This is a genomic window from Bacillus sp. RSS_NA_20 (genome assembly GCF_020165915.1).
GTDB classification, from domain to species: Bacteria; Bacillota; Bacilli; order Bacillales; family Bacillaceae; genus Bacillus; species Bacillus altitudinis.
The window spans coordinates 1,149,020-2,071,765 of sequence record NZ_JAIUKW010000005.1; the positions used below are offsets into that span (position 1 = coordinate 1,149,020).

Sequence of the window (922,746 nt, forward strand, 5' to 3'; positions counted from 1 at the left end):
GAGCTGAAATTCTTCCTGAATGTGCCCTTCCGCCCCTGCGATAATACCAATATCATATCCAAATAAGATGCCTGCAAAGGACCCGAAAAAGAAGATAAATTTACTTGATACTTTTTTCTCCAAGTGGATGATCCCCCTCACTTAATAAACCGCTCTCATTTCTCCCTGCCATTCTACCGTTCACAGTAGAATGCATTTCACCCTTCTTTATAAAACCACATATTCTGCATTCACAAGCTTTGCAAAATGAACAATTTGATCAACCGTTAAATTGAGAGATACGACTGTATGATGACCTCCGCCGTGCTTAATCCATGCTTTGACGCCATCTTGAAAGTTCGGTTTGATTTTCCAGAGGACTCGTGCCACCGGTAAATGTGGTGCTGCTTCCTGCGGCTCAAAGGCTTCCACTTCTTGAATCAGCCATTTGAAATGTGTTCCAAAATCAGCAATGGAGACAACAACGCCCTCGCCTGCTTTTCCATCAAACACAAGACGTGCTGGGTCTTCCCGGTTTCCAATGCCTAACGGAGACACGACAATGACAGGTTTTGTATGTGCAAGCGCAGGATCTACTTCTAGCATATGAGATTGCAGCACTGCTTCCTGACCAGCAGTCATTTCATATGTGTAATCTTCCATAAAACCTGTGGATTGATGATGGCTCATCACCTTTAATAAACGATCCAGTGCGGCGGTTTTCCAATCCCCTTCACCCGCAAAGCCATATCCCTTTGCCATCAGCCGCTGAACGGCTAAACCCGGAAGCTGCTTCATGCCATGTAGATCTTCAAAGTTTGTCGTAAAGGCATTGTAGCCGCCTTCATCTAAGAAACGTTTGATGGCAATTTCATATCGTGCTTGCACTTTTACACTTTGTTCCCATTCTTCCGCCGAATAACTCCCATAATCCACGTCATATAACGTTAAGTACTCAGCAAACAGAGCATCAACTTCTGCTTCTTCCACAGCATTTACATAGTTCACAAGATCGCCAATTCCAAAGTAATCAACGGTCCAGCCTAGCTGGATCTGCGCTTCAATTTTATCTCCTTCTGTCACCGCAACGTGGCGCATATTGTCACCAAACCGAGCCACTTTGATGTGGAAGCTCTCATGATAGGCAGCCGCAACGTCCATCCAATCAGCGATTTGCTGCTTCACCTCCTGCTTCGACCAATGACCTGCAATGATTTGGTTTTGCTTATTTAAACGTGCATTGATATAGCCGTACTCTCTGTCTCCATGTGCCGATTGATGGAGATTCATATAGTCCATATCAATCGTGTCCCACGGAATGTTTTCATAGTATTGCGTGACGAGATGCAAAAGAGGCTTTTGCAAAAGAGACGTACCACGTATCCACATTTTTGCTGGAGAAAACGTATGCATCCAAGTCATCACACCGATGACCTCATCACGATAGTTGACCTCTTTCATCAGCTGTGTGATTTGATCCGCACTAACCGCCAGTTCCTGCAGAATAATTGGATAAGGCAGCAAACCGCTCTCATTTAAGGCATCTGTTATCTTTTGCGCATCTGCCTTCACTTGCTTCAGTGCCTCGTCCCCATATAAGTGCTGTGACCCGACGACAAACCAACATTCTTTCTTCTGACTTGTTAACATAGAAATCCCTCTTTTCTTTATCTTGAAGGTTTTTGTCCGTAATACGCATGTGTTCCATGTTTTCTTAAATAATGTTTATCTAAAATCACCTGCGGAAGAGGCTCTGCATATTCGTTCAATTGCTTTGCAAACAGGTTCATTTTCGCTACTTCATCTAAAATGACACTGTTCGTTACCGCACTTTTTGCATCTTTCCCCCACGTAAAGGGACCATGACCTTGTAGCAAAATACCAGGAACCGCCATGACATCTATCTGTCTTTTCTCAAACGTTTCAATGATCAAGTGTCCTGTTTCCACCTCATACCCGCGATTCACCTCTTCTTCTGTGAGAAATCGAGCGCACGGAACAGGTCCGTAAAATGTATCTGCATGTGTTGTGCCCATTGCTGGTAAATCAAGTCCAGCTTGCGCCCATACCGTTGCCCACATTGAATGGCTATGTGAAATGCCGCCAATTTCCTCAAAGTGTTTGTAAAGAACAGCATGTGTGGCAGTATCGGAAGAAGGATTGAATTCTCCCTCGACCACTTGACCGTCAAAATCGACCACGACCATGTCTTTTGCTGATAATTTGTCATACGCTATGCCGCTTGGCTTAATGACAAACAGTCTACTGTCACGATCGCACGCACTGACATTGCCCCATGTAAATTTCACAAGTCCGTACTTTGGTAGATCTAGATTCGCTTGAAACACTTCTTCTTTTAACCGCTCTAACATACAGGTGCCGCTCCTTTCTGTGGCGTCAAATGTTCTACTGCCGCTTTTTCTATCGGGAGTCCTTCTTGATAGCGCTTTATAAATTCCTCAAAACCTTTAACATCCAGTGGATCAGGATCAATAAGCTCTTCTAATGTATGGGCAAATACTTGATGCTTGAGAAAATGGCTCAGTGTTTGCTGCTGGTGATTGAGCATATACGAAGCAAGGACCGCCATCCCAAACGCACCGCCTTCTCCCGCCGTTGATACGACGGATACAGGTGTCCCAAGTGCAGCAGCGACCATTTTTTGTCCAACTACTGGTGTTTTAAATAAACCGCCATGTCCTAGTAAACGATCAATCTTGACTTGTTCATGTGCTTTTAACCGATCCATCCCGATTTTCATTGCGCCAAATGCAGAGAAGAGATGTGTCCGAATGAAATTAGCAAGGGTAAACCGGCTTTGAGGAGATCTAACAAAAAGGGGTCTTCCTTCTTTTAGTCTCGTAATATTTTCACCAGAATAATAGCCATAGCTTAAAAGCCCGCCCCCATCATGATCTGCTTCTAAAGCTTGATTTAATAGGGTTTCGTACATTCTTTCTGTTTCAACTGGCTGACCCATTGCTTCAAACGCTTCTCTGAATAGATTCATCCAAGCATTGAGGTCACTTGTACAATTGTTGGCATGAACCATTGCGACTGGCAGGCCATCTGGTGTCGTGACAAGGTCCACTTCTGGATACACACCTTTTAGATGTTGCTCTAACACAATCATGGCAAATACAGATGTCCCAACTGAAATATTCCCAGTTCTCTTTTCCACACTGTTTGTTGCGACCATCCCTGTTCCTGCATCACCCTCTGGCGGGCAAAAAGGGATACCTGGCTGCAACTGTTTGCCTTGGTCTAAAATCGCTGCTCCAGCTGCTGTTAACACACCAGCTTCTTCGCCTGCTAAATAGATGCGCGGCAAAAGATGACGAAGCTTCCACGGGTAGCCTTTTTCTGCAATCAATGCTTCAAATTGATGAAGCATCACTTCGTTGTAATCCTTCGTTTTTTCATCAATGGGGAACATTCCCGACGCATCGCCAATTCCGATGGCCTGCTTCCCTGTTAACAGCCAGTGAATGTAGCCGGACAAAGTGGTCACATACTCTAACCGGGACAGATGTTTTTCCTCTCCTAGTATCGCTTGATATAAGTGAGCGATACTCCATCTTTCTGGAATATGAAATTGGAATACATCTGTTAGCTTTTGACTCGCCTCGGTCGTTGTTCCATTCCGCCACGTTCGAAACGGGACGAGGAGCTCTCCTGTATGATGACAGGCGACGTAGCCATGCATCATCGCAGATATCCCGATGGAGCCAATGGTTTGAATCGTCACCCCATACAATTGTGCAGCCTGTTCTTTCATCTGACGGTACGCCACTTGAAGACCTGTAATGATCTCAATTAAGTTGTACGTCCATATTCCTTCTTGAAGAGAACTTTCCCATTCAAATGCACCTTGCGCAATTGGCTGAAACTCTTCATCTATTAAAATGGCTTTAATTCGTGTCGAACCAAATTCAATGCCCAAAGATGTCCTGCCTTCTCTAATGGCTTTGGCCGTCTCTTCACGATTCATTTTGTTCACCCCCATGATGATAGCGGTTTCAAATATCTTTTTCGTTGGATCCATCTTTACCTGTGCACAAAAACAATATAATATTTGTCCGTACATATGTCAATAATAAATATAGTTGTGCATACATAATCAGACAAAAACTTTCATATTCTCTAAGGATTAGACGGTAGACACTGCAAGCGCCTGTTTTTGATTGAGCAACCATGTTAAAATATGTCCATACAAGTTCTTCTCAATCCGAGTAGAGGATCAACTGTGAAAGAAGTGAAACGATGAAAAAGAAGTACCAGATCATTATGGATGATATAAAAAGCAAAATACTGACAGGGGATTACCGGATCGGGGAGCGTATTCCAACCGAATCAAGCTTACAAGAGATGTATCAAGTAAGCCGGCATACGGTGCGAAAAGCCATCTTAGAATTATCGAGTGAAGGTTTTTTACGAAGCGAAAAAGGCTCGGGCACATTTGTCACCAATCAATATCAAACAAAACCTGCTGGACATGCTCATATGAAAACGATTGGCGTCATCACCACATACATATCCGATTACATTTTTCCGTCGATCATTCGGGGCATCGAAAGCCGATTAAATGAAGAGAACTATTCTTTGTTACTGGCGAGTACAAATAACGATGTGGAGCAGGAGAAAAAAGCGCTTGAAATGATGCTGTCCTTTGGTGTGGACGGATTAATTGTCGAACCGACAAAAAGCAATTTATATAATCCAAATATTTCGTACTACCTATCCTTTAAAGAGCAGGATGTCCCGCTTATTATGATCAATGCCTACTATGAGCAGTTAGAGGTTCCCTTCCTTTGTTTGGATGATGTAAAGTCCAGCTATTTAGCGACAAAGGAGCTGATCACCTCTGGACATCAGCACATTGGACTGATTTCAAAAACAGATGATTTACAAGGAAAATATCGAATGAAAGGCTATATTCAGGCACTCGGTGAAGCGAAGCTCAATTTCCTACCAGAGCATGTCCTTTTTTTCGATACAGAATCGAAGCAGTATTTGGGGGATCATATCAAAACCTTTTTACAAGCGCACCAGCATGAGCTGACCGCCCTTGTTTGCTATAACGATGAAGTCGGGTTAGAAGTAGCAAATGTATGTAGTGAAATGGGTTTATCTATTCCAGATGATCTTTCCATTATTGGACAGGATAACTCGTATATTGCCCAAAAAAATGCCCATGTGAAACTGACAACCCTGACACACCCTCAAGAGCAAATGGGACGAGATGCGGCAGACTGGATGATTAAACACGTACAAGGGAAAAAGAATCTCCCTGATCAAACATTTTATGAACCTGAACTCGTTTCTGGTGAAACGATTAAAGCGCTGAACGCAAGAAAAAATGAGCCCTCTTCATAGGAGGCTCATTTGGCTTTAGGCTCTTGTTCTAGCATATTCATCACGTCATAAGCAATTCGGTCGGGAGAATCTTGCGTGATACGATTGCGATAGTTAGACAAGACGACCACTCCTGTTTTTGAATGCGGGCGGAAGCCCATGAAGCTGGAGAAACCAGAAGTTGCACCATTATGGCAAATCAATCCCGTATCATCTATGACCCACCCGAGTCCCATTGACATGTTTTTCCCTATCTTTACCTTTGGCTCGTGGGTCATTTTCCATGGAGAAGCGACGTCTGCACTCATATGTGCAGAGAGAAATGAAAGCAAATCAGTGATCGTCGAACGAATCGCACCAGCCCCTTGATAGTCATGCATCTGAAGCGGAGGAACCTCTTTTCCATTCTCTTGATGACCGAGGATCATCTTCTCTTTGACGTCCTCCTTGATCGTAATCAAGGTGTTCGATAGTTTCAGCTCACCCACGATATATTCAGTCAGCAGCTCTTCATATGTTTTGTGAAGAGACCATCCCATGATCAACCCGAGGAGTCCCATCCCTACATTGGAGTAACGAGATGGGTATTCTTTTCGCTCATTCCATTTTTTCGAGTGTAACAGTTTCATTAATTCATCAAGGGAGTATTGACAGTACATATCTCTTCTCACTTTTGGAAGAAACCATAGTTGTAAATCTCTGAGAAAACGATGTGAAGGAAGTCCAGACGTATGGGTTGCCAGCTGTTCCAATTGGATGGGGTGATTCTTTCTTATTTCTGGACAATACAGTGAAATGGAATCGTCTAGCTTCAGATGCCCTTTTTGAATCATGCTTGCCAATATACTTGTCGTAAAGACTTTTGAAATAGAGCCGATTTCAAAAATGACCTCCTCAGGCTGCACGCGCTGCTGTATGGGGTGATCTCCGAAATGAAAAACGTGTCTTTCTCCTTGATGAATCAGTCCGATCACAAGCAGTGCCCGTTTCTTTTTCTCCGTATAAGAAGAGGCAATTCGCTGTACTTCTTGTTTGAGCATCATCAATGGATCATCATCCTTCCCCTTCATTTTGATCTACAATCAATTGATCAAGCTTTGTATAAATGGATGTCAATGTGTTGATCTCTTCGAGGCTTAATTTTGAATAGTATTTTTCAATGATCGCAAGTTCTATCTTTCTCATATTCTCCAAGTACGTCTTTGCCTTTTCAGAAAGTTCAACGTGCAATTCCCGACGATTTTGCGGGTTGATGCTGCGGCGAACCCATTCTTTTTTTTCAAGCGTGTTTAACAACTGGCTCACAGCACTTTGGGTGATGCCTAGTTGCTGAGCAATCTGAATAGGTGAGCTCCCCCCTTTTCGCTCTACGAAATCAAGGACAATATGCTGCTTATCAGTTAACTCATCTACAAATAACTCTTCAAACTCTAATCGGAGCTTTTGATGGATGCGCGCTTCGATTTGGTTTAATTCTTGGATCATCGTTGTTTTGGATGTCACTGTCATCACCTTCATAATTAAGATAACTTAAGTATAAAGATATATTAATTATTAATCAACAAAAATCCCTATCTTTTATCAAAGATAGGGAAAATGCCGATTATACTTCTTCTTTAGGTGAAGGTACTGCACATACGCCATCTGCACATGCTTCTTCAAATGAAGCATCAGCCGCTTTCTCCGTTTGCACTGCCTCTTCTGTCCAAGCCGTTTCAAGGGCACGAAGGAACGTATCTGCTGGCTGTGCACCAGCAACCGAATATTTGTCATTGATCAAGAAAAAAGGCACAGCAGAAATCCCGAGCTGTCTTGCTTCTTTTTCATCTTCTCGTACATCGTCTGCAAATTCTTGCCCGTCTAGAACCTTTTGTACTTCGTTCTGATCAAGGCCTGCTTTTTCTGCGATATCTAAAAGGGTTTGACGATCACCAACATGCTTTCCATCTGTAAAATACGCTTGAAACAGCTCTCCCATGACGAGATCGCCTTTTCCCATTTTTCCAGCATATTGTGCGAGCTGGTGGGCATCAAAGGTGTTTGTCAAAACGAGTGGATCGAATTGAAAATCGATTCCTTTCTCCTTGCCCGCCTGTTTCACCTGTTCATTCATCGCGATGGCCCGGCTACGGCTCATGCCATATTTTTTGACAAGCATATCATGCACATCATAATCCACTGCAACAGGTGCATTCGGATCAAGCTCAAAGCTTTTAAACTCTACTTCTACCTGTTCTTTATGAGGGAATTGCTCAAGCGCTGTTTCCAACTGTTTTTTTCCTATATAACAAAAAGGACAGGCGATATCTGACCAAATTTGTACTTTCATCTTCATCTTCCTTCCGTTGCTTACGTTTTTTCTTTCAAGATGTAACTATTATAGTTACACCTTATCCTTTATGTCAAGTGATCCTTCTTTTTAAGTACCATGTATTAAAAAAACCTTTCCTTCAAAAAAGGAAAGGTTTTCATCACGGCTATTCTAAGTTCGCATGGTGACCGTACATTTTATGGGTGTCGAGCTCTTTCATTTCCATCAATCTCAAGATGACCGCATCGTACATAAGAAGCAAAGTTTGCTCAAATAATGAGCCCATCGGCTGAATCGTATGATGGTTTCCTTCATGTTGATCCTTTGGCGCACCTGACAGTAAGATGACTTCATCCGATAGATCAGCTATAGGTGACTCAGCTGAAAGTGTGAACGACGCCACGCTTCCGCCAATCGCCCTTGCCTTTTTCGCGAGCACAAGCAGCGTCTCTGTTCGGCCAGAACCGCTCCCTACAATCAATAAATCCTCAGATGTAAAAGCAGGCGTATTCGTTTCACCGATCACATAAGCTTCGACACCAATATGCGTGAGTCTCATCGCAAACGATTTCCCCATCAAACCAGACCTGCCAGCCCCTGCGACGAAGACCTTTCGAGCCGCTAAAATGCTTTTGACAAGCTGCTCTGCTTGTTCGTCTTGAATCGCGGGCGAGTGCTCAGAAAGCTCGCTTAGAATCGCTCTCACATAGTCACTTGTTTTCATGATTGTGCAATCAACTGCTTCATTTGCGCAGCCACTTCTGCTTTATTGTCTTGAGCCGCAATGCCGCCGCCGACAATAATCAAATCAGGGTTTAATTTGACGACTTCAGGTAACGTATCAAGTTTAATACCGCCTGCAATCGCTGTTTTCGCCTGTTTGACCACTTGTTTAATGGTCATGAGGTCATCAAATGAGTTTTGACCAACCGCTTGCAGGTCATAGCCTGTGTGCACACAAATATAATCTACCCCAAGCTCATCAAGCTCTTTCGCGCGGCCGGCGATATCTTTGATCCCAATCATATCGACTAAAATTTGTTTCCCTCTTGCTTTTGCTTCCTTCACCGCTCCTTGAATGGACATATCTTCCGCTGCCGCAAGAATGGTGACGATATCCGCTCCAGCTTCAGATGCCTGCTGCACTTCATAACCGGCAGCATCCATAATTTTCAGATCGGCGAGTACACGTAAGTTTGGAAATGCCTGTTTGACTTCTTTGACGGCACGCAAGCCTTCGTTGATCACAACAGGTGTTCCAATTTCGACTACATCGATCGATCCTTCTACTTCTTTGATCAGCTCAATCGCTTCTGGTATATTCACTAAATCTAATGCTAATTGTAATTTCATGAACGTTCACTCCCGTTTTTTCATCTCATCTTCAAGAGCTCCGTGAATAGGGCTTCTTGAACGATGAAATGAGTATAACAACAGGATGGAAGCAATCCAAGTACGCACTTTTTTTTTACATACTATACTTTTTCGCATATGGTTACAAAAAAGACACTGTCTTTTCGACCAGTATCTAAACGTACTGACAAATCCTCGCATTCGGTGTCAAGTCTGTGTTGTGATGCCGCTTCAGTACTCGTCCTTCCTAAACTGCAAAGGTTTTCAAGTCACGCTGAAAAGAAAACAAAGAGCTAAAATAAAATGATTTTAGCTCTTTGTCTACATCTATCGTCTTTCTATTTATCATCCTTTAAAAAATTGCTGTCGAGATATTGTTTGCCCCAATCATACATCGCCTCTAAAATTGGCATTAAGCTTTCTCCGAGTTCTGTGAGAGAATACTCAACCTTTGGCGGAACGACGGGATAAACCTCCCGGTGCACAATGTGATCTTCCTCTAATTCTCTTAGCTGATTGACAAGCATTCTTTGCGTAATCCCAGGCATTAACGACTTTAACTCACCAAACCGTTTTGTCCCTTCTCTGCCAAGGTGCCATAAGATCAGCATTTTCCACTTACCACCGATAATATTCAGCGTCAGCTCTTTTTCGCAATTGAACACTTTATTTTCCATACGTGATGACAACAACATACACTCCTTTAATTTCAAACCACTTTATCATATACTTCGGCAAAATGGATTGCCCTAGCATACAGTCTTTGTTATTGATTTTGTTTTTTGACGAAAGCCATCACAGCCTTTGTCATCTCTTGCGCTTCTTTTGGCGCTCTGTCAGATCCAAACCATTTATTTAAATCACTGTGGCTCAGCGAATGAACCCGAAAAACAAACCGTGAGCCTTGATCATGGTTCAGTTTTTCTGCAAATCGGTACACCTCTGGATTTTCCCAGCCTGTGACCAAATAAACAGGCGGTACATTCTTTTGATTCATATAAGTGACCGGTGATGCCTTTGTCCAGTTCTTCTCCTGTTTGCCAAACACTTTTTTATACGATGGAATGGCTTGTATAAATTGATTGATGTTTAACGGTCCATCTAAAATCACGATAGAATTGATCGTTTTTGGCGACAGCCCCACACGTTTTAAGTAAGTCGAATCTGTAGCAACCAATGCCGTCAAATGACCGCCCGCTGAGTGTCCCATGACATTGATTTTTGACGAATCGATTTGATATTCATCTGCATGATCCTTCACCCATTTAATAGCGCTTGCCGTATCATCTGCCATCTGCTCGAAGTTGGCATCAGGATGAAGCCTATAATTCATTGAAACAAACACATATCCTTGCCCCGTAAAATAATCAGCTTTTGAAGCGACTCTATTCTTATCGCCGCCTGTCCAGCCGCCGCCATGGAGATAGATCATGACTGGATGCTTCTTCTTGTCTTCATCTTTTCCCTTTGGCATATACATATCGAGTGTTTGTTGTTTGTTTTGTGTGTCTGCATAATGGATGTTCGTCGTCGGCTTAGGCTGGTTGAAGCGGAACACAAAAAATGCGCACACCAATAAGCCAGCGATGACTGCCGCAAATAAGAGCCATTTCATGATTTGATTCAATGTCATTGCACCTTTCTGTGTTGGGATGGGGAAGCATGATTCGCACATATGTAGAGCGACTAGCCCGATTCATTTGATACGACTTGTATGACTTGAACCGTTTGACAGTAAAAAGAAAAATACTGTTCTTCATAATCTTCGACAAAGTAATTCAAATATTCCCAGCCTCTATCCAAAAGTTGAATGTTCAAAAAAAGAGAGGAATCGTTTGTTAACTCCAAATCTTTGATTTGAACAGAAGAGACGTTGGTAAATTTCAGATGAATGTCTGCTTGCAGATTCGGGGAATCATATGGGATGTGTATTACAATACAGTTGATCAAGTCGTAATGTTCATTATACTCTTTAAAGTAGTGAAATTCATTGATTTGCTTTAGATGGTTGATATCGAAATCAGGGATTTGTTTCTGGATTTTTTCATTTAAAAACCATGTCATCGTTTGTCCTCCAAGAGGTTATTGTAGAAGTGCAATGATTTGTTTTCTTGTTTCTTCATGGTATTGAACATAGGAGTGCAGTAAAGGATATGATTCAAGGATCTGTTGATAAGATTTGATTTGGGGATATTGCTCTTCAAATGACTGACGCAGCACGTTTAACTGTTTTTTCGGTATTCGTTTATGATCGATCACAAGACTTAAGCTGCCTGCAACAAGTGAAAAAAACATATAAAAATCATCTGAACATACACCAGTTTCCTCTTCAAAAGAGATGATTTCATCTGGATAAGATGAATCTAATAAGTATTGATAACGTTGTTTTAAATCATCGAATAAACCTTGTTTATCACGGCTGATTCTCATGGATTTTTCCCCAATCTCTCATTATTTTTAATTCTTATTTAGACGCTAATGAGATCTTCCTATACACTGCAAATAAATTCTTGTGAATCGAAACATACGTTTTTCGATTCTATTGCGAGTAACATCCCATTGATGTTAAATAGAAAATTTGCATTTGAATCAAATTCTTCAAGAAGTACATTTTTAAGGTTCCCTATCCCATTAGGATGGTAACTGCATTCAAAAATTTGCCAATTCATCTCTTCTTGTATCAATTCTTCAAATCTATCATTACCTTCACCCCCATTATAATAAAGACTCGCCACATTCATAAATCGCAATTCATGTTGAGTAACTTTATTTAATTCTGATACTTTTACGCTCAGTATTAATTCTTTATGAAACAAATCAAATGTGACTCCAAGTACATTACAACCACCATCTAGATAATCGATCCATTTTTGTACACTATTAAACATCTCATTCACTCTCCTATTTTTTCAGAATGAACTCTATTCTTATCGTGTCACGGAGTTTGTAAATATTCTTCAAATGAAATAAAGTCCGCTTTTTTTCGAAATTCGCTTAAGATTTTCTGATCTCCTGTAAAAATAACATCTGTCGAATCAAAAAATCCGATTTCAAACACGGCTTGAGGGATAACGGGTGTATAATTCACGTTCCAATATCGTTCATTATCTTCAATTTGAGGTATTGAATGAATATTCAAATGATCTACATGACGAGGCAATGCGGTCAAAACAGCGAAAATAAAAGAATAAGAATAGTCATGTAAGAATTTTTTGAAATGTTCACCCTTCAGAAATAAAAAATCCGTATAATCCGGCATGACTTCTGAATGAGATTGATTATTCCGATCATGGAGCATTGGGAGTGTCACATCACTTATGACCCAATGATACTCTTCTACGTTTAAATTGATTTTCTTTATTAATTCATTTACTTCGAATAGATTTTTCTCTTTTGCTAATACGATTCTCATTACTTGCTCCACCTCACCGATTTAAAACATCAGACGAAACTAAAAATATTCCACAGTATCAAAATCTGACCATAATCTCCAGTCAGTGTTCGTGTTTATATTTACAATGCATGTTGGATCTTGATAGATCAAACTCTTCGCAACCGATTGAAAAAAAGGAGATTGACTAGGGAGTTGGCTATGCGTTTCTGGATGAAACCATGATTCAGTTGTATAAAGTGGTTTATCATATACATGCTGAACGATGTCAAATTGTTCTTGATCTGTCATCCATAAACTATCCAGCAAATCTCGATGTTTGGCCATTTCTCTTAACAGAGTAATCCATTCATTTTCCTCTGTTACATCAGATTGGCATGACTCTGGTATTTGAACATTAAAATAGCCACCATTCAATTTAATTCGTAATGGTTGTTTGGTGAATCCAGGTTCTATCTCATCATCATCTATTATTTCATAATGCTGATCCACGAAAACAAAGAGCTCATCCAATAGAAAATTGATGGATCCATCATTCAACTCATGACCAAACGCAAAAAAATCAATAGCCGGTCCTAACTTCGATAAACCGAATAATTGAATCGTGATCAGCCAATTTCCATCTCTAGTAAATAGAGAAAGCTTCCCTTTGGCAAAATCAAAGTTCTCGTTATCTAATAGCGGAAACTCTTTATTTAGAAAAGACTTATCTAATGTGTTTAATACATGGTCTATTTGTTTCATTTCTTCCTCCTTATGAAGTCATTTCTTCAAAGTTAGTATAATTTCGAATCAGTTCTTTTTTAAAATCATCAGGAAGTTTTTGATTCGGAAATACAACTGAAATCCAGCCTAATACAATCTCATCTAAAGTTCTCCACGTTTTTAACAATTGTTTATTCATTTGTTCTAATTGATGAATCGCTAGTACTCCTATCTCATAACCTCTTTCGCCATAAATGATCCATTTCGCAGAAGGGGAAACCCATATCACGCGTGAAGCAATATTCATCAAGCTATCATTTACACTCTCTATCGGATAATCCGTTAAGAGATCAAGGTAATCGCTTGATGTGAGGTTTAAGGGGATTTTCACCCAAGGATAATAACCAAAATGATAATAATAATCATCCATACTTTTCTGCTCATCTAAAACAGCCATGAGTATATAGTCATCATGATGATTCAAAGCTAAACCTTTTAACATTTCCCAGCTTTCGTCAGATAACAACCAATGGAATTCTTCAAATAAATAATGGGTGGTTTTCTCTTTCAACGCTTGATTAGGGAATGTCTTCGTACTATGAACCAGCGAATGAACAAACGATAGAACATGTTCAAGTTCTTTTGGATCGGATATAAACAAATGTTTCACTTTATGCTCCTTTCATCTCTTCGAGTAAGTCTATCATCAGTCATTGATACTCCATTTCACCGCTTGTAACATGACGCATAATGAGAGAGCATTTGAGTGTAATAATCATTGAATGTTTTTTGATCCTTCAATAATCCTTCAAACCAATTTGCTAAAACAGGGTGATCCAGTGGCTTCCATCCTTCTTCTAATAACATATTTTTTGCAGAATCTTTTGTTGATACCATCCCTATGATACAAATTTCCATATCTCTATCTGCCCAAATCGCCCACTGCAAAGAATGAGATAACCAGACAACTATATTCGAATTCGTGATTATATTATCCGCTATGGAACCTTTTGGGTACATCCATAGTGCATTTACATAATCCTCACCTGAAATGTTCACACTCGCTTTCAGCCAATGATAATAACCAAATTCCTTCAAATAATATGCGGTTGGATCTGGTTGAAGGACTGCAGTCAAAAATTCTCTATCTTGTGTAACAGTTGATAACTCTTTTATGGTTGGTAAAATATCATCACTCAATGCCCAATCAAACTCTTGAAACAAAAAACAATCAAATGTCTTACGAAAGACTTGTTGTGGCAGCTCTTTATTTGTTTCAAACACATGGTCTACTAAATTCTGATAGAATTTGAATTCCTTTTCTGAACGAATAAATAAGTCTTCAAGCCGTTTCAAACAACAACTACCTCCACTCTTGTCGAACTAGTAGTTTTTTAATTCTTCCTCTATATCTTCTTTTAATGTTTGAATTTCAATTGACACCGAATTATTTCGATTATAGAAAGCTGTAAACTGCCTATATTTCATATTTAATAATATCCTCCATTGACATACCTTTAAAATATAATGAAAGAATGCTTATAATAGTGTATTCGCCAAGCATACCAATCGGGTTAAATATCATTTTAGCCGTTTTTGGGTCAGCAACCTCTAAGTCCATAACAGGTGCATTGTGACCTTCTTTCCCCTCGCTTACGTAATAATTTCCATCTCGGTATTCCACGAATTTCAGATTTTGAAGATCCTCTTCTTTTATAAAATCTTGATTTATTTTTGTGATGACTTTCCATGAACCATTTAAAAAGCCTGTCAGACCTGTATTTGCAACAAATAGTCCATTCTCTTTTTTCATCAATTGTTTTAACTCATTTTTTTCAATTCTTTCATCAACAAACAAATCATAGTATTGGATTAAAATATCATCATATTGATTTTTCCCCTCACCCGAAATGATCAAAGCATAGCTCAATTTCCCAACTTCTTTTAATGGGAGTTCAAATATAGCTCCTGGTTCTACTTTACTTAAAGTTTTTACTTTTTTAGTTGTTATTTTAATATCCGTTACTTCTTTGTCGTTTAAATCATCAAAATAGTGACGACCTCCATTGTTTAAAGCCATCATAATTGTCAAAAGCATCTCATCAATCGTTGGCTTTCTCTTCAAATGTTCCTCAGTCATTTCATAGAATTGTTCAATCGCTTCTTCAAAAATATCTAATCCATCATCACCAATTATGATGTTCTTTTTCTTATGTACTTCTTCCCAAAAGCCCATTTAGAATACCCTCTTTATATATTGTGTTCTTTATATTATTCTCAATTTGCTTTATCACGATAAACGTATACTTGTATAAACTGTTTTATGTGCACGTTTGAAAAGTGCCACTTCATGATCCGTTAACCACTTAAGCTCTCTCATATGATAGGAAATTTCTTCTAAGTAGGTATCGGTTTTAGCAATTAATTTTTTATCTAAGATATTTCTTTTATTGTCTTCAACTACAAGATAAAGAGTAAACTGTTTTAAATCTAATTCGATAAGTGGGTAAGCTTTTCTTTTTTTATCGGGACTTAGTTTTGTTCTCCCTTTAATCTCCGCTTTATATTCCTTCTCTTTCATTTTATTAAATGTCGCTTTGACTAGCTGACTGTCCCAATTTTTCAGTTCACACAGATAGAGTATCGCTTTTTCCAAAGTATCTGCTAAGATCTTTTTCTTATTTGTTGCATTTTCAAATTCACTGTAACGGAAGGGTACTTCCAGCTCGTACGTATTTTTTAAAAATAAGAAATCTGGTTCATCTTTTAAAGTACTAATTAATTTGTAGTCTTTAAAAGACCCACATATCAAAACAATAGCCTCACAATCTTTCGTTTGAAATTTCTTTTCTAATTCGTATAAAAACATTTCAGTCATACAAAGGGATTGGCTGGCTAAGTTCCCACGATCGTCATCTGACATTAATTGTATATTTTTCAAATACACTTCTTATAAGCCTCCTAATGAGATTTTAATCACCTTATTTGTCGTATCTTTTCCGATATCTGAGTTAAATTCTTTGGTCAAAACATTCAATTTTATTTTGTTCATAATTCCAACTCTTGTACTTCCTATGTAATTGCTTAAGAAGAGATTTTTTGTTTCTAATCAATTTCAATATTTTTCTATAAATATACCATACTTTTAAACTAACCCATATATCATCAACTTATCAATATATCCCCTTTTTCGCATACAAAAAAGCACCCTAAACGGATGCTTCTACCAAATGATATTTTTTCAAAATACGATAGGTAATTTCTTTTGCTTCTAGTCCGGTGCCTTCTATATTTGTGGCGAAGATGTAGGTTTTGTTTTCATGTTTGATGAAGCCTGCGTACCAGCCAATTCCTGATCCGGAGCCTGTTTTTCCGTATAGCGTGGCGTGTTTCTCTTCTTCTTGTATCATCATTCGCTTGACGGTTCTCATAACAGATAGGTCAAATGGGAGACTTTCTTCATATAACTGTTTTAGGAAATGGACTTGTTCTACTGGAGAAATGCGCAACGTACTGCTTAGCCAAAATTGATCGATTCCGCCAGATATGTCTTGATTCCCATAATGAATGGCTTTTATCCAATGGCCCATGCGCTCTTCCCCGATGTCACGTGCCATAGCTTGATAATACCAGACGACTGAATCTCTCATGCCAGAGCCCAGTGTATGGTCCTTATTCCAATTATCAATCTCTCTTTTTACTCCGTCCCAATATTTAATGTCGTATTCATCTTTAACTGCGCCAGTTTGAAGTCCGATTAAGGCATTTGCTATTTTAAACGTTGATTGTGGTGCAAAGCGCTTGTTCGCTCTTTTTTTGTTATACACCCATGGTGATTTTTCTTTTACTTCTTGAATCACAAATGTGCCTTCCCGCTCTTTCATGAATTCATCGACGGACCATTTTGGAGATGTTCCTTCACTTGATGCAGGCTTGCTCATACAAAGTGCTGCAAGCATCACGCCAGCAATCAGCCATTTCATCTTCTTTTTTTGCAAACAATCACCCTCTTTGCTCATGATTGCAATCGATTGTAGCATGATGACTGATCAGAAATAAGAGCCGCTCGTCCTCTTTTTCAATAAAAAAAGCCGGTTTTATCCGGCTTTCTGATTATTGTACGTTCAATTTTTTCTCTTCTATCGCTTGCTTTGCAATTTTCGAAATCGTCATATCGTCCATTGGTGGGTTATGAAGGCCAGCACGAATGTCTCGATAGTAACGTTGAAGCGGGCAGCTAAGGCTTAAGCTTTTTGCACCGACTAAACGCATGGCTTTATCGACCACTTGCAGACTATCATTAACGACTGTATGCTTCACAGCACCGAATTCATTGATTAACAGCTCTCTTTTCTCTGGCTGCTCATACAATGTTGTCGTTGAATAGATGACATGGCGTGCTTGCTTTAGTAGTAAATCAATTTCGCCAATCAGTGTTTGGACATTTGGCAGTTCGCTAATCGTTCCGCTAATACTGTTCGGTGAATGGGTGATGGCATACTGAACAGCATAGTCTCTTGCCGCTTGTGCAATCCCTAAATAGCAGGAAGGAATATGTGCGATCCAAGGGTTTAACGTACCGCCCCGAGGTCCTTTTTGCACTTCAACCAACATGTCATCTGGAACTTCCACTTGATCTAGAATTAAATCATGGCTCTCTGTTCCTCTCATGCCAACAACATCCCACGTTTCTTCTATAGAAACACCTTTTGTATCACGGTGAATTAAGAAGAAGCCCATCGCTTCTTTTTCTTCGATCCATACACCGACGAGAAAATATGTGAGTGCTGGTGACATCGTTGTAAATGTTTTCCGGCCATTGATCACCCATTGATCTCCTGATTTCGTTGCAGTTGTTCCAGGTTTGCCCCCTCTTGTTGGACTCCCTGTTTGCGCCTCACTGACGGCCCGGTTCACAAGAGCCCCATTCTTGATTTCTTTAGCAAAAAATTGCAGCTGCTTCTCATTCCATAGTTTCTTTTCATAAATTTCACCAACAACTCCTTGGTGCCAGCCGATCGATAAGGCAGTTGCTCCATCCATACTTCCTAGTGTTTCTTGAAAAAGAACCATATCCTTTACAGATTGACCCCCGCCCCCGTACTCAACAGGCAGAGACAACGTTGTATAGCCCAGTTTTACTAATGATTCGATATTTTGTTTAGGAAAATAGGCACCCTCATCATGTTCTTTTGCAGATTGTTCGATCGTTTCACGAAGGGATTCTAGTTGATCTAGCCAATTTTTTTGAAAATCTGTATCGACAAATAATGCTTTAGACAAAACGTATCCAACTCCTCTGTTTCTCTCAATCTATCATATCCGATTTATCCAATAGGTATTATTAAAACACACTTTACTTATAGGATTTAATGTGTTAAATTTTATCAATATTAAGTACATATGTCAAAGGAACGTGATGCTTTTATGATTTCTGCTACTAATCTACATAAATCCTATGGGTCAACTCATGTGTTAAAAGGAATTGATTTCACCGTACAAGAAGGTGAAGTGGTCGCCATTATTGGACCGAGCGGATCAGGAAAAACAACCCTTCTCCGCAGTTTAAACAGCCTTGATATCCCAGACAAAGGAACGCTGACAGTTGGAGAAGCCACGATTCAATTTGAACAATATCGAAAAAAAGATCTTCTAAAACTCAGACAGCAATCGTCTATGGTGTTTCAGCATTATCACTTGTTTCAAAATAAACGAGCACTCGAAAACATCACAGAAGGATTGATTGTGTCTCAAAACATGTCTAAAAAAGAGGCGGAAAAAATCGGAGAGCAATTGTTAACGCGAATTGGGCTGCTTCATAAAAAAGATGCGTTTCCAAGTGAATTATCCGGGGGTCAACAGCAGCGGATTGGGATTGCTCGTGCGCTTGCCATGAATCCTGCGGTGCTTTTGTTTGATGAACCAACGTCCGCACTGGACCCAGAGATGGTCGGAGAAATCCTTGAAATGATGAAAGATATTGCGAGCCAAGGAATGACGATGGTCATTGTGACGCATGAAATCTCGTTTGCAAAAGATGTAGCGGATACAGTGATCTTTATGGCAGATGGGGAAATCGTTGAAAAAGGCTCACCAGAAGACGTCCTGATGAAGCCTCAGCATGAACGAACGAAACAATTTTTATCAAGAATTCATCGCGGGATGTGGCAAGGATTGGAGGAAGACAGATGAAGCGCAAGACTTTATTCACCGCCGCTAGTATCCTTCTGTTTCTCCTCTCTCTCATTGGCTGCAGCAGTGTGAAAACGACAACAGATGACGGCAGACAAATTGTCAAAGTCGCACTAAGCGCAGAAGTCAATCCGCCTTTTTTAGCCACAAATGACCGCAACGAGCCGATTGGCTATAACATCGATTATTTAAATGAAGTCGAGAAACGTTTGCCACACATTCATTTTGATTATATCTTTGGCGAGGAAGAATCCAATTTAATTGGGATCGGCGCTGGGAAATTTGAAATGGCGGCTAATTGGTTTTTTAGTAATCCTGAACGTGAAAAACGCTTTCTTTATCCTAAGGTTCCATACGGCTATTCGATGACAGGTTTAATTGTGAATGAATCAGAGCAAGATATTGAATCTCTAGACGATATGACATCAAAAAAGCTCGCTCCCGTCAGTCCTAGCGGCGGCCTTCGTTCCATATTAAATCAATATAATGAAGAAAATGATCGGAAAATTCCGCTCACGACCATTGAAAGCCCTTCAAACGAACTCAATTTAAAACGAGTCGAAAGTGGACGGTCCGATGCGGCTTTTATGAATATTTCGACCTTTGATACGATTCAAAAACATCTTCACCTGAAAGTCAAAGTGGGCGGCATTGTCTCAAAGGAACCTATTTATCTTGTCTTACAGCCTAGTCAAAAGAAACTAGCATCACAATTGGACCGAGTGACACAAGAGATGATAGAAGACGGAACATTACCTGACCTTGCGAAGAAATGGTTTGGCGTTGATTTCTTTCAAGATATTGACTATATATCAGAGCAAGGCTATCAATATGAAGAAAGGAAGGAATCGCCATGACGTTTACAGCTGGAGATTGGCTAAGAATCTTTTTACAAGTGGTGGATCGTCTGCCACTCACATTTCTGATGATTGTGGTGTCATTGTTTTTTGCCATCATCATCGGATTGCTGTTTGCTTACATTCGAATCAAACAAATTCCAGTGCTGAAACAATTGGCGGTCATTTATTTGTCATTTACACGAAGTACGCCGCTCATTGTTCAGTTATTTCTGATTTATTTTGGCCTGCCTCAGCTTTTACTCATGGCCGGAATTCAAATCAATCATTGGGATCGTGTGTTATTTGTGATGATCACATTCTCGTTACATACGGGCGCTTATTTATCTGAAGTCTTTCGCAGTGCATATTCCTCTGTTGGGAAAGATCAGCTTGAAGCAGCTTACATTGTTGGGATGACAGATACACAGGCATTAATGAGGATCATTATTCCGCAAGCCTTTCTCATTGCACTTCCGAACCTCGGAAATTACACCATTGATCTCGTGAAAGATACCGCCATTGCATTTACAATCGGACTCATTGATATGATGGGACAGGTCAAAATCATCCTAGGCAATAACTACGGGATAGGGATGTTTGAAGTGTACGTCATCATTGCAATTGTGTATTGGCTGATTTGCATCAGTATTGAACTGATCACGATGCTACTGGAAAGAAAATTTGTGAAAGGCCGCACCAGCCTGTCACGCTAAGGAGGCGATTTGATGCAAACCATTGATATATCATTTGCGATTGACCAAATACCACATATTCTAAAAGGCGTTCCCTTTACCTTATTGATTGCACTTGTTTCTATGGCTGTGAGCCTTTTGATTGGATCTGTTTTTGCTTTCATTCGCCTCTTTCGTATCCCTGTGCTCCGCCAGCTGGTCACGCTCTATGTCTCATTTTTTAGAGGAACACCTCTCATTGTTCAGTTGTTTGCTTTCTTTTATGGCATTCCATTTGTTCTGACCAAAATGAATAGCACTTTTGGGTTGACCTTTCACCCGGATATGGTCTCCCCGCTTACCGTTGCCCTTATCACCTTCAGCCTGCATTCAGCCGCACATTTAACAGAAGTGGTCCGTAGCGCACTCCTTGCGGTAGACAGAGGGCAGCTTGAAGCGGCGAAAATCGTTGGCATGACCACCAGACAGGCGATGATTCGCATTATTTTACCGCAAGCGTTTGTGGTTGCCCTGCCAAACCTAGGGAATCAGCTCATTCAGCTGTTAAAAGCCACATCCCTTTCGTTTACAATTGGTGTACTGGAAATCATGGGGATCTCTCGCATCATTGCAAATGACGGCTACAAATTTTTAGAAACGTATCTTGTCTCTGCTTTGATCTATTGGATGCTTAGTATTTTCTTTGAACTCGCTTTTGCTTTGTTAGAGAAACGAGTCAGCGTGTACGGAAAATCTCTTGGACGTTAAAAAAGCCGATCAGGTACAAACCCTGATCGACTTTTTTATTCCCCTTTTTTCGGTGTGTTATATAGTTCTTTCGGTGCTGGTTTGAGTTTAGGCGCAGAGCCGAACACGACAGGGGCAGAAATATATCTGAATTCTCCCTTTCCATCCATACTTCGGCCATGTGCCCATCTGCCTTCTTTGCTTTCTTCTCCTCTTGAGAAGTTAAACAAATCATAGGATACTTGCTGTTTTTCCAGTGAGCGCGGGAAGGTGGTTGGAACAACGACATCCCCTTCTCGTTCTTCCAATTCCTTAATTGCAGCCAGCCACATATTTTGATGATATGTATCACGAGCAATGAGAAAGGAGAGCATATCCTTCACTCCGCGGTCATCGGTCATTTCATAAAGCCGTGTAACCTGAAGTCTGCCTTGTGACTCCGCGTTCAAATTTGCCCGGAAGTCAGCCATTAAATTTCCACTTGCAATGATATATTTTGCATTCCACGGATACCCTTGACTATCTGCTGCCATTGCCCCTAATCCTGCAACAATTGCATGTTGAGGATTCATTCCGCCCATGACGGCTGCAAGTGCTGGATCACTTTGATACGCTTCTTCTTGTTCTTTAACTGGGGCATTATCAAGTAATCGAGCAATCATCGTTGCCAGCATTTCGACATGACCGATTTCCTCCGTTCCAATGTCATGGAGCAAATCTTTATATTTTTGATCCGCTCGGCAGTTAAACCCTTGAAATAAATATTGCATCATCACGCTGATTTCTCCATATTGACCGCCTAACACCTCTTGTAATTTTTTCGCATAAAGAGGGTCCGGCTTAGAGGGCTTTGCTTCATATTGCAGTTCTTTAATGTGATAAAACATGATGTCATCTCCTTTATTTACAAAAACCTTTGCAGTTATCACTATTCAGCCGATGCCCTCTTTATGAAAAATCGCATGCTCTTATAAAAAAAAGAGAACGGCATCTGCCATTCTCTTTATCGTCCTACTTATTCAGCACTGACTAAAATTTTCACTTGATCTTTTTCATTGATTAATGCATGGAAACCATCTTCGATCACATCGTCCAACTTGATTTTCTTCGTGACGAGTGTGTCTGCAGAGAAATAGCCTTTTCTCATTAAGTTTAATACAGATGGGAAAACATCTCTGTAGCCGATGATTCCTTTGACTGTACGTTCTTTAATGACAATGTCATTCGGCATAATTTCTGCGCCTTTTTCCCAAATACTTACAATGACTGTCTCACCTGAAATTCTAGTTGATTGGATTGCTTGCTTCAATACAACAGGTACACCTGTCACTTCAAAAGAAACATCGACTCCACCATTTGTACGGCGTGCGATTTCTTGAACAACATCTTCATACTGAGAAGGATCTACAATGATCGCTCCAAGTTCTTTTGCTTTTTCTTGGCGCTCTTTTGATAATTCCACTGCATAAATGTCAGTAGCACCAGCTGCTTTTAATGCTTCAATGACAAGTAAACCGATTGGTCCACAGCCAAACACAGCTGCTGTATCCCCAGCTTGCACTTTACTAGAACGAACCGCATATAAAGCAACTGCAGAAGGTTCAACAAGTGCACCTTGCTCATATGAAATTTCGTCTGGTAACAAATGAAGTAATTCTTCATCGACAGATACATATTCAGAGAATCCTCCACCGCCACCAGCAAGTCCTAAGAAGCCCATGTTTTCATCTAAGTTGTAAGCACCTTGGTGCCCGTGAGTTGCAAAAATAGGTTCAACAACCACTCGATCGCCTACTTTGTAATTACTCACACCTTCTCCAACTTCTACAATTTCACCAGAGAACTCGTGTCCCAGTGTAATGGGTGCTTTTTCTTTTGTAAGTGGATGAGGTTCGTTCACAGGAATGAAGATCGGTCCGCCTAAATATTCATGTAAATCACTACCACAAATGCCGCACCATTTTACTTTCAGTTTCACTTTTCCTGGAGCAACTGTTGGTTCGTCAATTTCCTCTAGTCGAATGTCCTTTTGATCGTGCCAGCGTAGTGCTTTCATTTGTAAGACTCCTTTTCTCATCAATTTAATTAACTTACTTAAATAATGATAACATAATTTTTTTAATTTTCTAAGTAAGATGCACTATTTTTTTGACAGTCAATGGACGAAAAATGACAAAACATAGCAACAGACAAATAAGAAGCATACATAGGCAGCCAATTATGACAGAAGTACGTATCGATAAAACATGCGCCAATACGCCGCATATTCCTGTCATGATCATCGTCAGAACTGCTTCACATAACGCATAAAAACTTGCCACTCTCCCCATGACCTCTACCGGGATATTCGTTTGATAAAAAGTCATAAAACCGGTGTTTGCAAATGCTAAAAAGAAAGCGAGAACAAAAAAGCCAGCTGCTGCGACAGTCAATGTGCTTGAAAAAGCATAGATCAAGTATCCAAAAGCCACAAACAAACTCCCCGCAGCAAGCATCACTGAAACAGGCAGCCTTTCGACAATGACCGTATTGAGACATGCCCCTGCGATAATCCCTGCTCCAGCTACACTGACAAGAAACCCATATTCGGTATTGGTCAACATCAGCACTTCCTTTGCAAAAGCTGCTTCAAGTGAGTCAATCGCAGTCGGCAGCACCGTGATGGCAGCACTAAATAATAAATACACGGCCATCACTTGACGGGATGTGAGACTGAAATGAAAGACAAGTTTTGCATCTTCCTTTAATACCGAGAGAGAAAAGCCCTTTTGTGCCCCGTCTGCTTTTGACAAAATCGGTAAACACATCGTCAAAACAGCAGATATCAAAAGGCAGATTGCATTTACATAAATTGAAAGGACTGGTGTACCAATGAGAAAAAGCAGCCCTGCTACGGCGGGTCCGAGTAAAAATCCACCAGACTGAAGCAAAGATCGAATGGCATTAAACCGTTTTCGTTTATCCGCCGGGATTAGTGCTGTCATATACACCATCGAAGCTGGATGAAACATGGCTTGTGCCATATGAATGAGAAATAGCATCACATATACGATCAATAAGTGGCCTGAAAATAAGGCAAAGGGTAAACAAGCAATCAGAACGGCCCGGCATAGATCTAGACTGATCATGACATTCCGCTGATTCAGTCTATCTACTAAACTACCAGACCAGCTATTTGTTAAAAGAGCCGAGACAGGTCTTAACATATAGACGGCTGTTACAGCAAGAACGGAGCCCGTTTCCTGAAAAATCAGCAGGTGGAGAGCAATCATATAAATCCATTCTCCTATGTTCGCAATACCAATCGCTCCAAGTAACATGCTCATATCCCGCCAATGTTTTTTCATCGTAGTGCCCTCCTTTTTGTCATCAAAAAAAATCCCGCCCCCAAGACATTTCTGTCTTGAGGACGGGATTGACTCCGCGTTGCCACCTCAGTTCATTCACCTGTTACCAGATGAACCTCAGCAGGTTATCGCTAACCCTTCTCTATAACGGAAGAATGCCGCTGCACCACCATCACAATGAATCCGGTACAGAGCTAAGAGGCTTGGTTCTGTAACGCTTCCCAGCTCCTTCTCAGCTTTACGGAGTTCTCTGTGTGAGGCAGCCATTACATACTCTTCTCTATTTATGCTTTATCTTTTTTTCATCACGATCTTCAGCTGAATTGTTACATATTGTACTGCGCCTCCGTCAAGGCGTCAATGTTTTTTTTCATGTTAATCCGCATAAATCATTTTTCTAGTCATGCCGCCATCAACAACCAAATCTGTTCCTGTCACAAATTGATTGTCTTCATCTGTTAAATAAAAACAAGCTTTGACAATATCCTTTGGCGTTCCTACTCGATTGGAAAGGTGCTGCTGATGATCAATTTCTCGCAAATTTTTCTCATCCTTCGTTTCAATCCACCCAGGGGAAATGCTGTTTACTGTTATGTGATCCTGACTAAAAGAAGCAGCCAGCGCATGAGTAAGTGCTGATATCCCGCCTTTTGATGCAGCATACGCTTCTGTATGAGGCTCTGACATGGTCGCACGGGTAGATGAAATATTCACAATGGAACCGCCGTTTGGATTCTCTTTGATATAACGTGCCGCTTCCCTTGCACATAAAAAAGCACCTCGTAGGTTTGTATGCAGCACATGATCAAACTCATCAACCGTTAGCTCATAAGGCGATTTTGTACACATAACCCCTGCATTATTGATGAGAATATCGATCGTTTGATAACGAGCCACAGCAGCCGACATGATGTCTTGAATATCCTTCTCTTGTTTCACATCCGTTTTTTTAAAAAAAGCCTCAAAGGACTCCTTTTTCAGCTGATCTTCCAAGCGCTTGCCCTTCTCTTCGTCAATATCCGCAAGCACAACACGCGCCCCTTCTTTCGCATAGCCATACGCGATCGACTCACCAATTCCATTGGCTGCGCCAGTGATGACAACTGTTTTATTGTGAAAATTCATCGTTTATCCTATCCTTTCTCTCATGAGATGTTGTCGTCTATCATACCACTCATGTATACACGATACCTAGTCAAATGGGACATAGAAAAACCACCACCTAAATCATACATTAGGAGGGTGGTATATTTGTAATTCTCCATATTGACGACATAGTCGTTTGCTTCTTGTGTAAAGTCTGGGAAAGTTTGTGTTTATCATTCAGTCATTCTATTCGGCTCTTTTTCTGTATGACTATATGAAAAAGCAGCCTTTAGTATATCTAAGTAGTCCGCTTTCGTAACGGCACGAACATTGCTTTTTGTAGAGTTATTTTGTTCTGCTAGTTGAGCCATTTTTTCAAAATCCTCTACTTTTACATAAGATAATTCTTTTAGTGATGGAATACCTAAATTCTTTGTGAATGTATACATACCATCCATTAATTTTTGAATCGCCACATCTTCTGCATCCGTTTTATCTGCAAAGCCCATAATGTTTGCAAGCTCTATGTGCAATGATTTGTTTTCAGCTGCATTAAATTGTATGACATAAGGTAAAAATACAGCATTTGCGATACCATGAGGCGTATCATAAAGACTGCCGAGCGCTTCGGCTAAACAATGCACGGCTGCTACATCAGCGGAACCGAAGCATAAGCCAGCGAGTAAACTGCCTTCCTGCATTTTGTATCTTGCTTCTAAATCAGATCCGTCTTCATACGCCTTCGGTAAATAGGTCACAATGGTTTTCATTGCGCTTGCCCCCATCGCCTTAGAAATAGGGTTTGTTTCTTTACATGTATAGCCTTCAATCGCATGGACCAGTGCATCAACACCTGTTGCCGCTGTTATACTTTTTGGCACCGTAGAAGTAAGAGCAGGATCCAAAATCGCAATAGTTGGTCGAAGCAAGGCATGTTTTAAGGTGATTTTTTTATGTGAAGAAGCTAACGTAATCACAGATGAACGGGTCACCTCAGAGCCAGTTCCAGCCGTGGTTGGAATACAAATTAAGGGTGATACATTTGTGTACGCTTTCTTGCCTGCTATATACTCTTCAGGATTACCGCCATTTGGACCTAATAAAGCAATGGCTTTTGCCGTATCCATTGGGCTTCCTCCACCAATCGCAATAACCGCTGATGCTTGTACTTTTCTAAAGAGCTCTGCACCCGTTAGACATTCATGATCTCTTGGGTTTGGTGATACTTGATCAAAGACGACAACGGAATAACCAGCTTCTTGTAAATATGCTTCAATAGGCGTCACCAATCCTGCGCTTTTTACACCAGGGTCAGTCACAATCATAATTGTAGCACTAGGCAATACAATGTCCTCTACAATAGAGGCAATATCTTTAGATTTTCCAGTCCCCATGATCATTTTCGTATGACAATCATATTCAAAATTTATCATTGATTTTCTACCCCTTCATTTGTTGATTTAATCGCTTGTTTTTCTGCTCCCCACCATTCTATTCCTTTTAAACCTGGAATGGTAGAAGCGTAAAAAACAGGGTTCTTTCCTACCTTTCTTTGTCCCATGTAATCATTTAGAGCCGCAAAAGCAAATTTGCCTAAAATCGCAATGGCAACCAAGTTAACAATAGCCATAATTGCCATCGACAAGTCCGCTAACGTCCAAACGATTTGTAAGTTGGCGAGAGCACCAAACATGATCATCATTAAAACAGTGATTCGATACACGAATAGCGCGGATACAGTGTTATGAATAAAACCGATATTGGCTTCACCGTAATAGTAGCCACCTACAATAGAGCTAAATGCAAAAGTAAAGATCGCAAATGCTAAGAAAATACTAGCCCAAGAACCGAAATGCTGCGCCATTGCAGCTTGAGTAATTTCAATACCTGACAAATCACCTGCTGTTTCTACTGTTGATAGCATAATAATAAATGCTGTACAACTACAAACAACTAATGTATCAAAAAATACGCCTAATAATTGAACAAACCCTTGTTTTACTGGGTGTGAAACATGGGCAGCAGCAGCGGCATTTGGCGCACTTCCCATTCCTGCTTCATTGGAAAACAAACCGCGTTTGACACCGTTCATTATTGCAGCGCCGATTCCGCCTCCAACCATTTGCTCTAATCCAAACGCACTTTTCATAATACTTGTTAATGCTGCGGGTACATCAGCGATATTTGTCACAATCACATAAAGTGCTAAGATAATATAAAACGAGGACATGATTGGCACAATGATTTGGGTAAAGCGGGCAATTCTCTTTACACCACCAAAAATGATGAGCGCCGTAAGAATGGTTACGAATACCCCCATACCAATTGGACTGATACCAAATGAATATCGAAAGGCATTTGTGATGGTGTTCGTTTGTACTGCATTAAAAATTAAGCCAAAACTAAGAATAACAGAAAAGGCAAAGATCCTACTCGGCCATTTCAGTCCAAATTGCTTTTGAATATAATAGCCTGGTCCCCCTTTAAAACCATCACTTGTTCTCACTTTATATATTTGAGCGAGTGTGCTTTCGACAAATGCAGAAGCTCCCCCTAAAACTGCTGCAAACCACATCCAAAAAATAGCTCCAGGACCACCAACTGTAATGGCAATAGCAACACCTGCCATATTTCCAGTTCCAATCCTCGTCGCTGCTCCGATAAAGAAAGCTTGCATTGAAGAAATGTCTTGACTCCCTTTTATTTTTGGGGCTTTTTCAAAAATAGAACGGAAGATCTCTTTTAGTAAGACAATTTGCATAAACTTCATTCTCACCGTAAAGTAGATTCCAATCCCTATTAACATAACGACTAAAATATATGTCCATAAAAAGTCATTTATTGAATTGACAATCGTTTCAAACAAAGCCATCCCCCCTGTAAAATCTGAACATTCTAAATAATGAAAGCGCCTACTTTTATCATAGTAAAAATGTTATGATCTATCTATAGAAGTTTTCTGATTGCATCAATCGGCTCATCCGATTTAGGAGGGATTGACGTTGGAAATAAAGCAACTGATGATGTTCCAAACAGCATCAAAAGTATTAAACTTTACAAAAACAGCACAAATACTTGGCTATGCTCAATCTAGTATCACGGCAAATATCGCTGCATTAGAAGAAGAGCTAGGAACCCCTCTATTTGAAAGGCTTGGAAAAAGGGTCATTTTAACAGAAGCTGGCATGAAGTTTCAAGATTATACGGATAAGATTTTAGGTTTAACAGGAGAAGCATTAGAGGCTGTTGGTGGGATGAGTGAGCCAAGCGGCATTTTGAGAATATGTGCATCTGAAACACAATGTACCTATCGACTTCCTCATATTTTAACGGACTTTCAAACAACGTATCCTAAAGTAGAACTGATTTTTCGTCCCGGAATAGCTGAAAAGGATGTTTTAAATCTATTACTGGAAGGACAAATTGATGTCGCCCTATTATCGATGAATCCTGTCGTATCCTCACATTTAATTGTAAAAGAATTAAAAGATGAACCGATGGCGATTGTATGCTGTCCAACAAATCCATTGAGCAAAAAACAAAAAGTATATCCTATCGATTTAGACGAGCAAAGATTGTTGTTAACCGAAGACTGCGATTATCGTTATGCCTTCGAACACTCTTTGACACAGGCAGGAGCAAAACCGAGAAGTAAACTAGAACTAGCAGATGTAGAAGCCATAAAAAAATGTGTAATGGCTGGTTTAGGAATTGCTGTACTTCCCGAAATTTCTATAAAAAGAGAAATAACAGAAGGCCATATGATTAAAATCAATTGGATGGGACCCTGTCTCACAACGAAAATCCAACTATTCTGGCATAAAAATAAATGGATGTCTCCTGCTTTGAAGGCGTTTGTTGATTTAACAGAGGATTATATCCTTCTCAATGGGTAATGTGAAATATTTACTTGGGCAGCCTTCAATTTCTTTCACCATTGTACCTCAGAAAATATTAACGAGTTATCCAATCATTTTAAGTAAATCACATGTATACAAAAAGCCCTCTACATAGCTATAGAGGGCTTTTTAGAAGATACAATGTAAATACAAAGGATTAATAGGATCTGATACTCTTCAAACCAATGATCATAAAGACCACCGTAAAAGCAATTAAAACCGTCGCATCTAATAATAAGATAGAAAGATTAACATTGCCGCTCATGATCTCACCAAAACCAGACATCATCCACGTTTGCGGTATAGCCAAAGAGATCTTCTTCATAATGTCTGGAACGATATCTAAAGGCCAATAAATACCACCTAGCATGCATGATCCTACAATGACAATTGCACTAAATACTTCAGCTTGTTTTTTTGTTTGAGATAAAGTAGCTATCATAAATCCTAAACTTACGACAAGGCCTATAACAAACGATCCGAACAATAAAATAAGAAACAGGTTGCCTAAGTAGACATTAAAGAAAATAGATAAGATGGTCAAAAGAACACCCAATTGTATCCATCCAAGAAGGAAATATGCCATTAAATAGCCTAGAAGTACATATATTTTATGGATTGGACTCGAAAGCAATCTTTGCCATGTATAATTTTTATACTCCAAATGTATAGATGACAAAGAGCTTGAAATCGCAAACATCATAAACATAATGGTAAAGCCAAGCGGTATCAAATTGGGTTGTTGGCTTGCTTGACCATTTTGATTTTTTTCGGCCAATGAAATCGTGCCAGATTCATTTAACTTGTTCAATGCATTGGTGAGAGAAACACTTTTCTGCTCTTTCACACCCTGATTGATTTGATAAATGATGGCAGCTGTCTCTTTTAAATAGGGAGATAAGACTGCATATTCTTCAGTTTTTTTATAAACTGTCACATCAAAAATCTCTTTATTTTCTTTTAGATGGGACTTTAATTGGTTTACGACTTTCACAGACGCAACTACCTTTTCTTCAGATACTAAATCTTTTGCGTCGCTTTCAGTTGCCTTTACCCAGAGAAATTTGGTGTTTTTTTCGAGAATTTGAAAAATTTCTTGATCTAGTTTACCTTGACTGGGCTCTAGAATAAAAGCAACTGTCGGTTTCTTTGTATCAGATGCGGTACTACCAAAGATAAAACTAAATACAATTGGCATCACAAATAAAAAAATGAGGGTCAATGGGGACTTTAATGTTTCTTTTAACTTTAACGTGATAATGGCTAATATTTTATGCATAACGATGCTTCCTTTCAAAAGACATTCTTAATAAAGCAATGATGAAGAAAGCCATTCCCATCCCACAGCTAAGTAATAATCCGCTTTGAATTTCACTAAAATCAGCACCTGCCATACTTTTCAAAAACATTTGAAGTGCAAGAGAATTAGGTAAAAAATAGCTGGTATCAATCACCCATTGTGGGAATAAGTATAAGGGCACCATACTCCCACCTAAAGCAGCTAACACTTGAGTTCCTAAAATCCCCACACTGTTAAACGTTTTTTCTCTATTGATAAAAGAACCAATCAGCACCCCAAAACCCGCAGCATTTAATATAAAACTACATCCGATCATAACAACAGTAAAAGGCTCTCCCCAGTTCACCTTAAAGACAAAGCTAGTAAATAAAATAATGACCGCAAGTTGAATCATACTCATTAAAATAATGCCCAATAACTTTCCAATGATATAACTAGTATTGCTTAATTTTGATACTAGTAGTCTTTTATAAACTTCTTCTTCTTTTTCCTCTATCATACTGCCAACCAAGAAAACAACAGTCATTAATAAAAAAAGCACACCCATCCCGCCTGCGTAGTATTGGAAGGATGTAATCGGCTGGCTGTTGATATGAATATTCCTTTCGTTCACTAGTTCTTTTTTCAGTTGATCAGACACGATCTCCACTTCTTTACCTTGATTCAACGGCACCAGAATACGATTCATATGATAATTTTGAAAGAATTGCACAACCACATTCTCTAGAACCATTTCCTGTAAGTTTGAATTAGGTCCTTTCAAAATATTCAATTGCACATGATCGTGATTTAATAGGCTTTTTTCAAAATTCGGCTTGATGATTATACCCATTGTAATGTCTCTACTATTTAAATCTTTCTCTAATTGATTTTTCGAGGTGACCTTCACCTCAAATATGTCACTGAGTTCACTCTTAGACAAAGTTGAAAGAAACATTTTACTTGTAGCGGACTTATCCTGATCTGTTATTCCTACTCGAAATGAATTGATCCTAATTTCGCTATCTTTCTTCATGTTATCTCCAAATGCTGCACCTAATATAGCAATTAATATGATAGGCATAAAAAAAAGTGTAAAAAAGCTTTTCTTATCCCTAAAAAACAATAATAGATCTTTCAGTACAACCCAAATGCTCATATGCTCACCTCTATTCGGTCTAATCTCGTAATTTCTTACCTGTTAAATACAAGAATACATTTTCTAAATTTGGTTCTACCACTTCTGCTGAAATTAATTGAACATTTAATGTGGTTACACCTTGAATAAGTTGACTTAGTAAATGCTGAGGGTCGTCATCAAATAATGTGATTTGATTTTCCTGTACCACAAAGTCATTCAGTGGGTGGTATTCATTTATGTATTGGCACACTCGCTCCATATCCTTTTGTCCTTGTTCACATTTAATCGTAAAAATGATTTCTCTTTTTTCTCCAACAAGCTCAGCCAATTCACTTAAATCACCTACCTTAATGAAAGAACCTTGATCCATAATAGCTATTTTTTCACATAGATATTCGACTTCCTCCATGTAATGACTCGTATAAATAATCGTCATTCCTTCACTATTTAACGTTTTAACTGTTTCTAATATATGATTTCTGGATTGCGGGTCTATACCCACTGTAGGCTCATCCATTATTAATAGTTTTGGCCGATGCAAAATCGCACATCCGATATTCACTCTTCTTTTCATCCCTCCTGAGAATACTTTCACTTTATCATTCGCTCTATTGTCCAGACCAATTAATTCAAGGATTTCTTGTACTCTGCTTTTTAATTCTTCTCCTTTAAGTCCGTACATTTTCCCCCAAAACGTTAAATTTTCTTTTGCTGACAAATCTAAATATAAAGCGATCTCTTGCGGAACAATGCCAATCAATTGCTGTGCATGCTTTGTTTCTTTATGTAGATCAATGCCTCCAATCGTAACAGTCCCGCTCGTTGCAGGTAGAAGTCCTGTCATGATGCCGATTAAGGTTGATTTCCCTGCACCATTAGGACCCAAAAGCCCAAATGATTCACCAGGTTTCAAGTGGAAGCTAACCCCTTTTAATACTTGTTTACCCTCATAATTTTTGATGATGTTCTGTACTTTTAGCAATTGTAATCTCTCCTATATTCTTCCTATCTATCATAATCCTATCCAATCATTTCCAACTGTTTTATGGTATGTCTTTCAACTAAAGATTATTTTTTCCAATTTACTCATTTTACCACGTTATGAAATGTAGAAGAACAGTATAGGTCTTTTTATATTTATAAACAAAAAAACTTACAGGAAAAATCCTGTAAGTTTTTTCGATGGATCATTATTTAGAAATCATGCCATGCGGGTCAATCACAAATTTCTTCGCCACACCCGAATCAAAATCGCTATATCCTTTAGGGGCTTGATCAAGGGAAATCACGGTGGCATTAACGGCTTTGGCGATTTGTGCTCTTCCGCTTAAAATAGATTTCATCAAGCTGCGATGATATTGCATGACAGGGGTTTGGCCTGTCACAAAGGTATGGGCTTTGGCCCAGCCAAGTCCAATTCGCACTTTCAGAGATCCAACTTTTGCATCTTCATCCACAGCACCTGGATCTTCTGTGACGTAAAGTCCTGGAATTCCAAGTTTACCGCCAACTTTGGTAATATCCATAATTGTATTTAAAACGGTGGCTGGTGCTTCTCCTTGATCTCCATGACCTGAAGCTTCAAAGCCGACACAATCGACCGCACAGTCGACTTCTGGCTCTCCAAGGATATTTGTCATTTGTTCACCGATTCGATCATGTTTTCGTAAGTTAATCGTTTCGCAGCCAAAGCTTCTCGCCTGCTCGAGCCTTTGTTCATTGAGATCGCCGACGATGACAGCAGAAGCGCCAAGGAGCTGAGCGGAATGCGCTGCTGCTAGACCTACTGGCCCTGCACCAGCAATATAGACGGTAGAGCCCGGCTTTACGCCAGCCGTATAAGCACCATGAAAACCTGTCGGGAATATATCAGAAAGCATCGTCAAATCAAGTATTTTTTCCATCGCCTGATCTTTGTCCGGAAATTTGAGTAGCTGGAAATCAGCATATGGCACCATGACGTACTCCGATTGGCCGCCAACCCATCCGCCCATATCTACATATCCATAAGCTGAGCCAGGTCGATCGGGGTTCACATTTAAACACACATGGGTTTTTTGTTCTTTACACATGACGCAGCGACCACAGGCAATATTAAATGGAACTGATACGAGATCACCCTTTTGGATAAACTCTACATCTCGTCCAACTTCAACGACTTCACCAGTAATTTCATGACCAAGGACAAGTCCTTCAGGCGCAGTTGTACGCCCTCTTACCATGTGCTGGTCGCTCCCGCAAATGTTTGTTGTCACCACTTTTAAAATGACGCCATGCTCACACTTACGTCCAACATTGGCTTTAGGTACACCAGGGCCATCTCTTAAAACCAAATCAGGGTATCCAATATCCTCAACTGCTACATTTCCTGCTCCTTTGTAAACGACACCTTTGTTTCCCGACATGTTTTCATTCCTCCCTTTTTGTTTAAAAATGAAGTCTCTCCAAAATTCTCTCTTTCTCGGGCTTTTTCCTTCTTTTAACCGCACATTGACTCAAAAAGTAAGTGACAAATGTCTATCTAGGAGAGAAAAATGTACTTTCCAGTCAAATAAAAAAGAAAATATTGAAAAAAAAGCTAAACATTTGCAGAACATTGTCGATATAAGGAATAAGCCAGACAGGTATCCTTAATCGACAAACAAATTCCTTATATATACTATCATTCCTTACACACCTGGCTGGCCCCTACATATGAAATGAATGCAAAAGACTCTTCTTGTGAAGAGTCTTTTTTATTGACGAATGGTCCATTTCATCGCATGCAAAAAGGCTCCTCTGACGAAGAGCCTTTTTTAATTGCTTGTTCATTACCTGGGAAATATTTTCATCATCATTTTAAGGCTTTGATACAGATGTATGTATCATAATGGTAAACAGAGACGTCTCTAAAGTGATACGCTGAAAAAAGACAGCTGATGTCTTCTTCACTGTACGTTGAAAGAGACTGTGAGCGTTTTTGTTCCTTCATTAGTTCCTGCTTTTGAAAAGATAAGAATACTTCTCCATCCACTTGAAGAACACGATATACCTCTTTCATAACTTGTTCGATATCTGGCAAGTAATAGATGGTCTGCACTGTGAACAATTTATTGAATGATCTGTCTTCAAAAGGTAATTGCTCAGCTCTTCCAAGTGTGATAACGGCTTTTTCCTGCTCGACAAGCCTCTTATGTTTTCTTTTCGCGTATTTTACCATATGACGCGAAGCATCGATTCCATATACTTTTCCTCGATCAAGTTTTTCCGCTACTTTAGATAATGTCATACCTCTTCCAGTACCAATTTCTAAAATCCGGTCGTTTTCTTGTATATTTAAGAGTTGAATCGTCCATTGATTGATATTATGATGATTTTTTTCCATATAGCGGGCAACCCATTTTGAGAACAAGCCCTTTGGTTCCCTCATTTGTTTTCCAATCCAGCTTTGAATCAATGTCAACACCTGCTTTACACCAGTAAATAAAACTATTTACGAATTTTCTTACTTTTCATATCGGCTCTCGCCTAACAAAAGTTAAGACCTAGTCCTAATTTCTTTGTCTTTTATTAGACGGCAACTTTTCTGAAAATGTTTCGCACGTCATGAAAAATATTTAAACAAATAGGCATTTTCATTAATTGTGCTCAGATTGATTTCGTTTTCCGCATGAGCTGCATATTTTATGAATGTATCTTGATTAGATAAAGGTGGTGCTAGATTATGGGCTTTGGCGGTTATTCTGGAGGCTACTGCGGTGGCTACGGTGGCGGTTTTGCAGGCGGATTCGCATTGCTTGTTGTACTGTTCATTTTGTTAATCATCATCGGTGCAAGCTGGATTTGCTAATGTAAAAGGAGCAGGAAACGATGACGTTTCCTGCTCCTTTTCTTTAATACCAATAGGTTGGATAATTGTACATATAGCGTCTGAGCATTTCTTCTTGCTCTCTTTGCATTCTGTATGGATTGCCGTACCCGTGCTTTAAAGAATGCGGAATAGACGCATACCCATGCCCCACTGACGGAAACCTCATATATGGTGACATCGACATTCATTGATCACCTCACAATCTCCTTTTACGGTTATCATATGTGCAGGTGATCAATGTGGAGCGTGTCTAAACCTGGTCCTTCTCCCTTGTATAACAATCAAGCATTGCAAGCATCATAAACATGTCAATCTCCTCCTTTTCATCTTTTTATTGTCCTTTTTAGTTCATATACTTTAGTTGTTTCTGCTTCATTTCTTCATAAAATGTTTCGACTTGTTGTTCATAAAGAACCGTTTCAATGTCTTTGTATTTACGTTGGATCGTCAAAGTAATAAAAAATAAATGGATTGTCATATACGCTCACCTCCCTTCAGTTCGCAGCACGCGAAATAGCCCGCAGATCTTCTTTATCAGTTGACCTGCGGGCACACAAAAATGCAGATCAAAAGACAGTGTCTTCTAACCTGCGATGGATGATACGTGAAATCCTCGTTTACTTAAACAGTTTTGTAGCGTGAACCGTAAAAGGTAAAGGAAGGACACGAGCTCTTCCACAGGCTGATGACATGATGAAATTGGTTGTTGAATTGATCACAAGTAGATACGAATAACATATTCTTCAGCCTCCTTTACGTTTTTAATTACTTTGTAAGTATATCCAGCAAGCACCATTTTGTAAACCTGTTTTTAGTAAATTAGATGATTTTTGTGTGTTTGACTAAATTTCCACAGTGATTCTTGTCCGATTATCCAGTGCAATTTAAAAAAGTCTCCTCATCACATGAGGAGACTTTTCGACTTAATCTTCATCTAGTTCTTGCAATTTCTTTTGAAAAAAGATCGCACGTTTCACGCAAAGAAAAGCGGCTAATAGGAAAACACAATCAACTGCCATCATCAGCATTTTTGGTGATGCTTCTATGTGCTGATTTGGTAAAATCGTACCAATATATAAAAAGGTGCTAACAGCAAGCAAAATAAAAGCGTATTGCTTGTAATCTGTCACTAAACCATCCCACTTTTTCTTCACTTGTTTCACCTTCCCGTTATCAATGTCTATTGATAGCTTACCATAGTGAGAGAAAACGAGGGGCATGTAAATCTATCCATTCGTTACTGCGTCGAGCCCTTGTTCAATATCATGTAATAAGTCATCAATATCTTCAATACCGACAGAAATACGGATTAAACCATCTGTGATGCCAAGCTCTTCTCTGCGCTCTTTTGGAATGGATGCATGGGTCATGCGAGCAGGAACAGAGATTAAACTTTCAACCGCCCCTAGGCTTTCTGCGATTGTAAACAATTTCAATTGGCTTAAAAACACGTCGACATTTTCTTCTTTTCCAATATCAAAAGAAATCATACCGCCAAAGCCTGTTGCTTGAGTTTTTGCAAGCTCATGACCTGGGTGAGCGCTTAAACCTGGGTAATAGACACGTGTAATCGCAGGATGCTGTTCTAAAAACTCAGCGATTTTCTGCGCGTTTTGTTGATGTGCTTCCATTCTTAGTCCGAGCGTTTTCATCCCTCGCATTAGAAGCCACGCATCTTGCGGTCCAAGAATACCGCCTGTAGAGTTTTGAACAAAGTGCAGTTCTTCACCAAGCTCTTCAGTAGCTGTCACGACAAGTCCGCCCACCACATCACTATGGCCGCCTAAATATTTTGTGGCACTGTGCAAGACAATGTCAGCCCCATATGAAATCGGCTTTTGAAAATATGGGGTAAAAAACGTATTATCGACAATCATCAAGATGCCAACTTCTTTTGTGATCCGACTTATGGCTTGTAGATCGGTCATTTTCAGCAATGGATTGGTTGGTGATTCAATATAGACGGCTTTTGTTTCTGGTAAAATTGCTTTTTTCACCGCTTCAGGATCACTTGTGTCTACAAATGTGGCTTTAATGCCAATCCGGTTGAGCACCTTTGTCATCACACGATAGGTTCCGCCGTACACGTCGTCAGTCAGTACGATATGATCTCCGCTGTTAAACAGCATCATCACAGCTGTAATTGCAGCCATCCCTGAACCGAATGCATAGCTGTTTGCCCCGCCTTCAAGATCACGAATGACTGTTTCCAGTGCTGTTCTTGTTGGATTCGCAGTTCTGGAATATTCATATCCAGTGTGCTCGCCTGCTTTAGGCTGCTTATAGGTGCTGACTTGATAAATAGGAACAGACACGGCTCCTGTTTTTTCATCACCAGTGATTCCACTATGAATCATCATTGTTTTTGGCTTCATTTTATTTTCCTCCCTCATAAATACCTTTACTTAGATAACGCTCACTGCTATCAGGAAAAATGGTGACGATCACTGTCCCAGGTGATGCCTTTTTCGCTTCCTCTAAAGCGGCAAATAGAGCGGCACCAGACGAGCTTCCGATCAGAACACCTTCCTTTTCAGCTGCTTCTTTCACCATTCGGAAAGCATCATCGTCACTGACGGTATAAATCTCGTCAAATAAAGTCGATTCCATATAATCTGGAATAAATTCAAGGCCAATTCCTTCCGTTCTATGCGGCCCCGGCTTTCCGCCATTTAAAATAGATCCTTCTGGTTCCACGATCACTGTTTTTAGCGCTTCTTTTTGCTCTTTTAAATAGGCAGCACATCCTTGAAATGTTCCGCCAGAACCCGCTCCTGCTACAAACACGTCTATGTTCCCCTGGAGGTCAGACCATATTTCTGGCCCGAGCGTTTTATAGTAAGTCAATGGATTTACTTGGTTTTTAAATTGTAAGACACAATAAGCATTGTCAAGGCTTGCCTCTAGTTCAAGGGCTCGATCAATCGCACCCTTCATCCCATCTTTTCTTGGTGTATGAATAATTTCTGCACCAAGCGCCTTCATGAGCTGTTGTTTCTCTTGACTAAAATGTTCTGGTACACAGAAGATCGGATGCAATTGATGTTTTCTTGCACTTAGCGCAAGCCCGATACCTGTGTTTCCTGCAGTTGCTTCAATAATGGTTCCGCCTGGGCGCAGTTTGCCCGATGCTAGCGCTTCTTTAATCAGCATATCACCTAAGCGATCCTTAATACTTCCGCCTGGGTTCATCATTTCAAGTTTTGCATAAACATCAACACCTGCCGGCACACCCATCCCTGACAGTTTTAAAAGCGGTGTGTGGCCAATTAATTCCGTAATATCATGTATGACAGCCATATAAATCCCTTCCTTTGTATGGAAAAGAAGGGGGAAACCCCTTCTTTTATTGTGTTTGCTTTATCATACGCAGGACAAGGTCTGTTGAGTGAATCGCTGCTTGCTCTAGAAATTGATCAAAAGAGATATTGGATTCTTTCCCAGCAATATCTGACAACGCTCGAACGACCACAAATGGCGTTTCAAATAGATGGCAAACTTGCGCAACTGCTGCTGCCTCCATTTCCACTGCATACAGCTCTGGGAATTTCTCTCTCACAAACGCGACACGACCAGGATCATCCATAAATGAATCTCCTGTTGCAATCGTTCCTTTTGCCACTTGAATATGATCGATTTCTGAAGCAGATTCCTCTGCCAGCTTCACAAGCTGATCATCTGCGATGAAAGCAGCTGGTAAACCTGGCACTTGTCCATATTCGTAATTAAAGATCGTCACGTCCACATCATGATGTCTAACATCAGTAGAGATGACAATATCACCTACATTTAATGAGTGATGGAAACCGCCAGCTGATCCTGTATTGATCACATAATCTGGCTGAAAGCGGTCAAGCAGAAGTGTTGTGCTGACCGCTGCATTCACTTTTCCAATCCCTGATTTTAATAAAATCACTTCTTTATCTTCATAAACACCTGTTGTAAATTCACACCCAGCGATGTTTTCTTGTGTGGCATTCTTTAGTTGGTCTCTTAAAATCGTCACTTCTTCTTCCATTGCACCTATCACTGCGATTTTCAAATCAAAAACATCCTTTCATTCCCTTTTCTTCGCTTCTACGATCCACACAAAATCATTCATTTGATGAAAAGATGTGCTAAAACCTTCTTCTTCAAAGATTTGCTTTAACACACCTATGGATGGATAGTATTCCGTTTCTAAATCCTCTGCAAGCTGATCGAATCCAGCGGCTTTCGCTTTGTTCGTTGCAGCTTGATGTGCTGCTTGATTTTGGAACATTGTATCAGCAAAGACTATTTTACCACCTGAGGGAAGGATGTTGCCATAGGTGTGAATGGCTTGTTTTTTTTCTTCGTCGGTTAAATGATGGAAAGCATATGAACTGACGATCGTATCTGGCTCAAAAGGTGGAGCTGGAAACGATAAAAAATCCCCGTCATGAAATACATCTGGTATTCCTTTTTGAAGAGCCGCTTTCTTCATGGCCTCTGAAGGTTCAACGCCAAACACTTTCTTATCTGCTTGAAGCAGTGCCGCCGTTAGGTTTCCTGTGCCGCTTCCAAACTCAATGACATGTTGACCTGCACGGCGAGTAATCTCTTTTAGAATGGCCGGATACCGGCGAAACACTTCTTTATACTGCTCGTCATGACCACTTACAGTGTCATCATAAGATTCAGCCCAATGATCAAATAAAGAAAGAAACTCACGTCCCATTTTTCTTCCCCTCCACTTTATCTATTTATTCCTATCCGTATAGTATGTTTTATTCCGTCGAACAGTTCCTATCCTACCACATCTTCTGATTCTTTCCTACTAAAAAATACTGGGCGGGGTAGAAAAATATTTGCCCTTTTGAATGGGAGAGATTATGATGAATCTAGAGCATGGAGGGATGAATGAAATGGATTTTCAACTGGATTTTTTAAAGGACAAAATTGAATTTTTTGAAGCAACGTCTTTAAAAGAACTTGAACAAAAGATCCAAAAACAAATTGAACATAATCAGGCGATCTTGCTGACTGTTCATTCTGTAAGTCATCAAACAACTGTCATTGATGATAAGATTTTGTATACAGCAGTTGTTCATTTTAAAGCGAATGTCTCATAAAAAAGATCAGCGTGTAGGAAGTCAGGTCTGTGCGCCGGTGCTAGTCCTTCCTAGACTGCAAAGGTTTTCTATCACGCTGAAAAGAAGAAAAAGGCTAAAATGAGATTCATTTTAGCCTTTTTGCATACATCTTTTTTATTTTATTTTAATTTTTCAACCTTCACAGGTTTCCAGCCTTTTTCATCCACCCACGTAATTTCTACACGGTAGCGTTCACCTGTTGATTTATCACGGATGGTTCCTTTTGCATCTTGAGGTCCTCCGTTATTTCCTAACCAAATAACAGTCATTTGGTCTTCTGAGATTCCTGTCGCATAGGACATGGCTTTGATCATTTCTTTCCAGTCTTTTGAGTTAGCATCATAGGTTGCTGTATGTGATCCCGATTGCTCTGTTCCTACAGGCTCCCAGTTATCGTTTTCATATGTTTTGTCTACGTCACTTGTTTTACCGCCATCTGTTTCTGTGGCGTCTTTTAACGCATCTTTGTTTGGCTTTTCTTCATCATCTGTTTTCTTTGTATCGTCTTTTTTGTCAGATGAATCGTCTTTTTTCGCATCCGCATCATCGGATGTATCTTTCTTTTGATCTTTCACATCTTCTTCTGAGTTTTGTTTATTTTCACTCGATGCAGGTGCTGTTTTGGATGGTTCGTCTGCTACATTTGTATCTTTCGGTTTATTAAAAATTAACAAACTCGATGCGACAACCAAAATAAGCACCACAACGATACCAATTAATATGTTAAGCACCATATTCGCCTTTCTGCGCTTATCACGATGTTCAAATCGAGAATTTCTACTCAAAATCTCTGCACTCCTTTGCCTCTGTTCCCTAAGTCGTTACTATTCTAACATGACATGAAGGGATGTTCTATGTCTGTTTCTTTTCAATTTCATTGACCTTTTTTACAATATCATAAAACGCTTCATTTGTCTTAGCCCGGCCACTTGCCTCATCAAGGTGAACAACGACGAGAGCGTATTTTGGTTTTTCTGCCGGAAAGTATCCGGCAAACCACTTGTGATAAAGTGGATTCCCCTGTTTATCTTTGCTGCCGGTTTGGGCAGTGCCTGATTTCCCTGCTATATGGAACGGCAGGTCTTGAAATCTTCTTCCTGTTCCTTTGTCAGAGGTCACCACCTGCCTTAAGTACTTTTGCAAGGTTTGAGCTGTATAGCGGTCAATACTGTCACCATCAGGTCGTTTGTTTTGAAAGGATAGCATCGTTGTTCCGTTTTGATACATCACTTTATCTGCAATCCTCACTTCTTTTCGTTCTCCGCCCCTTGCAATCGTTGCCATCATATTGGCAATTTGTAAGGGGGTTGTTTTGACATTTTTTTGACCAATCGCCGTTTGCGCAATGGCTTTTTTGACATGCTTGTCTCTTTTATCTCCCCACACACTGCCTGTTTCTTCACGATCAAACTGTTTGAATTGTTGCTTATGGTATACATCCCCTTCCCAGCCTGCTCGATCCACAAGCCCAAGCTTTGAAGCTGTCTTTTCAATGATTTGATCATCTGTTTGGATGAGCTGCTCAGCGAGTGTCGCAAATGTATAATTACAGCTTTGCGAAAAGCTTTCAGACAGATTCAGTACTTCCTGCTTTCCTTCTGGCTCTCCATATAAATTCTTTCGACAATCATACATCGTTTGTGGCTGGTTCAAGTTTTTTTCAATCGCTGCGGCAAGTACGACCGTTTTAAATACAGAACCGGGAGCCATTGCAGTCAGCATGTAATTTCTTGCCTCATGCCGGTTTTTGCTGGTCACATTTGGAACACTCGCCATCGCCAGCACACTGCTATTTTGAATGTCGAGCAGAACCGCTCCGCCTTTTTCAACACCTTGCGCTTTGAGAACATTCTCCATTTTCCTCTGCATGTCTTCGTCCATAGTTGTCTGCACTTGCAGCGGATAAAACGAATGAGCTTCTGCTGTATATTTGACGTCCATCCCAAACAAAGGGTTTCCCCTTCCGTCCACATGATATAACAATTTTGTGTCTTGCTCTGGTAATAGAAATTCGTCAAATGTACTTTCCAAACCGAATGTACCGATCTCAGTGCGAATCGAAAGCTCTTTTTTGTCCGGATAACGTTTTCTCAAGAGTTCTGGATTCTCGCTTGTGAAACCTAATGTGTGGAGGGCAAGTCTTTTTTTGTCCTTCTCTTTCATATATACGCCGTAAACACCTGAATATTTCATATCATTGATGTCTTTCAGCTTTTTTTTCGTGATATCATCTTTTAAAATGAGTGGTTTCTTCGTTTCTGTCAGCTGGCTCTTCAATTCATCTTCTTCCATCTCAAGTATAGAAGCGGTTTGTTTTAAGTGAGGGAGGTCATATTGCAGGAAAGGAAATATGATGACCGCAGGCTCTTCTTTTGTGAGAAGTGCCTCGCCGTTTCGATCTAAAAATTCGCCGCGTCCGTCTGAAATGACTACTTCTTCTGTCCGCTGCCTGACACTTTCTTGGATCAAATTAATATCAAGCTTTGAAAAAGATTCTGTGAAAAACAACTGAATTTCCGCTAGTCTAAATAGGAGACCGAGCAATAAGATAAAAATAATGACACCTGTCCATTGGATTCTGCTTGTTTTCAGCATAAAAACACCTCGTCCCTATTGTGGACGAGGTGTTTATCGTATAAACGTAATTATGAAATTTTTACAATTTGGACGAACATTTCTCCGCCAGGTGTTTGAACCGTGACTTTGTCGTCTACTTGTTTGCCTAAAAGGCTTTTTGCAATTGGTGAATCGTTTGAAATTTTGCCTTCAAACGGATCAGCTTCTGCACTTCCTACAATCGTATAAGACTCTTCTTCACCGTCTGGTAATTCAACGAATGTCACCGTTTTACCGAGTGAAACAATATTTGAGTTACCTTCATCTTCAATAATTTTGGCATTACGAATCATATTATCAAGCGTTGTAATACGACCTTCTACAAACGCTTGCTCTTCTTTAGCAGAATCATATTCCGAGTTTTCAGAGAGGTCTCCAAAACTTCTAGCGATTTTAATACGCTCTACAACCTCTTTACGTTTAACCGTTTTCAAATATTCAAGCTCTTCTTCTAATTTGCGCTTTCCTTCTTCTGTCATTGGAAATACTTTCTCTTGTGCCATGAATCATTCACTCCTTCTATTAATCCTCATCATACAAGCTTTCTGCATGTGAGTGACGACTGAAATATACAAGAATGAGGACATATTCCGGCCCTCATTCCTTCTGTCCCATATTCGTAAAAGTCCATCTTACATGGCGTCCCTTTTAGATGCAACTATTATGCCTTTTTATTAGGCAGGAACAGCAGCGGTCTCATGATGATGTATTATCTTCATCGCACAAACTGTGGAAAGGCACAGGAATCTCCTGTACCTCGTTCGGCCATTTCGATCATATGTAGAAGAATAGCTTATCCATTCTCCATCTTCCAATACATAATATGGTCAGTGTACGATATGTCTATGCTATATTATTACAAAATTGCATTTTGATCAAGAATTGTTTGAAAATTTGTGATGATTTGTTTGTCATTTTTTTAATATACTTTTACAAAGCAGGAATAACTGAAACTTTCAGCATCCCATCGTGATTTTCCTGTCTCCATTTCGCAGCATTGTTTTCCTATCATATCAAATCTTTTATTCAGGGGGCTGCTTCTTACAATGCTCATCGATGATTTCAGACTAGCCATTACTAAAGTATTGACTACAAGAGCATGATGTTGAAAAGACCTTTACAACGTAAAGGTCTTTTTCTTCTCCACCATTTACTCTCCGCGATTTTGAAGAATCGTTTGAATTTTTGTCACCATGAGGTCAATGGCCACATGATTTTGACCGCCTTCTGGGATGATGATATCGGCGTATCGTTTTGACGGTTCGATGAATTGATTGTGCATCGGTCTGACGACAGATACATATTGTTCAATCACGGAATCAATCGATCTGCCTCTTTCTTTCGTATCACGTAAAATACGGCGAATGATCCGAAGATCTGCATCTGTATCCACATACAGTTTAATATCCATTAAGTTTCTTAGACGTTCATTTTCAAGGGCAAAGATTCCTTCAACGATGATGACATCCTTTGGTTCAACATGTACCGTCTCTTCTGAACGTGTGTTTAGTTTAAAATCATAAATTGGTTTTTCAATGGACTCGTACTTTAGCAGCGCTTCTACATGCTCAATCATCAGGTCATTGTCAAATGCAAGCGGATGATCATAATTGGTCAGCAGGCGCTCTTCAAATGGCATATGACTTTGATTTTTATAATATAAATCTTGCTGAAGCATGAGGATTGAATGTCCTTTAAATTTTTCGTAAATGGAATTGGTGACGCTCGTTTTACCTGAACCCGAGCCGCCAGCGATTCCAATCACCACTGGTTTTTTCCCCATGTGCCGGTTATTTCCCCTTTCTCATCATGTTGCTAGGGTATACTTTTTGATCAAGCTTAAATTTCACAATTTGCAGTGGATGACGAGCGGCATCGAGTTCGTTCCCTTTTTCGTCCCAAATCGTCTCAATCTTGCATGTGAAATTTTCGATTTCTGGACCGAAAAATTCAACTTCGTCGCCAGCTTTAAAGAAATTACGCTGCTGTAATGTGACAATTTGTTCTTGTTCATCATAATGAAGCACAAGTCCGACGAAATCAAAGGTCGTTTTCTTTCCGTGAATGCCAAACATTTGTTCATCCGTTCCTGGTACACCTTCAAAAAAGGCAGGAGCCGTGTCACGGTTGGCACATTTGTCTAATTCATCGAGCCATTCTTGTTGAATGACGAAATTGTCTGGATCCGCACAGTAAGCATCAATGACTTTACGATAGACACTGACAACTGTTGCTACATAATGAATGGACTTCATTCGTCCTTCAATCTTTAAGCTGTCAATTCCCATTTCGATCATTTGCGGTATGGATTCGATGAGTTTTAAATCTTTTGGACTCATCGCAAATGGTGCATCTTCTTCACCGAATAAAGGCGCTTCCTCAGAGCCTTCTAGTTTATAAAGGTCATAATCCCAGCGGCAAGATTGGCAGCAGCCTCCGCGGTTTGAATCTCTCGCTGTCATATGGTTACTGAGCACGCAGCGGCCAGAATAAGCAATACACATCGCCCCGTGAATGAACGTTTCGATTTCAATATCCACTTTTTCTTTCATTTCTTTAATCTCTAGAGCGCTTGTTTCACGTGCAAGGACCACACGCTCAAGCCCCTCTTCCTTCCAAAACTGCACCGCTTTCCAATTTGAAAGAGACTGCTGTGTGCTTAAGTGAACTTCAAGCTTTGGAGCTACTCGTTTGCATGTTTCGATGATGAGTGGATCAGCGACAATAATTCCCGCTACACCCGCTCCTTCAATCCCTTGAAGATATTCTTCCAGCCCGTCCATGTTTTCGTTGTGGGCGAAAATATTCGTTGTCACATAAATGCGAGCACCGTATTTGTTCGCAAATGCGACACCTTCTGCCATTTCTTCAATTGAAAAGTTATCTGCATTTGAACGAAGTCCAAATTCTTTCCCACCAATAAAAACAGCGTCTGCTCCATAATGCACAGCAATTTTTAGTTTTTCTAAGTTTCCTGCTGGCGCAAGCAGTTCTGGTTTTTTTGTAATGACACGTTTTCCATCGATCACTTCAGAAATTCCATCTTTTAAAAGTGCCATTTCCTCTGCCTCCTTTTATCTTAATAAACCGTTTCTTTAAAGAAAAATCCTGTATCGATTGAGCGGTTGACAGGCTGGATCTCTTCAATACGCTCCACCCATTCATCTTTCTGATCTTCATAGGCTTCCTTATCAGTCACTAGTAAATCAATGGCTTTTCGATAGAGGGATGTCACCTCTGTCATATAAGAAAGTGACTTTAAAATTCCGTCAATTTTAAATGAGTCAATGCCTGCGTCGACAAATTCTTCTAATTCATCAATCATACATACATCATTTGGACTCATAATGTGTGTGCCATTTTCATCCTCAAAAATAGGATATTTGTTTTGACGTTCCTGGTCGTGAAGGAATAGACCTTCTTCCATATTTCTTCCTTCCACGTCCATTTGTTTGCCTTGATATTCAAAATAGTTGCCAACAAGTGTCCGTTTCGATTGAAACATACAGGTCATGCCGTGGACTTGAATTTCAATCTCCACTTCAGCGTTTTCTTTGATATCAATCACGCTATCCATATTGAGTTCTTTGGCAAGAACAGCACGTGTTGCGCCTTTTCTGCCCCAGTAGTTACAAGTGTAATAGTTTGTCCCAGTTGTTTCTGTACTCCAGTGCAGATTCAAGTTGACACCTGTTTCTTTTGCGGCCATGATCACTGCCGGATCTCCAAAAACGACACCATCCACGTTTAACCCATCGAGAAAGGTTAAATAATCTCCAAGCAGTGCCACACGGTCATTATGAAAAATCGCATTCATGGCGACATATACTTTTTTGTGATGTGCATGTGCGAGTTGAACCGTTTGTTTCACATCTTCTCTTGAAAACTCACCTGCAAGACGGATTCCATATGTTTGTTCACCTATTAAAAATGCGTCAGCACCCGCTTCAATGAGCGGCAGTACATCCGACACCTTGCTTGGCGTCACAAGCAATTCTGGTTTTTTCATGATTGGTCACCTCTTTTTGTACTAATGGCGATCCCATCTCCAACTGGAATGATACACGTTTGGTAGTCAGGATTTGACATCAGCCATTGATTGTATCGATCAATTTTGCCTATTAATTGTTTTTTTCGTTTATCTTCAATTTCTTCTTCATAATTTGTCGCAACTAAGCCTTTAAATAATACGTTGTCTGTAATAATCATTCCGTCATCGGACAGCATCGGTTCAAACAGCTCAAAAAAGCGTTGATACTGACCTTTTGCCGCATCAATGAAGATCACATCATAGGGCGCCATCGTCTGAACCGTTTTAGCTGATTCGATCGCATCGCCAAAAAACACGTGAATTCTATCTTTGAAATGTAATTCTTCAATATTCCGTGTCGCTTCCTCATAACGTTTTGCATTTCGCTCAATCGTATAGATTTCAGCATCTGGCAGAGCTTCTGCCATTCGAATCGCTGAATAGCCAATCGCTGTCCCAACCTCAAGAATCTTCTTCGGTTTTTTCAAAGAAAGCAGCTGCAATAACAGTTCAATGCTCACCTTTTCCATGATTGGCACATGATGCTCTTTCGCATACTCCTCTAATTGAGCGATGGCATCAGGACTCGGCTCAATTAAATCTTCAATATAATCATTTATTTGATCATCTTCGATTGTCATTATATGTCTAGCTCCTTCATGACCTGAAAAAGAAGAGTCCTGCCTATTGCAGCTCTCTTTCTCGTCAATCTTTCGTTCATCTAAGTAAAAACAACCCGATATATTTTACCACAAAGATGTGGTAATTGCGAACCTATAAAATGGATATAACAACGAAAAAAACTGCAGGCAATTTCACCATTGTCTACAGTCTTTTTCCTTTCACATGAGCGCTAGTTGCTGCCTGTGATGTATTTCGCTTTCGCTTTGTTGTGCTCATTTAACGTTTTCGTAAAGACGACTTCGCCATTTTTCTTTGCTAGGAAGTAAACAAAATCTGTTTTCTCTGGATGGAGTGCTGCTTTCCAAGAAGATTCTCCAGCATTGGCAATAGGTCCAGGCGGCAGCCCTTTGTTTGTATACGTATTATATGGTGATTTCACTTTTAAATCTTTGTAATAAACACGGGACTTATGCTCGCCAAGCGCATAAAGAACGGTTGGATCTGTTTGAAGCGGCATGTCCTTTTTCAACCGGTTATAAAACACACTTGAGATTTTTGCCCGGTCTGTTTTTTCGGTTGCTTCCATTTCTATTAGGGATGCCATCGTTAGGACATCATGGATGGACATCTTTCTCTTTTTCATGTCCTTTTCATACGTTTTCACATATTGATCTGTTTGTTTAATCATCGTGTCAATGATGGTTTCAAGTGATTCATCCTCACGATAAAACGGATACGTCGCCGGGAATAAATATCCCTCTAACGGATGCTTGACTTGTTTCCCGTTCACTTGTGATGTCACCGTTTTCGGGTATTTTTTCATCAATTTTTTAATAAAGGCTGGATCATCCAGCTTCGCTTCAACTTCTTTCGCTGAAAAATTCGTCTGGTTTGCAATAATGGCTGCAATATCAGACAACTGTTTCCCTTCAGGTATCACAAGCTGAAATGCGTAGTCTGTCCCGCCAGATGTCAGCTTTTGAATCAGCTGATCCGCATCCATTGTTTGTTTGAGATGAAAATAGCCCGCTTTAAAGCCTGACGCTTTTTTGTACTTTGCATAGTAAGTGAAAATCGTGTCATTTGAAATCAGTTCATTTTCTTTTAAAATGCTCGCAATTCCACTGACAGATGTCCCATTTGGAATATGAATATTAATGGTTTGTTTGCTTTTTTGATCGACCGGCCCGAGTGCTGATTTTACATATAAAAAACCTGATAATGCTGCAATGATGATCACAGCAAGTACAGATAACAGGACGATCCCCATTTTTCGTTTAAAAAATGGTCGTTTCTTTTGTTCTGAAAACATGCATGGCCCTCCTCACATCTAGCTTTTATAGTACATGATTCGACGGAGTTCGGCAATTACTTGCTCATGCATGTCATGACAGAACTTGCCATAGTGTGGCTAAACCGACACCGCCTCCACTGCCAATTGCAGCCATGACATAGCTTCCATTCGGTAAGGCGCGGGCTTCGTAAAACAGTCTCACCATCATAGCAGCTCCCGAGGCGCTATATGGATGCCCAAGACAAAGCGCACCGCCTCTTTTATTGATACGGTCATAAGGAATACCTAGTGTCCGGGCAATGAGCACTACTTTGAGCGCAAACGCTTCATTGATTTCAAAAAGTGCAACATCTTCTATCTTCACTTGTTCTTTATGTAAAAGTTTCTTGATTGCATCAATGGGTGAAGCAGCAGGATAATGCGGGTCCATAGCGGTCACGGCACTCCCGATATACCGCAACATAGGGCTGAAGCCTTTTGCCTCCGCTTCCGCTCTTTCCATCACAACGACGGCAGCTGCACCATCTGCTTCTTTACAGCTATTGGTCACAGTCACAGTACCTTTGCCTGGTAAAAAGACAGGTTTTGCCCGCTTTATCAAGCTTGCAATCGGTCTTATTTTAGCTGCCGCTTCATCTGTGCTCATCCCGCTAATCGGAACAATTTCTTCTGAATACGTTCCTTGCTTGAATGCGGTTATACTTCGTTCCCAGCTTAAAAGTGCATAGTCATCTTGCTCTTGTCTCGCAACTGAAAATCTCGACGCCGTCAGCTCTGCCGCTTCCCCCATATGAGGGTCCCCTATCCACTCTGGAGAAAAGCGGGCCCTTTCTTTCATTGGTGACCGAGAAATGCTTTCCGTTCCACCAGCGATATACATTGATCCCTCCCCCGACTGAATCATGATGCACGCCGTTCTAATGGCTTCAAGACCGGAAGCACACTGCCTATCAATGGTCATACCCGGAATATGTAATGAAAGCCCTGCTTCTAACGAAGACAGACGGGCAATGTTGCCACCACCCCCGACGACATTGCCTAAAATGATGTCATCTGGCTTGGTCACTTTTGAAAAATGCTGGATCAAGGGCGCAGCTAGATGCTCTGGCCGGTAATCCTTCAACATTCCATTTTTCTCACCGAAGGGCGTCCGCTTCGCTTGTACGATCACGGCTTGCATGATCATTGTTCCTCCGCCCACTTTTTCATACTGGCACGAGCGATTTTCCCTCCTGATGTTTCGATCATTTTGTCCGTGACGAGCCATTTTTTTGGTACTTTGTATGCCGCTAATGTTTCTTTTACAGCTTGCCGAATGGTTTTTGTTTGCTGTACATTCTCAATAATGGCAACAGGGATTTCGCCCCAATATGGATCAGGAAGTCCAATCACGATTGACCGATTCACCTCTGGCTGTTCATTCAGCACACGCTCAATTTCCTCTGGAAAAATATTCAGTCCCCCATAGACAATCATGCCATTCTCGCGGCCGCTCATATACAAGTAACCATCTTCGTCAAGCCACCCCATATCATAAACGGTCAACCACTCTGCGGGCGGCTTTTTATCTTGTAAATAGCCTGAAAAAGACATTGGGCTTTTCACATAAATTCTCCCTATTTCATTTGGCTTGCAAACGGTTTGATCTGCCCTCCTGACTTCAACCTGAATAGAAGGAAAAGGCTTTCCGACAGAAGTAGGCTTTTGCAAAAAATCATCTGAAGATAAATAGGAGACAAAACTCAATTCTGATGTTCCATAAAAATCAAAAAATGTGATGTGAGGATAGCGGTTGACGAGCTGTTTTTTTGAAGAGTTTCCCCAATCTGCACCAGAAGACAGGACAAGAAGCGAATTTTTTCCGAAAGCATCCATTTGCAGTAACGCTTCTGTCATGGTCGGAACCGTATAAATAGCCGTGATGTCTCCTCCTTCTAAGATGTTCTTTGCTTTATCTGGCACAAATTTTTCTAACAATGTCACGGTGCCCCCGAAATAAAGTGTGCTGATCGCACCGTATAAAAAATGAGAAGATAAAAGTGTGCCCAAAATCAGTACATGATCTTTATGTGTGATCCCAAAGATGGAAGCTGTCATGCGAAAGCTCTCAATCCATGACTGCTGGCGTCTTATAAAGGCTTTGGGCGATCCCGTTGATCCTGAAGTAAATCCCATATAAAAAGCAGGATCTTCCTCCGTATTACTTTTGTTTGATTGAACGTTTATGCTGAGACTGATTCTTTCTTTCCATTCAGATAAAGAGAACACTGGCATGTCCAGCTTGTACTTTTCAATCCTTTTGATAAATCGATCTTCCACAATGACAAAGTCCGCGTCGCTTAATAAGAGCCTTTCCGCGTATTCCTTGTCACTCCACCGTGGATCAAGAGGCACCGCTGTCCACCCTGCAGAAGCTGCGCCAGCAAACAGTTGGAGAAACGGAACACCATTTGATAATAAAAAAGCGACTCTTTTTTGCTGATGAGGCGTTTCTTTTAACCATTGTGCAGATGACTGCACACGCTCATGCCATTCTTCATAAGTGATCTTCTCTTTTTCATCTATAATCGCCATCTGATCTGGCTTCACTTTTGCATGAGCCGCATAGCTTTCCGTTATTCTCATCAAACTGCTCGCCTCCCTCTATGTAAGTCCCTTTTTCGATAAGACATCGCTTGAATGATTTTCACCGTGAAGACAGCACATATCCCTGCTTTGATCAGATCACCCGGTAAATAAATGACGCTGAACAGAGCTGCTTGCGTGATCTTTATATGCATCATCATGGCTTGAAAGGGAATTCCGCCTATATATAATATCCCGATACTGCATACCGCATAGATCAAAAATAGTCGTAAGGCCGTCACTTTCTTCAGCCGGTTCAGCCACAGGCTGATCATAAAGGCAGCCACTGGATAAGCAAGTAAAAAACCACCGCTTGGCCCAAAAAAGACCCCTATTCCGCCTCTCCCTCCAGATAAAAGAGGTGCGCCTGCTGCCACTATTAGAAGAAACAGAAGTAAACTAATCAGCGCTTGCTTTGGTTTTAACAGCCCTCCAGCAAGCAAAAGACCTGCGGTTTGTAAGGTGATTGGTACAGGTGTAAACGCAAGAAAAATAGGCGGAATCAATCCTAACATCCCAATAACTGCTGTCATTAATGCCATTTGCATCATATCGTGAATTTTCAATTTTCATACCCCTCACTCGATGTTTTTGATAAAAATAGCGTAAAAGGTCGAGTGATATATGTCAACTAAATTTAAATAATAGTTTACATATAGAATGTAAAAAAAGACCTGTGAAGAAAGATCACAGAGATCATGTTCACAGGCCTTTTATTCGTTCTATTCTTCTTCGTCTTCTTGATCTAAGAACGTATTTAACGTTTCTTCAATCATGTCCCACTCTTCATCCGTTTCAATTGGCTCTAATTCGCCATCTTCACCGTCTTCGTTTGGTGTGAAGCTTGATGCATGAATTTCAATTTCTTCGTTATCTTGTTCAGAAATTGGGTAGTAAAGAACATATGATTTGTTAAAATGGTCGCTTTCAAAAGTAAATAGTACTTCGCAAAGCTGCTCATTTCCATTATCATCAACGATTGTAATTTGCTTTTCTCCGTGTTCCATTTGATTCACCTCATTTTAATTTAAGCTGTCTAAGTACCCTTGAAGGATCATAACAGCCGCCATTTTATCAATGACTTTTTTACGCTTTTGTCTGCTCACATCTGCAGAGATGAGCATTTTTTCTGCTGCCATCGTTGACAGACGCTCGTCCCAAAGCACAACAGGAACATTGTACGTGTTTTCTAACACTTTCGCAAATGATTGGCTGGCCTCGCCTCTTGGACCGACCGTACCGTTCATATTTTTTGGAAAACCAAGTACAATTTTATCCGTTCCATATTGCGAGACGATCTCAGACAGGCGGCTGAGACCAAAGTCTCCGCCTGCTTCATCAATTTTAATGGTTTCAATCCCTTGAGCTGTCCATCCCATTTCATCACTGATTGCCACACCAAGGGTTTTCGTGCCTAAATCTAAGCCTAAAATTCTCATGTTTTACGCCTCTTTATGTGTCTCTAAGTACGATTTAACCAATTCCTCAATTAATTCGTCTCGTTCTAGTTTACGAATTAGGTTGCGTGCATCCTGATGTCTTGGAATATAAGCAGGGTCGCCTGACAGCAAGTATCCGACAATTTGATTGATCGGGTTGTATCCTTTTTCTTGGAGTGCGTCATAAACTGTTATGAGCACTTCATTCACATTGGTTTCAGCTGAATCATCAGAGAAGTTAAACTTCATTGTCTTATCAAATGAACTCACTGCTTCTTGCACCTCTCTTCCAACATTCTACTAGCAAGCTTTTTTCTAACCGCTCATCTAATACCATTATTCTACACTACATTGACTGATTATAAAACGGATTTGACAGATTCTTCGACAGTTGCCAGTGCTTCTTCAAGCTTTTCTGGCTGTTTCCCGCCTGCTTGTGCCATATCTGGGCGTCCGCCTCCGCCTCCGCCGCAAATTTCAGCTGCCTGCTTCACAAGTTTTCCTGCATGAAGACCTTTTTCAATGACGTCTTTCGTCACACCGGCTGAAATGTTGACTTTTCCATTTTGAACGGCACCAAGTACGATGACAGCTGAACCTAATTTCGCTTTTAAGTCATCAACCATCGTTCTTAAATGGTTCATGTCTTTGGCGTTTACTTTTTCAGTTAACACGTTCACTCCGCCAACTTCGATGACTTTTTCTAAAATAGAGCCAGCTTCTGCTTGACTTAATTTCGCAAGAAGTGATTCGTTTTCTCTTTGAACTTCTTTTAAATCAGCCTGCAAGGAAGCGATGCGTTTTGGTACATCTTTTGTATTTGATTTCAGTTCATTAGCTGCCTTTTCTAAAATCGCAAGCTGATCATTTAATTCTTCATAAGCACCTTTACCTGTTACAGCCTCAATACGGCGTGTTCCAGCACCAATACCCGATTCAGATGCAATTTTAAACAATCCGATCTCCGCAGTGTTTTGAACGTGACAGCCTCCGCATAACTCGATGCTGTAATCACCCACTTGCACCACACGGACAATATCGCCATACTTCTCGCCAAACAGCGCCATTGCGCCCATTTCTTTTGCTTCAGCAATTGGTTTCAGGTCAATGGCAACCGAAATGCCTTCCCAAATCTTTTCGTTGACGATTTTTTCAATTTGTGACAATTCTTCTTTTGTTACTTGTCCAAAGTGAGAAAAGTCAAAGCGAAGTCTGTTTTCATTCACAAGTGAACCCGCTTGGTTAACGTGGCTACCCAATACATCTTTTAGCGCTTGGTGCAAAAGATGTGTCGCTGTGTGATTTTTCACAATGCCTTTTCGAAGCGCTGATTCGACTTCTGCAGTGACTTCAATGCCTTTTTGAACCGTACCACTTACGACGACTCCTTCGTGGACATGCTGGCCGTTTGGCGCCTTTTTCACATCTTTGATATCAATGATCGCTTCGGCACTTTTTAACGTTCCTTTATCCGCCACTTGTCCGCCGCTTTCCGCATAGAAAGGTGTTTCATCTAATAAAATTTGCACCGTTTCCCCTTCGTGAACTTCTGTGACAATTTCACCGTTTTGAAGCAATTCGATAATACGAGCATCTGCAGTTAAATTTTCGTAGCCAACAAACGTACTTTCTGCTTTTATATCGCCTAAAGCCCCGCCTTGAACCTGCATACTGCCCACATCTTGTCTGGCATTTCTTGCACGTTCACGCTGCTTCTCCATTTCTAGCTGGAAGCCTTCACGATCGACTGTCATGTTCTCATCTTCAGCATATTCTTCTGTGAGTTCGACCGGGAATCCATATGTGTCATAAAGCTTAAACACATCTTTACCGGAAATTTGTGAGCTGCCATTGTCTCGTTCTTTTTTGATCACTTCTGATAAAATGGCTAACCCTTCATTCAGTGTCTCATGGAAACGCTCTTCTTCATTTTTGATCACTTTTGCAATAAATTCTTCTTTTGCTTGAACATCTGGATAGAAATCCTTCATGATCTCCGCAACAACTGGAACTAGGTCATACATAAATGGACGGTGGATATGGATCGTTTTTGCATAACGCACAGCACGGCGCAGCAAACGTCTTAACACATAACCTCGGCCTTCATTAGAAGGAAGTGCTCCGTCACTGACGGCAAAGGCAACAGTACGAATATGGTCAGCAATGACTTTAAATGCTGTGTCTTTTTCTTTTGACTCCCCATAGCTTTCTCCAGAAATCGTTTCTACTGCACGAATAATCGGCATGAACAGGTCTGTATCAAAGTTCGTCGGTACGTTTTGAATAACAGAGACCATACGCTCAAGACCCATTCCTGTATCAATGTTTTTCTTCGGAAGCGGTGTGTATGTACCATCTGGATTATGGTTAAATTCAGAAAAAACAAGATTCCATACTTCTAGATAACGTTCATTTTCTCCGCCTGGATATAATTCAGGGTCGTTCATGTCGTTGCCATATGCTTCGCCGCGATCATAGAAAATTTCTGTATTCGGACCACTTGGCCCCTCGCCAATATCCCAGAAGTTGCCCTCAAGACGAATAATTCGTTCCTCAGGGACACCCATTTTATCTCTCCAAAGAACATACGCTTCTTCATCCTCTGGATGTACCGTGACAGATAACAGATTCGGATCAAAGCCAATCCACTCGTCACTTGTGAGGAATTCCCAAGCCCATTCGATTGCCTCTTCTTTGAAATAGTCTCCAATAGAGAAGTTGCCCAGCATTTCAAAAAACGTATGATGGCGTGCTGTTTTCCCTACATTTTCAATGTCATTTGTACGAATTGATTTTTGTGCGTTGCAAATACGTGGATTCTCAGGCACGACGCGGCCATCGAAGTATTTCTTTAATGTTGCCACCCCGCTGTTAATCCATAAAAGTGTTGGATCGTCATGCGGTACGAGGGACGCACTCGGTTCGACAGCATGTCCTTTTTCTTTAAAAAAATCTAAAAACATTTGACGTACTTGAGCTGAAGTTAAAGTTTTCATCATAAATCCTCCCTTTTTATTCTCAATCTTCACACAAACGAAAAAACATCCCGCCCTATGCAAGCAAAAAACTACTTACACAGGGACGAGATGCTCTCGCGGTACCACCCTGATTATAGACGACATATGCGTCTATCACCTTCACATCCGATAACGCCGGAAGAGAGCGGCAGTGTTTATCTGCACTCGGGACTAGCTTCCGTTAAAGGTCTGATAAGGCTTTTCTCAGCAAACAAAGCCTCTCTCTGCAACAGCTTTTTAACGTACTCGGGTCCGTCATTGAATTCAATATGTATGAATCGAAATTATTATAGACAACTCGGCTCGTCTTGTCAATGAACGCTTCGTCTCATGTGAATATATTGCACAATAATGACCCTCATAATGGCTGCGGACGGTACGGCTAAAATCATTCCAATCAAGCCAAACAGCTCACCTCCAGCGAGTAACACCAGCATGATCACGACAGGATGCATATGCAGGCTTCTCCCGACAATGATCGGACTCAGTACATTGCTTTCTAAAAATTGAAGCACGGCTACTGTAATTAGCACAATGATCACTGACTTCACTGAGATGGTAAAAGCGATAAAGACAGCTGGGATCGCTCCAATAATCGGGCCAAAATACGGAATGACATTCGTTGCGCCGATTAACATACCTAGTACAAGCGGATATGGAATATGAAACAGCCAAAGAACAATGGCAGCAGCTCCCCCAATTAAAGAACAGACAAGCAATTGCCCTCTAATATAATCCCCAAGTGAGTCATCCACTGCTTTCACAAAGGCATGTCCCCTTTTTCGAAAGCTTGGCGGGGTTAAATACCATGCTGCCCGCTTCATCGTGTTCATATCTTTCACCATATAAAAGACAAGAAAAGGAATAAGTGCAGCAACTAAGGCGTAATCAAGCAATACTTTACAGCTTAGAATCATCCGCTCTGCCCCATTTGCGGCATACGTCTCAGATTGGACAATAAAACGATCCAGCCGTTCATGCAGTCCATCAGGCCAGTGGCTTGTATGACGATGAACATGTGATAAAGCACCATTATACGTTTCGGCAAGCATGGGAATTTGCTCCGACAATTCATTTAACTGAGCGATTAAAACCGGTGCCCCTTTATACACAGCCAAACCAATGCCGCCAAAAAACAGCACATAAATCAATAAGAGACTGACCGTCCTTGGCAAACCTCGCTTATGTAGTCTTTCAACAATGGGATAAAGAAGATAAGAAATAAAAATAGCGATAAGAAGCGGGATCAAAACCGCTTTGAGCAATAAAAAAATAGGCATCCATAACTCGTCGAGCTGAACCAAAATGAGTAAAGACGCAAGGACAAGCAGTACACCTGCAGCATATATTAGAAACTCGATCGGACGTTTCTTCACCTTTTTCACCTCTCTTCTTATTGTTTAACCAACTTCTGCAATTATCCATGTAAATAAAATTTGTCCTAACTTTGTTAAAAATGAATACACATGAAACATACAGCTCCATCCAAAGTCACTGTTTGCTGTAAAATCCCGTCAGAAAATATTCTAATATTTACTTCTTTTTAAACCATTTATGCTAGAATCCGCTTTAGTTCAATGATGACAAGAGGAGGTTCTTCATGATCACATTCGAAGAAGTCAACAAGCATTACGGCCAGTTCCATGTACTTAAGGACATTAACCTACATATTCAAAAAGGTGAGGTTGTTGTGATCATCGGTCCTTCAGGATCTGGAAAAAGCACGATGCTCAGGTGTATCAATCGTCTTGAAAGCATTGATGAAGGAAAAGTCCTTGTCAATCAAGTGTCTGTTCAGCATCCGAAAACCAACATCAATCTCATCAGGCAAAATATCGGGATGGTGTTTCAGCACTTTCATCTTTATCCGCATAAGACGGTGCTTGAAAACATTATGCTTGCGCCTATGAAGGTTAAAAAAGTGAGCAAAGAAGAAGCAAAGGAAACAGCTGAATTTTATTTAAATAAAGTTGGCATTCCTGAAAAAGCAGACACCTACCCTTCTAGACTCTCAGGAGGACAGCAGCAGCGTGTGGCAATCGCAAGGGGACTTGCAATGAAACCTGAGGTCATGCTTTTCGATGAACCAACATCAGCTCTTGATCCAGAGATGATCGGTGAAGTGCTAGATGTGATGAAACAGCTGGCTAGGGAAGGGATGACAATGGTCGTTGTCACGCACGAGATGGGATTTGCCCGTGAAGTCGCAGACCGCATTGTGTTTATTGATGAAGGAAGAATCCTTGAAGAATCAACACCAGCTGCCTTTTATGAAAAACCGCGCGAGAAACGCGCTCAGCTCTTTTTAAGCCGTATTTTAAATCACTAGGAGGTATAAATTTGATGAAAAAAATGAAACGCTTTGGCCTATTACTGTTGATGACTTGCTGTATGATCGCTCTCGCTGCCTGCGGCTCTGCCGAGAAAGGCTCAACCGATGCAAAACAAGGTAGCTCATTAGAAGCCATTAAGAAAGACAAAAAAATCGTTTTCGGTGTGAAAAACGATACTCGTTTATTTGGTCTAAAAAATCCTAGTAGCGGGGATATTGAAGGGTTTGATATTGATATCGCAAAAGCGATCACTAAAGAAATGCTCGGTGATGAAGGAAAAGCAGAATTCAAAGAAGTGACATCTAAAACAAGGATTCCTTTACTGCAAAAAGGAGATATTCATGCCATTGTTGCCACAATGACGATCACAGAAGAGCGTAAAAAAGAGGTCAATTTCTCAGACGTATACTTTGAAGCAGGACAATCACTGCTTGTGAAAAAAGGCAGCGACATTCAATCGATTGATGATCTTAAAAAAGGTACGAAGGTGCTTGCAGTGAAAGGGTCCACTTCTTCTCAAAACATTCGCGAAAAGGCACCAGAAGCATCCGTTTTAGAATTTGAAAATTACCAAGAAGCCTTTACAGCCTTAAAATCAAATCAAGGGCAAGTTCTGACAACTGATAATGCAATTTTATTTGGCATGGCAGACGAAGATTCAAATTATGAAGTCGTTGGCGGAACATTTACCGATGAGCCTTATGGTATCGCTGTGAAAAAAGGCGATGAAGAATTGACAGAAGCCATTAATAAAGCGTTAAAGGCATTAAAAGACAATGGAGAGTATGACAAGATTCATAAAAAATGGATCAAAGAATAATCAATTGACTCGATCAATCTCAACACCCTCAGGAGAGCCGCTTGCCGGCTCCTCTGTTGATTAGGAAGGAAGTGAACTGATTGCTGCGGTTTTCCATTTTAACTGAGAACTTCCATCTTTATTTAGAAGGGTTTAAATATACGATTGGTGCAAGTGTCATTGCGTTGATTGGAAGCTTTTTCATCGGTACACTCATTGCCATTATGAGAATTGCGCCACTAAGGCCGCTCAACTGGTTAGGGACGGCTTACGTGGAATTTATTCGGAATATTCCGTTATTATTGATCACCTTTGTGTTCTTTTTTGGTTTACCGGTACTTGGCATTGTGGCAGATGGCTTTACAGCAGGAACCATTGCCCTCTCCATTTATACGTCTGCTTTTATCGCTGAAGCCATTCGTGCAGGTATACAAGCTGTACCGCTTGGACAAATGGAAGCAGCTAGAGCTTCTGGTCTGACATATGGCGGAACGATGCGATATATTATTCTGCCGCAGGCAATCAAAATTGTCATTCCACCACTTGGAAATCAATTTATCAACCTTGTGAAAAACTCGTCTATTTTAGGTGTCATTGCAGGGTTTGATCTGATGTACCAAGGAGACCTTATCGCTTCGAGAACGTTTGTGACATTTGATGTATACATTTTTGTTGCTATGTTCTATCTTCTATTGACCATTCCGCTTAGTCTAGGCGTTGGTTATTTAGAAAAAAGATTAGCCCGAAGCCACTAGAAAGGAGGAAACACAATGGATTTTATAGGTGCCTACCAGCCCGATCATCTCGCCTTTTTACTTGAAGGATTTGCTGTCACCTTAAAAGTGGCTTTTATCTCCATCATTTTAAGCTTTATCATCGGATTAGTCGTTGGCACATTGAGGTTCGCACAAATCCCTATTTTATCAAAGGTGCTTGCGGTCATTGTTGAAACCGTTCGGAACCTACCGCTTTTGCTGATCATCTTTTTTACGTATTTCGCCCTGCCTGAAATTGGCATTAAGCTGAGCATCACCGCCTCTGCCATTGCGGCTTTAACCGTGTTTGAATCCGCCATGCTGTCAGAAATCATTCGCAGCGGATTAAAATCAATTGATAAAGGACAAATCGAGGCGGCCAGATCCTCTGGTTTAACCTATATTCAAACATTAAAAATGATTATCATGCCACAGGCGTTACGCCGAATGGTACCGCCGATTGTCAGTCAATTTATTTCTCTTTTAAAAGATACATCGCTCGCCGTTGTAATTGCCCTTCCAGAACTATTGCATCACGCGCAGATTTTAAATGGTCAAAGCCAATCTTATTTACTTCCTATTTTCCTCTTGGCGGCCATGATGTACTTTGTTGTCAACTTCAGCTTGTCTATACTTGCACGGAGATTAGAGTACAGGCAGGCATAAAAAAAGGACATCCGCTCATGGTGGATGTCCCTTTTTGTTTAAAGCATTCGCATAACTCGTTTTCTCATCTTTTTCATATCCCGCTTAGATGGCATATCATATCGACTTGCAAAGTGATATGCGAGTGCACCTGCACCAAGCGTTAATAGTGAAGAAGTCATTTTGCCCATTCGAAATTCCCCCTTAACACTTATAGTTGAATTGAACGTTCATCGTCACTAAACAGGTCGTCTAAACTGCTTAGTGTACCGTCTTCCTCCACTTGGTGAGTAGATATTTTGCCTTTTGACAGTGTCAATTCAATAAAACAGCCCCAGCAATAATATTGATTGACCCCAATTTTTCCGATGTCTTTACATTTGCAATTTGGGCAAATGAGCATATTCAGCACCTCTTTACGTTCGGTTTAGAACAAGTGCTTCCTTTTGAACATCCATCAAGGTTCCGGCAGCATGCAGCTGCTTTCGAATCCCTGATAGCTCTGTAAAGAAGCCGTCCGAGAGTTCATATGCTACGATTGTGCCCGAATTCATGCAAAAGTATACATCTTCCAAAACACCTAATGTTTCACCATCTGGCGTACGGATCATTTTCTTTTTTAATTTCGAAAAGAAAAAGGATGGGGCGGTGGTATCTATCTCGATGCCCTTCTGGCAGCTCACATATAGACCTTTGTCTGTCAGTTTGTCGCCAGCTGAGAATGGAATGAAAGCACAGTCTTTCTTTTTCCCATCTAAAACATATCCCCCGCAGCTGCCGCCGGCTAAAAAGCAAATATCTTTGATCGCCCCAAGTGAATAAGACAGCTCGTCTGTATAGATCGTCAGTCCTTCAAGCTCTCGACATGTTCTCAAAATGTGATCAACCACCTTTTCGGAACAGTCTTATCGTGTGCGTTTCCTCTATGACTCATACGAAGAAATGGCTTCCATGAAGGAAGCCATCAGCGTGTAGACAAACCCTCGCATTCTTTGTCAGTCCTGCGTGCTGGTGCTCACGAATGTCAAATTCGCTCCGCGCCAGTACTCGTCCTTCCTAGACTGCAAAGGTTTTCTTTCACGCTGAAAAAAAACAAAGGGCTAAAATCAAGTTCATTTTAGCCCTTTGTTTAACAATATGATGGCTTCCATGGAAGCCATTTACTCTTGCATAAAATCAAACGGGGTGATTCCCTCCATACCAATATTGGCATCGTGTACGCTGAAAGGAAGTTCTTTTTGGAGGGCTGCTAGCTCAGCGTCCATGATTTCTTCCGTTTCAGTAAGACGCATGGTTAAAGACGTTTGTCTGAGGGAGTCTTCATTATTTTTTACGCCCCACTCTAATGCTGATTCCTCACCGCACAAAATTAAAAACTTTTTACTTCGTGTAATGGCCGTGTAAAGCAAATTTCTTCGAAGCATTCGATAATAACTTCTCACGACTGGCAGCACCACGATTGGGAATTCACTGCCCTGGGATTTATGAATCGAGCAACAATAAGCGTGTGTAAATTGATGAAAATCTTTTTTCGTAAACGTGATTTCATTTCCATCAAAGGAGATGACCGCCATATCTTCTTTTTCTGTGTTTTCTTTCGCATAAAAGATCGAGACAATTTCGCCAATATCTCCATTAAAAATGTTATTCTCGGGCTGATTGACAAGCTGAAGTACCTTATCACCTGTCCGGTAGACGACATCACCAAAAGGAATTTCTCTTCCTTTTGGCTTTTTAGGATTCAAAATTTGCTGAAGCATTTTATTCAGTTCATTAATGCCTGCTTTTCCTTTATACATCGGGGCGAGCACTTGAATGTCCTTTGCTGAATACCCCTTTTGAGCAGCATTGCTGACCACTTTCTCGATGACTTCTTTCATTTGGTCACTAGAGCATTGAATAAAGGATCGATCCTTCGAGCGTGCAGTAATATCCTTTGGCAAAACACCATTTTTCATATCATGCGCAAGCTCAACAATTGTTGAACCGTCTGCCTGCCGGTAAATATCAGTTAATGTAACTGCCGGTATAGCTTGTGACGCAAGCAGGTCTCTTAACACTTGACCAGGCCCGACAGATGGAAGTTGATGTTCGTCTCCAACCATAATGACTTGAATATGATCTGGGATCGCCTTAAACAAATGGTTCGCCAGCCAAATATCCAGCATACTCGATTCATCAATGATAACAAGCTTTCCTTCAATCGGCTGGTCTTCATCATGTGAGAAGCCTTCTGATCCATTCCAGCCTAGCAACCGGTGAATGGTCACAGCAGGAAGTCCAGTGGATTCTGTCATTCGTTTCGCAGCACGTCCAGTTGGTGCGGCAAGCACGAACGGAAATGCTTCATCTTTTTTATAATCACCCGGGTCAAGAGATACGCCGTGAAGATCGCTGTAAAGCTCGACAATCCCTTTAATGACCGTCGTTTTCCCTGTACCCGGTCCGCCTGTTAAAAGCAGCATTGGAGACATGAGTGCCTTTTGAATGGCTTCTTTTTGGGTTGGTGCATACTGGACACCAAGCCGTTCCTCCAGTTCACCGAGTGCAAGCAGAAATTCTGATTCAGGAAATTGATCTGCATATTCCGTTTGAGCGACAATTTTTTGAATGCGTTTTGCCACACTTTGCTCCGCATAAAAGAGCGACGGATGATAACAGCGCTCATCTTCAATGATCATGTCTTTCCCTTCACCAAGTGCAATAATCTGATTGGCAACGTCCATTTCAGTCACTTTGTAGTCATTGCCGGTTTGATTCAGTAGTTTACGGGTTTCGACGATCAGATCTTTCGTTTGTATGTACGTATGACCGTCTTGCAGGCTTGCTGTCTCAACAGTATACAAAAGGGCTGCACGAATGCGTTCTGGATCATTTCCAGATATCCCTGTTCTAGCGCCGAGTTCATCTGCTTTAATAAATCCAATCCCCTCGACGTCTTTGACGAGCTGATAAGGGTTTTCTTCAATTTTCTGCAACGTTTCACTCTCGTACGCTTGGTAAATCTTCATACTAAGCTGAGGACCAAAGCCATATTGATTCAGGCTGATCATGATTTGCTCAAGCCCTTGATGCTCTTGAAGTGCGGCAGCCAGCTTATCAGCCTTCTTTTTTGACAGGCGAGGGACGTCATACAACACAGACGGATCACGCATAATTTGATGAAGCGTCTGATTGCCAAGCTTGCCGACGATTTCTTCCGCCGTCTTTTTCCCAATCCCTTCAAACAAGTCACTAGAGAGATAATGAATGATGCCTTGCTTTGTTGTAGGGACTTCCTTTTGAAAATGAGTGGCTTGAAACTGCTCGCCAAACTTTGGATGACTTGTGACCTTGCCATAGAAGGTGTAGGTTTCCTCCTCATGAAGCGCTGGGAAGTAGCCTGTGACAGATGCTGTTTTTTCCTCTAAATTCTCTGATGTTTCAATGACTTTTACTTTTAACACCGAGTATAAATTACTTTCGTTATGGAAAATAACGGCTTGAACCGTCCCTTTTAAAAACGGTTCGTCTTCAAGCTTCATTTGATCTGGATGTTCCTGCACAGGTCTTCCCTCCTTCCGGTTATTCTGCCTCTTGAATCAGCTTTTGCGCATGCAATGCAAGCATATGATCAGGCTGCACGTCAATGGCTTTTCCTAGCATTTCAAGCGCTTCGTCCTTTTTCTCTAAATACGCATACGCAACGCCTGCATTATAAAAGGCGTCTGCATGCTGCGGATCTCGCGCAATCACTTCAGTAAAGACTGTGACCGCTTCCTCCAGCAGATGTTCATTCGCTAAGCACATGCCAAATTGAAATCTTGCTTCGTTATCTTCTTCGTTTAGCTCAACTGCACGCTGAAGATAAGGCATCGCAAGCTTCGGCTGCTCTAATTTCATCAGTGTCTGCCCTAACATATAAAACAAATCACTGTTTTCCATTCCAGCTTGTAGCGCTTGCTCAAAATAGTCTTTCGCTTTCATAAAGTCTTCTTTCATCGTGTAGACATTTCCTGCCCCGTAATAGGCTGCAGCTGCTGTATGATCAAGTTCAATGGCTTTTTGAAAGAAGTTCAAAGCACGTTCAAATTCATGAACGCTTGAAAGTAAATTCGCAAAGTTAATATATGGAACCGGGTCCTTTGGGCTTTCTTCAATGGCTTTCGTAAAAGCTTCAGCTGCCTGTTCGATGTTCCCTTGATTTAAAGCTTCAATACCGATTTCGTTATGATTCATTCGCTCTCTTCATCCTTTCATTAAAAAACCTCAACAGCGACGTTGAGGTTTTTAACACATGTTACACATACGACAGCTTTTGGCCATCTTTAAAGACATCGTCAATTGTCCCGCCGCCAAGACATTCTTCGCCATCATAAAAAACAACAGCTTGTCCTGGAGTGACAGCACGAACGGGTTCATCAAAGATCACCATTGCTTCCTGCTCACCTGTCATTTTGACTTTTACATGATGATCTTCTTGACGGTATCGGAATTTCGCTGTGCATGTGAGTTCACCGTTTTCGCCGACAATATGAGGACGAGTCCAGCTGATGTTAACAGCTGAAATACTTTCAGAGTATAAAAGCGGATTGTGGAAGCCTTGTTCAACAAATAAGATATTTTTCTCTAAGTCCTTCCCAACAACGAACCACGGATCACCGCTTCCGCCAATGCCAAGTCCTTGGCGTTGACCGATCGTGTAATACATGAGTCCATCATGTTCACCTTTTACTTCTCCGTCCATTGTCTGCATCACACCGGGCTGTGCAGGCAAATATTGGCTGAGGAATGTTTTAAAGTTTCTTTCCCCAATAAAGCAGATGCCCGTAGAATCTTTTTTCGTTGCTGTTGCGAGCTCTGCTTCTTTCGCTAATTCACGCACTCTTTTTTTCTCTAAATCGCCGATTGGGAACAACACTTTATCAAGCTGTTCTTGAGTCAGCTGATTCAAGAAATAAGTTTGGTCTTTGTTTGTATCAAGACCTCTTAGCATTTTCACTTCATCGCCGGTTCTGTCGACACGGGCATAGTGGCCTGTTGCCAAATAATCCGCTCCAAGCGACAATGCATGCTCAAGAAATGCTTTGAACTTAATTTCTTTGTTACACATGACATCTGGGTTCGGCGTTCTGCCTGCTTTATATTCATCAAGAAAATATTGAAACACTTTGTCCCAATACTGTTTCTCGAAATTCACTGCATAATATGGGATTCCAATCTGGTTACAAACACGAATGACATCCTCATAGTCCTCCGTTGCTGTACATACACCATTTTCATCTGTGTCATCCCAGTTTTTCATAAATATGCCGATTACATCATAGCCTTGCTCCTTTAACATGAGCGCAGCAACTGATGAATCGACGCCTCCGGACATACCGACCACAACTCTTGTGTCTTCAGGTCTTTTTGTCATCTTTATCAACTCCAATTTCAATGAAACAACGTGCGCGTTTCGTTCTTCAGGTGCCTAGCTGTTTCATTTTTCACACACGAACAAAAGGGAGCATTTATTTGGCTAGGCGTTTCACGACAGCCGCTATCTTACGCGCCGCCTGCTTCACATGTTCCTCTTCATTTCCAAGACCGAAGCTTATTCTGACTGAGGATGTCAGCTCTTTTGCTTCTTCACCATACATGGCGCTTAATACGTGCGAAGGAAGGACAGATCCAGCCGTACATGCTGACCCGCTTGAAACAGCAATCCCTTCCATATCTAAGTTCACAAGTAACGATTCAATGGAAACGCCCGGGAAGTGAACATTTAAAATGTGCGGCAATGTCTCTTTCGGATGTCCATTGATAGAGAAATTGAGTGATTCCTCTTCGAATACTTGCAACATCGCTTCTTTGAGCTTACCATAATGCACTGCTTTTTCTCTTCTATTTTGCTTTGTTAATTGAACTGCTTCTGCAAGTCCAATGATCCCCGCCACATTTTCAGTGCCAGCACGGCGTTTTCTTTCTTGTTCTCCTCCGAATAACTGCGGAGAGAGCTTCACACGTTCGTTGACGTATAAAAAGCCTGTTCCCATCGGACCATTTAGTTTATGGCCAGAAGCAGATAAGAGATCAATATGAAGATCTTGTACATCAATTGACACTGTTCCAAATGCCTGTACAGCGTCTGTATGAAAATGAGCAGCGTGATCATGCAAAAGTTGACCAATTTCTTTGATTGGCTGGATCACACCTGTTTCATTGTTGCCGTACATGATGGTCACCAGAATTGTATCGTCTCTTAATGCTTGTTTTAATTGGTCAAGATAAATCAATCCAGTGTGATCCACATCTAAATACGTCACATCAAAACCAAGCTTCTCTAAGCGTTCGCATGTATGCAGCACTGCATGATGCTCAGTTTTTGTTGTGATGATATGTTTTCCTTCATGCTGCCTTGCCATTGCCACACCTGTAATGGCCAAGTTGTCTGCCTCTGTTCCACCGCTTGTGAGGATGATCTCCTGCTGCTTACAGTGTAATTCTCCTGCAATGACTTCCCTTGCTTCATCGAGCCACTTTCTTGCCTCGCGCCCATATGAATGAATACTAGAGGGATTGCCAAATATCTCTGTAAAGTATGGCATCATCTTGTCCACAATTCGCTGATCCATCGGCGTTGTGGCTGCATGATCTAAATAGATACGTTCCATTTCCGGTACACCTCTGATCTAAATATAGAACATATACGCCTCTTGATCCTCGTCATCTTTATAACTTGCCAAGTCTTCAAGAGTTGTATTGTCTAGTACGTCTTTTACTGCATCACGAATACGAATCCAAAGTGCACGCTTTGCTGGCTCTTCGTTTTCGATCACTTCAACAGGACTAATAGGTCCTTCTAATACACGAATAATATCACCGGCTGTAATCTCGTTTGGCTCATGGGCAAGCACATAGCCGCCATACGCTCCTCGGATACTTTTCACAAGACGTGCATTGCGAAGTGGTGATACAAGCTGCTCTAAATAATGCTCAGACAAATCATTGTTTTGAGCGATTGATTTTAATGATGTAGGGCCTTCGCCATGTTTTTTGGCTAATTCGATCATGATCGTCAGACCATATCTGCCTTTAGTAGAAATTTTCAAGTTAAACACCTCTGCGTTTTCTATTTCTATGTCATCAATTATTTTTCTGATTTCATATACGCTTATATAGACCAAAAGCAATTATATCATACTTTTAGCCAACTTTCATTTGCGGGTTCTGAGCTCAAAACGAGGACGCATCCCTTTTCTATTTGAAGAAATTTCGGTACTCTATACAAACAAGACATTGCTTTAGGAGAGATAATCATGAAACCTTTAGCGTATCGGATGCGCCCAAGTCATATTGGAGACATTATTGGGCAGGAGCATCTCGTTGGAGAAGGTCAAATTATTAGACGAATGGTCGAGGCGAAACATTTGTCCTCGATGATTTTATACGGGCCGCCGGGAATCGGCAAAACATCCATTGCAACTGCAATCGCTGGCAGTACAAGCATTGCCTTCCGTACATTGAATGCGGTGATTCATAACAAAAAAGATATGGAAGCTGTCGCCGCTGAAGCGAAAATGAGTGGTCAGGTCATCTTGATTTTAGACGAAGTCCACAGACTCGATAAAGGGAAGCAGGATTTCCTTCTTCCGTATTTAGAAAATGGCATGATTATTTTAATTGGCGCGACAACAGCTAATCCGTATCATGCGATTAACCCAGCCATCCGCAGCCGGACACAAATATTTGAGCTGAAGCCGCTGGAAACAGAACAAATCAAAGCTGCATTATCTCGAGCTTTACAGGATGAACATCGCGGGCTTGGCGGTTATTCGGTCAAAGTTGATGAGGAGGCAATGAATCATTTTGCAAATGGATGCGGAGGAGATGTACGTTCCGCTTTAAATGCGCTTGAACTAGCCGTCTTATCGACAAAAGCGGATGAATCTGGACAGATCACGATCACTCTAGCTGCAGCAGAAGAATGTTTACAAAAAAAGAGCTTCTCGCATGATAAAAACGGTGATGCCCATTATGATGTCCTCTCGGCTTTTCAAAAATCCATTAGAGGATCTGACGCAGATGCTGCGCTTCATTACCTTGCAAGACTCATTGAAGCGGGAGACCTTGAAAGCATTTCGAGACGATTACTTGTGATGGCTTATGAAGATATTGGCTTAGCCAGTCCGCAGGCAGGGCCACGTGTGTTAAGCGCTGTTCAAACAGCTGAGAGAGTTGGTTTCCCAGAAGCACGAATTCCACTCGCTAATGCCGTGATTGAACTGTGTCTTTCTCCAAAGTCAAACTCCGCTTACCAAGCGATTGATGCGGCATTGCATGATATTCGCACGGGGAAAATGGGTGAAGTTCCCGTTCATTTAAAAGATGCCCATTATAAAGGGGCAGCTGCACTTGGAAGGGGCGCCGATTACTTATATCCGCACGATTATGAAAATGGCTGGGTGAAGCAGCAATATTTACCTGACCCGCTGAAAAACAAGCAATATTATGAACCAAAGCAAACTGGAAAATTTGAAGGTGGGCTAAAGCAAGTGTATGAAAATTTAAGACGGCAAAAATAAAAAAAGCCCCCTGCTCTATGCAGGCGGGCTGTTTATTTATCTTTCACACGTGTAATCGGAATATCTTTTAACAGTTTCATAATGACATGACCACCCATGATCAGTCCAGCCACAGATGGAACAAACGCATTGGATGATGGCGGCATTTGTGCCTTACGAATTTTCGCTTCATCATTTCCAACTTCTTTTCTCACATCTTCACGAATGACAATCGGACTTTCATCAGAGAAAATAACTTCAATCCCCTTACGAATGCCTTCCTTCCGCAGGCGTGTTCTGACGACTTTCGCAATTGGGTCTGTATGTGTTTTCGAGATGTCATCAATTTTAAAACGTGTCGGATCTGTTTTATTTGCAGCACCCATACTCGAAATAATGTTCACATCGCGTTTCAGGCACTCTTTCATTAAATGAATTTTATAATGAATTGTATCTGATGCATCAATGACATAATCGAGCGGATACTCAAAGAATTGTTCATATGTTTCTTCTGTATAGAACATTTTGAGCGCAACAACTTCACATTCTGGGTTAATGTCAGCAATTCTTGCCTGCATTAAGTCAACTTTAGGCTGACCAACCGTTGATAGCAAAGCTGGCAGCTGCCTATTTACATTTGTAATATCAATATCATCTTTATCAACAAGAACAATACGGCCAACACCTGAACGAGCAAGGGCTTCTACTGCAAAAGAACCTACGCCGCCTACTCCAAGCACTGCAACTGTACTGTTTTTTAATATATTTAAGCCTTCCTTGCCAATGGCAAGCTCGTTTCTTGAAAACTGATGTAACAAGTGCCTCACTCCACCTTTATTTAAAATGAATCGAAAGAATCATATCATATTCAGCGTTCTCCGTCATCCTTCTCAAATAGAAAAAAACACAAAAAAGTCCCGATCACGCCGCCAGCTTTTCCTTCGTTTTGAACCCCGCACCATGCAGGTGGGTGCTTTCTTCCTCACTTTATAAGTCCTCAGAAGAGGCATTTATGCAGAAAGGAAAGGCAAGCTCCCGTAAAAAAAAATGTTCGGTCAAAACTAGGTAACCACCGTACGTATCAGGACTTTATTTATTAGTTGATGAAAGCATATCATAGGCATGTCCCTTTTTCAAGCGTTTACATGCCTATAAACATGCGCCTATTTTACTGTTTTACTTTTGTTTTAATAGCCAAACTCAGTTCATCTAGCTGCGCTGTGCTTACAGTGCCAGGAGCATCTGTGAGAACACAGCTTGCACTTGCCGTTTTCGGGAACGCAATGGTATCTCTTAGGTTAGATCGGCCGGCAAGCAGCATCACTAAGCGGTCAAGTCCAAGCGCAATTCCGCCATGCGGAGGCACACCATGCTCAAATGCATCAAGAAGGAAGCCGAACTGATCGTACGCTTCTTCTTTAGAAAAGCCAAGTAAACCAAACATTTTCTCTTGAATGTCCTTTTCAAAAATACGAATAGAACCTCCGCCAAGCTCATAGCCGTTCAGCACAAGATCATACGCTTGAGCTTTCATATCTTCTGGACTTGTTTCAATTAATTCAAGATCATCCCGAACTGGCATTGTGAAAGGATGGTGGGCAGCATAGAAGCGGCCTTCTTCTTCATCTTTTTCAAGCAGCGGCCAATCGACAACCCATAAGAAATTAAAGACAGACTCATCGATGAGTTTAAGCTCTTTGCCAAGTTTTAAGCGAAGTGCGCCAAGCGCATCATGGACAACAGACGTCTTATCTGCAACAAAGAGTAAAAGGTCGCCTTCTTCAACTTGAAGCTGTTCTTTTAATTCTGCTTGTTTTGACTCATCAAAGAATTTAGCGATTGGTCCTTTTAACTCTGTCCCTTCAGCTTTTAGCCAAGCAAGACCTTTTGCACCATAGTTCGCTGCAAATGCACCGAGTGCATCGATGTCTTTTCTTGAGTAGTTTGCTGCAGCCCCTTTGACATTAATCGCTTTGACAGCTCCGCCATTGTTTACAGCACCGCTGAAGACTTTGAAATCTGAGTCTTTTACCGTGTCTGAAATGTTGACAAGCTTCATGTCAAATCGGGTATCTGGCTTGTCAGAACCATAGGAATTCATCGCTTCATCGTACGTCATACGAGGTAATGGCAATGTCAGGTCAACACCTTTGACATCTTTCATCACCTTTGCCATCATCTCTTCAGCAAGCGTCATGATGTCTTCTTGGCTCATAAAGGACATTTCAATATCGACTTGTGTAAATTCCGGCTGACGGTCAGCACGCAAGTCTTCATCTCTAAAACAGCGAGCGATTTGATAGTAGCGGTCCATCCCAGACACCATGAGCAATTGCTTAAATAATTGCGGAGACTGCGGCAGCGCATAGAATTCTCCTTCGTGTACACGGCTTGGCACAAGATAGTCACGTGCACCTTCTGGCGTACTTTTTGTTAAAATTGGCGTTTCAATGTCTAGAAAGCCGTGATCATCTAAGAAATGGCGGAATGCTTTTGTGACTTCATGTCGCATTTTCATCGTTTCAAACATCGCAGGACGGCGAAGATCTAGGTAGCGGTATTTTAAGCGCACATCTTCTGATACCTCATCTGCTTGATCAGAAATCACAAATGGAGGCGTCTTGGCTTCATTTAAAACAGTGACTGTGTCGACTTGAATTTCAATTTTGCCTGTTTTTAAATTTGGGTTGATCGTGGCTTCTTCTCTTGCGACCACTGTCCCCTTAATATCAAGGACATATTCATTACGAATCGATTCTGCTGTCTCAAGGGCCTCTTTTGATTGGTCTGGATGAAAGACAACTTGCACAATGCCTGTACGATCACGCAGGTCAATAAAGATTAATCCACCAAGGTCACGACGTTTTTGTACCCATCCTTTTAATACAACGGTTTGACCGATTTGGTCTTCTGTTACTTCTCCACAATAAAAAGTTCTACCAAACACAAACATTCCACTCCTTCTTTACGCTTTCTGGTGGGCTTTCATCATTTGAATCAGCTCATCAAGCTTCACTTCAATTTGTTCACCCGTTGTCGTATCTTTTACGTTTACAATTTGCTGCGCCAGCTCATCTTCACCAAGAACTGCAATAAACTTGGCGTTCAAGCGGTCTGCCGCTTTAAATTGTGCTTTTAGCTTTTTCCCTGTATAGTCCATTTCACTTGAAATGCCTTCTTTTCTTAGGCGATTCAATAAGCCAACAGCATAATCTTTTGCTTGATCTCCTAATGCCGCAATGTATAAATCAATGCCATCTTGAACAGGAAGCTCAATCTTCTCTGCATCAATCGCTGATAGGAAACGTTCAATACTCATCGCAAAGCCGATACCTGGTGATTCAGGACCGCCAATTCCTTCAACGAGTCCATCATAACGGCCGCCGCCGGCTAATGTTGTGATCGCGCCAAAGCCTTCTGCATTACTCATAATCTCAAAGGCAGTGTGATTGTAATAATCAAGACCGCGCACTAAGTTCGGATCGACGACATATTCAATGCCTAGATCGGTTAAGTATTGTTTTACTTTTTCAAAATAAGTCCGTGATTCTTCATTTAAGTAATCTTGAATGGATGGTGCCGTTGCCATCAGTTCGTGGTCGCGGTCCTTTTTACAATCAAGAATACGCAATGGATTTTGATGTAAACGAATTTGGCAGTCATGACAGAATTCATCAATTCTTGGTTCAAAATGCTCGACAAGTGCTTGACGGTAATCTGCACGGCTTTCTTTGTCACCAAGGCTGTTAATGACGAGTTTTAAGTTGGAAAGACCCGCTTTCTCATACACACTCATCGCTAATGAAATGACCTCTGCATCAATGGCAGGATCTTTTGAACCGATCGCTTCAATTCCGAATTGATAAAATTGACGATATCTTCCCGTTTGCGGACGCTCATAGCGGAACATTGGTCCAATGTAGTACAGCTTTGTAGGCTGTGCAGGCTGTGCAAACAGTTTATTTTCAACATAAGAACGGACAGTTGAAGCTGTTCCTTCTGGGCGAAGTGTGATGCTACGTCCTTTTTTGTCTTCAAATGTGTACATCTCTTTTTGAACGATATCTGTTGACTCGCCTACTCCTCGTGCAAACAGTTCCGTATGCTCAAAAATCGGTGTGCGGATTTCTTTGTATTGAAAGGCTGCACATGTATCTCTCGCAATTTGTTCAACATACTGCCAGCGTTCTGATTCTCCCGGTAAAATATCCTGTGTGCCTCTTGGAATATTAAAACTCATTTTTCGTCCTCCTACGACCATCATTCATTTTTTATGTGGACATATAAAAAACCCCCGCCTCTACTATGTGTATAGTAGGGACGAGAGTTATACCCGTGGTGCCACCCTAGTTGGAACATGATCTAGCCATGTTCCCGCTCAAATCCTTAACGCAGATTCACGTTCTCCGCCTAATGACTCATTTTTTGAGTGTTCAGCAGGAAACCTACAGAGTGTTCTTTCGTGATAAATGCCATGCGGATTCGCTTTCAGCCTAAGGCGATTCCTCTCTGCTCACGCAATTTACCCTACTATTCTCTATCATCAGTTCCACATTTTAAATTTTCAAGTGTGTTGATTTATATTATAATAAGGTCGGTGCTGCCACTCTGTCAACCCTTGCCGTGTCTCTTTTTCTTTTCCAGCTCTTCTTTTGACGTGCATCCGTATTCAGATGCCGTTTCTTCAAGGAAACCTGGTTGATCCATTTCGTCGTGCTGCCAGCGATCGATATCACGATGTCCATTATATTGCACTCGTCCTAATTTTCTGCTTAATCTCATGTTTGTACATCCTTTTATCACATTTTTATCTAGTATAAACAGATTGATTCATTTTTATTAGGGAAACTGCAAGGAATTCATCCATTACATAACGAATTAACATTCATCGGTTTTACAAGGGAGGGGAAAACACCGTTTTGAATCTGAAAACACACCATCACATGATGTTGCTGCTCACCTGTTTTGTCCTCATTGCCAGCACTTGGCCAATGACACATGCGACGGCTCAAACAGATCAAGCTGTCGTTGCAACAGATGAAATCAATGTGCGAACCGGACCTGGTTTAAGCTACGGGATCGCAGCAGTTGTGAAACGAGGAGAAAGCTACCCGATTCTCACTGAACAAGGAGAATGGGTACAGATCGGGCTATCGAACGGACAAAAAGGCTGGGTCGTCTCATGGCTGATTACCAAGTCATCTGATGCACAAAAGCCTGCTAAGCAAAAGACGCAAGGTCAAAGTACGCAAGGAAGCAGTTCGATTACCTCAACAGCCTCCGACCTTCGCATTCGGACAGGCCCAGGGACTTCCTATCAAGTCATTGGCACTTTCCCGCAGGGCGCTTCCGCTAAAAAGCTGGACACAAGCGGCGAATGGACAAAAATATCGTACAAACAAGCGGAAGGCTGGGTCCACTCTGATTATATTTCTGGCGGACAAAACGCTTCTTCATCCAGTTCAGCTGAGCCCGCTCGTTCTAAACAGTCCGGCACAGTTGGCGTATCAAGCTTGAATGTTCGAAAATCGGCGGCACCAAATGCACAAGTGGACGCTTCACTTTCCCGTAACACTCAAGTCACCATTTTACGGGAGCAAAATGGCTGGTATGAAATCGAAGCAAAAGGCGTTAAAGGCTGGGTTGCAAGTTATTATATTGTCTCAAACCAAGGAACAAGTGCAGCACCTGAAAAGAATTCTTCCTCTTCGTCATCTCATCAGAAAGCGTACATCGTTTATGATGGAACGAATATTAGAAAAAGCGCTTCTACCTCTGCTGGAATTGCAGAAAGAGCAACAAAAGGAGCTGCTTATCAAATTGTTCGTACGCAAGGTGACTGGTACGAGGTGACATTATCAAACGGCGGAACAGGCTACGTGGCGAGCTGGGTCGTTCAAACAAAGAAAAATAGCAGCGAAGCACCAAGACCTCAGCAGGATTCATCGTCTGGCACTGGATCTTTAAAAGGCAAAACAATTGTTCTTGATCCTGGCCATGGCGGAAAAGACAGCGGCACGATCGGCGCAGACGGTGCATTTGAAAAGAATATCACGATCAAAACCGCTCATTTGCTGGCGGGTAAGTTAAGAGCTTCTGGAGCAAATGTCTATTTAACAAGAAGTGATGATACATTCATCAGCCTTCAATCGAGGGTTGCCACTTCACATTACCGAAATGCAGATGCATTTATTAGTCTTCATTATGATAGTTTTATGGACCCAAGTATCAGAGGGAGCACCGCATATTATTATCAGGCATCCAAAGATCAAAGCCTGGCGACAAGCGTTCATACGGAAGTCGCAAAACGATCACAGATCCCTGATAAAGGAGTCAAATTTGGAGATTATTTTGTTTTAAGAGAAAACAAGCGCCCTTCCCTTTTATATGAACTCGGCTATTTAAGCAATCCTCAAGAAGAAGCGATCATTTATAGCGCCTCTTACCAAGAACGAGTGACAGAAGGAATGACAGAAGGATTAAAACAATATTTCCGATAGAAAAAAGAGGCCGCTGCGCCTCTTTTTTGTTTGATCGTAAAAGAAAAAGACTCTAAACAAACTCTCAGCAAGAGTTTATCTACAGTCTAATGTCTTTCTATTCTTTGCTGTCCATCAACATGGTGACAGGCCCCGAATTGGTCAATGAGACGTCCATCATCGCCCCAAAACGTCCAGTTTCAACATGGATGCCCTTTTCTCTAAGCGTTTCATTGAAGCATTCGTAAAGTGAATTCGCCATATCCGGTTTGGCAGCTTTCATAAAGTTCGGCCGTCTGCCTTTTCTCGTATCACCATAAAGGGTAAATTGAGACACAGACAGTACACTTCCTTTTACATCTAACAAAGAATGATTCATTTTCCCGTTTTCATCTTCAAAAATACGCAAATGTGCGAGCTTTTCAGCTAAATAATGCACATCTTCTTCTGTATCTTCATGTGTAACCCCAACGAGCACCATATAGCCTTCATTGATGGCACCTGTGATCTCTTCTTCTACTTTCACAGATGCACTCGTCACACGCTGAACAACAAGCCTCATAGACGATATACTTCCTTTCTAATTCATAAATCGGCGAACTGAGTAAATGTCTTTGATTTGTTTAATGCGTTCTACCACTTTGTGCAAATGGTTAATATTTTGGATAAAGATCGCCATATGAATCGTCGCCACTTTGTTACGATCAGACTTACCAGAGACCGACGAGATGTTCGTTTTGGTTTCGTTGACTGCTTGAAGCACCTCATTAAGTAAGCCGCGTCTGTCATATCCTAATATTTCAATTTCCACATTGTATTCTTTACGGTTTCGAGCAGGCTGTTCATGCTCCCACTCAACCGGGATTAACCGTTCCTGCGCTTCTCCTGTCTTCACGTTCGGACAGTCATCACGGTGAACAGATACGCCACGTCCTTTTGTAATAAAGCCAACAATGCTATCACCAGGAACAGGATTACAACACTTAGATAAACGGACAAGCAAGTTATCAATGCCTTTCACTCGCACGCCAGCTTCGCGTTTTTTCCCGTGATATGGTTTTGACTCTACAGACACTTCTTGAACGGTTTTCTCTTGTTCTTCCTGATCTCTTTGTTTTCTTTCTTTTTCCGTTAAACGATTCGCCACTTGGAGTGCCGTAATTCCGTTATAACCAACAGCTGCATACATGTCCTCTTCATTTGAGAAATTAAATTTATCAGCCACTTTTTGCAGATTTTCAGCGGTCAAAATGTCTTTGACATCGAACTCAAGGTTTTTGATTTCTTTCTCCACAAGTTCTCGGCCTTTTTCGACATTTTCTTCACGGCGCTGTTTCTTGAAAAACTGTCTGATCTTGTGCTTCGCTTGGGAGGTTTGGGCAAGTTTGACCCAATCCTGGCTTGGTCCATAGCTATGCTTAGATGTCAGAATTTCAATAATGTCACCTGTTTTTAGCTTATGATCAAGTGTGACCATTTTACCGTTGACTTTGGCTCCGATTGTTTTATTCCCAATTTCCGAATGAATCCGGTATGAGAAATCAATTGGAACTGAACCAGACGGCAGCTCTATGACGTCTCCTTTTGGTGTAAATACAAACACCATATCAGAGAAGAGATCGATTTTTAACGATTCCATAAATTCTTCCGCATCTGTGGATTCATTTTGGAATTCAAGGATTTCTCTAAACCAAGACAGCTTCTTCTGGAAAACGGCTTCTTCCGTCGATTCTGCTGACTCTTTGCCTTCTTTATACGCCCAGTGTGCCGCAATTCCGTATTCCGCAATTTCGTGCATTTCCACTGTACGAATCTGAACTTCAAGCGGGTCCCCTTTTGGACCAATCACCGTTGTATGAAGAGACTGATACATGTTCGGCTTTGGCATCGCAATATAATCCTTAAATCTGCCTGGCATCGGCTTCCAGCATGTATGAATAATACCAAGTACCGCATAGCAGTCTTTAATGCTGTCAACCAAAATACGTACAGCCAGCAAATCATATATTTCATTAAATTGCTTATTTTGCATGACCATTTTTCGATAAATACTATAAATATGTTTCGGTCTGCCGGAGAATTCAGCCTTAATGTTCACCTCAGACACGCGGTCTTTTACTTCATTAACAACCTCGTCCAAGTATTCCTCACGTTCTGCTCGTTTACGCTTCATGAGATTCACAATCCGGTAGTATTGCTGCGGATTTAAATAGCGGAGGGCTGTATCTTCAAGCTCCCACTTAATCTTTGAAATCCCTAATCTGTGCGCAAGCGGTGCAAAGATCTCAAGGGTTTCATTTGAAATTCTTCGCTGCTTTTCCTGCGGAAGGTGTTTGAGTGTTCTCATATTGTGAAGACGGTCTGCCAGCTTAATTAAGATGACGCGAATATCCTGCGCCATTGCAACAAACATTTTACGATGGTTTTCAGCCTGTTGTTCTTCTTGTGATTTATATTTAATCTTTCCGAGCTTTGTCACACCATCAACAAGCATGGCTACTTCTTCGTTAAAATGCTCTTTTAAATCTTCTAATGTCACATCCGTGTCTTCGACAACATCATGCAAGAAGCCGCCAGCAATGGTCGAAGGGTCCATTTCAAGATCAACAAGAATTCCCGCCACTTGAATAGGATGGATAATATAGGGCTCACCTGATTTCCGGTATTGCTCCTTGTGAGCATTTTCAGCATATTCGTATGCACGCTCTATAAATTGAATATGTTCAGCGGACAGGTATTCTCTTGCCTTATCAATGACCTGCTGCGCCGTTAAAACTTGTTCGTTCGCCATGGAATCACCTTTTTAAATGAAAACTGTATTGTAGTTTATTATCAAGAAAAATTCGATAGATGTAAAGAGAAGAAGTCCGCTAAAAGATTTTTGATAGGAAAAAAGCACCCTTCTTACTGAGTGCTTTTTGCGTAAAACTCCATTAGTATTGCATTAACGTCAAGATGTCGTAACCGTCAAGCTTCTTTCTGCCATCAAGATACGTCAGCTCAATTAAAAATGCAATCCCTGCCACAACGCCGCCTAATTCCTCAACCAGCTTGATGGATGCTTCAATCGTTCCACCTGTCGCAAGCAAATCATCTGTGATCAGTACACGCTGACCAGGACGAATTGCATCTTTATGAATCGTTAATACATCTTTACCGTATTCCAAACCGTAATCGACTTTGATGACTTCACGAGGAAGCTTTCCTTCTTTACGAACTGGGGCAAAACCTACACCAAGTGCGTATGCTACAGGGCAGCCAATAATGAATCCACGCGCTTCAGGTCCAACAATGAGATCAATGTCTCTTTCCTTCGCGTATTCAACGATTTGATCCGTTGCATAACGGTACACTTCGCCTTTATCCATTAACGTTGTAATATCTTTAAATTGTACACCTTCCTTTGGGTAGTCAGGTACAACTGTCACATATTGTTTTAAATCCATCTTTTCCTTTTCCTCCTCGTACGTCAAAGCACAGGTGAGACTTCGCTCATCATGCTATTCAGCCATTCCTTCAGCTCTTTGGCTGAGGAATATGTTAGTGTTTGATCGAGTTCCATCAATCGTTGTTTTGCTGTATAAGACGATGATGCGGTTAAATCTTTTTTAGGGGCATCACGCACTATTGACAGCACACCATTCTCTATTTTAACAAAACCGAGTTCAAAAAACACCTTTGTCATAAAAATGATTGTATCTTTTGTCCAACCTCTATGTTTGGCAAGCTCCATGCCTTGTTCTTTAATAGGAAAACTTCCCCGTTTGAACAAGAACCCATAAAACCATTTGAATTGATCACGGCTCGGGAATGAGGACATAAAGTGATCTTCTTTCCGCTGAAACACCGTATAAATTCTTGCTGGTTGTTGGTTTTCTAAAAGCAGCTTGAGCAAGTGTTCATCGGCAGGAACATCGGCAAAGATCACATACTTTTCCTGCACATCAAACGTGGATACATTTTCTGCATCAATAAGATGAATCGGAATATCCACTAGCTCCGATTGCCTTTTTGTTTCTTCGTCAAAACAGAAGACCATCGTTTTTGCTGGATCAAGTGTTGATACTTTCTTTTCCCAATCTTTTTTCCCGCGCAAATCAAACAGCTGCCATTCATCTACTCTAGCGTCTTTTAGCATGAGCTGAGGTTTCTTTCGGTTATTCCATTCATTAATCGAGACCTCGCCAACGACAGAAATTAGACTCCCCGGGACAAGTTCTTCTTTTAGTTTACCTTGGTGAAAACCGACACAGTCGAGCAGCTTGTCTTCGTCTTTTAGTGACATTTTAATGTGATTTTGATTGGCCCCGATCGTTCGGATGTCTTCAAGCTGGGCGTCTTCAATCATAATGAACGGCTTAGGATTCTGCATGCCAAACGGGGACAGCAGTCCCACTTCTTCAATGGCTTGCACCGTCATTTCGTCCACTTTACATACTGCATCGACCCGTTGAATTGGAATAAAATCTTCTTCAGTCAACGTTTCATTTGCATATTGATTCAATCTTTCCCTAAGTAAAGGAACATCATCCGCTTGAAGTGTCATTCCTGCTGCCATCGGGTGTCCACCGAAATGCGGCAGGATGTCACGGCACTTGCTCAAATGGAAAAATAAATCAAAGCCAGGAATACTTCGTGCTGACCCTTTCGCCATCTGCGTTTCTTCGTCTATTCCAAGCACAATCGCCGGACGAGAAAATGTATCCGTCAATTTTGAGGCAACAATGCCGACAACACCTGGATTCCAGCCAGCTTTTGCTACGACGATAGCAGACTGGTCAGCGCCTGTCTCTTCAACCATTTGAATGGCTTCTTCCGTGATCGTACTCACAATTTTCTGCCGTTCTTTGTTCAATTCTTGTACAAAACGAGCGAGTTCTTCCGCTTCATCCATATCCTCAGTCATGAGAAGATGAACAGCCGGATCTGCTTGCTCAATTCGTCCAACAGCATTCAGCCTTGGCGCAATTTGAAAGCCGATCGTTTCCTCATTTGCTTCTTCAAGAGTGGCGCCTGCTTCTTTTAATAACGCTTTTAACCCAGGTCGTCTAGATTGACGAAGCTGCATCAGACCTTTTTTTGCAAGCCATCTATTTTCATCAAGCAGCGGGACAAGATCGGCAATTGTACCGATTGCAGCAAGATCTAATAATTCTACTGGGAGTTTACCAAGGAGTGCATGTGCCACTTTAAACGCAACACCGACACCCGCCAGCTCTTTAAACGGATACTCACATCCAGGCTGCTTAGGATGTACAATCGCAAGTGCCTCAGGCAGTTCCTCGCTTGGTTCATGGTGATCTGTGATGATCAGGTCTAATCCTATTTCTTTTGCAATACGTGCTTCATTTACAGCAGCGATCCCTGTATCTACGGTGATAACAAGCGATGCCCCTTGCTCTTTGATATATCGGAAAGCCTGTTCGTTTGGCCCATATCCTTCTTTAAATCGATCTGGAATGTAAAAGTCTACCTTAGCAGATCGTTCTTTTAGTGTATGTAAAAGTACAGACGTACTTGTCACACCATCTGCATCATAATCTCCGAAGATCACAATCGATTCCTGCTCTTCGATCGCTTTGTTGATGCGCTCTACTGCTTCTTTCATTCCTTTTAATAAGAATGGATCATGAAATTCGGCTTTTTGATCAAATAAAAAAGACCTCGCTTCTTCTACTTCTTCGAGCCCTCTTTGTACAAGAAGTGATGCAGTCAGCGCTGAAATATTCAGATTTTCAGAGAGTGATTTCACTTTTTCTTCGCTAGGATGTTCATATTCCCAACGCATTTTGGATAATAACATAAATTCACCCCTCAACCACACTATTATACTAGAGTGGACTGAGGGGTTTCAATTTTTATTTTATGAAATGATACTGGAAGATTATTTTTCCTTCCGGTCAAAAGACGCTGGCTGTTCTTTTAAAGGTGTGACATTCGTTTTCTTTTGAACGTCTTTGTCCGCCTTTTTATGAGAAGAAGCAGGGCTTGCTTTAGCGGCTGCATGTTCAGCTTTTAATGTTTTTAATTCACGTTTTAGTTTCACAATTTGGAAAATCCCCGCAAAAGCCACAATGAGTCCGCCCATAAGAACAGAACCGATAATGACAAGGATCAGCGGCCATTCAGCCGTTCCAAATAAGTAGTCTACCTGTACAGGCCGCACGTTAATAACAGCAAATACTGAGACAATTAATACGAAAATAAATGCGAGTATGATGGTCCATTGTTGTTTATTCATCTACAAATCCCCCAAGCTTTTTCTTTTATTCTTCCCTCTTTCTTGTCCTTTTTAAACACAGAAAGAACATGGCGGAAGGTTTTCTATCAGCATGGGCGCTTAGCTGCTGAGTTTTTCTTTAATGAGGCTCTTTAATTCTTTTCTTTCTCCAGAGATGACAAGGGTGTCTCCTTCTTCAATCACCGTATCTGGTCCTGGGTTTAAAATTTTCTCATGTGATTTTCTCACAATGGCGATGACTGTTACTTGATAGTTTTGGCGAACACTCAGGTCACCGATCGTCTGGTTAACAGCCGGTGCGTTCTTTTCAATCTTAAACCATTCAATGATGAGTTCATCAATGGCCACCTCCACTGTCTCAAGCGCTTTTGGTTTATAGACCATGCCGCCTAAAATAGCCGAGATTTGTCTTGCTTCTTCATCGCTAAGCAAGATACCAGAAATACATTCTTCGTGATCATCTTCTTGAAAATGATACATCTCTCTTCTGCCGTCATCATGTGTGATAATGGCAAGCTTCTCATTATTTCTTGTGATCATTTCGGCTTTGTGACCGATACCTGGCAGTTCAGTTTCCCGAACCTTCATAACAGCCCCTCCAATGAATAAAAGCCAAATGCCCCAAACGGACACTTGCTTTCTATACTGATCTAAACGTATGTCATTATAGCAAAAGACCATTTCAAGATCAATGAAACCCGAAATGTTTTTACATATCATCTTATTGTTGTGACGATGACAAGTATGATGCATGAAAAAAAGACTGCCAAGGTGGCAGTCTTTCTTGTTTAAATATCTTGTTCTGTATCTATTTTAGCCGGCTTTTTCAGCTCACGGCCTTTCCATATCAGCCAAATTTGTGCCGCAATGTAAAGGGATGAATACACCCCTGTTAATAGGCCGACAAGTAAGGCGATGGAGAAGTTTGTAATAGATGCTGAACCGAAAATGAGAAGTGCAATCACCACTACAAGTACAGTGAGTACAGTGTTCACAGAACGCGTAAAGGTTTGCTGTAAACTTAAATTCACAATGTACGATAAATCTTCGATCGTTTTCGGTTTGCGTTTCTTCATTTGCTCACGCACCCTGTCGAAGGTGACAATCGTGTCATTGATCGAGTACCCAATGACCGTGAGTATCGCTGCAATGAAGGTGACATCCACCTCTAAACGCGTAATGCTAAAGAAGGCAACGATAAAGAATGCGTCGTATAGCAGAGAGGCAATCGCTGCAATCGCCATTTTATACTCAAATCGGATAGATACATATAAGATAATCCCGATTGAAGCTATGATGATAGCGTATAATGCATTACGTGCCAGCTCTTTTCCGACTGTCGGAGACACTGTACTTACGTTAGGCTCCGTTCCGTATTTATCTTTGAAGTAATCTTTCACTTCAGCGATTTTTTCTTTATTCGGAACACCGACAAATCGAGCTGCTGCTTGATTTTCTTTTTGCCCCGATAACACAACACTGTCTGTCTCAAGGTCTAGCTTTTTAAAATCTTGCTCCACCTGTTCTGTTGACAGTTTATGGTCACTTTGAATATCAACTCTAGTACCACTTGCAAAGTCAATACCTGCATTGAGCTTGAAGATCGACAGCACAATGATTCCAGCAATGGTAACGGCTGCTGAGAAAATCATAAAGCCTTTACGTTTGCTGACAAAATCCCATTTATCAAATGGTGTTTTCGGTTCAGTATTTTCTGTTGTTTCATGAATATCGATGATGTCTTTCTGACGAACACCAAACCAGCCTTTTCTGCGGTCGAAATAACGGCTTTCTACAAGTAATCCAAGAAGGAATCTTGATAGGAAGACAGCCGTGATAAAGCTTGTCAAAATCGATAGGATAAGCATGGTTGCAAACCCTTTGACAGAGCTTGTTCCAAAGAAGAATAGAACCCCGCCGGCAATAATACTTGTTAAGTTTGCATCAAAGATCGTGGCAAATGATCTGCGGTTACCCGATCTGAAAGCAGAACGGACAGATTTACCGAGCTTGAGCTCTTCTTTAATCCGCTCATACGTAATAATGTTGGCATCGACAGCCATCCCTACCCCAAGAATCAATGCAGCGATTCCAGGCAGTGTCATGACGGCGCCCATCCAGTCAAAGACTTGCAGTGTGATAAAAATATAAGCTGACAGTGTAATGACAGCAACAAGACCTGGTAATCGGTAATAAAACAGCATGAATAAGAAGATAAATGCGATTCCTACAATTCCTGCGAAGACTGTTTCGTTTAGTGCTTGCTCACCAAACTGTGCACTCACAGATGTTGAATATTTTTCGGTTAATTTTACTGGCAATGCACCGGCATTTAAAATGCTCGCAAGGTCTTTTGCCTCTTGAACTGTAAAGTTTCCTTCGATTTGTACGTCACTGCTGTTAATTTCTTGGTTTACATTCGGCGCAGATACATACTTATGATTTGATTTAGAGACTTCTTTTTTGAAGGAATCTCCCTTATGATAATCAAGCCAAATGACAAGCTGATTGTTTGGTGCCATCGCCGCTACTTTTTTTGTCACGTCACCAAACTTTTTCGCATCCTTTAGTTTGACTGTCACGATCGGCTCATTCGTTTGATTGAATGTTTGTTTTGCACCATTTTCAACAAGATCAGATCCGTTTAGAAGCTCTTTGTCATTCGTATCTCTGAAGGAAAGCTGTGCTTCAGTCGATAGAATCTCCCGTGCTCTGTTTTGATCTTTTACGCCCGCAAGCTGTACGCGGATACGGTTGTTTCCTTCAATCGAAATGTTCGGCTCACTGACCCCAAGCACGTTGGCTCTTCGGTTTAAAGCCTCTACTGTACTGACGAGAACACCATTTGTGATCTTGTCTTCTTTTTTCACTGGGTGTACATCATACAGAACTTCAAATCCACCCTGTAAGTCCAGCCCTAGCGTCATATCTTTCGCAACGGGCTTCGTTAATAAGCCCACACCAGTTCCGATTAACAGAACCACTAAGAAAAACGCAAGTATGCGCCCTTTTTTCATTATGTATTTCCTCCTTAAACACCTGAATCCATTTAGATGGCTTATTTCAACAGTTCGTCCAGCATATTCTTGCCATCTTCACTGTCCAAAAAAGCAGACGTTTTAAACGACTGAACGGTTGCATAGTTCATAAATTCGCCAATTTTCACAGATAAAATATCTGCAACCATTTCATGAATCGGATACTCTTGTTTTTTCTTCCACTTCTTATTCTCTAAGTATGACCATAATTCCTCTAAATCTACATCTTTATAGCCCAAAACGATGAATTCTTCAAGCTTACTGAACAGAAAAGGCTTTAAATGGTCTTTGTATATAGCAGCCGGATGTTGTGTCAATGTGAGGCTCCCCCTTTTCAGTTTTTTATCGAGAGACTTGTCATGCTTGGACGATATACACGCATATCTTATTGTATATGATTCTATGTCGTTTGAGAAGGCAGGTGATCTGTGATTTGACGAAGCAAACGTTTTTAAAAGGGACCATTATTTTAATTTTAGCAGGTTTTATTACAAGAATATTGGGTTTTGTCAATCGAATTGTGATTGCAAGGTTCATTGGTGAAGAAGGCGTAGGGCTTTATATGATGGCAGCGCCTACCTTTTTTCTCGCCGTGACGCTGACACAATTCGGACTTCCTGTTGCGATTAGTAAGCTAGTCGCAGAAGCAGAAGCCCGTGGTGACAAACAGAAAACAAAACGCATTCTAGTGATGTCCCTTGCAATAACAGGAACACTCAGCCTGATTTTCACGCCGCTCTTTTTATGGTTTGCCCCTATTATGGCGGAAAATATGCTGACAGATCCTAGAACGGTCTATCCTCTGCTTGCCATTACACCAGTCGTACCCGTTATTGCGATCTCTAGTGTGTTAAGGGGCTATTTCCAAGGAAGACAGCAAATGAGCCCGCTTGCGATGTCGCAAGTACTAGAACAGGTCGCAAGAATTTCACTCGTAGCAGTATGTACAACAGCGTTCCTGCCTTATGGAATTGAATACGCAGCAGCAGGCGCCATGATTTCATCTGTCATCGGGGAAATGATTTCACTTGCTTACTTACTGATTGCCTTTCGTTATAAAAAGACCATCCGTATCCGAAAACGTTTTTTCAAGGCAATTCATGATGGGAAGGACACGTTTAAGCAGCTCATGAGTATTGCCCTGCCAACGACAGGCAGCCGTTTCATCGGCAATATCTCTTGGTTTTTAGAACCGATTGTCGTCGCGCAAAGCCTTGCGATTGCCGGTTATGCAGCTGTGGAAGCAACAAGGCAGTACGGAGAATTGACAGGACTTGCGCTCACCCTTTTGACACTTCCTAGTTTTATCACGTATTCTCTCTCCACCGCACTAGTTCCAGCGATTAGTGAGGGGATGGAACAGAACAAACGCAAAACGGTCGAATACCGGCTCAAGCAGGCGATGCGCCTTTGTTTATTAAGCGGGGGCATTTCATGTATTATCCTTTTTGTGTATGCAGAAAATTTAACCCTCTTCATGTATGGTTCATCTCATGCCGCCGTCTATGTAAAATTCATGGCCCCCTTCTTTTTGCTCTATTACTTTCAAGGGCCACTGCAGGCTGTCCTTCAAGCATTAAATTTAGCGGGGGCAGCGATGACCAACAGTTTGATAGGAGCTGTTGTGAAAACAGGCATGATCTTTGTTCTTGCTTCACAGCCAAGCTTTGGCATTATGGGCGCAGCGCTTGCGATACTCATCGGCATCGTTCTTGTCACGTTGCTCCATGCGGCAACTGTCGGTAAAGTGCTGCCTATTCATTTACCATTAAAAGAATATGGACTTTGCGTCCTTGTGATCATCGGCACTGGGGCGGTCAGCTTATGGATGAAACATCAAGCGAGCGGACTCTTTTCCGCCCCTTTGGAGCTTGTCATGATGATCGTTTTGACGTGCGTGCTGTATGTCATTCTATTAATTTGTCTTGGGCTAGTGAAACGAGAAGAGCTACGCCGCATCCCCTTTATTGGGAAGCTGCTGTAGCTCATTCTTTCTTGATCACTTCATCTTTCAAATCAATATAAAAATCCTTCTGATTAAAGCTACAGTAGGAGATCTGCTCGATGTCATGATAGCCTCTTTTGGCAAGCTCCTTTATCAGCCACTGTTCATCATGGTTGATCTGCTTGAGATGATCATGCTGAACCACACCGTCTGCAATAAGCGGGAGCTCAAGCGCTGCATGTTTGCGCTTGTTTTCTTTTTCAACAACGGCGAGCTTTCCTGAAGGCTCTAAGATGGCATATGAGACATCCTGGATACTATCGATGTTATTTTCTCTTAATTGAATCAGCAAATCATCAAAATTGTATCGCTGTTTTCTCATCGCACCCTCATCTATTTTACCGTTGATGATGAGCAGGGCCGGCTTACCGTCGAGAAAACGACGGACACCTTGGAATTTTAGTGACAAATAGGCAAGGGTGATTTGAATGAAGGTTAACAGCAGGATCGGCCATACTGTATGTAACATGTGATCCTCTACTTCTTCTATGGCGAGCACCGCAATTTCAGCGATCATCATAAAAATAACAAGATCTAAAATACTCAGTTCCCCAATCTCCCTTTTGCCCATTAAACGAAAGATAAACCAAATGAGAAAATATAAAATGATCGTTCTCATGGAGATAATTAAGATGTCCTGCATATGATGCACCCCCTCCTTCTCCACCATAGCTTGTGTCAAAACACTTTATTTATGTAGAAAAGAAAGCCTCGGTTTTTATCACGAGAAACATGTCTATTTTTTCTTCTCCGTGAATACATTTTAGTAAAAGACAAGCTTCGGTCAATTGGAGAGGAGACGAATCACATGCAGGAAACGAAACAAATAGGAAAAGGCATTTTATCTGGCTTAATTGCTATTTTTGTCGTGATGATTGTGACAAGCTTACTTGTATCACTGATGCTTACCTTCACAAGTATGCAGGAATCATCGTTTAAATGGATGATCATGATCTTGTCCTTTGCGGCACTTTTTCTAGGAGGAATGATTTCTGGAGGGAAAGCAAAGGAACGAGGCTGGCTCATTGGCGCCATGACCTCTTTTATCTTTTCACTCACTGTTTTTTTATTTCAATATTTAGGGTTTGGAGAAACCTTTTCACCAGAACAATTCATCTATCATGCAGCCTTTTTGGGAATTTGTATGCTAGGGGGAATGATTGGCGTTAATCTTCGGGGCAAATAAAAAAAGAGCGAATGATATCGCTCTTTTTTTATCGCTATGTATTGGAGGATTAGCCTTTGTCAGCTAATTCTCTAATAGCACGTCGGTCGAAAGTTAAACGGTTGTTTTCGCTTGTTTTGATGACCACTTTTGATTCATCAATGTAGTCGATTTCACCGTGTAAACCACCGATTGTGACGATTTTATCGCCTTTTGATAAAGATTGCTGCATCTGACGCACAGCTTTTTGTTGCTTTTGCTGTGGACGGATTAACAAGAAGTAAAGCACAGCAAACATGACAACAATCATAATGATTGAACCCATACCACCATCCATTCTATCTCACCCCTTTCTAAAGCATTGTAAAGCTTTTCGTTTATGCGTTAAAAGTTTTTCGCATTCGGTTTGTTAAAGCCATAACGCTCAAAAAACTCTTCTCTAAAATCACCTAAACGATCCTCACGGATAGCTTCTCTCACTTGCTCCATTAATTTTAACAGAAAATGAAGATTATGATAAGTTGTTAATCGAATTCCGAACGTCTCATTTGTACGGATTAAATGTCTAATATAAGCACGTGTGTAGTTTTTACATGTGTAGCAGTCACAGTTTTCATCGATTGGTCTGAAATCACGCTCATATTTAGCATTTTTCACAACAAGGCGTCCTTCACTTGTCATCAGCGTACCGTTTCTTGCAATTCGCGTAGGCAGTACACAGTCAAACATATCGACACCTCGAATCGCACCGTCAATTAATGAATCTGGCGAGCCGACACCCATTAAGTACCTTGGCTTGTCTGCCGGTAAAAATGGCGTTGTAAACTCCAGCACACGGTTCATCACATCTTTTGGTTCACCAACAGATAAACCTCCAATGGCGTATCCTGGGAAATCAAGTGAAACAAGGTCTTTTGCACTTTGTTTACGAAGCTCTTCGTATTCTCCGCCCTGTACAATGCCAAACAGCCCTTGATCCTCTGGACGCTGGTGCGCTGTTAAGCAGCGCTCTGCCCATCTGCTTGTCCGCTCTACAGAACGTTTCATATAATCGTACTCTGCTGGATACGGAGGGCATTCGTCAAATGCCATCATAATATCTGAGCCGAGCGCATTTTGAATCTCCATCGCTTTTTCAGGAGAAAGGAACAACTTATCTCCATTTAAGTGATTACGGAAGTGAACGCCTTCTTCTTCAATTTTTCTAAATTCACTTAAAGAAAACACTTGGAAACCGCCTGAATCTGTTAGAATCGCTCGATCCCAGTTCATAAATTTGTGCAGGCCGCCTGCTTCTTTGACAATGTCATGCCCCGGGCGCAGCCATAGATGATACGTATTGCTTAAAATGATGCCTGCTTCCATTGCTTTTAACTCTTCAGGCGCCATTGTTTTCACTGTAGCCAGTGTACCAACTGGCATAAATACAGGTGTTTCAAAGGAGCCGTGCGGTGTATGAACGCGTCCAAGACGTGCACCTGTTTGTTTGCATGATTTAATGAACTCATAACGTATCGGTAATTGCGACAAAAATGAGCCCTCCTGTCTTTGTTGTATGATGTTATTGAATCAGCATGGCATCGCCAAAACTGAAGAATCGATATTCCTCTTTTACAGCCTCATTGTACGCTTTTAGGACGTGTTCTCGTCCAGCTAATGCACTGACAAGCATAATTAAAGACGATTTCGGCAAGTGGAAATTCGTGATCATGCCATCAATTGCCTTAAATGTATAGCCTGGGTAAATAAAAATCGACGTCCAGCCGCTTGACGCTTTGAATTCACCATCATAAGTACTTGCAATGGTTTCAAGCGTTCTTGTCGAAGTTGTTCCGACTGAAATAATCCGTCCGCCTTCTTTGCGCACGCGATTAAGTTCTTCTGCCGTTTCTTCATTCATTTCGTAAAACTCTGCGTGCATTTCATGTTCTTCAATGCGTTCAGCACTGACCGGTCGAAATGTGCCAAGCCCTACATGGAGCGTAATAAACGCAATATGCACTCCTTTTGCTTTCAGTGCATCCAGCAGTTCATTTGTAAAGTGAAGACCGGCAGTAGGCGCAGCAGCGGAACCAACTTCTTTGGAATAGACGGTTTGATAACGCTCACGATCGTCAAGCTGCTCTTTAATGTAAGGAGGCAGCGGCATTTCACCTAAAGATTCAAGTACTTCATAAAAAATGCCTGTATACTGAAACTCAACTTTTCTTCCGCCATGTTCCAGTTCTTCTGTACATACCGCTTTTAATCGTCCATCACCAAATGTAATGACTGTTCCGTTTTTCACACGTTTTGCTGGTTTCACGAGCGTTTCCCATTTGTCTCCTTCTTCTTGTTTCAAAAGAAGCAGCTCCACTTTAGCACCCGTATCCTCTTTCGTTCCAAATAGACGTGCAGGCAATACACGTGTATTGTTTAAAACGAGACAATCACCCTTTTGAAAGTAATCTGTGATTTGCGAGAATGTATCATGTGTGATGCCACCTGTTTGTTTATTTAAGACCATCAGTCTTGATGCATCTCGTTTTTCAAGCGGCACTTGTGCAATCAATCTTTCTGGTAAATCAAAATCAAATAGTTCTAACTTCATTTCCTTCACCTATTCTGTAGTTAACTAGTTAACGTTATTTCATCCGTCCGAAGACATTGAGTAAAATGGTTAGGACGATGCTAATGACAATGCATGTAATCACAGGAAAAAAGAACGTTACGTTCCCTTTTTTCACGAAAATATCGCCTGGAAGTTTCCCAACCAATTGAAACACTAAACCAGCGGCAAAAAGGACACCACCTAAAATCATCAACATTTTAGGGAATTCAGTCACGAATCGGAACCTCCATATGAAAATGTTCATACGCTTCTCTTGTGACGACCCGCCCTCTTGGTGTTCTTTGCAGAAAACCAATTTGCAGTAAATACGGTTCGTACACATCTTCAATCGTATGTGATTCTTCTCCAATTGTCGCTGAGATCGTATCAAGTCCAACAGGACCGCCTCTAAATTTTTCAATCATACTTAAAAGCAGTTTATGATCGATATGATCAAGTCCGAGTCTGTCAACTTGCAGACGCTCAAGAGCATCTTCTGCAATGTCTTGTGTGATCGCATGATTTCCAAGCACCTGCGCAAAATCTCTCACTCTTCTGAGCAGACGATTGGCGACCCTCGGTGTGCCTCTAGATCTTCTTGCAATCTCTTCAGCTGAACGAATGTCGATCCCAATCTCAAACAGCTCGGCTGTTCTTGCTACAATGTGAGCCAAATCTCTTTGCTCATAGTATTCCAATCTTGCATGAACCCCAAACCTATCACGAAGCGGCGCTGTTAAAAGCCCAACACGGGTTGTAGCACCTACAAGCGTAAATGGCGGTAAATCAAGCCGCACAGAGCGTGCTGTATCTCCTTTTCCAATCACGATATCTAGACAAAAGTCCTCCATCGCTGGATATAGCACTTCCTCTATTGAACGCTGCAAGCGATGAATTTCATCAATAAACAGAACATCGCCAGGTTCAAGAGATGTTAAGATCGCCGCCAAATCGCCAGGGCGTTCAATCGCTGGTCCAGACGTTGTACGCAGCTGAACATTCATTTCATTGGCAATGATCGACGCAAGCGTTGTTTTCCCAAGTCCCGGCGGTCCATATAAAAGGACGTGATCCAGTGTTTCCTGCCTCATTCGGGCAGCTTCAATAAATACGCTGAGATTATCCTTTACTTTCTGCTGGCCAATATATTGACTAAGCGTCTGTGGACGCAGACTTTGCTCAATGGCTGATTCATGGTTGTCTGCTTCAGTTGAGACGAGCCGTTCATCCATGAGACATCACCCTATTTCAACATTTTTTGTAAAGCTTTTTTCACATATTGATCGGTTGTCAGATTCTTCTCTTCTTTTAATAAAGGAAGAACCTTTTTGATTTCACGATCACCATACCCAAGGACACTTAAGGCTTCAACCGCTTCATCTAAAGCGCTTTGCTGCGTTTCAATCTGGATATGATCCTCGTGGTTAAATAAGTTTCCTATCATTTCAGGCACCACATCTGCGAGCTTCCCTTTCAGATCTAGAATGATCTGTCGTGCTGTTTTTTTGCCAACACCCGGGAATTTAATGAGGAAAGCTTCATCCTCTCGTTCGATCGCTGAAATGACAGCGCCAGGGTCACCGGAAGCAAGAATCGCAAGCGCACCCTTCGGTCCAATCCCTGTGACATTTAACAGTTTTGTGAACAACGCTTTTTCTTCTCGTGTTTGGAATCCATATAACGAAAAAGCGTCTTCCTTTATGTAATGATACGTATAAATCGTTTCTTGTTTTGTTACTCGATAGATAAACGGATTTGGGGTATAGACTTGATATCCCACTCCACCGTTTTCAATGACAACATATTGCGGGCACACATAATCAATGGTCCCTTTTACAAACTCTATCACCGTTTTCACCTCTTTGACTGTTCTCCATTGTAACATAAATCGAAGAGAAAACCGTAATAAAAGTTAACATACGTTCGCTCAGCCTTTTTTCATCGTCAACCCATGAAAAAGAGCTTGCGGTCTTCACACCAGCAAGCTGTCATACGATTAAAACGATTGTTCATTTCGGTAAGGTTTCATGACTTCAAGCACATGCTCAAATTCATCTTTTGTTCGAAACGGAATGCCTTGTGCAAGCTGCTGCTCTACATGACTTTCCAAGCGGGACGTATCAATTTGAAAAAAGAGATGAATAGGCTCCGCCCACCCGTCAGGCCTTCCATGAAACGTAGAAATCACGCCGTCTTCTGATAATCCGATATATCCATTTGCTTTACTCAAAGGCGATATATCGTCAATTTGCTTTCTAAAAAGGGCAAAATCCTCTCGCTGTTCTACCAATGTCCAGCCCTTATACTGGGCCCAAAATGTGTCTTTGTCTTCTAATGATGCCCGCTGTCTTTCAATACTTACATCGCCGTCTAGATAGACCTTTTCAAGCTGAACGTTGATGGTTTTTGACTCTTTTTGCAAGTGTTCTGCTGCTTCCATATCAACAGCGAAAAAGAGTACACTTGTCATGATAAGTCCTGTAACGAAATACTTTATTTTCACTTTCACTATTTACACCTCTTTAGAACATAAGATCGATGCATGACATATGTAGTTTGACCCATTTTGCTCCACATTAACCAAATCGATGTCTTGACACATATTGAGAGTCTTTCGTTGTATCCTTCGTGCGTAAATGTTATGTTTTATACAATCCATTGCTCTACCGAATCACATGGTTTTTTCATCATTCGTTTTTCAGCCGCATAAACTGAAACCAAAGAAGGTGAAGTCAATGTCAGATGTCAAAAGATTAGCCGAATCGATTCAGTATCAAGAAGAAAAACGTTTTAATAAGCTCGTCTTTAAACCGGCTGAGCTTGAGCTGTGCGGCAAAGGAAGAAGTGCCTATGTATTTTCATACAAAAAAGACGGCAAGAAAATGGCGTTAAAAGTCTTTTTTCCTTCTTATCGAAACATCGCTCGCAAAGAGGCTGCAATTTATGAAAAACTTTCCGGCTCCTCCTATTATCCTGAGATTTACGAGTCTGGAGATCAATATATTTTAATGGAATATATTAAAGGTTATACTTTCTATGAATGCCTGACAAAAGGCATTCCGATCAAAAAACAAATGATTGAACAAGTAGATGATGCGCTAGAAGAAGCACGCGCGAAAGGTTTAAATCCTTCTGATATTCATCTGCGAAATTTAATTTTAACAAAGGATGGCCGCGTCAGGGTCATTGACGTCGCCCGCTTCACGCAAACGAAAACATGTCATCAATGGGATGATTTAAAAGCTGCATACACCTATTATCAAAAACCTTTTTTCCCTAAAAAAGCGCCGCGTCTATGGCTTGAAGTGATTGCCTATTTGTATAAGAAAAACTGGCTGTCTCGAGGTCAGCTGAACAATCGAAATGATTTTACTGCATAATGAAAGCCGCTCGAAAAGAGCGGCTTTCAGATTGTTGACAAAGGGCTAAAATGAACTTTATTTTAGCCCTTTGTCTTCTTTTTCAGCGTGATAGAAAACCTTTGCAGCCCTAGGAAGGACGAGTACCTGCGCGGAGCGAATTTGACATTCGTGAGCACCGGCACGCAGGACTGACACCGAATGCGAGGGTTTGTCTACACGCTGAAAGCCGCTCTCTTTGAGCGGCTTTCTGTTTTATTCTGTTTCTACATGGATACTATTCACATTTAATAGGTTAATGATTTCATTATTCAGCTTAAACCAATGATTGGCTTCCTCAATTTTTTTATACACATCATAGGTAGCTGGACGTTTCAGCTCGAAATCGAGCACTTCCCCATTGTTCATATGAAATGTTACCTTAAATACTTTCATCATAAGATCACCTTCCACTCTGTCTTGTTCACTAACCTGATCGGTCAGCTCTTTTCATTCATTCTCTATTCAATCCGTTTCCCCTGCTTCTTTCCTTCTAAACACAAGAAGTTTAAATTTTGTTTAAATTCGCACAACATATCTATCTATATACTCTTCAAAAGAAGTATATTGAATGAAAAGGAGGCTGCCTTTATGAAACAAAAGAAAAAACGAACATCTCCAGAGAGACAAACAGTCCTGTTTCATTTAACAGATGCCCTCATCCCAAGTATTGAAACGATGGCGATTGCAGTTAGAGCATTTTTGCACCTCGTGAGAAAAGCCATTTCAGCCGTTTTATAAAAACCCCGCACTAGAGGAGTGCGAGGTTTTTTTTAGGATTGGTAGATTTGACTTCCTTGACTGATAAACTCTTTTGCCTTCTTCTCCATCTCTCTTTTCACTTCTTCTGATTGGTTGCGGATGTCATGAGATATTTTCATACTGCAAAACTTTGGTCCACACATGGAACAGAAGTGAGCAGTTTTAGCACCTTCAGCAGGCAATGTTTCATCATGGAATGCCAGCGCTCGTTCTGGATCAAGTGACAGGTGAAATTGATCCCGCCATCTGAATTCAAATCTCGCTTTCGATAAGGCATCATCACGCTTTTGAGCAGCAGGATGTCCTTTTGCTACATCAGCTGCATGTGCGGCAATTTTATAAGCGATGACGCCTTCTCTTACATCTTCTTTGTTCGGCAGACCTAAATGCTCTTTTGGTGTCACATAGCACAGCATGGCTGTTCCGTACCAGCCGATCATCGCCGCACCGATCGCGGATGTAATATGATCATATCCCGGTGCAATATCTGTTGTTAGAGGGCCTAACGTATAAAAAGGTGCCTCTTTGCATATCTCCATCTGCTTATCGACATTCTCTTTGATTTTATCCATTGGAACATGACCAGGTCCTTCAATCATGACCTGTACATCATGTTTCCAAGCGATCTCTGTCAATTCCCCTAACGTTTCCAGCTCTGCAAACTGCGCTTCGTCATTTGCGTCCGCAATGGATCCAGGTCTGAGCCCGTCCCCAAGCGAAAAGGCAATGTCATATGTTTTCATGATTTCACAAATTTCTTCAAAATGGGTATACAGAAAGTTCTCTTGATGATGAGCGAGACACCATCTTGCCATAATGGCTCCGCCTCTTGAAACAATTCCAGTGACCCGGTCGACTGTGAGCGGAATATACCTTAACAGGACGCCCGCATGAATGGTGAAGTAGTCAACCCCTTGCTCTGCCTGTTCAATTAATGTGTCTCGGTATACTTCCCACGTCAAATTTTCTGCGATTCCATTCACTTTTTCAAGTGCCTGATAAATTGGGACAGTTCCTACTGGGACTGGGCAATTGCGGATAATCCATTCTCTCGTTGTATGAATGTCCTTTCCTGTAGACAGGTCCATCATCGTATCTGCCCCCCATCTAATTGCCCATGTCATCTTCTCCACCTCTTCTTCAATGGACGATGTCACAGCTGAATTGCCAATATTCGCATTAATTTTCACGTGAAAATTCTTTCCGATGATCATCGGCTCACTTTCAGGATGGTTGATATTCGCTGGAATGACCGCTCTCCCACTAGCCACTTCCTCTCTAACAAACTCAGGACTTAGCTGTTCTCTCAAAGCGATAAACTCCATTTCAGGCGTAATGATGCCCTTTTTTGCATAATGCATTTGCGTCACACAAGCACCTTGTTTCCCGCGGAGCGGCACATGATGAAATTCTGTATGGGCAGCTTGAAAGGATTCTTTCCCGTTCAAGCGATATCCATTATCTTCTGGCTTTACTTGACGCCCTTCATAGCTTTCAGTATCTTCTCTTTCTTTAATCCATTCTGATCTCAGGCGCTTTAATCCCTTTGTGACATCAATATGAGCCTCCTCATCTGTATACGGTCCACTTGTATCATACACACGAATCGGTTCATTTGGGATATCACCTGCTTGTGTCACTGTATTTGTGAGCACAATTTCTCTTTTTGGCACCAAAATGTCAGGTCTTGAGCCTTGTTCATATACCTTTCGACTGCCTTCAAAGTTTGATAATAAAGATTGCGTTGATGGAACATTTGTCTTTTCATTCATTTGCTGTTCTCTCCTTCTTTTCGTGTCACCGGACAGGATGGAATCAGCACCAGCAAAAAACCAGATTCTATGTAAAGAACCTGGTTTCGTCGTCAGAAAAAAACATGTATGCCATTCATATGGCACATGTATCATCTTCAACTTCCCCACGCTGGTACGAGCCAGATCAGGTCCAAAGGGTTAAGAAGCTTGTCTTCTCTCTCAGCCCGCATTTCCGGGCACCCCTAGTCACTTATATTGATTTCCACAACAGTGTAGCATAGCTGAGAAATGAAAAAAAGAAGTTTCAGGAAAATAGTTCCTTTCCCCTACAATGAATACACGCTCTTCACGATATACATCTTTCTATACACGATCTATCTCTCTCATTTCGATTAAATCAGAAATAATCATTGATCCTTTTCTCCTAATATGTATAATTAATCTAAACGGAGAATTTTTATACAAACATGATTCAAAGGAAGTTCTAGTCGATTGCAAACATTTCTTACATTTATCGTCGTTGGATTCTCAATTGCTCTACCTGTTGGAGCGATCACGGTTGAAATGACAAAGCAGGGATTAAAAAACGGATTCTTTCATGGATTAACTGTAGGCGCTGGTGGTATGACCATCGATATATTGCTCATCTTGGCTTTATATGCTGGATTTGCTCAATTTTTATCTTTGCCCTTTATCCAAATTCCTCTCTGGCTGATCGGTGCCATCTTTTTAATGATTCTTGCCTACGATTCGATTAAAAATGCGGATCAAGACATCCATTTAGCAGGAGAAAAAGTGAATAAATCATTCGCTAAAACATACCGAAATGGGCTGCTCGTCGCGGTATCACCTGGAAACCTTGTGTTCTGGGTATCTGTGTTTGGTGCTGTACTGGCAGATGCTTATACGAATACAAATTCATCTGAATTTATATTGGCTGCTGCGGGTATTTTGGCAGGGATTCTTCTTCATGACATCGGTCTTCTCACGATTGTTTCCCTAACAAGAAAAGTGATGAATCGAACAATGATCAAGTGGACATCCATTATTGCCGGTATTTTATTACTTGGATTTGGCTGTTATTTCTTTTATGAATTTTATATCGGGATCAAAGTTTATTTTTAAAGAAAGGCTAAAGTTCGTCATGAACTTTAGCCTTTTTTATTCCCGCCTAGCGGGTCATGCCTGTCTGACCTGTTTCAAATTGCGTTTTTCTCATATCTCTGAAGCGTGTAAATGCGCCTTCGTCTTTAATGACTTGGACAGCTCTTCCATCTGCATAACGAGTCGCTGCTTCTTCTACTTGTGATACACCCTCTGATGTCAAGCGCCCATCTGTTTTAAGAGCAATATACACATTTTCATCCGTCACCATGACTTGTGAGTCTGTCACATGGTTCATTTTGTTCACTCGGTTGGCGATTTTTCTTGAACGCTGGATGTTCTCTTGTTTATCGTAGCCAGAGAACGACATTTGGTTATGATAGTTCATATCTCCATGACTGTAGCGTCCATCTCCACCAGTAAGCGGCATTCTCACTTGATCCTGTGTAGGGCGTGAACGATAATCAACATTCGTTGTATTTCTTCCGTTCATTCCCTCCATAAGCTCAGAAACCGGTCCTTGATGATCTTGGTTGTTGTCTGTTGCCTGTTGATTGGAGTGGTATCCAACTGGCTGGCCTGATTGATTATGACGTGTATCTACACCCGCATTGTTATTTGTACCACATGCCGTTAATCCAATAGGTAGAAGCACTAAGGCGATTGTTTTTTGCCATTTTTGTCTCAAACGAAAAACCCCCTGTACAAATTGAATCTCATGAGCGCAAAACAGGCTCTGTTTTAGCATGTACAGTTGAGGACAAAAACAAGCTGTCAGTTATAAACAAAAAAAGGAACGATTGAGATCGTCCCTTGTGTCATTAATCTTCTTCGTCTTCTTCTGGTCTTGCAAAGACAGATGGGTTTTGATAAGGCTGCTGCATATAAGGCTGAGCTGGATAAGCACCCATTTGACCATATGGAACAGGGTTTGGATAATGTCCAGGCCATGGCTGATGATGCTTCATACCATCATCGCATCCGCAGTCTTCCTTGCCATATGCTTCATTTGGAGCGTTTGGATAAAAGCCTTGATTGGCATTGGCATTGGCATTCGCATTCGCTCCTGCATTTGGATGCATATGGTGGTGCCAGTGATGCCCATCGTTTGCATGATGCTCGTGATTTTCACCGTAATAAGCTGGTGCTTGATACGCAGGGTAATACGGCTGAGCCGCCGGGTAAGGGTACGGCATCATGTGATGGTGATAATACGGCTGTACCGGATAACAAAGGCCTGATCCCGGTAATATAGGAGAAGCGGGTACCATTTGCTGCGGATATGGATACATTGCTGGCATGTAATGACCATAACCATAATAAGGATCATATGACTCTTGATGATGGTGGTGATGCTCTTTATTTTCAGCCATGCCTCCTACTGCTGCCCCTCCAACATTCGGCATTTGCGGGAAATTAGGAAGGTTTGGGTAATTACTATGTTCCATATCTTTTCCCTCCTCTTTTTGATGTGGGATATGAATGAATGGATCATATCCCTTTGCCACTTCATCTTTGAAATGATCCTTATTTTCATAATGAAAATGGTCCTTGTGATCTTTATGATCCTTTTTCTCATGAACATGATCTTTCTTTTCATGAACGTGATCTTTTTTCTCATGATGTTCTTTTTTGGGAGGAGGCGTGAATGGCTGGTAGAGATTCGTCTGATAATAGTTTACATCAACTTGTGGAAAAACTGGCTGTTCAATCTTTGGTACTGGTGGCACATAAGGTACCGGTTCATTCGGTTTTTCCTTCGGCTTCGTATCTTGAACTTGCACGACATCCTTTGGCTTTTCTTTTACATACGGGTGTTCTTTTGCTTTTGGCATTTCTTTTGCTTTGTGATGATCGGTTTTTACAGGAACACCACTAGATGGAATTTTGATTTTCATTCCTGGCATGATCAAATCTGGATTACTGAGCTGCGAATTTAATTTTTTCAATTCTTGAAAGTCGACTCCGTACTTCTTTGAAATTTTCCAAAGGGAGTCTCCTTTTTGCACAATATGAATTTTCAACGTTTTCCCCTCCTATGCAAAACGTGAACGTAGCGGTTATGTCAGAAGTACAATATGTTTCAACATAAATTTATGCCTATTTACAAGCCGATATGATAAAAACTTGTTTTCTGATAGGAGGGGACACTTCATTATTTAATGGTCAGCATCTTATTTAAAGCGAGCAATGCCTCTTTTGTCGTCTCTTCATTCACTTGAATCAAACCGACTGGCTCCCCTTTTTCAATGCTTTCAAGTGACCATAGTAGATGAGGCAGGTCAATACGGTTCATTGTCAAACATGGACACATATCTGGATTGAGGGATTCGATTTGTTTGTCAGGGTGCTGGTCAATGATGCGTTTCACTAAATTCATTTCTGTTCCAATGGCCCACTTGCTTCCTGCTGGTGCCTGCTTGATCGTATCAATAATAAATTTCGTTGAACCAGCTAGATCAGATGCCTTTACGACTTCATGCGTACACTCTGGATGAACAAGAATCTGTATGTCACGGTCTCGTTTTCTCGTTTGTTCAATATTCTCAATGGTAAATTTCTCATGAACAGAGCAATGACCTTTCCATAAAATCATTTTAATTCGATGAAGCGGTTGATCGGTGATGAGCTTTTCTTCTATTTGATCCCAGACAGCCATTTCCTCTAGCGGAATCCCTAAATCATAGGCCGTGTTACGCCCTAAATGCTGATCAGGAAGAAAAAGAATTCGCTCTTTTTGGGTCAGCGCCCACTCCAATACTTTTTTAGCGTTTGAAGATGTGACAGTCGATCCGCCATGTTTGCCGACAAATGCTTTAATATCAGCCGTTGAGTTTACATAAGTCAGTGGAAGGATCGTATCTCCAAACAGCTCAGTGAGCTGATCCCACGCCCTGTCTGTTTGTTTCATATTCGCCATATCTGCCATTGAACAACCTGCTCTCATATCTGGCAAAAAGACGTGCTGATTCTTTTTTGATAGCATATCGGCCGTTTCTGCCATAAAATGAACCCCGCAAAATACAATGTATTCTGCTTCGTGATTGTCAGCAGCAATTTGTGCAAGCTGCAATGAATCACCTGTCACATCAGCAAATTGGATGACTTCATCTTTTTGATAATGATGACCCGGTATAAAAAGCTTTGATCCAAAGGCGCGTTTAATCTCTAATACTCTCTCTTTCATTTCATCATAAGAGCGCAGTTTATATTCATCTGGCATCATGGCTGTATGTTGCGCTGCTAACACATCAAGCATGGACATGAGTCGTTCCCCCTTTATGGCTGAATTCCATATTCATACTAAAATCGAATGATGGAGCAGAATGTGTGAGGAATCCAAGTGAAATAAGGTCTACACCTGTCCCCCGGTAGTTAGCCACATTCTCTAACGTGATGCCGCCTGATGCCTCAGTCAATATGGTTTCAGGGGTCATTTGTTTAAAGCGCTTCACTTCGTCTGGAGAGCAGTTGTCAAACATGATGACATCTGCTTTGGCTTCAATGGCTTCCATCAGCTGTGCTTCTGATTCAATTTCCACTTCAATTTTCACCATATGACCGGCGTATGCTCTTGCTTTTTCCACAGCTTCCCTGATAGAACCACAAGCCGCAATATGATTATCTTTAATCATCACCCCATCGGATAAGCCGAAACGATGATTCTTTCCGCCTCCGACTTTTACTGCATACTTCTCCAGCATGCGCAAACCGGGTGTCGTCTTTCTCGTATCACAAATCGTAATAGATGGATCAGCTAATCGCTCTACTGCTTCATGCGTTAGTGTAGCAATCCCTGTCATTCTTTGTAGGATATTCAACACCACCCGCTCCCCTTTCAGCAAATCGTTGACGGGGCCTGTTATTTGTGCCAGTACAGCCCCTTCATGAATCCAATCACCTTCCTGGAAAAACAGCTCAGTTTGAACTTGTTCATTCAGCAGTTTGTATCCCATATCAATGACTTGTGTCCCGGCCAATACGCCTGATTGTTTCGCCATGATGTAAGCTGTTCCTTTCTTGTCTCCAAAGATGGCATCAGCGGATACATCTCCAAACCCAATATCTTCTTTTAAAAAATGAGTGAGCATTTGCTTTAACTGTAAACGTTCCATTTGGCACCAATCCTTTCATTTTTTACGATGTAAATATGGCCCTGTTCATGTACAATCTGTTTTGCTCGCCACGAAGCATCATGCCGATTAGGATAATCTGTGCGATAATGACCGCCCCTGCTTTCTGTTCGGAGTAATGCGGATTTGACAAGGCATATGGATAAAGCCCATTGATTAGTTATTTCGATCTGTTCATTTGTGATATTCTTCACATTGATTTGCTGAAAAGAGACTTGTTCTAAATGATCGAGCAAAGTCTGTAAGCCTTTCTCATCTCTCACAATTGCGGCATATGCTGTCATCCATTTTCTGAGCTGAGCCAGTGACACCGTTGGGACAGACCATACTTCTTGAATGGAAGGAGCAAGGTTTTTATCTTGCCGGGCTTGCAACCGCTCAATATACCGTGCTGCGTTGTTTCCTAAAACGAGACCTTCTAAGAGCGAATTACTTGCCAGTCGATTGGCGCCGTGTAAACCTGTACAAGCTGCTTCACCAATGGCAAAAAGTGATGGAACTGTTGTTTCTCCATGTTCATTCACCTTAATTCCACCCATTAAAAAGTGCATACCGGGTGAAACTGGCAGCCTTCCGCTTGCCATATCAACTCCCGCACGCTGACACATCGAAGCAATCGCAGGAAAACGTGCAGAAAAATACGGAATATCACGGATGTTCAGATAAATGGAATGACCGAGTTGCTGCTCATGGAAAATGGTCCTTGCCACCACATCTCTAGGCGCTAAATCGCTCTGCGGGTGAATTCCTTCCATGATCCGCCTGCCTGATTCATCTTCTAAATAGGCGCCCTCTCCCCTGACTGCCTCTGATACGAGACCGATCGCTTTACCTGAAGTGGTCAAAAGGGTCGGATGGAATTGCACAAATTCGAGATCTACTAGCTGTGCCCCTGCGCGATAGGCCATCATCAGACCATCTCCTGTCACAGACGGATCATTTGTGTTTGTTTCATATAAGGATCCACAGCCGCCAGTGGATAATACAACTGCATCTGCGGTCATTGTATGTACATGACCTTTTTCGTCTTTCCACACGACACCGGTACATACCCCTTCATGAACTAATAGATCCATGACATGATGATTTTCGTATACATGAATGTGTGAGCCGAGCTTCCCTTTCAAAAACTGCACGAGGGTTTTTCCCGTTTGATCTCCTCCTGCATGCAGAATACGATGGGTCGTATGGGCTCCCTCTTTACCTAACTGCGGGATTCCCGTTTCATCTCGATCAAATGGGCAGCCCTCTTCTACGAGCTTCTTTACAAGATCTTTTCCTTGACGGACGATCTCCTGTACAGTTTTGTCATCATTGTGACCACACCCAGCAGCTAAGGTATCTTGCACATGCTGATCGACAGAATCATGTGCGGAAAAGGCTGCAGCGATTCCCCCTTGTGCGAGCATGGAATTACTAGAGGAAAATTGTTTTTTTGTCATCATGATGACTTGGCAGTTCTCTGAGATCGTATTCACAAAGGAAAGAGCCGCAATGCCAGACCCCACCACAATGACTTTTTTGATAGATGACACAACCGCCCCTCCTGTCATTTACACCTGTCTTGACACATATCATTACACAACACTACAATAAATACAAGAAAAAATTTTCACACAGGAGATGGATGGATTTGATTTATTTAGATTATGCAGCTTCTACACCTGTTTCTGAGGAATCACTGCATGTATTTCAGCAGTTGAGCAAAGAATGTTACGGAAATGCGAGCAGCCTGCATGATGCAGGAGGAAGAGCAAATGAAATCTTGGCTTACAGCAGACAATCACTTGCAGCGATTCTTGGGGGCGAACCTGATGGTATTTACTTTACAAGTGGCGGAACTGAATCCAATATCCTTGCGATTCAATCGATCATAAATGGGCTACCTCCACATAAACAGCATGTCATTACCACATCAGTAGAGCACCCTTCCGTTCATCATGCGGTTAATGCCTTGCAGCGTCTCGGTGTGAAGGTGACGGTCATAGAACCGAATCAAGAAGGAATTATCACAAAGGAGATTCTCAAACAGGCTCTATTGCCTGAAACCGGACTAGTATCCATCCAGCATGCCAACTCAGAAACTGGGATTATTCAGCCATTAGCTGAATTAGCAACGCTCTTAAAAGAAAGAGACATTCTTTTTCATACAGATGCAGTGCAAACATTCGGAAAAATGCATGTGTCGATTAAAGAACTTGGGGTTGATGCCCTCTCCATTTCGAGTCATAAAGTGTATGCACCTAAGGGCGCCGGTGCTGTCTATATGGGGGCACATGTCCCTTGGAAGCCTATATATCAAGATACTGTACAGGAAAATGGTCTACGCCCAGGGACAGTGAACGTTCCATGTATCGGTGCTTTTGTTGCCGCGAGCGAGCAAATCATGCTGAAAATAGAGCATCAGCAGCAGCTGGATATTCAGCTTCGTAATTATTTTCTTCAGCAGCTAAAAAAACGGAAGCTGTCTGTCCGCATGCTGCAAGAAAGTGACCAGCGCCGCACGCTGCCTCATATTATTGGTTGTTTTTTTGAAGGGTTTGAAGGACAATATGTAATGTTAGCTTGTAACCGGCATGGGATTTGTATATCCACAGGAAGTGCGTGCGCTTCTGGTTATCACCACCCTTCCCCTGCTGTGAAGGCATTACATGTATCAGATCGTGATGCCCTTCAATTCATTCGACTATCATTTGGACGAGGATCATCAAAGGATGACATCGATCAGCTTTTGCATACATTTGAGAGCTTGCAAAAGGAGAAGAAAGGAGCATAAAACGTGGAACAAGAGAGAAAACTCATTGGCGAAGAAAGAAGAAACGCCATTTTAAAGTGGCTACAAGAGACTGATACACCACTCACCGGAAGTTTTTTAGCTAAAAAAGCCGCTGTCTCACGACAAGTCATTGTACAAGATATTTCATTACTAAAAGCAAAAAACGAACCCATTATTGCCACAAGCCAAGGCTATGTGTATATGGCGCAGCATACACCGGAAACTGAAATTGAACAGATTATCGCTTGCAAGCACGATCCTCATCGTACAGAAGAGGAGCTGACACTGATTGTAGACTACGGTGTAACGGTGAAAGACGTGATCATTGAGCACCCTGTTTACGGGGAGCTGACGGCCTCTATTCGAGTGAGTACGCGCAAACAAGTGGCGGACTTCGTTCATCATATTTCTAATACGGGCGCCTCCTACTTATCAGAGCTGACAGACGGCGTACACTTACATACCCTTACTTCATACAGCCAAAAGCAGCTTGACCAAGCCATTCAAGCGCTTGATGACGCTGGATTTCTCATTAAAGACTAAAAAAATAGTGTCCCCAAGAGGACACTATTTTTCATTCGTTAATTCATATGTTTGATAGCTGCCGAGTAGTTTCACTTCACAGCCAATCGCTTCTAATTCTTGAATGGCGCCAGGGACAAGTACATCATCCATCTCTTTTTCGATATCAATGATAAATAAATAGTGTCCAAGGCCTGTTTTTGTCGGACGCGATTCAATTTTGGACAAATTGAGATTCCGCCATGAAAAAGCTGATAACACGCGGTGCAATGCACCTGACTGATCATCCTTTGGCAGGCTGACAACAATGGTCGTTTTTGGCTTTGAAGAAAAACCAGAATTCATTGGGAACGATGCCTTCGCCTCTTTATGTAAAATGACAAAACGTGTATGATTGTGCGGATAATCATGAATGTCTTTTTTCGCAATCGTCAATCCATACGTTTTTGCGGCGATTTCATTTGCAATCGCACCAACAGCTTCATCTGGATGCTCACTGATGTATTTTGCTGCATAGCCTGTTGATTCCACTGGCCGATGCGGAATATCAGGGAACTGCCTCTTCAAAAATTGATGACACTGCGCAATGGCGTGCGGATGTGACTGAATCACATCTAATGTCTCCCAGCTCTCCGCTCTCGATGGATGGACAAGCAGGTGCTGGCGAATCGGTGCTGTCATTTCGCCCACAATGGACAAAGCGTCCTCATGAATTAAATAATCAATTGTTAAGTTCACAGATCCTTCGAGTGCATTTTCAAGTGGAACGACCGCCAAATCTACTTCTCCCTTTGACACAGCATCCATACATTGCGGAATGGTTGCATAAGCCCGCTGCTCTGCATCTTTTGGAAAACAAGAACAGACAGCCAAATGAGTAAATGTGGCCTCTGGTCCAAAGTAACCTACCGTTAATTGCTTCATCTGCTATGATCTCTCCTTTTACGCCCCAGAACCTAGAATTTCAACTTTTTCGACAAATTCAAGTTTTCTTAATTGATTCATGACTGTATTGATATCATCTGCCATGCCGGCCGTACTGATCGACAGGGTAACATTCGCTCTTCCTTGCAACGGAATCGTTTGGTGAATGGATAACACATTACAGCCAGAGTCAGCCACAATTTGCAGCAGCCTAGACAGAGCCCCAGACCGATCCTCTAGGTGGAAAAACAATGTGATGATCTGCTCTTTGACCATCGTATAAAATGGAAAAACAGCATCTCGATATTTATAAAAAGCACTGCGGCTTAAATCCGCTTTTTGAACAGCATCGGCAACTGAATCCGCTTTTTTGCGATCGAGAAGCTTTTTGACTTCAAGCGTTTTTCGCATCGCATCCGGAAGTACATCCTCTCTTACTAAATAGAACGTTTCTTCTTTCACCTGTTTTCTCCCCTTTTAAAAACGGGAGAGCCCATGAACTGGACCCTCCTTTTGATCAATCGATAAATTCAAATTCAAATTCAAGCAGACGAATGATGTCTCCATCTTTTGCACCACGTTCACGCAGGGCATCATCAACGCCCATTCCGCGCAGCTGTCTAGAGAATCGTTTCACTGACTCGTCCCTTGAGAAATCTGTCATCTTAAACAGTCGCTCAAGTGCTTTACCAGTTAAGACAAACGTACCATCAGGATCTCTTGAGATCTCAAATGCTGCTTCTCCTTCATCAAACTTGTACATCACACGGTTATCAGAGAGCTCTTCTTCATTGTAGAGCGGGAATTCCGGTGTTGTTTCAAGCTGATTGGCGATTTCAAATAAGAGCTCACGAAGCCCTTCTCTTGTGATCGCACTAATTGGGAACACTTTATAGTCATCTGTTAATTTTTCTTTAAATGCCGCTAGATTGTCAGCTGCATCCGGCATGTCCATTTTGTTCGCTACAATGATTTGCGGACGCTCTGTCAATCTCATATTGTATTGCTCAAGCTCTTCGTTAATCGTCACGTAATCTTCGTATGGGTCACGCCCTTCAAGTCCAGACATATCAATGACATGGACAATGACACGTGTACGTTCAATGTGGCGTAAAAATTGATGACCTAAGCCAACACCTTCGTGCGCTCCTTCGATCAGTCCTGGCAGATCCGCCATGACAAAACTTCGGTTATCGTCTGTTTCAACAACTCCAAGGTTTGGCACAAGCGTTGTAAAATGATAATCCGCAATTTTTGGTTTCGCAGAAGAGACAATCGAAAGCAGTGTTGACTTCCCGACACTTGGGAAACCAACAAGTCCAACATCTGCAAGTACTTTTAATTCTAAGATGACGTCACGTTCTTTACCTGGCTCGCCGTTTTCAGACAGCTGTGGTGCAGGGTTTGCTGGTGTTGCGAAGCGTGAATTTCCACGTCCACCACGTCCACCTTTGGCAATCACAGCCCGCTGTCCATGCTCTGTCAAGTCAGCTAGTACTTGTTCCGTCTCAGCATCTGTCACCACTGTACCCGGCGGAACTTTAACAATCATTTCTTCCGCATTTCGGCCATGCTGGTTTTTACTCATTCCATGCTCACCGCGGTCCGCCTTGAAATGACGCTTATAACGAAAGTCCATTAACGTTCTAAGTCCTTCGTCTACTTCAAATACTACATCTGCACCATTTCCGCCGTCGCCGCCAGCTGGCCCGCCTTTTGGCACATATTTTTCACGACGGAACGCCACCATACCGTTTCCGCCGTCACCGCCTTTAACATACACTTTAACCTGATCTACAAACATAACTTCCTCCGTTTCTCTGCATCACATATCTCGTTCTTGCCTCAAACAAAGCTCAATCATGGACTCATGATTCGTCACATGAAATTGCGTTATACTCATACATGGATAGTTTGCGTCATGAAACGCATTTAACGCATCCAAACTTGTTAATTTTCCTTTGAAATCAAAATATAAGATCACATCATTCTCTTCATGATCCGTTTGGAAAGTGACCGTTAAATGATTTTCAGTTTTTTGGCAAACTGATTGATCGAATATCGAAAACAACTCCCGTGATACCGTTAGCAGCTGCGATTCATATGCTGATAAGTCTCGGGTTTCACCAAGCACTTCATATTCTAGGGTGATAAAATGCGACTCCCAATTAAAGGTTAGAAAGTAATAGGCCAATTGGGGAATTTTTAAATTTGAGAGTTTGGATTCATGCTGTGCTTCAATGACCATTTCTTCTATTATTTCGAACACTCGGTCATATTTTTCTAATGTCAAGTTGCCTTTGATTAACTGCAATTTATTCATCCAGTCGTGTCTTGAACGACTAAGCAGATGGATCAATTCATTCGTTAATGCAACGTGAGTTAATTTTTCGTTTTGTTTACTTGGTATCTCTTCCATTATCGCACTCCCAATCGTTTGGTCTCTCTTTTAGGAGTCTTATCATCAATATGTCTCCCTGAATTATAACAGAGAAGACAGCTTAGAAAAACACTAGTTATGTGAGGAAAGGTTGTTTTTTCTGATCGTATAGGAGAAAATGAGGCAAAGTCAGCAAACATTCTTTGATATTCTATGGAGTGCATTTTCTTTTATCATCTTCGGTACCACTTGTAAAAGCGTAAAAGCTCCCTAAATAGTGAAAAAAACTCCAGTCAATGACCGGAGTTTTTAGCAATTATTGTGCCGCAGGATATACGCTCACTTTTTTACGGTCACGACCGAAACGTTCGAATTTAACTGTTCCGTCGATTTTAGCGAAAAGAGTGTCGTCGCCTCCGCGTCCAACGTTTTCACCTGGATAGATTTTCGTTCCACGTTGACGATAAAGGATAGAACCACCAGTTACGAATTGACCATCAGCACGTTTAGCGCCTAAACGTTTAGACTCAGAGTCACGTCCGTTCTTTGTAGAACCTACCCCTTTTTTAGATGCGAAAAATTGAAGATCTAATCTAAGCATGAAGTTCACCTCCTATTTTTTTGTAGATATTCTCACATAATCGTGATAATCTCGTTCAATTGTTTCTAAGGAAACGACCATGCCTTCTAAAAGCAACTGGGCTTTTTCAAAGGTGACTGGATCTGTATCAGCTGGCAGTTCAAAAGAGAAATACCCGCCTTCATCTCCAATATCAAGCAGTGGATCCATTCCTGTCAGTGCAATAATTGAATTGACTGACCCGAAAACAACAGCAGATACACCTGCACAAACGAGATCCTGACCTTTTTCAGCAAACTCGGCATGTCCAGTCATCTGAAAAGACGTAATGCTTTCATCTGCTGGCGACCGAGTAATGGTTGCTTTGATCATATCACTCACACGCCTTAAGCGTTGATTTTTTCGATAACAACTTTAGTGTAAGGTTGACGATGACCTTGTTTCTTGTGGTTGTTTTTCTTCGGTTTGTACTTGAACACAGTAATTTTTTTACCGCGACCTTGTTTTTCAACTTTAGCCGTTACTGTTGCTCCAGCAACTGAAGGGTTACCCACTTTGACAGTGTCTCCGCCGACAAACAATACGTTTTCGAAAGTAACTGTTTCACCTGCTTCAGCAGCTAGTTTTTCAACATAAACAGTTTGACCTTCTTCAACTTTTACTTGTTTGCCACCAGTTTCGATAATTGCGTACATCTCTGCACCTCCTAATAAACTCAGACTCGCCGAATACAGGGGGCCAATAGGCACTTTACACCTGCTCCGCGCGGTTGTAGCACGGGTGCTACATATCCATAACATTAAAAAATATATCAAATTAGACGCTGAATGTCAATGTATTTTCACCATTAGTACGGCAAAAGAAGATCTTCCATGGAAGAGGTGGTTCTTCGATCTGAAAAATAAGCATGGAGCAATTCATTTTCATCGAGCTGGCTCATTTTCACACCATTCCGTTCGATAATAATGGGATGCTTACAGCCCCTTTGGAATCGCGCCATCACTTCATATATTTTCTCCTCAGCACTGGCTCTCAGCGGAATGAGTTTCTCTACCTTTTGCTCTTTTTTACCGTAATAACGTTCTAGTAAAAAACGTACCCTGATATAATGCCGCTGCCGGTGCTCCATCACAAGCGAGTAGGCTAAAAAAGTGAGCAGGATCCAGCCGTTGAATTGCAGCGGAGCAAAACAGAGTAACCCTGCTGTCAAAAGACCGAAAAAAATGAGTGAGCCTTTTATTGCAAGGGCATGTGCCTGTTGGAAAGGGTAAAAAACAGATAAGAGCAAAAAGAATAATTTTCCGCCATCAAGCGGCCAAATGGGCAAAAGGTTCACTAGAAAAATCGCTATATTATAAAAAGTAAACATCGTAAAGACGTCATATGAAATAAGTGAGGCTTCCATGAGAAGCCAGGCGACGAGCTGGAGCGGGACATGCTGAAGCGGTCCGCATAAAATGACCGCCAGTTCTTCTTTTAGCGGACGGTTGCCATGCTCTTCTACTTCTACCGCCCCGCCAAATGGCAGTAAAAAAATCCGCCGAATCCGCCAGTGATAATAACAAGCAGCCGCTGCATGTCCAAGCTCATGGACACAGACGATGATGAGCAAACAAAGCAGCGGCTTAATTTGACCTGATAGCATGGCAAATGCCATGACTATCCAAAGGAGCGGGTGAACATGGACCTTTGTCAGCATGAGCAGCCATCTATTCAAAGGTCATCACCTGAATGGGATCAATAAACTGTTCATTTTGCTTAATGGCGAAGTAATATGTCCCCTTCCCTTGTTCATCAAGCGCAATTTGACCAATTTTTTCCCCCTTATCGACAAAATCGTATAAAGCCACATCAGCTTCTTTTAGTTGGCCGTACCAGCTGTAGCTGTTATCTGCATGCTGCACCACGACTGTGAGCCCTGTATCACTTTTCTTTTTCACTTCTACGACATAGCCTTCTTTCATACTATCGATGGCTTCAGCAGATGTTTCAACTTTGACTCCGGCACCATTTTGCGTGAAGGATTCCTGTACTTTTCCAGAGGCAGGGACAGCCAGTTCTTGATTGGCTTGTACGTCCTTTTGCCCTTCTTTTCTATCGGTTAAAAAGGCAAGTGGGTTTCCGACAGTTTTCTCAAACCACCTGTTGGCGGCGGCAAATTGAAAATCTTGTTCAAAGGTTTGACTGATCATCGGCTTCAGCTGCTGAAAAGGCCCCGCCTGCCCTTTAAATGAAATAGCGGCAATCAGTACAAGAGAGGCAGAAAGTAAACATTTAAGCACAAACGTATTTGAATGAAATAACGGATGGCGAAATTTTTTCGTTTGGTGAGACGTTGACTCGTAGGAAGCCGAGCCAGAATGCTTTTCTTCTTCTGTTAACATGACCCATGGCGGAACATCATCTCTCTTCTTGAAAGCTGCCTTCTTAGGGGCAGCAGCTGGCTGCTTCATTTTGCGGCGCTGCGCTATTTTCTTTCGATACTCGTCCACTCTTTTCATAAGATCACCCTTTACATACAAACAGTTTGTACATTTTATGTGGCGACCTCATATGATATGCAACAAAAAGACCGATTCTCATCGAATCGGTCTCATCTCACGTGAATCATTATGCCCTTACACCGAAAAATGCTTTCAGCTTTGCAAACATCCCTTTGTTTTCTTCTTCAAAGGATTGAAGAGGAACAGATTCACCTAGTACGCGGCGAGCAATATTGCGATACGCAATGGAAACTTTATTTTTAGCATCCATGACAATCGGTTCACCATTGTTTGAAGCCTTAATGACATCATCATCATCGGCTACAATGCCGAGAAGATCAATTGATAAATGATGGACAACTTCATCCACATCCATCGAATCGCCATTTTTCGCCATGTGTGTACGAATGCGGTTCACAATCAAACGAGGCGGTTCAATATCCTCTTGTTCCAGCAAGCCGATAATTCGGTCTGCATCTCTCACAGCTGAGATTTCAGGTGTCGTGACCACAATCGCTTTGTCAGCACCTGATACAGCATTTTTAAAGCCTTGCTCAATTCCAGCAGGGCAATCAATGACAACATAATCAAAGTCTTGTTTCAATGATTGAATTAATTCTTTGATCTGCTCCGGCTCTACCGCCGTTTTATCGCTTGTTTGAGCAGCAGGTAAAAGATACAAAAGATCCTCGAACCGCTTATCCTTCACAAGCGCTTGGTGAATCTTGCATCTTCCTTCTACTACATCGACTAGATCATAAATAATGCGGTTTTCAAGCCCCATCACGACATCTAAATTCCGAAGGCCGATGTCGGTATCAACTAGACACACTTTTTTCCCTTGAATTGCTAGTGCTGTGCCTAAGTTTGCAGATGTTGTTGTTTTGCCAACGCCGCCTTTTCCTGAGGTAATCACAATAGCCTCGCCCAATTTCACATTCCTCCCTCAAGCCTTGTCAGATTAGGTCTTATATGAGCCAATTGCTGCAGGCGTTCAATGATCATATTGCCATCTATATCTAAATAAGCACATTCCATTTCATTTCCATCTTCTTTTTGATCCGGTGCACGGTTAAACACTTGTGCGATGCGAAGCTGGGTTGGAATCATATGAGATGCCGCAATCACAGCTTGTTTGTTTCCATTACATCCAGCATGCGCTACACCTTTTAATGCACCGAGCACAAAAATATTCCCCCCAGCACGAATAGTTCCACCAGGGTTGACATCTCCTATTAATAAAAGATCCCCTTCGACATAAAGCACCTGTCCAGAGCGTACAATTTTTGCTACAGAAGTAATCTCAGCCTCTGCTTTTAAACGTCTGGCCTCTTCAGTTGACATGACGTCACTTTCAATAGAGTGAATGACGAGATGTTCATTTTCAGACACCGCTTCAGTTAAACGCGCCTCTTGATCCTCTGTTAAATATCGAAAACCAAGTTTAATATGCACATTGACTTTATGTCCTTCTCTTCCGTCTGTATATTGCTCAAGTAAAAGAACCTCTCGCAAGCCAGAAAGAAGGTCTTCAAACGAACAGTCATCATTTAACTGTAATGTTAATCCGTTTTTTGTACCTTTTATTGTCACATACTGCTGTTTTTGAGTTTTCAAGATGCTCACCTCAACAACATACTCATTTCGCCGTAATTGGACAAACTCCTGCTTTTATTCGTCGATCAGTCCTTGTTTCACATTGATGAAAAAGAGCCTAAGCGGCACAACAAGTATGAGAGACGCAGCAGTATTTAAAAGAATCGTTGGAATAAAGCGTTCGATGACATACGTATTAAAAGGCATAATACCTGGTTGAATCGTCGCTTGAACGCCGTACACATAAAACTCCATCACTGCAACAGCAATCATCGATAGAAAGACAACGACTAACATATTCGTTTGGAGGACTTTGAAGGCTTTTGCTAACAAATAGCAGAGCGCACCAAAGCCAAACATATGAACACCAAGAATACCTGTATACGAAATATCATATAAAAGTCCAAAGACAAATCCATAAATCACACCATATTTTTGATTCACAAAAGCTGTCATAAATACAAGTGCGAGTAAGATGAAATGAGGTGCTAAAATTTGATTATCTGAAACAAATGGGAGCTTCACTAAATCGACAAAAATACTGTCAAATACGAAAATAAACAACATGACGAAAGCAAGAAGGACACGTTTCACGAGCCTTCCTCCTTCGTTAATTGAGATGCATCTGCCGTACTTGTGCTGCGATTCACAACAATCACACGGTCTAAATTATTGAGTTCAGCAGCTGGTTCTACATAAATAATTTTTGTCAGTCCGTAATGGTCCGGCTCAATTTCGCTTACCTTCCCAATCGTCAAGCCCTGCGGGAATACGCCCCCTGCTCCAGATGTTTCAACAAGATCTCCTTTTTTGACATCCCCATCAGCATCGGATTTTAAAATGTTCATTGTCAGCATTTTTTTCTTGCTGTCATAACCGTTAATAATTCCATTGAGTTCTTCTTTGCCCTTTTTCGCAAAAATTTTCGTTGAAATTCTATTATTTTGATCTGTAGAGCTTAGCAACCTTACAGTCGACGTAAAATTGTTGAGCTTATCACTTTCAATTTTCCCAATTAACGCACCACTCTCATTGGTGACCGCCATATCTTTTTCAACGCCTTGTTTTTTCCCTTTATCAATCATGACAAAACTATCCCAAAGGGACGGGTTTCTCGCAATGACTGTTGAAAGTATGGGCGTGTAGTCACGAATAGAGTTCACATATCCGAGCTGCTTGCGAAGCTTTTTGTTCTCATCTTCTAGTTCTTGAAGTTTCGCCTCATATTGGGTTTGTCCATCAAGTTTTTTTCGAAGACGCTCGTTTTCATCATATGTGTTCTTTAAATCTTGTACGTTCCCATAAATACCGGCAATAAATTGTGATGGTTTATGAAAGACACCTTGAAAAAAGCCTGTCGTATCCCCCACTAATTTTTCCGGCCATGAAGCACCTCTGCCGCTTTTCACAGAAAAACCAATCATGGCCACCAGTACGATGACACAGACAAGGAGCAACATTAATCTTTTATTCATAAAAAACTGCGGCATGTCTTACACCTCTTTATTTACGCCCAATTATCGATTATCTTTAGATTTTCCTTTGAACAAGTGAATATGTTCTAGTGCTTTCCCTGTTCCGATCGCCACACAGTCAAGCGGATCTTCAGCAATAATGACCGGCATTTTTGTTTCATCACTAATGACTTTGTCAAGATTACGTAGCAATGCACCGCCGCCTGTTAACACAATTCCACGGTCCATAATATCTGCTGCTAGCTCAGGTGGCGTTTTTTCAAGTGTCATTTTGACCGCATCGACAATTGTTTCCACCGTATCGCGAAGCGCTTTTGCAATTTCTTCTGCTGTAATAGAGATCGTTTTTGGCAGACCTGTTAAAAGGTCACGGCCGCGAATGTCCATCTCATCATGTACGTCAGGCTGCGCAGAACCGATTTCCATTTTAATCGCTTCTGACGTACGATCACCAATCATAAGATTATACGTTTTACGAATGTAGCTGCTAATCGCATCATCCATCTCGTCTCCTGCAACACGGATCGATTGAGATGTCACAATACCGCCAAGTGAAATAATGGCTACTTCTGTTGTACCGCCGCCAATATCTACAACCATGCTTCCAGTTGGCTCCCATACAGGAAGGTTAGCACCGATTGCCGCAGCAAATGGCTCTTCAATAGGGTATGCGTCACGAGCACCAGCTTGTCTTGTTGCATCAATGACTGCACGCTCTTCGACTGCTGTAATACCAGATGGTACACACACCATCACGTACGGTTTACGAGCAAAAAGCCCTTTACCTTTTAATGCTTGATTAATGTAATATTTCATCATTGTTGCTGTCGTCTCGTAGTCTGCAATGACTCCGTCTTTCATTGGGCGCAGTGCCACAACATTACCAGGTGTACGACCGATCATGTTTCTAGCGTCATTTCCAACCGCCACTATAGACTTCGTATCAGTTTCCAAAGCTACGACCGAAGGTTCTCTCACAACAATGCCTTTTCCTTTAATAAAAACAAGCGTATTCGCTGTTCCAAGATCTATTCCAAGGTCTTTTGTACCAATTCCAAACATATGTATGTATCTTCCTTTCTTAAACCAAAATTCCCTTTAGGGAAAAACTCATAAACTCTATTATATCGTAAAACATTGAAAAAAAAAGTGTTACAAATACCCTTTTTCCTTCAAACTCACAAATTTTTGATCACCGATCACTAGATGATCAAGCAGCTGTATTCCAATCAGCTTCCCACATTCAAAAAGTCGCTGTGTGACTTCAATATCTTCCCTGCTGGGCGTCGGATCTCCAGATGGATGGTTGTGCACACATATAAATGAAGCGGCCGAACGTTTAAAGGCCTCTTTAAAAATTTCGCGCGGGTGAACAATCGACGAATTTAGACTTCCGATAAACACAGTATGTTTATGAAGAACTTGATTTTTGGTATTGAGATAAAGACAAACGAAATTCTCCTGCGTCAAAAATCTCATATCTTCCATCACAAAATTCGCACCATCCTCCGGCGTGCGGATCACATAACGATTGTCCGTCGTTTGATGGTGTAATCTAGTGCCGAGTTCTAAAGCAGCTAAAAGAGAGATCGCCTTCGCTTTTCCAACTCCTCGAATCTTTGACAATTCTTCAATCGAAGCTTCCTTCACAGAACGAAGACCACCAAATGTTTGTAAAAGTCTTGCGGACACTTGAAGAACTGATTCCTTTTTTGTGCCTGTTCTCAAAAGAATCGCGACAAGTTCATGGTTTGATAAGCTGCTTGGGCCATATTTGACAAATCGTTCGCGCGGCTTTTCATCATGAGGAAAATGCTTCAGCAGCATAGGGAAATGATTCAAGATCTACACTCCTTTTTTGATTCCTTCCCGTCATCAAAAAGGGGTGATACCAAATGTTTCAAGCACTCTGACTGTTTTAGCAATAGGGAGTCCTACAACGGAAAAATAATCACCGTCTATTTTTTGTACAAACAGGGCACCTTTTCCTTGAATGCCGTAGCTTCCAGCTTTATCAAGAGGCTCACCGGTTTCAATATAGCGGTCTATTTCATCTTGTGTAAGCGGCCAAAATGTCACGTCTGTCTGTTCATAAAATGTTTCTTTTCTATTCTCTGATTGAATCGTGACACCAGTCAAGACTTGATGTGTCTTACCTGACAATAATTGAAGCATTGAGGCTGCATCTTCCTTGTCTTTTGGCTTTCCAAGACATTTGCCATCAATTGCAACAATTGTATCTGCACCAATGATCACAGCTTTGGGATGTATTTTTTGAATATCATTTGCTTTTTGTTCTGCCAACCATTGGACGTTCTCAGCAGGAGAAAGGTTTCGATTTATTTCTTCTTTTAAATCACTTGCTTGAATGTCATAAGAAAACCCTGCTAAATCAAGCAATTCTTTTCTTCTAGGTGATTGAGATGCGAGTATTAACTGGTTCATGTTTGTTCATCCTTTCAGGGTTTAGCCTAAGAAGTAAGATACCCATTCATCCTATCAAATGAATATCTTACCGACAATTGACGAAAATGCCATTTTCATGTTCCTACATCATTATGTTGGAAGCAAAAGAAAAAAACTAGTCATTTTTTGACTAGTTTGGCTGTTAAAAACATGATTTTACGTATTTAGTTGATCTAATAGCGCTTGCTGAGATTTCCAGCCATTTTCAGCAGATGGGTCATTTAAAAGCTGAACAGCTTTCAGCAAACTGCTTTTAGCTGGTGCGTCGGTTGTTTTGGCATTTTCGAGTTCAGAAATCAGCTGAGTGACTTCTTTTTGATCCACATCATCTCCTGCAATCATCTTAGAGGATAAGACAGATGCCTTCTCTATTAAACCTGTCAGCTCATCCGGCACTTGAAACGAGAGCTCTTTTCCTCCCCATGCTTCAAAGTGCTGATCGATCAATTTTTTCCCAACGGCACTTGTCATGCCTTGTTCTGTGGCAAGTCCGGCAATCACATAATATCCATCATCCATTGATACCTTTTTACCTGCATATCCTGCCTCTTTTAAACTGTCAACTAAGTCATCTGCTCCTTTTTCAGAAGAAAACTTTCCAGCCTGCACCACAAAGGTTGAAAAATGACCTGATGCACTTTTTTCACCTTCATTGTCCTTTGACGTATCTGCAAGATCAGCCGGTGGTGCATCTCCCCCAGCTTTCGCCGAAGGCCCGCTTCCAGATGCTGAGACGCTGATATGATCGCCTCCTGATGGATTGGCAGACCCATCTTTACTTAAACTTAGTGCAAATACACCGAGGCCTGTCCCTAGAACGACTGCAAACACAATCGTTGTCATCACTCGTTTGAAGGGACCGCGGTTTTTACTGAACTTCTGGTCAAAAGAACCTTTTTTCTTTTGATAAGGTGTGACGACCTTTGGATCCGAATGGTAAATGTGATCAGCTGCATCGTCCCATTGAAAATCTTCTTCTTTCGGTTTGGACGGTTCCTCCTCGGAAGCGGCTGTCTCCTGTTCCGACTGCCTCTTTTCCTCCCAGTTCGAAAACGTCACTTGATCCTCTTGCTGTTTTTGAGGTTGATGCTCTTCTCCATGCAGCATTTCTTCCTTGCCATTAATATTGACCTTTAACCCTTGTTTTTTTGCCTGCCTTTTTTTCACTGTCATTCCCCGCTTTCTGACATTGTTTGTAAGAAAGACCTTTCTGTCCAATGAAATAGCGCGAATGTAACCCGTCCTTCTTTCTGTTTCACACTTTAACATAGCCAATAAAAAAAAGAACAAGACTTTTGTCGGCAGGTTCAAAAAGTGTTCGCCAATTTTCTCATCCAAAAAAATAACCAATTGGGCTTAACAAATCACCACAAAAAAGATAAAACCAGAAAGAACAAGCGATGGCAGGAACAAAAGGAAAGGGTTCATTTGCCTTGTAAGAAAACACCTTTGCGTAAACCATTCCCGTGACAGACGAAAGAAAAAGAATGATCAGAAACGGCTTAAATCCGAAGCAAAATGAAAGCACACCAAATAGTTTGACATCCGCTCCCCCCATACTATTTGGCTTGAAATGTTCTAAACTATAAAACAAAAGAAGACAAATAAGAAGGGATGCCGCTCCTTCCCACCAAATAAAAAGCGGTTCTTGCGTGCGGTATATGACGAAAAGAGGAAAAAAGAAGAGAAAGAGCTCGTTTGGTACTCTCATATAAAAAAGATCGCTCACGACAGCAATCACGAATAAACTACATAGACTCACAAGAAAAAAGCCCTCAAAAGAGAAACCAGCATGTCTATAAACGAGTAAAAAAAGGCCGCCTGTCAACAGCTCAACCAGTGGATAAAGCAAAGAGAGCCGGGTTCCACAATGCTTACATGACCCTTTCAATACAACATAAGAAACAAGCGGGAGCATGTCGTGAAAAGAAAGCGGCTCTTTACAAGCTCCGCAGTGTGAACGAGGAAAAAGAATAGACCGCTTCATTGGAAGCCTCTCACCAACTAGGTGAAGAAATGACCCCATGACCATGCCTGTGAAAAACATAAAAAAATCGATCAAATTAGGTGACTCCTTCCGGAAATAGAATAGACCGGATTGTACCATAGCGATTCACCCTTGATCACCTTGCGAAAAAGTGAATTTCCCCCTCTCCTACATATCAAAAGAAAAAAGACGCACACTGCATAGAAGCAATTTGCGTCTTTTCCTTACTATAAAATACGACTTCGTACATCTGAGATAAAATAAAGCGAACCTGTCACCAGAATCATTGCTGCAGGATCAGCGCTTTTTTTCTGAATGAACTCAAGCACTGCAAGAGGGTCTTCATCAAACGATTTTGCTTCTAAATGACTGCAAGCATAAAGCTTTTCCGCTGATTCAGCTCTTGGAAAGTCAAAGGAAACAAAATGAATCGATGAACTAATCCTTTCAAGCTTTTCGATCATTTGTTTGTAAGGTTTATCTTTTAACGCACTAAAACAAACATGAACCTGTTTACTGGAAAAATGAGCTTGTACAGTTTCGATTAAACGGTCCATTCCTTCTTCGTTATGAGCACCATCTAAATAAACAAGAGGCTGATCTTGGATCTTTTCAAATCTTCCAGCCCACACCGCTTGCCGAATTCCTTCATACACTTGCTCATTTAGCACATGGATATATCCTTCTTGCTCCAGCCTTTCGATCAGTAGAACGGCAAGGGAGGCGTTCTGCCTTTGATGCGTTCCGATTAACCCTGTCTCTAGCTGCGAGTACTCCCTTTTTGGGGTAGTGAATGTGAAGCGTTCACCTGTTTCAGTCGGCTGCTGGTCCTTAAAGGTACAAGTATCATGTAACGAGATAAACGGCGCATTTTTTTCTTCTGCTTTGTGTTGAATCACAGTAAGAGCTTCCGCTTGATGAACGGCCGTGATCATCGGAATCCCAGCTTTAATAATGCCCGCTTTTTCTGCTGCAATCTGATCAAGTGTGTCGCCTAAAATGGCCATATGATCGTGACCAATCGACGTAATTGCTGTTAAGATGGGCGCTGCCACATTTGTAGAATCAAGTCTTCCGCCAAGCCCTGTTTCCAAGAGGACAAAGTCTACTTGGTGCACATGGGCAAAATAAGCAAACGCACATGCTGTAATGATCTCAAACTCTGTTGCTGCACCAAGCTCTGTATCATCTAATTCATCAACTAAAGGCTTGATTTCGTTCGCCAAACTCAGCCATTCTTCGTCCAAAATCGGCTCCCCATTAACACTAATTCGTTCATTGAACGTTAAAATAAATGGCGAGGTGAAGGTTCCAACTGAATAGCCCGCTGACTGTAAAATGGATCGCGTAAATGCAATCGTTGATCCTTTTCCATTTGTTCCAGCTACATGCACCGCTCTTATTTTTTGTTCAGGATGGTCTAGTCTGTCCATCAGCCATTTCATTCGTTCAAGTCCCGGTTTGACACCGAAAGCGAGTCTGCTATGAATCCATTCAATGGCTTCATGATAGGTTGTAAACAATGTCATCTCTCATTTCATACGAAATTTTCAAAAAAGACGACTCCAATTCATTAGGAGCCGTCTTTTCACTCTTATGCTTTCAGCTCTTCAATACGCTTTTGAACAGCTTCGCGTTTTGCGACATAATCACGTTCTTTCGCACGCTCTTCTTCTACGACACTTTCAGGCGCTTTTTTCATAAAGCCTTCATTGCCAAGCTTTTTCTGAACTCGTTCCACTTCTTTTGTCAGTTTATCAAGCTCTTTTTGCAGACGGGCAATTTCTTCGTCTAAGTTGATTAAGCCTTCAAGCGGCAGAATGAGTTCTGCTCCAGAAATAACTGCTGTCATCGCTTTATCACTAGCAGGAACATCCGTGCCAATTTCAAGCACACTTGGATTCGTAAAGCGTTCAATATATGAACGGTTCTTCTCTAAACGTTCCTGTACATCAGATGTGGATGCTTTGATATATAGCTCCACTTGTTTGCTCATTGGTGTGTTGACTTCACTGCGAATGTTACGAACAGAACGAATCAGTTCAACAAGCAGCTTCATGTCAGCAGAAGCCTGTTCATTTGAAAGCTCCGGCTTCACTTCAGGCCATGCCGCTACAGTAATGGACTCACCTTCATGAGGCAGATGCTGCCAAATTTCTTCTGTTAAGAACGGCATAAATGGATGAAGAAGTCTCATCGTTTGATCTAATACATACGCAAGGATCGAACGAGTCGTTTTCTTCGCTGCTTCATCTTCTCCATAAAGCGGAAGCTTCGCCATCTCAATATACCAATCACAGAAATCATCCCAAATGAAGTTGTATAAATGTCTGCCCACTTCACCGAATTCATACTTGTCAGCAAGCTGTGTGACACTTTCAATCGTTTCATTTAAGCGTGTTAAAATCCATTGATCAGCAACTGATTTTTCTCCTGTTAAATCAAGCTCATCGTACGTTAAACCATCCATATTCATGAGAGCAAAACGGGATGCGTTCCAAATTTTGTTCGCAAAGTTCCAAGTGGATTCAACCTTTTCAAAGCTAAAACGTAAATCTTGACCTGGAGAGCTTCCAGTCGCTAAGAAATATCTCAGTGAATCCGCACCGTATTTGTCGATGACCTCCATTGGATCAATTCCGTTGCCAAGTGACTTACTCATTTTACGCCCTTGTTCATCGCGAATAAGACCGTGAATGAGGACGTCTTTAAACGGTTTTTCTCCTGTGAATTCAAGACCTTGGAAGATCATGCGAGAGACCCAGAAGAAAATGATGTCATAGCCTGTAACAAGCAGGTTTGTTGGATAGTAGCGCTTGAAGTCTTCACTATCTGCATCCGGCCAGCCCATTGTAGAGAAAGGCCAAAGCGCTGAACTAAACCATGTATCAAGCACATCGTTATCCTGTTCCCAGTTCTCTATATCTTCTGGCGCTTCTAGTCCAACGTATACCTCTTTCGTTTCTTTATGGTACCAAGCTGGAATGCGGTGTCCCCACCATAGCTGACGAGAAATACACCAGTCACGGATATTTTCCATCCAGTGTAAATACGTCTTTTCAAATCGGTCTGGAACAAATTGAACTTGCTCATCACCTTTTTGCAGATTGATGGCTTCATCTGCGAGCGGCTGCATTTTCACAAACCATTGTGTTGATAAATATGGCTCCACTACAGCGCCACTGCGCTCACTGTGACCAACTGAATGCATGTGGTCCTCAATTTTGAACAAAATGCCTTCTTCTTGAAGATCTTTCACAAGCTGTTTACGACATTCGAAGCGGTCCATTCCTTTGTATTGAAGTGCGTTTCCATTCATTGTGCCATCTTCATTCATCACAAGAATGCGCTCTAGGTTATGACGGTTTCCAAGCTCGAAGTCATTCGGGTCATGAGCCGGCGTAATTTTTACAGCTCCTGATCCAAATTCCATATCGACATAGTCATCCCCGACGATTGGAATCTCTCGGCCTGTAATTGGTAAAACAACTGTTTTCCCAATCAAATGCTGATAGCGTTCATCTTCAGGATGTACAGCGACTGCCGTATCTCCCAGCATCGTTTCAGGTCTTGTTGTCGCAATTTCAATCGAACCGGATCCATCTGCAAGCGGATATCTCAAGTGATAAAACGCTCCTTGCACATCCTTGTAGATGACTTCAATATCAGAAAGGGCCGTTTTTGTTGCTGGGTCCCAGTTAATGATGTATTCTCCGCGATAGATCAATCCTTTTTCATACAATTGAACAAACACTTGGCGGACTGCTTTATTCAAGCCTTCATCTAATGTAAAACGCTCACGCGAATAGTCTAGACCTAGACCCATTTTCGCCCACTGGCTGCGAATAAAATCGGCATACTCTTCTTTCCACTTCCACGTTTCTTCTACAAATTTTTCACGTCCGAGATCATAGCGGCTCACGCCTTCTTCGCGAAGCTTTGCCTCTACCTTTGCTTGTGTTGCAATACCCGCATGGTCCATTCCTGGCAGCCATAAAACATCATAGCCCTGCATCCGTTTCATACGAGTCACGATGTCTTGAAGGGTTGAATCCCAAGCATGCCCTAAGTGTAATTTTCCTGTCACGTTTGGTGGAGGAATGACGACTGTATATGGATCTTTCGTTTTGTCATTTTGTGCTTCGAAGAATTTCCCTTCAAGCCAGTACGTATAGCGGTCTTTTTCAATCGCATTTGGATCGTACTTTGTTGGCATTTCTTGATTATTTGTTTCCATTTGTGTTACCTCCACATTTTTTCGGCTGATGAAACATAAAAAAAAGCCTTCTCATCCTTATAAAAGGACGAAAAAGCTTTTTCGCGGTACCACCTTTTTTCACGAAACACTTAGACGTGTCCCGTACTCTCTAAAGGATAACGGGGATCTCCCGAATTTCTCTACTACATGTTTCAAGAAATTAAGCTCACAGGCGACCTTCCAAACAAGTGCATCCTAGAAAACCTTTCAGCTATTGGTTTCCCTCTCTTTAGGGTCTTGCTCGTACTCTTCCTGATCCACGCTTACGATATATCACGTTCATCAGCTTATACTCATCTTTTATTAATATTACTAAATGCCTTTTGTTTTCGTCAATCATCTTTTCCGCTTTTCTTCTTCTTTATACAAATTGGGCAGGCACCCTTTGCCTCTTTGCCCATATGATAATAACAAAATAAAGAAGGAGGGCGTTTTATTTTGAAAAAGATCAATCCTTACACACTCCCCCCATGGCTTAGACAAATTCGGGCAGTTGCCTCCCAAGTCGTTCTCCCGATTGCCATATTTCAAGGCTTTCGCACGATCATTTTTCCCACAACATTTGACGTCCTCATCTTAGGAATTCTCATATTTCTCGCCTGTGCCTTTCATCTTGATTGGTTTTAAGAGAGCTGAAAGCTGCAGGCTCACTCTTATGTATCGATTACCCCATATTAGACATTTGACAGCAAACAACCTCGTCACTCTTCTGATGACGAGGCATTTTGTTCTTCTTCAAGGCGTCTAGCTTGCTCAATTTCGTGTATTTTCATGACGGTCGGCTCAGAATTTTTCATTTGCCAATACGCCCTTAACAGCTCCTGACAACTTTCCATCTCATCCTGTCCGCCTGCTTCATAGGCTTTCACCGTATCAAACAAACCCTGCGGATAAGCGAGGTAACTCAAGAACAAATGAATCTCTTCCTCACGAAGTTTATTTCCCTTTTGATACGTATAAAACAAAGATGTGCATTCAGGACAAGGAGTAGGGTAGGTTTTGAATGTACGATAGTAAAAGGTCAAAAGGTCATAAATGGGGGCAGCCTTTTTGGACCGCTCAAAATTGGTGAAATGTCCTGTACCTACATCATTGTACAAAAAGTGATGGATCGACAATTGTCCATGGTTTAACACAATACGTGTCGTCTCTTGGTCTTTCATTTCCTCATGCCAATCCTCTAAACGTTCAAGTGCAAATTCACTTGCAGACATCGCTTCTGAAAAATACATAGCAGCAGCCAGCTCAAATGGCGACATATACCATGTTTGTTCTGCCCGCTCGATAAATCGTTCATACATGTCTTTCTCTGTTTCCCATTTGCTTTTCATTTGGGTGTAGTGAGCTTCTATTTCCTGCTCAGTAATGTCCATCATGACTTCTGTTCGTTTATGAAGTCTTGCAATCTCTTGAAATAAATATTCATGTTTATCGTCCTGCTCTTCTCTCTTTTCATTCGTCAGCCATGGCATAAGGTAATACGTGTACTGGCTTTCTCGTTGATTTGAGAAAAAGGAACCGCTCTTCGTGCGATAAATCGGCACAAAGGAGCGATAGCCTTTTGATTCTAGTTCAAGCATTTGCTCTGTAAATTGCATTTGTCGATGGGGTTTTACTCGCTTTAGTGCAAATACGCCCTGCTTTGTATACACTCTAACGACAGCTGGACTGACAGGTTCGATATATTCAGCCTCAAGCCCATATTCGTATAGGACAGATTGGATTTCATCCACGTTCTCTCACCACATTTTCTCGGTCCATCATCTCATACTATGCATTGCTTTTTTGATATTCAGGAATATAAAGAATCTGCCCTTCTTCAAGCTCTGCATCCACCGACAATGAATTCGTTCGAAGGAGCTGCTGCACATTCAACTGATATCGCTCACAAATACGATCGACCGTATCTTCTTGCTGAACTATACATATTTTCATGCGAGAAAAATCTTCCTCCTCCTGCTTAGCGAACAGCTTCGTTAAATAAAGAGAATTCTCACTGCCAGACGCTTCTCTCTGGTCATGTTCAAACTCCTCAGCTTCTTGAGCTGATTCATACACCTTTGGTGCTTCACGTTCATATAATCGTTCGAACTGATAGCTGTCATCCCGCTCTTCCTGCGTCTGTTCCATCTGATAAGCAGGTGATTCAAAGGCTGGATAAGCTGGCGGCTCTTCTTCTTCCTTGCTCTCTGCTTCAGGGTCTTTCCTCACTTCCACCTCAAAGAACGTATCATCCCGCTCCTCTTCTTCTAACAGTTTAGGCGGGTCAAAGAATGGCGGCTCTTGTACTTGAGCTTCTGGGAAGGAACGATACCCAAGCGCCACGGCTTCTTCTTCCTCATATTCCTCCTCTTCTTCTGCTTCTTCCACCATCACCGTCTCGATGTCTATTTCATCCTCTTCTTGTTCAGTTCGCGCTTCATGTTGCAAAACGGCCTGCTGTTCTGCATTTTCTTCATGCTCTTCACGTGGCAGCATTTCTTGCTCTTCATATTCAGACTGCGCCTGATATTCATAAGTGACATCGCCATATTCCTCTTCAGCACGATGGACAAATTCATATGGCTCTTCTACAAGCGGTTCAGGCGTTCCTTCATCTAACAGACCTTCAATGGCCAAATCAGCCTGAATCGTGAGCAAACGGCTTTCTGTCAGCTGGTAATCAAATGCATCAATAAACACAAATACATCATTTAAATGACTAATTTTGTTCTTGGGGATCGTGATATCCACCGGAAATTGATGCAGCAGCTCAGCCGTTCCGTCCTCTCTTACCTTCACCTCATCAGCCTGCCTGTATGATGCATAGGAACTGGATTCACCCATTAGCTCCTCTTGATTTATGTTGTATTCTCCTGTTAGCTCGAGTGAACCTCTAATGGAAACATAATCATTCACTTCTTGAACGAGAATGTCAGGATCGAGAGAAATTGACAGCAACTCACTGACTTCCTGTCCGTTTTTGAAATAAATGGACTCTTCTACCGAAAACTGTAATCGATTGTTTTGAGACAAGTCGGTGTCCTCCTTTCATCTAATCCTTCAAAATAAAATTAGATGTCAATACAGGTGTATGAAGGAGGCGGTGAAAATATGATTGGTTTTATGCAAAGCAAAAAGCCGATATGTCTCCATATCGGCTCAGCGTGTAGACAAACCCTCGCATTCGGTGTCAGTCCTGCGCGCTGGTGCTCACGAATGTCAAATTCGCTCCGCTCCGGTGCTCGTCCTTCCTAGACTGCAAAGGTTTTCTTTCACGCTGAAAAGAAGACAAAGGGCTAAAATAAAGTTCATTTTAACCCTTTGTCAACGATCTAAGCCGATATGTCTCCATATCGGCTTTTGGTTACTGAGCTAATTTTTGAAATACCTTTTCAACTGTCGCAATTGTATACTCGATGTCTTCATCCGTATGAGCAGTTGAGAGGAACAACCCTTCGAATTGTGAAGGCGGAAGGAAGATGCCGTGATCAGCCATTTCCTTGTAGAATTCAGCGAATAAAGCGAGGTCAGCTGTTTTCGCTGTATCGTAATTGACGACTTGTTCGTTTGTAAAGAAGAATCCGATCATGGAACCGGCACGGTTAAATGTTAATGGAATCCCATGTACTTTCGCCGCTTTTGAAATGCCTTCTTCCAAACGATCTCCTTTGCGTCTAAACTCTTCATAAGACTCAGGTGTCAGCTGTTTTAATGTTTCAAGACCTGCTGTCATCGCAAGCGGGTTACCGGATAACGTTCCTGCTTGATAAATCGGGCCGCTTGGCGCAATTTGTCTCATAATGTCCGCTCTACCGCCATAAGCACCAACTGGCAGGCCGCCTCCGATGACTTTACCAAGACATGTCAGATCAGGCGTAATGCCAAAATAGCCTTGTGCACAATGATAATCCACACGGAAGCCAGTCATGACCTCATCAAAAATGAGTAAAGAGCCATATTCCTCTGTGATGTCTCTCAATCCTTGCAAGAAACCTTCTTGCGGAGGGACAACCCCCATATTTCCTGCAACTGGTTCTACAATGACACCTGCAATGTCGTCTCCAAATTCTTGAAAAGCGACTTTGATGCTTTCTAAATCATTGTATGGAACGGTGATCGTATTGCTTGCTGTACCTTCAGGGACACCAGGGCTATCCGGAAGTCCAAGCGTTGCCACACCCGAACCAGCTTTAATGAGCAAAGAATCACCGTGTCCATGATAACAGCCTTCAAATTTCACAATTTTGTTTCTGCCTGTAAAACCACGTGCTAGACGAAGCGCACTCATCGTCGCCTCTGTTCCAGAGCTGACCATACGAATAACCTCAATAGAAGGAACTCGTTCTGATACAAGCTTAGCTAATTCATTTTCAACTAAAGTAGAAGCACCGAAGCTTGTACCATGTTCAGCTACTCGCTGAATGCTTTCAACCACACGGTCATTCGTATGCCCTAAAATAAGCGGTCCCCACGATAAGACATAATCAATATATTCATTTCCGTCAATATCGTATATTTTTGCGCCTTTTCCTCGTTCCATAAAAATCGGGTCTGTATTGACTGATTTAAATGCGCGCACAGGGCTGTTCACACCACCCGGCATTAACTGCTGCGCTTCTTTAAATGCTTGCTTTGACTTTTCATAGCTACGTCCCATTTCAATGTCCTCCTGTCTATCCGTTCTTTATTCTGAGAGCCATTTCGCTGCATCTTTTGCATGATACGTAATGATTAATTCTGCGCCTGCACGTTTCATGCTAGTCAGCATTTCAAGAACAAGCTCTTTTTCAGAAATCCAACCATTTTGAGCTGCTGCTTTCACCATTGCATACTCTCCGCTCACATTGTACGCAACAACAGGAAGTGTAAATTCATTTTTCACATCACGCATGATATCTAAGTATGAAAGTGACGGCTTCACGATCAGGAAGTCAGCGCCTTCTTCTACATCAGACTGCGCTTCTCTCAGTGCTTCTAAGCGGTTTGCAGGGTCCATTTGATACGTTTTACGATCTCCAAACTGCGGTGTGCTATGCGCCGCATCACGAAACGGACCGTAAAAAGCACTTGCATATTTCACAGCATATGACATCACAGGCACATGAACAAAGCCGGCCTCATCGAGCGCCTCACGAATTGCGATAACAAAGCCATCCATCATGTTTGATGGAGCAATGATATCTGCACCTGCACGAGCCTGACTGACAGCGGTTTTCGCTAAGAGCTGAAGAGATTCATCATTTAAAATTTCTCCATCTTCAACGATTCCGCAATGTCCGTGATCTGTATATTGGCATAAGCAAGTATCAGCAATGACCACAAGCTCTGGGAAATGCTTTTTGATTTCAAGCGTTGCTCTTTGAACAATCCCATGATCGTGATAAGCTTCACTGCCTACATGGTCTTTATGGTCTGGTACCCCAAAAACAATGATAGATTTAATCCCAAGGTCAACAAGCTCTTGGACTTCTTCTTTCACAAGATCAACTGAAATGTGATAGACACCCGGCATTGAAGGGACTTCTTTCCGGACATTCTCTCCCTCTACAAAAAAGATGGGATAAATGAAATCAGAGGGTCTTAAAAATGTTTCTCTCACCAATTCTCTCATTCCTGCGCTTGTACGCAATCTGCGGTGTCTGTTAAATTTCATCATTGGTTCAACTTCCTTTCAGATAAACGGCACATCAAATCAAGCATCCCGTCTATCGTATAAGTATCTGGGGTTTCAGAAGAAATCCCGTATTGAAGCAGTGCCTCTTGTGTAAGAGGACCGATGCTCACAAAACATGTGTCTGATGCAGCTAATCTATCGATATCAGCCTCCATAGCGTGCATAAAAGAATGAACAGTGGAGGAGCTTGTAAATGTAATAAAATCAAATGATTGCTCCATCATTGCCGACTTGAGTGCGATAATTCCGTCCTCATCCTTCACTGTTTCATATATAATCCACTCTTTTACGTCAATGCCAAGCGGAACGAGGGTATTCTTCACCACATCTCGTGACAGGTGACCTTTTGCTACAAAGACACATTCTTCTGGGTGTACATGTTCAATTAAAGCATCTGCCAGTTCTTCTGCTATAAAACGTTCTGGAACCACATCCACTTTTAAGCCGTGCTGCATCAGATAGGCAGATGTTTTTTCACCTACGGCCGCCACTTTCAGGTGGGATAAGCTTTGATGTAATTGATGCTTATCTATATAACTGAGAAAAAAAGACGCACCATTTACACTCGTAAACACAAGCCAATGGCTTGCTTCTAAATCTTCTAAAAATGCCTTCGCTTTTTCTTTTGTCAGCGTTGGCTCAAACCTGATAAGAGAGGTTAAAACAGCATGGCCGTTCAGCGCTTCAATTTTCTGCTGAAACGCACCCGCTTGACGTTCATTTCGAGTGACAAGCACCGTCTGTCCGTAAAGCGATTTGGCTATCGTCATTGGGAAGACAGATCCTTTTTCACCTTGTCGATCAAATCCTTTGCTCCCTTATCAGCCATCTGCTTCGCACATGCTGTTCCGATTGTCTCAGGGTCAGTACCTGTTACGGTTTCTCGAATAATCGTATGCCCATCCGCAGATGCCACAAGACCTGTCAATTCAATTTCATCACGCTCATTCATCGTTGCGTAACCAGCGATCGGCACTTGACAGCTTCCATCCATTTGTTGAAGGAAAGCTCTTTCAGCAAGGACCGTTTTCTTTGTATACTCATTTGTGAATTGAGCTAACAGCTGCAATAGCTCTTCGTCATCTCCCCGGCATTCTATCGACAATGCGCCCTGCCCTACAGCAGGAAGGCAAGTATCAGGAGATAAAAATTCCGACACGACTTCTTGACTCCAGCCCATTCTAGACAATCCGGCAGCCGCTAGAATAATCGCATCATATTCTTCATTTTTCAGTTTTTCGAGTCTCGTATCAATGTTTCCACGGATCCATTTAATCTCAAGATCTGGTCTCTCCTGAAGAAGCTGGGCACTGCGCCGTAAGCTGCTCGTTCCCACAACCGCTCCCTTTGGCAGTTCATGAAGACGGAGATGATCCTTTGAAATCAATGCATCCCGCACATCTTCACGCTCAGGAATACAGCCGATGACTAAACCTTCCGGAAGAGAGGCCGGCATATCTTTCATGCTGTGTACCGCCATGTCAATGTCATGGTTCAGCATTGCCTGTTCAATCTCTTTAACAAACAGACCTTTTCCGCCAACCTTTGATAAGGTCACATCTAAAATTTGATCACCCTTTGTCACAATTTCTTTAATTTCAAAAGAATAAGAAGGGTTTAGTTCAGACAACTTTTGAATGACCCATTTTGTTTGTGTAATCGCAAGTTTGCTTCGTCTAGAACCTACTTTAATTGTACGCATTACGTCTTCCTCCCGACAATGCCCTTAAGACTCATCATTATTGAAACCAATGAAAGGTTGATAAGCTACCAAGCAGAAAATAATTGATCATCAGCACAAGAAATGAAGCGACATTCCATCGCGCCACGATTTTGCCCTGCATATTTCTCACCAGTCTAATGTATAAGTAAAAGCCGTATAAAAACAGCATAATAAACGAACCGAGCACCTTTGCATCTGTCCAGTACAACGTATCATACGAAATATATGCCCATATAATGCCAAGAATTAAACTAAGCAAGAGCATCGGTACGCCAATAATATTTAAGACATACGCCATATGATCAAGCTTTGATAAGTCTTCAATTCTCAAAAGCCATTTTCCCCATTTTTTCTTTTTCAGCAAACGATATTGAAATAGGTAGAGTAGTGAAAAAGCAAATGAAAGTGAAAAAGCGCCGTATGATAAAATGGCCATCGTAATATGAATGACGAGCAGCTCACTCGTCAGCTTTCCCGTCAGTTCGGCAGAATGAAGATCAGATGGTGTAAAGGTGTGAATCGCCATCATGGAAAAACCAATCACATTTGTAAAAAAGACAATAAATTCAACGCGTAATACTTTTGTCAAAACAAGTGACAATGTCACAAGCACCCACGTATAAAAATATAACCCCTCTGCTACATTCAACACAGGGAATCGGTCTGTTTCCATCATAATATAAAACATGTAGACTGTTTGCAGCAGCCAGACAATAGAAAGCAACCAGAAAGCCATTTTTCCAGCCTTCCGGTTGTGTTGAAGAAAATCTATGAAATAGAACAAGACGCTGAGTGCATAGATCAAGGTCGTCGCTTCACCTAGTCTCGCTACAATGGATTCCATCATCGCCTAATCACTCACTGGCAACTGTAGCAAGGCCTTGTGCCATATTTGTTTTAAACAGCTGAAACGCCCCTTGCTCCACCTGCATCGGCTCTGCCTTTTGCTCTTCATCTTCAACCTGTAAATCAAAGATTTCTTTAAAGAGTAAAAGTTTTTCCTCTGCATTCGGCTCCCCGGCAATTTCTTTGGCCTTTAAGATAGGATCTTTCAGCATTTGATTGATGATGCTTTTCGTATGTTTATTTAACAGCTTCATTTCACGATTTGTGAGGTTTGGAAGCTTTCGTTCGATGCTTTGCATCGTATCCGCTTGAATCGAGAGTGCTTTTTCTCTTAAAGCAGAAATCACAGGAACCACTCCGAGCGTATTAAGCCATTGCTTAAATTCCACAATTTCAGCTTCGATGAGAAGCTCCACCTCTTCAGCTACTGCACGTCGCTCTTTCAGGTTAGCTGCCACAATGCCCTCAAGGTCATCAATGTCATACAAAAAAGCACCTTCTACTTCAGAAATAGCTGGATCTAAATCACGTGGTACTGCAATATCCACCATGAATAGAGGTCTGCCTTTTCTCTGTTTGTTCGCTTTTTCGACCATTTCCTTTGTGATCACAAATTGTTTAGCCCCAGTAGAGCTAATTAAAATATCCGCTTCAGATAAAGTTTTTTCTAATTGATTCAAGCTCTTAGGCTCTCCTGAAAAGCGGCCGGCCAGTTCTTTGGCCTTTTCAAACGTTCGATTGATGACTGTTACCTGGCCAATCCCTTGACCTTGAAGGTTTTGAGCCGCCAGCTCGCCCATTTTACCCGCACCAAGAATAAGGACATGTTTATCAGAAAGACGTCCAAAGATTTTTTTGGCAAGTTCCACTGCCGCATAGCTGACAGATACAGCGTTAGACGCAATATCTGTTTCCGCATGAGAGCGCTTCGCAACTGTTACCGCCTGCTTAAACAAATAATTGAAAACGGTACCAATGGTCTTCTCCTCTTGAGCGACTTTAAAGCTTGAGCGCACTTGACCGAGTATTTGTGTTTCACCAATGACCATAGAATCAAGTCCACAGGCAACCCGGAATAAATGCTCAACCGCTCCATCATTTTCATAAAACTTCAAATATGGAGAGACATCTTCTTTTTCTAAACCGAACCAATCTGCTAAAAATCTTTTTATATAAAACCGACCAGTATGAAGCTGATCTACAACTGCGTAGATCTCTGTTCGATTACATGTTGAGATGACGATATTCTCTAGAATGCTTTTTTCTTCTTTAAGCTTGGACATCGCTGTTCCGAGCTCGCTCGGTTCAAAGCTCAGCTGTTCCCGTATCTCAACAGGGGCTGTTTTATAATCTAAACCCACAACAAGAATATGCATAACTTCAGCTTGCACCCCCAACGCCCTGTCTAATTTATAATAATTACAATATAGAATTTATTATTTATAATGATTATAACATATATTCATTTTTAACTGGATAAAAATTGTGAACAGATTTCAAAAATGTTGTGATATAGTAGAAAAATGTTCGACATCGAATGCCATATCATCACTTCAAGCAATTTACCAGATTTGGCGCGTGCGGACAAATGATCTGCTTATAAGAAGGTGACATCTTTGAAGAAGAAATCTATTTTGCTGCCGCTCACTTTGCTGGCTGTAGCACTATATGCCATTCTCTCAGGAGATCAATTTGACATTTGGAAAGATCAGGAGAAATGGTATACACTTGTACTGCTTTTTGGCCTTGCTTTCTTATATCAAGGAAAGAAGGAACAGGAAACCTCTCATGTGTTTATCGGTATGCTCATGACAGGCCTTGCGCTACACTTTATCCTTCAGCCGAAATTAGAACACTGGCCAGATACATTTACGATGATTGTGTTCATCATTGGCCTCGCACTTTTAATGAAATCATCACAGAAAAAGGAATATCGAATAGAAAGTGTTGTTCTCATTGCACTCGGTCTATTCCTTTATTTCTTTCAACAAATTACAAAGCAACTTAGCACACTTTCGATCCCTACTTCCGGTTTTGAATTGTACTGGCCATATGTATTGATTGCCGTCAGTCTCCTCTTATTATTTTTAAAAAGGAAATAACTTATACAATATAATTGTTTGATAAGCCATCAATTGGATGTTTTATAATACACATCTTACGAGAAGAAGAAGATCCAGTTTAACTGATATAGACGACAATAACCGCCTTATCTGCAGTTGCTTGTGTAGCAACATTTTGCAGGTAAGGCGGTTTTGTTTTTCTCCCCTTATGTCAAGTATCATTAAATTGATATCAGTGTCACTGTCAAGCAATTATTATCATTTTTATGGTTTCGTCTCAAGTTCGTTTTCATCAGGTAATCTAAATCCAAATTCTTTTTCCCATAAATCATTTCCGCTATCAAACATTTCATTCAGTATATCCACTTCATCAGCTTGATTCCCAAATCCAGCATCATGAGCTAAAATAACGCCGAAATACGACATACAATCGTAATAATAGTTTTGTGGTAACAGCATATGTAAATGCCAAACCTCATCAATTTCAGTATTTGGGGCAAAAGAACAATCGGGATATTTTTTGATCATGAACCAAAATTTTTTGTATTGATCTACTAATCGAGTGACATTCTCTTTATCCATTCCTTCAAAATAGTAACCAAACTTCAAACATGCTTCTACTAAGTCCACTGAAAAGTCAGGATAACTCACTTTATCCATTCATTGAATTCCCCTTTTTAAAATATTTTTTAGAATCAAAAATCGAATGATTCCTATACAAAGACATAACGGAATGATGTAAGAAATATTGAAAAATTCAGAACCTTCCAACATAAATGTAATCACTGTAATGATTAATATCGTTCCTAGCTGATTCAATGTATTCATACCTGCAAGTGCCATACTTCTATAGTGAGGATCAAAAACAACTAAAAAAGATGCTTTGATTAAGCTCATAAACAACGGGTTAATGAGTGTCAAAATAAAAAAACCAATTAAAAACAGTGAACTATTGGGCGCTAAAATCATTAGAATTAACCCAAACGTGAGATATATCGTTATAAGATAGACTTTCGAATGTATTTTTTGTATATCCATTCTTCGGATCAATAAATTTCCTAGTAAAACCGATACTCCGCCAATTAGCCAAAATAATGATACAGTAAGATCACTTGCTGAAAACGTTTCTTTCAGAATAATAAACGAATAATTCATTACTACAGGTAAAAACATCCCATCAATAAACATGATGAACAAATAACTCTTTGGTACTTTTTTAAATATTTCAACATTCGCGAAAGATATACTTTCGATTTTCAACTGGGCAACAATTGGATACAAATACTCATAAACCAACAAACCAATAAAAAAGAGCAGAAAAACAAGATACATTTCTGATCCAAAGAATATAAACAAAATTGGCCCACTAAAGAAACCAATTGTTTTAGCTGAGAGTAAAAACATATTACGATATGCAATATCTTTATGGGGTTGATTGGATAAAAACATGTTAAATCCCGATTCTAAAATAAACGATAAGCCATTTATAAAAAATTGAAAAGCAAGCATTAAAAAAAACATTAGATTAAATAATTGATTGTTTAAAGCAAAAAACGAAGCAAGGGTTAGGATAGACAATGTGGTGATGAAAAATTTTGCCGTGTATTTAGATAAAATTTTAAATAAATAGTTGCTCACAATATTACTTAAAATAAACGAAAAGCCACCAATCAGATACATACTGCCTGCATAAAAATATGAACCAGTCATCTCAAAGAAATAAAGAGGCAATCCAGTCCAAACTAGTGCCCCTATGAAAACAATCATAGTATCCAAATAAACTAATGTACTCACTCTACTAATATTCATGTACACTATTCCTTATTTAAGTGTTAAGAAACAGAGATTCTAAAAAACCTCTGTTTCTCATCATACTCTCTTACTTTTTCTTTAATTCCTTTTGCATTTCTTTCATTTCATTTAGCGAGTAATTATAGCATGTTCTCGCTTTCAGTTTTGATTGTTTTTCCTTCATTTCATTTAGTGAGTAATTGTAACAAGTTCTTGCTTTTAATTTCATTATTACCACTCCTATCTGAAATATTTTCAATATCATATTACTGCAATTGATTTTATTTGTAAATATGGAAATTAATTATAATTTAACATCTATTTAAATAAACTTTCGGCATTCAATAATTTCTAGAAACAGAACGAATTTAAACTTAATCGCTTTCCTTCAAGTTCTACGTTTTTCTCACCATATGAAAAAAAGTTGTAAGAAAACAAATGTTTTCTTACAACTTTTTATTATCTTCTTAGCTGTTAATCTTCGCAAGGATCGCATTCCATGCTTCATCTTTTCCCTTTTTTGTTTCAGAAGAGAAAAGGATTAATTCATCTGATGGGTCGATGTCGAGTGTCTGTTTGACGACTTTCGCATGCTTTTCCCATTTGCCTTTTGGAATTTTATCGGCCTTTGTCGCAATAATGATCACAGGAACTCCATAGTATTTAAGGAATTCATACATGTTCACATCATCTGCGGATGGCTTATGACGCAGATCCACAATTTGGACGACTGCTTTTAACTCTTCACGCATTGTAATATACGTTTCGATCATTCTCCCCCATGCTTCGCGCTCTGTTTTTGATACTTTTGCAAAGCCATAACCTGGGACGTCCACAAAATGGAGCATATCATTAATAATGTAAAAATTAAGCGTCTGGGTCTTTCCTGGTTTAGAAGACGTACGCGCTAAATTTTTCCGATTAATCAATGAGTTAATGAACGAGGACTTTCCAACATTTGATCGTCCAGCAAGTGCGATCTCAGGCAGCCCCCCGCTCGGGTACTGCTCTGGTTTCACCGCACTAATGACGATATCTGATTTTGTTACTTTCATCTTCCCTCTCCTACTAACGCTTTCTCAAGCACCTCATCTAAATGTGAAACCGGAATAAAAGTTAATCCTTCTCTCACACTTTCAGGAATATCATCAATATCCTTCTCATTGTCCTTTGGAAGAATAATCGTTTTCAGTCCTGCACGATGTGCGCCTAATGCTTTTTCTTTTAATCCGCCAATCGGAAGCACTCTTCCTCTTAACGTAATTTCTCCTGTCATGCCAACCTCTTTTGAAACAGGACGTCCTGTGAGTGCTGATACAAGAGCCGTCGCAATGGTAATACCAGCTGATGGCCCGTCCTTTGGAACCGCACCCTCTGGAACATGGATATGAATATCGTGCTTTTCATTAAATTGAGGATCAATGTTCAGTTCATCTGCTTTTGAACGAATATAACTGAATGCCGCCTGCGCAGATTCTCTCATGACATCACCGAGCTTACCTGTTAGCAAAAGCTTGCCTTTACCCGGCGAGAGTGAGACCTCGATGGACAAGGTGTCTCCGCCAACTGTGGTATATGCAAGGCCTGTGACAACGCCGACCTGATCTGTCGTTTCCGCCTGACCATAACGGTAAAGTCTTTTTCCGAGGAATTCAGATAAGTTCTTTTCCGTCACTGTGATGCGTTTGCGGTCTTCAGCCACAATTGCTCTTGCTGCTTTTCGGCAGATCGCCGCAAGCTGACGCTCTAACCCGCGGACTCCTGCTTCTCTCGTGTAATAGCGAATCATATCGTAAATCGCTGCTTCACGAAGCTGCAAGTTCCCTTTCTTTAATCCGTGCTCCTTTAGCTGCTTCGGCAGAAGGTGATCTTTCACAATTTCTGCTTTTTCAACTTCCGTATACCCTGCAATCGTGATAATCTCCATTCTATCACGAAGTGGACCTGGAATGGTTGCTAAATTGTTGGCAGTTGCGATAAATAACACTTGAGACAAATCAAATGTCTCTTCAATATAGTGATCGCTAAAGTTATGATTTTGCTCTGGATCTAACACTTCAAGCATCGCAGAAGACGGATCTCCTCTAAAGTCAGAAGACATTTTATCAATTTCATCTAAAAGAAAGACCGGATTCATCGTGCCCGCCTTGCTCATCCCGCGAATGATACGGCCCGGCATCGCACCTACATAGGTTCTTCGATGACCACGGATCTCAGATTCATCACGTACACCGCCAAGAGAGATACGGATAAACTTTCGATCGAGTGATTTGGCAATGGATTTAGCAAGTGACGTCTTCCCTACCCCAGGAGGTCCTGCCAAGCAAAGAATCGGTCCCTTTAATGAATTTGTTAGTTTTTGAACAGCAAGATATTCGAGTACCCGCTCTTTTACTTTTTCAAGCCCGTGGTGCTCGTCATCTAAAATTTCGCTTGCAAGCTTTAAATCTAGACGATCTTCTGTATATGTGCCCCACGGCAGATTGATCAGCCAATCAATATAATTGCGAATGACAGAACTCTCAGCAGAGCTTGAAGGGATTTTTTCATAACGGTTCAGTTCTTTTAAAGCCGTTTCACGAACGGAATCTGGCATGCCGGACTCTTCAATTTTAGCCATAAGCGTACTGACTTCGCCTGTTTTCCCCTCTTTGTCTCCAAGCTCTTTTTGAATAGCTTTCATTTGTTCACGCAAATAATATTCTTTTTGCGTTCGCTCCATTGAACGTTTGACACGCTGGCCAATTTTCTTTTCAATCTCTAGCACTTCTTTTTCATTGTGAATGAGACTGATGACCCGATTCAACCGTTTTTTGACATCGACTGTTTCCAGCACTTCTTGCTTGTCTTTTAATTTCAAAGGTAGGTGGGAAGCGACGATATCCGCCATTCTTCCAGGTTCTTCAATATCCGTCACCGTTGCATATGTTTCAGCTGAGATTTTTTTTGAAATTTTTATGTACTGATCAAAGTGATCTAACAAAGTGCGCATGAGTGCTTCTGCTTCTGCGTCCTTTAATTCTTCTTCTGTCAACTCTTTAATATCGACTGACGTATAGTCTTCTAGCTCCATGTAGGATTCGATCTGCGCTCGATTTAAGCCTTCGACGAGCACACGGATCGTTCCATTTGGCAGCTTCAGCATTTGTTTAATTTTTGTGTAGGTGCCGACTTTGAAAATTTCCTCTTCACCTGGTTCATCTATTGAAATTTCCCGCTGTGTTGCTAGAAAAATCATATGATCGTTCATCATGGCCTGTTCTAATGCTTGAACAGACTTTTCGCGCCCAACGTCCAAATGCAAGACCATTGTTGGATAAACAAGCAAGCCTCGCAGCGGAAGGAGCGGAACATTCTTTTTGATTTCATCTGCCATGTTGATAGACACCTCCGTCACTAGTATGAATCATTATAATATACCTGTTTCAGTCTTGTACAATGTAAAAGACTTGAGAAATGATGATCTTACCGTAGTATACCCTTTCTTTTTATCTTGAAAAAGAAAAAAAGATCTATTTCACTAAAAAATCCCCATATGAGATGGGGATTAAACAGATTTCCTTTTCATTTCTTCTTCTAGTCCATCTTTCTTCTCATCTGGCGGATTGACCAAACACTGATCCAGCACTTCTTGGAAGTGCTTCACAGGCACAATCGTAACCCCATCAATCTCTTTTAAGATCGACTGCTGATTGTCATAAGGGATGATCACTGTTTTGACACCTGCTTGTTTGGCTGCCTTGATTTTTGGTATGACACCGCCGATCGGCTTCACCTGACCTTGTAATCCAATCTCACCGGTCATCGCCGTTAAATGATCAATCGGGATTTGATGAATGGCTGAGAAAATGGCTGTGGCCATCGCAATTCCAGCAGACGGCCCATCAATCGGGGCACCCGCCGGAAAATTAATGTGGATATCATATTCATTTGTTCGTATGCCTAAGTTTCGAAGCACGGTTAAGACATTTTCAACTGAGCCCTTCGCCATACTTTTCCGTCTGATCGATTTAGACTGATTGCCGATGCTTTCTTCTTCCGCAATACCTGTAATATTGATACTGCCTTTTTCAAGCGCTTTACAAATGTTCACTTCAATTTCAAGCAGAGCCCCGCTGTTCGGTCCATACACGGCAAGACCATTTACTACTCCTACCTTTGGCTTTTCCGGTACTTTTTGTTCATATCTTGGTGTCAGCTGGCTTGAATGAATGACCCATTCTACATCGGCGATCGTAATATCTTTTCGGTTTTCAGTGACAGCCATACCTGCGGCGATCTGTACCATGTTGACCGCTTCACGTCCATTTTTCACATAAGATGTTAACAGGTTCAGTCCTTCGTCACTTAATTCCTTCTGTATTTTCTCGACTGCTTTAGCTGCAACAATTTTCAGCTCATGCTGATCCAAATCCTTGAAGAAAATCTCCAAACATCTTGATCGAATAGCCGGCGGAATTTCGTCTGGTGTTCTTGTCGTGGCACCAATCAGTCGAAAATCAGCGGGTAACCCATTTTGAAAAATATCATGGATGTGATTCGGGATTTGCGTATTTTCTTCACTGTAATAAGCACTGTCTAAAAACACTTTTCGATCTTCTAGCACTTTAAGCATTTTGTTCATTTGTATCGGATGCAGTTCTCCAATTTCATCGATAAAGAGAACGCCGCCATGAGCATGTGTGACCGCTCCTTGTTTCGGCTGCGGAATGCCTGCCTGTCCCATGGCTCCTGCTCCTTGATAAATGGGATCATGTACGGAACCAATCAAGGGGTCTGCGATGCCTCGTTCATCAAATCTTGCCGTTGTGGCATCAAGCTCAACAAATACTGCATCTTTTTTAAATGGTGAATCAGCGTGACGCTTCGCCTCTTCCATTACTAGACGAGCAGCAGCTGTTTTTCCAACACCAGGCGGCCCGTAGACGATGACATGTTGCGGGTTCGGTCCACACAGGGCAGCTTTAAGTGCACGTATACCGTCTTCCTGCCCTACAATATCTTGAAACCCCTTTGGCCGGACTCTCTCTGATAAAGGTTCACTCAGTTTAATGGATCGCATCTTTCTGAGTGCTTCCATTTCTTTCTTTGATTCTTTGTCGATCGTCACCTTTTGTGTGCGCTGATTTTTCAGTAAGTTCCAAAAGTACAACCCGATGACGATACCAAAGAACAGTTGTATGAATAATACGATTCCTGTCCAGCTCAATCGGTGCTCCCTCCTTCATCTATCGTTATGTATTGGTTTCTGTCTGCTAGTATTTCCTAGAGCTGGACGGAATAAACACAACTTCCACGATAAATAAAAAACTCCTGAATCAAAAGATTCAGGAGTCATTCAAATGGGCTTATGCTGATGTTTTTGTATCTTTATTCACGACTGTACCGTCTTTTAAGACAAGACGTGGCGGCTCACCATCAGCAACCGTTTCACCAGTAATGACACATTTCTCAATATCATCACGAGATGGAAGATCAAACATCACATCAAGCATGATGCCTTCAATGATGGAGCGAAGACCACGAGCTCCTGTTTTACGCTCAATTGCTTTTTTCGCAATTTCGCTAAGAGCATCTTCTTCAAACTCAAGCTCAACATCATCAAGCTCAAGCATTTTTGTATATTGCTTAACGAGCGCATTTTTAGGCTTCGTCAAGATTTCTACAAGTGCTTTTTCATCTAACGGCTCTAGGCTTGCAATAACCGGAAGACGACCGATGAATTCTGGGATTAAACCGAAGCGAAGTAAGTCTTCTGGCAGAACTTTTGATAGAAGGACTTCTTTTTCAAGATCTTCAACTTTATTTTCCGCACCGAATCCAATGACTTTTTGACCTAGGCGGCGTTTAATGATTTGCTCAATGCCGTCAAAGGCTCCACCACAAATGAAGAGGATATTTGTTGTATCAATTTGAATGAATTCTTGATGAGGATGCTTACGTCCACCTTGAGGCGGCACACTAGCGACTGTTCCTTCAAGAATTTTCAAAAGGGCTTGCTGTACACCTTCCCCAGATACATCACGAGTGATAGAAGGGTTTTCTGATTTTCTTGCTACTTTATCGATCTCATCAATGTAGATAATGCCTTTTTCAGCTTTTTCTACATCATAATCTGCTGCTTGGATCAGCTTTAGTAAAATATTCTCTACGTCTTCCCCAACGTAACCTGCTTCTGTTAAAGACGTCGCATCTGCAATCGCAAATGGAACATTTAAAATACGTGCAAGCGTTTGAGCAAGTAATGTTTTACCGCTTCCTGTAGGTCCAATCATAGAAATGTTACTTTTCGAAAGCTCAACATCATCAATCTTACTGTTGGAATTAATCCGCTTGTAATGGTTATAAACCGCTACAGCTAAGGATTTCTTCGCATTCTCTTGTCCGATGACATATTCATCAAGAATTTCCCGGATTTCATGAGGTTTCGGAACATCCTTGAATTCAACTTCTTCCTCAGTACCGAGCTCTTCTTCAACTATTTCCGTGCAAAGCTCGATACATTCATCACATATATATACGCCAGGTCCTGCGACCAGTTTACGCACTTGATCTTGCGTTTTTCCGCAAAACGAGCATTTTAATTGACCTTTTTCCTCGTTGAATTTAAACATTCTTTCACCCCTTATTCTTCTTCACTTGCCTGTAGCTAACAGTCAGCTACCCTTCTGGGTCTAGTATGTATGCATTTTACCATACTTTCCTAAAAGACGGTAATGATGTGTTTGTAACACTGCACATTGAGATATGTATGACAGAAAGATGCGACTTACACTATCGTTTCCAAAAGAAGCGATGATAAGTCAAAAATTGTACAAAACAAGGCACGAGTCACTCGCGCCCTGTTTTATTATTATGCACCATATTAACGGTTTTCTACAAGAAAATCAATTGCTTTACGAACTTTTAAATCTTCTTTCATTGCTTCAGTAGAACCGATCGCTTGTTTGATATTTTCAACTGGCATGTTGTATGCTTCAGCCATTTTTGAAAGTTCTTCTTCCACTTCTTCATCAGACACTTGTAAGTCTTCTGCAGCAGCAATTGCTTCAAGAGTAAGATTAGATTTTACGCGTTTAGCAGCATCTTCTTTCATTTGCTCTTTTAGCGCATCTTCATCTTGTCCAGAGAACTGGAAGTAAAGCTCAAGGTTCATCCCTTGCATTTGAAGACGTTGTTCGAATTCTTTCATCATGCGGTCTAGCTCAGTGTCAACCATCGCTTGAGGAACGTCAACTTCCGCATTTTCAGAAGCTTTTGCTACTAGCTCTTCACGAAGTTTGCCTTCTGCTTCGTTTTCTTTTGCTTCTTCAAGACGTTTCTTCGTTTTTTCAGTTAATTCAGCAATCGTTTCAACTTCCTCATCAACATCTTTAGCGAACTCATCGTCAAGTGCTGGAAGTTCTTTTGCTTTGATTTCATGAATTTTCACTTTGAATACAGCTGGTTTACCTGCAAGGTCTTCAGCATGATATTCTTCAGGGAATGTCACTTCAACGTCTTTTTCTGCACCTGCTTCAAGACCAACCAATTGCTCTTCGAAACCAGGGATGAATGAACCAGAACCTACTTCAAGAGAGTAGTTCTCAGCTTTTCCGCCTTCGAATGCTTCTCCATCAACGAATCCTTCGAAATCTAGAACAACTGTATCGCCGTTTTCGATTGCGCCTTCTTCTTTGACAACAAGCTCAGCTTGACGGTTTTGCATAGCTTTTAACTCTTCTTGGACATCTTCATCAGATACAGATGTGTCGTCTTTTTCTACGTTAAGACCTTTGTAGTCACCAAGTTTTACTTCTGGCTTCACTGTTACTTTTGCAGTGAAGATTAAGCTTTCGCCTTTTTCGATTTTCTCAACATCGATTTCAGGGCGGTCAACCGGCTCGATACCAGCTTCGTCGATTGCTTTCGGATATTCAACTGGAAGAAGAATATCTAGTGCATCTTGATAAAGAGATTCTACTCCAAAACGCTGCTCGAAAAGACCACGTGGTACTTTCCCTTTACGGAATCCAGGGATTGATACTTGCTTAACTACTTTCTTAAATGCATCATCAAGTGCTTTGTTAAATGTTTCAGCGTCAACTTCTACTGTTAAGACACCTTCGTTACCTTCTTGTTTTTCCCATTTTACTGACATGTGTGTTTCCCTCCAAAAATCTATTCAGATTGTGCGTTGTTACATTCTAAAGCATCATAAAGAGTTCGTCCAATCAAAAACCACGCACTCCGCTAAAGAAGCGGTCTTATGTATACAACATTTGACTTGATTATACATAACGTCTTTCAACCGTTGGAATCTTACAACCGCACGATATATGCACAAATACAACCATTATATTATAACATAACAAGTCCGTCTTTCAACTAAATCGACAAATTACAAATAAGAAATTTCTTCAATATCTTTCAGCATTGTACAAGCTTCTCTCAGCTCTCGTTCGTTAAAATCATACAATAAATGCAATTCTTCGAGGTCAATCTCGATACCATGCATTTCATAGCCGACTTTATGAAGTGCCGCAGCCCAAAGATTCGGATCCGTATATTTAGGAAGAAATGGATATAGCACAAATAAGTGCCGGCGCCATAACTCTTCAACCCCTTGGTAAAGGGTTGGGTTCTCATTGCCGAGAGTGTCATCGAGCTTTCGAAGGACTTGCTGAAGCAGTGGCATTTGCTCTGGCTTGACAGCCTCAGAAGGAACAAGCGTTAAAGAATCACCGAACTTCGTCACATGAACCGGCTTTGCCACATCATGATCTGACAGAAGTTGCAGGATCAATGATTTGACCAAAGGGTTTCCATCAGGCTTTTGTAGGATCGTATTTAATAGACCCATATGTGGCGTGATGTTTCGGTCTTTCAGCGAATGGATGAACTGCACCTGCTCTTCTGGCCGCTCGAGCATTTCATCTATATTGATTTCTCCGCTGCCTTCCTCGTCTTCGTCTAAAATCTCTTCTGGTGATTCAATCATCTTTCTGCTAAATTCAAGCAGTTTATAAAAATGCTCCGCGCTTTCTGCTGGAAGGTGATTTTCTTCAAGGACAGCCTCAATTGTTTGTTTGACTTCCTCGTACTCTTTCAGCTGAATTAAGATGGTCATATACACTTGAAGCACAGTGAAATAGTGTCCATATCCTTCATGTAGCATCTTTTCACATACTCGCTTTGCATCCTGCAGCTCACCAAGCTCTAGAAAACAAATCGCCATACCGAGATGAATATCGGATTCTTCATCGTCATCATACGATTTCGCTTCTGAAAATAAGTGAAGCGCCTCTTGATACTGTTTATCTTTTAATGCTGCCATTCCTTTTTCAATCAGTCTTTCTTTCAGACCAGGAAACAAAATGACATTATCTTTCTTCTTGTCATGTTTCATGCTTACGTTCCTTTCGGGCGCATATTTTTTATCAGTTTACCAACGAAGGTTAGTAAACACAAGTAACGAGAGGTTTTCATGCAAAAAAGAAGCCGTCACACCACGGGGACGGCTTCTCGTTGTTTATGCACGCAGCCAGTTGCTACGTTTCTCTTCAAATGCCTGAATCTCATCTTCTAGTAACAATGTTAATGAAATCTCATCATAGCCATTCAGGAGCATTTCTCTCCAGTGTGGATCTACATCGAAAGGAGTAACATTCCCTTCATGGTCTTGAATCTGTTGTTTTTCCAGATCAACTGTCATTTCATATCCTTTGTTTTCATATGATGCAGCAAACGTTTTCCACACATCATAATCAAGGCGGATCGGAAGCATCCCGTTTTTAAAACAGTTTTGATGGAAAATATCGGCGAAAGATGGGGCAATGACAATTTTGAAGCCATAATCATCAAGTGCCCAAGGCGCATGTTCCCTTGATGATCCGCAGCCAAAGTTTTCGCCTGCGATCAAAATAGAGGCTCCTTCATAAATCGGCTGATTGAGTTCAAAATCTGGATTCGGACTGCCATCTGCTAAATATCGCCAGTCGAAGAAGGCAAATCGGCCATATCCTGTTCGTTCGATTCTTTTCAAAAACTGTTTCGGAATGATTTGATCTGTATCTACATTTATACGGTTAAGCACAGCGGCTTTTCCTTTATGAGTGACTAAAGGCTCCATCTATGACACAACTCCTTACACGACTGTTTTCTCTTGATTAAACTTCCTGACATCGACAAATCGGCCATGTATGGCAGCCATTGCAGCCATTGCCGGGCTGACTAGATGCGTTCTTGCACCCTTCCCTTGACGTCCCTCAAAGTTACGGTTTGATGTAGATGCACAACGTTCACCTTCTGGCACCACATCGTTATTCATACTGAGGCACATACTACAGCCAGATTCTCTCCATTCAAATCCTGCTTCTAGGAAAATTTCATGAAGACCTTCTTCTTCTGCTTGCAGTTTGACACTTTGTGAGCCAGGAACCACAATCGCTCTGACATGATCAGCTACTTTTTGTCCTTCAATCATAGAAGCGGCTTGGCGTAAATCAGTCATTCTTGAGTTCGTACATGAGCCAATAAACACATGCTCAATCGTAATATCTTCAATACGCTGATGCGGGTGAACCCCCATGTATTCATAAGCACGCTTTGCTTCTTTTTGGTCATCTTCTTGTGCAAAATCTTCAGGTCCTGGAATTGCTGCATCCACAGGGAGCACCATTCCTGGGTTAATTCCCCACGTGACCATTGGTGAAATATGATTTCCATCTAAAACAATGGTTTTATCATAGGTCGCACCCGGATCTGTTCTTAGTTCTTTCCATTCTTTGATCGCTGCTTCGAAATCTTCACCCTGCGGTGCGTATTTGCGTCCGCGGCAATATTCAAAGGTCACTTCATCAGGTGCGATCAACCCTGCTCTTGCGCCTGCTTCAATTGACATATTACAAACGGTCATCCGCTCATCCATTGACATGTTTCTGAATACTTCCCCAGTGTATTCAATGACATAACCTGAACCGAACTTCACGCCATGTGCGCCAATGACTGCTAAAATGACATCTTTGGCTGTTACCCCTTTTTGAAGCGTTCCGTCTACTCTAATTTCTAGTGTCTTCGGACGCTGCTGCCAAAGTGTTTGTGTGGAAAGCACATGCTCAACCTCACTTGTGCCAATCCCAAAGGCAAGTGCACCAAATGCGCCATGAGTAGATGTATGACTATCTCCACACACGATTGTTTTCCCCGGAAGTGTTAAACCAAGCTCTGGTCCAACGACATGAACGATTCCTTGGTCTACACTGTGAAGGTCAGCTAGACGGACCCCGAATTCAGCACAGTTGCGCTCTAGAGCACTGACTTGCTTCTTCGCAATCTCATCTTTGATCACAAATCGATTCACAGTCGGAATGTTGTGATCCATCGTCGCAAATGTGTTTTGTGGTCTTCGCACCTTGCGCCCTTTTTGTCTTAATCCTTCAAATGCTTGAGGTGACGTCACCTCATGCACCAAGTGCAGATCAATATATAAAAGGTCTGGTTTTCCCTCGCCATTTTTGACAACATGCTGATCCCATATTTTTTCGATGATTGTTCGAGGCATAACCCTTTTTCCTCCCTCTACCTAATTCAACAAGATTTCTATTTATACAATTGATTTCGTACGTTGTTTGAGTGCATCTACAACGGCTTTCGTGATATCATCAGTCGTTTCATACGTTCCCTCTTTTGATGCTAGGTCCTTTGTTCGTTTGCCAGAGGCAAGAACGGCTTCCACAGCTGCTTCAATTGCAGCCGCTTCTTCTTCTAAAGCAAAGGATGTTCTAAGCAAGCTGGCTGCTGACAATATAGTAGCCAGAGGGTTTGCGACATTTTGCCCCGCAATATCGGGTGCTGAACCATGAATCGGCTCATATAAATGAAGGCCGGTGCTTGATAAACTAGCAGATGGCAGCATGCCGAGTGAGCCAGTAATCATAGATGCTTCGTCACTTAAAATGTCACCAAACATATTCTCTGTCACGATGACATCAAATTGAGCGGGCTTATAAATAAGCTGCATCGCGGCATTATCGACGAGCATGTGCTCATATGCGACATCTGGATATTGGGATGCAACTTCTTCTACCGCATCCCGCCATAATTTACTCGAAGCGAGAACATTCGCTTTATCCACAGACGTTACTTTTTTCCGTCTCGTTAACGCCATGTCGAACGCTTCTTTTAATACACGAACAATCTCTTCCTTTGTATAAAGAAGTGTATCAACCGCAGCTTCTTTTCCTTCATCATCCGTGTAGCGCTCACTTGGTTCGCCAAAGTAGAGGCCTCCAGTTAATTCACGAACGATGACAAAATCTACTCCGCTAATGTGATCTTGTTTTAACGGTGAAGCCTCACTCAAGCTATCAAATACTTTGACAGGGCGGATGTTCGCAAATAAGTCCAGCTGCTTGCGAATGGAGAGCAAGCCTTTTTCTGGGCGAAGCTCTGGTGGGTTTTGATCCCACTTTGGTCCGCCAACGGCTCCTAATAAAATCGCATCTGCGCTTTTGCACACTTCTACTGTTTCTTTAGGGAGCGGATTGTTTTTTTCATCTATCGCTATACCGCCAATGAGAGCTGTTTCGAATTCAAATTCGTGTTGAAATTGATCCGCTGTCTCTTTCAGAACAGCGACGGCTGATGTGACGACTTCCGGTCCGATTCCATCGCCGGGCAAAAGTGCAATTTTCTTTTTCATGAGTCCCTTCCTCCTTTCTTATGAGATGGCGTGATGTTTCTCAATTTCTATTAGGTTTGATTTAAAGATTAAATGTCTATTCACTGCATTGACGTAAGCTTTAGCCGATGCTTCCAGCACATCTTGCGCTACACCGCGTCCTGCTGTTTCTTTTCCTTCTATTGAAACAGTGACATATACTTCCGCTAGTGCGTCTCTGCCTTTTCCATTGGATTGAATACGATAATCTAGCAAATGAATTCTTTCCTCCATACAGCGCTCAAGCGTGTTGTACACAGCTTCTACACTGCCTGCACCTGTAGCTGCTTCTTGAATGACTTCCTGCGTTTCTTGATTTTTAAGAGAGACTGTTGCTGTCGGCATTTGCTCTGTCCCATAGTGAACTTGAAGACTTTCAAATTCATAGCCGATTTTACGGTCTGCTACTTTTTCTTCTAATATAATAGAGATCAAATCATCATCTGTGATTTCTTTCTTCTTCTCTGTTAAGTTCTTAAAAGTTTCGAAGAACTTATTGATCTCTTCTTCAGTCAATTTAAAGCCGAGTGTTTTTAAGCGGTCTTTAAACGCGTGTCTTCCGGAGTGTTTACCAAGGACAAGCACATCTGTTGTGACGCCTACAAGCTCTGGAGAGATAATTTCATAGGTTGTTTTTTCTTTGAGGAATCCATCTTGGTGAATACCTGATTCATGGGCAAATGCATTGTTTCCAACGACTGCTTTATTACGCGGTACAATCATACCTGAGTATTTGCTCACTACATCACTTGTGCGCTTAATTTCATTCAACTGAATGGTTGATTCGACTTGGTAAAAGTCTTTGCGAATATGAAGGGCAACTGCAATTTCTTCTAAAGCAGCATTTCCTGCGCGCTCTCCAATACCGTTGACAGCTGTTTCAATTTGATCTGCTCCATTTTCAATGGCAGCAAGTGAGTTCGCTACAGCCATTCCTAAATCATCATGACAGTGTGCTGACAAGATGACTTGATCGATATTTGGAACGTGTTCCTTCATATATTTAAAGATATTTCCGTACTCTTTTGGTGCTAGGTATCCAACAGTGTCAGGCAAGTTAATGACACTTGCGCCTGCGTCGATCACTTTTTCTACAATTTCTGCTAGGAAAGAAAGATCTGTTCGGCATGCATCTTCTGCTGACCACTGAACAACTGGGAAGCGCTCTTTCGCGTATTTCACCATTGAAACAGCTTGTTCAACCACTTCTTCACGTGTTTTCTTTAGTTTATGCTTGAGGTGAATGTCAGAAGTCGCAATAAAGACGTGTATTCTTGGTTGAGCTCCATCTTTTAATGCGTCCCATGCAGCATCAATGTCACCTTTCACACATCGTGCAAGTCCTGCAACTGAACAGTTCTTAATCGTTCTTGCAATTTCTTGTACGCCTAAGAAATCCCCTCGGGATGAAGCGGGAAAACCCGCTTCAATGATATTAACCCCAAGGCGCTCAAGCTGCTTAGCAATGATTAGCTTTTCTTGTGCATTTAAGTTCACTCCTGGTGATTGCTCTCCATCTCGAAGTGTTGTGTCAAAAAAATTAATTTTTCGCACCGACGCTCACCGCTTCCTTTTTCTTTCCTTGTTTAACGAAAGGCATCATTTCACGAAGCTTTCTTCCGACGATTTCAATTTGGTGCTCATTTTCATTTGCATTGATCGCATTGAAACGTGGACGATTCACTTGGTTTTCAACAATCCATTCTTTCGCGAATGTTCCGTTTTGGATGTCAGTCAAGACTGCTTTCATTGATTCTTTTACTTTTGCATCCACAACGCGTGGTCCTGATACGAAGTCACCCCACTGCGCTGTATCAGAGATTGAATATCTCATACCTTCTAATCCTTCTTCATACATAAGGTCAACGATCAATTTCAGTTCATGCAGACACTCGAAGTATGCAAGCTCTGGCTGATAACCAGCTTCTGTTAATGTTTCAAAACCTGCTTTTACTAATGAAGTAAGACCTCCACAAAGAACTGCCTGCTCACCGAATAGATCCGTTTCTGTTTCTTCTTTAAATGTTGTTTCAAGAACGCCCGCTCTTGCTCCGCCGATTGCTTTTGCATAAGCAAGTGCTTTGTCTTTCGCTTGACCAGATACGTCTTGATAGATAGCAAATAGTGCAGGTACACCAGCGCCTTGCTCATATGTTCTTCTTACAAGATGTCCTGGACCTTTTGGAGCCACAAGATACACATCTACGTCACTTGGAGGAACAATTTGATGGAAGTGAACGTTGAATCCGTGTGCGAATACAAGTGAATTCCCTGCTTCTAATTGATCTTTGATTTCTTCATCATATACTTTCTTTTGCTGTTCGTCAGGAAGTAATACCATGACGACATCTGCTTGTGCTGCTGCTTCTTTTACTGTGAATACTTGATGACCGTCTTCTTGTGCTTTTGTATAAGATCCGCCTTTTCTCACACCGACAATCACATCTACGCCGCTCTCTTTTAAGTTCAATGCATGTGCATGACCTTGTGATCCGTAACCAATGATAGCTACCTTTTGACCGTTTAATACGTTTTCTTGAATATCACCGTTATAATATACTTTTACCATTTGACTCTCTCCTTTTGTTTAGACAATTGAAATTGTTTTATTTGTTTGCGGCTTTTGCTGATTATCTCTCGCAAAGGCCGTGGTGCCAGTTCTGGCGACTTCTTTAATGCCGTATGGCTTAAGTAATTCAATGAGTGCTTCAATTTTTGAAGACTCACCTGTCACCTGAATGACGACACTCTCTCTGCTCACATCTACAATAGAAGCTCTAAAAGGTTCAATGACCCCCGTGATCTCCATTCTAGATGCTGGTGCAGATACGACTTTTATCAAAGCCAGCTCTCGCTGAACGATTGATTGGTTTGTAATGTCTGTTACTTTCAGAACATCGATTTGTTTGTTCAGCTGTTTTGTCAGCTGTTCGATGTCTTTCTCCTGGTCTACATGGACGACGAACGTGATGCGTGATACATCTTGAATCTCAGAATGGCCGACCGTAATGCTTTCAATGTTGTAGTGTCTTTTCGTAAAAAGGCCTGTGATTCTGTTCAGTACGCCTGATCGATTTAATACAGTCAACACAATAATTCTTTTCAAGGTTTCACCCCCACCATCTCATGAAGTCCTTTCCCCGGTGCTACCATCGGGAATACTTTCTCATCTCTCGCTACATTGACATCGATGAAAACAGGCTCTCTAGACGTTAATGCTTCTTCTAGCTTTTCTTGCGCCTCTTCGTCTGATGAGATTCTGATCCCTTTAATGCCATAAGCTTCAGATAATTTCACGAAGTCTGGCTGCTCTGAAAATTTAGAATGTGAGTAGCGTTCTTCGTAAAAAATTTCTTGCCATTGTCTTACCATTCCAAGACTGTGATTATTGAGAACAATCACTTTCACTGGAAGGTTCAGCTCACGGATAACGGCAAGTTCTTGCAGGGTCATTTGGAAACCTCCGTCTCCTAAAATCGCTACAACCGTTGCCTCTTGATCAGCTAGCTGCGCGCCAATCGCTGCCGGTAAACCAAATCCCATTGTGCCAAGCCCACCAGATGTCACCCATTTATCGGCATTTTCAAATGGATAGAACTGTGCAGCCCACATTTGATGCTGCCCAACATCGGTTGCCACAATGGCTTCACCTTTTGTAAATTGATGAATGTATTCGATCAGCTTTTGAGGCTTAAAGCCTTCAGCTTCGTTTTCGACATACCAGAGTGGATATTCTTCCTTCCACTGATTTAGCTGGCTCTTCCACTCGTCTGATTCACCTTGTTTCCCGTCCTGCTTGATCAGTTCTTGAAGCACTAGCTTACTGTCACCAACAACCGGGATATGGGTGTGAATGTTTTTACCAATTTCCGCTGGGTCGATGTCAATGTGAGCCACCTTCGCATGCTTTGCAAAATGATTGAGGTTGCCGGTTACCCTGTCATCAAATCTCGCTCCGATTGAAATGAGTAAGTCACATTGATGTAGTGCCATGTTCGCTGCATATGTGCCGTGCATACCCGCCATTCCTAGGAAAAGAGGATGCTTTGCCGGGAATCCACCAAGCCCAAGCAATGTATGAGCGACAGGGATTTGTTGCTGCTCTACATATTGCCTTAATTCTTCCGACGCTTTGCCGTGAAGAACGCCAGCTCCTGCAAGAATAACTGGTTTCTTTGCTCTGCTTACAGCTTCTACTAACTTGCGAATTTGCAAATAATTCGGCTCAATTTTCGGCTGATAACCTGGCAAATCGATTGGCTGATCGTATTCAAATGTCCCTTCAATGCCAGCGACATCTTTTGGAATATCAATCAAGACTGGACCAGGTCTGCCGGTTGTTGCGATGTGAAATGCCTCTTTAATGACACCCGGTAACTCTTCTGGACGTCTCACTTGATAGCTGTGTTTTGTGATTGGCATTGTGATACCAAGTACATCTGCTTCTTGGAATGCATCTGATCCAATGACTGAAGTTGCCACCTGTCCAGTGAAGATAACCATTGGTAGTGAATCAATCATCGCATCTGCAATTCCTGTGACTAGGTTGGTTGCCCCCGGTCCTGATGTGGCAATAACAACGCCTGGTTTACCAGATACTCTTGCGTATCCCTCCGCTGCGTGAATCGCTCCTTGCTCATGTCTTGGCAGGACATGAAATAAACCAGAATCGTAAATTTTATCGTAGATCGGTAAAACGGCTCCGCCAGGATAACCAAAAATGACTTCTACTTTTTCTCTTTTGAGTGCTTCAATTAACATGAGTGCACCGTTCATCGTTTGTGGTGCATTTGATTTTTCCGTCTCCATTTGTACATTTGTCCCCATTTGATTTCCTCCTCTTTGTCTTGCTTCAGTCAAGTCCTTTCACCCTTTTCCATTCAAGATAGAGATATGAGACCATATAAAAAAGCCTTCTCACCCCACAATGACACTACTTTTCACTAGGTCAAAGGGGCGAAAAAGCTTTGTTTTTCGCGGTACCACCCTTGTTCACGGCAAATCATGCTGCCGTCTCATGGACATCTTTCATCCATTTTGGTAACGAGTGATGCAATGTCACTCGGTCTGCCCTACTATCATTTCAAGCAGACACTCAGAGGTGAGTTCACTTTAGAAAGTAACACCGGTTTCCAGCTAGCACCGGCTCTCTGTAGATACTGACTCTAAAGCTACTAGTCCTCTTCAACGTTTATCGATATCTATTTAGCTTGCGTGAATGTTCTCATCGGTAAAGACTACTTTTTCTCCTTCTTCAACGACTCGCTTGCGGAATTGTTCAAGAAGTTTGTTTGTGTGGAACCCTGGTTTTCCTTCGCCAATGATACGACCGTCAACTTTTACAACAGCGATGATTTCGGCAGCGGTTCCTGTCAGGAAGACTTCTTCAGCTGTATACACATCATGTCTTGTGAAAGGTTCTTCTTTCACTTCGTAGCCTAAGTCTTCTGCAATCTCCATGATGGCATTTCTTGTGATGCCTTCAAGAGCGCCGATATAACCTGGCGGTGTATAGAGCTTACCTTTTTTATAAATAAACACATTGTCTGCAGAACCTTCTGCCACGTACCCTTGATCGTTCAGCATCAGCGCTTCACTCACACCGGCCATATGGGCTTCGATTCGGACAAGAATGTTATTCAAATAGTTTAATGATTTCACTTTTGGACTTAGTACGTCAGGACGATTTCGCCTTGTCGGTACCGTCACAATATCAATACCTGTTTCATATAGGTGCTTTGGAAAGATGGCCAGCGGCTCTACAATGATCACTGTGTTGGCTCTCCCGCAGTTGTTTGGATCTAAGCCAAGATCACCGGTCCCTCTTGAGACAACAAGGCGGATATAGGCATCTTTTAGGCCGTTCCTTTCAACTGTATGAATCATTTTTTCAGTGAGCTCCTCAAGTGAATATGGAATGTTCAGCATAATCGATCTAGCGGAATCATACAGGCGATCTAAGTGTTCTTTCATTCGAAAGATATTTCCGTTATATACACGTATTCCTTCGAACACACCGTCACCATATAAGAAGCCATGATCATAAACTGAAATTTTCGCATCCTCTTTTTTCACGAGTTCATCGTTTAAAAAGATCCACTGTTCCTTTTGGTCTTCCATCTTCAGTGAGCACCCTCTCTTTCAAACAAAAAGTAGTTGAATTTTCAGACACTTTATATTGAAGTGTCTCACGCTTACTCTGCGTGTCTGTTTGCTTTTGTTGAACCCATCTTACGCCGCTTTCCATACAGTGTCAACAGCATTTTTAAAATTATTAGACAATTTAGACTAATCAAAATAAAATGTATACGCTTACACCTTTGCTAGACAAGGAATGAAAAAACTTAAAATTTTTTGTATTTTTTCTTCAATTTATTTACTCTACATGAACGGTTTTCTTTTGAACAAGCTTTTGTGATATTTTTTCACATGGTTTTTGAAGAATATTGTGAGATTTCATTGCGTTTGTTTTTTCCTTCAGCATGCCTTTCTAAAGCGTTTTCCTATGAATTTGTGATAGAATGAGAGCATCTAATAGAAGGAGGGCAATACATGGCTAACATCAGAGGTTATATCGGAACGTATACAAAGGGAGACAGCAAAGGAATCTATTCTTTTACTTTAAATACGGACAAGCAGCAGATTGAACAAGTAGAAGTGGCTGCCGAACTTGAAAATCCTACATATTTAACTGTCTCAGATTCTCAAAAGTTTGTGTATGCTGTTGTGAAAGAAGGAGCACAGGGCGGGCTTGCTGCGTATCAAATTGATGCCGACACCGGCGCACTTCGTTTTATCAACCAAGAGCTTGCCGATGGGGCTTCTCCTTGTCACGTCAGCGTGGACAGTCAAACGAAAACGGCGTTTACAGCAAACTATCATAAAGGATCAGCAGAGATGTATGAAATTGATGCTGAAAACGGCTCAGTGATCCGCACGCTGTCACAGGCGCAGCATGAAGGCACTGGACCAAACGAAGACCGTCAAGAAAAACCGCACACTCACTTTATGGGTTTGACACCTGATGAACAATTCGCAGTGGCTGTTGACCTTGGCACAGACGGTATTTATACGTATAAGAAAGAAAACGGCAAACTTGAGCTTGCCCATACATTTGAAACAAAACCAGGCAGCGGCCCTCGTCATATCACATTCCACCCAACGAAACCGGTGGCATATGTCATGACAGAGCTCAGCTCAGAGGTCATTGTACTTCGTTACTTTGAAGATGGTCATTTCGAAGAGATCCAAACGATCGCAACCATTCCTAATGACTTCACAGAAAATAATCAAGGCAGCGCCATTCATGTGTCTTCTGACGGTCACTTTGTGTATGCAGGAAACCGTGGACATGACAGCATTGCCATTTTCAAAGCAGATCATGACGGCAAACTAAGCCTCGTTGAAATTGCTTCATCTGAAGGAAATTGGCCTAGAGACTTTGTCCTTGATCCAACAGAAGAATTTCTCGTTGGTTCAAACCAAGAATCTAGCAATCTTGTGTTATACAAACGTGACAAAGAAACCGGTCGACTCACTGTCTTACAATCAGACATCACCGTTCCGCATCCGGTTTGTGTGAAATTTTTAGGATAATACACCTATTCCTAATCGCAATAACTCTACATTAAAATAAGAAGATTTTCATTTTACTGTTCATTCTTCCTAGAATTAGAGCATTACAAAAATAAGTAATATGCTTATTTAAGAATCGGCATAGAAAAAAGAAGATTACCCTATATTTAGCTTAAATAAGGTAACCTTCTTTTTTCTTTGATCCATCAATCATGTGATTATTCATGATGAAGACTATGTTTAATCAGTTTATTTGGCTGCTTTTCATAAAAATAGAAAGTTACTCTGTCTGAGGGAACAGTGCCTAAACCATTATCGGACACTTGGAAAACAAGGGTTCCTTGCGTCGTTTGATTAGGGTTTAACACATCTTTTAAGTCTTTATTTTTTAATAGAAACTGCTCATGATCTAGCTGGTTAGATAATTTTTCACTAACAGCGAACGCTTGCTCAAAATTGATTTTTTGATTTTTTTTGGTTTTATTCATCACAGAGAACGGAAGTTCATATGTAATCAATTGTGTTTGATACTTCTTGATATAGCTAGAATGAATAATTGGTTTCTCAAACTTGTAATGTAATTGATCCATGTTAAAAGCCTTTTGAAACATTTCCTTTTTTTGAACGACAGTGAATTGTGCGGCTTTCGTATTGACTGATCGATACTGTACAATGCTGTATCCAATAAAAATGAGCGATAATAAACAAATAATAATCATTTTTTTCTTCATTCTACAACCTCTTGGTTCAGACGAAGTTCTCCAAGTTCTATTTCAAATATCTCATCTGAGATCTCTTCCAACATTTTCGAATCATGACTTGCAATGACTATAGTCGCTCCACCATTTCTTAGTTCCAATAACACTTTATTTAATTGTTTCATTCCCTCTTCATCAAGCGCATTGCTCGGCTCATCTAATAAAATGACATCAGGTTTTTCCATAATGGCTTGCGCAATGCCGAGCCTTTGTTTCATACCTAAAGAGTATTGTCTGAATTTCCTTTTATCTTCAGGATCTAAACCAACATCAGCAAGACTCTTTTTCATTTCTAAATCACCAATGATGTTTTTAATCATTGAAAGTAGCTTCAAATTTTTAAGACCTGTGTATTCTGGAATAAATCCAGGTGTTTCAATTAAGACTCCAATACTATCCGGAAACTCATTTTCCTTTGTTAACACCTTATCCATTACAGTGATCTTGCCGCTATTTATACGAATAAGCCCTGAAATAGCTCTTAATAACATGGTCTTTCCTGATCCGTTTTTTCCTTTTAAGCCATAAATCTTCCCTCTATTTAAATGAAGGTTGATTTGCTTCAGTACATACTGACCTTTTATCTTCTTTGAGACATCCTCTAACACAATTGATTTTTCCAATATCATTTCACTCACTTTTACTCATAATATCTTTTTTCTTAAAGATGAATATTCCTATACAGAAAAGAACTACTAAACTTAGCACCATATATACCAGCATAAATTGAAAATTGATCGGACTGTCCGCCATATATAGAGAGTGACGGATAAGCATGCTGTTATTACCCAATAATAAACAATTTGACGAAACCAACGAAGTACTTAAAATGAAAAAATTAATAATAAACGCATATATGCTTTTTATACACAATGACAAAACAATTTGCACAAAAGTGACAATGATAGTCCCACAAAATAATGCTGATACTAGAAGAAACAAAATTTGAATACTGCTAGGTTTATAACCTTCTATTAACTGTTGTATTGTTGTTTGCGTGAAGATTAAATTCTCTTTAGAAAAAGCGAAGACTAAACCATAAATGGCGATGAGTACACTATATAAAATAACGCAAACTAGTGATGCAGACATAAATTTACTTACGATATAACTATATTTACGCTTTAATCGAATCAGTATTTGATAAGCATTTTCATTCATGTCTTTTTGAATAAAATCACCAATGATAAAGGCACCCGCCAGTTGTAATACGAACCACTCAATTGGGATTGTCACTTGTTTTGCTAAAACATTCTCATAGTTTACGCCAGAAAACATATAAAAGATGTAATCGAGCATGCTTCCATTAAACGCTCTAACATAATAAGATGCTAGAAATAAAAGAATAAATAGAATGGTAAAGAAAAATCTATTTCTAAAAAAACTGATAGACAAGGAAATATCCCGCTTCAATAAAACAAGAACTTCTTTTAACATATCCAAACAAACCTCATTGTTTTATCAACTCATGTTTCTTATACAATAATTGAAGAATGGTAAATTCGATTAAGGCTACCCCCACTAAACAAGCGCAAACCTTCAAAAAAGTCATAACATCACCAATATGTGCTAAGTCAACTGATAGCCACTGTACAAATAACGAATAATCGTAAAGATTTTTCATACTTAAGTCAAGAGCTGGTATTGCAAGACTAATTATGAACATAAGTGCAATATTTTTTACTAATAAATATATACACATGGCAAAGGCACCAAATATAAGAATTAACAAGAAAGTTTGTAATAAATAACGGACCGTCATGAATGACCAAGAATACCATGTTAAATCAACTTGATTTTGATATAAGAGAAATGGCTTTCCCTCTTGAGTCACCCACAGATTATTCAATTGCTCGGAAAAGATGAATCCAACGATAAGACTCACACAAAAATAGAAAATAGTGAATATAACAGACAAATAGATGAACCTCAAATATAAAGACCATAAGAATACAACTCTATCTTTATAACGGATCACTTCATAAGTTGAATCTACAGCTGTTAATAAACCAGTAAACAGGATAAGAAAAGATGGAAAAATAATGTGAACGAAAGAAGATGATGTGTATAGCTGATTTGTTAAATCTAATGGCGTTTGATTTTCCTCAAGATTTAATGTAAAAAAAACACCTGTAATCATCCACGCTAAAGTGAAGAAAGTCCTCATTTTCTGCCTTTTTAAATTAGAAGTGAGAATGAAAAATTCTTTACCTAATAACAAATTTTTTCACCCCATAAATATATACTACACTTGGTATAACAAATAGAATTAAAAAAGTAATGACGATAGGCATTACTTGAATGTCGAAATAACTGCTGTCTTGAACTAAAAATACTTTAGGTATATAGTTATCAAACCTAAAAACATAACCTATATAATTCCAAACATTAGAGACTATAAATGGAATAAGGATAACAATAAAACTCTTATTAATAAATAATGATGCGGCCAATCCTATATTTGCGAAGACGCCAGCAAATATAAAGGATAAAAACACATAAAATAGCATATGAAGAAAGGGATGTTGATAATAAAAAGCCGGAAATAATGTCGAAGAATTCACAAGGTCTATGTTTCCATTAATTAATGGATCTACAGGAATATTTGGCATCGTCATGAAACTGAGATAAATATTAAATAGTAACGAGATGGATACAACAATTCCACCTGCTAAGAAATTTAGAGTAAATAGATGGAAAAAATAATTTGCTTTTTTTCCTCTTGTTGCGATAAAGTTCCAATTTCCCGTTTGTACATCTCTTCTATAAATATCTGCCGCTGGCAATGCAGCAAGAATAGGCATTAAAGTGAAGAACAATCCAGGTATGGCAGACCCTGTTGTTGACTCGATCCAACTAGTATACGGGGAGATTTGACCGTACTTAATATTTGGGTATACATCCATAAAAAAGTAGATTCCACTTAATGCACAGCCTATCAAAATAGCAAAATAAAAAGCTTTTCTTTGAAATATTTTTATAAAACATGAATTGAGCATTTCTCTACTCCTCTAATTTAAAGAAAAACAAAGGTCTGAATTTGACTCAGCCCTTTGTTTTTTGATGATTATTTTCTATCTGGATTCCAGGCACCTTGAATATTATTAGTGCTGTTTGCTCCACTATGCAAACGTGCATATGTGTTTTCACCATATTTTTCACGAGCTAAATTATAAAGGTATTGATTAGTACCCTTTTTAACAGTGTAGTATTTCCCACCCGATACATTGACAAACCCACTATTTTTTTTGTTAGATGCCGCAGCCCATATAGATACTTTTCTACTCGGGTACTTAATGTAGTTGGTTCTTACTTTATAAGCTGATTTATTTTTTTTCACTACTCCACTACCACTATTAGAGTACACATCCCCACCATTACTATTAAAGCTCATTGAAAAATCGTATGGTGTTCCGTTTTCTGCCTTAACAAATGAATAGCTTGATGCTAACAGTGTTAGACCAAGTACAGCTGGAATTACTAATAATAACTTCTTCATTATCATTCTCCTTTTTCCTTTTTTTTATATTACTACTGCATAATAACTTAATAGGTTTTAATTGTCAATTAAATTATGATTATTTTTTCTCTTGATTTTAAAGTTTTAGTATATTTTCGGAACTGATGTGTATTTTTCATTGTTCAATCAATTTATTTTACACTTTAATTTTGAATTTAGATACATCTAAAACCTTAAAATTTCCTTAAAATCCATTATTTTTTCCTTTTAAATCTAATATATATATATAATAGGTATTTACTCTCTTATTATAGTAGTATTTTATTCACAAATTATACTTTTATCGATGAATTCTTGAATTTTGTCATACTAACTCATTTCGTCAAATATTAAATCAAAAAAAAAAACGACTCGCAGTCGGCAAATTGTAGAGAAACTCATGCAATCTTTTTTATTTTCAACGTAATGATGATGGATGACATTTAATGAAAGAGGCTTCTCACACACCTAGACTAGCCTAGCTTCACTACGTGTGTGGCAATCTTCTTCATGTTCTGACAGGCTGCTGTTAGAAGCACTTGCTCACTCACGTTTTTTGTTTTCCCTAAACCTAAGCCCGTGCAAGACGATTCAAACTATGGGGAACGGGATCATTGATGTTCCTATCTATACACCATGTTATAGTAAATTTCTTTTTTCAAGTTGTCTTTCAGAACGGAAACCGTACAGGTATCCGATAAACATGATTTTGAACAAAATATGTGGATCAAGAGAAGGGCGACCTTTATTCTCACTATAATATGGTTTGACTTTGTCTATGATAATTGAAAATTCTGAGCATAGCCTTCCCCTTTAATTATACAAGATCCGCCCATTCGACAAACAAAAAGCAGCAGAAAGCTGCTGCATTCTACTGCTCTTTGTAAAGGTTTTCGATCGCCTTATCGATGTACACCCATCCTTTATAAGACACATGAATCATATCTTTATAGAAATAAGGATCATATGAAAAAATAAACGTGAGTGCCACAATCGTTGCAAACTGTAACCCTGTATTCTTTTGCCACGAAAACTAAGAATGATTGTCGTAAAAAGAGAATACCAAACGGAATCAGGTAAGAACCTCTTTCATAATTCACTTAAAAATATCAAAATGATAAACGTGTCTTTAGGCAAATCTGTCTTATTTAACAAAGATTTAATGTATTTAAATAATATACGAGCTTAAAATTGGTGAAAGCTGTCGAACAAACGCTAAAGCAACTTAGTATTCTAGATGGCTTCGAACTCAATTACTTCTTATATTTATTGACTTCAAACATGAGAATATTATTGAAAACCACATAATCCTTTTTACTTTCAAAGGGACCTTTTTGTTGTTGTCATGCTCGTCAATCTCATAAACCCTGGACCTTCTCCCGCATCCCGCTTTTTGTATCAGGATAGGAAGGCGTTGACTTCTTTCATTGAAAGGTCATACTCCTTCTGCAAGCCGTTGACCATTGTGATGATTAGAAGGGCATCTCCGTCTTCATCTGTTCCATCGTCTTTTGGTGGTGTTGTTGGTTCTGGGGGTTCGGTTTTACTGTTTTTAAGGCTACTTAATGAGATTGATAAATTAGATTTCAAATCTGCTTTAGCATGAGTAGGGGCACTTGAACTTTGTACAATTCCCCCTATGATATAAAGTGTATCATCAACAATTGCGGAAACATGCCCCAGCAGAGGTGTTAGGAATAGTTTTCGATTTCTTAGTTTCTAAATCATAGAGTGTAACTCTAGAAACTCCACCTGTTCTTATAATAGAATCTTCGAAGTTCAATGCATAACAATAGCGTGCAATTCCTGTCGAGCCTATAACCGTCCACTGATCTAATGAAGGATCATACTCAAACATTTTTGGACCTAGAGTTTCCCCGGGCTAAAACATAGAGTTTATTTTTTACAACCACAGCATTTCCAGCAGTTGCATCATAATTGAATTTTTTCTTCTTGGTCCATTGTTTTGTTTCTATATCATAACTATACGTGTTATTGTATTTCTCATGTTTTAACGTACTGTTATAATCCAAAACTCCGCTTTGATATTATAAACTTCTACGCTAAATCCTTGATCTGTTCTACCACCCATTACATATATATGATCGCCTACAATAACACCAGCAGCACCCAGACAGCCCGTTTTCATACTAGCTTTTTCTGACTATTTATCTAGTTTCGGATCATATACATAAGTAGTATTAGAATTTGCCTTATCTGGACCTACTATTCCACATATTGCATAGATTTTTCCCTCATATACTTCACTTACAGCTCCAACTATTGCATTTGGCAAATCTGCCCCTTCTTTCCATTCAAACGTATCTGTATTTTCCGCTTTTATCGATTGTAAATGTTTAGTTTAGAAAATGAAAATGATGAGAAACAATTATTACTGTGAAAGAGAACAATTTTTTGAAAAATCTGATTTTTATTTACATTTTTGAACTTACAGTTAAAATATACTAATTAACTTCAATATTAAGTTAATTTTGACTATTAATCAATTTAAACTTGAAAAAATATTCCAATTTATTAATCGTTACCTTTAATTTCTATTATTTCGAACAGATCCACGTACTTCCATCCGCTGGCTCTCATGATCGCAACGACTTGCCAATCCTCGAGTCGGCCATTCAAATCGAACCGCGAGATAGCCCCCTGCGGAACGCCCGACGCTTCTGACAGCCGTGTTTGCGTCCAGCCACTCATAGATACCTAGAATATACTGGGTTGCATCTTGTGAAAACTCCTTTATCAAAGCAAAACCGTTTTAGCATCCCATAAAGAAATTCACAGATTTCAATTGATATATCTAAGATATTATGTTAAAATTTAAACTATTTAGTAAATAATACCTGTTTTATGATTCTCATTGAGATGAACAAATTGGAAGTTATGTATGTTAGAAGAAGCCTTATAGAAATTTAAAGCTTTCCTAAGCTGTATGGTTGACTGAAGAGCCAAACAGCTATGCTATTTGTTACGATGTGGCTTCTGCTTACATAAAGATTATCATTAGGAAGAAAAAGCGGAGAATTGAAAGTAAGAATCTCTTTGCTATTCTTTGAAAACTGAATAAAAAAATCTGTTAATTTAAATAAGAGATGCCTGTTCTTACTCAACTTGATACAGATTAACATTAAAATATAGAATATTTTGTAAAATCAAATGAAGCATAGGAGGAAGTATGGATTTTTTAATAAAGCAAGTCTCCGGAATTTATGAACAAGATATAGTTTCTAGCATTACTATTACTATTATTCTATTAACATCGATTTGGTTATATAAATCTATTAAAAAACAATATGACAAATTAGAAGAAGAACGCACTCAAACTATAAAGGATACAGAAGATTGTTGTGCTGACATTTTAAAAAATGCAGAATTAGCTCAGGGATCAGTAATCACAGAATCAGAATTTTATGCATCAGTAAGTAACCATCTTTCATCTATAGATTTAGAATCATTTAAAAAATTTAAAATACTACTAATAAAAAAAGATCGTAAAATAAAAGACTTTCAAGAATTAGCAATGGAATTGAACAAATCAAAGATCCATAATAATAGTATCCCTTCAAAATTAACTAATCAAGTAAGTTCTTTTTTAGATAGGTTAGGTGCAATCTTTAAACCTTTACTTGCGACTGTATTTATCGTGTACTTCATTCTTACTGTAATTGTTAATACTTCGAACGAAAAAGAACTGTATATATATTTATCTATTTTCTTTTATCTAATGGTATTACTTCTTCTCATCGCATCATTCATTGACAGAAGTATAAAATTTAAAATCTTAATTATCAATCTTCTAATAGCTGTAATACCGTTTTTAATAGTATTACTCTTTAAAAATTTCATTTTAGCAATTACGTCTTTTTTTATTTGTTCCATAATAGTTGTAATAATAGTAAAGAAAAATCTTATCGAAAGCTAAAAATAACTTCGGAGTTTTAAAAATTGTGCGGAAGTTTTGTTCACCAGATCCGGCGGTTTCGTTTGGGGCGCTTGGGGGCGGGCGGCTCTTTCCTTCGTTTCATTGCGAAAACGAATAAAAATATACATAAAAACGCATAATGAACGTAACAGAATCACTTTCTGTTACATTCGCATTGACTACAATCGTTGATGCACTGCGGTTGACAGCCGTTCGAGCAGCGCAATGAAACGAATTAACTTTATACATCGTACCGACCCCGCCATGCCGCCATTCATGCGGGCTACCTATGCCGGCCGTCATGTATACGATCGTGCATAAACGGTTCATCTTCGTATGTTACACGTCGATACGTAACACACCCCGATAAGACGTCCTATGCCCGTAACCTATCGTCACATAAACGCTGATAGGACACGGCTTGACGCCTCTTTGTGCCGAAGTAAAGCCGGCCATTACGCAGCCCCTAAAAATCCGAAATACAGTAAAATGGCGCCACACCCCCTGAGTTTTAGGCGGTCTTATCTACGGGCGGAGGCTGCTTGGTGTTTTATATCTCGATAGCCTCGTATGCTGCGTTGATCTCATCCGCAGTTATGCCGATATACTTTAACGTTTGAGCCTCCGAACTATGGCCGAATACTTTCATAATCCGCGTAATGTTTATACCTTTCGAATAAAGCTGATACCCGAATGTTTTACGAAGTGTGTGCGTACCTATATCGATATTTATTCCGGCTCTTACGGCTGCCGCATTTAAGACACGGTAGGCTTGAACGCGACTGATTGGTTTATTTACACCTTTGCGCGACTGAAATACATACGAATCGTCATCTCCGTCTAACTTCTGCACCAGCTTAACAACCGTAGATGACAACTTGATATCACGAGTCTTTCCCGTCTTGCCTTCCTTGATAGCCAAATGAGACTGTCCTCGAAGATCACCGACTCTTATCGTTAGCAAGTCAGATATACGGAGGCCCAGCGATACGCCTAGTACGAACATAACTAGATCGCGGCCGTGAAGTGCCTTCTTCATTCGTTCTATATCTCGTTTATTTTTGATTGCGTCAACTGTATTCGCCATTATAATGCGCCCCTTTCTATTACCTCTTCACCCATAGCAGAACAATTTCCAGTCAAATTTTACGAATTCAAAAGGATAGTTTTCCGTACAATTTTATAAAAACAGTTGGATAGAGATGATGTAAATCTAGGTAACTTAAAAATAATAAGATAACCCCGCCTAAATAGACGAGGTTAATCCTAAATAAACTTTCGTAAATTATCCGCTACTTCATTTTTATCAATATGAAGATATTGCGATGTAACAGCAAGATTACTATGACCAAGCGCTAGAGAAATATCGGTTATCCTTGCGCCTTTATCTAAGAGAGATTTTGCAAAGCCCCTCCTAAGAGCGTGCGGAGTAATATTCTTCAACTCATACTCTTTCGAGTACTTGTTTAGACGCTTTTGAATAGTGTTATTTGATTGTGACGCAGAAACCCCATCGCCTTTTTTCGTTATAAACACAAAATCGTTCCTCTTTCCGTATTCTCGTTTTATCGCCCTATTGTATTTAATAAGTACAGATAATAACCGATTCATTATATCATCGAAAGGGAGGATAATTGGTTGTCGGTTTTTTAATATATCGCCATCTAAATTGAGAGTATTGGTACTGAAATCTATATGTACTTCCTCTAATTTGGCAAGCGTACTTATCCTAATACCTGTTTTAAACATCAGACGCGCGGCAGCGACGTCCCGAAGGTGCACGAAATTACTCAGATCAAGAACGGACATAAGTATGGATAGATCCCGTTCTGATGCGCCCTCCTTTACGTGCTTATCGACCTTAACGTTTACCGTTTTCCAAAACATAGTATTAATCCACCCATTGTCAAAACAGCGGGAAAGAAACGCTTTTAAACATTTCAATCGTGTAAGCTTTGTTTGATTATTGACGTCCATCTTTTCAAGCCAGCTGTACAAATCGCCCGTTCCTATATCGTCTACATACGTTAAGTTCTCCGAATCCTTAAACCGAGACACATAATAGATATAGTCTTTAATTGTACGCGGCCTAATCGTGCTAATTTCCATCTGTCGCGTTATAATTCCGAGAGCCTTTTCGATAGTAATTCGTTTTCGATCATCCTCGACAATAATCGGTGATCTCACCGATACGTTATCTACGATAGATAGATCGGAAAAATCTTCATCGATTATGAAAATCGGTTTCTTTTTCGTCAACAAAAAACGCCTCCTACATCGTTAATGTAATCGGGTCAAAATTGCGTCGGTTTTTAAAATTGACCGATACATTGACCGTTTCATTTAACGAGTAGAAAGCGTGTTATGACGGGCTTTGACGCCCATTTACGATACGTCCCAGGAGAGATTCGAACTCCCGACCGACGGCTTAGAAGGCCGTTGCTCTATCCTGCTGAGCTACTGGGACATGTTGTTATGTAGTGTGCTTTGGCGTATTACCTCAGCGACAAGATTTATTATATTACTATTGTTCTTTAAAGTCAACGGTTTTTCGAAAGTTTTTTCATAAGGGGCAAATGCTGCACCCTTATGAAATACCTTCCAATGTGACAGTGTTTTCGAGGTCTTGTATGACGTGACCTTCGTCCGTGAAAAACTGTACGTTTGCTTCGCTTCCATCTAGTGTCAGTATAGCATAGCTGCGCTCTTTGCGCACTCTTGGCAGGTGCACGCTGCCTGGGTTAATGAGGAGTTTTCCTCTTAGCAGTTCACTGCCTGGGATGTGCGAGTGGCCAAAGCAGATAATGTCTGCGCCTAGCTCTTCTGCACGGTAGTAGACTTGAAGCAAGGATTGTTTGATGCCATGCAGATGTCCGTGAGTGAGAAATAGTTTTCCGCCTCCATCCAGTGGGAGCAGGAGTTCTTCTTCAAAATCGCCCATAAAGTCACAATTTCCTTTGACGACTTTGTATCCTTCGAGTGCTGGGTGGTTCGTTTCGAGTTCTGAATCTCCGCAGTGAATCATCATGTCCACTTCAGCCGCATGCCGTTTGGCAATGGTTTGAAGTTCGTCTGTGAGTCCATGACTGTCACTAATGATGAGTATCTTCATGGCTTCATTCCCCCTTATTCATTTGCGTCTAGCAGTGATGAAAGCTTTTGAAGCGCGACCACTCGATGGCTGATCTTGTTTTTTTCCTCTGGTGATAACTCGGCCATCGTCTGGTCTTTGTCTTTGACGATGAAAATTGGGTCGTATCCGAAGCCGTTTTCGCCGATCGGTTCTTCTGCGATGAAGCCTTCTACTGATCCTTCTACCGTTTTGGTCTCTTTCCCCGGTATACTGACAGCCAGGGCACATCTGAATCTAGCAGTGCGGTCTTCTTTTTCGATACCTTGCAGCTCATTCAGCACCTTTTCCACGTTCTCGGCATCGTCTTTATGCTCGCCCGCGTACCTCGCTGAATAGACGCCAGGTTTTCCGCCAAGATAATCAATCGACAGACCCGAGTCGTCTGCAATCACCATTTCACCTGCTTTGGCTTGAATGGCCTCGGCTTTGATGATCGCATTTTCTTCAAAGGTATGTCCTGTTTCTTCAATCTCTTCCGTAAATCCGATGTCCGCTAGTGTTTTGACCGTGAATCCTTTTGGCTCAAGAATGGCTTTGAATTCTTTCGCTTTGCCCGCATTGTGCGTTGCGATGATGGCAGTTTTCATCCTGATCAAACCCTTCTCTTTATTCGATAACTTCTCCTGTCACTGCTTTTTGCTTTTCAATTAATTCTTTGATGCCTTTTTCGGCTAAATCAAGCAGTCCGTTTAGTTGTTCTCTTGAGAATGTCGCTTCTTCACCAGTGCCTTGAAGTTCAACAAAGCGTCCAGCGCCTGTCATAATGACATTCATATCCACTTCAGCTGAAGAATCTTCTTCATAATTTAAATCTAACAGAAGTCCCTGTTTAGAATCAATTCCGACGGATATTGCGGCTAAATAATCAGTGATCGGATTTTCTTTCAAAACGCCTGCTGATTGAAGCTTTTGAATCGCTAGTGTCATGGCCACAAATGCACCTGTGATAGAAGCTGTGCGTGTTCCGCCGTCTGCTTGAATAACATCACAATCAATCCAAATGGTGCGTTCACCAAGCTTTTCTAAGTCAACGACTGCGCGCAGAGCTCGTCCAATTAAACGCTGGATCTCCATTGTACGTCCTGTGACTTTTCCTTTAGATGATTCTCTTATCGTTCTTTGAGCTGTTGCTCTTGGAAGCATGCTATATTCTGCTGTAATCCAGCCTTTTCCTTCTCCTCTTAAAAAAGGAGGTACGCGGTCCTCGATAGATGCGTTACAAATCACCTTCGTATTTCCCGCTGAGATTAAGACAGAGCCTTCTGGATGCGTGATGTAGCCTGCCTGTATTTCAATTTTTCTTAATTCGTCGTATTGTCTTTCATCTAATCTCATGTTTTACCTCCGTTACAATATACATTCCGCGCGGGTGTCAGCGGGGTTCTCCTATTAACTTTGACAACCTCGATCCGTTCTAATCGCTTGGAATAAAAAAGAGGCAGCGAATGTGCATGCCTCTTTTTCTCCATTATATCAATGTGTGACGTTAAAAACTACCTGTATTCACTTGTTCTGGTCTTGAAACTGGCTTTGTGAGTTCTGTTCCTTTTTCGTTCACAAGCTCTGCCTTTCCGTTTACCTTCACAGACACGCTTTTCACATCTGGCAGCTCTGTTAATGTCAGCACAATGCTATCAAGAACTTTTTGTGATATGACCTTTTTCTTTTCATCTGCACTACCAAAAATGGATTCATTGAAATCAAGGGTCACATGACCGTCTTTTACTTTCGGGACATCATTCAGCTTCACATCTTGATCAAAGTCTGTCAGCAATTGGCTTGTTTTGCTTGGCCCAGAGACGAGCTCATCAATGGCTGCTGTAATTGGATCATCATCGTCTTTTGGTGCTCTTTTGGTCACAGGGACATAGTACGTCTGTTTATCAGATTCAGCTAAATAGTAGACGGTCACAGGCTTTGTCGATGTCATATCAGCCGCAGCCTCGTGCTGAATATTAATGCCGTCCTCTCTGCTTAAATCATCTGAAATCGGCGTCCCATTCACAGGCATCTCTTTTAATTCATGGCCATTCATCTTTAATTTGACTTTGGCTACTGAATCAAACTGCGTTAATGTCCAAGTGACCGATTGCAAAATGCGCTGTTCGTCTTCTTTTTTATAGTTTTTGAATTCATTTGAGAAATCCACAACCGCAGTGCCATCTTTAATATCGACAGATACGCTCGTGTCCGCCGGCAGCACGGCTCTGAACCCATTTGGCATCAGGTTAGAAATCGGTCCCCCGTCTACGAGGTATTCAAGTGTTTGTTTCGCACTTCCTTCGTTTTTCGGCAGCGGAATGGATTGAGACACAACATATCCATTTTTATCAATTAAATATAATTCTCTCATGACGGTATCTGCTTGCTTCTCTTCTTTTCCTTCTTTGGCTGTTTGTTTCTCTTCTTTATTTCCTTTCACAAATGTGACATTTTGTGGTGGATCAATCTCTGTTTTCGCTTGGTCTGTTTGAAACAATCCGCATCCTGATAAAAGCATGGCTGACGCAATACACGTAACAGCTGCTGTAGTTCCTTTTTTCAGCATACTTCACCCTCCTCTAGTGGTTTGTACTAGTATGTATACGAGCTCCCCCAGAGGATTAGACCCTTTTCATAAAAAAATAACCCACTTCCATGAGAAGTAGGTTATTGCTGATATACGTGTTCAAGCGAAACCGTTTCGACCTTTCCTGGCAGGTAGCCGAACCAGTCTTGAGCGATATTTTGAAAGTTTTGCTGCTGCCCTGTTGTATAAAAAGTATGAACAGGCTCTTCCTTCGAATCATTTAACAGCCCTTTATATGAAAGAATGGTGCTCGCTTCTCTCGCAGTCTCGTCTCCTGAAGAAATGATGTTGACGCCACTGCCCATAAAGCGCTGAATCGGTTCTTTTAAAATCGGGTAGTGTGTGCAGCCAAGAATAAGCGTATCAATGCCTGTTTCTTTCATCGGTTCAAGAGAAGCTTTTACGACTTCATCTGCTGTATGATCTAAAAACGTACCACTTTCCACAAACGGCACAAGCATTGGACATGCCAGACTTTGAACAGTTAGTCCTGCTTTTAAAGAAAGCAGTGCTTCTTTATAGGCTTCACTTTTGATCGTATTGGCTGTGCCGATCACGCCAATATGCTGATTGTTTGTGACCTTGATCGCTGTGCGGGCTCCGGGCTGGATCACGCCAATAACCGGGATATCAAGTGTTGCTTTAATTTCATCAAGTGCTATCGCCGTCGCAGTGTTACACGCAATGACTAGCATTTTAATATGGTGATGTCTTAACAGGTAGTGCGCCATTTCCCATGTATATTGAAGAACCTCTTCTTCTGCTCGAGGGCCGTATGGACATCGTTTTGTGTCGCCTACATAAATAATTTTTTCTTTTGGCAGTTGTCTCATGATTTCCTTCGCAACGGTTAAACCGCCTACACCGGAATCAATCACGCCGATGGGTTGATCCAACAAAATCGCCTCATTTTCTTTTCATTTGCTGCTGTAGTTTCGTTAAAGATTGGTTGAAAACGATGGCTTCTTCTTCTGAGAAAGCCCCTAGAAGTTCACTGACGTATTCTTGGCGTTTGACAATCACTTCTTGAATGATCCGCTCACCTTCAGGTAATAAATGAATGCGAACCACGCGGCGGTCAGACGGATCTTTCACCCGTTCAACAAGTTCACTTTTTTCCATTCGATCAATTAAATCGGTTGTCGTGCTGCAAGCCAAATACATCTTTTGTGATAGCTCACCTATTGTCATATCTCCGAATTCATAAAGCCACTGAAGCCCTACAAATTGAGGAGGTGTAATCGTATATTGATTCAGAATTTCTCTACCTTTTTGCTTAATGATTGCAGCAATATGGCGCAATGATTTTTCAATTTCTGCAACATGGCCTGACTCATTCGTTTCCATTTCATTGATACCTCACTATAGCATCTCACTTTGATTAAAACGTACATTCCTATTTTCCTCGTTTTTCAAAGAAATTGCAAGAAGAGACTCATGGAAACGATATAGAAATAACCGGCTCCTCCCTGGTGCGGAAGGAAAACCGGCTGACGTTAGAGCTCTAGCTCACCCATACGCAGAAGCTCGACTACGGCCTGTGAACGACCTTTGACTCCTAGCTTTTGCATGGCATTCGAAATATGATTTCGAACAGTCTTTTCGCTAATAAAAAGCTCGCTTGCAATTTCTTTTGTTGTTTTATCTTGGACGAGCAATTCGAATACTTCTCTTTCTCTTTTGGTTAATAGCGGCTTGGATTGAAACTCTTTCTCCTTCAAGTATTGTAACCCTCCTTGCTAAGGTGAGAGCTCTAGTCTCTATAGAATGGGATTCTGTATAGTCGAGATATCATATGCCGGGTACTTGAGGTAGGTGACGTTAAAATCGAGAATTCCCGCAGATCAGCGTCCAATTTCCTCGCCTTCAAACCGCACAAAAAAGGACGAGTGCTCTATAGAGACATCGTCCTTTATCAAACAAGCTTTTAAAATATCGAAATGGCTCCTGTTAAAAGAGCAATAAGTGTTGTAAACAGGGCTGTGAGTACGGTCCATAGCAGTGCGTACTTTTGCAAATCACCAATATCTTTATTCAGCATACTCACAAGCAGTAATGTGGAAGCGACAAGCGGACTCAGTAAATGGACAGGCTGTCCGATAATAGAGGCGCGCGCAATTTCCACTGGATCAATTCCGTAAGCTGCGCCGGCTTCAGCTAAGATTGGCAGCACCCCGAAATAATAAGCATCATTTGAAAGAACAAATGTAAATGGCATACTCGTCAAAGCGACAATGAGTGGAAAAAATGAGCTATATGAATCCGGAATCATGTAAATGACCAAGTTAGCAATGGACTCCACCATTTTTGTTCCCGAAAAAATGCCTGTGAAAATTCCTGCTGCAAACACAAGGGTAATGACCGTTAAGGCATTTCCTGCATGCGATAAAATCCGCTCACGCTGATCTTCAACTTTTGGATAGTTGATCATAAGCGCAATGACAAAGCCAATGAGAAAGAGTACAGGAATCGGTACGATATCCAATACAAGTGTAGCCATGACAGCAATCGTCAGGAAGAAGTTGACCCAAATCAAGTTTGGTCTCTTCATATCTGCAACGCCATCTTCAATTGATGCCGCCAATTCAGGAGAGATCGAGACCTCTTCTTTATACTGAATCTCAGCAACCCCAATGCGCTTCCGTTCTTTTTTTCCAAGAACATACGCTGTAAAAAGGATAAAAAGACCGCCCCCTATCATCGTCGGGAGTAATGGAATGAAGAATTCCGCTGCATCTAAACCAAGTGCAGCAATCGCACGAGTAGCTGGACCGCCCCAAGGCGTCATTCCACTCATAATGCCTAGTGATAATAATGAAATCGTCCCTAAAATCAGTGGGTTCATCCCAATTCTTAAGAAAAGTGGCAACATAGCTGATACGGTAATCATGTACGTTGTCGTCCCATCACCATCTAATGCAACAAGCATAGACAAAATCGCTACCCCAAAAGCAATTTTGACCGGATCGCCTTTCACAAGACGTAAAATCAGTTTGATCAATGGGTCAAACAATCCAGCATCCAGCATGACACCGAAGAATAAGATAGCAAATAACAATAAAGCAGCAGATGGTGCAACGGTCTTGAGTCCATCAAGCATCATGTCCCCTAATCCGCTGTAAAATCCACCGATTAATGCAAAGATGATTGGCACAACGGTGAGAGCCACCACCGGATGCATACGTTTTGTCATAATAAGAAATGTAAAAGTCACGACCATCAAGATCCCTAAAATAGCTAGCACTTCATATCCCTCCATCCTCTTCTTTACACGATCCACAAGCGCCCCTTTTGCACTTGCGGCCCGAAATGTTAGCGCTTTCTATTTCAAGGATATAATAGCTTTTTTTATAATGAAAATATCGATTTTTTCGTGTATTCGATAATTTTTTTTTATAATTAGCCTTGCTGACTTCTTAAAAACTCAATGAATGCTTTCACAACAGATAAATGAAGGGAATCCGGCTGGTACATGAGCCATGTATCTCTTAAAACAGGCTGTCCATCTTTATACGAAAGACCTTTTACAAATAGCTCATCACTTGGTCTAAGGCAAATTTCCGGGACAATGGCATAACCTAAACCATGCTTCACCATCTCTTTTGATGTATCTTGCCTGTCTGTCTCCATTGTCACAAGCGGAGGCATCGTGAACGTCTCCTGCCACCATCTGTTGATCAATCGTTTTAATGAACTATCCGTGTGATAGTCAATGAGCGGCAGTTTTGGTAGGTCCTTTAGCTGTATTTCTGATTTTGAAATGATACAAAGCCGTTCTTTATCAAGCAAAAATCGCTCTCCATTCCAGTCGTAATCTCCTCTTAAAATCCCTAAATGTACACTTGATGTCCCTAATAAATCCATGACTTTTGTGCTCCATCCTGTGTTCACCATAAATTGAACATGTGGATATTGCTTAGAAAACTCTCTTAAAATTTCCGGCAATTTATATTGAGCAAAGTTACTCGACACCCCTAGTCGGATCGTTCCTTTGACCTTTTTTTGCATATTGAGCATGCCATCTTTCGTTTGCTGGAGCTGCTTGAGCATGTCATTTGCGTATTTAGCCAAATATTCGCCCTCTGATGTAAATTCAATGCCTCGTTTTCTTTTAAAGAAAAGCTTCATGTCAAATTCCTCTTCAAGCTGTTTCAATCGATAACTTAAGGCAGGCTGCGAGACAAATAATTTTTCTGCCGCTTTTGTGATGTTCTTCTCTTCATATAGCACCTTTAAAAACCGCCAATCTTTCTCATCCATTGTGTGCCCTCCTTTTGACCTTGTTATAAAAATATTTTATCGATTTCTCTTAAAATAATGTATTTAACTTATTTCTTATTATACTTTACCATTTTGATTAGATAAATAGTAACTAAACAATTGAGGGTGAGAGCAATGAGAAAAGTTCCAATCACAATCATGCGAGGCGGTACAAGCAAAGGGGTCTTCATCCAAGCCAATGATGCACCATATGTACACGATGAGCTCGAAGCATTTCTATTAGACATTATGGGCAGCCCTGACCGGCTGCAAGTTGATGGAATCGGGGGCGGTAATTCTTTAACAAGTAAGGTGGCCATTATCGATAAAGCCACTCGTCCAGATGTGGATGTGAACTATACGTTTGCACAAGTCAGCATCAATGAAAGATTTGTCGACTTTAAAGGAAACTGCGGGAATATCTCATCAGCGGTTGGGCCGTATGCCATCATTAAAGGGCTTGTCCAAGCAGTTGAGCCTGTCACAACAGTACGTATTCTGAATACCAACACGAATAAAATCATTGTGGCAGAGGTAGAAGTCGAGAACGGAGAAGTAAAATTTGAAGGACAGGCAGAAATTCCAGGAGTGAAAGGAACAGGTTCTCCCATTTATTTATCCTTTGAGAAACCTGAAGGCGCTGTCACAGGTAAAACCTTTCCGACTGGAAACAAAATGGATACGATCCAGACAAAGTTTGGAGAGATTCCGATCTCAATCGTTGACATTGCAAATCCAATCGCCTTTGTCCGTGCCAAAGATATTCAATTAAAAGGAACTGAATTGCCTGAGGAGTTTACAGACGAATTGCTGGATGATTTAGAAGAGATTCGTTCCGTCGCTGCTGAAATGTGTCACTTCGCACCAAAAGAACTGGCTACATTACAGTCTCCAGCTGTTCCAAAGCTTGCAATTATTAGCGAGCCTGCTGATTATGTAGATACAAATGGAATATTGAGAAGAGCAGCAGATATGGACATCATCGTTCGAATGCTATCGATGCAAAGACCGCACCAAGCACTTGCCATTACCGGATCTGTCTGTGTGTCAGCCAGCTGTTTTATGGATCAAACGCTTCCGGCACAGCTTTTTCAAGGTCAAGATGATACACTTCGAATTGGTCATCCTGCTGGTATTATGCAAACTGAAATTGATATCTCACAAAACAGAGTGAAAGTCATTCGAACCGCAAGAGAAATCCTAGATGGAGTGGTCTTTACAAAAAAAGACTACATGGTTCAACCTCAAATAAAAAGAGAAGCATAAATGAGACGTCATCATGTCGACAAAGAGCTAAAATGAACTGATTTTAGCTCTTTGTCTTTTTTTCAGTTTGAAGATCTTAAAGCAACTCCGTTCTAACACCGAATGCAACGGTTTGTCTACACACTCATAGAACAAGAAATTGTCTACTTGGGCGGTGCATCAATATCTCCTGCTGAATGGGCTTTTATATGTCCTTGATCATCTTTTAACTGAATATGACCATAACGGTTCACACCACAGCAAATCCCTTCCTGCCATGTTTGCTTTTCACGATCTAATGAAATACGTAGCGGTTGATTCAGCCGATATAATCGTTTGTTGTAGAGGGCAGTGAGGGCTTCAAATCCTTCCATTTGCCAGCGTGCATGGTATTTTTCAAAGGCCGCTGCCAAATCTTTCACTAGCTGGTCCGCTTTCACCTCAGTCAGTTCTGATAGGCAAACGGTTTTATACGGAACGTGCTCGGGCTTTGACTCTACATTGATGCCCACACCGATGTAAATGGCGCTGCGGTCTGCTTCAATTAATGTGCCAGATACTTTCGCTTCATTAATCAATAGATCATTTGGCCATTTGATTGCCAGCTGATCCTCTGCTCTCATGAGTGGTTTGAGTACATCATAAATGGCAAGTGCCGTCAGCGGGGCAATCGTTGATTGGGTGGAGATATCTACTGGCGGTTTTACTGTCATCGTGACAGCTACATTCCCTGTAGGCGTTTCCCACGGTCTGCCAAGCCTGCCTCTCCCTGCTGTCTGCTGCCGGGCATATACAGCAAATGAAGGGGTTTCTCCTTGCTGAATAAGCCTTTTCGCTTCATTATTTGTACTATCAATGGTGTCGTATTGAAAGATCTTCATGTGCTCTCCTTTTGTTTCTTCTTCATTATGATTCTTTTATTATAACAAAATGAAACATGTGACCGTGATTCTTTAATGTCGCTGGGCCTGAAAAGTCTCTTTTTCCTCTTCTGTAAACGGCACAGGGGCACCGGTATCTTTACTTATTTGCACCATCGTGACTGAGCCTGTAAAACACGGTTCTTGCTGTTCATTTTCTCCTAAATAATGAAGGATGAGAGAGCTTGATCCAACCTTTTCTGGCTTTACATACACACGCAGCCTCTCACCGATTTCCACTTGCTTGATGTAATCACATTGAAGGTTTGCCACGACCGTAATCGTCTCTCTCGCTCGCTTCATTCGTTTATCTACAATTCCCGTTTTTTGAAAGAAGGCAATCCGCGCCTCTTCAAAATACACAAACGGGGTGACATTGTTCATGTGACCAAACATATCCGTTTCTGAAAAACGGACGGTTGTTTCCACATAAAATCGAAACGATGCCCTCCACTCTTCAAACGGTTCTTCAATATATGACGGCAGCCTCATTTGATCCACTCCTTATTCGCAAACAAACGCCTCTCCCGTATTGGAAGAGGCGTTTGTTATGTTTTTGCATCCAGCCTCTTGTAAACACTCATCATGATTGGCAAGGAGGACTGAATGTGATGTTATTCTGCGTGATCGCTTCCGAAGAAGTTACGGAAAGCTTGTAATGTTGTATCTCGGTTAAGTGCTGCAATTGATGTTGTGAGCGGGATTCCTTTCGGACAAGACTGCACACAGTTTTGAGAGTTCCCGCAGTTTGCAAGACCGCCATCACCCATAATTTCTTCTAAGCGGTCAGACTTATTCATTGCACCTGTCGGATGTGCGTTAAATAAACGAACTTGTGAAAGCGGTGCAGGGCCCATAAAGGAAGACTTATCATTTACGTTTGGACAAGCTTCAAGGCAGACACCACATGTCATACACTTTGAAAGCTCATACGCCCATTGACGCTTTTTCTCAGGCATTCTTGGTCCAGGTCCAAGATCATATGTGCCATCGATTGGCACCCATGCTTTGACTTTTTTCAATGAATTGAACATACGGCTTCGATCAACCTGCAAGTCTCTCACAACCGGGAAAGTTTTCATTGGCTGAAGACGAATCGGTTGCTCTAACTTGTCGATCAGTGCTGTACATGACTGGCGAGGTTTTCCATTAATGACCATGGAACAAGCGCCGCAGACTTCTTCAAGACAGTTCATGTCCCAGTTGATCGCCGTTGTTTTTTCACCTTTTTTATTGACCGGATTACGTCTGATTTCCATCAGTGCAGAAATGACGTTCATATTCGGACGGTAAGGGATTTCGAATTCCTCATCATAAGGCTTGCCATCTGCTGTATCTTGACGTGTGATAATAAATTGAATCGTGTTTTTTTCACTCATCTTATTTCTCCACCTTTTTCTTCGAGTAATCTCGTTTACGAGGTGCAATTAACGATACATCGACGTCCTCATAGTGGAATGCAGGTTTTTGGTTCTTCCCTTTGAACGTAGCCATCGTTGTTTTTAGGAATTCTTCATCATTTCTTTCTGGGAATTCCGGTTTATAGTGTGCGCCTCGGCTTTCATTCCGGTTGTAAGCCCCAATCGTAATGACGCGTGCCAGCTGAAGCATGTTGTCAAGCTGACGCGTGAAGGCAGCGCCTTGGTTGCTCCATGAAGCTGTATCGTTGATGTTAATATGCTTATAGCGCTCCATCAGTTCTTCAATCTTCTGATCTGTTTTTAAGAGCTTCTCGTTGTAACGAACCACTGTCACGTTGTCCGTCATCCATTCTCCAAGCTCTTTATGAAGCACATATGCATTTTCTGTGCCATCCATGCTAAGGATGTTGTCCCATTTCTCCTGCTCTTTCTTCACGGCACTGTCGAATGTTGCAGATGATAAATCTTCTGCAGACTTTTCAAGACCGCTAATGTATTTCACAGCATTTGGTCCAGCAACCATTCCGCCGTAAATCGCAGAAAGCAATGAGTTTGCACCAAGTCTGTTTCCGCCGTGCATAGAGTAATCACATTCTCCGGCAGCAAACAAGCCTTTGATATTCGTCATTTGATCATAATCAACCCATAATCCGCCCATTGAATAATGAACAGCCGGGAAAATTTTCATCGGAAGCTTACGCGGGTCATCACCCATGAATTTTTCATAGATTTCAATGATTCCGCCAAGCTTAATATCAAGCTCTTTTGGATCTTTGTGAGAAAGATCTAGGTACACCATGTTCTCTCCGTTGATGCCAAGCTTTTGCTCCACACATACGTCGAAAATTTCACGCGTTGCAATGTCACGCGGTACAAGGTTCCCGTATGCTGGGTACTTTTCTTCAAGGAAGTACCAAGGTTTTCCGTCTTTATATGTCCAAACTCTTCCACCTTCACCACGAGCTGATTCACTCATGAGACGCAGCTTGTCATCTCCTGGGATCGCTGTTGGGTGAATTTGAATGAATTCTCCATTAGCATAATGAGCACCTTGCTGATAAACGATCGATGCAGCTGATCCGGTATTAATCATGGAGTTCGTTGATTTACCGAATACGATACCAGGGCCGCCTGTTGCCATGATGACAGCATCTGAACGGAAGGATTCGATTTCCATTGTCGTCAAGTTCTGCGCGACAATGCCTCGGCATACTTCCTCGTCATCTAAGACAGCACCAAGGAATTCCCAGCCTTCATATTTCGTCACAAGACCCGCTACTTCATAGCGGCGAACCTGCTCATCTAGTGCGTATAATAACTGCTGACCTGTTGTCGCACCAGCAAATGCTGTACGGTGGTGCTGTGTTCCCCCGAAACGGCGGAAGTCCAGTAATCCTTCTGGTGTTCTGTTAAACATTACACCCATACGATCAAGTAAATGGATAATGGACGGCGCTGCTTCACACATTGCCTTTACTGGCGGCTGGTTAGCTAAAAAGTCTCCGCCATATACCGTGTCATCAAAATGCTCATAAGGTGAATCTCCTTCACCTTTTGTATTGACCGCTCCGTTAATTCCGCCCTGTGCACAAACAGAATGCGAACGTTTCACAGGTACGATTGAAAATAGTTTAACAGCTGTTCCCGCTTCTGCTGCTTTGATAGTTGCCATGAGACCAGCTAAGCCGCCTCCGACAACGATGATGCTAGAATTACTCATTGTAGCCCCTCTCCCTCTTCTACTAATCTATTTCCTCTTAAACAAAAGCGAAAATTGCTCTTAGCCCTACATATGAAAGCGCTATAAATATACCTAATGTCACATATGTGGAGATTCTTTGTGAGCGTGGTGAAACTGTAATTCCCCAGCTGACAGCAAATGACCACAAGCCATTAGCAAAGTGGAAAATAGTAGATAAAACGCCGACAATATAGAAACCTAGCATAAATGGAGAGCTTAAAATATTCGCCATCATGTCATAGTTTACTTCAGCCCCAAGCTGCGCTTGAATGCGTGTTTCCCATACGTGCCAAGTGACAAAAATCAATGTGATGATACCTGTAATCCGTTGCAGTCTGAACAACCAGTTTCTTAAGTAACTGAAGCGAGACGTGTTGTTTTGTGCCGTAAAGGCTATGTACACCCCATAAACAGCATGATAGATCAGTGGTAAGAAAATCACGAACAGCTCAAGTGCATATCTGAATGGAAGCTGTTCCATAAAGTGTGCAGCTTTGTTAAACGCCTCTGGTCCATTCGTCGCAAAGTGGTTAATCACTAAGTGCTGTACTAAAAATAGACCGACCGGAATGACGCCAAGCAAAGAATGCAATCTCCGATAAAAAAATTCTTTGTTCCCCGACATTACTTTACCCCCTAGTAAAAAAAGTGCAATTGCTTGAAAATTGTCTTACCCCCGCTTCTTTCAATTGTAAGCACTTTATTCAAATTTATTGACAATTTCATTTTACTCCTATGTCAAAAAAGCGTCAAGAAACCGCGTACATAAATTAAAATTTTCCGAAATTTAAAAGTTTTAAATCAAAATTCGTTTTACTACAATAAGAATTTCTTAGACTTCAGGGAAAACTCTGTCATCATATGCCCACATAAGCTATAATAAATTGTTGAAAGAGGGGAGCCATACAATGAATAAATTCGAATCTAACTTAGAACAGCTAAAAGAAATTGAAGTCAATGGATTTGCCTACGAGCTGATACGCGAAGTTCTGCTGCCTGACATTCTTGGTCAGGATCATTCATCTATGATGTATTTTGCGGGTAAACTGCTTGCTCGTAAATTTCCTCAAGAGTCATGGGAAAAGATCCCCGAATTTTTCCATGATGCCGGATGGGGAACTCTCACGATGGTCCATTCTAAAAAACAGGAAATTGAGTTTGAGCTCGAAGGTCCACTTGTATCGAATCGACTCAGCTATCAAAAGGAGCCATGCTTTCAAATGGAAGCAGGTTTTATCGCTGAACAGATTCAGCTTCTCAATGAGCACGTGGCTGAATCCTATGAACAAGTAAAAAAGCGTGCTGATAAAGTCATTTTAACCGTTAAATGGGATTTAAGAGACCCTAGCTAACACTGTTTATGAAAGGCGATGACTTCGTGTCACGCCTTTTTTATATACCCTTCTATCATAGCACAGTTGGCGTACCGGTTTACGCACGTTTTTCTTTCTTCATATGCTGATGATTTCCAATATAAAAAAGAGGTGTATCTTTTCATGGGATACACCTCTTTTGAAGATTTAAGAATGAGCAGCGGCGCTCACCTTTGATAATTCAAACGCATCATGAAGGGCTTCTACAGCTTTCACCATATCTTCACGATCAACGACTGTTGAGACCTTGATCTCAGACGTACTGACCATTTTCACTTGAATGTCTTTTTGAGCTAACACAGCGAACATTTCAGCCGCAACGCCTGGGTTTGAGACCATACCAGAGCCAACGATAGATACTTTGGCTAATTTGCTTTCTGTCTCAATCTGCTCATAGCCAAGCGCTCCTTTATATTCTTCTAATACTTCAACTGTTTTAGACAAATCATCCGTTTTCACAGAGAAAGAGATGGAGGTCTGATTGGTGCTTGTGACAGACTGAATGATGATATCGACATTGATATTTTGCTTTGCAAGTGTTGTAAAAATCGTCGATAGCGTTGTTAAACCGCTTGAAAGGCCGCATACCGTCACGCGTGTCATCTGATCTTCAAATGCAATGCCTCTTACAACTAAATTTTGTTCCATGGATGATTCCTCCTCAATTAACGTACCCGATTCATTTTCAATACTAGACCGGACTTCTAGTGGGATTTGATAATTTTTTGCAAATTCGACCGCTCTCGGATGCAGCACACCTGCTCCTAAATTGGCTAACTCAAGCATTTCATCGTATGAAATTCCTGCAAGTTTTCGCGCAGACGGCACATAACGAGGATCTGTTGTAAACACACCTGGTACGTCCGTATAAATATCACATTTATTCGCTTTGAGTGCCGCAGCTAGTGCCACTGCTGTCGTATCTGATCCACCACGTCCAAGTGTTGTAATATGTAGATCATCCGCAATTCCTTGGAAACCTGCTACAACGACGACTTTTCCCGCACTCAGTTCTTCTTTGATTCTTGCTTCCTCGATGTCCACGATTCTTGCATTTCCGTGCACCTTCTCTGTTTTCATCCCAGCTTGCCAGCCTGTAAAGGAAATGGCATCATAACCTTTTGCTTGCAGTGCCATCGCTAATAATGAAATGGTCACCTGCTCACCAGTTGTCAGTAGCATATCCATTTCTCTTTTGCTTGGATCATCTGTGAGTTCTTTCGCTAGGTCTACTAGAACATCCGTTGATTTGCCCATCGCAGACACAACCACGATCACATCATTTCCTGCCTCGCGTTCAGCGATGACTCTCTCTGCGGCATTGCGAATTTTTTCTGTCGATCCAACAGATGTTCCACCAAATTTTTGTACAATTAGTCCCATGTCTACCACCCTTTTTCAAAAGATCACGTGTGAGAGAAGAGGCTGCGGAGACTGCTCTTTTCACTGCAAATAAAAAAGCAATGAGAGAACAAATCTCCCATTGCTTTAAAATCATCATCAAACGATGCAAACAATGAGATAGCCCTCCAAGAAATACATTCTTGACAGCCCTACATTTCTTCAATGTACAGCCAGCGAATAAAATGAGTGGATTTTATTCACTTCGGCGACGCTCCCCTTTCAGCCCTCTTCCTAGATCCCCTCGATCTCTGAAGGCTTACTCTTGAAGTTCGCACCTCTATCTTCAACAAACAACACGTTCATTTATTAAATTAGTCACATCTTAACAGACTTTTGGAAAAAGTACAATCTATTTTTTTAATGCCTCCATTAAAAGTTCAGCCGTTTGTTTTGGAATACCAGCGTCCTGAAAATCCTGGATAGAGGCTTCTTTCATCTTTTTCACAGAGCCAAAATGTTTAAGCAACTGCTTTTTGCGCTTTTCCCCGATACCTGGGACATCGTCTAAAATAGACTGGAATGCATTCTTCCCGCGCAACTGCCGGTGAAAACTAATCGCAAACCGGTGCACTTCATCTTGAATACGCTGCAATAAATAAAAGGCCTGACTATTACGTTCGAGCGCAACAATTTCAAGCGTATCACCCATCATCAGATTCGATGTCCTGTGTTTTTCATCTTTCACTAGACCTGCCACAGGAACAGACAGATTTAATTCATTTTCGAGCACATCAATGGCTGCGTTGATTTGTCCTTTTCCTCCATCGATTAAAATCAAGTCAGGAAGCGGCAGTTCATCTTTTAACACACGGGTATACCGCCTTCTAATGACTTCACGCATGGAAGCATAATCATCAGGCCCCTCAACGGTTTTAATTTTGTATTTTCGGTATTCCTTTTTATACGGCTTCCCGTCTTGGAAGACAACCATAGCGGAAACGGGGTCTGCTCCTTGGATATTGGAGTTATCAAAAGCCTCAATCCGATATGGCATATAAATATTGAGTGCATCTCCAAGCTGCTTCACTGCACCAATTGTTCGTTCTTCATCACGCTCTATAAGCGAGAACTTTTCTTTGAGAGCAATTTTGGCATTTTGGTGGGCAAGTAAAAGCAAATCCTTCTTCTTTCCTTTTTTCGGCTGATGAACATTCGTTTCAAGCAATTGCTCAATCAGCTCTTGATCGACGCTGTCTGGTACCAAAATTTCCTTCGGCAAAAAGTGGTTGTTTTTTTCATAAAACTGCCCCATAAACGTGAGAAATTCTTCCTCAGGGTCTTGATACATCGGAAATAGGCTGACATCACGTTCGATTAATTTCCCCTGTCTGATGAAGAAAACTTGGACACACATCCAGCCCTTATCATAAGCATAGGCAAATACATCACGATCGGATAAGTCACTCATCGTCATCTTTTGCTTTTCCATCGTTGAGTCAATGTATGCGATTTGATCTCTCAGCTCTTTTGCCCGCTCAAATTCTAATTGTTCGGCCGCTTCTTGCATCTTCTCTGTTAATTCTTTCTTGATTTGCTGATGACCTCCGTTTAGAAATCTTGTGATTTCATCGACGAGCTGCTTATTCGTTTCTTCAGAAATGTCATACACACACGGAGCAAGACATTGTCCAAGATGATAATAAAGACAGACTCGGTCAGGGAGTGTCGCACATTTTCTAAGTGGATATAAACGGTCGAGCAGCTTTTTCGTTTCTCTTGCTGCTTGTACGTTCGGATATGGACCGAAGTATTTCCCTTTATCCTTTTTCACATTGCGGGTGACAATCAGCTTAGGGTGACGTTCATTCGTAATTTTAATAAAAGGGTACGTTTTGTCATCCTTGAGCATGACATTGTATTTCGGGTCATATTTTTTAATTAAATTCAGCTCTAAAATAAGTGCCTCAATATTTGAAGAGGTGACAATGTATTCAAAGTCTTCGATTTCACTGACGAGCCGCTGTGTTTTGGCATCATGAGATCCTGTAAAATAAGAGCGGACCCTATTTTTTAATACCTTTGCCTTTCCCACATAAATGATCGTATTTTGTCTATCTTTCATTAAGTAACAGCCTGGTTGATCAGGTAAGACTGACAGCTTTTCTTTGATCAATTTGTTCATATTTTCATCCGTCCTTGTTTTCCGCTTTCACTCCTTCTAGTGTATCACGAACATTTGTTTTATACCACGATGAAAGAAAAGCGGCTCTCGACTATACGAGAACCGCTTTTTGAGATCATGCCACGCGGGCATAGATCGGTTTATAGATGTTTGTTGACAAGCTCAGCTAGTGCTTCTTTTGGTTTGAAACCAACAGACGTTTCGACGACTTCACCGTCTTTTAAAACAAGAAGTGTTGGGATACTCATAACGCCGTATTTACCAGCAGTTTCTTGGTTATCATCCACATCAATTTTAACAATTTTCATTTTATCGCCCATTTCTTGATCAAGTTCTTCAAGAACTGGAGCAATCATTTTACAAGGTCCGCACCAAGGTGCCCAAAAGTCTGCAAGAACAACACCTTCTGCAGTTTCTTGTGAAAATGTTGCGTCAGTAGCTTTTACGATTGCCATTATTCATTCCTCCAATGTAAATTATGCTTTTTAGTATAGCATCTACCAATGTGACTTGCGAATGAAATGCTTACGAATCATTTTTTATGAAATGAATTAAAAAACAAACCGTATAATCGCACCAATAACAACAATCGCACCAATGATCATCAGAATGGTTCTAAGCATATGACATAACTCCCTTTCCGCTTCATTTACAATGTATGATGCCCCAACATTCTTCTCATCAAACATTGAAATATGCGATCAAGCCAGATCGACGGTCAACATGACAACCGACATAGGCGGTAGATCAATAGTCAGCTCGCCGTGCTTAACAGCAAATTGCCGAAAGTCCGCAGGCTGAACGCAATGAGGATCATCGAACGTATTGTGCGCATTCATCCGATCAGCAGTCAGTACACGGCCAGTGACCTTCGTTTTTGCATCGATTCCCTCTATCGCAAGAGATACGTCTGCTTTTTCATGGGGATTCACATGACATAAACTAATATGCATCTTGTCAGATGACCGCGAGGCTGACACACTGACTTGAGGGATTTTTTCACCCCGGCGTTCATACGAAGGAGCATTCAATTCTACTTCAAGCGCTTCTTCTTCTTGATGCACTTGAAACATGTGAAATACATGATAGGTAGGTGTCAGAAGCATCTTTTCGTCCTGCGTCAACACCATCGCTTGCAGCACATTGACGGTCTGGGCAATATTCGCCATATGAATCCGCTGGCAATGGCGATGAAAAATATGAAAATGCAAGGCACAGACTAGAGCATCTCTTAATGTGTTTTGCTGATACAAAAACCCTGGATTTGTCCCCGGTTCTGGATCATACCATGTCCCCCATTCATCAATAATCATCCCGATTCGCTTATCTGGGTCATAACGATCCATGATCTCTCCGTGATCTACAACAAGCCGCTCCATTTCAGACGCCTTTTTCAGCGTTGTAAACCACTCATCCTCATCAAAATCGGTCGCTGACCCTTTTTTCTCCCATGTTCCTGGGACCGTATAGTAATGCAAACTGAGCCCATCCATCCACGACGCTGCACGCTCCATTAATACTTTTGTCCAATTCACATCATTTGAATTCGCACCGCATGCGATTTTGTAAATGCGCTGACCAGCAAATTCTCTCACATACGTTTGGTAGCGTTTATATAAGTCTGCATAATACTCTGGCGTCATATTTCCACCACATCCCCAGCTTTCATTGCCTACACCAACATACGTCAGCTCCCACGGTTCTTGTTTTCCATTTTGAATCCGCCAATCCGACATAGGTGTCCCTTTAGGAAATGTGATATATTCAATCCATTCTGCTAATTCTTGTACAGAGCCGCTTCCAACGTTTCCACAAATATAAGGCTCACATTCAAGTAATTCACACAGTCTCATAAATTCATGCGTACCAAATGCATTGGATTCAACCGTACCACCCCAATGGGTGTTTACCATCGGCTTTCGTTCACTCAGATCACCTACACCATTTGCCCAGTGATACTCGTCTGCAAAACAGCCACCCGGCCACCTCAGCACCGGGATATGTAAGGCTTGAAGCGCCTTTAGTACATCGGTACGAATCCCCTCAATATGGTCAATCGATGAGTCTTTCCCTACCCAAATGCCGTCATAAATTCCTCTTCCTAAATGCTCTTGAAAGTGTCCATAGATGTGTTTAGAAATGCGTCCAATCACTTCATTGACTTTTACTGTCCCATTCACTTATAAACCGCTCCTTTGTTTCGTGATAACATACAAAAAAACCCAGAATACCTAGGCATTCTGAGTGTATGAGCGTTAAGAATGGATATTCATCTTTTTTAACTCTTCATTTAAAAGCGGAACGACTTCGAATAAGTCACCAACTATTCCGTAATCAGCGATTTTGAAGATTTCAGCTTCTGGGTCTTTGTTGATCGCAACAATGACTTTACTGTTGGACATACCGGCTAAATGCTGAATAGCTCCTGAAATCCCGCAAGCAATGTAAAGGTCAGGTGTGACGACTTTACCGGTTTGACCAATTTGCAGGGCATAATCGCAGTAGTCAGCGTCACATGCACCACGCGAGGCACCGACTGCTGCGCCAAGCGTTTGGGCAAGTTCTTTCAGCGGTTCAAAGCCTTCTTTGCTCTTGACCCCCCTGCCTCCTGCGACAATAACCTTCGCTTCAGATAAATCTACACCTTCTGATGTTTTTTTAATGACTTCCTTCACGATCGTTCTTAGGTTTTGAATATCGACAGAAACTGGCGTCACTTCTCCGCTGCGTGACGCATCACGCTCCAGCGGTGCCACGTTGTTTGGACGGATAGTAGCCAAAAGCAGACGATCTGTTGAAATGACTTTTTCAAAAGCTTTTCCTGAATAAATCGGTCTAGTGAAAACAAGATGTTCACCGGTAACGCTTACATCTATTGCATCTGAAATTAAGCCAGTTTGCAGGCGTGCAGCTATTTTGGGTGACAAGTCTTTTCCGATCGATGTATGACCGAAGAGCACTGCATCAGGATTGACTTGATCTAATATTGCTTGAAGCGCCTGCGCAAAACCATCAGACGTATAATAAGAAAGATGCGGGTGCTCGACGATCATCACATGATCCGCTCCATAATAAAGCAGTTCATCCGCTTGATCTTTGACGTGATCCCCTATTAAAACGCCAATCACTTCACCGCCATCAGCCACCTCGTGAGCGGCAGCAATCGCTTCAAATGTCACATTTCTTAATTTACCGTCACGACTTTCTCCAAGTACAACAACTTTTTTACTCATCCTATAAGCTCCCCCTTGTTCTCGTGATATCGTAAAGTGGATGTTTAGATGACTTTTGCTTCATTTCTTAGCAGGTCTGTCAGTTCCTTGACCTGATCCTGAAGCTCACCGCTCAACACCTTGCCACTCTCTTTTTTCTCCGGTAAGAAACGTTCAATTGTTTTTATTTTATATGGCACATCGTCTTCATCTAGATCTAGATCGTCTAATTCCAGTTCTTCTAAAGGCTTTTTCTTTGCCTTCATGATGCCTGGTAACGATGGATAACGAGGCTCATTGAGACCTTGCTGCGCGGTGACCACTAGCGGGAGCTCGGCAGAAATCACTTCCACATCACCCTCTGCATCTCGCTCAATTGAAGCTGAGCCGCCGTCGATTTGAATACTTGTAATGGTTGTGACATATGGAAAACCGAGTAATTCAGCAAGACGCGGGGCCACCTGTCCAGACCCGCCGTCAATCGCTACATTCCCTGCTAAGATCAAGGAAGCTTCTTTATCCTTGAAATAGTGATATAGAATCGTAGAAGCGGAAAACTGATCCCACTCCTCCAAATCATCTTCAACATTTAATAAAACGGCTTGATCGCAGCCCATTGCAAGTGCTGTTCTAAGCTGTTTCTCCGCATCTTCATTGCCAACTGTCACGACCGTTACTTCTCCCCCGTGCTCATCCCGAAGCTGAATCGCTTCTTCAATTGCGTACTCATCATAAGGATTAATAATGAACTCTGCCCCATCTTCTTGAATAGCACCAGACTGAATAGAGATTTTCTCTTCCGTGTCAAACGTACGCTTCATTAAAACAAAAATATTCATTCATTTCTCCCCCTTGTGTCGTACTAATCCCTTATTCCCCTTTAAAATTCGGTTTACGCTTTTCAATAAAAGCTTGGATGCCTTCTTTGGCATCATTCGACTGGAACACTTCAGCAAACTTTTTGGCTTCCAGCTTCATTCCGCCATCATATGAGTACACTTTTGTCGCATTCAATAATTCAAGCACATACTCAAGCGTTTTAGGGCTTTTCGCTGCAAATTTCGCCGCCAATGTTTTCGCTGTTTCCAGCGCTTCTTCCTCTGTTTCCGCAAGTTTTGAAACAAGTCCGCAGGCAAATGCTTCTTCTCCTGTAATTGGCTCAGCTGTTCCCATCATTTCAAGTGCTTTAGCTGATCCAACATAGCGAGGCAGGCGCTGCGTTCCGCCGAATCCTGGGATAATACCGAGATTTAATTCCGGCAGTCCCAGCTTTGCATCTTTTGTTGCGATTCGAATATCACACGACATTGCCAACTCAAGCCCGCCGCCTAATGCTGCCCCGTGAATGGAAGCAATCACCGGTTTTGGACATTGTTCAATTCGTTCAAACACTTGCTGTCCTCTGTCTGCAAGGCTGGCATAATCAGACTCTTCCTGCAAGGTCGTAAATTCTTTAATATCAGCACCTGCTGAGAAAAATCTACCTTCTCCATGAATGACAATAGCTCTCACTTCACTGTTTTGTTCAAGCTGATCAAACATGTCATTGAGTTCAGTGAGAAGCTGAGAGGATAAGGCATTTGCAGGTGGGTGTTGAATCGTGATGAGTGCTGTCTGTTCGTCTTGGTGTAAGCTAAGTATTTTTTCCATGTCAATCATCCTTTTTCAATTGTCTTTAAGATTGATGTATTCCGTTTAAGAGAAGATCATGTACACTTTCTGCGAGTGCAGGCAGGTCATACTTTTGATCATTCATGACCCATGTTGTAGCGGTTTCATCAATCGTCCCAAATACCATTTGTCTCGCTAAGCGGACATCTAGATTTTGTCTAAATTCTCCGGTCTTCTTTCCTTCGGTTAAAATGGAGTCGAGCATATTTAAATACCCTTTCAGCACCTCATTGATTTTTTGGCGCAGTTCAAGGTTTGACTGCCTGAGTTCAAGCTGTGTCACAAGGGCCAAATGATGGTCTTGCGATAGCAGGCGAAAGTGTTCTCGAATGAGGAGAAGAAGCTTTTCTTTGGCAGACGGTTTCTTTTGAATATCGTTTTCCATCCGTTCGATGAATTGTCCCATTTTTTCTTTGAACAATGAGATCAAAATGTCCTCTTTGTTTTTGAAATAGAGATAAATGGTTCCGTCTGCTACCCCTGCTTGTTTGGCAATCTTTGAAACTTGTGATTGATGGTAGCCGTTCTCTGCAATCACCACAACGGCTGCATCAATAATTTGCATGTACTTCGGTCTTTTCTGCTTCAATGTGCTTCGTCCCTTTCTAAATTGAATGAGCATTCATTCATAACTTTATGTTAAAAAGAAACGAGTGATTTGTCAAGTGATGTTCTTCTTTCTTTTCAACCTTTAGCATACCAGAGCAGACACGTACAATTCAAATCATCCGGCCGCTTGACCGGATGATGCTGGTTCATTCTCTCATCGATCGACTGGTTCTTCTGTTGAAGATGATTGCTTTCTTTTTTCTTCTTCAATTAACACTCTGCGCAAGATTTTCCCTACAGCCGTTTTAGGCAGTGATTCCTTAAATTCGTAGACACGCGGCACTTTAAATGAGGCAATTCTTGTTCTAACAAAACGATCCAGTTCATCCTCTGTTACATAGGCATCCTTCTTCGGGACAACAAAGGCTTTTACTGTTTCCCCTCTATACGGATCTGGAATACCCGCCACAACAACTTCTTGTACAAGCTCATGCTCATAAAGGGCTTCTTCAACCTCTCTTGGGTAAATATTATAGCCGCTCGCGATGATGACATCTTTTTTCCGGTCTACGATATAGAAAAAACCATCCTCATCCATATACCCAATGTCTCCTGTGAAAAACCAGCCGTCTCTTAACACTGCCGCTGTCTCCTCCGGCTGATTCCAGTATCCTTTCATGATTTGAGGACCTTTGACGATAATCTCTCCGTGCTCATATGGCGCTTTGAGTCCACCCGTTTCTTCACAATAAATACCGGCATCTGTATTCGGCCAAGGGCACCCGATACTTCCTATTTTGTTCGCTCCCCATAAGAAATTGGCATGAGTGACAGGAGAAGTTTCTGAAAGTCCATACCCCTCCACCAGCCTTCCTCCTGTTAGTTTTTCAAAACTCTGTTTGACTTCAACAGGAAGAGCGGCCGATCCGCTTAAGCATGCGGTGATGGATGATAGGTCATACTTTTCAATATTCGGATGATGAAGCAGGGCAATATACATCGTTGGTGCTCCTGGGAACAGCGTCGGTTTCTGTTTTTCAATGGTCTTCAAGGTATCCGCTGCATCAAAACGCGGAAGAAGAATCATTTGATGACCTTCTTTGACTGCAAGGTTTAGCACGGTCGTCATGCCGTATACATGAAAGAACGGAATGATCCCAAGAATCCGCTCTTTTCCGCGGTTCGTTTTATACATCCAGGATGTACACATTTCTGTATTGGCTACTATATTTTCGTGTGTGAGCATGACCCCTTTTGGTAAACCGGTCGTTCCGCCTGTATATTGCAAAACTGCGACATCCTCTTTCGGTTGAAAGGATATTTGCGGAATCTGTTCTCCTGACGACTCTTTCATGATCTGTGAGAAATGATGAATGGAATCACTCTTCTCCACTTGGATGACCATGTTGTTTTTCCTTCGCTGGACAATCGGAAACAATATGTTTTTCGGAAATGGCAAGTAATCTTGTAATTTTGTGATGATCAAATGCTCCATACTTGTCAGCGCTTTCATTTTATAGGCCTTTGGATACAGTAGATCGAGAGTGATCAGCACCTTAGAGCCGCTGTCCTCCATTTGATATTCCAGTTCTTTCTCCGTATAAAGCGGATTGGTTTGAACGACAATGCCGCCTGCTATTAAAACCGCATAATAAGAAATCACCGATTGCGGGCAGTTTGGCAGCATAATCGCTACTCTGTCGCCTTTTTTGACACCGATGTCAATCAAGTGACTGGCTAATTTCAGTGCATCTTCTTGTAACTGCTGGTAGGTGATGTTTTTTCCTAAAAAATGAATGGCTGTATGCTCAGGTGCTGCCTCTGCGGAGCTGAATAAGTAAGATTGCAACGTTTCATTTGGGATGGTGAGTTCGTGGGGAATTTGATTCGGGTAATGCAGAAGCCAACGTTTATCTGACTGCATAAAAACCCTCCTTCCTGAACTTTCGTACTATTTTATTATAGCAAACTTTTCCTTATGGCTGTTTGCTTTTTTCAAATCGAGCTCGTTCCATGACACATCTTCATTTTTTCGCCGGTGTTTCTATAGAGGCTCTTTTCCCTTCATGATGCCACTTTTCGTATAATCCACCGATCTCACGAAATGACTCATGGACTCTCTCCACGATCTGTTTATGGATACTAGGGTCATTAGGTAAATGTGTGTGGATGTTGTCCACTTGATATTGTCTCATCATGTCTAGATACACAGTTAGAAAGATGGTGTCTTCTAAAATCCAATAAATGACTTCATCCGCCTCTTTTGTTCTTTTATGAAGCACTTTAATCCCTCGTTCATATTGAATAAGAAAATAGCCGGCTGGATCAATTTCAATATAGGGGCTCAAATCATCAAAAAAACCAGTCGTTTGAAAAGGACGTGCAATATACGGTTCATATATGTCTTGGGGAAGAGATGTCTTTTTGAGACAACTGTCAATGCGCTTTATGAGTTCGTCTTTTTGCAAGATTTGATTCATTCTGATTCGCCGCCTTTGATGAGTGAAAAGCTGTCAAGGTTTTCACTGACAGCTTTCTAGAATGTATTCTTCATTTTACAGGAACATGTAAACGGCACCAATAACCGCAAAAGTGCAGGCAACTACAATTAATACTTTGGCTAGTTTTTCCATGTCGTCTCCTTAAATGCCGGCTGCTACTACATAAGACAGCCCAACAGAAATAATGAGTGAAATAAACCCGACCGCTCTATTATCATTCTCAATCTCTTTGTCTACTTTAAATCGTGGTGTTAAAAATTCAAAAATGAAATAGCTGACGAGCAGCATCACAAAGCCGTATACGCCCCATCCGACCATTTGAAGAAGCGAGTTGTGCTGGGCGATGGAATGCTGAAAGACATTGGCAATCCCAAAAATCTTCCCGCCGGTTGCCATAGCAACAGCTAAGTTACCCCGCTGAATCTCTTCCCAGTTTTTATAGGAGGTCACGAGTTCAAATATGGTCAGAAATAAGACAAGACATAGGACGGCCACGCTGTAATAGGCGGCAATTTCCACAAGTTCATTTTCCCAAAAGGCTTTCATGCGTTTTCTCCTTTTTACTTTAATTCGACGATGGTGACGCCTGATCCTCCCTCGCCTTGTTCTCCAAAACGAGCATTTTTTACACTACGGTGCTGTTTTAATAATTCCTGGACCCCTTTTCTCAAGGCGCCAGTGCCTTTACCGTGAATGATCGACACACGCGGATAGCCAGCTAAGACGGCATCATCTAAGTATTTCTCGACTCTGCTTAAGGCATTCTCATAACGCTCTCCTCTTAAATCAAGCTCAAGTGATACATGATAGTCTTTTCCTTTGACCGCCGTGATGGCTTTCTCTTGTTTAAATTCCGGTGCTGATTTGATAAATTCCATATCTTTTTCTTTTACTTTCATTTTTAGAATGCCCATTTGGACACTCCATTCTTTGTTACCCGTTTGTTCGATGAGCGTTCCTTTTTGGCCAAACGTCAGCACTTTGACTTCATCGCCTGGCTTTAGCTGTCTTGCTGCTTTTTTCACTGGCTCTGGTTTTTTCTTACGGTCAAACTCAGGGACAGCTTCTTCAAGACGCTTTCTCGCATCAATGAGTTCATGTTCTTTGAACGAACGATGCTCACTTTTAATGGACCGAAGCTCTTGAATAATCTCTTCTGCTTCTTTTGTTGCTTGTTCAATCTTTTCTGCCGCTTTTTGTTCAGCTTCTTCCAGCAGTTTGTCCTTTTGTTCATTCCATTCAAGGATTTGTTTTTGCAATTCTTTATGGAGCTTCTCTGCTTCTTTTCTATAGAATTCCGTCTCATGCAGTTCTTCTTCTGCTTGTTTTTTGCTGTCTTCTAATGAAGCAATCATCTGATCGACTTCATTATGTTCCGCATGCATATCTGCTTTTGCACGGTCAATTAAATGATGAGGCAGTCCTAGACGCTTGGAAATTTCAAATGCATTACTTCGTCCCGGCACCCCGATGAGCAAGCGATATGTAGGAGATAAGGTTTCAATATCAAACTCTACACTCGCATTTGTGACGCCTTCTCGGTTATATCCGTATGCCTTCAGCTCAGGATAGTGAGTCGTTGCGATGACGCGCGCATTTGTTTGATGAACTTCATCTAAGATGCTCATCGCAAGTGCTGCACCTTCAGCAGGATCTGTCCCCGCACCTAATTCATCAAATAACACAAGTGAATTAGACGTCAAATGCTTTAAGATATCCACAATATTGACCATATGAGATGAGAATGTACTCAAGCTCTGTTCAATAGACTGCTCGTCTCCAATATCAGCAAAGACTTGATCGAATACAGCCACTTCTGATCCTTCTTCGACTGGAATATGAAGACCTGCCTGCGTCATCAGCGTAAGAAGTCCAAGTGTTTTTAAAGTGACGGTCTTACCGCCTGTATTTGGACCCGTGATGACGATCGTAGAAAAATCTTTGCCCAGCTCAATATCATTTGCCACAACCTGATCTCGGGGCAATAGGGGATGTCTTGCCCGTTTTAAATAAATCTCCCCTTGGTTATTCACAGTAGGTTTTGTGGCTTTTTCTGCTTTTGCATATTTGGCTTTGGCGAAAATAAAATCTAATGTCTGAAGTTCATTCACATTATGAAGCAATTCATCAATGTGCTCTGACACACTCGCTGTTAGCATTTGCAAAATCTTTTCAATCTCTTGCTTTTCTTTTAGGCGAGTTTGCTGCAAGGTGTTATTTAAATCTACGACCACCTGCGGCTCAATAAAAAGAGTTGCGCCTGAAGAAGATTGATCATGAACTATCCCTCCATAATTCGAGCGGTACTCTTGTTTTACGGGAATGACAAACCGATCATTACGAATGGTCACAATGGTGTCTGACAGCATTTTTGAGGCAGATTGTGAACGAATCATTGATTCTAATTTATCTCGCACTTTTGATTCTAGTGATCGTAACTGCGTTCGTATGGTGCGGAGGGCTGGCGTTGCGTGATCAAGCACTTCTCCATTGTCACCAATACAGCTTTCGATTTCTTTTCTCACGTCTGGCAGTAAAATCAGCGATTCTGCATATGTATGAAGACGGGGTATCTCTACTCCGTCCTCATACATAGAGGCGAGAAAGTGCTTCATGTTTTTTGTGGTATATAACAGCGCCGCAATTTCCATCAGCTCAGAAGGGCTTAATATACTGCCTATTTCTGCTCGTTTGACGCCTCGTCTAATATCCGTTAACCCGCCAAATGGCGCAGATCCTTTTAAACGAATCACATCTTGCGCTTCTGCTACCTCTTCTAGCAGATGCTGAATGCTCTCGATATCTGTGAGTGGTATTAAGTCCTGCGCTTTTTCTTTCCCTAAAGTCGAAGCAGTATAGGACATGACTTTTTCTTTTACTTTATGAAATTCTAATGATGCTAACACTTTTTGTTGCAGCATGGTCCAGCCTCCTAACGACTACCTGTCACGCGTTAAAAACTTTTTCATCTCATTGAGTGAAAATGTATTCACGACATTTGCTTTTGGTGTCCAGCCCTTTCTTGCAGCTGTGACACCGACGTCCATATGATCGAGCATGGCGATGTTGTGTGCATCTGTGTTGATCATGATGTTCACACCCGCTTCGTTTGCTTTCATTAAATGCTCTGTTTTTAAATCCAGTCTTGACGGGTTGCTGTTGAGTTCCAGTGCAGTGCCCGTTTTTTTCGCAAGCTCTATGAGCTGATCAATATTTAAAGCATAGCCGTCTCGTCTACCGATCAAACGGCCAGTTGGATGGGCAATTAAATCCACATGCTGATTATTCAAGGCATTTTCTAGGCGCTCCATAATGACTTCCTCCGGCTGAGAGAAGCTAGAATGAATAGACGCAATGACAAAATCCATGTCTGCTAGAAAGTCATCATCATAATCTAACGATCCATCCGGCAGAATATCCATTTCGACCCCTTTGAAAATGTGAAAATGTTCGAATTCTTGATTCAGCTTGTCAATTTCTTTTGCTTGCAAACGCAAACGTTCTTTTGTTAAACCGTTTGCTACTTTTAAATATTGTGAGTGGTCTGTGATCGCCATGTATTCATAGCCTTTTGCGATACATGCCTCTGCCATTTCGCGAATAGAAAAGGCGCCATCACTCCATGTCGAGTGCATATGAAGATCGCCTTTGATATCTTTTCGTTCTACAAATTGCATACTTTCTTTATACGAATCAATCTCTGCTCCGGTTTCACGAATTTCTGGCGGAATGAGCGGAAGTTGGAAATGTGCATAAAAAGCGCTTTCGTCTTCAAATGTTTTCACATCCCCAGTTTCGATCGTTTCAACCCCATATTCACTAATACGCTCACCGCGCTCCTTCGCAAGCTGTCGCATACGAATGTTATGATCTTTTGAGCCAGTGAAATGGTGCAGCGTTGTTGCAAATTGGTCTGTTGTCACAAGCCGGAAATCTACACTGATTTCAAAATCAAGTGCAAGCATGACAGATACCTTCGTATCACCGCTCGCAATGACATCTTTGACATCATCAAGAGCAACAAGTTGTTCTCTCACTTGTTCAGGGTTATCAGTCGCAATGATGTAATCTAAATCTTTAACCGTTTCACGCGCACGTCTTAAACTGCCCGCTCTTGAAAAACGGATGATTCCCTCCATCTGTTCCAGCGCATCATCAATTCGTTCTGCCACATCTAATGCAAAGCCAATTGGCAGTCGTTCTGGCTGCTTTCCCGCCTCCTCAAGAGCGGCAAGAATCTTTTCTTCTGTTTTTTTGCCAAACCCAGCAAGCGTTTGTACTTTTTCCGCTTCACATGCTTCTTTTAACGACTGTGCATCGTGAACACCAAGCTCTTGGTAGAGCTTAGCAATCTTCTTCCCGCCGAGTCCTTGCAATTTTAAGAGCGGGACAAGTCCTTCAGGCACTTCTTTTTTTAATTGTTCGAGTGTTTCAGACTGTCCTTTTTCGATATACTCTGTGATCACAGCAAAGGTTCCTTTTCCAATGCCGGGTAATGCTAATAGGTCATCTATTTGAGAAAGACTGCGGTCATCTTGTTCCAGTGCCGCAGCTGCTTTACGAAAGGCAGAAATTTTAAAAGGATTATCTCCTTTTAGCTCCATATAAACTGCAATTGTTTCAAGAAGTTTGATAATATCTTTTTTATTCATCTCTCATCCTCCAGCCGCTTTGGCATCTTCCTATATAAATATACAAACTTTCCCTTCATCCGACAACTTTCTGTCATGGAATGAGAAAAAACTTCTCCAAGAAAGGAGAAGTTCTTAAACTCCATACGTCGACCAGAGGTCTTTGACAAGACCGGACAGGTAAGGGGTGCTATTTACGATCACATCTGCTAACATTGATTTGCTCATCATCGTTTGAAGCGCATCGACTGGAAGTAATGCGGCCACAAACAATAGAATAAACACAAATAGATAGGTTTCAAGAAATCCTAAAACAGCGCCAAGCAGTTTGTTGACCTGTTTAATCACAGGGATACTTGCAATGGTTGTGAGCAATCCGCCGATGATAGCGAGCAGGATTTTGGTCAAGATAAACAGAATGATAAACGCAATGGTATTATAATAAGCTGTTTCTAGATTCCCACTAAAGAAAGCAAGCTGCGCTTGACCGCCGCTAAAATTAGGTGCTGGAATCCACGTAAGCTGTGGTGCAAGTGACTGATAAAACAGAGAAGCCACTAAAATAGAAACAACAAAGCTAATCAATTTAATAAATTGAAGAATAAACCCGCGTTTTAGACCGACAAGCGTTCCCATAAGAAGCAAAAACAAAATGATGATATCGATCACGGTAATTTCATTCCTTTTCTTTTAGATGAAGCTCTAGTTTTTCGTATTGCTCTTTTAATTTCAAGTAGTCGTGGACGACATTGACTGCTGTCAGTACAGCTAATTTGTTTATATCAAGGTATGGATTTTTTTCATTGATTTCTCTCATTTTATCATCAACAATTGAAGCAACATGTCGCATATGCATCTTCGTTTCTTGACCGATGATCGTATAGGACTGTCCGTAAATCTCAACTGTTGTTTTCGTTTTACCGCCGTCAGACAACGTTTCTCCTCCATTCCACGAGAATCCTAGTCTCTATCATAACATGTTTAGACATTGAATGGAAAGACGAGCCCTTCCCTGTTATGGTACACTTTAGAAATCAATGATATCAAGGTAAAAAGGAGTTATCCACTGTGCCCCAATCCGTCTTAAAAGCAACATCAGAAGACATGAAAAAAATGAAGAGCGTGTACGCTCAGCATTTAACTGACACTTTGCCGCCAGGCGCTCTATTTCAAGCAAAGGTTCCCGGCTGTACGATTACAGCTTACAAATCTGGAAAAGTGCTGTTCCAAGGACAAAAGGCAGAAGCTGAAGCGAGTCAGTTCAACCATTTACAAGCAGCTGAAACAAAAAGCAAAAAAACACCATCCATCACACAGTACAGCCCACCACCCGGCATCGCTTCCATGTCGGTTATTGGCTCAGATGAGGTCGGTACTGGCGATTATTTTGGACCCATTACGGTCTGTGCGGCTTATGTTGATTCCAGTCAGCTTGCTCTCATGAAAGAGCTCGGGGTGAAAGACTCAAAAGGACTAAAAGATCCGCAGATTATCAACATTGCCAAAGACTTGATCAAAACCATCCCGTTCAGCCTTCTCGTGCTTCGGAATGAAAAATACAATGCGATGCAAGAAAAGGGCATGAGCCAAGGGAAAATGAAGGCACTGCTTCATAACCAAGTCATCACCTCCGTGCTAGAAAAACTGGATGGCAAGAAACCAGAAGCCATTCTCATTGACCAATTTGCCGAACCAGGCATTTATTTCAGGCACCTTGCGGGGAAAAAGATCATTCGGGAGCGTACATATTTTAGTACGAAAGCAGAAGGCATCCACTTATCGGTTGCTGCAGCTTCTATTATTGCAAGGTATGCTTTTTTAATTGAAATGGATAAATTATCAAAAGCAGCGGGCTTTGACATTCCAAAAGGAGCCGGTCCGCATGTTGACAAAGCGGCAGCAAAGCTGATGAAACAGCACGGCGAAGAGGCTTTACGCCAATTTACAAAACTTCATTTTGCCAACACCCAAAAAGCGAAAAAATGGTTATAATCAAAAAAGAGCTATCGCCCATAAAGCGATAGCTCTTTTTATTATCCGCGCAAGACAGCTTGATACGTATCTTCTAATGCTTTCAATACGTTTGTATGAACAGCCGTGACTTCTTCCTCGGTCAACGTTTGTTCTGGGTTTAAATACTGCAGAGAGAATGCAACAGATTTCTTACCTTCTTCCATATGCTCACCCTCATACACATCAAAGACGGAAAGATCTGTGAGCAATTGGCCGCCAGCTTCATAAATGACTTGCTCCAGCTGTCCGCTTGAAATATGCTGATCGACGACAAGTGCGATGTCTCTTGTCACTGCTGGGAATCTCGGAATTGCCGTATATTTCATATCCTCTGTTTCAGACGTCATCACATCTGTTAAATCAAATTCAAATACATACGTTTCTTTTAAATCTAATTCCTTTTCCACTACTGGATGAAGTGCAGCTACAAAGCCAATCACTTTTCCATTTAAATGAACATCGGCTGTACGTCCTGGGTGAAGGCCCTCACGCTCTGCTTGAACATACGTGATCTCTTCTGATACACCAAGCTTTTCAAACAGCCCTTCTGCAATACCCTTCGCAACATAAAAATCGACAGCTTTTTTCTCGCCCTGCCAAAGATTTTTATGCCAAAGACCTGTTAACGCACCTGCCACATGCTCTTTCTCTACTGGTTTTGCGCCTTCCGTTTCCGCTAAGAAAACAGAACCTGTTTCGTAAAAGGCAAAAGAATCAGCTTGTCTTGCTAAGTTATATGCGACAGAATCAAGTAAGTTTGGCAGAAGGCTTTGTCTCAGCACACTTCGTTCCTCACTCATCGGCAAGGAAAGTCTTGTTTGATAAGCTGGATTTAAAGCAAAGGCTGTGGACTTATGCTGATTCGTTAATGAATACGTAATCGCTTGAGAAAGCCCTGCGCCCTCTAAGAAACGTCTCACCTTTCTGCGCTTCACTTGGTATGGCGTAAGACCACCAACGGTACCAGCTGTCGCAGGGAGTGTAGATGGAATATTGTCGTAGCCGTATAATCTCGCGACTTCTTCAATGAGGTCTTCTTCAATCGTAATATCCATTCTGCGGGAAGGAACCGTTACGACAAGCACATCATTTGATTCGCCCACTGTAAAGCCTAGTTTGTTGAAAATCTGAATCATATCTTCTTTTGAAATGCTCATGCCAAGCACCTTGTTCACACGCTCAGTTGATACGTGGATGACATTCATACTTGTTTCAAGGTGATTTTCCTCAACTGTACCGCTTAGCACTTCGCCGCCTGCATAGGTGCTGATCAATTGCGCTGCTCTTTCGGCTGCTGATTTCGTCCGCTGCGGATCGAGCCCTTTTTCAAATCGTGTGCTTGATTCACTGCGAAGCCCTAAGTCTTTAGATGCTTGACGGACGGTTTGACCGTTGAAATATGCCGCTTCTAAAAGAATCGTTGCCGTCTCATCACGCACCTCTGATTCAAAACCGCCCATGACACCTGCAACAGCATGCGCTTTTGTGCCATTTGTAATGACAAGATGCTTCGAAGACAATGTACGTTCTTGTTCATCCAGAGTTTGAATCATTTCATTTTCAGCCGCTTTTCGTACGACCACCTGCTTTGAACCAAAGCGGTCATAATCAAAGGCGTGTAGAGGTTGACCGTATTCAAGTAAGACAAAATTCGTAATATCCACGACGTTGTTAATTGGGCGGATACCTGCATTCATCAATCTTGTTTGCATCCAAAGTGGTGCTGGCCCAATCTTTACATTTTTAATGATCTTCGCTGCATAAAGTGGATTCGCTTCTTGATCCTCAATTTTAACAGAAATATAGTCTGCTGCTTTTTCAGAAGAAGTGTCATGCGCTGTATCAGGAAGCTTGATGTCTCTCCCTAAAATGGCGGCAACCTCATAAGCGACACCTAGCATATTAAGGGCATCGGCACGGTTTGGTGTTAAGCCAAGCTCAAGTACCGCGTCATCTAATTGAAGCGCTTGAAGGGCATCATCTCCTGGTTTCACGTCATTCGGGAAAACAAAGATGCCTTCTGCATATTCTTTTGGTACGAGCTTGCTCTCTACGCCTAATTCTTGCAGAGAACAAATCATGCCATGAGACTCTTCACCGCGCAGTTTTGCTTTTTTAATTTTAAAGTTTCCAGGAAGGACTGCACCAACCGTTGCGACAGCCACATGCTGTCCTTTATCCACATTTGGAGCCCCGCATATAATTTGCACCGGTGCGTCTTCGCCGATATCAACAAGACATTTGTTTAATTTATCCGCATTCGGATGCTGTTCACGTTCAATGACGTGTCCAACGACAACGCCTTTGATGCCTTCGCCTTTATACTCAACGGCTTCCACTTCAATTCCGCTTCTTGTGATTTTCTCTGCTAATTCATCCGGCTTGATGCCTTCTAAATCGACATAGTCCTCTAACCATTTATATGAAACAAACATGTTGATTTCCTCCTCTTAGTCCTGCTTAAATTGCTTCGTGAATCTAATATCATTTGTGTAGAAATGACGAATGTCATCTATGCCGTATTTCAGCATCGCAATACGTTCAACACCCATTCCAAAAGCAAAGCCTTGGTAAGTATCTGGATCAAATCCGCTCATTTTTAATACATTCGGGTGAACCATTCCTGCACCTAAAATTTCAATCCAGCCTGTTCCTTTACATACGGAACAGCCTTTCCCGCCGCATTTAAAGCATGACACATCAACTTCAACGGAAGGTTCTGTGAATGGGAAAAAGCTTGGGCGCAGTCTAATTTCACGATCTTCCCCAAACATTTTTCTTGCGACTGTCTCAAGCGTTCCTTTGAGGTCACTCATGCTAATATTGTGATCTACCACAAGTCCTTCAATCTGCATGAATTGATGCGAGTGAGTGGCATCATCGCTGTCACGTCTATATACCTTACCAGGACAGATGATCTTCACAGGACCTTGGCCTTTATATTTCTCAAGTGTACGTGCTTGAACGGGTGATGTTTGTGTTCTCATGAGTGTGTCTTCAGTAATATAGAAGCTGTCCTGCATATCACGTGCAGGGTGTTCTTTTGGAAGATTGAGCGCTTCAAAGTTATAGTAATCTGTTTCCACCTCTGGGCCCTCTTCAACGGTATAGCCCATGCCGATAAATAAATCTTCAATATCTTCTACGACAATCGTTAATGGATGTCTTGCCCCGATTTTGATCGGACTTGCTGGCAATGTGACATCAATGGTTTGAGAAGCCAGTTTCTTTTTCACTTCTTCTGCTTCTAGCTGCTCATTTTTTTCAGCAATGGCACCAGCAATCTGCTCTCTCACTTCATTTGCAAGTGCGCCCATTTTTGGTCTTTCTTCAGCGGAAAGCTTGCCCATTCCGCGCAGCACTTCTGTAATCGGACCTTTTTTCCCTAAATATTGAACACGAATGTCATTGACTTCTTTGAGCGAGCTGGCTGCTTCTACCTTCGCTATCGCTTCTGTTTCAAGCTGTTTTAACGTTTCTTGCATGAGTGTCATCCTCCTTTTAATATACAAAACCGTCTGAATAAACGGGTGTTTGATTGTTTGAAGACAATAAAAAAACCCGCCCCTCCAAAAAAGAAGGGACGAGTTGTGGTCGCGGTACCACCCTTGTTAAGCACAAATACATGTGCGAATAAGCTTCATTGACATAACGGAATCAAACGAATCCGGTCCACCTTTACGCAAAACCTGCGGTCCCGGTGACAACTCCAGAGGTGAATTCCTGTTTCAGCATTCCTTAAATGCACTTTCAGTCTACGATGCATTCTCCCTAATAGGACGCTTCGTGAAACAATCTTCCTCTATCATGGTTTTTAAAATATTAGTTTCATTATAGTGAAAAATAGGACGTGATGCAACACTATCCGCGCAAATGATAGACAAGAACCGCTGCTGCCACAGCCACATTTAATGATTCCGCTTGTCCGTACATTGGAACATATAAATTTTGATCTGTCATTTGAAGAATCTCTGGATCAATACCTGCTCCCTCGTTGCCTACAATTAACGCAAATGGACCTTCTGATGCTATGTGTCTATACTCTTTCGCATTTTTTAAAGCAGTGCCATATACAGGTATACCTTGCGCCTTTAATGCTGGAATTGTCTGTTGTAGTGTTTGTTTTAAGATAGGCAGGTGAAAATGAGACCCTTGTGCTGAACGGAGCGTTTTTCCGTTAAACGCATCAACGGTTCCATCCCCTAGGACCACAGCATCAAGCCCCGCTGCATCTGCTGTCCGAATGAGTGTGCCTAAATTCCCCGGATCCTGCACTGCATCTAACAGAAGCATTCGTTCATACTTTTTCTCCTCAAATACAGGAATTGTACAAACCGCTGCGATTTGCTGAGGTGTTTCCGTTTCCGTCATCGCAGTAAAAGCCTCTTCACTTAATTCATACAGCTCAATGTCAGGCTCGATGTCAGCAGGGAGCATGTCAGGTGTTGTGATCATTAACTCTTTCACAACCCCGCTCTTTAATGCTTCTTCTACTAAGTGTTTTCCTTCAACAAGGAATAGCCCTGTTTTCGTTCGTTCTTTTTTTGTATGGAGCTTTTTCCATTGTTTAATGTGTGCGTTTTTAGCTGATTCTATATACTTCAAGCGACTTTAACTCCTTTAAATATCATGAATTTATTATATCTCAAGCACACTACATAATAAACCTGTCTTTGAGACAGAATAGGGCTATCACCATCAAAAAAGGAGTGTGGGCAATGGATTTTAATTTAAGAGGCGCAGTGATTCAAAACATTACTGGCCATAATCAAGAGCAGCTTGAGCATACGATTTTAGATGCGATTCAAAGTGGCGAGGAAAAAATGCTACCAGGGCTTGGTGTTTTGTTTGAGGTGTTATGGCAAGAGGCATCAGAAGATGAAAAAAATGAAATTCTTGAAACATTAGAGCAGGGCTTAAAGCCTGAGCATCAGCAATAACAAGAAGCCGGTTTGCTTATTTATGAGCAAGCCGGCTTTGTTCATTTAGCCAGTGATTGGCGTCTCCATTCGAAGAGCTGGATCGCGCCAAATTTCGATCCATTTTTTAATAGCGAACACGATAATGACAAAACCTAAAATCAGCATAATCATCGAAAGCACGGCATTCAATACACTGTAGCCAGATGCTTCAGGATTGAGATAGACATTCGCAACCATCCAATAACCCGCATAATTCACCGTCACATATAAGTAAGCAAGTGGAATTAAACAAGTTAACATATACCGCCTTTTATCCGCAATTTTTAACACAACCGTCGCCCCAATGATTAATCCGACCGAGGCCATTAGTTGGTTTGACACGCCAAAGAGTGCCCAAATGGACCCAATGTCTCCAGAGTAAAGCAAGTATCCCCACATAAAACAAGCAAGTGCACTTGCAAAGACTGAACCTGGTACCCAGTCATTTCGTTTCAGCGGTTTATATGCTTCTCCAAAGAAGTCTTGGATCAAATATCGCGCGACACGGGTTCCTGCGTCAATTGCCGTTAAAATAAAGACGGCTTCAAACATAATCACGAATTGGAAGAAATAAGAGGCCAAATGACTAAAGAACGGAATTCCCGTAAAGATATACGCCATCCCTACAGCTAATGTAACAGCTCCACCTGTTCTTCCTTCTAAATCAAGACCGATTTCTTTACTTAGCTGCGGAAGATTCTCGACACTCATACCAAGCGTTCGGAACACTTCAGGTGTACTATTAATTGCAAAATAATCTCCCGGATGAAGCGCAGTAGCGGCAATTAACGCCATGATTCCCACTAAACATTCTACGAGCATCGCGCCAAACGCAACCGGCTTCATATCACTCCAACGATCTAGCATTTTTGGCGTTGTGCCTGAGCCAACAAATGCATGAAAACCCGAAATCGCGCCACAAGCAATGGTAATCGAAATAAAAGGCCAGACAGGTCCAGCTAAGACAGGTCCTCCGCCACTCACAAACTCTGTAAACGCCGGAAATTGGATGGTTGGATTAACCACAAAGATTCCCGCAATCAGCGCAATGAAAACACCAATTTTCATAAAACTGCTTAAATAGTCTCTTGGTGCCAAAAGCAACCAAACCGGCAGGGCCGCAGCAAAGAACGCATAGATTGGCAGGGCAAGAGCAAGCGTTTTTGTATCAAGTGTTAACAAATCTCCAAGTGCTGTTCCTTGAATATTCGGTCCAAGGAATACCCCCAACATCAGTAATATGAATCCCGCAGATGTCGCCAGCTTTAAATTGCCTGTCTTTTTATAATAAAGGCCGACTCCCATCGCTATTGGAATGGTAATACCAACTGCAAAGGTTCCCCAAGGATTTCGTTCTAAAGCATGAAGCACAACCATGGACAGTCCTGCCATTGTAATTGTAATAATAAATAACATGGCGAGCCCTGTGCAAAATCCTGCCACAGGACCAAGCTCCTCTTTCGCTACCTCGGATAGTGATTTCCCCTTTTTTCGCATCGAAGCAAACAAGACCACAAGATCATGAACAGCTCCGCCAATCACCGCTCCAATTAAGAGCCAAAGGAGACCAGGTAAATACCCAAATTGTGCGGCTAAAATCGGACCAACTAATGGACCGGCAGCGGCAATTGCAGCAAAGTGATGCCCAAATGTGACCCATTTGTTTGTTGGCACATAATCTTTCCCGTCCTCGAGTGCATGGGCCGGCGTAGGATGATCATCTGTGACCTTTAGTACCTTCACCATCATAAACGTGCCATAGAGGCGATAGGCAATCGCTAAAATACACATCGATCCTATCACAATTGAAACCGCATTCATTTAACCATCCCCTTTGTATAAACAATTTGTTACAAATATAACATAAATTGAGTGATTTTTCTTTCTTTTAAAACCAAGTTGACAAATAGGAATAATTGATTTAATCTAAAATAAGCTTCACCTACTTCCATAAACTCTCTTTTGACAGAGCCTCAATTGGCTCTGTCCTTTTTATTGATTTCATCTTACATAAATACAAGATGGATCACATGTGCCTTCCTCACTAGAAAAATATCACTTCATTTACTGAAAACAGTTCTTTTGACACAACTTACATTCCAAAGTTCATTTCCTGGGAAATTCAACGCAATTAAAAAACCTTTCCCCATACTGAGGAAAGGTTTCATCATTAAGAACCGTACGTAATTTGTTCGACCGTTTTTTGATCAAGTCTTTTGATGACTTCTGTTAAAAGCTTCACCGCATTTTCATAATCATCTCGATGAATCATGGCTGCATGGGTATGAATATATCTGCTTGGAATCCCGATGGATAGTGATGGAACGCCATGACCTGTTAAGTGAATACCTCCAGCATCTGTTCCTCCACCTGGCATGGAATCATATTGATAAGGAATGTTTAATTCATCGGCAGTTTGGACAACAAAATCCCGAAGCCCCTTATGAGAAACCATGGAAGCGTCGAATACAACAATCGTTGGTCCTTTGCCAAGTTTGCTTGTTGCTTCTTTTTCAGTAATACCTGGTGTATCACCTGCTACTCCAACATCAATAGCAAATCCAATATCAGGCTGGATGGTAGCTGCAGCTGTTTTAGCTCCGCGCAAGCCAACTTCCTCTTGGACAGTTGCTACACTGTATGCAATATTTTCATGCTGAGTATCCTTTAAATTCTTCATGACATCAATCGCTACTGCACAGCCGATACGGTTGTCCCAGGCTTTTGCAAGAAGCATTTTTTCGTCATTCATTACCGTAAACTCAAAGTAAGGTACGATTTGATCTCCAGGGAGGACGCCCCATTCCATTGCCTGTTCTTTGCTCGAAGCCCCAATATCAATGAACATATCTGTGATTTCGATTGATTTCTTGCGTGCTTCTGGTGACAAGACATGTGGCGGTTTAGAACCAATCACACCTGTAATGTCTCCTTTTTTCGTCACAATGGTGACACGCTGCGCCAGCATCACTTGAGACCACCAGCCACCGACCGTTTGAAAACGAATATAGCCTTTGTCATCGATTTTTGTCACCATGAATCCTACTTCATCTAAGTGACCAGCAAGCATCACTTTAGGCCCATTTGCATTTCCTTCCTTCTTAGCAATTAAGCTGCCAAGGCGGTCTGTAGAGACTTCATCCGAATATGTTTCTATGTATGACTGCATGACTTTTTTTACATCACGTTCATTTCCTGGAATCCCTTTTGCATCCGTTAGGTCTTTCAGCATAGTTAATGTTTGATCTAGTTTTGTCATTCTGTGTATCCTCCTTTTTCTTCATGGTGCATTCTTATTATACAAAACCTCTTTCGTTCAATACGATCTTTTTATGAATATTTTTTCGTTAATCGAAATATTTTTTTAAAAAAGTTGAAACCTTTTGTCTTTCTCATTCGTAGTACATCAGATAACGGTATTGGAGGTGCATCCTGTCATGTTTGTCATCCTCATTAGACTTGCTCTTGTTGCATTGCTTGTCTATATTTTCTACATGGCGGTAAAATTCTTCTCAAACCCGAGAAGAAAGCTGAAACAAGCACAATTAAAAGAAGGCTTTTATTTTATGGACGAACAGCAAAATGCCCGTAAAAATTTTAATTTCGTCTATAAAGGTGTCTTGTTTGAAGGGGAGAAGCATGTTCCTTCTAAGGATCATCCTCTGTTTGTCCACTCCATTTACGTTTGGACGGAGTCACCTGAGAAGCTAAATGAATTCACATTAGAAGACTTTGAAAAACTTGAGGACAACATCATTGAACGGTATCCTCAAACAAAAATTGATTGGGATCAGCCCATCAAAAAAATCAAACAAAAAAAGGGAGCAGATACGCCGACTTAACGGCGTCTGCTCCCTTTTCAGATGAGATTGAGATAGACCAATATCACCAATTGGACAACAATTAAAGCAGGCATACCCATTTGAAAGGCAGGATGCTTCGTTTTATGACGGAAATACTGCATGCCAAGAAATGACCCAGCAGCACCAAAAAGTACTGCGGCACTCCATAAGTGCGCTTCTGATATTCTCCATTTGTGTGCTTTCGCTCGGCGTTTATCCTCTCCCATGAGACAAAACCCATAGACATTGACCAAGATGAGCAGCACGATCAGAGCGATATTCATTGATTTCACCTCACATGATGAGAAAAAAAGATCACTCCTTGGCGGAATGATCTTTTATATGACTTACTTGTCTAGTTGTGCTTTTGCAGCATCAGCAAGCTGGTTGAATGCGTTTAGGTCATTCACAGCAAGATCAGCAAGCATTTTGCGGTTTACTTCGATACCAGAAAGCTTTAAGCCATGCATTAAACGGCTGTAAGAAAGACCGTTCATACGAGCTGCAGCATTGATACGAGTGATCCATAGTTTACGGAAGTCACGTTTTTTCTGACGACGGTCACGGAAAGCGTAGTTTCCAGATTTCATCACCTGTTGGTTTGCTACTTTATATAATCTATGTTTTGAACCGAAATAACCTTTTGCTAATTTAAGAACCTTTTTACGACGCTGACGCGACACAGTTCCGCCTTTTACTCTTGGCATTGTAATTCCCTCCTATGTTTCCTATTCCAGATTACTTGATGTTTGCAAGTTGTTGTTTGATACGTTTGAAATCTCCAGCACTTACGATTGCGCTCTTACGCAATTTACGTTTTTGCTTTGTAGATTTGTTAGCGAACAAGTGACTTGTGTACGCATGAGAACGTTTAAGTTTACCAGAACCTGTTTTTTTGAAACGTTTAGCAGATCCGCGGTGAGTTTTCATTTTTGGCATTGGATGTTTCCTCCCTCTGTTACTTTTACTTTTCGACTTTTGGTGCAAGCATGAGGAACATGCTGCGTCCGTCCATCTTAGGTTTTGTTTCTACTGTTGCTACTTCAGCGCAAGCTTCAGAGAAACGGTCTAACACGCGCTGTCCGATTTCTTTATGCGTAATCGCACGGCCTTTAAAGCGGATAGAAGCTTTCACTTTATCTCCCTTTTCAAGGAATTTGATTGCATTACGGAGCTTCGTGTTAAAATCATGTTCATCGATTGTCGGGCTCAACCGAACTTCTTTTAAGCTAATGATTTTTTGATTCTTACGTGCCTCTTTTTCCTTCTTCTGTTGTTCGAATCGGAACTTACCATAGTCCATGATTCGGCAAACAGGTGGTTTTGCATTTGCAGCAACTAACACAAGGTCAAGATTGGCTTTCGTAGCAATTTCCAGAGCTTCCTGGCGGGTTTTAATCCCAAGCTGATCGCCATTTTGTCCGATCAAACGAACTTCACGCGCACGAATACCTTCATTAACTAATTGATCTTTGCTAATAGTGAGCCACCTCCATGAGATTTTGAATTGAGTTCACAATTCATTTTGACCATTTCGTTGTATGTTTTACAGGCAAACAAAAAGTGTGGGCATATAAAACACCCACACTGCGAACATTTGCATGAAAAAATAAATGTACGGTCAACCTGTCAACTACAAACATGTGTCAATCAGGTGAGAAGCGGGTGCTTCTGCTTGTGATATCTATTCAATTCGTTAACTATTCTACACAATTTTCATTTGTCCGTCAAGTAACCGAACTCTTGAAACAACTTTTTCATTTTAGCATGACGAAACGATTTGGGCAAGCCTTATTTAAAAAGAAATAAAGTCTCTTCAAATCCTTCAATTTTTCATTATCACACCGATATAAATCAAGTTGTATACATAAATAAACAAAAATATAAATCATATTCCATATAAAAAAGGATTATATATCTATTTTTTCAAAAAAATGATTGATTTTATAATTCTTTAGACTTATCATTGGAGAAGTATTCAAATTCATTTAATAAATTAAGGAAAAGTAGGGGATTTATTTGAAAAAGTTTTTTAAGATTGGGTGTCTTAGTATCATTATTCTCATTTTGATTATTATCTTTGTATCTTGTATGGCTGGGGGCGGCAGCAAAAAAGATAATACATCAAATACTGGTTCTAAAAATGCAGTAACGAGTAGCGAAAAGAAAAATGATAAAGAAAAAACGCATAAAATTGGAGATAAAGTAGCAGTCGAAGATTTTACTTATCAAGTAAACAGCGTAACAGAAGCGAAATCTTTACAAAAACAGTATATGAGCGATGTAACGACAGACGGCAAATTTGTGATTGTTGAAGTAACGGTCAAAAATACAGGTAAAAAAGGCAGAATGGTAGATACTGAGATGTTCAGGTTAATTGGCAAAGACGGCACAGAATACAAATCACTTGCAACAAATAATATGTATGTAAATGATACCGATTCAAGTTTCTTCTTAAAACAAATAAATCCTAAATTATCTAAAAAAGGCAGAATTGCTTTTGAAGTTCCAAACGAAAAGAAATTCTCGCTTCAAGTCTCATCAGGATTAGGATGGACTGGCGGTAAGTATAAGACCATTGATTTATCAAAATAATGTAAGAGTGCACATTTTTGTGCACTTTTTTTATTACTAAATAATCTATTTAAACTCTAAAACTTCTATTGTAAAATGAACATGAGCCTGTCACATGCAATTGAGGGTAACTACATACATAACAAGGGAGAAGATCATGAAAGCCGTATTTTTCGATTTAGATGATACTTTGCTTTGGGATGAAAAAAGCATTCATACCACTTTTCAGGAAACATGCAGGGAAGCGGAAAAGAAATATGGACTTGATCCAGAATCGTTTGAACAGATTGTGCGTGAAGAAGCAAGAAAGCTGTACTCTTCTTATGAAACATATGATTATACTGTCATGATTGGCATTAATCCTTTTGAAGGACTGTGGTCCAATTTTAGTGAGCCGATTAGCGAAGGCTTTCAAAAGCTGAACGCCCTTGCACCAGAGTATCGCAAAAACGCTTGGACAAACGGCTTAAAAGAGGCAGGAATTGACGATGAAGCATTTGGTCAATACTTAGCAGATTTCTTTGCAGCAGAGCGCAGAAAACGCCCGTATGTCTATGAAGAAACGTATCCTGTTTTAGAGCGCCTGAAGGGCAACTATGAATTACTTCTTTTAACAAATGGAGATCCTAGTCTGCAAAAAGAAAAACTTGCAGGTGTTCCGGAACTTGCCCCTTACTTTAATGAAATTGTGATTTCAGGAGATTACGGGAAAGGAAAGCCTGATCCTGGCATCTTTGAGCACTGCCTTCAGCTGTTAAATCTCACAAAAGATGATGTCATCATGGTAGGAGATAATCCAAAAACAGATATTCTCGGCGCTTCTCGCGCTGGCATCCAAACCGTTTGGATCAATCGTCATGGCAAGAAAAATGAAACAGATGTGACACCAGATTATGAAATTAAAGACTTACACGAATTGTTTGATATTTTAAAATAAACCATAGGAAAAACACCCTTCTCCTGATCGAGATTGGGTGTTTTTTCGTTTTCGGCTATACAATTGCTGCTAAACTTTGTGCTTGACGATCTAAGCCGCGTGCTGCTTCTCCTACATTCATGAATTCCTCGCTTGCTTGCTTGACAAGATCCCGGTTTGTAAACACGCTTGTCTTTGCACGGCTTGTTCCGTTGCTGACCTTTTCAACTTCTAAATGGATCGCCTTCACATAACGATCCACCTTTACAATCGCTTCCTTTGAATCTGTCGCAAGCTTACGGATTTCTGCCGCGACGACACTAAAGCCATTTCCATAGGAACCCGCATGCGCAGCTTCTATGGCCGCGTTCAATGCGAGCAGCTGCGTTTGGGATGCGATACTGTTAATCGTTGTAGCAATTGAGCTGATCGACTCCACCTGCTCTGTTAACCCTTCTAGCAAACTCATGTTTTGATCCGTTTCATTCGCGATATGTTCAAAAGAAGCATTTACACTTTGACTATGCTGGATGCCGATTTCCGCTCGCTCCATTAATTTTGCAGACATATCTTTTAGGTCTTCTACTACCTGCTTCATTGTGTTTTCCCTCTCCGTAATATCTGTTGCCACTTTCACGACAGCCACTACGTTCCCCTCTTCATTGAGCACTGGTGTATACGTCGCTTCAAGCCATAAGGTGTCACCATACTTCGTGATCCGCTGCACCTTTTCCTGAAACACTTGACCATTCTTCAAACGCTTCCAAAACATTTGATAACTTGCGTCTTCTGCAATATGCGGAGGACAAAACTGTCTATGCTTTAAACCAATCATTTCTTCCTTTGAATATTTCATGGCTTTTGCAAAAATATCATTGACCCATAGGACCTTACCTGTGACATCAAATTCAATCATCGCCAGTGAGTGCTCTAGCGCACGAAGCACAGCTGATTGCTCCAATACTTGTGTTGATGAAGTGTTTGTTGTTTGAATCATCGCTTTCATTCCCCCAATTTGCCTCTCTCTAATAGTACATACTTACCCATACTTTCGTACTATCTAAACGTATCATTTGCGCAAATGGATCACTAGTGGAGAATTTTTTTCCATAAGAAAAAAGCCAGCAACCTCAATAGATGAGATCACTGACTGTTTCGTGCGCCTTCATTATTTTTTTGCTTCTGCGACTGCATGTTTCACAAAAGCTTCGAGGTCCATTGTTTCTGAATCTTGTTCCCCATATTTTCTTACATTGACCGCGCCATTTTCTGCTTCTTGATCACCGACAACCAGCATGTACGGAATCTTTTGCATTTGCGCTTCTCTAATTTTGTATCCTATTTTTTCATCACGACTGTCTAGTTCTACACGCAGTCCTTCAAGCTGCAAACGTTCTTGCACTTTTTTTGCATAGTCTAAATGGACAGATGGTGAAACCGGGATGACTTGGAATTGTACAGGTGCCAGCCATGTTGGAAGAGCTCCTTTGTATTCTTCAATTAAGAAGGCAACGAAGCGTTCCATTGTGGACACAACTCCTCTATGAATGACAACCGGACGATGATGTTTTCCATCTTCTCCGATATATGTGAGATCGAAACGCTCTGGAAGTAAGAAGTCTAGCTGTACAGTAGACAAAGTCTCTTCTTTTCCAAGGGCCGTCTTTACTTGGACGTCAAGCTTCGGACCATAAAATGCCGCTTCGCCTTCTGCTTCATAGTAGTCATGTCCAAGCTCGTCCATTGCATCTTTCAGCATGGACTGCGCTTTATTCCACATCGCATCATCATCAAAATACTTCTCTGTATCCTCTGGATCACGGTAAGATAAGCGGAACGTATAATCATTTAAGCCGAAGTCTTGATACACTTCTTCAATTAAACGAACTGTGCGGATGAACTCATCTTTGATTTGATCTGGACGAACAAAGATATGGGCATCGTTTAATGTCATCCCGCGAACACGTTGAAGGCCGGATAAAGCGCCTGACATTTCATAGCGGTGCATTGTTCCAAGCTCTGCAATCCGAATTGGCAGTTCACGATAGCTATGAAGTTCATTTTTATAAATCATCATATGGTGCGGGCAGTTCATTGGACGAAGGACAAGATCTTCGTTGTCCATTTCCATGACCGGGAACATATCTTCTTGATAATGCGCCCAGTGGCCTGATGTTTTATACAATTCCACACTCGCAAGAACGGGTGTATACACATGCTCATAACCAAGGCGTACTTCTTTATCAACAATATAACGCTCAATGACGCGGCGGATTGTTGCCCCTTTTGGCAGCCAGAGCGGAAGACCTTGGCCCACCTTTTGAGAGTTCGCAAACAGTTTCAATTCTTTTCCTAGTTTACGGTGATCGCGCTCTTTTGCTTCTTCAAGCAGACGTAAATGCTCGTTTAATTCTTCTTTGCTGAAGAAAGCTGTTCCGTAAATACGCTGTAGCATTTGGTTGTTACTGTCGCCTCTCCAGTAAGCACCTGCAAGGCTTAACAGCTTGAATTCTTTGATTTTCCCTGTAGACGGCAAGTGAATACCGCGGCATAGATCGAAGAATTCACCTTGCTCATAAATTGTGACGGCTTCGCCTTCTGGGATTGCTTCTAACAGCTCTAGCTTCAATTCATCGCCAATTGCTTCAAAGCGTGCTTTTGCTTCTTCTCTAGAAACTTCAATGCGCTCAATCGGCAAATTGCTGTTAATGATTTTTTTCATTTCTTTTTCAATCTTTGGTAAATCTTCAGGTGTAATCGCTACATCGATGTCAACATCATAGTAAAAGCCATTTTCGATGACAGGGCCTACGCCAAACTGGACGTGATGCTCTTTTCCATAAATGCGTTTGATTGCCTGCGCTAGTAAATGCGCTGTGCTGTGGCGCATAATATCGAGCGCTTCTTCACTCTTATCTGTGATGATCTCGATTGTTCCACTTTCTAACAGCGGCGTACGCAGATCTATTTCTTTGCCGTTCAATTTACCGGCAAGCGCTTTTTTCTTTAGGCCTGGGCTAATTGATGCCGCGATGTCTTCTGTTGTAGCTGTTTTGTCAAACTCCTTGACTGCTCCATCTGGAAATGTAAGTTGAATTTGTTCTGACATCTCTAGTCACTCCTTTTTTTGGCAATATAAAAACCCCGCCCCCTGGAAAGGGACGAGGTTGAATAAACGGAATCGTGGTTCCACCCTTTTTCCCGTATTTGCAGCTTGCTTTGTCAAAAGCAAATACGGCTTGTGGTTCAATAACGGGAATTCCCGTCAGCTATTACTAAACAGTTCACAGCTGATGTTCAAAGGTGGTAAAGCAAATGGTCCTCTGCTAGGAAGCTTTCAGCCACGGCTTCCCTCTCTTTAAGCGGGTGTTCATTTGTTCATGTCCTTATCAATACGGTCTCTGTATGAAGTTACACCGTATTATAAAACGTTTTTTCGTGAAAATCAAGAAAGCTTTTCACTTTTCTTTTCCAAATGACTAGGAACAAATTGAACATGCTGTTCCTGAAACGAATGAGGAGGGAATACCTCAACTCTTTCTTGAAAAATATTTTGAATGGTTTGCACCATCGAGTGACCTGTATCATCTGTAAATAGGTCAATCTTTTGTGGCGCAATGGATACAAGCGGTGCAATCAACTGCGAATCAATATACATTGGATGCTCTCTTACAAACTGTCTGTCTATGTATTGTTTTTGATCACGCTCAGAAGCGTACCGAAATTCCCAAATCATCAGGCGGTCCTGATGCACAACATGTACTTTTTCAAGCTTAGGTTCTCTTGACATCACATAGTCTCGAAGGGATTGAATAAAGTTTTGATATTCTTGTTCCATTTTATATTCTTCGATGGATACTTCAACATAGTTCTTCAGCCTTCTGTCATACGCTGAGAGCCTAAATGTCATAAATGAACCAATGGAAAAAACACCTTTCTGTAAAGAAATCGTCTCAAGCTCTTTTTTTAACAGATCCTCCCTCGGTGGGTCTTGATGAATTCCAGGAATATCATCTAGATCCCCTTTCATGATGCTATGGGCGATTGAAAGAATTTGGTGCTGCTCTTCTGGATCTTTAAATAAGTATGTGTTTTCAAGGATGCTGCGCATGCGTTCATTTTCTTTGCATTCCAAAAAAAAGTGAATCAGTAATGTCCGCACAATGTGCTCTATGGCTTCTCCTGATTTCTTCGCTTCTATGAGAAGCCGGTCTTTCCCTTGTTGAATCGAAATGTGATGCCGACTGTCCAAGTGTTCAGCAAGATGTAAAAAAGCGGCGGTATCATATTCATCTTCAAAGATTATTTCAAGCATGTTTGTCCCCCCTAACGACATCTGTTACATATATATGGGGGGAACATAAAAAATAGACGCCTAAAATAAATCAGGCATCTTTCTTTTTAAAATCAGTGGCACTGAGATAAAGATCAAATAAATCAAACAAACAATCGCTAAGGCGGCATAATTTCCGCTTACAAAGCTTGATCCAAGGACATTTAACGCCACAGTACCAGGTATTAACCCTAAAAAAGTCGCTGCCGCAAATGCACGATAATTCGCACGTGAAGCTGCTGCGGCATAACTGACAAAATCAAAGTGAATGGGTGCAATGCGTAATAAGAGGATATAAAGAAATCCATGCTCTTGAATACGGGACGTCACCGCTTTTAGCTTCCGATTGCTTGATTCGGTTTCCTGCTTGTTTGAACGGAAGGTTGAGGCAAGCAGGAAAGATCCTGTTGCACCTGCTGTCGCACCAGCTAAGGCATAAATGGTCCCAAGGACACTGCCGAATGCCAAACCTGCTGCTAGCGAAAAGACGGTGAGAGGGACAAGCACAAATGGACGAAAAAGTGATAAGAAAAGAAAGACAAAGGGAGCCAGCATCCCAAATTGAAGAATCCAATTCTTCACATCTTTCGGCGACAGTTGAAGATGCTGTTTGTTGAGCCACCATAGCACAGCAGCTACAACCCCAATCACGAGGAAAAGCAGCCATTTTCTTTTATTCATTTCATCCGCTCCCCTTCACGTGACCTATCTTTTTATAAATGACGGCGATTTTCCCCTTCAAGCAGAACTGGTTCAGCTAGGTAGAGAATACGTTCCATTAATCGAGCTGCCTTCACCTCTTCTTTTTCCCCGCGCTGTGAGTACGTAAAGTGATGCTTTAACTCATTTGGTGAGAAATTAGAAGAGAAAAAAGTCGGCAGCTGCTCTGCCATGCGGTATTGCAAGATTGTTCCTAAAAGTTCATCTCGTACCCAGCTTGTCATCGACTCTGCTCCAATATCATCAAGCATTAAAATTGGTGTTGATTTGACCATATTCAGCTTCTCTTCGAGTGTATGATCGGCTAATGAATTTTTTAACTCTCTCACAAATTCAGGCACGTATACAAGGAGAGATGGATACTCTTTTACCGCTAGCTGCTGCGCAATCGCTGCCAGAATAAATGTTTTTCCGACCCCAAACTTTCCATGTAAATAGAGGCCTTTGCCCTTACCTGTTTCATCATAACTTTGCAGGAATTGACCTACTTTTTGAATGACTTCTTGTCTTCCAACCACATTTAAATCAGCAAACGTCGCTTGAAGAACATTCTGCGGAATATACATACTTTTCATAAGTTCTTGCTGTTTTTTCTGTCTATCAAGCCGCAGTTTGACAGGACAAGGGGAATATTCAATATCAATGCTTTGACCTTTGATCACAAGCTTCGGGTGATACCCGTCTAAAATGACATTTACATTCTCTTCCTCTAAGCAGTAAGAACAGCCCTTTGATTGCTGTACATATTCAAAGAGCCTGTTCAAGCTGCGATTGATCATGTCTTCTTGGATGTCCTCTTGATGCTCCTTTAAAAAAGCTTTTACATCTTCATCAGCTAGGACACTTTCTTTAATCTGATTGTATCTCACGCGAAAATCTACCCGTCCTTTTAGCTGATCAAATGAACGACCGATCGGTTTCATCTCCATCTCACCTCACATTAATGTGCATTATACTTTTTCATATTATTAAACTGATCTAACAATTTTTCTTTTTCTCGTTCGAGGTCCTCTGTAGACAAGTTATCTGTCTGTTCTTTTGGCTGTTCTTTCGTTTCAGCTTCCTTCATCCAGTCAGGCAGCTTCTCCTCGCGGATCACTTTTCCTGATCCATATGATTGACGCTTATTTTTTTGCTGTGCCCATTCTGTCATTTGCCTGTTCTCTTCTTTGGCAATTTTCATAGCAGCTGCCACGGTTTTGATTTTCTTTCGCACCCAGTGGGCGGCGATTTTCTGCATATATGTTTTGGACAGTTTCATATCGGTTTTTAGCAGTGTATAGTAGATCAGGACATTCATGACCCCAGGCTCTAGCTGCTGCTCAAGCATAATATCTTCAACAATTCTTAAGTCTGCATACGTCGGCTCAATGCCATCTGCCATATCTTTTAGAAGCTCTCTAGGCGAAATATGATCAAGCTTTTCAATCAATTTCGCATCAGGTGCATCTGCACCTGAATTCTGCGTGACATTGTGACGTAAATGCCTTGGCTGTTTTTGATCAATCAGCTTCGGCTGTTCACCTCTGTATTCAATTTGATACCAGTCTCTCGCTGCTTTTCGCAGATCCTCAGTTGATATCATCTGATCTGAACCACAGGCACCTGCGACAATATTTTGCATTTGCAACGGGGTGATGCCATAGACGACCGCTAACTTCTTAATTGTCTCTTTCACTTGCTTTGTCAAAGCCTTTCTCGGAATCATCATATCCGACATGCCTGCTAACAATAGATCAAAATCAAAAGATTCATCTGAAAGCGGTGCAGGCTGACTTGAGCCAACTGTCACATATTCGTAGCCCTCGTCAAGCGATGACGCTTGATTGATTTCCTCTGTCATCTTGCGCTCTCCTGGCTGCAAGACGTGAAACACTTCTTCAAACGATCGGGAGATGTTCTTTGCATCAGCAGGAACTCCTGGATAAGAAAAATAATCACGAAGCTGCATATATTTTGCTTTCTCTACCCGATGATACAAAAGGACATTCAGCATACCGTCTTGGAAAAATTCATCCGGTCTCAGCGGCGGCACGAGCTCATATGTAAACAGTCTGCCTTCTTCCGTTTCCTGTTCATATGTGCGGAGTAATCCGATCGCTTCAAGCTTTAAGCGCTCCTCAAAAATATCATTTAAATTCGTTTGCAGCATCACCATCAGCTGACGATGAGGTGCGGGTTTCCCCCACATTCGATTTTGTTCCAGCTCTCCCCACAGCGTCATGTATAAACTGAAAGCGGACATGCCAATAAGCGGCTGATATAAAAGAGTAATAAGCTGTCTATCGATGTCACCGAGCAATGAAGCGCTTTTGACGACATACGGATCGACGGCTAGCACTTCCTTCCAATGCTCTGTCATATGCTGATCCTCCCTTAATACGGTTGTCTTCATTGTACACTCTTTTTGCGTTTTACGCTTTACGCAGGAAAAAGAGCATGAAGAATCTTCAGCTCTTTTTTAGCGTTCTTTCTTTAATAAATCTTTTAATTCATCAATAAATACATTGATATCTTTAAACTGACGGTAAACCGAGGCAAACCTGACGTAAGACACTTCATCGATTTTCGCCAGCTCGTCCATTACCATTTCCCCAACAAGCTCGCTTTTCACCTCTGACATGCCTTGGTTACGCAATTCCTTCTCGATGTTAAAACAGACATCCTCAAGCTGTTTTAAAGCGACAGGACGTTTTTCACACGCTTTGATGAGGCCTCTCAGCATCTTTTCCCGGCTGAATTCTTCTCGAATTCCTTCTTTTTTCACCACAATCAATGGCAATTCTTCTAATTTTTCAAACGTCGTGAAGCGATATTGACAGCTTTCACACTCTCTTCTCCGACGGATGGACTTCCCTTCATCTACTGGTCTTGAATCAAGCACCCTTGTGCCAAGGTGCTGACATGTGGGACATTTCATTTCATCAGCTCCGATCTCTTCTTGGAAGTTGTTTGTCTAGTTCTTTATAAAGGGACAAAACAGCCTTTTGACTGTAGCCAAAGTCTGTTGGCAGTGCTGTTTCTGTTGTCACATTAAAATCGACAGCTGTTTCAAAAGGACGAATTGAAATGACAGTCGCCACGAGAAAAGCTTTTTTCGGCGTTCGTATGTTTGCGCTGATTTCACCTCGTTCTGCTGAAACAGATGTCACTTGATAGGAATCGTTTCTTGAAAGAACAGCTTCTACCGCTTGAAAAGCTTGAGTTTGTGTCGATTTGTAGTAATGGCTTTTCAGCTCTGACACTGGATGATGGTCAGATGTTTCTGTATGATTTGAAATGAATCGTTTGAGCTTTTGTCCTAAAGTCATACACGTATCCCCTTTGTCATAAACCCTCTTCTTTATTTTATAAAAAAAACCTTTGTTTTCCTAGAACAAAAGTATAGACAGGTTGGATCATGCTGGATGCCCGTGTATGGAACAAATATAAAAAGGAGCATAACACAAAGGCATTTAATGCTTTTGGCCAGCTCCCATTGCAATCTTTTTTATGTTTACAGTGCTTTGGCTTGCGCCTGTTTCACTTGTACAGGTCCCATGCCTCGAGGAATTTCGATGTTTTCTCTTGTTTCAGCACCTAGTTCATCTCCGATATGATCTGCTGCAATATTCGGATCTAGATCGCCGCAAGTATAAACATCTATGCTCGCATAACCATGTTCAGGAAAGCTGTGAATTGTCAGATGAGATTCAGAAATAATGACAACTCCACTTACTCCTTGAGGTGCAAATTTGTGAAAAGCAACCTCTCTTACTTCAGCTCCTGATTTCAAAGCTGCATTTACAAACGTTTTTTCAATAAAATCCATGTCGTTCAGTTTATCACAGTCGCATCCCCATAACTCGGAGATAACGTGACGTCCGATTGTTTCCATCATGGACCCCCCTTAAACAAGAATGAAAGAGTGAAGTTCTAAGCAGCCGGACCGGACATATACCACGGGGGAAAGTTAGTCCAAAGAGGTCCTAACCCTTTAAGTATACCCGAATGAGTCTGCGAACAAGAAGTTCACGAAAAATAGTATACTTTGTTTAGACCCATTTTGCAAGCTGTGTTTTTAGTGGGATTTTCTCTCATTTCTTGAAAAGGGACGTTCAGTCTTCTTCATTTCAAACAGCTGAAAGCTCTTTCATCTGGGAACCAACAAACTTTACAAGATCAACCACTCTGCAAGAATAGCCCCATTCATTGTCATACCATGCAAGAACTTTTACTTTTCTGCCTTCCATCACCATCGTTGTAAGTCCATCAACGACAGCAGAATAAGGGTTTGTGTTAAAGTCTGTGGAGACAAGTGGTTCATCTGTGTAGTCTAATATGCCAGCAAGAGATGTTTTTGAAGCCGTTGCAAAGGCAGCATTGACCTCTTCTGCTGTGACATCTTTTTTCAAGTCGACCACAAGATCAACCATCGATACATTAGAAACTGGCACTCGAAGTGCAAGTCCATGTAATTTCCCTTTCATGTGCGGCAGCACTAAAGAAAGCGCTTTAGCGGCACCCGTCGTCGTTGGAATGATGGACTGGGCACATGCTCTTGCCCGGCGCAAATCCTTGTGGGGGTTGTCGATATTTTTTTGATCATTTGTATAAGCATGAACCGTTGTCATTAAACCGTTGTCGATGCCAAATTCATCATCTAACAATTTGACAACTGGTGCTAAACAGTTTGTTGTACATGATGCGTTTGAAATAACGATGTGCTTTTCAGGATCAAGATCATCCTCATTGACACCCATTACAATTGTAACGTCTTCATTTTTACCTGGAGCTGTAAGTACGACCTTTTTCGCTCCGGCATCTATATGGCCCATCGCTTGATCTTTTGAATTAAATTTCCCTGTTGCTTCGATCACGATATCAATCCCAAGCTCTCCCCATGGAAGCTGCTTTGGGTCTCTATTATTGAGCAAAAGCACTCTTTTGCCATTGACAATCAACGCGTCATCTTCTGCTGTCACATCGCATTCGTAACGTCCATGATTTGTGTCATATTTAATTAAATGTGCTAGCGTTTCGGCAGGATAGCTTGCGTTCACCGCTACAATTTGAATTTGATCATCAAGCATTGCTTTTCTGAAGACCATGCGTCCAATTCTGCCAAACCCATTGATCGCTGCTTTTACCTTCATGAACAGGTCACTCCTCTATTATGTGTTATACTCAATAAATTTATTTATGAAATTAGTATATCACATTAGAATGTAATTGCCAGTATATAAACGTATATTTTCAAAAAAGGGCTGTTCTTTGCAATGAAATTGACGAAAAAAGCATAAAAAAAGAAGAGTACTGTATGTACTCTTACTTATCTGTATGTTCCCATTCGTTTAATATGTTCTCTAATTGCTTTCTCATAAAAGCAAGATCTTTTGTGTTTTCTATCACGCGGTCTGCTTTTTGGCATTTCTCCTCAAGAGACTGCTGGGAGTGAATGCGATTCAGTGCTTCTTCCTCGCTCAGGTCGTTTCGATTCATGAGCCGCGACAGCTGCAATTCAGGCGTCGTGTACACAACGATGATGCGGTCGACTAGCCCTTCCAGCTTGCTCTCGAATAGGAGCGGGATATCAAGCACAACAAATGTTTCATTGTTGCTCACCCCTTCATCACGCTGCTCGAGCATTTCCTTTCTGACTTCAGGATGAACGATGGCATTGAGCTTTTTTCTTTTCTCTTCATCAGAAAAAATGATCGCTCCAAGCTGCTGCCGGTTCAGTTCACCATTTGGCAGAAGAACCTCTTCACCAAAAGTTTGAACGATTTGATGAAGGGCAGCCGATCCTTTAGAAACCGCTTCTTTTGCAATGATATCAGCATCCACCACCCGAATGCCTTTCTCTTTTATCATCTGCGAGACTGTGCTTTTTCCGCTAGCAATCCCGCCTGTTAATCCAATGACGAGCGTCAATTCGTTTCCTCCTTTACAGCTTCCACACCCCAATTAAAATGAGCAACAGCCCTGGTAAGCATGCGAGTTTATCGATCCAGCGCCAATTGGCCAAATAATGACCTGCACGCAGTCCGATGCATACAAAAAGAGAACTCATCACAGCGACCGTGATGCTCATGACAATTGGAGAAAAACCAAGAATCGCTGCACCAATCCCTGCACCAAATGCATCGATGGATAAAGCAATTCCAAGAAGCACCGCTTCCATTCCATTAATGGTGCCAGAGCGGTCAATATCTGCACTTGTAGGCTTTCGCAAAATATGAATGACAAGCCCAAGAGACTGCACTTCTACATTGAGAAGTGTTTTTTCATGAAGGAGCAAATCACGCTCTTTCGCTGGTTTATAAAATTGATACAGAACCCAAAGTCCGATGGCAATTAAAATGCCTCCACCCAGTTTATCTGTCACTGAGACAGGGAGGAATGTTGTGAGCAGGCTGCCAATCAGCATGGAAATGAGCAACACAATTCCTGAACAGCAAGCAATAATAACGATGGCTTTAAATGGAATCCTCATCTTGCGAAGACCATACGTAAAACCTACAGAAAAGCTGTCAATGCTGACGGCAATAGCTAAAAACAGAAGCGAAAACGAAATCATACCTGTACTCTTCCTTTCTGTTCATGCAACGATGATCAAGAGTCTCTAGGCGTCCTTAGACTCTTCTTCACTATATGAAGAGCAGGTGGGCTGTGTGTCAGTCTACACCTTGCTGAAAAAAGAATGTTTTTTATCGTATGCATGGCAAAAAGGAAGCATGCTGACGGCTTACTTTTATGAAGGGCGTTTTTGGCAGGTCACACAAAAATGAGTGCCGCGCCCTCCAACCACTGTTTTTTCTATGATACTTCCGCACGTCTGGCAAGGTTCTCCCCGCCGGTCATATACAAGAAGCTGTAATTGAAAAGTCCCAATATCACCTTGTGAATTGATGTAGGAACGAATGGTGCTACCTCCTGCATCAACAGCCACTTGAAGCGTATCAATAATATGTTTGTGGAGCACCTTGCAAGATTCAAGACTTAGCTGATTCGCTTTTGTTTCTGGATAAATGCCTGATTTAAACAGCACTTCATCTACATAAATATTACCAAGGCCAACCACAATCTTTTGATCAAGTAAAGCCGTTTTGACCACGCGGGAGGTTTTCTTTAATTGCTCCCATAAATATTCTGGTGTAAATGAGTCTGAAAAAGGTTCATATCCCAGCTGTGATAGCGGAAGTTCTTTTTCTTCTTCGCCTGGCTGAAATAGATGCATCGTCCCAAATTTACGGACATCATGGTACCGAAGTTCGGTACCATCTGTGAACGTAAAGACGACGTGTACATGTTTATCATAAGGCTCACCAGTTTCATGTACACGGTATTTCCCTTCCATTCTTAAATGGGAGACCATCACATAGTGGTCTAAATGAAAGAGTAGAAACTTCCCTCTTCTTTCAATGGTTTGAATGGTTTCTCCTACCATCCTTCTAGCGAACTCTTCCGGTTCCCCAGGACGTTTGATGATATTTGGCCATTTGATATCGACCGTTTCAATCGTTTTTCCTTTGACTAACCGCTGAAGAGTGCGCCGGACGGTTTCTACCTCTGGTAATTCCGGCATGCTCCTCGCTCCTTTTTCTCTCTCTTTATTTTGCGTCGTACCAAGATGGACCTGAAGCGAAATCGACTTTTAGCGGCACATCGAGCTGAAGTGCATTTTCCATGACTTCAGGGACGATTTTTTCTAGTATGGCGATTTCTTCTTGTGGCGCTTCAAAGATCAGTTCATCGTGCACTTGCAATAACAGATTTGTCTGCAGGTTCTCTTCTTTTAACTTTCGTGCCATATCAATCATCGCTTTTTTGATGATATCGGCGGCACTGCCTTGGATCGGTGTATTCATTGCCGTTCTTTCCGCAAAGCTTTTCACATTAAAATTACGGCTTGTGATATCTGGAATATATCGTCTACGTTTAAGAAGCGTGGTCACATACCCTTTTTGTTTTGCTTCCTGCACGATGTCCTCCATATAGGTTTTCACGCCTTTAAAGCTTGTTAAATAACGTTCAATGAAGGCCGCTGCTTCTTTTCTTGTAATCCCAAGGTTTTGAGACAGTCCATAATCACTAATTCCATATACGATTCCGAAGTTGACAGCTTTGGCCTGTCTTCTCATAGAGGAAGTCACTTCTTCTTCTGACACATGGAACACATCCATGGCTGTTTTCGTGTGAATATCCATATCTTGCGTAAAGGCTTCAATCAAGTTCTCATCTTGAGAAATGTGCGCAAGGACACGCAGCTCAATTTGAGAATAGTCAGCTGCAAACATGAGCCAGCCTTCTTTTGACGGAACGAACGCTTGACGAATTTTTCGGCCTTCTTCTAAACGAATCGGGATGTTTTGAAGGTTTGGGTCTGTTGAGCTTAGTCTTCCTGTTTGTGTAAGTGCCTGATTAAATCTTGTGTGCACTTTATGCGTATCTTTGCGCGTCACTTTCATTAAGCCTTCCACATAAGTAGATTGCAGCTTTCCTATTTGACGGTAATGCAGAATGGACCGAATAATTTCGTGCTTGTCTTCAAGCTTTTCAAGGACATCCGCAGACGTAGAGTAGCCGGTTTTGGTCTTTTTGATAACGGGCAGTCCTAATTTTTCAAATAAAATGACACCAAGTTGCTTCGGTGAATTAATGTTAAATGTTTCTCCTGCTAACCGATGAATGGTTTCTTCATATTCCTTCAGCTTCTTCGTGAGTTCTTCACCCATTTTCTGAAGACGTTCAACATCCACTTTTACCCCAAGAGATTCCATTTCACCTAAGATGAGGGCAAGTGGCAACTCTAAATCTTCATACAGCTCATGCTGATCATTTTTTTCTAACGCTTCAAGGGTCAAATCATGCAGCGCAGAGATCGCTGCTGCTTTTCTTCCAAGATGGTCTTTTAGCTCTTCTTCAGGTGGAATCGCCTGTTTCGCTCCTTTTCCGTAAACTTTTTCATCGGAAAGGGCAATATTCAGGCCATATTCCTTCGCCACACTTGCAACGTCCTCATAAGATTTCTGCGGATTGACCACATAGGAAGCGAGCAGGACATCGTTATCGACACCTTTTAGATCAACATCATGCCATCTGAGCGCAACAACCGCTCTTTTGGAATCAAAGACCCATTTCTTCTTCGTTTCATCCTGTACCCATTGTTTAAACGCTTCAGATTGCAGAGCATCTTCTTTTGTCATAAAAAATGCACCGTTCTCATTATGGATCGCAAACCCTATCAAATCGGCTTCGTGATAATTGTCTCCTAGCTGTTCTACCACAAGTGCAGCGTGATCTGTCAGCATGTCCTCCGTGACATCTATCATTTTCTTCACGTCTAGTTCGTCTATTTCTACTGGTTCATCTGATTCTGGCGCTTCTCCTAAACGCTCTAGCAGCGTTTGAAAGCCCAGTTCTTTATAAAGCGAGATGACCTGCTCCATGTGAGGACCTTCATAGGCGAGCTCTTTGCTTGACACATCTATTGGTGCTTCTACGAGAATCGTCGCCAGCTTTTTACTCATCACCGCTTGTTCTTTATATTCTTCAAGCTTTTCTTTTAGCTTTTTCCCGCTGACTTCGTCAATATGATCAAGCAGATTTTCAACCGTTTCAAACTGCTTTAGTAATTTGATCGCTGTTTTTTCACCGACACCAGGCACGCCAGGGATATTGTCTGATGAGTCTCCCATCAGCCCTTTCATGTCGATGATTTGATCTGGTCTGAGGCCGTATTTCTCTTCAATATGGGCCGGTGTGTAATATTCTACTTCTGTGATCCCTTTTTTCGTAATGGCTACTGTTGTATGGTCTGTTGAAAGCTGCGTTAAGTCTTTATCTCCTGAGAAGATTTTGACCTCAAAGCCGTCCTTTTCTGCCTCTACAGCCAGTGTGCCGATAATGTCATCTGCCTCGTATTGCGGAAGCTCGTACCTTTTCACTTGATAAGCATCTAATAGCTCACGGATGAACGGCATTTGTTCTGATAGTTCTGGCGGAGTTTTTTGTCTTCCGCCTTTATATTCCTTAAAGGTCTCGTGACGGAAGGTGGTTTTACCCGCATCAAATGCTACGAGCATATGAGTCGGCTTCTCGTCTTCCAGCATCTTCATTAAGATCATCGCAAAGCCATAAATGGCATTTGTATGTACGCCTTTATCATTGGATAATAGCGGTAAAGCAAAAAAAGCTCGATAAGCGAGACTGTTTCCATCCACAAGTACTAATTTCTTTTGATCTGTCATCTTTTAATCCTCCATCGACTGAGCCGGCTCAGCCGTCTCTTTCGCACATTGTATGTTCATTTTATCAAAGTTTATTTTGAAAAGAAAATAGACGAGCCTGCATAAAAAAGGGACGAAAACAACAAGTGTTTTCGTCCTTCCAAAATTGGCTCCTTGGATGAAGGGGTTCCTATTCATCCTACCAATGATTGATTAACAAAACATGAATTCATTGTAAAGATCATGTAAATTTTAACGCCACTTTCCATTCTTCTCTATTTTGACTTTAAACTCACGGTAAACGTCGTCCCTTTGCCTTGTTTGCTATGAACAGAAATCGTTCCTTCATGTGCTTCGACAAGGTGTTTGACAATGGCAAGACCAAGCCCTGTACCGCCTGAGTTTCTACTTCGATCTTTATCAATTCGATAAAATCTCTCGAATATTCTTGGAATCTCACTCTTTTTCATACCGATCCCTGTATCTGCTACATCAAATTCATAGCTGTCTTTCCTCTGTCTTGCTGTGATCGTGACACTTCCTCCCTCTGGTGTATAGGTGAGGGCATTATTGATCAGGTTGAGGAAAATTTGTTTTAATCTCAGCGGATCTGCCATGACATAGACCGGCTCTTTCGGAACACGCACTTGTAGGTCAATGCCTTTTTCAGCAGCCTTTTGTTTTAGCAGCACTTCAATCTCTTGAATGATTTCTGTCGCATTGGCTTCTTGAATATTCAGCTTAAAATGCTGCTGTTCAATTTTCGAGAGATCAAGTAAGTCTTGGATGAGCGTTTCTAAACGAATACTCTCTTTTAGGATGATGGACAAAAATTGTGTGAGCGCTTCTTTGTCGTCAATGGCACCATCAAGAAGTGTTTCAGAAAAGCCTTTAATGGACGTGATCGGTGTCTTTAATTCGTGTGACACGTTAGCGACAAAGTCTTTTCGCATCTGTTCTAGTTGCTTTGTTTCTGTCACATCATGAAAGACAAGAACAATCCCTTTCCATTCATCGTCTGTACTTAAGATCGGGACACCATCGACTTGGAAATAACGGCGCTCGATGTCAACAGCGAGACGTAAAAACTTTCGAACCTTGGTTTCTGTCATGAAAATTTCGTCTATTAACTCAATAATCTCTTCATGGGTAAAGGCTTCATGATACAGCTTGTGCATGTAAATATGTTTTTGCACTTTGAATTGCTTGCGGAATGTTCGATTGACTAAGTGAATATAGCCCATTTTATCAATCAAAATAATCCCCGCTCCAATGTTTTCAATAACTGTTTGCAGACGATCTCGCTGCATTTCGCCAGCGCTTGTCATATCTTGAAGACTTTCTGCCAGACGCTTCATTGATGTATTGAGTTCACTTGTTTCAATGATCAGCTCTTCATAGTTATTTGTATCATAGTTCCCTCGTTCAAGCTGTTTGGCCACTTTTGTGGCATAATCAATCGGCTTTACATACTTCATCGACATGCGATAGCCAAAAAAGACGATGATAATGATGGCCGAACCAAGACAAAAGGCTAATGCAAGCCAGATCTGGCCGTCAATCTCATTCAAAGGCTGGAATGAAGCATGAAGAAATAAATATCCCGCCGGTTCGTTTTGTTTCATCATTGGAACTGCATAATGAAACAGCGCATCCTTCTCATCCTCAATGAACATTCCTTTTGTTTGGAGCTGCTCACTTTTCAGTGTGTTTAAAATGACAGCCCTTTGTTCTGCTTGACCCGTTGTATGTATGATATTCCCCTTCACGTCCACAATCGACGCATTCATATCGAGATGCTGCTTTGCTTGATTGAGAATCTTCTTGTTTTGCTCCGCGTTCAAATCTTCCACATTCATTGAAGAAAGGAGAAAACTCGATTCCTTTTCCATTCGTTCGGTTAATTTTGTTTCATAAAAAATATGAAACATATGATCCAAGAAAAGACCAAGCGCAACAAACACAATAAACAGGAGAAAAATGAGCCCAGAAAAAAGGCGGGTTCTCACTTTACTCATTTGGCTTTGGCTCCTCCAATTTGTAGCCTAAGCCTCGAATGGTTTTAATATATGTTGGTTTTTTCGTGTTCTTTTCAATTTTGTCCCGCAAGTGGCTGATATGCACATCCACAATACGAGTATCACCTGCAAAGTCATAATTCCAAACCGCACTTAACAATAGATCACGCGTCAAGACACGGCCTTTATGCTTAGCCAAATAAAGAAGCAGTTCAAATTCCTTTGGCGTGAGCTCTAGACGTTCTTCTTGGAAATAGACTTCGTAATGTTCAGGTAAAATGCGCAGGTCTCCAATTTTGATTTGGTCTGCAATGATCTCTTCCTTCTCTTCTTGCACGGGAGCCGGCTGAGATTGCTGTGCTCTTCTCAAAATGGCTTTTACCCGAGCACCCACTTCTCTAGGACTGAAAGGTTTTGTCATGTAATCATCGGCTCCAAGTTCAAGACCGAGCACCTTATCAAACTCATCGTCCTTTGCTGTCAGCATTAAAATAGGGAACATCATTTTTTGAATTCTCAGTTGTTTGCACACTTCAATGCCGTCCATTTTCGGAAGCATTAAATCAAGCACAATTAGATCAGGCTGTTCACTTGCTGCTTTTTCAAGCGCTTCTTCTCCGTCTCTTGCTGTGACGACATCGTAGCCCGCCCTTTCAAGGTTATAGCTTAGAAGTGTTACAATTGATTCTTCATCATCCACAACTAATATTTTTTTATTCATGTTGTGCCTCCAATTAGTGATTTCCCCTGCATCCGGTTTTTTGTATCTTATGTGAAAAGCGAGAAGTCATGCTTTCTCTTTCATTTTAACGAAAGCTTAACAAGAGAACAATTTAAAATTTCGACAAGATTGGTTTTGTAAATAAAAAGAAGACTCCTCATACGAGAAGCCTTCTTTTTTATTCATATTAAGACAATACTTTCATGACGTTCTTTACAGATTCAACAGAACGGTCAAGCTGACTTCTTTCTTCTTCTGTCAGCTCAAGCTCGATGATCTGCTCAAGGCCGTTTCCACCTACGATTGTTGGAACTCCAAGGTAAATGCCTTCGTAGCCATATTCACCTTCAAGGTATGCAATCGTCGGCATGACGCGGCGTTGATCTTTTAAGATCGCCTCAACCATTTCAACGAGTGAAGCAGCAGGTGCATAATATGCACTACCGTTACCTAATAGGTTGACGATTTCACCGCCGCCTTTTCTTGTTCTTTCAACAATTGCATCAATTCGCTCTTTAGGAATTAATGTTTCCAGCGGGATACCGCCTGCATAAGAGTAACGTACAAGAGGAACCATGTCGTCCCCATGTCCGCCAAGAACAAAGCCCGTCACATCTTTCACAGATAGGTTTAATTCTTGAGCAACGAACGTACGGAAACGTGCTGTATCAAGAATTCCTGATTGTCCGATGACTTTTTCTTTTGGTAATCCTGATTCTTTATAAACTGCATATGTCATTGCATCAACAGGGTTTGTTAACACAACAATGATCGCTTCTGGAGAATATTTAACGATTTCACGTGTCACACTGCGCATGATTTTTTCATTTGTTGACACGAGGTCGTCACGGCTCATTCCCGGCTTTCTTGCAATTCCTGCCGTAATGACCACGACATCAGAACCGGCTGTATCTTCGTAGTTAGAAGTTCCTGTAATATTCGCATCGAAGCCTTGAACAGGGCTTGCTTCCAGCATGTCAAGTGCTTTCCCTTTTGTCGGGTTCTCAAGCTGAGGGATATCCACTAATACGACATCCGCTAATTCTTTTTGAGCTGTTAGAAATGCTGTAGTTGCTCCAGTAAAGCCTGCTCCGATGACAGATACTTTTTTACGCTTGTTTGCCATTTCCTTTTTCCCCTTTAACTTTAAAGTTTAAGAATCAAGACAAGTTTTTGATGAGCTCGTCAGCAAACTCAGAACATTTCACTTCTGTTGCACCATCCATTAATCTAGCAAAATCGTACGTGACGACTTTAGATGCAATTGTTTTTTCAACAGATTGAATCACTAGATCAGCAGCTTCTTGCCATCCAAGGTGCTCAAGTAAAAGCACGCCTGATAGAAGAACAGAAGATGGATTCACTTTATCAAGACCAGCATATTTCGGTGCTGTTCCGTGAGTCGCTTCAAAAATAGCGTGTCCTGTTTCGTAGTTGATGTTTGCACCAGGTGCGATACCAATTCCACCAACTTGTGCTGCAAGTGCATCAGAGATGTAGTCTCCGTTTAAGTTCATTGTTGCGACAACATCGAACTCAGCTGGACGAGTTAAAATTTGTTGAAGGAAAATATCTGCAATGCTGTCTTTGACAATGATTTTGCCAGCAGCTTCTGCTTCACTTTGCGCTTTGTTTGCCGCATCTTTTCCATCTTGTTCTACAATACGATCATATTGTGCCCATGTAAAGACTTTGTCGCCAAACTCTTTTTCAGCCACTTCGTAGCCCCAGTTTTTGAAGGCTCCTTCTGTAAATTTCATGATGTTTCCTTTGTGAACAAGTGTCACAGATTTACGGCCTTGGTCAATCGCATATTGGATCGCTGCTCTGACAAGACGAGATGTTCCTTCTTCAGAAACTGGTTTGATTCCGATACCTGATGTTTCTGGGAAACGGATTTTATTCACACCTAATTCGTTTTTCAAGAAGTCGATTAACTTCTTCACTTCGTCTGATCCTTTTGCATACTCAATTCCTGCATAGATATCTTCAGTGTTTTCACGGAAGATGACCATGTCTGTGTCTTCTGGACGTTTCACAGGAGATGGTACGCCTTGGAACCAGCGAACTGGACGTAAGCATGTGAATAAATCAAGCTCTTGTCTTAGTGCCACGTTCAATGAACGGATTCCTCCGCCAATTGGTGTTGTCAGTGGTCCTTTGATCGCGATTAAATATTCACGAATGTCTTCAAGTGTTTGCTCTGGAAGCCACTCGCCAGTTTTATTGTAAGCTTTTTCACCTGCATATACTTCTTTCCAAGTGATTTGCTTTTCACCTTTATATGCTTTTTCTACAGCTGCTTCAAGAACTCTTGATGCTGCTTTCCAAATGTCAGGACCGATTCCGTCCCCTTCGATAAACGGGATAATTGGATTATTTGGTACATTCAATACGCCGCCAGTAACTGTAATTTTTTCGCCTTGTGACAATGATATTACCTCCCAGGTTATGTAGTGAATATTTGAAACTTCCAAGCTTGATGTCTGCAAGCCAAGAAGTTTTTCACGTGATTCGTTTTTTGTTGATATGGAGGCTGATTGGTTTAGATGGATCAGCCTCCACTATTCTATAAACATTAGTCTCTTTCACTGATCGGAACAAACGTTTGAAGATCAGGTCCAATATAGTCAGCTCTTGGACGGATCAGACGGTTGTTGTCATATTGCTCTAAAATGTGAGCAATCCATCCAGAGAATCGGCTGATCACGAAAATTGGTGTAAACAAGTCATGATCAATCCCAAGACTGTGATAGACAGAAGCAGAATAAAAATCAACATTTGGTGGAAGATTTTTCTCTGATGTCACGATTTCCTCTGCGCGTACAGACATTTCATACCATTTTGGCTCGCCTGTGAGATTTGTTAAGCGCTGGCTCATTTCTTTTAAATGTTTTGCACGCGGGTCACCCTGGCGGTAAACGCGGTGGCCAAAGCCCATAATTTTCTCTTTCTTCTCTAGCTTACCATGAATATAGGAATCTACGTTTTCAACTTCGCCAATTTCTGACAGCATCTTCATTACGCCTTCATTTGCGCCGCCATGAAGTGGCCCTTTCAATGCGCCGATAGCCGCTGTTACACCAGAGTAGATATCTGATAGTGTAGCAACACATACACGTGCTGTAAATGTCGATGCGTTTAATTCGTGATCCGCATGTAGAATGAGCGCTTTATCAATCGCTTCAATTTCTACTGGTGAAGGCTCTTCGCCGTTTAGCATATATAAGAAGTTTGCAGCATAGCTGTATTCTTCTTTTGGCTGTACAGGCTCAAGTCCCTTTCGAATACGTGAGAATGCAGCGACAAGTCCAGAAATTTTCGCTTGTAAGCGAATGGCTTTTCTGTAATTCGCTTCTTTGTCCATAATCTCTGATTCGTCATCAAGTAAACCTAATAAGGATACCGCTGTACGAATCGCAGACATTGGATGAACCCCATCCAGCGAATAAGATTTAAAGTGCTCAATGATCTCTTGCGGAATATGAGCATTTTCATTGAGCTGCTGCTTTAACTCGCTTAGCTCCTGCTCATTCGGCAGCTTTAAGTGCCATAACAGGTAGACAATTTCTTCGAAAGTCGCTTTTTCAGTTAAATCATCGATATTGTACCCTACATAAGTAAGAGTATCATCAATAATTGAGCTTACGGATGAAGTTGTTGCCACGATACCTTCAAGACCTCTTGTTGCTGTCATGTTCAATCTCCCCTTTTTAAAAAGATTCCCCTTCGTTGCAAAATTCTCGCTTTTTGAAAGCGCTATCCAACCAAAATAGGCTGGCAGGTTTAGAAAAGAAAATGCTTACATTTACCTATACGGTTAGAGCGCTTTTAGCCTCATATCTCGTGTTTGATCAATGAGTTCAAAATTAAGCCTATTCCCATTATAAACAATAATCAGACATTTGTTAAATGTTTAACTATAATTTTTTTTGATATTTTTTTTTCCAGCCTTCCGGTTCGGGCATGGAATAAAGGGATTTTGCTTCTTTTAATATATTTAATTATGTTTTTTTGCAAAAGCTCACGTCAGAAAAAATATCAAAAGAAAGTGGCATGTGCCACTCTCTTTTTAACCGCTGAAAAATTTCACTGCTTGCATCGCTAAATAGGCAATTCCAGCACCAATCAGCGGGCCAACAGCCACACCTTTGAATAAACTGACTGCCAAAATCGTACCGAATACAAGTGCTGCGGTGATATGCGGATCGTTTTCGAGTAGCACAATACCGTTTTTTGCAATTAATGCTACCAATATACCCGCTCCAAGAGCTATCCAAGCATAGGAAGATTTCATCGCTTCTCCAAGCTGCTTAAATCCAATGTCACCTGTTGCGATCGGTACAAGCACAGCGATCGTGATGACCGTCACACCCCAATTGATACCTTTTGATTGCAGAACCGGGAATATTTTTTGATCCAGGCCAATCAGCTTAATGGCAATCAGCACAGAGACCGCTAAAATTAACGAATTGTTTTTTGCAATAAGTGCAATAACGAGTAAAAGAACCAAAAACAAATTTGCTTGAGTAAACATACGCCGCTCCTTTCTTTCTTTTTATTGCGACCTTTTCATATTACTAATCTTTTTGAATAAAATGAAGTATCGGACATGCTTGTTTTTTGGAGGGGATTGTGTGAATCACACGTATGTGGCCATTTTTTTGCGAAGTTTGATGATTTTCAGCATCGCCGTTTGTGCGGTTGTTTTTTTATATCAGTCTTTTCCGTTTTTATATCCATTTTGGATTGCATTTGCCGTGTCGTGTTTGATTCATCCAGCCGTATGCAAAATCGAAAACATGACCGGGATGCCAAGAGGTTTTGTTGTTATCATTGTGTTATTACTCTTTTTAGGGGCAGCAGCTGGATTCATGACACTTTTAGTGGCGGAAATCATTTCAGGAAGTGCTTATTTAGCAAAGGTCCTGCCAGGTCATCTTGATCAAATGATTGGGATTGTGGAACGTTTTTTCACAGATCAGATTTTGCCTTTATATCATGATTTGACTGCTCAATTTAATACTCTTCAAGCAGGTCAAAAGGAGTCGATTTTAGGACAAATCCAAGCACTTGGTGACGAAGCAGCGGCAAAAATCGGGACTTTCCTTTCAAAAACTCTTGAATTCATTCCAGCTTTTTTAGGTCTTTTGCCTGATGCAGCAGCGACGCTTTTATTTTCCGCCCTAGCGACTTTTTTTATCACAAAAGATTGGTTTACGTTAAAAAAATATGGTTCTCGTATCTTTCCCGCCAAATGGATGCTTCATACACGTGCCATTTTATCTGAAATCAAAAAAGCCATTTCTGGCTTTATGAAGGCCCAGCTTCTCCTTGTTGCCATGACCATTGGGATCGTGCTGATTGGACTTTTCATCTTAAAGGTCGAACATGCGATTGTGATCGCTCTATGTATTGGTCTAGTTGATTTACTTCCTTACATCGGGAGTGGCACGGTTTTTCTTCCGTGGATCATTTACTCCGCCATGACAGGAAATCTTTCACTCGCCATTGGACTGGGCATTTTGTATATTGTGGTGCTCATTCAAAGACAAATATCAGAGCCAAAAGTCTTAAGTAAATCAATTGGTCTTAATCCTTTAGCAACACTTGTGGCACTGTTTGTCGGGTTAAAATGCTTTGGTTTTCTTGGACTTGCACTCGGTCCCGCTTCTCTTGTCGTTTGGCAGGCGTTTCGTAATGCAGGGGTTTTCAGAGACCTTTATCAGTACATTCGGTATGGTGCGCAAAAGTAAAAGAGACCTGATGCGAAGGTCTCTTTAGCGAATAATCGTATAGCGTTTGCGATTAGACATATTTCTAAGCCAGCGCTCAAAGAGCGGTTTGATTCGTTTTCTTGTCATGGGAATGAGCAGCACAGCCCCAATCAGATCTGAAAGGAATCCAGGAATGAGCAGCAGTAACCCGCCAATCAGAATGCAGAATCCATCGACAATGGTGGCCCCTGGCATTTTGCCATACTGTAAATCTCGCTGCACTTTCTGAAATGCTTCTATTCCTTGTTTCCTTGCAAAGTAAGCACCTAGTGCACTTGTCAGCACAATGACTAGCATCGTTGGTAAAATACCAATGATGTTACTTGAGATTAAAAATAAACTAATTTCAACTGCTGGGAACAGAATCAATAATAGTAGAAAATATTTTTTCAAGCCATATCACCTCATGGGGTCTCTTTCATCGAAAGCTGTTTACTTTTTTTAGTGTAACATAAAAAAAGAGAGGAGTCAGATAACTCCCCTCGTGTGTGATTTAAAGGACGCTTGCACGGCCTTTGTAGATCGCTCCGCGTGCTGGATCTACTGTAATCTCTTCGCCTTCTTTTAGAAGTGTTGTGGCACTGTCAAGGCCAACAATCACTGGAATGCCAAGACTGAGCCCAACGACTGCTGCATGGCTTGTTAAACCGCCCTCTTCCGTGATAAGGGCAGACGCTTTTTCTAAAGCACCCATCATATCACGATCTGTGCAGTTTGCGACAAGAATCGCACCATCGTACATTTTTTCCTCTGCTTCTTTTCCGCTTTGTGCAATAACAACCGGTCCAAATGCAGATTTGCGGCCAATTCCTTGACCCTTCGCAATAATGTCACCGACAACATACACTTTCATTAAGTTGGTTGTACCTGTTTCACCAACTGGCACACCAGCTGTAATTACGATTAAATCACCATGTCTTACATAGCCTGTTTCAATTGACTTTTCTACTGCATTCTCAAGCATTTCATCAGTAGATGTCGTTTTTGAACCGCTCTTTGCAAATACACCGAATACGAGTGAAAGTTTTCTTGCCACTGATTCGTTTGCTGTGACTGCTACGATTGGTGCTTTTGGTCTATATTTTGAAATCATTCTTGCAGTATGACCACTCTCAGTAGGTGTCACAATCGCTGCCACATCAAGCTTCATAGCTGTGTGCGCAACAGATTGACCGATCGCATCTGTAATGCTGACCTCTACTTCTTCGCTTCTGCGAGAAAGGATTGCTTTATAGTTAAGTGCTTCCTCTGAACGTGAGGCAATGTTGTGCATTGTTTGCACAGCTTCAACTGGATATGTTCCTGCTGCTGTTTCACCAGATAGCATGATCGCATCTGTACCGTCAAAAATAGCATTTGCCACGTCACTTGCTTCCGCACGAGTTGGACGCGGGTTACGCTGCATGCTGTCCAGCATTTGAGTTGCTGTGATGACAGGCTTGCCTAAACGGTTGCATTTTTTGATCAGCATTTTTTGAACAAGTGGTACTTCTTCTGCCGGAATCTCTACACCAAGATCTCCACGCGCGACCATCAGTCCATCTGATACCTCAAGGATTTCATCGATGTTATCAACGCCCTCTTGGTTTTCAATCTTCGGAATGATTTGAATGTCAGCTGCGTTGTTCTTTTCAAGCAGCTCACGAATTTCAAGAACATCAGAAGCTCGTCTCACAAAAGAAGCTGCGATGAAATCGACACCTTGTTCAATTCCAAACAGAATATCATTGGCATCCTTTTCTGTAATACCCGGCAAGTTCACACTCACACCCGGTACGTTGACACCTTTTTTGTTTTTCAGTGTACCTGTATTCATCACTTTTGTGACGATTTCTTTTCGGTCCTTATTTAACTCTTTTACTTCTAGACCAATCAGACCATCATCTAATAAGATGGTTGAGCCCACTTCTACATCATGAATTAAATCTTCGTACGTCACACTGATTTTTTCAGTGTTTCCCACAATGTCTTCCATACTCACGATAAGATCAGCACCAGCAACTAACTCAATTGAGCCGTTTTCAACTGTGCGTGTACGGATCTCTGGACCTTTTGTATCAAGAAGGATCGCAATGTCCTTGCCTAAAGTTTTACCTGCTTTGCGAATGTTTTCAATACGTGCACCATGCTCTTCAAAATCTCCATGAGAGAAGTTTAGTCTGGCTACATTCATTCCTGCTTCAATCAATTCAGTCAGCTTTTCAATGCTTTCACTTGCTGGACCGATTGTACAAACGATTTTTGTCTTTCTCATTACTGTTCCTCCTAAGGTCTTCTCGTTTTATATAGAGAGCTCTTGTGAAAGTCGGTACATATTTTGATCGACTGTATGCTTTTTATCTAAGATGTCTAAAATATCGTGATGAACGAGTTCGTTGCTTTGAATGCCTACACAGCGTCCGCCTCTTCCTTCAAGAAGAAGTTCTACTGCATACGCTCCTAAGCGACTTGCGAGCACTCGGTCAAACGCACTTGGAGAACCTCCACGCTGAATATGTCCTAAGACAGATACACGCGTTTCAAGGCTTGTCTCCTCTTCAATTCTCTTACCAAATTCGACACCGCTGCCTACGCCTTCTGCGACGATGATGATACTGTGTTTCTTGCCGCGCTCATGTCCTCTTCTCAATCTGGCAATAATTTCGTCCATGTCATAGTCTGCTTCAGGAATCAAAATCGATTCAGCTCCGCCTGCAAGACCTGACCAAAGGGCAATATCCCCTGCATGTCTTCCCATTACTTCCACTACGTATGTACGTTCATGAGATGTGGCTGTATCACGAATTTTATCAATGGCATCAATGACTGTATTTAGTGCTGTATCAAAGCCAATAGTGAAATCAGTACCAGGAATGTCATTGTCAATCGTGCCAGGGACACCTACGCATGGAAAACCGAGCTCTGTTAATTTCTTCGCTCCCATGAATGAGCCATCTCCACCGATGACAACAAGTCCTTCAATACCGAATTTTTTTAAGTTCTCAATCCCTTTTTCACGACCTTCAACTGTCTTGAATTCAGGACATCTTGCCGTGTAAAGTTTTGTTCCTCCACGATGAATGATATCGCCTACTGAACCTATTTCGAGTTTCTCAATTTTACCGTTAATTAGACCTGAATATCCATTATAAATACCGTAAACTTCTACATTATGGTAAATTGCTTTCCTTACAACTGCGCGCACAGCTGCATTCATTCCTGGGGAATCCCCACCGCTCGTTAAAACTCCTATACGCTTCATCTTTTTCACCTCAGAGACCATATATGAATTAAACATACCATTTCCACTGCTTGAAAACAATCATGAGCAAAACCGGATGTTTTCAATACGAATTTCTAAAACCGTACTTATTATACAATTAAATAAAATGTTTTTAAACAAAAGTTAAGAAAGTCATGAAAGCACTTTGTTCAAAAAACAGTTGTTTCAAGTCCTCTAAACCTTGTCAAATCAACGTTTTCAGACGTTTCAAATTTTATGAAAACAAAAGAAAATTATTTTCAAATAGCGCTTACATCAGATCGTTTTGATGAAAAAAGACGAAAAAAATAAACGCCAGCCAAAAGGCTGTACGTTTATTTAGTTTACCCCAATATATTGATTTTCAATCGATACTTTGCCGATTGCTTTGTATTTTTGATATCTTTGTTCGACTAATTCTTCAGGCGATTGTTTGAGCAAAGATGTAAGTGACTCTTTTAATGTTTTTTCAATGTAGGCTGCTTGTTGTTTCACGTCTCGGTGTGCTCCACCTTGCACTTCTTTAATAACATCATCTATAATATCTAATTCTTTTAGGTCTGGAGCGGTAATTTTCATTGATTCTGCAGCTTTTTTCGCAAGTGATGAGTCCTTCCAGAGCAGTGCTGCTGCACCTTCAGGTGAAATCACTGAATATGTTGAGTTCTCTAGCATAAATAGGTGGTTTCCTACGCCTAAGCCTAGTGCTCCGCCACTTCCGCCTTCTCCAATGACAATACAGACAACCGGTACACGAAGTCCTGCCATTTCGAAAAGGTTTTTCGCAATTGCTTCACTTTGCCCGCGTTCTTCAGCTGCTTTACCAGGATAAGCTCCTTTTGTATCAATAAAGCAAATGATTGGACGATTAAATTTATCTGCTTGTTTCATCAAGCGCAATGCTTTACGGTAACCTTCTGGATGTGGCATCCCGAAATTACGGCGCAAGTTTTCTTTTGTGTCTTTTCCGCGCTGATGACCAATGACTGTGACAGGAAGTCCTTTAAACGTGGCAATTCCTCCAACGATGGCTTCATCGTCTCCATAAAAACGATCACCGTGACATTCGAAAAAGTGATCAAACAGCTCTTGAATGTAATCGAGAGTTGTTGGGCGCATCGCATGACGAGCAATTTGTACTCTGTCCCACGGCTTTAAATTTGTATAAATGTCTGTTTCAAGCTTACTCAGACGCGTTTCAAGGCGCTCAATTTCCGCACTTAAATCCATCTCTGAGTTTTGTGTGAACTTTTTCAATTCATCAATTTTCGCTCGAAGTTCAATGACAGGTTTTTCAAATTCTAGTTCTCCAGCCACTCTCGTTCACCTCCTGTGCTGTGTAATGCTAAGATTTGGCCTAATGTTTCTTTCATTTCTGCACGGTGAATCACAGCATCTAGCTGACCATGCTTCATTAAAAATTCAGCCGTTTGGAAGTCCTCTGGTAGGTCTTCACGAATGGTTTGTTCAATGATTCTGCGACCAGCAAAACCAATTAATGCACCAGGCTCAGCAAAGTTGTAATCACCGAGAGACGCGAAACTAGCTGATACACCGCCAGTTGTCGGATTGGTCATCACAGAGATAATCAGACCTTGATCCTCGCTGAACAGCTTTAATGCTGAACTTGTTTTTGCCATCTGCATTAGACTAAGAATCCCCTCTTGCATTCTTGCTCCTCCAGATGCAGTGAAGATGATAAATGGCACCTTGTCCGCTTTTGCTTTCTCAATAGCTAATGTAATCTTTTCACCAACGACTGAGCCCATGCTGCCCATACGGAACGTGGCATCCATGACAGCAATGACAGCACTTTGACCTTTAATTTCACCTTTTCCTGTTACGATGGCTTCATTCAAAGATGTTTTTTCTCTGTCTTTCTGAAGCTTTTCTTCGTAGCCTGGGAAACCGAGCGGGTTCTCAGAAATGAGGTGACCGTTAAATTCTTCAAATGTGCCTTCGTCTACAAGGCTTTCAATACGTTGTTTTGCATTCATTTGCAAATGTCTGCCGCAATTCATGCAAACACGTAAATTTTTATCTAGTTCTTTGGTGAGCATTATTTTTTTACATTGCGGACATTTGGTCATAATGCCTTCAGGCACATCTTGACTTGCCTGTTCAGAGGGTACAGATGCATATTTTTTCTTTTTACTGAAAATATTCTTGATTGACAAATGACTACCTCCCTTTTTGAAGGGTTTTTTCTTTACACGCACATCCACTATTATAGGACATGTCATAACTGTACCGAAACTATTGTACTTTTTTTGTCAAACGCTGTCATCCTTCATTCAATTTTTTCAGTGGGGAATTGATGAGAAATGAGTATAGGTTTGGGGCGCTGAGTAGTTGGTATATGTGAATTGTGAACGTCTACAAAAAAAATCTCATTTAGGATGAAAAAAATTTCGTGTAAGAGAGGAAATGGTGCACGTTCTTCCTCCAAATTCAGAAAGAACGTGCACACTTTTCCAATTCGATTACTCGCCGATAATCGTTAATTTTCTTGTTTTTTCTGCAACAGCTTCTGGGTCTACTTTGATTCTTGAAACGCCCGTTTCCATTGCTGCTTTTGCCACTGCTTTGGCTACCGCTGGCGCTACTCGTGCATCAAATGGTGCAGGGATAACGTATTCCGCTGACAATTCTTCATCTGATACAAGGGAAGCAATCGCTTCAACAGCTGCAATTTTCATTTCTTCGTTAATGTGTGTCGCACGTACATCAAGCGCCCCGCGGAAAATACCAGGGAATGCAAGGACGTTGTTCACTTGGTTCGGGAAGTCAGAACGGCCAGTTCCTACAACACTTGCACCTGCTGCATGTGCATCTTCTGGCATGATCTCTGGGTTTGGATTCGCCATTGCGAAGATGACAGGATCTTTTGCCATTTTCCCAACCATTTCTTTAGTTAAAGCACCTGCTACTGAAACGCCGATAAAGACATCTGCGCCTTCAATCACTTCTTCTAAAGAACCTTCTTTACGATCTTGGTTCGTGAATTTAGCTACTTCATTTTTCACTGCATTCATACCATTCGGACGGCCTTCATAAATAGCGCCTTTTGTATCACACATGATGATATCACGTACACCGAAATGATAAAGAAGTTTGATAATCGCAATTCCTGCTGCTCCAGCGCCGTTTGCAACCACTTTAATTGAAGACATTGATTTTCCAGACAGCTTCAGTGCATTCACAAGTCCTGCCACTGTTACAATCGCTGTCCCGTGCTGATCATCGTGGAAAACAGGAATGTTTGTCTCTTTTTTCAAACGCTCTTCAATGATAAAGCAGTTTGGTGCTGCAATATCTTCAAGGTTCACGCCGCCAAACGTCGGCTCAAGAAGCTTCACTGTTTCAACGATTTTGTCTACATCGTTTGTTGCAAGTGCGATTGGGAATGCATCAACACCTGCAAAGCTTTTGAATAAGACAGCTTTTCCTTCCATTACTGGAAGAGATGCTTCTGCCCCAATGTTTCCAAGCCCTAACACCGCACTTCCGTCTGTGACAACAGCAACCATATTGCCTTTCATTGTATAATCATACACTTTGCTTGTGTCGTCATAAATATCTTTACATGGCTCTGCCACACCTGGTGAGTAAGCCAAGCTCAAGTCTTTCGCATTTTTCACTTGTACCTTTGATTTTGATTCGAGTTTGCCTTGATTCTCTTTGTGCATATGTAATGCTTCTTCTCTTAATGACATGTGATGAACACTCCTTCAAGTGGAAAATGATTTAATGAATTGCTAAGTTGATAAGCACATACTTGGCAGTTTAAATACACAGAATCTTTAAAATGATAACACAATAGGTGAAATTGTAAAACATATTCAAACGATTTGTCATCATTTAATCACAACGTTTTGTTCACCTAGCAGCTCTTTTAACTGGAAAATGACCGCATGATCTGCATGAACTTTGTATGCATCTGGAAGTCTCATCGTCTTTTTTTGCTTTTCATAATACAAATAGACATCTGCTTCTCCGCTGTGCATGGAGATCACTCGTTTCACTTGTTCTAGCAGTTCCTGCGTATGGTTCTCTTCTTTGACTCGAATGTAGACAGATTCTTTTCTTTTAGAGCCCATCTCTTCCAGTAGAACAGCTTCTTGCACGATGATTTGACTGCTCTCATTTCTGACATCTATTCTGCCTTCAACATAAAGCATTGCGCCCTCCTCAAGTAAGGGGGACAGCTTTCTAAATTGCTCTGGAAAGACGACACCTTCCATTTCTCCCGTTTCATCCCCGAATGTGACAAATGCCATCGATTGTCCATTTTTTGTCCGAATCGATTTCACCTTTGTCAAAAGACCACCCATTGAGATCTTTCGCTTTATATAGGAAGAAAGTCCGATGATTTCCACCGCACCATTCTCTCTTAAGCGATCTCGATACGCTTGTACAGGGTGATTTGATAAATATAACCCGAGTGCTTCTTTTTCAAATTGCAGGAGATCAACAAGCGGCAGTTCGTCTATCTCCGCATATTTTGGCTTAATGGAGAACGTTGTATCCCCAAGAAAGTCCAGCTGATCCTCAGGTGTTAAAAATGACACATGGTCTAACGCAATATCTATCGATGCTAATAACGAAGCACGATTTGGATGAAGCTCATCCATTGCCCCTGAGAAAATGAGGGCTTCAATCGTTTTTCGGTTGACACTCTTTGTTGATACCCTTGCGCAAAAATCAAATAAATCTTCAAATGGCTTTTCCTGTCTTGCTCTGTATATATCCTTTACAGCTGACACTCCGACATTTTTGATCGCTCTTAAGCTGTAGCGGATCTCCCCTTTTTCAACCGTGAATGGAAATTCGCTCTTATTAATAGAAGGCTTCAACACAGATATCCCTTTTTCCTTTGCCTCATAGAAATATTGAGCCACTTTGTCTTCATTTCCAATCACACTCGTTAAAAGACCGCACATAAAATATAACGGATAATGCGCTTTTAAATAAGCAAGCTGAAAGCCGATCATGCTATATGCAACAGCATGGCTTCTATTAAAACCATAGTTTGCAAATTTGACGATTAGGTCATAAACGTCATTTGCAATGTTAACAGGATACTCCTTTTTTAGGCATCCTTCAACAAAATGGCTTCGCTCTTCATCAAGCACCTTTTTATCCTTCTTTGAAACGGCTCTTCTTAGTAAATCAGCCTCGCCCAGCTTAAAGCCTGCCATCTTTGCTGCAATCAGCATGATTTGCTCCTGATAGACGATGACCCCATATGTATCCTTTAAGATGTCATACAAATCTGGATGCGGGTAGGAGACTTTCACTCTGCCATGCTTTCGGTCGATAAAGAGCGGGATATTCTCCATCGGCCCCGGGCGGTATAAGGCATTGACAGCCACGATATCTTCTAGACTAGAAGGTTTCAGTCGTCTCAGCACCTGACGCATACCTTGTGACTCCAGCTGGAAAATCCCCGTTGTATCTCCCGCTGATAACAAATCAAACGTTTTCTGATCTTCATATGAAATGTCACTAAAGTTAATGTGGACGTTTTCCTGTCTTTCAATCTGGTTTTTAATGGATTCAATTAATGTTAAGTTTCTCAAACCTAAAAAATCCATTTTTAAAAGACCGAGATCTTCTAAATAATTCATCGCATATTGCGTCAAATACACTCCATCATGGCCTTCTTGAATAGGCACGACTTGTGTGAGCGGCTCCTCACTTAGAACAACGCCGGCTGCATGTGTTGACGTATGTCTTGGTAATCCTTCTACCTTTAAAGCGGTTTGAAACACTCTTTGCAGCTCTTCAGATTGCTGGAGCAGTGTTTTTAATTCTGAGGAGACTGTCACCGCTTCTTTCAGTGTCGTCCCTGGCTTTGATGGGATGAGCTTTGCAAGGCGGTCTGCTGCTTTTGAATCAATTCCCATCACACGTCCGACATCTCTTAAAGCTGCCTTTGCGGCAAGTGTTCCAAACGTGACAATTTGCGCCACATGCATATCCCCATATTTGTCTTTTACATATGAAATGATTTCATCTCTTCTCGTGTCAGGGAAATCGATATCTATATCCGGCATGCTGATTCGTTCAGGATTTAAAAAACGCTCAAATAAAAGCCCGTGACGAATCGGATCGACATCTGTAATAAACAGAACATACGCAACTAAAGAGCCTGCTGCTGATCCCCGGCCAGGACCTGTGACAATGCCATGATCATGAGCATACTTCATAAAATCCCACACAATGAGGAAATAATCACTGAAATTCATTTTTTGAATGATGCTCAGCTCATACTCAAGCCTTTTGATATATGTGTCATTTGAAGCAATCTGTCTTCGTTTCATGCCTTCTTGGCACACTCTTCGTAAAAACTGATCAGCTGTTGATTGATCAGGCGTCGGATAAGTTGGCAGTTTCGTCTGACCAAGATTTAAATCGACCTCACAGCGGTTTGCAATCTCAACCGTTCTTGCCAGCAATTCTGGATCATCACCAAACCACTTCATCATTTCTTCGGTCGATCTGAAATGCTTGTCTCCTTGGTCTTCCTCTATTTCTGATAACTGCTGGCCTGCTTTAATGGCCTTTAAACATGTATATGCGGTTTTGTCCTCTTGATGGATATAGTGGACGTCACCTGTTGCCACAAGCGGGATGTTCGCCCTTTTTGAGAGTTCCCGCAGCTTATGAGACAGCTCTTCGTCCTGCTGAAACGGCTGAACGGCTAAATACACATGTTCCTCACCAAAAAGATCTTTTAAATGGCTCGCTGCATCCCTTGCTTCATCTAGCTGATCATGTTGCAGCAGCGTTTCAATATAGCCGGATACGCCTGGTGTGATGGCAATAAGGCCATGATGATAGGCTTTCAGCCATTTCTCTTTCAGGCCGGTTTTTGACTTTGATTTCAAGACACTGCTAATTTTGATCAAGTTTTGATAGCCTTCATTGTTTTTGGCAAGGAGGATCAAAGGATAAGCCTCTGTCTCTTGTTCATCTATGAAGACAGAAGCTGTTAAACCGATAATCGGCTTGATGCCATGTGTTTTACATTCCTTATAAAATTCAACCGTTCCATACATCACATGGTCATCCGTAAGAGCGAGCGCTTGATAGCCAAGTTCTTTCGCCTTTAATACGAGCTCCTTGACCTTCGCTGCACTGCTCAACAAGCTGTATCCACTGTGGACCTGAAGATGAACATAGGACATGCTTAATCCACTCCTTTCGTCTAAATTCATTCTTTCATTATAAAACGCGATGCGGTGAGAAACAAATGTTCTTTCTTTTCCGCTCGTTCATACTTGTCCAGCACACGCCATATATTGAATAGAGTGAGGTGGGAAAAATGGATGTGAAGGAAGCCTTTATTCCAAACTTTATTAGCTGTTATTTTATCGCACTGGGGGTTATTTTGGGCGGTGCCATTATCGGCGGGGTAGGTGCATATTTATCTGGTCAGCCACCGCTATCAATTATTTCAAGTCTTGCCAACCGCTTAAAAATTTGGGCACTTGTTGCGGCAATCGGTGGAACTTTTGATGCGGTCTATAGTTTTGAAAGAGGGATTTTCGAAGGGAACACACGTGATATTTTCAAGCAGATCTTGTTAATTATCTCTGCTATGGGCGGTGCGCAAACGGGGTATCTCCTGATTACGTGGCTCACTCAGGAGCATGTGTCATCATGAGGGTGCCTGAGCTGTATAAACGTCCAGGCTGGCAGCGTTTTTTTGCTGGGATGATGTTCGGCGCAATTATCAGCTGGCTGATTTTTCTCTTTACGTATGGCACCTTTCAAGAGAAGCAAGTGACACTGCTCAGAAGCCAGCAGCACCATATGGACAGTCTGAAAGAACAAATCACACTCTATCGGGAAGATTTGCATAAATTAAATGAAGACAATAAGCAGCGTCTGCTTATTCAGAGCGTAGACGTTCACCTCGTCAACCGTGAGCAGTACAAAATCCCGGAGCCAGATACCTTGAAATTTGAAGATCAGGTGAAAGAGGATATCTCAGAGGTGATCACAAAGGATATTGAAAGTGTCTATAAAACAAAAGAGCTCTTAAAACGGACCGTGGAAAATAAAGAATATACGATTAGAGAAAAGGCATACCGCGCCAAAGTCACAGAGCTGACCATCTATACAAAGCTTTCGCTTGAAGTGCGTATTTCCTTCGCTGAATAATAGATGATGTGGAATTTTTATGAATTTCTGCACTCAATGATCGCTTTTCACTTGTTATTTTTATACACTAAAAGAAGAACGAGATGATCATAAGAAAGAGGTGAGAACAATGGAGGTTTACAGCTATCGTCAAATGGCACGAGACAAAGCAAGCCGGATTAAAGACGGCATGTGTGCTTATGCTGAGACAGAAATGATGGCCCATTTAATTAAAAAAGAATTAAAGCATCAAAATCTCCAAGCCTATGAAGATTCAACTGACATCGGCTGCTGGTTTATCCCTGTATCCAAGTAACCCTTTTCTCAAAGCTCAAAAAAAGAGAGGGGGACTTGAAGCCCCTCTCTCACGATGATGATTTACATACTTCTTCTAAATCACGCAAAATCTCATCTGCAACTGCCCAATCATATATGGACGCACCGGCTGCAAGCGGGTGACCTCCGCCATGATATTTTTTAGCAATGGTGTTAATGACGACGCCTTTTGAGCGGAATCTCACACGAATCTGATCGTTCTCTTCCACAAAAAAGACCCATGCCTTAATCCCTGAAATATTTCCAAGTGTCCCAACAAGCTGTGAGGCTTGCTGCGCTGTTGTTTGGAACGACTCCAAAATGTCACGTTTAATAAAAACAGAAGCTACGCCATTCTCTGATAAAGAGATATGTTGAAAAATATAGCCATTTAATTTCACGACATTCAAATCTGTCTCATACAATTGATTGAAAAGGTCTGATGATGAAAACGGATATTCGATGAGTTCACCCGCATATTTGAGTGTCTTTTTCGTTGTGTTTGGGAAAAGGAAACGGCCTGTGTCTCCTACAATGCCGGCATAAATGAGTTCTGCCGCCTTTGTATTCAGCTGATATCCTTCTTCTTTCCCCTCTAAATACAGCTCATAAATCATTTCACTAACAGAGCTTGCTTCTGTATCAACCCAAAGCAAATCACCATACGGATCTTCATTCGGATGATGATCAATTTTCATCAGCTTATCGCCCATTGAATAGCGCTGATCATCAATTCTAGCTTGATTCGCAGTGTCACAGACAATGACAAGGGCACCTTTGTACACTTCATCCGGCACATCATCTAATTCATATAAAAATGAAAGGGATGGCTCAGGGGTTCCTGTCGCATAAATATTTTTTTCTGGATAGGTGGCACGCAAGATTTCCGTAAGGCCGCACTGTGATCCATATGCGTCTGGATCAGGTCTTACATGTCTATGAATGATGATGGTGTCATATAATGATATGGTTCTAATCAGTTCTTTTTTCATAAATACTCCTTCTTATGCGATACTCTTTTTATTATTAAATCATAATCTACCCAGACAGAAAAGTGAGGAATAGACAATTTATTCTAGTAAGCAAGCCTATTTACGTTTAAAATAGGGTTGTAACCACTTACAATGGAGGCTTGGCACATGCTTGTTTTGATTGTGTTTATTATTTGTTCTGCCATGTTTTATTTATACTACAAAGCAAAAAATGTCCGTACGAACCGGCCGGTCGAAAAGAAATTCTGGTCTGCCAAATCAAGTATGGCACTTGGCTGCTTTGTCCTGCTCTTCGGTGTGAATCAATTATTTTTAAACCGCTCGTCACTCGCATTTGTCATTGGGTTTGTTTTTGTTGCAGTTGGTATCGGCAGTACATGGGCCGGATATAAAGCCTATAAGCACTATCTTCCGCTCTTTTTAAAGGAAGGCGAAAAAGACCACGCATAATAGAGAAAGGGCGCATTCATGCCGCCCTTTTTTGCCTATTATCCTCTCTCCATCAGCTGCACCATCAGCATCGCTTTGCCTACAATATTTGACTGGTGGTAAACTTCCACTTCCAGTTTTCCAAACTTGCGCCCAACTTCTAAAATATTCGGTTTGATCTGTATCGTGGATTCCATTTGAACTGGTTTTAAGAAATAGACAGAAAGACTTTCTACAATTAGTTCGCCTTTTTTATGAGACTTTAAGAAGCGGTTGGCTGATTCGATTAAAATTTGTGTAAACACACCATACGAAATATTGCCCAGCTGATTTGTCATTTGTGGTGAGACTTCATATTGGTACACCGCATCTGTTTTTGGTTTTTCTGTATCGGCTTCCTTAAATCCTCTAGACACGACATCATCCAGCTTTTCACCGACCTGCGGCTGCTTTTGAATCATTTGCAGCGCCTTCAGCACGTCCTGACGGCTAATCATCCCAATCAGCTTCGCATGATCATTTACAACTGGCAGCACCTCAATACCTTCCCACACCATCATTTGTGCAGCTGAAGCGACAGATGTTTTGCCAATAACGGTCAGCGGATTTTTTGTCATCACCTTTTCAATCGGTGTAGAACGGTCATGGCCTGCAATATCCTTTGAGGTCAAAATGCCGTGTATTTTCATTTGATCGTCTGCTACCGGGAACCGGCCGTGCCCGGTTTCATAATTCTTTTCATACCATTTCTCAAGTTTGTCTTCTGGCGATAAATAGACGGTCCGTTCAATCGGCGTTAAAATATCCTCCACAAGCACAATTTCTTTTTTAATCAACTGGTCATAAATGGCCCGGTTAATGAGAGCCGCTACGGTAAATGTATCGTAGCTTGTTGATAAAATGGGCAGCTCAAGCTCATCTGCGAGCTGAATAATTTCATCATCTGTTGAGAATCCGCCCGTGACCAGCACAGCCGCTCCCGCCTCTAATGCTTGCCGGTGAGCATTGATTCGGTTTCCGACGATCAACAGGTTGCCTGCTGCTGTGTAACGCATCATCGCATCCAGTTCCATTGCACCGATGACAAATTTATTTAACGTTTTATGTAAGCCAGCTCGTCCACCAAGCACCTGGCCATCAATGACATTGACCACTTCCGCATATGTCAGCTTTTCAATATTTTCTTTTTTCTTCTGTTCAATTCGAATGGTACCGACTCGTTCAATGGTGCTCACGAACCCTTTATTTTCAGCATCCTTAATAGCCCGGTAAGCCGTGCCTTCACTGACTTTCATTTCTTTCGCTATACGCCGGACAGAAATTTTCTCTCCGACATCTAATGAATCAATATACGATAAAATTTGCTCATGCTTTGTCGCCAATCCCGTTCACCCTTTTTGTTTTCAGCGTTTTCATCTATATTTCATTATAAAGGCAGGAGGCTTTTAATAGCAATTTGTCTTTTACACGAGCACGATACAGGCAAATAAAAAAGCCGGTAGGGTGCCGGCTTTTGTTTATCATGATTATATATCGATGGATTCTCCGCTGTTTAATACGTGACCCACGCCGCCATGCAAGCTGTCTGCAAAGGCATGAGGATCTTGCTCAATCGGCGGGAATGTACTGTAATGAATCGGTACGACTTGTTTCGCACGAAGCCACTCTGCTGCGATTCTCGCATCGTCTGGTCCCATCGTGAAGTTATCACCTATTGGCAGGAAGGCGAGCTCAATATGATTCAGCTCCCCAATGAGTTTCATATCCGAGAAGAGAGCCGTGTCCCCAGCATGATAAATTGTTTTACCTTCAGCAGTAAATAAAATACCGGATGGCATCCCTGTATACGTAATCGTTTTGGATTCTTCATCAATGACCGCTGAGCCATGGAACGCTTGCGTCAGCTTGACTTTACCAAATTCAAATTCACGTCCGCCGCCTATAGAAAGCGGGTGCGTTTTTACCCCTTGCCAGCCTAAATAAGTGGCAAGTTCGAATGGCGCAATCACGAGTGCGTCATTGTTTTTAGCGATTTCAATCGTGTCTCCGACGTGATCTCCATGCCCGTGCGTGAGCAAAATCACATCTGCTTTCACATCTTGCGGTTTGATATCCGTGTGCTTATTTCCATTTAAAAATGGATCAATCCAAATATGGTATCCGTTTGTTTCAATGTGTACGACTGAATGTCCATGATATGTAGCTTTCATGTAAATATATCCACCTTTCGAATTTGATCTCATTTTGTCTATTCCCTCTATAAAAAGCTGAAAAACTTAGTGCCTGTGAATGACATTAAGACCACCTGTTGCTTCAATGACGGTTCCTGTAATGAGGTCTGAACGGTCATCACATAGAAATGAAATGATACGACCGATATCCTCTCCAGTACCAGACCTGCCTATTGGCGTTTCATCGTCTTTGATTTGGCGGGCTTCCTCTATTGTCGATTCTTTCATGTCTCCAACGATTTTGCCTGGACACACCATATTAGCGGTGATGCCGTTTTCGGCTTCTTCAATCGCAATGGTTTTCGTCAATGACGCAAGGCCCACTTTTGCCGCTCCAAAGGCTGATCTGTGCATCCATCCTGGCGCATGGTCTGCACCTTGGAAGCCATATGTGATAATCCGGCCAAAGCCTTGTTTTCTCATCATAGGGATCACCATTCGGAACAAATGGAACACTGCGGATAGGTTGCCTTCCATCATTTGATACCATTCGTCTTCAGAGTAATCCGCGAGTTTTTTTCGTTCAAAAATATAAGGTCCAGCATTATTGATCAAGGCATCAATCCGCCCAAATCGCTCTGCTGCCAGCTCGACCATGTTTTTTAAATCTTCTTTGTTTGTCACATCGCCTTGGACAAATTGAAGCTTTTCTTCGTATTCTTGCAGTTCTTCTTTCATCTGCCGGACAGCTTCATCATCACTTCGATAATTCACTGTCACAGAATACCCCATATTCAGTAAAGACTCGGTGACTTTCCTGCCAAGTCCTTTAGAACCCGCTGTTATTAATGCGTGTCGCACACAATCTCCTCCTAAAACAAAGGTTGCAAGTTCATGTGTTTCTTTTATTATCTTTACTTTACTATAAACCGGCTCCCTTCGCACTTTTGAACCCTTTAACAATGAGGGGAAAACCGTATAGGGTGATTCATCCACTTTTTCATATCCCATGAACCATGGATATCGAGAAGCAGCGAAACAAACCGATAGCATTCTCTCACCTCATGAAGCTGGCGAGGAAGCGGGCAAATCTCTTCATATCCTAATTGAACCGCTTGTGCAGCTTCTTTCGTCAAAAGGTATTCGAGTGCAATAAAATCAAACGCAGCTGGTCCAAATACGACATATTCCGTATCAACTAGACTCGCCACTTGATCATCGTCTTCAATATATTGCGATGGGTCTAAATCAATTAAAATGAGACTGGCTGAATCAGGAGGACTTAGCGTTTCAAGCTTTTGCTGCACCTTTTCTGCATAATCCTGATATTCAGGCTGATCAGCGTAATAGCGGCTGATAAGTTTGGAAACTGCCTTTTTTAACAGCGCATGGAATTCTCTCAAATGTCTCTTTTCTCCCACGTATACTGCTCCGAAAAAGGTTGTTTGATATGAATGAAGATGCGCTAGTTTCCTCCCGTAATCCCTATAGAATTGTGCTGAACGGCCCTCAAAAGATGTTAAAGGGATTCCTTCTACTTTTTCCATGACATAAAAGTGTTTCCCCGCCTTCTTCACTTTACGAACAACTTTCGGAATATGAAAGGAATTCGTATGAGCCAGCTTTTCATTGATTTCATCAAGATGCTCTTGTACAGTACGGGCATCTACTCCATAAATCATGTTGGTCCCATACACAAATTCACTTTCTTCTCTTGCAGTTTTTGGAGATTTCACTACATATTCCGTTTGGTCTTGTAAGGAAATCAGCCACACATCATTAGCCCTGCCGTCGTATGGTTCTCCTAACGTTTTCACTGATACGATAGGCTGATCAAACAAAGCCTGCAGCGTTTTCTTCATGAACTGTTGTCACTCCTTATTCAGCTTGACACTGGTATGCTTTCATTTTCTCCAGTGAAGATCAATCTCCTTTTTCCCATGAAAAAAACCATCCGTATAAACGAATGGTTTTGGCGAATTATGCTAGGCAGGCTTTTGCTTTTTCTAAAGCGAGCTGAATTTGTTTAAATCCAGTTCCACCTGCACTTGTTCTTTTTTCAACAGCAACATACGGATCAAGAACAGTGTAAATGTCTTGTTCAAAGAGGCCGCTTGCTTCTGTAAATGTTTCAAATGGAAGGTCACTTAAGTAGATGCCTTTTTGAATGCATGTATACACAAGCTTTCCAACGATTTCGTGTGCTTCACGGAATGGCATGCCTTTTTTCGCAAGGTAGTCTGCCACTTCGGTCGCATTTGAGAAATCTTCTTTTGTTGCTTTTTTCATGACATCTTCGTTCACTGTCATTGTTTGAATCATGCCTGTGAAGATTTGCAGGCTGCCAGCGATCGTTTTCACCGTATCAAACATGCCTTCTTTATCTTCTTGCAAATCTTTGTTATACGTAAGCGGCAAGCCTTTCATAATCGTGAGCAGCCCCATCAGGTTGCCATATACCCGCCCTGTTTTTCCGCGGATCAATTCAGCCATATCCGGGTTTTTCTTTTGCGGCATCATGCTGCTGCCTGTTGCGTACGTGTCATCGAGCTCAATGAATTTGAATTCTTGAGAACACCATAAAATGATTTCCTCACAAAGACGTGAGAGATGCATCATCACAAGGCTGCTATTGGACAAGAACTCTAAAATGAAATCACGATCACTCACGCCATCAAGGCTGTTCTCGTAAATATGGTCAAAGCCAAGAAGCTCTGCTGTATATTCACGATCAATTGGGAATGTCGTTCCTGCTAACGCCCCGCATCCAAGTGGTGACACATTAATCCGCTTCAATGAATCTTGAAAACGCGCTTTGTCCCGTTCAAGCATCCAAAAGTAGGCGAGCATATGATGAGCAAAGGAGATAGGCTGTGCACGCTGTAAGTGCGTATATCCTGGAAAAATCGTTTCAACGTGCTGTTCAGCTTTTTCTACAAGCACTGTTTGAAAAGAAGAGATCAGCTCAATGATATGCTCTACTTGGTTATTCAAATATAAATGCATATCGGTTGCGACCTGATCATTCCGGCTTCTCGCTGTGTGCAATTTGCCGCCAAGCGGACCAATCTCATCAATGAGCATTTTTTCAAGGTTTAAATGAATGTCCTCATAATCTACTGAGAAATCGAGTTCATCCGCCTCTGCCTTTTTCATGAGCGTATTCAGTCCGTCTTTGATTGCAGCGGCCTCCTCATCGCCGATGATACCGCATTTATTCAGCATACTTGCATGGGCAAGGGAGCCGGTCAGATCTTCTTTGACTAATTGTTTGTCGAAATGAATGGATGCACCAAACTCATCGACCCATTTTTCTGGTGTTTTTTGAAATCGGCCTCCCCAAAGCTTTTTCATGCTTTAACCTGCTCCTTTTTGTTCACGATGCTGTTTACTTTTGTTGGTAAACCCCAAAGGTTAATAAATCCTACAGCTGCATCATGATCGAATTCATCTGCTTTTGTGTAAGTTGCTAGATTTTCATCATAAAGTGAATATGGTGATTTACGTCCTTCTACAATGGCATGGCCTTTAAATAGTTTCACACGTACAACACCTGTTACGTTCTTTTGCGTTTCTTGTAAGAATGCATCTAGTGCTGATTTAAGTGGTGAGAACCATAAGCCGTTGTATATTAATTCAGCCATTTTTTGTTCAACGATTGGCTTAAAGTGTGCTACTTCTTTGACAAGCGTTAAGTCTTCAAGTTCTTTGTGTGCTTTTAATAGGGTAACTGCACCTGGGCACTCATATACTTCACGAGATTTGATTCCAACAAGACGGTTTTCAACATGATCGATTCTGCCTACACCATGCTGGCCAGCAACTTCATTTAAATGAAGGATGAGATCAGATAATGAATACTGGATTCCGTCAATGGCTGTTGGTTTTCCTTTTTCAAACGTGATTTCAATGATTTCAGGTGTGTCAGGTGTTTTTTCAAGTGGATTTGTCAGATCATAAGCACCTTCTGGCGGCGCTGCCCAAGGATCTTCTAAAATACCACATTCGTTACTTCTGCCCCAAAGGTTTTGGTCAATTGAATATGGGCTGTCTAAGTTAATCGGAATTGGAATCCCGTGCTTTTGTGCATAGTCGATTTCTTCATCACGAGACCATTTCCATTCACGCACTGGTGCAAGAACTTCTAGGTCTGGATTCAATGCTTTGATTGATACTTCAAAACGAACTTGGTCGTTTCCTTTCCCTGTACATCCGTGTGCAACGGCTACGGCATTTTCTTTCTCTGCGACTTCCACTAACTTTTTGGCAATGAGCGGACGAGATAGTGCAGATACTAACGGGTATTTCCCTTCATACATCGTGTGTGCTTGCAGTGCTGCAAGTGCAAATTCTTCAGCAAACTCTTCTTTTGCGTCGATCATGTAAGATTGAACAGCTCCGACTTGAAGTGCTTTTTGTTGAACGAATGCTAAATCTTTTCCTTCACCTACGTCTAGGCAGCAAGCAACAACTTCGTAACCTTGCTCCTGTAACCATTTAACTGCAACAGAGGTATCAAGACCTCCGGAATATGCTAATACGACTTTTTTATTTTGTGACATGTTTGAAAAGCTCCTCTCGCTTGTTTTGATTCTGTGAATGTTTTTTTGCATAAAAATAAGTTTTAATTTATAAACATGCATTTAGTATGTATACACTGTAACAAGGAAAAATTGTTTTTTCAACCCCTTTATGAAAAAAACTCTGCCAAATTTTCTTGGCAGAGTCATTTTGGGCTATTTTTGATCTTTTTCAAGCTCTCGCAAGACATGAGGAAGCTCTGGGATAATGAGTTTGGTCATGGCTAACCGAACTGCTCCGGTAGAGCCTGGTGTGGCAAAAACGGCTTTTTGGTTAATCACCCCTGCCGTCGCTCTAGATAAGATAGCGGCTGATCCAATATCTTCTGTATAGCTCAGCATGCGAAAAATTTCTCCAAAGCCCGGCAGCTCTTTTGAGAAAAGAGGTGTAATGGATTCAATCGTGACGTCCCTTGCTGCAATACCAGTTCCCCCGTTTAACAAGACGGCATCAATCTTCGCTTCGCTTGTTCCTTCTAAAACGGCGTCTTGAATCGCCCCAATATGATCTTTCACAATATCGTATGCAAGAATAAGATGCCCTTGTTCTTTGAGCAAATCAATCATCAGACGGCCGCTTTTATCTGTTTCTTTTGTCCTTGTATCACTGACGGTAATGACTTTTACATGAAGCCTCGTTTTCGCTTCGCGTTTATGTTCTTGGGCGCTCATCTCTTCACACCGCTCCTTTCATATTGCCTCACATTATAGCATGCTGATTTCAATAGAAAAAAGCCCTTTTCCGCTGAGGAAAAGAGCTTTAAAAGGATGTTACGCTAAACGCATAACGTCTCTTGCAATCATAACTTCTTCGTTCGTTGGAATCACGATGACTTTTACAGGAGAGTGAGGGTAGCTGATGAATGCTTCTTCGCCTCTCATGTTGTTAAGAGATGGATCCCAATATACGCCCATGAATTCTAGACCACGAAGTACACGTGCTCTCACTTCTGAGCTGTTTTCACCGATTCCAGCTGTGAAGATGATGGCATCTACACCATTCATTCTCGCTGCATAAGAACCGATGTATTTATGGATACGGCTTGCAAAAATATCTAGTGCTACTTCTGCACGGTCGTTTCCTTCTTCTGTCGCTTCTTCGATATCACGAAGATCACTTGAAAGACCAGACACACCTAAAAGACCACTCTTCTTATTCAAAGTAGAAAGTACTTCTTCCGCTGTATGTCCTGTTTTCTCCATAATAAATGGAATAAGGGCAGGGTCAATGTTACCTGAACGTGTTCCCATTGCAACACCCGCAAGTGGTGTGAAGCCCATTGACGTATCGATTGATTTTCCGCCTTCAACTGCTGCGATACTTGCACCATTTCCAAGGTGGCAAGAAATCAAACGAAGCTCTTCAAGAGGACGGCCTAATAGCTCTGCTGCACGCTCTGTTACGAACTTATGGCTTGTCCCGTGGAATCCGTATTTACGAATACCAAAGTTTTTGTAGTAGTCGTACGGAAGGCTGTATAGGTAAGACTGCTCTGGCATTGTTTGGTGGAACGCTGTATCGAACACAGCAATCGCTGGTACGTCAGGCAGAATTTGTTTGAATGCTTTGATTCCTACAACGTTTGCAGGGTTGTGAAGTGGTGCAAGCTCTGAAAGCTGATCAATGTCATTGATGACTTCATCTGTTAAAACAACAGAATCGCTGAATTTTTCTCCGCCGTGAACGACGCGGTGTCCTACGCCATCAATTTCATTAAAGTCTTTGATGATGTTAAATTCAATTAGTTTTTCAAGTAGCATTTTAACCGCTACTGCATGATCTGGAATATCTGTGACTTCTGTTTTCTTTTCTCCATCTACAGAAATCGTGAAGATACTGTTGTCCATTCCGATTCTTTCAACAAGACCTTTTGTTAAAACGGTTTCTTCTGGCATGTCGAACAATTGGAATTTAAGAGATGAGCTTCCTGCGTTGATTGCAATAATTTTGGACATTACTGTCGCTCCTTTTACTCAGTTGTTATATAAGGTTTCACGTTTTTTCGGTGCTATATTCAACCTGTTTGAACGGGTCTTTTATAGTTTAACGATAAGTCCGAAAAATATCTGACTTTTTCATTTAAACATTGAAAACTTTGCATTTCAAGTACACCTTCGAACTGTTACCGCTTACATCAATAAGTCGTTATTTTCTGAATAATAAAATAGCCAGACATCACTCTGGCTATTCTTTCGTTTCTTTTTCTTCTATAAACCATTGGTCTAATTTTCTCATGACGCCAACCATTGCTTCCTTCTGTGAGAAAGATGGCAGATTGGCAAATAGCATACGTTTCGGTGCTTCGAGCCCCTCTTTTTTCTTTTGCATCACAAATAAGCTTTTGGCATGCTTTTTGTCTTTGAACATAGAGACTGGCAGCGGAATTAACGCATTCATATATGCATGTTCTTTGATGAAATCCTTTAATTGTACGCTTTCTTTTCCTTCAAACAAATCGTTTGGAATGATGAAGAATAAGAAGCCGCCTTCTTTCGTGTAACGAAGACTTTGCTCAATGAATAAATAATGCGCAAAGGAATGACCTTCTTTTGCCTTTAATTCATAGTCTTTAGCGCGCTCATCATTTGGATAATACCCGACAGGAAGACTGCATACAGCAACATCTGCTGGTGAGATAAGAAGCGGCTCAAGGCTGTCCTGGTGGAAAAGCTCTACTTCTTTTTCTTCTAAGTTCGCTTGTGCCCACGCAATTTTAATGAGCACGTCATCAATTTCAGAGGCAAAACCGCGTGTTGTTTCTGCTGTTACATTGTTGAGGACCGCAAGCAGTAAATTCCCTGTTCCCGCTGCTGGATCAAAGACAACCAGCTCTTTTTGTCCTTCTAAAAATTTATTGACCAAATAGCTGACAAACAGACCAATTGTATCAGGTGTCATCTGCCGGTTTGGATGTGAAATATCCTTTTGTCCTTTTAATACGGCGAGCTGAAACGCTTTACGAATCTGCTCATGATCATAAGAGGCGAAATCTGCTTTCTCTATTAAATCTTTTAGTAAACCATTTCGATCATTTGCCTGGAAAAAGGCTTCTCCTGCTTCTGCCAATGCTTCAATATAGGAAATGTTCTGTTCCTTTTTTAAACGAATTGAAGCTGTATCGAGCAGCTCAAAAATCGTACTCACTTGATCTTTCTGCAATGCTTTTCTCTCCTCGCTTTGTTAAAAGCTAGATGTTCTCATTGAAAAGAGCCCCAGTATGAAGCCGGAGCTCTTGTCGATGCTGCTTTTATAACAGTGATTTCGCAGCCTCAATGGCTTTTTCATAATTTGGATGATTGGTTGCTTCGCTTACATACTCAGTGTAAACCACTTTTCCGCTTGGGTCTAATACGAAGACCGCACGCGCCAATAAACGCAATTCTTTCATATATAAACCAAACGCTTCACCAAATGACATATCTCTATGATCAGATAATGTTTCGACATTTTCAATTCCGTTTGCTCCGCACCAGCGTGCTTGTGCAAATGGTAGGTCTGCACTAATGGTATAAATATTGACCGGACCTAAGCCGGCTGCCTCTTCATTGAAACGTCTTGTTTGTGCGTCACACACACCTGTATCAATAGAAGGAATCACTGAGATAATCGTCACTTTTCCTGTTAAATCAGAAAGTGAAACTTCCCCTAGTGAGTTCGTTAATACCGTGAAATCTGGAGCCTGCTCGCCTACTTTCACTTCATTTCCTACAAGCGTTACTGGGCTCCCTTTAAATGTGATCGATGCCAAAACAATTCCTCCCTTATCAAATGTATGGTTCTATCATAGTAGAGAAAGCAAAAAACTGCAAAGCCTAATCGTCCATTTTGAAAAAAAAGTTAACTGCAGGGCAGCTAACTTTTTAAAGGTCTATGTCATCTAGTTTTCGTTCTTTGTGACGATGCTCCCGTTCATCCTTCTTAAACATGTGCTGAAGACGTTCAATTGCTTGAGGAGCAGAATCCAATATTTTATCGAGCAGATGTGTGTGTTCATCCAAATGAAGCATTCGTACGCCATTTGTTCCCACAATTAAAAAGGCGATTGGTGTAATCGATACTCCCCCACCGCTTCCGCCTCCAAATGGGAGTCTCGGTTCTTTTCGTTCTTGTTCATCAGACCGTTTTTCTTTCTTTTGGTTACCGTTGAATTCACTGCCGCCGGCTGCAAATCCAAAACCAACCTTTGACACAGTGAGAATGACACTGCCGTCAGGGGTTTCGACTGGATCGCCGATGATCGTGTTCACATCAATCATTTCTTTTAAGTTTTCCATCGCTGTCTTCATCAGACCTTGGATTGGATGATCTGCCATTTTCGGGTTCCTCCTTAAACAGATGATTCATTCTTCGTTGCTTGAAGAGAGGCATTTTTTCTCGCCTTTCTCCCTTTTAACCAATGGACAAGTAATCGAATGGCTGCAAGCATAGCATGTCCAATCCGAAAATAAGCTATACATGCAAAGTGTGTCTGTGACACATTGTGCTGAAAAGCGGGAATCACTTCATAGACGGGTTTGTGCTTAAAGGTGAGATGCTCCTGCATAAAGGCAAGAAGTGCTCCCTTGACTGACCACACACCGCCGGCTGCTACACCTGTTAAAGCTGCGTCATGAAAACCAATCCAGGTGGACCAGTGAAATGAGACGATTTTTATATGAATGAAGAACTTTCGCATGATCCGGTTTAGATCGACAATCTCTTTTGTAATACGCTCCATTTGATGAAGGATTTCCTTTACATCACGTTTTCCCACTTTTTTATGCATGGTTTCTTTTTCTTGACTCGGCGTTTTGGTGCTGGCCATTTTCTTTTCACGAATATCAATCGTTTGATCTTCCGTATTCACTTTCACCATCGGAATGTCTTTCTTCAGTCTGACGATTCCATATAAGGTGATGATCTTCACCGCAATATGGTCATTGTCATTTGCATGTGAATAGTCCAGTGAAATGGTCACTTTCATAAAGATCAATAAGATCACAAGGAACAAAAAAGCGGCAATCCAAACGTACAGCACTGTGCTCACTTCCTCCATAACAAATGATGCTTCCTCTACGATTATGGCTCTCCTTCTGGATTTTATACCCAATCACACAAAAAAGAGTTTGACCGGTACCCGGCCAAACTCTCTTTGATTATGCGTTTGATTCTGTTTTTTCATATAAATGTTCATGAACAACCACCGTATCTGCAAAGTAGTCATGAACCCCTTGCTTTTTCGGCGTGAACCCAACCACAGCATAGAGAACAAAAAGCGTATTAATATATCGCCCCACAATTTCTCTAAAGAAAATGACATCCCATGACAGCTTCTTCTCCGGCTGAAGTGAGACGACTTTGATTCCAAACACCATCTTTCCAAGTGTTTGTTGGAAAATCTTCGTCATGATCGCAAAATAAAGCAGAAAGACAATTGTGGTTGTGACGGAAAATGGGGAAAACCAACCTCCACCTTTTGACCAGCCAAAAAGACTAAAGATTGGAGAAACCGTCAAATGGTTAACACCCCATACGACGAGCCAATCTAGGATAAATGCCCAAAATCTAATCCAGAAACCTGCAAAAGCCTGCGCTTCAATTGAAGTGCGCTTCGCAAGAGTCGGCCTTGATTCTCCCTCTTGGCTGCGACTTTCCGTTACTTCATCGAATGTAGAATCCATCTATGATCCCTCCTTTATTTTGAATAGAGATACATCGGTTTAGACCCATTTGAGCCAGCCAGTGTTTCTTTTAAGTTCAGAAAATCAATTTCGCTTTTAAAGAGCTTGCTTGCACTCATATTGAAAAGAGAGTTCCAGCCAAAGCTTTGTGAATAGCTGATTACTGTTGCTCCTTTTAAGCCTTTTTCATTTTTCTTCATTGCTTTTAGTGCATCTTCATAGTACCCAAGCTCATCCACTAATCCGTTCGATTTCGCCTGTGTTCCGTCATAGATTCGGCCGTCAGCAATTTTCTTGACGTCTTGTTTTGACATGCCACGTCCTTCTGAGATGACTTTCACAAAGCCTTCATAAGAGTTGTCAACCATGCTTTGCATGATAGCACGCTCATCTTTTGTCATATCACGATTTGGGGACATGATGTCTTTGAATTTTCCACTTTTAATGGTTTCATATTTGATGCCTAAATTATCTGCTAGCTTTGCATAATTCAAACTTTGCATGATGACCCCGAGAGAGCCTGTTAACGTTTCAGGTGAAGCAAAGATTTTTTTCGCTGGAGTGGATACATAATAGCCGCCAGAAGCCGCCATTGAACCCATAGAAACATAAATTGGTTTCTTCGCTTTCTTTACTTCTTCTAATTTTTTATGTATTTCAGCACTTTCATAGACACCGCCGCCAGGAGAGTTGACGCGCAGCAAGACACCTTTCACAGACGCATCGTCTTTTGCTTTATCTAATTCTTTTAAGAACGCACGATGATCATATGCTTCCCCGCCTAGAAGGCTGGATGCTCCGCCGTTATCTTGAATCGTGCCATTAATCTCAAGTACAGCAATTTTACTCGCTCCGCTTCCATCCTCTAGTACCTTTTCTTCGATTTCGTCCCCGAATTGATAGCTCATCTTATTATCATTGAAGCTTTCAAACAAGGCTGTCGTGATACTAATCACAATCGAAAAGCCGAAAACACCAAGTGCAATGATTAAGGCTACCCATCTTTTCGCATTCATTTCTTTCTCCTCCTTTTTGTCTCACTTCGTTCATACGAATACACACATGAAATGTTTCACAGGAACTGTGGTTTTTTTACATTTCATTTCAACATATGATAGCACCGATGTGAAATGACGATCAACTTTACATCTTCTATCATTTGCTCATCATGACGAAAAATTGGTTATTTTATCCTCTTTCTACATCTAATAGCTCAGATCATCTCCACAACGAAACGCCCAGACCTCTCTAGCCTCCAAAATGAGCTATTAAATTATGCTCAAAGTCAGCGTTGTCTAATCACTTACAATGACTCATTTCTCAAATGGAAGCCTCTATCATGATGAAGCGTCTTTCTAATATTTTTACTTTCATATGAAAAAAGTGTAAAATGTGAGCAAGGGTTTTTATGTAAGCCCTTTACTACTCGAAATCTATTTTTGACAACAAAGGGGAGAACGTCAATGACAGACAATCGTCGCAATGTATTTTTCTTTTACAAAAAAGATCATGAATTGGATGGACACATTTCTTCTCTGGAGAAGCTCGCTACCGATCAAGGCTTTCACGTCGTAAAGCGTGCAGAAGATGCCCATATCATTGCTTCAATTGGTGGAGATGGTACATTTCTTCAAGCGGTCCGCAAAACGAACTTCCGGGATGACTGCTTGTATGTAGGGGTATCAAAAACAGAGAATTCGCACCTATACTGCGATTTTTCGTTAGAACATTTTGATAAAATGATTGATGCCATGAACACTGAACAAATTGAAGTGAGAAAATATCCGATCATCGATGTAAGCGTTGACAGTACAAACCAGTTCCATTGTTTAAACGAACTGTCGATCCGCTCTAGCATCATTAAAACATTTGTCATCGATGTGTATATAGATGATTTCCATTTTGAAACCTTTAGAGGCGACGGGATGATTATTTCCACTCCGACCGGTTCAACGGCCTACAATAAATCTGTCAACGGCGCCGTGGTGGATCCGATGCTTCCGTGTATGCAAGTAACCGAGCTGGCATCGCTGAATAACAACTCATACCGTACACTTGGAGCTCCTTTCATTTTAAGCAGTGATCGCAAGCTGACACTAAAGGTTGTTCAGGACGGTAACGACCATCCGATTATCGGTCTTGATAACGAAGCGCTAGGTACAAAACATGTCAAACAAATTGACATTGGCCTTTCTGGTAAAGTGATCAAAACGGTCAAATTAAAAGATAACTCCTATTGGGAAAAAGTAAAACGCAGATTCCTTTAATCATTGAAAAGCTCCTTTATGGGGCTTTTTTTCATGCCTTTTCATTCAAGGTCATGGTGTCTTTGAAAAGATATGGTATGATGTCACAAGTATACATGTACGAAAAGGAGAACACGATGCCATTACAACATTTTGATCAATATCCATTAAGCGATGAATTGAAACAAGCGCTAGAAGCGCTTCATTTCCATACACCTACACCCGTCCAGCACGAGACATTATCCGTTGCTTTTTCAAAGCAGGACCTCATTGTCAAAGCTCAGACAGGCAGTGGCAAAACAGCAGCCTACGGTCTGCCAATTTGTGAAATGGTGGATTGGGCTGAGAATAAACCTCAAGCCCTCATCCTCGTCCCAACAAGAGAACTTGCCATGCAGGTCAAACAGGATCTGACTAGCCTCGGACGATTTAAACGAATCAAAGCAGCCGCCATTTATGGAAAAGCTCCATTTCAAGCACAAAAAATAGAGCTTGCACAAAAGAACCACATTGTGTGCGGAACGCCAGGACGAATATTGGATCACCTTGAAAAAGGGACACTTTCTTTAGACAATCTGTCATTTTTTGTGTTAGATGAAGCAGACGAAATGCTGAACATGGGATTTATTGATCAAGTCTCTTCTATTATTCAGCATCTGCCGCCAAAGCGGATGTCGATGTTATTTTCAGCGACGATGTCTGATGAAATGAAGGATTTGAGTGAGCAGTTTTTACAATCGCCAAAAGTGATAGAGATTGCTCGGGAGGAAACGACGAAGCAGCAAATCACCCACACGTTGATTGAAACCGAGGAAGAAGGCAAGTTTTCATTACTTCAACGAACGATTGTCATTGAAAATCCAGATAGCTGTATCATTTTTTGCAATACGCAGGAGCGAGTGAATGAGCTGACGATGAAGCTGGATGAGTGGGATGTTCCTTGCGATAAGATTCATGGCGGGATGAGGCAAGAAGATCGCTTTGCTGTCATGGATGAATTCAAAAACGGGGAATTCCGTTATTTGATCGCAACAGATATTGCAGCCCGAGGAATTGATGTCAGTGATATGACACATGTCATTCATTACGACTTGCCATATGAAAAAGAACGCTATATTCACCGGACCGGAAGAACTGGCAGAGCGGGTAAAAGCGGAAAAACGATTGCGTTTATGACAAGGCACGGGCAGCCGCTTATTGAAGAATTAAAAGAGGAAGCTGGTATTCATTTTCAAATTCAGCCTTATCCTACAAAAGAAGAAGCAGAACAGCATGTGGCAAGCTTTGAAGAAAAAATTGAAACACCGATTCAAAAGGAAAATAAGCAGGCCGGCATAGAGAAAGATATTATGAAGCTATATTTTAACGGCGGGAAGAAAAAGAAACTTCGGGCAGTTGATTTCGTTGGAACGATCGCCAAAATAGATGGCGTTGCGTTCGATGACATTGGGATTATTACCATTCAGGAAACGAAAACATATGTAGATATTTTAAATGGCAAAGGCCCTCTTGTGCTAAAAGCCATGCGCCACACAACCATTAAAGGCAAGCAGTTAAAAGTACATGAAGCACGTGCATAAAAAGTGAAGGCTAAGCGCCTTTACTTTTTTTATTTAAAATAAAATAAGCTTACAACCCTTGAACCATCAGCCTTTCCCGCGTCCAACATGACAAATGTCATATTGAATACATGATGGGTGCTACTATGAGCATGACACCTTTCCTTCTATACTTTGAAGTAGAAAGAAACGGAAAGGACTTGAACGTTCATGACGACTTCAACCAACACACAGCAGCAAGCCACTTTAAGAAAACAAGTTGGCCAATTCTCTGGTGCTAATTCGAAAAAAAGTATCATTCAACTCTTTAATACATTCATTCCATTTTTGGGGCTTTGGTTTCTTGCCTATTATAGCCTGAACATCTCCTACCTTTTAACCCTCTTCTTTGCGGTTATTGCAGCTGGTTTTTTAGTACGTGTCTTTATTATTTTTCACGACTGCTGCCATCAATCCTTTTTTAAACAAAAGCCGCTGAATCACCTGTTCGGTTTTGTAACGGGCGTACTCACCCTTTTCCCTTATCTTCAATGGCAAAGAGATCATTCAATTCACCATGCCACAAGCAGTAATCTAGACAAACGAGGTACTGGCGACATTTGGCTCCTGACAGTCAAAGAATATCAAGAAGCATCAGCTTGGACGAAGTTTCGCTACAGATTTTACCGTAATCCTTTTGTGATGTTTATTTTAGGACCGATCTTTGTTTTTCTCTTAAAAAACCGTTTCAACGTCAAAAATGCTCGTAAAAAAGAGCGCTGGAACACGTATTTCACAAACGTGAGCATCATTGCGCTAGCAACTGCAACGTGTCTTCTTTTTGGCTGGCAGGAGTTCCTGCTTGTCCAAGGTCCAATCTTCCTGATCTCAGGATCAATCGGCGTATGGCTGTTTTACGTGCAGCATACATTTGAAGATTCTTACTTTGAAGCAGATGAACATTGGAATTATGTGCAGGCAGCTGTAGAAGGCAGTTCTTTTTACAAATTGCCAAAGCTTCTTCAATGGTTAACAGGCAATATCGGCTATCACCATGTTCATCATTTAAGTCCGAGGGTGCCGAATTATCACTTGGAGCATGCACATGATCATAGTGAGCCGCTTCAAAATGTGCCAACCATCACTTTAAAAACAAGTATCGAATCAATGAAATTTAGACTTTGGGATGAAGAAACGAAAGCATTCGTTACCTTTAAAGAAGCACGGCAATCTAAGAAGATGCCCGCACCTGTCATAAAAGGAGACATTCTGAAGAAGAATGCATAATTGGCGCAAGCTCCTTCTTACAATAGAAGGAGCTTGTTGTATTTGCAGGATGCGCTCATCTGTTCAATTTGATAAAGTAGTGAAAAAGACTGAAAAAATGAAAAAGGTGAATCACGGATGAAAAAACAACTTAAAATTCAAAAACTGCATGGGATTTCCCCATATATTTGGGCGATTTTTTTCATCCTGCCCTTTTATTTTATCTTTAAGACCCCTTCGACTTTAGGCATTGTGATCGGCATTATTTTAAACGTCGTTTTTTTTGCGGTCTACCGTTTTGCCTTTGTCTCAAAGGGCTGGTCGTTATATGTATTCGGCCTTCTATTAATCGCCATTTCGACTGGTTATGTGATGCTCTACAGCTACATTTATTTTGCTTTTTGTATCGCCTATTTCAACGGGCATATCAAAAGAAAAGTCCCTTTCTATATCTTATACTATATCCATCTAGCGAGCGCTGCCGTAGCGGTGAACTTTAGCCTGATCTTAAAAAAGGGCTGGTTTCTCACGCAAATTCCGTTTGTCGTGATTACACTGATCAGCGCCATCCTCCTCCCTCTTAGCATTCGAAGCAGAAAGGAACGTGAACGGCTAGAAGAGAAATTAGAATATGCCAATGAGCGGATCGCCGATCTTGTCAAAATTGAAGAAAGGCAGCGCATTGCTCGTGACCTGCATGATACACTTGGACAAAAACTCTCTCTTATTGGTTTAAAGAGTGACCTTGCCCGTAAGCTCGTGTATAAAGATCCTGAACAGGCTCGTGCCGAACTAAAGAGTGTTCAGCAGACAGCTAGAACGTCTCTAAATGAAGTGCGGAAAATTGTTTCTTCCATGAAAGGCATTCGGATCAAAGATGAGATATTGAACATCAAGCAAATCCTTGAAGCCGCCGATATTGACATGATTTATGATGAAAAGGAAGCGCCGAAACACATCTCTCTTCTGAACGAAAACATTGTGAGCATGTGCATCAAAGAGGCCGTGACGAATGTCGTCAAACATAGCGATGCCACTGTCTGTCAAATTACGATTCATCAAAAGTCAAAGGAAGCTGTCATTACAGTTGAGGATAACGGCACATTTAAAGGCCGTCCTCCCTCCTCTCAAACGAAGGGACATGGCCTTGTAGGAATTAGAGAAAGATTGGAATTTGCAAATGGACGCCTGCACATTGAAACAAAAGACGGGACGAAGCTGATCATGAGCATTCCAAATGATTCAGCAGCGAAAGATAAGGAGGAAATAAAATGATTAACATCTTTATCGCAGAGGATCAGCAAATGCTGCTCGGTGCTCTTGGATCGCTTCTCGATTTAGAAGACGATATGACGGTTGTTGGAAAAGGCACAAACGGCCAGGACGCCATAGATTTTGCTAAAAAACACCCGGTCGACATTTGTTTAATGGATATTGAAATGCCAGGAAAATCTGGGCTCGATGCCGCTGAAGAACTCAAAAAGTCTGATGTGAAGATCATCATTTTAACAACCTTTGCTCGTTCTGGCTATTTTCAAAGAGCACTGAAAGCTGGCGTTAGCGGCTACATGCTGAAAGACAGCCCAAGCGAGGATTTAGCAAGTGCCATCCGAAGCGTGATGAAAGGGAAAAAGGTGTACGCCCCTGAATTAATGGAAGACTTGTATAGCGACGAAAATCCTTTAACTGAACGAGAAAAGTCGGTTCTAGAACTCGTCGCAGACGGAAAAAACACAAAAGAAATCGCCAAGGAACTCAGCATTAAAAGTGGCACTGTCCGAAACTACATATCCGTTATTTTAGATAAACTAGAAGTCAAAAACCGAATTGAAGCCATTACTCGTTCCAAAGAAAAAGGCTGGTTTAAATAAGAAAAAAGATCAGGTCAGACACTGCCTTGATCTTTTTTTCTTTTTATCAGAATTCCTCTATCCACTGCTAAAATATCATTGACAACAAACCTCACTTCTATGGTATGATATCTGAGTGATAATAATTATCATTATCACTCACACAACCAAATACACGGCTGATGTGCCGATTTCAAAGGAGTCTACATTCATGAAGAAAATATTGTTCCCTCTGATGCTCATCTTCGTACTTGCGTTGAGCGCATGTGGCAATAGCAGCAACTCTTCCTCAAATAAAGGAAAGCAATCAACGTCATCGGACACGATTACATATCAATCTGAAAATGGACCTGTGAAGCTGCCAGCAAATCCAAAACGTGTTGTTGTTCTCGCCTCTTATACAGGAAATGTCTTGTCACTTGGTGTGAACCTTGTGGGTGTTGACTCTTGGTCAAAAAAGAATCCACGTTTCAAAAAGAAATTAAAAAATGTGGAAGAAGTATCCGATGAAAATGTGGAAAAAATCATGAAGCTAAAGCCTGATGTCATCATCGGTTTAAGCGGTGCAAAAAATGTAGAAAAACTGAAAAAAATCGCCCCTACCGTTTTATTCACGTATAACAAAGTCGATTACCTTCAGCAGCATATTGAAATTGGAAAAGTCTTAAACAAAGAAAAAGAAGCAAAAGCATGGGTCAAGGATTTCAAACAGCGCGCAGCTGAAGCTGGCAAAGAAATCAAAGCAAAAATCGGTGAAGATGCAACCGTATCTGTCTTTGAGAGCGGCACAAAAGATCTTTACGTCTTTGGAGATGCATGGGGTCGCGGAACAGAAATCCTCTACCAAGCAATGAAACTAAAAATGCCTGAAAAAGTAAAAGAAAAAGCATTAAAAGCTGGTTATTACGCGGTATCACAAGAGGTCATCCCTGAATTTGCCGGAGACTATATGATCATTAGCAAAAACAGCGAGATGGACAATTCCTATCAAAACAGTGAAATCTATAAGTCCATTCCTGCTGTGAAAAAACATCGTGTGTATGAAGCAAATGCGGAAGAGTTTTACTTTAATGACCCACTCACACTTGAATATCAATTATCATTCTTTAAAAAGCACTTTTTAGGTAAATAAACCGAAGCAAGGGATCTCTTCCCTTGCTTTTTTGCTGTCTGCTTCTAGCGGGAGTGCCTATTTTCCGCTACAATGATGTACAAGTAATTCAAAAAGTGTGGTGCTCGTTTTGTTTAAAATTTTGCTGATTGAGGATGATACAACCCTCTTCCAAGAAATCAAAGAACGTTTAGTCAACTGGTCTTATGATGTGTATGGGATCAACAATTTTCAACAGGTCATGCAGGAGTTCACTTCCATCCAGCCTGATTTAGTCATTATTGATATTCAGCTACCAAAGTACGATGGCTTTCATTGGTGCCGGATGATTCGGCATCATTCTAATGTGCCCATCATCTTTCTTTCCTCTCGTGATCATCCTGCTGATATGGTCATGTCGATGCAGCTTGGAGCTGATGATTTTGTACAAAAGCCCTTTCACTTTGACGTTCTCATCGCCAAAGTAAGTGCTGTTCTTCGACGAGTCCATGATTATAATGCGGAACCAGCCAACTTAAAAGTCTGGTGCGGCGCTACCCTTGATCTCGAAAATAATACAGTGACAAATGAAAACGGTGAGATTGAATTAACCAAAAATGAGTTTTTTATTCTCAAAGAATTGATTCAGCATAAAAATCATATCGTCAAAAGGGAATCTCTCATCCAAGCTTTATGGGACGATGAACGATTCGTGAGTGACAATACACTCACTGTAAACGTCAACCGCCTTAGAAAAAAACTAGACGAAATCTCCCTTGGCGCCTTCATTGAAACAAAGGTGGGTCAAGGTTATCTTGCAAAAGAAAAGGATGATCAATGATGCTGCAAGCATTTCTAAAAGAACGAAGAAGCTGGATCTTGTTCTTTCTTAGTTTGCAGCTTCTCATTCTCTTTGTTGCATATTTGGATACAACGATTCCACTCGCTTCTCTTTTTTATATCGTGCTTTTGTCTACATTACTCTTCATTGTTTTTCTTTTTTTTCGTTACCGGAAAGAAACTGCTTATTACATGCAACTGAAAGAATGGGATGAAAATATAGACCATCAAATGCGTCTCAAACCCTCTTCCCCCTTTGAACAAATTGTACAGGAGGCAGCGTCAGAGCAAATCGACCGATACCGCCAGATGACGGCTAAGCAAAAGACTGCGCTGGAAGAAGAAAAAGATGAACTGCTCTCATGGATACATGAGGTGAAAACGCCGCTCACGGCGATGCACTTAATGATTGACCGCATAACAGAACAGCCGCTCAAATCAAATATGACCTATGAATGGCTTAGAATACATTTACTCCTTGATGCACAGCTGCATCAGAGCAGGATCCAACATATTGAAAATGATTTATTTATTGAAAAACTGGATCTCCAAAACATGCTAACGAAAGAAATCAAAGCGCTCCAATCGTGGTGTATGCAAAAAGGAATTGGCTTTGACCTTTTATTAGAAGAGCGAGATGTATTAAGTGATACAAAATGGTTATCCTTTATGATCAGACAAGTGCTGACAAACGCCGTCAAGTACAGCCAATCATCTGACATTATCATCGAAAGCAAACAAATGAACGAACAAGTGGTGCTCACCATCACAGATCAAGGCAGAGGAATTGACCCAAGAGACGTGTCCCGTATTTTTGAAAAAGGCTTTACCTCCACAAGACATCACAATGACACGGCCTCCACAGGCATGGGGCTCTATTTAACAAAAAAGGGAGCTGACGCTCTTCATATCACGATCGAGGTCAACTCCACATTAGATCAAGGGACAACTTTCACCTTTATTTTTCCGAAAAAGAATGATTTTGTGCATATTGCAAGCATGTGAACATACAGTTCAAGAAACCCAATCTCTTCATCCAACGATGCATTGAAGAGATTGGGTGATTTTATACAGCCATATCACGCTACTTCACGGCATATTTCTCCTAGCTGTTTCCTTCTATAAATACTCATTAGCAGCCCGACTGACATCATTTCTAGAAGAATATGAGATCCCCCATAGCTCATAAAAGGCATGGAAACTCCTGATATAGGCAATAATCCAAAGTTTGTGAAAATACTTAAGATAAATTTTGCTGCAAATGTGGTTGCCAAACCAATCATTAATATTTTGCCATAAGCAGATTGAACTCGTTTCGCTGTATGAACTACTCTATAAATCAAAGTCACAAACAACATAAGAACGGCCAATCCTGCAAACCATCCGAATGAATAAATGATATACGTCAACATCCAATCAGTGTGAACATCATACAATGCGTACGGATTTATTTGAAAACCATTTGAGCTAAATTCATGAAGTGAGTATTGGTAAAAGTGGGCCATATCAGCTTGATACAGAGAAAATAATTGAACAATGAGATAGACAATACCTGCTGCTGTAAACGGAATAAGCTGTCTCATTCTTGCATGAGATACATACATCATCGTTATGCATATGACCATAAAGGTGATGGTTGCAGAAAGAGATCCGACTATATGTAATAAAATAATGGGTAAAGTGACAATCGCTAACCCTAGCCAGGACTTGAAACCATTCTTCCAATTCCAAGATTGATAAATGCCAGCTAACGAAATAATCATCAGAAATGGAAAAATTTCAGTCAGATTGATCGATCCATTATTTAAGCTTAAAAAGAGAATACCGTTCACTCTTGTCCCAATCATCATTGTAAGAATCAGCATTCCAATCGTTCCTATGTATAAATGCCATGAATAGGGTAAAAAGCGCCGATAATCAAAAGCAAACAGTCCAAGCATCAACGCAAGACCAAATACATAGTAAATGAGACTTTTATAAAAGATATTCGTGTCTTGAAAATGAAGTAAATGAGAATGAAACTGAAAATAATACATTACAAACAGCCCAAATAAACAAGTAGCTAATACAAGAAGTATCGTTTTAAAGTCAACTTGAGTTTTGTGTGTTTCATGAAGCTGCATTCCGAGTATGGCTGCATCTCCAATTTGATCGAGCGCTTGATCTACCGCCTCTTCTTCTGACATGCCCGCACTGACCGCTTCCTCTTTCAGCGTGTATAAATGATCACGAAGCTCAAGCTTTATACTTGCATGTACGTCTTTATTTTTGATTCGTTTACACACATTTTTGATATATTGTTCAAACTTTTTCTCTAGTCCCATACGACTTTCTCCCCGTTCAAAACGCCATCTACTGCATCTTTAAACACAGTCCATTCTTCTTTCTTTTCCTTCATAAACGCTTTGCCCTGTTCATTAATCCGGTAATACTTCCTTTTTCGATTGCCATTCCCTTCACCCCAGTAAGACACAATGAATCCTTTCCCCTCCAAAGTGTGCAAAATAGGATATATCGTCCCCTCTTTGAAGCTAAAAATTCCTTCGGATTTCGACTCTAATTGCTTAATCATTTCATATCCATACATTGGCTTTTCATTTAGCAAGCTTAAAATAAGGGTAGCAGTACTCCCCTTTAGAAGCTCTTTACTCACTTTCATCCATCGTCACCTCTAATACATAGATTTACTATGCATATATTTGATATGCATATCTTACATGAAATCACATACTCTGTAAAGGTTCATCAGAAAAAAACAAGAAATTTGATACATCATAGCGAAAAACAGATAAAATAATTGAATAACAATCTGAATTCTACATAAGGCTTTGACATATAAAACAAGCATGTGACAACAATGTCACATGCACGTCTGTTTTGTTCGCCAAATCGCAGGAAGTCTGGTCAGCTTCTTTTTATACTAGAGATATCAATTAAATAAAAAAGGGGTTCGACAGATGAACATTTTAGAAGCTCGCAAATTATATAAAAGCTATGGAAATAAATTCAATAAACAAGAGGTGCTGAAAGGCATTGATTTGACGATAGAAGCTGGAGAATTTGTCAGCATCATGGGGCCATCAGGCTCGGGGAAAACGACCCTTTTGAACGTATTGTCATCGATTGATCATGTGTCCAGCGGATCGATTCGGATCGCAGATGCAGAAATGACGCAAATGAAAGATCAGCAGCTCGCTGAATTTAGAAAGAAACAGCTTGGCTTTGTTTTTCAGGATTATAACTTACTTGATACACTCACGGTTAAAGAGAACATCCTCTTGCCATTATCCATCTCTAAAACGCCTAAAAAAGAAGCTTTTGAACGCTTTCAACAGCTTGCAGAGGATATGGGGATTTATGAACTAAGAGACAAATATCCAAATGAATTGTCTGGTGGACAAAAGCAACGGACATCTGCGGTACGTGCCTTTATTCATGAACCAAGCCTCATTTTTGCTGATGAACCAACCGGAGCACTTGATTCCAAATCTGCTTCTGACTTACTGAACAAACTGCAAGAATTCAATCACAAGCGCAAAGCAACCATTGTCATGGTGACGCATGACCCTGTTGCAGCCAGTTATTCAAGACGAGTGATTTTTATCAAAGATGGACAGATCTATACACAATTGAATAAAGGCGCACTAGAGAGAAAGATGTTTTTCGAGGATATTATGAAAACGCAAGGTGTTTTAGGCGGTGTGAAGCATGAACATTAATCAGCTCGTCTTCCGCAATCTGAAGAAAAACTTAAAAAATTACTATTTATATGTGTTTGCACTTGTATTTAGTGTAGCGCTCTATTTTTCCTTTGTCACCTTGCAGTATTCACCAGCACTTGATGATGTAAAGGGGTCCATTAAGGGCGGTGCGTCGATTAAAGCCGCTTCAGTACTACTCATTGCCATTGTTGGAATCTTCCTGTTATATGCGAACAGCATTTTTATTAAACGAAGAGGGAGAGAAATAGGTCTCCTGCAGCTCATTGGCATGACGAAACAAAAAATTGCCAAACTACTCAATGCAGAAAACTTTATCCTATACGTGGTCTCCATGGCTATTGGTATCATAGCTGGATTTATCGGTTCAAAACTCATGCTGATGGTGCTATTTAAAGTAACCGGCGTGAACGCCATCGCCAACCTGCATTTTTCAGGCATGGCCCTTTTGCAGACACTGATCGTCTTTTTCGTCATCTATGGATTAATTATGTTAAGAAATCGATGGTTTATTAATAGACAGACGATTTTATCTTTATTTAGAACCACGTCTTCTACAGAACAGCGTGTGAAAAAAATCTCTGTGTTTGAAATCATCATTGGGGTTCTAGGCATTGCATTCATCAGCTCAGGCTATTATATTTCTTCTCAGCTTTTTACCGGCACATATACGTCCATGCTTGCGTTACTTTTAGCGATGATTTATATTCTAGCCTCTGTCATTATCGGTACCTTTCTTTTCTATAAAGGCTCTGTTTCGTTCATTGCCAATATCGTACGCAAACGAAAAAATGGCTATCTCGCCATTCATGAAGTCCTGTCTCTGTCATCTATTATGTTCCGGTTAAAATCAAACGCACTGCTTTTAACGATTATTACAACGGTATCTGCGCTTGCCATCGGGTTGTTATCTTTAAGCTACATTTCCTATTACTCAGCAGAAAAAACCGCTGAACAACAGATCCCATCACATTTCGTCATGGGTTCTGAGAAAGATACCGATACCTTCACTCGTGCACTTTCTGACAAACATATTGCGTATGAAACAAAGCAGTTCAAGGTCATTCAAGCGAAGTTTGACGCAAAAAAGATCATGGATTCAGAGATTAAAAATATGAATAATGATCCAGGCGTCTTAACTCTACCTGTGATCAGTGAGAAAAACGCACCAAATATTCATGTGAAAAGCAACGAAGTCATCTTAAGCGGCTACAGTGATTTATTGAAGAAATTCATGCCGATTCAAAGTTCAGGAGATGTGAAACTACTTATTAAGAAACCCCTTGATTTAAAGGTCATTGATATGAAGAAAGATTACCTCATTTCTTACAACTTTACGTTTGGTGGTCTACCTGTTGCTGTCGTCAGTCAAAGTGTCTTTGATCAGCTTGACCAGCAGAAAGATCCTAAACTTCAGATTGAGAATAATCAATATCACGCAGTCAATATAAAAGATGATCAAAACCTTGAACAAGCGAATGATGTGTTTACCTCTTTAAAACTAGGTGACAACAGCATGTCTCAATTGGCTTCAGCTCAGCAGCAAAAACAAACCATCGGATTGATGATGTTTGTAGTCGGATTTTTAGGCCTCAGCTTCCTTGTGACCTCAGGCTGTATTTTATACTTCAAACAGATGAATGAAAGCGAAGAGGAACAAAGCTCATACACGATTCTGCGTAAGCTTGGTTTTACGGAGACAGATCTCTTAAAAGGCATTCGGCTCAAACAGCTTTTCAACTTTGGCATTCCGCTTCTCGTTGGGCTCTTGCACAGCTACTTTGCTGTACAATCTGGCTGGTTTTTATTTGGTAGCGAACTGTGGACACCTATGCTGATTGTCATGGCGATTTATACCGTTTTATACTCCGTCTTCGGATTCCTATCTGTCCAATATTATAAAAAAGTCATTAAAGAATCGTTGTAAAGTATTCCCCATAGGCAGTGGCCTATGGGGATATTGCACGTCATTTTGTTGATTCAAACTGATGCGATAAAATGTGATCTCTTGCCGCATAAGCTTTTTGTTTGACCTCTTCTAAGTTCACTCCAACCAGCTTCCCATTTTGTTTCACTGCTTTTCCAGCCACATAGACAGAATCAACATTTGAAGGGTGTGCCGTTTGCACAACTGCCCCAGCTGGATCTGTCATCGGAAGAAGATTCATGCTTGTCCGATCGATCAAGATAAAATCAGCTTCTTTTCCAGGTGTGAGTGAGCCGATTTTGTCATCAAGCTTCAAGGCACGAGCCCCGTTTATTGTGGCTGCTTCAAGCATTTGCTGAGCAGACAATCCAAGTTCAGGTCCCGGCATCGTCCCTTCCATCAATAAAGATTGATTTTGAATCGCTCGCTCCGCCTGTAGTCCGAATTTCATTTGGGCAAATAAATCTCCTCCTGTCGCTGTCACCACATCTACACCAAGCGTTGGCAGAACGCCATTTTCAATAGCAAGCCCTGTGACAGGATATCCGTGTCCCATCATCATTTCAATCTCAGGTGTAATCGAGATGGAGCTTCCGCTGTCAGCTAACATCTTCATTTGATCTGCATCAATTGCATTGATATGCACCATATTCAAATCAGGCCCGAGCAGCCCTGCTTGATGAAGTCGCTCAATCGATCGATCCGCTGCTCCCCAATTTCCAAAGCCAATGTGCATACTGCATAATGCATCTAGTGATCTCGCTGTTTCAATTTCAAAGACGGTCGTCTCCCATGAAGAAAATTCAGGTCCACGAATGGCAAGTCCCATCGTCAACAGCTGATCCGATGATTGAAAATGTTTTTGTTTCACGCGGGCTGCGTCTTCCATATTCGTGAGCGTACTCTCTCTGTCCCAATACGCTGCATCTCCAGAGGTACCAAAACCAAAGACCGCTCGAATACCCGCATCTTTTAAACCTCCAATGAGTTCTTCTGTATGATCCATAGAATTGATCATCGTCCAGTCGAAAAACGTGGTCACTCCTGCATCTAATGCCTCTAATGCGCCTAAATAATTAGCAATTCGATCATCTGATGGACGTCTCATCGCCCCATAGTTGCCATAATAAATTTTGCTCAAATACGTTTGCAAAGACCAATCTGTTCCGATTCCCCGTATGACAGACTGCCACACATGACGATGGGTATCCACAAGCCCTGGCATGATGACCATGTCAGACGCATCCACAACATCGGCACCACTTGCTTCAATCGAAGGTCCGACTTCTACAATATGTGCCCCTTCAATTAATAGATCTCCCTTCTCCAGAAAACCTACAGATGGATCAAGTGTGATAAGAGCCGCATCTTTAAACAATGTTTTCTTCATCCATATCCCCCTTTTCACATAAAGAGAATGAGTCACTCACTCTCTCTGTCATTTTAAGACATAACAGGTTCAAATTAGAAGAAAAGTGACTCAAGGAATGTGGTTTTATGAGCTGATATTCCGAAAATAGTTGTATATCCGTTTTAATTTCACGTCATGCTTCCCTTTCGGACTTTCCATCATGCCAAATTCAAAGAACTTCACCGGTTTAATCCCGACATATTGTAAAAGAGCTCGTTTCATTAAGATTTTGTGAGCATTTTGCAAAAAGAAGAAAGGATAGTGGGTCGGTCCTTGCATTGTCGAAACACATACAGCCCTCTTTCCTTTTAACAAGCCTTCTGGAAGCAGCCCGCCTGTTTGACGATAAGCAAAGTTCGCTGCAAACATGCGATCAATAAAACCAAGCAGCATGGCTGGCGGCCGCCCCCACCAAATCGGATAAACAAACACGATGTTGTCTGCCCATTTGATTTTCTCTTGATATTCTTGAATCTCAGGGTCCTTATGCATATCACGTCTTTTTTTCTCTTCATTAAAAATAAGTACAGGATCAAATTTGTCTTGGTATAAATCGATGATTCTCACTTCTTGAACGTTTGGATTTTCTTCACTGCCCTTTAGGATTTCTTTAAAAAAAGCACCATTTAAACTATTGTGATGGGGGTGAGTATAAATAATGAGTACATTCATGGCTTGGCTCCTTTAGTTATCATTTGATAACCAAAAGCATACACCTCTCTTTTTTAGTTGTCAAATGATAATTGTTTTTTGATAATAAATTTGGTATGGTACGTAAGAGGTGAAACATGATGAAAAACCCACATTTTTTCAAAGAGTTTGTCACATTTGCTTCTACTTTTTCTGAGCTGAAACATGCTATGATGAGCAAGATCAAACCCTCTGATCTAACCACTCTACAATATTTGATTCTGGAGCAGTTAGCCGTCAGTGAGCCGCTAACACCTAGCGAAATCGCCGATTGTCAGCACATGTCTCTTCCGAATGTCAGCAGAGAATTGAAAAAGCTTCACGAAAAACAATTCATTGATAGACAAGAAGATAAAGATGACAAGCGAAAACATGTCATTATGCTGTCTAAAAAAGGCCGTGCGTGTATGGACAAAGCATTTCAACAAATTGAATCCATGCTCATGGACAGCCTTTCTTCCTCTGACCGAAATCAAATGGATGATATCGTACAAGCTCTCCGTCTATTAAATCAAACCATCTTCAAAAAATGATCGAATGAAAAAAGCATGAGCGTATCGCTCATGCAAATGATTTTTGAACACATTAGTAAAGAGATGCTAAAAGATACGTGATGAAACCTATGTTTTATTCGTATTCTTATATAATTTTCACAGCAAAACTGGTACACCAAACGTCAATGTATCAAAGACAGCAAGCACTGCCCCTTTACGCTGTTCTTTATGAGCCATTTAAAACCTCTAAATTACATTTTTATAATGTAGCATAGATCCTATTTTGATCATTTCCTACAGGTAATTGAACCGTCAGCATGTCTGATAAAAATGAACAGGATGTAACTGAAGCTTCTCCCGAAATAGTAGTCAACAAAAAAGCGCCAGATGTTTTCCATCCAACGCTTTTTCCCATGACATGTTCAGCACTCATTTTCATGCATCACGTCTCTTTTGCTCTATGTATCCTTTATCCAATAAGCTGATAGGCGATATATAATGCAACCAGCCAGATCATGACGGCTGATGCTTTATTGATCCGGTTCATCCACTTGCCGTTTGTATCTAGCTTTCCTAACATTTTCCCGAGAAGAGCAAGACCCATAAACCATAACCACGAGACGATGATACAGGCTGCGGTAAATGCCACCTTTTCCGCCCCATGATATTGAAGAGAGTTCGTTCCTATTACTCCTATCGTATCGAGAATCGCGTGAGGATTTAATAGGGAAACGGAACAGGCAAATACGATTTGTTTTCTCACAGGCATCAAGTCCATCTTTTCTTGATTACCTGTTGCGGAGCTCGTGTTCCAAACTGACCACCCCATATAAAGTAAAAAGAAAAATCCAATGATAAAAAGACCTATTTGCAAGATAGGGATGGTGAGTACAACAACCGAAACCCCAATGACAGCTAAAGTAATTAAAAGTGTGTCGCAGAGAGCAGCTGTAATGACCACAGGCATTACGCGATATAATCGAGGCTGAAGGGCTCCTTGCTGAAATACAAATACATTTTGTGCGCCCAAAGGTAAAATAAGACCAAAGGCAAGCACAATCCCATGAATTATCGCAATCGACATTTTCAGAACATTCTCCTTTTCAAGTCATCCTTACACATTTTAACATAAAACATCATGAACGAATTTTACATATTTGATTTGTCCAATAAAAAAAGCGCTGGATGATTTTCCATCCAGACGCTTATTGTTTCTACTGTTATGATGATTTTCGCGCAAGCTCTCTTTCTCTCAGCTCGACACGTCGAATTTTCGCTGACGGAGTTTTTGGTAGCTCGTCAATGAATTCGATTTCTCTTGGATATTTGTACGGTGCTGTTGTATTTTTCACGTGTGTTTGCAGTTCTTTAATCAGCTCATCGCTTTGTGTAGATGCATCACGCAGGACGACGTATGCTTTCACGATTGATCCTCTGATTTCATCTGGACTTGCCACGACCGCACATTCTTTCACTGCTGGGTGTTTAATCAGTGCATCTTCAACTTCAAATGGACCAATTGTATAACCTGAGCTGACAATGATGTCATCCCTGCGGCTTTCAAACCAAAAATACCCGTCTTCATCTTTTTTCGCACGGTCACCGGTAATAAAGTAATCCCCTCGGCGCTGCGCCTTTGTACGCTCTGCATCTTTGTAGTATTCCTTGAATAAAGCCGGCGTTTCAAGATGAACGGCAATGTCACCTATTTCTCCTGGAGCACAGATCTGGCCATTCTCATCAATAATCTCTACTTCATTGCCAGGTGTTGGTTTGCCCATACTGCCCGGCTTGATGTCCATTCCTTTCAGCACCCCGACTAGCAGCGTGCTTTCTGTTTGCCCGTAACCATCTCGCACTTCGATATCGAAATGTTTTTTGAACGTATCGATGACTTCACGGTTGAGTGGCTCTCCCGCAGAAACAGCACTATGCAATTTCGGCAGCTCGTACTGACTGAGGTCATCTACTTTTGCCATAAACCGATATTCCGTTGGTGTACAACATAAAACATTGATTTCATTTTTTTGAAGCAGCTCTAAGTACGTATCCGGATTAAACTTTCCTCCATAAACAAAACCTTCTGCTCCGCTTCCTAAAACAGATAAGAGAGGACTCCACACCCATTTTTGCCAGCCTGGTCCTGCTGTTGCCCATACTTTATCCCCTTCATTAATGGAGAGCCATGCTTTGGCCGCTGTACGTAAATGTGCATACGCCCAGCCGTGTGTATGAACAACCCCTTTGGGATTACCTGTTGTGCCTGATGTATAAGAGAGAAATGCCATGTCCGTACGTGTTGTGTCTGCCAATTTCAACTCGCTTGACTGCTCTTCCTTTTGCGCAACAATGTTTGTCCAGCCATGATCATTCTCACCAATTGAGAATGTTTTAAAATCTTTTGGCTGATTAGTTCCTTCAAACGATTGAATGAATGATGCGTAAACAATCGCTCCTTTTGCTTCTGCATGCTCAATTCGGTAATCTATATCTTTAGCGCGAAGCATTTCTGAACAAGGAATTACAACCATTCCTGTTTTTAAAATGGCTAAATAAATGCTGTATGCCTCTAGCATACGAGGCACCATCACAATGATTTTATCGCCTTTTTTAAAGCCTGCATTTAATAGAACATGACCAATTTTATTCGCCTCTTCTACTAATGCTGCATATGTCACATGCGCTTCATGGCCATTCCCGTCCTGCCAGTGCAGGGCGATTTTCTCCTGGTCATGACTGAACGCTTCAATCTCACTGACTAAGTTATATTGTTCTGGTGCAATTAAGTCTTCTCTTTTCATGGTACAGCTCCTTTTAGCCTCTTTCTATGAAACGAATCATGTTTCAATTTACCTATTCTAACACTCATAACTGAAAAATGCTTGAATTAGGACCTACTCCTAGTATTATGCCATAATTTTTTCATTTCGTCTTCTTTTTTAAAAATATTCTAACAATTTATGTACAAAAAAAGAGCGGGAATAAACCCGCTCATAAGCCATAGCTTTTTAATTGTGTGTCTTAGAAAGATCCGCCACCCATATGTTGTTGAGCGTAAGATACAAGACGCTTAGTGATTTCTCCACCAACTGATCCGTTAGCGCGAGCTGTTGTTTCTGGTCCAAGGTTTACGCCAAATTCTGAAGCGATTTCGTACTTCATTTGGTCGATCGCTTGTGCAGCGCCTGGAACGACTAATTGATTAGAACTGCTTTGTCTGTTTTGTTGAGCCATGTGTTCTCACCTCCTTGTGAATATAGAATGTGTAGAAACACATGACTTCATGCGATTGATTTTATGGTAATTATTATGAAATTTTTTATTTAGAATAAATCAGCGAATTTGTCAGCTGCTTTCTTTTCATTTGTGACAACGATTGTTTCGATCTGCTCCACTGCCTCATCAAGCATTGGCTCGAATTCAGCAAAGCTTTCGTAGCGTTCTACTTTTTCAAGTTTTGGTTTTGTTTTTGGAGATGGCGGCGTAAAGATCGTGCAGCAATCCTCAAATGGCTGAATGCTTGTCTCATATGTGCCAATTCGTCTCGCTTCTTCGATAATGTCATTCTTATCCACGGCAATCAGCGGGCGAATGATCGGTGTGTTTGTGACATGATTAATGGCATACATGCTTTCAAGTGTCTGACTTGCCACTTGACCAAGGCTTTCACCTGTAATAATGGCAAGCGCATCACGCTTGGCTCTTATTTTATCTGCAATTTTGAGCATCATTCTTCTCGTTGAAGTCATCGTATAGTTTTCTGGTACTTGTTTGTGAATGAGCTCTTGGATTTTTGTAAAAGGAACGATGTGAAGCTTGACTTCGCCTCCATAGGCAGCTAAGCATTCCGCTAGATCAATGACCTTTTGCTTAGCCCGTTCACTTGTATAAGGTGGGCTAAAGAAATGAACAGCTTCAATTTGAATGCCTCGTTTCATTGCCTGATAGCCGGCCACTGGGCTGTCAAAGCCGCCAGAGAGCATCAGCATCGCTCTTCCGCTTGAACCAACTGGCAGTCCGCCTGCACCTTTTACATCTTTAAATGTAATGTACGTCGCGTGTTCTCTTATTTCAATTCGCAAGTGAACATCTGGCTGTTTCACATTAACGGTTAAGTTGTCTGTATTCCTTAAAACATGTCCACCAATTTCTCGGTTCATTTCATTTGAATCAAGCTCAAATTGTTTATAAGAGCGTTTCGTTGAGACCTTAAATGTATTTCCTTGTTCATACACTTCCTGAACCGCTGAGAGTGCCGCTTCTTTGATGGCATCAAGATTTGTCTCACATTTTACAGCCAGGCTAAAGCTTTGAATGCCAAATACACCTTTAAGCTGTTCTGAAATCGGTTCAGGGTCTTCTCCGTTTAGCATGATCGTAATGCGGTCTCTATCAGATGCATACTTTAATGCTTCAAAGTCTTTTAATACAAACCGGATATGCTGTCTTAGTTTTTCGATAAATTTCTTTCTATTTTTCCCTTTTGTTGAAATCTCACCAAAACGGACTAAAATATGGTCATACTTCATGTTGTTATCTCATTCCTTTTAATTTTTTCACACTTTGTGCGATCGATGTGATGATTTGCGGCGCTAGCTCTGGTCCTTGTCCATATGTCAAACTGATTCTCATGCTGCTTTTGGCTGCTTCTTCTGATTTCCCCATCGCCAGCAGGACACGGCTTGGTTCCTTTTTCTTAGCAGAACAAGCAGACGTTGTCGAAACGTAAATGCCTTCTTTTTCGAGCATATGCAGAAGGACTTCAATTTGAATACCTGGCACTGAAAAATTCACAATGTGCGGTGCACTATGTGTCAGCGGTGTGTTTATGACGACGCCTTCTATCTTTCCAAGCTGCTGCTCTAGCTCCGTTTTTAAAGCGATCATCTCGTCATGATGCTTGTTTAAGTGTTCAAATGATTGCTTGATGGCTTTTGCTAAGCTGACAGCTCCAGCAGGGTTCTCAGTCCCTGAGCGAAGGCCAAGTTCCTGCTCTCCTCCTGTGATAAAAGGGGCAAGCACGATCTCTTTCTTTAAAAAGAGGGCACCTGTTCCCTTCAGGCCGTGAATCTTGTGGCCTGACATCGTTAAAAGATCAATATCCATCTCTTTAGGCAGCGGAACCTTGCCAATTCCTTGTACGCCGTCGACATGAAAAATCGCCTCTTTGGCATACGTCCGAATGATGCTTGCCGCTTCCTCTATCGGCTGAATCGCGCCTGTTTCATTGTTTACATGCATGAGACTGACAAGCACTGTATCAGGGCGAAGCACTTCTTTTAAATGCGTCATATCTGCACGGCCATGCTCATTTACTTGAATATAGGAAATATCAAAGCCAAATAATGTTTTCAGCTGTTCAAACGATTCGATGACAGATGGATGCTCAATCGCTGTTGTGACAATATGTCTGCCTCGGTTCATCTTGGCAAGAGCAGCCCCTTTGATGGCAATGTTATTTGCTTCTGTTGCACCTGAAGTAAAAATAATCTCATATTGTGTAAAGCCTGTATAGTGAAGGATTTGTTTTCGCGTTTCACTTAATAGACGGCTCGCATCAATTCCAATTTGATGCAGCGAAGACGGATTCCCAAAAAAACGCTCACTCACTTGCTGATGCACTTGTAAAACCTCTGGATAAGGCTTTGTTGTGGCACTATTATCAAGATAAATCATATCTTAAACTCCTTACAAAAAAACTTAAAAAATAAATGCATTTATATGTTACCATAATGAAGTCAGACAGAGAATTTTCTGAAAATGGCAGTTGACAACTTTTCATTTTCACTATATCATCCATAGTGCAATTGTCATATAAACACCTAAATTGTCAGAATATTTAAATTTGACACAATACACTGATTGAGGAGGGACTATTTTGAAAAATAGTTTAAGTATAAAAGAAACATTGGCTATTGGACTAATGCTTTTTGCATTATTCTTTGGCGCAGGAAATATGATTTTCCCGCCTGTTCTTGGACAATATGCTGGTGAAAACGTATGGCTTGCCATCGGCGGATTCCTACTTACAGGCGTAGGTCTTCCACTATTAGGGGTTATTGCTGTCGCCCTTACTGGTACCGGAGCCAAAGGCCTTGCCGATAAAGCACACCCTAAATTCGGGACTATCTTCACCGTGATTCTGTATTTATCCATTGGACCATTTTTCGCCATTCCGCGAACTGGTACGGTTTCGTATGAGATAGGATTAGCTCCATTTCTCTCAGGTGCCCAAGCCACTTCATGGGTACCACTATTCATCTTTACCGTAGTGTTTTTCACTATTTCATACTTGCTTGCGTTAAATCCTTCAAAGCTGGTTGATCGTATTGGTAAAATTTTGACACCGATCTTATTAACTGTTATTGCTATTATTGTCATTAAAGCCATTGCTACGCCAATGGGAATGATCGGTGCTCCAGATAAAACATATGAGGCAAATCCGCTTTTCACTGGATTTTTAGAAGGCTATAAAACAATGGATGCACTTGCTTCTATCGTATTTGGAATCGTCGTGGTGACAGCTGTTAAGGACAGAGGCATCACAGAGCGAAAATCTCTTGCAGCAGCTTGTATTAAGGCAGGACTCGTAGCAGCTGTTGGACTGGCACTCGTGTACATTTCACTTGCTTATGTGGGCGCTTCAAGCCCCGATGCCACGGGAATGGTTGGTGCAAATGAAGGAGGAAAACTACTTTCACTTTCTGCCAACTTTTTATTCGGTTCTGCTGGTAACATTGTTCTTGGCGCAGCCATTTTATTCGCTTGTTTAACGACTAGTGTTGGACTTATTTCATCTTGTGGAGAATATTTTTCAAAGCTCTTCCCTAGCCTGTCTTATCGCACAGTCGTTCTGATCGTCTCTTTATTTAGTACACTGGTTGCAAACCTTGGACTCGCACAGATCATCTCACTATCCGTTCCAGTTCTTGTGACCATCTATCCACTAGCCATTGTGATTATTTTATTGTCATTCCTTGATCGCTGGATTAATGGCAGAAGAATCATTTATATCACTTCTCTCATCTTTACTGGTTTCTTTGCCATTATTGATGGATTATTAGCTGCAGAAGTGAATCTAGGCGGCTTGCCTGGCATCTTGAAATCAATTGTTCCGTTTTACGATTTAGGCATTGGCTGGATCATACCAGCTATTATCGGTGCTTTGATTGGTGTACTTATTTCCATGTTTACCAGCCCACCAAAGCAACTTGCCTCATAATCATCGCAAATCAAAACATCCCCTTCCAAAGAAGAAGGGGATGTTTTTTTATTGTTCTTCATATACTAAAATAGAAAAATTCATGACTTTTGTACGAAAACACATGTTGACATCAGGCGTACATCCTTTATAATTAGTGATTGTTAATGATGAACGGTTACCTAGCAACTAATTAACAGAATATTTCAACATAATAATGGAGGCTTTAAATGCAATGAAGGCAACTTTGTCGACGAAAGATACGGTTATCATAGGTTTTATGCTGTTTGCTCTATTCTTCGGCGCCGGTAATATGATTTATCCACCAGAGCTTGGGCAATATGCTGGGCAAAATGTGTGGAAAGCAATGGGCGGATTTTTATTAACAGGTGTCGGTTTACCTCTTCTAGGGATTATTGCAATCGCTTTGACAGGTCGAGATGCAAAAGGGTTAGCTGATAAAGCTCACCCAGCTTTTGGAACAGCGTTTACCGTCATTTTATATTTATCTATCGGGCCACTTTTCGCTATTCCTCGTACAGGAACGGTTTCATATGAAATTGGTGCATTACCCTTTTTAGCAGGTGTACCAGCTTGGCTTTCACTTCTTGTATTCACACTTGTCTTTTTTGGTATTACTTATTATCTTGCTCTAAATCCAACGAAGATTGTGGATCGTGTAGGGAAAGTGTTAACACCGATTAAATTTACGATTATTTTTATTATTATTGTCAAAGCCATTCTAACGCCGATGGGCGCCATTGGCACACCTGATGTCTCTTACAGCAACGGGTCATTTTTCAAAGGATTTCTAGAGGGCTATAAAACAATGGACGCTCTTGCTTCTATTGTGTTTGGAGTCGTTGTCATAAACGCCATTAAAGGACGCGGTGTGACAAGTAAAAAGGCGCTGACTTCTGCTTGTATCAAAGCGGGTCTGATTGCAGCTTGCGGATTAACATTTGTTTATCTATCACTTGCTTATTTAGGCGCTTCAAGTACTAACGCCATTGGGTTTGTTGGAGATGGCAGTAAAATCTTGGCGCAGTCTTCTCAATTCTTATTTGGCAGCTTAGGAAATATCGTGTTAGGCGCTGCAATTACGGTGGCTTGTTTAACGACAAGTATCGGTCTTGTTACATCATGTGGAGAGTATTTCTCGAATTTATTACCTAAACTTTCTTATAAAATGGTCGTTACACTCGTGACATTATTCAGTTTTATCATTTCAAATTTTGGACTTGCTCATATTATCGCTTTCTCTGTACCAGTGTTAACTGCCATCTACCCGCTAGCGATTGTCATCATTGTTTTGTCGCTGGCAGATAAATGGCTTGGTCAAAGAAGACCTGTGTATGTCCTTACTTTGATTTTAACTGGCTGCGTCAGTCTGTTTGACGGCTTAGCAGCGGCGAAACTGCCGATTGGTCCTGTGAAAGATCTCTTTCAAACGATCTTGCCGCTATATGACCTTGGCATTGGCTGGATTATGCCTGCCATACTCGGAGTCGTGATTGGATTTGTTATCTCTCTATTCACTTCTTCTGCTTCAGAAGAACGCCAAAAGCAAGCTTCATAACATGGAAAAAGCTGAAGTCCTAAAATGGACTTCAGCTTTTTTATTGATGCTGATATTCTTTTTCTTGCTGAGTTAAAAGCTTCTGGACGGCTCCAGGTGATGCTTTTTCGACAGCAGCTGCTGCCACTTCAAATGAATCGTTATAATCATAGGCATAAAATCTTCGTTCTGCCTCTTTTAATTGCTCTGAAAGAATGTGGTTTTGACTTCTAAACCGGTTGCCGTATTGTATAATCCGTTCAATTTGATCCACTTTACGAAGCATGTCATGTGTTTCATCAACCACATGTCTGACTGTTTCAGAGGCTTCTTTTAATTGCTGGTTCACTGCTGGCATATTCAGCGGCAAATTCTCTAGCTGCTCCTGCACTTGCTGAATCATCTCCTGCGCTTTTTCAGCACGATCTTTGATGTCAGCAGGTACACCTGGAATGTTGCTTTTGTGCAGCTGGCGCACTGTATCTGTCAACATGGTTTTAAGTTCAGCCAATGTTTCTCTTGCCTGTAATTCTTCTTTTCGTAACGATTGAAGGTGATCTTTAAACGCTTCATGAAGTGTTTTGGCATCCTCAATAAAGGTCTCAAGCTGATTGATTTCATCCATTAATAATGTGTATGCGACATGGTCACGATCAAGCTTCTCTCGTATTTGCTTCATAAGCTTTTCAATTTCTTCTAATCGTTTTTCGAATGCTTTCTGCTGATCCAGCTCTCCTGCTGTCAGCTTGTAGCTTTCTTTCACAAGAGCCGTTTCTGCCTTTGTCTGCGTGTGGTCTTGTTCAAGTTTTTCAAATGCTTCGGTCAGCTCAGGCATTTTGCTCTTGATTTCCTGACCTGCTTCTACTTCTGCTTCTAACTGATCATACAGCGTCTGAATCGCATCATCAATCATTTGCAGAATGCTTGATGCTTCATCTAAGTTGAGTTCATCAATCAGCAGCTTCTCCGCACGGGTCAGCTGTTTATTCAAGTTCTCCAGCTCTTTTGTGATCTGGATGTGCTCTAGCTTGTAGCCTTTGTCTGTCATTTCTTTATAACCGTCTTTCAGCTTCGTCAGCTGACCTGGCACAGTTTGTTTACAGTCTGCGATGAGCTTCGGTACATCATTGATATATAATTGCAGCTGATCGAGTCTGCGGTCTTGCTCAAGCAAAATTTTCCTTGCTGTCATGTAGTTTCCGTTTTCTGTCTCTTCTTCATACTGCTTGATCCCTTCCCAGGCCTCGTCCAAGTCCTGCTCCATTTTGTCATAAAGGGTGCCATATAAATGGCTGTAAGCAAGTAGATTTTTTCGTACCGTTTGATATTGCTCTTTGACCTTCTCGATGTCTTTTCGGTTTTGCTCTTCACTTGTGACAAGGTCTGCAATCTCTTTTAAAATGTCTTCGATGTTTGAATCAGCAGCGGTGAGCAGATCTCCTATATGTGCAAGAACTTGCTTTGCTTTGGAGAATCGATATTTATCAGAATACTCCTCTGCATCATATAATAGCTCCTCTACCTTTGGAAGATGGGCTGTGACGATATCGTCCCACTCTGCACGCCATCTTTCAAAAAACTGCTCTGTTTCTCCGGTCATTTTTAAATGTTTGATTTTTGAAATTTCTTCTACAATTGATCTGTTTAAAATTTCAATTTTCCATGCTTCCAATCGGTCAATCTCTTTATATATATTTTTTCTGAGGAAATAACCGACTGAAAACAAAGCAAGCAAAATGACAATTAAACCGATGATAAACTCCATAATGAGCCCCCTTGTTGTGATCTAAGTGATGTCAGGGTAGTGTCCCGAGTAGACCTGAGAACCCTTTCGTGTCCGCTTTGCATTTGTTTTTTATAAGCAGGATTGTATTTTTGCCAATACGATCCATTCACCGTTTTATGTATGTTTTTTCAAGAAAGTCATTCAGGCTTTCTATCATTTGGCCACATGTATTGATGTGACCTGTTTTTATGTATGCGGAAGCTGTCGTTTTCATTGTTATTATGATACCATGTAACCAGCATTTTTGGTCATGATTTTTCATTATTTTCGCTGATAAACATGACGTTTTTCAAAATATCGACAAGAGGTGACGACATGTTGAAACAAGATGCACATTTACATACGCCATTTTGCCCGCACGGTACGCTTGATCCTTTTCATTCTTATATTGAAAAAGCAATGAAAAAGGGATTTGATTCCATCACCTTTACCGAGCATGCCCCGCTGCCTCCTTCGTTTCGAGATCCAACGCCTGAGCAGGATAGTGCCATGAAGCTTCAAGACCTTGAAGCCTATTTGACGAAGCTGGATCAGCTGAAACAGGAATACAAAGGACAGTTAATAGTAAAAACTGGGCTTGAGGTCGACTATATCAAAGAGTATGAAGAGGAAACAAGTGCCTTTTTAGACTGCTACGGACCTGAACTAGAAGATAGCATTTTATCTGTTCACTTTCTTCCTGCTGGCAATGATTATATTTGTCTTGATTTTGATGAGCACGCCTTCAAGCAGTTGATCAGCATCTATGGCAGCACCGAACACGTCTATCAAAGCTACTATGACCAAATTCATTCTTCTATTCTATCATCTTTAGGTCCATATAAGCCAAAGAGAATCGGTCATATCACCCTTGTCCAGAAATTCAAGCAACTTTTCCCATACGAAATGTCGCCAAAACTATGTCAAAGGGTCACCCTTTGTCTTGAAGAAACGGCAAAAAAAGGCATGTCCTTAGATTTTAATACATCAGGTCTTCGTAAAACATATGCCAGAAGTATCTATTTAGATCAATGGATGATTGATCTTGCAAAACAGAAAAAAATTCCGCTCATATTCGGGTCTGATGCCCATCAAGCGGAAGATCTCGGGTATGCATATGATCAATTTGAAGACATCATGAGTTTCAGGTGAGGATCAAGTGCGGGTTCATTTGGTTCTAACAGATGATGAAGCGACCGGCTCAGTTCCTTATAGTACGTTTGATAAAAGTAAGGCTCATTTGGGTTGATATAAAGCACCTCTGTTAAATATTGCGGCTGCAGATAAGGCATCATCAGAAGTGATTTTAGCTGGATCATAAATGATGAGAGTGACAGCTGCTTACAAATCACATGGGTGCTTTTTCCTTTTTCAATGATAAGCTGAAACAAGTATTTTTCCTTTGTTAAATAGGTGGACATGATTTCCCTGATCAGCGTTGAATCAATGGTCACTTCTCGATAAACGAAACGGGTTAATTGACGATTTTCATGCTGATAAGATAAAATATCAAAAACCACATGAAGTAAACATTCTTTTGCATGACGGGTTTCCATGTGCTGGATGTGCGATTCAATCATCTGAATATAGCCTTCATAAAAATCGGATACGAGCTGCTCAAGCAGCCCTCCTTTTCCTTGAAAGTAATAAGATATATGGGCAACGTTGACGTTTGCTTCCTTCGCAATCTCACGGACAGAGGTTCCAGAAAATCCTTTTTGGTTAAAAAGTCTGATGGCAGCTTCAATAATACGGTCTTTTGTTTGCACGGTTGTTGATGTTTTCATCCGCTCACCCCTCTTCATGTGTACATACTTCAAGGTGAAGGCGGAAGTTCCTTTAATCATTGCTCGACAAATCCCACATGCGAAGCGCAAGTTATGTATTTTTGAGATAGAAAGTAGGAGATTTTCATGTTTCATGTCGAAAAACAGTCTGGCGATCCATCGAAAGACTATCAATTACTCATCAAGCAAGTAGAAGCGATTACGGATGGTGAACCTGATCTCATTGCCAACCTAGCCAATGCTGCGGCGCTGCTTTATCACTCGCTTCCTGAAGTCAATTGGGCTGGATTTTATTTAGCAAAAGACGGAGAGCTTGTGCTTGGTCCATTCAACGGACTGCCCGCATGTGTACGCATTCCTTCTGGAAAAGGGGTTTGCGGTACAGCATTTGCGACAGGTGATGTACAGCGTATCGCTGATGTGCATGCATTCCCTGGTCATATTGCATGTGATGCAGCATCGCAATCTGAAATTGTGATCCCACTTAAAGTAAATGGACAAATCATTGGGGTACTCGATATTGACAGTCCAGTGAAAGATCGTTTCAATGCAATAGATGAAACGTACTTAGTTCAATTTACAGAGGTTGTCCAAAATGCGTTATCAGCATCTACTGATGTGTCATGATACTTGAAAAGCAGACAATGCGTCTGCTTTTTTGTTTTGCTTTCTTCCCGAATGAATGCCGACCACGTTTGACCTTCTCCTCTTTAAATAGGTTGACTTCTCCTATCTGGCGTCATATAATAGAGTTTGTGTGAAATATGGCAGCCTTTTTGTTCGGCTTTTTTGTATCATTTTGTTCCTTCTATATGGAGGTGCATCTTGTAACTCCCTGCTGCTGGAGCGAGGATGCATGAAAACATAATGACGGAAAAGACAAAGAACAGACGGTTTTTATTTTTCACAAATAAAAACAATAAGGAGGAGTCACATTATGGCTCGCTATACAGGTCCAAGTTGGAAGATTTCCCGCCGTTTAGGCATTTCATTAAGCGGAACAGGTAAGGAACTTGAAAAACGCCCTTACGCTCCAGGCCCACATGGTCCAGGACAACGCAAAAAACTATCTGAATACGGTTTACAATTACAAGAGAAGCAAAAGCTTCGTCACATGTACGGTGTCAACGAACGTCAATTCCGTACTCTTTTTGACAGAGCTGCTAAACTTCCTGGTAAACAAGGTGAAAACTTCATGATCCTTCTTGAAACTCGCCTTGACAACCTAGTATACCGTCTTGGCCTTGCTCGTACGCGCCGCCAAGCTCGTCAGCTAGTAAACCATGGTCACATCCTTGTTGATGGAAGCCGTGTAGACATCCCATCTTTCTCTGTGAAACCAGGTCAAACGATTGCTCTTCGTGAGAAATCTCAAAACCTTGCAGTTGTGAAAGAATCAGTTGAAGTGAACAACTTCGTACCTGAATACCTTACTTTCGATGCTGAAAAGCTTGAAGGAACTTTCACTCGTCTTCCAGAGCGTTCTGAATTAGCGCCTGAAATCAGCGAACAACTAATCGTTGAGTTCTACTCTCGTTAATTTCATGACTCTCTCAGAGAGTGATCAAACAAACCCTAGAGACCTTGATTGTTCAAGGATTTCTAGGGTTTTTTGTTTGTATTCCATCATGTTCTAACACCTAACTAGATGAGAGTGGATGTATGACAGTGTTTAACAAAATCCTTTTTATGTTATAATACAAATAGATGTAGCGTAAATTAAAAGAAGCCAGGATGCTGTCACATCCCGGCAATGCACAAATGCTTGGCTCAAAGTGAGCTGGCTAGAAGGTACACAATAAATGGACCTACCCTACAAGTTGTCTAGGCTCAAAGGGTGGTCTATTTCTTTTTGTCTATATACGTCAACAAAGCAAGAATAAACATCCCAAATAAAAACATAAGGGACAATGCTTGAAAAGTTGACATAGGCTGCACCCCCTTTCAAGGGGATTTAGCCAAGACCACCTTTGAGTACGCCGTACATTTGTACGCTCTCTATTATACATGAAAACATTGGAAGTTACCTTCCATATTTAAAAACCTTTCTTTGCAGCATAACCACCTTCACGCTTCATTACGTGATTGTCATTCCCACATGCAACTATAGGAAAAAAATATCATTTAGCTGCCGTTTGTCTATTGGTACAATGATGATAGAGATTTTTTTCTAACGCACTAAGCTGGAGGAATTCCATGTTTTTTACCATAGTCATGATTTTTGTTCTCTTTTTCTTGTCTATTTTCGCCTATTCTCTTTTAAGAAAAAAGCAGGTCATAGATGCACCACCAAACCTACTGGCTACGATATCGTTCATATTACTGCTTTATTTTTCTCTCTGCCTCGTGATCGCTGTTCCAAGTGTCATGCTGTGCATCGTCGCTTTAGGGATAAACTATCTTTTTGGAGATTACATCACATATGATTCATTTTTTTCTTTCATCTCGTTCTCTTTATTGGTGAGTGGAATCGTGGTTTTTTGGTCACCTTTTCTTCTTTTCATAGGCAAAGGGCTGGCTTATTTACTCAAATTCCCTTCATGGCTGACTTTTGCTTTGGAGTGGATCAGTTCTTGGATCGTTTTACACCTCTCGATTAAGTATGTCCTTTACATAAAACTAGTAAATATCTCAATTTTGGAGCACGGCACACTCATTTTATCTTTCTTTGTCAGCTTCTTATTTATTGGAATAGATCTCATATACTCAAGTATTGAACAACGAAAACAGCCGCTGGATGAACAAGCAAAAAGCTCCTAGAGATGATTCTAGGAGCTTTTGCTTGCCCAATTTGTGATCAGCTGCTCTGTTGTCAGGACAGTCGCAAATTCGTCATGCAGTGTTGCAAGTGAAAGGCGATGGATCGTTTCTGGATCATAGTATGTACCGGTTTGATCTGCGAGTCCAAAGGCGGCTGTCGCATCCGAAATGAGGTATGTCTCAAAGCCTAGGTTTCCACTCATTCTTGTTGTGGTAGATACGCAGTGTGGTGTTGTGAGTCCAGCGATCACAATAGTGTCGATCTCGTTCGATCTTAGTTGTTCCTCTAAGTTTGTACCTATAAAGCTACTGTTGACTTTCTTTTGTATGACCGTTTCTTCATCTAGCGGTTTGGCGACCTCTTTGAAGGAGTGCCCTTCATTTGCTGGATGAAATAAGGAGTGCGGCTGATCCGATGTATGCTGAATATGAATGACTGTCCAGCCTTTTTCTCTCCAAAACGTCAATAGACGACTGATATTCTTCTCTGCATCTAGGTTATTCCGTTCTCCCCATTTTTCGTGCTCGAATGCTTTCTGTACATCGACCATAATCAAAGCCTTTTGATGTTGTTGCACAAATCCCCACCTCCAAAGAGTCTCGTTCATTATATGTAGTGTAAGGAATGATGGTTGATTTGTACATGTTTTTATTTGGCTATGTACGATGTTTTGTCTGTTTTTGCAGTAAAAAGACAAACCACACACTGGCTATTAAGTAATAGATACCAATGATGGATGTACAATTAGATATGACTTCTGCCCATTGCACTGATTTGACGATTGCCATCCAGATCATATAGATAATCAGAAATGAACATGGGAAATAGAGAAAGTAGCCTAAGAAATATTGTTTGAGTTTTTGCGTCATCTTTTATCCTCCTAAAAACCTTCTGCAACACCTAGTAGACCCTATATAACCATGACATCAAAAAAGACAGCACAAATCGCTGTCTTTTTCATTTTTTAATTCGTATTCTGTCCTCCGCCATTCAATCCTTCTTTCACATAGCCTTTGACTTGGCTTGAGGTTAATAGACCGATATGTCCAACGCCGTGGATGAGGACGTTTCTCGCGCCAATTAAGCGTGAGAGGCTGTTGACGACAATGAGATCGGCTGAGCTATAGACAGATGTGTAAAGAATTTTTTGATTTGGATCGGTGCCTGGTAATGCTCTGAGTGATACGAGTCCATTCGCTCCACCAAGTGTGACGACGTTTTCAATTTTATCTCCGCCGTCTAGGTTTTTAATATAGTATAACGTGTTCGCACCACCCATACTATGAGCCACAATATCTACTTTTTTGGCGCCCGTTTTGGCTAGTACATCTTTCACGAATCTAGAGAGCCTCGGGCCATTGTTCAGGTTATTGCCTGTTTTGTCTATGAAATCGATTGCAAAAAGTTGGTTTTGATCCCAGCCCTGTGATACTAAGTATCGTTTGATCGAAGCAAAGTTATAAGACGCACCGCCCATACCATGCACCATCACAACCGGATTATGCGCAGCCGCTTTGACTTCTTTCGGCTGGATGAAGGCCATTGAACCTAGCACTAAGGCAAGGGCAACAAGAATTTGCAAACTCTTTTTCTTAAATCGAATCACTTTCATTCCCCCTTATTCATCTTATTCGACTCTATTTTATACAAGAAAAATATGTCAGAAAAGTGAACAAGGTAATGTTTTATGAGATGATTTTACAGCACAATACCTAATGAAAAAGCACCATGGTCTTTTTGAAACTAAAACAAAAAGACTACGAGCCACTCTATCTTTCATATATAATGTGAATAGACAAAAGGAGGTTCTACTAGATGCTATTTACTCAAACACCTGCACCACCTTACTATGCAGTGATTTTCACATCAAAACGAACGAATGTTGAGCAGAAAGAATACGCTGCTGCTGCTCAAAAAATGGAACAATTAGCGAAAGAACTAGACGGGTTTCTTGGAATAGAAAGTGCACGAGATGAACATGGTGTTGGAATCACTGTCTCTTACTGGGATTCATTAGCAGCCATCAAAGAATGGAAAGCACATACAGCACATCAGCGTGTTCAAAAAAAAGGAAAAAAAGATTGGTATGAATCCTATACAACCCGAATTTGTAAGGTAGAACATGCTTATACAAACGAAGATTCACTTCTTGAATAAGAAACAGACAAATGAGAGAAAACCGCTCTGTAAAAGCTTAATTCCTACTTCTGAATAAAAAAGAAAAACACCTCAATGTATATGAACATTTGAGGTGCTTTTCATGGTACTTACTGTTTCATAAGGATTTATTTATACGTTACAAGGAAGTATTTCTTTTTCCCTCTTCTTAAGACGGTAAATTGGTTTTCAATTCGGTCTTCAGCTGAAAGGACATAGTCTTTGTCGGTTTGTCTCTCTCCGTTGATGTAGACGGCACCGTTTGTAATATCTTCACGTGCTTGACGTTTTGATGGAGACAGTTTTGATTCGACAAGAACATCAACAAGTGTTAATTCTTCTGCACTGTCTTTCTCCATTGATGGCACATCTTTAAAGCCTACTTTCACTTCTTCTGCTGTAAGAGATTTGATCTCGCCTTTAAATAGCGCATTTGAGATGTTGACAGCCTGTTCTAGTGATTCACGGCCATGCACAAGTGTTGTGACTTCTTCTGCCAAACGGCGCTGTGCTTCACGTTTTTCAGGGGCTGTTTGCACTTTTTCTTCATACGATGCGATCTCTTCTTTTGATAAGAACGTAAAGTATTTTAAGTATTTCACGACATCACGGTCATCTGTGTTAATCCAGAATTGGTAGAATTCATATGGTGATGTTTTTTCTTTATCTAACCAGATGGCACCGCCTTCTGTTTTCCCAAACTTCGTGCCGTCTGCTTTTGTGACAAGCGGCATGGTGAGACCGAATGCTTTAGCCCCTTCTGCTTCTGACTTACGGATCAACTCAAGTCCAGATGTGATATTTCCCCACTGGTCACTTCCGCCGATTTGCAGCTTACAGTTTTCATTTCTGTAAAGGTTCAAAAAGTCTAATGATTGCAGAATCACGTAGCTGAATTCTGTGTACGAAATCCCTGTTTCAATACGGGAGCTGACGATATCTTTTGCGAGCATGAAGTTGACACCGAAGTTCTTTCCAATATCACGAAGGAACGTGATGACATTCATTTGACTGATCCAGTCATAGTTATTGACGATAACAGCTGGGTTGTCACCTGCTTCAAAATCAAGGAATTGAGAGAGCTGTCCTTTGATTTTCTCTGACCACTGTTCGACGATTTCTGCTGGGTTTAGTGAACGTTCTGCTTTTTTGAAACTTGGGTCACCAATCAGTCCAGTTGCGCCGCCAACAAGTGCAATCGGATGATGACCTGCTTCTTGGAATCTGCGCAATGTTAAAATTGGGAGTAAGTGACCAATGTGCAAGCTGTCAGCTGTTGGATCAAAGCCGGAGTATAGCTTGATTTTTTCTTCTGCTAATAATTTTGTTAAACCTTCTTCATCTGTTTGCTGCTGAATTAATCCTCTGAACGATAAATCTTCCATCAATTGACTCATATCCAAATCTCCTTTTTTTACAATTCAACATAAAAAACGCCCCTTCGAATGAACGAAGGGACGATATATATCGCGGTACCACCCTGCTTAAAAGACAAAACAACACGTCTTTTCACTTACACTGATAACGGACAGATCCGTTCTTTCACTAATCAGATAGCATATGCTCCTTTTCGTAAAAGCGGTTCGTGAGGGTAATTCGAATATCTCTTTGTACTGACTCGCACCAGCCGTCAGCTCTCTTGGACAGGGAAAGATGATTCTACTGAATCTCAGTCAAAACCTTTTCATATTCAACTAAAGTCATTTTTAACATACTTTTGATATCAAGTCAACTGACGGAAGTGATTAATCTTCCATTGTCGAGAGATCGCCAGCAGGTAAATTCAGTTCCCACGCTTTTAGCACACGTCTCATAATTTTACCGCTGCGTGTTTTTGGCAGTTTGTCTTTAAACTCAATTTCTCTCGGTGCTGCATGTGCAGCGAGTCCTTTTTTCACAAACGTACGAATCTCTTCTTTTAGCTCATCTGTCGGTTCGTATCCGCTTCTAAGCGCTATAAATGCTTTAATAATTTCACCGCGCACAGGATCTGGTTTTCCGATGACACCAGCCTCTGCAATGGCCGGATGTTCCACCAGTTTACTTTCTACCTCAAATGGACCGACCCGCTCTCCTGACGTCATAATGACATCGTCGACACGTCCCTGGAACCAGAAGTATCCGTCTTCATCCATATAAGCTGAATCTCCTGAAACATACCAATCTCCCGGCATAAAGTAAGATTCATATTTTTCAGGATTGTTCCAGATCGTATGCATCATAGACGGCCAACCTTTTTTGATGGCAAGGTTCCCCATCCGGTATGGCGGAAGTTCATTTCCGGCATTATCTACAATCGCAGCTTCAACGCCTGGAATTGGTTTCCCCATTGACCCTGGTTTGATATCCATGCATGGATAGTTACAAATCAGCTGTGCACCTGTTTCTGTCATCCACCAAGTATCATGAATTCGTTTACCGAATACAGCGTCTCCCCAGCGGATCACTTCTGGATTAAGTGGCTCTCCTACACTTAACACATGACGGAGTGAGCTGAGATCATATTTTTGAATGAGATCGTCTCCTGCTCCCATCAACATTCTGAAGGCTGTCGGTGCACTGTACCAAACGGTCACACCAAGCGATTCAATGGTTTCGTACCACGTATCAGGGTTGAACCTGCCGCCTAAAATGACATTCGTCGCTCCATTCAGCCACGGAGAAAAAATACCGTACACCGTCCCTGTTACCCAGCCTGGATCAGCTGTACACCAGTAGACATCTTCTTCTTTCAAATCAAGTACCCATTTACCCGTCTGGCCTTGCTGCACCATTGCCCCATGAACATGGAGCACACCTTTTGGCGTACCAGTGGACCCTGACGTGTAATGAAGCAGGTATCCATCTTTTTCATCCATCCACTCAATTTCAAGTTCCTTCGCTGCCTGCTCAAATGCTTCTTCAAAGTGAATTGTCCGCACACCATCTGCATCCTCTTTTTCACCACCGACAATGATGACGGATTCAAGCTTTGGAAGTTCTGCAAACGGAATCCGCTCAAGCAGATCAGGCGTTGTCACAATCACTTTTGCCTCACTATTTTCTAAACGATCTTTGACGGCACCTTCCATAAATGCCTCAAATAACGGACCGACGATCGCACCAATTTTGACAGCACCAAGCAGTAGAAAATAGAGCTCAGGTGATCTTGGCATAAAGATAAACACGCGATCCCCTTTTTGCACATGTGCCTGTTCTCTTAATAGATTTCCTGCTTTGTTTGTCTTGATTTTCATATCCCTGAACGTATACTTTTCATCCCGCTGTGAATCTTTGTAGTGAAGCGCCACCTTGTTTTTACGAAACGAGTCCGCATGTCTGTCAATCGCTTCATAAGCTGCATTTACTTTTCCTGTTTCATACCAAGAGAAATTTTTTCTCGCTTCCTCCCATGAAAATTCTTTGTATGCTTGCTCATAATCATTTAAATGATAGTCCCCTTTTACTGATGGTAGCGTTTCCACTTTCATCAAACAGTCCCCCTTTGCATACGTTTACAATGACCATTATAGTATAGATGACTTTTTTTCTCAATTTTTAAAAAACTTCTAATGAAACCGTTTTAATTATTGCAAGATTTAAGATAGAATAGAGACGACTCACTAGAATTTGAGGCGGTGGATACGTGGAGCATCCTAAAACTTATTATTCAAAAACCATTGAGCGAGAAACAGGTTCCATCCTGATTGAAGGACCGGTACCTGCATCAGAGCTGGCGAAATATACGTTTCATGAAGGACTAACAGCATTTCGCACGCCTGAGGAACAGAAACAAGCACTTGTTGAAATAGCAGATCTTCCTGAAGGACGTATTATCATTGCTAGGGTGGATGAGCTTGTCGTAGGCTATGTCACGTATTTGTACCCTGATCCGCTTGAACGCTGGTCAGAAGGCAACATGGACAATTTAATTGAGCTCGGTGCCATTGAAGTCGCTCCTCCATTCAGAGGCTGCTCACTTGGCAAGCATTTACTGGATGTGAGCATGATGGATGAGCAAATGGAGAATTACATTATCATTACAACTGAATATTACTGGCATTGGGATTTAAAGGGGACAAAGAAAAACGTGTGGGAGTACCGCAAAATGATGGAGAAAATGATGAACGCAGGCGGTCTTGTCTGGTTTGCAACAGACGAGCCAGAGATTAGCTCACATCCAGCCAATTGTTTAATGGCACGGATCGGAAAACATGTGAGTCCAGATTCAATCGAGCGTTTCGATCGTCTTCGCTTCCATCAGCGCTTTATGTATTAACGTTCAATTCGTTTTTTTGGCAAAGGGGATTGGTAAACATGATGATTGAACAAATTATGGAGCGTGATGTGATCACGCTGCGCAAAACCGATACGATTGAAGAAGCCATTCAAAAAATGAGTGCACATCACATTCGGCATATTCCCATCGTATCTGAGCAGGGATCTGTCATTGGGATGGTGACAGATCGGGATATTAAAAATGCCAGTCCAAGTATTTTTGAAACAGAGAAAAGGCAGCTTTTTATTCAGCGGCCGGTTGAAGACATCATGGTGCTAGAGACGATTACCGCTCATCCGCTTGATTTCGTTGAGGAGATTTCAAGTGTCTTTTTTGAACACGGAATTGGCTGTCTTCCCGTTGTGAGACGTGGCAAGCTTGTAGGGATCATCACAAAAACAGATTTACTTCGTACGTTTGTAAGACTAACAGGTGCAGATCAGCCTGGATCACATTTAGAGGTTGAAGTAGCGCAAGTGACAGAGGGTCTTGCAGACATTACGGCCATTTTAAAAGAGCAGCATATTCAAATGCTGAGTGTACTCGTGTACCCACATGCCAATGAAGCCTCTAAAGTGCTCGTCTTCCGCCTTCAAACGATGCATGCAGATCATGTGATGAAGCTGATTCGTGCAAAAGGCTATAAAGTGCTCTGGCCTATGGAGCAGACGATCAAATGAAGGAAGCGACCTTTGTTTTTTCACCATCTTTTCAAACGTACCAGTTTCACCAAGATCATCCCTTCAATCAGCTTCGTGTCTACTTAACTTATGATCTTCTTCAAAAAATGAAGGCGTTAACGGATGATGAGATTGTCGCACCTCGTATGGCGACGTTGGAGGAATTAAAGCTTGTCCATACAGCAGACTACATTCAAGCAGTACAGCGGGCAAGTGAAGGAAAGCTGTCCACCGCAGAGGGGGAACGTTATGGTCTTGGCACTGAGGATACTCCGATGTTTGCAGGGATGCATGAGGCAGCTTCTCTCCTAGTTGGCGGGACATTAACAGCGGTTGATCAAGTGATGCTTGGACATTCGCAGCATTCGCTCAATCTTGGCGGCGGGCTTCACCATGGATTTAAAGGGCGTGCTTCTGGCTTTTGTATTTATAATGACAGCTCTGTGGCCATTCAGTATATTCAAAAGACATATGGCGCTAGAATTTTATATATTGATACAGATGCTCATCATGGCGATGGTGTACAGTTTAGCTTCTATGATGATCCAGAGGTATGTACTGTTTCCATTCATGAAACAGGGCGCTATTTGTTCCCTGGAACTGGACAAGTACAGGAAAGGGGCCATGATAAAGGCTATGGCTATGCATATAATATCCCGCTTGACGCATTTACAGAAGACGAATCATTTTTAGAAGCCTATCGAACAGCAGTGACAGAGATTGCTGCTTTTTTTAAACCAGATGTCATTTTGACGCAAAATGGAGCAGATGCCCACTATTATGACCCTTTGACGCATTTATCTGCTACCATGAAAATATATGAGGAAATTCCTAGAATTGCCCATGAGCTGGCGCATCAATATTGTGATGGAAAATGGATCGCTGTGGGCGGAGGCGGCTATGATATTTGGCGTGTCGTCCCAAGAGCATGGAGCCGCATTTGGCTTGAGATGAAAGGCATCACACCACCAGATGCACTTCCTCAGGAATGGATTCGGGCATGGGAAAAACAATCGCCTGTTCCGCTTCCATCCACATGGCTAGATCCTGACGATTTATATCCACCGATTCCAAGAAGAGCAGAAATTACAGAAAAAAATGCACAAACGGTAGAAAAAGCACTCATGCCTGTTCGACGAGAAAAGAAAAAGGCATAAAAAAAGCAGGCGTCCACTGATCAAGTGAGCCTGCTTTCTTTTTTATTTCGTCGATTGTCTTTCTTCGATTCTATGTGGCAATTCAACAATTTGATCTTCTACTTGTTCTTTGTTCATGAGCTTTGTCAAAAGTCTCATCGCAACAGCGCCAATATCGTAAGTCGGCTGAACAACTGTTGTCAATTGAGGGCGCACCATGAGGGATAGTCTTGTGTTATCAAAACCAATCACTTCTAAATCTTCAGGAATTGATACGCCTCTGTCCTGCGCTCCATGAATGACACCTAGCGCCATTTCGTCAGTAGCTGCAATCACAGCCGTCGGCTTGTCAGATTGATCAAGCAGATTAGCGAGCGCTTCAATACCAGAGTCATATGAGTAGTCTCCTTCAGCAACAAGCGCTTCGTCAAATACGATACCAGCTTCTTCAAGCGCACGCTTATAACCAGCAAGCTTTCTCATAGAGTTAATTGGTTCTGACATTGGTCCAGATACAAACGCAATTCGTTTATGTCCTTTTTCAACTAATAGCTGAACTGAATCATAAATGGCTTGTTCATAGTTAATGTTGACTGATGGTGTTTGTGCCTGCTCTTCAACAGATGCTGCAAGTACAATTGGTACAGGAGAGCGCTTAAATTCTTCCACATGCACATCTGTAATGTTTCCGCCCATAAAAACGATTCCATCTACTTGTTTGCCAAGCATTGTGTTTAACAAATGAAGTTCTTTATCAGTATTTTGGTCTGAGTTGCTCAAAATAATGTTGTACTTGTACATCGTCGCAATATCTTCAATTCCTCGTGCAAGCTCTGAATAGAAGATACTTGAAATATCAGGGATGATGACCCCAACTGTTGTGGTCTTTTTACTTGCAAGGCCTCGTGCGACTGCGTTCGGACGGTAGCCGAGACGATCAATTGCTTCAAGCACCTTTTTTCTTGTTGTTGGTTTTACGTTTGGATTACCATTAACAACGCGTGATACCGTTGCCATACTTACGTTTGCTTCTCTTGCTACATCATATATTGTAACATTATTCACATAAATCACTCCTTCAAATACACTTCATATCTATAGCATTCACCAATTGGATAGAGACATGTCAGATACGAGGAAAATAATATCCTATTTGTCATTAAAACGATGAAAAGAGACACATAATTTTTCAATCTACATCAAAATGACCTTCTTTTATGAAATTATACACGTTTTTTCATCATATGAAAACGTTCCCTTTCTTTTTATAACTAAATTAAACAAACTTTAATGAGCTTGTTACCTGTAAATTGAATCATATTTCACCAAAAGTCGTCGTGAACGTCAGCTATGACAATGATCTTAGCAGATTCTATCAAATTTTAAAAATGAAAACATTGTGAACAAGCGTGTTTTAAGCTTGCAATGTGTTTTCTTCCTTTCATTGCCAGTCTTATCGTATTTTTTCATGAGAAAAACCGCCGGGCTGTCATCCGGCGGCTTTTCTATTTATGATTATGCGTGAATGTTGACAAGTGGTCTTAACGCATCTAACCATTTTTCGAATTGTGGAATGTCCATTTGCTGCGCTGAATCAGATAGGGCAACAGATGGATCTGGATGTACTTCTGCCATCACACCGTCTGCTCCGATCGCAAGAGCTGCTTTAGCCGTTGGAAGAAGTAGATCTCTACGTCCTGTTGAGTGTGTCACGTCAACAAAGACTGGTAAATGTGTCTCTTGTTTCAAGATTGGCACAGCCGAGATATCTAGTGTATTTCTTGTGGCTGTTTCGTAAGTGCGGATGCCTCGCTCGCAAAGGATGATTTGGTCATTTCCTTGTGCGATGATGTATTCAGCTGCATTGATGAATTCTGAAATTGTTGCTGCTAAACCGCGTTTTAAAAGAACTGGTTTGTTCACTGATCCAGCTTCTTTTAAAAGCTCGAAGTTCTGCATGTTACGTGCTCCAATTTGGATGACATCGATATGCTCAATCGCTTCTTCAATATGAGCAGGATTCACAATTTCACTAATAACTGCAAGACCGTATTCATCTGCTACACGTTTTAGAATTTTTAGACCGTCTACGCCAAGTCCTTGGAAGTCGTATGGACTTGTGCGAGGCTTAAATGCGCCGCCACGAAGAAGTTTTAGTCCCTGCTGTTTCGCTGCTGCCGCTACTTCTGCAACTTGCTCGTAGCTTTCAACGGCACATGGTCCAACGATGAAACGTTGTTTTCCGTCACCGATCGCTTCTCCATTGATATTTACAATTGTATTTTCAGGTTTTTTCTTACGAGAAACAAGAAGTGCTTTGCTGTGGTCATCTTCTTGAAGCTCTAAACCTGCTTTGAAAATTTCTTTGAAAATATGTTGAATCGTTGAATTTTCAAATGGGCCATCATTTTCTTCAAGAATTTGATTAAGCATTGTGCGCTCTCTGACAGGGTCATAACGGTTGACACCTTGCGCTTCTTTTGCCTTTCCAATTTCTTTTACAATGTTTCCTCTTTCATTGATCAGTTTTAAGATTTGAAGATTTAGTTCATCTGCTTGCTGTCTCAATTGTTCCAATTCATTGTTGCTCATTTTTGTCATCCTTTCCTCTGCCCGCTCTCGCTTTTTATTTTTGATCTCTTATAATAGGGTTTATTATAAACAAAGATTTCGGAATTGTCACGAAAAAATTCTTTATTACCCAAACGCTTTTAAGCGATAAAGTATTATGTGTAAGATTATAGCATACTTTTGATGCAAGTAAACCTTTTTTATAAAAAAAACGTCAGCAATCGCTGACGTTTTTCTACATGTTATGTTCAAGCGCTTCTTTTGTAATGCTTGAGTGAGAAGCATGCCACTTTACTTTGCCACCGCTAAAGATGAGTGCCTGCGGGCTTTCGTGCTTGATCCCTGACTTTTCAGTCACATAGGATGAAAGCTCTCTTGTGTTTTGAATTTGCAAGAAATAAGCAGGAACATCCTCATGTTCTGACGCAAACGCTTCAAACTCTTGAAAAGCAGCTTGGCTGATTGGACATGTCAAACTGTGCTTAAAAAAGACAAAGGTTCCGTCTTGATTCGTTAGTTGATCAAACTGTTCTTCTGTTTCTATGAGTTGTTTAGACATGATGTGCTCCTTCCTAACTTAAGCAGCGAGTTAGCCTTTCGTAGATTGTTCTACTTTTGCTTTGACATCTTTGATGCCGTCTTCAATGTCTGCTTTTGCTTCTTGTGCTCTTACTTTTGCTTCATCTGCTACATCTGAAGCTTCATTTGCAATATTTGCTGCAGCATCTTCTGCTTCGCTTTTTACTTGTTTAGCTTTTCCAGCTGTACGATCTTTTATGTCTTTTACTTTGTCTAAAATCTGGTTTGACTGCTCTGCTACGAGCTGAGACAATTCAGATGTTTTGTCTTTCGCAATCGTCACATATTCAGTGCCTTTTTCCTTTGCATCTGTTGTGAGACGATCTGTTTTCTCTTTTAGGGCATTCGCTTGGGTGTTCAAATCATCGCGAAGCTCTTTCCCTGACTTTGGTGCTAAAAATAATGCCGTTGTTGCACCGATAATGCCACCGATAAGTGTTCCGATCAAAAAGTCTTTGCTATTGATTCCGTCTTTGCTCATGATTATTCCTCCTATGCGAAAATGGTTGGTTATTGTTGTTTACGCTGTTTCCATTTTTTATAGATTTCAAGTGCTGCGTTACTCCAGCTTACCACATCCGTGACTTTCTCTTGATTTCGTTCAACGGATGAAGAAACCGCACCAGCTGCCTGCTTTATGCTTGTATTAAATTGGTTGATCGAGCCACCAATTCCCTGCACCGCATCCACAACTGTGTTAAGTTTTGCCGATTTGTCTTGAATATCTTCAGCAAGCTGATTGGTCTTATGTAGCAACTGTGCTGTCTCTGTGGTGATGCCTTGCATCTGTCCTTCAAGACCTTCTAAAGTTGATGCGACATTCTTTAATGTCAGCTGTAAGGATTTCAATGTTTTGGACAAGTAGATGACAAGAATGAGGAAAGCGATTGCGATGAGTGCAACGCTTAAATAGAGAATAATAATCATCTGATACCTCCTTTGCTGCGGGCATATTCAATTCAATACCCTCTCGTTGTATCATTCAAACATCGCCTAGAATGACCGATTGAATAATAATTCTACACTTATTCGCCAATTCCTGTCCACAGCGAACGAAAAAAAGCGGCACATCTTGTCACATTTAGCCCCTTTGTCACATTTTATTCAAAATAAAAAAGTGCCGATTGAATCGGCACTTTTTGACAGGCAATTATACTGCGACTTTCTCATAAGCACGAAGATACTTTTGAATATCTCCTGCTCCCATAAAGACCAAGATCGCATTTTCATGTGCTTTCAGCACAGATGTCTCTTCTTCTTCAATCAATTGGGCTTGCGGAATTTTTTCCCGCAAATCTTCAATGCTTAGTTTCCCAATGTTTTCACGAGCTGAACCGAAAATATCACAAAGGTACACATAGTCCGCTTTTTTCAGACTGTCTGCAAATTCACTTAAAAATTGCTGTGTACGAGTGAAAGTGTGCGGCTGGAAGACTGCTACAATATCACGGTCTGGATACTTCTGGCGAGCTGCTTCGATCGTGACTTCAATTTCAGTCGGATGGTGCGCATAATCGTCAATTAAGACTTGTTCACCGACTACTTTTTCATTAAAGCGTCGTTTCACACCGCCAAATGTCGTTAAAGCACCTTTGATGAGCTCTACATCAATGGCCTCATAGTGGCATAATGCAATGACCGCTAATGAGTTAAGGACATTGTGGTTTCCGTAAGCAGGAATGTAGAAGGTATCATAAAACGTATTACGTACAAATACATCAAATGTGGTGCCTTCTGTGTTTTTCACAACATTTCGTGCTTGGAAATCATTTTCTTCATTGAATCCGTAGTACACAACAGGTACTTTTGCTTGGATCTTGAGAAGATGCTCGTCATCACCGCAAGCGATGATGGCTTTTTTCACTTGAAGTGCCATGTTTTGAAACGCATCAAACACGTCATCAATATCCGTGAAATAATCAGGGTGATCAAAATCAATATTGGTCATGATCGCATAGTCTGGATGGTAGCTGAGGAAATGTCTGCGGTATTCGCACGCTTCAAATACAAAATACTCGCTGTTTTCTTTCCCCATTCCAGATCCATCACCGATTAAGTAGGAAGTTGGTTTTGCCGCTTGCATCACATGTGCAAGTAGACCTGTTGTCGATGTTTTACCATGGGCACCAGTAATTGCAACGTTTGTGAATGAATCCATGTATTCTCCAAGAAATTTATGATAACGAATGACAGGAATCCCTTCAGAAAGAGCACGCTCAATCTCAGGGTGTGTATCTGGGAATGCATTTCCTGCAATCACCGTCATCCCTGGCTGAATATTATCTGGGTCAAATGGAAGAATTTTAATATTTCGTTCTTCTAATGCTTTTTGTGTAAAGATATGTTTTTCGATATCCGATCCTTGGACAGTATACCCAGTATCATGAAGAATTTGGGCCAGTGGACTCATACCTGTCCCTTTTATTCCAACAAAATGATAAACAGTCATAATTGTACCTCCAACAAACGTCTATCTGACTTACAGTATATGACGCTCATTTCAATTTGCAACTTGTGATTTTTGTCTCTAGCTGATCACAAATCGCAGCTCCAAATAAAGATTTTTTTCCGATCTTCCTATTCTAATCAATATTAACTATGATTAGTATCCGACAACTTTCCCATTTCTAACACCTGCTTTCGCTCATTTTCATTAAAAAGCGTTCAGACAGGCATGCGAAAAGCGTCCAATTCAAAAATTGCACCTATGTGCTATCATACCATGTTTATCAAAAAAATGAAGTGGTTTGTTTAGATCAATTGTTCTAAGTCACTCAGTGTCATGAGGACCTCTCTTGGCTTACTACCTTTTGCCCCAGAGATCATCCCTTCACGTTCCATCATATCAATCAATCTCGCTGCTCGATTGTAGCCAATTCTAAATCTTCTTTGCAAACTGGATGTACTTGCACTATTTTGCTCGATGGCGAATCTGCATGCGTCCATAAACAATTCATCTTCGTCTGTAATGGCAGAGCCTTGGAGCATCAATTCTTCCTGTTCAAAAAGGAACACAGGTTTGCGCTGTTTTCTCACATGCGCTACCACTTCATCAATCTCTCGATCTGATACAAAGTTCCCTTGTAGTCTTGTCGGTTTGCCAGAGCCATTTTCTAAGAACAGCATGTCTCCTTTTCCGAGAAGCTTTTCAGCACCTGCCATATCAATAATGGTTCTTGAATCCACTTGGCTTGAAACAGAGAAAGCAATTCTTGTTGGGATGTTTGCTTTAATGAGACCTGTAATGACATCAACAGAAGGTCTTTGCGTCGCAATGAGTAAGTGAATCCCGCATGCTCTTGCTTTTTGGGCAATTCGGCAAATGCTTTCTTCGACTTCATTTGGTGCGACCATCATTAAATCAGCCAGCTCATCAATGACAACGACGAGATATGGCAGTTTTTCACCCATTTGTTTTTCTTTCACCAGTTCGTTAAATCGTTTGATTTCTCTCACACCAGAGTGTGCAAACAGTTCATAGCGTCTTTCCATTTCATCTACTACCCATTTCAAGGCGGCTGTCGCTGTCTTGGCATCGGTAATGACTGGGCTCACAAGATGCGGAATGTGATTATACGGCGCCAGTTCAACCATTTTAGGGTCGATTAACAGCATTTTCACTTCATCAGGTGAGGCTTTAAACATCAGGCTTACGAGAATGGTATTAATACAGACACTTTTCCCTGAACCTGTTGCTCCGGCAATTAAGCCGTGCGGCATTTTTTGCAAATCAACCACAACGGGCTGACCGGAAATATCCAATCCGAGCGCCGCCGTTAATGGAGATGGATTGTCTCTAAAGGCACTGCTTCTGATCATTTCTCTCAAGAAAACCATTTTACTGTGAAGGTTCGGCACTTCGATTCCAATCGTGTTCTTCCCAGGAATCGGCGCTTCGATTCGAATATCTTTTGCAGACAAACTGAGTTTGATATCATCTGACAGGTTTGTAATTTTGTTCACTTTCACGCCTGGTTCAGGATGCACTTCAAATCTTGTAACAGAAGGACCTTGCGTCACATGAACAACACTTGCTCTGACATTGAAGTTTTTCAGAGTGGCATTGAGCAGTTCTGCCCGTTCTTTCACCCATGTTCCGTCCTCTTCTTTTTGTGCTGGCGGAACGTCTAGAAGGGCTAAACTCGGAAATACATATCCTTGTGCATCTGCCGTTTTCTTCTGTCCTTGCACGCGCTGATCACTTTTTAACATCATGACGTTAAAAGGAACGGTGGAGGTTTGACCGCTTGAGCGCTTTGGCTGTGGAGAAGACGGTTTTGGTTCTTCACGTTTTATTTCAGGCGTTTCTTTAGGTGTTTCCTCAAGCTCTTCTGCCATATCCCCGGCGATCTCTGCTTGTCCAGAGTCAGCAAATTCATCTGAAGCTTCTTCAACTGGCATGACTTCATCATCTGTTAATTTTTCTTCCGGCAGAGAATCATCATCTTGCGAATCTTGTATGATCAACGGTTCTTCTTGTTCAAATGCTGCCGTTGACACGTCTGCTTTACTTTCTTCTATCCATGCAGCCTCTGTTGTTTCCCCCATAGCCTCTACTTCATTCTCTTCCAGCACCGCAGTTTCTTCTACCGGGCTTTCTATCTCCATGTCGAGTGCTGGTGATGCGCTTAAAGCTGTTTCAAATGTAAAGCTCTCTTTTTTCTCAGCATCATCTTCAAGCGGAATCATCGGCTCTTCTTGTTCAACGGTGACTGCCTGTTCTTGCTCCATCTCTAGAGGCTCGTTAGATGCTTCAGCTTGCTCCATATGTAAGAATGCTTCCCGATCGTCTTTGGTCTGTGACAAAGCTTGATCTTGATCCTCTGTCTCACTGAAAGGCTCGTCATATAAACGTTCCATCGTTGATTGAACGTGATCTTGATAAGCGAGTTCCTCTTGCAAAGTAAGCGGCGTCGTGACAGGTTGCTTCTGTACTTGTTCTTCTGTTTGGGCTGACATCATGTCTTCCAACCGTTGTTCTTTTCGTATAGACGGGATGTTCATTTGCTGTCTTACATTCCGTTCACGCTCTGCTTCTTCTGATAACAGTGTGACACGCTGTGACGTTTCTTCTGCCGATTTCATTTTGACAGAAGATGTGTCTTCTTTGGCTGCTGCATGTTTTGGACGCATATCCTGGTGGTAGCCATAGATGGGTGAAGGGATTTGCTCTGGTTTAAAAGGCTTTTTATTGAGATCAGGCTGCACCGTTTGTTTTGGCTGATAGGTCGTCTGCTTTGCCTTTGGCTGACTTGGCCGCGTGCGCCTTCTTTCTTGCTGCTTTGCTGCCTCACGTGCAGGTTCATCTGGAACGAGAGGAAAGCGGAAATTGCCTTTTGGATATTCATAATACACTTTCGTATCTTCAACTTTTTTATATTCTTTATGCTGTTCAACAGCTGGCTGCTTTGGTGCAATCGGACCTGTTTCAGGCCTCTCAGCTTTTTCTTCTTTTTTTTCTTCTCCTAAAAATACACTAAAAAATTTATCTAACCAACTCATCATTTATCACTCACTTTAACTCCCCTTACGTTTTCTTGGGCGATTTTTAGTATACCATTGCTTTTTCATGCAGAAAAGCGAGAAAAGTGCTACACTTTGCTGTTCATGCTGTCTGTAGATGAAAAAAAGTCACTAAGTACGTACTTAGTGACTTTTGGTATAACACATTCTTCGCTCATTTGTACCCGTTTATGGGAGGTTACGCTTCAAATGGTTCGCCAGCTTGGCGGCTTCCTTCTAGAACAAGGATTCCTTTTTCAGCAGGCGCATTCGGAAGATCTAATTCTTTTGCAGAACAAATCATTCCGCTTGAAGGAACACCTCTTAGTTCAGCATCTTTGATCACCAAACCGCTTGGCATCACAGCACCGACCTTTGCAACCACAACATATTGACCTTGATCAACGTTTGGTGCACCGCACACGATTTGTAAGGTTTCATCGCCAACATCTACTTGGCAAATGTTCAGTTTATCTGCATTCGGATGTTTTTCTTTTTCCTTCACATAACCGACCACAAACTTAGGTGATAGATCAGCTGTTAATGTTTCACTGACACCGTTGCGGTTCAAAATTTCATTGATATCTTGAACAAGCGTTTCAGAAAGCGGTACAGATCCGTTTTCTTCAATTTTCATGTAAGTAGATGCATTGAAAATATTAAAACCTGTTGTTTCTTTTGTGTCTTGATTGAAGATTCTTACGACATCTCCAAACGTTTCATGACCTACTTCTTCTCTTGTTACATCTTTCAATGAAATAAGGAGTGTGTCGCCGACACCTTCTGCATTATAAAAAACGTTCATTCTTCAAAATTCCCTTCTACTGCTGTTTTGGTCTGCTTTTTGCAAGAATAAAGATCGGTTCAAGCTTACCTTCGTCATATAAAAATGACAAGGCCGTAATCGGAACCGTGCCGCTGGCGAAGAAGCTCATCGACATTTGCCCTAAAATATCATAGCCTGATTCATTGCGTACATCTGCAATGATGAACACATCTTGATGGGGAACGGAAATGGCCATTTGCCCCTCTACTTTTTGCGCGTATTCTTGTAAAATCGATTCATTTAATATTCTGCTTGCATCGTACCCGTCGTTTGCACGGAAGAAATAAAAACGGTTGCCCGCCACTTCATCCATTTTCACGACAGTCTTTAGTGAACGGACGTTAAAACTTGCGGTTTCTCTGATTCGTTCTTTTGTCCAGTTTTCCTTTTGCAGCATCTTCTCGTCAATTAATCTGTAGGTGCTTCCAAGGTCAAGTGCATAGTAGATTCTTGTCTCTGCTGTATGCTTATCAAAAACGAGCGGAATCTTATCACTTGATGTTTCTGGAAAGGACGTTGAACGAATGACCGGATAAATGTGCTTTTCTTTGCCTGAGATGTGCTGCGCTTCACCTTTCATAGCGCTGAGCGCCTCTTTCACATAATAAACGATCTCATCCAGTGTTTCATCAGGCTTTACTTCCCACTTTGCAATAATCGGCGGGAGCTCAAGCGTGATGCCCTTTCCTGTATGTTTATCTTCCACACGAAGTGTATCTTTTTCCCTGTCAAACTGGTGGGTCCAGCTGTCGTTCGTCAGACGGCTTTTCAATTGATTGGCAAGCTGTCTTGATGTCATTTTCGCCATGATAAGACTCTCCTTTCGTTATTTAGAAAGAGAATCTGTTAAAAATGCTTCAATCTCTTCCTTTGTCTTACGATCTTTGCTGACAAAACGGTTGATCTCTTGTCCGTTTTTAAAGACTAAAAAGCTTGGAATTCCGTAAATTTCCCACTCTGCACAAGTGTCGATGAACTGATCTCTATCCACATAGAAGTATTCAAATTCTGGATAGTTTGCTTCAAGCTCTGGCAAAAACGGCTCAATAAATGTGCAGTCCGGGCACCAGTCAGCTGAAAATAGTAATACTGTTAAGTCTTCTTGAATCACTTTTTGTAATTCTTCGTTTGATTCAATTTTTTTCATGTTTGATTCCTCCAGTTTGTATACTTAAATCTCCGAATTGTATATAGCCTTTCTTTCTCATCCATTCTGATACTACCAAACTAATCACTGCCGGGCCAACGATATGCAAGAGAGCAATAGCGAGGAAAACGGAAGGATGAAATCCCATGACTGTGAGAGTCATGAGCTGGCCGACAAGTCCGCTCGTTCCCATACCCGCTCCTGCCGCATTATTGACCATCCCAAAGCCAATGATACCAATTGGCGCAAGAATCAGTCCTGCAATCGTCGGCGGAATGAGAATGAGCGGATTTTTCACAATGTTCGGCAGCTGTAGTTTTGATGTTCCAATGCCTACCGCAGCAAGACCGCCAAAACGATTTTCCCTAAATCCTGCAGCAGCAAAGCCGACCATCTGAGCGCAGCAGCCAATCGTTGCCGCACCAGCAGCAAGACCGCTTAAATCAAGCATCAGCGCAAGCGCAGCGCTTGAAATCGGTGAGCTAAGAGCAAGCCCAACAATGGTTGCAACCAGCATGCCCATGATGAGTGGACTTTGGTCAGTCCCCCATACGATCACCCTGCCGAGCCCTGTCATCACCGCCTGAATCCCAGGGCCGATGAAAGCAGCGGTGAGAAAACCTGTGATAATGGTCACAAGCGGCGTTAAAATAATATCAATTCTTGTCTCACCACTGATCAGTTTGCCTAATTCCACACCAATGAGAGCAGCCACGAAGCTTCCAGCAGGTCCCCCAAGCTCTGCTCCAGCAGCACCTGAAACAACACTTGCGAAAATAATTAATGGAGATGCGTTTAAGCGATAAGCAACCGCTACGCCAATTGCTGGTCCCATCAGCCCCATTGCGAGCGTTCCCATTTCCACGATGAGAGGAAATGATAACAGGCCGCCTGCTGTTTTTAAAATCAGCCCTACCACTAATGTAGCAAATAGACCTAAAGCCATATAAGAGAGTGCATCAATAAAATAGACCTTTGGCGAAAGGGAAATACCCTTTCTTTTTAAATAAGTCATCAACGTCGTCTTCCTGCTTTCTCATAGGAAAGACGAAGAGGCCTGTCCTTCCCATTATATGTAGTCTTCTTACGATGAAAAATAGTCTCTACCATGAATATCATAATCATATTTTTTTTGCTTTATCAAGCACTTCTTGTGTAACATGAAAAGAAACAGGGCAAACCTTTACTAAGTTTGTGCACAAGGAGGAGATTGTTATGCAATTAACGGTTTATTTAGCTGGAGAAATTCATAGCCAGTGGCGCGATGAGATTAAGGAAAAAAGCCAGTCTTTGAAACTACCAGTGACGTTTGTTGGTCCAATGGAGAATCATGACCGATCAGATAACATCGGAGAAGATATTTTAGGCGGGCAGCCAAATGCCATCTTGAAAGACGATGCGGCTTCTGATTTGAACAATTTCCGCACCGAACTCTTATTAAATAAGGCAGACGTTGTCATCGCCCGCTTTGGTGAGAAATATAAACAGTGGAACACGGCAATGGATGCTTCTTCTGCCATCGCCAAAGGAAAACCCCTTATTTTGATTCGTCCTAAAGAATTACATCATCCACTAAAGGAACTATCAAACAAAGCAAATATCACTGTCGAAACAGTGAATCAAGCAATTAAGGCGTTGTCATACGTGTTTGAACAAGAATAAGAAAAAGGGCTAAAATGAACTTGATTTTAGCCCTTTTTCTTCTTTTCAGCGTGATAGAAAACCTTTGCAGCCCTAGGAAGGTCGAGTACCGGTGCGGAGCGAATTTGACATTCGTGAGCACCCGCACGCAGGACTGACAAAGAATGCGAGGATTTGTCTACACGCTGAAGGCTGTGCTCTTAAAAGAGGCAGCCTTTTTCTTATCGTTTACACTTGTTGATACATCGAATCCACCGTGCTTTGATCACAATTTTTCACAAGACGAACAATTAATTCTTTTGCCGCTGCATAATCATCCACATGCAAGACAGAGTGACTTGTATGAATGTAACGCGCACATACACCAATAACAGCAGACGGTACACCTTGATTTGAGATATGGACACGTCCAGCATCCGTACCGCCTGGCGATACGAAATATTGATATGGAATATTGTTTGTTTCGGCTGTATCGAGGACAAATTCTCTCATGCCTCGGTGCGTAATCATCGTGCGATCATAAATACGAAGAAGTGCACCTTTTCCAAGCTGGCCAAATTGTGATTTGTCTCCCGTCACATCATTTGCGGGACTCGCATCTAGAGCAAAGAACAGATCAGGCTGAATCATATTCGCAGCTACCTCAGCCCCTCTGAGCCCTACTTCCTCTTGGACGGTTGCGCCTGAATATAGCTGACATGAAAGAGCTTCGTCTTTTAATTCTTTCAATAATTCAATGGCAAGTCCGCACCCATAGCGGTTATCCCAAGCTTTGGCTAAAATCTTTTTTGGATTGGCCATTGGGGTAAAGACCGTTGCAGGAACGATTTGCTGCCCTGGGCGAACGCCAAGCTCTTTCGCTTCTTCTTCACTGTCTGCACCAATATCAATCAGCATATCTGACGGTTTTACTGGTTTGCTTTTTTGTTCTGGTGTCAGAAGGTGAGGAGGTGTGCTCGATACAACGCCCGGAATTGGCCCGTGATCCGTATGAACATCCACACGCTGCGCAAGCATCACTTGACTCCACCAGCCGCCAAGTGTTTGAAAACGAATCATTCCGTTTTTCGTAATGGATGACACCATAAAGCCGACTTCATCCATATGACCAGCCACCATAATCTTCGGCGCGTTCTCTGGGCCTTTGCGGACACCAAACACCCCGCCAAGACGATCCTGTATGAGTTCATCGGAATATTTCTCAAGTTCCTTTTTCATAAAAGCACGCACATGGTGCTCATTACCTGGAGTTCCCTGTAGTTCTGTTAAATTTCGGAAAAGCGACATTGTTTCTTCGTTCATTTGACAGTTACCCTCATTTCTATGTAATGACCATATAAATTCCTATAAAAATAACACTCACTTTATACTATAAGAATTCTTTCGGTTTTCCAAGTATCTCTCCAGAAATTTTGAATATGCTTTCAAGTATTCGGATTTCTTAACATCGCTGGACAAGTTTTGTATAATGGAAAAAACAGCAATACGGAGGTGCAGCACGTTGAAGTTAAAACATGTTCTGATTGGTGCGAGTATAGGCGTAGCCGCTGCAATTGTTGCAAAGAAAGTCTTTTTCCCTACGTATATCTCGTCTGAAAAAGCGTTAAAAATTGTGAAATCTGCTTTTAAACAGCGCGGCCCGATTGATGGCTCTTGGATTTATACTGTACCAGAACCGTATACCGTAAATGGTGAAACGATTGATGTGTACAAATCTGGCATTACACGCTCCGCCTTTGGCGAGCTGGAACAGTATGAAGTCATGATTGATGCAAAAACAGGCATGATCGTTGATGTCATTGATTCTGTTGCTTAATAAGAAAGCTTCGCAAAGACAAGTCCTTGCGAAGCTTTTTCTAGATGGCTTTGATTTTTTTGTATACAGGGTGCCACATGGCGTCTTGCACAGCCTGAATGAGATCATCAGGGGTTTCTTCCGCAATTCCTTCGTCAATCGCTGCTTGTGCCACACGGACAGCCACTGTCGCTGAAACTGTTCTGAGCTGATCAACACTTGGAAGCATCGCAGCACCCGGTTTTCCGACATTGACCATGCTCGCAATCGCTTCAGCACTCGCAACAAACATGCTGTCTGTCATGAGGCGGGCTTTACACACAATCGTTCCAAGACCAAGCCCTGGAAACACAAGAGCATTATTTGCCTGCCCAATTTCATATGTCACACCACCATATTCAACCGGATCAAACGGGCTTCCCGTTGTGACAAGCGCACGTCCTTCTGTCCATTCAATGAGATCTTCCGGCTTTGCCTCTGAAAGAGGTGTCGGGTTTGACATCGGTAAAATCGCTGGCCGCTCTACATGTGACGCCATTTCTTTCACAATTTCCTCTGTAAATGCCCCACCTACAGTTGAGGTACCAATTAAGATCGTAGGTTTCGCCTGCTTCACGACCTCTAACAAATCAATTGAATGCTTTGGACCATTACGTGCATAATCCTTCACTTCATCAGAACGTCTTGCATACGGCTTTTGAAATGGCTGAATGTCGGGTGAATCATCTGTGAGCAATCCCGTTTTATCAATACACCAGAAATGATCATATGATTCCTCTTCTTTGACACCGTCTCGCACGATCGCATCACGAATTTGCTCGGCTATACCAATCCCTGCTGTACCTGCTCCAAAGATCACGATTCGGTGATCTTTCAGCGGAACCTTCGATGCTTTTGCACAAGCCAGAACGGCAGCAAGTGAGACGGCTCCAGTTCCTTGAATATCATCATTAAATGTACAAATACGGTCCTTATATTTTTCCAAAATGGCGCGCGCATTTTTTGTACCGAAGTCTTCCCAGTGAAGAAGTGCATTTGGAAAAGTCGCACGGGCAAGCTCAACATATTGATCAATAAACTGATCATAGCGCTCTCCTCGAACGCGGGAGTGCTGATTTCCCACATAAAGCGGATCATTTAAAAGGCTTTCCTGGTTGGTCCCAGCATCAAGCACCACTGCCAGCACACGGCTAGGATCAATCCCTGCTGCGGCTGTATAAACAGCCAGCTTCCCGACTGAAATGGCAATTCCGCCAACACCCCAGTCGCCGATGCCTAAAATTCCTTCTGCATCTGTTGCGACAATGAGATCAATTGATTCATCCACTCCGTAAGATGCAAAAATTTCTTCCATTCCTTCTAGGTCATCAATGGATAAATAAATTCCTCTTGGCTTTCTATACTCGTGGCTGTAACGCTGAATCGCTGTTCCTACGGTCGGTGTGTAAACAATCGGCAGCATTTCTGCCAAATGCTCATTTAATAATTTATAAAAGAGCACTTCATTTCTGTCATGAAGCGCAGTTAAATAGACATTTTTCCCAAGTGCGTCTGGCTGTGCTTTGAACTGTTCATATGCACGCTTTGCTTGATCTTCTAGTGTTAACACCTTCGGCGGCAGAAATCCCTTTAACCCAAGCTCTTCCCGCTCTTCCTTTGTAAATGCGACTCCTTTGTTTAAATAAGGGACAGACATGACTTCGATCCCTCTTAACGGTGTCTCGATGACATCACCATGTACACGATAAAATTGATTCACCTGCACTCTTCCTTTCACAAGTTCATTTTGTCGTTATTTTGTGTGAAAGGCGAAAAAACATACAGATGATCTTTTATCTTCCGGTTTCTCTTTTGACCTCATGGGTCATTGCCCCGTCTTCATCCCACTTTACAGCACGGTAGATGGCATCATGATAAAACAAGTACCATGCATTGTTTTCTTCGGCAAATGCCTGCCATTTTTGCTTCGCTTGGATCGAGGTCATTGGATAATCATCGTATGCCAAGACCCAAAGTGGGTTTTTATGAGCGTGTGTCGGCATGATATCCGCTAAATGAATAGCCGTTTCTCCCTGACTTGTGAGCGTTAAGATGCTATGCCCATCGCTATGTCCACCTGTATGATGCAGGCGAATGCCTTCTGTTACTTCAATGCTATCTTCAAATGTCATGACTTGATCGGCAACAGGCTCCCAGTTTTCTTTCCAATATGTATTTCTTGAGCGGATGTTCGGCGCTCTCATTTCGTCCCATTCAATTTTGGACGTGATGATTTTTGCCTGCTGAAAAACAGACACGAGCTTATCGCCTTCACGTTTTGTCAGCCCGCTTGCATGATCAAAATGCAAATGAGTCATTAAGACGTAATCTATATCAGATGGGCGCAAACCGAGAGCCGCAAGTGATTCTTCTATTTTCGTTTCCTCTGTGACGCCATAATTGCGTTTTTGTTTCTCTGTCAGCTTCCCTGACCCGATGCCGGAATCTACTAACAGATGAAGACCGTTCCACCGTATGAGCATTGGATCACACCGTAATTCAATTTGATTTCGATCATTCACAGGGTATTTTTTTGACCATAATGGCTTTGGCACCACGCCAAACATGGCACCGCCATCCATGTGTGTATCTCCCCCATTTAACCAGAACAGTTCCATTTCGCCTATTTTCATTGTCTCCATTGCTGTCATCCCTCCTTTTTCTATCGTAGCAAATACAAAGGAAAATCGCATGTGCTAATCTTTTTATCAAAAAAAAGCTGACCGCAATCGTTCGTTGCAGCCAGCTTTGTTCGCTTGTTATTCAGGGAATTTCACTTCTGATCGATAGATCGGTTGTCCCATGGAAGAGAATTTCTCTTCATATTCTGTCATGACATTTCCTTCGAGACCATCCTCATGTAAATCAAGGCTCACATACGTTAAAAGGAGTCCGTAAGACGAAAAGCTTTTCAAGGAATATTCAAATAGTCCGCGGTTATCGGTTTTGAAATGTAATTCACCGCCTGGACGGAGGATCTGTTCATATCGCTTTAAAAAGGCTTTAAACGTCAACCTACGTTTTTCATGCCTTGATTTTGGCCACGGATCAGAGAAGTTCAAATACACCCGGTCAATCTCATTTTCCGCAAAGACATCTGTTAGTGTCTCTGCGTTGATGTTTAGAAGCTTTACGTTTTCTACATCTGTTTCTTTGATTTTATCGACTGCCGTCACAATGACACTTTTAAATAATTCAATGCCGATATAGTTTATCTCAGGATGAAGCTTGCCCATTCCGGCAATAAAGCTCCCTTTTCCTGTACCGACTTCGATATGGATAGGATGATCATTTTCAAACAGCTCATGCCATTTCCCTTTGTATTGTTCAGGGGTGGCTAAAGCAATATGAGCATTTTCAGCTAAGTAATCATCCGCCCACGGTTTATGTCGCATTCTCAATTTGATACACCTCTATTTTCTTTACATTTTATCAAGATACCATGAAACATAAAGAGCCGCAAGACAGCATCTTATCCGCACATATGAAAAAGACCAGCTGCTAATTGGGCTGGTCTGCTTCATGTATAAAATCAAAGCTGAATGCACAGTTTAACCACATAAATGACACGCCTTGAAAGGAGCATACGTATGGGATTAAACCGCCAACATCAGCTTCAATTAATCAAAGATATTTTAACTGATCACCAGCTGGATTGCTGCGGGACTGTTGCAGAATATGAACAGGTGGGACGCGTGATTCAATTAATGCTGGCAAAAGAAGATTTGGATGCTGACGTTCGTCAGCTACTAACAGATATTTATGATTACAGCCACAAAGGCACTTCTGTCAGTTCAATTGATGCACATATCGAAGCGCATCAATCTCATCTATCTAACTGGGTCGAGAACATTCCACTGTCTTAATGGATGTTTAACCGTTTTAAGAGTGCATGTAGCTCGGCTTGCACTTCTTTTTGCGCCTTTTCATTTCCTTTTCTTTTATGCCAAACGACAAACGAGACGGTTTCAGCCAGCACATACCATGCCATGCGTTTTCGCAAGTTGTCGGTCAGCGGAGCACCATACATAGAGAGCCAGCTTTCCCAGTTCTCTTCTTCAACATAATGGTATAAGAGCGGTCCAAGATCAATCGCTGGATCCGCAATCATTGCCCCGTCCCAATCAATTAAATAGAGCTGGTTTTCATCTGTCAGCAGCCAATTATTATGGTTGAGGTCACAATGGCATACGACCTTATCCTCGAAATGAACTGCCTCCACATGTTTCTCTAAATACTGGATGGCACGCGTGATATCATGTGAGTCAATCTGCTCTTTTAAGATCGATGCCTTGAGATGCATCAAGATCGATGCCGGGTCAAGCGAGTGCTTTTCTAATCGTTTCAGCATATCGAGCAGCTCTTTTGATGTATGAATTTTTCTTAGCTGCTCCGCTACAGGACGGTCATTCATGTCCTTTGGCTTCAGCTCTCTGCCGCTCAGCCAGTGCTGTGCAGTGATGACATCCCCATTTTCCATTCGTTTTGTCCAGACAAGCTTCGGCACAATGCCTTCAGCTGACAAAACCGCAAGAAACGGTGACGTATTGCGTTTTAAAAATAGCTTTTGGTCATTGTGTGTTGCGAAGTACGCATCTCCCGTAGCGCCTCCAGCAGGAGAGATGTGCCATTCGCTACCTAATATTTGTCCCAACCAGTTCATATCAATTTTCAACCCATCATTTCTTAAAATATTTTAAATCATGCTTTTTTAGTCGACAAAATTCAGCCGATTGAGATCAATTGGCTGTTTATTTTTTATTTATATGATCATAAAAACAAAAAGGACAGCTATTGAGAATGAGATGCTAAACAATAGCCGTCCTTTAGATTTTATCGCTACCTTCTTATACTCGTCAAGCAAAACTAGAAAATCAGGACAAGAACCTTATGAAAAAGGAAGTCTTTTTTCATGTTTCTTTTGCTCGTGCGCACACTGGCTGCTTCTTAGCCACGTAATTTTAACGATCGCTCACTAGCCTTAACAAACACTGGAGTGGCGCCAATCACTTCTCCATCGGCGTGAAATAAAATTTTTTCATCTGCCTCCAAGTAGGCTTCTTCATGCTGAAAAAGGGTGACTCCTTCCATTACAAGGTGCTTTTTAAAAACCATTGCACTTAAAAATAAGAGAACTTTCAATGGATTCAAATCCGTGACAACGAGCGTTTGAAATCCTGATTGCCTCGCACTCGCTTCCGGCGCTGCTTCCAGCCCGCCCCCATAGTAAGGGTGATTACATACGATCACAAACCACACTTGGCGAAAAACTTTTCTCTCATTTTCAATAAAAAGAGCAAGGTCAAACGGTTTGAATGACCATAACGAATGTAGAAAAGACAGCGGGTAGATGATAAACCCGAGTTTGAGTCGGTTGAGCCACTTTTTCCCTCTAAAATGGACCGTTCTCTTCAAGACATGCGCATCAAACCCAACACCAATATGATTGAGAAAAAGAACAGATTGCGGACTTTCTGCATGATCTTGAAAGGAACCGAGAGAAAATGTTTTCGTCAGCATCCTCTTTTGTTTTCTCACTTCTTTGATCACATCATGACGCTGGATGCCCAGCCCCTTCGCAGCATCATTCCAATGACCTGCTGGGACAAAGCTTAGCTGCACATGATCAATTTCTTTTAAACCATTCAGTACTTCATGAAATGTGCCGTCACCGCCAATGACGATCAGCCGTTTCAATCTGTCGTCTTGCATAGCGCTAATCTGTCTCGCCAAAACTTCGGCATGTCCTTCATGCTGGGTAAGAAACGATCTGTAGGAGATCTCTACCTTTTGTAATTCTTTCTCTATGCTTCTCCAAGTGCGGAGTCCTTTTCCTTGTCCTGCTGCTGGATTGACGATAAAGTACCATTCATTCATATATTAGCTCCACTCAGGTCTCATTTTTTGGTGACCTTGATATGCCTTTAATCGAGCCATTCCTGCCTTCTTTTGCTGTCTGATTCACCATAAGCAAGCAATGCCTTTGTCGCTTTGAATTGCTGGTGCTTTGTCGGCGCGGTGTTTTTCCGTTGCTTTTCAAACCAATCCTCCGCTTTCTTCTTATCGACAACCTCCATCCCGAATGGAACTTCGGGCAAATCAATATACGAGGTGCGGCTGATGAGGATTTTTTTCACAGGAAGCTCCACACCACTTTGCTGTAAAATTTTTGACACAACAGTTCCAGAGCGAAGAAGGCTTGCGCAAGGGTTTAAAACGGATTGAACAGCTTTTCCCGTCGCCCGCTTTTCCCAAAAACGTTCCTTCGATCCAATATATACGCTGTCTGGCTCTGCTTCTAAGAAAGATAAACAGATGACTTCAAGCGGCGTAATGAGCACTGGACACAATTCCATCTCAGCTTTTTGAATGAGCAGCACCGGCTTGTACATCACAAAATAAGAATCTGGCAGCTGCCTTGCAAGCATCCGCAGCTTTTCATCATAGCGAATGTGATGGGAGACAGTTGAAATATGAGAGATCGTCGAGCTGGCCCATTTTAACTGAACATCGTAAAGATGATCTTTAAAAAAGTGAATCAGCTTCGTTTCATCGGTAGGAACGTTTGTAAAAACACCTTGTTCTATATCTGTTGGCTCGTTAAAAAGACTCAGGTCCCGTTCCTTTTTCATATCGGCTTCTTTTTGCTTTCTTTTTAAGGAGAATTTCTTTCTCTTTTCTTCCTCTTGTTCAGGTGCTTGCTCGGTGGCTTGGTCAGCCTGCTTTTGCACCTGCTCTTTGGAAGCCTTTTTTAACTCGTCCCATCTTTGTTTTTTCAACCGAATAAACTGATTGATGTAATGATGTGGGTCTTGTTCATATCGTGATATATAATCTTGGATTTTAATAATTTGCGCCATCTGCTGCTCACTCCAACCTCTAGAATCATTTATGTAATGTAAATTGTTTGATCGCGTGATAACGTGGGGTTTCTTTTAGACGAATTTCAAATAAAGCGATACTAGAAACCTCCATCGAATATGGTACTTTCCGTAAGGGTGCTTGTTCTATATAGGACTGTTCCCTATTCCATTTGCGCGCAATCGTCATATGTGGATGAAAGAGTCTCTTTTCGACAGGATGACCTGCTGTCAAAACGGCTGCTTTCACTTTTTCTCTTAGATCCATCAAAGGCTTACTTTCACTAGGCTTTGCAAAAAAGACTCTCGGCCGCTCCTTTTGGCCAAATATCCCTACTTCATTCAGCTTCAGCGGGAAAGCAGACACCTCAGGAGACAGCTGTGCAAGTAGCTCAGAAATCTTATTTAAACGGTCCTTTGGAATCGCACCTAAAAACACAAGGGTGACATGATAATCAATGGGTGCTGTCCATTTTTGAAAGGAAAGTCCGCTCCTCTTGTCTATATCCGCTTTCATTTGATACGCGAGTTGTTCAGGGATTGGAATCCCGATAAAATAATGACGGCTTTCGGCCATATTTTCACCTGTCCTTTTTAACAAACTTTACGAATCCCCATTGATGATAGTATAACTAAAGTAATGCGGAATGAGAAGAAAGGGTGTCACATGATGAAGGTTGCACAAAATATAGCTGAATTAATAGGTCATACACCACTTGTGAAATTACAGCGCCTTCAGCCAGAACATGGCGCTGCTATTTATTTAAAACTGGAATCATTTAATCCTAGCGGAAGTGTAAAAGATCGGGCTGCTTACAATATGATCCTTGAGGCAGAAAAACAAGGAAAGCTCACAAAAGGGGCAACGATTATTGAACCAACAAGCGGGAATACAGGAATTGGTTTAGCGATGAACGCTGCTGCAAGAGGCTACAAAGCCATTCTGATCATGCCTGATACGATGACCCAAGAAAGAATCAATATTTTAAAGGCATACGGCGCACAGGTCGTCTTAACCCCGGGGGAGGAAAAAATGCCAGGCTGTATTCGCAAGGCAGAAGAATTAGCTGCTCAAATTCCTAACAGCTTTATTCCCATGCAATTTGACAATGGTGCGAACCCCGATGCTCATAGAGGGACAACGGCTGTAGAAATTATTGATGCAGTGCAACAGATTGGGCAACCACTTGCCGCTTTTGTCGCAACTGCTGGAACTGGCGGAACCATTACAGGCACTGGAGAGGAACTCAAAAAAGCATTCCCGGAATTGACGATACATGTAGCAGAGCCAAAGGGGTCTCCTGTTTTATCAGGCGGGAAACCTGGCAAACATAAGCTTGTTGGCACAAGTCCAGGATTTATCCCACATATTTTAAACGAACAGGTGTATGATGAGATTGTGCAAGTGAGTGATGAAGATGCTTACGACATCACACGAAAGCTCGCCCGTCTTGAAGGTATTTTAGTCGGTCCATCATCTGGCGCGGCATGCTATGCAGCCATTGAAGCAGCCAAGCAAATGCCAAAGGATCACATTGTCATTTGTATGACAGCAGACACGGGTGAACGTTATTTATCAAGTGATGTGTTTCAAGATTAAAAAAGGAACAGGGCATATGCTCCTGTTCCTTTCAGATTGTTAACAAAGGGTTAAAATGAACTTTATTTTAGCCCTTTGTCTTCTTTTCAAAAACCTTTGCAGCCCTAGGAAGGACGAGCATCGGCGCGGAGCGAATTTGACATTCGTGAGCACCGAAGCGCAGGACTGACACCGAATGCGAGGGTTTGTCTACACGCTGAAAGGAACAACTCAGACCGTCTTGACCTCAGTCTGTTCGCCTGTCACAAGTAAAACTTGTTCATCAGTGAGCGGGCATAAAGAGAGCGTATTTTGATCTTTCTCTATGATATGCTGCGCAGCTTCACCTAAATAATGATTGTTTATATGCGGTACCGGATAGCTGTTGATCTCATCGAATCCTTCAAAGGAAGATAATTCTAGCGCTTTCTCCTGATCATCCATCAGTGAGATGTATTCAATGCTTGGCGCCATGATAATACTCCCTGCAGATTCTCCGATATACAGCTTGCCTTTGCCAATCTCTTCTTTCAATACACGATCGAGCCCGTGCTTTCTTAATTCTTGCAGCAAATAAAAGGTATTGCCGCCAGATACATACATGACATCATTCTTCCTAATGATCTGTGTGATCTCTTGAACTGTTTGCCCGGTCAGCTGAACAGTCTCTATACGCATTTCTAATTGATGAAAGGCTTCTTTTGCTGCATCGACATAGTGCGTGACTTCTTCCACTTCACTGGCTACCGGAATGAATGTCACACTTTTTCCTTTTAAGGTGTCGCCTGCAAAGTCAGACAAGAGAGAATAACTGTCTTTGAATGAAGAGCATAAGAACATTTTTTTCACGGTGAATCCCCTCTTCTCTTTCCTTTTTTATTTCGCCAATTCATACATGGCTTGTGCATATAGCGCAGTTGCTCGTAGTAAATCATCGATTTCGATATATTCATCCTTTTGGTGTGCGCAATCAGGCCTTCCAGGGAATAGAGGGCCAAAGGCAACGCCTGCTTCTAATGACCTTGCATACGTTCCTCCCCCAATCGCAATCAGATGGGCAGGATCTCCTGTTTGTTCTTCGTAGACACGCTGTAATGTTTTCACAAGTGGATGTTCTTTTGAGACGTGATGAGGAGGACTGTCATCAAATTTCTCAATCGCTGCCCCTTTTATTCGTTCAATCCCTTTTTTGACTTCCTCACCGTCCGCTGTTACGGGATAGCGGACATTCAGCCCAAGCTTCGCTTCTTCGTTTTGCGAATAGCGGATTGTGCCAACATTCAAGGTCAAGTCACCACTAATATCATCTTTACAAGCGATGCCGAGTTTTTGTCCTCTTGTGTCTTGATCAAATAAAGCATTTATTTGTGATGTAAAAGCGAGCCCTCTTTCATCTAATTCATGCGCACATAAGAAATTCGCCATATGAATGCCCGCATTTGTGCCATTCGCCGGCTCCATTGCATGAACTGATACACCTTTTAATGTGAATGTCAGTCCATCTGCTGTATGGTTTGTCTCACCGGTTAACTGATTTTCCGCAAGATAGGCTGCAAAAGCCGTTTTTAAGGCTTCAACATCGTGATCATTTGCTGCTGCCACAATCGCTCGAGCCTCATCTGGGACCATATTGAGACGCATGCCTGATGTGAATTGCTTAAGGATGTAACGCTTGTTTTCTTCTGATTGTTCGTATGTAAAGGATACGATGGCATCTATGATCCCTTTTTCAGCATGAATAATTGGAAAATCAGCATCTGGCGCAAAGCCAATTTGCGGCATCGCCTCATGCTTGAAATAGTGATCGACGCATCTCCAATCGCTTTCTTCATCTGTGCCAATGATGATTCGAATCTTTTTCGACAGCGGCAGACCGGCATCTTTTAACATTTTCAATGCGTAAAACGCCGCCATGGTCGGCCCTTTATCATCAATGGCTCCTCTTGCAAAGATTTTATTTTCTCTTATGTCCGCTGAAAATGGCGGGGTTGTCCAGTCGTCTCCCGCAGGCACGACATCCACATGGCATAGCACACCGACGATGTCTTCGCCTTCTCCATATTCAATATGACCAGCATAACCATCAACATTTTTCACTTTGAAGCCCTCGTCCTGCCCTTTTTTGAGCATATACTGAAGAGCCTCATCCACTTTTTCACCGAACGGTTTTCCTGCTGTGCCGCCTTCTTCATCCAAGACACTTTCAATTTGTAAAAAAGATTGTGTATCCTGAATCAAACTGTCTTTTTTTCGTATGACTTCTGCTTCCCAATTCATTTTTCCATTCCTCCTTGAAAAAAGGTTGCAATCCACCCTTAAAACGAATATTATATTAAGTGTTTTGTAATAATGTTCGTAAATGGAGGATTTTATGTTTCAGTTAAAAGAGAACCAAACCAATATAAAGAAAGAATTACTCGCTGGTATGACGACATTCTTTACGATGGTATATATTGTAGCCGTCAATCCAGGAATCCTTTCAGATGCAGGCATTCCTTTTGACCAAGTCTTTACTGCAACCATTATCGCTGCTGTTGTCGGTACACTCTGGATGGCACTCTTTGCAAACTATCCAATTGCCATTGCACCAGGTATGGGACTGAATGTCTATTTCACCGTCACTGTTGTCGGTGGTGGAGGTCTCAGCTATCAAACAGCATTTAGTGCGGTATTTGTTGCTGGAATACTCTTTATTATTTTATCGTTAACATCCCTTAGAAAACAACTCATTGAGGCGATTCCAGATAATTTAAAGTACGGGATTACAGCAGGTATCGGACTATTTATTGCATTCATTGGGCTAAGACAGTCTGGGATCATCACTGCTGATCCACAAAATCTTGTGAAGCTTGGCAATTTAAGCTCACCTGTTGTCATTTTGACACTCGTTGGTTTAATGATTTCTGTCATATTAATGGTTCTTCAAGTGAATGGAGCGCTGTTTATCGGCATGTTAGCAACCACATTAATTGCACTTGCAACAGGTCAGCTTCATTTTCCTAAAGTGCTAGTGGATACCCCAGCACTGCCTGAAGGAATGCTGATTACAAATCCATTCGCTGCGTTTGGCGATGTATTTTCCCATCACTTGTATGCTGTTGTCTTCTCCTTTTTACTTGTGACGATTTTTGATACAACAGGAACAATGATCGGGGTTGCGGAACAAGCAGGTTTAATGAAAAATGGTCAGCTCCCAAAAGTACGCAGAGCCTTACTTGCTGACTCTGCTGCAACGACAATTGGCTCAATGTTTGGAACAAGCCCAACCACAGCTTACATTGAATCTTCATCAGGAGTGGCTGCTGGCGGAAGAACTGGACTGACCTCTTTAACCGTTGCTGCATTGTTTATTGTGGCTTTGTTTTTTGGTCCACTCGTTCAAGCCATTTCGTCTTTGCCGTCCATCACTTCACCTGTCTTAATCATTGTCGGCTGTTTGATGATGAATTCAGTGTCACGTATTCGCTGGAATGAGCTTGACGAAGCATTTCCTGCTTTTCTTGTGATTCTTTCCATGCCGCTGACATCTAGCATCTCTACAGGAATTTCACTAGGATTTATTTCATATCCACTTGTGAAGCTGGCAAAAGGAAAATGGAAAGAAGTGCATATTCTTGTGCTCATTTTCGCCGTCTTATTTTTCGTGCAGCTCTTTTTCTTAGAAGGATAACCAAAATAAAAAGACACATTTCTCATTTGAATGTGTCTTTTTTGTATGAATGATTTTTTATTTTGTAAATTTTCTGTGTTTATTTTTTGCGCTTTCTTAAGTGGCAATTTTCTTTATACGCCTTGTGTTTATTGGGTTGTAACCGGATTCAAATCATGATATATACCATAATTTCATTCATGAAGACAAGTTTAAAAACACGTAAAGTTGACTTTTTGGTGGAACTAGATGCATAATAACGTGTATAATAGAATAAAACATTAAGAAACACGAACATTTACCATTGTTGCATGTCCTTATGTCGCAGTTTTAGTGTAGTAAGTTGTGGTTAGTCAAGTCCATCCGATCTTATTGATAGGGAGTGGTTTTTTGAAACCTTCAACAAACCGTATGATGACTCGAATAAAATCAGTTTATATGTTCATTCAAGAGAAAGGTCTTGTGACGACACAAGAGCTGGTTGATGAATTCGGGATCACACCTAGAACCATCCAAAGAGACTTAAACGTGCTTGCCTATAACGATCTTGTTCATAGTCCAAGCAGAGGCAAATGGGAAACAACGAGAAAAAAAGTAAAAATATCATCATAAGCGAATAATGAACTTCCATATAACAAAAAGAACCGGCGGTCGCCGGTTCTTTTCATTTTGTTGACAAAGGGCTAAAATGAACTTGATTTTAGCCCCTTATCTTCTTTTCATTTTCTCTATATTAATCACGATTGATTAAGCTGTCTAACTCTTCTTCCGTCAATTCACGGTATTCTCCAGGCGCCAAATCTTCGTCTAATAAAACAGCCCCCATCGAGAGCCGTTTTAAAAAGATCACTTCATTGCCCACTGCTTGTGCCATCAGCTTCACTTGATGGTACTTCCCTTCAGTAATCGTTAAACGGATTCGTGTATCTGCCTCTTGGTTGGCATCTACTTCAACCTTCGCCGGCTTCGTTCGGTAGTCGTCTAAAATCACAACTCCCTCTTCAAGACGAGTGATGTCTTGATCTCCAAGCGGGTATTTTAGATGAACTTCATACGTTTTCGGGACATGCTTTTTCGGAGATAACAATTGATGAGCAAGCTGGCCGTCATTTGTAAGGAGGAGGAGACCGACTGTATCCTTATCCAGTCTCCCCACAGGGAATGGCTCCCTTGCCATATCCTCTGGCTCTAGTAAATCAACAACCGTCTCATCTCGCAGATCCTCCGTTGCTGAAATGACACCGTCTGGCTTGTTCATCATGAGATAAATGAATTCTTTATACTCTACACGCTCTCCATGCACGAGCACTTCATCATTTGTTGGATCGACATGATCTTTCACCTGCTTCGCCACTTCTCCATTCACTGTGACGGCCCGGGCCTTGACCAGCTTCTTTACATCTTTCCTTGAACCAAAGCCGGTATTGGCCAGCAATTTATCAAGCCTCATGCTTCTCCACCTCTTCTTAACTCTTTTTTCTTAAAAATGACGGCATACGGCTGCCAAGTACACGCTCTAACAATCCAACTTTATAAGATAAGAACATATACACACCGCCGCCAGTAATCATTGAAATCAAAATAACAATACCAGCTTGTATGATTCCGCCTTCATATGAAATGACTTGACTCACAAGCTGACATGTCACATAAGCCACTACAGCCATGATTGCCGTTAAAATACCAATTAAAATAAACCGTTTGAAAATCCTTCGGAACGAATAGCCTGCATGGCGCTTGATCATGATGAACATATACAAAATCGAGGCACTGTAGCCTAATGCCGTTGCAAGCACAGAACCGTTACCTTGCAGCCAGCTAATCAGTGGGATATTGAGGACCGTTTTAATGATAATCCCTAACAAAAGACTGACGATCGCAAATTTTTGTTTGTTAATCCCTTGTAAAATCGCTGCGTTAATGGTGAATAAAGAAAACAGTAATGCAACAGGTGCATACCAAAACAAAATAGAAGTCCCAATCTCAGGATGCACAGACGGATAGAAAAACCAATAAACTGGTCCAGCCAATGCCGAGATACCAAATGAAGCAGGCAGAACGAAGAATAAAATGACCTGCATCGTTTGATCAATTTGTCGATTCAGTAGCTTGTAATTTCGCGCTGTAAAGGATTCCGTTATGGTTGGAATCAATGTTAAACCAAATGCAGTTGCAAGTGACACAGGAATCATGACAAGCTTCGGTAAATATAACGTCACAATAGACAGAACCGCTGTACTAATATCCTGATGTCCTGATGCAATCATCGCTCTGTTAATTGTATTTGTATCAATATAAGAATAAATCGGAATGGCAAGCCCAACAAACACATAGGGTGCTGCATAACTGAACAGCTCTGTAAACATTTGCTTATAAGATAATCCAGAATAGTCCCCTGTATTCGGCTGCATTGCCAAAAGCCGATCTTTCCGCTTCAGCCAATATAAATAAAGCGTAAATAGACCGCCAAACGCACCAATGAGTGCGGCAAATGTGGCATAACCAACCGCAATAACAAGACCGCCGTCAAGCACTTTTAAAATGATAAACGTCGCTGTTAATAGGAAGATGATTCTGACAAGTTGTTCGATGACTTGGGAAACAGCTGTCGGGCCCATCATCGAGTGCCCTTGGAAAAACCCTCGCACAAGACTCATAATGGGTACAACCAATAGACCCAAACTGACCATCCGAATCACATAAACCACTTGATCGACCGTCAAACCGCCCGTTTCATTCGATCCTCCAAGCTGAATCTTGGCAAAGATCGGTGCGGTCAAATATAAAATAGAAAAGGCGATAATACCGGTGACAAGCATGACCGACATACCCGCCCTGAACATTTTTCTTGTTGTCTCATAATCGCCGATTGCATTATATTTAGAAACGAATTTCGATACCGCTGTTGGAAAACCGAGCGTAGCAATACTTAAAAAGATCGTATACTGATTGTATCCATATTGGAATAGCGCACCACCAGTCGCTCCGACCATTGCGCTAAATGGAATTAAGTAAATCATACCAAGAATACGAGAGAGATAAGTCCCTATCGTTAAAACCAACGTACCACGAAGCAGTTTATTAGACATGCGCTTAACCACCATTTTTCTAATGAATATTCAACTTAACTATTTTAACACATCATTTCATCGCACAGGTAACAAATCCAATACAGAAGTCACAAAACCAATCAATACATATTTCAGCCTTCCCCAATCTTCGTTATAATAGAGAAATGACTGAAAGTAGAAAGAGGAATGTAACATGAAACATTATGATGTCATTGTCATTGGCGGTGGACCTTCTGGACTGATGGCCGCGATTGCATCGGCAGAACACGGTGCATCGGTTCTGTTAATTGACAAAGGAAACAAACTTGGCAGAAAGCTCGCCATTTCTGGCGGTGGACGCTGCAATGTGACCAATCGCCTTCCAGTAGAAGAAATTATCAAGCATATTCCCGGAAACGGCCGTTTTCTATATAGTGCATTTTCTGAGTTCAATAACGAGGATATTATTTCGTTCTTTGAAAATCTAGGTATTGAACTAAAAGAAGAAGACCATGGACGTATGTTCCCTGTCTCAAACAAAGCACAATCTGTTGTGGATGCCCTATTAGATAGGCTTCGCGTGCTCAATGTGACCATTCGAACGAATGAAAAGATTAAAACCGTTCTGTATCAAGACGGACAAGCAGCTGGAATTGTTACAAATAATGATGAAAAAATTTCAAGTCATGCCGTTGTCATTGCTGTTGGCGGGAAAAGTGTGCCGCATACAGGCTCTACTGGCGATGGCTATGCATGGGCAGAAGCCGCTGGCCATACCATTACAGAGCTCTTCCCAACAGAAGTACCCGTCACGTCAGACGAGCGTTTTATTAAGGACAAAGTGCTTCAAGGTCTTTCATTAAGAAGTGTGGCTGTGAGTGTTTTAAATAAAAAAGGAAAACCCGTCGTCACTCATGTCATGGATATGATCTTTACACACTTTGGCTTATCAGGTCCTGCCGTTCTGAGATGCAGCGGATTTGTTGTGAAGGAACTGAAAAAGCAACAGGCCGTCCGTCTTCAAATTGACTTATACCCAAAGCTCAATGACGAGGAGCTATTCCAAAAGCTTCATCGCGATCTAAAAGATGAACCAAAAAAAGCCATTAAAAATGTCCTGAAATCTTGGATGCAAGAGCGCTATTTATTGTTCCTTTTAGAACGAAATGGCATTGATCCGCAGGAGACATTTTCTGGTCTCACTAAAGATAAACTGCGCGCTTTTGCTCATGATTGTAAACATTTCATCGTTCATGCAAATGGGACGCTTTCTTTAGATAAAGCCTTTGTTACAGGAGGCGGCGTTTCTGTCAAAGAAATTGAACCGAGGAAAATGGCATCCAAAAAAATGGCCGGTCTTTATTTCTGCGGAGAAATTTTAGATATTCACGGTTACACAGGCGGTTACAATATTACGTCAGCACTTGTGACAGGCAGGTTAGCTGGCATGAATGCCGCACTAGAAGTAAAGGAGAGATCTCAATGATTAGACGCGCACTTCCGATTGTCCTTGCAGTTGTCATTAGTTTGACAGCCGCTTTCTTTATGAAGCTGTCCATTACCCCGTTAAAAATCGCCATTATTTTAGCGTTTACGATTTTCGCTGTTTGTTTAAAAGAATATGTCTACCGTCTGCGCAAACGAATTGAAGAAAAGTCATCTTCACACATCGATGGTTGATAAATGGAAGCAAAACATGTTACGGTAAAATAGAGGTCGAGTGAGAAACTCGCCTCTTTTTGTTTGAAAATAGTTGAGACAGGGGATATTAAATTAAATCCTCTGCTTAAACGTGTAGAACAACAGGAGAGTGAGATGGTGTGAAAAACGTATCAAGTGTATTTTGGATTGTGATTGGTATCACATTTATTGCCGTTCTATGGGGAGCCCTTTCTCCAGATACGCTGCAAAATGTGACAGATCAAATTCAAACATACATTACAAATGACTTTGGCTGGTATTATTTATTAGTCGTATCGCTGCTAGTCGGCTTTTGTCTATTCTTTATCTTTAGCCCTATCGGAAAAATTACGTTAGGAAAGCCAGGTGAAGAGCCTGAATTTGGTCTTTTTTCTTGGTTCGCCATGCTGTTTAGTGCTGGAATGGGCATTGGGCTTGTTTTTTACGGAGCCGCTGAACCGATCAGTCACTTTGCCATTCAATCCCCAACAGGCGAGACGGAAAATGCACAAGCCTTCCGTGATTCCCTTCGTTATACCTTTTTCCACTGGGGACTTCATGCATGGGCCATTTATGCAATTGTCGCCCTTTGCATTGCATACTTTAAATTTAGAAAAGATGCACCTGGATTAATCAGTTCCACCTTATACCCAGTATTCGGAAACAGAATTCATGGATGGATTGGAAAAACCATTGATTGCATCGCAGTATTTGCAACGGTGGTCGGTGTAGCTACTAGTTTAGGACTGGGTGCCGCACAAATTAATGGCGGATTAAACTATTTATTTGGAATTCCAAATAACTTCCTAACTCAGCTCATCATTATTGCAATCGTCACGGTCCTGTTCCTTCTCTCTGCTTGGAGTGGTATTGGTAAAGGGATTAAATATTTAAGTAACACAAACATGATTCTTGCTGCATTACTCATGATCTTTTTACTCATTGTTGGACCAACTGTGTATATTTTAAATTCATTTACTGATTCAATCGGACAATACTTATCAAATATTGTACAAATGAGCTTTAGATTATCACCAAATGATCCAGAAAAGAGAGAATGGATTAATGGATGGACCATCTTCTATTGGGCATGGTGGATCTCTTGGTCGCCATTTGTCGGTATTTTTATTGCAAGGGTTTCACGCGGGAGAACCATTCGAGAATTTTTAATTGGTGTCTTAGTGGCTCCTTCCATCCTCGTGTTCCTTTGGTTCTCAATCTTTGGCGTATCTGCGATGGACTTGCAACAGAACAATATCGTCGATGTTGCAAACATGTCTACTGAAACGATGCTGTTTGGTGTTTTAAATGAATATCCACTCGCCATGATTACATCCATTCTGGCACTGATTTTAATTGCGGTATTCTTTATCACATCAGCAGACTCAGCTACATTCGTTCTCGGAATGCAGACAACCTATGGATCATTAAATCCAGCGAATAGTGTAAAGATCAGCTGGGGTATTATCCAGTCAGCAGTAGCGGCAGTGCTCTTATTTTCAGGCGGTCTTCAGGCCTTGCAAAACACAGCCAAACTTGCTGCTTTACCGTTCTCTGTTGTCATCATTTTAATGATTGTATCCCTGTACAAATCATTAAATGAAGAACGAAGAGCGATTAAACAAGCAAATAAGTACAATAAACCAAGAAGTCCAAGAGTAAAAAAAGCATAATCATCAAAAGAGAAAAGTCGTTCCTCATCCGAACGGCTTTTTTTCTCGTTGAAATAATTGAAGATTGTCATGACATCGTGTATTCCGATAAAATAGTGTTGAATCATCACTTTTCTACATAATGGAGGTTTATATGACGTTACCTACGTTCAAGTACAACCCAGACCCAGTTTCATTACATGTAATTAAAAAAGAGCAGACGATATGCCCCGTTTGTGAGAAAGAACGAGATTATGTATATCATGGTCCTTTTTATTCTGTTGAAGACGTTTCTGGCATTTGTCCTTGGTGCATTAAAGATGGATCAGCTGCTCAAACATATAATGGAATGTTTCAAGACGATGTGAGTTGTGATGACGTCGATCATGAAGAATATATAGATGAACTGATCTACAGAACGCCGGGTTACCGCGGATGGCAGCAGGAATATTGGTTAAGCCATTGCGGGGATTTTTGCGCGATTGTGCAGTATGTTGGATGGAAAGAGATTGAGCATTTAGAGGAAGAACTCTCAGAGGATATTGAAGAGATTTGCAGCGGTGGACATTTCACAAAAGAGAACCTGAAACAATGGCTCGTGAACGGAGGAGACTTGCAAGGCTACCTCTTTCAATGCGTTCACTGCAAAAAGCATCGTTTACATATTGACGCTAGTTGATCATGTCAAAAGGACCTTTATTTTAGCCCTTTTTCTTCTTTTCAGCAGGTCCTTTTATTTTTTATATAAAATGAGCGCTGAAAAACAGTAGAGCTGCTCTCCTCCTTGCTCACAGATCACCGCCACATTGTATTTGATGTCAATAATTTGGTCGTCGTCCATCCCTTTTAAAAAAAGATTGATTTCGCTTTGCAAATCTTTCTCGTGTTCTTCATCAAATACAGCTACCTTCAGCACATATGCCACTCTCCCTTCTCTTGCTACTCTATTTTTATGCAAATAGAGACGGACATATGAACAAAAAAAGCCTTCCATCTTGTCGATGAAAGGACTTCTTTTTACAGCTTCGGTTTTGTTTCTCCTGTCCATGCAAGCATGCCGCCAACGACATTGGTTGCTTGATAGCCTTGGTCTTCTAAGAAATAGCAGACATTCTCACTGCGTTTACCAGAACGGCAAATAATATAATACTCTTGCGTCTTATCAAACGCATCTAGCTTCTCAGGAATATCGCCCATTCGAATATGGACTGCCTCTGGAATCATGCCTTCTGCTACTTCTTCATCCTCACGCACATCGACGAGTTGAATGGCTTCTTCTTGCTCTAGCTTTTGCTTTAATTCTTCTATTGAAATTTCTTTTACTGACACGACTCTCATCTCTCCTTTTAATCACGGTGACACCATTATAGCAAATCATACACGTCACTGCGTATTCACCCGCTTGGATTGAAGGAAAGACGGGAATCGTTTCTTCACATCAACTGCCGGCTGCTCGCTTTCAAACTCTATCTTTTTAAACACTTGATAGGCTAGCCACATGTGGCCATATGCGACAATGCTGATGCTAAAAAACGGCACGATCCCTGGCAAATAAGCAAATAGGATAAAGAGAATAGCCGAGAAAACGAGCATAGAGAGCGTATATTGCAAATACGAGATGCCAAGCAGAAGGGAAAATTTCAAATAAAGACGTTTTTTCCAATCATAATGAGCCAGCAGCGGAAAGATATAAAACAAGCTGACAATAAACAGAAAACCAAAGATATAGATCGCAAAGCGAAGCACGTGTAAAAACCAACTCGTTGGATAAATATAAGCAAGGTCTACATAAATAATCGTCCCGATGGTGACCAGCACCACTCCAATGACATTAGAGCGTACAAATTCTTCGCGGTATACTTTCCAAAAGGTTTGAAAGACGTTGACTTGCTCATGCCCTTGTATCCACTTTCTCATCACAGAAAATAACGCTGTTGTTGCAGGCATGAAGCCAAAGATTCCAAGCCCAAGTAAAGTGAACAAAAGCCATAACACATTCGTATAGGCGAGTCTCATCACCCACTCACACATACGCAGCATTCTGCTCATTGATCCATCATGATCCATCTCTCGTCCCTCCTCTCTTTCTCGTTACACCATCTCTTTTTGAAACAATTCTTCTATTTCAATCGGGCGTTTTTCTGCAACTGATCGCCACATGCCTTCGCCAAGTGCAATGGAATAAGCACCCGCCTCTGCTCCTGCCGAAATGTCATAAGGAATGAGCGGATCTTTTCCTAAAAATAAATCTGCTAATAATAGCGGATCTCCGCCTCCATGACCACCTGATTGCTTCACAACTTCAATCGTTTCTTTTCCACCAAACATCGGGTAGTATGCAATTGTCTGTTCAGGGAATTGAAAAGGGATTCTCGATGGCACATGAAACTCATTTGTTTCAATCCGTCCCTTCGTCCCGTTAATCGCAAGCCGGTAGCCTTCATATGGCGCTGAAAATTGAATCGAGTAACTTAACAAAGCCCCCTGATCATAAGCCACTGACGCCACATATGTATCCTCAATATCAATTTCTTGATCAAAAATACAGGCATCTGGGCGATAATTCGAGTATTGCTTTGACTGCTGCTCACCTGATTCAATATGGTCATCCTCCACCTTTGTGCGCTCTACCCGCGGATTCCACCTTGCTTCATAATGACAGGTATCTCTTACATGACAGGTTCCACAATATCGATTCTCTTCACCCTGCAAAGGATTCCAAGGACTTTCATCCCCATAATAATTCAGTGCGCCATAGGCAAATACTTGCTTCGGCTTTTGATCAATCCACCAGTTGACCAAGTCAAAGTGATGGGTCGATTTATGAATAGACAGACCGCCTGAATATTGACGCGAGCGGTTCCACCTTTTAAAATAACTGGCTCCGTGATACGTATCAATGAGCCAGCTTAACTCAACAGACGTGACCCTCCCAATCTTTCCATCTAAAATGAGCTCTTTTATCTTTCGGTGGAATGGATTGTAGCGATAATTAAAGGTGACGGTGACCTTCCCTTTGCTTTCTGCCTCTTTTTCCATCACCCGTTTGGCGTCTTTTGCTGTTGTGACCATCGGCTTTTCCGTTATGACATCCAGATCATGATCCAGTGCCTGCAGGATATATGTGACATGTGTATCATCTCGCCCCGCCACAATGACGATATCTGGTCTTGCTTCCTTCACCATCTGACCAAATGCATCCTCATGAAAAAATGAGACGCCCCTTAGTGATGGAAAACGCTCCTGACAAAGTGTATACCGCTTCTCATCTACATCTAGGAGCCCTGTAATCCTGTAATGCTCATTGAAATCCTCGGTGAGCGGTTTGATAAACATATTGAAAGCGCGGTGACTGAGCCCGCAAACGGCGACCCTTTTCACATTCCCCCACCCCTTTTTCTATTGGTTTTCACGAAGCTGCTTCATGAGAGACAGTGCCTCTTTAGATTTCTCCGCATACACAGGTATGAAGGCGACCATATCTCGGTGTAACCGAAAGGTATAGCCATTTAGCTGCTTCGTTCCTTTCTTGATTTGGACCGCATAATCGACTGTATTTCCCGTCTTTGCATCTTCTACCGTATATGGTCCTACCCCTTCGCCATCTACCCGCATCTCTTCAAGCAGCTGAAAGCTTTCAGGGTCATCATATGTTCTAAACATTTCTTCCGGGACAAACATCACGTCCCCCTCTTTTGCAGTTATTTCAACAAGAAGTTTTTCAGGAATTGCAGGGAAGATGTGAACGTCATATGTCTCCTGATTTGGTTGAAAAGCTTTCTCCACTAATTGGTCTTTCATTGCTTTTGACATGTCAGAAAAAATAAGGACATCAATCCCCTCTGTTTTCCCCTGACAGGCGGACAAATAAAAGGCAGCGATGAAACTTAAGAGCCATGCCGCAGCCCTTTGATGCCGCCTCATACCTTTTGAAACACAGACAGCTTTTCTAGTTCAGTTAACGCCATAATAAAAGCGCCTGCTCCATGCAAATCATTCGTGCTCCGCTCTCTGCCAACGTAATAGTCATAAAATCCCGCAGATGTTCCAATACAAATATCGTTCACTGTAAAATCGCCGTTGTCTTTTTCCTCCGTTTTATACTGAATCAATCCTTGATACGCTTTGACCACGTGATCAACATATCGAAGACTTACATATCCTTCATTCATGGCTTTTGCCATCGCATACATGAATAGACATGACCCTGAGCTTTCAAGCCAGTTGTCGCTATGACTTCCTTTATCAATGATTTGATGCCATAGACCCGTTTCGTCGTCCTGATATTTTGCCACACTTTCCAGCATATCTGTCAGTGTGTCCTTCCACACTTTTCGTCCTTCATGTCCTTCTGGTAAATCTTCGATCATATCGGCTAACGCAAGGACATACCAGCCAAAGGATCTTGCCCAAAATTCTGGGGAACAGCCCGTCTGTTGATCAGCCCATGGCATCACTTTCCGTTCATCCCATGCGTGATAGTAAAGGCCCGTTTTTTCATCTTTGGTATGCTTTCTCATGAGATGCTCTTGATGGATGACCATGTCCACCAGCTCCGATTCTCCTGTCAACTGGGCATACTTTAAAGCAAAAGGCCCACCCATATAAAGACCATCTAGCCACATTTGATAGGCATAATTGTCTTTATGCCAAAATCCGCCCTCAGACGTGCGATTCAGCGTCAGGTAAAGCCCCCGAAGCTTTTCTGCTGCCTTCACATACCGCTTCTCTCCCGTTCTTTCAATCAGCGGGAATAAAATGAGCCCTGCTTGAATGGCATCAAGCTCGTCTCTTCGGAATAACAGATTCCCATGGTCATCAATGAGTGAGTCTGCATAATTTTTCACATAATCAAAGTACGCCTCGTTTTCTGTTGCTTCGTAAAGCTTCATCACTCCGCAAAGGAAAACCCCTTGATGATAGTGCCACCTTCCAGCTGGCGGAAGTTCAATTGGTGTATACGCTTTCATTATTGTTTGTGCTAATTTCTCTGCATGCTCAAGCGGTGATCCCTTTTCAATCGATAAAGTCATTGGTCTTCATCTCCCCTTTTAATAAATCCCTTCTTCTCCAAACTTCTTCGCTAAACGGTTTGCCATCATGACCAAAATAAGTCCAACGGCTGCTTTAAATAAACCAACAGCGGTACTATAGCTGAATTGTCCTTGCTTCAGACCAGCTGTATACACATACGTATCAAAAATCTCTGCGACTTCCCTGTTGGTCGCATTGAGTAATAAATAGACATGTTCAAATCCAAGCTCTAATGTATCACCGATTTTTAAAATGAGCAGTACAACAATGACACTTTTAATCGCAGGAAGGGTGATGTGCCACATTTGTCTAAGTCTGCCGGCTCCATCCATTTTTGCTGCTTCATATAGCTGCGGATCTACTGCTGTAATCGCTGCAAGATAAATAATGGTTGACCAACCCGCTTCTCTCCAGATTACCTGCAAAATGTACATGGGTCTAAACCATTCTTGACTAAGAAGGAAGTTAATCTTTTCTCCTCCGAAGAAAGCAATCAATTCATTGATCAACCCGCCATCTACCGTTAACAAAACAAAAGATAAGGACACGACAATCACCCATGACATGAAGTGAGGAATATAAATCATTGTCTGAACAAATTTCTTAAACAGTGCCAATCTGACCTCGTTTAAAAGAAGAGCTAATAAGATTGGAATCGGAAAGAAAATCACGACATTCATGGCAAATAAAATGAGCGTATTTTTTAATAAGATGAAAAATGTTGGTTCTGTAAATAAGCGAATAAAGTGTTTGAAGCCAACCCACTCACTGCCAAGAATTCCGAGAAACGGCTGGTAATCTTGAAAGGCAATGATCAGCCCCCACATAGGGACATATTTAAAGACAAGAAAATAAAGGAGCCCTGGCAAAATCATTAAATACAGAAATTTTTGACTAAGTAATTGGTTAAGTAAGCGCTTTCTCTTTTCTTTTTTCAAAGCTGCCGCAGGCACACCCTTGGCAGTGACATCCTGTGTTTTCACAGATAAAGCCTCCCCTCATGCTGATGCATGTGTTAACTGTATCTTAAGGATGAAAAATCCGTCTACAATCATATCATCAGATCATATTTACTCAGGGGAAGCTACTCAAAACGTTACATAAAACATAAGAAAATGATCCTAATCTCAGAAAATGATTATTGACAAACCTACCAGATTTTTGGATTAATAAACTAAGGGGAAAAGATTGTTTCGTTTGAAATGGGGGGTTTTATGAAAAGAAAGCAGTATAAATTTTATTACAAGCTGGTGACGTTTTTTTTCGTGCTTAGTACGATTCCTGTTATTATTGTCGGTATTTTTTCTTATCAGCATTCGCAAAAAACTGCACTCGAAAATATTTCAAATGAAAAGCTGGACAGCGTCAAACAAACGCAATCCAATATTGAGCATATTCTAAAGACAGTAGATCATTCTCTCACTCACTATGTCAGTTCGCCGCCTCTCCTTCAAACACTGGCAGAACCTTTAAATCCAGATCAATTCCAACTTTATAATCAAGTCCAACAAGAACTGAATTACCTGCAAACCTTCGACACCGATCTCTCCAATATTACACTTGTTAGTAAAATGGAAGATTGGTATATGAACAATTCTGGTCTTTATCATGTCTCAAACGGGGATCAAGAGAAAGCGTTAACCTCTTACCTCAATATTCCGAGTCATTCCAGCTGGGCACTTGAAGAAAATAATCCACTTGTCTCAACAAAAGAAGGAAAGACATCCTTTTGCAAATACAATGTGAATTTAATCAAGCAGCTTCCAATGAACAGTGTCCAAAAAAAGGGGATCGCCGTCGCCAGCATTCCAAGCTGCGTGATTGCTGACAACATGCCTGACTTCTCTCAATCTGATAGTATGTTTGTCATTGATACAAACGGAAAAGTACTGCTACATAATCGAAAAGAACAAATTGGTGACTCGTTAAAAAATCAAGATTTCGTCAAACATGTCCTGTCACTTGAAGAACGATCCGGACAATTTGATATGAAAATCGATGAACTAAACTATCAAATTACGTTTCAAAAATCAGATTATAACGAATGGACATACTTATCCTTTGTCTCCATTCCAGAACTAAAGCAGCAAACGAAATCAATCGGGTGGATCACCTTTATTATTTGCTTTATTTTGTTAACGCTTTCATTATTATTTTCATGGTTTGGCTCTAGACACTTTTATAAACCGATTCGCTTATTATACGAATCCTTTGCACGTAATGAGTCGTTTTTGCATAAACAGCCTTTCCAAAATGAATTTGAGCTCATCGAATCGAGCATTAAACAAATGAAAGATCAAAACAATGATCTAGAAGAACGGATTGAACAGCAAGTGACACACTTACAGCAATACTTTATGGTGCGGCTGCTGCTTGGCAAGCTGACGGAAGAAGAGATTCACAACCGATTTCAAAGTCTAGGCTTTCCTCGTGACTGGTCCCATTTGTCCATGCTTGTGACCCAAATTGATACACTAAAAGGAACGCCGTATGAAAAAAAGGATGCAGACTTGCTTTTATTTGCGATAAATGGACTGATTGAGCAGATTATTCCGCTAGAGGAGCACCTTCAGCCGACCGTTGTCAATCAGCATCAAACGACGATTGTTCTCAATCAATCGAAGTCAGAAGAGGAATTTACTGAATATTTAAATCAATTAGCCGAAACAATTCAGCAGCGGATTGAGGAAGAGCTGGGCTTGTCGATCAGCATTGGGATCAGTCGCTCATTTAAAGAGCTCTCTATGGCCAAACATGCTTATATTGAGGGAAAAGAAGCCTTAAAATATAGGCTCAAGGCAGAGAAAAAATCCATTCTTTTATACGAGCACATTCAGCAAGGAAAGACGTTTAAGACTCATTTCCCAAAACAGCTGCAGCATGATTTATTTGATGCCATTAAAGCAGGCGATCAAGGCAAGGCAGATCACTATTTACATGTGCTTCTGCAATCCATTTTTTCTAAAAATGCTGGACCACATGAGTACCAGATTGCTCTCGCTCGTTTTTTAAACAATCTCATCGAGCTGATGCATTTGCTAGGCATTGAATTGTTTGAAGTCGAAGATAATAAAATGCTCTATGATACGATCTTTGAGTTTAAAACGTTTGAAGATACAGAAGCGTGGCTGAAACATGAGATCATTCGACCCATCATTGATCAGCTCGGCGCACGTGAAGACTCTCAATATAAAAATATCTCAGAGAAAATCATTCATATCATTCATCAAGAATTTGACTCAGATCTGACCTTGGACGAAATCGCTACACGCCTGCACTATAATCCAAATTATTTAAGTAGTATTTTTAGAAAAGAAATGGATATCTCCTTTAGTGAATATCTCTCGTCTTACAGACATCATGTCGCCAAAAACTGGTTGGTAGAGACGGATATGTCGGTGAAAGAAATTTCGGAAAAGCTAAAATACAAAAATCCGCAAAATTTCATCCGCTCCTTCAAAAAGCTGGAAGGCACGACACCTGGGAAATACCGTGATCAGAAAAAAGGCACATAAAGCAAAGTCCCGCTCTCACAAGAAGCGGGACTTTTTTATTTAAACTGTTCATTTAGGATACTGTCTTCCAGCACTGAAAGCGGCTCGCCATACACTCGTTCAATATGGGCTGCCCCCCAATCACATAACGCATTCAAAATTCGCTCAAGTGACTGTCCGTATTCACTTAATTCATACTCCACTTTAGGCGGCACTTGTTCATACACAATGCGGTTAATCACACCGTCATTTTCAAGCTCTCGCAGCTGCTGTGTGAGCATTTTTTGCGTGATATTTGGCATGAGGCGCTTCAGTTCACTCGTCCGCTTTTTCCCATGTGTTAAATGACATAAAATGACACACTTCCATTTCCCGCCGATCACTTCAAGCGTTGCTTCCACAGAGATATTATATTTCTTCTTTTCCAACGTCGCTTCACTCCTTTTGATGCTGTACAGGCACTTTTTAGTACCTATATTACAAAAAAGTACGTACTTTTTTTTCTATCATCTATGTTAGATAATAACTCTTGCCGATCGGCTTCGTCTATCAAAATGTCATGAAAGAAGGATGTGAATCACGATGCAAAACAAACAAAATCACTTTGCCCTTCTCGCACTAGCGATTAGTGCATTTGCTATAGGTACAACTGAATTTATCTCTGTAGGTCTTCTGCCGATGATCTCAGAGGACTTTGGCGTGAGTGTCAGTCAGGCCGGCTGGACCGTTTCTTTATATGCGCTCGGTGTTACCTTTGGCGCACCAATTCTAACCTCACTTACGTCAACAATGAAAAAAAAGACATTGCTTCTGCTCATTATGCTCGTCTTTTTGATCGGAAATACACTCGCCACGATTGCCCCGACTTTTTCTGTACTCTTAATCGGACGAGTGATTTCAGCCCTATCACATGGCGTATTTATGTCGATTGGCTCGACCATTGCCGCAAGCCTTGTGGTGAAAGAAAAGCGGGCAAGCGCTATTGCCTTTATGTTCACTGGTTTAACAGTCGCTACTGTGACCGGTGTGCCATTCGGTACGTTTCTTGGTCATGAGCTCGGCTGGCGGACGTCATTTGGTGTGATTGTCATGATTGGCCTAATCGCACTGATTTCTAACTATTTCCTTGTTCCGTCTCAATTGAAACAGGGCGTGAAAACAACGCTTAAGGATCAAGCAGCCTTATTAAAGTCGAAAAGAATGTTGCTTTTATTTGTCATTACTGCTACAGGGTATGGAGGAACCTTTGTCGTCTTCACCTATTTATCCCCTCTCTTACAGCATGTGACAGGTCTTGCGCCTGGAACAGTTGCCTTGATCCTGCTGTTATACGGAATGACCATCGCCGCTGGGAATGTCATTGGCGGAAAAGCAGCGAATAAACAGCCAATGAAGGCACTGATTTATATGTTTATCATTCAAAGTCTCATCTTGTTTATCCTTAGCTTTACTGCTGGATTTATGACACTCGGGATTGGAACTGTGATGCTGATGGGACTGTTTGCTTTCATGAATGTCCCCGGCCTTCAAGTTGCCGTCGTTGATTTTGCAGAAAGGTATACACCTGGAGCTGTCGACGTTGCTTCCGCTCTGAATATCGCTGCCTTTAATGCAGGTATCGCCATTGGTTCATTTTTAGGCGGCATCGTGACAGATACCCTTGGGCTTGTGCATACTGGCTGGGTTGGCGGCATCATGGTGCTCATGGCGGCTATACTCACGATGGTGAGTCATCGAATCGAACAAAAAGAATACAAACAAACCATGTAAAGGAGTCTTTCATATGAACGATTTACAAAGTACAAAAACATTAAACAACGGCGTCCGCATGCCAGGATTTGGTCTTGGGGTCTTTCAGGTTGAAGAAGGAACGGAATTAATTGAAGCTGTTAAAACAGCCATTCAATTAGGATATCGCAGTATTGATACAGCTTCTATTTACGGCAATGAAGAAGGTGTTGGACGAGGCATACAACTTGGTCTAGCAGAAACAGGCCTTCGCCGCGAAGACATCTTTGTGACATCCAAAGTGTGGAATGCCGATTTAGGATATGAAGCGACACTAAAAGCATACGAGGACAGCCTGAAAAAACTTCAGCTTGATTACCTTGATCTGTATTTAATTCACTGGCCAGTTGAAGGGAAATACAAGGAAGCATGGCGCGCGCTTGAAACGCTGTACCGTGAAGGAAAAGTCAGAGCCATCGGTGTGAGTAACTTCCAGCCGCATCATCTAGATGAATTATTGAAAGATGCGGACATCATTCCAGCGATTAATCAAGTCGAGTTTCATCCAAAACTCACGCAGGAAACCCTGTTTACGTATTTGAAAACACATGGCATCCAAATGGAAGCCTGGTCACCACTTATGCAGGGAGAGCTGCTGCACCACCCGCTGATCACGGAGCTTGCGGGCACATACAGCAAAACACCTGCTCAAATTATTTTGCGCTGGGATGTGCAAAAAGGCGTCATTACGATTCCTAAATCAACGAAAGCCCATCGTTTAAAAGAAAATGCCGATATTTTCGATTTTGTCCTATCTGATGAGGATATGAAGCGCCTGTCTGACTTAAATGAAAATAAACGAATTGGTCCTGATCCAGACAACTTCGACTTTTAATGAAAACACCCCCGCTTTTTACTAAGCGGGGGTCTTCATGTTCATCATTTTGATTTTTTAAAGGAAGTTTCATATTCTTCTATGATTTTATTTCCACCATTTGATTTCCACTTCTCTACATCTTTCTTAAACTGTTCTTCGTTGATATCACCAAGAATGAACTTATAGGTCGCATCATCGATGATTTTCTTCAATTCATTTCCTCGCTCTGATGCTGTTTCTGAATACAGGCTTTCAGCAGGGTTAGCGACAATGATGTTTTTATTGTCTTCTTCTAGCTCTTCATATTTTGTACGAACTGCATCGCCTTTATTTTTCAAGTAACGCTTATCAATCCCTACGAGGCTGACAAGCGGCTGTACATCTGTCTGCCAGCTTTTCACTTGGCTTTCTTCCCTCACAAATGTATTTCCATCTTGTTTGTTATAGTGCTTTCCATCAATCCCATACGTCATGAGACCATACACGTCTTCTTCTGCAATGCGGTCAAAGAAAGCCAAAATTCTCTTTAACTCTGCTTCTGATTTGACGCTTGTTTTAGGGAAGGCGAAGATGCCATTATGACCGCCTGATGCCCATACACGTTCTTTGCCATCTGGGCCTTTGATTCGGTTGATAATATCCACTTCCATGTTCTTATCTGTTGCATCATCTCTTAAGTTCACTGCATCTACCATATTTCCAACATAGATACCCGCTTTTCCTTGTGAGAACAATTCTTGCTGCTGCGTTTTGCTTGTGACTGGGAAGTCTTTGTTTATATAGCCGTTGTCACGCAGCTTTTTCATATATTTCATTGTATTCATATACTCATCCGTCATAAAGTCTGGCGTAAATTTGCCGTCTTCTTCTTTCCAATCTGTTGGCATTCCTTCATAAGAACCAAGCGTTTTAAATGCACCGTAAATCAAATCGTTACGGTCTGTAAAACCAATTGTATCGTCCTTGCCATTTTTGTTCGGATCTTTTTCAGTAAATGCCTTGGCTACTTCATAAAGGTCATCCAGCGTTTTTGGTGTATCCAAATTTAAATTTTCAAGCCAATCCTTTCGAATGACAATCCCTTGTCTTGAAAGTGGTCTCTCTCTATAAATGCCATAAAGCTTCCCATCGATAGAGGCATTTTTATTAATCAGTTCGTTCATCTTACTTAAATTTGGATAATCCTTTAAGTATGGACCGATTTCCCAGAACATGCCTGATCTAAACGCATTGATAGCAGATGAATTCTTAATGTCTTGAATCGTCACAATTTGTGGGAGGTTTCCTGCGGCAAGTGCTGAATTTAAACGGTCTTCTTTCACCGCATCAGGCACCCACGTAATATCAAGCTCTGTATTTGTGAGCTTCTCAATCTCTTCTAACACTGAATCTTTTGGCGGCTGCTGATGATACAAAATCGCCATCCATGTCAGTTTCACCTTTTTGTCTAAATCAACCTTTTCATCTGATGAGCTTGCTCCTTTACTTGAACAAGCTGACAGAATACCGCTTGCGGCAAATAACAAAACAAAGGCAATCAGCCATAATTTCTTTCTCCCCATAAGATCCCTCCGTTATTCCATCTTTTTAACCCTTTACAGAACCTAGTAATGCCCCTTTGTTGAAATGCTTTTGAATAAATGGATAGACAAGCAGAACGGGAATGGTCGCCACGACGATGACCGCCATTTTAATGGTTTGGTCTGGCGGCGGTGTTGATGAGCCCATATCTGACATATCTCCCTGCATACCGCTTGATACAATGACGATTTGTCTTAACAGGACCTGAATCGGCCATTTCACTGAATCGTTTAAATATAAAATGGCTGTCATGTACGTATTCCAATACGTCACGGCATAAAAAAGTGAAATCGTCGCAATAGCTGGCAAAGAAAGTGGCAGCACAATTTTAAAGAAGATCCCTAAGTCGTTACAGCCGTCCATCTTCGCTGATTCTTCAAGGCTTGCCGGAATGTTTTGAAAGAAGTTTTTCAAAATGATCAAATTGAATGCATTGATGGCCACTGGCAGAATGAGTGACCAGTAAGTATCAAGCAGCCCTAGTGTTTTCACGACAATAAACGTCGGAATCATCCCTCCGCTAAACAGCATCGTGAAGACAACGAGAAACATGAGGGTTCGCCTGCCCTTTAGCTCCTGACGAGACAGCCCATACGCCATAAGTGAGGACAAAAACATGCTGACCGCTGTTCCAACGAGTGTCACAAGAATGGATACAATCAGGCTGCGATACACAATATCTGTAGAAAAGATATAGCGATAGGCCTCTAGAGAAAACGTCGTTGGAAACAAAATAAACTTCTTTGAGATGACCTCTTCTACTGTCGCAAAAGAGGCGGCAATGACATGGATGAACGGGAGCACACATATTAATGCGAACATGAGTAGAAAAGAGTAATTAAATACATTGAACAATCGGCCTTTAATAGAACGATCTATGTTCATCACGCCCTTTCTTTGTAAGCGTTATCATTTCGTCTGAACATAAGCTGCAGCCTTTGACGATATCGTGATTAAAATGTAACAAACGGGGGAAGAAAGCGTCTATAATCATCATGACAGACCACAGAGATGATCATGCCATTCGTGCTTTTAGCCTCATCAATGAAAAGAAAAAGATCATGAGCTAATGTCATGATTATGCCCTATGCCTGATCGTTTTCTTTCAGAATTTCTGCCGTATTGACATCTGGCCTGTAGCCTAACTCCTGCTTCGTTTTCTCAGTAGACCAAGGTTTTCCCTCGTTTTCTGATACGGCATAATAAGTCCCAAATGGAACGTCTGTTTCGATGGCAGCCTTGATCATGCTGAAAAGATCTTCATGTGAAAGAAGCGTTCGTTTCGTTCTTTTTTTGGTGTGCAATCCTTCCATCTCATCTGTCACGACGGTTCCAATTCTCAAATTGATGACAGACATACCTGTTTGATCGTGAAACAAACGCCCAAGCTGTTCGGAAGCAAATTTTAAAATGCCATACACATTTTTTGTTGCTGGTACATCATCAGTCGTAATTTCTCGCCCTAATAAGGAGTGACCATCTTTTTCATAGCGATCTGTCACATGATTACTGCTTGCAAAAATGACTTTTGGAATGCTTAACCGGGCCGCTGAACGAAACATATCATACGTGCTTTTCCAAAACACATCATTCATTTTTGCAAACTCCTTTTCATTCATCACATCATGCGTCATGTCCACGTTTAAAAGATGAATGATCACATCTGTATCTCTTGGGATGGCTTGAAACAAATTCTCTTCAATTGCCGCATCTGCCATGATGACTTCTTCTACACACCTTGTTTGATCAATGATGGTCACGTCATACTCCGAAGAGAGCTCTTTAGTTAATAAACGTCCGATGACACCACATCCGCCAATCATGGTGATTTTTTTCATCTGTTTCCTCCTTCATCTTCTATCGGAGTAGTATGTCCATGCCGTCTATTGATTACAGCCACTTTTTCAAAAAACGTGTAGCCTCGTGGCGCATAGCAGCCGTTTCAAAATGACCTGCATGTAAACCTACAAGCTGATAACGTTCCTTTAAGGAAGCAGCTTGATAGGCTTGACTTAATGTCTGTTGAATTCGTCCAACACCTTCAGCAGGTGTAAGCTGATCATGTTTTCCAACTAAGCTTAAATGCGGTCTTGGGAAAATCATTTCTTGGATGTCAGCTGCTGTAAAGTGCTTAGCTAAGCTCGGTACATAATAGTAAAAACCGTGTCTATCTAAATGATTCGTTTCAATCAATGTGTGATGATCAACCTGTGCGCAAAGATCCACACACACACTGACCCTCTCATCAAGTGCTGCCGTCCACCATGAAAGAAGACCGCCCATTGACATCCCAAAAACAGCTAAACGCTCTGGGAGCACATCAGAGCGGGACAACAAATAATCAATTGCACACATGCTCTCATACAGCATCATGCCCCACATCACTTTTCCTGTTAACAGCATTTCTTTGAAAATTTCACTTTCTGTTCTGCCCCTTCTTTCACCAAATCCCGCGTGGTCAATCGCCAACACACTATAACCTTTTGAAGTGAATTCTTTTGCGTATGAAGGCGCTTGCAAATAATGAGCCCCCTTCAATAACTCTTCTTTCCCATCCACATAATTCCCACCATGAGAATGCTGGAACAAGACAACAGGCCTTTTTTTCACTGTATCTTTCGGCTTCACAAAATAAGCCGGAACTTCCTCCACCCCATGAATAGAGAGAATGAGTGTTTCTACTAAGTACGATTCACGTTCCTCAATCTTTAACGTATACGCCTCCACACGATGGCGCTCTGGCATTTCCCCTAATAAACTGAGCAGTTGTTCACGTTTGCTTTCCTTTTCCATTGACGTCACTCCTCATTTTCTTGATCAACTTGTTAAATACGAGATTGATGGGGGAATCACCTTGTTTTCGACAAAATTATGTCCCGGGAAATAAACAACACCCACCGGTATCAACCGATGGGTGCGTTCATTAGTTCGCGACAATATTGACAAGTTTTCCAGGAACCGCAATCACTTTACGGATTGTTTTCCCTTCAAGCTGTTCTTTTATCCGTGCATCATTTTTCGCAAGCTCTTCTAGTTGCTCTTTTGTTGCATCAGCAGGAACCGTTAATTTTGCTTTCACTTTTCCATTTAGCTGTACGACAATTTCCACTTCATCATCGACAAGTTTTGACTCATCATATTGCGGCCATGCTTCATAAGAAATAGACCCTTCATGACCAAGTTTGTTCCAAAGCTCTTCCGCTACATGCGGTGCAATTGGAGAAAGAAGTTTCACAAAGCCTTCTGCATATTCTTTCGGCAGTGTGTCAGCCTTGTATGCATCGTTGATGAACACCATTAATTGTGAAATCCCAGTATTGAAACGTAAGCCTTCATAATGATCCGTTACCTTCATGACGGTTTCATGGTAGCTGCGCTCTAATGGCCCGCCAGATTGCTCTGTCACTTTATCACTGATGGAGCCATCTTCATTTGTAAACAGGCGCCATACACGATCTAGGAAACGACGAGCACCATCAAGACCTGTTTCAGACCAAGCAATTGACGCATCTAAAGGCCCCATGAACATTTCATACAGTCTTAATGTATCTGCACCATGAGATTCTACAATATCATCTGGGTTGACAACGTTCCCTTTGGATTTACTCATCTTTTCATTGTTTTCTCCAAGGATCATTCCTTGGTTGAACAATTTCATGAAAGGTTCTTTTGTTGGGACAACACCGATATCATACAAGAACTTATGCCAGAAGCGCGCATATAGAAGATGCAGTACAGCATGTTCTGCTCCGCCGATATACACATCAACTGGAAGCCATTTCTTTAGCTTCTCAGGAGATGCAAGCTCTTCTGAGTTATGTGGATCAATATAACGCAAGAAATACCAGCAGCTGCCTGCCCATTGCGGCATTGTATTCGTTTCACGGCGGCCTTTCTTGCCTGTTACAGGATCTACAACCTCAACCCAGTCTTTAATATTGGCTAATGGTGATTCACCTGTGCCACTAGGTTTAATCTCCGTCGTCTTAGGCAAAATCAGTGGAAGCTCTTCCTCTGAAACAGCTGAAGATGTTCCGTCCTCCCAATGAATAATTGGAATTGGCTCTCCCCAGTAACGCTGACGGCTGAATAGCCAGTCTCTTAAACGATAAGTGACTTTCTTTTCACCTTTTTGATGTTCTTCTAGCCATGCAATCGCTTTTTCAATTGCTTCTTCTTTCCCTAAGCCGTTTAAGAAATCAGAGTTGATGTGCTTTCCATCACCTGTGTAGGCTTCTTTGTCAATGTCTCCGCCTTCAACAACCTCTTTGATTGGAAGATCGAATGTTTTGGCGAATTCATAATCACGCTCATCATGAGCAGGAACTGCCATGATCGCTCCAGTGCCATATGTGGCTAACACATAATCTGCAATCCAAATCGGCATCTTTTCCCCATTCAATGGATTGATGGCATAAGCACCTGTGAAAATGCCCGTTTTCGTTTTAGCAAGATCTGTCCGCTCTAAGTCACTCTTAGATTGAATTTCTTTGATATATGCTTCAACTGCTTCTTTTTGAGCAGCTGTTGTAATTTTTTCAACTAGTGCATGCTCTGGTGCAAGAACGGCATATGTTGCACCAAATAGTGTATCAGGACGTGTTGTAAATACCGTAAACTGTTCGTCATGTCCTTCTACTTCGAAGTGAACATGTGCACCTTCAGAACGTCCAATCCAGTTGCGCTGCATATCTTTGATGCTTTCAGGCCAATCAATGTCTTCTAAATCTTCTAACAGCCTGTCCGCATATGCTGTAATTTTTAGCATCCATTGCTTCATTGGACGTCTTTCAACAGGATGTCCTCCGCGTTCACTTTTCCCATCAATGACTTCTTCATTTGCAAGGACTGTACCGAGTGCTGGGCACCAGTTTACAGGTACTTCATCAATATACGCCAATCCTTTTTCGTACAATTTCAAGAAAATCCACTGTGTCCATTTATAATAATTCGGATCTGTCGTGTTAATTTCTCGATCCCAATCATACGAGAAGCCTAATGATTGAATTTGACGGCGGAAATTATTAATGTTCTCTTCTGTAAATGCAGCTGGATCATTTCCTGTATCCAGCGCATATTGTTCCGCTGGAAGACCAAATGCGTCCCATCCCATTGGATGAAGAACATCGTATCCTTGCATACGTTTCATACGTGATAAAATATCCGTTGCTGTGTATCCTTCAGGATGCCCTACATGAAGCCCTGCTCCTGATGGATAAGGAAACATATCTAGCGCATAAAACTTTGGTTTATCTTCCGAGTCAGATGTGGCGAATGTTTTATGTGTCAGCCAATAATCCTGCCACTTCTTTTCAATTTCCCGATGCTGAAAACTCAATGTGAAAACCTCCTTTAATATGTACGGCTTTATCTGCTCAGATGACCACTGCAAGAATTCAGATTTTTCTAAAATCAACAAAAAACCCTCATCCCTGGAAAGGGACGAGAGATTTTTTGGTTCCCGCGGTACCACCCTTGTTAGCGTCATGAACTGTTCATACGCTCACTTAATATCTTTAACGCAGACATGCGACAGAAGCTTTAACGCAACTGCAACTCTGAGGCGAGTTCAGAAGCAGATTTGATTGACTTTCACCAGCCGTCAATTCTCTAAAGACAAATACTGCTTTCCTACTACTCCTCTTCACTGTTCTTATCGTAACCGTCATCTAAGTAGTATTTTATAGAATTATGATCATAAGTGCAAGCAGGTTTGTATACAATGGGAATGTACCCTAGACTAGGGTAAAGTGAGGATATTATTCGTGTGGAGATCGGTTATGACGGTTGGAGCCTGCATCCTGTGAACGTTCTTCTCTCACAAAATCGAAGCTTCGCAGAACTGCTTCTCCTCCGTAACCTGAAATAATGGATAAGATGATCAAGTGCAGACTAGATTCGGGATTTGAGGATAAGACAAGCAGTGTAGCAGCAATCATCCCAACGAGCCAATCTTCAATAAACCCTAGATAAATAAACTTCTTTGTCATTCTGGGCTTCTCTAGCCTGCCTTTTTTCTTTACGTGACCGAGAATGCCCATGACCCCTCCAATGGCGCAAGCAATAATGACTTGTTGCAGCATTTTCATCACCTTCCTAAAGCCCTTAGAATAGTAAAGCGACTTCAGGCTGTCCAGCCCCCTGTAATGCCATTCTGCTGTTCCGTCATAATCCATGTAAAAGGTCTATTCTCTCTAACGAAGAAAAAAAGCTTGTTTCTTCCATTATATGTGAATGACCCAAAAACAATCTTGATGCATTGGAATCATTTTCACCTAATCCATATTAACTATTTTTGTCATTTTATGAATTATTCCCAAATGATTCCTTCTTTTTCTAATGAAAAGTCTCCTTACTTACTCTATTCTAATGGAGGACAAACTATGATGACAAATTTAACAAAACGATTGCAATCATTGAAACAGAACATATGTTATGTTACGTTTAAAAAGAATTCATTTGGTTTTAAAAAAACCATCTTAAATGTCTGATAGTAGCAGCAAAGGAGGGTAATATGGTCAGCTCGAACATCTTCGGCTTGCAAAAACAGCTTGAACTCATAAAAAAAGCGCTGGATCATGCGCGGATTGGTGTTGTCATTACAGACCCTTCTTTAGAGGATAACCCTATCGTTTATGTGAATCATGGCTTTACACAAATGACTGGATACAAACCAGATGAGATTCTTGGACGTAATTGTCGATTCCTCCAAGGAAAAGACACAAATCAAGAGCAACTTGACTTAATACGTCACGGAATTCAAAACAAAACACCTATTACCACACAGCTCAAAAATTATAAAAAAGACGGTACTTTTTTTTGGAATGAACTCAATATAGATCCTCTATACATTGAACAAGATGACAAAACATTTTTTATTGGCTTTCAAAAGGATATTACAAAACAGAAAGAATATGAACAACTCCTAGAAGATTCCTTACAGGAAGTCACCTCTCTGTCGACGCCAATTGTCCCAATCAAAAATGGTGTTTCCGCTCTTCCACTCATCGGAAAATTATCAGAAGAACGCTTTGATGCCATCGTCGCGAAGTTAACTTGTATATTAGAAGATTCAAAGGATGATTATTTAATTGTCGATCTTTCTGGTTTAATAGATGTCGATGATTCCGTTGCAACGCGAATTTTCAAACTGCATCACCTGCTGAACTTAACTGGAACTGAACTCATCATCACTGGGATCAAACCACAGCTTGCGATGAAAATGAAAGACTTAGATACAGACTTCCAGAGTACGATCACTTATTTAACGGTAAAAGAAGCAATCAAAGGATTGCCATTAGCTGAAAACCCTGTATAAATAGGGTTTCAGATTGTTGACAAAGGGCTAAAATGAATTTTATTTTAGCCCTTTGTCTTCTTTTCAGTGTGATAGAAAACCTTTGCAGTCTAGGAAGGACGAGTACCGGAGCGAATTTCACATTCGTGAGCACCGGCACACAGGACTGACACCGAATGCGAGGGTTTGTCTACACGCTGAAAACCCTGTTTAAACAGGGTTTTTTTAATTGAACCGCTCCCCAAAATGGAAAAATGAGGTATGATAGGTGTAAATAGCGATTTAGGGGGGGCTGCTAGACGATGATGTTACTCATCATAGGTCTTTTATGTATTTGTTTCGCCATAGGATATGCCGTCAATTTCTTATTACTTAAACACCAAAATCAACCAATTTTTTCAAAAAAACTCTTCTATCCTTTTTTGACCATTGGTCTTGTTTTTTCTATCATGTCATTACCGTTTGCCAGCACAGGTGCTCCGAAAGCACAAGCAGATCCATCTTCTGAACAGCTGCTGAAAGAGCAAAAACAATTAGCATCTGACATTTCTCGTCTAAAGGAAGACAAAGAAACGCTGACGGCCTCTCTAGAAGACGTGACCAAAGAAAAAGAAAAGCTATCCAAGAAATTAGAAAACATCACCTCCGAAAAGAAAACAGTCAAACAGCAAGAAAAAACCATCCATGAGCTTGAAGAGAAAATAGACAAGCTAACCTCTACAAACGAAACACTCAAAAAAGAAAACCAAAAAGTTAACAAAGACACCACGTCATCGGCCCAGCGATCTGCTCCTAAAGATGATGGGGCCAATACTGGCGGTCATGAGTCACAAAAAGAAACAAAAAAAGAATCCGCCGCCTGTAATATTAAAGGAAGTGTCAACGGCATCTATCACACACCGAGCAGCAGATACTACTCACGGACAAAAAACGTGACCAAAATGTTCTGCTCCGTAGAAGAAGCTGAGCGTGCAGGGTACCGGGCACCAAAGCAATAGACATCTTTTGACGATAAAAAAACCTCCTGTCAGCCCACTATAGGTACAGGAGGTTCTTCTTTAAATTTCTCTTCTTAATGCTGTTAATACATTCGTTTTTGTCGCCTTACGTGCTGGGTTGAGTCCAGAAATAATGGCGACTCCTGCACTAATCACTGTTGCTGTGACCACAAGGCTTAGCGGAATATAGGAGAAGGTGATCGAGAATTGATCACTGGATCCCCCTTCAGACATGGAAGACAAAATCGCTGGAATGATTAAATTCACTGCAAAACTAACGATGTACGAGATGATGATCCCGATGATCGATCCAATCACCCCAATATACGCACTTTCCATGAGGAACATTCGCTTAATAATGGAAGGATTCGCACCGATGGCTTTCATGATCCCAATCTCTTGTGTCCGCTCTGTTACGGCCATTGTCATCGTATTGAAAATGCCGATCGCCGAAATAATCACCGCAATACATCCAACAAAGATGAGTCCAATTTTAAAGACTGTAAAGAACATATCCATTCCTTCAAGCTGATTCGTCACAGAGATGACTTGATAGCCGTCATCTGTCAGCTTATCTGTGAGCGCACCGACATTGTCGAACTTATCAGCATAGACAGACGTCATTTTTTCGACATTTCCTGCATCAGGAGATAGATCGAGCACTTGACTAAATTCTTTTTCATAAGCATTCGGAATAAGAATCTTATGATCCTGCTGCCACTCCAAATTCGGTTTCTTCAATACACCAACGACACGGAAATCGAACGTCTTTTCTTTCACCACTTCATTTTCTTCATTCAGTTTTGGCACCTTGATTTGAATGACTTTATTTAAAATTTCCTTCGTATAGCCTTTTGGCTCTTCCGGTGTATCTTCACCATTTGATGTCTGATTCATTTCTTTTTCATAGTCTTTTCGTTCTTTTTCCGTCCAAAGTTGTTCTGCCATATGATACCCAATTACAATTTCATTCGCCGATGTTGGGACTTTTCCACGGTCTAGTTCAAGGCCTGCCTCTTTTTCTTCTTTCATATCTGTCAGTACAGCCTGCGTATCACTTGAGCGATTATCGAGCTCGACGTGAACCGATGGAATGATTGACGTTCTTGCAACGACAGATTTCGCATGGTCATATTTCTTTAAATCGTCAAGCTTGACGTCACCTTTTTCTTTGCCTAACACTTTAATTTCTGTGATAATTTGTTGTTTCATGATTTCATCTTGAGCCGATTTTTGCAGACCAAAACCAACTGACGCTAGAACGATTAAGAAAGAGCATGCCATTGTCGTTGCAAGTATGGTCATAAACACACGCAATCTATTTTTCTTCATATTTCTTCTAATGAATTTGACCTGATCTCTAAATTTCAATGGACTGATCCCCTTTCTTTAATACACCATCATGAAGCTGGAACGTTGTGTCTGCGATGGAAGCGACTTCATCGTCATGTGTAATGATGACAAATGTAATTCCTTTTTCACGATTAAGCTGCTGGATAAAGGCTAGAATTTCGCCTTCAGTTTCTGAATCCAGACTGCCTGTTGGTTCATCTGCTAAAATAATAGACGGATTAAGGATCAAGGCTCTTGCAATACTCACACGCTGCTGCTGTCCACCTGATAGTTCATTAGGATAATGTCCTGCGTGATGTTCCAGACCAACTCGTTTCAGCATTTCCTTTACTTTCACTTTTCGCTCAGACGGCTTCACACCTTTTAAAGTGAGCGGAAGTTCAACGTTCTCATATGTTGTTAAACTCCCGATCAATTGAAAGCTTTGAAAGATAAAGCCAAAATGATCTAACCGAAAGTCTGCCCATTCTTTCTCATTAAAGCCGGTCACATTGGTGCCATCAACGACAATTTGTCCGCTTGTTGGCGTAATATATCCCGATATTAGATTCAGTAAAGTCGATTTCCCCGAACCGCTTCGTCCGACGATACATGCAATATCGCCTCTATTAATAGACAAGTCAATGTCTTTGAGCACAGGAATTTCGTTCTCCCTGCCCTTTTTCCCAATTTTAAACACATGATCTAACGATTGAATTTGAATCATCTCTACTCCCCTGCTCTCTGTTTATCTTTTTCGATAGATTAAGAAATAACTCGTCAGTGCACCTACAGCTCCACCGATGAACATGCCGGCGATATAACCAAAAATGGAGTTGTCTGAAGAAAATCCAACCCAGCCAAATCCTAGAACACCGAAGGCAATGACCAATATCTGAATGGGCCTATCCATTTTGGGGTAAACAAAGAATCGTCCATTTCGTTCAACTGGATGTTTAATAAAACTGAACAAACCAATGAGATAAAATACGATTAGCATCACAATTGGCACAATGAATTCTACACCTGTAAACCAAATTGGATTTTCAACTAAATTTCGAAATTGAAAACGGTCTGTTATATAAGTAATTGGAGCTATGGGCATAATAAAGTAGTCATAACTGATATCAACCCAACTTCTATCCGTTTTTAATAAATAGTCTAAATGAAACATCGGTAGCCAAATTAATAAATAAGGTAAAATTGATGTACTGAATGTAACAATGGCTTGACTAATTGCGCTTCCTGTTAAAGCACCTGCTGCAAGACACAAACTATAAAACATTAAGGTGGACACAAGTGCAATCAAATAACCACTGTTAAACGCAATCGTATATTGTGGTTGAATGCATAAAATGAGTATATAAGTAAAGACATATGACAATACATGAACAAGCGTGATAATTCCGGCACCTAGGAAAAACTTTGTGTGATAAATGGTCGTTCTGCTAAACGGCAAAGATAAAGTAAAATCAATTTGCCCTTTATTTCTTTCAAAACCCAACTGGGTAATTGCAAAAATTAAACTCATCGTCCATGAAAAGGTGATAAACATATCAGAACCGAAATCATAATAAAAGTAATTATCGAGTGGTGTACAAGTCGGATCGTTTAAACAAGTTTGAAAGGATGAGTATCCCATTAAAAAGGATAATGGCGTCGCAAAGATCGCAACAAGCATCACTAAAATGAATGTCAGCTCAGACTGCTTCCATTCCTTATATAACAATTGCCGCTTTACCATCTGCGTTTCCCTCCAAACTTCGCAATGAATACTTCTTCTAAATTTACAGGCAGTTCATGCCAGACTTTTGGTTCAAGCGATTTCAAATACTCTTTTGCTTCTTCATCTGTTTTGAGTACAAGTGCTGTATAGAACACACCCGCTTGATCTAAGATGGCAACGCCTTTTTTTCTAATACTTAAGTTCATATCCTCTTCAAATGCCATCTGGATTTTAACGTAGTCATTCTTTAATTCGTCTAAATCCATAACACTTGTGAGCTGATTTCCTTCCAAAAACCCGATTCGGTTACACATACGCTCAATATCCTCTAAACGGTGAGATGTAATTAAAATCGTTGTTTGTCGTTCTGCCACCTCGTCAATCATCAGCTGAAGAACGTCATTTCTTGTGACTGCATCAATCCCGTCTGTCGGCTCATCTAACAAAATGACTGCTGGTTTGATGGCAAAACTTAAAATGAGAGACAGCTGTTTCTTTAAACCTGTCGACAATTCACGGTATTTCACTTTTTCCGGAATCTCATACCGGTTCACAAGCTCATTGGCATATGTCACGTCAAACTTTGGATACAGTTGTTTTAACAGCTTCACAAGCTGTCCATAATTGTACCGGTCAAAGTAGGGATTTACGACTGGCATATACACAATATTTTGTTTCACTAACGGGTGGTCTTTTACGAGTACATCTTTAAAATAAATCTCTCCTTCATCCGGAAGAAGGATTTGCTGAATCAAGCGAAGAAGTGTTGTTTTACCAGAGCCATTCCGGCCAAGCAGACCAAAGATCTCTCCTTCGCCTATCTTGAAGGAAACGTTGCTGAGTACTTCGCGTCCATTTAATTTCTTTGATACATTTCTGACCTCAATCAACTTGTTTTCCTCCTTTTAGACTTGAGCCGATCTCCTCCAGCCACTCTTTGAGTTGATGAATATCAATACCGGCATAATGAGCTTCAATAATGAGTTGCCTTAATTGCTCCTTCATCTCTAACACCTTCCCTTCATTCAGCTTTAACTGTGCACCTTCTGTCACATACGTTCCACGGCCTCTTAATGTTTCAATAATTCCTTCCCGTTCAAGCTCTTTATACGCTTTGCTGACGGTGTTTGGATTCGCAATAATAATGGTGGCAAGCTCTCTCACAGAAGGCAGTTTGTCACCTGGTTTCATCACGCCTTTTAAGCACAAAATTTTTAACTGCTCAATGATTTGTTCATATATTGGTGCAGCGCTTCTTGGATCTATTTGAATCATGATGGCTCCCTCTTTTCTCATTCATGCTTTTGCAGTCCTATCGCTTGATCATGTCCTTGCATTAAAGGGACCGAATTTGGAATAAAATCTTTTTGAACTTCAAAACCAATGAAAACGAGAACGAAAAAAAATGTACATGCTAACGCAACAGCCAGCACCATCCACTTTAAATTGATTGGTTTTTTTTCTTTTTTCATGGTTAAACACCTTTCTTCACGTTTAAGTGTCTATAGTGTATTAGTTGATGTAGTACACTTAATACAATATAGACACTTGATTGAAAAGTCAAGGGACTCTAGAAAAAAATAGGCAGACGAACCAGATAAAATGACGAAGCTACTTAAAAGCTTTCGGAAGCCAGGTTTGCTTCTGGTTTAGGGTGTTCAACACGTTCATAACTTTCATAATCGCCTGAAAAAGTGGATGGAGCGTTTTAAGGAGTTGCAACACAATATTTGGAAAACTATCTCTGCTGGTTCCGATGGCTTGATAAGGAAAAGAATGTAGCATTTGAAAAACGAGTAGAGCAAATGCTTGTTTTAGCGTGTCAAAGTGCATAATAAAAGACCCCGAATATTGAGGTCTCTACAATGTTTTAATTAGATACTATTACTTTGTTTTTGGCCTTGCTTTTGAACAGGATTAGCACCCACCATACTAATAAAAATATATAGCCTATAACTGTAAAGATAGACCAAACTGCACCCTGTCGCAATTGACTAAATAAGTGTTCAAATTCATTCATTCCTTCTACTCTACCAATGCTATTTATCAGGCTAATCATCGGAATTGTAACAGTAAATACAATGGTTAGAATGGACAATCCCCTATGTTTATTTTTCACGACACTGAATATTGCGGTTCCTAATGTTGTTAAGAAAAACAAGTAATATAATGCCCAAAACCAATTAGGAAGAGTCTCCCACATTTCTTCTACCCCCTTGAAGATATTTGCAATTTCTATATATAACATACTTTAACAGAATAAAAACCTATTACAAATATATATCCAAAAACAACAATCTTTGCGAAAACAGCCAAAAAATAAAACAGACCCTTAAAAGAAGGATCTGTTCATCATTCGTTCTCGTATGAAATACCCAAAATCATTTGATTTTGAAGACTTTGAATTTGTACACGCGTTCTGTCTAAACGTTCTCTTTGCTGATCATTGGCGACATCTTTTAACTTTTCTAATTCATTCACTGCGTCCTCTAGCATGAGCTGCGCTTTTGAAAATTCTTCTTCGTTATAATGTTCTTGGCGAGAGCTCAAATCAAACTGTTCGCTTGCAAACTCAAGAGTCTCAGTGCTTTTTTGGACAAATTCATCGATTGATTTTCTTGTTGCCATCTTGCCATCCCTCCATTTCATCATTGCTCTCGCCTATTTTGCCCACGTAAAGCTTTTTCACTAAAGAAAATGTTGGACAGATTCAATTGTCCTCTTTCGTGATTTTTGTTAAACTTTAAGGATGCCTATTATTATGCAAGGAGGTTACTGACTTGGATCAGCATAACCCTTTTTTATATTCAAACAGCGAAAAACGTTATCACACATGGAATTATCATTTGCGTGAGCACTTTGGTCATAAAGTATTTAAAGTCGCATTAGACGGCGGCTTTGATTGTCCAAACCGTGATGGTACTGTCGCACATGGAGGTTGCACATTTTGCAGCGCAGCAGGATCTGGTGATTTTGCAGGGAACCGGGCGGATGATCTCATCACTCAATTTAATGAAATCAAGGACCGGATGCATACAAAATGGAAAGATGGAAAATACATGGCGTATTTCCAAGCTTACACAAACACACATGCGCCGCTGCCTGTTTTAAAAGAAAAATACGAAACCGTTATGAATCTGGATGGAGTGGTTGGTTTATCGATTGCCACAAGACCTGATTGTCTGCCAGATGACGTGGTGGAATATTTAGCTGAGTTAAACGAACGGACGTATCTATGGGTTGAACTTGGTCTACAAACTGTACATGAGCGGACAGCGATGCTCATCAACCGTGCTCATGATTATGAATGCTACGTAGAAGGTGTAGAAAAACTGCGAAAACATGGCATTCGAGTCTGTTCACATATCATCAACGGTCTTCCTCTTGAAAACCGAGATATGATGATGGAAACAGCAAAAGCTGTCGCTGATTTAGATGTGCAAGGAATTAAAATTCATCTACTTCACCTGTTAAAAGGAACACCGATGGTGAAGCAATATGAGAAAGGCAAACTAGAATTTCTCAGCCAAGAGGAATATGTTCAGCTTGTCTGTGACCAGCTGGAGATCCTGCCGCCAGAAATGATTATTCATCGTATTACAGGCGATGGTCCCATTGAATTAATGGTAGGCCCAATGTGGAGTGTGAATAAATGGGAAGTGCTCAATGCCATAAATGCTGAGCTTGAAAGACGTAACAGCTACCAAGGCAAACGCTTCGTCAGATTGGAAGAAGCGGCAAAATGATTTTAAAACGGATGCTCCCTTTTAGTAAAGAGCTGTTAGAACGTGCTTGTCAAAAAGGCGATATTGTCATTGATGCAACGATGGGAAATGGCCATGATACACGCTATTTAGCTGACCTTGTCGGGAAGGATGGACAAGTTTTCGCATTCGATGTACAGAAGGAAGCCATCGAGCAAACAAGCAAAAGACTTGGTGAGCACTACCCTTACGTTCACCTTATCCATGACGGACATGAACAACTTGCTGAGCATCTGCCAGCCGAAGCTTATGGTCACATATCTGGTGCAGTGTTCAATCTTGGGTACTTACCAGGAGGCGATAAAACCGTCACAACTCAGGCCCATACAACCATTGAAGCGATCAAACAGCTCATTGATTGGCTTAAGCCTGGAGGTCTGATCGTTCTTGTGATTTACCACGGTCATCCCGAAGGAAAAAAAGAGAAGGACATCCTTCTTGATTATTGCAAAACACTCCATCACGAAGAAGTACAGGTGATCTCTTATCAATACATGAATATTCAAAACGATCCGCCCTTCGTGGTAGCCATCGAAAAAAAACTCAAATCCTCTTAATGGATTTGAGTTTTTTTATTTAATAAGCGTATTGGTCAATGATTTCTTCAAGTACTACTTCCAGCTCTTCTACATCTGCAAGCTCTGATTGAGTAAAGCGGACACGTACAAGCTGTTCTCCGTCATTATACATTTCTTCCAGCCAGCCACGCAGCCCTCTTGCTCTACGGTCGACTTCAAAAATGATATCTAGCCCCTCTTCATCAATGAAGAAAATCACCTCTAACTCATCAAGCATTTGACGATAATAGTCGGAAGTCGGTATGAACTCAAATTCTTGAACAAAGGGAAGGCGGCGCCTAAAATAAGGTGCTTCTTCGCAGTCTGCTTCATGAAGGTGAAAGCCTAAGTTTCCAACAGCTTCAAGCACACGATTCACCCAAGGGTGTGCGTTTACAAAAATGCGGTCATGATCAAATTTATCAATACCACCTTGAATATCAAGGTCTGTCACAACAGCCACCTCTACTTTACCTACAGTCATTGGTGTATCAAGAGGAAGGTGAAACGAGAATGTAAACTGCTGAGCTTCCCCAGGCTGAATCGTGAATGATTCAGTCACTCGGACAGAATGGATGGTTGTGTGTTTTCGTTGCTCTTCATCATCTTTTACAATGGTGTACCATGTTTTCAACTTTAAATCAATATAGCGAATATCTTGAGGCACTTTTCCGCCCTTCACATGGACTGTTCCCTTTACTTCTTCTCCCGGTTCATACGCATCTTTCTCCAAAATTGTATCCACTTTTGCTGCACCGATTCCTACACTTGCTGCAAACTTTTTAAAAAATGACATATTCGACCTTCCCCTTTTTTAAGTTTTTCAACAAATATACGTCATAAGGAGTAGATACGATTCATTCGATCCATACTTTTCTCCTATTTTTCGTACACTAAGAATATTATCGGCAGCAAATAAGAGGATTGTAATGAAAAAAGAGGATACGTCTGATCATGGTTCGCCTTAAAAAGTGTACATCGCCCAAGCAAAACCGTTCAAAACAAAAAAGCTTGTAGAAAACCATTGTGTTTTCTACAAGCTGATGAGCTTACTTTATCCTTTATGAAGATTTCATCCAAGGCATTTTCTGATAGGTGCGATAGGCTCTGCCATTGATATAGAAAAAGAACGATGTTTTCCCGCTTGATTTGATCAACCGCTTTGCCAGCTTGTTCATCTCTTTTTGGGCTGTCACTTTTTCATCAGACAAATAGACCGCAAGTAACCCTCTATTGATTAGTTTGTGAAAATTCTCGTGTGGAATGCCTTTCAGCTGTTCATCCGCTTTTTCAATAAAATGCTGTAGTCTATCCATCATCTCATGATGAGAGTTGTAGTACGAGCAAAAATTCAAATCGCCTTCCAGCCTGTCCTCTTCTTGGTCGATTAAATAGTCCAGTAAGATGTGCAGACCTTGAATATAAGGGAAATAGCTTTCGTAAATTTGCTTCGCCTGCTTCTCTGTAAAATCAGGCTGCAGTGCATAAGCCACAAGACAGAAAATGCCCAGCGTTGATCCTGCACATGCGGAAAACTCATACCACTCCATCTTCGGTAAATCCTTTTCATACTGGCGGAACCATGACTCTAATCGAGGTTCACGCTCATGAGGAACCACATGCTTATGTACTTGTAAATCACTATAATAATCACACAGCGTATGTAAATAGGGCTGAATGATCGGATAATGCGCTAGACGTGATAACACATTTTGGCATGTCCTAACAAGCGCATGCAGATATCCATGATCCTCTTGATCATCACGGAATTGATAGTACGGCTTAAGCTCCGCATGAATATCGAGTGCATCTCTCATCGCTTGATGCAGCATATGAAAATCCTTTGGATCAAGTGATGTACTGCGGTCACACAAGTTATCTAAGTAATCGCTAATCGTTTGGTACGCCACAATGAATTCAATACACGTTTCCTTCGCTTCACCTGCAAGAAGAGATAAAATTCCCCCGCCTTCACAGTGAAAGGTTTTACTGGATATGCTCGCTAGTGCCTGCGTTCTCAGTTCTTCATTTTCAATCATTTCTGCATGAGCCCGCCACTTTTTTAGCTCCTGATGAACTAGCGGAAAAATATCTTTATACACCTTCGTCATCAGTGCAAAAGGACGTTCTGGTACTGACAAATCAATCCACCCCCAACTTAAGCTCACAATCAAATATATTGATCAGTAAAGGCTCTTGCCGCCTTAAACACATCTTCTCGCTCGGGCTCATTAAAAATTTCATGATAAAGCCCTTCCCATTCACGGTATGATTTATTGGTTGATTCAATGCCATTGAACCATTTCATCACTCTTGTTTTATCTACAATCTTGTCATCGCCTGCCTGCATGAGCAGGAGCGGAATCGACCGAAAGACATTCGTAGGCTGCATCGCCGCATCGATATTTTTGACCAGTTCTCGATACCAGCGAACCGACACCTTCGTCACATAAAGAGAATCATTCGAATCCGCCTCAATCACATCTTGATTCCGTGTGGCAAGTTCGATCGACAGCCCGGATTCGACTTTAAAAGACGGCGCCAGCACATTTAGCCCTTTTGACGCAAAATCCATCAGCTTCTTCGGTTTAAATTGCAGACCTAAACAAGGTGATGATAAAATAAGGCCATCAATCTTCGTATGGGTATACTGCTTGAACCATTCAATCGAAATCAGTCCCCCCATACTATGTCCAAGTAAAAATGTCGGAAGTCTGAACGACTTCGCATGTTCAATCCATTCATCCACTGTATCAATGTATTCTTGAAAAGAACGAATGTGGCCTCTCGCACGTGTCGATGTCCCTTGCCCAGGCAGGTCACCCATGACGACGTGATAGCCTGCATTTCGCCACATTTCGATCAGCCATTTATATCGGCCATGATATTCACTAGCACCATGTACAATGACAATTGTACCAACCGGTCTTTCAGCATGCCAAGTCCACAAAGTAAACACCTCACAAATGTTGTATTAAGAAAGGAAGTCGAAAAAGTGATTTATCCATATCATCAGTTTACACCTGAGATTCATGAATCGGTCTTTGTTGCAGAAAACGCCACCATTACAGGTGATGTCACAATAGGAGAATATTCAAGCGTTTGGTTCCAAACGGTCATTAGAGGCGATGTAGCTCCTGTCAGAATTGGAAAAAACGTCAACATTCAAGACTTATCCTGTCTGCATCAAAGTCCTGGAAAAACACTTCTTATTGAAGATGGTGCTACCATTGGACACCAAGTCACATTACATAGCTCTATCATTCGAAAAAATGCCCTCATTGGCATGGGTTCCATCATTCTCGATGGTGCGGAAATTGGCGAAGGAGCCTTTATTGGTGCAGGTAGCCTTGTCCCGCAAGGAAAAGTCATCCCAAAAGGTTCACTCGCTTTTGGCCGTCCAGCCAAAGTCGTTCGCCAGTTAACAGATGAAGATATCCAAGACATGGATCGTATCCGCAGAGAATATGTAGAAAAAGGACAATACTATCGTTCCCTTTTATCGCGTTAACATCATACATGTATCTTCACTTTATCATGTTTTTTTCAGGATATTAAGCAATAACTGTGTACCGCTTGTTATTTTACCCTTTTCCACCACTTTCTATCATGACAAAAAAGGTTTTCAGCACAAAGCTGAAAACCTTTTTCATTAGCTAAAAATAACTTCTTTCGGCTGGTGATTCAACTGCTCTGGATCAATGCTGCGCTCTACATAGATGCTATGCCAGATCATAAAGATCAGGACAGTCCAAATCTTACGGCTATGATCTGCTTTTCCAGCACAATGATCATTTAATAAATCAAGCACATATGCCTTGTTAATGTATTCATCTGTTTGACTGCTTTTAATGATATCTTTCGCCCAAGCGTTCATCTCATTTTTCAGCCAATGACGAATTGGAACAGGGAAACCTAGTTTTTTACGGTTTAACACATGGTCCGGCACAATGCCTTCTGCTGCTTTACGCAATAAATATTTCGTTGTGCCGTCTTTCGTTTTCAGCTCTTCTGGAATTTTAGAGGCTGCTTCAAATACGACCTTATCAAGGAATGGAACACGAAGCTCAAGAGAATTCGCCATTGTCATCTTATCTGCTTTCAGCAAGATATCCCCGCGCATCCACGTATGGATATCAACATATTGCATTTTGTTAATATCACTGTAGCCTGCACTTTCCTCGAAGTATGTTTTCGTCACGTCACGATACGTGATGTTCGGATCATACTGCTTTAAGAGGTTTTTCTTCACTGGCTCTTCAAAGATTTTTGCATTGCCGATATAACGTTCCTCTAATGGCGTACAGCCTCGAACGATAAAGCTCTTCCCTTTCATTCCTTCTGGCATTAAACGAGCCAGACGAAGAAGAAGCTTTTTCAGCATGGATGGTACAGATTCAAAAGGCTTTAGAGACAGCGGCTCACGGTAAATATTATATCCACCGAACAGCTCGTCTGCTCCCTCACCTGAAAGAACAACTGTGACTTGTTTTTTCGCTTCTTTTGCCACGAAATACAATGGAATCGCCGCTGGATCAGCCAAAGGATCATCTAAATGCCAGACGATCTTTGGAAGCTCATTCATATATTCCTCAGGAGAAATCACAGCACTAAAGTTTTGCAATCCCAGCTTATCAGCTGTTTCTTTTGCTACATCCACCTCACTGAATCCATCCTGCTGGAAACCAACAGAGAATGTCTTCAGTTCAGGGTGAAATTCCTTTGCGACCGACACGATGAAAGAAGAATCGATCCCGCCTGATAGGAATGAACCAACAGGCACATCACTTCTCATGTGGACTTTTACAGAATCATAGATAGCATCACGTACTTCTTCTACTAATTTCTGCTCTTGTGTTTGCTCAGGTTTGAATTGAACTTTCCAGTAAGTCTTAAATGCAATGTCTTGGCCTGGACGCAGTGTAAACTGATGACCTGGCTCAACTTTGTGCACTTTTTGATCAAGTGTATTTGGCTCAGGAACGAACTGAAAAGACATGTACTGCTGCAAAGCAGCCTCATCAAATAAAATATTCTCATTCACAGCCATTAAGCTTTTGCGTTCAGAAGCAAAGTACACTTGGTCATCCATTTGTGTAAAATAGAGCGGTTTAATGCCGAAAGGATCTCTTGCGCCATATAATAACTGCGCTTCTTTATCCCAAATTAAAAATGCAAACATCCCGCGAAGCTTCGATGCCGCTTCTTCTTTATAGTGGCGATATGTGGCAAGAAGGACTTCCGTATCAGAATCTGTGCTGAACGTATAGCCTTTTTTCACAAGCTCTTCTTTCAGCTCCACATAGTTATAAATTTCTCCGTTGAAAATAATCCAATATTTTTCATCTTCATAAGAAAGCGGCTGCTTTCCGTGTTCAACATCTATAATACTTAAACGTCTAAATCCAAATCCTACATGCTCATCATGAAAGTACCCCTCATCATCCGGACCTCGATGAACGATGAGACGATTCATTTGCTTAATTAACTCTTCCTGCTCAGTAGTTTCGGACAATGGACGGTGATTAAATACACCAACAAACCCACACATATTATTGCCTCCACGTTATGTTATTTCTTAAAAGTAGACCTATAATTAGACCGTATTTTGTCCAATTTTGTTTCACATTTTTACGCTTTTTGTAGAATTTTTTTTAATCAAAAGGAAAACCGCTTAAAATAAGCGGTTTTGTATGTTGTTATTCTCCTAATGCTTCCTTGCGAAGCGTGTCGGCTTTATCCGTTTTTTCCCATGGAAGATCCAAGTCATGACGGCCAAAATGTCCGTATGCAGCGGTTTGTTTATAGATCGGACGACGTAAGTCAAGCATTTTAATAATGCCAGCTGGACGAAGATCAAAGTTTGCACGTACCACTTCAATTAATTTCTCTTCAGAGGCTTTTCCTGTTCCAAATGTATCAATTGAAATGGAGACAGGCTGTGCAACACCAATTGCATAAGCAAGCTGCACTTCACATGAATCTGCAAGACCAGCTGCTACGATGTTTTTCGCTACATAGCGAGCCGCATATGCTGCAGAACGGTCAACCTTCGTTGCATCCTTACCAGAGAAAGCACCGCCACCGTGACGAGCATACCCGCCATAAGTGTCAACGATGATTTTACGTCCAGTTAAACCAGCATCCCCTTGAGGTCCACCGATAACAAAGCGGCCTGTTGGGTTGATGAAGTATTTTGTTTCTTCATCGATCAGTTCACTTGGAACGACAGGGCGGATGACATGCTCTTTTAAGTCGCTTTGAATTTGTTCAAGCGTCACTTCTGGTGCATGCTGTGTAGAAATAACCACCGTATCAATACGAACTGGCTTGTTTTGTTCATCATATTCAACTGTTACTTGAGTTTTTCCGTCTGGACGAAGGTATGCAAGTGTTTCATTCTTGCGTACTTCTGTTAAACGGCGAGATAATTTATGTGCTAGAGAGATCGGCAGTGGCATAAGCTCTTCAGTTTCGTTATTTGCAAAACCAAACATCAGACCTTGGTCACCTGCACCGATCGCATCAATTTCTTCTTCAGTCATTGTTCCTTCACGTGCTTCAAGCGCTTTGTCTACACCTTGCGCAATATCAGCAGACTGTTCATCAATTGATGTAAGAACCGCACATGTTTCCGCATCAAAACCATATTTCGCACGTGTGTAGCCAATTTCCTTAATCGTGTCACGCACCGTCTTTGGAATGTCGACATAAGTAGACGTTGTAATCTCACCGCTTACTAATACGAGACCGGTTGTTACAGAAGTTTCACAGGCAACACGTGCATTTGGATCTTTCTTTAAAATTTCATCCAAAATGCTGTCTGAAATTTGATCACAGATTTTATCTGGATGTCCTTCGGTCACTGATTCTGAAGTAAATAAACGACGATTTTGACTCATAATGGCTATTTCCTCCTGTACAAGACCACATCATCCCAAGATGAGGCCTCCAATATGATACGGAACTCGTTCCCTCTTATATTTCAACATGTTTATATTAGAGATGTTATTGGCAATTTGTTCATATGATATCCCAAAAATAAAAAAACCATTTCCTTCATTACGAGGAAAGGGTCTGAGATCGCATGCCTTTCACTCTTATCGCTCAAGGTGTTCTTGTACCTTGCATCAGGTTAGCACCTTGGTTTCTCAGCATGTTCATGCCTTTTTCATAAGAAACCGGTTGCTGGGCTTCATCGGGCCTGTCCCTCCACCAACTCGGGATAAGAGTATCCGTTCAATAAGATATCTTATCTTAAACCCTTGCGTCATGTCAATGGTTCATAGGAATTATCTCCCCTTTTTTTCACCTCATCATTAGCATCACCAAAAAGCATATTTTCATAGCAGAAATGAAAAAACACACACAAAAATGTTTAAATAGTATAGACTATTATTATCAATGTGTTATACTAATCAAAACAAACAAATTCAACGGTAAAGGAAGGGTTTTTTTATGAACTCAGTGGATTTAAAAGAAGATTTGCAGTCATTGCTCTCATTAGAAAATACGCACCAAAATTTATCTGTTCCGAAACTTGTTGAAAAGATTTTGGCACGTAATGAAGGCGTTTTAACTTCAACTGGTGCTGTCCGCGCCACAACGGGTGCCTACACTGGACGTTCGCCTAAAGATAAATTCATCGTAAAAGAAGAAAACTCTGAACATAAAATTGATTGGGGTCAAGTCAATCAGCCGATCTCGAAAGAGGCATTTGATCGTTTATATACAAAGGTTGTGTCATACTTAAAAGAACGTGATGAACTATTTGTCTTTGATGGTTTTGCCGGTGCTGACGAAAAATACCGTATGCCCATTACAGTTGTAAATGAATTCGCTTGGCACAATCTTTTTGCAAAGCAGCTATTCATCAGACCTGATGGATCAACACCATCATCAAACGAAAAACCTTTTACCATCTTATCTGCACCTCACTTTAAAGCAGATCCTGAAACAGATGGCACAAACTCTGAAACGTTTATTATCGTTTCTTTTGAAAAACGGACGATTCTGATCGGTGGAACAGAATATGCAGGAGAGATGAAAAAATCCATTTTCTCTGTTATGAACTACCTGCTTCCTGAACAAGATATTTTATCAATGCACTGCTCTGCTAACGTCGGTCAAGAAGGCGATGTTGCTTTATTTTTCGGCCTTTCAGGTACTGGAAAAACGACGCTTTCTGCAAGTGCAAGCCGCAAGCTGATTGGAGACGATGAGCACGGCTGGTCTAACACAGGTGTCTTCAATATTGAAGGCGGATGCTATGCAAAATGCGTGAACTTAAGTGAAGAAAAAGAACCCCAAATTTACAAAGCCATCAGCTTCGGATCAGTGCTTGAAAATGTAGTACTTGATGAAGAAACACGTGAAGCAGATTATGATGACACATTCTTTACTGAAAATACACGTGCGGCTTACCCAATCGAAATGATTGATAACATCGTGAAACCAAGTATTGCAGGTCACCCATCTGCCATCGTCTTTTTAACAGCTGATGCATTCGGCGTTTTACCTCCAATCAGCCGTTTAACGAAAGAACAGGCGATGTACCACTTCTTGAGTGGTTACACAAGTAAACTAGCTGGAACTGAGCGTGGCGTGACGTCACCAGAAACAACGTTCTCTACTTGCTTTGGTTCACCATTCTTGCCACTTCCTGCTCATGTCTATGCTGAAATGCTTGGTAAAAAAATCGATGAGCACGGCGCAAAAGTATTCCTTGTGAATACAGGCTGGACTGGCGGCGGCTACGGTACGGGCAAACGAATGAATCTTGCTCATACAAGAGCAATGGTGCAGGCAGCGATCGAAGGTGATCTTGATAACGCTGAAATGATCACTGACGACATCTTCGGATTACACATCCCGCTTCATATTCCAGGAGTGCCAGATGAAGTGCTTCAGCCTGCTAAAACATGGGACGATCAAGAGGCTTACAAAGAAAAAGCACACTTCCTTGCAAATGAATTTAAAAAGAACTTCAAAAAATTCAGCCATGCAGCAAGTGATATTGAAGCAAAAGGCGGACCACTCGTCTAATCAAAAGGAAAAAGCTGAGGGAATGAATCCCTCAGCTTTTTTAGTTCGTTGAATGCAATGACACAAGACGATACGTCACCTTCGTGATATTGTCTGTGAGCTCCAGCTTTTCAACATGTGCTGTTCCTGTTTTTTCTCCGTCTTTCGTTTTACGCACCTCAAGCGGAATATTTAATGGATAAATGCGGTACCCTTCCTTCATGAGCTCAAACACATTTTCTTCAATTCTTGTCTCTTTTCCTTTTGTGACAATCATTGTATTAAATTCAACAGGCATTCCCATAATGAAAATCCCCCTACTTTCTATATTTCTTTCTACCGTTTATTTTACCACATTTCCGCCTTTTCGGCTGTGCATCCATGTCGTCAGCCGTCTGACAATCTCCCGGTTATGCTGTGGCGGGAAATAATGATGATATCCGTGAAAATACCATGTTTCCACAGACTTGCCATGCTGACGCAGTGCATCTTCTAATAAATACGCATGCTCAATGGATACATTCTCATCCAGCTCCCCATGAATGATTAAGACAGGTGCTTCAATTTGGTGCACATCATTTAAAGGCGTTCTAGCCTCATATGCTTCTGGTACCTTATGCGGAGGACCTCCTATCACACGCTTCATCATTCTTCTCATATCCACACGTTCTTGATAGGTGAGCTTCATATCACTTACGCCTCCCCATGTCACAAAGGAAGCGGCCTCATGCTTCATTTCAACAGCGGTCCATATGCCCATAATTCCGCCACGGGAAAAACCAAAGATATGAATGCGCTCCTGCTTCACCTTTTGATGATGTTTCAACAGCTGAAATGCAGCAAATGCATCTTTCCGGTCTTCTCCGGCAAAATCCTCGTTCCCTTCGCCTCCTTGATTCCCTCGGTAGAAGGGCGCAAAGACGACAAACCCTTGCGCAGCAAATTGCACAATTCGGCCAGGTCTAACCATTCCCACATTTTTAATGCCGCCGCGTAAATATAAAAAACCGTCATAGAGACCTTCTCCGGCCGGTTCAGCGAGCAGCCCCTTCATTCGAAGTCCATCGGCCTCATATGTCACTGTATATAAGTGAATATGCGGATGTGGCGACGGGAACCTTCTCTTTTCCACAATCACTTGAATTCTCTCCTTTTCATTCGGTGTTACGTTAAATGCTTGATAATGGCCTCTGCGACGAGCTGTCCTGATTTTGTCACCATCGGAGTGCCGCCGCCTGGATGACTTGTGCCACCAACAAACCAAAGTCCTTCAATATCCTTTGATTGATTATTGATGCGAAAAAATGCCTGCTTGAATGAGTTTGACGACATGCCATAAATGGCCCCATGATACGCTCCCGTTTTTTGCTGCAAATCAAGCGGGGTTTGTACCGCTTCAAATTCTACAAGCTGGTCAAGATCAAAGAGACCCTTTTCCTTTAGTTTTGTTTTCATATGCTGACCATATGTCTCCTTTAGCATGTCCCAATTTTGCTCTTTTGTCACATATGGCGCATTGGCTAATACAAACAAGTTACTTCTTCCTGGTCCTCCGCTTAAAGCTGGCTCTGAATGACCTGAATAACAGATGTAAAGCGTCGGATCATGAGGAAGCTGTTTTTTCTGAAAAATATCCTTGAATTCTTGTTCATAATTCTCTGGAAAAAACACGTTGTGATGAGACAGTTGTTCATAGACTTTAGGGACGCCCAACAAAAGAACAAAACCTGATAACGATGGCTCAATGTTTGCCAGTTTTTGATTTCCAAAACTCGGGCGGTCTTCTTCATCAATTAATTGGCGATAAACAGTCAGTGCATCTGCCCCCACAATGACTTGATCTGCCTCATATAACTGTTGATCCGTTTCAACTCCTTGGATTCGCTTATTCTTTACATGAATCTTTTTGGCTGATTCATTGAGATGAATTTGGACACCCAATTCCTTTGCCAGTGTCTCAAATGCCTCAACTAAACGATACGTACCGCCCTTAATACCATAAATGCCTTTTTCTCCTTCTAAATAAGCCATCATATTAAAAATAGCAGGTGCCTCGTATGGCGAAGAGCCAATGTAAGTCGCATACCGGCCAAACATCGCCAATGTATGAGGATGACGAAAATATTGACGTAGCAAGCGCTGAACGGATGTAAAAGGTTTGACTGCAAGAAGGGCTTTCATTAACTTGATATCCGCTTTATCCTTCCAGCTCAATAATAAACGATTTAAAAACTGATCCTCTGCCATTTGAAAAAGCTTCTTCGATTCCTGTAAAAATGCCCGGTATCGCTTTGCATCCTCTGGACTAAAAACTGCAATTTGTGATTCCATTTGCTCAATATCTGGCGTAAACTCGACCGTATGTCCATCTGAAAAAACGTTTTTAGTAAGCGGAAAAATCGGATAAAACGTCACATAATCCTCCATTCGTCTATGACAGGAGGTAAATACTTCCTCAAAATACGCCTTCATTGTAATGGTACTCGGCCCTAAATCAAAAGAGTAGCCAGACGCTTGATGGCGTTGTAATTTCCCGCCTAAAGAAGCTTCTTTTTCTAAAATGGTGACCTGGAAACCGCGTGACTGTAAGCGAATCGCAGCCGATAACCCGCCAAGTCCGCCGCCAATAATGATCACTTTTTTCATTCGTACCTTCTTCCTTTCCATTCATAGCCTTCTTTTTTCAGCCCAATTTTCATAGAAGCAAAACCAATGGCCATCAGGCTTATAATACTGACCGGCAATAAAAAGGCCATCGTAGACGTTCTTCCATTTTCGATATCAATGACCGCTTTAATGGATACACCCAGCCCGTAGCAGAGAAGGGCTAAACAGAGATTGACCACATCAAAATGAATCAGTGCGATCATAAAGCAAATAACAGGAACTACATAAAGGACGGAGTATAAACAAAAGACACTGCTTAACAAAGCAATGTTTCGATTCACTCCCGGGAACAAATTTTTCCGATATCCTTCCCATACTTCCTGTCTACTCTCATACATTCTCATGTAGACAAAAGAATGAATACTTGCCAGTGTGAACGGAAAGCCCTTCGCTTTCACTCGTTTAGCCAAAGCCATATCATCCACAAGAGAATCCTTGATCGCTTCATGACCACCTATTTCGTGATAACAGTTCTTTTCAATGGCAATAAAACCGCCATGTGCTGCGGCAAAAGCAGGATGTTGAGATGTTCTGACCCACTTCACTGGCAGATGACAGCCAATCGTAAACATCATCATAGGAACGACAAGATGCTCAAAAGGCGTTCCCGTTTTTTGCTCTGGGAAACCTGAAAGCATGCCCGTTTTTTGTATGCATAACTGCTTGTACACCGCTTCAATAGCACCTTGTTTTAAGCGGACATCTGCATCTAAAAATAACAGCCAATCAGAAGATGCTGCCTCAGCAAGCTGGGAACAAGCATATGATTTTCCAAGCCAGCCGCGCTTCAATACTTGACCTGACTGCACACGAATCCATGGATATGTCTCTGCGAAGCCCTCTGCAATCATTCTCGTCTGATCTGTCGAGTGATCATCCAGCACGATCAGCTCTTTCGGATGGAGACGCTGATCAACAATCGACTGAAGGCAGGCTTCCAGCCGTTTTTCTTCATTTCTCGCTGGAATGAGGATCGATAATGAAATGGGTTCATCAGGTGAAAGAGATGCCGGCTTGAGTACAGGAAATTGCTTCATATTCCAAATCGCAAACATCAATTGGCAGAGCAGCAAAACGCTGATGACAATTAAGAAGACCGCCATGTTTTCACCCACTTTTTAAAGGAATCAAACGCATCACTAGTTGACCGGCTTGTCCTTGTCACCTGCCTAAATTGTTCGTTTGTTGAAAAATCTGGATCAGCAATAACCTGTGCTTGATGTGCGTTTAACTGTGTTTCAAGCAGGTCTCCGAGTAAACTTGTTACTTCCTTACTGCGAAGTGATCCGCCAGCTACTAGGACATCTTCTCCAAACTCAACCGATACCGTCGGTTTTTGAAATTGATTAAATGTATAATGCAGCGTCACAGGTTTGATGACGACCTGCTCAAATTGCCTGACTAAAAAAGAAGCTCCGCCTTCCAGTTCAAGCGGCCGTGTGTCTTGGTGCATAATTTTCCCCTGCGGGAAGAGCCACACAGCCCCGCCAGCCTCCATCTTCTCCTTTGCAGTCATTAATGCCTGCTTGACACTTTTCAGCTTCTCTTTATGAACTGGAAATGCACCAAGTTTTTGAAAAAAAGCATATTGCTTCAACTGCTTCTCTTCCATCATCATGGCATGATCCAGCTCAGACATTTGTTCTATTAAAAGAAAAATGATCAGTCCATCCCACCATGAACTGTGATTAGCAAGATAAAGAACAGGATGCTTCTCCTTTGGGTCAACCGTACCTTTCATCATGACACAGCGAAAATGTTTGTTCAGTAAATATCGTTTAAGATAAAAATAAAAGAGTCGTCTAAACGATCGGTTTTTGTCGCTTTCTTTCAAATCGAACCCTTCCTTCACACAAGATGACAATGATCAGTGCTAAATAAAAAATGACATCCAGCCCGCCCTTTAATGCTAAAAGACCAAAGAAGAACACCATGGCCTGATAAATACGCCCATTCCAGCGCAATGCCTGCTGATCAATGGAGACGAGCGGGAACAGAAATGAAAGTCCTGCTCCAATGATACCCCAGCTGACAAAATTCTCAAAAGGGATACCAAAGAAACCTCCGCCGTCATACCACACCCAAAACTTTCGTTCAGCCGCTACCGGATCTAATATGAGATCAAGCAGCACAATCCATATACCCGTTTCGACGGCTCGCTTCCACTTCGATTGTTGTCTTGATAAAAAAAGACTATTTAAAAACACACCAACCCATGCAAAAGCGATCGTCAAAGGCACTCCCGCCACAAGAAATCCAAGCGTCGGATAATAATCATAAGCCCCAAATGGAAAATCAGTTGTGATCCCCACCCATTCAACCGTAAACGTCAACACACCCACAATGGCTGCTCTTACGATCACAAAGCTCCATGTCCCGTAAATATTTCGGCCAATCTCAATGACGCAGCAGGCGTAAAGCACAAGAAAGATACCATTCGCAAACTGAAGCCATGCCGGCACTTCAAAAAAGACCATTAAAATAAGACCTACTACATACCAACCAACAAATACCCAACTCAATCTATACACGAAACCGCTCCTTTATTTCTTCCAAATACAAGAAAGCATTCATGCTTCTAGTATAGAAAAAAAGACACGTTCTATAAATAAACAATGCGCTTCTTATTTCATCTAGGCACTCACCAAAAATCCCTTTTGACATACTTTAATTAGTGATCTAGAACAAAGGAGGCGAATTACTCTTGAATCGTTCCATTAAAGTCAGACTGGCATTCATATTCGTTGTCCTGCTCTTTATTCCATTTGTCGCCTGTAAAAAAGACCAAGAGCAGACCGTACAAGTAGCCGAGGTGACCCATTCGGTCTTTTATGCACCGCTTTATGTCGCCCTATCCGAAGGATTTTTCAAAGATGAAGGCTTAGAGGTTGAATTAAAGACCACTTGGGGCGGCGATAAAACAATGACAACTCTCTTATCCGGCGGCGCTGATATCGCTCTGACCGGATCTGAATCTTCTATTTATGTGGAAGCACAAGACACGAAAGACTCTGTCATGAACTTTGCACAGCTGACACAAACAGACGGTACATTTCTTGTTTCAAGGGAAAAAATCAATCAATTCTCTTGGGATCAATTGAAAGGAAAGGACTTTCTCGGTCAACGAAAAGGCGGCATGCCGCAAATGGTCGGTGAATATGTCCTGAAAAAAGAAGGCATTGATTTGAAACAGGATCTTCGCATGATTCAAAATATTGATTTTGCCAACATTTCAGGTGCTTTTTCCTCTGGAACTGGCGATTTTGTGCAGTTATTCGAACCGACAGCTTCCTTAATTGAAAAAGAAGGCAAAGGGTACATTACCGCCTCCTTTGGTGAGGCTTCCGGCAAGGTGCCTTATACCACCTTTATGGCAAAGAAGAGTTACTTAGAGGAAAACAAAGAGACAGCTGAAGCCTTTACTCGTGCCATTTACAAAGCGCAAAAATGGGTCAAAGCAAAGAGCCCAGAGGAGATTGCCGAGACAATCCAATCTCAATTTCCTGATACAGACCTTGATGTCTTATCAACAGCTATCAAACGCTACAAACAGCAGAACTCCTATGCAACAGATCCCCTTCTAAATGAAGAGGAATGGAACAAATTACAGGAAATCATGAAGGCAAGTGGTGAACTACCGGAATTTATCCCGTACAAACAACTTGTCGATTCATCCATTGCAAGGAAGGTCACAGATCACAAATAGAACAGGAGGTAGCACATGTCTTTCCTTCAAATTGACCATGTGACCCACACGTACTTCTCTTTAAAAGAAAAAACAACGGCCATCAAGCACATCAATATGGAGATCACTCAAGGTGAATTCATCTCATTTATTGGTCCTAGCGGATGCGGGAAAACAACCTTGCTTTCCATCATCGCAGGCATTACGCCACCCTCTGAAGGTCGAATTTTAATCGAAGGAAAAGAACCGAATCAACAGGAGCATCAAATCGGTTATATGCTCCAGCAAGATTATTTGTTCCCATGGAAAACGATCAAGGAAAATGTCATTCTCGGGTTGAAAATTGCAAAACAAGATTCACATGAAGCCACCTCAGCTGCCCTTAGCTTACTGCCAAAGCTTGGACTCAATGATGTCGAAGAAAAATACCCGAAAGAGCTGTCAGGTGGGATGAGGCAGCGTGCGGCTCTCGCCCGAACGCTTGCAGTTGATCCCGGCCTGCTTCTGCTAGATGAGCCATTTTCAGCACTAGATTACCAGACGAAACTGACATTAGAAGACCTCGTCTTTCACACATTAAAAAACTACCAAAAAACGGCTGTTCTTGTCACGCATGACATCGGCGAAGCCATTGCGATGAGTGATCGCATTTTCTTATTCTCAAAGCATCCCGGCTCTATCCAGCGAATGTTTACGGTTCCAGATGATCTGAGGACGCTCTCTCCTTTTGAAGCGAGACAGACAGCAAGTTTCCAAGAGCTCTTTCAAACGATTTGGAAGGAGCTGAAGACAGTTGAAACACAGTGACCTTTTACATGAAGCCTATCGAAAAAAAGTTCGAATGGAAAAACGCATGACGCGAGTCTACCAGTTGATCATTTTCGCCAGTTTCTTTTCGCTTTGGGAGCTTGCGAGCCATTTCAGACTGATTGACCCGCTCATTTTCAGTTCACCATCTGCCGTCTGCCAATTGTTTGTACAAAAATTATCAGATGGTTCATTAATCAATCATATGAGCATTACGCTATTTGAAACAGTGCTCGGCTTTCTACTTGGTACTTTTTGCGGCATTTTATTAGCCGCCGCCTTATGGTGGTCCACCCGTCTTGCAAATGTTCTTGATCCTTATTTGGTTATTTTAAATGCGATGCCGAAAGTTGCTCTCGCCCCCATTTTAATTGTTGCCCTTGGACCAGGCATGATCAGCATTGTCGCGATGGGTGCCATTATCAGTGTGATCATTACCACCATCGTCATTTATACAGCCTTTCAAGAAGTCGATGAGAATTATTTAAAGGTCATGAAAACCTTTGGCGCGAAAAAAAGAACGGTCTTCCGTGAGGTCATTTTGCCAGCAAGTATTCCAACGATGATCTCTGCCATTAAGGTCAATGTTGGTCTTTCTTGGGTTGGGGTCATTGTGGGGGAATTCCTTGTTTCCTCAAAAGGACTCGGCTATATGATCATCTATGGCTTTCAAGTCTTCAACTTTACACTCGTGTTCTTAAGTCTTTTCATTATCGCCGTCTTCGCCACCATCATGTATCAGCTTGTTGAATGGCTGGAACGCCGTTTTCTGCAAAAATAAAAAGCGCAGGGTCATTTCCCTACGCTTTTTTTAACGAATCAAACCGTTCTTTTCTAAATAAGCCATACTTTTCCTTAAGACATCATCTTTCATAATAAAACTGAAATTTTTATTTTTTGCGATGGATCTTGGTAAGTCTGCGAAAAGAACGGGTCCTTTCGTTTCAAAATACGTGTCCTGCTTGACGAGCCTTTCAATATCGGCGAAATAAATATTTTTGACAATGACTTTCTCTCTGCCAAGCACCTGATATTGACCAATATACGTTAATTCACGAACAACAGCACCCGTCTCTTCGTGAATCTCTCGTATAGCGGCTTGATCTGCTTCTTCATTTGGCTCTACTTTCCCTCCTGGAAACTCGTAGCCTCGATCCTCATGTTCTGTAAGTAGCCATTTTCCTTGATAGCGGCAAATAGCCCAAACATGCTTAGGATGACTTGAAAAAGGCTGCTCTTCAAAAGAGAGCTTGACCGTATTATGATAATAGTCTTTAAATACATGCATGTGAAATCCCTCATATCCTGTCCTTGCTTCTTGTAAAACATCATACCACAGATCACATTTCTCTGAAGAATTTTTATGAAAAGTGAAACAAACGAGTACTTCTATCTCGTCTGTATGTAAAATAAGTATTCTTGCTAAAACCTTTTTATCATCTCCATCCTCATCCCATTTTAATCATGAAACCTTTTGCCCATGATGACGTAAATCAATAAGTGTTTGTCCTACACAGACGAGGAGGAAACCAGCATGAGCATCACAAATGGATCAAAACAAGAAAATAACAAAGCATGGCCAATGAGGCAACATGAGAAAGAAGACGCTTCTCTTGAGGCAGTGAAGAAACACCTCATGAAAGGACAAAAGTTAGATTTAACAAAAGACAATCCAAATATAGATCAAATTCATATCGGACTTGGCTGGGACTTATCTGGTCAGCCAATTGATTTAGATACGCAAGTGTTTCTCTTAAATGAAGAGGACAAGCTTCTGTCTCCAAAACACCTGATCTATTATCATCAGCAGCAAAGCTTAGATGGAGCTGTTCGCCATCTAGGTGATCATCAGGTCGGCGGAGGCCATCGGGATAATGAGATCATCATTATGCAGCTGAGCAGAGTCTCACCCGATATTCAGAAAATCGTCGTAACTGCCACGATACATGATGCACACGAGCGGGCACATCATTTCGGACAGGTGACCAATGCCTACTTGCGCCTTTCAGATCAAATCACACAACAGGAGATTTGTACCTTTCAGTTAACAGAAGATTATTCATTTTGTACATCCATCATTTGTGCTGAACTAACGAGAGTTGAGAACGAATGGAAAATCACCGCTATCGGACAAGGTACGACCCTTGATTTAAACGACCTATGCCGCATCTACGGATTCACATCTTGACAAAGGAAAGGAGCTGGCACAAATGGGATTTCATTTCAACACGATCGAAGAACTGACCTTACAAGCAGAAGGCAACGGGATCTTTTTTGCCAAAAAAGGCGCTATGATTGCCGATCAAGGTACATTTCAATACCGTAAACGATTACTTGGGACGAATAAAGGAAATGTGGTCAGCCAAGTATTTAATCATATTAGCAGAAAATTAACAGGTGAAAACCTTGAGATGATGGAAGTGAGTGGACAAGGCACTTGCTACTTGGCTGATTCTAGCGAGCATGTGACCGTCATCAATCTTGAGCCGAACGGTCCTTGGCAACATGTTAGCGTGGAAAGTGAAGATTTACTTGCCTTTACTGAAGAATGTCACTATGGCGTGACACCAGTAGGCGTTGGGATCTTATCACAGAAAGGGCTATTTACTTCAAAGCTCTCGTATCAAGGTCACGGGGCGCAGGTTGCCATCAAAACAAATGGAAACCCGCTGATTTTAAAAGCACCTTGCCGTGTAGATCCTGACGCTATTGTCGCTTGGACGGGCAAAGCACCGAAAGTCAAATTAGATGTGAACTGGAAAACGTTCATTGGACAAACATCGGGCGAATCCTACTTGTTTGAATTTCATGAACAGGACCAAATTGTGATTATCCAGCCATCTGAACGAACATCTGGAATGCGGGTCGGGATAGATGATAACCGGTACAAACCCCAGAGTCAGAGTACCTCACACGAAATCACCAACTCACAGCAGGAAAATAGAGGCGGAATCAGTGATCTGATCGGCGGCATCTTTCAGCCTCGAAAATAAAAGCATGTAGAATGTCTCTACATGCTTTTTCAATTCATCAGTCCATTGGTCTCAATAAAGTTCTTTGTCTCTTCGTTACCGAGATCATGAATCATCGAGTAAATCTCTTTTCTTTTCCTATCCATTTCGTCATTTGGACTATCATAATGATATTCAAGAAATGGAACATGCGCCCGAAAGAAACCTTTCCAATCTGTCATATACTGTTCATCAAAATACTCTCTTAACTGCAAGATTTGGTCATCATCTGCTTCTATCTGAAATTGCCAAGCAGCCGCATCTCTGTGCTGTGAGATCGATCCGTCTTGAACGGATACATAGTATGTGTGTCTCGCCATCTGATTCATCCTTTTTCCTTTAGTATGACCAGATATGAAGAAATTACGGCTTTTTGCGCAATTTATTTTTCATCATGTCTAACACATCAATAAACAACTGTGGAATGGGAATTCCGAGAGCTTTGGCTGTTGAGACAATCTGGTACGATTCATAAATAATATAAAAGATGAGCGCTAAATCCTTAATTGTCCCCCCAGTCTTCAGCATGACATCGAAGAAGTGTGCCATGGATATTAAAGAAATCGTCACAACCTTTCGAACAAGCCGGGTCAAAAAACGCTTCATCGTAAGTTGTCCAGTCACAGATTCTCTTAGGCTTGAACAAATTAATTCAATAGCCATTAGTGTCACTAATATCATGAGTAAATATCCTGCTCCACCAAACAGAAAGCCCATTGCCGACAAACTGACTGTAAACAACGAAAAGATGCCTAAATCCTTGCTCACTTGGCATCAACATCCTTTCATAGTGGAACTTCTTACCTCAATAGTATATGCCGCATTTGATGAATAGCTTGGACGACAAAAAATAAAGGCATGGTTAGCTGTTCAAAAAATTCGTGAAGCGCATAAAAAGAGCCGCCTGTGACGGCGGCTTTCTTGGTTAAACTCTGACATCAATAAACGTAGCGTCTGAATCTTTGGGCTGAACAGCTTGAGGCTGCTGCTGCACTTGATCGAGCATCACCATAGCTTGGGCTGTGTTCGTGGCAAGCTGTGAATTCAATAAACTGATATTGAGTGTTTTTTGAATACTCGCCACTTGCTGACTCATCATTCCTGCAATTGAGGACATCTTCTCCCCTCCCTTCCCTTTTCTCTTCGGCTAAAAGCCCCATCAATTCAATGGGCTGTCTGTCACAAATCCACAAAAAAAGAATGCCGATCTGTTTGATGATCGACATTCCTTTCACATTCGCTTATCCTAAGTATGCTTTGAGCATCCAGTTGTGTTTTTCAATGGATTGATGAATCGCAAGCAGCATATCACCTGTTGTTTCATCGCCAACTTCTGCAGCCAGCTCCATGCCTTGCTTAAGTTCTTCTGCAATATTAGAGAAATCATCATACAGATTTTTCACCATTTGCTCGGCTGATTCATTGCCTTCCGCTTCTTGAATGCTAGAAATTTCTAAGCACTCTTTCATTGTCGCAACAGGTTGTCCATTTAATGCGAGCATACGTTCAGCCAAATCATCGATATAAGTGGCTGTTTCTGTATATAATTCCTCGAATTTTTCATGGAGTGTAAAGAAGTCTTTTCCCTTTACATACCAGTGATAGTTATGTAATTTTACGTAAAGCACAGTCCAATCTGCTACTTGTTTATTGACGACGTTTAATAATTTTTCAGACATGTTGATTCCTCCTTATGTAGTTGCGTTTAGTATGGGATTACCCTTTTTTTATTATACTGAAACCTGCCATCATTTTCTTCTATTTTGACCGCATGAAATATATGTTAATATGGAAATAAGGAGGGAGTTAGATGCTGTTACTTGGGATTATCAGCTTTATCATTATCTCAATCGTTGTCTTTTTATCACTGTGGACGACATCAAAGGCTTATGATTACAAGCATAAAGTCGATTCACCACAGGATGCTGAACCAAACCAACGTCCTAACCCAAAATAAAACCGCTTTCAATGATGTGAGGTATCTTCTTCTTCAGTAGATGAACTCTCTTTTTTCACATCACCTACATGGATGTTTGTCTTCGGCATATTATGCTGCTGTTTAGCTGTCACATGGACTTGTATGATATAAAGGCCATCTTTTTTGAAGGCTGTATGCAATTCATATACACCTTTCTCCTTTTTCTTTGGCTGAATCATCTTGCTGTTATCCTTGTCGCCATCTTTCCACACTTCAAATTCAACATCATCTGCATCATCAACAGGCGTATCACCATATGTGACAGCTGCTTTTACGATAACGTTTTCATTTTTCTCCACTTGCTCCGGCCCTGTTAGTTTGACTTCTAATAACTCAGGCACTTCTCCCTTGTCATTGCTCGCTGCCGAGTTTCCACATGCACTAAGTAATGCGAGCATCAAAATGATTCCTACCATTTTCCGCATTCGTGTATCCCCCTTTTTTACTGACATGTCCATTTTAACAAATATCCCCTATTTTAACAGCTCCCGTTTCATTTCATGTAAAAAACCGGACATTCAATATGTCCGGTTCATCATCATCTTGCTAATTATCCAAATACTTTTAATAGCTCTTCTTGGTCCTGAGACAGCCAGAAACGCATTAAACGTTTTGCTCCTTCAAGATCATGAAGCTTCGCTTGACCGCACTGCTCTTCATTTGCAGCAGGAATTTCTGTTACCTCCACTGCATCTTTGAATGTTGCATCAAGCAGTTCAACGATCTCTCTTGGTGTCGGTGCACCGCTGACAACTAAATAGTAGCCAGTCTGGCAACCCATTGGAGAAATATCAATGATATCAAAATGATCGTATTTCTCTGAGTGTGTTCTAATATTAAACGCAAGTAAATGCTCTAATGTATGAATCGTATCAGGTTTCATTGCCTGCTTGTTCGGCTGACAAAAACGGATATCAAATTTGTTCACTTCCCCATCTGATCCCACTTTATGAACGCCGCAATGACGAACGTAAGGTGCTTTTACAGCATTATGGTCAAGTTCAAAGCTTTCAACTGAAGGCATTAATCACCACTCCTATAATTGCAATTTCCTATATTATAACATATTGCTCCGACCAGTTTAGTTTATAAAACTTCCCTTCCTTGTCCTTTTTTCTTATACTGTGAAAAGACAGACAAGGAGGAACCTCTATGAAACAAATTTTTATCGGCATCATTCGCTTTTATCAAAAATGCATTTCCCCTCTGACACCGCCGAGCTGCAGGTTTTATCCCACCTGTTCAAACTATGGGCTAGAGGCGATCAAAACGCATGGCGCTTTAAAAGGCGGCTGGCTCACAATCAAGCGAATTTTAAAATGTCACCCGCTGCATCCTGGAGGCATGGATCCAGTCCCACCTAAAAAGGAAAAATAATTTACTTTTCTTCATAACCGTTGACAACTAAGTCAAGCTTACCTGTCCCAGGATCAATGACAAGACCATGTACAGGCACATTAGATGGAAGAAGCGGATGATTTTTAACGACAGATACACTGTCTTTCACACTTTCTTCAACTGAGCTAAAGCTTTTGAGCCACTGTTTAAAATCGATTCCTGAGTATTCCAGTACTTCAATTCGTTTTTCTGGAATACCACGCTCAATGGCTTTATTTAAGAGTGTTTCGCTGTCTATTTTACTCATACCACAATCGTGATGCCCAATGACGTACACCTCGTCAGCATTCAATTCATAAACAGCCACTAAAATGCTTCGCATAATACTTCCAAATGGGTGAGAAACAAGAGCGCCAGCACTTTTGACAATTTTAATATCGCCATTTTTCATGTTCATGGCGCGCGGAAGCAGTTCAACAAGTCTTGTATCCATACATGATAGAATGACAGCTTTTTTCTGTGGAAACTTCGTTGTTGTAAACTCTTCATATCGCTTCTCTTCAATAAATTGTTGGTTATATTCGATGATTTCGTCTAAAAGTTTCATAAGTTTGTCCATTCCTTTTTCTTTTTTTAAAAATAAATATAGCACAATGTTTTAAATTTAGTCACGTTTTGACGTCTATTTTTTTAGAGGAAACATCTTCTGATGAAAATTTTTTATTTTCCTCTTTTCAAATCGTAATTATTACGATACAATAACTCAGGACATTAAATCGTAATCATTTCTATCTAATAGGTTGAGAGGAGACATTCTTAGATGAAAAAAATCTTTTTTATTTTAACAGCTGCTTTATTAGCGGTCGGTCTTGCCGCTTGCTCAAGCAGTGCGGGGACAAATGCTTCAAAAGGAAAAGCAGACGGGAAATTAACCATTTACACGACGATCTTCCCTATTCAAGATTTCACTGAAAAAATTGGCGGCTCTCACGTGAACGCTCAAAGTGTCTATCCTGCCAATGCAGATGCACACAGCTTTGAACCAAGTTCAAAAACGATGGTTGAAATGGCTGAAGGAGATGCCTTTATTTACAGCGGAACAGGTGCTGAAGCATTCGCTGATAAAACGGCTTCTACGTTAAAAGACCAAGGCGTGAAAACAGTGAAAGCAGCCGAAGGCATCAAGCTATTATCAACACAAGAAGAACATGCTCATGAAGAAGGTGAGGACCATGATCACGATCATGAAGGTGAAGATCATGATCATGATGGACACGACCACGGAGATAAAGATCCCCATGCATGGCTAGACCCTGTTTATGCACAGCAAATGGCAAAAAACATTAAAGACACACTCGTTTCACTAGATCCAGATCATAAAGACAAATACACAAAAAACTATGAATCACTAAAAAAAGAATTACAATCGTTAGATCAGGAATTCAAAACAACGTTATCTAAAGCAAAACATAAAGAAATTCTCGTTTCTCACGCAGCATACGGCTACTGGGAAAAGCGCTATGGCATTGAGCAAATCAGTGTACTAGGACTCTCTGCTTCTGAAGAGCCTTCCCAAAAACAGCTTGAAAATATCGTACAACAGGCAGAAAAGCATCACATCAAGTATGTCATTTTTGAAAATAACGTCAGCAGTAAAGTATCAGATACGATTCGCAGTGAAATTGGGGCAAAAAGCCTTACACTGAAAAATCTAGAATCCATTACAGAAGATGATGCTAAAAATGGCGAAAGCTATGTCAGCTTAATGAAACAAAATTTAAACACATTAAAAACAGCTTTAAATGTTGAATGAATTCATGAACCCCGTGCGATCAGCCGGGGTTTTTTACTGCACAAAAAAACACACCATGATCAGGTGTGTTTCTTTGTCTACATTTGGTATTTTTTCTTAAACTGCTCCGCTCTGCCGCCTTTTTCTCCGAATTTCTGGCGTCCTGTATAAAATGGATGCGTATCAGAGCTTGTCTCTACTTTAATGACAGGATAAGTCTTCCCATCTTCCCACTCTACGGTCTCATGTGATGTCTTTGTTGATCTACTTAAGAAGCGGTAACCGCTGTTTACGTCCATAAATACAACTTCATGTGAGGTTGGATGAATATCTCTTTTCAATGTCAAAACTCCCTTCATCATTAAAACGTAATGATTACGTTTTATAATTATATTCTACTCCCTCTTTTACAACTTGTCAAAAAACAAGCTTTCTTAGTCAGGAAGAATAATCTAAAAATGGTGGAGAATAATAAACACCATCAAAAGAGATGCGATAAGAAAGGCGGAGAAAAAATTGACTGATCTCGTTTTAGCTAGAAGTCTGTTCGGCACAACAATGGGCTTCCATATTATTTATGCCTCGCTTGGCGTAGGCATCCCGCTAATGATTTTGTTAGCTGAACTCATCTTTCAAAAAACGAAGGACCCGCATTATGCCATCATGGCCAAACGATGGACAAAAGCGCAGGCTGTTCTGTTAGGTGTTGCCATTCCAACCGGTACCATTGCTGGTACGCAGCTTGCCCTTCTATGGCCTGGTTTTATGGAGGTCATCGGAAAAGTCATGTCACTGCCATTTCAAATAGAAATTTATGCTTTCTTTATTGAAGCATTATTTATGTCTATTTATGTGTACGCAGCAGATCGTTTATCACCAGCCATGCGCATCATTACCGTTATTTTCGTTGTCATTGGTGCAGCAGCTTCAGCGATTCTCATTACAAACGTACATGCTTTTGAAGGAACACCCGCTGGCTTTCAAATGGTCAATGGAGAAATAACGAATATCGAACCTTGGAAGGCATTTTTCAATCCTAGTTTTGTTGTCACTGCTACTCATGTAGTACTGTCTGCTTTTACAACAGGCGCTTTTGTCATTGCTTCTGTCGCTGCATTTAAAATGTTGAAAACAAGAAAAAACGAAAAGCTCTATACCTTTCATCGAAAAGCCCTTTTTCTTGGACTGATTGTAGGCGGACTTTTCTCTTTTCTCACAGCCTTAAACGGTCACGAATCAGCTCAGCTTCTGTATGAATATCAGCCTGAAAAATTAGCGGGTGCTGAAGGTTTATTTGAAACGCAATCACATGCGCCTCTGGCTATTGGCGGTTTTACTGATGCCAATACGCAAGAAATCAAAGGAGCAATCGAAATCCCTTGGGCGCTTAGTTTTCTTGCAGGAAATAGCTTTGATACTGTGGTTAAAGGGTTAAATGATTTTCCTAGAGACGAGTGGCCGCCTTTATTTATTCACACATTATTTAACGGAATGGTCATTATCGGCTCATTGCTCATTTTCTTTGCTGTGTTAGCACTGTTTTACCGCAAAATTTTAAAACGCGACCATTATCCAAAATGGCTCCTTGTCCTTTATTTATTTGGCGGGCCCCTTAGTCTCTTGGCGATTGAATTTGGCTGGATCTTTGCCTGTACAGGCCGTCAGCCATGGGTGATTTATCGAATGCTCAAAACCTCTGAAGTCGTTACATCATCAGGATCTATCGGTACACTTTTCATCCTTTTTGCCATTGTCTATCTCATTTTAGGCATCGCAACTGTGATTGTACTGACGTACTACTTTAGAAAACATTCAATTGAAGAAGACTTACGTTTAACAGAATCTTAAAAAGGGAGCGATCTTGATGCAAATGGATGTAACAACTGATGCACTCATTGCAATCACCATCTTATGGGGATTCGTGTTTATCTATGCAGTGATGGCATCAATGGATTTCGGTGCAGGATTTTGGTCAATGATTTACATGAACAAAGAGCAGACAAAGGCCGCAAATATCGCAAATAAGTATCTGTCTCCAACTTGGGAAGTAACAAACGTCTTCATTGTGGCCATCGTCGTTGCCTTGTTTAGCCTGTTTCCAGGTGCAACATTTGTGCTAGGCACTGTTCTATTAATACCCGGCAGCATTATTTTGTTGCTTCTTGCACTGCGAAGCGGATTTCTCGTCTTCTCTCATTCACTGCCTAAAAAATATAGAAAAGCCGTGACATATATTTCAGGAATTAGCGGCTTTATTATTCCGTCCATCCTCATCATGGTTCTCCCCATTACACATGGTGGATTCATCTTTCAGGAGAATAATGTCTACTCATTAGATTTAGGATTGGTCTTTACAAGCGCAAATGTCTATTCTTTCGTAGGTTTTGCGATTTTCAGTACCCTTTTCCTCTCATCTTTGCTTTTAGCTGATTTTTCTAATGTTGCAAACGAAGATGAGGCTTATAACATTTATAGAAGAGGAGCACTGATTACAGGTCCGCTTTCTCTCATGATGGCTTTCTTTATCATGCTCACACTGAGAAGTGAGGCCAATTGGCTGTTCACTAAAATGATGCAGAACATCCCGATCCTGCTTGTTTCTCTACTCATGTTTTTGCTTGCAGGTTTGGCTCTATTTTTACCAAACAGTCGCTTTAAACATCGGAAAGGGAGACCACGTTTAGCGGTTATCGCCATTACAATTCAATATTTCTTAGCAAGCTATGTGTATGGACATGCGCATTTGCCCTATATGGCTTATCCTGATATTACCATTATGTCTGGATTTACAGATCCCGTCACATTTAGGGCATTATTTATTACGTATATTGTAGGGTTTATCATCCTATTCCCTGGGTTCTACTTCTTCTGGAAATTGTTTATGAAAGATAAGCGTTATATTCGTCAGGAAGATTAACATGAATGAACGACCCGTGCTTCGGTTACATTATAGATGAAAGACATACTCAAAAGGAGGTCATCTGTATGAGTCAAAAAATCCTTTGTGAAGTAAACAACTGTTCCTACTGGAATACTGGAAATCGTTGTGGTGCAGATGCAATTTATGTCGTCAGCCATACAGGAAATACGGCTGAGAAAAGTGAAGAAACTGACTGTAAAACGTTTAAACCTCAAGACCTTTAAGTCTCATTAAAGGAGGCGCTTCGCTTTGAAAAACGATCGGCTTGCTCAAACGTTTCTTGAAGAAATTCAGGACGCGGACGAGGCTGCATTTTATCAAGCAGCTCACTCCTTTTTAAATCTTTGGGATTATGAATACGGACATGTTTCCGACATGCCCAATGACATGCATCAGTATATTGGACAGCTTGCTTACGACAGCGGGCTTGTAGAAGAGTAAGAAAGAGCGGATGACCGCTCTTTCTTTTTGTTCAGACAGGAAGGAAAAACTTTCCTCAACTATACAGTGGTTCTATTGATGGTGCAAATGGCGATTCATTCGTTTTCATTTCACAAAATCATGTTTTGTAAACACATCAATTTTATCTGAGAAAGAACGAAGCGCTTGATAATCAACTTCTACGCCCATACCTGGAGAACGAGGCACCTCAATAAACCCATTTTCAACTTTAATTTCAGGAAAAATGATATCCTGCTCCCAATATTTCGACGATGCTGAAATATCCCCAGGAATCGCAAATTGCGGAAGTGATGCAAGTGCCACGTTTTGCGCGCGAGAAATGCCTGTTTCAATCATTCCACCGCACCATAACGGAATCTGCTGCTCCTTGCAGAACGCATGAATTTTAAGTGCTTCAGTCAGCCCTCCAACTCGTGAAGGCTTCACATTAATAATCTGACAGCTTCCAAGTTCTACAGCTTTTCTCGCATCATCTAAAGAACAAATACTTTCATCCAAACAGATTGGTGTTTTTAAATGCTTTTGCAAATGCCGATGATCGACAATGTCATCTGCGGCTAAAGGCTGTTCAATCATTAATAAACGAATATCGTCGAGCTGCTTCAGTTTGCTAATATCTTTTAATTCATAAGCAGAGTTTGCGTCCGCCATTAACGGAAGGTGAGGGAAAGACTCTCTTATCTTTTGTAGAAGTCCAATATCTTGTCCCGGCTTAATCTTCACTTTCACACGCTGATAGCCTTGATCAACAAATTGCTCGATTTGCTGAATCATATCATCTATTGGCCCTAACCCCGCAACGACACCAGATGGAATTCTATCTCTAGTACCGCCTAAGACGTCACGTAAGGACTTATTTTCTCGCTTCGCATAAATATCCCACACAGCTGCCTCAATTCCTGCTTTGGCCATTCTATTGCCTTTAAAATGGTACAAGCTGTCTGGTATGTCCGATGGATGTGTAAAAGATCGGGTCAGCACGTTTGGGATAAAGAAAGCCCTGAGCATGTGATAGCAGGTCTCGATGGTTTCTTCTGTATACCACGGAGAAGAGAAGGCAGATACCTCTCCCCAACCAGTTAATCCTGTTTGATCTTTGACCTCGACAATAATAAACTCACGCTCTGAAATGGTCCCAAGGCTCGTTGTAAACGGCTGTTTGAGTTTCATCGTGACATGATATAAGATCACACGTTCAATTTGAATCATCTAAAAACCCCTTTGATTTGAGTCTGTGCCTCTGCAATTTATTCGACGCATTCCTTGGTAGCTCATCCACAAAGTGAAAAGCGGCGGGCCATTTATACTTGGCTAATTGCGACTGACACAAAGCATAGAGCTCATTCTCCGGAATCTGCTCATCTGTCACAAGGAAGGCAGCAGGTACCTCTCCCCATTTTTTATCATACATACCCGTCACTCCGGCTTCCTTTACATTTGGATGTGTTAAAAGAACTGCTTCAATTTCTGCTGGATAAATATTTTCTCCGCCAGAAATAATTAAGTCTGACCGCCGATCAAGCACAAATAAGAATCCGTCCTCATCTACATAGCCAATATCACCCGTTTTCAGCCAGCCCTGCTCAAATGCAGCAGCTGTTGCCTCTTGACGATAAAGGTAGCCTTTCATGACATTTGCACCTTTTACCATGATTTCACCATGCTCAAAAGGACGACACGGACGGTCCTCATCTTGAATCTTTAATTCACACCCAAAAAGGGGTTTTCCCGCTGATCCAAGCTTTTCCACACTAAATTCGGGTGCAAGTGTCACAATTTGCGAGCAGGTCTCCGTCATACCGTACGATTGAAACACAGGAAATCCTTTCTCCTTACTCTCTTGAAGCATCGCATAAGGCGCAGGGCCTCCGCCTAACAGCAGGCAGCGCAAAGATGATGGACATTCTTCAAGTCCACTTAATAAACGGGACAGCATGGTTTGAACAACTGACAACATCGTCACTCGATGCTGTTCAATAGCATTCTTGACTTCATCGACATCAAACTTTTGATGAAGCACGACAGTCATACCGTATATGACAGATTTAAATATAGCGGATAAACCGCTTATATGAAAAAGAGGCAAGGCAATGAGCCAGCGGTCGTTCTCCCTGATCCCTAAGTTCAATGCCGAGGAAACAGCACTATGAAAATGATTGCCAAACGTTTGCTCCACCCCTTTAGGGCGTCCTGTCGTTCCAGATGTATACATAATCGTCGCCGTCTCATTTAAATCAATATCATGTACGACCTTCTTTTCCATATCATGATCTGCATCAGGTAAAGTCTCTATTGTATAAACAGGTAAATCACCTTGATGCTCATTTGCATATGCAGGCTCTGTTAATAAAGCCATGACTTTCGCATCTTCCAACTGAAAGCGTCTCTCTGCTTTTGTTAACTTATTGTTCAATAACACAATCTTGAAGCCTAATAAAAAACAAGCGTGAACAAGCATGACCATGTGAGGATGGTTGTTCATTAAAATCGCAACCGTATCCCCTTTTTTAAAAGATGCACGTGTCAGTCGATTCGCAAGTTGGTCTACATCATTCGCTAAATCACGAAATGTCCACTCGTTGTCTTGATAAATGAGTGCGACCCGGTCTGGCGTTAAATACGCACGGTGCAGCAGCCAATTCGGTTGCTTCATCATGACACCTCCTTTTCATAAAAGAAAACAGCTCAGTCTGATGCACTAAGCTGTTTTCATCCATATCATTGAATCAAGGGAAACGAGGGAACTGACCGAAGTCTGGCTTCCGTTTTTCCTTAAAGGAATCGCGTCCTTCTTTTGCTTCATCTGTTGTGTAATAAAGAAGGGTTGCATCTCCTGCAAATTGCTGAATACCAGCTAATCCATCTGTGTCCGCATTAAATGCAGCTTTCAAGAATCGTAAAGCAGTCGGACTCTTTTCTAGCATGTCCTCACACCACTTCACTGTTTCTTCTTCCAGCTGCTCTAATGGTACAACTGTGTTGACAAGTCCCATATCAAGCGCTTCTTGTGCATTGTATTGACGGCATAAGTACCAGATTTCTCTTGCTTTCTTATGACCCACAATACGTGCAAGATAGCCAGATCCATAACCAGCATCAAAGCTGCCCACTTTTGGTCCTGTTTGTCCAAAAATCGCATTGTCTGCTGCAATGGTAAGGTCACACACGACATGAAGCACATGCCCGCCGCCAATAGCATAGCCAGCAACCATCGCAATAACTGGTTTTGGAATGACACGAATTAAACGCTGTAAGTCTAGGACGTTTAGACGTGGAATTTGATCGTCTCCTACATAGCCGCCATGACCGCGTACTTTTTGGTCTCCACCTGAACAGAATGCTTTTCCTCCAGCACCTGCAAGGACAATGACACCAACATCTGAATTGTCGCGAGCACGTGAGAATGCATCAATTAATTCACTTACAGTCTTTGGTGTAAATGCATTATGTACATGCGGACGGTTAATGGTGATTTTTGCAATCCCATTATATGTTTCATATAAAATTTCGTCATACTGACGCTCAGTTTGCCATTCAATAGCCATCAATATTTCCTCCTCTAATCTTGCGATAAAATAAACTCACTTACTATTTTACCAAAAAAATGTGGTTGTTCCACATGAACTGTATGCCCGGCATGCTCTACTACTGTGAATTGACTGTATTCAAGCTCCTGCTGCATACGTTTGGCGATGTGACAGAACTTTTTATCAAGTGTTCCGCAAATGAGTAAAACAGGCTGTTTTATCTGCTTTAATGCTTGCCACATAGAAGGCTGTGAACCGGTTCCTATACCTTCTAAGCTGCGAGCCAGCCCGTTAGGATCGGCTTTTAGCCTTCCCTCTCTCAGTTGCGTTAGCCTGTCCGCTGGCAAGGATTTCTGCGAAGCAAACAGCGGAATGTTCTCCCAAAAATCCACAAACTGCGCTAATCCTTCATGTCTGATCTTTTGAGCTAGCTGATGATCATGATTCAGCCTCGCCATCCGCTCTTTAAAAGAGTTCAGTCCTGGAGAAGTACTCTCAAGAATCAGCTTGTTTACGCGTTCTGGATAACGGGAGGCAAATGATAAAGCAATACGCCCTCCCATAGAATATCCGAGAATGTTCACTTTGTGAAGCTTTAATTGATCTAAAATTTCAGCAAGATCTGCCAGCTGCAGGGACATTGCATATCTTCTTATACTCTTTGGTGAGTCTGTGCGGCCATGTCCAAGCAAGCTGACCTGAATCAATCTCGTATGTTTTTCTGTATAAGTATTCAAAAAAGCCCAAGAAGCTGCACTCCCTGTAAAACCATGTAAACATAACGTGGCATTTTCAGCAGATGGGTTATGGTCTATCACCTCATACGCCACACCATCGTGCATTCGTATTATGAGTGAAGGCATTCTTTTTTCACTTCCCTCAATATCTCGTCCATCATTTGGCGATGTTTGCCCACGCGAGAATGCCGGTCAGTTTCAATCTCAATTAAATGAAGCCCTGGTTCTTGGATATGCGCCAAGTATACATCTTTTAACTCTTCTTTCGTTGTCGGCTTCGAATAGGTTCCCCCATATAGCTTTGATGCATACTCAAAATTCAACCCAGTCGGCGTACCAAAGAGCTTTTCATAATACGGTTCATCGGATGCCTGCGGAAGGAAAGAAAAGATTCCTCCACCATCATTGTTTAACAACACAACCGTGAACGGAATGTCCATTAGCTTAGCTGCAAGAAGACCGTTCATATCATGGTAAAAAGACAAATCACCGATGACTAAAGTGATGGGTTGTTTCAAGGCTGCATATGTTCCAAGAGCTGTGGACACAACACCATCAATGCCATTTGCTCCGCGATTCGCCATCATCCGAAACGGTTTTGACTGCGTTTCAAAAAAGGTATCGACATCTCGAATAGGCATACTATTTCCGATAAAGAGCACACTCTCTTTTGGCAAAAGGTGCTGCAGCTGACGATAGACATTTCCCTCAAATGTCAGGTCCTCATCATTGTATTGATTTGCATGCATTCTAAAAGAAGAATTGACACTCTGCCAGCGTCGTAAGTAAGATGTATCCTGACGCTTTTCCGCTCTCATCAAGACTTCTTCTACAAAAGAGGCTGCATGACTTTCAATCATGTATGATGCGCTTAAACCAGGATCGCGATAACCACCCGCAGCATCGACGACAATCTGCTTCACTTCCGCATGCTTTTCTAGCCACTTAAATAAAGGCTTAGACACAGGCATCGGTCCAAAACGAATGACCATTTCAGGCAAGAGATGCTGCTGCAATGCCTCATCTTTTAACAAAGAATCGTATGCATCTATGATGTATTCTTCACTTTCATGTCCATTTCGCAAAAGAGAAAGCGGGTCAGCTAAAATTGGCAGATGCAAAGCTTTTGCAAGACGTAACACTGACGCCTGCTCTTCCGGCGAGTGAAGTTCACCAGCAACAATAATTCCTTTTGCCGCTTTGTTCATGATAGACACTAATTCTGACATAACACGATCATCCGGGCGAGCTTGACCTGCTGCTAAAACTTTGTTCGCAGCTCCTTCTTCTCTATCAAAAGGATCAATAGACAAATCAGGTAGCAATGGTTCTCTCAGCGGCACATTCACTTGAACTGGTCCCTTTGGCTCCTGCATAGACACATGACTTGCCCTAGCAGCAGCAGTTTGGACATACCGCAGCATCGTTTGGCTTTCTTCTGGCAAAGCTAAGTCTGTGAACCATTTAACAAACTTACCGAATAAGAATTGCTGATCAATCGCTTGAGGTGCCCCAACCTCCCTCAATTCGTGCGGCCGATCAGCAGTTAAAACAATCAGTGGTACCCGAGAATAATGTGCCTCGACAACAGCTGGGTAAAAGTTAGCTGCTGCCGTACCTGATGTACAAATGAGTAGCACTGGTGTTTGGCTCGCTTTCGCAAGACCCAGTGCATAAAAAGCAGCAGACCGTTCATCCACTAACACATGGACATTGATCTCTTGATGAGCAAGAGCGAGCATCGCAAGCGGTGTTGAACGGGAACCAGGACAAACAACCGCCTCCTTCACACCACTTTGCACAAATTCATCCATTAATCTGCCAATATATCTTGTCATGATTTGATTATTCAATAGGACGACCTCCAAGAGCAGACAGCATTGGTCTTAATTTCACTTGCGTTTCTTCATACTCTTGTTTTGCAAGGGAATCCTCTACAATTCCACATCCAGCAAACAAACGAACTTGGTCTTCCTCAATAAGACCTGATCGAATGGCGACAGCAAATTCTCCATTGTCCTTAGAATCAATCCATCCCACTGGCGCCGCATACCAACCGCGTTTCAACGGTTCGATTTCACGAATCACCTCTACCGCTTTTTCCTTAGGATATCCTCCAAGCGCTGGTGTTGGATGAAGCTGTTCAATTAATGAAAAGAGTGAACAGCTGCTTTTGATTTCTCCCACAATGGGTGTAAATAAATGCTGAATGTTTTTCGTTTTATAAAGACTTGGTTGATTTGGCTTATGCACATGATGGCAGTTTGCTTCAAATGCCTGCTCAATCATATTCACGACAATTTGATGTTCAATCAAATTTTTCTCATCATGAAGCAGTTCCTCACCTAGTGCCTGATCTTCTACTTCATCTTGACCACGTACAATAGAACCTGCCAAACACGATGAAAACACTTCACCACCGCTTTTTTTCACTAAACGTTCAGGCGTCGCCCCGACAAATGCTTGTCTTCCCTGCTCTATAGCAAATACATAACTCGTTGTTTGATGTTTTAGTAATTCTGCTAATAGTGGAGCGAGTTCAATTTGATTTTTATAGTGAAGCAAGACTTCTCTTGCTAAAACAACCTTTTCATATTCGTTCACACGAATGTGTTCTGTCGCTTCATGGATTGCTTTCATCCATTCCTGGACATCTAACTCTTCCATATGAACAAGCTCAGCTTGTCCATGATTTCTGACAGGCAATGCATCAAAATTAGAAGCTTTCTGTTCTAACTCTTGAATGAGCTGATGAACATTCCCGTCCACCTCGTTCCATTCATTGATCGTTAGAAACGTGCCCTCTTTTGAAACAGTCAGCATCATCGATGGCACAAAAAAATGAGCCTCGCCAAATGCTTCCCAGTGACGCGCCTTCTCTTCATATGGATCAAATGAAAATCCTCCAAATAAAAGCGGACCAACTGCCGCTTGCTTTAACTCCTTCTCATCATGAAAATGGAACATATGCTGTTTCAGCTGCTCCCATTCTTGATGGACGATATTGAATCGTTCTTTGCCTTGCTCTGATGATTTAATCACGGCCGCTCTGCCAAGTCCAGAAAATATCATTTGGCTTTCTGGATCAGACCAAAAAAACCGCTCGCCTAAAAAATCCGCTTCGCCGCTTTGGAAAAAGGCAAGAGGATCCAGATCGTCAACTCTTCTGGAGTAGCTTATCAAAACAGCATGGTTGACGTTATTCGCTTCTTCTAATGTCGCAAGCGCTTCCTGCCGGAAAGTACTTTGCACTGTTGTCACCATGATACATTCCTCCAAAATCCATGAAATAACATATAAAAATAAAACCATCATGTAAAAAATACATGAACATTCGAGTATGTCGAATGACCTGCTTTTCTATTATAAACCTTAACAGATGAACTTAGTAAAGAAAACAGCTTTTAAAACCTCGAATCCTTATTATATCACGCTTTCAAGATTTTTTCGCTCCCGCTTATTGAAATGAGAACATCCCTTAAAAAATGGTAAGACCTGTTCGAAGATCAAGCTTTCTCTCTATATGGGAACGATTAGCAAACATCTTTTTCTTGTTTCATCGCATCAATATATTGACACCTTTTTGAACTTTGCTAAACTGGAATTTGGACGTGTACGTATTTTTTTATTTAAAGGAGTATATTTTATGCAGCATCAATCGATATCAGATCAGCTTTCACCAATAAAGCCTGATAAGAACTGGCGGATTTGGTGGAATTTACTACGACCGCATACATTAACAGCGGCATTTATTCCCGTTACTTTAGGAACTGTCCTAGCACTTCCGAGTGGTCAAATACATGTTGGGCTATTTTTAGCTATGCTATTTGCATCGATGTTTATCCAAATTGCAACGAACATGTTTAATGAGTACTTTGATTATGTTCGCGGATTGGACAATGAGAAATCTGTCGGTATCGGCGGAGCGATCGTGAGAAACGGTGTAAAACCAAAAACAGTTTTAGGCCTCGCTTATGCCTTATTCGCGCTTTCTTTATTACTTGGGATCTATATTTGCATGATGTCTAGCTGGTGGATTGCACTCATAGGACTAATTTGTATGGCAGCAGGCTATTTTTATACCGGTGGCCCTGTACCAATTGCTTATACACCATTTGGAGAACTTGTATCAGGTGCTTTTATGGGACTAGGCATCATTTTAATTAGTTTCTATATCCAAACAGGAACATTGACATCAAAAGCTGTGCTCATTTCATTACCCATCTCTATTTTAGTTGGTGCCATCTTACTGTCGAACAATATCCGTGATTTAGACGGTGATAAAGAGAATGGACGAAAGACACTTGCTATCCTAGCTGGACGTAAAGCGGCCGTCAACATCCTACTTTCCATGTTTGTGATCTCATATGTACTCATTTTTGTTTATATCTTTATGGATATCGTGGGTCTTTGGAGTCTTCTTGTCTTACTCAGTGTGCCAAAAGCTTATACAGCCATTAAAGAATTTAAGCAAAAAGAAAAACCAATTGAATTAATGAATGCCATGAAGTCGACAGCACAAACCAATACGTTTTTTGGTTTCCTGTTAACGATCGCATTGATCTTACAATATTATCTCTCATAACACGAAACGCCTGCAGCCGCAGGCGTTTTTTATTGAAGAATTGCTTCAAATTGGCACAAGTCTTACATAAAAATTTGCTCATACTAACAATATGTTTGATATGAAAGGGTGATCGCTTTGTTGTCTAAAAACGAATTACATCAATTGAAGCAGCGACTTCTCGATGAAAAACAAGAAATTGAAGCCAAAAGCCATGACGATGAACAGAAAGTATCATTTCCTTATGATTCAGTGGGCGAACTGTCAGCTTATGATAACCACCCTGGCGACCAAGGGACAGAACTATTCGAACGCGGAAAAGACATTGCCTTAAACAGTTTGGAACATGAGCATCTGTCCGATATCAATGAAGCACTCCAAGCAATGGCAGACGGCTCTTATGGTTTGTGTAAAGTGTGTAAAGCCCCTATTCCTAAAGAACGCTTAGAAGCCCTTCCCACCGCCGTCACATGCACAGAGCATTCAAAAGAACAGACCGTTTCACAAAACCGTCCCATTGAAGAGGACTTATTAAGTCCGCCCTCAGGGCAATTTGAAAATGAAGAAAGTGCTGCATATGATGGCGAAGATGCCTACCAAGATGTAGAACGATATGGGAACTCTGATACCCCGTCCGATATGGAATTTCCTCCATTGACATACGATGATGTGTATACACAATCAGAAGATGAAGATTATGTGGAAGACTATGAAGGGTTTGCAGCTGCTGATATTGAAGGTAAAGCAAGCAAGGTCTATCCAAATAAAGCACACGAAGCTTATGAAGAAGCATTAGATGAAGAAGGTGTCATGACGGTGTTTGGTGACTTGAAACCGTATGAAGAAGAACCTTATACTAAAAAAAATCATTAGTCCCCACATATTGGGGGCTTGATGTTTATATCATGTAATAATTGGGAAATAAGTTGAAGAGTGAATTGATTGGGAGGAGATTTCTGGATGGCTAAAAAAAGTATCATTTGGGCGGTTATCGTCTTCTTTATTACATACGCATTATTTTCTATTGCAGGGTTCCTGTTCCCTATCGACAGGGAATGGTATGACGCACTAAATAAACCTGAATGGACACCTAGTGGTGGTGTCATCGGTGCGGTCTGGGCTGTCTTATTCGCCCTCATTTCGTTATCTGCCGCCATCATTTATGCAAAGTATGGTTTTCAAAAAATCACATTACCATTTTGGATTCTGTTTCTTTTAAATTATGTATTCAATCAAGCCTTTAGCTTTTTTCAATTTACAAAAAAAGATTTATTTGCAGCTACGATCGACTGCCTGCTTGTAGCACTGACAGCACTAGCACTTGTCATCGTCTCACGTAAACTAAGCAAAGTTGTCCCAATTTTATTGATTCCTTATGTTTTATGGGGATTCTTTGCGACATACTTGTCTTATACGATCTATTCCATGAATATGTAAGTAAAGACCGCTATGATGGCGGTCTTTCGTTTTGCGGAAAATAAAAAAGAGGTCTTTATTAGACCTCTTTAAAAAATGACCCGTACGGGATTCGAACCCGTGTTACCGCCGTGAAAGGGCGGTGTCTTAACCGCTTGACCAACGGGCCAGAAAAATGGCGGAGAAGGAGGGATTTGAACCCTCGCGCCGCTTGCGCGACCTACACCCTTAGCAGGGGCGCCTCTTCAGCCACTTGAGTACTTCTCCATTTGGCTCCGCAGGTAGGATTCGAACCTACGACCGATCGGTTAACAGCCGATAGCTCTACCACTGAGCTACTGCGGAAAGTCATGGTGGGCCTGAGTGGACTCGAACCACCGACCTCACGCTTATCAGGCGTGCGCTCTAACCAGCTGAGCTACAGGCCCATGAACGATATGCAAATGGAGCGGGTGATGGGAATCGAACCCACGACATCAGCTTGGAAGGCTGAGGTTTTACCACTAAACTACACCCGCAAAAATATGTATGGGGCGATTGATGGGAATCGAACCCACGAGTGCCAGAGCCACAATCTGGTGCGTTAACCACTTCGCCACAACCGCCATACTGATATTTATTTGTAAAAGTGGCTCGGGACGGAATCGAACCGCCGACACACGGATTTTCAGTCCGTTGCTCTACCAACTGAGCTACCGAGCCATGTATTCATTTGAAAATGGCGGTCCGGACGGGACTCGAACCCGCGACCTCCTGCGTGACAGGCAGGCATTCTAACCAACTGAACTACCGGACCAATAGAGAAAAAATTTGGTTGCGGGGGCAGGATTTGAACCTGCGACCTTCGGGTTATGAGCCCGACGAGCTACCGAACTGCTCCACCCCGCGATGATATCATTTTTTAAAAATATGGCGGAGGAAGAGGGATTCGAACCCCCGCGGGCTTTGACACCCCTGTCGGTTTTCAAGACCGATCCCTTCAGCCGGACTTGGGTATTCCTCCGTATAGATGGTGGACCTTGTAGGACTCGAACCTACGACCGGACGGTTATGAGCCGTCTGCTCTAACCAACTGAGCTAAAGGTCCTTTATAGCGGCGGAGGGGATCGAACCCCCGACCTCACGGGTATGAACCGTACGCTCTAGCCAGCTGAGCTACACCGCCATGATATAAAATAATCTTTTAAAAAGTGGAGCCTAGCGGGATCGAACCGCTGACCTCCTGCGTGCAAGGCAGGCGCTCTCCCAGCTGAGCTAAGGCCCCATAAAAGATGGTCGGGAAGACAGGATTCGAACCTGCGACCCCTTGGTCCCAAACCAAGTGCTCTACCAAGCTGAGCTACTTCCCGATCTTAATGGCGCGCCCGAGAGGAGTCGAACCCCTAACCTTTTGATCCGTAGTCAAACGCTCTATCCAATTGAGCTACGGGCGCTTATTTTATAATGCCGAGGGCCGGACTTGAACCGGCACGGTAGTCACCTACCGCAGGATTTTAAGTCCTGTGTGTCTGCCAATTCCACCACCCCGGCGTGGATGGTATAAGCGGAAGACGGGATTCGAACCCGCGACCCCCACCTTGGCAAGGTGGTGTTCTACCACTGAACTACTTCCGCATTACAGGATTTCTTTATGTTGTTTGGCAATGCGGGTGAAGGGACTTGAACCCCCACGTCATAAAGACACTAGATCCTAAGTCTAGCGCGTCTGCCAATTCCGCCACACCCGCATGAAAATGGTGAGCCATGAAGGACTCGAACCTTCGACCCTCTGATTAAAAGTCAGATGCTCTACCAACTGAGCTAATGGCTCGCTTTTAAAGCGACTTGTCTATCTTACCATATGAAAGTGGTGCCGGCAAGAGGACTTGAACCCCCAACCTACTGATTACAAGTCAGTTGCTCTACCAGTTGAGCTACACCGGCTTTATCTATCCTAACATTATGTAAGAATAAATATGGTGGAGGATGACGGGCTCGAACCGCCGACCCTCTGCTTGTAAGGCAGATGCTCTCCCAGCTGAGCTAATCCTCCACTATGTAGGAATCTCTCGATCCGACAAAGATTATTATATACAGGTTTCACTCATTTGTAAAGGCTATATTAAAAAAATTTTATTTCATTTTTCATAACGTATTTCTTTTAACAGATGATGTTGATGTTACCAGTCAAAACGGCTTCAATTCAACGATTAACAGCTGTATTTCTCTTCTCTATATTCTCTCTAAAAACGAGTAAATCCTTTAAAAATATCAGCAGCCTTTCAATTTTTATACTTTAATGATATAGATATTTCTTTATTTCAACTGTTAAACGCAATGAATGTTTTGATTTCAATAAAATAGACTTATACAATTCCATTTAAATGAATGAATTTGTATCAGGCATCTATACACCTGCTATTCTTTCTCTCTATTACTTTTCTCCATACTTAAAAGTGAACATGCTTCACAGACTTTCACGTTGATTTAGAGCATCTCCACGCTTGTAGTAAAGTAAAACAACCTGATTTATACCACATATGTATCAAGGTGATCTTCTTTCAAACAGCACAAAAAAGACCAGTTCCGACTGGAACTGATCCTTTGAAAAGCTTGGCGGCGTCCTACTCTCACAGGGGGAAACCCCCAACTACCATCGGCGCTGAAGAGCTTAACTTCCGTGTTCGGTATGGGAACGGGTGTGACCTCTTCGCTATCGCCACCAAACCTGATGGAGAGAATGTTCTCTCAAAACTAGATAACAACGTTCATTTTTCACATTAGAATATAGGTTAAGTCCTCGATCTATTAGTATCTGTCAGCTCCACGTGTCACCACGCTTCCACCTCAGACCTATCAACCTGATCATCTTTCAGGGATCTTACTTCCTTGCGGAATGGGAAATCTCATCTTGAGGGGGGCTTCATGCTTAGATGCTTTCAGCACTTATCCCGTCCGCACATAGCTACCCAGCGATGCCCTTGGCAGAACAACTGGTACACCAGCGGTGCGTCCATCCCGGTCCTCTCGTACTAAGGACAGCTCCTCTCAAATTTCCTGCGCCCGCGACGGATAGGGACCGAACTGTCTCACGACGTTCTGAACCCAGCTCGCGTACCGCTTTAATGGGCGAACAGCCCAACCCTTGGGACCGACTACAGCCCCAGGATGCGATGAGCCGACATCGAGGTGCCAAACCTCCCCGTCGATGTGGACTCTTGGGGGAGATAAGCCTGTTATCCCCGGGGTAGCTTTTATCCGTTGAGCGATGGCCCTTCCATGCGGAACCACCGGATCACTAAGCCCGACTTTCGTCCCTGCTCGACTTGTAGGTCTCGCAGTCAAGCTCCCTTGTGCCTTTACACTCTGCGAATGATTTCCAACCATTCTGAGGGAACCTTTGGGCGCCTCCGTTACATTTTAGGAGGCGACCGCCCCAGTCAAACTGCCCACCTGACACTGTCTCCCTGCCCGATAAGGGCAGCGGGTTAGAAGGTCAATACAGCCAGGGTAGTATCCCACCGATGCCTCCACCGAAGCTAGCGCTCCGGTTTCCAAGGCTCCTACCTATCCTGTACAAGCTGTACCAACATTCAATATCAGGCTGCAGTAAAGCTCCACGGGGTCTTTCCGTCCTGTCGCGGGTAACCTGCATCTTCACAGGTACTATAATTTCACCGAGTCTCTCGTTGAGACAGTGCCCAGATCGTTGCGCCTTTCGTGCGGGTCGGAACTTACCCGACAAGGAATTTCGCTACCTTAGGACCGTTATAGTTACGGCCGCCGTTTACTGGGGCTTCAATTCGCACCTTCGCTTACGCTAAGCGCTCCTCTTAACCTTCCAGCACCGGGCAGGCGTCAGCCCCTATACTTCGCCTTACGGCTTCGCAGAGACCTGTGTTTTTGCTAAACAGTCGCCTGGGCCTATTCACTGCGGCTTCTCGGGGCTTTAACACCCTAAGAAGCACCCCTTCTCCCGAAGTTACGGGGTCATTTTGCCGAGTTCCTTAACGAGAGTTCTCTCGATCACCTTAGGATTCTCTCCTCGCCTACCTGTGTCGGTTTGCGGTACGGGCACCTCTCACCTCGCTAGAGGCTTTTCTTGGCAGTGTGGAATCAGGAACTTCGCTACTAAATTTCGCTCGCCATCACAGCTCAGCCTTCACGGGAAACGGATTTGCCTATTTCCCAGCCTAACTGCTTGGACGCGGATATCCAATACCGCGCTTACCCTATCCTCCTGCGTCCCCCCATTGCTCAAATGGTGAGGAGGTGGTACAGGAATATCAACCTGTTGTCCATCGCCTACGCCTTTCGGCCTCGGCTTAGGTCCCGACTAACCCTGAGCGGACGAGCCTTCCTCAGGAAACCTTAGGCATTCGGTGGACGGGATTCTCACCCGTCTTTCGCTACTCATACCGGCATTCTCACTTCTAAGCGCTCCACCAGTCCTTCCGGTCTGACTTCACTGCACTTAGAACGCTCTCCTACCACTGTTCGTAAGAACAGTCCGCAGCTTCGGTGATACGTTTAGCCCCGGTACATTTTCGGCGCAGAGTCACTCGACCAGTGAGCTATTACGCACTCTTTAAATGGTGGCTGCTTCTAAGCCAACATCCTGGTTGTCTAAGCAACTCCACATCCTTTTCCACTTAACGTATACTTTGGGACCTTAGCTGGCGGTCTGGGCTGTTTCCCTTTCGACTACGGATCTTATCACTCGCAGTCTGACTCCCAAGGATAAGTCATCGGCATTCGGAGTTTGACTGAATTCGGTAACCCGGTAGGGGCCCCTAGTCCAATCAGTGCTCTACCTCCGAGACTCTTACCTTGAGGCTAGCCCTAAAGCTATTTCGGAGAGAACCAGCTATCTCCAGGTTCGATTGGCATTTCACCCCTACCCACACCTCATCCCCGCACTTTTCAACGTGCGTGGGTTCGGGCCTCCATTCAGTGTTACCTGAACTTCACCCTGGACATGGGTAGATCACCTGGTTTCGGGTCTACGACCACGTACTCATGCGCCCTATTCAGACTCGCTTTCGCTGCGGCTCCGCATCTTCTGCTTAACCTTGCACGGGATCGTAACTCGCCGGTTCATTCTACAAAAGGCACGCCATCACCCGTTAACGGGCTCTGACTACTTGTAGGCACACGGTTTCAGGATCTATTTCACTCCCCTTCCGGGGTGCTTTTCACCTTTCCCTCACGGTACTGGTTCACTATCGGTCACTAGGGAGTATTTAGCCTTGGGAGATGGTCCTCCCGGATTCCGACGGAATTTCACGTGTTCCGCCGTACTCAGGATCCACTCTGGAGAGAACAACATTTCAGTTACAGGGCTGTTACCTTCTTTGGCGGGCCTTTCCAGACCTCTTCGCTTATATCGTTCCTTTGTAACTCCGTATAGAGTGTCCTACAACCCCAAGAGGCAAGCCTCTTGGTTTGGGCTGTTCCCGTTTCGCTCGCCGCTACTCAGGGAATCGCATTTGCTTTCTCTTCCTCCGGGTACTTAGATGTTTCAGTTCCCCGGGTATGCCTTCTCATACTCTATGTATTCAAGTATGGATACTACTCCATTACGAGCAGTGGGTTTCCCCATTCGGAAATCTCCGGATCAAAGCTTGCTTACAGCTCCCCGAAGCATATCGGTGTTCGTCCCGTCCTTCATCGGCTCCTAGTGCCAAGGCATCCACCGTGCGCCCTTTCTAACTTAACCATTTCTTACTTTAGAAAGAATCACTATGTGTGATGAACTTTGCATTGCATTCAATGTGAATGTATTACTTATTGTTATCTAGTTTTCAAAGAACAATCCTGTCTCGCTAGAGACATGTTTGAAGGAATGATCCTTCAAAACTAAACAAGACGAAAAACGTACGCTGCTCCATATATCCTTAGAAAGGAGGTGATCCAGCCGCACCTTCCGATACGGCTACCTTGTTACGACTTCACCCCAATCATCTGCCCCACCTTCGGCGGCTGGCTCCATAAAGGTTACCTCACCGACTTCGGGTGTTGCAAACTCTCGTGGTGTGACGGGCGGTGTGTACAAGGCCCGGGAACGTATTCACCGCGGCATGCTGATCCGCGATTACTAGCGATTCCAGCTTCACGCAGTCGAGTTGCAGACTGCGATCCGAACTGAGAACAGATTTGTGGGATTGGCTAAACCTTGCGGTCTCGCAGCCCTTTGTTCTGTCCATTGTAGCACGTGTGTAGCCCAGGTCATAAGGGGCATGATGATTTGACGTCATCCCCACCTTCCTCCGGTTTGTCACCGGCAGTCACCTTAGAGTGCCCAACTGAATGCTGGCAACTAAGATCAAGGGTTGCGCTCGTTGCGGGACTTAACCCAACATCTCACGACACGAGCTGACGACAACCATGCACCACCTGTCACTCTGTCCCCGAAGGGAAAGCCCTATCTCTAGGGTTGTCAGAGGATGTCAAGACCTGGTAAGGTTCTTCGCGTTGCTTCGAATTAAACCACATGCTCCACCGCTTGTGCGGGCCCCCGTCAATTCCTTTGAGTTTCAGTCTTGCGACCGTACTCCCCAGGCGGAGTGCTTAATGCGTTAGCTGCAGCACTAAGGGGCGGAAACCCCCTAACACTTAGCACTCATCGTTTACGGCGTGGACTACCAGGGTATCTAATCCTGTTCGCTCCCCACGCTTTCGCTCCTCAGCGTCAGTTACAGACCAGAGAGTCGCCTTCGCCACTGGTGTTCCTCCACATCTCTACGCATTTCACCGCTACACGTGGAATTCCACTCTCCTCTTCTGCACTCAAGTTTCCCAGTTTCCAATGACCCTCCCCGGTTGAGCCGGGGGCTTTCACATCAGACTTAAGAAACCGCCTGCGAGCCCTTTACGCCCAATAATTCCGGACAACGCTTGCCACCTACGTATTACCGCGGCTGCTGGCACGTAGTTAGCCGTGGCTTTCTGGTTAGGTACCGTCAAGGTGCAAGCAGTTACTCTTGCACTTGTTCTTCCCTAACAACAGAGCTTTACGATCCGAAAACCTTCATCACTCACGCGGCGTTGCTCCGTCAGACTTTCGTCCATTGCGGAAGATTCCCTACTGCTGCCTCCCGTAGGAGTCTGGGCCGTGTCTCAGTCCCAGTGTGGCCGATCACCCTCTCAGGTCGGCTACGCATCGTCGCCTTGGTGAGCCGTTACCTCACCAACTAGCTAATGCGCCGCGGGTCCATCTGTAAGTGACAGCCGAAACCGTCTTTCATCCTTGAACCATGCGGTTCAAGGAACTATCCGGTATTAGCTCCGGTTTCCCGGAGTTATCCCAGTCTTACAGGCAGGTTACCCACGTGTTACTCACCCGTCCGCCGCTAACATCCGGGAGCAAGCTCCCTTCTGTCCGCTCGACTTGCATGTATTAGGCACGCCGCCAGCGTTCGTCCTGAGCCAGGATCAAACTCTCCGAGGTATGCAGGATGCATATCACACATGCGTTGCTACACGATGTAGTGAACTTAGCATGTGATCATTTCCTGCCTCGTCAGTTTGACTGACTACCTATGATGTATCATAGGATTTTTTTATAAAAACTCGAATTAACAGGTACGTTTTGTCTTGTTTAGTTTTCAAAGATCATCTTCGTTATCGCTCAGAAGCGACTTTATTAATATAACATTCTATCAAGATGAAGTCAACAACTTTTTTCTCGAATGTTATTTCTCAACCGCGCTGTTTCAGCGGCGAATACAAATATAACACCTTTTAAAAGAAGAAACAAGTATTTTTTCTAAATAATTTATTTTTCCTGATCTCTTCCTATATATTCGTACAAAAAGGGCTTAACTCCATAATTCACTATTGTTGATCCTGTAGGTCTTTAGTATATTTATAATAGATTGAAATTTAATAACCGCAGGGGGAGCCTCGTGCTGAGAGTGAACAATTCGTTGTTCTGACCCTTTGAACCTGTCAGTTAATACTGAAGTAGGAATGTGGAATCACTTGCATACATGCATGTATGCAAGCCGATATGTTTTTCTATGAATCACATACTCATCCTGACATGGTCTCTCCTTGCACAATTCGTGAAAAGGGGATTTTTTTATGCAGCAATCAAATCAATTAGTACGACTGATGGAGATCGCCATCATGACTTCTCTTGCACTTGTTTTAGATTATTTATCAGGTCTCTTTTTAAGAATGCCAAACGGCGGGTCAATTGCACTGATCATGATTCCTGTCATTCTCATGTCCATTAGATGGGGCGTGTCTGCTGGATTTATCATCGGTGTGTTAATCGCAGGACTGCAGCTGATGAACAATCCTATTATTGCTACACCTGTACAAGGATTTCTCGATTACTTTGTCGCATCTGTTGTGATTTGTTTAAGCGGGCTATTCTCAGGATCAATTAAAAAAGCCATTCAGGATAAAAAGCGAAAGAAACAATTCTTCTATATTATCCTAGCTGTATTTGTCGCCAGTTTCTTCAGACTGCTGACGTTCTTTATTTCAGGTGTAGTCTTCTTTTCTCATTATGCACCAAAAGGAACACCAGGTTGGGTGTATTCATTAGTTTATAACAGCACATATATGATTCCTTCATTTATCATTTGTAGTATTGTTCTTTGTTTACTCATCCCTAGTGCGTCTCGTTTGGTTTTTCCTCGACAAAAATAACCCAGCTGTTTCAGCGGGTTATTTTTTATGCATAATTTGCTGCTCTATTGAATCTATTAATAGTAGAAGATTTCATGCTGGAGGTACGACAATGAATCCTTACTCCATTATGCTGTGCTGTTACATCCTCAGTCTCGCCTACTTTTTGGCCAGTTTCTATGAGGCATTAAAAATAGCAGGTGTGAAAGGAAAAGTAGAGGCTTCTCCTTTTATATCTTATATTTTACTCGCCACCCTTTTTACTTTTTTCTCTCATTATTACTGGAAGCTGACGATATAATCTGTTGAACATGAGCACTTAGTACAGACAGCTCCCATCCATACCCTATTTCCTCATGGTTCTCACCAGCCAGCTCGAACTGGCTGGTGACGGCAAAACTAGGTTGAAGCTTTTGATAAAATTGCTTCGCTGAATTTTGCTCAAATACCCAGAGCAGCATATTCTGATAGCCTTTCTCTATTAAATAATCCACACCTTTTGCAATCAAAGCCATACCCGCTCCTGATTTCTGTTTTCTCTGCAACAAATAGATGGCATAAAGCTCACCATCATATTTTGAATATCTCTCATCACGCTGTTTTCCGAAGGAAGCAAAACCAAATACTCCGTCAGCATCCTCTGCGACAAACGTGCCTTCAAGCGACCTGCTTCTCCAGCTCTCTTCCCGCTCCCCTACATTCAAAGCATCTAAATACTCTTGTGAAATAATGCCGTGATAAGTCGTTTGCCAGCTCTTCACATGAATTTCGGCAATTTTAGGAATATCATTATGTACTGCATGTCTAACCTTCATCCACGCACCCCTTTTAGCCATTTCTTACTCTATGTTTCATATGATAAGTTTCTATTTTATAAAATTCAATCCCTAATGGATATTCGTTGACATTTTGTCAACACCCCTATATATTGGGTACGACTTCTTCTATTGAAGAGTTGAACTTTATGAAAAGGGGAAAGAAGAGATGGAATTTAAAACAACTGAGCTTCGGCAGTTTTTAAAAGAACAACTGCAAATACGTTCTCTTTCATTAAGAGAACTCAGTACACAAACAGAAATTGATAAAGCGACACTGTCTAGAATCATGAACGGAAAAAGAAAACCGACTTTGAACCATTTACAGCGGCTTTCAGATGCTCTACACATTTCTTTAGATCATCTATTGGTCACGGCTGGATTTTCAATTAAAAACGAAAGAGTTCACGGTAATACGTTTATTCAAGCAGTAGAAGAGATTGAGCGAACGCTGAAAGATCATAATGTCTATGACGGGACGTTCAGCGAGAATGAATTGAAACAGAAGTTAAATGAATATGAAACCTATAGTCAATCAGATGAGGGAAAAGAAACAATCTCAGCAAAGTTTGAAAAAAAGATAGATACGATAAGTGGTGTTGGGCCATTTCTTGATCAATTGAAAAGCATGTACTGCTCGTTCATGAGCGGACGGGGGACTTCTCGAGAATTGATGTTGATGGGAGGCGCATTACTTTACTTCATTATGCCCGTTGATTTAATACCAGATTATATTTTTCCGATCGGCTATATTGATGACGCTGCAGCGGTGCAGGTCGTATTAAACCAGCTGACAAATAGGTCATAGCAGGTGACGGAGACATGAAAAAACAGAACAGCATTGACTTCGCATTATTATTCACTGTCATTTGCTTCTTTGTGATCAGCCTACTAGCTGTGTATAGCGGATCGGGACAGTATGAAACGCAAGATATGTTTTATTTCGTCAAAAGGCAAGTTTTCTGGTATATCGTCGGCTTTGGCCTTATGGCGGCAGTTGCTTACTTTGATTATGAACTGCTTGAGCGGTTATCTTTTCGATTATTTGCAGGTGGTCTCTTTCTCATCATTCTCGTTCATTTTTTTGGCACGAATCAAAATGGCTCTCAAAGGTGGATCAGCTTGGGACCCATGAAAGTACAACCATCAGAATTTATGAAAATTTTTGTCATTCTTCTGTTAGCGGCTATTTTAAATCGATACAAACATCAGCGCTTTGCATTTAAAGAAAGCATGATTCCCACAATGAAAATTATATGCTGGACCGCTGTTCCTTTTTTCCTGATTTTAATTCAGCCAGATTTGGGGACGGCACTTGTGATCTTGTCTATCGCTTTTACACTGATGCTTGTGTCAGGCATTTCAAGTAAAATGATCGCTGCATTAATCGCTTCTTTTCTCGCGCTTCTTGCATTTTTGACCTACTTGCACAATGAACATTTTGAGCACTTTACAAAAGTGATTAAACCTCACCAGCTTGATCGCATTTATGGATGGCTCTCTCCTGATGAATTTGATTCGACATATGGGTATCAACTGAAACAAGCAATGCTTGGCATTGGGTCAGGACAATTATCAGGAAGCGGGTATACAAAAGGAAATCAAGTACAAGGGGGAAATATCCCTGAAGCCCATACAGATTTTATATTTGCAGTCATTGGCGAGGAGTTTGGTTTTATCGGCGCCTCCCTATTGATCTGTTTATATCTTATGATGGTCTATCGAATGATTCATGTGGCTATGCATGCGAATACCCTTTATGGGCTGTATATATGTGCTGGGGTGGTTGGGCTGATCGTCTTTCAAGTCTTCCAAAACGTTGGGATGACAGTAGGGCTAATGCCTGTGACTGGTCTTGCCCTTCCTTTTATCAGCTATGGGGGCAGTGCGCTTTTAACCAATATGATCGCCATTGGCCTTGTGTTTAGTGTCAATTTGAGGTCCTCATCCTACATGTTTGGACGTAACTGGGATTGAAGGTGATGTCATTGATTCTTTCTCACCTAAAAAAAATCGACCACATTCTTGCTGGGACGATTGTTTGTCTTTGTTTCTTTGGATTACTGATGGTGTACAGTGCGAGTTATCCTTTAGGCGAAATAAAATATGGACAGGGCAGCTACTTCTTCATGAAACAGTGGCAATGGCTTTTGATTGGGTTCTTTTTTTTCATCGCTGCGGCCCTGGTTCCATATCAAGCTTACCGTAAATGGATTCGGTGGCTTGTGATGCTGTCACTGTTATGTCTTATCCTTGTCCTGCTTCCAGGAATCGGTGTTGTTAAAAACAATTCACAACGATGGATTCAATTAGGCTCTCTGATCATCCAGCCGTCTGAGGCTGTGAAATTAGTGATGATCATCTATTTCGCCTATGTATATGCAAGGAAACAAGCGTACATTACATCCTTTAAAAAAGGAGTACTGCCTCCACTTCTTCTTTTAAGTCTAGCTTTTTTATTGATTTTAAAACAGCCAGATTTAGGTACAGCAGTTTCTATTTTATTGAGCTGCGGTATCGTCTTATTATGTGCTGGACTTAAAACACGTCACCTCATTCTACTAGGTTCGACGGCTGCGGCAGGGATCACTTTTTTTGCTGTGACCGCTCCTTATCGTTTGAAACGGATCACTTCTTTTCGTGATCCTTTCATGTATGAAGATGGAGATGGTTATCAGCTGATTCATTCTTATCTCGCCATGGATTCAGGAGGAATGACCGGAAATGGTTTAGGCGGAAGCATTCAAAAACTAGGATTTCTTCCTGAAGCCCATACCGATTTTATTATGGCCATCATTAGTGAAGAGCTGGGAATCATGGGGCTGTTGTTCGTGATGGGTGCCTACCTACTCATCATGTATCGCGCCGTTCGAATCGTTCAAGGTTTACAAGATCCATTTGGAAAACTATTAACGATCGGGCTTACTTTTCAAATTATGATTCAAGCAGCCTTTAATCTCGGAGCTGTCTTTGGGCTTCTCCCCATTACAGGCATTCCTCTTCCCTTTATTAGCTACGGCGGATCTTCATTGGTGTTCATGATGATATCTGCAGGCATTCTTGTGAATCTCTCTTCATCTATCAAAAGACACCGGCATGTGCCCCAAGTAAAATAGACACCCTCTATCAGAAGGTGTCTTTTGATTTTTATTCTTCTATTTGACGATCAGCGATTTCTTTTTTTCTTGGCTGTTTGATTTCATTCGTCAGTTCTTGGATGCTTTGTTTCACATTGCCTTTGCCAGAGAAATTCTCAATAATTTCTTTAACATCAATTCCAGAAGAAGCTTTCAGACTTTCTTGAAGACTGGACATAAGGTTTGTCGCATAGCTGGTCACTTTGTTGGCACCGCTGCCTTCCCCGTTACCACCTGTATCAACAACTGTAATTTTATCAATGTTAGAAAGTGGAGCAGATACTTGTTTCGCATATTCAGGTAGCATTTTCACAATCATATCAAGAATCGCCGCTTGACCATACTGTTCGAATGCTTCTGCAATTTTCTCTTTCGCTTCTGCTTCCGCAAGTCCTTTCAACCTAATGACTTCTGCTTCTGTTTCCCCTTTTGCACGATCGGCTTCTGCTTTGGCAAGCCCGTCAATCCGAACTTTCTCTGCTTCTGCTTTTGCCATTGCTTCAATGCTGTATTTCTTCGCATCTGCTTCTGCAAGACGCTTCGCTTTTTCCGCCGCAGCCGACTGCTCAACAGCATAACGGTCCGCATCTGCTTTCTTTTTCACTTCAGAATCGTATTGACGCTCACGACGCTGGATCTCTTTTTCTTCTAATTCAATTTGCTTCTGACGTTCAATGATTTTGACTTGCATTTCTTGTTCAGTTACGTGCTGACGATTACGAGCTGTTTCAAGATCGTACGCTTGGTCAGCGCTTGCTTTTGCTGTATCTTGTTCACGTCTGAATTCTGCTCTTTTCAGCTCATTGATTTTTTCTGCTTCAGCGATTTCAGTGGCACGCTCAAGCTCAGATTTCTTCGCATCTTTATCTGCTTCTGCACGTTTGATACGTGTTTCTTTATCTGCTTCTGCTGTCGCAATATCTGCATCGCGTTTCACTTGAGCAATTCTAGGTTTACCTAGTGATTCTAAATAGCCATTTTTATCACGGACATCTTTGATTGTAAACGATACAATGACAAGACCCATTTTCGCTAGATCTTGAGAAGCGACACGCTGTACTTCTTGAGAAAATTTCTCTCTGTTTTTATAAATCTCTTCAACTGTCATTGACCCTAAAATGGAGCGAAGGTGTCCTTCTAGTACTTCTCTTGCTTCATTTTCACGATCTTCTTTTGTTTTCCCTAAAAACTGCTCTGCAGCAGTGGCGATTTCTTCAATTGATCCGCCAATTTTAATGATCGCCGTTCCATCCGCCATGACTGGTACACCTTGTTCAGTATAGACTTCAGGCGTTGAAACATCTAGCTTGCTAGATAGTAAGCTGAGCGGCTCTGCTTGTTGAAAAACAGGGAGTACAAAGGTACCTCCACCTCTTACAATCTTAATCTTGTTTCCACCTTCATCCACATGGACATTTTTACTTCCGAGGTAACTTCCTGTGACGATTAATGCTTCATCTGGACCAGCTGTCCGGTATTTCGAAACAAATACACCAATAAGTGCAATGAGAATCACAAGCACAATTCCAATAATAATTAATATGGTTGTTCCTGGCATAGCATTCCCTCCTAGATTTCTTCATTTGGTATAACAGATAACACGCCTTTGTTCACTTCGACGACCAGCACTCGGGTTCCATATGGAATCTCCTCTTCGTCGAAACTGACGGCAGGCTTTGAGATTTTCCCGCTGTTACTAATTAACAGCACTTCTCCAAACCCATCTTTTGGTACAGATACAATGATCTCCCCAGTTCTTCCTTTTAGGTCGGCCTCCGTATATGAAAGAGATTCTTCAGCAGAGGAAAGCGGGACTAAGACAAATACATGTAAACAAGTAACGAGAACCACTGCGAGGATGGCAGATAATACGGCGCCAAGTCCACTTCCTACAATTGCTGTTTTTTCAGAGATAAATCCTCCAGCCGAGAAAAAGGTAAGAAATGCGAGGATCAATGTTGGTTGAAGGAACGGGACAGGAATCGCTTCAAACAATCCATCAAATACATCGCCAAAAAAGACGAAAACAAGCGTCAGGATTCCTGATACCATCAATATGTATAAGTACAGCGTCTGAAGAGGCAGCCCAAACACATCCATCTTCCTCACCCTTTCTTTATGAAATGAGCAGCCTTTCATTCATTTAGACCATGCTCACATCCAAGTGTATTCCTTCTAACAGGTAATACGAACCACTTTTGTAAAGGTTTCATTTTTCATCACAATTCATTAAAGGATTTCTCGGATAGCTAAAGAATGATTGTCTTGTACCAGTATGATAAAATTTGATCTTGAGGTGAGAGAAATGAGTTTATTACATGATGCAAGACAAGAATTGTGGCAAGAGCTGCAAGGTTTGAACGAAGAACAATTGAATCAAAAATTATCTGATGATACTTGGAGCATTCAAGAGGTTGCAGATCATTTAAAGAAAATGGACCTAATTTCAGCAAAACATCTAGCTGCCGAGGGGAAAAAAGCACCGATTAAAGAATATGAGCCAAAGCCGGTGGAAATGGCAGAGGATCGTTCAAAAAAAGCCACTGCGCCTAGTATTGTTGAGCCAGAGCGCAAGCATGTGACACCTACACATTTAAAAGATGAGCTTGATACAGCTCGTGAGAAATTAAATCAAATTTTATCAACGTTTACAGATGAAGATTTCAAACGCGTGATTGCACATCCTGTGTTTGAAGAACTTTCATTAAAGCAATACCTTGATTTTATCGGCGCACATGAAAAGCGCCATATTCATCAAATTAAAGAAATTAAAGAACAGCTATAAGATGTAAAAAAGGCTCCCTTCTGGGAGCCTTTCAGATTGTTGACAAAGGGCTAAAATGAACTTTATTTTAGCCCTTTGTCTTCTTTTCAGCGTGATAGAAAACCTTTGCATTCTAGGAAGGACGAGCATCGGCGCGGAGCGAATTTAACATTCGTGAGCACCGAAGCGCAGGACTGACACCGAATGCGAGGGTTTGTCTACACGCTGAAAGATTCCCTTTTGGGAGCCTTTTTTCATTGTTACACTGTTTTAGGTGTTAAATCAAAGCAGCGAGCGTAAATCCAGTTGTATGCTTTTTCGTTCAGGTCTCTTGGGTTTCCAACTGTTTGCGGATCTTTCATTGCTTCTTTAGATAAACGGTCGATCATATCTTTTGGTACACCTTGTTCTTCTAATGAAGGAACTTCTAGGTCTTCCACTAAATCATACATCCAATTCACTGCTGCTTTTGCAGCTTCCTCTGTTGTCATTCTGCTTGTATCAATACCGAATGCTTGCGCAATCCGGGCGAATTTCTCTGGGTACCCTTTCCAGTTATATTCCATGACAGGTCCCATCATTGCCGCTACACATTGACCATGTGCGACTGGAATAATGCCCCCAAGCGTTTGGCTCATCGCATGGGCTGCGCCAGCTGATTCACTGCCATAGGAAAGTCCGGCAAGCATCGCAGCTTGTGCCATGCCATATCTTGCTTCCAAATCCTCTCCATCGGCAAAGGCACGGCGAATATAATGAGCAGCATATTCAATGGCCATGAGCGCTACCGCATCTGTAATTGGCTGAGCAAACTTCATCGTATAGCATTCGATCGCGTGCGCAAGTGCATCGATACCCGTCATTGCCGTCACATGCGGCGGCATTGATACATGAAGCTCAGGATCAATCACTGTTAGGTGAGCTGCAATGAGCGGTCCACCTGTGTTGAATTTGAATTCCCTTTCTTCGTCAGTGATCACTGCCCACTGCGTGACCTCTGAACCTGTACCAGCCGTTGTCGGAATTGTGGTTAACGGAGGGATTCTATTTTCAAGCGGTTTTTTCCCCTCAGCCGCTTCGTAATCAAGAACTGATCCTTCATGAGTCGCTTCCACACCAATAGCCTTCGCTGTATCCATTGAGCTTCCGCCGCCTACTGCAACTAAACCATTACAGCCTTCTTTTTCATATAAAGCAGATCCTTCGTTCACTAGACGGACTGGCGGATTTGGCTCTACTTTATCAAATAGAACGACATCGATTTGCGCTTCTTTTAATGAAGCAATCACTGGATCTACAACACCCGCTTGATAAATACCAGGATCTGTGACAAGCAATACCTTTGAAACGCCGTATGCTTTCACTTCTTCCCCAACATGTTTCACTGCCCCAATGCCATGCTTGATGACAGTCGGAATTTCAAACGTATGGAATTTTTGCATGCTTTCAATTTTCATATTTAAAGTCATATAGAATCTCCTCCAGATAAGTGATATTTATTTAAACCAATGAACCGCTTCTGGTTTTGAATTTCGATATAAATGTTTTAGTTCCGTATATTCTTCAAGGCCCGTACGTCCTAATTCACGCCCAAGACCTGATTGTTTATACCCACCCCACGGTGCTTGGGCAAAATAAGGGTGGAAGTCGTTGATCCATACCGTGCCTAATCTTAATTGACGAGCCACTCGTTCGGCTTTGCCGATATCAGAAGACCACACCGCTCCTGCTAAACCATAAATCGTGTCATTTGCCAACTCGATGACTTCTTCCTCTGATCGGAAGGATTCGACAGTGAGGACTGGTCCAAACACTTCTTCCTGTACAATTCGCATCTCTGATGTACAGCCTGAGAAAATCGTCGGCAAGTAGAAGAATCCTTTTTGAAGCTCCTCTGCATCAGGTCGTTTCCCACCTGTTTCTAATGTTGCACCTTCGTCTAAACCGATGCTGACGTATTTTTCTACTTTTTCTCGATGCTCAGCTGAGATAAGCGGTCCGCTCTGGGTTCCTTCATCAAAGCCGTTGCCTAGCTTGATTTTTTTCGTACGCTTCACCAGTTCTTCTAAAAATTCATCGTGAATGGATTCTTCCACTAACAAGCGTGAACCTGCTGAACACACTTGCCCTGCATGGAAAAACACAGCATTCATTGCCTGGTCAACCGCTACGTCTAAATCAGCATCTTGAAAGACGATATTCGGGTTTTTCCCGCCGAGCTCAAGGGCGATTTTCTTCACATTCCCGCTGGCTCCCTGCATGATTTTCTTACCTGTTTCAATACCGCCTGTGAATGAAATTAAATCGACTTGGTCATTGACAGCCAGCTCATCTCCAACAGTTGCTCCAGGTCCAAGCACTAAGTTGGCAACGCCTGCTGGAACACCCGCTTCTTCCATAAGTTTGAAAACTTTGATCGTGGTTAATGGTGTAATTTCACTTGGCTTTAGTACGATTGTATTTCCAGCTGCAAGTGCAGGAGCGATTTTCCAGCTCGCTTGAAGCAATGGATAGTTCCAAGGAGTGATTTGACCGCATACACCGACAGGTTCTCGGACTAATTCGCTTTTTGAGTTTGGAATAGGCGATGCAATGATTTCCCCGCCATCCTTATCAGCAAGACCGGCATAATATTGAAATACATTCGCAATATCGTCCATATCTGCTTTGCTTTCCTCTAATGTTTTACCCGTATCAAGTGATTCTAATTTGGCTAATTCATCAAGGTCTCGTCTAATCAATTCCGCAATTTTAAACACAATATTTCCTCTTTCAAGTCCAGGCATGTTTGCCCAATCACCTTGATCGAAGGTTTTTCTTGCTGCCTTAATGGCTAACTGCGCGTCATTTCTTGATCCTTCACTGACTGTCGCGATCACTTCTTGATTAAATGGATTGATAATATCTCTTGTGTCGCCACTCTTAGCGCCAACCCATTGTCCATCGATAAATAGTGTTTGACTCATAGAAGGAACCTCCTCTGATTCTCTTTGGTAAGTTTGTTAAATAAAAATTTAACGTTTTGAACATAATTAACTTAACATGTTCAAATTTTTCTGTCAAAGGGTGGATATGCTTCTTTTATTTTGACATTTTGCATTCTTTCGTTAACATATAGTCCATAAAGATTTTTTTGAACGTATTGAATTCACTTAATAGAAAGCAGGGACAAGATGAAAAAGCAGGAACAGCCACAAGCAGAAGAACGCATTTTAGCTGCTAAAGACCTCGTCATTGATTCCATCGCTGAAACAATGGATCTCTATGGCATTACTAGAAGTGCGGGTATTCTATATGGGACGATGTATTTAAATGAGGAAATGACGCTGGATGAAATGCGTGAAGAGCTGCAAATGAGTAAGCCTAGTATGAGTACGGGTGTGAAAAAACTGCAAGACATGAATATTGTCAAAAAGACCTTTCACCGTGGCCGAAGAAAACACAGCTTTGTTGCTGAGAAAGACTTTTTTAAGTTTTTCATGAACTTCTTCCCGCAAAAATGGGAACGAGAGGTTGAGGTCAATCTAGCAGCGATTGAAGAAGCGCAAGAACGCCTTCAAGATGTAGCTCGTGATGATCAGGCGGAGGAACATGAAAAAGAGGAAGCGAAACAGCTCATTGAACAGCTTGAAAGCTCAAAAGCCTATTATGACTGGCTTAGACGATTAGCCCACTCGGTTCATTCGGGAGACATCTTTGACTATATTCCGATTGATCAGAAAGAAAAATAGCCGGGGTGTTTGTGTTTTACAGCTTGAATTTTACAGGAGGATTGATTATAATAAGTTATGTCGTAATACTTCGGGGCATTAGCTCAGCTGGGAGAGCGCTACGCTGGCAGCGTAGAGGTCAGCGGTTCGATCCCGCTATGCTCCATACTCCGGTAAAATGGCGGTATACCAACGTTTACTTAACGGTGACTTAGACGTTGACTTAACGTGGTGTACCGCTCCTATGTCGCGCAGTGTAGCGCACCGGTAAATTAGTCGTCTTCTATACGAATAGGAGGCGATTTTTTAATGCATTCAGAACGACGGAAAGGTAAGCGTGTCTAGGCGGAAAGGACGATCACTAAACCCACGCGCGGAAAAACGTATTCAATCTCGGTCATCTGCGAGAAAATATGCGCGGCCAAGCTCGCGGAAAATAGGGCCCCGGAAACTATCGATCGGTACCGGAGGGCGTGTCGTTACTTATTAGAATACGCGCGTATGATCGGACTAGACGATGACATACGTGATATAGACGTCGACTTTGCTCGCGGCTTTGTTGCACGAACGAGTTAAATTCGACGGCCATAAGTTCAAAAAAGACGAACACAAAACGCCCGGCATGTCGCCGAAGTCCGTAAACGATTATATAAAGACGCTCCGGACACTCTTCCGATTTGCTCAACGCGAAGGGTCGGTTTTATTGAATCCGTTTGATGATACGCATATCCGGCTGTGGAGATTATAAAGCTTAAAGAAAAATAGGAAAAATACTCTTAAGAGTGAGCTTTGATGTTAGAAAACAAAATAAATCTACGAACTGTTTGAAATATTTTAACCGTGACTATCCTTTCCGTATGTATTTAAGTACAGCGCCCTCGGCTCCGCCTCGTCCGCAAAAAAAGAGACGCTCGCCCTGAACGTCCCTACTCACCGCCTTCTTCGTCCTCTATTTCGAACAGGTCTTCGTACTTCCATCCGCCAGCTCTCATGATCGCAACAACCTGCCAATCCTCGTGCCGGCCATTCGAATCGAACCGCGAGATAGAACCCTGCGGAACGCCCGACGCCTCGGACAGTCTTGTTTGCGTCCAGCCATCCGCCTTCATTAGTTCCTTCAGACGCGGCCTTACGTTTATGCTCTCTAAACTGCCGCCGCACTCTACCTTTAAGCCGATGCTTGGTGTAATTAATTATCGGAAGCAGTTTACAGGAAACAAAAAAAGCACCCCTCGGATGCTAACTTTATTAGTTTAAATCTTCCATTACTCTGAACCCTCTTACTTCGGCTCTTCTCGCATAAATTTCTCTATAAATAGCATGTACAGCAGCTATTGGATCAGAATCTTTATTTATTCCCCTAACCCTAAACTTTTTTAAATCAGTTCTCGCCATAGTATCTGAAGAACCTTCTTCATCCCAATAGTTTAACTCTAATATTTCTTTTCTAGCTAGGTTTAATAAGCTCCTGGCAATAGGAGAATCTCTTAAGTCTCCTTCTCCTGTTTTTCCTGGTGCTTTTAGGATCACCTCGTAAGTATCACTGGCGTCTGATTCGAAACCTTGAATCCAGTAATTATTTAAATCATTATCATCAAAAATTTGGGTTCCATTAATTATTCTACGTCCATTTTGAAACAACTTCACTCTTAAAAGAGTTACTCTATTATTCTCAAAAACCCTCACAAAATCTTCATCATCTACAGCCCTTTGAGTATTTTGAATATTAAATACCGATCCATAAATATTTTGAAATGCTTCTTCTAAAATCATTCCAACTCTCGACATCGTTTGATCTTTATTGAGGTTTGTCGGAGGATAGTTTCTGTGTTGGACAAGCATTCTTTTTTCTTGTAAATCGAGAGCAAAGAAAGTATTAAGGTAAGGAGCGACATCAGGCGCAAAGCTGTTTTTATCTTCATCAACAGAATTGACATTAGGCGCATGTTCCTCACTGAAGCAGAATGTAATGATATTCTCAGTAACATCAATCTCATTAGTTATACAGTATTCAAAACCATACTCACCGGGAAGTTTCGCTACACCCCTTAAGTATTCAAACAATTCATTTGTTCTTAATGTTAGATCATTTGCACTAATTAGTTGGTATACCCTGAAATCCATATGCATAAGAAGACCTACCTTTTCGTTTAATAAAAGATAGGTTTATAATATCACATTTTTTGAATAATTTTCAAATTATATGTTGTAAATTTCCACATCATCAATATCTATCCATGTTTCAAAACCCATATCGTCTGATAGCCTTATTTCAGTACCGTGTTTACCTTCTTTAATTTCTTTAACAAAACCAATTAATCCAAATATTTCTTCATCGCTATTAGATACAACCTCAACTTTATCATTTAAAGTCAAAATATATCCTCCTTTTAAAGCTGTTTTTTTTATCATATTCATCTTACAACCACATCCTTATCTATTCAACAGTTCATTTTGTATTATTATGTAATATAAACAAAATTATTCTAAATTTATCTGTAGAAACTTCCCGAATAATTTTCAAGGGGCTAAGATATATTATTTACCTAATCCCTAGATCGCTAGATCGCTAGAGCAAGTTAAATATTGTGGTAAATAAGGAAAATTAACCCTCCTTGTCCCCCCTTCCATTTTGCACTGCAGGATTTTAAGTGATTTTCAAATACGTTTCTCGTTTAAAACTACGAATAATGCGTTTCCATCTTCGTCAGGAAATAACGAAATCTCTTTCGGATAGATGTCCTGGAAGCGCGGATGACTTAACGGAGATAACTAACGTAGAAATAACGTCGTGAAAGCTGGCAGCGTAGAGGTCAGCGGTTCGATCCCGCTATGCTCCATTATCAAAAGCCTATCCAATGATGGATAGGCTTTTTCATTTGATTTTACTCATAAAAGATTATTTGTCTGGTTCTTGAATTTGATAACCAAAGACTCCTTTTATCTCAACATCCCCGCAGCCTTCTTTTTTAGTCAGTTTAATACCATGGGGTCTATAAATGTAGCGCCCACTTGATAAAATTCGGTCTGTTGCACTTAGATCATATTGGTTACCTGTATACTCTTTGACTGACGACGGAAAATCCGTTCCTGATAAGGATGTTCTGTAGAGTGTCACCTCTAAAGTACAACCCTCTGCATTTAGTATAGAAAATTGGTAGCCGTGAGTAGATGGATATTGTTCAGGATTATTTTGACCTCCTGGTACCCACAGATATTTTTCCTGTTCCGTCATGATGAAATCAACTTCTACTTCTCGATAAATGGTCTTAGCTGCAACCTTTTCCATATTAAAATGGAACATGACAATGAAACAAAGAGACATCATTAATAATATTCGCTTCATAAAACCCCTCCATTCATTTTTACCATTATACAACAAATAAATCCAATAATGGTTTTATTTTACTTTTTTTATAAAAGGAAAGGTTTTTTTTCATTCCATATGTGTTAACTTTCTATGACCTTTCTTAATGTTTCTTTGGTCTTTGGACCATATATGCCATCTGGGGTTAACCCATGCATCATTTGAAATCGAGACACTGCATTCGCAGTCTTGGGTCCGTAGTACCCATCGATTCCATTATTGATCGCTCCCTTATCAGGATAAAAATAAATCGATGCTAAGGCTTGTTGTACACTTTTTACAGCTGACCCTTTTGTAAGAGGCTTCGTCACTTTTAAAATACCTGCGGGCAAACTGTATGTTTTTTTGACCTTGTTGGTTTTAGATGTTGATCTCGTTGATATGGTTTTGATAGATGTTTCTTTCACAGGTTTAGCTGTTGTCATTTGACTTGATGCTGATGCAATACCAGCCTTGAAGCCATTCCACCGATTTAACAGCTTACGCGGACACTCTTTCCCGCTCCAATGCTTATGCGGCACCACGTTTGATAAAGGAATTCCTAAATCCCCCATCAGTTTCCGAATAAGCCATTGGGCGTTTTTAACAGCCTGTTCAAAATTAGCGCCTGCATTTTCACAAATTTCAATTCCAATTGATTTCATATTGCCGGTTCCCCTGCCATCTCCTGCGTGCCAGCCATTTTCGTTTAAAGGTAAATGCTGATAAATGACCTGATCATCGACCGTGTAGTGCCAGCTAACCCCTGTACTTGCCCGAGCAACAAATGCTGCATGATTTGCCGCATCAGCCCCCCGTCCAGTGTTCGATGTATTATGCACCGTAATATAGAGCGGCTTCATCCTGTTTCCTGGTCTGTTGCGATTTTGTTTTGGGATGAGTGCTTGAATGATCTTTACCATATTGTTTCTCCTTCAAAAATTATTTTGTTAACCCTCTTTGTTTCAAGGCATCTTTTTGCAATTGACCTTTATAGGTCACATAATTATTTTTAAACCAAGCGATCACGGCAGTGACCATAGTGAAAATTGTGGAACCCGCCACATATAGTGCCTCTCCTGCGGTTTGCACTTGCTCTTCGCTAATCGGCAGCACTGTTTGTCCAAACATGACAAGCGTTTGGTTGATAAGCGCAATAAAAAGAAGCACTGTGCGAATCACAGTGCCTTTGTCGAATGTTTTCATGATGTTTTCCTCCTATTTTAAATTCCGTTCAATTTTATCGAGCTTGTCGATCACGACGTCATACTTCTCACTAAACTTTGCTAACACATCATTTTGCGCCTCGATTTGCTCATTGAGTTTGTTTTCTCGTTCTTTTGTAGTGTTGAGAACATAAAACAGAATCCAGCAAAAAAGAACGGCGAATGGGCCTTGTGTCATCAAGTTTTGAACGACATCTACTTCCATTTGAATCACCTTCTTTCCGGCAAAAAAATAAAGCCATTAGGCTTTGTACATTTCTCCAGTTATATTTTGATAGTCTTCTGCCGAGATCCAGCCAATGCTTACATAAAATGCAATGTCCTCTGGGCCGTAACACTGCCAGTCCCAGAATTGTTTGATATCCGCTACAGTTGGAAACATCAATCTGAAGCACCTACTTTTTGCATAGCTAATAGCTGCGTTAATTGTTTTGATAACAAAGCATTTTGTTTCTTTAAAAGTTCTATATCACTTGGCGGGAGAGGGGCTGGTTTTAAGCTGTCTATATACTCTTGGGTCGCTGATTCATACCATTGTTGTTTTTTTACATCAAATGCAGCCTTATAAAAAGAAGGATTATTGGGTGGTGCAATTGTTGTGCATTGCTCTGGAATAATATAATTTCCTTCATCATCCCTTTCGAACACTTCGATAGGTCTGATCAATTCATTTTGCTGATTGTATTCATAAGCTTGTATCATTTGTATCACTTCCTTAATTTAATGGAACAACCATGTCTAAATAGTAGCCAGTTACTGCACTGTTATTCACTGCATGTAAACCAGTTAGTTTTAGCTCTCCTGTATTATAGATATATAATTTACTATGACCCGTTGTACCTGATACCGGAACTGATACTACTATTCCTTTATCTGGTAAACGATCAACTGGAATCCATCCAAAAATAACTTCTCTATTTGCTTTTAGGTGGCCTCTCAGCAATAATAAATTTCCCCATTTCACATATTCAACTGGTCTATCCCCTATAGAAGAGCTTTTGTCTAAGGTTACATTTAGCCACTTAACATTTTCAAAATCAGCATCAGTCACTAGTTTTTTCCACCCTTTAAAAACACCATCAGTATGGACCGTTCCGAACCAATGAGTGTTGTCGTAACTTCTGCAGACATGAATGGTCTTTCTACCATTTACAGTTTCTAAGATATCGATATTAAACCAAGAAGAATCATTATCGACAGGCATATTTACAATATTAGATCCTACAGCAAAGTAAAAGCCGGATGGCAGCGTTAAAATATCAGTTCCTATTGACATTGAAAGTCTTAATCCCTTTGAATTTAATAGGTTATGGTCATTGAGACGTTTCCAACCGCTCCACTCTTGTTGTGTACCCGTTACATCAGTTGTTGAACGGTTAATATAGACATCTCCTGTATTGTTTGCACCGATGACCCATCCATAGGTATTTTCACTAAAAACAGACAAAGCCCTCATTGAACTTCTTGTCGGAAGATCTGGATGTGCTTCATGAATGTACCATGAATGAACTCCCGGCAATTTTATCAGCTTATCTAAAATACTAGGATCATCCGCATTAATTCTTTCAAAAGCTTTTCCATCGTCAGCAGTAATTTTAGATAATTGTCCTGCATCCCATTTATTTTTTTCGTTTTGAGTAGGCATTTGCAGCCAATTGATCGCAATGTCATTCACATGATAGTAAAAACAAAATGCATTACCTGAAGTGTCGATTGCGATTCCTACACCGATATTATTTTGACCTACTAGCTGAAAGCCTCTTAATGCAGCATTTCCTATAGCTGGAGAATCGACTACTCCAGAACCACCTGGCGCATAAAATGAGCAAGCCCCTAGCGCTTTAATTCCCTCGTAGATACTGCCACCAGCAGGGATATTAATCAATTGGGACCCGTTATCATTTGTCAGTTTATATAGCTGTGCTTCATTCCATTTTTTCTTTTCTGAACCAGATACGTGAGGAATTGGATCTCCCTTATGAAGGTTGAATTGTTCTAGTAGTTCCTGATCATTTTCAATCAAAATTTTCACTAAATCGTTAAAGAGATCTGCATGAGCTTTATCACTCGTCTTAAAAGGTTGAGGTGTTTTTATGATTGTTTCTCCTTTCAAAAAACTATATTATTTAAGCGATATTATGATAACAGCAGCTAGTTCACTTCGTTCTAAATCGGAAACCAAACGTGATAAATTCATTAGGATTCAGATCATTAGAACAATATTGGACACAAACTTTTCCATCTGTCCCGATTGATGTCCTATGAATTTGTGGTGTACTACTCTTACCTATGCTTGACGCTACTCCAATAAAGTGAGTCGATTGTATTGGTCTAAATCCTTCTTTTAAGGTAAAAGCAACAGAGTCAAAACCAACCTTACCACCGGTAATTGACCCAATAATTTCAACCACACCTAATGCATCTTTACTATATTGCACGGTGTGGGGAATACCATCGACAGAATTATATATTTTCCAACCATTATCGAGCTGCGGAAGTTCTACCTTGTTCCACTTCACCTCTTCATCCGCAGCAGTCAGTAATCTACGCCAGCCCTGCCAGCCTAAATTTAAATCAAGATAGTTCGTAAAGACGTTATTGCGATAATCTACAGCAATCACCCATCCAAACGTCCCCTTGTTATTACTGTCCGCAGATGTAAAGTGATAAAAACCGCGTGCAGATAAAGCTGAAGGATTGTCCTGTACACCAGCTGGAGAATAAAATGTGCCAAATGTTTTTCCCGCCTGTGTAATTTTATCGAGTAAACTCTCTGTAGTTCCTACAGATACACGTACGCCACCCGTGTCATTTGTAATTTTAATTAATTGGCTGCCATTCCATTTATCTTTATCAACTGTTCTCGGCAGCTGCGTCCAAGTGATAGATACGTGGGTAGAATTATAGAAGAAGTAATATGCATAACCCGACGTGTCTACCGCAAATCCAGTACCAATGTTATTTTGTCCAACAGTCTGTATTCCTCTTAAATAAGCATTGCTGGGTGCAGGGGAATCTTCTACCCCTGGGGATGCAATGAAAGTACAGGTCCCCTTATCTTTTATCTCATCATAAATATTTTTGTCAGCTGGAACAGAGATCAAGTGTTTGCCGTCATCACCTGTGATCTTATATAACTGTGATTCATTCCATTTCTTCTTCTCTTCTTCAGATGCATGTGGCTTGGTGTCCTGAATATGGCCAATGAGTTGTCCTAACAGTCCCTGATCATTCTCAAGTAAAACATTTACCATGTCATTGAATAAATCAGCATGTGCCTTGTCGCTAACTTCAAATGACTTTGGTTTTTTTATCTCCATTTCGGTCTACTCCTTCTTTTAAAAAGTTTGGGTCAATTTCTTTTAATTGCTCTAAAGTCAGTATGTGCTGCTCATATCCCTCAATCATTTCTTCCGTTGAACAATCTCCTAATTCAATGGCTTGTTTCACCAAACCGGGTGTCACCCATTGAAAATATAATGCCATGACCCAATAATTCATGTTTCACTCCCTCCTTTAATTAAGTGGATCTCATTTTTCAGCGCTTTTAGTTCGTTTGTTAGAAGATCACATTGGTGTTCAAGTTGTTTTCTCATCAGCTTTTCTTTGGCTACTTCTTGTGCTAGATAATCAAGTGGAAGAGGTGGTTGATACCTCGGGTTGGCTTTGGATTCCTCCCACCATTTTTTTAATTCTTCTGTCGTTGGCTTTTTCACATCTAAATGCCACTCGTTTATATACGAACCGTCACCATCATTTCTTAGTTCAAAATCCTTTTGCGGGTCCGCAGCGGGGTATTTATACTTAATGGCTTCATATAAAATCATCTGAATCCTCCTACACTCTTGGGAAATTTCGTCCCCCTATTTCCATAATATCGAAATAGTTGAACCAACCTGATTTATCTGATATATAACGACTAACGTCTCCCTCATAATTTGCATAAATATAGATTTCTAAATAATCCCCTTTATTAGCCGGTACATTTGCAGCACCATAAAGACCCGTATTTAAAATCCCTGTATCAGAGGGGCTTTCAGGTCGTTGTCTGTGATGTGCAATGTTTTTATACCTTATTCCATTCAAATAGATCGATAATTCAAAGTTCGCGTATCGTTGAAAGCTTTCAATATAAACACCTGCATTCACTGAATACATTCCGTTTTCAGGGCAGATGAACCGATTATTTTTGATATCAAAATTGTTATGACTGTCTTTAATTTTTCGATTAAAAAGGACTTTTTGATACTCTGCTTTGGTTAATAACTGCTTTCCAGTTGTACCAATATTGGTATGAAGGAATCCAGAGAGCTTATGCCAGTCGGTCCAACCCGAACCAGTCCACCAGTGACGGCACCATGTACCTGTGCTATCAAAATAGCTTCCTGCTTCGTTTCCAGTGCCATAATAGTATTGTACAAATCGAAAATTACTGATCTTCTCATTCTTCACAAAGCCATATCTCGTCGGATATCCCGTATCATTGGCTTGGCCAATATCCATAAACGTAATGCCAATTGGATATTCCTCACCGCTGACTGATGCATCTTGAATGGCTTGGTCGCCTGTTAAAATAAACAAGCTTTCATTCGTGATCCCTGCTATTTGTTGACTGAGCGCATTGTCATTCTCCACAAGTGTGTTGACCATCCTGTTAAATAAGTTGGCATGGGCTTTGTCAGAGGTTTCAAACGGTAAAGGTGATTTTATGTCCACTTCTTTTCCCCTCCATTAATAAATATCATCAATCTCAAAAACAAATTCGATGTCGCCGTCTTTTTGTTTGTCTGTCATGGTGCGGATGGCGGTGAATTTGCCGGCCTCGTCGACAAGGGCTAGTTCATTGATGACTTCGCCTGCGAGTTCTCCTTCAGCGATGGTGCAGGTGTAGCGGATTTTTGCCGGTTCCATGAAGGTAAATGAATCAATATTTTTTTGAATCAGTTCTTTTTTGAGTGCTTGTTCGGTTCCGTCAAGAGAGATCGGTTTTCCATCCTTTGTTCCTCCATTTCCGAATGCCATTTTGACGACTTTTGTGAGTTTTGTTCCTTCTGCTCGTGCCTTTGCCATTTGTTGACGTGCATATAGTGTGGTTACGGTTAATTGATCAGCCATTGTGATCCTCCTTATAGGTCTATTTTTTTAGAAGTTGCTGCTAGCATTTTTGATCCATCAAGTGGAACGGATCCATCGAGAATCCAGTAATGATCCTTGATCAGTAAACTGCCGCCTTGTTCATTTTGAACATGTACCGGTAAGCGGAACGTCATCCTCTTTTTCGTTTGATGTGAAAGCTGGTTCTTTGCGCGCAAAGTCAGCGTAGCTGCTTGCTTCGTTTCATGCGATGCTCCAGTCATAACATAATTCATACGATATGCTGTTTCTTTCTCTTGTTGAAGCGGCATTCTCATCTTTAATGAATGCCGAAAGCGAGCAGGGACCTCCGTAGTACCTCGTATTCCGCTGAGATAGAACGTTCCATTTAATACGAATTCACCATTGAGTAAAATTGGAATATGATCGAAAAAGCCCACTCTGCTTCGCAGTGTGAGCCGCTGGTGATGATCATTTGTTTCATGTACATCGGTATGATGAATGGCGGTGAACGTATACGCCAAATGTGCTGGCTTTAACGTTTCGAGTATTTCGACGATATATCTTGTGTTTTGTAGGTCATCCAGGTTGACACGCAATGCAAAATGATAACGGTTGACTGTAAGACGGATGATCGCACTTGGATTTTTAAGAAATCGATTCACAGATTTCTCTAATGAAAGATACGTAATTGGTGGAATGTTCGACATCATATTGAGTAATCGTGCCCTGCGCAGCTCAATCGAATCATCTGACTCTCGCTGCACCTTGAGCATTCTCTCCCACCGATTCAATCCCCACGTCGCTGTTAAAGGGAAGAACTGATCCGTTACATCAAAAATGGATTCGTCCAATTGTTCAAACTCTGGCGCCTCCGTTTTTAGTAAATGATCCACATCATAAATCTCTGTGAAATATGGCGGCAAGTAGTTTTTCATTTCATCAAGTTTGCTCAATAACCTTCACCTGCCTCAGACGTGGTATCTCAATGTCTTGTAATACTAAGTTTTTTGACTCCCCATTCAATAAGACGTTTGCATAATCGGACACACTCTCTGAATGGTACAAAATATCATTTAAGGCGGACATTCGAATCGTACTTTTTTCAAATGCGATTGATTTTAACAGTGCTTTGACCTTTTCTTCTATTTCTTTTTGCGCACCTTCAAGTGTCCAGTCCATCTGAAGTTCGACGGACACTTCTATATCAATATCCAGCCACTTGGCGCTTTCCACAGTTGCTTTTGAGCCAATAGGAGCTTGCCCTTCTCCTTCTCCCGGTACAGGGTCAATATACTCCTGGACCCTTTTGACAAGAAGCTCAGAGGCTACATCTAGATTGCCGTCTGTTATGACAATTTTGACCGTTCCCTCTCCATTCCATAGCGGGAACACTTTCGCTCTGCCGACACCAACCACTTCCTCGGCCCACTTTTTGTAATGTGCTCTGTTGGCACTGACAGCCTCTCGCCTTGCGCGTATTAAATACCGATCGTATAATGACGCATCATCTTCTTCCTCTTGCCCTGGTATCACCAATTCCTTCATGATCATCGACTCTAGACCCGGAATGGTATCAAGCGATAGCAGCGGCTGACCTGTTAATTGCCCATTGCCGGCTGTACCTGTTGTCTCGCATTCTAGTGTACCGTCCTTTGAAAATTGAAAATAAACGTCTTCAATAAAGAATCTTGATCCTGCTGGAATTTTTACGTTCTCTGGTTGAATGGTTACGGACCACACCGCTTTGGTGGCTGGCTTTCGTTCAATCCCTACTTCTGCTGCTCGTCTATCTAAAAATTCCCCCTGTGCTGTATCAGCAAAGACAAGCTCAAACACTTGATCAAGCCAAATATACGACTGAGCCAGTTCAGCAGCAGCAGGCGCCAAGGCATTCCAAATAACGCTGTTTTCTCTTTTATCTATGTCATCTGGCAGCCTGTCCAGCATTCTTTCCATCAACGCCTCATACGTTTGCTCCTCAAACATCTCCCTCCATCACCTCCTCTATTTCTAATGTGCCTTCATCTGTGAAAATGGCTAGTTTGACTTGAAAGGCATCATTTTGTTTCGTGACTTCTATCTCTTCAATATGATCAATCCGCTCATCAACGACCAATGCTTCTTCTAGCAATCTTGGAATCTCCATTTCTTTGTATTCATCTGTTGCTTCTGTATCGGTCAATAGCTCCTGAATTTCAGTGCCAATGTCGTGACTGTAAATGGGATGTGCATAGCGCTCTGTTCGCAATGTCATATAAATAAATTGTCGGATCGCTTCAATGCCTGTAATGGCTTCATTTGTCAGCCTACCATTTTCAAAATCTATGCGATACGTCGTCGAGGTTTCTACCTCTTCGTCTTCTTCTGTTTCCTCGATTTCTTCCTCTGGTGAAAGTGCCACATTCATCACCTCCCTTACAATTTGTCGATGATGTAAAAGGACTGCCCTCCTGCCATTGCAAGTACCATAATGCTGTCTCCCCTTTTCAACTCATCATCCTCACCCTTATTTAAGCGCTTAGGCCAAATAAGCAGTTCTTCTGGAATGATCAGCTTACTGTTTTCATTTAATCGGATGTGAAGAGGCGAAGCCATTGTGACCTCTCCAATCACCAGATCAATTGGAGAAGCTGCATCTACTGCATTGACAGCGAGTCGTTTAATTGCTTCACTTAATCTCATGCTTGATCACCCTTTGGCATGGAATTTTTCTCAACGACGTCAATTGTCATGGTGTGCTTCACTCCATTGAATTCATGCTTGTCTTGATCGATCCAGTAAGTTTTTTTGATGTTGATTTCAGGGATTTTCAAATAGATTGGCAAACCGCTTTGCAGTTCAGGGATTCCGAGTGCTTGTATGCTTTTCACTTCTTGTTTGACGCCTTTTTTTTCAGCTAGGCGTACTTTCGCTCTTTTTTGAAGCTGCGGCTGGTTGATTTGACCTGTGACCGTCTCCACATGCTGTAAAATGCCGTACTGACTCTGACCCGCTTTGTCCTGTTCGATCACCACAATATCTGATTTGCTACCTTTTTTCTTATTCTTCCCCTGTTCGTCTACAGACGTGCGCATCTTCACACGTGTTGCTGTCTCTTCAATGGAGGTGCTGTACTGATAACCGATGAGGTTGACGCCTGATTCAATGACCCACACGTCCTCTGGATCGGGCCAAGCTCTCAGCCCCATCTTGCCTTTAGCAGAATAAATTTGATAATTTCTACCGGTTTGCCGCTTCGTTTCCTTCAATGCTTTTAAAATGATGTCATATAAACTCGTGTCATTTTTAAAGACGAGAGACTTCATGACATGTCCTGTATTTGCGATGGATGTCATAGGAATTTGAAAGTCTGCCCCGATCCGCCTCAAAATTTGATCTGCCCGTTGATTTGAAAAAACATATACATCTTGGTTTTTCACTAAATATTGGAGCATATCGTATGCGGTAAAGGTCAGCTTTCCTTCAACAGGCGTCCTAGAAAACACGATACCTCTGAACAGCTCTTTTCCTTTCCATTTAAAAAGAACCGTGTCTCCTTCTGAGACACGGTAATATGTTTGACTGCCTTGCTTTGTGATAATGTTCGCCTGAATAGAGCGAGGGGCCTGATACCTTTGCCCCTGAAGTGTCACACTCTCTGTGACAAGCTCATACATCGTGCCGCTTCTGATGGCAAAAAGCTCAATCAATGTCAGCCCCCCCTATTGTGGTATTTTCAATTTTTGCCCTGGAAAAATCCAATGTCCCGGCTGTTTAATATTCCGTTTACTTCGTTTGATCATCGATGCTTTATTGGCATTCCAAATACGCCGCCATTTTGTACTATCGCCATAAAAACGGCCTGAAATGGCCCACAGAGTATCTCCTTTTTTGACAGTGTACAATTTTGGTGGTGTTTTTGAGGGTCTTTTCTTTTTCGTTTGTTTCGCTTTTTTCTTTCGCTTGATTTTCCTAGGCGATGCGGTTTTATATTCCTTTAGCGCGATCGTAAATTCACGATCGCCTATGTCATAAGACCCTTCCTTGTGTGTGAAGCTCTCAATGCTGCACGTCATATTGATTTTAGTCCCTGTCACAATCAGGCGCACAGACTTCTTTGAACGCATCATTCGTTCAATTTTCGCTATTGCATTCTCTGGTGATGAAATGCTTTTATATTCTGCAATTGGCGAATATTTCTTAGGAAATAATGAGGTGAATGATACTTGTTTAGCTGATGGTACATCAATAAAAGTCAGTTCTCCAAAGGAGGAGACCTTCACTGTTTCATTTTGTACATTATTTGTGATCTCAAGTTCGGATGGAAGCACAGGGAATCGCAACTTCTCCTTGCCTTGGGAAATCCACATTTGATACACTGATTTACCCATCGATCACGACCCCTTTCGTTCCTGTCTGAAGCTCTACTTCCAGTTCGTCTACAAGCATTTGTCTAATTTTTTCGACAAGCGATTGCTGATCCTGTCCATTATGGAAATGCTGATCACCATTGAACTGGATGGTGATTTGTTTATTACTAGACGTTGTTGTATTCCCAGCTGACTGTGCTGAGGTAACTTGCTGCATCTGTGATTCTGGTAAAGGAGCAGATGCATTTGATGGATCATAGACTTGCATCCCAAGTGCCTTTGCTGCCTGCGTCAATAAATATCTCCCGCGAATGCCTCTTTCTTCTGGAATAATCCATTCGCGTTTGTTTCCTTCACCGACTCTAGCTACCTGCTCCTGAGTAATCAGACCGCCATTGGCGTAGCCTTTATAAGGACCGCCTCTTCTCATACTTCGTAATCCCGGTGTATTGAAGACTGTTCCATATCTGCCCTTAATGTAGTTAATGGCTGCTACGGCATTATGAATTGGGTTCCAAATATCATTCATGCCCTTGCCTTTATTGGAATGGAAGGTCGGTCCAATGGTTTGCATTAACCCTTTAGAAGGCGTTCCCTTCTTGGCGTTGGAATCCCACAAGTTGATGGCTTTCGGGTTACCATTTGATTCGTGCTGAGCGATTGTCATAAGACCTGGAAGCCAGCTCATCGATGTACCAGTGGCCATCAGAGCTGCCATGAGCCATTGCTGAACACTAAGACCTGAAGCACCCATACCGCTGAACGCTCCGATTAATGAACCCGCTTGATTTTCAGCAAACTTTTTCACATCAACTGAATCGAGCCCTTTGACGACACCAATCGATGCGAATTTCCCTAGACTCATCATGACACGTGAAGGAGAATGAATGTCTAGTTCTTCTCTAAACGCCTGTTCCACTTTCTTCGCCATTTCTTTGGCAGCTTGTGTGACTTCACTTGCTTTTGAACGCATGCCGCTATTGAAGGCGTCGATCATTCCTGAACCCCATCCTGGTGATTCTTGTTTGGCTTGCAGGAATGGTTGTTTGACGTGTTGGTCTACGTATTGGCTAGTGCCAATTGATGTGGCATTTTGACCTGATGCAAAGCCACTAACCGTTCCAGAACCCCAAGTTGGTGATGCTGTCATCACTTGTTGGTATGGTGCTTTTACACGACTTTGCAAAAAGCTATCAGTTCCTGTTGGTGTCATTTGCTGGCTAGTAGCAAATGCCGATACCGTTTGTTGTCCGTACTTTCCTGAATCTGATGTCATTTGATTAAATGGCTGCTGAATGTTTTTTTGCTTCCATTGATCAAGTGAAACCACCTTTTGATTCAGCCCTTGTTCAAAATCATGATTAAATTGCTCGCCTATGCTGGCAGCTTGGATGTTTCCATTCATTGAAACCGTTCCACCAATCGAACCGGCAGAAGCATTTGGAGCTGCTGGAGCATTTGGCGTTATTGGAGCTGGAGAGCTAGAAACTGGACTTGCTGCTCCGCTGCTGCTTGGCACAACAGACATTCCAAGATGAGAAGCAGCCTGTGCAAGCAGCATCTTCCCACGTCCCCGATTATTTTGAGTTGGAATGACAAATTCGTTACCTGCTTCACCAATCCATGATAAGGTAGGTTGGGTGATATAGCCGCCTGTTGCATTATTATCAGGTTTTTTCTTTCCAACGATCCAATTTATTACAACATCTACAATACCGCCTGCTTTTTCAAAAATCTTTTGAACCCAACCAAATGCTGCAGAAAAACCATCACTTATGGCACCAGCCACTTTTACGATCGGTGTCTGAATATTATCTTTAAACCATTTGGATAATCCATTCCATATATCTGTCACCACTTTATACGCTTCTTCAAACTTCTTCCCAATGCTATCTTTAATGGTTCCAACCGTTTCTACAAGCGGATTCCATACATTGTTCATAAACCAAGAGGATACTGCTCCAAAAATTGATTGAATGGTTTTCCACGCATTTGATAATGCTGTCCAAATCCCCGTAGCGACTGTGACAACTGTGCTGCTTAGCGGTGTCCAAACATTCTCAATAAACCAGCCTGCGACTGCACTGAATGTTTCTTGTATCCACGTCCAGGCATTGACTAGACTTGACCAGATCGTGGTTGCTACCGTAACAACTGTGTCGCTTAGCGGTGTCCAAACATTCTCAATAAACCAGCCCGCAACTGCACTGAATGTTTCTTGTATCCATGTCCAGGCGTTGACTAGACTTGTCCAAATCGTGGTTGCTACTGTAACGACTGTACCACTTAGTGGTGTCCAAACGTTTTCGATAAACCAGCCTGCGACTGCACTGAATGTTTCTTGTATCCATGTCCAGGCATTGACTAGACTTGTCCAGATCGTGGTTGCTACCGTGCCAACCGTGCTGCTTAATGGTGTCCACACATTTTGGATAAACCAGTCTGCGACTGTAGACCACACTTCAACAATTTGACCTTTGATTCCAATGGCTTTTTGGCCAATCTTCTCAAATCCGCCGCCATCAAACCATTTTCCAATTGTTTCACCGATAGATTCTCCACCCATACTTCCAGCGATGCCACCTACTAGGCCGCCTATGGCTGTACCTACCCCTGGAACTACACTACCAATAGCAGCACCTGCTGCAGCACCTGCCATTCCACCGGCGATTCCTCCTCCAGTCGCACCGATCTTTTCACCAGCATTCTCTTTTTTCATACCAATTAGATTTGTTGCACTAAGTACACTGCCTAGAATAGGTACTTTCTTTAATAATTTGCCGCTCCCTTTACCGATATTTTTCAACGCATCCCCTAATTTACTTGGAGGTCTTCTATTCATTTCGGTTCTTGTTGTGGCATTTGGATTTCTAGGTTGTCTTGGTGATTGACCATTTCTATTTTTGGTTTTAGTAGATCCTCCCCTGCTTAAACCTCTTGCACAACAAGGACAACAACTATTGCGAAACAAACCTTTACCACCTCGCGGCTTAGATTTCTTATTGGGAGCTGAATTTGATGGTGTGGATGTTGGTGCCGTTGTTGGTGCTGTTGTTGGTGCCGTTGTTGGTGCCGTTGTTGGTGCCGTTGTTGGTGCCGTTGTTGGTGCCGTTGTTGGTGCTGTAGTGCTACTTCCATTCGATTGATCACCTGCACCAAAGAGACGATCTAATACATTGGTCACCAATTCATCTAGTTTTTTTTCAGGATTAAATTTAATCTTCTCTTTTATTCTTCCAATTACATCTTGCTTGTACTCTTCCATTTTATTTTCAACCCAAGGAAGTGCCTTTTCGTCCCAAAACTTTCTAGGACTTAATTTTTCTTTCAGCTTGTCTGCAACATCACCTGCATATTTTTGAATTTCATTTAACCCTTTATTAGCAAGGCTCTGGAGCCAACCCTGTTTGGGTTCATCCTTTTTAACTGGCGGACTAACAGCTTCAGGCTCTTTTTTTATGTTTTGTTCTTTCACAACTGACTCTGCCTGATCTCGTTTTTTCAACTTACTCTTTGCATTGTCTTGAACAGACACTCTGATCTCATGTTTAGCCATTGTCAAGCTTTTGAGTGTCTTTTTGATTCGTTGAATGGCAGCGGTGGCTTGGTCAACCATGTTTAATCTCATATAGTATGTTCTGTTCATGAGCTGAAGGATTGATTTTTTGATCGATGACATTTTTCCTGACAACTGATCATTCAGTTTGAACGTCAGCAGGATTGGACTTGCTTGTGATTGTTTCAAGCGATCTATACTGGATTTAATGACATCTAGTCCTTTTGCTTGAATCGATATGACCATCTGTTTCGGTATCATGTTCAGCTGGTTTGTTAATGATTTGAGATCACGATAGATTCCTTGATCTAGCTTCATGGATAATACAGAAAACCTTCTCATCGATAAATTGAGGTTCCTTAGCTTCTTTTCATCCATTTCCAGGCTTATTTTCACCGGTTTTCTAAATGGCTTTAGCTGCTTCTCAAACGTTTGAAATCGTTTTTGAATGCGCAACAGCTTCTTTGATACTTTGTCTTCTAATTCAAATCGTGCAGTGAGCTTCGCCAGTTTATTTCCCTCCTTTCTTTGCTTCTTTTTCTAGCATGTCGAGCTTGTAGCTGATGAGTCCGAATAAGAATGCCTTAAATTGTCTTGGTGCTTCGTATAAATCGAGGAGTTCTGATGGAGAATAGTGAAGCTCATGCATGGCGTAATATAAAAACACCGCTTCCTTATCCCCATCTTTTATTAGTTTTTTGCTGCGTCTTCTAAATCTTCAATTTCGTCTTCAAATCCATTGATTTCAATCGCTTTGTTTAACCAGTTTGCATATTCACCGCCGACAGATAAAACACGTTTTGCAACTTCAACTGGATCTTGTGTGCTGTAGGCTTCTCTTAATTCCTTTGAGCGGAAATCTGGATAAATCGTCGATTCAATGGCAATTCGTGCATAGAAGCGCTGGCTGTCTAAGTCTTTTACGCGGCCTCTGCCTTTGACATTTTTGAACGTGGTGTTTTCTTTTTCCAGTTCATCAATACGTTCCGTGGTAATCGCTTTGAAGACAAAAGGAATGACATTCCCTTTTTTATCAACAAAACGCTTAGAAATTGGTACTTTGACCTCTTCTGCTTCTACTGTTTGTCCTGGCATAAAAAATGAAAGATCAAATGTTTGTTTTTCGCTCATGTTTAAAAACTCCCTTTTGTTTGTTTTTTGAATACAAAAAAGCACATCCATTTTTTGAATGTGCTTTCCAATCTTTTCATGTATAATATAACTCGTACAATTGAACGGCTTGCTCAAGGGTGTCTGGCTCATCCCCGATAGGAAGGGGGTGATGCTCATGTCAACGTTCCAAGCGATTTCCCTAATGCTTTTATTCGGGATGTTTATCCTTGCTTTGTTGACGTATATAAACAAAAAATAGACTCCCCTTGAGCTTTGGTAGGTGAAAGGGAAAGTCTATCCTTAAAACTATCTAATTGATAAGCCAGCCCCTTGAAGGGCCTCATTGTACATTGCCGGGATGTTAGCGCATCCTGGCTTCTTTTTATTGTATGCAAATCGCTTTGCATGTAAACATAATTTTGTGTGTCATTGAATGCAATGTGCATTACAAATGCATTCATTTTTCATTACATTTGCATTATAGCATATTTGGTTTTTATTTAGCTAATTAATTAGCTAATTTCCTCCGCATTTCTTAGAAAGAATTCTTCAGCTTTTCAGGCAGATCAAAGTCTTCAAATGTAAATGGAACTTCTTCTTCAAGTGCCTCTGAATCGACATCTAGTCCAGCAATTTTAGCTGAATCAAAGTTGACATCGAATAATGTCACACGCTCTGTGCCTCGGCCTGATGATTTATCATCAATTACCGCTTGAAGAGTGAAATAAGGATCTTCCCCTTTTTTCACATAGTTGAGCATGAGTTGAACGAAACGTGACGTAACTTTATAGAATGTTGCTGTTCCTGTTCCGTTTGCCCCAGTTGTTTTATGGCCAGTCATTCGGCGGCCCATTACGTTCACTTCTGATTTATTTTTCTCCACGTTTGCTTCAAACGTTTTGATAAAGGCAAGCTCCTCACCTTCTAAGAAAAGACGACCTTCTTTACCTGAGATTGTATTTTGCGCTTTAAAAGCCATCTTACTTCACCTCCACATTGAAATAGAATTTTTCTGCTGCGTCTACTGGCTGTACTGCTAAATCGATGATAAATCCATCACGATCTTCATTGAGGCCAATGACGATATCTGTTTCTGAGTTAAAGCCTGTAATACCGCTGCCATCTTGAAGTTGTGTGAGATACTGTGTAATCAGTGTTTTCACAAGCTGCACTCCATCATCAGATGCTGGAATGTCATTGCCATTGGCTTTGCGTAATTTAATCAAATTTTTCAGTTCAAATGTTAAATCATTGTTGATTGCATCTAGCACACGGATGATTTTGTTTTTCGCCATTTGCTGGTTCTTTTCAACCGTGAAGCTTGTCAAAGAGTTAATATCTTTTTCAACGCTCACCGTGCGGTCTCTTGCATCGAAAGTGAAAAGAAACTCTCCTTGTGATAAACGGTATTCTACTTGATCATTATCAAGACGCTCTAATGTATCGACTGCGCCTTCGTATTCAACAAAGGTCAGTGACTGATTAAAAGTCGCTCCTGCACTTGCTCCTGCGACCCAAGCTGTTGTTTGAGCAGGCGCGAGTTCTGTTCCGTCTTCTAAAACAACACCGCTTGTGACATTGATGATACCTTCTTGATCAGCTGCATAGTTAGCCACAACGCCTTGTACCTTACGTCCTTGCTTATTACGTAAACGCTCAATAAATGACGCGAATGTTGCTTTTAATTGCTCACTATTATCGACTGGGAGTGCAATGACATCAAAGTATTCCGTTTCAGCTGCTTCTAGGAAAGCTGTATAATCTGCGACATTTGCCACACCGTTTTTCCCGCCGCTTAAAGCCGCTCCAGCAGTAATGACCGCTTCGCCTTCACCAGAAAATTGAACGTATTTGTTTTTCACAAGATCTTTGACATCTTTGACCACCTGTTTATCGACAATATCTGTTCCAAGATAGGTGATGACGTCACGTTTTGTGCTGTCGAGTACATTTTCTGCCACTTGAATGGTAATCTCATTTCCTTTTTGACCACCGTAATTGGCAGTAACCACAAAGTTTTCTGCGATTTCCGCTTTGGCTGGCTCTCCTTCGTTTAGGCGGTAAAGCAAGACCGTTTGCGCTTTTTTCTTCGCTTCACGGAAAAGAAGAAGTGACTTATCATCAATGTTGAGCCCGACCTTTTTATTTAAGTCTTCCATATCGGAAACGGAAATAAAGGTTTTTGGTTCTCCCCAGCTCATGACAAGAGGAAGTGCAACTGTTCCTCGCTCGCCTAAAGTAATTCGCTGCTCTGCTGTTGTTTTAAAATTAAAGTAAATGCCAGGACGCTTTTTCTCTGTACCTGGTGTAAAAGTGCCTCCGTTCATCCTTTAAACCTCCTTGGACAAAAAAGCATCGATGTGCTTCTTTGCTTCTGTTTTTGTAATTGGTTGATGTTTGATATAAAAAAGAGCACCTTCAAGGATTTCTGGTTTTACCCCAAAAAGATCCTTACTGTGCTCTTTTAAGGCTTCAAATGAAAAGCCAAATTCTTTTTCTTCGCCCGCTGTTTGATCGAGCTGTGTTTTTTTAGTCTTGCTCACGTTTGATCACCCCATCTGAAAAATTGATATCTTCTAGGCTTGGCTGTTTATCTCGGTTGTACCAATAGCTGCTATCCCATGTCAGGACAATCGCTGCTACACCTTGATCTATGATTCTTGTTTCCACTCTTTTTATGCGGACATAATCATCAAGCACCTCTCCATCTTCACTGATCATCTGAATGATTTGACGATCAGCAAGCAATGCATCGACGACTGTTTCCGCCGCATCATGCGCTTTTTCTGTATCCATATGAAACACTTTCACTTGCAGCGAATAAGATTTCATAAAAGTAGACACTGTATCTGGACCACTAATGACAGTCACTGGCGGCACATAAACAGATGGCACTTGAAAACGCTCTGGCAGAAGACGATCATACATTTTCACTGGATAGCGTGTGTATATATAATTCATGATTGCCCCGACTTCTTGATTCATTCCATCACCTCCCAAAATGTCGATCGATCCAGCTTTGAAGCTTTCGATCCAGCGAGTGTTCAAACATTTGTTCATAGAGCATGACGGCATGATCCCAGTACCCATTTCCTTCAATCCATTGAGATGAAAGCATCATGCCAGTAATGGCATTCGGATCATATTCAAAGCGGCTGCCGTTCCATCTGCCAGGCACCCATCTTCGTTCTCCATTTGAAGAAATGGCATGTCCATCATTCACGTAAGAGGCATAATCGAGCTGTGTCCCTACTTCTAGCGTGAGCCCGCCTCGGGAAGTGAGAAAGTGATTCTCCTTGTCACCTTTTTGAAAGGAATTGAGGAGACGGCCTGTATCAACAGCCTTTTCTTTGATGATTTCATCTTGAATGATGTCTAAAAACTGTAAGCCCATTTCCTGTAACCACTCTTGATATTGCGCCGTTAAGCCGCCACTATTTTCCTGTTGGAGCTGGGATAGCAGCCGGTCAAGTCCATCAATTTTCATAGGTTTTCCTTTCTGACGGCCATCACTTCCATGTGATGATTTTTCACTCTTTTTGGCTGCTGCAATTTGAGTGAGATGCCGTTCCACACCATTTTGTCATGCAAGCGAATGTCGCTTGCTAAAGGGAAATGGACGAGATAGGACTGATAGATGACTGTATTCGGTTCTTCTTGCACGAGTGACTGGCTTTTTTCTACAACATAGCAAGACACATCTCTCATACTTGGTGTATCAGGATAAGAGATGTCCGTTTGCAGATCTCCTGCTGGTATACCAAATTTGCCGCGGACTGCCTCTTCATTCTCTAAGTGAAAAAGATCACAGCGATCCGTTAATAGAGAATCATAACTCATAATGATCTCACCTTTAAATTGGCGCTGCCGCCAGTTAGTGAAGGTTCAATATAATCAACAAGAAGGGCATACACATAAGGTCTGCCTTTCACTTTGTCCGCTGCCTTTGCATATGAATAATCACCCATTTTTTCTGAAGTCAAGCCTTTTATCATGGATTCATCATCATTCAGCATGGCAAAATACTGGGCCATTTTTAATAAGGCGATCCTTGCTTTTTCAGGAATGGGCTGATATTTTTCATGTGTAAAATCGTGCCCGACAATTTGAAATACCGCTGCTTCTGCTTCAATAATATCTGCCGCTAGTCTCTCTACAGAACGATTTTTCACGCGATCAAATACAGAATAGGCTTGTAGTTCCTCAGCAGAAATGATCATAGCCTGCTGTCACCTACTCTTTCACTTTCATTACTTTGGCTACAGCATCCTCTTCCTCAAATTTGCTGTCGAGCTTCGCTGTCAGAACAATGATAAACTTACGGCTGCGAATATCTTTTTCTACTTCAATACGAATATTGCGAGAAAACCCTACGATAATGTTTTTCGGATGTGTCAGTAAAATATCTGATACGTCTGTTCCTTCTTCATCATATGGCTGCATATTGGCAAGACCTTTGACCGGAACACCGAATGCAGAAGAAAGTCCGCCTTGAATCGCCGCATCTCCGAGACCGGTCTGACGGTTTGCTACTTGGTCTTTCCACTCGACCTCTAAACTTGGGGATGTATAAAAACGGAAATCCTGAGGTACACGTAAATATTTTGACGGCATCGCTTTATAGGCTTGTTTGAACATTTGACGGCTAATTTCCGCTCCATTCGCATCGACAATATGAGAAACTGCCTGTTTTCGTACGCCATCCATTTGAGCTAAAAATGGATCTTGTGATGTTGTATCACCGTTGACGATCAGTTCTTCAATATCGACTGCCGCTCGTTCCGCCAGCATTTGCATAATGGTCTGCTGAATCCCGTCTTTTTCAATGTTGTTTTCAATGCTGTCGTACGTCATATGGATCTCAGCAATGACTTCTTTTGCATTGAGCTGGACAGTGCTTGTCGCTGGGACAACACGGTCTTTTGCATCAAGCACTTTGCCTTCTTCTGCTGGGCGTAAAATGCGCTGACCGAAGCCGATTTTTTCGATTTTTTGTGAATCACTTTCCATTGGAATGATACGTGCATCATTTAAAACGGTTGGTGTATTTTGCATCATTCTAATGAATGTGTTGGATTGGGCTGCGTTCATGAGACCGCCTGTTTTTAAGCTGGCAAGTGTCATTTCAGCCTTGCGAATCAACTCTTGATTTCTCACACTTTTTCCTCCTTATTTAGGCTTATAGTAAGCCATCCCATATGGGCTTTGTCATATCATTTTGTGTATCGTGATTTGTTTGTTTAGAAATGCCCCGCGCTTTTTCAAGCATGTGTATCCGCTCTGAAATAGGCAGTAGCTGTTGCTGAAGCACTTCCTGAATCGCTGCTTTTTCTCTGCCTGCTGATTTCTCTAAGGAAGAGAGCTGATGACGAATTGGCGCAACCACTTGCTCCAGCACTTTTTGTACAGGTTCTTCTTCACCTGTTTGATCTGTCCCTTGTTTATCCGCTTGTTGTAAAACGTTGTCGATGGCCATTTTTGCTTTTTCTAGTTCGCGTACTTGATCAGTCGTTAATCCGGCATCTTGCTTTTGAACGGATGCTGGTCTTTCACCAATCGTTTGGAGGACATCATTTGTTTTCAACACATCCTGCACAATTGGAATCAATTGTTCAAGTGCCGCTCTTACGCTAGACTCATCACCATCACTTGACTGCAACGTTTCCAGCAGATGATCTAAAACGCTCCAAAATTGTTGTGGCATATTTGCACCTTCCTCTTTCAAAAAGAAATTTTTCAGCAAAGAAAAAAGCCCTCTCTCGTTCGTTTCTTGAGATAGGAGCTGATCGTGTTCCTCTATTGCGATGATGTCTGCTGTTCCAGCCATTGAGTAGCCTGTAATGTGGCCTTGCTGAATTTGGTCCCAAATATCTTGTGATGCTTTTGTCACAAGTACCCAAGATCCTTTTTGAATCAGCTCTCCGCCTACTTCAAAATCCGCTGGGGCAATGTATGATTCGACGACTTCGCCAACACCATCTTGAAAATCATGCTGTTTATCAATGTGACGGGCATCTTTCATAAAACCGTGTGCTGCTCTTTCAATTTCTTTGGCCGACATAAAGTCTTGATGTGCATCAGGTGTATTCGGTTCATACACGACGCCATATACGAGGCGATGCGCATCATCTGCCTTCGTCAGGACACTGACTTCTTTTTGAAAGTCAGGCTGCTTTTTCTTTGCTTTCATCAAGAAAAATTTCTTTTGGTTGGCGGCCTTGTCCACATAGGAAACATGTGTAATTTTTGCGTTTTTTAATTCCCTTGGCATATGTTCACCCCCTTTCAAAAAAGCTCACGTCCTTTTATTTCTCCAGCTGGTTTGACTCTGATGGAGACAGCCCATCAGCTGTTTTTATGCGGCTTTCTAAAGGTCGGTGGTAGAATTCTTCCGGCCATTCCTCTAACGTCTTACCAAGAATACGCCCCGCAAGATCTCGTAAATCATTTGGCGATACTGCCCCAGCCTGAATAAATGGTGTCAGAACCTTCGCTATCTCTAATGGATCTCTAAAGTCAGGACCATTTAATAGAAAGCGGACATGCCATATATCTAAATCCGGGAGAAAAAGAGTATTGAGCTTCCCTGTAATAAGATGCCGCTCTGGCTGAAACACTTGCTCCTCCGTTGTTTTTCGCGCGGTATCTGCCGTGGCCTTGTTATAATCTTGTGACTCTCCTGTGTAAATAGGCGGCAGACGAAAAGCGGAGCGGATTTTGTTTCTCGTCTTTTCATCGTATTCTAAAAAGAGCGCATCCTCTTGCAGGATTTCCGCCAAGGATTTAAAGTTCACTTTGACATTTGATACATCTTCTTCACCTGTTAATCCTTTTTCTGTCGGAAGCCCTTCTACTTCAAGCAATAAAAACTTATGCGCATGATCAGACCCTTCAATATCATCCATATAATCTTGTAGCTGCTGATAAGAAGTCTCTGACAGCATGCCGTTTTCAACAATGATGGCACCAGGTACATGCCTTCCTTGCTTAAAATAAAGATAATTCAGCTCTTCTGCTTTTCGTGCGCCATACATATTGACGATGTTGCCAATCCAGCGGGGAATCCCATACGTCCCACTGCCAATTTTAAAATGAATGACTTCTGTTGCTTGAAGTGGTTCTGGTGTAGCATCATCGTACTTGCCTGTTTCATAGTTTAATATGCGCGGATCACCATACTCCTTGAAAAAGACTTTCTTCTCATTGATGACCTGCACATATTTTCGGAATCGTTTCTTGCGATTCATCGTCTTTAATTCGCCGTTTTCTGTGTAGCGGAATTCGACGTCGACTGGCTCACTCAGCTTGCAAATGCGGATATGGAGTGCATCCAAATACTCGATTCCTGCCGGCTTTCCTTGTCCATCCCGCAGCACCTCTAAAAAGCCATTTCCTGTTTTCTCCCGGTCTTCTAGGACATAACCAAGAATCACGTCAGCAGACTCATCATAGTTCATGTATTTCGTAAACTCTTCGAGTCTTGTCCATTCCTTCTCGGCTGTCTTCTTTTTGACCGGTTTCACATCTTCCGCATTAAAATCAAAGGCGTATTCCACCCCAAAGCCAAAGCCTAAAATGTTTGTTCGATACGCATCTATACATTGCTGAAGAATCGTTGAGTATTCTGCCATGCTTTTTAATTCATTGATATGGTAGGGCGGGGGGACAATGTCGTCTTTTTCGTATGAAAATTCATCCTCATACATTTGTTTTGTATGATCAGACATGTTGGCCTTCATAATCGTTGCTTTTAATTGTTTCATTGTATGGACCTCCTCTCTCGGTTTGGACGGACACGCTCTGAAGCAGTCTGTTTCAAATCGGTCACTTCATAATCATCTAGCGCATACCAAATGGCGGATAATGTGTGTGGATCGATTTGAAATTCATCTTCCTCTAAGCGGCCGTTCTTATCTGCCTTATAGGTTAGTGATTGAAGTTCATAGATGGTATAAGGGCAAGCATCAGAACAAATGATTTTCTTAAATCGTTTGATTTTCTTTGTATATTGCAAACGTGACCCTTGGAACTTATGCGCAGCGACCATTTGAAATCCGCGCTGCCGAAAATAGTGAATCGTTTTAGGCTCTGCTGCATCTGCCTTAATGAGTTCCTTTGATTCAACAAATTCTTTCAAATCAACAGCTGTTTCATCATCCGTTTTCCCGCGATCGTAATATTCCCAATAAATATATAAGTACTTTTTTTCATGATCGACAGCTAACCGAATGAGCGCATTGTAGGATTCGACAAATCCAAAATCCATCCCCGCTCGTTTCAGCGGTCTTTCAATCTGCCTGATCGCTTCTAATACGTCAGCATGCTGTCTGACCTCAAATTGCGGAAACACTTTTGTGCCATTGATACCGAAGTATCCCTTCCTTGCAATTCGATAAAGATCTGGATCGTATTCTTTCAGCTCATCCAGCTGCTTGACATAGCTTTTAGGAAGAAATAGATTGTCTTCTGCTGTTGAGTGGTGATAGTACGTATCTTTTATCACGATGGTTCGCTGTTTGTATAAGGTTTCGTCATCAAGGACAAAACGTTTCAGCTGCTCATCTCGAAAGAAATGTCTGTACGTCCAATTATCCTGACCAACGGGATTCGTCGATAACATCATATAAAGAGGTAAAACCGGATGTCTCAGCCTTCCAAGCAGTTCTTTAAACCCTTCATAAGAAACCTCGGAACACTCCTCAATCCAAATCATTGAGATGTTGTTGATCGACTTCAATTTCTCAGGCTTGTCCAGTCCTTTAAATAAAATGCTGCTCCCATTGCGAAAAGTGAGAGCAAGCGGTGAACTGCGGCACTTTACTAGATGATCGATGCCAAGATCGCTGACGATTTCTTGTAAAAGAGAATAGGTCGACTCCCGGTGCGTATCATACACTTCTCGAATGACAAGTGCTGTCCGTTTTTCCTCAAGCAGCTTTAAGATCAGCTTTAAAGCAATGTGATAGCTTTTGGATGAGCCATAGCCGCCTACTAAAAACTGAAACTTTTGATTCCAATCGAACAAAAAGTGTTCAAAGTGAGGATTGACTTCTTTTTCAATCAACGGCGTCATGAATCGTCCTCTTTTCTTTTGATCATGATATGAAGATCTTCTTCTTTTTCCTCACGAACTGCTTTTTTTGTTTTTTCGATTGTCAGCTCAATTTGCTTCAGCCTTAATCTTCGTTCATCTTTCGCATGAGCGAGCTCTTCAAACTGTTTAATCAGCCGTCTTAGCTCTCCCATTGCACGAGATTGGGCATTTAAAAAAGTGGCATGCCGATCCCATGAAAATTGAAACGAAAATTCCTCTGCCGTGATCTCTGGCTCTGGATGAATGCCTTCACCTGTTTCTTCCTCTAATGAAGAAGGCAAGTACGTCGCCTTTTTCAGTTCTTTGATCATGTCATCTTGATCTGCTACATGCATGATGCGCTGCGCTCGAATAATGGCTGCGTATTGAATTTGAATTTGATCCCAGATGATATCAAGAGATGTGCGTCCATCCATTTTTTCCATGATTTCAATCGTTTCATCTGAAAGAAATTGATGAAAGATCGAGTGCGCCTGCTTTGACGGTGTTTTTTGTCTTTGCCAGCCGTATCGTCTTTTCCATGATTTGACGGTATGGATGGAGACGTTGTATTGATCCGCTAGCTGCTGGTACGTCATCCCTTTCATATAATCCTGCTTAGCCTCTATCCGTTTATCTTTCATTTACATTCACCTGCCGCCTCCTTTTAGTTCGAATGATTCCCTGAAGAGGAATCATTTGTGCCGGGCTAGCAAACATTCGTTTGGTCTTTCTAACTATAGGTGGCAACTGTAAGACAAGCTTTTGAAGATTGATGTGATGAAAGAAAAAACGCCTATTCAGCTGCTTTGAATAGGCGTTCTTGTACTTTTTTGGACATTTTGGTCCGAGCTCTTTCCATATGTTTTTGGACTGTTCCTTTTTTTACATCTAGCATGATCGCAATCTCGCTAAATGACAGACCCTGCGTTGTGTGCATAAAAAATACGTCTTTCTCTCGATCTGTCAAAACGGATAAGGCTTCGTCAATTCGCCTTTTGTCCCGCTCACTTACCTCTCTTTCTTTCTCTTGAATGAGGGTGTATTCATGTGATAAAGCCTCTAATACCTCTTGATTAGCAAGAATGGTGCGCTGATACACAGACCGTCTATCTAATCCTCTGCGTGCGCCCGGCTCTCTACCGATTTGAAGCCATTCCACCACGTATTCTAAATCACTGACCATACTGGCGATCATTTTTTGATCATGTTTGTCCTGATCTGACATCTGTTTCTCTTCTTTGTCTTTCAATTGTTCATATCGTTTTCTGGCATCTTTTAAACTTCTTTTATATTCAATCAGTAAATCTTGCATCTATGCTCTCTCCCTTTTTTAAGAAAATAAAAAACGGACACCAATCAGCCCCTTTCTATAGGGTCTTGATCAGTGTCCGCAGGCTTTCCGTCTTGGACTTATTCAGTTGTTTTTGTTCATCAGACTAGCTGATTTTAAAACCAATCTCATGATCGACTCTTGCAAAATGCCCTTTTGCTGTTTGAATAATTGTTTTTCCATGCTCAGGTACATCCATCATATAAGCCGTTCCTACGTTTCCATCTAACACAATGACTTGAATCTTTCCTTTTTCCATTTCACCGACAAATGTCTGGTTTTCTTGAATCATGAGTTGTTTTGGCTCGTTCATATGCTTGTCTCCTTATTTGGTGGTGAGGATCTCATATCATCACCCATCGTATTTAAAATGATTTCCATTCGAGGACGCATGCTATAAAACTGTGAAACTCTTAATTCTACAATCTGTAAAGAGGCGTCATCGGTAAAGGCATGAAGTGCTTCTTGTATATACTGCAAATTTGGTTGAAGAATGCTGATGTGTACCGGGCGTATCAAGCCTTTTTCAGCAGATGTACGCGTGTCTTGGCTGTTCGCTAGATCAATGGGCATATTGTAAAATGAGCGAATGTCGAGTGATAATGCGCCTTTTATTTTGCTTGTGCATTGTGCTTTTGTGGCTGTTTGAATTCTGTTTATCAATGTCTCTTTTGTGCATAAATGTTCTTTTTCAATGATAAAATGAAGGACCATGCTACGATCTCCCGTCATCCTACGCCCACTGCCGAATGTCTTGTTCGTTTTGACCCGCATTGAGTAAACATTTCAGGAATGTCATGATTTGCTTCAATCGATTCATGTCGCATTCATCCTTTCCTTCTTCTTGTCATCAACATCTTTTTCTGCCATGAGGGTCATGTATGTGCGTTTTTCTTCTGCCGTGGGGAAAGCAAACATCGGCTCTTTTTGATGAAAAGTGATCCAGCCGCCAGCTTTTACTAGGCAATGCTGTGCTTCTTTTCGGGCATCAAATGTCATCTGATGTCTCATCATCATCAAATCCTTTCTCACGGTTCTCGTCCTCTAATCGATAACCATTTCGGGACATTTCATATGGCCAGTAACGTTTTGGATAGCCGAAATCATTCATTTGTGTCACCATCGGATGTTCGATATTCATTCTGTTTGTCTCCCCTTTTTAAGAACGGTCTTCCTCAAGACTATTACTCTTTTTGTGTAACTTTTGACCAAAAAAAAGCTCTTGAACACCGATATTTAGCAAATCTGCAATATGCTTGGCTATTTCTAAGCTGGGCTTTGTTCGGCCCATTTCTATATTTGCATAGCCACTCGTGTACTTATATCCAAGTTTTTTCGCCATATACGTTTGTGTTTTTCCTTGTAATATTCGTTCTTCTCGTAAATTTTCAAGTTTCATGTTTCCACCTCTTACTCATTATGTGTAAGTTATATTCATTATGATAATATACACAAAACGAGTAAGTCAATCATATTTTTATTCTTTTTGTGTATTTATTTATCTTTTCCGTGTAATTCATGATAAAATTTACACATAATATGAAAAAAGGTGTTTCCGATGGATAATTTGACTGGAAAGATTCTAACTGAATTAAGAGAGAAACATGGATGGAGTAAGTCTACCGTTGCCAAAAAACTTGGATTAAAGGCGATGTCAACCTATGCTAACTGGGAATATGGATTGAGAAAGCCAGATGGTGAAATGATTGTGAAAATCGCCGAGTTATACGGGGTCTCAACAGATTATCTTCTCACAGGTAAAGACAAAAACGCCTCTGATGACGATCTTGCAGATGATCCTGATTTGCAAATTGCGTTTAAAGCTGCCTCCGATTTTTCTGAAGAAGCACGAAGACAAACCATCGACTTTATTAACTACATTAGAGAGAAAGAAAAACAAAAAGGCCGTCAGCCAAAACAGACAGACGACAAATAAAAGATCTCTTTTCATAAAGCATCACATAGCTGGGTAGATACCCAGCTTTTTTTATGTCTCTTTTTCCCCCTAAAAAAGAATGACATATGAATAAAAAATCATGTTTTTTGGGATAAAATCGTCTTCCCCTACATAATATGTGACAATTTTCACCAAAAATACTCATTTTTCCACTTATTTTGATTGACATATAATTCTATTATTATTAATATATGTATATACCAAAAAAAGGAGTGTTACCGATGAAAAAATTAATGAAAGCTTGTACATTGTCTTTAGCTGCTTTAGGTGCTCTTACGTTCTTCCAAACAGAAGGTGCTCATGCAGCTGCACAGCCTAAAGAACCAGTTATAGCAAAAGCTCCTATTATGAATAAAGTGATTACGGTGAACCGCACACTTACTGTAGGTTCTTCAATCGCTGTTTCACTTCCAGCAAGTCAAATTTCTGTCTCAGGCGCAACGTATGCCATTCAATTAGACCAAACTGCTCCAAACTTCACATGGATCCGTGCTGTACAACGCGGTTCTGTTACAGTGTCTTACTATAATTCACTAGGGGAGCTTGTTATTAACTATATTACTGTTCGTTAAGCGATTTTTTTCATATGAAAAGGCGATGACTATATGTTCATCGCCTTTTTGTGTTTTTTGTGTTTTTTGTGTTTTTTGTGTTTTTTGTGTTTTTTGTGTTTTTTGTGTTTTTTGTGTTTTTTGTGTTTTTTGTGTTTTTTGTGTTTTTTGTGTTTTTTGTGTTTTTACTTAGGATGCTTACCAGTGCTTGCCAATCTCTATCTATTATGTTAACTTTTAATAAAAATAAGTTTACATATTGAGAGGGGCTTATGATGGGAAAAATAACGTCTTTGTCTTGGGAAACGATCGTGAAGAAAGCCATCAATGATGAACCAATTACGATGGAAGAAGGTCTAAAAATTCTTGAAGCAGACGACGCAGAGTTGCTGCCTATTATGCATGCTGCTTATCAGGTGAGATTTCATTTTTTTCAAAAAAAGGTGAAATTAAATATGATCTTTAACGCCAAAAGCGGATATTGTCCTGAAAACTGCGGGTATTGTTCACAATCGGTGATTTCAACAGCTCTGCTTGAGAGATATACAATGCTTGACCAAAAAACCATTGTGGCCGGTGCGCGTGAGGCGTTAAAAAGAAAAGCGGGGACTTATTGTATTGTAGCAAGCGGGAGAGCACCTTCGCACCGTGAATTAGATGAAGTCACCGCAGCAGTAAAGGAAATTACTGAGACGATGCCTTTGAAGGTGTGTGCATGCCTTGGGTTATTAAATGAAGAAAAAGCGAAACGGCTGAAGGAAGCGGGTGTTCATCGGTATAATCATAATCTCAATACACATCAAGATCATCATGCTCAAATTACAACGACCCATACGTATGATGACCGCGTATCGACCATTGAGAAGGTCAAACAGTCAGGGATGTCACCATGTTCAGGGGTTATTATTGGAATGGGCGAAACCAATCAACAAATTGTCGAAATGGCTTTTGCGCTTAGAGCCCTTGATGCGGATTCGATTCCCGTCAACTTTCTCCATGCAATTGAAGGAACGCCTCTTGAACATCAAGAACGTACACATCCAATCAAAGCGTTGAAGGTTTTGGCACTGATGCGATTTATCAACCCGGCTAAGGAAATTCGAGTATCTGGGGGAAGAGAGTTTAATTTACGAACGCTTCAGCCTCTCGCATTATATGCAGCGAACTCTATTTTTGTAGGCGATTATTTAACGACAAAAGGACAGCAAGTTCAAACCGATCATCACATCATTGAAGATTTAGGTTTTGAAATAGAAGAATGTGCGCTTTAAAAAAAGTCTGCCGATGAATCGGCAGACTTTTGACGTTGAGATTAGAATCTTTTATGGAAATCGACAGTACCGCTTCCTTCTTCGCGGTCAAAGCTGCCAACAAAAGTCCAGTTAATATAGCCGCCGTCACCATTGTTGACAAACGTACCATCTTCAAATACCCAAATACCAAACGTAATGCCGTCATATTCAACACTATCATAATAGACAACATTGTTCAGTCCGCTAAAGTCATGATCTTGGCTTAAGTTTTGAACAACTACGTTGTAATTTTGACCTGCTTCATAAAATGCACTGTATGCCGCATTTTTTACAAATCCATCACGATTTTGAGATGATTTTACTGCTTGTTCAATTTTATCAGCAATGGCTACTGGATCAATCGAGACACTTCCATCGACACCTGTTGTCGTAGCAGCTTCAGCCTTTTGACCAAAAGTCGTAAGAGATAAAGGGACAGCAACCATTGACGTAGCAATCACAGAGCTAACAAAAAATTTACTTGTTTTCCTCATTATTTCTAACTCCTCCTTTAATTGGTATGTTTATGTACTACCCTTTTCTTTGTCACTTAAACACTAATTTAAGAAAAAACTTCTTTTTCTACCAATTAAGAGGCTGTTTTTACTGTTTAAAAGGGCAAAATAACAAAAAAACTACTCTTTTAAAAGAGTAGTTTTCCATCATTACATAAACAGGATAAATAAAATCAGACCTAGGATGATTCGGTAGATCGCAAAAGGCACAAGTTTGATTTTATTAATCAGTTTTAGGAAGAATCGAACAACAAAGAGAGCCACAATAAACGCACTCACAAAGCCCACAATAAAGAATGGAAGCATGTCTGTTGTTAAATATTCGGCATTTTTAACAAGTGTCAAGAGGCTTGCTCCCGCCATAATCGGCATGGCCATAATAAACGTAAAGTCAGCCGCCGCTCGGTGATTCAGTCCAAGAATAACACCACCTGCTATTGTAGAACCTGAACGCGAGAAGCCTGGCCATAGTGCTAAACATTGAAATAGCCCGATATACAGCGCTTGTCTGTACGTCATATTATCCACAGAGCTTGTTTCTGTTTTACGTTTATTGATCCAATCAGCGACAAGCATCAGCACAGCCCCCAAAATCAAACCGACAGCGACCGTTCTCACATCAAACAAATATTTATCAATATAATCTTCAAATAAGAATCCTAAAATGACGGCTGGGACGAGTCCAACAGCAATTTGAGCAATGGTCAGCTTATGTCCGCTGCGCTTTTGTTCTTCTGTGATATTTTTCTTTAAGCCTAACAAGTTCAAAATACGATCTTTGAACACGATCATGACAGCTAAAATAGAACCTAACTGAATCACGACTTTAAATGTGTTTGCAGCCTCTGGCGTAATGATGTCTTTTGATTTTAGCCAAAGATCATCAACAATGATCATATGCCCTGTAGACGAGACAGGTGCATACTCTGTTAATCCTTCGACAATTCCTAAAACCAGTGCCACGAATAAATCCCATAGATTCATGATTTTCTTTCCTTTCAATTCTGATCTTTTGAACTGGCCAAACATCTATGTCCACATAAAGACAAGCTTTCTTTTTCGAAAGCTCGTCTTTATGATACTATATTTTTTTCTAAAAAAGATTATGACATCAAACCTTTTCTTCTTTATACAAATTGGATCGCATTTTGAACCAATCAAACAGGTGGGTCGTGATCACTTTCAGAACGGCATACGTCGGAATCGCGACAATGATGCCGACTACGCTGAACAATTTACCTGCTGTTAATAGAACAAAAATAATCGTAATCGGATGGATATGAAGGTTTTTCCCCATGACCTGAGGAGAAATGAATTTCCCTTCAATAAGTTGAACCACTGTCCAGACAATGATGAGTTTTAAAAGCATCACTGGTGATGTCACAAGCGCAATCACAATCGCTGGTGTAATCGCAATGGTTGGACCAAGGTATGGCACTACACTTGTACATGCCGCAATAATTGCCAGCAGCAGCGCATAGTCAAGTCCAATAATCATATAGCCAATTAAAAGAAGAATACCGATACAGAAGCTGACAATGATCTGCCCGCGTATATAAGAACTTAGACGATGGTTCATTTCGTGAAGCACGATATGAGTATGGTCTCTAAACTTATTCGGGATAAATTTCAAGAAATAGTCAGGCAGTTTTTTGCCGTCTTTTAATAGATAAAACAGAATGAACGGAACCGTCACGATCGAGATGATAATTTCAGTAAGCGCCCCTAAGAAAGTGCCGACTCCGGTAAAAGTACTTTCCAAAATCTTCGTCGCTTGACTTGACGCTTTACTCACCAATTCAGAGACGTTAAAGTTCATCGTTTTCTGCACTTGACTAATAAAGTTGCTTCCAGTTAATTGTCTAATCTGTTCTTCTACCGTATCAACGTATTTTGGCAGATTATGAAACAGACTCATCGTTTGTGCTTGTAAAAAAGGAATAATAGATACAATGGTCACTGTAATGATCCCAATAATGACGATATATAAAAGCAAAATCGAAAAGATCCGTTTGACCTTAAATCTCTCTAATAAATTCACAATTGGATTTAATAAATAATACACAACCCCCGTTAAAATAATCGGTAAGGCAATGGTTTTGATGAGTACAATGAGCGGTGTGAAAATAAAAGATGCTTTCATGAAAACAAGGATATTCAACCCTATTAATAGCAGGATGAGTAAAAAGAGAACAAACTTGTTATCAAGAAAAAATTTTCTAAATCGACTGCTCCACATTTGCATAGAATTCATATCTTTCCTCCAAACACGGGCTATTTTATTAGTAAATTGTACACTACTTGATCATCTTTTTGTGATCATTGTTTTAGCTTTTTTTTCATGTTTCGCAATGGACATGGCCCATCCAATCAAAATCGGTTGTCCGATTAATCTCATCCATAACAAGGCTTGTTCTGTGCTCTCTTGCCCTGGAAATGGAATCCCTTCTCTCGCAGCAAATAGGTTCGCAGGGAAAATGAGCACCAGATAGACAGCGATCATTTTTGCTGCCACAATCCTTACGTTTGGAAGAAGCAGTAATACGGCCAGCAGCCATTCCAAGCATGCGGTGGCATAAATGATGCCATAGGGAAATGGCCATCCAGACATCATGCGGGCAAAGCCGCTTGGCTCTATCACATGAAAAACACCGGCTGCTATAAATAAAAGCGCGAATGCGTATGTACTTCCTATATGTAGGATGCGCTTCATGTTCGTTTCCTCCTCCCTCCTTCTCAAGTATTACCCGAATGAAGGAGGAAACTATCCACTTTTCGTACATTTATATTCTTTATGTAAGACGCATCAGCTAAGGTAAAGGTTTCATCCGCTTTTCAATAAAAAAGAAGATTCTTTCATACAAACGCTTTCAAAGCATGTATAATCAGAGAAAAGCAGAAGGAGGGAATGTGATGATTCGATTTGCTGTCATCGGAACGAATTGGATTACAGATCGATTCTTACAGGCTGGTGAAGGAGTGGCGGATTTTACATGTACGGCCGTCTATTCTCGGTCTGCTGAAAAAGGACAGGCATTTGCAAACAAGTATGGCATTGATACCGTCTTTACTAATTTACAGCAAATGGCGGCAAGTGATGCGTTTGATGCTGTGTATATCGCAAGTCCAAACGCCCTTCACAAAGAGCAAGCGATGCTGATGATGGCGCATCAAAAACATGTATTATGTGAAAAACCATTGGCCTCTCACCGTAAAGAGGCTGAAGAAATGATTGCTGCTGCGAAAAAATATCAGGTGTGCTTAATGGAAGCGATGAAGACCACATTTCTGCCGAATTTTCTTCAAATCAAGCAGCATCTTGATCAACTAGGCCCCATTCGGCAAGTGATCGCTCATTACTGTAAATATTCCTCGAGATACGATGCCTACCGAAACGGTGAAATTCCAAACGCTTTTAAGCCGGAATTATCCAATGGCTCCTTAATGGACATCGGCGTGTATCTTGTCTTTCCCATCATTTATTTATTCGGGCTGCCAAATCAAATCACCGCGAGAGGCTATACACTTTCTTCTGGAGTAGATGGGAGCGGTTCATTACTTTTACAATATGAAGGACATCAAGCACTTCTTTTCCATTCAAAAATCTCAACATCTCATGTATCTGCTGAAATTCAAGGGGAGGATGCCACGATGGTGATTGATCAATTCCATCGCCCTTCTCGTATCATCATCCATGATTGGAATGGACAGCAAACCGATATTTCTCTCAAAGATGATCAACCTGCTATGTATTATGAAATCGATCACTTCATTCAATGCATCAAGCAAAAAAAGGGACAGTCTCCAATCAATACATTTGCCTTATCCGTTCAAACCATGTCCGTCATGGACGAGGCGAGAAGACAAATGGGCATTATCTATCCAGCCGACAGACAAATGTAATGAGGCATTGAATGAACAAAGGGCGTTTTACAGCCCTTTGTTTGTTCATGTGAATCTAGTTTGCCGCTAATACATCGGCAAATGCTTTCACATATGGCGGAAGGTCCGGCGGGCGTCTGCTAGATACAATATGACCATCTGTCACAACGGCTTCATCAAACCATTCTGCTCCAGCATTCGTCATATCATCTTTAATACCAGGTGTACTCGTTACTTTTTTACCTTTCAGGATACCAGCTGAAATGAGCACCCAGCCGGCATGACAGATTTGTCCGATCGGTTTGCCCTTTGCATCAAACGTACGAACGATGTCTAATACTTCTGGATATCGGCGCAGTTTATCGGGCGCCCATCCCCCAGGAACGAGAACCGCATCATAATCATCTGCTTGAATGGAATAGAAGTCTGCATCTGATACAGCCGGCACTCCGTACTTCCCGATATATTCATGATCTGCTTTTTCGCCTACGAGATGGACAGTTGCCCCCTCTTCTCTTAATCGCAAAACGGGATACCATAGCTCTAAATCTTCAAAATCATCACTGACTAACGCAATGACCTTCTTATTTGATAAACGCATAACATCTCTCCTTTTCTTCGGATTTCCTCTATTGTACGAGATCATCTCTTAAAAAGAAAAGCGGTTCCCCTTGAGGAGAACCACTTTCTATTATTCACTGATCTTGAATTTTTTAATTAAGTCACGCAATTCTTCCGCCATTTGGGAAAGCGTCGTCGAAGAAGAACTAATCTCTTCCATTGATGCCAGCTGTTCTTCTGCTGATGCCGCGATATCTTGAATACTTGCTGAACTCTCTCTCGATACATCTGCAATTTCATTCACTGCTTTAGAAATTTGCTCAGATCCTTTTGAAAGCTCACGAACTGTCGTATTCATTTCATTGATTCTTGTCGCAATTTCTGCCGTTTGCTGATTGATTTGTGAGAAGCTTTCTTTTGTTTGGTCTGTAATTGATAGACCATTTTTTACTTCTTCATTCACAGATTTGAACATATTTTGAGACGTTTCAATTTCAGAGACAATTTCTTTGACGAGTTTTTCAATCTCTTTTGCAGAATCTGATGATTGAACCGCCAGCTTACGGACTTCTTCTGCTACAACCGAGAAGCCTCTGCCTGACTCGCCCGCACGTGCTGCTTCAATGGCTGCATTCAGAGCCAGTAAATTCGTTTGATCTGCTATACCGTTAATGACACCTAAAATGTTGGTGATATCTTTTGATTTATGCTCTAATCCGTTGATCACACTTTCAGCTTCTTTCACTGAATGATCAATCGTTTTCATTTGGCCAACTGTCTGTTCAACAAGCTGTCCGCCTGTTTCTGCGACTGTTTTTGATTGAACCGATGATTCTGTAATGACATCAGATGTTTGTGCAACTTCATTTAGCCCTTCGTTCATTTGTTTCAAGTGGGCTGCACTTTGTTCCACCATTTCACTTTGATTTTCGTTTCCGTTCGAGAATGTTTCAATGGATGATGTAATATGTTCGGTTGCTTTTGTCGTTTGACCTGCACTTGCCGTCAGTTCTTCCGACGATGACGCCACGTTTTCAACAGATGTCTGTACAGCTTGGATCACATCTCTGAGTGACTCACTCATTTCATTAAAACTTGTACCGAGCTGACCAATCTCATCCTTTGACCGGACATCAATTTTCTCTGTTAAATCTCCTTCGCTAATCTTCTTAGAAGAGGAGACAAGCATGGAAAGTGGTTTTGTAATAGAACGGATGATAAAGAAGATGAGAATACCGCCAATGATGAGCGCACCAGCTAATATAATGGCCGCCATGTTGAAGACTGGCTGCGCCGCTTCTTCTACTTCACTGACAAACATTGTACCGGCAATTTTCCAACCAGTCGCTTTGTTTGTTGTGAACTCCATTTGCTTTTCTTTCCCTTCAAACATATAACTCATTGAACCTTTGTCTTGTGTATAAAGCTTGTCTACCCAATCACCTGTTAATTTTGTTCCTGCTTTTTTCGTTGGATGTGCCACGTATGTTCGATCTGGGCTTCCGATAAAAGCATGACCTTCTTTACCAATATTGATACTATTAGACTCTTTTACTAGATTCGCAATGTCCAGGTTCATGGCAATAACACCAGAACCGTCCTCTAGTTTTTTAGAAATCGTCACAACAAGTGTACCAGTTGATGCGGTTGGGTATGGAGCGGAAACAGACAGCTCACCGTTTTTCGCCCAGCCATCTTTGTACCAATCCCGCTCAGTTGCGACATAATCAGCAGGCATTTTTTGATTTGGATATCTTGAGAACACTTTTCCATCACTTGAAGCAACAAAGATGCCTTCTGTGTCATCATTCATGCTCATGAATTGCTCAAAGCGCCCTTGAATATCAGTCGTTCCTTTTTGCCCCAGCTTTTTCTTCGTAATCCATTTGCTAAAGAAATCGGCTGCGTCTGTTTTTACTTTCACAACCTTCGTAATGTTTTTGTCCAGCTGTTCTACATTTTCCTTTGCACTTTGCATGATTTGATCATTTAAAGAGGTGCTCGCCGTATGATATGAAGAGAATGCCAATACGATAATTGGGCATAAAAGAATAAATAAGAAAGAGAAAACGAGCTTTTTTGATATAGATGGTTTTTTGAAATACTGTATGAAATTCATAAAAAAGAAAACTCCTTTTAGTAAGATAGTATATATATCGGAAGTACTACTAGGTTCTTTACTTTTTTAATTTATTAAAGTCTAGATAAGTCCAAAATACCCAAATTATGTGCAAAGAACGGAAAAACACCTGACGTCAAAACGTCAGGTGTTCCATATGACTCTTATATTTTAAATTGTTTGATGAGCTCTCTCAGTTCTTCTGCCATTTGAGATAAAGTGGCGGAAGATGAGCTGATCTCTTCCATTGATGCCAGTTGTTCTTCTGCTGAAGCCGCAATATCTTGGAAACCTGCGGAACTTTCACGTGAAAGCTCTTTGATTTGATTGACTGCTTGTGAAATATCGTTTGAGCCATGAGAAAGTTCTTGGGCTGACCCGTTCATTTGTTTCATTTGTTCTGTCATTTCTGATGTCTTATGGGTGATTTTCTCAAAACTCACTTTCGTTTCATCTGTAATGTTTAATCCAGATTGAACTTCACCTGCTACTTGTCTAAACATCTTCTGCGACTTTTCAATTTCATCTACGATTTCGTTCGTTAGGCTTTCAATTTCTTTTGAAGAGCTGCCTGATTGCTCTGCCAACTTGCGGACTTCTTCAGCGACCACAGAGAAGCCTCTTCCTGCCTCACCTGCACGTGCTGCTTCTATCGCTGCATTTAAAGCAAGGAGGTTCGTCTGATCTGCAATGCCATTGATAACTCCAAGAATGCTTGTAATGTTCTTAGATTTCTGTTCTAGCCCTGCAATCACAAGCTCTGCTTCTTTCACTGCTTGTTCAATCGTTTGCATTTGACCTGCTGTTTTTTGAACGAGCTCTCCACCAGCCTGAGCGGTTTTGCTAGACTCAATAGATGATTCCATCATATGAGAAGTCGTGTTGACCATATGTGATAAGCTTCGATCCATGTCGTTTAACTGGACAGAGCTTTTTTCGATCATCTCATTTTGATGTTCATTGCTGTTTGAGAACTGTTCAATAGATGAGGTAATATGCTCAGTCGCTTGGGCTGTCTGTCCTGCACTAGCCGTTAATTCTTCAGATGAGGCAGCAACATTTTCAATTGAATTCTGGACGGCTTGAATGACTTGTTTCAGCTTTGCCGACATATCGTTAAAGCTCTGTGCAAGCTTGCCGATTTCATCGTGAGTGCGCACCTCGATATGCTGGGTGAGATCCCCCTGACTGATTTTCTCAGCCGATTCAGAGAGCTCTATGAGTGGTTTTCGGATCGATTTAATAATAAAATAAATCGCGATTCCACCGATGACAATCGCAGCAGCTAGGATGATCATGGTTAAGTCAAGCACTGGCTGTGCGGCTTCCTTCACTTCGTTGACATACATTGTTCCCGCAAGCTTCCAGCCTGTCGCTTCATTTGTGTCATAAAACATTTGCTTCGGCTGTCCGTTGAATTCATATTCGAAACTGCCTTTTTTATTGTGATACATCTTTTCGATGAAATCGCCTGTCAGTTTCGTCCCGGCCTTTTCCGTTTTATGAGCAATGTAACGTTGGTCTGAGGTAGCGACAAACGCATAACCTTCTTGACCAATTTTGATGCTATTTGTATCTTTCACAATTGTGTTCAATCGTACATTTATGCCGATAACACCAGAACCATCTGCTAACTGTTCTGATATTGTGATGAGCAGGTCATCTGATGACTTGTCTGTAAAAGGATCTGAAATGATGAGTTTGTCATCTCCCATTGATTGTTGAAACCATGGTTCATTTTTTGCGCTTTTGGCACTGCCTTTATGAATCTCTGAATATTCAGTTAGTTTACCATTCTGATCTGCAACAAATACTTCTACGACATCGTCGTCTGTTTCCGATAGTTGCTCTAATTTCACCTTAAGTAAATCCTTATTTTTAGAGGCCAGTTCCTTTTTTTTCACCGATTTAGATAAATATGAAACAATATCAATTTTAGGCTGTACATCTTTATTGATCAATTCATTTAATTGATTCACACCATTTGCAGCGCTAGACATAATCTCATCATTGAGAGACTTAGACGCCACTTCATAGGAAAATGCGGCCAACACAAGAATGGGCACTAGGAGAATCGCTAAGAATGCAGTAATTAATTTCTTTGACATCGTAAAGTGCTTAAAAAAGTTGATTTTTTTCATGACTCTACTCCTTTTGGTTTATGATTTGGGATCATCCCCCTCTATTTTTAGGTAATACGGATTATTTTTCAAGGTGTAATGCTCGAAAACTCATCAAAATAAGCATATTTACCTATTTCTTTCGTTATATTCAGTTCAAAAAAGAACCCCCTAGCTGGAGGTTCTTTTCATTTTGTTTATTCGACTTTAAATTTGCTAATCAAATCACGTAATTCTTCTGCCATTGAAGATAGGGTGGCAGAGGATGAGCTGATCTCTTCCATTGATGCCAGCTGTTCTTCAGCTGAAGCGGCAATGTCTTGAATATTGGCGGAGCTTTCACGTGATACGTCTGCAATCTCACGGACAGCCTCAGAAACATGTGCAGATCCTTTTGACAGCTGGACAACTGTTCGATTCATTGTTTGGAGCTGATCTGAGATTTCTTTGGTCATGTCGAAAATATTGTGGAAGCTGACTTTCGTTTGTTCAGTAAAGCTTAAGCCTGATTGAACTTCTTGATTTACTGCTGTGAATACTTCTTGTGATACATCAATATCTTGAACGATTTCTTTGATTAAGTTTTCAATTTCTTTCGCTGAGTTGGCAGATTGAACAGCAAGTTTTCTTACTTCTTCTGCTACAACGGAGAAGCCTCGACCAGATTCGCCAGCTCTTGCTGCCTCAATCGCTGCATTCAGCGCAAGTAAATTCGTTTGATCTGCGATGCCATTAATGACACCAAGAATCTGGGTAATATCTTTTGATTTGCTTTCCAGCGCACTGATGACATTCTCTGCTTTTTTCACTGATTGATCAATCACGTTCATTTGAGAGGCGGTTTTTTCTACTAGCTGTCCGCCTTCTCCTGCAATCTCTGTTGATTTGATGGATGAAGCGGTAATCGATTCAGCCGACTCATTCATGTGCTGAAGGCCTCTGTTCATTTCTTCTAACTCTTCTGAGCTTGATTCCACTTTATCATTCTGGCTTTCGTTACCAGTAGAGAATTGTTCAATGGCTAATGTAATATGCTCTGTTGCTTTACTTGTTTGTCCTGCGCTTGCGGTCAGTTCTTCTGATGAAGAAGCGACATTTTCAACGGAGGTTTGGACGGCACCAATGAGGGATCTTAATGAGTCAATCATCGTATTAAAGCCTTTACCAACTTGTCCTATTTCATCATCTGATTGAATCTGAAGTTTATCACGTAAATCACCATCGCTGACCTTTTTCGAGAAACGGGCAAGATTGGATAATCTACTTGAAATAGAGCGGACAATAAAGAAGATGAGGGTTCCTGCTACGATCAGTGTCACACTGAACACAATAATGGCTGTATTGAAAACGGGTTTAGCTGCATCCTCTACTTCTGATACGAGCATCGTTCCGCCGATTTTCCAGCCGGTTAGTTCATTGGTGACATACGCCACCTTTTTATCTGTTCCATTGAGTGTATAGCTGCCGTTTCCTTGTTTGTTTTTAAAAATAATGTTCGCCAAATTCTCACTGACTTTGCTTCCAGCCTTTTGGGTTGGATCTGCTAACACGGTTTTATCCTTCTCCATGATGAAAGCATATCCTTTTTGACCTATTTTGATTTCTTTTAGCTTTTGAATGAGGCTGTCAATTTCCATATCAAGACCAATTACCCCTGAGCCATCTTTCGTTTTTTGGGCAATGGTGATGACCATTTTACCTGTAGATGCTGCGACGTATGGCTTCGTGATGACTTGTTTACCATCAGCAATCATGGCCTCTTGATACCATGGACGCTCTCGCGGGTCATAGCCATCAGGCATTTTTTGAACTGGGTATTGCATGAACAAGCCCTTTTCTGAACCTGCATAAATGGCTGAGACATCTTTTTCATTAATTTTTCCGTATTGCTGCAATTCTTTAATGGTAGCTTTTCTATTTTTTTCTTGAAGATTAGCCGCTTTGAGATCATCTGTAAACAGGGTCACAGCCTCTGCCTTGTTCCCAATATTCTCATCGATTAAGGTATCAAATGCATTGACCTGACTCATCGCACTGCCCATAATCTGTTTGTCTAACTCTGTCTTTGATGTGAAAAACGCACTAATGGTCAGTGCAACAGTTGGCAGTATTAGGACTACCAAAAAGGCAATAACTAATTTTTTAGAAATGGATGGTTTTTTGAACCATTGGATCATTTTTCCCATTTTCTCTTTCCCCCTTTACTTCTCTAAAGTTATTATCGGATGAAAGGTTTATTTTTAGAGGGCTGGAAATGACGTTTAAAAATAAAAAAAATACCCAGACAATTCTGGATATTTTTTCATCGTTTTTTAATCAATTTTAAATTGACTTGTCAGCTCTTTTAGTTCCTCAGCCATATTGGCAAGTGTGACAGAAGAGGACGAAATTTCTTCCATAGATGCCAATTGTTCTTCAGCAGATGCCGCAATATCTTGAATGTTCGCCGCACTTTCTCTTGAAACTTGACGCATCTCCTGCATAGCTTGTGACACAAGTTTTGATCCGCTTGATAGGTCAACCGCTGTATCATTTAATTGAGTGAGCTTTTTCGACATACCTTCTGCCGCCTCATAGATGTTTTGGAAGCTTTCTTTTGCTTCTTCTGTCATCCCAAGTCCTGCATTTACTTCTCGGTTAACAGCTTTGAACATCTCTTGAGATTTGGAAATTTCCAACACAATTTCTTGGATCAGCTTTTCAATTTCTTTCGCTGAATCTGCGGATTGAACCGCTAGTTTTCTGACTTCCTCCGCTACGACAGAGAAGCCGCGCCCTGATTCACCTGCTCTTGCTGCTTCTATGGCTGCATTGAGTGCAAGTAAATTCGTTTGATCTGCAATGCCATTAATGACATTTAAAATGCTCGTAATATCTTTAGACTTGTATTCTAATTCTTTCATGACTTGTTCTGCTTCTTGTACAGATGTGTCGATATGTTTCATTTGATTCGCTGTGCTTTCAACGATACGTCCGCCTTGTCCAGCCGCTTCTGTCGATTGAATGGAGACAGCAGTCACTTCTGATGAAGTTTGTGACATACCTTGTAATCCTTCATTCATTGCGACAAGCTGATTCGTGCTAGATTCGACTTTCTCATTTTGTGCTTCATTCCCATTTGAGAATTGTTCAATCGACATGGTGATATGTTCTGTCGCCTGACTTGTTTGGCTGGCACTAGCAGTCAGCTCTTCTGAAGCTGAAGCCACATTGTCGACAGATTGCTGGACCGCTCGAATAACTTCACGCAAAGATTCACTCATCTTACTAAAGCTTCTTGTGAGGTCTCCTATTTCATCCTTCGATTTGGTTTCGAGGGTTTCCGTTAAATCCCCTTCACTCACCTTTTCTGAGAAATCAACAAGCCTTCTAAGTCCAATTGTGATGGAGCGAACGATAAAGAAGATAGCGATACCGCCAAGGATAAAAGAAGAAATTAAAAGAATAATGGCAGAATTCCAAACTGGCTGTGCTGCTTCTTCTGTTTCTGATACAAACATCGTTCCAGCAATTTTCCAACCTGTTAAATCATTTGTCACAAAAACGAGGCGTTTTTGCTCTCCTTTATTCTCATAAGTTGATGTTCCTTCTTTGCCGCTGTAAAGGATTGATGAAATATTTTCTGTAACTGCAGAGCCTGATTTTTCTTCTGGGTGAGCTACAATCTGTTTGTTTTTATTTGCAATAATTGGATATCCTTCTCGTCCAATTTTAATATCTTTGATTTTATCGACGATATCCTGAACATCAATATCAATCCCAATGGCTCCCGACCCGTCCTTCAGACGCTGAGCGATTGTGACAACCATGCCGTTTGTTGTGGCAGAGATGTATGGATTGGTGACCACAGGTTCGCCTTTTTCGTCCTGCATCGCCGCTTTATACCAATCACGAGTTGTTGGATCATAGCCTTTTGGCATGTCCACTTTAGGGAACTGAATAAAGTCACGATTTTTACTTGCTGCATAAAATCCAACTACATCATCTTCATTGATTTTACTGTATATCTCAAAATGCTCATACAGTTCGTCCTGGTTTTTCTTTTTAAAGTCTGCAGCACTGGATGTTTCGGTAAACAGTTTGACTGCGTTCTCCTTATTCAAAAGCTTTTGCTCGATCATGTCATTCAGCTCATTGACTCTTGCGTTGGCTCCGTACATGATTTCATGATCTAATTCTTCTTTGGCAATCTGATATGAAATCGTACTGAGTGTAATGATAGGCAAGACGAGAACAAGTGTGAATGAAATAATCAGCCTTTTAGAAATCGATGGTTTTTTCAACCATTTTATGATACTTTTCATGTTTTTCCTCCTTTTAAACGTTATGTTTTATATCGGACAGCTTCATATTATTTTCATGTTTTTCAAATAAAAAGGATGTCTTTTTGTTTATTTTCACAAATTGATTCCTTGCCCAAGCATCCCGCATACGCTAATACAAAAGGGGGCGCTTTTCATATGATTATCCTTTCAGGACAGCCAGTGACAAATGAGCAGCTGGCATCGTTTCAGCTAGAAGGACAAAAGCGGATCATTTTGATGCAATTACAAGCCTCAAATGATACGTTCCGTTATAGGCAGGCATCTGATTTGTTATTTGAGGTGACTTTACGATCGAATATCATGAATGCGGCAAGAGATTTGAACAAGAGCGGTGCCTCATTTGCTATCTTTCAAAGATCCCGTGCGAATGACGCCTATTGGCGTGTATCAGAGGCCGGAGCGTTAGAACTGCGCTATCAAGTCGAGCCATCTACGGGGATTAAAGACATCTTTGAAAATGGCTCAAAATATGCCTTTGAATGTGCCACAGCGATTGTCATTGTGTTTTATATGGGAGTCCTGCAAACGGTAGGAGACGAGAAGTTCAATCGAAGACTTAGAAGTTTAACGCTGTATGACTGGCACTATGATACATTATCCATTTATACAGAGCGTGGAAATGATTTTATTTATGGGGATTGCCTATATTTCGAGAATCCAGAGTTTAGCTATCAACAGTCTCAATGGCGCGGAGAAAATGTGATTTACTTAGGGGAAGATCAATATTATGGGCATGGGCTTGGGATCTTAACAGCTGCAGAGATTATTGATAAATTAAATGCCAGAAGACGGCCAGGGGCGGTTCAGTCCGCTTATTTACTGCCGCAGACTACTAGGATGGATGTTATTTATCTCAGGCAAATGTTTGGCAGCTAAAAAAGGCCTCTTGTCTATAGGTTATGACAAGGGGCCTTTGTATGCCTTGCGTTTGCGGTAATCATGGAGCGTGCCAAGCATTTTGTTTGCTAGGATTTCCATTTCTTCTAGGTCGTTTCTTGTGACTGGAGGGTCGTGCTGATTCCATTTCACATAACGAACGAAATAGTAATGACGAATGGGGGTAAGGACGGCAGGGGAGTGCGGAAAATCATCAAATAGAAATTCAATTTGTCCTTTTTTCCGATATGAATGTTTTAAGATTTCCATCCTGTCACACCACCCATTATCAAATTATATCTGCGTGAGTTCATGCATGATTTCTTCAACGGTTAAAATGGAATGAATACGGCCAACCCCCTGACCTGCCCAAAGAGCCATTTGTTCTCGGTTTCCTGCAGCAGCTGCCGCTTTTCGCATCGGTGTTGTCCATACGTGCTGTATGGGATAGGGAAGAACCCGGTCTTCATTTCGTCTTTCTTCCTCCATCCACTGATTGACAATACCTCTTGCTTTTTTTCCAGAGAAAAGCCGTGTCATCGCTGTTTCACTGCCTTCTGCCTGTAACAGCGCCTTTTTGTACACATCTGCCGCAGCACTTTCTTGACTCGCTAAAAATCGTGTCCCTATTTGAACCGCATCTGCTCCAAGTGCTAGTGCTGCGCTCATAGTGGTCCGGTCTGTGATACCTCCAGCGGCGATCAATGGGATATGACAGACGGATCTGACATCACTGATCAGGCAGAAAAGTCCCTGCAGAGCATCTCCCTTTGAAGGTAAGAAGGTGCCTCGGTGCCCTCCTGCTTCACTTCCCTGCAGGACAACGGCATCCAATCCTTTTTCTTCTAAAAGTAGTGCTTCTTCTTTTGTTGTAGCTGTTCCGATGAGAAAGATCCCCTTTTGTTTCAGGTGATGAATTGTTTGTTCGTTTGGACAGGCAAATGTAAACGACACAGCTGGGACTTCTTCTTCTTGAAGAATGTTGATTTTTTGTTCATAGTCCTTCCATAATTCTTCCTCGCTAGGGATCATCTGTGCTTCTTGTATGACAGGCAGCCGGTCTGTCCAAAATGATACATCTTCTGTTTTCGTTTCTGAAATGGGTTCAGGGACAAACACATTCACTTGAAATGGACGAGATGTCAGCTGTTTGACCTGTCTGATTTGCTGCCTCATCTTTTCAGGCTGTACATAACCACTTGCTAAGCTGCCGAGACCGCCATATTGTGAAACAGCAGCGACAAGCTGCGGCGTCACCGCTCCTCCTGCCATTGGTGCTTGAATGATGCCATGTTCAATTTGAAGTAACGCTGTGAATTCTCCCATCTTCTCCCCGCCCTTACTCGTTAGATGACACCTGTACATAAAAGTGACGATGTCTCGGTCCGTCAAACTCACAAAAATAGATTCCCTGCCACGTTCCAAGCACAAGATCACCATGATGGACAAGAACATGCTGAGATGCTCCCATATAACTAGCTTTCATATGCGCTGCTGTATTGCCTTCCATATGACGATCTTTTGAATGTTCCCACGGAAAGACTTCGTCAAGCCGGCGCAGCATATCTCGTTTGACGTCTGGGTCGGCATTTTCATTAATGGTGATTCCAGCCGTCGTATGTGGACAATAGACCATAACCGTTCCGTTTTGAATTCCAGTTTCCCGGAGATATTGCTGAACTTCATGGGTAATGTCTATCATGTCATCGTGTTTGTCTGTTTGTACGTTGATTTTTTTCATTTCACTGGCTCCTTTTGATCATGTCTATAAAACCATACCCTTTTTATGTGAAACCAATCACTGCCGGTTGGCAGAAACAAATCTTCTTACCTAAAGTTTACCAAGCAAAAAAACCTCGTCAATAGCTCCGAGGTTTTTAGGAAAAGTGAACCTTTTTTACTTCTATGGTTCGAATATGATGATCTTCTGCATCGACAATTTTAAATTCACAGCCTTCTGCTTCAATGATATCTCCAATGTCAAAATCAATTTTATGCGTCATCATCCAGCCAGCAATTGTATCAACATCATCATTTTCAATCGCTAAATCCAATAAATCATTTACTTCATCGATCAAGGCTTTTCCATCCATGACATAGTGGAAGTCACCTTTTTTCACAATATGCGGGGTTTCATCTTGATCATATTCATCTCGAATCTCGCCCACAATTTCTTCTAATATGTCTTCAACTGTGACGAGACCTGCTGTTCCGCCGTATTCATCTACAAGCACCGACATATGAATCCGTTCCTTTTGCATCAAAATCAGCAATTCTTGAACCGGTGTACTTTCAATGACACGAATGACAGGGCGCATTAAGTCTTCAATGGACACCTCTTGATTGAGAAAACTTGCTTTAAATACGTCTTTGCTATTGATCACACCAATGACATGATCTTTGTCTTCTTTAATGACAGGATAACGTGTATACCTTTCGTTCAGCATATAATGCGTCACGTCTTCCAGGCTCTGTTCAATTTCAATGGCAGAGATTTCTGTGCGCGGGATCATGATCTCTCTCGCCACTCGGTTATCAAATTCAAATATTTTATTGACATATTTGTATTCAGATTGGTTGATCTCGCCCTTTTCGTAGCTTTCAGACAGGATGAGACGCAATTCTTCCTCACTGATCGCCACTTCATGTTCTTTGACAGAATGAAAACCAAATAATTTCACAATGCCTCGTGCAGCCCCATTTAATGCTTTAATAAACGGGTACATGACTTTATAGAAAAAAATAAGAGGTTTTGCCGTCACAAGACTGACGGCTTCTGCCTTTTGAATGGCAATCGTTTTGGGAGCAAGTTCCCCAACGACAACATGCAAAAACGTAATGATCACAAAGGCAATGATAAACGATATGATGTCTGTCAAAGCGGAATGAAGCCCTGCCTTTTCAAAAAGCGGATGCAGGAAATGTTCCACTGTCGGCTCCCCTAACCACCCTAAGCCTAATGCCGTGATGGTAATGCCAAGCTGACAGGCAGATAAATATTCATCAAGGTTGGTTGTCAGTTTCTGAACATGAATGGCTCTCTTATCACCGCTTTCAATCAGCTGATTGATTTTTGAGCCTCTAATTTTCACAATCGCAAATTCAGTGACAACAAAAAATGCTGTCGCAGCAATGAGTAATAGGACTAAAAATACGTTTAAAATATACAAAAAAACCCTTACCTAACACGGGTAAGGGCTCACCTCCTCTGGCGTCAATTAATCATTACGGCCATTTAGGAAGATCATTACAAAACGGAGCAATTCAAACAGGGAGACAAGGGCCGCTGCTACGTACGTAAGAGCTGCGGCATTTAACACCTTGTTCACGCCTCTTTCTTCACTGCTTCTAATGATTCCTTCTGAAACAATGATATTCTTTGCACGAGAACTTGCGTTAAACTCAACAGGCAATGTCACTAGCTGAAAGAACACAGCAGCTGAGAACAAAACGATCCCAAGCCCGATTAAGTTAAGGCTGCCGAGCAATAATCCACCTAGGAAAAGAAGCGGGGCAACACCAGATGCAAAGTTCACGACAGGGAAGATCTTATGTCTCAAGACAAGCGCACCATAGGATTCCTGATGCTGCAAGGCATGTCCAACCTCGTGTGATGCGACTGAAATGGCCGAAATGGAATGGCCATAATACACTGGTTCAGATAAACGAACCACACGCTGCGTCGGGTCGTAATGATCAGTCAAAGTTCCTCTTACCGGTTCAACGGGTACGTCGTATAACCCGTTGCGATCTAAAATATATCGAGCGGTTTCAGCACCTGTTTTCATACTGGCAGCTTCAACCTTTGAATACTTTTCAAAATTATTCTTTACTTTAAATTGTGCCCAAAAAGACAATCCCAATGCGGCAAATGTTAAAAAATAAAAAAACAGCATGCTCATCAGCTTCCTTTTTATTTTATATATTTATTTACAATTTTAATGACTTTTATGTAACGTGTACAGCAAAAAGCACTAGGTCTTTTTAAGTGGAATCACTACACCAATGAAAAAGAAGAACATTCCGATGCATGCTGTATAAAATGTCACCGTTCCATATAGGTCTTGAAAAAAACGAAGCCACGAGAAATCATTCATGAAATGGTTCACCGCATTTAAATCAAACACGAGTAAAATCACCGCAGATGATAAAAAGTGTGCGCCGATAAAAAGAAGTACGGTCTTTTGAACAAACGACATTCGCATTCCCTCCTTCTTCTCTCTTATTTTAAGATATGGGTTCTGTTTCAATACATGACGATGATGAAAAATTGTTTCCTAATCGGGCATACTGACATTAGCAGTTTCCCTGAAAGGACGAGTTCGATGAAATCAAACCGTATCTTCATTGCCTGGCTAAGATGGCCTCTTTATGTTCGCATTGCGATCATCATCTGTTTCTTGCTTCTCTTTTTTGGACAATTAATCGTCATACTTGAACCAAAGCAGTATCATACGATCTTTGATGGGATCTGGTGGGCTCTCATTACAGTCGCGACGGTAGGCTATGGTGATTTTGTGCCGCAAACCATGCCCGGACAAATCGCAGGTATGGCGCTGATTCTGATCGGGGCAAGCTTTGTAACGGCTTATTTTGCCACACTCGCTGCCGCTGTGTTCAGTAAGCAGCACCATTATGTAGAGGGGAAGGTGGCTTTCAAGGGGAAAGGACATCTTATTATTGTCGGCTGGAATGAGAAAACGAACAAACTGCTTCAATCGTTTCAAACCATTGATCCCGCCATGCCGATTGTACTCATTGATGATTCCTTAAAGGAAGGACCTCTTTTAGAGAATGTTCATTTTATTAAAGGCCATGGTACAGAGGATGCCACACTTCGCAGAGCAAATATTATGAGTGCTGATACATTGATGATTACCGCCGACCAGCATGAAAATGAAGTGACGGCTGATATGCAGAGTGTCTTAACCTTGCTTGCGGCAAAAGGATTAAATCCTTCGTTATATTGTTTAATTGAAATTTTAACCGATCGCTATGTGAAAAATGCTGAGCGGGCTGGAGCCAATCAAGTCATCCACACTTCTGATGCCGTGAATCATTTAATGGTGGAGCATTTTCTTTTAAAAGAACAGCTCATGGCGTTAAAAATCAAAAGAAACATGACCCTCCATAAACAGATCACCATCATTCCAGTACCGGCTTCATTAGCTGGAGAGACATTCTTAACGGCACTTCATCATTTTCTAGAGCATCATGTGATCATTGTAGGCGTACAAAAAAAAGAAGGACCCATGATGAATCCTCCTTTTGGATATGAGCTTCATCCAGAGGATGAGCTGATCAGCTTTTAAAGCAGTGCATCTTCTAATTCTTTGACGAGTGAAAAGCCAATTTCGGTATAAGCCTTTGACACATCTCCGTCTTTCTCTTTCGGTTCTTGGAATTGGTTAAAAGATGCCCCTACATTTCCAACCATCGCATGGTCATCTAATTTATCTTGATAGACATGCTTTAAGAGAAATGGATGTCCCATTTTCACCACAACGCCTGGCTGATCCAGCTGTCCTTTCTCGGCTGTAAACGGAACTCTGAGAAAGGTATAGCCGTCACGGTTGTCAATTTTATAATCAAAATATCCATGATCATAATCCCAATTCCCATTAATGACATATCCGAGCGGCTTCATGTTTTCTTCTAAATGGTACAGTGAAAAGCTTTCACCAGTTAGCCTAGATGGTACATGAATCATACAGAACCCTCCTTTTTGTATAGGGTTCGTTAAAGAGAGGAATTCATACATTTGCCTTTCGTGATTTGCACATTGTTTGTAAAAGCAGCATCAAATAAGGCTTGGCTGGATGATGCATTTGTCTCGTTCGCACTGCCCGCTCCTGATGTTTCTTTCGTAGCACTCATTGGACAAATCCGCCCAACATTCCCAAAGTTAACGATGGCCTGCCCTGAAATGTCATGGATATAAATATGATTTGTTCTCATCGCTTCATCAACCTCCTCCATTGATTATTCTATGTACAGAGCTTAGGGAGGCTTGCACTGACACCATGAGAACATAAAAAAAGGCACACCTTATGAAAAGATGTGCCTTTTATTCTTATGATTGTTTGAGACGGCTCTCAAGTTCTGCCTTTTTCTCTTCGAAGCCCGGTTTTCCTAATAAAGCAAACATGTTCACTTTATACGCTTCTACTCCAGGCTGGTCGAATGGATTGACGCCTAGTAAATAACCAGACATCGCACATGCTTTTTCGAAGAAGTACACGAGATATCCGAATGTATAAGCATCCATTTCAGGAATCGTCACAATCAGGTTCGGTACTTTTCCATCCGTATGAGCAAGCATTGTGCCTTCAAATGCTTTTTTATTGACGAAATCAACCGTTTTTCCTGCAAGATAGTTTAACCCATCAAGATCTTGTTCTTCTGCTTCGATGACAAGTTCATGTCGTGGCTTGTCTACATTCACGATGGTTTCAAACAAGTCTCTTCTTCCTTCTTGTACATATTGACCAAGTGAATGAAGATCCGTTGAGAAGTTGGCAGAAGAAGGATAGATTCCTTTTTCATCTTTCCCTTCACTTTCGCCGAATAACTGCTTCCACCACTCCGCAAAGTACTGTAAGCCTGGCTCATAGTTAATCAGCATTTCAATTGTCCGTCCTTTATTGTAAAGAACATTACGGACAACCGCATATTGATAAGCCGCATTTTCTGAGAGCTCAGATGAAGCGAAGTCTTCACTTGCTTTCGCAGCACCTTCCATCATTTGATCAATGTTTGCACCGCTTACAGCGATTGGCAATAGACCAACTGCTGTTAAGACGGAATAGCGTCCGCCGACGTCATCAGGGATGATAAATGATTCATAGCCTTCTTCAGTTGCTAATGTTTTGAGTGCCCCGCGTGCCTTGTCAGTTGTCGCATAGATGCGTTTTTTCGCTTCTTCAGCACCATATTTTTCGATAAGGAGCTTTTTAAAGATACGGAACGCAATGGCTGGCTCTGTTGTTGTACCAGATTTTGAAATCACGTTAATGGAGAATTCGGCATCTTCTAGCAGATCCATTACATCTGTTAAATAAGAAGAACTGATGTTGTTTCCAATAAAGATGATTTGCGGTGTTTTGCGTTTGCCTTTTGGCAAACTATTATAGAAAGAATGGTTTAAAAACTCAATGGCCGCACGTGCGCCAAGATAAGAACCACCAATTCCAACAACGAGTAATACATCAGAATCAGATTTAATCTTTTCTGCACTTTTTTTAATGCGGGCAAATTCTTCGCGATCATATTGCTTCGGTAAGTCAACCCAACCTAAATAATCACTGCCAGTACCCGTTTGTTCATGAATATTATGATGGGCCACCTTCACAAAATCTTTTAAATATGTAAGCTCATGTTCTTGAAAGAAAGGTAACGCTTTCGAGTAGTCAAATTGAATATGTGTCATCGCTTGTAAGCCCTCCATTACGTTAGTTCTGTCCCTTTCACTTTAGCGGAACTAGCTATTGAAATCAAGTGATCGTCATTGATGCAGCAAAAAGCCGCTCCTCATGAAGAGAAGCGGCCATCCAAATTATAGAGAAGCTTTCAAAATCGCTAAAATGTCATCACGGCCAAGTTTCATAAAGTTACCAAAACCACCATATTCCATTTCTTTTGCTGCGATGTCAGCAATTTTGTCCAGTTGATCTTCACCAATATCATAATCCGCTAAACGGCTCGGTGCACCTAGGCTTGTCCAGAAGGCTGACAGCTTGTTGATTCCTTCTAATGCGATGTCACGATCCGATTTTCCTTCTGTCTCAATGTCAAACATGTTCAACATGAGATTTTTAAAACGTTCGACATTATGATCAAGTGTATGACGCATCCAGTTTGGGAAGAGGATCGCAAGTCCACCTGCATGCGGAATGTCATAGACTGCTGATACTGCATGCTCAATCGTATGTGATGCCCAGTCGCCAAAATAGCCCATTTGCAGCGTGCCATTTAAAGCAATTGTTCCTGCATAAAGGATGGTTTCACGGTGCTCATAGTTTTGTAAGTCTTCAAGTAGCTTTGGCGCTGTCTCGATGACTGTTTGAAGAACAGCAAAACACATCCGATCTTGTAGAGGCGTGTTTTTGACATTATGGAAGTATTGTTCAAATACATGGCTCATCATATCAACCATGCCATACACCGTTTGATTCTCTGGCACAGAATATGTGTGCTCAGGATCTAAAATTGAAAAAGCAGGGTGCGTGACTGAACTGCCCCACACATACTTTTCATTTGTTTCCCAGTTGGTGATCACAGAATCCGGGTTCATTTCTGAGCCTGTCGCTGCAAGTGTCAATACTGTGCCAAATGGCAGTGCTTTTTGAGCGGTCGTTTTCTTTGAAATAATATCCCAAACATTTCCGTCATATTCAGCTCCAGCTGCAATGGCTTTTGTACAGTCGATGACACTTCCCCCACCAACTGCTAATAAGAAATCAATGTTCTCATTTTGGCAAATGTCGATCCCTTTTTGCACTGTAGTGAGACGAGGGTTCGGTTCAACTCCTGACAGTTCAAATACGTCAGCCTCTGCTTCATTTAAAGCGCTGATGACCTTATCATAAAGACCATTTTTTTTAATACTGCCTCCACCATATACAAGAAGCACTCGCTTTCCATAACGAGCGAGTTCGCTTTTTAGTCCGTCTAGTTGTCCTTTTCCAAACATCAATTTCGTTGGATTATAGTAAATAAAGTTTTCCATCTGTTCTACATCTCCTTAAAACATTTATATCCAAAAACATGAAAGACTACTGTAACATATGTACATGCAGAACTCAAAAAAGATAACTGCTTAAAAGCAGCTATCTTTTCCATGTTCGATTATAAAGAAGCGTTTAAAATAGCTAGAACATCTTCTTTGTTCAGCTTTTTAAATTGACCAAATTCACCACGTGCCATTGCACGGTCTGCAATCAGATCAATTTTCTCATCGTTGATGTCATAGTCAGCTAAACGGTTTGGTGCGCCTAGACTTGTCCAGAAAGCAGAAAGTTTTTCGATTCCTTCTAAGCCAACTTCTTCGTCTGTTTTGCCCGCAGGATCTACATCGAATACACGCACTGCTAATTGCTTGAAGCGACCTGGGTTTTCTTGAATGACATGCTTCATCCAGTTCGGGAACAAGATCGCAAGACCGCCTGCATGAGGGATGTCATACACAGCGGATACCGCATGCTCAATATTGTGAGATGCCCAGTCTCCGCGTGCGCCCATTGAAAGCATTCCATTTAGTGCAATGGTGCCTGTGAATAAAATCGTTTCACGAAGCTCATAGTTTTCCAAATCATTGATCAGCTTTGGTGCTGTTTCGATGACCGTACGAAGAAGTCCTTCACACATACGATCTTGGTAAGGTGTATTCTCCGTGTGATGGAAATATTGTTCAAACACGTGAGACATCATGTCGACCATGCCATAAATCGTATGGTTTTTTGGCACAGTAAATGTATTGACTGGGTCAAGAATAGAGAATTTAGGGAAGACAGCTGGACTGCCCCATCCATATTTCTCATTTGTTTCCCAGTTTGTGATGACGGAGCCAGAGTTCATTTCAGAACCTGTCGCGGCAAGTGTTAATACTGTACCAAATGGGATGGCTTCCATTGGGACATGCTTACGAGTGACGATATCCCAAGCATCTCCATCGTATTTCGCACCAGCTGCGATCGCTTTTGTTGCGTCAATGACACTACCGCCGCCGACTGCCAATATAAAGTCAATTTGGTTCTCTTTGCAAAGCTCAACCCCTTTTCTAACCGTTGTTAAGCGCGGGTTGGGCTCAACACCAGCAAGCTCAGTGATTGCAGCTCCTGATTCTTTTAAGATGCTGACAACTTGGTCATAAAGGCCATTTCGTTTAATGCTGCCTCCACCATATACAAGCAATACGTTTTTTCCGTAGTGTTTTAGTTCATCTGAAAGGGCTGATACTTCTCCCTTTCCAAAAATTAATTTCGTTGGGTTCCAATAAGTAAATCGATCCATGTGATCTCCTCCTCGCGCTACATTATGCGCTTCTTTCATTCCAAAAGTAAAGTAATTTGCTTTCATCCATTTTCTTACGCATAGTTTGGCTAAAAATCTGCAAAATATAAATGTATTGATGCTGTAGCGAAAGGAGGAATCACGATGAGTGCTATTCAGCGTATTGCCCTCGTGCTCACGATTATCGGTGCTATTAACTGGGGACTAATCGGCTTTTTTCAATTTGACTTAGTAGCAGCGATCTTTGGCGGTCAAGGTGCTGCATTATCACGTATTATTTATGGTCTTGTTGGAATTGCAGGTCTTGTCAATCTTGGTCTGTTGTTCAAACCTAGTGAAGAAGCTGTCCACCGTGACGAGCCAAATCCAGAGGTCCGCTAATGAAAAAGACATAAAAAAAAGACTGCCTATGAGGCAGCCTAAGGCACCGTTTGAAGCGGTGCTTTTTTTATTTCTTGATAAGGTCTTTACGGTTAGATTGTTCAATCCACTCTTCAAGTTTATCTTTCAGTGTATTGAAACCTTGTGGTGCAGCAGCTTCTTCTTTCGCTTGCTGTGGTCTTTGTTTCTTTGGTTTGCTTTCTTTTCTTTCAGGTGCATCTTGTGTCGCACGAATAGAAAGGCTGATTTTACCTGCATTTTCATCAACAGAAAGAACTTTTACTTGTACTTCGTCACCAATTGAAAGGTGCTCGTTGATGTCTTTTACAAAGCCATGTGTTACTTCAGAAATATGCACAAGTCCTTGAGTTTCTTCATCTAATGCAACAAACGCACCATACGCTTGTAATCCTGTTACTTTACCAGTGTAAACACTGCCTACTTCAAACTTTGTCGCCATGATAACAACTCCTAAATAAATGTTTTAATATTCGTTTATACGCAATTAAAAACTATATCACAGAACGCTCTTTTACGCAAAATATTTTTTAATTGGGTTTAGATCAGTTTAAAAGGGGGAATACCTGAAAACAAGAATGCTTTCTAGTATTCCCCCCTAATTTGAGAGGCATGAGTCCAGATGGATTGATGCCTTTTTTTATTTTAAGATAGCAGGTGCTTCTTCTTTCACTTGTCTATTCTGTAAAAAACGCTGGATTCTTGAAAGTGATTCTTGCAAGTGATCGAGTGACGACGCATATGAACAACGAATATGTCCTTCACCACTTGGACCGAATACATTTCCAGGGACAACCGCTACTTTCTCGCTAAGCAGCAGCTCCTCAGCAAATTGTTCTGAAGTCATTCCTGTGCTTTTAATGGACGGGAAAGCGTAAAACGCTCCGTTTGGCTGGTGGCAAGTGAGTCCAAGTTCATTGAGAGAGCCGACAAACAAATTACGGCGCCTTCTGTAGCTTTTCTTCATTTTCTCCACATCTTCAAGTCCATTTTTTAATGCTTCTTCTGCGGCATATTGTGCCATAGCTGGTGCACACATCATAGAATATTGATGTATTTTCAGCATGGCATCACGGAGGACTGGCGGTGCTGCCACATAGCCTAAGCGCCACCCCGTCATAGCAAACCCTTTGGAAAAGCCTGAAATCAAAATCGTTCTTTCCTTCATATCTTGAATCGCCGCTACGCTCGTAAAAGCTTCATCGTACGTCAGCTCTGCATAAATCTCATCTGTAATGATTAAAAGATCATGCTCCTTTGCAAACTGAGCAATATCTTCAAGCTCTTCTTTCGAGTAAACAGACCCTGTTGGGTTTGATGGAGAGCATAGCAAGATGGCTTTTGTTTTCGGCGTCAGCTTCGTACGAAGATCAGCAGAATCGGCTTTAAAATCTTTTTCAGCCGATGTACTTAAATAAACCGGTACACCGCCCGCAAGTGTCGTAAGAGCCCCATATGCGACGAAACAAGGCTCTGGGATGATCACTTCGTCCCCGCTGTTTAAAATGGCGCGAAAGGCCAAATCAAGCGCCTGGCTACCACCAACCGTAATAATGAGTTCTTCTTCAGGACTGTACTCAATGTGAAACCGCTTATATAGATAATGGCTCAATTCTTTTCGCAAAGAGAGCAGCCCAGCATTTGCTGTATAAGAGGTCAGTCCTTGTTCTAAAGACATAATACTGGCTTCTCTCACATTCCAAGCTGTCACGAAATCCGGTTCGCCGACCCCGAGGGAGATAACCCCTTCCATTGTGGCTGCCAAATCAAAGAATTTCCGAATACCTGACGGCTGAATACTTTGTACCGTTTCAGATAAATAAGATTTTTTCATTTAAGGAGACACCACGATTCTTTTGTCATCGTCCCCTGTTTCAAAGACTTTCCCATCATGCTTATATCTTTTCAAAATAAAGTGGGTAGTGGTTGAAACAACAGAATCAAGTGTCGATAATTTTTCAGATACGAAGCGGGCGATATCAGACATGGATCTTCCTCTGATCACAACAGATAAATCATACACGCCTGACATTAAATACACGGACTCCACTTCTTGGAACCTGTAAATGCGTTCAGCAATTTCATCAAAACCGACGCCTCTTTTTGGGGTCACTTTCACATCAATCATCGCTGTAACGCCTTCGTGTCCGTCTACTTTTCGCCAGTCAATCATGGTCGAATAATCAATAATGACTTTTTGATCTTCGAGCTTTTGAATAATGGCTTCTGCTTCTTCTGATGTCACACCTGCCATTTTTGCAATTGTATTTAAATCGGCGCGGCTGTTTTCATCTAAAATCTCTAATATTTCAGTTTCTTTTTCGGTTAGTTTCATTGATTTCACACCTCTGATTGTAAAAAGCTAGTTTTAAAAAATCTTCTGAACATTATAGCACGTTTTTCCCATTATGCTAAGCAGGGAAAAGATTCTAATCGTAGCTTAAAATCCACTTTTTAGGGTACAATACAGTCACCTAACAGAGAGTGAGTATCAAATATCGGAGTTGATGAGTGTGGACATTGTACAGCCATCCTATATGAAAAGTAAATTCGGTTTAGATATCTATTACGAACACTATCCAAATGAAGGTAAGAAGACATTGATTTTGATTCACGGCCTCTTCTCATCTACCTTCAGCTATCGAAAGCTCATCCCGCTTCTGAAACAAGACTTCAATTTAATTGCGATTGATCTGCCTCCATTCGGGCAGTCCGAAAAATCGAATACGTTCATTTACAGCTATCGCAACATGGCAAAAATCATTATTGAACTAGCTGGTTATTTGCAGATTCAGCATGCGATCCTCGTGGGGCATTCCATGGGGGGACAAATTGCTTTATATGCTGCATCTGAGCGTCCCGACCTATTTGAAAAAGCTGTTCTTTTGTGCAGCTCAGGGTATATGAATAAGTCCAAAAAGTCGCTTGTTTACAGCACATATATTCCTTATTTTTATCTTTATTTAAAAAGAAAGTTGTTCAAGCAAGGTATTATGAAGAATTTAACCGCTGTTGTGCATGATCATTCGATTATTGATCAAGAGATGGTGGACGGATATTTAAAGCCTTTTTCAGATGACCAAATTTTCAGAGGTATTTTTCGTTTGATTCGGCATAGGGAAGGCGATTTAGCGTCAGATGTCTTAAAGAAAATGGAGACACCTGTCCTGCTGATTTGGGGGGAGGAAGACCGGATCGTTCCTATTCAAATTGGCGAAAGACTGCACAAGGATCTGCCGCATTCAACCTTTCACGCATTAAAAAAAACCGGGCACCTCATCCCTGAGGAAAATCCGGTCTTTGTGTCTGATCAAATTGGTCATTTCAGCCTGTCTTAAAACGAACAGGAGCTACTTTCTCTTATGATAAAAAGCTGATTTGCGATATGCTGGCAGCTTTCCATCGGAAGAAGCTGATCAAATGAGTGATGGTAAATGGCTTGAATGTCTTTCGCGAAAGATAACGGGTCTTCTGCGTCGTATAAGGCACTGATGACGTCAGCAGGCTCCGTTTCGTAAAAGTCCTCTCCATACTGAAAAGGGTCCCATGCCTTAATGATTTGAATCATCTCTTCTACAGCTTGACTATCTTTCATGGGGATCACCGCTTATAATAAATTTTGTGATGTTTATTTTAGCACAACCAAGAATGGTTGAAAAACGGCTAGAGGTGGGTTTCATGAATTTCGACGAACAGATCATACGTAAAGGTTCAAAATCAGTCAAATGGGATCAAGCAGAGTCTTTATTCCTGACAACAGATGCGCTGCCAATGTGGGTAGCAGATATGGATTTTAAAGCGCCCCAAGTCGTGCTTGATGCTTTAAAAGAACGATTAGATCACGGCGTATTCGGCTATGCATTTCAGGATCAGGATACGCAGCAAGCAGTAGCTGACTGGGTCAAAAGAAGACACGGTTGGACGATACAAACAGATGCCGTCACCTTCACACCAGGTATCGTGACAGCACTTAGTTTTGCGGTACAAGCCTTTACAGCTCCGAATGATGAAGTGGTCATTCAGTCACCGGTGTATACGCCCTTCTATCAAATGATTGAAAGAAACGGACGTATCGTCTCAACCAACCCTTTAAAAATAGAAAACAACCGTTACATGATGGATTTTGATGATTTAGAGAAGAAATTAAGCAGGCCAGAAGCAAAGCTGATGTTTCTTTGTCATCCGCATAATCCTTCAGGGAGAGCTTGGTCAAAAGAGGAATTAAAGCGTGTAGGAGATTTATGTGTACAGTACGGTGTCACCGTCGTGTCAGATGAAATTCATTCCGATCTGATGCTTTACGGGCAGCCGCATGTGCCTTTTGCCAGCCTTTCTGATGAGATAGCTAACATCACGGTAACGTGTATTGCACCGAGTAAAACATTTAATTTAGCTGGTCTTCAGGCATCTGCCATTATCATTTCTGATGAAGAAAAAAGAACCCTTTTCACCAATGAAGTGCAAAGAAATGGATTGTCTAAACTGAATGCCTTTGCGATTCCTGCCATGGAGGCGGCCTATCGCCACGGAGATGAGTGGCTTGATTCACTTGTTCTTTATCTCGAAAATAATATGAAGATCGCAATGGATTATATTGATGAATATCTGCCGAGCATGCGTTATATGAAACCAGATGCTTCTTATCTATTGTGGCTGGATATTCGTGATTATGAGCTCACTCAAGCAGAATTGAAACGTAATCTGCTGAAAAAGGGCAAGGTCATACTAGAGCTCGGAAACGTATATGGGCACGAAGGAGACGGCTTTATTCGAATGAATCTAGGCTGTCCTGCCGGAACAGTGAAAGAAGGTCTGAAGCGCCTTCATCAAGCATTCACTCAATCATCCGAATAAAACCATTTCTATCAAAAGAACATCCTAACGGGTGTTCTTTTTAAAGAAAAAAACCCTCCTATTATCATATCTACTTTGTACATGAAATGATATAATGAGAGGAATTACAATTATTTACGAGGAGAGCATTTAAATGGAAATGTTCAAGGATTTTCTGCTCCATGTATCTTTTATTCTATTTCCAATCTTTTTATATCATGCACTATGGCTAAGCCGGACCCCTGCTCATTTCCCTAAAACGAATAAACTGCTCATCACCATATTTGCATCCATTTCATCAGCACTATGTATTATGTATCCAGTTGGTTCGATTTTAGATTTGCAGACTGGGCTTCAATCGATTCCCCTTGTACTGGCTATTTTATACGGGGGATATACCGCCGGAATCGTCGCTATCTTGGTTAGTTCAACCGTAAAGTTCGTGATGTATGGCTCTTTTTTATGGGTTGGATTGATTGTTGTACCGATTTACTTTTTCATTCCTTTCCTGCTTTACCGGAAATGGCGCCAATATTCTAAGCAGAGAAAGCTGTTATACGGAGTCCTGATTGCGTTATCAAAAGGGATGTTTATTTACATTGGACTGCTTGTGGTCAGCTTAATAGAGTACAGCCCTGCATTCATTATGCAGCAAAAGCTGCTCGAATTATTTTTCTCAACTCTTTACTACATATTCTTTCTTGTGCTGAGTATTTATTCCATTGAGTTTGTGAAAGAGAATGCGCAAATGAGAACACAGCTTGTCCAATCAGAGAAACTGACGATTGTGAGTGAACTGGCAGCAAGTGTCGCCCATGAAGTCCGCAATCCACTGACGGTGGTGAGAGGATTTATCCAACTGCTCTTTTCAAGTGACAATTCGAAAGAGCCGTCAACCAATAAAGATTATAAAAATCTCGTTTTATCTGAACTTGACCGTGCGCAGGATATTATTACGAGCTATCTTGATATTGCGAAACAAAATTATTATCAAATTGAGTCTCTCAATTTATCTAAATTACTTGAAGAATGTGCATCGCTGATGACATCCTATGCGAATTTTAAGTCGGTCACGATTCATCAATCGATTGAACCAGACTTATACATCCAAGGTGATGAAACGAAAATCAAACAAGTCATGATTAATTTAATCAAAAATGCAATCGAAGCAGCGCCCGAACACGAAGGTAAAATCGAACTGTTTGCTTCAAAAGAAAATCATCGAATCTGCCTTTATTTCGTTGATAACGGTGTAGGCATGTCAGAAAGCCAAATGAAAAAGCTTGGTGAACCCTATTACACATTGAAAAATAAAGGAACAGGGCTTGGGTTGACAGTGACATTTTCCATCATTGAAAATCATCATGGAACGATTCGTTTCAAAAGCTCATTGCAGTCTGGTACAACAGTCACCGTGAAGTTTCCTGAAGATACAAGAAGAAAATGATCAATCCATTTTTTTTGTCCTTTTTTCATCGATCTGCTCCTGCTTTTTAGAAGCACGAACGATCAGACGAAAGCAAATAAATGCAGCAGCAAAGAAAAGCACCGTCGTGATTGCCGCAGGGATATACTCCCTTTTATCTTCAGGAAAATACAGTAGAAAGAATATGATGAACGACATGTTCCGCTCTTCCCCCTTTTGCTCGTTTACTTCACTATATTGGCTAAAAGAAAGGAAATACCTTCTTATGAGAAGGAAATGGAGGAATTTCATATGACAGACATTCAGATTGGACAAATCGTGAAAGGTTTTTACAAAACAGGTGTTTACATTGGGGAAGTGACAGCCGTTAAACCATCTACTTATCTCGTTCAAGTAAAAGCGGTTTTAACACACCCCACTCAAGGTGACCTGCATCATCCAAAAGAAGCGGACGTACCTTTTTTTCAGGAAAGACGAGCTTTGGCCTTTAGGGAACAGACGAACATCCCTCATCATATGGTCAAGCCTTATGATGGCGACATACCTGATTATCAAGTATCACTGAAAGACGCCGTAGACAAATTGAAAAAAGGGCTCAGTGCGGATGATTCCAAGTGGGCTGAAAAATCAAGAGCGTGCCTCTCTTCTCTTGAAAAAGATTATTTTCCAGAAGACGCCCGCTAATCTGCCGAATCAAAAAAGTGAGAGAAGTCAATGAGTTCACCAATTTTGGTTGTTTGCGGATTTTCCACATAGGATCGATCTTTTTCAAAAAGGGTGAACAGCTGATAAGTGGTCATGGCATCATCGAGTGCTTTATGATGCTTACCAGCTCCTTCACTGCCGTACTCCTTAGCTGCTTTCCGAAGTCCTGTGAGTGTTCTATCCCCAAAAAAGGTTTTATATTCAAAAGCCAGATCCCTTTGATTCCCCTTAAAAGGAAAACCAATATGATTGAGCATACAGTTTTGCTTCAGTACCTTCATGTCCATATTTCCCCATGTGATAATCTCACAGTCTTCTCCCCCATCGAGTGACACGAGCTTCTCGATAAACGTCTCAAAAGAAATCCCGCTTTCTACATCCTGCTGCGTAATGCCAAGGAACGATTTACAGCGCTTTGTCAGCTTCGGGAACTTTTTCGGTTTGACATAGCTTGAGAATGTGTCTATGATCGTTTCATTTGATGCTTTAACGACACCGGCCTCAATGATTTCCGGGAAAAAATTTTGCGGATGATATTTCCCATCAGGCATCGTAAATTCAAAATCGACCACAAGCAGCGTCTTCTGTTCCATCAGTCTCACCCCACTTTCTCGTCTGTTTTCCATCCTGCTACTATTATATTAAGACGGACTTTGAAATCACTTCATTTTCGTGAAAATAATGCAGATTCACTATGCCCAACCTATTCATCAGATGAAAGATCGTTTATTTTCCTTTATAATTATTAAGGAACACGAAATAAATAAAGAAGGTGGTCTTTATCACAAACAGGAAGAAAAACTTGTACATCATGTGGTTTGTGAACTTTTTTGTATCTGCCAGCATTACAATGATCGTCCCTTTTTTATCACTTTACATAGAGTCCCTTGATAGCAGTTATTCGAATGAATTTGTTCAAAGATGGAGCGGCTATGTCTTTGGGGTTACGTTTTTAACAGCCTTTCTCATTTCTCCAATTTGGGGACGGATTGGTGACCGGCATGGCTATAAAAAGATTTTGCTCATTAACGGCATTGGGATTGCAACAAGCATTTTATTAATGGGGCTTGTTCAAACCGTTTATCAACTATTTGCGTTACGGCTTTTCATGGGGCTTGTGACAGGCTTTATTTCGACTTCGATGGCACTGATTTCTGCACAGACCGAAAAGGCAACAGCCGGTAAGACCCTTGGTACGATGCAGATGAGTAATGTCGCCGGAGGGTTATTTGGTCCATTAATGGGTGGATTTATGGCAGACAGTGTCGGATTCATTTATACATTTTTCTTAACAGCTGCTGTCATATATGTGTCAGCGATTGTCATTATCTTCGGTGTGAAAGAACAGCCGATCCGTTCAAAAGAAGCAAAACGGGTTTCTTACTCACGGAAGGACGTCCTTGTCCATATTTTCAAACAGCCTTTACTTGTAGTCACCATGCTTCTCACATTTATTACGCAAGTCGGGAACTTTAGTATTCAGCCGCTTTTAGCCTTGTACATTCATGATTTACACGGCCCAGTCAATCTTGCCTTTTATGCAGGTCTGGCGTTTTCTGCAACCGGGCTTGGCAATTTGCTGTTTACACGGAAATGGGGAGATCTTGGAGATCGTATTGGTCACGATAAGGTGCTGCTTGCCCTTCTCATCCTCTCCTCCATTTTATTTATCCCGCAAGCGATGGCAGATTCCTACGGGATGTTAGTCATCTTCCGTTTCTTATACGGGATGGCACTAGGTGGCATCATTCCTTGTACGACGGCCTACATTCGCATCAAAGCGCCTGCCTCTATGCAAGGGGAAGTGCTTGGTTACAATGTCAGCTTCCGCTTTCTTGGAAATGTCGTCGGACCCGTCATAGGCGGTATTGTGGCGAGTCATTACGGAATTCCAGCTGTCTTTTATGTTACCGCCGGCATTTTCCTTTTCGGGGCATTATTTTTATGGGCGGTCCGCTCACAATCAAAGACAAAAGAGAGGAGTGTCTGATCCATCATCAGATACTCTTTTCTTCTGTCTAAATGCCTTGTTTACTAGACTTCACGTCTATTCTTTTCTAAAAATAACCTTCTCGTAATCGCAAAAGAATGGTACGATATGGCTAGAAATCCGAAGAAAGTGAGTGACCTCATGTTTCGTGCAATCATTGGTTGGTTATTACTTGCTGCCCTCATCCCATTATTTGTTCTGACTTTTTATCTATCAAAGGAAGAAGCCGCAAGTGTAAAACCTGTTAACGAAGTGCTTGATCAAAAAATCAAGCTGGAAAAGGTAGACTTTTCCCAAAACAGTTATATGTATGATCGAGATGGTTCTCTTATCTCTGAGATCGTATCAAACGATGAGAACCGTGTTTTCGTGAAGTACGATAAAATTCCTGATTCCGTCAAGGAGCTGTTCCTCCGATCAGAGGACCGCAACTTTTATGACCATAAAGGCATTGACTTTATGGGCGTGATTCGTGCCCTTGCCGCAAATGTGAAAAACCATGGCATTAGTCAAGGCGCTAGCACCATCACACAACAGTTATCCCGTAATTTATATTTAAGTCATGAACGTTCATTCAGCCGAAAGTTTACAGAACTGCTCTATTCCTATGAGCTCGAGCGAAAATTTACAAAAGAGGAAATTCTCGAAAGCTATTTAAATACGATTTATTTCAGTAACGGGGTTTACGGTGTCGGTTCTGCGGCTAATTACTATTTTGATAAGCCGCTTAGTTCTTTGACGCTTGCACAGATGGCATTTATTTCTGCGATTCCTAACAACCCTACGCTGTATGACCCATTGAAACAATTCAAACATACAAAGAAACGCCAGGAACGGCTGCTTGGTATTTTAGAAAAAGATGGTGTCATTACTAAGAAGCAATACAAAAAAGCAGTGAAAGAAAAAATCAGCTTGTCCTTAAGTGAAAAGAAAAACCTTTACCCTGACTATGTGACATACGCCAATGAAGAATTTACCGATCTGGTGTCTGATCAGGAAGGCTTTACAAAACGATTGAAAAAAGCCAAAACAACTGGCGCAAAAAAGGCAATTCAAAAAGAATTATCAGAAAAGGTCAGTGCATTGCTTCAAGATGGTGTGAAGATTTATACAGCACTAGACCCTTCCTTACAACAAAGAGCGGTTTATCAGCTCAATGCACAATTGCCTTATCAAGGTGTGGAAGGCGGTTCAGCAGTCATTAACCACCAAACCCATCAAATCGTCGCACTTGCTGGCGGGAAGAATTATAAAAAGTTTGATTTCAACTACGCCTATCAAGCGCAAAGACAACCAGGTTCCGCCATTAAGCCGCTGTTAGATTATGGCCCTTATATTGATCAAACCGGTGCCACGGCATCAAGCAAAATCAGTGCCGGCAAGTTTTGCAGCAGCGGATATTGCCCGCAAAACTATAATCATAAAACGTATGGAACTGTAACACTTGAAACAGCCTTTAAGAACTCTTACAATACACCAGCGATTCGTATGCTTGATACAGTCGGTGTCAAAAAAGGCTTCAGCTATTTAGAAAAGTTTTCATTCGAACATATTGTCGCAGATGATTACCGCCTCCCTTCTGCACTTGGAGGATTTACAAAAGGCTTCTCGCCGCTAGAAATAACCGATGCATATACCGTGTTTGGCAATCAAGGTGCCTATACGCGAAATCACTCCATTACAAAGGTCACAGACTTAAACGGCAAAACCCTTTACAAGTGGAAAGAGTCGCCGAAGCAAATCTATTCTCAGCGTACAAATGAAACAATGCGCAAGCTACTTGCCTCTGTTGTGAAAAGTGGAACAGGGAAAAAGGCGAATTTCAATTCTCCTTACATTGGGGGAAAAACAGGGACATCCAATGACTACAAAGACATTTGGTTTGTTGGCCTGACAGATCAATACACAATGGGTGTATGGGTAGGAAGAGATAGAGGAACCGTTGAATCTATTTATAGTTCAAGCCCGCACTTACGTATTTGGAAACAAACTATGCAATACGCTAGATAAACAGGAGGTTTGATTGCGATGCATTCAACACAACCCTCTCACTTCATTTTATTTGACGGTGTCTGCAACGTGTGCAGTGGTGCTGTTCAGTTTATCATCAAGCGCGACCCGAATGAGCGGATGATGTTTGCTTCTTTACAATCAGATACAGGGCAGCGTATTTTAAAAGAAAACGGCTTGCCTTTAGATGAGTTCAATTCATTCATTTATATTGAAAATGGGACCCTTTATATGAAGTCAACAGGCATCTTAAAAGCCGCGCGGCATTTAAAAGGGATATACAGATGGAGCTATTTACTCCTCGCGATCCCTCGTCCAATCCGTGACTGGTTTTATCAGCTCATTGCAAAGAATCGCTACAAATGGTTTGGTCAAAAAACATCCTGTATGATGCCTACACCTGATATTCAGAAGCGGTTTCTTCCATAAAAAAAGCATCCTCCATCATCGGAGGATGCTTTCTTTCGTCTGATTAAGCTGGCAGACTCGCCATCACACTGTTATAAAGCTTAATAAATAAGTACAAAATGCCGATCAAAAACGTGGCCCAAAACAGCAGATTAAACATCATAAACCCAATTAAATTCAGCATGGAAAGTGATTGATAAATGCGTACCACAACCCAGATAAAATAGACGAGACTTGCTAAAACAAAAAGTCCAACAAGCAAAATGAGCTGCTGCGTCAATAGAAATGCAAGTAAGCTGGCAAACAAATAGACAACCGATGCAATCCGAATTTTCTTTAAGTTCTCCCCTTCAGGGTCCTTTGCAAAAAAGAGCAGCGCCAACTCTAACACCGTATCTGCAATGAGTTTTAAAGCAGATAAAATCATAAAATAAACAAGTGCAAATGCGGCAAACAAAGCAAGACGAATGCCCTGTTCAGAGAAAAATTCCAGCATTCCTTTTAAAATCCCTGCTTGGGTCAAGAAGTCAGTCGTGATACCTACTGTAAAAATAGAAAAGGCAGAGCTGAATAGCAAAATCGAAATCAGCGGAAAATATCCAGTCAAATATGTATTTTTCATAAATAGATCCTTTCTCATAAGCTCATTTTTATTATGGCTCACTTAAAACGGATTGACAAGATGCTTTCCAAGTAAACTGGAATCTAAATCAAATTTGTGATTTTGCACGTACATTCCTTCACAAACTTACATTTTCCCGTTAAAGTATTACTATTACGAAAAAATTGCGCGTTAGGGGTATACTCGTGAAAAAAACTTTAAGACTGCAAACACGGCTGACGATCTTTGTCTGTATTGTTGTCCTGATCTCCCTCTGTATCACATTCTTTACGATCTGGTCAGAAACAGCCAAAAATATTCATCAGCAGGAACGTGATATCGCCCTCTCCACTGCCAAAATGGTCGCAGAGGCTCCGATCACAGCAAAATCATTGGAAAAAGATCAATCATATACAGCACTGCGAAAATATACAACAAGTGTTCAGCGTATTACCAAAACCGAATTCGTTGTCGTCATGGATATGAACGGTATCCGCAAAACACATCCGAATCCGCAAAAGATTGGGAAGCGGTTTGCTGGCGGTGATGAAAAACCGGCATTACAGGGTAAAGAACATATTAGTACCGCATCTGGAACACTTGGCAAGTCCATGCGTGCCTTTGTTCCTGTTTATAACCAAGATGGCAAGCAGCTCGGGGCTGTGGCAGTTGGGATTACATTAAAGGAGATTGATTTAATTATTCATCAAAGCCTGCTCCCGCTCTACTTTGTCACATCGCTAAGCCTTTTATCTGGCATTATCGGTGCACTCATTGTGGCACGTAAAGTAAAGAAGATTATGTTTGGACTAGAGCCAGATGAAATTGCCACATTATTAAAAGAACGAAGCGCTATGCTAGAATCAACAAAAGAAGGCATTCTTGCCGTTGATCAGCACGGTAAAATCAAGCTGGCAAATGCAGAAGCTAAACGTCTTTTTCATAATATGGGCATTATGGTTGACCCTAGAGAACAAGATGTACAGGCTCTTCTTCCTTCAAGCGGCTTAAAGCAAGTAATCGAAACACGGAAACCGCTGCTTGATCGCGATGTCAGAATGAACGGATTGGAGCTGGTCTTTAATGAGGTGCCGATTACGGTAAAAGGGGAAATTGTCGGAGCGATCGCAACCTTCCGTGACAAAACAGAAGTCAAACACCTGGCTGAGCAGCTGAGCGGGGTGAAGATGTATGCCAATGCTCTTCGTGCCCAGTCACACGAATTTATGAACAAGCTCCATGTCATTTTAGGATTGGTCCAGCTAAAGAACTATGATGACCTTGGCACCTATATTAAAGATATTGCAATTTATCAGCAGACAGAAACAAATGAAATCATCAACCATGTGAAAAACTCAGTCTTAGCCGGGTTTTTACTAGGAAAACAAAGCTACATCAGAGAACAAGGCGCAGCTTTAGAAGTCAATTGCAGTACACAGGTACCAAACTCGGAGGACCCAGCAGTCACACATGACCTTATTACGGTCATCGGTAATCTGTTAAATAACGCACTCGATGCCGTTTCCCATACAGAGAACAAAAATATCTCCATCTCATTCAGATATGTCCAAGAGCAGCTTCATATTGAAATTACAGATACAGGTGTCGGTCTGACAAAAGAAGAACAGGACATTATGTTTGATCAAGGCTTTTCAACAAAAGGAGAAGACAGAGGATTTGGCCTTTATTTTGTTGACCAAAGCATCAAAAAACTGAACGGACATATGATCGTCACAAGCGAAAAAGGAGAAGGAACGACCTTTAGTCTCCGTATTCCATATAAACAAAAGGAGGATTCACATGATTAATGTGTTGATCGTAGAAGATGACCCAATGGTCGGGGAGCTGAATAAACGCTACTTGACCCAAATAGAAGGATTTGAATTAAAAGGGATTGCCACCTCATTTCAGAAGGCACTAGACATCTTAAAATCAGAAATCATTCACCTTGTATTGCTTGATATTTATATGCCTGGACAAAATGGGCTCGCCCTATTATCAGAAATTCGTGAGAAAAATCATTCCGTTGACGTCATCGTCATTTCAGCTGCAAATGAAGTGGATGTCGTACAGCAAACGATGCGAAACGGAGCTGTCGACTATTTAATCAAACCTTTTGAGTTCGAACGCTTCCAATCAGCACTGGCAGAATATAAAAGAAAACATGCCCTATACCAAACGATGAACAGCATCTCGCAAAATGATTTAGACGCGAAGCTTTTTCATAAAAAAGCAGAGGCGGAAAAAGTCCTGCTGCCAAAAGGCCTGACGAAGAGCACACTCAAACTCATCTGGACAAGCATTCAATCATTCGGTCAGCAGGCTTTCACGACCGAAGACCTAGCCAATCATACTGAAATCTCTCAAGTTTCAATTAGAAAATACTTGAAATTTCTTGAGGATATCGAAGTGGTTGATGTGGAGATGGCATACGGGACAATCGGCCGCCCTGTTTTCCAATATAAACTGAATACAAGCAACATGAATTTGATTCAGCAATATCTTTAATTTGACACATCTGACCTTTCACAAAGGCCAGATGTTTTTTTATGGCATACGATGTCACAAACCCCTTGATATCAGTGGTTCCACTGTAGTAGAGCACATCATAAAAGCGGCATTATATCATATTTCAGCACATAAAAAGACATCGAATTTAGCCTTTTAACATTTTTTTAAAAATAAAACAAATTTCTATTTATTTATTCGATGGGAAATGATAAATTATGATTGATTAGTTCAACGAGATATAAGTCTGATGTCTTACATCTTCTCTCCTGTTTCCATCAATTTTAAAAGAATGCAGGATAAAATACCCTTTTCACAAGGATAGGAGAAGGCAAGTGTCGGTCTTTTTTCGCGAGACTTTTCTGAAACTTTTAAATTTTATAGGGGGTTATGTTTTGAAGAAGCGCAAAATTGGACTTGCATTGTCCTTAGTCGTAGCAGCAGGAACCATCCTTGGAGCATGCGGCAACTCTGGCTCAAACAGCGGTGAAAACAAAAAAGATAAAGATCAATTCACTGTTGCAATGGTAACTGATGTCGGTGGTGTCGATGACAAATCGTTTAACCAATCTGCTTGGGAAGGTTTACAAGCATTTGGGAAAGACAACAATTTAACAAAAGGTAAAAACGGCTTTGATTACTTACAATCTAAATCAGACGCTGACTATACAACAAACTTAAACACACTTGCTCGTGAGAAATTTGATTTGATTTACGGAATTGGTTTCTTAATGCAAGATTCTATTACTGAAATTGCTGATCAACGTAAGAAAAACCACTTTGCCATCGTTGATGCAGTTGTAAAAAAAGACAACGTAGCAAGCATTACATTTAACGAAAACGAAGGTTCATTCCTTGTAGGTGTGGCAGCGGCTCTTTCTACAAAATCAAACAAAATTGGTTTTGTTGGCGGCGTTGATTCTGAATTAATCAGAAAATTCGAAGTTGGTTTCCGTGCAGGCGTTGAAGCAGCTAATCCAAAAGCAAAAGTTGAAGTGAAATATGCTGGTGCATTCGATAAAGCAGACATCGGTAAAGCAACAGCTGAAAGTATGTACAAATCTGGCGTTGACGTCATTTACCACGCAGCAGGTGGAACTGGAACTGGTGTCTTCACAGAAGCGAAAAACCTGAAAAAAGCTGATCCTGACCGCAAAGTGTGGGTCATTGGTGTTGATAAAGACCAGTATGACGAAGGTAAAGTACCTGGAACAAAACAAAGTGTCACTCTTACTTCTATGATTAAGAAAGTAGACACAGCGGTACAAGACTTAACAACAAAAGCAAAAGAAGGTAAATTCCCTGGTGGCGAAGTCATCACGTACGGTCTGAAAGAGGGCGGCGTTGACATCTCTCCATCTCAAGAGAATCTTGATAAAGATGTATTAAAGAAAGTCGAAGAATGGAAACAAAAAATCATCAAGGGTGAAGTGAAAATCCCTGCAACACGTGATGAACTAAAAGATTTTAAAGCTTAATTTGTGCATCGGGATAAGCGCGCCTTATCCCCTTGCCTCTCCTTTACCTCCTCTTTATTCGTAAAAGGTGGTAAAAGAAAAGCTGCAGCCTTGTTTTGCAGCTTTTCTTTTGCTAGTTTTTATCTTCATCAGCACCCTAAAAAAGGAGCGGTTAAACCTGTGGATTATGTCATTGAAATGTTGAATATACGCAAAGAATTCCCTGGCATTGTAGCAAATGATAACATTACGCTGCAGCTAAAAAAGGGCGAAATTCATGCGCTGCTTGGTGAAAATGGCGCTGGAAAATCAACGCTCATGAACGTACTTTTCGGACTGTATCAGCCTGAAAAAGGTGAAATCAAGGTACACGGAAAACCGGTTACAATCTCAAGTCCAAATGATGCAAGTGATTTAGGCATTGGAATGGTCCATCAGCATTTTATGCTAGTTGATACATTTACTGTGGCTGAAAACATCATTTTAGGAAAAGAGCCAAAGAAATTTGGAAAGATTGACAAAGAACAAGCCATTCAGCAAGTGCAGGAACTTTCTGACCGTTATGGACTGAAAATAGACCCTGCCGCTAAAGTATCTGACATCTCAGTCGGTATGCAGCAGCGAGCAGAAATCTTAAAAACACTATACCGCGGCGCTGATATCTTGATCTTCGACGAACCAACAGCCGTCTTAACACCTCAAGAAATAAAAGAACTCATACAAATTATGAAAAACTTAATCAATGAAGGCAAATCCATTATTTTAATTACCCACAAGCTAAAAGAAATTATGGATGCCTGTCATCGCGTGACCATTATCCGAAAAGGGCAAGGCATTCGTACACTTGATGTGGAACACACAAACAAAGACGAGCTTGCCAGTTTAATGGTCGGCCGCGAAGTCTCATTTAAAACAGACAAAAAAGCAGCCTCCCCTGCTGAAGAAGTCTTGCAAATTCAAGATCTCACTGTCAAAGATGCACGAGGAATTGAAGCCGTGAAACAACTCAATTTATCAGTGAAAGCTGGTGAGATTGTCGGAATTGCGGGTGTAGACGGAAATGGTCAATCTGAATTAATTGAAGCCATTACAGGTCTGAAAAAATCCGAATCTGGCACGATCATGCTAAACGGGAAAGCCATTCAAAATCTCCCGCCTCGTAAGGTCACAGAATCTGGTATCGGACATATTCCTCAAGACCGTCATAAGCACGGACTTGTCCTTGACTTTTCAATTGGAGAAAATATTTCCTTACAAACGTATTATCAGCGTCCATATTCGAAGTTTGGCTTGATGAATATGAAAAATATTTATCAAAAAGCAAAACGAATCATTGCTGAATACGACGTACGGACACCTAGTGAATATACAGAAGCACGTGCGCTATCAGGCGGTAACCAGCAAAAAGCCATTATTGGCCGTGAAGTTGACCGAAATCCTGATTTATTAATTGCCGCACAACCGACACGTGGACTTGATGTCGGAGCCATTGAGTTTGTTCATAAACGTCTGATTGAACAAAGGGATTCAGGCAAAGCTGTTCTGCTCATATCCTTTGAGCTTGATGAAATTATCAATGTCAGTGATAAGATTGCTGTTATTTTCGAAGGCAGCATTATTGCCATTGTGGATCCAAAAGAAACAACAGAGCAAGAACTTGGTCTGTTAATGGCTGGAAGTACGCAACAGGAAGTGGGGAAAGAAGCAAATGTCTAATCGCTTAACAAATCTGCTGATTCCGCTTATCGCCATTGTACTTGGTCTTTTCGTTGGGGCCATCATTATGCTGGCAAGCGGTTATAGTGTCATCGAAGGTTATAGCGCCCTTTGGAATGGCGTATTCGGTGAAACCTATTATATGGGAGAAACCATCCGACAAGTCACGCCTTATATTTTATCAGGACTTGCTGTTGCCTTTGCATTTCGGACAGGCCTATTTAATATCGGGGTAGAAGGTCAAATGCTGATTGGCTGGGTAGCTGCTGTATGGATCGGCACAACTGTCCATGCACCTATGTATATCCATCTGCCTCTTGCACTGATCACAGCAGCTGCTGCTGGTGCATTATGGGGCTTTATTCCCGGATTTTTAAAAGCTCGTTTTTACGTACATGAAGTCATTGTCACCATCATGATGAACTACATTGCCCTTCATGTCACAAATTATTTAATCTCAAATGTCTTAACAAACAATAAAGATAAAACAGAAAAAATTGATGCAACAGCTTCCCTTCGATCTGGTTTTTTTGAGCAGATCACTGATTTCTCTAGAATGCATAATGGGATTTTTGTTGCCATTATTGCGGCTGTTGTCATGTGGGTTATTATCCAGAAAACCTCTAAAGGGTTTGAATTACGCGCAGTTGGGATGAACCAGCAGGCCTCTCATTATGCTGGGATGAACGTTCGACGCAACATCATTTATGCGATGCTCATTTCTGGTGCCTTTGCAGGTCTTGCAGGTGCGATGGAAGGACTCGGAACATTTGAATATGCTTCGATTAAAGGATCATTCACTGGCGTTGGTTTTGATGGAATCGCTGTTGCCTTATTAGGCGGAAATACAGCTGTTGGTGTCGTCTTAGCGGCATTATTGCTTGGTGGATTGAAAGTCGGTGCTTTAAACATGCCGCTTGAATCTGGCGTGCCGACTGAGGTCGTTGATATTGTGATTGCGATCATTATTCTTTTCGTTGCCTCAAGCTATATCATCCGTCTTGTCATTCAACAATTGAAGAAAAAGGGGGGAAAATAAGTGGGATTTCTGCAAATTCTTGAAATCATCGTCCCGGCTACACTTGTATATGCTGCACCACTTATTTTAACCGCTCTTGGAGGCGTCTTTTCAGAAAGATCAGGTGTCGTCAATATCGGTCTTGAAGGTTTGATGGTCGTCGGAGCATTTTCTAGTATTATCTTTAACTTAATGTTTGCTGATACGTTTGGTGCCTTGACCCCGTGGCTCGGTCTACTTGTTGGTATGGCCATTGGCGGCGTGTTCTCACTCATTCACGCTGTTGCCACTATTACGTTCAGAGCAGATCAAACGGTCAGTGGTGTTGCGATTAACATGCTTGCCCTTGGTGCTACGCTGTTTGTTGTCAAACTGATTTATGGCAAAGCACAAACGGATAAAATTACAGAACCTTTCTATAAAGGAGATATTCCCCTTTTTAGTGACATTCCGATCATTGGTGATATTTTCTTTAAAGATGTGTATTATACGTCCATTCTCGCATTGGTTCTTGCGGTTGTCGCTTGGTTTGTTTTATTTAAAATGCCGTTTGGCTTGCGACTTCGTGCAGTCGGAGAGCATCCAATGGCAGCTGATACAATGGGAATCAAGGTATACCGAATGCGCTATATCGGCGTCTTCATTAGTGGTCTATTTGGCGGTCTTGGCGGAGCTGTGTATGCATCGACCATCGCTCTTGATTTCTCACACGCCACCATTACAGGACAAGGCTTCATTGCGTTAGCCGCCCTTGTTTTCGGGAAATGGCACCCATTTGGCGCTATGGGCGCTGCTTTATTCTTTGGATTTGCACAAAGCTTAAGCATCATTGGCTCTCTGCTTCCGCTGTTTCAAGATATCCCGAACGTGTACATGCTCATTGCACCATATGTGCTGACGATCCTAGCTCTTACTGGCTTCATTGGACGAGCAGACGCTCCAAAAGCACTTGGTACTCCTTATTTAAAAGGAAAACGATAAATAAATACCATGTATGATCACTCCCCTGAAGGACAAACTATCTTCAGGGGATTTTTGTATGATAAAAACGACAAAACCCCCGTTTATTTTACTTTTATTACACTTAATTTAGTTTAATAAATAGATGAGTGTCACAGAATCTTCTACAATTGAGACAAATAGCATTTGGGGGTGTTTATGTGGCTAATACACAACAATTGAAATCGATTACAAACGATTCTGACAATAATAAAAGCGTTTTCCGAAAAATTCTTTCTTGGAAAATTGGTGTTATTGATCTACCTGTGTATATAGTACTTGCAGCGATTATTTTAACTGCCGCTTATTTTAATAAAATTCCAGCAAATATGCTTGGTGGTTTCGCTGTTATTATGATTTTGGGGATTTTCCTAGGAGATGTAGGACAACGTATTCCAATCTTAAAAGATATTGGTGGACCGGCGATTCTTTCTTTATTCGTACCATCGTTCCTGGTCTTTTTTCATGTTCTGAATCCAAACTCGTTGGAAGCGGTTACGTCTCTGATGAAAACGTCGAACTTCCTATACTTCTATATATCTGCTCTTGTAGTAGGTAGTATTCTTGGGATGCAACGAACTGTTTTAGTACAAGGCCTTATTCGTATGTTTGTTCCTCTTGTTGCAGGTACAATTACAGCTGTAGCTGCTGGAATTCTAGTGGGTCTTCTAGTTGGTTACACACCGCATCATTCGTTCTTCTTTATCATTGTACCGATTATTGCCGGTGGTGTCGGTGAAGGAATATTGCCATTATCAATTGCTTATTCACAAATTCTTGGTGTATCAGCAGAGTCATTAATTTCTCAATTAATTCCGGCTGCCGTCATTGGGAACGTCATTGCCATCATTTGTGCTGGCGCAATGAAAAAGCTTGGTGAAAAACGTCCTGAACTAAACGGGAACGGACGACTTGTTAAATCAAAAGAAGCAAATGAAATCTTTGAACAGCCTGACATGGATACTAAAGTTGACTTCAGCTTAATGGGTGCAGGTGTACTTGTTGCTTGTACAACCTTTATCTTTGGCGGCTTATTAGAAAGTTTTGTTCATATTCCAGGTCCAATCTTAATGATTGTTCTTGCTGCATTAATCAAATACTTAAACGTGATGCCTCAGCATTTGCAAAACGGCTCACAGCAGTTCTACAAGTTTGTATCGAAAAGCTTTACATGGCCTCTAATGGTTGGTTTAGGAATTCTATACATTCCACTTGATGATGTGGCCACTGTTATTTCGATTCCTTTCGTATGTGTATGTATTGCTGTTGTTCTAGGCATGGTTGGTTCTGGTTACTTTGTTGGTAAATTCATGAACATGTATCCAGTTGAATCTGCCATTGTGACTGGCTGTCACAGTGGATTAGGCGGTACTGGTGATGTTGCGATTCTTTCAGCTTCTGGAAGAATGGGCCTTATGCCTTTCGCTCAAGTCTCTACACGTCTTGGCGGAGCAGCAACCGTTATTTGCGCAACAATCTTACTCAGAATGTTTACTTAAAAAAGAAACAAAAAGCATGTCCTTTTCATAAGGGTCATGCTCAGATAATTGACAAAGGGCTAAAATGTACTTTATTTTAGCCCTTTGTCTTCTTTTCAGCGTGATAGAAAACCTTTGCAGTCTAGGAAGGACGAGCACCGGAGCAGAGCGAATTTGACATTCGTGAGCACCGGAGCGCAGGACTGACAAAGAATGCGAGGGTTTGTCTACACGCTGAGCATGTCCTTTTCGTAAGGGACATGCTTTTTTTTATATTTCTTTTCTCCCATACATCCTCATTCATCAGCTAATACAATTCGTATATACTCCCGAGGCTGAAAAGGATACTGTTTCGCCTGCGGATAGGTCATATGGAGGAGTTGCTCAGAAAATAGCGGCCATTCACTCCCGGCCTGCCACCTTTTTTGATCATTTCGTTCAATCAAGAATGCTCCTCCTAAAATCGTGCAGAATATGCTTAAGCTGATGGCGATCTTTCGTTTCATTTGATCAGCTCCTTTAAGAAAAGCATGTACGAAATACAAAACAATATACAACGAGTTTCATTTTTGATAAAATATTTTTTGTGGTCAAAAGAACTCAAAACAAATTCAATTTGTCGTAAATCAGTTCAAACCAATGCACTATGTCTGTATTTACGCTATAATTTTAATTACCAGTTCTTTAGAACGTGAATTTATATTGATCAAAGGAGGTTCATTTTCTTGCAGCTTATTCACTTCGCCATCCTATCACCTTTTTTACTTGCCTTTGTCGTCCCTTTTCTTTTTAAATACGTAAGGCGTATACATACAGGATGGTTTGTTCTCATCTTGCCTATTCTTTTATTTACCTATTTCATCCAAATGCTCCAGATCACCTCGAATGGACGAACGTTGTTCTCACAAGCTGAATGGATTCCCTCTCTAGGGATGAATTTCACTGTGTATGTAGATGGTCTCAGCCTGTTATTTGCTTTACTCATCACAGGTATTGGTGCACTTGTGGTACTGTACAGTATTTTCTACTTATCAAAGGAAAAAGAACAGCTTGGCTCTTTCTATACGTATTTATTAATGTTTATGACCGCTATGCTTGGTGTTGTTCTCTCTGACAACATGGTCGTACTTTATTTGTTCTGGGAGCTAACAAGTATCTCTTCCTTCCTCTTAATTGGGTATTGGTATAAGCGTGAGCGTTCTCGTTACGGAGCAACCAAATCACTGCTTATTACTGTGTTTGGCGGATTAGCTATGCTTGGCGGCTTCATCCTCATTTACCTGATCACTGATTCATTCAGTATTCGCGAAGCAGTCAATCAGCTTCAGCTCATTATGGCATCACCTTATTTCATCCCTGCGATGGTTCTCATTTTACTAGGGGCCTTCACGAAATCAGCGCAGTTCCCATTTTATATTTGGCTGCCTGATGCTATGGAAGCACCAACCCCTGTAAGCAGTTATCTGCATTCTGCTACTATGGTCAAAGCCGGTATTTATCTGGTTGCCCGCTTTAGTCCGATTTTTGCTATATCAGAGGTGTGGTTTTGGACCATTTCGATTGTCGGACTTATCACACTATTCTGGGGATCTTTCCACGCCGTTCGGCAAAATGATTTGAAAGCCATTCTGGCCTTCTCGACAGTGAGTCAACTCGGTATGATTATGCTCATGCTAGGAGTAGGCGCAGCTGCCATTCATGAAAACAACCCTGCCTTTTTTGGCGCAGCCGTTCTTGCTGCTATTTTTCATCTCATTAACCACGCGACTTTTAAAGGAAGTCTCTTTATGGCAGCAGGGATTATCGATCACGAAACAGGTACACGTGATATTCGCAAATTAGGTGGATTAATGACCATCATGCCAATTACCTTTACAATTACGTTAATTGGTACATTCTCGATGGCTGGACTCCCGCCTTTTAATGGGTTTTTAAGTAAAGAGCTATTTTTCACAAGTATGATTCGGATTTCTGACATCAGCTTTACGGATGTTTCAACATGGGGGGCTGTCTTCCCTGCTATCGCTTGGCTCGCTAGTGTGTTTACGTTCATCTACAGTATGATGATCGTCTTCAAAACATTTAGAGGCCGTCTGAATGTCGATCAATTGGAGAAAAAACCGCATGAAGCACCGATTGGTATGCTGATCCCGCCAATTATTTTAGCATCACTTGTGGTCACGTTCTTCTTTTTCCCTAATATCCTTGCCTATTCAGTCATTGAACCTGCCATGCAAGCGATCATTCCTGAAGCCATTCAAACAGGAAGCCGCTTTGCCGTAAAAATTGAAGCGTGGCATGGATTCAAGCCAGAGCTTTACATGACAATTGGTGTAGTTGCGCTCGGTACCATTGGCTATTTAACGCTGTCAAAATGGCGCCCAATGTACAACATATTTAAGGAAAAATGGTCATTTAACGCTTTGTATGATCGTTCGCTTATTGGTGTAGAAAAAGGGTCTTATCGCCTAACAAACAGCTATATGACAGGATTCCTTCGTGACTATCTTGTCTATGTATTTGGGTTTATGATTATCGTGCTTGGCAGCGTGATGTTCTACAAGCAAGCCTTCTCATTTCAAACTGAGCATGCTGCATCAATCGGCACGTACGAAGTCATCCTTTCACTTGTGATGGTCGCAGCGACAGTCACGACTGTATTTGCTCGTTCACGCTTAACAGCTATTATTGCGCTAGGTGTTATGGGCTACACGCTGTCATTGTTCTTCGTGATTTTCAGAGCACCTGACCTTGCGCTGACACAGCTCATTATTGAAACCATTTCAGTCGCACTGTTTTTACTTTGCTTCTATCATTTGCCAAAGCTGAGCCTGAAGCAAAAAACACGAAGATTTAAATTAACAAATTTGATCATCTCATTAGGTGTTGGAGTCGTTGTCACCTGTCTTGCTTTCGCTTCAACAAGCCAGCAGTCTCTTGACACAATTTCAACGTACTTCATTGAAAACAGCTACAAACTGGCTGGCGGAGACAATATTGTCAATGTCATTCTTGTCGATTTCAGGGGCTTTGATACACTCTTTGAGATTACAGTGCTGGCTATTGCGGCACTTGGTATTTATGGATTATTAAAAGTAAAAACACAAGGAAAACGGAAGAGAGGCGTACGGCGATGAGAAAGATTGATACGAATGATATGCTCTTACAAGTCACAACAAAAATTACAGCATTCATCATCTTTCTTTTCTCACTTCACCTATTCCTTGCAGGACATAACAATCCTGGCGGAGGATTCATTGGCGGTTTGATGAGTGCTGGTGCTGTCGTCCTTCTGCTTTTAGCCTATGACCTTAAAACAGTGAGACGCATTTTACCATTTGACTTTATTTATGTGGCTGGTGTCGGTTTGCTCGTTGCCATCCTAACAGGTATGGGATCTTTTCTGTTCGGAGCACCTTTCCTATCCCATGCATTTGGTTATTTCCAACTGCCGTTTCTAGGGAAAACAGAATTGGCGACAGCGGTCCTGTTTGATATCGGTGTGTATTTAGTTGTTGTTGGTGTCACCATGACCATTATTCAAACGATTGGAGAGAAGGAATAATGGAATTTCTAATGTCTATTATCGTCGGAATCATTTTTATGGCAGCGACCTATTTAATGCTTTCAAAAAGCCTTCTACGGGTCATCGTCGGTACTGCCGTTTTAAGTCACGGCGTCCATTTGCTTCTATTAACAATGGGCGGCTTAAAAAAGGGAGCACCTCCTATTTTGAAAGAGGGGCTCACATCCTATGTAGATCCATTGCCACAAGCATTAATTTTAACAGCCATTGTCATTGCTTTTGGTGTAACATCCTTTTTGCTCGTGATGGCCTTCCGTGCCTTCCAAGAGCTGAGAACAGATGACATGGATCAAATGAGAGGAAATGATCAGCATGAATAATCTCGTGATCCTGCCTATATTAATACCATTACTAGCTGCTACATTATTGATTTTTATGAATAAAAACACCATGCTGTCGAGAGGCTTTAGTGTGTTTGCATCTCTTTTAGCCATTATCTGTAATGTCTATTTGGTCCAAACGATTTTCACAAACGGCATACAAACCCTTTACTTGGGCGGCTGGAAAGCGCCGTTTGGCATTGCCCTTGTAGCCGATCAGTTTGCTGCACTTCTTGTGCTGACCGCTTCCATTGTTGGACTTGTCACAGTTCTTTTTTCCTTTCAAACGATTGGGAAAGAAAGAGAGCGACTGTTCTATTATTCTGGTGTCCAATTCTTGTTAGCTGGCGTCAGTGGTGCCTTTTTAACGGGAGATATTTTCAACCTGTTTGTCTTCTTTGAATTGTTGCTGATGGCATCTTATATGCTCATTGTTCTGGGTGGTTCAAAGCCTCAGCTTCGTGAATCACTGAAATACATTGTGTTTAATATTATCTCATCGGCATTATTTATTGTTGGCGTAGCGTGTTTATATGCAGTCACAGGCACACTGAACATGGCTGATTTAAGTGTGAAAATAGCTGAATCTGGGCAAACAGGGTTAATCACCGTGATTGCCATTCTGTTCCTGATCGTATTTGGCTTAAAAGCTGGGGTCTTCCCCCTTTATTTCTGGCTGCCAGGGTCTTATCATGCACCGCCGGCAGCGATTTCAGCTTTGTTTGGCGCACTGCTGACAAAGGTCGGGCTATATGCGATTGCCAGAGTCTTTACGCTCATCTTTATACATGATACAGGTTTTACACATACAATTATGGCCTGGCTAGCCGCTCTAACGGTTATATTCGGTGTCATTGGCTCTATCGCCTATTCTGATGTGCAAAAAATTGTGATTTATAACATTGTCACAGCTGTTGGTGTCATTTTGTTTGGGATTGCGGCCAATACACCGGCATCACTTCAAGGCGCCATTTATTACCTCATTCACGATATGGTGATCAAAGGAGCTCTATTTATGCTTGCAGGGGCACTGTTTGTGTATGCTGGAACCAATCATCTGAAAAAAATGGGTGGGCTGATTCAATCCCAGCCTCTACTCGGCTGGATGTTCTTCATATCGGCTTTATCACTTGCGGGTATTCCTCCGCTAAGTGGATTTGTTGGCAAGCTGAAAATTGTTGAAGGTGGGTTTTCTGCTGGGTACATGACGTTCTCTATCCTTGTTTTACTGTCCAGTCTTCTTGTCCTTTATTCTGTTATGAGGATTTTCATGCTTGCGTTTTGGGGAGAGGAACAGGATATGCGAAGAAGAAAGCCATCCATTAGAGGAATGGTGTATCCTGGGGTACTGCTTGTTATCTTATCGCTTGCGATTGGATTAGGCACAGAATTCATTGCACCTTATATCAATCAAGCTGCGGAAATGCTTTCAACACCAGAAAAATATATTCAAGCTGTGCTGAAGGAGTAGATGAACATGGCCTTTCAAATATTATTAAACGCTCTCCTCGCCTTTACATGGATGTTTATGAATGATACATACAGAGCTGCAGACTTTGTATCAGGCTTTGCACTAGGGATGATCGCCATTTTTATGCTGCGGCGATTCTTCCCGCAACGTTTTTACGGCTATGCCCTTTATGCGATTTTCAAGCTCGTCATCATTTTTATCAGAGAGCTACTTCTTGCTAATTTGAGTGTACTCAAGACGGTGTTATCTCCAAAGCTTAAGATCAAGCCTGGTATTTTCGCCTTTCGTACAGATTTAAAAACAGATTGGGAAATCACCATACTGGCTAATATGATTACATTAACACCTGGTACACTGGTCATTGATATTTCGGATGATCGTTCGATTTTATATATTCATGCGATGGATATTGAAGATGCTGAAAAAGCCATCCACGATATTCGGGTATCATTTGAAAAAGCGATTCAGGAGGTGAGCGGTAAGTAATGGAACTGATCTTGCAAATGTCACTTGGAATTCTTGCGCTGTCTACTTTGCTTTTTGTCATACGGGTCATCAAAGGACCTTCTATTCCTGATCGCGTTAGTGCGCTTGATGCGATAGGAATCAATTTAATTGGGATGACAGCCATCGTGTCTATCTTACTGAAAACCACTACGTTCTTTGAAATTATTTTACTGCTCGGTATTCTTGCCTTTATCGGCACTGTCGCTTTTTCCAAATTCCTTGAGAAAGGGGAAGTGATTGAAAATGATCGTCATCGCTAAAGCGATCGTGATTTTCTTTATTCTGCTTGGCGCCATCCTTTGTCTGGTCTCAGCCATTGGGGTTCTTCGCCTGCCGGACGTTTACACACGTATGCATGCTGCATCAAAAGCATCGACACTTGGTGTTGTTCTCATTTTAGTTGGTGTGTTCTTTCATGAATGGTTTCTTGCAGGGATCATCTCTGCGAAAATCCTGCTTGGGATTGTCTTTATCTTTCTGACCGCACCAGTCGGCGCTCATTTGATCGGAAGAGCCGCTTACAACACTGGTGTGAAAATGGACAAACGAAGTGTCCAAGATGATTATGGCGGTTTCCGTAACTTTGTCATTAAACGAAAAGAAGACTCTTATTTATAAATAAAGAACCTGACATGCAGGTCCTGTTCACTTTACTTGCATGTTCATAAAAGGGTATTAAAAAAAGCTTCCGCTGCACCGGGAGCTTTTTTATATGCGATCAATGACAGCGAGTGTACATCTTGACGTACAGATATGACGGTCTCGATCATCTTTAATATCGATTTGGAATACCATTGTACGCCGTCCTACATGTACAGGAACAGCTGTAGCTGTCACCACTCCATCACGTACAGATTTTAAATGATTGGCATTGATTTCAATACCTGAACAAACCTGCTTCGTTAAATCCAAATGAGCAGCAGCACCCATGCTTGCCACTGTTTCTGCTAGAGCAGCTGATGCTCCTCCGTGCAGTAATCCAAATGGCTGTTTTGTTCGGTGATCGACTGGCATTGTCGCCACGCATCGTGACATATTGCATTCTACAATCTCAATCCCCAGTGCCTCAAGCAGTGTATTTGAACCACTCACATCCATCAAGGCCCTCTCCCTTCACACGTTTACAGGACACTTTCCGATTTTGCAATTAACACCGCTTCCGTTCGAGATCCAACATTCAGCTTATTAAAGATGGAGGTCAAACTGTATTCAATCGAGCGTTTGCTCAAATGAAGCACATCGGCGATCTCTTGGTTTGTGTACCCTTTTTCCACTTCTCTTAAGATTAAGCATTCACGCTCTGTTAACAGCTCATGATCCGTCTGCTGCGCCTGTTCTGGCTTCTCTTGCTGCTGTGAAATTAATTTCTTTAAATAGGATAGCTGAATGACAACTTCTCCTTGCAATGTGCGGTGTATGTATTCAATGATTTTGTCTTTTGTCTCTGTTTTACTTATTGCACCATGCAATCCAGCTCGAATGGCCTCTTCGAAATAATCATCTACTTCATATCCTGTATAAATGATAATTTTCACTTGTTGATTCGTTTCTAGAATTTGTTTGGCAATGTCCATTCCATTGATATCCCCGAGATTTAAATCCATCAAGATCACATCATAGATGGAAAAGTCATGCGTCTTTAAAAAGGCGCCTTCTGCATCAGGACTTAAACAATCGACTGATAGCTGCTGATCTGATTCTAATATGCTTTTTGTCCCTTCCATGACAGCCGGATGATCATCAATGACCAATATCTTCTTCATGTCTTCCTCCCTTTAAATCACTCACTTCCATTTTATATAAAAGACTTGGCAGATGCCAAGTCTTATTCCTTAAGAAATCGTTACAATTCCATTTCAATTTTCACCTTGAGCCCTTTTTCAGGTGCTGTGTGAATTTGAAGCTTTCCATTTAGAGCTTTGACTCGTTCCCTTATGCCAGAAAGACCCATGCTCATCGTGTGCTGATCAAGCTGGCTTGCATCAAATCCGACTCCATCGTCCTCATAATGGAGAACAACTTGATCTTTAATACAAATGAGCATCACTAAGACTTGGCTGGCCTTAGAATGCTTCAACGCATTGGATAACAGCTCCTGCACAATCCGGTAAATATTCAGCTGTGAGTCAATATCAATGTCTAATTCTTTATCAAAGCGGGTTGTATTCAGTCTAATATGAAATGGCGCTTCCTCTTGAATTTGCGAAGTCAGCTTCGAAATTGCCTTCACTAACCCCAAATCATAGAGGAGCTGCGGCCGAAGTTCATGACATGTTTCTCTCGTGGTTTGAATCACCTTAGACATTTGTTCATTCCAAGAGATCAGCGAATTTTCAATAGATGTTGGGCATTGGTTGTTTTGGAAATTGGTTAAGAACATCTCGGACTGTCTCTTCAGTGAAATCAAATCCTGCAGCACAGAATCATGAAGATCCCTCGCTAAATCTGAGCGCTGCTTTTCTTCCATGGCGAACATGACTTTCTTCAGCCAGGCGGGATTGGCTTCCCGCTGTTTCAAATCCTCAAGATGCTCCATCAATTCTTCAATCTTGACGACATTTTCTAAACTGACACTTGTGTAAAATGCCAATGTTTTCAGCCATGAAATTTCATCGCGGGTCAATTTCGGCGTCTGTATATTGGATAAGCAGCAAATCATAAACGAGTGACCGCCCCGCTCTCCAATTTTCATCATAAACCCTTTATCAAGCTCGATGATTTTCCCAACTTCACCTAAAATATCTTGAAATTGATCCACGTATTCTTTCCATAACTTACTATCATTTGTTGATTCATCAATTTCAATCATTTCTCCATTAGCCTTCACCTCTAGCACAAAGGCTTTATTCACAACGAGCACTTCTAAAATGGTGTATTTCAAATGATACAGTACTTGATGAAGTGATGACGCCTCACGAATAAGCTGCGTAAATTTAAACACGCTGTCTTGGTAATTATACTTCTCTGAAAAACGTTTCAAACGAAAACGGAAATCTAAAATTTCTTTGAAATAGAAAACAGCCAACATGAGTGTATATGTGATGAATGCGAGCTTCAGTGTGTACTTTAAATCTTCTGGTTTTTGCAGAATATAAAACGTGACAACAACTAAAATGGTCGGTGTAATGGCAATAAATCCATAGTATTTAAGTCTACTAATCAAGAAATCCATATTGTAAAGTTTGTTCGTCATGAATTGATACACGAGTGAAAAAGGAATGAGCAATACAAAAGAAGTTAAGAAAAAGGGATCTACAACATAAATACGAAACAAAACATATGGAATTGCAAATAAAAAGATAAACGGACAAAATGCTATGATATTAATCATGACAAAAAACTTTAAAACAGACCCCTGCTCTGTCTCTTTATATTTCTGCATTCCATTAATAATGACTTTGAATGACATGATAATAGAAGCAAAAAAGAATAAAAGATTTAAACTCGGCATGTATCTGGCTATCGCCGAATCAATTGGAACAAACAGCTCTATTACTAGATTAGTTATAGGAAGACTATATAAAATATAAATTGTTTTTCGAGTCGTTATATGCAGGTCAAACTCTTTGAAATATTGATAAATGAAATGAATATAAAAGATAAATACACTTGATAAACAAAATGTGATGACATAATGGCTAAATCTATCACCAATACCCGAAGTACCTGCACTAAGATATCCGATACAAATCGTTAATAAAAATAAAACTAAAAGAAATGCTGATTTTCGTTGGATCTCTTTGTTAATACGAATGATAAAGAAGATACAAAATAAACATATTGAATACAGGATGAGAGGAATTATATAGACAAATAAACTTTCTTGACCAATCAATGTCTTATTTTTTAGGGTGATCATTTGGTTGCCTCTTTGAATATCAATTCTTTGCACATTCCTAAGCTCACCATTGATCAAATGATCTTTGTTGTTAGCAGATTCTCCATTGATTTTAAGTATAATATCTCCTTCTTCTAATCCTGATGTGTAGGCTAAAGAAAGATATTCGACTTTGACAACTTCTGCTTGACCATTCTTGTTCTCCTCAACACGTGCTCCATTAAAAATATCAAATACATAAATATATGAAACATAGATCACAAATAAAAAAGACAGAAAAACAAAAAAAGCAGATAGTTTCGTATAAGTTATCTTCATGTATAAAACATCCTTAACTGGAGAACTTTTAAATCAAGTATCATTTATAGTACCATATATAATCTGCAGACATTTGCCCTTTTTTTATGCCTTGAATGATTGCTTTCATCGTTTCCTCATCTGTGTGAATTAAACTTGCATTCCCTAAGTCCAATTCATTCACAACACTAGGATTTTTCACTAAATATGCAATAACATTTTGAATGCTCAATCATTGCCCTCCTTTGTCATATATGCATATAATTGTTCCTTTTTCGTTTTAGGCAAATCAAGTTGTGCAATTCCTTGCTTCATTTTTAACAGCATAATCTCTCTCATCGATACCATGTACTGAGTCAAACCAGCTTCAAGTAACTTTTGCTTCAGTTGAAACGGCTTTTGCTCTGACTCATCCAGCCGGTTAGAAAAGAAGGAAAGAAGCTCTAGACTGACATCGTTAAAATGTCTTTGTAAATAACTAAATGCCAGCGTTTGTTTTTTTTGAAAATCTCCGTTTGTTTTTGAAAATAACGCAAAAAAATCGTTACTGATTTGTCCAGCAACACCATAATATATCGAATAAGATTCTACAGTGGCATTCATTTTTCTTGTCGCTAAATAAACACCCAGTACGCTAGAAAGAGCTGTTAAAGATCCAGATTTTTTCCTTAAAACCTCTACACACTCTTCTTCTGTTCCATACAAATGACTCAAATCCTCATGCTGCCCTTCCATAGACATTTTGATGAAGTGGAACAGTTTCTCTATTAGTTGAGAATTATTTTCACAAATTGATGTGATGAATTGGATACTCACCGTATACAAATACGTAGAAGCATTGATGGCCACTCCTTGGTTGACGTTCATCCAAGGATACGAATCATTGTCCTGATCTTCAATATCATCTAATATATCGGCAGATAAGATGAGAAGTTCAATCCCTGCTGCCAGTTTTGTAATCGCTTGCTTGTCTTGTCCGCCAAATGCCTCATAATGTTGGTAAGCCAATTGCCCAAAAGGAAATTCATTCTTTATATCTGTAAATTCGAGAAGCAGCTTTTGTAAATCATTTTGCCTGACTGCATGTTGAATAAAATCAGACATTTTCTGCTTGATTTTTGTATTCTCTAGATAGTTTAGCATACTCGATCTTGATCCTCACCCTCTCGCCTCTTATTTTACTAAAAAGAAATAAGCAAATGTCCACTGACATCACTATTTAACAATTATATAATAATATATCCTTTTTTTGTATGTATTTGGATAAAAAAAAGACTTGATGGTTATCAAGTCTTTAAGAAATTTTCACATATTCATATTTGTCGTATTGATCAATGCTTTTGTTAATGTTATGAAGAGAAGCCGTTGTTTCTCTAATTTCGTTTTCAAGTTTCCATAATAATTGTTTAAGTTCTTCGATTTCATACTTTTCCATCGATTCCACTCTCCTTTTTTGGAAGATCAATGTATTTGTGTATGTTGATTGGGTCATAAGTATTTGATCTGTTACTAACAGTGTAAATGCTATTGAGTATTTTTTCACCGAAAAGTATGCACAAAATGTGTGCGTGATACCGCAAAATTCAATAGGTCTTTTTTCATCATTTTCAGACTTTTCAAATGATACTTTTATCTCAATTTCAAAGGAAATACGTCATTTTTGCGACATGAACAGGCATCATTCGTCACAATTCTCACGATGCAGAACATACGATCCCCTCTGTTTCCTCGGTTTTTCATGTTATAGGTCAGACGACAGGCTCTACTGTAGACACCGCAATTTTTTGGCGACATTCACCGAAATTGACCGCAAAAGTACCTATTTTTATGATGAATATGCAAAGGTAGAAAGATCATTTTGATTCTTTATTCGGATTTTCTTCATACATTTAGAACAGATATCCGTCCAAATTCACTTCAATGAGAGAAGAGGTGACCATGTGTTTTACTATGTTCCTTATCCGCCTTTGCAGGTTCCCGCAATAGGGAACGCATACCCGCGAACACCTATGACTTTTCCTCCAGTAGATGCTCATGCGTTTCAAAAGGCTGCAAAGGAATCAACCCGTCTCGTGGCTGATGCATCCCTCATTACACAGCAGATTTCCGGTTCGCTTTCGTTTGGACAGCGAATCATGGAAGCTGCTGAACGTGCTGACACCGCAAGTGTGATTCGAATGCTGAAACAGATTGGGGTGAAAAGCAATATCGATATCCGCTTTAGTCCAGAAGGCATCCGCATCTACTTATCCCTCTCTTCCAGCAGGCTTTTTCTACTTTTACAGTGGGGATAACAAAGAAAGAAGCCGCTCTAGTGTGAGCGGCTTTTCTTAAGATTCAAACATTTTATGACACCATTCAATGGCTTCTATATAACAGCCGTAGGCTTCCTGCTTAGGGAGACTTCCACCTAACATCTCATCATCCCATTCATTTCGTTCAATACGTTTGGCAACGTCTAACACAAGGAAATAGTCATTTTCATAGCCAAGCAGTGCCTCACCTACTTCATCCGAAAGAGGCAGTTCTTTCACAAGTTCAGTAATGTCCGCCCTGACAAGCGTATCAATGAGTGAAAACATACCTGTTAGCATATAAGAAGCGGGATGCTCTCGTTCAGTCCGACTAGCAATGAGTTCACACGTTTTGGCACGAATGAACGACATTTTGATGATTTCCTTTTGGCTTGAGTTGGCTTGGACATTCAGTTCTTTAAATGAAAGGATAAAGATCCATCGCCGTATTTCATTAAACCCAAGCAGGATAATCGCCTGACGAATGCTCTTGATTTGATAAAGACGTCTCATGCCGCCAGAATTCAGCATTTTTAATAATTGATATGAAAGGGAAAGATCACTTTCTATAAAGTGCGTCACGGTCTGAATATTCGGCTGCTCCTTGCTCAGCTCATTCAATAGCTGATGGTATGCGTGGAAGCTAGTCGATAAGGCTCGTCCCGAAATGACGTGCGGCTCACTAAAGAAATATCCTTGAAACAAATGGAAGCCAGCTTCTAACGCTTCTTCATATTCTTTTCGCGTTTCTACCTTTTCAGCAAGGAATCGAAGTCGATACTTTTTATATGTATGTAAAATGTCTCTTCGTTCTTCACATGTTGTTTTCAGAAAATCAATTTTTAAAATATCAATGCAATAGAGGAGTTCATCGAGTAACTTGTCATGAAAATGTGTTCCGCTCAGAAAGAAATCATCGAGCGCAATCGTGTATCCCCACTTTTTTAATTGCTTACATCTCATAATAAGTGCCGGGGTAATCGGTACATTTTCTAATATTTCGATCACAAGCTGATGTGGATCAAAATAAGTGAGCAGATCAGACGAAAGCAAGCTTTCGGTGAAATTGATGTAGCATCGTTTTCCTTCTGTCAGTGTTTCGATGCCAATGTTTAAAAAACTATTGATAATGAGGTCCGTTGTCGCTTGATCACCATCTTCAGCGCTATATGTATTGGTTTCACTATCTCTATAAAGCAGCTCGTATGATACGACTTGTTCTTTTCTGTTAAAAATAGGCTGCCTTGCAACAAACACCCTCAACTGCTCCATTCCTCCTTTATGCAATGACAAACAAGATGTGCCTTCAGTATACCAAATGATTGCCCATAAGGTTCATTTTGAATCGTCCAACATGAAAAAAAAGAGACCATCTGGCTTGATGATCTCCTTTCCCGGGGTAATCAGCTTTCATAAAGCTCTTTTTTGATTTTATTTTTCACATCATGGATAAACTGCATCTTATTATCCCAGCATTTTTGACTCAAATCGACTGGGTACTCTTCTGGTTTGCTGATTCGTTTGTATTCCTCCCAGAAGAGTCCGAGACTGTCCTGCACATATGCTTGAATCGTTTGGATATCTGGATTATCATACACCAGCTTCCCTTGTTCAAAAATTGGGACATGAAGGTCCTTTGCCACAAAATTTGTCACAAATTTGCTGATAAATGTATGAACTGGATGGAACATTTTCAGCTTATCTTCACTTTGAACATCTTCTTCTTCAAGGGCAATGTAGTCTCCCTCAGAGTGATGATTCAATTGATTAATAATGCGATACACTCGTTTACGGCCTGGTGTTGTCACTTTCTCTGGATTAGAAGAAATTTTGATCGTGTCATTCATCTGACCGTTTTCTTCAATCGATACAAGCTTATATACAGCACCAAGAGCTGGCTGATCGAATGCGGTAATCAGTTTCGTTCCAACACCCCATACATCAATTTTTGCACCTTGTGCTTTTAAGTTCATAATGGTGTGTTCATCAAGATCGCTTGATGCAATGACTTTGGCGTCATGGAATCCAGCTTCATCCAGCATCGTTCTCGCCTTTTTAGACAAGTAGGCAAGGTCTCCGCTATCAAGTCTGACCCCAATAAAGTTGATTTTATCACCGAATTCTTTCGCTACCTTAATTGCATTTGGAATGCCTGATCTGACCGTATCATATGTATCCACTAAAAAGACACAGTCTGTATGTGTTTCAGCATATTTTCTAAATGCAGTATATTCGTCGCGATATGCTTGTACAAGAGCATGGGCATGGGTGCCTGATACGGGAATATTGAAGCGTTTCCCTGCACGGACATTACTTGTTGCCTGAAATCCGCCGATCAGTGCTGCTCTTGCTCCCCACATGGCTGCATCCATTTCATGCGCACGTCTTGTTCCGAATTCTAATGCTGTCTCATCTTCAATGATTCCTTTAATACGAGCCGCCTTTGTTGCAATTAGCGTCTGAAAGTTCACGATGTTGAGCAGTGCCGTTTCAATTAGCTGAGCTTCAACAAGTGTTGCCTCGATGCGCATAATAGGTTCATTCGCAAAGACAATTTCTCCTTCTCGCATTGAATGAAGTGTCCCTGTAAAAGACAATCCGCTTAAGTATTCAATGAAATCGCTTTTATAACCGAGTTCATCTTTTAAATATGCAAGGTCGCTCTCGGTGAAGGAGAAGTCCGATAAATATTCAATCGCTTTCTCTAAACCAGCAAATACAGCGAAGCCGTTGTCAAATGGAAGCTTTCTAAAGAAGAGTTCGAAGACTGCCTTCTTCTCATGAATGCCGTCTCTCCAATACGTTTCTGCCATGTTAATTTGATAAAGATCTGTATGTAGTGATAAACTGTCGTCAATAAACCGATGCTCCAACTTCCATTCTCCTTCCCTTACTTAACCACTTTCGCACCAAGCGTATGCTCAAAGTGAGAAAGTGCCCACTCGTGCCCCGCTTCATTAAAACTCGCTACGGCATTCGCATGAATCACAAGTTCAAAGCCTTTATTGTACGCATCAACAGCTGTATGAAGTACACAAATATCGGTACACACTCCGGCTAGGTGAAGTTCAGTGATGCCACGCTCGCGCAGTTTCATTTCTAATTGAGTGCCTGCAAAAGCAGAGTATCTTGTTTTTTCCATATAATAGACATGATTTAAATGTGTTGACGTGTGAAATAGTGAACTTAGTTTTCCGTAAAGTTCAATTCCTTCTGTCCCGCGAATATTATGGGGCGGAAATAACTTTGTCTCTGGATGATATGGATCTTGCTCTTCATGATGATCGACGGCAAAAACAACAAAGTGTCCTTCATCAATAAATGAAGAAGTGATCTCTGTGATCTTCGACTCAATCGCCTGTCCAGGCTTTCCGCACGTCAGTTTTCCATCGTCTGCAACAAAATCAACTGTATAATCAATACAAATCAATGCTTTGCCCATCCGCATCTCTCCCATATGCTCTTTTGAATCATTATAGCTTATTCATTTCACTAGGGAAACCTATTCAACAGATTCACGAGAAAAAGCTTTTTGAAAAAGCTCATCTTCTATATAGATATGTTCTTGATTGATCGCATGCGGCACCTCTATCACAAGCCCAAAAGGTGAATGTGACTCGTGATGGTTGACCACTTTAAAAGAACAACCAGCGGCATTTGCCATTTTGACATATGGAGAATAAGAAGCATATGACAATTCACCATTTAAAAGAACAGTGGCCTCTCGGTTTGCCTTCAATACTTGCTCTACCTCTTGATACGGTTTATGTCTCGATACTTGCCCTTTTGTCAGAGCGAGAAGAGCACGTTCTCTTAATGAGCCGAGAAACATTCTTCGTTCATCGGGTTTTGTTTCAGCATGTCCAAATATCCCTTGCTGCAAATAAAAGTCTACGGATTCTTCTTTCATTGCTGTGTTCACTCCTGGTTTCTGAATTTACATTTCTGTGACCCAGTGCACAATTTTTTGTGCGAGTTCACGGGCTTCGTCTATTTCTACTCTTTTGTTTAAAGATTGTTCTAGTGCTTGCTCAAGCTGCGTTTTTTCGTCTTCATACGCGATAGAAATACTCCATTCCATGTCAGGTACAGCGACAAGCGTTTTATATTCTTTTTTATTTTCATGTAAATATACATTGTAGGTTGTTGGTTGCCCGCTTGTCAGATGCGCTTTTCTTATTTTCATTTGATGTGTTTTCCCCCCTTTTTCTTCTTCCTTCTTCTATCCATTGTACCATAAAAAAAGACAGCTTCTGAAAAGGAGACCCTTTCAAAGCTGGCTATGCGTTAAAGCTCTTTTGCTGGCTGATCAGGTTTGAATCCCAAACAAATGTGACGTTCGGATTGTTGAAGAATTGAACAAAGTCTCCTGCATTATAGGTGCCTGAACCACCAGCGGAATGGTCCACACTTTTTGGCGAAATGGCAAACACATCGCCGAAATGTGCAGAACCGTTTCCTATGACACGGTCAATATGAATGGGTCCAACAATTGCTGGCATCTTTCCACCACCTTTACTACCCTCATCATATGCCTAGCGGAACAATACGTGTCTATCCAACATAAAAAAGACAGCTGATATGTCGTATGATCAGCTGTCTTTTATGCATTAAATGATTGAGGCTGGCCAAACAGTGTAAAGTCCCAAAGCATGGTGGCATTCGGATCGCTTGTCAGGGACATATAATCACCTGAATTAAAAGCGCCCGCTCCACCGGCCGAGTGATCTACAGCCAAAGGGGCAATGGCGAGAACGTCACCAAAAGTAGCCGAGCCATTTCCGCCTAAAGACTCAATATGGATGGGTCCAACAATCGCAGGCATCTTCCTTCTCCTCCCTATTCGCTTATGTGAGTTATGTTATGCAAAAAGGGAAAAGTTGTGCATCTGCCCTAAACGTTTAAATGCTGTTCTTTTCGAGAGCGCTGACGCAGCTGAACCAATCTGACAATATTGAGTGTGATGGCTTTCAGCAGCGCATAGACAGGGACGGCAAAAATCATGCCAAGGATTCCGCCAAAACTTCCTGCCCCAATTAATAGCAAGATAATTGTTAACGGATGTGTGTTGAGACGTTTTCCAATGATCAATGGAGAAATGACATTTCCATCGATCTGCTGAACAACAAGAATGACAATAACAGTCACAACCGCTTTTCCAGGTGAATCAAGAAAAGCAATGAGCACAGCTGGCGCCGCACCAAGATATGGCCCAAGATATGGAATGACATTTGTCACCGCAATAATGATGCCGAGAATGAGCGCATATTTCACACCAATTAATAAGTATCCGATAAAACAAGCAACTCCGACAAATAAACAAACAACGATTTGCCCTTGTATGTAAGCAGCAAGCGTATCGTTTAATTCTTTAAAAATCTTCAATCCTTCCTTACGGTAAGGCATTGGCAAAAATTGAACGAGCTTGTCCGGAAACTTATGCCCGTCTTTTAGCATGTAAAATAAAATGAATGGAACGGTAATGACAGCGAGGGCAATATTCGCAATCACGCCAAACACCGCCGACATACTGGAAGCAATATTTTCCGGTAAATCTTTTAATGTCGAAACGATCGACTGTTCAAACTTCGAAACAGACACATAATCTTGGTTCATCATCCATGTAAATGTTTTAGAATGCGAGAAGTCGTTGATAAATTTCTGCATGTCCGTGACATACCCCGGGAAGCTTTTGACAAGTCCACCCACCTGCGTGACAATGACAGGTCCAGCAGCATTGACAACAAACGTGATAAGCCCGATGAATAGGAGATAAATAATCAGAATGGCGAGCGTCCTAGGTATCTTCTTCGACAAAAATCGAACAATCGGATTAAAGATGAAAAAGAGAATACCTGCCAGTAAAATAGGAACAAACAACGTTGAAGCAAATAAAATGATCGGCTGAAATAAAAACGAAACTTTTGTTGATACGTACACAATCAGTAAAACCAGTAATATTTGGAATGTCCAAAAATGAACTTTAGATTTTAACAAAGATGCTCCTCCTGTTACGTATTGATCTTATTAAAAAACTACTATTCAACCCACCTTCTGTCAACTGCTTCTTGTTTTAGAACCATATTTTTTGAAAAAAAAAGAACAATTGGTATATCATGCACTTTTTCCAGATATACATTCTGTAAGCATTGAAAAAAGCAGACACCTGTGCGTCTGCTTGCTACACTCTTTCACTGTGATCAGGCATCACCGACACGATTTGCTGGATCCGCACATAAAACACTGATTTTGCCCCCGCCTCAATCACAATATGATCCGGCATCACTTCCTTCAACTTTCCACGTACTGTATCTTTCACTGTTTGAACAATCAATCTCATACCGACTACTTTCTGCAATGTTTGATAAACATATGGATCAACTAATGAAACAAGCTGTGGACTTCCTTGTTGTGCCATGCTACCTGCCCCTTTACTTGTGTATTTACCCACAGCGTATGCAATGACCCATGTGAGTGTCACTCAGCAAACCCACAACATTATTACCGTATTTTTACATTTCGTATTTTTTTACAATTTTTAGAAGTATAATAGATTGGTGCTGCCAACATCTTAAATTATTTGAAGAGGTGAATGATCTTGAAAAAATTAATCTGTATCGTTGCTGTCATGCTCTTACTATCCTCTGCAAGTTATGCGCACGCAGGCACAATTGGAGATGCACCTGGTACACCAGGGAAGTGGTTTAAAGGAGAAGAACCGGTACAAAAAGACCTGTCAAAACCCCCACTTGTTTTTGTTCATGGCATAAACAGTTCTTCCTCCACATGGTCTGATCGAAACGATATGGCAAAACAAGCTGTTCTGAACGGATACGAAAGCGCGTTCATAGATTTGTATCCAGATCAGGACATGAAAAAGAATGGGAAACTATTAGCAGAAAAGTTAAAAGAAATCTATGAATTTTTCGGCAGAAAACTGATCGTAATCGGTCATAGTAAAGGCGGAGTGGATACGCAGGCTGCCCTCGTGTATTACAACGCTCATCCATATGTAGAGAAAGTCATCACACTTGGCTCTCCACACTATGGGACGCCGCTTGCGGATTTAGCCTATAGCAAAGGCGGAAGCTGGCTTGCGCAAATCCTTGGACAAAAGAGCGACGCGCTCTATTCTCTGCAAACCGGGATGATGGCAGCTTTTCGAAGTGAAACCGACCAGCTGGAGACGTTCCCTCATAAGTATGTAACCTATTCTGGTTCAGATTGGGGAACCTTTGGCGGAGTGCTTTATTTAGGCGGCATGTATTTAAAAAGCTTTGGTGCAAACGATGGCGCTGTGACGGTCAGCAGCACAAAGCTAGCATATGCAAACAATATTTTAACAGGAAAATGGGATCACTTTTCGATCAAAAACGGCACAAGCATGTTCCCTGTATTTCAGGCACAGCTGCGTGCAAGTACCGCAAGCGCTGAAAGTGAAGACGAACAAGAGCAAGAACCAGTCTCTTCGGAGCTAAATACAAACGTTTATGTGAAAGGTGGAGAAAGTGAAAAGGATAAAACAGAAGCGTTCTATGTAGAGGAAGGAACGAATGGCCTATCGATTCAGTGGTTAAATGAAAGACAGGAAGCCAATCCGGAAATCGTTGCGCCAAATGGAGATGTTTTAACCAATTTGACGACATCCGAATCATCATTCCCATATGAAGGCGCCTATTCACACCATGTGCAAATCAATAAACCCGTTCCAGGAAAATGGACGATTCGATCAAATTCAGGAAAAAAGGATCCTTATTTGCTACTTGTATCCTTTGATTCACCATTGAATGAAGAAATCAAAATCGCTGCAGCGAAATCAGGAGATGCATCGACACATTCGAGCAAGCTGATTAAACGATTAAGCAAAACTGTAGAGACCACTTATTTTAAAGATGCCGAGAAGGATCATCCACTGAAAACGAGCTCTTCATCAGCCGTTCAATTGAAAAAAGAAGGTGCTTATTCCGTCACGGTTCATTACACAGGTCTCACTGCGTCAGGGACGTCGGCATTTAACCGTACTGTGATCCGCACATTGTATGTGGATCAGCACGGAACGATTCATGGAGATATTCCATATTAAACAGAGCGTTTCATGGGCTGAAGCGCCTGCTGCACCTTCTCATCCAAATCAGCAATTTTTTTGAGCGCAAGTGATTCATCTATTTGTCTGTAATGATGGTGTCCACCAGGCTCTTCGTCCATTTCATCTGCTTTCTTCACAATTTGCTGGAGTGTGTCCTTATGCAGGTCGCCCTCTGGCAAATATGAATCTGTGTGAAGCAAAATCGCAAGGGCAATCTCTTTGGCTGCTTTTGGTTCCTCGCCGAGCCGTATGAGCAGTTTATGTGCCCGCTCTGCCCCTTTAATGGCATGAATATCATTGCGTCTATATGTCTCGTAATCCCATTCTCCGCCTGCTGTATACCATTCATAGTGGCCGATGTCATGCAAGAGTGCTGCTTTCACAGCAAGATCCGGGTTAATCCCCGCCTGCATCGCCAGTTTGAATGCGTGATAAGCACAAGCAATAGCGTGGGCTTTTCCTGAACGATTTAAATATTTTTGAGCGACTGGATGGGTGTAAACATCCATTAATGTAACCTTTCTCATGGAAACCCCTCCTTATCTATATTTTTAGCATCCTAACATATTCTGAAAAGAAACTCAAATGTTCTGTCATATTTCCGATGAGTCTCAAGATTAGCTTATGCTCGATAAGCTGTCTTTGCTTGTACAATACGAAAAAAGCAGCCGTTATGACTGCTTTTTTTCATACTCACGGGCATCGTATACACAACCACCAGCTGGGTCATCTGCTAGAAGGTCGAGTAAAATACCGGCCACTTCATCTGGGCTCTTTAGCGTACCTGTTTCATGTAATTGCTGAAACCGCTCAATTTGTTCAAAGTCTTGTTTGGAGGATTTCCGAATCTCTCCCTGCATATCTGTATCAATCGTACCGGGTGAAAAGGAAAACGTGGTGACAGGATATGCTTCGTCCTGCTGTTCCTCATGTAAAGTCCTCATAAACATATCAAGCCCTGCTTTTGAACTGCAATAGGCACTCCATCCTTTGTACGGGTTTTTAGCTGCCCCAGAAGAAAGATGCACGATGGTTTTCTTCCCTTCAAGAGATTGTGTCTCCCTCACAAACACGTGACTGAGCAAAACAGGGATGACAAGGTTCAGCGTATAATGCTGATGAAGCGTATCTTCTCCGCCTTGCCCTGCACGCTTGATAGGAGTCACCATTCCTGCATTATTGACAAGCAAGACGTCATCAGCGTCTGCGAGAGTTTGCGAGGACAAGATGCCCTGAAGCCACTTTGCAGCCGATTCCTCATCAGTGAGATCGACCTGTGAATGCGTGAGGTGTGGATGGGATAGTGGCGACTCACTTCTTGCAGCGGTATACACGTTATCCCCGCGTGAAAGTAGCTGTTTGACAAGTGCTAAACCAAATCCTTTTGATCCGCCTGTGACGATTGAAATTCGAATGACAATCTCCTCCCTTGATAACACTATTTTAAATAGTGAATCGGTATCACATCAAGCAATCTGCATAAAGAAAAGCCTGCCCCTTTTTAAAGAGGCAGGCTATTTCTTTTCCGTCTTCACATTCACCTTTGGAATCAGAATGCTCATGACAATGATGCCAAAGGCGATCAAGATGCCAAAAATGATTGGCAGAAGCGCCGATCTCTGCTTTTCATGATCATCGCCAGAAGGAGTTGATACAGCCGAATCGCTGAAAGAGATATTCATCTCTTTCATCATACGAGCTGGCGTTTTAGGCGGATTGTCTTTCAGATCACTAAAAATTTGCGGCGAAAGTTGACCACCAGAGGTCTTAGGCGGGTCAGCAAAGTGAATGTCCGTTTTGACTTTAGATGTTGTTTTGCTTTGTTCGTATTTCGTTTGATCCCTCAATATACTCGAATTAATATTGAGGTTCTTTTCTTGATATTCATTCGGCTTGACATTCGTATCCGTATCTTCACCTGTAGCAGCAAAAGCAGCAGGACTGAGGAGAAAAAGGGATATGACACCAAGTGCCATCCCTTTGACGAATAGATTAAGCCTCATGAGTGACATCACGTTCCTCTGTTTTGTCTTTCCATAGCTTCTTCACTAGTGGAATGACCATGAACAATATCGTTAAAATCAGTAGCCCTGTGATGCCCATACCGAAGTTGTCTCCATTTCCATATTGGATGGACAGATACACGTCTGTCACTGGATTTGTAAAATGGAAGTTTGGCATGACCAAATCAATTAACGGTGCAACAAAGAAGAAAATAAGCGCCGTTGCTGCCATCCATCCGGCAATTGAACCGAAAAGGAAAGCTGTGCGAATAAAGGCAGAGCATGCCACTAGCAGCAAAATCGTAAAGATCGACCATTGAATGGCTTGGTCATCAGCTAGTTTGTAAATGTTGAGTCCAAACAGACTGATCATGAGCCCGACTAGCAGATTTAAAATACCAAACAGTGCACCTTTGACCAGCATTGGCGCTGACGCATAGTACGAGCTAAAAAAGCCAATCAACAAACTGCTGATCATCACAATAACCAAAATGACTACTGGCGGTACAGTCTGCGTTTTTTCTTCTGGCACATCGCCGCTAATTTTCAGCGGATTGGCTAAATGGTTATACACATAGTTGCTGTTGCCTTGATCGTCTAAAGTGTTGCCTAAAATACCCTTTAAATCTTGTTGAACAAGCTTCGTAGAATTGACATTCTTACTCCAGTTTTCGTTCAACGTATCTGCTTTTTCTTGAACGGTTGTGACACTTTCTTCAATATTATTCGTATAATCCGCCACCCCTTTTTGGCGGTCAGTTAACGAACTCATATTTTCAGAAAGACGAAGCACTTCCTGACCAATTGAATCCTGTGCACTCACAACAATCGAACTGCCCGCAAGGTCTGCCGTATACACAGCATCTCCTTGATCAGCCATTTGTTCAGCTACTGTGTCCGCACTTTCAGAAATGGCATTTAACTCCTGTTCCATGCTTGCCTGCTGAGTCGAAATGTATTCTGCGTAGCCATCTGAGAATTTTTGCATCTCATCAATAAAGGTAGACACATCATCATTTGACGTCAGCATTTGATTTTTGAGTGTATCCCAGTTTTCCGTTTCTTCTTTTTTGATGGAAAGGATGGACTGGATTTCATCTCCTTTTGTGTCTAGTAGAGATGAGTTGTTTGTTGGTTGATATAGATTCCCAAGCATCATCTCTAGCTGAGACAGTTGATTGGAGTATTCCATTAACTTTTTGGTGCTTGTTGAATTTGTTTTAAACTCTTGATCAAATATTTTTGTATCCAAAGTGTTGCCAATCGGCGAGTTTACTCGTTTCAGCTCTTGCACTTTGTTTAAAATAGAGGATTCCTGATTTTTGATTTCATTCGGAATGACGTTATATCGATCTTGTAACCTTAGAATCATCTTTTCAAGCTTCTCTACTTTTTTCGTGAGGCTTTCAAGCTCCTTACTCATTTGACTTACTTTGTCTTTCAATTGGTCGTTATGAGCGGCCGATTTTTCTTGAATCTTCTTTTTCACTTCTTCTAAACGATTAGACAGTGCTTTTAGGTCATCTTTTGATTGATTCGTGCCGCTGTTATCTGGCTGAACAGCATCCTGACCATTTTCACTCTCTTTATCATCTTCATTAGTCGGAGGTGCAGTCTGATCTTCTAATTGATCAGCTAGATCGTTCATTTCCGATGAAATTTGCGAGAGTTCATTTGTTTCATCATCTAAGTTAATGCCAATCTCTTCTGGGTTCTCGTTATCTTGATCTGATTGCCCGTCATCATCAGGATCAGCTGGCTGCTCGGGCGCGTTCATTAGCTCTTGCCTTTTTGTCTCTAGCTTATTCTGCAAGGCGATGATCTTACTTTTATAGGCCTCTAAGTATTGACCTTCATAATTCTTCAATAGTTCTTCTTGAGACGCCTTCACAAGGTCCGTTAATCCCGACGATTGCTTAGGAATTACGTCTTCTCTTGCCCTTTGAACAGATTGAATTGCGCTGTCTGTTGTTTTAAGCTGACTTTGGACCCCATTGATATCGGTTTTGAGTCCGCCCATTTGATCGCTAAAGCTGCGGGTGTTTTGGTTTTGAATCTCCGCAAGCTGTTTGAGTCCTTGCTGGATTTGTTTTTTGCTTGTCGATTGCGCTTTGATCAAGAGATCCTTTTGTTTATCTTGATACTGCTGATATTGATCGACTACTTTTACGAAATCCTTTAGCTGGCTTTTCGCTTCTTCTGTTGTACTTAAACCGTCTTTATACTGTTTTTGTGAATCGGCCATCGCATTTTTTAGTTCTTCTATTTGTTTCTTCTGCTGCTGGACGGCATCAGATAGTTTGTTTGAATTTGGCTTATAGAAGTTGTACATCGTGTTTTGGAATTCGACCTCTTTGCCAACAATATGCTCAAACTCTTCTCTGACATTGCCGATTTCCTGTGATACAAAACTCCAATATAAAGTCGACATTTGTTCATTCATTTTCTTTTGAGCATTTTCTAGCTCTCTTTGTACTTTTTCTTTATTCACTGCATTGAGCTGATCTTGGATTGAGAATTGGATAGATGCCTTCTCAGGATGATCCTTATCATAGCTCAGCACATTTTTAGAGAAGTCAGATGGAATATAGAGAACTGCATCGTACTTTCTATTTTTCAGGCCATTTTCTGCCGCACTTCGGTTGACGACTGTCCATGTGTAATCTGGACGTTCTGATAATGCCGCCACCACATCCTGTCCGAAACGAGCGGTATTTTCACTTTCGCTCGCCCCCATATCCTCATTGACCACGGCAATGTTACGTGTGGCATTCTTTTTCTGTTTTGCCGGATCATCCCCAATGAGATGGAAAAATAGAACCGGCAAGACGAGAATCAGTATCATGGTCGACACGATTTTGATGGAGCTTTTTTGCTGCTCTGTCATTGAACACTCTTCCTTTCTACCGCACATAAAGGAACCTGGATTTTCTTCTCTTTCCCGTTTTCAACCAAATATCCGAATCCTGGCTGAATCTCTGGTTCTTGTCTTGCATACGGAAGCGGTATGATGTTTTGCTCTGATTTTTTCATCAGTAACATGGCATGACGAACCTGTTTGATTTCGTTTGTGAGTGCATCATAGCCTTTACTGAATTCGGTATGATTTCCTGATGCGATCAGGCTGAAGCCTAAGTGTGCATATGACTTCATGAAATCAGCCAATTGATCTTGAAGACGCGGGTCGATTGTCTGCTGAAAACGCGTAATGCCATCAATCACAAGCACAATTTGAGAGAACGACAACTGATCAGTCTCTCCCCGGCGCACAGCTTCGACGTACATCTCTTCACGCACCTTGAATAAACGATCTATTTCCTCTGCCCATTCTGTGATATCATCCTTTGTTTCAAGGTAATCAATGTTCTCTTCTTTTGCATAATGAGAGAGCCCCCGATCAATCGAATCAAAGACGGCCAGCTTCTCAGGTTTTGCTCCTAATAGCTGATCAAGCATTAGTTTGGTCACATTTGTTTTCCCTCGCTGCGTTTGTCCGATAATGAGGCAGTGTTTATTCTTCTTCAAGTCAAAGTAAACAGGTGCAACAGATTCCTCATCTAGTCCGACTGGAATGTCATACGGCTGTTTTTGTTCTTCTAAGCGACTCTCTAGCTCCCAAATGGTCAGTTTATCAGGAAGCATCGGCACAGGTTTTGGTTTTTCAGCTGATTCAAAGCGAGCATCTAGAAGCTGGATCTCTTGTTTTAAATGCTCAAACAATTCGAGATCGTTCTCTCCTTCAACTGGCAGGAACATTTGGGCAAAGTAAAGCTCTTCTTTGTTGATAATGACTCGTCCTGGAATTGGCTCTAAGCTGAATTTCGGTCTGCCAATAATGGAGTATGCTTCTCCTTGATCCATTAAGTAATGGACAATCTTTGTTTTCAAATTGTTCATAAGCGATTGACGGACTGCGTTGACACGAGTCGCTGTGATTAAGAAATAAATGCCTAACGATTGTCCATCACGGCTTAACTGAATAAATTCAGATTCGAGTTCATGCATTTCGTCTTTCACAATGTCAAAGTTGTCAATCACGATAAATATGAATGGAAGCTTTTTTTCATTCAGCGCATTGTACATTTTGATATGACTCATTTCCTGCTGTCTAAATAAACGCTTGCGATATTCAACCTCTTCACGAAGACGCTTCATCGACTTTTGAATCTTTCTCATTTGATCCATTAAGAAATAATCAGCCGTATGCGGAAGTTTGGCAAGCGGTAGCAAGGTGCCGTTACCGAAGTCATAAATATATGCATGCCATTCTTCAGGTGAATATCTTTCTGCGAAGCTCATAAGCAGTGTTGTTGCAGCAAGTGATTTGCCGTAGCCGGATGAACCGAAGATGCCAATATTTCCATCCTCCATCATTTGATAAGAAAGTGGATGCTGGCTTTGCTGATCTGGCTCATCGACAAGAGCGAAATGGAAGACGTGCTCTTCACTTGATGCATAACGTGTTTTTGGAATCCGCTCTTCAAGCGGTGGAAGCCATGGACTCGGAAGCTTTTCAATTCCAAGCTCTTGCTGCATACGTTCAATTTCATCCACAACAGCGGAAATTTCCGTCACTGTCTCTTTTTTCACAGCCGGCTCTGTACTTACCCCTGATAATGGGATCAGTCCAGTGTCCGTTACAATGGCAATGTCATCTTCTGATCCGTAGCCGTCTTCCATATACGGTGCACCGCTCCAAGCCGACTGGAATAATTCATAGATTTCATTGTTCCCCACTTGTAAATATCCACGACCTGTCACGGTAATCGACGCTGCATCACTATTTTTCAAAATTTCCTTACTGTCTGATGCATCTTGTACCTTTAATGCGACTTTAAAGCGGGAGTTACTCCAAATTTGATCATCAATGACCCCGCCGGGCTTTTGTGTCGCCAAAATGAGATGGACACCGAGACTTCGTCCAATCCGCGCGGCACTGACAAGCTCTCTAATAAAATCTGGCTCTTCACTTTTTAATTCAGCAAACTCATCAGAGATTAAGAACAAATGAGGCATCGCCTGTTCCGCCTTTTTCTCTTTATAGAGTTTCGTATAGTCATTGATATGATTCACATGATACTGATCAAACAAGCGCTGTCTTTTCTTCAGTTCACTTTTAATAGAGGCAAGCGCTCTTTCACTAAAGTTTTTGCTGCCTTCAATGTTTGTGATCGTACCAAGTAAGTGCGGAATATTTCGGAACGGCTGCGCCATTCCGCCCCCTTTGTAATCAATGAGCAGGAACGCCACTTCATGCGGGTGAAAGTGTACAGCCAAGGATAAAATATACGTCTGTAAAAACTCACTTTTTCCTGATCCCGTTGTTCCCGCTAACAGACCATGTGGGCCATGTGCTTTTTCATGCAGATTCAGATCGACAATATCGTTTTTTCCTTTATAACCGATAGGCACAGATAATGACTTTGCTGTTTCAGATGTCAGCCATTTTTCACGAATGCCAATGTCATCTACCTGTTTGGCATGAAACAGGTCAAGGAAGGAGACTGTTTCTGGAATCGAGTTGGTCATCCCGACTTGATGATCTAATGTTCTTAAGGTTCTGGCAAACAACTCATTGTCCGCTCGCACATGTGCATCCAGCTGAAATGGAATTCGTACGGCCTTCTTATGCTGAATGAGAATATCTCCTTCTTCTTCGTTAATGTAACGAACAAGCGTTGAAATATTTTCTGCCAAGCTTTCCTTTGTTTCTGCCGCAAAGATAATTGAGATGCCTAAATCCGTCCGGCTGCCTTCTAGGTATTCTAAAATCACGTGTTCCGCAATGAGTTCATGGTTTGTCACGATAAACACAAAGTGAGGCGTAAATATTTTTTTCTCTTTTTCCTCTTCCAGATCACGCTCTCGCAAAATTTCATAAATAGAAGACAAGAGCTGATCACGTGTTTGTTCGTTATATATAAACCCTTTCCCGTATGTATGAGGAAGTTGGAAGTGCGGCAGCCATTTCATCCATTCCCAGTTCTCATACTCCTGTTCATTAAAGATAAAAACAAATCTCAAATCATGATAGCTGTGCGAGAAAGCAAGCTGACCGACAAGCTGGTGAAGTTCATTTTTGACAATTGCCGGTTTTCCTATTAATCCGGTTGGACCGTCCGCAAGACCGAACGTAATCGGTACATCTTTTACCTCGCGATAGACGTTTTGCATATGCTGTGTTTGTTCCATTAAGTCATCGATGTCACGATTGGCCATATCGCCGCCGCTCGTCGATAATTCATAACTTGAAGGAACTGCACCTGTCCCTAGACGCAGCTGTAAAAAATCATCACTGACAAGCGTCTTTTCCCAAATACGCCCGCTGATTTCTGACGTCAAATATTTCATTTGTTCAAAAGACGGATAATGATACGTTAAAATAAATTGTTGACGGTCATACAGCTCTTGCAGCTCTTTCCGCTTATTTTCTAAGTAAAGAGAGTAAACGCGTTGCCGCTTCTCTTCTCGTCTTTTGCGCTGTGATTTCTCTTTAAAATATTGAACGGACGAAGTAATTAACGTCATAATAAACATCGCCATCGACACGACAATAAAGATACCTCGCGGCTGTACAAGGGCCACGATCCCCATGACAATCAGCATGACAAGCGGCGGAAGAACCACGAGCCAAAGTCCTCTGCCGTTATTTTCACTCTCCTGTGAAGGAAAGCTGAAAGACACCCGGTCATCTGGCAGATCGTAAATCAAACGTGGTGTTCGTCTATATAAAGGATATTTTTGTTTCGTTTCGGTACTCGGCGGTCTTGTTTTTTCTAAACGTGTTTGAAATGGTTCAAATGCTGTTACTTGCAATAAATCATCATCTTTCAATGAAAGCGTCAAAAAGTTCCAAAACAGCTCATCTCCAGCAAGAAGTTGCTGTGGACCGTGCAGCTGTTTCCCGTTCACATAGATCGTTTCATCTTGGGGAATGACATACCAAGTGCCTTCTATTTTTTCCAACGTGAAGGATTTGGCATCTTGAAACATTGAATGGGCTTGTTCTTTCCACACATCCGCTTCATCTATTTCTTCACTTGAAATAGTCACTTCGACTCTATTTCCTAGGTAATAAATGGTTTGATCATGATGTGAATCCATCAACATGAGTGTGAGTGAACCAACCTGACATGGTTCATGTGGAAGTAAGTGACCTATCTTCTTTTCGCCCTGATAAAGAGAAAAGCCATCATTCGTTTCATCTGGAGATAAACGAATCAATCCTTCATCAAACGAAAGGGAAGGAATCGTTACTGTATGCTCTATTTCAGGTCCAATCACAGCTTCCCGGTTGAACTGCTCATCTAAACGGACGGTTTGATAATCTTCCTCATAAAAAACCCATAGAAGACTCAAACGCTCCACCTCCTCATCGGACAGCACCAACTGTCAGTTGTATCGAAAGAATTATTTTTTCTCATCTTTTTTCGTCTGAGAGGTTTTCTTTTTTGTATCAGATTCTTTCTCTTTTTTCTCCTGATCGGCTTTTGACTGCTCTTTTTGTTCAGCTGTTTCATCTGTTTGGCTTGCATCTGAGGAGTCATTGGTGCTCGTCTCCGTTGTTTCTTTTTCTTCATACTTCGCCATTTCCTTAATGATTGGATCTAGCTGTTTTTGTTTTTCTTCAGCAGATAGGCTGTCGTCATTTTGAATTTCATTGCGGTAGGCGACGAGTGCTGTAAATATGTATCGGTCGTCCCCGAGCACCCTTGCAATATCCAGAGCTTCCTTGCTATTGCCTTGTCCAATATGAATCCAGAACAGGAAGTATTGCGGGTCTGTCTGCAATGTGTACGTATCCGTGATTTCTTTTTTGTGCTGGTCAAGCAATAGGTTCCCTTGATTCGTTTGCACATACGAAATGGCCAGTTCATATTGAAGAGAGACTGGCATTTGATCGGCTTTGTATTTTTCGAGCGTATCCACCACTTGGCTGTACTGTTTGTTGAGATAATATTTATTCGCTTCCACATACGCTTCTTGTTTCGGCATGGCGAAAAAGAACGTGTAAATGGTATACACCAATGCAGGAATCAAAAGAACAAGGAGACCAAGTCCAATGTATCGTTCAATCTTCCATTTCTTTTTTGGAATGGTTAAGAGCGTCTTTTCTTTTGCTTCAATGGCTTCTATTTTTTGTTGAATCAAAGCAGACAATTCTTCCAGCGACTGTGTATCACTTATTTCCTTTGCCTGCTCAGATAATTTCAACGTATCATGATAAGCCAAATATTCTTGAAACTGATATTCATGGTCCACCACTCGAAGAATGACGGCTTTGACCTCTTTTAACAAACGTTGTTGGTCGGTTTCATATGGCGGGATGCTTTCTTTGACCCCGTAATGCAAAAATGCAGGCGCTAAGCCTTGATGAAAAACAATGTTTTCAGGAGAAACAATAGGATGCAGCCGCTTCACGTCGTGTTTGCACACTGCATCGACAAGCTGGTATGAAAAAATCCATTTGCTTTTTTCATCCTTTGCATGGATGAAACGAAATTCCTGATAGGCAGGAGGCGGTTGAATCGAAATGATGACCTCACCTTCGGTTAATTGAATCTCTTTTTTAAATGAAGGATTGATGTCTTTAATCGGTGCCGCTTCTAAACCGTCTAAGAGTTTAATTGTCTCTCTTTGAAAAATGAAGGTGTAAGTGCCTTCCTCTTTTTTCATGACTGCTTCTAATTGTTCTTCTAAATAGGAACTCTTTTTATCTGCCATTTACAAAAGTCCTTTCATAGTATTTCCAGCCTGTCTCCTGTTGTGATTCCACAGTCTGACAGCTTATATTCGCCTGAAAACACAGCTTTCTTATTGACTACACGCACCCATCCGCCATCTCGTTTAGGTAGTGAGATTTGTTTTGCCTGCCAGGCGATATGGATGACTTGTTTAATATGTAAATAATTTGATAGTCTCAAATCAAACACACTGCCATCATAGTTTTTTAAGTCGATGGTAATATCGATATACACAAATTTCCACCTCACAAAATAGAAAGAGCGCCGGCATCAACTGACAGACTCGGCGCTTTTTCTGCTTTTCACACTTAGAAAGGAAATCCCTTTGTTAGCCGCGAATTTGGCTAGCGATGTCTTGGTCAGTGCTTTCAAGTGTATTTGCAGTTTGATCAAGCTGATTGCTGACATCTGTTAATAGATCAGACATTTTGATGAATGAAGGTTTTAGCTGTTCGTATTGATCAGCGAATGCTTCACTAGAAGCACCTTCCCACATTCCTTTTAGGTCAGAGATCATTCTATTTAGACGATCAACTTGGTTTAACACTTCTTGACTTTCAACACCATATTGCTTAGCGGTCGCTCTTAGTTCTTCTGGGGTTACGCGAATAATTCCTGACATATTCCTCATTACCTCCCGTGCATAGCCGCCATATAATGGGCTAATCCACTTATTTTTTGACGTTATTATTATAAAAACAGAAATGATACACAGTCAAACAAATCTGTTTTTATTTTACAAAATGAGTCTATAGAATTACTGTATTTTCGCTCTTTATCTAGTATTTAACAGTTTTTTGGTCATATATTCTTAATAAAAGGGCGTGCACTTCCATGAATCTTTCCGCCTATTGATTTTTTACTACATTATTATTGTACTATTTCTTTTTGTGATCAATGCATGACCAATGTGCTCATTTCTCAAGCTTTTTGGTTTTTTAATGATTATGGCATTTTTTTGTTGATTTACATACCTGATTCTCTTCATAATGTAAGTACGTGAAATATTCGAAAAAGCAGGGGTTTTTTATGACAAAAAAGACAGATCCATTTAAGTATAGCCTTGATCGTTTAGAGGATGTGGCAGACCAAATTAGTGATGTGCTCAATTGCCCTATTACTATAGAAGATACTCATCATCGATTATTAGCCTATAGCACACATAATGATTTCACTGATCCCGCCAGAACTTCAACCATTATCTCCCGCCGTGTACCGGAAAAAGTCATTAATCGGCTTTGGAAAGACGGTATCATTCCTACACTCCTTAAAACAGATGAACCGCTTCGCGTACCTCAAATTGCAGAAGTCGGTCTATCCAGCAGGGTTGCCATTTCCATATGGAAAGACAAAGAGGTGCTCGGCTTTATCTGGGCAATTGAATCCACGCAGCCTTTTTCAGATGAAGAAATGGACCTTCTCAAGATGGCAGCACATGCCGTGAAAAACAAATTACTCAATTTACAAATTCGAAAAACGAAAACAGAAGAACGCAATCAGGAACTATTTTGGAAGATGCTCACAGGACATATTCATGAAAAGGATGAGATGCTTGATCTCTTCTTGAGGCTTGGGATGAGGTGTCCAGACACGTATGCCATTATTATTTTTCGCCTTCGTGATGAACTCACAGAAGATACGGAAAAGAAGCTCTCCTATCTGCTTGAAACAACGCAGCAAGTGCAGGTGCTTTTAACGACTGTTGATTTTAACGAATTCATTATTCTTGTCTCGCCAAAAACAGAACATCCGCTTCAAGATATTAAACAATTCACAAGCGGCATGCTAAAGCAGTTGTCTGATCGGTATCAGCTCCATGACGTTCAAGCGGCCATTGGTGGAATTTACGATCACATTACTCATATTCAGCCATCCTATAAAGAAGCACTGGCCGTCTTAAAAACAAAAGAACGCTTTCCTGTGGAAACAGAACAATTAAACAGCTTTTCTGAACTGGGTATTTATCAATACTTAGATGTGCTTGCTGAAAAACGAAAGGGATCGTCTTATTCCAGTTACTCTTTATCAAAGCTTGAGGATTACGATCTCAGGCATCATTCCAACCTCGTCGAGACCCTTGAACGGTTTATTGATTGTGACAGCAACGCCAATATCGCCGCAAAGCAGTTAAATATTCATATCAACACACTGAATTACAGACTGAAGCGGATTACGGACATTGCAGAAATTGATTTAAAAAACATGAATGAGAAAATGACCATTTATCTTGATATGAAGCTAAAAAACGTCCCTTTGTGAAATTTCACAAAGAGGCGTTTTTTAATTTTTTCATTCAACCGAAGAATTTTCTAAACTTTCAGGATACACTAGACATACAATATCAATAGATAAGCATAGGAGGAATTGATATGATCATCGGCATTCCGAAAGAGATTAAGAACAATGAAAACCGGGTCGCATTAACACCAGGAGCAGCATCTCAATTGCTTTCAGCTGGACACCAGATTTTAATTGAAACGAACGCTGGTTTTGGAAGCGGATTCACTGATGACGATTATGTATCTGTTGGTGCAGAGATTCTTGATCAAGCGAAAGATGTGTGGGCATCTTCTGATATGATTATGAAGGTAAAAGAACCATTACCTGAAGAATATTCATATTTCAGAGAAGGTCTGATCTTATTTACGTACTTGCACCTTGCAGCAGAGCCCTCCTTGGCTGAAGCATTAAAACAAAAAGGTGTAACAGCCATTGCTTATGAAACGGTAACGGACGGAAAATCACTCCCTCTATTAACGCCAATGTCTGAAGTAGCAGGTAGAATGGCTGCTCAGATTGGTGCTCAATTTTTAGAAAAGCCAAAAGGTGGAAAAGGCATTTTGCTCGCCGGCGTGCCAGGAGTATCGAGAGGGAAAGTCACCATTATTGGCGGCGGTGTCGTTGGAACAAATGCAGCGAAAATGGCGATCGGACTTGGCGCAGATGTCACCCTTATTGATGTAAATGCGGAACGATTACGTCAGCTGGACGATCAGTTTGGTCACCAAATGAAAACGTTAATGTCTAATCCTGTTAACATTGCAGATTCAGTGAGCGAGGCAGACCTGCTTATTTGTGCGGTTCTCATCCCAGGTGCCAAAGCTCCAACCCTTGTCACAGAAGAAATGGTGAAACAAATGAAGCCTGGTTCTGTCATTGTCGATGTAGCCATTGACCAAGGCGGGATTGTGGAAACAATCGATCATATCACAACACATGATCAGCCTACTTATGAAAAGCACGGCATTTTACATTATGCTGTTGCCAATATGCCAGGAGCGGTTCCGAGAACATCGACAGTTGCTTTAACAAACGTCACGGTCCCATACGCACTGCAGATTGCAAATAAAGGCGCTGCAAAAGCGATCAAAGAAAACAAGGCGATTGCTGAAGGCGTCAATGTGATGAACGGACATATCACCTATGAAGCTGTCGCTCGTGATCTCGGCTATGATTATGTGCCTGTTAGTAAAGCCCTTCAAACCTCTTCCATGACCGAAGCTTAATATCTAGCCCGCCCTTTTCAGGGGCGGGTTTTATTGTTAACCTAAAATAAAAATGAGTTGACAAAAGAACCTCTTCCCCTTAATCTATTTGTACAGATAAGACAGGGGGAAATATCATGCAAAAGAAGACAAGAACAGCTGACTTTGTGCTCGTCGGGATGTTTGCTGCACTCATGGCTATCGGAGCCAATATCACATCCATTGTGCCATTTTTACAGGTCGGCGGAATCCCACTTACGATGCAGCCGTTTTTTTGTGTGCTTGCTGGTCTTTTGTTGGGCAGACGACTTGGCGCATTGGCCATGATTGTCTATGCTCTTGTTGGGATCGCTGGTGCACCTGTATTCGCACAGTTCTCGGCGGGTCTCGGCGTTATTTTAGGAAAAAGCGGTGGCTTTGTGTTATCATACATTCCTGCTGCTTGGCTTGCCGGATTCATTCTTGAAAAAAGACAAAACCCTGGTTTTGGCCGCTTTTTATTTGCAGCCATTGCAGGAACGACCGTGATGTATGTGATCGGGACAACTTATACATACATCGCATTAAATGTATGGCTGAACGCACCAATCTCTTATCAAACTACATGGTTCTTCATGATTTGGTTTATGGTAAAAGACTATGCGCTGACCATCCTCCTTGCGATGCTGGCACCTAAAATTTATCGATCAGTTTCAAAAGCCACATCCTTTCGAAAAGAACAAACAGCTTCCTAATATCAGAAAAGGTTCCTTTACTCTATGAGTAAGGAACCTTTTTTCATTTATAGCATAATTGCCGCAAGCCAGCCGAACAAGACGAGCGGGATATTATAAAAAGCGAATGTTGGGACACATGTACCCCAAATGTGGTGATGCTGTCCATCCATATTGAGTCCAGATGTTGGTCCGAGTGTACTGTCACTTGCAGGTGAACCTGCATCTCCTACAGCAGCTGCTGAACCAATAATCGCAATCGTTGCCATTGGGCTAAACCCTAAGTGTAAACAAAGCGGGACAAAGATCGTCGTAATAATCGGAATCGTTGCAAATGATGAGCCAATGCCCATTGTCACTAGCAGCCCCACCAATAACATGAGAATAGCTGCTAAGCTTTGGTTGTTTCCAATAAGTTGAGATGATGCCTTGACGAGAGATTCAATATCTCCTGTTTTCGTTAAAACATTGGCAAATCCAGCTGCAACAAGCATGACAAATCCGATAAATGCCATCATGTTCATGCCAGATGTAATCAGCGCATCTGCTTCATCGCGTTTCATCATTCCCGTTACAAACAAAACGAGCAAGCCTACAAGCGCACCGAAGATCATCCCTTCGACTCCAAGGCTTTGAGAGAGATATAACTGAACAATAAGTGATGCAAGGATCGCAAGCCCAGCAAAGAATAAGCTCTTTTTTGTATATGCTGATTTTTCTACATCCGTAATGTCACGATTTTCATATGTTTTTGGCTTACGGAATACAAAGAGTGAAACGATCAAACCAAGAACCATGCCGCCTACAGGAATCAGCATCGCATACGGAATGTCTGCTAAATTCACTGTTAAACCTGCATCTTTCATGTTATCACGAAGCATTCCGTGAAAAATTTGTCCAAAACCGACCGGAAGTAAAATATATGGTGCAGTAAGTCCGAAAGTCATCACACATGCTAGCAGTCTGCGGTCAATTTGAAGCTCGTTAAACACCTTTAATAATGGCGGGATTAAGACCGGAATAAAGGCAATATGAACAGGAACAACGTTTTGAGAAAAACAAGATACGATCAAAATGACCAGAATAATGAGCACTTTTGATAATGTTTTTCTTCTTGAATCGCCTTCTTTTCCAAGAAGCTTCACAGCTCCTTCGACCATGGCATCAGGAAGACCCGTTTTCGTCAGTGCGGCTGCGAATGCACCTAATAGTGCGTAACTAATCGCCACTGTCGCATTTCCGCCAAGACCGTCAGTGAACGCTTGAACTGTTCCCCCTAGACCTAATCCACCTGCAAGTCCGCCCGCTAAAGCGCCAAGTGCCAGCGCAATCACGACATTGACCCGCAGCAAGCTTAATATCAACATTAAAACAACCGCTAAAACAACTGCATTCATGGTGAAACCTCCGAAATCCTTTAGTTTACTAATGTAGTAGATAATTAAAGTACCAACGTATGTTACCATAGAAAAATTACTTCGTCAAATGGCGTATGTCCTACATAAAAAGCTCTGCCAGTTGGCAGAGCTCAGATTGTTGACAAAGGGCTAAAATGAATTTTATTTTAGCCCTTTGTCTTCTTTTCAGCGTGATAGAAAACCTTTGCAGTCTAGGAAGGACGAGCATCGGCGCGGAGCGAATTTGACATTCGTGAGCACCGAAGCGCAGGACTGACACCGAATGCGAGGGTTTGTCTACACGCTGAGCTCTGCCAGTTGGCAGAGCTTCCGTTGTTATTTCTTCGGTTCAAATCGTTCCACAAATGTCGCTAATGATCTGACCATCACACCTGTTGCTCCTGTTGGACCAAAGCATGAAGGCTTTTCTGTCGTGGCTGTTCCTGCAATATCTAAGTGAACCCAAGGGGTGTCTTCAGCGAATTCCCCAATGAATGCACCTGCCATGATCGCATGACCATCACGACCTGGTGAGTTATTCAGATCAGCCATTTTACTGTTTCTTACTCGTTTTTTATCTTTTTCGGTGATTGGCAGCTGCCAAATCATTTCCCCGCATTCTTCTGATGCCTCTTTAAACTGGGCATACAGTTCATCGTTATTGGTCATCACGCCTGTTGTTTCATTCCCAAGTGCCACAATGACACCGCCTGTTAATGTCGCAACATCCACAAGCACAGAGGCGCCATGCTGCTTCGCATAGGTCACACCATCTGCTAAAACAAGACGACCTTCTGCATCCGTGTTAAGCACTTCGATTGTTTTGCCGCTTAGTGAGACAATGACGTCATCTGGCTTCATCGCATCTGCTGAGACCATATTATCTGTTGAGGCGATGACCGCAATGACATTCTGCTCTGGACGAAGTTCACCGATGATTTCCATTGCGCCTAAAACAGAGGCTGAACCGCCCATATCTGTTTTCATCCCCACCATACTTGCTCTTGGCTTTAAGGAATACCCACCTGTATCATACGTAATGCCTTTACCGACAAGGCCGATGACGTCTGTCCATTCTTCCTTGCCTTGATATTTCAATACAATCAGCTTCGGTGGTTCTGTTGAGCCTCTATTAACGGCTAGAATACCGCCCATTCCGAGCTCTTCCATTTGTTCTTTATCTAAAATTTCAATCTCGAATTCATATTTATAAGCAAGCTCTGCCGCATAGGATGCAAGATCAGAGGACGTGAGCATGTTCGGCGGCATATTCACAAGTGTACGAGCCGAATTGACCGATTGTCCGTAGACTTCGCCCACTTTCAGACTTGCCTGAATTTCGGCAGCATCATGATCCGTTGTTGCATAAACAAATTCGATAAAGCGATCCGGTTCATTCGTTTTATGTTTAAAATCTTGTAATTCATATGTAGCTAAAAGGCAGCTTTCAGAAAGGGCATGGGCTGCATCTTGAACAGGCAGATCCTTTCCTGTAAATGTATCAAGCAAAACCGAAACTGCTTGCTTTTTATCTTGATGAAGCTTTTTAAATAAATGCGCAAACACTTCCTTTGCCTCTTCAAACGTGTAATCTGACTCCTTCCCAAGCCCGACAAAATAAATGCGTTTAATGCCGGTTTCAGGGGATGGGAAAAATTTCGAAAGCTGATTTCGCTTAGACGAAATATCGCCTTCTTTTAGTAATTCAGTGATTCTTCCTCCATGTAACTCATCCATTTCTTTTGCTTTTCCTGATAATTGGCTCTTTTGAAAAAGTCCGATGGCCAGTGTATCTTTATGTTGCAACTCATTTGTCGAGAAAAACATATTTATCACACGCTCCTTCAATGAACTCCATATTTCACATTGGAACTTCTATTATATCAAAATTTATGTGCTGATACGATCATTACCAGCCTGTCTTCCCTTGAAGAACATTTATATTTTGGCACGCGGAAGGGCATCATGAAAAAGCGGCAGCGATCAATAGCAGCCTGTCCATGGTCTCCTCGTTCCACATCTACTTTCTTTAATGTTATAATGAACATGAACTTGGCAACAGTTCTTACTGCCATCATTTTTTTATCTTACTAGGGTAAATACTTTATCATTTCGCACGTTATTTTTTCTTAAAGAGAGGATGTTTCTTGTTCATGAGCGTACTGACGAATTTTCCGCTGCTTGCCAGCCTTGCAGCCATCTTTTTTGCACAATTTGTAAAAGTACCGATTCAATTTATCATTTCTAGACGACTAGATTGGTCGCTCATTACAAGCACAGGCGGAATGCCAAGTTCACACTCCGCAGCAGTAACAGCACTCTCAACAGCAGTTGCTTTAGAGCACGGGCTAGGAACATCTATTTTTGCCATTTCCGCCATCTTTGCCATTATTACGATGTTTGATGCGACAGGTGTTCGCAGACAGGCAGGAGAACAGGCAACTGTCCTGAACAAACTGGTCACAGATTTTAACCGGTTTGTTGCCGAGGCAAAGAACTTCCCAAATGCGGAAGAAAAAGAGAAGCAAAAGAAATTGAAAGAGCTTCTTGGGCATAAGCCGATTGAAGTCTTCTTCGGCGGCTTAACAGGAATCTTGCTCACACTCATCTTAGATTATTACTTCATGTAGAAACGAAAAAGCTTTGGACCTTTTGAGATCCAAAGCTTTTTTATTCTTTATTTGCTTGAAACTGCTGCCGGAACACTTGCATCGATTCTGCTTCATTCAACTGATTTAAGTCTTTTTCTGTCAGCGTTCCTTCACCCTTTTTAATCACATAAACGTCCAGCACTTTTTTACCCCATTCTCTATACACATCATCAACCGTTTCATAATATAAATCAAGCTTATGACCTTTAATCGCTTTCCCAGTATCTGCGACTACACCATAGCCATAATTGGGGATAAACAGGACAGTTCCTATCGGAAAGACAGATGGGTCCGCTGCCACGGTTGAATATAAATCACGTTTTACTTTGACGCCTGAATATGTAATGCCATATGCATGATGTTCTTTCGTCTTACCTGTTGATTCTACACCTGCTGTATAACCTGTGGCGACAACCTTTTGCTTCGGATAATCGTTCCAATTAAATGCTTCTTCGAGAGAAACAGCTCGCAAATCGTCACTTTTCACCGCCATCGTCTGCCTTTTTGGATGCTTTAAAAAAGAAGATACGTGCTTACCGGCATCGGTCTCTTTCACCCATGCAGCTAAATCACTTGGCTCTACGCCAGATATGCCCGTAAAGCTTGTCATCAAGGCAAGCATAAACAGAACTGTCATGAACAATCGTTTCATCCATGTTTTCATCTCTATTTGTCACTCCTCTACCCATCTATTTGTTTCCAAACAAAATGGAAACTATGCAAAGGAGAAACAAAAAAACCCACTTGCGTATAGACAAGTGAGTTAAAACATTTGATAGCCTCTTTTACGAAGGGCATTGATGACAAAACCTGAGGCAATGGCACCAATTAGACCACTTAATAAAATAATGATATCCGCCGCAGCAAGAGAAACGATGCGGTCTCCTATTCCGGAAAAAGCAATGCCTGGTTCTCTTACATAAGCAATCATCTTTTGATTATTGATAATGAAAAGGCATACAATTGGATATAAAATTGCCATAATCCATGACATTCTCAGTAGCATATTCAGCAAAAAGCCAATGCCGAAGAATAACACGAAAAATAAAATAACTGAAATGATAACGACTGGTAAACTGATCACTTCATCTCCACCCCCAAATATCCCATCATTAGTTTAACTTGGAAATAGAGATGAAGTCAATCAATGGAAAAAGCCGTAAGATTAATGCTTCTTTCCTGTCCCTTTACATTCCTCACATGTTTCTGATCCGCCGAGCAATAACTGAAAGTATCCTTTTCCTGAACAATACTGACAAGTTGACTTTTTTTCTTTCGTTTGTGCATTCATATTGCTCACTCCTTAATCTAAATTTTCTGATAATTCATCATAACATATTTTTCTGTCCAGTACCAAGTGAGAAAATATTCCGTCAAACATGAAAAAACGTGTACCACAGGGATACACGTTTTTGTCTATATCGGTTTAGAAGAACTTGAATTTTCCTTTTTTCAGAACAAGTCCTGGTCCACCAACCATGAATAATGAACGGTTGTCGATGATTTTTTTCATTGCAGAAGCTTTTGTTCCTTGAAGTTTTTTACCAAACGCAACACCTACAGCGTCGTGTTCACCAAGAGAAGCAACTGTTCCTTTGATGTCTGGCTTAAAGCTTTCAAGCGTGCCACCTTTTACTAGTGCAGCAAGGTTTTTCGCTACTGTTTCACCTTGTTGCATCGCAATTTGTGCAGTAGGTGGGTATGGACGATTAATTTCTTCATTGATGATTAATGAACAGTCACCGATGATGAATACATCTTCATTTTCTGGTACACGAAGATCTGGAGACACTTTTACGCGGCCGCGCATGTTTTCAAATCCAGCTTCTTCAACGATTGGGTTACCGCGTACACCAGCAGCCCATACAACAGTTTCAGCTTTGATTTCTTCTGTATCATCGTCTTTTCCAACAATGATGCCTTCAGGCGTACATTCTTTGATCGCTGTACCGATTTTGAACTCAACACCTTTACCTTGAAGGTAGTTCATCGCATAGTCGATCAATTCAGGATCAAATCCTGGAAGAGCTGTTGGTGCAGCTTCTACACAGATAATACGCACGTCTTTTTGATCAATATCATACTCTTTGCAAAGCTCAGGTACACGGTTTCCAAGCTCACCAAGGAACTCAATACCTGTGAAGCCTGCACCGCCGACAACGATAGTTAGACGCTCTGGGCGCTTTTCAGCATCTGTATTATAAGTCGCAAATTGAAGCTCAATGTGCTCACGAAGCTGACGAGCAGAGTTGATGTTAGAGATTGAGAATGCGTATTCTTTTAGTCCTGCAATACCAAATGTTTCAGGAACAGCACCAAGCGCAACAACAAGGTAGTCATAAGAAAGTTCGCCATCTGATGTCACAACTTTCTTCTCTTCCTTATTAATGCTTTCAACTGTTGCTTGTACAAAGTTGACACGGGAACTGTTAATCACATCTTTAATTTGATAACGACAACGGTCATGATGAAGAGTACCTGCACTTGCTTCATGTAACCATGTTGTTTCGTAATGATAATTATGCTTGTTCACAAGAGTAATGTCCGCATCATTTGTGCCAAGCTGTTTTGTTAATCTTGTTACAGTCATTAATCCGCCATAACCTGCACCTAATACAACGATTTTCGGTTTATTCACTGGAATCACATCCACCTTTTTTAAATTTGCTGTAAAACGGATAAAGAATTACATATCGTTATTCTCAACCGCTTTGCGGCATTTTATGAAATTTAAACAAAAAAATAAGTATGTGAAAATCTGAACTTTCACCTACAAAAAACGAAAGCATTTGACCGTATCCGACAAAAATTCATAAAAAATTAATATTTAGTTCCCTTAACAATAATAGCGAGTTCTGCTCCTTTTTTCAAGGCTTTAAACTGAAAATCCTTAGGATAAACGGTCTTTCTCTCTTTTTTCCCCTTTTCACAGCATCGGCATCAAAAAACGACAAGTTTTTCAAAACAAGTCAAACGACGATATGTGGTATGATATGATATAGTGATAACAATTTTCATTTGGGAGGATTAAGGAATGCAAGAAGATTCTAAGGTATATGACATTACCGTTATCGGGGGCGGCCCAGTCGGATTGTTTACTGCGTTTTACGGGGGCATGAGACAGGCAAGTGTGAAAATCATTGAAAGCCTTCCTCAGCTCGGCGGTCAACTATCCGCTCTTTACCCTGAAAAATACATTTATGATGTGGCTGGTTTCCCAAAAATCCGCGCACAAGAATTAATTGATAATCTAAAGGAACAAATGGATAAATTTGATCAAACCATTTGCTTAGAGCAAGCTGTGGAAACGGTTGAAAAACAAGCAGACGGTATCTTCAAACTCGTTACGAATCAAGAGGTTCATTATTCAAAAACGATCATCATTACAGCTGGTAACGGTGCATTCCAACCGAGAAAGCTTGAGCTAAGTGCAGCAGAATCATTTGAAGGAAGCAACCTGCATTACTTCATCAATGACTTGAACCAATTCGCTGGCAGACGTGTTGCTGTTCTTGGCGGTGGAGACTCTGCGGTTGACTGGGCACTGATGCTTGAGCCAATCGCAAAAGAAGTATCGATTATTCACCGTCGTGATAAATTTCGTGCACATGAGCACAGTGTAGAAAACTTGCACAACTCGAAAGTCAATGTGCTGACACCATTTGTGCCAACTGAGCTCATTGGGGAAGACCGCATTGAACAAATTGTGCTTGAAGAAGTGAAAGGCGATAAAAAGCAAGTACTAGATGTGGACGACGTGATCGTCAACTTCGGTTTTGTTTCCTCCCTTGGACCAATCAAACAATGGGGCCTTGAAATCGAAAAGAACTCTATCGTGGTCAAATCCACAATGGAAACCAATATCGAAGGCTTCTATGCGGCAGGAGACATCTGTACGTATGAAGGAAAAGTCAAATTAATCGCAAGCGGATTTGGTGAAGCACCAACTGCTGTGAACAATGCCAAAGCTTACATGGACCCGAAAGCCCGTGTACAGCCGCTTCATTCCACAAGCTTATTTGAAAATAAATAAGAACGGATCAAAAAAAGGAGTTCCATCTGCGGAACTCCTTTTTTGTTTATTTAAAAATCCCAATATAGGCATTCGCCATTCCAAGTACCATTGCAGCGAGTAACACCACAACAATTCCTGCCACAACCAAAATCACCCGATCCTTCACACGTTCCTTTTTCGGAAGCGGCTTGTCTATCCCGCAAGATGGACATGTTTTTGAACGATACGGAATCAGTTCATGACAGTTCCTGCAATTGATTTGTTCACTCAAACCTCAGCAACCTCTTTTCTGATGACAGTTTATGTTTGGTTCTCATGATACTCTTTTCGAGTGGAAATAGCCAGTTGATGAAGTATAATGTCACGGAATTGATGTAATTACATATACAATGATTTCTTTTCAATAGTTTTACTAAATATTGCACTTATATAATATAATTGTTTATATTATTATCATTTTTATTAATAATTATAGCTTATATTATTTATGATAATTTTCTCAACTGTTGTACATTCTAATAAACCCGTATCGAATACCATTAAATTATAACCTTTTGTACTAAGTGTACTTTCGAAGACAATCCCCTGATAACTTTCAGACTGAATTTCGTTAAGGCTCTTTATATAATCCACAATAAATTGTGTAGGTAAGTATTCTAATTTACTATCCCCGCTACGAACGGGTTTAGATATCTCCATTGACATTTCATTAAATATATCTAAATTTATTGCATACATAACTGGATCTTCAAAAGTAAAAACATCTAGATTTTTTAACATTCTGAAATCAATAACTTTTAACTTTTGTTTTAGTGGAAATTTCCCTATATAAACAGTATCACTTATACTAGGTCTAATCTCACTCACTACTGTTTCAATAGCACTAGCTAAATATAGGTGACTAATTCCTTCTGAATTTGCTCTTCCGGCACTTGATTTTGGTGGATCTGGAGCTCCCATATTTTTAATCCCTAACTCTTTGTCATTCGAGATTCTCCCTCGATAGAAAATATCTTCTTCAACAAAAGTTGTTAGTTTTTCAATGTACTCATTCAATACTCCAAAATTAACATATTTTGAATGAAACCTATTTCGATATTTAATATAATTTACGAAGTCTGTCCAAGTATGACCTTTCAGTACAGATTTTTCCTCTAAATATTCTTTATTCATCCATTCAATAATTCCAACTTGATTTATTAATAATTCCATCTTATCCGGATATTTACGTTCCAGAAGAGTTTTCAAAAATGTATATATTTTATCCCCAGCAAAACCATTAAATATCTTCCATTTATTCTCGAATTGATCCCTAATACTAATTAAATTGACCTCGGGAAATCCATCCGTAATTAGCTCTGAACCTAATTTAAATATGTTTAGAATTTCATTAAACAAATTGTCCAAGCCATCGTCAGCTTTAAGATCATACACTTGAACATTTCTACTATCACAAAATGCACAATTCCCGTTATTATCCAAACTACTTATAATACTTTTTATTTCAGGTGACACAAAGCATTCAACACAACAATTCATTTATTTCACCCTCTAACTTAGTAAACTTCCCATTAGTTCAAGATGATGCATAATTGATAATTTTTTTATAGTTGCTAAACCTGGATATGTCCCCTTTTCATGATGATCTTCAAAGGACTGCATAGCAAATGTATTCATTCTTTTATCAGCCTTAATATCATAGTACCAACTCATCATTTTCCCTAATGCTTCGGAGAACTTTCCAGCAGGGTCACTTATATCAGTATTTGAATCAGAAACAAAATGCATTATTTCCAGCCCATTTTCAGAATTCGGATAAACAATGTGAAACGCAACTGCATATGGGGCGAAACCGCTTGTATTGTATTCTGCACCTACAATAGAGTAATCGGAAAATCCAATGTATCCTTCCTTTTTATAAAAGAGATGTTCCTCTGAAAAGAACTCACTTTCAATCTCTAAATAATCTGCATTTCTAGGGAGTTTATTAAATTTATCACTTAAACCTACTAAATTTTGATCGTCTAATTGTCTCCTAAAGGAATTATCAGATGGGATAATGTTTAGATCAGCTTTAACTGAAGAATAAATCTCTCTATATAATTGTATAAATTTTCTTTCGGTGTGAAAAATAACTAAATTTTCCAAACTTAAAGAAACGTCATCTGATAATTTCCGAATCTCATTTTTTGAATTTCCATTTAATTGATGTCCAATAATTACATTGTCCAAGCTCATTAGACTTAAAAATTTACTATAGATACTAGGCATTGCTAATTCTCCGTGAAATGAACCGATTTTTGGATTAGATACCAGGATTATTTTTCTAGAATTTTCTTTGAAACTATTTATTGTAGACACTAGAGTAGGGCTCAGCTTAGTAGGCTCGATAACTGGAATTACCTTTTCGCTCAAAAGATTTTTTTCTAATAATTCTCTAAGTGCTAGTAAATCATATTGCCTACCTCTAATTATTGGATAATACATTACAATTCCCCCATTATACAGTTATTTTTTTATATATTTTTTCTAATTCTATACTATTCAAATTACTTGAGTATATAATCCATCTAATAGGAATTGGAAAATATTTTATTTTTTCAAGGTCTTTAGGATTAACTCTTTTTTTCAATTGTTTAAACACCAATTTCTGAGCTTCTCTAATTTCAATTGTTTTAAACCATTGAAGAGATGTTCTAAAATATTGAACTGGCTTAGCATTAGGTAGACATTTAAACTTAAAATATAAGATTTGTTCATATTCGTTTTTTCTTAAAAGTTTAAACAAGACTTCATGATTAAGTTTGCTACTATCTAAAGTTGCTTTTTTTCTTACACTTAGGGTTTCTTTTTTGGTTAATACAATGATACCCACATTGGGATTTTTTTCTTTTATAGTCTTAAAAACTGGGTAATAATATTTTTCGGAAGTTACTATGTAGATTTCACTAAATGCTTTTGAATAATCATTCAGTTGATTATCCATTCTTTCAAGGTTATCTAAATCAGTCTTAATTTCATAAACAATCCCAAAGGTTTTATTTATTAATACAAAGTCTGCTTTAGAGTTACCAACAACAACTTCACTAAAAGCAGTTGTAGTATTTAAACTATATTTTCCTAAAACTAACTTATTAAAAAGAGTATTTTTAAAAAAGAATTCATTCCTATACTCTTTTCTCAAGATATCATAATAATTTTGAATTTCTTTATTAAAGATTTCAGCACTAAATCTATCTCTTGAAAATTTTTCTGTTAAATTTTTTTTACTAAAAAACTTATTTAAATAAATATAATTCACACTCATCACACTTTCCAATCATCTATACCAAATAAGTTTAACATTTTCTGCGATATCCAGTGCAAATATTCATATGAAATTTTTAGCATCTTGAACTTAACATTCCAATCTTCAATTTTAATTTAACCAGAATATCCATGTAATTACAAATAAATCATTTTTTAATATGATACCTCATCAATTTTCTTTAATTTGTTATATGACATTTAGAACTATCAAACTGTGTATTGGTTTTATACCTGCATAAAAAAGACTCTGAGGAAAAACTCAGATCGAAGAGAAAGTAAAGTTTTTCAGGGTAAGATGTCAAAAAAATTTTATTTTGTTTCAATTTGTTCCCATTGATGGATAACGTGTTTTCATTTTAAAAAGGCTGTCAAGAAAATCTTGACAGCCTAATCCCCATATATAGAAGGTTTTCAGTTTTAATTCAACACTCTTCCGGCGTACCGGTATTGGTAGCTGTTCTGAACGAAGAACCGCATCCGCATGATGCGATGGCGTTTGGATTGTCAATCGTGAAACCGCCGCCCATTAGTGATTGTTTGAAATCAATGATGGTGCCGTTCATGATGTCAAGGCTTTCGGAGTCGACAAGAACCTTGATGCCGTGCTGTTCGAACTGCGTGTCTTTCTCTGAGACTTCATGGTCAAAGCCCATCCCGTATGAAAGACCGCTGCAGCCGCCGCCTTTTACGCCCACTCGCAGGAACGCATTTTCTTCTTCATGTTCTTTCATCATATCTTTAATCTGCAATGCAGCAGCTTCTGTAATCGTTACTGGTGTACTCACGATCATCCCTCCTTTTGACTGGATGTTTCTTTTCAATTATAAACTTGATGATGCCTTTTCTCAAATAAATGGTTTAGAGATAGAATGTGCCGTCACAAATCGTTTCAGCAGGTCCTGTCATCAGCACATGGTCATTATCTTTCCAGCGAATGATGAGGTCTCCTCCAGCTAGATGAACGGTCATATCCGTTTCTTTTTTCGCATGTCCATTGACAATCGTTGATACAGCCGCAGCACATGCTCCTGTTCCGCACGCTTGCGTAATCCCTGATCCTCTTTCCCACACGCGAAAATGCAGTTCCGTTTCACTGACACGTTCCACAAATTCTACATTGACGCCTTCTGGAAACATGTCATGCTTTTCAATAATTGGCCCAAGCGAATTGAGCGGCGCCTGTTCAATGTCTTCTAAATAGAAGACGATATGGGGATTCCCCATTGAAACAGCCGTGCCATGTAATGTCGCCTTTCCAAAATCAAGTGCCTCATTAATTGTTGTGCTGGCCGGTTCACCAAGCATCGGCATCGCTTCTTTTTCAAAACGAGGTTTACCCATATCTACTGTCACTAACTGAACGTGACCATCCTGCACATGAACGGTCGCTTCAACGAGTCCTGACAATGTCTCAATCTGGAACGTTGTATCTGTTACGATTTGATGCTCATACACATATTTTGCCACGCAACGCAGACCGTTACCGCAGTTTTTCCCCTCTGATCCATCATTGTTGAAAATGCGCATCTTCACAGGCGCAACATCTGATGGGCAAATGAGGATCATTCCGTCTGAACCGATACCTGTATAAACAGAAGAAACGCGGATCGCTATCTCTGACAGCTGCTCTTCTGAAAGCTGTTCCTTCATCTGATTGACGTATATATAATTGTTTCCTAGTCCGTGCATTTTCGTGAATTGAAATGATGTCATGAGCGTCCTCCAAAAATGTTGTTTCTTTATAGTATAAAAGGAGTCGATTCAGGAGACAATCTTATCATCCCCCGTTTTTCATACATAGAAGCTCTTTGCTGCCATGGCAAAGGGCTTTTATTATGCATATGCCTCTTTTTCTCTCGTGTGATGCTTCATTTTGATGATATTTTATTAGCATAACATATTGGATGCGCTTTCTACACTTTTTCCTAAAAAATGGAAACTGAATATATGAAAAAAATGCACCTCATGACCCATGTGGTGCATTTAAAACATGTCGTTTTCCTCTATAAAAGCATAAATACGCTCGACTAGCTGCTCTGCATTTTCTCCTGAAACAAATTCTCCATTCACAAGCGCAAATGGGGAGTCCATACATTTGCCGCAGTAGCTTAAACAACCGTATTCCATTACATCTAAGTTTGGGTCTTTTTCTAGCTTCTCTTTTGCTTCTTGAGACCCTTGTGCAAGATTACTTACACAAAATTCGATCAGTGGAAACACTGTGCTTCACCTCACATTTGCCTTACTATCCTACCGAAATTCCTTCTATTAGTCAAAACATGAGCTTCAATAAATCGTTACGCCTATTCCACGTAAAATGTTTTACTATTTAGGACTAAGTAATGAATATGTAGGTTATTTTGAAACAATTATTGTGGTTTCACAGTAAATTCGATATAATTTTATTTGGTATTTTAACTTAAAGTTTTTTAGTATAAGTGTTTTTCAATGTCTAGGGGGAAAAGGAGAATCGTCATGAAAAATTTAGTCTTGATCGGCGGAGGTTACGGGAATATGCGGGTTCTCCACCGCTTATTGCCAAATCAATTACCTGATGATGTTACTATCACATTAATTGATCGAAATCCTTACCACTGTTTAAAAACAGAATATTATGCACTTGCTGCTGGAACGATCTCTGATCATCACATTCGAGTATCTTTTCCAGAGCATCCAAAGCTGGATATTCAATACGGGGAAGTAGAAAAAATTGATATTGAAAACAAACAGATCTTATTTAGCGACCGTGAACCGATTCCATATGATGATACGGTAATCGGACTCGGCTGTGAGGACAAGTATCACAATGTCCCTGGGGCGAAAGAACATACATACAGCATTCAAACCATTGATCAGTCAAGACTTGCGTATAACAAATTAAACAATTTGAGCGCAGGTGCAACAGTTGGCATTGTCGGTGCTGGACTTAGCGGGGTAGAGCTAGCCAGTGAACTGCGTGAAAGCCGCTCTGATTTAAACATCATTCTTTTTGACCGCGGAGAACTGATTCTTTCCAGTTTCCCAAAAAGATTAAGTTTATATGTACAAAAATGGTTTGAAGAAAACGATGTAAAGATCATTAACTGCGCCAATATTACAAAGGTTGAAGAAGGAGTTGTGTACAACCATGACGATGCAATTGAAGCAGATGTCATCGTGTGGACAGCAGGAATTCAGCCAAGTAAAGTCGTGCGAGATATGGATGTTGAAAAAGATGCACAAGGCCGTGTCGTCTTAACTCCTCATCACAATCTCCCTGGAGATGAGCATGTCTATGTCGTAGGTGACTGCGCAAGCTTGCCTCATGCACCAAGTGCACAGCTTGCCGAGGCACAGGCAGAGCAAATTGTGCAATCTCTACAGAAACGCTGGAAAAATGAGCCACTTCCTGAGGCTTACCCGCAGTTTAAGTTAAAAGGCGTACTCGGCTCTTTAGGGAAAAAAGCCGGCTTTGGCTTAGTAGCGGATCGCCCGCTTGTTGGTCGTGTTCCAAGACTCTTAAAATCTGGACTTCTTTGGATGTACAAGCATCACAATGGATAAAATGATGTGAATTTTTTCTCAAAGCTCCTTCTAATGAAGGAGCTTTTATTATGAAACGGCATGTACCGATGGATGGTTCACTTTGATAGGAGCAAGCGCAAGGATGCAGTCTTTACGAAACGTTCTGATCGTCTTCTTCGATAAACAATACGCTTGTATGAACTGTTCAGTTTGACGATGTACAATGATTTTTCGTTTCGAGCACTCTCCAGTTTTCTTCATATAAATCATATCAATCGGTATTTGTTGATGAAGAGATTGTTTTAGTAAATAATTCATGATGCTCACGCTCCTTTCATCTCATTATAACCGAACAAACGTTCTAAATCAACCTAAAAAGGAACGTTTGTTCTGTTTGTTTTCCTAAAAAAAGAACAGCTCATTCACTGCTCTCTCGGTACCCGTATTTCTCCATTTCTTGATAAATATCTTTTAATTTCGGATTGCCCTCTCCAACAATCTGATCCTCAACAAGGACAAGTGGATAAAAGAATTCATCATCAAGAATTCGTTCAGATAATTCTTTTTGGCGTTCGTTTTCAGGCGGGTGCTCAATATCGATATATGTGATGCGAAACGGCTGATTTGGATATTTTCGTTTTAATGCTGCATCTAGCCACTCAAATGTATCTTTTGAAGAAGGCAGATTCACGCAACTAGCGCACAGGACATCTCTTCCATATACATAAAGGTCAACGGTTTTGTTCATTTGACAAGCCCCCTATTCTTTCTTTATTTTAGCTGAATTTTCTGTATGAAAAAAGTCAAAATCACTTTTTGTTTCAAGATGAGATTGTGCTATAATGAGAAGGAAACTTTGAAACCAATCAATAGATTTTTATCGTCCAGATGAATATAATGGTGATATGTTGTGAAAGGAGCGATTATATCTAATGACTGAAGTCGAAATGAAAGACCAAGTACAGGAAGTACTGGACAAACTTCGTCCATTTCTATTACGTGATGGTGGAGACTGTGAGCTTGTAGACATTGAAGATGGCATTGTGAAATTACGCCTTCTTGGTGCATGCGGCAGCTGCCCAAGTTCAACCATTACATTGAAAGCCGGTATTGAGCGCGCATTATTAGAAGAAGTACCTGGCGTTGTAGAAGTTGAACAGGTTTTCTAATTCATATATGACATGAAAACGACCCTTACTGGGTCGTTTTTTAATTAGGATAATTTCTCTCTAAACCATTCTTGAATAAAAGTCAGTCTTTGAATACGCTGCCCAGGGTGGCCGCTTCTCGATAAATCATGAGAAGCCTTGGGAAACTTGACTAATCTCGTATCTTTTCCAAGTTCCTTCAATGCCACAAAAAGCTGTTCTCCTTGATCGACTGGGCAGCGGTAGTCTTCATCACTGTGCAGGATGAGAAGCGGTGTGTTCACCTGTTTTACATACTTTAGCGGCGAACGATCCCATAGCTTATCAACAGAGTCATAAATATCCCCATCAATCTGCCATTTTGTAAAGAAATAGCCGATATCACTGATGCCATAAAAGCTAATCCAATTTGAGATGGAACGCTGTGTAACAGCTGCACGGAAACGGTCGGTCTGTCCGACAATCCAATTGGTCATAAAACCGCCATAGCTGCCGCCCGTTACGCCAAGCCTTGTTTCATCAATAAAGTCATAGGCTTCGAGCACATGATCAACAGCCAGCATGACATCCTCATAATCAACGTCACCATAGCTGCCTCTTACCCGATCCGTAAACATCTGTCCGTACCCATGACTGCCATGAGGATTGATGTACACAATCGCATACCCTTCAGCGGCGAGCATTTGAAATTCATGAAAATACGTATGACCGTACATCGCATGCGGTCCGCCATGAATTTCTAAGATTAGTGGATATGTCTTCCCCTCTTCCATCTGAGCAGGCTTCATAAACCAGCCACGTACAACGTCTCCATCTTTTGACTGGAAAGAAATTGGTTCAGGTTCGGATATGACATGTTCCTTTAGAAAGTCATCATGCTCAAACGTGATTTGCTTGAGTGAGGATTCCCCTAAAGTCAGCTCATACAGCTCACTAGGCGAGACAGGTGAAAGACGGCTGATCAGCATTTTTGATTCGTCTGGATGAAGACTGAAATTCGTCACATGTTCTGCCTCTAAACGAACGGGATAGGCTAAGCCCTCAATAGAGAAATAATAAATTCCGGTACTCCCTTGATCAGAAACAAGCGCATAAAACCCCTGACTATCCTTTGTCCATTGTGGAAACTGATTGGCCTCACCCATAACACTATCCCCTGCCATACAGTTTCCTACATACATATCGAGCATTTCTGATAATTGAACGGTCTTTTTCTCCTTCAGGTCATGCAGCCACAATGATGGGAAGGTTGCATTCTGAAATTCACGTTCGTGCCCAATGTACAAAAGGCTTTCTCCATTTGGAGAAAATGATACAGTCGTGTAAGCGCCTGTTGATTGGGTAATTTTCTTGGATGTACCGCCCTCTAAGGAAAGGAGACAGATATCACTTATGTAAAACGTCTGAGGATTTGATTGAATATACGCAAGCCACTTCCCGCAAGGAGAGATGACATGATTCACATGATGATGCGACTCACTCGTAACCATCTCTACCTCGCCGGAACGGACATCGATTTTTACAATTTGCGTCAGACGCCCATCTAAAAAGCCTCTGCCATCTGCTTTATAAGTCAAATCATCATATACGGCCGGAGCAAAGTCATCGCACTCTTCCTTTTTTTCATCATGAGCAGATTCATCTTGTTTTAATGAGACCGCTGCATAAATGAACGCTCCATCCGGTGAAAATACAGGATGAGAGATGCCGTAAGGAATATTCGTTAAGGTACGTATGCCGCCGCCATCGCTCTGAATGAGTGCGAGCTGAGGGACTTCCTTTGGCTTCTGCAAAATAAACGCAAGCTGCTTTCCGTCTTTTGACCATGCTGGTTGATGATGCTTTCCATCATCAAATGTCCATTGAGACAGCTCCCCTGTCTCTTCATCTCGAACCCATAAATGAATATTGTAATCATCCTTTTTTTCATTCACCGTTACTTTTGTAAAAACAGCCTTTTTTCCATCTGGTGAATAAACTGGATGAGAAACAGACACGATTTGTGTTAAATCCTCTGCTGTTATCAATTTCTTCATCAATAGATCTCCCCCTTTTATGTATCAAAAATAGTTCGCTTCTCTAAATAATAATCCCTGCTTTTATTATGAAAAACAAGAATAAAAAAAGAACGTGCGTCTTCACAGCACGTTCTTCATTTGATTCACAGAATGATGCTCGACGACGACACCTTCTACCGGCACCGTCAGTACATCCACTTCACAATGCGGGAAATTTTGGGCAAGCTGCTTTTTCAGCGCTTCTCCCTTCCCTTTTTCCACTAAGGTCAAAATAGTCGGCCCAGCACCGCTTAATGCCGTTCCATACGCGCCTTTTAATGAAGCAACGTGCTCCACCTTGGACAGCTCTGGGACAAGCATTGTGCGGTATGGCTGATGAAATAAATCTTTATTCATCATTTCCCCTACAAGCGGCCAGTTCTGCGTCATTAAGGCGGCAACAAGGACGTTACTCACTGCACTCGCACTCACGGCCTGTTTATAGGAAAAATCCTCTGGCAGGACATCACGGGCATCCTTTGTGAGCACTTCATAAAAAGGAATCACGACGACGACATCTACATCCACATGCTGCACTTTAACGGCATGTGTCTTGTCTTCTTCATGAAGACCGATGAGTAAACCACCGAATAAAGAGGCACCCGCATTATCTGGATGACCTTCTACCTCACTTGCAAAAAAGAGCTTCTGATCATCGGTCATCTTTAATTCAAGCAACTGATTGGCGAGCTCAATAGCGGCGACAATGGCAGCAGCGCTGCTACCCAGCCCCCTTGCTAATGGAATATCACTCCACACTTTGACATGAACAGGCGGGAGTGTTTTTCCAAAGTCATCTGCGACCTTTTTAGCTGTTTGGTAGATCAGATTATCGGTGCCTGATGGAATACCAGACACAACATCTGTTTCTGCTTCAAACAGCCAGCTATCATGGTCATAGACCGATAGCTTTAAGTAGCGGCTGAGCGCCATTCCGACTGAGTCAAAGCCTGGTCCTAAGTTGGCAGTGCTTCCCGGTACTGTGATTGAAAAAAGCATGGAGGCGTTACTCATACGCGTGCGGCCTTTTCTAAATGTTCCAGAATTTGATCTTCATCTGCATCCAGTGTGACCGGTTTGATGTGCGAAATATCAATCGCCGTATTTGGATCTTTTAATCCGTTTCCTGTCAGTACAGCGACGACTTTACTCCCTGGCTTAATTTCTCCAGATTTCACTTGTTTGAGTACACCTGCAATTGATGCACAAGAGCCTGGCTCTGCAAACACACCTTCTTCACGTGCGATCAATTGATAGGCATGAAGAATTTCTTCATCTGTCACTTCATCAATTTTCCCGTTTGATTCATCTGCCGCTGCTACAGCTTGCTTCCAGCTTGCAGGGTTCCCGATGCGAATGGCTGTTGCAACTGTTTCTGGCTGCTCAATGACTTCATTTCGAACGATGGCTGCAGCACCTTCTGCTTCAAAACCACGCATGACTGGCAGTCCAGTGCCTTTTTTCTCATGATATTCTTTGAAGCCTTTCCAGTACGCTGTAATATTCCCCGCATTTCCAACAGGAATCGCCAGTACGTCTGGTGCGGAGCCTAGCTGCTCACAGATTTCAAATGCCGCTGTTTTTTGTCCTTCAATTCGGTATGGATTGACGGAGTTAACAAGTGCGATCGGTGCTTTTTCACAGATGCTACGGACAATTTTCAGCGCATCATCAAAGTTGCCGTCAATGGCAATGATTTCTGCTCCGTACATGACAGCCTGCGCCAGCTTACCGAAGGCAATTTTTCCATCTGGAATGATGACAATACATTTCATATCAGCGCGCGCCGCATAAGCTGCCGCTGCTGCAGACGTATTCCCTGTCGATGCACACATGATCGTATCATTGCCTTCTTCTTTTGCTTTTGCGACGGCCATGACCATCCCGCGATCCTTAAAAGAACCTGTAGGGTTGACGCCTTCTGTTTTCACATGAAGTTCAATCCCCAGTTTTTCGGAAAGCTTTGCGAGATGAATCAGCGGTGTGTTTCCTTCATTTAATGTTAGTTTAGGTGTTTGTTCGTTTACTGGTAAGAATTCTTGAAATTCTTCAATGAGTCCATTCCACTTCATCAGCTTAAACCGTTCCCTTCTACTCGGTACGTGCTCTTCACTTGAACCACCACGTCGAGATCGTTTAATGTTTGCAGGATATTTGAGAAATCTTCTTCTGATGTCTGATGTGTAATAATCACAATTTCAGCAAGCTCATCATGCCCTTTGACAGGAAGCTGAAGGATCTTTTCAAAGCTGATGCCTCTTTCAGAAAAAATCGATGTAATGCGGGAGAAAGCTCCGACTTGATCTCTCACATGTATTCTTAAAAATTGCTGTGCAAATACTTCGGATGATGATTTGATTTTCTTCTCAAATTGCGGTGCAATAAATCCACTGCCATTCACACCAAGACGCATGTTTTTCATAACAGCGACTAAATCAGAGACAACAGCTGTTGCCGTTGGCAGGCTGCCTGCTCCAGGTCCGTAAAACATCGTTTCTCCGACAGCACTTCCGTAAACATAGACAGCATTAAATTCATTGTTGACAGAAGATAACGGGTGATGATCAGGAAGTAAAGTTGGCTGTACGCTGACCTCCACTTTCTCTCCGTCCCTTTGGGCAATTCCAATCAGCTTCATTGTATAGCCAAAACGTTTACTGAAATTAATGTCCTCATCCGAGATGTCAGAGATGCCTTTCACTTTCACATCCTCTAAGTCTACATTCATGGAAAAGCCGAGTCTTGCCAGGATGGCCATCTTTCTTGCCGCATCTAGTCCTTCTACATCCGCCGTCGGATCTGCTTCTGCAAAGCCAAGATCCTGCGCTTCTTTTAATACATCTTCATACGCACTTTTATCGACATTCATTTTTGTTAAAATAAAGTTCGTTGTCCCGTTCACGATTCCCATCATTTTTGTGATGCGGTCAGAGGCTAAACCTTCCTCTAGTGTACGCAAAATCGGAATCCCACCTGCGACACTTGCTTCATAGTAAAGGTCACAGCCGTTTTCTTTTGCTACATGTAAAAGCTCTGTGCCATATAGCGCCATTAAATCCTTATTGGCTGTAATGACATGCTTCTTCTCATTTAATGCATCTATTAAATATTGTTTTGTCTCTTCAATGCCGCCCATTACTTCAATTATGACGTCGACCTCTGGATCTCGAATCACATCGTATACTTCAGTTGTGAAGACCTCTCTTGCCACATCCACATCTCTTTTTTTATCGGGATTGCTCACAAGCACTTTTTGTATTAATACCGGACAGCCGATCTGGTGCATTAATTTATCCTGATGATCTTGAATAATCTTAACGACACCGCTCCCCACTGTTCCTAATCCTAGTAGTCCAACTCGAATTGCCTTCACCTGAAATTCCACCTTTCTCCGTAAATGTCCTCTCTAAAAAGACATTTGTTAACCTAACACAGACATTCAATGTACACACATTATAAAGGGGTATCCTCATTTTGACAAGGTAATAAAATAAGAGAATATGAGAATGAAACCGCTTAACAGCTATTTATATCAAGATTCTATATTTTCAAAATATTTTTGTGAGAAAAGCTCCCGAAGCCGGGAAGCTTGAGATTACGCCTGAACTGGCGTTTTGGCTTGCTGATCTTGCAGGACAAGCGCAATATTTTCAGCACATAAATGCATCATGTTTTTTCTCGTTTCAACACTTGCACTTCCGATATGAGGAAGCACTGTTACATTTGGTAATGTCGTTAACGGGTGATCTGGGCTGACTGGTTCCTTGCTAAATACATCAAGACCTGCTCCTGCAATTTTCCCTGTCGTGACAGCATCATATAAAGCATCTTCGTCTACCGTCTGCCCTCTGGAAACGTTGATGAAGTAAGCCGTGTTCTTCATCTGCTCAAATGCTTTCTTATTAAACATTTCTTTCGTTTCAGGCGTTAAAGGCGTCAAACAAACGATGAAATCAGACTGCGTAAGCAGCTCATCAAATGCGGCATAGGTCACACCTAGCTGCGCTTCTGCTTCTGGCTTTCTTGAACGATTATGATACAGAACATTCATATCAAAACCTTTTGCCCGCTTGGCCAGTGCGGTTCCAATACTGCCCATTCCGACAATCCCTAACGTTTTATGATGAACATCAGCACCGGCTAGAAGAAGCGGCCCCCAGCCTGTCCAGTTCCCATCCTTAATCCAATCACTCGCTTCGACAATTCGTCTTGCTGACGCCATCAAAAGCGCAAAGGCTAAATCAGCTGTCGATTCTGTTAAGACGTCCGGTGTATGACATACCGTGATCCCGTGCTTTTTAGCTGCCTTTAGATCAATATTGTCATAGCCGACCGCGAGATTCGCGACCACTTTTAGATTTGGAGCATTTGATAAAAGTGCCTCATCTACTTGATCTGACAGCATCGTGAGCAGCCCATCTGCTTGAGCCGCTTGTTTTTCTAACTCTTCTCTTGGACACGGCTCATCCTCGCTCGTCCACATGTCAATATGAGCGACTTCTTTTAATGGTGTAAGTGTTGTTTCATCAAGCTTTCTTGTGATATAGACATAAGGTTTCGTCAAGAAGAACACTCCTTTGGTTGATTTCTTTAAGCATAACGAAAAACGCCTCAAGAGAAAAGAGACGTTTCGTCTGTTCACTGAAACTTCAAATCAGCGGATTGATGAATCCATCCAACAGGAGGAATGAGATGCCCACCGCTGCGCATGGCACTCAATTCTTGAAACACCTTGAGAAAATATTCGTAGCGGTTCGCATCATTTAAAACATAATCTAATCGTTCTTCATAATAAGATTTTTCATTTTCTCCTGACATATAATAACCTTCGACAATTTCAAAATAATGAAGCGGAAACAGAAGACGGCTGTACAGCAGACGCTTTGAAAATGATGAAAGAGGCGTAACCTGCTCATATTGCTGCAAAAAGGAGAATCCCTCTTCAATTAAATCCTCCTTATGCTGGACAAAGGTTTCTCTTAAATATTCTGCGATGTCTCTTGTTGGATGGTCAAATACCCAGTCAACAGGTAAACGAAGCGGCTGCTCATGTGGCCAGGTCATACGTGAAAAGCGCTGATGACAAACAGTACCTGAATCACATTCTTTTGGTTCATCATCAAGCTCTGTATCCACTAAATATTGAATGGCATTTTCCGTTAATCCGAGATAATACGGAAAGGATTCAATGAATTTCTTTTCAAATCGTTCAAGTGGTTTTTGATGCATTTGCTGCATCCAAAAGCCTTCCAGCTGGTCTAACCGTTTTGCCCATAATTCCTTCCAAGCTCCGACACGTTTTGTTTCAGACACCTCATAAGGAAACCCTCTCCCTCTGACATGAAAAGCCGCCAGCTCTGGTGCGTGCTGAAATGAGCGGCTTGTAACCCGCGGTGCTGCCTTTAATAGAGCGTACAGTTCTTTTCCATGGGTAAAAGTCGGTTTCTCTTCGTTTGTTAATTCAAACACGGCAACGTATGGGTCACCGTCATTCAGTAAATACTGACTGATATGATAAAGCTCTGTGAGTTCTTCTTCTCGCAAATGAGACACGGGAACAATGATGAAGAGAGCTTTCGCCGTTTGAAAGCTCTGATAACTGCCATATGGCATAAATTGACGCACATCAATACCAAATGTGTGATAAATGGTTTCTTTCATGATTTCACCTGCGTTCATAAAATCAGTCTCTTATCATATCGTAGTCGCAGGTTGAGGGATTTATGAATACTATTTACTATCCGAAGCTTTTTCACACGTTGTGGACAAATTACGAGGATTGGGTGAGGAACATGCCGCATCATCATGAGATGAACGAAGTAGAAAAAACAGCAAGACGCCGTTTACAAGAACGAGGCGTAACCATTCAAGATATAGCAGACCTTGTCTTCTTTTTGCAGGAAAAATATCATCCTGGCTTAGACATGACAGAGTGCATCCACAATGTGGAACGTGTCATCGCAAAACGTGAAGTCCAAAATGCCATCTTAACAGGCGTTGAACTAGATGTTCTCGCTGAGCAAAAAAAGCTGACAGAACCGCTGCAATCCATTCTTGAAACAGATGAAAGTCTATATGGTGTGGATGAAATTTTATCCTTTGCCATCGTTAATATTTATGGCTCCATCGGCTTTACGAATTACGGATATATCGATAAAGAAAAACCAGGGATTCTTGGGAAACTCAACGATAAATCCTCAGGCGAATGCCACACCTTTTTAGATGACATTGTCGGTGCTATTGCTGCGGCAGCATCAAGCAGACTGGCACATAGTGCGAGAAATGCAGAATAAAACACAAAAGAGGACGTGCGTCTCACGCTTGTCCTCTTTTCATTAAGATAATCGTTCAATCCACTCAGATAATGAATCAATGACATAGGTTGGCTGTTTGTCATATTTCTGAAGCAGCTCTTTTGTCGTGACGCCTGTATGGACAAGCAGTGTATCCATCCCTGCATTCATCCCTGCCATAATATCGGTATCATAGTTATCGCCCACCATGAGCGTCTCTGACACATCTGTCCCGAGCACCCGCATGGCCTGTTCCATAATGATAGACTCTGGCTTTCCGATAAATGTTGGCTGCACTGTTGTCGTAACCGTCAGCACAGATGTTAACGATCCATTTCCAGGTAACAGCCCTCTTTCTGTCGGAATGGCAATATCTCCATTTGTTGAAACAAATTGTGCACCTTGACGGATCGCAATGGCTCCTACCGCTAGTTTTTCATATGTAATACCGCGGTCTATTCCAACGACAACGAAATCAGCGTCTTCTTGACCAAACGACAAGCCTTTTTCTTTGATGGCCTGCTGAATGCCTTCTTCTCCGATCACATACACCGAGGCATCTTTCTTTTGTTCTGCGATATAGTTTGCCGTCGCCATACTTGTTGTAAAGACTTGTTCTTCCGTTGCTGGAATATCGAATGAAACCAGTTTCTCTGCTACTTGCTTCGGTGTGCGTGAAGAGTTATTCGTGACAAACAAATAAGGGATGTTCAACTCATTTAACTTGTGAACAAATTGCCCCGCCTCTTCGATCTTTTCTGTTCCTTTATACATCGTCCCGTCTAAATCAATTAAATAGCCTTTGTATTTCATGCTGCTTACAACTCCAATGGTTTATTTAAACGCTGATACTGGTCCAAGCTCCTGCTCCAAGTAAGTGCGAATTCGATTCGGGAAGACTTGCAGCGCCTGTTCTACCTCACTGATGACCTGCAACAAATCGTGATGAACCACTTCTTGGTACTGCTGAACAAGTGTTTTACGACACGAGACCAGTTTTTTCAGGTGAGTGCCTTCTTCTGTTGGTACAACCTTTTCATCCACAAGAATATCCATGATGTCGTCATAGCTTCCTGGGTCCCGCATGATAAAGCCGTCAATCATATCATTTCCTGTATCAAGAATACATTCGACGAGCAAATGAACAATTCGTTCTAGCGCTTTTTTTTCTAAAGGGCTTGACCATGTTTGATGACTGCGCATCAAATTATATTGCTCCTCAAAAAAACGTAATGTCTCTTCAATCTTCTTTCTGTCTACGAAATACATCATGACGCTCCCCTTTGCGTTATTTTCTAATCCGCTTTAAGACAAAATAGGCACAGCCAAAATTACAGTATTCATAAATGTATTCATCGAGTGTACTGATTTTTGTATCGAATGTGGCCTTTTGGTTTTGGTCATCAAAGAACCCCTTCAGCCTAAGCTGGTTGTAGCCCCAATCCCCCACAATATAATCATACTTATTTAAAATATCTGAGTACCTTGCTTTAAACGCTTCCTCATCAAAGCCGTCTTTGATTTCTCTGACAAGATCAAAGGTAGCATTCTGAATGACGATCATCTTCTCACCTCTTTTTAAACGATCCATCTTTAATGATAATTCATTGGAACAACTCCATCAATTGCTAAAGCATGTTTTTTCCGATTTAGCCGAAGCTAAAGAAAAAAGGAGGTCACATTTATGATGAAACAACTGACAGCCACTATTCTCCTATTCATGCTTTTAGGTGGGTGCGGCTTTCAATCAGGCATGAACCGGCAAGTGGATGAAGATTCTTCCAGCAAGACAATCCGCCTGTCTGATCGTCATGAAGGAAATAATTCCAACATGCCAGAAGCAGATACGAATCGAGCAGGCTATGTTCGTTATCAGCGCCAGCAAGTAACCGATCAAAAGGAAAGAACCCCTGCTTTAAATCGTGAGCACCTTGCCCACGTGATTACAAGTTTAGCCATCCAGCTGCCAAATATAAAGGATGCAGCAACACTTGTCACAGACGAGGATGCCCTCATTGTGTATCGAACAGGCAACAAAAACCGAGATGAATCAGCCGATCAAGTGAAAAAAACAGCGGTTTCTGTTCTCCCTCGTTATTATCATGTGTACGTCTCTGATAACCCAGAGCACTTTCAATCCATTGCCAATTTTTCACGTCTTCAAACCAATTCACGTGATTTTGATCAAATTTTAACGAAAACGATTCAACAAATGAAATACTCTCCTCAAGGCGGAGATATTTCAACGAAAGAAGATGCCAATGGCATGACGAATTCCGATCGGACCATGAGACGAAACACACCTTACGGCCAAAATTAATACGAGAAAAAACGCCAGAGAGCTCTGGCGTTTTCTTTGTTATGCTTGCGCCTGACGCTTCTTAGACGCTTCGTTTACTTGTTCGTCTGCATGATAAGAAGAACGGACAAGCGGTCCAGCTTCACAGTGGCTAAAGCCTTTTGACATGGCAATTTCCTTCAGCTCTGCAAACTCATCTGGATGGTAGTATTTTTGCACTTTCAAATGCTTTTTCGACGGTTGTAAATACTGACCAATTGCCATAATGTCAACGTTATTGGCAAGAAGATCATCCATAACTTCGATGATTTCTTCCTTCGTTTCACCAAGTCCAATCATAATGCTTGATTTCGTTGGAATGTCAGGCTGCATTTCTTTTGCACGACGCAAGAATTCCAATGAACGATCGTATGTAGCCCGTGCACGAACTCTTGGTGTTAACCTGCGTACTGTTTCAATATTGTGATTTAAAATATCAGGGCGTGTATCCATTAACGTTTTCAAATTATCATAATTGCCACCCATGTCTGAAGGGAGAACTTCAATTGTTGTGAATGGACTTTTTCTTCTAATGGCACGAACAGTTTCAGCAAATACGCCTGCTCCGCCATCTTTTTGGTCATCCCTTGCAACCGCTGTTATAACAGCATGCTTTAAATTCATCAAAGCCACTGAATCTGCCACGCGTTCTGGCTCTTGCAAGTCTAACTCAGTAGGAAGTCCGGTTTTCACCGCACAGAAACGGCATGCGCGCGTACAAACAGATCCGAGGATCATAAATGTAGCAGTTCTTCTCACTGCCCAGCATTCGTGAATATTCGGACATTTCGCTTCCTCACAAACGGTATGTAGGTTGTTTTCCCGCATCATTTTTTTTAAACCGGTATAGTTTTCATTCGTATTCAGCTTAATTTTAAGCCAGTCCGGTTTTCTTACGTGCTCTTCCTTCTTTGCCAATTCCATCATCTCCATATGAATTCGTTAAAGGTGCATATACAATCGTCTTCCTGCTATATACGATGGATGCAGCTATTGCCGCAAAAAATTGAATCTTCGGCCTAAGGCCTTTTCTTTAGACACTTTAACATAGTACAGATTGAACAACAAGGGAATGAGCTGCAAAAATACCCAAAAGACTCCTAAAATAACAGAAGAAAATTACTAACATTTTCTTCTTATGAAATAACGTGATCAAACCACACTAAACGGTAGAAGAGATGTTCGAAGAAAGGAGATGGACGTTTGTGAAAGTGGTTTTAGCGATCATCATCGCTCTTTCAATGATTCCCGCATCAGTCCATGCACAAGGGGCAAACAAACAGCCCGATGAATTAAAAAAGCGAATGGCACTGTATGAAAAGATCGCCATCACCACACAGGTCCCGTGGTATGTACTTGCTGCGGTTGATCAGTATGAACACAATATACGCAAAAGCAGAAGAGATTTACCAAAACAAACAGGTGTGATTGGTATCTACATTCCCCGGGAAATGTGGATAGGACCAGAAAATCCCAATAAGCAGGATACCTCTCCATTAAGCATTAAAGTGTTTGACGGTATTGGGCTTGATGGTAATGGGGATGGAAAAGCGGAAATCGATAACGATGAAGATGTCCTGTTCACGTTTGCTCAATACTTGCTCCATTACGGCAGCAGCATCGACCAATTAAAAATCGCGCTGTGGGATTATTACGGACGTGATCAAACCGTTGGAATCATTTCATCTTTTATGAAGCTCTATCAGCATTACGGCCATCTTGACCTTGGTAAGCATGCGTTTCCTCTTCCGGTTGGCGCTGACTACAGCTACAGGAGTACATGGGGTGATGCGAGAGGCTTTGGAGGCAGAAGAATTCATGAGGGCACTGATCTTTTTGCTCATTACGGTCTTCCTGTTCGTGCGACATCGTACGGCGTGATTGAAATGAAAGGCTGGAACCGCTTTGGCGGCTGGCGGATCGGCATTCGAGATATTCATAATCATTATCATTATTTTGCCCACTTAAATGGCTTTGCTAAAGGACTCAAAGCTGGGCAGATTGTAGAACCTGGTCAAGTCATCGGATCAGTCGGAAGCTCCGGTTACGGTCCACCTGGCACAGCAGGAAAATTCCCGCCACACCTTCATTACGGCATGTATAAAGACAATGGACGAACTGAATGGTCGTTTGATCCTTACCCTCATTTAAGGGCATGGGAAAGAGCCGAGCGGAAACGTCATTAAATAAAAGGAGAAGTTTAGCGATACCGCTTGCTTCTCCTTTTGATATGTATCAACATTTCCCCGGAAATCATGCTTAAGCAATTACTGCTTATGCTTTTCTTTCAATCCTAAAACTAAAAAAAGAATCCCCATAATGAAAAAAAGGAGATACACAACTGTTACTTCAAGTGGAATCATGTCAAACATCCCTCTAAATAAGTCGACACTCAAACTGTCACTCCCAGCTAATAATATCGATGCTGACATATATTTAGCACTAAATACAATGGCAAATACCAAAAAACAAAACCCGCTTACATAAATTTTCTTCATATCAATCAAATCCTCCTCTCACTTTCATAACAGACGATCGTGAAAAATCAGCCTTCAGGATAGCTATCACTATTTAAAAAAGTAAAACAATGAACATTTATCATGACATGTAATCCGTATGGAATCAACTGGTTAATTAGGATATGATGAGCCAATGAAAGACTACTTCACAAAGAGTTAGGGGGCTGTTTTTTGAAAAGAGGAATGACCTTTACCATTCCAAATGAATACGGAGTCTTCCTTGGAGAAGTGCTAAAACCGATCGACATCACCAAATTCAGCTGGCGAATCGATACCGAAGACTCGAATATACTAGTTGATGGTGAAAAAGATGAAGAACTTTTTCCTGAAGGTAAAACAGAAATGGACGGTATAGAACTCAAACACCTCATTGAAAACAAGACGTATTATATGATTTTCGCCGATTTACAAGCATATCCAAAAGGGACATTGTCTCATATTAAGACCTATGAAGAATTTATTGAAAGCCAATGCGAGCTTGTTATTTTAGTGGCCGATTGCTCCTATGTCACGATCTATTGCAAAAATAAGGGAACACTCGAATGGCTATACAAGAATGCAGTTGAATGTGGATTTGAAGACGTGACCTATATCACCGATGAAAATGATACAAGGACAAGACTGTCTGTTTCGTAACAACAAAACGTTCATCACAAAAACACTATATGCAATCACAGCATATGAAAAAAACAGCCCAATTCGTCCATTGGGCTGTTATTCTTTCTTCTCCTTTTTCTCCGGCAGAACAATCGATGGAGCGCCTGAATTTGTTCCGCTGCCATTATAATAATCTGGGACGTCTCCTTGAACGGCTTGGATGGAGACAGGCACGGAGTTTTTGACGACGATGGTTTCTGAGGCGAATGGGATGATGACTCTCACTTTCACCTCAATGAGCACACTAATATCAATCAAGGCATTGTTGATGCCATATGGCTTGATGTTTTTTTCAACGTCCGTATGCGGGTCACCAATGACACTAAATCGTACAGGTACTTTTGGTCCTAGGTTGGCGATAAGTGCATTTCCGGACGCTTGCCCAAGCGGAATGTTATATATAATGCCGTCATGTCCATCTGTTTGATCCTTTAATGCTTCTTTTGCCTCTTTTTGAAAATTCCCCTTTTCAATGTCCTCTAGATTTTTTTGAAGGTGACGTGACAGGTCAGCCATTGCTTTCGATGTTGCTTGCGCATTGAAGTCGATAGTTGTCACTTTTCCGTTCTCACTTGTATTCATCACAACCATATCTTTCATATTCTCCTGATCATCTGCAAAATCCTGAACAGAATATTGGATGAGATGATTGGCGATTCGTTCTGTTTCTAGTTCAGCAATGTGAATCAAAGTTGGTTTAATGGAACGATTGATGAAGAATAGGCTAATGACAGTTGAGAGCACAAAAAATAATATGGCAAGCAGCATGACATAACGAAATGGCAGAGGGCCCTTTTTATAGGGGCGATAACGGCGGTTTAATCTCAATAAAAAATCCCCCCTTCTCCATTACAAGTGTATGCAGACAGGCGGGGGGATAGGAATCATCTGTTCATTTTATTTCACCATTTTTAATAATGCATCTCTTCCAATTGTGCCAGCATGAATGCCGAGCGACTCAGCGGCATATGTCACAGATTCTAAAGGTGCATCCAGCAATTGCTCGATGGTTCTTACACCTACTGCTCTTCCTGCGATGATTCCTCTATCTGCAAGCTTTTCATTTAGGAGCCCGACATCAAGTGCACCGCACATAATATAACCATGCTCATTTGTCACTGCCATGAAATTGGTCTTTGGCAGTTTGACGGTGACGGCTGTAAAGGAATGGCCATCAATTGTAATAGGTGTTAAATTCACCATATCCCTTCACTCCCTTCAACACAATCTATGTGAAAGGAGGGCAAGTGTTGTTAGGCTGGAGCGGATTTCACTTTGCGTCCTTCAATCGCCAGCTCAGGACATCACGCAAAAATTCCGGCATGAAATATTCAATGTGTTCATGGTCACGTATATGAGGAAAAAGAGAGCCAAGTGTATACATATCCACTGTGCCAACCGTATAGGAATCATCTTCTTTGACGAGTTGATCGTTTACATAGACATCTTTTACTCGTTTGGTTTCGCCCTCTTCTAATGAATAAGTCAAACCGCTGTATAGCATTTTCCCCATCAGTTCGCCTCTAAAGCCAAAGCCTTTGATGCGTAGCTGTTCCATTTTTTCTTCACAGCCACGAGACACTGTTTCGATCAATTGCTTCCCAGTAAGTGTCACCCTGATTGGATTAATTGGATGCGGACATATCCGGTGAATGTCCTCTCTTGTGACGATGCCAGCCTCTAATGAATCAAGCACCATCCCTGCATTCATCATGCCGATATCTGCCTCGCACCATTCTTTAATGGCATCTGTTAAAAGCTGCGGAAGCGGGGAGTCATCAAACCACTTTGTTTCGAGCTTTGATTCAATGGATGTCACTTTTTCCTGCATGAGTGACTTCGCTCTTCTTTCAGCTTTCTGTAAAGTCGTGATCGCTTCATCGGATTCACTGATCAGCTGGTCCACTGATTGCACCGTCGCTTTTTTCTCGATGAGCTCGCTACTCGCTGTATCAATGGTCAGCTCGACACAGCCAATATAATGCCCATACTTTTCAGCACATGCAAGAAGAACTCCATTGTCCATCTCGCCCTGTTCTAAAAGATGATGCGTATGTGAGCCTAAGATGATGTCGATTTCCGGGAAGTCATGGGCTACCTCTCGATCATGGATGATGCCTAGATGGGAAAGAAGAACAATGACATCAGCTTGTCCCTTCACTTCTTGCAGCATCTCCCGTATGCTCTCAAATGGGTCTGTAATGTCCCAGCCCAGCTTTTCATAGACAGGTGTATACGCAATGGTCACCCCTAAGATGGCGATTTTCAGTCCATTCTTCAATGTGATCACTTCATAAGGCTTTGCCCACGATGGTCTTTTGCCTTTTTCAAATAAATTAGATAAAATCACCGGGAATTGCGCGTCTTTGTACAAGCGGTCGAGCTGCTCATGAGGCAACGTAATGCCTTCATTATTACCAATTGTGACGCCATCATAGCCAAGCTGATTGAGGAGTTTGACATTCACTTTTCCATAATCCGCTTCTGATACAAGGTTTACTCGATCCATATGATCGCCAATATCAAATAAGAGCATCTGATCGTGAACTTGACGCTTTTCTTCAATATAAGCTGCGATTTTTGGCCAATTTTCAAAGTGGCTGTGCAAGTCGTTTGTATGATATAACCATAGCTTCTGCAGCATGTTGATCTCTCCCTCAAGTTGTCACTGAACCGTCTCGTTCAAGTTGAAAGCCGCAGCTCTCGTTTAACTAAATAAATCTAACTGCTTCGGGGATAAGCTTGAATACGTCAAATCCAGCAAATCAATCATTTGCTGGCCATTCGTCGCCGCATCTCCGCCTGAGTTATTATTAAATACGACATATACATCTTTCGACTGCTGATGCAGGATGTCGAGGTTCTTTTTCCATTCCTTTAGTTCAGCTTCATTATATAAATATAAGTAACGAACTTCACGCCAGTTCTCATGATCTGCCGGGTGAAGCCAGCCTTGTTTATTTCTTCCGTGGAAACGGACTAATGTTTTGTCACGGTGTGTGGCTTTTATGACTGGCGGTATAGACCCTTCTCCGACTTGCGGTTCATCACAGACGGAATGAATCCACCCTTCTTTCTCCATAAAGGATAAGGTTTGTTCATAAAACTCGTCTGAAAACCAAGTCCGGTTTCGGAATTCGAGTGCACAAGGAATGTCCCCCATCTTCTCCTTACACCATCTTAAATAGTGGACGTGCTCCTTTTTGCAATCAAACCATGGTGGAAATTGAAACAGAACCATCGCCAGTTTCCCTGCTCGAATGAGAGGAGTCAGTGAAAGAATAAATGCATCAAACATTTCTTCCTTTGAAGCAAACGGGATCTCGCCTCTTTGATGCCCGGTCATTCCTTGATATGCTTTCACGACAAATTGAAAGGCGTCTGGCGTATCTTTTATCCATTTTTCATGGTTGCGCTCAGGCTGAACAGCATAAAAGCTTGCATCCAGTTCCACAATGGGAAACGTTGATGCGTAGTGAAACAGCTTTTGAGAGCTGCCGATTCTCGGCGGGTACAGACTGTCATGATCTCCCCAGCCAGTTAATCCGATATAAATCATCTATCTCACCTCTTGCCACTTGCTTGTCTAAACGGATTTTCCCATTGAAAATCTTTGTTTCTTGGGATACCCATCTTTCTGAAAGAAATTCTTCTGTCTACAACATATCATATTTACCCATTTTTCTGAATGAAGATGACTGATGTGATGTTGCCCTGCCATCTTTTTTGTGATATTACATCACAACTTTCTATCTAAATTGAATGAAGCTGATAACATAACATTTATATCAGAGACTTTGACAGCGATTGTCCATTTTTTTATTCATCTTCACCAAAGGCTTCAGCTCTAAAAAAGGAGAATGAGTGGATATGAACATTGTCGATCATCATGTTGAAGTATTGCAAAAAGTGGTCCAAAGAATTCATCAGCCTGTCTATTTGATCAATCAGTATGGACGTATTCTTTTCACCTCATCCCAAGGTATGACAAACCCAGATTGGATACAAATGCTCCGCTTGTTTCACAGTACGCAGCAGCATTATTTTTCTATGGTTCATTCAAAAGAAAGCGTTTCTGTTTTTCCTATCTATATAAACGAACAATCTTATGATTATTTAGTCGTTCCAGCCTTCATTCATCCTCAAGACGACATGGGTCTACATTTGAAAATTGAACAAGCTGTAAATGCCATGTCCATTTCACGTATCAAACAACATGCCATCAAGCAATCTACAGGGCGAGCCAAAAATGAATGGTTTCGCAAATGGATGGAGGGAACGATTTCCTCAGAGCAAGATGTCGCCTGCCTGGCACGCATGTTTGGATTAAACACAACGATTCCCTATCTATGTATCGTCTGTCAGCTTGATCAGAGCAGTCATTTCTCTTGTTTCCTTAAGCAGCAAACCCTTGTAGATGATGTGTTTGCTTTACTTGAAAGCACCCTTTCGCACTGTCCATTTCCCGCCTTTCTTTTTGTCAAAGGAGATATCGGCATCTTCCTTATAGAAGAGACTGGCGGCTGGCTGGCAATGAACAAATCGATCTGCTCTTTTTTAAAACAAATGCAGATCCTTATTAAACAACATGTGAATGCCACCATTTCCTTTGGTGTGAGCTTAAGCGGTTATCTCATCACCGATCTGCCAAAAGGATTCAGTGAAGCTGTCCATGCTCTGCAATCAGGCCAGCTCTCATTAAGAGCTGAATATATTCAGTTCTATCAAGCAAAAGATGTGTCAGATTTACTGAAGCTCATCCCACCAAAAGATTTAACAACATTCTATGAGCAGTACCTCCACCCATTATATGAACAACCACAAGTCGATCCAAACCTTCTCCACACCTTATCTGTTTATGTCGAAACACATTGCCATATTTCAGAAACAGCCAAGCGTTTATCTGTTCATCGCAACACCGTGATATATCGACTGGAGAAATGTGAAGAACTGCTTCAGATCAGCCTAAAAGATCCTGACGCAACATTGCGCTTGCGCTTAGCTTTGCGTATTCAAAAGCACCTTTCATCCGATTCGGATTGAATCTTTTTTTCTTACGTCTCATATATTTTGGAGGAGAAATGTGAATGACAAGGAGTGGTGTCAAATGGATGATGAGATTCGTCACATCCCGCAACCGATTCGAGACGATGGGGCCGGCGCAACCGATTTAGGCCCGCGAGACGTTCTGCGCGATATGGAGAACCCAGATATGTTCGTTCCCCCTAAAACGGATGCGGGGACGATTCCTAATTTAAAATTTTCATATTCTGATACACATATGCACTTGAATCATGGCGGCTGGTCGAGGGAAATTACTGAGCGAGAGCTGCCTGTTTCAACAACGATTGCTGGTGTGAACATGCGGCTTACGCGCGGAGGTGTTCGTGAGCTTCATTGGCATAAGCAGGCGGAATGGGCATATATGATTTTAGGCAAAGCCCGGATCACATCTGTAGATGCAGAAGGACGGAATATGATCGCTGATGTAGAAGAAGGAGACTTGTGGTATTTTCCGCCCGGTATTCCGCACTCCATTCAAGGTCTTGAGGATGGCTGTGAGTTTCTCCTTGTGTTTGATGATGGTGCTTTTTCTGAATTTGATACGTTCACCATCACAGACTGGTTTGCTCATACACCAAAAGACATTCTTTCTGCTAATTTCGGCGTGCCAATCAAGCTGTTTGATCACATTCCACATAAACAACGCTATATGTTTCAAGGCTCTTCACCGGCATCCATTGAAAGCCAAACAGTCTCTGATCCATACGGCGGCATCAAACCGCCATTTACCCACCAGCTCCTTCGTCAAAAACCAATCGTGACCTCTGGTGGAACCGTGCGAATCGTCGACTCACGCAATTTTCCAGTATCGAAAACGATTGCTGCTGCACTTGTGGAGGTAAAACCTGGAGGGATGAGAGAAATGCATTGGCACCCGAATAATGATGAGTGGCAATACTATTTAACTGGTACAGCTAAAATGACGGTTTTTGGAGCAGGCGGGACAGCTCGTACTTTTAATTACAGAGCAGGTGATGTTGGTTATGTTCCTTTCGGGATGGGGCATTACATACAAAACATCGGGCAAACAAGCCTTTGGTTTCTAGAAATGTTTAAAAGCGATCGATTTGCTGATATTTCATTGAACCAATGGATGGCCTTAACCCCTCCTCAATTAGTGAAGGAGCATTTGCATGTGGATGATGCATTGATTCATGCGTTGCATAAAGAAAAATCACCAGTTGTGAAGTATGAGCGATGACGAAAAAAACCGATCCATTTGTGCTGATCGGTTTTTTCTATGCTGTCTTTACGATACGGCATGGGAATGTTGCTGCGCTTTTTTCGCCCATAAAATAGAAGCAATGAAACTCATACAAAGTACCAGCGTTCCAAACATAAATGGCAGCTCAATATTCACATCAAATAAAATACCCGCAAGACTTGGCCCGACGATATTCGCAAGGCTCATAAAGGAGGTATTGAGGCCGCCTGCTACCCCCTGCTGATTCCCTGCCATTTTAGAAAGTAATGTATTGAGGGCTGGGCGAACAAACGAGGTGGCCGATAAAAATAAAATGGAGCCCGTAAAAATGAGCCAAAAGGAAGGGGCAAAGCGGCAGGCAATCAGCATAAACGCCGCAGCTAAAAGGGCATAACGGACGACACGCATTTCGCCAAATCGTTTCACAAAGGTATTTACTAAAGCACCTTGAACGATGACACCCGCAAGTCCAGCTACCGTAATGACAAATGCAATATCCTTCGGTGTAAAGCCATGTTTTTGGTCCACATATAAGCCAAAGATCGATTCAAAATGAATGATTCCGAAATTCAAAACAAAGGCCAAGATAAACAAAAAACCGTATGGTGTTTTTAAAGCCTGAATCATCTGCGTAAAAGGATTGAAATGAAGCTCTTTATTCAATCGTGCTTCTTCCTGCTTTTCCTTTGTTAAGGTTTCAGGTAAGAACAAGAAAGACAACAACGTCGACAGGGCTGCAAAAGAACCAGCGATGAGGAAAGGAAAAGCAATTCCAAACTCAACCAAATAACCGCCCACACCCGGTCCAATGACAAAACCAAGTGTCATTGCAGCACTAAAAAGACCCATCCCTTTCCCTCGGTCCTTTTCACTTGTGATATCAGCAATGTAGGCAAACATGGCGGGCATCAGCAGCGCACCAGCAGCTCCGCCTAAAAATCGAGACACAAACAGCATCCAAAGCTGATCCGCAAATGCAAAAATAAACTGGGCAATCGTAAAGCCGGCAATCCCGGCAATAATCAATTTTCTGCGTCCAAATCGATCAGTCAGCGCTCCAGCGACGGGTGATAAGGCAAATTGTGTGAGGCCAGTTGCAGCAACGAGGAAACCAAGTGTTTTTCCAGTTGCGCCAAAGGCTTCAATATAACTTGGCATGACAGGAACGATCAGACCAAATCCAAGCATGGCAATAAAAATATTGAGCATCAAAATGTATAATCTGCCCATTTTTTTCATATTAAAACCTCTTTCTTCAAAATAAATGAAAATGATGACAAAAATGATAAGAACTTCTTCAGTATAGCGATATCGCTCTCTATAAGTCTAGTTTTTCAAAAAACAGCGTTTTTTCCCAAATAAAAAATACCCGCTGGTGGCGAGTATTTTGAGAATCCCTTTTTTATTCAGCTTGTGCATAGATGGAAAGAGCCGCCTGTAACCCAGCGCCACAATTGATGGCTGCTCCGTACTTCATCAAGATGGCTTCAAGGCCTGCTAAAACAAATAGAATATTTTCCTTTCGGCAGCTATAGCCCATTGAGCCAATTCTCCATATCCGTCCTGCAAGCGGCCCAAATGAACTCGAAATTTCAATTCCAAAATGATGAAGAAGATCAGCCCGGACCGCTTCTCCGTCGATATCACTTGGAATGACGATACACGTCACGACCGGCATTTTGCAGTCTGGATCACCGAATAATTCAAGCCCCATCGCTTCAAGGCCTGCCATTAAAGCCTTCTCATGAAACAAGTGGCGCTGAAAACGTTCCTCCAAGCCTTCTTCCAGCACAAGACGAACCCCTTCTCTCAGTGCATAAAGCATCGTTGTCGCTTCTGTATGATGATTTAACCGCCTCGGGCTCCAATAATCTTGCAGCTGGCTTAGATCAAAGTAATTGCTTTTGATTGGAGAAATGTCTACTTGTTTTTGCAGTTCGTCCTGTGTTGCAATCCCTTTTTCTACTTTCTTTCTCGATTGTACGACGTCTGCCACTCGTTCATTATATGTGATCGGTGACATCCCTGATGGAACAGACAAGCATTTCTGCGAGCCCCCAATTGCCGCATCGATTTTCCATTCGTCTACCTTGACCTCGACACCACCAATTGTCGCCACAGCGTCTACAATAAAAAGCGCATCAAGCGCTCGGCATGCTTCACCAATTTTCTCAAGCGGCTGTATTCTTCCGGTAGATGTTTCACCATGAACCATCGCAACAATTTTCGGCTTGACTTGATGCATCTCTGCGATGATGTCGTCTTGCTTAAAAACCGTTCCCCATTCACATTCCATTGTATGTACCTCAGCACCATAGCGCTGTCCAATTTCAATCAGCAAATGACCGAAGCGTCCAAAGACCGGAACAAGCATCACATCTCCGGGCTCGATCACACTGGCAAGCACAGCTTCAAGCCCTGAGCGGGACGTCCCATCAATTGGATAAGCCCATTCATTTTCTGTTTGAAAAAGTGATCGTAATAAGGTCATCGTTTCATTCATGATCTCTGTAAATGCAGGGTCAAATTGACCAAGAATTGGTGTACTCATCACCCGAAGGACTCTCGGATCTACTTCGACAGGTCCTGGTGTCATAATGGTTCTAGAAGGTGTATGCAGTTCTTTCACGTTATCCATCCTCTCCCTTGCTGTGTCCATCCTTATATGCCCACTTATACAGCAATGCTGATAAAATAGCAATCTCTTTTCTTACGAATTGGTTACATAAAATTTACGATAAATCCATTTATTTCTTTATGGCAATATGATAGAACTAAAGAGTATACATTCCCTATGAAGGAGGAAATAGAATGAAAAGATCTTTATTTGGAACTGTGGCCGCCGGAATCATGATTTTCGGCACATTTGCCGCTCCGCTGCCTCCCGCTGCAAATGCTCAAGGCTTTACTCTGAATGAACCGAGTCAAACCATCACCTTTTCCCCGTTACAGCTACAAACCGAAACATCTGCTCAACATGCGAAAACAACTGCTTCAAGTCAAATTGATTCCTATTACCAATCTGCTGCTGGCAAATCTGGGCCTGCTCTTAAGAAAGCATTACACGATATTATTGATGATCATACGCAGCTATCCTACAGCCAGGTTTGGGATGCATTAAAGAAAACGGATGAAGATCCAAAAAATCCAAGCAATGTGCTTTTGCTCTATAGCGGTATCTCCAGGTCAAAGCAAGCAAATGGAGGAAACGTGGGACAGTGGAACCGGGAGCATGTGTGGGCTAAATCTCACGGCAATTTTGGGACGAGCCAGGGACCTGGTACAGATCTCCATCACCTTCGGGCAACAGACGTACAAACGAATAGCACACGAGGAAATTTAGATTTTGATATAGGCGGAAATGAATACAAGGGAGCGCCGGGCAACTTCTACGACAGCGACTCATTTGAACCTCATAGCCGGGTGAAAGGAGATGTAGCAAGAATGCTCTTTTATATGGCCGTCCGATATGAAGGCGATGATCGTTTCCCAGATTTAGAATTGAACAACAAAGTGAATAATGGAAGCGCCCCTCTTCACGGCAAAATGTCTGTCCTATTGAAATGGCACAAGCAAGATCCAGTCGATCAAATCGAACGGAATCGTAACGAAATCATCTATCAAACGTACCAGCACAATCGCAATCCTTTTATTGATCACCCTGAATGGGTAAGCGATATTTGGGAATAAAAAAGAGAGGCACTGCTATGAGCAAGCAGTGCCTTTCTTTTTTTCAAGCGGACAGACAAGACAATAATCAAGACTTTCCGATTTCTTCTCAAGCTTATAATACATACAGCAAGTCTTTCGATTTGATGTGTCTAGCAAACTTTCATCTAAATTTAAGCTGTGCTGAAAAGGATTTTGCTTCGCTCCGAAAAGATCACCCGATGCCTTCTTCAGAAACAAATAATCCTCCCGTACGCGCTCTTTCATTTTAGGCTCTTCCGTTTCTCGCATCATGCTACGGTAAAGAGAATTGATACGTACCGCTACATTTTCCCATAAAATTGAATACGGAAGTCTTGAAGTACGTTTCAATACATCTAAAAGAGGTGTGACACACTGCGTAAATAGCATGCGGACGACCTGCTCTCTCCACTCATGACGATCTCCTTCTGACTGAACAAATGAACAGAGCGTTTCATCTAGCTCAATTTTACGATCTTCTCTAAAGACACACGCCTCTGGTGAAAACCGGTAGACAGCATCATACATCGTCATCAAGTACAAAGTAGAACTAACAGCTAAATAGGCATAGCGTTTTGAAAACATGGACGCCGCCACTGCTATATTCGGTGCATGCATCGCTTCCTTTTCAGCTTCTAATAAACGTCTGATAGATGCTTCTGAAAAAAGCGCAGCAAGTGTGCGATCAGATGTCATTGGTCCATTTGTGATGCTTACCCCGAAATCAAGTAATTCTCTCTCAACCCACTCTGGCTTCATATCAAAACCCCCATCTTTCGTTTAACGATTTCGCTGTTGATATAACAAATAAATAAAGAACGGTGCGCCGATTGCAGCCGTAAACACACCTGCCGGGACATCTAACGGGAGAAAAGCCGTTCTCGCAACTAAGTCTGCCAGCATCACGAGAATACTTCCAACAAGCGCAGATGCTGGAACAAGCGCAATAAAGGAACGACCGATGATCATCCTTGCAACATGCGGCGCCATCAGTCCGACAAATTCAATACCGCCTGCGAATGCAACGGCAATACCGGCTAATGTCACACTCATCAGTAGAAAGAATAACCGCTTCGCCTGAACCTTGACCCCGAGACCTGTTGCAAGATCATCTCCAAGTTCCTTCACATTCATCGTTCTTGCCAGCACCATGACAATCGGTAAAATCATCAATACCCAAGGAAGCATTGCGATGACGTCCTTCATTGTAGAACCATATAAACTGCCCGTCAGCCAGATGTATGACTTGGTCGTAGTCATCGTATCGCTGAGCACAAGAGTAAACGTCACACACGCCTTCATAATGGCGGAAATCCCAATCCCCATCAAGACGAGCGTGATCGGCTTGACGCCTTTTTTCCATGAAAGCAAATAAATCAGGCATGATACAGCAAAAGCGCCTGCAATGGCCCACAACGACTGATAAGCAATAGGCACAGTGCCCATCCAAAAGACGATGAACATAATGGCGCCAAACGACGCACCGCTCGTAATTCCTATGATGTCAGGCGATGCAAGCGGATTTCGAATGAGACCTTGTAAAATAAGCCCCGATACCGCAAGTGCCGCTCCCACTAAAACCGCAAGCAGGGTCCTTGGAATCCTCAACGTATTTAACACAAACGTATTTCCCTCGCCTTGTCCGAAGATATGCAGCAGCACATCAGTAGGTGGAATAAAGCGGCTGCCCATACAAAGGCTCAGAATAAATAAACCAAAGGCAACGCCTGTCAATAATAGTAAAATCAAAAACGTCCGCTTTGAAAATTGAAATGAAATGCGCCCGCCCTTTGAACGCACTGTATATGTTTTAGCCACCTGTCTTCAACCCCTTGCGCACGAGATAAACAAATAGAGGCGCTCCTGCAATTGCCGTCATGACACCAATCGGTACTTCCTGCGGCATGATCAGAAAACGAGCGGCAAGATCTGCGACAAGTAAAAGCGACGCCCCTACAACGGCACAATACGGCAGTACCCAGCGGTGGTCAGGTCCAACAAGCTTTTTCACAATATGCGGCACAAGAAAACCAACAAATCCAATGGATCCTGCGACAGCGACGGAACCTCCTGCTAAAAAGACGACAAGTACCCCCATCGTCATCTTCAAAAGCAACGTACGCTGGCCAAGCCCTTTCGCAATATCATCACCCGATAAAAGGACATTGATCGAGCGGCCAAGAAGCAGCGCCACCACAGTCGCCCCAAGAATATAAGGCAGCACAGGCAGCAACATATCTATACTTCTTCCTGACACTGAACCAGCCATCCAGAACAGGATGCTTTGAATGGACTGTTCATTCACGATTAAAAGTCCTTGAGTAAAGGACGCAAACAGAGCAGATATCGCAGCACCTGCGAGCACAATTTTGACCGGTGTCAGTCCGTCTTTTCCAATGGAGCCTAGAAGAAAGACGAGCATACCTGCAATGGCAGCGCCTAAAAAGGCCGTCCACATATAACCTGTTAACGACTCAGTAGAAAAGAAAACAATCGAAATCACAATAAAAAAGAGTCCACCTGCATTAATACCTAAAAGATCTGGTGCAGCCAGCGGATTTCTCGTCAATGCCTGCATGAGTGCACCTGAAATCGCTAGACTTGATCCAACAACCGTCGCAATTAAAGCTCTTGATAATCTGGATGTCATGACAATCACACTGTTTGGATCTGACTCATCAAACTGAAGAAACGCATGGATGGTGGCTTTGAGGGAAATTGAGGTTTGCCCAAGAGAAATACTGAGCATAAAAAAGACCAACATCAACACGATGAATCCAGCAAATAGCAGTGCCTTGCTCGAATCCTTTTTTAATAAACTTCTCATCTGATTCCCGCTTTCAATCTGTTATGGAAAAAGGAGAAAATGGTTTTTCACATTTTCTCCTCTGCTACACTTATTTATCAAGCCCTAGACGATCATAAATATCATCAAGCATCATGTTTGCAGCGGTGATACCGCCAGCCATGTTCCAAGTGATTTCATCAACTTTATGCACTTGCTTCGCTTTCACTGCATCAAGCTGCTTCCATAAAGGATGACTTGTCCACTCTTTATATGCTTTTTCAACTGCTTTATCCTGATCATCCATGAAGTAATAGATCACATCTGCATCCATTTGTGGAATGCTCTCTTTGTCTGTAAGTGTAATGATATCTTGCTTTTTATCTTTGACATTTTTAGGACCTTCAAAGCCTAGCTCTGTTAAAATTGAACCTGCAAACCCAGTTTGATAGATTCTTGCATGATCTGCACGGAAGTTCACCACAGACACACTCATTGGCCAGTTTTTAATGTCTTTCTTTGCTTTTTCTTTGAAGTCAGCGACGCGGTCATCCCACTTCGTCAGCAATTCTTTTGATTTGTCTTGCTTGTTTAACGCTTCACCCATTAAATTCACTGTGTCTTTAAAAGTGAACACTGTTTCTGTTGCAACAGTTGGAGCGATTTCTTTCAGCTGATCAAAAATTTGCTCGTGACGGATTTTTGATGCAATGATCAAATCTGGCTTCAGCTTTTCAATTTCTTCTAAGTTTGGTTGTGTTTCCTGCCCAACAATTTTGACACCCTTTAAATCATCTCTTAAATATTTATACGTAGGTGCTTCAAGCCAAGATTCTACAACACCCACTGGTTTAATGCCCATAGCGACGGCTGCATCAGTTGCTCCTTGATACAACGTCACTACACGTTTAGGCGATCCTTTAATTTCAGTTGAACCGATAGCGCTTTCAACGGTTCTTGTTTTCTCATTACTATCTGACTTGCCTTCGCTGCTATTACTGCCACAAGCCGCAAGTAATACGATGGAGAGCACAACTAATAGCGACCAAAAAGATTTTTTGAACATGTACCTCACCTATCCATTCTATATGTAGTCATATCGTTTGATAACGATTCTCATTATCACACTATGATTTTATCATAGAAAAGGATGGTGTCAATGTAAATTTTTAAGAAAAAGGTAGAGTGTTGACTAGTTGTTCAGGTTAAATGGAACTTTTTCCACATTTGGATGGTACGCCCAATCTTTTTTCCCGATTCTAGTAAAATGGACAAATGAGTATGGTTTTCTATCACTTGGTAAACAGATTGATTTTTCACCTGCTGATTTGGAAGCGCCAGATATGGATGAAATTTGTCTACGTCGTATAACTCATCCTCGCTTCCAACAAACATGCCATAAGGCTGGTTCAGCCTTGCAAATTGTTTTTGAGGTGCAGATGGCGTTAAGGCAAGAGACATATTGATGGTAATGCCTGTTAAAAGAAGTGGATCTTGTGCAATCACCCATGCTGGGTAGTGAAATCGTACAGCTTCTGAATGCCCCATCAGCCTTCCTTTTGTCATCGCAGATAGCACGAATTTCCAAACTTGAACTGTGGCAAAAGGGACTTGATTAGACTTCGCTGTGTCAGATTTGTAGCCAAATTCAGGAGCAATAAAAAAGTAACCGTCTACTTTTCTTTTTTCATCCCAAGATAGATATTGAAGCAGCAATCCAGCTCCAGAGGAATGACCACAAAGATAAAGTGCTCCTTCGTGCTGCTGTTTGATGACATCCACAACTTGCGAAATATCTTGCCACACGTCAGTGACTTTGGGTGTATCCCCCTTCTTTCCTTCAGAATATCCGTGGCCTCTCAAATCCAGCAGAAACACATTCACGTGAAAATCATGTTGCAATGTATAGGCGATATGCTCATAACCAGCCAAGCTGTGAGCGCCTCCACCATGAATGATGATCACATTGGTCTGCGTGTTTGTTTCTGATAAAAACGGATAATAAGCAAGACGTATGCCGTCATGTGATTGAATGAACTGTCTTTCTGGAATAGCTACAGGAGCTACTTCCTGCATACTTGTAAATGAGAACGGTTCTGTTTCGTTCATAATTAACTTTTGACCCCCAACTAGACACGAGAATGGCTAGAGCATTGCTGGCCATCCTCATGTTCGCATCCTATTTTGTCATGTCCCTCAAAGGGAACGTCTTACTCTCAATAATAGCGACAATTTGTTTTAACGCTTGGTTCGCTTCGGGAATAGGGAAGACAGGAAAGACGTGATTCATTTTTGGGTATTCGATATAATTGATGGGAACACCCTGCTTGTCTGCCATCTCTTTGAATTTCCGGGCATCTGGGAGAAAGAATTCATGAGTGCCAATAAAAACAGAAATTCGTCCTAACGATTTGATTTCTCCATAGATTGGACTGATCAAATGATGTGTTTCATCTGTATCACCTGCATAGGCTTTGCCCGATTCGATTAGTAAATCTAGGTTGAGCATTGGCTCTTTTGGAACCATTTTAGCGATATCAGGATTACTTAATGTCACATCAAGCCAAGGTGATAATAGAATCAAGTTTCCAGGCTGCGGAAGACCTTTTTTTGCTAAGTATTGAGCAAAGGCGAGCGATAAACCGCCGCCAGCAGAATCACCCATGATGACGATTTTTTCTGGTGTTCCTTTTTCTAAAAGAGCTTGGTAAACTGGGAGAACACTCTCGATTGCATCCATATATTGATGATTCGGTGCTTTAGGATAAACTGGCACATACACCGTACTATTTAATTGCTTCGTCAATCGATCCAAGAAACGCCAATGCCATACGAGCGGCTGCTCAATATAGCCTCCTCCATGTAAAAATAGCACCTGATGATCATCTGGCTGCACATCTGATTTCAACATGTACGTATCGACTGAAAACATGCTGCTTTTGGTGATGCGATATTTCTTTTTCAACTTCTCAGGCAGCACATAAGGTAATTGATTCGCCATTCTTCGTTCTTCTAAATACCCCTCAACATTTAGTTTCTTCTTTGTAAGTACAAGTAACCATTCAACAAACAAACTTTGAATACTTCGCATACGATCGACCCCTATAGATAGAATGATGACAATCAATGTCTAGGAAAAGAATGGTTTCTCTTTTTCTAAAGCATAACATAAGAACTTGTGAATCCGTTAACTGCTTTGGACAGAATACTTTTTCTATACATCTATTCATTTATGAACACCTGTCTATTTATATTATATTTTCTAGATACATCATCATCAATTGTCAATCTTTCAATCAATGTTCATTAATCAACACATATTCAAAAACTGTTCATTTAAACACAAAAAAGACGAGTCTTGACCACTCGTCCTTCTTCTTCCTCACTTCACTTCCTCATGCTCATGAGCAGTATCTCTTTTGCTCGCGATAAAGAGTGCACATGTCATCGCAAGAATGGCCAGTGCCCACCAGAATGTCGATACGGCCTGTTCATGATCAATGATAATCAAACGGATGACAGCTGTGATGCCAATATAAATAAAATAGCGCAGCGGAAAATGAAAGTTGGATTTAAAGTATTTAATAATTAAGGCGATAAACTCAAAATACATAAAGAAGATCAGCAGCTCGCCAAGCATTCCATAATAGCTTTCTCCTTTGTTAAACAATGTTTTATAGACGAATTGCACGATGTACCATGTTTCACTAATTAAGAGTACGCTTAGCGCAATCGCTAGAAAGAACAGGCAGATATTCAGAAGGGCTTGCAGAAGATCAGGTACCTTTTGGAAATTGTTGAATCGTTTCATCAGATTGTTTCCCCATTCCATGATGTTGTTTTTGCTCTCTACATTTTGGTATTCCAAAATCGCAGCACGATGTAGTAGGTATCGTTCTTTTCTCCACTTTCAAACTGTCCATGCATTCGGGACATCATCCGCTTGATGCTTCGTTCCCCGAGTCCATTGCTTTCCGGTATGATGTCTGTCTTTTTTATCGCATTGCTCACATGGATTTCAAAGACATCTTGGTCGGATAAAAAAGTGATCTGAATGTTCTTTTCAGGATCTGCGTATTTACGTAAATTTGACATCACATTATCAAACACTCTGCCAAGTTCCTCGACGTTTACGTTAATATAGCTATCCGGCATTTCGCCTACAATATGGACCGTGAAATTCTCCTGATGCAGGAGGGCGACCTGATCTGATAGAAGATCATAAATCACTTCTTTCACTGCAACGGTTTCAAGCTCTGACTCGTGCTCTTTATCTAGCAGGAAATAGGCAAATAGATTGTCAGACAGATTCTTTAATTGCAGGGCTTTTCCATACGCACTCGCTATATATTGCTCCTTGCGGGTATCCGCTAGAGCTTCCTCTTTTTTCGCAAATTCCAGATTCATGATGAGTGATGTCAGCGGGGTCCTCATATCATGCGACATTTCGGTCACTAAACTGCGGCTCTCTTCCTGCAGATCATCAATGGCCTGAAGCTTGTCCAAAAAGGCTGTTCTTAAATCCTCAATGCTCTTTGCAATCATGGCCAATTCATCATGCCCCTTCACTGTCATTTCATAATCGAGCTCACCGCCTTCAAGAATATGAATCTCTTCACGGATCGTTTGCAAGTAACGTAGGCTTCGGCGAATGCCAACAAGCACAATCAGGAGAAAAATGAGTGTTGCACCAAGCAGTTCTAGTGTAAAGGCGAGATCGTGATATCGAGAAGAGTAAAACCCGTCTACCATAACCCTACCTTCTCCGTCGCTAAATTGAACCGGGTAAGAATGACGCTTTGCGTAGTCGGTCACCTTTTCTTTCCCATAGGCCGATTCGTCAGCGGCAGAGTAAATCGAGTCATATTGAAGCACTTCATCCTTGTAAACAGTGAGATTAATATAATCTTCTTTTTTCACCCACTCACCGAATGCTTTTCGATCCGTTGAAGTCAGCTCATGTTCTGAAACGTAACGGCTGAATGTTTGAATGTATCTGGCGGATTCTTCCTTATAGTACTCATCCGAACTCAAATATCCTTCAATCAGGTGATCTGTGATCTTTTGCAGTGTCAAAAAGACAACACCACTTACGATAGCAGCGACCAAAATGAGCAGTGACAGCTTTTTGGTCAGCGTATATTTACGATGTGCCAAACCGGTATCCTCTCCCCCATTCTGTTTTGATATACACGGGAAGAGCCGGGTCATCTTCAATTTTGGCACGCAGCTTTCGGATATGCACCATGACCGTATTGTTTGAACAATAAAAATAAGGCTGGCCCCACACGCTTTCATAAATATTTTGAGCAGAAAATATTTTATTTCGTTTGTTCATGAGCAGTTTTAATATCCGATATTCTAAATCAGATAACTTGATTTGCTGCCCACTTTTCCACACTTCATTAAATTCCTCACTCACCTTCAGGCTACCGCCAACTAAATAGGTTTCTTCCTGTTCCTTTTTTTCCTGATAGATGGTATATCTGCGCAATTGCGCCATGACCCTAGCGTGAAGCTCCTCTTCTGAAAAAGGTTTTGTCATATAATCATCTCCGCCAGCGAGTAACCCTTCGGTTTTATCCAATGTACTTGATCTGGCTGTCAGAAATAAAATGGGAACGTTTGAGGAGGCTCTTATCTGCTGGCACGTTTCTATACCGGAGATACCTGGCATCATGACATCCAAAATCACCAAATCCAGCGAATCATCTATAACATGCAATGCCTGCTTGCCATTCATGGCTCTCAACACCTCATACCCTGTACGTGTCAGAGATTCCTGCAACAGGTCACCAATATCCTGATCATCCTCTACAACTAATATTCGATGGGTCATGTCTCAATCACCTCATCCTTCATGATGTTCATTCTTATATGTTATTACTATATATCATCTAGCTATGTGAAAAGATACACCATAAATCTTAAGTGTTTATGAATATGATCAATTGCCATCAAGTTGTCACATTTATTTTCAAAAAATTGGATCTTCATAAATGATTAAGAATTTACCTGTATATTGATTCATTGAAGGATCTACCTTTAGATCCAATACACGAAAAGGAGCATTGATATGAATGTAAGCAAGGTAGAACACGGACAACCAATGAGTCTCAAAGAACGGGTGCATTTCTTGGATATCGTACGAGGATTCGCCTTAATGGGGATTATTTTGGTCAACTATTTTTTGATTGTGGATTCGGTCAAGGGATTTGAGATGGAGTCTAATGATGTATTTCACAACTTGGTGAATTGGTTTGCTTCAGGAAAGTTCATTACGTTATTTTCCTTTCTATTCGGGGTTGGGTTTATGATTTTTATGGATCGAGCTACTCAGAAGGTGGATAGTCCGAACAAGCTGTTTGCTCGCAGATTAACCATTCTCTTAGGGATTGGTCTTCTGCATGTCACGTTTGTATGGATTGGAGATATTTTAACCTATTATGCTGTCGCGGGCTTTTTATTGCTTTTCTTTTACAAACGCACAGCCAAAACCATCCTGTACTGGCTGATCACACTCTTTGTGATTCAATTGCTCACGCCTTTTTTCACCATGCTGCTCAATACCATTAGTACGGGATCATCAGGCAAGCCGGATTTTGCCGATTTTGAATTGACCAGTCACAACAGTCTGACTTATTTAGCATCGATAGGTGACCGGTGGACAGATATGGTCACGATGGCTTTGGGCTCATTTTCCACCGTCTATTCCATGTTCTTCATGTTTTTACTTGGTGTGTATTTTGTGAAAATGTCATTTTTCAAAAACATGGAGACGAAAAAAGCGCTTTGGAATCGTATTTGGATGATTTGTACAATTGCTTTTCTTATCACACTAGCCAGTACGATTATGACGGCGGTCACCCCTTTTGAACATACGCCATGGATGAACATTGTCTCTGCACTTGAGCAAAACGGAGGATTAACTGGCAGTATGTTCTATATGAGTTCACTTGCGATGCTGTTTTTGCACGTTCCTCAGCTGCGAGGTGCTTTGATGGTTTTTACCAAGGTCGGACGGATGTCCCTGACCTGCTATTTGCTTCACTCGATCATTGGAACAGTGCTGTTTCTGAAATATGGAGCCGGACTTGCAGATCATCTTCAACCCGCTGGTACGTTCTTCATTGGCATTGGCGTGTATGCCTTCCTTGTCCTTTTCAGTACGTTATGGTTAAAGCGATTTAAGTCTGGACCGATGGAATTTATCTGGCGTCAGCTGACGTATGGAAAGGTCAATGACCAATCGAAAACAAATACATTTCAGGCGGCGAAGTAATAAAAAAAGGCGAATTACGACAGTTCGCCTTTTTTCATGTGTTGAGTTTTTGTGATTCAGATACAATCCGTTCATTATATATATTGATCCATCATTTCTTGCAATTGAGTCAAATAACTCTCTTTTAATTCATCGGGGTATTCAATTTTGATATGTTTCCCAAATGAGATCAAATAGTGAGTCATATACGATAATTCTTCTTGGTTGTATCTCCCTACAATATAAGGCGTATCATCAATGGTCTCCAATCTCATATTCGGATAATGATTCTTCAAAAACTTCTCTTTCCCTTGTTCCGTTAATCGACATTTAAAAGAGATATCATGATAGGTTTTTTTGTACTCGAGCTGCAGTGCTTTTAATTCTTCCTTCGTAAAAGTGTCTTTCGTTTCTTCTTCGATCATCATGTCCGTCATACAATCACATCTGTAGATGCCCCACTTTTTATTCTGAACATCATATGCTTCGGTGAACCAAATCCCATTTCGATAAAACAACTCAAGAAATTGTAGCCTGATCCTTTTATGTTCATATTGAGTGTATGTCATCTTCACGATTTGATCTTCCATCATTGCCTGCAATATCAAATCCAAATGATTTTGTTCACTTAATGGCGCAACATGATAGTAATGAATGACATCCAACGTCTCCGTGATCCTTTGTTTTCTCTCATCAGACATTGTAGCAAACAGTTTTTGGCGAATTTGTGAGTAAGACTTTTTAAACGGTGTTGCTGACAACAGATCTAAGGCTTTAAGAGCGAAAAAAATGGCTTGAACTTCATCTATTTGAAAATAGATCGGAACCAATGGAGATTGATTCACGAGCCGATATCCTCCATGTCTGCCATTTTCAACATAAAAAGCTAAGCCCATGGACTCTAGCTCTTCCATATCTCTTAAAGCCGTACGTTTAGAAATGCCAAATTCAGTTTCTAAATCTTTTAATTGAAATGAATATTTATCACTTAAAAAAATAAGCTCTTGGTTTAAGCGTTCTGATTTTTTCATTTGATTTTCCTTCTGAAAAAGGTGACATGTTTTGTCACCTTTATATTTTATACTCAGTTTATCAAAAGAAAAGGAGCATGCATATGAAAACATTCATTATTAACGCACACCCTGATTTCACTCATCAAGAAAGTTATTCAAACAAACTGCAAACACTATTTTTAAAGCAGTTTAAAGAAAGATTCCCTCATGAGGAGCCAACAATTTTACATTTATATGGAACTGAAATTCCTCGTATCGAAAAAGAACAGCTACTAGGTATTTGGGATAAGCAAGCATCTGAACAATCATTAACAGCTGCGGAGGAAAAAATCGCCGCTTCTTCTGCTGCTTTATTGGCTCAATTCAAAGCACATCATCGAATCGTGATTGTATCACCTGTTCATAATTTCAATGTGACGTCACGTATGAAAGATTATATAGATAATATCTTCATTGCTAGAGAAACGTTCAAATATACAGAAAATGGTTCAATTGGTCTGATGACTGACGATTATCGTGTACTTTTGCTTCAAGCAAGTGGCTCAATTTTCACAAATAACGATCGGTACACACCACTGGAATTTTCACATCATTACCTAAAAGAAATATTTCAAAACTTGATGGGGTTTCATCAATTTCATATTGTCCGGGCACAAGGAACAGCGATTTTAGATCAAAGGACTATCTTACAATCTGCATCTGATGATATGACGAAAACCTTAGATGCGTTTTATGCACCTCGTTAACCTCTATTTTTTCAAGACCCAGAACGAAAAATTTTGCTCACTTGTCATCATTCTCATTTTTTCGTTTTGGGGTGACTCCTATCTGCTAGTACAAATATTATTGATGACTAATGCTGCCGTTTCACTCGGATGGCTAAGAGGGAAATGGTGGCCATACGGAACAAAATCAACCTTCCCAAGATGTGATGGCGCAGAATAGCCTCTGTCATACTCCCCCCAAATCATGTGAAGATGATCCTTTGTGACTTCTTTAAAGTCACCTTGATCGGTTTTCAGTAATAAATGGTTAAGCTGAACCGTCGTATTTAAAATTCTAGGAGAAGTAAAGCTCTTTCTGATTTTTTCAATATAATGTTCAGGGATGCTCTCCGTGCTTTCAAACAAACCATTTCTTAACACATAACGCTCTATCAAATGAGTCGTTGCCAATCTTAATGTCCATTTGTTCAGAAATTGAGGAACATGTAGTGATTTTGCCTTTTGTTTAGCAACAGGCGGCTGAAGTAAAGTGATTGAATACTTCTTATCTATGTACTTTTGTGTCAAAGCTTCTAGAAGAATAAACGCACCGAATGAATGGCCGATTAGATGTGCACCATTCGTCGCTTTTTCTATTACTTTTTTCACTACATTTAAATAGATATCTAGAAGATGTTTCTCTCGTTTAAATGGAGAACGCCCCAAACCTGGAAGGTCCAAGATCCATACAGGTTGACCTGTTTTCTCATGAAGCTCCTGTGCTAAAGGAAATAAATCTTCTCCATCACTCAATAAACCATGTAATAAAATAAACGGCTTCCCTTCTCCTTGTAATTGGTAAAGGGTGTTATTATCGCATAATGTTCGTTTAAATAAATGTTGGTGCTCACCATTTTGAGCCATCATTCGATAATCTAGATCAGCTACTACAGCAGGGAAAAATGTCATGACACTCGTCTTCTTAAACCAATCTTCTCCCATTATTTTTTTCGCTGAGGCATTTGAAAACGTTCGTTTTGCCATAAAATTCAATCCGTCAGAAGGAATGTTTGTGAGTTTACTGACACCACTCTTCATGATAGCTTTCATCAGTGGCATTGGGACAGAGATGTTAGGTGTCTTCATATTCATACTTTCTGACATAATACTTAATAGTCCAGCAACATTCTGATCGTGCTCTTTGTCTTCAACAAGTGTATATGTTAGAATAGCCAGCTGCTCCAACTTGAAAACCTGTACAATAAACTTCGCAAACTCATCGTTTGAAATAAGTGGTAACCAATAGTCCTTACCTCCAGGAATCACCGGCATGAGCCCTCTTCGCATACTCTTTACAAGCAAACCCAATCCTGCAATTTGCTCTGTACTCCCTGTTTGACTACTACCAACGACAGTTGGCGGATTAATGACAGAAAGCGGATAACCTACTGCTGATGCCTGTTGACGAATATAAAGATCTGCTAAAAACTTTGTTCTCTCATAAGGATTTTTTATTTTCAAGTAATCGTTTCCTTCTTCAAACACGTCGATGGCAATCTTGCTATTTTGATCATCAAAGGGACTCATATAACCGACAACATGGATAAATTGCTGTAAACCCTTCGATTGATGAATACTTTTAGCTAATTCACTAATGTGTTTGGCGCCATTTAAAAAGACAGAAGCTGCCTCGTTACTGGTCGCTTGAATATCCATAGGGCCTCCTGCGTGAATGATCACATCCGTTTTCAATACCCTCTCCTGATCTTCAGGACCTAGACCCAAATCGACTTTCGTCAAATCACCTTCAACAAAGTGCATCACTCCCTCTTTTAAAATGCCTCTTTCTTGAAAAATGCGTGTTGCTTTACTTTTTGACCTTACTAAAAGAAGAATGTTCACATCCTCTTTCGCTAATTCCTCGACTAATTGCTTCCCAATAAAGCCCGTTCCACCAATTAAAAGTACTGTTTTCATATGAGGTCTCCTTTTTAGTACTAATCAGTACTAATTTGATGTAAAAAAAATGCTTCTGTTATCGAAGCAAGTTAAATAAATGATCTGCTGTTTTTGTGATGACAGTGGCATCTTTCAATGTTTCTGAAATAAATAACGCTCCTTCAAGATTTGTCATAAAAAGTGATGCCACCTCATCAATCTGAATCGAATCTCTGAATTCCCCGTTCTCTACACCTTGTTTCAGTAATAGAGAAACTTTCTCTTGTAATCCTGTGAAAAAAAGTCCTATTTTTTCTTTTATTTGTGTGGCCTTTGCAGGACTTTGAATATAAAGAGTAATAAATGGACAGCCTCCCTTATACTCTCTCGACTGAACGCCTTGTGATAATTGCTTTAAAAACAGTTGAATACGATCTTCAACTGAAAATTGGGTCTGAGACAGTACGTCATCCATTGCAGATTGATACATGTCAATCCAATAATCAACGACCCCTTCTAATAATTCTTCCTTATTAGAAAAGTGATAATACACATTAGACTTTGATACTTTGCTTACACGAACTAATTCGTCCATACTCGTATAAGCAAACCCTTTTTCTAAAAATAAAGTTGCAGCTACTTCAAGTACACGTTTTTGATTCATTAATTTTACCTTTGTCATGATTAGAACTATACAGTACTAAATTATATGTTGCAAGTATTTATGATCATTTAGAAAAGAGTTTGATGAAAAAGTTTTCTCAATGCGGTCAAACGCAAATGAGGAAACTATCAATAAGAGAGTTTCTTTTAATTATAATCTTCTCCTACCATTAAAGTACTATACTTTGTTTTAAATTTTTCATACTTTCTCTCATCCTTAAATAATAAGAATGCCCCTCTGTCATCATAAATATGATAAATAAAATCTTTATTTATAAAGAATATTTCAGGATAACTACAATATTTGTCATTGAACCTCGGAGCCATACTTTTAAAATCTTGATTACATATAGCCTTGATTATTTTCTTGTACTCTATATGCTGTTTTTTTGTTTCTAAAGAATACTGAATGACTTTTCCATTCTCATCTTTAGAATTTTTTACATTGAGTCTATATTTATTAATTTTTTTTGAATACTTACTATATACTCCTATCGGCCTCTGTAATGAATGCTCGCTTCGAACAATTGTGACGACGAACAATAAATCGTTCTCCCCAAAAAGTTCATCAAATATACTTATTGCAACATTATAAACCTTATTAAAATATTGAGGATTTAAATGGCCTTGATCATTAAACTGATACATGTCTTTTTCGAGTTGAATATGAAGGCTTAGAGGTAACTCGTTAAAGGAATCATTAATTAAATCAATATTGAATTCACTTTGTAAATAATCTAGGTGAACCATATCTCATTCTCCATTCATTCTTTTATGTACAATTCTTATTTTATTCATACTCGACCACTTTTATTTAGTGTAGCTATACGCTCTCCGGATTTATTCATTAATTTGTAGTAACTTCCTCCATGAGAATTCCCTTTCCCAAAATCTCTTAAAATGGACCAACCAGATGTAGGATTTTTCCACTTTTGTCTACCTTTAACCTTCTTAGTGAAAAGAGGAATCTTAACTCCAGTATCATTCAATAAAGATTTTTTACATTTTTTTATACATAGTCAACTTAGATGTAACCAATGAAATAGAAAAAGACGAACTTAAAAAGTTCGTCTCATACACTAAAAGGTCATCTTGATCGGCACAAATTCGGCACGCTTCATCAACCTCTTATATCAATCATTTTCAACCCTCTGTATTAACCAATAGAACCTTCCATTTCAAACTTAATCAAACGGTTCATTTCAACGGCGTATTCCATTGGCAGTTCTTTTGTGAATGGCTCGATGAAGCCCATGACGATCATTTCTGTTGCTTCTTCTTCAGAAATTCCGCGGCTCATCAAGTAGAATAGCTGTTCTTCTGATACTTTTGATACCTTCGCTTCGTGCTCTAATGAAATGTTGTCGTTTAAGATTTCATTGTAAGGAATCGTATCAGATGTTGATTTGTTATCCATGATGAGTGTGTCACACTCGATGTTTGAGCGTGCACCCTCTGCTTTGCGTCCGAAGTGAACGATTCCACGGTATGTGACTTTACCGCCTTGTTTGGAAATCGATTTCGATACGATCGTTGAAGATGTGTTTGGTGCAAGGTGAATCATTTTTGCACCTGCATCTTGGTGCTGACCTTTACCTGCTAGGGCAATACTTAATGTCATACCACGAGCGCCTTCACCTTTTAAGATGACAGCTGGGTATTTCATTGTCAGCTTAGAACCGATGTTTCCATCAATCCATTCCATTGTTGCATTTTCTTCACATACTGTACGTTTCGTCACAAGGTTGAAGACGTTGTTTGCCCAGTTTTGAATCGTTGTATAACGGCAGTAGCCGCCTTTTTTGACGATGATTTCAACAACCGCACTGTGAAGTGAGTTTGTTGTGTAAACTGGAGCTGTACAACCTTCTACGTAATGCACGTGTGCGCCTTCATCAACGATGATCAGTGTACGTTCGAACTGACCCATGTTCTCAGAGTTGATTCGGAAGTATGCTTGAAGTGGTGTATCTACTTTTACGCCTTTTGGTACGTAGATGAATGAACCACCAGACCATACAGCCGAGTTAAGCGCAGCAAATTTGTTGTCAGTCGGAGGAATGACTTTTGCCCAGTGCTCACGGAAGATGTCTTCGTTCTCTTTTAATGCACTGTCTGTATCTTTAAACACAATGCCTAAATCTTCAAGATCTTGCTTCATGTTGTGATACACAACTTCAGATTCGTACTGAGCAGATACACCTGCTAAGTACTTTTGCTCTGCTTCAGGGATTCCAAGCTTATCAAAGGTTTGTTTGATTTCTTCTGGTACTTCATCCCAAGAACGCTCAGAGCGTTCTGATGGTTTTACGTAGTACGTAATTTCATCAAAGTTTAATGCATTTAAATCTCCGCCCCATTGTGGCATCGGCATGTTGTAAAAGTGCTCAAGAGATTTCAAACGGAAGTCGAGCATCCACTGAGGCTCTTCTTTCATACGAGAAATTTCTTCAACGATCTCTTTTGTCAGTCCGCGCTCTGAACGGAAAATGGAAACGTCTTTATCAGAAAAGCCGTATTTATATTCACCAACATCTGGCATTTTTTTAGCCATCCATTTTCACTCCAATCTTATGATTTGCCGTTATCTTCGGCAGATGCGCCTTTTTCAAGCGCCTTCCAGGATAATGTTGCACATTTGATGCGCGCTGGGAATTTTGCGACTCCCTGCAGCGCCTCAATGTCACCAAGATCAATGGAATCGTCGTATTCTTTTCCTAGCATCATATCGGAGAAAATCTGAGACATTTTCAAAGCTGTTTCAATATCTTTCCCTTTAATCGCCTGCGTCATCATAGAGGCAGATGCCATCGAAATCGAGCATCCTTCTCCTTCAAATTTCGCATCGATGACTTTTTCGTCTTCGATTTTCATCGTGAGACGAATGCGGTCACCACACGTTGGGTTGTTCATATCGACGACAATGCTGTCGTTTAACACACCTTTGTTTCTCGGATTTTTATAATGATCCATAATCACTTGTCTGTACAGTGTGTCTAAGTTTACATTAAAAGACATTCGTAAAATACTCCTTTGTCTTACGGAGCGCTGCCATGAGCTCGTCAATCTCCTCTTCTGTATTGTACAGATAGAAGCTTGCTCTTGCAGTCGCTGATACACCAAGCCATTTCATGAGCGGCTGTGCACAGTGATGTCCAGCACGAATGGCGACACCTTCCGTATCTAGAACAGTTGAGGCATCATGAGGATGGACGTCGTCTAAGTTAAACGTCACAAGTCCAGCTCGGTGCTGCGGTCCGTAAACCGTGGCACCTTCAAGCTCCTTAAAGCGCTCAAGTGCATAAGTCGCAAGCTGATGCTCGTAACGGCTGACTTCTTCCATTCCGATGTCATTTAAGAAATCAATCGCTTTTCCGAGCCCAATTGCTCCTGCAATAATCGGTGTTCCCGCTTCAAATTTCCACGGCAGCTCTTTCCATGTAGAATCATATAGATCCACAAAGTCGATCATTTCACCGCCAAACTCAGCAGGCTCCATATTATTCAAAAGGTCCTTCTTCCCGTAAAGAACACCAATGCCAGTCGGTCCACACATTTTATGCCCAGAGAAAGCGAAAAAGTCACAATCTAGATCCTGAACATCAATTTGCATGTGCGGGGTGCTCTGGGCACCATCGACGACGATAATTGCACCGTGATCGTGAGCAATCTTTGCGATGTCTTTAATTGGGTTGATGGTTCCTAATACGTTTGAGACATGTGTGACAGCAACGATTTTCGTTTGATGTGTGATGGTTTGCTTCACATCTTCAAGCGACAGCGTGCCGTCTTCCTGTAACGGAATATATTTCAATGTGGCGCCAGTTGCTTTTGCTGCCTGCTGCCAAGGGATGATATTCGCATGATGTTCCATATGCGTAATGACGATCTCATCGCCTTCTTTAAGGTTTGCTCTAGCATAGCTGATTGCCACTGTGTTCAGTGCTGTTGTTGTACCTCTAGTAAAAATAATCTCCTGGACAGAAGAAGCGCCAATGAATGCTCGAACTTTTTCTCTTGCACCCTCGTATGCGTCCGTTGCTCTTGTGCCAAGGGTATGAACACCCCGGTGGACGTTCGAGTTGTAAGACCGGTAATACTCATTCATTGCATCAATGACAACTCGTGGTTTTTGAGATGTCGCTGCACTGTCCAAATACACCAAATCATGTCCGTTCACTTGCTGATGAAGGATTGGAAACTGCTCACGAACGTCTTTGATATTCATTATTTTACTTTCCTTTCAATCACAGAAACGAGCTGCTTTTTAACTCCTTCAATCGGCAGTTCTTTGACGACTGGATTTAAGAAGCCATAAATGACAAGTCTTTCTGCATCTTCTTTGGAAATCCCACGGCTCATGAGGTAATAGAGTTGAATTGGATCAACACGCCCAACAGAAGCAGCGTGCCCTGCTGTTACATCATCTTCATCGATTAAAAGAATTGGGTTAGCGTCACCGCGTGCTTTCTCACTCAGCATGAGAACACGAGATTCTTGCTCCGCATTTGACTTCGTTGCGCCATGCTCGATTTTACCAATCCCGTTAAAGATAGAAGATGCTTGATCCTTCATGACACCATGCTTCAAGATATACCCTTCAGAGTTTTTACCGAAGTGGATGATGCTTGTTGTGAAGTTTTCCGTTTGATTCCCGCGGCCAACAACAACTGATTTCGTATCACCGAATGTACCGTCGCCCATAAGCTTTGTGATGTTTTCAGACACGACGTTTCCATCATTCATCAGACCAAGCGCCCATTCGATTTTACTGTCACGACCATTTGCCATACCACGTCTATTCACATAGACTGTCACACCTTCTGCAAGGTTATCCACTGCACCGTAAGTGACGCGGGCATTTGCACCCGTGAAGACTTCAGACACGATATTGAAGATCGCTTCTTCTGGTGTTGCCGTACTGATGTAGTTTTCTACATATGTCACAGCACTATGATCGTCTGCTACAACGATGACATGGTTAAACAACGTTGTTTCGTCATTTTCATGAAGATAAACGGCTTGAATTGGTGCTTCAAGCTCTACGTTTTTCGGTACATAGAGGAAAGCTCCGCCATTCACTAAAGCAGCATGTAGAGCTGTTAGTTTGTGCTCATCCACTTTCACTGCATCAGTCATGAAATATTTCTTCACTAGCTCTCCATGTTCGCGAATCGCAGTATGGATATCAGTGAAGATCACGCCTTTGTCTTTTGCTTCAGTAGAAAGAGACAAGTATGCTGGCGTTTGATCACGCTGAATATAGACTGTCTTATCTGTGTCCTCTAAATCAATAAGAGATTTCACTTCTTCAGGAAGCTCTTCTAAAGATCCAAATGGCGCACTTTCAACTGTATGCTGTTTGAAATTGGTTAAATTCCATTTTGAAATATTCGTTTTGTCAGGCTTTGGCATTGGGAGGTCTTCTGCTTTTTCAAGAGCCTGTAAGCGAAGGGAGCTCATCCATGCCGGTTCCTGATGCTTCTCGGAGAAGCTTTTGACATAATCTTGATCTACTGATAATTTCGTTTCTAATGTCATCAATAATCCTCCTAACGCTTACGCTTCTTGACCAACAGTTTCGTCTTCAATTCCTAACTCTTTTTTAATCCAGTCATAACCTTCTGCTTCTAGACGCTGCGCGAGTTCTGGTCCGCCAGATTTCACAATACGTCCTTGCATCATGACATGAACGTGATCTGGTGTGATGTAGTTCAATAGACGCTGATAGTGAGTGATCATTAAGCAGCCGAAGCTTTCGCCGCGCATTTTATTAATCCCTTTAGAAACAACTTTCAGTGCATCGATATCAAGACCAGAGTCGATTTCGTCAAGGATGGCGATTTTTGGTTCAATCATCATTAATTGAAGAATTTCGTTACGTTTTTTCTCCCCACCTGAGAAACCTTCGTTTAGGTAGCGCTGTGCCATATCTGGGTCCATTTCAAGGAATTCCATGTTTTCGTCCATTTTGCGGATGAATTTCATGAGAGAGATTTCATCGCCTTCTTCTCTGCGTGCGTTAATAGCCGAACGAAGGAAGTCTGCATTTGTTACACCACTAATTTCAGATGGATATTGCATTGCAAGGAAAAGACCCGCTTGAGCGCGCTCATCTACTTCCATTTCAAGAACATCTTCGCCATCAAGCAAAATGCTGCCTTTTGTCACTTCATACTTAGGGTGGCCCATGATAGCAGCAGATAAAGTAGATTTACCTGTACCGTTTGGTCCCATTACTGCGTGGAATTCTCCACCTTTTATTTCTAGGTTTACACCTTTTAAGATTTCTTTCCCTTCAATCTCAACGTGCAAGTCCTTAATTGTTAATGTCGAAGCAGTCATATATCGATACCTCCAAAATAATCATTATTCTCAATTTATTCTCATTCTAATTTTATAACAAATTAAAAGTGAATACAACACATTCACGACAAGCGTGAGAGGATGCTCTCAAAATTCTAACAAAAAATACAGGTAGATAAAAGGATTTATGTCGAAAAGACTGTTTTCATAAAGAAAGGGCGGGAAACTGTTCTCCCCGCCCCTTAGCTATCAATAGCCTCGTATATTCATTTTTGCGAGCTGTCTTTTCTCATCTCGATAGGACTGCTCTCGTTTAAGTTCTACTTTCATTCGTAAGTCATGGTCTCTTTCGTACTCTGCATAACTCATGCCATGAGATTGATGCATGGCCTTTTCCATCTCGGCGGTATAATCCAATCCCAGTGTACTCTGGTCCGAACAAATAATAAACCATTCCCTTCTCTGAGTGTAGCTTTATTGTATCAAAGGCATGCTGCTTCACTCAAAAAGGATATGACGCGGTATACTGGCATATTTTCTTACACACTTGGCTGAGAAGAACTCAACTCCCTGATATGGAAAAATACCACCTTATCCTTCCCTTAATGCGTCTGTCCTCCAAATTCATCAATACATTGCTGAACAACTGTGATGCCTTGACTTAGCGCAGCACCGCCGCCAAACGCTGCCGCCACACTGACGACCTCCAGCAAATTCTCTTCTGTTGCGCCTTGGTCGAGCGCTCCCTTTGTATGATAAATCATGCAATATTCATCCTGTGCATGAATGCTGATGCCAAGGGCAATCATTTGTTTTTCTTTTTGCGTTAATGAATCGCTCTGGAAGCACTGCTCCGTAAATTCATTAAATTTCTTGCCAAACACCGGCATTTTCTTCTGGAATTCACCCATTGCCGTTTTATAATCCGTCAATGATTGCTGCATCGATCCGCTCATATGTTGTTCATTCATCTTCATTCCATCCCTTCAGGTCATTTGTTCGTTTTTATTATGAGCGAGATTTGAAAAAATACACAAAAAACCTCGCTTTCATGAAAGCGAGGTTTACAAGTTGTTATTCAGATACAGGCAATACTGCACCATCATACTTTTTGTCGATGAATTCTTTGATTTTATCAGAGTGAAGAACTTCCATTAATACCTTAATCTTCTCTGATTTTTCGTCACCTTTGCGAACAGCGACGATGTTTGCATACGGGTTGTTTTTCGTTTGCTCAAGTTCGATTGAATCTTTTTTCGGATTCAATTTATTTTGGATCGCATAGTTAACGTTGATAAATACAGCGTCGCCTTCACTGTTTTCATAAGCTTTCGCTGTTAGTTCAGGAGCGATTTTTTTGAATTTTAGGTTCTTCGGATTTTCTTTGATGTTTTTGACTGTTGCGTTGATTGTATCTACTTTTGGATCAAGCTTGATCACACCAGCATTTTGTAATAGGGCAAGCATACGTCCTTGCTCAGCTACGTTGTTTGTCATGATGATCGTGCCGCCGTTTGGAATATCTTTTACTGATTTGTATTTCTTAGAGTAGATACCGAAAGGCTCAAGGTGAACGGCACCAGCACTTACTAGGTTGTAATCTTTGTTTGATTTATTTTCTTCGTTTAAGTAAGGGATATGTTGGAAAAAGTTCGCATCCACTTCTTTTTCAGCTAATGCTTTGTTGTACATTTTATAATCGCTCAGTACTTTCACTTTTAGATCGTAGCCTTTTTCTTTTAGAAGTGGTTTTGCTTCTTCAAGAATCTCGGCATGTGGTGTTTTTGAAGCTGCAACCGTGATGGTTTTGTTATCGCTTGCGTTATTTGATGAACCGCAAGCAGCTAAAATGCCTGCAAATGCTAGAAATAGTGCACTTAAAATCAATTTCTTCATGAATAATTCCTCCCTTAACGTTTATCAATTTTATTTGTAATCAAATCACCGATTATTTGAATGATAAAGACGATGATCAGAATAAACACAGTGGCTACAAGTGTGACATCTGTATTACCAGATTGGTATCCTTCTACATAAGCAAGGTCACCCAGTCCGCCTGCTCCAATTGCTCCTGCAATCGCAGTAGAGCCAATCAGAGCAATCGCTGTTACAGTAATTCCTGAAATAAGGGCTGGCAGTGATTCTGGCAGCAATACTTTGAAAATAATGGTCGACGTTTTTGCTCCCATAGATCTTGCTGCTTCAATGACTCCTTTGTCTACTTCACGCAGTGCAATTTCAACAAGACGTGCGTAGAAAGGGGCTGAGCCAATGACAAGGGCTGGTAATGCTGCATTTGGACCTAATATCGTGCCCATAATTAGTTTAGTAAATCCTAATAATAGAATGATTAATATGATAAAGGGAATCGATCTGAAAATGTTGACTACTGCGCCGATGACAGCATTAATTGGTTTGTTTTCCCACAAACCGCCTTTACTTGTCAAAAAGAGCAACAGCCCAAGGATGATGCCGATAGCAAAAGCAAACGCTAATGCAATGAGTGTCATATAGACCGTTTCACCCGTCGCGTTCCAAATAACCTCTAGATCAACGTTCGGAAACCATTTCTCAAACATGTGTCATCACCTCGATTTCAACCTGTTTGCTTTGGATATAGGCGATGGCTTTTTTAACTTCGTTCTCGTCTCCATTAATATGGATAAAGAGTGTTCCAAACGCGCCTTCCTGCGTTTGAGAAATCTTTCCTTGCAGGATGTTCACATCGACCTTGAAGGATCGAATGATTTCCGTGATCAGCGGCTGTTCGGCAGAATCTCCGATAAAGGACAACCGGACGACCTGACCTTCTTTTACTCTCTCTAGGACGTGCTCGATCGTTTCTTTTGCTTCTTCTGGTTCAGCAAGCTGTTTCACGAATCGTTTCGTCATTTCTTCTTTCGGCTGTCTGAAGACACGTAATACTTCGCCTTCTTCGACAATACGGCCATTCTCCATCACTGCCACACGGTGACAAATTTTGCGAATGACGTGCATTTCGTGTGTGATCAATACAATGGTGAGTCCTAGTCGTTTATTAATATCGGCTAAAAGCTCAAGGATGGAATCCGTTGTTTGTGGATCAAGCGCAGAAGTGGCTTCGTCACATAGCAGAACTTTTGGGTCATTCGCTAATGCTCTCGCAATCCCTACACGCTGCTTTTGCCCGCCGCTGAGCTGAGAAGGATATGCATTTTCTTTTCCTTCTAAACCGACCAATTTAATCAGTTCGTTTGCACGAGCTCTCCGTTTTGACGTTGGTACACCTGCGATCTCGAGCGGGAACATAATATTTTGTCTCACTGTTCTTGACCAGAGCAAGTTAAAGTGCTGGAAAATCATGCTGATTTCTTGTCTTGCTTTCCGAAGTTTCGCATTCGATACTTCATTGATCCGGTTGCCTGCCACTTCAACGATTCCTTCTGTTGGCAACTCCAGACCGTTTAATAGGCGAATCAGGGAGCTTTTCCCAGCGCCGCTATACCCGATAATTCCGAATATTTCACCTTTATCGATATCCAAGTTGACGTCTTTCACGGCATCAACATTTCCGCTTTTTGAATGATACGTTTTTGATACATTCTGTAAATGGATCACAGTCTGTTCACCTGCTTTCTTGCTGAATCTATAGGTTGCCATCACATACGTTCATTTATTCTTCCGACTGTTATGACTCTAGCCTGACGCAAGGTCAGTAAAAAAGACCTAACTGCAACGCAAGCAGAAAGGCCTTTTATATCAAATACGCCTTTCTCTCATCTTTCAAAGCGTTGCGGCTTTGAGTGAATTGGCACCAATTTCAGCTATGCTGACGGTTGCCGGGTTTCATAGGGCACGTCCCTCCACCTCTCTTAATAAGAGAAAATATGTTGTTTTATGTGATGTTCATGTTTTTACTAACGTAGAATATCATGCTATCTGAGATATGTCAACGCTGTAAATCGCTAATTTCCAAGTAAACGACTACGTTATCATTTTTCGAAAAAAACCGTTCGTCAGCCAAAGTACCGCTTCTAGTCTAAGAAGTGCTCGAAATGAGCCTTTCACTTTCACTTGTCCTCTGCTGATCAGCTGCTGTAAGGACATGTCTCCATCTAATAATTGCAAAATCTCTTTTCGCTCACCATAAAAGATGAGATCCGATAACTCAATTGCAGGTAGTTTCTTCACTTCACCACGTTCATCCACAATCAATGTACAAGAGTCCGTTTCCGCCTCAAATGTAATCTTCAAGGATGATGATGAGAGCAGCGGCTTTAACAATAATCGCTGCCCTGCACTTCCATGGGCTTTCACATTTTCCACATGTATAACCTCCCTGTCATTTGGTTATACATAACATTTCTCTACAAACATCGGCTTGTCCTTTATAAATAGCTCGACAAATTTTCAAATGAATTGCTTGAAATATGACAAAAAACCGCTTTATTTAGCGGTTTCAATCATTTCGTGAAGATATGGAACGGAGTGAAAGGCATAGCCTTTTTGCACGATTTCACCCTCTTTAAACAGGAGAAAGCAAGGGACACTTTCGATCTCAAATGCTTTTGCAAAGCCTGGTGAGTAGTTTAAATTGTTTTCGTAAAATGGTACATCCGGCTGCATGGCGTCTACGACTGCCAGCATTTTCTTTGCCAGCTGGCATGTTCCGCAAAACGGTGTATATAAGTATAAAAGAAATAAATCGTCCTCTATCTCTTTGAATTCGTGTTCTTCAATCTCTTTCATAATACGTCCACCCTCATAAATATTTCGAATGAACATCAATGTTTGCAGCTAATAGAATAGATGCAATATGGGCTGATGGTGAAGCGGCCACTTCGCGGTACGTTCTGTCGACAAAAAGATGCAGTGCTTCAGGGAATTCTTTTCGAAATTGCTTCCGCAGTTTGTCGCCAGCATCGTCACTGTCTGCTAATATGTAAACGTCTTTCCCGAATAAATCGTCCACAAGCTGATCCAGCTTCGATGTACTGATCGTGCCATTGGTGCAAATGATGGTAACAGGTTCACTTATGACTTCTTTTAGCTTCTGTTTATCTGATTTACCTTCTACAATGATGACCTTTTCTATCTCGACATTCATCACGATCACCCGGCCCTTTTGACGTTGATTCACTTCTTCCTTAGATTACAATCTTTCATTCAGGTTGTAAAGATTGAGCAATTGATCAACAAAAAGACTGCAGCACTCACTGCAGCCTTATCTGTGATCAGCACCAGCCATTTTCATCGTCACAGTCTACATATTTTTCAGTCCCATGGGTCAACGTATCTGACAGACGATAAAAACGGTTTTGATCATAGGAATAACCTGATTTTAATTCATATTGATTTTCACTAATCATCGTGCCAATCTCTTCGTTTTGATGGTAAAGCACCATGCCGCTCTCTTTGAATCGTCCCGTGACATGCTCTGTTATATCCACCTGTTCTTTTTGAAAAGACAAATTGGACACCCCCCATATAGGTAGAGTGTCCAATTTCACATGAATTAGTCTTCTTTTGTCATTTCTTCATATTGCTCAGCTGTCATTAAGTTCTCGATTTCAGATGTATCCGCTGGCTCTACTACGATCATCCAAGCTTTTTCGTATGGAGAGTCGTTGACGAACTCTGGGCTGTCATCAAGCTCATCGTTTACTTCAACGATTGTGCCGTTAATCGGTGCGTATAGTTCAGAAACTGTTTTGACTGATTCTACACTTCCGAAAGGCTCGTCCGCTGTAATTTTGTCTCCTACTTCAGGAAGCTCAACGAACACGATATCGCCTAGCTCAGATTGAGCAAAATGCGTAATACCGATACGCACCTTATCTCCTTCTACTTTGACCCATTCGTGTTCTTCTGAATAACGTAAATCTTTTGGTGTGCTCATTTCATACCCTCCAGTCTTTTCTTACAATCTATATTGAAGATACCACAATCTGAATGAAAGTTACATCATTTCCAGACGCTTTTAAATGTATCTTCATTAAATCCAACTGTCACTCGTTTGCCGTCTGTTGTAATTGGACGCTTGATTAGCATTCCGTTAGAAGCAAGTAATTCAAGCTGCTCGTCCTCTGACATTGCAGGAAGTTTATCTTTCAGCTGCAGCTCTCTGTATTTCTGACCGCTCGTATTAAAAAATTTCTTCAGCTCTAAACCGCTTTTTTCGTAAAGGGCTTTTAATGTGTCTTTATCAGGCGTCTCTTCGACGATATGTATGCTGTTGATGTCTTTATTGTGTTCTTCCAGCCATTTCTTTGCTTTTCGGCATGTACCGCAAGATGGGTATTCGTAAAAATCTAAAGCCACCATTTTCACCTCCTGCAAATAGTGACAACATTTTATCACAAAACATATGAAAAACCTAAATGTATGCTTACAAAAAGGTGCGACATGATATCCGCACCTTTTAAGCCAGCTTATACGATATATTTCTCTGCTTCAAAGATTCGTTTCGCCACTTCGCGCTTTTTGGCGATGACATTCATTGGCGTGAATCTTGTCAGCTTGCGAAGGGCTGACAGACTCATACGGAGTGAATCTCCTTCTTCCATGGCAATCAATGATTCTTTCGCATGAGCTTCAATCTTTAAAAAGGCTTCCTGTGTGAAAATTTGTGTATACGCCAGCTTTTGTGCATTTTTTTCTGCGCCTGATGCAGCGATTGCTTTTTCCGTACGCAAGACCGCCGACTCAGCAGCAAAGAGTTCATTGACGATATCTGCTATATTCACAAGGATTTCTTGCTCTTTATCTAATGCTTTTCCATACTTCATCGCCGCCATTCCAGATACCATTAAGGCGATCTTTTTCGCATGGGCAAGTAAGTATTTCTCTTGATCAAGCGGCTGATCACCCGGCTCTTCCGGCATCATCATCATCAGCTCTTCCTGCAGGGTTTGCGCTTTTTGAAGAAGCGGAAGCTCTCCTTTCATCGCTTTCTTCAAGAATGTGCCTGGCACAAGCAATCGGTTAATTTCGTTCGTTCCTTCAAAAATACGGTTAATTCGTGAGTCGCGATAGGCTCTTTCGACTTCGTATTCTTGCATGAAACCATATCCGCCGTGAATCTGCACACCTTCATCCACAATGTAATCGAGCGTTTCAGAGCCAAGCACTTTACAAAGAGAGCATTCAATCGCATATTCTGCGATGGATTGCGCAATTTGTTTCCCATCCTTTTGCTCCTCGTCACTTAACAGACCCATTCTTTGTTCAAATAACCCGACTGTGCGGTATACAGCACTTTCCATGGCATAGAGCTTTGCCGACATGTTGGCTGCTTTTTCGCCAATTAAGCTAAATTGAGAAATTGGTGTTTTAAACTGCTTACGCTGATTGGCATACTCTGCCGATAATTGAATGACTCGTTTTGATGCACCGATTGTCCCTACAGCCAGCTTATAGCGTCCAATGTTTAAAATGTTAAAGGCAATGACATGACCTCTGCCTGCTTCACCAAGCAAATTCTCCTTTGGCACTTCGGCATCTTCAAGGATTAACGTTCTCGTCGAGGACCCTTTAATGCCCATCTTTTTCTCTTCAGGTCCTGTTTTGACTCCAGGAAAATCCTTTTCTACGATGAAAGCAGAGAAGTGTTCACCATCAATCTTCGCATACACGACAAACACATCGGCAAATGCGGAGTTTGTGATCCATTGTTTTTCCCCATTGAGGACATAATGCGTTCCAGCTTCATTCAGGACTGCCGTTGTTTTCGCACCTAGCGCATCAGAACCTGACCCTGGCTCTGTTAGGGCATATGCCGCAATTGTTTCTCCAGAGGCGAGTCCTGGCAGGTACTTTTCCTTTTGCGCTTGATTGCCGAACAGCACGATCGGCAAAGAACCGATCCCGACATGGGCGCCGTAAGAAAGAGAGAAGCTGCCTGCTCTTGCAAATTTTTCAGTAATGATGGCTGAGCTGATTTTATCTAGCCCAAGCCCGCCAAATTCCTCAGGAACATCCGCACCAAGCAGGCCAAGCTCTCCAGCCTTTTTTAAGAGACGAACAGAATGCTCGAACTCATGATTTTCAATTTGATCTATATGCGGAACGACATCTTGTAAAATGTAATCTTCTGTTGTTTTCCCGATCATTTGATGTTCATCAGAGAAATCCTCTGGTGTAAAGATATGCTCATAATTCGTCTCATCAATTAAGAAACTGCCACCCTTTTTTACATCTTCCATTGCTTTCATCATGTTTTCCCCCTTTAGATCAATTCAAAAATGCCTGCCGCTCCCATGCCCCCGCCGATACACATCGTCACAATACCAAATTGTTCATTTCGCCGTTTCATTTCATGAATGAGTGACAGCGTGAGTTTCGTTCCTGTACAGCCTAGCGGATGTCCTAATGCAATGGCGCCGCCGTTGACATTTACCTTCTCTTCATCGATCCCTAAATGACGAATGACTTGAATCGCCTGAGAAGCAAATGCTTCATTTAATTCAAACAGCCCGATGTCCTTCAGCTCTAGACCAGCGATTTTCAGCGCACGCGGAATGGCTTCAACCGGCCCAATTCCCATGACTTCAGGTGGTACACCACCAACAGCAAACGCCCTGAACTTGGCGAGCGGCTGAAGAGAAAGAGAAGATGCTTTTTCGCGATCCATCATCATGACACATGCCGCTCCATCACTCGTCTGCGAAGAGTTTCCTGCAGTCACTGTGCCTTTTGTTGAGAAGGCAGGTCGTAACGTTGCGAGAACCTCCTCTGTTGTGCCCGCTCTGACACCTTCATCTTGTGAGAACATAAATTGGCGTTCTTCTAGTTGATACTGCTCTCCTACCCGTCTTTCTGTCACATCAACGGGAACAATTTCATCTGAAAATTTCCCTTCTTGAAGTGCCTTTGCTGCCTTTTGATGGCTCCTCACCGCAAAAGCATCTTGATCTTGACGTGTGACCTGATACTTTTGCGCCACTTGCTCCGCTGTGTGGCCCATGCTCATATAGTATTCAGGCGCTTGCTCTGCCAAAAGAGCGTTTGGACGAATGGAGTGACCCATCATTGGGACTTGCGACATCGATTCGACGCCTCCAGCTAAAATGGTTTCTGCCTGCCCAAGCATAATTCGTTCACCCGCATAAGCAATTGACTGCAGACCAGAAGAGCAATAGCGGTTAATGGTGATAGCAGGTACTGTATATGGCAAACCTGCTAATGCCCCAATATTCCGGGCCACATTCAGCCCTTGCTCTGCTTCTGGTGTCGCACATCCGATGATTAAATCATCGATTGTTCCATCATAATCACCGGCACGCTTTAGCGTTTCTTTTACACACAATGCGCCCATATCATCAGGTCTGACATGTTTTAATGATCCTTTTTTGGCTTTCCCTACTGGTGTTCTTGCGCCAGCTACAATCACTGCTTCTCTCATTTTGACTCCCCCCTAGTTACGTAAAGGTTTTCCTTTAACGAGCATGTGCTGCATGCGTGCCTGAGATTTGACTTCCCCTACAAGACTTAAAAAGGCTTCTCTTTCAAGCTCTAATAAGTATTGTTCATCCACCTCTGTACCAAATGGCAATTTGCCGCCAGAAATGACATGCGCTAGTTTTTTCGCAATGGTCATGTCATGGTCTGAAATGTATCCAGACAATCTCATGTTTTCAGCAGCCAGCACCATTGCTGCGTAGCCTGTTTCCCCCATCACGGGCACCTTTCGCTTCAGAGGTGCACGATAACCCGCTTCATCAAGAGAAAGAACGAGTTGTTTCGCATCATGGATTAAATGATCACCATTCATGCTAATCCGGTCATTCACTCGGAGCATCTTCATATCACGCGCTTCCTCTGCTGACGTAGATACCTTCGCCATCGCAATGGCTTCAAAGGTTTGTAGCGTAGCATCTTGGATCGCAGTTGCTGATGGCTTTTCCGCTCCTTGCAGATGGCGAATATAGAGTTCTTTGTTTCCGCCTCCGCCCGGTATGAGTCCGACTCCCGCTTCGACAAGCCCCATATACGTTTCACTTGACGCTTGGATAGCGGCTGCTGGTAGACAAAGCTCCGTCCCTCCGCCAAGTGTCATACCAAATGGTGCAGCCACAACTGGACGGTCACTATACTTCACCTTCATCATCGCCTGCTGGAACCTGCGAATGACAAAATCAATTTCAAAGAAGTTGTCGTCCTGTGCTTCCATTAAAATTAAAGCGAGATTCGCACCAACACAGAAGTTCTTTCCTTGGTTACCGATGACCAGCCCTTTATAATTCTTTTCCGTTTCATCTACAGCACGGTTGATCATATCAATGACATCAAGCCCAATGGCATTACTTTTCGAATGAAATTCAAGCAAGGCCACATCATCCCCGATATCGATCAAGCTTGCACCTGTATTTTTAAAAATGACATCGTGTTTCTTTTTCAATCTAGCTAACGAAATATTTTTGTCGTTGCCCTTTTCCTGTTCATAAGCACCATTCTGATAAAATGCACGGTCTCCTTCGGCATTTTCTTGATAGAACGTGTCATGTCCTTCTGAAAGCATATCTTGCACCCACGACGGGATGCTATGCCCTTCCGCTTCCATTCGACTGACGGCTTTTTTCACGCCAATCGCATCCCACAGCTCGAATGGGCCATGCTGCCAGCCAAATCCCCATTTCATGGCGTTATCGATGGACTGAATATCATCCGCAATGTCGCCTTTTAGATGAGCTGAATAAAGAAGAACAGGTGCGGTCATATTCCAAAGCAATTGCCCAGCACGGCCGTCTTGATAAATAAGCGCTTTCAATTTCGCTTTTGTCCCCTTTTGCTGCTTGGCAATGTCAATGCCCGGATCCTTCAGCTTTGTCCGTTCTCCGTATGTGAGTGTGACAGGATCAAGCTCTAAAATGGTCTTTCCGTTTTTTTGATAGAACCCTTGCCCTGCTTTGCTACCGATCCACCCTTTTTCGAGCATTCTTTCCATAAACTCAGGCAGCTGAAAAATATCTTTTTCCTTTCCTTCTACCTGTTCATACACATTGCGGGCTACATGAGAAAATGTGTCGAGTCCCACCACATCAAGTGTGCGGAAGGTCGCACTTTTCGGTCTGCCAATGAGTGGACCTGTAACAGAATCGACCTCTCCGATCGTGTATTTGTTCTCAAGCATTTCACGCACTGTGACAAGAAGCCCATAAGTGCCAATTCGGTTGGCAATAAAGTTCGGTGTATCTTTTGCTTCGACCACACCCTTGCCAAGTACATCTTCACCAAATGTTTTCATATATGAGAGTACTTCTGGATCTGTTTCTTGAATAGGAATTACTTCTAACAGCTTTAAATAACGAGCTGGGTTAAAAAAGTGAGTGCCTAAAAAGTGGTGTTTAAAATCAGCTGATCGGCCTTCTGCCATTTTTTCAACAGAAATACCGGATGTATTGCTGGATACGATGCTGCCTTCTTTGCGGTGTTCGTCGATGAGAGAGAATACGTGTTGTTTAATGCTGAGCTTTTCAGTGACGACTTCAATGATCCAGTCAGCATCGTGTAATAAGGAAAGGTGATCTGTGAGATTTCCGGGTGTGATGTATGATAGGTTTTTGGCTGAAGTAAGAGGTGCTGGCTTTTGCTTTAACAATTTTTTCATTGCGTCTTGGCTTAATCTATTCCGAACACTAGGGTGATCAAGCGTTAGCTTTTTTGCCGTTTCTTCCTTTGTCAGTTCATGTGGCACAATATCTAGCAATGTTACTGGTATCCCGATATTGGCTAGATGTGCAGCAATGCCTGAGCCCATGACACCTGAACCAATGACAGCCGCCTTGCGAATATGTTTGCCCATAAATATCCCCCTAAACATTTTGAATGAACAGTCATTCATTTTTTGTCCAAAAAAAAGCAATGCCTCTTTCTTTATCTTAAAAGATTTTCCGAAACAGTTCAATAGCAGATTTCAAAAATTTACACATTCTCATGCGTCTTTCTTTACAGCGTATGAATTAAAGACGAGGGGGAATTGTAAGAATGGAGGTGATGTCCACATGTCTCGTTTGCAAAAGAACCCATCAAAAGCAGGCGTAAGTGCTGCAAGTGTGAAAGGAAACGCAGGTCCATCACAAGAAGCAGACCTAGGCGGTAAAAAGACCAGTCAAAATCAGCAATATAAAAAGAAATCGTAAGGAGGAACACATCTTGAACAACCAGCAAATGAATATGCCCCCACAGGTAATTTCAGTAAAGGATTCCTTGTACCTAGAAGATATGCTCAACTGGAATTTGATTGCGATGAAAAAGGCCCACTTTATGGCCGAGCATTGTCAGGATCAAACATTGAAACAAGAACTCAATCAAGTTGGTCAAATGCACCATCAGCATTACACACAAATACTTCAACATTTAGGCAGCTCAGGGCAAGGCCAGTCTTCTGGCTTTATGCAATAGGAGGTAACAGACATGGAACAGCAAAACCAACAAAAAATCGGGAATCCACAAACGCCGGTTCCAACAACGACAAACATGAACGATCGCGACTTTGTCACAGACCTTTTGTCGACTGAAAAATATATGACAAGCGGATATAACACAGCGCTCAATGAATTCAGCCATGAATCTCTGTACCAAGATATTCAGCGAATTGCGCTAGAAACACAAAAAACGCAAAGACATTTATATGATGTCATGTTCAAATATGGCTGGTACTCTGTCGAAGCTGCTGACCAGCAGAAGCTCCAGCAGGCACATCAAAAGTTCCAGCAAACACTGACTGATCAATCACCGTACGGATCATCACCCATGTCATAAAGAAAAACTGCCAGCTCGTACTGGCAGTTTCAGCGTGTAGACAAACCCTCGCATTCGGTGTCAGTCCTGCGCTTCGGTGCTCACGAATGTCAAATTCACTCCGCTCCGATGCTCGTCCTTCCTAGACTGCAAAGGTTTTCTATCACGCTGAAAAGAAGACAAAGGGCTAAAATAAAGTTCATTTTAGCCCTTTGTCAACAATCTGATCCTGCCAGCTCGTACTGGCAGTTTTTTAACGGTCTTTATTGGCACGATGAGCTTCATTTAATTGCTTAATCCGCTGAATCGTTTCTTTGATGTCTTCTTTTGCCTCTGGATACGTGTCATTAAAATGTTTGGCTAAAGGCGGCATGCTTTTGGCAATATGAGAATAGATGATCCAATGCGTGACATCTCTTTTCAGTTCCTCATTCGTTTCACCAAGCAGCAGCTCTGTATATTTATCAAGCAGGCCTTCGAGCTTTTCATCTAATTCATTTCCCATTGGTATTCCGCTCCTTTTTTCAGAAAAAAGCCTGACTCTGCGTGTAACAGATGTCAGGCTTTTCACATACGATTATCTTGCAGCAAGAAATGTCTCAGCTTGTGCCTGTTGGACAATACAGCGTCCTCTGCCGTGCGGAATACATAACGGTGTTCCGAATAAAGGATCTGTTGTGACTTGGCAGTTCATATCAAAAACATTTTTCACAAGATCACAGTTAATGACAGTTTCCGGTCTTCCTTCTGCATAAATCGACTTGTCTTTAATGGCCACAAGGTGATGCGCATATCTGCAAGCGAGATTAAGGTCATGCAGAACCATGACAATCGTGCGCTGCTCTTTTTCATTTAAATCAAAAAGAAGATCCAGGATTTCAATTTGGTGCGTCATGTCTAAATACGTTGTTGGCTCATCTAATAGAATAATATCCGTCTCCTGTGCCAATGTCATCGCAATCCATGCACGCTGCCTTTGTCCACCTGATAATGAATCAACCGTTCGATCAGCAAGGTCTTCCATCTTCGTTGACTTTAGTGCGCGATTAACCGCTTCTTCATCTTGCTTTGACCATTGCTTCAGCCAATTTTGATAAGGATATCGCCCTTGCTTGACGAGTTGATGTACCGTTAATCCTTCTGGCGCTTCCGGTCCTTGGGGAAGAATGGCGAGCTGTTTCGCCACTTCCTTTGTTGGTAATTTGGCAATGGAATGACCTTCAAGCAGGACAGAACCACCCATTGGCTTCATGAGACGGGCCAAAGAGCGAAGTAGCGTGGATTTACCGCATCCATTGCTGCCAATAAATACTGTGATTTCACCCTTAGGGATTGACACATTTAGTTCGTCTATGATCATTGTTTCTCCGTAACCTAAGCTTAAACCTTCAGTAGAAATGGCACTCATTCCGCTCAAACGCTCCTTTTCTCATCCAAATTTTTATAGTAAATATCGTCTATGTACAGACGTAAAAGATCACTTATCTCAATTTAGTGTATCAGATTTAAGTGATCTTGAAAATCATTTTCAATTAAAAAATGAGAAAGTCTCGTTTACTTTTTCTTTTCGAATGCACGTTTGGTCCCATCTTCGAGCTTCATATCGACTCGTATCCACTGATAATCATCATCTAAATTAAAAGCAGATAATAATTCATTGACATATGTTTCGTTCAGCTTTGCACTAGGAATCGACATATCATTGAGCTTCATCTTCATTTCACGTAAAGCTTCTTCCCCTTCATAGCGGACACCATTCATATGATCTCGAATCAGTGCTTCTTCTCTTCCACCAGCTTGACGATAGGTAGCTTCATATAATTCGCTTTTTTGTCCATATTGTACGTGCAATTGCAAATGCTGAAATGGTAATTCCTTCATTTGAATAGCTGACAGACTTTCAGCTTCTGCTTCATGTGGATGTTGTATTGGTTCGATTGAACGACAGCCAGACAGCATAAAGAACAGCACTCCTAGCAGTCCCGCCTTCTTCCAGCACATCATGATTTCCTCCTATTTCATAGCATCGTTTTTTATTCTTCTCCAAGCCCCTTTTCGTTATTCAATAAAACAGCAGACTATGGTAGATTAAAACAAAAAGGAGAACCGGATGATGAATAAAACAGCCATTGTGACTGGTGCCAACAGCGGTTTCGGAAAGCTCATCACACTGCGTCTCGCTCAGCAAGGGTACACTGTGATTGCTGGCGTAAGACAGGAAACCAATGCGAAAAAGCTTGCCGAAGAAGTAAAGAACGCCGCTTTATCCGAATCAATACATATTGAAGCATTAGATGTGACAGATACACAGTCCATTCAAGCATTTCAAAAAAGGCTTAATGCCTATGCTCCCATTCACCTGCTTGTGAACAATGCGGGAACGGCCTATGCTGGTTTTGCTGAAGAGGTGCCTGTTGATCAGTACCGAGAGCAATTCGAAGTGAATGTCTTTGGTGTGATGGAAATGACACAAGCAGTCCTTCCGTTGATGACGAGCGGTGCAAAAATATTGAATATGAGCAGTATCAGCGGACTCATGGGAATGCCCGCACTCTCTCCATATGTATCGTCAAAGTTTGCGCTAGAGGGCTATACAGAGAGTTTGCGAATTGAGCTGGCTGCGTTTGGCATTCAGGCCGCTTTGATTGAGCCGGGTTCTTTCCAAACGAACATTTGGAACACCTCCATGAATGAGCAAATGACGCCGCCAGCAGAAGGTTCTAAATACACAGCTATTTATGAAAACATGATGTCCTATATAGAGGCGCAAAAAAACAACTATGGAGATCCTGGCGAAGTTGCAGAGCTTGTGGTTTCGCTTGCAGAGAAGAAGCGGCTAAAGAAGCTAAGGTATCTTGTCGGGAAAGGTGTTCGGCTTTCATTCATAGCAAAGCAGCTCTTGCCTTGGAATGTATGGGAAAACATTATTTTACGAACACTATCCTCGAAAAAATAGGCACAAAAAAACAGGTGGATCGCTTATCCACCTGTCAGCGTGTAGACAAACCTTCGCATTCTTTGTCAGTCCTGCGTGCTGGTGCTCACGAATGTCAAATTCGCTCCGCGCCAGTACTCGTCCTTCCTAGACTTCAAAGGTTTTCTATCACGCTGAAAAAAAGAAGACAAAGGGCTAAAATAAAGTTCATTTTAGCCCTTTGTCAACAATCTAACAGGTGGATCGATTATCCACCTGTTTTCTTTTATTCGTTATCAGACTGCCCAAGGGTAATATCAAGATTTTTGTTCTTTCCATCACGGATGACAGTCATTGTTGTTTTATCGCCAATTTTTGTTTCTTTATAAAGGATTTCTTTCAGTTGTGAGCTGTTCGCTACATCTTTTCCTTTGAACTTGATGATGACATCTCCAGACTTCAAGCCTGCTTTTTGTGCAGGAGATCCTTTTGAAACATCTTTTACATAGATGCCTTTACCGATTTGTTTATCAAATAGGCCAAGTGTATTTTCCTGATACGTTTCAGGCACTTGCTCAAGGTCAATCATTTGTACGCCAAGGTAAGGACGTTCGACTTTTCCATTTTTCAACAGCTGATCTACGATCGGTTTTACATCGTTACTTGGGATCGCAAATCCGAGTGATTCTACTCCGCTTTCGCTAATTTTCAAACTGTTGATGCCGATGACTTGACCGTCTGTATTGATCAGCGGACCGCCACTGTTTCCAGGGTTAATGGCTGCATCTGTTTGAAGCACATTCATCTCAACGGTTCCAGATGATGTATTGGCTTCAACGGTACGATCGAGACCACTAATAATCCCTTCTGTTACTGTACCAGAGAACTGCGCACCAAGCGGGTTCCCGATTGCAATGACTTTGTCTCCAGCACGAAGCTTAGAAGAATCTCCAAAGCTTGCAACTTTATCAATGCCGTCAGCATTTATTTCCACGACAGCTAAATCTGTCATTACGTCACTGCCGACAAGCTTCGCATCTTTTGTTTTCCCATCGTATAGTGTGACCTTTAATTTATTGGCACCCTCGACTACATGGTTATTTGTGATAATGTATGCTTTTTTGCCATCTTTTTTGAAGATGACACCAGAACCCGTTCCAGCTTCTGCTTCAGTTGAATCACCGCTAAGACCGAACGAGTTTTGTGTAGATTGATAGTTTGAGACCCCTACAATCGTCGGCTCTAAATCTTCTACCATATCAGCAACATTCGTCGCATTGGTGATTTGTTTTGTTGAGAAATTTTCAGATGAAGCCGGTTCGCTTGATGCTGTTTGGGTTTGAGTGTTTGCCGCTGTATCTTGTGACTGCGGTAAAAGCGGTGTAATGCCAAGCACAAGACCGCCGCCAATAATCCCTCCAAGAATCGGACTTAGCCATGCAGCCTTCCGTTTTTTCTCCTTTTTAGACGAACGGTCATCAATCACTTGAGGAGACCCATTTGTCACCCTCTCCTGAGAGGCAGATGCTTCGTTTTCATGATGGTGAAAAACGAGTTCTTTCTCTTTTTCTGGTTCTTCTATTTGTTTCTCATTCTCTTGATATGTGTGTTCTTGATCATTCATTTTTTTCTCTTCATCTTCTCTTCGGAAATCCATCGCTTGCACTCCTTTGCATCATTTTCATGAAATGCTTCATTCATATGTCTAGACAGGACTCATGTCCTCTTAATGGCAATATCATTGAAAAATTCTTTATGACAATATGTCAAATTATATAATACTTATTCATAGAAAAAAAGCAAGGTGTGCACATTGGTGAAAAGCACCTATTCATTAGCCTTTTGTCTATGCCCTTTTTTCCCTTGAGCTTATCATAAACAAACATTATGGGATAATAATGAGAAGAATATGTGAAATTGTGAAAAAAGCGTGTGATTGTTGACATGCCGCCTTTGTATCCCGTTATAATGACGTTGAGAGGATGTGGAAGACTTTGTCGTACACCATTTATTTAGTTGAAGATGAGCAGAATTTAAATGAACTGTTAACCAAATATTTAGAGAGTGAAAATTGGAATGTGTCCTCTTTTTTAACCGGAGAAGCGGCACGCGCGGCCATGAACAAGCCACCGCATCTATGGATTTTAGATATTATGCTGCCTGATACAGACGGCTACACACTCATTAAAGAAATCAAAGCAGCCTCGCCTGACGTACCGGTCATTTTTATTTCGGCACGTGATGCAGATATTGATCGTGTGCTTGGCTTAGAACTCGGGAGCAGTGATTATATTGCAAAACCCTTTCTTCCGCGCGAGCTGATCATCCGCGTGCAAAAGCTGCTGGAGCTTGTATATAAAAACAGTGACACACCTCAGCAAAGCGTCACACCCGTTTCTTCCTATATCATTCATGAGGACGTAAGAGAGGTGTATGAAGGAGATCAGCTGATTAATTTAACGTCTAAGGAATTTGATTTGCTGCTCTTATTTACCCATCATCAAGGACATGCCTTTTCCCGGGAAGATATCCTCGTCAAGATCTGGGGGCACGATTACTTCGGGACAGATCGTGTGGTCGATGATCTTGTCAGACGGCTGCGCAAAAAAATGCCTGACTTAAAAGTCGAGACCATTTATGGATTTGGCTATAGGATGCTAAAGGGATGAAGAACAAACCACTCGCTTTTCAAATTTGGGTTGTCATCTCTGGCATTTTACTCACCATCTCGATTGTCCTGATCATTTTATTTTCAAATACATTACGCAGCTTTTTTACGAATGAAATTTATAAAAACATCGAAAACGAGCAGCAAGTGTTAACAGAATACCCTCTGAATCGAGACGGCTCACCAAAGTCGACACCAGAAAACCGATCGGTTCAGCACATTCTGATTCCGTCAGATGAATTAAATCAAATGGCTCAGTTTTTCCCGCATGCCTTTATTGAAAAAGTGCAGTCCTTTGTTAAAAAACAAAAAAGCGCAACAAAACGCTATTCTGAAGAAGTGAATGGTCAGCATATCTTTTTTGTGATCAAAAAAGTCTCAACAGGCAATACACAATATATTCTCTTGTCATATGCACCCGATTCTTATCGAGATGACTTGTCCTTTACACTGTTTAAACAGCTGATTTTCATCTTAGGAACGGTTATTTTACTAAGCTGGATTCCATCGATTTGGCTCGCCCGCTACTTATCACGTCCAATCGTCGCGTTTGAAAAGCACGTCAAACGCATTGCACAAGAAGACTGGGACGATCCTGTGATGGTTGACCGGCAAGATGAAATTGGCAAACTGGGGCATACGATTGAAGAAATGAGACAAAAGCTCATTCAAAAGGATGAAACAGAACGAACGCTTTTGCAAAATATATCACACGACTTAAAAACACCTGTGATGGTCATCCGCGGTTATACGCAGTCTATTAAAGATGGAATTTTCCCTAAAGGAGACCTTGAACAAACGGTGGAAGTGATTGAAGGCGAAGCGGAAAAGCTTGAGAAGAAAATCAAAGATTTGCTGTATTTAACAAAGCTTGATTATTTATCAAAACAACATCCGGCGCATTCTCCCTTCCTTGTGAGTAATACAATGCTGGAAGTAGTTGACCGTTTACGCTGGTCGAAAAATGAATTGCAGTGGAACGTGGACTTAGATGATGAGGCTGCACTTGAAGGCGATCCAGAACAATGGAGCAAATTATTTGAAAATGTATTAGAAAATCAACTTCGCTACGCAAAAAATAAAATTGATATTCATATGAAGCAGGAAGAGGATCAAATTCGCATCGTCATTCGTAATGATGGCCCTCCAATTGAAGAACACATGCTATCCAGCCTATACGAACCTTTTAGTAAGGGAAAAAAGGGCGAATTCGGCATTGGATTAAGCATTGTCAAACGAATTCTTTCAATGCATCAAGCGTCCATATCAATTGAAAATGATGAACTAGGTGTACGCTATACGATCACTGTTCCAAAGAAGAGGCTGTAGGTTTTACACCGCAGTCTTTTTTTAGATGAATGAATACCCATTGAAATCACGGTATGTGGCTTTGATCTTCTTGCCAGCTTGATACATCCATTTCTTTTCAATGGTTGTCTCTTTCGGCATTTTGACTTTTTCTACTTGAATTCCTTTTGCTTTCAAGCGTCTAATCATATCATCAATTTCTCTCATGGAACATCATCCTTTCACATTTTTTGACCGGTTGGTCACCTTACTTTATAATATAAAGAATTACACTGTAAAAAACAAGTTACAATCTGATTAATTTTTGAAAAGTTTTGTCGTTTATGACCGATAAGTCACATCTCTTTGCGCACGTTTCCTAAGACATTTGTCGCTCGGTAAGAAAGGATGACATTCATATTGAAAAAGAAAGAAAAAATGATTATTGAGGCTGGTATGAAGTTATTTGCCAGCAAAGGCTATAATACAACGTCTGTTCAGGAAATTGCGGATGAATGCCACATGTCAAAGGGTGCGTTTTACCTTTATTTCAAATCGAAGGAAGCACTACTTATTTCGATCTTGCATTACTATTACGATAAGGTATTTACCCGGATTCATGAGGTTCAAACAGAGGGCGGCACACCAAAAGAGGCCTACCGGAAACAGCTCACTGTCTATTACGATAATATTTTGCAGCAAAAAGATTTTATTAAAATGCAGCTAAGCGACAGGGCGCTCCCATTGAACGAAGAAACGCAGCAGCTCGCAAAGCAAATTCGACTTGCGACGATTCAGTTGCACATTGATAACATTAAGCAAGTGTATGGAGATGCAGCCATTCCTTATATGGCTGATCTTTGTTTAACGATCGAGGGCATGAGTCACGTTTACTTTGAGCTTGCCATTTTATATGATTTTCAGCTCGAAGCAGAGGAGCTTGCCGCAACAATGATTCACCGTATTGATGATCTAATGGGCGGTATGATGAAGCGCAATGACCATCCGCTCATTTCTGTGGACCAAGCAAGCGACTGGTTCGGCCCGATTTATGAACGATCATTTGACCCGCTCACAGAATCTCTATTAAAAGAATTAAGAGAACTGGCAGAAGCACATTATGAAGTGAAAGACGAGCCAGATTTATTTGAAGCGCTTGGCATTTTAGAAAACGAGTTAAACAAACAAAAACCAAGACAAGTCATCGTCAAAGGCATGCTTTATCAATTGAAATTATACACACCGCTTCAGCCGGTCTCCGGCTCCTTATTACGCATTCTAAAAGAAGATCATTTATAAAACCCAGGGCTTGCTTGCCCTGGGTTTATGATTGTGACAAAAACAAACAATCAAACTTCTTTTCTGTGATTTCAGGGAGTTTCCATTAAAAAAACCAGAGGCACAGAGGCCTCTGGTTTTTATTTTGCTTTCGGTGTCACCATTTGTTCTGGTTTCACAAACTCTTCAAACTGCTCTTCTGTTAATAGCTCTAATTGAAGGGCAGCTTCTTTTAACGTTAAACCTTCTTTGTGCGCAAGCTTCGCAATTTTCGCTGCATTTTCATATCCGATGTGCGGGTTCAGTGCCGTCACAAGCATCAATGAATTATTCAGGTTTTTCTCGATTGTTTCTAGGTTTGGTTCAATTCCAACGGCACACTTGTCATGGAATGAGTTCATGCCGTCAGCAAGCAATTCAACTGACTGCAAGAAGTTATAGATGATGACCGGTTTAAATACGTTCAGCTCGAAGTTTCCTTGGCTTGCGGCAAAACCGATCGTTGCATCATTCCCCATGATTTGTGCGGCAATCATTGTTAAAGCTTCACTTTGAGTTGGGTTGACTTTTCCTGGCATAATGGAGCTGCCTGGCTCATTTTCAGGAATGATCAATTCACCAATTCCGCAGCGAGGACCACTTGCAAGCCATCTCACATCATTGGCAATTTTCATTAAGTCAGCTGCAAGTGCTTTAAGCGCACCGTGTGCATATGTGATTTCATCATGGCTTGTGAGCGCATGGAATTTGTTTGGTGAAGAATTGAACGTTTGACCTGTTAACTGGCTGATTTCTTCTGCCACGTATTTGCCAAACTCAGGATGTGCGTTAATTCCTGTCCCAACAGCTGTTCCGCCAATCGCAAGTTCTCTCATTTTTTCAGTAGATTCTAAAATCATTTCTTTTGAACGATCAAGCATGTACACCCAGCCGCTAATCTCTTGGCCCACTGTAAGAGGTGTTGCATCTTGCAAATGCGTACGGCCAATTTTCACGATCTCTTGGTATGCTTTTGCTTTCTCATCAAGCGTCGCTCTTAACTGGTCAATCGCAGGCAATAGCTTTTTGTACACAGCTAAAACAGCTGCCACGTGCATAGCCGTTGGGAATGTATCATTTGAACTTTGGCTACGGTTCACATCATCATTCGGGTGAATGCTGAATTCACTATTTTTATCTTTCAAGTAAGCAGTTGCTCTATTTGCAACGACTTCGTTCATGTTCATGTTACTTTGTGTTCCACTTCCTGTTTGCCATACAACAAGCGGGAAATGCTCGTCATACTTTCCACTGATGATGTCATCACATACAGCAGCAATCGCTTCAGCTTTTTCACTTTCTAAGTTGCCTAGACGTTCGTTCGCAATCGCTGTGCTACGTTTCAAAATTGCAAACGCATTCACAACTTCCTTTGGCATTTTCTCAGAACCGATTTTGAAATTTTCTTTGCTTCGTTGTGTTTGTGCACCCCAGAACTTGTCCTGTGGCACCTTGATTTCGCCCATTGTATCTTTTTCGATTCTAAATTCTGTCATTATGTATCCCTCCATAGCTTCATCACTCAACTCTATTCTATACAAAAAACGAAAATCCTTTAAGCGTTTTCAATTAAAATTTTATCTTTATTTTAATTTTAGTTCAATATAAACACGAACATCTTTGGAATATTTGTATTTTGGATTTGTTTTTCCGTAATCTTTTGACGTATAGGTCACCTCATAATGCTTGTCAAACGACTGTAGAATACGGTCGATCTCCTCTTTTGTTCCTGCTAAACGAATTTGCGCCATCGTCTTTCCTCCAACACCGTGATTCTTTCATATACCACAAAATAATGTAACACAGAATATTGTTTTTTCAAGCAGGTAATGCTAAGAAAAAGAAATTGAGGCGGGTGATCCATTTGAATCAAACTCCATTGAAAGAGCACTTATACGATAATCTCTCTGTCATTCTCCCTCAGTTAAAGGACATGGATGATTTGATCCATGAGAAAAAAACATTGCCTCATGGACAGGTTGTCTACTATTTATACATTAAAGAAATGAACGAAGCGATGCAGATTCAAACCTTCTTAAAGCTGCTATTGCAAGATCATGCCTCTCTAACAAAAGAGAAGCTAGAATCCAATTTATCGATGATGACTACCCGTACGGTAAAAACCTCTGAAGAACTAGTAGATGCTATTTTTCAAGGACATTGTGTCGTACTGATTAATGGATTTCAGCACGCTTATATTTTAGAAACACATGGAACGAAGAAACGCAATTTAGGAGATGCTACATCTGAAACCGTCGTAAGAGGACCAAAGATTGGTTTCATTGAAGATATCAACACGAACTTAGCTCTCGTCAGACAGCGTTTGAAAAACCCTGATCTCAAAACAGTAGACATGAAAATCGGCGAAAAGAAATACACCCAAGTATCGATCATGTACATTGACGGGATCGTTGAGCCCTCTGTTTTAAAAGAGGTAAAAAAGCGTCTCAAACAAGTCACCATTGATGATATTCAAGACTCAGGCGTTCTTGAGGAGCTGATTGAAGACAATGTGTATTCTCCTTTTCCGCAAATTCAAAACACAGAACGGCCTGATAAAGTGGCATCTGCTTTAAACAATGGACGCGTCGCCATCTTTGTTGATCATTCACCTTTTATCTTAATTGTCCCTGCTTCCCTCGCGACGATTATGCAATCACCTGATGATTATTATGAAAGATGGGTCGCCGCCTCTCTGATTCGTTTGCTGCGTTTTACGTCCATCTTTCTCACATTGTTTTTATCAGCCATTTATATTGCCCTTGTGTCCTTCCATCAAGGTCTTTTGCCCACAACTTTAGCTATTTCCATCTCAAGCACACGTGAGAATGTCCCCTTTCCTCCTATTGTGGAAGCACTCATCATGGAAATGACCATTGAGCTGCTGCGAGAGGCTGGGTTAAGGCTTCCTAATCCACTTGGACAAACAATCGGACTTGTGGGCGGTGTTGTCATTGGGCAGGCAGCCGTACAAGCCCATATCGTCAGCTCCATTATGGTCATTATTGTCAGCGTCATTGCACTTGCATCCTTTACCTTTCCTCAATATGGAATGGGGATATCATTTCGTGTCCTTCGCTTTGTGTCCATGTTTACTGCAGCTGCATTCGGTTTATATGGACTTGTCCTGTTTATGCTCGTCTTACTCACTCATTTGACAAGACAAAAAAGCTTTGGCACCCCATATTTTTCACCAGATTTTGTGTTCAGTTATAAAAATGAGGACAATTCCATCATCAGATTGCCTTTGAAAAATCAAAAGAAAGGGGAACGACATGGTCAATCATAAAGAGTCGATCACAAGCTATCAGGCAAGTGCCATTATCGCCAATACCACACTAGGTGCAAGTATGATGATTCTGCCAAGATCAATGGCTCAAGCTGTGCCTACACCTGACGGCTGGATTGCACTCTTACTCATGAGTGTGATATACATTGTGTTCATTTTTGTCAATGTGCTCATGATGAAAAAGGTCTCCTTTTCTTCCTACTATGACTATACAAAAGAAGGACTTGGGAAATGGATTGGCTCACTTGCCAACCTGTTGATTATTATTTACTTTCTCGGCGTTGCCAGCTATGAAGTACGAGCCATGTCTGAGATGGTGAAATTCTTTCTACTTCAAAACACACCGGTAGCCGTGACGATGATCAGCTTTATTTTGGTTGGTTTTTACCTTGTGATTGGGGGGATTGGTGATTTTGCCCGGCTGTGCCCTTTTTTTCTGATTGTCACACTCATCATCTTATTTGTAGCCTACGGACTTAGTGTACAAGAGTTTAAGCTCGATAACCTACGGCCAGTTTTAGGAGAGGGCATTTCCCCTGTTTTCAATTCCTTGAATGCTTCGGCCATTTCGTTTGTCGGCATTGAAATGATGCTTTTCATGCCTGCCTATATGAATACACAAAAACACACTTTTGCATATGGCTCCATCGGCTTTTTGATTCCTGCGATCATCTATATTTTCACCTATATTCTTGTGGTTGGTGCGCTCACGGTGAAAGAAACGGCGACTCTGACGTGGCCGACCATTGCCTTATTTCAATCATTTGATATTCAGGGGATTTTTATTGAACGGATTGAATCCTTTTTGCTGATTGTTTGGCTTGTCCAGCTTTATACGAGCTTTGTAGGATATACGTTTTTTGCTACGATAGGAGTCATCAAATTGACTAAATTCCCTAAAAAAATCGCGCTCGCCTTGATGGGCATTGTGATCTTCTTTGCCGCTCTTTTCCCAAAAGATGTTGATACGGTCCGAGACTATTTAACCTACGTAAACAACTTGTTCTTTCTTCTATTTGGTATACTCCCGTTTCTTTTATTTATCATCGTATTTTTCAAAAGGAGGCGGAAAACAGCATGAAAAAGAAAGCGGTTCTTGCGCTCTTCTCACTGATTCTATTATGCGGGTGCTGGGATAGTACAAATATCGAGGAGCTCAACATGGCAATTGGATTTGCTGTAGATAAAGGAGATGACGGACATAAATTGAAGCTGTCTATGCAGGTGCTCGTTCCGCAAAAAATTGAGCAAGAATCAAGCGTGAAAGATCCGACGAAGATTATTGAGACAAGCGGTGATTCCATACACCAAATTTTTCGTACAACGGCCCTAAAAACACACCGCATTTTTGCTCAGCAGCTGAGGGTTTATTTGTTTTCTCAAGACCTTATCAATGAAAATAATTTCGATTTGGTCATCAATCAATTCATTCGGGACAATGAAACACGAAGAGGAAGCCTTGTCTTTATGGCTTCTGAGAAGCCTGGAGATATGCTGAAAATCAATGACGACGGCCAGCCTGCCGCTTCCACCTTATACGATATTTCTTCGAATACAAAAACGACCATTCGTATGTTCAAGCCCGTTTCCTTAGGAGATATTTCTTCTGCCATGCAAAACAACGTATCCTTTGCCATTCCGAAAGTCAGTGTCAGTCAGGGAAAATTAATGCTGGATGGTGCCTCGATTATTCAGAACAAACGATTTCTCACCAACATCTCTCCTTTAGCGGTGCAGTCCTACAACCTGCTGACTGGAGACGCTAAAGGCGGAGTGATTGAATTCCAATATGAACATAGCATTTATTCTTTTGAGATCTTTAAAATCAAACACAACATTGACACCCATAAAACAGCCAGTGGCAAATATGAATTTGATGTGTCAGTTGAACTCGATGGAAGATTGTCTGAAGATTGGAATGAACGAGAAAACGCATTTAATGAAAAATACCTCCAAGAAATTGAGAAAGTCGTGGCACATCGACTGGAGGAAAATGTGAAAGATTTTATCGGGGAATTACAGCATGAGATCAAAGCAGATATTTGTGGATTTTATCAAAAAGCGAGTATTGCCTATCCGAAGGAATTCCGAAAAGAAGCGAAACATTGGGATGACATTTTTAGTGAATCGGATATTCGTTACAAGGTAAATGTGAAAATCCGTGACTTCGGGACTAAGGGCGCAACACAATCCTTATAGAGTATGTTAAAATGGTAAGAAAAAAAGGGTGTCAATCATGAAACGAGCTTTACTTTCGGCCGGCATTCTATTTTTGATTCTAGGAATACTTCTGTTAGTCGTGGTATTCATGCAATCAAAAGAAGATTTCTTCATTGAAGCCGACAGCTTTTCAAGCACATTTTTGATCGTGATTTATTATGGACAAACCCCTGCGCTCCTTCTGATTGGAGGCGGTTTATTTGTTGGACTTTCACAGATCATTGATTTGCAAGAGAAAAAAGCGGCAGTGGCAAAGGAAAGCGTCAAACTGCTTTCCGAGATGAAGAAAACCCTGGAAGACAAATCGGCCGAGGAGCAGGAGGCTTTTCCAGTTCCTGAGCTCCATCAACTATCCGAACGTCCAATCACAGGACAGAAGGACTAATTTTGTGCATGTTCCAGCAGCTTTCATTTGAAAGCTGTTTTTTTATTGAATCAGCTTATGGCGATGTGCATACACGGCCGCTTGTGTGCGGTCTTCTACATCAAGCTTGGAAAGAATGTTGGTAATATGCGTCTTGACTGTTTTGATGGTAATAAACAATTCCTCAGCAATGACCTTATTCGATTTCCCATCGGCAATCAGCTTTAATATTTCCATTTCTCTTGCGGTTAACGAATCGTGCAGAATGGACCCATTTGATGAATGGCGGAGTTTGTTCATGACCTTTCCAGCTACTTTTGATTCAAGTCTTGGTTCGCCGATACTCGCAGACCTGATGGCATCAGCAATTTCTCCTGCTTTCGATGTTTTTAAAAGATAGCTTAAAGCACCAGCCTCAATCACTGGATACACTTTATCATCATCAATAAAGCTCGTCAGTACAATAATCCGGGCATCCTCTATTTCCTGACAAATTCTTTTCGTTGCTTCGATGCCATCCATGCCTTCCATGACAAGGTCCATTAAAATCACGTCTGGCTTTAATTCAACCGCTAGTTCTACACCTTTTTGTCCATCTGACGCTTCACCGATGACTTCAATATCCGCCTGTGCCTCTAAAAAAGCAGCAAGACCCATTCTCACCATTTCGTGATCGTCAATTAAAAGCACTCGAATCATCGAACGTTCTCTCCTTTTCCTTCATCAAAAATGGGAACCTTCACATCAATTTGTGTGCCTTTTCCCTCAAATGACATAATCTCTGCGACACCGCCTACTTCACTTGTTCTTTCTCGTATCGATTCAAGTCCGTAGGAAGCAGTCTTCACATGATCTGTTTGAAAACCAATCCCGTTGTCGATAATTTTCAACTGAACTTGACGATTCCGAATAAGCAGACGTACTGTCACCTTTGTCGCCTTTGCATGCCTAAACACATTGGAAAGGGCTTCTTGAACAATTCGGAACAGATGGTCCTCCACCCCTTTAGACAGCGGAGCATCATCTTCTATTTCCCAATCAATATCAATTGGCTGCTTTGCCTGAAATTCATTGAGTAGCTCAATCAAGCCTTTTTTCAAGTCTTTTCCTTCAAGGGTGATCGGTCTTAAATGCAGAAGGAGTGCACGCATCTCATTTTGTGCATCGCCAGCCATTCGTTCCACAAGACGCATTTGCTTTAAAATCTTTTCATCCTTTTCCTTCATCCCTTCAAGAATCGCAGACGTCATCATCGAAATGGCGAATAGCTGCTGGCTGACTGCATCATGCAGCTCACGCGCTAGACGCTGACGCTCTTCTGAGACAACCGATTTTTTCATTTGAACCTGCCATTCAGCTCGCTCATTTGAGAGCTTTTGTAAGGAGGCTACTTGCCCTTCCACTCGTTTCGCCATTTCATTTAATTGATCTGCCGCCAAACCAATTTCATCATCACCTAGAGAAGGCAGTCTATAGGCAAAATTCCCATTTTCAAACTTCAAAATCGACTCTACAAGCTGATCCAGCCGCTTCTTATGCTGATAGCCAAACACATGCCCCGCTGATACACCAATGGCGAGACTAATAATGAGCAAAATACAAAAAAACGGGATGCCGAACCACCGCGTAGACAGCAAAATCATGGGATCAAGCTGATAATAAAAAAACATCGGGAGTGTCGTCATGATGACAACACCAAGCGAGATACCGACTGCAAGACGAACAGATTGCCACTGGATGCCTAAATGCAGTTTCCTCATAAGTACCTCACATCCACATCCCCAATCAGGAGAGAAATGGAGATTTTCACTTTTCGCTTGCTCTCATCATAATCATTTGTCATGACATACACTTTACTGCCGAACCCACTTCTTTTTTCATCAATGATTTTCATATCACCAATTGCAGCCGAAGCACTCACACATACTTCAATATCCTGAGGTACATAAATATCGACATCTCCAATGAGCCCACTAATGACGATCGTGCTCTCTTCCTCAGCAATAATCGCCTTTGATAAGTCGATTTTGACATCGCCAATAAAACCTGAAATGGTCAAATCACTTAATTGAAATGGTTTTTTCATCAGCCTGACTTCACCGATAAAGAAATCATGTTCTTTGCGCGGCTTTGCCTGGCTTTTTGTTTTCTTCTGATCGCCCTCTTTTTCAAGATTGAATTTCAGTGAAGGCTTTCCATCGTCTGATGAATCCTTTTTATCGACATCAAAAACAGGTTTGTTTTTCAATAAACGATAGCCCGCATAGATCAAAAAGGCAGCAAATAAATACCCAGTCAAACTAAACGTGATATTTAGTAGAAATTTCAAGAAGAGAAAGCCTGCAAAAATATAGGAAACCGAACCGAGCCAACGTTTAGATCGAGAGTGCAGCCAATAACCAAATAGAGCAAAAAACACTGGCCAAAATAGGTCTGCCCCAATCCCAATAATTTTGAGAAAAAGATTAATACCGAAAATCACCACAATAATGCCTAAAATTTGATTTCTAGAAAAACGCAGTTGACTCGCCTCCTTCCTTTTTACGTTTGTTTACCGCAATTTTAAGTTTCCGCTTGTCATCTCAATATCGACTAAGTGTGTCCCTTTCCCATGCGTGCCTGTAAAACCTCGGCCTTCACTATCCGCTTGGTCAAAATCATACGAATGATCAATACGTCCACTCGTTTTTTTCACTTGGACTTTGAAATCTCCCTCATCTGGCAAGTTAAATTTCGCACTGCCTGATGTCATGTGAAAGTCGACTGGTGAATCAATTGTATCAAAGCTTGCTGTCAGCCTGCCGCTTGTCATGCCTAATTGTAGCTTTCCTTTTACATCTTGAATATCAGCACGACCAGAAGTGGCACCAATATCACTTTCCTTCGCATCAATATGAGACACTGAAAGTCTGCCAGAAGTCGCTTTGATTTCCACACGATTTGCTGAGAAGTTCTCAGCTGTGAGGTTTCCGCTCGTTGATTTGAGCGTCACATCTTGAAGAGACAGCTTTCCTTCGCCATTTACTTCGCTCACGCCGATTCCACCTGTTATTTTCACATCTTTATGATAATCTGTTGGAATTTTGACTAAGAGTTCTCCTTTTTCAAATGCAGAGAAAAACAAAAATCCTTTATTTTCAGCACGGACTTTGAATGTTCCGCCTGTTTGTTCCGCATACATTTTCCCTTTTCCATTCACAACCATCACAGAAATATCCGAACGATCTTCCGGCTTCACCTTGATGCGAAATCCAGAAAGAGAGATATCTAATTGTTCAACCTCATCCTTTTTCGCTGAAGCTGTTGTGACCGCTTTATCACGAGAAAAGCTCAAATGAAAGAGATCTCCATTTTTGAAAAGCATCCCAATCATCAAAAAAACACCAACAAGTATACAAATTAGACCAATGAACCGTTTCATTTATATCATCCCTTTATCCTTTGACCTTTTTATTATAAGGAAAAGCGAAACAGAAAGAAATCAAATAACGGAAGAAAAATCCTGTTTTTCTTCCGTTTTGACACATTTCCATTAGTTTGCCGGCTGTTTCTCAAGCTGCTTTGATCGCTTAAGCTTTTGCCATTCCTTTTCAACCTCATCAGCGTAATCAAGATGAGCATAAGCACCCTGATCGGCAAATTGTGCATAGCTACCCGCTTTTGTCTCCATTTCCTCTATACGGTTCTCCATGCGTAGAAATTCTTTATAAGCACTTTCACTATCAACCTTATTCATAGATTCATTCATATGCTGCTTTGCCTGTGCGGCATTGGCTCTTGCAATCAGCGCTTGCTTCTTGTCTTTAACATCACGCAGTTTTGTTTCTAGATGCTGCAACTGTTCTTTCAGCTCTTTCAGCTGTTTAACAGATTGCTGATAGGCATCTTGATATTCGTTGTGCTTTTCTTCAAAATACTTCATTTCAGTCAGTGCTTTCCGTGCAAGTTCTTCTTCTCCTGCCTGAAACGCCAGCTCCGCCTGTTTCTTTCGCTTATCAGCAAATGCTTCTGTCTCTTCTGCTTTTCTCAAGAAACCTTGCTGAATGGTTTGCTGTTTAATGATCGCATGCTTCGCTTTGGCAATATCGTCCTCCATATCACGAACATATTGATTCAGCATGACACGCGGATTCTCCAATTTATCTAAGCCTTCATTGACTGTTGCAACAAACATATCACGTACTCTTCTTAATACCATTTCATATTCCTCCCTTTATTTTTTCTTTAAAAAGTCTTCCCATTCTTGATCAAATGACGTGTGCATAGATTCTTTCATGTTCGGTGCCGTGTTTGGCTCCATATATGTTGTTCTGCCGGATGATTCCTTTGCAGATTCACCATTGATCATCTTCCAGCCAAAGTAGAGAAGTACTCCAGCAAATGCGATTCCGAGTAAAAATGGCAGCGACTGTGCGACAAGCAATACACCGATAATAGAGAGTATGACCCCTGTTGTTTTACTGCCTTTATCATATTTTTTGACACCTACATAAATGAGCCACGCCCCAATCAAAGTCGGGATCAGCCCGCCCAATGAACCACCAAAGAAGATGGATAAACCGATAAACATCAGGATTGAACCGATGATGGTTTTACTTGTGATTTTCATCTTCATGCCTCCTTTCTTGCTCCTTGCTTTAACTATAGTCAAAAAAGGAAGCCGACAAAACGTGTCGTAGATTGATCTTTGATTGCGACCAGAGTCGTAACATGGCTCAGACTGAGCGGTTGAATCTATAGAAAAAGCACTCTTCGACTAGAAGAGTGCTCAGATTATTGACAAAGGGCTAAAATGAACTTGATTTTAGCCCTTTGTCTTCTTTTCAGCGTGTAGGTAAACCCTCTTCGACTAGAAGAGTGCTTTTCCTCATTTAGAACGAAACACATCTGCACTTCGTTCATATTCAACATCCGCTTCACCAAGCCGATGATTCACAATACGGGCGGCAGCAAATAAATAATCGGATAGACGGTTCACATATGTGAGCGTAACTGCTGGAATTTCCTCCTGCTTTGCGAGTGTCACAATATGCCGCTCGGCTCTCCTGACGACTGTTCGCGCTACATGTAAGAGGGCAGCACCTTCCTGGCCGCCAGGTAAAATAAATTTAGTCAGCGGCGCGGCTTCTTCTACATACACGTCCATTCGCTTTTCAAGGACTGTGACAGATTCTTCTTTTAACTTGCCTTCTTTCGGTGGTTTCACCGCTGCTAAATCACCGCCGCAGTCAAACAGTTCATGCTGAATGACCATCAGCTCAGATAGAATATCTTGAAACAATTCGCCATGCTGCCTTAAGTTTGCATGGGCTAGTCCAATCAAACTATTCGCCTCATCTAATGTACCGTACGCTTCTACTCTTGCGTCATCTTTATCAGCCCGCCCGCCAATCAAGCCTGTTTGACCTTGATCTCCGGTTTTTGTATAAAGTTTCATTGAGGTTCCCCCTTATCCATTGCTTGTTCCTTTTAGTATACCCTGAAGTGGAAAAGATGTATTTGTTTTATTATGAAACACTTTTATTCAAAACCTCTTCATTTCCACTTTATATGTTGAATGATGAAACATCACATTTTATAATAAATGAAAGCGCTTTTTAATTATGACAGATGGGTGGGATGATAGATGATTTTACAAAACAAAGTAGCAATCATTACAGGTGCAAGCAGAGGGATTGGCCGCGCCATTGCGGAGGCATTTGTCTCTGAAGGAGCTAAAGTGGTGCTGAACGGAACGAATGAAGTGCTATTGCAAGACGTTTGCTCCTCTCTGAATAAGGAAGAGACACGCGCTGTTTCTGTCGCTGGTGATGCTAGTTTACCAGCGACAGCTACCTCCCTCGTTGAGAAGGCAAAAAACCATTTTGGACAGATTGATATATTGGTCAACAATGCTGGGATCAATTTGCGGAAATCAACAGTCGATACATCTGTTGATGAATGGAAAAGACTAATTGATATTAATTTGACGGGTACGTTTCTCATGTGTCAAGCAGTCATTCCTGACATGATCAAACAGCAAGGCGGGAAGATTGTCAACATGAGTTCAACTACTGGCAAAACCCCTCATCACAATGCATCACCCGCTTACGGCGTTTCAAAGGCAGGTATCAATTACTTAACGATGCATCTTGCCAAAGAATTAGCAGCACATCACATTCATGTAAATGCTGTCTGTCCTGGGCCAATTGAGACAGACATGAGCAAACAGTGGAGTGATGAATACCGTAGATCTGTTTTAGAAAGAATTCCTCTGAAAACAATTGGAACACCGCAGCAAGTCGCAAACGCCGTTACCTTTTTAGCCTCTGATCAGTCAGATTTCATCACAGGAGAAACCATCAATATGAATGGCGGAACGTATATGAACTAAATAAAGAGCCTCCATAGGAAGGCTCTCAGATTGTTGACAAAGGGTTAAAATGAACTTTATTTTAACCCTTTGTCTTCTTTTCAGCGTGATAGAAAACCTTTGCAGCCCTAGGAAGGACGAGCATCGGCGCGGAGCGAATTTGACATTCGTGAGCACCGAAGCGCAGGACTGACACCGAATGCGAGGGTTTGTCTACACGCTGAGAGCCTCCATTGGAAGGCTCTTTCTCTTTTACTATCGGTTCTCTCTCGTACCAGAAAGCATGATTGCCTGCCGAATGGCTTCTTCCATACTCGCAGAATCAGCCTTTCCTGTTCCTGCAATATCAAATGCCGTCCCATGATCGACACTTGTACGGATTATAGGCAATCCAACTGTAATGTTCACGCCTGATTCTAAGCCAAGCACCTTGATTGGTCCATGCCCTTGATCATGATACATCGCCACAACGATATCAAAGTCGCCTCTTGTTGCCCTAAAGAACAGTGTATCAGCTGGTAGCGGGCCAAATACTTGAACCCCTTCATCCTGTGCTCGTTCTACCGCTGGAATGATCTTCTCCTCTTCTTCTCCGTTTCCAAACAGACCATTCTCCCCAGCATGCGGATTAATCCCGCACACAGCAATTCTAGGTGCAGGGATACCAGACCGAACGAGGGTATCATGAGCCAGTTTAATCGTTGTGTATACACGCTCAGGATTGATTTTTAAGATGGCATCCATTAATCCGATATGTGTCGTCACATGCACCACTTTTAAATTAGGAGCTGCCAGCATCATGGCATAATCGTCCGTACCTGTCAGGTCAGCTAAAATTTCTGTATGCCCTGGATACATATGACCAGCCTTATGAAGTGCTTCCTTGTTTAACGGTGCTGTACAAATGCCGTCAATTCTACAGTCATTCGCAAGTGTAATGGCTTTTTCAAGATATCGAAAAGCGGCATTCCCTGCTTCTTTTGAAATCTCTCCTACTGGAATATCGCTTGTTAATAGATGAAGATCAAGACAAGGAACGGCACCAGCTTTTACTTGTTCCGCCTCCTCCGGTTCTTTAATACTGACAATCTCCACATGTGTATTCACAAAATCTTTCGCCCTATTTAATATATGGGAGTCTCCAATGACAAATAGAACGGCTTCTTCATGTAAACGGCTTTGCTGGAAGGCTTTTAAAATAATTTCAGGACCAACCCCAGAAGCATCTCCCATCGTTACAGCAATGATTGGTTTTGCCATTCGTCTACCCCCTCTATGTTTTTCAACACTTCAACCGCATGGAGCACAGATTCTTTTTGACCATATGCCCCTGCTTTTGTGACCGCATATACACTCGTATCAACGAGCCGCCCAAGCGGGATGCCGGGTTCAATTTCTTTCAACAGCTGAATCCCGCCTGCTCCAAGCTCATGGCATATCGCACGCGCCGTATCTCCACCAGTTAAAAAAAGGCGTTTCACCCCTGTTAATTCAACAATGTCTTTTGTGATCTTACCAAGACAGACAGATAAGGTACTTCCTACTTCTTGTCTTGTCATGCCATTCGCTTCACCGTATGCCAACATCTGTTCAACCATTTCTGGCCTTGCGTCTGTATAAAGGAGAATATCTTCATCCTGACGCATGAGCAGCTGATCCATGACTGATTTCCTTTCCCATGCTTCACGGCCGTTTAATACATTCAACGGGTTCACTTTCACCTCGAGACATTTGTGCTTTTCTCTTAAAAAAGCAAACTGCTCATTTGTTTTTTGAGAAGCACTTCCTGAAACGATGAGAACAGATTCATGCTTTTTTGCATGAGAAAGATTGCGGTGTTTCGCAACATAGGATGATAATGCGCCAGCGAGTCCAGCTGACCCGACCCAAAGCACTCTTTGATTGATCTTCATAAACAAATCAACGATCTGTGTTAAATCATGGTTCGTTTCTGCATCACACACAAACCATTGATGACCATGTTTTAATAAAGATGAAACGTCATGACTCGTTTCGTTTAGCTCTGAATAGACCGCTTGCTGCGAAAGATGTTTTGGCTTGATGTTTGTCTGCTCGTCAATTAAGTCTGAAATACTGGATGTCAGGACAGGCGTTTTTGGGTCCTTCGCTGCTTCTGATAGATGAACAGGCACACCCTCCACATAATGAATGCCATAGGCCGTAGATCTATTCGCATCGGGGTAAGCGGGGGCAATGACTGCCGCATCAAACCGGCCAAGATCCATTAGTGCCTGAAGCTCTATTCCTATATTTCCTCTTAACGTTGAATCTATTTTTTTAAAGAAAAGGTGCGAATCCCCTTGTAGAAACGGCTGGACCACTTGACTGACCTCATTATACGCTCTTTCAGAAGACATACTTCGTGAGTCTGTATCGACAATCAGTACATCTTCCTCCTTGTACCGGCTCATATCCTCAAATGACGGCTGGAACAGCACAGAGGCTTTTAAACCGGCCTTCACAAATTGAACACCTGTATCACTTGCGCCTGTTAAATCATCAGCCACAATGATCACCTTTTGCTCTAAGTTCGCTCCTTTTTTTAATAGATCGTTTGTCATTTAGACACCTCGGTCTCATTGCATATTATTCCTTTAGCTTTCTCCACAGCGTCGTGCGGTTAATATTGAGCCGCTTTGCTGCTTTTGATTGATTCATATTTTCTTCTTCCAGCACCGTCCGAATGATTCGTCTTTCAATTTCGTCAAGCGTGCCATGTAAATAGCTGGACAGCTGTTTTTCTTCATTCTCAGAAGCCAGTTGCTCAATTGCCGGCTTTGCTTTACTCAATGTGATATATCCACTTTTTGTTGTCAGCACCAGTTCCTCCATAATTCGCTTGAACTGCCGGACATTTTCTCTAAATCGCTCGTTTTGAAAGGCGGCAATCACTTCTGCTGACAGCCCAACAACCTGCGTCCCATAAAGAGAATTTAATTCAGCTATAAATAACCGGCTCATATCCTCAATATCTTCTGCCCGTTCAGATAACGGCGGGACATGAATGACGAGCTCCTGCAAACACGTATATAGGTCTTCATGAAACGCCCCAGATTGCATCAATTTGAACAAATCAACTGTAGATGCAGCCATCCAGCGAATGTTCTGCTGATGATGAATAAGCTGCTCGGCCATGAGGGGCTGCATAGCCATTGGGACACGATCAATATCTTTCAAAAAGATCGTCCCTTTTTGATGCACCGGAATTATGTTTACATCATCTAATTCAGTCAAACGGCTGCAATGCACCGTCATAAAGCTCTCATTTTTCCTCTCGCTCATTTGGTGAATAGCAAAAGCAAGGCTTGATTTACCAGTTCCTTGTTCACCATAGAGACAAATCGATCGATCTGTTTGGCTGAACGCCTTTGCCCTTTTAATCACATCTTTCATATTTGAACTCTGCTCAGTAAAAAGAGCAAATGGATGTGCTGAATGAACAGGTGCAGCCAGCGTCCATATAGACTGCCCCTCCCTATTAATCACAGCAGAAGGCTTCTCAATCGTCAAAAGTAGCTCATCTTTAGATAATAAGCTTCCTTTGACATGCCACACTTGCTGCTGAAAGGAGATTTGAGAATATCCATTTTGTTTTCCTTCTCGAACTGCTTTTACTGCTGGTTCAAGCGCCGGGCACCAATCCATCACATCAACATGAGACGTAAACGGTGCAAATAACCCTTTTTCTGTCCATTCTTTCATTTGCTGATTGATAAAATAAAGCTGATTGTGCTGATCAATGATCAGCATCCCTTTTGACTCTTGGTCAATCATTTCACGAAAGAGGCGCTGCTCAGCTGTCGCCTCTTTATATAAACGGTACATTTGTTTTGCTTGATGAAACGCTTCTTTGACAGATTCACGTCCTGAGGTAATGAGCATGCTTTGCATCCCCAACTCCTTGGCCGCTTTATCTGTAACCACATCACCCAGTACAACCTGTGTCCCTTGCTCCTGTAACTGCTGTAAAAGATCCCACACTTCTTCCTCTTGCTGTATTGTATAAATATCAATTTTGATCCCGTATAACTCTCCGATGGTGCGTACACCTTGTGTAATATTTTCAAATCCAACTACTGCTTTTTTCCCTTGGTAATCTTTAATCAGCGTCAGGGCACGAAGCAAGTCGTAGCCTGACACAGGGATATCCACCACTGGAATGTTGACGTGTTTTTGAATAAGCGCAGCTGTCCCCCCGCGGCTCATAATAATATCCATTCCTTGAGCCTCGGCCTGTTCTGCCAGTGCAACACCAGACCTAAGATCTCCGACTTCAAGCTGGAATGTGATGCTTTTTTCGTCTTTGGCAAGGTCGATTAATACATCGCCTAATCCTTTATACGGCGCAATACCTAATACTTTTATATTCATGAAAAGGACCCCCATTTTTTATCTCTTCATCGTGAGACATACGTTGAGGGAGTCCAAATGTTAGCAAATTGAGACAACCCTCCAAACATCAATTATAAATGAAGAAAATGAGGGTTACAATTCACGGAAACACTGATCCCTTGCGGTTAAGACGTGTGATGAGTCCATTCTTCTTTCACACACACATACTTGATGGCCTGCCGGTAAAAAGTAAACGCAATGTGCAGACTACCATCTTTTCCTTCTGTGATGGATGGATAGGAATACTCTCGATTCAATTTGTCCTTTGAGTTGTTTGTCATGGCATATCCATCGCCAATTTCAAGGTTACGTCTGACGGGCCATGTCGCACCGTCATCCGTCGAGATGGCAAGTGTCATTGGTGCACGTGGTGTTCCCCAAAAGGCTGGACGCGCCTCTGTATCAACAGCCGTTCGTGTATCGCCTTCATCCTCAATTTCATCATACAAGGACGCTCTTCTTTCTGTTTGATCATCCGCATTGATATGGTTATAAACGAGGGCAAGATGACCATTATGGAGCACCGTAAATTGAATGGATGAGTTATTGTTTGGCAGCTCTGTTGCTCTTGGCTCAGACCATGTCCGTCCATGATCCACTGAACGGCTCATATAAATCGAATCAGCAAACCGGCTTCTAAAGAGGGCAAGCAGGGAACCATCCGCACATTTTCCGATATTCATATGAACACAGCCAGTACTGTTGGGCACAGTGACCTCTTCCCAGGTCTTCCCTTGATCTGAGGAAATCTTCACAGCACTGACATCACGGTTTCCTGTCCATTTTACGCCAGGAATCGTTTTACAATAGAACACCGGAAGGAGCCAATCATCATTATCCAATACAACAATAGGCTGTCGTATAAACGTCCCCGGCTGATCAAATAAAGTACCAATCTCTCTCCAAGTCTCTCCTCTATCCTCCGATAAACGATATCTCACAAGAGCTGTATCTTGATTGCCAGAAAATTGTGCTGTATAAAGCAGCCACAGCCTGCCATCTTTCTCTTGAAAAAGAACTGGATTTTGTTCAGATCGTGTAGAATCATCAGACAGCTTCACAGCCTTCGTCCATTGATTACTTCCTTGCTTGAGCCTTGACATATAGATAGAGATATCAGGAATTCCTTCTTGCGTACCGCCAAACCATACACACAGCAAATCTCCATTATCCAGTTCGATGAGATTAGCCGCATGGTTTTGCACGCAATCTGTTGGTAAAAAGGCTTCTTTTCTAGCTGCGTCTTGTTCATTTTGTCGCAATTTTCCATCTATTTTGATCATGATGTCTTCATTTGTCATCATAATTCTCCTTTCAGTGATTGATCCTTTTTAGCTGGCGGGCTGATCCATCGATCCATCACCAGAACTAGGAAAGGAATGATAATGGCCACATACATATTATCGATTCCAAATGGATTATCGAGTAAATACCACACCGTCGTGGCGATGCCTGAAGCGGCAAGACCAATGGTTGCTCCTCTATTTGAATTAAAGTATGGCAAGTAAAAGCCCATTGCTGCTACAACTGCAATCGATGTTCGAAGTGCTCGTGTAAAAAAGGAAAGTGACAGCAACTCTGGTGCAAGTGCGACCCCCACAAGCGGCACAATCCCAACCATGACAGCTACATACCGAGTCACCTTCATACGCTGCTCTGGTGATGGTTTCTTTTTCGGTACATAAAAGTCATCAATAATCAACGTGGTTGTAGCAAGTGCAACCGTCGAGACACCAACAAAAATGGATGCGACAAGCGATGTTGCCACAATAGCGCTCAAAATCGGATTCATATGCTGTAAAAAGACAGGGAAAGCATAAATAGGGTCAATGTCTGGATACAAATAACGGGCTGAGACACCGATGATCCCGATCGCAATGGCAAGCGGCAAACAAAGGAGTGCTGCATACAGGGTCGATTTTTTCGCTTCTCGTTCACTTTTCGACGAGGTGATCGCTTGAATGATAAACTGCGTCGCAAAAATGGCACCCATGTTTCCTATAAACCAAGCTCCAATCGTTCCCCAACCGATGGTCCCATCCCATGTAAAGAAATGGTCGGGTAATGTTTGTTTCATTGGCTCAAAGCCTTTTGTTAAATAAAGGGCTACCCCTAGTGTAATTAAAATCCCCGCATACTTCACAATTGAATGAAGGATCGTGACCCATGCAACCCCCTTCATTCCTCCGAAAGTAAAATAAAATGTACTCACAACCGCCGTGATGATGGCACAGGTCATTAAAGGAAGGCCAAGAATAGATGCAATGGCAGCTGAACCACTTAAATAGTTTCCTAGATTCACTAAGAGCAGGGCTGCAATCATAATGACAGAGACAACAAGCTTTGTTGATTTTCCAAATTTTTGATCGATAATACCTGAAATCGTGTATTGTCCTGTTCGATAAAACTTTCCCACTAAGAAAAAGGAAAAAATAAAAAAGGCAATAGCAACTGTGATAACAGACCATGAAGCGGAAAGCCCGTGTGTAAAAGCAGATTCAGCTGTTCCGACAGTTGACTTCGTCCCAATGAATTCACTCATTAACAAAATACCGACCACAATAGCTGGAAGTGACTTAGCGGCATTGTTAAATTCTGAGTTAGACTTACTACGGAAACGCATCGTCAGCCAGGTCGTAAACAGAATATAGAGAATAATGACGATTAAAATAAATGTGATGACAGAACTGCTTAAGACATTCACTTAAAATCCCCCTTTGTGTGCAAGCCGTATGAAGCAACTTCTTATGTCCCATCCCAGTGACGTATGAAGTGTTAAACGTGGAGCAGTTTCATGTAGACCTGTTCAATATCAGAGACAGACATCGGCTTCGGGTTGTTATCCATTAATCTCTTCACCTCTGAAGCAGCTTCAGCAAGTGCCGGCACATCTTCTTTTGACACACCGAAGGCTTTGAGTTGTTGAGGAATGTGTAAATCCGCTGTCCACTCTTCAATTTGACGAATCACTTGCTCTGCAAGCGTATGCTTTGAGCCTTTCTCTTCGATCCCTATCACTCTAGCAATATCTTCAAGACGATCTTTGATATGGTCTGCATTAAACGCCGTAACATGAGGAAGCAACATGGAATTAGCGACACCGTGTGAAATCTTGTATTTCCCCCCTAACGGATAAGCCATTGCATGAACAGCAGCGGTTCCAGCACTTGTGAGCGCCATCCCGCCATACATGGCACCAACCAGCATATCTTCCCTTGCTGTCATGTTATCCCCGTGATGATAGGCCTCCTGAATACTTCCTGAAATGAGCCTCATCGATTCGAGTGCAAACATATCACTAAATGGATTGGCTTTATTTGAAATATACGATTCAAGCGCATGCGTAAACGCATCCATCCCTGTAGCTGCGGTAATGGCTTTTGGCAATTTGAGTGTCAGTGCGGGATCTAAGATCACAAGATCAGGCAAAAGGTATGGGCTGACCATGCCAATTTTTAATTCTTTTTCCGGAAAGGTAACAATCGCGTTTGGTGTCACTTCTGATCCCGTACCTGAGGTTGTTGGAATGAGAATCGTTGGAATTCCTCTTTTTTTAACAAGGTTCGTGCCAACGAGATCAGAAATTGGCTGATCATTCGTCTTTAGAACAGCTAATATTTTGGCCGCATCCAGCACACTCCCGCCACCAATCCCAATAATGGCTTCATGCTCCCCTTTTAAAAATGTCTGGAATACGTCCTCGATATTTTCTTCCGTTGGTTCAGGCTTAATCTCTGTGCTGATCTCACTCGCAATCCCTTTTTTCGCAAGTTCTGTTTTGATTTGATCTGCGTAACCAAGAGATACGATGGATGGCTGCGTTAAAATAAAAATCGATCTCAATTTGCTAAGTCCTAATAGCTCTAGTTTCTCCCCAAGGAGCTCTAGAGAGTGGGCGCCAGAAACAATGTATGATGCCGTTTGAAAGTGATATTGTGATATTGTCATCTCTTCACGACTCCTTTGCTGCTTTTGCTTGTATCCGATAATTCTCCATCATGTTCATCACAGCTTCTAAAGCCTCGCCGGATAATGCTTTGACCGGGCTTTTTGGCGGACCTACAGGAATCCCTGAAAGTTCAGCTGCTTTTTTCAAAGGTGCTGGTAACGTTCCTAATGTGAATGTCGCTCTTAACGGCTGCAGCTGCTGCTGACATTGCTCACTTTGGTCAAGATTTCCTTGCTGAAACGATTCATAAATGCCAACGACGGTTTTGGGAAGCACATTTGCCGTTGCCGCCACTGCACCTGTTCCGCCTAGCTTCAATGTCTCTAAAATGAGGGAATCCGTTCCTGCAAGCACGACAAACTCTTCATCCTTTGTGACATCGAGATACGCTTTGATATTGGCAATATCTCCACTACTGTCTTTAATACCTAACACATTCGGTAGGACGCTGAGCCTTGCAACCGTCTCTGGCGCAAGTGACACACCTGTTCTTGATGGAATGTTATAAAGTAAGATGGGGATGGTCACATTTTCTGAAATATGACGAAAATGCTCATACAGCTCCTCTTGTGATGGCGCAACAAAATAAGGGGTGATAACCGACAAGACATCTACGCCTAATTCTGCGAACTTGTTTGACAGCTTAATGGTTGCATCAGTGCTATTCTCACCTGCTCCCATGTATACAGGCACCCTGCCGCCCGCAGCCTTTACAACAGTTTCAGCAATTTGAAGCTTTTCTTCCTCTGAAAACAAATGAAATTCGCCGTTTGTCCCTAAAGCAAAGATGCCGTGCACACCTGAGTCGATTAAATGATCAATGAGTTGCTTTGTCACTTCTGGATGAAAATGCTCTTCTTCTGTAAGCGGTGTCAAAATGGCTGGAATGATTCCCTGAATGTTCAAATGATCCTCCCCTTCCGTTTGTTGCATTTTTAAACAACTAATTATTAAAACGCTTTCATGATTCTTATTATAAAAGCAATATGATTTATTTAGCAACATATTTTTCGTTTTTTTCAAATATTCAGTGGATGACATAAGTAGATGTTGATGTTTTCAACAAAAAAAGTGAACCAACCGGTTCACTTTTTCATTGCATTTAACGTATGAAGAAGATGCTTCACTTTCTGTCTGACTCTTTCATGTAAATGAGCAGTATGCTCCTTTTCTTCTGCATTGGCAGCAGCGATACAAAGATGATGTACCTGGACACTTGTCTCTTGTTTAATGAAGTGCATCAGCTCGCCCATTAGCTGGACAGACGCACCATCTGATATCGTTCCTTTCAGCACAAGCCAAACGGACAGCTCTCCTTCTTGATGCATCCCGTAAAGAAGGACATCTTCATCATCATCTTCAGCGACGTATTGCTTCGGCCCATCAGATTGACCAAGAAATAAGTACCCTTCCTCATCATCCAGCATGTCATGGAGTGCTTCAGTTCCCGTTCCAAGGGACCGTGTCCAAAAGAAACCCCCGCTTTTCTCATGTGATGAAAGGATGCGCAATGGCTGATGAGTAGAAAATGTCATTCCGTTCGCGCCATATGTTTTCCACCCATCCGCTAAGTTCAGCCTTGAATGTTCGGAGATGGACGCAGGTTCAATTACCAGCTGGGGGTTTGCCCGCAGTGGATGTTGGAGAGGTGTTACATCTGTTTCATACACCCGGTTCACCCGTTCGGTGGTCAACACATGATGCGGTTCTCCCAGCATGTCCGTCTTTCCTTCATTCAGCAAAAGCAGACGGTCACAATACAAACTGGCAATGTTCACATCATGAAACACACCGATCACCGTTAAGTTAGAGGAAACCGTCTCTTGTTTAATCAAATCGAGTAACTCTTTTTGATAAGCTAAATCAAGAAAACTGGTTGGTTCATCCAGCAATAAATAGTCAGGGCACTGAGCCAGCGCTTGAGCTAAGTAAACCCGCTGCTGTTCTCCACCGCTTAGCTCATGGATGGATTGATCCTTAAATTGAGCAATATCTGTTTGGTCCATCACCTTGCTGACAATCTCGATATCTTCTTTTGTAACAGATTGCAGCCACCCTTTCTGATAAGGATAACGCCCAAACTGGACCGTTTCTTCCACTGTAAATGAAAAGGCTTGATCGGTCGTCTGGGGAAGAACCGCCAATTTTTGCGCAAGTGCCTTTGGCCGGTAGGATTGAACTGGATGGCCATCTAGTGTTACTTGGCCGCTCTCAGGTGCTAAAATACCTGCGATCATTTTAAGCAGTGTCGTCTTACCGCTCCCATTTGGACCAAGGATGCCGAGGAATTCCCCTCGCTCCACTTCAAAACTCACGCCGTGAATGACCTCTTTTTCTCCATATCCTCCTCTAACTTCCTTCACTTGAATCATAGATGCGTCCCTCCTCTATATCTGCGAATGAGGATGATGCCAAAGACAGGTGCACCAATTAACGCTGTAATGATGCCAATAGGCAATTCAGTCGGTTCAATGATCGTACGGGAGAGCACATCTGCTAAAACGAGAAAGGAAGCACCATTCAGCATCGACAAAGGCAGCAAATGACGATGATCCGTAATGGATAAAAGACGGATAAAATGCGGAATCACCAGTCCTACAAATCCGATCGTTCCTGACACAGCCACCGCACTTCCAGTCAGAATCGAACCAGCAAGCAACACCACATATTTGCTCCGTTTCACATGAACCCCTAACAGTTTTGCCTTTTCTTCGCCATATGTCATCACATTTAAATCTCTTCCCATCAAGATCAATGCAAATGTACCAATGAGGAAAAAAGGAAGGAAAAGAGCAATATATCGCCAGCCTCTCATAGACACACTGCCTAGAAGCCAATGAATAATCTCTTTTAAATCATCACCTGTTAACGCAATCATTAATGAAATGAGCGCTCCTAAAAAAGAGCTGAAGATGACCCCCGTCAAAATTAAAGAAGAAATGCTCATTCTTCGGTGAACCAGACGGGCAAAAAAGAGGACGAGACATAGTGTGACAAGCGCTGTTGTCATACTCAAAAAAGGCAGTGTAAAACTGCCGAGCAAAGGAAACTGCAAACTGAAAAACAATGTGGCTACAGCCCCCACAGATGCCCCTTGAGATACCCCAAGTGTATAAGGGTCAGCGAGAGGATTTTTTAATAAACCTTGAAAGGCTGCACCAGATAACGCCAGAGCTGCTCCGACTAACGCCGCTAATATCACTCTCGGCAGCCGGATATTCATCATAATATTGCGGTCAATTGCATCAATGGTTCCGGCCTGAATTCCAAATACTTCATGAACAAAGATCCGAAGTATAGAAGGAATGGGAATCCCTAAACTGCCAAATGAGATTCCCATTCCAATGCTCACCACAAGAAGTAAAACACTTGCTGTGTATGCGATGATGATTTTATTTGAACGTGTCAGGATAGATACTTTTCGCAAGAGCCTCCACTCCTTCAACCAATCGCGGTCCCGGTCGTGATGCCAGATCCGTATTCAATTGAAAGACTTGTTTTTCTTTGACTGCTTTGATCGCCTTCCAGCCGTCTCTTTTTTTCAGATCAGCTAAGCTTGCGCCATCAATCGTAACAATAGCATCAGGATTTCGTTTAATAATTGATTCTTCCGTCATTTGCACCCAGCCTGTTTGGTCGCCAGCAGCATTTTTTGCATGAATGACAGACAGCATTTCGTCCATAAACGTTTGTTTACCTGTTGTATAAATTTCAGGCGCACCTGATACTTCGACAAAAACTGTTTTTTGTTTGTCTTTGGAGATGGATTCTGCTTGTTTTTTGATGTCATTCAGTTTTGATTTCATCTCATCTACAAGCTTCGTTGATGCCTCTTTTACGCCAGCTGCTTCACCAATCATATTAATAGACTTATACACATCTTTGAAGGAAGCTGCATCATTAACAGTCAGCACTTGAATACCTGCATCTTCAAGCTGTTTAAATCCGTCTTTTGAGCTCATTTGTGATGCATGTGCTAAGACAAGATCAGGTTTTAAGGAAATAACCTTCTCTACATTAAAATCAAGACCGCCAATCTTCTCGACCTTTTCTACTTCCTTTGGATAGTTGTCAAAGTCTGATCTACCAACGATTTTATCTCCAAGACCAAGGGCATAGGCAACCTCTGTATTACTTGGAATTAACGAAACAATTCGTTTAGGCTGTTCTTTGATTTCAACTGTTTTACCAGCTGCATCTTTAATGGATACAGGAAATGCGGCAGCCGCTGTCTCTTTAGGCTTTGAACTGTTTGTTTTTTGGTCCGTTTCCGCACCTGCACACCCTGCTAAAACACCGATCACAAGTAACAATGATAGCCAAATACCAGTTAACTTCTTCATCAATAAACCCCCTGCTTTATGTACTGCTTGACGTCATCTCTTTCGTCAATTCTTTTCTAATTTCGGGAATATTATACTACAGTGCAGATAGGTTGTATATGTGATTCCGAATACGTCTTGTCTGTCCTTGTAAAAGAAAAACAGCCTTTGACGTGGCTGTTTTCACTTCCGCTATTGGTTCATATGTTCACCATTAATGACAACTTTCTGAAATGAAGGAGATACTGCATGTTCTAATGAAAGAGGGTACGTGACATCGTCAATGACACAGTCTTTCATTTTAAAGTGTGTGACCGGGGAATGTGAGTATGCGGCGATCTTGACACCATATCGCCCTCCGCTGCTTTTTAACCCTTCTACTTCAATATGACGGACTACAGGCCTATGCGGACCGGCATCCCCTTCCTCATACATCATGTCGATACAGACCACCTCATGCTTTAAGCTTTTTACTAGATTGTTTTTAAAATAGATGTGTTCAATGGTACCGCCCCTGACAGAGTTGGTCTTAATGCGCAATGCCCTGTCGAGGTTCGGACTGTCCATGACATTATCCTCTGCATATACATACTTGACGCCTCCAGAGATTTCACTCCCGATCGTTACTCCGCCATGACCATCACGCATCGTATTTCTACGAATGACGATGTTTTCAGATGGAACACCGATTCTCCGGCCGTCCTCATTTCTGCCCGATTTAATGGCAATACAATCATCGCCATTATCAAAATAACAATCTTCAATGAGCACATGTCGGCACGACTCTGGATTCACACCATCTGTATTTGGGCCATGACCGATGATATTCACCCCGCGGACGATGACGTTTTCACTTAACACCGGATGGACTTGCCACATCGGTGAATCCTTTACGGTTACTCCTTCAATGAGAATGTTTTGGCAATTGTATGGCTGGATAAAGCTTGATCTTAAATAATGTCCTTCACCAAACACTCTTTCTTCCACTGGTATTCTTTTTTCAGCCATTTCAAAAAGAAGCTGACGATCCCGGTCCTGAGAGGGTTGACCATTTGTTCCATACTTCCAAGGCCACCAGTGGTGTTCATCCCCTCTCCCGTCCAGCGTGCCTGCTCCTGTAATCGCGATGTTTTCTGCATGATGGGCATAAATAAGTGGTGAATAATTATAGAGCTCAATGCCTTCATATCTTGTTAGAACAAGCGGGAGATAATCACAAGTATCTTGGCTGAAGGTCACATAGGCGTTTTCATGAAGATGAAGCTCTACATTGCTTTTCAATTCTAGAGCGCCTGTCAAAAATGTCCCTTCAGGAATCAGCACACGCCCTCCTTTCAAACGGTGTGCATCATCGATGGCAGACTGAATAGCATTTGTCGAAAGCTCTATCCCTTTGTTATCTGCACCATAATGAATGACATTGAATTCACGATCTGGGAACTTTGGCGCTTTTATCTGCTTTAACACCTGATCTATGCCATTTGTTTCTTTGTCTTTTTTCCCTTGCTTTGCTAAACGTGCGAGTCCAATTCCTGTTAGTACTGTTCCTGCTGTCACATACATCAAATTCCGTTTTTTAGACATTTCCTCATCCCCCAGACGTCTTAAAGTGTCACACCTGTTTTAAAAATAGCCAGCTCTCTAAAATTGTTTTTTTCATGATTTAACAGCTTTCCACTCGCCACATCAATCACCGTGGCAATGAACTTCTCTAGCACCACATCTTCTGATACATCCTCAAGCAATTCCCCCGCATTAAAGTCTATCCAATGTTTTTTTGTTTCATATAACGCGGTATTGGTCGATACCTTCATCGTTGGAACAAATGTGCCAAACGGTGTGCCTCTGCCTGTTGTAAAGAGGACGAGCTGACAGCCAGACGCTGCGAGAGCAGATGAAGCAACCAAATCATTCCCAGGCGCACTTAATAAATTCAATCCTTTTCGTTTTAGCAGCTCCCCGTATGTTAAAACATCCTTTATAACGGAAGTACCCGCTTTTTGTGTGCAGCCGAGAGATTTATCTTCTAATGTCGAAATTCCTCCTGCTTTATTTCCCGGGGAAGGATTTTCATATACTGGCTGTCGATGATCCATAAAGTATTGTTTAAAATCATTGATCATCTGCACAATATTGTCGAATGTCGCTTTTGATTCCGCTCTCTCCATTAAGATCGTTTCAGCCCCGAACATTTCCGGTACTTCTGTTAAGACGGTGGTTCCGCCTTGAGCCACAATAAAATCGGACAGTCTACCTAAAAGTGGATTTGCGGTAATGCCTGAAAACCCATCTGATCCTCCGCATTTCAAGCCAATTTTCAGCTCAGATAACGGAATGTCTTCACGCTGATCTTCTTTCGCTGCGTCATAAATTTCCTTGAGCAAAGCGACACCTGTCTCAATCTCATCCCCTACTTCTTGGCTTCTTAAAAATTTCACCCTCGTCTGGTCATACTCCCCTAATGTAGCCTGAAAATCCTCAATGTCATTGTTTTCACAGCCAAGCCCTAGAACGAGAACCCCTCCAGCATTTGGGTGCTTTACGGCATTTTGAAGAATGGTTTTTGTGTTTTCATGATCATCCCCAAGTTGGGAGCATCCATAATTGTGCTTTAATACTAACGCCGTTTCAAAAGGATGGATGCTTCCCCCCATTTCAGCAGTAAATATTTGAATGATTTGATCGGCAATGCCATTGACACACCCAACTGTTGGGACAATCCAAAGCTCATTTCGTATACCACTTGCGCCATTTTTTCGTTTATACCCTTTGAATGTCAGATTCGTTTTTTCATAGGGGTTTTCTGTTAAAGAAGGGCGGTATTCGTAATCGAGCTTACCTGATAGATTCGTTTTGATATTGTGCGTATGCACCCATTCTCCAGTCGAAATCGCAGTGGATGCATGACCAATGGGGTAGCCATATTTGATGATATTCTCTTTTTCTTTGATCTCAGCCAATGCAAATTTATGACCTTTAGCAACGGTTTCTTTTAAAATGATTGTATGACCTTGGTGCTGAAGCTCTTCGCCTTGCTCAAGCACTTTTAAAGCGATGCCAACATTATCTGAAGGATGAATCACAACAAAGTCCCTCATGCCTTCTCCCCCTGACTTTCATATTGAAGTATTTGGTGAACAGCAGCTCTCATGCCATTTTCATGTATGAAGGTGAGCTGCTCGGCTACTGCATCCTTCAGCCCTACGATCCTCGTCAAATCCATCCCCCATAAAACTTCGTTTGAAAGAAGTCGATCGACCATTGATTCATAGGAATGGTCCACTTCCTCCCATGCTTCCTTCATGAATGTCATCACAGACTCATCATCCTTTATTTGATCTGCATGGACTTGATAAAAATAAATCAAACTGCTCAGTGAGAACATAAGTTTCGTAGGCAACTGTTTTTTTAGCTCTATATAATCTAGAAGAGACGGGAGAATACGCGCCCGAAATTTCGATACACCATTTAAGGCAATATCAAGTAATTGATGTTTGACAAAAGGGTTGCAGAATCGATCCCAAACGGATTGTGTATAAAGAAGCAGCTCTTCTTCAGGAAGTGGCAAACTTGGCAACACTTCCTCCTCAAGCATGCGGCGAATGAACACACCAACATGCTCATCACCCACCGCTTTTTTGACAGTATCCAAGCCACATGCATATGCAATCGGCACCATCGCTGTATGTGCACCGTTTAAAATGCGAACCTTGCTCATTCGATAAGGAGCGATATCTTCCACAAAAAGTACGTTTAACCCTGCATCTTGAAAAGGAAGCTCTTTTTGAACAAACGGAGGTGCTTCAATGACAAACAGGTGATAATATTCTGCCGTGACAAGCAATTCATCGATATACCCCTCTTCTTTTTGAACAGTCTCCGCTGCTTTCTGAGAAAATCCTGGGACAATCCGATCAACTAACGTATTACAGAACGTGTTGGCTTCCTTGACCCAAGCCACAAAATCAGGCGGAAGATTCCACTCAGCTGCCATTGTGATCACATATTCTCTTAATCGATCACCGTTTTGTTCAATCAATTCACAAGGTAAAATGATCAAGCCCTTTTTCTCATCTCCAGAAAAAGCTTTGAAGCGGTGATACAAGAAGGCTGTCAGCTTTCCTGGAAAACTTGCTTGCGGCCGATCTTCTAATCGGTCCTCTTTTCTTAACACAAGTCCTGCCTCTGTTGTATTAGAAAAGACAAAGCGCACATCAGGACTTTCCGCTACATGTAAAAAGGCATCATAATCTGTATATGTGCTGATTCCCCTGCTGATGGATTGAATGACCATCCGTTCGTTCATTTCTTTTTGGTCATGAAATCCTTGAATACATAAAGTGTACAAACCATCTTGTTCATTTAGAGCGGTCACTGATCCTTTTCGAGGAGGAACAACCACTGCTCTTCCTTTAAAATCTGTACAGTCGTTTAGCTTCTGGATCTGCCAATTCATAAATCCCCGCATAAAGTTCCCTTCGCCAATTTGTAGAATGGTTTCAGGATATTCAGCCACTGGGTACACATCTTTGGATAATCGTCTCAAATGCTTTTCCTCCCCGCATTTTTTGCACACGTGAACATTTTCATTTAAAAGATGCTGATTACTGCACCTTTTTGACTGAATCTCTAATCATCAGCTCTGTGTGGACATACACTTTTTCCAGATGATCGTCTTCTTGCTTTTCACCGTTGATAACTGAAAGGATGGCTTCTGCTCCAAGCGCACACATTTTTTCAATTGGCTTTTTGACTGTTGTGAGGGCAGGCGTTGTATAAGATGAAAATGAAATATCATCAAATCCGATAATAGAGAGATCATCAGGACACCTTTTACCTTTTGCAAACAATGCATTCATCGCACCAATCGCCATGTCATCGTTTGAGCAAAAAAGGGCAGTTGGCGGATCATCAAGAGTGAGTAAGGCTTCCATTGATTCATAGCCGCTCTTCATATGATAGTCGCCTATGATCATGTATTCTTTCTTCATGGGTACATGATGGTCAATGAGTGCTTGCAAAAATCCAGCTTTTCTTTCCTGTGTGGATTTAAAACCTTCTTTCCCTTCAATAATGGCAATTTGTTTATGCCCCTGCTGAATGAAATAGTGTGCAGCTTGATATGCCCCTTCACCATCATCCGCTAATATATTCATCACTTGATTACTTTCTACACGGCGATTCAGTACAATAATGGGAATTCCCTGCTTTTTCACATGATGGATAAACGCTTCATCATGCTCGCTTTGGCTCATGAGCAAAATACCATCATACCGCTGTTTATGAATGGTTGTGTAATCGTGAAAATCGTCAATTCCTCTTACAACCAAATGATAGTTTTCTGTTATCACACTGTTGACGCCTTTTAATGCATCAACAAAGAAACTTGAGGATGTGCCTTCTGTTAAACTCGTAAAAAACAGACCAATTGTAAATGATTTTTGCGAGACAAGGCCTCTGGCATGGACATTCGGTGAGTAATTCAGCTGTTTTGCAATCGACAAGATGTTTTGTTTTGTTTTCTCTTTAATAAAAGGACTGTTATTCAAAGCCCTTGATACTGTGGTATGAGAAACGTTTGCCAATTTTGCTATATCTTTGATTGTGACTGTCATGCTATTCCGCCTTTTATGATTTTTTATCATCTTATCATAAAAACGCTTTCATATTCTTGCTTTTTGTTCATATCATCTTGCTTTTATGCGAAAGCTCATTTGCCCGTTCAAATTGAAAATACTGCTTTGCATTTTCATAGCTGATTCCTTTTACCATTCCCCCTAGCAAATTGAGATCATTAGGCGCTTCACCTTTTTCCACCCAATCTCCAATGATGTCACATAACAGTCTACGAAAATATTCATGTCTTGTGTAAGACAGGAAGCTTCGTGAATCTGTCAGCATCCCAATAAATCGGCTGATCAGTCCGATACTGGAAAGTGCCATCATCTGCTCTGTCATTCCCTGCTTTGTATCATTAAACCACCAGGCTGTTCCATGCTGCATTTTCCCAGGAGTCTTTCCATCTTGAAAACTTCCAGCTATCGTTGAAATCACCACATTGTCCCTTGGATTCAAGGAATAGAGGATGGTTTTTGGCAATGCATGTGCTTGTTCTAACCGATCTAATACGCGGCAAAGAGGTTTTGCAATGTCTTCATCATTCATTGCATCATATCCGGTATCTGGTCCAAGCCGCTCAAACATTTTTGAATTGTTGTTTCTGAGCGCATTGATATGAAGCTGCATCGCCCATCCCCGCTGAGCATATGCCTGACCTAGTTCAATGAATGTGTGCGTTTTAAATTGAACCTTCTCCTTTTCCGTCAATGGATGTCCAGACATTCTTTTATGAAAAATGATCGTAGCTTCTTCTTCCGTCGTGTCTTCGTACGTCATTTCATTGATGGCATGATCTGAAATCAAACAGCCCTGTTCATGAAAGAAATCGATTCGCATATGAAGTGCTTTTATGAAGTCTTGATAGGATTCGATCTTGATAGATGAAACCTCCGCCAGCTGATGAACATACTCGATAAACAAGTCATTTGTGATATCTAATGCCTTATCTGGTCGAAACCCTGGCAGTACTTGCACAGAAAAGCCTTCTTCCCGCAGTTGTTGGTGATAAATCAACGAATCAACCGGATCGTCTGTCGTCACAACCGTTTCAACATTTGATTTCACAATGAAATCTCTCGCACCAAATCCGTCTCCTTGCAACTTTTCATTTACTTTTTTCCAGATGATGTCTGCGCTTTCTTCATTCAAAAGTTCTTCGACATCAAAATATCGTCTTAGCTCTAGATGGGTCCAGTGATAGAGAGGATTTCCAATCGTCATCGGAACAGTTTTCGCCCATGCTAAAAATTTCTCATCATCTGAGGCATCCCCTGTGATATGTGTTTCAGGTATCCCATTTGCTCTCATGGCGCGCCATTTGTAATGATCTCCGTAAAGCCATGCTTCGGTTATATTTTGGAACGTTTTATTTTCATAGATTTCTTTTGGACTTAAATGACAATGGTAATCAATAATCGGAAGGTTCTTTGCAAACTCATGGTATAGCTTTTCCGCCGTTTGACTGTTTAATAAAAACTGCTCATCTAAAAAGGCTTTCATCAAACTCCCCCATCTCTTATAATGATGAAAATCAATTTGTTCACGTTAACAATTTTATTGTAATCGTTTACAAAATCGATTTCAATCCTAAAACAAGAAAAAACGATTTCCTTTAGAAAAGAAAATCGTTTTTTGGCTATTTTACAGATGGTGTTTTCTTTAGGATAATCGCAATAGTTGTTCCTTGACCTAATTCACTTTCTACTTGAATATCGCCATCGTGCAGTAAGACAAGCTCTTTTGCAATCGCCAGTCCTAGTCCTGTTCCATTTGTTGGATCATTCGTATTTGTCCCTCTATAGTAACGATTAAATAAATGATCCACCGTTTCTTGCGCCATTCCGCGCCCGTTATCTTTCATTTCGATCCGAACTTCATCATTTGTTTCAGATAGAACAGCTTGAATAAGAGTACCTTTCTGGTTATGCTTCACTGCGTTCGCCAGCAGGTTCTCAATGACTCGTCTAAACCAGGCTTTATCGATCTCAAACATGACACCCTCTGTTTGGTCTTCAAAGGATGATAAATAATCTTCTGAAAGCGTGCTTCTTGAAAACTCGTCCATAATGGAGGCTAAAAATTCACCAAGCTCAACAGGTTTTCGATTAATAGGCAATGCACCATTTTTCAATCGATACGTGAGGTTTAAATCCTCAATCAAGGTCGACATGTATTCTGATTTCTCACGAATGACTTGTCCCATTTCCATGACTTCTTCCTTGGACCATTGGTATTGATCTGATTCTAGCATTAATCCATAGCCGTAAATCGTGCTAAGAGGCGTTTTTAGATCATGAGACAGCCCTGCGATCCATTCCTCCCTTGTGGTTTGAATTTTTCTTCGGTTTGCTTCATTCTCTTTTAACGTATTGGTGAGCTGATCCATTGTTTTGAGGATATCCTCAAACAGCCGGTACTCCCGCTTAATACGGCCTTTTTTATTTTTACTTACTGGAATACCTTTTCTATTGGTTGGCTCCTGCAATTTATTTCTCGATAAGAAAATCAGCCAGCGAATAATGTGATAGATCGGTAGCCCATAGCGATACGAGTACCATAATGTCATAACGATAATAATCGTAAGCGCAAGACCTGCAATCAAAAGCGTTGTATATTGGTTTAAAGCCTCTGTCTCTTTATCATAAAGCTCGTCTGGACTGTATACTTTGTTTGGCACCGAAACAATCATATACAAATCCTTATTCACTTTGATATACGACAGGTCACTTCTAAACTCCCAAGGCTTTGATTGATACTTGAGCAGTTCAACATCCGTTACGTTATTTTTCAAATTATTTTTGGCTCGGATACCTTTTAAGTATTTTCCTTCTTCATTAAATAGATGCACCGATCCATTCATTCTTTTCAAAAATTCTTTTGTTTCAACTGAATATTGAGACAATGCAGCCAGGTTTTTTTCATGCTGCTTGAGATAATTGGCTACCTTTGTGCTGTTCGTTTTAAATCCATATAAGACGATAAAGCTTTCTTGATCAATCTCAATTGGCCAGAAGTACATCTTGTAATCTTTAAATTGTCTTTTTTCAAAGATCTTGATCATTTCATCCTTTTGATAGGATGTTGGAATGTTTTTAGGGAGTTGATAGCTATAGACGTTGCGTTTTTTGGAATCAATCACTTGTAGCCAGCCATCACGTTTTTCCACTGCTTGTTTGAGCTGATCATCGGCTTCCATTTTTCCATCCTCGTTAAAATAAAGCCAGCTCATGAGTGTATCTCCATCTGCCTTCGTTAAACCAGTTTCAGTCATATTCTCATAGCGCTTTTGAAAATAAAGATTTTCAGAGAATGTTTGCCCGATCGTTAGAATGACGATGACAATAAACATTTGTCCGACAAAGTGAAAGAAAAGTTTTGTTCGTAAATTCATAAACTATTGAAGAACCTTCACAGGTTGCGGAATGAACTTATAGCCCATACCACGGATCGTCACAATATATTCAGGCTGACTTGGATCTAACTCTATTTTTTCTCTCAGCTTTCGGATATGAACCATGACGGTGTTGTTGTCACCATATGACGGAACACCCCATACTTTCTCATAGATTTGATCTTTTGAAAGTACTACATTCGGATGGTCACAAAAATACTTCAGCAAGGACAAAAGCTGAGCTGAGCAAGCCGTCACCTTTCCTCTTACTTTCAACTCGGCTGCATGAGGATGGTACGAGAAATGAGCATATTCATATTGACTGTGCGCTTCTTCCTGCTCCTCCTGTAAGGAGACATAAGTTCGGTTTAAGTGCGCCTTAATTCTAGCTACTAGCTCTAACGGATTAAATGGCTTTGTGATGTAATCGTCTGCACCTTGTGCAAATCCAGTCAATTTGTCTACATCAGACGTTCTTGCTGTTAAATAGAAAATCGGTGCCTTCGTCATTTTCCTGATTTCAGGCAGAACATCAAAGCCAGACTTACCGGGCATCATCACATCTAGAAGTAAGAGGTGGATGTCCTCGTTTTTGACAATATCTAATGCTTCATCTGCATGATAGGCTTTATAAATATGTTGAAACCCTTCTTTTTTTAATACGCGTTCAACCATTTTTACAATTGCTTCTTCGTCATCTGCAATCAATATTTTTGCTGTTTCCACGCATCTCTTTCCTTTCTAGCTATGATCTCTAACCGTATATTACCATTGTCCAAAGTAAAAAAGTACCTCTTTTCTGCATAAAAGCGAAAAAAGATCGACTGGAGAAAATGGCATAACAAGGTAATATCAAAAAATGCAAAAAAAACCCGGTCATACATACCGAGTTTTTGTCCATCTATTATCCGTTCACAGCTTCAAGCTTTCTTTCATGATTCATTAAGTCATATGTTAAACAGATCGGCTTATTCGTTCTCGGATCAAGCACAATTTCTGCATCGATGTGGAACACCTGACTGAGTACCTCTTTTGTCATGACCTCATGAGGTGTACCCTCTTTAATGACTTTCCCTTGATTGAGGGCAATCATGTAATGCGAAAAGCGTGCAGCATGATTGAGGTCATGAATTACCATCAGCACCGTTCTGCCCTGTTCTCTGTTTAAGCGTTCTAATAGCTGAAGGATCTCCAGCTGATGAGCAAGATCTAAATACGTCGTTGGTTCGTCTAATAAAAGCAGCTCTGTTTCCTGAGCGAGTGCCATCGCAATCCATACCCGCTGACGCTGTCCACCGGAGAGTGCTTCAATTGGCCGGTCATGAAATGCAATCATTCCCGTCTCCTCAAGTGCCCATCTGATGATTCGTTTGTCCTCATTTGATAAACGGCCAAATCCATTTTGATGCGGGAAACGTCCATATGACACAAGCTCATAAACGGTCAGACCACTTGGTGCCTCAGGCGTCTGCGGTAAAATGGCCATTTGTTTTGAAATTTCTTTTGTTGGTGTTTGATGGATCGCTTGGCCATTTAAATAAACAGCACCTTGATGGGACTTCATAATACGAGACATTGTTTTTAAAATCGTTGACTTCCCGCACCCATTCGGTCCAATTAATGTCGTCACCTTGCCTTTTGGGATGCTGATATTTAAATCGTCTACAATCAAACGGTCATGATAGCCAATACAAAGCTTTTCTGTTTCTAGTGAATTCATCTGTTATACTCTCCTTCCTCATTAGTTCGTTTTCATCAATAAGTAAATGAAGTAAGGTGCGCCTAAAGCAGAAACGACAAGTCCAACGGGCACCTCTGATGGAGCAAGTATGACACGCCCAAGTGTATCTGCAAGTAATAACAGCAGTGCACCAATCATAGCGGACGCCGGGATCATTCCTTGATGTTTCGGACCAACTAGCTTTCTTGCGAGGTGTGGTGCCGCTAATCCTAGGAACGATATACTCCCTGCAACAGCGACACTTGCACCGGCTAATGCAACTGCAATCAGCATGAGAAAACTTCTTTCTTTATGAACTGAAATCCCTAAGCCATAAGATATCTGATCACCCAAATTCATGATATTTAAGTAGCGTGCCCTCACCATCGCTAATACAAGAAAAATCAGCATCCACGGCACGACTGATAAGACATATGTCCAGCTTGAGCCCCAAATACTTCCTGACAGCCACACAATGGCTTGGTTAAAATCATTTGGGCTCATCTTTAATTGAATGACCACAATTGCTGCCGAAAATGCAGCATTGATCCCAATACCAGTTAAAATCAATCGAACAGGCGTAATGCCCTTTTTCCACGCTAGCACATAAATGAGAAATGCAGCAAAGGCTGCCCCTGCGAAAGCGAAAAGCGGCAGTACAAATATCGTAAAATCACCTAAGTTCGACATCGAGCCCTGAAAGGCAAAGATAAACAAAACAACCGCAAAACCTGCACCCGCATTTACACCTAGAATGCCGGGATCAGCTAAACCATTTTGAGAAACACCTTGCCAAATGGCACCTGATACAGCGATAGAAGCGCCAACAAGTAAAGCGATGACCATCCTTGGAAGTCTGAACTCGAATAATACAAGCTCATCCATTTCACTTCCGAGTCCAAAAAATGTTTTGAATGTATCCATCGGAGAAATCCTTATCTCTCCGGTATTTAAACTAATCAGGAACACAGCCACGATGGCTAAAAAGATCATGACCATCGTTCGTTTGTATTTCTTTTTCTTTGCCTGCTGCACCATTTCCATTTAAATTCCGCTCCTTTCACGTCTCGCTAAATATAAGAAGAAAGGAACGCCTATAATGGCTGTAATGGCACCAACTGGCGTTTCAAACGGCGCATTGACAAGCCTTGCCGCAATGTCTGCATAAATGAGCAAAATAGCCCCTAAAATAGCTGAGCAAGGGATAATCCAGCGATAGTCAACGCCGACCAAGAAACGCGTAACATGAGGAATCACAAGCCCGATAAAGCCAATAGAACCTGCAACTGACACGGCTGCACCTGTTAAAAGGATCACGACCAATATGCCAAGTACCTTGACTGTTCGTGTATATTGTCCAAGCCCTTTTGCTAATTCATCACCTAAGCTTAAAACCGTGATGGAGCGGGCAAGAATCATTGCGATGATCAGTCCTACAGCCGCAACAGGAATGATGATCTTAATATTGCTCCAATTTACCCCAGCCACACCGCCTGCGTACCAAAAACTCATATCTTGCGCGACGTCAAATCGAATGGCAATCGCTGAGGAAATTGAGCTTAAAAGTGCGCCAACAGCCGTACCGGCTAATGCGAGCTTCACAGGAGTAAGCCCCCCTTTTGAAAGGGTTCCAACCCCAAATACAATAGAGGCGCCAAGTGCTGCACCCAAAAATGACCAAAGAATTAATGTAAAAGAAGATTGGCCTGGGAAAAAAGCAAACGCAATGGCAATCGCAAATGCAGAGCCATTTGTCACACCCATGATTTCAGGAGACGCAAGCGCATTTCTTGTCATGCCTTGCATGATGGCACCCGATACTGCTAAAAAGGCACCGACAAGTGCGGCACCAACTGTACGCGGTAGCCTTAGTTCCCTAATGATTTGATGTGAGGTTTGTTGTGAATCAAAATGAAAGACGGCTTCCCATACCGTGTGTAAATGAATGTTTGCCGCTCCTAGCGATACTGATAAAAAAAGACCAAATGCTAAAGCAATGATTCCTATGATGACAACAGCTGCTGTACCAAAAGGCTTTGTCACAATATCTATCGCATCATCTTTAGCTGACAGCTGTTTATTCGATTGTGAGCCCAAAACCAGTCTCTTCCTTTCCGTTCATATCTATTCGTTATTAGTGATAATGATTATCAATCTCGGAGTCTAGTATATCACTTTCTTCACGTTTTGAAATCCTTGTTCTGATAAATTTCTTTATTTTCATCAAAAAACCGGGAGAATTTCACCATTTTCATTTTGGTCATAAAATAGCCGATGCATTTTTTCTTCTATCATGATAAGATATAATTGCAAATGAGAATCATTATCATAAACAATTGAATAGGAGCGAACTTTAGTGAAAAAACGAACTGGACTTCTTTTGATTTCCTTCATGACCCTTATGATTTTTACTGTTGCTTGCGGCAGCACTTCCAATAAAGAATCGGGAGCCAAAAAAAATGACACGATCACCTATCAAGATGTAAAGGGTGAAGTGAAACTGCCTCAAAACCCAAAACGTATTGTGCTTCTGGCGGAAAGCTATTACGGGGATCTCGTCACACTCGGCAAAACCCCAATTGCTGCCACTGCGCCCATCTTTAAAAACCCTTTCTATAAAGGAAAAACAGATGGAGTGAAAAATATTGGAAAATCTCCCTCTGTTGAGAAAGTAGCCTCTTTGAAGCCGGATATGATCATTGCTTGGGGAGAAGATGAGAAATTTGATCAATACAAAAAAATTGCACCTACAGTTGCCATTCAATACAATCAATATTCGTTTAAAGACCAGCTAAAAGAATTCGGTAAAATGACAGGCACATCAAAAAAAGCAACGGATTGGATCACAAAATGGGATGCCAAAATTGCTGAAGTGAAACCAAAAGTAACAAAAGCTGTAGGAAACAAAACCGTTTCGATCGTATCACCATTCGATAAGGGCATTTACATTTTCGGTAACACTTTTGCACGCGGTGGTGAAATCATTTATGACGAGCTGAAATTAAAAGCTCCGAAGGCCGTCCAAAAAGAAGCCATCGACAGTGGTGTCGGTTATGCAAACATTTCTCTTGAAAAGCTTCCAGAATTTGCAGGTGATTATATTTTCACAAGCCCATGGAGCGGTTCAAAAAGTAATGGCGATCAAGTGTATAAAAGCAGCATCTGGGCATCACTTCCTGCTGTCCAAAACAAACGCGTATTTGAAACAGATACAGTCGGTTACTTCTTTAATGACCCTGTTTCACTAGAAGGTCAGCTCGAATTTATTGTGGATCGATTAACATCTGACTCATAAAAAAATACGTTTCTCCAGCATTGGAGAAACGTATTTTTTAAACTGTACCTTTGGCAAATTTTTTGGACATGAATGGGTAGAGTAAAATGCCCACTAAGAACAATCCAATACCAAGACCAAATGTTTTGAAATCAGCTGTGCCTGAAATAATGACCCAAGCGGAATACCCCATGGCCACAAGCGCAATGATCCCGTCTCTTGTCCGGTTTCCTTTTTGGAGCTCATATGTGTCACCTTGCATGATGACCTTAAAGCTGTAGATCGACGACACGATATACGGAATGAGATACGCAAGTGTCGCTGATGTTGTTAAGAAAGTAAAGGCTTCATTAATCGTACGTGACATGACTGAGAAAATAAACAGCTGTGACATGATATTTGTGACAGTCAAAGCAATAACAGGACTGCCTTTTTTGTTTGTTTTTGCAAACACTGCTGGAAAATCGCCAGCTTTTGCTGCTTGATAAGGGACTTCAGAACCAAGCAAAATCCAGCCAAGCATCGAACCAAATAAACAAACGATCGCAAGAAGTGCCATGACAATGCCGCCAGCCGGTCCGATAATGAGCTGAAGCACGTCTACGAATGGTTTATCAGAACCTTGCAATTGATCATGCGGCAGAACGCCCATTGTAATCAAGGTAATAATCATATAAATAGACAGTGCAATTAAAAGTCCTGTAATCGTCGCACGTTTGACATCACGCTGCGAGGAAGCTCTTCCTGATAAAATGACAGCAGATTCGATGCCGATAAATGCCCATAGTGTGGAAATGGCCGCATGATGAATTTGGCCTCCAAGTCCGAGCACTCCTTCACCACTTGCTGCTTCAACAGGGAAGTAATAATGTTCAAATAATGCGGTTTGGAATGCAAATAAGCCTGCGACAATAAAAAGGACGAATCCAAGCACCTTTGAAAAGGTCGTAATAAAGTTCAGCTTACTTGCTGCGCTTAAGCTTGTAATTAAAATCGTATGAGTCCCCCATAGAAGGATTGTACATACGATAAACGTTGAGAGCTGACCAAGTGTGATCGCTTCTTTTCCAAAAGTAAAGATCTCCGTTTTCACGGTTAAAATTGGGAAAAAGGTTGTTAAATAACCAGCTAGGCTTGTGATAATGGCGACATTACTAATCCAGCTTGCCACCCAATATCCCCAAACCATTGTAAAACCGGCTGCTTTTCCTTTTTTCGGATCTTTAAAAAGCGCTCTTGCATAGCTTTGTGGTCCAGCTGTTAGCTGCGGTTTATGAATGGACAAATGTCCAAACACAAAGGCAATCATCAGTACGCCGCCACCTGTGACAAGCCATGCCATCGTCACACCTAAAGGACTTGCATGCTGGGCAAGTGTACTAGGCAGCATAAAGATGCCTGAACCTACCATATTTCCGACGACAAAAGCCGTCAATAACCAAAAACCCCATTTTTTTGTCTGTTCCATTTTCGTACCTCCGTTATATTCACTTTGGACCAGACCCGGCAGTATCTTCATTGATATATTTGTGAAGCAATGACTTGCATTCTTTATGTTCATGTTGGGTCACTTTCTTACCAGCATACCCTTTTCTTAGGCAATCAGAACATAAAAAAAAGCCTGAACAAAAGTCCATGCTTTTCAAAACATACACCTTGATCTCCGGATAGCCCTCCACGCTTCAAAGACGTGGCAGTCCTGCATTTGTTCAATGCAGACCCAGCATAAAGAAAGTTGGAGCTCTCTCTACACTTCGGCGCTGATGCCTTTTTTCTCATGATCAACGATTCCATCTCTCCCATGAGTGACTCATCATCCGCGCAACCTCTACCTCACTGAGACATAGCGTGAGGATTTCTATTCATTTTTACTACACGAAGGTTATCAAACATTCTCATATCTGTCAAAGGGAAAAACATAGAAAAAAGGCAGAGAAATGATTCTCCGCCTTTTTGTCAGCTTATTGATGGTTGTTTTTCTTCTTTTGGACAGCTTCCTGAAGCGGATCGCCTGCTAGTTCTTTACTTGCTTCTTCTAACAGCTGATCGACCTGCTGATGGTCTTTCTCGCTTTTCGCCTTTTTATCCTTTTGGAAAAATGACATCGCTATTTCCCCCCTTTTCATAAAATGCCTTTGCCTGTTTAATTTGTGCTACAGCGCTCAGCATTATACAAAGAGGAGCGGTTCATTCATCGTGAAAGGTCTGTCTCATTTTTTGCAAATACGTTAGAAAGGTCTTTAAGTCTTCCTCTGTGAAGTCTGACATCATATGCTGAATCACCTTTCCAAAAAGACGTGTATGCTTTTCGTAAATAGCCAGCCCTTTTTCCGTGGCTTCTAGCCGGACAAGGGAATGATCGTCCTTGTCCCGTTCTCTCTGAATATAGCCTTGCTCACATAATTTATTGAGGGCAATAGAAGCGGCACCTGGGTTGAGAGAGAGTCTTTGTTTGAGCTCTTCAGCATGTGATACTTTTCCTTGTATCAATATAGAAAGAGCATATATCTGTGGAGGCGTGATGTCTTTTTCTAACTCAAGTAACTTGCGGTTTAATTTACGGCTGACTTCATAATGTACAAGAACAATTTCTTTTAAAATGTCTGCATTACTCATCCGAATCGCATCCTTATCGTTAGTGTCAACATGACTTCCTTCTTATTATAGAATGTTTTTCCAAACAGCCAACTATTTTATCCCATTTTCTTTAGAAATAAGCCTTGCTGAATGGATTCACCCTTGATATAGTGAGTACTTGAACAAAAAACAGAACAGGAGTACGCATCATGACAGGAAAAACACATATTATGGGCGGAATTGCCGCCTCCACAGCCGTCGCCTATTATTACGGATTCGAACCAGTGACGATGGCTGCTGCTGGATCAGTAGGTGCCCTCATCCCAGATCTATGTCATACGAAAAGCAAAATCGGCAGGAAATTCCCGCTCCTTTCCACACTGATCAGTAGTGTGTTCGGTCACCGCACCTTTACACATAGTTTATTATTTCTGCTGATCATTTATTTTATTGCGACAACATACATTCCAAATGACAGCCTCAGTACCGGGTTACTAGTTGGGATGGCAAGCCACCTCATCCTTGATGCAGGCACAGTGAACGGTATTAAATTTTTGTTCCCTGCAACCATGAAAGTACGTCTCCCCTTTTATGTCAAAACAGGCAGCACAGGAGAACAAGTCGTACTAGCTGCTCTGACCATTGTCACCTGCTATTACATGGCTGTCATTTGCGGGATATCCATCCCATTGCCGTTTTAGAAAAAGAAAAAAGAGTTTTGCAAAAAAGCAGGATATGAATTGATCATTCCTCATTTTTTTAGTAGTTTTAAGATAAGTGTTTTTGCCTTGCAGCTGAATACAGAATGGTGAGGAGTTACATAAATGAAAGCGTTTTTCAAAAATCACTGGTTTTTAGTGTACTCCATCCTCTTTATGTGGATGAAAACATACATCATTTATCAATTCGGATTTCATATACGAACGGCCAATCTGTTTCACGAATGGCTGCTTTTGATCAATCCACTTAGCTTTTTGCTCCCTTTGTTTGGGATTGCTCTTTTCTTAAATGAAACGAAACAAAAGGTCTTTTTATTGACCACAAATTTTATTTTGACAGCCATTTTGATATCGAATACGATCTTTTACGGTTTTTATATTGATTTCATTACCATTCCTGTCTTATTTCAAGCAAAGAACATGGGAGATATGGGCAGCAGTATGACTGAATTGTTTCATCCGCTATTTATACTCATGCTGATTGATTTTGTGGTGCTGGCATGGCTCTTAAAACGGAAACCGCTATCACCAAAAGCATCTTTTAAGACGATCAAAACATACTATGTGGTTTGCTGCAGCTTGCTATTGTTCCATGTCAGCTCAGCTTTGATGGACCACCCTCGATTTTTGACAAGCTCATATGATCGAGAAGTCATTGTACGAAACCTTGGGCTGTTTCAATTCCATTTGTATGACGGTGCGGCTCAAACAGCACGAATTGGACAAAAAGCCTTTGCTGACGAAGATACACTTTCAACAGTGGCAAACTACACAAAAGCTGATTACAGTGCTCCGAACGAAGACTACTTTGGACTTGCTAAAGGCAAAAATGTCGTGTTCATTTCACTTGAATCAACGCAGCAATTTGTCATGAATCAAAAGGTGAATGGACAATACGTCACACCATTTTTAAATCAACTTGCCAAAAAAAGCTTCTATTTTGATGAATTTTATCAGCAGACAGAGCAAGGCAAAACGTCGGACTCAGAGTTTATCGTCGCAAACTCCCTCTATCCATCTAGCAGTGGCGCTGTCTTTTTCACAGCGAGTGACAACGAATATGACACACTGTACAAGCAATTGAAAAAAGAGAATTATCAATCCGTCCAATTTCATGCGAATAATAAAACGTTCTGGAATCGTGATGTGATGTATGAATCTCTTGGGATTGACCGCTTTTATGATGTCGATTCATTTGATGTCAATGAACAGAATTCGACTGGCTGGGGCTTAAAGGATATCGACTTTTTTGACCAATCCATCGATTATTTAAAAAAGCTGAAAACGCCTTATTACAGCACGTTTATTACCTTAACCAATCACTTCCCATTTGAAATTGATCCAAAGGATCAGTTCATTGATGAATACGATTCGACTAGCACCATTTTAAACCGCTATGTGACCACCGTCCGCTATCAAGATGAAGCCATCAAAAGGTTCTTTGAACGAATGAAAGAAGAAGGACTATATGAAAATACAATGTTTGTCCTCATGGGAGACCACTATGGCATTTCAGAAGCACATCATGAGGCAATGGCAGAGCTGCTGAAGCAGGATGAAATCACACCGTTTGATGCAGTTAAACTGCAGCGGGTCCCTTTTTTGATTTACATTCCTGGGGTGACAGATGAGGCCCCTCAAACCATTTCTGAAACAGCCGGTCAAATGGATGTCAAACCGACACTTCTTCATTTACTCGGCATTGAATCAAAAGATGCCATTCAATTTGGAAATGACCTTTTCTCCAATGAGCGTACACCGTTCGCTGTGCTGAGAAATGGAAACTTTATTACAGATGATTATCTTTATACAAAGAACACGTGCTATGATCAAAAAACAAAACAACCTGTTGAAGAAGATGAAGTATGCCAGCCTTATATAGAAAAAGCCAATAAAGAGCTGTCTCTATCAGATAAAGTAATCAACGGGAACTTACTACGTTTTTATCAGCACTAAAAGCTGCCCTCTGGCGGCTTTTTCTTTTCTCTTTTCCTGAAAGCCTATGAATGGTCAAATAAGTTTGATTATAATAAAGGATACACATGATGTTGAATGATAAAGAGGTGTGATCATGAAATATTTATTCTTAACCTTCGTCGCCATCTGTTTGCTCCTGACTGGGTGTCAAACGGAGTCGACGTCACCAGATCAAAGCAAAAAGACAGAACTTGTGATTTCAGCGGCGGCAAGCCTGCAGGATGCTTTGAAAGAGATTGAATCTGCCTATGAAGATGATCATCCAAACGTGACACTCACGAATAATTTCGGGTCATCCGGCGCATTGAAGCAGCAAATCGCTCAAGGAGCAAAAGCGGATCTCTTCTTCTCAGCAGCTGAAGAGCCTTTTGATGATCTTGTTCAATCTGGCGACATCGATCAGGACCATACAAAGGATGCCATACAAAATGAGCTTGTCCTCATCGTGCCAAAAGATGGTTCCTCTTCTATCAAAACCTTTCGCGATGTTGATCACATAAAAGGAAAGATAGCGCTTGGCACACCTGAATCTGTTCCTGCTGGTACATATGCAAAAGAGATTTTCACAAAACTGAATATATGGGACCAAGTGAAACAGAATGCTGTCTATGGCAAGGATGTTCGTCAAGTATTAAACTATGTCGAAACAGGAAATGTGGAAGCTGGTGTCGTGTATAAGACGGACGCGCTCGTTTCTCACAAAGTAAAGATAGTAGATGAGGCAAATCAAGACATGCATTCCCCCATCATTTATCCAGTTGGCATTGTCAAACAGACCGAACATATGAAGGAAGCGAAAGCATTTTTTCAATATCTCCAATCAGATCCAGCCGCAGCGATTTTTAAAAAGTACGGCTTTCAAGTGAAATAATGCCGATGCTGACCGAAGATTTTCTTTCACCTATCTGGCTGTCCGTACAAGTGGCTGCTTTCAGTGGGTTATTGGCTGTCGTTTTAGGAACGTCCATTGGTTTTTGGATGGCGCGTACATCTTTCAAAGGAAAAATGATCGTGGAAACGCTCCTCATGATGCCGCTTGTCCTTCCGCCAACGGTCGTAGGATTTCTGCTGCTCGTTGCGTTCGGGAAGCACAGTGTGATTGGACAAGCGATTGAATGGATCTTCCATCAGCCTGTCATCTTCACTTATTGGGCAGCGGTCATTGCATCGACGGTTGTCGCATTCCCGCTCATGTATCAATCAGCGAAAGCTGGTTTTTCTACGATTGAGTCAGACATTGAAGGTGCTGCAAAAGTTGATGGTGCGCATTCTTTCCAGGTCTTTGCCTATATTACCGTCCCACTCGCACTGCCATCTCTTCTCTCTGGTGCGGTTCTAAGTTTTGCAAGGGCGTTAGGAGAATTTGGAGCGACTTTAATGTTCGCTGGCAACATTCCTGGGAAAACGCAAACCCTCCCAACAGCCATCTATGTGGCGATTGATTCTGGACGAATGGAACTTGCTTGGGCTTGGACCATTTGTATTGTGATCCTGTCTTTTCTCATGCTGTTGGCTGTGCGCCGAAGCAGGAATTAAAAAACCCCCTTCTCAAAAAGAGAAAGGGATACAGATTGTTGACAAAGGGCTAAAATGAACTTGATTTTAACCCTTTGTCTTCTTTTCAGCGGTGATAGAAAACCTTTGCTGTACTGGTGCGTAGCGAATTTGACATTCGTGAGCACCTGCACGCAGGACTGACAAAGAATGCGAGGGTTTGTCTACACGCTAAGGGGATAATTTTATTTATTCAAACCCAACCGTCATCGTTTCTGGATTAGACCCGACACGTTCGTTATTATTAAGTGCATTGATTTTTTCCATGTCTTCTTGTGAAAGCTCGAAGTCAAAAATGTCGGCATTTTGTTTAATGCGTTCTTCATTGATTGATTTTGGAATGGTGACAACGCCGCTTTGCAGATCCCAACGCAAGATCACTTGAGCCACAGATTTGTTGTATTGTGCTGCAATTTCCTTTAATACGTCATGATCCAAAAGCTTTCCTTGCATCAGCGGAGACCATGCTTCAATTTGAATGCCTTTTTCTTTCGCATATTGTCGTAATTCGACAAGTGTCAGTTTTGGATGAAACTCTACTTGGTTCACCGCTGGAACAACCTCTGCATCTTTTAACAGCTCTTCTAAATGCTGCACGTAGAAGTTGCTGACACCAATCGCTCTTACTTTTCCATCTTTATAAAGCTTCTCAAGCGCACGCCATGTCTCTTTAAATGTATCTGCATTTGGTCCAGGCCAATGAATCAAATAGAGGTCTAAGTAATCAAGACCGAGCCGGTTTAAGCTTGCATCGAATGCAGCGAGTGCTTTGTCATATCCTTGATCTGTGTTCCATACTTTTGACGTAATGAACAATTCTTCTCTTTTGACGCCAGATTCTTTAATGGCTTTCCCTACGCCTGTCTCGTTTTTATAAACGGCAGCCGTATCAATGCTGCGATAACCGTTTCGTATGGCTGCTTTGACGGCATCAACCACTTGGTTGCCGTCCTCCACTTTGAATACACCTAAACCAAACCATGGCATTTCTACTCCGTTATTTAGTGTTACGGTATCATTCAAGCTTTTGACCATGTTAACAACCACCTTTTCATAGATTCCATCTTTTTCATTATCTCATGTTGTGTTTGAAAACTCTATTATCAGGCGTTTCTCTTCGCTTCAATCGCTAGTAGCAAAGCACCTGTCATACCTGCCTTGTCCTCAAGTCCAGGAGAGACAATGTATGTATCAAGCGGCGGCATGTCGACATAATCATTGACATACGCAGCCAGCTTCTCTCGAATGAGCGGAAATAGCTGTTTTTGCTTCATGACGCCTCCACCCATTATGATGCGTTCTGGGCTTAATATCAGCGTGTATTGCATTAATGCCTGTGCTAAATAATCTGCTTCAAGAGACCAAACTGCTTCTTCTTCGGTAAGCTCTTTAGCCGGCTTTCCCCACCTTGCCTCAATAGCTGGTCCTGCCGCCAGTCCTTCTAAGCAAGTACCATGCGCTGGGCAGACACCTGCAAACTGATCTGATTCATGCTGCCTGACCAGGATGTGTCCCATTTCTGGATGTGAGTGACCGTGGAGAAGCTCATGTTTCACAACAGCCCCGGCACCAATCCCCGTACCGACCGTGATATACAGACAGCTGCTTAGCCCTTTGGCGGCCCCTTTTGTCAGTTCACCTAATGCTGCGGCATTGACATCTGTCGTAAAGGACACCGGTACGCCTAATTGTTTCTCCAGCTCAGGTATCAACGGGTAATGCTTCCATTCAACTTTCGGCGTATTCATGATGTAACCGTAAGAAGGATCGTCTTTCTGGACACAAATCGGTCCAAAGGAACCGACCCCTAATGCTGCAATTTCATGTTGCTGAAAAAATGGAATAAGTGATTGGATGGTTTTTTCCGGGTGCTCTGTTGGAATGGTTAATTCCTCTATGATATCCCCATGCTCATTGCCAATGGCACAGCAGAACTTTGTCCCACCAGCTTCAATCGCTCCGTAATATGTCATCCTGCATCTCCCCCTGCTCGTCTCTTTTTTTCATCATAAAACATAGGGGAGAAGATGACAACATCATGTATTGGTCAGTAAGACTGCTTCCATGTCATTGATATACTCCCTTAAATGATGGGCAATATCACGATTGATTTCGCCATTTTCATATAAGGTTTGGATTTCATTACGAATCGTCTGTACGGCTTGGAAGTTAAGCTCTTTCTTCTTCCGGTCAAACGTACGATCCTTTTGCTGGAAGAAAGAAGGACCATGTTCACAGCGGAAAATTACTTGATTGTAAAACCCAATGACTTGATGACACGTTTGTTGATTGTCTTCGGTCATATGGTGCTTAATAGAATCCACCGCAGCTTCAGCCGTTTTCTTACGGATTTGTTTATACGATTCCTCGTTTTCTAATATGCCGCTTGAAATACGCTGATGCGGACGCCACAATTGAAGCCATTGTAGTAAGCGCAGAAACTTCACTTTTGAGAAACGAATTTTAAAGGAGTTGGAATAGAGCATTTCCAGCTCATGAAATCTCTCTTGCAGCTCATACGCTTCTTCTTTGTCGATTTTCTCTTCCTCGATCAACTGCTGAAGTTTCATCTGTTCTGCTTTAATGCCGTGCAGTCTGATTTTTCTCTCTTGTTTTCTCATACCAAACTGGTACGGTTCCCGCTGAATATTTCTCAGCTTCATTCGGTAATCATTGATGAGTGCAAGGGAGACTTCTCGATTGTCTTCATTCATTCCTTCTTTTAGGGTTTTAATGGCACTTCTCAGCAGCTTCCGTTTCGCGTGCTGAATCTTTGTATCTAAGTCCACATCCACTTGCTTATCTTTTTTCTCCGATAAAATAGGCAGTAGCACACTCGCTAAAATGAGTGTACATAAAATGACGCCTGCTGCGAGGAAAATAATTAAATGGCGCTCAGGAAATGGTGACCCGTCGGCAAGCGTAAACGGGATGGAGAAAGCACCCGCTAATGTAACAGCACCACGAACACCAGAGAATGTCATCAGCATAGAAGCACGCAGCTTCGGTTTTTTCGCATTCTTCTTTTTCGATACACTCCAGTTTCCTGCCCAGAACAGCCAAACCCATAGGAATCTGAGAATCATTAGACAGAATGTAATGATTAAAATGTAACTGATCACCTGCATATTATTAAAGGCTTCATCTTGGAAAATGACGGTCGATACATCAGGAATTTGTAACCCAAGTAAAACGAAAACAAGGCCATTTAAAATAAATAAAATAATATTCCACGTGTTTGAAGAAGCAATTTGCAGTTTTGCTAAATTCGCTTCCATTCGGTCTTGCTCGATGGCATGTGTCACACCACCGGCAACAACGGCTAAAATGCCCGATACGCCAATTTCTTCCGCTGCTAAATAAATCACAAACGGCGTGAGGATTTGCAGGATGATGTGCATTGTGACATCGTCCATGCCTAAACGGCGGAGAAAATAGCGGAAACGAATGATAAAAAACGACAGAATAAATCCGGTCAATAATCCGCCAGCAGCAATAAGAACAAAGCTAAAGGATGCCTCTGCAATGGAAAATGCCCCTGTAACCGTCGCTGCAATAGCAAATTTAAAGGCAACAAGTCCTGACGCATCGTTCATTAGCCCTTCGCCTTCCAGCAGTCTCATGATCCCCTTTGGCATATTCACACGGCTGGAAAGTGCACTTACAGCAACGACATCTGTCGGTGATAAAATCGCTGCAAGCGCAAATGCAGCTGGAAGTGGTATGCTTGGAATCATCCAATGGATGGTATATCCCGCGACAATGACTGTCGCAAATACGAGCCCTAAAGCTAATAGAAGAATGGGCGCTCTTAATTTCCACAGCTCGTCCCTTGGGGTACGCTTCCCATCATTAAATAACAGTGGTGCAATAAATAAAACGAAGAATAGCTCAGGATTTAAAGAAATATGTAAACCTGAAGGAAAAGCTGCGACCAATATCCCTAAACCCACTTGGATTAATGGAACTGGAATAAAGGGCAGAAAACGATTGATAATATTAGATGATGCAATGAGTGCTAGTAGTACGAGCACTGCCAAAAAAATCTCCAAGTACATGTCCCTCCCATTTCATTTTTTCCGTCATGTTTTGCTTACATGCAAAGATGTGTTCATTTCTTTCAGATCCATCCGTTCGGTCATGAGCGTTTCTTTAGTATCCCGCAAAAAGCGAAACCAACACATAACAATCCATCTAGGCAAAAAAAGACTGAATCTACATATTCAGTCAAATGACAACATTTTCATCTCGTGTATTGTTCCAATGATGAATAAAGAACCTACTTTTATTTTACACGAAAACAGCTTGACCTGCTGACATCAAGCTCGAATAACACATAAAAAAAAGAGCGACACATCGCCCTCTTTTCGTTTTACCCTTTATTTAAAAAATAAGATCTAGCGGGAAGCCGCCATTTGAATAAGTAGGAACAAACCCTGCATATAACGAGGATGACAAACAGCAGATATAAAGCAAGCTCTCCTTGCGCTAAGCCGAGTCCGACGAGTAAGCCGCCAAGGGCTGCCCATACTGCGTAAATCTCTGCTTTTAGCACAAGTGGCTTTCGTCCTGCCAATAAATCACGCACAATGCCTCCGCCGCTTCCAGTCAAAATCGCTGCCACAATGACCGCACTGAGCGGGAGCTCTCTTTGTACAGCAAATAATGCACCTTGAATTGCAAAGGCTGCTAAACCGATCGCATCCGAGAAATTCCCCCACGTGCTCCAGTGCTTGAGCAAAAGCTTTGGAAATAGAAACACGATCGTAATGGATACAAGGGCAATGGTAAACATTTTGCCCTGTGACCATAAAGCAGACACCGGAAGACCAATTAATAGATTCCGAATCGCTCCACCGCCAAATGCTGTGACAATCCCTAAAATGTACACACCAAGAATATCGTACTCTTCCTCCATTGCGACAATCGCACCACTAATGGCGAATGCCACAATGCCAATAATACTTAACACTTCCCATGCCATTTTCCGCTTATCTCCTTACCATTGTCTGATCATCTAACACTCTCCCCTTAATGTATATCTGACACAAATGAAAAGCAATACAAATTTTCTTTAAATTTTATCTTTTTGCAAAAATAAAAAATAGCCTGCTTAAAAGCAGGCTCAGATTGTTGACAAAGGGCTAAAATGAACTTGATTTTATCCCTTTGTCTTCATTTCAGCGTGATAGAAAACCTTTGCAGTCTAGGAAGGACGAGTACTGGCGCGGAGCGAATTTGACATTCGTGAGCACCAGCACGCAGGACTGACAAAGAATGCGAGGGTTTGTCTACACGCTGATAGCCTGCTTAAAAGCAGGCTATCTCCTCAATCTTCTTTTGCATTTAAAAGCAGCATACTAATGATGATCAGAATAAATGCAATGAGAGCTAAGAGTGGAATGGTGATAAAACCAAACCAGTTCAGATAATCAACGGAACAAGGAATACCGCTTAGACAAGGACGAATCGATGCAAAGCCTGGAATCTTTTGTTCCATATAATGATAGATGGAAAAGCAAGCACCAATCCCGGCCAAAGGGAGAACGTAGTACTTCACTTTGACATCGCCACGGAATGTAGCAATTCCAAGTAAAAGCACAAGCGGATACATGAAAATGCGCTGAAACCAGCACATATCACATGGAATAAACTTCTTTACTTCGCTTAAATACAGGCTGCTCATCGTCGCCACAATCGAGACGATCCAAGCGCTGTATAAGTAAATCAGTTTATTCTTCATGATTTTTTCCCTTTCAGCTCTTGATCAATTAATTCTTTGATTTCATCATAGTCATAAAAGTTTTGGACTTGTTTATTGTTAATGAAAATAGTTGGTGTTGCATTTACTTTGTATTGATTCACCAGCTGATCATCTGTGTTCAACTGTGGCTGATATGTTTTCTTTGATAGGTTATCTTTCAGCTTGTCCGTATCAATTTTCGTTGTCTTCTTCGCCAATTCGGTGAGCTTTGCTGGCGTTACCCATTCTGCTTCACTATCTGGTTGTGCGTTGTAGACCGCTTCATGAAATGCCCAGAAGTTTTTCGGATCTTCTTTCCACACTTCTTCAGAAGCCAGTGCTGCTAATACCGCACCGTCCCCATGAACAGGCAGTGGTAAGTTAATAAATGAGAAGGATACATCGCCATTATCTATGTAGTCTGCTTTCAATTTTGGGAAAATGTCAGTCTCAAATGATTTACATGATGGACATTTGTAATCCCCAAACTCGACAACTTGCACTTTTGCCTTTTGATCTCCCATGACAGGCTGTCCTTTAATAGACGGCTTACTGTCGACCGTTTGTGCTTCTTGGCTGTTGTTGTTACCGATCACAACGAAAATACCGATGAGAAGAGCTGCAATGATGGTTAATATAACTGCAAACTTGATGGATGAAGATTGATTATTTTTTTTACTCACAAAAGCACCTACCTTATCTTTTTCATTCATTCCTTCACAAAGAAAAAGGATAACAGCTCAGGAAAATGCCATTATCCAACTTCTTCTATTTTAACAAGAGGGGGTCTATTATGAAAGACGCTATTCATGAATTTTTCCTTACAATTTTATTTCATGACCCTCATCGCATTTAAAACAGCCAGTACAGTGACACCAACATCCGAGAAGACGGCTTCCCACATCGTTGCAATACCGAATGCACCAAGTATGAGGAAGACGGCCTTCACCCCAAGAGCAAACGCAATATTCTGCCATACGATGGCTCTCGTTCTTTTAGCGACAGCAATAGCTTCCGCTACCTTCGATGGCTGATCTGTCATAATCACAATATCAGCCGCTTCAACTGCTGCATCTGAACCAAGTCCACCCATGGCAATACCTATATCCGATCTTGCCAAAACCGGCGTATCGTTTATGCCGTCACCAACAAACAATAATTTGTCTTGAGATGCTTTTTTCTCATACATGTCTTCGATTTTGGCGACTTTATCCTGTGGCAATAATTCAGTGTGAACTTCGTCAATGCCGATCTGTTGTGCGACTGCATTTCCTACTTGCGCAGCATCCCCTGTAAGCATCACGGTTTGAATGCCCGCAGCTTTTAGAGAAGATATCGCTTCAACTGCATCGTCTTTTACTTCATCTGCAATCAAGATCGATCCCGCAAACTCACCGTCTATTGCTAAATACACAACCGTTCCGCTTCGTTTTTCTTTTTCAAAAGCAATGCCCTCTCGTTCCATCAGGCGATGGTTACCTGCCAATACATGAGCTCCGCGAATTGTCGCTTTGATCCCATGACCCGCAATATCCTCGTAAGATTCGATCTGGCTCTCATCAAGAGACGCCCCGTAAGCCGCCTTAATCGATTCCGCAATCGGATGCGAAGAATGCGCTTCTGCCAGTGCCGCAAAAGAAAGCAATTCCTCTTCTGACCATTTCTCATTCGCTGCTTCGATATGAGTGACTGTAAAGTTCCCTTTTGTCAAAGTACCTGTTTTATCAAACACCGCATAGCGCACAGAGTTCAAGGCTTCTAAGTAGTTACTGCCTTTCACTAAAATACCTCGTTTTGATGCGGCACCAATCCCGCCAAAGAAACCTAATGGAATGGATACAACGAGAGCACATGGACACGAAATGACAAGAAAGACAAGTGCCCGGTACACCCAATCAGACAATTGAGCTGATGGGATGAGAAGCGGTGGTACAAAGGCAAGCAATAAAGCTAGCACGACCACAGCAGGTGTATAATATTTAGCGAACTTTGTGATAAAGTTTTCTGTCTGCGCTTTACGGCTGCTTGCATTTTCGACTAAATCCAAAATCTTCGTAACCGCTGACTCACTGAGCTCTTTTTGCACTTCAATTTCAAGAATGCCGTTTTGGTTCACAAATCCAGCAAGCACTTCTTTTCCTGCTTCCACATCTCTTGGAACAGACTCACCAGTTAGTGCAGAGGTATCCACAAGAGAATAACCGTCTATCACGCGTCCATCCAAAGGAATTTTTTCACCTGGTTTGACGACAATACGGTCACCCGCTTTAACTTCTTCCGGCTTTACCTTTTTTGTTTCTTGCCCCACTTTGAGGTTTGCGTATTCTGGACGGATATTCATTAATTCGCTAATTGATTTTCTAGAGCGGTTCACAGCTGCCCCTTGGAACAGTTCTCCAATTTGGTAAAACAGCATGACTGCCAGTGCCTCAGGATACTGCTGAATCACAAAAGCACCAACTGTAGCTATTGTCATTAAGAAGTTCTCATCAAATAATTGACCGCGCACAATATTTTTTAGCGCTTTCAAGACAACATCTCCACCAACTAGTAAATACGCGGCGAAAAACATGATGAACTTCAGTAAGCCATTATCAGGTATAAAATAAGCCGCCGTTCCAATGACTGCACCACCAATTAATTTCAGTACAATCGTTTTTAAATTCTTTGTTCCATGATCGTGATCGTGGTGATGTCCTTCTTCTTTTGGTGATACACTCACATGAGGTTCAATGGACTGAACGGTTTTTTCAATACGCTTTGACATCGTTTCTTGTGCATCAGCATGTGTCACAGTTAATGTACCCGTCGCAAAATTAATTGAGCAGGCTTCAACCCCTTCGAGTTTGCTGACACCTGTTTCAATTTTACGTGCACAGTTTCCACAATCGAGACCGCTTAATACGTATTCATCCTTCATCTTTTTCATGTTCTCACCTTTTTCTATATAAGTAGCCTTCCCTGATTCAATCAAACCTATCAGCTGCTGTAGATATTATATATGAGCACATATTCATATATTGAATTACCCTTATTATATGAGGAGTTCTTACAAACTGTCAATCATTTATAAGCAAATGTTTGAGATTTTTCGTATTCAAGGATGTCACGTGAATTTTCAATAATCCATGCTCATGTCCCCTCTTCGTTGCATAACATAAAAACGATCGCTTGATGGGAATATTCAGCATTTCTCTTTACAAAAGAAGGACATACGATTAGAATAAGATAAAAGTTTCCTTAAGGAAACAAATTAGCGTTGGAGAATCATTTCATCCTTTAGTCAAAATTATTAAATGTATGCATATATTTTTAGGAAACGCAATTGATGATCGAAAGGGGCCGCAAGAGATGTCAAACGCTTTAACAATCGACCGCCTGTATGTCTCATACCACGGACAGGATGCACTAGAAAACGTCTCTCTTTCCATACAGGAAGGAACGATGACTGGAATCATTGGTCCAAATGGTGCTGGTAAATCGACTTTATTGAAAGCATGTTTAGATTTAATTGAAAAGGATCAAGGGGATATTCGTTTTTTTGAACAACCCTTTAAACAAGTGAGAAAACAGATCGCCTATGTACCGCAAAGAAATGATCTAGACTGGACGTTTCCTATCCATGTGCTGGATACCGTACTGCTTGGCACATACCCAAAGCTCGGATTGATCAAACGACCGAAAAAAGAAGACCGTGCCTATGCGTACCATTGCTTAGAAAAGGTCGGGATGCAGGACTTTGCCAAAAGACAGATTGGGGAATTATCTGGCGGTCAGCAGCAGCGTGTCTTCCTTGCACGAGCACTCGCTCAAAACGCACAGCTCTTTTGTTTAGATGAACCATTTGTCGGAATTGATATGGCAAGTGAAGAAACGATGATCGGCATTTTGAAGGAATTACGAGATGAAGGAAAAACCATTCTGGTCGTCCACCATGACTTAAGTAAAGCCGATGATTACTTCAGCCATCTCGTTCTTCTAAATAAAAAGCTGGTCAAAGCAGGGCCTGTACATGATATTCTTCGTCCTGAGGTCATGCTCCAAGCATACGAAACACAACTGCCATTTTTAAAATCAGCAGGAGGAGACGCGTAATGGAATTCTTAACCGGACTTTTTGAATATGCGTTTTTACAAAAAGCGTTATTTACATCCGTTATGGTAGGGATCATCTGCGGCGTCATTGGCTGCTTTATCATTTTACGGGGAATGGCTTTGATGGGAGATGCGATTTCACACGCTGTACTTCCAGGTGTCGCCATCTCTTATATGCTCGGCATTAACTTTTTCTTTGGTGCGGTTCTAACTGGTGTACTGACAGCCATCGGCATCGGATATGTCAGTCAAAACAGCCGTATTAAAAATGATTCTGCCATCGGGATCGTATTCACTGCTTTTTTTTCCATTGGGATCATTTTGATTACATTTTTAAAAAGTTCCAGCGATTTATATCATATCTTGTTTGGAAACGTACTAGCCGTTCGTTCATCTGATATGTGGATCACGCTTGGCATCGGCATTTTCATTTTGCTGGCTGTCATTGTTTTCTACAAAGAACTGCTCATTAGTTCATTTGATCCAGTGATTTCTTCGGTTTACGGTTTACCGAATCGCATGATCCATTATTTCCTCATGACCTTATTGACCCTAGTGACCGTGGCGTCTCTGCAAACTGTAGGTATTATTCTTGTTGTTGCAATGCTTATTACACCAGCTGCCACCGCTTATTTACTGACAGACCGGCTATGGATCATGATTTATTTATCTGCTTTTTTTGGAGCAGTTTCAGCCGTCGTAGGACTTGGGCTCAGCTTTACGTATAACTTGTCGTCTGGTGCTTCCATTGTGCTGGTCGCGACCATATTATTCGGCAGTGCCTTTATCTTTTCACCGAAACAAGGGATATTGTGGAGATCCTTAAAATCGAAGCGAAAACGAACACAGTTAAAAAAGGAAGCGTCTATGTAAAAGGAGGACATATATGAAGAAGGTATTAGCAATCCGTTTGACCGCAGTATGTATTGCCCTTTTGGTCATCGCAGGCTGTTCTACTCAGCAAAAGAGTTCCGGAAAAGATGACGGTACATTAAAAGTTGTCACGACCTACTCCATTCTTTATGACATTGTGAAGGAAGTAGGCGGACAGCATGTCTCTATTCACAGCATTGTTCCCATTGGTACAGACCCACATGAATTTGACCCACTACCAAAGGATGTTCAGTATACGACGGATGCAGACCTTGTTCTATCTAATGGCTTGAACCTTGAAACAGGGAATGGCTGGTTTCAAAAACTGCTTGAATCGAGCGGCAAGGACGGAGCTGATGCACCTGTAGCCGAGCTGAGTAAAGGCGTCAAAGTGAAGCATTTGTCTTCAAAAGGGCTTGAAAGCCAGCAGGACCCACACGCATGGCTGAATGTCGAGAATGGGATTCTTTATGCGCAAAATGCCAGAGATGCACTCATTCAAGCAGATCCTGAGCATAAAGAGGATTACGAGAAAAATGCTGAAACCTATATCAAAAAGCTTCAAACGCTTCACAATGAAGCAAAAGATAAGTTTGATCAGCTGCCAAAAGACAAAAAACTCCTTGTCACAAGCGAAGGGGCATTCAAATATTTTGCGGATGCGTATGGACTGAAAGCCGGCTACATTTGGGAGATCAACACAGAAAGTGAAGGAACACCTGGACAAATGAAGCGCATCATTCATTTTGTTAAAGACCATCAAGTTCCTGCCCTTTTTCTTGAAACAAGTGTAGATAAGCGCAGCCTTGAAAGCCTATCTGAGGAAACCGGAATTCCGATTAAGGGGAAAGTATTTACGGACTCTATTGGCAAAGAAGGTGAAGATGGGGACAGCTACTATAAGATGATGAAATGGAATATTGACACCATTTACAAAGGATTGTCCTCATAGCAAAAAGACAGGTGGAATGAGTCCGCCTGTCTTTTTTGTCAACCTGCTATATTTTCTGGGTGTTTTTTCGGCCAAATGACGTAGCTGATGCTAATGACGAAATCAATGGTTAAGACCATCCCCCACACACTGACAAGCTGCATCAGAGATTCCGTTCGTTCTGGTGCTTGGATGAGATAGGTCAATCCATATAACAGCCCCGCTCCGATGACATAAGAGATGAAATGACGCGTCCAGCCCACCATTTCATACAAAGACCGCTCCTTCCCGTACTTTGGTTTCCCCTTTGGCTTAGGGCCACCTGCAAAACGATAAGCAAACTTAGCATCCGCCCATTTCACCATTTGATGTCCAAAGGCCAGACTCACACCAATATAGACAGCCGCAAGCCCGTGAATGACGCTCGCCACAGCCCCTTGCTTTAAATCTATATAAGTAGCCGCAAGAAGGATGAGATCTAAAACCGGCGTACAGACAAGAAAGAAAGCACCCCATTTTTTCTGTTTAAATACATAACGCAGTGTTAAACCCATAAGAATAAACAGCCAAAAACCAATTTCACATGCCACAATCAATAAACCGACCAATTTCCCCACATCCTTTTTAATACGATTGTATTAAATAAAAAATAACACAACTGTGTTAAAAAAACAATAGCTGTGCTAAAATCAAGGTATGCCAAAAATCGTCGATCACCATAAACAAAAACAAAAGGTCGCTCAAGCTGCTATGAGAGTGATTAAACAAGAGGGATTGGAAAGCGCTTCTGTACGAAAAATAGCCGTTGAAGCTGGCATTTCAGCCGGCTCTATGCGTCATTATTTTTCCACACAGCAAGAATTATTTCTATTCTCCATGAATTTAATTCAGGAAAGAGTGAAGGAGCGAATTGCTAAGCTTCCATTAAACGGTTCAACAGAGGAAAATGTATTCACATTATTGGAGCAGGTTCTTCCACTAGACGAAGAACGAATATTTGAAATGGAGGTGTGGCAGGCTTTTACAGTCAAGGCACTGACTGAACCAGATTTACAGCCGCTCAATGCAAAGATGTATGACGAGCTTTTTCAAACCGTTCAATTTTGCTTAATGAAATTGAAAGAGGATGAGCTACTGCTAGATCATCTCGATCTTTTATTAGAAACTGAGCGGCTTTATGCGGTCATCAATGGGCTTGCATTGAATGGAATCGTACAGCCCCATCGTTTACCGCCTCAGCTCATGCGCTCCGTGCTGCAGATGCATCTTCAATCCATCACAAAAAAAGACATGCCCTCCTTATAGAGAGCATGTCTTTTTTAATCTTCCATGAAAATACGTTTCGCCTCGTAATAGAGCACCTGCACAAATTTCTTCACATTGATACGTGTGTGCTCTTCTCTTCCACTTGTCTCTTTTGTGAGTTCACTCATTTTCTTACGCACAATGGTAAAATCGAAAAATTTTGATGCATAGTTTTCAAAGGTTGGGTGAGAAAAATCGGTTAACCCGAGCGAGGCGATGTGTTTCAATGATTGGTTGATCGCACGTCTTACCCGCTGTTCCGCTGCTTTTGCTTCTCTTGCGATGTCTGCTGATGTAAAAGGTTCGTTTAATTTATCCTCTGTGATGCCAGTGAAAATTACTTTTAATGAAGGAAAAGAGTCGTGCTGATCGGCATGTAACGCTAAATACTGATCTGTGAAAAGAATCATATCTAGTAAATCCTTAGACCCTTTTTCGCCGACAATCCCAAGCTCCGCCAACAAAAACTGACCTGCCTCTGCAAGACTTTTCCCACGCTGCTTCGTTTTCGTGGTCTGTCCGCGCTGCTGGAACTGCATGACCGATTTGAGCGAATGCTGAATATTTTCAATTGAGTGCTCTAAATGCAGACGTTCAATCATGAGGTGGAGCACACTTAAGACCTCTACCCGATTGATCGGCTTTGTCACATAATACTCGACACCGAGCGTATATGCCTGGCCGATGAGTTCCTTTGTTTCTACCTGTGACAGCATTAAATATTTCCCATGAAATTCATCCTTGATCGCTCGAATCGTCTCAAGACCGTCCCTTTCCGGCATCAGAAGATCAATACACAAGATATCAATATGCAAATCATTTAAGTAGCTCGCTGTTACTTCAGCACCATCCTCTGCTTCCCCTGCCACAATGCCAAGCTCTTCATCTTCAATGAGCTGTGCCAGTGAAGAACGAACGGCTTCATCATCATCAACAATAAAAAATCTCATCTCCCATTCCCCTCTTTTCTGCTGACTTGATCAATTGGTATCGTTAAAGTGAACATCGTTTGTTGATTTGGGATACTCTTCATTTCAACACTTCCGCCAAGCTTCTCGGCTGTGTCTTTCACATAGGAAAGACCGATACCGCTTGATGGGTTCCCGGCTTGGTCGTATTTTAAAGTGAAGCCCGGTTTAAAGATCACATGATGGTTACGCTCTTTAATGCCTGGCCCGTTGTCACTGATTTGAAAAATCACATCATTTTCTTTCCGCAAAATGGATAGTGATACCTCTCCATTCACCGGAATGGCTTCAACGGCATTGGATACAATGTTATTTAATAAAGATAGAATGGTATACACATGATAAGCAGGGTGCTGTCCTTCTTCATCATAATGAAAAACGATGTGTTTTTTAAGAGATTCCGTATAATTTTCATGGATACGAATCACAAGTCCAGCGATATGAGCAGGACTTGCATACTCCTGAAAGTTTTCCTCATGAATCAGTTTTGATAAGGCAGAAAAAATTCGCTGATTATCCTTTTTGATTTCGTGTACCTCACCTGCAATTTGCAAAGCTGTTTTTCCGAGTTTTTTTAAATCTAATGATTCCGTATCCTTTGCATGATGCAGTGATTGATACAATTGATAGGAAGTAGCTGTAATGTGCTCAGCATGTGCAAGGGTTTTATAAAAATATGTAGATTCCGTATAAAGATTCGACAGCAGCATCAACAGGTGTTCCTTTTCCTTCTTCATTTGGCGCTCTCTCGCCTGTTCTTCGTATAATCGAATCATCGTATAACAAGCCAATACGAAAAAGCTTCTGAAAATCGCCAATACAAATAGTTGAAACAGCGTTCTCACTGTTAAAATTTCATCAATGGCTCCCCTGAGTGCAATCATTTCGACTACACTTGCACATAGTTCCATGATAATCCCTGTCGCCCCAATGAGCCAAGGCTTATCACGGAAACGTCTGACCTGTAATACATAAAAAAGCGTACCATAGACGACGTAATACAGCAGGGAAGGAAATCTTAAAGAAACGGCCTCTTCCAGCGCTAGGTGGCCTGACACAGCAGTATCAAGAAGCACCCGGAATGCAAACACGGATCCCCCCGCAATGATGCCGCTTGCCCATGCCGGGAATTTTTTCATTTGAAGCAGGATAAAGAAAAAGACAACGGTTCCAAAGCTGACACGAAAGCTATCCTCAAATGGATAAAATTTCAGCTCTCCCCCAATCGGAGTCAGAACAATGAGCATGATAATTAAATAAGGCTCTGTATTCAACCATTTTTTCAGTAGATTCAAACGCAGTCACATCCCTAATAATTGACGATAGTATACTATGTGAGCTTCAGAAAAACAAACAGTCCATGAAAAAACGCACACCAGACATTTGTCGGTGTGCGCTTCTCATGATGCCGCTTAATCTTCTAAACGATCCTTTTCTAAAAGTGATGCGCCAGCAATACCTGGTTTCGTCATTTCAAAAGGATTTAAGATGATATCAAGCTCTTCCTCTGATAACACATCATTTTGCAGACAAAGCTCACGTACAGATACGCCTGTAAGTATCGCTTCTCTCGCAATTCGTGCAGCAGCTTCATAACCAATATGCGGATTGACCGCCGTCATGACACCGGCACTCTTTTCTACATATTCTTTTAATCTAGATTCATCTGCTTTTAGGTCACGCAAGCAGTTATCGACAAAGGATTCAAATACATTTTTCATCATGCTGAGAGACTGTAGTAAGTTGAATATTAAAACTGGCTCCATGACGTTCAGTTCAAGCTGACCAGCCTCTGATGCAAGACAGATCGTGTGGTCATTTCCAATGACTTGGAATGCCACTTGGTTCATGACCTCAGGCATCACTGGGTTAACTTTCCCTGGCATGATAGATGAACCTGGCTGTCTCGGCGGCAAGTGCAGCTCACCAAAGCCTGCTCTAGGACCTGAAGCCATCAAACGAATATCGTTTGCCATTTTGGACATATTCATCATACATACTTTCAGTGCAGCTGATACTTCTGTATAAGCGTCTGTATTTTGCGTAGCATCGACCAAATCTTCTGCTCCAACTAACGGCAATCCGCTAATGTCAGCTAGATAACCAACGACCTGGCGAATATATTTAGGATCAGCATTCAGTCCTGTTCCAACTGCTGTTGCGCCCATATTGACTTCATATAAATGCTGTCTAGACTGCTTGATTCGTTTAATATCACGAGCAAGAACCTTTGCATATGCACTAAACTCTTGACCAAGTCTGATTGGAACAGCGTCCTGAAGATGCGTACGTCCCATTTTGATGACATGATCGAATTCTTGCGCTTTTTCTGTCATGACTTGATGCATGTTTTCCATCGTATAAAGTAGTTTTTCAATCATATTCAATGTTGAAATATGAATCGCTGTTGGGAAAACGTCGTTTGTTGACTGCGACATGTTCACATGCGTGTTTGGACTTAGCTCAGTATAAGCGCCTTTTTCCTTTCCTAGTAGTTCAAGCGCTCTGTTTGCAATGACTTCATTGGCATTCATATTCATTGAAGTGCCAGCTCCGCCTTGAATTGGATCGACAATAAATTGATTGTTCCATTTTCCTTCAATAACCTCATCTGCGGCTTGAACAATTTTTTCTCCAAGACCAGCATATAGTCGCTTTGTATCCATATTTGCAAGTGCGGCTGCCTTTTTGACAATCCCTAATGCTTTGATGAGTTCCTCATGAACATGGTAGCCAGTAATTGGAAAGTTCTCTACTGCACGTAATGTTTGAATTCCATAATACGCTTGAGTGTCTACTTCCTTTTCACCTAGAAAGTCTCGTTCGATACGAACTTGCTTGTCCTGTAGCTTCGTCATTTGAAAAGATCTCCTTTTACGCTGCTTTTGTTTGTTGTTTTAATTCCTCAATATACTTCTTCGATTTCTCTTGATCAAACACTTTTTCCCACTTAGACATGACAATGGCTGCAAGTGAGTTACCAAATACGTTAACAGTTGTACGAACCATGTCAAGGATACGGTCGATCCCAACGATGAAGGCAAGTCCTTCAAGCGGAAGTCCCATTGCTCCAAGTGTTGTGATGACAACAACGATCGATGCACCTGGTACACCAGCCATTCCTTTTGATGTGAGCATTAAGATTAATAGTAACGTAATTTGCTCATAGATGGAAAGAGGCATGCCGTACATTTGTGCAACAAATATGGCGGCAATGGATTGATAGATGGCACTTCCATCTAAGTTAAAGGTATAGCCTGTTGGGATAACGAACGACGTGATCGCTTTCGGGCAGCCGAACTTCTCCATTTTATCCATAAGTCTAGGCAGTACAGCTTCTGAACTTGCTGTTGAGAATGCAAGAATGATTTCTTCTTTTAACACTCTAAATAGTGTAAAGACGCTTGTTCCAGCTAATTTTGCGATAATGCCAAGTACGACAATAACGAAGAATGCCATTGTGCCGTAAACGACAAGTACCAGTTTACCTAGCGGGAGAAGCGCTCCGACCCCGAATTTGATCACCGTCACACTGATGAGCGCGAATACACCAAATGGTGCAAACTTCATCACTTTATTGGTCACCCAGAACATCGCTTCGAGGATGCCCTCAAAAAATCCTAACACTGGTTTTCCTTTGTCTCCAACTGCTGCAATTCCTAATCCGAATAACACTGTAAAGAAGATTGTTGGTAATAGATCACCTTCTGCAATGGATTGGAACACGTTTGTTGGCACAAGATGCACAATCGTTTCAGAGAAACTAGCTTTTTCGGCAGAAGACTTAGATGTCTCTTCATATTTAGAGATATCGCCTTTCTCCATGTTACTCATGTCAATTCCTGTACCAGGATGGAAAACGTTTGCTGCAAGCAGTCCAACTGCTAATGCAATCGTTGTCACAATTTCGAAGTAAAGAATCGTTTTCCCACCGAGTCTTCCGATGGTTTTCATATCGCCTACACCTGCAACGGCTACAATCAATGCAGCAATAACAATTGGAAGAACGATCATTTTAATTAAGTGGATGAATATATCGCCAATCGGCGTTAACACATTAATAACGGTTTCATTTTGATAAAATAGTGCTCCTACGACAACACCCAAAACAAGTGCGATGAGTATTTGAGAAGCTAACCCTAACTTTTTCATACGTGGACCCCCTTTTTTTGATAACGCTTTCTTTGTTGCCTAATCGCATCTTAACGATGAACCTACAAAAAACGACAAAAAGGAACAAAAAGAAGTGAATTTTTTATGAAAAATCTTTTAAAAGGTGGGTTTTTCCACAAAATTGTTAAAAAAAGACTTCGCTTTTGGCGAAGTCTCAGGTTGTTGAGAAGAGCTAAAATGAACTTTATGTTAGCTCTTTGTGATAGAAATCCATTGAAGTCTAGAAAGGGCGAGCACCAAAGTGCAGGACTGACACCGAATGCGAGGACTTCGCTTCTGATGAAGTCTCATGTTGCATATGATCAGCTGGCGGCTCTTGAAGAGGAGAAAGTTCGACATAAATCGCATAGCCTATCAGTACAAAGGCTACATAAATCACAGCACTCAACGTCCACACCCATTTGACATTCAGCTTCATTTTGCCACACCCTCTCTGACAGGTTTCAATCGCTGTAATCTTAGTGCGTTCAGCACAACCGATACAGAACTAAAGGCCATTGCCGCTCCTGCAAGCCATGGTGCCAGGAACCCAAATGCGGCGACTGGTATGCCAATACAATTGTAAGCAAGTGCCCAAAATAGATTCTGTTTAATGTTTCTCATCGTTTTTCTGCTAAATTCAAGTGCATCTGCAATGGCATGGAGATCTCCTGTCATGAGCGTAATATCTGCCGCTTCCATGGCAACATCTGTACCTGTTCCGACAGCCATCCCGATATTTGCTGTTGCAAGGGCAGGGGCATCATTGATGCCGTCTCCAACCATCGCCACTTTTTTTCCTTGTTTCTGAAGCGCTGCAATATGAGCCGCTTTTTCCTCTGGAAGAACTTCAGCGATGACATGATCTATGCCTGCCTCACTCGCAATCGCTTCTGCTGTGCGTTTGTTATCTCCTGTCATCATCACGACGTGCATCCCTTGCTCTTTGAGACGAGCGACCGCTTGAGAAGAAGACGATTTGATTGTATCAGCAACGGCGACAATACCTGCTGGCTCGCCATCAATGGCAATGAGCATCGCCGTTTTTCCTTGTTCTTCGAGCTCAGTCACAACTGCTTCTAGTGCTTCGCAGCTGATATGATGTTTCTTTAGGAGTTTCCGTGTGCCAATCAAAAGCTCATGTCCTGCAGCTCTTGCTTCAATTCCATGACCAGGATCTGCTTGAAAAGCTTCTACCTCAACCGCTTGGAGACCCCGGTTCTTCATGCCTTCTGTGATCGCTCTGGCAAGTGGATGCTCTGACTGCTGTTCTGCCGATCCTGCTAACTGAAGCAGCGTATCTTCTGTCCAATTGGCATTGGCAGACGCGATCACATCTGTAAGACTCGGCTCCCCTTTTGTCACAGTCCCTGTTTTATCTAGCACTACTGTATCTAGTGATTGGGTTACCTCTAAGTGTTCTCCGCCTTTAAACAGAATACCTGATTCAGCTGCCCGGCCGCTGCCTGCCATAATAGAGGTCGGTGTAGCAAGGCCAAGCGCACAAGGACATGCGATGACGATGACTGCTATAAAGGTTTCAAGGGCTGCTGTCACATTTCCTGGATCAACAAAGATATACCAAATCAGAAAAGTGAGCACAGCCAATCCTACAACAATGGGGACAAATATCCCTGAAATTTGATCTGCCATTCTTTGAATTGGTGCTTTTGAGCCTTGCGCTTGTTCGACGACTCGAATGATTTGTGAAAGAGCCGTTTCTTTTCCTACTTTTGTTGCTTTCACTTTCACAAATCCATTTTTATTGATGGTTGCCCCGATGACTGTATCTCCTATGGTTTTATCAACTGGCAGACTTTCTCCTGTAATCATCGATTCGTCGATCGCTGTTGTTCCTTCGATGATTTCTCCGTCTACCGGGACTTTTTCACCTGGCTTGACGAACACAAGATCATTCACTTTCACTTCAGAAATAGGAACGGTCATTTCTTTCCCATCTCGCTCTATCACAGCTTCTTTCGCTTGTAAGCCCATCAGTTTTTGAATCGCTTCTGATGATCTCCCTTTCGCTCTTGCTTCCATTAACTTTCCGAGCACAATCAACGTAATCAGCACAGCACTCGTTTCATAATAGAGGGCCGCTTCATGTGTGCCTTGAACCGCTGATTGAATACTTTCATATAAACTATAGAAAAAAGCAGCCGATGTCCCTAGTGCCACAAGGACATCCATATTGGCACTTTTATTTTTCAACGCTTTATAAGCACCTACATAAAAAGGCCAGCCGACAATGAACTGGACGGGCGCTGCTAATGCGAGCTGAACCCATGGATTCATAAACGCTTCTGGCAACCAAATAAACGATGTGAAAGAAAAATGACTGACCATTGCCCAAAGAAGAGGCAATGACAAAATCATCGAGAACAAAAAGCGTGCCGTTTGTTTCTCAATCGCTACTTGGCGATGGTCTTTTTTTCCTTCCTCTGCATGCTCTTCGGCTGGTTCGATTAATGAATACCCAATGGATTTCACAGCCTCTTTTATGTCACTTGGAGATATTTTCCCTGGATGATATGTCACCTGAAGTGACTCAAGCGCAAAGTTCACTGATCCTTGATCAATACCATCCATCCGGTTGACTTTTTTCTCAATTCGGTTTGCACAAGCCGCACATGTCATTCCCTCTATATCAAATTCGGCTTGCTCCATCACCACATCATAGCCAAGAGATTGAATTTTTTGTTTTAGATCCTCTGCTGTGAGTTGTTCTGTTTCATACACAATGTGGGATGTTTCAAGCGCAAAGTTCACACTGGCGTCGTCCACACCTTCCAACCTGTTCAAGCCCTTTTCAATGCGGCCTGCACAGGCGGCGCAAGTCATTCCCGTAATTTGAAAATCAATTTCTTTTTTCATTTATCTCACCTCTCCACATACTCCATGGGGGTATTGTTATTTTTAAAAAAATACGTGCTGTCTTATGCAGCACGTATGCTCATTTTATACGACATCATATCCCTGTTCTTCAATGACATCAGAGATCTGGTGTAACGTGATTTGATCTGGGTGAAAGGAAACCTCCACCTGACCCTTATCTAAATGGACTTTCACAGATTCAACACCTGCTAATTCTCCTACATTTCCTTCGACTGCTTTCACACAATGTCCGCAAGACATGCCTTGCACTTGTAGTGTTGCTTGTTCCACTTCTCATCGCCTCCATCAATCATTTTCTAATTTTACTATACCCTAGTAGGGTATCATTGTAAACATAAATGATCCGCTTTTTGCTACGATTTTGTCAGCTTCGTGAAGACATTCATTAACTCCTCAATGGCTTCATCCCCATTACCGCTCTTAATGGCATCCGCTACGCAGTGATGTGTATGCTTTTCCATTAATTGAAGACTCACTTTTTTTAAAGCTGCATTGACAGCAGAAATTTGATTCACGACATCTATGCAGTAACGATCGTTTTCAATCATTTGCTGAATCCCTCGCACTTGACCTTCCACTCGTTTTAAGCGATTGATTAATTGCTCTTTTTCCTTCTCAGCTCTAGGCGAAGCGATATGTCTTTCTTCATGTTCTGTCATCTGATCACCTTTTTTCTATCATACTTGTGTTACATTCAATTAAAGCATATCTTCACCTGAAAAGGCAAAGATATGCTGTGATCACCGTTTACTTACCCTAGTTTGTTAGTTGTTCAATATCTTGCAAAAGGCTGACCGATTGCTGAAGCTGCTTCATGAGCCCTTGTTGATCTGCAGCATTGAAGTTGTCCATTTTCAATTGCTGTAAATAGGTTTGAATCTCCTCTGACAGCACTTTATTTTTCTCTATGATTTGTGCATGCAGGTCTTCTGCTATTGATGGGGCTGTGAGTTCATTAAATTCTTGAATGTCTGCTTTCAATGATTCCAGTTGCTGCGTCAAATCTGCTCTTTTGGCAGCATCTTGTACAGCTTCTTCCGCAAGCTGTGGAAAATCCTCTGTGAATTGCTGAATATCTGTCACATACTCATTTGTCTCTGTGACATATGTCGTTGTATCGTTTACTTGGTCTAACAGTCCTGAACATCCACTTAACAAAAACGTACCGGTAAATAGAAACGCCATCACATATTGTTTCAAGATCCATCATCCTTTCATCTGCTATGTTGAAACCCCTCACTTGTCCAGCTCCCAACCACACAGATGCAAAAAGATCTTAAAAAAAGCCAGACCTTTGCCTCATGTGTGATAGGCAAAGGTCTGGCTAACATGTTCATGCCGGAATGGCCGAGAAACAACGGATGTTTCTGTAATGACGACCAAACCGTAAAAGCTACTCCCCTTTAGGAAACCGTTCAAATGTTATGTTTATCATATCTAAATGAAGGACAACAGTCAATGAGAAGCAGGGGGAAGATCCTGCTTTTGGTATAGCATATAGCCCGAACCAGTTGATGCATAAATCCGATTACGTCCTTGGCGTTTTGACATATACAAGGCTTGATCTGCCTCAAATAGAAGCGTTTCTAATATAGAGGGATCATTCGCTGTATGGGCGACGCCAAAGCTTGCTGTCACTCTTACTTTCTTCTCATCTGTCTGAAAGAAACTCACTTCAAATGAATGTCTCATCTGTTCCGCAATATGACATGCCTCTTCAAATGAATGATGCGGGAGACAAATGGCGAACTCTTCTCCACCATATCGGCCAAATAAATCATCCATCTTCAAATGCTGCTGACAAATGGACACAACATGACGCAACGCCTCGTCTCCAATATGATGTCCGTGCGTATCATTGATTTGTTTAAAGAAATCAATATCAAATAGCAATATCGCAGTATCCTGCGCATCCTCTTCCAATAACATCTGCGTTCGTTCAATAAAAGAAGATCGATTGAAGATATTCGTCAAACCATCAATATATGCTCGGCGCTCCAGCTCTTCCTGCAATAGTCGCTGCTCCGTAACATCGCTGATCACAATTTGCCTGCCCTCGACTTCGCCTCTTCTATTAAAAAGAGAAGAAGCAGTGAGATGATAATAGAAGGGCTGCTCTTTTTCCCACATTAAATCATACTGTGAATGATCCTGCGGAGAACGTAGCCACTGTATAAACGCTGGCTCTTTGATGATCCCTGAGAATATATCATCGATTTTATAGCCGATTCCCTTTTTAGCGAGCACAGGAATGATCAATGCAGCCGCAGGGTTATAATCAATCAGTGTTCGGTATCGATCCAATAGAAGAACACCTTCTGACATATGTTCAAACACACGCTCCATGGCAATGGGAGAGAGCTTAAAGAGATGAAAAGACATAATCGCCCATAAGTAGAGTGCGTTGGTTAAAAACATCACCACTGGTACTGGGTCAATGTGAAAAGGCGTGACACCTAATAAATAGATAAAAGAGGTCGTGATCGGCAATAATATTCCAACGAGCAAGATCAGAACCTGTTTCAAATATTCTCTCTTCACACGTAAAAACCAAAGCAGCATAAAAATAGCGAGCATAGAACAGCCAAATGTATAGACCCCATGAATGATATACCAATAACCAATGGTAAAATCAGCTAATAAAAACCCGTCTACTGTATTCATCGTGATGCTTCGGTAAAAGAGTGAATGAAAAGAGTTGGTGAACACCAGAATGGTGGTTAAAATTGGAATCAGCAAGAAGAGAATCACGCGGCGCTTTGTTACATATTGATGGAAACCAGTAAACTGCAGCACAATCATCAGGCTGAACGGTGCAATAAACGGAAGACCTATGTATTGAAAACTAACCCAGAATGTAATTTCTTGAGGGGTGCGCGCCAATAATTCAAATGTATGTCCAAAAATATAAATCGCAGTTGCTCCAGACATATACATAAACAATTGACAGCCAATATACCGATGGCGATTTGCATGAGCAATGATTGATAATATTACGGACAGAATGCCAGAAACACTCATGATCACAATAAAATGTAAAACAATCGAATCCATGTAAACGCCCCAATTTCAGTTATTTAGAACTAGTCTAATCTTACTATATATGAGGACGTCTCAAATGGGAAGATGTGATTTTGATTTGGTTGACGGTTTTTTGGAAAGCGTTTGTCATTTTACTAGTCGTGGCGCCCCATCTATTCATTACTTCTTACTTAATTTAAGGATAAAGCATATTGTAGCAAGTGAAATATCTGTACAATGTGGAGATGAATGAAAAGGAGGCTTGATAGAAGATGACTTTTTTGATCATCATGGCAGGTTTGTTTATGCTGATTCTTTTAGAAAAGCCATTTCAGAAGAAACGATCTGGGCTGTTATTTTTAATGGGTTATTTGCTGCTGATTGCGGTTTATGTGATTCAGACAACATTTGTGGAGATTATGCCTGATGGGCTTTTGTTGATGATGGCGGTGATTGTGGTTTGTCCTTTGTTTGTTAGAATGATGCAGTCTTTTCAGAGGAACGCTTGACTTACTAATAGAAAAAACCTCTACTTGTACCATCGCAAGTAGAGGTATAACTTTAATGATTACGAGTAAATACTTCCTTCACCACTCGTTCACTTGCTTTTCCATCTTCTAGTGAACAGAATCTTTCATGGAATACATCGTATTTTTCCTTGTAAGCATCTTTTACGCTTTCAATGTTCTGAATGCTATGAAGCACTTCTTCAGACGTATACAATAACGGACCTGGCAGATCTTTTTCGACATCAATATAAAAACCTCTCAGCACATCTTTGTATTTATCAATATCATACGTAAAGAAAAGAATCGGCTGCCTTAGGTTTGCAAAATCAAAGAATACAGACGAGTAATCCGTGATAAGGATGTCACTTGAAATATATAAGTCATTGATATCATTATATTTAGAATAGTCAAAGGCAAACCCTTCAAACCCTGTTAAATCAATATTATCTGAAATGAAATAATGCATTCGTAAAATGATGACATATTCTTCGCCTAACTTTTCTTTTAACAAATTTAAATCTAAAGTGAGATTAAATTTGTATTGCCCCGCTTTATGAAATTCATCATCTCTCCATGTTGGAGCATATAAAATGACTTTTTTATCAGCAGGTATACCAAGCTTCGATTTAATCTTCACTTTATCTGCATCTGTAAAGTTTTTCAGAATATCATTTCTTGGATAGCCATATGTTAATATTTTTTCTTTCGGATACATAAATGCACTTTCGAAGATTTTTTCAGAATATGGGTTTGCTGCAATTAGGTAATCCCATTTTCGAGATTGTAAATAAAATTCTTTTTTGTAATCTGGATTTGCAGATACTACATTATCCATATCAAATACTAATTTCTTAAGTGGTGTACCATGCCATGTAGATAAGATAATTTGTTCATCTTTTTTATAAAGTGACTTGGGCTGTCTCATGTTTAAAACAAAATATTTTGCCACTGTGACATAGTAAAAATAGCTCCAGCTAAATCGCTTAATTACTTTAACGTTCTTGTGCTGAAATTCTTCTTCATTTGCCACCATTTCTTTATCATTCAGAATCCAAACATGCTTCCATTGATTTGGCTCATGCTCAAGAAGATATTTAAATATAGCCTTAGGGCTATCCGAATAGTTTCTTCCTAAAAAGCTTTCATAGACAATGGTGTTAGGTTTAATAGGCAATCTTGAGAAGAACAATTGTTGAACGATTCTTTGTCTTGCTCTCTTCTTTTTCGGTTTTATGCCCTGATACAGATTATAATAGAGAACTCTCTTTTTACTTAGACGATATGCCTTATGATAATTCCCGACCTTAATTGCATTAATTTCTTTTAAATGTCTTTTCTTCAATTTGATTGGATTTGACTCTGCATTCAAAATGGTTTGACAGGACTGATAAATAGGCGTTAAACGTTGAATGCCCTCTTTAAACACTGGGCTTTTTACAACCTTATATAAATATTGGCTGATCGCTTCAAGCTTCACTTGTTTCACTAAAGCCAAATCGTCACATTGTTCGATTGATTTGCTTAATGTTCGGAACATTTCTTCAAATCGATGATCCTGTTCTTCCTGGGAAAGTGAAGGGAAATTGATAGGATCGTTATGGATCAGCTTATAGTATAGACAAATTGATGTTTCCAAAATAGAGAATGCATCTTGATAAATTTTCATTAAGAACGGAATATCACTATACAATGGTGCGCTTTCATCAAACTGTATTTGATTGTTCAACAAATATTTCTTTTGAACAACGAACCCATGTGATTTTAATTGATAAGAAATCTTCTTAAAGAACTTTTCTTTTGCAATTTCATGATAATGAGCTGATACAACATTCTCCTCAAAAAGCATCTGCATGACTTCGTTTTCATTTGCATCAACATTTAATTTTTTCAAAACATGACTTAAGTTATCCAACGTATCATGCTGATACAAAGCCTGCTTCTTTTCCTTTAATGTTGTATTTCTGTCTACAATTGTCTTTTTCACTTTCAGCTTAAAAACATTCAATTGTTCTTGATCAATGATTTGCTTTGCATATATCAGCGCATTGGGATGTAAGAAATCATCAGCATCTAAAAATAAGATGTACTCTCCTTGAGCTTCTTCTATGCCTTTATTTCTACTAATGCCTGCATTTGTATGAGGTCCCATATTGATTGTTCTATAATTAAAAGTATAAGGCGCTAAAATTTCTTCTAGGTGTTGACTATCTTGATGGACCAAAAGGACTTCGAAATCTTTAAAAATTTGATCATCTAAACTTTTCATGCAGTTATCAGTATACTTTTTATTGGTATCCTTATAAGGAATAACAATAGTAAATAACATAAGATCCCTCTTCCAAATTTTATATAAACAACAATGTTTGATCTTTTCATCACTTAATATGATTTAAAAAACAATAAATATTATAACAAAAACGTGTTTTTATTCAAAAAAAAGATTCGTCTAAAAAGACGACTCACTAGAAATTCGTTTATCCAAAATGTTTTCATCTATACTTCTATGATACAACAATTTATCATACTTAACATAAAAAAACCACCGTTCTAGCCGACTTGAAATAAAAATAATAAGAACGTATTTTGTCTGTATGATAACATCCAGTTTTGTTTAAAATTCAGATTGTTTAAGTTTCTAATAGCAAAGAAAAATGACGCTGTGATAGCGTCATTTCATATAACCATTCATTTTTTAAAGATGCCAGCCCCGCATCAAGGGCTTTCAAACCCTTGATACGACTGAATTCTAAAAGTTTTGATGGAGACGGTGGGAGTCGAACCCACGTCCAGAGACATCGATTACTTAAGCGTCTACGAGCGTAGTCAACATATTTACGTGTTCGCTCATCCTCATGCCTGCTGACGGGCGCTTGGAGAGCTAGTCTGATGGATCTCTTCTTACGTCCTCAGACGAAAACGTAAGCGTAGCCTACTTCATTGGGCTCCTCACAGACACATAGGCGATGTCAGGAAGAGCTCGCTGCGCTTATTAGGCAGCTAGTGCTAAGTTTTGGTTAAAACTTTTAGTTTTGCCAGTTACATTTAGGTGCGTGTTAACGAGATCGCCTCTCGGCTCGCAGCCTAAGCTCGAACCATCCCTGTCGAATCCGTAACGTCCCCTTGTAAAAGGGATATACGGGATGGAAACGTTCTTTAGCTTAACTGCTTCCGTATATGACTATTATAACAATCTCATCGCTCGAAACAACTGGTGGTTTCTGTAAAAAACGACGATGATTGTTTACTGCATAACATATTGTAGCATAATGCTTCCGCTCTCAGCAAGCCATCTGCATGCGTCTAGAATTGCTTTTGCCGGTCACGGAAAGCTCGCTCGATTTCACGTTTCGCATCTTTTTTCTTCAGATCTTCACGTTTATCATATTTCTTCTTCCCTTTACCGACTCCAATTAGCACTTTGGCAAAGCCATTTTTCAAATAGAGTTTAATGGGAACAAGTGAGTAGCCCTCTTCCTTTGTCGCACCAATCAATTTACTGATTTGTTTGCGGTGAAGCAGCAGCTTTCTCGTTCTGAGCGGATCATGGTTATAACGGTTCCCCTGCTCGTATGGGCTCACGTGCATATTGTGAAGAAACACTTCTCCTCGTTCGATTTTGGCAAAGGAATCTTTTAAATTCACTTTTCCTGCTCGAATGGATTTGATTTCAGTTCCTTGTAATACAAGGCCGGCTTCGTATGTTTCTTCTATAAAATAATCATGATTGGCTTTTTTGTTTTGGGAAACAACCTTTCCCTCTCCCTTTGGCATTGGCGTACACCCTCCTTTTGACACAGACACGGTCCAAATCGTACGGATTATTTTATCAAACAATCCAGCTTTCGACAATGCTGCTGCCACTTGGTCAAAAAGCAAATAGAGCGTGATGCCCTATTTGCTTTTTGTCACGTTACTTTTTCTTTTTGCGCTTTTGTTTCGGTGCGTTATCAAATACGCGTTTTTTCTTTTTCTTCTTTTTACGACCTGTAAACCAGTCGCCGCCTTTATCCTCTTTGCCTTTTTCCCCAGAGGCCTTTTGACCTCCGCGTCCTTTTTTGGCTGGTGGATCTGTCCGTTTTTTGAACTTGAAGTCTTTTGGTGATTTACGGCGAGTGCCTTTCATCCCGACGATTTCAAAATCAATGGAATGCTCATCTTTATTCACACTCACCACTTTGACAGTGATTTCGTCACCGATACGGTAGACATTCCCTGTCCGCTCACCGATCATGGCAAAGTGCTGTTCATCAAAACGATAGTAATCGTCTGTCATGTAGCTCACATGGACAAGGCCTTCTATCGTATTCGGCAGTTCAACGAATAGTCCGAAATTCGTGACGGAACTAATCATACCATCAAACTCTTCACCGATTTTATCAAGCATATACTCTGCCTTTTTCAGGTCATCTGTTTCGCGCTCAGCATCAACAGAGCGGCGCTCCATTGTAGATGCATGATCTGCGATTTCTGGCAGCAGTTGACCCCACTTTTCAAGGGTCGCTTCGTCTGTCTTTTTCTCTATTAAATAGGTTCTGATAAGCCTATGCACGATTAAGTCAGGGTAACGGCGGATCGGCGATGTGAAGTGTGTATAAAATTCGGTAGATAATCCAAAATGTCCAATGCTTTCTGGATCATACTTCGCCTGTTTCATTGAGCGAAGCATCACAGTTTGAATGACGACTTCTTCCGGCTGATCACGGACGGCATCAAGTACACTTTGAAGTGCACGCGGATGAATATTCGTTGACGTTCCTTTGACAATGTAACCAAACGTCGTCACGAACTCTAAAAAGCGCTGAAGTTTCTCAGGATTTGGTTCTTCGTGAATTCGGTAAATGAACGGAACATTCATCCAGTGGAAATGCTCGGCAACTGTTTCGTTTGCCACCAGCATGAATTCTTCAATTAATTTTTCGGCAACAGAACGCTCACGAATAACTACGTCTTTCGCTGCGCCTTCATCATCTACAAGCACTTTTGCTTCCTTGAAGTCAAAGTCGACTGCTCCACGCTCCATTCGCTTGTCACGCAGAATTTCTGCAAGCTTCTCCATCTCTTGGAACATTGGTACTAACGGCTCGTATTTGTCTAAAAGCTCTTCATCTTGGTCAACTAAAATCTTATTCACATCGGAATAGGTCATTCTTTCCGTCGTTTTGATCACACTTTGGAAAATTTCGTGTTTGACGACTTTCCCACTTCGATCAATGATCATTTCACAAGAGAGTGTGAGACGATCAACCTTCGGATTCAACGAGCAAATGCCATTTGACAGGCGATGAGGAATCATTGGAATGACGCGGTCGACAAGATACACACTCGTTCCACGCTCATAGGCTTCCTGATCAATCGGAGAGTTTTCCGTTACATAATGAGAGACATCCGCAATATGCACACCCAGTTTGTATTTACCATCATCCAGCTTTTGCACAGTAACCGCATCGTCCAAGTCCTTTGCATCTGCACCGTCAATCGTCACGATCGTTTCATTGCGCAGATCACGTCTACCTTCAAGGTCCTTTTCATCGATCGTTTCAGGTGTGTCTGCTGCCTGCTGGAGCGCTTCTTCCGGAAACTCACCTGGTAGACCGTGTTTATGAATAATCGACAAAATATCGATGCCAGGGTCATTTTTGTGACCAAGGATTTCAGTCACTTCACCCTCTGCACTCATTCTTCCTTCAGGGTAGCTTGTCAGCGTGACAACGACTTTATGACCTTCAACCGCTCCGTTTTTAGCGGATTTTGGAATGAAGATATCGTTTGTGATTTTTTTATCATCAGGAATGACAAAACCAAAACTTTTCGTTTCTGTATAGGTACCGACAACCGTCTGAGTATTACGCTCCAGAATGCGGATGACCGTTCCTTCTTTTTTGGTGCCATTTGATTTGTGGCTGACACGAACCATGACGGTGTCGCCATTCATTGCTGTGCCTAGCTCATTTGGCGGAATGAAAATATCATCCTGTCCAAACTCTTCTGGTGTCACAAATGCAAATCCTTTTGCATGCGCAGAAAGCTTTCCTTTTACCAAGTTCATTTTTTCCGGTACACCATAGCGGTCGCTGCGGGTACGGACGATAAGTCCCTGATCCTCTAATATCACAAGTGCTTTGACGAGCTCTTTATAATCATCTGGATTGGTAATTTCCATCATGACTTCTAATTCCTGTACCGTTAATGGTTTGTACGCCTCTTCTTGCATAAACGCAAGTAATTCATCCATAAATTCTTCTTTTTGCACACTCTAACCCCCTATATATTTAAATTGACCAATCGAGTGATTCTAAGAATGCATATACATCCTGATGAACCTTCTCTCGCTCTTTATCAAGCGTGATAACATGGCCCGATTCTTCATACCACTTTAAATGTTTTTCATCTGTCTCTACTTCGTTATAAATAATGTTTGCACTGTCTGTATTAATCATATGATCATGACGTGCCTGAACAACAAAAGTAGGTGAATAAATCATGTCAACATTGTTTCTGACATCTGCAATGAGTTCTTGAAGGCCTTTGAGCGTACCCATTGGTGTTTTCTTGAACTCTTCCATCTCTTGCTCAATTTGATCCTCTGACTTACCCTCGAATTTTTTATAGTTACGGGCATAATCTAGTACACCCTGGTACATGACTTCTTCACTTTTTATGTACATAGGTGCACACATAGGTACAATTCCCTTTACAGGTACAGTGTAACCTAATTTCAATGAAAAAACTCCTCCGAGGGATAGTCCGCAGACCGCAATTTCCTCATAGCCTTCGTCTTTTAAAAATTGATAGCCTTCTTCTACATCTTTCCACCAATCTGTAGGACCTGTATGAACAAGCTCCTCTGGCGGTACACCGTGTCCTTTGTATTGAGGTGCATGGCATGTATAGCCTCTTTCATTCAAATAACGCCCAAGCATACGAACATCGGCTGTATTCCCAGTAAAACCGTGAAGAAGAAGCACCGCCTTTTCTCCACCTTTAAACGTAAATGGTTTTGGTGTAACAACTTTCATGATGTGACTTCCTTTCCTTCTGATATGGTTTATATTTTCCACTTGTATGTATGAAACAAACACAAAAGAGTGCGGATAATAAAAAAAGGTCTGAAAAAAGATCAGACCTTCTGTTACTCGCGCCTACACGCCTAAATATGCCAATGCAAGTGTTAAGATGAAGAAAAGCACTGACAAAATGACAGTTAATCGGTGAAGAATCAAGTCAAGACCTCTCGCTTTTTGCTTACCGAAAAGCTGCTCGGCTCCACCTGAAATAGCGCCTGACAGTCCTGCACTTTTACTTGATTGTAATAATACAACGATGATAAGTGCGATACTGACAATTACGAGTAATGTGATAACAAATGCGTGCATGAAAACACCTCCAGACAAACTGGTACACATAACTTTATTTTACATGAAAACAAGGTGCATGTCACGAAACATCAAAATAAAGATTTCCTATATATTGTCGACTTTATTTGTCATTTTGATTCAATTTCGCTCCAATGGATTGTATGCAGCATTTTTTATATGCAATTTTTGAGGTTAAAAAACGTTTTTAGCGAGTTGCTTCTTCTTTTAAGAGCTGTTTTAATTCTACTAACAACCGTTCAGCTCCTTCAGGACTCAGCACGACGTTACCGTTTCCATAGCTTTTGTTGTATTTCGTTATTTGGCCAGTTAATAAGCAGCTCTTATCTGCATCATATTTTTTCAGCATAATGGTTTGATCTTCGATGAAAATTTCTAACAGCTGCTCTTCTTTTATATTGAGTACCTTTCGCATTTCTGAAGGCAGAACAATTCTGCCAAGCGAATCAATGTGTCTTACCATTCCAGTTCTTTTCAATGAAGCCGCCTCCTTAATGATCATACGATGATTTCATTTATTGACTTTTGTCAACATCTTCATAGTAAAATAAATCTTCAAATTTTTTATCAAAGTAATGAATCATTTTGCCAATGACAAGCTGTCCTGGCTTCCGGTGACCATTCAATACCCTGCTGAGTGTGGCAGGAGAGATGCCAATTTCATCTGCGAGCTGATTTAAAGACATATCGTTTTCGATCATATACTGCATCACAAATGCCCGCCTGATCTGAATCTTTTCGACCATCATTACAACCTCCTATAGGATCAATATGTACAACATGTAGGACTCTCATATCTCCCGGATTCATTAACTTATGTCAACACTTTTACGCCCTTTCTATTTCCTTTAGTCAATGATCATACTAAAATAAGTCATATACTGAAATGTGAGGTTCGATGACATGAATCACTTTGGTGAACAATTACGCATTTTAAGAGAGAATAGAAAGATGTCTGTCAATCAACTCGCCATGTATTCAGGCGTAAGCGCTGCCGGTATTTCTCGGATTGAGAATGGAAAGCGTGGTGTGCCAAAGCCTTTAACCATAAAAAAATTAGCACGCGCTTTGAAGGTGCCTTATGAGGATTTAATGTTGCTTGCCGGTTATATTGAACAGGAAAAAGTGCATGAAATGAAACCGAAATATGAGTCCATATTAAAAATCTATCAAACGGCGCTTCAAAAGGATGTAGAACATCTCCCTATTTTCGATGGAGACCAATGGGAAACACTCACCGCACAAGACATCAGCCAGCTGAATCAATACTTTCTCACGCTCATTAACCAAAAAAAGGCGAACAAATAGCGGGGCATAAACATAAGATACATCCACCATTAACTAATGTCAATATTTTCATGGTGCACTTATTGCCAATAGTCAACAAATCGAGTACACTAGAGATAACTAATCTTTAACCATGTGAGGTTTTGAGTTGATGAACTTCGGTGCATATTTAAGAGCATTACGTGAGAAAAGGAAACTATCGGTGAACCAATTAGCGATGTATTCAGAGGTCAGCGCTGCTGGTATTTCTCGGATTGAAAACGGGAAACGCGGCATTCCGAAACCTCCTACAATTAAAAAACTAGCAGGTGCATTAAAAGTACCTTATGAGGACATGATGCAGGCTGCAGGGTATATTGAAGAAGCGTCTTCTGCCTATGTCATAAAGGAAGAAGAAACGGCTTTTACCCAAATAAAAGAAGCAGCAGAGCAATATGAACTTGATGATCTTGAAATATTTAATGGGGACATATGGTCCACCCTTTCTAAACATGAAATAGAAGATTTAAACCGCTATTTGTTATTTTTACTAAACAGCCGTTCGTCATCGTAAAATGTTTTGATCATTGATAAGCTTTTTGCGCCGATTTTTGACAGAATTACGGTATAATGGGTTCAGATTGGAGTGAAGAAAGATGAATCAATCTGATATGTGCCCGCGGTTTGAAAAAGCAGTTGAGTTATTAAGTAAACGCTGGGTGGCACTGATTGTTTTTCAGCTTCTCTCAGGTTCACAGCGCTTTAGTGAAATCGAAGCAGCTCTGACCAATTTAAGCGGAAGGGTTTTATCTGAGAGATTAAAAGAGCTGGAAGCAGCAGGCATTGTAAAACGGGAGGTTTTTGCTGAAACACCCGTGCGTATTGAGTATTCATTAACTGATATGGGGCGCTCACTTGCACCCGTTTTTGAGGAAATTGCGAAGTGGTCCTCTGAATGGATCACACTTGAATCATAAATGTCTCCTGATGTGAGCCGCCTAATCATGATAAAAAAACCTCCCCTACAGATGTAGAGGAGGTTTTGTCTTTTCAAGCATTTATGCGGATGTCATGTTTTTTTCAGCTAACGCCTTGCTTTCTTTTTTCTTGTTGGTTGGGCTTAAATAGCGTTCAAGCCAGCCCATGACAAGGTCGGCAATAATGGCCATGAGCGCAGTTGGAATAGCACCTGCTAAAATAATGGCTGTTCCGTTTGTCGCGTTTGATCCTCTGATGATGATATCACCAAGTCCTCCTGCACCAACAAATGTCCCAATCGCTGTAATACCGATTGCGATCACAAGTGCGGTTCTTAAACCAGCCATAATGACAGATAAAGCAAGCGGTAATTCAACCATTCTCAGCACTTGCCATTTCGTCATACCCATCGCTTTCCCCGATTCTAAATAGGCATGCTCAATGCTGACAATACCTGTGTACGTGTTACGGATAATCGGCAGAAGCGAATACAAAAAGAGTGATAAGATGACTGTATTTGCGCCAAGTCCTAATACAAGCATCAACACAGAAAGCATCGCTAACGCTGGAATGGTTTGAATGACATTGGTTATTGCGAACACCCAATTGCTCAGTTTGCGGTAATGCGCCACAAAGATGCCGACTGGTATTCCGACAATTGCCGCAAATAATACCCCATACGCTGACATGAGGAAATGCCGGTAAAATTCTTCTAACACATATGAACCGTTCTGTTGATAATACGCCCATAATTGCTGCAGTGTGTCCATCAGCTCTGACACCTCCCAATCTTACTCAAAGTAATTGTGTTTCTTTAAAAAATCTCTCGCAACAGTCGCTGGTTCTTTTAGTTCTCCATCGACTTGATAATTGAGCTCTTGCATTTGTTCGGTATCGATTTTTCCAATCAACCTGTTGATCACCTTGTCCAGTCCTGGATTTTCTTTTAATACCTTCTCAGGGACAACTGGTGATGCATCGTATGGTGGGAAGAATCGTTTATCATCTTTTAAGATTTTGAGATTATACGCTTTGATCCGGCCATCTGTTGAATAGGCAAGCACAATATCCATTTTTTCATTTTTCAATGCGTCATAGACTAGACCGATCTGCATCGGAAAAGTGCTTCCAAATTCAATTCCGTATGTTTTCACAAACCCTTCGTAACCGTCACCTTTCTTTTTCAGCCAAATATTATCTACACCGAAGCGATAATTTTTGGCATTCTTTTTTAAATCAGAGACTGTTTCTAGGTTGTTTTCCTTCGCCATCTTCTGCGTCACAGCAAAGGCATACGTATTATCAAACCCATAGGAATCAAACCATTTGTAATCATAGCGTTTTTTGAATTCTTTCTGGACGATTTCCATTGCACGCTTTGGATCTTTTTCTGCATCCATTCCTAGCGTACTTGTTAAATCCGTGCCTGTATATCGTGTTGCCGAAATGTCGACATCCCCGTTTTCCATTGCTTTCTGCTGCACCGTATTTGAGCCTAAATTCTTCACAATGGTTGTCTTTTTATCTGTGTAATGCTCAATGATGTCTCCCACCATATAGGCCATAATTTCTGATTCTGTAAAGTTTTGTGCACCGATTCGCAGCGTGCCCCCTGAGGAGCCGGCTAGTCCAGGAAGTGAACAGCCACTTATGAATAGCAAGCATCCGGCAAGCAGTGCACTGATCCATTTTGTTTTTCGATTCTTCACATGAGCCAACTCCTTATGAAACTTCCTTCAATCCTTTTAAGCCTTCTGGTGTTACTTTTTTCTCAAGCTTCATCAATGTAAGGTCAATGATGACTGCTAAAATAGTGACAGGGATCGCACCCGCAATAATGTATTCCGGCTGGTAAAGCTGAAGCCCAATTAAAATGTAGTCACCAAGACCGCCTCCACCGATAAAAGCAGCAAGTGTTGTCCACCCAATTAAATAAATCGTTGAGGTTCTGACCCCTGCCATAATGACCGGAACAGCAAGCGGCAGTTCAACAAGACGAATTTGTTCCCATGTCGTCATGCCAATCCCTTTACCAGATTCAAGCAAGTTTTTGTTCACACCTTGAACACCGGCATACGTATTTCTTAAAATAGGCAAAACGGAATAGAAAAATAGAGCAACGATCGCAGGTATTTTTCCAACTCCCAAAATAGGAATAAAAAATGCAAGAATCGCTAAACTAGGGAGTGTTTGAAAGATATTCACGACGCCGATGACAAAACCGGCGCCTCTTTTCATTCGTGTAAGAATGACGCCTAAAGGAACGGCCACGATAATGCCTAACACAACGGCAATTAAAGAAATGTATAAATGCTCCCACATTTTTGTGAGGAGTTCCCCACCATTTTTCTCAAGAAAATCGATGATTTGATCCATGTGTACACCTCCCTTAGTTCATTTCAGTGACAGCCTCCGGGGTATCTTCTCCCCAAATAGAGTCATATACGACATCTACAAGACTTGCACGTGTGACGATGCCTTTTAAGTGCCCTTTTGCATCGACAACCGGTACATATTTAATGCCGCGTATTAAGATCTTTCGGACAGTATCTCTAAGAAGCGCACCTTCTTGTACTGTATAAAATTCTGTATTTAAAATATCGCCAACGAAGGCTGCTTTTCTGCGGTTTGCATCGATGGTTTCAATGTCGATATAGCCTTTCAGCACATGATTTTCATCAACGACAAGCAGGGAATCAACCCGCTTTTCTCTCATAATAAAGATGGCATCTGTCAATGTTTTTTCGACGGTAATTGTGACTGGAGATGTGTTCATCATTTGTTCCACACGTTCCATATTCGGATTTGACTGAAGCAGACGTTCTTTCCCGATGAATTCTTCTACGAATTCGTTCACAGGGTTACGTAAAATATCATCTGGCGTGCCCACTTGGACAATCTCTCCATCTTTTAAAATGACAATGCGGTCTGCAAGTTTAATCGCTTCATCCATGTCATGTGTGACGAATACGATTGTTTTATTTAACGTTTTTTGCAGTTTCTTAAATTCTTCCTGCAATGAATCTCTTGTGATCGGGTCAAGTGCTCCAAATGGTTCATCCATCAGGATTAAAGGGGGTTCTGCTGCGAGTGCGCGAAGAACGCCGATACGCTGCTGCTGTCCTCCACTGAGTTCATGCGGGTAACGCTCTAAGTATTCCGGCCCCATGTCGACGAGTTTGAGCAATTCACGCGCTCGTTCTTTTCGTTTTTCTTCCGGCCACTTCAACAGCTTCGGCACAAGGGAAATGTTTTGTGCGATGGTCATATGAGGGAAAAGTCCAATTTGCTGAATCACATAACCAATTTCTCTTCTTAATTGGACTGGATCTTTTTTCATAATGTTTTCTCCCTCGATCAATATGTTTCCTGAGGAAGGTTCAATCAGTCGGTTAATCATCTTCATGGTTGTCGTTTTTCCACAGCCACTCGGTCCAATAAAACAAATAAATTCTCCTTTTGCTATTTCTAAATCAATATTTTTGACAGCTTTTTTTCCGCCTTTATACGTCTTAGATACATTCTCTAGTTTCAGCAAATGAGACACCTCCAATTAGTCGGATATATATTTTCAGAAAATTTACACCTTATTTATTATAGTGCAAACTTTATAAAATAAAAAGTTTACAATGTGTTTGTATTGCATAAGATTTATTTAAAATTTTCAGTTAACGGCCTGATATGTACCGATCCCTCCTTTTTCCTCCAACTTACGAGCAAATACTCAATATTTATTGTTTTCATCAACAAACAGGTATATGATATATTGTGTTACAAATTGTCAGTCGTGAAGGGATGAATCGGGGAATGGACAAGCAAGCGTTAGGCGCCATTCAAAAAGCACAGGATCATTATATTGAAAAAGCTGCCGAGAACATGAATGCCTTTGGTCTTTCTGCCACAGTGGGTAGAGTGCTTGGTATCATTCATATGAACCGTAAACCAATGACGCTCGGTGAGCTCTCAGAGGCGACCGGCATGAGCAAAACAAGAATGAGTCAAGTCGTTCGAGAAATGCTTGATCTGAATATTGCTGAAAAGGTTTATGAAAAAGGAATACGCAAAGATTTATATGACGTTGAGCAAGATCAATATCAAACCTTTATTTCATTGTTTGCAGCCAATTGGTCACGTGTTGTCAGCAAAAATCGCAAGGCACATAAGAAGACATGCAAGGAATTGCTGGAGCTGCTTGAACAAGATGACCTGCCAGAAGAAACAGTAGATAAAATCAATCTTCTTCTTTCAGAAATCAAGGAAAGTCTCGATTATTATGACTGGATTAGCCGTTTAATTGAGTTCTTTGAAAGTGAAGAAGTATTTCAACATGTGCCAAAACCTTAAAAAAAGCTGTTTTATTTTACAATTTTGTAGAAAAAAACAGCTTTTTTATATACACTTATGACATCAGCATTGGGAACATCCCTTTGATCCCTGCGCCAATCATCTCTACTGCCACAACAGCTAGAATCAATCCCATTAATCGTGTCACGACATTCATCTCTGTTTTCCCCATTTTTCGCATAATGAAACTTGAATAATGAAATGCATAATAGGTCATGGCAAGTACAACCACAATGCCAATAAGAATCGCAAGCAGATGAAGCGTTACTTGGTGGCTTCCTGGGGTTAAGCTCATGACGGTCGCAATTGTACCAGGTCCGGCAATGATCGGAATGGCGAGTGGGGTCACCGAAACATCAGCTTTCTCCTTGCTTTCTGCCTTTTCATCCGAATGAGGGTTTTGAACATGTGATTCTTTTGCATTCAGCAAATTGTAAGCGATACCAAAAATAAAAATACCTCCGGCGATACGGAGTGCATGGATATCAATGCCAAACAATTTGAAAATGAGCCTGCCTGCCAAAAGAAAGGCAATCAAAATCATAAAAGACACAACAATCGCTTTTTTGGCCGTCTGGGAACGTTCTTTCTCAGAATAGCCTTCTGTTAAAGTGATAAAAAGAGGCACGTTTCCAATGGGATTTGAGACAGCAAATAGTGACACAATGACATGAATCATAAAGGAAATCAACAGACACCCTCCTTTTTTCATAGTGTCTGCTAATCTGATGCGAATATTCCCTTGTTCTGTTAAAACCTGGTTTGTTTTAACCGATGATAATAGAGGTTTAACGAAAGGGGAATAGAACATGAAAAAAAACATCACGATCATTGTCTTGTCTGTGATCATCCTAGGTGCAACTGGCTGGATTGTGTGGCAGCAGCAGTCGCTCACCGCGGCAGAGAAAAAACACCAGCAAGAAACCAGAACGAACGATAAGCAGCTGGCACAGTTAAAGTCAGAAGGCACGGATATGAAAGATGAAATCGATGGTCAAAAAAAGGAATTGTCCACCGTCACAAACAAGCTGAAGAAAGAAAAGAAGGCGCATCAAAAAGAAATCAAACAGCGTAAAGCGCTTGAGTTAAAAATAGACCAGCTTCAAAAAGAACTGGCATCAGCGAAAGCAACGGCTCAAGCGAATAAGCAGGCAGCACAAACAACTAGGAAAACAACTGTCAAAAAAGACCCAAATGTCACCCATCATCCTCCTTCTCAATGGGTGCAGGATCAATATGATTGGGGTGTTAAACAAGGGTATATCAAAGAATAGAGAGGATGAAATGATTTGATACAGATTCGGCCATTGTCTCATGATCAGTCTGTTCCTATGGATCTTTTACTATTAGCTGACCCTTCAACTGAAAAAGTCCTTGCCTATGTACAATCTGGTTCTTGTTATGTTGCTTTTCATAAACAGGACATGATTGGTGTGTATGTTCTGACGCCTCTGTCTCAGCAGACAGTGGAAATCATGAATGTCGCCGTGAAGGAGTCATGGCAAGGGAGAGGAATTGGGAAGCAGCTGATCCGCCATGGTATTTCAGAAGCCAAAGCAGCTGGCTTTCATACAATTGAAATTGGCACAGGCAACTCTAGTATTCAGCAGCTCGCCCTTTATCAAAAATGCGGTTTTCGCATGGCGTCTATCGATCACGATTTCTTTCTGAAGCACTATGATGAACCGATTTATGAGAACGGTATTCAGTGTATGGATATGGTGCGGTTGTCACTCGTTCTTCAAGCAGACTGACTTCATTCAGCCTGCTTTTTTTATGTTCTGCTCTTTTTCACTGCATGAATCACATATTGAATCAAGAAGTAGAGAGCGGCACCCGCTAAAAAACAGACCACGCACCCAAAGAGCGTTGCCTCTGAGCTGAATTGATACTGCTCAATTTTCATGATATAAAATGGCATACCAAATAGAGTTGGACTTGATTCAACATGATGAACCTCTAGCAGCATTAAAAATACTGGCGTCATAAACACAGCAAACACATACAGCATCGCAAGCGTTAAACCGCTAGAAAACGAATGAAATACTTTAACCATTTAGTTCTCTCCTTTCATCTCTTTTAAACTGGCGATGATATTTTTCCCGTCTGGGCAAGCTGGATGCAGCATCACTGTATTTAATAAAGAAAAAAGCAGCAATGGATGCGTCAAAGGATGCCTCCACATGAAGAAAAGCACACCCGAGCAGATCACAGGAAACACAGGACCTGCAAGTGCCACCATCACATTAAAACCCGGCCGTGAAAATTTCTCATGGACAATCGACACGTGCATCCAATCGATCATTACCACATAATCAAAGATGGGTCTTTTTTCGATTTTGTTGCACACCATCACCATCAGGATATGACCGAGTTCATGAATGAGCACAACTGCTATTAAGCAAAATAAAAGCGTCATCATCGCACAACCGGCCTCTTTAGCATGGCAGCATATATGAAGATGAAGAATGCGGCTGAACAAGCCATATAGGCAGTTGAGAGCAGCTGGGTATTTGCTGAAAGCCACTGGACTAAAAGCATATCCAACATACTGAACACAGCAATCATCATCACGATCACAAACAGTTTATTAAACTCACTAATCTTCACGACAAACCCGACACATGCCGCCATGACAGTGATCAATAAAATGGACAAACTCGCCAAACCGTGCCCTTCACTTTCGACCCCAATCATGAAATAAGCAAGCCCGATATAGACAAAATAAATCAATACATTCATTGTGTAATAAAATAAAATTCTTGATAATAAATAGGCACCCTTTGATGTATTTAACATAAAAATGGCTCGCTGATTGAGATGATATTCCCTGCCAATCATGAGCGGTAGCATAATAAGGATCTCCTTTAAGGCAAACTGCACAATAAAGGCATACATCCAGCCAGTTTCTGCCGGAGTGAAGATCATTGGGAGACCTACTGTGAGACAGACAAGAAACAGGAACAAAATACCTTGTTCTTTAAAAACAGCTGATCGGCTGAAATAAACGAGTTCCTGCCGCAGATGTGTGAAAAATGAAGAATCCGATCTGATTTTTTGGTAAGAAAACGACTTCACCTCTACCTTTAGCTGCAAAAACATCCGATTGACATAACAAGCCGCCAAGCCCTTCAGCCAAAACCACCCTGCACATAGGAAGATCATCAGAAATATAAGATAGATAGACGGCCATACGTGAATCATCTCAACCGCTTTTTGAAAAAGAAGAAACACGAAAGCACCGAGCGTCATAAATCCAATCGTTTGCAGCAGTAAATGCTCTTTTGTTTTTGATATAAAATGGCTCACACCAATTCGTATCAGCATCCAAGAAGCGAGCGTATAGAGCGCCAATCCACAACAAGTGATCCCTACCACAATGATCCAATACAAAGATAGTGTAACGCCGCTAATGATCAGTCCTAATAGGATGGGTAAAAAAAGCAGACCAAGCATGATGAAACAAAACAGCACTGGAAAGAAATACACACAAAGGACAAATGAGACACTTTGCATCGCACTATTCAAAAAGAAGAACTGATACTCTTGACGCTTCATTTTATGACGGGAAAAGACAATACCTGCTCCCAAAAGCAGCAGGGTCATTTTCACAAATTGAAGGTATAAAGCAACTGGTTCGCTCTCCCCTACTTGCATAAAAAAACGCAGGCTCATGACAACGTATATGGCGTAGATCAGCAACATAAAAACGGCTGCGGCGAGAAGCTGCAAAGGATATTTTTTGCCGAGCTGCTTGATTTTCGTTGTGAGCATGCCCCATTCTATTTTATGAAGAACGTGTCGTGTCCAAGTCATTGAGCAACCTCTCCACCTGCATATAGTAATCTTGATTCACTTCTTTATAAATATCCTCAAGTGCTTGATGAGGGAATGTTTTGTTTGTTTCTTGACGTGACATATCCAGCTTGATATCACCGTTTCTTAAGATCATAAGGTGATCATACAATGTCTCACCAAAACCTAAATGATGGGTAGAAATGAGAATGCCTGCACCTTGATCTCTCAGCTTCATGAGCACCTTTTTTAAGATGATCATCATATCTGGATCAAGTCCATTTGTAGGCTCGTCGAATACATAATAATCACAAGACCTAAGGAGCTGTGAAATGATTTGGGTTTTCTTTTGATTGCCATGAGACAACTGGGCAATTGGCTGATCCATATAAGGTCTCAGCTCAAACAGATCGACGAAGGCCTCTTCTCGAGGTGCATTTCGTTTGTCTGGAAGCTGGAGTAAATGAAAATATTCTCTCGGCGTTAAATAATCAAACAAAGCATGATCATCAGGAATATAGGAAACATGTTCTTTCAAAAAGGAGATATGTGCGGAGGATTGAAAATTCAGCTGTTTACCATGTAAAGAGACAAACCCCGTAAATGGTGTTAGTCCAAACATAGACTGAATCATCGTGGTCTTTCCTGCACCATTATGCCCCAAAAGCAGAAGCATACGTCCTTTCTCCACATTTAACTGAATATCGCGGAGAGAAAAGGTGCGGCTATACGTTTTTTCTGTTAAGTGTAATGTCAGCATCATGTCCCTCCATTTATTTCAGATAGAACAGATGACCCCGCATCTGTTCTCACCATTTGTTAGAAGCCGCATTTGATTTTAATATACAGGCCTAAAAACTTGAACTCTCCTAAAAATTTCGAGCCTTTTCCAAATGTTTTGCATGCCCAAATCAAAGCGGCAACTGTCACAATGCCTAAGATAGCGGCAAGGACATAAATCCAAAATGCATTTTTCTGTACGTTCTTAGAAGTTAGAATTCGTTGCTTCCTTTCATCATATGCCGCCAGTAGGTGAAGGACATACATGTATACACCTACTGGAAAACGAAGGCTAAAAGGATTCAGCATCTCATCACCCCCTAATATATGTAAAATGATACCACCCCCATGCAAATAGCATAAGTTCAATTCAGATCATATTTTTAGTAGAGTTTTCATGATTTAATGCTTATAAATCATCAAGCTCATCGTTTCTCCTCTGACTGAAGGATGATTTTTTACAAAAATAGGATATGACAAAGGAAGCAGAGCTAATTCGCTTGAGCTAGCTTTGCGTCTTTATTTCAACATAAAAAAAGCGCTGCGATACGCTCTTTTCAAAAGAGCGCACGCAGCGCGTTGCTTTACATTACTTATTCAAGTTGTAGAATGTAGCAATGCCGTGGTATTGAGCTGTTTCAGCCAATTGATCTTCGATGCGAAGTAATTGGTTGTATTTCGCCACACGGTCCGTACGAGACGGAGCACCTGTTTTGATTTGTCCAGCGTTTGTTGCAACTGCAATGTCTGCAATTGTGCTGTCTTCTGTTTCACCAGAACGGTGAGAGATAACAGCTGTATAGCCTGCACGTTTCGCCATTTCGATTGCATCAAATGTTTCAGTTAATGTACCGATTTGGTTTACTTTGATGAGGATTGAGTTACCAACGCCGTTTTTGATTCCTTCAGAAAGCTTCTTCGTATTTGTTACGAACAAGTCGTCTCCTACTAGCTGAACCTTGCTGCCAAGACGCTCAGTTAATAGTTTGTGACCTTCCCAGTCGTTTTCATCAAGGCCGTCTTCGATCGAGATGATTGGGTATTTCGATACCATATCTTCATACCAGTCAACCATTTCAGCAGATGTTTTCACAACACCTTCGCCTGATAAATGATATTTACCGTCTTCTTTGTTATAGAACTCAGAAGATGCAGCATCCATCGCAAGTTTGACTTCTTCACCTGGTTTGAAACCAGCTTTTTCAATCGCTTCTACGATTGTTTGAAGTGCTTCTTCGTTAGAACCAAGGTTTGGAGCGAATCCACCTTCGTCACCTACAGCTGTGTTTAAGCCTTTCGCGCTTAATACAGATTTCAGGCTATGGAAGATTTGTGCGCCCATGCGAAGTGCTTCACGGAAGTTCGGTGCACCTACAGGCATAATCATGAATTCTTGAATGTCTACGTTGTTATCCGCATGCTCTCCGCCGTTGACGATGTTCATCATCGGTACTGGAAGCGTTTTGGAGTTGAATCCACCAAGGTATTGGTAAAGTGGAATTTGTAAGAAATCAGCAGCCGCACGTGCTACAGCGATAGATACGCCAAGGATTGCGTTTGCGCCTAACTTCCCTTTGTTTTCTGTTCCATCAAGTTCGATTAACATTTTGTCAATTGCTACTTGTTCAGTGACATCAAAGCCTAAAAGCTCTGGTGCAATGATTTCGTTTACGTTGTTTACAGCTGTCAGAACACCTTTTCCAAGGTAACGGTCTTTGTCTCCGTCACGTAGTTCTACTGCTTCATATTCACCAGTAGAAGCACCACTTGGTACTAGTGCACGGCCAAAGCCGCCAGATTCTGTGTAAACTTCTACTTCAACTGTTGGGTTACCGCGAGAGTCTAATACTTCGCGTGCATATACGTCAACAATGTATGGCATCGTTATTTCTCTCCTTTTGAATCAATTTGTTATTTTTGAATCAATGATGTTCCTGTCATCTCTTTTGGTTTTTCAAGACCAAGTAAGTCTAAAAGCGTTGGAGATAGATCGGCTAAAATGCCGCCTTCTCTAAGCGTCGCACCTTTTTTCGTTACGATGACTGGAACAGGGTTTGTCGTATGTGCAGTATGCGGCTTTCCTTCTTCGGTAATGAGCACGTCTGCGTTACCGTGGTCTGCCGTGATGATGGCATGTCCGCCTTTTGCTAGGATTGCGTCGACTACAGCTCCTAAGCACTCATCTACTGCTTCAATGGCTTTGATTGTTGGCTCAAGCATACCTGAATGCCCCACCATATCTGGGTTAGCAAAGTTCAGAATGATCGCATCATGCTTGTCAGCATTGATGTCTTCAACAAGTGCATCCTTTACCTCGTAAGCGCTCATTTCCGGTTTGAGGTCATAGGTTGCGACATCTGGCGAATTGATTAAGATGCGGTCTTCACCAGGAAATTCTTCTTCACGTCCACCGCTCATAAAGAACGTCACATGAGGATATTTCTCTGTTTCAGCAATCCGCAGCTGCTTCAATCCATTTTGAGAAAGTACTTCTCCTACTGTGTTATCCAAATTCACTGGTTTGAAAGCCACATAGCCATCTACCGTTTCACTGAAGTGTGTGAAGCAGACGAAGTGTAAATCCTTCGGATGTGCTTCCCCGCGGTCAAACGAGCGGAAATCTTCATTTGTGAATGTGTTTGAAATTTGAATCGCACGGTCTGGACGGAAGTTATAGAAAATCACAGAGTCACCGTCGTTTACTTTTGCAACCGGCTCACCATTTTCTCTCGTAATGACAGATGGAATAACGAACTCATCGTAGATTCCATTTTCATAGGAGTCATCAACGACATCATAGATGTTTTGATAACTTGGGCCTTCACCATACGCCATCGCGCGATATGCTTTCTCCACACGATCCCAGCGCTTGTCACGGTCCATTGAGTAATAGCGTCCAGAAAGTGTTGCAACTTCTCCGACACCGATTTCTTTGATTTGTTCTTCAAGCTGTTTTAAGTACACTTTCGCTGTTTTCTGACCAACATCACGTCCGTCTAAGAAGCCGTGAATGTATACTTTTGTTAAGCCTTCTTTTTTCGCTAGTTTCAGCAAGGCAAAAAGATGCTGGATGTGGCTATGCACACCGCCGTCTGACAAGAGACCGAATAAATGAAGCGCCTTGTCATTTTCTTTTGCATAAGTCATTGCATCTAGGAACGTTTCGTTTTTCTCAAATTCCCCATCACGAATGGCAACATTCACTCTTGTTAAGCTTTGGTACACGATGCGTCCTGCACCGATGTTCAAATGCCCAACTTCAGAGTTCCCCATTTGACCTTCTGGGAGACCCACTGCCTCACCTGAAGCCGTTAAGGTTTGATGCGGAAATTCGTTCCAGTAGCGGTCGAAGTTCGGTTTCTTTGCTTGGGCAACAGCGTTACCAACTGTTTCGCCTCTTAAACCGAACCCGTCTAAGATGATTAATGCAGCTGGTTTCTTACTCATATTGACCTTCCTCCAATAATTGAACGAAAGACTGAGGTTCTAAGCTTGCGCCGCCTACCAAAGCACCGTCAATATCGGATTCTGCCATATATTCTTTAATATTCGCAGGTTTCACGCTTCCGCCATATTGAATGCGAAGGCTGTCTGCCGCTTCTTGACCAAATTCGCTTGCAACAGTTTGGCGAATGTGCGCACAAACATCGTTTGCATCTTTTGCTGTAGAAGATTTACCTGTACCGATCGCCCAGATTGGCTCATAGGCAATGACAGATTCAGCAACTTGCTGCTTCGTTAAACCAGCTAGTGCTTTCTTCACTTGATCAGCGACAAGTTCATTTGTTTTGCCTGCTTCACGCTCTTCAAGCGTTTCACCTACACAGATGATTGGAACGATGCCATGCTTGAATGCAGCATGTGCTTTTTTGTTCACTGTTTCATCTGTTTCAGCGAAGAATTCGCGGCGCTCTGAATGACCGATCACTGAGTAGCCGATGCCAAGGTCTTTTAGAGCGGCAGGGCTGATTTCGCCAGTGAATGCACCGTTTTCTTCAAAGTGCATGTTTTGCGCACCAATTTTAAGGTCTGTTCCGTTAGAAAGACTGTTCAGCTTTTCAAGGAAAAGGGCTGGTGCACAGACAATAGATTCCACTTTGTCAGGAGATGGAATAGATGACTTGACTTCTTCAACGAAGCTTACAGCTTCGCCAAGTGTTTTGTTCATCTTCCAGTTCCCAGCTATAATTGGTTTTCTCATGATTGACACTTCCTTATAGCAGTTTTGGTCTTATTTATCGTTTAATGCAGTCACACCTGGAAGTTCTTTGCCTTCCATAAATTCAAGTGAAGCGCCGCCACCTGTAGAAATATGGCTCATCTGATCGGCAAGACCAAATTTCTCAACAGCTGCTGCTGAATCTCCACCGCCAATGACAGAATATGTATCTTTCGCTTCTGCCAGTGCTTCTGCGATTGCTTTTGTTCCTTTAGCGAATGCATCGATTTCAAATACACCCATTGGTCCGTTCCAGACAACAAGTTTGCTGTTTTTAATGACATCAGCATACTTCTCTCTTGTCTCTGTTCCAATATCAAGTGCTTCTAGATCACTTGGAATTTCAGAGATTGGCACAATGCTTGTATTCGCATCATTTGAAAAGTCGTCGGCTACCAGAACATCTGTTGGAATCAGGAAGTTCACGCCTTTTTCTTTTGCACGGTCCATAAAGGATTTCGCTAAATCTACTTTGTCTTCTTCTAATAGAGATTTCCCTACTTCGTGGCCAAGTGCTTTGACAAATGTATAAGCAAGTCCGCCGCCGATGATCAGGTTGTCCACTTTATCAAGAAGACTTTCAATTACACCGATTTTATCCTTTACTTTTGCGCCACCGATAATCGCTGTAAATGGGCGATCAGGGTTTGAAATGGCTTTTCCTAGAACCTCAAGCTCTTTTTGCATGAGGAAGCCTGAAACAGCCGGAAGATACGCTGCAATACCAGCTGTGGATGCATGTGCACGGTGTGCAGCACCGAACGCATCATTGACATACACATCGGCTAAATCAGCAAACGCTTTTGATAATTCAGGATCGTTCTTTTCTTCACCAGGATAGAAACGAACGTTTTCAAGCACTAGCACATCTCCTTCTTTTAAGTTAGAGATTTGCTTTTTCACGTTGTCGCCGTAAGCTTCATCTGCTTTTTTCACTTCTTGTCCAAGAAGCTCTTGCAGACGTTTTGCTACAGGTGTCAGACGCAGTTCTTCAGTAACTTGACCTTTCGGACGACCCAAATGACTAGCTAGTAGTACCTTTGCGCCTTGTCCTGTTAAATACTCAATCGTTGGTAATGCTGCGCGAATACGAGTATCATCCGTCACTTTTCCGTCCTTCATTGGAACGTTAAAATCTACGCGGCAGAACACAACTTTACCTTTTACGTCAATGTCTTTTACTGATTTCTTATTCATGCTCGTCAGGAGATCCTCCTTTATTCTGGTTTCCTTACGCATTGGACAAGTCTCTCTTTATCCTTTTCCCATTTTGCCCTCATCAAAACGAGAAATCGTGCAGAACGGATAAATACAGAGAAAAAGGGAAAGGGATGCTTCCCCTTCCCTTGTCCGTCTTCATTATATCGTGTCTCTAGGAAAGAACCAAGTGAGTTCCTTCAGTGTGAGAAATTAAAGACCTTGTTTTGCAATGTAAGCTGCAAGGTCAACAACGCGGTGAGAATATCCACTCTCGTTATCGTACCAAGAAATGACTTTCACCATGCTACCTTCCATTACCATTGTAGAAAGAGCATCGATTGTTGAAGAGTTTGCATTACCATTGTAGTCACCAGATACTAATGGCTCTTCGCTGTAGCCAAGGATTCCATTAAGTTCTCCTTCAGCTGCTTCTTTAAGTGCTGCATTTACGTCTTCAGCTGTCACATCTTGATTTAATTCAGCAACAAGATCAACTAAAGAAACGTTAGGTGTTGGAACACGCATAGCGCCACCGTTTAATTTACCTTTAAGTTCAGGCAATACAAGTGAAACAGCTTTCGCAGCACCTGTAGAAGTTGGGATGATGTTTTCCGCAGCTGCACGAGCACGACGGTAGTCTTTGTGCGGAAGATCAAGAATTTGTTGGTCATTTGTGTATGAGTGAACAGTTGTCATCATACCGCGTTTGATACCAAATTTATCGTTAAGTACTTTTGCAAATGGAGCTAAGCAGTTTGTTGTACAAGATGCATTAGAGATGACATCGTGGCTAGCTGCATCGTATTTGTCTTCGTTTACACCCATAACGATAGTGATATCTTCTTCGTTAGCAGGAGCAGAGATGATGACTTTTTTAGCGCCAGCTTCTAAGTGTTTAGCAGCGTCTGCACGTTTTGTGAAGAATCCAGTAGATTCAACAACGATTTCTACGCCTTGTTTACCCCAGCTTAATTTCGCAGGGTCACGCTCAGCTGATACTTCGATTGTTTTACCGTTCACTACTAAGTTCGTACCGTCTACAGAAACCTCTGCATCTAGTTTTCCGTGAACAGAGTCATATTGTAAAAGGTGTGCAAGCATGTTAGCGTCTGTTAGATCGTTAACCGCTACTACCTCAACTTCAGGATTGTTTAATGCTGCACGAAATACGTTACGTCCAATACGTCCAAATCCGTTAATACCGACTTTTACTGCCATGATGTTTCCTCCTTTTATAGGTCACAATGTTTTATATTGAGGGATCGATTGACTCCCTTAATAACTCTTTTGCGGCTCCTTCGTCTGTGACGAGAACCGTTCGGCGGGGTTTTTTGAAATAAGCTTCAATGGCCCCAGCCTTTGATGATCCACCTGCAACAGCAATGATGTGTGGAATGCTTTCTAAATCATCTAGCTGCATGCCGACGGAGTGCACTTTGTGGACGACCTCGCCATCACGATTAAAGTAATAGCCAAAAGCCTCTGTCACTGCGTCATGCTCATCAATCTTTTTTAAATCTTCAGCGGGTGTGTTTCGTCTCATCGCCATTGTTTTTGCTTCACCGATTCCATGAATGAGCATCGTGGATGATTTAATCGTTTGAAGCACTTCTTTGACGGACGGCTCTTCAATAATGGAAGAGTAAGCACCTTCTGACAGCTGTCCTGGAACAAACAGCAGTTTGTAAGTACCGGAAGCTTTTTCAGCCATGTGGGCACAAATGGTGTTTGCCTGATTTTTTACATTCTCCCCAAGACCGCCTCTCGCAGGGACAAACATCATGTCTCTGTTTTTGGCATCAGGGGTCATCATTTCGGCAACAGCTTCCATCGTCGTTCCGCCAGTGACGGCGACGATATTATTTCCAGTAAACCTTTTTTTCATACACTGGACAGCAGCTCTTCCCATTTCTTGCTTCACCCACGGGGATTCATCGCTGTCACCAGAAACAATGATGACTTCTTCCAGGCCTAATTTCCTCTTTAATGTATTTTCCAAAAAGGTTAAACCTAAAACGTCCTTCATCATTCCTTCAAGCATTTCAAGCAAAGCATGACCTTCAGTCGTCAGCATCATACCGCTCGTTTTGACATCCAGCAGATTTTGTTCCTTTAAGAACTGAACCTCAGCTCTTAAGATACGTTCACTCAGACCAAGACTTGTCGCAAGACTTCTGCGACCAATTGGTTCAGCTAATCTGATGTACTGCAAAATGTCGTAGCGCTTTTGCATAACTGTGAGAAGATCTGGTAATAATTTTTTTTGAGCTTCCAATAAACGATTCATGGCTAACGACCCTTTCTTTTCACGTTGGACTAAAAACGTCCCACTGTGACAAAAAACGTCCCGCCACAGCCAAAAAAAATCAATCCCTGCTTTCTTTAATTATTTTAACAGGATAATCTTGCATTTTCAACTCTTACAAACACATTTAGACAAAAAATAGACACATTTTGACCGATAACCTGCTTGTCATCTAGCTTTCCGCCATTTTATTTTTTTCAAACTATTTATTTTCTTCTATATTGAATGCATTTGTCTTTGAAAAGGTGCAGGCGGTCAAAAGCCGCCTGCTTATGTTTTCGGTATCGTTTCTTTCTCTTCATTAAATCGTTTCGCATCTTCCTTCGGTTTAATCTTGAGGTAGTAAATGATGTAGCAGGCGGCCATAAATGGAACTCCGCAATAAAGACCAATCCGCTGATCCTCAATAAAGAATAAACTGATAAGAACAATGCCAAATGCGATAAAGCCTGCTAATGGCACAAATGGATAAAAAGGTGTTCGGAAGACAAGATCCTTTACATCTCCGCCCTCTTTTATGAATTGTCTTCTAAAGAAGTATTGGGATAAACAAATCGACATCCAAACCACGACAAGCACCATACCCGAAATGGAGATGAGCCAGACATATACCGTTTTTGGTGCTACAACACTCGTGAGCAGTGATAGAGCAGATACACCCATTGTCACCAATAAGGCATTGATCGGGATTTTACGCTTGGATAATTTTTTCGTGAAAACAGGTCCTTTCCCGTCTTTTGAAAGCGCCCAAAGCATACGTGATGATGCATATAATCCAGAGTTCGCTACAGATAAAACGGCTGTAATGATAATAAAATTCATGATATCTGCAGCGTATGGTATGCCGACCTTGTCCAACACCACAACAAACGGACTATCCACTGCGCCGGCGGTCTGCCATGGAAGAAGTGCTGCAAGAACCGCAATCGATAAAACAAAAAAGACCATCGTCCGCCAAATAATATTCCGAATAGAGCGTGGGAGTGTTTTTTCTGGATTTTCACTCTCCCCTGCTGCAATCCCTACAAGCTCTGTTCCTTGAAAGGAGAAATTGACTGTGACCATGGTTAATAAAATCGCAAAAAGACCATTAGGAAAAAGTCCGCCATGATCCGTCAAATGACGAAATAGAGGGGCTGGTTCCCCACCTTCCAAGTGAATCATTCCGAAAATTGCGCCAATTCCAATGATAATAAACAATAAGATCGCAGCAACCTTGATGGCTGAAAACCAAAACTCGGTTTCAGCAAAGCTACGAGCTGAGATGGCATTCACGGCAAATAAAATCACGCTAAATGCAAGACACCAAAGCCAAACAGGGATATCTGGGAACCACCTTTGGAGCAAAATGCCTGCTGACGTAAACTCCAGTCCAATTGTACATGCCCAGCTAAACCAATAAAGCCAGCCGATCATAAAGCCTGTGGACGGACCTATATATTTGGTTGCATACTCTTGAAAGGAACCGGCTGTCGGCATCGCCACTGCTAATTCACCAAGACAGAGCATGACCAAATACATGAGCAACCCGCCAATGATAAACGAAAGAATGGCTCCCCCTGGGCCTGCCTGATGAATAATGAGTCCTGATCCAAGGAAAAGGCCTGTTCCGATGACCCCACCTAAGGCAATCATAAAGAGATGTCTGCTTTTCATGGAACGCTCTAGTTCATTATGCTGTTCTGGCTTCAAATCCGCTTCCCCACTTTCACTCTTCTATTCATCAACCTTTGACAAAATTCGCCGTTCATTGAAAGAGAAAGGGAGAATTATAAGGCTTCTCCCTTGATCATTTATGCTTGAAATAACGCTTGGATATGAGCAATTGCCCAATCCAAGTCTTCTTTTGAAATGGTAAGCGGCGGTGCAAATCGAATTACTGTCTCATGGGTTTCTTTGCATAACAGCCCCGCTTGCTTGAGTTTCTCACAATAAGGTCTAGCTGCCTCAGTCAGTTCCATCCCAATAAATAGTCCACGCCCGCGTACTTCCTTAATGACAGGACTTTGAATGCGTGATAGTTTGTCTTTGAAATATTCCCCAAGCTCAAATGAGCGCTCGGCAAGCTTCTCGTCGATTAAAACATCTAATGCAGCAAGTGATACTGCGCACGCAAGAGGATTCCCGCCGAAGGTAGACCCGTGAGACCCTGGATTAAATACACCTAAAATATCACGGTTTGCTACAACACATGAGATCGGGAATACCCCACCGCCAAGTGCTTTACCAAGAATCAGCATATCCGGCTCAATATCTTCCCAGTCGCATGCAAACATCTTGCCGGTCCGCGCTAATCCCACTTGAATTTCATCTGCGATCAATAACACATGTTCCTTCTCACAGATCGCTTTTGCCTCTTTTATAAAGCCCTCAGGCGGCATGACAATGCCCGCTTCTCCTTGAATCGGTTCAAAGAGAAAAGCTGCTGTTTGCGGAGTGATTGCTTCGCGTAACGCCTCAATATCTCCATAAGGGATGAGCTTTATGCCTGGGAGCATCGGACCGAAACCTCTTTGATATTCTGCTTCCGAAGAAAGTGACACAGCCGTCATTGTACGACCATGAAAATTCCCGGTACATGCAATGATTTCTGCTCGATTCTCTTCGATTCCCTTGACATCATAGCCCCATCGTCTCGCTGCCTTTATCGCCGTTTCCACAGCCTCGGCACCCGTATTCATCGGCAATGCCATCTCTTTATTCGTTAATTTGCAGATCTTCTCATACCATGGGCCAAGCTGATCATTATGGAAGGCCCTTGATGTGAGTGTCACGCGGTCAGCTTGTGTTTTAAGCGCTTCAATAATGCGGGGATGGCGATGTCCTTGGTTCACTGCAGAATATGCACTGAGCATATCCATGTAGCGGTTGCCTTCAGGATCAGTCACCCACACTCCCTCAGCCTCTGAAATCACAATTGGCAACGGATGATAATTCGCCGCACCGTATTGTTCTGTTTGATGAATCAATGCTTTTGTCTGTGTCATCGTGTATTCCTCCTTCTATAAGCTTGCCTCTTTTGATTGGGTTCATCTTCACTCTTATGTTATGCAAGGATCATGCCAACTTAGTGATCGCTCTGTGTCTAGGATTGTGCTCATCTTTACCGCAAAAATATTTTGCATATGCAAATTTTTTTAGAGGAAACCGCAAAATTTTTCATGTAAAATAGAGGTAATGTCTGGAGGTGGCGCAAGTGAAAAAAGATCAGCATACCGCAAAACTCGAAAATGAGATTGATCTATATAAACAAATGCTCGATTTAATTGATGTTGGGGTTCACGCCATTGACGAAAATGGCAATACCATTGTTTATAACAAAAAAATGATGGAGATCGAATCTTTAAAACGTTCTGATGTCCTTTATAAAAATGTCTTAGACCTCTTTGTGTTTCAGGACGAGATGCACAGTACACTTGTCCAAGCGCTGCGAACCGGAAAACAGACGGTTCATGCAAAGCAGACGTATCACAACTACAATGGAAAAGAAATCACAACGATTAACCATACATACCCGCTCGTACGAGACGGTTTGATTCAAGGGGCAGTTGAAATTTCGAATGATGTCACGAAACTGGAACGGCTCATTCATCACAATATGAAGAAAAAAGGAAACACACGCTTTACATTTGATTCAATCATTGGGGAGAGTCCTGCCTTTTTAGAAGTGATTGAACATGCGAAACGAGCCACACGTACCTCTTCTTATGTGCTGATTGTTGGTGAGACAGGGACGGGGAAAGAGCTATTTGCACAAAGCATTCATAATGGCAGCAGCCGTTCATCTGGACCATTTATTACGCAGAATTGTGCAGCACTGCCTGATAACCTGATTGAAAGTCTGCTTTTCGGAACACAAAAAGGGGCTTTTACAGGGGCAACAGATCAGCCCGGTCTATTCGAACAAGCACAAGGAGGTACACTGCTTTTAGATGAGATCAACTCATTACACCCGGCTCTTCAAGCAAAACTATTGCGCGTCTTGCAAGAGAAACGTGTAAGAAGGTTAGGCAGTACAAAGGAAATCGCCATTGATGTGAGAGTGATTGCGAATATGAATGAGGACCCTGTGGATGCGATCGCAGGTGGACGGATGCGAAAGGATTTATTTTACCGGCTTGGCATTGTCACCTTGTTTATCCCGCCACTCTCTGAGCGAAAAGAAGACATCCCCACATTTGTCATGCATTTTATTCAAAAATATAATGAACTGTTTCAAATGAATGTGAAGGCGGCTGATGAAGAGGTACTTGCCCTGTTCCAAACGTATCATTGGCCGGGCAATGTAAGAGAACTGGAGCATGTGATTGAAGCTGGGATGAATATGATGATGGACGAAACATACTTAAGCATGCATCACCTTCCTTACCATTTCCGTTTCAAGCAAGGAGAAGGACGTCCTAGTGAACACATGCAGATGAGTCCGCTTAATCTAGCAGCTGCAGCTGATACGTTTGTCTACACGAGCTCAGATCATACAACTGATTTCCAAACCCAAATGGAACGATTTGAAAAACAATACATCGTCCATTACTTAAATAAAATGGACGACAATATTTCACAGACTGCAAAGATATTGGGCATGAGCAGGCAAAGTCTGCAATATCGAATGAAAAAGCTGCATATTTCTCTTCAATAATAGAGCTGTGCCCTTATGTGGCACAGCTTATTGAATATCTGGCTTTCCTTCCTGTTCTTGCAGCACATCACCAAGAAGTTGTTCTACTTTTTCCAAATGTGTAAGCATCGCCCTCTCCGCTTCTTCTGGCTGCTTGTCCATGACAGCTTGATAAATACGTTCATGGTCTTTGTAAAGCTGACGTATGGACGCTTTTCTTGAGAATAACACGATTTTTCTCGTTTCTCGCATCGTTTCCATTAACAAGGTTGAGACCTGATTCATTAACGCCGCCAGTAAATGATTCTTTGAGGCTTTAGCGATGGCAAGATGAAATGTGAGGTCTGCCTCCTCACCAATTTCTTTATGCGCCTCTGCACGCTTCATTTGTTCTAGTGCCTCATGCAGTCGATGGAGGTCATCGTCTGTCCGCAGCAATGCTGCCTTTTTGACAGCACCTGATTCAATGATTGATCTCACTTCAAGAAGCTGCACGATATCCTGCTGCTTCATCAAAAAAGCAGGAGATAAACAAAATGTGAGCTGCTCAGGATCGAACTGCTTCACATATGTGCCTTCTCCTTGCTTCATCTCTATTAATCCGATCGCTTTCAGAGCGGACAGCGCCTCTCTCACAGCGGAACGGCTGACTTGAAAGTTTTCAGAAAGTGCTTGAACCGAGTCTAATTTTTCGCCCGGAAGAAGCTCCCCCGTTCGAATGGATTCGACTAATGCATCCGCAATTTCTTCATATATTTTTTTCGTTTTGATTTGTTTATATTTCAATTGGTCTCACCTCATCACTGTTGTCTACCCTATCGGCTCATGCCCTATCTTATACTTTACCCCAAAATTTCAAATCACACGTCTTCCCTTTTTTCAATTCTCAAGAAATCTTCTCTCACTCTTCCACTCATCAAAAAAGAAGCACGTGCCATTGTTTCTGGCATGTGCTTCTTTTTAATCATATCGCTTCCGCAGCGTGGAAGACGGAAGATTCATTTGTTCACGATATTTAGCAATGGTTCTGCGAGAGACGCGGATACCAAAGGTTTGCTGAAGCTGCGTCATGATTTGCTGATCCGAATACGGTTTTTTCTTATTTTCTGATTGAATCAGCTCCGCAATGTGGGTCTTCACTGTGTAGCTGGATGCTTCTTCTAGCGAATGCCCTTCTAGTTTCGCTTGGAAAAACTGTTTCATTTCCATTAACCCATAAGGGGTCTGCACCATTTTCCCTTTGACTGTTCGACTCACTGTCGACTCATGCACATGTAATATATCTGCAACCCGCTTCATCGTAAGCGGTTTCATTTTATGCTTACCGGTCAGGAAAAAATCAGTCTGTTGTAAGATAATCTCACGAACGACATTTGTCATCGTTTGTTTTCTCTGCTTCAGCGCTTGAACAAGCCAATTGTACTGCTGCTGCTTTTCCTTTAAATATGCATATGCTTCATGCCGCTTTTGATCTTGAATCATGGCGAAATACCCTTCATTCATTTCAATGTCCGGAAAAGCACGCTGGTTCAGCTCGAATGTGATGTGACCTCCCGCAGCTGTAATCAACACATCTGGCTCTATATACACATCCTGGTCTTCATAAGAGAAATGAAGGCCTGGTCTTGGTTCGAGAAGCGACACCTCATCTTGTATGGCTTGCAGGGTTTTCAACGGCATACCTGTTTTAGCTGCGATTTCCTTCCAAGCCTTCCTTGCGAAAAGAAAGAAATGCCCTTCGATGATCAGCTCTGCTTCATACCAGCGATCCTTTTTTCGTCTAAGCTGGAGCAGGATGCATTCTTGCAATGATCTAGCGCCAATACCGGCAGGCTCTAATGATTGAAGCTGATGAAGAACGGCCTCTACTTCTTCTGCCGAAGCCTGTAACACAGCGGCCATTTGGTCAACCGGTTCATTTAAATAGCCATTGGAATCAATGGACTCAATCATGAATTGAAAAATCCTTTGATTCTTTTCACTTAAATTCAAATCAATGGCCTGTCTCTTTAAATACATTTGCAGGCTTTCTTTTTGATGCGTACGATACGGCTCTGTCATTCGATCTTGCGTTCTTTTATGATAAACTGGTTGATAGCTGTCCGTGTCTTTCCGCTCAATCAGAGGGTTCTCAAGCGCTAACTGATCAAGATACTCACCCAGCTCTGCACAATTCAATTGCAGCAGCGTAATCGCCTGCCTGAGTTCTTGCGTGAGTACCTGCTTTATTACTAGTTCTTGTTGCAGTTTAAGGCTCATTGTCTCCCCTCCCTCTCATCATTTTACATGAAGATTGACGGACCGTATATACGAAATAGGAGTGATTTCCATGTCTGAACTTTTTTCTGTTCCATACTTTATTGATAACTTAAAACAGCACATCGCCATGAATCAACATGAAGACAAGATTCATGCCATGAACGCTTATTATCGTTCGGTGGTTTCTACACTTGTGCAGGACCAATTGACGAAAAATGCTGTTGTCTTGAAGCGAATTCAGCATCTCGATGAAGCGTACCAAAAGGTGAAAAAAGAAAGCGAATAAATGGACGACAAACAACACCCTTTCTCATGATTGCAAAGGGTGTTTTTCATGCAGGAAAAGCTTTTGATCCAGCTTCGATTTGTACATCATCAAAAAGCCGGACCGCCCTACAGTATAAATGATAAAGGCAAACCATAGTCCGTGATTGTGCCATATCGGAATGACTGCCGCCTGAACAGCCACAAACAAAACCATCGCAAACAGCATTGAATTCCTAACAGGAGCAATTTCTGTCGCACCTGTGAATACACCATAAATCACCAAGCCAAAGCAAGCAGCAAACGGATAAAGAACGAGCCAATCGGCATATTGCAGTGTCACATCAAGAAGCTGAGGCAAATTTGTAAACAGGCTCAAAATTGGTACTTTAAAGAAAAAGTAACCTGCCGCAATGACACATGCCATCACAACTGCCCATTGTCTCGAAAGGGTTAAAGTTTTATCATAAAGCACTCGGTCGTTCGCACCTACTGATCTACCGACAAGGATGCTGGACGCATTGGCAAATCCATCGAACAAATAGGCCATGATGTAGTGAATTTGAAATAAAATGGCATTCGCCGCCAATTGCTCCGTTCCGAAAGAAGCTCCCTTTGCTGTAAACATGTTGATCACGACAAGCAGACAGATCGTTCGGATAAACAAGTCTTTATTCACATGAAACATTTTCTTTACCGCACATGTGTCCATCACCTGCTGGATAGACGGCATCCGAAAACCGTTTGACGTATGCTTCAAGATGATCAAGGCCCCTAAAACAAAAGCAGTGAGTTCAGAGATCAATGTCGCCGCTGCCACACCTTTGACGGCAAAAGAAAACGCATGAACTAAGATCAATGCCAAGATCATATTCATGACATTGATCAAAATTTGTAAAGAAAGGGCTTCTTTCATTTTTGCCATCCCCATCAGCCAGCCGAGTATGACGTAATTCATCAAGGTAAATGGCGCTCCCCAGATCCGAATATGAAAATAGTCCGCTGCATATTCGCGCACATCAGCAGCAGGAGAGATGATCCATAATGCGGATTGAATAATGGGCCATTGAAGAGCAATAAAACAAAGTCCGACGATAATAGCTAGCAAAAAAGGCCTTAGAAAAGCAAGAACACCCTGCTCCTCGTTCTGCGCTCCGTTTGCTTGGGCAGCAAAAGCAGAAGTACTTACCCGCAGAAAACCAAACAGCCAGTACAATGTACTAAAAATGAGACTGCCGACTGCGACGCCTCCTATATAAGCGGGGTTGGCAAGCTGGCCAACAACTGCTGTATCGACAGCTCCAAGTAATGGCGTGGTCATCGTTGAAATGGTTAAAGGGATCGCCAAAGCTAAATATGCTCGATGGTTCACGATGCCACCTGCCTTTCATGAAAAATAGCCTCTCTTAAAAGAGGCATTGAGGGAATGAAAAAGTTAACGAACCGGCCTGCCAATCGTTCGAGACAAAGGGTGGCTGGCGAGCGTTGCCTCCTTCATTTTCAGCACAGCTTCGTGCTCTGATATAAAGAAATCATCCTTCGATTGAAACTGAGCCACAAGTTCACCCTGATCAAGAATCGCTAATTGATCACTTAAATGATAGGCCGCTGTCAAATCATGTGTGATAAATAAGTATGCAAGCTTCAGCTCTTTCTTTAATTCGACTAACAAATCTAAAATGACTGCCTGCGTAACCATATCTAAGCTACTGACTGATTCATCCAGCACAATGAGCTTTGGCTGAAGCACCAGTGCTCTGGCGATGTTGATCCGCTGTAGCTGGCCGCCGCTAAATTGGTATGGGTACTTGGACAAATCCTGCTCACTGAGCCCTACTCTTTCTAACCAGTGAATGAGTATATGCTGACGTTTTTTACGGGTCATTGGTTCATAGTTTTCAAGCGGCTCAGATAGAATTTGTTCCACTGTCCACCTTGGATTCACCGCTGAATATGAATCTTGAAATACCGCTTGTACATGCCGGCGGAACTGCTGATGTGTCCGCTGATCTGCACAAATGATATCCTGACCTTCAAAAAGAACTTGGCCGGTACTCGGCTTCTCTAGTCCAAGGATGATGCGGCCGAGTGTACTTTTCCCTGCACCACTTTGACCTAATAACCCAAGACAAGTGCCTTCTTCAATGGTCAAATGAACGTTTTTCAGGACAGGGGTTCTCCCTTTTGTCCTCATCAGAAACGATCGGTTGCCATATGAATGACTCACTGCTTTCACTTCTATTAAATGCAACGGTCTTCTCACCTCAAATCGTGCAAACAGCTGGAATGGATGGACGAGCTGCTAAAAGTTTCTTTGTATAATCATGCTTCGGGTGTTCAAAAAGCTCAAGAACTTCAGCCTTTTCAACGATTTTTCCTTGTTTCATCACCACGACCACGTCTGCCATTTCTGCAATCACACTAAGATCGTGGGTAATGAGCAAAATCGCCGTTCCGTATTCATGACGAATTTGATTCAAGTGCTCAAGCACCAGCTTCTGATTGTGTACATCTAATGCGGTTGTCGGTTCATCTGCGATGATCAGAGGCGGATGCATACAGGCAGCCATAGCAATCATGACACGCTGGAGCATCCCCCCGCTTAATTCAAAAGGGTACTTACTCAGTAATTGATCTGGATGCGGCAGGTTCATTTTCTCTAAGGCTTTCATTGCCTGGACCCGTGCCTGCCTTTTACTGACAGCTGTATGCCGGCAGATTGTTTCAATCAATTGATGTCCAATTGTCCATACAGGCGTAAAGCTATTCATTGGATTTTGCATAATATATGAGAGATCTTTGCCACGAATAGACCGCATATGCTGTTCACTCAAACCGATCAATTCTCGACCTTGTAGAGTGATACTTCCAGTCACTTCCGTTGTTTTTCGATCAAGCATGTTTAAGATCGACATACTTGTCACCGTTTTTCCGCATCCACTCTCACCAATTAATCCAACAATTTGACCGCGCTTTACCTCAAATGCTATTTCCTGAACGAGAGAAATGGTTCCTTGCGGCGTTTTCGTATGCACATGCAGGTTCTCTATATTTAAAATAGACTCTTCCAACTGACTCATTCCTTTACACACGACGTTTGATGCCATATTTCTCTGAAAGGGCTTCTCCCAGTAAGTTGAATAGAATGACCACAGCCATAATCACAAGACCCGGATAAAGCATCAGCTGAGGATTTGTTTGAATATAAGATTTTCCTTCATGGATCATCGCTCCCCATTCAGGCGTAGGGGGCTGAACCCCTAAGCCTAGAAAAGACATGGCGGAAATGTCCATAATCGCCCAGCCCATTTCAAGTGTGCCCACAACCGCGAGTGGCGGCAGTACATTCGGAATCATATGCTTTCTCATGATATTCCAATGGGAAGTACCACTAATCTTCGCAGCTGCAATAAAGTTTTGTTCCTTTAAACTAAGCACCATCCCTCGAAAGACGCGGGCGTAATACACCCACTGCACAAGCATCAAAGCCAGCACCACTTGAGAAAGCCCTGGTCCAAAAATACCGACTAATCCGAGGATCAGCACCAAATTTGGAAATGCCATGACCCCGTCGCACAATCTCATCAATACGTGATCGATCCAGCCGCCTTTATATCCAGAAATCAGCCCTACGATTAAACCGATAGATAGAGAGGAAACAAAGATTAACAACGCACATCCTAGTGAAATACGAGCACCATATAGAATACGAGATAAATTGCATCTTCCCAATTGGTCGGTGCCTAGAGGATACTCCCATGAAGAACCCTTTAGCTTCATTGCAAGATTAACCGCCGCCGGGTCATGCGGAGCGATCCATGGTGCACATATCGTCACAATGAGCAGGAGACCGAGCAGCAGCACACAGATCGAGATCATCTTTTGATGATAGAAGAGGTGTTTTACTTTTGTCATCATGGCTGGCGGCCTTCCTTTCTAGAAATACGGGGGTCAATGAGCAGCTGAAGGAGATCAACTATCAAGCTGCTTAAGATAAAGATACACGCCGCCATCAACACATAAAATTGAATGACCGGCAGATCCCGGTTAAAGATTGCTTCAATAAAAAATCGTCCAAATCCAGGCCATGAAAAAACAGCCTCTACAATAATGGTCCCTGTGAGCAGCTTGCCAAGATTCACGCCAAGTCCTGTCAGCATCGGTGATATCGCCATTCTGAAGACATGTTTGAACATAATCGATTGTTCCTTTAACCCTCTCATTCTCGCATATTGAACAAAAGGCTCGTGAAGCGTCTCACTCACACTCGCTCGCAATAATCTCGTATACATCGCAATTAACGGCACAGCCAGTGTAATGGACGGCAGTACAAGATGTTCCCATGTACCAACACCTTCAACAGGTAAAAGATCGAGTTTCACTGAAAAAAAGAAGATGAGCAAATACCCCAAAACAAAGGTCGGGATAGATGCTCCTAGGAAAGAAATCATCCGGCTCACATGATCTACAACGCCATTTTTTCTCAACCCGCTGAAAAAGCCCAGTGGAATACTGACACAAATTGCGATCAGCAGACTAGTGAACGCCAATTGAATCGTCGCAGGTATTCGATAGATCACCTCATCAAGCACAGGCTGATTGGTCATATACGACCGCCCAAAATCAAGACGGACGACTTTTTCAATCGTATGAAGGTACTGCATGTAAAAAGGTTCATCTAAACCAAATTCACTTCGTTTTTGGGCTAATACCTCATCAGTAGGCTGAATATGAGCCGCTGCTAAATATGCCTCCGCTGGATCAACTGGTGACAGATGAATCATGACAGTTGTGAACAGTGTGGCTAGTAGAAATACAGGAATGATGGATAACATTCGTTTGATGATATAGCGGCTCATTTGCTTACCTTCCTTCTGTTACTTCAGCTTGATGCCTGTGAAAGGGTGTTCATCTCGATTCGCTGGGAAATCAAAGTCCTTCACATCTTTTTGATAAACAGCTGTCTTTTTAAAATAAGAGATTGGCACAATCGCCCCTTGATCTTGCAAGGATGATAAGACGGACGAATAAAGTGCTTTGCGTTTGTTTTCATTAGTTGTCGATGGAATCTCCGTCATTTCTTTGATCAGCTTATCTTTATTCGGATACGCTGAGATCGCCTCTTTGAATCCAAAACCATCTGATGAGACAACGTTCATAAATGTATGCGGATCATACGGCGCTCCATAATTGCTAAAGAAGTTCATATCAAATTTGTTCGCTTTAAACCGCTGAACCTGCGTCGCCAGCTCGACACCTTCAAGTTTGACACCAACGCCAATGGCTGCCCATTCTGCCTGCAGTGTTTCAGCCATTGTTTTTTGAATCGATTCTGCTGAGTCATACATCATACTAAACTCAAGCGTTTTTCCGTCTTTTTCCCGTATGGTTTTTCCTTTTGGAAGTGTCCAGCCCGCTTCATCCAGTAAAGCCTTCGCTTTGTCCACATCATACTGGAAAGATTTCACCCGGATGCCTGACGTATATGGCATGTTTGTCGGCAAGATGTGATCTGCTACATCCTCTAATCCAGAGGTCACACCTTCCACCAATGATGTTTTATTGATCGCATACTGAAGGGCGTGACGCACTTTCTCATCTGACAGCTGATCGACTTTTGTGTTCATGACAAGCTGTCTTGTGGCTACAGGCTCTGACATCTTCGTTTCATACTTGCCGCTCGCCTCTAGTTGTTTAAAAGCATCAAGGCTAATCGTTCCTTCTCCGTAAAGTAGATCTACATCGCCTTTTTCAAATGCCATCACTCTTGTTTCAGCATCTGGAATGACCTTCACTTTGATTTCTTTGACCTTTGGTTTCTCTCCCCAGTAGTGGTCATTTCGTTCAAAAATCGCGTAATCATCTTTTTTGTACGTCTTTAATACCCAAGGACCTGTCCCCACTGGTTTTTCGATTCCTTTTGATGTATCTCCGTTTTTCGGAAAACCTGCTTCGCCTAGGAAACGAACAGGGCGCACAACAGCTAACTCTTGAACAGTTGGATAATAAGGCTCAGTTAATGTGAGTTTAAACGTTTGCTTGTCCACTGCTTCTGTCTTTTTGATTTTCTTTATGACACCTAACCAGCTATGTACTTCTTTGTTTTTTAAAATCGCATCAAAATTCTTTTTCACAATGTTCGCATTAAATTTAGATCCATCTGAGAACGTGACATTGTCTCTAAGATGGAACGTATACACCTTGCCATCCTTGGAAACATCCCATGATTTTGCTAATTCAGGTTTAAGCTTTCCATTTTTCTGATAGCTCACCAATGGTTCGTAAATCATGGATTGGGCAAACAATTGTGATGGATTGTATATGTGTGGATTCATTTCGCCAATATCTCTTGGCCATGCCATGGTGATCATATCGGGATGATCCTTGTCTCCACTTGCTCCATTATTTGCTTGAGAACAGCCTACTAGTAAGAAGATCAGTAGGATAGGTAATATTATATTTATTTTAATTTTCGGAAAATTACTCCAAATCGACATAAGTTGCTCCTCCTAATTGATGCTGATAATCATTTTCATTTTAAGGAGGAAGGACTCTGTTGTCAATATCATATTTGAAACGAAATAACAATATATATTCCTTATTATTCCATAAATTAAGGTATTTGTTAAAAAGAGAGGCAGGCTGCTGATGAACGAGCAGCCTATGAGGAGGGTAATGCTTTCTTTTGCAGGGCGTTGTACAGTGTATCAATGACCAGCTCCTGTTCCGCGTCTGTCATGCTTGTACCAGATGGCAGGCAAAGACCTGTCTCAAATAACAACTCAGATGCAGGGACTTCATCGGCTGTTGTATAAAAAGGATAACCATGAAAGAGCGGCTGCTGGTGCAGTGGCTTCCATACACGCCTTGCTTCGATCTGCTTTTGTTCTAAAGCATCTATCATCTCTACTGGAGACATCTGTGCATGATGATCAATGGTGAATGTGGTCAGCCAGCGGTTTGATGTGGTTTCTTGATATTCTGGCATAAATTGAAGGCCTTCAATATCGGCTAAAGCATCTTGATAACGCTCGAAAATGCGGCGTTTTTGCTGAACACGCTCCTCTAACACTTCCATTTGTGCAATTCCTACACCTGCGAGCAGGTTACTCATCCGATAGTTATATCCCTCCTCTTGATGTTCATAGTGTAGGGCATGTTCTCTTGCCTGTGACGCGAGAAATCGGCAGCGGTCGATGGCTGCTTCATCATCACTGACAAGCATTCCGCCTCCTGATGTTGTAATGATTTTATTTCCGTTAAAAGAGTACACACCGAACCTGCCCATTGAACCACTTTTTCTTCCTTTATATATACTGCCTAACGATTCAGCCGCATCTTCAATGATTGGCACATCATATGCCTCACACACCGCTATGATTTCATCCATTTTCGCACTTTGTCCGTATAAATGAACGACAATAACCGCACGGGGTCTTTTCCCAAGTCGTTTTGTTTCAGCAAAGGCTTTCTCTAACGCCAGTGGACACATATTCCATGTCTCTTTTTCTGAATCAATAAAAACAGGCGTCGCTTGTTCATATAAAATAGGATTTGCACTGGCAACAAATGTGAGAGTGGAACAAAAGACCATATCTCCCTTTTGAACGCCAAGGAGTTTTAAGGCAAGGTGAATGGCTGCTGTTCCTGAAGATAATGCCGCTCCACACTTCACGCCTGCATAATCCGCGACCACTTGCTCAAATTCATTTACAAGCGGTCCTAATGGTGCAATCCAATTGCTTTTAAATGCCTCCTCTATTTTCATCTGTTCTTTTCCACTCATATGAGGAGGAGATAAGTAGATTCGTTTCCTGTCTCTCATGATTTCCCACCTTCTCTTCGATCTTTGATCTCAATTGCAGGAACGCCTACGGCGACTTTCTGATCATGTATATCTCGGGTCACTGCCGCTCCTGCGCCGATCACTGCCCAGCTTCCAATGGTTCTGCCAGGTATGACAGCAGCCCCAGCTCCAATATGAGCACCCTCTCGCACAGAGACACAACCGGTGAGCACGGCTCCCGGGGATAGGTGCGTAAAGGATTCGAGAAAGCAATCATGCTCCACGATAGAACCGGTGTTGATAATGGCATGCTCACCAATCACTGCATCTGCTTGCACAACAGCCCTTGCCATCACAACCGTTCCCCGGCCAACCTTCGTTGACGAGCTCACAACTGCCTCTGGATGAATCAGTGTGGCAAATGCCCTCTCTTCAAATGCGAGACGTTCTTTGATCCCCTGTCTGATTTCGTTTTGCCCAATGGCGATCAGCCATTGCATATCAGGTATTTCCTCACTTACCTTTTGACTCATAGAAATCGGACCATACAGAATGCCGGTTCGAGTGTAAGCTTCCTCAAATCGATCGTCTAATACCGCACACAATGAGTAATCAGGATGCAAAAAAATCAACTCCTGAATGACCTTGCTGTGTCCGCCAGCCCCTATTAAGCCAATGGGCTGCTCTTTACGTATCGGTTCCTTTGAATTTTTCAGCTGTTGCATGATTTGGCTGCTGCACCCCTTCTGTTTTGATGACTTTCAGTAAGGTCATCCATAAGATTTTCATATCGAGCCAAAACGATTGGTGCTCTACATACCAGAGGTCATAGGTGAATTTCTCCTCCCAAGAGAGAGTATTTCTCCCATTCACCTGGGCCCACCCAGTGATACCAGGCTTCACAAGATGACGCTTCGCTTGCTCCTCTGTGTACATTTGTAAATACTCCATTAAAAGCGGTCTTGGTCCAACGAGACTGATTTCCCCTTTGAGTACATTGACAAGCTGCGGCAATTCATCAAGACTGAGCTTACGAATAAAGGCGCCGGTTTTTGTTAATCGAAGATGGTCTGGAAGCAGTACGCCATGTTCATCGCGTTCCTCGGTCATCGTCCGAAATTTATAAAGCATAAACGGCTGTCCGTACAGACCAGGCCGTTCTTGTCGAAACACCACAGGCGCTCCAATTTTCCACCGAATGAGTCCATAGATGAGAAGGAAAAGAGGACTCCCTGCGATGAGCAGTGTCAGTGCCACGACCACATCTATTATTCTTTTCATCATTGCTTCTCCTTTCCACACTAGCGGGAGACAGCTCGTTCAATAGCAGCTTGTTTCACCTTACGCATGAGCTGTATCCGCTCTTGTTTTGTTCCTGCAAATTGATACAAATAGCCTAAGTAGAGAACGAAACATATTCCGCCAATACAAAATAGCTCCCACCATCTCGTCACATCATACACAGCCTGAATGCCGGCACAGATCCCCCATATGAACAGAGCCCCAAACAGCGGAACGACTGTATGTTTATAAAAGATGGTACTTTTCTGTTTCGTGATCTTGGCTGTATACAATGGGAGAAAGACGATATTTTTCATCAATAAAACAACGGCTCCTGCTGATGCAATGCCATATAACCCGAGCTGAAGTAGGTGAGTCAGTACATAGGCGAACAGGACATTGGAACCGCCTAATATGAGTGTCACAACCGCCGGCACTTTAAATCGGTTAAAGGCAGTCGGTACATAGGTCAGCGGTAAAAACATCAACGTGAAACACAAATAAGCCGCATGAATCATCAGCAGCCATTTCAGCTCCTCAAAGGCTGGTCCAAGCCATAACAGCATGAGCGGACCGGCAAGACCTCCTAACAGAGCCGCGGGGAATGCCACAAATAAACCACTCCATTTCATGGCTTTGGCAGCGTATTGAATGAGCCCCTGCTCGTCTTGATTTGAATATAATTTTGTGATCGTTGGCGCAAACACAACCGCAAGTGTCCCTGCAAGGGTGCGCAATAATAATGGAAATTGTAAAATGGCGGCATACTGTCCAGTCGCTTCTGCCCCAATCAGTAAGTTGGTCATCAATAAATCGATTTGTAAAAACAACAAAATGCCCATTTGTTCAAATGAATGCCACACCCCTGATCGAACCAGCGTGAGACTTGAAGATAAAGAAACGTACCGCCACTTAAACGAAAACCAAGGAATGAGTTTCTTAAAATAATAGAGACCCATTCCCAAAGCGGCGAAACTCCCCATAACGGCTGCAAGCGGAATATGCCAAATAGCTGGTGTCGTCACGGTAAATAGCAGCACAATCACAAGCGCCCTGCCAAACATCTGAATGGCCTGTCCAACACTCGATACATATAATTTGTTCGCATAAAATGGTGCCGCCCCAATACCAGACATGACGAAATTGAGCATAAATAAAAGACCCCCCAACACAAAGGCGATCTGTGTATCTTTTGCAAGATGAGCAGGCACATGGAGCCAATCAACCAGCTGCTGAGACATGAATAGACAAAGTAAAAAAAGACAGATGGATAAAAAAAGAGAACTGACAAAATAGGAAGCGAGATAGCGCTGCGCTTGTTCCATCTCTCCTTTATGAGCGGCAACAGAAAAAAAACGCACCACCACAGCACTTAATGAAGCCGTAATGACCGATAAATAATTGATCATATTTTGCGTCAGATGAATCAGACCAAACGCTTCCACTCCAAGTGTATGAACAATGTAAGGCGTTAAACAAACAGACATCAGCATCATCAAGATAAACGTCATCACATTTGCACTGACATTGTAAAGAAACGCACGGTTCATGGTGATTTCACGCAGTGTTTAAGGGCCTTCATCCAACTTCCTCTTCCTTTTGTCCGCTTGTTTTCATATACTGATGAATGGCCTTTTTCACCGCTTCCTCCTTTGGTTCCTTCAAAAGGGTCATAAATGGCAAGTGCGCTACCCATTCATATCCTTCCATGACTTTATGATCAAACGACCTGATGACAACACACGGTGTATGTGTGATCGCACAAAAGATCATGCCATGCAGTCGATCTGTCACGACGACTTGTGCCTGTCTCAACTGCGTCCATAACGTGGATAATTCCTCTAAACGAGTCGTTCGATTCACTCGCTTCCCAATGGTCGTTGTGATAAAACCAACTTGATCATACGTTTCTTTGATATGCTCCTGCAGTTGTTCTCGTTTCTCTTTCGTGAGATATGCCTCCTTATCCTCACGCAGACAAAGCAGCACACCTTTACGGGTTTGACTCTTTGATGTTTCGTCTAATGTCAGGACCATATCAGGCTGTTTCCACACCTCTTTATTAGGAAAATGCTGCTTCATCCATTGATAGGTGGTTTGATCTCTTGCCATCAAAAGAAGCCTCGGGTGTTGCTGATATGCTTGAATAGCGCGGCGTTCTTCTCTTTTCCCTCTCTTTGTTTCTGTAAAATGAGCAGTAGCGGGCAGCTGAATGACGGGATAGGACTTAAAGGCGTTCATGATAAATTGTCTTGTCCATTCTTCATATCGGTATAAATCGCCCATGTTGCCCCCGCCGATGATACAGACAATGTCCTCTGGGTGCCGCGCGTGCTTCAGCGGACGTGCTAGACGATACATCTCCTGCATGTCTACTTCTATGATTTGATAGTCTGGAAAATGCTTTTGTAAAAAACAGCAGCTGGCATAGGCAATCGCGTGATCACCTAAGTTGTCATGTGCCGGCAGCAGCGTGAGAATGATTTTCTTCTGATGACGCAGCTCTGGCAGTCTTTGGCGGCTCAACCTATATTGAAGCGGATACTTGACCTTTAAGAGCAGCCACTCTGCGGCATGTGCTTTTAATTGCTGCAATGTCACACTCATCACCCCGATTTTCTCGTTTGATATTCAATCCATTTTTGATAGCTTGAAGCTGCGGCAGAGAGCGGATACACCCACTGCATCCTAGCCAGGAATAAGATCATTCGCTTTCGCACAGTCAGCTTCGATGGTTCCACTTGTTTCACAGCCTTCTGAAAAGCTTCATGTGTCACCATTTCACGCATATGACCAAGCTTTTTTTGAAAGGAAAGGGAATTTTGGCTCTTCCATTCATTGAGCATACAATGCAGCGTATGATTCACGATAAAAAAATAAAAAGCCTTCTCATATGGTGTCAGCTCATCATGCTCTTTTAAAAACAAACGCTGCGCGTCATAAAACGCCAGTCCATGCTGAAAATACTGCTTTTGATATCGCTGGACAATGGATGACAAATGAACCCGGTAATAATAAAGCGGCTCATGAACAAAGGCAATGACACGTGATAAAGAAAAACAGCGCAGCGTGACATATTGATCTTCAATATTCTCAAGCTCACCTCTCAACGGAAAACGGATATGATGCTTTTCGATAAACGCCCGCCGATACAGCTTATTCCATGAGAATCCCGTGATCTCACCATGTAATAACGATTCTATTAAACTTGTCTTATCGGCTTCCTGCTGAGCTAACAGCGTCGTCGGTATGATCCGTTTTGACTGTTCAAACTGAATCCAATATTCACTGACAACAAGATCGGCACCGGTATTTTCGGCTTCTTGATATAAAGCTTCACAGTATTGAGGAGCGAGAACATCGTCTGAATCAACAAAGGCAAGATACGTTCCTGTTGCTTCTTCTATGCCCCTGTTCCTCACCGCTCCCAGCCCTTGATTGGTTTGGTGAATCACCCGAAATCGCTCATCACGCGCAGCAAACGCTTCAAGGATGTCTCCACTGTAATCGGTAGATCCATCGTTAATGAGGATGACCTCTATATCTGAAAAGCTTTGGTCTGCAATCGATTGAAGACACTGCTCCACATATTGACTAGTGTTATAGACTGCGACCAATAGACTGATAGCTGGCATGACAGCAAGCCCCACCTTTCTTCAAATCTACTTTGTAAAAATCGTTCGGTACGGTAAAACAGAAGAATCAAACGGCATCAGCATGATGCTGTACAAAATATAGCAAACCGCAATTCCGATATACATAAAAAAATTGGTTCGCTGATCAAAAATCCGTGTGAAATAAGGCAGTAAAATGAGCTGATACAGACCAAAGTAAATATGAAATCTTGCATAAATGACATCCTTCGTTGCAAGGATGCCAAACAAAAATCCAAGCAAGCAAAAATTCACAATATAATCACTCTCTGGCGTCAGCTCACGAAGTCGTTTTCGACAAAAGAACGCAAGCAATAACGGCAAAATCAAGACACCAATTTTCGTCACATTCATTCCATTCGTATTCGTTGTCAGCCACTCCTCGTAATGACCATAAGAACTCCCTTGCAGCATCACCACAAACACGGAGACAAAGCGGTCATACAGAGCAGTTAAGCCTAGAAAAATCATACATAACACAAGCATCATCCAAGACCATGCCTTTGTTCTGACGATGAAATAGACTGGAATCATAATGAGTGCCGATGAATGAAACAGCGCGCATACAAGCACGAGCGGAAAATACCATTTCCACTGACCTTTGATGACAAAATGGATGGCATAAAAAAGAATCGCTGCCACCATATACTGCCGCATGCCATTAAACGAAGCGTAATAATGAAATGTGCCGAGAAATAGTAGCATACTAAGCTCAAATGGCCGTCCATATCGCACAAGTGTTTTGATAATAAAAAAATAGGTGATGATCCCAACTGTGATATACATGATTTGCGGCTCATGTGACAGTTGATTGAGCATCCACAAGATCAATGTAAAGCCCGGATCAGTGGCGGCCTTGTCTACACCGAATCCGAAAATATGCCAAGGCTTGTCATAGTTGACGGAGAACTCATACATTTGTCCATAGGTGACGAAATCAGTTCCTACTTTGTAACGTATGCCCGCCACAATACAAAGAAATAAAAACGGAAAAAACACCAGAAGCTTGTTCGGCCGCCAGCCGCTTTGTATGGTATCATCACGTCTGCCATAAAATGCAGCAAAGCTCGACCATAAATAGACCATGATCATGTTCACCAAATAAACCGCCATCTGCCAATCCTTCCTTATAATCCATACACATTCATCACACGGGTGATGTTCTGTTTCACATCAAATCCTCTAATGCCAAGCTGAGAAATAATCGTCTCCTGAAGAGGAGGGTCTGCATGGTAGGCTTCTAGTGTGGCTTTCATCCACTCATGTGCTGAATCTTGCAAGGACTTCCGTTTCACAAGCCCACAACCTAAATCGACTTCCTTTGTGATATGATCTGAAATCACACATGGGAGTCCAGATGCCTGCGCTTCCACTAATACGAGCGGAAGACCTTCAAACAAAGACGGCATCACAAACACATCAAATGCTTTCATATACTTCGGAACCTCTGAGACAACGCCCGTAAACACAATGTCTTCCATTAATCCGGCTTTCACTGCATATGATTCAACCACTGGCCGGAGCGGCCCATCTCCTATGAGAACTAGCTGAAAGGAGACCCCTTGTTTTTTCAGTGTCTGCGCTAATTCGATGAAAAAAACATGGTTTTTCTGCTCATGAAATCGGCCAATATGTCCAATGATCAGTTTTCTCTCGTGAAGATGGAGGCCTTTTTTCATCTTCACCTTCGCTTCTGGCTCCAACTGAAAAAAAAGATTCAAATCAATCCCATTTGGCAAAATGTCCACTCGTCCATCGTGCATTCTTTTTTGTCCAAATAAAAAGACACCGGCATCTTCACCGCATGCAACAAGCTTCGTAGAAAAGGCAAAGATCAGCTGACGAAATCCTTTGAGCATCAAATGATCCACCCGGCTAGGAGACTGTTTCCAAGCCGTATTATGTGAATGGCAAATGCGTATCTTCACACCTGCCAGTTTCGCAGCAAGGGCAGAAAAGCCCGTTTGAAAATCTGTATGTGCATGCACCGCCTGATAAGGTCCCGTTTGCTTAATCGTCTTCGTCAACGTTTTGACAAACGTCCATGGAGAGGACGCTCCAATACTTGGGACATAAAAAATCCGCCCGCCAAGCTGACGAATTTCCTCATCGTAATCACAGACATCCTCTCGGTGGGTAATGAAATCAAATTGAAGAACATTTCGGTCGATTGCACGATAGATATTCATGATCATCGTTTCTGCACCGCCTCTGTTCATTCCGCCCACAACATGAAGTACACGCTTTGGCTCACTCATCCCGAATCGTCCTCCTTTTCACCATAGATCCTCCAAGTTTCCGCTGATGATAAAACCTCATGATCTTTGGTGACATACAGGCACGGATGACCGGCTTAAGCGCAAAGAGATAATCAAACGGCGACAATTTTAATTGCTTGCATGCTTTTAACACAAGCCAGGCATTGTCCATTGAGTATCGGAATTTCCGGCGCTGAAAGGCCGCTTCATCCTCCCTTACAAGGTATAAGGGCTCTTGCAGATTAAAGCCTTTTCTCCCCGCAGCAAAAAAACGAATCCAAAGATCGATATCTTCCATCCGTCTGGTTGTTTTGACAGAACGATAGCCATTTAAAGCCTTGTAGGCAGACGCTCTCATCATAATCGTCCCATGACAAAAAGGCGTTCCTCTTGCTAGCACCCTTCGATCAGGCTCTGAGACAAGTGCTCGAACGCCCTTCGTCCCTGACTCATCAAACACCGTCATCGCCGTACCAACCACATCATATTCCGGATGTGCATCAAGGAAACGAACCTGTTTTTCTAATCGTGTAGACACCGATATATCGTCGCCATCCTGTCTTGCAATCAGTTCTCCATTCGTTTCAGTGAGACAACGATTTAAACTGGCGGCAAGTCTTTGATTGTGTTCATTTCGGATGAGGCGAATTCTATCGGGTTCACGCATGGTATAGTGCAGCACTTTTTCATAGGTGCCATCTGTTGATGCATCATCACATATGATGAGCTCCCAGTTTTCATAGGTTTGACGGAGAATCGATTCAATGCTTTCTTCTACTGTCTCTTGGCAATTGTAAACACCCATGATAATCGATACTTTCGGCTGACGCATGCTCACATCACCTTCTCTTTTTGATCCATATACGTTGTGTAAATTTCCTCCATAGCACTTACCGTCTGCTCCTGTGCAAATGCGTGAGCCATAGAACGTCCCGCTTTCCCCATTAGGTGAAGCTGGTCCTTTTTATGATAGAGCTGCTGTAAATAAACGGCTAAACCATTCACATCATGCGGTTTGACTAAAAAGCCGTTCACTCCATGTTTGACGAGCTCACAATGCCCTCTATTTTCTGTTGCAATCACCGGCTTTTCAGCAGACATCGCTTCAAGAAGATTCATCCCAAGTCCTTCTCTCAAGCTGGTTGATACACATACATCGCTCAGATGCATCCACTCTTCGATGTGTTTGCAAAATCCCGCAAACTGTACATGTTCCTCAAGATTCAGCTGACAGACCAGCTTTTCATAGGACGACCGACTTGTCCCTTCTCCAGCAAATACAATTTTTACATGTGGTATATTCCGATACACCTGCGCGCAAGCTTTGATGAGCATTCCTTGATTTTTATTGTCATTTAATTCACCCGCACACAGCACGATAAAATCTTGCGTGGTAAAACCATATGCTTTGCGAAGGCGGTCTTTTTCTGTGTCATCAACTGGTGCAAATCGCTTCATATCGACACCCATACCGGGAACATAATGCACAGCCGCCTTCTCTTTTGACAGACGATCGGCTCTTTCATAGTCTTCTCCATTAATGGTGATGAGTGCATCTGTATATTGAACGAGCCATCTCTCAACTGGATAATAAAGCAGCCAATTTTGAAGCGGTGCCCCCTTCCAAAAGTGAAAGCCATGCGCTGTGTAAAGAACTTTCGTCCCTTTTTTGCGTGTTGTTTTCGCCGCTAGCCTGCCAATGACACTCCCCATCGGTGTGTGACAATGGATGAACTGATAATGCTCTTTTTCTAAAAGCTTTTTCAGCTCCACATAAGCAAGCCGATTTTGCAAATGAAAAGGAGAACGCTGAATCGGAATGGAATGCGCTTGATCCACATACGGCAGCTCCAGCTGGCCATTTGCCGCTGTATGCACTTCCCATCCTTGTTCCTGAAACCACCTGAAATACGGGAGATGGAACGCCTTAAAATGATAATCAACCGTTGCGCAAAACAAGACTTTTTTCTTCATTGGCAAGTGGTTCCTCCTCTCGTTCCATCGGTTCAGGCAATACATCATGCGACTCAATGGCGGCAAACAAGGCCTGTCTTAATTGATCGTCACTCATCATGTTAAATTCGTGAATAAAGCGGTTCAGCACATACGGATCTCCATCCAAGGCATGCCCGATATGGATTTTCGGAAAAATTTGCTCCTGTGCTTTTTCATGCTGGTTGAGTAACTCCTCGTACATTTTCTCTCCGGGACGAATACCCGTAAATGTGATTGGAATCTGGTCTGTGGTGTAGCCTGAGAGGTGAATGAGGTTTTCTGCGAGGTCGACAATTTTGACTGGCTCCCCCATATCTAAAACAAAAATCTGCCTTCCTTCTGCTAGTGCACCAGCTTGAATAACAAGCCTTGATGCTTCTGGTATCGTCATAAAATATCTTGTCATGGCTGGGTGCGTGACAGTCACTGGCCCACCTTTTTCAATTTGTTTTTTAAAGATCGGAATGACACTGCCCCGGCTTCCGAGTACATTCCCAAACCGGACGGCGACAAATTTCGTTTCACTGCTTGCCCCCATTTGCATAATCACCATTTCAGCAAACCGCTTTGTCGCTCCCATCACATTGGCAGGGTTGACCGCTTTGTCAGATGAGATGAGGACAAATGTTTCAACTCCGTGCTCATGTGCAGCTTCTGCCACATTTTTTGTCCCGATAATATTGTTTTTCACCGCTTCTTTCGGGCTGATTTCCATGAGCGGGACATGTTTATGCGCGGCGGCATGATAAATCATATCCGGCTGAAAATGCCCAACGATTTCACTCATTTTTTGTTTATCTTGAATATCCGCAATTTGTGGATATAGGCTAATGCTGTCTCCATACAATTCTTTCAGCTCTAGTAAAATAGAATGAATGCTAAATTCTCCATGTCCCACAAGCACAATCGCCCGAGGGGAAAATACACAAATTTGACGACAGATTTCTGACCCGATAGACCCGCCAGCTCCTGTCACCATAATCGTTTTTCCTTTTAGGTGAACGGATAGACGGCTTGTATCTAATTGAATCGGCTCTCTTCCAAGCAAATCCTCTGGCTGAACATCCCGCAATTGATTCAGCGCATGGGTTCCTTTTAAAATCTGTTCCATTTCCGGCATAATCTGTGTTTTGATTCCAGTCGCTACACATTCCTTATATAGTCCTTTTAATGTGTGACTGCTTTTGGATGGAATGGCGATAATGATTTTTTGAATATCCATCATCGCAACAGCCGTTTGAATATGTTCTTTTCCCCCAAGAACAGGCAGCCCCATAATTTCAAGCTTATGCTTTGTTTTGTCATCATCAATGAAAGCGACCGGCTCAATATGTACATCACTCGACTGCTGAAGCTGACGAACGATAATGGTCCCGGCTGATCCAGCGCCAATGATTAGTGCCCGCTCCTTTTCAACTTGATACCGCTTCGCACCATCATGAAACAGCCTGGATGCCATACGAGATGCACCGATGAATAACACATGGAAAAGCCAGACAATAAATAAAAAGCGAAATGGCCATGTCTGCACAAAAATGTACAGCATCGTCATGGAAAATAAAAATGAACACGCAAAGGTCTTCATTAAAGAAAATAGCTCTCTAACCCCTGTATAGGCCCATACTTGCTTGTACACGTGAAAAATATACGAAAACAAATGGTGCCCGATCAGTAGACTGAGCGAAGAAATGACGAGCATTTCAAATGTATATACGGTTAACGCTGCCTCTTGAACAAATTGAAAGCCAAAAAAGACGGCTACTAAAATGAGATATGAATCTAGTGCCACGATGATTGATAATCTTTGGGCGTAAGTCAACGCTCCTCCCCCTTTTTAAAGCATCACTATTCTTACATAAAATGGGCATCAAACCCGTCCTCACATCCCACTACCGATGACGAGCATCTAAGGCATATGTCATGCCCACAGCAGGATCGAGTGCCTCCGTTGTTAAAGATTAGGAGACATCACCTATCAATCTCTTTAATACATATAGTGCCTTCCCTTTTTCACTTTCTTGCCATTTAGCATCGCCCCAAGCAGTTTCCCTGTCGTCCCCTCTAATACTTCTTTTGATTTCTTCACAGCGGCAATCTTCGTTTTACCGCTTAAAACCACAAGAATGCTTCCATCCGTCCGGTTTGCTAATATTTTTGCATCGGCTACAGGCAGAAGCGGTGTGGAATCCACAATCACCATGTCATACTGCTGCTCAATCTCGTAAAATAGCTGCTTCATCACAGAGGAGGAAAGCAGCTCAGCGGGATTTGGCGGAATGGTCCCACTCGGAAGCAGCTCTAAATGCTCAATCGGAGTAGGCAAAATGGCTTCGTCCAAAGTGCAATTATTTAATAGCACATTGGTCAATCCGGTGTGCGGACTCAGATCAAAATATTCATGAATAGCTGGTTTACGTAAATCAGCATCCATGAGCAAAACCCGTTTATTCTGCTGTGCAAAAACAGCTGCCAAGTTTGCAGCCGTAAATGATTTTCCTTCCTTCGGCAAGGAGGATGTGACCAATATCGACTTCAGCCTCGTTTGAATCGACGTGAATTCGATGTTCGTTCGGATCGTTCGGAATTGTTCCGCAATGACAGAGTGAGGATTTAATACAGAAATACAGGATAAATCTCTTTTTTCTCGTTTTTTCCTCTTAAAAATCAATGTTCTGTCCTCCCGTTATGACGGACTGCTTGTCTTTTTTTGCCCTCCTGTCTGCATGCATCTGATAGACACTGCCGAGCGACGGCAATCCGATCTCTTCTCTTATTTGATGTGTTCGTTTCACCGTATCATCGAGTAAATTCATTAAGAAAATGAGTGTCATTCCCCCTAATACAGAGGCGCCTAGTGCCAGAACAATGTGAACGAATTTACGTGAGTTCATCAGTATCGTGTTGGACAGCTTGGCTTCAGACAAAACATTAATGCGATCCATATTCATGGTTTTTTTGATTTCTTCTTGCAGCACCTCTGTGGCTGTATTCGCAATGGCTACTGCCTTCGCTCGGTCCTCATCTTGTACAGAAATATTTATGACCTCTGACTCATTTTCTGTACTTGTGGCAATTTTGTGTTTTAATCCTTCAGCCGATTCTGTAAGATTGAGTGTTTCTTTTACTTTTTCAATAACGATTGGACTTTTTAATAGGACTTGAAAGGTACGTGTATATTGAAGGTTCATCTGAATATCGTTTAAATTCGCTTGTGCATCACTGCTTCGTTTATGAACAAGAATTTGAGTGGTTGCCTGATATACAGGAGTCGAGACATAGAACTGATAGTAGGCTGAAATGCCCGTTACGATCAGGACAATCAGGATCAGAAGGGCCATTTTCTCTTTTATGACAGAAAACAGCTGCTTAAAACCTATATTCTCATTCATAGATACCTCCCGATTTCATCATAAAAAGGTTATATATGGTTTCTTTTTGTTAATGATTGGATTATAAAAGATAATACCCGCAAAGAAAAATGTCATAATAGGTCTTATAGTTCTTTTTAAAGAACGAAATCGTTCGTTTTCTTTTGTTTACTTCCTGTTTCTTACGTTTTTGAATTTTATAAAGAACAATTTATTTCTTATAATGAACGAAAAGGTCGCAGAACGATTCGCCGGGGAGAAGGGAGATCATATATCGAATGATAGGAAAGGTGATACGCATTTACCGAAAGAGGAAAGGATACTCAATTCAGCAGTTGGCTGAAGATGCCCATGTCTCTAAATCGTATTTGAGTAAGATTGAGCGTGGTGTCCATCGTAATCCATCTGTCCAGTTTTTAAAAAAGGTATCCTCATCACTAGACATTGATTTACAAGAGCTGTTTGATGCAGAAACGATGATGTTTCATTACGCTGAGGGCGGTGAACAGGAGTGGCGGGATCATATCGTTCATGCCGTCCAATCCGGCATGCCTAAAGAAGAACTGTATCAGCTGCTCCAAACCTACAGAAAGGAGCAGGAAGGAAAGACATTACATGTCCATCATAGAAAGCTGACCGACTCAAATATGTCAGAATGGAAGCGTCTCATGAGTGAAGCAAAGGCCATTGGCTTAACCATCGAGGAAGTGAAAGCGTTTCTTACCAATATGGGAGAACACCGGGCGTAAGCCACTGAGATCAAACCAATTTGCGGGGAGAGGCGCTTGTCGCTTCGATGAAATAGAGCCTTTTTATATGAAAAGGCTCTTTTCAGTTTATGGACAAAGGGCTAAAATGAACTTTATTTTAGCTCTTTGTCTTCTTTTCAGCGTGATAGCAGTCTAGGAAGGACAGCTACTTTTGCGGAGCGAATTTGACATTCGTGAGTACCCGCGCAGGACTGACACGGAATGCGAGGGTTTCTATACACGCTGAGAGCCCTTTTGCATGAAAAGGCTCTGTTTTCTATTATTCTTCTTTTTTCGTTCGTGCTTTTTTCGTAATATCATTGTTCTTCCAATAGGCCCATAGTGATGTGATGCCAAGAAAGGCTAACGTAATGAATTGCTGCACACCTTCTTCATCAATTGGAATTGGGCTTTTCCCTGCAGCGGTGAGAGCGCTGTTCACAAGTGCCAATAAAAGCAGCACAAGCCTCGCTATAGTGCCTGCACTAATTTTTTGAACCTTCAATGTAACCCCTCCCCTTATCCTTTCATACGGGCGATACTGCTCGTTCCCTCTCATATGTATGCAAAAAGCGAATGAATAGAAGAACGAATCAAAAAAAGAGACATCATTCCTAGATGCGGAATGATGCCTTGATTTATGTGCTGTTTATTTAGAGAACATCTTTTTTGCTTCATCCATTGCCATTTTGTTGCCTAGAGCTGAATAATCAAGCCATGGCTGATCGGCAATCGGATACACTTGGTTTTTCTTCACGGCTTTTAGGCCTTTCCAAATCGGCGTCTGCTCTAACTGTTTGAATGCCTGTTGCGCCTTATCATCACGGTTCACGACGACAAAAATAGCATCTGCATCAAAGTCAGGAAGCACTTCTTGAGAAATGACTTCAAATGGACGTTTGCTGTCCAGTTTTTTCACACCATCTACAGGTGTCAGTCCTAAATCATCGTATAAAATTGGCCCCATCGGACGTTTCATACTAAATACTCGAAGCTCTTTTGCTGTTACACGAATTGCCATCACTTTTCCATTTCCAATCTTTTTCTGGATGAGTGATTTGACTTCTTTTGCTTCTTGATTGTAGTCCTTAATATATTGATCGGCTTCTTTTTCTTTATTGACGAGCTTGCCGATTTTTTTCAAATGATCACGCCATGTGCCATCATTTAAATTAAACACTTCGGTTTTGGCGATTTTCTTGTATTTTGATAAGTCTTGTCCAGCCAGTTCTTCATCGATGTAAATGACATCTGGTTTTAAAGCAAGCAATGACTCCATATCAGGATCTGCTGCAATGCCCAGCTTCTTCGTTTGGCTGAGCTGCTTCTTCGCATGTGGAAGGAAATCTTTTAAGTCTCCCCCTACAACAGAGCCAGCAGGTTTTATCCCGAGTGCTAATAAATCATTTGTTAAATGAATCGACAAGGATGCAATCTTAGGTGTTCCGTTTTCATCTTGATTTGTTGTCTTCTTTGTTTCCTGTTGACCACAAGCGGCCAGAATCAAAAAACAGAGCGTTAAACCAAACACAAGTACTTTTTTCATGATGAGTTCCTCTTTCTTATTTTGTTTTTGTTAATAAATAGAGAAAATAAGGTGCTCCGATAAAAGCCACAACCACACCTGCTGGGATGGCATTTGGGGCAAATATGGAACGTCCGATTGTATCGGCACTGACCAGAATCAACAGCCCAAGCAGGGCACTTACTGGTAAAAAATATTGGTGCAGTGAGCCGACAAGACGCCTCGCCAAATGAGGTGCAACAAGGCCAATAAAACCAATTCCGCCTGTCATCGATACACTTGCACTCGCTAGACCTACAGCTAAGGTGAGTAACAACAGACGTTTACGCTGTACACGTACGCCGACACTTGAGGCGACGGCATCACCTAACGTTAACGCATTGAGTGTGCTGGACTGCATGAGCGTAAGCGGGACAAGACATACGATCCAAGGCAGGAGCGCAAGTACATGAATCCAGTCTCTTCCCCATACATTTCCCACAAGCCACCTTGAAGCGAAGGTATATGTATCTTCATCCAGTTTTAATGACAAATATAACGTCAATGCACTAAACCCCGCAGCTACGGCAATTCCAACAAGAATCAGCCGGATAGGTACAAGCCCTTCATGCCTGTCGTACGCAAGAAGAACGATGACTGACGCCGCAAGTAGGCCACCACCAAATGTAAAGAGCGGAATGAGTAAAGATGGATTTCCTTCTAGTACGTGAAAATACGTCACAAAGATGATTAAGCCGAATGCGGCTCCTGCATTCAGACCGATAATCCCAGGATCGGCAAGTGGATTGCGGGATAAACTCTGCAAAATGCCACCTGCGATACCTAGACCTATTCCAGCTAGTATCGTCACGACGATTCGAGGCAGACGATAATCAAACAGCACCGTCTCACTTTGGAAATCTCCAAAGCCAAATAACGTTTTGACGACAACGAGAGGACTGAGTTTCAGCGTGCCGGTATTTAAACTATACAGCACGACAGCCGCACTCAGACAAAGCAAAACGGCTGTCACGACAAGAGCACGCCGTTTCTCTTTCATGACAGGTTCCTCCCTTCTTTTCTGGCAATATATAAGAAGAAAGGAACACCAACAAGTGCCACCATGACGCCAATAGCAAGCTCTCTTGGCGGATTTACTGTCCGGCTGGCAAGATCAGCGAAGACAAGAAGCATTGCGCCTAAAATCGCTGACATCGGAATGACGAAACGATAATTGACCCCAACCAGCTTTCGTGCAATATGCGGAATGACAAGCCCGACAAACCCAATAGACCCAACCGCCGATACAGACACGCCTGCCAGCAGAACCGCAGCTGCCATACCTAGTATTCGCACTTGCCGGGTTTTCACCCCTAAATTCGCAGCTACATCTTCACCAAGTGATAATAACGAGAGGGATCGTCCTAATAACATCGCCCAACCGATGACAATGAGAATGACTGGAGCAAGGATCATCAGCTGCGGCCATTTGACACCTGCCACACCCCCTGCATACCAAAAAGCCAGATCCTGACTGAGATCAAAGTAAATGGCGATACCTGAGCTTAGCGCATGCAGCAATGCGGCAACAACAGCTCCAGCTACAGTGAGCCGAAGTGGGGTCAGCACGCCGCCAGCCGCCCCAATGGCAAAGATCAGCAGTGTACTGAGAACGGCACCAAAAAAAGAAAATAACATCAATGCCGAATAAGGCATTCCTGGAAAAAAAGCAAAACAGAGAGCGACTACAAACATCGCACCGCCGTTAATGCCTAATATCCCCGCATCTGCCAGCGGATTTCTTGTAATGCCTTGCATGAGCGCACCTGCCACAGCAAACGCCGCTCCAACAAGCGCAGCTCCTAACACACGAGGAAGCCTTAATTCATGAATGATCTGCTGCTCTGTCACATGAGACTGATAGTCAAACACAGCTGTCCAGACCGTTTGCAAAGACAATGACTTTGCACCGTATGAAACAGCCAAAAACATAGCTGCCAATAAACCAATGACAGCGAGAAAAAACAATAAAAAGAACAAAATAGGTGATGATCGTTTTTGTTGAGATGTTCGCTTATCCGGCAAAATCGGTGTCATCCTTTTCTTCATTAAAAGTCAGTTTGAAAATGAGAATCATAATCATCAAAATTATAGCCGTCAGCCTCTGAAAAATCAATGTACGGCTCATTTTTTTAATTATTGAAGGTATTGGTAGACGGCAAATATGAGAATTCTTTCCTTCTGCTTTTTCTCGTTCTAAAAGACCTATCAATTTTTACAGTATTTTAATAGGAAAATAGTTGACATTCCGCATGAAAATCCCCTAAAATTACAAAAGTAAGTCAAATGTTATAAAAATATTACAAACAGATGTCAAAGGAATAAAGAATGACCCGTCATGAGAGGAGAATTGAAAGTTGTGTCAGTAAAGGGAAAATGGAGTATCATCCTATTTGCGCTTGCCATCGTCATTGGAGCAGTTGCATTCTTTCAAAATCAGCAAGCAAGCGGTACAGAGAAGAAAAATGTGAAGCAGGATACGAATTATAAAAATGTTGAAATTGTCACTCTTGTAAATGACGGGAAGTTTATGAGATATGCGGTGAACTATCCACTTTTTCATCAAAAAAAGCTAGATGACAAGATTCAAAGCTATGCGAATTCAGCATTAGAGCATTTCAAAAAGACATTTAGTGAAGCAAAGGACATTGATGAAAACAAACGGTTTGAACTGAATATTGACTATGACATGGTGCACTATGCAAAACAATCTGCGGCCATTTATTTTACGACCTACACATATACAGGTCAGCAAAATGGGACCACTCATCACGTCACAATCAATTTCGATTTTCAGAAAAAAGACTTTCTTGACACAAAAGATTTATTTCAACCAAAAAAGGACTATTTGAAAAAATTATCCTATATTACATACACGGAGCTTAAAAAAGATAAAACCTTGTCTAAGGATCTATCACTCCTTCAAAAAGGAACAGCCCCTACTGATCAAAACTTCAGTCAATTCGCCTTAAAAGAGAAATATATAGAGTTCTATTTCCCAGCTTCTCAAGTAGCCGCAAAGGACTTAGGTCCGCAAACGCTGGCGATCAAAAAGACGCTGCTAAAAGATATCTTGAAGCCTGAATATATGAATAAGACCAAAAATCAGAATGAAATCAAAGAACCGAATCCAAAAAGAAAAGCCGTCAAGCTGCCGCAAAAGCCAAAGCTTGATCCGAATAAAAAAGCCATCGCACTCACATTTGATGATGGTCCAAACCCAGCCACAACGTCAACCATTTTAGCAGCGCTGAAGGAAAATAAAGGACACGCCACCTTTTTCGTATTAGGAAGCAGGGTTCAGTATTATCCTGGAATGCTTGCCGACATTTTAAAGAGCGGAAATGAGATCGGAAACCATTCATATAACCATCCTTTATTAACGAGACTCCCTCTAAAAGAAGCGGTCAAACAAGTAAAAGACACGCAGAAGCTGATTGAAAAGGCCAGCGGTTATACTCCTACGCACTTTAGACCGCCATATGGAGGAACAAATCCCGACATCAATCAAGCGGTGGGCATGAACGTTTCATTGTGGGATGTCGATCCTGAAGACTGGAAAATTCGCAACAGCCAGCAGATCACAAGCCATGTTCTCTCACATGCAGCAGATGGCAAAACCGTACTCATGCACGATATTTATGACAGCTCTGCTCGAGCAGCAGTGAAGATCATACATGAACTCACCAAACAAGGCTACCAGCTTGTCACAGTCAGCGAACTTGAACAATTGAAAAAAGAACGAAACGAACAGACCCCTGTGCAGTAAACACAGGGGCTTTTTTTTATGACTCTAACAACTTCTTTCTTTTTAACAATGCTTGAAACGTCTCTTCAAGCTCACGAGAAGGCTCGATGCTTAAACGACTGAGCACTTCAGACAGCTGCATATCAATCAGCAGGAGCTCTTCTTCTTTCTTTGTAGCAGCTGGCTTTTCTTCCTTTTGTTTATATTCTTCATAGGTGCCATCAAAGCGTTCAATGGTACCCTCGTGCACATGAAGAATACGAGTAGCCACCTGCTCAATGAGCCTCCTGTCGTGGGAGACAAACACAACTGTGCCCGGGTAATCTTTTAAAAGTCCTTCAAGCGCTTCTACTGCCGCAAGGTCTAAAAAGTTCGTGGGTTCATCAAGCATCAGAACATTGGCATCACTGACGAGCAACTTTGCAAGCATCGTCTTCACCCGTTCCCCGCCGCTTAATACGTTCGTCAGCTTATACACATCGTCTCCCCGAAACCCAAGTCTCGCTAAAACGGTGCGAACGATCGTCTCATCTTGAATCGCCTGTTCCAGTGCATTTTGTAAGATCGATTCATCTAGATTCAGTCCTGAAAGATCTTGGCTGAAATAACCAATCTTCACGGCTTCTGAACGAAAAATCCCGGGATGTCCGTTTACAAGCATTCGGAGAAATGTCGTTTTACCACTCCCATTCTTTCCAATGATCGCGACTTTGTCTCCGCCTCTTACTTCTACATTCGCCTTTTTCCAAAGGACTTTATCTCCTGCCATGCCATCTACATGTTCGACACGAAAAATGGAGCGGCTTGCCACTTCCTTCATGGTGTGCTGCGTCATTTGAAGAGGCTGGACTTCCTTCACCTTCTCCACCTTTTCTAATTTCTCCATTCTTGTTTCAATAGATTTGGCTGTTTTTTGAAGCTTTTTTTGCTTGTTTGCATAATAAGGCTTCGCAATTTTAGGCCCCGAGGATTTCAGCTTTGGAGATGGCTTTGTCGCTTTGTCGGCTTTTTTCATTTTCTTTTGCAGTGCATGTTCTAACTGTTTTTTCTTTTGGGTATACACCTCGTACGCCTCCACGTGCTGGCGATGTTCGAGTTCTTTTTGCCGGGCAAAATCGCTGTAGTTGCCTTTGTATAGTTTGAGCTTCCCATCTTCCAATTCCCAAATGTCTGTACATAACGCATCTAAAAAAGCACGGTCATGCGAGACGACAATCAGAGCACCTTGATGATGACGAAGCTTTTCTTCTAGCCACTCAATATGCTCCGTATCTAAATGAGTCGTCGGTTCATCGGCTAATAAAAGGGCAGAAGGCCGGCTTAAAGCTCTCTCAATATAAGCTTGAGTCATCTCTCCGCCACTTTGTCTGCCATCTCCTGTCTTTAGTTGAGGAAGCAACGTACAAGTTGTAGTGTGTGCAAATGTGCCGCTGTCTGGTTTTTCCCTACCCGCCAGTACATGGAGCAATGTCGTTTTCCCACTGCCATTTGTCCCTACAAGGCCGATTCGGTCCCCTTGATGAATGGCAAGCTCCTCTATATCAAATAACAAACGATCCTTTCGAAATACTTTTAATTGGTGGGCTCTCAGTAACATCCAACCCTCTCCTTTCGTATCAGGAGACATCAAAAAGCCTCCCATTCTCAGAATAGGAGGCAAAATGGTGTACAAAAATAAGCGTATCGATACAGAATGACATGCGGTTCATCAAATGAGCACACATCTCCCCCGTATCCATCACTTCAATCTTTGATTCCCAAGCTGTACCATCCTATTCCGAAGCTAAAAAATGAAAACGCAGCAAACATAGCAACACATATCGTTTGCTCACTGCCTTCGTTCTTTCATTTTGCTTACAGGTCATAGGATTAGTACTTCATTGCATTGGGTCACCCTTCCGTCATTTGTTACGTATACGATAAAAGATTGGTTATTTTTTGTCAAGCTGAAAAGGCATGAGTGAGTCTATTAGCTTGAGCGTAAATGGATGAGTCGCTTCAAACAGCTGGTCACTTTTACATTCTTCCACAAGTTTTCCCTCATGTAAAAAAAGAAGTCGATCACATAAATAAACGGCTGCCTCTAGATCATGGGTAATCATGAGAATGGTCATATCTAACTCTTGCTTTAATGTCTCAAGAAGCTCCAATATTTGAACTTGGACAGAAACGTCAAGTGAGCTAAGGACTTCATCTAAGATGAGAATGGCTGGATTCGTCGATATGGCTCTTGCTATGCATACACGCTGGAGCTGACCGCCGCTTAGCTGATGAGCATATTGATTTAGCAAAGACGATGGAAGTCTTACTTGCTTGAGCAGGGACAACACTTTTTGGTTCATATTCATGTTTCGCTTTATTATTTGCATGGGTTCTGCTATGATCTCTTTCACTGTAAAGGAAGGATGGACAGAAGATAGATAATCCTGAAAAACAACACTCATTTCCCCCCGGTTCATCTTACGCCATGTATGAGCTGGCCATCCATCTATCTTTATCTCTCCGCCGTCTAATGTTTCTAAACCAAGCAGCGTACGTGCTATTGTACTTTTACCACTACCGCTCTCACCGACTAACCCGACACATTCACCTTCTCCAACCTGAAATGAAACCTGAGCTATGCGTGCTATGGATTCCTCTTTATGAAAAAAGCGCCCTTTATCTTCTCCATGTTTAAGTAGTTGATTTGCTGTGATCAGCATGGGAATGCCCTCACTCTCTTCTGCTGCCTCAGTGCTTCAAGGGGTGCCGATAAGCGAAGCCTCGTTTCTAGTAAATGCCTCGTTTGAGGATGCTCAGGTGATGTAAATATCTCTTTTGCATGACGATGCTCAAGCATCTTCCCTTGGTGCATCACCAACAATTCATCAGCGATTGCCTGAACGACGCCTAAATCATGCGAAATGATGATCAAGGCAGCTCCTGTTTCTTCTTTCAGCCTCTGTAATTGTGTGATGACTTCGCGCCGGTTATATGCATCTAATGATGCTGTAGGCTCATCGGCAATGATCACGTCAGGAGAAAGCATGATCGTAATGGCAATCACGACACGTTGAAGCATTCCTCCCGACAGCTCATGAGGATATTTTTTCATTAACATATGCGGATTGTTTAAATGGACACGTTCTAGCCCAGTGATCGCATGTGCTGTCCCTTCTTTTCCACGTAAACCCAAATGCCGCTGGAACGTTTCAAGTATTTGATGACCAATTGTTTCAATTGGATTGAACGCATTCATAGCATCTTGTGGAATGTAGCCAATTCGCTTTCCTCTCCACTGCTGTGAAGTCTGACTTGTCAATTTTTCACCGTCAAACAAAATGGTCCCAATCATCTCTAGCGAAGGAGGGATAAGGCCAATTAATGCTTTTGCAACGGTTGATTTTCCGCTTCCACTTTCTCCAATAACGCCTAAACAACGTTGTCTATGTAATGTAAACGTGATATTTGCCACTAAATCCTTTTGTTGAATCGGATCATGTACGGACAGATTTTTTATCTCGATGAAAGGCAAACCGTCTCCCCCCTTTTTTGTTGGTAAGGTGCATGGCAGGGTTCATGACCTGCTGAAGACTGTCTCCTAAAAAATTCAGTGCCATGACCACAAATAAGATCGCAAGTCCAGGCGGGAGCATATGAGCCGGGTGCGTCACCATGACATTCTTCGCCTCGTTGAGCATCATGCCCCATTCCGGTGTAGGTGCACTCACACCTAATCCAAGAAAAGACAGAGCAGAAATATTTAAAATGACCCAGCCTGCGTCAAGTGTAGCAAAGACAGCAATCTCTCCTGAGATGCGAGGAAATAGATGTTTTCGAAGGATATAAAAAGGTGAACCCCCAGATACTTTCGCAAACTGAACAGATGGTTCATTCGTATATTGCAGGACTGACGAACGAATCATCCTTGTATACCAAGCCCATTTTGCAAGGACATTGGCCAAAATAATATTGAAAAGCCCAGGTCCCATAATGCCCACAACGGCCAAAATCATCACCTCTGCTGGAAATGACAGCATGACATCACATATTCTCATTAGAGCTCCATCAACTTTCCCTCTAAAAAAGCCAGCTACAAGTCCAAGTATCGTACCAATGAACATCGTGATACACATTGTCAGCACGGCAGCAAGCATCGTTGTCCGAATACCATATAAGAGCCGGGACAATACGCATCTCCCCAGCTGATCGGTTCCGAGGGGATATGTTAGACTCACACCAGCATATTTTTGAAGAATGTTCGTGTCAGTTGGGTCATGCGGCGCTAGAAACGGTGCAAACAGCCCAGCTAATGTGACAAGTACCAAAAGCCAGATAGACAGAATAGCCATTCGATCTTTTCTTAATTGATTCCATACGATCAAATTTTTTAGACCTCCTTTCTTAACTGCGGGTTCATGATCATTTGTATGACATCAGCAACGAGGTTGCACACAACGAACAGGCATCCCATCACAAACAAATAGGCTTGAATAATAGGGAAATCGGCATGAAAAATAGCTGTTACACACAAACGGCCAACCCCTGGCCAAGCAAAGAGATTTTCAATAATGACGGTTCCTGCAATGAGCTTTGGTACTGACATACCGAGTGCTGTTACTGCTAGTTGAAGGGCATGTCTCATCACCTTCAATTGAATGGTTCGTTCCTTTAAACCACGAGCTCTTGCATAAAAAACAAAGGGCTCGTGCTGAAACTTTAGGATTTGATTTCGAATGAGTCTCACATAGGTCGATAAGTAGCCAAGTGATAAAGTCATCGCTGGCAAAAGAATCGATTTAAATCCTTCCATTCCACTCGTGTTGACCCAGTTAAATTTGACTGAAAAAAGCCAGATAAACAAAATGCCCAACCAAAAACTAGGCATGGAAGCTGCAATAAACACAAATGCTCTCACGATTCGATCCAACCATGTATGTGCCGCATATGCACATACCATTCCGAATAACAAACTCAGCACAATAATAAACAAAAGGGACATCCCTGCAAGCTGTAAAGTCGCAGGAAGTGCCTCCATCATCAGGTCAAGTACAGGCTCATGTGTGACATAACTACTGCCAAAATCACCTGTTAATCCGTCTTTAAGCCATGTGACATAGCGTATGAAAAACGGTTGATCTAAGCCTAGCTCTTGACGCATAGATTCAACCATCTCTTCCGTTGGGGTTACTTGGTTCACACGTAAAGCGACCTCAGCTGGATCACTCGCACGCATCGCAAGTAGCACAAACGCAAAAAACGTAATGAATACAATGAGCGGCAAAAGAAGCAATAATCGTTTTATGATATAGCGTGTCATGTCTCAGCCTCCGATTTATGACGAAAAATACATTCGATCAAAGGGAATTTCATACTGAGATACATGAAAATCTACACCTTTGAGGCGCTTATTATAAACGGCCTTTGTCACAGAATAGGAAATAGGGATATACACATTTTCATCATGAATATACGTCAAAATATCTCGGTACATTTGTGCCCTCTTTTGCTCATCAGGCTCCACCAATACTTTCGTAATGGTCTCATCCAGCCACTTTTTCTTTTTCAATCCTAACTGAGCTTGATAATCAGCATGGGATGCAACACGGAATGAAGAGACGTATGTTTGAGGGTCATAAGGAAGTCCCCAAGATAGAGAGTACATAAGATCAAACTTTCCTGTTTTTTGACGATCTAAAAATGCCTGTTTTTCTTCACCTCTAATATCCAGCTTGATTCCAACCTGCTTGAAGTCCTGCTGAATCGATTCACTAATCGTTCTTTCACCTGCATTATCCGAATTATAATAAATGGTCACGCTGAGCGGCTTGTCTTTTTGATAGCGATAGCCGTCTTCTTTTAGCTTCCAGCCTGCCTCATCTAATAATGCCTCTGCTTTCTTTTTTTGATAGGTTTTCTTTTTAAGCGGAATATCTGCGTAAGGGACTGATGGGGCGAGCAGTGTATGTGCCACCTGTTCAGTTCCATTTAAAATCCCTTCTGTAATCATCTCTTTTTGAATGGCATATTGAAATGCTTCTCTTACTTTTGGATCTTGTGTTATTGGTTGATTGGAGTTGATCACAATAGATCTTGATCCAACAGGAGGACTCACGGTTACCCCATATTGACCAGCTTCTTTTAAAGCCTGAAATGAATCTCCGTCGATCATGTCACCATCAGCTCCAAATAAGAGGTCGATCTCCCCTTTTTGCAGAGCGAGTAAAATCGTTTGGTGATCCGGCATGACCTTCCATTTCACTGTTGAAATCTTTGGCTTCTTTCCCCAATAGTGATGATTCACTTCAAAAATGGCATATTGATTTTTCTTATGTTCCTTTAACACATAAGGACCTGTACCTGCATAACCTTTGACGCCTTTTGATGTGGTGCCATCAATAAAGCTTTTGGGAGAAATAAAACGGAATGGACGTGTTAAACCAAGCTCTTCTAATGTTGGATAATAGGGCTCCTTCAATGTGAGAACAAATGTATGTTCATCTACAGCCTTTGTGGATTTAATTTCTGACACGAGATTGAGCCAAGCATTTTTTTCAATATTTTTGACAACTGCATCAATATTCATTTTGACAGCCTTCGCATTAAATGGCTCACCATCTGAAAAAGTCACGTTTTCTCGAAGATGAAATGTGTAGGTTCTTCCATCTTTAGAAATATCCCAGCTTTGGGCCAAGGCAGGTTGAATGCCTTTTTCCGTATTCACAACAAGCGATTCAAACACCATATTTTGAGCGGCCATCTCCCCGCCATATAGATGGGGATTAATGTCTCTTATATCTTTTGTACTTGCATACACCAGTTCATCATCTTCTCTTCCACTTAAACTGGAAGAGGTCTTATTTTCAGAACAAGATGCCAATAGAAAACAAGCCATGACTGAAAACAGCATCAAGGTATATGTCACAAAGGACTGCTTTTTCTCGTCCTTTTTCTTTATGTAAACAGGTTGATGATTCATATGTACTTCCCCCAAATGTTCATTTTATCGTAATCATTACGATTATTAATCGAAATGATTACGAATTGAATATTAGCATACAGATCTGGGAAATACAATGGCTTTTTTCACCGAAAAAACAGACTCATGATTGAGTCTGTCAGGTTGTTGACAAAGAGCTAAAATGATCTTTATTTTAGCTCTTTGTCTTCTTTTCAGCGTGAAAGAAAACCTTTGCAGTCTAGGAAGGGCGAGCACCAGCGCACAGACCTGCGGGCGAATTCGAGGGTTTGTCTACACGCTGAGAGACTCATGATTGAGTCTGTTTCGCTTGCATAAACTGATCAATGACACGTAATGCTTTTTCTGTTCCACCTGCTGTTTGGAAACTTTCTTCAACCTTTTCAATTCCAGCACGGTACGTGTCACTTCCCAGTACACTTTCTACAGTATCTCTCAACTGCTTTGCTGTCAGCTGGTCTTTATCGAGTGCACGAGCAGCAGAGAGATCCGTCAGTCTTTTTGCCACCATCGGCTGATCTTTGTCAACCGGGATGACAACCATTGGAACATGATAATGAATACCTTCATTGACACTGTTCATCCCGCCGTGGGTCACAAACACATCTGTCAGTTCAAGGACTTCAAGCTGCGGCACATAAGGCTCGATGAGAAAATGAGATGGCGCTTCTTTTAGGAGAGACATGTCAATTTTTTCACCAGTTGCGAGAATCACTTTTCCATCAAAGTCGGCAAAGGCATCAATACACATATTAAAGAATGCTTCAGTATCTCCAAGAACCGTTCCCATTGAAATAAAGACAACCTTCTCCCGCTCAAGCGCTTCTAATGGGAAATCGTGCTGGTCAGCACGTTTTAGAAAACTCGGTCCAATGAAAACAAACGAATCATCCAATGCATCAACAGACGGCTGAAAATATTCACTTGTATACACCATATTCAGCTCTCCACGGTTTTTCATGAATTGCATCAAATGCTTTGGCTGAACGCCAAAACGTTCATGTATTTCTTCTAACAGATGAGCCGCCTTCTCATCTTTTCTGTATAAAGGTGTATCAAAATGCGCCTCCTGCAGCACAAAAGAAGGATTCGAACCAATGCCTGGAATTTGTAAGTAATCCCGCACAAGCTCACCTGCTCCAAACATATCAAAATAGACCAAATCAAATGAATGCTGTTGAGAAAGAGTTTCCACCACTTCTAAAATGTCTAATGACGTTTGCAGCATGGCATGGAAAAATGGCTGCATGGACTCTAAATCGCTTTCTTCGACACTTAATGTGCGAATATAATCTGGATGTATATGTACGTGAGCGCCTAAGCGTTTGATCCGCTTTTGATAATGTTCAGTTGTGACCACATGCACTTCATCACCTCGATCAACAAATGCTCTTATCATTCCTAACATTGGGTTCACATGTCCTTCAGCTGGGAACGTAATCATTAAAACCTTCGCCACAAGAATCCTCTCCTTATTGTCAATTCTCTACCATGTTAATCTTATACAGTGATCGGGCTCAACAAATACGCCTGAAAAGGGGATAAATGAGACTTATGGCTAGTATTTTAAGAGGATAGCAGAAAAAAAGACAAAGCCTCCTGTTTAAGTGCTTTGTCTTTTTTCTATTAATTTTTGAGCAGCATTTGTTTAAACGCAGCAGACTGTTTTTCAATTGAGATTGGATCAGCATAGATAAATTCTTTGATTGAATAGGATAAAACATGTCCTTGTTTCACTGCTTTATTCTTCTTCCATACACCGCTACCTGTGATATCTAGATTAGGTGCTTTTCCATCCTTTGTTGGTACAAGTAAATAGTCACCTGTATACTCATTCATCTCTTCTAATGAAATACCGAGATACCCTTCTTTCGGAAGAGCCTTATCCGCTTTTTCAAGCAGGCTAAATCCATACCCTTGATAGATGACCTCCCCACCGCGGCCAAAGTCTGTACCAAATAAGTATACCTGCTTAGGCTGCACATCCATAATGGAGAACGTCTTGTCTTCACCAATTTTTGCTTTGACCTCTTTGCCGTCTTTTTTCAGCTGCTCGTCCATTTCTTGTATTTGTTTTTTCGCTAACGATTCTTTTCCAAGAATCTTTCCGATTTCAATATGCATCTCTTTAAAGCTATGCTCACTTGTTGTGAAAGTAATTGTTTTTGCGATCTTTTTATATTTCTCAACTTGATCATTTTGTGAATAAGCAATGATGAGATCAGGCTTCAGTTTGGCGATTGCCTCCACATTTTCTATCGGCACCCTCTTCACACCTGTTTCATCTAAAAAGGATGATTTAGGATAAACATCTGTCATGCCAACAGGTGTCACACCTAACTTTTTAAAATTTCCAAGCTGCGCTGTTAACACAACAATACGCTTTGGCTTGTCAGGAATGGTGATCTTTTCACCCGTTTCAGTTGTATATGTACGAGTATTTGATTCTTGTTCTTTATTGTCTTTCTGCCCGCAAGCCACCAACAATACTGCCAGCAGACTCATAAGCCAAATCATTTTTTTCACTTACGAAAACCACCTTTAATTGAGAATGATTATTAATTATAGCATAAATAGTGTGGTGTAAATGACAGCTAAAAAACACTTTCTATAGATAGTTTTCATCATGCATTCAGATTTCAGAGAATTGAATAGAACATCTTTAAAAGAATTTCTCCGTAATATCTTGAAAATTTGATAGATATCTCCTTTTTTACTGTATAATTAGTTCTAGTCTTAAAGGAAGGTGACTAAACCTTGATTTTCAAAAGAAGTAAGCAAACCAAAAATACAATCGCTAACGCTGACAAAATAGTAGAAAATTATTTATATGTACACTCCGCTTGGCCTGCTGTAAATGTAACTGAAATCACTTGGGAAGAGAATCCTTATCAAAATGTGACTTGGTGTTTTTATTTACATAGTTTGGATATTGTAGCATATTTAATGCACGCATATGAACTAGATTCCGACTTGAAATATCTTAAAAAAGCAAAAGAGATCATTCATAGTTGGATAGTAAAAAACCCTTCTAAAGAACAACAAGCAAGTGTCTATGCTTGGAAGGATCACAGTGTGGCTAATAGAATTGTGAATATCATTCATTTTTGGGATAACTACAAAGACTCACCTATCTATGAAGAGACCTTTACTGAAGTAATCACACAAACATTAATAAAACACGGCAATTATCTTGAAGATGATAAGAACCATACTTTCATTAATAATCATGGCATTTTCCAAGATCGCTCATTGATTGAATTATCCCTAGTTTTTCCTCATCTAGCTAATGCGGATAGATGGTATGATAAAGCCATTAATAGATTTATGGATCATGCTAGAAAGGATGTTGCTCAAAGCGGTGTTCATCTTGAACATAGTGCAGAATACCACATCGTTGTATTAAATCTTTTTAGAAGTATCAATGATTTCTTAAATTATCATGGAAAAGAAGTTCCTGAATTATCTTTTTTAATCTATAAGATGGAAGAATATTTAGCGTATTTGTTTAAGCCAGATGGAAAAATTCCTCTAACAGGTGATTCAAATCCCCTAGATATGTCCCATTTTTCAGAAGAAATGATTTCGAATCCAAACTTCCTCTTTACATTTTCAAGCGGACTTTTGGGGAAACAACCTGAAATTGATAAAGTATACAAAGATGCTGGAGTTGCGATTTTCAGAAACACTTGGACATTTAATAGTGCCCAGCTTTACTTAAAATTTACTGCTGGCTTTCATTCAAGAGTTCATAAACACGCTGATGATTTATCCATTCTACTATCTATTGGACAAACTGATTTTTTTGTAGACTCAGGTAAGTATAACTATCAAGAAAAAGATAGTTATCGTCAGTATTTTAGAAGCACAAAAGCACACAATACTGTTACCGTAAATCGCAAATCGTATGAGATAACCGATGAGAAAATTGGAAAATCAAATATACAGAATTATGGTTTTCACCAGGATTACAGTTTTGTTACCGGCATACACTCGCTATATCCGGGGAATATTGTCAAACGTACACTTTTATATCTAAAGAAAATGGAGTCTATTATCATTTTTGATGAGTTAACTAGTAATAAAGAGTGTACGTACAGTCAAATATTCAATATTGGCGAACATGTGAATACAACTGTAGAAACAAAAAAGAAAATTATTTTGGAAAGCACACTGGACGGCAGAACAATTGAGTTGCTTCAAATGAATCATGTGACAGAGTTCAAAAGATACGAAGGTCATACTCAGCCGATTGGAGGATGGCAATCATCGGTTTTTAATAAAAAACATCCAATCACTCAAATTCAATTCTCAAATAAAGGAACCGGCCTAGAATACAAAACCATTATAAATACTCATAAGGATATCGGGATTAAATACTTCTCTACAAAAAAAGTCGATGATCAGAAAACAATTTACTCAATCACAGATAAATACAATGAGAAGCTATATATTAAAATTTAAAAGACGCGTTAATTATCATCAAAGGAACTCGCCTTACGTTTTTGCAATTTATTTCTATATAAAAAACCTCTCGATAGATATTTGCATCGAGAGGCCTTTTTATTCTACTAATTAAGTACGCGCTCGGAGGGATTCGAACCCCCGGCAGACGTGGTACCGGAAACCACCGCTCTATCCAACTGAGCTACGAGCGCACGATATGTTTTTTAAACGTCAGCATATCAAATTATAAGGGAAATGCTGCAAGAAAGCAATGATTAATCGCCAGCCCTGTCGATGTATTTTCTTCATTCCCATACATATAATCATATGATGGTTTGAAGTGAAAGGATTTTGGGGAAAATGGATAGGGGTATTTGATTTTAGGTCAGCATTTTGTTTGACCTTTATTGACCAAAAATGTATCATTGAATTACATACTTACCTAAAAGGTGAAGGAGGAACATTATGAATTTAATACCTACAGTCATTGAGCAAACAAATCGTGGGGAAAGAGCTTACGACATTTATTCTCGTCTTTTAAAAGACCGTATTATCATGCTTGGTTCTGCGATCGATGACAATGTTGCCAACTCCATCGTATCACAGCTTCTCTTCTTAGAAGCCGAGGATCCTGAAAAAGATATCTCTATCTACATTAACAGCCCTGGCGGTTCGATCACAGCTGGTATGGCCATTTATGATACGATGCAATTTATTAAACCAAAGGTATCAACTATTTGTATTGGTATGGCTGCATCTATGGGTGCGTTCCTGCTTGCTGCTGGTGAAAAAGGTAAGCGTTATGCCCTTCCAAATAGTGAAGTGATGATTCACCAACCACTAGGTGGTGCGCAAGGTCAAGCAACAGAAATTGAAATTGCGGCAAAACGAATCCTTTCTTTACGCGATAAACTGAACCAAGTACTTGCTGAACGTACTGGTCAGCCAATTGAAGTCATTGAGCGCGATACAGATCGTGACAACTTCAAAACAGCGGAAGAAGCACTTCAATACGGACTCATTGACAAAGTCTTGACCCGTAATACAGAAGAACAAAAATAATCACAAAACAAACCGTCTGCTCTTTGAACAGACGGTTTTTTGTTATGCATCTATTTTAAGACAGCTCCGTCCATTTCTGCTGAAGAGACGGTGTTTGATAGGAAGCCATCTGTGAAATCAATTCTTCCGGTTCTCCAGAGGCATGTAGCAATTGAAGGTGTGATTCATTCGAAAAACCTTCCTTTACACTAAACTTCACCATGTCTATGAGCGGATTGAAATAGTCATTCACTTGATACAATCCGATTGGCTTTTGATGGATGCCAATTTGCGCCCAACATAGCACCTCAAATAATTCTTCATATGTACCAAAACCACCTGGCATGGCAATAAACCCATCGGCCAGCTCGCTCATTTTCGCTTTTCGTTCATGCATCCCTTTGACTTCAATGAGTTCAGTGAGCTCTTGATGCACAACTTCTCCTCTAAAAAGCCCTTTTGGCATGACTCCGATCACTTGCCCGCCGTTTTTCAATACCTCATCCGCTATAGCTCCCATTAAGCCAATTCGTGAGCCACCGTATACAAGGCGGATTCCTTGCTCTGCCATATAAGCCCCTAGCTCGACAGCTTTTTGTTTGTAGATGTCATTCACACCTGGATTCGAACCAGCAAACACACAAATCGTTTTCATCAAAACAGCTCCATCTCTCTCTATGATTTCTTCACCCACTCATTCTACTATAATTCATTGTAAAGAAACAGCCGCTCCATCTATATATAGTGTAAAATCAGAAGATGAACACCATATAAGGAGCTGTATAAAGAGAATGCAAACAACTGAAATGGAAAAATGGATCAAAGATTTCTACAAAATGAGAAATTGGACAGAATACGGGCCGTTTATCAGGTTAGGTTTCCTGATGGAAGAAACAGGTGAACTCGCTCGCGCAGTCAGGGCGGTCGAAATTGGACGCGATCGACCTGATGAGAAAACACAGGAGGACGCCGCGTTAAGGAAGGACCTTATTGAAGAAATGGGAGATGTCTTAGGAAATCTACTTGTTCTAGCTGATCTCTATGATGTAACAGTAGAAGAGGTCTTCTCTTCCCATCAACAGAAACTCACACAACGGTTTTCTAGTGAAAAAGAGCAGGTAAAAAGCACGTGACTGACATGTCACGTGCTTTTTTTAGCCTTTTATAGCTGCTGTGGTGAAATATCGTCCGTTCGTTCAAAGAAATGCTGCTTTCCAATGTGATGGAAAAGTCCGGTACGATGCAAAAGCTCTTTTGGCTGTGATTGAAGCCCTACAATCATCAATTTTCCATTGTGATGCTTTAAACGATTGGAAATGTTCATCAGAACCGCTTCTGCTGAGGTGTCCATATAATTCACTTTGTTCATAAGCAAAATGAGTGTTTTCGGCTTTGTCTGAACATGATCCAAAATCGAATTTTCCAATGAATCGGTTGTACCGAAAAAGAGTGGCCCTTCAATCGAATACATACTAACCCCTTTCTGATCGGTCTCCCTTTCTAAGGCAGCCGCCGTTTCGATTTGAGGAACAGCGACATTTGTGTGGATATTCGTTGTCTGGCTCATTTTTTTGATAAAGGCGATAAACGCTAAAATGAGACCTGCAGTCACCCCTATAATCAAATCACCGATGACCGTTAGCAGGAAGGTCACGACAAGCACAAGGGAATCCGCATTTTTGACTTTGACAATATTGATAAACTCTTTTTTCTCACTCATATTCCACGCCACAAACATCAAAATCGGTGCCATGGCAGCAAGTGGAATCATCGATGCATATGGTGCAAATAACATTAAGATGAGCAAGACAACAACACCATGCACGACTCCTGAAATGGGGCTTGCTCCACCATTTTTAATGTTTGTTGCCGTACGAGCAATCGCTCCCGTCGCTGGGATCCCTCCGAAAATCGGTGCCGCCATATTGGCAATTCCTTGCCCGACAAGCTCCTTGTTGCTGTCATGCTTTGAGCCTTTCATATTATCAGCAACCATAGCTGACAAGATGGACTCCACGCCGCCTAAAAGGGCAATGACAATAGCCGGCGGCAGCAGATAAATCATTTTTTCAATCGTCAATTCAGGAAAAGAGAAAGTTGGCAGCTGACGAGGGATTTCGCCATATGCAGAGCCGATGGTTTCAACTTGTCCTTGAAAAAAGAGAACAGCTATAAATGTTGAAACAAGTAGACCTAATAGAGCACCAGGTATTTTGGGAATGTATTTTTGTGCCGCCAAAATCACGATGAGCCCAACAATCGCTGTGAGAATGGCGAAACTGTTTGCGGTACCAAGATGGACCACGATTTCTCTCATATTGAGGAAAAAGCTTTCATGCTTTTCAACACCCTTTAATCCGAGGAAGTTGGCAATCTGTCCTGAAAAAATAATGACAGCAATGCCGGCAGTAAAGCCGATGATAACCGGACGAGGAATAAATTTCATGAGCTTCCCTAGTTTGAATATTCCGAATAAGACAAGCATACAGCCTGCCATAAAACCAGCAATGAGTAAGTTTTCAATACCGTACTGGCTGACGATCCCGAATAAAATTGGAACAAATGCCCCGGTCGGTCCGCCGATCTGATACTTTGAACCACCAAACAATGAAATCAAAATGCCGGCAACGATGACTGTGTATAATCCGTATTCTGGTCCGACACCAGATGCAATGGCAAAAGCCATGCCTAAAGGAATTGCCACAACGCCCACGACAAGCCCAGCGATTAAATCGCGTCTAAACTTTGATGAATCATAACCTTCAAATCTTCCATAAAAACGCATGGTATGTGTTGGCCTCCTTCAAGTATGTGTAGATGATTTAGATATATTGCGGGTCGATCTGTTTATCTTTTATAACGACATCCAGCTTTCCTGTTGCCGGATGAATCACTAGTCCATGAACAGCTACATCACTTGGCATGAGCGGGTGCTCTTTGACTAATTTCACACTTTGGGATACGCTCTCTTCCACTGAATCAAAGCCTGTCAGCCAGCCCTTTAAATCGACACCTGCGCTTTTCACAATGCTCAAACACTTTTCCTCAATTCCCCGTGCTTTTGCCTTTTCAAGTAAAGGGTCTGCCGCAAGGCCTGCCATTCCGCATTCATGATGTCCGACAATGCATACTTCCTCTGCTTTCAGCTCATAAATGGCTAGTAAAATACTCCGCATAACACTGCCAAATGGATGTGTAACGATGGCTCCTGCATTTTTAATGATCTTCGCATCACCGTTACGAAGCCCCATGGATTGCGGTAATAATTCCAACAGGCGTGTGTCCATACAAGTTAATATAACCAATTTCTTCTCAGGAAATTTTCCCGCCTTGAAAGGCTCATACTGTCTCTCTTTCACAAAATCTGCATTGTGCTGAAGAATCTGTTCTAATGTTGATCCCATCCTGTCATCTCCTATCTTTTTTAAGTGATTGTAACGCCTTACCTGGCCTCCTTTTCCCTTGTGTGTTCTCAAGCATAGAGAAGAAAAATGATAGAAAAAAAAGAAAAAAATGAGAAAACGATGAGAGAATATGTAAGCATTTTCTCTATTTTGCTCTTTGTTCCGCTTCAGCACAGGGGATATGCGGCTTTTGCTTACAAACGATGGCTCACATTTCACCAAAAGACGATGAAAAGGTTTAGTAGAAAATGACCGTCCCGTTTAATACACTGCAAATATAATAAATTTTCTATCAAAAAGTCTCGATCTATTTTCCAGTTTGTCAGATTATCTCCCGAAACATCTAGCATTTTTCTATGACTCATCTACTAATCATTCGTTTTTCTACATCATAAAAAGACATCAGATGGCCATGTCATTTACTCTTTCACTATAAAAATCTCTCCTTTTCCGTTATTTCAGTATATTAAATATTGAGCAGCTCATATTCAAACGTGTACTGCCAAAATGGTTGCTTTATAATAAAAAGAGAAAGATGACCATGTGAAAGGAGCGAGTTGATGATGAAACCACATATTTTTGTCGCCAAACCCTTACCTGCCACTTTTGAAGACATGTTAAAAGAACATTGTACATACGAGGTATGGCAGTCAAAGGACCCGATCCCAAGAGATCTATTATTTGAGAAGCTGCAGAAGGCTGATGGCCTTTTAACATCAGGTACGAAAATTGATCAAGATTTATTAGATCATGCACCTCAACTCAAGGTGGTAAGCAATAATTCAGTCGGCTATGACAATTTTGATCTAGAAGCCATGAGACAAAGAGGCGTGATTGGTACGCACACGCCTTATACACTCGATCATACCGTTGCTGATCTTGCCTTTTCGCTCATTCTCTCTTCTGCGAGGAGAATTGCCGAGCTTGATCGTTTTATCCGCAAGGGAAAATGGACAAAATTTGTTCAAGAGGAAGATATATTCGGCATTGATGTCCATCATCAAACGCTTGGGATCATTGGGATGGGACGAATCGGTGAGCAAGTAGCCAAACGAGCCGCTCATGGTTTTGATATGAACGTCCTCTATCACAACCGGAGCCGAAACGAGAAAGCCGAATCGGCCTATGGCGCTGTATATTGTGCACTGGATGACTTGCTAAAGCAAGCTGATATCATTGTGTTAATCACACCGCTGACTGATGAGACGTACCATATGATAGGAGAGCGGGAATTGAAATTAATGAAGCCGACAGCTTTATTCGTGAACATCTCCCGCGGAAAAACCGTCGATGAGAAAAGCCTCATTCAAGCACTGCAGGAAGGGTGGATCAAAGGAGCTGGTCTGGATGTGTATGAGCAAGAACCGCTTCAGGAAAATCATCCTTTCAAAGAGATGGACAATGTCACACTTGCCCCGCATATCGGTTCCGCTACTGAAACGACAAGAGATCTTATGCTGAAACGAGCCATTCATAATGTGCTTCATGGAATTGACGGCAAAGCCCCTGTTGATATTGTGAAGGAGCTTGCCTCATCTTAATTGAAAAAAGGCGCAGGGAACTGCGTCTTTTTGTTTACGTCATCTAGAGACAGTAGGTCAAAAAGCCTCATTTTTTCCAATCTCCTGATTCTTTACATTCTCTTCATATGCCGGTGCTATAATATGAGGTAGACAAGCATCAAGAGGACGGCATCCCATTTCCTTTTGAGGAGGATCAAGATGAAAAAAATAAGTTCGATTTTTACTCTGTTCGCTCTGATTGCTGCCATTCTGTTTTCTGGATTTATCCCGCAGCAAGTCCATGCAGAAACACCACTTACACCCACAGCCACAAATGAGACTGCTTCCGTACAGCTTGCACCAGACCTTCGTACCCTTGCCGTCATTAATACCTTTGATGGTGTAGCAGATTACTTAATCCGCTATAAACGACTACCTGATAATTACATCACCAAATCACAAGCGAGCGCCCTCGGATGGGTGGCATCAAAAGGAAATTTAGCTGAAGTCGCGCCGGGCAAAAGCATCGGTGGAGACGTATTCTCTAATCGGGAGGGACGCCTTCCATCAGCTAGCGGCCGTACATGGCGTGAAGCCGACATCAACTACGTCTCCGGTTTCCGTAATGCTGACCGCCTAGTGTATTCAAGTGACTGGCTCATTTATAAAACAACCGATCACTATGCGACATTTACGAGGATTCGTTAATCATTATAAAAAGACAGCCCTAAGTCAAAAGGGCTGTCTTTTTTCATATTGTTTACGGAAGCAGTTTTTGTACGTACTCCTCAAACGGTTGTGAGAGTGGTTTCTTCGATACTTCTTCCTGTTCATGTATCGTGACATGATCCTCTGTCACGATCACACGACCTGTTGGTGTCAGTTTGGATGCAAGCGGTCTTTTGTTAAAAGGAGAGGCTTCATTTTCATAAATCTCATGCCTCAATTGCACAAGTGTATCTTCACCGACTTCTTTCAATGTGAAAGCATAACCTGTTTCAGCACCTGCTCCCCTATCCAATTGGAGTAGATGGGTTCCTTTTTCTGTTTCCTCTGCGTTCACTCGAAAACGAAGAGACGGTGCTTCCACCCATTCACCTGTAAAAGGGACGGGCTGAAGGGGTAAATTCACACCAAATCCGGCATCAATGAGGTAGCGCTCATGGTGATGTTGAAGGACGATGGCTACATGCGTCCCATCCAGTGCCCACTTCTCTGCTTCTTTGTTATATACGGTCCCTTGAACGAGCTGTACGGCGAGACCTGCCTCTTTTAAGACATAATATAAGAGCGGATTGAGGTCATAGCAAAGCCCACCTCTGCTGCCTTCCAGAAGATGATGCTTCAAACCTTCTTGATCCAAAGCATAGGCGTGTTTACCCACCACAGATCTATTTTCAAAAGGAAAGGTATAAGCCATCTTCCTTAGTAAATCCGGTAATTGATCAAACGTAATGGACGAAGCTTCGTATCCAATTTTCTGTAAAAAGGCTGATTGAATCACAACTTTCCCTCCTAAAAAAACTGAGCCCTTGAAGAGACTCAGTTTTCTTGATTGATAAAATCCGTTAACGCATCGATGGCTTCTTGTTCATCTGCTCCATCAGCTATTAGTTTGACGGTGACCCCAGAGCTGATCGCAAGGCTCATCAGTCCCATAATACTCTTCGCATTGACTTTTTTCCCATCTTTCTCTAGAAAAATATCAGCACCAAAACGATTGGCTTCTTGAACGAACAAAGCAGCCGGACGTGCCTGCAAACCCGTTTTCAGCTGAATTGTGACCGTTTTTTCCACCATATGATCTGCCTCCCTTTTTTATTTCCCTATTTGAGTGTAACAGCTTGTCCGTTTCTTAATTGTTCTGCAATTTGATCTAGCTTTCTTAAACGGTGATTAATGCCTGATTTGCTGATCTTGCCGCTTTCCACCATTTCGCCAAGTTCCTTTAGTGTGACTTCTTGGTAGTCAATACGCAGTTGCGCAATTTCACGCAGCTTATCTGGCAGGGCGTCTAGTCCAATCTTTTCGTCAATGAATTGAATATTTTCAACTTGGCGCAGTGAGGCACCGATCGTTTTATTCAAGTTTGCTGTTTCACAATTGACGAGCCGGTTCACAGAATTCCTCATATCTCGGACGATGCGCACGTCTTCAAAACGAAGCAATGAGTTATGAGCACCCACAACACTTAAGAATTCCGTAATTTTCTCCGCTTCCTTCATGTATGTGATAAAGCCTTTTTTGCGTTCAAGTGTTTTACTATTAAGATGGAATTGATTCATGAGCTCACAAAGGGCATCATTATGTTCTTTGTATAGTGAAAAAATCTCAAGGTGATACGAAGAGGTTTCTGGGTTATTCACAGAACCTCCTGCTAAAAAAGCACCTCTCATATAGGAACGCTTGCAGCATCTTTTTTTCACAAGTTCTTCTGAAATGTTGCGTTCAAATACAAATTGTTCACCTAATATCTTCAGGTCCTCTAAAATGGTTTTCGCTCGTTCTACCAGTCTGACAATATACACATTATTCTTTTTTAATCTCATTTTTTTACGAACGAGCAGCTCGACAGTCACATCGTATTTCTTTTTCAAAAGGGTATAAATACGTCTTGCAATGGCTGCGTTCTCTGTCTGTATATCTAAAATCAATTTTCGATTAGAAAAAGATAATGAACCGTTCATACGGATGAGGGCAGAAAGCTCTGCTTTTGTGCAGCAGTCCTTCACTTCCAGATTAGTCAGCTCTTTTTTTGTTTCGGATGCAAATGACATCCTTGCCACCCCCATTCCTATTTTTTCTGATGCAGCAAATCGACAAGCAGCGCAGCTACTTTCAGCGTGTCATGACGAATCACATGCTGGTCATATGTAATGATTTCCCCAGGGATGACTTCTAGTCCCATGGCTTTGAGTACATCTGTGTCGAATTGTACAGGCTGCGCCTGCTCTTCTGCATATTTTGCTTTGATTTCTTCTGGAATTTCTTTATTGTTCACAAATATCGTATCGATAAATGGTCGGTCCATATGATCGTTTAGTGCCTGCACATGATCAGCTGCACTGTAGGAAAGCGTTTCCCCCGGCTGTGTCATGACATTACAAATATAGACTTTTTTCGCCTTAGAACGAATCACTTCTTCGCCAATATGCGGTACAAGCAAGTTTGGCAAGATACTTGTATACAAGCTGCCAGGTCCGAGGACGATCAAGTCGGCTTCACGAATGACTTGAATCGATTCTGGGAGCGGTTCAATCGTATCGGGTGTGAGGAACACTCGTTTAATTCGCTCACCATAGGTTGGGATTTTTGATTCTCCTGTTACCACTTGCCCATTTTCTAATTCAGCATGAAGAACAACACTTGAATTCGCTGCTGGCAATACTTTTCCTCTCACATTTAAGACCTTGCTCATTTCTGTGACGGCATGAAAAAAATCACCGGTTATATTCGTCATAGCCGCAAGAATGAGATTGCCGAGAGAGTGGCCTGTTAAGTCATTCCCTTTATTAAAACGGTGCTGAAATAAATCTTCTACAAGCGGTTCGACATCAGAAAGTGCCGCAAGGACATTCCGAATATCGCCTGGAGGCGGAATATTCAAATCATGTCGCAGTCTGCCTGAGCTGCCTCCATCATCAGCAACCGTTACAATAGCGGTAATATCCACTGGCTTTGTTTTTAGCCCTCTGAGCAAAACAGATAAGCCAGTGCCTCCGCCAAGAATGACCACCTTTGGAAGTGTCGTCATCTATTTTCTGCTTCTCTTTTCAATGTCCCGGTGAGTGACATGAGTATAGTAGTCATTTTTAAAATACTCCGATAAGTAGTTCGCTAGCGTCACTGATCGGTGCTGTCCACCTGTACAGCCAATAGCGATCACCAGCTGACTTTTCCCTTCTCGTTTATAGGACGGAAGCATAAAGCTGAGAAGGTCGATTAATTTCTCTGTGAACTTTTGCGTTTCACTCCACTTCATGACATAGGAGCGTACTTCTTCATCATTTCCAGTCTGTGGACGCATGCTCTCAATATAGTAAGGATTCGGCAGAAATCTCACATCAAATACAAGATCAGCATCAATTGGCAAGCCGTACTTAAAGCCAAATGACATCACATTCACTGTAAACACTTGCCCCTGATTCGTAGCAAAGTGTGTGACAATCTTTTCTCGAAGCTGTTTCGGTTTCAAATCCGATGTATCAAAAATCATTTGAGCCCGGCCTTTTAACTCTTCTAACAGATCGCGTTCCATCTCAATTCCTTCGAGCGGCAAACCTGTTGTCGCAAGGGGATGAGAACGTCTCGTTTCTTTATATCTTGAGACAAGCACCTTATCGTTTGCATCTAAAAATAGAATCCTTGGTGTGATCCAGCCGATATCACTCATCTCATCTAAGGCAGCAATTAAGCTATCAAAGAATTCGCGTCCACGCAAATCCATCACAAGGGCCACCTTGCTCATCTTTGAATTTGATTCCTTCATGAGCTCTAGAAACTTCGGTAAAAGTGATGGCGGTAAGTTATCCACACAAAAGTAACCTAAGTCTTCAAAGCTTTGGATGGCAACGGTTTTCCCCGCACCTGACATCCCTGTAATAATCACAAGCTGAATATCATCTTGTTTGTGCGTATTCATGCCTGCTCCCTCTCCTTCTTTATGAAAACGGTTCATTTATTAGTCTCCTTGAGGATCTAATCGATAAGCAATCAGCTCAAAGTCTGGTGTATACGTAAAAGTGCCGTGGAGAAGTCCTTTCCCTTTCAACATGAAGTCAAGAATATGGGAATCTCCTGGAGCCATCGGCAAGCTGGGTACATCTTTTACATCATGCCATTTTAAAATGCCTTCCTCCGACTCTGATACGTTTTTTCCTGTAAAGGAATCTGCCATAAAGGTGAACATCATCCACTCTTGAACGATTTGATCGCCTTCTTTTATGATAAAGGTAAACACGCCTTTTAGCTGCGGATTTAAAATATAAATGCCTGTTTCTTCTCTAAATTCTCGAACGACTGAATCCTTGACCGATTCTCCGCTCTCCATTTTGCCGCCAGGTGCTACCCACCAGCCTCGTCTTGGCTTTTGCAGCAAGAGAACTTGATCTTCGTGATGCAGCACACAATTGGTTACTCGTTGCATCAGCTGTCACCTACTCTTTTATGTCTTTTTCTTATTATACAGGTTCATCATGACTCCCACAATGAACATGCCCGTTCTTCACTGAAAACAGACAGGTTTTCGTATGATTATGGTGACGGGCACTTTCTCTATTCTTTATTTTACAACATCTAACGGTTCTCCATGCGTCATTTGTGAACATCTCGTGAATTTCTGATTTTAAGCAAAAAAAAGGACACGGATTCACATCCGTGCCAAACATGTATTCCTTATAAAAGGGGGTCAATTACTAGTTTCATCATAACGGATAATTGTTTCACCCGTGTTACATTCCAGTTAAAAGCCCGTGACGCAATATTAAGGATTTACGACAGCTGTTTATTTCATTGCTTTTAGCTTTTCAGCAAGCTCTTCTACATAATGCTGTGCACTCTGTGCTGCAATACTTCCATCACCTGTTGCTGTGACAATTTGACGAAGGGTTTTTTCACGAATGTCGCCAGCTGCGAAGATTCCTTCAACTTTTGTTTCCATTCTTTCGTTTGTCTCGATGTAACCCTCTGCATTTGTAATTCCAAGATTTTCAAATGGTTTAGACAGCGGCAGCATACCGATGTAGATAAAGACGCCATCTGTTTTGAAGTCTTCTTCCTCACCTGTCACGGTATCAATTAATGTCACACTGCCGACTTTCCCGTTTTCTTCATTGATTTCTTTAACGGTTTTGTTCCACATAAAGTCGATTTTTTCATTATCAAATGCACGTGCTTGTAAGATGCTTTGGGCACGCAGTTTGTCGCGTCTATGGACAATTGTGACTTTAGACGCAAAGCGAGTGAGGTAAACACCCTCTTCTACTGCTGAGTCTCCTCCGCCAATCACGACAAGCTCTTTGTTTTTAAAGAAGGCACCGTCACATACAGCGCAGTATGATACGCCGCGACCGCCAAGTTCTTTTTCGCCTGGTGCACCAATTTTTTTGTATTCAGCACCTGCCGCAATAATGACAGAGCGTCCTTTGTATTCTTTTGAACCAGCTTTGACGATTTTGTACTCTTCACCATCTACAATTTCTTTAATATCGCCATACGCATACTCGGCACCGAATTTCTTTGCATGCTCAAACATTTTATTTGAAAGTTCCGGCCCTAAGATGCTTTCAAAGCCCGGATAGTTCTCGACATCTTCCGTATTCGCCATTTGGCCGCCTGGAATTCCTCTTTCAATCATCAGTGTTGAAAGATTTCCCCGTGATGTATAAACAGCGGCTGTCATTCCGGCAGGACCCGCTCCAATGATGATCGTATCGTAGATTTTTTCTTCTGACACAACTGTCACTCCCTCTTCAATTGCTGCTAGCATTTCTTATTAGAATGCCCTTGGGTGATGCTTCCATTCATGACAGAGAGCATCATTTCCACTCTTAGCTTTTATTCCTTACCCATATCCTATTAAATCTGCGGATAATAAGCGAATCATTTGCTCATATCTTCAAAAAAAGAAAAAGCTTCCTTAAACTGCTGTTTAAGGAAGCCTGTTTACGGTTATATAGTAAGTAATGATTTATTCAACGACTCTTCTTACAACGCCATTGAATGCTTTTTTCCAGTAAACGTTGCTCATAGAGTCAACTGAAACACCGCGAGAGCTGTTATCGTTCAAGAATGTACCGTTTCCTAAGTAAATACCAACGTGTCCATTTACTTTATACGTATCAAAGAACACAAGGTCTCCGCGTTTCATGTCAGATGCACTTACAGCTCTTCCTTTACCTACAAGCGTATCTGTTGTTGTACCGCCAACTGGTCCAAGGTTGATGCCTGCTGATGCAAATGCCCAGCGAACGAATGAAGAACAGTCAAAACGACGTGCGTCAATATCGGCTTGTGATCTGCCGCCGCCCCATTTATATGGAGATTGTCCTACAATGGTAGAACCTGTGCTGATCGCACCTTCGATTCCGCCTACGTTATTGCTGACAGGTGATCCACCGCCAGAAGATGGCTTCTTGCTCGGTGAACTGCTGCTATTGTTATTTGAAGATCCACTGTTATTTGAAGAAGAACCGCTGTCGTTATTAGAGCTGTTGTCTTCAGCTTGAACAGCTGCTTGACGCTGCTGTTGTCTTTGTGCTTTTTCTTCTTTTGCTTTTTGAGCAGCTTCTCTTGCTTCTTTTTCAGCTTGTTTTTGAGCAGCGATTGTTGCGTCTTTTTCAGATGCAATGCTGTTTGCCTCAGTATTTAACTCGCTGATTTGAGAAGAAGCACTTCCTTTTTGCTTTTTCACTTGCTTGAATAGCTTGTCTTTCTCATCAAGCTGTTTATTTAAGTCAGTTTGAAGTGTTTCAAGCTTTGCAAGCGTCTTTTGAACATCTTCAAGCTTTGTGTTTAATTCGTTTTCAGACTTTTGTAATTCCGCTTTGTCTCTTTCTTGTTCTTTAATGATTTCGCTGTCTGCGTTGATTAATGTAGATACAGCACCTGCACGACTGATGAAATCGCTAAAGCTTTTTGCTCCTAGTAATACATCTATGTATTTCGTAGAACCACCGCTTTCTTGAAGCGCACGTACACGCTTTTTCAAGAATTCGTTTCTTTCTTCGATACGTTTTTCTGTATCAGCAATTTCTTTTTTCAGTGCTTTGATTTCTTTTTTTGTTTTTTCGTTTTCTTTTTGTTTTTCTTCGATTTGATCACTTGTTTTTAAAGCTTTTTCGTCAATTTCTTTTAGCTTTAGCGCAAGTGCCTCTTGTTTTGCCTCAAGCTTTGAAAGCTCTTCTTTTTTCTTTTGAAGATTCTTGTTTACCTCTGACTGCTTGCTGTCTAGTTCTTGTTTCTTTTGTTCAAAGTTCTGTGCATTTGCTTCATGAGTAAATGGAATAAATAAACCGCTCGCTCCAATCACCGAAGCTAAACCGAAAGTAATAAACTTTTTCACGTATAGTTCCTCCTTTGACAATTTCCCAAGCGACATGAGAAAGCAGCAAATTCTCTGCGACCAATCTGTGCTTCCTGTGTCTTTCTTCCTGATGAATCAGTCAGATGTTGACCAGATTGTTTCTATCACTAGGTGTTGCATTATGTATAGTAAAATATTTAAATATATGTCTTTGTTTTAATCCACGAGTTTCATTATACATGACACATCGACAAAATGAGCTAATATTTTTATTACATTTATGTTTCAAATAGATGTCGAGATTGTCATACTTCGCCAAATCCTAGCAAATCCCACCTTTTTATCCAAGAAAAAAGCATGACCTTTTCGGCCATGCTGCTGTTATCTGATTCTATTTACCTATTCAAACCATGAACGCACAAATAACATTCTCATATTTTGACAGCGTTTGAACGCTGATCTGAAAAGAAGCTGCGATCTCTTTTTTGCTGACAGCTGATTCTTCTTGTTCATTCATCCATAGATAATAAGAAGCTGCTGCCCATGCAATGGCATTTTTCTTCTCTACGCCTGAAGCGCGTGCTTGCTGAATAATATGGAATAACCAAAAATATGGCATGTGGCTATCAGGCTGCACCGCTTCTTCCAAAGCAGATGCCGCCTGTTTTGCGAAGACCGCATCTTCTGAAAACGATCGTTCTTCCATTTGATCTTCATATAAAAGTAACTCAATAAACTGCTGTTCAAAGGCCGTTTTCGCAGCGCGGGAATCAAGAACAGATTGCAAGACGTCACGTTCACCTTTTTGTTTGCTGACATAGTAGGCAGTGAGTCGTTCCTCAATTGAAACCATTGGCTCAGACTCCTCTGGTTTGTCTTGCCACGGCTTGATTTCATCTGCATCAATATCTTCTTCCACCATCTTATCCCAGACGGTTTGCGCCAGCGTTTTGTGGCCCGTATAATAGGCTGCACTTGCCAGCCAGTATAAAAACGTACTATCACCTTGGAAACCTGTTTTATACAAAGAATAAAGCCATTTAAATGCCCATTCAAATTCTCCAACAAGGGCAAATGTTGCGCCAAGCTTATAACGCTGTTCACTTAATATTGGATACACGTGCGTTAATTGCTTCGCTAACAGATTGACCTTTTCTTCTTCTTTTTCATAATGATAGAAAACAAGCTGATTACAAAGGGCATGCAGATTACCGGGATTTTCATGAAGGACCCGGTTCAACATTTCTTTTGCCTGATCGATTTGGCCAGAATAAAAATAGGCCAAAGCGAGATTATTATACGCTGACCAAAACTCTGGATACTCAACAATCATCTGTTCCAGCATCTCGATTGCTTCATCCAGCCTGCCGCTTTCTAGCAAATGGTTGGCTTGATCCTGCTTTACAATCAGATCATCCTGATCATAAGGAAAATCTTCATCAACATCGTCACTCATATCAAGCAGATCGAGGAGATCGTCATTTTCATCTGCAAATTCCCCGTCTTCTTCCAGCGCAGCATAAGCAGTGGCGCATCTATATGCCTCTTGAAACAAACCGAGATTCGCATAATTATTGGCTTTAAAGTAGTGACACTCTGACATATTCTCATCCAAGTGTTCAAGGATAAAATCAAGCAGTTCATTTGATTGTTGGTAATGACCCATTTCAGTATAAATAATGGCAAGCTGCGACAGCATTTCTACATTTTCAGGCTCAAGTACGATGGCCCGCTGTATCAGCTTACTTGCCCTAGACAGATTTCTTTCTCTATATGCTTTTAGACCTTTATGAAAAAAGTAATGCCCATCTTGGAATAGCTGGACGACTTGTGTGTGATTATTTTGAGAAGTGTATTTACTCACCGATACCCTCCATTTCGAACAGTGTACCGTGTGTAGTATAACATACTTCATGAGTCGTCACATAGAACAAAAGGAAAGGAAGGATTTGTTTTTCATTTAAAAGCAAAAAGCCGGGGGTACCCCCAGCTTTTCATTCCCCTTGATGGCGCTTTTTCAATACCTTTAATACATCATCAAGAGGCAGCTGCTGTTCACGTAATAACACAAGAAGGTGATAAAGGAGATCTGCTGTTTCCCATTTCAATTCTTCTTGATCACGGTTCTTCGCTGCAATGATGACTTCAGAAGCTTCTTCCCCTACCTTTTTCAGGATTTTGTCGACTCCTTTTTCAAAGAGATAGGTTGTATAAGCTCCTTCTGGCATTTCCGTCTGCCGCTTCGCAATGACCTGTTCCAGTTCATTTAAAATGGCAAAGCGGTCTTGTTCTCCCCTTTGCTGTTTCACGCCCTCTTCCGAAAAACAGCTATAGCTGCCTGTATGGCAGGCTGGACCGCTTGGTGTCACTAGAACAAGCAGGGCATCTTGATCACAGTCATAGCGAATAGATGTAACACGCTGGGTGTGTCCAGATGTGGCTCCTTTGTGCCAAAGCTCATTTCTCGACCGGCTAAAAAACCATGTTTCCCCTGTCTCTAATGTTTTTTCATAGGATTCTTGATTCATATACGCCAAAGTAAGAACTTCCTTGCTTTGAGCATCCTGTACAATGGCAGGAATGAGACCTGCATCATTAAAGGTTAATTCGTTTGCCTGTTTCATCTTACCTTCACCCCGTGTTCTCTCAAATATGTCTTCACCTCTTGAATGGAGGTTTCTTTATAATGGAAAATAGAGGCTGCAAGTGCGGCATCAGCTTCACCTTTTGTAAAAGCCTCCAGCATATGCTGCGCATTGCCAGCACCTCCTGAAGCAATAACTGGCACTGTGACTGCTTCTGATACAAGCTTCGTCAAACGATGCTCAAAGCCCGTTTTCTCACCATCGGCATCCATGCTAGTCAGCAAGATCTCGCCTGCTCCTCTTCGCACGGCTTCTTTCGCCCAGTCACTCACTTCTAAATCCGTTTGACGGCGTCCTCCGTGCGTATAGACCATGTATGCTTGTTTCTCTTCATCGTATTTCGCGTCAATCGCAACAACTATGCACTGTGAACCAAAAAAGTCGGCTCCTTCTGTTATTAGCTCCGGTCTTAAAACAGCCGCTGTGTTCACAGACACCTTGTCTGCCCCCGCTCTTAAAATACGCTTCATGTCATCAAGGTGGTTAATCCCGCCGCCCACCGTGAACGGGATAGCGAGAGTGGATGCCACTTGTTTGACCACATCCACCATCGTTTTTCGGCCTTCATGAGAGGCAGATATATCAAGAAAGACGAGTTCATCCGCACCTTCCTCGTCATAGATCTGCGCTAATTCGACCGGATCACCAGCATCCTTCAACCCTAGAAATTGGATCCCTTTGACCACACGCCCTTCCTTTACATCAAGACATGGAATGATTCGTTTTGTCATCATATGCTGTCAAGCCCTTCAAACGCTTCAGCTAAAGTAAATTGCTTTGTGTACAGCGCCTTGCCAATGATTGCACCAGACACACCTGTCTGCTTTTGTGCTGACAGCTTTTGCAGATCACTCACTGCACTGACACCACCTGAGGCAATGACTTGTTTGCCAGTTGCTTCTGCTAATCGAACCGTACTTTCCACATTTGGACCAGACAGCATGCCATCCATTTGAATATCCGTGAAAATGAAGACCTCTGCGCCTTCCTTTGCCAGTTCCTGACCAAGTTCCTCCGCCTTTACTTCCGACGTTTCAAGCCAGCCTTCAGTCGATACAAAACCGTTTCGTGCATCAATGCCAATGGCGATTTTCTCCCCATATTGCGCCAGCATTTTTTTCACAAAAACCGGGTTTGACACCGCTGAACTGCCAAGAATGACTCTCGATACGCCATTGTTTAAATAAAATGCAACATCTTCTTCTGTCCGAATGCCGCCGCCAATTTGGACATTCACATCTAATGAGGAAGCAATCGATAGCACATGCTCGTGATTCACGCGTTTTCCTGCTTTTGCGCCATCTAAATCAACGAGATGTATCCATTTCGCTCCTTCATTTGCAAACAGTCTCGCCATGTCTAACGGTGAATCTCCATAAATGGTTTCTTGGTCATAGTCTCCTTGCACAAGTCGTACACATTTGCCATTTCTCATATCAATTGCTGGATATAATGTAAAATCACTCATTTGCTCACCCTCTGTTCGTTTGCTAATTGAATAAACTGTTTCAGCAGTGCCATTCCTGTTGTACTGCTTTTTTCAGGGTGAAACTGCGTTCCAAACACATTCCCCTTCCCAACAACGGCAGGTACTTGCACACCATAGGGTGCACTTGCCAATAGGTCTTCTGGATTCATGCCGCTCACATAATAAGAGTGAACAAAGTATGCAAATCCTTCTGGCACACCTTTAAACAATGGAGAGGGCTTATGAAATGTGAGCTCATTCCAGCCCATATGAGGCACCTTCAGCCTTTGGCCATCCTGATCACGATCCTTCAAAAGAACGACACGTCCTTTTAAAAGGCCTAACCCTTTTGTTTTTCCTGCTTCTTCACTTTCTTCAAACAACAACTGCATGCCAAGGCAAATGCCAAATAACAGCTTTCCTTCCTGCACGACTTGGTGGATAAACGCCTCAAGTCCTGTCTGTCTTAACAGCTGCATCGCATCACGAAACGAACCGACGCCTGGCAAAATGTACGCATCTGCCTTTTTCAGCTCCCCTGCTTCAGAAGACACGATATAAGACGCTCCTGCTCGTTCCAGTGCTTTTGATACGCTAAACAAATTTCCCATTCCATAGTCAATTACGCCAATCATTAGAGCATCCCCTTTGTCGACGGAATCCCTTTCACACGCGGATCAATGGTTGTTGCTTCATCTAAGGCGCGTGCCATCGCTTTAAAAATGGCTTCAATCATATGGTGGGTATTGGTTCCATAGTGAACGATCACATGCAGATTGATTCGTGCTTCAAGGGCAAATTTCCAAAGAAACTCATGAACCAGCTCCGTATCAAAGGTGCCGACCTTCTGACTAGGGAAATCGGCTCTCATTTCCAAATGAGGACGATTGCTTAAATCCACGACTACTTGGGCGAGTGTTTCATCCATTGGAACAAAACTAGAGCCGTAGCGCTTGATTCCTTTTTTATCACCGAGCGCTTCTTTAAACATCTGCCCAAGCACAATGCCAATATCTTCTGTTGTGTGGTGATCATCGACATCTGTGTCTCCTTTTGCATCTACAGTTAAGTTAAAATGTCCATGCTTCGTGAATAAGTCGAGCATGTGCGTCATAAAAGGGACATCTGTCTGAATATCTGCTTTTCCTTCGCCATCAATCTCTAGCGCTAACGAAATGTTCGTTTCATTTGTCTGTCTCGCTGTTTCCGCCTGTCTCATTTTGATTCCTCCCGCTTTCTCGCTTCAATCGATCTGGCATGTGCTTCAAGCCCTTCTAATCTTGCAAAAGCCGCAATGCTTTCCCTATGTGTTTCAAAGGCTTCTTTGCTATATGAAATGATGCTCGTTTTCTTTTGGAAATCCGTGACGCCGAGCGGACTAGAAAATCTTGCCGTCCCGTTTGTTGGCAGCACATGGTTCGGTCCTGCGAAGTAATCCCCTACCGGCTCTGGGCTGTAACGCCCTAAGAAAATTGCTCCAGCATGCTTGATTTGACCAAGTAGTGATTCTGGATACGCCGTCAGCACTTCTAAATGCTCTGGGGCTAACTGGTTCACGATATCAACTGCACGATCCAAAGATTCTGTTACGTAAATATAACCATGGTCTTGAATAGATTGTACTGCAATTGATTTCCTTGGCAAAGTATCAAGCTGTGCTTGCACCTCCGCTTGCACTCTTTCAGCCAATCCTTTAGATGGTGTCACCAAAATACTGGATGCCAATGCATCATGCTCTGCCTGTGAAAGCAAATCAGCTGCCACCTCATGTGCAGCTGCCGTTTCATCTGCTAAAACAGCAATTTCACTTGGACCCGCAATCATATCAATGTCTACTTGACCAAATACTTCCCGTTTGGCAAGTGCTACATAAATATTTCCTGGACCGGTGATTTTATCAACAGGCTGAATACTTTCCGTTCCATATGCAAGAGCAGCTATCGCCTGAGCACCGCCCATTTTGTACATTTCTGAAATGCCCAGCTCCTTCGCAGCTACTAGCACAGCGTCAGACAGACGGCCGTCATTTCCTGGCGGTGTCACAAGGACAATTCGCTCAACGCCGGCAACAAGTGCCGGAATCACATTCATTAAAACAGATGATGGATAGGCGGCCGTTCCCCCTGGGACATATACACCGACCGCATCAAGCGGTGTTACTTTCTGACCTAGCATTGAGCCGTCCTTTTGGTGATAAAACCAAGAGGAGGTCAGCTGACGCTCGTGGTATGTTCGAATATTCCGGATCGCCGTTTGGATGATTTGGATCATCTCCGGGTCCAAACGTTCGTAGGCTTTTGTCTTTTCATCCTCCGTCACAAGTGGCTGTTCAATAGAGACACCGTCAAATTGCTTCGTGAATGACCGTACGGCTTCGTCACCATTTTTTCTCACTTCTTCGATAATTCGTTGAACAGCCAGTCGCTGCTCTTCCGTTCCTGTATCTAGAGAACGCTTGAGTGAGAGAGTGTCTGTCTCACCTTCTTGTATGTAGGTGATGTTCATGATGTTTCCTCCCCTTCTCCTTCGATGATTCTTGCCAGACGCTGCGCCATTTCATCGATTACCGCATCCTTCATTCGATAGCTCACAGGATTGACAATAAAACGTGACGTAATGTCACAAATATGTTCCGTTTCGACAAGCCCATTTTCCTTAAGTGTTTGACCGGTGGAGACAATGTCAACAATTCGATCGGCAAGTCCGATGAGTGGTGCTAATTCAATGGAACCATTTAGCTTAATGATCTCCACCTGCTCACCTTGTTCTCTAAAATAAGAAGAAGCGACATTTGGGTACTTTGTGGCCACACGCGGCGCAACACCGCCCCAGCTGGCTCCCGGCAAGCCCGCTACAGCTAAATGACATTTGCTAATGTTTAAATCGAGCACTTCGTACACATCCCGTGCTTCTTCAAGCATGACGTCTTTCCCTGCAATGCCCACATCCGCTACACCGTGCTCTACATATGTCGTCACATCCATTGGCTTCGCTAAAATAAAGCGGAGATTTTCTTCCGGTACATCAATGATTAGTTTTCTTGAATCTTCGAATTCCTCCGGCAGCTGATATCCAGCCTGTCTTAATAGCCCTGCTGCTTCTTCAAATATCCGCCCCTTTGGCATTGCCATTGTCAACACTTTACCCATTTTGCTCTTCCTTTCTAGCGCCGATAAAATAAGTCACTTGCTCAAATGCCTTGGTCATGGCATCGATATTTTCAATACCTGCTAAGTCTTGGAGAACAATCCTTTTGCCCTTTGTCCGCTCTTTTTCTGCAAAATCAAATGCTTCAAGCCGTTGTTCTTTACTAAAAATCACAGCCTCTTGGGGCTCATTTATTTCTTTTGCGTCGAGTGCCTCAAGAAGACGGTCTAATCGAAGTCCGAAGCCTGTAGCGGGTGCGGGTGCATCAAAGTGAGCAAGCAATTGATCATACCTTCCTCCACTTCCGATCACAGACCCAACATGATCTGCAAATACTTCAAACAAAATCCCCGTATAGTAGCTCATATGACTGACCATGCTTAAATCCAAACGGATATATTCTGTACAGCCGTAATCTTCAAGTGTCTCCCACAGCGCCTTTAACTCCGCCAGCTCTTGTGAGACCACAATTTCTTCAGCCTGCTGGGTCACTTCTTGACCGCCGCGCAGCTCTAAAAGCTGGAGCAGCCTTGTTTTATCGATGGATGAGAGAGGCAATTGTTTGACATGCTGCCTGTAGCCCACATAATTCTTTTCATATAAAAATCGGCGCAATACGTTCGCCCGCTCTGTATTCCCTAGTACATCTAAAAACAAGGTCTCAGCCAAAGCCACATGCCCAATCGCAATTTTGAAGGATTGAAGTCCAGCATTTTTTAATGCAAACACGACAAGCGCTATGACTTCAGCATCTGCACTAATCGAACCATCACCGATCAATTCAATACCGACCTGCTCAAATTCAGAAGGTCTTCCGCCTTCTCTTTCCTGTGCCCGAAACACGTTGGCTGCATAACCGACTCGAAGCGGATACGCCTGTTCGTGAAGCTTTGAAGCCGCCACTCTCGCAATTGGTCCCGTCATATCAGGTCTAAGCACAAGGGTTTGACCATTTTGATCAAGAAGCTTAAACAGCTGCGTATCTGTAATCGCCGATTGAACACCGACTGTATCGTAAAATTCAAGCGTTGGCGTTTCCATTAAACGATAACCCCAACCATTCATGACCTCTGTTAAAGAATGCCTGACTCTTTTCTTCGTCTCATACAATCCTGGTAATGAATCTCGCATACCATATGGTTTTTCAAACATGAACATGTTCTTCCGCACCTCCAACACATTAAAACAAAAAATTCCGAATCCTTTAGTTCGCTAATATGATAATATGCTAACAAAATAAAGTAATTAAATCAATCATTTTTATTTTCCCCTTTTTTTCCTTAATCATTTGTTCATATATTACATTAAAATGACACCTAATCCTTTTTGATCTCTTTGCTTTAGGAACATGCTATAATACTTAAAAATATTGAATAACACAGGAGATTACAGTGAAATTCATCCAGACATTAATCTTAACTTTGTTGTGCGCATGTCTTGTTTATTTCGGCTTTATTTACGTTTCACAATTCGACCAAGTCAAGAAAACAACGTCACCGCAAGAAGCCAAAGAAAAAGAAAATGATACCGCACTAGCAGCAGAAGAAACACGTTCTACGAAGAAAACAGAAACGACACATTCTAGTTTAAAAGGAAATAAAAAAGCCATGGACGTCATCCTCTTTAATCAAATGGATGCACCAAAGCTTTATAACGGATGCGAAGTCACGAGCTTAGCCATGCTTCTTCATTACAGCGGCTATGAGCATATAACGAAAAACGCATTGGCAAACGAGATTAAGCGTATCCCACTCAATTATGAGAATGGCTTAAAAGGAGACCCTCATGACGGGTTTGTAGGCGATATGGAGAATGGGCCAGGTCTTGGTGTGTACCACGAACCCATTTATCAGCTTGCGAAAAAATATGCAGGTAATCAAGCGGTGGACTTGACCGGCAAGCCAGTTAAAAAAGCCATTTACCAATCACTTGAAAAAGGTTATCCTGTCTGGGTCATTACAACTTCGACCTTTGCCAAAACAGATAACATTGAAACATGGAATACACCAAATGGAAAAATAGATATCAGCTTTAATATGCATAGCGTCGTCATCACTGGCTATGACAAAGATCATGTCTACTTAAATAATCCATACGGAGAAAAGAATCAAAAAGTCGATCGTGAACAGTTTGAGGATTCTTGGAAACAGATGGGCAGCCAGGCGATTATCATTAAAGCATAAACCACTTCTCCCATTGAAGAGAATGCACACATGCATCAAAAACATCCTCCATACGAATGGAGGATGTTTTTGAATGATTTATTTTTTTAGTATTTCCTTCAGACGGTCTTCAAGCTTTTCAGCCGTCATCGCACCCCCACCAAGGCTGATGTATTCATCCCCTTTTTTTAGTAAAAGTGTAGGATAGCCATTCACGTTCAATTGCTGAACCTTTGCAAAATCGGCATACGCATCATTGATCGTTTCTGTCTCATTCATTCGTTCAACCAATACATCAGGGTCAAGTTGGTGTTTCATAGCGATATCTCTATAAGTTTCTTCATCACTTAGGCTTTTTCCGTCTTGATAAAAGGCCTTTTGCATAGATGAAGCCAAGTACAATGCATGCTCTGGTGCGATGGATCTTAATGCTGAAAATCCAATTGCAGCAGCCTCAGAGTCTAAAATGAATGTTCCGTTTTCTAGCAACTCTTCGTAACGGTCTCCAAATTCGACACCTGTCAGCTGACTGATACGCTCGTTTGCTTCTGAAATGTGTGGATAATTCTTTATCGATAGACGACGCTCTCCTACAAATAAACCGCCCGATACAATTGTCAGTGGTATCTCAGGGTGATTTTCGTGTAAAGTACGGATGCTGTTGGAAAATCCATAACACCAGCCACAATACGCATCCCATACATAGATAAAAGATTTTTCTTGATCATTCATAAGACAGACTCCTCACTCAGCGTTTTTTAGTGACAATGAAACGCATGTTATTCTACTTATTCTGCTTCAGAAACCACAGTAAAACGTTCTCCAACATGAGCAGCTTGTTCTATCTCATCGACAAGTGCAACGGCGTAGTCAGCATAACTCACATAGCTGTCACCCTTTGAATTGACGATAAGATGGTCTTTGCCTTTCACATAAGCACCTGTCCGTTTGCCTGCTGGATTAAAGAAGGCTGCTGGACTTAAAAATGTCCATTTTACTCCTTCGGTCTTTTGAAGATCTATTAAATTTTCTCCTTGCTGTGAAGCAGTAGCAAAGTATTCCTTTGGAAACTCCGGTGTGTCCATCAGTCTAGTTGTTTTGGCCTCATCTACAAATAAAATTCCAGCGCCTCCCACAACGATTAAACGCGTTTCTGGTGTCTCTTTTAAGAGATGAATGAGTTTTTTTCCTGCTTCTACATGAAGGTGCTCTTGTCCTGCTGGGGCACCAAATGCATTTACGATCACATCAAAACCTTTGACGTCTCCTGCCTCTAAGTGAAAAACATCCTTTTCTAAAACAGCTGCTGATGAATTAGTCACTTTTTGTGCATCTCGAACGATTGCCGTTACTTCGTGCCCTCTCAATTGAGCTTCTTTTAAAATGTGTTGTCCTGCTTTACCTGTTGCGCCAATGATTCCAATGTTCATGTAAATTCCTCCTACAATATATTGTTATTTTGATCGCTAAAGATGTAACCGTAATGGTTACAACAGAGGTAAAAAAAATTGAATAGATCATCCAATTTTTTTGATTAAAACCTGCGTTAATTCACTTAATTTGATCTCAGCAAGCACTTGCTCCATCGCACTTTGAGCACGGCACAAAATTAATTCTAGTACAGCTTGAATATTTGCACCGATCGGACAGTCAGGGTTTGGGCTTTCATGAATTTGAAACAACTCTCCCTCATCCACCACTTCAACCGCTTTATACACATCGAGCAGTGTAATGTCATCCTCACTTCGGTTTAATTGAGAACCGCCTTTGCCAAGACTCGTTGAGATTAGGCCTGCTTTTTTGAGCTTACTCATGATACGGCGAATCACCACTGGATTTGTATTGACACTTCCTGCGATATCCTCCGATGTCTGTAATGATCCTTTTTCAAGTGATAGCAAGGCCAGAATATGGACAGCGACAGTAAATCTGCTGCTGATTTTCATGTTTTCTCACCTCTGTTGTAATCATTATAGTTACACCATGTTAGAATGTCAACAAAAAAGTCTGCCGAGCTACTCAGCAGACGAAGATTGACGTGCTTCCATTTCCTCTTTCGTATAAATCATCCGCATTGGATTTCCTCCAACAAAGGAGCCTGCCGGAACATCTTTGTTCACAAGAGTTCCCGCCGATACAATCGCACCATCACCAATTGTCACTCCAGGTAGGATCGTTGAATTTGCTCCAATTAACACTTCATCACCAATATAGACTTCCCCAAGCCTATACTCTTTAATCAAATACTCATGGGACAAAATGGTCGTGTTATAGCCAATCACACTATTTCGACCGACAGTGATTTTCTCAGGAAACATGAGATCGACCATCACCATTAAAGCAAACGCCGTATCCTCCCCGACTTTCATTCGAAGGAAGGTGCGATAAATCCAATTTTTCATTCCCATAAAAGGCGTATACCTTGCCAGTTGAATAAAGATAAAGTTTTTCACAACCTTGAGAAAGGGGACTGTTCGATAGACTTGTCTAAGCGAATTGACCCCTTTGACAGGATAACGATCTGTTTTTCTCAACTTAATCAGCTCCAACAATTGCCAAGAGATCACTCATTTTCTGCAGCATATAATCTGGGCGATGCTTTAACAGGGCTTCTTCTCCCTTAATAGACCAAGCAACACCTGCTGTTTTCGTCCCTGCCGCTTGACCAGATAAAATGTCGTGATAATTATCACCAACCATGATCGCCTCATGCGGATCACTGCCGAGCTTGGATAATGCCAGTTGAACTGGTTCTGGATGCGGCTTTTCATTTTGTACATCATCAAGTGTGACAATAACCTCAAAAAATGGCTCCAATCCAGTCAGCTTTAATCCCATTAAGACCGTATCACGGATTTTTGTTGTCACAATACCAAGCTTAAATCCCTGATCCTGAAGAATTTTCAACGTGTCTAACACCGTCTCATACTCCGTCACAAGCAGATCATGCTGTTCATGATTAAACGTTCGATACATCTGGATCATATCATCTGTCAGATTCGGATCCATTGCAGAGAATGTATCAAATAATGATGGACCAATGAAATGAAGGATATCCTCACGGCTGTATTGACCAGGGTAATAATGATCAAGCGTATGCTGAAATGAAGCAATAATTAATTCATTTGTATTGATTAATGTGCCATCTAAATCAAATAGCACTGTGTTAATAGTTGATTGGTTCATATAGCTTCCTTTCTAACAGCTGCATGTTCCCGCCTCCGCCAAATATAGCTGATGGCAGCTGTCAATAAAATAGCAGAAATAAGGCGAATAAGAAGAAGCGGCCAGACTGGAATACCTAATGGAATGAAAATGAGTGTATCTTCGACCACCGCATGACACGCCACAAGGAAAATGAAAGCAAGCGTTAAATCCTTTTTGCTGACACCGTCCTCTTCCACTGCCTTCATCATGACGCCTGCCCCGTAGGCAAGACCAATGGTTAAACCAGCCACCATCGTCATAGACGTATTTTCTTTCATTCCAAGCATTCTCGTAAAAGGAGACAGCCACTTAGACAGCGTATGGAGCCACCCTAAGTCTCTCATGAATTGAATGATGACCATGAGAGGAATGACAATACAAGCCAGCTGCAACACACCAAGAACAGCTTTCTGTAAAGCAAGAAGTACGATCATATACCAGCTAGAAGGCACATCAGCCGACTGAGCAGCTGTCAGCAAACCATATTGCGCCGGCTCCTCGCCTCCCTGCCAAACAAGGTGAATGACAACTGCTGACACGACGGCAAGACTGATTCTGACTAGCAAAATGATAGACACCCGCAGCCCAACCTTCGCCGCCACTGTTGATTCGATGATCAAGTTGTGACAAAAAGAGAGCATGACCGCTAAAATGAACACTTCCTTCACAGGCAGCTCTAATGTCAAGATGGCTGCAATACCCGCATACAAGTTCAGCATATTTCCTAAAACAAGCGGAATGGCCGCTTCCCCTGAAAGACCAAACAGACCCATAAATGGACGGATGAATTGTATCATCCAATCCATCACAGGTGTATGCTGCAAGATACTAACGAGAATGGTAACCGGAAAAATGACTTTTCCAAGTGCCCAAGTTGTCGATAACCCTGCTTTCAAGCCGTTTTTCCATGTCTCCCTCATCTTTTATCCCCCTTGCTTAATTTGATGAGTTGTTCTCTTTATACCGTATAGATGCATATCCCTTGATTCTTCTAAACACAATCAGCAAAACAGCCACTGCAAATATGACAATCGAAATCATCTGTGCAATTCGAAGATGCTCAGTCAGCATTAAGCTGTCTGTTCTCATTCCTTCAATGAAGAAACGACCGATTGAATACCAGATTAAATAAGACAAGAACATTTCGCCTCGACGCAATGATGTTCTACGTAATAAGATTAATATCAAAACGCCTGCGATATTCCATAATGATTCATATAAGAACGTAGGGTGATAGTAGGTCCCGTCAATGTACATCTGATTAATAATAAACTCAGGCAGGTGCAAATTTTCTAAAAAGGCTCTTGAAACAGCCTCACCATGCGCTTCCTGATTAATAAAGTTCCCCCAGCGCCCGATGGCTTGCCCTAGTAAAATACTAGGCGCTGCGACATCGGCGATTTTCCAAAAGGACACCTTTCTCACTTTAGTAAAGACAATCGCTGTCAGCACCGCCCCTATCAGTCCGCCATGTATGGCAATTCCACCATTCCAAATCTTGATGATTTCATTTGGGTGCTGCTGATAATAATCCCATTCAAAGGATACATAATAAATTCGTGCACAAATAATGGCGATAGGAATGGCAAATAAGATGAGATCAATAAACATATCTTTATTGATGCCTCTTTTTTCACACTCCCTTAATGCGAGCCAGAGTCCAAGCAGAGCTCCGACCCCAATAATCACACCATACCAATGAACCGAAATAGGTCCGAGCTGAAAAGCAATCGGATCAATTGGTTGAATTGCTTCATTCATATAGACAGCTCCTATTCATCCTGGCCATTGTCTTCAATGACATCGGCAAGTTTACTTGTAAATTGTTCCGCTGCATTATGTCCCATTCGTTTCAATCTGAAGTTCATAGCAGCTACCTCGATGATGACCGCTAAATTTCGTCCCGGACGTACAGGGATGGTCAGCTTTGGTACATCTGTATCGATGATCCGCATTTTTTCTTCCTCAAGTCCTAAACGGTCATACTGTTTGCCTTGTTCCCAAAGCTCAAGGTTCATAACAATCGTAATTCTCTTATAGCTTCTGACAGCGCCCGCTCCAAATAAGGTCATCACATTAATAATGCCTAATCCACGGATTTCTAGAAGGTGCTCAATCAGCTCTGGTGCGCTTCCAACTAACGTATCCTGATCCTCTTGCCTGATTTCCACGCAATCGTCTGCAACCAGCCTGTGTCCTCTCTTCACTAATTCTAAAGCCGTTTCACTTTTTCCTACGCCACTTTTTCCAATTAACAGTACACCTACACCATATACATCTACGAGTACGCCATGAATCGCAGTCGTTGGTGCAAGCTTGCTTTCTAAGAAGTTCGTTAATCGACTCGAAAGTCTTGTCGTTTTTAAGCTTGAGCGTAAAACCGGCACTCCATTTTCATTTGAAGCTTCGATCAATTCCTTTGGTACTTCACGATCTCGTGACAAAATGATGGCAGGGGTAATATCTGTACAAAGAGACATCATTCTCTGCTTTCGTTCGCGTTCTGGGAGCTGTTCAAAAAAAGAAAGCTCTGTCTTCCCTAAAAGTTGAACTCTTTCTTTTGGGTAATATGTAAAATATCCAGCCATTTCAATACCTGGTCTGGAAAGATCACTGATTGTAATGGGACGATTAATCCCTTCTTCCCCACTTACCAGTTCAAGATGAAATTGTTCCATTATGTCCTTCGTACGAACTTTCGGCACGCTTCTTCCTCCTTTTATCACAGGCGTTTCAGAAATACAGCTCTATTTTATCACTTTCAATGATGAACCCAAAACAGTATTTTATCCTGATCCTGTTTCAACACATTCACTGGTATAGACAACTATACTTAAAAAAGGTAAACTGAATCTAACGACGAGAATAAGGGGGCACAATCATGAGCAGTTCTTTATTGCTCTCCAATATTCATATTGTGACAAAGACAGAAATCATTGAAAACGGTTTTGTCGGTTTACGCGATGGCAAGATCGACTATATTTCAACATCACCGCCGACAGGAAATTATGAAAAAGTATATATTTCCCGGGAAAACTTTTATTTACTCCCCGGAATGATTGATATTCACATCCATGGGGGATATGGTGCAGATATGATGGATGCGACACCAGAAGCCATGAATACACTTGCTGATCACTTACCCGCAGAAGGAACGACAAGCTTTTTAGCAACAACCATTACACAAAATCATCAAGAGATTGAGCAAGCACTTAAAAATGTCGCACAGTGGAGACCCTATAATGAAAAGCAGGCTGGAAGTCAGGCACAATGTTTAGGCATTCATCTAGAAGGTCCTTTTATTTCTAAAGATAAAGCTGGTGCGCAGCCTGCTCAATGGATTACGCAGGCTAACCTTCCTCTTTTTGAGAAATGGCTGAGTGCATCTGATCAGCTGATTCGAATTGTCACTTTTGCACCTGAGGAAGATGATGATTTTGCATTTCTTTCCTTACTAAAAGAAAAAAATATCATTCCTTCTATTGGACATACAAATGCTCCTCATGACATGATTGAACTAGCAGCAAAGCACGGTGCGCGTCATGTCACGCATCTTTATAATGCGATGAGTTCATTTCAGCATCGTGAGCCCAATGTTGCAGGGGCTGCGCTTACAAACGAAAAGCTTTTGACTGAGCTGATTACAGATGGCATTCATTCACATCCTCTTTCCGTAAAGCTTGCGTATTTGGCAAAGGGAAGTGAACGTTTGATCATGATTACAGACTCAATGCGTGCAAAAGGACTTGGAGAGGGAACCTACGAATTTGGTGGGCAGACAGTGACAGTCAGCGGTGAAAAAGCATTGCTGGCAGATGGAACACTTGCAGGATCGATTTTACAAATGAAAGATGGGGTCAAACGTATGAGACAGATCACACAATGCGGATGGACAGAAATTGCTCAAATGACCTCAACAAATGCAGCCACTCAGCTCGGGATCGATCATCAGCTCGGTTCGATCGAAGTTGGAAAACTGGCAGACTTGGTCATTTGGGATGAAGCTGGCGAACTCATGATGACGATCTGCCATGGACAAATCGTTTATGAAAAAAAGGAGGCCACACACTGATGAACATCATCGAATTTGCAGATAAAGATCAATTAGGAAAAGCAGCAGCTGCTTTCATTGCACGTACCATTGAATCAAAAACAGATGCGGTTCTCGGTCTGGCAACTGGCGGTACACCAATTGACACTTATAAAGAGTTAATTCAGTTGCATCAAACAGAACAATTGTCTTTCAAACAAGCAAGAACAGTGAATCTGGATGAGTACGTGGGAATTGATCCAAATCATGAAAATAGTTATATGACTTACATGAAGCGACATTTATTTGACCATATTGATCTCCCGTCAGATCAATATTTCCTTCCCAATGGTGCTGCTTCTCACTTGGAAGAAGAGTGCTTAAGGTATGATCAGCTCATTGAAGATTTAGGGGGCATTGATCTTCAGCTACTTGGTATCGGACAAAATGGACATATCGGGTTTAATGAACCTGGTACTCCCTTTGACTCAAAGACGCATGTCGTTCAATTAGATGAACACACTCGTCAAGCCAATGCAAGATACTTTTCTTCTATTGATGAGGTGCCTACACATGCCATTACAATGGGAATTGCAAGCATTCTTTCAAGTAAAAAAATTCTCCTTCTCGCATCAGGAAAATCAAAAGCGGACGTGATACAATATTTAGAACGAACAGAGATTCACCCAGACTTCCCTGCATCTGCTCTGAAACTTCATGAAGATGTGACGATTTTTATTGATCGAGAAGCTGGTTCACTACGCTAAACACGAGAGGATTTTCACATGTTTATTGATAAGCAGTCACCTATCCCCATGTACCATCAGATTATGGAGAACTTGAAAAAGCAGATTGAGGATGGAACGTTAGCACCTGATACACTCATTCCTTCTGAAAGAGAATATGCCGAACGCTTTGGTATTAGCCGAATGACTGTCAGACAAGCCTTATCGAACCTTGTGAACGAAGGATATTTATACCGGCAAAAAGGAAAAGGAACATTTGTTAGCCGAAAGAAGTTTGAACAACCGCTTCAGGGCTTAACAAGCTTTACAGAAGATATGCGTCAACGTGGGTTCAAAGCTTCAAGTCAGTTGATTGATTTCAAAAAAGTCGCATGCCCAGAGCACTTGCTGCAATCATTACAGCTGTCGAACAGTGAAGATGTTTATGAATTAAAACGAATCCGCCTTGCAAACAATGAACCAATGGCTATTGAAACGAGTTATATACCTGAAAAATTTGCTGGCGAGCTCACAAAGGACCATTTAACTGGATCTTTATATGAATATATAGAAACGAACACAGGTCTAACCATTGCCCATGCCAAGCAGGAGCTTGAAGCCAATGTTGCTTCAAAGGAAGAAGCTGACCTGCTGTCTATTTCTTTAGGGGACCCTGTCCTCTCCATTGTAAGAACAACTTATTTTCAAAATGACCTTCCATTCGAGTATGTCATGTCCGTTTATAGAGGGGATCGATACAAACTCACTCACACAATGGAAAGATAAAACTGTGCTCCTGAAAGCACAGTTTTTTTATTTCCTAAGAAATGTTGATTGATCATCATTTTTTGTATGAATTTTCCATATAGGCGAAATCGCTTTCCCTTCGAAACGGTCTTTTGCTACAGTGTACCAATAATATTCTTGATTTGGCTTTAACCCTTTCCATTCAAAGCTTGCTTTTTTACCACTTTTCACACCTTTGACCTCTCCAAGAAGAACGTTTGTGTAGACATTCAATTCAAAATAATTGGTTTTAACGGATTTCATTTTAGGTGTTAAATCCACATCAATTGAAAATTCATCTTGATCTCCATACGTTTTTGGATCATAGAAATGTTCTTGATTCAAGTAGGGTGAATATGTGGTGAAATGAAGTTTATTTTTTTCTTGATCCGCAGTGATCAGCCGCATAAAACCTTGACCGCCTTCAGGACCTGACTGGTAATCTGCAAGGATTTGATATACTTTTCTGTCCACTTTTCCATCATGATCATCGTCAATCTCATCTACTTTTCGACTGGCTCCGTGGTAGTGGCCGCTAAATACTGCGACAATATTCGGGTGACGCTTTACCACTTGATGGAAGATCAAATCTCCAATTGGGCTTCGATTGCCGCTCACTAACAAATACTCATGGAAATTTAAAATGACAATTCGATCTGGATGTTCAGAAATGACTCGATTTAACCAGTCAATCTCATTTTGCTTGATCCCCCAGCCCATATACACCATCATATAATCATTGCCACCAGCAGAGATAAGATCATAATGACCTCGATTGTTTTGATAGGATTCACCGTAATACGGCTTGTCTTCAAAGCGTTTCGCTCCAAAATACCTCCCATATTCCCTATAATGGCCGTCTTTGTGCCTGACATCATGATTACCAGCTAATACACCGTAAGGAATATGATGCTTATCTAACACACGCATAAATGTATCGGCACGATTCCACTGCTTATCCTTTGAATCATCCACAATATCACCTGTATGGAACACATATTGAATATTTAATGGGTCCCTTTGATCTCTGATCCACTCGACCATTTTTTTGAAGATGTGAGGATAACTTCTGGCATAATATTGAGTATCAGACATCCACACCATCTTATAAGGCTTTAACGTCTTACTGACCTCATCTTGTACAAGCAAATCAAACGTTTGATTTTTCATATACTGTCTGACTGACAGCAGCCCTTTCAGGTAAAATTCCTTTTCATCCTTGGCAAAGTGATGAGTGATTTTATCCCACTTTTCTTGCTGATGATTCCAAGCGTACATCGTTACCTTTCTCCCTGATAATGAGCTTCCTTTCCATACAGCTTCGACAACATCCTTTTCACGTACATCGTGATGAACCTTGATTTGAAAGCGATGATAAGGAAAATGCTGTAGATCTTTCGTTTCCACTGATTTACCATCAGCAAATGCAATGCGATTTCTTTCTCGATCAGAAAAAATCATTTCCCCTGTTTCATTTAAATGTTTTGGCGGCTCTGTTTCCGCTGCATATTTGAAAATCTTCATGGACGGATGCAGCGATGTATATTGATAGGCACGGTAAAAGGAGTAATCTAACTGATCATTAGTAGGATCATTGGTTAGCACTGTTTGCTTAGATGATTCCATTTTTGTCCTATCTGACACTCTCTCTGGCGTCTCAGGGTGTTCATGTACCGTCTTAAAAACCTTTTTCAAAGTTGATTTGTTTCCAGCGGCATCTTTTGCTTTTATCTTCAATGTGTGCTCCCCAGGTTCTAATTCGCTAGAGGACGTCTGATAAGGCAAAGAGATCGGTTTTCCATCTAAATATGCCTTCATCTCCACTATGTCACTCCAACGATCCGTCACCTTTGCCTTTAACGTAAAGACGCCTTTATATTGGTCATTTGCCTGTATATTACTCTTGATTTTCGGACCCGTGTTATCGACTTTCACACGTACAGATTGAGATTCGTCTGCGGTTTTAGCCTGAACAACATGTACTCCTTCTTTCAGCCTTCTTGTATCCCACTGAATATAGCTTGAAGCATATGCTTGCTTCGGGATTTGAAACTGAAATGCTCTTACCTTCTTAGCGCTGCCACCGTCGCCCATTTTCCATTCCTCATGCTGGCTCGCATTTAGAGGCAGAATTTGAGTTCCATTCGATAAAATCATCTGGACATTTTTCAATTCAAAATCATCGTGATTTTCTCCAGGAAATCGGTCAAACGGCGATGACTTCGTCCCAGCATGGAATGATATCGTTTGTGGACCTGCCTTTTCTAAGTGTTTTTCTGGTATTGGTATTGTATAGGTGCGATACACTTTTGTCGAATCATCAAAAATGGAAAGTAAGTGCTTACCTATAGATACACCATTCTTAAAATATAAATTTGTCCCTTTGACATCAAATGCAAGATATGGATCTGCTTCAAGTGCAGGGAATACTTGTCGAATCGGTTTTCCATCTATCATTAATTGTATGCTTTTTTTCTGATCTGCTGTTGCTTTTAAGTGAAATACGCCAGAAACCGTATCTCCTTCTTCTACATTCAATCGAAGGCCGTGAGCTTTGCTTACTTGTTCCACATCAATTGTTTTTTTCATTGTCATTGCTTGATTTTCGCCGTCTGACGCTTCAATCTGATATTCCAATCGTTCTTTACCGATGAGCTCAGGTGAATAAATAATATGGTGAAACAGCCGATCATTATGATCCTTTTGAAGCAGCACCTCTTTAAAATCTTCATGACGATTGGTTCGATATCGCAATTTGACCGTTTTGACGGACTGATCATCCTGCACATCTGCTCTCATTTCAATGCCTTCAGTTGGTTTTATCGGTTGATTGTCTGTCATATCTTCGATCACAGGTTTATGAACATCTTGTGATATTTCTTTTTTTTCAGTTGGAACTTGTGCTTTTAACACTTTTCCGGGTGTCGGCTCTTCCTCCACTTTCGAGATCAGCTTCATTTGTGTCGTTCCATCCATTGGATACTTGAACAGTAACGATCTGTGCTCGCTAAACAATGAAGGCTTTAAACGATAGGATGCCGACGATACCTCTTCTCCTATATTTGTTGTGATAGAAACAAGGCGGGATTTAGAATTGGACAATCCTTTGCTCTCGATTACAGATAGATGCTCGCCCTCTTTTAAATGGCTTTTGTACATCGCATTAAAGTCCGCTACTGTTAAATGCTCCTGTCCTTTTTTTCTAAGCCAAAATACGTACGGTTTTCCAGGAGAAATGGTGATCGGACTTGTGTGGAATGAATATATATCATCCATCTCCACGCCTTGCGCTGGATTGCGATAGCGAAGCTGATAATGTCGAAGTGAAATGGGTGCATCTGTTGTGTTATACACCTCAATGAATTCAAAAGCATCCTTGCCTTTGCGGTTTTTTGAATTCACCACGATTTCTGTCATCAATAGCTCAGGAATTTGTGAGAGATCCTCTTCAAATCCGTTTAAGTGAACAGCTTGTTCGGTTGTTTTGATGACAGACTTCTGCGTCAGGAATTCTGTATAGTAATGAACTGTTGGATTCCACAATTGATCTGTCGGGATTTTTGCTGTAAATTCTGGTTTCATCCCCGGCAATCGTTCCATCGGGATCAATCGATATCCCAGTTCATCACTCTGTTTATAGTACAAGTTTGCAGACAAAATTTGCTCTGACTGACTAATAGATGCCCGAAATTGAAGATCACGGTTTTTTCCTTGAACTGGACGGACATCTACTTGAAATTGATCAAAGATAAAAGGTGAAAAGGGCTTATTTCGTATGTTCACTTGTGTTTGTGTCAAAGATCCTGCTGAAGCAGGCTGACTGAAACAAAAAAGAATGCTCAAAAAAAGCAAAAGAATGATTTGTCTGCTCACATTCACCATCGTGCACCGCCTCCCTTCGGATATTGTGTCTCCTGAAGACGGTTTTTATGACAGATGGAACGGGGAAACGATATAAATTCACACAAAAAAACCGTTAGCTTTTTTTCGCTAACGGTTCCACGATTCCTTTTTGTATGAGCAGATGGAAAATGGATAAAATGACAGCCATCCAAATGGCCGTTCCAAACCCATCAATGTTAAAACTATCTCCCATAAAGCTTGAGGTCATCATCAGTGTGATGGCATTAATGACAAAGAGGAACAATCCTAGTGAAAGTACTGTCACTGGCAGCGTTAAAATGATCAAAAACGGCTTCACTAAAATATTGAGCAAGGACAAAATAATACTTGCTACAATCGCAGCGCCAAAACCTTCAATATACACACTACCAAGGCCTGGCAAAATGCCTGAATCAAAATATCCAGCAATGACGATTAAAAGTAATGCATTGACGAAAATACTAACGATCCATCTAAGCATTTAGTTAGTGCCTTCTTCCGGAACAACAAAATACCAGATGAAGTAGATCAAGAATATCGGCATAAATGCTGTCATAAATCCGATGATCACCGTTAAAATACGAAGCAGGGATGCATCGACACTTAAGTATTCAGCAAGTCCACCGACAACACCCGCTATTTTTTTATCTGTCGCTGAACGATAAAGCTTCTTCATGTAGAATCACTCCTTGTCTGATTGGTGCTTTACTTGGATTGAGCCTGTTTTTGTTTCTGCAAAAATGGATATATTGTGCTCCGCCTGTTGATTGGCTTTAATCATTTTCTCTTTTTGCAGCGTTTCATTTTTCTCTTTAATCATATTTGCATCAAGCAGCTCATGAGAGATCGATCCGAGATTGCTTTTCAGCTCCGCAGTCACTGCACAAGCACGCGGAATCTGAACGTCCACACTGCCTGTTGTCGTTTTTGCATAGATCGAACGGCATTTCTCATCTGACAGCTGAACAGCAATGTTCCCATTGAAGCTCTGTGCATCAATTGATTCACTTTTCCCACGCAGGTCAATGAGCCCATTAATGGTTTCTACTTCAATCATACCACACTCGTGATCAGCCAGTTTGATTTGTCCATTTGCTGTTTCAATTCCGACTTTTTCTGCTTGTAAAGAGGCAAAAGAGACGACGCCATTTGTTGTTTTTGCAGCCAGTTCTTTTGTCTTTAGCTTTTCCCCGCGAATCGGTCCATTAAACAGTTTGACTTTGATCTTATCATATTGGATACGTGGTACATACAGGGTGACATTGACCTTCATGGTCTTCTTTTCAGTTCGGATAAAAAATTTGTCCCCTTCAAGCCCGCAATCCAGATGTTGAAGAAATTGCTGTCTTGCCTGCTCTCCATCCTCTGCACGGTAAATTTTCGCATGACACTCTGCCCGAACATCCCCATCATCCCAAGGCATCAAATTGAGACTGCCATTTGCCAATTGAATATCTAAATGAGACAGTGCCGCGTCTTTGAATTGAAAAATGTGTTCAACGTCGACGGACTGTCCAAAGTTCAAATCAAGATCTACATCTTTGACCTTTTTTACCGCCGAATCTAACCACCCAAACAGCTTTGCACCGAGGTTTTCAGTACCAGTTCCTTTATTCTCTGTGCCAGCTTTTTCTTCATGAAAGGTATGATCAGCCGTTGATTTTTCTAGTGAAATGGACTGGTTTTCTTCTAGTTTTTCAAGCAGCGTAATCGCTTCTTTTGCAGATAATGTCCCGTCTTCTACTAATTTTAAAATGCGTTCTTTTTCATTCATACAAAGCCCTCCTACGATTTGATGGATTGAAGCACTTTAATACCTTGAATGATATTCCAAATGACAGAGATCAAAAAGCCAATGGCGACTAAAAAGGACAAGATAAGTACGGTGAACACTGGAACGAGTGAGTCGCTTGCCTGTGTCGTCAATAAAAAGGGGATAGCTCCAAAAACCAGCAGCACACACGCTGCGACTGGCAAAACATGTGACCACAATGCACGCAGCGAATGCCGTTTCGTTTCCTTTTGATCCACTACAAAATATGCCACGATCGGCACAATAAACGGCATGAAAAATACACTAAAATAACAAATAGATGCAATGATCGACTGATCTCTGTTCATATATATTCGCTCCTTCATGATGAAAATTCCTTTCTAACTCATACGTTTATGGCGTATAAAAAGTTTCAAACTCATTCGATTTACATATGACCTTAGACACAAATTATTTCTTTTTGCACCTAAGTGTAGATTCTTCATGGATTACCCTTTAAAATATGTTGAAAAGATGGTGATTATCATTATAGGGGGTAATTATTTTGACAGATCATCATAATGCTAACCACACGGCACAAACGCTTTTAGACCTTATACAGAAACAGAAAAGCATGAACAGCGATATGATCAAGGAGCTAGAGGCCATTCATCCGTCTCATCCGAAGTATGGTGATATCCGTTATTTAAAAGTACTGCTCGATAGTAGCAGCACTCATATTTTAAAGGATTTAACGCACCTCAGTAACTTAATGCCAAAGGAAGATGTGCAATAAAAGGAAAACCCCTCTTTCGGAGGGGTTTTTCTTTATGAGGATGTCACACTTTCTGTTTCTTTGACTAACTGTTTCATTCGCTCACGATCACGCTCTAAAATCGGTTTTAAGTATCGACCGGTGTAAGAAGCTTCTTCTTTAGCAATGTGTTCAGGTGTTCCTGAAGCAATAATCGTTCCTCCACCAGCACCGCCTTCTGGTCCTAGATCAACAAGGTAATCGGCAGCCTTAATAATATCAAGGTTGTGCTCAATGACCAATACCGTATCCCCGTTTTCGACCAAGCGCTGGAGCACTTTTAACAACCTAGCAATATCATCCACATGAAGACCGGTTGTCGGTTCATCTAAAATATACAAGGATCTTCCGTTTGAACGGCGATGAAGCTCAGATGCCAATTTCACACGCTGCGCCTCTCCACCAGACAATGTCGTGGCAGGTTGCCCAAGTGTAATGTATCCTAATCCAACATCAAAGATCGTTTGCAGCTTCCGCTTAATTTTCGGGATATTCTCGAAAAATTGAAGTGCGTCCTCTACCGTCATTTCAAGAACATCGGAAATATTTTTCCCTTTATACGTGACCTCTAACGTCTCACGGTTATAACGTTTCCCGTGACACACTTCACAAGGCACGTATACATCAGGTAAAAAGTGCATTTCAATTTTAATAATGCCATCTCCACGACACGCTTCGCAGCGTCCACCTTTCACGTTAAAGCTGAATCGCCCTTTTTTATAGCCTCGTACCTTCGCTTCATTGGTTTGCGCAAAGACATCCCGCACGTCATCAAATACACCTGTATACGTAGCAGGATTGGATCTTGGTGTACGGCCAATTGGAGATTGATCAATATCAATGACTTTGTCTAAGTGATCCATTCCTTTGATTTCTTTGTGCTGTCCTGGCTTCGCTTTTGCTCTGTGCAGTTTTTGGGCGAGGGATTTCAATAAAATTTCATTCACAAGTGTACTTTTCCCTGATCCTGACACACCTGTCACAGCGGTAAAAACACCTAAAGGAAACTTCGCATTCACGTTTTTAAGGTTGTTTTCTTTTGCCCCCTTAATTTCAATGAAGCGGCCGTCAGGCTTTCGTCTCTCAATCGGAAGCGGAATGAATTTCTCACCAGATAAATATTGTCCAGTCAACGATTTTGGGTCATTCATGACTTCTTCTGGCGTTCCAGCTGAAATCACTTCTCCTCCATGAACCCCTGCACCTGGTCCAATATCAATGAGATAATCAGCGGCAAGCATCGTATCTTCATCATGTTCTACGACAATCAGTGTGTTTCCGATATCTCGCATGTTTTTCAATGTTCCAATCAACCGGTCATTATCCCGTTGATGCAGACCAATCGATGGTTCATCTAAAATATAAAGAACGCCTGTCAGTCTTGATCCGATTTGTGTCGCCAAACGAATCCGCTGCGCCTCCCCGCCTGATAATGTGCCAGCAGACCGGCTTAATGTCAGATAATCTAACCCCACATTATTCAAGAAGGACAAGCGCTCTTTGATTTCACGTAAAATGAGCTGGGCAATCTGCAAATCTTTCTCAGACAACTCAATTTTCTCATAGAAATCAAGGGCATCAGATACAGACAAATCGGTCATTTCTCCGATATGTTTGCCATTGATGAGAACCGCAAGCGTTTCTTTTTTCAGGCGATATCCTTTACAGGTCGGGCATGGCTGATTGGCCATATATTTTTCCATTTGCTCCCGAATATAATCGGAGCTCGTTTCCTTGTAGCGTCGTTCAATGTTACGAAGCACACCTTCAAACTCGATTTCATTTTCACGGACCTGGCCAAAATCATTTTCATATTTAAAATAAATCAGCTCAGAGCCGCTACCATATAAAATTTTATCAAATAAATGCGGCGGGATATCTTTTACCGGAATATCCATGTCAATTCCATAATGTGTACATACCGCCTCAAGAAGCTGCGGGTAATATTGTGAGCTTTGAGGCTCCCATGGGGCAATGGCATGCTGACGTAAAGTCAAATCCTTATTCGGAATCACAAGCTCTGGATCTACTTCTAGTTTAGAACCAAGCCCATCACAGCTTGGGCATGCACCGAAAGGGCTATTAAACGAGAACATTCTTGGTTCAAGTTCCCCAATAGAGAATCCGCAGTGCGGACAAGCATGATGCTCACTAAATAACAGCTCCTCTTGTCCAATCACATCAATCATCACACGACCTTCACCAAGTCGGAGTGCCGTTTCAAGAGAATCAGACAACCGTGCCGCCACGCCTTCTTTCACGACAATTCGATCAATCACCACTTCAATGGAATGCTTTTTATTCTTTTCAAGCTCAATCTCTTCTGACAGGTCCTCCATCTCGCCATCAACTCTGACTCGAACGTAGCCCTGCTTCCGAATTTGATCAAGTACTTTCACGTGTGTTCCCTTACGTCCAGATACGATCGGAGCAAGCACTTGTAGTTTCGTTCGTTCTGGATACTCTAAAATGCGGTCTGTCATTTGCTCAATCGTCTGTGATGTAATTTCGATCCCATGAATAGGACAAATCGGTTTTCCGACTCGAGCATATAATAGACGCAAGTAATCATAAATTTCTGTAACAGTCCCAACGGTTGATCGAGGGTTCCTGCTTGTCGTTTTCTGGTCAATACTAATCGCTGGAGAAAGCCCTTCAATCGCATCTACATCTGGTTTGTCCATTTGACCGAGAAATTGACGTGCATAGGCTGACAGTGATTCAACATACCTGCGCTGACCTTCTGCATAAATGGTATCGAAGGCAAGCGACGATTTTCCCGAACCAGATAAACCCGTAATGACCACTAGCTGATCGCGCGGGATATTGACATCAATATTTTTAAGGTTGTGGGCTCTTGCCCCTTTCACCTCTATTCGTTCCATAGCCATCTGGCATTCATCCTTCCGCTTTTAGCTCTAGCAATAGATCTCTTAATTCTGCTGCTTTTTCAAAATCAAGCGCTTTTGCTGCATCTTTCATTTCCATCTCGATGTTTTCGATCACTTTTTCTCGTTCTTTTTTGCTCATTTTTGACAACTTTGGTGCTGCTTTTGTTTCGTATTCTTCTGAATCCTCATGTACTTTTGTTGCCTTGATCACATCTCGAATCTTCTTATGGATCGTTTGCGGAGTGATACCAAATTTCTCATTATACGCTTCTTGCTGCTCACGTCTCCGCTTTGTTTCTTGTATGGCAATGTCCATTGATTTCGTCATATTGTCTGCATACATAATAACCCGGCCTTCTGCATTTCTTGCAGCACGGCCAATCGTCTGGATGAGGGATCTTTCTGAACGTAAAAAGCCTTCTTTATCCGCATCTAAAATCGCCACGAGCGACACCTCTGGAATATCCAAACCTTCTCGAAGAAGGTTGATCCCAACAAGCACATCATATTTTCCGAGACGTAAATCACGAATAATCTCAATCCGCTCTAGTGTCTTAATTTCTGAGTGCAGATAATTGACCTTGATTCCGATTTCTTTCAGATAATCTGTCAGATCCTCAGACATTTTCTTCGTTAAAGTCGTCACAAGCACACGCTCATTTTTCTCAACTCTTGCATGAATTTCCCCAATTAAGTCATCGATTTGTCCTTCAATCGGACGAACTTCAATGATTGGATCAAGCAAACCGGTTGGACGAATAATTTGTTCCACGACCTCTGGCGTTTTATCAAGCTCGTATGGGCCCGGTGTTGCGGATACATGCACAATATGGTTAATGTGCTTTTCAAACTCATCAAATGTGAGTGGTCTATTATCAAGTGCTGACGGCAGACGGAATCCGTGATCAACAAGCACTTGTTTTCTTGCCTGGTCCCCATTGTACATGGCGCGAATTTGCGGGATGGTCACGTGTGACTCATCGACAACAATCATAAAATCATCCGGAAAATAATCAAGCAATGTGTAAGGTGTAGAACCAGGCGGACGTAAGGTGAGATGTCTTGAGTAGTTCTCAATCCCTGAACAAAAGCCCATCTCTCTCATCATCTCTAGGTCATACCTTGTCCGCTGCTCAAGACGCTGTGCTTCAAGCAATTTTCCGTTTTCACGAAGCTTTTCCAACTGTTCCTCAAGCTCTTTTTCAATATTAATAATCGCTTTTTCCATCTTTTCTTCTCTTGTGACGAAGTGAGATGCTGGGAAAATAGCAACGTGGTCACGATCACCGAGAATTTCTCCAGTGAGAGCATCTACTTCACGAATACGTTCAATTTCATCACCGAAAAACTCCACTCTGATACAATGCTCATCTCGTGAAGCAGGAAAAATTTCAACGACGTCTCCTCGAACTCTGAAGGTTCCGCGCTGAAAATCTATATCATTACGAGAATACTGAATATCCACCAGCTTACGAAGAAGCTGATTGCGTTCAATTTCCATTTCAGTTCGTAAAGACAGCACAAGCTCTCTGTATTCTTCAGGAGAACCTAAGCCATAAATACAGGACACACTGGCAATGATGATGACATCTCTCCGCTCAAATAATGAGGATGTGGCGGAGTGCCTTAGCTTATCGATCTCATCATTAATGCTGGCATCCTTTTCAATAAATGTATCAGTTTGAGGCACATACGCCTCAGGCTGGTAATAATCATAATAACTCACAAAATATTCAACAGCATTATTTGGAAAAAATTCCTTGAACTCGCTGTATAATTGTCCGGCAAGTGTCTTGTTATGCGCAATGACAAGGGTTGGTTTGTTCACTTCTTTGATCAGGTTGGATACAGTAAAGGTCTTTCCCGTACCTGTAGCACCTAACAGCGTTTGATGCTGTTTCCCCTGATGGATGCCCTCCACAAGCTTTTCAATGGCTTTTGGCTGATCCCCTTGGGGCTGATAGTTAGAAACTAATTCAAAGCGGTCACTCACATCAAAGCCTCCGTTTCGTTACGAAATCTATCTAATGAATATATTATCATAAAAGAACACAAAAATACGAACTAAAGTTCGTGTCTGACTTGATTTTTATTTCCAATACAACCATACCCTCTCTGCCGTGGCTCATAACCCTCTAAAGAAACCTTCCTTTCAGTATGGAACATTTTGGAGTGAGATATTCGATCAGCAGAAAAACCACAAAAAAGAAAGCTGCACTCACTAGAAATCGTAAGCACAGCTCCTGTATCAAAAACATTTTCTTTTCATCAAGAGGGATCACATCAATGATGTTTTTCAGCCTTCTCTCTTTTTTCGACTTCTTTCTTGGCCATAAACAATGCCCCGGCCACTAAAGAAATAATATCTAATCCTACGATAAAGTAGGTTTCTGTATAGCCTTTCATATACGAAGCAAATAAAAGCGCTGCTGTTAATGCAATGCCAACGTAATGATTATAAGTAACCTTTGAAAATAAAATAACGAGCAAGAAAGGAAAAACAAGTGCAAATATGGCTTTTGTAATCACAAAAACCCTCCCTCTACATGGTCTACTCCCTTGATTATAGTAAAGATTGGCATAATGAACAATTCACAGTTTTCGATTTCAGCTTTTTTTCTTCTCGGGTGAAGACTTTTGATATAGATGAGGAGGAAAATTAGTGAAAACGTCCCCTTTCTAAAGATAGGTCTTTACGTCTTTGACAGTTACATCCAATAAATTCTATGATGAAAATGATAGTGCGCACTATCATTCAAAAAAACAAAAAGAGACAAATGAAACCATTGGCTATTTGGATAAGGGGGCATTCCCATGTATTCAGTATTATTTCATGCGGCTGAAGAATCCGCATCACTCGCAGGGGCAAAAGGCGTGAATTTAATTAAATTAAACAATCACGGACTGCCAGTTCCAGATGGATTTATTATTAAAACGAACAGCTTTGCAAGCTTTCTTTCATATCACAATTTCCATCCAACTGATCAAAACCTTGCCCGAAAAATCACAGAAGCTTCGTTTCCTTCACAAATGGAGACAGAATTACTTTCATCCTTTCAATCATTGTTGAAAACATATCCATCCGTTGCAGTGCGATCCTCTTCTGTTGCGGAAGATCTCGAAGGCGCCTCCTTTGCAGGTCAATACGAGACCTATTTAAATATCAAAACAAATGAAGAATTCTTGCAAGCCGTCAAAGAATGTTGGTCGTCTTACTTCGCAGCAAGAGTCACAGAATATAAGGAAGAAATGATTGAGAACGAGGAAGAGATGCCGCTCATGGCTGTTGTTGTACAAGGATTGATCCATTCTGACATCTCTGGTGTCATCTTTAGTGAGAATCCTGTATCAGGAAAAACAAACGAAGTCATGATGACTGCAAGCTATGGACTAGGAGAAGCCATCGTCTCCGGCCTTGTGACGCCAGATACATTTATTGTAAACAAAGAAACGTACTCTATTGAAAAATCACTAGGAACAAAAGAACTGCAAATTGTCCCCTGTCAAGAGGGCGTCATTGAACAACCCGTAGGTGAAGAGATGGCTGGCCAATTTTGTCTTCGAGATGATCAATTGATCCAAATCACGAAAATGACAAAACAAGTAGAAGAACTTTATGGACATGGAGTAGATATCGAATTCGGCATGTCAAATGGTACTTTTTATTTACTTCAAGCAAGACCGATTACTGCTGCTTTTACCAATACAGCAAATGGCTCCTCAGGTGCATCCTTTCAAATGAAACCTGAAGAGCTGCAAGACTTCTGGATTTCAATGGACGATCATATGCCTGGACCCACAAGTCCTCTTTTTTCAAGTTTGATCATACCTGCTTTAAAAAACGGGATGAAGAAAAACGGAGAGAAGTATCAAGTACCAGACCTTAATATTAAAGATATCAAGCTTTATAGAGGCCATTTGTATTCTTCACCGTCTATGCCAGAAGCAGAAGTGGCAGCCGAACCAGTTTTTGACGAGAGCCTATTCGAACTGTTTCCTCGTTTAAGCGAAAGAATGTATCGCATTTTAGAGCAAAACTTGTTCCCATTATACGAAAAACTTGATCGGCAAATCACTCAATCGCTGACAATTGATGAAGCCATTAATGGCTTTCAAGAATTAAAAGAGATTTATCTAAGAGCGTATGACGACCATTTTGACATTGTCATACCTCAAGTCATTCTATCAGCAATCATTGAAGACATGCTTGTCTCATATGATGGCGATCAAACACAAGTCGTCCTGTTGCATGAAATGATGATAGGTGTGATGAACAAGTCTCTTGAAACAGATCAAAAGCTATTTCACTTGGCAAAAGACGTCCTTCAAGATTCGGAACTTCTTCAGGCATTTACAGATCATTCAGCGAATGCTGAACTATTATATGCACTCAATCATACAGAAAAAGGGAAAAACTTCATTTCCAAAGTAGAAGATTTTCTCCAAGTCTATGGTTGGCGGTCTGTTAAAAGCCATGATTTCACAGAGGAAACATGGGTGGAAAATCCTGAATTTGTCTTGGACATCATTAGAAACAACATTCGGTACCAATCTGATTTTGATGAAGAATTTGCACAAGCCGTGATCAAAAGGCAAGAAACGTATGAAGAGTTTATCAATCAAGTGACAGATGCAGCTTTTAAAACAAAATTTGAGGAACTTTATCATTTTGCACTCCATGCAGCCAATATTCGGGATGATCATCACTTTTACATTGATGCCATGTTAGATGCAAAAGCGAGACTCTATCTCTTAAAAATTGGTGAACTTCTTGTTCAAAAAGGAGCGATCCCTCATCAAGAAGACCTTTGGTATCTTTACGATGATGAAGTACTCAATGCGCTCACAACTTCGACCACATACGATTCGATCATTCAGCAAAGAAAAATTGAAATGAAGGAAAATGAATCCATCCAACCACCAGCTTATACAGGAACGCCTTCTGAAGCTGAATTGCAGCAAGTAGAAAGAATGCTCGGTTCGCTAAGGGAAAATGAAAACAACACAGACGATGCAATCTATGGAATTGGTGCATCTAGCGGCATTACTTCTGGAAGAGTCAGAGTCATTACATCTGCTGATGAATTTTCACAATTTGAAAAAGATGACATTTTAGTTTGTAAAACAACGACCCCTTTATGGACCAGCTTATTTAGAGACGCAAAGGCAGTCATCACCGATTCTGGCGGCATTTTGTCCCATTCCGCTATTATCGCTAGAGAATATATGATACCTGCTGTCTTAGGTACACGGATCGCAACTGAAAAACTAAAATCCGGTGACCTCGTGACAGTAGATGGAGCCAATGGGCGTATCCAGTTATTAAATCAGCATTCACGGGCATAGTCGTCACTGTTTGGATCATATTGGCGGTCACAGATTTTATCGGTATACTTACTTTGTTGCAAACACATTCATAACCTGAGGTGAGTATGCTTGTTAAAATCAACAAATCAGCGGATCATTCGCGCAACAATGGAATTATTGTCTGAAAAGGGCTATCAAAAAACAACGACAAAAGAAATTGCAACAAAAGCGAATGTAAGTGAAGCGACAATTTTTCGTAACTTTAAAAACAAACGCGGCGTGATTGCTGCCATTATGAAAATGAAATCAACACCGACCAAAACCCTTGAAGCTGAATTTAAAAACGATTTATACACCGATTTAAAATTTCTCGGTAGCTATTTCCTTGAAGATTTGACTTCAAAAAAAGAATTTATCTATATCAGCATGAGAGAACCCGCTATGTTTAAAGATTTAACAGACCATGAAAAAATTTATCCTCAAGAATTGAGAGACATGCTGATTCATTATTTCAAAAAAATGAGTGCTCAGCATCGTGTATTAGAGGGAAAAGAAGACATCTATGCAGATATATTTATTAGCACGTATTTTGGCTTTTTCATTCAACAGCTAGAGCAAGACATTCAGCTTGTTTTAACACAAAAAGAAGACTTTATTGAGACATGCACACACATTTTCATGAGAGGAATTTCTCCCACTTAATTGGGTGAAATTCTTCTTTTTTACAAAGGTGGTAAACACATTGAATCTTAAAAAAGAGAACTTGATCATTTATTCTTTGTTGCTTGGAGCTATTTTAGTTCCAGTCAATTCAACCATGATCGCAGTCGCTCTATCATCCATATCAGCTTATTACGATCAATCCATATCAAACATTACTTGGGTGGTCACGATTTATCTAATTGTCATGGCAGTCACTCAACCTATTGCGGGTAAGCTGGGAGATATATACGGCCACCGCAGCATGTATTTAGCTGGTGTGATACTCTTTTTGATTGGCTCCATTGGATGTGCTTTCGCACCTAATCTTGCTTTTCTTATTAGCTTCCGATCAATTCAAGCGGCAGGCGGAGCTATATTAACACCGAACAGCATTGCTTTAATTCGAGCAACAGTATCACATGAAAAGCTTTCTAAAACTATGGGTTTTTTCGGTTTTGGAGCGGGAATTGGTGCCGCACTTGGACCTTTTATCGGCTCTATTCTCATTCAGAGCTTTGACTGGCATTCCATTTTCCTAGTGAATATACCATTTTTGATTCTCACACTTGTGACAGGCGTTTTTATGATTCCGAAGATGAAACATACGCGTTTACAAGCCAATGTAGATATCGTCGGTTCGTTATACTTAACAATCGGGATCGCCACACTCATTTTGTTTACTAAAAGCCAATTATTAAACGAATACATGATCTATGGCGTTCTAGCGGTCATTTCCATTCCTTTATTTTTCAAACACGTACGGAAAGTTACAAATCCCATCATTGATTTGACATTATTTAAAAACAGTACCTTTACGAACGCTAACCTTTCTATCATGCTTAGTAATTTTGTGATGTACGCGATTCTTCTCATTATACCGCTGTTTATGGAGCAAAAACTCGCGCTTCCTCATACACAAAGCGGGATTTTCCTTTCGATCTTTTCACTCTGTATGTCTATTAGTGGATTACTCGGAGCAAAGCTCCATCCAATAAAAGGTGCCAAAAAAATGATTCGATTTTCATTTCTCTGTCTTACTTTATCCGGTGTTATGCTGATCACACTAAGTAGCTATCCAAATATACCACTCCTTATCATCACATTAGTCGCTGGGGGGATCTCATCAGGTATTGGCATGACTAGCATGCAGATGGCTTCTTTAACATCTGTTGATCAGAGTTTATCCGGCTCTGCATCTGGGATTTTTTCTACCTTTAGATATTTCGGAAGTATCATTTCATCTACTTTAATTGGTATATTAAGTGGTTTTCAATCTTTATTTATCGTATTAATGGGCGCAGGTATTCTTGGTTTCCTCCTCTCTCATCGTCTAAAAACGAAACCCACTTCTCATTCATCTGAACACTCTGCTTAATGACTCCCTTCGCTCTATTTAGGGCGGGGGAGCTATGATTATTTGTTACTGTAACCAATTATGAATACAATGATCAAACTGTGAAAATGATCTTTTACTCATGAAAAAATGTCATATGAATAAACGAAAAAGAAATTTCAGCTTTCATTTACCTCTACTTCCACACCTAAAAACTTCTTTTCATATCTTCCAGCATTCATAACTTCGATTTTTTTTCACAATTTTTGTGTTATGCTTTTTGAAAATAGAGCACCAAAGGAGCAGAAGGATGAAACGAGTGAAATATTTTTTAATATGCTTGTCAGCTCTACTATTTTTCCTAGCAGGCTGCGGAAAAGACCAGCAATTTACGCCCCCTGGCAGCTCTCAATCAATTGCTGTCATTTCTCAACTAAAAAAAGCCTCCTTTTCAATCGTTGATTTACAAAAAAATAAAATTGTCTCTTCCGTTGATTTAAAACACCCTCTCACTGATCTTGTTCACATCAACAAAGACGTGATCATTGCATCAAGTAAGGAAGGACAATCTCTTATAGAAATCAATTTTAAAAAAGGAACAGCAACGGACTATATGGATGTGAATAAAGGTCTGACTTCACTTGCGTATGATGCGGATACCAACACTTTACTTGTGACCGATTCAGAGAAAAATGTCGTTTATTTTATCGATACAGTGCACAAGAAAATAAAAGCAACTGTGAAGACCGGGACATTACCCTCTTCTATGGCGTTGTCTTCTTCAGGAACGTTGTTTGTTTTAAATGCAAAAAGTCATTCTGTTTCAGTCATTGATATTGAAAAGAAAAAAAAGATACGAACGATTTCCGTCCTAGAACGGCCATCTGGCATTCATTTTGATGGGCATTCCATTTGGGTTGGAGGACACGGTAAACCGGGCACATTAAATAAGAGCATTTTTGCTTACGACCCTAAAACAGGTAAAAAACAGCGAGAAATCAAACTAGGTGTTATGCCAGTCGCATTTTTTTCAGAAAAAAACTCTTCTACTTTATATGTATTATGTCATGGAGACCATACACTATATAAAGTCAATACCGAGAAAAACAAACTGCTTTCCTCTGTTGAGACCGGTCAAAATCCGAATTATATCACTGCTGATTCCTCATCTATATATGTCAGTAACTTAGATGACAATTCAGTATCCGTCATCGACAAACATACATTTATGTTGAAGAACCGACTGAACATCCCAGCAGGACCTTATGCTATCATGTTGGAGGAAAAGAAATGAAAGAACAGATGAATATTTTAATAGTAGATGATGAATTAGATATGCTTGAGTTAATCGGATCCTTTTTGCAGAGACAAGGCTTTCACGTGATAACTGCAAATAATGGCACGGGCGCCTTACATCAGCTTGAAAAAGAGGCCATTGACCTTGTTGTATTGGATATTATGATGCCAGATATGGATGGATTCGAAGTCTGCCAGCGCATTAGGCAAACCTCTCAAATCCCCATTTTATTTTTAACAGCTAGAAGTTATGAAGAGGATCGCATTAAGGGGCTGGAAATTGGAGCAGACGACTACATCATGAAGCCTTTTAGTCTACGTGAGCTTGCAGCTAGAATTGAAACGACATTAAGACGAATTAGAGGTCTTTCTTTAAAGCGCAGTCGAATCATGATTGGTGACTTGGAGATCGATCAAGATGGCAGACAAGTCTATCTCAAGCAAGAGCCAATCAATTTAACAAGAAGAGAATTTGATTTACTTATGTTTCTTCTGCTCAATCAAAACCAAGTCTTTTCCCGTGAACAGCTCTATCAAAAATTGTGGGAATCACACTCACCTAGTGGCTCTTTAAGAACAGTCGATACACATATTAAAACACTAAGACTGAAATTAAAGGAAGCGGAACGGTATATTAAGACCGTTTGGGGTGTCGGCTATAAGTTTGAGGAGGACAAATGAAGCCATTATCTATTAAAAGGAAAGTGCTTTTCTTAATCCTTTCCGTTATAGGCATCGTTGCTGCCTCAGCTCTTGCCCTGACTTATTACTTATACCAGCACTTATATATAGATAAACAGATTGACTCTTTAAGTTTACAAGGAAAGAAGCTGGCAGAAATCTATCACAAACACGGGAAAGACACATATTTTACTGACAGAATGAAGTGGGCAAATGACTCAAGTCAGGCAAGTGTTATTTTTACTGATGATCCTATGGAGCTTTCAAGCGGTATCCCTTTCGATACGAATACAAACGATAACCTCATTACGTTTAAAGAACGCCAAAAACTTCTTCAGGGGGAAACAGTTGTGTTAATTAGAGAACACCCCCAGTTTCATCAAGATATTCTCGGGATTGCCATCCCTGTGTTCTCAAACAAAAATGATTTATCAGGAACCATTTTCCTCTCTATGCCTTTATCTGATGTGTATGAACCGTTTGTTCAAATTCGATTAACGCTTGGCATCTCTATTTTAATTATCTTGCTTTTGATTTTCTTCATTGGATATAAAAGTTCTAATAAAGTCGTAAGGACGATCAATCAAATGAAAGAAATTGCAATGGAAATGGAATCTGGTGATTTTTCAAAACGCATGGCTGTGACCAAAAAAGGGGATGAGCTAAATCAGCTGAGCCGTTCCTTTAATAAACTGTCCTCTACGTTAGAAAAAGTTGAACAGCATCGCAGAGAGTTCCTTGCTAATGTCTCTCACGAACTGAGAACGCCTTTAAGTTATATGAAAGGCTATGCCGAAGGAATTGAAGAAGGCATTATTGATCAAAAGAAAGGCATGCAGATTATTCAAGACGAATCCACACGATTAAGCCGGCTCGTACATGACCTTCTTGATCTCGCACAGTTAGAGGGGGAATCTTACCCACTAACGATGGAGCCGATCGTCTTTGCGCAGCTTATTCATGATGTTCTTGATCAAATGACATTCATTGCTAGTCAAAAGAGAATCTCGTTCAACCGCGAACTCGAAGAGGATTGTATTATTTATGGTGATAGCGATCGACTTGAGCAAGTCGTTCGTAATTTATTGGATAATGCCATCCATTACACGCCTTCAGGAAAATCGATTTCGATTGAATTATTCGTTCACCAACAAACTGCTGAATTGAGAATTACAGATGAAGGCAGCGGAATTCCAAAAGGAGATCTCCCTCATGTCTCTGAGCGTTTTTATCGAGTGAATAAAGCCCGCACAAGAAAAGATGGCGGCTCTGGTCTTGGACTAGCCATTGTTTATCAAATTATAAAAAAACATCGTGGCACGTTCGTTCTTCAATCTGAACAAGGTCTAGGTACGACCGCTATTATACAATTACCAAGTGCAGAGAGCACTGAAACTCCTCCTGTCTCCTCATAAAATAAGATGACATCTTAAACAAAACAGCTCTTTTCTAGAGCTGTTTTTATTCAACAGAAAAATAAAGAATTGGCCTTTTTTTATTAACAATTTATTCATATTTGCTTGTTACACTTTTTTCAAGTTAAGAAAAAGGAGTGACAAGCTTTTGATTAGACGCTTTCAGAAATTTGATCTTTATTTATTTTTCATATTGATTTTATCTGCCATTTTAAACATTTATAACATTTGGAACGACGATACGGTGAACGCTTATTATACAGCGGCGGTCACAAGTATGATGCAAAGCTGGCATAATTTCTTCTTTGCTTCGTTCGATCCCTCAGGTTATGTCACGGTGGATAAACCACCGCTCGCCTTCTGGCTGCAAACGATCAGTGCCAAAATTTTCGGCCTGCATGGCTGGAGTGTGATCTTACCCCAAGCTTTAGCTGGCATTGGATCTGTTTATTTAATCTACCGCCTAGTCAAACCTACATTTGGCCTGGCTGCTGCAAGAGTGTCAGCGCTCATTATGGCGTGTACACCAATCGCAGTTGCTGTATCTCGTACAAATAACATTGATAGCTTACTCGTCTTTATTCTTTTACTCGCAACAGCCATGATGTTCAAGGCTGTGAAACAGCAGAAAGTGCTTTGGGCGATTGCTTCTTTTGCAATGATCGGTGTCGGTTTTAATACAAAAATGCTACAAGCGTATATGATTGTACCGGCTCTCGTCCTGTTTTACATCATTGCCTATCGAACGACATGGAAGAAAAAGTTGTTATCGCTGATGATTTCGATGATTGTTCTTTTAGGTGTATCTGCTTCATGGTCTATAGCGGTTGATCTCACTTCCAAAGACAATCGTCCTTATATGGGATCAAGTCAATCGAATTCAGCACTAGAATTAGCCTTTGGTTACAATGGTCTTCAGCGGTTGACTGGTCAACAGTCTGGCGGAGGAGGCGGCACAAATCAGGGTGAGGGACAGCCACCTTCACAGCAGGGTGATCAGCAAAATGACAATAATTCATCCACCATGCCTCAGCCGCCATCGAATGGAACTCAAAACAACTCAGACAATTCAAACCAATCATCCAGTCAGGAACAGCCTTCAATGCAAGGACCACCAAGCAGTGCAAACGGCTCAACACCACCTGATATGCCTTCAGGCGGTAATGGTGATGGACCGCCAAATGGTGGGGGCGGAAAAATGGGAAGTGGTTCTGGCATGTTTGGAACAGGAACAAAAGGACCATTACGTCTGTTCCAATCTGAACTGTCCGATCAAATCAGCTGGCTGCTTCCATTTGCGCTCTTCGGTGCGATTGGTATCTTCTTCTCGACAGCCTTTGAAAGAAGACGTCTCAATACAAAACAAAAAGAAACACTATTTTGGTTAGCTTGGCTTATACCTGTTGCTGCATTTTTCAGTGTCGCAGGATTCTTCCATCACTATTATTTAATCATGCTGGCACCGCCAATTGCTGTATTAGCAGGAGCAGGATGGGTTTCTATGACTCAATTGTTCCAAACAGGAACTGGCTTTAAAAAATGGTTGCTTCCAATTACGATATTCGTCACAACCGCATTTGAAATCTTTATCCTATCCACTTTTACAAGCACGATCGGACTTGGACTAAGCATCGCAGTCGGTATCATTGGTGTTGGAACGATCCTTTCTCTGCTCTTGATAAAAGGGAAAGAAAAACTAAAACAATTCATGTCTCTCATTGCCATCCTTGGGATGCTGATCGCACCACTATACTGGGCAAGCACACCTCTTCTTTACGGAGGAAACAGTATGCTGCCAGAGGCTGGTCCTCAGCTTGCAACTTCAAGTGGCAGCATGAGTTCACAAGTCAATGAAAAGCTGATCAGCTATCTGGAAAAAAACAATACGGGAGAAGAATTCCTATTCGGGACAACAGATGCAACCACTGCTTCGCCTTACATTATTAAAACAGGAAAAGCTGTTATGGCATTAGGTGGATTTAGTGGATCTGATAACATTCTCACGCTTAATGAATTCAAACAGCTCGTTAAAGACGGCAAAATCAAATACTTCTATCTTTCTGGTATGAGAAGCGGCAGCTCTGACATTCTCACTTGGATTCAAAAAAATGGCAAAGAAGTATCTGCTTCTAAATGGCAGAACAGCTCTACATCCAAAACGAACCAGCAAACAGACAGCTCAAACAGCCAACAATCAGAACAAAATGATCAGTCAAATGGACGAATGGGCGGAATGGAGAGCGGTACTCTTTATGAACTATCCGTTGATTAATTCATCTATTAAAAGGGAGGAACGATGACTGATGGAAAAGAACATACAATACTCTGTTGTAGTCCCAGTGTATAATGAAGAACTTGTGATCCATGAATCTTATCAGCGCCTCAAGACCGTCATGGATTCGACGGGAGAAGCATATGAGCTTCTCTTCGTCAATGACGGCAGTATGGATCGAACAGCTGAACTGATTAAAGGGTACTGCCAGACTGATCCGCATGTGAGACTTATTGATTTTTCTCGTAACTTTGGGCATCAAATTGCCATTACAGCGGGAATGGATTATGCAAAGGGAGAAGCTGTCGTAGTGATTGATGCGGATTTACAAGATCCACCGGAATTGATTTTAGACATGATTGAAAAATGGAAGGAAGGCTATGAGGTCGTATATGCGGTCCGCACGCAACGAAAAGGCGAAACAGCTTTCAAAAAGTACACGGCTTCCCTTTTCTACCGAGTGCTACGTCAAATCACTGAAGTAGATATTCCTATTGACACCGGCGACTTTAGATTGATGGATCGTAAAGTGTGTCATGAAATGAAAAAAATACGCGAGAAAAACCCATTTGTCCGGGGATTAGTGAGCTGGGTTGGCTTCAAACAGATTGCGGTAGAATATGTTCGGGATGAGCGGTTGGCAGGAGAAACAAAGTACCCTCTCAAAAAAATGCTCAAGCTCTCGATGGATGGGATCACATCTTTTTCTTACAAACCTTTAAAGCTAGCCAGCGTAGCAGGTATTGCCCTTTCAGCTATTGGCTTCATTTCGATGTTTCTAGTTTTATATTTAAAGCTTTTTACAAACAGCACCATCACCGGCTGGAGTTCATTAATTGTCATTCAGCTATTCTTTAGCGGGATCATCCTCTTTATGTTAGGCATGATCGGAGAGTATATCGGCCGAATCTACGATGAAGCCAAGGACCGGCCGCTTTATATCGTCAGGGAGAGCTATGGCCTTCAGGCAAAGCCACATCCCGTTCAATCCCCTGTCCATTTCAAGCAATATAAACAGTATTAAAAAAAGCGTGCGAGACCCTTCAGAAGGTCCTGCACGCTTTTTAATAAATTAGACGGCTGTTTCAAACCGTTTTCTGTTAATAAAGAAAGAAAGTGTAATGATTAAATAAATGCCCATTGTGACCAGCGTTTGAACAATTGGTGTATTGAATACAACGCCAACAAAAATGGCCATGATCGCAATAACGGAAAACCACGTTGTGAAAGGATACAGCTTCACGCGATATCCGCCTGGCTGTGCGACGCTTCGAGATTTCAAATGACCGACGGCAATGATAAACCAGATGAATAGAACTGTGTAACTTAAAGAGCCCATCAAGTAATTAAACGTTTGACTTCCTACAAAAAGAGAAATCAATACAGCTGCATACAAGGTAGATGTACATACAAGGATGGCTCGAACAGGCACCTGCTGTTTTGACAGCTTGGAGAATCCTTTCCATACACGGCCATCCATTGCCTGTGTATAAAGCACCCGTGATGAAGCATACAAGCCAGAGTTCATAGAAGACAAAATCGCTAGTAAGATAATACCATTCATGATGTCACTAGCATACGGTACTCCGATTGTTGCAAACACTGTCACAAATGGACTTACTTGCTCATTGTTTACTTGATTCCAAGGGATTAAGCTGACAATGATAAAGAACGGTAGTACATAAAAACCGATGATGCGTACAAACGTACTTTGAATGGCCTTTGGGATGACTTTTTCAGGGTTTTTTGTTTCTGCTAAAGTGACCCCAATCATCTCCGTCCCACCATATGAATACACGACAACCAGCATTGCTGCAATTAATCCGCCAGTACCATTTGGGAAAAATCCACCGTGATCCGTTAAGTTAGACAATCCAGGTGCTGCATGCTGGCCGAATGAGACAAATAGCATGGTGAATCCAATGATAATAAATAAGATGATGACAGCAATTTTAATAGAAGCTAACCAATACTCTGTCTCAGCAAACATTTTGACTGAGCAAACATTAATGATTGTGACTACAAGTGAAATGATTAACACAAGCATCCAGATTGGCACTTGTGGGAACCAGTACTGAATAAAAATGGCCGACACAATCGCTTCTGCTGCAATGTTCAGCACCCACATTTTCCAATAGATCCAGTCTAAGAAATAGGCCGGATATTTTCCTAACACAGGTTCAATCAAGTCACGGAATGTTCTTGCTCCAGGTCGTGCAACGGTCATTTCGGCAAGTCCTTGCATAATAAATAATAAGATAAGACCACCAATCATGTATGCCAAAATGACAGCAGGACCCGCAATATCAATGGCAGAACTGCTTCCTTTAAACAGACCAGCACCGATGGCACCGCCAAGCGCAAGCATCATAATATGCCTTGATGTCATTGTTCGTTTTAACTGCACATGTTCCTTTTCCATTTTCTATAGCTCCTTTAAATTTGAATCTTCAGACAAATATAAGATAAAAGCATATAAAAAGGCCAGCCATCTCCTGGAAGAGACGACTGACCTTGCAACCGCGTTACCACTCTTATTGATTCAGCCATGGCTGAATCCAACTTAAAACCCGATAACGGAGGTCACACGTAAAGACTTACTATTCATTCAGTCTTACCGCTCTTTGAGCGAGTTCAATGATTCGTTTTACTGCGTTGCACCGACCCGCAGCTCTCTTAAAAAACGGATGTTCATTTACTATTCTCAAGTCAAAGCGTTTATAGTCAAATTTGTATATTCGTCAAAGATTTTATTTTTTAAATATACTGACTAACCACGCAATTGTCAACAGCCTTTTTCAGACAAACAGCGATTAACGAATCCAAACAGCTACTTCATCCATCGGGCGACGTGTTTTGCCGCGTTTTGGCTCAGTGACACGATAACCAAAGGCTGCCATGACAGAGATGTCGTATTGACCATCCTCCAGTAACCCTTCTTCTTCTAAGATACGATGGATGTGATCGTAGCTAAATCCTTCAACTGGGCATGAATCAATGCCGATCTGTGCCGCAGCTGTCATCATGTTACCTAAGGCAATATACGTTTGTTTTGAAGCCCAATCAAATAATGTACGGTCATTTTCTAGCAGATGAAGATCGTTCTCTTGGAATTCTCTGTAGCGCCCCTTGACCATTTCAAACGTTTCGTCTGTCATTCCTTTGATTTGCTTGTTGATGTATTCTGCATATGCTGAATCATAGCGGGCATCTGTTCTTGCCAAGATGATCACAAAATGGCTGGCAGTTGGAAGCTGCTTTTGCGCCCCCCATGTATACTCTTTTAATTTTTCTCTGAATGCTTCATTTTGAACAACGAGGAACTTCCAAGGCTCAAACCCTACAGAGCTTGGAGAAAGTCTTCCTGTTTCTAAAATAAATGCAAAATCATCCTCTGGAATCTTTTTCGCTGGGTCAAACTCTTTTGTCGCATGACGGAATTCATACGCCTCAATGATTTCTTTTTTTAATAGCTCTTTGTCTCGCATATTATTCATCCTTTCTAATGAACAGGTGTGTTCCCACAATCCAATTTCTTTCCATTCCCTCATAGAAATTGTTATGATAGGAAAACAAACAACCCGAATGTGTGATGTCCTATCTCTATGGTAAAAGAAAAGCTTCCATTGATTCAAGTACGCACATTTTTGTTCGTTAGGTACAAACATGTTCGTTTATGACCATTTTCGTTTAAGAAAGGAATGTTGAGATGAGTGCACCATCCAATCCAGTCAGTATTGTGAATCATGGCTGTCCCGTGTCTATCACTACAAATGTCATCGGAGGGAAATGGAAAGGCGTCATCCTTTATCATTTGACTTGCGGTCCAAAGCGTTACAACGAAATACGCCGGCTTCTGCCAAGAATTTCGCAGCGTGTCCTGACGTTGCAATTACGAGAACTTGAACAAGACGGGATTGTTCACCGTGAAGTCTATGAGGAAGTTCCTCCTCGTGTCGAGTATTCACTGACTTCTCTTGGAAATACGTTAAAGCCCATTATCTTTGCCATGCGTGAATGGGGCGAATCCTATGGGAGAGAAACGCGCCCAAAAGAAAAAAGCTGCCATCTCTAGCAGCTTTTTTTAAGATGAAATCGCCGTTGGCTCTTGCTGAGGATCGTCCTTCACAAACAGTATACCAAGCTGGTGATGCTCCCCTTCGTAAGAGGCGCGTTTCTCAAATCTTGTCTGACCATTGAGACCAATGATCTCGAGCTTTGTCAGAGCACGGTTGGTTTGTAGTGCTTCATAAAATTCTGAAACGGTTTTGATCTCGATTCCATTGACCTTTGTAATCATTTCTCCGATCTCAAGCTTTAAATCAGCCGCAGGGGTATTCGGAATGATACCAAGCACCATAAGCCCTTGATTCCGCTTAGAGAAAAAGAATGGTGCAGCGTTGTCATTCGCCCTCTGCTTCCATGATAGAAAAGCTCTTCCTGCAATCGCTAGAACAACAGCTCCCCACGCAATCGGCTCAAACCAAATACTTGCCGCACCTACTACAGCTACAGCTAGACCGAGCATCATAATACGGCGTGACGTAATTTGAATACTCACAATTGGCAGCGATCCTTGAATACGCTGGCCAAAGCCGATGATGTAAGGGATCACAATAAATGAAAAGCTTTGATCGTGCACTTGAAGCACAGGCCACCATGGCAGAGAAGAAGTCCATTCACCTGCCGGCACCAGCAAAACAAGTGGTAGAAGCCACAGACGGTTTGCTCGCTGCTGACCGATCAAAAGTCCTCTCGCACTCATCACCATTGCAGGCGATGTACGTAAATGCGCCGTTCGATAGGCTAACATGCCTTCTGTCATTAACAGTAGCCCTAACAGGATCACAACGGCTGATGCATTCATCATTGAAAGCTGCGGCAGCCAGGAATGGCTCACTTGAACAGACATCAATCCAAATGCCGCAATAAAACTGAAACCGAGTGTGTATGCAGACGAAAGCGCACTCGCCTTAAAGAATAAAGAGAAAACGATGGTCATCGCTGCAATCAGCACGATGAATCCAGGCGGAAGGGAAATCCCTAAGCCTACAGATATGATCGATAGACAAATTCCTGGAACCCATCCCTTTGAATATGTAAATTTCAGTTCATCGTAAACATCTTCTATTCTTGTTTGAAACGCTTTTCTCTCCCGCTTTACGCGGATGTAGCCATATAATAGGCTGATTAATACCATAAAATAAAAAAGAGGATGGATTAAAAACAGACCGACCGCTTTTAATCCGGCTCCCATCCACTCCGAGCTCATTATCGTTCACCGCCCAAGTCAAGCATTTTCTCTTATTCTATCAAATAAATCGATGCTTGACATCAGGTTTATTTCTCCTGATTCATCCAAAGTGTGACATTCGACAGTGAAAAATCTTTTAAATAGTGATTCACATCTACATCTAGTATGCCGCCGAGAAGCTGCATGGACCTCTTGATGTCGGTTAAGTTTATACCAAGTCTCTTATGATTATCCATTAAATAATTGAAGTATATCTCAGCACAGTCTTCATCGATCTCGTCGACTGATTCTACCGTTGTGTAATTGACCAAGTACCTGCTTAACAGCATGAGTAGACTTAATGCCTTTGTAGCCGAAAACGTCACATCTTTCGTACGACTCTTAAGCTCCTCTACCAACTCGTAATATTTTTTCTCTCTCACAATACTTGCCCTTTTCAATTGTGTACCCCCATTTACTAGTTCTTTTAAGAAAAGCGCAAACCTCGGTACAGCTCAATGCTTAAGCTGAATATCCGCAAAAAATAAAATATTTAAAATGAGTGCTACTTTTTATTGTAAGAATTATTTATGTAACATACAACTTTCAAAAGTTTCATTTTCATGACATGTTTAAATCAACAGAAAGTCTCTTATATAAATATTTATCGGGTAAATTCGAAGGAATGTTATGTTTTTTGTAAAATAAATGAATATATTTCTCGATATAATATATTTTTAAGAATAAATTATTACATGTTCGTAACACTTATGAACCAAAAAAAAGAGGCATTTATTCGCCTCTTTATTTTTTGAGATATAGTGCTTTTAGTGCAGTTTGCAGCTGAAGATCATTCTTTTCATAAGATTTCACTTCATCTACCATCTTGTTCATCATTTTCGCTGTCTTTAAATCAATCACACCAGATTTATCGAGATTGTATGTGCTTTGAAATGCGAGTACAGCCTTTTTCGTTTCTTCGTCAAAATATCCATCTACTCTGCCAGGGTCAAATGATAACCCTTTTAACAATGTCTGTGCTTGTCTGACTTCTTCATTGTTCATATCAAGCTGAAGCGGTTCTTTCAGCTGGAGCGGGCCAACGGTGAAGTAATCTGGTTGATGAATCGCAATGGTCGGCACAACGCCTTTTTTGTGAATCCAATTCCCTTTCGGTGTCAGCCACTTATACAGCGTTAATTTAATGTTACTTCCATCTCCCATTGGTACCGCCTGCTGCACAGTTCCTTTACCAAAGGAAACGTCACCTACCACTTCATACTTCCCTGCTTCTTTCAAAGCACCAGCCAGAATTTCAGAAGCGGATGCACTTCCTTTATCAATTAAGACATTGACCGGGTATGGTTTTTGTTCTTTTCGTTTTGAAAAATATCGTTTTCGATCGCCATTCCGTTCTGCAATTTGAATATATGGCTGATCCTTTGTGATAAAATGTTTCAAAATATCTTCCACACTTTGTAGATAGCCGCCAGGATTTCCTCTCACGTCCAGCACAAGGCCTTCCATGCCCTTTTTCTCGAGCTTATTCAAGCTTGCCGTGAAATCCTTCGCCGTATCTTCAGAGAAGCTAGAGATCGCGATATAGCCTGTTTTATGACCATTGACCTCTTTCATTGAAGCCGTTACGGTTTCAAGCGGGATTTCTTCTCGTTTGATATGGAATGTTAGCTCTTTTTCAATTCCATTTCGTCTGATTTTCAAGGCGACAGACGTTCCTTTTTTTCCTCTTATTTTCAGTACAGCATCGTTTAGGCTTTTTTCTTTCATCGACTCACCGTCAATGCTGATGATTTCATCTTTCGGTTTCAGACCCGCCTTTGCCGCAGGGGATTTTTTAAAGGCAGAGACAATGATAATCTTTCCTTCATCCATTCCAACTTCTGCCCCAATTCCTTCAAATGAGGAATCAAGTGAATCCGAAAATTGCTTTGCGGTTTGCTTGTCCATGTATACTGAATACGGATCATTTAAGGTTGAAAGCATTCCTTGTATGGCACCTTCAAGCAGCTTTTGACGATCCACTTCCTCTACATATTCATTCGAAATGAGGTCATAGGCTTTCTCAATTTTCTCCATTCCGTTTTCCTTCGCTCGATCACTTGATTGAGCTTGTCCAGCCACTGCAGCCGCTTTCGGTGACTCCGCTTGAGTCGCCTCTTTATGCGTCATAACCCCTGCACTGATGATGAGAATGACACTTGCCATGATGGATGCGATTTGTTTTTTCATATTTGGCCTCCTTCTTCAACTCTTCCTGATGACCTGAGTTATTATATGCCAGAAGAAGGGATTTCATGTAAAGACATTCTCCTAGGGAGGCTTGACTAATCATTTCATTAGGTGTAATTTTTATTTTGTTACGATCGAGAAGGAGTCATCGCTATGTATATTATATTGACTATGCTTTTATTAGGAATTTTACTAGGGTTTGTAGGAGCTGGCGGGGCTGGTTTTGTCATCGCATTGCTGACGTTAATCTTTGATGTACCAATCCATACTGCACTTGGTACATCTTTAGCTGCTATGGCATTTACGACTTTATCTGGTGCATACAGCCACTACCGAGAAGGAAATATTCAGCTCAAATCAGGTTTGATTGTCGGTGCACTAGCTTGTATTGCTTCATTTGCCGGAGCAAAAGTGGCTCCTTTTATTCCAGAGGATAGCCTGCACTATTTAACAGCTGGTATGCTCTTTTTATCTGCTGTTTTTATGATGATCAAATTGTTTGTCCTAAAAGAAGATGCTGAGCAGCAGCCGCTTTCTTCACGCCAATTGCTGATCAGGGGCATTATATTAGGCCTTGTATCAGGGATGCTTTCAGGGATGTTCGGTATCGGATCAGCACCATTTATTCAAGTGGGGCTTTTGATTTTGCTGAAGCTGTCTATTAGACAAGCTGTTGGCACAACGATGCTAGTGATTATTCCAATCTCTATTGGCGGTGGGATTGGTTATATTTCAGAAGGCTATGTTGACTTTATCCTGCTCGTTCAGATCTTAATCGGTACCGTATTAGGGGCTTTTATTGGGGCAAAATTTACACGCCTTGCGCCGAAACCTCTCTTAAAATCCGCTGTGCTTTTAACACCTATTATTGCCGGATTACTGCTGTTATTTTAATTTCATCTACATGAAAAAAGCCGATAACATGCTGTTATCGGCTTTTTGTTAGCGGATATATTGCGCTGGATTGACTGCATTTGATTTCGCGCCATTCCATAATCCTTTATGAATTTCAAAATGAAGATGCTGGCCATAAGACTGACCTGTGTTGCCCATATATCCAAGGAATTGACCTTGCTCGACTCTTTGACCTGTTGACACACTTCTTGTTGAAAGATGAGCGTATACCGTTTGATACGTTTGGCCATTGATGTTATGTGTAATGAACACCACGTTCCCATAACTCGACGAGTAGCTTGAGTTCGTGACTGTTCCAGATGCGGCTGCAACGACAGATACAGTGCCTTTTGCAGCGATATCTAATCCGTAATGCTGTCCGCCAGAACGTCCGCCAAAGCCTGATGAGAAACGGCCTGCAGCTGGTTTAATGAAACCTGAGCTACTTGCTGGTGTATCTGACACTTGATCAGATCCTCCACTTGGTGCAGGTGCACTTTTTTCAGCAACTGCTTGTTCTGCTTTCTTCGCTTCTTCTTTTTGACGACGTGCCTCTTCAGACTTTACCGCCGCTTTTTGATTCGCTAAAATTTCTTGTTCATTTTCAAGCTTTCCTAGTTCATCATGTGCATGTTCTTTTTCTTCCGTTACATGACCAAGGACTTTTCCTTTTTCTTTTTGCTGTTTAGATAGGTCCTTTTTCAACGTTTCAAGCTCTTTCAAAGATGTTTCAAGTCCACTTAGCTGTTTATTTAGCTCTGCTTCTTTTTGCTCTACTAGCTCCAAATCATTTTCGTGTTCTGTAATCATGTCTTTATCTGCTTCGACAATGGTTGTGACAGCTCCCACACGACTGACAAAATCACTAAAGCTACGAGCACCTAGCAGCACATCTAAATAGTTGATTGTACCGCCACTTTTTTGCATAGAACGAATTCGATCTTTGAAAATCGCTTTCCTCTTTTCAATTCGCTCGTTGATGACTTCAATCTCTTTTTTTAGTTTTTTGATCTCTTGTTTCGTCTGTTTGACCTCTTTTTCTTTTTCAGCGACTTTTTCAGTTGCGGCACTTACTTTTTGGTCAATTTTTTCAATTTCTTGCTTTAGCTTTGATTCTTTCTTTTCAAGCTTTGCCAGTTCTGATTTCTTTTTCTTCAAGATTGATTCAGTCTTCGATGTTTTCTCTTCAATTTGTTGACGTTTTTGATCTAGGTCTTCGTATGCGAATGCACGATTTTCGTTCCCTGGAATGTATAGCCACGTTGTTCCAATAAACGCTGCCATTCCAGCCATCATCAGCTTTCTTTTCAAAACGATATTCCCCTCCCATGACAACTGCCTGCATAAAGAGTCGACCGGATGAATTGGATCAACCGGTCACATCTTCTATAGAATCTTCGAGTGCTGCCATCAATATAAATAGATTTATACTTTCAAGAATTTACGGATGGACGTTAAACTTCCCCACACACCGATAATGGCACCGATCAATAGAAGGATCAGTGATACTTGATAGACAAACGGATTGTATGGAAGCATTGAAATAAATGAACCTTGTACCCTTGGTGCCACCCAGCCGACAGCATATTGATACGTGCCAAGCAATACAGCGATTGGTATAATCGAGCCAAATACACCAAGTAGTAATCCTTCGATGAAGAACGGCCAGCGGATAAACCAGTTCGTTGCACCTACTAGTTTCATAATCTCAATTTCTTTACGTCTAGCAAAAATCGTAATCTTGATCGTATTGGAAATCAAGAACATCGCTGTAAATAAAAGCCCAATAATAAGTGCGATGCCGACATTACGCGCCACTCCGACAACATTAAAGAGTCGGCTGACCTCTTCTTTTCCATAAGTGACTTTATACGTCCCTTTTAGGTTTTCTAATTTCTTCGCTACTTTTGGTGTATCGTGGGGATCTGTTGTTTTCACAATAAACGCATCATTCAATGGATTTTCTTGATCAACCAATCCCATTGATTGTCCATTTTCACCAAAGCTTTTAATCAGTGCTTTTAGTTCATCATCCTTGGATGAGTATTTCACATCACTGATTTCAGGAATTTTCTCAATTTCTGCTTTTAATTCATCCTGCTGCTTTTGATTCGCAGTTAAATCGATGAGAACTTTTACTTCTACTTCTTTCTCAGCGTTCGATGCCATGTTATTCAAGTTGAGCATAATAACAAGAAAAACCCCAACTAAAATCAATGTGACAGTGACCGCACTAATTGATGCAAATGTCATCCACGTGTTTCTTCCAAGTGAACGGAAGCTCTCACGTAAATGCCGCGAGAGAGTTTTAATCATAAATTCCGTACTCCCCTCTTGCTTCGTCACGCACAATCATTCCATCTTCGATTGCGATGACGCGTTTCTTCATGCTGTTTACAATCTCTTTGTTGTGTGTCGCCATGACGACTGTTGTTCCGCGGTTATTAATCTCTTCGAGTGTCTTCATGATTTCCCATGAAGTATCTGGATCAAGGTTTCCTGTCGGTTCGTCTGCAATGACAACCTCAGGATGATTGACGATCGAACGAGCGATCGATACACGCTGCTGTTCACCGCCGGAAAGCTGATCTGGAAATTGACGAGCTTTGTGCTTTAATTGCACCAAATCAAGTACTTCAAGCACTTTTTTCTTAATAATACTTGGCTGTTCACCAATGACTTCAAGAGCAAATGCCACGTTCTCAAAGACCGTAAGACTTGGAAGCAGTTTGAAATCTTGGAATACTACGCCAATTTCTCTTCTCACATAAGGAATTTCTTTTTCCTTCATCGAGCCTAAATCTTTGTTATTAATTAAGATTTTCCCTTTGGTTGGCTTCTCTTCACGATACATCATTTTAATGAACGTGGATTTACCAGCGCCACTGGGACCAACAACATACACGAACTCTCCTGGATGGATAGAGACATTGATTCCATTGATCGCCTTTACACCATTAGGATAGATCTTATAGACTTCCTTCATTTCAATCATGTAATCACCTAATCTTTTCTTATTCGCTGTCAAACAGCTTATCATGATGTTCTGACACTTCTCGTCAAAAAACGTTATGTATGGTCACGCACATACCCTTCGATACGCACAAGCAATTTATGTCCTTTTCATCCAAAAAGATGAAAAAATTGAATGGTCTAAATTTCAACAACTCCAATTATACGTCATGAATCGACGCAATGGTATTACATTTATATTTCAAAACTTATAAATAAAAGGTAAATAGAGCAACCAAAACCGAAAAACGTGTCTTTTTACCCTTATTTTTTAAATAAAATTTAATATAATACGCTTTCATACTATCCAAAAGTCTTTTTCTACAAATAGAAAATAAAAAAACCTTGTCGATTAGACAAAGGTTTTATTTTTTCTCTGCAAGCCACTTGGCGACTTCTTTTGCTTGTTTTTCATCTACCATTCCACTTGGCATAGATCCTTTACCGTTCTGGGCAATATCTGCAATTTGGCTTTCATTATATTTCTTCCCGACTTCTTTCAGGCTTGGGCCGCCTCCGCCAGATAAGTCTTTTCCATGACAGCCAATACAGTTTTGCTGATAAATCTCTTCACCACTACTCACATTTGAAGCACTTTTACTGCCTTCTTTGTCACTGCTGCTTGAATTTCCTCCACAGGCCGCAAGTACAAAAAGCATAGCGACAAAAAGAAGCGTTAATCCGCTCTTTTTCATGTATTTCCCTCCCTTACAATCATTTGGTCAACGTTATTATATCCTTGTTTACGCCCTTTTAAAACCCTCACCAAGCACCTCTTTTGCATCCATGACGATGACAAACGCTGATGCATCGATCGCTTTTACCACTTGTTTCAACTTTGTGAATTGTGACTGCCCTACCACACACATTAAAATAGGCCGGTCATGGTCGGTGTACCCACCTACTGCTGAAATCTTCGTTACACCACGATCAATTTGATCAAACACCGCCTGTCTGACCTCATCCTCATGACCCGTAATAATCATGGCCATCTTCGAGTGACTAAAGCCTGCCTGAACCACATCAATCGTCTTACTAGAAATGAACACTCCGATCACAGCGTACAGTCCTTCTTCAATCCCAAAAACAGTCATGGCCGCCAAAACAATCAAACCGTCCATCATCGCTAAACAAGTACCTAACGTCAGCCCTGTATATTTATTGATGATTTTGGCCGCAAGTGCCGTTCCTCCCGTTGAACCATTGCCGAGGAAAACGAGCCCAATTCCGATCCCAATCACTACACCGCCAAATATTGCGGCGAGCAGTGCTTCATGGGTGACAGGAGCAATGTGTCTTGTTAAGAACACCATTAAAGGTAAAAAGACAGAACCAACGAGCGTTTTTATCCCAAATGTTCCACCTAATAAATAAAAGCCTGCGATAAAGAGCGGAATATTGAGACCCCATTGTACATATGCAGCTTCAAAACCGAATGACTGCATAATGGTACTGATTCCACTCACACCGCCAGCAGCAATCTGATTTGGTAATAATAACGTATTAAAGCCAACCGCCACGATGGCTGATCCTATTAAAATAAGTACATAATTTTTCACTTCAATCCAAAGTTGAGAATGTTCCTGCTTCATGTCTTTCTTCCTCCGTTACTTCTGAATGCACACCTATTTTAAGCCCTCTCATTCAGATTGTAAATAACAGCCAAATGCAGTGCTAATGGATTAATACTTTATCACACAGCCGGATCAGCGTACTTGCCGTTTGGCAGAAGAGTGAATGATGGTATATTTAATATGTACATGAGAAAGAAGGGACATACGATGAAGAAAATACTGAAGATCACCGGTATTACATTACTTGCACTCATCATCTTAGCTTTTGGTGCTTTCTATACATGGAGCCGCTTTACATATGGACCATCGGAAGCGTTAAAAAAGCAGATGAAGATTGAGCAAGTCGATCATAAAAACGGGGTATATTCATTTGAAGCATCGAAAAGCGATACTGGCATCATTCTCTATCCTGGGGCAAAAGTTGAACCTCTTGCGTATGCCTATCTTGGGAATGCGCTGATGAAGAAAGGCTATTCGGTCTTTATCCCAGACATGCCATTTTCCTTCGCGATTTTTAATACGAAGAAGGCAGAGGAGATCCTCAAAAGTCATCCGGCCATCAAGCATTGGTACATTGGCGGACATTCGCTAGGCGGGACAGCTGCCGCTATGTATGCAGAGAAAAATCAAAGCAAGCTGGACGGCCTCTTTTTCCTTGCCTCCTATCCTGCATCAGATGATTTGAAACAGGCTTCCTTGCAAGTATTATCTATTTCAGGCGAAAAAGATGGTCTCGCAACACGAGAAAAAATCAAAAAATCGAAAAAGCAGCTGCCTTCTCAAACGGTGTATCATGAGATAAAAGGTGGTAATCATGCTCAATTTGGCATGTATGGCAAACAAAAAGGGGATCAGCCTGCAGACATTCCAGTCCTCACGCAACAAAAAGACATCGTTCAGACGATGCTGGAATGGGTAAAACCAGCAAAAAAGCTCCCGTAATGGGAGCTGCAAGATTGTTGACAAAGGGCTAAAATGAACTTGATTTTAGCCCTTTGTCTTCTTTTCAGCGTGATAGAAAACCTTTGCAGTCTAGGAAGGACGAGCATCGGCGCGGAGCGAATTTGACATTCGTGAGCACCGAAGCGCAGGACTGACAACGAATGCGAGGGTTTGTCTACACGCTGAAGCTCCCATAATGGGAGCTTTTCATTTTTTATGCCTTCGTCGCTTCTAAAAACTCTTCAGCATCTGCCACAGCCAGTGAAATGGCCTCTTCCCAAAATGCTTTTTGAGTAAGGTCGACACCTAGGTGCTTATATGCCAAATCTTCTACAGTCATTGACGCTGTATCTTTTAATAGCGCAATATATTTCTCTTCAAATGATGCCCCAGCCTGCAATGCTTTCGCGTAAATACCTAGCGAGAACATGTACCCGAAGGTGTAAGGGAAGTTATAAAACGGAACACCTGTAATATGGAAATGCAGTTTAGACGCCCAGAAATGCGGATGGTATTCATCTAAAGAGTCGCCAAAGGCTTCCTTCTGTGCTTCTACCATCAACTCATTCAAGCGGTCAGCTGGCACTTCTCCTTGTTTGCGCTCTTCATAAAAACGTTGTTCAAATAAGAAGCGTGATTGAATATTCATAAAGAATGCCACACTGCGCTGCAGCTTATCCTCTAGCAAACTGAGACGCTCTTCTTCATTGGCCGCCTCTTTTAATGAAGCATCTGCCACAATCATTTCAGCGAATGTCGACGCAGTTTCAGCTACATTCATCGCATATTTACGATTCAACATCCGAACATCCTGCATGACTTCCTGATGGAACGAATGACCAAGCTCATGTGCTAGTGTCGCTACATTGGATGGAGTCCCTGAGAAGGTCATAAAAATACGTGATTCTCCGCTATCAGGGAAATTCGTACAGAAACCGCCCACTCGTTTGTTTGGGCGATTCTCAGCTTCTACCCAGCGTTCATTAAAAGCTTTTTCAGTAAAAGCAGCAAGCTCTTTTCCAAACCCTGCGAAATGCTTGATAATAAAAGCGGCTGCGTCTTGATAAGAATAGGTCTTTGTCTCACTTCCAATAGGCGCCCCCACATCAAACCAGCTCAGTTTATCAACCCCAAGCATGTCAGCTTTACGTTGTAAATATTCAATGAATGGCTGTTTATGTTCATCAATGACAGACCACATTGTATCGAGCGTCTCTTGTTTCATCCGGCAAATATCAAGAGGCTCTTTTAATATATGATCCCATCCTCTGGCTTCATATACTTGTAGACGAAAACCAGCGAGATGATTGAGTGTGCTTGCAAACAAATGTTCATCCTGTGTCCATGCATGTTCTAAATTATGATACACGGCTTTTCTCACTTCACGGTCTGAATCATCCATCGCATTTTCTGCTTGGCCTACAGAGATCATTTGTGTTTCACCATTTTGCTCAAATGGAATGGTAATTTTGTTCACCAAGCTAGAATAAAGTTCATCCCACGCATGATACCCATCTACTGCTAGCTTTTGAATGAGTGTTTCCTGTTCAACAGGCAGTTGATCTTTCACATGTTCTCTTCGTTCATTTAATATGTAACGAACATCTGAAAAAGCGGCTGAATCCATTAATTCTTCCCACTGGCTAGTGGGAATCGCAGCAAGTGATTGATCAAACCCGGCTAGAATGGTTCCTAATTCAGCTTCCAGCTTGGCAATAGACCCTCGGAGGCTGCCCGCCTTCATATCCTTTGTATTTTGAGATTGTAGACAGGATACAAATGAACCTGCTTGTGCTAATTTTTTATATGTGATTTCATACGTTTCAAGGACAGCTGTTAACTTTTTTTCAATTTGTGTATCTTCTTTTGAAAAGGCATCTACCTTTTGTCGTAACTCATCTAATAGCTGCTGTATATGCTCTAAGTATGTGATAAATTCTGATGAAGAACTGCCTCCTTTAAAAAAGGCATCTAAATCCCACGTCTCTTGTAATGGTTTTAATCCCAAATTATTTCCCCCTTTAATTGCTAATTTCATCATACAAAGGATATAGAGTCAGTATGGCATATGTATTCCTTTATATTCATTATATTTTCTCACAATTAAAAAAACCCGGCAAGAAGCCGAGTTTTTATGATAATTTTGAACGTAAATACGCATCGATAAAGGAATCTAAATCTCCATCCATCACCGCTTGAACATTTCCCATCTCCGTGTTGGTACGATGGTCTTTTACAAGGGAATATGGGTGGAAGACATACGAGCGAATTTGGCTTCCCCAGCCAATTTCTTTCTGTTCTCCTCTGATTTCATCCAATTCCGCCTGTTGTTCTTCGATCCGTTTTTGATAAAGCTTAGATTTCAGCATTTTCATTGCACGTTCTCTGTTTTTGATTTGGGATCTTTCCGTTTGGCACGTCACGACGACATTTGTTGGGATGTGTGTGATACGAACCGCAGAGTCCGTCGTATTGACGTGCTGCCCCCCTGCACCACTTGCACGATACGTATCCACCTTAATATCCTCTGTACGAATATCGATATCAATTTCTTCATTAAATTCTGGCATGACATCACAGGAAACGAAAGAGGTGTGTCTACGGCCAGATGAATCAAATGGAGAAATACGGACTAAACGATGGACACCTTTTTCTGCTTTTAAGTAACCGTACGCGTTATGTCCTTTAATCAGTAATGTCACAGACTTAATTCCCGCTTCATCCCCTGGAAGATAATCAAGTGTTTCGACCTTAAAACCTCTGCGCTCTGCCCAGCGGGTGTACATTCTGAGTAGCATAGAGCCCCAGTCCTGTGATTCAGTACCACCTGCACCTGGGTGAAGCTCAAGAATGGCATTGTTTTTGTCATACGGTTCACTTAAAAGAAGCTGCAATTCAAACTCGTTAAATTGTTTTGTTAAGTTCTTCAGCTCTTTTTCAAGCTCTGCATGAAGCTCCTCGTCATAATCTTCCTTTAATAAGTCATGTGTCATTTGTAGTTCTTCATGCGATTCACTGAGTTCATGATAGGAGTTCACAGAATCCTTTAGTGCATTGGCTTCATTGATTACCCCTTGAGCCTTTTGCTGATCGTTCCAAAAATCAGCCTCTGACATCGTCGCTTCAAGCTCTGCGATTTTGACTTCTTTTGTTTCTAGGTCAAAGAGACCCCCTAAAATCAGCTAGCCTGCTAGCCATATTTTCAAGCTCTTGTCTAATTTCTACTAATTCCATATCCTTCACCTCATAGATGTATCGGGGCTGACATGAATAGAAAGAGGTTTTCACCTCTTTCCATTACTTATTCTGTCTTCCCATGACAATTTTTATATTTCTTGCCGCTTCCGCAGTGACATGGTGAGTTTCTTCCGATATCCACCACTTTACGCACCGGCTTTTTCTTCACTGTTTTCTCCTCATCGCCTTCTTGAGGCTGATGAGCAGTTGTTTGTCCTTGAACGACTTCTTCACGTTCTAGGTTGTTTTGGATTTCTGATTTCAGCACATATTTAGCGACGTCATCTTCAATTGAAGCGACCATATGCTCAAACATCGCAAATCCTTCCATTTGATACTCTCGAAGCGGATTGGTTTGTGCATATGCACGTAAATGGATTCCTTGACGCAGCTGATCCATTGCATCGATATGATCCATCCACTTCGAATCTACTGCACGAAGAACGATGACTTTTTCAAATTCACGCATTTGTTCATCGCCAAATGTCTCTTCTTTTGCATCATATTTCTCTTTAATCCGCTCCATGATGAATTCGGTAATCTCATCTGCTTCTTTACCGAAGATATCTTTGACCGAAATGGCACCTTCATCTAAATAGTTCGTGTTGATTAATTCAACAAGACCATCTAGTTTCCATTCTTCTGGAAGTTCTTCTTTCGGCGTGTAAGATCCAACAGCCCGCTCAATAGACGATTGAATCATATTGATCACAATCGATTTCAAGTTATCAGAATCGATGACTTCAAAACGCTGTTTGTAAATGACTTCACGCTGTTGACGAAGAACATCATCATATTGCAGAAGCTGCTTACGGGAATCAAAGTTATTCCCCTCAACACGTTTTTGAGAAGATTCAACAGCTTTTGAGACCATTTTACTTTGAATTGGAGTAGAGTCATCCATACCGAAGCGATCAAGCATCGCCATTGTCCGCTCTGCACCAAATCGGCGCATCAATTCATCTTCCATTGAGAGATAGAATTGAGTAATCCCTGGGTCTCCTTGACGACCAGAACGCCCACGAAGCTGATTATCAATACGGCGTGATTCATGACGCTCTGTCCCAATAACAGCAAGACCGCCTAGTTCTTTCACACCTTCGCCAAGCTTGATGTCTGTTCCACGTCCCGCCATGTTTGTCGCAATTGTAACGGCACCTTTTTGTCCAGCTTCCTCAATAATTTGTGCTTCACGCTCATGGTTTTTTGCGTTTAACACTTGATGAGGGATGCCTTTATTTTTAAGCAGTTTTGAAATCAATTCAGATGTCTCAACCGCAACAGTTCCGACAAGAACCGGCTGTCCTGTCATATAACGCTGTGCGACGTCTTCAGCTACTGCTTTAAATTTGCCATCCATTGTACGGTAAATTAAATCAGGTCTGTCATCACGCACAACCGGTTTATTGGTTGGGATTGTGACAACCTGCATATTGTAAATGTTACGGAATTCCTCTTCTTCCGTTTTCGCTGTACCTGTCATACCAGATAGCTTTTCATACATACGGAAGTAGTTCTGGAACGTAATGGTTGCAAGTGTCATGCTTTCATTCTGCACTTCAAGACCTTCTTTTGCTTCAATGGCTTGGTGCAGACCTTCACTATAGCGACGTCCTTTCATTAAACGTCCTGTGAAGGAGTCAACGATGACGACTTGACCATCTTCCACAACATAATCAACGTCTTTTTGCATCGCAACATGCGCCTTAAGAGCCTGCGCGATATGGTGGTTAAGAGCGACATGTTTGACATCAAACAAGTTCTCGATGCCAAATGCTTTTTCCGCCTTCGTCATTCCGCTTTCAGTCAGCTGTACACTTTTTGTTTTAATATCATAAGTGAAATCGTCTTCTATTTTTAACGTACGAACAAAGGCATTTGCTTGTACGTAAAGTTTCGTCGATTTTGCAGCTTGTCCAGAAATAATAAGAGGTGTTCTCGCTTCATCAATTAAGATGGAGTCAACTTCATCGATGACGGCATAATGAAGTGGTCTTTGAACCATTTGCTCTTTGTACAGCACCATGTTATCTCGTAAATAATCAAAGCCAAGCTCATTGTTTGTTGAATACGTGATATCAGCAGCGTACGCTTCTCTTTTTTCATCTTTGTCTAAGCTGTTTAAGTTTAAGCCAACCGTTAAGCCAAGAAATTCAAAAATCTTGCCCATTTCCTCTGCATCACGACTTGCCAAATATTCGTTGACTGTCACAATGTGGACGCCTTTTCCAGAAAGAGCATTCAAATAAACAGGCATCGTTGATGTCAACGTTTTACCTTCACCTGTTTTCATCTCAGAGATATTCCCTTCATGTAGGGCGATCCCCCCCATGAGCTGCACCTTAAATGGGAACATTCCTGTCACGCGGCGGGAAGCCTCACGAACCGTTGCAAATGCTTCAACCAAAAGGTCGTCTACAGATTGTCCTTTTTCAAGTTTTTCTTTAAATTCGATCGTTTTATTTCGTAAAGCCTCGTCAGATAATTTCTCAAAATCTTGAGCGAGAGCTTCGATTTCATTTGCCTTTTTTTCATATCGGCTGATCGTACGTTTCGTAGGATCAAACACTTTGTTTAAGATTCCAAGCATATAATAACGCTCCTCTATTTCATGCAATTTTTCGGCATGTCCAAAAGTTTGACAGGTCCATATTTACCTGCATTTATCATACCATACCTTCCTTGATTTCCAAAGAATTTGCAATGATTTAGCACAAAAAACCCGCCCCTAATGAAGGGAGCGGGTTTACTTTTTTTAGGTCATTTTCGGATCAAAAGGAACGAATGATTAAGCGTTCGGCTCAATGAGTCCATATTTACCGTCATTTCGGCGGTATACCACATTGGTCAAATTTGTCTCAGCATTTGTGAAGACAAAGAAACTGTGACCTAACATGTTCATTTGGAGAATGGCCTCTTCGCTATCCATTGGTTTTAAATTGAAGCGTTTTTGTCTGACGATTTCTGTTTCATCAATCTCTTCGTCATCTTGAACTGCTACTTCGGACGCACCGTTTCCTCCAGCAAATAAATGCTTTTTCGCACCTTGCTCACGGAATTTACGGTTCACTTTCGTTTTATGTTTTCTAATTTGACGTTCTAATTTACTGGTTGCTAGGTCTACTGCATTGTACATATCCTCATTATGCACCTCTGCTCGAAGTGCTAGATCAGTCATTGGAATGGTAACCTCAACTTTAGATTCTTGATCGTTGTAAAATTTCAAGTTCACGTTGACTGAAGCATCAACATCTGACTCAAAATAACGCTCCAACTTTCCAATTTTTTTCTCGACATGATCTCTTAGTGCAGGTGTTACTTCGATGTTTTCTCCTCGGACATTGTAATTCATGTAAAGAACGCCTCCTTTAAAATTAAGGATATGTAAACTTATTTCTACTTTTCCCTCCTTTTCTCCTGCTCAAACGTAAAAAAAATGTGAATTTTTATTGAAATTTGTCGAATCCTGCGGTGCTTCAGCTTTTACTTGATAGGTGATGAATATATATTCGATTGTTTCTTGAAAAAGACCATGGCGCTGTTAAATCTTGAAAGATGAAATAGATGTTTTCAGTGATTGAGACAAAGATTTTAAATCTTCCGCAGCTGCTTTCATTTCCTCATTCGCCGCTAGTGATTCTTCAACAGCCGCCGACATGTACTCTGTTTCCTCAGAATTTCGCTTGGCTCCTTCTTCTATCACACCAATTGTTTGAGAAATTTCTTCTGTACTAGCTGAGATTTGCTCTGTCGTGGCAGAAAGCTCCTCTGCTTTCATCGAGATATCACGGATGGATTCCAGAATTTCTTGAAAGCTCTGTTCAGACAATTGCGATACTTTCACACCTTCTGCTACATCTCGTTCCACTTTCGTCATAGATTGAGACGATCTTTCAGTATCTTTGTTCACGTTGGCGAGTAGCTGACTAATTTGATCAGTCAGCTGACTTGATTCTTCCGCCAGCTTTCTGACTTCATCTGCAACAACCGCAAAACCTCGTCCATGTTCCCCAGCCCTTGCTGCTTCAATGGCTGCGTTTAAAGCAAGTAAATTTGTCTGATCTGCAATGGCATGAATATTCCCCAACAGGTCTTGAATGCCAGTAAACTGTACTTGTACATTGGCCATTGTAGAATGATGTTCATTCACAGATTCCTTAATAGAACTCATTTGTTTCACAAATTGTTGAATGAGGGATGCGCCCTCTTCAGCCTTTTCAGTCACTGAAATTGAGTGACCCGAAACATCAGACGTATGTTCAGCCGCATTATGCATACCAGTCGAGACTTCTTGAATCGCCGAAGCTACTTTTCCTACTGCATCCGATTGTTCACGTGAAGCTTCACTGACCTGTTCAATCGAGCTAGACGTCTGTTCACTAGCCGAAATGGTTTGACTGATGGTTTCTTCAAATTGAGCAGCAGAATCAGCTAATTGCCTTGACCCGTTTTGCACCTGTAAGATGAGCTGACGCAAATGAGCTGTCATTTGGTTAAAAGCCGTACCGAGCTGGCCAATTTCATTTTTAGAGGTTACTTCAATCTCTTCAAGTGTGAGGTCACCATCTGCCATTCTTCTTGCTGCATGTGTGACAGAGACAATCGGTTTTGTCATACGATGAACAAACCTTGTGCCAATGACTAAAAAGCCGACTATAATCGCTGCGCTAACGAGAATAAGCGTCAGCAATAATTGGTTACTTTCTTCATTGAGCTGACTGATTTTTTGATCCCGCTGTTTCAATTGTGTTTGAGCAAATTCTTTTGTAAAGGTATGTATTTCTTGTTCGATAGGTTGTAATTCTTGACTGAGGCGGGTGTTGAATTCTTTTTGATTTTGCATATTCAATGAATTAAATAATCGATTTGTTGAGGTGTAGTAAAGATAATTTTTTTCGGAAATTTGATCTAACAGATTTTTTGCTTGTTTAACGGTGCTCATTTTTGATGCTTCAGCTGTTTTCTTATTGATTTCTTCATATGTTTGCTCAATCTTCTGTAAATTTTCAGCATCTTGAACAACCACATACGTTTTAATTTGTGCTTCTTGCTTTTGTAGCAGTGCCTCTAATTCCAGCGAGGTCTGGTACAGCTTTACTTCTTTGGTGAGAAGTGCTTTATACGATTGATCTGTTTTGTAATAAATAAAACTAGAAAACCCCAAAATACTGACAAACAATACACATATGACAATAAGCCCAAATAAAAATTGATTTTTTAGTCTCATAAATTCCTCCGAATGGTCTGAATTGAACAAAAATTAATGAATGACATACGGCCTCATACAGGCATGTATTTCATCCATCCACTTTCTATATTCAGGTATAAAATATGATGTAAGGAATGACTGGAAGTGATTTGAAGGGAATGTATAGAAAGCTAGTATATCGAAACTTAAAAAAATTTGGTCAAACGATCGAATCGTCTTGGCAAAGTGCTCATTTTCAATAATCGAAAGCAGAAGCGGATGTGTTGTCTCTAAATGAAAGAAGGCATGGATCAGATCATTAAAGATCCGATCCCCTTCTGTTTTAGCGAAATCCTTCTCAATTTCATCTAAATATTTTAGACTCTCTTCTATCGTATATAGAAGGTCATAATATGTGGTTAATAAAATATAGTCATCTGAACGATACGCCACAGGTCTCACCTATTTATTTCCGTTTATCGTAGTATACGCCGTCACTTGTCATGGGCTGATACGGATTTTGATAATTCAGCTGTTTTGTTTTCTTACGTTGAATGGCTTGAATATCTGCCTTGATCCCATTTTGAATCTCCGTTAATTGCTTGGCCATCAGTTGATCTGTTTGAATGATTTCTTTGATTTTCTCTTTTTCTTGAACGGAAAGCTCATGTTGAATGTCTCTCATTAGTTCGTCTCTCTCAACTAAAAAAGCATCAAAGTCTTCAACGAGTGTTTCGCTTTGCGGGTTGGCCTCTATTTCCGCTGCCATTTTTAACGTTTGGTCGTGCAGTTGATCCACAATACTCATAGAGATCCCCCAATAGAGTGGTGACGCCCTTTTCGATCGGTTTGAATGACTTCCTTCCAAGCATCTCGGAAATCAGTCACATATTGCTCTACTTCATTCAGGATCTCTTCGTCATTTTGCAGATTGGCTTCAATCAGTCTTCGATAGATGTAGTCATACATACTTGCCATGCTCTTTGATACATCATACGTACGATTTAAGGTGACATTTAATTCTTGGATGATGTTTTGAGCCTTTTTCAGGTTCAAGTTTCTCATTTCAGCATCTTCTTTTTGAATGCCATGCTTTGCTAGTCTAATAAACTTTAAGCATCCTTCATAAAGCATAAGCGTTAACTCGGCCGGTGTTGCGGTCTCAATAGAATTTTTCTGATAGGCGGCATAAGGGTTCTGAATTGCCATATGTTATAAACCTCCAATTATTGTCCAAGCAGTTGAGAAAGATAGCCAGATTGGTTGTTTAGCTTTTGAATCGCACTATCCATGGCGTTAAACTTTTTGTAGTAACGAGCTTCCACCATTTTTAAACGATCTTGGAATGTATCCATTCGTTTTGTCAAAGAATCTAAATCCTTACCAAGTCCATATTCTTTTAGCTCCATTGATGTACTACCAGCTTTTGTTTGAATACTCTTCGTGAAGGCTGATAAGGAATTTTTGACGCGATAGATGATTCCTTGTTCTTTATATTGCTGCTGTGCTTTGTCTTTGTCTTTAGAATCAACATTTAAAGAACCAGAGATAAACATTTGCCTTACCTTGTCTGGGTCTTCTTCAATGGCTTTTTTTAATTTCTCTACTCCATTAATATTAATTAATTCAAGCTTCCCGCCATCTTTATACGAGGATGAAGTAGAAATACCGATTTGTGTCAGGTGAATTTTATTCCCATCACTTGTCGTAATATCAGCATAAAAATCACTTCTTATTTTAGAGGCACCAGCTCGTAAAATAGAATCACTTCTCAGTAAGCCAGACTTAGCGGTTGTTTCCCATAACTCAATTTCTTTTTCAGACATGGCTTTTTTCTCTTCAGCCGTTAATGGTTGATAGTCTCTATTTCGCTTTTCATTCACTTTACCATTGACCAATTCAACGAGTTCGTTGTATTTATCAACAAATTGTTTAATTTTATCAAAGATGGCATCGACATCTGTTGAAACGTTCAAGCTGACAGGCTTATCTGTTGTTCCTTTCAGCTCATATGTGATACCAGCCTGCGTGAAGGTATTATTGTTATTTTCCATTTTGAGACCATTAATTTCGTATTGCGCTTTCTGCCCTTGAGTAGTCGCAACTAATTTATTATCTCCATCCACTTGGAAGCCTAATTGCGTTAAAAATGAAGCGGAATTGCCATCCGCTGCCTTAATACTGACACCTTCACCAGTCGTACGCGAAGTCAGGGCGATCGTATCTACGTAGTTGGTTCCATCAAAGATCTGGCCTTTATAAGCCGTGACACCAAGTTGAGAGCTGTTCAATTTTGTCACGATTGTATCAAGGGTATCTGTATCAGTGGTATTAATGGTCACTGTTTTAGGTGTTGTAGAATCTGGTGTCATCACCTCAAACGTAAACGTACCGTTTGAAGCAGTAAATCCAGATGGACTAGAAGATTTGAAAACGGATGCTGTCGCTAGTTGGGTCACATTAATTGAGCCAGAGGCAGCATTTGTTGAGCCAGTTGCTGTGACAGCAGATTCGTTTGAGCTTGTCACCTTTTTTGCGCCATAAGTACTTGGTAATGTTAAATTTAGTTTGGCAATGAGATCATCTAATTCTTTGACCTTTGAATTGACCTCGCGGTAGCTGTCTCTTTGCCATTCAAGTGTTTGTTTCTGTCGTGTCATTTTATCAAGTGGTGCCTGCTCAGTTTTCATTAGCTTTGAGACAATTTCATCAATATCAAATACATTTGAAAATCCAGTAATTCGATTAACCATGATTTATGTTCTCCCTTCAATTACATTCTTTTATCGACAAATAAACCGACAATCTCTGTCATTGCCGCATAGAAATCAAGCCATTCTTTGGAAGGAATCTCTCTAATGACTTCTTCGGTTTGGTTATCTACGACTTTGACATAATATTCATTGAGTTTTTCATGCAATTCAAATTGAAGATGAAATTGAGTAGGTTCAATCAGCTTATTTGCTCCTTGAAGCGTTTTCTCAATTTCTTCTTTTGAAACGACTTTTCCATTTGCTTGTAAATCAGTGTTTGCATTGTCATTTTGATGATTCGTAACACGGGTTTGAAATGCATCAATCAGTGGCTCTAGCGAAGTCAACTTACCAACAGACATAGTTATTCAGCTCCTGTGCTTTAATCTATCTTTTATATCGGCTTTGAATTATTAAATTAAATATAGATGGACCGATTTGTTAAAGTTTCATATAGATGGTGTACTTCTACGGTTTCACACGGAGGAGGATAGACAAATAGGATAAAAAAATCCTCACTTTTTTTGTGAGGATAATTGAGAAAGTAGATCAAAGGACAAGCTAGCAGCACGGCTGTTTTCTTCTTGAATAGACAGGTATACTTCCTTCCTGTGAATATCAATATGCTTAGGAGCCTCAATTCCGACTTTTACTTGGTCGCCTTCAATCGCAATAATTTTAACTTCAATATCGTCGCCTATTTGAATCGATTGATTTAATTTACGAGATAGAACTAACATGAGGAAGCCACCTCTAGCAAATGTTTTGTATGATAGGCTGAATCATGCAAAATGACCTGCTTGGCTTTCATGTTTTTCCGATTCACAATAATAGGCGCTCTTAAATTGGCTGTCGTTTTTTCAATAGAAGATCCCATTGTTAAAATAACCATGACTTCCACATCATTGGCATCTTCTACCCCAAGAATGTCTACAACCGATTCTTCTAAGTCAAATTCATATTGATTGAAGAACAAAAATGGGCTGCTGACAATAAAGCCTAGTTCTGCATTTTTCAAAGATTGAAGAACTAAAAATGGGGATTCTTCTGATAAAGGTAAAATGACAAATTGTTTTTGATCCAGAAATCCTGGTATCCCATTAGAGAAGTGAATGATTTGCTCCTCTTTAATCGTCACTTCGCCATGGTATTTTGTTTGAATGATCATAATTCACGACCTTTTTCATTTTTCTTAACTATACCTTATCACCATTTCGACCTGTTTCGTCAACTTCTATTTTTAATTCTGGGTATTGTAACATATCAATATGAACTTTACCTGGCTGGTAGTTAACAATTGGTTTATGAGGTGTTGCCTCTATAATAGCTTTTTGCGGCTCCACATCAATTTTAAGTTCAGATGGCTGATAGTGAATTTTCACACTAAAAAATGAAGGAATCACACCGATGTTGAATTGTTTTGCTGGAGGACTGCCGTTGATTTTCGCAAACTCAGCAATCGCATTCCCACCATTCTCGATCTTGATGAGTTCACTTCCTTCTTCCGCTCTACGTCCCATTCCTTCTCCAATCGCACGTTTCCCCTCAGCAGCCCATTCCTCTGAACGCCTAAAAATCGACTTAATATCCATATCGGCAAATGCCTCGGTTTGATCTATGGTTAATTTCGACGGTGTCCTTGTGATATTCATGACAGCTCTTGGCTGCTGAATCTCAAGCTCAGCTCTTGGCTGCTCTACTTCTTGCTTGGAAGGGGTTGTCGACATTTGCAGCTTTGCATAAGTTTGCTCCATTAACAATCTAGGGATTTGCATAGGTTCACCTCCATGATGCAAAAAAGCACCCAACGGATGCTTTTTCTTATCTTAAGAAATCGACAAGGGATGGCTGAATCACTTTAGCTGTCGTCGCTAAAGCAGCTCTATTCACAGTCTCTTGTTGAAGAAGATCAAGAATGGCTTTTTCACTTTCTACATCTTCGGCATCTGATTTAGCCTTTTTCAGCACTTCAAATTGCGAAGTCAAACGGCTCCCGACTAAATCGATACGATTGGATCTAGCCCCAAGATCTGAACGCTCAGCACTCATCACTTCTTTAAACTGATCGATATTTCCTAATGCATCATCTGAATTTGTAAACGTTCCATTTTTTAATGAGTTTTCTAAATCAGTCAGCATTTCAATGACATTTTGACCACTGGCAGATTGTCCACCAAAAGCTGAAAGAGGATTTGAATTCACATTTAATGTGATTCCATCAGAAATGTTCGACTGAACCACGTTTGCATCTGTATAGTTTTCAAAGTTAAATGTAAACGTACCATCTGCATTCTCTACAACTGGTTTAACATTTGTATTCGTCCCATTAAAAACAAACTTACCTAACATCTGCGTGTTCATTGCATCAATGATTTGATTCTTCATCTGACCAATTTCCACTCCGATAGCAGCTAAATCTTCTGGCTGTTTTGTTCCATTGGCCGCATCGAGTACTTTATCTCGTATATTTGACATGATATCAATTATTTCAGTGACACTTGTTTCAGATGTATCAATCCAGTTTCGTGCCTCATTTAAATTAGTTTGGTATTGCTCATTTCGAAACATGGCTGTACTATATTGAAGACTTTTCACTGCTGCAACAGGATCATCAGACGTTTTTGTGAAACGTTTTCCAGACTGTGCCTGCTCATTAATTTTAGAGAGTTTTTCATAACTTTTACTAATATTTCGAAGTGAATTTTGAGAAATCATACTTTGCGTGACTCGCATCAGTTACCCTACCTTCCTACGACTCCCATGCCGTTTATTATTTTATCTAATACTTCGTCTTGCATCGTCATAATTCTTGCTGCTGCATTATAAGCATGCTGGAATTGGATCATGTTCGTCATTTCTTCATCAATAGATACAGCACTAGTTGACATCCTGCGTTCATTGGCTGAATTCACAAGAGCTGCTGAACTGCTTTCAAGGGTCATGTTCTTTTTAGCTTGTATCCCCATTTCGGCAATGACATTCTGATAGTAATCCTGAATTGTTGTGGTATTTCCGCCGATTGGTAGCTTTAAGTTTTGAATATTAGCTAATTTCGTAGCATTCGAACCATCACCTTGCGTTTGATTAAGAGATGCAGCAATGTTATCTGTCGATGCTAAAATCACGTCACTCACTTTGATACGGGCTGCCAAGCCTTTATTCAAATCATTGTTATTCTCAATATCGAAAAAGTCTTGTCCACTTGTGCCATTTAACGTGTATCCTTGCTTATGGACGTCGTTAAAAGCATCCATAAATACTTTTGCTACTTCATCCAGCTCAGCAAGCATATCCGGGTACATGCCTTTTTCATCTCCATTAGACATGTAGCCATACGCCTCAACAAGTGCTTTTACTTTACCATTCACTTGTAATTGATCAGCTGCGATGGTTGTCGTTCCAAATTGGAGTGAGTTAACAAGTCCCGTCGTATTATCATAGGAAAGTTGCAATTCAGATTTTTCATTGGTAATGCCATTTAAAATTGTTCCAGCAGATTGTCCATTTGCACCGATAATATCGATGTTAACGGTTCCTTCAGCAATTTCCAGAGCATTTCCTCCAGAAGGGTTGTAGCTCACTTTAATATCAACAAGTGAGGAAAGCTGATCTATGAGAGCGTCTCGCGTATCATAAAGATCATTGGGAAGATAACCATTTGGCTCAACTGTTGCAATCTGTTTATTCACTTCATCAATTTGAGTTAATAGGGTGTTCACATTTTTTGCCGTTGAATCGAGTTCAGTTTTTAAATTCTTTTGTATCGTTGTTAAAGAAGAATTTAGCAGGCGGAATTGATCTACTAAAGCTTGAGCACTTGTCTTAACAACTGTACGGGCTGAAGCAGTATCAGCATTTTTCGATTCCGATAAGACTTGTAATGATTTCCAGAGATTATCAAAGGCTCTATTCAAGCCTTCATCTGTCAAATCATTCATCACTCCTTCCATTTGTGAAAGAGCATCAGACTTCGTCGCATAATAAGACAAGTTATTGTTATGATCTCTATACTGAAGATCTAAAAAGCTGTCTCGAATTCTTTCAACAGTTCCAACTTGGACACCTGTCCCCATTTGGCCGTATGTCTTGCCATCATAAACAGAAATCACTGGGTAAGGATTCTCTGCTTTAAAGGTAACTCTCTGTCTTGAGTAGCCATCAGTATTTGCATTGGATACGTTGTTTGATGTGACATAAAGCCCTGCACGCTGGGCTGTGATTCCTCTTTTTGCCGTTTCTAGTCCCATGAATGTAGAACCCATAGATATCCTCCTTTTTTACGCCTTTGAATCAAACAAAGCCCTATGCTGTTTAGGCTTTGAACTCTCAAGACCATTTTGTCCGTAATTCATATTTTCTTTGTTAGGATTCACAAGATCGAATGTCAGTGAAATAAATTGAAGTGACTGCTGAATAAGCTGTTTGTTCAGTTCGTTTACATCTTTCAGTTCCACCATGATGTCATTCAGCTTCTCATATAACGAAATAAGCTCTTCTTGATCCGTTCCTGTAGCTTTTTCGATGCATGCGGTGATTGTCGGCGATTGATCACTTTGTAAAAATTGAACTGCTGCTTCAATCCGCTTTTCTTCTAATTGTGAAATGGCCTGAATATATTTTTGCTCAAGGTTCAGAACCTCTGAAAGAGCATCGATCTCATTATTTTTCAGCATTTCTGTTTTATTCTTAGACAGCTTTAGAAGCTGTTCATGTAATCCGTAGAGACGGTGCAGTTCTTCAATCATTATTTTTACTGACATTCACGCTACTCCCTTTTGTTATTGTTGTTTATAAAAATTCAACATTTTATCTGCAATGCCTTTTGTATCTACTTGATATGTTCCGGCTTCAATGCTTTTTTTAATTTGGTCTATTTTATCTTGACGTTCTTTCATGATATTCGGCACCTTTTGCATTTCGATTGCCTTTTTAGAAATTTCGACTTTGTCAGTTGATTTTGCTTGATTCGATTGCAACGTTTGTTTCTCATATGTTTTCTTGTAAGGATTTACTGGTTGTGTTCCATATCGATTAATTTTCACGGGATTCCTCTCGCTTTCCGTTACAGTCTGTCTTGATTCTATCCATTTTATCGACCAAACTGCAACTTAGTTTAGGGAATCAGTCGTTTTTAGGATTAATGGCATAATAGGTGTCTTTTTTCCTAGATTCAATCTCCCTTTTACGCTCTTCTTCTTGGTCCATTTGGCTGATTTGCGTCTTTATATCCTTTTCACAATGGCTACACAGCTTGTTTTTTCTGATCGGTTGGCCGCATCTTTCACAAGGATAATTGATATTCGGAAATTGACTAATTTGAAGTCTTTTTAAACGGATAAATTTCAGGATTAATTCTTCATCAACTTCTGTTGCGTCTACTATTTCAGCAATGGTTGATTGTCTATTACTTTGCTTACGCAAGAATTTATAAACGATATCAAAAGAACGTTCTTCTTCTTCAAAGCATTTGTTACAAACCGTTTGGATGGTGGTTTTTAAAAATAACTGATTACATTGTGGACAGTTTGCCAATTGATTCATAACCAAAACCCCTTACGTTATTTTCTTTTCTTAATATCGGTTGATTGTCATGATTTTTAACTACGAATCAACGTAAAAGAGGAAACACTTTTGGCGCCTGCGTCTTTTAAAATTTTTGCTGCATGATAGACTGTCGCCCCAGTTGTATAAATATCATCGATTAATATGACATCCTTTAGAACGATCGGGATTGACTGCCTTAATTGGAACAAATTCTGTTGATGTAAACGTTCATTTTTTCTTTTCTTAGACTGCTTACTTTGATGTACTTTTATAAGTGGTTCCAATATAGATCCGCCAATCATGGAAGCAAGCATCATTGACTGATTGAATCCTCTTTCCTTTAATCTCTCTTTACTCAAAGGAATTGGGACAAGGACCGGTTCTTTGATTGAAAAAGAACGTTTAAACGCTGACTGTACATCTTTTTTAAATAGATCAGCTAAAGCCGTATCACCTCGAAATTTAAATCGAGCTAGAATATCTTTCATAAAGTCGTTGTAAGCATAAACAGACCGATTCATTACAAGAATCTCAGCAAAATCCCGTCGTTTATTCCACCTTGAACAATCCTGACACAATTGATCATTTGATTGCGCTCTTCCGCATTTGGGACAAGTAGGACCTTGAATCTTCATCAGGTGGTTCTTACATGCTACACATAATCGACCTTCATTTAATAGTAGGAATGATTTCCATGTAAAAGCAGCCACAAAATGACTCTCACAAATTGGACAAATCAACGATTTTCTTTGTTCAACGGCAAATGATTTTCGCACCTTGGATATGTAGTGACCGTTGAAGCAGCTTCTGTCAGAATGACGAGCATCGCCGTATTTTTCTGTTTATCCACCATCTCGGATTTACTGTAGGATATTTTATCGATATCTGTTATATATTGCGGTTTCACTTGATTTAGAGAAATGGCTAATACATCTTCTATACATTTTTCACAATGACAAATCATGTTTAATTGGTTGAGATATTGATAGAGAATTTCTTTAAGTAGTATTTCTTTTGCGTTGAGTAGCATATTTTGTCTCTCCTGCCATTTGTGTTTTGTGAATATAATGTACCATGATTTAGTTGAACCCACACTATTTTTCAGAAAACTCTTCTTCAGCTGTATTATTCATTTTTACGATATGTTTCTTTGCTTGTTTCATACTTCTCGTTAAACCAAAATGAAAAAAGTACACGTCTCCGTTAAAAAAATCTGGATGTCTCCCTGCTCTACCAGAAATTTGGACAAGTGCACTTTCTGTAAAAATAGGAGATTCCGCACCTAATACGCCCACTTGAACATCTTGAATAGTAACGCCTCTTTCTAGAATAGTTGTTGTAACCAATACATCGTATCTATGATCTCTGAAATGCTGGACTTTTTGCTTCCTTTCTTGATCATCCGCAGAAACACCCTGTACATTTACATCTTGAACTTGAAGAATATGAGTTACCTTCTTCATAGTAGAAATAGAAGGAACAAAGAGTAACACTCTTTTTTTCTTTGTGATATGTTCATGCAACCAGTTCATTGTAGATGCTGGAAGCCGATTTCTTTTTAATTTCTTTTTCCAATCTCCAACCCATTGAAATGTTGGGACAGGCAACGGGTTTTGGTGGAAGCGCAGAGGAATTTTGATCGCTTCTAATTGTCTACGAGCAACATCCTTTTGCATTTTTTTAGATGGTGTGGCACTTAAGTAAATTCTAACTCCTGTTTTTTTCATTGATTTTAAAACAGCAAACTGAAGCCGTTCATCCATTGAATAAGGAAAAGCATCGACTTCGTCTACAATGAGGACATCAAAGGCGTTTTTATATCTCATTAGCTGATGGGTTGTAGCGATCATAAGCGGTGCCATTTGAAATCTTTGAGAACTCCCGCCATAAAGTGCAGCTATATTCAGTCCTTGAAATGCCTTTCTCATTCGAGGTTCAAGCTCCAGTACAACATCGGTTCTAGGCGTCGCAATACAAACACTCATTCCGTTATTTAACGCATATTTTATTCCATGAAAAAGCACCTCCGTTTTCCCCGCACCACAAACAGCCCAAACGAGCAGATCAAATTTGTTTTGGATTGCTTCTACTAGCCTATCGGACGCTCTCTTTTGTCCTTTAGAAAGCTCTCCCTGCCATGTTAATTCAACTTGTCTTGTTTCTTTCTTTTGTGGACCCGTCCATTCATAGAGAAAGCCACATTCACTTACTTTTCCCAGCATGATGCAGGATCTACAGTATAAACAGTCTTTTTTACATGTTTCACACGGAGATAGGGCAAAGTAGCGCTTGTTTGATACACCGCACCGGCAGCAGATCAAACCACTCGCCACCCTATCGACAGCAGGTGTTCTATGGATAAATCCTTGATTCTCCAGCCACTCCAATTCGGACTGTGTACATTGACATTCAACAGGAAGAAGGTGCCTTGATTGTAGCTTGTGACTGAGTTCCATTGCTTTTTCCAGATTCAATTTCACGCACTACCTTTCCATTCATGTTGACCCATTATGTACAAAGAGAAGGCCTTTCGTCTAATTGTAAAAATAGAAAAACAAATCCCCTTTTCCATGAGAAAAGGGGATTTTGATATCTACCTGATGATCCAGCCAAGTGCTAAAGAGCCTTCGCCTAGATGAGTGCCAATCACAGCACCAAAGTAGCTTTTATAAAATTCAACATGAGGATACTTTTCTAATAAGTGCGCAATTAATTCATCTGCTTCTTCTTCTCTATTACCATGTATCAGAGTTGCTCTCATTGGAACACCACGTGATGCATCTTCATCAAATAATTCAAAAATACGTGAAATGGCTTTTTTGCGTGTACGAATCTTCTCAAAAGGAACAATTAGCTTGTTGTCAAAATGTAAGATAGGCTTTACCTTTAAGAGGCTTCCAATAAAAGCCTGTGCACCGTTTAATCTGCCGCCTCGTTGTAAATGAGTTAAATCGTCTACCATAAAATAAGCTCTTTGATTTTCTTTCAGATAATTGAGATGGGAAATCACTTCTTCTGGAGAAGCACCACCTTGGATTTTTTCAGCAGCTTCTAACACATAAAAACCTTGCGCCATACAGCTAGTCTCTGTATCAAACGGATAAATGTCGATCCCGTCAACTAGTTCATTCGCTGAGGCCGCACTATTGTATGTTCCACTAATTCCGCTTGACAGATGTATACTAATCACAGCATCATATGTTTCACTAAGTTTTTCATATAATTCTATAAGTTCACCGAAAGCAGGCTGAGAGGTTGTTGGAAGATCTTTATGTTTCTTGACTTCTTCATAATATGTCTTCCAATCCATTTCTACTTCTTCACGGTATGATTCAGTACCAAAGATGACATTCAGAGGGATCATATGAATATGATGTTTATTACGTAGTTCTTGTGGTATATAAGCAGTACTGTCTGTTACAACGGCTATTTTCATTCTTAAATACCTTCCTTATCCGTTAAGTTGCTTTTTAAAAAAGAATGATCATTGTTTTTCACTAGATTTATAATACTAATCAAAAAAGCTTGCCTAATCAATAGGCAAGCCCGCTATATCCGAAAAAGACTCCTTACCTGCCTATCATTGCTCTCTAACTTGAATGTGAGAGAATTAAAAACAGGCGAAAAAGGAGTACTTGTCCGGACATTATCTCATTTCTACCCAGCCGTTTTTAATTGCTACAACAACAGCTTGTGTACGGTCGTTTACATTCATTTTTTGCAAGATGTTACTCACGTGGTTTTTGACTGTTTTCTCACTAATAAAGAGCGACTCACCAATACCTCTGTTGCTCTTTCCGTCAGCTAACATTTGAAGAACTTCACATTCACGTCTTGTTAAGATATGAAGTGGTCTGCGAATTTCAGGATATACCTCGTGCTGTGGATGTGCTGAAACGCCGCTTGTTGCTAAGCGTCGGAATTCATTTACTAAGTTATGAGTGACTTTCGGATGTAAATAAGAACCTCCGTCAGCTACTACTTTTACTGCTTCAATGAGGGTATCTGCATCCATTTCTTTTAACAAGTAGCCTCTTGCTCCTGTTTTTAATGCATGTGTCACATAGTTTTCATCGTCATGAATAGATAGGATAATGACTTTTGATTCGGGATAAAGCTCTACTAGCTGTTTTGTAGCCTCCACACCATTTACATTCGGCATATTAATGTCCATAATGACAACATCCGGATGATAGTGTTCTACGATACGTGCAGCTTCGTCACCGTCGTCTCCTTCTGCAACTACTTCAAAAGTAGGTTCAAAATCTAAAATCCGTTTGACACCTTCACGGAATAATTGGTGGTCATCGATAATTACAATATTTACTTTAGTCACAAGCTACGCCTCCCCATGTTTATTGTTCTACACCTGAACTTTATGGTCAATATGTCTTTTGTCTCTATTTTACAATTTTATTTTGTAATGTTAACGGTACTCTAATCATGATGAATGTCCCTAGACCTATTTTTGAGTCTATGGTCATTTTACCTTCTAGTAAGTCTACGCGCTCTTTCATACCAAGTAACCCAAAGGATTTGTTTTTATTTGTTTTCACATCTTTCATATCAAAGCCTTTTCCATCGTCTTTGATAATTAACGTGACAAAGTCTTTTGTCACTTCTACTTTTACAGAGATTTCTTCAGCTTCGGAATGCTTCAATGAATTTGTGACAGCTTCTTGGGCTAGTCTAAACAGTGCCACTTCGAATTGAGAAGCAATTCTTTCATTTTCTGTATCCCCTAGGCATTGGAACGTAATTTTGGTTTTTCCATCATATTCTTCAATTGTGTTTAAGTATTTTCGCAGTGTCGGAATGAGACCCAAATCATCTAAAGCCATCGGTCTTAAATCATAAATGATTCTTCTCACTTCGTACAGTGCATTTCGCACATTCTGTCTTAGACTTCTAATTTCTTTAAAGCCTTCTTCTGTTCCACGGTCTCTAAAAATTCGTTCAATTAGTTCTGAACGCATCATCACGTTTGCCAGCATCTGAGCAGGTCCATCATGGATTTCTCGTGATACCCTTTTGCGCTCTTCTTCCTGGGCTTCAATAATTCTTAGTCCAAAATCTTGTTTTGCCTGAGCATCTTCAAGTAAAACACCGACCTGACGTAAATCTTGGTTCAAGTAGTTGAGAACGACCGTGATCTGGCTCACAAGTGTTTCAGAGCGTTCAATGACGTCTTGCAGGCTTAACAATCGTCTTTCGAGATCATCTCTTCTTTCCCTCAGCTGTTTTTCGCGCTGCTGGATCATGGTCAATTCTACTTGCAGGTTATGTGCTTTTTCATAGGCTTCTCGTATTTCTTCTTCGCTGAATTTGTTGAAGTTTCTGCTGACCTCAGATAATCGATTTCTAGCATGTCTCGTATGTACTTCTAGTTTATCCCCAAAATCAATTACTTCGTTGACTTGCTGTTTAATTTGCTTGAGCTCTTCTACTAGGCTTTCATATTGTTGACGGGACTGTTCGCCGATTCTAAATACTTCGTCCTTACTGCCATCAACTGTACTTAGCATTTTCATGATGATTGAATCCAATAACTTCGGATCCATTTTAGGTGTTGTCATGGCTTTTCCCTCCCGTAACAGTGATGTCATCTTTTTTTATTATAAATGTCATTGATCTGCATTTTATGTCGAATTATAATGAAAGAATGCGTATAAATCATGAAATTTTTATGACGACCCTTTTTCCGCTCCTATCATCATAACAAAATACGCTGTAAAATTCTAAAACCAATGCAAATTTTCTCTAGCCTTACAATTTGCTTGTCAGGAGGGTATGTCTTTTGCTGAACCGCTATCTCACAGTAAAAAGCCGTGGCGAGCATGAGATCGTCATTGAAAAATCACGTTTTATTTGTCATATACAACGTGCTGTCTCAGAAGAAGAAGCACAAGCCTTTATACAATCCATAAAAAAACAACATTGGAACGCCACTCATAATTGTTCCGCCTATTTGATCGGTGAACATGATCTGATTCAAAAAGCAAATGATGATGGTGAACCAAGCGGTACGGCAGGTGTACCCATGCTTGAAGTGCTAAAAAAACGCAAGCTGAAAGATACAGTAGTTGTCGTCACTCGTTATTTCGGCGGTATTAAGCTAGGTGCCGGTGGATTAATTCGCGCATACGGAAAATCTGTGTCTGAAGCAATTAATCATGTTGGTATGGTAGAACGCTGTTTAATGCGTACGATGCACACAACAATAGATTATACATGGCTTGGAAAGGTAGAGAATGAGCTTAGAGCCTCATCTTTTCAGCTAAAAGACATCCATTATGCAGAAGATGTGATTTTTGAAACGTATGTAGAAGAAACACAAACAGAGCAGTTTATTGAATGGATGACTGAGTTGACTAATGGAAAGAGTGTTACTAAAGAAGGCGAATTGATTTATTTAGAAAAGGACGTTGGTCCGATAAAGGAGACAGATGAATGGCACAACGAGTAAAAGTGCGTGTACGAAAGAAAAAGAGTAGGAAGAAAAAGATTTTCAAACGGATTCTGGTCTTATTTTTGCTTCTCTTCATCTGCATGGGCGGATTTGCAGTTTATAAGATTGTGAATACACTCCAGGCTGCTGACAAAACTTATGATGAATTAGAGCGTGGGGAGAAATCGAAACTCCGTGATGCTGTTATTGATATAAAGAAAAAACCTTTCTCTGTCCTATTTGTTGGTATAGAGGATTACGCCACAAATGGTGATCACGGCCGTTCAGATTCACTCATCGTCGCAACGATTAATCCTCAGGATAAAACGATGAAAATGGTCAGTATCCCCCGTGACACACGAGTACAGCTTGCTAGTGACACAACGGGAAATAAAGTAAAGATCAATGCGGCATTTGCTAAAGGCGGTAAAGACGAAACGATTGAAACTGTCGAACAATTCTTGCATGTCCCAATTGACAAATATGCAACAGTGGACTTTGACGGTTTTAAGGATGTCATTGATGAAGTTGGGGGAATCGATATAGACGTTCCATTTGACTTCAATGAAAAAAGTGACGTCAAAAAATCGAAAAAGATTTACTTTAAAAAAGGAAATATGCATTTAAACGGGGAAGAGGCACTTGCTTATGCGCGAATGAGAAAACAAGATCCACGTGGTGATTTCGGGCGTAACGATCGTCAGAAACAAATCTTACGTGCCATGATTGATCAAATGGCGAAACCTCATAACATTGCAAACGTGGATAATATTGCAAAAGAAGTAAGTGATCATATAACAACCAACTTCCGCATCACAGAAGGACTTGCTCTACAGCAAATTTACAGTGGTTTTAAAGGAGACGATACTGAAACACTATCTATTAAAGGATCAGACCTTTATTTAGGACCAAATCGAACATACTTCTTTGAGCCAGATCAAACCAACTTGGCTGAGGTACAAAATGAGTTAAGGACACATTTAAAGCTTCCTGCTGAGTCATCGTCCTCAACTGAAACAAATACACAAACCGATTCATCTTCTGATGCAACAGGGTCAGCCGATACACAGGCCCCTTCGACCAGCACATCAGGACAATAATAGGAAAACAGCCCGTTCCTTGGAAGCGGGCTGTTTTTTATTGTCTTTTGACCATACGTTTGTAGAATTTCGTAAATGGTTTAAACTCTTCGTTCACCAAACCAGTGACTTCAGCGATAACTTGCATAAACATGACCAGTAAAAAGATGATGATCAATGACAGCCAAATGGTGGCACTTGTCAGCAAAATCGCGCTTAAGCTGAAGACTAAGCCAATCATGTAAATCACAATCACTGCCATTCGATGTGATAAGCCAAAGGCCATCAGTCGATGATGGATGTGTGATTTGTCAGGTGATGAGATAGGCTGTTTATTCAATATTCGTCTGATGATCGCAAAGGTCGTATCAAAAATAGGCACACCTAAAATAATTACAGGGACAACAACACTAAACAAAGTAACACTTTTGTACAATCCTAAAAGTGACAGGACCGAGATCATATAGCCTAAAAATAACGAACCTGTATCACCCATAAATATTTTTGCTGGATGGAAGTTATAAAAAAGAAAACCGATGGTACTGCCAATGACGACAAGAGATAACGAAAGAATCAGGATCTTGTCCGCAGAAAATGCCATGACGGCAATCGTGGTTAAACCGATAACCGAAATTCCGGCAGCCAGTCCATCTAATCCGTCAATTAAATTGATCGCATTTGTAATCCCAACAATCCATAGTACAGTCAGGGGATACGCCATCCATCCTAACTCCAGTCGATCTGTTAAGAAAGGAACAGAGAAAAAGTCCATTTTTAAGCCCGTGCTCACGATTAAGCAAGCAACGAGAACTTGCACAAGAAATTTAAATTTTGCACTTAAATTATATTTATCATCAAATATACCTAAAATGACGATGAGTACAGCGCCAACTGATATAGCTGTAATTTTATTATGTAGAAACAGCCCGCCTGCTAGTGCTCCAGCCGCTACCCCAATAAAAATCGCCAAACCGCCCATTCGAGGCATTACTCTATCATGAACTTTTCGTTTATTCGGCTGGTCCACTGCACCAATCTTAATTGCAAACTTTTTGACGATTGGTGTCACAATTAAAACTGTAGCCAGAGAGACAAAAAACGCTAATAAGGCGCGTTCGTAATCCATAGGTCAGTCTCCTTCTAAATTGAAATCTGTATTTTGTATATTGGCCGCTCTTTCCATTATACAATTGAATATAGGATGATCACAAGCTCCCCCTAAGAAGAAGAAACAAATAAAAACGCACAATCCTGAATGAATTATGCGTTTTCTTTAATATTCGTTAATTCCACCATGTTTGTGAACAGTGCGTGCCAATCTTTTTTCTTTGCCCGGCTTTGTCTTAGATGTCTGCATGTCATGTCATCTTTTTTACTGATCACTTTCTGGCAGGCTTCTACGAAGAGAGCTGGATCTTCGCCCTCTACATATTCATACACATCATTCTCTTTTAGCCTTTCCGTTGATGGAAGATTTAAACCAACAACAGGGATTCCGGCAGCTAAAAATTCATACAGCTTGAGCGGAAAAACCGCTTGATTGTAAGGAGACTGTTTGTATGGCATCATCCCTACATCAATTAATTTCATATAAGCAGGCACTTCTTCCGGTGCGACTGCTCCAGTCCATAGGACATTGGGCAGTTTGAGTGCATGCTGAAAAGATGGATCTCCATTCGTTCCATCCGGACCGACAAATAAAAATGTCCAATCTGGCTGCATGCGAGCAGCTTGAGCGATCATGTCAAAATCGAGCTTCGGCTTGATCCCACCTATAAAGCCAAGAACCGTTCCCTCTCTTCCCTCTAGCACGTCTTCCCTGCTAGTGAGGTTACTTTTTGCAAACACATCATACTCGACGCCATTTTCCACTGTAAAGACATCTTTCGGTTCACCCATGAGCCTTTTTTTGATTTGATCATGTAAGTATTGTGAAGAGCATGTAATGCTGTGCGCATATTTAATAATGCGGTTTTCTGCCTTTACAATGACTCGCTGTCTCATATAAGAGAGAATGTTGTTTTTTCCGCTGATGGGCTCTCCCCACAGGTCACTGCAATCATACACAATATGTTTCCATTCAAATAAAGAAGATAAGAGCGGAAATCCCGGAAACGTATACCATAAACAGACGGCTATGCCCTGCTTTTCTTCTTGACGCAAATGCTCAAGAAGAGGAGATAATTTATGAAAATAAAACATATCTTGATAACGGCCAAAGCGAAAAAACTTGCTCTTGAGCACATCAGGAATGGTCATTTGCTTCATTCGATCCGTTATAGGCTGAAAGGGAGCTGAATGACGAGTGGCAGATGGGCATACCCAGATGACCTCTTTCGTTTCTGGATCAGATGCAAGAAATTCCGCCAGTCGATGCCGTCTGTACCTTAGGCCATCGTGTCCCCATTCTCCCGTTGCGACAATCACATGTATGATCGACTCTGCTTTCACCTTTATCACCTTTTTTCCCTTCTATTTATAAGCGCTTTTTGACAGCATTTGTGGCATAGTGCATAAAACACCAAGATGCTTTCACAAAATGAAGCTGCTCAATTTCTCTGTAGACAAACCATGTTTTTTTCGCTGCTTTCCACTTGTTACTAGAAATCGAGTTTCCCACGATGCGATATTCACTGAGCGGCTCACTCATTCCATAGGCAGTAAATCCTTTTTTTAAAATAGAGAGCCATGTGGCTAAGTCCTGCCTTGTTCGAATGTTTGGCATTTCCACGTGTCCTACTTGTTGAAGATCGAGCATCACCGTCAAACAGCCGATAATCGTATTTTTTAAAGCTTCATTGTAGTTCAACTGAGCCGGTGCTGTGACGGTTTTTTGTAACGGCTCTCCATTTTCTGAAATGATGTCATATGCCGTGAAAGTAAAGGCATGATCATTTTCTAACATAAACTTGACCTGCTTTTCGAGCTTTGTCTGTTTCCACATATCATCGCTATCTAAAAAAGCGATAAAGCGGCCTTTAGCTTGTTTGATGGCGGTGTTTCTAGCAATAGCGGCTCCCCCGTTTTCCTCTAAATAAATGACGTTGATTCTGTCGTCCGTCTGACTTAATTCCCCTAACAACTTCCTTGTGCCATCTGTTGAGCAATCATCTGCAATGATCAGCTCCCAGTTGGAATAGGTTTGGGCAAGGACGGAATGAACTGTATCCGTTAAATAACGTTCCGCATTATACGCCGGTGTAATAATTGATACTAACGGTTGATTGTTCACCTAAGACTCATCTCCAGTTCATCATTAAGATTCTTTGAACACTTCAGGTAACACCACAAACATAAGCGAGATGCTAAGGCCAATGACAAGTCCAAGCAGTGCTCGTTTTTTCGCTGACATGCCTTTGCCTGCTTCATCAAGCACTTGGGCAGGATCGACAATCTTTGCCTGCTTCATCCCGAGCTTTGTCGATTCCAATTCATATAAAAATCGTTCTTTATCGACCTTGGAGTCATTGCTGACAGATTCATCTTCAAGAGCGGATAGTCTCCTTTCAATGACTTGCTGTCTTTTCGTAAATAAGGCTTTGTCCTGCTTTAAAAATGTATCTGACACTTGTTTCACTACCGCCAAAGCTCGAGCTTGATCAGCATCTGTAAACGACAACTGCAATTGTGTATCGGACTGGTTCGTGAGAATCAAACGATTTTTCACATCCTGCCTTTCTTCTTCCTTTACATCACGGAGTGCTTGATTCAGAAATGCATCACTTTTTAATAGAGATGTCACTTCTTCCATATTGTTATACACACCGTCGTCATATTTCCCAAGCGTCAAGGTCACAGCAGCTGTGTAACTAGACTGTTCTACTGTTCCCTTGGCAAAAAAGAAACCAAAAGCAGCCAATACAACGGGCAGCAGCACAAGCCAGACGATATATTTTTTCATTCGCTTCCCTATTCTTAACATCAAACCAGACATGCTCATTCTCCCAACATTGACGTATTTAATTTTTCACTAGTGTAGCCATCCAAACTCAGTATCACACGTTTGCCCACGGCTTGAAACGCTGTTTATTTTTCATGATATTGACCGCTGCGATCACTAGACCTAGAAACACCCAGTGGAAATATAAATTCGAGACCGAACTCGGACTGATACTTGAGACGAGAAAGCTCAGCATGGCAGCAAATAGACCTTCAATGATCATCTTGGCTGATCTCGTGTCAGCCAATTGGTATTGTTTGTACAGTGAGAACATGAGATAGGCATACACTGAGATATAACCTAGCATGACGGCAAACCCAAAATTCGTCATCACCTCTAGCAGCCAATTGTGAACTTCCACGACCTGATCTGTATCAAAGATTGAAAAATGAGCTAAGTAATAAGACACATTGCCCGCTCCAACCCCGAATCCATATGAATTCGTAAAGAAATGCCAGGCGTTTTTGATTAAATTCGCACGGGCAATGTTGGACGGAAGTGGTTCGCTAAAAGAATGAGCGACCTGAGAAGCGAGAAACAAGTCATAAAAGACAGAATAGATTTTGGCTGAAAAAATGGCGATACAGATGATACCAAGCCCGCCTGCTGCCATGATGGACCACTTTTTTAAAAAGCGAGGCATCAATAGCCATACATAGATTGCCGCTCCAGCTAATATGCCAAGCAAGCTGGCGCGCGATTCTGTTAACAAAATAAGATACAGCGCTAAGATGGCTCCTAGTAATCCGAACGCTTTGATATAACCATTTTTCATTTGGCGCATGCACGCCACATATAAGAAAAAGCTAATAGATAAAAACGTCGCAAAGTCATTTTGGTTAAAGAAGACAGCCGTAGGATAGTGCTGTTTGTACGCTGGTCCAAGATACAATGAGGTATTCGGTAAATGATTCAAGGTCAAGTGATTATAGAACCCGATTCCCATCACAAATACAGTCATGACTAGCCAAATACTATAAAAAGTCACGATCTGATCCATTCGCTGAATGTACATGACCACAAGAAAGACAAAACCCATTCCCATCGCAAGAAGAGACATATATTTCAGGCCGTCTGTGACCGAATGAGCCCAAAGCAGTGAGATGAGCCCGTAAAGAAACCATGCAGCGAAAAAACCAAGAATGCCTTTAACACGAATTTGCTGCCACTGGGATATGTACGTTCCTTTGTCTCTCATCCGCCATATGAATAAAGCAAAGACAGCCAAGAGCATGATGCGGTAGAGAAAGAGACTAAAGAACCCAACACTAATAGAGAAAAAAGCATTATTGAGAAATGTTAATGCAATTAAAAGGTAAATGGCTGACATGAATATGTGTTCACCATTCATGTAGAGCTTCATACATATAGCAGCCACCATGAGCACCACAATCAAAACCGGAATGACCACCATCTTCTTTAACCCGATAGACTGTGCGGATGCCATTTGTACAAGCCCGATACCTGCTGCTAATAACATACATCCGATTATGATTTGCCATGCTGTTTGTTTCACACTCATACCCATGTTCCTCCTAAGCAACCCATCCGATTTGAGGGATTAAGCCTTTACTTCCTGTTCATAGTAGGAAATAGTACGAGCCAAACCTTCTTGTAAAGTCACAACAGGCTCCCATGCTAAGACTTGTTTCGTTTCCTCATTTGCCAATGTACTATGCACAATATCCCCTGCGCGCTGAGGCTTATAAATCGGTTCAAGATCTGATCTCGTGACTCGCTTCATCGTTTGAAACAGCTCATTCACCGTGATGGAATGACCACATGAGATATTTAAACAAACGTTTGATTGAGCTGTTAAAGCTGCAACATTCGCTGCGGCTAGATCGCCTACATAGATGAAATCTCTTGTTTGTTCCCCGTTTCCGAAGATGAAAGGTGCCTCATGCTTTGCAAACTTATCAGAAAAAATTGAAACCACTCCGCCTTCACCAAGTGCGTCTTGGCGCGGACCATATACATTGCTGTACCGCATAATACAGTAGTCCACATCATAGAGTGATTTTGCCATGTGTAAGTATCTTTCAACTGTCAGTTTCGACAAGCCATAAGGTGAACCAGGCTGCAGTGGATGAGCTGTGTCGACCGGCAGATAGACTGGGTCTCCATAAACTGCTGCCGATGAAGCAAACACCACTTTCTCTACCCCGGCTTCAGCCGCTGCTTTGATCACATGCAGCGAGCCTTTAATATTGACCTCTTCGTCGTAGACGAAATGTTGAACCGAAACGGCTACACTCACTTGCGCTGCAAGATGAATGATATAATCTGGTGCAATGTGTTTGATCAAATCGACCGTTTCTGATTTTGTGACATCTGCTTCAATGCATTGTACGGATAGATGAGCGATATTTTCCTTCGATCCAGTTGAAAAGTTATCAAGAACGATAGGCTCATATCCTTTCTCTAATAAAGCCTCTACCGTATGAGATCCTATAAATCCACTTCCCCCAGTGACCAATACTTTCTTCATCCAAGTTCCCCCTATTATTGTGCCTTCGATACCAATTCTGTTTCCCATACGCCTGGGCGGCCGATGGACTGGTAAATAAATCCTCTCTCTTTCATTTCTGCTGGATCAAACAAATTCCTTCCATCAATTAAAATGGGAGAACGAAGCAGCTGCTTGATCTGATCTTTATCCATCTTCTGTACGTCATCCCATTCCGTTAAGATGAGACAAGCATCTGTATCTTTCACTGTTTCATAGAGATCATTGCTGAAGACCGCCTGCGGGCCAAGCTCTCTTTCTGCTTCTATATAAGCAATTGGATCATAGGCTTTGACAAAAGCTCCGAGCTCTCTCAGCATTGGGATAATATCTAGTGCTGGTGCTGAACGCATATCGTTTGTATTTGGTTTAAATGCGAGCCCTAAAACGGAAATCGTTTTTCCTTTAATATCACCGAACACACTCATCAGTTTGCTGACAAGATGGGCTCTTTGGTGGTTGTTTGTTTCAATGACAGATTCGATCAGCTTGAACCGGTAGCCAGCTGTTTCGGCAATTTTGAGAAGAGCCATCGTATCTTTTGGGAAACAAGAACCACCAAATCCAATGCCTGCTTTTAAAAATTTATGCCCGATCCGGCTGTCTAACCCAACGCCTTCGCTGACTTTTTCCACATCAGCACCAACTCTCTCGCAAATGTTCGCAATGTCATTGATGAATGAGATTTTTGTGGCGAGCATGGCATTTGCCGCATACTTAATCATTTCTGCACTTTCTAGATTGGTCTCAACCACTTCTGTTTGAAACGGATCATGCAATTTTTTAATGATCGTGGATGCATGTGCACTTGTAGAGCCAATCACCGCTCTCTCCATATTCATCGTATCTTGAATAGCTGAACCTTCCCGCAGAAACTCTGGATTGGAGACGACGTCAAATGGATATTTACTGCGTGAAGCCTTTTGAACAATGGCTTGAACAAGACGTCCTGTTCCAACTGGCACTGTGCTCTTATTCACGATGATTTTGTAGCCATTCAGGTGTTCCCCAACCGTTTGAGCCACAGCTTTCACGAATGTTAAATCCGCTTCCCCCTGAGGTGTCATTGGTGTTCCTACCGCAATATAAATAATCTCTGATTCTCGAATTGCAGCGGGAATATTGGTTGTAAAACACAATCTTCCCTCTTCTGTATTCTTCTCAATCAATTCCTTTAAGCCCGGTTCATAAATTGGAACGAGACCGCTTTTTAAGCTGTTGATTTTTGATTCGTCGATGTCACAACAAATGACGCGATTTCCGATATCAGCAAAACAAGTACCCGATACTAACCCGACATATCCTGTTCCAATCACAGCAATTTTCTTCAACATGTTTCATCCTCTCAGTAAAAGCATATTGGTCGTTCCAAACTGTTTATCTATCAGTCTTTGCACATTTCATCCTGTTTAAACGGTGGATGTTGATTGATTCAGCACCTTTTCATATTGCTGAATCAGGAGCGTAGCATTATGTGATGATGAATAATCTGTATGGACGATGTGGTGAAGATCGTTCTTCACTTGCTCGTTCCATCTGTTTTCATAAAGATAAGCGTGAATCGCTTCTTTTAGCTGACTCGTTGAACGCGGTTCAATGAGCAGATGTTGATAGGTAGAAAATAGTGATGGGAGACCACCAACCCGTGTTGCGATGACAGGCAGTTTTAAAGCGAGCGCCTCAAGGACGACAGTCGGCATTCCTTCACTGTAGGATGGAAGGGCAAACAGGTCAGCTGCCATTAAATAATGTTTGACTTGTTCATTCGGCACCTGCCCCGGGAGTATAATGGATTCTCCCGCCCGTTCGGCTAGCTCCTTTGCGAGGGGGCCTTTTCCGACAAAGACGGCTTTTACACCCTCCATCCCGCTGACAGCTTCCGCTAATTCAAGCAAACCTTTCTCTTTAACTAAACGGCCGACAAAAACGACGAGCTTGTCGTGAAGCGGTAAACCGATCTGCTTTCTGATCGCTGTTTGATCCCCTGGTGTTCTAGAAAATGACTTGAGCGGAATTCCCAGCGGGAGACATTGTGCATCCACCTCTGTCATGTCATGTGTTTTCTTTGCCAGCTCTTCACTCACTGTGAGAACAGCAGACGCCTGTTTTACTGCTGCTTTAAAGGCTGCAAGCGCCCCTTGGCCATAGGTTGGATAGACGTTCACATCACTGCCGTGTAAGGTCAGAAGATAAGGGATGTTTGCTTCCTTTTTGATCACAGCTGCTGCGCCGCCAGACGGCATGGCAAAGTGCGCATGGATGAAATCCGGTGACAGTTCATAACGCTCCATTGTGCGCAGGACAGAAGCTACGATTCGTTTACTCGGCTGAGCCCATTTTAGCTGTCCAGGCAGCGCTGTATAGGGCGGTCTGTAAACCGGCACGCCGCACCTCACTTCCTGCTCGGGAAGATCTTTTCTCTGACGATAGGAAGCTTTAAGCATCCGTAAGATGGGCGGATTGACAGGAGTAGGACAAATCACGCTCACTTCTACGCCCTGTTTGACCAGCTCCTGCACTTGCGTTTCATGGAAGACGCCTTCACTTGGATGTTTTTCACTAGGATATACACTTGTCAGCCATAGCACCTTCATGACGAACGACCTCTTCTCCATAATTTCCCTGCCATCTGCGGATACATTTTGACAAGTAGCAAGCTATATAAAGCCGCACTTAAACCAATCGTCAGTAGTAATTGAAGCAGTATATCCGCTGATGTCAGCTTCATCCCTTGATGAACAGTCACTGCGCAGGCGGCCATTAACAGCGTCATGACAGCAGGCTTTACGAGTGATTTTACATACACCTTCATATTTAGCTGAATGACATAAGCCATCAGCCACCTGCCGACAATGAAGTTCAGCAGGCTGACCCCTGAGTAGACCCAAGCTACAGTCAATAGACTGCCGGTATGGACTCCTGCATATAAGGCGCATCCATATACGATGAGCATGCCTGTATCCCAATAAAAAGCTAAGTCAGCTCTTCCTTTTGCAAGAAGGATGGAACCATTTGGATTCATCAGCACACGGAGTAGACCAACAATGCACAAAATATTCAAAACCGGGACCGCCACTAGCCACTTCTCTCCAAACACCACTTCTATAAAGCTATCTGATACGGCAGCAAGACCGATGAGGAGTGGAAAACTAATGAGTGCGAGCATATTCGTCATACTGAGGAAGCCCTCACGCAGCCTAGAATGATCACGCTGACTTTTTGCGAAAACTGGGAAAGCCACTCTCGTCACAATCGGGTTAATTTTCAGCACCGGGATTGTGACGATTTGATAAGCCAGGCTGTAAATCCCTAAAGCTTCTGCTCCAAGAAACCGTCCTATTAAAATCATGTCGATGTTTGAGCCTGCCCGATTGACGAGTCTTGACGCAAGCTGGAAAGCCCCGAAGGAGAAAAACTCTTTCACTTCCTCTAATGCGAAAACGGGTGCCGGGCGCCACTTCTTCCAATAAGCCGCTGCATACATGAGACCTTTTCCTGATTGAAGCAGCACTTGAGAGATCACATAGGCCACAATTGGATTGATAAAAAAGGCTAGGATCAGTAGAACAATCAGCGAAATGATCGTCGCTATCGTCTCAATCGTACTTAAGGTTTTAAAGGCTAAATCTTTCTGCATCATATATTGGTATTGCTGACCAATTGGTGCAATGAGAAACATGATTGATAATAACTTGAGCAAGCCTTCCAGCTCAGGTCTGGCATAAAAGGCGGCAATCAAGGGACTTACGAGGATCAATACACAAAACAAGAGAATTCCCGTCAGCAAGTTGATCCAATATAATGTAGATAATTGACGTTCCGTCGTTTGTTCCTTTTGAATGATCGCAGCACCGATGCCTAGATCAAGTAAAATCTGTGTAAATATTGTGACCGTTGTGATCATGCCAACGAGTCCAAATTCTTTCAGTGACATTACGTTTCCTAAAAAGGCGAACTGTGCAATTTGGATGATGGTAATGATCAATGCGGACAAGCTTGTCCATTTTGCTCCGCCCAGCAGGCGATTTTTCATACTTGCCATTTCTCTTCCCTACTTTACTTATCTGGCTCCGTCACCAGTCACGATGACTTTTAACGTTTTTACCATAATCTTCGTGTCGAGAGAAAATGTCAAGTTTTGAATATACTGTAAGTCGTGTGATAATTTTTCACTTGGACTCATTTCATATCCCCCATTTACTTGAGCAAGACCTGTCAACCCTGGCTTCACTGTCAGTCTTTTTGTAAAGCCTGGAATCGTCCGATTAAATTCGGCAGTAAACATTGGTCTTTCAGGACGTGGACCTACAATACTCATTTCTCCTTTTAACACGTTGATAAATTGCGGCAGTTCATCAATTCTTGTTTTTCTGATGAATGCACCCACTTTGGTGATACGAGGGTCATTTTTTTGCGCCCATTTCGCTCCTCCGCTTTCTGCGTTGGTTCTCATCGATCTGAGCTTCCATAATTTAAAGTAGACACCGTCTTTTCCGACCCTTTCCTGCATATAAAAGGCTGGCCCTGGTGTTTCTAGCTTAATTAAAAGGGCAAACAGTAAAATGATTGGCGTACTCAACATCAATCCGATGAACGAGAACACGACATCTATGAAACGTTTTGCAAATAAATATCGAACCATATGTTCTGTTAAAGCAAAAGAGTGGTTTCGTCTCACTTCATATTCTCTGTAAAGGTTCATCGCTTTCTCTGCGCTCACTGACCTGCACCTCACCATTCAAAGTAGTTGTTGTGTAAAGAGATGTTCTATGAAAGTCAGTTTAGCAGAGCAACATTAAGCAAATGTAAATGGGCTGTTAAGTCTTGTAAAAGTGTGTTAAGAATGTGCCCTTATATCAAGTTATGCCCTTTTAAACGTAAAAAAGACCCGCATATCTGCGGGTCTACGTGTCTTTTTTTATTTTGCCTTTACGGATTCGATCGTCTTCAGTCTAAGCGTTCCGTTTGCATCTTTTGTATACGTTACTTTCACTTTTGATTCTTCTTTTAGGCTGTTCACTTGTTTAGAAAATGTATTTCCGAATTGAATGGCTACTTCTTTTCCATCAATGTTGACAGCAATTGTATGTCCATCAGCCAAACCGACATATGTGCCTTCTTTGGTGACTTCATTTTTCTTCGTTGTAGATTCTTTTTTTGTTTTAGATTCAGCTTTTGACTGATCATTTGTCGTTTCTTCTTTTGTGATTTCCTTACTTGAGCTTTCTTTTGCATCTTCATCAGATTGACCTGCTTGGTCTTCTGTTTGAGCAGCTGTTTCTTTGCTTTCATCATCTGCTTTTTCACTTGCAGACTTGTCTTCCGTCTTTTCATCTGTTGCATTTTCTTTCTTTTGATCTGCTGCTTCAGTTGTTTCTTTTTTGCTGTTATCCGTATTGTTATCGTTTGACTGATTTGATGTGCCGCATGCTGTGAGCATTACACCTAGAAGTAAGACTAAAAACGGCATTGTGATTAATTTTTTCAAGATCGTCACCTCTTCATGATTTGTCGATTTGCTGTCATTGGAAGGCAAATACGTGAAAAATCCACCCTCTATGTTTCGATTATAACAAAAATAACCTGAAATGAAATGTATTTTTAACTTGACATATCATTCATCCGATCTATTTTATTCAAAATATTGAGATACACCTGCTGCGATTCCTGAAGCCAGCCGCTCCTTGGCAGTCGTTGATTTTAATATACTGGCATCAATCGGACTAGTTACGAACCCCGTTTCAAGCAAGATGCTGGGCATTTTTGAATACTTGATCACGTAGAATCCTGCTGTCTTCACACCGCGATCTCTTGTGCCAAGGGCTTTCACCATCTGGGGCTGTACCTTTTGTGCCAGCCTTAAACTATTGGCCGAAGCATACGTCGCATCATAATACGTTTCTGTTCCATTTGCACCGCTATGATCATTTGCATTGGCATGGATGCTGATGAACACATCCGCACCAGCCTGTGATCCTTTGCTTACACGTGTTTGCAAGGAATCAAATGTATCAGATGTTCTAGACATGACCGTCAGCGCACCCGCTTGTTTGAGCCTTGCTTGCAGTTTTAACGCGACATCCAGATTAACATTTTTTTCAAACAGCCCATTTCCTACCGCTCCAGCATCCTGTGCACCATGACCTGGATCAATAAAGATGGTTTCACCTAACACATGATTTTTCAGCTGTGTGATCACACTGGTTCGTATGGTTGATGTTCCGCCCAACACTGTAAATGTTGAAATCTTTTTAGACCCAATGACACGACGAATCGCATCTGGCACTGATTGAGCGTCTGTAAGAAGAAGGGTTTGCCCTTGCTTGGCTGCCGTACTTGCCGCAGCTGCCGCATCGGCATATGCATAGCCGTTACTCATATACGTTTGGGTTGTCTTCATCGGGTATGTGTTCGCAATTCGGGCTGCCACTTCATACCGATTGGCTCCGCTGATTCTCACGGGTGATGGCAGCTTTTGATAGGCTGCTTGATTGACACTTGTTTCCCCGCCAATCACAATCGTCCGTTTCACCGCTTTGCTTTTTAATAGATTGGCTGTTTCCTGCCGCAGCCCTTTTGCATCGGTTAATAAAATAGGAAAACCCTGTTTTGCAGCATACGGAGCAATCGCCACAGCGTCTGCATAAGCAGAACCATTCACAATCACAGCTGTATCAGCACTCTTCATTTGCTTAGCAACGTTTGCCGCCAATTCATATCGATTCTTTCCTTGTATTCGCGATACGGATAGATTCATTGCTTTTAGCTGCGCTACGACTTTTTGCGAAATGCTTGCGGTTCCGCCAAGAATGATGACACGCTTCGTTTTCAACTGCTGAAGACCTGACTTAGTTGCACCTGAAAGACTGCTAGTATTCGTTAACAGCACTGGGGCTCCTTGCTGAAAGGCATACGGCACAGCACTTAGCGCATCTGCATAAGCTTCACCGCCTACTAAAACAACTGTAGGTGCTGTCGACCAGCCTCGTTTTGCAGCGTTAACTGCCACCTCATATCGATTACTTCCCTCAATCTTCGATACATTGTGCTGCGCAAATGCTGATGGTGCATATAAACATAGTGAAACCACAATTAAAACAAAACATTTGATATAAGAACGCATGAAGTCAACCTCCTTGGTTTTGAGCCCTTCATCATGGAACCCAGGAAACACTTCATGTACTTTTGAAAAAAGGCTGCCGAGAGTCGTTTCTCGAGCAGCCTAAGAGGTGTATCTTCGGCACCCCTCATCTGTATGTTTTCTTATCTAAAATAGCCTGAAACACCGCTTGAAATACCTGACGCTAATCGATCTTTATAAGTAGCTGATTTCAAAATATTTGAATCAACTGGACTGGAAACAAAACCAGTTTCTAAGAGAACACTTGGCATCTTAGAATATTTAATGACGTAGAAGGCAGCTGTCTTCACGCCACGGTCTCTTGTGCCTAATGCACTGACCATTTTAGGCTGAATATTTTGCGCAAGCTTCAAGCTGTTTGTTGCCGCATATGTTTTGTCATAATACGTTTCAGTTCCATTTGCACTGCTGTTATCATTTGAGTTCGCATGGACACTGATGAAGATATCTGCATTTGCTGACGCACCTTTGCTCACCCGTGTTTGAAGACTGTCGAATGTGTCTGATGTTCTTGACATGGTAGTGAGTGCACCAGCATTTTTCAGTTTAGTGTTCACTCTCTTCGCTACGTCTAAGTTTAAATTTTTCTCATAAAGACCATATCCTACAGCACCAGAATCTTGAGCACCATGGCCAGGGTCAAGGAATACTTTTTTACCTACAACCGGGTTCTTTAATTGAGATGCTACAGTATTCGTCACTGTCGTTGAATTTCCGACTACTGTGAATTTCGATATGTTTTTACTGCCGATAATTGACCGAGTATGGACAGGCAGAGTTTTCTCATTTGTTAATAAAAGAGCTTTCTTTTCTTTCGCTGCAATTCCAGCAGCTGCTGGTGCAGAGGCATAACCAAATCCTCTCGCAACATACGTATTGCTCGTACTTAGTTTATACTTATTCACAATCTTTGCTGCAATATCATAGCGGTTAGCGCCCTTTATTCTCGTTGGCGACTTTAGCTTGTTGTATGCTGCTTTGGTAACATACGATTCGCCGCCAATCACAATTGTTTGCTTAATATTACTAGCTTTTGCGAAAGTTGAAATTTCAGAACGAAGTCCCTTTTTATCTGTATATAAAATTGGGAAACCTTTTTGTGCAGCATATGGCGCAATCGCAATCCCATGCGCATACGAATGACCTTCTACAACCACTACACCAGCTGGTTTTTTCATTTGCTTTGCAATATTCGTAGAGATTTCATATCTGTTCTTTCCCGTAATTCGTTTTGTTGAAATCCCTAGTTTTTTTACTTGATTGATGACATTATGTGAAACACTTGCCGTCGTTCCAATCGCAATCACATTTTTCGCTTTTAATGACGTTAATCCTTTCTTCGTTTCTGATGAAAGGTTTTTACTATTTGTAAAAAGAACTGGCGCATTATGTTGATACGCTAAAGGGACAGCTGCTGTTGCATCAGCGTAAGCTTTTTTCCCTACTAGCACAACGGTATTCGCTGTTCCCCAACCTTTTTTCGCCACATTGACAGATAAAGAGTAACGATTTCCCCCATCTATTCGTGATACAGAATTGTCCGCTGAAGCTGTTGGAACAATAATGAAAATGGCGATGAGGCTGAGGATGGCTGTTTTAATCATTGAGCGCATCTTCTGTGTCCTCCCTTAACTTTAATAATTTGTTAGTTTTGTACCTGGATAGTAGAACGAAAGTATAGAAGAATACGAGTTTCCAGATTCAGCTCTAGCTTTGGCGCCGTATTGACTCATCCCAATGCCGTGACCATAACCTTTTCCTGAAATCGTGAAATCATTTGTATTATTCTTTACTGACGCAAACGTACTTTTCACCTTTGTTGCGCCCATGACTGTTCTAAACTCTGTCATTTTCATACTTGCCGTTGTACTTTTGTTCACTGTATACGTACCTGTTTTGTTTTTCAGATGGTAATTCAACTTGATTGAAACGGTCTTCGCACGCTGACCTTTTGTTTTTCCTGAGAATGTCAGGCTTGATATAGATGCAATTCTCATGTCAGATGCAGCTGTTTCTTTATTTTTCAACAGCCATGATTTTAGACCAGCAAGGTCGGCAGCATTGGCTTCTTTTGCCTTAGACCACTCAGAAGCTGCTTTACTTGCAGTCAACGTAGTGCCTAATTGCTTTTTAGACAACTTCAGTGTCCACGCATTGACAGGATCTTTTGTGTCCTTCTTGGCGACTAAGTATGGCAGTGCATTTCCCCATACTTCTTCACTCGCCTCAGTGTATCCACCATTACTAGAATAATAGGTGGCTGAAATAAGTTGATTGTTGTATTTTAGAACCTTGCCTTTTGTGGCATCAACAGCTTTTGTCGAATTTGTGTACCAGTTATATCCTCCATATACTTGGAAGGCTGTTGTATCAGGTACGACTTTTCCAATGCTTTTCACTGAATACGTTCTAGCGGCAACCGCTTGTGCTTTTAATGCCTCAACATGCCAACTTGCAGGCATTTCGTTTGGCACAACACCTTTTAGATAGTCTTCAAATGGAATATTTTCATTAGTCGGCCTGATATATCCTGATTCAATGGCAAAGTTGACGTTACCTAAGTAAGGCTTCCCTGCGATTTGAAGGACATTTTTGGTTGAATATTTCTCAGGAACAACTCTTACTGTGTTATACGTCTTAATGCCTTTTAATGAAATTTTTCCGTTAGAAATATTCAATTGGTAGTTTTGATTTTTTTTCAGATAGACTTGTTTGGCTAAAGCGTTTTTGAGCGTATCTGAAAGCACACTTGAACTGCCTGCTATATGATATGTATGTGTGCCGTTTTCTTTTAAAAGTTTCTTTAAAGAAGAAGAGAAAGAATCTTTTTTGACATAAATCATAGTACGATTGTTTTTCGCTGCTAAAAGTGACATAGGAATTGCATATTTTGAGCTAGAACCTTTAGCAAGATATACTTTATCTACATTTAACTTTAATTTTTTAATGATGTTAACTGAAAGTTCATAGCGGTTTTCACCACTGATTCTTGTAACTTGTGAAGTCTTTTTTAATTGTTTTTCTACTTTTTCGCTAATGCTTTTTGTACTTCCAACTACAATTACCTTACTAGGAATCTTATAAGTCGGAATTGAATTTTTCTTTGTTAATAAGATTGGATAACCTTTTCTAGCTGCATAAGAGATCATAGATGTCCCATTCATAAAGGAAGCCCCACCAGCAACAATTGCCTGCTTATAACTCCCCATCTCTTTGGCTACTTTTTGAGATATTTCAAATTTATCTTTTCCACTTATTCTTCTAATCTTCCCGTACTTTTTTAAGGTTTTCTCAGTTGTAGACGAAATACTTTTTGTATTCCCAATGATTAAGATGTTATCGGGTTTCATTTTTTTAATTTGGTTCTCAGTTGCTTTTGTTAGCTTCGCAGCACCAGAATAAAGAATTGGTGCATTTAATTTATAAGCCAATGGAGAAACGGTCATTGCATGATCGAAAGCATCCTTATTAACGACAACGATAGTTGATGGATTCTTCCAGCCAGCATCAGCAATACTATTGGCTACTTCGTATCTATTATTCCCCTCATATCTTTTCGTCACAGCAACATTGGATCCTGACAGCTTGTATTCCCCAGTTGTTGAAATATCCATGCTTGTTTTGTTTCCGATATAATTAGACAATTTCACTGAAATTGTCGAGCTGGCCATGGCAGACTGAAAAGGTGCAATTAGTAGTGTCATTGTCATGAGAACGATAAGTGTAATGCCTGTTTTCTTCAATTTTGTTCATCCCGCCCATCTTTTTTTACTTCTGTTTTTCAATCTTCTGAATTTCTTTTTGACCATTGTCATTGATAAAGTAAGAGATTTCTACTTTGTCACCTGGTTTAAATTCATTTAATACATCTTTAAAATTATCCGTAAATTCATAGCTTAAGGTCGTATTCACTTTTTTCACTTCGACTGTATGTGCATCAGCCATTCCAATAAATTCAGCTTTTTCTTCCAGCACCTGAGGAGTTGAACTGCTTGTCTTGTTTTCTCCTGAGGATTGCTCAGCCGTTCCACATGCTGTGAGCACGATACCTAGTAGTAGTATTAAGAACGGTAAAACGACGATTTTCTTCATTTTTTTCACCTCATGTCTTTGTATCGTCTTATAACTTAATATTTTAAGGTAAATTTAAGGTTTTTTGAAACCTTTTTTTTGTTACAACGTCTATATCTAGGTTCAGAGTAAAAAAATAACTTGTTTATCAAGATTCGTAAACCTATAATCATGGAAGAATCATAGAAAAGGTGAGGGACAGAATGAGAGCAGAGAGAAAAAGAAATAAGAAAAAAGCACTTTGGATTATTTTATCTATTATTGGCTTGTTTGTATTGGTAACGGGCGGCTATGCCTATCATCTTTGGAATACAGCCGCATCAACTGTCGCAGGCATTCAGGAGAACTTAAAGAAGTCAGATAAGCGTGACAAAGATGTCGATTTAAGTAAAAAAGACCCGATCTCCATTTTAGTCATGGGTGTCGATGAAAGAAAGAATGACCGCGGCCGTGCAGATACATTAATATACATGACAGTGAATCCGAAAACGAAAACAACTGAGATGGTGAGTATCCCCCGCGATACATATACAAAGATTGTCGGAAAAGGCACAATGGATAAAATCAACCACTCCTACGCTTTCGGCGGTACACAAATGGCGGCAGATACAGTAGAGGAACTGCTTGATGTACCTGTGGATTACTTTGTGAAAGTGAATATGGAAAGTTTTAAAGACATTGTCGATACACTTGGCGGGATTACGGTGAACAGCACGTTTGCTTTCAGCTATGACGGCCATTCATTTGGTACAGGAGAGATTAACCTGAACGGTGATCAAGCCCTTGCCTATACAAGAATGAGAAAGCAAGATCCTAAAGGTGACTTCGGCCGTCAGGAAAGACAGCGCCAAGTCATCGAAGGCATCATTGCAAAAGGGGCTAACATTTCCTCTATTACGAAATTCGGCGATATGTTTAAAGTCGTTGAAAACAACATGAAAACCAATATGTCCTTTGACGACATGTGGACGATGATGAATGATTATCGTGATGCAAGGAAAAAAGTGAAACAGCACGAACTAAAGGGAACAGGCACACGAATCAATAATATTTATTACTATCAGCTTGATGACAGCAGTTTAGCGAAAGTGAAGAAGGAATTGAAGGATAGTTTGGAGCAGTAAAAAAGAAGACTACAGGAATGTAGTCTTCTTTTTTATGATTGGAATGGGGCTGGTTTTTCATCACTTAAACCATAACGATGGAGAAGCTCTTCGACAATTCGTTTTGACGCTTGTCCATCACCATATGGATTAGACGCCTTTGACATGTTGTCGTACTCTTTCTGATCGACTAGAAGCTGTTTTGCCATGTTGTAAATGGTCTCTTCATCTGTACCTGCGAGCTTAAGCGTACCAGCTTTCACGCCTTCAGGACGTTCTGTTGTATCACGAAGCACTAATACTGGCTTTCCTAAAGAAGGGGCTTCCTCTTGCACACCGCCTGAATCCGTTAAAATAAAGTGCGACGCAGCAGCGAAGTTATGGAAATCAACCACTTCAAGCGGCTCAATTAAGTGCACACGATCAAGATCACTGAATTCTGTCTGAGCAGCATCACGAACAGCAGGATTTAAATGAACAGGGTATACGACTTGAACATCTTCAAATTCTTTGACAACACGGCGAATCGCTCTAAACATGTTCTTCATCGGCTGACCAAGATTTTCTCTGCGATGAGCCGTTAATAAGATCATTTTATCAGAACCGATCTTCTCTAAAATTGGATGTTGATATTGTTCTGTGACTGTTGTTTGCAGGGCGTCAATGGCGGTATTCCCTGTCACACAGATGGTCTCTTCTTTTTTATTTTCTACTAAAAGATTCTGCTTCGCCTCAGCCGTAGGGGCAAAATGAATGTCAGCAATAGTGCCTGTCATTTGGCGGTTCAATTCCTCAGGGAACGGCGAGTATTTATTGTGTGTTCTTAAACCCGCTTCAACGTGGCCGACAGAAATTTGGTGATAGAACGCAGCCAAACTTCCTGCAAAGGTTGTCGTTGTGTCGCCATGAACAAGCACAATATCAGGTTTTTCTTCTTGGAATAATTGATCTAGTTTCAACAATGCATTTGATGTAATTTCAGATAATGTTTGGCGCTGCTTCATGATGTTTAGATCATGGTCTGGCGTAATAGAAAATGCCTCAAGAACTTGATCTAGCATTTCTCTATGCTGAGCTGTGACAGTGACAATTGAATTTATTTGTGGATGTTTATTAAGTTCAAGGACAAGTGGAGCCATTTTGATTGCTTCAGGTCTAGTACCGAAAATAGTCATTACATTTAGTTTTTTCACTTGTTTATGCCTCTTTCCTAGTATAATACTTTCAATTATACACAATTTGGAGGATAAATTTAATGATATAAAAAAGAAATTTACATTGAATTAACGTTATCATTCACCCTCCTTTACATTTAACATATAAAATGTAAACTAGCTAAAAATCATTTTTAGTGAAATCATTTGTCTTTCCTATGATTTGTAAGTTACACTTTATAAAGACGACCAAGAACTAACATTGATTATTAAATCGGTTATCTATGTAAGGAAGGTGCAAAGTTCATTGAAAAAAGTACGTAAAGCCATAATACCAGCAGCAGGTCTCGGAACACGTTTCCTCCCTGCCACAAAGGCTATGCCTAAAGAAATGCTGCCAATCGTTGATAAACCAACCATTCAATATATTATTGAAGAAGCTGTTGAATCAGGAATTGAAGACATTATTATTGTCACTGGAAAAGGAAAAAGAGCCATTGAGGATCATTTTGATTTTGCGCCAGAGCTTGAGCGCAACCTTGAAGAAAAAGGAAAAAGTGAACTTTTAGAAAAAGTGAGAAAATCCTCTAATATTGCTGATATTCATTACATCCGTCAAAAGGAACCTAAAGGACTCGGACATGCCGTTTGGTGCGCACGCAACTTTATCGGTGATGAACCTTTTGCTGTTTTATTAGGTGATGATATTGTCCAAGCCGAAACACCTGGACTTCGCCAGCTGATGGATGAATATGAAAAAACCCTATCATCAGTGATCGGCGTTCAACAAGTAGCAGACAGCGATACGCATCGCTACGGGATCATTGATCCTCTTACCCAAGAAGGACGCCGCTACCAAGTGAAAAACTTTGTTGAAAAGCCGCCGCAAGGAACCGCACCATCCAATTTAGCCATTTTAGGGCGCTACATTTTCACGCCAGAGATCTTTATGTACCTTGATCAACAAGAAATTGGTGCAGGCGGAGAAATTCAGCTGACAGATGCCATCCAAAAGCTCAATGACATCCAGCGTGTATTTGCCTATGATTTTGAAGGAAAACGATATGATGTCGGAGAGAAGCAAGGGTTCATTGAAACGACGCTAGAGTTTGCCCTACAAGATGAAGAGCTAAAGAAAAAACTCATTCCATTTATGAAACAGCTACTTGAAAAAGAAGAAGTGAATTAAAAAAAGCTGCCGGCATCGGCAGCTTTTTATTTACTCACTGAAACAGTCAGCGTATGCTGTTCATTATCGATAACAAATAGATGATTTTCGCCTTTTACTGCGAATTTCGTTTGTTTTTCATTCATCCAGACATTTTGTTCTGTCAGCCCAAGTGTTGAAGGAGAGATGGGCATGATATCGTGGAACACCATCGTATTTGCATGGCCATTTTCAATCACATAATCGGTTTTCTCAGTGGTCAGCCGCTCAATGGTATCGCCTTGTTCACTTTTGACCGAGCTAAGTGTCTGCATTCTTTGCTTCAGCACAGACTCTTCTTTTCCAAGGAAAGAAAGTAAGTACTCATACGAACCCGCAGATGCGGGTGATACATAAGAATTAAACTGACCTGGTCCGATGGATAATGGCTTCAATTTATCCGTCGTCTTAAAGGCTTTCGGCTCCACAAAATACGTTCCTGCTGCTGTTTTAATTTGAACGATTTTTTTATTTTCACCTACAGCCTGTACTTCTTGTCCAAACGACAACGAGACGTCTGCCTTTTCCTTCATGGCTTGGTCTTTATAGACTGTTAATGGATCTTCCACAACAATACCTTGTTGATCAACCTTTTTTAGAGACGTATCCTTCGGTTGAGAACTTGTGGACTGGGGCACTTCTGTTTTATTTAACGTAATGGCACCAAAGGTGGCCAGCGTTCGAAGAGGGCGATCTGAAAACATCGAAAGGGCAAGTAAAATCGTCAAGATTGTAACAAAGGTCACTTGAAATGCAGGACCAAAAAATGAACGTTTCTCTCCTCTATCTTTATAACGAGTGACTTTTTCTGCCTTGTGTACTCCTTTTCGAGCTTCCTTCTGTTCCATTTGGTATTCTTGTTTCTCTTTCTTAGAGAGCTTGTTGAACCAATTCACAAACTCTTTGTATTCTTCTACAACCTTATCCGTAGCATCAAACATACGAAGCTCGCCATAATGCATCCATGCAACTCGATCGCATATTTTTTGAATTTGACCAATGGAGTGACTGACAAAAAAGATCGTCTTTCCTTGCTCTTTAAATTCTGTAATGCGGTTCACACATTTTTGATAGAAGGTTTGATCTCCTACAGACAATGCTTCATCAATAATGAGGATATCTGGATCAATATGTGCTGATATGGCAAAGCCCAGACGGGATTTCATTCCGCTTGAATAGCTCTTTACAGGCTGATCAATAAAGTCTCCAATATCCGCAAACTCTACGATTTTTTCATAAAGATCGTCAATTTCCTTATTTGTCAGACCCATCATTAAGCATTTTAAACGAATGTTGTCTTTCCCGCTTAACTGATTGTTCAACCCTGCTGATATGGCAATTAACGAAGGCTGGCCGTCCATATCAATCTCACCGCTTGTCGGTGGAATGATTTTCGCTAGAAGGTTCGACATGGTTGATTTTCCAGATCCATTAATCCCCACAAAACCAATTGTCTCACCCTCATATACATCAAAGGAAACGTTACGAACAGCAAAGAAACCTTTATTGTTTTTATTCGGAAAAAACAGCCCTTTGATTTTATCTGACTGCTTTTTATATAGAAAATACTGCTTGGATACGTTTCGAAACGAAACCTTTAGTTTCATCGTATAATCTCCTTACTTTTTAAAGAAAATCGACAAATTTATCCCTAAATTTCAAATGTAGCAATGAACCAACTATTAAAAGAAGAAGTGTAATCAGCCAAAAATAAAGCGTATATTTGACATCTTGAAAAAACCAATCTCCTTTAATAAAACTTTTCCTAAATCCATCAATAATATAATATAAGGGATTTAATTTTAGGGTAGTCGCAATCCATTCATACTTACCCGTGAATTTATCTCCAATATCCCATAAGATAGGCAGCAAAAACATGAGTAATCTTGTCAAGGATTGCAATAGTTGTTGATAATCTCGAACAAGAACACTAATCGTTGAATTAAACAGACTGAAAGCGAACATAAACACAATCATACAGATAAAATAATAAATATATTGAATCCAGTGGATATCAGGATAGATGCCATTTGCTATGAGCATAATCACATAAATAACCATCATTAAAAAGTAGCTGAATAAATTTGAAGTGATGACTACTGAAGGCAAAGCACTAATAGGGAAATTCATCTTAGATACTAAGTTTATGCGTTTGAAAACACTATTCGCACCCTCTGTAATCGTCGAACTAATAAAAAACCATGGAATTAAACCTGCTAACATCCAAATAAGAAAGGGTATACTTACATGAGAACCGTCTGCCATTTCTGCGGTTCTTCCGGCCCCTCTAAGACCTAAACCGAACACAAACCAATAAGCCATAATTTGAATTAGTGGGTTCAATAATTGCCACAGAACGCCCAAATAGTTCAATTGATATTTTGATTTGGTTTCATATACAGCTAACCTTAAAATTAATGGCATTGAACCAAACTGCTCTTTTAGAATTTTATACAATGCATTCACTCTAATCTTCCTTAATTTTAATTGAATAGAATAGACTTTAAATTGATAAAAGCACCGCTCATAATTGTAACAGAAAAATTCCTTCTTTTCACCTTTCGCCTTATACAAAGTCTTCACATTTAAATGACGAATATGTCAAAATGCTTTTTTCATTAAAGCAAATATTGACTTAAGCGACGTAATTCCCAGACCGTTTTTGGTGTTTTGCAAAGAACGAAACGCCTTATGTTATCCATAAGGCGTTAGAATTAATCTTTTTCTTTTAGAAACTCTATTATGTTATCATTTTTCCATTTCATACCTTCGTATAAATTCAAAATGCCTTTTAATATATCTCTTGCTTCACTTTTGTCATACTGATGAATAAGGCTGAACTTTTTCAAATACCAATTCTCTACGTATTTCTCTAACTTTTTCTTCTTATAAGCTGCTAAAAGGTTTTCTTCCTTTAACCATTCAATTCTTTCTTTTTCTAATATAAAGTACTTTTCAAAAAAGCTCTTATCGATTCGATTGATTGAAGAGTTCTCAACCATAGCATAATAAATATGGATAGGTGTGTTTAACACCTTGAAAGACTTCGCTTTTAACAACATTTTTTGGAAAAATAGTGTATCTTGGCCAAGTGCTCCTTCTACCATTCTCAGTTCATTTTTTATCAACAAGTCTCTCTTTACAATTAAAGCTTGTATACTCATTGCTTTAAATGCAACATTTATTAAAAAGTCCGAATGCGGTCCTTGCCTGTGATCTACTCCCTCATTAAGGGACATCATATTAGGGTAGTAAGTGAATACTTCCTTTTTATCAGAAAGCCTTATCATATTACCAATAAACAGATCATGTTCTTCAGATAAAGTAGCATCTAAGAGTTCTTTATATCCATCTGTAATTGCTTCGTTATCTGGATCTAGATATGTTACCCAATCCGCTGTCACAAGTTCCAGCCCTTTATTTCTAGGTCGAGAGGCGCTACCACTTCCACCCTTTGGATACAAATACGATTTGACATTCTCGAAATCTTTATCAAGGGACTGTACAATATGATCTGTTATATTATCAGTCGACCCATCATCCACTAAAATAATCTCCATTTTTTCAAATATAGAGCTTCTTTGAAGACTTTGGAAACATTTATATAATAGATGTCTGCCATTATTATAAACAGGGATAATAACAGATAATAAATATTCTTGAGTTGGTTCATTATCCATGATTTCACGTACATTCACTGATAATTCCAAAGGATCAACACTATATCCATTGGAAATAGAGGTATTTGAACTCTTTTCAATATCTCCCCAGGTGAATGACTTTCTCCAATAAACAGTCCTAAACCGGTCTTCTATTCTTTCAACATAATTATGCTCTACACCAGTCGTAAACTCACCATTATACTCATAAGCATCTTTTGTAATATAGTCACAACGTGTATATTTGAATGCATTTATCATATCTTCTAAATAAAATTGTCCATACTCATATTTATTGCTAAAACACGCAATGACGTCATAGTTATTATACATCTCTTCCGACATTTCATCTTGAGATATAAGTGTCTTATCAGGATAGGACTGTTTATTAAACATTTCAATCACATGTTCATTTAGGTTCTCTGCTACAACAAGGACTTTTCGATTTAGATGTCCTATATGATCATTATTAACTATTTGTATCAATTCGTTTACCCTATGGAAAGCCGTTTCGGATTTTAAAACGGTTCGAACACCTTCCATTTGAATTTGATACTTTTCTTTTTTAGTCAATTTAAGCAAATATTGTTTCAACTCTTCACTAGTATTCACTAAAAACACATTAGGAAATTTGCTGTTAATTCCCACACTATAGTTTGAAATGACAATAGTTCCTGTTGCTTGTAACTCATATACGCGATTTGCAAACATCGTCTTGCTATATTTTACTGAATTCAAGTTTAAAGTGAAATCATATAACTTGTGTATTTTTTGAAGCGTTTCATGGTCTGTTGATTCAACAATAAAAGGTACATATTTTTTTGGATAAAAATGGCGCTCCAATTTCAAGAAGAAGTTCCGATCAATAATAGTCAAATCTTTCTCGGCATTAAGCACACCTTCAAATAACTCTTGAGTATCCTCTTGTCGATATGGATACTTTTGATACCAAGACCCAGCGAATAGAATATCATCCCTTCTATTCATTCTGGTTCCTATAGGATTATGATACAACGGGTTTACAGCGAACTCTAGTACATCGTATGACCTGGCATTCGGACAATCTTTTCTGTAATCTTCTAGAACTTCACTACATGTTGTAAAGATATGATCTGCTTGTTGAGCTAAGTCAATATACTGCTCGTAGTTAACTGGATCTTCTTTAGAGTAGAATATTACAGGAATACTTTTACTCTTATAAAGCTCGATAATCGCATTTATTTCGTCTCGTACCTTTTTAATTTTAGGATTGCCGAGCCCTTTCCACTTACCATCTAATCCTTTCCAAGCAGTTGATACTAGGAATAGATCAATTCTTCCTGCCTCTTCTTCAAAATTATCTTGATTGATATAAATAAAATTGGCTGCATCTTTTAGGCTTTTGTACAAAAATTCATCTGCGATAATTCCAATTGTGACATGACTCTTCTGAAAAAATCTCGTTCCATTGCTAGAAGGCAAAACATTTATTTGAGATTTTATGGATTCATAATACCCTTTTTTGTGATTCTTTTTTAAATATTGAAGGTACTCTTTTTTCCTTTGGTTTTCAACTGTCTGAGTCTTTTCAGTTTGTATATCTACCAAGGTCTCCGGCACATGGAAATTAGGTATATTTTCCAGGCTTTTTTCAAGCTCGTTAAAATCTTGATTCTCTTCGAAGGCTTTTAACATTTGCTTAAAATAAGAAAGTTCCTGATTAGCAGTCGTTCTTTTCTTTTGGTTTACTAATAACTGTTTTTGAAATTTCCCCATCAAATTCACCTATTCTTTCTTTTTCGAGATTTATATCTCCAGTAAGCTAGTGTCAACCTACCTAATTTTGATGAGGATAGAGCTGCATAACGTCTTTTTATTAGGTCCAGTTCTTTTTCAGTCTTCTTAGCTTGTTCTAGTACTTTTTTCTCATTTGTAATCAGATTTAATTTTTCTTGTTTTGCTTCTACTAATTTTTTTAGCAGGCTAGCAGTTACATCCCTACTTTGATTTTGTTCAGTGTCATCAGATTTCTTCAGCCGATCCAAAACCTTCAACAGACTTTCAGCAAAATCAATCTCATTAGAGTTTGTAGTAGGAATTGCTATAAAGCCTGTCCATAAAGGTCTGATGACTTGTTCAATTCGAAAATTCTTTTTATGCATATAAAGCATCAATGATACTATTGACTTTACTTGCACAGAATTTTGATCATGGTTAATCCAAAACAACATAACACCATCATTATTTAGAAATGGTAACACATCATCGACTAACCGATTTACATCAGACATAAATTCAGTCGCATTACCTAACACAATTGTGTCTATTTTGTCTGGCTGATTGGACAAAGTACTGAATTCAATGATTTCTTTACCGATAAAGGATAAATATTTTTCACCCTCTTCTTGTAAACCAAATTGAAAAAAGACTCTTTTTCCCCTAGTGTTTGTTAATAACCATTTATCTGGTTGTTCCGTACTTTCTTTAAATACATTGAAAATTTCTGTTGAAGGTATATCCATTACTGCTCCTTTCTAAGAAAATCTAAGCTTTACATTCACCAAGGAAAAGCAGATTTAAACCAAGGCTTCTTCTTTTTTTATTTCAGAAGAGAGATTTCCGAAATTAATATAAGTGAACTGTTCGTGTCGATTTTGCAGAACATTTTTTGTGTCAAAAATCATTTTATTTTTCATGCCATCAAGTCTTTCAAAATCAAATTCTTTAAACTCTTGATGATCGGTTAGAATCAAAATTAAATCAGATTGTTGAACAGCTTCTTCTAAGTTTTTAATGACAAACTCCTCATCCACATGTGGATCATATGCATCGATTTCATATTTATTCTGATTTTTTAATAAATGATAGATTTCCATTGCTGGGCTTTCTCGAATATCATCGACATTACCTTTGTACGTAAGTCCAAAAATAGTCACCTTATTTCCTTCTACTTTTTCCATGAGCTTCTCAACATTTTCAACAACATAGTATGGCATAGATGTATTAATTGAACGTGATAAGTTAATCATTTTCGCTGTTTCAGGGGCCTTCGCTACAATAAAATACGGGTCTACTGCTAAACAATGTCCGCCGACACCAGGTCCAGGTGTATGCAGGTTAACACGTGGATGCTTATTGGCCATTTCAATGACATCTAGCGCATTAATGTCTAGATCATTACATACTTTTGTAAGTTCATTTGCCAGTGCTATGTTAACATCTCTAAATGTATTTTCCATTAGTTTAGACATTTCAGCGGTTTTGGCATTTGTTCTAATAATTTCACCTTGAACAAACGTTTCGTATACTTTTGCTCCCGCCTCTGTACAAGCTTCTGTAATCCCGCCAACGATCCGGTTATTAAAGATTAGTTCATGAAGAATCTGACCCGGCAGAACTCTTTCCGGACAATGTACTAGATATAGATCTTCACCAATAACGTAACCCTTTTCTTCGAATAATGGTTTAATCACGTCATCCATGCTTCTTGGACCAATAGTAGATTCGATAATTACAACATTCCCTTTTTTCAGGAATGGAATTACTTTCTCAACAGCGCTCTCTACGTACGTTAAATCACATGATTTATACATGTCATCACGGTTAGGTGTAGGAACAGCGATGATAAAGACATCTGCTTCCTCTGGTGTTAAAGAAGCTTTAAATTTTTCAAGTTTAATAACTTCAGTCAAAGCGTCTTGGAGACCTGGCTCCTCTATATGAATCGTTCCACTATTTAAAGAGTCTATCACACTCGGTTTCACATCTACTCCTACGACCTTAACACCATGTTTCGCAAACATAATTGAAGTTGGAAGACCAATATACCCCAAACCTACTGTACAAAGTTTCATTATTTTTACTCTCCTTATGATTGAATTTGTCCATAAACTTTTAGAAGTGATTTTTTTTCTTGTTCCCAATTGTATTTAAGCCTTGCCTGATGACAATTCTCACTGTACTGATGACGCAATTCAGGATTTAAAACTAACTTGTTTACACCCGCTGCGATTGAAATCGGATCGTGAGAGTCAACGACTACTCCAATATTTTCACCTGAAACAACTTTCTTAATTTCTGGAAAGTCACATGCTATGACAGGCACACCCGCCATAATATATTCAAATAGTTTATTTGAAGAGGCTGAATAATGGTTGAAGCACACATTATTCAATACCTGAAAACCTAAATAAGCATTTTTTGTATACCTAGGGAGATCTTCCAAAGGCACCTTTGGTAAAAATTTCACTCGATCAGTGAGCTTCATGTCTTCCGTTAATTGCATAAGGCTTTCTTTAATTCGGCCATCTCCAATAAAGACGAGGATGCCTTCTTCGAAATTAGGTGCTGCCTTAACTAAATTTTCTAAACCTCTACCAGTTTGAATTCCACCTTGATACAACAGGATTTTTTCATCCTTGGAAATGTTTAAAATCTCATGCAAATCTATTTTCTCTATCTCTTTTTTTTGATCGAACGGATAATTATGAACGACTTTTGGGTAAAAACCATATAGGTCTTCGTTGTACTTGGCTCTCGTGTGATTTTCGACTATCATTTGATCAACAAACTTTAAAAGGAAAGATTCCATCTTCCCATATAGTTTGCTATCATACCCAGTCCTACTTGTTTGAACTTCATGTGAATCATAGATGAGTCTTTTTCTGTTAAAAAGTTTAAACTTTGCACAAATAACACCCTGTGGTAAAGTATTTAAATCATTAGAATGATAGATATCATAATTTTTATTCCATCCTTTTACAATCATTCTTAAAAAGATACTTGATCTAATGATTAATGTTCTCACCTTTTTAAGAAGTAAGGATGAAAATAGGATTGTGAAGGCGATCGTTATAATAGGTAAATAAAAAACACCCGCAGCCCACACTAGTAATAGAAGAAGTAGAAGATACTTTTTCTTCTTTAGCAAAGTCAGCATAGACTGAAATAAAACTAACCATCGAGGGTACCTTTTAACTCGGTGGACACGAAATCTTTCATTGATTTCCTCATATGTCTTTAATCCAGGCATTGATGGATCGTGTATACAAATTAGATCGACATCAGATCCGTCTTCTGACAATGCTGTACATTCTCTCAAAACTCTGGCATCGTTGGTAAAGTGGTTCCATACAAACATACATACATTTTTTTTCATGCTTCATTAACCTTTTTTATAGTATTTTTTATTACATTATCTAAAATCATAATATTATTATCCCATAAAAAATTCTTTTCAATAAAGTTCTCGCAATTTGTTTTCATTTCTTGAACCAACTCCGGATGATGATACAAGTGTAAAATAAGAGAAACCATTTCGTCACTCGTTTTTGTTTTAGCTACTAAACCTACATTTTCTTGCTCAATTAATTTTTTTGAATATCCAGAAAGTGAAGCCACTACAGGTAACTGGCAGCTCAAGTAATCTATAATACGTCCTGGCAAAACCGTTTCAAAGATGACTGAACGATTAAGCGTTGCTATACCAATATCACAATTTGCCATCATTTTGAGACACTCTTTTCTTGATAATGGATCAATAAATTCAACGTGTTTCAATTCTTTTTCAATGATATATCTCTCTAATTCTTTCTTATTGACTCCATAACCTAGAATCATAAATCTGATATGATAATCCTTTAAACTCGTAACAATATCACGAAAGACATGCACATCTTGAGCAAGACCTAAATTGCCTGCGAACACTACTTTAAACTCTTTCCTCGTGTTTTTTACTGAAATTTCTGGCAGTTCTTCACGCCTTGCAGAGTTTGGTATGAACGTTAATTTAGCTTCTTGCTCCTGTAAATGCTTTTGAAAACCTTGGCTGTTAATGATAATATGATCTGATTTTGAATAGACAAATTTTTCTGCAAGTTTAAAAAAACCGATGATCATGGGATTTTTGAATATCCCCACTCCTTTTAAAGAGTCTGGCCACAAGTCTCTTATGTCTAAAATCATTTTTGTCTTATATCTAAATTTAGCAATAATTCCAGCAAAGGCAACAAAAATCGGGGGGGTTGTAACATAAATTAGATCATATTTATTTTTATCCTTAAAAATAAATATGATCATCCTAAGCATTATTTCTAGATAATAGAAAAGTCTATTCAAAAAGTTAAAAGCATATTTTTTGTTTTTTACTTTCACTCTTATAAATCTTTCATTCTGACTATTTAATTCTTCTTCGTCCCAAAGGTCATGAGAATCATAGAAATTTTTTTCTGGATAAGTTGGATCCGTTGTTAAAACTTTCACATCGTATCCTTTTCTGTGCAGCATCAAAAATATATTCTTGAGTCTATTACCAGCGCTACCTATTTCAGGGTAGAAATTTTGAGAAATTAATAAAATCCTTTTTGACAATCAAATCCCCTGCACTTTCAATTGACAATCGATATTGGTAAACACAACATATTTAAACAATTTTTTAACTATAACAACAATTATAGGTTTATGCTGCCTTAAAAACAACATCTTTTTGATTCTAAAGACTTTAAATCTTTTAATTTTCAACAAATTTCGCTAAAAAAGTTTTGTTTTTTTAGAGAGATTTTGTCATTTACAGGCTTAAAGATCTAAAACTAAAGTTACAAAAAGGGCATAAATCCGGTAAACATACAATGAAAGTATGTTACCTGATTTATGCCCTTCATCTTTTTTCCTTATTCAGAATGGTCTCTACGACTCGCTTAGATGATTCTCCGTTCTCCAAGTAGCAGAATTTCTCATAAAATGATGTGAATGAAGCTGGTAATGTAAAGGTCGATTTCTCTGTCTCTTTGATCCAGTCAATCACACTTGCTGTTTCTTTCACAAGCGGACCCGGTGCTTCTTGCTCAAAGTCAAAATAGAACCCTCTTAGTTTGTCGCGATACGTTTCGATGTCTGGAACATAGAACAGCATTGGACGCCTAAGGTTTGCATAATCAAAGAACACGGAAGAGTAATCTGTCATGAGTAGGTCAGAAATCATATAAAGGTCTCGAATGTCTTCGTAATGAGAGAAGTCATAGGCAAAGCCTTCATATGGTCCGAGATCAAAGTTTTCCGCTACTAAATAGTGCATACGAAGGATGATGATATATTCTTCTCCGATAGATGACCTCAACTCATGCAGATCAAGGTCCAATTCAAATTTATACTTTCCAATTGTATAATATTGATCGTCTCTCCAAGTCGGTGCATAGAGGATGATTTTTTTATCAAGAGGCAGGTTCATCTTTTGCTTCAGCGCTCTTATCGTTCCTTCATTATTCTGATTGTACAGAAAATCATTTCTTGGATACCCTGATTCAATCATGGTCTGTTGAAATTGGAACGCACGTGTAAAGATCTCAGTCGAGTATGCATTAGGAGATATAAGACAATCCCATTTCGATGCTTCTTTCGTGAAATTCTTTTTATATTTCTTCGTGTTTGCTCCAGGAATATGAACTTCGTCCATATCCACAGCCAGTCGTTTTAAAGGCGTCCCGTGCCATGTTTGCAAGTAAGTTGTGTGGCCTGGTTTTGGAATCCATAGCGGCAAACGGCTGTTTACAACCCAATACTCGGCTCTTGCCATTGCAAGAATCCATTTAAACGACAGACGATGAATATAATAGATGCCCTTTTCTTGAAACGGTGCTTCATACCCTTTTTTAACGCTCCAAATCAACGTATAGTCAGGGTGATTTTCTTTCATATACTCAAAAATAGCACGCGGGTTGCAGCTGAATTGTTTTCCATTAAAGCTTTCAAAAATAACCGTTTTCTTTTTTGGCTGCAGTTTACTGACACCCAAAAACAAGAGTTTAAAAACGATGATATATAAAATTGTAACGATTTTTTTCATTTTCATTCACATGCTTTCACAAAGAATACAGTCCGTTCTTTAATTGATCTTCCAAGAGTAGTAACCATTTTTCGTTTGGTAAGACCACCCATCTATTGACGAAGGTTTGTTGGTGAGCAGTTCTTCTTCCACTTCTAAACGCTGTAGTACTTCTTGATGATGTGTTTTTGACTTGCTTCGGATGTAAAAATCGACATGTTTCGTTTGATTTAGTTCGATCTGTTTCTTTGTTTGAAAATGACCAATCGGGAAAATCACTTGTTGATTTTCGTTGATGGTTTGAGAAATAATTTCAGCACCATTGACTCGATCAAATCCTGCAAAATCTATTTCTACCTGATCCGCAATGTTCATTTCGCCTTCCATCTCAAGCTGCAGATGAAGGACATGATGCTCAGAGCTTACATCACGCAACATCCATCTTACATGTTCCACAACACTTCTTAGTTCTTCTTTAAGTACTCGATTATCAAGCATATTCTGAAGAGCTGCTCCCCAAGAAGAACCATCATCCTGTGGCAATAGATAAAAGGAAGATTGTTCCCCTAAAACTTTTTCGACATCTTCCTTATGTTTCGGATGACAAAAGAAAATAGCATCTACCTGCTGCTTCCTGATTTGTTTAAATAGTTCTTCATAATGAGTGTGCAATTGACGGGGATTTTCCTCGTAGTGTGCGTCATGCACAAAAGCAGCATAAAATACTGAATCAGATTTTTCCATTTTAAACAGATCGTGATCTATCTCTCGATCTTCTGCAATCATCAATTTCATGCGTTCATTTTTTGTTTGAATATCAGATAGCCATTGCTGTACGATATCGGATTTTTTCACAAATGTGGTGATGCCTGTCTTCTTGTACCAATTAATATGCCTTACTGTATTCTTCTTGGCACTCCCAGAATATATGGTTTCCATGTAGATACTTCTATCATCTCTAATGAATTCTTCCAGAAAAGGGACACCCTTATGCGGAACATAGTGAAGTACTCTTCGTAAAGCGCCATGTATATCGTATTCTTCCCGTTTCATCAATTGCTGTTCTTCATTAAATTGATCTATATACAGAATGGGGGAAGAAGGTAGTTCGTATCTTGTCACTTGAACGGTTGAGTTGTCCTCAGATATAACGACTTCATTAATCGATTCCAATACGGTACCTGTAATAAACTCCGAATAAACCCTTTTACTCCCGCTCTCCGGTAAAATATAGTGTTCAAATACATTCAAGATGGAAATTTGAGGGTGGAAATTCTCCTCCAGGCTTCGAATATGCCCCTTTACATTTACATCAAAATTCAAAGTTAAGATGGTAGCTCGTTTATTCTTCTCAGCCAATGATTTTAATCTTAAGTTTAATGAATCCGTTAAGGTGTTGTCCTGTTTTGGCACATCCCCCATCATAAAGTAGTAGTCCATGTCAGGAATTTCAACCGATTTCATTGTTTCATTTAGTTCAGGTTGATCCAATGTGTGTTCACCTTTTTTCTTCATCCAATTTTGAAACACAGGAAGCTCTCCTTATAAAAATGATCACTTGCTATTGTATTTTACATGAAAAAGCACTTCTCACCAAAAGATAAGAAGTACTTTTTTCAATCTATTATAGTCCAGCAATTTCTTCCTTAATTTGTGTTGTCGAAATACCTTCTGTTCTCTTCAAGTAAACGACTTCGCAATGCTCTTTCAAGAAATCGAATTTACCTTCCCAGTCATCTCCCATAACAAACACATCAATGTCATGTTCTTGTACGTCTCGGACTTTTTGATCCCAGCTGTTCTCTGGAATGACTTCATCTACATAACGAATGGTTTCTAAAATCAGCTTGCGATGCTCGTAGCTATGATAAGCCTTTTTTGATTTTTGTAAATTAAACTCATCTGTAGAGATGGCTACCACTAAGTAATCTCCAAGCTGTTTTGCACGCTCTAGCAGCTTGATATGCCCCCAGTGTAATAAATCAAATGTACCGTAAGTAATAACTTTCTTCATTGCAAACATAAACTCCTTTCTTCATCCTTATTCGACTGCTTCAAGCAGTAATGTTTATCCGTAATCCTATTCTCATCGGTCATGTTTTTTCGCTCTTCGGAACTTCATTATATCATAATGCCTAAAAAACGTTAAGAAAATGTAAAGACAAACTATTTCCAATTTAATGGATGGAATAGTGAAACTGCGTCAATACAGTATTTCAACGTTTTTAGAGACTAGTTGTTTATTAAAATGTCATGAAATTAAAAGGATTGTAAAGTTATTGTTAATATTTCATGGAGCAACTGTGATAAAATGATCTGTAGGTTAAGAATGAATTTACAATGATCGTACAATAGATAACAAAAAGAAAAAGGGGGTTTATACAGTGGAAACAGAAGTGGTCTCTAACCTTTCTTATGTAAATGGCGACTTAGACGAATTTATTAGTTATATGAACCAACACCACCTTTCACAGCGAAGAGGCGCAATGATTGCAACGGTGAATCCAGAAATAGGCTATGCAACTATGAAGGATCATGCATATCATAAAGTCATCTCTTCTGCAGACTATGTCTTACCTGATGGTGTAGGTGTTGTCTTGATGTCACGTCTTATAAACCATCCGTTGAAATCAAGAATTGCAGGCTTTGAGGTTTTCATGTCTATGCTTGATCTCGCAAACAAGCAATCTAAAAGTATCTTTTTATATGGGGCGAAAAAAGAAGTGCTCGAGGCTGTCAAACAGCGAATTGATACGGAATATCCGAATGTGGTGATTGCAGGCAGCTGTGATGGTTATCAAGCGGATAAACGATTTGTGGCAAAACAAATTGCTCGTTCAAAAGCAGATATGGTGTTTGTTGCTTTAGGTTATCCAAACCAAGAGAACTTTATTTATGAATACCGTCATTTGTTCCCGCAAGCTGTTTGCATCGGTTTAGGTGGAAGCTTTGATGTATTTAGCGGAACGGTGAAGCGTGCACCACGCTGGATGATTAAAACAAATACGGAATGGCTGTACAGACTCATTGTCAATCCGTGGAGATGGAAACGAATGCTGAATATCCCAAAGTACGCTTTTGCCGTATTAAAAGAAAACAAAGGGAAAAAGCGCTACTATCCTGAGCAAGTAAAAGATCAGACGAAGCAGCTGTGAGAGACTGATACATGATGAATATACGCTCAATGATCATCTCATGCTATGCAGCTTTTGTTTCTTTTGCTGGATGGCTCATGAGCGGCGTGAAACCTCGTGACAATCAGGTGACGCTGCTTGTTTCATTCCAAGAGAATGCAGCTGCTCTTATCGATACTTATCAACAACAGGCGAATATGACAATGAAGCTCACTGTCCTCTATACGAAGCATGCTTCCGTGATAGAAAAGGACGTGCCTCATGTGTCATTTCGCTATTTTCATGAAAAAAATCCCTTTCATCTCATTCAATGTATCTATACGATGCTAAAAAGCAAAGTTGTCGTCACAGATAATTATTTTCTGATGACAAGTGTGCTAAGAAATAGACCTTCTACCACTTGTATTCAAGTGTGGCACGCCAATGGTGCTTTGAAAAAGTTCGGTCTTGAAGACGCTTCAAATCATCACCGTAGTTCTCGTGATCTGCAGCGTTTCAAGCGGGTCTATGCGTCTTTCGATTATATCGTTACTGGCTCAGATCACATGCGCGAGATTTTCAAAACTTCATTTGGCGTCAACGACGATCGTTTTTTGCCAACAGGTGTCCCCTTCACAGATGCGTACTATGATGAGCGCCCTATTTCCTTTCAGACGGATATTTTTCCAAAAGGCAAAAAAGTGCTGCTGTATGCGCCGACCTACCGGGACTTTGCAATGGACGGTCTTGTCTTACCTTTTTCTAAAGAACAATTGCAGAGAGAGCTGAATGGTGACTATATCCTGCTCGTCAAACTTCATCCTGCGGTGAAACATTTAGCCAAAGCAGAAACAGATGGTGAGTGGATCTTTGATGCATCCGATCAGCCGCTCTTTCCATTGCTCTCTGTATGCGATGTCCTGATTACAGATTATTCGTCCATTGTGTTTGAATATGCGCTGCTCCGAAAGCCTGTTTTGTTCTTCACTTACGATCTAGAGACTTATCGCACAAAACGCGGCTTAGTCGAACGTTATGAAGACATCATTCCAGGAAAGGCTTGCGTCACTCATGATATGCTCTTAACGGAGCTTAAGCAGCTAAACGAATCAGCCAATCAAGACTTATTGAAAACCTTTGCTGAGGAATGGAATCAATATTCAAAAGGGAAATCAAGTCAGCAGCTTCTTTCCTTTATTGAACATCAGCTCTTACACAAAAAACGTCCGGCTTCTCATTAAGAAGCACGGACGTTTTTTTATTTGTTATACACGGGGATATCATAATACAGCGTATAGTTATCAAGTAAGTTATACAAACTATACATACGAGTGACCTGTTTAGAAGCCCAGCCAATATCTGTTGCATATTGGTGAGTGGCTGTCGCAGACCAGCGCATTTTGTAAATGGTATCTTGTTTGTATGTGGCATTATTGATGTAGCTGTTGCCAATGAATTTTGCCCCGCCAATAATGGCCGCCTCAGGCGTGAACCATTGCTGTTCATACGCATACTTTGCACCGAGGTAATTCGGGTTACTGTCATATGCACCAATGCCATACATGTTGTACACGATTTTATCATTAAACTTCGTACCGTTCGCTAAAATGGAACTGCCGTTTCCTGTTTCAAGCAATGCATGTGAAATGAGATAGATTTCGTTAATATGATACGTTTTCGCTGCTGTGATAAAGGCTTGTCCTTTTCCGGCAAGAATCCCTTTTCCTGCTAAAATCTTCGTATTCACTTCAGTCGGATTGAGATTTGCAGCTTCAGAGAGTTTGAGAAATTGAAAATAAGATTGAGTGCCCTCCGCGATATTCGCTGGGTCTACATATTTTAATACTTCTGCTGAACTCGCATTTCTCCAGCCGAGGCTAATCTTGATCCAGTTGCCTTCTTTTCCAAGCTGCTTCACTTTTGTCCCTTTGTTCAGCTGTGCGACGATGTTGCTAGCCGAACTTGAATCAGGTGTAGAACGTACATTTAGCCCGTCTGTATTCACTGTGGACGTCGCTGGATCTACATATGTCGCATAGACATAGGCTGCACCATCTGTCTGCGGCGACACCTTCATTTGTTTGTTTACCATCTCATTGACTGTGAGGTTATAATTCGTCTGCATCACCATTGGACCGTTTTTGATTTTGGTCGCTGTGGCTGTCCAGCCGTATTGGCTTTTCACAAAAGCAATGGCCGCAGTCGCATTTGGTAACCCTGTAAACTGCTGTGTGATGTTGATTTTATATGCCGGTTTTGTCGTTGTTGTATAAGCAGCTGGTTCATTTCGTTTTTTGAAGAATGTCATGCCTTGGTCTCTTAAGGCAGCAGTCGAAATAACCCCTGTTTTGATCTGATATTGACCATAATCAGTTGCTCCCGTTTTTTGAGCGGCTGCTTTCATTTTTTGTTTGGTTAAATAGCTTAAGGCTTGATTCAGCTTTGTCTGATTCACAGTTGCCTCTGTCGTAATACGGTATTGCTTAACAGCTTCTGTTAATGTTTTTGTACTGCTAGCAACTCCATTTTTTTTCATGATCTCTTGTGCCTGCTTCACTTTGCTTTGATCATATACAGGAGCTGTCATTAGGCTGTATGCTTTACTGACGGCTTGTCCCTTGCCTGTTGTGATGCTGCTTGTCACCTTTTGTGCTTTTAAGTATGCAGCACCTTTATTTACTTTTGTCTGATCTGTTGCTTGATTCACAACAAGTCGATACGTGCTGTCAGATGCTTTGCCTGTTTTTTTCGTTGTGGCGGATACTTTTTTCTTTTGGAAAAATGCCGTTGCTTTTTTCGCTTGATCATCGCCCAAAAGATTCCCAGTCACTACTTGATATGGCTGTGTAGAGGAGATTTTTTTAGACGTATAGCGCCATTTCTTTTTCTTGAAAAAGGCAACTGTTTTTGCGTAAGTTGTGTCATTTAATTGATTGAGCTTTACGATATAATTTTTCGTTTTTCCTACTCGCTGCACAGTACCTGACACACCAGCTTGTTTTTTGATCTGAGCCGCCGCTGAGGCTGCTTCTTTATTGTCTTTGAAATAGCCTGATTCCATGCTATATACATTTTTAACAGCTCCAGCCTTCTGAATCTTTCCGCTAATTTTCGCTTCTTTTTGCAGCTGGGTCAGAAGGGTTTGCGCTTTAGACTGATTCGTTTGTGCAGCAGATGTGACGATGTAATACGGTTTGCCTGCTGCTACCGTTTGGAGTACTGCTTTTAAACCAGATTCCTTTTGAAAACCTTGCAGGATGGTATTTGCCTTACTCTGTCCGACAATATTGCCTGAGATCAGCTGATACACGGTGCCAGCTTTGTTTTCGGTTTGATATGTACTAGTGACTCCGGCCTGTTTTTGTAGTTCGGTTTGAATATTTTTGACTTTCGTTTCAGAATCAATGGCTCCTGAAATGACCTGATATGATGGTCTGCTTTGATTGATAGCTTCATACGCGCTATTGAGTCCTGATGTTTTCGTCAGCTCGAGCGTCAGTTTTTTCGCCTGACTTTCATCGTTGATTGGATCAGATACGATTTTCTGTAAAGGAAGGCGGTCACCTACTGGAGACACCGTACCGCTCATGCCTAACTCTTTTTTTAATGCAGCGGCACTTGCACTCGCTGCTGCTTGTGAGTCATATCCTGAGGCAGTTAGCTGATAAGTCGATGTATTTCCTGACGTTTGATAAGTGGCTGTCCACTTCTTATCCTTTTTCAACGTGTCAACCGCTTTTTTGACTTCTGCTTCTGTTGTAAATACTTTTGAGGTGCTAATCGTATAAATGGATTGATCGACATAGGAGGCTGCTTGCGCTTCTTTGCCTGTGTGTAATGTCATACCAAAGGCAGCTGCGAGTAACATAATCTTGATGGTTTTTTTCACGGTCCCTGTCCCTCTCTTAACTTTGCATAATAGTCTACTAATCTCTTTATCGACAAAAACAAGTCTCTTTCAAGTCCTTTATGCAATAGAAAAAAAGAGGACTCCCGAAGTCCTCTTTATCTTTATATATGTGACACAATCAGTTCACAAGATCCTTCAATGGTGAAGTTCCCTGTTTCAGCCGGCAGGATAAAATGGGCTCCTTTTGGCAGCGGATATGTATGTCCATTATGCTCTAAGGACCCTTCCCCATTAATAACGCTGCACAGCAAAAACGGATAATCTTGCGATAGCTCTACTTTTTGATCAATTTCCCATTTATACACAGAGAAGTATTCTGCTTCTACAAATGTTCTAATGGTCACCCCTGGACGAGTTTCTACTGATTCATCTGCATAACCGTCTACATGAGGAACCGTTGTGACATCAATGGCCTGCGTGAAGTGAAGTTCACGTTCATGGCCATTTTGGTCTTTTCGTTCATAATCATACACCCGATAGGTCGTATCTGAACTTTGCTGCGTTTCAAGAACCAGTGTGCCTTCACATAGCGCATGAATGGTACCGCTTGGCACATAATAAAAATCACCCGGCTTAATTTTCACTCGCCGCAAAAGGCCTTCCCAATCTCCGCTGTTCATCATGGTCACAAGCTCAGTTCTCGTCCTTGCATTATGACCGTAGATCATTTCTGCGCCTTCTTTGCAGTCAATGATATACCAGCACTCTGTTTTTCCAAGCTCGCCATTTTCATGTCTTTCCGCATAATCATCATCTGGATGAACTTGAACGGATAAGTCTTGGTTTGCATCTAAAATTTTTGTTAAGAGCGGAAAGCGATCGCCTTCTATTCCCCCAAACAATTCTCTGTGATTGTCCCATAGTTCGATCAACGTTTTCCCTTTATATGGACCGTCTTGCACGACACTTGGTCCGTTTGGATGAGCAGAAATTGCCCAGCATTCTCCCGTTTGATCAGAAGGAATATCATAGCCAAATTGATCCCTTAAGGCTGTACCTCCCCATATTCTCTCCTTCAATTCAGGCAGTAAAAAAATTGGTGACTGCTTCATTCAGGATGACTCCTCCCTTTGCTACCCTTTGATAATCCTTGACTAGCATAATGAAAACTAGCAAGTCTCAACTTTTATTATGACGCTATCTAAAGAGAAGTCAATCCTTTCAGTACACCGAATGAAAACGATAACAAGAAAATCAATTTACCCTTTGACTGAGCCTGCAAGAAGCCCTTTCACAAAGTATTTTCCGAGTAGAATATAGACCAAAAGTGTCGGCAGCGCAGCCAAGATGGCCCCTGCCATTTGAACATTCCATTGCACAATTTGACTGCCTGATAAATTTTGCAACGCAACCATGACCGGCTGATTCTCTGCCGTGGTCATAGTAACCGCAAATAGAAACTCATTCCACACATTTGTGAACTGCCAAATGGCAACCACGACAAACCCTGTGATGGAAAGCGGCAGAATCATATGTCTGAAGATCCCGATAAATCCGGCCCCATCCATCTTCGCTGATTCAATCATTTCATCAGGAATGCTCACATAAAAATTGCGGAACATGAGTGTTGTGATTGGCAGGCCATATACGACATGGACAAGTACAAGTCCCGGAATGGAGTTATACAAGCCGATTTCACGTAAAAATTGAATAAGTGGAATGAGGATACTTTGGTATGGAATAAACATACCGAACAGCATGAAGGTAAACACCACTTCTGATCCTTTAAAGCGCCATTTAGACAGCACATAGCCATTCATCGCACCTAATACAGCTGACAATAAGGTAGCAGGAATGACTAGATAAAGAGAATTCATTAAATTAGGTGATAACTTTTCAAAAGCGATTTTGTAGCTTGAGAAATCAAGTGTAGATGGAAGCGACCACATTCGCTCAAGGGTCACTTCACCTAATGGCTTTAAGCTTGTGAGACGAGCATGACATAAACAGGCATGAGAAAAAACAAACTGCACAGTATTAATAACGCATAAAGAACTGGACGGACAAACCCTCTTGCGGTCATGATGAAGCCCCCTTCCGGCTAGACAGGAGATACGGCACGATAAAGACCGCAACAGAAATCAGCATAACGATCGCAATGGCGGCACCACCTGCATAATGGTTTCCTCTAAAGGTCATTTCAAACATATACACACCTGGCACATCGGTGACAAAGTTTGCACCTGGTCCTGTCATCGAGTAAATCAAATCGAAGATCTTTAAAGAAATATGTGCCATGATAATGACGACACTCGCTGTGATTGGTTTTAACAGCGGGAAAATGATTTTCCAGTAGATTTGCCACTCGGTTGCGCCATCCATTCTAGCAGCCTCTCTCACTTCCTCTGGAATGCCTCTAAGACCAGCCAAATACATCGCAAGTGAGAACCCTGTCATCTGCCACACAGCAGCGATGACAACTGCAATCATTGCTGCCGGTACACCAAACTCAATTTTCCCCCAGACAAATCCAGCTAAAATGTTCGTATCCGTGTACCACTTGGGCTGGATGCCGAGTGTTTTTAAAAACAGATTCACCCCAGTTGATGGATTTAGGATCCATTGCCACACAACACCTGTGACCACAAAGGAAAGGGCCATCGGAAAGAAAAAGAGATTCCGAAAAAGTGATTCCCCCTTGATCTTCTGGTCTAGTAAAATGGCCAGTACAAGCCCAGAAGCAATGACTGCTCCAATAAAGAATAATGTAAAAAAGACCGTGTTTCGAAGATCTGACTGAAAGCGAAAATCTTGAAACAGCATGACATAATTTTTCATACCTGCGAAAGAAAAATCAGGAACAAGCGAGGTCCAGTTCGATAATGAAACATATCCTGTCCAGCCAATAAAGCCGTAAACAAAAATGAATAATAAAACAGCTGACGGTGCTAAAAATAGCAGGGCAAGCAGCTGGTCTCCATTCCATTTTTTCCGAACACGTTTCACTTTTGCTGCTGGTGTTTTTGTGGTCGGCGATGTGTCCATGCGCATGAAGCTACACTCCTTTTTTTAAAAAAGAGGCGGTGCCTAACGGCCGCCTCTTTCATCTTTATTTCATTGAATCTTTTAAAGAAGAAACGAACTGGCTGCTGTCTTTTTGTGTCACGAAAATATTGACGGCTTGGTTCGCCTTCGTGACAAAACCTTCTTCAGCAGCTGAGCCATGCGCAAGAGACGGTGCCAGCTTTGACTCTTTAAACGCCTTCATTGCCGATTTTCCGTATTCATCATATTTTGATACATCTGCATCCACACGTGCCGGTATTGACCCTTTCAGCGGATTAAACGCATCCTGTCCTTCCACAGATCCTAAGACAGATAAGAATTTTTTTACGTTTTCTGGCTGTTTGACACCTTTCGGCAGTCCGAATGTATCCGTGATAACCATAAAGCTACCCTCCGTACCAGGAGTTGCCACGTATCCAAAGTCTTTATTTACCTTCAAATCTAGATCATTTACAAAGTATCCTTTTGCCCAGTCGCCCATGACATTCATTGCAGCTTCCCCTTTTGCCACGAGCTGTGAGGCATCCTGCCAGTTACGCGAGCTATGATCGTCGTTGACGTATTCGAGCATACGTCCAAAGATGTCTGCCGCTTCCTTCACTTTTGCATCATCCATTTTTAAGTCGCCCGCCCAAAGTTTTTGATAATCATCGGCGCCTAGTACACCTAAAAGAACGCTCTCAAACAAATGAGTTGCTGCCCAAGGTTCTTTATCCCCAAGCGCAAGTGGAGTAATCCCTTTTTTCTTTAAGGCATCGGCTGTTTTGAAAAATTCATCAAACGTCGTTGGCGGTTCTAAGCCCTGATCTTCAAATACTTTTTTGTTATACCAAAGCACATTGCCTCTGTGAATATTCACTGGAACGGAATAGATTTTCCCGTCTTTGCTCACAAGGTCAATCAGTGATTCTGGAAATTTATCCTTCCAGCCTTCTTTCTCATAAAGGTCATCCAGCGGCTCCATTTTACCTGCGGCTACCCAGCTCTCATTCAGCTCTGCTCCCCCGTGTACTTGGAAAGTAGCTGGCGGATCATCTCCTTGCATCCGGCTTGTTAGAACAGCCTTTGCATTCGTACCAGCGCCACCAGCGACAGCTGCATTTTCAATTGGAATGTCTTTATTTTTCTCTTCAAACAATTGAATGAGTGCCTTCAGTCCGTCTTCCTCACCTGCACCAGTCCACCAAGAGAAAATTTCTAGTTTCTCCGCTCCGCCCTCTTTTTTTGCATCTGAGTTCGTCGATGAACTGCAAGCAGAGACGACCAGCATACAGAGTGCCAATAAAGTAAAGCCTAATTTAAACTTCATCATGGATCCCCCATCCCTATTTTGTAAGCGTTATCAAAATAAGTATACTGGCAGATCCTTGCCTTTTTTCAGGCAAACTTCTTCACTTTTTTATGAAATTCTTCATTTTTTTACGACCTGTTTTCGATATTCCTTCGGTGAACAGCCAACCATTTTTTTAAACACACGACTGACGTAATTCGGATCAGTATATCCTGCTTGATAGGTGATTTCTTTTAAACTAAGCGAACTCTCTTTCAGTAGCTTCTTCATTTTATCCATCCTACAGGTCGTCACATATTCTTTAAACGTCAGACCTGTCTCATCCTTAAAGCGTTTGGTGAAATACGTCGGGCTTAAATCAACATAGGCGGCCGTTTGCTCCAGCGTGATATGTTCGCAAAAATGTGTTTGAATGTATCGTTTCGCCCGTTCTATATCATTCACCGTCTGGGTTCTTGCTTCATACAGATCAAATAAATGTTCACAGCATTGGCGGCATTCTGTTTCTGTAGTGATAGCCAGAATCGGCACATCTGCACGAAGTCGTGATTTGAGTAAAATGAGCAGCTCTTTCACATGAGAAATGGTTGCACCTTCTAATTGGAAGGCATCATAGTAAGCAAGAGCATCATCTCTTCTCCCTTCTTCTAGTGCCAGCATCATGTCATCGGCAAGCTCAGGCAAGTTGATCAATACGTAAGATTGTCTATCTGTATAGTAAAAGCCATAACGAACCGCACCGTCATCTTTTTTTCGCTGATAATAGGAAAGCTTCGCTTCTGCCGCACTTTTCTGAAGTTGAAGTGGATTTGAGACAGGATGACCCATGCCAACAATGACAGGTGAATGCTGCTCGCTTGTCATGGCAGCGCGAATGGCTTGCAGTACATTCGCCTTTAGATGACCAGGTGATTGACGGCTGTAAATCAAGCATGTGAACAGCTCACCGCTCACTTGGATAGGCACTGCTTGAAAAAGAGCAGACTCCTGCAAATGATTCAGGAGTTGATCCCCGCCTGTCCGCTGAACAGCGATCACTAGACCTGCTTGAAAATCCTGAAACAGCCGCTCAAACACTGTGGAGGAATAAGATTGACCGTTCAACACATGAGCTTCCAGCCATTTTGACTGCTGATTGACTTTCTCCGCCTGCCGCAGGGAGACCTCCTGCTGTATTTCTGCCGCAACAGAACGGATCGCTGTAATGGTTTCGTCTTTATCAGCTGGTTTGACAAGGTATTGTTTGACCCCTTCCTGCATGGCTTGCTTGGCATAATCAAATGTATCGTAGGCTGTCAGCATAATAAATTTAGTATGAGGACAGCTTGCTTTGATCTGTTTGATCGCTGTGAGTCCATCCATGCCTGGCATCTGAATATCCATGAGCACAAGGTCAATTGGCTTAGACCGCGCCAATTCCACCGCCTTTTTTCCATTCGCAGCTTCCCCTGCAATATGACAGTCTGGCAGCCATTCGGTCATGAACTTACGCATCGCCATTCGTTCAATTTTTTCATCATCCACAATCAGCACGTTCAGCATGCTCGTTCCTCCTTGATTGGTATTGTCAATTGAATGGTGGTCCCTTCGTTTGGCTTTGAATCAATTTGAAGGGCATCCTGCACTCCGTAAAACAAACGCAGCCTCGACATCACATTTCGAAGACCAATTCCTGTCGAGTGACCTTTACTACGTGTGTCTGAATGATCTTCTTCCTCTTGCGATAGCAATCTCTTTTTCTCTTGATCACTGATGCCAAGTCCATTATCCCGAATCCGAATCATGACAAAGCCATCATCTCGATCAATAGAGAGCTCTACAAGCCCCCCTTCCTCTTTTGGTTCTACCCCATGAATAAAGGCATTTTCGACAAGCGGCTGCAATGTAAGGCTCGGAATGTGAACAGATAGACACGACTCATCTATGGTCGTTTTGCATGTAATACGATCAGAAAATCTTGTTTCTTGTATATGAAAATATTCTTTTACCACTTTCACTTCTTGTTCTAACGTAACAGATGCGCTGAGAGGAGATAGCGAATACCGCATCAGCGTAGAAACGGATTGTATCAATCTCGATGTCGCATCAGCTGATTCTAAGTACGCCATACGTGAAACGATGTTTAATGTATTAAATAAAAAATGTGGATTCATTTGGTTTTGTAGTGTTTTCAGCTTCATGTCTTTAATTTTCTGATCTAAAGCGGCCTTTTGTTTCATCTCTTCAATCATGACCTTCATCTCTCGCCGCATTCGCTCAAAGGCATGATTTAACACAGAGATTTCGTCCTTTGATGACACATGCAAATTCGGACCATCAAAATTTCCTTCTGATACTTCTTTGGCACTTCGAGACAGATGAACGATCGGTCTTGAAATTCCACCCGCAATGATATAGGCCATCCATAAAGCGATGCCTATCGATAATGTAAACAGACATAGAGTAAAAAGCGCATACGTTTGATGTCTTTTTTGAAGGGATTGGTAGAGTACTTGATACTCAGATAATTCATCATCCAAAAGAGTCATTGTCTGTTCTTGGATATAAGAGGACACGGTTCTTACTTCTTTCACACTTGCAGCATATTCTTTGATTTTCCCTTTTTTGACATGATTCATTGTCGCATCACTTTCGTTTATGAGCGTCCGCATCATATATTGATATTTTTCAATGGACGGGATGGCGGCATGAAGCCCTGCATCTTTGAGTAATGCTTGGTCATATGATGTCATTTTCTGTTTTGATTCAGCATAGCCCTTGGCAAACGCCTGATCCTTTTCGATGGCAAAGGCGTTGACCTTTTCATACATCGTTTTTGCCTCTGTCGAAATATCATTCAGCAGGAGAAAGGAACGAAAGCTCTTGCTATATTCTGATGTGATTTTTGAACTGCTCCAATACACAAAAAAAGCGGCCACATTGCCAAGGAGCACAAGAATTAAAAAAGCCAATAATAACTTACTTCGAATTCTCTTCATGGCTGAACCCCCTGTGGTCTTTCCGTTTGATGAAGGGGCAGGTCTCCTCGCCGAATCACACTCGTCCCTGTGTACTGCAGCGGTTCTTGTTTATCCCCTTGTTGCAAACGAACAAGAGATTCAACCGCTTGATAGCCCATTTCATAAGGGTGCTGTACAACCACTGCATCAATTTTCCCATCATCCAGCGCTTGAATCGTATCAGGCAGAGTATCAAATGCGAGCACATAAACATCTTTAGATGAATGATATTGCTCTGTTGCTTGAATAATGCCGACACCGTCTAATGCACTTGTTCCATAAAATGCGGTGAGCTGCGTATGATCATTTAACAATTTATACGCAGCACCGGAAGCACCTGATTTCGTAATCGCCGACTCTTCTATTCCAGCAATATGAATGCGTTTCTCACCAGAAACGGCATCTCGAAACCCCTTCACGCGAAGCTTCTGGTGAATCGCATCAAGCCGTCCCGTCACAATGCCCACATACTGTTCACCTTTTGTATCGGCGATGAGTGCCTGTCCGGCGATAAAGCCAGAATAATAGTTATCTGTTCCGACATACACTTGACGCTTGCTCCCCTCTGCATCGGTATCGACTGTGACGACATCTATACCTTTCTCTCTTGCTTTTTGAAAGAGCGGTTTGTATCTCTTTGCATCAAGCCCTTGCGTCATAATGCCATCCACATGACCAGCAATCGCCATATCAATGGTTTTCAGGTGATCATCCAAATCAGCCTGCTTTGGACCTAGGTATTCAAGATACACCCGATGAACTTCCGCCGCATCAGCAGCTCCCTTTTGCACCAATTGCCAATATTCATTATCAAGTTCCTCCGGTACAAGAACAAAGTGATATTGATAAGTTGATACTGCCTCTTCGGAAGCGCTTTCAATTTTAACTAAATCTTGACCTAATACAGATAAAAAAAGAACAGATACGACACAAAATGTGAGAAATGCGCCTATTCCGAACAACTTCGACCTTTTCATTCACATCCGCCTCCTTCCATTGTTGCCGCATAAAAAAAGAGCTGCTTATAAAAGCATACTCTCTCGACCTCTATAATTCCTTTGTCATAAATAAACTGTTCGGATCTTCTTGGTATGAACCAAAAGGCGGGCAATATTGAAAGCCAAAGCTCTCATATAATTTTCTTGCCGGTTCAAAGAAAGCAATCGCACCTGTTTCAAGGCTCACTCTTTTATACCCCCGCCGCTTCGCCTCTTGGAGAAGGTGGGTCAACAGATGCTTCGCCACGCCTTTTCGCATATGGGCTGCTGCCGTCCTCATCGATTTGAGTTCACCATGTTCACTTGATAGCTCCTTGATGGCTCCGCAGCCAAGAAGCGCCTCTCCATCCCTTGCACTCCATACTGTGACGTCTTGTTTTTTCAGATCGTCTAACGAAAGGGCATGAATGCTTTCTGGCGGTGAATGTTTTTTCATCTCTTCTAAATGAGCTTGAATCAATTGTTCAATTTGACCATCTTTTAGTTCATCTTGTTGAATGTACATATCGACCTCTCCTTTATGCTCATTTTACGTGAAGAGAAGTGCCTTCCCATCTTTTATGTCAGATAAACGAACAAACAACCGGCAGTCATCCGCCGGTTGTTTATGTGAACTACATGATGGTGGAAGAAAGAACAGCCTGTAATTCTTCTGCTGTACTGCTTTCAAGCTGGCTGCCGACACCCACTGCCACGGCTCCTGCTTCAAGCCACTTTGGCACATCGACTGGATGAATGCCTCCTGTTGGGATGAACTCAATCTCTGGAAACGGGCCTTGCAAATTTTTCATATAGGACAAACCGAAGGCGCCGCTCGGAAAAAGCTTTAACACGCTGTATCCATTTGCTTTTGCCTGCATAATTTCACTCGGGGTCAAAACACCTGGAACGTAAAGTGTATCGTGAAAAGATAGGTGCTCTCCGATGACAGGAAGATATCCCGGGCTGACGATAAATTGAGAGCCGGCTTCAATGGCTGATTGTGCCTGCTCAAGTGTTGTAATCGTTCCGGCTCCGACAATCAAGTCGTGGTCATGCTGGTAAGATGCAATGATCCGCTCTGCTTTGGGCGTGGTATATGTCACTTCGATGGCCCGCACCCCTTTTTTCTTTAAACGAGCAATCATCTCTATCCCCTCTGCTTCACTACCTGCTCTGACCACCGCAATGAGTTTACAAGCTGCGAGCTTCTCTTTAACGCTCATACTTGCTGACTTTCCCATACCTCTCATCTCCCTTCATATCGTGTCGCCTTTGATATCGTTTGGCTTCTTTTATAAATGCCTGAAGCTCTTTTCGAGTCGGCAGTCCCTCGTGATCTCCTGGGGACATGACTGCAAGTGCTCCAATGGCATTGCCTCTTGCTACCGATTTTTCATATGATAAACCGTCCAGCAGACCGCTCATCACTCCCACTGCAAATCCATCACCAGCTCCGACTGTATCCACGACATGAGACACATGGAAACCATCCACTACACCTTGGCCGGATGCACTTTTGAAATAGGCTCCTTCCGCTCCCAGTTTAATGACCACAAGCTTGACGCCTTTTTGTAAATAAACATCCGCAATTGCTTCCGGATCATCACATCCCGTGAGTCTTTGACCTTCTGCAAGCCCTGGGAAAAACCAATCTACTTGAGCAGCCATCTGATTCACCGTATGAATCATGTCTTCTTCCTCTTCCCATAGTTGAAGTCTAAGGTTCGGGTCAAAGGAAATGGTTTTTCCTGCTTCTTTCATTTCTTTAAGGGCATGAAAAGAAAACGCTCTCATTTCACTAGACACAGCAGGCGGGATTCCGGTCATATGAAGATGTCCTGCCTGCTGAAAATAAGTGGACGGGAAATCGCTTGGGTTCAATGTACTCGCAGCAGAGTCTTTTCGGTAGTACGTCACATCAGGGTCTCCATCGATGACTTTTGATTTAAGCAATATCCCTGTTTTGGCTCCATCATTTGAACGGAGTACTGCCTTCGTATCGACCCCTTCTTTTTGAAGCTCTTCTAAAATAAATGTACCAAGTGAGTCCGCCCCGACCTTGCTCATCCAGCCAACGCTAAAGCCTAATCTTGCCAAGCCGACCGCAACATTACTCTCTGCACCAGCAAGTGCTTTTTGAAACGTATGCACTTGGTGAAGCTCGCCAATTTCTTTTGCATAAAACATCGCCATTGATTCCCCAAATGTGATCACATCCAATGCTTTCACTGATTTCTCCCCTTTCTTGGTACCGGTTTCAAAACAGTTGAAAAAGAGAGAGCATGCACGTATGTATACTCTTCTCTGCCTGACGTTTATAAAGATTTTCTCACAATGATTTCTCCATCAAGTTGAATGGTCTGGGGTGCACTCTTATCCCCTTCAAGACGCGTCTTGATTTTTTGCATCGCCGCTCTCCCCATCTCATGAGATGGCTGCGCCACCGTAGTGATGCCTGGCCCGATCAGCTTATACCATTCTGTATCATCAAATCCAGCAATGCCTATCTCCTCAGGTATCTTCACCCCAAGATCGACGAGTTCACTGATGAGCTTCAGCATAAGTAATCCATTGCCTGCTAAAATCGCTTTTTTCTGATGGTTTGATTGTAAAAACCGACAAATCTCATCTCGCATTTGTTCCTTTTGCTTCAAATTGATTTCTGCAATCATAGGTGTCTTATGTTGACTCATGGCCGTCTGTTCATAGGCTTCTTTTCGTTCTTCACGTGGACTAATCCCATCGACCGGCTCAGTAAAGAAAGCGATATGTTCGTAGCCTTTTTCATACATCTGATGAAGTAGACGAGCCGTGATGTCACGGTTATTCGTTGTGACGGTATCGACCTTGAGTTCAGGTAACTTACGGTCAACAAGAACAATCGGTACACCATTTTGCTTAAAGTCTTGCAAAATGTCATTGTTTTGACCCGTCGTATTAATGATCAGCCCTTCAATATAATGCGCATGCAGCTTCAGAAGCATTTCTCGTTCTTTTTCTGGACGATTATCTGTGTTGCACACCATGATGCTGTATCCATATTCATCACAAATCTCTTCCACACCACGTAGTGTCGCAACAGAGAACGGGTTCGTAATATCAGCCACAATAAAACCAATGACCTTGCTCTTTCTTACTTTCAATCCTTGGGCAAGCTGACTCGGACGGTAATGGAGCTCCTCAATGGCTTTTTTAATCTTTTTTACCTTTTCAGGAGAAATTTCATTTGTTCTGCCATTGATGTATCTGGATACCGTTGATTTTGAGACACCTGCATATGCAGCAACTTCGTTAATGGTGACTTTCGTTTGCTTTTTCTCTTTCATACAAAAAACTCCCAAGATCGATCTTCTCATTTGTTTCGAAACCGATTTCAAATAAACTTAAAAAAAGCATACCACAAGTTGAACTGTATCAGAAGATTTTTTTCATGAACATGAAGAAAAAAAGCTTTTATACAATTAAAGAAAGCGATTTCAAATTAACGGTTGACGCCGCTCTCTTTTTCCTCTAGAATTTTCCTTGAAACCGATACCAAATAAAACAATCATATGTTTCAGATGGAAAGGGAGGCTTATCTCAAATGGAAAATCGTTATGCTGTACATCCTGAGCAGGTCAAGCGTTTTACAACAGAGGAACTTCGTCGTCATTTTCATATTCCGACACTTTTTGTCAGTGGTGAATTGAAGCTGTATTATTCGCATGAGGACCGTGTGGTGATTGGCGGCGTTATGCCGACATCAGAACCGATCAAGCTAGATGCCGGCGACTTTTTACGTACAGAATATTTTCTTGAAAGACGGGAAATTGGCATTGTAAATGTCGGCGGCCAAGGTACGGTTACAGTCGATGGTGAGTCATTTATGCTGGAGCATAAAGATTTCTTATATATTGGACTTGGACACGAACATGTACAGTTTGCTAGTTCATCAGGTGAGCAGGCCAAATTTTATCTTGTGTCAGCCACCGCTCATAGAGCGTATCCGACACAAAAGGCTGCGATCGCTGAATTAACACCGAATCATTTAGGGGAAGCATCCGCCTCGAACGTACGGAATCTGTATCAGGTCATTCATGCAGACGGCATCCAAAGCTGCCAGCTTATGATGGGCATCACTCAGCTTGAAACCAATAACACATGGAACACGATGCCTGCTCATATACATGACCGGCGGATGGAAGTGTACTTATATCTTGATATAGAGGAAGACGCACGTGTCTTTCATTTTATGGGGGAGCCATCTGAAACGAGACATCTCGTTGTGGCAAATGAAGAAGCCGTCATCTCACCTGCCTGGTCCATTCATTCAGGCTCAGGTACAGCAAATTATTCATTTATTTGGGCAATGGCGGGAGAAAACTATACGTTTAAAGATATGGACTTTGTCCCGATGGACCAGCTGAGGTAATGAGATGACGTCGACATCATATGTAGCGTCCCTCTTTTCCCTCGAAGGCAAAACAGCTCTTGTCACAGGTCCTGGAACTGGTATTGGGCAAGGGATTGCCGTAGCGCTTGCCCGTTCAGGTGCAGATATCATCGGCACCTACCACCATACGCCGCTTGATGAAACAAAAGAACTTGTCGAACAGACCGGCAGATCATTTCATGCGATTCAAGTAGACTTTTCAGATCCTCAGTCCGCAAAGCGGGATGTTGATGCCCTTTTAAAGCAGCATTCAATTGATATTTTGATTAATAATGCTGGGACCATTAAAAGAGAAGAGGCCGCTCAATATTCAGAGGAAAACTGGCATACTGTGATGGATGTGAATATCAACAGTCTCTTTTTCCTCACGCAAAAGGTCGGACAGCAGATGCTGAAAAAAGGGCGAGGGAAAATTGTCAATATCGCTTCCCTTCTATCATTTCAAGGTGGTGTCTTTGTTCCCGCTTATACAGCAAGTAAGCATGCTGTCGCAGGTTTGACGAAAGCTTTTGCAAATGAATGGGCAAGTCAGCATATTCAGGTCAATGCGATCGCACCTGGTTATATTGCAACCAATAACACGCAAGCCATTCGTGACGATGCGAACCGGAATGAAGAGATTCTGAAACGAATCCCCGCTGGACGCTGGGGACGGCCTGAAGATCTAGCAGGTGCCGCCGTCTTTCTCAGCTCCCCTGCCTCTGATTATATGAACGGTCATATTTTAGCCGTAGATGGCGGCTGGCTGGCGAGATAAACATGTGAAGAGAATTCCTATTTTAGGGGATTCTCTTTTTTCTATTTGCATAATTCTTCTCCTTCCGAGTCACTCTATAAAAAAAGACATGAGGGTGAGGTATTATGAAAAGTCGTATTGAACAAGATATAGAGTCCGTCATTCAGCGTGTCAAAAGCTTTGCCGGCAAAAGTGATGATATCGTGTTCCACTCTTTTTCATTTGGTCCTTCCGCTGTCTCTGCATGTCTCGTGTACGTTGAAGGACTCACAGAATTTGAGATGCTTTCCAAACAAATCATTTCACCTATGCAAAAGGAACTGACCATCACCAAGGTCGACCACACCACACTTTCTTCCCTTTCTAAAACGTTCTTTGGTATTCAAAATGATGTGCTGGAAGATATGAACCTTGCCATCGAGCAGTTATACAGCGGCAGGGCTATTTTATTTGTGGATAGGGCCACTCAAGCGCTTGCGCTCCATACGAATCTTTTTCAATTTAGAGAAGTAGAGGAGCCGCAATCAGAAGTCCTTGTAAGAGGACCCCGGATTGGATTTATTGAAAATCTTGAAAAAAACACGGCATTGCTTCGTGAAAGAGCAAATGATCCGAACCTTGTCATTCAAAAGGTAAACATAGGAACTCGCAACAAGAAATCTGCTGCTCTTGTGTATGTTCGTGATATCGCAGACCCCAAACTAGTAGATGATGTATTCTCTCGTATGAAGCAAATCAAAATGGATGATATTCCTGAGTCCGGCTACATAGAACAGCTGATTGAAGACAGTCATATCTCTATTTTCCCGCAGATTCAAAATACAGAACGTCCTGATCGGGTGATTGCCTCTGTGCTAGAAGGAAAGGTGTCTATTTTGCTCGATGGGACGCCATTTGCCCTCATTATGCCGATGACTCTCACTGCCTTGATGCAATCACCGGAGGATTATTATCAAAGATGGACAAGTGCGACTCTTTTGCGTTTGCTCCGTTATATTGCCGTGCTTTTGACGATCTTTTTACCGGGACTCTATATCGCCCTTGTTTCCTATCATCCTGGTTTATTACCAACACGAATGGCACTGACCATCGCAGGTAGCCGGCAAAATGTGCCCTTTCCTCCTGTAGTGGAAGCCATTTTGATGTCGTTTACGATTGAACTGCTGCGGGAAGCTGGACTTCGTCTTCCTAGGGCGATCGGGCAGACGATTGGACTGATTGGCGGCGTCATTATTGGACAGGCGGCTGTCCAAGCCAATATCGTCAGTGCCTTAATGGTCATTATTGTGTCTCTGACGGCACTAGCCGATTTCACTGCTCCATCATATGATTTCAGCTTTCCCTTACGCATCCTGCGGTTTATGGCGATCTTCAGTTCAGCCATGTTTGGATTATACGGCCTCATCATGTGTTATTTATTTGTACTTTGTCACTTGATGCAGCTAAAGACCTTTGGTTTTGACTATTTCACACCTGTTTTGTCTTCACCGTTTTCAGATTTAAAAGATACGTACGTTCGTTTACCAATAGGGCTATTTAAATCGAGACCGAAAACAGCCAAGACAAAAAATCTCAAAAGACAAGGAGATTAAACGATGTACAGAGCTGAGAAGCTATCATTGTTACAAGTCACCATTCTGTGCAGTTCTACAATGATAGGCGCTGGAATTTTAACCATTCCACGCAGTTCTGCCAATTCAGGATTCCCTGATGGCTGGATCATTGTATTGATACAGGGAGTCATCTTTGCTTTCGTTGCTTTTTTGCTAGGTTGGATTGCGGAGAAAAATGCACCGGATACCATTTTTGAATCGAATACAAAAGGAGCCGGTGCCTTCTTTGGTACGATCTTTAACCTAATGCTGATCGGTTATTTACTAGCCATTGTTGGCTTTGAGGCGCGTGTACTGGGGGAAGTGGTTCAATTTTTCCTGTTGCAATCGACCCCGATGACAGTGATTGTGATGATTTTTTTACTGGTGGCGATCTATCATTTAAAAAGCGGCATTTTTCCGGTAGTGAAAATGGTGACATATATTTATCCGATGACCATGATCATTTACATTGGGCTCATGCTGTTTAGTTTGAAAATATTTGATTTTGATTACTTACGCCCGGTAATGGCTCACGGGTTTAAAGATTTTAGTAATTTGTTCTCTCAAACATTTATTCAATTTACAGGCTTTGAAGTCATTTTGTTTGTCGTACCGCTTGTCTATAAAGACAAATGGTCAAAAGCGAAATGGGCCGCAGCGATCGGGGTAGGGATCACCACACTTATTTACTCCCTCACGCTCTTTATTGTGATTGGTTCCATGACAGTTGGAGAAACGAAATCACTCACCTGGCCCACTGTCTCACTCATTCAAGCGCTAGAACTAGAAGGGGTCTTCATTGAACGCTTTGATATTTTCTTACTGACGATCTGGACGTGCCAGCAGTTTATTTGTATGCTTGGCTTTTTCCAATTTGCTATTAAAGGCTGTCAAACGGTGTTTAAGACAACCAATTTAACGAGACTGCTATGGTTACTGTTTTTGCTGACCTCAGCTCTCTCTCTTTTTCCGAGAAATATCAATGAAGTCTTTTACTACTCGACTTTACTCGGCTATGCATTATTCGCTGTTTTAGCGATTCCTTTTATAACAGCTATTCTGCTCATGATACGTAAAAAATGGGGAGGTCGATCTGCATGAAAGGACGGCGTTTATGGCTCATCTTTTTGTCTTGCTGTCTTTTGCTTTTATCGACAGGTTGCTGGGACTTAAAAGATATTGAGAAATTATCGTTTGTGCGCGGTGTTGGCATTGACGAGGAAGATGATAACGGAGTCAAACTCACCTATCAAAACCTTGTCCCTAAAATGGGCGGAACACAAGAAGCAGACTCCCCTGGCTATGTGAATGTCGTCTCAAAGGGGAAAAATGTACTGGAAGCAGTCAGCAATGTCGCTTTGAAGGACCCGCCGATTTACAGTGATCACCTCAAAATCTTTTTGTTTGGCAAAGATCAAGCTGAACATCATGATATTCAAGGGACACTCAACCACTTTATACGAGATGATGAGGTTCGAAGAAGCAGCTACCTCTTAGTGTCACGCCATGAGGCATCAAAAGTCATCAATCAAAAATTAAAATCACAACAAAAGGTTCCAGTCGAGCATATTTTTGAAACATCAAAAAACCGGAGCTTTAACGGGAAGATTTTACTGCCAACACGTATTGGCCGAGCGTCGGATTACTTTCAGATGGGTACAAGCTTTCTTGTCCAAAGTGTGGATGTCGTAAACGGAGAACTCACCTATGATGGTGCAGGCATTATCCATGGGAAAACGCGAAAGCTGATAGGATTCATACCAGCAAAAGATGTCCAATCTTTAAACTGGGTCATGAATCGCATCTCAGGCGGAGTCGTACCTGCCACCTACAAAGGCTTTCCGATTACGTATGAAATCAAGAAAGCAAAGTCCAAGATTGAACCCTATCTGAAGAACGGAAAGATCTCCTTTAAAATTAGTGTACAAACAAACGGGAAACTATCAGAAGATCAATATCCCCCTGAAAACTCATACGATGAGCAATACATCAAACGATTTGAGCGCATTTTTGAACGCAAAATCAAAGAGCGCATTCAAAAAGCTGTCAATCACATGCAAAAAGATGTGGGTGTTGACCCGATTTTTTTAAACCGGCAGGTGCGCATCAAGTATCCAGACTTTTGGGATCAGCACCGCAACGAATGGGATACACTATTTCAAGAAGTAGACATTGCATATGACGTAAAAGTGAGCATTTTGAACTTTGGTGCAGAAGGCGCAACGAAAAACTTTAAATGGTAGCACAAAAGGCGGATGACCGCCTTAGATGGTTGACAAAGGGCTAAAATGAACTTTGCTTTAGCCCTTTGTCTTCTTTTCAGCGTGATAGAAAACCTTTGCAGTCTAGGAAGGACGAGTACCGGAGCAGAGCGAATGAAGGATTCGCGAGCACTGGCGCAGAGGACTGACAAAGAATGCGAGGGTTTGCCTACACGCTGAGGCGGATTACCCGGAGGGGGAACCGCCTTTTTTACGTGCAACGATCAAAAGCTGATAGAGCGTCACTTGATCAGATAATGCTTTTGTTTGAAAGCCAAGTGACTCTCCTACTCTCGCCACTTCGTCAAAAAACAATTGAACGTTTTGATCAATTGGCACATTGATGGGCTGTTCAATCACGCGATGAAACAAATGGTCTGGAAAGAGCGCCCGCATTGTATTTGGTGTGAAAAATCTCATATGTGTTCGATCTAAAATCCCCACATCTTGATACGTAAAATCACCTGCCATTAAAGGCAGCAGTACTTCCGCATGCATCATATTAGGTAAGCAGCAAATAATCACGCCACCTGGTTTTAAAGACGCATGCGCTTGAGCAATCATCTTCCATGGATCTGCCACATGCTCTAACACATCAGAAAAGATCACAGCATCAAAAAAAGCTTCTTTCTCTGACCAAGGATACGCCTCCGCTTTTGTCTCAATTACTTCTTTGTAATACGCCTTTGCCATCTCTGCTTTTAATGCATCCGCCTCTACTCCGTACATGTCAACGGACTGCCGGTTGATCAGTTCAAGCCCTGTCGCCCCAGCACCGCAGCCAACATCCAGCACACATCCGGCATCCTCAGGGAGCAGTGCTGCAAAATATGGATGGGGCGTTATCAGATTTAAATCAATGCCCCATTTATCTAAAAAACGAAGCCTGTTCTCCGCAAACAACGTAGAGATGTTCGTTTCTTCATTGGCATTGAAGGTAGCATGACCATGATGATGCACAAAAGAATCATGGACGATTTGAAGCTGGTACCCCTTCAGCAATGAGCGCAGACAAAGGTCATCATCCTCAAATGATCCATATACAAACCGCTCATCAAATAACCCTACATCCTCGATCAGCTCTCTTTTGACCAGCAAACAAAAACCAACAAGTCTATGCACATATGTTCTTTGACCTTTTCTCGAAGCCGTATATGCCTTTGCAAAGGCAGGAAGCTCCTTCACATCTGTGTAAGATGGCTGAACGAGCTGAGGACCACTTACATAATTGGAGACAGGGCCTACCATGCCAATACGATCTGATGCAAAAAGGGCTTCTCTTAAAGGCAAAAGCCAGTTTTCGGTCACAATCGTGTCGTTATTTAAAAAAAGAAGACTATCTCCTGTTGCTTTTTTCGCCCCTTGGTTACAGCCCTTGGCAAAACCTTGATTCTTCTCGTTGTCGATCAACACGACATCTTCCAGTTGTCTCACATATTCCTTTGTTCCGTCTGATGAAGCATTATCCACGATAATGAGTTCATATTCATCACGCCGAGTATGCTTCTTGATACTGTCGATACATTTTTTCGTTAGGTGCAGTTCATTGTACGTCAGCATCACAATGCTCGTTTTTCCTTTCATCTCATTTCCACCTTTCGCCCGCCTGTTCCATATGTATGTCATAGGCAGCACGTTCAGAAGATGAGTGATTGTCCTTTCTTGATTAAACGTTTGTTTAACAAAGGGCTAAAATGAATTTTTTAGCCCTTTGTCTTCTTTTCAGCGTGATAGAAAACCTTTGCAGTCTAGGAAGGACGAGTATCGGAGCGGAGCGAATGAGAGATTCGTGAGCACCGACACACAGGACTGACACCGAATGCGAGGGTTTGTCTACACGCTGAGACCAGCTGCCTCATGCAGCTGGTCTTTTTTCATACCGTTTCCCCTTCGTCATTCACGACGGCACGGTTTCTCTTTTTTAAATCTTCTTCAATCTCTTCAAGACTTTTCCCTTTCGTTTCTGTGACTAAATATTTCACAAATAAGAAGGCACCTATGCCGATGGCTGCATAAATAAGGAAAAGGTTACTGATGCCAATTGCACTTAATAAGGTTGGGAATGTGAGCGAGATGATCAAATTCCCTGTATGCAGTAGGAAGGTCGATACCCCCGTACCGATTCCCCGGACATGTACTGGGAACAGCTCCGGCAGCATCACCCATACGACCGGGCCCCAGCTGACAGCAAAAATGACGATGAAAAGTCCTAAACATATAATTGTCGTCCACCCTGCAGCTGTTGATCCCTCGAAAAAACGATTGACCACTGCTAGAACAATCAAACTAAGAACCATCCCTACATTTCCAAATAGGAGTAACGCTTTCCGCCCGACACGATCAATGATTTTAATCGCAACAAACGTCATGACAACATTGACTGCACCAATTCCTACAGTTCCTAAAATGGCTGCTGAATCGCCAAAGCCGACACTTGTAAATGTTTTTGGTGCATAATAAATGATCGTATTTGTCCCAATAAACTGCTGTAAAAAGGCTAAACCGACACCAGCAATTAAAGCGGGGCGCACCCATGGTTCGAGTAATTCCTTAAGACCGCCTTTTTCTTCACTTTCTGCTTTTTGAATATCCGCAATTTCGTCTTCAACTTCTTGCTTACTTTGTCTAAGTTTGGACAATATTTCTTTCGCCCGGTCCGCCTGTCCTTGGACAAACAGCCAGCGAGGACTTTCTGGCATAAACAAAATACCACATAACAAGAGAACAGAAGGAACAACGGCAATTCCAAGCATCAGACGCCATGCCTCTGCATCTGCTAAAACGTAGTTCACAATATAGGCAAGAAGAATACCAAATGTGATCATGAGTTGGTTTAATGAGGAAAGTGCCCCTCTTGATTCCTTTGGCGCAAGTTCAGATAAATATAATGGAACAATCGTCGTCGAGCATCCGACAGCAAGTCCTAGCACGATTCGGAATAAGACCATGACCTCCGTATTCGGTGCAAGGGCTGTTCCAAATCCGCCGATAATAAATAAAATGGCTGCGGCAATAATCGCTTTTTTCCGTCCGAATTGATCTGTCAGTTTTCCAGAAAGAGAAGACCCGAGCATCGCCCCAATTAAAATCGAGCTGACCACAAGTCCCTCTGTAAATGCATTTAAACCTAAATCCTCTTTCATAAATAAGATAGCGCCAGAAATGACACCTGTATCGTAACCATATAAGGCGCCGCCAAGTGCGCCGAAGAAATAAAGCCACCCATTCCGATTTTTCATGATCATAACCCCTCTTTTATCTATGTAATGACTGGATGTTTCTCTATGAAAAATCATTTTCCTCACTTCCTGTCATTTCAAACATTTCGATGTTTTATGACAAATATATTTCATTTGCGTATCATTGAAACTTTTTTAGATAAGGAAACGTCAATTAAGCGTTAGTGAAAAAAATGTCGCACTATATCCCGTTTTAAGGTATATTTGTTTTAGTTTGTAAGCATGAAGAAGGACATCTTTACTATAAAATCATAGCGAGGGTTTAAATATATGGATCAAACAAGAAGTAAACGCAAAGGCAAAAAGCGTTTAAAACCATGGGTGAAAGTCACTCTTTTTATTTTTGGTATTCTTTTACTGACAACCGCTTCTGTCACCGGCTATGCCTACTATAAAGTGACATCGGCTGCGAAAAAAGCACAAGTCTCTCTAGACCGCGGTGCACAATCTGTCAAACGGATTGAAGCATTTGATCCTGGGAAAGACAGCTTTTCTGTCTTGCTGCTTGGCATTGACAGCAGACCAGGCGAAACCGTCAAACAAGCACGAAGCGATGCAATGGTATTAGCGACAGTAAATCGTACGAATAAAACCGTGAAATTATTAAGTATTCCAAGGGACTCATATGTTAATATTCCAGGTCATGGTTATGACAAAATTACACATGCACACGCATTTGGTGATGCAGACCTCACGGTGAGTACAGTTGAGAATTTACTAGATATCCCTGTCGACTTTGTGATTGAAAGTAATTTCAAAGCATTTAAGGAAATTGTGAATGAATTGAATGGTGTTTCCGTTAACATTAAAGATGAATATGTTGTGAAACAAATTCTTAAAGATACAAAGGGCAAAGTTCAGCTGCAAACGGGTACTCACACACTAGATGGTAATCAAGCTCTCGCTTATGTGAGAACAAGAAAAGCAGACAGTGATCTCATGCGCGGACAGCGTCAAATGGAAGTTTTAAAAGCCATTTTCGATAAATCAAAATCAGTAACGTCCATTCCGTCTTATGACAATATCATAGATACTCTAGGTGATAACGTCTCAACTAACCTGTCAATGAAAGAACTAGTCGGTCTTTTCCCACTACTCACTTCATTGAAATCTGTTGATACGATTCAACTAAAAGGATCTGATTACCAGCCAAATGGCGTTTATTATTACCAATTGGATCAAAACCAACTGAACGAAGTCAAAACGGAATTGAAGAAACAGCTTGAATTATCATAAACACAGAAAGCGTCCTTTTGGGCGCTTTTTATGTGTTGAAAAAGGTGTTTGCCCTTTTTCTTCTTTTAAGCGTGATAGAAAACCTTTGCAGTCTAGGAAGGACGAGCACCGGAGCAGAGCGAATTGACATTCGTGAGCACCGAAGCGCAGGACTGACAAAGAATGCGAGGGTTTGTCTACACGCTAAAAGCGTCCTTTTGGGCGCTTTTTCTTATATCCTTGATCAATTGACCATTTTTGTTTAGCCTTAAAGAGAGGAATCCACGATCCGACTCTTTCATGAGAATGAAGGAAATCGTACATACTTTGAAGAGGCTATTGCATGAATGAAGGAGGATATAACAGCAATGAAAAAAATGATTGCGATTGATTTAGACGGTACACTCTTAAATACGAAAAGTGAAATATCCGCTCAAAACCGGCAAGCATTGATTCGTGCGAAGGAAGCTGGATATATTGTGACCATTTGTACAGGGCGCGCAACTTTTGATGTAAAAGAGCTTCTTGGGGATTTGGACATTCCCATCATTGCAGCAAACGGTGGAACTGTCCATACAGAAGGGTACAAGCTCTTCAGCAGAATCACCCTTGATCAAGAAGCTGGTAGACGTGCTGCAAAGGAATTAGTGGAACGGAACATTTATTTCGAGGTCTATACAGACGATGCCCTCCTTTCCCCATTTGATGGAAAAGAAAAGCTCAAAGCTGAATTTGATATGATCAAAAGCGCCAATCCTAACGAGGATGTAGCTGATTTATGGGAAGGGGCGATGACTCAATTTAAACAGTTTGGCATCAAACCTGTCGATGACATCCGTCAAATTTTTGAGTCGAATGAACCAACCTATAAATTACTATGCTTCTCATTTGATATGAATAAGCTGCAAGAAGCACGTGATCTTCTTTCTAAGATGCCTGAGCTCTCCTTGACCTCATCTGGAGAACATATCATTGAGGTACTGCCAAAAGAGTCAGGCAAAGGACATGCCCTCAAGAAACTTGCAGCCCATTATGGCGTAGACCGATCCACTATTTATGCGATCGGTGATAGCCCTAATGATCTATCCATGTTCGATGAAGCAGGACACAGGATAGCGATGGGGAATGCGGTGGATATCATTAAAGAAAAAAGCACCTATATCACAAAAGGCAACCACGAAGATGGCGTCGCTTATTTTATTGATCTGCTTTTGCAGAATCAATTTCAAGAAAAAAAGACGCTTGTCTGATCAGCGCCTAGTGAGAAGTCGAGAAGTCCGATCTGAGCATTGATCGGGCTTTTTCTTTATTTTTTAATTCTAACAGCCGTCTCATATTTATCCTTCCAATACGTACTTGTTTTCATATTGGTAATGACAACGCCATTTGAAACCGTCACATGAATGACTTGATTTGAACCAGCATAAATGGCTGGCATCAACGAAGTCCCTTTAAAAAAGACAAGATCTCCCGGCTTTAGTTCCGATCGTTTCACAGGTGTACCTGCTTTAACTTGACCCGGCGCATAGCGAGGCATCTCCATTCCAAGCACTGCTTGATAGATATACTGCGTGAATCCTGCTGTATCAAAGCCTTGCTTTGGGCTCGCACCACCTTTTACATAGGGTACTTCTCCAATATACGTGGCGGCTTTTGATACGACTGGGTCTTCTTTCGCTAGTTTCAGCTCAGTTAATCGTTTCGCACCTGTCCATTTCTCACGCCAATACGATTCAGACAAATAAGAAATCGTCACACTTTCCGAACGGCTCGCATGAATAAAGCGGTCTCCTCCGATGTACATGCCTACATGTGAAATTCCTTTTTTATACGTGTTGCTAAAAAAAACAAAATCTCCAGGGCGAATATCGTCTCGTGCCACTTTCTCTCCAACCATCCATTGCTGCTCAGCACTTCTTGGCAAATAAATCCCAAGTGATTTTTCAAATAAATATTGTAAAAAACCTGAACAATCGAATCCTACTTTTGGATCTGATGCCCCGAATACATAAGGGATTCCTAAATATTTCATCGCATCTTTCACCAGTTGATCATCCGACATCTCTTGGGAGACAGGCAGCCGTTTGACCGCATAGAACCGATCGGTCCAATATTTACTTTTGCTGACATCTGTTTTCACCACCCCTTGACTGAGTGTGATGTGGATCACCTGATCATTTCCAGCGTACAAAGCAACATGTGTTGGGATGTCTTTTGTTTCTTCAAGACTGCGAAAATAGACAAGGTCTCCAGGCTTCGCTTTTTCCCATGATACGTTTTCACCGATTTGGTATTGATCAATCACCTTTCGCGGCAAATCAAATGCACCTGTTGTTTTGTATACATATTGTATAAAGCCAGACGCATCAAAGCCCGTTTTCGGATCAATTCCTCCTTTATGATAAGGCGTGCCTATCAGCGTTTCCGCTTGTTTTAAAGGAGAGGTTGTTTGAGCAGACACCTCTGTTTGAGACATAAACATGAGTCCTACAACGGCACATCCTCCAAGCAGTATTCCTTTCCATTTCATCCTCTCTTCCTCCTTTCTTTTATAGTTTCGACATGACCCCTTTCATTTTACACCTTTTTCCGTCAAAAAAGAGCACGCCTCGCGTGCTCTTTTCAGCATCATTTCTTTATTTACTCGCTTCCGCTTTTGACTGCTTTTGCTGTTCAATTTTCTGCATTTCAACCGAGATCTTTTGTTTCTCATGATCGGTGAGGCTGTCACTAAATTTAAAAGCAGACATAAAGACAAAGACTAAAATTAACGCAACAAACGGCCAGCTTGCTTTAAGGAATTTCATTTTTTATCCTTCCCCTCGTTTTCTTTTAATGTTTGAACTTTATCAGAATGATCGACTTCAAAGAAAATATGTCCGTCTTTTTCTTTCCAATCCGCATTCGTGCCATTTGTCAGCATACGGATAATCGATTTTGATTCAAGAGATCCTGCTTTGACTGGAGCAGGTGTCGCTTCTTTGATGTACATTGGAACCACTTCAAATGTCGCTTTTCCATCTTCATTCAGATGATACTGAACAATAGCAGAATCACGTGTTCTTGACCAGCCTTGGTCAAAAATAAAGTTCCCCAAGCTATAGAAAATCGCTGTTCCGTTATAGACTTCCATCGGCTCAAGAACGTGCGGGTGTGCACCGATAATGATATCAGCACCAGCCTTTGACATCGCTCTTGCCAGCTCTCTTTGTCTGTCGTTTACTTCATTGTTATATTCCTGTCCCCAGTGCGCATGAACAACAACGATATCTGCCTTTTCAGCAGCTTGTGAAATCATCGGAATAAAGATAGATGGATCAGCTGGCAGAATACCTGCCTTGCGATTTGTTGCTTTAAAATCTTTTCCATATACATCTGTAAAACCAAGGGTAGCGATTTTAACGCCATTCACTTCTTTGTATGAAATGTTCTGCTTCGCATCATTGACGTTGCGCCCTGCCCCTGTATAATCCATGTCAGCTTTTTCAAAGGCATCAATCGTGTTATTTAAGCCTTTTTCACCGTAGTCTGCTGCATGGTTATTCGCAAAGTTTAGTACAGAGAAATTCAAATCCTTTAACGCTTGTACAGAATCTTCATCTGTTTTCAAATGAATATTCTTTTGTGCTGCCTGTTCCTTATCTGAAGCCACTGGATGCTCAAAATTCCCAGTTACATAATCTGATACATCAAAATACGGCTTCGCATAGCGGAACAGGTGCTGCTTTCCATAACGGTCTGTTACTTTCTCTACATTTCTTCCAAACATAATATCTCCGACAAACGAAGCGGTCAGGATGTTTTCTGGATTCTTTTCTACAGTTGGTACTTGTGCTTTCCCGATAAATGTAAATAGAAATGTACAAGCAATGACAATCGGTAAAGCAATCAGTACGTGTTTATTCGTCTTTTTCTTTTGGTTCTTTGTGATTTTCAGCAGCTTTTCCTGAAAGCTCAATTTTTTATTCATCATTGGACACACCTTATCTTAAAATAGATAGTAAACATACATGATGGCAAATGTTGCACCACTTAGAAGTAATGTGCTTCCAAGGGTAATCGTAAGACCTTGCTTTTGAATCGTATTCGCAATCAATCCAGGCACGATGATTCCGATTCCGCGGAATTCTGCTATTTCAAACGGAACCACTGGATAGAAGAAATCAAATATGAGCTTTAAGGCAATTCCTGTAATCAGCATCGCCGCAAACTTTCTGCGTCCGTACAAAATCATAAATTTCGATAGACCAAAACGAACGATCACATATGTCAACAAGCTGACAGATAAAACAACTAAAATGAAGACTGGCTGGTTAAAGACGAGCGCCAGATAACCTGGAACAACCAACCCAGCTGGTACGATTCCTGTTTTTTCTGCAAAGATTAAACTGAGTAGAACACCTAAAATTAACGAGATATAAAGATCTGATCCGAACATTTTCTATATTTCCTCCTAGCTGACAAGCTGCTTAATTTTGTATTCTTGAATTTTTTCGATTAAAGGTTCAGCGGCGCCGTGAATATTGCCGACTCCATAAACCACTCGATTATGAAGCTTTTTCTCAAGCATGTTCATAATTTGTTCTGTAGATTGATATTCAAGGTTGTGTAAGTGGTCAGCCGGAATTTTTCCATCCTCAAATGCCTTCACAATTGGATCTGTCGTTTCACCAATTAAGACAAGATCACTTGCTTCAATATAAGGAAGTACATCCTCCGCAAACTGGATCGTTCTATCTACGCGATCCGCACGACAGTTCATGATAATAATCGGTTCATCTGTTGGATACCCAATTTCCTTCACACGCTTCCAAATGTTCAATGTAGATGCTGCGTCATTAGCCGCAAATCCATTTACAAAATGTCCAGGTGTTTTTGCGTCCATTAATGGAAGAATTCTCATCGCTCCTGGATCAGGCGGCGCATTTAACATGCCTCTGAATGCCGTATCTTCATCAATTCCCAATGCTTGTGCAACACCAAGTGCAAGTGAAGCATTATCAGGGAATACCATGTACTCAAATTTCCGTAAATACTCATCGGTAATCTTGGAATTATCTGCAACAATCACTTCAGTATTGCGTTTTTTCGCAATCTCTTTAAAGAAATCTGTATATTCACTATCCGTAATAACCAAGTGCCCATTGTAAGGAATTGTCGCTGTAAAGGCTTCAGCTATTTCATCAAGAGTTGGCCCCATCACATCCATATGATCTTCAAGAACGTTTACGATCACGCCAATATTCGCTTGAAGCAGCTCTTCCTGAAAGATAATTTGGTAATCTGGATTCACCGCCATACATTCACTGACGATGGCATTTGCTCCTCTTTCAACGGTTTCTCTCATAACTTCTTTCTGCTCTCCGATATTTGGTCCTTGCGGTTTCCTTTTAATCGGTTTCTCTTCTGGCGTATCCCAATAAATCATTCTTGCATCCGTTCCTGTTGTTTTGCCGACAGTTTTATAACCTGCCTCCATTAAGATACCGGTTGTCAATCTTGTAACGGTAGACTTTCCGCGTATACCATTAATATTGACGCGTACCGGCAGGGCATCGATATTTTTCTGATGACGCTTCTTTTCAATAAAGCCAATCCCTAACATGATGACACAGGCTATAACGATTAACCACATCGCTTATCTACATCTCCTTTTTTTATGAGTGTGATATGTAAATTCAATCAACAGTATATAGGTTCAGCATAAAATCACAATCGGTATTATGTAACATAATCTTTCACTTCCTCGTATGCCAAATTCCTCTAATCAGAAGGCGTATTTGCCTACCTCACGCTCAAATGAAAAGGCCAAAAGACGGACAAAATGACGGCTGAATTTCTGCTTCAAACAAGAGAAAGCGTTACCATCAAACAGTGAAAAATCTTTTGTCCTTTTCTCCCTAAATTTTTCGACAATTATTAAGATGTATTTTGAATCAATGTTTTAAAGTCCTTTCATCTCTACGAAATCAGTCATATCAGTGCTTTAAATGAATAGTGCGTGTTTTAGAATATTTTATATTTTTAAATGAACAGGTTAGAAAGTCATCCTCATTGGTCAGAACGCTATGTGTTGACCTATGACAAAGGTCACCTGTCAAAAAATCAAGTCATCTGCTTATTTCCAGGTCACAAAAAATTGGGATAAGATGTCAAATATTAATCATTTTGTTATAGCCTCTCTTTACGATATTCACTCCTTATGACCTAAACAATGAAACATTATTCATTTCTTTTTATCAAGATTCATCATTTCTTAACATTTTTAATGTGATTTTAGTTGAAAGTTGTCGGTGCATGTCATGCTTTCCCCAAAGATGACGCATAAAATCATCTTCTCGGCTTACACTATGGTTAAAAAATCTGTGAGAGGAGGCTAAAGATGCCAAATACGAATGAGCAAACACGCTTACATTTTTTATCAGGCGGTTTTGAGGAAAAGATTCGGATTCTGAAAAAAGCATTTCAACAAAGCGCTGATTTTGAATACCGGGAATTGATGGTGAATGAAACGAAATCAGTGCTGTTTTTTATTAAAACAAGAGTGGATGAAAGTAAATTAAACAACTTCATTATTGGCAACTTGCTTGGCCCTCCTGGAAAGCAGGACTATGCAAAATCTCTTAGTTCACTCGAAACAGGTGACTTGACGCTTATTGTCGACAGCATTATTGCCGGAAGTATTGCCTTCCTTGATGAAAAATCCGCACAGATCAAAATATTTGCTGTTGGGCAGCCGCCTCTGCGTTCCATTTCTGAACCTTCTTCTGAAAGTATTATTGCAGGCGCACATGATGGGTTTGTTGAGAGCTTAGATACCAATTTATATTTGCTGCGTTCACACTTAAATGATCGAAAACTTGCAATCCAGTATCATAAGGTCGGTACAAAATCTGAAACAAAGGTTGCGACGGTTTATATTTCTGATATTGCCAATCAAGAAAAGATAGATGAGGTTAACAAACGAATTTCTTCTATTAAAGTAGACACGCTGCTTAGCCCCGGTTCTATTGTAGAGGCGATTGAGGATGATTCGTATTCCATCTTCCCGCAGCTTATTGACACAGAACGACCTGACAAAGTGAGATCCGCCATTCTTGAAGGAAGAATTGTCGTCTTAATGGACGGCAGCCCAATGGCTATCATTCTGCCTATTACGTTCTTTAGTTTCTTTCAATCACCAGATGACTATAATAGCCGCTGGATTCCGGCTACATTTATTCGTATTCTTCGCTATGTTGCCTGTATCATCGCAGTGATTTTGCCTTCTTTTTATATTGCGGTCATTGGTTTTCATTATGAGGTGGTCCCGGATGAATTAGCGATTACGATGAAAAATTCCATCATCGGCATTCCTTTTCCGCCGTTAATTGAAGCAATGCTGATGGAAATTACGATTGAGCTCATACGAGAAGCAGGGGTGCGACTGCCAAAGCCAATTGGTCAGACGATTGGGATTGTAGGCGGTTTGGTGATTGGAGACGCTGTGGTAAAAGCTGGACTCATTTCGAATGTCCTTGTCATTGTTGTTGCCGTGACAGCTGTTGCATCCTTTGTCCTCCCATCCTTTGAAATGACGTCCACCATTCGTATGCTTCGTTTCCCTCTCATGTTTATGGCATCGATGTTTGGGTTTATTGGCATTTCATTCGGCCTGTCGATCGTATTGATGAATTTATGCCGCCTCGAATCACTAGGTGTCCCGTACTTATCACCAGTGGCTCCATTTAACTGGCAGGACTTAAAAGATACTGTGATCCGATTACCGATGTGGATGTACAAAAAGCGCCCTGTTTACTTAAATCCAAAAAAGAAAGAGCAAATTGAAAATTTGAGAGGATGGAAAAATAAAGATGAAAAATAAAATATCTCCACCTCAAGCTGTCTTTTTTATCATTCAATCTCAAATTGGTGTCGGTATTTTAGCTCTCCCCCATTTGCTGATGAAAGACATGGGACACGATGGGTGGATGGCGATTATCTTAGCCTGTTTTTTCATTCAAATCATTAACACCATTTTTATTTACATCATTCAGAAGTATCCTGATACATCATTTTTCCAAGCCTTAATTGAAGTGTTCGGAAAATGGATCGGCCGGACATTGGTGGCACTATATACGTTATACTTCGCCTCCGTCTGCATTGTTGTTTTATCCATTTTCACAAGAATTCTTGGCATTTGGGTGCTGCCGCTCACACCAAATTGGGTCATTAATCTATTACTGATGATCTCCATCATTTACATTGCAAAGGAGCAAATTACGGCGATTGTCAGGTTTAACTTCATTTTGACGCCCTTTTTGCTCATGCTGTCTCTCTTAATGCTCTATTCATTAAAAGGAACCAATATCGACTACCTCATGCCCTTTTTCCAAGTGGACGTTTCTCAAGTTTCACTCGGATTAAAGGACGTCGTTCTATCTATGAATGGGTTCGAGATGATCCTCATTATCTCTCCATTGATGAAAGGAACCATTAAGGAACGATATAAAGTCATGACCATTGCCAATATATGCACGACGCTTTACTACCTATTTATTACATTGATTTGTTTTATGTTCTTCAGTCCGATTGAGCTCAATATCATTCCCAACCCTGTTCTTTATCTGTTAAAAACCATTTCGTTCGGTGTGATTGAGCGAACAGACTTGATCTTTCTCAGTTTCTGGGTATTTATCATTCTTGCCACACTCAGCAATTACCTTTACTTTTGTGCGAATGGCGTGGCAAGTATTCTTAAGAAAAAAGAACACAAAAAATATGTCTTTTATTTTGCCATTTTGATCTATGCGGCTAGCTGTTACCTTGCAACCGATAATTTTAGAATTCAGCGTTTTAATGATTTTACCACCATCGCTCAATATTCATTTATTTACACACTCCCAATCTTTATGGCCATTATCATCTTTATCAAACATCGCAAAGGGAAGGTGAAATCACATGCGTCATAAGTACATACTGACGTTGCTCATGTGTGTTTCTCTCATATTCATGCCTGGCTGCTGGGATCAAAATTTATTAAAGAACATCTCTCTTGTGTTAACCTCCGCTGTTGATCAGGGAGAGGATGAAAATGCAAGATACTCGATTACTTATCGAAAGGTGCAGCAGTCTCAAAGTATGGAGCAAGGAAATACCGGCAGCTTTTTAACCACTCTTCTCACAACTGAAGCACCTACTTTAAGAAAAGCAAGAACCAACTTCAGCCGGATAGTGGATCAAAAAATAGACATGTCGAAAATGCGGGTGATGCTGATCGGTGATGAATTTGCCCAAAATCGTCTTCTGCCCTACTTAGATATGTTTTATCGTGATCCAAAAAGTCCCCTCCTCGCAAATCTTGCCGTTGTTCAAGGGGGGACCTGTGAAGAAGTGATTAACTCGCTGCTGAAGGAAAAGCTCATCGTGAGTGACTATTTAAATAACTTGATCACAACCGCATCACGCTCCTCCCAAGTAGCACCTAAAAACATTCAAAGTATTCGATCTAAAATGCTTCAAACTGGAGAGGACTTCACACTGCCGTTAATCTATTTTGATCAATCGAAGAAATTAATTAGTGTAAAAGGGGTTGCTCTATTTGATAATGAGAAGAAGAAAGGCGAGTTGTACGGTCAAGACGCGATCTTGCTCACCGTCATGGACGGGAAAATGGGCAAGTATGCCAACTTCACAAAAAAAGTGAGAAGTGACATGAAGTCAAAAGAAAACAATTACATCACCATCCAAGTCACTGATGTGAAGAGAGACATCGAGATTCTGAATCCTGATCATCGGAACTTAACATACTCACTCAAATTTGAATTTAATACTTCTGTCCTTGAGTACCCAAAAGATAATCTAGATACAGACAAAAAAATTGAAATGCTCAATAAAAGACTTTCAACCATCTTGACAAAAGAAGCAGAAAAAATTGTTGCTACATTACAAGAAGCAAATTCTGACGTCTTAAGCCTCGGCAGAAAATACCGGGTCAGACATTATGATGAGTATATGAAAATGAATTGGGTCACCGATTATCCAAAAGTGAAAATCATTCCAAAAATCAAAGTAAACATTACACAAACAGGCATTATTAGTTAAGAAAAGGAAGAAGTCATCTTTCTTTTCTTTTTTTATTTTTTTAAGATTGTCTTTTCAATGCTTTCGTGATAATCTATCTGTGTAAACGGTTACACATCGACGAAGGGAGGCACTCCATTGGCTACAATTAAAGATGTTGCAAAAGCTGCTCAAGTGTCTGTTGCGACTGTTTCACGCGTGCTCAACGATACTGGATACGTCCATATTGATACGAAAACCCGTGTGACACAAGCGATGCAGGAGCTGAACTACTTCCCCAATGAAGTGGCACGATCCCTTTTTAAAAGAGAATCAAGATTAGTTGGTCTCATCTTACCTGATATCACAAACCCCTTCTTCCCTCAGCTGGCTAGAGGCGTTGAGGATGAGATTCATGCACACGGCTTTCGGTTATTATTCGGAAACAGTGATGAAGATCGGGAGAAGGAAATGGCCTATTTACAAACCTTTAAGCAAAACCAGGTGGTCGGTGTCATCGCTGTCACAAACGAACCTGAATCGGATTTGTACAATGATGATGAACTGCCTGTTGTCTTCTTAGATCGTACCGTTCCAAATGCGCCTTCTGTGTTTGCAGATGCTACGGCAGGCGGGAAAATGGCTGCAATGGAATTAATCAAACGCGGCAGTCAGCAGATCACATTGCTAAAAGGGCCCGCTCATCTTCAAACGGCGCGGCAAAGATTTAAAGGCGCACTTGATGTTCTGACTGAAGAAGGTGCTAACTTTCATGTGATGTCTAACGCTTCTTTTTCTTTTCAGGAAGCCCGAAAAAGCGCCAAGGCTCTTTTCAAGCTGTACCCTGAAACAGATGGCATCATTGCCAGCAATGACATCGTCGCAGCAGCCGTCGTACACGAAGCACTTCGAATTGGAAAAGCCATTCCAGAAGACGTCCAAATCATTGGATTTGATGATATTCCGCAAAGCGAACTGCTCTTCCCTTCTTTATCAACGATTCGGCAGCCTGCCTATGATATGGGGAAAGAAGCCGCAAAGCTGATCATTAAAGCCATTCAAAAACAGCCAATAGATCAAGCAGTTATTCAAATGCCCGTCTCTTTTATTGAACGAGAGACCACAAGAAAGGTGGATTCACAATGAGTCAAATAGTTGTCGTAGGAAGTTGTTCCATGGATTTAGTTGTTACATCGAATAAACGTCCTAGTGCAGGAGAAACCGTCCTAGGCGAATCATTTAAAACGGTCCCTGGGGGAAAAGGAGCAAATCAAGCAGTAGCAAGCGCAAGGCTCGGTGCAGATGTATATATGATTGGCCGGGTTGGGGATGACGCGTATGGTCAGGACATTATGCGCAATTTGCAAACACAAGGTGTTCGCACCACCTATATGAAACCGGTTACCGAAATGGAAAGCGGAACAGCTCATATCATTTTAGCTGAAGGGGATAACAGCATTGTTGTCGTCAAAGGAGCAAACAATGAGGTAACACCTCACTATGTAAAAGATGCTCTTTCTTCTATTGAAGATATCGGAATCGTCCTCATCCAGCAGGAAATTCCTGAAGAAACAGTCGAAGCCGTCTGCGCCATTTGCAGCGAAAAAGGGATTCCAGTCATCTTAAATCCCGCACCAGCTCGCAAAGTCTCTCAGCAAATATTAGATCAAGCTGCCTATATCACGCCAAACGAACACGAAGCAGCTCTTATGTTTGATGGACTCACCATAGCAGAAGCTTTGCGCCAATATCCAAACAAATTACTCATTACAGAAGGAAAAAATGGTGTTCGTTACTTTGATGGATCAAAAGAAGTGTTGGTACCGGGCTATCCTGTGAAAGCCGTCGACACTACAGGCGCTGGTGATACTTTTAACGGCGCTCTAGCTGTAGCACTGACAGAAGGAAAATCCCTATACGACGCACTTGCTTTTGCCAACTTAGCTGCGTCTATCTCAGTCACAAAATTTGGTGCCCAAGGCGGCATGCCAGCAAGAGAAGAATTGGAGAATAAGAAATGAAGAAAAATGGTATTTTAAATAGTCATATCGCCAAGGTGCTTGCTGACCTTGGTCATACAGATACGATTGTCATCGCAGACTGTGGCCTGCCCATTCCAGAAGGCCCGGTCAAGATCGACCTTGCATTATCCATCGGCACACCATCCTTTCAGGAGGTTACTTCCCTCCTTCTTGAGGAAATGGCCGTTGAACACATCACAATTGCCAGTGAAATCAAACAAGCCAATGAGAGAGATCATTTATTTCTAAAGAAAGCGTTCTCACATCCGTTAAATGAAGTCGATCACGAGACGTTCAAAGACATGACCAAACAGGCAAAA

918 protein-coding genes, 24 tRNA genes, 3 rRNA genes, 2 other RNA genes, 12 pseudogenes, 6 riboswitches and 11 other annotated features (2 of these 976 only partly in view) are annotated in these 922,746 nt (G+C 41.3%); of the genes and pseudogenes, 220 read left to right on the forward strand and 739 right to left on the reverse strand.

Translation table 11 applies throughout. The features are described from left to right. The 4 genes from LCD32_RS11510 to LCD32_RS11525 all read right to left on the reverse strand — a co-directional run. Positions 1–123, reverse strand: partial view of a sugar porter family MFS transporter gene (locus LCD32_RS11510; protein WP_017367658.1) — the 5' end (the start) only. The gene continues 1,218 nt to the left of window position 1, outside the view; 123 of the gene's 1,341 nt are visible here — the first part of the coding sequence; its start codon is at positions 121–123; its stop codon lies beyond the left edge, outside the window. 84 nt (positions 124–207) lie between these two features. Beyond that, positions 208–1,629, reverse strand: coding sequence for an L-arabinose isomerase (gene araA, locus LCD32_RS11515; protein ID WP_035702698.1), 1,422 nt, complete (start codon positions 1,627–1,629; stop codon positions 208–210). Between the two features lie 17 nt (positions 1,630–1,646). Continuing rightward, entirely contained in the window at positions 1,647–2,351 is a 705-nt protein-coding gene (locus LCD32_RS11520) for an L-ribulose-5-phosphate 4-epimerase (protein WP_041506853.1), read from the reverse strand. Next, positions 2,345–3,970 (reverse strand): xylulokinase, encoded by a 1,626-nt coding sequence (locus LCD32_RS11525; protein WP_060781213.1) that lies wholly within the window; start codon positions 3,968–3,970, stop codon positions 2,345–2,347. The genes LCD32_RS11520 and LCD32_RS11525 overlap by 7 nt, the downstream gene beginning before the upstream one ends. Before the next feature lie 272 nt (positions 3,971–4,242). Here LCD32_RS11525 and LCD32_RS11530 point away from each other — a divergent pair, with 272 nt between their 5' ends. Next, positions 4,243–5,355 carry a GntR family transcriptional regulator gene (locus LCD32_RS11530; protein WP_060781214.1) on the forward strand — a complete coding sequence of 371 codons (1,113 nt, stop codon included), beginning with the start codon at positions 4,243–4,245 and terminating at the stop codon, positions 5,353–5,355. A 5-nt stretch (positions 5,356–5,360) separates the two neighbouring features. On the opposite strand, the gene LCD32_RS11535 is transcribed toward LCD32_RS11530, so the two are convergent. The 18 genes from LCD32_RS11535 to LCD32_RS11620 form a co-directional block, all read right to left on the reverse strand. Further along, positions 5,361–6,377 (reverse strand): serine hydrolase domain-containing protein, encoded by a 1,017-nt coding sequence (locus LCD32_RS11535; protein WP_205630557.1) that lies wholly within the window; start codon positions 6,375–6,377, stop codon positions 5,361–5,363. A gap of 10 nt (positions 6,378–6,387) precedes the next feature. Beyond that, positions 6,388–6,843, reverse strand: coding sequence for a MarR family winged helix-turn-helix transcriptional regulator (locus LCD32_RS11540; RefSeq protein WP_202394234.1), 456 nt, complete (start codon positions 6,841–6,843; stop codon positions 6,388–6,390). A 94-nt stretch (positions 6,844–6,937) separates the two neighbouring features. Continuing rightward, positions 6,938–7,663 (reverse strand): DsbA family oxidoreductase, encoded by a 726-nt coding sequence (locus LCD32_RS11545; RefSeq protein WP_024718774.1) that lies wholly within the window; start codon positions 7,661–7,663, stop codon positions 6,938–6,940. A 148-nt stretch (positions 7,664–7,811) separates the two neighbouring features. Then, entirely contained in the window at positions 7,812–8,369 is a 558-nt protein-coding gene (gene hxlB / locus LCD32_RS11550; protein ID WP_041506847.1) for a 6-phospho-3-hexuloisomerase, read from the reverse strand. Then, positions 8,366–8,998: a 3-hexulose-6-phosphate synthase gene (gene hxlA / locus LCD32_RS11555; RefSeq protein ID WP_060781216.1), complete on the reverse strand. Its 633-nt coding sequence runs from the start codon at positions 8,996–8,998 to the stop codon at positions 8,366–8,368. The genes hxlB and hxlA overlap by 4 nt, the downstream gene beginning before the upstream one ends. A gap of 338 nt (positions 8,999–9,336) precedes the next feature. Continuing rightward, a complete protein-coding gene (locus tag LCD32_RS11560; RefSeq protein WP_029708013.1) occupies positions 9,337–9,693 on the reverse strand; it encodes a winged helix-turn-helix transcriptional regulator in 357 nt (118 codons plus the stop codon). Positions 9,694–9,764: 71 nt separating this feature from the next. Next, positions 9,765–10,631, reverse strand: coding sequence for an alpha/beta hydrolase (locus LCD32_RS11565; protein ID WP_224563814.1), 867 nt, complete (start codon positions 10,629–10,631; stop codon positions 9,765–9,767). A 53-nt stretch (positions 10,632–10,684) separates the two neighbouring features. Beyond that, positions 10,685–11,062, reverse strand: coding sequence for a hypothetical protein (locus LCD32_RS11570; RefSeq protein WP_060781218.1), 378 nt, complete (start codon positions 11,060–11,062; stop codon positions 10,685–10,687). Positions 11,063–11,080: 18 nt separating this feature from the next. After that, positions 11,081–11,428: a YxiJ family protein gene (locus LCD32_RS11575; RefSeq protein ID WP_060781219.1), complete on the reverse strand. Its 348-nt coding sequence runs from the start codon at positions 11,426–11,428 to the stop codon at positions 11,081–11,083. A gap of 59 nt (positions 11,429–11,487) precedes the next feature. Further along, positions 11,488–11,886 carry a hypothetical protein gene (locus tag LCD32_RS11580; protein ID WP_060781220.1) on the reverse strand — a complete coding sequence of 133 codons (399 nt, stop codon included), beginning with the start codon at positions 11,884–11,886 and terminating at the stop codon, positions 11,488–11,490. Between the two features lie 47 nt (positions 11,887–11,933). After that, positions 11,934–12,410 (reverse strand): hypothetical protein, encoded by a 477-nt coding sequence (locus LCD32_RS11585; protein ID WP_008342589.1) that lies wholly within the window; start codon positions 12,408–12,410, stop codon positions 11,934–11,936. 39 nt (positions 12,411–12,449) lie between these two features. Next, positions 12,450–13,133, reverse strand: a complete 684-nt coding sequence (locus tag LCD32_RS11590; RefSeq protein ID WP_025207679.1) for a DUF7003 family protein — start codon at positions 13,131–13,133, stop codon at positions 12,450–12,452. A 10-nt stretch (positions 13,134–13,143) separates the two neighbouring features. Continuing rightward, complete coding sequence (locus LCD32_RS11595; RefSeq protein WP_025207680.1) at positions 13,144–13,764, reverse strand: hypothetical protein; 621 nt, start codon at positions 13,762–13,764, stop codon at positions 13,144–13,146. A gap of 56 nt (positions 13,765–13,820) precedes the next feature. Beyond that, on the reverse strand, positions 13,821–14,450 hold the full coding sequence (locus LCD32_RS11600; protein WP_025207681.1) for a hypothetical protein: 630 nt from the start codon (positions 14,448–14,450) through the stop codon (positions 13,821–13,823). Positions 14,451–14,571: 121 nt separating this feature from the next. Beyond that, positions 14,572–15,330, reverse strand: a complete 759-nt coding sequence (locus LCD32_RS11605) for an Imm26 family immunity protein (RefSeq protein WP_224563816.1) — start codon at positions 15,328–15,330, stop codon at positions 14,572–14,574. A gap of 54 nt (positions 15,331–15,384) precedes the next feature. Then, positions 15,385–16,041, reverse strand: a complete 657-nt coding sequence (locus LCD32_RS11610; RefSeq protein WP_224563817.1) for a hypothetical protein — start codon at positions 16,039–16,041, stop codon at positions 15,385–15,387. 262 nt (positions 16,042–16,303) lie between these two features. Continuing rightward, complete coding sequence (gene blaBPU, locus LCD32_RS11615) at positions 16,304–17,092, reverse strand: BPU family class D beta-lactamase (RefSeq protein WP_048003296.1); 789 nt, start codon at positions 17,090–17,092, stop codon at positions 16,304–16,306. Positions 17,093–17,207: 115 nt separating this feature from the next. Then, positions 17,208–18,377 carry an acyl-CoA dehydrogenase family protein gene (locus LCD32_RS11620; protein WP_035702658.1) on the reverse strand — a complete coding sequence of 390 codons (1,170 nt, stop codon included), beginning with the start codon at positions 18,375–18,377 and terminating at the stop codon, positions 17,208–17,210. A 144-nt stretch (positions 18,378–18,521) separates the two neighbouring features. On the opposite strand from LCD32_RS11620, the gene LCD32_RS11625 reads away from it, so the two are divergent. From LCD32_RS11625 to LCD32_RS11640, 4 genes are read left to right on the forward strand one after another with little or no spacing between them, the layout of a single operon-like run. Beyond that, entirely contained in the window at positions 18,522–19,286 is a 765-nt protein-coding gene (locus tag LCD32_RS11625) for an amino acid ABC transporter ATP-binding protein (RefSeq protein WP_024718348.1), read from the forward strand. Next, the gene (locus LCD32_RS11630; protein WP_065460748.1) at positions 19,283–20,143 is read left to right on the forward strand and encodes an amino acid ABC transporter substrate-binding protein; all 861 of its coding nucleotides are present in this window, start codon (positions 19,283–19,285) and stop codon (positions 20,141–20,143) included. Before LCD32_RS11625 ends, LCD32_RS11630 begins: the two co-directional genes overlap by 4 nt. After that, positions 20,140–20,838: an amino acid ABC transporter permease gene (locus LCD32_RS11635; protein ID WP_035702654.1), complete on the forward strand. Its 699-nt coding sequence runs from the start codon at positions 20,140–20,142 to the stop codon at positions 20,836–20,838. Before LCD32_RS11630 ends, LCD32_RS11635 begins: the two co-directional genes overlap by 4 nt. A gap of 12 nt (positions 20,839–20,850) precedes the next feature. Then, positions 20,851–21,564, forward strand: a complete 714-nt coding sequence (locus LCD32_RS11640; RefSeq protein WP_008342619.1) for an amino acid ABC transporter permease — start codon at positions 20,851–20,853, stop codon at positions 21,562–21,564. Between the two features lie 35 nt (positions 21,565–21,599). Here the strand turns inward: LCD32_RS11640 and LCD32_RS11645 are convergent, their stop codons facing one another. The 6 genes from LCD32_RS11645 to LCD32_RS11670 form a co-directional block, all read right to left on the reverse strand. Continuing rightward, entirely contained in the window at positions 21,600–22,430 is an 831-nt protein-coding gene (locus LCD32_RS11645) for a manganese catalase family protein (protein ID WP_007501404.1), read from the reverse strand. A gap of 128 nt (positions 22,431–22,558) precedes the next feature. Beyond that, on the reverse strand, positions 22,559–23,599 hold the full coding sequence (locus LCD32_RS11650) for a 2,3-butanediol dehydrogenase (protein ID WP_008342621.1): 1,041 nt from the start codon (positions 23,597–23,599) through the stop codon (positions 22,559–22,561). A gap of 70 nt (positions 23,600–23,669) precedes the next feature. After that, positions 23,670–24,890, reverse strand: coding sequence for an MFS transporter (locus tag LCD32_RS11655; protein WP_224563819.1), 1,221 nt, complete (start codon positions 24,888–24,890; stop codon positions 23,670–23,672). Positions 24,891–24,945: 55 nt separating this feature from the next. Next, positions 24,946–25,186 (reverse strand) — a binding site (T-box leader). A gap of 79 nt (positions 25,187–25,265) precedes the next feature. After that, positions 25,266–26,015 carry a glucose 1-dehydrogenase gene (locus tag LCD32_RS11660; protein WP_007501410.1) on the reverse strand — a complete coding sequence of 250 codons (750 nt, stop codon included), beginning with the start codon at positions 26,013–26,015 and terminating at the stop codon, positions 25,266–25,268. A gap of 194 nt (positions 26,016–26,209) precedes the next feature. Continuing rightward, entirely contained in the window at positions 26,210–27,409 is a 1,200-nt protein-coding gene (locus LCD32_RS11665) for an iron-containing alcohol dehydrogenase (RefSeq protein WP_224563822.1), read from the reverse strand. After that, positions 27,406–28,848 (reverse strand): alanine/glycine:cation symporter family protein, encoded by a 1,443-nt coding sequence (locus LCD32_RS11670; RefSeq protein WP_050827486.1) that lies wholly within the window; start codon positions 28,846–28,848, stop codon positions 27,406–27,408. Before LCD32_RS11670 ends, LCD32_RS11665 begins: the two co-directional genes overlap by 4 nt. Positions 28,849–28,978: 130 nt before the next feature. Here LCD32_RS11670 and LCD32_RS11675 point away from each other — a divergent pair, with 130 nt between their 5' ends. Next, the gene (locus LCD32_RS11675) at positions 28,979–29,872 is read left to right on the forward strand and encodes a LysR family transcriptional regulator (protein WP_017367678.1); all 894 of its coding nucleotides are present in this window, start codon (positions 28,979–28,981) and stop codon (positions 29,870–29,872) included. A 160-nt stretch (positions 29,873–30,032) separates the two neighbouring features. Here LCD32_RS11675 and LCD32_RS11680 read toward each other — a convergent pair whose 3' ends face one another. The 5 genes from LCD32_RS11680 to LCD32_RS11700 all read right to left on the reverse strand — a co-directional run bounded on the left by LCD32_RS11680 (position 30,033) and on the right by LCD32_RS11700 (position 35,731). Then, positions 30,033–31,154: an ABC transporter permease gene (locus tag LCD32_RS11680; RefSeq protein ID WP_148780078.1), complete on the reverse strand. Its 1,122-nt coding sequence runs from the start codon at positions 31,152–31,154 to the stop codon at positions 30,033–30,035. Continuing rightward, positions 31,147–32,313, reverse strand: a complete 1,167-nt coding sequence (locus LCD32_RS11685) for an ABC transporter permease (protein ID WP_224563825.1) — start codon at positions 32,311–32,313, stop codon at positions 31,147–31,149. The genes LCD32_RS11680 and LCD32_RS11685 overlap by 8 nt, the downstream gene beginning before the upstream one ends. Before the next feature lie 19 nt (positions 32,314–32,332). Further along, entirely contained in the window at positions 32,333–33,277 is a 945-nt protein-coding gene (locus LCD32_RS11690) for an ABC transporter ATP-binding protein (RefSeq protein WP_148780080.1), read from the reverse strand. A 208-nt stretch (positions 33,278–33,485) separates the two neighbouring features. Further along, positions 33,486–34,700 carry a formaldehyde dehydrogenase, glutathione-independent gene (gene fdhA / locus LCD32_RS11695; protein WP_017358089.1) on the reverse strand — a complete coding sequence of 405 codons (1,215 nt, stop codon included), beginning with the start codon at positions 34,698–34,700 and terminating at the stop codon, positions 33,486–33,488. Between the two features lie 428 nt (positions 34,701–35,128). Beyond that, positions 35,129–35,731 (reverse strand): class I SAM-dependent methyltransferase, encoded by a 603-nt coding sequence (locus LCD32_RS11700; RefSeq protein WP_017358090.1) that lies wholly within the window; start codon positions 35,729–35,731, stop codon positions 35,129–35,131. A gap of 267 nt (positions 35,732–35,998) precedes the next feature. Between LCD32_RS11700 and LCD32_RS19360 the strand changes: the two genes are divergently transcribed. Beyond that, positions 35,999–36,124 carry a YjcZ family sporulation protein gene (locus LCD32_RS19360; protein ID WP_008342643.1) on the forward strand — a complete coding sequence of 42 codons (126 nt, stop codon included), beginning with the start codon at positions 35,999–36,001 and terminating at the stop codon, positions 36,122–36,124. Positions 36,125–36,167: 43 nt separating this feature from the next. Here LCD32_RS19360 and LCD32_RS11710 read toward each other — a convergent pair whose 3' ends face one another. The 7 genes from LCD32_RS11710 to LCD32_RS11740 all read right to left on the reverse strand — a co-directional run bounded on the left by LCD32_RS11710 (position 36,168) and on the right by LCD32_RS11740 (position 40,844). Then, complete coding sequence (locus tag LCD32_RS11710; protein ID WP_154666048.1) at positions 36,168–36,329, reverse strand: hypothetical protein; 162 nt, start codon at positions 36,327–36,329, stop codon at positions 36,168–36,170. A gap of 159 nt (positions 36,330–36,488) precedes the next feature. Then, positions 36,489–36,623 carry a YrzI family small protein gene (locus tag LCD32_RS11715; RefSeq protein WP_008342648.1) on the reverse strand — a complete coding sequence of 45 codons (135 nt, stop codon included), beginning with the start codon at positions 36,621–36,623 and terminating at the stop codon, positions 36,489–36,491. 445 nt (positions 36,624–37,068) lie between these two features. Next, positions 37,069–37,299 (reverse strand): YrhC family protein, encoded by a 231-nt coding sequence (locus LCD32_RS11720; RefSeq protein ID WP_061420905.1) that lies wholly within the window; start codon positions 37,297–37,299, stop codon positions 37,069–37,071. 72 nt (positions 37,300–37,371) lie between these two features. Beyond that, a complete protein-coding gene (locus tag LCD32_RS11725; RefSeq protein ID WP_224563830.1) occupies positions 37,372–38,520 on the reverse strand; it encodes a bifunctional cystathionine gamma-lyase/homocysteine desulfhydrase in 1,149 nt (382 codons plus the stop codon). A 1-nt stretch (position 38,521) separates the two neighbouring features. Next, positions 38,522–39,445 (reverse strand): PLP-dependent cysteine synthase family protein, encoded by a 924-nt coding sequence (locus tag LCD32_RS11730; RefSeq protein ID WP_007501427.1) that lies wholly within the window; start codon positions 39,443–39,445, stop codon positions 38,522–38,524. Positions 39,446–39,491: 46 nt separating this feature from the next. Then, a complete protein-coding gene (gene mtnN, locus LCD32_RS11735; protein ID WP_019743016.1) occupies positions 39,492–40,187 on the reverse strand; it encodes a 5'-methylthioadenosine/S-adenosylhomocysteine nucleosidase in 696 nt (231 codons plus the stop codon). 15 nt (positions 40,188–40,202) lie between these two features. Further along, on the reverse strand, positions 40,203–40,844 hold the full coding sequence (locus LCD32_RS11740; protein WP_017367686.1) for a class I SAM-dependent DNA methyltransferase: 642 nt from the start codon (positions 40,842–40,844) through the stop codon (positions 40,203–40,205). 187 nt (positions 40,845–41,031) lie between these two features. On the opposite strand from LCD32_RS11740, the gene LCD32_RS11745 reads away from it, so the two are divergent. Then, positions 41,032–41,238: a YrzA family protein gene (locus tag LCD32_RS11745; protein WP_024718362.1), complete on the forward strand. Its 207-nt coding sequence runs from the start codon at positions 41,032–41,034 to the stop codon at positions 41,236–41,238. A gap of 140 nt (positions 41,239–41,378) precedes the next feature. Here the strand turns inward: LCD32_RS11745 and LCD32_RS11750 are convergent, their stop codons facing one another. From LCD32_RS11750 to LCD32_RS11825, 16 genes are all read right to left on the reverse strand, one after another. Continuing rightward, on the reverse strand, positions 41,379–42,044 hold the full coding sequence (locus tag LCD32_RS11750; RefSeq protein ID WP_017358095.1) for a YrrS family protein: 666 nt from the start codon (positions 42,042–42,044) through the stop codon (positions 41,379–41,381). A gap of 67 nt (positions 42,045–42,111) precedes the next feature. Next, on the reverse strand, positions 42,112–43,854 hold the full coding sequence (locus LCD32_RS11755) for a peptidoglycan D,D-transpeptidase FtsI family protein (protein ID WP_224563833.1): 1,743 nt from the start codon (positions 43,852–43,854) through the stop codon (positions 42,112–42,114). A 50-nt stretch (positions 43,855–43,904) separates the two neighbouring features. Next, the gene (gene greA / locus LCD32_RS11760) at positions 43,905–44,378 is read right to left on the reverse strand and encodes a transcription elongation factor GreA (protein WP_007501433.1); all 474 of its coding nucleotides are present in this window, start codon (positions 44,376–44,378) and stop codon (positions 43,905–43,907) included. A 647-nt stretch (positions 44,379–45,025) separates the two neighbouring features. Then, positions 45,026–45,658 (reverse strand): uridine kinase, encoded by a 633-nt coding sequence (gene udk / locus LCD32_RS11765; RefSeq protein ID WP_007501435.1) that lies wholly within the window; start codon positions 45,656–45,658, stop codon positions 45,026–45,028. Between the two features lie 7 nt (positions 45,659–45,665). Beyond that, positions 45,666–46,934, reverse strand: coding sequence for a peptidase U32 family protein (locus LCD32_RS11770; RefSeq protein WP_017358097.1), 1,269 nt, complete (start codon positions 46,932–46,934; stop codon positions 45,666–45,668). A 20-nt stretch (positions 46,935–46,954) separates the two neighbouring features. Then, positions 46,955–47,884, reverse strand: a complete 930-nt coding sequence (locus tag LCD32_RS11775; RefSeq protein ID WP_008342670.1) for a peptidase U32 family protein — start codon at positions 47,882–47,884, stop codon at positions 46,955–46,957. After that, a complete protein-coding gene (locus LCD32_RS11780; RefSeq protein ID WP_008342672.1) occupies positions 47,881–48,546 on the reverse strand; it encodes an O-methyltransferase in 666 nt (221 codons plus the stop codon). Before LCD32_RS11780 ends, LCD32_RS11775 begins: the two co-directional genes overlap by 4 nt. Before the next feature lie 212 nt (positions 48,547–48,758). Beyond that, positions 48,759–49,841, reverse strand: a complete 1,083-nt coding sequence (gene mltG / locus LCD32_RS11785) for an endolytic transglycosylase MltG (protein WP_035701691.1) — start codon at positions 49,839–49,841, stop codon at positions 48,759–48,761. Positions 49,842–49,914: 73 nt separating this feature from the next. Then, positions 49,915–51,003, reverse strand: coding sequence for an acetyl-CoA C-acyltransferase (locus LCD32_RS11790; protein ID WP_060781643.1), 1,089 nt, complete (start codon positions 51,001–51,003; stop codon positions 49,915–49,917). A 2-nt stretch (positions 51,004–51,005) separates the two neighbouring features. Further along, complete coding sequence (locus LCD32_RS11795) at positions 51,006–52,448, reverse strand: acyl-CoA synthetase (protein WP_060781644.1); 1,443 nt, start codon at positions 52,446–52,448, stop codon at positions 51,006–51,008. Further along, positions 52,448–53,014, reverse strand: a complete 567-nt coding sequence (locus tag LCD32_RS11800) for a biotin transporter BioY (RefSeq protein WP_007501449.1) — start codon at positions 53,012–53,014, stop codon at positions 52,448–52,450. Before LCD32_RS11800 ends, LCD32_RS11795 begins: the two co-directional genes overlap by 1 nt. A gap of 156 nt (positions 53,015–53,170) precedes the next feature. Further along, the gene (locus tag LCD32_RS11805; RefSeq protein WP_017358102.1) at positions 53,171–53,455 is read right to left on the reverse strand and encodes a DUF1292 domain-containing protein; all 285 of its coding nucleotides are present in this window, start codon (positions 53,453–53,455) and stop codon (positions 53,171–53,173) included. 15 nt (positions 53,456–53,470) lie between these two features. Continuing rightward, positions 53,471–53,887: a Holliday junction resolvase RuvX gene (ruvX, locus tag LCD32_RS11810; protein ID WP_003216519.1), complete on the reverse strand. Its 417-nt coding sequence runs from the start codon at positions 53,885–53,887 to the stop codon at positions 53,471–53,473. 3 nt (positions 53,888–53,890) lie between these two features. Beyond that, positions 53,891–54,157 (reverse strand): IreB family regulatory phosphoprotein, encoded by a 267-nt coding sequence (locus LCD32_RS11815; RefSeq protein WP_024718370.1) that lies wholly within the window; start codon positions 54,155–54,157, stop codon positions 53,891–53,893. 89 nt (positions 54,158–54,246) lie between these two features. After that, positions 54,247–56,883 (reverse strand): alanine--tRNA ligase, encoded by a 2,637-nt coding sequence (gene alaS, locus LCD32_RS11820; RefSeq protein WP_052320974.1) that lies wholly within the window; start codon positions 56,881–56,883, stop codon positions 54,247–54,249. A 78-nt stretch (positions 56,884–56,961) separates the two neighbouring features. Next, positions 56,962–57,172 (reverse strand) — a binding site (T-box leader). A 43-nt stretch (positions 57,173–57,215) separates the two neighbouring features. Then, positions 57,216–58,280, reverse strand: a complete 1,065-nt coding sequence (locus tag LCD32_RS11825; protein WP_017358104.1) for an AI-2E family transporter — start codon at positions 58,278–58,280, stop codon at positions 57,216–57,218. A gap of 224 nt (positions 58,281–58,504) precedes the next feature. Between LCD32_RS11825 and LCD32_RS11830 the strand changes: the two genes are divergently transcribed. From LCD32_RS11830 to LCD32_RS11845, 4 genes are all read left to right on the forward strand, one after another. Further along, positions 58,505–59,233 (forward strand): amino acid ABC transporter ATP-binding protein, encoded by a 729-nt coding sequence (locus LCD32_RS11830; RefSeq protein WP_007501456.1) that lies wholly within the window; start codon positions 58,505–58,507, stop codon positions 59,231–59,233. A gap of 14 nt (positions 59,234–59,247) precedes the next feature. Next, positions 59,248–60,057 carry a transporter substrate-binding domain-containing protein gene (locus LCD32_RS11835; RefSeq protein ID WP_008342689.1) on the forward strand — a complete coding sequence of 270 codons (810 nt, stop codon included), beginning with the start codon at positions 59,248–59,250 and terminating at the stop codon, positions 60,055–60,057. Between the two features lie 80 nt (positions 60,058–60,137). Then, complete coding sequence (locus tag LCD32_RS11840) at positions 60,138–60,791, forward strand: amino acid ABC transporter permease (protein WP_008342691.1); 654 nt, start codon at positions 60,138–60,140, stop codon at positions 60,789–60,791. Between the two features lie 15 nt (positions 60,792–60,806). Then, positions 60,807–61,457: an amino acid ABC transporter permease gene (locus LCD32_RS11845; protein WP_008342693.1), complete on the forward strand. Its 651-nt coding sequence runs from the start codon at positions 60,807–60,809 to the stop codon at positions 61,455–61,457. A 38-nt stretch (positions 61,458–61,495) separates the two neighbouring features. On the opposite strand, the gene LCD32_RS11850 is transcribed toward LCD32_RS11845, so the two are convergent. The 8 genes from LCD32_RS11850 to cymR all read right to left on the reverse strand — a co-directional run bounded on the left by LCD32_RS11850 (position 61,496) and on the right by cymR (position 68,509). Continuing rightward, positions 61,496–61,627 (reverse strand): YrzQ family protein, encoded by a 132-nt coding sequence (locus tag LCD32_RS11850; protein ID WP_008342695.1) that lies wholly within the window; start codon positions 61,625–61,627, stop codon positions 61,496–61,498. 20 nt (positions 61,628–61,647) lie between these two features. After that, entirely contained in the window at positions 61,648–61,839 is a 192-nt protein-coding gene (locus LCD32_RS11855; protein WP_003216308.1) for a hypothetical protein, read from the reverse strand. Positions 61,840–61,852: 13 nt separating this feature from the next. After that, positions 61,853–62,311 carry a PRC-barrel domain-containing protein gene (locus LCD32_RS11860; RefSeq protein ID WP_008342703.1) on the reverse strand — a complete coding sequence of 153 codons (459 nt, stop codon included), beginning with the start codon at positions 62,309–62,311 and terminating at the stop codon, positions 61,853–61,855. A gap of 285 nt (positions 62,312–62,596) precedes the next feature. Next, positions 62,597–64,981 (reverse strand): ATP-dependent RecD-like DNA helicase, encoded by a 2,385-nt coding sequence (locus LCD32_RS11865; protein ID WP_073413632.1) that lies wholly within the window; start codon positions 64,979–64,981, stop codon positions 62,597–62,599. A 19-nt stretch (positions 64,982–65,000) separates the two neighbouring features. Next, positions 65,001–65,654 carry a tetratricopeptide repeat protein gene (locus LCD32_RS11870; protein ID WP_058214178.1) on the reverse strand — a complete coding sequence of 218 codons (654 nt, stop codon included), beginning with the start codon at positions 65,652–65,654 and terminating at the stop codon, positions 65,001–65,003. Positions 65,655–65,715: 61 nt separating this feature from the next. After that, a complete protein-coding gene (gene mnmA, locus LCD32_RS11875; RefSeq protein WP_008342709.1) occupies positions 65,716–66,834 on the reverse strand; it encodes a tRNA 2-thiouridine(34) synthase MnmA in 1,119 nt (372 codons plus the stop codon). Positions 66,835–66,928: 94 nt separating this feature from the next. After that, positions 66,929–68,071 (reverse strand): cysteine desulfurase family protein, encoded by a 1,143-nt coding sequence (locus tag LCD32_RS11880; RefSeq protein WP_017367703.1) that lies wholly within the window; start codon positions 68,069–68,071, stop codon positions 66,929–66,931. A gap of 18 nt (positions 68,072–68,089) precedes the next feature. Further along, the gene (gene cymR / locus LCD32_RS11885) at positions 68,090–68,509 is read right to left on the reverse strand and encodes a cysteine metabolism transcriptional regulator CymR (RefSeq protein ID WP_008342713.1); all 420 of its coding nucleotides are present in this window, start codon (positions 68,507–68,509) and stop codon (positions 68,090–68,092) included. A 207-nt stretch (positions 68,510–68,716) separates the two neighbouring features. On the opposite strand from cymR, the gene LCD32_RS11890 reads away from it, so the two are divergent. Then, positions 68,717–69,982 carry a replication-associated recombination protein A gene (locus LCD32_RS11890; protein ID WP_060781233.1) on the forward strand — a complete coding sequence of 422 codons (1,266 nt, stop codon included), beginning with the start codon at positions 68,717–68,719 and terminating at the stop codon, positions 69,980–69,982. Between the two features lie 32 nt (positions 69,983–70,014). On the opposite strand, the gene LCD32_RS11895 is transcribed toward LCD32_RS11890, so the two are convergent. The 5 genes from LCD32_RS11895 to LCD32_RS11915 form a co-directional block, all read right to left on the reverse strand. Continuing rightward, on the reverse strand, positions 70,015–70,779 hold the full coding sequence (locus tag LCD32_RS11895; protein WP_008342718.1) for a ThiF family adenylyltransferase: 765 nt from the start codon (positions 70,777–70,779) through the stop codon (positions 70,015–70,017). Positions 70,780–70,871: 92 nt separating this feature from the next. Beyond that, positions 70,872–71,052: non-coding RNA, 6S RNA (gene ssrS, locus LCD32_RS11900), on the reverse strand. 77 nt (positions 71,053–71,129) lie between these two features. Beyond that, positions 71,130–72,908 carry an aspartate--tRNA ligase gene (aspS, locus tag LCD32_RS11905; RefSeq protein ID WP_035391010.1) on the reverse strand — a complete coding sequence of 593 codons (1,779 nt, stop codon included), beginning with the start codon at positions 72,906–72,908 and terminating at the stop codon, positions 71,130–71,132. Between the two features lie 18 nt (positions 72,909–72,926). Continuing rightward, positions 72,927–74,201, reverse strand: a complete 1,275-nt coding sequence (gene hisS, locus LCD32_RS11910) for a histidine--tRNA ligase (protein ID WP_052320807.1) — start codon at positions 74,199–74,201, stop codon at positions 72,927–72,929. Between the two features lie 73 nt (positions 74,202–74,274). Continuing rightward, positions 74,275–74,514 (reverse strand) — a binding site (T-box leader). 58 nt (positions 74,515–74,572) lie between these two features. Further along, on the reverse strand, positions 74,573–74,743 hold the full coding sequence (locus tag LCD32_RS11915; protein ID WP_003216250.1) for a YrzK family protein: 171 nt from the start codon (positions 74,741–74,743) through the stop codon (positions 74,573–74,575). A 137-nt stretch (positions 74,744–74,880) separates the two neighbouring features. Here LCD32_RS11915 and LCD32_RS11920 point away from each other — a divergent pair, with 137 nt between their 5' ends. After that, positions 74,881–76,461, forward strand: a complete 1,581-nt coding sequence (locus LCD32_RS11920) for an SH3 domain-containing protein (protein WP_060781234.1) — start codon at positions 74,881–74,883, stop codon at positions 76,459–76,461. 97 nt (positions 76,462–76,558) lie between these two features. Here the strand turns inward: LCD32_RS11920 and dtd are convergent, their stop codons facing one another. From dtd to LCD32_RS11960, 8 genes are all read right to left on the reverse strand, one after another. After that, positions 76,559–77,002, reverse strand: coding sequence for a D-aminoacyl-tRNA deacylase (gene dtd / locus LCD32_RS11925; RefSeq protein WP_017358114.1), 444 nt, complete (start codon positions 77,000–77,002; stop codon positions 76,559–76,561). Positions 77,003–77,020: 18 nt separating this feature from the next. Beyond that, a complete protein-coding gene (locus tag LCD32_RS11930) occupies positions 77,021–79,231 on the reverse strand; it encodes a RelA/SpoT family protein (protein WP_008342726.1) in 2,211 nt (736 codons plus the stop codon). 142 nt (positions 79,232–79,373) lie between these two features. Further along, on the reverse strand, positions 79,374–79,886 hold the full coding sequence (locus tag LCD32_RS11935; protein ID WP_008342729.1) for an adenine phosphoribosyltransferase: 513 nt from the start codon (positions 79,884–79,886) through the stop codon (positions 79,374–79,376). Between the two features lie 23 nt (positions 79,887–79,909). After that, positions 79,910–82,243, reverse strand: coding sequence for a single-stranded-DNA-specific exonuclease RecJ (gene recJ / locus LCD32_RS11940; RefSeq protein WP_224563836.1), 2,334 nt, complete (start codon positions 82,241–82,243; stop codon positions 79,910–79,912). Positions 82,244–82,324: 81 nt separating this feature from the next. Then, positions 82,325–82,681, reverse strand: coding sequence for a lipopolysaccharide assembly LapA domain-containing protein (locus LCD32_RS11945; RefSeq protein WP_017367707.1), 357 nt, complete (start codon positions 82,679–82,681; stop codon positions 82,325–82,327). A 99-nt stretch (positions 82,682–82,780) separates the two neighbouring features. Beyond that, the gene (locus LCD32_RS11950; RefSeq protein ID WP_008342734.1) at positions 82,781–83,269 is read right to left on the reverse strand and encodes a cation:proton antiporter regulatory subunit; all 489 of its coding nucleotides are present in this window, start codon (positions 83,267–83,269) and stop codon (positions 82,781–82,783) included. Positions 83,270–83,469: 200 nt separating this feature from the next. Then, positions 83,470–85,698 (reverse strand): protein translocase subunit SecDF, encoded by a 2,229-nt coding sequence (gene secDF / locus LCD32_RS11955; RefSeq protein ID WP_035701720.1) that lies wholly within the window; start codon positions 85,696–85,698, stop codon positions 83,470–83,472. A 41-nt stretch (positions 85,699–85,739) separates the two neighbouring features. Further along, entirely contained in the window at positions 85,740–86,036 is a 297-nt protein-coding gene (locus LCD32_RS11960) for a post-transcriptional regulator (protein ID WP_003216788.1), read from the reverse strand. A 116-nt stretch (positions 86,037–86,152) separates the two neighbouring features. Here LCD32_RS11960 and spoVB point away from each other — a divergent pair, with 116 nt between their 5' ends. Then, complete coding sequence (spoVB, locus tag LCD32_RS11965; RefSeq protein ID WP_008342741.1) at positions 86,153–87,703, forward strand: stage V sporulation protein B; 1,551 nt, start codon at positions 86,153–86,155, stop codon at positions 87,701–87,703. 1 nt (position 87,704) lies between these two features. On the opposite strand, the gene LCD32_RS11970 is transcribed toward spoVB, so the two are convergent. After that, positions 87,705–88,367 (reverse strand): DUF421 domain-containing protein, encoded by a 663-nt coding sequence (locus LCD32_RS11970; RefSeq protein ID WP_017358120.1) that lies wholly within the window; start codon positions 88,365–88,367, stop codon positions 87,705–87,707. A gap of 165 nt (positions 88,368–88,532) precedes the next feature. Here LCD32_RS11970 and LCD32_RS11975 point away from each other — a divergent pair, with 165 nt between their 5' ends. Beyond that, complete coding sequence (locus tag LCD32_RS11975; protein ID WP_007501492.1) at positions 88,533–88,910, forward strand: TIGR04086 family membrane protein; 378 nt, start codon at positions 88,533–88,535, stop codon at positions 88,908–88,910. Positions 88,911–88,959: 49 nt separating this feature from the next. Here LCD32_RS11975 and yajC read toward each other — a convergent pair whose 3' ends face one another. The 7 genes from yajC to LCD32_RS12010 form a co-directional block, all read right to left on the reverse strand. Next, a complete protein-coding gene (gene yajC, locus LCD32_RS11980; protein WP_003216659.1) occupies positions 88,960–89,226 on the reverse strand; it encodes a preprotein translocase subunit YajC in 267 nt (88 codons plus the stop codon). 47 nt (positions 89,227–89,273) lie between these two features. After that, positions 89,274–90,419, reverse strand: a complete 1,146-nt coding sequence (gene tgt / locus LCD32_RS11985; protein WP_017358121.1) for a tRNA guanosine(34) transglycosylase Tgt — start codon at positions 90,417–90,419, stop codon at positions 89,274–89,276. Positions 90,420–90,450: 31 nt separating this feature from the next. Continuing rightward, a complete protein-coding gene (gene queA / locus LCD32_RS11990; RefSeq protein ID WP_035701724.1) occupies positions 90,451–91,479 on the reverse strand; it encodes a tRNA preQ1(34) S-adenosylmethionine ribosyltransferase-isomerase QueA in 1,029 nt (342 codons plus the stop codon). A gap of 34 nt (positions 91,480–91,513) precedes the next feature. Further along, positions 91,514–91,714 (reverse strand): DUF2905 domain-containing protein, encoded by a 201-nt coding sequence (locus LCD32_RS11995; RefSeq protein ID WP_008342752.1) that lies wholly within the window; start codon positions 91,712–91,714, stop codon positions 91,514–91,516. Further along, on the reverse strand, positions 91,707–92,711 hold the full coding sequence (gene ruvB / locus LCD32_RS12000; RefSeq protein WP_007501501.1) for a Holliday junction branch migration DNA helicase RuvB: 1,005 nt from the start codon (positions 92,709–92,711) through the stop codon (positions 91,707–91,709). Before ruvB ends, LCD32_RS11995 begins: the two co-directional genes overlap by 8 nt. A gap of 11 nt (positions 92,712–92,722) precedes the next feature. Further along, positions 92,723–93,328 carry a Holliday junction branch migration protein RuvA gene (ruvA, locus tag LCD32_RS12005; RefSeq protein WP_017358123.1) on the reverse strand — a complete coding sequence of 202 codons (606 nt, stop codon included), beginning with the start codon at positions 93,326–93,328 and terminating at the stop codon, positions 92,723–92,725. Between the two features lie 147 nt (positions 93,329–93,475). Beyond that, positions 93,476–93,988 (reverse strand): intercompartmental signaling factor BofC, encoded by a 513-nt coding sequence (locus tag LCD32_RS12010; RefSeq protein WP_008342756.1) that lies wholly within the window; start codon positions 93,986–93,988, stop codon positions 93,476–93,478. 226 nt (positions 93,989–94,214) lie between these two features. Between LCD32_RS12010 and LCD32_RS12015 the strand changes: the two genes are divergently transcribed. Beyond that, positions 94,215–94,859: a serine/threonine protein kinase gene (locus tag LCD32_RS12015; RefSeq protein WP_041506800.1), complete on the forward strand. Its 645-nt coding sequence runs from the start codon at positions 94,215–94,217 to the stop codon at positions 94,857–94,859. A 234-nt stretch (positions 94,860–95,093) separates the two neighbouring features. Here LCD32_RS12015 and LCD32_RS12020 read toward each other — a convergent pair whose 3' ends face one another. Continuing rightward, complete coding sequence (locus LCD32_RS12020) at positions 95,094–95,276, reverse strand: hypothetical protein (protein WP_008342761.1); 183 nt, start codon at positions 95,274–95,276, stop codon at positions 95,094–95,096. Positions 95,277–95,468: 192 nt separating this feature from the next. Here LCD32_RS12020 and LCD32_RS12025 point away from each other — a divergent pair, with 192 nt between their 5' ends. Then, on the forward strand, positions 95,469–95,618 hold the full coding sequence (locus LCD32_RS12025; RefSeq protein ID WP_008342763.1) for a hypothetical protein: 150 nt from the start codon (positions 95,469–95,471) through the stop codon (positions 95,616–95,618). 32 nt (positions 95,619–95,650) lie between these two features. Here the strand turns inward: LCD32_RS12025 and thiC are convergent, their stop codons facing one another. After that, entirely contained in the window at positions 95,651–97,411 is a 1,761-nt protein-coding gene (gene thiC / locus LCD32_RS12030; RefSeq protein ID WP_057079805.1) for a phosphomethylpyrimidine synthase ThiC, read from the reverse strand. 126 nt (positions 97,412–97,537) lie between these two features. Beyond that, positions 97,538–97,647: riboswitch (TPP riboswitch) on the reverse strand. 238 nt (positions 97,648–97,885) lie between these two features. On the opposite strand from thiC, the gene LCD32_RS12035 reads away from it, so the two are divergent. Then, on the forward strand, positions 97,886–98,518 hold the full coding sequence (locus LCD32_RS12035) for a LysE family transporter (RefSeq protein ID WP_008342767.1): 633 nt from the start codon (positions 97,886–97,888) through the stop codon (positions 98,516–98,518). A gap of 46 nt (positions 98,519–98,564) precedes the next feature. Here the strand turns inward: LCD32_RS12035 and LCD32_RS12040 are convergent, their stop codons facing one another. The 5 genes from LCD32_RS12040 to nadB all read right to left on the reverse strand — a co-directional run bounded on the left by LCD32_RS12040 (position 98,565) and on the right by nadB (position 104,165). Then, complete coding sequence (locus LCD32_RS12040; protein ID WP_017367717.1) at positions 98,565–99,185, reverse strand: YhcN/YlaJ family sporulation lipoprotein; 621 nt, start codon at positions 99,183–99,185, stop codon at positions 98,565–98,567. Between the two features lie 133 nt (positions 99,186–99,318). Beyond that, positions 99,319–100,521 carry a SafA/ExsA family spore coat assembly protein gene (gene safA / locus LCD32_RS19300; protein WP_318010837.1) on the reverse strand — a complete coding sequence of 401 codons (1,203 nt, stop codon included), beginning with the start codon at positions 100,519–100,521 and terminating at the stop codon, positions 99,319–99,321. Positions 100,522–100,652: 131 nt separating this feature from the next. Beyond that, the gene (nadA, locus tag LCD32_RS12050) at positions 100,653–101,762 is read right to left on the reverse strand and encodes a quinolinate synthase NadA (RefSeq protein ID WP_035701737.1); all 1,110 of its coding nucleotides are present in this window, start codon (positions 101,760–101,762) and stop codon (positions 100,653–100,655) included. After that, positions 101,749–102,612: a carboxylating nicotinate-nucleotide diphosphorylase gene (gene nadC, locus LCD32_RS12055; RefSeq protein WP_017358129.1), complete on the reverse strand. Its 864-nt coding sequence runs from the start codon at positions 102,610–102,612 to the stop codon at positions 101,749–101,751. Before nadC ends, nadA begins: the two co-directional genes overlap by 14 nt. Further along, on the reverse strand, positions 102,594–104,165 hold the full coding sequence (gene nadB / locus LCD32_RS12060) for an L-aspartate oxidase (RefSeq protein ID WP_082181652.1): 1,572 nt from the start codon (positions 104,163–104,165) through the stop codon (positions 102,594–102,596). The genes nadC and nadB overlap by 19 nt, the downstream gene beginning before the upstream one ends. A 92-nt stretch (positions 104,166–104,257) precedes the next feature. Here nadB and LCD32_RS12065 point away from each other — a divergent pair, with 92 nt between their 5' ends. Both LCD32_RS12065 and LCD32_RS12070 read left to right on the forward strand, forming a co-directional pair. Then, positions 104,258–105,406: an IscS subfamily cysteine desulfurase gene (locus LCD32_RS12065; RefSeq protein WP_060781240.1), complete on the forward strand. Its 1,149-nt coding sequence runs from the start codon at positions 104,258–104,260 to the stop codon at positions 105,404–105,406. A 3-nt stretch (positions 105,407–105,409) separates the two neighbouring features. Next, the gene (locus tag LCD32_RS12070; RefSeq protein ID WP_017358132.1) at positions 105,410–105,949 is read left to right on the forward strand and encodes a transcription repressor NadR; all 540 of its coding nucleotides are present in this window, start codon (positions 105,410–105,412) and stop codon (positions 105,947–105,949) included. Between the two features lie 24 nt (positions 105,950–105,973). Here LCD32_RS12070 and pheA read toward each other — a convergent pair whose 3' ends face one another. The 20 genes from pheA to LCD32_RS12170 form a co-directional block, all read right to left on the reverse strand. After that, on the reverse strand, positions 105,974–106,852 hold the full coding sequence (gene pheA, locus LCD32_RS12075) for a prephenate dehydratase (protein ID WP_007501516.1): 879 nt from the start codon (positions 106,850–106,852) through the stop codon (positions 105,974–105,976). An 18-nt stretch (positions 106,853–106,870) separates the two neighbouring features. After that, positions 106,871–107,314, reverse strand: coding sequence for an ACT domain-containing protein (locus LCD32_RS12080; RefSeq protein WP_008342790.1), 444 nt, complete (start codon positions 107,312–107,314; stop codon positions 106,871–106,873). 55 nt (positions 107,315–107,369) lie between these two features. Beyond that, positions 107,370–108,656: a GTPase ObgE gene (gene obgE, locus LCD32_RS12085; protein ID WP_007501521.1), complete on the reverse strand. Its 1,287-nt coding sequence runs from the start codon at positions 108,654–108,656 to the stop codon at positions 107,370–107,372. Positions 108,657–108,677: 21 nt separating this feature from the next. Further along, positions 108,678–109,271, reverse strand: a complete 594-nt coding sequence (locus tag LCD32_RS12090; RefSeq protein ID WP_007501522.1) for a sporulation initiation phosphotransferase B — start codon at positions 109,269–109,271, stop codon at positions 108,678–108,680. Between the two features lie 277 nt (positions 109,272–109,548). Then, complete coding sequence (gene rpmA, locus LCD32_RS12095; protein ID WP_003216586.1) at positions 109,549–109,833, reverse strand: 50S ribosomal protein L27; 285 nt, start codon at positions 109,831–109,833, stop codon at positions 109,549–109,551. A 12-nt stretch (positions 109,834–109,845) separates the two neighbouring features. Next, positions 109,846–110,184 (reverse strand): ribosomal-processing cysteine protease Prp, encoded by a 339-nt coding sequence (locus LCD32_RS12100; RefSeq protein ID WP_007501524.1) that lies wholly within the window; start codon positions 110,182–110,184, stop codon positions 109,846–109,848. 14 nt (positions 110,185–110,198) lie between these two features. Beyond that, the gene (gene rplU / locus LCD32_RS12105; RefSeq protein ID WP_003216781.1) at positions 110,199–110,507 is read right to left on the reverse strand and encodes a 50S ribosomal protein L21; all 309 of its coding nucleotides are present in this window, start codon (positions 110,505–110,507) and stop codon (positions 110,199–110,201) included. A gap of 12 nt (positions 110,508–110,519) precedes the next feature. Continuing rightward, positions 110,520–110,593: a sequence feature (ribosomal protein L21 leader region), on the reverse strand. 66 nt (positions 110,594–110,659) lie between these two features. Beyond that, entirely contained in the window at positions 110,660–111,529 is an 870-nt protein-coding gene (locus LCD32_RS12110) for a M50 family metallopeptidase (RefSeq protein WP_025207720.1), read from the reverse strand. Continuing rightward, entirely contained in the window at positions 111,522–112,313 is a 792-nt protein-coding gene (locus LCD32_RS12115; RefSeq protein ID WP_035701746.1) for a M23 family metallopeptidase, read from the reverse strand. The genes LCD32_RS12110 and LCD32_RS12115 overlap by 8 nt, the downstream gene beginning before the upstream one ends. A 109-nt stretch (positions 112,314–112,422) precedes the next feature. After that, on the reverse strand, positions 112,423–113,226 hold the full coding sequence (minD, locus tag LCD32_RS12120) for a septum site-determining protein MinD (protein WP_017358134.1): 804 nt from the start codon (positions 113,224–113,226) through the stop codon (positions 112,423–112,425). A 2-nt stretch (positions 113,227–113,228) separates the two neighbouring features. After that, a complete protein-coding gene (gene minC / locus LCD32_RS12125; RefSeq protein WP_007501533.1) occupies positions 113,229–113,912 on the reverse strand; it encodes a septum site-determining protein MinC in 684 nt (227 codons plus the stop codon). A 54-nt stretch (positions 113,913–113,966) separates the two neighbouring features. Then, positions 113,967–114,485 carry a rod shape-determining protein MreD gene (mreD, locus tag LCD32_RS12130; protein WP_025207721.1) on the reverse strand — a complete coding sequence of 173 codons (519 nt, stop codon included), beginning with the start codon at positions 114,483–114,485 and terminating at the stop codon, positions 113,967–113,969. Further along, positions 114,482–115,381 carry a rod shape-determining protein MreC gene (gene mreC, locus LCD32_RS12135; RefSeq protein ID WP_007501536.1) on the reverse strand — a complete coding sequence of 300 codons (900 nt, stop codon included), beginning with the start codon at positions 115,379–115,381 and terminating at the stop codon, positions 114,482–114,484. The genes mreD and mreC overlap by 4 nt, the downstream gene beginning before the upstream one ends. 27 nt (positions 115,382–115,408) lie before the next feature. After that, a complete protein-coding gene (locus tag LCD32_RS12140; RefSeq protein WP_007501538.1) occupies positions 115,409–116,428 on the reverse strand; it encodes a rod shape-determining protein in 1,020 nt (339 codons plus the stop codon). 90 nt (positions 116,429–116,518) lie between these two features. Then, on the reverse strand, positions 116,519–117,193 hold the full coding sequence (radC, locus tag LCD32_RS12145; RefSeq protein ID WP_026050121.1) for a RadC family protein: 675 nt from the start codon (positions 117,191–117,193) through the stop codon (positions 116,519–116,521). Positions 117,194–117,241: 48 nt separating this feature from the next. Next, entirely contained in the window at positions 117,242–117,811 is a 570-nt protein-coding gene (locus LCD32_RS12150) for a Maf family protein (RefSeq protein WP_007501543.1), read from the reverse strand. A gap of 177 nt (positions 117,812–117,988) precedes the next feature. Then, positions 117,989–119,182 carry an SPOR domain-containing protein gene (locus LCD32_RS12155; RefSeq protein ID WP_060781241.1) on the reverse strand — a complete coding sequence of 398 codons (1,194 nt, stop codon included), beginning with the start codon at positions 119,180–119,182 and terminating at the stop codon, positions 117,989–117,991. Continuing rightward, entirely contained in the window at positions 119,163–119,894 is a 732-nt protein-coding gene (locus LCD32_RS12160; RefSeq protein ID WP_060781242.1) for a prepilin peptidase, read from the reverse strand. Before LCD32_RS12160 ends, LCD32_RS12155 begins: the two co-directional genes overlap by 20 nt. Positions 119,895–120,046: 152 nt before the next feature. Further along, positions 120,047–121,348 carry a bifunctional folylpolyglutamate synthase/dihydrofolate synthase gene (locus LCD32_RS12165; protein WP_060781243.1) on the reverse strand — a complete coding sequence of 434 codons (1,302 nt, stop codon included), beginning with the start codon at positions 121,346–121,348 and terminating at the stop codon, positions 120,047–120,049. A 65-nt stretch (positions 121,349–121,413) separates the two neighbouring features. Beyond that, positions 121,414–124,056: a valine--tRNA ligase gene (locus LCD32_RS12170; RefSeq protein ID WP_025207725.1), complete on the reverse strand. Its 2,643-nt coding sequence runs from the start codon at positions 124,054–124,056 to the stop codon at positions 121,414–121,416. A gap of 60 nt (positions 124,057–124,116) precedes the next feature. After that, positions 124,117–124,346 (reverse strand) — a binding site (T-box leader). A gap of 169 nt (positions 124,347–124,515) precedes the next feature. Between LCD32_RS12170 and LCD32_RS12175 the strand changes: the two genes are divergently transcribed. After that, a complete protein-coding gene (locus LCD32_RS12175; protein ID WP_003216497.1) occupies positions 124,516–124,704 on the forward strand; it encodes a hypothetical protein in 189 nt (62 codons plus the stop codon). A 74-nt stretch (positions 124,705–124,778) separates the two neighbouring features. On the opposite strand, the gene ysxE is transcribed toward LCD32_RS12175, so the two are convergent. From ysxE to hemA, 8 genes are all read right to left on the reverse strand, one after another. Continuing rightward, entirely contained in the window at positions 124,779–125,810 is a 1,032-nt protein-coding gene (gene ysxE, locus LCD32_RS12180; protein WP_056705873.1) for a spore coat protein YsxE, read from the reverse strand. A gap of 37 nt (positions 125,811–125,847) precedes the next feature. Further along, complete coding sequence (locus tag LCD32_RS12185; RefSeq protein ID WP_007501553.1) at positions 125,848–127,092, reverse strand: LysM peptidoglycan-binding domain-containing protein; 1,245 nt, start codon at positions 127,090–127,092, stop codon at positions 125,848–125,850. A gap of 331 nt (positions 127,093–127,423) precedes the next feature. Beyond that, the gene (gene hemL, locus LCD32_RS12190; RefSeq protein WP_060781245.1) at positions 127,424–128,716 is read right to left on the reverse strand and encodes a glutamate-1-semialdehyde 2,1-aminomutase; all 1,293 of its coding nucleotides are present in this window, start codon (positions 128,714–128,716) and stop codon (positions 127,424–127,426) included. A 27-nt stretch (positions 128,717–128,743) separates the two neighbouring features. Next, positions 128,744–129,715, reverse strand: coding sequence for a porphobilinogen synthase (hemB, locus tag LCD32_RS12195; protein ID WP_007501555.1), 972 nt, complete (start codon positions 129,713–129,715; stop codon positions 128,744–128,746). Then, a complete protein-coding gene (locus LCD32_RS12200; RefSeq protein WP_060781246.1) occupies positions 129,712–130,503 on the reverse strand; it encodes a uroporphyrinogen-III synthase in 792 nt (263 codons plus the stop codon). The genes hemB and LCD32_RS12200 overlap by 4 nt, the downstream gene beginning before the upstream one ends. After that, the gene (gene hemC / locus LCD32_RS12205) at positions 130,500–131,435 is read right to left on the reverse strand and encodes a hydroxymethylbilane synthase (RefSeq protein ID WP_047946283.1); all 936 of its coding nucleotides are present in this window, start codon (positions 131,433–131,435) and stop codon (positions 130,500–130,502) included. Before hemC ends, LCD32_RS12200 begins: the two co-directional genes overlap by 4 nt. A 37-nt stretch (positions 131,436–131,472) precedes the next feature. Then, entirely contained in the window at positions 131,473–132,303 is an 831-nt protein-coding gene (locus LCD32_RS12210; RefSeq protein ID WP_007501558.1) for a cytochrome c biogenesis protein, read from the reverse strand. A gap of 7 nt (positions 132,304–132,310) precedes the next feature. Further along, entirely contained in the window at positions 132,311–133,678 is a 1,368-nt protein-coding gene (hemA, locus tag LCD32_RS12215) for a glutamyl-tRNA reductase (protein WP_024718410.1), read from the reverse strand. A gap of 240 nt (positions 133,679–133,918) precedes the next feature. On the opposite strand from hemA, the gene LCD32_RS12220 reads away from it, so the two are divergent. Next, entirely contained in the window at positions 133,919–134,404 is a 486-nt protein-coding gene (locus LCD32_RS12220) for a hypothetical protein (RefSeq protein ID WP_017358144.1), read from the forward strand. A 225-nt stretch (positions 134,405–134,629) separates the two neighbouring features. On the opposite strand, the gene LCD32_RS12225 is transcribed toward LCD32_RS12220, so the two are convergent. From LCD32_RS12225 to ilvE, 17 genes are all read right to left on the reverse strand, one after another. Beyond that, entirely contained in the window at positions 134,630–135,025 is a 396-nt protein-coding gene (locus LCD32_RS12225) for a hypothetical protein (protein ID WP_017367731.1), read from the reverse strand. Then, a complete protein-coding gene (locus LCD32_RS12230; RefSeq protein ID WP_224563839.1) occupies positions 135,026–136,174 on the reverse strand; it encodes an MFS transporter in 1,149 nt (382 codons plus the stop codon). It lies immediately after the preceding gene. 70 nt (positions 136,175–136,244) lie between these two features. Further along, on the reverse strand, positions 136,245–136,385 hold the full coding sequence (locus LCD32_RS12235; RefSeq protein ID WP_017367733.1) for a hypothetical protein: 141 nt from the start codon (positions 136,383–136,385) through the stop codon (positions 136,245–136,247). Positions 136,386–136,623: 238 nt separating this feature from the next. After that, complete coding sequence (gene yihA / locus LCD32_RS12240; protein ID WP_007501562.1) at positions 136,624–137,211, reverse strand: ribosome biogenesis GTP-binding protein YihA/YsxC; 588 nt, start codon at positions 137,209–137,211, stop codon at positions 136,624–136,626. Next, positions 137,208–139,532 carry an endopeptidase La gene (gene lon / locus LCD32_RS12245; protein ID WP_007501564.1) on the reverse strand — a complete coding sequence of 775 codons (2,325 nt, stop codon included), beginning with the start codon at positions 139,530–139,532 and terminating at the stop codon, positions 137,208–137,210. The genes yihA and lon overlap by 4 nt, the downstream gene beginning before the upstream one ends. 171 nt (positions 139,533–139,703) lie before the next feature. Then, entirely contained in the window at positions 139,704–141,365 is a 1,662-nt protein-coding gene (lonB, locus tag LCD32_RS12250; RefSeq protein WP_060781247.1) for an ATP-dependent protease LonB, read from the reverse strand. 139 nt (positions 141,366–141,504) lie between these two features. Continuing rightward, complete coding sequence (gene clpX / locus LCD32_RS12255) at positions 141,505–142,770, reverse strand: ATP-dependent protease ATP-binding subunit ClpX (RefSeq protein WP_060781248.1); 1,266 nt, start codon at positions 142,768–142,770, stop codon at positions 141,505–141,507. Between the two features lie 251 nt (positions 142,771–143,021). Further along, positions 143,022–144,296 (reverse strand): trigger factor, encoded by a 1,275-nt coding sequence (gene tig, locus LCD32_RS12260; protein WP_017358146.1) that lies wholly within the window; start codon positions 144,294–144,296, stop codon positions 143,022–143,024. Between the two features lie 240 nt (positions 144,297–144,536). Continuing rightward, a complete protein-coding gene (gene ddcA / locus LCD32_RS12265) occupies positions 144,537–145,544 on the reverse strand; it encodes a DNA damage checkpoint antagonist DdcA (protein ID WP_008342841.1) in 1,008 nt (335 codons plus the stop codon). 123 nt (positions 145,545–145,667) lie between these two features. Then, positions 145,668–146,267, reverse strand: a complete 600-nt coding sequence (gene leuD, locus LCD32_RS12270) for a 3-isopropylmalate dehydratase small subunit (RefSeq protein ID WP_060781249.1) — start codon at positions 146,265–146,267, stop codon at positions 145,668–145,670. Positions 146,268–146,282: 15 nt separating this feature from the next. Next, on the reverse strand, positions 146,283–147,698 hold the full coding sequence (leuC, locus tag LCD32_RS12275) for a 3-isopropylmalate dehydratase large subunit (RefSeq protein ID WP_007501575.1): 1,416 nt from the start codon (positions 147,696–147,698) through the stop codon (positions 146,283–146,285). A 42-nt stretch (positions 147,699–147,740) separates the two neighbouring features. After that, entirely contained in the window at positions 147,741–148,838 is a 1,098-nt protein-coding gene (gene leuB / locus LCD32_RS12280; protein WP_019744119.1) for a 3-isopropylmalate dehydrogenase, read from the reverse strand. 18 nt (positions 148,839–148,856) lie between these two features. Further along, a complete protein-coding gene (locus LCD32_RS12285; RefSeq protein WP_008342850.1) occupies positions 148,857–150,410 on the reverse strand; it encodes a 2-isopropylmalate synthase in 1,554 nt (517 codons plus the stop codon). Next, positions 150,397–151,425, reverse strand: coding sequence for a ketol-acid reductoisomerase (gene ilvC, locus LCD32_RS12290; RefSeq protein ID WP_007501581.1), 1,029 nt, complete (start codon positions 151,423–151,425; stop codon positions 150,397–150,399). Before ilvC ends, LCD32_RS12285 begins: the two co-directional genes overlap by 14 nt. An 18-nt stretch (positions 151,426–151,443) precedes the next feature. Beyond that, entirely contained in the window at positions 151,444–151,962 is a 519-nt protein-coding gene (gene ilvN, locus LCD32_RS12295; protein WP_007501584.1) for an acetolactate synthase small subunit, read from the reverse strand. Next, entirely contained in the window at positions 151,959–153,683 is a 1,725-nt protein-coding gene (gene ilvB, locus LCD32_RS12300) for an acetolactate synthase large subunit (protein WP_008342854.1), read from the reverse strand. Before ilvB ends, ilvN begins: the two co-directional genes overlap by 4 nt. Before the next feature lie 122 nt (positions 153,684–153,805). Beyond that, positions 153,806–154,053 (reverse strand) — a binding site (T-box leader). Between the two features lie 8 nt (positions 154,054–154,061). After that, positions 154,062–154,976 (reverse strand): branched-chain-amino-acid transaminase, encoded by a 915-nt coding sequence (gene ilvE, locus LCD32_RS12305; RefSeq protein ID WP_224563842.1) that lies wholly within the window; start codon positions 154,974–154,976, stop codon positions 154,062–154,064. A gap of 432 nt (positions 154,977–155,408) precedes the next feature. Here ilvE and LCD32_RS12310 point away from each other — a divergent pair, with 432 nt between their 5' ends. After that, complete coding sequence (locus tag LCD32_RS12310; RefSeq protein ID WP_224563845.1) at positions 155,409–156,452, forward strand: lactonase family protein; 1,044 nt, start codon at positions 155,409–155,411, stop codon at positions 156,450–156,452. Between the two features lie 197 nt (positions 156,453–156,649). Here LCD32_RS12310 and LCD32_RS12315 read toward each other — a convergent pair whose 3' ends face one another. The 10 genes and pseudogenes from LCD32_RS12315 to LCD32_RS19370 form a co-directional block, all read right to left on the reverse strand. Then, complete coding sequence (locus LCD32_RS12315; RefSeq protein ID WP_224563848.1) at positions 156,650–157,162, reverse strand: hypothetical protein; 513 nt, start codon at positions 157,160–157,162, stop codon at positions 156,650–156,652. Further along, positions 157,159–157,818, reverse strand: coding sequence for an ATP-binding cassette domain-containing protein (locus tag LCD32_RS12320; RefSeq protein WP_224564609.1), 660 nt, complete (start codon positions 157,816–157,818; stop codon positions 157,159–157,161). The genes LCD32_RS12315 and LCD32_RS12320 overlap by 4 nt, the downstream gene beginning before the upstream one ends. Before the next feature lies 1 nt (position 157,819). Further along, positions 157,820–158,626, reverse strand: a complete 807-nt coding sequence (locus LCD32_RS12325) for a hypothetical protein (RefSeq protein WP_224563851.1) — start codon at positions 158,624–158,626, stop codon at positions 157,820–157,822. Between the two features lie 13 nt (positions 158,627–158,639). Then, on the reverse strand, positions 158,640–159,410 hold the full coding sequence (locus LCD32_RS12330; protein WP_224563854.1) for a hypothetical protein: 771 nt from the start codon (positions 159,408–159,410) through the stop codon (positions 158,640–158,642). Then, on the reverse strand, positions 159,397–160,188 hold the full coding sequence (locus LCD32_RS12335; RefSeq protein WP_224563857.1) for a hypothetical protein: 792 nt from the start codon (positions 160,186–160,188) through the stop codon (positions 159,397–159,399). Before LCD32_RS12335 ends, LCD32_RS12330 begins: the two co-directional genes overlap by 14 nt. Positions 160,189–160,256: 68 nt before the next feature. Further along, positions 160,257–160,688 (reverse strand): hypothetical protein, encoded by a 432-nt coding sequence (locus tag LCD32_RS12340; RefSeq protein ID WP_224563860.1) that lies wholly within the window; start codon positions 160,686–160,688, stop codon positions 160,257–160,259. A gap of 626 nt (positions 160,689–161,314) precedes the next feature. Further along, a pseudogene (locus LCD32_RS19365) lies at positions 161,315–161,480 on the reverse strand (transposase); the annotation flags it as partial. A 79-nt stretch (positions 161,481–161,559) separates the two neighbouring features. Beyond that, positions 161,560–161,655: pseudogene (locus LCD32_RS12350) on the reverse strand (D-alanyl-lipoteichoic acid biosynthesis protein DltD); the annotation flags it as partial. A gap of 1,044 nt (positions 161,656–162,699) precedes the next feature. Then, positions 162,700–162,837, reverse strand: a complete 138-nt coding sequence (locus LCD32_RS19305) for a kelch motif-containing protein (protein WP_224563863.1) — start codon at positions 162,835–162,837, stop codon at positions 162,700–162,702. A 15-nt stretch (positions 162,838–162,852) separates the two neighbouring features. Next, on the reverse strand, positions 162,853–162,984 hold the full coding sequence (locus tag LCD32_RS19370; RefSeq protein ID WP_375805363.1) for a hypothetical protein: 132 nt from the start codon (positions 162,982–162,984) through the stop codon (positions 162,853–162,855). Between the two features lie 894 nt (positions 162,985–163,878). Here LCD32_RS19370 and LCD32_RS12365 point away from each other — a divergent pair. Continuing rightward, positions 163,879–164,625 (forward strand): hypothetical protein, encoded by a 747-nt coding sequence (locus LCD32_RS12365; protein ID WP_224563869.1) that lies wholly within the window; start codon positions 163,879–163,881, stop codon positions 164,623–164,625. A 99-nt stretch (positions 164,626–164,724) separates the two neighbouring features. Here the strand turns inward: LCD32_RS12365 and LCD32_RS12370 are convergent, their stop codons facing one another. The 13 genes from LCD32_RS12370 to LCD32_RS12430 form a co-directional block, all read right to left on the reverse strand. Continuing rightward, a complete protein-coding gene (locus LCD32_RS12370) occupies positions 164,725–164,874 on the reverse strand; it encodes a hypothetical protein (RefSeq protein WP_224563871.1) in 150 nt (49 codons plus the stop codon). A 301-nt stretch (positions 164,875–165,175) separates the two neighbouring features. Next, positions 165,176–165,712, reverse strand: coding sequence for a site-specific integrase (locus LCD32_RS12375; RefSeq protein WP_224563874.1), 537 nt, complete (start codon positions 165,710–165,712; stop codon positions 165,176–165,178). Positions 165,713–165,891: 179 nt separating this feature from the next. After that, a complete protein-coding gene (locus tag LCD32_RS12380; RefSeq protein WP_224563877.1) occupies positions 165,892–166,884 on the reverse strand; it encodes a tyrosine-type recombinase/integrase in 993 nt (330 codons plus the stop codon). A gap of 134 nt (positions 166,885–167,018) precedes the next feature. Next, positions 167,019–167,092 (reverse strand) — tRNA-Arg (locus tag LCD32_RS12385). Positions 167,093–167,212: 120 nt separating this feature from the next. Then, entirely contained in the window at positions 167,213–167,737 is a 525-nt protein-coding gene (locus LCD32_RS12390) for a YfcE family phosphodiesterase (protein WP_008345914.1), read from the reverse strand. A gap of 14 nt (positions 167,738–167,751) precedes the next feature. Then, positions 167,752–168,354 carry an XTP/dITP diphosphatase gene (locus LCD32_RS12395; RefSeq protein ID WP_224563880.1) on the reverse strand — a complete coding sequence of 201 codons (603 nt, stop codon included), beginning with the start codon at positions 168,352–168,354 and terminating at the stop codon, positions 167,752–167,754. A 10-nt stretch (positions 168,355–168,364) separates the two neighbouring features. Next, positions 168,365–169,093: a ribonuclease PH gene (gene rph / locus LCD32_RS12400; protein ID WP_024718627.1), complete on the reverse strand. Its 729-nt coding sequence runs from the start codon at positions 169,091–169,093 to the stop codon at positions 168,365–168,367. A 151-nt stretch (positions 169,094–169,244) separates the two neighbouring features. Continuing rightward, positions 169,245–170,306, reverse strand: a complete 1,062-nt coding sequence (locus tag LCD32_RS12405) for a GerMN domain-containing protein (RefSeq protein WP_224563883.1) — start codon at positions 170,304–170,306, stop codon at positions 169,245–169,247. A gap of 101 nt (positions 170,307–170,407) precedes the next feature. After that, positions 170,408–171,226, reverse strand: coding sequence for a glutamate racemase (gene racE, locus LCD32_RS12410; RefSeq protein ID WP_089374140.1), 819 nt, complete (start codon positions 171,224–171,226; stop codon positions 170,408–170,410). Positions 171,227–171,233: 7 nt separating this feature from the next. After that, a complete protein-coding gene (locus LCD32_RS12415) occupies positions 171,234–171,674 on the reverse strand; it encodes a MarR family winged helix-turn-helix transcriptional regulator (protein ID WP_007501606.1) in 441 nt (146 codons plus the stop codon). A 149-nt stretch (positions 171,675–171,823) separates the two neighbouring features. Beyond that, positions 171,824–172,048 carry a spore germination transcription factor GerE gene (gerE, locus tag LCD32_RS12420; RefSeq protein ID WP_003184172.1) on the reverse strand — a complete coding sequence of 75 codons (225 nt, stop codon included), beginning with the start codon at positions 172,046–172,048 and terminating at the stop codon, positions 171,824–171,826. Positions 172,049–172,254: 206 nt separating this feature from the next. Further along, positions 172,255–173,571, reverse strand: a complete 1,317-nt coding sequence (locus LCD32_RS12425; protein WP_024718630.1) for a CitMHS family transporter — start codon at positions 173,569–173,571, stop codon at positions 172,255–172,257. A 155-nt stretch (positions 173,572–173,726) separates the two neighbouring features. Then, on the reverse strand, positions 173,727–174,587 hold the full coding sequence (locus LCD32_RS12430; RefSeq protein ID WP_007501609.1) for a LysR family transcriptional regulator: 861 nt from the start codon (positions 174,585–174,587) through the stop codon (positions 173,727–173,729). A gap of 135 nt (positions 174,588–174,722) precedes the next feature. On the opposite strand from LCD32_RS12430, the gene LCD32_RS12435 reads away from it, so the two are divergent. Next, positions 174,723–175,853, forward strand: a complete 1,131-nt coding sequence (locus tag LCD32_RS12435; protein ID WP_060781253.1) for a 2-methylaconitate cis-trans isomerase PrpF family protein — start codon at positions 174,723–174,725, stop codon at positions 175,851–175,853. A 143-nt stretch (positions 175,854–175,996) separates the two neighbouring features. Here the strand turns inward: LCD32_RS12435 and LCD32_RS12440 are convergent, their stop codons facing one another. The 5 genes from LCD32_RS12440 to LCD32_RS12460 form a co-directional block, all read right to left on the reverse strand. Then, positions 175,997–176,713: a biotin--[acetyl-CoA-carboxylase] ligase gene (locus tag LCD32_RS12440; RefSeq protein WP_060781254.1), complete on the reverse strand. Its 717-nt coding sequence runs from the start codon at positions 176,711–176,713 to the stop codon at positions 175,997–175,999. A gap of 72 nt (positions 176,714–176,785) precedes the next feature. Next, positions 176,786–177,244 (reverse strand): acyl-CoA thioesterase, encoded by a 459-nt coding sequence (locus LCD32_RS12445; protein ID WP_007501614.1) that lies wholly within the window; start codon positions 177,242–177,244, stop codon positions 176,786–176,788. Between the two features lie 122 nt (positions 177,245–177,366). Further along, positions 177,367–178,131, reverse strand: coding sequence for a succinate dehydrogenase iron-sulfur subunit (sdhB, locus tag LCD32_RS12450; RefSeq protein ID WP_060781255.1), 765 nt, complete (start codon positions 178,129–178,131; stop codon positions 177,367–177,369). A 1-nt stretch (position 178,132) separates the two neighbouring features. Beyond that, positions 178,133–179,893 carry a succinate dehydrogenase flavoprotein subunit gene (gene sdhA, locus LCD32_RS12455; protein WP_008345971.1) on the reverse strand — a complete coding sequence of 587 codons (1,761 nt, stop codon included), beginning with the start codon at positions 179,891–179,893 and terminating at the stop codon, positions 178,133–178,135. 37 nt (positions 179,894–179,930) lie between these two features. Next, a complete protein-coding gene (locus LCD32_RS12460; protein WP_007501622.1) occupies positions 179,931–180,539 on the reverse strand; it encodes a succinate dehydrogenase cytochrome b558 subunit in 609 nt (202 codons plus the stop codon). 283 nt (positions 180,540–180,822) lie between these two features. Here LCD32_RS12460 and LCD32_RS12465 point away from each other — a divergent pair, with 283 nt between their 5' ends. After that, entirely contained in the window at positions 180,823–181,266 is a 444-nt protein-coding gene (locus LCD32_RS12465; protein WP_008345974.1) for a YslB family protein, read from the forward strand. Between the two features lie 168 nt (positions 181,267–181,434). Here LCD32_RS12465 and LCD32_RS12470 read toward each other — a convergent pair whose 3' ends face one another. The 15 genes from LCD32_RS12470 to zapA all read right to left on the reverse strand — a co-directional run bounded on the left by LCD32_RS12470 (position 181,435) and on the right by zapA (position 198,311). After that, entirely contained in the window at positions 181,435–182,670 is a 1,236-nt protein-coding gene (locus LCD32_RS12470) for an aspartate kinase (protein WP_224563887.1), read from the reverse strand. 131 nt (positions 182,671–182,801) lie between these two features. Next, a riboswitch (Lysine riboswitch) is annotated at positions 182,802–182,979 on the reverse strand. Between the two features lie 61 nt (positions 182,980–183,040). Beyond that, entirely contained in the window at positions 183,041–184,813 is a 1,773-nt protein-coding gene (uvrC, locus tag LCD32_RS12475) for an excinuclease ABC subunit UvrC (protein ID WP_046344170.1), read from the reverse strand. A gap of 140 nt (positions 184,814–184,953) precedes the next feature. Next, complete coding sequence (trxA, locus tag LCD32_RS12480; protein ID WP_007501629.1) at positions 184,954–185,268, reverse strand: thioredoxin; 315 nt, start codon at positions 185,266–185,268, stop codon at positions 184,954–184,956. Between the two features lie 246 nt (positions 185,269–185,514). Beyond that, positions 185,515–186,993 carry an alpha-N-arabinofuranosidase gene (locus tag LCD32_RS12485; protein WP_224563890.1) on the reverse strand — a complete coding sequence of 493 codons (1,479 nt, stop codon included), beginning with the start codon at positions 186,991–186,993 and terminating at the stop codon, positions 185,515–185,517. Positions 186,994–187,068: 75 nt separating this feature from the next. Then, complete coding sequence (locus LCD32_RS12490) at positions 187,069–188,046, reverse strand: electron transfer flavoprotein subunit alpha/FixB family protein (RefSeq protein ID WP_017358243.1); 978 nt, start codon at positions 188,044–188,046, stop codon at positions 187,069–187,071. Between the two features lie 44 nt (positions 188,047–188,090). Then, positions 188,091–188,864: an electron transfer flavoprotein subunit beta/FixA family protein gene (locus tag LCD32_RS12495; RefSeq protein WP_060781258.1), complete on the reverse strand. Its 774-nt coding sequence runs from the start codon at positions 188,862–188,864 to the stop codon at positions 188,091–188,093. Between the two features lie 31 nt (positions 188,865–188,895). Then, the gene (locus tag LCD32_RS12500; RefSeq protein ID WP_017358245.1) at positions 188,896–189,675 is read right to left on the reverse strand and encodes an enoyl-CoA hydratase; all 780 of its coding nucleotides are present in this window, start codon (positions 189,673–189,675) and stop codon (positions 188,896–188,898) included. Positions 189,676–189,700: 25 nt separating this feature from the next. After that, complete coding sequence (locus tag LCD32_RS12505; protein ID WP_017367816.1) at positions 189,701–190,285, reverse strand: TetR/AcrR family transcriptional regulator; 585 nt, start codon at positions 190,283–190,285, stop codon at positions 189,701–189,703. Between the two features lie 174 nt (positions 190,286–190,459). Beyond that, a complete protein-coding gene (locus LCD32_RS12510; protein WP_224563893.1) occupies positions 190,460–192,169 on the reverse strand; it encodes an AMP-binding protein in 1,710 nt (569 codons plus the stop codon). A gap of 100 nt (positions 192,170–192,269) precedes the next feature. Then, complete coding sequence (locus LCD32_RS12515) at positions 192,270–192,725, reverse strand: Imm63 family immunity protein (protein ID WP_206115633.1); 456 nt, start codon at positions 192,723–192,725, stop codon at positions 192,270–192,272. A gap of 162 nt (positions 192,726–192,887) precedes the next feature. Next, positions 192,888–193,292: a DUF350 domain-containing protein gene (locus LCD32_RS12520; protein WP_007501637.1), complete on the reverse strand. Its 405-nt coding sequence runs from the start codon at positions 193,290–193,292 to the stop codon at positions 192,888–192,890. 14 nt (positions 193,293–193,306) lie between these two features. Beyond that, complete coding sequence (locus LCD32_RS12525) at positions 193,307–195,664, reverse strand: endonuclease MutS2 (RefSeq protein ID WP_024718639.1); 2,358 nt, start codon at positions 195,662–195,664, stop codon at positions 193,307–193,309. Between the two features lie 21 nt (positions 195,665–195,685). Further along, positions 195,686–197,398, reverse strand: a complete 1,713-nt coding sequence (polX, locus tag LCD32_RS12530) for a DNA polymerase/3'-5' exonuclease PolX (protein WP_035391182.1) — start codon at positions 197,396–197,398, stop codon at positions 195,686–195,688. 114 nt (positions 197,399–197,512) lie between these two features. Further along, positions 197,513–198,046: a CvpA family protein gene (locus tag LCD32_RS12535; protein ID WP_025207758.1), complete on the reverse strand. Its 534-nt coding sequence runs from the start codon at positions 198,044–198,046 to the stop codon at positions 197,513–197,515. Positions 198,047–198,053: 7 nt separating this feature from the next. Continuing rightward, positions 198,054–198,311 carry a cell division protein ZapA gene (zapA, locus tag LCD32_RS12540; RefSeq protein ID WP_008345998.1) on the reverse strand — a complete coding sequence of 86 codons (258 nt, stop codon included), beginning with the start codon at positions 198,309–198,311 and terminating at the stop codon, positions 198,054–198,056. 134 nt (positions 198,312–198,445) lie between these two features. On the opposite strand from zapA, the gene rnhC reads away from it, so the two are divergent. Then, a complete protein-coding gene (gene rnhC / locus LCD32_RS12545; protein ID WP_035391180.1) occupies positions 198,446–199,369 on the forward strand; it encodes a ribonuclease HIII in 924 nt (307 codons plus the stop codon). A 41-nt stretch (positions 199,370–199,410) separates the two neighbouring features. Here rnhC and pheT read toward each other — a convergent pair whose 3' ends face one another. The 3 genes from pheT to LCD32_RS12560 form a co-directional block, all read right to left on the reverse strand. Then, on the reverse strand, positions 199,411–201,825 hold the full coding sequence (gene pheT, locus LCD32_RS12550) for a phenylalanine--tRNA ligase subunit beta (protein ID WP_116307251.1): 2,415 nt from the start codon (positions 201,823–201,825) through the stop codon (positions 199,411–199,413). Between the two features lie 15 nt (positions 201,826–201,840). Beyond that, positions 201,841–202,875, reverse strand: coding sequence for a phenylalanine--tRNA ligase subunit alpha (pheS, locus tag LCD32_RS12555; protein ID WP_008346004.1), 1,035 nt, complete (start codon positions 202,873–202,875; stop codon positions 201,841–201,843). A gap of 376 nt (positions 202,876–203,251) precedes the next feature. Then, entirely contained in the window at positions 203,252–203,995 is a 744-nt protein-coding gene (locus LCD32_RS12560; protein ID WP_017358254.1) for a TrmH family RNA methyltransferase, read from the reverse strand. 113 nt (positions 203,996–204,108) lie between these two features. On the opposite strand from LCD32_RS12560, the gene sspI reads away from it, so the two are divergent. Next, entirely contained in the window at positions 204,109–204,330 is a 222-nt protein-coding gene (gene sspI, locus LCD32_RS12565; protein WP_008346010.1) for a small acid-soluble spore protein SspI, read from the forward strand. Positions 204,331–204,375: 45 nt separating this feature from the next. Here sspI and cstA read toward each other — a convergent pair whose 3' ends face one another. Together cstA and LCD32_RS12575 are read right to left on the reverse strand one after the other, a co-directional pair. Beyond that, on the reverse strand, positions 204,376–206,172 hold the full coding sequence (gene cstA, locus LCD32_RS12570) for a carbon starvation protein CstA (RefSeq protein WP_008346013.1): 1,797 nt from the start codon (positions 206,170–206,172) through the stop codon (positions 204,376–204,378). A 349-nt stretch (positions 206,173–206,521) separates the two neighbouring features. Then, positions 206,522–207,610 carry a M42 family metallopeptidase gene (locus tag LCD32_RS12575; protein WP_048001861.1) on the reverse strand — a complete coding sequence of 363 codons (1,089 nt, stop codon included), beginning with the start codon at positions 207,608–207,610 and terminating at the stop codon, positions 206,522–206,524. 178 nt (positions 207,611–207,788) lie between these two features. Here LCD32_RS12575 and LCD32_RS12580 point away from each other — a divergent pair, with 178 nt between their 5' ends. Further along, positions 207,789–208,193 carry a hypothetical protein gene (locus tag LCD32_RS12580; protein ID WP_046527305.1) on the forward strand — a complete coding sequence of 135 codons (405 nt, stop codon included), beginning with the start codon at positions 207,789–207,791 and terminating at the stop codon, positions 208,191–208,193. Between the two features lie 17 nt (positions 208,194–208,210). Here the strand turns inward: LCD32_RS12580 and LCD32_RS12585 are convergent, their stop codons facing one another. The 4 genes from LCD32_RS12585 to infC all read right to left on the reverse strand — a co-directional run bounded on the left by LCD32_RS12585 (position 208,211) and on the right by infC (position 209,673). Further along, positions 208,211–208,477, reverse strand: a complete 267-nt coding sequence (locus LCD32_RS12585) for a DUF1294 domain-containing protein (protein WP_008346019.1) — start codon at positions 208,475–208,477, stop codon at positions 208,211–208,213. Between the two features lie 63 nt (positions 208,478–208,540). Then, positions 208,541–208,900 carry a 50S ribosomal protein L20 gene (rplT, locus tag LCD32_RS12590; protein ID WP_007501659.1) on the reverse strand — a complete coding sequence of 120 codons (360 nt, stop codon included), beginning with the start codon at positions 208,898–208,900 and terminating at the stop codon, positions 208,541–208,543. 31 nt (positions 208,901–208,931) lie between these two features. Further along, complete coding sequence (gene rpmI, locus LCD32_RS12595; RefSeq protein WP_003216324.1) at positions 208,932–209,132, reverse strand: 50S ribosomal protein L35; 201 nt, start codon at positions 209,130–209,132, stop codon at positions 208,932–208,934. Positions 209,133–209,157: 25 nt separating this feature from the next. After that, entirely contained in the window at positions 209,158–209,673 is a 516-nt protein-coding gene (infC, locus tag LCD32_RS12600) for a translation initiation factor IF-3 (RefSeq protein ID WP_024718649.1), read from the reverse strand. A 71-nt stretch (positions 209,674–209,744) separates the two neighbouring features. Next, positions 209,745–209,876, reverse strand: a sequence feature (ribosomal protein L20 leader region). Between the two features lie 336 nt (positions 209,877–210,212). Here infC and LCD32_RS12605 point away from each other — a divergent pair. Both LCD32_RS12605 and LCD32_RS12610 read left to right on the forward strand, forming a co-directional pair. Further along, positions 210,213–210,788, forward strand: coding sequence for a DUF4352 domain-containing protein (locus LCD32_RS12605; RefSeq protein ID WP_017358258.1), 576 nt, complete (start codon positions 210,213–210,215; stop codon positions 210,786–210,788). A 136-nt stretch (positions 210,789–210,924) separates the two neighbouring features. Beyond that, a complete protein-coding gene (locus LCD32_RS12610; protein WP_017358259.1) occupies positions 210,925–211,704 on the forward strand; it encodes an HAD family hydrolase in 780 nt (259 codons plus the stop codon). A 55-nt stretch (positions 211,705–211,759) separates the two neighbouring features. Here LCD32_RS12610 and LCD32_RS12615 read toward each other — a convergent pair whose 3' ends face one another. The 20 genes from LCD32_RS12615 to LCD32_RS12710 form a co-directional block, all read right to left on the reverse strand. Then, positions 211,760–212,680, reverse strand: a complete 921-nt coding sequence (locus LCD32_RS12615) for a methyl-accepting chemotaxis protein (protein ID WP_017358260.1) — start codon at positions 212,678–212,680, stop codon at positions 211,760–211,762. A gap of 171 nt (positions 212,681–212,851) precedes the next feature. Further along, on the reverse strand, positions 212,852–214,792 hold the full coding sequence (gene thrS, locus LCD32_RS12620) for a threonine--tRNA ligase (protein WP_224563896.1): 1,941 nt from the start codon (positions 214,790–214,792) through the stop codon (positions 212,852–212,854). A gap of 45 nt (positions 214,793–214,837) precedes the next feature. Next, positions 214,838–215,085 (reverse strand) — a binding site (T-box leader). Between the two features lie 43 nt (positions 215,086–215,128). Continuing rightward, positions 215,129–215,998: a putative sporulation protein YtxC gene (gene ytxC, locus LCD32_RS12625; RefSeq protein ID WP_008346029.1), complete on the reverse strand. Its 870-nt coding sequence runs from the start codon at positions 215,996–215,998 to the stop codon at positions 215,129–215,131. 60 nt (positions 215,999–216,058) lie between these two features. Then, the gene (locus LCD32_RS12630) at positions 216,059–216,697 is read right to left on the reverse strand and encodes a TVP38/TMEM64 family protein (RefSeq protein WP_017358261.1); all 639 of its coding nucleotides are present in this window, start codon (positions 216,695–216,697) and stop codon (positions 216,059–216,061) included. A 32-nt stretch (positions 216,698–216,729) separates the two neighbouring features. Then, positions 216,730–217,659: a primosomal protein DnaI gene (gene dnaI, locus LCD32_RS12635; protein WP_008346034.1), complete on the reverse strand. Its 930-nt coding sequence runs from the start codon at positions 217,657–217,659 to the stop codon at positions 216,730–216,732. Between the two features lie 17 nt (positions 217,660–217,676). Then, entirely contained in the window at positions 217,677–219,098 is a 1,422-nt protein-coding gene (locus tag LCD32_RS12640) for a replication initiation and membrane attachment family protein (RefSeq protein WP_017367826.1), read from the reverse strand. A 99-nt stretch (positions 219,099–219,197) separates the two neighbouring features. Then, complete coding sequence (gene nrdR, locus LCD32_RS12645; protein WP_003216720.1) at positions 219,198–219,656, reverse strand: transcriptional regulator NrdR; 459 nt, start codon at positions 219,654–219,656, stop codon at positions 219,198–219,200. Positions 219,657–219,660: 4 nt separating this feature from the next. Next, positions 219,661–220,047 carry a hypothetical protein gene (locus tag LCD32_RS12650; RefSeq protein ID WP_008346039.1) on the reverse strand — a complete coding sequence of 129 codons (387 nt, stop codon included), beginning with the start codon at positions 220,045–220,047 and terminating at the stop codon, positions 219,661–219,663. Positions 220,048–220,232: 185 nt separating this feature from the next. Then, entirely contained in the window at positions 220,233–220,613 is a 381-nt protein-coding gene (speD, locus tag LCD32_RS12655; protein WP_003216492.1) for an adenosylmethionine decarboxylase, read from the reverse strand. A gap of 235 nt (positions 220,614–220,848) precedes the next feature. Next, positions 220,849–221,871, reverse strand: a complete 1,023-nt coding sequence (locus LCD32_RS12660) for a glyceraldehyde-3-phosphate dehydrogenase (RefSeq protein ID WP_224563898.1) — start codon at positions 221,869–221,871, stop codon at positions 220,849–220,851. Between the two features lie 172 nt (positions 221,872–222,043). Beyond that, a complete protein-coding gene (coaE, locus tag LCD32_RS12665) occupies positions 222,044–222,649 on the reverse strand; it encodes a dephospho-CoA kinase (protein ID WP_224563900.1) in 606 nt (201 codons plus the stop codon). A gap of 13 nt (positions 222,650–222,662) precedes the next feature. Further along, the gene (ytaF, locus tag LCD32_RS12670; RefSeq protein WP_007501684.1) at positions 222,663–223,295 is read right to left on the reverse strand and encodes a sporulation membrane protein YtaF; all 633 of its coding nucleotides are present in this window, start codon (positions 223,293–223,295) and stop codon (positions 222,663–222,665) included. Positions 223,296–223,469: 174 nt separating this feature from the next. Beyond that, positions 223,470–224,303, reverse strand: a complete 834-nt coding sequence (gene mutM, locus LCD32_RS12675; RefSeq protein WP_224563902.1) for a DNA-formamidopyrimidine glycosylase — start codon at positions 224,301–224,303, stop codon at positions 223,470–223,472. Positions 224,304–224,328: 25 nt separating this feature from the next. Further along, on the reverse strand, positions 224,329–226,968 hold the full coding sequence (gene polA / locus LCD32_RS12680) for a DNA polymerase I (RefSeq protein ID WP_060781266.1): 2,640 nt from the start codon (positions 226,966–226,968) through the stop codon (positions 224,329–224,331). A gap of 254 nt (positions 226,969–227,222) precedes the next feature. Continuing rightward, the gene (gene pnpS / locus LCD32_RS12685; RefSeq protein ID WP_224563904.1) at positions 227,223–228,965 is read right to left on the reverse strand and encodes a two-component system histidine kinase PnpS; all 1,743 of its coding nucleotides are present in this window, start codon (positions 228,963–228,965) and stop codon (positions 227,223–227,225) included. Further along, the gene (locus tag LCD32_RS12690) at positions 228,958–229,686 is read right to left on the reverse strand and encodes a response regulator transcription factor (RefSeq protein ID WP_007501691.1); all 729 of its coding nucleotides are present in this window, start codon (positions 229,684–229,686) and stop codon (positions 228,958–228,960) included. The genes pnpS and LCD32_RS12690 overlap by 8 nt, the downstream gene beginning before the upstream one ends. Before the next feature lie 187 nt (positions 229,687–229,873). Next, positions 229,874–230,812: a malate dehydrogenase gene (gene mdh, locus LCD32_RS12695; protein WP_007501693.1), complete on the reverse strand. Its 939-nt coding sequence runs from the start codon at positions 230,810–230,812 to the stop codon at positions 229,874–229,876. 34 nt (positions 230,813–230,846) lie between these two features. After that, positions 230,847–232,118 carry an NADP-dependent isocitrate dehydrogenase gene (icd, locus tag LCD32_RS12700; RefSeq protein WP_008346060.1) on the reverse strand — a complete coding sequence of 424 codons (1,272 nt, stop codon included), beginning with the start codon at positions 232,116–232,118 and terminating at the stop codon, positions 230,847–230,849. A gap of 146 nt (positions 232,119–232,264) precedes the next feature. Continuing rightward, a complete protein-coding gene (gene citZ, locus LCD32_RS12705; protein WP_008346063.1) occupies positions 232,265–233,383 on the reverse strand; it encodes a citrate synthase in 1,119 nt (372 codons plus the stop codon). 375 nt (positions 233,384–233,758) lie between these two features. Beyond that, positions 233,759–234,223 carry a DUF441 domain-containing protein gene (locus LCD32_RS12710; RefSeq protein WP_007501699.1) on the reverse strand — a complete coding sequence of 155 codons (465 nt, stop codon included), beginning with the start codon at positions 234,221–234,223 and terminating at the stop codon, positions 233,759–233,761. A gap of 100 nt (positions 234,224–234,323) precedes the next feature. Between LCD32_RS12710 and ytvI the strand changes: the two genes are divergently transcribed. Continuing rightward, positions 234,324–235,442 carry a sporulation integral membrane protein YtvI gene (gene ytvI, locus LCD32_RS12715; RefSeq protein WP_224563906.1) on the forward strand — a complete coding sequence of 373 codons (1,119 nt, stop codon included), beginning with the start codon at positions 234,324–234,326 and terminating at the stop codon, positions 235,440–235,442. A 24-nt stretch (positions 235,443–235,466) separates the two neighbouring features. On the opposite strand, the gene LCD32_RS12720 is transcribed toward ytvI, so the two are convergent. From LCD32_RS12720 to dnaE, 7 genes are all read right to left on the reverse strand, one after another. Beyond that, positions 235,467–235,856, reverse strand: coding sequence for an FxsA family protein (locus LCD32_RS12720; protein WP_007501703.1), 390 nt, complete (start codon positions 235,854–235,856; stop codon positions 235,467–235,469). A 100-nt stretch (positions 235,857–235,956) separates the two neighbouring features. After that, positions 235,957–237,717 carry a pyruvate kinase gene (gene pyk / locus LCD32_RS12725; RefSeq protein ID WP_008346071.1) on the reverse strand — a complete coding sequence of 587 codons (1,761 nt, stop codon included), beginning with the start codon at positions 237,715–237,717 and terminating at the stop codon, positions 235,957–235,959. 27 nt (positions 237,718–237,744) lie between these two features. Further along, on the reverse strand, positions 237,745–238,704 hold the full coding sequence (pfkA, locus tag LCD32_RS12730) for a 6-phosphofructokinase (RefSeq protein ID WP_017358271.1): 960 nt from the start codon (positions 238,702–238,704) through the stop codon (positions 237,745–237,747). 339 nt (positions 238,705–239,043) lie between these two features. After that, entirely contained in the window at positions 239,044–240,021 is a 978-nt protein-coding gene (gene accA, locus LCD32_RS12735; protein ID WP_224563908.1) for an acetyl-CoA carboxylase carboxyl transferase subunit alpha, read from the reverse strand. Continuing rightward, entirely contained in the window at positions 240,006–240,881 is an 876-nt protein-coding gene (gene accD, locus LCD32_RS12740; RefSeq protein WP_008346077.1) for an acetyl-CoA carboxylase, carboxyltransferase subunit beta, read from the reverse strand. The genes accA and accD overlap by 16 nt, the downstream gene beginning before the upstream one ends. Positions 240,882–241,187: 306 nt before the next feature. After that, positions 241,188–242,420, reverse strand: coding sequence for an NADP-dependent malic enzyme (locus LCD32_RS12745; protein ID WP_007501712.1), 1,233 nt, complete (start codon positions 242,418–242,420; stop codon positions 241,188–241,190). Positions 242,421–242,561: 141 nt separating this feature from the next. Continuing rightward, positions 242,562–245,897, reverse strand: coding sequence for a DNA polymerase III subunit alpha (gene dnaE / locus LCD32_RS12750; RefSeq protein WP_060781271.1), 3,336 nt, complete (start codon positions 245,895–245,897; stop codon positions 242,562–242,564). 137 nt (positions 245,898–246,034) lie between these two features. On the opposite strand from dnaE, the gene LCD32_RS12755 reads away from it, so the two are divergent. The 3 genes from LCD32_RS12755 to LCD32_RS12765 all read left to right on the forward strand — a co-directional run bounded on the left by LCD32_RS12755 (position 246,035) and on the right by LCD32_RS12765 (position 247,171). Beyond that, positions 246,035–246,376 (forward strand): YtrH family sporulation protein, encoded by a 342-nt coding sequence (locus LCD32_RS12755; protein ID WP_007501717.1) that lies wholly within the window; start codon positions 246,035–246,037, stop codon positions 246,374–246,376. Next, positions 246,373–246,876, forward strand: a complete 504-nt coding sequence (gene ytrI / locus LCD32_RS12760) for a sporulation membrane protein YtrI (protein WP_007501718.1) — start codon at positions 246,373–246,375, stop codon at positions 246,874–246,876. Before LCD32_RS12755 ends, ytrI begins: the two co-directional genes overlap by 4 nt. 109 nt (positions 246,877–246,985) lie before the next feature. Then, positions 246,986–247,171, forward strand: a complete 186-nt coding sequence (locus LCD32_RS12765) for a hypothetical protein (protein ID WP_008346082.1) — start codon at positions 246,986–246,988, stop codon at positions 247,169–247,171. A 49-nt stretch (positions 247,172–247,220) separates the two neighbouring features. On the opposite strand, the gene LCD32_RS12770 is transcribed toward LCD32_RS12765, so the two are convergent. Further along, entirely contained in the window at positions 247,221–248,162 is a 942-nt protein-coding gene (locus LCD32_RS12770; RefSeq protein WP_060781273.1) for a DHH family phosphoesterase, read from the reverse strand. A 147-nt stretch (positions 248,163–248,309) separates the two neighbouring features. Between LCD32_RS12770 and LCD32_RS12775 the strand changes: the two genes are divergently transcribed. After that, positions 248,310–248,612 carry a YtpI family protein gene (locus LCD32_RS12775; protein WP_008343164.1) on the forward strand — a complete coding sequence of 101 codons (303 nt, stop codon included), beginning with the start codon at positions 248,310–248,312 and terminating at the stop codon, positions 248,610–248,612. Between the two features lie 38 nt (positions 248,613–248,650). Here the strand turns inward: LCD32_RS12775 and LCD32_RS12780 are convergent, their stop codons facing one another. The 14 genes from LCD32_RS12780 to sppA all read right to left on the reverse strand — a co-directional run bounded on the left by LCD32_RS12780 (position 248,651) and on the right by sppA (position 262,019). Beyond that, positions 248,651–249,973, reverse strand: coding sequence for a CBS domain-containing protein (locus LCD32_RS12780; protein ID WP_007501721.1), 1,323 nt, complete (start codon positions 249,971–249,973; stop codon positions 248,651–248,653). 144 nt (positions 249,974–250,117) lie between these two features. After that, a complete protein-coding gene (locus LCD32_RS12785; protein ID WP_035391153.1) occupies positions 250,118–250,801 on the reverse strand; it encodes a metal-dependent hydrolase in 684 nt (227 codons plus the stop codon). 66 nt (positions 250,802–250,867) lie between these two features. Next, positions 250,868–251,623 (reverse strand): SDR family oxidoreductase, encoded by a 756-nt coding sequence (locus LCD32_RS12790; protein WP_008343153.1) that lies wholly within the window; start codon positions 251,621–251,623, stop codon positions 250,868–250,870. Positions 251,624–251,718: 95 nt separating this feature from the next. Beyond that, positions 251,719–252,624, reverse strand: a complete 906-nt coding sequence (locus LCD32_RS12795; protein WP_065460847.1) for a phosphotransferase — start codon at positions 252,622–252,624, stop codon at positions 251,719–251,721. A 118-nt stretch (positions 252,625–252,742) separates the two neighbouring features. After that, positions 252,743–254,116 carry an argininosuccinate lyase gene (argH, locus tag LCD32_RS12800; RefSeq protein WP_008343150.1) on the reverse strand — a complete coding sequence of 458 codons (1,374 nt, stop codon included), beginning with the start codon at positions 254,114–254,116 and terminating at the stop codon, positions 252,743–252,745. Then, a complete protein-coding gene (locus LCD32_RS12805) occupies positions 254,113–255,324 on the reverse strand; it encodes an argininosuccinate synthase (protein WP_008343148.1) in 1,212 nt (403 codons plus the stop codon). Before LCD32_RS12805 ends, argH begins: the two co-directional genes overlap by 4 nt. A 174-nt stretch (positions 255,325–255,498) precedes the next feature. Continuing rightward, positions 255,499–256,014, reverse strand: a complete 516-nt coding sequence (locus tag LCD32_RS12810; protein ID WP_046526486.1) for a molybdenum cofactor biosynthesis protein B — start codon at positions 256,012–256,014, stop codon at positions 255,499–255,501. Positions 256,015–256,113: 99 nt separating this feature from the next. Beyond that, complete coding sequence (locus tag LCD32_RS12815) at positions 256,114–257,298, reverse strand: acetate kinase (RefSeq protein ID WP_007501728.1); 1,185 nt, start codon at positions 257,296–257,298, stop codon at positions 256,114–256,116. A gap of 229 nt (positions 257,299–257,527) precedes the next feature. Further along, complete coding sequence (locus LCD32_RS12820; protein ID WP_224563910.1) at positions 257,528–258,502, reverse strand: class I SAM-dependent methyltransferase; 975 nt, start codon at positions 258,500–258,502, stop codon at positions 257,528–257,530. An 88-nt stretch (positions 258,503–258,590) separates the two neighbouring features. After that, positions 258,591–259,091 carry a thiol peroxidase gene (gene tpx / locus LCD32_RS12825; RefSeq protein WP_007501731.1) on the reverse strand — a complete coding sequence of 167 codons (501 nt, stop codon included), beginning with the start codon at positions 259,089–259,091 and terminating at the stop codon, positions 258,591–258,593. Positions 259,092–259,203: 112 nt separating this feature from the next. Continuing rightward, positions 259,204–259,656 (reverse strand): GerW family sporulation protein, encoded by a 453-nt coding sequence (ytfJ, locus tag LCD32_RS12830; RefSeq protein ID WP_007501733.1) that lies wholly within the window; start codon positions 259,654–259,656, stop codon positions 259,204–259,206. 14 nt (positions 259,657–259,670) lie between these two features. Continuing rightward, positions 259,671–260,378: a DUF2953 domain-containing protein gene (locus tag LCD32_RS12835; RefSeq protein WP_017367840.1), complete on the reverse strand. Its 708-nt coding sequence runs from the start codon at positions 260,376–260,378 to the stop codon at positions 259,671–259,673. A gap of 100 nt (positions 260,379–260,478) precedes the next feature. Continuing rightward, positions 260,479–261,003, reverse strand: a complete 525-nt coding sequence (locus LCD32_RS12840) for an RDD family protein (RefSeq protein ID WP_007501737.1) — start codon at positions 261,001–261,003, stop codon at positions 260,479–260,481. Positions 261,004–261,017: 14 nt separating this feature from the next. Next, a complete protein-coding gene (sppA, locus tag LCD32_RS12845; RefSeq protein ID WP_050827550.1) occupies positions 261,018–262,019 on the reverse strand; it encodes a signal peptide peptidase SppA in 1,002 nt (333 codons plus the stop codon). A gap of 447 nt (positions 262,020–262,466) precedes the next feature. Between sppA and LCD32_RS12850 the strand changes: the two genes are divergently transcribed. The 8 genes from LCD32_RS12850 (at position 262,467) to LCD32_RS12885 (ending at position 270,838) form a co-directional block, all read left to right on the forward strand. After that, entirely contained in the window at positions 262,467–263,270 is an 804-nt protein-coding gene (locus LCD32_RS12850; RefSeq protein ID WP_008343132.1) for an NAD kinase, read from the forward strand. A gap of 116 nt (positions 263,271–263,386) precedes the next feature. Continuing rightward, the gene (locus tag LCD32_RS12855; protein ID WP_108611311.1) at positions 263,387–264,829 is read left to right on the forward strand and encodes a DEAD/DEAH box helicase; all 1,443 of its coding nucleotides are present in this window, start codon (positions 263,387–263,389) and stop codon (positions 264,827–264,829) included. A gap of 189 nt (positions 264,830–265,018) precedes the next feature. After that, positions 265,019–266,074 carry a fatty acid desaturase gene (locus tag LCD32_RS12860; RefSeq protein ID WP_007501745.1) on the forward strand — a complete coding sequence of 352 codons (1,056 nt, stop codon included), beginning with the start codon at positions 265,019–265,021 and terminating at the stop codon, positions 266,072–266,074. A gap of 117 nt (positions 266,075–266,191) precedes the next feature. Continuing rightward, positions 266,192–267,328 carry a sensor histidine kinase gene (locus tag LCD32_RS12865; RefSeq protein WP_224563912.1) on the forward strand — a complete coding sequence of 379 codons (1,137 nt, stop codon included), beginning with the start codon at positions 266,192–266,194 and terminating at the stop codon, positions 267,326–267,328. Next, a complete protein-coding gene (locus LCD32_RS12870) occupies positions 267,325–267,924 on the forward strand; it encodes a response regulator transcription factor (RefSeq protein WP_035391139.1) in 600 nt (199 codons plus the stop codon). The genes LCD32_RS12865 and LCD32_RS12870 overlap by 4 nt, the downstream gene beginning before the upstream one ends. A gap of 190 nt (positions 267,925–268,114) precedes the next feature. Then, positions 268,115–269,035, forward strand: coding sequence for an iron-hydroxamate ABC transporter substrate-binding protein (locus LCD32_RS12875; RefSeq protein WP_025207786.1), 921 nt, complete (start codon positions 268,115–268,117; stop codon positions 269,033–269,035). Between the two features lie 109 nt (positions 269,036–269,144). After that, positions 269,145–269,834, forward strand: coding sequence for a response regulator transcription factor (locus LCD32_RS12880; protein ID WP_025207787.1), 690 nt, complete (start codon positions 269,145–269,147; stop codon positions 269,832–269,834). Continuing rightward, positions 269,834–270,838, forward strand: a complete 1,005-nt coding sequence (locus LCD32_RS12885; RefSeq protein WP_019743716.1) for a sensor histidine kinase — start codon at positions 269,834–269,836, stop codon at positions 270,836–270,838. Before LCD32_RS12880 ends, LCD32_RS12885 begins: the two co-directional genes overlap by 1 nt. 74 nt (positions 270,839–270,912) lie before the next feature. Here LCD32_RS12885 and LCD32_RS12890 read toward each other — a convergent pair whose 3' ends face one another. After that, positions 270,913–272,157, reverse strand: a complete 1,245-nt coding sequence (locus tag LCD32_RS12890; RefSeq protein WP_046344207.1) for an FtsW/RodA/SpoVE family cell cycle protein — start codon at positions 272,155–272,157, stop codon at positions 270,913–270,915. Continuing rightward, positions 272,148–272,492, reverse strand: coding sequence for a PadR family transcriptional regulator (locus tag LCD32_RS12895; RefSeq protein ID WP_079919532.1), 345 nt, complete (start codon positions 272,490–272,492; stop codon positions 272,148–272,150). The genes LCD32_RS12890 and LCD32_RS12895 overlap by 10 nt, the downstream gene beginning before the upstream one ends. A gap of 298 nt (positions 272,493–272,790) precedes the next feature. On the opposite strand from LCD32_RS12895, the gene LCD32_RS12900 reads away from it, so the two are divergent. Together LCD32_RS12900 and LCD32_RS12905 are read left to right on the forward strand one after the other, a co-directional pair. Then, on the forward strand, positions 272,791–273,552 hold the full coding sequence (locus LCD32_RS12900) for an ABC transporter ATP-binding protein (RefSeq protein WP_007501759.1): 762 nt from the start codon (positions 272,791–272,793) through the stop codon (positions 273,550–273,552). Beyond that, positions 273,542–275,479 (forward strand): ABC transporter permease, encoded by a 1,938-nt coding sequence (locus LCD32_RS12905; protein ID WP_224563915.1) that lies wholly within the window; start codon positions 273,542–273,544, stop codon positions 275,477–275,479. Before LCD32_RS12900 ends, LCD32_RS12905 begins: the two co-directional genes overlap by 11 nt. A gap of 40 nt (positions 275,480–275,519) precedes the next feature. Here the strand turns inward: LCD32_RS12905 and LCD32_RS12910 are convergent, their stop codons facing one another. Continuing rightward, positions 275,520–276,869 carry an amidohydrolase family protein gene (locus tag LCD32_RS12910; RefSeq protein WP_224563918.1) on the reverse strand — a complete coding sequence of 450 codons (1,350 nt, stop codon included), beginning with the start codon at positions 276,867–276,869 and terminating at the stop codon, positions 275,520–275,522. A 105-nt stretch (positions 276,870–276,974) separates the two neighbouring features. Further along, entirely contained in the window at positions 276,975–277,562 is a 588-nt protein-coding gene (locus LCD32_RS12915) for an NAD(P)H-dependent oxidoreductase (RefSeq protein WP_008343104.1), read from the reverse strand. Between the two features lie 116 nt (positions 277,563–277,678). On the opposite strand from LCD32_RS12915, the gene LCD32_RS12920 reads away from it, so the two are divergent. Further along, entirely contained in the window at positions 277,679–278,113 is a 435-nt protein-coding gene (locus LCD32_RS12920; protein WP_224563921.1) for a MarR family winged helix-turn-helix transcriptional regulator, read from the forward strand. Between the two features lie 430 nt (positions 278,114–278,543). Here LCD32_RS12920 and LCD32_RS12925 read toward each other — a convergent pair whose 3' ends face one another. The 5 genes from LCD32_RS12925 to LCD32_RS12945 all read right to left on the reverse strand — a co-directional run bounded on the left by LCD32_RS12925 (position 278,544) and on the right by LCD32_RS12945 (position 283,750). After that, positions 278,544–279,158: a LysE/ArgO family amino acid transporter gene (locus tag LCD32_RS12925; protein ID WP_224563924.1), complete on the reverse strand. Its 615-nt coding sequence runs from the start codon at positions 279,156–279,158 to the stop codon at positions 278,544–278,546. A gap of 136 nt (positions 279,159–279,294) precedes the next feature. Continuing rightward, positions 279,295–280,875: an acyl-CoA synthetase MbcS gene (gene mbcS, locus LCD32_RS12930; protein ID WP_008343095.1), complete on the reverse strand. Its 1,581-nt coding sequence runs from the start codon at positions 280,873–280,875 to the stop codon at positions 279,295–279,297. 220 nt (positions 280,876–281,095) lie between these two features. Next, positions 281,096–281,308 (reverse strand): alpha/beta-type small acid-soluble spore protein, encoded by a 213-nt coding sequence (locus LCD32_RS12935; protein WP_003216385.1) that lies wholly within the window; start codon positions 281,306–281,308, stop codon positions 281,096–281,098. An 89-nt stretch (positions 281,309–281,397) separates the two neighbouring features. After that, positions 281,398–282,603, reverse strand: coding sequence for a tRNA uracil 4-sulfurtransferase ThiI (gene thiI, locus LCD32_RS12940; RefSeq protein WP_007501769.1), 1,206 nt, complete (start codon positions 282,601–282,603; stop codon positions 281,398–281,400). Positions 282,604–282,607: 4 nt separating this feature from the next. Continuing rightward, positions 282,608–283,750 carry a cysteine desulfurase family protein gene (locus LCD32_RS12945; protein ID WP_224563927.1) on the reverse strand — a complete coding sequence of 381 codons (1,143 nt, stop codon included), beginning with the start codon at positions 283,748–283,750 and terminating at the stop codon, positions 282,608–282,610. 202 nt (positions 283,751–283,952) lie between these two features. Here LCD32_RS12945 and brnQ (LCD32_RS12950) point away from each other — a divergent pair, with 202 nt between their 5' ends. Then, a complete protein-coding gene (brnQ, locus tag LCD32_RS12950) occupies positions 283,953–285,296 on the forward strand; it encodes a branched-chain amino acid transport system II carrier protein (protein ID WP_065460866.1) in 1,344 nt (447 codons plus the stop codon). A 214-nt stretch (positions 285,297–285,510) separates the two neighbouring features. Further along, a complete protein-coding gene (gene brnQ / locus LCD32_RS12955) occupies positions 285,511–286,854 on the forward strand; it encodes a branched-chain amino acid transport system II carrier protein (RefSeq protein WP_224563931.1) in 1,344 nt (447 codons plus the stop codon). A gap of 40 nt (positions 286,855–286,894) precedes the next feature. Here the strand turns inward: brnQ (LCD32_RS12955) and ezrA are convergent, their stop codons facing one another. Beyond that, a complete protein-coding gene (ezrA, locus tag LCD32_RS12960; protein WP_007501773.1) occupies positions 286,895–288,598 on the reverse strand; it encodes a septation ring formation regulator EzrA in 1,704 nt (567 codons plus the stop codon). A gap of 336 nt (positions 288,599–288,934) precedes the next feature. Between ezrA and hisJ the strand changes: the two genes are divergently transcribed. Further along, positions 288,935–289,750, forward strand: a complete 816-nt coding sequence (gene hisJ / locus LCD32_RS12965; RefSeq protein WP_008343083.1) for a histidinol-phosphatase HisJ — start codon at positions 288,935–288,937, stop codon at positions 289,748–289,750. Here hisJ and refZ read toward each other — a convergent pair. After that, the gene (gene refZ, locus LCD32_RS12970) at positions 289,720–290,385 is read right to left on the reverse strand and encodes a forespore capture DNA-binding protein RefZ (RefSeq protein WP_008343081.1); all 666 of its coding nucleotides are present in this window, start codon (positions 290,383–290,385) and stop codon (positions 289,720–289,722) included. The two genes, hisJ and refZ, sit on opposite strands and share 31 nt — an antisense overlap. A gap of 126 nt (positions 290,386–290,511) precedes the next feature. On the opposite strand from refZ, the gene LCD32_RS12975 reads away from it, so the two are divergent. Together LCD32_RS12975 and rpsD are read left to right on the forward strand one after the other, a co-directional pair. Then, complete coding sequence (locus tag LCD32_RS12975; protein ID WP_008343079.1) at positions 290,512–291,012, forward strand: GAF domain-containing protein; 501 nt, start codon at positions 290,512–290,514, stop codon at positions 291,010–291,012. Positions 291,013–291,322: 310 nt separating this feature from the next. After that, positions 291,323–291,925: a 30S ribosomal protein S4 gene (gene rpsD / locus LCD32_RS12980; RefSeq protein WP_007501777.1), complete on the forward strand. Its 603-nt coding sequence runs from the start codon at positions 291,323–291,325 to the stop codon at positions 291,923–291,925. 302 nt (positions 291,926–292,227) lie between these two features. Here the strand turns inward: rpsD and LCD32_RS12985 are convergent, their stop codons facing one another. After that, positions 292,228–292,314, reverse strand: a complete 87-nt coding sequence (locus LCD32_RS12985; protein WP_017358303.1) for a putative holin-like toxin — start codon at positions 292,312–292,314, stop codon at positions 292,228–292,230. A gap of 267 nt (positions 292,315–292,581) precedes the next feature. On the opposite strand from LCD32_RS12985, the gene LCD32_RS12990 reads away from it, so the two are divergent. Then, complete coding sequence (locus tag LCD32_RS12990; protein WP_224563935.1) at positions 292,582–293,145, forward strand: hypothetical protein; 564 nt, start codon at positions 292,582–292,584, stop codon at positions 293,143–293,145. Between the two features lie 8 nt (positions 293,146–293,153). Here the strand turns inward: LCD32_RS12990 and LCD32_RS12995 are convergent, their stop codons facing one another. The 3 genes from LCD32_RS12995 to LCD32_RS13005 form a co-directional block, all read right to left on the reverse strand. Further along, positions 293,154–293,753, reverse strand: a complete 600-nt coding sequence (locus tag LCD32_RS12995; RefSeq protein WP_144625029.1) for a cysteine hydrolase family protein — start codon at positions 293,751–293,753, stop codon at positions 293,154–293,156. Positions 293,754–293,802: 49 nt separating this feature from the next. Further along, positions 293,803–294,015: a hypothetical protein gene (locus LCD32_RS13000; RefSeq protein WP_035702043.1), complete on the reverse strand. Its 213-nt coding sequence runs from the start codon at positions 294,013–294,015 to the stop codon at positions 293,803–293,805. 95 nt (positions 294,016–294,110) lie between these two features. Further along, positions 294,111–294,689, reverse strand: coding sequence for an esterase/lipase family protein (locus LCD32_RS13005; protein ID WP_370648336.1), 579 nt, complete (start codon positions 294,687–294,689; stop codon positions 294,111–294,113). A 272-nt stretch (positions 294,690–294,961) separates the two neighbouring features. Between LCD32_RS13005 and LCD32_RS13010 the strand changes: the two genes are divergently transcribed. Continuing rightward, positions 294,962–295,303: an antibiotic biosynthesis monooxygenase family protein gene (locus LCD32_RS13010; protein WP_007501790.1), complete on the forward strand. Its 342-nt coding sequence runs from the start codon at positions 294,962–294,964 to the stop codon at positions 295,301–295,303. Between the two features lie 128 nt (positions 295,304–295,431). On the opposite strand, the gene tyrS is transcribed toward LCD32_RS13010, so the two are convergent. Both tyrS and acsA read right to left on the reverse strand, forming a co-directional pair. Continuing rightward, positions 295,432–296,700 carry a tyrosine--tRNA ligase gene (gene tyrS, locus LCD32_RS13015; protein ID WP_039964123.1) on the reverse strand — a complete coding sequence of 423 codons (1,269 nt, stop codon included), beginning with the start codon at positions 296,698–296,700 and terminating at the stop codon, positions 295,432–295,434. Positions 296,701–296,753: 53 nt separating this feature from the next. Further along, positions 296,754–296,989: a binding site (T-box leader), on the reverse strand. A gap of 59 nt (positions 296,990–297,048) precedes the next feature. Further along, on the reverse strand, positions 297,049–298,773 hold the full coding sequence (acsA, locus tag LCD32_RS13020) for an acetate--CoA ligase (RefSeq protein ID WP_017367863.1): 1,725 nt from the start codon (positions 298,771–298,773) through the stop codon (positions 297,049–297,051). Between the two features lie 155 nt (positions 298,774–298,928). Between acsA and LCD32_RS13025 the strand changes: the two genes are divergently transcribed. Genes LCD32_RS13025 through LCD32_RS13035 form a run of 3 tightly spaced genes read left to right on the forward strand, consistent with a single transcriptional unit; the run spans position 298,929 to position 301,398 of the window. Then, complete coding sequence (locus LCD32_RS13025) at positions 298,929–299,561, forward strand: GNAT family N-acetyltransferase (RefSeq protein ID WP_056705495.1); 633 nt, start codon at positions 298,929–298,931, stop codon at positions 299,559–299,561. A 38-nt stretch (positions 299,562–299,599) separates the two neighbouring features. Further along, a complete protein-coding gene (locus tag LCD32_RS13030; RefSeq protein WP_041092583.1) occupies positions 299,600–300,241 on the forward strand; it encodes a CBS and ACT domain-containing protein in 642 nt (213 codons plus the stop codon). After that, on the forward strand, positions 300,238–301,398 hold the full coding sequence (locus tag LCD32_RS13035) for an acetoin utilization protein AcuC (protein ID WP_224563938.1): 1,161 nt from the start codon (positions 300,238–300,240) through the stop codon (positions 301,396–301,398). The genes LCD32_RS13030 and LCD32_RS13035 overlap by 4 nt, the downstream gene beginning before the upstream one ends. 42 nt (positions 301,399–301,440) lie before the next feature. Here the strand turns inward: LCD32_RS13035 and ccpA are convergent, their stop codons facing one another. The 11 genes from ccpA to LCD32_RS13090 all read right to left on the reverse strand — a co-directional run bounded on the left by ccpA (position 301,441) and on the right by LCD32_RS13090 (position 313,017). Continuing rightward, a complete protein-coding gene (ccpA, locus tag LCD32_RS13040) occupies positions 301,441–302,442 on the reverse strand; it encodes a catabolite control protein A (RefSeq protein ID WP_035702055.1) in 1,002 nt (333 codons plus the stop codon). A gap of 450 nt (positions 302,443–302,892) precedes the next feature. Beyond that, complete coding sequence (locus LCD32_RS13045) at positions 302,893–303,969, reverse strand: bifunctional 3-deoxy-7-phosphoheptulonate synthase/chorismate mutase (protein ID WP_017358315.1); 1,077 nt, start codon at positions 303,967–303,969, stop codon at positions 302,893–302,895. Between the two features lie 214 nt (positions 303,970–304,183). Beyond that, positions 304,184–304,507 (reverse strand): bacillithiol system redox-active protein YtxJ, encoded by a 324-nt coding sequence (gene ytxJ, locus LCD32_RS13050; protein ID WP_007501805.1) that lies wholly within the window; start codon positions 304,505–304,507, stop codon positions 304,184–304,186. Positions 304,508–304,537: 30 nt separating this feature from the next. Further along, positions 304,538–305,008: a YtxH domain-containing protein gene (locus tag LCD32_RS13055; RefSeq protein ID WP_017358316.1), complete on the reverse strand. Its 471-nt coding sequence runs from the start codon at positions 305,006–305,008 to the stop codon at positions 304,538–304,540. A 29-nt stretch (positions 305,009–305,037) separates the two neighbouring features. Beyond that, positions 305,038–305,454, reverse strand: a complete 417-nt coding sequence (locus LCD32_RS13060; protein WP_017367864.1) for a DUF948 domain-containing protein — start codon at positions 305,452–305,454, stop codon at positions 305,038–305,040. A gap of 223 nt (positions 305,455–305,677) precedes the next feature. Next, positions 305,678–306,976 carry a UDP-N-acetylmuramate--L-alanine ligase gene (gene murC / locus LCD32_RS13065; RefSeq protein WP_008343047.1) on the reverse strand — a complete coding sequence of 433 codons (1,299 nt, stop codon included), beginning with the start codon at positions 306,974–306,976 and terminating at the stop codon, positions 305,678–305,680. Between the two features lie 302 nt (positions 306,977–307,278). Beyond that, positions 307,279–310,032, reverse strand: coding sequence for a DNA translocase FtsK (locus tag LCD32_RS13070; protein ID WP_318010838.1), 2,754 nt, complete (start codon positions 310,030–310,032; stop codon positions 307,279–307,281). 196 nt (positions 310,033–310,228) lie between these two features. After that, positions 310,229–310,834 (reverse strand): YtpR family tRNA-binding protein, encoded by a 606-nt coding sequence (gene ytpR, locus LCD32_RS13075; protein WP_017358318.1) that lies wholly within the window; start codon positions 310,832–310,834, stop codon positions 310,229–310,231. Between the two features lie 16 nt (positions 310,835–310,850). Continuing rightward, positions 310,851–311,663, reverse strand: coding sequence for a DUF1444 domain-containing protein (locus LCD32_RS13080; RefSeq protein WP_224563944.1), 813 nt, complete (start codon positions 311,661–311,663; stop codon positions 310,851–310,853). An 18-nt stretch (positions 311,664–311,681) separates the two neighbouring features. Continuing rightward, positions 311,682–312,002, reverse strand: coding sequence for a thioredoxin family protein (locus LCD32_RS13085; protein WP_003217665.1), 321 nt, complete (start codon positions 312,000–312,002; stop codon positions 311,682–311,684). Then, positions 311,989–313,017 (reverse strand): PTS transporter subunit IIC, encoded by a 1,029-nt coding sequence (locus LCD32_RS13090; RefSeq protein WP_017358320.1) that lies wholly within the window; start codon positions 313,015–313,017, stop codon positions 311,989–311,991. The genes LCD32_RS13085 and LCD32_RS13090 overlap by 14 nt, the downstream gene beginning before the upstream one ends. A 200-nt stretch (positions 313,018–313,217) precedes the next feature. Between LCD32_RS13090 and LCD32_RS13095 the strand changes: the two genes are divergently transcribed. After that, positions 313,218–313,664, forward strand: coding sequence for a YtoQ family protein (locus tag LCD32_RS13095; RefSeq protein ID WP_007501817.1), 447 nt, complete (start codon positions 313,218–313,220; stop codon positions 313,662–313,664). A 207-nt stretch (positions 313,665–313,871) separates the two neighbouring features. Here the strand turns inward: LCD32_RS13095 and LCD32_RS13100 are convergent, their stop codons facing one another. Continuing rightward, entirely contained in the window at positions 313,872–314,945 is a 1,074-nt protein-coding gene (locus tag LCD32_RS13100) for a M42 family metallopeptidase (protein WP_224563947.1), read from the reverse strand. Between the two features lie 199 nt (positions 314,946–315,144). On the opposite strand from LCD32_RS13100, the gene LCD32_RS13105 reads away from it, so the two are divergent. Continuing rightward, positions 315,145–315,459, forward strand: a complete 315-nt coding sequence (locus tag LCD32_RS13105) for a PepSY domain-containing protein (protein WP_003217759.1) — start codon at positions 315,145–315,147, stop codon at positions 315,457–315,459. A gap of 40 nt (positions 315,460–315,499) precedes the next feature. On the opposite strand, the gene LCD32_RS13110 is transcribed toward LCD32_RS13105, so the two are convergent. From LCD32_RS13110 to trmB, 3 genes are all read right to left on the reverse strand, one after another. Further along, on the reverse strand, positions 315,500–317,197 hold the full coding sequence (locus LCD32_RS13110) for an NAD-dependent malic enzyme (protein ID WP_035391093.1): 1,698 nt from the start codon (positions 317,195–317,197) through the stop codon (positions 315,500–315,502). A gap of 73 nt (positions 317,198–317,270) precedes the next feature. Next, positions 317,271–318,119, reverse strand: a complete 849-nt coding sequence (locus tag LCD32_RS13115; protein ID WP_046526509.1) for a YtnP family quorum-quenching lactonase — start codon at positions 318,117–318,119, stop codon at positions 317,271–317,273. Between the two features lie 117 nt (positions 318,120–318,236). Continuing rightward, complete coding sequence (gene trmB / locus LCD32_RS13120; RefSeq protein WP_046526510.1) at positions 318,237–318,878, reverse strand: tRNA (guanosine(46)-N7)-methyltransferase TrmB; 642 nt, start codon at positions 318,876–318,878, stop codon at positions 318,237–318,239. Positions 318,879–319,067: 189 nt separating this feature from the next. Here trmB and LCD32_RS13125 point away from each other — a divergent pair, with 189 nt between their 5' ends. After that, positions 319,068–319,343, forward strand: coding sequence for a YtzH-like family protein (locus LCD32_RS13125; RefSeq protein ID WP_224563950.1), 276 nt, complete (start codon positions 319,068–319,070; stop codon positions 319,341–319,343). On the opposite strand, the gene LCD32_RS13130 is transcribed toward LCD32_RS13125, so the two are convergent. The 4 genes from LCD32_RS13130 to thpR all read right to left on the reverse strand — a co-directional run bounded on the left by LCD32_RS13130 (position 319,340) and on the right by thpR (position 322,938). Further along, positions 319,340–320,140 carry a phosphotransferase family protein gene (locus LCD32_RS13130; protein ID WP_025207816.1) on the reverse strand — a complete coding sequence of 267 codons (801 nt, stop codon included), beginning with the start codon at positions 320,138–320,140 and terminating at the stop codon, positions 319,340–319,342. The genes LCD32_RS13125 and LCD32_RS13130 overlap by 4 nt on opposite strands. A gap of 284 nt (positions 320,141–320,424) precedes the next feature. Continuing rightward, positions 320,425–321,354: a YegS/Rv2252/BmrU family lipid kinase gene (locus LCD32_RS13135; RefSeq protein WP_017367869.1), complete on the reverse strand. Its 930-nt coding sequence runs from the start codon at positions 321,352–321,354 to the stop codon at positions 320,425–320,427. A 47-nt stretch (positions 321,355–321,401) separates the two neighbouring features. Next, positions 321,402–322,337, reverse strand: a complete 936-nt coding sequence (locus LCD32_RS13140) for a hypothetical protein (protein WP_008343036.1) — start codon at positions 322,335–322,337, stop codon at positions 321,402–321,404. A 25-nt stretch (positions 322,338–322,362) separates the two neighbouring features. Then, positions 322,363–322,938, reverse strand: coding sequence for an RNA 2',3'-cyclic phosphodiesterase (thpR, locus tag LCD32_RS13145; protein ID WP_224563954.1), 576 nt, complete (start codon positions 322,936–322,938; stop codon positions 322,363–322,365). 69 nt (positions 322,939–323,007) lie between these two features. On the opposite strand from thpR, the gene cysK reads away from it, so the two are divergent. Beyond that, the gene (gene cysK, locus LCD32_RS13150) at positions 323,008–323,937 is read left to right on the forward strand and encodes a cysteine synthase A (RefSeq protein ID WP_024719291.1); all 930 of its coding nucleotides are present in this window, start codon (positions 323,008–323,010) and stop codon (positions 323,935–323,937) included. A gap of 210 nt (positions 323,938–324,147) precedes the next feature. Here cysK and LCD32_RS13155 read toward each other — a convergent pair whose 3' ends face one another. After that, a complete protein-coding gene (locus tag LCD32_RS13155; protein WP_224563957.1) occupies positions 324,148–324,765 on the reverse strand; it encodes a Type 1 glutamine amidotransferase-like domain-containing protein in 618 nt (205 codons plus the stop codon). 27 nt (positions 324,766–324,792) lie between these two features. Further along, positions 324,793–326,193: a dipeptidase PepV gene (gene pepV, locus LCD32_RS13160; protein WP_224563960.1), complete on the reverse strand. Its 1,401-nt coding sequence runs from the start codon at positions 326,191–326,193 to the stop codon at positions 324,793–324,795. 94 nt (positions 326,194–326,287) lie between these two features. Here pepV and LCD32_RS13165 point away from each other — a divergent pair, with 94 nt between their 5' ends. Both LCD32_RS13165 and LCD32_RS13170 read left to right on the forward strand, forming a co-directional pair. Further along, positions 326,288–327,586, forward strand: coding sequence for an NCS2 family permease (locus LCD32_RS13165; RefSeq protein WP_017358329.1), 1,299 nt, complete (start codon positions 326,288–326,290; stop codon positions 327,584–327,586). A 369-nt stretch (positions 327,587–327,955) separates the two neighbouring features. Then, on the forward strand, positions 327,956–328,177 hold the full coding sequence (locus LCD32_RS13170; RefSeq protein ID WP_008356419.1) for a DeoR family transcriptional regulator: 222 nt from the start codon (positions 327,956–327,958) through the stop codon (positions 328,175–328,177). Positions 328,178–328,298: 121 nt separating this feature from the next. Here LCD32_RS13170 and LCD32_RS13175 read toward each other — a convergent pair whose 3' ends face one another. Both LCD32_RS13175 and LCD32_RS13180 read right to left on the reverse strand, forming a co-directional pair. Further along, positions 328,299–329,015, reverse strand: a complete 717-nt coding sequence (locus LCD32_RS13175; RefSeq protein ID WP_224563963.1) for a pseudouridine synthase — start codon at positions 329,013–329,015, stop codon at positions 328,299–328,301. 16 nt (positions 329,016–329,031) lie between these two features. Next, positions 329,032–330,654 (reverse strand): polysaccharide biosynthesis protein, encoded by a 1,623-nt coding sequence (locus LCD32_RS13180; protein ID WP_017358331.1) that lies wholly within the window; start codon positions 330,652–330,654, stop codon positions 329,032–329,034. Between the two features lie 175 nt (positions 330,655–330,829). Between LCD32_RS13180 and LCD32_RS13185 the strand changes: the two genes are divergently transcribed. The 4 genes from LCD32_RS13185 (at position 330,830) to LCD32_RS13200 (ending at position 334,626) form a co-directional block, all read left to right on the forward strand. Continuing rightward, the gene (locus LCD32_RS13185) at positions 330,830–332,101 is read left to right on the forward strand and encodes an NAD(P)/FAD-dependent oxidoreductase (RefSeq protein WP_224563965.1); all 1,272 of its coding nucleotides are present in this window, start codon (positions 330,830–330,832) and stop codon (positions 332,099–332,101) included. Further along, the gene (locus LCD32_RS13190) at positions 332,098–332,295 is read left to right on the forward strand and encodes a hypothetical protein (RefSeq protein ID WP_008343027.1); all 198 of its coding nucleotides are present in this window, start codon (positions 332,098–332,100) and stop codon (positions 332,293–332,295) included. The genes LCD32_RS13185 and LCD32_RS13190 overlap by 4 nt, the downstream gene beginning before the upstream one ends. Before the next feature lie 140 nt (positions 332,296–332,435). Next, complete coding sequence (locus LCD32_RS13195) at positions 332,436–333,968, forward strand: BCCT family transporter (protein WP_224563968.1); 1,533 nt, start codon at positions 332,436–332,438, stop codon at positions 333,966–333,968. Between the two features lie 133 nt (positions 333,969–334,101). After that, positions 334,102–334,626, forward strand: coding sequence for a CbrC family protein (locus tag LCD32_RS13200; protein ID WP_017358334.1), 525 nt, complete (start codon positions 334,102–334,104; stop codon positions 334,624–334,626). A 54-nt stretch (positions 334,627–334,680) separates the two neighbouring features. Here LCD32_RS13200 and LCD32_RS13205 read toward each other — a convergent pair whose 3' ends face one another. The 7 genes from LCD32_RS13205 to LCD32_RS13235 form a co-directional block, all read right to left on the reverse strand. Beyond that, positions 334,681–334,863 (reverse strand): sporulation protein Cse60, encoded by a 183-nt coding sequence (locus LCD32_RS13205; protein WP_003217582.1) that lies wholly within the window; start codon positions 334,861–334,863, stop codon positions 334,681–334,683. A gap of 101 nt (positions 334,864–334,964) precedes the next feature. Then, positions 334,965–335,276 (reverse strand): rhodanese-like domain-containing protein, encoded by a 312-nt coding sequence (locus LCD32_RS13210; RefSeq protein ID WP_017358336.1) that lies wholly within the window; start codon positions 335,274–335,276, stop codon positions 334,965–334,967. A gap of 54 nt (positions 335,277–335,330) precedes the next feature. Next, positions 335,331–336,014: a YesL family protein gene (locus tag LCD32_RS13215; RefSeq protein WP_224563971.1), complete on the reverse strand. Its 684-nt coding sequence runs from the start codon at positions 336,012–336,014 to the stop codon at positions 335,331–335,333. 24 nt (positions 336,015–336,038) lie between these two features. Continuing rightward, positions 336,039–337,328 (reverse strand): Gfo/Idh/MocA family protein, encoded by a 1,290-nt coding sequence (locus LCD32_RS13220; protein ID WP_224563974.1) that lies wholly within the window; start codon positions 337,326–337,328, stop codon positions 336,039–336,041. An 18-nt stretch (positions 337,329–337,346) separates the two neighbouring features. Then, on the reverse strand, positions 337,347–337,871 hold the full coding sequence (locus LCD32_RS13225) for a lipoprotein YteS (RefSeq protein WP_224563977.1): 525 nt from the start codon (positions 337,869–337,871) through the stop codon (positions 337,347–337,349). Continuing rightward, a complete protein-coding gene (locus LCD32_RS13230; RefSeq protein WP_058213930.1) occupies positions 337,868–338,980 on the reverse strand; it encodes a glycoside hydrolase family 88 protein in 1,113 nt (370 codons plus the stop codon). The genes LCD32_RS13225 and LCD32_RS13230 overlap by 4 nt, the downstream gene beginning before the upstream one ends. Positions 338,981–338,998: 18 nt before the next feature. Continuing rightward, positions 338,999–339,964, reverse strand: a complete 966-nt coding sequence (locus LCD32_RS13235; RefSeq protein WP_008343019.1) for an ABC transporter permease — start codon at positions 339,962–339,964, stop codon at positions 338,999–339,001. A gap of 231 nt (positions 339,965–340,195) precedes the next feature. On the opposite strand from LCD32_RS13235, the gene LCD32_RS13240 reads away from it, so the two are divergent. Beyond that, positions 340,196–342,496, forward strand: a complete 2,301-nt coding sequence (locus tag LCD32_RS13240) for a helix-turn-helix domain-containing protein (RefSeq protein ID WP_224563980.1) — start codon at positions 340,196–340,198, stop codon at positions 342,494–342,496. Between the two features lie 35 nt (positions 342,497–342,531). Here LCD32_RS13240 and LCD32_RS13245 read toward each other — a convergent pair whose 3' ends face one another. Continuing rightward, the gene (locus LCD32_RS13245) at positions 342,532–342,903 is read right to left on the reverse strand and encodes a winged helix-turn-helix transcriptional regulator (protein WP_008343017.1); all 372 of its coding nucleotides are present in this window, start codon (positions 342,901–342,903) and stop codon (positions 342,532–342,534) included. 148 nt (positions 342,904–343,051) lie between these two features. Between LCD32_RS13245 and LCD32_RS13250 the strand changes: the two genes are divergently transcribed. Then, on the forward strand, positions 343,052–344,245 hold the full coding sequence (locus tag LCD32_RS13250) for an MFS transporter (protein ID WP_411908502.1): 1,194 nt from the start codon (positions 343,052–343,054) through the stop codon (positions 344,243–344,245). 13 nt (positions 344,246–344,258) lie between these two features. Then, on the forward strand, positions 344,259–345,098 hold the full coding sequence (locus LCD32_RS13255; RefSeq protein WP_007501869.1) for an aldo/keto reductase: 840 nt from the start codon (positions 344,259–344,261) through the stop codon (positions 345,096–345,098). A 44-nt stretch (positions 345,099–345,142) separates the two neighbouring features. Here the strand turns inward: LCD32_RS13255 and LCD32_RS13260 are convergent, their stop codons facing one another. The 6 genes from LCD32_RS13260 to LCD32_RS13285 all read right to left on the reverse strand — a co-directional run bounded on the left by LCD32_RS13260 (position 345,143) and on the right by LCD32_RS13285 (position 352,750). Then, positions 345,143–346,642 (reverse strand): extracellular solute-binding protein, encoded by a 1,500-nt coding sequence (locus tag LCD32_RS13260; RefSeq protein ID WP_060781309.1) that lies wholly within the window; start codon positions 346,640–346,642, stop codon positions 345,143–345,145. 25 nt (positions 346,643–346,667) lie between these two features. Next, positions 346,668–347,528: a carbohydrate ABC transporter permease gene (locus LCD32_RS13265; protein ID WP_098680761.1), complete on the reverse strand. Its 861-nt coding sequence runs from the start codon at positions 347,526–347,528 to the stop codon at positions 346,668–346,670. A 218-nt stretch (positions 347,529–347,746) separates the two neighbouring features. Further along, positions 347,747–348,499 carry an NAD-dependent epimerase/dehydratase family protein gene (locus LCD32_RS13270; RefSeq protein ID WP_060781310.1) on the reverse strand — a complete coding sequence of 251 codons (753 nt, stop codon included), beginning with the start codon at positions 348,497–348,499 and terminating at the stop codon, positions 347,747–347,749. 52 nt (positions 348,500–348,551) lie between these two features. Beyond that, the gene (locus LCD32_RS13275) at positions 348,552–349,454 is read right to left on the reverse strand and encodes a dienelactone hydrolase family protein (protein ID WP_017367887.1); all 903 of its coding nucleotides are present in this window, start codon (positions 349,452–349,454) and stop codon (positions 348,552–348,554) included. Positions 349,455–349,584: 130 nt separating this feature from the next. Next, positions 349,585–351,999, reverse strand: coding sequence for a leucine--tRNA ligase (leuS, locus tag LCD32_RS13280; RefSeq protein ID WP_019743697.1), 2,415 nt, complete (start codon positions 351,997–351,999; stop codon positions 349,585–349,587). A gap of 97 nt (positions 352,000–352,096) precedes the next feature. Beyond that, positions 352,097–352,318, reverse strand: a binding site (T-box leader). A gap of 102 nt (positions 352,319–352,420) precedes the next feature. Beyond that, the gene (locus LCD32_RS13285; RefSeq protein ID WP_008343006.1) at positions 352,421–352,750 is read right to left on the reverse strand and encodes a DUF4257 domain-containing protein; all 330 of its coding nucleotides are present in this window, start codon (positions 352,748–352,750) and stop codon (positions 352,421–352,423) included. Between the two features lie 425 nt (positions 352,751–353,175). On the opposite strand from LCD32_RS13285, the gene LCD32_RS13290 reads away from it, so the two are divergent. Together LCD32_RS13290 and LCD32_RS13295 are read left to right on the forward strand one after the other, a co-directional pair. After that, positions 353,176–353,979 (forward strand): PAS domain-containing protein, encoded by an 804-nt coding sequence (locus LCD32_RS13290; RefSeq protein WP_019743696.1) that lies wholly within the window; start codon positions 353,176–353,178, stop codon positions 353,977–353,979. Positions 353,980–354,260: 281 nt separating this feature from the next. Further along, the gene (locus LCD32_RS13295) at positions 354,261–354,956 is read left to right on the forward strand and encodes a hypothetical protein (protein WP_060781311.1); all 696 of its coding nucleotides are present in this window, start codon (positions 354,261–354,263) and stop codon (positions 354,954–354,956) included. Between the two features lie 60 nt (positions 354,957–355,016). Here the strand turns inward: LCD32_RS13295 and LCD32_RS13300 are convergent, their stop codons facing one another. The 6 genes from LCD32_RS13300 to LCD32_RS13325 are packed head-to-tail and all read right to left on the reverse strand — an operon-like array spanning position 355,017 to position 359,486. Beyond that, entirely contained in the window at positions 355,017–356,327 is a 1,311-nt protein-coding gene (locus tag LCD32_RS13300) for an ABC transporter permease (protein WP_060781312.1), read from the reverse strand. Then, entirely contained in the window at positions 356,317–357,015 is a 699-nt protein-coding gene (locus LCD32_RS13305) for an ABC transporter ATP-binding protein (protein WP_060781313.1), read from the reverse strand. Before LCD32_RS13305 ends, LCD32_RS13300 begins: the two co-directional genes overlap by 11 nt. Positions 357,016–357,036: 21 nt before the next feature. Continuing rightward, on the reverse strand, positions 357,037–358,032 hold the full coding sequence (locus LCD32_RS13310; RefSeq protein WP_019743692.1) for an ABC-2 transporter permease: 996 nt from the start codon (positions 358,030–358,032) through the stop codon (positions 357,037–357,039). Then, positions 358,026–358,904, reverse strand: coding sequence for an ATP-binding cassette domain-containing protein (locus LCD32_RS13315; protein WP_007501894.1), 879 nt, complete (start codon positions 358,902–358,904; stop codon positions 358,026–358,028). Before LCD32_RS13315 ends, LCD32_RS13310 begins: the two co-directional genes overlap by 7 nt. Further along, positions 358,897–359,289 carry a GntR family transcriptional regulator gene (locus LCD32_RS13320; protein ID WP_019743690.1) on the reverse strand — a complete coding sequence of 131 codons (393 nt, stop codon included), beginning with the start codon at positions 359,287–359,289 and terminating at the stop codon, positions 358,897–358,899. The genes LCD32_RS13315 and LCD32_RS13320 overlap by 8 nt, the downstream gene beginning before the upstream one ends. A gap of 17 nt (positions 359,290–359,306) precedes the next feature. After that, a complete protein-coding gene (locus LCD32_RS13325; protein WP_008342991.1) occupies positions 359,307–359,486 on the reverse strand; it encodes a hypothetical protein in 180 nt (59 codons plus the stop codon). Positions 359,487–359,688: 202 nt separating this feature from the next. Here LCD32_RS13325 and LCD32_RS13330 point away from each other — a divergent pair. Next, positions 359,689–359,849 (forward strand): annotated as a pseudogene (locus LCD32_RS13330) (IS1595 family transposase); the annotation flags it as partial. Between the two features lie 35 nt (positions 359,850–359,884). Here LCD32_RS13330 and LCD32_RS13335 read toward each other — a convergent pair. Both LCD32_RS13335 and LCD32_RS13340 read right to left on the reverse strand, forming a co-directional pair. Next, a complete protein-coding gene (locus LCD32_RS13335) occupies positions 359,885–360,217 on the reverse strand; it encodes a hypothetical protein (protein ID WP_019743688.1) in 333 nt (110 codons plus the stop codon). Positions 360,218–360,366: 149 nt separating this feature from the next. After that, the gene (locus LCD32_RS13340; protein ID WP_019743687.1) at positions 360,367–360,642 is read right to left on the reverse strand and encodes a YtzC family protein; all 276 of its coding nucleotides are present in this window, start codon (positions 360,640–360,642) and stop codon (positions 360,367–360,369) included. Between the two features lie 152 nt (positions 360,643–360,794). Between LCD32_RS13340 and LCD32_RS13345 the strand changes: the two genes are divergently transcribed. Continuing rightward, positions 360,795–361,760 carry a TIGR01212 family radical SAM protein gene (locus LCD32_RS13345; RefSeq protein ID WP_017358356.1) on the forward strand — a complete coding sequence of 322 codons (966 nt, stop codon included), beginning with the start codon at positions 360,795–360,797 and terminating at the stop codon, positions 361,758–361,760. Next, positions 361,757–362,335 (forward strand): tRNA (mnm(5)s(2)U34)-methyltransferase, encoded by a 579-nt coding sequence (locus LCD32_RS13350; protein ID WP_019743686.1) that lies wholly within the window; start codon positions 361,757–361,759, stop codon positions 362,333–362,335. Before LCD32_RS13345 ends, LCD32_RS13350 begins: the two co-directional genes overlap by 4 nt. A gap of 19 nt (positions 362,336–362,354) precedes the next feature. Here the strand turns inward: LCD32_RS13350 and LCD32_RS13355 are convergent, their stop codons facing one another. The 3 genes from LCD32_RS13355 to LCD32_RS13365 form a co-directional block, all read right to left on the reverse strand. After that, on the reverse strand, positions 362,355–363,131 hold the full coding sequence (locus LCD32_RS13355; RefSeq protein WP_035702113.1) for a sporulation protein: 777 nt from the start codon (positions 363,129–363,131) through the stop codon (positions 362,355–362,357). Positions 363,132–363,396: 265 nt separating this feature from the next. Continuing rightward, positions 363,397–364,476: a tetraprenyl-beta-curcumene synthase family protein gene (locus tag LCD32_RS13360; protein WP_019743684.1), complete on the reverse strand. Its 1,080-nt coding sequence runs from the start codon at positions 364,474–364,476 to the stop codon at positions 363,397–363,399. 29 nt (positions 364,477–364,505) lie between these two features. Next, positions 364,506–365,285 carry an alpha/beta hydrolase gene (locus tag LCD32_RS13365; RefSeq protein ID WP_019743683.1) on the reverse strand — a complete coding sequence of 260 codons (780 nt, stop codon included), beginning with the start codon at positions 365,283–365,285 and terminating at the stop codon, positions 364,506–364,508. A gap of 45 nt (positions 365,286–365,330) precedes the next feature. Between LCD32_RS13365 and LCD32_RS13370 the strand changes: the two genes are divergently transcribed. Next, a complete protein-coding gene (locus LCD32_RS13370) occupies positions 365,331–365,846 on the forward strand; it encodes a gamma carbonic anhydrase family protein (protein ID WP_008342977.1) in 516 nt (171 codons plus the stop codon). A gap of 141 nt (positions 365,847–365,987) precedes the next feature. Here the strand turns inward: LCD32_RS13370 and asnB are convergent, their stop codons facing one another. Both asnB and metK read right to left on the reverse strand, forming a co-directional pair. Beyond that, positions 365,988–367,886, reverse strand: a complete 1,899-nt coding sequence (asnB, locus tag LCD32_RS13375) for an asparagine synthase (glutamine-hydrolyzing) (protein WP_019743682.1) — start codon at positions 367,884–367,886, stop codon at positions 365,988–365,990. 148 nt (positions 367,887–368,034) lie between these two features. Beyond that, positions 368,035–369,237, reverse strand: coding sequence for a methionine adenosyltransferase (metK, locus tag LCD32_RS13380; protein ID WP_008342973.1), 1,203 nt, complete (start codon positions 369,235–369,237; stop codon positions 368,035–368,037). A gap of 195 nt (positions 369,238–369,432) precedes the next feature. Further along, a riboswitch (SAM riboswitch) is annotated at positions 369,433–369,567 on the reverse strand. Between the two features lie 226 nt (positions 369,568–369,793). Between metK and pckA the strand changes: the two genes are divergently transcribed. Beyond that, positions 369,794–371,380, forward strand: a complete 1,587-nt coding sequence (gene pckA / locus LCD32_RS13385; RefSeq protein WP_019743681.1) for a phosphoenolpyruvate carboxykinase (ATP) — start codon at positions 369,794–369,796, stop codon at positions 371,378–371,380. Between the two features lie 40 nt (positions 371,381–371,420). On the opposite strand, the gene LCD32_RS13390 is transcribed toward pckA, so the two are convergent. The 6 genes from LCD32_RS13390 to LCD32_RS13415 are packed head-to-tail and all read right to left on the reverse strand — an operon-like array spanning position 371,421 to position 376,557. Continuing rightward, positions 371,421–371,663 (reverse strand): DUF2584 domain-containing protein, encoded by a 243-nt coding sequence (locus LCD32_RS13390; protein WP_017358362.1) that lies wholly within the window; start codon positions 371,661–371,663, stop codon positions 371,421–371,423. A 39-nt stretch (positions 371,664–371,702) separates the two neighbouring features. Further along, complete coding sequence (locus LCD32_RS13395; protein ID WP_035702120.1) at positions 371,703–372,497, reverse strand: alpha/beta hydrolase family protein; 795 nt, start codon at positions 372,495–372,497, stop codon at positions 371,703–371,705. 26 nt (positions 372,498–372,523) lie between these two features. Continuing rightward, entirely contained in the window at positions 372,524–374,005 is a 1,482-nt protein-coding gene (locus LCD32_RS13400) for a phytoene desaturase family protein (protein ID WP_224563984.1), read from the reverse strand. Further along, positions 374,002–375,129 (reverse strand): glycosyltransferase, encoded by a 1,128-nt coding sequence (locus LCD32_RS13405; RefSeq protein ID WP_224563986.1) that lies wholly within the window; start codon positions 375,127–375,129, stop codon positions 374,002–374,004. Before LCD32_RS13405 ends, LCD32_RS13400 begins: the two co-directional genes overlap by 4 nt. Then, entirely contained in the window at positions 375,114–375,860 is a 747-nt protein-coding gene (locus tag LCD32_RS13410; protein ID WP_224563988.1) for a lysophospholipid acyltransferase family protein, read from the reverse strand. Before LCD32_RS13410 ends, LCD32_RS13405 begins: the two co-directional genes overlap by 16 nt. Further along, a complete protein-coding gene (locus tag LCD32_RS13415) occupies positions 375,829–376,557 on the reverse strand; it encodes a carotenoid biosynthesis protein (RefSeq protein WP_224563990.1) in 729 nt (242 codons plus the stop codon). The genes LCD32_RS13410 and LCD32_RS13415 overlap by 32 nt, the downstream gene beginning before the upstream one ends. Positions 376,558–376,730: 173 nt before the next feature. Between LCD32_RS13415 and LCD32_RS13420 the strand changes: the two genes are divergently transcribed. From LCD32_RS13420 to LCD32_RS13430, 3 genes are read left to right on the forward strand one after another with little or no spacing between them, the layout of a single operon-like run. Then, positions 376,731–377,732, forward strand: a complete 1,002-nt coding sequence (locus LCD32_RS13420; RefSeq protein ID WP_060781318.1) for an ABC transporter substrate-binding protein — start codon at positions 376,731–376,733, stop codon at positions 377,730–377,732. Positions 377,733–377,747: 15 nt separating this feature from the next. Beyond that, positions 377,748–378,518 carry an ABC transporter ATP-binding protein gene (locus LCD32_RS13425; protein WP_007501922.1) on the forward strand — a complete coding sequence of 257 codons (771 nt, stop codon included), beginning with the start codon at positions 377,748–377,750 and terminating at the stop codon, positions 378,516–378,518. Positions 378,519–378,552: 34 nt separating this feature from the next. After that, positions 378,553–379,299 (forward strand): ABC transporter permease, encoded by a 747-nt coding sequence (locus LCD32_RS13430; RefSeq protein ID WP_370529235.1) that lies wholly within the window; start codon positions 378,553–378,555, stop codon positions 379,297–379,299. Positions 379,300–379,329: 30 nt separating this feature from the next. Here LCD32_RS13430 and ytkD read toward each other — a convergent pair whose 3' ends face one another. Continuing rightward, positions 379,330–379,806 carry an RNA deprotection pyrophosphohydrolase gene (gene ytkD, locus LCD32_RS13435; protein ID WP_041093357.1) on the reverse strand — a complete coding sequence of 159 codons (477 nt, stop codon included), beginning with the start codon at positions 379,804–379,806 and terminating at the stop codon, positions 379,330–379,332. A gap of 246 nt (positions 379,807–380,052) precedes the next feature. On the opposite strand from ytkD, the gene LCD32_RS13440 reads away from it, so the two are divergent. Next, the gene (locus tag LCD32_RS13440; RefSeq protein ID WP_224563992.1) at positions 380,053–380,706 is read left to right on the forward strand and encodes a TerD family protein; all 654 of its coding nucleotides are present in this window, start codon (positions 380,053–380,055) and stop codon (positions 380,704–380,706) included. 22 nt (positions 380,707–380,728) lie between these two features. After that, positions 380,729–381,511 carry an AIM24 family protein gene (locus LCD32_RS13445; RefSeq protein ID WP_224563995.1) on the forward strand — a complete coding sequence of 261 codons (783 nt, stop codon included), beginning with the start codon at positions 380,729–380,731 and terminating at the stop codon, positions 381,509–381,511. A 29-nt stretch (positions 381,512–381,540) separates the two neighbouring features. Here the strand turns inward: LCD32_RS13445 and LCD32_RS13450 are convergent, their stop codons facing one another. The 4 genes from LCD32_RS13450 to LCD32_RS13465 all read right to left on the reverse strand — a co-directional run bounded on the left by LCD32_RS13450 (position 381,541) and on the right by LCD32_RS13465 (position 383,208). Next, on the reverse strand, positions 381,541–381,849 hold the full coding sequence (locus LCD32_RS13450; RefSeq protein ID WP_008342945.1) for a hypothetical protein: 309 nt from the start codon (positions 381,847–381,849) through the stop codon (positions 381,541–381,543). Positions 381,850–381,892: 43 nt separating this feature from the next. Continuing rightward, the gene (locus tag LCD32_RS13455; RefSeq protein WP_224563997.1) at positions 381,893–382,297 is read right to left on the reverse strand and encodes a holin family protein; all 405 of its coding nucleotides are present in this window, start codon (positions 382,295–382,297) and stop codon (positions 381,893–381,895) included. A gap of 157 nt (positions 382,298–382,454) precedes the next feature. Further along, entirely contained in the window at positions 382,455–382,646 is a 192-nt protein-coding gene (locus tag LCD32_RS13460; RefSeq protein WP_008342942.1) for a hypothetical protein, read from the reverse strand. Positions 382,647–382,770: 124 nt separating this feature from the next. Further along, a complete protein-coding gene (locus LCD32_RS13465; RefSeq protein WP_025207844.1) occupies positions 382,771–383,208 on the reverse strand; it encodes a Dps family protein in 438 nt (145 codons plus the stop codon). A gap of 131 nt (positions 383,209–383,339) precedes the next feature. Between LCD32_RS13465 and ytzI the strand changes: the two genes are divergently transcribed. After that, positions 383,340–383,486 (forward strand): YtzI protein, encoded by a 147-nt coding sequence (gene ytzI / locus LCD32_RS13470; RefSeq protein WP_017358370.1) that lies wholly within the window; start codon positions 383,340–383,342, stop codon positions 383,484–383,486. A gap of 8 nt (positions 383,487–383,494) precedes the next feature. On the opposite strand, the gene LCD32_RS13475 is transcribed toward ytzI, so the two are convergent. Both LCD32_RS13475 and LCD32_RS13480 read right to left on the reverse strand, forming a co-directional pair. Further along, positions 383,495–383,932, reverse strand: a complete 438-nt coding sequence (locus LCD32_RS13475) for a FixH family protein (RefSeq protein WP_058213940.1) — start codon at positions 383,930–383,932, stop codon at positions 383,495–383,497. Positions 383,933–384,057: 125 nt separating this feature from the next. Continuing rightward, positions 384,058–384,531 carry an S-ribosylhomocysteine lyase gene (locus LCD32_RS13480; RefSeq protein WP_008342935.1) on the reverse strand — a complete coding sequence of 158 codons (474 nt, stop codon included), beginning with the start codon at positions 384,529–384,531 and terminating at the stop codon, positions 384,058–384,060. A 128-nt stretch (positions 384,532–384,659) separates the two neighbouring features. Between LCD32_RS13480 and yidD the strand changes: the two genes are divergently transcribed. Continuing rightward, positions 384,660–384,884: a membrane protein insertion efficiency factor YidD gene (gene yidD / locus LCD32_RS13485; RefSeq protein WP_008342933.1), complete on the forward strand. Its 225-nt coding sequence runs from the start codon at positions 384,660–384,662 to the stop codon at positions 384,882–384,884. A gap of 1 nt (position 384,885) precedes the next feature. On the opposite strand, the gene LCD32_RS13490 is transcribed toward yidD, so the two are convergent. Continuing rightward, positions 384,886–385,452: a beta-class carbonic anhydrase gene (locus LCD32_RS13490; RefSeq protein WP_017367908.1), complete on the reverse strand. Its 567-nt coding sequence runs from the start codon at positions 385,450–385,452 to the stop codon at positions 384,886–384,888. Positions 385,453–385,665: 213 nt separating this feature from the next. Here LCD32_RS13490 and LCD32_RS13495 point away from each other — a divergent pair, with 213 nt between their 5' ends. Beyond that, entirely contained in the window at positions 385,666–386,658 is a 993-nt protein-coding gene (locus LCD32_RS13495) for a metal ABC transporter solute-binding protein, Zn/Mn family (RefSeq protein ID WP_224564000.1), read from the forward strand. 77 nt (positions 386,659–386,735) lie between these two features. On the opposite strand, the gene LCD32_RS13500 is transcribed toward LCD32_RS13495, so the two are convergent. Continuing rightward, a complete protein-coding gene (locus LCD32_RS13500) occupies positions 386,736–386,978 on the reverse strand; it encodes a type B 50S ribosomal protein L31 (protein WP_017358374.1) in 243 nt (80 codons plus the stop codon). A 175-nt stretch (positions 386,979–387,153) separates the two neighbouring features. On the opposite strand from LCD32_RS13500, the gene LCD32_RS13505 reads away from it, so the two are divergent. The 4 genes from LCD32_RS13505 (at position 387,154) to LCD32_RS13520 (ending at position 389,998) form a co-directional block, all read left to right on the forward strand. Further along, positions 387,154–388,485 carry a cytochrome ubiquinol oxidase subunit I gene (locus LCD32_RS13505; protein WP_017358375.1) on the forward strand — a complete coding sequence of 444 codons (1,332 nt, stop codon included), beginning with the start codon at positions 387,154–387,156 and terminating at the stop codon, positions 388,483–388,485. A gap of 22 nt (positions 388,486–388,507) precedes the next feature. Further along, positions 388,508–389,554, forward strand: a complete 1,047-nt coding sequence (locus tag LCD32_RS13510; protein WP_169476099.1) for a cytochrome d ubiquinol oxidase subunit II — start codon at positions 388,508–388,510, stop codon at positions 389,552–389,554. Between the two features lie 68 nt (positions 389,555–389,622). Further along, on the forward strand, positions 389,623–389,781 hold the full coding sequence (locus LCD32_RS13515; RefSeq protein ID WP_008342921.1) for a DUF1540 domain-containing protein: 159 nt from the start codon (positions 389,623–389,625) through the stop codon (positions 389,779–389,781). A gap of 25 nt (positions 389,782–389,806) precedes the next feature. Further along, a complete protein-coding gene (locus LCD32_RS13520) occupies positions 389,807–389,998 on the forward strand; it encodes a hypothetical protein (RefSeq protein ID WP_017358376.1) in 192 nt (63 codons plus the stop codon). 105 nt (positions 389,999–390,103) lie between these two features. Here LCD32_RS13520 and menC read toward each other — a convergent pair whose 3' ends face one another. The 6 genes from menC to LCD32_RS13550 all read right to left on the reverse strand — a co-directional run bounded on the left by menC (position 390,104) and on the right by LCD32_RS13550 (position 397,547). Continuing rightward, positions 390,104–391,228, reverse strand: a complete 1,125-nt coding sequence (menC, locus tag LCD32_RS13525) for an o-succinylbenzoate synthase (RefSeq protein WP_224564003.1) — start codon at positions 391,226–391,228, stop codon at positions 390,104–390,106. Beyond that, a complete protein-coding gene (locus LCD32_RS13530) occupies positions 391,215–392,675 on the reverse strand; it encodes an o-succinylbenzoate--CoA ligase (protein WP_224564006.1) in 1,461 nt (486 codons plus the stop codon). The genes menC and LCD32_RS13530 overlap by 14 nt, the downstream gene beginning before the upstream one ends. A 70-nt stretch (positions 392,676–392,745) precedes the next feature. Next, on the reverse strand, positions 392,746–393,564 hold the full coding sequence (gene menB, locus LCD32_RS13535; protein ID WP_008342913.1) for a 1,4-dihydroxy-2-naphthoyl-CoA synthase: 819 nt from the start codon (positions 393,562–393,564) through the stop codon (positions 392,746–392,748). 14 nt (positions 393,565–393,578) lie between these two features. Next, positions 393,579–394,409 carry a 2-succinyl-6-hydroxy-2,4-cyclohexadiene-1-carboxylate synthase gene (menH, locus tag LCD32_RS13540; protein ID WP_224564009.1) on the reverse strand — a complete coding sequence of 277 codons (831 nt, stop codon included), beginning with the start codon at positions 394,407–394,409 and terminating at the stop codon, positions 393,579–393,581. Continuing rightward, on the reverse strand, positions 394,394–396,136 hold the full coding sequence (gene menD / locus LCD32_RS13545; RefSeq protein ID WP_224564012.1) for a 2-succinyl-5-enolpyruvyl-6-hydroxy-3-cyclohexene-1-carboxylic-acid synthase: 1,743 nt from the start codon (positions 396,134–396,136) through the stop codon (positions 394,394–394,396). Before menD ends, menH begins: the two co-directional genes overlap by 16 nt. Next, positions 396,129–397,547 carry an isochorismate synthase MenF gene (locus tag LCD32_RS13550; protein WP_017358381.1) on the reverse strand — a complete coding sequence of 473 codons (1,419 nt, stop codon included), beginning with the start codon at positions 397,545–397,547 and terminating at the stop codon, positions 396,129–396,131. The genes menD and LCD32_RS13550 overlap by 8 nt, the downstream gene beginning before the upstream one ends. Positions 397,548–397,929: 382 nt before the next feature. Between LCD32_RS13550 and LCD32_RS13555 the strand changes: the two genes are divergently transcribed. The 3 genes from LCD32_RS13555 (at position 397,930) to LCD32_RS13565 (ending at position 400,284) form a co-directional block, all read left to right on the forward strand. Continuing rightward, complete coding sequence (locus LCD32_RS13555; RefSeq protein ID WP_224564014.1) at positions 397,930–398,868, forward strand: 1,4-dihydroxy-2-naphthoate polyprenyltransferase; 939 nt, start codon at positions 397,930–397,932, stop codon at positions 398,866–398,868. 117 nt (positions 398,869–398,985) lie between these two features. Beyond that, complete coding sequence (locus LCD32_RS13560; RefSeq protein WP_017367914.1) at positions 398,986–399,720, forward strand: TraR/DksA C4-type zinc finger protein; 735 nt, start codon at positions 398,986–398,988, stop codon at positions 399,718–399,720. Positions 399,721–399,807: 87 nt separating this feature from the next. Next, complete coding sequence (locus tag LCD32_RS13565) at positions 399,808–400,284, forward strand: TspO/MBR family protein (RefSeq protein WP_224564016.1); 477 nt, start codon at positions 399,808–399,810, stop codon at positions 400,282–400,284. 76 nt (positions 400,285–400,360) lie between these two features. On the opposite strand, the gene LCD32_RS13570 is transcribed toward LCD32_RS13565, so the two are convergent. From LCD32_RS13570 to LCD32_RS13685, 24 genes are all read right to left on the reverse strand, one after another. Beyond that, positions 400,361–400,432, reverse strand: a tRNA-Glu gene (locus LCD32_RS13570). A 7-nt stretch (positions 400,433–400,439) separates the two neighbouring features. Beyond that, positions 400,440–400,530, reverse strand: a tRNA-Ser gene (locus LCD32_RS13575). Positions 400,531–400,533: 3 nt separating this feature from the next. Continuing rightward, positions 400,534–400,608, reverse strand: a tRNA-Asn gene (locus tag LCD32_RS13580). Positions 400,609–400,614: 6 nt separating this feature from the next. Continuing rightward, positions 400,615–400,691, reverse strand: a tRNA-Ile gene (locus LCD32_RS13585). Between the two features lie 16 nt (positions 400,692–400,707). After that, positions 400,708–400,781, reverse strand: a tRNA-Gly gene (locus tag LCD32_RS13590). A gap of 11 nt (positions 400,782–400,792) precedes the next feature. Beyond that, positions 400,793–400,868, reverse strand: a tRNA-His gene (locus LCD32_RS13595). Between the two features lie 24 nt (positions 400,869–400,892). After that, positions 400,893–400,965, reverse strand: a tRNA-Phe gene (locus LCD32_RS13600). Positions 400,966–400,982: 17 nt separating this feature from the next. Then, positions 400,983–401,059: transfer RNA gene (locus LCD32_RS13605), tRNA-Asp, on the reverse strand. 15 nt (positions 401,060–401,074) lie between these two features. Next, positions 401,075–401,151, reverse strand: a tRNA-Met gene (locus tag LCD32_RS13610). Between the two features lie 22 nt (positions 401,152–401,173). Further along, positions 401,174–401,266, reverse strand: a tRNA-Ser gene (locus LCD32_RS13615). A 7-nt stretch (positions 401,267–401,273) separates the two neighbouring features. Continuing rightward, positions 401,274–401,350 (reverse strand) — tRNA-Ile (locus LCD32_RS13620). 4 nt (positions 401,351–401,354) lie between these two features. Beyond that, positions 401,355–401,428, reverse strand: a tRNA-Met gene (locus tag LCD32_RS13625). A 26-nt stretch (positions 401,429–401,454) separates the two neighbouring features. Further along, positions 401,455–401,527, reverse strand: a tRNA-Ala gene (locus LCD32_RS13630). Between the two features lie 8 nt (positions 401,528–401,535). Continuing rightward, positions 401,536–401,612 (reverse strand) — tRNA-Pro (locus LCD32_RS13635). A 7-nt stretch (positions 401,613–401,619) separates the two neighbouring features. After that, positions 401,620–401,696 (reverse strand) — tRNA-Arg (locus LCD32_RS13640). A gap of 11 nt (positions 401,697–401,707) precedes the next feature. Continuing rightward, positions 401,708–401,793, reverse strand: a tRNA-Leu gene (locus tag LCD32_RS13645). Between the two features lie 12 nt (positions 401,794–401,805). Then, a tRNA-Gly gene (locus LCD32_RS13650) sits at positions 401,806–401,877 on the reverse strand. Between the two features lie 30 nt (positions 401,878–401,907). Next, a tRNA-Leu gene (locus tag LCD32_RS13655) sits at positions 401,908–401,990 on the reverse strand. 7 nt (positions 401,991–401,997) lie between these two features. Further along, positions 401,998–402,073: transfer RNA gene (locus tag LCD32_RS13660), tRNA-Lys, on the reverse strand. A gap of 37 nt (positions 402,074–402,110) precedes the next feature. Beyond that, positions 402,111–402,186 (reverse strand) — tRNA-Thr (locus tag LCD32_RS13665). Positions 402,187–402,219: 33 nt separating this feature from the next. Continuing rightward, positions 402,220–402,295 (reverse strand) — tRNA-Val (locus LCD32_RS13670). A 558-nt stretch (positions 402,296–402,853) separates the two neighbouring features. Then, a 5S ribosomal RNA gene (gene rrf, locus LCD32_RS13675) occupies positions 402,854–402,969 on the reverse strand. Between the two features lie 61 nt (positions 402,970–403,030). Beyond that, a 23S ribosomal RNA gene (locus tag LCD32_RS13680) occupies positions 403,031–405,961 on the reverse strand. Positions 405,962–406,143: 182 nt separating this feature from the next. Further along, positions 406,144–407,692, reverse strand: a 16S ribosomal RNA gene (locus tag LCD32_RS13685). Together the 16S, 23S and 5S rRNA genes form the textbook arrangement of a ribosomal RNA operon. Before the next feature lie 436 nt (positions 407,693–408,128). Further along, positions 408,129–408,231: riboswitch (TPP riboswitch) on the forward strand. Between the two features lie 96 nt (positions 408,232–408,327). Between LCD32_RS13685 and thiT the strand changes: the two genes are divergently transcribed. After that, positions 408,328–408,903, forward strand: a complete 576-nt coding sequence (thiT, locus tag LCD32_RS13690) for an energy-coupled thiamine transporter ThiT (protein ID WP_007500615.1) — start codon at positions 408,328–408,330, stop codon at positions 408,901–408,903. A gap of 239 nt (positions 408,904–409,142) precedes the next feature. Here the strand turns inward: thiT and LCD32_RS13695 are convergent, their stop codons facing one another. Continuing rightward, on the reverse strand, positions 409,143–409,697 hold the full coding sequence (locus LCD32_RS13695) for a GNAT family N-acetyltransferase (RefSeq protein ID WP_035701109.1): 555 nt from the start codon (positions 409,695–409,697) through the stop codon (positions 409,143–409,145). Between the two features lie 169 nt (positions 409,698–409,866). On the opposite strand from LCD32_RS13695, the gene LCD32_RS13700 reads away from it, so the two are divergent. From LCD32_RS13700 to ftsW, 3 genes are read left to right on the forward strand one after another with little or no spacing between them, the layout of a single operon-like run. Beyond that, positions 409,867–410,505, forward strand: a complete 639-nt coding sequence (locus LCD32_RS13700) for a DUF1232 domain-containing protein (protein ID WP_224564018.1) — start codon at positions 409,867–409,869, stop codon at positions 410,503–410,505. A 14-nt stretch (positions 410,506–410,519) separates the two neighbouring features. Beyond that, on the forward strand, positions 410,520–411,674 hold the full coding sequence (rodA, locus tag LCD32_RS13705) for a rod shape-determining protein RodA (protein ID WP_060781333.1): 1,155 nt from the start codon (positions 410,520–410,522) through the stop codon (positions 411,672–411,674). A gap of 5 nt (positions 411,675–411,679) precedes the next feature. Continuing rightward, positions 411,680–412,813 (forward strand): putative lipid II flippase FtsW, encoded by a 1,134-nt coding sequence (gene ftsW / locus LCD32_RS13710; RefSeq protein WP_411908498.1) that lies wholly within the window; start codon positions 411,680–411,682, stop codon positions 412,811–412,813. Between the two features lie 31 nt (positions 412,814–412,844). Here ftsW and LCD32_RS13715 read toward each other — a convergent pair whose 3' ends face one another. Next, the gene (locus LCD32_RS13715; protein WP_007500611.1) at positions 412,845–414,392 is read right to left on the reverse strand and encodes a flotillin family protein; all 1,548 of its coding nucleotides are present in this window, start codon (positions 414,390–414,392) and stop codon (positions 412,845–412,847) included. 11 nt (positions 414,393–414,403) lie between these two features. Beyond that, on the reverse strand, positions 414,404–414,934 hold the full coding sequence (locus LCD32_RS13720; RefSeq protein ID WP_017367919.1) for a hypothetical protein: 531 nt from the start codon (positions 414,932–414,934) through the stop codon (positions 414,404–414,406). Between the two features lie 205 nt (positions 414,935–415,139). On the opposite strand from LCD32_RS13720, the gene LCD32_RS13725 reads away from it, so the two are divergent. Next, the gene (locus tag LCD32_RS13725; RefSeq protein WP_025207854.1) at positions 415,140–415,619 is read left to right on the forward strand and encodes a DinB family protein; all 480 of its coding nucleotides are present in this window, start codon (positions 415,140–415,142) and stop codon (positions 415,617–415,619) included. Between the two features lie 239 nt (positions 415,620–415,858). Here the strand turns inward: LCD32_RS13725 and LCD32_RS13730 are convergent, their stop codons facing one another. Both LCD32_RS13730 and betB read right to left on the reverse strand, forming a co-directional pair. Further along, complete coding sequence (locus LCD32_RS13730) at positions 415,859–417,067, reverse strand: iron-containing alcohol dehydrogenase (protein WP_035701121.1); 1,209 nt, start codon at positions 417,065–417,067, stop codon at positions 415,859–415,861. A gap of 27 nt (positions 417,068–417,094) precedes the next feature. Continuing rightward, positions 417,095–418,564 carry a betaine-aldehyde dehydrogenase gene (betB, locus tag LCD32_RS13735; protein ID WP_058336836.1) on the reverse strand — a complete coding sequence of 490 codons (1,470 nt, stop codon included), beginning with the start codon at positions 418,562–418,564 and terminating at the stop codon, positions 417,095–417,097. A gap of 207 nt (positions 418,565–418,771) precedes the next feature. Between betB and cudC the strand changes: the two genes are divergently transcribed. Continuing rightward, positions 418,772–419,329 (forward strand): choline uptake/conversion transcriptional regulator CudC, encoded by a 558-nt coding sequence (gene cudC / locus LCD32_RS13740; protein ID WP_041507664.1) that lies wholly within the window; start codon positions 418,772–418,774, stop codon positions 419,327–419,329. A 72-nt stretch (positions 419,330–419,401) separates the two neighbouring features. Further along, positions 419,402–419,474 (forward strand) — tRNA-Ala (locus LCD32_RS13745). 1,082 nt (positions 419,475–420,556) lie between these two features. Here LCD32_RS13745 and LCD32_RS13755 read toward each other — a convergent pair. From LCD32_RS13755 to LCD32_RS19270, 21 genes are all read right to left on the reverse strand, one after another. Then, a complete protein-coding gene (locus LCD32_RS13755) occupies positions 420,557–421,438 on the reverse strand; it encodes a hypothetical protein (protein ID WP_045035327.1) in 882 nt (293 codons plus the stop codon). A gap of 69 nt (positions 421,439–421,507) precedes the next feature. Continuing rightward, complete coding sequence (locus LCD32_RS13760; protein WP_045035326.1) at positions 421,508–421,726, reverse strand: hypothetical protein; 219 nt, start codon at positions 421,724–421,726, stop codon at positions 421,508–421,510. 481 nt (positions 421,727–422,207) lie between these two features. Next, positions 422,208–422,654, reverse strand: a complete 447-nt coding sequence (locus LCD32_RS13765) for a hypothetical protein (protein WP_060781334.1) — start codon at positions 422,652–422,654, stop codon at positions 422,208–422,210. A 104-nt stretch (positions 422,655–422,758) separates the two neighbouring features. Beyond that, complete coding sequence (locus tag LCD32_RS13770) at positions 422,759–423,577, reverse strand: N-acetylmuramoyl-L-alanine amidase (RefSeq protein WP_060781335.1); 819 nt, start codon at positions 423,575–423,577, stop codon at positions 422,759–422,761. A 19-nt stretch (positions 423,578–423,596) separates the two neighbouring features. Further along, positions 423,597–423,860, reverse strand: a complete 264-nt coding sequence (locus tag LCD32_RS13775; protein ID WP_019743388.1) for a phage holin — start codon at positions 423,858–423,860, stop codon at positions 423,597–423,599. A gap of 12 nt (positions 423,861–423,872) precedes the next feature. Then, a complete protein-coding gene (locus tag LCD32_RS13780) occupies positions 423,873–424,085 on the reverse strand; it encodes a BhlA/UviB family holin-like peptide (protein WP_017367922.1) in 213 nt (70 codons plus the stop codon). A gap of 36 nt (positions 424,086–424,121) precedes the next feature. Continuing rightward, positions 424,122–424,262 (reverse strand): XkdX family protein, encoded by a 141-nt coding sequence (locus tag LCD32_RS13785; protein ID WP_079920608.1) that lies wholly within the window; start codon positions 424,260–424,262, stop codon positions 424,122–424,124. Further along, positions 424,262–424,582, reverse strand: coding sequence for a hypothetical protein (locus LCD32_RS13790; RefSeq protein WP_041507667.1), 321 nt, complete (start codon positions 424,580–424,582; stop codon positions 424,262–424,264). The genes LCD32_RS13785 and LCD32_RS13790 overlap by 1 nt, the downstream gene beginning before the upstream one ends. A 13-nt stretch (positions 424,583–424,595) precedes the next feature. Further along, positions 424,596–425,993, reverse strand: a complete 1,398-nt coding sequence (locus LCD32_RS13795; RefSeq protein WP_224564022.1) for a hypothetical protein — start codon at positions 425,991–425,993, stop codon at positions 424,596–424,598. Positions 425,994–426,036: 43 nt separating this feature from the next. Next, the gene (locus LCD32_RS13800) at positions 426,037–427,200 is read right to left on the reverse strand and encodes a hypothetical protein (protein ID WP_224564024.1); all 1,164 of its coding nucleotides are present in this window, start codon (positions 427,198–427,200) and stop codon (positions 426,037–426,039) included. Further along, positions 427,172–427,381 (reverse strand): hypothetical protein, encoded by a 210-nt coding sequence (locus tag LCD32_RS13805; RefSeq protein ID WP_025207864.1) that lies wholly within the window; start codon positions 427,379–427,381, stop codon positions 427,172–427,174. The genes LCD32_RS13800 and LCD32_RS13805 overlap by 29 nt, the downstream gene beginning before the upstream one ends. Further along, the gene (locus LCD32_RS13810; protein WP_081114712.1) at positions 427,378–427,707 is read right to left on the reverse strand and encodes an XkdW family protein; all 330 of its coding nucleotides are present in this window, start codon (positions 427,705–427,707) and stop codon (positions 427,378–427,380) included. The genes LCD32_RS13805 and LCD32_RS13810 overlap by 4 nt, the downstream gene beginning before the upstream one ends. Before the next feature lie 10 nt (positions 427,708–427,717). Then, positions 427,718–428,596: a hypothetical protein gene (locus LCD32_RS13815; protein WP_212360787.1), complete on the reverse strand. Its 879-nt coding sequence runs from the start codon at positions 428,594–428,596 to the stop codon at positions 427,718–427,720. A gap of 15 nt (positions 428,597–428,611) precedes the next feature. Beyond that, the gene (locus LCD32_RS13820) at positions 428,612–428,995 is read right to left on the reverse strand and encodes a phage tail protein (protein WP_017359000.1); all 384 of its coding nucleotides are present in this window, start codon (positions 428,993–428,995) and stop codon (positions 428,612–428,614) included. 11 nt (positions 428,996–429,006) lie between these two features. Next, positions 429,007–429,930: a YmfQ family protein gene (locus LCD32_RS13825; protein ID WP_224564026.1), complete on the reverse strand. Its 924-nt coding sequence runs from the start codon at positions 429,928–429,930 to the stop codon at positions 429,007–429,009. Continuing rightward, positions 429,917–430,963 (reverse strand): baseplate J/gp47 family protein, encoded by a 1,047-nt coding sequence (locus LCD32_RS13830; RefSeq protein ID WP_113747052.1) that lies wholly within the window; start codon positions 430,961–430,963, stop codon positions 429,917–429,919. The genes LCD32_RS13825 and LCD32_RS13830 overlap by 14 nt, the downstream gene beginning before the upstream one ends. Further along, complete coding sequence (locus LCD32_RS13835) at positions 430,956–431,378, reverse strand: DUF2634 domain-containing protein (protein ID WP_113747051.1); 423 nt, start codon at positions 431,376–431,378, stop codon at positions 430,956–430,958. Before LCD32_RS13835 ends, LCD32_RS13830 begins: the two co-directional genes overlap by 8 nt. Before the next feature lie 14 nt (positions 431,379–431,392). After that, positions 431,393–431,659, reverse strand: a complete 267-nt coding sequence (locus LCD32_RS13840) for a DUF2577 family protein (RefSeq protein WP_017358996.1) — start codon at positions 431,657–431,659, stop codon at positions 431,393–431,395. Further along, complete coding sequence (locus LCD32_RS13845; protein ID WP_017367933.1) at positions 431,656–432,666, reverse strand: hypothetical protein; 1,011 nt, start codon at positions 432,664–432,666, stop codon at positions 431,656–431,658. Before LCD32_RS13845 ends, LCD32_RS13840 begins: the two co-directional genes overlap by 4 nt. Before the next feature lie 12 nt (positions 432,667–432,678). Next, positions 432,679–433,347: a LysM peptidoglycan-binding domain-containing protein gene (locus LCD32_RS13850; protein WP_113747050.1), complete on the reverse strand. Its 669-nt coding sequence runs from the start codon at positions 433,345–433,347 to the stop codon at positions 432,679–432,681. Then, positions 433,340–436,168: a transglycosylase SLT domain-containing protein gene (locus LCD32_RS19270; protein WP_411908503.1), complete on the reverse strand. Its 2,829-nt coding sequence runs from the start codon at positions 436,166–436,168 to the stop codon at positions 433,340–433,342. Before LCD32_RS19270 ends, LCD32_RS13850 begins: the two co-directional genes overlap by 8 nt. Positions 436,169–436,349: 181 nt before the next feature. On the opposite strand from LCD32_RS19270, the gene LCD32_RS19375 reads away from it, so the two are divergent. Then, complete coding sequence (locus tag LCD32_RS19375; RefSeq protein ID WP_224564615.1) at positions 436,350–436,472, forward strand: YMGG-like glycine zipper-containing protein; 123 nt, start codon at positions 436,350–436,352, stop codon at positions 436,470–436,472. Between the two features lie 921 nt (positions 436,473–437,393). Here LCD32_RS19375 and LCD32_RS13865 read toward each other — a convergent pair. Then, positions 437,394–437,531, reverse strand: a complete 138-nt coding sequence (locus LCD32_RS13865; protein WP_008344097.1) for a hypothetical protein — start codon at positions 437,529–437,531, stop codon at positions 437,394–437,396. Positions 437,532–437,572: 41 nt separating this feature from the next. Continuing rightward, positions 437,573–438,013 carry a phage tail assembly chaperone gene (locus LCD32_RS13870; protein WP_008344099.1) on the reverse strand — a complete coding sequence of 147 codons (441 nt, stop codon included), beginning with the start codon at positions 438,011–438,013 and terminating at the stop codon, positions 437,573–437,575. A 184-nt stretch (positions 438,014–438,197) separates the two neighbouring features. Between LCD32_RS13870 and LCD32_RS13875 the strand changes: the two genes are divergently transcribed. Next, a complete protein-coding gene (locus LCD32_RS13875) occupies positions 438,198–438,254 on the forward strand; it encodes a putative holin-like toxin (RefSeq protein WP_229200408.1) in 57 nt (18 codons plus the stop codon). A gap of 276 nt (positions 438,255–438,530) precedes the next feature. Here LCD32_RS13875 and LCD32_RS13880 read toward each other — a convergent pair whose 3' ends face one another. The 18 genes from LCD32_RS13880 to LCD32_RS13965 form a co-directional block, all read right to left on the reverse strand. Next, positions 438,531–438,974, reverse strand: a complete 444-nt coding sequence (locus tag LCD32_RS13880) for a phage tail tube protein (RefSeq protein ID WP_003213309.1) — start codon at positions 438,972–438,974, stop codon at positions 438,531–438,533. Position 438,975: 1 nt separating this feature from the next. Continuing rightward, the gene (locus LCD32_RS13885; RefSeq protein WP_079920586.1) at positions 438,976–440,322 is read right to left on the reverse strand and encodes a phage tail sheath family protein; all 1,347 of its coding nucleotides are present in this window, start codon (positions 440,320–440,322) and stop codon (positions 438,976–438,978) included. Positions 440,323–440,325: 3 nt separating this feature from the next. Further along, positions 440,326–440,538 carry a hypothetical protein gene (locus LCD32_RS13890; protein ID WP_008344108.1) on the reverse strand — a complete coding sequence of 71 codons (213 nt, stop codon included), beginning with the start codon at positions 440,536–440,538 and terminating at the stop codon, positions 440,326–440,328. Beyond that, positions 440,525–440,980 (reverse strand): DUF6838 family protein, encoded by a 456-nt coding sequence (locus tag LCD32_RS13895; protein ID WP_181891747.1) that lies wholly within the window; start codon positions 440,978–440,980, stop codon positions 440,525–440,527. Before LCD32_RS13895 ends, LCD32_RS13890 begins: the two co-directional genes overlap by 14 nt. A 4-nt stretch (positions 440,981–440,984) precedes the next feature. Beyond that, positions 440,985–441,482: an HK97 gp10 family phage protein gene (locus tag LCD32_RS13900; protein ID WP_224564028.1), complete on the reverse strand. Its 498-nt coding sequence runs from the start codon at positions 441,480–441,482 to the stop codon at positions 440,985–440,987. Further along, on the reverse strand, positions 441,479–441,835 hold the full coding sequence (locus tag LCD32_RS13905; RefSeq protein WP_056702588.1) for a YqbH/XkdH family protein: 357 nt from the start codon (positions 441,833–441,835) through the stop codon (positions 441,479–441,481). Before LCD32_RS13905 ends, LCD32_RS13900 begins: the two co-directional genes overlap by 4 nt. Then, positions 441,832–442,215: a DUF3199 family protein gene (locus tag LCD32_RS13910; protein WP_056702591.1), complete on the reverse strand. Its 384-nt coding sequence runs from the start codon at positions 442,213–442,215 to the stop codon at positions 441,832–441,834. Before LCD32_RS13910 ends, LCD32_RS13905 begins: the two co-directional genes overlap by 4 nt. 13 nt (positions 442,216–442,228) lie before the next feature. After that, complete coding sequence (locus LCD32_RS13915; protein WP_144739419.1) at positions 442,229–443,152, reverse strand: phage major capsid protein; 924 nt, start codon at positions 443,150–443,152, stop codon at positions 442,229–442,231. Between the two features lie 22 nt (positions 443,153–443,174). After that, positions 443,175–444,266: an XkdF-like putative serine protease domain-containing protein gene (locus tag LCD32_RS13920; protein ID WP_125589763.1), complete on the reverse strand. Its 1,092-nt coding sequence runs from the start codon at positions 444,264–444,266 to the stop codon at positions 443,175–443,177. A gap of 34 nt (positions 444,267–444,300) precedes the next feature. Beyond that, entirely contained in the window at positions 444,301–445,758 is a 1,458-nt protein-coding gene (locus LCD32_RS13925) for a phage portal protein (protein WP_039169994.1), read from the reverse strand. Then, on the reverse strand, positions 445,755–447,056 hold the full coding sequence (locus LCD32_RS13930; RefSeq protein WP_164072394.1) for a PBSX family phage terminase large subunit: 1,302 nt from the start codon (positions 447,054–447,056) through the stop codon (positions 445,755–445,757). The genes LCD32_RS13925 and LCD32_RS13930 overlap by 4 nt, the downstream gene beginning before the upstream one ends. Positions 447,057–447,064: 8 nt before the next feature. Further along, positions 447,065–447,712, reverse strand: a complete 648-nt coding sequence (terS, locus tag LCD32_RS13935) for a phage terminase small subunit (RefSeq protein WP_058213668.1) — start codon at positions 447,710–447,712, stop codon at positions 447,065–447,067. 152 nt (positions 447,713–447,864) lie between these two features. Next, entirely contained in the window at positions 447,865–448,383 is a 519-nt protein-coding gene (locus tag LCD32_RS13940; RefSeq protein WP_017358981.1) for a sigma-70 family RNA polymerase sigma factor, read from the reverse strand. A 124-nt stretch (positions 448,384–448,507) separates the two neighbouring features. Beyond that, positions 448,508–448,693 (reverse strand): XtrA/YqaO family protein, encoded by a 186-nt coding sequence (locus LCD32_RS13945; protein WP_370648332.1) that lies wholly within the window; start codon positions 448,691–448,693, stop codon positions 448,508–448,510. Between the two features lie 17 nt (positions 448,694–448,710). Further along, entirely contained in the window at positions 448,711–449,115 is a 405-nt protein-coding gene (locus tag LCD32_RS13950) for a hypothetical protein (protein WP_060781344.1), read from the reverse strand. A 102-nt stretch (positions 449,116–449,217) separates the two neighbouring features. Beyond that, positions 449,218–449,412, reverse strand: a complete 195-nt coding sequence (locus tag LCD32_RS13955; protein WP_224564031.1) for a hypothetical protein — start codon at positions 449,410–449,412, stop codon at positions 449,218–449,220. Next, positions 449,390–449,542: a hypothetical protein gene (locus LCD32_RS13960; RefSeq protein WP_008344135.1), complete on the reverse strand. Its 153-nt coding sequence runs from the start codon at positions 449,540–449,542 to the stop codon at positions 449,390–449,392. The genes LCD32_RS13955 and LCD32_RS13960 overlap by 23 nt, the downstream gene beginning before the upstream one ends. 18 nt (positions 449,543–449,560) lie before the next feature. Beyond that, entirely contained in the window at positions 449,561–449,800 is a 240-nt protein-coding gene (locus LCD32_RS13965; RefSeq protein ID WP_017358976.1) for a helix-turn-helix transcriptional regulator, read from the reverse strand. Positions 449,801–449,959: 159 nt separating this feature from the next. On the opposite strand from LCD32_RS13965, the gene LCD32_RS13970 reads away from it, so the two are divergent. The 3 genes from LCD32_RS13970 (at position 449,960) to bioB (ending at position 452,180) form a co-directional block, all read left to right on the forward strand. Then, entirely contained in the window at positions 449,960–450,337 is a 378-nt protein-coding gene (locus LCD32_RS13970; RefSeq protein ID WP_007500560.1) for a helix-turn-helix domain-containing protein, read from the forward strand. 242 nt (positions 450,338–450,579) lie between these two features. Continuing rightward, positions 450,580–450,930, forward strand: a complete 351-nt coding sequence (locus tag LCD32_RS13975) for a hypothetical protein (RefSeq protein WP_003213146.1) — start codon at positions 450,580–450,582, stop codon at positions 450,928–450,930. Positions 450,931–451,184: 254 nt separating this feature from the next. Then, positions 451,185–452,180: a biotin synthase BioB gene (gene bioB / locus LCD32_RS13980; protein WP_017358975.1), complete on the forward strand. Its 996-nt coding sequence runs from the start codon at positions 451,185–451,187 to the stop codon at positions 452,178–452,180. A gap of 41 nt (positions 452,181–452,221) precedes the next feature. On the opposite strand, the gene LCD32_RS13985 is transcribed toward bioB, so the two are convergent. From LCD32_RS13985 to LCD32_RS14000, 4 genes are all read right to left on the reverse strand, one after another. Then, complete coding sequence (locus LCD32_RS13985) at positions 452,222–452,695, reverse strand: hypothetical protein (RefSeq protein ID WP_008344156.1); 474 nt, start codon at positions 452,693–452,695, stop codon at positions 452,222–452,224. A gap of 171 nt (positions 452,696–452,866) precedes the next feature. After that, positions 452,867–453,700 carry an undecaprenyl-diphosphate phosphatase gene (locus LCD32_RS13990; RefSeq protein ID WP_024719699.1) on the reverse strand — a complete coding sequence of 278 codons (834 nt, stop codon included), beginning with the start codon at positions 453,698–453,700 and terminating at the stop codon, positions 452,867–452,869. 127 nt (positions 453,701–453,827) lie between these two features. Continuing rightward, positions 453,828–454,970, reverse strand: coding sequence for an AI-2E family transporter (locus LCD32_RS13995; RefSeq protein ID WP_007500555.1), 1,143 nt, complete (start codon positions 454,968–454,970; stop codon positions 453,828–453,830). Between the two features lie 51 nt (positions 454,971–455,021). Next, on the reverse strand, positions 455,022–455,429 hold the full coding sequence (locus tag LCD32_RS14000) for a DoxX family protein (protein ID WP_135226211.1): 408 nt from the start codon (positions 455,427–455,429) through the stop codon (positions 455,022–455,024). A 200-nt stretch (positions 455,430–455,629) separates the two neighbouring features. On the opposite strand from LCD32_RS14000, the gene LCD32_RS14005 reads away from it, so the two are divergent. Next, complete coding sequence (locus tag LCD32_RS14005; RefSeq protein WP_224564035.1) at positions 455,630–456,619, forward strand: Gfo/Idh/MocA family protein; 990 nt, start codon at positions 455,630–455,632, stop codon at positions 456,617–456,619. Between the two features lie 55 nt (positions 456,620–456,674). Here the strand turns inward: LCD32_RS14005 and LCD32_RS14010 are convergent, their stop codons facing one another. From LCD32_RS14010 to LCD32_RS19415, 9 genes and pseudogenes are all read right to left on the reverse strand, one after another. Next, a complete protein-coding gene (locus tag LCD32_RS14010; RefSeq protein ID WP_008344162.1) occupies positions 456,675–457,199 on the reverse strand; it encodes a type 1 glutamine amidotransferase domain-containing protein in 525 nt (174 codons plus the stop codon). A gap of 90 nt (positions 457,200–457,289) precedes the next feature. Then, positions 457,290–458,243, reverse strand: a complete 954-nt coding sequence (locus tag LCD32_RS19380) for a methyl-accepting chemotaxis protein (protein ID WP_370529237.1) — start codon at positions 458,241–458,243, stop codon at positions 457,290–457,292. Further along, positions 458,235–459,278 (reverse strand): annotated as a pseudogene (locus tag LCD32_RS19385) (cache domain-containing protein); the annotation flags it as partial. The gene LCD32_RS19380 and the pseudogene LCD32_RS19385, both read right to left, overlap by 9 nt. Before the next feature lie 164 nt (positions 459,279–459,442). Continuing rightward, positions 459,443–460,390: a methyl-accepting chemotaxis protein gene (locus LCD32_RS19390; RefSeq protein ID WP_407708023.1), complete on the reverse strand. Its 948-nt coding sequence runs from the start codon at positions 460,388–460,390 to the stop codon at positions 459,443–459,445. Next, a pseudogene (locus tag LCD32_RS19395) lies at positions 460,382–461,419 on the reverse strand (HAMP domain-containing protein); the annotation flags it as partial. The gene LCD32_RS19390 and the pseudogene LCD32_RS19395, both read right to left, overlap by 9 nt. Positions 461,420–461,595: 176 nt before the next feature. Then, positions 461,596–462,546 carry a methyl-accepting chemotaxis protein gene (locus LCD32_RS19400; protein ID WP_370529239.1) on the reverse strand — a complete coding sequence of 317 codons (951 nt, stop codon included), beginning with the start codon at positions 462,544–462,546 and terminating at the stop codon, positions 461,596–461,598. Next, positions 462,541–463,584: pseudogene (locus LCD32_RS19405) on the reverse strand (cache domain-containing protein); the annotation flags it as partial. The gene LCD32_RS19400 and the pseudogene LCD32_RS19405, both read right to left, overlap by 6 nt. Positions 463,585–463,710: 126 nt before the next feature. Continuing rightward, positions 463,711–464,661 (reverse strand): methyl-accepting chemotaxis protein, encoded by a 951-nt coding sequence (locus LCD32_RS19410; RefSeq protein ID WP_370529240.1) that lies wholly within the window; start codon positions 464,659–464,661, stop codon positions 463,711–463,713. Then, positions 464,653–465,702, reverse strand: a pseudogene (locus LCD32_RS19415) (cache domain-containing protein); the annotation flags it as partial. The gene LCD32_RS19410 and the pseudogene LCD32_RS19415, both read right to left, overlap by 9 nt. 156 nt (positions 465,703–465,858) lie before the next feature. Between LCD32_RS19415 and LCD32_RS14035 the strand changes: the two are divergent. Next, positions 465,859–466,599, forward strand: coding sequence for a protein-glutamine gamma-glutamyltransferase (locus tag LCD32_RS14035; RefSeq protein ID WP_008345763.1), 741 nt, complete (start codon positions 465,859–465,861; stop codon positions 466,597–466,599). A gap of 21 nt (positions 466,600–466,620) precedes the next feature. Here the strand turns inward: LCD32_RS14035 and LCD32_RS14040 are convergent, their stop codons facing one another. From LCD32_RS14040 to LCD32_RS14065, 6 genes are all read right to left on the reverse strand, one after another. After that, positions 466,621–466,869 carry a hypothetical protein gene (locus LCD32_RS14040; protein WP_035389233.1) on the reverse strand — a complete coding sequence of 83 codons (249 nt, stop codon included), beginning with the start codon at positions 466,867–466,869 and terminating at the stop codon, positions 466,621–466,623. Between the two features lie 24 nt (positions 466,870–466,893). Continuing rightward, positions 466,894–467,925 carry an NAD(P)H-dependent flavin oxidoreductase gene (locus LCD32_RS14045; protein ID WP_052320648.1) on the reverse strand — a complete coding sequence of 344 codons (1,032 nt, stop codon included), beginning with the start codon at positions 467,923–467,925 and terminating at the stop codon, positions 466,894–466,896. Positions 467,926–467,938: 13 nt separating this feature from the next. Then, the gene (locus LCD32_RS14050; RefSeq protein ID WP_052320647.1) at positions 467,939–468,340 is read right to left on the reverse strand and encodes a secondary thiamine-phosphate synthase enzyme YjbQ; all 402 of its coding nucleotides are present in this window, start codon (positions 468,338–468,340) and stop codon (positions 467,939–467,941) included. A gap of 136 nt (positions 468,341–468,476) precedes the next feature. Next, positions 468,477–469,769, reverse strand: a complete 1,293-nt coding sequence (locus LCD32_RS14055; RefSeq protein WP_007500537.1) for a hemolysin family protein — start codon at positions 469,767–469,769, stop codon at positions 468,477–468,479. 48 nt (positions 469,770–469,817) lie between these two features. Then, positions 469,818–470,492: a zinc metallopeptidase gene (locus tag LCD32_RS14060; RefSeq protein ID WP_024719711.1), complete on the reverse strand. Its 675-nt coding sequence runs from the start codon at positions 470,490–470,492 to the stop codon at positions 469,818–469,820. An 81-nt stretch (positions 470,493–470,573) separates the two neighbouring features. Continuing rightward, positions 470,574–470,798, reverse strand: coding sequence for a hypothetical protein (locus tag LCD32_RS14065; RefSeq protein ID WP_008345775.1), 225 nt, complete (start codon positions 470,796–470,798; stop codon positions 470,574–470,576). 126 nt (positions 470,799–470,924) lie between these two features. Here LCD32_RS14065 and LCD32_RS14070 point away from each other — a divergent pair, with 126 nt between their 5' ends. After that, entirely contained in the window at positions 470,925–471,911 is a 987-nt protein-coding gene (locus LCD32_RS14070; protein ID WP_025207891.1) for a potassium channel family protein, read from the forward strand. On the opposite strand, the gene LCD32_RS14075 is transcribed toward LCD32_RS14070, so the two are convergent. From LCD32_RS14075 to LCD32_RS14095, 5 genes are all read right to left on the reverse strand, one after another. Continuing rightward, complete coding sequence (locus LCD32_RS14075; RefSeq protein WP_224564038.1) at positions 471,908–472,309, reverse strand: YugN-like family protein; 402 nt, start codon at positions 472,307–472,309, stop codon at positions 471,908–471,910. The two genes, LCD32_RS14070 and LCD32_RS14075, sit on opposite strands and share 4 nt — an antisense overlap. A gap of 29 nt (positions 472,310–472,338) precedes the next feature. Then, positions 472,339–472,557, reverse strand: coding sequence for a spore germination protein (locus tag LCD32_RS14080; RefSeq protein WP_008345782.1), 219 nt, complete (start codon positions 472,555–472,557; stop codon positions 472,339–472,341). Between the two features lie 115 nt (positions 472,558–472,672). Then, positions 472,673–474,028 (reverse strand): glucose-6-phosphate isomerase, encoded by a 1,356-nt coding sequence (locus LCD32_RS14085; protein WP_224564041.1) that lies wholly within the window; start codon positions 474,026–474,028, stop codon positions 472,673–472,675. 126 nt (positions 474,029–474,154) lie between these two features. Beyond that, positions 474,155–475,327 carry an iron-containing alcohol dehydrogenase gene (locus LCD32_RS14090; RefSeq protein ID WP_224564043.1) on the reverse strand — a complete coding sequence of 391 codons (1,173 nt, stop codon included), beginning with the start codon at positions 475,325–475,327 and terminating at the stop codon, positions 474,155–474,157. Positions 475,328–475,446: 119 nt separating this feature from the next. After that, a complete protein-coding gene (locus tag LCD32_RS14095; protein ID WP_017358962.1) occupies positions 475,447–476,610 on the reverse strand; it encodes an iron-containing alcohol dehydrogenase in 1,164 nt (387 codons plus the stop codon). A gap of 144 nt (positions 476,611–476,754) precedes the next feature. Between LCD32_RS14095 and LCD32_RS14100 the strand changes: the two genes are divergently transcribed. After that, on the forward strand, positions 476,755–476,991 hold the full coding sequence (locus LCD32_RS14100) for a DUF378 domain-containing protein (protein ID WP_060698151.1): 237 nt from the start codon (positions 476,755–476,757) through the stop codon (positions 476,989–476,991). A 67-nt stretch (positions 476,992–477,058) separates the two neighbouring features. Here LCD32_RS14100 and yugI read toward each other — a convergent pair whose 3' ends face one another. The 3 genes from yugI to LCD32_RS14115 all read right to left on the reverse strand — a co-directional run bounded on the left by yugI (position 477,059) and on the right by LCD32_RS14115 (position 479,344). Further along, the gene (gene yugI, locus LCD32_RS14105) at positions 477,059–477,451 is read right to left on the reverse strand and encodes a S1 domain-containing post-transcriptional regulator GSP13 (protein ID WP_024719717.1); all 393 of its coding nucleotides are present in this window, start codon (positions 477,449–477,451) and stop codon (positions 477,059–477,061) included. Positions 477,452–477,649: 198 nt separating this feature from the next. Then, the gene (locus tag LCD32_RS14110) at positions 477,650–478,843 is read right to left on the reverse strand and encodes an aminotransferase (protein ID WP_017358961.1); all 1,194 of its coding nucleotides are present in this window, start codon (positions 478,841–478,843) and stop codon (positions 477,650–477,652) included. After that, positions 478,844–479,344, reverse strand: a complete 501-nt coding sequence (locus LCD32_RS14115; protein WP_007500517.1) for an Lrp/AsnC family transcriptional regulator — start codon at positions 479,342–479,344, stop codon at positions 478,844–478,846. Positions 479,345–479,522: 178 nt separating this feature from the next. Between LCD32_RS14115 and LCD32_RS14120 the strand changes: the two genes are divergently transcribed. Continuing rightward, positions 479,523–480,347 carry an alpha/beta fold hydrolase gene (locus tag LCD32_RS14120; RefSeq protein WP_017358960.1) on the forward strand — a complete coding sequence of 275 codons (825 nt, stop codon included), beginning with the start codon at positions 479,523–479,525 and terminating at the stop codon, positions 480,345–480,347. On the opposite strand, the gene LCD32_RS14125 is transcribed toward LCD32_RS14120, so the two are convergent. Next, positions 480,344–480,604 (reverse strand): DUF1871 family protein, encoded by a 261-nt coding sequence (locus LCD32_RS14125; protein ID WP_025207895.1) that lies wholly within the window; start codon positions 480,602–480,604, stop codon positions 480,344–480,346. The genes LCD32_RS14120 and LCD32_RS14125 overlap by 4 nt on opposite strands. Positions 480,605–480,687: 83 nt before the next feature. Here LCD32_RS14125 and LCD32_RS14130 point away from each other — a divergent pair, with 83 nt between their 5' ends. Together LCD32_RS14130 and LCD32_RS14135 are read left to right on the forward strand one after the other, a co-directional pair. Continuing rightward, positions 480,688–481,863, forward strand: coding sequence for a MalY/PatB family protein (locus LCD32_RS14130; protein WP_035701182.1), 1,176 nt, complete (start codon positions 480,688–480,690; stop codon positions 481,861–481,863). A 133-nt stretch (positions 481,864–481,996) separates the two neighbouring features. Further along, positions 481,997–483,289 carry a sensor histidine kinase gene (locus LCD32_RS14135; RefSeq protein WP_017367947.1) on the forward strand — a complete coding sequence of 431 codons (1,293 nt, stop codon included), beginning with the start codon at positions 481,997–481,999 and terminating at the stop codon, positions 483,287–483,289. Here the strand turns inward: LCD32_RS14135 and LCD32_RS14140 are convergent, their stop codons facing one another. Then, the gene (locus LCD32_RS14140; RefSeq protein WP_008345810.1) at positions 483,290–483,466 is read right to left on the reverse strand and encodes a hypothetical protein; all 177 of its coding nucleotides are present in this window, start codon (positions 483,464–483,466) and stop codon (positions 483,290–483,292) included. It lies immediately after the preceding gene. Between the two features lie 93 nt (positions 483,467–483,559). Here LCD32_RS14140 and LCD32_RS14145 point away from each other — a divergent pair, with 93 nt between their 5' ends. After that, complete coding sequence (locus LCD32_RS14145; RefSeq protein WP_017358956.1) at positions 483,560–483,952, forward strand: kinase-associated lipoprotein B; 393 nt, start codon at positions 483,560–483,562, stop codon at positions 483,950–483,952. On the opposite strand, the gene kapD is transcribed toward LCD32_RS14145, so the two are convergent. Further along, positions 483,949–484,566: a 3'-5' exonuclease KapD gene (kapD, locus tag LCD32_RS14150; protein ID WP_025207898.1), complete on the reverse strand. Its 618-nt coding sequence runs from the start codon at positions 484,564–484,566 to the stop codon at positions 483,949–483,951. The two genes, LCD32_RS14145 and kapD, sit on opposite strands and share 4 nt — an antisense overlap. A 218-nt stretch (positions 484,567–484,784) precedes the next feature. On the opposite strand from kapD, the gene LCD32_RS14155 reads away from it, so the two are divergent. The 3 genes from LCD32_RS14155 to LCD32_RS14165 all read left to right on the forward strand — a co-directional run bounded on the left by LCD32_RS14155 (position 484,785) and on the right by LCD32_RS14165 (position 488,402). Continuing rightward, positions 484,785–485,963 carry an MFS transporter gene (locus LCD32_RS14155; protein WP_220482436.1) on the forward strand — a complete coding sequence of 393 codons (1,179 nt, stop codon included), beginning with the start codon at positions 484,785–484,787 and terminating at the stop codon, positions 485,961–485,963. A 108-nt stretch (positions 485,964–486,071) separates the two neighbouring features. After that, entirely contained in the window at positions 486,072–487,973 is a 1,902-nt protein-coding gene (locus LCD32_RS14160; protein ID WP_224564046.1) for a transglycosylase domain-containing protein, read from the forward strand. Positions 487,974–487,991: 18 nt separating this feature from the next. After that, a complete protein-coding gene (locus LCD32_RS14165) occupies positions 487,992–488,402 on the forward strand; it encodes a thiol-disulfide oxidoreductase DCC family protein (RefSeq protein ID WP_017358953.1) in 411 nt (136 codons plus the stop codon). A gap of 43 nt (positions 488,403–488,445) precedes the next feature. On the opposite strand, the gene LCD32_RS14170 is transcribed toward LCD32_RS14165, so the two are convergent. Continuing rightward, positions 488,446–489,003: a YufK family protein gene (locus LCD32_RS14170; RefSeq protein WP_017367952.1), complete on the reverse strand. Its 558-nt coding sequence runs from the start codon at positions 489,001–489,003 to the stop codon at positions 488,446–488,448. Positions 489,004–489,188: 185 nt separating this feature from the next. Between LCD32_RS14170 and malK the strand changes: the two genes are divergently transcribed. From malK to LCD32_RS14205, 7 genes are all read left to right on the forward strand, one after another. Continuing rightward, on the forward strand, positions 489,189–490,790 hold the full coding sequence (malK, locus tag LCD32_RS14175; protein ID WP_017367953.1) for a malate sensor histidine kinase MalK: 1,602 nt from the start codon (positions 489,189–489,191) through the stop codon (positions 490,788–490,790). Continuing rightward, entirely contained in the window at positions 490,783–491,490 is a 708-nt protein-coding gene (locus LCD32_RS14180) for a response regulator (RefSeq protein WP_024719723.1), read from the forward strand. The genes malK and LCD32_RS14180 overlap by 8 nt, the downstream gene beginning before the upstream one ends. Positions 491,491–491,885: 395 nt before the next feature. After that, a complete protein-coding gene (locus LCD32_RS14185; RefSeq protein ID WP_035701194.1) occupies positions 491,886–492,968 on the forward strand; it encodes a BMP family protein in 1,083 nt (360 codons plus the stop codon). A gap of 159 nt (positions 492,969–493,127) precedes the next feature. After that, positions 493,128–494,663, forward strand: a complete 1,536-nt coding sequence (locus LCD32_RS14190) for an ABC transporter ATP-binding protein (RefSeq protein ID WP_008345830.1) — start codon at positions 493,128–493,130, stop codon at positions 494,661–494,663. Next, positions 494,656–495,702 (forward strand): ABC transporter permease, encoded by a 1,047-nt coding sequence (locus LCD32_RS14195; RefSeq protein ID WP_048002202.1) that lies wholly within the window; start codon positions 494,656–494,658, stop codon positions 495,700–495,702. The genes LCD32_RS14190 and LCD32_RS14195 overlap by 8 nt, the downstream gene beginning before the upstream one ends. Next, complete coding sequence (locus LCD32_RS14200) at positions 495,703–496,662, forward strand: ABC transporter permease (protein ID WP_224564050.1); 960 nt, start codon at positions 495,703–495,705, stop codon at positions 496,660–496,662. It begins immediately after the preceding gene. Positions 496,663–496,841: 179 nt separating this feature from the next. Beyond that, positions 496,842–498,179 carry a 2-hydroxycarboxylate transporter family protein gene (locus LCD32_RS14205; protein WP_017367956.1) on the forward strand — a complete coding sequence of 446 codons (1,338 nt, stop codon included), beginning with the start codon at positions 496,842–496,844 and terminating at the stop codon, positions 498,177–498,179. A 275-nt stretch (positions 498,180–498,454) separates the two neighbouring features. On the opposite strand, the gene LCD32_RS14210 is transcribed toward LCD32_RS14205, so the two are convergent. Next, complete coding sequence (locus tag LCD32_RS14210; RefSeq protein ID WP_019744044.1) at positions 498,455–498,664, reverse strand: hypothetical protein; 210 nt, start codon at positions 498,662–498,664, stop codon at positions 498,455–498,457. Positions 498,665–498,883: 219 nt separating this feature from the next. On the opposite strand from LCD32_RS14210, the gene LCD32_RS14215 reads away from it, so the two are divergent. Genes LCD32_RS14215 through mnhG form a run of 7 tightly spaced genes read left to right on the forward strand, consistent with a single transcriptional unit; the run spans position 498,884 to position 504,660 of the window. Next, positions 498,884–501,295 carry a Na+/H+ antiporter subunit A gene (locus tag LCD32_RS14215; protein WP_035701197.1) on the forward strand — a complete coding sequence of 804 codons (2,412 nt, stop codon included), beginning with the start codon at positions 498,884–498,886 and terminating at the stop codon, positions 501,293–501,295. Then, a complete protein-coding gene (locus tag LCD32_RS14220; protein WP_007500484.1) occupies positions 501,292–501,723 on the forward strand; it encodes a Na(+)/H(+) antiporter subunit B in 432 nt (143 codons plus the stop codon). The genes LCD32_RS14215 and LCD32_RS14220 overlap by 4 nt, the downstream gene beginning before the upstream one ends. Continuing rightward, complete coding sequence (locus tag LCD32_RS14225) at positions 501,723–502,064, forward strand: Na(+)/H(+) antiporter subunit C (RefSeq protein ID WP_003213576.1); 342 nt, start codon at positions 501,723–501,725, stop codon at positions 502,062–502,064. The genes LCD32_RS14220 and LCD32_RS14225 overlap by 1 nt, the downstream gene beginning before the upstream one ends. Continuing rightward, on the forward strand, positions 502,057–503,535 hold the full coding sequence (locus LCD32_RS14230) for a Na+/H+ antiporter subunit D (RefSeq protein ID WP_019744043.1): 1,479 nt from the start codon (positions 502,057–502,059) through the stop codon (positions 503,533–503,535). Before LCD32_RS14225 ends, LCD32_RS14230 begins: the two co-directional genes overlap by 8 nt. A 6-nt stretch (positions 503,536–503,541) precedes the next feature. Beyond that, positions 503,542–504,021 (forward strand): Na+/H+ antiporter subunit E, encoded by a 480-nt coding sequence (locus tag LCD32_RS14235; protein WP_008345848.1) that lies wholly within the window; start codon positions 503,542–503,544, stop codon positions 504,019–504,021. Next, positions 504,021–504,302, forward strand: a complete 282-nt coding sequence (locus tag LCD32_RS14240; protein WP_008345849.1) for a Na(+)/H(+) antiporter subunit F1 — start codon at positions 504,021–504,023, stop codon at positions 504,300–504,302. Before LCD32_RS14235 ends, LCD32_RS14240 begins: the two co-directional genes overlap by 1 nt. After that, positions 504,286–504,660 (forward strand): monovalent cation/H(+) antiporter subunit G, encoded by a 375-nt coding sequence (mnhG, locus tag LCD32_RS14245; RefSeq protein WP_035701201.1) that lies wholly within the window; start codon positions 504,286–504,288, stop codon positions 504,658–504,660. The genes LCD32_RS14240 and mnhG overlap by 17 nt, the downstream gene beginning before the upstream one ends. Before the next feature lie 90 nt (positions 504,661–504,750). On the opposite strand, the gene LCD32_RS14250 is transcribed toward mnhG, so the two are convergent. From LCD32_RS14250 to degQ, 6 genes are all read right to left on the reverse strand, one after another. Further along, the gene (locus LCD32_RS14250) at positions 504,751–505,140 is read right to left on the reverse strand and encodes a hotdog fold thioesterase (RefSeq protein ID WP_035701203.1); all 390 of its coding nucleotides are present in this window, start codon (positions 505,138–505,140) and stop codon (positions 504,751–504,753) included. A 23-nt stretch (positions 505,141–505,163) separates the two neighbouring features. Further along, entirely contained in the window at positions 505,164–505,805 is a 642-nt protein-coding gene (locus LCD32_RS14255; RefSeq protein WP_007500477.1) for a response regulator transcription factor, read from the reverse strand. 80 nt (positions 505,806–505,885) lie between these two features. Further along, positions 505,886–508,198, reverse strand: coding sequence for an ATP-binding protein (locus LCD32_RS14260; RefSeq protein ID WP_035701206.1), 2,313 nt, complete (start codon positions 508,196–508,198; stop codon positions 505,886–505,888). A gap of 40 nt (positions 508,199–508,238) precedes the next feature. After that, the gene (gene comX / locus LCD32_RS14265; protein WP_081826972.1) at positions 508,239–508,409 is read right to left on the reverse strand and encodes a competence pheromone ComX; all 171 of its coding nucleotides are present in this window, start codon (positions 508,407–508,409) and stop codon (positions 508,239–508,241) included. Beyond that, on the reverse strand, positions 508,406–509,320 hold the full coding sequence (locus tag LCD32_RS14270) for a polyprenyl synthetase family protein (protein ID WP_035701208.1): 915 nt from the start codon (positions 509,318–509,320) through the stop codon (positions 508,406–508,408). Before LCD32_RS14270 ends, comX begins: the two co-directional genes overlap by 4 nt. A gap of 151 nt (positions 509,321–509,471) precedes the next feature. Beyond that, a complete protein-coding gene (gene degQ / locus LCD32_RS14275; protein WP_003213123.1) occupies positions 509,472–509,612 on the reverse strand; it encodes a degradation enzyme regulation protein DegQ in 141 nt (46 codons plus the stop codon). Between the two features lie 505 nt (positions 509,613–510,117). On the opposite strand from degQ, the gene LCD32_RS14280 reads away from it, so the two are divergent. Further along, a complete protein-coding gene (locus LCD32_RS14280) occupies positions 510,118–510,471 on the forward strand; it encodes a hypothetical protein (RefSeq protein WP_017367963.1) in 354 nt (117 codons plus the stop codon). A gap of 36 nt (positions 510,472–510,507) precedes the next feature. Here the strand turns inward: LCD32_RS14280 and LCD32_RS14285 are convergent, their stop codons facing one another. The 9 genes from LCD32_RS14285 to LCD32_RS14325 form a co-directional block, all read right to left on the reverse strand. Continuing rightward, entirely contained in the window at positions 510,508–511,734 is a 1,227-nt protein-coding gene (locus LCD32_RS14285; RefSeq protein ID WP_035701209.1) for an EAL and HDOD domain-containing protein, read from the reverse strand. A gap of 140 nt (positions 511,735–511,874) precedes the next feature. Further along, a complete protein-coding gene (locus LCD32_RS14290) occupies positions 511,875–513,344 on the reverse strand; it encodes a nicotinate phosphoribosyltransferase (protein ID WP_007500472.1) in 1,470 nt (489 codons plus the stop codon). Positions 513,345–513,361: 17 nt separating this feature from the next. Further along, positions 513,362–513,913 (reverse strand): cysteine hydrolase family protein, encoded by a 552-nt coding sequence (locus LCD32_RS14295; RefSeq protein WP_046526549.1) that lies wholly within the window; start codon positions 513,911–513,913, stop codon positions 513,362–513,364. Between the two features lie 60 nt (positions 513,914–513,973). After that, on the reverse strand, positions 513,974–514,381 hold the full coding sequence (locus tag LCD32_RS14300; protein WP_046344389.1) for a YueI family protein: 408 nt from the start codon (positions 514,379–514,381) through the stop codon (positions 513,974–513,976). 27 nt (positions 514,382–514,408) lie between these two features. Next, a complete protein-coding gene (locus LCD32_RS14305) occupies positions 514,409–514,657 on the reverse strand; it encodes a YueH family protein (protein WP_008345876.1) in 249 nt (82 codons plus the stop codon). Between the two features lie 94 nt (positions 514,658–514,751). Further along, complete coding sequence (locus LCD32_RS14310; RefSeq protein ID WP_008345878.1) at positions 514,752–514,973, reverse strand: spore germination protein; 222 nt, start codon at positions 514,971–514,973, stop codon at positions 514,752–514,754. A 101-nt stretch (positions 514,974–515,074) separates the two neighbouring features. After that, positions 515,075–515,296, reverse strand: coding sequence for a spore germination protein (locus LCD32_RS14315; RefSeq protein WP_224564054.1), 222 nt, complete (start codon positions 515,294–515,296; stop codon positions 515,075–515,077). Positions 515,297–515,364: 68 nt separating this feature from the next. Next, positions 515,365–516,468, reverse strand: coding sequence for an AI-2E family transporter (locus LCD32_RS14320; protein WP_008345881.1), 1,104 nt, complete (start codon positions 516,466–516,468; stop codon positions 515,365–515,367). Positions 516,469–516,652: 184 nt separating this feature from the next. Then, positions 516,653–516,889: a YuzF family protein gene (locus LCD32_RS14325; RefSeq protein WP_003213721.1), complete on the reverse strand. Its 237-nt coding sequence runs from the start codon at positions 516,887–516,889 to the stop codon at positions 516,653–516,655. Positions 516,890–517,069: 180 nt separating this feature from the next. On the opposite strand from LCD32_RS14325, the gene LCD32_RS14330 reads away from it, so the two are divergent. Further along, complete coding sequence (locus tag LCD32_RS14330; RefSeq protein WP_035389272.1) at positions 517,070–518,554, forward strand: esterase/lipase family protein; 1,485 nt, start codon at positions 517,070–517,072, stop codon at positions 518,552–518,554. On the opposite strand, the gene LCD32_RS14335 is transcribed toward LCD32_RS14330, so the two are convergent. The 8 genes from LCD32_RS14335 to LCD32_RS14370 all read right to left on the reverse strand — a co-directional run bounded on the left by LCD32_RS14335 (position 518,551) and on the right by LCD32_RS14370 (position 529,926). Then, entirely contained in the window at positions 518,551–519,084 is a 534-nt protein-coding gene (locus LCD32_RS14335) for an HD domain-containing protein (protein WP_007500462.1), read from the reverse strand. The two genes, LCD32_RS14330 and LCD32_RS14335, sit on opposite strands and share 4 nt — an antisense overlap. A gap of 144 nt (positions 519,085–519,228) precedes the next feature. Beyond that, the gene (locus LCD32_RS14340) at positions 519,229–519,972 is read right to left on the reverse strand and encodes a (S)-benzoin forming benzil reductase (protein WP_065461580.1); all 744 of its coding nucleotides are present in this window, start codon (positions 519,970–519,972) and stop codon (positions 519,229–519,231) included. A gap of 99 nt (positions 519,973–520,071) precedes the next feature. Beyond that, positions 520,072–520,569: a type VII secretion protein EssA gene (gene essA, locus LCD32_RS14345; RefSeq protein WP_138826364.1), complete on the reverse strand. Its 498-nt coding sequence runs from the start codon at positions 520,567–520,569 to the stop codon at positions 520,072–520,074. Then, positions 520,550–523,447 (reverse strand): type VII secretion protein EsaA, encoded by a 2,898-nt coding sequence (esaA, locus tag LCD32_RS14350; protein ID WP_224564057.1) that lies wholly within the window; start codon positions 523,445–523,447, stop codon positions 520,550–520,552. Before esaA ends, essA begins: the two co-directional genes overlap by 20 nt. After that, positions 523,444–527,919, reverse strand: a complete 4,476-nt coding sequence (essC, locus tag LCD32_RS14355; protein ID WP_224564060.1) for a type VII secretion protein EssC — start codon at positions 527,917–527,919, stop codon at positions 523,444–523,446. Before essC ends, esaA begins: the two co-directional genes overlap by 4 nt. A 51-nt stretch (positions 527,920–527,970) precedes the next feature. Then, on the reverse strand, positions 527,971–529,284 hold the full coding sequence (gene essB, locus LCD32_RS14360; protein ID WP_025207914.1) for a type VII secretion protein EssB: 1,314 nt from the start codon (positions 529,282–529,284) through the stop codon (positions 527,971–527,973). A gap of 14 nt (positions 529,285–529,298) precedes the next feature. Beyond that, positions 529,299–529,538 (reverse strand): EsaB/YukD family protein, encoded by a 240-nt coding sequence (locus LCD32_RS14365; protein WP_008345897.1) that lies wholly within the window; start codon positions 529,536–529,538, stop codon positions 529,299–529,301. Between the two features lie 94 nt (positions 529,539–529,632). After that, the gene (locus LCD32_RS14370; RefSeq protein ID WP_003213769.1) at positions 529,633–529,926 is read right to left on the reverse strand and encodes a WXG100 family type VII secretion target; all 294 of its coding nucleotides are present in this window, start codon (positions 529,924–529,926) and stop codon (positions 529,633–529,635) included. A gap of 407 nt (positions 529,927–530,333) precedes the next feature. Here LCD32_RS14370 and LCD32_RS14375 point away from each other — a divergent pair, with 407 nt between their 5' ends. The 3 genes from LCD32_RS14375 (at position 530,334) to LCD32_RS14385 (ending at position 533,523) form a co-directional block, all read left to right on the forward strand. Then, on the forward strand, positions 530,334–531,563 hold the full coding sequence (locus tag LCD32_RS14375; RefSeq protein ID WP_008345900.1) for a PucR family transcriptional regulator: 1,230 nt from the start codon (positions 530,334–530,336) through the stop codon (positions 531,561–531,563). 110 nt (positions 531,564–531,673) lie between these two features. Further along, a complete protein-coding gene (ald, locus tag LCD32_RS14380) occupies positions 531,674–532,810 on the forward strand; it encodes an alanine dehydrogenase (RefSeq protein ID WP_050826570.1) in 1,137 nt (378 codons plus the stop codon). A 116-nt stretch (positions 532,811–532,926) separates the two neighbouring features. Next, positions 532,927–533,523 (forward strand): biotin transporter BioY, encoded by a 597-nt coding sequence (locus tag LCD32_RS14385; protein WP_008345905.1) that lies wholly within the window; start codon positions 532,927–532,929, stop codon positions 533,521–533,523. Between the two features lie 47 nt (positions 533,524–533,570). Here the strand turns inward: LCD32_RS14385 and LCD32_RS14390 are convergent, their stop codons facing one another. Both LCD32_RS14390 and LCD32_RS14395 read right to left on the reverse strand, forming a co-directional pair. Continuing rightward, positions 533,571–534,899 (reverse strand): Na+/H+ antiporter family protein, encoded by a 1,329-nt coding sequence (locus LCD32_RS14390; RefSeq protein WP_224564063.1) that lies wholly within the window; start codon positions 534,897–534,899, stop codon positions 533,571–533,573. A gap of 336 nt (positions 534,900–535,235) precedes the next feature. Next, positions 535,236–536,726 (reverse strand): leucyl aminopeptidase, encoded by a 1,491-nt coding sequence (locus LCD32_RS14395; protein WP_008346787.1) that lies wholly within the window; start codon positions 536,724–536,726, stop codon positions 535,236–535,238. 326 nt (positions 536,727–537,052) lie between these two features. Here LCD32_RS14395 and LCD32_RS14400 point away from each other — a divergent pair, with 326 nt between their 5' ends. Further along, entirely contained in the window at positions 537,053–537,529 is a 477-nt protein-coding gene (locus LCD32_RS14400) for a divergent PAP2 family protein (protein ID WP_008346791.1), read from the forward strand. 40 nt (positions 537,530–537,569) lie between these two features. Here LCD32_RS14400 and LCD32_RS14405 read toward each other — a convergent pair whose 3' ends face one another. The 4 genes from LCD32_RS14405 to LCD32_RS14420 form a co-directional block, all read right to left on the reverse strand. After that, entirely contained in the window at positions 537,570–538,214 is a 645-nt protein-coding gene (locus tag LCD32_RS14405; protein ID WP_024719745.1) for a 3D domain-containing protein, read from the reverse strand. Between the two features lie 99 nt (positions 538,215–538,313). Then, entirely contained in the window at positions 538,314–538,634 is a 321-nt protein-coding gene (locus LCD32_RS14410) for a YuiB family protein (RefSeq protein WP_003212933.1), read from the reverse strand. Between the two features lie 81 nt (positions 538,635–538,715). Further along, a complete protein-coding gene (locus LCD32_RS14415; protein ID WP_008346797.1) occupies positions 538,716–538,841 on the reverse strand; it encodes a YuiA family protein in 126 nt (41 codons plus the stop codon). Between the two features lie 135 nt (positions 538,842–538,976). Next, positions 538,977–540,194, reverse strand: coding sequence for an NAD(P)/FAD-dependent oxidoreductase (locus LCD32_RS14420; RefSeq protein ID WP_162149727.1), 1,218 nt, complete (start codon positions 540,192–540,194; stop codon positions 538,977–538,979). Positions 540,195–540,584: 390 nt separating this feature from the next. Between LCD32_RS14420 and yumC the strand changes: the two genes are divergently transcribed. Further along, positions 540,585–541,583 (forward strand): ferredoxin--NADP reductase 2, encoded by a 999-nt coding sequence (gene yumC, locus LCD32_RS14425; protein ID WP_039168937.1) that lies wholly within the window; start codon positions 540,585–540,587, stop codon positions 541,581–541,583. A gap of 46 nt (positions 541,584–541,629) precedes the next feature. Here yumC and LCD32_RS14430 read toward each other — a convergent pair whose 3' ends face one another. The 7 genes from LCD32_RS14430 to LCD32_RS14460 all read right to left on the reverse strand — a co-directional run bounded on the left by LCD32_RS14430 (position 541,630) and on the right by LCD32_RS14460 (position 547,094). Beyond that, positions 541,630–541,836: a hypothetical protein gene (locus LCD32_RS14430; RefSeq protein ID WP_008346803.1), complete on the reverse strand. Its 207-nt coding sequence runs from the start codon at positions 541,834–541,836 to the stop codon at positions 541,630–541,632. A gap of 191 nt (positions 541,837–542,027) precedes the next feature. After that, complete coding sequence (locus tag LCD32_RS14435) at positions 542,028–543,104, reverse strand: RES family NAD+ phosphorylase (protein ID WP_148779665.1); 1,077 nt, start codon at positions 543,102–543,104, stop codon at positions 542,028–542,030. A gap of 12 nt (positions 543,105–543,116) precedes the next feature. Further along, positions 543,117–544,052: a sce7725 family protein gene (locus LCD32_RS14440; protein ID WP_148779666.1), complete on the reverse strand. Its 936-nt coding sequence runs from the start codon at positions 544,050–544,052 to the stop codon at positions 543,117–543,119. 13 nt (positions 544,053–544,065) lie between these two features. Next, positions 544,066–544,866, reverse strand: coding sequence for a sce7726 family protein (locus tag LCD32_RS14445; protein ID WP_187424749.1), 801 nt, complete (start codon positions 544,864–544,866; stop codon positions 544,066–544,068). Between the two features lie 430 nt (positions 544,867–545,296). Further along, entirely contained in the window at positions 545,297–545,659 is a 363-nt protein-coding gene (gene erpA / locus LCD32_RS14450) for an iron-sulfur cluster insertion protein ErpA (protein WP_008357254.1), read from the reverse strand. Between the two features lie 73 nt (positions 545,660–545,732). Next, positions 545,733–546,587: a diaminopimelate epimerase gene (gene dapF, locus LCD32_RS14455; RefSeq protein ID WP_224564068.1), complete on the reverse strand. Its 855-nt coding sequence runs from the start codon at positions 546,585–546,587 to the stop codon at positions 545,733–545,735. 270 nt (positions 546,588–546,857) lie between these two features. Next, on the reverse strand, positions 546,858–547,094 hold the full coding sequence (locus LCD32_RS14460) for a YuzB family protein (protein ID WP_008346813.1): 237 nt from the start codon (positions 547,092–547,094) through the stop codon (positions 546,858–546,860). A gap of 255 nt (positions 547,095–547,349) precedes the next feature. Here LCD32_RS14460 and LCD32_RS14465 point away from each other — a divergent pair, with 255 nt between their 5' ends. After that, positions 547,350–548,417: an NAD(P)/FAD-dependent oxidoreductase gene (locus LCD32_RS14465; protein WP_017367978.1), complete on the forward strand. Its 1,068-nt coding sequence runs from the start codon at positions 547,350–547,352 to the stop codon at positions 548,415–548,417. Positions 548,418–548,465: 48 nt separating this feature from the next. Here LCD32_RS14465 and LCD32_RS14470 read toward each other — a convergent pair whose 3' ends face one another. Then, positions 548,466–548,696: a hypothetical protein gene (locus LCD32_RS14470; protein WP_057079127.1), complete on the reverse strand. Its 231-nt coding sequence runs from the start codon at positions 548,694–548,696 to the stop codon at positions 548,466–548,468. 100 nt (positions 548,697–548,796) lie between these two features. Next, positions 548,797–549,126, reverse strand: coding sequence for a YuzD family protein (locus LCD32_RS14475; RefSeq protein ID WP_017367980.1), 330 nt, complete (start codon positions 549,124–549,126; stop codon positions 548,797–548,799). A gap of 121 nt (positions 549,127–549,247) precedes the next feature. Here LCD32_RS14475 and LCD32_RS14480 point away from each other — a divergent pair. Continuing rightward, positions 549,248–549,547, forward strand: a pseudogene (locus tag LCD32_RS14480) (NifU family protein). A 44-nt stretch (positions 549,548–549,591) separates the two neighbouring features. On the opposite strand, the gene LCD32_RS14485 reads toward LCD32_RS14480, so the two are convergent. The 6 genes from LCD32_RS14485 to yutH all read right to left on the reverse strand — a co-directional run bounded on the left by LCD32_RS14485 (position 549,592) and on the right by yutH (position 557,262). Further along, complete coding sequence (locus tag LCD32_RS14485; protein WP_224564071.1) at positions 549,592–551,562, reverse strand: S9 family peptidase; 1,971 nt, start codon at positions 551,560–551,562, stop codon at positions 549,592–549,594. A gap of 102 nt (positions 551,563–551,664) precedes the next feature. Beyond that, the gene (gene thrB / locus LCD32_RS14490) at positions 551,665–552,597 is read right to left on the reverse strand and encodes a homoserine kinase (RefSeq protein ID WP_007500423.1); all 933 of its coding nucleotides are present in this window, start codon (positions 552,595–552,597) and stop codon (positions 551,665–551,667) included. Next, on the reverse strand, positions 552,594–553,655 hold the full coding sequence (gene thrC, locus LCD32_RS14495) for a threonine synthase (RefSeq protein WP_008346825.1): 1,062 nt from the start codon (positions 553,653–553,655) through the stop codon (positions 552,594–552,596). Before thrC ends, thrB begins: the two co-directional genes overlap by 4 nt. Then, positions 553,655–554,956: a homoserine dehydrogenase gene (locus LCD32_RS14500; protein WP_017358915.1), complete on the reverse strand. Its 1,302-nt coding sequence runs from the start codon at positions 554,954–554,956 to the stop codon at positions 553,655–553,657. Before LCD32_RS14500 ends, thrC begins: the two co-directional genes overlap by 1 nt. A 222-nt stretch (positions 554,957–555,178) precedes the next feature. Next, a complete protein-coding gene (locus tag LCD32_RS14505) occupies positions 555,179–556,147 on the reverse strand; it encodes a 2-hydroxyacid dehydrogenase (RefSeq protein ID WP_017367983.1) in 969 nt (322 codons plus the stop codon). A 74-nt stretch (positions 556,148–556,221) separates the two neighbouring features. Next, a complete protein-coding gene (gene yutH / locus LCD32_RS14510; RefSeq protein ID WP_007500419.1) occupies positions 556,222–557,262 on the reverse strand; it encodes a spore coat putative kinase YutH in 1,041 nt (346 codons plus the stop codon). Positions 557,263–557,375: 113 nt separating this feature from the next. Between yutH and LCD32_RS14515 the strand changes: the two genes are divergently transcribed. After that, entirely contained in the window at positions 557,376–557,876 is a 501-nt protein-coding gene (locus LCD32_RS14515) for a phosphatidylglycerophosphatase A (RefSeq protein ID WP_024719755.1), read from the forward strand. Between the two features lie 42 nt (positions 557,877–557,918). On the opposite strand, the gene LCD32_RS14520 is transcribed toward LCD32_RS14515, so the two are convergent. Genes LCD32_RS14520 through LCD32_RS14530 form a run of 3 tightly spaced genes read right to left on the reverse strand, consistent with a single transcriptional unit; the run spans position 557,919 to position 559,440 of the window. Beyond that, the gene (locus LCD32_RS14520; protein WP_007500417.1) at positions 557,919–558,689 is read right to left on the reverse strand and encodes a TIGR01457 family HAD-type hydrolase; all 771 of its coding nucleotides are present in this window, start codon (positions 558,687–558,689) and stop codon (positions 557,919–557,921) included. Positions 558,690–558,710: 21 nt separating this feature from the next. Continuing rightward, complete coding sequence (locus LCD32_RS14525; RefSeq protein WP_017367989.1) at positions 558,711–559,145, reverse strand: DUF86 domain-containing protein; 435 nt, start codon at positions 559,143–559,145, stop codon at positions 558,711–558,713. Between the two features lie 19 nt (positions 559,146–559,164). Continuing rightward, complete coding sequence (locus tag LCD32_RS14530; RefSeq protein WP_008346837.1) at positions 559,165–559,440, reverse strand: YutD family protein; 276 nt, start codon at positions 559,438–559,440, stop codon at positions 559,165–559,167. A 120-nt stretch (positions 559,441–559,560) separates the two neighbouring features. Here LCD32_RS14530 and LCD32_RS14535 point away from each other — a divergent pair, with 120 nt between their 5' ends. Beyond that, the gene (locus tag LCD32_RS14535; RefSeq protein WP_224564073.1) at positions 559,561–560,196 is read left to right on the forward strand and encodes a YhcN/YlaJ family sporulation lipoprotein; all 636 of its coding nucleotides are present in this window, start codon (positions 559,561–559,563) and stop codon (positions 560,194–560,196) included. Between the two features lie 39 nt (positions 560,197–560,235). Here LCD32_RS14535 and lipA read toward each other — a convergent pair whose 3' ends face one another. Continuing rightward, on the reverse strand, positions 560,236–561,132 hold the full coding sequence (gene lipA, locus LCD32_RS14540; RefSeq protein ID WP_008360456.1) for a lipoyl synthase: 897 nt from the start codon (positions 561,130–561,132) through the stop codon (positions 560,236–560,238). A gap of 323 nt (positions 561,133–561,455) precedes the next feature. Here lipA and LCD32_RS14545 point away from each other — a divergent pair, with 323 nt between their 5' ends. Next, a complete protein-coding gene (locus LCD32_RS14545) occupies positions 561,456–562,400 on the forward strand; it encodes a M23 family metallopeptidase (protein ID WP_224564621.1) in 945 nt (314 codons plus the stop codon). Between the two features lie 81 nt (positions 562,401–562,481). Here LCD32_RS14545 and LCD32_RS14550 read toward each other — a convergent pair whose 3' ends face one another. Continuing rightward, positions 562,482–562,712: a hypothetical protein gene (locus LCD32_RS14550; protein ID WP_035389306.1), complete on the reverse strand. Its 231-nt coding sequence runs from the start codon at positions 562,710–562,712 to the stop codon at positions 562,482–562,484. Between the two features lie 192 nt (positions 562,713–562,904). Here LCD32_RS14550 and LCD32_RS14555 point away from each other — a divergent pair, with 192 nt between their 5' ends. Next, a complete protein-coding gene (locus LCD32_RS14555) occupies positions 562,905–563,369 on the forward strand; it encodes a DUF2691 family protein (protein WP_072368433.1) in 465 nt (154 codons plus the stop codon). A 78-nt stretch (positions 563,370–563,447) separates the two neighbouring features. Here the strand turns inward: LCD32_RS14555 and yunB are convergent, their stop codons facing one another. The 4 genes from yunB to LCD32_RS14575 form a co-directional block, all read right to left on the reverse strand. Continuing rightward, positions 563,448–564,218 (reverse strand): sporulation protein YunB, encoded by a 771-nt coding sequence (gene yunB / locus LCD32_RS14560; RefSeq protein ID WP_007500406.1) that lies wholly within the window; start codon positions 564,216–564,218, stop codon positions 563,448–563,450. Between the two features lie 69 nt (positions 564,219–564,287). Beyond that, entirely contained in the window at positions 564,288–564,593 is a 306-nt protein-coding gene (locus LCD32_RS14565) for a YunC family protein (protein WP_007500404.1), read from the reverse strand. Positions 564,594–564,660: 67 nt separating this feature from the next. Beyond that, positions 564,661–566,034: a bifunctional metallophosphatase/5'-nucleotidase gene (locus LCD32_RS14570; protein ID WP_224564074.1), complete on the reverse strand. Its 1,374-nt coding sequence runs from the start codon at positions 566,032–566,034 to the stop codon at positions 564,661–564,663. Between the two features lie 63 nt (positions 566,035–566,097). Further along, positions 566,098–566,949 (reverse strand): DUF72 domain-containing protein, encoded by an 852-nt coding sequence (locus LCD32_RS14575; protein ID WP_007500400.1) that lies wholly within the window; start codon positions 566,947–566,949, stop codon positions 566,098–566,100. 311 nt (positions 566,950–567,260) lie between these two features. On the opposite strand from LCD32_RS14575, the gene LCD32_RS14580 reads away from it, so the two are divergent. Both LCD32_RS14580 and LCD32_RS14585 read left to right on the forward strand, forming a co-directional pair. Further along, entirely contained in the window at positions 567,261–568,433 is a 1,173-nt protein-coding gene (locus tag LCD32_RS14580; RefSeq protein WP_224564079.1) for a PucR family transcriptional regulator, read from the forward strand. A 64-nt stretch (positions 568,434–568,497) separates the two neighbouring features. Then, positions 568,498–569,655 carry an oxalate decarboxylase family bicupin gene (locus tag LCD32_RS14585; RefSeq protein ID WP_035701274.1) on the forward strand — a complete coding sequence of 386 codons (1,158 nt, stop codon included), beginning with the start codon at positions 568,498–568,500 and terminating at the stop codon, positions 569,653–569,655. A 48-nt stretch (positions 569,656–569,703) separates the two neighbouring features. Here the strand turns inward: LCD32_RS14585 and LCD32_RS14590 are convergent, their stop codons facing one another. Both LCD32_RS14590 and LCD32_RS14595 read right to left on the reverse strand, forming a co-directional pair. Continuing rightward, entirely contained in the window at positions 569,704–570,897 is a 1,194-nt protein-coding gene (locus LCD32_RS14590) for an MFS transporter (protein WP_035389313.1), read from the reverse strand. Between the two features lie 163 nt (positions 570,898–571,060). After that, on the reverse strand, positions 571,061–572,296 hold the full coding sequence (locus LCD32_RS14595; protein ID WP_224564091.1) for a pyridoxal-phosphate-dependent aminotransferase family protein: 1,236 nt from the start codon (positions 572,294–572,296) through the stop codon (positions 571,061–571,063). Between the two features lie 173 nt (positions 572,297–572,469). On the opposite strand from LCD32_RS14595, the gene LCD32_RS14600 reads away from it, so the two are divergent. Then, positions 572,470–573,348 carry an endonuclease I family protein gene (locus LCD32_RS14600; RefSeq protein WP_017367997.1) on the forward strand — a complete coding sequence of 293 codons (879 nt, stop codon included), beginning with the start codon at positions 572,470–572,472 and terminating at the stop codon, positions 573,346–573,348. A gap of 15 nt (positions 573,349–573,363) precedes the next feature. Here the strand turns inward: LCD32_RS14600 and LCD32_RS14605 are convergent, their stop codons facing one another. The 9 genes from LCD32_RS14605 to LCD32_RS14645 all read right to left on the reverse strand — a co-directional run bounded on the left by LCD32_RS14605 (position 573,364) and on the right by LCD32_RS14645 (position 581,972). Beyond that, positions 573,364–574,107: an IucA/IucC family C-terminal-domain containing protein gene (locus LCD32_RS14605; protein ID WP_224564094.1), complete on the reverse strand. Its 744-nt coding sequence runs from the start codon at positions 574,105–574,107 to the stop codon at positions 573,364–573,366. Between the two features lie 21 nt (positions 574,108–574,128). Further along, positions 574,129–575,166, reverse strand: coding sequence for a FecCD family ABC transporter permease (locus LCD32_RS14610; RefSeq protein ID WP_017367999.1), 1,038 nt, complete (start codon positions 575,164–575,166; stop codon positions 574,129–574,131). Beyond that, the gene (locus LCD32_RS14615) at positions 575,159–576,175 is read right to left on the reverse strand and encodes a FecCD family ABC transporter permease (protein ID WP_074041921.1); all 1,017 of its coding nucleotides are present in this window, start codon (positions 576,173–576,175) and stop codon (positions 575,159–575,161) included. The genes LCD32_RS14610 and LCD32_RS14615 overlap by 8 nt, the downstream gene beginning before the upstream one ends. Positions 576,176–576,245: 70 nt before the next feature. After that, positions 576,246–577,199, reverse strand: a complete 954-nt coding sequence (locus LCD32_RS14620; RefSeq protein WP_007500381.1) for an ABC transporter substrate-binding protein — start codon at positions 577,197–577,199, stop codon at positions 576,246–576,248. Between the two features lie 134 nt (positions 577,200–577,333). Next, a complete protein-coding gene (locus tag LCD32_RS14625) occupies positions 577,334–578,242 on the reverse strand; it encodes an alpha/beta fold hydrolase (protein WP_224564096.1) in 909 nt (302 codons plus the stop codon). 70 nt (positions 578,243–578,312) lie between these two features. Continuing rightward, a complete protein-coding gene (locus LCD32_RS14630) occupies positions 578,313–579,224 on the reverse strand; it encodes an alpha/beta hydrolase (protein WP_008346994.1) in 912 nt (303 codons plus the stop codon). Positions 579,225–579,515: 291 nt separating this feature from the next. Further along, positions 579,516–579,944, reverse strand: coding sequence for a phosphate-starvation-inducible protein PsiE (gene psiE / locus LCD32_RS14635; RefSeq protein ID WP_008346998.1), 429 nt, complete (start codon positions 579,942–579,944; stop codon positions 579,516–579,518). A gap of 38 nt (positions 579,945–579,982) precedes the next feature. Continuing rightward, positions 579,983–581,290, reverse strand: coding sequence for a sensor histidine kinase (locus tag LCD32_RS14640; RefSeq protein WP_060781373.1), 1,308 nt, complete (start codon positions 581,288–581,290; stop codon positions 579,983–579,985). Continuing rightward, a complete protein-coding gene (locus LCD32_RS14645) occupies positions 581,277–581,972 on the reverse strand; it encodes a response regulator transcription factor (RefSeq protein WP_060781374.1) in 696 nt (231 codons plus the stop codon). The genes LCD32_RS14640 and LCD32_RS14645 overlap by 14 nt, the downstream gene beginning before the upstream one ends. Positions 581,973–582,209: 237 nt before the next feature. Here LCD32_RS14645 and LCD32_RS14650 point away from each other — a divergent pair, with 237 nt between their 5' ends. After that, a complete protein-coding gene (locus LCD32_RS14650) occupies positions 582,210–583,415 on the forward strand; it encodes a DUF418 domain-containing protein (protein WP_224564099.1) in 1,206 nt (401 codons plus the stop codon). Between the two features lie 74 nt (positions 583,416–583,489). Here the strand turns inward: LCD32_RS14650 and LCD32_RS14655 are convergent, their stop codons facing one another. Continuing rightward, positions 583,490–584,425: a helix-turn-helix transcriptional regulator gene (locus tag LCD32_RS14655; protein WP_224564101.1), complete on the reverse strand. Its 936-nt coding sequence runs from the start codon at positions 584,423–584,425 to the stop codon at positions 583,490–583,492. Between the two features lie 83 nt (positions 584,426–584,508). Between LCD32_RS14655 and LCD32_RS14660 the strand changes: the two genes are divergently transcribed. Next, on the forward strand, positions 584,509–585,153 hold the full coding sequence (locus LCD32_RS14660) for an FMN-dependent NADH-azoreductase (RefSeq protein ID WP_224564103.1): 645 nt from the start codon (positions 584,509–584,511) through the stop codon (positions 585,151–585,153). Between the two features lie 78 nt (positions 585,154–585,231). Here the strand turns inward: LCD32_RS14660 and LCD32_RS14665 are convergent, their stop codons facing one another. The 22 genes from LCD32_RS14665 to LCD32_RS14770 form a co-directional block, all read right to left on the reverse strand. Next, complete coding sequence (locus LCD32_RS14665; protein WP_224564105.1) at positions 585,232–587,088, reverse strand: alpha/beta fold hydrolase; 1,857 nt, start codon at positions 587,086–587,088, stop codon at positions 585,232–585,234. Positions 587,089–587,146: 58 nt separating this feature from the next. Continuing rightward, positions 587,147–587,713 carry a TetR/AcrR family transcriptional regulator gene (locus LCD32_RS14670; protein ID WP_046526624.1) on the reverse strand — a complete coding sequence of 189 codons (567 nt, stop codon included), beginning with the start codon at positions 587,711–587,713 and terminating at the stop codon, positions 587,147–587,149. A 146-nt stretch (positions 587,714–587,859) separates the two neighbouring features. Continuing rightward, positions 587,860–588,462 carry a hypothetical protein gene (locus LCD32_RS14675; RefSeq protein WP_096881824.1) on the reverse strand — a complete coding sequence of 201 codons (603 nt, stop codon included), beginning with the start codon at positions 588,460–588,462 and terminating at the stop codon, positions 587,860–587,862. A 406-nt stretch (positions 588,463–588,868) separates the two neighbouring features. Continuing rightward, positions 588,869–590,266, reverse strand: a complete 1,398-nt coding sequence (gene sufB / locus LCD32_RS14680) for a Fe-S cluster assembly protein SufB (RefSeq protein WP_007500362.1) — start codon at positions 590,264–590,266, stop codon at positions 588,869–588,871. A gap of 17 nt (positions 590,267–590,283) precedes the next feature. After that, entirely contained in the window at positions 590,284–590,730 is a 447-nt protein-coding gene (gene sufU / locus LCD32_RS14685; protein ID WP_008347017.1) for a Fe-S cluster assembly sulfur transfer protein SufU, read from the reverse strand. Next, a complete protein-coding gene (locus tag LCD32_RS14690; RefSeq protein WP_035389339.1) occupies positions 590,720–591,940 on the reverse strand; it encodes a cysteine desulfurase in 1,221 nt (406 codons plus the stop codon). Before LCD32_RS14690 ends, sufU begins: the two co-directional genes overlap by 11 nt. Beyond that, positions 591,940–593,253: a Fe-S cluster assembly protein SufD gene (gene sufD, locus LCD32_RS14695; protein ID WP_035389341.1), complete on the reverse strand. Its 1,314-nt coding sequence runs from the start codon at positions 593,251–593,253 to the stop codon at positions 591,940–591,942. Before sufD ends, LCD32_RS14690 begins: the two co-directional genes overlap by 1 nt. Positions 593,254–593,271: 18 nt before the next feature. Continuing rightward, the gene (sufC, locus tag LCD32_RS14700) at positions 593,272–594,057 is read right to left on the reverse strand and encodes a Fe-S cluster assembly ATPase SufC (protein ID WP_007500355.1); all 786 of its coding nucleotides are present in this window, start codon (positions 594,055–594,057) and stop codon (positions 593,272–593,274) included. Positions 594,058–594,267: 210 nt separating this feature from the next. After that, positions 594,268–594,405 carry a hypothetical protein gene (locus LCD32_RS14705; protein WP_008356693.1) on the reverse strand — a complete coding sequence of 46 codons (138 nt, stop codon included), beginning with the start codon at positions 594,403–594,405 and terminating at the stop codon, positions 594,268–594,270. Positions 594,406–594,620: 215 nt separating this feature from the next. Further along, positions 594,621–594,989: a carboxymuconolactone decarboxylase family protein gene (locus LCD32_RS14710; RefSeq protein WP_003212803.1), complete on the reverse strand. Its 369-nt coding sequence runs from the start codon at positions 594,987–594,989 to the stop codon at positions 594,621–594,623. 103 nt (positions 594,990–595,092) lie between these two features. Further along, complete coding sequence (gene metQ / locus LCD32_RS14715; RefSeq protein ID WP_007500351.1) at positions 595,093–595,914, reverse strand: methionine ABC transporter substrate-binding lipoprotein MetQ; 822 nt, start codon at positions 595,912–595,914, stop codon at positions 595,093–595,095. A gap of 14 nt (positions 595,915–595,928) precedes the next feature. Next, positions 595,929–596,597, reverse strand: coding sequence for a methionine ABC transporter permease (locus tag LCD32_RS14720; protein WP_025207943.1), 669 nt, complete (start codon positions 596,595–596,597; stop codon positions 595,929–595,931). Beyond that, a complete protein-coding gene (locus LCD32_RS14725) occupies positions 596,590–597,615 on the reverse strand; it encodes a methionine ABC transporter ATP-binding protein (RefSeq protein WP_008347032.1) in 1,026 nt (341 codons plus the stop codon). The genes LCD32_RS14720 and LCD32_RS14725 overlap by 8 nt, the downstream gene beginning before the upstream one ends. Positions 597,616–597,770: 155 nt before the next feature. Then, positions 597,771–597,879: riboswitch (SAM riboswitch) on the reverse strand. Positions 597,880–597,981: 102 nt separating this feature from the next. Next, positions 597,982–598,323, reverse strand: a complete 342-nt coding sequence (locus tag LCD32_RS14730) for an SCP2 sterol-binding domain-containing protein (RefSeq protein WP_008347033.1) — start codon at positions 598,321–598,323, stop codon at positions 597,982–597,984. 120 nt (positions 598,324–598,443) lie between these two features. Next, complete coding sequence (locus LCD32_RS14735) at positions 598,444–598,746, reverse strand: thioredoxin family protein (RefSeq protein ID WP_144626101.1); 303 nt, start codon at positions 598,744–598,746, stop codon at positions 598,444–598,446. A 13-nt stretch (positions 598,747–598,759) separates the two neighbouring features. Continuing rightward, positions 598,760–599,104 (reverse strand): toprim domain-containing protein, encoded by a 345-nt coding sequence (locus LCD32_RS14740; RefSeq protein WP_008347035.1) that lies wholly within the window; start codon positions 599,102–599,104, stop codon positions 598,760–598,762. 127 nt (positions 599,105–599,231) lie between these two features. After that, entirely contained in the window at positions 599,232–599,468 is a 237-nt protein-coding gene (locus LCD32_RS14745) for a YusG family protein (protein WP_008347037.1), read from the reverse strand. A gap of 44 nt (positions 599,469–599,512) precedes the next feature. Further along, on the reverse strand, positions 599,513–599,896 hold the full coding sequence (gene gcvH / locus LCD32_RS14750; RefSeq protein ID WP_003213614.1) for a glycine cleavage system protein GcvH: 384 nt from the start codon (positions 599,894–599,896) through the stop codon (positions 599,513–599,515). Between the two features lie 65 nt (positions 599,897–599,961). Further along, positions 599,962–600,318, reverse strand: a complete 357-nt coding sequence (locus tag LCD32_RS14755; RefSeq protein ID WP_029575395.1) for an arsenate reductase family protein — start codon at positions 600,316–600,318, stop codon at positions 599,962–599,964. Between the two features lie 110 nt (positions 600,319–600,428). Beyond that, positions 600,429–602,213 (reverse strand): acyl-CoA dehydrogenase family protein, encoded by a 1,785-nt coding sequence (locus LCD32_RS14760; protein ID WP_060781380.1) that lies wholly within the window; start codon positions 602,211–602,213, stop codon positions 600,429–600,431. An 11-nt stretch (positions 602,214–602,224) separates the two neighbouring features. Then, complete coding sequence (locus tag LCD32_RS14765) at positions 602,225–603,400, reverse strand: acetyl-CoA C-acetyltransferase (protein ID WP_060781381.1); 1,176 nt, start codon at positions 603,398–603,400, stop codon at positions 602,225–602,227. A 12-nt stretch (positions 603,401–603,412) separates the two neighbouring features. After that, the gene (locus tag LCD32_RS14770) at positions 603,413–605,800 is read right to left on the reverse strand and encodes a 3-hydroxyacyl-CoA dehydrogenase/enoyl-CoA hydratase family protein (RefSeq protein ID WP_060781382.1); all 2,388 of its coding nucleotides are present in this window, start codon (positions 605,798–605,800) and stop codon (positions 603,413–603,415) included. Positions 605,801–605,999: 199 nt separating this feature from the next. Between LCD32_RS14770 and LCD32_RS14775 the strand changes: the two genes are divergently transcribed. Genes LCD32_RS14775 through LCD32_RS14785 form a run of 3 tightly spaced genes read left to right on the forward strand, consistent with a single transcriptional unit; the run spans position 606,000 to position 606,759 of the window. Beyond that, positions 606,000–606,137, forward strand: a complete 138-nt coding sequence (locus LCD32_RS14775; RefSeq protein WP_008347049.1) for a YuzL family protein — start codon at positions 606,000–606,002, stop codon at positions 606,135–606,137. A 10-nt stretch (positions 606,138–606,147) separates the two neighbouring features. After that, complete coding sequence (locus LCD32_RS14780; protein ID WP_060698253.1) at positions 606,148–606,399, forward strand: hypothetical protein; 252 nt, start codon at positions 606,148–606,150, stop codon at positions 606,397–606,399. A 12-nt stretch (positions 606,400–606,411) separates the two neighbouring features. Beyond that, entirely contained in the window at positions 606,412–606,759 is a 348-nt protein-coding gene (locus LCD32_RS14785; protein ID WP_007500333.1) for a spore coat protein, read from the forward strand. Positions 606,760–606,991: 232 nt separating this feature from the next. Here the strand turns inward: LCD32_RS14785 and LCD32_RS14790 are convergent, their stop codons facing one another. The 3 genes from LCD32_RS14790 to LCD32_RS14800 form a co-directional block, all read right to left on the reverse strand. Next, entirely contained in the window at positions 606,992–607,243 is a 252-nt protein-coding gene (locus LCD32_RS14790) for a YusU family protein (RefSeq protein WP_060781383.1), read from the reverse strand. Positions 607,244–607,315: 72 nt separating this feature from the next. After that, positions 607,316–608,146, reverse strand: a complete 831-nt coding sequence (locus LCD32_RS14795; protein ID WP_008347057.1) for an ABC transporter ATP-binding protein — start codon at positions 608,144–608,146, stop codon at positions 607,316–607,318. 146 nt (positions 608,147–608,292) lie between these two features. Further along, on the reverse strand, positions 608,293–608,739 hold the full coding sequence (locus tag LCD32_RS14800) for a YusW family protein (RefSeq protein ID WP_205630558.1): 447 nt from the start codon (positions 608,737–608,739) through the stop codon (positions 608,293–608,295). A gap of 112 nt (positions 608,740–608,851) precedes the next feature. On the opposite strand from LCD32_RS14800, the gene LCD32_RS14805 reads away from it, so the two are divergent. After that, positions 608,852–609,694 (forward strand): oxidoreductase, encoded by an 843-nt coding sequence (locus LCD32_RS14805; RefSeq protein WP_224564117.1) that lies wholly within the window; start codon positions 608,852–608,854, stop codon positions 609,692–609,694. 244 nt (positions 609,695–609,938) lie between these two features. On the opposite strand, the gene LCD32_RS14810 is transcribed toward LCD32_RS14805, so the two are convergent. Continuing rightward, positions 609,939–611,309 (reverse strand): S1C family serine protease, encoded by a 1,371-nt coding sequence (locus tag LCD32_RS14810; RefSeq protein WP_060781386.1) that lies wholly within the window; start codon positions 611,307–611,309, stop codon positions 609,939–609,941. Between the two features lie 337 nt (positions 611,310–611,646). Here LCD32_RS14810 and LCD32_RS14815 point away from each other — a divergent pair, with 337 nt between their 5' ends. Both LCD32_RS14815 and LCD32_RS14820 read left to right on the forward strand, forming a co-directional pair. Then, positions 611,647–612,321 carry a response regulator transcription factor gene (locus tag LCD32_RS14815; protein WP_008347066.1) on the forward strand — a complete coding sequence of 225 codons (675 nt, stop codon included), beginning with the start codon at positions 611,647–611,649 and terminating at the stop codon, positions 612,319–612,321. Beyond that, positions 612,318–613,649 carry a sensor histidine kinase gene (locus LCD32_RS14820; protein WP_007500323.1) on the forward strand — a complete coding sequence of 444 codons (1,332 nt, stop codon included), beginning with the start codon at positions 612,318–612,320 and terminating at the stop codon, positions 613,647–613,649. Before LCD32_RS14815 ends, LCD32_RS14820 begins: the two co-directional genes overlap by 4 nt. A 21-nt stretch (positions 613,650–613,670) precedes the next feature. Here LCD32_RS14820 and spxO read toward each other — a convergent pair whose 3' ends face one another. Next, the gene (gene spxO / locus LCD32_RS14825; RefSeq protein WP_008347070.1) at positions 613,671–613,835 is read right to left on the reverse strand and encodes an anti-adapter protein SpxO; all 165 of its coding nucleotides are present in this window, start codon (positions 613,833–613,835) and stop codon (positions 613,671–613,673) included. 192 nt (positions 613,836–614,027) lie between these two features. On the opposite strand from spxO, the gene LCD32_RS14830 reads away from it, so the two are divergent. Beyond that, entirely contained in the window at positions 614,028–614,906 is an 879-nt protein-coding gene (locus LCD32_RS14830) for a TetR/AcrR family transcriptional regulator (protein WP_017359276.1), read from the forward strand. A 119-nt stretch (positions 614,907–615,025) separates the two neighbouring features. Here LCD32_RS14830 and fumC read toward each other — a convergent pair whose 3' ends face one another. Together fumC and LCD32_RS14840 are read right to left on the reverse strand one after the other, a co-directional pair. Further along, positions 615,026–616,420 (reverse strand): class II fumarate hydratase, encoded by a 1,395-nt coding sequence (gene fumC / locus LCD32_RS14835; RefSeq protein ID WP_060781387.1) that lies wholly within the window; start codon positions 616,418–616,420, stop codon positions 615,026–615,028. Positions 616,421–616,507: 87 nt separating this feature from the next. Next, positions 616,508–616,675, reverse strand: coding sequence for a YvzF family protein (locus LCD32_RS14840; RefSeq protein WP_003213147.1), 168 nt, complete (start codon positions 616,673–616,675; stop codon positions 616,508–616,510). A 113-nt stretch (positions 616,676–616,788) separates the two neighbouring features. On the opposite strand from LCD32_RS14840, the gene LCD32_RS14845 reads away from it, so the two are divergent. The 4 genes from LCD32_RS14845 to LCD32_RS14860 are packed head-to-tail and all read left to right on the forward strand — an operon-like array spanning position 616,789 to position 620,818. After that, positions 616,789–618,213 (forward strand): spore germination protein, encoded by a 1,425-nt coding sequence (locus tag LCD32_RS14845; protein ID WP_060781388.1) that lies wholly within the window; start codon positions 616,789–616,791, stop codon positions 618,211–618,213. Then, positions 618,200–619,294 (forward strand): endospore germination permease, encoded by a 1,095-nt coding sequence (locus LCD32_RS14850; protein ID WP_060781389.1) that lies wholly within the window; start codon positions 618,200–618,202, stop codon positions 619,292–619,294. The genes LCD32_RS14845 and LCD32_RS14850 overlap by 14 nt, the downstream gene beginning before the upstream one ends. Continuing rightward, positions 619,291–620,412 (forward strand): Ger(x)C family spore germination protein, encoded by a 1,122-nt coding sequence (locus LCD32_RS14855; RefSeq protein ID WP_060781390.1) that lies wholly within the window; start codon positions 619,291–619,293, stop codon positions 620,410–620,412. Before LCD32_RS14850 ends, LCD32_RS14855 begins: the two co-directional genes overlap by 4 nt. A gap of 37 nt (positions 620,413–620,449) precedes the next feature. Next, positions 620,450–620,818, forward strand: a complete 369-nt coding sequence (locus LCD32_RS14860; RefSeq protein ID WP_007500307.1) for a hypothetical protein — start codon at positions 620,450–620,452, stop codon at positions 620,816–620,818. Positions 620,819–620,860: 42 nt separating this feature from the next. On the opposite strand, the gene LCD32_RS14865 is transcribed toward LCD32_RS14860, so the two are convergent. From LCD32_RS14865 to LCD32_RS14895, 7 genes are all read right to left on the reverse strand, one after another. After that, positions 620,861–621,496, reverse strand: coding sequence for a response regulator (locus LCD32_RS14865; RefSeq protein ID WP_007500305.1), 636 nt, complete (start codon positions 621,494–621,496; stop codon positions 620,861–620,863). Beyond that, positions 621,493–622,557 carry a two-component system sensor histidine kinase LiaS gene (liaS, locus tag LCD32_RS14870; RefSeq protein ID WP_007500303.1) on the reverse strand — a complete coding sequence of 355 codons (1,065 nt, stop codon included), beginning with the start codon at positions 622,555–622,557 and terminating at the stop codon, positions 621,493–621,495. The genes LCD32_RS14865 and liaS overlap by 4 nt, the downstream gene beginning before the upstream one ends. Continuing rightward, positions 622,554–623,318, reverse strand: a complete 765-nt coding sequence (gene liaF / locus LCD32_RS14875; RefSeq protein ID WP_224564623.1) for a cell wall-active antibiotics response protein LiaF — start codon at positions 623,316–623,318, stop codon at positions 622,554–622,556. The genes liaS and liaF overlap by 4 nt, the downstream gene beginning before the upstream one ends. A gap of 30 nt (positions 623,319–623,348) precedes the next feature. Beyond that, positions 623,349–624,218, reverse strand: a complete 870-nt coding sequence (locus tag LCD32_RS14880) for a DUF4097 domain-containing protein (protein WP_045034575.1) — start codon at positions 624,216–624,218, stop codon at positions 623,349–623,351. Between the two features lie 111 nt (positions 624,219–624,329). Continuing rightward, on the reverse strand, positions 624,330–624,995 hold the full coding sequence (gene liaH / locus LCD32_RS14885) for a stress responsive protein LiaH (protein ID WP_025207951.1): 666 nt from the start codon (positions 624,993–624,995) through the stop codon (positions 624,330–624,332). A gap of 15 nt (positions 624,996–625,010) precedes the next feature. Then, positions 625,011–625,406: a hypothetical protein gene (locus LCD32_RS14890; RefSeq protein WP_041091879.1), complete on the reverse strand. Its 396-nt coding sequence runs from the start codon at positions 625,404–625,406 to the stop codon at positions 625,011–625,013. Positions 625,407–625,664: 258 nt separating this feature from the next. Then, on the reverse strand, positions 625,665–626,234 hold the full coding sequence (locus tag LCD32_RS14895) for a cob(I)yrinic acid a,c-diamide adenosyltransferase (RefSeq protein WP_025207953.1): 570 nt from the start codon (positions 626,232–626,234) through the stop codon (positions 625,665–625,667). A gap of 189 nt (positions 626,235–626,423) precedes the next feature. On the opposite strand from LCD32_RS14895, the gene LCD32_RS14900 reads away from it, so the two are divergent. Next, on the forward strand, positions 626,424–627,170 hold the full coding sequence (locus LCD32_RS14900; protein WP_056702701.1) for an SDR family NAD(P)-dependent oxidoreductase: 747 nt from the start codon (positions 626,424–626,426) through the stop codon (positions 627,168–627,170). Positions 627,171–627,404: 234 nt separating this feature from the next. Here LCD32_RS14900 and pdxA read toward each other — a convergent pair whose 3' ends face one another. From pdxA to LCD32_RS15000, 20 genes are all read right to left on the reverse strand, one after another. Then, a complete protein-coding gene (gene pdxA, locus LCD32_RS14905; protein ID WP_060781394.1) occupies positions 627,405–628,409 on the reverse strand; it encodes a 4-hydroxythreonine-4-phosphate dehydrogenase PdxA in 1,005 nt (334 codons plus the stop codon). Beyond that, positions 628,385–629,731 (reverse strand): four-carbon acid sugar kinase family protein, encoded by a 1,347-nt coding sequence (locus LCD32_RS14910; protein WP_060781395.1) that lies wholly within the window; start codon positions 629,729–629,731, stop codon positions 628,385–628,387. The genes pdxA and LCD32_RS14910 overlap by 25 nt, the downstream gene beginning before the upstream one ends. Positions 629,732–629,756: 25 nt before the next feature. Further along, positions 629,757–631,541 (reverse strand): sigma-54-dependent Fis family transcriptional regulator, encoded by a 1,785-nt coding sequence (locus LCD32_RS14915; RefSeq protein ID WP_224564120.1) that lies wholly within the window; start codon positions 631,539–631,541, stop codon positions 629,757–629,759. A gap of 146 nt (positions 631,542–631,687) precedes the next feature. Continuing rightward, positions 631,688–632,863: a sialidase family protein gene (locus LCD32_RS14920; RefSeq protein WP_060781397.1), complete on the reverse strand. Its 1,176-nt coding sequence runs from the start codon at positions 632,861–632,863 to the stop codon at positions 631,688–631,690. Then, the gene (locus LCD32_RS14925; protein ID WP_008347100.1) at positions 632,863–634,266 is read right to left on the reverse strand and encodes a sodium:solute symporter family protein; all 1,404 of its coding nucleotides are present in this window, start codon (positions 634,264–634,266) and stop codon (positions 632,863–632,865) included. The genes LCD32_RS14920 and LCD32_RS14925 overlap by 1 nt, the downstream gene beginning before the upstream one ends. Positions 634,267–634,337: 71 nt before the next feature. Further along, on the reverse strand, positions 634,338–635,510 hold the full coding sequence (locus LCD32_RS14930; protein ID WP_224564124.1) for an iron-containing alcohol dehydrogenase: 1,173 nt from the start codon (positions 635,508–635,510) through the stop codon (positions 634,338–634,340). A 4-nt stretch (positions 635,511–635,514) separates the two neighbouring features. Further along, entirely contained in the window at positions 635,515–636,417 is a 903-nt protein-coding gene (gene dapA, locus LCD32_RS14935) for a 4-hydroxy-tetrahydrodipicolinate synthase (RefSeq protein WP_082181658.1), read from the reverse strand. Positions 636,418–636,596: 179 nt separating this feature from the next. Continuing rightward, complete coding sequence (locus LCD32_RS14940) at positions 636,597–637,883, reverse strand: heme ABC transporter ATP-binding protein (protein WP_224564128.1); 1,287 nt, start codon at positions 637,881–637,883, stop codon at positions 636,597–636,599. Next, a complete protein-coding gene (locus LCD32_RS14945; protein WP_060781401.1) occupies positions 637,880–638,938 on the reverse strand; it encodes a FecCD family ABC transporter permease in 1,059 nt (352 codons plus the stop codon). The genes LCD32_RS14940 and LCD32_RS14945 overlap by 4 nt, the downstream gene beginning before the upstream one ends. Beyond that, positions 638,904–639,854 (reverse strand): ABC transporter substrate-binding protein, encoded by a 951-nt coding sequence (locus LCD32_RS14950; protein ID WP_045034579.1) that lies wholly within the window; start codon positions 639,852–639,854, stop codon positions 638,904–638,906. The genes LCD32_RS14945 and LCD32_RS14950 overlap by 35 nt, the downstream gene beginning before the upstream one ends. 171 nt (positions 639,855–640,025) lie before the next feature. Further along, positions 640,026–641,417, reverse strand: coding sequence for a glycoside hydrolase family 28 protein (locus tag LCD32_RS14955; protein ID WP_060781402.1), 1,392 nt, complete (start codon positions 641,415–641,417; stop codon positions 640,026–640,028). Positions 641,418–641,437: 20 nt separating this feature from the next. Continuing rightward, entirely contained in the window at positions 641,438–642,931 is a 1,494-nt protein-coding gene (locus LCD32_RS14960) for a UxaA family hydrolase (RefSeq protein WP_060781403.1), read from the reverse strand. Next, positions 642,928–644,379 (reverse strand): tagaturonate reductase, encoded by a 1,452-nt coding sequence (locus LCD32_RS14965; protein WP_060781404.1) that lies wholly within the window; start codon positions 644,377–644,379, stop codon positions 642,928–642,930. The genes LCD32_RS14960 and LCD32_RS14965 overlap by 4 nt, the downstream gene beginning before the upstream one ends. A gap of 58 nt (positions 644,380–644,437) precedes the next feature. Next, a complete protein-coding gene (locus LCD32_RS14970; RefSeq protein WP_058213615.1) occupies positions 644,438–645,448 on the reverse strand; it encodes a LacI family DNA-binding transcriptional regulator in 1,011 nt (336 codons plus the stop codon). A 67-nt stretch (positions 645,449–645,515) separates the two neighbouring features. After that, positions 645,516–646,952, reverse strand: coding sequence for a glucuronate isomerase (gene uxaC, locus LCD32_RS14975; protein WP_060781405.1), 1,437 nt, complete (start codon positions 646,950–646,952; stop codon positions 645,516–645,518). A 136-nt stretch (positions 646,953–647,088) separates the two neighbouring features. Then, a complete protein-coding gene (locus tag LCD32_RS14980; protein ID WP_017359251.1) occupies positions 647,089–648,843 on the reverse strand; it encodes a sensor histidine kinase in 1,755 nt (584 codons plus the stop codon). A gap of 3 nt (positions 648,844–648,846) precedes the next feature. After that, a complete protein-coding gene (locus LCD32_RS14985) occupies positions 648,847–649,569 on the reverse strand; it encodes a response regulator transcription factor (protein WP_060781407.1) in 723 nt (240 codons plus the stop codon). Between the two features lie 178 nt (positions 649,570–649,747). Continuing rightward, a complete protein-coding gene (locus LCD32_RS14990) occupies positions 649,748–650,563 on the reverse strand; it encodes an ABC transporter ATP-binding protein (RefSeq protein ID WP_007500265.1) in 816 nt (271 codons plus the stop codon). A 21-nt stretch (positions 650,564–650,584) separates the two neighbouring features. Next, complete coding sequence (locus tag LCD32_RS14995; RefSeq protein WP_007500263.1) at positions 650,585–651,607, reverse strand: FecCD family ABC transporter permease; 1,023 nt, start codon at positions 651,605–651,607, stop codon at positions 650,585–650,587. After that, positions 651,608–652,660 (reverse strand): FecCD family ABC transporter permease, encoded by a 1,053-nt coding sequence (locus tag LCD32_RS15000; RefSeq protein ID WP_008347113.1) that lies wholly within the window; start codon positions 652,658–652,660, stop codon positions 651,608–651,610. It abuts the gene before it with no gap. 259 nt (positions 652,661–652,919) lie between these two features. Here LCD32_RS15000 and LCD32_RS15005 point away from each other — a divergent pair, with 259 nt between their 5' ends. Continuing rightward, positions 652,920–653,858: an ABC transporter substrate-binding protein gene (locus tag LCD32_RS15005; RefSeq protein WP_060781408.1), complete on the forward strand. Its 939-nt coding sequence runs from the start codon at positions 652,920–652,922 to the stop codon at positions 653,856–653,858. A gap of 37 nt (positions 653,859–653,895) precedes the next feature. Here the strand turns inward: LCD32_RS15005 and LCD32_RS15010 are convergent, their stop codons facing one another. From LCD32_RS15010 to LCD32_RS15020, 3 genes are all read right to left on the reverse strand, one after another. After that, positions 653,896–655,305: an amino acid permease gene (locus LCD32_RS15010; RefSeq protein ID WP_060781409.1), complete on the reverse strand. Its 1,410-nt coding sequence runs from the start codon at positions 655,303–655,305 to the stop codon at positions 653,896–653,898. Positions 655,306–655,497: 192 nt separating this feature from the next. Continuing rightward, positions 655,498–655,676: riboswitch (Lysine riboswitch) on the reverse strand. Positions 655,677–655,798: 122 nt separating this feature from the next. Continuing rightward, a complete protein-coding gene (sspJ, locus tag LCD32_RS15015; protein WP_008347117.1) occupies positions 655,799–655,942 on the reverse strand; it encodes a small acid-soluble spore protein SspJ in 144 nt (47 codons plus the stop codon). A gap of 82 nt (positions 655,943–656,024) precedes the next feature. After that, positions 656,025–656,453, reverse strand: coding sequence for a MarR family winged helix-turn-helix transcriptional regulator (locus LCD32_RS15020; RefSeq protein WP_007500254.1), 429 nt, complete (start codon positions 656,451–656,453; stop codon positions 656,025–656,027). A gap of 170 nt (positions 656,454–656,623) precedes the next feature. Here LCD32_RS15020 and LCD32_RS15025 point away from each other — a divergent pair, with 170 nt between their 5' ends. The 4 genes from LCD32_RS15025 to modB all read left to right on the forward strand — a co-directional run bounded on the left by LCD32_RS15025 (position 656,624) and on the right by modB (position 660,646). Further along, positions 656,624–657,115: a metal-dependent hydrolase gene (locus LCD32_RS15025; RefSeq protein ID WP_008347118.1), complete on the forward strand. Its 492-nt coding sequence runs from the start codon at positions 656,624–656,626 to the stop codon at positions 657,113–657,115. A 123-nt stretch (positions 657,116–657,238) separates the two neighbouring features. After that, complete coding sequence (locus LCD32_RS15030; protein WP_060781410.1) at positions 657,239–659,089, forward strand: LTA synthase family protein; 1,851 nt, start codon at positions 657,239–657,241, stop codon at positions 659,087–659,089. Between the two features lie 115 nt (positions 659,090–659,204). Then, positions 659,205–659,981, forward strand: coding sequence for a molybdate ABC transporter substrate-binding protein (gene modA / locus LCD32_RS15035; protein ID WP_060781411.1), 777 nt, complete (start codon positions 659,205–659,207; stop codon positions 659,979–659,981). Next, the gene (modB, locus tag LCD32_RS15040) at positions 659,981–660,646 is read left to right on the forward strand and encodes a molybdate ABC transporter permease subunit (protein ID WP_060781412.1); all 666 of its coding nucleotides are present in this window, start codon (positions 659,981–659,983) and stop codon (positions 660,644–660,646) included. Before modA ends, modB begins: the two co-directional genes overlap by 1 nt. A 207-nt stretch (positions 660,647–660,853) precedes the next feature. Here the strand turns inward: modB and LCD32_RS15045 are convergent, their stop codons facing one another. The 7 genes from LCD32_RS15045 to LCD32_RS15075 form a co-directional block, all read right to left on the reverse strand. After that, complete coding sequence (locus LCD32_RS15045) at positions 660,854–661,699, reverse strand: aldo/keto reductase (protein WP_017359243.1); 846 nt, start codon at positions 661,697–661,699, stop codon at positions 660,854–660,856. Positions 661,700–661,767: 68 nt separating this feature from the next. Next, the gene (locus LCD32_RS15050; protein WP_224564130.1) at positions 661,768–662,637 is read right to left on the reverse strand and encodes an ROK family protein; all 870 of its coding nucleotides are present in this window, start codon (positions 662,635–662,637) and stop codon (positions 661,768–661,770) included. A 63-nt stretch (positions 662,638–662,700) separates the two neighbouring features. Then, positions 662,701–664,716: a Na+/H+ antiporter gene (locus LCD32_RS15055; protein WP_039963778.1), complete on the reverse strand. Its 2,016-nt coding sequence runs from the start codon at positions 664,714–664,716 to the stop codon at positions 662,701–662,703. A gap of 320 nt (positions 664,717–665,036) precedes the next feature. Further along, a complete protein-coding gene (locus tag LCD32_RS15060) occupies positions 665,037–665,648 on the reverse strand; it encodes a trimeric intracellular cation channel family protein (protein WP_007500242.1) in 612 nt (203 codons plus the stop codon). Positions 665,649–665,993: 345 nt separating this feature from the next. Continuing rightward, positions 665,994–666,407, reverse strand: coding sequence for a disulfide oxidoreductase (locus LCD32_RS15065; protein ID WP_007500241.1), 414 nt, complete (start codon positions 666,405–666,407; stop codon positions 665,994–665,996). Continuing rightward, complete coding sequence (locus tag LCD32_RS15070; RefSeq protein WP_017359241.1) at positions 666,404–667,090, reverse strand: DsbA family protein; 687 nt, start codon at positions 667,088–667,090, stop codon at positions 666,404–666,406. The genes LCD32_RS15065 and LCD32_RS15070 overlap by 4 nt, the downstream gene beginning before the upstream one ends. A gap of 146 nt (positions 667,091–667,236) precedes the next feature. Continuing rightward, positions 667,237–669,336 carry a heavy metal translocating P-type ATPase gene (locus tag LCD32_RS15075; protein ID WP_318010839.1) on the reverse strand — a complete coding sequence of 700 codons (2,100 nt, stop codon included), beginning with the start codon at positions 669,334–669,336 and terminating at the stop codon, positions 667,237–667,239. Positions 669,337–669,758: 422 nt separating this feature from the next. On the opposite strand from LCD32_RS15075, the gene LCD32_RS15080 reads away from it, so the two are divergent. Genes LCD32_RS15080 through LCD32_RS15090 form a run of 3 tightly spaced genes read left to right on the forward strand, consistent with a single transcriptional unit; the run spans position 669,759 to position 672,326 of the window. Beyond that, complete coding sequence (locus LCD32_RS15080; RefSeq protein ID WP_008347622.1) at positions 669,759–670,502, forward strand: metal ABC transporter ATP-binding protein; 744 nt, start codon at positions 669,759–669,761, stop codon at positions 670,500–670,502. Next, positions 670,502–671,374, forward strand: a complete 873-nt coding sequence (locus LCD32_RS15085; RefSeq protein WP_007500236.1) for a metal ABC transporter permease — start codon at positions 670,502–670,504, stop codon at positions 671,372–671,374. Before LCD32_RS15080 ends, LCD32_RS15085 begins: the two co-directional genes overlap by 1 nt. Positions 671,375–671,387: 13 nt before the next feature. Next, positions 671,388–672,326: a metal ABC transporter substrate-binding protein gene (locus LCD32_RS15090; RefSeq protein ID WP_035701381.1), complete on the forward strand. Its 939-nt coding sequence runs from the start codon at positions 671,388–671,390 to the stop codon at positions 672,324–672,326. A 38-nt stretch (positions 672,327–672,364) separates the two neighbouring features. Here the strand turns inward: LCD32_RS15090 and LCD32_RS15095 are convergent, their stop codons facing one another. Continuing rightward, positions 672,365–672,913 (reverse strand): hypothetical protein, encoded by a 549-nt coding sequence (locus tag LCD32_RS15095; RefSeq protein ID WP_035701384.1) that lies wholly within the window; start codon positions 672,911–672,913, stop codon positions 672,365–672,367. Positions 672,914–673,001: 88 nt separating this feature from the next. On the opposite strand from LCD32_RS15095, the gene LCD32_RS15100 reads away from it, so the two are divergent. After that, entirely contained in the window at positions 673,002–673,610 is a 609-nt protein-coding gene (locus tag LCD32_RS15100) for a TetR/AcrR family transcriptional regulator (RefSeq protein WP_025207976.1), read from the forward strand. A gap of 14 nt (positions 673,611–673,624) precedes the next feature. Here the strand turns inward: LCD32_RS15100 and LCD32_RS15105 are convergent, their stop codons facing one another. From LCD32_RS15105 to LCD32_RS15150, 10 genes are all read right to left on the reverse strand, one after another. After that, on the reverse strand, positions 673,625–674,560 hold the full coding sequence (locus LCD32_RS15105) for a response regulator (RefSeq protein ID WP_017359238.1): 936 nt from the start codon (positions 674,558–674,560) through the stop codon (positions 673,625–673,627). Then, entirely contained in the window at positions 674,557–675,873 is a 1,317-nt protein-coding gene (locus tag LCD32_RS15110; protein ID WP_048001827.1) for a sensor histidine kinase, read from the reverse strand. Before LCD32_RS15110 ends, LCD32_RS15105 begins: the two co-directional genes overlap by 4 nt. 117 nt (positions 675,874–675,990) lie before the next feature. After that, entirely contained in the window at positions 675,991–677,436 is a 1,446-nt protein-coding gene (gene aspA, locus LCD32_RS15115; RefSeq protein ID WP_007500224.1) for an aspartate ammonia-lyase, read from the reverse strand. Positions 677,437–677,452: 16 nt separating this feature from the next. Continuing rightward, entirely contained in the window at positions 677,453–678,730 is a 1,278-nt protein-coding gene (locus LCD32_RS15120; protein WP_007500222.1) for a cation:dicarboxylate symporter family transporter, read from the reverse strand. Positions 678,731–678,971: 241 nt separating this feature from the next. Continuing rightward, a complete protein-coding gene (locus tag LCD32_RS15125; RefSeq protein WP_017359236.1) occupies positions 678,972–679,169 on the reverse strand; it encodes a hypothetical protein in 198 nt (65 codons plus the stop codon). Next, complete coding sequence (locus tag LCD32_RS15130) at positions 679,166–681,607, reverse strand: heavy metal translocating P-type ATPase (RefSeq protein WP_224564132.1); 2,442 nt, start codon at positions 681,605–681,607, stop codon at positions 679,166–679,168. Before LCD32_RS15130 ends, LCD32_RS15125 begins: the two co-directional genes overlap by 4 nt. An 84-nt stretch (positions 681,608–681,691) precedes the next feature. Further along, positions 681,692–681,898, reverse strand: a complete 207-nt coding sequence (gene copZ / locus LCD32_RS15135) for a copper chaperone CopZ (protein ID WP_017368060.1) — start codon at positions 681,896–681,898, stop codon at positions 681,692–681,694. 83 nt (positions 681,899–681,981) lie between these two features. After that, positions 681,982–682,287 carry a metal-sensing transcriptional repressor gene (locus LCD32_RS15140; RefSeq protein ID WP_017359234.1) on the reverse strand — a complete coding sequence of 102 codons (306 nt, stop codon included), beginning with the start codon at positions 682,285–682,287 and terminating at the stop codon, positions 681,982–681,984. A gap of 97 nt (positions 682,288–682,384) precedes the next feature. Beyond that, on the reverse strand, positions 682,385–682,828 hold the full coding sequence (locus LCD32_RS15145) for a DUF6376 family protein (protein ID WP_224564134.1): 444 nt from the start codon (positions 682,826–682,828) through the stop codon (positions 682,385–682,387). Between the two features lie 255 nt (positions 682,829–683,083). Then, complete coding sequence (locus tag LCD32_RS15150) at positions 683,084–684,682, reverse strand: histidine kinase N-terminal 7TM domain-containing protein (protein WP_025207981.1); 1,599 nt, start codon at positions 684,680–684,682, stop codon at positions 683,084–683,086. Positions 684,683–684,921: 239 nt separating this feature from the next. Between LCD32_RS15150 and LCD32_RS15155 the strand changes: the two genes are divergently transcribed. After that, positions 684,922–685,158, forward strand: a complete 237-nt coding sequence (locus tag LCD32_RS15155) for a hypothetical protein (RefSeq protein ID WP_212338603.1) — start codon at positions 684,922–684,924, stop codon at positions 685,156–685,158. A gap of 52 nt (positions 685,159–685,210) precedes the next feature. Here the strand turns inward: LCD32_RS15155 and LCD32_RS15160 are convergent, their stop codons facing one another. The 8 genes from LCD32_RS15160 to LCD32_RS15195 all read right to left on the reverse strand — a co-directional run bounded on the left by LCD32_RS15160 (position 685,211) and on the right by LCD32_RS15195 (position 693,280). Beyond that, a complete protein-coding gene (locus tag LCD32_RS15160; RefSeq protein WP_224564135.1) occupies positions 685,211–687,484 on the reverse strand; it encodes a CDP-glycerol:glycerophosphate glycerophosphotransferase in 2,274 nt (757 codons plus the stop codon). Between the two features lie 430 nt (positions 687,485–687,914). After that, positions 687,915–688,278, reverse strand: a transfer-messenger RNA (tmRNA) gene (ssrA, locus tag LCD32_RS15165). A gap of 180 nt (positions 688,279–688,458) precedes the next feature. Continuing rightward, positions 688,459–688,929, reverse strand: a complete 471-nt coding sequence (gene smpB, locus LCD32_RS15170) for an SsrA-binding protein SmpB (RefSeq protein WP_008347658.1) — start codon at positions 688,927–688,929, stop codon at positions 688,459–688,461. Positions 688,930–689,068: 139 nt separating this feature from the next. Next, complete coding sequence (gene rnr, locus LCD32_RS15175) at positions 689,069–691,408, reverse strand: ribonuclease R (protein WP_046527453.1); 2,340 nt, start codon at positions 691,406–691,408, stop codon at positions 689,069–689,071. Positions 691,409–691,427: 19 nt separating this feature from the next. Beyond that, positions 691,428–692,174 carry an alpha/beta hydrolase gene (locus tag LCD32_RS15180; protein ID WP_039963774.1) on the reverse strand — a complete coding sequence of 249 codons (747 nt, stop codon included), beginning with the start codon at positions 692,172–692,174 and terminating at the stop codon, positions 691,428–691,430. Positions 692,175–692,297: 123 nt separating this feature from the next. Beyond that, complete coding sequence (gene secG / locus LCD32_RS15185; RefSeq protein WP_003212746.1) at positions 692,298–692,531, reverse strand: preprotein translocase subunit SecG; 234 nt, start codon at positions 692,529–692,531, stop codon at positions 692,298–692,300. A 187-nt stretch (positions 692,532–692,718) separates the two neighbouring features. Continuing rightward, positions 692,719–693,009, reverse strand: a complete 291-nt coding sequence (locus tag LCD32_RS15190) for an AbrB/MazE/SpoVT family DNA-binding domain-containing protein (RefSeq protein WP_008347666.1) — start codon at positions 693,007–693,009, stop codon at positions 692,719–692,721. Positions 693,010–693,046: 37 nt separating this feature from the next. After that, entirely contained in the window at positions 693,047–693,280 is a 234-nt protein-coding gene (locus LCD32_RS15195; RefSeq protein ID WP_008347669.1) for a helix-turn-helix domain-containing protein, read from the reverse strand. A gap of 154 nt (positions 693,281–693,434) precedes the next feature. Here LCD32_RS15195 and LCD32_RS15200 point away from each other — a divergent pair, with 154 nt between their 5' ends. The 3 genes from LCD32_RS15200 to LCD32_RS15210 all read left to right on the forward strand — a co-directional run bounded on the left by LCD32_RS15200 (position 693,435) and on the right by LCD32_RS15210 (position 694,774). Then, the gene (locus tag LCD32_RS15200; protein WP_007500204.1) at positions 693,435–693,839 is read left to right on the forward strand and encodes a helix-turn-helix domain-containing protein; all 405 of its coding nucleotides are present in this window, start codon (positions 693,435–693,437) and stop codon (positions 693,837–693,839) included. 130 nt (positions 693,840–693,969) lie between these two features. Continuing rightward, the gene (locus tag LCD32_RS15205; RefSeq protein ID WP_008347673.1) at positions 693,970–694,371 is read left to right on the forward strand and encodes a helix-turn-helix domain-containing protein; all 402 of its coding nucleotides are present in this window, start codon (positions 693,970–693,972) and stop codon (positions 694,369–694,371) included. A gap of 82 nt (positions 694,372–694,453) precedes the next feature. Further along, entirely contained in the window at positions 694,454–694,774 is a 321-nt protein-coding gene (locus LCD32_RS15210; RefSeq protein ID WP_007500199.1) for a winged helix-turn-helix transcriptional regulator, read from the forward strand. An 81-nt stretch (positions 694,775–694,855) separates the two neighbouring features. On the opposite strand, the gene LCD32_RS15215 is transcribed toward LCD32_RS15210, so the two are convergent. The 4 genes from LCD32_RS15215 to LCD32_RS15230 are packed head-to-tail and all read right to left on the reverse strand — an operon-like array spanning position 694,856 to position 698,313. Then, positions 694,856–695,545, reverse strand: coding sequence for an ABC transporter permease (locus LCD32_RS15215; RefSeq protein ID WP_008347676.1), 690 nt, complete (start codon positions 695,543–695,545; stop codon positions 694,856–694,858). 21 nt (positions 695,546–695,566) lie between these two features. Next, the gene (locus tag LCD32_RS15220; RefSeq protein ID WP_060781422.1) at positions 695,567–696,484 is read right to left on the reverse strand and encodes an osmoprotectant ABC transporter substrate-binding protein; all 918 of its coding nucleotides are present in this window, start codon (positions 696,482–696,484) and stop codon (positions 695,567–695,569) included. 13 nt (positions 696,485–696,497) lie between these two features. Continuing rightward, complete coding sequence (locus tag LCD32_RS15225) at positions 696,498–697,151, reverse strand: ABC transporter permease (protein ID WP_008347681.1); 654 nt, start codon at positions 697,149–697,151, stop codon at positions 696,498–696,500. A gap of 13 nt (positions 697,152–697,164) precedes the next feature. Next, on the reverse strand, positions 697,165–698,313 hold the full coding sequence (locus tag LCD32_RS15230) for a betaine/proline/choline family ABC transporter ATP-binding protein (RefSeq protein ID WP_017359222.1): 1,149 nt from the start codon (positions 698,311–698,313) through the stop codon (positions 697,165–697,167). Positions 698,314–698,582: 269 nt separating this feature from the next. Between LCD32_RS15230 and LCD32_RS15235 the strand changes: the two genes are divergently transcribed. Beyond that, positions 698,583–699,119 (forward strand): GbsR/MarR family transcriptional regulator, encoded by a 537-nt coding sequence (locus LCD32_RS15235; protein WP_017359221.1) that lies wholly within the window; start codon positions 698,583–698,585, stop codon positions 699,117–699,119. Between the two features lie 55 nt (positions 699,120–699,174). Here LCD32_RS15235 and LCD32_RS15240 read toward each other — a convergent pair whose 3' ends face one another. After that, positions 699,175–699,810: a MarC family protein gene (locus LCD32_RS15240; RefSeq protein ID WP_024719834.1), complete on the reverse strand. Its 636-nt coding sequence runs from the start codon at positions 699,808–699,810 to the stop codon at positions 699,175–699,177. 118 nt (positions 699,811–699,928) lie between these two features. On the opposite strand from LCD32_RS15240, the gene LCD32_RS15245 reads away from it, so the two are divergent. Together LCD32_RS15245 and LCD32_RS15250 are read left to right on the forward strand one after the other, a co-directional pair. Next, the gene (locus LCD32_RS15245; protein WP_060781423.1) at positions 699,929–700,393 is read left to right on the forward strand and encodes a hypothetical protein; all 465 of its coding nucleotides are present in this window, start codon (positions 699,929–699,931) and stop codon (positions 700,391–700,393) included. A gap of 15 nt (positions 700,394–700,408) precedes the next feature. Continuing rightward, positions 700,409–700,873, forward strand: a complete 465-nt coding sequence (locus LCD32_RS15250) for a GNAT family N-acetyltransferase (protein WP_082181660.1) — start codon at positions 700,409–700,411, stop codon at positions 700,871–700,873. Positions 700,874–700,893: 20 nt separating this feature from the next. On the opposite strand, the gene LCD32_RS15255 is transcribed toward LCD32_RS15250, so the two are convergent. From LCD32_RS15255 to LCD32_RS15315, 13 genes are all read right to left on the reverse strand, one after another. Next, the gene (locus tag LCD32_RS15255) at positions 700,894–701,175 is read right to left on the reverse strand and encodes a hypothetical protein (protein ID WP_008347692.1); all 282 of its coding nucleotides are present in this window, start codon (positions 701,173–701,175) and stop codon (positions 700,894–700,896) included. Next, a complete protein-coding gene (locus tag LCD32_RS15260) occupies positions 701,176–701,541 on the reverse strand; it encodes a hypothetical protein (RefSeq protein ID WP_060781424.1) in 366 nt (121 codons plus the stop codon). It lies immediately after the preceding gene. Next, the gene (locus tag LCD32_RS15265) at positions 701,538–702,935 is read right to left on the reverse strand and encodes a hypothetical protein (protein ID WP_060781425.1); all 1,398 of its coding nucleotides are present in this window, start codon (positions 702,933–702,935) and stop codon (positions 701,538–701,540) included. Before LCD32_RS15265 ends, LCD32_RS15260 begins: the two co-directional genes overlap by 4 nt. Continuing rightward, entirely contained in the window at positions 702,907–703,674 is a 768-nt protein-coding gene (locus LCD32_RS15270; RefSeq protein ID WP_060781426.1) for an ATP-binding cassette domain-containing protein, read from the reverse strand. Before LCD32_RS15270 ends, LCD32_RS15265 begins: the two co-directional genes overlap by 29 nt. Positions 703,675–703,733: 59 nt before the next feature. Continuing rightward, positions 703,734–704,003 (reverse strand): hypothetical protein, encoded by a 270-nt coding sequence (locus tag LCD32_RS15275; protein WP_039169204.1) that lies wholly within the window; start codon positions 704,001–704,003, stop codon positions 703,734–703,736. Between the two features lie 280 nt (positions 704,004–704,283). Then, positions 704,284–705,576 carry a phosphopyruvate hydratase gene (eno, locus tag LCD32_RS15280; protein WP_003212752.1) on the reverse strand — a complete coding sequence of 431 codons (1,293 nt, stop codon included), beginning with the start codon at positions 705,574–705,576 and terminating at the stop codon, positions 704,284–704,286. A 29-nt stretch (positions 705,577–705,605) separates the two neighbouring features. Continuing rightward, complete coding sequence (gene gpmI, locus LCD32_RS15285) at positions 705,606–707,141, reverse strand: 2,3-bisphosphoglycerate-independent phosphoglycerate mutase (RefSeq protein WP_057079072.1); 1,536 nt, start codon at positions 707,139–707,141, stop codon at positions 705,606–705,608. Beyond that, a complete protein-coding gene (tpiA, locus tag LCD32_RS15290; RefSeq protein WP_017359213.1) occupies positions 707,134–707,895 on the reverse strand; it encodes a triose-phosphate isomerase in 762 nt (253 codons plus the stop codon). The genes gpmI and tpiA overlap by 8 nt, the downstream gene beginning before the upstream one ends. A 30-nt stretch (positions 707,896–707,925) precedes the next feature. After that, positions 707,926–709,110 carry a phosphoglycerate kinase gene (locus LCD32_RS15295; RefSeq protein ID WP_008347708.1) on the reverse strand — a complete coding sequence of 395 codons (1,185 nt, stop codon included), beginning with the start codon at positions 709,108–709,110 and terminating at the stop codon, positions 707,926–707,928. A 213-nt stretch (positions 709,111–709,323) separates the two neighbouring features. After that, positions 709,324–710,331, reverse strand: a complete 1,008-nt coding sequence (gap, locus tag LCD32_RS15300; RefSeq protein WP_012011304.1) for a type I glyceraldehyde-3-phosphate dehydrogenase — start codon at positions 710,329–710,331, stop codon at positions 709,324–709,326. 31 nt (positions 710,332–710,362) lie between these two features. Then, positions 710,363–711,400 carry a sugar-binding transcriptional regulator gene (locus LCD32_RS15305; RefSeq protein ID WP_008347711.1) on the reverse strand — a complete coding sequence of 346 codons (1,038 nt, stop codon included), beginning with the start codon at positions 711,398–711,400 and terminating at the stop codon, positions 710,363–710,365. A 288-nt stretch (positions 711,401–711,688) separates the two neighbouring features. Next, a complete protein-coding gene (locus LCD32_RS15310; RefSeq protein ID WP_060781653.1) occupies positions 711,689–713,074 on the reverse strand; it encodes an amino acid permease in 1,386 nt (461 codons plus the stop codon). A gap of 137 nt (positions 713,075–713,211) precedes the next feature. Beyond that, positions 713,212–714,405, reverse strand: a complete 1,194-nt coding sequence (locus LCD32_RS15315; RefSeq protein WP_060781427.1) for an ornithine--oxo-acid transaminase — start codon at positions 714,403–714,405, stop codon at positions 713,212–713,214. A gap of 209 nt (positions 714,406–714,614) precedes the next feature. On the opposite strand from LCD32_RS15315, the gene LCD32_RS15320 reads away from it, so the two are divergent. Beyond that, positions 714,615–716,057 (forward strand): sigma-54 interaction domain-containing protein, encoded by a 1,443-nt coding sequence (locus LCD32_RS15320; RefSeq protein WP_035389431.1) that lies wholly within the window; start codon positions 714,615–714,617, stop codon positions 716,055–716,057. Positions 716,058–716,084: 27 nt separating this feature from the next. On the opposite strand, the gene LCD32_RS15325 is transcribed toward LCD32_RS15320, so the two are convergent. Further along, entirely contained in the window at positions 716,085–716,822 is a 738-nt protein-coding gene (locus tag LCD32_RS15325) for a FadR/GntR family transcriptional regulator (RefSeq protein ID WP_224564137.1), read from the reverse strand. Between the two features lie 174 nt (positions 716,823–716,996). Beyond that, positions 716,997–718,295, reverse strand: coding sequence for an RNA polymerase factor sigma-54 (gene rpoN, locus LCD32_RS15330; protein ID WP_224564139.1), 1,299 nt, complete (start codon positions 718,293–718,295; stop codon positions 716,997–716,999). 70 nt (positions 718,296–718,365) lie between these two features. On the opposite strand from rpoN, the gene yvfG reads away from it, so the two are divergent. Continuing rightward, complete coding sequence (yvfG, locus tag LCD32_RS15335) at positions 718,366–718,581, forward strand: protein YvfG (protein ID WP_017359206.1); 216 nt, start codon at positions 718,366–718,368, stop codon at positions 718,579–718,581. Between the two features lie 24 nt (positions 718,582–718,605). Here yvfG and LCD32_RS15340 read toward each other — a convergent pair whose 3' ends face one another. The 19 genes from LCD32_RS15340 to LCD32_RS15430 all read right to left on the reverse strand — a co-directional run bounded on the left by LCD32_RS15340 (position 718,606) and on the right by LCD32_RS15430 (position 738,921). Continuing rightward, positions 718,606–719,931 (reverse strand): MATE family efflux transporter, encoded by a 1,326-nt coding sequence (locus tag LCD32_RS15340; RefSeq protein ID WP_060781430.1) that lies wholly within the window; start codon positions 719,929–719,931, stop codon positions 718,606–718,608. A gap of 63 nt (positions 719,932–719,994) precedes the next feature. After that, the gene (locus LCD32_RS15345; protein ID WP_081114566.1) at positions 719,995–720,810 is read right to left on the reverse strand and encodes an ABC transporter ATP-binding protein; all 816 of its coding nucleotides are present in this window, start codon (positions 720,808–720,810) and stop codon (positions 719,995–719,997) included. Positions 720,811–720,823: 13 nt separating this feature from the next. After that, positions 720,824–721,639 (reverse strand): ABC transporter ATP-binding protein, encoded by an 816-nt coding sequence (locus tag LCD32_RS15350; RefSeq protein ID WP_170916861.1) that lies wholly within the window; start codon positions 721,637–721,639, stop codon positions 720,824–720,826. 4 nt (positions 721,640–721,643) lie between these two features. Beyond that, entirely contained in the window at positions 721,644–722,477 is an 834-nt protein-coding gene (nikC, locus tag LCD32_RS15355; RefSeq protein ID WP_017359202.1) for a nickel ABC transporter permease subunit NikC, read from the reverse strand. Beyond that, positions 722,474–723,418, reverse strand: coding sequence for a nickel ABC transporter permease subunit NikB (nikB, locus tag LCD32_RS15360; RefSeq protein ID WP_065461109.1), 945 nt, complete (start codon positions 723,416–723,418; stop codon positions 722,474–722,476). The genes nikC and nikB overlap by 4 nt, the downstream gene beginning before the upstream one ends. An 18-nt stretch (positions 723,419–723,436) precedes the next feature. After that, positions 723,437–725,056, reverse strand: coding sequence for a nickel ABC transporter substrate-binding protein (nikA, locus tag LCD32_RS15365; RefSeq protein WP_224564141.1), 1,620 nt, complete (start codon positions 725,054–725,056; stop codon positions 723,437–723,439). 164 nt (positions 725,057–725,220) lie between these two features. After that, positions 725,221–726,384 (reverse strand): DegT/DnrJ/EryC1/StrS family aminotransferase, encoded by a 1,164-nt coding sequence (locus tag LCD32_RS15370; protein WP_116306243.1) that lies wholly within the window; start codon positions 726,382–726,384, stop codon positions 725,221–725,223. Continuing rightward, positions 726,381–727,070, reverse strand: coding sequence for an acetyltransferase (locus LCD32_RS15375; RefSeq protein WP_060781437.1), 690 nt, complete (start codon positions 727,068–727,070; stop codon positions 726,381–726,383). Before LCD32_RS15375 ends, LCD32_RS15370 begins: the two co-directional genes overlap by 4 nt. Then, positions 727,033–727,626 carry a sugar transferase gene (locus LCD32_RS15380; RefSeq protein ID WP_017359198.1) on the reverse strand — a complete coding sequence of 198 codons (594 nt, stop codon included), beginning with the start codon at positions 727,624–727,626 and terminating at the stop codon, positions 727,033–727,035. The genes LCD32_RS15375 and LCD32_RS15380 overlap by 38 nt, the downstream gene beginning before the upstream one ends. A gap of 20 nt (positions 727,627–727,646) precedes the next feature. Then, the gene (locus tag LCD32_RS15385) at positions 727,647–729,176 is read right to left on the reverse strand and encodes an MATE family efflux transporter (protein WP_224564152.1); all 1,530 of its coding nucleotides are present in this window, start codon (positions 729,174–729,176) and stop codon (positions 727,647–727,649) included. Between the two features lie 28 nt (positions 729,177–729,204). Then, on the reverse strand, positions 729,205–730,233 hold the full coding sequence (locus LCD32_RS15390; RefSeq protein WP_108610995.1) for a polysaccharide pyruvyl transferase family protein: 1,029 nt from the start codon (positions 730,231–730,233) through the stop codon (positions 729,205–729,207). Continuing rightward, on the reverse strand, positions 730,233–731,261 hold the full coding sequence (locus LCD32_RS15395; RefSeq protein ID WP_224564154.1) for a glycosyltransferase family 2 protein: 1,029 nt from the start codon (positions 731,259–731,261) through the stop codon (positions 730,233–730,235). Before LCD32_RS15395 ends, LCD32_RS15390 begins: the two co-directional genes overlap by 1 nt. 27 nt (positions 731,262–731,288) lie before the next feature. Further along, on the reverse strand, positions 731,289–732,392 hold the full coding sequence (locus LCD32_RS15400; protein ID WP_050826622.1) for an EpsG family protein: 1,104 nt from the start codon (positions 732,390–732,392) through the stop codon (positions 731,289–731,291). A 14-nt stretch (positions 732,393–732,406) separates the two neighbouring features. Beyond that, on the reverse strand, positions 732,407–733,537 hold the full coding sequence (locus tag LCD32_RS15405; RefSeq protein WP_224564156.1) for a glycosyltransferase family 1 protein: 1,131 nt from the start codon (positions 733,535–733,537) through the stop codon (positions 732,407–732,409). After that, positions 733,530–734,369 carry a glycosyltransferase family 2 protein gene (locus LCD32_RS15410; protein WP_017368088.1) on the reverse strand — a complete coding sequence of 280 codons (840 nt, stop codon included), beginning with the start codon at positions 734,367–734,369 and terminating at the stop codon, positions 733,530–733,532. Before LCD32_RS15410 ends, LCD32_RS15405 begins: the two co-directional genes overlap by 8 nt. Before the next feature lie 2 nt (positions 734,370–734,371). Beyond that, positions 734,372–735,511, reverse strand: a complete 1,140-nt coding sequence (locus LCD32_RS15415; protein ID WP_060832672.1) for a glycosyltransferase family 4 protein — start codon at positions 735,509–735,511, stop codon at positions 734,372–734,374. Next, positions 735,477–737,351, reverse strand: coding sequence for a polysaccharide biosynthesis protein (locus tag LCD32_RS15420; protein WP_224564160.1), 1,875 nt, complete (start codon positions 737,349–737,351; stop codon positions 735,477–735,479). The genes LCD32_RS15415 and LCD32_RS15420 overlap by 35 nt, the downstream gene beginning before the upstream one ends. Positions 737,352–737,516: 165 nt before the next feature. Then, positions 737,517–738,200 carry a CpsD/CapB family tyrosine-protein kinase gene (locus LCD32_RS15425; RefSeq protein ID WP_224564164.1) on the reverse strand — a complete coding sequence of 228 codons (684 nt, stop codon included), beginning with the start codon at positions 738,198–738,200 and terminating at the stop codon, positions 737,517–737,519. Then, the gene (locus LCD32_RS15430; RefSeq protein WP_007500132.1) at positions 738,190–738,921 is read right to left on the reverse strand and encodes a YveK family protein; all 732 of its coding nucleotides are present in this window, start codon (positions 738,919–738,921) and stop codon (positions 738,190–738,192) included. The genes LCD32_RS15425 and LCD32_RS15430 overlap by 11 nt, the downstream gene beginning before the upstream one ends. A gap of 257 nt (positions 738,922–739,178) precedes the next feature. On the opposite strand from LCD32_RS15430, the gene slrR reads away from it, so the two are divergent. Continuing rightward, the gene (gene slrR / locus LCD32_RS15435; protein WP_007500131.1) at positions 739,179–739,649 is read left to right on the forward strand and encodes an HTH-type transcriptional regulator SlrR; all 471 of its coding nucleotides are present in this window, start codon (positions 739,179–739,181) and stop codon (positions 739,647–739,649) included. Between the two features lie 280 nt (positions 739,650–739,929). Here slrR and LCD32_RS15440 read toward each other — a convergent pair whose 3' ends face one another. The 4 genes from LCD32_RS15440 to LCD32_RS15455 all read right to left on the reverse strand — a co-directional run bounded on the left by LCD32_RS15440 (position 739,930) and on the right by LCD32_RS15455 (position 743,145). Continuing rightward, complete coding sequence (locus LCD32_RS15440) at positions 739,930–740,154, reverse strand: phage holin (protein ID WP_008347764.1); 225 nt, start codon at positions 740,152–740,154, stop codon at positions 739,930–739,932. 144 nt (positions 740,155–740,298) lie between these two features. Continuing rightward, entirely contained in the window at positions 740,299–741,195 is an 897-nt protein-coding gene (locus LCD32_RS15445) for an iron-hydroxamate ABC transporter substrate-binding protein (RefSeq protein ID WP_082181662.1), read from the reverse strand. A gap of 16 nt (positions 741,196–741,211) precedes the next feature. Next, positions 741,212–742,213, reverse strand: coding sequence for a FecCD family ABC transporter permease (locus tag LCD32_RS15450; RefSeq protein WP_008347766.1), 1,002 nt, complete (start codon positions 742,211–742,213; stop codon positions 741,212–741,214). Continuing rightward, on the reverse strand, positions 742,210–743,145 hold the full coding sequence (locus LCD32_RS15455) for a FecCD family ABC transporter permease (protein ID WP_393920096.1): 936 nt from the start codon (positions 743,143–743,145) through the stop codon (positions 742,210–742,212). Before LCD32_RS15455 ends, LCD32_RS15450 begins: the two co-directional genes overlap by 4 nt. Positions 743,146–743,572: 427 nt before the next feature. Here LCD32_RS15455 and LCD32_RS15460 point away from each other — a divergent pair, with 427 nt between their 5' ends. Further along, entirely contained in the window at positions 743,573–744,982 is a 1,410-nt protein-coding gene (locus LCD32_RS15460) for a polysaccharide deacetylase family protein (RefSeq protein ID WP_060781445.1), read from the forward strand. 16 nt (positions 744,983–744,998) lie between these two features. On the opposite strand, the gene abc-f is transcribed toward LCD32_RS15460, so the two are convergent. The 8 genes from abc-f to LCD32_RS15500 all read right to left on the reverse strand — a co-directional run bounded on the left by abc-f (position 744,999) and on the right by LCD32_RS15500 (position 754,436). Next, positions 744,999–746,558, reverse strand: a complete 1,560-nt coding sequence (gene abc-f, locus LCD32_RS15465; RefSeq protein WP_192876890.1) for a ribosomal protection-like ABC-F family protein — start codon at positions 746,556–746,558, stop codon at positions 744,999–745,001. A 334-nt stretch (positions 746,559–746,892) separates the two neighbouring features. Further along, on the reverse strand, positions 746,893–747,663 hold the full coding sequence (locus LCD32_RS15470; RefSeq protein ID WP_046527391.1) for an ABC transporter ATP-binding protein: 771 nt from the start codon (positions 747,661–747,663) through the stop codon (positions 746,893–746,895). After that, positions 747,657–748,475, reverse strand: coding sequence for an ABC transporter ATP-binding protein (locus tag LCD32_RS15475; protein WP_182488934.1), 819 nt, complete (start codon positions 748,473–748,475; stop codon positions 747,657–747,659). The genes LCD32_RS15470 and LCD32_RS15475 overlap by 7 nt, the downstream gene beginning before the upstream one ends. Then, positions 748,438–749,325: a nickel/cobalt ABC transporter permease gene (gene opp1C / locus LCD32_RS15480; RefSeq protein WP_035389463.1), complete on the reverse strand. Its 888-nt coding sequence runs from the start codon at positions 749,323–749,325 to the stop codon at positions 748,438–748,440. Before opp1C ends, LCD32_RS15475 begins: the two co-directional genes overlap by 38 nt. A 5-nt stretch (positions 749,326–749,330) precedes the next feature. Beyond that, positions 749,331–750,260 carry a nickel/cobalt ABC transporter permease gene (gene opp1B, locus LCD32_RS15485; protein ID WP_035389465.1) on the reverse strand — a complete coding sequence of 310 codons (930 nt, stop codon included), beginning with the start codon at positions 750,258–750,260 and terminating at the stop codon, positions 749,331–749,333. Between the two features lie 15 nt (positions 750,261–750,275). Further along, positions 750,276–751,919 (reverse strand): nickel ABC transporter substrate-binding protein, encoded by a 1,644-nt coding sequence (gene nikA / locus LCD32_RS15490; RefSeq protein ID WP_224564167.1) that lies wholly within the window; start codon positions 751,917–751,919, stop codon positions 750,276–750,278. Between the two features lie 289 nt (positions 751,920–752,208). Continuing rightward, on the reverse strand, positions 752,209–753,378 hold the full coding sequence (locus LCD32_RS15495; RefSeq protein ID WP_224564170.1) for a macrolide family glycosyltransferase: 1,170 nt from the start codon (positions 753,376–753,378) through the stop codon (positions 752,209–752,211). Between the two features lie 167 nt (positions 753,379–753,545). Next, the gene (locus tag LCD32_RS15500) at positions 753,546–754,436 is read right to left on the reverse strand and encodes an ABC transporter substrate-binding protein (protein ID WP_060781655.1); all 891 of its coding nucleotides are present in this window, start codon (positions 754,434–754,436) and stop codon (positions 753,546–753,548) included. A gap of 240 nt (positions 754,437–754,676) precedes the next feature. Here LCD32_RS15500 and LCD32_RS15505 point away from each other — a divergent pair, with 240 nt between their 5' ends. Then, positions 754,677–756,383 carry an alginate lyase family protein gene (locus LCD32_RS15505; RefSeq protein WP_224564173.1) on the forward strand — a complete coding sequence of 569 codons (1,707 nt, stop codon included), beginning with the start codon at positions 754,677–754,679 and terminating at the stop codon, positions 756,381–756,383. 118 nt (positions 756,384–756,501) lie between these two features. Here the strand turns inward: LCD32_RS15505 and LCD32_RS15510 are convergent. Continuing rightward, positions 756,502–756,577: transfer RNA gene (locus LCD32_RS15510), tRNA-Arg, on the reverse strand. Positions 756,578–756,830: 253 nt separating this feature from the next. Between LCD32_RS15510 and clpP the strand changes: the two genes are divergently transcribed. Further along, complete coding sequence (clpP, locus tag LCD32_RS15515) at positions 756,831–757,427, forward strand: ATP-dependent Clp endopeptidase proteolytic subunit ClpP (RefSeq protein ID WP_007500118.1); 597 nt, start codon at positions 756,831–756,833, stop codon at positions 757,425–757,427. Between the two features lie 55 nt (positions 757,428–757,482). Here clpP and LCD32_RS15520 read toward each other — a convergent pair whose 3' ends face one another. After that, a complete protein-coding gene (locus LCD32_RS15520; protein WP_060781447.1) occupies positions 757,483–758,061 on the reverse strand; it encodes a TIGR00730 family Rossman fold protein in 579 nt (192 codons plus the stop codon). Positions 758,062–758,197: 136 nt separating this feature from the next. Between LCD32_RS15520 and LCD32_RS15525 the strand changes: the two genes are divergently transcribed. Beyond that, a complete protein-coding gene (locus tag LCD32_RS15525) occupies positions 758,198–758,539 on the forward strand; it encodes a MazG nucleotide pyrophosphohydrolase domain-containing protein (RefSeq protein WP_017368102.1) in 342 nt (113 codons plus the stop codon). A gap of 29 nt (positions 758,540–758,568) precedes the next feature. Here LCD32_RS15525 and LCD32_RS15530 read toward each other — a convergent pair whose 3' ends face one another. Then, positions 758,569–760,191 carry a SulP family inorganic anion transporter gene (locus tag LCD32_RS15530; protein ID WP_060781448.1) on the reverse strand — a complete coding sequence of 541 codons (1,623 nt, stop codon included), beginning with the start codon at positions 760,189–760,191 and terminating at the stop codon, positions 758,569–758,571. A 37-nt stretch (positions 760,192–760,228) separates the two neighbouring features. Further along, on the reverse strand, positions 760,229–760,810 hold the full coding sequence (locus LCD32_RS15535) for a beta-class carbonic anhydrase (protein ID WP_224564174.1): 582 nt from the start codon (positions 760,808–760,810) through the stop codon (positions 760,229–760,231). A 563-nt stretch (positions 760,811–761,373) separates the two neighbouring features. Between LCD32_RS15535 and LCD32_RS15540 the strand changes: the two genes are divergently transcribed. Both LCD32_RS15540 and LCD32_RS15545 read left to right on the forward strand, forming a co-directional pair. Beyond that, complete coding sequence (locus LCD32_RS15540; protein WP_224564177.1) at positions 761,374–762,351, forward strand: 2-hydroxyacid dehydrogenase; 978 nt, start codon at positions 761,374–761,376, stop codon at positions 762,349–762,351. 342 nt (positions 762,352–762,693) lie between these two features. Beyond that, a pseudogene (locus LCD32_RS15545) lies at positions 762,694–763,020 on the forward strand (ribonuclease); the annotation flags it as partial. A gap of 52 nt (positions 763,021–763,072) precedes the next feature. Here LCD32_RS15545 and LCD32_RS15550 read toward each other — a convergent pair. The 17 genes from LCD32_RS15550 to LCD32_RS15630 all read right to left on the reverse strand — a co-directional run bounded on the left by LCD32_RS15550 (position 763,073) and on the right by LCD32_RS15630 (position 778,753). Next, complete coding sequence (locus LCD32_RS15550; RefSeq protein ID WP_008348123.1) at positions 763,073–763,816, reverse strand: arylamine N-acetyltransferase family protein; 744 nt, start codon at positions 763,814–763,816, stop codon at positions 763,073–763,075. 38 nt (positions 763,817–763,854) lie between these two features. Then, the gene (locus LCD32_RS15555; RefSeq protein WP_008348124.1) at positions 763,855–764,112 is read right to left on the reverse strand and encodes an HPr family phosphocarrier protein; all 258 of its coding nucleotides are present in this window, start codon (positions 764,110–764,112) and stop codon (positions 763,855–763,857) included. 26 nt (positions 764,113–764,138) lie between these two features. Continuing rightward, positions 764,139–765,089 carry a DNA-binding protein WhiA gene (gene whiA / locus LCD32_RS15560; RefSeq protein ID WP_008348125.1) on the reverse strand — a complete coding sequence of 317 codons (951 nt, stop codon included), beginning with the start codon at positions 765,087–765,089 and terminating at the stop codon, positions 764,139–764,141. 17 nt (positions 765,090–765,106) lie between these two features. Beyond that, positions 765,107–766,066: a uridine diphosphate-N-acetylglucosamine-binding protein YvcK gene (locus LCD32_RS15565; RefSeq protein ID WP_008348128.1), complete on the reverse strand. Its 960-nt coding sequence runs from the start codon at positions 766,064–766,066 to the stop codon at positions 765,107–765,109. Continuing rightward, entirely contained in the window at positions 766,067–766,954 is an 888-nt protein-coding gene (rapZ, locus tag LCD32_RS15570) for an RNase adapter RapZ (RefSeq protein ID WP_048001986.1), read from the reverse strand. 39 nt (positions 766,955–766,993) lie between these two features. Continuing rightward, positions 766,994–767,458 carry an 8-oxo-dGTP diphosphatase gene (locus LCD32_RS15575; RefSeq protein WP_008348133.1) on the reverse strand — a complete coding sequence of 155 codons (465 nt, stop codon included), beginning with the start codon at positions 767,456–767,458 and terminating at the stop codon, positions 766,994–766,996. A gap of 357 nt (positions 767,459–767,815) precedes the next feature. After that, the gene (gene trxB, locus LCD32_RS15580; RefSeq protein ID WP_024719880.1) at positions 767,816–768,766 is read right to left on the reverse strand and encodes a thioredoxin-disulfide reductase; all 951 of its coding nucleotides are present in this window, start codon (positions 768,764–768,766) and stop codon (positions 767,816–767,818) included. Positions 768,767–769,000: 234 nt separating this feature from the next. Next, entirely contained in the window at positions 769,001–770,374 is a 1,374-nt protein-coding gene (locus tag LCD32_RS15585) for an NlpC/P60 family protein (RefSeq protein WP_167403837.1), read from the reverse strand. A gap of 364 nt (positions 770,375–770,738) precedes the next feature. Continuing rightward, positions 770,739–772,199, reverse strand: coding sequence for a tetratricopeptide repeat protein (locus tag LCD32_RS15590; RefSeq protein ID WP_017357904.1), 1,461 nt, complete (start codon positions 772,197–772,199; stop codon positions 770,739–770,741). 130 nt (positions 772,200–772,329) lie between these two features. Continuing rightward, positions 772,330–772,959 (reverse strand): bifunctional phosphoribosyl-AMP cyclohydrolase/phosphoribosyl-ATP diphosphatase HisIE, encoded by a 630-nt coding sequence (gene hisIE, locus LCD32_RS15595; protein ID WP_076821147.1) that lies wholly within the window; start codon positions 772,957–772,959, stop codon positions 772,330–772,332. Beyond that, a complete protein-coding gene (gene hisF / locus LCD32_RS15600; RefSeq protein ID WP_008348145.1) occupies positions 772,956–773,714 on the reverse strand; it encodes an imidazole glycerol phosphate synthase subunit HisF in 759 nt (252 codons plus the stop codon). The genes hisIE and hisF overlap by 4 nt, the downstream gene beginning before the upstream one ends. Further along, positions 773,711–774,448, reverse strand: a complete 738-nt coding sequence (hisA, locus tag LCD32_RS15605; protein ID WP_008348146.1) for a 1-(5-phosphoribosyl)-5-[(5-phosphoribosylamino)methylideneamino]imidazole-4-carboxamide isomerase — start codon at positions 774,446–774,448, stop codon at positions 773,711–773,713. The genes hisF and hisA overlap by 4 nt, the downstream gene beginning before the upstream one ends. Further along, on the reverse strand, positions 774,445–775,083 hold the full coding sequence (gene hisH, locus LCD32_RS15610; RefSeq protein WP_060781453.1) for an imidazole glycerol phosphate synthase subunit HisH: 639 nt from the start codon (positions 775,081–775,083) through the stop codon (positions 774,445–774,447). Before hisH ends, hisA begins: the two co-directional genes overlap by 4 nt. After that, on the reverse strand, positions 775,083–775,667 hold the full coding sequence (hisB, locus tag LCD32_RS15615; protein ID WP_017368110.1) for an imidazoleglycerol-phosphate dehydratase HisB: 585 nt from the start codon (positions 775,665–775,667) through the stop codon (positions 775,083–775,085). The genes hisH and hisB overlap by 1 nt, the downstream gene beginning before the upstream one ends. Continuing rightward, positions 775,664–776,953, reverse strand: a complete 1,290-nt coding sequence (hisD, locus tag LCD32_RS15620; RefSeq protein WP_060781454.1) for a histidinol dehydrogenase — start codon at positions 776,951–776,953, stop codon at positions 775,664–775,666. Before hisD ends, hisB begins: the two co-directional genes overlap by 4 nt. Further along, positions 776,950–777,597 (reverse strand): ATP phosphoribosyltransferase, encoded by a 648-nt coding sequence (gene hisG, locus LCD32_RS15625; protein ID WP_007500071.1) that lies wholly within the window; start codon positions 777,595–777,597, stop codon positions 776,950–776,952. Before hisG ends, hisD begins: the two co-directional genes overlap by 4 nt. Next, positions 777,590–778,753, reverse strand: coding sequence for an ATP phosphoribosyltransferase regulatory subunit (locus LCD32_RS15630; protein ID WP_224564198.1), 1,164 nt, complete (start codon positions 778,751–778,753; stop codon positions 777,590–777,592). The genes hisG and LCD32_RS15630 overlap by 8 nt, the downstream gene beginning before the upstream one ends. 233 nt (positions 778,754–778,986) lie before the next feature. Between LCD32_RS15630 and LCD32_RS15635 the strand changes: the two genes are divergently transcribed. After that, positions 778,987–779,778 (forward strand): C39 family peptidase, encoded by a 792-nt coding sequence (locus LCD32_RS15635; protein ID WP_058213565.1) that lies wholly within the window; start codon positions 778,987–778,989, stop codon positions 779,776–779,778. A gap of 78 nt (positions 779,779–779,856) precedes the next feature. On the opposite strand, the gene LCD32_RS15640 is transcribed toward LCD32_RS15635, so the two are convergent. From LCD32_RS15640 to hprK, 8 genes are all read right to left on the reverse strand, one after another. Further along, on the reverse strand, positions 779,857–780,489 hold the full coding sequence (locus tag LCD32_RS15640; RefSeq protein WP_224564201.1) for a DsbA family protein: 633 nt from the start codon (positions 780,487–780,489) through the stop codon (positions 779,857–779,859). A gap of 56 nt (positions 780,490–780,545) precedes the next feature. Beyond that, the gene (locus LCD32_RS15645; protein ID WP_224564205.1) at positions 780,546–781,187 is read right to left on the reverse strand and encodes an NAD(P)-dependent oxidoreductase; all 642 of its coding nucleotides are present in this window, start codon (positions 781,185–781,187) and stop codon (positions 780,546–780,548) included. An 87-nt stretch (positions 781,188–781,274) separates the two neighbouring features. After that, positions 781,275–781,703 carry an Rrf2 family transcriptional regulator gene (locus LCD32_RS15650; RefSeq protein ID WP_003213266.1) on the reverse strand — a complete coding sequence of 143 codons (429 nt, stop codon included), beginning with the start codon at positions 781,701–781,703 and terminating at the stop codon, positions 781,275–781,277. A gap of 69 nt (positions 781,704–781,772) precedes the next feature. Further along, positions 781,773–782,291, reverse strand: coding sequence for an acyltransferase (locus LCD32_RS15655; RefSeq protein WP_035701530.1), 519 nt, complete (start codon positions 782,289–782,291; stop codon positions 781,773–781,775). A 1-nt stretch (position 782,292) separates the two neighbouring features. Next, the gene (ppaX, locus tag LCD32_RS15660) at positions 782,293–782,943 is read right to left on the reverse strand and encodes a pyrophosphatase PpaX (protein ID WP_007500058.1); all 651 of its coding nucleotides are present in this window, start codon (positions 782,941–782,943) and stop codon (positions 782,293–782,295) included. Further along, positions 782,940–783,884: a nucleoside recognition domain-containing protein gene (locus tag LCD32_RS15665; protein ID WP_212338548.1), complete on the reverse strand. Its 945-nt coding sequence runs from the start codon at positions 783,882–783,884 to the stop codon at positions 782,940–782,942. The genes ppaX and LCD32_RS15665 overlap by 4 nt, the downstream gene beginning before the upstream one ends. A gap of 16 nt (positions 783,885–783,900) precedes the next feature. Further along, a complete protein-coding gene (gene lgt, locus LCD32_RS15670; protein WP_060781457.1) occupies positions 783,901–784,725 on the reverse strand; it encodes a prolipoprotein diacylglyceryl transferase in 825 nt (274 codons plus the stop codon). An 11-nt stretch (positions 784,726–784,736) separates the two neighbouring features. Continuing rightward, entirely contained in the window at positions 784,737–785,669 is a 933-nt protein-coding gene (hprK, locus tag LCD32_RS15675; RefSeq protein WP_003212943.1) for an HPr(Ser) kinase/phosphatase, read from the reverse strand. Between the two features lie 176 nt (positions 785,670–785,845). Here hprK and nagA point away from each other — a divergent pair, with 176 nt between their 5' ends. From nagA to LCD32_RS15690, 3 genes are read left to right on the forward strand one after another with little or no spacing between them, the layout of a single operon-like run. After that, on the forward strand, positions 785,846–787,036 hold the full coding sequence (gene nagA, locus LCD32_RS15680; protein ID WP_060781458.1) for an N-acetylglucosamine-6-phosphate deacetylase: 1,191 nt from the start codon (positions 785,846–785,848) through the stop codon (positions 787,034–787,036). Then, positions 787,036–787,761: a glucosamine-6-phosphate deaminase gene (nagB, locus tag LCD32_RS15685; protein ID WP_046527618.1), complete on the forward strand. Its 726-nt coding sequence runs from the start codon at positions 787,036–787,038 to the stop codon at positions 787,759–787,761. Before nagA ends, nagB begins: the two co-directional genes overlap by 1 nt. 18 nt (positions 787,762–787,779) lie before the next feature. Then, entirely contained in the window at positions 787,780–788,505 is a 726-nt protein-coding gene (locus LCD32_RS15690) for a GntR family transcriptional regulator (RefSeq protein ID WP_060781459.1), read from the forward strand. 27 nt (positions 788,506–788,532) lie between these two features. On the opposite strand, the gene LCD32_RS15695 is transcribed toward LCD32_RS15690, so the two are convergent. The 5 genes from LCD32_RS15695 to LCD32_RS15715 form a co-directional block, all read right to left on the reverse strand. Further along, positions 788,533–792,387 (reverse strand): metallophosphoesterase, encoded by a 3,855-nt coding sequence (locus LCD32_RS15695; RefSeq protein WP_060781460.1) that lies wholly within the window; start codon positions 792,385–792,387, stop codon positions 788,533–788,535. A gap of 94 nt (positions 792,388–792,481) precedes the next feature. Further along, positions 792,482–792,868, reverse strand: coding sequence for a phage holin family protein (locus tag LCD32_RS15700; RefSeq protein WP_007500042.1), 387 nt, complete (start codon positions 792,866–792,868; stop codon positions 792,482–792,484). After that, positions 792,869–793,063 carry a PspC domain-containing protein gene (locus LCD32_RS15705; RefSeq protein ID WP_008348183.1) on the reverse strand — a complete coding sequence of 65 codons (195 nt, stop codon included), beginning with the start codon at positions 793,061–793,063 and terminating at the stop codon, positions 792,869–792,871. Between the two features lie 6 nt (positions 793,064–793,069). Beyond that, entirely contained in the window at positions 793,070–794,161 is a 1,092-nt protein-coding gene (locus LCD32_RS15710) for a DUF4097 family beta strand repeat-containing protein (protein WP_007500040.1), read from the reverse strand. Between the two features lie 11 nt (positions 794,162–794,172). Continuing rightward, positions 794,173–794,508 (reverse strand): hypothetical protein, encoded by a 336-nt coding sequence (locus LCD32_RS15715; RefSeq protein WP_008348186.1) that lies wholly within the window; start codon positions 794,506–794,508, stop codon positions 794,173–794,175. Positions 794,509–794,705: 197 nt separating this feature from the next. On the opposite strand from LCD32_RS15715, the gene LCD32_RS15720 reads away from it, so the two are divergent. After that, the gene (locus tag LCD32_RS15720) at positions 794,706–794,936 is read left to right on the forward strand and encodes a hypothetical protein (RefSeq protein ID WP_008348188.1); all 231 of its coding nucleotides are present in this window, start codon (positions 794,706–794,708) and stop codon (positions 794,934–794,936) included. A gap of 32 nt (positions 794,937–794,968) precedes the next feature. Here the strand turns inward: LCD32_RS15720 and uvrA are convergent, their stop codons facing one another. From uvrA to LCD32_RS15735, 3 genes are all read right to left on the reverse strand, one after another. Further along, positions 794,969–797,845 (reverse strand): excinuclease ABC subunit UvrA, encoded by a 2,877-nt coding sequence (uvrA, locus tag LCD32_RS15725; protein WP_048001943.1) that lies wholly within the window; start codon positions 797,843–797,845, stop codon positions 794,969–794,971. A 7-nt stretch (positions 797,846–797,852) separates the two neighbouring features. Further along, positions 797,853–799,838, reverse strand: a complete 1,986-nt coding sequence (uvrB, locus tag LCD32_RS15730) for an excinuclease ABC subunit UvrB (RefSeq protein ID WP_113746940.1) — start codon at positions 799,836–799,838, stop codon at positions 797,853–797,855. 290 nt (positions 799,839–800,128) lie between these two features. Then, a complete protein-coding gene (locus tag LCD32_RS15735) occupies positions 800,129–800,374 on the reverse strand; it encodes a CsbA family protein (RefSeq protein ID WP_008348197.1) in 246 nt (81 codons plus the stop codon). 285 nt (positions 800,375–800,659) lie between these two features. Here LCD32_RS15735 and LCD32_RS15740 point away from each other — a divergent pair, with 285 nt between their 5' ends. From LCD32_RS15740 to LCD32_RS15780, 8 genes are all read left to right on the forward strand, one after another. After that, positions 800,660–803,191, forward strand: a complete 2,532-nt coding sequence (locus tag LCD32_RS15740) for a PEP/pyruvate-binding domain-containing protein (RefSeq protein ID WP_224564209.1) — start codon at positions 800,660–800,662, stop codon at positions 803,189–803,191. A gap of 90 nt (positions 803,192–803,281) precedes the next feature. Beyond that, positions 803,282–803,854, forward strand: a complete 573-nt coding sequence (locus LCD32_RS15745; RefSeq protein WP_060781462.1) for a TetR/AcrR family transcriptional regulator — start codon at positions 803,282–803,284, stop codon at positions 803,852–803,854. Between the two features lie 40 nt (positions 803,855–803,894). Beyond that, entirely contained in the window at positions 803,895–805,229 is a 1,335-nt protein-coding gene (locus tag LCD32_RS15750) for an MFS transporter (RefSeq protein ID WP_213407022.1), read from the forward strand. Positions 805,230–805,497: 268 nt separating this feature from the next. Further along, complete coding sequence (locus LCD32_RS15755) at positions 805,498–806,481, forward strand: YncE family protein (RefSeq protein WP_060781464.1); 984 nt, start codon at positions 805,498–805,500, stop codon at positions 806,479–806,481. Then, a complete protein-coding gene (locus LCD32_RS15760; RefSeq protein WP_058213555.1) occupies positions 806,478–807,164 on the forward strand; it encodes a response regulator transcription factor in 687 nt (228 codons plus the stop codon). The genes LCD32_RS15755 and LCD32_RS15760 overlap by 4 nt, the downstream gene beginning before the upstream one ends. Next, positions 807,161–808,579: an ATP-binding protein gene (locus LCD32_RS15765; RefSeq protein ID WP_060781465.1), complete on the forward strand. Its 1,419-nt coding sequence runs from the start codon at positions 807,161–807,163 to the stop codon at positions 808,577–808,579. Before LCD32_RS15760 ends, LCD32_RS15765 begins: the two co-directional genes overlap by 4 nt. Positions 808,580–808,727: 148 nt before the next feature. Further along, on the forward strand, positions 808,728–810,851 hold the full coding sequence (locus tag LCD32_RS19275; protein ID WP_213407024.1) for an ArnT family glycosyltransferase: 2,124 nt from the start codon (positions 808,728–808,730) through the stop codon (positions 810,849–810,851). 31 nt (positions 810,852–810,882) lie between these two features. Further along, on the forward strand, positions 810,883–811,875 hold the full coding sequence (locus LCD32_RS15780) for a glycosyltransferase family 2 protein (RefSeq protein WP_060781467.1): 993 nt from the start codon (positions 810,883–810,885) through the stop codon (positions 811,873–811,875). Positions 811,876–811,923: 48 nt separating this feature from the next. On the opposite strand, the gene LCD32_RS15785 is transcribed toward LCD32_RS15780, so the two are convergent. Continuing rightward, complete coding sequence (locus LCD32_RS15785; RefSeq protein WP_008348215.1) at positions 811,924–813,273, reverse strand: amino acid permease; 1,350 nt, start codon at positions 813,271–813,273, stop codon at positions 811,924–811,926. A 75-nt stretch (positions 813,274–813,348) separates the two neighbouring features. Further along, positions 813,349–813,573: a binding site (T-box leader), on the reverse strand. Positions 813,574–813,664: 91 nt separating this feature from the next. After that, entirely contained in the window at positions 813,665–814,339 is a 675-nt protein-coding gene (locus LCD32_RS15790) for an NAD(P)H-dependent oxidoreductase (RefSeq protein WP_045033987.1), read from the reverse strand. Positions 814,340–814,560: 221 nt separating this feature from the next. Between LCD32_RS15790 and LCD32_RS15795 the strand changes: the two genes are divergently transcribed. Further along, positions 814,561–814,926: a winged helix-turn-helix transcriptional regulator gene (locus tag LCD32_RS15795; protein ID WP_017357877.1), complete on the forward strand. Its 366-nt coding sequence runs from the start codon at positions 814,561–814,563 to the stop codon at positions 814,924–814,926. Between the two features lie 9 nt (positions 814,927–814,935). Here the strand turns inward: LCD32_RS15795 and LCD32_RS15800 are convergent, their stop codons facing one another. The 3 genes from LCD32_RS15800 to LCD32_RS15810 form a co-directional block, all read right to left on the reverse strand. Next, the gene (locus LCD32_RS15800) at positions 814,936–816,123 is read right to left on the reverse strand and encodes a PDZ domain-containing protein (protein WP_060781468.1); all 1,188 of its coding nucleotides are present in this window, start codon (positions 816,121–816,123) and stop codon (positions 814,936–814,938) included. Positions 816,124–816,191: 68 nt separating this feature from the next. After that, complete coding sequence (locus LCD32_RS15805) at positions 816,192–816,545, reverse strand: swarming motility protein SwrAA (protein WP_007500014.1); 354 nt, start codon at positions 816,543–816,545, stop codon at positions 816,192–816,194. A gap of 343 nt (positions 816,546–816,888) precedes the next feature. Continuing rightward, positions 816,889–818,334: a S41 family peptidase gene (locus LCD32_RS15810; protein WP_213407025.1), complete on the reverse strand. Its 1,446-nt coding sequence runs from the start codon at positions 818,332–818,334 to the stop codon at positions 816,889–816,891. Positions 818,335–818,487: 153 nt separating this feature from the next. On the opposite strand from LCD32_RS15810, the gene LCD32_RS15815 reads away from it, so the two are divergent. Next, a complete protein-coding gene (locus tag LCD32_RS15815; protein ID WP_017368130.1) occupies positions 818,488–819,228 on the forward strand; it encodes a sulfite exporter TauE/SafE family protein in 741 nt (246 codons plus the stop codon). 48 nt (positions 819,229–819,276) lie between these two features. Here LCD32_RS15815 and LCD32_RS15820 read toward each other — a convergent pair whose 3' ends face one another. From LCD32_RS15820 to LCD32_RS15840, 5 genes are all read right to left on the reverse strand, one after another. Then, positions 819,277–820,539, reverse strand: coding sequence for a murein hydrolase activator EnvC family protein (locus tag LCD32_RS15820; RefSeq protein ID WP_224564212.1), 1,263 nt, complete (start codon positions 820,537–820,539; stop codon positions 819,277–819,279). A gap of 114 nt (positions 820,540–820,653) precedes the next feature. Beyond that, complete coding sequence (gene ftsX / locus LCD32_RS15825) at positions 820,654–821,544, reverse strand: permease-like cell division protein FtsX (protein WP_024719915.1); 891 nt, start codon at positions 821,542–821,544, stop codon at positions 820,654–820,656. Continuing rightward, complete coding sequence (gene ftsE, locus LCD32_RS15830) at positions 821,537–822,223, reverse strand: cell division ATP-binding protein FtsE (protein ID WP_008348229.1); 687 nt, start codon at positions 822,221–822,223, stop codon at positions 821,537–821,539. The genes ftsX and ftsE overlap by 8 nt, the downstream gene beginning before the upstream one ends. A gap of 382 nt (positions 822,224–822,605) precedes the next feature. After that, positions 822,606–822,935: a cytochrome c551 gene (gene cccB / locus LCD32_RS15835; RefSeq protein ID WP_007500002.1), complete on the reverse strand. Its 330-nt coding sequence runs from the start codon at positions 822,933–822,935 to the stop codon at positions 822,606–822,608. Positions 822,936–822,983: 48 nt separating this feature from the next. Next, positions 822,984–823,832 (reverse strand): YitT family protein, encoded by an 849-nt coding sequence (locus LCD32_RS15840; RefSeq protein WP_060781471.1) that lies wholly within the window; start codon positions 823,830–823,832, stop codon positions 822,984–822,986. Between the two features lie 189 nt (positions 823,833–824,021). Between LCD32_RS15840 and LCD32_RS15845 the strand changes: the two genes are divergently transcribed. Next, on the forward strand, positions 824,022–824,756 hold the full coding sequence (locus LCD32_RS15845) for an alpha/beta family hydrolase (RefSeq protein ID WP_060781472.1): 735 nt from the start codon (positions 824,022–824,024) through the stop codon (positions 824,754–824,756). A gap of 214 nt (positions 824,757–824,970) precedes the next feature. On the opposite strand, the gene LCD32_RS15850 is transcribed toward LCD32_RS15845, so the two are convergent. The 25 genes and pseudogenes from LCD32_RS15850 to LCD32_RS15970 all read right to left on the reverse strand — a co-directional run bounded on the left by LCD32_RS15850 (position 824,971) and on the right by LCD32_RS15970 (position 847,054). Next, positions 824,971–826,764, reverse strand: coding sequence for a M3 family oligoendopeptidase (locus LCD32_RS15850; protein ID WP_050826652.1), 1,794 nt, complete (start codon positions 826,762–826,764; stop codon positions 824,971–824,973). Positions 826,765–826,888: 124 nt separating this feature from the next. Further along, positions 826,889–827,990, reverse strand: a protein-coding gene (gene prfB / locus LCD32_RS15855; protein WP_096881918.1) for a peptide chain release factor 2 whose coding sequence is annotated in 2 segments (ribosomal slippage) — positions 826,889–827,917 and positions 827,919–827,990 — 1,101 coding nt in all. Because the reading frame shifts where the segments join, the coding sequence is not laid out codon by codon here. Between the two features lie 67 nt (positions 827,991–828,057). Next, positions 828,058–830,583, reverse strand: coding sequence for a preprotein translocase subunit SecA (secA, locus tag LCD32_RS15860; protein ID WP_035701569.1), 2,526 nt, complete (start codon positions 830,581–830,583; stop codon positions 828,058–828,060). Between the two features lie 198 nt (positions 830,584–830,781). Continuing rightward, positions 830,782–831,345, reverse strand: coding sequence for a ribosome hibernation-promoting factor, HPF/YfiA family (hpf, locus tag LCD32_RS15865; protein WP_007499992.1), 564 nt, complete (start codon positions 831,343–831,345; stop codon positions 830,782–830,784). Between the two features lie 189 nt (positions 831,346–831,534). After that, complete coding sequence (locus LCD32_RS15870) at positions 831,535–833,220, reverse strand: methyl-accepting chemotaxis protein (RefSeq protein ID WP_100324727.1); 1,686 nt, start codon at positions 833,218–833,220, stop codon at positions 831,535–831,537. Between the two features lie 33 nt (positions 833,221–833,253). Beyond that, on the reverse strand, positions 833,254–833,634 hold the full coding sequence (locus LCD32_RS15875) for a hypothetical protein (RefSeq protein ID WP_008348244.1): 381 nt from the start codon (positions 833,632–833,634) through the stop codon (positions 833,254–833,256). A gap of 13 nt (positions 833,635–833,647) precedes the next feature. Then, entirely contained in the window at positions 833,648–833,989 is a 342-nt protein-coding gene (locus tag LCD32_RS15880) for a flagellar protein FliT (protein ID WP_008348246.1), read from the reverse strand. Further along, positions 833,986–834,390: a flagellar export chaperone FliS gene (gene fliS, locus LCD32_RS15885; protein WP_008348247.1), complete on the reverse strand. Its 405-nt coding sequence runs from the start codon at positions 834,388–834,390 to the stop codon at positions 833,986–833,988. Before fliS ends, LCD32_RS15880 begins: the two co-directional genes overlap by 4 nt. Before the next feature lie 17 nt (positions 834,391–834,407). Further along, complete coding sequence (locus LCD32_RS15890; RefSeq protein ID WP_060781475.1) at positions 834,408–835,934, reverse strand: flagellar hook-associated protein 2; 1,527 nt, start codon at positions 835,932–835,934, stop codon at positions 834,408–834,410. Between the two features lie 20 nt (positions 835,935–835,954). Beyond that, a complete protein-coding gene (gene flaG, locus LCD32_RS15895) occupies positions 835,955–836,296 on the reverse strand; it encodes a flagellar protein FlaG (RefSeq protein WP_007499987.1) in 342 nt (113 codons plus the stop codon). Positions 836,297–836,449: 153 nt separating this feature from the next. Further along, positions 836,450–836,674: a carbon storage regulator CsrA gene (gene csrA, locus LCD32_RS15900; protein ID WP_008348252.1), complete on the reverse strand. Its 225-nt coding sequence runs from the start codon at positions 836,672–836,674 to the stop codon at positions 836,450–836,452. Next, positions 836,668–837,102 carry a flagellar assembly protein FliW gene (gene fliW, locus LCD32_RS15905; protein WP_025208061.1) on the reverse strand — a complete coding sequence of 145 codons (435 nt, stop codon included), beginning with the start codon at positions 837,100–837,102 and terminating at the stop codon, positions 836,668–836,670. Before fliW ends, csrA begins: the two co-directional genes overlap by 7 nt. Before the next feature lie 28 nt (positions 837,103–837,130). Beyond that, positions 837,131–837,709 (reverse strand): DUF6470 family protein, encoded by a 579-nt coding sequence (locus LCD32_RS15910; RefSeq protein ID WP_060781476.1) that lies wholly within the window; start codon positions 837,707–837,709, stop codon positions 837,131–837,133. Between the two features lie 46 nt (positions 837,710–837,755). Continuing rightward, positions 837,756–838,667 carry a flagellar hook-associated protein FlgL gene (gene flgL, locus LCD32_RS15915; protein WP_008348257.1) on the reverse strand — a complete coding sequence of 304 codons (912 nt, stop codon included), beginning with the start codon at positions 838,665–838,667 and terminating at the stop codon, positions 837,756–837,758. Positions 838,668–838,675: 8 nt separating this feature from the next. Then, positions 838,676–840,196 carry a flagellar hook-associated protein FlgK gene (gene flgK, locus LCD32_RS15920; RefSeq protein WP_058336981.1) on the reverse strand — a complete coding sequence of 507 codons (1,521 nt, stop codon included), beginning with the start codon at positions 840,194–840,196 and terminating at the stop codon, positions 838,676–838,678. Between the two features lie 15 nt (positions 840,197–840,211). Continuing rightward, entirely contained in the window at positions 840,212–840,694 is a 483-nt protein-coding gene (locus tag LCD32_RS15925) for a flagellar protein FlgN (RefSeq protein ID WP_007499977.1), read from the reverse strand. An 18-nt stretch (positions 840,695–840,712) separates the two neighbouring features. Continuing rightward, positions 840,713–840,976 (reverse strand): flagellar biosynthesis anti-sigma factor FlgM, encoded by a 264-nt coding sequence (gene flgM, locus LCD32_RS15930; protein WP_003213252.1) that lies wholly within the window; start codon positions 840,974–840,976, stop codon positions 840,713–840,715. A 79-nt stretch (positions 840,977–841,055) separates the two neighbouring features. Beyond that, the gene (locus LCD32_RS15935; protein ID WP_017357864.1) at positions 841,056–841,475 is read right to left on the reverse strand and encodes a TIGR03826 family flagellar region protein; all 420 of its coding nucleotides are present in this window, start codon (positions 841,473–841,475) and stop codon (positions 841,056–841,058) included. Positions 841,476–841,531: 56 nt separating this feature from the next. After that, positions 841,532–841,999: a ComF family protein gene (locus LCD32_RS15940; protein WP_060781657.1), complete on the reverse strand. Its 468-nt coding sequence runs from the start codon at positions 841,997–841,999 to the stop codon at positions 841,532–841,534. 51 nt (positions 842,000–842,050) lie between these two features. Then, positions 842,051–842,254, reverse strand: a pseudogene (locus LCD32_RS15945) (hypothetical protein); the annotation flags it as partial. Continuing rightward, positions 842,215–842,508 carry a late competence development ComFB family protein gene (locus LCD32_RS15950; protein WP_035701582.1) on the reverse strand — a complete coding sequence of 98 codons (294 nt, stop codon included), beginning with the start codon at positions 842,506–842,508 and terminating at the stop codon, positions 842,215–842,217. The pseudogene LCD32_RS15945 and the gene LCD32_RS15950, both read right to left, overlap by 40 nt. A 64-nt stretch (positions 842,509–842,572) precedes the next feature. Then, entirely contained in the window at positions 842,573–843,952 is a 1,380-nt protein-coding gene (locus LCD32_RS15955) for a DEAD/DEAH box helicase (protein ID WP_164072395.1), read from the reverse strand. Between the two features lie 119 nt (positions 843,953–844,071). After that, complete coding sequence (locus tag LCD32_RS15960; protein ID WP_060781478.1) at positions 844,072–844,914, reverse strand: DegV family protein; 843 nt, start codon at positions 844,912–844,914, stop codon at positions 844,072–844,074. A 210-nt stretch (positions 844,915–845,124) separates the two neighbouring features. Next, complete coding sequence (degU, locus tag LCD32_RS15965) at positions 845,125–845,814, reverse strand: two-component system response regulator DegU (protein ID WP_008348273.1); 690 nt, start codon at positions 845,812–845,814, stop codon at positions 845,125–845,127. Positions 845,815–845,878: 64 nt separating this feature from the next. Further along, positions 845,879–847,054 (reverse strand): sensor histidine kinase, encoded by a 1,176-nt coding sequence (locus tag LCD32_RS15970; protein ID WP_024719243.1) that lies wholly within the window; start codon positions 847,052–847,054, stop codon positions 845,879–845,881. A 221-nt stretch (positions 847,055–847,275) separates the two neighbouring features. Here LCD32_RS15970 and LCD32_RS15975 point away from each other — a divergent pair, with 221 nt between their 5' ends. Both LCD32_RS15975 and LCD32_RS15980 read left to right on the forward strand, forming a co-directional pair. Further along, positions 847,276–847,944 carry a YigZ family protein gene (locus LCD32_RS15975; RefSeq protein ID WP_017357860.1) on the forward strand — a complete coding sequence of 223 codons (669 nt, stop codon included), beginning with the start codon at positions 847,276–847,278 and terminating at the stop codon, positions 847,942–847,944. Then, positions 847,929–849,026: an LCP family protein gene (locus LCD32_RS15980; protein ID WP_060781479.1), complete on the forward strand. Its 1,098-nt coding sequence runs from the start codon at positions 847,929–847,931 to the stop codon at positions 849,024–849,026. The genes LCD32_RS15975 and LCD32_RS15980 overlap by 16 nt, the downstream gene beginning before the upstream one ends. Before the next feature lie 37 nt (positions 849,027–849,063). On the opposite strand, the gene LCD32_RS15985 is transcribed toward LCD32_RS15980, so the two are convergent. The 15 genes from LCD32_RS15985 to LCD32_RS16055 all read right to left on the reverse strand — a co-directional run bounded on the left by LCD32_RS15985 (position 849,064) and on the right by LCD32_RS16055 (position 866,687). Beyond that, positions 849,064–850,131, reverse strand: a complete 1,068-nt coding sequence (locus LCD32_RS15985; protein ID WP_024719245.1) for a glycosyltransferase family 4 protein — start codon at positions 850,129–850,131, stop codon at positions 849,064–849,066. A 134-nt stretch (positions 850,132–850,265) separates the two neighbouring features. Next, a complete protein-coding gene (tuaH, locus tag LCD32_RS15990; RefSeq protein ID WP_060781658.1) occupies positions 850,266–851,462 on the reverse strand; it encodes a teichuronic acid biosynthesis protein TuaH in 1,197 nt (398 codons plus the stop codon). A 19-nt stretch (positions 851,463–851,481) separates the two neighbouring features. Next, positions 851,482–852,237: a teichuronic acid biosynthesis protein TuaG gene (gene tuaG, locus LCD32_RS15995; protein ID WP_008348281.1), complete on the reverse strand. Its 756-nt coding sequence runs from the start codon at positions 852,235–852,237 to the stop codon at positions 851,482–851,484. 24 nt (positions 852,238–852,261) lie between these two features. Beyond that, positions 852,262–852,939, reverse strand: coding sequence for a teichuronic acid biosynthesis protein TuaF (tuaF, locus tag LCD32_RS16000; protein ID WP_060781480.1), 678 nt, complete (start codon positions 852,937–852,939; stop codon positions 852,262–852,264). A 61-nt stretch (positions 852,940–853,000) separates the two neighbouring features. Then, positions 853,001–854,467, reverse strand: a complete 1,467-nt coding sequence (tuaE, locus tag LCD32_RS16005; RefSeq protein ID WP_025208069.1) for a teichuronic acid biosynthesis protein TuaE — start codon at positions 854,465–854,467, stop codon at positions 853,001–853,003. A gap of 39 nt (positions 854,468–854,506) precedes the next feature. Then, the gene (locus LCD32_RS16010) at positions 854,507–855,436 is read right to left on the reverse strand and encodes an NAD-dependent epimerase/dehydratase family protein (protein WP_035389680.1); all 930 of its coding nucleotides are present in this window, start codon (positions 855,434–855,436) and stop codon (positions 854,507–854,509) included. Positions 855,437–855,450: 14 nt separating this feature from the next. After that, complete coding sequence (gene tuaD, locus LCD32_RS16015) at positions 855,451–856,788, reverse strand: UDP-glucose 6-dehydrogenase TuaD (protein ID WP_046344599.1); 1,338 nt, start codon at positions 856,786–856,788, stop codon at positions 855,451–855,453. Between the two features lie 75 nt (positions 856,789–856,863). After that, on the reverse strand, positions 856,864–858,048 hold the full coding sequence (gene tuaC, locus LCD32_RS16020; protein WP_060781481.1) for a teichuronic acid biosynthesis protein TuaC: 1,185 nt from the start codon (positions 858,046–858,048) through the stop codon (positions 856,864–856,866). Continuing rightward, complete coding sequence (gene tuaB, locus LCD32_RS16025; protein ID WP_224564215.1) at positions 858,045–859,496, reverse strand: teichuronic acid biosynthesis protein TuaB; 1,452 nt, start codon at positions 859,494–859,496, stop codon at positions 858,045–858,047. Before tuaB ends, tuaC begins: the two co-directional genes overlap by 4 nt. 18 nt (positions 859,497–859,514) lie before the next feature. After that, complete coding sequence (locus tag LCD32_RS16030; protein ID WP_008348294.1) at positions 859,515–860,174, reverse strand: sugar transferase; 660 nt, start codon at positions 860,172–860,174, stop codon at positions 859,515–859,517. A gap of 198 nt (positions 860,175–860,372) precedes the next feature. Then, positions 860,373–860,942, reverse strand: coding sequence for a hypothetical protein (locus LCD32_RS16035; protein ID WP_019743577.1), 570 nt, complete (start codon positions 860,940–860,942; stop codon positions 860,373–860,375). A 144-nt stretch (positions 860,943–861,086) separates the two neighbouring features. Next, positions 861,087–862,577, reverse strand: coding sequence for an N-acetylmuramoyl-L-alanine amidase (locus LCD32_RS16040; RefSeq protein ID WP_224564218.1), 1,491 nt, complete (start codon positions 862,575–862,577; stop codon positions 861,087–861,089). Positions 862,578–862,717: 140 nt separating this feature from the next. Beyond that, positions 862,718–864,208: an N-acetylmuramoyl-L-alanine amidase gene (locus tag LCD32_RS16045; RefSeq protein ID WP_224564221.1), complete on the reverse strand. Its 1,491-nt coding sequence runs from the start codon at positions 864,206–864,208 to the stop codon at positions 862,718–862,720. A 21-nt stretch (positions 864,209–864,229) separates the two neighbouring features. After that, a complete protein-coding gene (locus tag LCD32_RS16050) occupies positions 864,230–866,338 on the reverse strand; it encodes a SpoIID/LytB domain-containing protein (RefSeq protein WP_224564225.1) in 2,109 nt (702 codons plus the stop codon). 25 nt (positions 866,339–866,363) lie between these two features. After that, positions 866,364–866,687, reverse strand: coding sequence for a hypothetical protein (locus LCD32_RS16055; protein ID WP_024719258.1), 324 nt, complete (start codon positions 866,685–866,687; stop codon positions 866,364–866,366). A gap of 182 nt (positions 866,688–866,869) precedes the next feature. Here LCD32_RS16055 and LCD32_RS16060 point away from each other — a divergent pair, with 182 nt between their 5' ends. Continuing rightward, positions 866,870–867,790: a LytR family transcriptional regulator gene (locus LCD32_RS16060; protein ID WP_073412884.1), complete on the forward strand. Its 921-nt coding sequence runs from the start codon at positions 866,870–866,872 to the stop codon at positions 867,788–867,790. A gap of 32 nt (positions 867,791–867,822) precedes the next feature. Here the strand turns inward: LCD32_RS16060 and wecB are convergent, their stop codons facing one another. Continuing rightward, positions 867,823–868,962, reverse strand: a complete 1,140-nt coding sequence (gene wecB, locus LCD32_RS16065) for a non-hydrolyzing UDP-N-acetylglucosamine 2-epimerase (RefSeq protein ID WP_060781486.1) — start codon at positions 868,960–868,962, stop codon at positions 867,823–867,825. A 268-nt stretch (positions 868,963–869,230) separates the two neighbouring features. Here wecB and galU point away from each other — a divergent pair, with 268 nt between their 5' ends. Then, on the forward strand, positions 869,231–870,112 hold the full coding sequence (gene galU / locus LCD32_RS16070; protein ID WP_008343198.1) for a UTP--glucose-1-phosphate uridylyltransferase GalU: 882 nt from the start codon (positions 869,231–869,233) through the stop codon (positions 870,110–870,112). Between the two features lie 26 nt (positions 870,113–870,138). Here galU and tagH read toward each other — a convergent pair whose 3' ends face one another. The 10 genes and pseudogenes from tagH to tagD all read right to left on the reverse strand — a co-directional run bounded on the left by tagH (position 870,139) and on the right by tagD (position 883,601). After that, positions 870,139–871,737 (reverse strand): teichoic acids export ABC transporter ATP-binding subunit TagH, encoded by a 1,599-nt coding sequence (gene tagH / locus LCD32_RS16075; RefSeq protein WP_224564228.1) that lies wholly within the window; start codon positions 871,735–871,737, stop codon positions 870,139–870,141. 19 nt (positions 871,738–871,756) lie between these two features. Continuing rightward, entirely contained in the window at positions 871,757–872,596 is an 840-nt protein-coding gene (locus LCD32_RS16080) for an ABC transporter permease (RefSeq protein ID WP_224564231.1), read from the reverse strand. A gap of 248 nt (positions 872,597–872,844) precedes the next feature. Further along, positions 872,845–875,544 carry a glycosyltransferase gene (locus LCD32_RS16085; RefSeq protein WP_224564233.1) on the reverse strand — a complete coding sequence of 900 codons (2,700 nt, stop codon included), beginning with the start codon at positions 875,542–875,544 and terminating at the stop codon, positions 872,845–872,847. A gap of 5 nt (positions 875,545–875,549) precedes the next feature. Then, positions 875,550–876,290, reverse strand: a complete 741-nt coding sequence (locus LCD32_RS16090) for a hypothetical protein (protein ID WP_041507855.1) — start codon at positions 876,288–876,290, stop codon at positions 875,550–875,552. 54 nt (positions 876,291–876,344) lie between these two features. Then, positions 876,345–877,622 carry a nucleotide sugar dehydrogenase gene (locus LCD32_RS16095; protein WP_224564236.1) on the reverse strand — a complete coding sequence of 426 codons (1,278 nt, stop codon included), beginning with the start codon at positions 877,620–877,622 and terminating at the stop codon, positions 876,345–876,347. Positions 877,623–877,636: 14 nt separating this feature from the next. Beyond that, on the reverse strand, positions 877,637–878,926 hold the full coding sequence (locus LCD32_RS16100; protein ID WP_224564248.1) for a glycosyltransferase: 1,290 nt from the start codon (positions 878,924–878,926) through the stop codon (positions 877,637–877,639). After that, entirely contained in the window at positions 878,923–880,137 is a 1,215-nt protein-coding gene (locus LCD32_RS16105; protein ID WP_224564250.1) for a glycosyltransferase family 4 protein, read from the reverse strand. The genes LCD32_RS16100 and LCD32_RS16105 overlap by 4 nt, the downstream gene beginning before the upstream one ends. 286 nt (positions 880,138–880,423) lie before the next feature. Further along, positions 880,424–881,611, reverse strand: a pseudogene (locus LCD32_RS16110) (CDP-glycerol glycerophosphotransferase family protein); the annotation flags it as partial. Between the two features lie 36 nt (positions 881,612–881,647). Beyond that, a complete protein-coding gene (locus LCD32_RS16115) occupies positions 881,648–883,117 on the reverse strand; it encodes an alpha-glucosyltransferase N-terminal domain-containing protein (RefSeq protein ID WP_081114197.1) in 1,470 nt (489 codons plus the stop codon). A gap of 94 nt (positions 883,118–883,211) precedes the next feature. Then, complete coding sequence (gene tagD / locus LCD32_RS16120) at positions 883,212–883,601, reverse strand: glycerol-3-phosphate cytidylyltransferase (protein ID WP_008343212.1); 390 nt, start codon at positions 883,599–883,601, stop codon at positions 883,212–883,214. A 370-nt stretch (positions 883,602–883,971) separates the two neighbouring features. Here tagD and LCD32_RS16125 point away from each other — a divergent pair, with 370 nt between their 5' ends. Beyond that, a complete protein-coding gene (locus tag LCD32_RS16125) occupies positions 883,972–884,742 on the forward strand; it encodes a WecB/TagA/CpsF family glycosyltransferase (RefSeq protein WP_045033965.1) in 771 nt (256 codons plus the stop codon). Positions 884,743–884,753: 11 nt separating this feature from the next. Continuing rightward, the gene (locus LCD32_RS16130) at positions 884,754–885,941 is read left to right on the forward strand and encodes a CDP-glycerol glycerophosphotransferase family protein (RefSeq protein ID WP_082181666.1); all 1,188 of its coding nucleotides are present in this window, start codon (positions 884,754–884,756) and stop codon (positions 885,939–885,941) included. 17 nt (positions 885,942–885,958) lie between these two features. Here LCD32_RS16130 and LCD32_RS16135 read toward each other — a convergent pair whose 3' ends face one another. The 12 genes and pseudogenes from LCD32_RS16135 to LCD32_RS16190 form a co-directional block, all read right to left on the reverse strand. After that, on the reverse strand, positions 885,959–888,589 hold the full coding sequence (locus tag LCD32_RS16135; RefSeq protein WP_060781488.1) for a glucosaminidase domain-containing protein: 2,631 nt from the start codon (positions 888,587–888,589) through the stop codon (positions 885,959–885,961). Positions 888,590–888,711: 122 nt separating this feature from the next. Beyond that, positions 888,712–889,662 carry a mannose-6-phosphate isomerase, class I gene (gene manA, locus LCD32_RS16140; RefSeq protein WP_007499909.1) on the reverse strand — a complete coding sequence of 317 codons (951 nt, stop codon included), beginning with the start codon at positions 889,660–889,662 and terminating at the stop codon, positions 888,712–888,714. A 147-nt stretch (positions 889,663–889,809) separates the two neighbouring features. Beyond that, positions 889,810–890,633: pseudogene (locus LCD32_RS16145) on the reverse strand (carbohydrate ABC transporter permease). Continuing rightward, the gene (locus LCD32_RS16150) at positions 890,630–891,601 is read right to left on the reverse strand and encodes a carbohydrate ABC transporter permease (RefSeq protein ID WP_017359986.1); all 972 of its coding nucleotides are present in this window, start codon (positions 891,599–891,601) and stop codon (positions 890,630–890,632) included. The pseudogene LCD32_RS16145 and the gene LCD32_RS16150 overlap by 4 nt, the downstream one beginning before the upstream one ends. A gap of 58 nt (positions 891,602–891,659) precedes the next feature. Continuing rightward, positions 891,660–892,928 (reverse strand): ABC transporter substrate-binding protein, encoded by a 1,269-nt coding sequence (locus LCD32_RS16155; RefSeq protein WP_035389707.1) that lies wholly within the window; start codon positions 892,926–892,928, stop codon positions 891,660–891,662. Positions 892,929–893,027: 99 nt separating this feature from the next. Then, complete coding sequence (locus tag LCD32_RS16160; protein ID WP_224564253.1) at positions 893,028–894,449, reverse strand: response regulator; 1,422 nt, start codon at positions 894,447–894,449, stop codon at positions 893,028–893,030. Beyond that, a complete protein-coding gene (locus LCD32_RS16165; protein ID WP_079919216.1) occupies positions 894,443–895,885 on the reverse strand; it encodes a sensor histidine kinase in 1,443 nt (480 codons plus the stop codon). The genes LCD32_RS16160 and LCD32_RS16165 overlap by 7 nt, the downstream gene beginning before the upstream one ends. Continuing rightward, positions 895,882–896,883, reverse strand: coding sequence for a sugar-binding protein (locus LCD32_RS16170; protein ID WP_060781493.1), 1,002 nt, complete (start codon positions 896,881–896,883; stop codon positions 895,882–895,884). Before LCD32_RS16170 ends, LCD32_RS16165 begins: the two co-directional genes overlap by 4 nt. A gap of 70 nt (positions 896,884–896,953) precedes the next feature. Continuing rightward, positions 896,954–897,409 (reverse strand): GNAT family N-acetyltransferase, encoded by a 456-nt coding sequence (locus tag LCD32_RS16175; protein ID WP_060781494.1) that lies wholly within the window; start codon positions 897,407–897,409, stop codon positions 896,954–896,956. 109 nt (positions 897,410–897,518) lie between these two features. Then, entirely contained in the window at positions 897,519–898,127 is a 609-nt protein-coding gene (locus LCD32_RS16180) for a bifunctional 4-hydroxy-2-oxoglutarate aldolase/2-dehydro-3-deoxy-phosphogluconate aldolase (RefSeq protein ID WP_060781495.1), read from the reverse strand. Next, the gene (locus LCD32_RS16185; protein WP_082181667.1) at positions 898,099–899,115 is read right to left on the reverse strand and encodes a sugar kinase; all 1,017 of its coding nucleotides are present in this window, start codon (positions 899,113–899,115) and stop codon (positions 898,099–898,101) included. The genes LCD32_RS16180 and LCD32_RS16185 overlap by 29 nt, the downstream gene beginning before the upstream one ends. Positions 899,116–899,201: 86 nt before the next feature. Next, positions 899,202–900,212 (reverse strand): LacI family DNA-binding transcriptional regulator, encoded by a 1,011-nt coding sequence (locus LCD32_RS16190; RefSeq protein ID WP_057078964.1) that lies wholly within the window; start codon positions 900,210–900,212, stop codon positions 899,202–899,204. Between the two features lie 257 nt (positions 900,213–900,469). On the opposite strand from LCD32_RS16190, the gene kduI reads away from it, so the two are divergent. The 5 genes from kduI to LCD32_RS16215 all read left to right on the forward strand — a co-directional run bounded on the left by kduI (position 900,470) and on the right by LCD32_RS16215 (position 905,892). Continuing rightward, complete coding sequence (gene kduI / locus LCD32_RS16195) at positions 900,470–901,297, forward strand: 5-dehydro-4-deoxy-D-glucuronate isomerase (RefSeq protein WP_052320917.1); 828 nt, start codon at positions 900,470–900,472, stop codon at positions 901,295–901,297. A gap of 4 nt (positions 901,298–901,301) precedes the next feature. Continuing rightward, the gene (kduD, locus tag LCD32_RS16200) at positions 901,302–902,075 is read left to right on the forward strand and encodes a 2-dehydro-3-deoxy-D-gluconate 5-dehydrogenase KduD (protein ID WP_017368170.1); all 774 of its coding nucleotides are present in this window, start codon (positions 901,302–901,304) and stop codon (positions 902,073–902,075) included. A 104-nt stretch (positions 902,076–902,179) separates the two neighbouring features. Continuing rightward, the gene (locus LCD32_RS16205; protein WP_060781496.1) at positions 902,180–903,646 is read left to right on the forward strand and encodes a spore germination protein; all 1,467 of its coding nucleotides are present in this window, start codon (positions 902,180–902,182) and stop codon (positions 903,644–903,646) included. A 3-nt stretch (positions 903,647–903,649) separates the two neighbouring features. Further along, a complete protein-coding gene (locus tag LCD32_RS16210) occupies positions 903,650–904,750 on the forward strand; it encodes a GerAB/ArcD/ProY family transporter (RefSeq protein ID WP_060781497.1) in 1,101 nt (366 codons plus the stop codon). Continuing rightward, positions 904,747–905,892, forward strand: a complete 1,146-nt coding sequence (locus LCD32_RS16215) for a Ger(x)C family spore germination protein (protein WP_025208098.1) — start codon at positions 904,747–904,749, stop codon at positions 905,890–905,892. The genes LCD32_RS16210 and LCD32_RS16215 overlap by 4 nt, the downstream gene beginning before the upstream one ends. A gap of 204 nt (positions 905,893–906,096) precedes the next feature. Here the strand turns inward: LCD32_RS16215 and LCD32_RS16220 are convergent, their stop codons facing one another. Beyond that, positions 906,097–907,494, reverse strand: coding sequence for a bifunctional glycosyltransferase family 2 protein/class I SAM-dependent methyltransferase (locus tag LCD32_RS16220; protein WP_035702248.1), 1,398 nt, complete (start codon positions 907,492–907,494; stop codon positions 906,097–906,099). 290 nt (positions 907,495–907,784) lie between these two features. Beyond that, positions 907,785–909,149, reverse strand: coding sequence for a sugar porter family MFS transporter (locus LCD32_RS16225; protein ID WP_089374136.1), 1,365 nt, complete (start codon positions 909,147–909,149; stop codon positions 907,785–907,787). Between the two features lie 270 nt (positions 909,150–909,419). On the opposite strand from LCD32_RS16225, the gene LCD32_RS16230 reads away from it, so the two are divergent. Together LCD32_RS16230 and LCD32_RS16235 are read left to right on the forward strand one after the other, a co-directional pair. Beyond that, positions 909,420–910,385, forward strand: a complete 966-nt coding sequence (locus LCD32_RS16230) for an LCP family protein (protein WP_017360001.1) — start codon at positions 909,420–909,422, stop codon at positions 910,383–910,385. A gap of 347 nt (positions 910,386–910,732) precedes the next feature. Continuing rightward, a complete protein-coding gene (locus LCD32_RS16235; RefSeq protein WP_172793368.1) occupies positions 910,733–911,614 on the forward strand; it encodes a Cof-type HAD-IIB family hydrolase in 882 nt (293 codons plus the stop codon). A 56-nt stretch (positions 911,615–911,670) separates the two neighbouring features. Here LCD32_RS16235 and LCD32_RS16240 read toward each other — a convergent pair whose 3' ends face one another. The 5 genes from LCD32_RS16240 to pgsB all read right to left on the reverse strand — a co-directional run bounded on the left by LCD32_RS16240 (position 911,671) and on the right by pgsB (position 915,999). After that, positions 911,671–912,894 carry a C40 family peptidase gene (locus tag LCD32_RS16240; RefSeq protein ID WP_060781499.1) on the reverse strand — a complete coding sequence of 408 codons (1,224 nt, stop codon included), beginning with the start codon at positions 912,892–912,894 and terminating at the stop codon, positions 911,671–911,673. 106 nt (positions 912,895–913,000) lie between these two features. After that, entirely contained in the window at positions 913,001–913,171 is a 171-nt protein-coding gene (locus LCD32_RS16245) for a hypothetical protein (protein WP_008343253.1), read from the reverse strand. After that, positions 913,168–914,334: a CapA family protein gene (locus LCD32_RS16250; RefSeq protein WP_017360004.1), complete on the reverse strand. Its 1,167-nt coding sequence runs from the start codon at positions 914,332–914,334 to the stop codon at positions 913,168–913,170. Before LCD32_RS16250 ends, LCD32_RS16245 begins: the two co-directional genes overlap by 4 nt. A gap of 18 nt (positions 914,335–914,352) precedes the next feature. Then, complete coding sequence (gene pgsC / locus LCD32_RS16255; RefSeq protein ID WP_007497520.1) at positions 914,353–914,802, reverse strand: poly-gamma-glutamate biosynthesis protein PgsC; 450 nt, start codon at positions 914,800–914,802, stop codon at positions 914,353–914,355. Positions 914,803–914,817: 15 nt separating this feature from the next. After that, entirely contained in the window at positions 914,818–915,999 is a 1,182-nt protein-coding gene (gene pgsB, locus LCD32_RS16260) for a poly-gamma-glutamate synthase PgsB (RefSeq protein WP_007497522.1), read from the reverse strand. Between the two features lie 747 nt (positions 916,000–916,746). Here pgsB and LCD32_RS16265 point away from each other — a divergent pair. From LCD32_RS16265 to rbsD, 6 genes are all read left to right on the forward strand, one after another. Beyond that, positions 916,747–918,228, forward strand: coding sequence for a spore germination protein (locus LCD32_RS16265; protein ID WP_008343262.1), 1,482 nt, complete (start codon positions 916,747–916,749; stop codon positions 918,226–918,228). After that, positions 918,218–919,315, forward strand: a complete 1,098-nt coding sequence (locus LCD32_RS16270; protein WP_035702259.1) for an endospore germination permease — start codon at positions 918,218–918,220, stop codon at positions 919,313–919,315. The genes LCD32_RS16265 and LCD32_RS16270 overlap by 11 nt, the downstream gene beginning before the upstream one ends. Next, positions 919,305–920,447, forward strand: coding sequence for a Ger(x)C family spore germination protein (locus LCD32_RS16275; protein WP_046344643.1), 1,143 nt, complete (start codon positions 919,305–919,307; stop codon positions 920,445–920,447). Before LCD32_RS16270 ends, LCD32_RS16275 begins: the two co-directional genes overlap by 11 nt. Positions 920,448–920,564: 117 nt before the next feature. After that, positions 920,565–921,551: a LacI family DNA-binding transcriptional regulator gene (locus LCD32_RS16280; RefSeq protein WP_007497527.1), complete on the forward strand. Its 987-nt coding sequence runs from the start codon at positions 920,565–920,567 to the stop codon at positions 921,549–921,551. Continuing rightward, the gene (gene rbsK / locus LCD32_RS16285) at positions 921,548–922,426 is read left to right on the forward strand and encodes a ribokinase (protein ID WP_217816089.1); all 879 of its coding nucleotides are present in this window, start codon (positions 921,548–921,550) and stop codon (positions 922,424–922,426) included. The genes LCD32_RS16280 and rbsK overlap by 4 nt, the downstream gene beginning before the upstream one ends. Then, a protein-coding gene (rbsD, locus tag LCD32_RS16290) for a D-ribose pyranase (protein ID WP_007497529.1) crosses the window boundary here: on the forward strand, positions 922,423–922,746 show its 5' portion. 69 nt of this gene lie beyond the right edge of the window; the window shows 324 of its 393 coding nt (coding positions 1–324); the start codon lies at positions 922,423–922,425; its stop codon lies off the right edge, out of view. Before rbsK ends, rbsD begins: the two co-directional genes overlap by 4 nt.

What these genes read in the sequence shown, in the direction of transcription:
- LCD32_RS13790 (WP_041507667.1), bottom strand. Translation starts at nt 424,582, where the DNA reads ATGATACAAGCTTATGAATACAATCAGCAAAATGAATTGATCAGACCT.
- LCD32_RS14130 (WP_035701182.1), top strand. Translation starts at nt 480,688, where the DNA reads ATGAATTTCGACGAACAGATCATACGTAAAGGTTCAAAATCAGTCAAA.
- LCD32_RS14000 (WP_135226211.1), bottom strand. Translation starts at nt 455,429, where the DNA reads ATGAAGCGCATCCTACATATAGGAAGTACATACGCATTCGCGCTTTTA.
- LCD32_RS16040 (WP_224564218.1), bottom strand. Translation starts at nt 862,577, where the DNA reads ATGCGTTCTTATATCAAATGTTTTGTTTTAATTGTGGTTTCACTATGT.
- LCD32_RS13115 (WP_046526509.1), bottom strand. Translation starts at nt 318,119, where the DNA reads ATGGAGACAATGAAAATAGGCGAAATGGAACTGTTCTGGTTAAATGGG.
- LCD32_RS14220 (WP_007500484.1), top strand. Translation starts at nt 501,292, where the DNA reads ATGAGAAAGATTGATACGAATGATATGCTCTTACAAGTCACAACAAAA.
- LCD32_RS13255 (WP_007501869.1), top strand. Translation starts at nt 344,259, where the DNA reads ATGAACGATTTACAAAGTACAAAAACATTAAACAACGGCGTCCGCATG.
- LCD32_RS14760 (WP_060781380.1), bottom strand. Translation starts at nt 602,213, where the DNA reads ATGATGAAAGCAATGGAAGATGTAAAAAAGGGTGGCAGTTTCTTAATT.
- LCD32_RS12630 (WP_017358261.1), bottom strand. Translation starts at nt 216,697, where the DNA reads ATGAATAAAAGAAAATGGCTGCTTTTCCTCGTGATTGGGGTTGTAGCT.
- LCD32_RS12510 (WP_224563893.1), bottom strand. Translation starts at nt 192,169, where the DNA reads ATGCAGTCAGATAAACGTTGGCTTCTGCATTACCCGAATCAAATTCCC.
- LCD32_RS15025 (WP_008347118.1), top strand. Translation starts at nt 656,624, where the DNA reads ATGACAGGAAAAACACATATTATGGGCGGAATTGCCGCCTCCACAGCC.
- thrB (WP_007500423.1), bottom strand. Translation starts at nt 552,597, where the DNA reads ATGAGTAACGCCTCCATGCTTTTTTCAATCACAGTACCGGGAAGCACT.
- LCD32_RS15910 (WP_060781476.1), bottom strand. Translation starts at nt 837,709, where the DNA reads ATGCAAATCCCTAGATTGTTAATGGAGCAAACTTATGCAAAGCTGCAA.
- LCD32_RS14270 (WP_035701208.1), bottom strand. Translation starts at nt 509,320, where the DNA reads ATGCTAAACTATCTAGAGAATACAAAAATCAAGCAGAAAATGTCTGAT.
- LCD32_RS11640 (WP_008342619.1), top strand. Translation starts at nt 20,851, where the DNA reads ATGCAAACCATTGATATATCATTTGCGATTGACCAAATACCACATATT.
- LCD32_RS13070 (WP_318010838.1), bottom strand. Translation starts at nt 310,032, where the DNA reads ATGATGAGTTGGTTAGATAAATTTTTTAGTGTATTTTTAGGAGAAGAA.
- LCD32_RS19305 (WP_224563863.1), bottom strand. Translation starts at nt 162,837, where the DNA reads ATGAAAACGGGCTGTCTGGGTGCTGCTGGTGTTATTGTAGGCGATCAT.
- slrR (WP_007500131.1), top strand. Translation starts at nt 739,179, where the DNA reads ATGATAGGAAAGGTGATACGCATTTACCGAAAGAGGAAAGGATACTCA.
- hisF (WP_008348145.1), bottom strand. Translation starts at nt 773,714, where the DNA reads ATGATGACAAAACGAATCATTCCATGTCTTGATGTAAAGGAAGGGCGT.
- betB (WP_058336836.1), bottom strand. Translation starts at nt 418,564, where the DNA reads ATGAGTCAAACACTATTTATCGATGGACAATGGGTTGGCGCTAAGAGT.
- LCD32_RS14545 (WP_224564621.1), top strand. Translation starts at nt 561,456, where the DNA reads ATGATTCCCGCATCAGTCCATGCACAAGGGGCAAACAAACAGCCCGAT.
- LCD32_RS14805 (WP_224564117.1), top strand. Translation starts at nt 608,852, where the DNA reads ATGAATAAAACAGCCATTGTGACTGGTGCCAACAGCGGTTTCGGAAAG.
- esaA (WP_224564057.1), bottom strand. Translation starts at nt 523,447, where the DNA reads ATGACAGAGCAGCAAAAAAGCTCCATCAAAATCGTGTCGACCATGATA.
- secG (WP_003212746.1), bottom strand. Translation starts at nt 692,531, where the DNA reads ATGCACGCATTTGTTATCACATTACTCGTAATTGTCAGTATCGCACTT.
- LCD32_RS15310 (WP_060781653.1), bottom strand. Translation starts at nt 713,074, where the DNA reads ATGAAAAGCAGACATCTCTTTATGATTGCCTTAGGTGGGGTCATCGGA.
- rpoN (WP_224564139.1), bottom strand. Translation starts at nt 718,295, where the DNA reads ATGAGCCTTAAACTGCAACAAGAACTAGTAATAAAGCAGGTACTCACG.
- LCD32_RS11855 (WP_003216308.1), bottom strand. Translation starts at nt 61,839, where the DNA reads ATGCTCATTTGCCCAAATTGCAAATGTAAAGACATCGGAAAAATTGGG.
- LCD32_RS12520 (WP_007501637.1), bottom strand. Translation starts at nt 193,292, where the DNA reads ATGAAAGCCTTTTGGGAAAATGAACTTGTGGAAATTGCCGCCTATTAC.
- LCD32_RS13975 (WP_003213146.1), top strand. Translation starts at nt 450,580, where the DNA reads ATGAAAAAATTAATGAAAGCTTGTACATTGTCTTTAGCTGCTTTAGGT.
- LCD32_RS15645 (WP_224564205.1), bottom strand. Translation starts at nt 781,187, where the DNA reads ATGAACATTGGAATCATTGGCGCAACAGGTAAAGCAGGACAACACATT.
- LCD32_RS16215 (WP_025208098.1), top strand. Translation starts at nt 904,747, where the DNA reads ATGAAAGGACGGCGTTTATGGCTCATCTTTTTGTCTTGCTGTCTTTTG.
- LCD32_RS13865 (WP_008344097.1), bottom strand. Translation starts at nt 437,531, where the DNA reads ATGCATGAGCTTCACTATTCTCCATCAGAACTCCTCGATTTATACGAA.
- LCD32_RS14225 (WP_003213576.1), top strand. Translation starts at nt 501,723, where the DNA reads ATGGAATTTCTAATGTCTATTATCGTCGGAATCATTTTTATGGCAGCG.
- LCD32_RS13900 (WP_224564028.1), bottom strand. Translation starts at nt 441,482, where the DNA reads ATGAAAATTGATGGACTTGACCGGCTGCTATCCCAGCTCCAACAGGAA.
- LCD32_RS15755 (WP_060781464.1), top strand. Translation starts at nt 805,498, where the DNA reads ATGAAACGAGTGAAATATTTTTTAATATGCTTGTCAGCTCTACTATTT.
- LCD32_RS16045 (WP_224564221.1), bottom strand. Translation starts at nt 864,208, where the DNA reads ATGCGCTCAATGATTAAAACAGCCATCCTCAGCCTCATCGCCATTTTC.
- LCD32_RS14720 (WP_025207943.1), bottom strand. Translation starts at nt 596,597, where the DNA reads ATGTTTGAGAAATGGTTTCCGAACGTTGATCTAGAGGTTATTTGGAAC.
- LCD32_RS14090 (WP_224564043.1), bottom strand. Translation starts at nt 475,327, where the DNA reads ATGGAAAACTTTATTTACTATAATCCAACGAAATTGATGTTTGGAAAA.
- ruvX (WP_003216519.1), bottom strand. Translation starts at nt 53,887, where the DNA reads ATGAGAATTTTAGGCTTAGATTTAGGCACGAAAACCCTTGGTGTGGCA.
- pheA (WP_007501516.1), bottom strand. Translation starts at nt 106,852, where the DNA reads ATGAAGCAATTAACGGTAGGTTACTTTGGACCAGAGGCCACATTTACT.
- LCD32_RS13055 (WP_017358316.1), bottom strand. Translation starts at nt 305,008, where the DNA reads ATGAGCAAAGACGGAATCAATAGCAAAGACTTTTTGATCGGAACACTT.
- LCD32_RS13985 (WP_008344156.1), bottom strand. Translation starts at nt 452,695, where the DNA reads ATGAGGAAAACAAGTAAATTTTTTGTTAGCTCTGTGATTGCTACGTCA.
- LCD32_RS12835 (WP_017367840.1), bottom strand. Translation starts at nt 260,378, where the DNA reads ATGGAGGAAGTGAGCACAGTGCTGTACGTTTGGATTGCCGCTTTTTTG.
- LCD32_RS14040 (WP_035389233.1), bottom strand. Translation starts at nt 466,869, where the DNA reads ATGGAAATCTTAAAACATTCATATCGGAAAAAAGGACAAATTGAATTT.
- LCD32_RS15970 (WP_024719243.1), bottom strand. Translation starts at nt 847,054, where the DNA reads ATGACAACACCTAAAATGGATCCGAAGTTATTGGATTCAATCATCATG.
- LCD32_RS16170 (WP_060781493.1), bottom strand. Translation starts at nt 896,883, where the DNA reads ATGAAAAGGTCGAAGTTGTTCGGAATAGGCGCATTTCTCACATTTTGT.
- LCD32_RS16175 (WP_060781494.1), bottom strand. Translation starts at nt 897,409, where the DNA reads ATGTACATTCAACAAGATGAACTAAAAGATGGTCAAATTGAACAATTG.
- LCD32_RS15010 (WP_060781409.1), bottom strand. Translation starts at nt 655,305, where the DNA reads ATGGAACAGACAAAAAAATGGGGTTTTTGGTTATTGACGGCTTTTGTC.
- leuB (WP_019744119.1), bottom strand. Translation starts at nt 148,838, where the DNA reads ATGAAAAAGAAAATTGCACTTTTGCCCGGCGATGGAATCGGACCGGAA.
- LCD32_RS15935 (WP_017357864.1), bottom strand. Translation starts at nt 841,475, where the DNA reads ATGAATCAATTGGCAAACTGTCCACAATGTAATCAGTTATTTTTAAAA.
- hemA (WP_024718410.1), bottom strand. Translation starts at nt 133,678, where the DNA reads ATGCATATTCTTGTTGTGGGTTTAGATTATAAAACAGCCCCTGTTGAG.
- LCD32_RS12490 (WP_017358243.1), bottom strand. Translation starts at nt 188,046, where the DNA reads ATGAGTAAAAAAGTTGTTGTACTTGGAGAAAGTCGTGACGGTAAATTA.
- LCD32_RS14315 (WP_224564054.1), bottom strand. Translation starts at nt 515,296, where the DNA reads ATGCCTGCGATTGTTGGACCCATCCATATTGAGTCTTTAGGCGGAAAT.
- LCD32_RS15765 (WP_060781465.1), top strand. Translation starts at nt 807,161, where the DNA reads ATGAAGCCATTATCTATTAAAAGGAAAGTGCTTTTCTTAATCCTTTCC.
- LCD32_RS14370 (WP_003213769.1), bottom strand. Translation starts at nt 529,926, where the DNA reads ATGTCAGGAATTATTCGCGTAACCCCAGAAGAACTAAGAGCGACCGCT.
- mdh (WP_007501693.1), bottom strand. Translation starts at nt 230,812, where the DNA reads ATGGCAAACAAGCGTAAAAAAGTATCTGTCATCGGAGCAGGCTTTACT.
- LCD32_RS15415 (WP_060832672.1), bottom strand. Translation starts at nt 735,511, where the DNA reads ATGAAGAAAAAAGTCTTGTTTTGCGCAACGGTTGATTATCATTTTAAG.
- hemC (WP_047946283.1), bottom strand. Translation starts at nt 131,435, where the DNA reads ATGCGTACAATTAAAGTAGGTTCTAGACGAAGCAAACTTGCGATTACA.
- LCD32_RS11830 (WP_007501456.1), top strand. Translation starts at nt 58,505, where the DNA reads ATGATCACATTCGAAGAAGTCAACAAGCATTACGGCCAGTTCCATGTA.
- gcvH (WP_003213614.1), bottom strand. Translation starts at nt 599,896, where the DNA reads ATGAGCACACCAAAAGATTTACGTTATTCAGAAGAACACGAATGGGTC.
- ezrA (WP_007501773.1), bottom strand. Translation starts at nt 288,598, where the DNA reads ATGGAGTTTATCATCGGTTTAATTGTCATTTTGCTTGCTTTGTTTTCA.
- LCD32_RS13190 (WP_008343027.1), top strand. Translation starts at nt 332,098, where the DNA reads ATGATTAGACGCGCACTTCCGATTGTCCTTGCAGTTGTCATTAGTTTG.
- LCD32_RS13320 (WP_019743690.1), bottom strand. Translation starts at nt 359,289, where the DNA reads ATGATTCAAATAGATCCAAGAAGCGCTGCACCAATATATGAACAAATC.
- LCD32_RS12325 (WP_224563851.1), bottom strand. Translation starts at nt 158,626, where the DNA reads ATGTTAAAAGAAGTTCTTGTTTTATTGAAGCGGGATATTTCCTTGTCT.
- LCD32_RS12200 (WP_060781246.1), bottom strand. Translation starts at nt 130,503, where the DNA reads ATGACGATAGCCAAATCGCTTTACGGACAGACGGTGCTTGTCACTCGA.
- LCD32_RS14585 (WP_035701274.1), top strand. Translation starts at nt 568,498, where the DNA reads ATGGATGATGAGATTCGTCACATCCCGCAACCGATTCGAGACGATGGG.
- LCD32_RS13005 (WP_370648336.1), bottom strand. Translation starts at nt 294,689, where the DNA reads ATGGCCTTCATCCAGCCGAAAGAAGTCAAAGCGGCTGCGCATAATCCG.
- LCD32_RS13780 (WP_017367922.1), bottom strand. Translation starts at nt 424,085, where the DNA reads ATGGAAGTAGATGTCGTTCAAAACTTGATGACACAAGGCCCATTCGCC.
- LCD32_RS14665 (WP_224564105.1), bottom strand. Translation starts at nt 587,088, where the DNA reads ATGAAAACAGTACTTTTAATTGGTGGAACGGGCTTTATTGGGAAGCAA.
- LCD32_RS15840 (WP_060781471.1), bottom strand. Translation starts at nt 823,832, where the DNA reads ATGAAGCAGGAACATTCTCAACTTTGGATTGAAGTGAAAAATTATGTA.
- LCD32_RS12585 (WP_008346019.1), bottom strand. Translation starts at nt 208,477, where the DNA reads ATGAATATCGCTCTGATCGTGCTGCTCATCTTGGTCAATGTCTATGGG.
- LCD32_RS14080 (WP_008345782.1), bottom strand. Translation starts at nt 472,557, where the DNA reads ATGAGAACAAATCATATTTATATCCATGACATTTCAGGGCAGGCCATC.
- thrC (WP_008346825.1), bottom strand. Translation starts at nt 553,655, where the DNA reads ATGAAGTGGAATGGACTCATTGAAGAATTTCAAGAATTCTTACCAGTA.
- LCD32_RS16085 (WP_224564233.1), bottom strand. Translation starts at nt 875,544, where the DNA reads ATGGGGAAATTTCAAAAACAGTTATTAGTAAACCAAAAGAAAAGAACG.
- LCD32_RS14620 (WP_007500381.1), bottom strand. Translation starts at nt 577,199, where the DNA reads ATGTTCAAAAAATCTTTTTGGTCGCTATTAGTTGTGCTCTCCATCGTA.
- LCD32_RS15140 (WP_017359234.1), bottom strand. Translation starts at nt 682,287, where the DNA reads ATGACAGAACATGAAGAAAGACATATCGCTTCGCCTAGAGCTGAGAAG.
- fliW (WP_025208061.1), bottom strand. Translation starts at nt 837,102, where the DNA reads ATGATCATTCAAACAAAATACCATGGCGAAGTGACGATTAAAGAGGAG.
- LCD32_RS13000 (WP_035702043.1), bottom strand. Translation starts at nt 294,015, where the DNA reads ATGACGCAAAAACTCAAACAATATTTCTTAGGCTACTTTCTCTATTTC.
- LCD32_RS14615 (WP_074041921.1), bottom strand. Translation starts at nt 576,175, where the DNA reads ATGAGAAGTTTATTAAAAAAGGATTCGAGCAAGGCACTGCTATTTGCT.
- LCD32_RS11755 (WP_224563833.1), bottom strand. Translation starts at nt 43,854, where the DNA reads ATGCTGAAAACAAGCAGAATCCAATGGACAGGTGTCATTATTTTTATC.
- LCD32_RS13820 (WP_017359000.1), bottom strand. Translation starts at nt 428,995, where the DNA reads ATGGCTGATCAATTAACCGTAACCACACTATATGCACGTCAACAAATG.
- LCD32_RS14710 (WP_003212803.1), bottom strand. Translation starts at nt 594,989, where the DNA reads ATGAATGAACAACATATGAGCGGATCGATGCAGCAATCATTGACGGAT.
- nikA (WP_224564141.1), bottom strand. Translation starts at nt 725,056, where the DNA reads ATGTCGATTTGGAGTAATTTTCCGAAAATTAAAATAAATATAATATTA.
- LCD32_RS11915 (WP_003216250.1), bottom strand. Translation starts at nt 74,743, where the DNA reads ATGAGATTAAGCAGAAAATTAGGACGAGTGCAATATAATGGACATCGT.
- LCD32_RS13285 (WP_008343006.1), bottom strand. Translation starts at nt 352,750, where the DNA reads ATGAAAATGCTGCAACAAGTCATTATTGCTTGCGCCATTGGAGGGGTC.
- LCD32_RS13460 (WP_008342942.1), bottom strand. Translation starts at nt 382,646, where the DNA reads ATGTCCTCAATTGCAGGAATGATGAGTCAGCAAGTGGCGAGTATTCAA.
- LCD32_RS13440 (WP_224563992.1), top strand. Translation starts at nt 380,053, where the DNA reads ATGAGCATCACAAATGGATCAAAACAAGAAAATAACAAAGCATGGCCA.
- LCD32_RS16275 (WP_046344643.1), top strand. Translation starts at nt 919,305, where the DNA reads ATGCGTCATAAGTACATACTGACGTTGCTCATGTGTGTTTCTCTCATA.
- LCD32_RS15205 (WP_008347673.1), top strand. Translation starts at nt 693,970, where the DNA reads ATGAACTTCGGTGCATATTTAAGAGCATTACGTGAGAAAAGGAAACTA.
- LCD32_RS13925 (WP_039169994.1), bottom strand. Translation starts at nt 445,758, where the DNA reads ATGAAACAATTAAAAGCAACGATTATGAAGGCCAACATGTCTGATCAT.
- LCD32_RS13230 (WP_058213930.1), bottom strand. Translation starts at nt 338,980, where the DNA reads ATGACTTTATCGATTGAAAAGGGATCACCGCTTGAGCATGCAGAGAAA.
- LCD32_RS14800 (WP_205630558.1), bottom strand. Translation starts at nt 608,739, where the DNA reads ATGTGCTGGAAGAAGGCGGGACTGCTAGGAGTGCTGTTCTTTATGCTG.
- LCD32_RS15410 (WP_017368088.1), bottom strand. Translation starts at nt 734,369, where the DNA reads ATGCGTCAGCCGAAAGTATCGATTATCATGGGTGTTTACAATTGCCAA.
- alaS (WP_052320974.1), bottom strand. Translation starts at nt 56,883, where the DNA reads ATGAAAACTTTAACTTCAGCTCAAGTACGTCAAATGTTTTTAGATTTT.
- LCD32_RS12765 (WP_008346082.1), top strand. Translation starts at nt 246,986, where the DNA reads ATGGAGGTTTACAGCTATCGTCAAATGGCACGAGACAAAGCAAGCCGG.
- LCD32_RS14865 (WP_007500305.1), bottom strand. Translation starts at nt 621,496, where the DNA reads ATGATTCGAGTGCTTTTAATTGACGATCACGAAATGGTGAGAATGGGT.
- LCD32_RS16205 (WP_060781496.1), top strand. Translation starts at nt 902,180, where the DNA reads ATGAAAAGTCGTATTGAACAAGATATAGAGTCCGTCATTCAGCGTGTC.
- LCD32_RS15180 (WP_039963774.1), bottom strand. Translation starts at nt 692,174, where the DNA reads ATGAAAGTTGTTACACCAAAACCATTTACGTTTAAAGGTGGAGAAAAG.
- LCD32_RS13550 (WP_017358381.1), bottom strand. Translation starts at nt 397,547, where the DNA reads ATGGTGACAACAGTGCAAAGTACTTTCCGGCAGGAAGCGCTTGCGACA.
- LCD32_RS12610 (WP_017358259.1), top strand. Translation starts at nt 210,925, where the DNA reads ATGAAAGCCGTATTTTTCGATTTAGATGATACTTTGCTTTGGGATGAA.
- LCD32_RS13715 (WP_007500611.1), bottom strand. Translation starts at nt 414,392, where the DNA reads ATGCCAGGAACAACCATATTAATTATTATTGGAATTGTGCTTGTGATT.
- mreC (WP_007501536.1), bottom strand. Translation starts at nt 115,381, where the DNA reads ATGCCGCAGTTTTTTATGAATAAAAGATTAATGTTGCTCCTTGTCTGT.
- LCD32_RS15370 (WP_116306243.1), bottom strand. Translation starts at nt 726,384, where the DNA reads ATGAGAGACAGGAAACGAATCTACTTATCTCCTCCTCATATGAGTGGA.
- yumC (WP_039168937.1), top strand. Translation starts at nt 540,585, where the DNA reads ATGCAAGAAGATTCTAAGGTATATGACATTACCGTTATCGGGGGCGGC.
- LCD32_RS13905 (WP_056702588.1), bottom strand. Translation starts at nt 441,835, where the DNA reads ATGAGTTATGATTCTCTATTAACGGATCGCTGTGATCTTTTTCACTTA.
- LCD32_RS12855 (WP_108611311.1), top strand. Translation starts at nt 263,387, where the DNA reads ATGCCATTACAACATTTTGATCAATATCCATTAAGCGATGAATTGAAA.
- LCD32_RS13390 (WP_017358362.1), bottom strand. Translation starts at nt 371,663, where the DNA reads ATGGGAATGCCTGTTGAATTTAATACAATGATTGTCACAAAAGGAAAA.
- yidD (WP_008342933.1), top strand. Translation starts at nt 384,660, where the DNA reads ATGAAACAAATTTTTATCGGCATCATTCGCTTTTATCAAAAATGCATT.
- LCD32_RS14085 (WP_224564041.1), bottom strand. Translation starts at nt 474,028, where the DNA reads ATGACACATATTCAATTTGACTACTCGAAAGCGTTACCTTTCTTTCAA.
- thiC (WP_057079805.1), bottom strand. Translation starts at nt 97,411, where the DNA reads ATGAATGAAAAGACAAATGTTCCATCAACGCAATCTTTATTATCAAAC.
- LCD32_RS13775 (WP_019743388.1), bottom strand. Translation starts at nt 423,860, where the DNA reads ATGAAAACATTCGACAAAGGCACTGTGATTCGCACAGTGCTTCTTTTT.
- lon (WP_007501564.1), bottom strand. Translation starts at nt 139,532, where the DNA reads ATGGCAGATGAAATCAAAAAGAATGTTCCGCTCCTTCCGCTGCGAGGC.
- LCD32_RS15100 (WP_025207976.1), top strand. Translation starts at nt 673,002, where the DNA reads ATGCCAAAAATCGTCGATCACCATAAACAAAAACAAAAGGTCGCTCAA.
- LCD32_RS15045 (WP_017359243.1), bottom strand. Translation starts at nt 661,699, where the DNA reads ATGGTCAAAAGCTTGAATGATACCGTAACACTAAATAACGGAGTAGAA.
- LCD32_RS15795 (WP_017357877.1), top strand. Translation starts at nt 814,561, where the DNA reads ATGAGTGCACCATCCAATCCAGTCAGTATTGTGAATCATGGCTGTCCC.
- LCD32_RS12865 (WP_224563912.1), top strand. Translation starts at nt 266,192, where the DNA reads ATGAAAAAACAACTTAAAATTCAAAAACTGCATGGGATTTCCCCATAT.
- LCD32_RS14595 (WP_224564091.1), bottom strand. Translation starts at nt 572,296, where the DNA reads ATGGATAACGTGAAAGAACTGCATACACCTTCTAGAACCATTATGACA.
- LCD32_RS13290 (WP_019743696.1), top strand. Translation starts at nt 353,176, where the DNA reads ATGGTCAGCTCGAACATCTTCGGCTTGCAAAAACAGCTTGAACTCATA.
- ftsE (WP_008348229.1), bottom strand. Translation starts at nt 822,223, where the DNA reads ATGATTGAAATGAAGGAAGTCTATAAGATCTATCCTAATGGTGTAAAG.
- dapF (WP_224564068.1), bottom strand. Translation starts at nt 546,587, where the DNA reads ATGACATCATTTCAATTCACGAAAATGCACGGACTAGGAAACAATTAT.
- LCD32_RS13990 (WP_024719699.1), bottom strand. Translation starts at nt 453,700, where the DNA reads ATGAATCTATGGGATTTATTCGTGGCACTGGTTTTAGGAATTGTCGAA.
- liaS (WP_007500303.1), bottom strand. Translation starts at nt 622,557, where the DNA reads ATGAGGAAACTGCATTTAGGCATCCAGTGGCAATCTGTTCGTCTTGCA.
- LCD32_RS15450 (WP_008347766.1), bottom strand. Translation starts at nt 742,213, where the DNA reads ATGAAAGAGAAACGGCGTGCTCTTGTCGTGACAGCCGTTTTGCTTTGT.
- LCD32_RS13260 (WP_060781309.1), bottom strand. Translation starts at nt 346,642, where the DNA reads ATGGGGAGAAAGAAATTATGGCTGATTGCCTTTGTTTTGTTATTTGCC.
- LCD32_RS13355 (WP_035702113.1), bottom strand. Translation starts at nt 363,131, where the DNA reads ATGTCATTTTTTAAAAAGTTTGCAGCAAGTGTAGGAATCGGTGCAGCA.
- LCD32_RS13700 (WP_224564018.1), top strand. Translation starts at nt 409,867, where the DNA reads ATGGAATTTAAAACAACTGAGCTTCGGCAGTTTTTAAAAGAACAACTG.
- LCD32_RS12935 (WP_003216385.1), bottom strand. Translation starts at nt 281,308, where the DNA reads ATGGCTCAACAAAACAGACAAAGCAGTTCTAATCAATTAGTCGTTCCA.
- LCD32_RS16130 (WP_082181666.1), top strand. Translation starts at nt 884,754, where the DNA reads ATGATGAATATACGCTCAATGATCATCTCATGCTATGCAGCTTTTGTT.
- pckA (WP_019743681.1), top strand. Translation starts at nt 369,794, where the DNA reads ATGAACTCAGTGGATTTAAAAGAAGATTTGCAGTCATTGCTCTCATTA.
- LCD32_RS13175 (WP_224563963.1), bottom strand. Translation starts at nt 329,015, where the DNA reads ATGAGGCTTGATAAATTGCTGGCCAATACCGGCTTTGGTTCAAGGAAA.
- tyrS (WP_039964123.1), bottom strand. Translation starts at nt 296,700, where the DNA reads ATGAGTCAATTGATGGAAGATTTATCGTTCAGAGGATTAATTCAGCAG.
- LCD32_RS14195 (WP_048002202.1), top strand. Translation starts at nt 494,656, where the DNA reads ATGTCTAATCGCTTAACAAATCTGCTGATTCCGCTTATCGCCATTGTA.
- LCD32_RS14415 (WP_008346797.1), bottom strand. Translation starts at nt 538,841, where the DNA reads ATGAATGCACAAACGAAAGAAAAAAAGTCAACTTGTCAGTATTGTTCA.
- LCD32_RS12115 (WP_035701746.1), bottom strand. Translation starts at nt 112,313, where the DNA reads ATGAAAAGAGTGGACGAGTATCGAAAGAAAATAGCGCAGCGCCGCAAA.
- spxO (WP_008347070.1), bottom strand. Translation starts at nt 613,835, where the DNA reads ATGAGAGAAATTGATGATATGATTAGACGCTTGAAAGCAAAAGGAATT.
- LCD32_RS11635 (WP_035702654.1), top strand. Translation starts at nt 20,140, where the DNA reads ATGACGTTTACAGCTGGAGATTGGCTAAGAATCTTTTTACAAGTGGTG.
- LCD32_RS14050 (WP_052320647.1), bottom strand. Translation starts at nt 468,340, where the DNA reads ATGAAAAAAATCAACGTACAAACAGACAAACACGATGACATGATAGAC.
- LCD32_RS12650 (WP_008346039.1), bottom strand. Translation starts at nt 220,047, where the DNA reads ATGACTTTAGGACAAAAGCTCAAACGATTCATTTCAAATCATACAGAA.
- pheT (WP_116307251.1), bottom strand. Translation starts at nt 201,825, where the DNA reads ATGTTTGTTTCATATAAATGGTTAGAGGACTATGTCGATTTAGAAGGC.
- LCD32_RS12910 (WP_224563918.1), bottom strand. Translation starts at nt 276,869, where the DNA reads ATGAAGAAAACATTGTTTAAAGATGCGGCTCTTATCACACTTGATCCA.
- LCD32_RS16100 (WP_224564248.1), bottom strand. Translation starts at nt 878,926, where the DNA reads ATGAAAAAAAATGTATGTATGTTTGTATGGAACCACTTTACCAACGAT.
- LCD32_RS13515 (WP_008342921.1), top strand. Translation starts at nt 389,623, where the DNA reads ATGAGTCAAAAAATCCTTTGTGAAGTAAACAACTGTTCCTACTGGAAT.
- LCD32_RS15295 (WP_008347708.1), bottom strand. Translation starts at nt 709,110, where the DNA reads ATGAATAAGAAATCAGTAAAAGACATTGACGTAAAAGGTAAAGTTGTG.
- LCD32_RS14115 (WP_007500517.1), bottom strand. Translation starts at nt 479,344, where the DNA reads ATGAAACTAACCGAAAAAGAAACTGAAATATTAGAGATTTTAGATGAA.
- LCD32_RS13215 (WP_224563971.1), bottom strand. Translation starts at nt 336,014, where the DNA reads ATGGATCATGATGGATCAATGAGCAGAATGCTGCGTATGTGTGAGTGG.
- LCD32_RS15890 (WP_060781475.1), bottom strand. Translation starts at nt 835,934, where the DNA reads ATGGTTAATCGAATTACTGGATTTTCAAATGTATTTGATATTGATGAA.
- LCD32_RS14165 (WP_017358953.1), top strand. Translation starts at nt 487,992, where the DNA reads ATGCATTCAACACAACCCTCTCACTTCATTTTATTTGACGGTGTCTGC.
- LCD32_RS12015 (WP_041506800.1), top strand. Translation starts at nt 94,215, where the DNA reads ATGTCAGATGTCAAAAGATTAGCCGAATCGATTCAGTATCAAGAAGAA.
- LCD32_RS15530 (WP_060781448.1), bottom strand. Translation starts at nt 760,191, where the DNA reads ATGCGTTTTTATGGAAGATTTGAAGGTTATGATTCATCAAAGTTTAGA.
- tagH (WP_224564228.1), bottom strand. Translation starts at nt 871,737, where the DNA reads ATGAAACTAAAGGTTTCGTTTCGAAACGTATCCAAGCAGTATTTTCTA.
- LCD32_RS12905 (WP_224563915.1), top strand. Translation starts at nt 273,542, where the DNA reads ATGAACATTAATCAGCTCGTCTTCCGCAATCTGAAGAAAAACTTAAAA.
- LCD32_RS14260 (WP_035701206.1), bottom strand. Translation starts at nt 508,198, where the DNA reads ATGAAGATAACTTATACGAAACTATCTGCTTTTTTTGTTTTTCTGTCT.
- LCD32_RS15980 (WP_060781479.1), top strand. Translation starts at nt 847,929, where the DNA reads ATGGCACAACGAGTAAAAGTGCGTGTACGAAAGAAAAAGAGTAGGAAG.
- LCD32_RS14300 (WP_046344389.1), bottom strand. Translation starts at nt 514,381, where the DNA reads ATGAAAGAAGAATCCGTAGACTTTTATTTGCAGCAAGGGATATTTGGA.
- LCD32_RS15575 (WP_008348133.1), bottom strand. Translation starts at nt 767,458, where the DNA reads ATGCAACGAGTAACCAATTGTGTGCTGCATCACGAAGATCAAGTTCTC.
- dnaI (WP_008346034.1), bottom strand. Translation starts at nt 217,659, where the DNA reads ATGAAACCGATCGGTCGTTCATTTGATCAGCTAAAAGGACGGGTAGAT.
- LCD32_RS11730 (WP_007501427.1), bottom strand. Translation starts at nt 39,445, where the DNA reads ATGGCTGTCATACATGATATTACGGAATTAATTGGCCACACACCGCTT.
- LCD32_RS13495 (WP_224564000.1), top strand. Translation starts at nt 385,666, where the DNA reads ATGAAAAAAATCTTTTTTATTTTAACAGCTGCTTTATTAGCGGTCGGT.
- rapZ (WP_048001986.1), bottom strand. Translation starts at nt 766,954, where the DNA reads ATGAATACGCACAAACAAGATGATATTCAGCTTGTGATTATTACAGGG.
- LCD32_RS12785 (WP_035391153.1), bottom strand. Translation starts at nt 250,801, where the DNA reads ATGAAAGCTACATATCATGGACATTCAGTCGTACACATTGAAACAAAC.
- abc-f (WP_192876890.1), bottom strand. Translation starts at nt 746,558, where the DNA reads ATGTTACTGAGAGCCCACCAATTAAAAGTATTTCGAAAGGATCGTTTG.
- LCD32_RS16235 (WP_172793368.1), top strand. Translation starts at nt 910,733, where the DNA reads ATGAAAAAAATGATTGCGATTGATTTAGACGGTACACTCTTAAATACG.
- LCD32_RS14390 (WP_224564063.1), bottom strand. Translation starts at nt 534,899, where the DNA reads ATGAATGCAGTTGTTTTAGCGGTTGTTTTAATGTTGATATTAAGCTTG.
- modA (WP_060781411.1), top strand. Translation starts at nt 659,205, where the DNA reads ATGAAATATTTATTCTTAACCTTCGTCGCCATCTGTTTGCTCCTGACT.
- menB (WP_008342913.1), bottom strand. Translation starts at nt 393,564, where the DNA reads ATGGCTATTGAATGGCAAACTGAGCGTCAGTATGACGAAATTTTATAT.
- secA (WP_035701569.1), bottom strand. Translation starts at nt 830,583, where the DNA reads ATGCTTGGAATCTTAAACAAAGTGTTTGATCCTACGAAACGTACGATC.
- LCD32_RS11540 (WP_202394234.1), bottom strand. Translation starts at nt 6,843, where the DNA reads ATGACAGTGACATCCAAAACAACGATGATCCAAGAATTAAACCAAATC.
- LCD32_RS14515 (WP_024719755.1), top strand. Translation starts at nt 557,376, where the DNA reads ATGCCGCATCATCATGAGATGAACGAAGTAGAAAAAACAGCAAGACGC.
- LCD32_RS12805 (WP_008343148.1), bottom strand. Translation starts at nt 255,324, where the DNA reads ATGTCACAAAATAAAAAAGTCGTATTAGCATATTCCGGAGGTCTTGAT.
- LCD32_RS13430 (WP_370529235.1), top strand. Translation starts at nt 378,553, where the DNA reads ATGGAAAAACGCATGACGCGAGTCTACCAGTTGATCATTTTCGCCAGT.
- LCD32_RS11975 (WP_007501492.1), top strand. Translation starts at nt 88,533, where the DNA reads ATGCAGGAAACGAAACAAATAGGAAAAGGCATTTTATCTGGCTTAATT.
- LCD32_RS13730 (WP_035701121.1), bottom strand. Translation starts at nt 417,067, where the DNA reads ATGACTTTAAATATGAAAATTGAAAGCATGCAAAAATTCCATACGTTT.
- LCD32_RS12495 (WP_060781258.1), bottom strand. Translation starts at nt 188,864, where the DNA reads ATGAATATTTTTGTTTTAATGAAGCGTACGTTTGACACGGAAGAGAAA.
- LCD32_RS12850 (WP_008343132.1), top strand. Translation starts at nt 262,467, where the DNA reads ATGACAGACAATCGTCGCAATGTATTTTTCTTTTACAAAAAAGATCAT.
- nrdR (WP_003216720.1), bottom strand. Translation starts at nt 219,656, where the DNA reads ATGAAATGTCCCACATGTCAGCACCTTGGCACAAGGGTGCTTGATTCA.
- modB (WP_060781412.1), top strand. Translation starts at nt 659,981, where the DNA reads ATGCCGATGCTGACCGAAGATTTTCTTTCACCTATCTGGCTGTCCGTA.
- LCD32_RS15665 (WP_212338548.1), bottom strand. Translation starts at nt 783,884, where the DNA reads ATGAGGGAGACATGGAAAAACGGCTTGAAAGCAGGGTTATCGACAACT.
- LCD32_RS14525 (WP_017367989.1), bottom strand. Translation starts at nt 559,145, where the DNA reads ATGTATTTCGTAGACAGAAAGAAGATTGAAGAGACATTACGTTTTTTT.
- LCD32_RS15540 (WP_224564177.1), top strand. Translation starts at nt 761,374, where the DNA reads ATGAAACCACATATTTTTGTCGCCAAACCCTTACCTGCCACTTTTGAA.
- LCD32_RS15715 (WP_008348186.1), bottom strand. Translation starts at nt 794,508, where the DNA reads ATGAACAGAGATCAGTCGATCATTGCATCTATTTGTTATTTTAGTGTA.
- hisJ (WP_008343083.1), top strand. Translation starts at nt 288,935, where the DNA reads ATGTTGAAACAAGATGCACATTTACATACGCCATTTTGCCCGCACGGT.
- LCD32_RS15120 (WP_007500222.1), bottom strand. Translation starts at nt 678,730, where the DNA reads ATGAAAAAGTTAGGGTTAGCTTCTCAAATACTCATCGCACTTGTTTTG.
- bioB (WP_017358975.1), top strand. Translation starts at nt 451,185, where the DNA reads ATGGGAAAAATAACGTCTTTGTCTTGGGAAACGATCGTGAAGAAAGCC.
- LCD32_RS14045 (WP_052320648.1), bottom strand. Translation starts at nt 467,925, where the DNA reads ATGGGAGAATTCACAGCGTTACTTCAAATTGAACATGGCATCATTCAA.
- LCD32_RS13945 (WP_370648332.1), bottom strand. Translation starts at nt 448,693, where the DNA reads ATGATTCAAGAAAACCAGACATTTGTCGGTGAAATGGAAAAAGGAAAG.
- LCD32_RS14485 (WP_224564071.1), bottom strand. Translation starts at nt 551,562, where the DNA reads ATGAAGAAATTGATAACAGCAGAGGATTTAACACAAATCGTGTCTGTT.
- acsA (WP_017367863.1), bottom strand. Translation starts at nt 298,773, where the DNA reads ATGAAAGTGGAAACGCTACCATCAGTAAAAGGGGACTATCATTTAAAT.
- LCD32_RS14810 (WP_060781386.1), bottom strand. Translation starts at nt 611,309, where the DNA reads ATGGATTTCCGAAGAGAAGATGAAGAGAAAAAAATGAATGATCAAGAA.
- mnhG (WP_035701201.1), top strand. Translation starts at nt 504,286, where the DNA reads ATGATCGTCATCGCTAAAGCGATCGTGATTTTCTTTATTCTGCTTGGC.
- clpX (WP_060781248.1), bottom strand. Translation starts at nt 142,770, where the DNA reads ATGTTTAAATTCAACGAGGAAAAAGGTCAATTAAAATGCTCGTTTTGC.
- LCD32_RS14250 (WP_035701203.1), bottom strand. Translation starts at nt 505,140, where the DNA reads ATGGATGTGAGTGGTTCAAATACACTGCTTGAGGCACTGGGGATTGAG.
- rplT (WP_007501659.1), bottom strand. Translation starts at nt 208,900, where the DNA reads ATGCCAAGAGTAAAAGGCGGAACTGTGTCGCGTCAGCGTCGTAAAAAG.
- LCD32_RS12920 (WP_224563921.1), top strand. Translation starts at nt 277,679, where the DNA reads ATGATGAAAAACCCACATTTTTTCAAAGAGTTTGTCACATTTGCTTCT.
- LCD32_RS15245 (WP_060781423.1), top strand. Translation starts at nt 699,929, where the DNA reads ATGAAAAAAAACATCACGATCATTGTCTTGTCTGTGATCATCCTAGGT.
- LCD32_RS15155 (WP_212338603.1), top strand. Translation starts at nt 684,922, where the DNA reads ATGACTTTTTTGATCATCATGGCAGGTTTGTTTATGCTGATTCTTTTA.
- LCD32_RS14785 (WP_007500333.1), top strand. Translation starts at nt 606,412, where the DNA reads ATGGAACAGCAAAACCAACAAAAAATCGGGAATCCACAAACGCCGGTT.
- LCD32_RS14210 (WP_019744044.1), bottom strand. Translation starts at nt 498,664, where the DNA reads ATGAAACGAAAGATCGCCATCAGCTTAAGCATATTCTGCACGATTTTA.
- LCD32_RS14960 (WP_060781403.1), bottom strand. Translation starts at nt 642,931, where the DNA reads ATGAGGGACTTTGTTGTGATTCATCCTTCAGATAATGTTGGCATCGCT.
- LCD32_RS15500 (WP_060781655.1), bottom strand. Translation starts at nt 754,436, where the DNA reads ATGATTTGGCTTATGAGTCTGCTGGCAGTATTGTTGGTGGCTTGCGGG.
- LCD32_RS12500 (WP_017358245.1), bottom strand. Translation starts at nt 189,675, where the DNA reads ATGGAAAAAATACTTAGCTTACACCAAGACGAACAGACAGCACTCATC.
- LCD32_RS12515 (WP_206115633.1), bottom strand. Translation starts at nt 192,725, where the DNA reads ATGAATCAAATCTTGCAAAAAGACGAACTCATAAAGCGCATTGACAGT.
- sufC (WP_007500355.1), bottom strand. Translation starts at nt 594,057, where the DNA reads ATGACTGCTTCGACATTAACAATTAAGGACTTGCACGTTGAGATTGAA.
- LCD32_RS11710 (WP_154666048.1), bottom strand. Translation starts at nt 36,329, where the DNA reads ATGTCGATGTCACCATATATGAGGTTTCCGTCAGTGGGGCATGGGTAT.
- sufU (WP_008347017.1), bottom strand. Translation starts at nt 590,730, where the DNA reads ATGTCTTTTAATGTAAACTTAGACACACTGTACAGACAAGTGATTATG.
- LCD32_RS14650 (WP_224564099.1), top strand. Translation starts at nt 582,210, where the DNA reads ATGAATGTAAGCAAGGTAGAACACGGACAACCAATGAGTCTCAAAGAA.
- LCD32_RS15195 (WP_008347669.1), bottom strand. Translation starts at nt 693,280, where the DNA reads ATGATGGTCGAAAAGATTCAGATCAGGCGGGCATTTGTGATGCAGTAT.
- LCD32_RS12795 (WP_065460847.1), bottom strand. Translation starts at nt 252,624, where the DNA reads ATGAAGAAAACGCTGCAGGCTTTGTTTGATCAGCCTATCGTATCAGTG.
- LCD32_RS13850 (WP_113747050.1), bottom strand. Translation starts at nt 433,347, where the DNA reads ATGGGTAAATCAGTGTATCAAATGTGGATTTCCCAAGGCAAGGAGAAG.
- LCD32_RS13805 (WP_025207864.1), bottom strand. Translation starts at nt 427,381, where the DNA reads ATGAATTATTGGGTCATGGCATTATATTTTCAATGGGTGACACCCGGT.
- uvrA (WP_048001943.1), bottom strand. Translation starts at nt 797,845, where the DNA reads ATGGCTATGGAACGAATAGAGGTGAAAGGGGCAAGAGCCCACAACCTT.
- ytxJ (WP_007501805.1), bottom strand. Translation starts at nt 304,507, where the DNA reads ATGTCTAAACAACTCATAGAAACAGAAGAACAGTTTGATCAACTAACG.
- LCD32_RS14940 (WP_224564128.1), bottom strand. Translation starts at nt 637,883, where the DNA reads ATGATTCAAGTGAAGGAAGTTAGAGGAGGATATGGAGAAAAAGAGGTC.
- tig (WP_017358146.1), bottom strand. Translation starts at nt 144,296, where the DNA reads ATGTCAGTAAAATGGGAAAAACAAGAAGGTAACGAAGGTGTCTTAACA.
- LCD32_RS13225 (WP_224563977.1), bottom strand. Translation starts at nt 337,871, where the DNA reads ATGAGGCGGCATCAAAGGGCTGCGGCATGGCTCTTAAGTTTCATCGCT.
- LCD32_RS11625 (WP_024718348.1), top strand. Translation starts at nt 18,522, where the DNA reads ATGATTTCTGCTACTAATCTACATAAATCCTATGGGTCAACTCATGTG.
- LCD32_RS13755 (WP_045035327.1), bottom strand. Translation starts at nt 421,438, where the DNA reads ATGCATATGGATTTCAGGGTATACCAACTAATTAGTGCAAATGATCTA.
- LCD32_RS15470 (WP_046527391.1), bottom strand. Translation starts at nt 747,663, where the DNA reads ATGCTGATCACAGCAAATCAACTACTTAAACATGGAGAAGATAAAGGG.
- mltG (WP_035701691.1), bottom strand. Translation starts at nt 49,841, where the DNA reads ATGTTTTCAGAACAAAAGAAACGACCATTTTTTAAACGAAAAATGGGG.
- LCD32_RS14590 (WP_035389313.1), bottom strand. Translation starts at nt 570,897, where the DNA reads ATGAAAAAAATGGGCAGATTATACATTTTGATGCTCAATATTTTTATT.
- polA (WP_060781266.1), bottom strand. Translation starts at nt 226,968, where the DNA reads ATGACAGATCAAAAGAAATTAGTACTTGTGGATGGAAACAGTCTCGCT.
- LCD32_RS14530 (WP_008346837.1), bottom strand. Translation starts at nt 559,440, where the DNA reads ATGATCGTCATTCAGAATGCTACCTTTGATCTTGTCAGAGAAATCAAA.
- clpP (WP_007500118.1), top strand. Translation starts at nt 756,831, where the DNA reads ATGAATTTAATACCTACAGTCATTGAGCAAACAAATCGTGGGGAAAGA.
- LCD32_RS14625 (WP_224564096.1), bottom strand. Translation starts at nt 578,242, where the DNA reads ATGAACGAAACAGAACCGTTCTCATTTACAAGTATGCAGGAAGTAGCT.
- sufB (WP_007500362.1), bottom strand. Translation starts at nt 590,266, where the DNA reads ATGGCTAAAAAAATGCCAGATGTTGGTGAATATAAATACGGCTTTTCT.
- yvfG (WP_017359206.1), top strand. Translation starts at nt 718,366, where the DNA reads ATGTCTGAACTTTTTTCTGTTCCATACTTTATTGATAACTTAAAACAG.
- LCD32_RS11580 (WP_060781220.1), bottom strand. Translation starts at nt 11,886, where the DNA reads ATGTTTAATAGTGTACAAAAATGGATCGATTATCTAGATGGTGGTTGT.
- LCD32_RS12340 (WP_224563860.1), bottom strand. Translation starts at nt 160,688, where the DNA reads ATGAAGAAGTTATTATTAGTAATTCCAGCTGTACTTGGTCTAACACTG.
- ppaX (WP_007500058.1), bottom strand. Translation starts at nt 782,943, where the DNA reads ATGAACCAATCAACTATTAACACAGTGCTATTTGATTTAGATGGCACA.
- LCD32_RS15940 (WP_060781657.1), bottom strand. Translation starts at nt 841,999, where the DNA reads ATGAATCGGTCTGTTTATGCTTACAACGACTTTATGAAAGATATTCTA.
- pnpS (WP_224563904.1), bottom strand. Translation starts at nt 228,965, where the DNA reads ATGAGTAAAGTGAGAACCCGCCTTTTTTCTGGGCTCATTTTTCTCCTG.
- LCD32_RS13180 (WP_017358331.1), bottom strand. Translation starts at nt 330,654, where the DNA reads ATGTCTAATAAACTGCTTCGTGGTACGTTGGTTTTAACGATAGGGACT.
- LCD32_RS14930 (WP_224564124.1), bottom strand. Translation starts at nt 635,510, where the DNA reads ATGACAATATCACAATATCACTTTCAAACGGCATCATACATTGTTTCT.
- LCD32_RS12390 (WP_008345914.1), bottom strand. Translation starts at nt 167,737, where the DNA reads ATGAAGATACTCATCATTAGTGACAGTCATGGACTCACAGACGAACTT.
- LCD32_RS14920 (WP_060781397.1), bottom strand. Translation starts at nt 632,863, where the DNA reads ATGACAAATGAAGACATCATGATCAAAATAGATGGAAAATTGCGACAA.
- queA (WP_035701724.1), bottom strand. Translation starts at nt 91,479, where the DNA reads ATGAAGTTAGAACTATTTGATTTTGATTTACCAGAAAGATTGATTGCA.
- LCD32_RS13965 (WP_017358976.1), bottom strand. Translation starts at nt 449,800, where the DNA reads ATGAAACTTGAAAATTTACGAGAAGAACGAATATTACAAGGAAAAACA.
- LCD32_RS11535 (WP_205630557.1), bottom strand. Translation starts at nt 6,377, where the DNA reads ATGATGCTCAAACAAGAAGTACAGCGAATTGCCTCTTCTTATACGGAG.
- LCD32_RS15305 (WP_008347711.1), bottom strand. Translation starts at nt 711,400, where the DNA reads ATGAATCGTTTATTGGAAGCTCAAAAAAAATTATTACCAGATCTTCTC.
- LCD32_RS13995 (WP_007500555.1), bottom strand. Translation starts at nt 454,970, where the DNA reads ATGAATTCTATGCAAATGTGGAGCAGTCGATTTAGAAAATTTTTTCTT.
- LCD32_RS16220 (WP_035702248.1), bottom strand. Translation starts at nt 907,494, where the DNA reads ATGAAAGGAAAAACGAGCATTGTGATGCTGACGTACAATGAACTGCAC.
- LCD32_RS14110 (WP_017358961.1), bottom strand. Translation starts at nt 478,843, where the DNA reads ATGAAAAAATCTTATTTATCTGAAACGGTACAAAGTATTCAGCCGTCA.
- LCD32_RS12460 (WP_007501622.1), bottom strand. Translation starts at nt 180,539, where the DNA reads ATGTCGGGGAACAAAGAATTTTTTTATCGGAGATTGCATTCTTTGCTT.
- LCD32_RS11565 (WP_224563814.1), bottom strand. Translation starts at nt 10,631, where the DNA reads ATGACATTGAATCAAATCATGAAATGGCTCTTATTTGCGGCAGTCATC.
- LCD32_RS12435 (WP_060781253.1), top strand. Translation starts at nt 174,723, where the DNA reads ATGAGAAAAGTTCCAATCACAATCATGCGAGGCGGTACAAGCAAAGGG.
- LCD32_RS11525 (WP_060781213.1), bottom strand. Translation starts at nt 3,970, where the DNA reads ATGAATCGTGAAGAGACGGCCAAAGCCATTAGAGAAGGCAGGACATCT.
- LCD32_RS15085 (WP_007500236.1), top strand. Translation starts at nt 670,502, where the DNA reads ATGGAATTCTTAACCGGACTTTTTGAATATGCGTTTTTACAAAAAGCG.
- asnB (WP_019743682.1), bottom strand. Translation starts at nt 367,886, where the DNA reads ATGTGTGGGTTTGTTGGTGTATTTAATCACCGTCCATTGTCCGAAACT.
- LCD32_RS12465 (WP_008345974.1), top strand. Translation starts at nt 180,823, where the DNA reads ATGAATAAATTCGAATCTAACTTAGAACAGCTAAAAGAAATTGAAGTC.
- udk (WP_007501435.1), bottom strand. Translation starts at nt 45,658, where the DNA reads ATGGGGAAAAAACCAGTGGTGATTGGAATCGCTGGCGGCTCGGGTTCA.
- LCD32_RS15785 (WP_008348215.1), bottom strand. Translation starts at nt 813,273, where the DNA reads ATGGAAAAGGAACATGTGCAGTTAAAACGAACAATGACATCAAGGCAT.
- LCD32_RS15950 (WP_035701582.1), bottom strand. Translation starts at nt 842,508, where the DNA reads ATGCTACTCAACGCAAAAGAAATACTACTTAAAGAAATTCTCTATCAA.
- LCD32_RS12315 (WP_224563848.1), bottom strand. Translation starts at nt 157,162, where the DNA reads ATGAAGAAAAAAATGATTATTATTTGTTTATTATCGCTCATTTTTATT.
- LCD32_RS13765 (WP_060781334.1), bottom strand. Translation starts at nt 422,654, where the DNA reads ATGAAGCGAATATTATTAATGATGTCTCTTTGTTTCATTGTCATGTTC.
- LCD32_RS13425 (WP_007501922.1), top strand. Translation starts at nt 377,748, where the DNA reads ATGTCTTTCCTTCAAATTGACCATGTGACCCACACGTACTTCTCTTTA.
- LCD32_RS13060 (WP_017367864.1), bottom strand. Translation starts at nt 305,454, where the DNA reads ATGATTATTATTCTCTATTTAAGCGTTGCACTCATCGCAATCGCTTTC.
- LCD32_RS14070 (WP_025207891.1), top strand. Translation starts at nt 470,925, where the DNA reads ATGAAATCAAACCGTATCTTCATTGCCTGGCTAAGATGGCCTCTTTAT.
- LCD32_RS12320 (WP_224564609.1), bottom strand. Translation starts at nt 157,818, where the DNA reads ATGATATTGGAAAAATCAATTGTGTTAGAGGATGTCTCAAAGAAGATA.
- LCD32_RS16270 (WP_035702259.1), top strand. Translation starts at nt 918,218, where the DNA reads ATGAAAAATAAAATATCTCCACCTCAAGCTGTCTTTTTTATCATTCAA.
- kduD (WP_017368170.1), top strand. Translation starts at nt 901,302, where the DNA reads ATGACGTCGACATCATATGTAGCGTCCCTCTTTTCCCTCGAAGGCAAA.
- LCD32_RS13310 (WP_019743692.1), bottom strand. Translation starts at nt 358,032, where the DNA reads ATGGTAAAGCGGCAATTGTTATATAAGGAATGGAAGCAGTCTGAGCTG.
- metK (WP_008342973.1), bottom strand. Translation starts at nt 369,237, where the DNA reads ATGAGTCAAAATCGTCGTTTATTTACTTCAGAATCAGTGACCGAAGGA.
- LCD32_RS14645 (WP_060781374.1), bottom strand. Translation starts at nt 581,972, where the DNA reads ATGACCCATCGAATATTAGTTGTAGAGGATGATCAGGATATTGGTGAC.
- LCD32_RS14435 (WP_148779665.1), bottom strand. Translation starts at nt 543,104, where the DNA reads ATGAATTGTTGTGTTGAATGCTTTGTGTCACCTGAAATAAAAAGTATT.
- fumC (WP_060781387.1), bottom strand. Translation starts at nt 616,420, where the DNA reads ATGACAGAATTTAGAATCGAAAAAGATACAATGGGCGAAATCAAGGTG.
- LCD32_RS14065 (WP_008345775.1), bottom strand. Translation starts at nt 470,798, where the DNA reads ATGTCGTTTGTTCAAAAGACCGTACTTCTTTTTATCGGCGCACACTTT.
- LCD32_RS14795 (WP_008347057.1), bottom strand. Translation starts at nt 608,146, where the DNA reads ATGAGTGCCATTTCTACTGAAGGTTTAAGCTTAGGTTACGGAGAAACA.
- kapD (WP_025207898.1), bottom strand. Translation starts at nt 484,566, where the DNA reads ATGGAACAGAAGACGCTGCTTGTGGTCGATTTTGAATTTACGATGCCT.
- LCD32_RS11770 (WP_017358097.1), bottom strand. Translation starts at nt 46,934, where the DNA reads ATGGCACTTTTAAAAGATGGAATTTCTGAAGTGATCGATGGAAAACGT.
- tuaC (WP_060781481.1), bottom strand. Translation starts at nt 858,048, where the DNA reads ATGAAGGTGCTATGGCTGACAAGTGTATATCCTAGTGAAAAACATCCA.
- ftsX (WP_024719915.1), bottom strand. Translation starts at nt 821,544, where the DNA reads ATGATTAAAACTCTCTCGCGGCATTTACGTGAGAGCTTCCGTTCACTT.
- ytfJ (WP_007501733.1), bottom strand. Translation starts at nt 259,656, where the DNA reads ATGGCAGATCATCCAATCCAAGGTCTGATGAAGACAGCGATGGAAAAC.
- LCD32_RS11945 (WP_017367707.1), bottom strand. Translation starts at nt 82,681, where the DNA reads ATGAATAAACAACAATGGACCATCATACTCGCATTTATTTTCGTATTA.
- refZ (WP_008343081.1), bottom strand. Translation starts at nt 290,385, where the DNA reads ATGAAAACATCAACAACCGTGCAAACAAAAGACCGTATTATTGAAGCT.
- LCD32_RS14310 (WP_008345878.1), bottom strand. Translation starts at nt 514,973, where the DNA reads ATGCCAGCAATTGTTGGACCCATTCATATTGACCGTGTCATAGGAAAC.
- LCD32_RS14325 (WP_003213721.1), bottom strand. Translation starts at nt 516,889, where the DNA reads ATGGCACAACAAGGAAGTCCACAGCTTGTTTCATTAGTTGATCCATAT.
- LCD32_RS12365 (WP_224563869.1), top strand. Translation starts at nt 163,879, where the DNA reads ATGGATTTTTTAATAAAGCAAGTCTCCGGAATTTATGAACAAGATATA.
- LCD32_RS12660 (WP_224563898.1), bottom strand. Translation starts at nt 221,871, where the DNA reads ATGAAGGTAAAAGCAGCGATCAATGGGTTTGGCAGAATTGGACGCATG.
- kduI (WP_052320917.1), top strand. Translation starts at nt 900,470, where the DNA reads ATGGAAAATCGTTATGCTGTACATCCTGAGCAGGTCAAGCGTTTTACA.
- LCD32_RS13555 (WP_224564014.1), top strand. Translation starts at nt 397,930, where the DNA reads ATGCAGCATCAATCGATATCAGATCAGCTTTCACCAATAAAGCCTGAT.
- LCD32_RS16210 (WP_060781497.1), top strand. Translation starts at nt 903,650, where the DNA reads ATGTACAGAGCTGAGAAGCTATCATTGTTACAAGTCACCATTCTGTGC.
- dtd (WP_017358114.1), bottom strand. Translation starts at nt 77,002, where the DNA reads ATGAGGCTTGTTGTTCAGCGTGTGACGAGTGCATCTGTGAAAGTAGAA.
- LCD32_RS14600 (WP_017367997.1), top strand. Translation starts at nt 572,470, where the DNA reads ATGAAAAGATCTTTATTTGGAACTGTGGCCGCCGGAATCATGATTTTC.
- uxaC (WP_060781405.1), bottom strand. Translation starts at nt 646,952, where the DNA reads ATGAAAGCCTTTTTAGATGAGCAGTTTTTATTAAACAGTCAAACGGCG.
- aspA (WP_007500224.1), bottom strand. Translation starts at nt 677,436, where the DNA reads ATGACGAAGCTACAGGACAAGCAAGTTCGTATCGAACGAGACTTTCTA.
- LCD32_RS14465 (WP_017367978.1), top strand. Translation starts at nt 547,350, where the DNA reads ATGAAAAATTTAGTCTTGATCGGCGGAGGTTACGGGAATATGCGGGTT.
- hxlB (WP_041506847.1), bottom strand. Translation starts at nt 8,369, where the DNA reads ATGAAAACAAGTGACTATGTGAGAGCGATTCTAAGCGAGCTTTCTGAG.
- LCD32_RS15090 (WP_035701381.1), top strand. Translation starts at nt 671,388, where the DNA reads ATGAAGAAGGTATTAGCAATCCGTTTGACCGCAGTATGTATTGCCCTT.
- fliS (WP_008348247.1), bottom strand. Translation starts at nt 834,390, where the DNA reads ATGGCAATTCAGAACCCTTATGCCGCCTATCAGAAAAATTCTATTGAG.
- LCD32_RS15125 (WP_017359236.1), bottom strand. Translation starts at nt 679,169, where the DNA reads ATGAAGCTGAATGTCAAATGGGTGTGGACGTTGAGTGCTGTGATTTAT.
- LCD32_RS13135 (WP_017367869.1), bottom strand. Translation starts at nt 321,354, where the DNA reads ATGAATGAATGGTACTTTATCGTCAATCCAGCAGCAGGACAAGGAAAA.
- essB (WP_025207914.1), bottom strand. Translation starts at nt 529,284, where the DNA reads ATGGCAGATAAAAAGAGTTCCTATTTAGAAGAACAATTAGAAGCAGTC.
- LCD32_RS12370 (WP_224563871.1), bottom strand. Translation starts at nt 164,874, where the DNA reads ATGTATAAAGTTAATTCGTTTCATTGCGCTGCTCGAACGGCTGTCAAC.
- hemL (WP_060781245.1), bottom strand. Translation starts at nt 128,716, where the DNA reads ATGGGACGTAGCTATGAAAAGTCAAAGCAAGCATTTAAAGAAGCGCAG.
- LCD32_RS14880 (WP_045034575.1), bottom strand. Translation starts at nt 624,218, where the DNA reads ATGAAACGGTTCATTGGTCTAATTTGTATACTTGTTGGTGTTTTTTTG.
- LCD32_RS15130 (WP_224564132.1), bottom strand. Translation starts at nt 681,607, where the DNA reads ATGAAAAAAGAAATTGATTTTCAAATTACGGGAATGACTTGCGCCGCC.
- LCD32_RS13325 (WP_008342991.1), bottom strand. Translation starts at nt 359,486, where the DNA reads ATGAAAAAAGAAAAAAAACCAATCAATTTAAAGTGGATGGTGCTGGCT.
- terS (WP_058213668.1), bottom strand. Translation starts at nt 447,712, where the DNA reads ATGAAAGATAAACGGATAGAGGCTAAGCAGGATTATATGAAAGGGATG.
- LCD32_RS15385 (WP_224564152.1), bottom strand. Translation starts at nt 729,176, where the DNA reads ATGAACCGTGCGTTTCTTTACAATGTCAGTGCAAATGTGATGACGTTT.
- LCD32_RS11605 (WP_224563816.1), bottom strand. Translation starts at nt 15,330, where the DNA reads ATGGGCTTTTGGGAAGAAGTACATAAGAAAAAGAACATCATAATTGGT.
- gap (WP_012011304.1), bottom strand. Translation starts at nt 710,331, where the DNA reads ATGGCAGTAAAAGTCGGTATTAACGGATTTGGACGTATTGGACGTAAC.
- LCD32_RS13785 (WP_079920608.1), bottom strand. Translation starts at nt 424,262, where the DNA reads ATGTTTCCAACTGTAGCGGATATCAAACAATTCTGGGACTGGCAGTGT.
- LCD32_RS11545 (WP_024718774.1), bottom strand. Translation starts at nt 7,663, where the DNA reads ATGAAAGTACAAATTTGGTCAGATATCGCCTGTCCTTTTTGTTATATA.
- smpB (WP_008347658.1), bottom strand. Translation starts at nt 688,929, where the DNA reads ATGCCAAAGGGAGAGGGAAAGGTTGTTTCCCAAAACAAAAAAGCCAAT.
- eno (WP_003212752.1), bottom strand. Translation starts at nt 705,576, where the DNA reads ATGCCATACATTGTTGACGTATATGCACGCGAAGTATTAGACTCTCGC.
- LCD32_RS14910 (WP_060781395.1), bottom strand. Translation starts at nt 629,731, where the DNA reads ATGACAAACGATCTATTAAAAAAAGGAGCGAACTTAGAGCAAAAGGTG.
- LCD32_RS13275 (WP_017367887.1), bottom strand. Translation starts at nt 349,454, where the DNA reads ATGGAAAAGGAAAGCAAACGTGAACAACTGCTCAGTTTATTAGGGGAA.
- LCD32_RS15105 (WP_017359238.1), bottom strand. Translation starts at nt 674,560, where the DNA reads ATGAGATTTTTTATTGTTGATGATGATGAAGCCGTTCGTTCTTCACTG.
- LCD32_RS11805 (WP_017358102.1), bottom strand. Translation starts at nt 53,455, where the DNA reads ATGGAACACGGAGAAAAGCAAATTACAATCGTTGATGATAATGGAAAT.
- trxA (WP_007501629.1), bottom strand. Translation starts at nt 185,268, where the DNA reads ATGGCAATCGTAAAAGCTACTGACGCAACATTTTCACAAGAAACTGCA.
- cccB (WP_007500002.1), bottom strand. Translation starts at nt 822,935, where the DNA reads ATGAAAAAGAGCGGATTAACGCTTCTTTTTGTCGCTATGCTTTTTGTA.
- LCD32_RS16055 (WP_024719258.1), bottom strand. Translation starts at nt 866,687, where the DNA reads ATGAAGAAAATCGTCGTTTTACCGTTCTTAATACTACTACTAGGTATC.
- LCD32_RS14145 (WP_017358956.1), top strand. Translation starts at nt 483,560, where the DNA reads ATGACAGACATTCAGATTGGACAAATCGTGAAAGGTTTTTACAAAACA.
- LCD32_RS14125 (WP_025207895.1), bottom strand. Translation starts at nt 480,604, where the DNA reads ATGAAAGATAGTCAAGCTGTAGAAGAGATGATTCAAATCATTAAGGCA.
- LCD32_RS13955 (WP_224564031.1), bottom strand. Translation starts at nt 449,412, where the DNA reads ATGAGACATCAGATGACATTTGATGCCCGAAAAGAAGCACAGCATTGC.
- LCD32_RS13720 (WP_017367919.1), bottom strand. Translation starts at nt 414,934, where the DNA reads ATGGATGTGTTTGGGCTGCCTCTTCAGACGCTGTACTTATACATATTG.
- LCD32_RS14005 (WP_224564035.1), top strand. Translation starts at nt 455,630, where the DNA reads ATGATTCGATTTGCTGTCATCGGAACGAATTGGATTACAGATCGATTC.
- LCD32_RS14475 (WP_017367980.1), bottom strand. Translation starts at nt 549,126, where the DNA reads ATGAACAAAACCGTTGACCTTTATGTATATGGAAGAGATGTCCTGTGC.
- LCD32_RS16165 (WP_079919216.1), bottom strand. Translation starts at nt 895,885, where the DNA reads ATGAAGAGAATTCGAAGTAAGTTATTATTGGCTTTTTTAATTCTTGTG.
- LCD32_RS13405 (WP_224563986.1), bottom strand. Translation starts at nt 375,129, where the DNA reads ATGGCGGTCTTCTTAATTGTCATCAGCGTTTTGCTGCTCTGCCAATTG.
- LCD32_RS19390 (WP_407708023.1), bottom strand. Translation starts at nt 460,390, where the DNA reads ATGTCGGCAAAGCTGAAACAAGTCATTCAAGCCGTCCAGAATTCAATT.
- tuaD (WP_046344599.1), bottom strand. Translation starts at nt 856,788, where the DNA reads ATGTTGAAGAAAATTGCTGTGATTGGAACAGGATATGTCGGGTTAGTA.
- LCD32_RS13725 (WP_025207854.1), top strand. Translation starts at nt 415,140, where the DNA reads ATGAGTTTATTACATGATGCAAGACAAGAATTGTGGCAAGAGCTGCAA.
- rpmI (WP_003216324.1), bottom strand. Translation starts at nt 209,132, where the DNA reads ATGCCAAAAATGAAAACTCACCGCGGATCTGCTAAACGTTTCAAAAAA.
- LCD32_RS14765 (WP_060781381.1), bottom strand. Translation starts at nt 603,400, where the DNA reads ATGAGAGAAGCAGTGATTGTAGCTGGCGCAAGAACACCAGTAGGGAAA.
- LCD32_RS12710 (WP_007501699.1), bottom strand. Translation starts at nt 234,223, where the DNA reads ATGTTTACTCAAGCAAATTTGTTTTTGGTTCTTTTACTCGTTATTGCA.
- argH (WP_008343150.1), bottom strand. Translation starts at nt 254,116, where the DNA reads ATGAAAAAGCTTTGGGGAGGCCGATTTCAAAAAACACCAGAAAAATGG.
- LCD32_RS14890 (WP_041091879.1), bottom strand. Translation starts at nt 625,406, where the DNA reads ATGAAAATCACAAGTAAAACCATCATCGGTTCAATCCTGATGTTTATC.
- LCD32_RS14240 (WP_008345849.1), top strand. Translation starts at nt 504,021, where the DNA reads ATGGAACTGATCTTGCAAATGTCACTTGGAATTCTTGCGCTGTCTACT.
- rplU (WP_003216781.1), bottom strand. Translation starts at nt 110,507, where the DNA reads ATGTACGCAATTATCGAAACTGGTGGCAAACAAGTAAAAGTTGAAGAA.
- LCD32_RS15080 (WP_008347622.1), top strand. Translation starts at nt 669,759, where the DNA reads ATGTCAAACGCTTTAACAATCGACCGCCTGTATGTCTCATACCACGGA.
- LCD32_RS14990 (WP_007500265.1), bottom strand. Translation starts at nt 650,563, where the DNA reads ATGAATTCACTAGAAACAGAAAAGCTTTGTATTGGCTATCATGACCGT.
- LCD32_RS14095 (WP_017358962.1), bottom strand. Translation starts at nt 476,610, where the DNA reads ATGGATCGATTTACTTATTGGAACCCAACGAAATTAATTTTTGGAAAG.
- LCD32_RS16190 (WP_057078964.1), bottom strand. Translation starts at nt 900,212, where the DNA reads ATGAAAGAGAAAAAGCAAACGAAAGTCACCATTAACGAAGTTGCTGCA.
- LCD32_RS12885 (WP_019743716.1), top strand. Translation starts at nt 269,834, where the DNA reads ATGCTGCAAGCATTTCTAAAAGAACGAAGAAGCTGGATCTTGTTCTTT.
- LCD32_RS15790 (WP_045033987.1), bottom strand. Translation starts at nt 814,339, where the DNA reads ATGCGAGACAAAGAGCTATTAAAAAAAGAAATCATTGAGGCGTATGAA.
- LCD32_RS15030 (WP_060781410.1), top strand. Translation starts at nt 657,239, where the DNA reads ATGAAAGCGTTTTTCAAAAATCACTGGTTTTTAGTGTACTCCATCCTC.
- sdhA (WP_008345971.1), bottom strand. Translation starts at nt 179,893, where the DNA reads ATGAGTAATTCTAGCATCATCGTTGTCGGAGGCGGCTTAGCTGGTCTC.
- yihA (WP_007501562.1), bottom strand. Translation starts at nt 137,211, where the DNA reads ATGAAAGTAACAAAATCAGATATCGTCATTAGTGCGGTGAAACCAGAG.
- mutM (WP_224563902.1), bottom strand. Translation starts at nt 224,303, where the DNA reads ATGCCGGAATTACCAGAGGTAGAAACCGTCCGGCGCACTCTTCAGCGG.
- pepV (WP_224563960.1), bottom strand. Translation starts at nt 326,193, where the DNA reads ATGAATTGGGAAGCAGAAGTCATACGAAAAAAAGACAGTTTGATTCAG.
- thiT (WP_007500615.1), top strand. Translation starts at nt 408,328, where the DNA reads ATGCAGCAATCAAATCAATTAGTACGACTGATGGAGATCGCCATCATG.
- LCD32_RS12230 (WP_224563839.1), bottom strand. Translation starts at nt 136,174, where the DNA reads ATGAATATTAGTAGAGTGAGTACATTAGTTTATTTGGATACTATGATT.
- LCD32_RS14900 (WP_056702701.1), top strand. Translation starts at nt 626,424, where the DNA reads ATGATTTTACAAAACAAAGTAGCAATCATTACAGGTGCAAGCAGAGGG.
- LCD32_RS14395 (WP_008346787.1), bottom strand. Translation starts at nt 536,726, where the DNA reads ATGTTTTTCTCGACAAATGAGTTGCAACATAAAGATACACTGGCCATC.
- LCD32_RS15075 (WP_318010839.1), bottom strand. Translation starts at nt 669,336, where the DNA reads ATGAAAAAGATGAAGGATGAATACGTATTAAGCGGTCTCGATTGTGGA.
- LCD32_RS14295 (WP_046526549.1), bottom strand. Translation starts at nt 513,913, where the DNA reads ATGGGCAAAGCATTGATTTGTATTGATTATACAGTTGATTTTGTTGCA.
- tuaF (WP_060781480.1), bottom strand. Translation starts at nt 852,939, where the DNA reads ATGTCTGGTTTGATGTTAAGAATAGGGAAGCGAATGAAAAAATATATC.
- araA (WP_035702698.1), bottom strand. Translation starts at nt 1,629, where the DNA reads ATGTTAACAAGTCAGAAGAAAGAATGTTGGTTTGTCGTCGGGTCACAG.
- LCD32_RS11970 (WP_017358120.1), bottom strand. Translation starts at nt 88,367, where the DNA reads ATGCAGGACATCTTAATTATCTCCATGAGAACGATCATTTTATATTTT.
- LCD32_RS12165 (WP_060781243.1), bottom strand. Translation starts at nt 121,348, where the DNA reads ATGACATTGTTTACAACCTATCATGAAGCCATTGAATGGATTCATAGC.
- mnmA (WP_008342709.1), bottom strand. Translation starts at nt 66,834, where the DNA reads ATGACAAAAAGACCTGAAGACACAAGAGTTGTGGTCGGTATGTCCGGA.
- LCD32_RS14140 (WP_008345810.1), bottom strand. Translation starts at nt 483,466, where the DNA reads ATGTCGTTCATCATATTCTTTCTACTGTATTTTCCTGAAGATAAAAGG.
- nagA (WP_060781458.1), top strand. Translation starts at nt 785,846, where the DNA reads ATGAGCAGTTCTTTATTGCTCTCCAATATTCATATTGTGACAAAGACA.
- tuaB (WP_224564215.1), bottom strand. Translation starts at nt 859,496, where the DNA reads ATGGCAAGTATGAAAAATCGCCTGCTGGGCGGAGCAAAATGGACAAGC.
- LCD32_RS11630 (WP_065460748.1), top strand. Translation starts at nt 19,283, where the DNA reads ATGAAGCGCAAGACTTTATTCACCGCCGCTAGTATCCTTCTGTTTCTC.
- LCD32_RS13465 (WP_025207844.1), bottom strand. Translation starts at nt 383,208, where the DNA reads ATGTCTGAAAAATTATTAAACGTCGTCAATAAACAAGTAGCAGATTGG.
- LCD32_RS14385 (WP_008345905.1), top strand. Translation starts at nt 532,927, where the DNA reads ATGCAAAAGAAGACAAGAACAGCTGACTTTGTGCTCGTCGGGATGTTT.
- fdhA (WP_017358089.1), bottom strand. Translation starts at nt 34,700, where the DNA reads ATGTCGGGAAACAAAGGTGTCGTTTACAAAGGAGCAGGAAATGTAGCA.
- degQ (WP_003213123.1), bottom strand. Translation starts at nt 509,612, where the DNA reads ATGGAAAAGTATGAAATCGAAGAACTTAAACAATTATTATGGAAACTT.
- LCD32_RS12815 (WP_007501728.1), bottom strand. Translation starts at nt 257,298, where the DNA reads ATGTCCAAAATTATTGCAATCAACGCAGGAAGCTCATCTCTTAAATTC.
- LCD32_RS16150 (WP_017359986.1), bottom strand. Translation starts at nt 891,601, where the DNA reads ATGCGCATGGACACATCGCCGACCACAAAAACACCAGCAGCAAAAGTG.
- nikC (WP_017359202.1), bottom strand. Translation starts at nt 722,477, where the DNA reads ATGATGACAAAAGTAAAACACCTCTTCTATCATCAAAAGATGATCTCG.
- manA (WP_007499909.1), bottom strand. Translation starts at nt 889,662, where the DNA reads ATGAAGCAGTCACCAATTTTTTTACTGCCTGAATTGAAGGAGAGAATA.
- LCD32_RS13085 (WP_003217665.1), bottom strand. Translation starts at nt 312,002, where the DNA reads ATGAAAAAAATTGAATCAAACGAAGAATTACAAAAAGTGATTCAAGAA.
- metQ (WP_007500351.1), bottom strand. Translation starts at nt 595,914, where the DNA reads ATGAAGAAATTGATTTTAAGTGCACTATTTCTAGCATTTGCAGGCATT.
- LCD32_RS15050 (WP_224564130.1), bottom strand. Translation starts at nt 662,637, where the DNA reads ATGACATATTACGGAGCGATTGAAGCTGGTGGGACAAAGTTCTGCTGT.
- LCD32_RS15215 (WP_008347676.1), bottom strand. Translation starts at nt 695,545, where the DNA reads ATGGACACACTGCAGCAATTATGGGCGTATTATCAACAGAACGGTTCA.
- LCD32_RS14630 (WP_008346994.1), bottom strand. Translation starts at nt 579,224, where the DNA reads ATGCGAAGTATTCAAAGTTTGTTTGTTGAATGGTTACTTGTACTTACA.
- LCD32_RS13140 (WP_008343036.1), bottom strand. Translation starts at nt 322,337, where the DNA reads ATGGCGCAAATTATTAAAATCCAAGATTATATATCACGATATGAACAA.
- LCD32_RS13490 (WP_017367908.1), bottom strand. Translation starts at nt 385,452, where the DNA reads ATGAAACTTTTAGACGAAATCATCGAATATAACCAACAATTTATTGAA.
- LCD32_RS14010 (WP_008344162.1), bottom strand. Translation starts at nt 457,199, where the DNA reads ATGCGTTTATCAAATAAGAAGGTCATTGCGTTAGTCAGTGATGATTTT.
- LCD32_RS11725 (WP_224563830.1), bottom strand. Translation starts at nt 38,520, where the DNA reads ATGAAGCCAAAAACAATGATGATTCATAGTGGAATCACTGGTGATGAA.
- LCD32_RS19380 (WP_370529237.1), bottom strand. Translation starts at nt 458,243, where the DNA reads ATGAGTGAGTCACTCAGAGATGTGATCCAAGCTGTACAGACATCTGTT.
- ytrI (WP_007501718.1), top strand. Translation starts at nt 246,373, where the DNA reads ATGAGGGTGCCTGAGCTGTATAAACGTCCAGGCTGGCAGCGTTTTTTT.
- LCD32_RS14855 (WP_060781390.1), top strand. Translation starts at nt 619,291, where the DNA reads ATGAAAAAGAAAGCGGTTCTTGCGCTCTTCTCACTGATTCTATTATGC.
- LCD32_RS15390 (WP_108610995.1), bottom strand. Translation starts at nt 730,233, where the DNA reads ATGAGTGTGACATTGCAGCAATTAAAAGCACATGCCGCAGAGTGGCTG.
- LCD32_RS13870 (WP_008344099.1), bottom strand. Translation starts at nt 438,013, where the DNA reads ATGAGCGAAAAACAAACATTTGATCTTTCATTTTTTATGCCAGGACAA.
- LCD32_RS12840 (WP_007501737.1), bottom strand. Translation starts at nt 261,003, where the DNA reads ATGGATTCTACATTCGATGAAGTAACGGAAAGTCGCAGCCAAGAGGGA.
- LCD32_RS12430 (WP_007501609.1), bottom strand. Translation starts at nt 174,587, where the DNA reads ATGGATGAGAAAGATTGGCGGTTTTTAAAGGTGCTATATGAAGAGAAG.
- LCD32_RS12470 (WP_224563887.1), bottom strand. Translation starts at nt 182,670, where the DNA reads ATGGGACTAATTGTACAAAAATTTGGTGGAACATCTGTTGGATCGACA.
- LCD32_RS14100 (WP_060698151.1), top strand. Translation starts at nt 476,755, where the DNA reads ATGAGTGCTATTCAGCGTATTGCCCTCGTGCTCACGATTATCGGTGCT.
- hisD (WP_060781454.1), bottom strand. Translation starts at nt 776,953, where the DNA reads ATGAACATCACCTACATACAAGAAGGTGAGACAGACACTCTCTCACTC.
- pgsC (WP_007497520.1), bottom strand. Translation starts at nt 914,802, where the DNA reads ATGTTCGGATCAGATCTTTATATCTCGTTAATTTTAGGTGTTCTACTC.
- LCD32_RS11660 (WP_007501410.1), bottom strand. Translation starts at nt 26,015, where the DNA reads ATGAATTTTCACAATAAAACAGTTGTCATCACTGGCGCAGCCAATGGA.
- LCD32_RS12170 (WP_025207725.1), bottom strand. Translation starts at nt 124,056, where the DNA reads ATGGAAACAAATAATCAAGAAATGCCAACAAAGTACGATCCAAATGCG.
- LCD32_RS12210 (WP_007501558.1), bottom strand. Translation starts at nt 132,303, where the DNA reads ATGATGGAATCCATTGTAGCGAGACTAGGTGAAGCGACGACCTTGATC.
- LCD32_RS14915 (WP_224564120.1), bottom strand. Translation starts at nt 631,541, where the DNA reads ATGAATATAAAAGTATTAGGTATTGCGCCGTATAAAGGATTAGGCGAT.
- mbcS (WP_008343095.1), bottom strand. Translation starts at nt 280,875, where the DNA reads ATGAAAAGAGAAGACTTAATTGCACCAGAACAATATAACTTAGTCAGT.
- menC (WP_224564003.1), bottom strand. Translation starts at nt 391,228, where the DNA reads ATGATTCAAATTGAACGTGTGATCTTATATCATGTCACGATGAAACTC.
- LCD32_RS12405 (WP_224563883.1), bottom strand. Translation starts at nt 170,306, where the DNA reads ATGCTGAAAAAAGGAACTACAGCAGCTGTTACGTGTATTGCGTCAGCC.
- recJ (WP_224563836.1), bottom strand. Translation starts at nt 82,243, where the DNA reads ATGTTATTATCCAAAATGCGTTGGGAATATGAACATCCTAGCGAAGAA.
- LCD32_RS13335 (WP_019743688.1), bottom strand. Translation starts at nt 360,217, where the DNA reads ATGTGGGAGACTCTTCCTAATTGGTTTTGGGCATTATATTACTTGTTT.
- hisB (WP_017368110.1), bottom strand. Translation starts at nt 775,667, where the DNA reads ATGAGACAGGCGGAAACAGCGAGACAGACAAATGAAACGAACATTTCG.
- LCD32_RS13970 (WP_007500560.1), top strand. Translation starts at nt 449,960, where the DNA reads ATGGATAATTTGACTGGAAAGATTCTAACTGAATTAAGAGAGAAACAT.
- LCD32_RS15780 (WP_060781467.1), top strand. Translation starts at nt 810,883, where the DNA reads ATGGAAAAGAACATACAATACTCTGTTGTAGTCCCAGTGTATAATGAA.
- LCD32_RS14655 (WP_224564101.1), bottom strand. Translation starts at nt 584,425, where the DNA reads ATGAAAAAATCAGAACGCTTAAACCAAGAGCTTATTTTTTTAAGTGAT.
- LCD32_RS15640 (WP_224564201.1), bottom strand. Translation starts at nt 780,489, where the DNA reads ATGAATGATCAAGAAAAATCTTTTATCTATGTATGGGATGCGTATTGT.
- LCD32_RS14705 (WP_008356693.1), bottom strand. Translation starts at nt 594,405, where the DNA reads ATGCATCAATCTCATGGCATGAGTTATGCAGAGTACGAAAGAGACCAT.
- rbsK (WP_217816089.1), top strand. Translation starts at nt 921,548, where the DNA reads ATGAGTCAAATAGTTGTCGTAGGAAGTTGTTCCATGGATTTAGTTGTT.
- LCD32_RS16265 (WP_008343262.1), top strand. Translation starts at nt 916,747, where the DNA reads ATGCCAAATACGAATGAGCAAACACGCTTACATTTTTTATCAGGCGGT.
- LCD32_RS14575 (WP_007500400.1), bottom strand. Translation starts at nt 566,949, where the DNA reads ATGATTTATATCGGATTAACTGGCTGGGGAGATCATGACAGTCTGTAC.
- nagB (WP_046527618.1), top strand. Translation starts at nt 787,036, where the DNA reads ATGAACATCATCGAATTTGCAGATAAAGATCAATTAGGAAAAGCAGCA.
- LCD32_RS14770 (WP_060781382.1), bottom strand. Translation starts at nt 605,800, where the DNA reads ATGGGCAAACATATTCGCAAGGCGGCTGTCATTGGTTCAGGTGTCATG.
- LCD32_RS13090 (WP_017358320.1), bottom strand. Translation starts at nt 313,017, where the DNA reads ATGACTTATTTAAAAAGAAAGGGTATTTCCCTTTCGCCAAAGGTCTAT.
- LCD32_RS14155 (WP_220482436.1), top strand. Translation starts at nt 484,785, where the DNA reads ATGTGGTTTGTGAACTTTTTTGTATCTGCCAGCATTACAATGATCGTC.
- LCD32_RS12770 (WP_060781273.1), bottom strand. Translation starts at nt 248,162, where the DNA reads ATGAAAAAAGAACTGATTAGAACCATATCATTATATGACACCATCATC.
- LCD32_RS13045 (WP_017358315.1), bottom strand. Translation starts at nt 303,969, where the DNA reads ATGAGCAACAATGAATTGGAACAATTGAGACAGCAAGCAGATGAACTA.
- LCD32_RS11645 (WP_007501404.1), bottom strand. Translation starts at nt 22,430, where the DNA reads ATGTTTTATCACATTAAAGAACTGCAATATGAAGCAAAGCCCTCTAAG.
- LCD32_RS13885 (WP_079920586.1), bottom strand. Translation starts at nt 440,322, where the DNA reads ATGAACGGAGGCACTTTTACACCAGGTACAGAGAAAAAGCGTCCTGGC.
- LCD32_RS13510 (WP_169476099.1), top strand. Translation starts at nt 388,508, where the DNA reads ATGGATGTAACAACTGATGCACTCATTGCAATCACCATCTTATGGGGA.
- nikB (WP_065461109.1), bottom strand. Translation starts at nt 723,418, where the DNA reads ATGAGCCGCTATATCATCAAACGAATGTTATCCATCATTCCTGTATTT.
- radC (WP_026050121.1), bottom strand. Translation starts at nt 117,193, where the DNA reads ATGCTGCTGAAGCATTTTCCTCATGATGAAAAGCCGCGCGAACGATTT.
- LCD32_RS15690 (WP_060781459.1), top strand. Translation starts at nt 787,780, where the DNA reads ATGTTTATTGATAAGCAGTCACCTATCCCCATGTACCATCAGATTATG.
- LCD32_RS11775 (WP_008342670.1), bottom strand. Translation starts at nt 47,884, where the DNA reads ATGAAAAAACCAGAATTGCTTGTGACGCCAAGCAAGGTGTCGGATGTA.
- LCD32_RS15060 (WP_007500242.1), bottom strand. Translation starts at nt 665,648, where the DNA reads ATGGCATGGGAAGTGTTAAGTATTATTGGCATTGTGGCATTCGCCATT.
- LCD32_RS14895 (WP_025207953.1), bottom strand. Translation starts at nt 626,234, where the DNA reads ATGAAACTTTATACAAAAACCGGAGATCAAGGTCAAACAGGCTTGATT.
- LCD32_RS15925 (WP_007499977.1), bottom strand. Translation starts at nt 840,694, where the DNA reads ATGTCAGTAAAAATAATGATTGAAGAACTGCACCGTCTCTACGGATTA.
- LCD32_RS14180 (WP_024719723.1), top strand. Translation starts at nt 490,783, where the DNA reads ATGATTAATGTGTTGATCGTAGAAGATGACCCAATGGTCGGGGAGCTG.
- LCD32_RS13920 (WP_125589763.1), bottom strand. Translation starts at nt 444,266, where the DNA reads ATGCCAAGGGAATTAAAAAACGCAAAAATTACACATGTTTCCTATGTG.
- LCD32_RS14605 (WP_224564094.1), bottom strand. Translation starts at nt 574,107, where the DNA reads ATGAAGCCAGAGTGGGTTGAGAGAGAATTACTTGATTTCGGGGTAAGC.
- sspI (WP_008346010.1), top strand. Translation starts at nt 204,109, where the DNA reads ATGGATTTTAATTTAAGAGGCGCAGTGATTCAAAACATTACTGGCCAT.
- LCD32_RS13445 (WP_224563995.1), top strand. Translation starts at nt 380,729, where the DNA reads ATGGGATTTCATTTCAACACGATCGAAGAACTGACCTTACAAGCAGAA.
- LCD32_RS15700 (WP_007500042.1), bottom strand. Translation starts at nt 792,868, where the DNA reads ATGCTTAGATGGATCGTTAGTATTTTCGTCAATGCATTACTTTTAATC.
- LCD32_RS12580 (WP_046527305.1), top strand. Translation starts at nt 207,789, where the DNA reads ATGTTTGTCATCCTCATTAGACTTGCTCTTGTTGCATTGCTTGTCTAT.
- ilvE (WP_224563842.1), bottom strand. Translation starts at nt 154,976, where the DNA reads ATGGAAGACCAAAAGGAACAGTGGATCTTTTTAAACGATGAACTCGTG.
- rph (WP_024718627.1), bottom strand. Translation starts at nt 169,093, where the DNA reads ATGAGATTAGATGAAAGACAATACGACGAATTAAGAAAAATTGAAATA.
- LCD32_RS13035 (WP_224563938.1), top strand. Translation starts at nt 300,238, where the DNA reads ATGAAGGAAGCGACCTTTGTTTTTTCACCATCTTTTCAAACGTACCAG.
- LCD32_RS15200 (WP_007500204.1), top strand. Translation starts at nt 693,435, where the DNA reads ATGAATCACTTTGGTGAACAATTACGCATTTTAAGAGAGAATAGAAAG.
- LCD32_RS13880 (WP_003213309.1), bottom strand. Translation starts at nt 438,974, where the DNA reads ATGGCTTTTAAAGCGCAAAATACAATCTCAGGTAAAGAAGGTCGTCTT.
- LCD32_RS14035 (WP_008345763.1), top strand. Translation starts at nt 465,859, where the DNA reads ATGATTATCCTTTCAGGACAGCCAGTGACAAATGAGCAGCTGGCATCG.
- LCD32_RS13830 (WP_113747052.1), bottom strand. Translation starts at nt 430,963, where the DNA reads ATGTTTGAGGAGCAAACGTATGAGGCGTTGATGGAAAGAATGCTGGAC.
- LCD32_RS15695 (WP_060781460.1), bottom strand. Translation starts at nt 792,387, where the DNA reads ATGGTGAATGTGAGCAGACAAATCATTCTTTTGCTTTTTTTGAGCATT.
- LCD32_RS14790 (WP_060781383.1), bottom strand. Translation starts at nt 607,243, where the DNA reads ATGGGAAATGAATTAGATGAAAAGCTCGAAGGCCTGCTTGATAAATAT.
- LCD32_RS11590 (WP_025207679.1), bottom strand. Translation starts at nt 13,133, where the DNA reads ATGAAACAAATAGACCATGTATTAAACACATTAGATAAGTCTTTTCTA.
- LCD32_RS16155 (WP_035389707.1), bottom strand. Translation starts at nt 892,928, where the DNA reads ATGATGAAGTTTAAATTAGGCTTTACTTTATTGGCACTCTGTATGCTG.
- LCD32_RS15065 (WP_007500241.1), bottom strand. Translation starts at nt 666,407, where the DNA reads ATGAAGAATAAACTGATTTACTTATACAGCGCTTGGATCGTCTCGATT.
- LCD32_RS12900 (WP_007501759.1), top strand. Translation starts at nt 272,791, where the DNA reads ATGAACATTTTAGAAGCTCGCAAATTATATAAAAGCTATGGAAATAAA.
- LCD32_RS11745 (WP_024718362.1), top strand. Translation starts at nt 41,032, where the DNA reads ATGGATTTTCAACTGGATTTTTTAAAGGACAAAATTGAATTTTTTGAA.
- speD (WP_003216492.1), bottom strand. Translation starts at nt 220,613, where the DNA reads ATGGAAACAATCGGACGTCACGTTATCTCCGAGTTATGGGGATGCGAC.
- LCD32_RS12150 (WP_007501543.1), bottom strand. Translation starts at nt 117,811, where the DNA reads ATGAACCAGTTAATACTCGCATCTCAATCACCTAGAAGAAAAGAATTG.
- LCD32_RS12445 (WP_007501614.1), bottom strand. Translation starts at nt 177,244, where the DNA reads ATGAGGCTGCCGTCATATATTGAAGAACCGTTTGAAGAGTGGAGGGCA.
- LCD32_RS14470 (WP_057079127.1), bottom strand. Translation starts at nt 548,696, where the DNA reads ATGAATTATTTACTAAAACAATCTCTTCATCAACAAATACCGATTGAT.
- LCD32_RS19360 (WP_008342643.1), top strand. Translation starts at nt 35,999, where the DNA reads ATGGGCTTTGGCGGTTATTCTGGAGGCTACTGCGGTGGCTACGGTGGC.
- LCD32_RS12975 (WP_008343079.1), top strand. Translation starts at nt 290,512, where the DNA reads ATGTTTCATGTCGAAAAACAGTCTGGCGATCCATCGAAAGACTATCAA.
- LCD32_RS11935 (WP_008342729.1), bottom strand. Translation starts at nt 79,886, where the DNA reads ATGGATTTAAAACAATATGTGACAGTTGTACCTGACTACCCAAAGGAA.
- flaG (WP_007499987.1), bottom strand. Translation starts at nt 836,296, where the DNA reads ATGTCTGTTGGTAAGTTGACTTCGCTAGAGCCACTGATTGATGCATTT.
- LCD32_RS14955 (WP_060781402.1), bottom strand. Translation starts at nt 641,417, where the DNA reads ATGTCTAAAAAACGGAATTTGATGTATGTGACAGCAGGAACAGTACTA.
- LCD32_RS12440 (WP_060781254.1), bottom strand. Translation starts at nt 176,713, where the DNA reads ATGAAGATCTTTCAATACGACACCATTGATAGTACAAATAATGAAGCG.
- sppA (WP_050827550.1), bottom strand. Translation starts at nt 262,019, where the DNA reads ATGAATGCGAAAAGATGGGTAGCCTTAATCATTGCACTTGGTGTTTTC.
- LCD32_RS13030 (WP_041092583.1), top strand. Translation starts at nt 299,600, where the DNA reads ATGATGATTGAACAAATTATGGAGCGTGATGTGATCACGCTGCGCAAA.
- LCD32_RS14400 (WP_008346791.1), top strand. Translation starts at nt 537,053, where the DNA reads ATGAGCGTACTGACGAATTTTCCGCTGCTTGCCAGCCTTGCAGCCATC.
- LCD32_RS12025 (WP_008342763.1), top strand. Translation starts at nt 95,469, where the DNA reads ATGAAACAAAAGAAAAAACGAACATCTCCAGAGAGACAAACAGTCCTG.
- LCD32_RS13475 (WP_058213940.1), bottom strand. Translation starts at nt 383,932, where the DNA reads ATGCGGAAAATGGTAGGAATCATTTTGATGCTCGCATTACTTAGTGCA.
- LCD32_RS15315 (WP_060781427.1), bottom strand. Translation starts at nt 714,405, where the DNA reads ATGACACAGACAAAAGCATTGATTCATCAAACAGAACAATACGGTGCG.
- cysK (WP_024719291.1), top strand. Translation starts at nt 323,008, where the DNA reads ATGAAGGTTGCACAAAATATAGCTGAATTAATAGGTCATACACCACTT.
- LCD32_RS12235 (WP_017367733.1), bottom strand. Translation starts at nt 136,385, where the DNA reads ATGAAATTAAAAGCAAGAACTTGTTACAATTACTCACTAAATGAAATG.
- secDF (WP_035701720.1), bottom strand. Translation starts at nt 85,698, where the DNA reads ATGAAAAAAGGGCGCATACTTGCGTTTTTCTTAGTGGTTCTGTTAATC.
- LCD32_RS16245 (WP_008343253.1), bottom strand. Translation starts at nt 913,171, where the DNA reads ATGAAATTCCTTAAAGCAAGCTGGCCGTTTGTTGCGTTAATTTTAGTC.
- LCD32_RS12745 (WP_007501712.1), bottom strand. Translation starts at nt 242,420, where the DNA reads ATGTCATTAAGAGAAGAAGCATTACATATGCACAAAGAGAATCAAGGC.
- LCD32_RS14405 (WP_024719745.1), bottom strand. Translation starts at nt 538,214, where the DNA reads ATGAAAACATGGATGAAACGATTGTTCATGACAGTTCTGTTTATGCTT.
- LCD32_RS13305 (WP_060781313.1), bottom strand. Translation starts at nt 357,015, where the DNA reads ATGATTCAAATTCAATCGTTAGATCATGTGTTTAAAATTGGGAAAAAG.
- LCD32_RS11570 (WP_060781218.1), bottom strand. Translation starts at nt 11,062, where the DNA reads ATGACATGGTTTTTAAATGAAAAAATCCAGAAACAAATCCCTGATTTC.
- LCD32_RS13200 (WP_017358334.1), top strand. Translation starts at nt 334,102, where the DNA reads ATGACGTTACCTACGTTCAAGTACAACCCAGACCCAGTTTCATTACAT.
- LCD32_RS15565 (WP_008348128.1), bottom strand. Translation starts at nt 766,066, where the DNA reads ATGACGACACTTCCAAAGGTGGTCATTCTTGGCGGAGGCACTGGCTTA.
- LCD32_RS14570 (WP_224564074.1), bottom strand. Translation starts at nt 566,034, where the DNA reads ATGCTGCAGAAGCTATGGTTATATCATACAAACGACTTGCACAGCCAC.
- ytpR (WP_017358318.1), bottom strand. Translation starts at nt 310,834, where the DNA reads ATGAACGTTTTTTATAATGCAGAAGGTGTCGGCGACACACTCCTTATT.
- LCD32_RS14160 (WP_224564046.1), top strand. Translation starts at nt 486,072, where the DNA reads ATGGCTAGAAATCCGAAGAAAGTGAGTGACCTCATGTTTCGTGCAATC.
- LCD32_RS15960 (WP_060781478.1), bottom strand. Translation starts at nt 844,914, where the DNA reads ATGAAAATAGCCGTTGTAACAGACAGTACTGCTTATATACCACAAGAA.
- brnQ (WP_224563931.1), top strand. Translation starts at nt 285,511, where the DNA reads ATGAAGGCAACTTTGTCGACGAAAGATACGGTTATCATAGGTTTTATG.
- psiE (WP_008346998.1), bottom strand. Translation starts at nt 579,944, where the DNA reads ATGAAACGATTCAACAATTTCCAAAAGGTACCTGATCTTCTGCAAGCC.
- LCD32_RS15235 (WP_017359221.1), top strand. Translation starts at nt 698,583, where the DNA reads ATGGACAAGCAAGCGTTAGGCGCCATTCAAAAAGCACAGGATCATTAT.
- LCD32_RS14995 (WP_007500263.1), bottom strand. Translation starts at nt 651,607, where the DNA reads ATGGAAATGGTGCAGCAGGCAAAGAAAAAGAAATACAAACGAACGATG.
- LCD32_RS11795 (WP_060781644.1), bottom strand. Translation starts at nt 52,448, where the DNA reads ATGAGAATAACGGAAAGCTATGCGGCTCATGCAAAAGTGAAGCCAGAT.
- LCD32_RS14535 (WP_224564073.1), top strand. Translation starts at nt 559,561, where the DNA reads ATGATGAAACAACTGACAGCCACTATTCTCCTATTCATGCTTTTAGGT.
- LCD32_RS14520 (WP_007500417.1), bottom strand. Translation starts at nt 558,689, where the DNA reads ATGAAATACAAAGGCTATTTAATTGATTTAGACGGGACGATGTATAAA.
- LCD32_RS13100 (WP_224563947.1), bottom strand. Translation starts at nt 314,945, where the DNA reads ATGAACGAAGAAACAATGTCGCTTTTCCGAAATTTAACAGAACTACAG.
- LCD32_RS11930 (WP_008342726.1), bottom strand. Translation starts at nt 79,231, where the DNA reads ATGGCGAACGAACAAGTTTTAACGGCGCAGCAGGTCATTGATAAGGCA.
- LCD32_RS15710 (WP_007500040.1), bottom strand. Translation starts at nt 794,161, where the DNA reads ATGAATGAAAAAGAACGCATTTTAAAATTAGTAGAAGACGGGACATTA.
- LCD32_RS11685 (WP_224563825.1), bottom strand. Translation starts at nt 32,313, where the DNA reads ATGAGCATTTGGGTTGTACTGAAAGATCTATTATTGTTTTTTAGGGAT.
- LCD32_RS12225 (WP_017367731.1), bottom strand. Translation starts at nt 135,025, where the DNA reads ATGGATAAAGTGAGTTATCCTGACTTTTCAGTGGACTTAGTAGAAGCA.
- hxlA (WP_060781216.1), bottom strand. Translation starts at nt 8,998, where the DNA reads ATGAAATTACAATTAGCATTAGATTTAGTGAATATACCAGAAGCGATT.
- csrA (WP_008348252.1), bottom strand. Translation starts at nt 836,674, where the DNA reads ATGTTAGTTCTATCTCGTAAATTAAATCAATCGATTCAAATAGGCGAC.
- LCD32_RS15880 (WP_008348246.1), bottom strand. Translation starts at nt 833,989, where the DNA reads ATGAGTATTGTGGATCAACTGCACGACCAAACGTTAAAAATGGCAGCG.
- LCD32_RS15815 (WP_017368130.1), top strand. Translation starts at nt 818,488, where the DNA reads ATGTATATTATATTGACTATGCTTTTATTAGGAATTTTACTAGGGTTT.
- LCD32_RS13760 (WP_045035326.1), bottom strand. Translation starts at nt 421,726, where the DNA reads ATGAATATGATAAAAAAAACAGCTTTAAAAGGAGGATATATTTTGACT.
- LCD32_RS14230 (WP_019744043.1), top strand. Translation starts at nt 502,057, where the DNA reads ATGAATAATCTCGTGATCCTGCCTATATTAATACCATTACTAGCTGCT.
- LCD32_RS12915 (WP_008343104.1), bottom strand. Translation starts at nt 277,562, where the DNA reads ATGAATGTACTCATTATTTATACTCACCCCCATCACAATAGTTTAAAT.
- LCD32_RS16250 (WP_017360004.1), bottom strand. Translation starts at nt 914,334, where the DNA reads ATGAATAAAAAATTGAGCTTTCAGGAAAAGCTGCTGAAAATCACAAAG.
- LCD32_RS13125 (WP_224563950.1), top strand. Translation starts at nt 319,068, where the DNA reads ATGGGATTAAACCGCCAACATCAGCTTCAATTAATCAAAGATATTTTA.
- ftsW (WP_411908498.1), top strand. Translation starts at nt 411,680, where the DNA reads ATGTCATTGATTCTTTCTCACCTAAAAAAAATCGACCACATTCTTGCT.
- LCD32_RS15800 (WP_060781468.1), bottom strand. Translation starts at nt 816,123, where the DNA reads ATGAGCTCGGAGTGGATGGGAGCCGGATTAAAAGCGGTCGGTCTGTTT.
- ytkD (WP_041093357.1), bottom strand. Translation starts at nt 379,806, where the DNA reads ATGCATGTATTTAAAGACTATTATCATAATACGGTCAAGCTCTCTTTT.
- LCD32_RS14335 (WP_007500462.1), bottom strand. Translation starts at nt 519,084, where the DNA reads ATGAGAAAGGTTACATTAATGGATGTTTACACCCATCCAGTCGCTCAA.
- sufD (WP_035389341.1), bottom strand. Translation starts at nt 593,253, where the DNA reads ATGACATTAGAAACGAAATTATCAGTAGATCAAGATTATGTCAAAAGC.
- pyk (WP_008346071.1), bottom strand. Translation starts at nt 237,717, where the DNA reads ATGAGAAAGACAAAAATCGTTTGTACAATCGGTCCAGCAAGTGAAAGC.
- LCD32_RS15535 (WP_224564174.1), bottom strand. Translation starts at nt 760,810, where the DNA reads ATGGGATCAACATTAGAACAGATTCTTCAGCACAATGCAGATTTTGTG.
- LCD32_RS15650 (WP_003213266.1), bottom strand. Translation starts at nt 781,703, where the DNA reads ATGAAAATCAGCAGCAGATTTACTGTCGCTGTCCATATTCTGGCCTTG.
- LCD32_RS12310 (WP_224563845.1), top strand. Translation starts at nt 155,409, where the DNA reads ATGGCTAACATCAGAGGTTATATCGGAACGTATACAAAGGGAGACAGC.
- hpf (WP_007499992.1), bottom strand. Translation starts at nt 831,345, where the DNA reads ATGAATTACAATGTCCGAGGAGAAAACATCGAAGTAACACCTGCACTA.
- LCD32_RS11530 (WP_060781214.1), top strand. Translation starts at nt 4,243, where the DNA reads ATGAAAAAGAAGTACCAGATCATTATGGATGATATAAAAAGCAAAATA.
- LCD32_RS13840 (WP_017358996.1), bottom strand. Translation starts at nt 431,659, where the DNA reads ATGAGATTAAGTGAAGCAATTAAACGACTCGCTGTCAATGCAGTAGAT.
- LCD32_RS15265 (WP_060781425.1), bottom strand. Translation starts at nt 702,935, where the DNA reads ATGACTTGGACACGACACGTTCTTCATAAAATAGAATGGGGCATGCTC.
- LCD32_RS11870 (WP_058214178.1), bottom strand. Translation starts at nt 65,654, where the DNA reads ATGAATCATAACGAAATCGGTATTGAAGCTTTAAATCAAGGGAACATC.
- LCD32_RS13450 (WP_008342945.1), bottom strand. Translation starts at nt 381,849, where the DNA reads ATGGCGAGACACACATACTATGTATCCGTTCAAGACGGATCGATCTCA.
- ytzI (WP_017358370.1), top strand. Translation starts at nt 383,340, where the DNA reads ATGCTGTTACTTGGGATTATCAGCTTTATCATTATCTCAATCGTTGTC.
- LCD32_RS13800 (WP_224564024.1), bottom strand. Translation starts at nt 427,200, where the DNA reads ATGGAGATAAAAAAACCAAAGTCATTTGAAGTTAGCGACAAGGCACAT.
- LCD32_RS11850 (WP_008342695.1), bottom strand. Translation starts at nt 61,627, where the DNA reads ATGGGCAAAATGACTTCTTCACTATTAACGCTTGGTGCAGGTGCACTC.
- essA (WP_138826364.1), bottom strand. Translation starts at nt 520,569, where the DNA reads ATGTCACTCATGAGGCTTAATCTATTCGTCAAAGGGATGGCACTTGGT.
- LCD32_RS15705 (WP_008348183.1), bottom strand. Translation starts at nt 793,063, where the DNA reads ATGAAGAAGCTTTATCGTTCAGCGACAGATAAAAAAATAGCGGGTGTT.
- LCD32_RS11835 (WP_008342689.1), top strand. Translation starts at nt 59,248, where the DNA reads ATGAAAAAAATGAAACGCTTTGGCCTATTACTGTTGATGACTTGCTGT.
- LCD32_RS14820 (WP_007500323.1), top strand. Translation starts at nt 612,318, where the DNA reads ATGAAGAACAAACCACTCGCTTTTCAAATTTGGGTTGTCATCTCTGGC.
- LCD32_RS16240 (WP_060781499.1), bottom strand. Translation starts at nt 912,894, where the DNA reads ATGAAATGGAAAGGAATACTGCTTGGAGGATGTGCCGTTGTAGGACTC.
- obgE (WP_007501521.1), bottom strand. Translation starts at nt 108,656, where the DNA reads ATGTTTGTAGATCAGGTTAAAGTGTATGTTAAAGGCGGTGACGGCGGA.
- LCD32_RS12870 (WP_035391139.1), top strand. Translation starts at nt 267,325, where the DNA reads ATGATTAACATCTTTATCGCAGAGGATCAGCAAATGCTGCTCGGTGCT.
- LCD32_RS11520 (WP_041506853.1), bottom strand. Translation starts at nt 2,351, where the DNA reads ATGTTAGAGCGGTTAAAAGAAGAAGTGTTTCAAGCGAATCTAGATCTA.
- LCD32_RS14440 (WP_148779666.1), bottom strand. Translation starts at nt 544,052, where the DNA reads ATGTATTATCCAATAATTAGAGGTAGGCAATATGATTTACTAGCACTT.
- LCD32_RS13960 (WP_008344135.1), bottom strand. Translation starts at nt 449,542, where the DNA reads ATGAATATCGAACATCCGATGGTGACACAAATGAATGATTTCGGCTAT.
- LCD32_RS16090 (WP_041507855.1), bottom strand. Translation starts at nt 876,290, where the DNA reads ATGGATATACCTTCAACAGAAATTTTCAATGTATTTAAAGAAAGTACG.
- LCD32_RS13810 (WP_081114712.1), bottom strand. Translation starts at nt 427,707, where the DNA reads ATGATTTTATATGAAGCCATTAAGTATAAATACCCCGCTGCGGACCCG.
- LCD32_RS14305 (WP_008345876.1), bottom strand. Translation starts at nt 514,657, where the DNA reads ATGAAAATAAGAAAAGCGCATCTGACAAGCGGGCAACCAACAACCTAC.
- LCD32_RS14255 (WP_007500477.1), bottom strand. Translation starts at nt 505,805, where the DNA reads ATGAAGAAGATATTGGTCATTGATGATCATCCGGCTGTCATGGAAGGG.
- LCD32_RS12375 (WP_224563874.1), bottom strand. Translation starts at nt 165,712, where the DNA reads ATGGCGAATACAGTTGACGCAATCAAAAATAAACGAGATATAGAACGA.
- LCD32_RS15225 (WP_008347681.1), bottom strand. Translation starts at nt 697,151, where the DNA reads ATGGATCAAATCATCGATTTTCTTGAGAAAAATGGTGGGGAACTCCTC.
- LCD32_RS13910 (WP_056702591.1), bottom strand. Translation starts at nt 442,215, where the DNA reads ATGATCATTTCTGCTGAGGAACTACAAGCCTATTCTGTATTTGATCGC.
- thiI (WP_007501769.1), bottom strand. Translation starts at nt 282,603, where the DNA reads ATGAAGTATGACCATATTTTAGTCCGTTTTGGTGAGATTTCAACAAAA.
- flgK (WP_058336981.1), bottom strand. Translation starts at nt 840,196, where the DNA reads ATGGGTTCTACATTCATGGGACTAGAAACGGCAAAAAGAGGAATCACA.
- LCD32_RS15350 (WP_170916861.1), bottom strand. Translation starts at nt 721,639, where the DNA reads ATGAGTCAGTTGGAAGAGTCTATTTTAAATATAGAGAACCTGCATGTG.
- LCD32_RS13565 (WP_224564016.1), top strand. Translation starts at nt 399,808, where the DNA reads ATGGCTAAAAAAAGTATCATTTGGGCGGTTATCGTCTTCTTTATTACA.
- yajC (WP_003216659.1), bottom strand. Translation starts at nt 89,226, where the DNA reads ATGGATGGTGGTATGGGTTCAATCATTATGATTGTTGTCATGTTTGCT.
- LCD32_RS12875 (WP_025207786.1), top strand. Translation starts at nt 268,115, where the DNA reads ATGAAGAAAATATTGTTCCCTCTGATGCTCATCTTCGTACTTGCGTTG.
- LCD32_RS14565 (WP_007500404.1), bottom strand. Translation starts at nt 564,593, where the DNA reads ATGGTGAATTTAACACCTATTACAATTGATGGCCATTCCTTTACAGCC.
- LCD32_RS15150 (WP_025207981.1), bottom strand. Translation starts at nt 684,682, where the DNA reads ATGGATTCGATTGTTTTACATTTTATTGTGATCATGAGTGTTTCTGGC.
- LCD32_RS14660 (WP_224564103.1), top strand. Translation starts at nt 584,509, where the DNA reads ATGAAAACATTCATTATTAACGCACACCCTGATTTCACTCATCAAGAA.
- greA (WP_007501433.1), bottom strand. Translation starts at nt 44,378, where the DNA reads ATGGCACAAGAGAAAGTATTTCCAATGACAGAAGAAGGAAAGCGCAAA.
- rodA (WP_060781333.1), top strand. Translation starts at nt 410,520, where the DNA reads ATGAAAAAACAGAACAGCATTGACTTCGCATTATTATTCACTGTCATT.
- LCD32_RS13895 (WP_181891747.1), bottom strand. Translation starts at nt 440,980, where the DNA reads ATGAATCAAGAAGTCGGGGCAATCATGAATTATATATACACACGCTAT.
- LCD32_RS14970 (WP_058213615.1), bottom strand. Translation starts at nt 645,448, where the DNA reads ATGACAGTCACAATCAAAGATATAGCAAAATTGGCAAACGTTTCTCAT.
- LCD32_RS15845 (WP_060781472.1), top strand. Translation starts at nt 824,022, where the DNA reads ATGAAGAAAATACTGAAGATCACCGGTATTACATTACTTGCACTCATC.
- LCD32_RS13295 (WP_060781311.1), top strand. Translation starts at nt 354,261, where the DNA reads ATGATGTTACTCATCATAGGTCTTTTATGTATTTGTTTCGCCATAGGA.
- pfkA (WP_017358271.1), bottom strand. Translation starts at nt 238,704, where the DNA reads ATGAAGCGTATAGGAGTTTTAACGAGCGGTGGGGATTCCCCAGGAATG.
- pgsB (WP_007497522.1), bottom strand. Translation starts at nt 915,999, where the DNA reads ATGTGGTTAATCGTTATAGCCTGTGTCATCATGTTAGGGATTGGCTTT.
- LCD32_RS12575 (WP_048001861.1), bottom strand. Translation starts at nt 207,610, where the DNA reads ATGACAAAACTAGATCAAACATTAACTATGCTGAAAGACCTAACGGAT.
- yugI (WP_024719717.1), bottom strand. Translation starts at nt 477,451, where the DNA reads ATGGCGACAAAGTTTGAAGTAGGCAGTGTTTACACTGGTAAAGTAACA.
- hemB (WP_007501555.1), bottom strand. Translation starts at nt 129,715, where the DNA reads ATGATGAAATTTAACAGACACCGCAGATTGCGTACAAGCGCAGGAATG.
- LCD32_RS14775 (WP_008347049.1), top strand. Translation starts at nt 606,000, where the DNA reads ATGTCTCGTTTGCAAAAGAACCCATCAAAAGCAGGCGTAAGTGCTGCA.
- tagD (WP_008343212.1), bottom strand. Translation starts at nt 883,601, where the DNA reads ATGAAGAAAGTTATTACTTACGGTACATTTGATTTATTACACTGGGGG.
- LCD32_RS13185 (WP_224563965.1), top strand. Translation starts at nt 330,830, where the DNA reads ATGAAACATTATGATGTCATTGTCATTGGCGGTGGACCTTCTGGACTG.
- LCD32_RS15375 (WP_060781437.1), bottom strand. Translation starts at nt 727,070, where the DNA reads ATGCAACAGCTGAAAAATTCAAAGGAACCGATACGTAAAGAGCAGCCC.
- LCD32_RS13695 (WP_035701109.1), bottom strand. Translation starts at nt 409,697, where the DNA reads ATGAAGGTTAGACATGCAGTACATAATGATATTCCTAAAATTGCCGAA.
- LCD32_RS13340 (WP_019743687.1), bottom strand. Translation starts at nt 360,642, where the DNA reads ATGGCAACAAGAAAATCAATCGATGAATTTGTCCAAAAAAGCACTGAG.
- pheS (WP_008346004.1), bottom strand. Translation starts at nt 202,875, where the DNA reads ATGCAAGAAACGTTAAAACAGCTTGAAACAGAAGCGATAGCGAAGGTA.
- LCD32_RS11575 (WP_060781219.1), bottom strand. Translation starts at nt 11,428, where the DNA reads ATGAGAATCAGCCGTGATAAACAAGGTTTATTCGATGATTTAAAACAA.
- LCD32_RS14740 (WP_008347035.1), bottom strand. Translation starts at nt 599,104, where the DNA reads ATGAATGTCGAGATAGAAAAGGTCATCATTGTAGAAGGTAAATCAGAT.
- LCD32_RS15380 (WP_017359198.1), bottom strand. Translation starts at nt 727,626, where the DNA reads ATGAAAAGAATAATAGATGTGGTCGTGGCACTGACACTGCTCATCGCA.
- LCD32_RS16230 (WP_017360001.1), top strand. Translation starts at nt 909,420, where the DNA reads ATGGATCAAACAAGAAGTAAACGCAAAGGCAAAAAGCGTTTAAAACCA.
- LCD32_RS13240 (WP_224563980.1), top strand. Translation starts at nt 340,196, where the DNA reads ATGAAAAGAAAGCAGTATAAATTTTATTACAAGCTGGTGACGTTTTTT.
- LCD32_RS12640 (WP_017367826.1), bottom strand. Translation starts at nt 219,098, where the DNA reads ATGACAGAGCATTGGAAGGAAGTGCTAGCCGTCGATCCGTATGTCGTC.
- hisS (WP_052320807.1), bottom strand. Translation starts at nt 74,201, where the DNA reads ATGAGTTTTAATATTCCAAGAGGCACACAGGATATTTTACCGGGAGAA.
- sspJ (WP_008347117.1), bottom strand. Translation starts at nt 655,942, where the DNA reads ATGTCATTTTTCCAAAAGGATAAAAAGGCGAAAAGCGAGAAAGACCAT.
- nadA (WP_035701737.1), bottom strand. Translation starts at nt 101,762, where the DNA reads ATGTCCATGCTTGATGTGTTAGCAGCGCAACATACAGCCATGATGCCA.
- LCD32_RS13350 (WP_019743686.1), top strand. Translation starts at nt 361,757, where the DNA reads ATGATTTTAAAACGGATGCTCCCTTTTAGTAAAGAGCTGTTAGAACGT.
- LCD32_RS11585 (WP_008342589.1), bottom strand. Translation starts at nt 12,410, where the DNA reads ATGAGAATCGTATTAGCAAAAGAGAAAAATCTATTCGAAGTAAATGAA.
- LCD32_RS11650 (WP_008342621.1), bottom strand. Translation starts at nt 23,599, where the DNA reads ATGAAAGCACTACGCTGGCACGATCAAAAGGACATTCGACTAGAGGAA.
- LCD32_RS15740 (WP_224564209.1), top strand. Translation starts at nt 800,660, where the DNA reads ATGTATTCAGTATTATTTCATGCGGCTGAAGAATCCGCATCACTCGCA.
- hisG (WP_007500071.1), bottom strand. Translation starts at nt 777,597, where the DNA reads ATGGGTAAAGTGTTGACAATGGCAATGCCAAAGGGGCGGATATTTGAA.
- leuD (WP_060781249.1), bottom strand. Translation starts at nt 146,267, where the DNA reads ATGGAGCCTTTAGTCACTCATAAAGGAAAAGCCGCTGTGCTTAACCGT.
- LCD32_RS16095 (WP_224564236.1), bottom strand. Translation starts at nt 877,622, where the DNA reads ATGAAACTTTGTACAGTAGGTTTGGGGTATATTGGTCTTCCAACTTCA.
- dnaE (WP_060781271.1), bottom strand. Translation starts at nt 245,897, where the DNA reads ATGTCCTATGTTCATCTTCAGGTCCACAGTGGATACAGCTTGTTGAGC.
- LCD32_RS14735 (WP_144626101.1), bottom strand. Translation starts at nt 598,746, where the DNA reads ATGAAAGAGATTGAAGAACACGAATTCAAAGAGATAGAGGACGATTTA.
- LCD32_RS14860 (WP_007500307.1), top strand. Translation starts at nt 620,450, where the DNA reads ATGAAACGAGCTTTACTTTCGGCCGGCATTCTATTTTTGATTCTAGGA.
- LCD32_RS15160 (WP_224564135.1), bottom strand. Translation starts at nt 687,484, where the DNA reads ATGTTATTTACTATTGTTATTCCTTATAAGGATACCAATAAAAAGTAT.
- LCD32_RS12990 (WP_224563935.1), top strand. Translation starts at nt 292,582, where the DNA reads ATGTTTTTTACCATAGTCATGATTTTTGTTCTCTTTTTCTTGTCTATT.
- LCD32_RS13130 (WP_025207816.1), bottom strand. Translation starts at nt 320,140, where the DNA reads ATGAACTGGTTGGGACAAATATTAGGTAGCGAATGGCACATCTCTCCT.
- ytxC (WP_008346029.1), bottom strand. Translation starts at nt 215,998, where the DNA reads ATGCTTGAAATAATCTTTGAAGATGAATATGATACCGCCGCTTTTTTA.
- LCD32_RS13270 (WP_060781310.1), bottom strand. Translation starts at nt 348,499, where the DNA reads ATGAAAAAAATCACCATGATTGGCGGATGTGGTGTCATCGGACGTTTA.
- LCD32_RS14950 (WP_045034579.1), bottom strand. Translation starts at nt 639,854, where the DNA reads ATGAAGAAGTTAACTGGTATTTGGCTATCATTGTTACTTGTGATCGGT.
- LCD32_RS15525 (WP_017368102.1), top strand. Translation starts at nt 758,198, where the DNA reads ATGCAAACAACTGAAATGGAAAAATGGATCAAAGATTTCTACAAAATG.
- LCD32_RS14840 (WP_003213147.1), bottom strand. Translation starts at nt 616,675, where the DNA reads ATGGCGCAAATTCGTTTAGCAGGAACAAAAGAGGAGATCGACCGTATT.
- leuC (WP_007501575.1), bottom strand. Translation starts at nt 147,698, where the DNA reads ATGCCTCGAACAATCATCGAAAAAATATGGGATCAGCATGTTGTCAAA.
- uvrC (WP_046344170.1), bottom strand. Translation starts at nt 184,813, where the DNA reads ATGAACAAATTGATCAAAGAAAAGCTGTCAGTCTTACCTGATCAACCA.
- lgt (WP_060781457.1), bottom strand. Translation starts at nt 784,725, where the DNA reads ATGAATGAAGCAATTCAACCAATTGATCCGATTGCTTTTCAGCTCGGA.
- ald (WP_050826570.1), top strand. Translation starts at nt 531,674, where the DNA reads ATGATCATCGGCATTCCGAAAGAGATTAAGAACAATGAAAACCGGGTC.
- LCD32_RS13950 (WP_060781344.1), bottom strand. Translation starts at nt 449,115, where the DNA reads ATGGTCCTTCATTTTATCATTGAAAAAGAACATTTATGCACAAAAGAG.
- LCD32_RS15870 (WP_100324727.1), bottom strand. Translation starts at nt 833,220, where the DNA reads ATGAGACTAAAAAATCAATTTTTATTTGGGCTTATTGTCATATGTGTA.
- LCD32_RS11680 (WP_148780078.1), bottom strand. Translation starts at nt 31,154, where the DNA reads ATGCATAAAATATTAGCCATTATCACGTTAAAGTTAAAAGAAACATTA.
- flgL (WP_008348257.1), bottom strand. Translation starts at nt 838,667, where the DNA reads ATGCGAGTCACGCAAAGTATGATTTCTCAAAATTCACTTCGAAATATT.
- LCD32_RS14375 (WP_008345900.1), top strand. Translation starts at nt 530,334, where the DNA reads ATGACAAAAAAGACAGATCCATTTAAGTATAGCCTTGATCGTTTAGAG.
- LCD32_RS12140 (WP_007501538.1), bottom strand. Translation starts at nt 116,428, where the DNA reads ATGTTTGGAATTGGTACAAAAGACCTTGGAATAGATCTTGGAACAGCG.
- LCD32_RS13480 (WP_008342935.1), bottom strand. Translation starts at nt 384,531, where the DNA reads ATGCCTTCAGTTGAAAGCTTTGAACTTGACCATAATGCTGTAAAAGCA.
- LCD32_RS11670 (WP_050827486.1), bottom strand. Translation starts at nt 28,848, where the DNA reads ATGGCTTTGTTTGAAACGATTGTCAATTCAATAAATGACTTTTTATGG.
- tpiA (WP_017359213.1), bottom strand. Translation starts at nt 707,895, where the DNA reads ATGAGAAAACCAATTATAGCTGGGAACTGGAAGATGAACAAAACACTT.
- LCD32_RS15020 (WP_007500254.1), bottom strand. Translation starts at nt 656,453, where the DNA reads ATGAGTAATGCAGACATTTTAAAAGAAATTGTTCTTGTACATTATGAA.
- yutH (WP_007500419.1), bottom strand. Translation starts at nt 557,262, where the DNA reads ATGAACGCAGGTGAAATCATGAAAGAAACCATTTATCACACATTTGGT.
- LCD32_RS19410 (WP_370529240.1), bottom strand. Translation starts at nt 464,661, where the DNA reads ATGAGTGAATCTTTGCGTGAAGTTATTCGAGCGGTCCAGCAATCTGTC.
- LCD32_RS15430 (WP_007500132.1), bottom strand. Translation starts at nt 738,921, where the DNA reads ATGAATGAGAATATAGGTTTTAAGCAGCTGTTTTCTGTCATAAAAGAG.
- nadC (WP_017358129.1), bottom strand. Translation starts at nt 102,612, where the DNA reads ATGGAACGTTTACAGTTAAAGCAAATGCTCACTCATTTTTTAAAAGAA.
- LCD32_RS12615 (WP_017358260.1), bottom strand. Translation starts at nt 212,680, where the DNA reads ATGATTCAAACAACAAACACTTCATCAACACAAGTATTGGAGCAATCA.
- LCD32_RS12945 (WP_224563927.1), bottom strand. Translation starts at nt 283,750, where the DNA reads ATGATTTATCTTGATAATAGTGCCACAACAAAGCCTTATCCAGAGGTT.
- LCD32_RS13770 (WP_060781335.1), bottom strand. Translation starts at nt 423,577, where the DNA reads ATGGTAAAGATCATTCAAGCACTCATCCCAAAACAAAATCGCAACAGA.
- LCD32_RS12810 (WP_046526486.1), bottom strand. Translation starts at nt 256,014, where the DNA reads ATGAGCGCCCAAGAACATAAACGCGAAGCGAAAACGAGGCTTCATGTA.
- LCD32_RS15760 (WP_058213555.1), top strand. Translation starts at nt 806,478, where the DNA reads ATGAAAGAACAGATGAATATTTTAATAGTAGATGATGAATTAGATATG.
- thrS (WP_224563896.1), bottom strand. Translation starts at nt 214,792, where the DNA reads ATGTCAGAACAAATTCAACTTACATTTCCAGATGGAGCAGTCAAGGAG.
- LCD32_RS12020 (WP_008342761.1), bottom strand. Translation starts at nt 95,276, where the DNA reads ATGATGAAAGTATTTAAGGTAACATTTCATATGAACAATGGGGAAGTG.
- tuaE (WP_025208069.1), bottom strand. Translation starts at nt 854,467, where the DNA reads ATGAGTGTGAAACAAACAGCATGGCAAATCATAATCGGATGTATGTTA.
- LCD32_RS13010 (WP_007501790.1), top strand. Translation starts at nt 294,962, where the DNA reads ATGCTATTTACTCAAACACCTGCACCACCTTACTATGCAGTGATTTTC.
- LCD32_RS11740 (WP_017367686.1), bottom strand. Translation starts at nt 40,844, where the DNA reads ATGGGACGTGAGTTTCTTTCTTTATTTGATCATTGGGCTGAATCTTAT.
- LCD32_RS15630 (WP_224564198.1), bottom strand. Translation starts at nt 778,753, where the DNA reads ATGTTCATGTTTGAAAAACCATATGGTATGCGAGATTCATTACCAGGA.
- rpmA (WP_003216586.1), bottom strand. Translation starts at nt 109,833, where the DNA reads ATGCTTAGATTAGATCTTCAATTTTTCGCATCTAAAAAAGGGGTAGGT.
- LCD32_RS15405 (WP_224564156.1), bottom strand. Translation starts at nt 733,537, where the DNA reads ATGAGTGAGCCAAAGCGTGTACTTCATGTTGTGGGCGGAATGAACAGA.
- LCD32_RS15455 (WP_393920096.1), bottom strand. Translation starts at nt 743,145, where the DNA reads ATGTTTTTGGCTGTTTCATACGGTGCAAAGTCATTGTCTTTGCAAACG.
- LCD32_RS15260 (WP_060781424.1), bottom strand. Translation starts at nt 701,541, where the DNA reads ATGATGACGCTTTTATTTTGCTTAATAGCAGTTGTGCTCATTCATGAA.
- ilvC (WP_007501581.1), bottom strand. Translation starts at nt 151,425, where the DNA reads ATGGTAAAAGTATATTATAACGGTGATATTCAAGAAAACGTATTAAAC.
- LCD32_RS16060 (WP_073412884.1), top strand. Translation starts at nt 866,870, where the DNA reads ATGAGAGCAGAGAGAAAAAGAAATAAGAAAAAAGCACTTTGGATTATT.
- LCD32_RS11655 (WP_224563819.1), bottom strand. Translation starts at nt 24,890, where the DNA reads ATGAAAAAACATTGGCGGGATATGAGCATGTTACTTGGAGCGATTGGT.
- LCD32_RS15210 (WP_007500199.1), top strand. Translation starts at nt 694,454, where the DNA reads ATGAATCAATCTGATATGTGCCCGCGGTTTGAAAAAGCAGTTGAGTTA.
- LCD32_RS14580 (WP_224564079.1), top strand. Translation starts at nt 567,261, where the DNA reads ATGAACATTGTCGATCATCATGTTGAAGTATTGCAAAAAGTGGTCCAA.
- LCD32_RS15275 (WP_039169204.1), bottom strand. Translation starts at nt 704,003, where the DNA reads ATGCTGAATCCTTTTAGCCTTCGTTTTCCAGTAGGTGTATACATGTAT.
- ddcA (WP_008342841.1), bottom strand. Translation starts at nt 145,544, where the DNA reads ATGAAACATGACAAGAAGAAAGATAATGTCATTTTGTTTCCTGGTCTG.
- LCD32_RS11780 (WP_008342672.1), bottom strand. Translation starts at nt 48,546, where the DNA reads ATGACAATCGAAGATGATCAAATAAATGATTATATTGAAGATTTAATT.
- LCD32_RS11790 (WP_060781643.1), bottom strand. Translation starts at nt 51,003, where the DNA reads ATGCAAGCCGTGATCGTACAAGCGAAGCGGACGCCCTTCGGTGAGAAA.
- whiA (WP_008348125.1), bottom strand. Translation starts at nt 765,089, where the DNA reads ATGTCATTTGCATCCGAAACAAAAAAAGAGCTGACTAATCTGGAAGTG.
- LCD32_RS11880 (WP_017367703.1), bottom strand. Translation starts at nt 68,071, where the DNA reads ATGGAACGTATCTATTTAGATCATGCAGCCACAACGCCGATGGATCAG.
- LCD32_RS15985 (WP_024719245.1), bottom strand. Translation starts at nt 850,131, where the DNA reads ATGGATTACGAACGCGCCTTATTAGCGTTTTTTGTCTCTCTGGCTACA.
- nikA (WP_224564167.1), bottom strand. Translation starts at nt 751,919, where the DNA reads ATGAATCATCAACCTGTTTACATAAAGAAAAAGGACGAGAAAAAGCAG.
- LCD32_RS14170 (WP_017367952.1), bottom strand. Translation starts at nt 489,003, where the DNA reads ATGAAAAATACATATTTGACTGGATATTTTCCGCTGATTTCGATTTTG.
- LCD32_RS15520 (WP_060781447.1), bottom strand. Translation starts at nt 758,061, where the DNA reads ATGAAAACGATTTGTGTGTTTGCTGGTTCGAATCCAGGTGTGAATGAC.
- LCD32_RS15270 (WP_060781426.1), bottom strand. Translation starts at nt 703,674, where the DNA reads ATGCTGACATTACACTTAACAGAAAAAACGTATAGCCGCACCTTTTCT.
- LCD32_RS14850 (WP_060781389.1), top strand. Translation starts at nt 618,200, where the DNA reads ATGGTCAATCATAAAGAGTCGATCACAAGCTATCAGGCAAGTGCCATT.
- LCD32_RS14690 (WP_035389339.1), bottom strand. Translation starts at nt 591,940, where the DNA reads ATGAATATCAAAGACGTTCGTGAGCAGTTTCCAATCCTTCATCAGCAA.
- LCD32_RS12335 (WP_224563857.1), bottom strand. Translation starts at nt 160,188, where the DNA reads ATGCTCAATTCATGTTTTATAAAAATATTTCAAAGAAAAGCTTTTTAT.
- pdxA (WP_060781394.1), bottom strand. Translation starts at nt 628,409, where the DNA reads ATGGCAAAACCAATCATTGCTGTAACGATGGGAGATGCTTCTGGGGTT.
- LCD32_RS11715 (WP_008342648.1), bottom strand. Translation starts at nt 36,623, where the DNA reads ATGACAATCCATTTATTTTTTATTACTTTGACGATCCAACGTAAATAC.
- LCD32_RS19400 (WP_370529239.1), bottom strand. Translation starts at nt 462,546, where the DNA reads ATGATTGACTCATTAAGATCCCTCATTGGTGCCGTCCAAACCTCCGTT.
- sdhB (WP_060781255.1), bottom strand. Translation starts at nt 178,131, where the DNA reads ATGAGTGAAAAAAACACGATTCAATTTATTATCACACGTCAAGATACA.
- LCD32_RS13530 (WP_224564006.1), bottom strand. Translation starts at nt 392,675, where the DNA reads ATGATGAAGCAACCGAATTGGCTGCTGCACCGTGCGTATTTAACGCCA.
- ruvB (WP_007501501.1), bottom strand. Translation starts at nt 92,711, where the DNA reads ATGGATGAACGGCTCGTCTCAACTGAAGCAGACAACCATGAATCAGCC.
- cstA (WP_008346013.1), bottom strand. Translation starts at nt 206,172, where the DNA reads ATGAATGCGGTTTCAATTGTGATAGGATCGATGTGTATTTTAGCGATT.
- citZ (WP_008346063.1), bottom strand. Translation starts at nt 233,383, where the DNA reads ATGACAGCAACAAGAGGTCTTGAAGGTATCGTGGCAACAACTTCATCC.
- LCD32_RS15810 (WP_213407025.1), bottom strand. Translation starts at nt 818,334, where the DNA reads ATGAAAAAACAAATCGCATCCATCATGGCAAGTGTCATTCTCATCATC.
- LCD32_RS12415 (WP_007501606.1), bottom strand. Translation starts at nt 171,674, where the DNA reads ATGGAAACGAATGAGTCAGGCCATGTTGCAGAAATTGAAAAATCATTG.
- LCD32_RS16010 (WP_035389680.1), bottom strand. Translation starts at nt 855,436, where the DNA reads ATGAAGAAAGTATTGGTCACTGGGGGAAGTGGATTTATAGGATCTCAT.
- LCD32_RS15555 (WP_008348124.1), bottom strand. Translation starts at nt 764,112, where the DNA reads ATGGTGGAAAAAACGGTCACAATTCAGCTGAAAACGGGTTTGCAGGCA.
- LCD32_RS13165 (WP_017358329.1), top strand. Translation starts at nt 326,288, where the DNA reads ATGTTTCAGTTAAAAGAGAACCAAACCAATATAAAGAAAGAATTACTC.
- LCD32_RS14135 (WP_017367947.1), top strand. Translation starts at nt 481,997, where the DNA reads ATGGAAATGTTCAAGGATTTTCTGCTCCATGTATCTTTTATTCTATTT.
- LCD32_RS12100 (WP_007501524.1), bottom strand. Translation starts at nt 110,184, where the DNA reads ATGATCAAAGCAACCATTACTCGGTCGCCAGCAGATGAAAGCATTACG.
- hisIE (WP_076821147.1), bottom strand. Translation starts at nt 772,959, where the DNA reads ATGAAACAGGCAAACGAATTAACCTTTAATGATGCAGGTCTCATTCCT.
- gpmI (WP_057079072.1), bottom strand. Translation starts at nt 707,141, where the DNA reads ATGAGTAAGAAACCAGCTGCATTAATCATCTTAGACGGGTTCGGTTTA.
- LCD32_RS12065 (WP_060781240.1), top strand. Translation starts at nt 104,258, where the DNA reads ATGGATTTGATTTATTTAGATTATGCAGCTTCTACACCTGTTTCTGAG.
- murC (WP_008343047.1), bottom strand. Translation starts at nt 306,976, where the DNA reads ATGACTGTTTATCATTTTGTTGGAATAAAAGGGACAGGTATGAGTCCA.
- LCD32_RS13400 (WP_224563984.1), bottom strand. Translation starts at nt 374,005, where the DNA reads ATGAAAAAAGTGATCATTATTGGCGGCGGACTTGGCGGGTTATCGGCT.
- LCD32_RS16180 (WP_060781495.1), bottom strand. Translation starts at nt 898,127, where the DNA reads ATGGGAAAGTCAGCAAGTATGAGCGTTAAAGAGAAGCTCGCAGCTTGT.
- opp1B (WP_035389465.1), bottom strand. Translation starts at nt 750,260, where the DNA reads ATGACACGCTATATCATAAAACGATTATTGCTTCTTTTGCCGCTCATT.
- LCD32_RS14550 (WP_035389306.1), bottom strand. Translation starts at nt 562,712, where the DNA reads ATGAAGAAAATTTATGTAAGCGGGTTTTGTTTTTTGGTATTTGCCATT.
- LCD32_RS12925 (WP_224563924.1), bottom strand. Translation starts at nt 279,158, where the DNA reads ATGTCGATTGCGATAATTCATGGGATTGTGCTTGCCTTTGGTCTTATT.
- LCD32_RS11560 (WP_029708013.1), bottom strand. Translation starts at nt 9,693, where the DNA reads ATGTTGTTGTCATCACGTATGGAAAATAAAGTGTTCAATTGCGAAAAA.
- LCD32_RS15395 (WP_224564154.1), bottom strand. Translation starts at nt 731,261, where the DNA reads ATGCCAGCTATCAGTCTATTGGTCGCAGTCTATAACACTAGTCAATAT.
- LCD32_RS15400 (WP_050826622.1), bottom strand. Translation starts at nt 732,392, where the DNA reads ATGGCGGTTTATTTGGTGAACATGATCATGGTCTATTTATGGTCGAGC.
- LCD32_RS12090 (WP_007501522.1), bottom strand. Translation starts at nt 109,271, where the DNA reads ATGGAAGAGATACCAAGTAAACAAAACGAAAAATTAACTCACGTTGCA.
- LCD32_RS11950 (WP_008342734.1), bottom strand. Translation starts at nt 83,269, where the DNA reads ATGAAGGTTCGGGAAACTGAACTGCCAGGTATCGGTCACAAAGCCGAA.
- LCD32_RS19270 (WP_411908503.1), bottom strand. Translation starts at nt 436,168, where the DNA reads ATGAATAGAAGACCTCCAAGTAAATTAGGGGATGCGTTGAAAAATATC.
- LCD32_RS12985 (WP_017358303.1), bottom strand. Translation starts at nt 292,314, where the DNA reads ATGTCAACTTTTCAAGCATTGTCCCTTATGTTTTTATTTGGGATGTTT.
- LCD32_RS15445 (WP_082181662.1), bottom strand. Translation starts at nt 741,195, where the DNA reads ATGAAAAAAGTACTTGTGTTTGGTTTAACGCTCTGTTTTTTGATTCTG.
- polX (WP_035391182.1), bottom strand. Translation starts at nt 197,398, where the DNA reads ATGAATAAAAAAGATATTATCAAACTTCTTGAAACAATTGCAGTTTAT.
- LCD32_RS13095 (WP_007501817.1), top strand. Translation starts at nt 313,218, where the DNA reads ATGCAATTAACGGTTTATTTAGCTGGAGAAATTCATAGCCAGTGGCGC.
- LCD32_RS12775 (WP_008343164.1), top strand. Translation starts at nt 248,310, where the DNA reads ATGCTTGTTTTGATTGTGTTTATTATTTGTTCTGCCATGTTTTATTTA.
- LCD32_RS13080 (WP_224563944.1), bottom strand. Translation starts at nt 311,663, where the DNA reads ATGGCGAAAATGACATCAAGACAGCTTGCCAATCAATTGAAAAGCCGT.
- menH (WP_224564009.1), bottom strand. Translation starts at nt 394,409, where the DNA reads ATGCCTTCACTCATAATACGAATGCACGATGGTGTGGCGTATGAGGTG.
- LCD32_RS12895 (WP_079919532.1), bottom strand. Translation starts at nt 272,492, where the DNA reads ATGAAAGTGAGTAAAGAGCTTCTAAAGGGGAGTACTGCTACCCTTATT.
- LCD32_RS11665 (WP_224563822.1), bottom strand. Translation starts at nt 27,409, where the DNA reads ATGATAAATTTTGAATATGATTGTCATACGAAAATGATCATGGGGACT.
- LCD32_RS14670 (WP_046526624.1), bottom strand. Translation starts at nt 587,713, where the DNA reads ATGAATCAAAAACGTGTACTTGAAGTAGCTGCAACTTTATTTTTAGAA.
- LCD32_RS16225 (WP_089374136.1), bottom strand. Translation starts at nt 909,149, where the DNA reads ATGAAAAATCGGAATGGGTGGCTTTATTTCTTCGGCGCACTTGGCGGC.
- LCD32_RS12755 (WP_007501717.1), top strand. Translation starts at nt 246,035, where the DNA reads ATGGATGTGAAGGAAGCCTTTATTCCAAACTTTATTAGCTGTTATTTT.
- LCD32_RS14075 (WP_224564038.1), bottom strand. Translation starts at nt 472,309, where the DNA reads ATGATTCATGTACCATCTAGGCTAACTGGTGAAAGCTTTTCACTGTAC.
- LCD32_RS15255 (WP_008347692.1), bottom strand. Translation starts at nt 701,175, where the DNA reads ATGGTTAAAGTATTTCATTCGTTTTCTAGCGGTTTAACGCTTGCGATG.
- LCD32_RS12995 (WP_144625029.1), bottom strand. Translation starts at nt 293,753, where the DNA reads ATGAACGAGACTCTTTGGAGGTGGGGATTTGTGCAACAACATCAAAAG.
- LCD32_RS16160 (WP_224564253.1), bottom strand. Translation starts at nt 894,449, where the DNA reads ATGCTGAACGTGCTGATTGTGGATGATGAAAAAATTGAACGAATGGCG.
- rpsD (WP_007501777.1), top strand. Translation starts at nt 291,323, where the DNA reads ATGGCTCGCTATACAGGTCCAAGTTGGAAGATTTCCCGCCGTTTAGGC.
- ytaF (WP_007501684.1), bottom strand. Translation starts at nt 223,295, where the DNA reads ATGATTTCGTTTTCGCTTCTGTTTTTAGCTATTGCCGTCAGCATTGAC.
- hisH (WP_060781453.1), bottom strand. Translation starts at nt 775,083, where the DNA reads ATGATTGGCGTAATTGACTATGGAATGGGAAATTTGTTTAGCGTATCA.
- LCD32_RS12860 (WP_007501745.1), top strand. Translation starts at nt 265,019, where the DNA reads ATGACGACTTCAACCAACACACAGCAGCAAGCCACTTTAAGAAAACAA.
- LCD32_RS12890 (WP_046344207.1), bottom strand. Translation starts at nt 272,157, where the DNA reads ATGGGACTAGAGAAAAAGTTTGAACAATATATCAAAAATGTGTGTAAA.
- LCD32_RS14675 (WP_096881824.1), bottom strand. Translation starts at nt 588,462, where the DNA reads ATGGTTCACCTAGATTATTTACAAAGTGAATTCAATATTGATTTAATT.
- cudC (WP_041507664.1), top strand. Translation starts at nt 418,772, where the DNA reads ATGAAAAAGCAGGAACAGCCACAAGCAGAAGAACGCATTTTAGCTGCT.
- ilvB (WP_008342854.1), bottom strand. Translation starts at nt 153,683, where the DNA reads ATGGGGACAAATGTACAAATGGAGACGGAAAAATCAAATGCACCACAA.
- LCD32_RS12690 (WP_007501691.1), bottom strand. Translation starts at nt 229,686, where the DNA reads ATGAATAAAAAAATATTAGTTGTGGATGATGAAGAATCAATTGTAACA.
- LCD32_RS11890 (WP_060781233.1), top strand. Translation starts at nt 68,717, where the DNA reads ATGAAACCTTTAGCGTATCGGATGCGCCCAAGTCATATTGGAGACATT.
- LCD32_RS14980 (WP_017359251.1), bottom strand. Translation starts at nt 648,843, where the DNA reads ATGAATTTACGAACAAAACTTTTCTTTCACTTTGTCGGACAAATGTTT.
- LCD32_RS14235 (WP_008345848.1), top strand. Translation starts at nt 503,542, where the DNA reads ATGGCCTTTCAAATATTATTAAACGCTCTCCTCGCCTTTACATGGATG.
- hisA (WP_008348146.1), bottom strand. Translation starts at nt 774,448, where the DNA reads ATGAGTGATTTTACATTATATCCAGCAATTGATATGAGAAATGGCAAA.
- LCD32_RS11845 (WP_008342693.1), top strand. Translation starts at nt 60,807, where the DNA reads ATGGATTTTATAGGTGCCTACCAGCCCGATCATCTCGCCTTTTTACTT.
- liaH (WP_025207951.1), bottom strand. Translation starts at nt 624,995, where the DNA reads ATGGTATTAAGAAGAGTACGTGATATGTTTGTTGCAACAGTCAATGAA.
- LCD32_RS13940 (WP_017358981.1), bottom strand. Translation starts at nt 448,383, where the DNA reads ATGCAAGATTTACTGATTGAATATAAAAGAAGTTTAAAAGATGCCAGA.